At 60.2% G+C, this 904,020-nt stretch carries 858 protein-coding genes, 13 tRNA genes, 3 rRNA genes and 17 pseudogenes (2 of these 891 only partly in view); 412 read left to right on the top strand and 479 right to left on the bottom strand.

The genetic code is table 11. The annotated features are described in order from the left end of the window. From ABWL43_RS10890 to ABWL43_RS10845, 10 genes and pseudogenes are all read left to right on the top strand, one after another. A protein-coding gene (locus ABWL43_RS10890; protein ID WP_404487660.1) for a transporter crosses the window boundary here: on the top strand, positions 1–348 show its end. It extends 519 nt beyond the left edge of the window; 348 of the gene's 867 nt are visible here — the last part of the coding sequence; its start codon lies off the left edge, out of view; the stop codon is at positions 346–348. Between the two features lie 189 nt (positions 349–537). Next, on the top strand, positions 538–2,052 hold the full coding sequence (locus ABWL43_RS10885) for an amidase (protein ID WP_404487659.1): 1,515 nt from the start codon (positions 538–540) through the stop codon (positions 2,050–2,052). Positions 2,053–2,137: 85 nt separating this feature from the next. Beyond that, positions 2,138–2,731, top strand: a complete 594-nt coding sequence (nthA, locus tag ABWL43_RS10880) for a nitrile hydratase subunit alpha (protein WP_145163493.1) — start codon at positions 2,138–2,140, stop codon at positions 2,729–2,731. Positions 2,732–2,772: 41 nt separating this feature from the next. Continuing rightward, positions 2,773–3,435 carry a nitrile hydratase subunit beta gene (gene nthB, locus ABWL43_RS10875; protein WP_404487658.1) on the top strand — a complete coding sequence of 221 codons (663 nt, stop codon included), beginning with the start codon at positions 2,773–2,775 and terminating at the stop codon, positions 3,433–3,435. Beyond that, positions 3,432–4,682 (top strand): GTP-binding protein, encoded by a 1,251-nt coding sequence (locus ABWL43_RS10870; protein ID WP_145163489.1) that lies wholly within the window; start codon positions 3,432–3,434, stop codon positions 4,680–4,682. Before nthB ends, ABWL43_RS10870 begins: the two co-directional genes overlap by 4 nt. Before the next feature lie 28 nt (positions 4,683–4,710). After that, positions 4,711–5,709 (top strand): annotated as a pseudogene (locus tag ABWL43_RS10865) (PAS domain-containing protein); the annotation flags it as partial. Then, a pseudogene (locus tag ABWL43_RS10860) lies at positions 5,710–5,994 on the top strand (methyl-accepting chemotaxis protein); the annotation flags it as partial. Between the two features lie 78 nt (positions 5,995–6,072). After that, on the top strand, positions 6,073–7,713 hold the full coding sequence (locus ABWL43_RS10855; protein ID WP_404487657.1) for an AMP-binding protein: 1,641 nt from the start codon (positions 6,073–6,075) through the stop codon (positions 7,711–7,713). 91 nt (positions 7,714–7,804) lie between these two features. After that, positions 7,805–8,003 (top strand): annotated as a pseudogene (locus ABWL43_RS10850) (alcohol dehydrogenase catalytic domain-containing protein); the annotation flags it as partial. 184 nt (positions 8,004–8,187) lie between these two features. Continuing rightward, a complete protein-coding gene (locus ABWL43_RS10845; protein ID WP_404487656.1) occupies positions 8,188–9,723 on the top strand; it encodes a diguanylate cyclase in 1,536 nt (511 codons plus the stop codon). A gap of 45 nt (positions 9,724–9,768) precedes the next feature. Here ABWL43_RS10845 and ABWL43_RS10840 read toward each other — a convergent pair whose 3' ends face one another. The 4 genes from ABWL43_RS10840 to ABWL43_RS10825 form a co-directional block, all read right to left on the bottom strand. Continuing rightward, the gene (locus ABWL43_RS10840; RefSeq protein ID WP_404488393.1) at positions 9,769–10,470 is read right to left on the bottom strand and encodes a VacJ family lipoprotein; all 702 of its coding nucleotides are present in this window, start codon (positions 10,468–10,470) and stop codon (positions 9,769–9,771) included. A gap of 86 nt (positions 10,471–10,556) precedes the next feature. Further along, positions 10,557–11,951, bottom strand: a complete 1,395-nt coding sequence (locus ABWL43_RS10835) for an efflux transporter outer membrane subunit (protein ID WP_404487655.1) — start codon at positions 11,949–11,951, stop codon at positions 10,557–10,559. Further along, positions 11,948–15,082 carry an efflux RND transporter permease subunit gene (locus ABWL43_RS10830; protein ID WP_404487654.1) on the bottom strand — a complete coding sequence of 1,045 codons (3,135 nt, stop codon included), beginning with the start codon at positions 15,080–15,082 and terminating at the stop codon, positions 11,948–11,950. The genes ABWL43_RS10835 and ABWL43_RS10830 overlap by 4 nt, the downstream gene beginning before the upstream one ends. A 2-nt stretch (positions 15,083–15,084) precedes the next feature. Next, positions 15,085–16,269, bottom strand: a complete 1,185-nt coding sequence (locus tag ABWL43_RS10825) for an efflux RND transporter periplasmic adaptor subunit (protein WP_404487653.1) — start codon at positions 16,267–16,269, stop codon at positions 15,085–15,087. Positions 16,270–16,414: 145 nt separating this feature from the next. Between ABWL43_RS10825 and baeS the strand changes: the two genes are divergently transcribed. Both baeS and ABWL43_RS10815 read left to right on the top strand, forming a co-directional pair. Then, positions 16,415–17,800, top strand: coding sequence for a sensor histidine kinase efflux regulator BaeS (gene baeS / locus ABWL43_RS10820; protein WP_145163474.1), 1,386 nt, complete (start codon positions 16,415–16,417; stop codon positions 17,798–17,800). Between the two features lie 3 nt (positions 17,801–17,803). Beyond that, complete coding sequence (locus ABWL43_RS10815) at positions 17,804–18,487, top strand: response regulator (RefSeq protein ID WP_404487651.1); 684 nt, start codon at positions 17,804–17,806, stop codon at positions 18,485–18,487. A gap of 243 nt (positions 18,488–18,730) precedes the next feature. On the opposite strand, the gene ABWL43_RS10810 is transcribed toward ABWL43_RS10815, so the two are convergent. Next, a complete protein-coding gene (locus ABWL43_RS10810) occupies positions 18,731–19,213 on the bottom strand; it encodes an Lrp/AsnC family transcriptional regulator (protein WP_242200169.1) in 483 nt (160 codons plus the stop codon). 184 nt (positions 19,214–19,397) lie between these two features. Here ABWL43_RS10810 and ABWL43_RS10805 point away from each other — a divergent pair, with 184 nt between their 5' ends. Together ABWL43_RS10805 and ABWL43_RS10800 are read left to right on the top strand one after the other, a co-directional pair. Next, the gene (locus ABWL43_RS10805) at positions 19,398–20,438 is read left to right on the top strand and encodes a zinc-dependent alcohol dehydrogenase family protein (RefSeq protein ID WP_404487650.1); all 1,041 of its coding nucleotides are present in this window, start codon (positions 19,398–19,400) and stop codon (positions 20,436–20,438) included. Positions 20,439–20,585: 147 nt separating this feature from the next. After that, positions 20,586–21,707, top strand: coding sequence for a muconate cycloisomerase family protein (locus ABWL43_RS10800; RefSeq protein WP_145163469.1), 1,122 nt, complete (start codon positions 20,586–20,588; stop codon positions 21,705–21,707). A gap of 24 nt (positions 21,708–21,731) precedes the next feature. On the opposite strand, the gene ABWL43_RS10795 is transcribed toward ABWL43_RS10800, so the two are convergent. Then, positions 21,732–22,598: a LysR substrate-binding domain-containing protein gene (locus ABWL43_RS10795; RefSeq protein WP_178119715.1), complete on the bottom strand. Its 867-nt coding sequence runs from the start codon at positions 22,596–22,598 to the stop codon at positions 21,732–21,734. Positions 22,599–22,728: 130 nt separating this feature from the next. Here ABWL43_RS10795 and ABWL43_RS10790 point away from each other — a divergent pair, with 130 nt between their 5' ends. From ABWL43_RS10790 to ABWL43_RS10760, 7 genes are read left to right on the top strand one after another with little or no spacing between them, the layout of a single operon-like run. Beyond that, on the top strand, positions 22,729–23,523 hold the full coding sequence (locus ABWL43_RS10790; protein WP_145163467.1) for a class I SAM-dependent methyltransferase: 795 nt from the start codon (positions 22,729–22,731) through the stop codon (positions 23,521–23,523). Next, positions 23,520–25,058: a class I adenylate-forming enzyme family protein gene (locus ABWL43_RS10785; RefSeq protein WP_145163466.1), complete on the top strand. Its 1,539-nt coding sequence runs from the start codon at positions 23,520–23,522 to the stop codon at positions 25,056–25,058. Before ABWL43_RS10790 ends, ABWL43_RS10785 begins: the two co-directional genes overlap by 4 nt. Continuing rightward, a complete protein-coding gene (locus ABWL43_RS10780) occupies positions 25,048–25,833 on the top strand; it encodes an alpha/beta hydrolase family protein (protein ID WP_404487649.1) in 786 nt (261 codons plus the stop codon). Before ABWL43_RS10785 ends, ABWL43_RS10780 begins: the two co-directional genes overlap by 11 nt. Next, positions 25,827–27,272 carry an MFS transporter gene (locus ABWL43_RS10775; RefSeq protein ID WP_404487648.1) on the top strand — a complete coding sequence of 482 codons (1,446 nt, stop codon included), beginning with the start codon at positions 25,827–25,829 and terminating at the stop codon, positions 27,270–27,272. The genes ABWL43_RS10780 and ABWL43_RS10775 overlap by 7 nt, the downstream gene beginning before the upstream one ends. 8 nt (positions 27,273–27,280) lie before the next feature. Further along, positions 27,281–28,066 (top strand): 3-oxoadipate enol-lactonase, encoded by a 786-nt coding sequence (gene pcaD, locus ABWL43_RS10770; protein WP_404487646.1) that lies wholly within the window; start codon positions 27,281–27,283, stop codon positions 28,064–28,066. Positions 28,067–28,114: 48 nt separating this feature from the next. After that, complete coding sequence (locus ABWL43_RS10765; protein WP_404487645.1) at positions 28,115–29,461, top strand: short-chain fatty acid transporter; 1,347 nt, start codon at positions 28,115–28,117, stop codon at positions 29,459–29,461. A gap of 31 nt (positions 29,462–29,492) precedes the next feature. After that, positions 29,493–29,795, top strand: a complete 303-nt coding sequence (locus ABWL43_RS10760; RefSeq protein WP_404487643.1) for a YciI family protein — start codon at positions 29,493–29,495, stop codon at positions 29,793–29,795. Positions 29,796–29,923: 128 nt separating this feature from the next. Here the strand turns inward: ABWL43_RS10760 and ABWL43_RS10755 are convergent. The 5 genes from ABWL43_RS10755 to ABWL43_RS10735 all read right to left on the bottom strand — a co-directional run bounded on the left by ABWL43_RS10755 (position 29,924) and on the right by ABWL43_RS10735 (position 33,639). Next, positions 29,924–29,999: transfer RNA gene (locus ABWL43_RS10755), tRNA-Gly, on the bottom strand. A gap of 63 nt (positions 30,000–30,062) precedes the next feature. Further along, complete coding sequence (gene pgsA / locus ABWL43_RS10750; RefSeq protein ID WP_003232771.1) at positions 30,063–30,623, bottom strand: CDP-diacylglycerol--glycerol-3-phosphate 3-phosphatidyltransferase; 561 nt, start codon at positions 30,621–30,623, stop codon at positions 30,063–30,065. A 32-nt stretch (positions 30,624–30,655) separates the two neighbouring features. Continuing rightward, positions 30,656–32,479, bottom strand: coding sequence for an excinuclease ABC subunit UvrC (gene uvrC / locus ABWL43_RS10745; protein WP_404487642.1), 1,824 nt, complete (start codon positions 32,477–32,479; stop codon positions 30,656–30,658). Between the two features lies 1 nt (position 32,480). Further along, on the bottom strand, positions 32,481–33,122 hold the full coding sequence (uvrY, locus tag ABWL43_RS10740) for a UvrY/SirA/GacA family response regulator transcription factor (RefSeq protein ID WP_003190387.1): 642 nt from the start codon (positions 33,120–33,122) through the stop codon (positions 32,481–32,483). A gap of 151 nt (positions 33,123–33,273) precedes the next feature. Further along, positions 33,274–33,639, bottom strand: coding sequence for a helix-turn-helix domain-containing protein (locus tag ABWL43_RS10735; RefSeq protein WP_242200771.1), 366 nt, complete (start codon positions 33,637–33,639; stop codon positions 33,274–33,276). Positions 33,640–33,720: 81 nt separating this feature from the next. On the opposite strand from ABWL43_RS10735, the gene ABWL43_RS10730 reads away from it, so the two are divergent. After that, on the top strand, positions 33,721–33,960 hold the full coding sequence (locus ABWL43_RS10730; RefSeq protein ID WP_106579986.1) for a DNA-binding protein: 240 nt from the start codon (positions 33,721–33,723) through the stop codon (positions 33,958–33,960). 34 nt (positions 33,961–33,994) lie between these two features. Here ABWL43_RS10730 and ABWL43_RS10725 read toward each other — a convergent pair whose 3' ends face one another. Beyond that, a complete protein-coding gene (locus ABWL43_RS10725; protein ID WP_404487641.1) occupies positions 33,995–34,441 on the bottom strand; it encodes a GNAT family N-acetyltransferase in 447 nt (148 codons plus the stop codon). Further along, complete coding sequence (locus ABWL43_RS10720; protein ID WP_404487640.1) at positions 34,442–35,191, bottom strand: carbon-nitrogen hydrolase family protein; 750 nt, start codon at positions 35,189–35,191, stop codon at positions 34,442–34,444. It abuts the gene before it with no gap. A 619-nt stretch (positions 35,192–35,810) separates the two neighbouring features. Between ABWL43_RS10720 and ABWL43_RS10715 the strand changes: the two genes are divergently transcribed. Then, a complete protein-coding gene (locus tag ABWL43_RS10715; RefSeq protein WP_369302715.1) occupies positions 35,811–36,890 on the top strand; it encodes a 3-deoxy-7-phosphoheptulonate synthase in 1,080 nt (359 codons plus the stop codon). Positions 36,891–37,124: 234 nt separating this feature from the next. Here ABWL43_RS10715 and ABWL43_RS10710 read toward each other — a convergent pair. The 4 genes and pseudogenes from ABWL43_RS10710 to ABWL43_RS10695 form a co-directional block, all read right to left on the bottom strand. After that, positions 37,125–37,253 (bottom strand): annotated as a pseudogene (locus ABWL43_RS10710) (flavodoxin family protein); the annotation flags it as partial. 3 nt (positions 37,254–37,256) lie between these two features. After that, positions 37,257–37,444: pseudogene (locus ABWL43_RS10705) on the bottom strand (ABC transporter); the annotation flags it as partial. A 34-nt stretch (positions 37,445–37,478) separates the two neighbouring features. Then, positions 37,479–38,339: an ABC transporter substrate-binding protein gene (locus tag ABWL43_RS10700; protein ID WP_404488390.1), complete on the bottom strand. Its 861-nt coding sequence runs from the start codon at positions 38,337–38,339 to the stop codon at positions 37,479–37,481. A gap of 63 nt (positions 38,340–38,402) precedes the next feature. Next, positions 38,403–38,798 carry a carboxymuconolactone decarboxylase family protein gene (locus ABWL43_RS10695; protein ID WP_106579962.1) on the bottom strand — a complete coding sequence of 132 codons (396 nt, stop codon included), beginning with the start codon at positions 38,796–38,798 and terminating at the stop codon, positions 38,403–38,405. A 194-nt stretch (positions 38,799–38,992) separates the two neighbouring features. Here ABWL43_RS10695 and dkgB point away from each other — a divergent pair, with 194 nt between their 5' ends. Beyond that, positions 38,993–39,811, top strand: a complete 819-nt coding sequence (dkgB, locus tag ABWL43_RS10690) for a 2,5-didehydrogluconate reductase DkgB (protein WP_404487639.1) — start codon at positions 38,993–38,995, stop codon at positions 39,809–39,811. On the opposite strand, the gene ABWL43_RS10685 is transcribed toward dkgB, so the two are convergent. From ABWL43_RS10685 to ABWL43_RS10640, 10 genes are all read right to left on the bottom strand, one after another. Next, positions 39,808–40,230: a chemotaxis protein CheY gene (locus tag ABWL43_RS10685; RefSeq protein WP_404487638.1), complete on the bottom strand. Its 423-nt coding sequence runs from the start codon at positions 40,228–40,230 to the stop codon at positions 39,808–39,810. The two genes, dkgB and ABWL43_RS10685, sit on opposite strands and share 4 nt — an antisense overlap. Before the next feature lie 124 nt (positions 40,231–40,354). Continuing rightward, complete coding sequence (locus ABWL43_RS10680) at positions 40,355–43,984, bottom strand: transporter substrate-binding domain-containing protein (protein ID WP_404487636.1); 3,630 nt, start codon at positions 43,982–43,984, stop codon at positions 40,355–40,357. Between the two features lie 6 nt (positions 43,985–43,990). Beyond that, positions 43,991–44,617: a response regulator transcription factor gene (locus ABWL43_RS10675; RefSeq protein WP_106579958.1), complete on the bottom strand. Its 627-nt coding sequence runs from the start codon at positions 44,615–44,617 to the stop codon at positions 43,991–43,993. Positions 44,618–44,918: 301 nt separating this feature from the next. Further along, the gene (locus ABWL43_RS10670) at positions 44,919–45,635 is read right to left on the bottom strand and encodes an MgtC/SapB family protein (protein WP_119735498.1); all 717 of its coding nucleotides are present in this window, start codon (positions 45,633–45,635) and stop codon (positions 44,919–44,921) included. 472 nt (positions 45,636–46,107) lie between these two features. Further along, complete coding sequence (locus tag ABWL43_RS10665; protein WP_404487635.1) at positions 46,108–46,710, bottom strand: GNAT family N-acetyltransferase; 603 nt, start codon at positions 46,708–46,710, stop codon at positions 46,108–46,110. Positions 46,711–46,722: 12 nt separating this feature from the next. Continuing rightward, complete coding sequence (locus tag ABWL43_RS10660) at positions 46,723–47,067, bottom strand: FKBP-type peptidyl-prolyl cis-trans isomerase (protein ID WP_145163437.1); 345 nt, start codon at positions 47,065–47,067, stop codon at positions 46,723–46,725. Between the two features lie 119 nt (positions 47,068–47,186). After that, positions 47,187–52,886, bottom strand: coding sequence for a dermonecrotic toxin domain-containing protein (locus ABWL43_RS10655; RefSeq protein WP_404487634.1), 5,700 nt, complete (start codon positions 52,884–52,886; stop codon positions 47,187–47,189). Positions 52,887–53,032: 146 nt separating this feature from the next. Beyond that, complete coding sequence (locus ABWL43_RS10650; protein WP_262206229.1) at positions 53,033–53,653, bottom strand: hypothetical protein; 621 nt, start codon at positions 53,651–53,653, stop codon at positions 53,033–53,035. A gap of 324 nt (positions 53,654–53,977) precedes the next feature. Continuing rightward, positions 53,978–54,088 (bottom strand): AraC family transcriptional regulator, encoded by a 111-nt coding sequence (locus ABWL43_RS10645; protein WP_242200792.1) that lies wholly within the window; start codon positions 54,086–54,088, stop codon positions 53,978–53,980. Between the two features lie 208 nt (positions 54,089–54,296). Then, on the bottom strand, positions 54,297–55,265 hold the full coding sequence (locus ABWL43_RS10640; RefSeq protein WP_404487633.1) for a hypothetical protein: 969 nt from the start codon (positions 55,263–55,265) through the stop codon (positions 54,297–54,299). A gap of 172 nt (positions 55,266–55,437) precedes the next feature. Between ABWL43_RS10640 and ABWL43_RS10635 the strand changes: the two genes are divergently transcribed. The 3 genes from ABWL43_RS10635 to ABWL43_RS10625 all read left to right on the top strand — a co-directional run bounded on the left by ABWL43_RS10635 (position 55,438) and on the right by ABWL43_RS10625 (position 57,604). Further along, positions 55,438–56,934: a PAS domain S-box protein gene (locus tag ABWL43_RS10635; protein ID WP_242200794.1), complete on the top strand. Its 1,497-nt coding sequence runs from the start codon at positions 55,438–55,440 to the stop codon at positions 56,932–56,934. A gap of 131 nt (positions 56,935–57,065) precedes the next feature. Then, positions 57,066–57,317: a CsbD family protein gene (locus tag ABWL43_RS10630; protein WP_145163429.1), complete on the top strand. Its 252-nt coding sequence runs from the start codon at positions 57,066–57,068 to the stop codon at positions 57,315–57,317. A 14-nt stretch (positions 57,318–57,331) separates the two neighbouring features. Continuing rightward, positions 57,332–57,604 (top strand): DUF1652 domain-containing protein, encoded by a 273-nt coding sequence (locus tag ABWL43_RS10625; RefSeq protein WP_145163427.1) that lies wholly within the window; start codon positions 57,332–57,334, stop codon positions 57,602–57,604. On the opposite strand, the gene ABWL43_RS10620 is transcribed toward ABWL43_RS10625, so the two are convergent. The 3 genes from ABWL43_RS10620 to ABWL43_RS10610 form a co-directional block, all read right to left on the bottom strand. Continuing rightward, positions 57,567–58,760 (bottom strand): MFS transporter, encoded by a 1,194-nt coding sequence (locus ABWL43_RS10620; protein ID WP_404487632.1) that lies wholly within the window; start codon positions 58,758–58,760, stop codon positions 57,567–57,569. The genes ABWL43_RS10625 and ABWL43_RS10620 overlap by 38 nt on opposite strands. A 76-nt stretch (positions 58,761–58,836) precedes the next feature. Beyond that, positions 58,837–59,145 (bottom strand): RcnB family protein, encoded by a 309-nt coding sequence (locus ABWL43_RS10615; RefSeq protein ID WP_106579940.1) that lies wholly within the window; start codon positions 59,143–59,145, stop codon positions 58,837–58,839. Between the two features lie 90 nt (positions 59,146–59,235). After that, positions 59,236–59,643 carry a DUF4440 domain-containing protein gene (locus ABWL43_RS10610; RefSeq protein ID WP_404487631.1) on the bottom strand — a complete coding sequence of 136 codons (408 nt, stop codon included), beginning with the start codon at positions 59,641–59,643 and terminating at the stop codon, positions 59,236–59,238. Between ABWL43_RS10610 and ABWL43_RS10605 the strand changes: the two genes are divergently transcribed. From ABWL43_RS10605 to ABWL43_RS10590, 4 genes are all read left to right on the top strand, one after another. After that, positions 59,642–60,199, top strand: coding sequence for a helix-turn-helix domain-containing protein (locus ABWL43_RS10605; protein WP_369302724.1), 558 nt, complete (start codon positions 59,642–59,644; stop codon positions 60,197–60,199). The genes ABWL43_RS10610 and ABWL43_RS10605 overlap by 2 nt on opposite strands. An 11-nt stretch (positions 60,200–60,210) precedes the next feature. Further along, entirely contained in the window at positions 60,211–61,557 is a 1,347-nt protein-coding gene (locus ABWL43_RS10600; RefSeq protein ID WP_262206233.1) for a glutamine synthetase family protein, read from the top strand. A gap of 16 nt (positions 61,558–61,573) precedes the next feature. Then, positions 61,574–62,674, top strand: a complete 1,101-nt coding sequence (locus ABWL43_RS10595) for a DNA alkylation repair protein (protein WP_404487630.1) — start codon at positions 61,574–61,576, stop codon at positions 62,672–62,674. Between the two features lie 147 nt (positions 62,675–62,821). Continuing rightward, entirely contained in the window at positions 62,822–64,681 is a 1,860-nt protein-coding gene (locus tag ABWL43_RS10590) for a DUF3857 domain-containing transglutaminase family protein (RefSeq protein WP_404487629.1), read from the top strand. 163 nt (positions 64,682–64,844) lie between these two features. Here ABWL43_RS10590 and ABWL43_RS10585 read toward each other — a convergent pair whose 3' ends face one another. After that, the gene (locus ABWL43_RS10585; protein ID WP_404487627.1) at positions 64,845–65,738 is read right to left on the bottom strand and encodes a LysR family transcriptional regulator; all 894 of its coding nucleotides are present in this window, start codon (positions 65,736–65,738) and stop codon (positions 64,845–64,847) included. Positions 65,739–65,893: 155 nt separating this feature from the next. Here ABWL43_RS10585 and ABWL43_RS10580 point away from each other — a divergent pair, with 155 nt between their 5' ends. The 6 genes from ABWL43_RS10580 (at position 65,894) to ABWL43_RS10555 (ending at position 73,809) form a co-directional block, all read left to right on the top strand. Continuing rightward, complete coding sequence (locus ABWL43_RS10580) at positions 65,894–67,540, top strand: GMC family oxidoreductase (protein WP_404487626.1); 1,647 nt, start codon at positions 65,894–65,896, stop codon at positions 67,538–67,540. A gap of 102 nt (positions 67,541–67,642) precedes the next feature. Then, positions 67,643–69,265 carry an MFS transporter gene (locus ABWL43_RS10575; protein ID WP_369302727.1) on the top strand — a complete coding sequence of 541 codons (1,623 nt, stop codon included), beginning with the start codon at positions 67,643–67,645 and terminating at the stop codon, positions 69,263–69,265. A gap of 224 nt (positions 69,266–69,489) precedes the next feature. Continuing rightward, positions 69,490–71,439 carry a DNA topoisomerase III gene (locus ABWL43_RS10570; protein ID WP_404487624.1) on the top strand — a complete coding sequence of 650 codons (1,950 nt, stop codon included), beginning with the start codon at positions 69,490–69,492 and terminating at the stop codon, positions 71,437–71,439. Between the two features lie 132 nt (positions 71,440–71,571). Beyond that, positions 71,572–72,012 carry a CBS domain-containing protein gene (locus ABWL43_RS10565; protein WP_145163407.1) on the top strand — a complete coding sequence of 147 codons (441 nt, stop codon included), beginning with the start codon at positions 71,572–71,574 and terminating at the stop codon, positions 72,010–72,012. A gap of 8 nt (positions 72,013–72,020) precedes the next feature. Then, positions 72,021–72,869 carry an NAD-dependent protein deacetylase gene (locus tag ABWL43_RS10560; protein ID WP_404487623.1) on the top strand — a complete coding sequence of 283 codons (849 nt, stop codon included), beginning with the start codon at positions 72,021–72,023 and terminating at the stop codon, positions 72,867–72,869. A gap of 610 nt (positions 72,870–73,479) precedes the next feature. Next, positions 73,480–73,809 carry a hypothetical protein gene (locus ABWL43_RS10555; RefSeq protein WP_106579931.1) on the top strand — a complete coding sequence of 110 codons (330 nt, stop codon included), beginning with the start codon at positions 73,480–73,482 and terminating at the stop codon, positions 73,807–73,809. 122 nt (positions 73,810–73,931) lie between these two features. Here ABWL43_RS10555 and ABWL43_RS10550 read toward each other — a convergent pair whose 3' ends face one another. Continuing rightward, positions 73,932–74,834, bottom strand: a complete 903-nt coding sequence (locus ABWL43_RS10550; RefSeq protein ID WP_404487622.1) for a LysR substrate-binding domain-containing protein — start codon at positions 74,832–74,834, stop codon at positions 73,932–73,934. A 188-nt stretch (positions 74,835–75,022) separates the two neighbouring features. On the opposite strand from ABWL43_RS10550, the gene ABWL43_RS10545 reads away from it, so the two are divergent. From ABWL43_RS10545 to ABWL43_RS10535, 3 genes are read left to right on the top strand one after another with little or no spacing between them, the layout of a single operon-like run. Then, the gene (locus ABWL43_RS10545; RefSeq protein WP_058425579.1) at positions 75,023–75,721 is read left to right on the top strand and encodes a CoA transferase subunit A; all 699 of its coding nucleotides are present in this window, start codon (positions 75,023–75,025) and stop codon (positions 75,719–75,721) included. 31 nt (positions 75,722–75,752) lie between these two features. Beyond that, positions 75,753–76,412: a CoA transferase subunit B gene (locus ABWL43_RS10540; protein ID WP_017135011.1), complete on the top strand. Its 660-nt coding sequence runs from the start codon at positions 75,753–75,755 to the stop codon at positions 76,410–76,412. A gap of 11 nt (positions 76,413–76,423) precedes the next feature. Beyond that, on the top strand, positions 76,424–77,605 hold the full coding sequence (locus tag ABWL43_RS10535) for an acetyl-CoA C-acetyltransferase (protein ID WP_404487621.1): 1,182 nt from the start codon (positions 76,424–76,426) through the stop codon (positions 77,603–77,605). Between the two features lie 221 nt (positions 77,606–77,826). Here ABWL43_RS10535 and ABWL43_RS10530 read toward each other — a convergent pair whose 3' ends face one another. Then, entirely contained in the window at positions 77,827–78,912 is a 1,086-nt protein-coding gene (locus tag ABWL43_RS10530) for a DUF1615 domain-containing protein (protein WP_404487620.1), read from the bottom strand. 146 nt (positions 78,913–79,058) lie between these two features. Here ABWL43_RS10530 and ABWL43_RS10525 point away from each other — a divergent pair, with 146 nt between their 5' ends. From ABWL43_RS10525 to ABWL43_RS10515, 3 genes are all read left to right on the top strand, one after another. Then, positions 79,059–79,673 (top strand): LysE family translocator, encoded by a 615-nt coding sequence (locus tag ABWL43_RS10525; RefSeq protein WP_404487618.1) that lies wholly within the window; start codon positions 79,059–79,061, stop codon positions 79,671–79,673. Between the two features lie 184 nt (positions 79,674–79,857). After that, a complete protein-coding gene (locus tag ABWL43_RS10520; RefSeq protein WP_404487617.1) occupies positions 79,858–84,600 on the top strand; it encodes an RHS repeat-associated core domain-containing protein in 4,743 nt (1,580 codons plus the stop codon). 1 nt (position 84,601) lies between these two features. After that, entirely contained in the window at positions 84,602–85,015 is a 414-nt protein-coding gene (locus ABWL43_RS10515) for a hypothetical protein (protein WP_145163391.1), read from the top strand. A gap of 425 nt (positions 85,016–85,440) precedes the next feature. Here ABWL43_RS10515 and hemB read toward each other — a convergent pair whose 3' ends face one another. The 3 genes from hemB to ABWL43_RS10500 form a co-directional block, all read right to left on the bottom strand. Further along, a complete protein-coding gene (gene hemB / locus ABWL43_RS10510) occupies positions 85,441–86,415 on the bottom strand; it encodes a porphobilinogen synthase (RefSeq protein ID WP_242200833.1) in 975 nt (324 codons plus the stop codon). A gap of 116 nt (positions 86,416–86,531) precedes the next feature. After that, on the bottom strand, positions 86,532–87,374 hold the full coding sequence (locus ABWL43_RS10505; RefSeq protein ID WP_404487616.1) for a PhzF family phenazine biosynthesis protein: 843 nt from the start codon (positions 87,372–87,374) through the stop codon (positions 86,532–86,534). Positions 87,375–87,391: 17 nt separating this feature from the next. Further along, the gene (locus ABWL43_RS10500) at positions 87,392–88,090 is read right to left on the bottom strand and encodes a glutathione S-transferase N-terminal domain-containing protein (protein WP_145163385.1); all 699 of its coding nucleotides are present in this window, start codon (positions 88,088–88,090) and stop codon (positions 87,392–87,394) included. Between the two features lie 250 nt (positions 88,091–88,340). Here ABWL43_RS10500 and ABWL43_RS10495 point away from each other — a divergent pair, with 250 nt between their 5' ends. Both ABWL43_RS10495 and ABWL43_RS10490 read left to right on the top strand, forming a co-directional pair. Then, positions 88,341–89,042 (top strand): histidine phosphatase family protein, encoded by a 702-nt coding sequence (locus ABWL43_RS10495; protein WP_145163383.1) that lies wholly within the window; start codon positions 88,341–88,343, stop codon positions 89,040–89,042. Positions 89,043–89,100: 58 nt separating this feature from the next. Next, positions 89,101–90,156: a permease gene (locus ABWL43_RS10490; protein ID WP_404487615.1), complete on the top strand. Its 1,056-nt coding sequence runs from the start codon at positions 89,101–89,103 to the stop codon at positions 90,154–90,156. Positions 90,157–90,285: 129 nt separating this feature from the next. Here ABWL43_RS10490 and mnmH read toward each other — a convergent pair whose 3' ends face one another. The 4 genes from mnmH to ABWL43_RS10470 form a co-directional block, all read right to left on the bottom strand. Then, positions 90,286–91,389 (bottom strand): tRNA 2-selenouridine(34) synthase MnmH, encoded by a 1,104-nt coding sequence (gene mnmH, locus ABWL43_RS10485; protein ID WP_404487614.1) that lies wholly within the window; start codon positions 91,387–91,389, stop codon positions 90,286–90,288. After that, on the bottom strand, positions 91,389–92,423 hold the full coding sequence (gene selD, locus ABWL43_RS10480; protein WP_262206250.1) for a selenide, water dikinase SelD: 1,035 nt from the start codon (positions 92,421–92,423) through the stop codon (positions 91,389–91,391). The genes mnmH and selD overlap by 1 nt, the downstream gene beginning before the upstream one ends. A gap of 95 nt (positions 92,424–92,518) precedes the next feature. Then, the gene (locus tag ABWL43_RS10475) at positions 92,519–93,268 is read right to left on the bottom strand and encodes a TerC family protein (protein WP_106580101.1); all 750 of its coding nucleotides are present in this window, start codon (positions 93,266–93,268) and stop codon (positions 92,519–92,521) included. A 27-nt stretch (positions 93,269–93,295) separates the two neighbouring features. Continuing rightward, positions 93,296–93,547, bottom strand: coding sequence for a hypothetical protein (locus tag ABWL43_RS10470; RefSeq protein WP_145163375.1), 252 nt, complete (start codon positions 93,545–93,547; stop codon positions 93,296–93,298). 134 nt (positions 93,548–93,681) lie between these two features. Between ABWL43_RS10470 and nhaR the strand changes: the two genes are divergently transcribed. Further along, positions 93,682–94,584 carry a transcriptional activator NhaR gene (gene nhaR / locus ABWL43_RS10465; protein ID WP_145163373.1) on the top strand — a complete coding sequence of 301 codons (903 nt, stop codon included), beginning with the start codon at positions 93,682–93,684 and terminating at the stop codon, positions 94,582–94,584. 4 nt (positions 94,585–94,588) lie between these two features. Here the strand turns inward: nhaR and ABWL43_RS10460 are convergent, their stop codons facing one another. Further along, positions 94,589–95,746 carry an MFS transporter gene (locus ABWL43_RS10460; protein WP_404487613.1) on the bottom strand — a complete coding sequence of 386 codons (1,158 nt, stop codon included), beginning with the start codon at positions 95,744–95,746 and terminating at the stop codon, positions 94,589–94,591. A gap of 239 nt (positions 95,747–95,985) precedes the next feature. On the opposite strand from ABWL43_RS10460, the gene sstT reads away from it, so the two are divergent. Next, positions 95,986–97,206 carry a serine/threonine transporter SstT gene (gene sstT, locus ABWL43_RS10455; RefSeq protein ID WP_106580097.1) on the top strand — a complete coding sequence of 407 codons (1,221 nt, stop codon included), beginning with the start codon at positions 95,986–95,988 and terminating at the stop codon, positions 97,204–97,206. A gap of 63 nt (positions 97,207–97,269) precedes the next feature. On the opposite strand, the gene ABWL43_RS10450 is transcribed toward sstT, so the two are convergent. Continuing rightward, positions 97,270–97,779: a DUF1993 family protein gene (locus tag ABWL43_RS10450; protein ID WP_053255427.1), complete on the bottom strand. Its 510-nt coding sequence runs from the start codon at positions 97,777–97,779 to the stop codon at positions 97,270–97,272. A 125-nt stretch (positions 97,780–97,904) separates the two neighbouring features. On the opposite strand from ABWL43_RS10450, the gene ABWL43_RS10445 reads away from it, so the two are divergent. Then, positions 97,905–98,555, top strand: coding sequence for a YceH family protein (locus ABWL43_RS10445; protein WP_369303341.1), 651 nt, complete (start codon positions 97,905–97,907; stop codon positions 98,553–98,555). A 118-nt stretch (positions 98,556–98,673) separates the two neighbouring features. On the opposite strand, the gene ABWL43_RS10440 is transcribed toward ABWL43_RS10445, so the two are convergent. Continuing rightward, the gene (locus tag ABWL43_RS10440) at positions 98,674–99,492 is read right to left on the bottom strand and encodes a shikimate 5-dehydrogenase (protein ID WP_145163365.1); all 819 of its coding nucleotides are present in this window, start codon (positions 99,490–99,492) and stop codon (positions 98,674–98,676) included. A 156-nt stretch (positions 99,493–99,648) separates the two neighbouring features. Between ABWL43_RS10440 and ABWL43_RS10435 the strand changes: the two genes are divergently transcribed. The 3 genes from ABWL43_RS10435 (at position 99,649) to ABWL43_RS10425 (ending at position 100,705) form a co-directional block, all read left to right on the top strand. After that, on the top strand, positions 99,649–100,002 hold the full coding sequence (locus ABWL43_RS10435; RefSeq protein WP_053255424.1) for a hypothetical protein: 354 nt from the start codon (positions 99,649–99,651) through the stop codon (positions 100,000–100,002). 234 nt (positions 100,003–100,236) lie between these two features. Beyond that, on the top strand, positions 100,237–100,431 hold the full coding sequence (locus ABWL43_RS10430; protein ID WP_145163363.1) for a hypothetical protein: 195 nt from the start codon (positions 100,237–100,239) through the stop codon (positions 100,429–100,431). A 91-nt stretch (positions 100,432–100,522) separates the two neighbouring features. Then, entirely contained in the window at positions 100,523–100,705 is a 183-nt protein-coding gene (locus ABWL43_RS10425) for a hypothetical protein (RefSeq protein WP_106580093.1), read from the top strand. A 19-nt stretch (positions 100,706–100,724) separates the two neighbouring features. On the opposite strand, the gene ABWL43_RS10420 is transcribed toward ABWL43_RS10425, so the two are convergent. Next, entirely contained in the window at positions 100,725–101,792 is a 1,068-nt protein-coding gene (locus tag ABWL43_RS10420) for an AI-2E family transporter (protein WP_404487611.1), read from the bottom strand. 351 nt (positions 101,793–102,143) lie between these two features. On the opposite strand from ABWL43_RS10420, the gene yegQ reads away from it, so the two are divergent. Next, on the top strand, positions 102,144–103,457 hold the full coding sequence (yegQ, locus tag ABWL43_RS10415; RefSeq protein ID WP_404487610.1) for a tRNA 5-hydroxyuridine modification protein YegQ: 1,314 nt from the start codon (positions 102,144–102,146) through the stop codon (positions 103,455–103,457). Between the two features lie 174 nt (positions 103,458–103,631). Here yegQ and ABWL43_RS10410 read toward each other — a convergent pair whose 3' ends face one another. From ABWL43_RS10410 to ABWL43_RS10400, 3 genes and pseudogenes are all read right to left on the bottom strand, one after another. Then, positions 103,632–104,387: a methyl-accepting chemotaxis protein gene (locus tag ABWL43_RS10410; RefSeq protein WP_370004746.1), complete on the bottom strand. Its 756-nt coding sequence runs from the start codon at positions 104,385–104,387 to the stop codon at positions 103,632–103,634. Between the two features lie 102 nt (positions 104,388–104,489). Then, a pseudogene (locus tag ABWL43_RS10405) lies at positions 104,490–105,311 on the bottom strand (cache domain-containing protein); the annotation flags it as partial. Between the two features lie 102 nt (positions 105,312–105,413). Next, positions 105,414–106,733: a Na+/H+ antiporter family protein gene (locus ABWL43_RS10400; protein WP_404488388.1), complete on the bottom strand. Its 1,320-nt coding sequence runs from the start codon at positions 106,731–106,733 to the stop codon at positions 105,414–105,416. Between the two features lie 245 nt (positions 106,734–106,978). Between ABWL43_RS10400 and ABWL43_RS10395 the strand changes: the two are divergent. Then, positions 106,979–108,268 (top strand): annotated as a pseudogene (locus ABWL43_RS10395) (HAMP domain-containing protein); the annotation flags it as partial. A 102-nt stretch (positions 108,269–108,370) separates the two neighbouring features. Next, entirely contained in the window at positions 108,371–109,126 is a 756-nt protein-coding gene (locus tag ABWL43_RS10390; protein WP_370004744.1) for a methyl-accepting chemotaxis protein, read from the top strand. Positions 109,127–109,274: 148 nt separating this feature from the next. Here ABWL43_RS10390 and ABWL43_RS10385 read toward each other — a convergent pair whose 3' ends face one another. Genes ABWL43_RS10385 through ABWL43_RS10370 form a run of 4 tightly spaced genes read right to left on the bottom strand, consistent with a single transcriptional unit; the run spans position 109,275 to position 111,875 of the window. Continuing rightward, positions 109,275–110,594: a sensor histidine kinase gene (locus ABWL43_RS10385; protein WP_404487609.1), complete on the bottom strand. Its 1,320-nt coding sequence runs from the start codon at positions 110,592–110,594 to the stop codon at positions 109,275–109,277. Then, complete coding sequence (locus ABWL43_RS10380) at positions 110,591–111,259, bottom strand: response regulator transcription factor (RefSeq protein ID WP_106580083.1); 669 nt, start codon at positions 111,257–111,259, stop codon at positions 110,591–110,593. The genes ABWL43_RS10385 and ABWL43_RS10380 overlap by 4 nt, the downstream gene beginning before the upstream one ends. Further along, entirely contained in the window at positions 111,259–111,573 is a 315-nt protein-coding gene (locus ABWL43_RS10375; RefSeq protein WP_145163348.1) for a PepSY domain-containing protein, read from the bottom strand. The genes ABWL43_RS10380 and ABWL43_RS10375 overlap by 1 nt, the downstream gene beginning before the upstream one ends. Next, positions 111,573–111,875 (bottom strand): PepSY domain-containing protein, encoded by a 303-nt coding sequence (locus ABWL43_RS10370; protein ID WP_145163346.1) that lies wholly within the window; start codon positions 111,873–111,875, stop codon positions 111,573–111,575. The genes ABWL43_RS10375 and ABWL43_RS10370 overlap by 1 nt, the downstream gene beginning before the upstream one ends. A gap of 159 nt (positions 111,876–112,034) precedes the next feature. Between ABWL43_RS10370 and ABWL43_RS10365 the strand changes: the two genes are divergently transcribed. From ABWL43_RS10365 to ABWL43_RS10355, 3 genes are all read left to right on the top strand, one after another. Then, positions 112,035–113,114, top strand: coding sequence for a patatin-like phospholipase family protein (locus tag ABWL43_RS10365; protein WP_145163344.1), 1,080 nt, complete (start codon positions 112,035–112,037; stop codon positions 113,112–113,114). A 258-nt stretch (positions 113,115–113,372) separates the two neighbouring features. Beyond that, complete coding sequence (locus ABWL43_RS10360; protein ID WP_404487608.1) at positions 113,373–114,548, top strand: tyrosine-type recombinase/integrase; 1,176 nt, start codon at positions 113,373–113,375, stop codon at positions 114,546–114,548. A 94-nt stretch (positions 114,549–114,642) separates the two neighbouring features. Beyond that, a complete protein-coding gene (locus ABWL43_RS10355; protein WP_404487607.1) occupies positions 114,643–115,206 on the top strand; it encodes a topoisomerase DNA-binding C4 zinc finger domain-containing protein in 564 nt (187 codons plus the stop codon). 383 nt (positions 115,207–115,589) lie between these two features. Here the strand turns inward: ABWL43_RS10355 and ABWL43_RS10350 are convergent, their stop codons facing one another. After that, complete coding sequence (locus tag ABWL43_RS10350; protein ID WP_404487606.1) at positions 115,590–116,015, bottom strand: LexA family protein; 426 nt, start codon at positions 116,013–116,015, stop codon at positions 115,590–115,592. A 287-nt stretch (positions 116,016–116,302) separates the two neighbouring features. Between ABWL43_RS10350 and ABWL43_RS10345 the strand changes: the two genes are divergently transcribed. Next, positions 116,303–117,511, top strand: a complete 1,209-nt coding sequence (locus ABWL43_RS10345; protein WP_404487605.1) for a GAF domain-containing protein — start codon at positions 116,303–116,305, stop codon at positions 117,509–117,511. 125 nt (positions 117,512–117,636) lie between these two features. Here the strand turns inward: ABWL43_RS10345 and ABWL43_RS10340 are convergent, their stop codons facing one another. The 29 genes from ABWL43_RS10340 to ABWL43_RS10200 form a co-directional block, all read right to left on the bottom strand. Continuing rightward, positions 117,637–119,298 carry a histidine kinase famiy protein gene (locus ABWL43_RS10340; RefSeq protein WP_404488387.1) on the bottom strand — a complete coding sequence of 554 codons (1,662 nt, stop codon included), beginning with the start codon at positions 119,296–119,298 and terminating at the stop codon, positions 117,637–117,639. Between the two features lie 86 nt (positions 119,299–119,384). After that, complete coding sequence (locus ABWL43_RS10335; RefSeq protein WP_404487604.1) at positions 119,385–119,897, bottom strand: lysis system i-spanin subunit Rz; 513 nt, start codon at positions 119,895–119,897, stop codon at positions 119,385–119,387. Next, positions 119,894–120,427 (bottom strand): glycoside hydrolase family 19 protein, encoded by a 534-nt coding sequence (locus ABWL43_RS10330; protein ID WP_404487603.1) that lies wholly within the window; start codon positions 120,425–120,427, stop codon positions 119,894–119,896. The genes ABWL43_RS10335 and ABWL43_RS10330 overlap by 4 nt, the downstream gene beginning before the upstream one ends. A gap of 72 nt (positions 120,428–120,499) precedes the next feature. Next, a complete protein-coding gene (locus ABWL43_RS10325) occupies positions 120,500–121,060 on the bottom strand; it encodes a tail fiber domain-containing protein (protein WP_404487602.1) in 561 nt (186 codons plus the stop codon). A 375-nt stretch (positions 121,061–121,435) separates the two neighbouring features. Further along, positions 121,436–122,125, bottom strand: a complete 690-nt coding sequence (locus ABWL43_RS10320) for a hypothetical protein (RefSeq protein WP_404487601.1) — start codon at positions 122,123–122,125, stop codon at positions 121,436–121,438. A gap of 332 nt (positions 122,126–122,457) precedes the next feature. Next, entirely contained in the window at positions 122,458–126,153 is a 3,696-nt protein-coding gene (locus ABWL43_RS10315; RefSeq protein ID WP_404487600.1) for a phage tail protein, read from the bottom strand. 57 nt (positions 126,154–126,210) lie between these two features. Continuing rightward, positions 126,211–126,789 (bottom strand): tail assembly protein, encoded by a 579-nt coding sequence (locus ABWL43_RS10310; RefSeq protein WP_404487599.1) that lies wholly within the window; start codon positions 126,787–126,789, stop codon positions 126,211–126,213. Next, positions 126,786–127,541, bottom strand: coding sequence for a C40 family peptidase (locus ABWL43_RS10305; protein WP_404487598.1), 756 nt, complete (start codon positions 127,539–127,541; stop codon positions 126,786–126,788). Before ABWL43_RS10305 ends, ABWL43_RS10310 begins: the two co-directional genes overlap by 4 nt. A gap of 2 nt (positions 127,542–127,543) precedes the next feature. Further along, entirely contained in the window at positions 127,544–128,293 is a 750-nt protein-coding gene (locus ABWL43_RS10300; protein ID WP_404487597.1) for a phage minor tail protein L, read from the bottom strand. A 10-nt stretch (positions 128,294–128,303) separates the two neighbouring features. Continuing rightward, a complete protein-coding gene (locus ABWL43_RS10295; protein ID WP_404487596.1) occupies positions 128,304–128,642 on the bottom strand; it encodes a phage tail protein in 339 nt (112 codons plus the stop codon). A gap of 2 nt (positions 128,643–128,644) precedes the next feature. Continuing rightward, positions 128,645–131,947, bottom strand: a complete 3,303-nt coding sequence (locus ABWL43_RS10290) for a phage tail tape measure protein (RefSeq protein ID WP_404487595.1) — start codon at positions 131,945–131,947, stop codon at positions 128,645–128,647. Further along, positions 131,944–132,222, bottom strand: a complete 279-nt coding sequence (locus ABWL43_RS10285) for a DUF1799 domain-containing protein (RefSeq protein ID WP_404488386.1) — start codon at positions 132,220–132,222, stop codon at positions 131,944–131,946. Before ABWL43_RS10285 ends, ABWL43_RS10290 begins: the two co-directional genes overlap by 4 nt. A gap of 29 nt (positions 132,223–132,251) precedes the next feature. Beyond that, entirely contained in the window at positions 132,252–132,632 is a 381-nt protein-coding gene (locus ABWL43_RS10280) for a phage tail assembly chaperone (RefSeq protein WP_404487594.1), read from the bottom strand. Between the two features lie 11 nt (positions 132,633–132,643). Continuing rightward, a complete protein-coding gene (locus ABWL43_RS10275) occupies positions 132,644–133,291 on the bottom strand; it encodes a phage tail protein (protein WP_242201017.1) in 648 nt (215 codons plus the stop codon). Between the two features lie 392 nt (positions 133,292–133,683). After that, positions 133,684–134,100, bottom strand: coding sequence for a phage tail terminator-like protein (locus ABWL43_RS10270; RefSeq protein WP_404487593.1), 417 nt, complete (start codon positions 134,098–134,100; stop codon positions 133,684–133,686). Continuing rightward, positions 134,097–134,753, bottom strand: coding sequence for a hypothetical protein (locus ABWL43_RS10265; RefSeq protein WP_404487592.1), 657 nt, complete (start codon positions 134,751–134,753; stop codon positions 134,097–134,099). The genes ABWL43_RS10270 and ABWL43_RS10265 overlap by 4 nt, the downstream gene beginning before the upstream one ends. A gap of 1 nt (position 134,754) precedes the next feature. Then, a complete protein-coding gene (locus tag ABWL43_RS10260; RefSeq protein ID WP_404487591.1) occupies positions 134,755–135,147 on the bottom strand; it encodes a hypothetical protein in 393 nt (130 codons plus the stop codon). Positions 135,148–135,149: 2 nt separating this feature from the next. Next, a complete protein-coding gene (locus ABWL43_RS10255; RefSeq protein ID WP_404487590.1) occupies positions 135,150–135,527 on the bottom strand; it encodes a hypothetical protein in 378 nt (125 codons plus the stop codon). A gap of 10 nt (positions 135,528–135,537) precedes the next feature. Continuing rightward, positions 135,538–135,843 carry a HeH/LEM domain-containing protein gene (locus ABWL43_RS10250; RefSeq protein ID WP_404487589.1) on the bottom strand — a complete coding sequence of 102 codons (306 nt, stop codon included), beginning with the start codon at positions 135,841–135,843 and terminating at the stop codon, positions 135,538–135,540. 58 nt (positions 135,844–135,901) lie between these two features. Then, positions 135,902–136,879 carry a major capsid protein gene (locus ABWL43_RS10245; RefSeq protein WP_057024398.1) on the bottom strand — a complete coding sequence of 326 codons (978 nt, stop codon included), beginning with the start codon at positions 136,877–136,879 and terminating at the stop codon, positions 135,902–135,904. 3 nt (positions 136,880–136,882) lie between these two features. Then, positions 136,883–137,620 carry a hypothetical protein gene (locus ABWL43_RS10240; protein ID WP_047280233.1) on the bottom strand — a complete coding sequence of 246 codons (738 nt, stop codon included), beginning with the start codon at positions 137,618–137,620 and terminating at the stop codon, positions 136,883–136,885. Between the two features lie 84 nt (positions 137,621–137,704). Beyond that, positions 137,705–138,190: a DnaT-like ssDNA-binding protein gene (locus ABWL43_RS10235; protein ID WP_404487588.1), complete on the bottom strand. Its 486-nt coding sequence runs from the start codon at positions 138,188–138,190 to the stop codon at positions 137,705–137,707. Between the two features lie 8 nt (positions 138,191–138,198). Further along, entirely contained in the window at positions 138,199–139,311 is a 1,113-nt protein-coding gene (locus ABWL43_RS10230; RefSeq protein ID WP_404487587.1) for a minor capsid protein, read from the bottom strand. After that, positions 139,229–140,689, bottom strand: coding sequence for a DUF4055 domain-containing protein (locus tag ABWL43_RS10225; protein WP_404487586.1), 1,461 nt, complete (start codon positions 140,687–140,689; stop codon positions 139,229–139,231). The genes ABWL43_RS10230 and ABWL43_RS10225 overlap by 83 nt, the downstream gene beginning before the upstream one ends. Next, positions 140,689–142,179, bottom strand: coding sequence for a terminase (locus ABWL43_RS10220; protein WP_404487585.1), 1,491 nt, complete (start codon positions 142,177–142,179; stop codon positions 140,689–140,691). The genes ABWL43_RS10225 and ABWL43_RS10220 overlap by 1 nt, the downstream gene beginning before the upstream one ends. A gap of 1 nt (position 142,180) precedes the next feature. Then, a complete protein-coding gene (locus tag ABWL43_RS10215) occupies positions 142,181–142,780 on the bottom strand; it encodes a hypothetical protein (RefSeq protein ID WP_404487583.1) in 600 nt (199 codons plus the stop codon). Positions 142,781–142,789: 9 nt separating this feature from the next. Next, positions 142,790–142,978 carry a hypothetical protein gene (locus tag ABWL43_RS10210; RefSeq protein WP_404487582.1) on the bottom strand — a complete coding sequence of 63 codons (189 nt, stop codon included), beginning with the start codon at positions 142,976–142,978 and terminating at the stop codon, positions 142,790–142,792. Further along, complete coding sequence (locus ABWL43_RS10205) at positions 142,975–143,166, bottom strand: hypothetical protein (RefSeq protein ID WP_404487581.1); 192 nt, start codon at positions 143,164–143,166, stop codon at positions 142,975–142,977. The genes ABWL43_RS10210 and ABWL43_RS10205 overlap by 4 nt, the downstream gene beginning before the upstream one ends. A 43-nt stretch (positions 143,167–143,209) precedes the next feature. After that, positions 143,210–143,371 (bottom strand): hypothetical protein, encoded by a 162-nt coding sequence (locus ABWL43_RS10200; protein ID WP_404487580.1) that lies wholly within the window; start codon positions 143,369–143,371, stop codon positions 143,210–143,212. 53 nt (positions 143,372–143,424) lie between these two features. Between ABWL43_RS10200 and ABWL43_RS10195 the strand changes: the two genes are divergently transcribed. Then, the gene (locus tag ABWL43_RS10195; protein WP_404487579.1) at positions 143,425–143,736 is read left to right on the top strand and encodes a hypothetical protein; all 312 of its coding nucleotides are present in this window, start codon (positions 143,425–143,427) and stop codon (positions 143,734–143,736) included. 9 nt (positions 143,737–143,745) lie between these two features. On the opposite strand, the gene ABWL43_RS10190 is transcribed toward ABWL43_RS10195, so the two are convergent. The 5 genes from ABWL43_RS10190 to ABWL43_RS10170 form a co-directional block, all read right to left on the bottom strand. Further along, the gene (locus ABWL43_RS10190; protein WP_404487577.1) at positions 143,746–144,090 is read right to left on the bottom strand and encodes a hypothetical protein; all 345 of its coding nucleotides are present in this window, start codon (positions 144,088–144,090) and stop codon (positions 143,746–143,748) included. Next, the gene (locus ABWL43_RS10185) at positions 144,087–144,425 is read right to left on the bottom strand and encodes a hypothetical protein (RefSeq protein WP_003218335.1); all 339 of its coding nucleotides are present in this window, start codon (positions 144,423–144,425) and stop codon (positions 144,087–144,089) included. Before ABWL43_RS10185 ends, ABWL43_RS10190 begins: the two co-directional genes overlap by 4 nt. A 123-nt stretch (positions 144,426–144,548) precedes the next feature. Next, on the bottom strand, positions 144,549–145,061 hold the full coding sequence (locus tag ABWL43_RS10180) for a hypothetical protein (RefSeq protein WP_404487576.1): 513 nt from the start codon (positions 145,059–145,061) through the stop codon (positions 144,549–144,551). Continuing rightward, positions 145,054–145,260, bottom strand: coding sequence for a Com family DNA-binding transcriptional regulator (locus ABWL43_RS10175; RefSeq protein WP_404488385.1), 207 nt, complete (start codon positions 145,258–145,260; stop codon positions 145,054–145,056). The genes ABWL43_RS10180 and ABWL43_RS10175 overlap by 8 nt, the downstream gene beginning before the upstream one ends. A 70-nt stretch (positions 145,261–145,330) precedes the next feature. After that, on the bottom strand, positions 145,331–145,564 hold the full coding sequence (locus tag ABWL43_RS10170) for a hypothetical protein (RefSeq protein WP_044288146.1): 234 nt from the start codon (positions 145,562–145,564) through the stop codon (positions 145,331–145,333). A gap of 387 nt (positions 145,565–145,951) precedes the next feature. Here ABWL43_RS10170 and ABWL43_RS10165 point away from each other — a divergent pair, with 387 nt between their 5' ends. Further along, complete coding sequence (locus tag ABWL43_RS10165; RefSeq protein WP_404487574.1) at positions 145,952–147,760, top strand: EAL domain-containing protein; 1,809 nt, start codon at positions 145,952–145,954, stop codon at positions 147,758–147,760. A 98-nt stretch (positions 147,761–147,858) separates the two neighbouring features. On the opposite strand, the gene ABWL43_RS10160 is transcribed toward ABWL43_RS10165, so the two are convergent. The 8 genes from ABWL43_RS10160 to ABWL43_RS10125 form a co-directional block, all read right to left on the bottom strand. After that, positions 147,859–148,407, bottom strand: a complete 549-nt coding sequence (locus tag ABWL43_RS10160) for a hypothetical protein (protein WP_404487573.1) — start codon at positions 148,405–148,407, stop codon at positions 147,859–147,861. Then, positions 148,404–148,982 carry a recombination protein NinG gene (locus tag ABWL43_RS10155; protein ID WP_404487572.1) on the bottom strand — a complete coding sequence of 193 codons (579 nt, stop codon included), beginning with the start codon at positions 148,980–148,982 and terminating at the stop codon, positions 148,404–148,406. Before ABWL43_RS10155 ends, ABWL43_RS10160 begins: the two co-directional genes overlap by 4 nt. Then, positions 148,979–149,449: a hypothetical protein gene (locus ABWL43_RS10150; protein ID WP_404487571.1), complete on the bottom strand. Its 471-nt coding sequence runs from the start codon at positions 149,447–149,449 to the stop codon at positions 148,979–148,981. Before ABWL43_RS10150 ends, ABWL43_RS10155 begins: the two co-directional genes overlap by 4 nt. After that, positions 149,446–150,243, bottom strand: a complete 798-nt coding sequence (locus ABWL43_RS10145) for a hypothetical protein (RefSeq protein ID WP_404487570.1) — start codon at positions 150,241–150,243, stop codon at positions 149,446–149,448. The genes ABWL43_RS10150 and ABWL43_RS10145 overlap by 4 nt, the downstream gene beginning before the upstream one ends. Next, positions 150,230–151,159 carry a helix-turn-helix domain-containing protein gene (locus ABWL43_RS10140; RefSeq protein WP_404487569.1) on the bottom strand — a complete coding sequence of 310 codons (930 nt, stop codon included), beginning with the start codon at positions 151,157–151,159 and terminating at the stop codon, positions 150,230–150,232. Before ABWL43_RS10140 ends, ABWL43_RS10145 begins: the two co-directional genes overlap by 14 nt. After that, positions 151,156–151,500: an HNH endonuclease gene (locus ABWL43_RS10135; protein WP_404487568.1), complete on the bottom strand. Its 345-nt coding sequence runs from the start codon at positions 151,498–151,500 to the stop codon at positions 151,156–151,158. Before ABWL43_RS10135 ends, ABWL43_RS10140 begins: the two co-directional genes overlap by 4 nt. Before the next feature lies 1 nt (position 151,501). After that, positions 151,502–152,350, bottom strand: a complete 849-nt coding sequence (locus ABWL43_RS10130) for a Bro-N domain-containing protein (protein ID WP_404487567.1) — start codon at positions 152,348–152,350, stop codon at positions 151,502–151,504. A gap of 210 nt (positions 152,351–152,560) precedes the next feature. Then, positions 152,561–152,740: a Cro/CI family transcriptional regulator gene (locus ABWL43_RS10125; RefSeq protein ID WP_017255748.1), complete on the bottom strand. Its 180-nt coding sequence runs from the start codon at positions 152,738–152,740 to the stop codon at positions 152,561–152,563. 109 nt (positions 152,741–152,849) lie between these two features. Here ABWL43_RS10125 and ABWL43_RS10120 point away from each other — a divergent pair, with 109 nt between their 5' ends. From ABWL43_RS10120 to ABWL43_RS10090, 7 genes are all read left to right on the top strand, one after another. Next, positions 152,850–153,506 (top strand): LexA family protein, encoded by a 657-nt coding sequence (locus tag ABWL43_RS10120; protein WP_404487566.1) that lies wholly within the window; start codon positions 152,850–152,852, stop codon positions 153,504–153,506. A 16-nt stretch (positions 153,507–153,522) separates the two neighbouring features. Next, positions 153,523–153,741: a hypothetical protein gene (locus ABWL43_RS10115; RefSeq protein WP_404487565.1), complete on the top strand. Its 219-nt coding sequence runs from the start codon at positions 153,523–153,525 to the stop codon at positions 153,739–153,741. Positions 153,742–153,896: 155 nt separating this feature from the next. Then, entirely contained in the window at positions 153,897–155,090 is a 1,194-nt protein-coding gene (locus ABWL43_RS10110) for an ATP/GTP-binding protein (protein WP_404487564.1), read from the top strand. 2 nt (positions 155,091–155,092) lie between these two features. Then, on the top strand, positions 155,093–155,602 hold the full coding sequence (locus ABWL43_RS10105) for a hypothetical protein (protein ID WP_404487563.1): 510 nt from the start codon (positions 155,093–155,095) through the stop codon (positions 155,600–155,602). A gap of 96 nt (positions 155,603–155,698) precedes the next feature. Then, positions 155,699–156,025: a DUF2388 domain-containing protein gene (locus ABWL43_RS10100; RefSeq protein WP_404487562.1), complete on the top strand. Its 327-nt coding sequence runs from the start codon at positions 155,699–155,701 to the stop codon at positions 156,023–156,025. A gap of 291 nt (positions 156,026–156,316) precedes the next feature. Beyond that, on the top strand, positions 156,317–156,568 hold the full coding sequence (locus ABWL43_RS10095) for a DUF1654 domain-containing protein (protein WP_404487561.1): 252 nt from the start codon (positions 156,317–156,319) through the stop codon (positions 156,566–156,568). A 427-nt stretch (positions 156,569–156,995) separates the two neighbouring features. Then, positions 156,996–157,379: a response regulator transcription factor gene (locus tag ABWL43_RS10090; protein WP_404487560.1), complete on the top strand. Its 384-nt coding sequence runs from the start codon at positions 156,996–156,998 to the stop codon at positions 157,377–157,379. A gap of 7 nt (positions 157,380–157,386) precedes the next feature. Here ABWL43_RS10090 and ABWL43_RS10085 read toward each other — a convergent pair whose 3' ends face one another. Further along, positions 157,387–157,800: a hypothetical protein gene (locus ABWL43_RS10085; RefSeq protein WP_404487559.1), complete on the bottom strand. Its 414-nt coding sequence runs from the start codon at positions 157,798–157,800 to the stop codon at positions 157,387–157,389. 207 nt (positions 157,801–158,007) lie between these two features. Between ABWL43_RS10085 and ABWL43_RS10080 the strand changes: the two genes are divergently transcribed. From ABWL43_RS10080 to ABWL43_RS10045, 8 genes are all read left to right on the top strand, one after another. Then, positions 158,008–158,445: a hypothetical protein gene (locus ABWL43_RS10080; RefSeq protein WP_404487558.1), complete on the top strand. Its 438-nt coding sequence runs from the start codon at positions 158,008–158,010 to the stop codon at positions 158,443–158,445. Continuing rightward, positions 158,442–158,627 carry a hypothetical protein gene (locus tag ABWL43_RS10075; RefSeq protein WP_177026702.1) on the top strand — a complete coding sequence of 62 codons (186 nt, stop codon included), beginning with the start codon at positions 158,442–158,444 and terminating at the stop codon, positions 158,625–158,627. The genes ABWL43_RS10080 and ABWL43_RS10075 overlap by 4 nt, the downstream gene beginning before the upstream one ends. Then, on the top strand, positions 158,624–158,794 hold the full coding sequence (locus tag ABWL43_RS10070; RefSeq protein ID WP_017528181.1) for a hypothetical protein: 171 nt from the start codon (positions 158,624–158,626) through the stop codon (positions 158,792–158,794). Before ABWL43_RS10075 ends, ABWL43_RS10070 begins: the two co-directional genes overlap by 4 nt. Next, entirely contained in the window at positions 158,791–159,162 is a 372-nt protein-coding gene (locus tag ABWL43_RS10065) for a hypothetical protein (RefSeq protein ID WP_404487557.1), read from the top strand. Before ABWL43_RS10070 ends, ABWL43_RS10065 begins: the two co-directional genes overlap by 4 nt. Positions 159,163–159,330: 168 nt before the next feature. After that, positions 159,331–160,137, top strand: a complete 807-nt coding sequence (gene bet / locus ABWL43_RS10060; RefSeq protein ID WP_404488383.1) for a phage recombination protein Bet — start codon at positions 159,331–159,333, stop codon at positions 160,135–160,137. Further along, positions 160,134–161,759 (top strand): YqaJ viral recombinase family protein, encoded by a 1,626-nt coding sequence (locus ABWL43_RS10055; RefSeq protein WP_404487556.1) that lies wholly within the window; start codon positions 160,134–160,136, stop codon positions 161,757–161,759. Before bet ends, ABWL43_RS10055 begins: the two co-directional genes overlap by 4 nt. Beyond that, a complete protein-coding gene (locus ABWL43_RS10050; protein ID WP_404487555.1) occupies positions 161,756–161,998 on the top strand; it encodes a hypothetical protein in 243 nt (80 codons plus the stop codon). Before ABWL43_RS10055 ends, ABWL43_RS10050 begins: the two co-directional genes overlap by 4 nt. Beyond that, positions 161,995–162,465, top strand: a complete 471-nt coding sequence (locus ABWL43_RS10045; RefSeq protein WP_404487554.1) for a hypothetical protein — start codon at positions 161,995–161,997, stop codon at positions 162,463–162,465. The genes ABWL43_RS10050 and ABWL43_RS10045 overlap by 4 nt, the downstream gene beginning before the upstream one ends. A 130-nt stretch (positions 162,466–162,595) precedes the next feature. Here ABWL43_RS10045 and ABWL43_RS10040 read toward each other — a convergent pair whose 3' ends face one another. After that, complete coding sequence (locus ABWL43_RS10040) at positions 162,596–163,615, bottom strand: hypothetical protein (RefSeq protein ID WP_404487553.1); 1,020 nt, start codon at positions 163,613–163,615, stop codon at positions 162,596–162,598. Between ABWL43_RS10040 and ABWL43_RS10035 the strand changes: the two genes are divergently transcribed. Together ABWL43_RS10035 and ABWL43_RS10030 are read left to right on the top strand one after the other, a co-directional pair. Beyond that, on the top strand, positions 163,614–163,847 hold the full coding sequence (locus ABWL43_RS10035; protein ID WP_404487552.1) for a hypothetical protein: 234 nt from the start codon (positions 163,614–163,616) through the stop codon (positions 163,845–163,847). The genes ABWL43_RS10040 and ABWL43_RS10035 overlap by 2 nt on opposite strands. An 81-nt stretch (positions 163,848–163,928) precedes the next feature. Further along, on the top strand, positions 163,929–164,294 hold the full coding sequence (locus tag ABWL43_RS10030) for a hypothetical protein (protein ID WP_404487551.1): 366 nt from the start codon (positions 163,929–163,931) through the stop codon (positions 164,292–164,294). Between the two features lie 34 nt (positions 164,295–164,328). On the opposite strand, the gene ABWL43_RS10025 is transcribed toward ABWL43_RS10030, so the two are convergent. The 3 genes from ABWL43_RS10025 to ABWL43_RS10015 form a co-directional block, all read right to left on the bottom strand. Then, complete coding sequence (locus tag ABWL43_RS10025; protein WP_404487550.1) at positions 164,329–164,751, bottom strand: hypothetical protein; 423 nt, start codon at positions 164,749–164,751, stop codon at positions 164,329–164,331. Between the two features lie 134 nt (positions 164,752–164,885). After that, positions 164,886–165,494 carry a hypothetical protein gene (locus tag ABWL43_RS10020; protein WP_404487549.1) on the bottom strand — a complete coding sequence of 203 codons (609 nt, stop codon included), beginning with the start codon at positions 165,492–165,494 and terminating at the stop codon, positions 164,886–164,888. 73 nt (positions 165,495–165,567) lie between these two features. Next, entirely contained in the window at positions 165,568–165,753 is a 186-nt protein-coding gene (locus tag ABWL43_RS10015; protein WP_404487548.1) for a hypothetical protein, read from the bottom strand. 79 nt (positions 165,754–165,832) lie between these two features. Between ABWL43_RS10015 and ABWL43_RS10010 the strand changes: the two genes are divergently transcribed. From ABWL43_RS10010 to codA, 9 genes are all read left to right on the top strand, one after another. Further along, on the top strand, positions 165,833–167,863 hold the full coding sequence (locus ABWL43_RS10010; protein WP_404487547.1) for a DNA cytosine methyltransferase: 2,031 nt from the start codon (positions 165,833–165,835) through the stop codon (positions 167,861–167,863). A gap of 845 nt (positions 167,864–168,708) precedes the next feature. After that, a complete protein-coding gene (locus tag ABWL43_RS10005; RefSeq protein ID WP_242199511.1) occupies positions 168,709–168,957 on the top strand; it encodes a hypothetical protein in 249 nt (82 codons plus the stop codon). Positions 168,958–169,006: 49 nt separating this feature from the next. Next, on the top strand, positions 169,007–170,101 hold the full coding sequence (locus ABWL43_RS10000) for a DNA-methyltransferase (RefSeq protein WP_404487546.1): 1,095 nt from the start codon (positions 169,007–169,009) through the stop codon (positions 170,099–170,101). A 181-nt stretch (positions 170,102–170,282) separates the two neighbouring features. Continuing rightward, positions 170,283–170,510 carry a hypothetical protein gene (locus ABWL43_RS09995; protein WP_242201506.1) on the top strand — a complete coding sequence of 76 codons (228 nt, stop codon included), beginning with the start codon at positions 170,283–170,285 and terminating at the stop codon, positions 170,508–170,510. Beyond that, positions 170,507–170,719 (top strand): AlpA family transcriptional regulator, encoded by a 213-nt coding sequence (locus tag ABWL43_RS09990; protein WP_242201507.1) that lies wholly within the window; start codon positions 170,507–170,509, stop codon positions 170,717–170,719. The genes ABWL43_RS09995 and ABWL43_RS09990 overlap by 4 nt, the downstream gene beginning before the upstream one ends. A 63-nt stretch (positions 170,720–170,782) precedes the next feature. Further along, positions 170,783–171,139 carry a 6-carboxytetrahydropterin synthase QueD gene (gene queD / locus ABWL43_RS09985; RefSeq protein ID WP_003173033.1) on the top strand — a complete coding sequence of 119 codons (357 nt, stop codon included), beginning with the start codon at positions 170,783–170,785 and terminating at the stop codon, positions 171,137–171,139. A gap of 385 nt (positions 171,140–171,524) precedes the next feature. Further along, positions 171,525–172,793 carry a cytosine permease gene (codB, locus tag ABWL43_RS09980; RefSeq protein WP_145163342.1) on the top strand — a complete coding sequence of 423 codons (1,269 nt, stop codon included), beginning with the start codon at positions 171,525–171,527 and terminating at the stop codon, positions 172,791–172,793. Then, a complete protein-coding gene (locus tag ABWL43_RS09975; RefSeq protein WP_404487545.1) occupies positions 172,790–174,007 on the top strand; it encodes a PucR family transcriptional regulator in 1,218 nt (405 codons plus the stop codon). The genes codB and ABWL43_RS09975 overlap by 4 nt, the downstream gene beginning before the upstream one ends. A 27-nt stretch (positions 174,008–174,034) precedes the next feature. After that, positions 174,035–175,270, top strand: coding sequence for a cytosine deaminase (gene codA, locus ABWL43_RS09970; protein WP_145163338.1), 1,236 nt, complete (start codon positions 174,035–174,037; stop codon positions 175,268–175,270). 9 nt (positions 175,271–175,279) lie between these two features. Here codA and ABWL43_RS09965 read toward each other — a convergent pair whose 3' ends face one another. The 5 genes from ABWL43_RS09965 to ABWL43_RS09945 all read right to left on the bottom strand — a co-directional run bounded on the left by ABWL43_RS09965 (position 175,280) and on the right by ABWL43_RS09945 (position 182,368). Further along, complete coding sequence (locus tag ABWL43_RS09965) at positions 175,280–177,436, bottom strand: lipase family protein (protein WP_404487544.1); 2,157 nt, start codon at positions 177,434–177,436, stop codon at positions 175,280–175,282. 14 nt (positions 177,437–177,450) lie between these two features. Continuing rightward, positions 177,451–178,233 (bottom strand): hypothetical protein, encoded by a 783-nt coding sequence (locus ABWL43_RS09960; protein WP_145163334.1) that lies wholly within the window; start codon positions 178,231–178,233, stop codon positions 177,451–177,453. Further along, positions 178,226–179,062: a DUF4123 domain-containing protein gene (locus ABWL43_RS09955; RefSeq protein ID WP_404487543.1), complete on the bottom strand. Its 837-nt coding sequence runs from the start codon at positions 179,060–179,062 to the stop codon at positions 178,226–178,228. Before ABWL43_RS09955 ends, ABWL43_RS09960 begins: the two co-directional genes overlap by 8 nt. Next, entirely contained in the window at positions 179,062–181,080 is a 2,019-nt protein-coding gene (locus tag ABWL43_RS09950) for a type VI secretion system tip protein VgrG (protein WP_404487542.1), read from the bottom strand. Before ABWL43_RS09950 ends, ABWL43_RS09955 begins: the two co-directional genes overlap by 1 nt. 301 nt (positions 181,081–181,381) lie before the next feature. Next, entirely contained in the window at positions 181,382–182,368 is a 987-nt protein-coding gene (locus ABWL43_RS09945; protein ID WP_404487541.1) for a diaminopimelate epimerase, read from the bottom strand. Between the two features lie 182 nt (positions 182,369–182,550). On the opposite strand from ABWL43_RS09945, the gene ABWL43_RS09940 reads away from it, so the two are divergent. Next, on the top strand, positions 182,551–183,702 hold the full coding sequence (locus tag ABWL43_RS09940; RefSeq protein ID WP_145163328.1) for an MFS transporter: 1,152 nt from the start codon (positions 182,551–182,553) through the stop codon (positions 183,700–183,702). 26 nt (positions 183,703–183,728) lie between these two features. Here the strand turns inward: ABWL43_RS09940 and ABWL43_RS09935 are convergent, their stop codons facing one another. From ABWL43_RS09935 to ABWL43_RS09900, 8 genes are all read right to left on the bottom strand, one after another. After that, entirely contained in the window at positions 183,729–184,274 is a 546-nt protein-coding gene (locus ABWL43_RS09935; protein ID WP_242227726.1) for a type III secretion effector protein, read from the bottom strand. 1 nt (position 184,275) lies between these two features. Beyond that, the gene (locus tag ABWL43_RS09930) at positions 184,276–184,611 is read right to left on the bottom strand and encodes a hypothetical protein (protein WP_145163326.1); all 336 of its coding nucleotides are present in this window, start codon (positions 184,609–184,611) and stop codon (positions 184,276–184,278) included. Positions 184,612–184,815: 204 nt separating this feature from the next. After that, a complete protein-coding gene (locus ABWL43_RS09925; protein WP_404487540.1) occupies positions 184,816–185,163 on the bottom strand; it encodes a type III secretion protein in 348 nt (115 codons plus the stop codon). A gap of 99 nt (positions 185,164–185,262) precedes the next feature. Then, positions 185,263–186,171, bottom strand: a complete 909-nt coding sequence (locus ABWL43_RS09920; protein ID WP_404487538.1) for a hypothetical protein — start codon at positions 186,169–186,171, stop codon at positions 185,263–185,265. Between the two features lie 194 nt (positions 186,172–186,365). After that, positions 186,366–188,771 (bottom strand): TonB-dependent siderophore receptor, encoded by a 2,406-nt coding sequence (locus ABWL43_RS09915; protein ID WP_404487537.1) that lies wholly within the window; start codon positions 188,769–188,771, stop codon positions 186,366–186,368. 91 nt (positions 188,772–188,862) lie between these two features. Beyond that, complete coding sequence (locus ABWL43_RS09910) at positions 188,863–189,816, bottom strand: FecR family protein (protein ID WP_404487536.1); 954 nt, start codon at positions 189,814–189,816, stop codon at positions 188,863–188,865. Positions 189,817–189,839: 23 nt separating this feature from the next. Beyond that, positions 189,840–190,340 (bottom strand): sigma-70 family RNA polymerase sigma factor, encoded by a 501-nt coding sequence (locus ABWL43_RS09905; protein ID WP_404487535.1) that lies wholly within the window; start codon positions 190,338–190,340, stop codon positions 189,840–189,842. Positions 190,341–190,480: 140 nt separating this feature from the next. Next, a complete protein-coding gene (locus tag ABWL43_RS09900; RefSeq protein WP_404487534.1) occupies positions 190,481–192,145 on the bottom strand; it encodes an ATP-dependent nuclease in 1,665 nt (554 codons plus the stop codon). A gap of 194 nt (positions 192,146–192,339) precedes the next feature. On the opposite strand from ABWL43_RS09900, the gene ABWL43_RS09895 reads away from it, so the two are divergent. The 5 genes from ABWL43_RS09895 to ABWL43_RS09875 all read left to right on the top strand — a co-directional run bounded on the left by ABWL43_RS09895 (position 192,340) and on the right by ABWL43_RS09875 (position 197,235). Next, positions 192,340–193,140, top strand: coding sequence for a glucose 1-dehydrogenase (locus ABWL43_RS09895; protein ID WP_242201621.1), 801 nt, complete (start codon positions 192,340–192,342; stop codon positions 193,138–193,140). Beyond that, positions 193,133–194,959, top strand: a complete 1,827-nt coding sequence (locus tag ABWL43_RS09890) for a glycoside hydrolase family 15 protein (protein ID WP_262206278.1) — start codon at positions 193,133–193,135, stop codon at positions 194,957–194,959. The genes ABWL43_RS09895 and ABWL43_RS09890 overlap by 8 nt, the downstream gene beginning before the upstream one ends. A gap of 242 nt (positions 194,960–195,201) precedes the next feature. Continuing rightward, positions 195,202–195,681 carry a cysteine hydrolase family protein gene (locus tag ABWL43_RS09885; RefSeq protein WP_404487533.1) on the top strand — a complete coding sequence of 160 codons (480 nt, stop codon included), beginning with the start codon at positions 195,202–195,204 and terminating at the stop codon, positions 195,679–195,681. Continuing rightward, positions 195,678–196,259 (top strand): GNAT family N-acetyltransferase, encoded by a 582-nt coding sequence (locus tag ABWL43_RS09880; RefSeq protein ID WP_369303317.1) that lies wholly within the window; start codon positions 195,678–195,680, stop codon positions 196,257–196,259. Before ABWL43_RS09885 ends, ABWL43_RS09880 begins: the two co-directional genes overlap by 4 nt. 70 nt (positions 196,260–196,329) lie before the next feature. After that, a complete protein-coding gene (locus tag ABWL43_RS09875; protein ID WP_404487532.1) occupies positions 196,330–197,235 on the top strand; it encodes an alpha/beta fold hydrolase in 906 nt (301 codons plus the stop codon). Between the two features lie 140 nt (positions 197,236–197,375). Here the strand turns inward: ABWL43_RS09875 and ABWL43_RS09870 are convergent, their stop codons facing one another. Continuing rightward, positions 197,376–198,344 carry a GlxA family transcriptional regulator gene (locus ABWL43_RS09870; RefSeq protein WP_145163300.1) on the bottom strand — a complete coding sequence of 323 codons (969 nt, stop codon included), beginning with the start codon at positions 198,342–198,344 and terminating at the stop codon, positions 197,376–197,378. A gap of 89 nt (positions 198,345–198,433) precedes the next feature. On the opposite strand from ABWL43_RS09870, the gene inhA reads away from it, so the two are divergent. Continuing rightward, a complete protein-coding gene (gene inhA / locus ABWL43_RS09865; RefSeq protein WP_145163298.1) occupies positions 198,434–199,114 on the top strand; it encodes an isonitrile hydratase in 681 nt (226 codons plus the stop codon). A 9-nt stretch (positions 199,115–199,123) separates the two neighbouring features. Here inhA and ABWL43_RS09860 read toward each other — a convergent pair whose 3' ends face one another. Further along, a complete protein-coding gene (locus tag ABWL43_RS09860; RefSeq protein ID WP_404487531.1) occupies positions 199,124–199,753 on the bottom strand; it encodes a LysE family translocator in 630 nt (209 codons plus the stop codon). A gap of 171 nt (positions 199,754–199,924) precedes the next feature. Between ABWL43_RS09860 and ABWL43_RS09855 the strand changes: the two genes are divergently transcribed. The 15 genes from ABWL43_RS09855 to ABWL43_RS09785 all read left to right on the top strand — a co-directional run bounded on the left by ABWL43_RS09855 (position 199,925) and on the right by ABWL43_RS09785 (position 219,781). Next, entirely contained in the window at positions 199,925–200,440 is a 516-nt protein-coding gene (locus ABWL43_RS09855) for a sigma-70 family RNA polymerase sigma factor (protein WP_404487530.1), read from the top strand. Then, a complete protein-coding gene (locus ABWL43_RS09850; protein WP_404487529.1) occupies positions 200,427–201,377 on the top strand; it encodes a FecR domain-containing protein in 951 nt (316 codons plus the stop codon). Before ABWL43_RS09855 ends, ABWL43_RS09850 begins: the two co-directional genes overlap by 14 nt. Positions 201,378–201,482: 105 nt before the next feature. Beyond that, on the top strand, positions 201,483–203,969 hold the full coding sequence (locus tag ABWL43_RS09845) for a TonB-dependent siderophore receptor (RefSeq protein WP_404487528.1): 2,487 nt from the start codon (positions 201,483–201,485) through the stop codon (positions 203,967–203,969). Between the two features lie 430 nt (positions 203,970–204,399). Then, positions 204,400–205,839 carry an undecaprenyl-phosphate glucose phosphotransferase gene (locus tag ABWL43_RS09840; protein ID WP_145163288.1) on the top strand — a complete coding sequence of 480 codons (1,440 nt, stop codon included), beginning with the start codon at positions 204,400–204,402 and terminating at the stop codon, positions 205,837–205,839. Continuing rightward, positions 205,839–207,299 carry a mannose-1-phosphate guanylyltransferase/mannose-6-phosphate isomerase gene (locus ABWL43_RS09835; RefSeq protein ID WP_404487527.1) on the top strand — a complete coding sequence of 487 codons (1,461 nt, stop codon included), beginning with the start codon at positions 205,839–205,841 and terminating at the stop codon, positions 207,297–207,299. The genes ABWL43_RS09840 and ABWL43_RS09835 overlap by 1 nt, the downstream gene beginning before the upstream one ends. Position 207,300: 1 nt before the next feature. After that, positions 207,301–208,212, top strand: coding sequence for a glycosyltransferase family 2 protein (locus ABWL43_RS09830; protein WP_404487526.1), 912 nt, complete (start codon positions 207,301–207,303; stop codon positions 208,210–208,212). A 29-nt stretch (positions 208,213–208,241) separates the two neighbouring features. Next, entirely contained in the window at positions 208,242–209,018 is a 777-nt protein-coding gene (locus ABWL43_RS09825; RefSeq protein WP_404487525.1) for a polysaccharide biosynthesis/export family protein, read from the top strand. 14 nt (positions 209,019–209,032) lie between these two features. Beyond that, positions 209,033–211,024: an exopolysaccharide transport family protein gene (locus ABWL43_RS09820; protein ID WP_242201647.1), complete on the top strand. Its 1,992-nt coding sequence runs from the start codon at positions 209,033–209,035 to the stop codon at positions 211,022–211,024. Beyond that, positions 211,024–212,214: a glycosyltransferase gene (locus tag ABWL43_RS09815; RefSeq protein ID WP_242201649.1), complete on the top strand. Its 1,191-nt coding sequence runs from the start codon at positions 211,024–211,026 to the stop codon at positions 212,212–212,214. Before ABWL43_RS09820 ends, ABWL43_RS09815 begins: the two co-directional genes overlap by 1 nt. Continuing rightward, positions 212,204–213,541 (top strand): GH39 family glycosyl hydrolase, encoded by a 1,338-nt coding sequence (locus tag ABWL43_RS09810; protein WP_262206288.1) that lies wholly within the window; start codon positions 212,204–212,206, stop codon positions 213,539–213,541. Before ABWL43_RS09815 ends, ABWL43_RS09810 begins: the two co-directional genes overlap by 11 nt. Before the next feature lie 8 nt (positions 213,542–213,549). After that, entirely contained in the window at positions 213,550–214,767 is a 1,218-nt protein-coding gene (locus ABWL43_RS09805; RefSeq protein ID WP_404487523.1) for a glycosyltransferase family 4 protein, read from the top strand. Further along, complete coding sequence (locus ABWL43_RS09800) at positions 214,758–215,861, top strand: glycosyltransferase family 4 protein (RefSeq protein ID WP_404487522.1); 1,104 nt, start codon at positions 214,758–214,760, stop codon at positions 215,859–215,861. Before ABWL43_RS09805 ends, ABWL43_RS09800 begins: the two co-directional genes overlap by 10 nt. Then, positions 215,858–217,291, top strand: coding sequence for an O-antigen ligase (locus ABWL43_RS09795; RefSeq protein WP_145163270.1), 1,434 nt, complete (start codon positions 215,858–215,860; stop codon positions 217,289–217,291). The genes ABWL43_RS09800 and ABWL43_RS09795 overlap by 4 nt, the downstream gene beginning before the upstream one ends. A gap of 2 nt (positions 217,292–217,293) precedes the next feature. Next, complete coding sequence (murJ, locus tag ABWL43_RS09790; protein ID WP_404487521.1) at positions 217,294–218,703, top strand: murein biosynthesis integral membrane protein MurJ; 1,410 nt, start codon at positions 217,294–217,296, stop codon at positions 218,701–218,703. 22 nt (positions 218,704–218,725) lie between these two features. Next, positions 218,726–219,781 carry an acyltransferase family protein gene (locus ABWL43_RS09785; protein WP_404487520.1) on the top strand — a complete coding sequence of 352 codons (1,056 nt, stop codon included), beginning with the start codon at positions 218,726–218,728 and terminating at the stop codon, positions 219,779–219,781. A gap of 108 nt (positions 219,782–219,889) precedes the next feature. Here ABWL43_RS09785 and ABWL43_RS09780 read toward each other — a convergent pair whose 3' ends face one another. The 4 genes from ABWL43_RS09780 to ABWL43_RS09765 all read right to left on the bottom strand — a co-directional run bounded on the left by ABWL43_RS09780 (position 219,890) and on the right by ABWL43_RS09765 (position 224,288). Then, complete coding sequence (locus ABWL43_RS09780; RefSeq protein ID WP_404487519.1) at positions 219,890–220,468, bottom strand: DUF4174 domain-containing protein; 579 nt, start codon at positions 220,466–220,468, stop codon at positions 219,890–219,892. Between the two features lie 164 nt (positions 220,469–220,632). After that, a complete protein-coding gene (locus tag ABWL43_RS09775) occupies positions 220,633–221,265 on the bottom strand; it encodes a glutathione S-transferase N-terminal domain-containing protein (protein ID WP_404487518.1) in 633 nt (210 codons plus the stop codon). 13 nt (positions 221,266–221,278) lie between these two features. Beyond that, entirely contained in the window at positions 221,279–221,857 is a 579-nt protein-coding gene (locus ABWL43_RS09770) for a GNAT family N-acetyltransferase (RefSeq protein ID WP_262206293.1), read from the bottom strand. A 73-nt stretch (positions 221,858–221,930) separates the two neighbouring features. Continuing rightward, on the bottom strand, positions 221,931–224,288 hold the full coding sequence (locus tag ABWL43_RS09765; RefSeq protein ID WP_404487516.1) for a DNA polymerase II: 2,358 nt from the start codon (positions 224,286–224,288) through the stop codon (positions 221,931–221,933). 217 nt (positions 224,289–224,505) lie between these two features. On the opposite strand from ABWL43_RS09765, the gene ABWL43_RS09760 reads away from it, so the two are divergent. Both ABWL43_RS09760 and ABWL43_RS09755 read left to right on the top strand, forming a co-directional pair. Beyond that, entirely contained in the window at positions 224,506–226,743 is a 2,238-nt protein-coding gene (locus ABWL43_RS09760; protein WP_404487515.1) for a TonB-dependent receptor, read from the top strand. Positions 226,744–226,852: 109 nt separating this feature from the next. Next, positions 226,853–229,606 (top strand): autotransporter domain-containing protein, encoded by a 2,754-nt coding sequence (locus tag ABWL43_RS09755; RefSeq protein ID WP_404487514.1) that lies wholly within the window; start codon positions 226,853–226,855, stop codon positions 229,604–229,606. Between the two features lie 206 nt (positions 229,607–229,812). Here ABWL43_RS09755 and ABWL43_RS09750 read toward each other — a convergent pair whose 3' ends face one another. Next, positions 229,813–230,280, bottom strand: a complete 468-nt coding sequence (locus tag ABWL43_RS09750; protein ID WP_404487513.1) for an SRPBCC family protein — start codon at positions 230,278–230,280, stop codon at positions 229,813–229,815. Between the two features lie 99 nt (positions 230,281–230,379). Here ABWL43_RS09750 and ABWL43_RS09745 point away from each other — a divergent pair, with 99 nt between their 5' ends. Further along, on the top strand, positions 230,380–230,781 hold the full coding sequence (locus ABWL43_RS09745; RefSeq protein WP_404487512.1) for a GFA family protein: 402 nt from the start codon (positions 230,380–230,382) through the stop codon (positions 230,779–230,781). A gap of 1 nt (position 230,782) precedes the next feature. Here ABWL43_RS09745 and mrdA read toward each other — a convergent pair whose 3' ends face one another. The 8 genes from mrdA to ABWL43_RS09705 form a co-directional block, all read right to left on the bottom strand. Further along, positions 230,783–232,675, bottom strand: coding sequence for a penicillin-binding protein 2 (mrdA, locus tag ABWL43_RS09740; protein WP_106580023.1), 1,893 nt, complete (start codon positions 232,673–232,675; stop codon positions 230,783–230,785). Between the two features lie 134 nt (positions 232,676–232,809). Further along, complete coding sequence (locus ABWL43_RS09735) at positions 232,810–232,923, bottom strand: aldehyde dehydrogenase family protein (RefSeq protein ID WP_262206300.1); 114 nt, start codon at positions 232,921–232,923, stop codon at positions 232,810–232,812. After that, entirely contained in the window at positions 232,905–233,057 is a 153-nt protein-coding gene (locus ABWL43_RS09730) for an aldehyde dehydrogenase family protein (protein WP_404488382.1), read from the bottom strand. Before ABWL43_RS09730 ends, ABWL43_RS09735 begins: the two co-directional genes overlap by 19 nt. A 499-nt stretch (positions 233,058–233,556) precedes the next feature. Next, positions 233,557–233,672: ribosomal RNA gene (gene rrf / locus ABWL43_RS09725) — 5S ribosomal RNA — on the bottom strand. A gap of 170 nt (positions 233,673–233,842) precedes the next feature. After that, positions 233,843–236,734 (bottom strand): 23S ribosomal RNA (locus ABWL43_RS09720). Positions 236,735–236,985: 251 nt separating this feature from the next. Continuing rightward, positions 236,986–237,061 (bottom strand) — tRNA-Ala (locus ABWL43_RS09715). 30 nt (positions 237,062–237,091) lie between these two features. Further along, positions 237,092–237,168: transfer RNA gene (locus ABWL43_RS09710), tRNA-Ile, on the bottom strand. An 82-nt stretch (positions 237,169–237,250) separates the two neighbouring features. Beyond that, positions 237,251–238,787: ribosomal RNA gene (locus ABWL43_RS09705) — 16S ribosomal RNA — on the bottom strand. The 16S, 23S and 5S rRNA genes sit together here with 2 tRNA genes alongside, the layout of an rRNA operon. Before the next feature lie 698 nt (positions 238,788–239,485). On the opposite strand from ABWL43_RS09705, the gene rhtA reads away from it, so the two are divergent. The 4 genes from rhtA (at position 239,486) to ABWL43_RS09685 (ending at position 242,293) form a co-directional block, all read left to right on the top strand. Next, positions 239,486–240,373, top strand: coding sequence for a threonine/homoserine exporter RhtA (gene rhtA, locus ABWL43_RS09700; protein WP_145165922.1), 888 nt, complete (start codon positions 239,486–239,488; stop codon positions 240,371–240,373). Between the two features lie 165 nt (positions 240,374–240,538). Beyond that, positions 240,539–240,820 (top strand): hypothetical protein, encoded by a 282-nt coding sequence (locus ABWL43_RS09695; protein ID WP_404487511.1) that lies wholly within the window; start codon positions 240,539–240,541, stop codon positions 240,818–240,820. Between the two features lie 114 nt (positions 240,821–240,934). After that, positions 240,935–241,666 carry an SDR family oxidoreductase gene (locus ABWL43_RS09690; protein ID WP_404487510.1) on the top strand — a complete coding sequence of 244 codons (732 nt, stop codon included), beginning with the start codon at positions 240,935–240,937 and terminating at the stop codon, positions 241,664–241,666. Positions 241,667–241,702: 36 nt separating this feature from the next. Then, positions 241,703–242,293: a 2-hydroxychromene-2-carboxylate isomerase gene (locus ABWL43_RS09685; protein WP_404487509.1), complete on the top strand. Its 591-nt coding sequence runs from the start codon at positions 241,703–241,705 to the stop codon at positions 242,291–242,293. On the opposite strand, the pseudogene ABWL43_RS09680 reads toward ABWL43_RS09685, so the two are convergent. Next, positions 242,286–242,432 (bottom strand): annotated as a pseudogene (locus ABWL43_RS09680) (quinone oxidoreductase); the annotation flags it as partial. The gene ABWL43_RS09685 and the pseudogene ABWL43_RS09680 overlap by 8 nt on opposite strands. Here ABWL43_RS09680 and ABWL43_RS09675 point away from each other — a divergent pair. After that, positions 242,423–242,566: pseudogene (locus tag ABWL43_RS09675) on the top strand (LysR family transcriptional regulator); the annotation flags it as partial. The pseudogenes ABWL43_RS09680 and ABWL43_RS09675 overlap by 10 nt on opposite strands. Before the next feature lie 4 nt (positions 242,567–242,570). Here the strand turns inward: ABWL43_RS09675 and ABWL43_RS09670 are convergent. The 3 genes from ABWL43_RS09670 to ABWL43_RS09660 all read right to left on the bottom strand — a co-directional run bounded on the left by ABWL43_RS09670 (position 242,571) and on the right by ABWL43_RS09660 (position 246,092). Continuing rightward, positions 242,571–244,379, bottom strand: coding sequence for an aminopeptidase P family protein (locus tag ABWL43_RS09670; protein ID WP_404487508.1), 1,809 nt, complete (start codon positions 244,377–244,379; stop codon positions 242,571–242,573). A gap of 49 nt (positions 244,380–244,428) precedes the next feature. Then, on the bottom strand, positions 244,429–245,589 hold the full coding sequence (locus ABWL43_RS09665; RefSeq protein ID WP_145165927.1) for a cysteine desulfurase family protein: 1,161 nt from the start codon (positions 245,587–245,589) through the stop codon (positions 244,429–244,431). Between the two features lie 233 nt (positions 245,590–245,822). Beyond that, on the bottom strand, positions 245,823–246,092 hold the full coding sequence (locus ABWL43_RS09660) for a hypothetical protein (RefSeq protein WP_262206533.1): 270 nt from the start codon (positions 246,090–246,092) through the stop codon (positions 245,823–245,825). Between the two features lie 400 nt (positions 246,093–246,492). Here ABWL43_RS09660 and msuE point away from each other — a divergent pair, with 400 nt between their 5' ends. From msuE to ABWL43_RS09640, 4 genes are all read left to right on the top strand, one after another. Then, positions 246,493–247,056 carry an FMN reductase gene (gene msuE, locus ABWL43_RS09655; RefSeq protein ID WP_106580598.1) on the top strand — a complete coding sequence of 188 codons (564 nt, stop codon included), beginning with the start codon at positions 246,493–246,495 and terminating at the stop codon, positions 247,054–247,056. 9 nt (positions 247,057–247,065) lie between these two features. Next, positions 247,066–248,208 carry an FMNH2-dependent alkanesulfonate monooxygenase gene (gene ssuD, locus ABWL43_RS09650; protein WP_119735593.1) on the top strand — a complete coding sequence of 381 codons (1,143 nt, stop codon included), beginning with the start codon at positions 247,066–247,068 and terminating at the stop codon, positions 248,206–248,208. A 198-nt stretch (positions 248,209–248,406) separates the two neighbouring features. Continuing rightward, positions 248,407–249,594 (top strand): acyl-CoA dehydrogenase family protein, encoded by a 1,188-nt coding sequence (locus ABWL43_RS09645; protein ID WP_242193570.1) that lies wholly within the window; start codon positions 248,407–248,409, stop codon positions 249,592–249,594. An 11-nt stretch (positions 249,595–249,605) separates the two neighbouring features. Then, positions 249,606–250,709, top strand: coding sequence for a sigma-54-dependent Fis family transcriptional regulator (locus ABWL43_RS09640; RefSeq protein ID WP_106580595.1), 1,104 nt, complete (start codon positions 249,606–249,608; stop codon positions 250,707–250,709). Here the strand turns inward: ABWL43_RS09640 and ABWL43_RS09635 are convergent. Beyond that, positions 250,698–251,063 carry an antibiotic biosynthesis monooxygenase gene (locus tag ABWL43_RS09635; RefSeq protein WP_404487507.1) on the bottom strand — a complete coding sequence of 122 codons (366 nt, stop codon included), beginning with the start codon at positions 251,061–251,063 and terminating at the stop codon, positions 250,698–250,700. The two genes, ABWL43_RS09640 and ABWL43_RS09635, sit on opposite strands and share 12 nt — an antisense overlap. A gap of 99 nt (positions 251,064–251,162) precedes the next feature. On the opposite strand from ABWL43_RS09635, the gene soxR reads away from it, so the two are divergent. From soxR to ABWL43_RS09615, 4 genes are all read left to right on the top strand, one after another. Further along, positions 251,163–251,612, top strand: coding sequence for a redox-sensitive transcriptional activator SoxR (soxR, locus tag ABWL43_RS09630; protein WP_145165933.1), 450 nt, complete (start codon positions 251,163–251,165; stop codon positions 251,610–251,612). A gap of 230 nt (positions 251,613–251,842) precedes the next feature. After that, on the top strand, positions 251,843–252,718 hold the full coding sequence (locus ABWL43_RS09625; protein ID WP_404487506.1) for an alpha/beta fold hydrolase: 876 nt from the start codon (positions 251,843–251,845) through the stop codon (positions 252,716–252,718). Positions 252,719–252,824: 106 nt separating this feature from the next. Continuing rightward, positions 252,825–254,135, top strand: coding sequence for a dicarboxylate/amino acid:cation symporter (locus ABWL43_RS09620; RefSeq protein WP_404487505.1), 1,311 nt, complete (start codon positions 252,825–252,827; stop codon positions 254,133–254,135). Positions 254,136–254,213: 78 nt separating this feature from the next. Continuing rightward, positions 254,214–255,128: a LysR substrate-binding domain-containing protein gene (locus tag ABWL43_RS09615; protein ID WP_218570672.1), complete on the top strand. Its 915-nt coding sequence runs from the start codon at positions 254,214–254,216 to the stop codon at positions 255,126–255,128. Here ABWL43_RS09615 and ABWL43_RS09610 read toward each other — a convergent pair. The 6 genes from ABWL43_RS09610 to leuC all read right to left on the bottom strand — a co-directional run bounded on the left by ABWL43_RS09610 (position 255,109) and on the right by leuC (position 262,074). Next, entirely contained in the window at positions 255,109–256,341 is a 1,233-nt protein-coding gene (locus ABWL43_RS09610; RefSeq protein ID WP_369302619.1) for an MFS transporter, read from the bottom strand. The two genes, ABWL43_RS09615 and ABWL43_RS09610, sit on opposite strands and share 20 nt — an antisense overlap. Next, the gene (locus ABWL43_RS09605; protein ID WP_262206519.1) at positions 256,338–257,063 is read right to left on the bottom strand and encodes a 2OG-Fe dioxygenase family protein; all 726 of its coding nucleotides are present in this window, start codon (positions 257,061–257,063) and stop codon (positions 256,338–256,340) included. The genes ABWL43_RS09610 and ABWL43_RS09605 overlap by 4 nt, the downstream gene beginning before the upstream one ends. Before the next feature lie 4 nt (positions 257,064–257,067). Then, positions 257,068–258,435, bottom strand: a complete 1,368-nt coding sequence (locus tag ABWL43_RS09600; RefSeq protein WP_404487504.1) for an acetyl-CoA carboxylase biotin carboxylase subunit family protein — start codon at positions 258,433–258,435, stop codon at positions 257,068–257,070. A gap of 23 nt (positions 258,436–258,458) precedes the next feature. Then, on the bottom strand, positions 258,459–259,613 hold the full coding sequence (locus ABWL43_RS09595) for a KamA family radical SAM protein (protein WP_404487503.1): 1,155 nt from the start codon (positions 259,611–259,613) through the stop codon (positions 258,459–258,461). A 431-nt stretch (positions 259,614–260,044) separates the two neighbouring features. Further along, entirely contained in the window at positions 260,045–260,659 is a 615-nt protein-coding gene (gene leuD, locus ABWL43_RS09590; protein WP_404487502.1) for a 3-isopropylmalate dehydratase small subunit, read from the bottom strand. Beyond that, positions 260,656–262,074 (bottom strand): 3-isopropylmalate dehydratase large subunit, encoded by a 1,419-nt coding sequence (gene leuC, locus ABWL43_RS09585; protein ID WP_404487501.1) that lies wholly within the window; start codon positions 262,072–262,074, stop codon positions 260,656–260,658. The genes leuD and leuC overlap by 4 nt, the downstream gene beginning before the upstream one ends. Before the next feature lie 291 nt (positions 262,075–262,365). Between leuC and ABWL43_RS09580 the strand changes: the two genes are divergently transcribed. Genes ABWL43_RS09580 through ABWL43_RS09545 form a run of 8 tightly spaced genes read left to right on the top strand, consistent with a single transcriptional unit; the run spans position 262,366 to position 268,523 of the window. After that, complete coding sequence (locus tag ABWL43_RS09580) at positions 262,366–263,565, top strand: PepSY-associated TM helix domain-containing protein (protein ID WP_404487499.1); 1,200 nt, start codon at positions 262,366–262,368, stop codon at positions 263,563–263,565. Then, positions 263,565–264,104 carry a thiamine pyrophosphate-binding protein gene (locus tag ABWL43_RS09575; protein ID WP_145165945.1) on the top strand — a complete coding sequence of 180 codons (540 nt, stop codon included), beginning with the start codon at positions 263,565–263,567 and terminating at the stop codon, positions 264,102–264,104. Before ABWL43_RS09580 ends, ABWL43_RS09575 begins: the two co-directional genes overlap by 1 nt. Then, positions 264,101–264,430 carry a hypothetical protein gene (locus tag ABWL43_RS09570; protein WP_404487498.1) on the top strand — a complete coding sequence of 110 codons (330 nt, stop codon included), beginning with the start codon at positions 264,101–264,103 and terminating at the stop codon, positions 264,428–264,430. Before ABWL43_RS09575 ends, ABWL43_RS09570 begins: the two co-directional genes overlap by 4 nt. Beyond that, entirely contained in the window at positions 264,427–264,987 is a 561-nt protein-coding gene (locus ABWL43_RS09565) for a DUF6162 family protein (RefSeq protein WP_404487497.1), read from the top strand. The genes ABWL43_RS09570 and ABWL43_RS09565 overlap by 4 nt, the downstream gene beginning before the upstream one ends. Positions 264,988–265,007: 20 nt before the next feature. Further along, positions 265,008–265,928 carry a metal ABC transporter substrate-binding protein gene (locus ABWL43_RS09560; RefSeq protein ID WP_262206510.1) on the top strand — a complete coding sequence of 307 codons (921 nt, stop codon included), beginning with the start codon at positions 265,008–265,010 and terminating at the stop codon, positions 265,926–265,928. Next, positions 265,925–266,671, top strand: a complete 747-nt coding sequence (locus ABWL43_RS09555; RefSeq protein ID WP_404487496.1) for a metal ABC transporter ATP-binding protein — start codon at positions 265,925–265,927, stop codon at positions 266,669–266,671. The genes ABWL43_RS09560 and ABWL43_RS09555 overlap by 4 nt, the downstream gene beginning before the upstream one ends. Then, positions 266,668–267,567 (top strand): metal ABC transporter permease, encoded by a 900-nt coding sequence (locus tag ABWL43_RS09550; protein WP_242193598.1) that lies wholly within the window; start codon positions 266,668–266,670, stop codon positions 267,565–267,567. The genes ABWL43_RS09555 and ABWL43_RS09550 overlap by 4 nt, the downstream gene beginning before the upstream one ends. After that, a complete protein-coding gene (locus ABWL43_RS09545) occupies positions 267,567–268,523 on the top strand; it encodes a metal ABC transporter solute-binding protein, Zn/Mn family (RefSeq protein ID WP_404487495.1) in 957 nt (318 codons plus the stop codon). Before ABWL43_RS09550 ends, ABWL43_RS09545 begins: the two co-directional genes overlap by 1 nt. A 170-nt stretch (positions 268,524–268,693) precedes the next feature. On the opposite strand, the gene ABWL43_RS09540 is transcribed toward ABWL43_RS09545, so the two are convergent. After that, a complete protein-coding gene (locus tag ABWL43_RS09540; protein ID WP_145165952.1) occupies positions 268,694–269,407 on the bottom strand; it encodes a UTRA domain-containing protein in 714 nt (237 codons plus the stop codon). Between the two features lie 353 nt (positions 269,408–269,760). On the opposite strand from ABWL43_RS09540, the gene ABWL43_RS09535 reads away from it, so the two are divergent. The 6 genes from ABWL43_RS09535 (at position 269,761) to ABWL43_RS09510 (ending at position 275,149) form a co-directional block, all read left to right on the top strand. Next, a complete protein-coding gene (locus tag ABWL43_RS09535; RefSeq protein WP_106580571.1) occupies positions 269,761–270,828 on the top strand; it encodes an ABC transporter substrate-binding protein in 1,068 nt (355 codons plus the stop codon). A 215-nt stretch (positions 270,829–271,043) separates the two neighbouring features. After that, positions 271,044–271,850 (top strand): alkaline phosphatase family protein, encoded by an 807-nt coding sequence (locus ABWL43_RS09530; protein WP_145165953.1) that lies wholly within the window; start codon positions 271,044–271,046, stop codon positions 271,848–271,850. Further along, on the top strand, positions 271,829–272,692 hold the full coding sequence (locus ABWL43_RS09525) for an ABC transporter permease subunit (RefSeq protein WP_277933486.1): 864 nt from the start codon (positions 271,829–271,831) through the stop codon (positions 272,690–272,692). The genes ABWL43_RS09530 and ABWL43_RS09525 overlap by 22 nt, the downstream gene beginning before the upstream one ends. Continuing rightward, a complete protein-coding gene (locus tag ABWL43_RS09520; protein WP_106580568.1) occupies positions 272,679–273,479 on the top strand; it encodes an ABC transporter permease in 801 nt (266 codons plus the stop codon). Before ABWL43_RS09525 ends, ABWL43_RS09520 begins: the two co-directional genes overlap by 14 nt. Next, positions 273,476–274,465: an ABC transporter ATP-binding protein gene (locus ABWL43_RS09515; protein ID WP_010565203.1), complete on the top strand. Its 990-nt coding sequence runs from the start codon at positions 273,476–273,478 to the stop codon at positions 274,463–274,465. The genes ABWL43_RS09520 and ABWL43_RS09515 overlap by 4 nt, the downstream gene beginning before the upstream one ends. Positions 274,466–274,495: 30 nt before the next feature. After that, positions 274,496–275,149 carry an HAD family hydrolase gene (locus tag ABWL43_RS09510; protein ID WP_404487494.1) on the top strand — a complete coding sequence of 218 codons (654 nt, stop codon included), beginning with the start codon at positions 274,496–274,498 and terminating at the stop codon, positions 275,147–275,149. A 137-nt stretch (positions 275,150–275,286) separates the two neighbouring features. Here ABWL43_RS09510 and ABWL43_RS09505 read toward each other — a convergent pair whose 3' ends face one another. Further along, positions 275,287–276,249 (bottom strand): zinc-binding dehydrogenase, encoded by a 963-nt coding sequence (locus ABWL43_RS09505; protein WP_404487493.1) that lies wholly within the window; start codon positions 276,247–276,249, stop codon positions 275,287–275,289. A 138-nt stretch (positions 276,250–276,387) separates the two neighbouring features. Between ABWL43_RS09505 and ABWL43_RS09500 the strand changes: the two genes are divergently transcribed. Continuing rightward, complete coding sequence (locus ABWL43_RS09500) at positions 276,388–278,469, top strand: carboxy terminal-processing peptidase (RefSeq protein WP_242193608.1); 2,082 nt, start codon at positions 276,388–276,390, stop codon at positions 278,467–278,469. 118 nt (positions 278,470–278,587) lie between these two features. Then, positions 278,588–280,357, top strand: coding sequence for a bifunctional diguanylate cyclase/phosphodiesterase (locus ABWL43_RS09495; protein ID WP_242193609.1), 1,770 nt, complete (start codon positions 278,588–278,590; stop codon positions 280,355–280,357). On the opposite strand, the gene ABWL43_RS09490 is transcribed toward ABWL43_RS09495, so the two are convergent. The 4 genes from ABWL43_RS09490 to ABWL43_RS09475 all read right to left on the bottom strand — a co-directional run bounded on the left by ABWL43_RS09490 (position 280,354) and on the right by ABWL43_RS09475 (position 282,676). Beyond that, entirely contained in the window at positions 280,354–280,725 is a 372-nt protein-coding gene (locus tag ABWL43_RS09490; RefSeq protein ID WP_010565198.1) for a hypothetical protein, read from the bottom strand. The two genes, ABWL43_RS09495 and ABWL43_RS09490, sit on opposite strands and share 4 nt — an antisense overlap. Next, complete coding sequence (locus ABWL43_RS09485) at positions 280,722–281,060, bottom strand: helix-turn-helix transcriptional regulator (RefSeq protein ID WP_119735601.1); 339 nt, start codon at positions 281,058–281,060, stop codon at positions 280,722–280,724. Before ABWL43_RS09485 ends, ABWL43_RS09490 begins: the two co-directional genes overlap by 4 nt. A 96-nt stretch (positions 281,061–281,156) precedes the next feature. Then, positions 281,157–281,612 (bottom strand): YkvA family protein, encoded by a 456-nt coding sequence (locus tag ABWL43_RS09480; protein ID WP_058420139.1) that lies wholly within the window; start codon positions 281,610–281,612, stop codon positions 281,157–281,159. A 323-nt stretch (positions 281,613–281,935) separates the two neighbouring features. After that, positions 281,936–282,676, bottom strand: a complete 741-nt coding sequence (locus ABWL43_RS09475) for an FKBP-type peptidyl-prolyl cis-trans isomerase (protein WP_106580563.1) — start codon at positions 282,674–282,676, stop codon at positions 281,936–281,938. A 247-nt stretch (positions 282,677–282,923) separates the two neighbouring features. Here ABWL43_RS09475 and ABWL43_RS09470 point away from each other — a divergent pair, with 247 nt between their 5' ends. From ABWL43_RS09470 to kdpF (ABWL43_RS09460), 3 genes are all read left to right on the top strand, one after another. Continuing rightward, on the top strand, positions 282,924–284,732 hold the full coding sequence (locus ABWL43_RS09470) for a di-heme-cytochrome C peroxidase (RefSeq protein WP_404487492.1): 1,809 nt from the start codon (positions 282,924–282,926) through the stop codon (positions 284,730–284,732). After that, on the top strand, positions 284,729–285,892 hold the full coding sequence (locus tag ABWL43_RS09465) for a catalase family protein (protein WP_178119759.1): 1,164 nt from the start codon (positions 284,729–284,731) through the stop codon (positions 285,890–285,892). Before ABWL43_RS09470 ends, ABWL43_RS09465 begins: the two co-directional genes overlap by 4 nt. Before the next feature lie 1,134 nt (positions 285,893–287,026). Then, positions 287,027–287,125, top strand: a complete 99-nt coding sequence (gene kdpF, locus ABWL43_RS09460; protein WP_404487491.1) for a K(+)-transporting ATPase subunit F — start codon at positions 287,027–287,029, stop codon at positions 287,123–287,125. Positions 287,126–287,312: 187 nt separating this feature from the next. Here kdpF (ABWL43_RS09460) and ABWL43_RS09455 read toward each other — a convergent pair whose 3' ends face one another. The 8 genes and pseudogenes from ABWL43_RS09455 to ABWL43_RS09420 all read right to left on the bottom strand — a co-directional run. Then, positions 287,313–288,074, bottom strand: a complete 762-nt coding sequence (locus ABWL43_RS09455; RefSeq protein ID WP_404487490.1) for a 1,6-dihydroxycyclohexa-2,4-diene-1-carboxylate dehydrogenase — start codon at positions 288,072–288,074, stop codon at positions 287,313–287,315. 1 nt (position 288,075) lies between these two features. Further along, positions 288,076–289,107 (bottom strand): benzoate 1,2-dioxygenase electron transfer component BenC, encoded by a 1,032-nt coding sequence (gene benC, locus ABWL43_RS09450; protein ID WP_404487489.1) that lies wholly within the window; start codon positions 289,105–289,107, stop codon positions 288,076–288,078. Positions 289,108–289,117: 10 nt separating this feature from the next. After that, entirely contained in the window at positions 289,118–289,606 is a 489-nt protein-coding gene (gene benB / locus ABWL43_RS09445) for a benzoate 1,2-dioxygenase small subunit (protein WP_404487488.1), read from the bottom strand. Continuing rightward, on the bottom strand, positions 289,603–290,979 hold the full coding sequence (locus ABWL43_RS09440; protein WP_369302636.1) for a Rieske 2Fe-2S domain-containing protein: 1,377 nt from the start codon (positions 290,977–290,979) through the stop codon (positions 289,603–289,605). The genes benB and ABWL43_RS09440 overlap by 4 nt, the downstream gene beginning before the upstream one ends. An 85-nt stretch (positions 290,980–291,064) precedes the next feature. After that, complete coding sequence (locus ABWL43_RS09435) at positions 291,065–292,033, bottom strand: AraC family transcriptional regulator (RefSeq protein ID WP_145166169.1); 969 nt, start codon at positions 292,031–292,033, stop codon at positions 291,065–291,067. A 94-nt stretch (positions 292,034–292,127) separates the two neighbouring features. Beyond that, positions 292,128–293,033: a catechol 1,2-dioxygenase gene (gene catA, locus ABWL43_RS09430; RefSeq protein ID WP_404487487.1), complete on the bottom strand. Its 906-nt coding sequence runs from the start codon at positions 293,031–293,033 to the stop codon at positions 292,128–292,130. A gap of 60 nt (positions 293,034–293,093) precedes the next feature. Continuing rightward, complete coding sequence (catC, locus tag ABWL43_RS09425; protein WP_404487486.1) at positions 293,094–293,384, bottom strand: muconolactone Delta-isomerase; 291 nt, start codon at positions 293,382–293,384, stop codon at positions 293,094–293,096. Between the two features lie 48 nt (positions 293,385–293,432). Beyond that, positions 293,433–293,676 (bottom strand): annotated as a pseudogene (locus ABWL43_RS09420) (enolase C-terminal domain-like protein); the annotation flags it as partial. 178 nt (positions 293,677–293,854) lie between these two features. On the opposite strand from ABWL43_RS09420, the pseudogene ABWL43_RS09415 reads away from it, so the two are divergent. From ABWL43_RS09415 to ABWL43_RS09395, 5 genes and pseudogenes are all read left to right on the top strand, one after another. Further along, positions 293,855–294,589 (top strand): annotated as a pseudogene (locus ABWL43_RS09415) (LysR family transcriptional regulator). Between the two features lie 191 nt (positions 294,590–294,780). Further along, positions 294,781–296,253, top strand: coding sequence for a benzaldehyde dehydrogenase (locus ABWL43_RS09410; protein WP_404487485.1), 1,473 nt, complete (start codon positions 294,781–294,783; stop codon positions 296,251–296,253). Between the two features lie 19 nt (positions 296,254–296,272). Further along, complete coding sequence (locus ABWL43_RS09405) at positions 296,273–297,397, top strand: NAD(P)-dependent alcohol dehydrogenase (RefSeq protein ID WP_404487484.1); 1,125 nt, start codon at positions 296,273–296,275, stop codon at positions 297,395–297,397. Positions 297,398–297,498: 101 nt separating this feature from the next. Further along, positions 297,499–298,356, top strand: a complete 858-nt coding sequence (locus tag ABWL43_RS09400) for a transporter (RefSeq protein ID WP_256676538.1) — start codon at positions 297,499–297,501, stop codon at positions 298,354–298,356. A 116-nt stretch (positions 298,357–298,472) separates the two neighbouring features. After that, positions 298,473–300,272, top strand: coding sequence for a sigma-54-dependent Fis family transcriptional regulator (locus ABWL43_RS09395; protein ID WP_145166163.1), 1,800 nt, complete (start codon positions 298,473–298,475; stop codon positions 300,270–300,272). Positions 300,273–300,445: 173 nt separating this feature from the next. On the opposite strand, the pseudogene ABWL43_RS09390 reads toward ABWL43_RS09395, so the two are convergent. Next, a pseudogene (locus ABWL43_RS09390) lies at positions 300,446–300,637 on the bottom strand (FAD-dependent monooxygenase); the annotation flags it as partial. A gap of 4 nt (positions 300,638–300,641) precedes the next feature. After that, positions 300,642–300,800: a hypothetical protein gene (locus ABWL43_RS09385; RefSeq protein ID WP_404488517.1), complete on the bottom strand. Its 159-nt coding sequence runs from the start codon at positions 300,798–300,800 to the stop codon at positions 300,642–300,644. A 186-nt stretch (positions 300,801–300,986) separates the two neighbouring features. Between ABWL43_RS09385 and ABWL43_RS09380 the strand changes: the two genes are divergently transcribed. Next, positions 300,987–302,318, top strand: a complete 1,332-nt coding sequence (locus tag ABWL43_RS09380) for an MFS transporter (protein ID WP_404487483.1) — start codon at positions 300,987–300,989, stop codon at positions 302,316–302,318. A gap of 158 nt (positions 302,319–302,476) precedes the next feature. Further along, positions 302,477–303,298, top strand: a complete 822-nt coding sequence (locus ABWL43_RS09375; RefSeq protein WP_242193620.1) for an IclR family transcriptional regulator — start codon at positions 302,477–302,479, stop codon at positions 303,296–303,298. Between the two features lie 115 nt (positions 303,299–303,413). On the opposite strand, the gene ABWL43_RS09370 is transcribed toward ABWL43_RS09375, so the two are convergent. After that, positions 303,414–304,331: a LysR substrate-binding domain-containing protein gene (locus ABWL43_RS09370; RefSeq protein ID WP_145166159.1), complete on the bottom strand. Its 918-nt coding sequence runs from the start codon at positions 304,329–304,331 to the stop codon at positions 303,414–303,416. A 183-nt stretch (positions 304,332–304,514) separates the two neighbouring features. On the opposite strand from ABWL43_RS09370, the gene ABWL43_RS09365 reads away from it, so the two are divergent. The 7 genes from ABWL43_RS09365 to ABWL43_RS09335 all read left to right on the top strand — a co-directional run bounded on the left by ABWL43_RS09365 (position 304,515) and on the right by ABWL43_RS09335 (position 312,576). Next, complete coding sequence (locus ABWL43_RS09365; RefSeq protein ID WP_145166158.1) at positions 304,515–306,035, top strand: ABC transporter substrate-binding protein; 1,521 nt, start codon at positions 304,515–304,517, stop codon at positions 306,033–306,035. 105 nt (positions 306,036–306,140) lie between these two features. After that, a complete protein-coding gene (locus tag ABWL43_RS09360; protein WP_024077467.1) occupies positions 306,141–307,058 on the top strand; it encodes an ABC transporter permease in 918 nt (305 codons plus the stop codon). A gap of 9 nt (positions 307,059–307,067) precedes the next feature. Next, complete coding sequence (locus tag ABWL43_RS09355) at positions 307,068–307,970, top strand: ABC transporter permease (RefSeq protein ID WP_404487482.1); 903 nt, start codon at positions 307,068–307,070, stop codon at positions 307,968–307,970. A gap of 31 nt (positions 307,971–308,001) precedes the next feature. Further along, positions 308,002–309,018 carry an ABC transporter ATP-binding protein gene (locus ABWL43_RS09350; RefSeq protein WP_145166156.1) on the top strand — a complete coding sequence of 339 codons (1,017 nt, stop codon included), beginning with the start codon at positions 308,002–308,004 and terminating at the stop codon, positions 309,016–309,018. Next, positions 309,015–310,004 (top strand): ABC transporter ATP-binding protein, encoded by a 990-nt coding sequence (locus tag ABWL43_RS09345; protein WP_145166155.1) that lies wholly within the window; start codon positions 309,015–309,017, stop codon positions 310,002–310,004. Before ABWL43_RS09350 ends, ABWL43_RS09345 begins: the two co-directional genes overlap by 4 nt. Next, on the top strand, positions 310,001–311,425 hold the full coding sequence (locus ABWL43_RS09340; RefSeq protein WP_404487481.1) for a M20 family metallopeptidase: 1,425 nt from the start codon (positions 310,001–310,003) through the stop codon (positions 311,423–311,425). The genes ABWL43_RS09345 and ABWL43_RS09340 overlap by 4 nt, the downstream gene beginning before the upstream one ends. Further along, the gene (locus tag ABWL43_RS09335; RefSeq protein WP_404487480.1) at positions 311,422–312,576 is read left to right on the top strand and encodes a M20 family metallopeptidase; all 1,155 of its coding nucleotides are present in this window, start codon (positions 311,422–311,424) and stop codon (positions 312,574–312,576) included. The genes ABWL43_RS09340 and ABWL43_RS09335 overlap by 4 nt, the downstream gene beginning before the upstream one ends. Positions 312,577–312,604: 28 nt before the next feature. Here ABWL43_RS09335 and ABWL43_RS09330 read toward each other — a convergent pair whose 3' ends face one another. The 3 genes from ABWL43_RS09330 to ABWL43_RS09320 form a co-directional block, all read right to left on the bottom strand. After that, on the bottom strand, positions 312,605–313,045 hold the full coding sequence (locus ABWL43_RS09330) for a hypothetical protein (RefSeq protein WP_404487479.1): 441 nt from the start codon (positions 313,043–313,045) through the stop codon (positions 312,605–312,607). A gap of 47 nt (positions 313,046–313,092) precedes the next feature. Beyond that, on the bottom strand, positions 313,093–313,557 hold the full coding sequence (locus ABWL43_RS09325) for a transketolase (RefSeq protein ID WP_404487478.1): 465 nt from the start codon (positions 313,555–313,557) through the stop codon (positions 313,093–313,095). 137 nt (positions 313,558–313,694) lie between these two features. Then, a complete protein-coding gene (locus ABWL43_RS09320; protein ID WP_145166150.1) occupies positions 313,695–314,711 on the bottom strand; it encodes a 1-aminocyclopropane-1-carboxylate deaminase in 1,017 nt (338 codons plus the stop codon). A 201-nt stretch (positions 314,712–314,912) separates the two neighbouring features. Between ABWL43_RS09320 and ABWL43_RS09315 the strand changes: the two genes are divergently transcribed. Beyond that, a complete protein-coding gene (locus tag ABWL43_RS09315) occupies positions 314,913–315,422 on the top strand; it encodes an Lrp/AsnC family transcriptional regulator (protein WP_145166149.1) in 510 nt (169 codons plus the stop codon). A gap of 195 nt (positions 315,423–315,617) precedes the next feature. On the opposite strand, the gene ABWL43_RS09310 is transcribed toward ABWL43_RS09315, so the two are convergent. From ABWL43_RS09310 to ABWL43_RS09300, 3 genes are all read right to left on the bottom strand, one after another. Then, positions 315,618–315,908, bottom strand: a complete 291-nt coding sequence (locus ABWL43_RS09310; RefSeq protein ID WP_404487477.1) for an Arm DNA-binding domain-containing protein — start codon at positions 315,906–315,908, stop codon at positions 315,618–315,620. A gap of 252 nt (positions 315,909–316,160) precedes the next feature. After that, positions 316,161–316,237, bottom strand: a tRNA-Asp gene (locus tag ABWL43_RS09305). Between the two features lie 20 nt (positions 316,238–316,257). Next, a tRNA-Val gene (locus tag ABWL43_RS09300) sits at positions 316,258–316,333 on the bottom strand. A 137-nt stretch (positions 316,334–316,470) separates the two neighbouring features. Here ABWL43_RS09300 and ABWL43_RS09295 point away from each other — a divergent pair. Further along, positions 316,471–316,793, top strand: a pseudogene (locus ABWL43_RS09295) (TonB-dependent receptor domain-containing protein); the annotation flags it as partial. A 152-nt stretch (positions 316,794–316,945) separates the two neighbouring features. Here ABWL43_RS09295 and ABWL43_RS09290 read toward each other — a convergent pair. Together ABWL43_RS09290 and ABWL43_RS09285 are read right to left on the bottom strand one after the other, a co-directional pair. After that, a tRNA-Asp gene (locus ABWL43_RS09290) sits at positions 316,946–317,022 on the bottom strand. Positions 317,023–317,041: 19 nt separating this feature from the next. After that, positions 317,042–317,117, bottom strand: a tRNA-Val gene (locus ABWL43_RS09285). Positions 317,118–317,276: 159 nt separating this feature from the next. Here ABWL43_RS09285 and rdgC point away from each other — a divergent pair. The 3 genes from rdgC (at position 317,277) to sugE (ending at position 319,750) form a co-directional block, all read left to right on the top strand. Further along, complete coding sequence (gene rdgC / locus ABWL43_RS09280) at positions 317,277–318,197, top strand: recombination-associated protein RdgC (protein WP_404487476.1); 921 nt, start codon at positions 317,277–317,279, stop codon at positions 318,195–318,197. Between the two features lie 166 nt (positions 318,198–318,363). Next, on the top strand, positions 318,364–319,329 hold the full coding sequence (locus ABWL43_RS09275; RefSeq protein ID WP_404487475.1) for a bile acid:sodium symporter family protein: 966 nt from the start codon (positions 318,364–318,366) through the stop codon (positions 319,327–319,329). A gap of 106 nt (positions 319,330–319,435) precedes the next feature. Continuing rightward, entirely contained in the window at positions 319,436–319,750 is a 315-nt protein-coding gene (gene sugE, locus ABWL43_RS09270; RefSeq protein WP_010166396.1) for a quaternary ammonium compound efflux SMR transporter SugE, read from the top strand. A gap of 117 nt (positions 319,751–319,867) precedes the next feature. Here sugE and ABWL43_RS09265 read toward each other — a convergent pair whose 3' ends face one another. The 3 genes from ABWL43_RS09265 to ABWL43_RS09255 form a co-directional block, all read right to left on the bottom strand. Beyond that, positions 319,868–321,742: an MFS transporter gene (locus ABWL43_RS09265; RefSeq protein WP_404487474.1), complete on the bottom strand. Its 1,875-nt coding sequence runs from the start codon at positions 321,740–321,742 to the stop codon at positions 319,868–319,870. Between the two features lie 81 nt (positions 321,743–321,823). After that, positions 321,824–322,972 (bottom strand): TDT family transporter, encoded by a 1,149-nt coding sequence (locus ABWL43_RS09260; protein ID WP_404487473.1) that lies wholly within the window; start codon positions 322,970–322,972, stop codon positions 321,824–321,826. A gap of 114 nt (positions 322,973–323,086) precedes the next feature. After that, positions 323,087–324,274, bottom strand: a complete 1,188-nt coding sequence (locus ABWL43_RS09255) for an MFS transporter (RefSeq protein ID WP_369302653.1) — start codon at positions 324,272–324,274, stop codon at positions 323,087–323,089. A gap of 91 nt (positions 324,275–324,365) precedes the next feature. On the opposite strand from ABWL43_RS09255, the gene ABWL43_RS09250 reads away from it, so the two are divergent. Beyond that, complete coding sequence (locus tag ABWL43_RS09250) at positions 324,366–324,911, top strand: TetR/AcrR family transcriptional regulator (protein WP_145166059.1); 546 nt, start codon at positions 324,366–324,368, stop codon at positions 324,909–324,911. Positions 324,912–325,304: 393 nt separating this feature from the next. Here ABWL43_RS09250 and ABWL43_RS09245 read toward each other — a convergent pair whose 3' ends face one another. From ABWL43_RS09245 to ABWL43_RS09230, 4 genes are all read right to left on the bottom strand, one after another. Further along, positions 325,305–326,084 carry an ABC transporter permease gene (locus ABWL43_RS09245; RefSeq protein ID WP_058420148.1) on the bottom strand — a complete coding sequence of 260 codons (780 nt, stop codon included), beginning with the start codon at positions 326,082–326,084 and terminating at the stop codon, positions 325,305–325,307. After that, complete coding sequence (locus tag ABWL43_RS09240) at positions 326,081–327,013, bottom strand: ABC transporter ATP-binding protein (RefSeq protein ID WP_145166060.1); 933 nt, start codon at positions 327,011–327,013, stop codon at positions 326,081–326,083. The genes ABWL43_RS09245 and ABWL43_RS09240 overlap by 4 nt, the downstream gene beginning before the upstream one ends. A gap of 134 nt (positions 327,014–327,147) precedes the next feature. Next, entirely contained in the window at positions 327,148–327,765 is a 618-nt protein-coding gene (locus tag ABWL43_RS09235; RefSeq protein ID WP_404487472.1) for a glutathione S-transferase, read from the bottom strand. Positions 327,766–327,821: 56 nt separating this feature from the next. Beyond that, positions 327,822–328,481 carry a transglutaminase family protein gene (locus ABWL43_RS09230; RefSeq protein WP_404487471.1) on the bottom strand — a complete coding sequence of 220 codons (660 nt, stop codon included), beginning with the start codon at positions 328,479–328,481 and terminating at the stop codon, positions 327,822–327,824. A 191-nt stretch (positions 328,482–328,672) separates the two neighbouring features. Between ABWL43_RS09230 and ABWL43_RS09225 the strand changes: the two genes are divergently transcribed. Continuing rightward, positions 328,673–331,120 (top strand): acyl-CoA dehydrogenase, encoded by a 2,448-nt coding sequence (locus ABWL43_RS09225; protein ID WP_145166062.1) that lies wholly within the window; start codon positions 328,673–328,675, stop codon positions 331,118–331,120. A gap of 75 nt (positions 331,121–331,195) precedes the next feature. Then, the gene (locus ABWL43_RS09220) at positions 331,196–331,603 is read left to right on the top strand and encodes a PA2817 family protein (protein ID WP_145166063.1); all 408 of its coding nucleotides are present in this window, start codon (positions 331,196–331,198) and stop codon (positions 331,601–331,603) included. 129 nt (positions 331,604–331,732) lie between these two features. Here the strand turns inward: ABWL43_RS09220 and ABWL43_RS09215 are convergent, their stop codons facing one another. Continuing rightward, positions 331,733–332,665 (bottom strand): LysR family transcriptional regulator, encoded by a 933-nt coding sequence (locus ABWL43_RS09215; RefSeq protein WP_262206861.1) that lies wholly within the window; start codon positions 332,663–332,665, stop codon positions 331,733–331,735. Positions 332,666–332,754: 89 nt separating this feature from the next. Between ABWL43_RS09215 and ABWL43_RS09210 the strand changes: the two genes are divergently transcribed. Then, the gene (locus tag ABWL43_RS09210; protein WP_404487470.1) at positions 332,755–333,381 is read left to right on the top strand and encodes an alanyl-tRNA editing protein; all 627 of its coding nucleotides are present in this window, start codon (positions 332,755–332,757) and stop codon (positions 333,379–333,381) included. A gap of 201 nt (positions 333,382–333,582) precedes the next feature. Here ABWL43_RS09210 and ABWL43_RS09205 read toward each other — a convergent pair whose 3' ends face one another. Beyond that, positions 333,583–335,157, bottom strand: a complete 1,575-nt coding sequence (locus tag ABWL43_RS09205; protein WP_404487469.1) for an alkaline phosphatase D family protein — start codon at positions 335,155–335,157, stop codon at positions 333,583–333,585. Then, entirely contained in the window at positions 335,154–335,708 is a 555-nt protein-coding gene (locus ABWL43_RS09200; protein ID WP_404487468.1) for a GNAT family N-acetyltransferase, read from the bottom strand. Before ABWL43_RS09200 ends, ABWL43_RS09205 begins: the two co-directional genes overlap by 4 nt. A gap of 190 nt (positions 335,709–335,898) precedes the next feature. On the opposite strand from ABWL43_RS09200, the gene ABWL43_RS09195 reads away from it, so the two are divergent. The 6 genes from ABWL43_RS09195 to ABWL43_RS09170 all read left to right on the top strand — a co-directional run bounded on the left by ABWL43_RS09195 (position 335,899) and on the right by ABWL43_RS09170 (position 344,036). Next, positions 335,899–336,306, top strand: coding sequence for an ExbD/TolR family protein (locus ABWL43_RS09195; RefSeq protein ID WP_404487467.1), 408 nt, complete (start codon positions 335,899–335,901; stop codon positions 336,304–336,306). Positions 336,307–336,308: 2 nt separating this feature from the next. Then, complete coding sequence (locus ABWL43_RS09190) at positions 336,309–337,043, top strand: energy transducer TonB (protein ID WP_119735549.1); 735 nt, start codon at positions 336,309–336,311, stop codon at positions 337,041–337,043. Between the two features lie 24 nt (positions 337,044–337,067). Next, a complete protein-coding gene (locus ABWL43_RS09185; protein ID WP_404487466.1) occupies positions 337,068–339,353 on the top strand; it encodes a TonB-dependent receptor in 2,286 nt (761 codons plus the stop codon). Positions 339,354–339,370: 17 nt separating this feature from the next. Then, the gene (locus ABWL43_RS09180) at positions 339,371–340,018 is read left to right on the top strand and encodes a MotA/TolQ/ExbB proton channel family protein (RefSeq protein WP_404487465.1); all 648 of its coding nucleotides are present in this window, start codon (positions 339,371–339,373) and stop codon (positions 340,016–340,018) included. A 54-nt stretch (positions 340,019–340,072) separates the two neighbouring features. Next, positions 340,073–341,290 carry a phospholipase D-like domain-containing protein gene (locus ABWL43_RS09175; RefSeq protein WP_404487464.1) on the top strand — a complete coding sequence of 406 codons (1,218 nt, stop codon included), beginning with the start codon at positions 340,073–340,075 and terminating at the stop codon, positions 341,288–341,290. A gap of 1,006 nt (positions 341,291–342,296) precedes the next feature. Next, a complete protein-coding gene (locus ABWL43_RS09170; protein WP_404487463.1) occupies positions 342,297–344,036 on the top strand; it encodes a dipeptidase in 1,740 nt (579 codons plus the stop codon). A 72-nt stretch (positions 344,037–344,108) separates the two neighbouring features. Here ABWL43_RS09170 and ABWL43_RS09165 read toward each other — a convergent pair whose 3' ends face one another. The 3 genes from ABWL43_RS09165 to ABWL43_RS09155 form a co-directional block, all read right to left on the bottom strand. Beyond that, the gene (locus ABWL43_RS09165) at positions 344,109–344,657 is read right to left on the bottom strand and encodes a hypothetical protein (RefSeq protein ID WP_262206878.1); all 549 of its coding nucleotides are present in this window, start codon (positions 344,655–344,657) and stop codon (positions 344,109–344,111) included. A gap of 20 nt (positions 344,658–344,677) precedes the next feature. Further along, positions 344,678–344,932 (bottom strand): hypothetical protein, encoded by a 255-nt coding sequence (locus ABWL43_RS09160; RefSeq protein WP_404487462.1) that lies wholly within the window; start codon positions 344,930–344,932, stop codon positions 344,678–344,680. A gap of 259 nt (positions 344,933–345,191) precedes the next feature. Then, a complete protein-coding gene (locus ABWL43_RS09155) occupies positions 345,192–346,853 on the bottom strand; it encodes a M24 family metallopeptidase (RefSeq protein ID WP_404487461.1) in 1,662 nt (553 codons plus the stop codon). Between the two features lie 77 nt (positions 346,854–346,930). Between ABWL43_RS09155 and ABWL43_RS09150 the strand changes: the two genes are divergently transcribed. Next, entirely contained in the window at positions 346,931–348,412 is a 1,482-nt protein-coding gene (locus ABWL43_RS09150; RefSeq protein ID WP_404487460.1) for a PLP-dependent aminotransferase family protein, read from the top strand. A 23-nt stretch (positions 348,413–348,435) separates the two neighbouring features. Here the strand turns inward: ABWL43_RS09150 and ABWL43_RS09145 are convergent, their stop codons facing one another. The 3 genes from ABWL43_RS09145 to ABWL43_RS09135 form a co-directional block, all read right to left on the bottom strand. After that, on the bottom strand, positions 348,436–348,681 hold the full coding sequence (locus ABWL43_RS09145; RefSeq protein ID WP_404487459.1) for a hypothetical protein: 246 nt from the start codon (positions 348,679–348,681) through the stop codon (positions 348,436–348,438). Positions 348,682–348,746: 65 nt separating this feature from the next. Continuing rightward, positions 348,747–348,959, bottom strand: a complete 213-nt coding sequence (locus ABWL43_RS09140; RefSeq protein ID WP_404487458.1) for a hypothetical protein — start codon at positions 348,957–348,959, stop codon at positions 348,747–348,749. A 38-nt stretch (positions 348,960–348,997) separates the two neighbouring features. Next, positions 348,998–350,101, bottom strand: a complete 1,104-nt coding sequence (locus tag ABWL43_RS09135) for an extracellular solute-binding protein (protein WP_404487457.1) — start codon at positions 350,099–350,101, stop codon at positions 348,998–349,000. Between the two features lie 139 nt (positions 350,102–350,240). Here ABWL43_RS09135 and ABWL43_RS09130 point away from each other — a divergent pair, with 139 nt between their 5' ends. Further along, entirely contained in the window at positions 350,241–351,032 is a 792-nt protein-coding gene (locus tag ABWL43_RS09130) for a LuxR C-terminal-related transcriptional regulator (RefSeq protein WP_404487456.1), read from the top strand. An 11-nt stretch (positions 351,033–351,043) separates the two neighbouring features. Here ABWL43_RS09130 and gltS read toward each other — a convergent pair whose 3' ends face one another. The 5 genes from gltS to ABWL43_RS09105 all read right to left on the bottom strand — a co-directional run bounded on the left by gltS (position 351,044) and on the right by ABWL43_RS09105 (position 352,870). Next, positions 351,044–352,255, bottom strand: coding sequence for a sodium/glutamate symporter (gene gltS, locus ABWL43_RS09125; RefSeq protein WP_145166081.1), 1,212 nt, complete (start codon positions 352,253–352,255; stop codon positions 351,044–351,046). 201 nt (positions 352,256–352,456) lie between these two features. Then, a tRNA-Gly gene (locus tag ABWL43_RS09120) sits at positions 352,457–352,532 on the bottom strand. Positions 352,533–352,535: 3 nt separating this feature from the next. Further along, positions 352,536–352,611, bottom strand: a tRNA-Glu gene (locus ABWL43_RS09115). Between the two features lie 104 nt (positions 352,612–352,715). Then, positions 352,716–352,791 (bottom strand) — tRNA-Gly (locus ABWL43_RS09110). A 3-nt stretch (positions 352,792–352,794) separates the two neighbouring features. Then, positions 352,795–352,870: transfer RNA gene (locus ABWL43_RS09105), tRNA-Glu, on the bottom strand. 358 nt (positions 352,871–353,228) lie between these two features. Between ABWL43_RS09105 and ABWL43_RS09100 the strand changes: the two genes are divergently transcribed. Next, entirely contained in the window at positions 353,229–353,999 is a 771-nt protein-coding gene (locus tag ABWL43_RS09100) for a hypothetical protein (RefSeq protein WP_370004417.1), read from the top strand. Positions 354,000–354,114: 115 nt separating this feature from the next. Beyond that, entirely contained in the window at positions 354,115–354,927 is an 813-nt protein-coding gene (locus ABWL43_RS09095) for an alpha/beta fold hydrolase (protein WP_404487455.1), read from the top strand. A 39-nt stretch (positions 354,928–354,966) separates the two neighbouring features. Here the strand turns inward: ABWL43_RS09095 and ABWL43_RS09090 are convergent, their stop codons facing one another. From ABWL43_RS09090 to ABWL43_RS09075, 4 genes and pseudogenes are all read right to left on the bottom strand, one after another. Further along, positions 354,967–355,809, bottom strand: a complete 843-nt coding sequence (locus tag ABWL43_RS09090) for a methyl-accepting chemotaxis protein (RefSeq protein ID WP_370004739.1) — start codon at positions 355,807–355,809, stop codon at positions 354,967–354,969. Between the two features lie 18 nt (positions 355,810–355,827). Beyond that, positions 355,828–356,052 (bottom strand): annotated as a pseudogene (locus ABWL43_RS09085) (HAMP domain-containing protein); the annotation flags it as partial. A 996-nt stretch (positions 356,053–357,048) separates the two neighbouring features. Beyond that, positions 357,049–358,461: a PLP-dependent aminotransferase family protein gene (locus ABWL43_RS09080; protein WP_404487454.1), complete on the bottom strand. Its 1,413-nt coding sequence runs from the start codon at positions 358,459–358,461 to the stop codon at positions 357,049–357,051. 203 nt (positions 358,462–358,664) lie between these two features. Then, positions 358,665–359,426, bottom strand: coding sequence for an SDR family oxidoreductase (locus tag ABWL43_RS09075; protein ID WP_262206902.1), 762 nt, complete (start codon positions 359,424–359,426; stop codon positions 358,665–358,667). Positions 359,427–359,654: 228 nt separating this feature from the next. On the opposite strand from ABWL43_RS09075, the gene ABWL43_RS09070 reads away from it, so the two are divergent. Further along, entirely contained in the window at positions 359,655–360,662 is a 1,008-nt protein-coding gene (locus tag ABWL43_RS09070; RefSeq protein WP_262206904.1) for an NADP-dependent oxidoreductase, read from the top strand. Positions 360,663–360,784: 122 nt separating this feature from the next. Here the strand turns inward: ABWL43_RS09070 and pyrF are convergent, their stop codons facing one another. Continuing rightward, positions 360,785–361,483, bottom strand: coding sequence for an orotidine-5'-phosphate decarboxylase (gene pyrF, locus ABWL43_RS09065; RefSeq protein ID WP_017734306.1), 699 nt, complete (start codon positions 361,481–361,483; stop codon positions 360,785–360,787). A gap of 261 nt (positions 361,484–361,744) precedes the next feature. Here pyrF and ABWL43_RS09060 point away from each other — a divergent pair, with 261 nt between their 5' ends. Next, a complete protein-coding gene (locus tag ABWL43_RS09060) occupies positions 361,745–362,509 on the top strand; it encodes a response regulator (protein ID WP_242195020.1) in 765 nt (254 codons plus the stop codon). Then, the gene (locus ABWL43_RS09055) at positions 362,509–363,543 is read left to right on the top strand and encodes a HAMP domain-containing sensor histidine kinase (RefSeq protein WP_145164942.1); all 1,035 of its coding nucleotides are present in this window, start codon (positions 362,509–362,511) and stop codon (positions 363,541–363,543) included. The genes ABWL43_RS09060 and ABWL43_RS09055 overlap by 1 nt, the downstream gene beginning before the upstream one ends. Here ABWL43_RS09055 and ABWL43_RS09050 read toward each other — a convergent pair. The 9 genes from ABWL43_RS09050 to ABWL43_RS09010 form a co-directional block, all read right to left on the bottom strand. Then, positions 363,540–364,601, bottom strand: coding sequence for an AI-2E family transporter (locus ABWL43_RS09050; protein ID WP_145164944.1), 1,062 nt, complete (start codon positions 364,599–364,601; stop codon positions 363,540–363,542). The two genes, ABWL43_RS09055 and ABWL43_RS09050, sit on opposite strands and share 4 nt — an antisense overlap. 73 nt (positions 364,602–364,674) lie before the next feature. Further along, entirely contained in the window at positions 364,675–365,493 is an 819-nt protein-coding gene (locus ABWL43_RS09045) for a DUF4892 domain-containing protein (protein WP_262206908.1), read from the bottom strand. A gap of 102 nt (positions 365,494–365,595) precedes the next feature. Continuing rightward, a complete protein-coding gene (locus ABWL43_RS09040) occupies positions 365,596–366,450 on the bottom strand; it encodes an alpha/beta hydrolase (RefSeq protein WP_404487453.1) in 855 nt (284 codons plus the stop codon). Further along, positions 366,447–367,250, bottom strand: coding sequence for an alpha/beta fold hydrolase (locus tag ABWL43_RS09035; protein WP_145164950.1), 804 nt, complete (start codon positions 367,248–367,250; stop codon positions 366,447–366,449). Before ABWL43_RS09035 ends, ABWL43_RS09040 begins: the two co-directional genes overlap by 4 nt. 97 nt (positions 367,251–367,347) lie before the next feature. Further along, positions 367,348–367,791 (bottom strand): hotdog fold thioesterase, encoded by a 444-nt coding sequence (locus ABWL43_RS09030; RefSeq protein ID WP_262206911.1) that lies wholly within the window; start codon positions 367,789–367,791, stop codon positions 367,348–367,350. A 29-nt stretch (positions 367,792–367,820) separates the two neighbouring features. Next, a complete protein-coding gene (locus ABWL43_RS09025) occupies positions 367,821–369,470 on the bottom strand; it encodes an AMP-binding protein (protein WP_404487451.1) in 1,650 nt (549 codons plus the stop codon). An 855-nt stretch (positions 369,471–370,325) separates the two neighbouring features. Further along, a complete protein-coding gene (gene sixA, locus ABWL43_RS09020) occupies positions 370,326–370,775 on the bottom strand; it encodes a phosphohistidine phosphatase SixA (protein ID WP_242193686.1) in 450 nt (149 codons plus the stop codon). Then, on the bottom strand, positions 370,772–371,119 hold the full coding sequence (locus ABWL43_RS09015) for a DUF4389 domain-containing protein (RefSeq protein WP_119739584.1): 348 nt from the start codon (positions 371,117–371,119) through the stop codon (positions 370,772–370,774). The genes sixA and ABWL43_RS09015 overlap by 4 nt, the downstream gene beginning before the upstream one ends. A 10-nt stretch (positions 371,120–371,129) precedes the next feature. Next, positions 371,130–372,155 (bottom strand): NAD(P)H-dependent glycerol-3-phosphate dehydrogenase, encoded by a 1,026-nt coding sequence (locus ABWL43_RS09010; RefSeq protein ID WP_404487450.1) that lies wholly within the window; start codon positions 372,153–372,155, stop codon positions 371,130–371,132. Positions 372,156–372,350: 195 nt separating this feature from the next. On the opposite strand from ABWL43_RS09010, the gene ABWL43_RS09005 reads away from it, so the two are divergent. The 5 genes from ABWL43_RS09005 to fabB all read left to right on the top strand — a co-directional run bounded on the left by ABWL43_RS09005 (position 372,351) and on the right by fabB (position 379,297). Then, positions 372,351–374,471, top strand: coding sequence for a TonB-dependent receptor plug domain-containing protein (locus ABWL43_RS09005; RefSeq protein WP_404487449.1), 2,121 nt, complete (start codon positions 372,351–372,353; stop codon positions 374,469–374,471). A 1-nt stretch (position 374,472) separates the two neighbouring features. After that, entirely contained in the window at positions 374,473–375,402 is a 930-nt protein-coding gene (locus ABWL43_RS09000; RefSeq protein WP_404487448.1) for an ABC transporter substrate-binding protein, read from the top strand. After that, entirely contained in the window at positions 375,399–377,300 is a 1,902-nt protein-coding gene (locus ABWL43_RS08995) for an ATP-binding protein (protein WP_404487447.1), read from the top strand. Before ABWL43_RS09000 ends, ABWL43_RS08995 begins: the two co-directional genes overlap by 4 nt. Before the next feature lie 249 nt (positions 377,301–377,549). Beyond that, positions 377,550–378,065 carry a 3-hydroxyacyl-[acyl-carrier-protein] dehydratase FabA gene (fabA, locus tag ABWL43_RS08990; RefSeq protein ID WP_003210552.1) on the top strand — a complete coding sequence of 172 codons (516 nt, stop codon included), beginning with the start codon at positions 377,550–377,552 and terminating at the stop codon, positions 378,063–378,065. Positions 378,066–378,076: 11 nt separating this feature from the next. Then, positions 378,077–379,297, top strand: coding sequence for a beta-ketoacyl-ACP synthase I (fabB, locus tag ABWL43_RS08985; protein ID WP_106576728.1), 1,221 nt, complete (start codon positions 378,077–378,079; stop codon positions 379,295–379,297). A gap of 177 nt (positions 379,298–379,474) precedes the next feature. Here the strand turns inward: fabB and ABWL43_RS08980 are convergent, their stop codons facing one another. Both ABWL43_RS08980 and ABWL43_RS08975 read right to left on the bottom strand, forming a co-directional pair. After that, positions 379,475–381,100: a methyl-accepting chemotaxis protein gene (locus tag ABWL43_RS08980; protein WP_262210677.1), complete on the bottom strand. Its 1,626-nt coding sequence runs from the start codon at positions 381,098–381,100 to the stop codon at positions 379,475–379,477. A gap of 97 nt (positions 381,101–381,197) precedes the next feature. After that, entirely contained in the window at positions 381,198–382,220 is a 1,023-nt protein-coding gene (locus ABWL43_RS08975; RefSeq protein WP_262210679.1) for an amidohydrolase family protein, read from the bottom strand. 141 nt (positions 382,221–382,361) lie between these two features. On the opposite strand from ABWL43_RS08975, the gene ABWL43_RS08970 reads away from it, so the two are divergent. Beyond that, the gene (locus tag ABWL43_RS08970) at positions 382,362–382,778 is read left to right on the top strand and encodes an OsmC family protein (protein ID WP_145164970.1); all 417 of its coding nucleotides are present in this window, start codon (positions 382,362–382,364) and stop codon (positions 382,776–382,778) included. Positions 382,779–382,842: 64 nt separating this feature from the next. Continuing rightward, positions 382,843–383,709, top strand: coding sequence for a pirin family protein (locus tag ABWL43_RS08965; protein ID WP_262210680.1), 867 nt, complete (start codon positions 382,843–382,845; stop codon positions 383,707–383,709). A 98-nt stretch (positions 383,710–383,807) separates the two neighbouring features. Here ABWL43_RS08965 and ABWL43_RS08960 read toward each other — a convergent pair whose 3' ends face one another. From ABWL43_RS08960 to ABWL43_RS08945, 4 genes are all read right to left on the bottom strand, one after another. Further along, positions 383,808–384,536: a dienelactone hydrolase family protein gene (locus ABWL43_RS08960; RefSeq protein ID WP_145164974.1), complete on the bottom strand. Its 729-nt coding sequence runs from the start codon at positions 384,534–384,536 to the stop codon at positions 383,808–383,810. Positions 384,537–384,601: 65 nt separating this feature from the next. Continuing rightward, the gene (htpG, locus tag ABWL43_RS08955) at positions 384,602–386,506 is read right to left on the bottom strand and encodes a molecular chaperone HtpG (RefSeq protein ID WP_369300470.1); all 1,905 of its coding nucleotides are present in this window, start codon (positions 386,504–386,506) and stop codon (positions 384,602–384,604) included. A gap of 89 nt (positions 386,507–386,595) precedes the next feature. After that, the gene (locus ABWL43_RS08950; RefSeq protein WP_106576734.1) at positions 386,596–387,048 is read right to left on the bottom strand and encodes a PaaI family thioesterase; all 453 of its coding nucleotides are present in this window, start codon (positions 387,046–387,048) and stop codon (positions 386,596–386,598) included. Continuing rightward, positions 387,045–387,521: a PaaI family thioesterase gene (locus tag ABWL43_RS08945; RefSeq protein WP_262210681.1), complete on the bottom strand. Its 477-nt coding sequence runs from the start codon at positions 387,519–387,521 to the stop codon at positions 387,045–387,047. Before ABWL43_RS08945 ends, ABWL43_RS08950 begins: the two co-directional genes overlap by 4 nt. 158 nt (positions 387,522–387,679) lie before the next feature. Here ABWL43_RS08945 and ABWL43_RS08940 point away from each other — a divergent pair, with 158 nt between their 5' ends. Further along, positions 387,680–387,937 (top strand): hypothetical protein, encoded by a 258-nt coding sequence (locus ABWL43_RS08940; RefSeq protein WP_106576736.1) that lies wholly within the window; start codon positions 387,680–387,682, stop codon positions 387,935–387,937. Positions 387,938–388,039: 102 nt separating this feature from the next. Here ABWL43_RS08940 and ABWL43_RS08935 read toward each other — a convergent pair whose 3' ends face one another. The 11 genes from ABWL43_RS08935 to sdhC form a co-directional block, all read right to left on the bottom strand. Beyond that, positions 388,040–388,780: a DUF599 domain-containing protein gene (locus tag ABWL43_RS08935; RefSeq protein ID WP_262210683.1), complete on the bottom strand. Its 741-nt coding sequence runs from the start codon at positions 388,778–388,780 to the stop codon at positions 388,040–388,042. Between the two features lie 215 nt (positions 388,781–388,995). Further along, positions 388,996–390,309, bottom strand: a complete 1,314-nt coding sequence (brnQ, locus tag ABWL43_RS08930; protein ID WP_262210684.1) for a branched-chain amino acid transport system II carrier protein — start codon at positions 390,307–390,309, stop codon at positions 388,996–388,998. A 433-nt stretch (positions 390,310–390,742) separates the two neighbouring features. Then, positions 390,743–391,624: a succinate--CoA ligase subunit alpha gene (gene sucD / locus ABWL43_RS08925; protein ID WP_003172813.1), complete on the bottom strand. Its 882-nt coding sequence runs from the start codon at positions 391,622–391,624 to the stop codon at positions 390,743–390,745. Further along, positions 391,624–392,790: an ADP-forming succinate--CoA ligase subunit beta gene (gene sucC / locus ABWL43_RS08920; protein WP_003233235.1), complete on the bottom strand. Its 1,167-nt coding sequence runs from the start codon at positions 392,788–392,790 to the stop codon at positions 391,624–391,626. The genes sucD and sucC overlap by 1 nt, the downstream gene beginning before the upstream one ends. A 202-nt stretch (positions 392,791–392,992) precedes the next feature. Next, complete coding sequence (gene lpdA, locus ABWL43_RS08915) at positions 392,993–394,429, bottom strand: dihydrolipoyl dehydrogenase (RefSeq protein WP_106576739.1); 1,437 nt, start codon at positions 394,427–394,429, stop codon at positions 392,993–392,995. A gap of 99 nt (positions 394,430–394,528) precedes the next feature. Further along, the gene (odhB, locus tag ABWL43_RS08910) at positions 394,529–395,761 is read right to left on the bottom strand and encodes a 2-oxoglutarate dehydrogenase complex dihydrolipoyllysine-residue succinyltransferase (RefSeq protein WP_404487446.1); all 1,233 of its coding nucleotides are present in this window, start codon (positions 395,759–395,761) and stop codon (positions 394,529–394,531) included. A 44-nt stretch (positions 395,762–395,805) separates the two neighbouring features. Then, positions 395,806–398,637: a 2-oxoglutarate dehydrogenase E1 component gene (locus tag ABWL43_RS08905; RefSeq protein WP_404487445.1), complete on the bottom strand. Its 2,832-nt coding sequence runs from the start codon at positions 398,635–398,637 to the stop codon at positions 395,806–395,808. Positions 398,638–398,898: 261 nt separating this feature from the next. Further along, complete coding sequence (locus ABWL43_RS08900; protein WP_003172807.1) at positions 398,899–399,603, bottom strand: succinate dehydrogenase iron-sulfur subunit; 705 nt, start codon at positions 399,601–399,603, stop codon at positions 398,899–398,901. Positions 399,604–399,614: 11 nt separating this feature from the next. Further along, a complete protein-coding gene (gene sdhA / locus ABWL43_RS08895; protein ID WP_106576742.1) occupies positions 399,615–401,387 on the bottom strand; it encodes a succinate dehydrogenase flavoprotein subunit in 1,773 nt (590 codons plus the stop codon). A gap of 3 nt (positions 401,388–401,390) precedes the next feature. Continuing rightward, positions 401,391–401,759, bottom strand: a complete 369-nt coding sequence (gene sdhD / locus ABWL43_RS08890; protein WP_003172805.1) for a succinate dehydrogenase, hydrophobic membrane anchor protein — start codon at positions 401,757–401,759, stop codon at positions 401,391–401,393. Then, complete coding sequence (gene sdhC, locus ABWL43_RS08885; RefSeq protein ID WP_106576743.1) at positions 401,753–402,127, bottom strand: succinate dehydrogenase, cytochrome b556 subunit; 375 nt, start codon at positions 402,125–402,127, stop codon at positions 401,753–401,755. The genes sdhD and sdhC overlap by 7 nt, the downstream gene beginning before the upstream one ends. 365 nt (positions 402,128–402,492) lie before the next feature. Between sdhC and gltA the strand changes: the two genes are divergently transcribed. Continuing rightward, positions 402,493–403,782 (top strand): citrate synthase, encoded by a 1,290-nt coding sequence (gene gltA / locus ABWL43_RS08880; RefSeq protein WP_078047629.1) that lies wholly within the window; start codon positions 402,493–402,495, stop codon positions 403,780–403,782. A gap of 219 nt (positions 403,783–404,001) precedes the next feature. Here the strand turns inward: gltA and ABWL43_RS08875 are convergent, their stop codons facing one another. From ABWL43_RS08875 to ABWL43_RS08865, 3 genes are all read right to left on the bottom strand, one after another. Further along, the gene (locus ABWL43_RS08875) at positions 404,002–405,660 is read right to left on the bottom strand and encodes a cation acetate symporter (protein WP_145164993.1); all 1,659 of its coding nucleotides are present in this window, start codon (positions 405,658–405,660) and stop codon (positions 404,002–404,004) included. Next, a complete protein-coding gene (locus ABWL43_RS08870) occupies positions 405,657–405,968 on the bottom strand; it encodes a DUF485 domain-containing protein (RefSeq protein WP_106576745.1) in 312 nt (103 codons plus the stop codon). The genes ABWL43_RS08875 and ABWL43_RS08870 overlap by 4 nt, the downstream gene beginning before the upstream one ends. Positions 405,969–406,253: 285 nt before the next feature. Next, positions 406,254–407,105: a glycine betaine ABC transporter substrate-binding protein gene (locus ABWL43_RS08865; protein WP_145164995.1), complete on the bottom strand. Its 852-nt coding sequence runs from the start codon at positions 407,103–407,105 to the stop codon at positions 406,254–406,256. 331 nt (positions 407,106–407,436) lie between these two features. Here ABWL43_RS08865 and ABWL43_RS08860 point away from each other — a divergent pair, with 331 nt between their 5' ends. Continuing rightward, positions 407,437–408,990 carry a glycosyl hydrolase family 17 protein gene (locus ABWL43_RS08860; protein ID WP_404487444.1) on the top strand — a complete coding sequence of 518 codons (1,554 nt, stop codon included), beginning with the start codon at positions 407,437–407,439 and terminating at the stop codon, positions 408,988–408,990. A 90-nt stretch (positions 408,991–409,080) separates the two neighbouring features. Here the strand turns inward: ABWL43_RS08860 and ABWL43_RS08855 are convergent, their stop codons facing one another. Next, positions 409,081–409,449: a hypothetical protein gene (locus ABWL43_RS08855; RefSeq protein ID WP_106576748.1), complete on the bottom strand. Its 369-nt coding sequence runs from the start codon at positions 409,447–409,449 to the stop codon at positions 409,081–409,083. A 235-nt stretch (positions 409,450–409,684) separates the two neighbouring features. Here ABWL43_RS08855 and ABWL43_RS08850 point away from each other — a divergent pair, with 235 nt between their 5' ends. Then, the gene (locus tag ABWL43_RS08850) at positions 409,685–410,983 is read left to right on the top strand and encodes a serine/threonine protein kinase (protein ID WP_106576749.1); all 1,299 of its coding nucleotides are present in this window, start codon (positions 409,685–409,687) and stop codon (positions 410,981–410,983) included. Then, entirely contained in the window at positions 410,976–411,764 is a 789-nt protein-coding gene (locus tag ABWL43_RS08845; RefSeq protein ID WP_145164999.1) for a VacJ family lipoprotein, read from the top strand. The genes ABWL43_RS08850 and ABWL43_RS08845 overlap by 8 nt, the downstream gene beginning before the upstream one ends. A 64-nt stretch (positions 411,765–411,828) precedes the next feature. Here ABWL43_RS08845 and ABWL43_RS08840 read toward each other — a convergent pair whose 3' ends face one another. From ABWL43_RS08840 to ABWL43_RS08815, 6 genes are all read right to left on the bottom strand, one after another. Continuing rightward, positions 411,829–412,200 (bottom strand): DUF805 domain-containing protein, encoded by a 372-nt coding sequence (locus tag ABWL43_RS08840; protein WP_262210690.1) that lies wholly within the window; start codon positions 412,198–412,200, stop codon positions 411,829–411,831. A gap of 147 nt (positions 412,201–412,347) precedes the next feature. After that, positions 412,348–413,253 (bottom strand): DUF808 domain-containing protein, encoded by a 906-nt coding sequence (locus tag ABWL43_RS08835; protein ID WP_262210691.1) that lies wholly within the window; start codon positions 413,251–413,253, stop codon positions 412,348–412,350. A gap of 557 nt (positions 413,254–413,810) precedes the next feature. Next, positions 413,811–415,223, bottom strand: coding sequence for an efflux transporter outer membrane subunit (locus tag ABWL43_RS08830; RefSeq protein ID WP_262210692.1), 1,413 nt, complete (start codon positions 415,221–415,223; stop codon positions 413,811–413,813). Further along, a complete protein-coding gene (locus ABWL43_RS08825) occupies positions 415,220–418,345 on the bottom strand; it encodes an efflux RND transporter permease subunit (RefSeq protein WP_262210693.1) in 3,126 nt (1,041 codons plus the stop codon). Before ABWL43_RS08825 ends, ABWL43_RS08830 begins: the two co-directional genes overlap by 4 nt. A gap of 4 nt (positions 418,346–418,349) precedes the next feature. Then, positions 418,350–421,412, bottom strand: coding sequence for an efflux RND transporter permease subunit (locus ABWL43_RS08820; protein ID WP_404487442.1), 3,063 nt, complete (start codon positions 421,410–421,412; stop codon positions 418,350–418,352). Positions 421,413–421,425: 13 nt separating this feature from the next. Beyond that, on the bottom strand, positions 421,426–422,553 hold the full coding sequence (locus ABWL43_RS08815) for an efflux RND transporter periplasmic adaptor subunit (protein WP_145165013.1): 1,128 nt from the start codon (positions 422,551–422,553) through the stop codon (positions 421,426–421,428). Between the two features lie 241 nt (positions 422,554–422,794). Between ABWL43_RS08815 and ABWL43_RS08810 the strand changes: the two genes are divergently transcribed. Both ABWL43_RS08810 and ABWL43_RS08805 read left to right on the top strand, forming a co-directional pair. Beyond that, positions 422,795–423,400 (top strand): TetR/AcrR family transcriptional regulator, encoded by a 606-nt coding sequence (locus tag ABWL43_RS08810; RefSeq protein WP_145165015.1) that lies wholly within the window; start codon positions 422,795–422,797, stop codon positions 423,398–423,400. Between the two features lie 207 nt (positions 423,401–423,607). Beyond that, a complete protein-coding gene (locus ABWL43_RS08805) occupies positions 423,608–424,066 on the top strand; it encodes an REP-associated tyrosine transposase (protein ID WP_145165017.1) in 459 nt (152 codons plus the stop codon). Between the two features lie 108 nt (positions 424,067–424,174). Here ABWL43_RS08805 and ABWL43_RS08800 read toward each other — a convergent pair whose 3' ends face one another. After that, complete coding sequence (locus ABWL43_RS08800) at positions 424,175–424,615, bottom strand: heme-binding protein (RefSeq protein ID WP_106576758.1); 441 nt, start codon at positions 424,613–424,615, stop codon at positions 424,175–424,177. A 255-nt stretch (positions 424,616–424,870) separates the two neighbouring features. Between ABWL43_RS08800 and gcl the strand changes: the two genes are divergently transcribed. From gcl to ABWL43_RS08760, 8 genes are all read left to right on the top strand, one after another. After that, positions 424,871–426,646 (top strand): glyoxylate carboligase, encoded by a 1,776-nt coding sequence (gene gcl, locus ABWL43_RS08795; RefSeq protein ID WP_262206080.1) that lies wholly within the window; start codon positions 424,871–424,873, stop codon positions 426,644–426,646. Positions 426,647–426,656: 10 nt separating this feature from the next. Continuing rightward, complete coding sequence (gene hyi, locus ABWL43_RS08790) at positions 426,657–427,439, top strand: hydroxypyruvate isomerase (protein WP_242193717.1); 783 nt, start codon at positions 426,657–426,659, stop codon at positions 427,437–427,439. Positions 427,440–427,613: 174 nt separating this feature from the next. Then, positions 427,614–428,504, top strand: coding sequence for a 2-hydroxy-3-oxopropionate reductase (locus ABWL43_RS08785; protein ID WP_404487441.1), 891 nt, complete (start codon positions 427,614–427,616; stop codon positions 428,502–428,504). Positions 428,505–428,681: 177 nt separating this feature from the next. Next, positions 428,682–429,962: a glycerate kinase gene (locus tag ABWL43_RS08780; protein WP_404487440.1), complete on the top strand. Its 1,281-nt coding sequence runs from the start codon at positions 428,682–428,684 to the stop codon at positions 429,960–429,962. Beyond that, on the top strand, positions 429,952–431,367 hold the full coding sequence (gene pyk, locus ABWL43_RS08775) for a pyruvate kinase (RefSeq protein ID WP_262206085.1): 1,416 nt from the start codon (positions 429,952–429,954) through the stop codon (positions 431,365–431,367). Before ABWL43_RS08780 ends, pyk begins: the two co-directional genes overlap by 11 nt. A 123-nt stretch (positions 431,368–431,490) precedes the next feature. Further along, positions 431,491–432,363, top strand: coding sequence for an urea transporter (locus ABWL43_RS08770; protein ID WP_262206086.1), 873 nt, complete (start codon positions 431,491–431,493; stop codon positions 432,361–432,363). Between the two features lie 31 nt (positions 432,364–432,394). Then, positions 432,395–433,219: an ion transporter gene (locus tag ABWL43_RS08765; protein WP_262206087.1), complete on the top strand. Its 825-nt coding sequence runs from the start codon at positions 432,395–432,397 to the stop codon at positions 433,217–433,219. Positions 433,220–433,324: 105 nt separating this feature from the next. After that, the gene (locus ABWL43_RS08760) at positions 433,325–434,329 is read left to right on the top strand and encodes a sulfate ABC transporter substrate-binding protein (protein ID WP_262206088.1); all 1,005 of its coding nucleotides are present in this window, start codon (positions 433,325–433,327) and stop codon (positions 434,327–434,329) included. 136 nt (positions 434,330–434,465) lie between these two features. Here the strand turns inward: ABWL43_RS08760 and ABWL43_RS08755 are convergent, their stop codons facing one another. Next, a complete protein-coding gene (locus ABWL43_RS08755; RefSeq protein ID WP_262206089.1) occupies positions 434,466–435,080 on the bottom strand; it encodes a DUF5666 domain-containing protein in 615 nt (204 codons plus the stop codon). A 178-nt stretch (positions 435,081–435,258) separates the two neighbouring features. On the opposite strand from ABWL43_RS08755, the gene ABWL43_RS08750 reads away from it, so the two are divergent. Then, a complete protein-coding gene (locus ABWL43_RS08750; protein ID WP_145165034.1) occupies positions 435,259–436,455 on the top strand; it encodes an MFS transporter in 1,197 nt (398 codons plus the stop codon). Between the two features lie 6 nt (positions 436,456–436,461). Here ABWL43_RS08750 and ABWL43_RS08745 read toward each other — a convergent pair whose 3' ends face one another. Further along, positions 436,462–436,866, bottom strand: a complete 405-nt coding sequence (locus ABWL43_RS08745) for a type II toxin-antitoxin system HicB family antitoxin (RefSeq protein WP_262206090.1) — start codon at positions 436,864–436,866, stop codon at positions 436,462–436,464. An 11-nt stretch (positions 436,867–436,877) separates the two neighbouring features. Next, positions 436,878–437,066: a type II toxin-antitoxin system HicA family toxin gene (locus ABWL43_RS08740; protein WP_065901605.1), complete on the bottom strand. Its 189-nt coding sequence runs from the start codon at positions 437,064–437,066 to the stop codon at positions 436,878–436,880. Positions 437,067–437,290: 224 nt separating this feature from the next. Between ABWL43_RS08740 and ABWL43_RS08735 the strand changes: the two genes are divergently transcribed. Next, positions 437,291–437,947, top strand: coding sequence for a peroxiredoxin-like family protein (locus tag ABWL43_RS08735; RefSeq protein WP_262206091.1), 657 nt, complete (start codon positions 437,291–437,293; stop codon positions 437,945–437,947). A 14-nt stretch (positions 437,948–437,961) separates the two neighbouring features. Then, the gene (locus ABWL43_RS08730) at positions 437,962–438,876 is read left to right on the top strand and encodes a LysR family transcriptional regulator (RefSeq protein ID WP_262206092.1); all 915 of its coding nucleotides are present in this window, start codon (positions 437,962–437,964) and stop codon (positions 438,874–438,876) included. On the opposite strand, the gene ABWL43_RS08725 is transcribed toward ABWL43_RS08730, so the two are convergent. Further along, positions 438,833–440,872: a M10 family metallopeptidase C-terminal domain-containing protein gene (locus ABWL43_RS08725; protein ID WP_404487439.1), complete on the bottom strand. Its 2,040-nt coding sequence runs from the start codon at positions 440,870–440,872 to the stop codon at positions 438,833–438,835. The genes ABWL43_RS08730 and ABWL43_RS08725 overlap by 44 nt on opposite strands. Positions 440,873–441,196: 324 nt before the next feature. Next, positions 441,197–442,315: a cytochrome P450 gene (locus ABWL43_RS08720; RefSeq protein WP_404487438.1), complete on the bottom strand. Its 1,119-nt coding sequence runs from the start codon at positions 442,313–442,315 to the stop codon at positions 441,197–441,199. A 75-nt stretch (positions 442,316–442,390) separates the two neighbouring features. Between ABWL43_RS08720 and ABWL43_RS08715 the strand changes: the two genes are divergently transcribed. Then, positions 442,391–443,086 (top strand): ArsR/SmtB family transcription factor, encoded by a 696-nt coding sequence (locus tag ABWL43_RS08715; RefSeq protein WP_369300499.1) that lies wholly within the window; start codon positions 442,391–442,393, stop codon positions 443,084–443,086. Between the two features lie 113 nt (positions 443,087–443,199). Here the strand turns inward: ABWL43_RS08715 and phnP are convergent, their stop codons facing one another. The 3 genes and pseudogenes from phnP to ABWL43_RS08700 form a co-directional block, all read right to left on the bottom strand. After that, positions 443,200–443,949: a phosphonate metabolism protein PhnP gene (gene phnP / locus ABWL43_RS08710; protein WP_404487437.1), complete on the bottom strand. Its 750-nt coding sequence runs from the start codon at positions 443,947–443,949 to the stop codon at positions 443,200–443,202. Continuing rightward, positions 443,940–444,512 carry a phosphonate metabolism protein/1,5-bisphosphokinase (PRPP-forming) PhnN gene (gene phnN, locus ABWL43_RS08705; RefSeq protein ID WP_404487436.1) on the bottom strand — a complete coding sequence of 191 codons (573 nt, stop codon included), beginning with the start codon at positions 444,510–444,512 and terminating at the stop codon, positions 443,940–443,942. The genes phnP and phnN overlap by 10 nt, the downstream gene beginning before the upstream one ends. Next, positions 444,512–444,880, bottom strand: a pseudogene (locus tag ABWL43_RS08700) (alpha-D-ribose 1-methylphosphonate 5-triphosphate diphosphatase); the annotation flags it as partial. The gene phnN and the pseudogene ABWL43_RS08700, both read right to left, overlap by 1 nt. Positions 444,881–445,371: 491 nt before the next feature. Here ABWL43_RS08700 and ABWL43_RS08695 point away from each other — a divergent pair. Then, positions 445,372–445,539 carry a DUF6124 family protein gene (locus ABWL43_RS08695; RefSeq protein WP_404487435.1) on the top strand — a complete coding sequence of 56 codons (168 nt, stop codon included), beginning with the start codon at positions 445,372–445,374 and terminating at the stop codon, positions 445,537–445,539. Positions 445,540–445,880: 341 nt separating this feature from the next. Here ABWL43_RS08695 and ABWL43_RS08690 read toward each other — a convergent pair whose 3' ends face one another. The 10 genes from ABWL43_RS08690 to ccmA form a co-directional block, all read right to left on the bottom strand. Next, positions 445,881–446,276 carry a hypothetical protein gene (locus ABWL43_RS08690; protein WP_145165056.1) on the bottom strand — a complete coding sequence of 132 codons (396 nt, stop codon included), beginning with the start codon at positions 446,274–446,276 and terminating at the stop codon, positions 445,881–445,883. 16 nt (positions 446,277–446,292) lie between these two features. Next, positions 446,293–447,483 (bottom strand): c-type cytochrome biogenesis protein CcmI, encoded by a 1,191-nt coding sequence (gene ccmI / locus ABWL43_RS08685; RefSeq protein WP_404487434.1) that lies wholly within the window; start codon positions 447,481–447,483, stop codon positions 446,293–446,295. Then, the gene (locus ABWL43_RS08680) at positions 447,476–447,949 is read right to left on the bottom strand and encodes a cytochrome c-type biogenesis protein (RefSeq protein WP_065901641.1); all 474 of its coding nucleotides are present in this window, start codon (positions 447,947–447,949) and stop codon (positions 447,476–447,478) included. The genes ccmI and ABWL43_RS08680 overlap by 8 nt, the downstream gene beginning before the upstream one ends. Next, positions 447,946–448,482 (bottom strand): DsbE family thiol:disulfide interchange protein, encoded by a 537-nt coding sequence (locus ABWL43_RS08675; protein WP_404487433.1) that lies wholly within the window; start codon positions 448,480–448,482, stop codon positions 447,946–447,948. Before ABWL43_RS08675 ends, ABWL43_RS08680 begins: the two co-directional genes overlap by 4 nt. Further along, a complete protein-coding gene (locus ABWL43_RS08670; protein WP_169368564.1) occupies positions 448,479–450,467 on the bottom strand; it encodes a heme lyase CcmF/NrfE family subunit in 1,989 nt (662 codons plus the stop codon). The genes ABWL43_RS08675 and ABWL43_RS08670 overlap by 4 nt, the downstream gene beginning before the upstream one ends. A 4-nt stretch (positions 450,468–450,471) precedes the next feature. Continuing rightward, the gene (ccmE, locus tag ABWL43_RS08665; protein ID WP_106576791.1) at positions 450,472–450,927 is read right to left on the bottom strand and encodes a cytochrome c maturation protein CcmE; all 456 of its coding nucleotides are present in this window, start codon (positions 450,925–450,927) and stop codon (positions 450,472–450,474) included. After that, entirely contained in the window at positions 450,924–451,100 is a 177-nt protein-coding gene (gene ccmD, locus ABWL43_RS08660) for a heme exporter protein CcmD (RefSeq protein WP_106576792.1), read from the bottom strand. The genes ccmE and ccmD overlap by 4 nt, the downstream gene beginning before the upstream one ends. Beyond that, positions 451,097–451,852 (bottom strand): heme ABC transporter permease, encoded by a 756-nt coding sequence (locus ABWL43_RS08655; protein ID WP_145165067.1) that lies wholly within the window; start codon positions 451,850–451,852, stop codon positions 451,097–451,099. Before ABWL43_RS08655 ends, ccmD begins: the two co-directional genes overlap by 4 nt. Positions 451,853–451,933: 81 nt before the next feature. After that, on the bottom strand, positions 451,934–452,602 hold the full coding sequence (gene ccmB / locus ABWL43_RS08650) for a heme exporter protein CcmB (RefSeq protein WP_404487432.1): 669 nt from the start codon (positions 452,600–452,602) through the stop codon (positions 451,934–451,936). Then, positions 452,599–453,234, bottom strand: coding sequence for a cytochrome c biogenesis heme-transporting ATPase CcmA (ccmA, locus tag ABWL43_RS08645; RefSeq protein ID WP_404487431.1), 636 nt, complete (start codon positions 453,232–453,234; stop codon positions 452,599–452,601). Before ccmA ends, ccmB begins: the two co-directional genes overlap by 4 nt. A 200-nt stretch (positions 453,235–453,434) precedes the next feature. On the opposite strand from ccmA, the gene ABWL43_RS08640 reads away from it, so the two are divergent. Together ABWL43_RS08640 and ABWL43_RS08635 are read left to right on the top strand one after the other, a co-directional pair. Continuing rightward, on the top strand, positions 453,435–455,012 hold the full coding sequence (locus ABWL43_RS08640) for a flagellar hook-length control protein FliK (protein WP_106577282.1): 1,578 nt from the start codon (positions 453,435–453,437) through the stop codon (positions 455,010–455,012). Beyond that, on the top strand, positions 455,009–455,338 hold the full coding sequence (locus ABWL43_RS08635; RefSeq protein ID WP_242193754.1) for an EscU/YscU/HrcU family type III secretion system export apparatus switch protein: 330 nt from the start codon (positions 455,009–455,011) through the stop codon (positions 455,336–455,338). Before ABWL43_RS08640 ends, ABWL43_RS08635 begins: the two co-directional genes overlap by 4 nt. 220 nt (positions 455,339–455,558) lie before the next feature. On the opposite strand, the gene glp is transcribed toward ABWL43_RS08635, so the two are convergent. Both glp and moaB read right to left on the bottom strand, forming a co-directional pair. Further along, complete coding sequence (gene glp, locus ABWL43_RS08630) at positions 455,559–456,746, bottom strand: gephyrin-like molybdotransferase Glp (RefSeq protein ID WP_404488379.1); 1,188 nt, start codon at positions 456,744–456,746, stop codon at positions 455,559–455,561. A gap of 22 nt (positions 456,747–456,768) precedes the next feature. Then, entirely contained in the window at positions 456,769–457,308 is a 540-nt protein-coding gene (gene moaB / locus ABWL43_RS08625) for a molybdenum cofactor biosynthesis protein B (protein WP_404487430.1), read from the bottom strand. A gap of 76 nt (positions 457,309–457,384) precedes the next feature. Here moaB and mobA point away from each other — a divergent pair, with 76 nt between their 5' ends. Then, positions 457,385–457,987, top strand: a complete 603-nt coding sequence (gene mobA / locus ABWL43_RS08620; RefSeq protein WP_404487429.1) for a molybdenum cofactor guanylyltransferase MobA — start codon at positions 457,385–457,387, stop codon at positions 457,985–457,987. 79 nt (positions 457,988–458,066) lie between these two features. Further along, positions 458,067–458,288, top strand: coding sequence for a YgdI/YgdR family lipoprotein (locus ABWL43_RS08615; RefSeq protein ID WP_065901933.1), 222 nt, complete (start codon positions 458,067–458,069; stop codon positions 458,286–458,288). 56 nt (positions 458,289–458,344) lie between these two features. On the opposite strand, the gene ABWL43_RS08610 is transcribed toward ABWL43_RS08615, so the two are convergent. The 3 genes from ABWL43_RS08610 to ABWL43_RS08600 form a co-directional block, all read right to left on the bottom strand. Further along, positions 458,345–459,235 (bottom strand): pseudouridine synthase, encoded by an 891-nt coding sequence (locus ABWL43_RS08610; protein ID WP_369300513.1) that lies wholly within the window; start codon positions 459,233–459,235, stop codon positions 458,345–458,347. A gap of 72 nt (positions 459,236–459,307) precedes the next feature. After that, a complete protein-coding gene (locus tag ABWL43_RS08605) occupies positions 459,308–459,643 on the bottom strand; it encodes a hypothetical protein (RefSeq protein ID WP_017529348.1) in 336 nt (111 codons plus the stop codon). Positions 459,644–459,717: 74 nt separating this feature from the next. Further along, positions 459,718–459,954: a glutaredoxin family protein gene (locus ABWL43_RS08600; RefSeq protein ID WP_145165084.1), complete on the bottom strand. Its 237-nt coding sequence runs from the start codon at positions 459,952–459,954 to the stop codon at positions 459,718–459,720. 344 nt (positions 459,955–460,298) lie between these two features. On the opposite strand from ABWL43_RS08600, the gene ABWL43_RS08595 reads away from it, so the two are divergent. Further along, positions 460,299–462,017 carry a cation:proton antiporter gene (locus tag ABWL43_RS08595; protein WP_404487428.1) on the top strand — a complete coding sequence of 573 codons (1,719 nt, stop codon included), beginning with the start codon at positions 460,299–460,301 and terminating at the stop codon, positions 462,015–462,017. On the opposite strand, the gene ABWL43_RS08590 is transcribed toward ABWL43_RS08595, so the two are convergent. Further along, positions 462,004–463,212, bottom strand: coding sequence for an ammonium transporter (locus ABWL43_RS08590; protein ID WP_404487427.1), 1,209 nt, complete (start codon positions 463,210–463,212; stop codon positions 462,004–462,006). The two genes, ABWL43_RS08595 and ABWL43_RS08590, sit on opposite strands and share 14 nt — an antisense overlap. Positions 463,213–463,572: 360 nt before the next feature. On the opposite strand from ABWL43_RS08590, the gene ABWL43_RS08585 reads away from it, so the two are divergent. The 8 genes from ABWL43_RS08585 (at position 463,573) to ABWL43_RS08550 (ending at position 472,359) form a co-directional block, all read left to right on the top strand. Further along, a complete protein-coding gene (locus ABWL43_RS08585) occupies positions 463,573–463,887 on the top strand; it encodes a YqjD family protein (RefSeq protein WP_106576799.1) in 315 nt (104 codons plus the stop codon). 4 nt (positions 463,888–463,891) lie between these two features. After that, the gene (locus ABWL43_RS08580; RefSeq protein ID WP_064451560.1) at positions 463,892–464,278 is read left to right on the top strand and encodes a phage holin family protein; all 387 of its coding nucleotides are present in this window, start codon (positions 463,892–463,894) and stop codon (positions 464,276–464,278) included. Continuing rightward, positions 464,275–464,610, top strand: a complete 336-nt coding sequence (locus ABWL43_RS08575) for a hypothetical protein (RefSeq protein ID WP_145165090.1) — start codon at positions 464,275–464,277, stop codon at positions 464,608–464,610. Before ABWL43_RS08580 ends, ABWL43_RS08575 begins: the two co-directional genes overlap by 4 nt. A gap of 92 nt (positions 464,611–464,702) precedes the next feature. Continuing rightward, on the top strand, positions 464,703–465,866 hold the full coding sequence (locus tag ABWL43_RS08570) for an EAL domain-containing protein (RefSeq protein ID WP_145165092.1): 1,164 nt from the start codon (positions 464,703–464,705) through the stop codon (positions 465,864–465,866). A gap of 71 nt (positions 465,867–465,937) precedes the next feature. After that, entirely contained in the window at positions 465,938–467,269 is a 1,332-nt protein-coding gene (locus ABWL43_RS08565; RefSeq protein ID WP_106576802.1) for a deoxyguanosinetriphosphate triphosphohydrolase, read from the top strand. 171 nt (positions 467,270–467,440) lie between these two features. Then, positions 467,441–467,836 (top strand): response regulator, encoded by a 396-nt coding sequence (locus ABWL43_RS08560; RefSeq protein WP_404487426.1) that lies wholly within the window; start codon positions 467,441–467,443, stop codon positions 467,834–467,836. A 255-nt stretch (positions 467,837–468,091) separates the two neighbouring features. Then, positions 468,092–468,715 carry a response regulator transcription factor gene (locus tag ABWL43_RS08555; RefSeq protein WP_106576804.1) on the top strand — a complete coding sequence of 208 codons (624 nt, stop codon included), beginning with the start codon at positions 468,092–468,094 and terminating at the stop codon, positions 468,713–468,715. An 8-nt stretch (positions 468,716–468,723) separates the two neighbouring features. Beyond that, positions 468,724–472,359, top strand: coding sequence for a transporter substrate-binding domain-containing protein (locus ABWL43_RS08550; RefSeq protein WP_404487424.1), 3,636 nt, complete (start codon positions 468,724–468,726; stop codon positions 472,357–472,359). Positions 472,360–472,396: 37 nt separating this feature from the next. On the opposite strand, the gene ABWL43_RS08545 is transcribed toward ABWL43_RS08550, so the two are convergent. Together ABWL43_RS08545 and ABWL43_RS08540 are read right to left on the bottom strand one after the other, a co-directional pair. Then, entirely contained in the window at positions 472,397–472,879 is a 483-nt protein-coding gene (locus ABWL43_RS08545) for a GAF domain-containing protein (RefSeq protein WP_404487423.1), read from the bottom strand. Next, complete coding sequence (locus ABWL43_RS08540; protein WP_404487422.1) at positions 472,876–473,766, bottom strand: ATP-binding protein; 891 nt, start codon at positions 473,764–473,766, stop codon at positions 472,876–472,878. Before ABWL43_RS08540 ends, ABWL43_RS08545 begins: the two co-directional genes overlap by 4 nt. Before the next feature lie 172 nt (positions 473,767–473,938). Between ABWL43_RS08540 and ABWL43_RS08535 the strand changes: the two genes are divergently transcribed. Next, positions 473,939–476,248: a response regulator gene (locus ABWL43_RS08535; protein WP_145165102.1), complete on the top strand. Its 2,310-nt coding sequence runs from the start codon at positions 473,939–473,941 to the stop codon at positions 476,246–476,248. Here the strand turns inward: ABWL43_RS08535 and ABWL43_RS08530 are convergent. From ABWL43_RS08530 to msrB, 3 genes are all read right to left on the bottom strand, one after another. Further along, positions 476,202–476,693, bottom strand: coding sequence for a MarR family winged helix-turn-helix transcriptional regulator (locus tag ABWL43_RS08530; RefSeq protein WP_404487421.1), 492 nt, complete (start codon positions 476,691–476,693; stop codon positions 476,202–476,204). The two genes, ABWL43_RS08535 and ABWL43_RS08530, sit on opposite strands and share 47 nt — an antisense overlap. Beyond that, positions 476,690–477,175 carry a glutathione peroxidase gene (locus ABWL43_RS08525; RefSeq protein ID WP_176998239.1) on the bottom strand — a complete coding sequence of 162 codons (486 nt, stop codon included), beginning with the start codon at positions 477,173–477,175 and terminating at the stop codon, positions 476,690–476,692. The genes ABWL43_RS08530 and ABWL43_RS08525 overlap by 4 nt, the downstream gene beginning before the upstream one ends. A 175-nt stretch (positions 477,176–477,350) precedes the next feature. Continuing rightward, a complete protein-coding gene (gene msrB, locus ABWL43_RS08520) occupies positions 477,351–477,743 on the bottom strand; it encodes a peptide-methionine (R)-S-oxide reductase MsrB (RefSeq protein WP_214246443.1) in 393 nt (130 codons plus the stop codon). Positions 477,744–477,945: 202 nt separating this feature from the next. On the opposite strand from msrB, the gene ABWL43_RS08515 reads away from it, so the two are divergent. Together ABWL43_RS08515 and htpX are read left to right on the top strand one after the other, a co-directional pair. Beyond that, entirely contained in the window at positions 477,946–479,157 is a 1,212-nt protein-coding gene (locus ABWL43_RS08515; RefSeq protein ID WP_027607001.1) for a pyridoxal phosphate-dependent aminotransferase, read from the top strand. 304 nt (positions 479,158–479,461) lie between these two features. Beyond that, on the top strand, positions 479,462–480,349 hold the full coding sequence (gene htpX / locus ABWL43_RS08510) for a protease HtpX (protein WP_262207669.1): 888 nt from the start codon (positions 479,462–479,464) through the stop codon (positions 480,347–480,349). Between the two features lie 172 nt (positions 480,350–480,521). Here htpX and ABWL43_RS08505 read toward each other — a convergent pair whose 3' ends face one another. Beyond that, positions 480,522–481,178 (bottom strand): thiopurine S-methyltransferase, encoded by a 657-nt coding sequence (locus ABWL43_RS08505; protein WP_262207667.1) that lies wholly within the window; start codon positions 481,176–481,178, stop codon positions 480,522–480,524. 104 nt (positions 481,179–481,282) lie between these two features. Here ABWL43_RS08505 and ABWL43_RS08500 point away from each other — a divergent pair, with 104 nt between their 5' ends. Next, positions 481,283–482,050 (top strand): class III extradiol ring-cleavage dioxygenase, encoded by a 768-nt coding sequence (locus tag ABWL43_RS08500; RefSeq protein ID WP_262207665.1) that lies wholly within the window; start codon positions 481,283–481,285, stop codon positions 482,048–482,050. A 112-nt stretch (positions 482,051–482,162) separates the two neighbouring features. On the opposite strand, the gene ABWL43_RS08495 is transcribed toward ABWL43_RS08500, so the two are convergent. Then, positions 482,163–483,836 (bottom strand): DEAD/DEAH box helicase, encoded by a 1,674-nt coding sequence (locus ABWL43_RS08495; RefSeq protein WP_053255160.1) that lies wholly within the window; start codon positions 483,834–483,836, stop codon positions 482,163–482,165. Positions 483,837–484,258: 422 nt separating this feature from the next. On the opposite strand from ABWL43_RS08495, the gene ABWL43_RS08490 reads away from it, so the two are divergent. Further along, complete coding sequence (locus ABWL43_RS08490; protein WP_145165117.1) at positions 484,259–485,050, top strand: crotonase/enoyl-CoA hydratase family protein; 792 nt, start codon at positions 484,259–484,261, stop codon at positions 485,048–485,050. A gap of 101 nt (positions 485,051–485,151) precedes the next feature. On the opposite strand, the gene ABWL43_RS08485 is transcribed toward ABWL43_RS08490, so the two are convergent. Next, complete coding sequence (locus tag ABWL43_RS08485) at positions 485,152–485,907, bottom strand: spermidine synthase (protein WP_369300532.1); 756 nt, start codon at positions 485,905–485,907, stop codon at positions 485,152–485,154. Between the two features lie 124 nt (positions 485,908–486,031). On the opposite strand from ABWL43_RS08485, the gene ABWL43_RS08480 reads away from it, so the two are divergent. Beyond that, a complete protein-coding gene (locus tag ABWL43_RS08480; protein ID WP_078047560.1) occupies positions 486,032–487,378 on the top strand; it encodes a class II 3-deoxy-7-phosphoheptulonate synthase in 1,347 nt (448 codons plus the stop codon). Between the two features lie 188 nt (positions 487,379–487,566). Here ABWL43_RS08480 and ABWL43_RS08475 read toward each other — a convergent pair whose 3' ends face one another. Together ABWL43_RS08475 and ABWL43_RS08470 are read right to left on the bottom strand one after the other, a co-directional pair. After that, complete coding sequence (locus ABWL43_RS08475) at positions 487,567–488,784, bottom strand: winged helix-turn-helix domain-containing protein (protein ID WP_404487420.1); 1,218 nt, start codon at positions 488,782–488,784, stop codon at positions 487,567–487,569. A 45-nt stretch (positions 488,785–488,829) separates the two neighbouring features. Beyond that, positions 488,830–489,036, bottom strand: a complete 207-nt coding sequence (locus ABWL43_RS08470) for a DUF1127 domain-containing protein (protein WP_234452476.1) — start codon at positions 489,034–489,036, stop codon at positions 488,830–488,832. A 97-nt stretch (positions 489,037–489,133) separates the two neighbouring features. On the opposite strand from ABWL43_RS08470, the gene ABWL43_RS08465 reads away from it, so the two are divergent. Then, positions 489,134–489,988, top strand: a complete 855-nt coding sequence (locus ABWL43_RS08465; RefSeq protein WP_242193793.1) for a LysR family transcriptional regulator — start codon at positions 489,134–489,136, stop codon at positions 489,986–489,988. Here ABWL43_RS08465 and ABWL43_RS08460 read toward each other — a convergent pair. Beyond that, positions 489,978–490,727: a sulfite exporter TauE/SafE family protein gene (locus ABWL43_RS08460; RefSeq protein WP_145165129.1), complete on the bottom strand. Its 750-nt coding sequence runs from the start codon at positions 490,725–490,727 to the stop codon at positions 489,978–489,980. The genes ABWL43_RS08465 and ABWL43_RS08460 overlap by 11 nt on opposite strands. Before the next feature lie 108 nt (positions 490,728–490,835). Between ABWL43_RS08460 and ABWL43_RS08455 the strand changes: the two genes are divergently transcribed. The 3 genes from ABWL43_RS08455 to ABWL43_RS08445 all read left to right on the top strand — a co-directional run bounded on the left by ABWL43_RS08455 (position 490,836) and on the right by ABWL43_RS08445 (position 492,993). Beyond that, positions 490,836–491,786, top strand: a complete 951-nt coding sequence (locus ABWL43_RS08455) for a LysR family transcriptional regulator (protein WP_145165132.1) — start codon at positions 490,836–490,838, stop codon at positions 491,784–491,786. Between the two features lie 80 nt (positions 491,787–491,866). Beyond that, complete coding sequence (locus tag ABWL43_RS08450; RefSeq protein WP_179606946.1) at positions 491,867–492,319, top strand: MarR family winged helix-turn-helix transcriptional regulator; 453 nt, start codon at positions 491,867–491,869, stop codon at positions 492,317–492,319. A gap of 254 nt (positions 492,320–492,573) precedes the next feature. Beyond that, a complete protein-coding gene (locus tag ABWL43_RS08445; protein ID WP_034126737.1) occupies positions 492,574–492,993 on the top strand; it encodes an organic hydroperoxide resistance protein in 420 nt (139 codons plus the stop codon). Between the two features lie 266 nt (positions 492,994–493,259). Here ABWL43_RS08445 and ABWL43_RS08440 read toward each other — a convergent pair whose 3' ends face one another. After that, positions 493,260–493,832, bottom strand: coding sequence for an elongation factor P (locus ABWL43_RS08440; RefSeq protein ID WP_003218698.1), 573 nt, complete (start codon positions 493,830–493,832; stop codon positions 493,260–493,262). Positions 493,833–493,881: 49 nt separating this feature from the next. Next, positions 493,882–495,015, bottom strand: coding sequence for an elongation factor P maturation arginine rhamnosyltransferase EarP (gene earP, locus ABWL43_RS08435; RefSeq protein WP_404487419.1), 1,134 nt, complete (start codon positions 495,013–495,015; stop codon positions 493,882–493,884). A 132-nt stretch (positions 495,016–495,147) separates the two neighbouring features. Here earP and ABWL43_RS08430 point away from each other — a divergent pair, with 132 nt between their 5' ends. Continuing rightward, positions 495,148–495,519 (top strand): hypothetical protein, encoded by a 372-nt coding sequence (locus ABWL43_RS08430; protein WP_404487418.1) that lies wholly within the window; start codon positions 495,148–495,150, stop codon positions 495,517–495,519. 5 nt (positions 495,520–495,524) lie between these two features. Further along, positions 495,525–496,007, top strand: a complete 483-nt coding sequence (locus ABWL43_RS08425) for a GreA/GreB family elongation factor (RefSeq protein WP_200623094.1) — start codon at positions 495,525–495,527, stop codon at positions 496,005–496,007. A gap of 5 nt (positions 496,008–496,012) precedes the next feature. Here the strand turns inward: ABWL43_RS08425 and cysB are convergent, their stop codons facing one another. The 5 genes from cysB to ABWL43_RS08400 all read right to left on the bottom strand — a co-directional run bounded on the left by cysB (position 496,013) and on the right by ABWL43_RS08400 (position 499,935). Next, positions 496,013–496,987, bottom strand: coding sequence for an HTH-type transcriptional regulator CysB (cysB, locus tag ABWL43_RS08420; protein WP_003189876.1), 975 nt, complete (start codon positions 496,985–496,987; stop codon positions 496,013–496,015). A 103-nt stretch (positions 496,988–497,090) separates the two neighbouring features. After that, on the bottom strand, positions 497,091–497,591 hold the full coding sequence (locus tag ABWL43_RS08415; RefSeq protein ID WP_369300537.1) for a universal stress protein: 501 nt from the start codon (positions 497,589–497,591) through the stop codon (positions 497,091–497,093). 66 nt (positions 497,592–497,657) lie between these two features. Then, positions 497,658–498,575: a 5'-nucleotidase gene (locus ABWL43_RS08410; protein ID WP_145163225.1), complete on the bottom strand. Its 918-nt coding sequence runs from the start codon at positions 498,573–498,575 to the stop codon at positions 497,658–497,660. A gap of 14 nt (positions 498,576–498,589) precedes the next feature. Beyond that, entirely contained in the window at positions 498,590–499,552 is a 963-nt protein-coding gene (locus ABWL43_RS08405) for a putative 2-dehydropantoate 2-reductase (RefSeq protein WP_404487417.1), read from the bottom strand. Continuing rightward, positions 499,549–499,935 carry a thioredoxin gene (locus ABWL43_RS08400; protein WP_119739477.1) on the bottom strand — a complete coding sequence of 129 codons (387 nt, stop codon included), beginning with the start codon at positions 499,933–499,935 and terminating at the stop codon, positions 499,549–499,551. The genes ABWL43_RS08405 and ABWL43_RS08400 overlap by 4 nt, the downstream gene beginning before the upstream one ends. Between ABWL43_RS08400 and ABWL43_RS08395 the strand changes: the two genes are divergently transcribed. Both ABWL43_RS08395 and ABWL43_RS08390 read left to right on the top strand, forming a co-directional pair. Beyond that, positions 499,934–500,368 (top strand): PilZ domain-containing protein, encoded by a 435-nt coding sequence (locus tag ABWL43_RS08395; protein WP_106576830.1) that lies wholly within the window; start codon positions 499,934–499,936, stop codon positions 500,366–500,368. The genes ABWL43_RS08400 and ABWL43_RS08395 overlap by 2 nt on opposite strands. A 131-nt stretch (positions 500,369–500,499) precedes the next feature. Continuing rightward, the gene (locus ABWL43_RS08390; protein ID WP_145163221.1) at positions 500,500–501,576 is read left to right on the top strand and encodes a 3-deoxy-7-phosphoheptulonate synthase; all 1,077 of its coding nucleotides are present in this window, start codon (positions 500,500–500,502) and stop codon (positions 501,574–501,576) included. 66 nt (positions 501,577–501,642) lie between these two features. Here ABWL43_RS08390 and ABWL43_RS08385 read toward each other — a convergent pair whose 3' ends face one another. After that, positions 501,643–501,924 (bottom strand): GNAT family N-acetyltransferase, encoded by a 282-nt coding sequence (locus ABWL43_RS08385; protein ID WP_003189869.1) that lies wholly within the window; start codon positions 501,922–501,924, stop codon positions 501,643–501,645. Between the two features lie 612 nt (positions 501,925–502,536). On the opposite strand from ABWL43_RS08385, the gene oprI reads away from it, so the two are divergent. Next, positions 502,537–502,788 carry an outer membrane lipoprotei OprI gene (gene oprI / locus ABWL43_RS08380; protein ID WP_003172710.1) on the top strand — a complete coding sequence of 84 codons (252 nt, stop codon included), beginning with the start codon at positions 502,537–502,539 and terminating at the stop codon, positions 502,786–502,788. 134 nt (positions 502,789–502,922) lie between these two features. Here oprI and ABWL43_RS08375 read toward each other — a convergent pair whose 3' ends face one another. The 3 genes from ABWL43_RS08375 to ABWL43_RS08365 all read right to left on the bottom strand — a co-directional run bounded on the left by ABWL43_RS08375 (position 502,923) and on the right by ABWL43_RS08365 (position 504,947). Then, positions 502,923–503,894, bottom strand: a complete 972-nt coding sequence (locus ABWL43_RS08375) for a L,D-transpeptidase family protein (protein ID WP_145163219.1) — start codon at positions 503,892–503,894, stop codon at positions 502,923–502,925. A gap of 95 nt (positions 503,895–503,989) precedes the next feature. Continuing rightward, on the bottom strand, positions 503,990–504,283 hold the full coding sequence (locus ABWL43_RS08370) for a hypothetical protein (RefSeq protein ID WP_016972348.1): 294 nt from the start codon (positions 504,281–504,283) through the stop codon (positions 503,990–503,992). Positions 504,284–504,341: 58 nt separating this feature from the next. Continuing rightward, positions 504,342–504,947 carry an arylesterase gene (locus ABWL43_RS08365; RefSeq protein WP_178119709.1) on the bottom strand — a complete coding sequence of 202 codons (606 nt, stop codon included), beginning with the start codon at positions 504,945–504,947 and terminating at the stop codon, positions 504,342–504,344. A gap of 10 nt (positions 504,948–504,957) precedes the next feature. Between ABWL43_RS08365 and ABWL43_RS08360 the strand changes: the two genes are divergently transcribed. Together ABWL43_RS08360 and ABWL43_RS08355 are read left to right on the top strand one after the other, a co-directional pair. Next, a complete protein-coding gene (locus ABWL43_RS08360) occupies positions 504,958–505,641 on the top strand; it encodes an ABC transporter ATP-binding protein (RefSeq protein WP_016972350.1) in 684 nt (227 codons plus the stop codon). Continuing rightward, on the top strand, positions 505,641–508,151 hold the full coding sequence (locus tag ABWL43_RS08355; RefSeq protein ID WP_404487416.1) for an ABC transporter permease: 2,511 nt from the start codon (positions 505,641–505,643) through the stop codon (positions 508,149–508,151). The genes ABWL43_RS08360 and ABWL43_RS08355 overlap by 1 nt, the downstream gene beginning before the upstream one ends. A gap of 45 nt (positions 508,152–508,196) precedes the next feature. On the opposite strand, the gene greB is transcribed toward ABWL43_RS08355, so the two are convergent. After that, positions 508,197–508,670: a transcription elongation factor GreB gene (gene greB, locus ABWL43_RS08350; RefSeq protein WP_083360479.1), complete on the bottom strand. Its 474-nt coding sequence runs from the start codon at positions 508,668–508,670 to the stop codon at positions 508,197–508,199. A gap of 129 nt (positions 508,671–508,799) precedes the next feature. Then, a complete protein-coding gene (locus tag ABWL43_RS08345) occupies positions 508,800–509,798 on the bottom strand; it encodes a hypothetical protein (RefSeq protein ID WP_404487415.1) in 999 nt (332 codons plus the stop codon). Between the two features lie 240 nt (positions 509,799–510,038). Here ABWL43_RS08345 and ABWL43_RS08340 point away from each other — a divergent pair, with 240 nt between their 5' ends. From ABWL43_RS08340 to ABWL43_RS08330, 3 genes are read left to right on the top strand one after another with little or no spacing between them, the layout of a single operon-like run. Further along, a complete protein-coding gene (locus ABWL43_RS08340; RefSeq protein ID WP_404487414.1) occupies positions 510,039–510,965 on the top strand; it encodes an ABC transporter ATP-binding protein in 927 nt (308 codons plus the stop codon). Continuing rightward, positions 510,962–511,687 (top strand): ABC transporter permease, encoded by a 726-nt coding sequence (locus ABWL43_RS08335; protein ID WP_404487413.1) that lies wholly within the window; start codon positions 510,962–510,964, stop codon positions 511,685–511,687. The genes ABWL43_RS08340 and ABWL43_RS08335 overlap by 4 nt, the downstream gene beginning before the upstream one ends. A 15-nt stretch (positions 511,688–511,702) precedes the next feature. Beyond that, positions 511,703–513,448 (top strand): Gldg family protein, encoded by a 1,746-nt coding sequence (locus ABWL43_RS08330; protein ID WP_404487412.1) that lies wholly within the window; start codon positions 511,703–511,705, stop codon positions 513,446–513,448. Between the two features lie 4 nt (positions 513,449–513,452). Here ABWL43_RS08330 and ABWL43_RS08325 read toward each other — a convergent pair whose 3' ends face one another. From ABWL43_RS08325 to ABWL43_RS08315, 3 genes are all read right to left on the bottom strand, one after another. Further along, positions 513,453–513,761 (bottom strand): class I SAM-dependent methyltransferase, encoded by a 309-nt coding sequence (locus tag ABWL43_RS08325; RefSeq protein ID WP_262207631.1) that lies wholly within the window; start codon positions 513,759–513,761, stop codon positions 513,453–513,455. 258 nt (positions 513,762–514,019) lie between these two features. Then, complete coding sequence (locus tag ABWL43_RS08320) at positions 514,020–514,454, bottom strand: DoxX family protein (RefSeq protein ID WP_145163204.1); 435 nt, start codon at positions 514,452–514,454, stop codon at positions 514,020–514,022. A gap of 104 nt (positions 514,455–514,558) precedes the next feature. Continuing rightward, positions 514,559–515,980 carry a transglycosylase SLT domain-containing protein gene (locus ABWL43_RS08315; RefSeq protein WP_145163202.1) on the bottom strand — a complete coding sequence of 474 codons (1,422 nt, stop codon included), beginning with the start codon at positions 515,978–515,980 and terminating at the stop codon, positions 514,559–514,561. Between the two features lie 236 nt (positions 515,981–516,216). Here ABWL43_RS08315 and ABWL43_RS08310 point away from each other — a divergent pair, with 236 nt between their 5' ends. The 3 genes and pseudogenes from ABWL43_RS08310 to ABWL43_RS08300 all read left to right on the top strand — a co-directional run. Then, positions 516,217–517,023: a TatD family hydrolase gene (locus ABWL43_RS08310; protein WP_262207624.1), complete on the top strand. Its 807-nt coding sequence runs from the start codon at positions 516,217–516,219 to the stop codon at positions 517,021–517,023. Positions 517,024–517,119: 96 nt separating this feature from the next. After that, complete coding sequence (locus ABWL43_RS08305; RefSeq protein WP_242193818.1) at positions 517,120–518,601, top strand: methyl-accepting chemotaxis protein; 1,482 nt, start codon at positions 517,120–517,122, stop codon at positions 518,599–518,601. A 109-nt stretch (positions 518,602–518,710) separates the two neighbouring features. Next, positions 518,711–518,959, top strand: a pseudogene (locus ABWL43_RS08300) (terminase); the annotation flags it as partial. 6 nt (positions 518,960–518,965) lie between these two features. On the opposite strand, the gene ABWL43_RS08295 reads toward ABWL43_RS08300, so the two are convergent. The 3 genes from ABWL43_RS08295 to ABWL43_RS08285 all read right to left on the bottom strand — a co-directional run bounded on the left by ABWL43_RS08295 (position 518,966) and on the right by ABWL43_RS08285 (position 520,936). Next, the gene (locus ABWL43_RS08295; protein ID WP_404487411.1) at positions 518,966–519,763 is read right to left on the bottom strand and encodes an acyl-CoA thioesterase; all 798 of its coding nucleotides are present in this window, start codon (positions 519,761–519,763) and stop codon (positions 518,966–518,968) included. A gap of 89 nt (positions 519,764–519,852) precedes the next feature. Further along, positions 519,853–520,614 (bottom strand): CHAD domain-containing protein, encoded by a 762-nt coding sequence (locus ABWL43_RS08290; RefSeq protein ID WP_242193821.1) that lies wholly within the window; start codon positions 520,612–520,614, stop codon positions 519,853–519,855. 43 nt (positions 520,615–520,657) lie between these two features. After that, positions 520,658–520,936, bottom strand: coding sequence for a hypothetical protein (locus ABWL43_RS08285; protein WP_010176194.1), 279 nt, complete (start codon positions 520,934–520,936; stop codon positions 520,658–520,660). A gap of 215 nt (positions 520,937–521,151) precedes the next feature. Here ABWL43_RS08285 and ABWL43_RS08280 point away from each other — a divergent pair, with 215 nt between their 5' ends. Continuing rightward, a complete protein-coding gene (locus ABWL43_RS08280) occupies positions 521,152–522,189 on the top strand; it encodes a patatin-like phospholipase family protein (RefSeq protein ID WP_262207617.1) in 1,038 nt (345 codons plus the stop codon). A 122-nt stretch (positions 522,190–522,311) separates the two neighbouring features. On the opposite strand, the gene ABWL43_RS08275 is transcribed toward ABWL43_RS08280, so the two are convergent. The 6 genes from ABWL43_RS08275 to kdpF (ABWL43_RS08250) all read right to left on the bottom strand — a co-directional run bounded on the left by ABWL43_RS08275 (position 522,312) and on the right by kdpF (ABWL43_RS08250) (position 530,292). Continuing rightward, positions 522,312–523,001: a response regulator gene (locus ABWL43_RS08275; RefSeq protein ID WP_242193825.1), complete on the bottom strand. Its 690-nt coding sequence runs from the start codon at positions 522,999–523,001 to the stop codon at positions 522,312–522,314. Between the two features lie 37 nt (positions 523,002–523,038). Next, positions 523,039–525,690, bottom strand: a complete 2,652-nt coding sequence (locus ABWL43_RS08270) for a sensor histidine kinase KdpD (RefSeq protein WP_262207613.1) — start codon at positions 525,688–525,690, stop codon at positions 523,039–523,041. A gap of 126 nt (positions 525,691–525,816) precedes the next feature. Beyond that, positions 525,817–526,362 (bottom strand): potassium-transporting ATPase subunit KdpC, encoded by a 546-nt coding sequence (gene kdpC / locus ABWL43_RS08265; protein ID WP_106576850.1) that lies wholly within the window; start codon positions 526,360–526,362, stop codon positions 525,817–525,819. Between the two features lie 64 nt (positions 526,363–526,426). Next, entirely contained in the window at positions 526,427–528,484 is a 2,058-nt protein-coding gene (gene kdpB, locus ABWL43_RS08260; RefSeq protein ID WP_404487410.1) for a potassium-transporting ATPase subunit KdpB, read from the bottom strand. Between the two features lie 14 nt (positions 528,485–528,498). Next, a complete protein-coding gene (gene kdpA, locus ABWL43_RS08255) occupies positions 528,499–530,193 on the bottom strand; it encodes a potassium-transporting ATPase subunit KdpA (protein WP_145163185.1) in 1,695 nt (564 codons plus the stop codon). A gap of 9 nt (positions 530,194–530,202) precedes the next feature. Further along, positions 530,203–530,292 carry a K(+)-transporting ATPase subunit F gene (kdpF, locus tag ABWL43_RS08250; protein ID WP_003218754.1) on the bottom strand — a complete coding sequence of 30 codons (90 nt, stop codon included), beginning with the start codon at positions 530,290–530,292 and terminating at the stop codon, positions 530,203–530,205. Between the two features lie 393 nt (positions 530,293–530,685). On the opposite strand from kdpF (ABWL43_RS08250), the gene eat reads away from it, so the two are divergent. Together eat and ABWL43_RS08240 are read left to right on the top strand one after the other, a co-directional pair. Next, positions 530,686–532,050 carry an ethanolamine permease gene (gene eat, locus ABWL43_RS08245; RefSeq protein WP_145163183.1) on the top strand — a complete coding sequence of 455 codons (1,365 nt, stop codon included), beginning with the start codon at positions 530,686–530,688 and terminating at the stop codon, positions 532,048–532,050. A 110-nt stretch (positions 532,051–532,160) separates the two neighbouring features. Next, positions 532,161–532,328 (top strand): DUF2897 family protein, encoded by a 168-nt coding sequence (locus ABWL43_RS08240; RefSeq protein ID WP_083359476.1) that lies wholly within the window; start codon positions 532,161–532,163, stop codon positions 532,326–532,328. Positions 532,329–532,336: 8 nt separating this feature from the next. On the opposite strand, the gene ABWL43_RS08235 is transcribed toward ABWL43_RS08240, so the two are convergent. Next, positions 532,337–533,185, bottom strand: a complete 849-nt coding sequence (locus ABWL43_RS08235) for a DUF1989 domain-containing protein (protein ID WP_145163181.1) — start codon at positions 533,183–533,185, stop codon at positions 532,337–532,339. A 14-nt stretch (positions 533,186–533,199) separates the two neighbouring features. Further along, positions 533,200–533,844, bottom strand: a complete 645-nt coding sequence (locus tag ABWL43_RS08230) for a GntR family transcriptional regulator (protein WP_404488378.1) — start codon at positions 533,842–533,844, stop codon at positions 533,200–533,202. 132 nt (positions 533,845–533,976) lie between these two features. Between ABWL43_RS08230 and ABWL43_RS08225 the strand changes: the two genes are divergently transcribed. Beyond that, entirely contained in the window at positions 533,977–534,555 is a 579-nt protein-coding gene (locus ABWL43_RS08225; RefSeq protein ID WP_262207606.1) for a TetR/AcrR family transcriptional regulator, read from the top strand. A 27-nt stretch (positions 534,556–534,582) separates the two neighbouring features. Here ABWL43_RS08225 and ABWL43_RS08220 read toward each other — a convergent pair whose 3' ends face one another. The 24 genes from ABWL43_RS08220 to mtnA all read right to left on the bottom strand — a co-directional run bounded on the left by ABWL43_RS08220 (position 534,583) and on the right by mtnA (position 563,248). Continuing rightward, the gene (locus ABWL43_RS08220) at positions 534,583–534,915 is read right to left on the bottom strand and encodes a ComEA family DNA-binding protein (protein ID WP_404487409.1); all 333 of its coding nucleotides are present in this window, start codon (positions 534,913–534,915) and stop codon (positions 534,583–534,585) included. 158 nt (positions 534,916–535,073) lie between these two features. Then, positions 535,074–537,071: a nucleoside-diphosphate sugar epimerase/dehydratase gene (locus ABWL43_RS08215; protein WP_242193844.1), complete on the bottom strand. Its 1,998-nt coding sequence runs from the start codon at positions 537,069–537,071 to the stop codon at positions 535,074–535,076. Between the two features lie 119 nt (positions 537,072–537,190). Continuing rightward, positions 537,191–537,751 carry a sugar transferase gene (locus ABWL43_RS08210; protein ID WP_262207603.1) on the bottom strand — a complete coding sequence of 187 codons (561 nt, stop codon included), beginning with the start codon at positions 537,749–537,751 and terminating at the stop codon, positions 537,191–537,193. Positions 537,752–537,771: 20 nt separating this feature from the next. Further along, the gene (locus tag ABWL43_RS08205) at positions 537,772–538,884 is read right to left on the bottom strand and encodes an acyltransferase family protein (protein ID WP_404487408.1); all 1,113 of its coding nucleotides are present in this window, start codon (positions 538,882–538,884) and stop codon (positions 537,772–537,774) included. Then, the gene (locus ABWL43_RS08200) at positions 538,877–539,887 is read right to left on the bottom strand and encodes a UDP-glucose 4-epimerase family protein (RefSeq protein ID WP_404487407.1); all 1,011 of its coding nucleotides are present in this window, start codon (positions 539,885–539,887) and stop codon (positions 538,877–538,879) included. Before ABWL43_RS08200 ends, ABWL43_RS08205 begins: the two co-directional genes overlap by 8 nt. Before the next feature lie 2 nt (positions 539,888–539,889). Then, complete coding sequence (locus tag ABWL43_RS08195) at positions 539,890–540,996, bottom strand: DUF1972 domain-containing protein (RefSeq protein ID WP_404487406.1); 1,107 nt, start codon at positions 540,994–540,996, stop codon at positions 539,890–539,892. Next, complete coding sequence (locus ABWL43_RS08190) at positions 540,986–542,080, bottom strand: glycosyltransferase family 4 protein (RefSeq protein WP_404487405.1); 1,095 nt, start codon at positions 542,078–542,080, stop codon at positions 540,986–540,988. Before ABWL43_RS08190 ends, ABWL43_RS08195 begins: the two co-directional genes overlap by 11 nt. Before the next feature lie 10 nt (positions 542,081–542,090). Further along, positions 542,091–542,780: a DapH/DapD/GlmU-related protein gene (locus tag ABWL43_RS08185; RefSeq protein ID WP_242193853.1), complete on the bottom strand. Its 690-nt coding sequence runs from the start codon at positions 542,778–542,780 to the stop codon at positions 542,091–542,093. Continuing rightward, complete coding sequence (locus tag ABWL43_RS08180) at positions 542,761–543,654, bottom strand: hypothetical protein (protein WP_404487404.1); 894 nt, start codon at positions 543,652–543,654, stop codon at positions 542,761–542,763. The genes ABWL43_RS08185 and ABWL43_RS08180 overlap by 20 nt, the downstream gene beginning before the upstream one ends. Further along, on the bottom strand, positions 543,629–544,582 hold the full coding sequence (locus ABWL43_RS08175) for a hypothetical protein (RefSeq protein ID WP_404487403.1): 954 nt from the start codon (positions 544,580–544,582) through the stop codon (positions 543,629–543,631). The genes ABWL43_RS08180 and ABWL43_RS08175 overlap by 26 nt, the downstream gene beginning before the upstream one ends. 278 nt (positions 544,583–544,860) lie before the next feature. Continuing rightward, positions 544,861–546,309, bottom strand: coding sequence for a hypothetical protein (locus tag ABWL43_RS08170; RefSeq protein ID WP_262207595.1), 1,449 nt, complete (start codon positions 546,307–546,309; stop codon positions 544,861–544,863). 13 nt (positions 546,310–546,322) lie between these two features. Further along, a complete protein-coding gene (locus ABWL43_RS08165) occupies positions 546,323–547,582 on the bottom strand; it encodes an O-antigen translocase (protein ID WP_404487402.1) in 1,260 nt (419 codons plus the stop codon). Between the two features lie 2 nt (positions 547,583–547,584). After that, complete coding sequence (locus tag ABWL43_RS08160; protein ID WP_404487401.1) at positions 547,585–548,715, bottom strand: DegT/DnrJ/EryC1/StrS family aminotransferase; 1,131 nt, start codon at positions 548,713–548,715, stop codon at positions 547,585–547,587. A 963-nt stretch (positions 548,716–549,678) separates the two neighbouring features. Further along, positions 549,679–549,924, bottom strand: a complete 246-nt coding sequence (locus ABWL43_RS08155; RefSeq protein ID WP_262207590.1) for an alkaline shock response membrane anchor protein AmaP — start codon at positions 549,922–549,924, stop codon at positions 549,679–549,681. Between the two features lie 24 nt (positions 549,925–549,948). Further along, positions 549,949–550,245, bottom strand: a complete 297-nt coding sequence (gene ihfB, locus ABWL43_RS08150) for an integration host factor subunit beta (RefSeq protein ID WP_003218804.1) — start codon at positions 550,243–550,245, stop codon at positions 549,949–549,951. 132 nt (positions 550,246–550,377) lie between these two features. Further along, on the bottom strand, positions 550,378–550,662 hold the full coding sequence (locus ABWL43_RS08145) for a hypothetical protein (RefSeq protein WP_242193867.1): 285 nt from the start codon (positions 550,660–550,662) through the stop codon (positions 550,378–550,380). 163 nt (positions 550,663–550,825) lie between these two features. After that, entirely contained in the window at positions 550,826–552,520 is a 1,695-nt protein-coding gene (gene rpsA / locus ABWL43_RS08140; RefSeq protein WP_064451489.1) for a 30S ribosomal protein S1, read from the bottom strand. A 119-nt stretch (positions 552,521–552,639) separates the two neighbouring features. After that, a complete protein-coding gene (gene cmk, locus ABWL43_RS08135) occupies positions 552,640–553,329 on the bottom strand; it encodes a (d)CMP kinase (protein WP_145163144.1) in 690 nt (229 codons plus the stop codon). Next, on the bottom strand, positions 553,326–555,536 hold the full coding sequence (locus ABWL43_RS08130) for a bifunctional prephenate dehydrogenase/3-phosphoshikimate 1-carboxyvinyltransferase (protein ID WP_404488377.1): 2,211 nt from the start codon (positions 555,534–555,536) through the stop codon (positions 553,326–553,328). The genes cmk and ABWL43_RS08130 overlap by 4 nt, the downstream gene beginning before the upstream one ends. Positions 555,537–555,564: 28 nt before the next feature. Further along, a complete protein-coding gene (hisC, locus tag ABWL43_RS08125; RefSeq protein WP_404487400.1) occupies positions 555,565–556,677 on the bottom strand; it encodes a histidinol-phosphate transaminase in 1,113 nt (370 codons plus the stop codon). A 9-nt stretch (positions 556,678–556,686) separates the two neighbouring features. Further along, positions 556,687–557,781 (bottom strand): prephenate dehydratase, encoded by a 1,095-nt coding sequence (gene pheA / locus ABWL43_RS08120; RefSeq protein ID WP_053132458.1) that lies wholly within the window; start codon positions 557,779–557,781, stop codon positions 556,687–556,689. Then, positions 557,781–558,866 carry a 3-phosphoserine/phosphohydroxythreonine transaminase gene (gene serC / locus ABWL43_RS08115; RefSeq protein WP_145163139.1) on the bottom strand — a complete coding sequence of 362 codons (1,086 nt, stop codon included), beginning with the start codon at positions 558,864–558,866 and terminating at the stop codon, positions 557,781–557,783. Before serC ends, pheA begins: the two co-directional genes overlap by 1 nt. A 231-nt stretch (positions 558,867–559,097) precedes the next feature. Beyond that, positions 559,098–561,755, bottom strand: coding sequence for a DNA gyrase subunit A (gyrA, locus tag ABWL43_RS08110; protein ID WP_145163138.1), 2,658 nt, complete (start codon positions 561,753–561,755; stop codon positions 559,098–559,100). Positions 561,756–562,177: 422 nt separating this feature from the next. Continuing rightward, positions 562,178–563,248, bottom strand: a complete 1,071-nt coding sequence (gene mtnA, locus ABWL43_RS08105) for an S-methyl-5-thioribose-1-phosphate isomerase (RefSeq protein ID WP_404487399.1) — start codon at positions 563,246–563,248, stop codon at positions 562,178–562,180. A 109-nt stretch (positions 563,249–563,357) separates the two neighbouring features. Here mtnA and ABWL43_RS08100 point away from each other — a divergent pair, with 109 nt between their 5' ends. From ABWL43_RS08100 to ABWL43_RS08085, 4 genes are all read left to right on the top strand, one after another. Further along, complete coding sequence (locus ABWL43_RS08100; protein ID WP_242193869.1) at positions 563,358–564,689, top strand: TRZ/ATZ family hydrolase; 1,332 nt, start codon at positions 563,358–563,360, stop codon at positions 564,687–564,689. Between the two features lie 63 nt (positions 564,690–564,752). Further along, positions 564,753–565,451 (top strand): bifunctional 2-polyprenyl-6-hydroxyphenol methylase/3-demethylubiquinol 3-O-methyltransferase UbiG, encoded by a 699-nt coding sequence (gene ubiG / locus ABWL43_RS08095; RefSeq protein ID WP_003189760.1) that lies wholly within the window; start codon positions 564,753–564,755, stop codon positions 565,449–565,451. A 4-nt stretch (positions 565,452–565,455) separates the two neighbouring features. Continuing rightward, positions 565,456–566,127, top strand: a complete 672-nt coding sequence (gene mupP, locus ABWL43_RS08090) for an N-acetylmuramic acid 6-phosphate phosphatase MupP (RefSeq protein WP_106576876.1) — start codon at positions 565,456–565,458, stop codon at positions 566,125–566,127. Between the two features lie 177 nt (positions 566,128–566,304). Continuing rightward, positions 566,305–567,045 carry a YciK family oxidoreductase gene (locus ABWL43_RS08085; RefSeq protein WP_145163133.1) on the top strand — a complete coding sequence of 247 codons (741 nt, stop codon included), beginning with the start codon at positions 566,305–566,307 and terminating at the stop codon, positions 567,043–567,045. Positions 567,046–567,197: 152 nt separating this feature from the next. Here the strand turns inward: ABWL43_RS08085 and ABWL43_RS08080 are convergent, their stop codons facing one another. From ABWL43_RS08080 to ABWL43_RS08055, 6 genes are read right to left on the bottom strand one after another with little or no spacing between them, the layout of a single operon-like run. Then, positions 567,198–568,712: an ABC transporter substrate-binding protein gene (locus ABWL43_RS08080; protein ID WP_404487398.1), complete on the bottom strand. Its 1,515-nt coding sequence runs from the start codon at positions 568,710–568,712 to the stop codon at positions 567,198–567,200. A 1-nt stretch (position 568,713) separates the two neighbouring features. After that, complete coding sequence (locus ABWL43_RS08075; RefSeq protein WP_145163129.1) at positions 568,714–569,712, bottom strand: ABC transporter ATP-binding protein; 999 nt, start codon at positions 569,710–569,712, stop codon at positions 568,714–568,716. Then, positions 569,709–570,665: an ABC transporter ATP-binding protein gene (locus ABWL43_RS08070; RefSeq protein WP_404487397.1), complete on the bottom strand. Its 957-nt coding sequence runs from the start codon at positions 570,663–570,665 to the stop codon at positions 569,709–569,711. Before ABWL43_RS08070 ends, ABWL43_RS08075 begins: the two co-directional genes overlap by 4 nt. Next, a complete protein-coding gene (locus ABWL43_RS08065) occupies positions 570,662–571,519 on the bottom strand; it encodes an ABC transporter permease (protein ID WP_106576881.1) in 858 nt (285 codons plus the stop codon). Before ABWL43_RS08065 ends, ABWL43_RS08070 begins: the two co-directional genes overlap by 4 nt. Continuing rightward, a complete protein-coding gene (locus ABWL43_RS08060; protein WP_145163125.1) occupies positions 571,516–572,463 on the bottom strand; it encodes an ABC transporter permease in 948 nt (315 codons plus the stop codon). Before ABWL43_RS08060 ends, ABWL43_RS08065 begins: the two co-directional genes overlap by 4 nt. Before the next feature lie 3 nt (positions 572,464–572,466). Further along, positions 572,467–573,354, bottom strand: coding sequence for a proline iminopeptidase-family hydrolase (locus tag ABWL43_RS08055; protein WP_145163123.1), 888 nt, complete (start codon positions 573,352–573,354; stop codon positions 572,467–572,469). 183 nt (positions 573,355–573,537) lie between these two features. On the opposite strand from ABWL43_RS08055, the gene ABWL43_RS08050 reads away from it, so the two are divergent. Together ABWL43_RS08050 and ABWL43_RS08045 are read left to right on the top strand one after the other, a co-directional pair. Next, positions 573,538–574,302, top strand: a complete 765-nt coding sequence (locus ABWL43_RS08050) for a LuxR family transcriptional regulator (protein WP_119739256.1) — start codon at positions 573,538–573,540, stop codon at positions 574,300–574,302. Positions 574,303–574,396: 94 nt separating this feature from the next. Beyond that, a complete protein-coding gene (locus tag ABWL43_RS08045; protein WP_404487396.1) occupies positions 574,397–575,329 on the top strand; it encodes a proline iminopeptidase-family hydrolase in 933 nt (310 codons plus the stop codon). A gap of 100 nt (positions 575,330–575,429) precedes the next feature. Here ABWL43_RS08045 and ABWL43_RS08040 read toward each other — a convergent pair whose 3' ends face one another. Next, complete coding sequence (locus ABWL43_RS08040; RefSeq protein ID WP_262207566.1) at positions 575,430–576,932, bottom strand: nucleobase:cation symporter-2 family protein; 1,503 nt, start codon at positions 576,930–576,932, stop codon at positions 575,430–575,432. 157 nt (positions 576,933–577,089) lie between these two features. Between ABWL43_RS08040 and ABWL43_RS08035 the strand changes: the two genes are divergently transcribed. After that, complete coding sequence (locus ABWL43_RS08035; protein WP_262207565.1) at positions 577,090–577,923, top strand: nucleoside-binding protein; 834 nt, start codon at positions 577,090–577,092, stop codon at positions 577,921–577,923. A 145-nt stretch (positions 577,924–578,068) separates the two neighbouring features. Here ABWL43_RS08035 and punC read toward each other — a convergent pair whose 3' ends face one another. After that, positions 578,069–579,253 (bottom strand): purine nucleoside transporter PunC, encoded by a 1,185-nt coding sequence (gene punC / locus ABWL43_RS08030; RefSeq protein WP_404487395.1) that lies wholly within the window; start codon positions 579,251–579,253, stop codon positions 578,069–578,071. 122 nt (positions 579,254–579,375) lie between these two features. On the opposite strand from punC, the gene punR reads away from it, so the two are divergent. After that, the gene (gene punR, locus ABWL43_RS08025; protein ID WP_404487394.1) at positions 579,376–580,290 is read left to right on the top strand and encodes a DNA-binding transcriptional activator PunR; all 915 of its coding nucleotides are present in this window, start codon (positions 579,376–579,378) and stop codon (positions 580,288–580,290) included. A 127-nt stretch (positions 580,291–580,417) separates the two neighbouring features. Here punR and ABWL43_RS08020 read toward each other — a convergent pair whose 3' ends face one another. After that, on the bottom strand, positions 580,418–581,587 hold the full coding sequence (locus tag ABWL43_RS08020; RefSeq protein WP_404487392.1) for an aspartate aminotransferase family protein: 1,170 nt from the start codon (positions 581,585–581,587) through the stop codon (positions 580,418–580,420). Positions 581,588–581,690: 103 nt separating this feature from the next. Between ABWL43_RS08020 and ABWL43_RS08015 the strand changes: the two genes are divergently transcribed. Then, positions 581,691–582,596: a LysR family transcriptional regulator gene (locus ABWL43_RS08015; protein ID WP_404487391.1), complete on the top strand. Its 906-nt coding sequence runs from the start codon at positions 581,691–581,693 to the stop codon at positions 582,594–582,596. On the opposite strand, the gene ABWL43_RS08010 is transcribed toward ABWL43_RS08015, so the two are convergent. Together ABWL43_RS08010 and fabV are read right to left on the bottom strand one after the other, a co-directional pair. After that, complete coding sequence (locus ABWL43_RS08010) at positions 582,593–583,216, bottom strand: HAD family phosphatase (protein WP_145163104.1); 624 nt, start codon at positions 583,214–583,216, stop codon at positions 582,593–582,595. The genes ABWL43_RS08015 and ABWL43_RS08010 overlap by 4 nt on opposite strands. 211 nt (positions 583,217–583,427) lie before the next feature. After that, positions 583,428–584,621, bottom strand: coding sequence for an enoyl-ACP reductase FabV (gene fabV, locus ABWL43_RS08005; RefSeq protein ID WP_145163102.1), 1,194 nt, complete (start codon positions 584,619–584,621; stop codon positions 583,428–583,430). A 273-nt stretch (positions 584,622–584,894) separates the two neighbouring features. Here fabV and ABWL43_RS08000 point away from each other — a divergent pair, with 273 nt between their 5' ends. Together ABWL43_RS08000 and ppnN are read left to right on the top strand one after the other, a co-directional pair. Next, a complete protein-coding gene (locus ABWL43_RS08000) occupies positions 584,895–585,719 on the top strand; it encodes an aspartyl/asparaginyl beta-hydroxylase domain-containing protein (protein ID WP_369300596.1) in 825 nt (274 codons plus the stop codon). 149 nt (positions 585,720–585,868) lie between these two features. Beyond that, positions 585,869–587,242: a nucleotide 5'-monophosphate nucleosidase PpnN gene (gene ppnN, locus ABWL43_RS07995; RefSeq protein WP_145163099.1), complete on the top strand. Its 1,374-nt coding sequence runs from the start codon at positions 585,869–585,871 to the stop codon at positions 587,240–587,242. A 1-nt stretch (position 587,243) separates the two neighbouring features. Here the strand turns inward: ppnN and ABWL43_RS07990 are convergent, their stop codons facing one another. After that, positions 587,244–587,636, bottom strand: coding sequence for a RidA family protein (locus ABWL43_RS07990; RefSeq protein ID WP_262206405.1), 393 nt, complete (start codon positions 587,634–587,636; stop codon positions 587,244–587,246). A gap of 154 nt (positions 587,637–587,790) precedes the next feature. Between ABWL43_RS07990 and ABWL43_RS07985 the strand changes: the two genes are divergently transcribed. The 3 genes from ABWL43_RS07985 (at position 587,791) to ABWL43_RS07975 (ending at position 588,885) form a co-directional block, all read left to right on the top strand. Then, positions 587,791–588,048 carry an AbrB/MazE/SpoVT family DNA-binding domain-containing protein gene (locus ABWL43_RS07985; RefSeq protein WP_106576898.1) on the top strand — a complete coding sequence of 86 codons (258 nt, stop codon included), beginning with the start codon at positions 587,791–587,793 and terminating at the stop codon, positions 588,046–588,048. Further along, positions 588,045–588,440 carry a PIN domain-containing protein gene (locus ABWL43_RS07980; RefSeq protein ID WP_404487389.1) on the top strand — a complete coding sequence of 132 codons (396 nt, stop codon included), beginning with the start codon at positions 588,045–588,047 and terminating at the stop codon, positions 588,438–588,440. The genes ABWL43_RS07985 and ABWL43_RS07980 overlap by 4 nt, the downstream gene beginning before the upstream one ends. 70 nt (positions 588,441–588,510) lie before the next feature. Then, positions 588,511–588,885, top strand: coding sequence for a hypothetical protein (locus tag ABWL43_RS07975; protein ID WP_106576900.1), 375 nt, complete (start codon positions 588,511–588,513; stop codon positions 588,883–588,885). Positions 588,886–588,941: 56 nt separating this feature from the next. Here ABWL43_RS07975 and ABWL43_RS07970 read toward each other — a convergent pair whose 3' ends face one another. Both ABWL43_RS07970 and ABWL43_RS07965 read right to left on the bottom strand, forming a co-directional pair. After that, positions 588,942–589,271 carry a YXWGXW repeat-containing protein gene (locus ABWL43_RS07970; protein WP_106576901.1) on the bottom strand — a complete coding sequence of 110 codons (330 nt, stop codon included), beginning with the start codon at positions 589,269–589,271 and terminating at the stop codon, positions 588,942–588,944. 131 nt (positions 589,272–589,402) lie between these two features. Then, positions 589,403–590,302: a DMT family transporter gene (locus ABWL43_RS07965; protein WP_404487388.1), complete on the bottom strand. Its 900-nt coding sequence runs from the start codon at positions 590,300–590,302 to the stop codon at positions 589,403–589,405. A 98-nt stretch (positions 590,303–590,400) separates the two neighbouring features. Here ABWL43_RS07965 and ABWL43_RS07960 point away from each other — a divergent pair, with 98 nt between their 5' ends. Then, the gene (locus tag ABWL43_RS07960) at positions 590,401–591,249 is read left to right on the top strand and encodes a LysR family transcriptional regulator (RefSeq protein WP_404487387.1); all 849 of its coding nucleotides are present in this window, start codon (positions 590,401–590,403) and stop codon (positions 591,247–591,249) included. A 4-nt stretch (positions 591,250–591,253) separates the two neighbouring features. Here ABWL43_RS07960 and ABWL43_RS07955 read toward each other — a convergent pair whose 3' ends face one another. After that, positions 591,254–592,150, bottom strand: coding sequence for a LysR family transcriptional regulator (locus tag ABWL43_RS07955; protein WP_404487386.1), 897 nt, complete (start codon positions 592,148–592,150; stop codon positions 591,254–591,256). 99 nt (positions 592,151–592,249) lie between these two features. Between ABWL43_RS07955 and ABWL43_RS07950 the strand changes: the two genes are divergently transcribed. After that, entirely contained in the window at positions 592,250–592,915 is a 666-nt protein-coding gene (locus ABWL43_RS07950; protein ID WP_404487385.1) for an NADPH-dependent F420 reductase, read from the top strand. A gap of 72 nt (positions 592,916–592,987) precedes the next feature. On the opposite strand, the gene mqo is transcribed toward ABWL43_RS07950, so the two are convergent. Then, entirely contained in the window at positions 592,988–594,643 is a 1,656-nt protein-coding gene (mqo, locus tag ABWL43_RS07945; protein WP_242193916.1) for a malate dehydrogenase (quinone), read from the bottom strand. A 493-nt stretch (positions 594,644–595,136) separates the two neighbouring features. Between mqo and ABWL43_RS07940 the strand changes: the two genes are divergently transcribed. Continuing rightward, positions 595,137–596,324 carry an MFS transporter gene (locus ABWL43_RS07940; RefSeq protein ID WP_242193917.1) on the top strand — a complete coding sequence of 396 codons (1,188 nt, stop codon included), beginning with the start codon at positions 595,137–595,139 and terminating at the stop codon, positions 596,322–596,324. A gap of 109 nt (positions 596,325–596,433) precedes the next feature. On the opposite strand, the gene ABWL43_RS07935 is transcribed toward ABWL43_RS07940, so the two are convergent. Both ABWL43_RS07935 and ABWL43_RS07930 read right to left on the bottom strand, forming a co-directional pair. After that, a complete protein-coding gene (locus ABWL43_RS07935) occupies positions 596,434–596,655 on the bottom strand; it encodes a hypothetical protein (protein WP_404487384.1) in 222 nt (73 codons plus the stop codon). 147 nt (positions 596,656–596,802) lie between these two features. Then, positions 596,803–597,159: a DUF6124 family protein gene (locus tag ABWL43_RS07930; protein WP_404487382.1), complete on the bottom strand. Its 357-nt coding sequence runs from the start codon at positions 597,157–597,159 to the stop codon at positions 596,803–596,805. Between the two features lie 847 nt (positions 597,160–598,006). Between ABWL43_RS07930 and ABWL43_RS07925 the strand changes: the two genes are divergently transcribed. Then, entirely contained in the window at positions 598,007–599,341 is a 1,335-nt protein-coding gene (locus tag ABWL43_RS07925; RefSeq protein ID WP_404487381.1) for a P-loop NTPase fold protein, read from the top strand. A 295-nt stretch (positions 599,342–599,636) separates the two neighbouring features. On the opposite strand, the pseudogene ABWL43_RS07920 reads toward ABWL43_RS07925, so the two are convergent. After that, positions 599,637–600,266 (bottom strand): annotated as a pseudogene (locus ABWL43_RS07920) (phage portal protein); the annotation flags it as partial. Positions 600,267–600,419: 153 nt separating this feature from the next. On the opposite strand from ABWL43_RS07920, the gene dusA reads away from it, so the two are divergent. Next, positions 600,420–601,406, top strand: a complete 987-nt coding sequence (gene dusA, locus ABWL43_RS07915; RefSeq protein WP_404487380.1) for a tRNA dihydrouridine(20/20a) synthase DusA — start codon at positions 600,420–600,422, stop codon at positions 601,404–601,406. Between the two features lie 478 nt (positions 601,407–601,884). After that, positions 601,885–602,811: a transaldolase gene (tal, locus tag ABWL43_RS07910; RefSeq protein ID WP_145163069.1), complete on the top strand. Its 927-nt coding sequence runs from the start codon at positions 601,885–601,887 to the stop codon at positions 602,809–602,811. A gap of 198 nt (positions 602,812–603,009) precedes the next feature. On the opposite strand, the gene rssC is transcribed toward tal, so the two are convergent. Together rssC and rssB are read right to left on the bottom strand one after the other, a co-directional pair. Continuing rightward, positions 603,010–603,492, bottom strand: coding sequence for an anti-sigma factor antagonist RssC (gene rssC, locus ABWL43_RS07905; RefSeq protein WP_003172602.1), 483 nt, complete (start codon positions 603,490–603,492; stop codon positions 603,010–603,012). Then, entirely contained in the window at positions 603,492–604,673 is a 1,182-nt protein-coding gene (gene rssB / locus ABWL43_RS07900; protein WP_145163067.1) for a two-component system response regulator RssB, read from the bottom strand. Before rssB ends, rssC begins: the two co-directional genes overlap by 1 nt. A 276-nt stretch (positions 604,674–604,949) precedes the next feature. Between rssB and ABWL43_RS07895 the strand changes: the two genes are divergently transcribed. After that, complete coding sequence (locus tag ABWL43_RS07895; RefSeq protein ID WP_242193930.1) at positions 604,950–605,246, top strand: PilZ domain-containing protein; 297 nt, start codon at positions 604,950–604,952, stop codon at positions 605,244–605,246. Between the two features lie 60 nt (positions 605,247–605,306). On the opposite strand, the gene ABWL43_RS07890 is transcribed toward ABWL43_RS07895, so the two are convergent. After that, positions 605,307–605,996 (bottom strand): VacJ family lipoprotein, encoded by a 690-nt coding sequence (locus tag ABWL43_RS07890; protein ID WP_106576915.1) that lies wholly within the window; start codon positions 605,994–605,996, stop codon positions 605,307–605,309. Positions 605,997–606,192: 196 nt separating this feature from the next. Between ABWL43_RS07890 and ABWL43_RS07885 the strand changes: the two genes are divergently transcribed. Together ABWL43_RS07885 and ABWL43_RS07880 are read left to right on the top strand one after the other, a co-directional pair. After that, the gene (locus tag ABWL43_RS07885; protein WP_145163061.1) at positions 606,193–606,801 is read left to right on the top strand and encodes an HAD family phosphatase; all 609 of its coding nucleotides are present in this window, start codon (positions 606,193–606,195) and stop codon (positions 606,799–606,801) included. 110 nt (positions 606,802–606,911) lie between these two features. Next, entirely contained in the window at positions 606,912–607,178 is a 267-nt protein-coding gene (locus ABWL43_RS07880) for a DUF4404 family protein (RefSeq protein WP_106576917.1), read from the top strand. A gap of 136 nt (positions 607,179–607,314) precedes the next feature. Here ABWL43_RS07880 and queF read toward each other — a convergent pair whose 3' ends face one another. Both queF and ABWL43_RS07870 read right to left on the bottom strand, forming a co-directional pair. Further along, complete coding sequence (gene queF, locus ABWL43_RS07875; RefSeq protein WP_404487379.1) at positions 607,315–608,145, bottom strand: NADPH-dependent 7-cyano-7-deazaguanine reductase QueF; 831 nt, start codon at positions 608,143–608,145, stop codon at positions 607,315–607,317. 66 nt (positions 608,146–608,211) lie between these two features. Continuing rightward, the gene (locus ABWL43_RS07870) at positions 608,212–608,733 is read right to left on the bottom strand and encodes a plastocyanin/azurin family copper-binding protein (RefSeq protein ID WP_119739217.1); all 522 of its coding nucleotides are present in this window, start codon (positions 608,731–608,733) and stop codon (positions 608,212–608,214) included. 156 nt (positions 608,734–608,889) lie between these two features. Here ABWL43_RS07870 and ABWL43_RS07865 point away from each other — a divergent pair, with 156 nt between their 5' ends. Both ABWL43_RS07865 and ABWL43_RS07860 read left to right on the top strand, forming a co-directional pair. Next, positions 608,890–609,570, top strand: a complete 681-nt coding sequence (locus ABWL43_RS07865; RefSeq protein ID WP_404487378.1) for a heavy metal response regulator transcription factor — start codon at positions 608,890–608,892, stop codon at positions 609,568–609,570. Then, on the top strand, positions 609,567–610,922 hold the full coding sequence (locus tag ABWL43_RS07860) for a heavy metal sensor histidine kinase (RefSeq protein ID WP_404488376.1): 1,356 nt from the start codon (positions 609,567–609,569) through the stop codon (positions 610,920–610,922). Before ABWL43_RS07865 ends, ABWL43_RS07860 begins: the two co-directional genes overlap by 4 nt. A gap of 106 nt (positions 610,923–611,028) precedes the next feature. Here ABWL43_RS07860 and ABWL43_RS07855 read toward each other — a convergent pair whose 3' ends face one another. The 3 genes from ABWL43_RS07855 to ABWL43_RS07845 are packed head-to-tail and all read right to left on the bottom strand — an operon-like array spanning position 611,029 to position 614,275. Further along, positions 611,029–612,273, bottom strand: coding sequence for a lipoprotein-releasing ABC transporter permease subunit (locus ABWL43_RS07855; protein ID WP_106576921.1), 1,245 nt, complete (start codon positions 612,271–612,273; stop codon positions 611,029–611,031). A gap of 60 nt (positions 612,274–612,333) precedes the next feature. Continuing rightward, complete coding sequence (gene lolD, locus ABWL43_RS07850; RefSeq protein ID WP_017477213.1) at positions 612,334–613,017, bottom strand: lipoprotein-releasing ABC transporter ATP-binding protein LolD; 684 nt, start codon at positions 613,015–613,017, stop codon at positions 612,334–612,336. Positions 613,018–613,024: 7 nt separating this feature from the next. Continuing rightward, a complete protein-coding gene (locus ABWL43_RS07845) occupies positions 613,025–614,275 on the bottom strand; it encodes a lipoprotein-releasing ABC transporter permease subunit (RefSeq protein ID WP_145163052.1) in 1,251 nt (416 codons plus the stop codon). A 94-nt stretch (positions 614,276–614,369) separates the two neighbouring features. On the opposite strand from ABWL43_RS07845, the gene ABWL43_RS07840 reads away from it, so the two are divergent. Then, complete coding sequence (locus tag ABWL43_RS07840) at positions 614,370–614,954, top strand: PilZ domain-containing protein (protein WP_242193941.1); 585 nt, start codon at positions 614,370–614,372, stop codon at positions 614,952–614,954. A 44-nt stretch (positions 614,955–614,998) separates the two neighbouring features. After that, a complete protein-coding gene (locus tag ABWL43_RS07835) occupies positions 614,999–615,721 on the top strand; it encodes a glycerophosphodiester phosphodiesterase family protein (RefSeq protein WP_106576925.1) in 723 nt (240 codons plus the stop codon). 42 nt (positions 615,722–615,763) lie between these two features. On the opposite strand, the gene sthA is transcribed toward ABWL43_RS07835, so the two are convergent. Further along, on the bottom strand, positions 615,764–617,158 hold the full coding sequence (sthA, locus tag ABWL43_RS07830) for a Si-specific NAD(P)(+) transhydrogenase (RefSeq protein ID WP_005786183.1): 1,395 nt from the start codon (positions 617,156–617,158) through the stop codon (positions 615,764–615,766). Positions 617,159–617,393: 235 nt separating this feature from the next. Between sthA and ABWL43_RS07825 the strand changes: the two genes are divergently transcribed. Further along, entirely contained in the window at positions 617,394–617,936 is a 543-nt protein-coding gene (locus tag ABWL43_RS07825) for a chalcone isomerase family protein (protein WP_404487377.1), read from the top strand. 196 nt (positions 617,937–618,132) lie between these two features. Next, entirely contained in the window at positions 618,133–619,431 is a 1,299-nt protein-coding gene (locus ABWL43_RS07820; RefSeq protein ID WP_145163047.1) for an MFS transporter, read from the top strand. Between the two features lie 164 nt (positions 619,432–619,595). Here ABWL43_RS07820 and ABWL43_RS07815 read toward each other — a convergent pair whose 3' ends face one another. Beyond that, complete coding sequence (locus ABWL43_RS07815; RefSeq protein WP_242193946.1) at positions 619,596–621,059, bottom strand: glyceraldehyde-3-phosphate dehydrogenase; 1,464 nt, start codon at positions 621,057–621,059, stop codon at positions 619,596–619,598. A gap of 340 nt (positions 621,060–621,399) precedes the next feature. Between ABWL43_RS07815 and mfd the strand changes: the two genes are divergently transcribed. The 3 genes from mfd to ABWL43_RS07800 are packed head-to-tail and all read left to right on the top strand — an operon-like array spanning position 621,400 to position 628,130. Beyond that, complete coding sequence (gene mfd / locus ABWL43_RS07810) at positions 621,400–624,849, top strand: transcription-repair coupling factor (RefSeq protein ID WP_106576928.1); 3,450 nt, start codon at positions 621,400–621,402, stop codon at positions 624,847–624,849. An 11-nt stretch (positions 624,850–624,860) separates the two neighbouring features. Beyond that, positions 624,861–625,430, top strand: coding sequence for a CsiV family protein (locus ABWL43_RS07805; RefSeq protein WP_404487375.1), 570 nt, complete (start codon positions 624,861–624,863; stop codon positions 625,428–625,430). Positions 625,431–625,439: 9 nt separating this feature from the next. Then, a complete protein-coding gene (locus tag ABWL43_RS07800) occupies positions 625,440–628,130 on the top strand; it encodes a DEAD/DEAH box helicase (RefSeq protein WP_145163044.1) in 2,691 nt (896 codons plus the stop codon). Between the two features lie 101 nt (positions 628,131–628,231). Here ABWL43_RS07800 and nagZ read toward each other — a convergent pair whose 3' ends face one another. Continuing rightward, the gene (nagZ, locus tag ABWL43_RS07795) at positions 628,232–629,242 is read right to left on the bottom strand and encodes a beta-N-acetylhexosaminidase (protein ID WP_404487374.1); all 1,011 of its coding nucleotides are present in this window, start codon (positions 629,240–629,242) and stop codon (positions 628,232–628,234) included. Positions 629,243–629,386: 144 nt separating this feature from the next. Next, positions 629,387–630,094 (bottom strand): TetR/AcrR family transcriptional regulator, encoded by a 708-nt coding sequence (locus ABWL43_RS07790; protein ID WP_106576932.1) that lies wholly within the window; start codon positions 630,092–630,094, stop codon positions 629,387–629,389. Between the two features lie 263 nt (positions 630,095–630,357). On the opposite strand from ABWL43_RS07790, the gene lexA reads away from it, so the two are divergent. Then, entirely contained in the window at positions 630,358–630,966 is a 609-nt protein-coding gene (lexA, locus tag ABWL43_RS07785; RefSeq protein ID WP_017137423.1) for a transcriptional repressor LexA, read from the top strand. A 10-nt stretch (positions 630,967–630,976) separates the two neighbouring features. Then, a complete protein-coding gene (sulA, locus tag ABWL43_RS07780; protein WP_106576933.1) occupies positions 630,977–631,450 on the top strand; it encodes an SOS-induced cell division inhibitor SulA in 474 nt (157 codons plus the stop codon). Positions 631,451–631,768: 318 nt separating this feature from the next. Here sulA and ABWL43_RS07775 read toward each other — a convergent pair whose 3' ends face one another. From ABWL43_RS07775 to ABWL43_RS07745, 7 genes are all read right to left on the bottom strand, one after another. Beyond that, positions 631,769–632,002 carry a hypothetical protein gene (locus ABWL43_RS07775; protein ID WP_053255041.1) on the bottom strand — a complete coding sequence of 78 codons (234 nt, stop codon included), beginning with the start codon at positions 632,000–632,002 and terminating at the stop codon, positions 631,769–631,771. A 262-nt stretch (positions 632,003–632,264) separates the two neighbouring features. After that, the gene (locus ABWL43_RS07770; protein ID WP_145163040.1) at positions 632,265–632,786 is read right to left on the bottom strand and encodes a DUF6586 family protein; all 522 of its coding nucleotides are present in this window, start codon (positions 632,784–632,786) and stop codon (positions 632,265–632,267) included. A gap of 128 nt (positions 632,787–632,914) precedes the next feature. After that, positions 632,915–635,536, bottom strand: a complete 2,622-nt coding sequence (gene topA / locus ABWL43_RS07765) for a type I DNA topoisomerase (RefSeq protein ID WP_119739192.1) — start codon at positions 635,534–635,536, stop codon at positions 632,915–632,917. 114 nt (positions 635,537–635,650) lie between these two features. Continuing rightward, positions 635,651–635,887: a DUF1653 domain-containing protein gene (locus ABWL43_RS07760; RefSeq protein WP_021490990.1), complete on the bottom strand. Its 237-nt coding sequence runs from the start codon at positions 635,885–635,887 to the stop codon at positions 635,651–635,653. Positions 635,888–635,984: 97 nt separating this feature from the next. After that, the gene (gene fadA / locus ABWL43_RS07755; RefSeq protein ID WP_106576936.1) at positions 635,985–637,160 is read right to left on the bottom strand and encodes an acetyl-CoA C-acyltransferase FadA; all 1,176 of its coding nucleotides are present in this window, start codon (positions 637,158–637,160) and stop codon (positions 635,985–635,987) included. A gap of 29 nt (positions 637,161–637,189) precedes the next feature. Beyond that, on the bottom strand, positions 637,190–639,337 hold the full coding sequence (fadB, locus tag ABWL43_RS07750) for a fatty acid oxidation complex subunit alpha FadB (RefSeq protein ID WP_124416715.1): 2,148 nt from the start codon (positions 639,335–639,337) through the stop codon (positions 637,190–637,192). 495 nt (positions 639,338–639,832) lie between these two features. After that, complete coding sequence (locus ABWL43_RS07745) at positions 639,833–640,270, bottom strand: hypothetical protein (RefSeq protein ID WP_106576938.1); 438 nt, start codon at positions 640,268–640,270, stop codon at positions 639,833–639,835. 105 nt (positions 640,271–640,375) lie between these two features. On the opposite strand from ABWL43_RS07745, the gene ABWL43_RS07740 reads away from it, so the two are divergent. After that, positions 640,376–640,828: a universal stress protein gene (locus ABWL43_RS07740; RefSeq protein ID WP_145163038.1), complete on the top strand. Its 453-nt coding sequence runs from the start codon at positions 640,376–640,378 to the stop codon at positions 640,826–640,828. A 183-nt stretch (positions 640,829–641,011) separates the two neighbouring features. On the opposite strand, the gene ABWL43_RS07735 is transcribed toward ABWL43_RS07740, so the two are convergent. Beyond that, positions 641,012–642,934, bottom strand: a complete 1,923-nt coding sequence (locus ABWL43_RS07735; RefSeq protein ID WP_145163036.1) for an ATP-binding cassette domain-containing protein — start codon at positions 642,932–642,934, stop codon at positions 641,012–641,014. Positions 642,935–643,147: 213 nt separating this feature from the next. Here ABWL43_RS07735 and ABWL43_RS07730 point away from each other — a divergent pair, with 213 nt between their 5' ends. Then, positions 643,148–645,076 (top strand): transglycosylase SLT domain-containing protein, encoded by a 1,929-nt coding sequence (locus tag ABWL43_RS07730; RefSeq protein WP_404487373.1) that lies wholly within the window; start codon positions 643,148–643,150, stop codon positions 645,074–645,076. A 294-nt stretch (positions 645,077–645,370) separates the two neighbouring features. Here ABWL43_RS07730 and ABWL43_RS07725 read toward each other — a convergent pair whose 3' ends face one another. Continuing rightward, a complete protein-coding gene (locus tag ABWL43_RS07725; RefSeq protein WP_404487372.1) occupies positions 645,371–647,158 on the bottom strand; it encodes an ABC transporter transmembrane domain-containing protein in 1,788 nt (595 codons plus the stop codon). A 258-nt stretch (positions 647,159–647,416) separates the two neighbouring features. On the opposite strand from ABWL43_RS07725, the gene ABWL43_RS07720 reads away from it, so the two are divergent. Next, on the top strand, positions 647,417–647,590 hold the full coding sequence (locus ABWL43_RS07720) for a PA1571 family protein (protein WP_027604248.1): 174 nt from the start codon (positions 647,417–647,419) through the stop codon (positions 647,588–647,590). 85 nt (positions 647,591–647,675) lie between these two features. Here the strand turns inward: ABWL43_RS07720 and pdxB are convergent, their stop codons facing one another. Further along, complete coding sequence (pdxB, locus tag ABWL43_RS07715; protein ID WP_404487371.1) at positions 647,676–648,818, bottom strand: 4-phosphoerythronate dehydrogenase PdxB; 1,143 nt, start codon at positions 648,816–648,818, stop codon at positions 647,676–647,678. Positions 648,819–649,119: 301 nt separating this feature from the next. Here pdxB and ABWL43_RS07710 point away from each other — a divergent pair, with 301 nt between their 5' ends. Beyond that, complete coding sequence (locus ABWL43_RS07710) at positions 649,120–650,502, top strand: MATE family efflux transporter (RefSeq protein WP_145163029.1); 1,383 nt, start codon at positions 649,120–649,122, stop codon at positions 650,500–650,502. On the opposite strand, the gene tusA is transcribed toward ABWL43_RS07710, so the two are convergent. Both tusA and rlmM read right to left on the bottom strand, forming a co-directional pair. Next, the gene (tusA, locus tag ABWL43_RS07705) at positions 650,499–650,750 is read right to left on the bottom strand and encodes a sulfurtransferase TusA (protein WP_145163027.1); all 252 of its coding nucleotides are present in this window, start codon (positions 650,748–650,750) and stop codon (positions 650,499–650,501) included. The genes ABWL43_RS07710 and tusA overlap by 4 nt on opposite strands. A gap of 146 nt (positions 650,751–650,896) precedes the next feature. Next, the gene (rlmM, locus tag ABWL43_RS07700; protein ID WP_242193964.1) at positions 650,897–651,973 is read right to left on the bottom strand and encodes a 23S rRNA (cytidine(2498)-2'-O)-methyltransferase RlmM; all 1,077 of its coding nucleotides are present in this window, start codon (positions 651,971–651,973) and stop codon (positions 650,897–650,899) included. 196 nt (positions 651,974–652,169) lie between these two features. Between rlmM and acnA the strand changes: the two genes are divergently transcribed. Continuing rightward, positions 652,170–654,911, top strand: coding sequence for an aconitate hydratase AcnA (gene acnA, locus ABWL43_RS07695; RefSeq protein WP_404487370.1), 2,742 nt, complete (start codon positions 652,170–652,172; stop codon positions 654,909–654,911). Positions 654,912–654,983: 72 nt separating this feature from the next. Here the strand turns inward: acnA and ABWL43_RS07690 are convergent, their stop codons facing one another. Both ABWL43_RS07690 and cysK read right to left on the bottom strand, forming a co-directional pair. Then, entirely contained in the window at positions 654,984–655,922 is a 939-nt protein-coding gene (locus ABWL43_RS07690) for an aspartyl/asparaginyl beta-hydroxylase domain-containing protein (RefSeq protein WP_145163021.1), read from the bottom strand. A gap of 415 nt (positions 655,923–656,337) precedes the next feature. After that, positions 656,338–657,312, bottom strand: a complete 975-nt coding sequence (cysK, locus tag ABWL43_RS07685; RefSeq protein WP_145163016.1) for a cysteine synthase A — start codon at positions 657,310–657,312, stop codon at positions 656,338–656,340. Between the two features lie 124 nt (positions 657,313–657,436). Here cysK and ABWL43_RS07680 point away from each other — a divergent pair, with 124 nt between their 5' ends. From ABWL43_RS07680 to ABWL43_RS07655, 6 genes are all read left to right on the top strand, one after another. Continuing rightward, complete coding sequence (locus ABWL43_RS07680) at positions 657,437–658,510, top strand: DUF748 domain-containing protein (protein WP_145163014.1); 1,074 nt, start codon at positions 657,437–657,439, stop codon at positions 658,508–658,510. A gap of 79 nt (positions 658,511–658,589) precedes the next feature. Further along, the gene (locus ABWL43_RS07675; RefSeq protein WP_262206382.1) at positions 658,590–658,823 is read left to right on the top strand and encodes a hypothetical protein; all 234 of its coding nucleotides are present in this window, start codon (positions 658,590–658,592) and stop codon (positions 658,821–658,823) included. A 93-nt stretch (positions 658,824–658,916) separates the two neighbouring features. Beyond that, positions 658,917–659,762, top strand: coding sequence for a MoxR family ATPase (locus tag ABWL43_RS07670; RefSeq protein ID WP_058411046.1), 846 nt, complete (start codon positions 658,917–658,919; stop codon positions 659,760–659,762). Next, the gene (locus ABWL43_RS07665) at positions 659,762–660,940 is read left to right on the top strand and encodes a VWA domain-containing protein (protein ID WP_017137401.1); all 1,179 of its coding nucleotides are present in this window, start codon (positions 659,762–659,764) and stop codon (positions 660,938–660,940) included. Before ABWL43_RS07670 ends, ABWL43_RS07665 begins: the two co-directional genes overlap by 1 nt. 113 nt (positions 660,941–661,053) lie before the next feature. Beyond that, complete coding sequence (locus ABWL43_RS07660) at positions 661,054–661,356, top strand: transposase (RefSeq protein WP_014717988.1); 303 nt, start codon at positions 661,054–661,056, stop codon at positions 661,354–661,356. Then, positions 661,353–662,189, top strand: a complete 837-nt coding sequence (locus tag ABWL43_RS07655) for an IS3 family transposase (protein WP_404488370.1) — start codon at positions 661,353–661,355, stop codon at positions 662,187–662,189. The genes ABWL43_RS07660 and ABWL43_RS07655 overlap by 4 nt, the downstream gene beginning before the upstream one ends. A 117-nt stretch (positions 662,190–662,306) precedes the next feature. On the opposite strand, the gene ABWL43_RS07650 is transcribed toward ABWL43_RS07655, so the two are convergent. From ABWL43_RS07650 to ABWL43_RS07640, 3 genes are read right to left on the bottom strand one after another with little or no spacing between them, the layout of a single operon-like run. Then, positions 662,307–663,221 carry a biotin-dependent carboxyltransferase family protein gene (locus tag ABWL43_RS07650; protein ID WP_404487369.1) on the bottom strand — a complete coding sequence of 305 codons (915 nt, stop codon included), beginning with the start codon at positions 663,219–663,221 and terminating at the stop codon, positions 662,307–662,309. Beyond that, a complete protein-coding gene (pxpB, locus tag ABWL43_RS07645; protein WP_262206380.1) occupies positions 663,218–663,922 on the bottom strand; it encodes a 5-oxoprolinase subunit PxpB in 705 nt (234 codons plus the stop codon). Before pxpB ends, ABWL43_RS07650 begins: the two co-directional genes overlap by 4 nt. Then, complete coding sequence (locus ABWL43_RS07640) at positions 663,919–664,659, bottom strand: 5-oxoprolinase subunit PxpA (protein ID WP_404487367.1); 741 nt, start codon at positions 664,657–664,659, stop codon at positions 663,919–663,921. Before ABWL43_RS07640 ends, pxpB begins: the two co-directional genes overlap by 4 nt. Before the next feature lie 189 nt (positions 664,660–664,848). Here ABWL43_RS07640 and ABWL43_RS07635 point away from each other — a divergent pair, with 189 nt between their 5' ends. Next, positions 664,849–665,769: a LysR family transcriptional regulator gene (locus ABWL43_RS07635; protein WP_404487366.1), complete on the top strand. Its 921-nt coding sequence runs from the start codon at positions 664,849–664,851 to the stop codon at positions 665,767–665,769. 110 nt (positions 665,770–665,879) lie between these two features. Here ABWL43_RS07635 and ABWL43_RS07630 read toward each other — a convergent pair whose 3' ends face one another. The 3 genes from ABWL43_RS07630 to ABWL43_RS07620 are packed head-to-tail and all read right to left on the bottom strand — an operon-like array spanning position 665,880 to position 667,777. After that, positions 665,880–666,422: a DUF2937 family protein gene (locus ABWL43_RS07630; RefSeq protein WP_145163001.1), complete on the bottom strand. Its 543-nt coding sequence runs from the start codon at positions 666,420–666,422 to the stop codon at positions 665,880–665,882. A gap of 11 nt (positions 666,423–666,433) precedes the next feature. Next, a complete protein-coding gene (locus ABWL43_RS07625; protein WP_064451362.1) occupies positions 666,434–667,210 on the bottom strand; it encodes a class II glutamine amidotransferase in 777 nt (258 codons plus the stop codon). A 30-nt stretch (positions 667,211–667,240) separates the two neighbouring features. After that, positions 667,241–667,777 carry an MFS transporter gene (locus ABWL43_RS07620; protein WP_262206374.1) on the bottom strand — a complete coding sequence of 179 codons (537 nt, stop codon included), beginning with the start codon at positions 667,775–667,777 and terminating at the stop codon, positions 667,241–667,243. A 21-nt stretch (positions 667,778–667,798) separates the two neighbouring features. Here ABWL43_RS07620 and ABWL43_RS07615 point away from each other — a divergent pair, with 21 nt between their 5' ends. Continuing rightward, positions 667,799–669,853, top strand: a complete 2,055-nt coding sequence (locus ABWL43_RS07615) for a S9 family peptidase (protein WP_404487365.1) — start codon at positions 667,799–667,801, stop codon at positions 669,851–669,853. A 70-nt stretch (positions 669,854–669,923) separates the two neighbouring features. Continuing rightward, entirely contained in the window at positions 669,924–670,397 is a 474-nt protein-coding gene (locus tag ABWL43_RS07610; protein ID WP_404487364.1) for a cyclic nucleotide-binding domain-containing protein, read from the top strand. Here ABWL43_RS07610 and ABWL43_RS07605 read toward each other — a convergent pair. After that, positions 670,394–670,678 (bottom strand): hypothetical protein, encoded by a 285-nt coding sequence (locus ABWL43_RS07605; RefSeq protein ID WP_404487363.1) that lies wholly within the window; start codon positions 670,676–670,678, stop codon positions 670,394–670,396. The two genes, ABWL43_RS07610 and ABWL43_RS07605, sit on opposite strands and share 4 nt — an antisense overlap. A 78-nt stretch (positions 670,679–670,756) precedes the next feature. Here ABWL43_RS07605 and ABWL43_RS07600 point away from each other — a divergent pair, with 78 nt between their 5' ends. Then, positions 670,757–671,443, top strand: a complete 687-nt coding sequence (locus ABWL43_RS07600) for a spermidine synthase (RefSeq protein ID WP_404487362.1) — start codon at positions 670,757–670,759, stop codon at positions 671,441–671,443. A 126-nt stretch (positions 671,444–671,569) separates the two neighbouring features. Here the strand turns inward: ABWL43_RS07600 and ABWL43_RS07595 are convergent, their stop codons facing one another. Further along, positions 671,570–672,490 (bottom strand): ParB/Srx family N-terminal domain-containing protein, encoded by a 921-nt coding sequence (locus tag ABWL43_RS07595; RefSeq protein ID WP_404487361.1) that lies wholly within the window; start codon positions 672,488–672,490, stop codon positions 671,570–671,572. Positions 672,491–672,641: 151 nt separating this feature from the next. Between ABWL43_RS07595 and ABWL43_RS07590 the strand changes: the two genes are divergently transcribed. The 3 genes from ABWL43_RS07590 to ABWL43_RS07580 all read left to right on the top strand — a co-directional run bounded on the left by ABWL43_RS07590 (position 672,642) and on the right by ABWL43_RS07580 (position 674,101). Further along, entirely contained in the window at positions 672,642–673,016 is a 375-nt protein-coding gene (locus tag ABWL43_RS07590) for a YajD family HNH nuclease (protein WP_003210675.1), read from the top strand. Positions 673,017–673,215: 199 nt separating this feature from the next. Continuing rightward, entirely contained in the window at positions 673,216–673,683 is a 468-nt protein-coding gene (locus ABWL43_RS07585) for an RNA methyltransferase (protein ID WP_003189607.1), read from the top strand. A 67-nt stretch (positions 673,684–673,750) separates the two neighbouring features. After that, positions 673,751–674,101 carry a DUF2892 domain-containing protein gene (locus ABWL43_RS07580; protein WP_145162989.1) on the top strand — a complete coding sequence of 117 codons (351 nt, stop codon included), beginning with the start codon at positions 673,751–673,753 and terminating at the stop codon, positions 674,099–674,101. 144 nt (positions 674,102–674,245) lie between these two features. Here ABWL43_RS07580 and ABWL43_RS07575 read toward each other — a convergent pair whose 3' ends face one another. Both ABWL43_RS07575 and ABWL43_RS07570 read right to left on the bottom strand, forming a co-directional pair. Then, positions 674,246–675,466 carry a hypothetical protein gene (locus ABWL43_RS07575; RefSeq protein ID WP_404487360.1) on the bottom strand — a complete coding sequence of 407 codons (1,221 nt, stop codon included), beginning with the start codon at positions 675,464–675,466 and terminating at the stop codon, positions 674,246–674,248. A 13-nt stretch (positions 675,467–675,479) separates the two neighbouring features. Then, a complete protein-coding gene (locus tag ABWL43_RS07570) occupies positions 675,480–675,929 on the bottom strand; it encodes a YcgN family cysteine cluster protein (protein WP_106576966.1) in 450 nt (149 codons plus the stop codon). Positions 675,930–676,082: 153 nt separating this feature from the next. Between ABWL43_RS07570 and ABWL43_RS07565 the strand changes: the two genes are divergently transcribed. Continuing rightward, on the top strand, positions 676,083–676,667 hold the full coding sequence (locus tag ABWL43_RS07565) for a nitroreductase family protein (protein WP_404487359.1): 585 nt from the start codon (positions 676,083–676,085) through the stop codon (positions 676,665–676,667). 45 nt (positions 676,668–676,712) lie between these two features. Here ABWL43_RS07565 and ABWL43_RS07560 read toward each other — a convergent pair whose 3' ends face one another. The 5 genes from ABWL43_RS07560 to ABWL43_RS07540 form a co-directional block, all read right to left on the bottom strand. Beyond that, a complete protein-coding gene (locus ABWL43_RS07560) occupies positions 676,713–677,645 on the bottom strand; it encodes a D-2-hydroxyacid dehydrogenase (RefSeq protein WP_242194002.1) in 933 nt (310 codons plus the stop codon). 107 nt (positions 677,646–677,752) lie between these two features. Further along, positions 677,753–678,046, bottom strand: coding sequence for a YcgL domain-containing protein (locus tag ABWL43_RS07555; RefSeq protein ID WP_056857316.1), 294 nt, complete (start codon positions 678,044–678,046; stop codon positions 677,753–677,755). Further along, positions 678,043–679,176 carry a ribonuclease D gene (gene rnd, locus ABWL43_RS07550; RefSeq protein ID WP_404487358.1) on the bottom strand — a complete coding sequence of 378 codons (1,134 nt, stop codon included), beginning with the start codon at positions 679,174–679,176 and terminating at the stop codon, positions 678,043–678,045. Before rnd ends, ABWL43_RS07555 begins: the two co-directional genes overlap by 4 nt. Positions 679,177–679,298: 122 nt before the next feature. After that, a complete protein-coding gene (locus ABWL43_RS07545; RefSeq protein ID WP_404487357.1) occupies positions 679,299–679,898 on the bottom strand; it encodes a class I SAM-dependent methyltransferase in 600 nt (199 codons plus the stop codon). A gap of 216 nt (positions 679,899–680,114) precedes the next feature. After that, on the bottom strand, positions 680,115–681,485 hold the full coding sequence (locus tag ABWL43_RS07540; protein WP_404487356.1) for a glutamine synthetase family protein: 1,371 nt from the start codon (positions 681,483–681,485) through the stop codon (positions 680,115–680,117). A 402-nt stretch (positions 681,486–681,887) separates the two neighbouring features. On the opposite strand from ABWL43_RS07540, the gene ABWL43_RS07535 reads away from it, so the two are divergent. Together ABWL43_RS07535 and ABWL43_RS07530 are read left to right on the top strand one after the other, a co-directional pair. Beyond that, the gene (locus ABWL43_RS07535) at positions 681,888–682,661 is read left to right on the top strand and encodes a transporter substrate-binding domain-containing protein (RefSeq protein ID WP_404487355.1); all 774 of its coding nucleotides are present in this window, start codon (positions 681,888–681,890) and stop codon (positions 682,659–682,661) included. Positions 682,662–682,712: 51 nt separating this feature from the next. Continuing rightward, positions 682,713–683,549, top strand: coding sequence for a cache domain-containing protein (locus tag ABWL43_RS07530; RefSeq protein WP_262206358.1), 837 nt, complete (start codon positions 682,713–682,715; stop codon positions 683,547–683,549). A gap of 132 nt (positions 683,550–683,681) precedes the next feature. Here ABWL43_RS07530 and ABWL43_RS07525 read toward each other — a convergent pair whose 3' ends face one another. Next, positions 683,682–685,199, bottom strand: coding sequence for an MDR family MFS transporter (locus ABWL43_RS07525; protein ID WP_404487354.1), 1,518 nt, complete (start codon positions 685,197–685,199; stop codon positions 683,682–683,684). A gap of 66 nt (positions 685,200–685,265) precedes the next feature. Then, complete coding sequence (gene pobA / locus ABWL43_RS07520; protein WP_404487353.1) at positions 685,266–686,459, bottom strand: 4-hydroxybenzoate 3-monooxygenase; 1,194 nt, start codon at positions 686,457–686,459, stop codon at positions 685,266–685,268. Between the two features lie 180 nt (positions 686,460–686,639). Between pobA and ABWL43_RS07515 the strand changes: the two genes are divergently transcribed. Further along, positions 686,640–687,524 carry a helix-turn-helix domain-containing protein gene (locus ABWL43_RS07515; RefSeq protein ID WP_145162965.1) on the top strand — a complete coding sequence of 295 codons (885 nt, stop codon included), beginning with the start codon at positions 686,640–686,642 and terminating at the stop codon, positions 687,522–687,524. On the opposite strand, the gene ABWL43_RS07510 is transcribed toward ABWL43_RS07515, so the two are convergent. Beyond that, on the bottom strand, positions 687,517–687,693 hold the full coding sequence (locus tag ABWL43_RS07510; RefSeq protein WP_164487913.1) for a hypothetical protein: 177 nt from the start codon (positions 687,691–687,693) through the stop codon (positions 687,517–687,519). The two genes, ABWL43_RS07515 and ABWL43_RS07510, sit on opposite strands and share 8 nt — an antisense overlap. 99 nt (positions 687,694–687,792) lie before the next feature. Beyond that, positions 687,793–688,698 (bottom strand): LysR family transcriptional regulator, encoded by a 906-nt coding sequence (locus ABWL43_RS07505; protein WP_404487352.1) that lies wholly within the window; start codon positions 688,696–688,698, stop codon positions 687,793–687,795. Positions 688,699–688,802: 104 nt separating this feature from the next. Between ABWL43_RS07505 and ABWL43_RS07500 the strand changes: the two genes are divergently transcribed. After that, positions 688,803–689,669, top strand: coding sequence for an MBL fold metallo-hydrolase (locus ABWL43_RS07500; RefSeq protein ID WP_404487351.1), 867 nt, complete (start codon positions 688,803–688,805; stop codon positions 689,667–689,669). A gap of 33 nt (positions 689,670–689,702) precedes the next feature. Continuing rightward, on the top strand, positions 689,703–690,317 hold the full coding sequence (locus tag ABWL43_RS07495; RefSeq protein ID WP_404487350.1) for an NAD(P)-dependent oxidoreductase: 615 nt from the start codon (positions 689,703–689,705) through the stop codon (positions 690,315–690,317). Between the two features lie 125 nt (positions 690,318–690,442). Here the strand turns inward: ABWL43_RS07495 and ABWL43_RS07490 are convergent, their stop codons facing one another. Further along, complete coding sequence (locus ABWL43_RS07490; RefSeq protein ID WP_404487349.1) at positions 690,443–691,315, bottom strand: LysR substrate-binding domain-containing protein; 873 nt, start codon at positions 691,313–691,315, stop codon at positions 690,443–690,445. Between the two features lie 110 nt (positions 691,316–691,425). On the opposite strand from ABWL43_RS07490, the gene ABWL43_RS07485 reads away from it, so the two are divergent. The 4 genes from ABWL43_RS07485 to ABWL43_RS07470 all read left to right on the top strand — a co-directional run bounded on the left by ABWL43_RS07485 (position 691,426) and on the right by ABWL43_RS07470 (position 696,970). After that, entirely contained in the window at positions 691,426–693,051 is a 1,626-nt protein-coding gene (locus tag ABWL43_RS07485; protein ID WP_404487348.1) for a 5-guanidino-2-oxopentanoate decarboxylase, read from the top strand. Then, positions 693,048–694,490 (top strand): aldehyde dehydrogenase family protein, encoded by a 1,443-nt coding sequence (locus ABWL43_RS07480; RefSeq protein WP_404487347.1) that lies wholly within the window; start codon positions 693,048–693,050, stop codon positions 694,488–694,490. Before ABWL43_RS07485 ends, ABWL43_RS07480 begins: the two co-directional genes overlap by 4 nt. Before the next feature lie 219 nt (positions 694,491–694,709). After that, entirely contained in the window at positions 694,710–695,897 is a 1,188-nt protein-coding gene (locus ABWL43_RS07475; protein WP_404487346.1) for a cyanate transporter, read from the top strand. A 137-nt stretch (positions 695,898–696,034) separates the two neighbouring features. Beyond that, on the top strand, positions 696,035–696,970 hold the full coding sequence (locus tag ABWL43_RS07470; protein ID WP_404487345.1) for a LysR family transcriptional regulator: 936 nt from the start codon (positions 696,035–696,037) through the stop codon (positions 696,968–696,970). 3 nt (positions 696,971–696,973) lie between these two features. Here the strand turns inward: ABWL43_RS07470 and ABWL43_RS07465 are convergent, their stop codons facing one another. The 3 genes from ABWL43_RS07465 to ABWL43_RS07455 all read right to left on the bottom strand — a co-directional run bounded on the left by ABWL43_RS07465 (position 696,974) and on the right by ABWL43_RS07455 (position 699,558). Further along, complete coding sequence (locus ABWL43_RS07465) at positions 696,974–697,336, bottom strand: 5-carboxymethyl-2-hydroxymuconate Delta-isomerase (protein WP_145162947.1); 363 nt, start codon at positions 697,334–697,336, stop codon at positions 696,974–696,976. Between the two features lie 71 nt (positions 697,337–697,407). Further along, complete coding sequence (locus tag ABWL43_RS07460) at positions 697,408–698,595, bottom strand: low temperature requirement protein A (RefSeq protein WP_404487344.1); 1,188 nt, start codon at positions 698,593–698,595, stop codon at positions 697,408–697,410. Between the two features lie 27 nt (positions 698,596–698,622). Then, positions 698,623–699,558 (bottom strand): LysR substrate-binding domain-containing protein, encoded by a 936-nt coding sequence (locus tag ABWL43_RS07455; protein ID WP_106576984.1) that lies wholly within the window; start codon positions 699,556–699,558, stop codon positions 698,623–698,625. 129 nt (positions 699,559–699,687) lie between these two features. Between ABWL43_RS07455 and ABWL43_RS07450 the strand changes: the two genes are divergently transcribed. Together ABWL43_RS07450 and ABWL43_RS07445 are read left to right on the top strand one after the other, a co-directional pair. Then, the gene (locus ABWL43_RS07450; RefSeq protein ID WP_106576985.1) at positions 699,688–699,867 is read left to right on the top strand and encodes a hypothetical protein; all 180 of its coding nucleotides are present in this window, start codon (positions 699,688–699,690) and stop codon (positions 699,865–699,867) included. Between the two features lie 40 nt (positions 699,868–699,907). Beyond that, positions 699,908–700,300: a VOC family protein gene (locus tag ABWL43_RS07445; RefSeq protein ID WP_145162941.1), complete on the top strand. Its 393-nt coding sequence runs from the start codon at positions 699,908–699,910 to the stop codon at positions 700,298–700,300. 125 nt (positions 700,301–700,425) lie between these two features. Here ABWL43_RS07445 and ABWL43_RS07440 read toward each other — a convergent pair whose 3' ends face one another. Next, positions 700,426–700,572 carry a hypothetical protein gene (locus tag ABWL43_RS07440; protein ID WP_164487912.1) on the bottom strand — a complete coding sequence of 49 codons (147 nt, stop codon included), beginning with the start codon at positions 700,570–700,572 and terminating at the stop codon, positions 700,426–700,428. Positions 700,573–700,770: 198 nt separating this feature from the next. Between ABWL43_RS07440 and ABWL43_RS07435 the strand changes: the two genes are divergently transcribed. Beyond that, entirely contained in the window at positions 700,771–702,075 is a 1,305-nt protein-coding gene (locus tag ABWL43_RS07435) for an MFS transporter (protein ID WP_404487343.1), read from the top strand. Continuing rightward, positions 702,075–702,833: a substrate-binding domain-containing protein gene (locus tag ABWL43_RS07430; protein ID WP_145163244.1), complete on the top strand. Its 759-nt coding sequence runs from the start codon at positions 702,075–702,077 to the stop codon at positions 702,831–702,833. The genes ABWL43_RS07435 and ABWL43_RS07430 overlap by 1 nt, the downstream gene beginning before the upstream one ends. Here the strand turns inward: ABWL43_RS07430 and ABWL43_RS07425 are convergent. After that, on the bottom strand, positions 702,825–703,727 hold the full coding sequence (locus ABWL43_RS07425) for a LysR family transcriptional regulator (RefSeq protein ID WP_106577295.1): 903 nt from the start codon (positions 703,725–703,727) through the stop codon (positions 702,825–702,827). The two genes, ABWL43_RS07430 and ABWL43_RS07425, sit on opposite strands and share 9 nt — an antisense overlap. A 336-nt stretch (positions 703,728–704,063) precedes the next feature. Between ABWL43_RS07425 and ABWL43_RS07420 the strand changes: the two genes are divergently transcribed. From ABWL43_RS07420 to ABWL43_RS07390, 7 genes are all read left to right on the top strand, one after another. Beyond that, positions 704,064–704,915 (top strand): STAS domain-containing protein, encoded by an 852-nt coding sequence (locus tag ABWL43_RS07420; protein WP_369300670.1) that lies wholly within the window; start codon positions 704,064–704,066, stop codon positions 704,913–704,915. Between the two features lie 2 nt (positions 704,916–704,917). Beyond that, positions 704,918–705,280 carry an STAS domain-containing protein gene (locus tag ABWL43_RS07415; protein ID WP_106576990.1) on the top strand — a complete coding sequence of 121 codons (363 nt, stop codon included), beginning with the start codon at positions 704,918–704,920 and terminating at the stop codon, positions 705,278–705,280. Then, on the top strand, positions 705,277–705,681 hold the full coding sequence (locus ABWL43_RS07410) for an ATP-binding protein (RefSeq protein WP_145162933.1): 405 nt from the start codon (positions 705,277–705,279) through the stop codon (positions 705,679–705,681). The genes ABWL43_RS07415 and ABWL43_RS07410 overlap by 4 nt, the downstream gene beginning before the upstream one ends. Then, the gene (locus ABWL43_RS07405; RefSeq protein WP_404487342.1) at positions 705,672–706,679 is read left to right on the top strand and encodes an ATP-binding protein; all 1,008 of its coding nucleotides are present in this window, start codon (positions 705,672–705,674) and stop codon (positions 706,677–706,679) included. Before ABWL43_RS07410 ends, ABWL43_RS07405 begins: the two co-directional genes overlap by 10 nt. Continuing rightward, complete coding sequence (locus tag ABWL43_RS07400) at positions 706,672–707,535, top strand: sensor histidine kinase (RefSeq protein ID WP_404487341.1); 864 nt, start codon at positions 706,672–706,674, stop codon at positions 707,533–707,535. The genes ABWL43_RS07405 and ABWL43_RS07400 overlap by 8 nt, the downstream gene beginning before the upstream one ends. Next, on the top strand, positions 707,525–709,459 hold the full coding sequence (locus ABWL43_RS07395; protein ID WP_404487340.1) for a response regulator: 1,935 nt from the start codon (positions 707,525–707,527) through the stop codon (positions 709,457–709,459). Before ABWL43_RS07400 ends, ABWL43_RS07395 begins: the two co-directional genes overlap by 11 nt. Positions 709,460–709,557: 98 nt before the next feature. Then, complete coding sequence (locus tag ABWL43_RS07390; RefSeq protein WP_404487338.1) at positions 709,558–710,451, top strand: hypothetical protein; 894 nt, start codon at positions 709,558–709,560, stop codon at positions 710,449–710,451. Positions 710,452–710,479: 28 nt separating this feature from the next. Here the strand turns inward: ABWL43_RS07390 and ABWL43_RS07385 are convergent, their stop codons facing one another. The 4 genes from ABWL43_RS07385 to ABWL43_RS07370 all read right to left on the bottom strand — a co-directional run bounded on the left by ABWL43_RS07385 (position 710,480) and on the right by ABWL43_RS07370 (position 714,401). Beyond that, positions 710,480–710,611 carry a hypothetical protein gene (locus tag ABWL43_RS07385; RefSeq protein ID WP_256586935.1) on the bottom strand — a complete coding sequence of 44 codons (132 nt, stop codon included), beginning with the start codon at positions 710,609–710,611 and terminating at the stop codon, positions 710,480–710,482. A gap of 74 nt (positions 710,612–710,685) precedes the next feature. After that, on the bottom strand, positions 710,686–711,708 hold the full coding sequence (locus tag ABWL43_RS07380; RefSeq protein ID WP_404487337.1) for a histone deacetylase family protein: 1,023 nt from the start codon (positions 711,706–711,708) through the stop codon (positions 710,686–710,688). 130 nt (positions 711,709–711,838) lie between these two features. Next, positions 711,839–713,068, bottom strand: a complete 1,230-nt coding sequence (locus ABWL43_RS07375; RefSeq protein WP_404487336.1) for a Zn-dependent hydrolase — start codon at positions 713,066–713,068, stop codon at positions 711,839–711,841. 13 nt (positions 713,069–713,081) lie between these two features. Next, a complete protein-coding gene (locus ABWL43_RS07370) occupies positions 713,082–714,401 on the bottom strand; it encodes an MFS transporter (protein WP_106576997.1) in 1,320 nt (439 codons plus the stop codon). 157 nt (positions 714,402–714,558) lie between these two features. Here ABWL43_RS07370 and ABWL43_RS07365 point away from each other — a divergent pair, with 157 nt between their 5' ends. Then, the gene (locus ABWL43_RS07365; protein ID WP_404487335.1) at positions 714,559–715,518 is read left to right on the top strand and encodes a LysR family transcriptional regulator; all 960 of its coding nucleotides are present in this window, start codon (positions 714,559–714,561) and stop codon (positions 715,516–715,518) included. A 2-nt stretch (positions 715,519–715,520) separates the two neighbouring features. Here the strand turns inward: ABWL43_RS07365 and ABWL43_RS07360 are convergent, their stop codons facing one another. From ABWL43_RS07360 to ABWL43_RS07345, 4 genes are all read right to left on the bottom strand, one after another. After that, complete coding sequence (locus ABWL43_RS07360; RefSeq protein WP_404487334.1) at positions 715,521–716,288, bottom strand: anti-sigma factor family protein; 768 nt, start codon at positions 716,286–716,288, stop codon at positions 715,521–715,523. After that, positions 716,285–716,770, bottom strand: a complete 486-nt coding sequence (locus ABWL43_RS07355; protein WP_404488375.1) for an RNA polymerase sigma factor — start codon at positions 716,768–716,770, stop codon at positions 716,285–716,287. The genes ABWL43_RS07360 and ABWL43_RS07355 overlap by 4 nt, the downstream gene beginning before the upstream one ends. A 72-nt stretch (positions 716,771–716,842) precedes the next feature. Then, complete coding sequence (locus tag ABWL43_RS07350; RefSeq protein WP_177410078.1) at positions 716,843–717,394, bottom strand: tetratricopeptide repeat protein; 552 nt, start codon at positions 717,392–717,394, stop codon at positions 716,843–716,845. A 34-nt stretch (positions 717,395–717,428) separates the two neighbouring features. Then, entirely contained in the window at positions 717,429–717,986 is a 558-nt protein-coding gene (locus tag ABWL43_RS07345) for a cytochrome b (protein WP_404487333.1), read from the bottom strand. Between the two features lie 54 nt (positions 717,987–718,040). On the opposite strand from ABWL43_RS07345, the gene ABWL43_RS07340 reads away from it, so the two are divergent. Beyond that, complete coding sequence (locus tag ABWL43_RS07340; RefSeq protein ID WP_404487332.1) at positions 718,041–719,252, top strand: methyl-accepting chemotaxis protein; 1,212 nt, start codon at positions 718,041–718,043, stop codon at positions 719,250–719,252. 93 nt (positions 719,253–719,345) lie between these two features. On the opposite strand, the gene ABWL43_RS07335 is transcribed toward ABWL43_RS07340, so the two are convergent. Further along, positions 719,346–719,600 carry a hypothetical protein gene (locus tag ABWL43_RS07335; RefSeq protein WP_242194070.1) on the bottom strand — a complete coding sequence of 85 codons (255 nt, stop codon included), beginning with the start codon at positions 719,598–719,600 and terminating at the stop codon, positions 719,346–719,348. A gap of 274 nt (positions 719,601–719,874) precedes the next feature. Between ABWL43_RS07335 and ABWL43_RS07330 the strand changes: the two genes are divergently transcribed. Then, positions 719,875–721,101, top strand: a complete 1,227-nt coding sequence (locus ABWL43_RS07330; RefSeq protein ID WP_145162905.1) for an MFS transporter — start codon at positions 719,875–719,877, stop codon at positions 721,099–721,101. 425 nt (positions 721,102–721,526) lie between these two features. Here the strand turns inward: ABWL43_RS07330 and ABWL43_RS07325 are convergent, their stop codons facing one another. The 7 genes from ABWL43_RS07325 to dapA all read right to left on the bottom strand — a co-directional run bounded on the left by ABWL43_RS07325 (position 721,527) and on the right by dapA (position 727,006). Further along, positions 721,527–722,255: a DUF4225 domain-containing protein gene (locus ABWL43_RS07325; protein WP_404487331.1), complete on the bottom strand. Its 729-nt coding sequence runs from the start codon at positions 722,253–722,255 to the stop codon at positions 721,527–721,529. Next, positions 722,252–722,737, bottom strand: a complete 486-nt coding sequence (locus ABWL43_RS07320) for an Hcp family type VI secretion system effector (RefSeq protein WP_106577007.1) — start codon at positions 722,735–722,737, stop codon at positions 722,252–722,254. The genes ABWL43_RS07325 and ABWL43_RS07320 overlap by 4 nt, the downstream gene beginning before the upstream one ends. A gap of 580 nt (positions 722,738–723,317) precedes the next feature. Then, positions 723,318–723,407: transfer RNA gene (locus ABWL43_RS07315), tRNA-Ser, on the bottom strand. 83 nt (positions 723,408–723,490) lie between these two features. Next, positions 723,491–724,204, bottom strand: coding sequence for a phosphoribosylaminoimidazolesuccinocarboxamide synthase (purC, locus tag ABWL43_RS07310; protein ID WP_016971341.1), 714 nt, complete (start codon positions 724,202–724,204; stop codon positions 723,491–723,493). Positions 724,205–724,231: 27 nt separating this feature from the next. Further along, positions 724,232–724,990: an MBL fold metallo-hydrolase gene (locus tag ABWL43_RS07305; protein ID WP_119738968.1), complete on the bottom strand. Its 759-nt coding sequence runs from the start codon at positions 724,988–724,990 to the stop codon at positions 724,232–724,234. Between the two features lie 4 nt (positions 724,991–724,994). Further along, a complete protein-coding gene (gene bamC, locus ABWL43_RS07300) occupies positions 724,995–726,110 on the bottom strand; it encodes an outer membrane protein assembly factor BamC (RefSeq protein ID WP_106577011.1) in 1,116 nt (371 codons plus the stop codon). Positions 726,111–726,127: 17 nt separating this feature from the next. Next, the gene (dapA, locus tag ABWL43_RS07295) at positions 726,128–727,006 is read right to left on the bottom strand and encodes a 4-hydroxy-tetrahydrodipicolinate synthase (RefSeq protein WP_106577012.1); all 879 of its coding nucleotides are present in this window, start codon (positions 727,004–727,006) and stop codon (positions 726,128–726,130) included. 273 nt (positions 727,007–727,279) lie between these two features. Here dapA and ABWL43_RS07290 point away from each other — a divergent pair, with 273 nt between their 5' ends. Both ABWL43_RS07290 and ABWL43_RS07285 read left to right on the top strand, forming a co-directional pair. Next, on the top strand, positions 727,280–727,840 hold the full coding sequence (locus tag ABWL43_RS07290; protein WP_003172487.1) for a glycine cleavage system protein R: 561 nt from the start codon (positions 727,280–727,282) through the stop codon (positions 727,838–727,840). 14 nt (positions 727,841–727,854) lie between these two features. Further along, positions 727,855–728,328 (top strand): peroxiredoxin, encoded by a 474-nt coding sequence (locus ABWL43_RS07285; RefSeq protein WP_145162901.1) that lies wholly within the window; start codon positions 727,855–727,857, stop codon positions 728,326–728,328. Between the two features lie 36 nt (positions 728,329–728,364). On the opposite strand, the gene ABWL43_RS07280 is transcribed toward ABWL43_RS07285, so the two are convergent. Continuing rightward, the gene (locus ABWL43_RS07280; RefSeq protein WP_242194081.1) at positions 728,365–729,435 is read right to left on the bottom strand and encodes an AI-2E family transporter; all 1,071 of its coding nucleotides are present in this window, start codon (positions 729,433–729,435) and stop codon (positions 728,365–728,367) included. 31 nt (positions 729,436–729,466) lie between these two features. Then, positions 729,467–729,706 (bottom strand): sulfurtransferase TusA family protein, encoded by a 240-nt coding sequence (locus ABWL43_RS07275; RefSeq protein ID WP_010212198.1) that lies wholly within the window; start codon positions 729,704–729,706, stop codon positions 729,467–729,469. A gap of 95 nt (positions 729,707–729,801) precedes the next feature. On the opposite strand from ABWL43_RS07275, the gene ABWL43_RS07270 reads away from it, so the two are divergent. Beyond that, the gene (locus ABWL43_RS07270) at positions 729,802–731,235 is read left to right on the top strand and encodes a M48 family metalloprotease (RefSeq protein ID WP_200623290.1); all 1,434 of its coding nucleotides are present in this window, start codon (positions 729,802–729,804) and stop codon (positions 731,233–731,235) included. A 55-nt stretch (positions 731,236–731,290) separates the two neighbouring features. On the opposite strand, the gene ABWL43_RS07265 is transcribed toward ABWL43_RS07270, so the two are convergent. The 4 genes from ABWL43_RS07265 to rpoE all read right to left on the bottom strand — a co-directional run bounded on the left by ABWL43_RS07265 (position 731,291) and on the right by rpoE (position 735,145). Beyond that, on the bottom strand, positions 731,291–732,730 hold the full coding sequence (locus tag ABWL43_RS07265; RefSeq protein ID WP_145162895.1) for a DegQ family serine endoprotease: 1,440 nt from the start codon (positions 732,728–732,730) through the stop codon (positions 731,291–731,293). A 234-nt stretch (positions 732,731–732,964) separates the two neighbouring features. Continuing rightward, the gene (locus tag ABWL43_RS07260) at positions 732,965–733,927 is read right to left on the bottom strand and encodes a MucB/RseB C-terminal domain-containing protein (RefSeq protein ID WP_404487329.1); all 963 of its coding nucleotides are present in this window, start codon (positions 733,925–733,927) and stop codon (positions 732,965–732,967) included. 16 nt (positions 733,928–733,943) lie between these two features. After that, positions 733,944–734,531 (bottom strand): sigma-E factor negative regulatory protein, encoded by a 588-nt coding sequence (locus ABWL43_RS07255; RefSeq protein WP_404487328.1) that lies wholly within the window; start codon positions 734,529–734,531, stop codon positions 733,944–733,946. 32 nt (positions 734,532–734,563) lie between these two features. Continuing rightward, the gene (rpoE, locus tag ABWL43_RS07250; protein ID WP_003172477.1) at positions 734,564–735,145 is read right to left on the bottom strand and encodes an RNA polymerase sigma factor RpoE; all 582 of its coding nucleotides are present in this window, start codon (positions 735,143–735,145) and stop codon (positions 734,564–734,566) included. Positions 735,146–735,608: 463 nt separating this feature from the next. Here rpoE and nadB point away from each other — a divergent pair, with 463 nt between their 5' ends. Continuing rightward, complete coding sequence (nadB, locus tag ABWL43_RS07245) at positions 735,609–737,225, top strand: L-aspartate oxidase (RefSeq protein WP_404487326.1); 1,617 nt, start codon at positions 735,609–735,611, stop codon at positions 737,223–737,225. Here nadB and ABWL43_RS07240 read toward each other — a convergent pair. Further along, positions 737,194–737,640: a protein YgfX gene (locus ABWL43_RS07240; RefSeq protein WP_145162889.1), complete on the bottom strand. Its 447-nt coding sequence runs from the start codon at positions 737,638–737,640 to the stop codon at positions 737,194–737,196. The genes nadB and ABWL43_RS07240 overlap by 32 nt on opposite strands. Continuing rightward, positions 737,624–737,878, bottom strand: a complete 255-nt coding sequence (locus tag ABWL43_RS07235) for a succinate dehydrogenase assembly factor 2 (protein WP_014717362.1) — start codon at positions 737,876–737,878, stop codon at positions 737,624–737,626. Before ABWL43_RS07235 ends, ABWL43_RS07240 begins: the two co-directional genes overlap by 17 nt. Positions 737,879–738,018: 140 nt before the next feature. Between ABWL43_RS07235 and ABWL43_RS07230 the strand changes: the two genes are divergently transcribed. Next, on the top strand, positions 738,019–738,960 hold the full coding sequence (locus ABWL43_RS07230) for a folate-binding protein YgfZ (protein ID WP_242194089.1): 942 nt from the start codon (positions 738,019–738,021) through the stop codon (positions 738,958–738,960). A gap of 36 nt (positions 738,961–738,996) precedes the next feature. Beyond that, on the top strand, positions 738,997–739,818 hold the full coding sequence (locus tag ABWL43_RS07225; RefSeq protein ID WP_145162885.1) for an HDOD domain-containing protein: 822 nt from the start codon (positions 738,997–738,999) through the stop codon (positions 739,816–739,818). On the opposite strand, the gene ABWL43_RS07220 is transcribed toward ABWL43_RS07225, so the two are convergent. Together ABWL43_RS07220 and ABWL43_RS07215 are read right to left on the bottom strand one after the other, a co-directional pair. Further along, positions 739,819–741,204 carry a sensor histidine kinase gene (locus ABWL43_RS07220; protein WP_262208687.1) on the bottom strand — a complete coding sequence of 462 codons (1,386 nt, stop codon included), beginning with the start codon at positions 741,202–741,204 and terminating at the stop codon, positions 739,819–739,821. Beyond that, positions 741,197–741,868, bottom strand: a complete 672-nt coding sequence (locus tag ABWL43_RS07215; RefSeq protein ID WP_083359659.1) for a response regulator — start codon at positions 741,866–741,868, stop codon at positions 741,197–741,199. The genes ABWL43_RS07220 and ABWL43_RS07215 overlap by 8 nt, the downstream gene beginning before the upstream one ends. 235 nt (positions 741,869–742,103) lie before the next feature. Between ABWL43_RS07215 and ABWL43_RS07210 the strand changes: the two genes are divergently transcribed. Genes ABWL43_RS07210 through ABWL43_RS07190 form a run of 5 tightly spaced genes read left to right on the top strand, consistent with a single transcriptional unit; the run spans position 742,104 to position 747,478 of the window. Next, on the top strand, positions 742,104–743,396 hold the full coding sequence (locus tag ABWL43_RS07210; RefSeq protein WP_262208688.1) for an OprD family porin: 1,293 nt from the start codon (positions 742,104–742,106) through the stop codon (positions 743,394–743,396). 33 nt (positions 743,397–743,429) lie between these two features. Further along, positions 743,430–744,413 (top strand): tripartite tricarboxylate transporter substrate binding protein, encoded by a 984-nt coding sequence (locus tag ABWL43_RS07205; RefSeq protein ID WP_277933491.1) that lies wholly within the window; start codon positions 743,430–743,432, stop codon positions 744,411–744,413. Positions 744,414–744,473: 60 nt separating this feature from the next. After that, positions 744,474–744,932 (top strand): tripartite tricarboxylate transporter TctB family protein, encoded by a 459-nt coding sequence (locus ABWL43_RS07200; RefSeq protein WP_242194097.1) that lies wholly within the window; start codon positions 744,474–744,476, stop codon positions 744,930–744,932. A gap of 1 nt (position 744,933) precedes the next feature. Continuing rightward, positions 744,934–746,448 carry a tripartite tricarboxylate transporter permease gene (locus tag ABWL43_RS07195; protein WP_106577026.1) on the top strand — a complete coding sequence of 505 codons (1,515 nt, stop codon included), beginning with the start codon at positions 744,934–744,936 and terminating at the stop codon, positions 746,446–746,448. Continuing rightward, the gene (locus tag ABWL43_RS07190; protein WP_404487322.1) at positions 746,441–747,478 is read left to right on the top strand and encodes an AbrB family transcriptional regulator; all 1,038 of its coding nucleotides are present in this window, start codon (positions 746,441–746,443) and stop codon (positions 747,476–747,478) included. The genes ABWL43_RS07195 and ABWL43_RS07190 overlap by 8 nt, the downstream gene beginning before the upstream one ends. Before the next feature lie 126 nt (positions 747,479–747,604). Here the strand turns inward: ABWL43_RS07190 and ung are convergent, their stop codons facing one another. Beyond that, the gene (gene ung, locus ABWL43_RS07185; protein WP_262208691.1) at positions 747,605–748,297 is read right to left on the bottom strand and encodes a uracil-DNA glycosylase; all 693 of its coding nucleotides are present in this window, start codon (positions 748,295–748,297) and stop codon (positions 747,605–747,607) included. Between the two features lie 136 nt (positions 748,298–748,433). Here ung and ABWL43_RS07180 point away from each other — a divergent pair, with 136 nt between their 5' ends. Next, complete coding sequence (locus ABWL43_RS07180; RefSeq protein WP_404487320.1) at positions 748,434–749,546, top strand: enoyl-CoA hydratase/isomerase family protein; 1,113 nt, start codon at positions 748,434–748,436, stop codon at positions 749,544–749,546. Between the two features lie 7 nt (positions 749,547–749,553). On the opposite strand, the gene ABWL43_RS07175 is transcribed toward ABWL43_RS07180, so the two are convergent. Further along, on the bottom strand, positions 749,554–749,982 hold the full coding sequence (locus ABWL43_RS07175; RefSeq protein WP_242194109.1) for a DUF3757 domain-containing protein: 429 nt from the start codon (positions 749,980–749,982) through the stop codon (positions 749,554–749,556). A gap of 160 nt (positions 749,983–750,142) precedes the next feature. Further along, a complete protein-coding gene (locus ABWL43_RS07170) occupies positions 750,143–750,478 on the bottom strand; it encodes a hypothetical protein (protein ID WP_242194112.1) in 336 nt (111 codons plus the stop codon). Between the two features lie 262 nt (positions 750,479–750,740). Here ABWL43_RS07170 and ABWL43_RS07165 point away from each other — a divergent pair, with 262 nt between their 5' ends. The 7 genes from ABWL43_RS07165 to ABWL43_RS07135 all read left to right on the top strand — a co-directional run bounded on the left by ABWL43_RS07165 (position 750,741) and on the right by ABWL43_RS07135 (position 755,858). Continuing rightward, positions 750,741–752,363, top strand: a complete 1,623-nt coding sequence (locus ABWL43_RS07165) for a methyl-accepting chemotaxis protein (protein WP_404487317.1) — start codon at positions 750,741–750,743, stop codon at positions 752,361–752,363. 84 nt (positions 752,364–752,447) lie between these two features. Further along, the gene (locus ABWL43_RS07160; protein ID WP_145162866.1) at positions 752,448–752,660 is read left to right on the top strand and encodes a cysteine-rich CWC family protein; all 213 of its coding nucleotides are present in this window, start codon (positions 752,448–752,450) and stop codon (positions 752,658–752,660) included. Further along, complete coding sequence (locus tag ABWL43_RS07155; protein ID WP_404487315.1) at positions 752,660–753,352, top strand: 16S rRNA pseudouridine(516) synthase; 693 nt, start codon at positions 752,660–752,662, stop codon at positions 753,350–753,352. Before ABWL43_RS07160 ends, ABWL43_RS07155 begins: the two co-directional genes overlap by 1 nt. 304 nt (positions 753,353–753,656) lie before the next feature. Continuing rightward, entirely contained in the window at positions 753,657–754,541 is an 885-nt protein-coding gene (locus tag ABWL43_RS07150) for an alpha/beta fold hydrolase (RefSeq protein ID WP_262208700.1), read from the top strand. A gap of 199 nt (positions 754,542–754,740) precedes the next feature. Further along, positions 754,741–754,814 (top strand) — tRNA-Gly (locus ABWL43_RS07145). A gap of 189 nt (positions 754,815–755,003) precedes the next feature. Beyond that, the gene (locus ABWL43_RS07140; RefSeq protein ID WP_242194118.1) at positions 755,004–755,528 is read left to right on the top strand and encodes a DUF3833 domain-containing protein; all 525 of its coding nucleotides are present in this window, start codon (positions 755,004–755,006) and stop codon (positions 755,526–755,528) included. Positions 755,529–755,552: 24 nt separating this feature from the next. After that, positions 755,553–755,858 carry a DUF6482 family protein gene (locus ABWL43_RS07135; RefSeq protein ID WP_106577035.1) on the top strand — a complete coding sequence of 102 codons (306 nt, stop codon included), beginning with the start codon at positions 755,553–755,555 and terminating at the stop codon, positions 755,856–755,858. A gap of 15 nt (positions 755,859–755,873) precedes the next feature. Here ABWL43_RS07135 and ABWL43_RS07130 read toward each other — a convergent pair whose 3' ends face one another. After that, a complete protein-coding gene (locus ABWL43_RS07130; protein ID WP_404487311.1) occupies positions 755,874–757,067 on the bottom strand; it encodes an MFS transporter in 1,194 nt (397 codons plus the stop codon). Next, positions 757,064–758,227 carry an MFS transporter gene (locus ABWL43_RS07125; protein WP_404487309.1) on the bottom strand — a complete coding sequence of 388 codons (1,164 nt, stop codon included), beginning with the start codon at positions 758,225–758,227 and terminating at the stop codon, positions 757,064–757,066. The genes ABWL43_RS07130 and ABWL43_RS07125 overlap by 4 nt, the downstream gene beginning before the upstream one ends. A 95-nt stretch (positions 758,228–758,322) precedes the next feature. Between ABWL43_RS07125 and ABWL43_RS07120 the strand changes: the two genes are divergently transcribed. The 3 genes from ABWL43_RS07120 to ABWL43_RS07110 all read left to right on the top strand — a co-directional run bounded on the left by ABWL43_RS07120 (position 758,323) and on the right by ABWL43_RS07110 (position 760,509). Further along, complete coding sequence (locus ABWL43_RS07120) at positions 758,323–759,216, top strand: LysR family transcriptional regulator (RefSeq protein ID WP_404487307.1); 894 nt, start codon at positions 758,323–758,325, stop codon at positions 759,214–759,216. Positions 759,217–759,464: 248 nt separating this feature from the next. Further along, positions 759,465–759,965: a methylated-DNA--[protein]-cysteine S-methyltransferase gene (locus ABWL43_RS07115; protein WP_145162851.1), complete on the top strand. Its 501-nt coding sequence runs from the start codon at positions 759,465–759,467 to the stop codon at positions 759,963–759,965. 118 nt (positions 759,966–760,083) lie between these two features. Then, positions 760,084–760,509: a low affinity iron permease family protein gene (locus ABWL43_RS07110; protein WP_145162849.1), complete on the top strand. Its 426-nt coding sequence runs from the start codon at positions 760,084–760,086 to the stop codon at positions 760,507–760,509. 57 nt (positions 760,510–760,566) lie between these two features. On the opposite strand, the gene ABWL43_RS07105 is transcribed toward ABWL43_RS07110, so the two are convergent. The 4 genes from ABWL43_RS07105 to ABWL43_RS07090 form a co-directional block, all read right to left on the bottom strand. Next, the gene (locus ABWL43_RS07105) at positions 760,567–761,094 is read right to left on the bottom strand and encodes a DUF4142 domain-containing protein (RefSeq protein ID WP_106577041.1); all 528 of its coding nucleotides are present in this window, start codon (positions 761,092–761,094) and stop codon (positions 760,567–760,569) included. A 119-nt stretch (positions 761,095–761,213) separates the two neighbouring features. Continuing rightward, positions 761,214–761,855, bottom strand: coding sequence for a LysE family translocator (locus ABWL43_RS07100; protein WP_404487304.1), 642 nt, complete (start codon positions 761,853–761,855; stop codon positions 761,214–761,216). A 53-nt stretch (positions 761,856–761,908) separates the two neighbouring features. After that, complete coding sequence (gene fos, locus ABWL43_RS07095) at positions 761,909–762,319, bottom strand: fosfomycin resistance glutathione transferase (RefSeq protein ID WP_404487302.1); 411 nt, start codon at positions 762,317–762,319, stop codon at positions 761,909–761,911. Between the two features lie 27 nt (positions 762,320–762,346). Next, complete coding sequence (locus ABWL43_RS07090; protein ID WP_404487300.1) at positions 762,347–763,252, bottom strand: LysR family transcriptional regulator; 906 nt, start codon at positions 763,250–763,252, stop codon at positions 762,347–762,349. 77 nt (positions 763,253–763,329) lie between these two features. On the opposite strand from ABWL43_RS07090, the gene ABWL43_RS07085 reads away from it, so the two are divergent. Next, positions 763,330–763,818 (top strand): DMT family transporter, encoded by a 489-nt coding sequence (locus tag ABWL43_RS07085; protein ID WP_404487298.1) that lies wholly within the window; start codon positions 763,330–763,332, stop codon positions 763,816–763,818. Here the strand turns inward: ABWL43_RS07085 and ABWL43_RS07080 are convergent, their stop codons facing one another. The 6 genes from ABWL43_RS07080 to yiaY form a co-directional block, all read right to left on the bottom strand. Next, entirely contained in the window at positions 763,819–765,150 is a 1,332-nt protein-coding gene (locus tag ABWL43_RS07080) for an MFS transporter (protein WP_404487296.1), read from the bottom strand. Between the two features lie 59 nt (positions 765,151–765,209). Beyond that, positions 765,210–766,151 carry a hydroxymethylglutaryl-CoA lyase gene (locus ABWL43_RS07075; RefSeq protein WP_404487295.1) on the bottom strand — a complete coding sequence of 314 codons (942 nt, stop codon included), beginning with the start codon at positions 766,149–766,151 and terminating at the stop codon, positions 765,210–765,212. Continuing rightward, positions 766,148–767,341 carry a CaiB/BaiF CoA transferase family protein gene (locus ABWL43_RS07070; protein WP_369300728.1) on the bottom strand — a complete coding sequence of 398 codons (1,194 nt, stop codon included), beginning with the start codon at positions 767,339–767,341 and terminating at the stop codon, positions 766,148–766,150. Before ABWL43_RS07070 ends, ABWL43_RS07075 begins: the two co-directional genes overlap by 4 nt. A 218-nt stretch (positions 767,342–767,559) precedes the next feature. Next, positions 767,560–768,471 carry a LysR family transcriptional regulator gene (locus tag ABWL43_RS07065; RefSeq protein WP_145162833.1) on the bottom strand — a complete coding sequence of 304 codons (912 nt, stop codon included), beginning with the start codon at positions 768,469–768,471 and terminating at the stop codon, positions 767,560–767,562. After that, positions 768,471–769,145 (bottom strand): NAD(P)H-binding protein, encoded by a 675-nt coding sequence (locus ABWL43_RS07060; protein WP_145162831.1) that lies wholly within the window; start codon positions 769,143–769,145, stop codon positions 768,471–768,473. Before ABWL43_RS07060 ends, ABWL43_RS07065 begins: the two co-directional genes overlap by 1 nt. A gap of 92 nt (positions 769,146–769,237) precedes the next feature. Beyond that, positions 769,238–770,386: an L-threonine dehydrogenase gene (gene yiaY, locus ABWL43_RS07055; RefSeq protein WP_404487293.1), complete on the bottom strand. Its 1,149-nt coding sequence runs from the start codon at positions 770,384–770,386 to the stop codon at positions 769,238–769,240. 123 nt (positions 770,387–770,509) lie between these two features. Between yiaY and ABWL43_RS07050 the strand changes: the two genes are divergently transcribed. Beyond that, the gene (locus ABWL43_RS07050; RefSeq protein WP_404487291.1) at positions 770,510–771,526 is read left to right on the top strand and encodes a DUF4917 family protein; all 1,017 of its coding nucleotides are present in this window, start codon (positions 770,510–770,512) and stop codon (positions 771,524–771,526) included. An 80-nt stretch (positions 771,527–771,606) separates the two neighbouring features. Here the strand turns inward: ABWL43_RS07050 and ABWL43_RS07045 are convergent, their stop codons facing one another. Beyond that, complete coding sequence (locus tag ABWL43_RS07045) at positions 771,607–772,134, bottom strand: helix-turn-helix domain-containing protein (protein WP_145162825.1); 528 nt, start codon at positions 772,132–772,134, stop codon at positions 771,607–771,609. Positions 772,135–772,294: 160 nt separating this feature from the next. Between ABWL43_RS07045 and ABWL43_RS07040 the strand changes: the two genes are divergently transcribed. The 6 genes from ABWL43_RS07040 to ABWL43_RS07015 all read left to right on the top strand — a co-directional run bounded on the left by ABWL43_RS07040 (position 772,295) and on the right by ABWL43_RS07015 (position 779,470). Further along, positions 772,295–773,077, top strand: coding sequence for an aldolase (locus ABWL43_RS07040; RefSeq protein ID WP_145162823.1), 783 nt, complete (start codon positions 772,295–772,297; stop codon positions 773,075–773,077). Between the two features lie 27 nt (positions 773,078–773,104). Further along, positions 773,105–773,977: a dihydrodipicolinate synthase family protein gene (locus ABWL43_RS07035; protein WP_404487289.1), complete on the top strand. Its 873-nt coding sequence runs from the start codon at positions 773,105–773,107 to the stop codon at positions 773,975–773,977. Between the two features lie 137 nt (positions 773,978–774,114). Continuing rightward, positions 774,115–774,654 (top strand): RNA polymerase sigma factor, encoded by a 540-nt coding sequence (locus ABWL43_RS07030; protein ID WP_262208724.1) that lies wholly within the window; start codon positions 774,115–774,117, stop codon positions 774,652–774,654. After that, positions 774,651–775,619 carry a FecR domain-containing protein gene (locus tag ABWL43_RS07025; RefSeq protein WP_262208726.1) on the top strand — a complete coding sequence of 323 codons (969 nt, stop codon included), beginning with the start codon at positions 774,651–774,653 and terminating at the stop codon, positions 775,617–775,619. The genes ABWL43_RS07030 and ABWL43_RS07025 overlap by 4 nt, the downstream gene beginning before the upstream one ends. A 128-nt stretch (positions 775,620–775,747) precedes the next feature. Beyond that, positions 775,748–778,306: a TonB-dependent hemoglobin/transferrin/lactoferrin family receptor gene (locus ABWL43_RS07020; RefSeq protein WP_404487286.1), complete on the top strand. Its 2,559-nt coding sequence runs from the start codon at positions 775,748–775,750 to the stop codon at positions 778,304–778,306. A 264-nt stretch (positions 778,307–778,570) separates the two neighbouring features. Beyond that, positions 778,571–779,470 (top strand): DMT family transporter, encoded by a 900-nt coding sequence (locus tag ABWL43_RS07015; RefSeq protein ID WP_145162815.1) that lies wholly within the window; start codon positions 778,571–778,573, stop codon positions 779,468–779,470. Positions 779,471–779,585: 115 nt separating this feature from the next. Here ABWL43_RS07015 and ABWL43_RS07010 read toward each other — a convergent pair whose 3' ends face one another. The 4 genes from ABWL43_RS07010 to ABWL43_RS06995 form a co-directional block, all read right to left on the bottom strand. Beyond that, entirely contained in the window at positions 779,586–780,803 is a 1,218-nt protein-coding gene (locus ABWL43_RS07010) for a class I SAM-dependent methyltransferase (protein ID WP_404487284.1), read from the bottom strand. Between the two features lie 223 nt (positions 780,804–781,026). Continuing rightward, a complete protein-coding gene (locus tag ABWL43_RS07005) occupies positions 781,027–781,644 on the bottom strand; it encodes a TPM domain-containing protein (protein ID WP_242194151.1) in 618 nt (205 codons plus the stop codon). Between the two features lie 31 nt (positions 781,645–781,675). Next, positions 781,676–782,407: a TPM domain-containing protein gene (locus ABWL43_RS07000; protein ID WP_404487282.1), complete on the bottom strand. Its 732-nt coding sequence runs from the start codon at positions 782,405–782,407 to the stop codon at positions 781,676–781,678. 18 nt (positions 782,408–782,425) lie between these two features. Beyond that, positions 782,426–783,037: a LemA family protein gene (locus ABWL43_RS06995; RefSeq protein ID WP_106577060.1), complete on the bottom strand. Its 612-nt coding sequence runs from the start codon at positions 783,035–783,037 to the stop codon at positions 782,426–782,428. 243 nt (positions 783,038–783,280) lie between these two features. Between ABWL43_RS06995 and bglX the strand changes: the two genes are divergently transcribed. Beyond that, entirely contained in the window at positions 783,281–785,572 is a 2,292-nt protein-coding gene (bglX, locus tag ABWL43_RS06990; RefSeq protein ID WP_106577061.1) for a beta-glucosidase BglX, read from the top strand. 307 nt (positions 785,573–785,879) lie between these two features. Next, positions 785,880–788,777, top strand: a complete 2,898-nt coding sequence (locus tag ABWL43_RS06985) for a S8 family serine peptidase (RefSeq protein WP_404487281.1) — start codon at positions 785,880–785,882, stop codon at positions 788,775–788,777. Positions 788,778–788,798: 21 nt separating this feature from the next. Here the strand turns inward: ABWL43_RS06985 and ABWL43_RS06980 are convergent, their stop codons facing one another. The 6 genes from ABWL43_RS06980 to ABWL43_RS06955 form a co-directional block, all read right to left on the bottom strand. Further along, positions 788,799–789,956, bottom strand: a complete 1,158-nt coding sequence (locus ABWL43_RS06980) for a phosphatidylserine/phosphatidylglycerophosphate/cardiolipin synthase family protein (protein WP_404487279.1) — start codon at positions 789,954–789,956, stop codon at positions 788,799–788,801. Between the two features lies 1 nt (position 789,957). Continuing rightward, the gene (locus ABWL43_RS06975; RefSeq protein ID WP_404487277.1) at positions 789,958–790,539 is read right to left on the bottom strand and encodes a YceI family protein; all 582 of its coding nucleotides are present in this window, start codon (positions 790,537–790,539) and stop codon (positions 789,958–789,960) included. A 189-nt stretch (positions 790,540–790,728) separates the two neighbouring features. Next, complete coding sequence (locus ABWL43_RS06970) at positions 790,729–791,499, bottom strand: IclR family transcriptional regulator (RefSeq protein WP_404487276.1); 771 nt, start codon at positions 791,497–791,499, stop codon at positions 790,729–790,731. A gap of 64 nt (positions 791,500–791,563) precedes the next feature. Beyond that, positions 791,564–793,006: an amidase gene (locus ABWL43_RS06965; RefSeq protein WP_404487275.1), complete on the bottom strand. Its 1,443-nt coding sequence runs from the start codon at positions 793,004–793,006 to the stop codon at positions 791,564–791,566. Then, positions 793,003–794,313: a citrate-proton symporter gene (locus ABWL43_RS06960; RefSeq protein WP_404487274.1), complete on the bottom strand. Its 1,311-nt coding sequence runs from the start codon at positions 794,311–794,313 to the stop codon at positions 793,003–793,005. The genes ABWL43_RS06965 and ABWL43_RS06960 overlap by 4 nt, the downstream gene beginning before the upstream one ends. A 59-nt stretch (positions 794,314–794,372) precedes the next feature. After that, entirely contained in the window at positions 794,373–795,548 is a 1,176-nt protein-coding gene (locus tag ABWL43_RS06955) for a M20 aminoacylase family protein (RefSeq protein WP_404487273.1), read from the bottom strand. Positions 795,549–796,078: 530 nt separating this feature from the next. Between ABWL43_RS06955 and ABWL43_RS06950 the strand changes: the two genes are divergently transcribed. Continuing rightward, entirely contained in the window at positions 796,079–796,372 is a 294-nt protein-coding gene (locus tag ABWL43_RS06950) for a DUF3077 domain-containing protein (protein ID WP_369300747.1), read from the top strand. 310 nt (positions 796,373–796,682) lie between these two features. Here ABWL43_RS06950 and ABWL43_RS06945 read toward each other — a convergent pair whose 3' ends face one another. Both ABWL43_RS06945 and ABWL43_RS06940 read right to left on the bottom strand, forming a co-directional pair. Further along, positions 796,683–796,997 (bottom strand): amidase, encoded by a 315-nt coding sequence (locus tag ABWL43_RS06945; protein ID WP_404487272.1) that lies wholly within the window; start codon positions 796,995–796,997, stop codon positions 796,683–796,685. Then, the gene (locus ABWL43_RS06940) at positions 796,994–798,067 is read right to left on the bottom strand and encodes a serine hydrolase domain-containing protein (RefSeq protein WP_404487271.1); all 1,074 of its coding nucleotides are present in this window, start codon (positions 798,065–798,067) and stop codon (positions 796,994–796,996) included. Before ABWL43_RS06940 ends, ABWL43_RS06945 begins: the two co-directional genes overlap by 4 nt. Positions 798,068–798,252: 185 nt before the next feature. On the opposite strand from ABWL43_RS06940, the gene olsB reads away from it, so the two are divergent. Both olsB and ABWL43_RS06930 read left to right on the top strand, forming a co-directional pair. Further along, positions 798,253–799,008 (top strand): L-ornithine N(alpha)-acyltransferase, encoded by a 756-nt coding sequence (olsB, locus tag ABWL43_RS06935; RefSeq protein WP_119738887.1) that lies wholly within the window; start codon positions 798,253–798,255, stop codon positions 799,006–799,008. Beyond that, positions 799,008–799,799, top strand: coding sequence for a 1-acyl-sn-glycerol-3-phosphate acyltransferase (locus ABWL43_RS06930; RefSeq protein WP_262209285.1), 792 nt, complete (start codon positions 799,008–799,010; stop codon positions 799,797–799,799). The genes olsB and ABWL43_RS06930 overlap by 1 nt, the downstream gene beginning before the upstream one ends. A 113-nt stretch (positions 799,800–799,912) precedes the next feature. Here the strand turns inward: ABWL43_RS06930 and ABWL43_RS06925 are convergent, their stop codons facing one another. Then, the gene (locus ABWL43_RS06925; protein ID WP_404487270.1) at positions 799,913–800,497 is read right to left on the bottom strand and encodes an ACP phosphodiesterase; all 585 of its coding nucleotides are present in this window, start codon (positions 800,495–800,497) and stop codon (positions 799,913–799,915) included. 154 nt (positions 800,498–800,651) lie between these two features. On the opposite strand from ABWL43_RS06925, the gene ABWL43_RS06920 reads away from it, so the two are divergent. From ABWL43_RS06920 to ABWL43_RS06910, 3 genes are read left to right on the top strand one after another with little or no spacing between them, the layout of a single operon-like run. Continuing rightward, entirely contained in the window at positions 800,652–800,978 is a 327-nt protein-coding gene (locus ABWL43_RS06920) for a helix-turn-helix transcriptional regulator (RefSeq protein WP_145162776.1), read from the top strand. A 14-nt stretch (positions 800,979–800,992) separates the two neighbouring features. Next, complete coding sequence (locus ABWL43_RS06915; RefSeq protein WP_017137251.1) at positions 800,993–802,159, top strand: MFS transporter; 1,167 nt, start codon at positions 800,993–800,995, stop codon at positions 802,157–802,159. 31 nt (positions 802,160–802,190) lie between these two features. Beyond that, positions 802,191–803,246: an alkene reductase gene (locus ABWL43_RS06910; protein ID WP_145162774.1), complete on the top strand. Its 1,056-nt coding sequence runs from the start codon at positions 802,191–802,193 to the stop codon at positions 803,244–803,246. A gap of 305 nt (positions 803,247–803,551) precedes the next feature. Here the strand turns inward: ABWL43_RS06910 and ABWL43_RS06905 are convergent, their stop codons facing one another. After that, positions 803,552–804,184 carry a TetR family transcriptional regulator gene (locus tag ABWL43_RS06905; protein WP_027604391.1) on the bottom strand — a complete coding sequence of 211 codons (633 nt, stop codon included), beginning with the start codon at positions 804,182–804,184 and terminating at the stop codon, positions 803,552–803,554. A gap of 286 nt (positions 804,185–804,470) precedes the next feature. Here ABWL43_RS06905 and ABWL43_RS06900 point away from each other — a divergent pair, with 286 nt between their 5' ends. From ABWL43_RS06900 to ABWL43_RS06870, 7 genes are all read left to right on the top strand, one after another. Further along, a complete protein-coding gene (locus ABWL43_RS06900) occupies positions 804,471–805,619 on the top strand; it encodes an efflux RND transporter periplasmic adaptor subunit (protein ID WP_119738874.1) in 1,149 nt (382 codons plus the stop codon). A 3-nt stretch (positions 805,620–805,622) separates the two neighbouring features. Next, positions 805,623–808,787, top strand: coding sequence for an efflux RND transporter permease subunit (locus ABWL43_RS06895; RefSeq protein WP_404487269.1), 3,165 nt, complete (start codon positions 805,623–805,625; stop codon positions 808,785–808,787). Beyond that, positions 808,784–810,241, top strand: coding sequence for an AdeC/AdeK/OprM family multidrug efflux complex outer membrane factor (gene adeC, locus ABWL43_RS06890; RefSeq protein ID WP_119738870.1), 1,458 nt, complete (start codon positions 808,784–808,786; stop codon positions 810,239–810,241). The genes ABWL43_RS06895 and adeC overlap by 4 nt, the downstream gene beginning before the upstream one ends. 314 nt (positions 810,242–810,555) lie before the next feature. After that, positions 810,556–812,253 (top strand): molecular chaperone HscC, encoded by a 1,698-nt coding sequence (locus ABWL43_RS06885; protein ID WP_404487268.1) that lies wholly within the window; start codon positions 810,556–810,558, stop codon positions 812,251–812,253. Between the two features lie 11 nt (positions 812,254–812,264). Next, a complete protein-coding gene (locus tag ABWL43_RS06880) occupies positions 812,265–813,884 on the top strand; it encodes a J domain-containing protein (RefSeq protein WP_404487267.1) in 1,620 nt (539 codons plus the stop codon). Between the two features lie 152 nt (positions 813,885–814,036). Then, positions 814,037–815,287, top strand: coding sequence for an OprD family porin (locus tag ABWL43_RS06875; RefSeq protein ID WP_242194192.1), 1,251 nt, complete (start codon positions 814,037–814,039; stop codon positions 815,285–815,287). 311 nt (positions 815,288–815,598) lie between these two features. Continuing rightward, a complete protein-coding gene (locus ABWL43_RS06870; RefSeq protein ID WP_262209272.1) occupies positions 815,599–816,483 on the top strand; it encodes a polysaccharide deacetylase family protein in 885 nt (294 codons plus the stop codon). A gap of 53 nt (positions 816,484–816,536) precedes the next feature. Here the strand turns inward: ABWL43_RS06870 and pcaC are convergent, their stop codons facing one another. The 11 genes from pcaC to pcaR form a co-directional block, all read right to left on the bottom strand. Beyond that, positions 816,537–816,932, bottom strand: a complete 396-nt coding sequence (gene pcaC, locus ABWL43_RS06865; RefSeq protein WP_242194196.1) for a 4-carboxymuconolactone decarboxylase — start codon at positions 816,930–816,932, stop codon at positions 816,537–816,539. Between the two features lie 72 nt (positions 816,933–817,004). After that, a complete protein-coding gene (pcaD, locus tag ABWL43_RS06860) occupies positions 817,005–817,796 on the bottom strand; it encodes a 3-oxoadipate enol-lactonase (RefSeq protein WP_145162758.1) in 792 nt (263 codons plus the stop codon). 10 nt (positions 817,797–817,806) lie between these two features. After that, positions 817,807–819,171 (bottom strand): 3-carboxy-cis,cis-muconate cycloisomerase, encoded by a 1,365-nt coding sequence (locus ABWL43_RS06855; RefSeq protein ID WP_262209267.1) that lies wholly within the window; start codon positions 819,169–819,171, stop codon positions 817,807–817,809. Between the two features lie 9 nt (positions 819,172–819,180). Further along, on the bottom strand, positions 819,181–820,476 hold the full coding sequence (locus ABWL43_RS06850) for an MFS family transporter (protein ID WP_145162753.1): 1,296 nt from the start codon (positions 820,474–820,476) through the stop codon (positions 819,181–819,183). Positions 820,477–820,661: 185 nt separating this feature from the next. Next, positions 820,662–821,228, bottom strand: coding sequence for a protocatechuate 3,4-dioxygenase subunit alpha (gene pcaG, locus ABWL43_RS06845; RefSeq protein ID WP_145162751.1), 567 nt, complete (start codon positions 821,226–821,228; stop codon positions 820,662–820,664). Position 821,229: 1 nt separating this feature from the next. Further along, entirely contained in the window at positions 821,230–821,934 is a 705-nt protein-coding gene (pcaH, locus tag ABWL43_RS06840) for a protocatechuate 3,4-dioxygenase subunit beta (RefSeq protein WP_145162748.1), read from the bottom strand. A gap of 17 nt (positions 821,935–821,951) precedes the next feature. Next, positions 821,952–823,154 carry a 3-oxoadipyl-CoA thiolase gene (gene pcaF / locus ABWL43_RS06835; RefSeq protein WP_262209292.1) on the bottom strand — a complete coding sequence of 401 codons (1,203 nt, stop codon included), beginning with the start codon at positions 823,152–823,154 and terminating at the stop codon, positions 821,952–821,954. Next, complete coding sequence (locus ABWL43_RS06830) at positions 823,151–823,933, bottom strand: CoA-transferase subunit beta (RefSeq protein WP_242194199.1); 783 nt, start codon at positions 823,931–823,933, stop codon at positions 823,151–823,153. The genes pcaF and ABWL43_RS06830 overlap by 4 nt, the downstream gene beginning before the upstream one ends. Beyond that, positions 823,930–824,787 carry a CoA transferase subunit A gene (locus ABWL43_RS06825; protein ID WP_242194203.1) on the bottom strand — a complete coding sequence of 286 codons (858 nt, stop codon included), beginning with the start codon at positions 824,785–824,787 and terminating at the stop codon, positions 823,930–823,932. The genes ABWL43_RS06830 and ABWL43_RS06825 overlap by 4 nt, the downstream gene beginning before the upstream one ends. Positions 824,788–825,087: 300 nt before the next feature. Further along, a complete protein-coding gene (locus tag ABWL43_RS06820; protein WP_404487266.1) occupies positions 825,088–826,428 on the bottom strand; it encodes an MFS transporter in 1,341 nt (446 codons plus the stop codon). A 145-nt stretch (positions 826,429–826,573) separates the two neighbouring features. Continuing rightward, positions 826,574–827,416, bottom strand: coding sequence for a pca regulon transcriptional regulator PcaR (pcaR, locus tag ABWL43_RS06815; RefSeq protein ID WP_145162733.1), 843 nt, complete (start codon positions 827,414–827,416; stop codon positions 826,574–826,576). On the opposite strand from pcaR, the gene ABWL43_RS06810 reads away from it, so the two are divergent. From ABWL43_RS06810 to ABWL43_RS06800, 3 genes are all read left to right on the top strand, one after another. Further along, positions 827,405–827,692 carry a hypothetical protein gene (locus ABWL43_RS06810; RefSeq protein ID WP_404487265.1) on the top strand — a complete coding sequence of 96 codons (288 nt, stop codon included), beginning with the start codon at positions 827,405–827,407 and terminating at the stop codon, positions 827,690–827,692. The two genes, pcaR and ABWL43_RS06810, sit on opposite strands and share 12 nt — an antisense overlap. Before the next feature lie 292 nt (positions 827,693–827,984). Continuing rightward, positions 827,985–828,185: a hypothetical protein gene (locus ABWL43_RS06805; protein WP_057701255.1), complete on the top strand. Its 201-nt coding sequence runs from the start codon at positions 827,985–827,987 to the stop codon at positions 828,183–828,185. Between the two features lie 322 nt (positions 828,186–828,507). Then, complete coding sequence (locus tag ABWL43_RS06800) at positions 828,508–829,983, top strand: inorganic phosphate transporter (RefSeq protein ID WP_200623568.1); 1,476 nt, start codon at positions 828,508–828,510, stop codon at positions 829,981–829,983. A gap of 925 nt (positions 829,984–830,908) precedes the next feature. On the opposite strand, the gene ccoM is transcribed toward ABWL43_RS06800, so the two are convergent. Both ccoM and ABWL43_RS06790 read right to left on the bottom strand, forming a co-directional pair. After that, complete coding sequence (gene ccoM / locus ABWL43_RS06795; protein ID WP_017137226.1) at positions 830,909–831,025, bottom strand: cytochrome c oxidase subunit CcoM; 117 nt, start codon at positions 831,023–831,025, stop codon at positions 830,909–830,911. Positions 831,026–831,168: 143 nt separating this feature from the next. Further along, complete coding sequence (locus tag ABWL43_RS06790; protein ID WP_145162038.1) at positions 831,169–831,363, bottom strand: hypothetical protein; 195 nt, start codon at positions 831,361–831,363, stop codon at positions 831,169–831,171. 100 nt (positions 831,364–831,463) lie between these two features. Here ABWL43_RS06790 and ABWL43_RS06785 point away from each other — a divergent pair, with 100 nt between their 5' ends. The 3 genes from ABWL43_RS06785 (at position 831,464) to ABWL43_RS06775 (ending at position 834,076) form a co-directional block, all read left to right on the top strand. Beyond that, positions 831,464–832,336 carry a LysR substrate-binding domain-containing protein gene (locus ABWL43_RS06785; protein ID WP_404487264.1) on the top strand — a complete coding sequence of 291 codons (873 nt, stop codon included), beginning with the start codon at positions 831,464–831,466 and terminating at the stop codon, positions 832,334–832,336. 91 nt (positions 832,337–832,427) lie between these two features. Continuing rightward, positions 832,428–832,898, top strand: a complete 471-nt coding sequence (locus tag ABWL43_RS06780) for a RidA family protein (RefSeq protein WP_404487263.1) — start codon at positions 832,428–832,430, stop codon at positions 832,896–832,898. Further along, positions 832,895–834,076: an aminotransferase class V-fold PLP-dependent enzyme gene (locus tag ABWL43_RS06775; RefSeq protein ID WP_404487262.1), complete on the top strand. Its 1,182-nt coding sequence runs from the start codon at positions 832,895–832,897 to the stop codon at positions 834,074–834,076. Before ABWL43_RS06780 ends, ABWL43_RS06775 begins: the two co-directional genes overlap by 4 nt. Here the strand turns inward: ABWL43_RS06775 and ABWL43_RS06770 are convergent. Further along, a complete protein-coding gene (locus ABWL43_RS06770) occupies positions 834,073–834,414 on the bottom strand; it encodes an aspartate-semialdehyde dehydrogenase (RefSeq protein ID WP_145162025.1) in 342 nt (113 codons plus the stop codon). The genes ABWL43_RS06775 and ABWL43_RS06770 overlap by 4 nt on opposite strands. 219 nt (positions 834,415–834,633) lie before the next feature. Here ABWL43_RS06770 and rapA point away from each other — a divergent pair, with 219 nt between their 5' ends. Continuing rightward, positions 834,634–837,480, top strand: coding sequence for an RNA polymerase-associated protein RapA (gene rapA / locus ABWL43_RS06765; RefSeq protein WP_404487261.1), 2,847 nt, complete (start codon positions 834,634–834,636; stop codon positions 837,478–837,480). Between the two features lie 150 nt (positions 837,481–837,630). Here the strand turns inward: rapA and ABWL43_RS06760 are convergent, their stop codons facing one another. Continuing rightward, the gene (locus tag ABWL43_RS06760; RefSeq protein WP_404487260.1) at positions 837,631–838,977 is read right to left on the bottom strand and encodes a spinster family MFS transporter; all 1,347 of its coding nucleotides are present in this window, start codon (positions 838,975–838,977) and stop codon (positions 837,631–837,633) included. A gap of 251 nt (positions 838,978–839,228) precedes the next feature. Between ABWL43_RS06760 and ABWL43_RS06755 the strand changes: the two genes are divergently transcribed. Continuing rightward, positions 839,229–839,594, top strand: coding sequence for a YkgJ family cysteine cluster protein (locus ABWL43_RS06755; RefSeq protein WP_242194219.1), 366 nt, complete (start codon positions 839,229–839,231; stop codon positions 839,592–839,594). 139 nt (positions 839,595–839,733) lie between these two features. Beyond that, on the top strand, positions 839,734–841,998 hold the full coding sequence (locus tag ABWL43_RS06750) for a putative bifunctional diguanylate cyclase/phosphodiesterase (RefSeq protein ID WP_404487258.1): 2,265 nt from the start codon (positions 839,734–839,736) through the stop codon (positions 841,996–841,998). Between the two features lie 436 nt (positions 841,999–842,434). Here ABWL43_RS06750 and ABWL43_RS06745 read toward each other — a convergent pair whose 3' ends face one another. Then, the gene (locus tag ABWL43_RS06745) at positions 842,435–842,737 is read right to left on the bottom strand and encodes a DUF2288 domain-containing protein (protein ID WP_404487257.1); all 303 of its coding nucleotides are present in this window, start codon (positions 842,735–842,737) and stop codon (positions 842,435–842,437) included. 341 nt (positions 842,738–843,078) lie between these two features. On the opposite strand from ABWL43_RS06745, the gene ABWL43_RS06740 reads away from it, so the two are divergent. From ABWL43_RS06740 to ABWL43_RS06700, 9 genes are all read left to right on the top strand, one after another. Continuing rightward, the gene (locus ABWL43_RS06740; protein ID WP_145162009.1) at positions 843,079–844,206 is read left to right on the top strand and encodes a branched-chain amino acid ABC transporter substrate-binding protein; all 1,128 of its coding nucleotides are present in this window, start codon (positions 843,079–843,081) and stop codon (positions 844,204–844,206) included. Between the two features lie 227 nt (positions 844,207–844,433). After that, positions 844,434–845,357, top strand: coding sequence for a high-affinity branched-chain amino acid ABC transporter permease LivH (gene livH, locus ABWL43_RS06735; RefSeq protein WP_106577104.1), 924 nt, complete (start codon positions 844,434–844,436; stop codon positions 845,355–845,357). Then, positions 845,354–846,607 carry a high-affinity branched-chain amino acid ABC transporter permease LivM gene (locus tag ABWL43_RS06730; protein WP_064451210.1) on the top strand — a complete coding sequence of 418 codons (1,254 nt, stop codon included), beginning with the start codon at positions 845,354–845,356 and terminating at the stop codon, positions 846,605–846,607. Before livH ends, ABWL43_RS06730 begins: the two co-directional genes overlap by 4 nt. Further along, entirely contained in the window at positions 846,604–847,371 is a 768-nt protein-coding gene (livG, locus tag ABWL43_RS06725) for a high-affinity branched-chain amino acid ABC transporter ATP-binding protein LivG (RefSeq protein ID WP_242194225.1), read from the top strand. Before ABWL43_RS06730 ends, livG begins: the two co-directional genes overlap by 4 nt. Position 847,372: 1 nt before the next feature. Next, complete coding sequence (locus ABWL43_RS06720; RefSeq protein ID WP_010212366.1) at positions 847,373–848,074, top strand: ABC transporter ATP-binding protein; 702 nt, start codon at positions 847,373–847,375, stop codon at positions 848,072–848,074. 260 nt (positions 848,075–848,334) lie between these two features. After that, positions 848,335–848,634, top strand: coding sequence for a DUF2282 domain-containing protein (locus ABWL43_RS06715; protein WP_145162006.1), 300 nt, complete (start codon positions 848,335–848,337; stop codon positions 848,632–848,634). 23 nt (positions 848,635–848,657) lie between these two features. Beyond that, positions 848,658–849,536 (top strand): DUF692 domain-containing protein, encoded by an 879-nt coding sequence (locus ABWL43_RS06710; protein ID WP_404487256.1) that lies wholly within the window; start codon positions 848,658–848,660, stop codon positions 849,534–849,536. Further along, a complete protein-coding gene (locus tag ABWL43_RS06705; protein ID WP_404487254.1) occupies positions 849,533–850,309 on the top strand; it encodes a putative DNA-binding domain-containing protein in 777 nt (258 codons plus the stop codon). The genes ABWL43_RS06710 and ABWL43_RS06705 overlap by 4 nt, the downstream gene beginning before the upstream one ends. Further along, the gene (locus tag ABWL43_RS06700; RefSeq protein WP_145161998.1) at positions 850,306–850,791 is read left to right on the top strand and encodes a DoxX family protein; all 486 of its coding nucleotides are present in this window, start codon (positions 850,306–850,308) and stop codon (positions 850,789–850,791) included. Before ABWL43_RS06705 ends, ABWL43_RS06700 begins: the two co-directional genes overlap by 4 nt. Here the strand turns inward: ABWL43_RS06700 and ABWL43_RS06695 are convergent. Then, on the bottom strand, positions 850,782–851,696 hold the full coding sequence (locus ABWL43_RS06695) for a LysR family transcriptional regulator (RefSeq protein WP_404487253.1): 915 nt from the start codon (positions 851,694–851,696) through the stop codon (positions 850,782–850,784). The genes ABWL43_RS06700 and ABWL43_RS06695 overlap by 10 nt on opposite strands. A 103-nt stretch (positions 851,697–851,799) precedes the next feature. Here ABWL43_RS06695 and ABWL43_RS06690 point away from each other — a divergent pair, with 103 nt between their 5' ends. The 3 genes from ABWL43_RS06690 (at position 851,800) to ABWL43_RS06680 (ending at position 854,888) form a co-directional block, all read left to right on the top strand. Beyond that, positions 851,800–852,399, top strand: a complete 600-nt coding sequence (locus ABWL43_RS06690) for a short chain dehydrogenase (RefSeq protein WP_262209249.1) — start codon at positions 851,800–851,802, stop codon at positions 852,397–852,399. A 97-nt stretch (positions 852,400–852,496) separates the two neighbouring features. Beyond that, positions 852,497–853,168 carry a COG3650 family protein gene (locus ABWL43_RS06685; RefSeq protein WP_106577112.1) on the top strand — a complete coding sequence of 224 codons (672 nt, stop codon included), beginning with the start codon at positions 852,497–852,499 and terminating at the stop codon, positions 853,166–853,168. A gap of 106 nt (positions 853,169–853,274) precedes the next feature. Then, the gene (locus tag ABWL43_RS06680) at positions 853,275–854,888 is read left to right on the top strand and encodes an NAD(P)/FAD-dependent oxidoreductase (protein WP_179606714.1); all 1,614 of its coding nucleotides are present in this window, start codon (positions 853,275–853,277) and stop codon (positions 854,886–854,888) included. A 136-nt stretch (positions 854,889–855,024) separates the two neighbouring features. Here the strand turns inward: ABWL43_RS06680 and ABWL43_RS06675 are convergent, their stop codons facing one another. Further along, positions 855,025–856,119: a PLP-dependent cysteine synthase family protein gene (locus tag ABWL43_RS06675; protein WP_404487252.1), complete on the bottom strand. Its 1,095-nt coding sequence runs from the start codon at positions 856,117–856,119 to the stop codon at positions 855,025–855,027. Positions 856,120–856,335: 216 nt separating this feature from the next. On the opposite strand from ABWL43_RS06675, the gene nhaA reads away from it, so the two are divergent. Then, on the top strand, positions 856,336–857,511 hold the full coding sequence (nhaA, locus tag ABWL43_RS06670; RefSeq protein WP_145161981.1) for a Na+/H+ antiporter NhaA: 1,176 nt from the start codon (positions 856,336–856,338) through the stop codon (positions 857,509–857,511). Between the two features lie 196 nt (positions 857,512–857,707). After that, positions 857,708–859,330: a methyl-accepting chemotaxis protein gene (locus ABWL43_RS06665; RefSeq protein ID WP_242194245.1), complete on the top strand. Its 1,623-nt coding sequence runs from the start codon at positions 857,708–857,710 to the stop codon at positions 859,328–859,330. Positions 859,331–859,418: 88 nt separating this feature from the next. Here ABWL43_RS06665 and ABWL43_RS06660 read toward each other — a convergent pair whose 3' ends face one another. The 6 genes from ABWL43_RS06660 to dinG all read right to left on the bottom strand — a co-directional run bounded on the left by ABWL43_RS06660 (position 859,419) and on the right by dinG (position 867,897). Beyond that, positions 859,419–859,883: a glycine zipper 2TM domain-containing protein gene (locus ABWL43_RS06660; RefSeq protein ID WP_003189251.1), complete on the bottom strand. Its 465-nt coding sequence runs from the start codon at positions 859,881–859,883 to the stop codon at positions 859,419–859,421. Positions 859,884–860,149: 266 nt separating this feature from the next. Beyond that, a complete protein-coding gene (pdxH, locus tag ABWL43_RS06655; protein ID WP_106577117.1) occupies positions 860,150–860,797 on the bottom strand; it encodes a pyridoxamine 5'-phosphate oxidase in 648 nt (215 codons plus the stop codon). A gap of 27 nt (positions 860,798–860,824) precedes the next feature. Then, the gene (locus ABWL43_RS06650; RefSeq protein WP_404487250.1) at positions 860,825–861,985 is read right to left on the bottom strand and encodes an OmpA family protein; all 1,161 of its coding nucleotides are present in this window, start codon (positions 861,983–861,985) and stop codon (positions 860,825–860,827) included. Positions 861,986–862,128: 143 nt separating this feature from the next. Then, on the bottom strand, positions 862,129–863,274 hold the full coding sequence (locus tag ABWL43_RS06645) for a serine hydrolase domain-containing protein (RefSeq protein ID WP_404487248.1): 1,146 nt from the start codon (positions 863,272–863,274) through the stop codon (positions 862,129–862,131). An 82-nt stretch (positions 863,275–863,356) separates the two neighbouring features. After that, the gene (locus ABWL43_RS06640) at positions 863,357–865,654 is read right to left on the bottom strand and encodes a beta-galactosidase (RefSeq protein WP_404487247.1); all 2,298 of its coding nucleotides are present in this window, start codon (positions 865,652–865,654) and stop codon (positions 863,357–863,359) included. Between the two features lie 98 nt (positions 865,655–865,752). Continuing rightward, a complete protein-coding gene (gene dinG, locus ABWL43_RS06635) occupies positions 865,753–867,897 on the bottom strand; it encodes an ATP-dependent DNA helicase DinG (RefSeq protein WP_119738807.1) in 2,145 nt (714 codons plus the stop codon). Between the two features lie 99 nt (positions 867,898–867,996). Between dinG and ABWL43_RS06630 the strand changes: the two genes are divergently transcribed. Further along, on the top strand, positions 867,997–868,461 hold the full coding sequence (locus ABWL43_RS06630) for a CopD family protein (RefSeq protein ID WP_119738805.1): 465 nt from the start codon (positions 867,997–867,999) through the stop codon (positions 868,459–868,461). Between the two features lie 1,289 nt (positions 868,462–869,750). Here ABWL43_RS06630 and ABWL43_RS06625 read toward each other — a convergent pair. From ABWL43_RS06625 to ABWL43_RS06615, 3 genes are all read right to left on the bottom strand, one after another. Continuing rightward, positions 869,751–870,509, bottom strand: a complete 759-nt coding sequence (locus ABWL43_RS06625; protein ID WP_145161956.1) for a collagen-like protein — start codon at positions 870,507–870,509, stop codon at positions 869,751–869,753. After that, a complete protein-coding gene (locus tag ABWL43_RS06620; RefSeq protein ID WP_404487245.1) occupies positions 870,502–870,795 on the bottom strand; it encodes a DUF1145 domain-containing protein in 294 nt (97 codons plus the stop codon). The genes ABWL43_RS06625 and ABWL43_RS06620 overlap by 8 nt, the downstream gene beginning before the upstream one ends. Positions 870,796–870,955: 160 nt before the next feature. Further along, a complete protein-coding gene (locus ABWL43_RS06615) occupies positions 870,956–871,651 on the bottom strand; it encodes an OmpA family protein (RefSeq protein ID WP_369300778.1) in 696 nt (231 codons plus the stop codon). A gap of 190 nt (positions 871,652–871,841) precedes the next feature. Here ABWL43_RS06615 and ABWL43_RS06610 point away from each other — a divergent pair, with 190 nt between their 5' ends. From ABWL43_RS06610 to ABWL43_RS06595, 4 genes are read left to right on the top strand one after another with little or no spacing between them, the layout of a single operon-like run. After that, positions 871,842–872,339 carry a DUF6231 family protein gene (locus ABWL43_RS06610; RefSeq protein WP_145161948.1) on the top strand — a complete coding sequence of 166 codons (498 nt, stop codon included), beginning with the start codon at positions 871,842–871,844 and terminating at the stop codon, positions 872,337–872,339. A gap of 2 nt (positions 872,340–872,341) precedes the next feature. Further along, a complete protein-coding gene (locus tag ABWL43_RS06605; protein ID WP_145161945.1) occupies positions 872,342–872,812 on the top strand; it encodes a YchJ family protein in 471 nt (156 codons plus the stop codon). A gap of 21 nt (positions 872,813–872,833) precedes the next feature. Further along, a complete protein-coding gene (locus ABWL43_RS06600; RefSeq protein ID WP_145161943.1) occupies positions 872,834–873,316 on the top strand; it encodes an LEA type 2 family protein in 483 nt (160 codons plus the stop codon). Continuing rightward, on the top strand, positions 873,313–873,522 hold the full coding sequence (locus tag ABWL43_RS06595; protein ID WP_065890089.1) for an SEC-C metal-binding domain-containing protein: 210 nt from the start codon (positions 873,313–873,315) through the stop codon (positions 873,520–873,522). Before ABWL43_RS06600 ends, ABWL43_RS06595 begins: the two co-directional genes overlap by 4 nt. Before the next feature lie 127 nt (positions 873,523–873,649). On the opposite strand, the gene ABWL43_RS06590 is transcribed toward ABWL43_RS06595, so the two are convergent. Both ABWL43_RS06590 and ABWL43_RS06585 read right to left on the bottom strand, forming a co-directional pair. Continuing rightward, complete coding sequence (locus ABWL43_RS06590; protein ID WP_404487244.1) at positions 873,650–875,071, bottom strand: ATP-binding protein; 1,422 nt, start codon at positions 875,069–875,071, stop codon at positions 873,650–873,652. Further along, positions 875,068–875,778, bottom strand: a complete 711-nt coding sequence (locus tag ABWL43_RS06585) for a response regulator (RefSeq protein ID WP_145161938.1) — start codon at positions 875,776–875,778, stop codon at positions 875,068–875,070. Before ABWL43_RS06585 ends, ABWL43_RS06590 begins: the two co-directional genes overlap by 4 nt. 196 nt (positions 875,779–875,974) lie before the next feature. On the opposite strand from ABWL43_RS06585, the gene ABWL43_RS06580 reads away from it, so the two are divergent. From ABWL43_RS06580 to pdeM, 15 genes are all read left to right on the top strand, one after another. Then, the gene (locus ABWL43_RS06580; RefSeq protein ID WP_404487242.1) at positions 875,975–876,133 is read left to right on the top strand and encodes a hypothetical protein; all 159 of its coding nucleotides are present in this window, start codon (positions 875,975–875,977) and stop codon (positions 876,131–876,133) included. A 25-nt stretch (positions 876,134–876,158) separates the two neighbouring features. Then, entirely contained in the window at positions 876,159–877,274 is a 1,116-nt protein-coding gene (locus ABWL43_RS06575) for an ABC transporter substrate-binding protein (protein WP_404487241.1), read from the top strand. Positions 877,275–877,429: 155 nt separating this feature from the next. Then, on the top strand, positions 877,430–878,488 hold the full coding sequence (locus ABWL43_RS06570) for a FecCD family ABC transporter permease (protein ID WP_404487240.1): 1,059 nt from the start codon (positions 877,430–877,432) through the stop codon (positions 878,486–878,488). After that, the gene (locus tag ABWL43_RS06565; protein WP_242194261.1) at positions 878,485–879,270 is read left to right on the top strand and encodes an ABC transporter ATP-binding protein; all 786 of its coding nucleotides are present in this window, start codon (positions 878,485–878,487) and stop codon (positions 879,268–879,270) included. Before ABWL43_RS06570 ends, ABWL43_RS06565 begins: the two co-directional genes overlap by 4 nt. 93 nt (positions 879,271–879,363) lie before the next feature. Continuing rightward, on the top strand, positions 879,364–880,008 hold the full coding sequence (locus ABWL43_RS06560) for a glutathione S-transferase N-terminal domain-containing protein (protein WP_145161927.1): 645 nt from the start codon (positions 879,364–879,366) through the stop codon (positions 880,006–880,008). 207 nt (positions 880,009–880,215) lie between these two features. Further along, positions 880,216–882,657 carry a penicillin acylase family protein gene (locus tag ABWL43_RS06555; RefSeq protein WP_404487239.1) on the top strand — a complete coding sequence of 814 codons (2,442 nt, stop codon included), beginning with the start codon at positions 880,216–880,218 and terminating at the stop codon, positions 882,655–882,657. A gap of 201 nt (positions 882,658–882,858) precedes the next feature. Beyond that, positions 882,859–883,863, top strand: coding sequence for a ligase-associated DNA damage response exonuclease (locus tag ABWL43_RS06550; protein WP_145161921.1), 1,005 nt, complete (start codon positions 882,859–882,861; stop codon positions 883,861–883,863). Continuing rightward, entirely contained in the window at positions 883,860–885,494 is a 1,635-nt protein-coding gene (locus ABWL43_RS06545; protein WP_404487238.1) for an ATP-dependent DNA ligase, read from the top strand. Before ABWL43_RS06550 ends, ABWL43_RS06545 begins: the two co-directional genes overlap by 4 nt. Before the next feature lie 311 nt (positions 885,495–885,805). Further along, positions 885,806–886,585, top strand: a complete 780-nt coding sequence (locus ABWL43_RS06540; RefSeq protein WP_106577139.1) for a transporter substrate-binding domain-containing protein — start codon at positions 885,806–885,808, stop codon at positions 886,583–886,585. A gap of 59 nt (positions 886,586–886,644) precedes the next feature. Beyond that, positions 886,645–887,373: an ABC transporter permease gene (locus ABWL43_RS06535; protein ID WP_106577140.1), complete on the top strand. Its 729-nt coding sequence runs from the start codon at positions 886,645–886,647 to the stop codon at positions 887,371–887,373. After that, positions 887,370–888,080, top strand: coding sequence for an ABC transporter permease (locus tag ABWL43_RS06530; RefSeq protein ID WP_145161917.1), 711 nt, complete (start codon positions 887,370–887,372; stop codon positions 888,078–888,080). Before ABWL43_RS06535 ends, ABWL43_RS06530 begins: the two co-directional genes overlap by 4 nt. Before the next feature lie 9 nt (positions 888,081–888,089). Then, positions 888,090–889,208 (top strand): succinylglutamate desuccinylase/aspartoacylase family protein, encoded by a 1,119-nt coding sequence (locus ABWL43_RS06525; protein ID WP_404487237.1) that lies wholly within the window; start codon positions 888,090–888,092, stop codon positions 889,206–889,208. A gap of 13 nt (positions 889,209–889,221) precedes the next feature. After that, positions 889,222–889,986 (top strand): ABC transporter ATP-binding protein, encoded by a 765-nt coding sequence (locus ABWL43_RS06520; RefSeq protein ID WP_106577143.1) that lies wholly within the window; start codon positions 889,222–889,224, stop codon positions 889,984–889,986. Positions 889,987–890,043: 57 nt separating this feature from the next. After that, positions 890,044–892,524 carry a ligase-associated DNA damage response DEXH box helicase gene (locus tag ABWL43_RS06515; RefSeq protein ID WP_369300799.1) on the top strand — a complete coding sequence of 827 codons (2,481 nt, stop codon included), beginning with the start codon at positions 890,044–890,046 and terminating at the stop codon, positions 892,522–892,524. Continuing rightward, positions 892,524–893,174, top strand: a complete 651-nt coding sequence (gene pdeM, locus ABWL43_RS06510) for a ligase-associated DNA damage response endonuclease PdeM (protein ID WP_404487236.1) — start codon at positions 892,524–892,526, stop codon at positions 893,172–893,174. The genes ABWL43_RS06515 and pdeM overlap by 1 nt, the downstream gene beginning before the upstream one ends. Positions 893,175–893,204: 30 nt before the next feature. Here pdeM and ABWL43_RS06505 read toward each other — a convergent pair whose 3' ends face one another. Both ABWL43_RS06505 and dcd read right to left on the bottom strand, forming a co-directional pair. Then, positions 893,205–893,405 (bottom strand): hypothetical protein, encoded by a 201-nt coding sequence (locus ABWL43_RS06505; RefSeq protein ID WP_106577146.1) that lies wholly within the window; start codon positions 893,403–893,405, stop codon positions 893,205–893,207. Between the two features lie 107 nt (positions 893,406–893,512). Further along, a complete protein-coding gene (dcd, locus tag ABWL43_RS06500) occupies positions 893,513–894,079 on the bottom strand; it encodes a dCTP deaminase (RefSeq protein ID WP_106577147.1) in 567 nt (188 codons plus the stop codon). Positions 894,080–894,468: 389 nt separating this feature from the next. Here dcd and ABWL43_RS06495 point away from each other — a divergent pair, with 389 nt between their 5' ends. Further along, positions 894,469–894,678 carry a cold-shock protein gene (locus ABWL43_RS06495; RefSeq protein WP_002554837.1) on the top strand — a complete coding sequence of 70 codons (210 nt, stop codon included), beginning with the start codon at positions 894,469–894,471 and terminating at the stop codon, positions 894,676–894,678. A 205-nt stretch (positions 894,679–894,883) separates the two neighbouring features. Here the strand turns inward: ABWL43_RS06495 and rpoS are convergent, their stop codons facing one another. The 8 genes from rpoS to ABWL43_RS06455 form a co-directional block, all read right to left on the bottom strand. Beyond that, positions 894,884–895,894: an RNA polymerase sigma factor RpoS gene (gene rpoS / locus ABWL43_RS06490; RefSeq protein ID WP_016974430.1), complete on the bottom strand. Its 1,011-nt coding sequence runs from the start codon at positions 895,892–895,894 to the stop codon at positions 894,884–894,886. A 106-nt stretch (positions 895,895–896,000) separates the two neighbouring features. Continuing rightward, positions 896,001–896,837, bottom strand: a complete 837-nt coding sequence (locus ABWL43_RS06485; RefSeq protein WP_353188763.1) for a peptidoglycan DD-metalloendopeptidase family protein — start codon at positions 896,835–896,837, stop codon at positions 896,001–896,003. 209 nt (positions 896,838–897,046) lie between these two features. Continuing rightward, the gene (locus ABWL43_RS06480; RefSeq protein WP_169850588.1) at positions 897,047–897,682 is read right to left on the bottom strand and encodes a protein-L-isoaspartate(D-aspartate) O-methyltransferase; all 636 of its coding nucleotides are present in this window, start codon (positions 897,680–897,682) and stop codon (positions 897,047–897,049) included. A 41-nt stretch (positions 897,683–897,723) separates the two neighbouring features. Then, positions 897,724–898,473, bottom strand: coding sequence for a 5'/3'-nucleotidase SurE (gene surE / locus ABWL43_RS06475; RefSeq protein WP_145161904.1), 750 nt, complete (start codon positions 898,471–898,473; stop codon positions 897,724–897,726). Continuing rightward, positions 898,461–899,519: a tRNA pseudouridine(13) synthase TruD gene (gene truD, locus ABWL43_RS06470; RefSeq protein WP_404487233.1), complete on the bottom strand. Its 1,059-nt coding sequence runs from the start codon at positions 899,517–899,519 to the stop codon at positions 898,461–898,463. Before truD ends, surE begins: the two co-directional genes overlap by 13 nt. Continuing rightward, on the bottom strand, positions 899,516–899,989 hold the full coding sequence (gene ispF, locus ABWL43_RS06465; RefSeq protein ID WP_012722614.1) for a 2-C-methyl-D-erythritol 2,4-cyclodiphosphate synthase: 474 nt from the start codon (positions 899,987–899,989) through the stop codon (positions 899,516–899,518). The genes truD and ispF overlap by 4 nt, the downstream gene beginning before the upstream one ends. A 54-nt stretch (positions 899,990–900,043) precedes the next feature. Then, positions 900,044–900,889 carry an S-formylglutathione hydrolase gene (gene fghA, locus ABWL43_RS06460; protein ID WP_404487231.1) on the bottom strand — a complete coding sequence of 282 codons (846 nt, stop codon included), beginning with the start codon at positions 900,887–900,889 and terminating at the stop codon, positions 900,044–900,046. An 89-nt stretch (positions 900,890–900,978) separates the two neighbouring features. After that, positions 900,979–902,091 (bottom strand): S-(hydroxymethyl)glutathione dehydrogenase/class III alcohol dehydrogenase, encoded by a 1,113-nt coding sequence (locus tag ABWL43_RS06455; RefSeq protein ID WP_025855143.1) that lies wholly within the window; start codon positions 902,089–902,091, stop codon positions 900,979–900,981. Between the two features lie 109 nt (positions 902,092–902,200). Between ABWL43_RS06455 and ABWL43_RS06450 the strand changes: the two genes are divergently transcribed. Continuing rightward, on the top strand, positions 902,201–903,097 hold the full coding sequence (locus ABWL43_RS06450) for a LysR substrate-binding domain-containing protein (protein ID WP_262207028.1): 897 nt from the start codon (positions 902,201–902,203) through the stop codon (positions 903,095–903,097). A gap of 111 nt (positions 903,098–903,208) precedes the next feature. Here ABWL43_RS06450 and ispD read toward each other — a convergent pair whose 3' ends face one another. Next, positions 903,209–903,916, bottom strand: a complete 708-nt coding sequence (gene ispD, locus ABWL43_RS06445) for a 2-C-methyl-D-erythritol 4-phosphate cytidylyltransferase (protein ID WP_242194279.1) — start codon at positions 903,914–903,916, stop codon at positions 903,209–903,211. Continuing rightward, positions 903,913–904,020 carry the 3' end of a cell division protein FtsB gene (gene ftsB / locus ABWL43_RS06440; protein WP_016974420.1) on the bottom strand. It continues 171 nt past the right edge of the window, so the window shows 108 of its 279 coding nt (coding positions 172–279); its start codon lies beyond the right edge, outside the window — the gene reads right to left on this strand; its stop codon occupies positions 903,913–903,915. The genes ispD and ftsB overlap by 4 nt, the downstream gene beginning before the upstream one ends.

Here is a 904,020-nt window from a genome sequence, read left to right as displayed (position 1 = left end):
ATGGACCTGGTCGGCGGCGCTACCTGGTATGGCGACAACACTGATTATGGTGCGAATGCCGACCGTATGAAGCAAGACGTTTCCTACGCAGCACAGATCATGGGCCGTTACATGCCGGACGCCACCACCGCATTTGCTATCGGCTTCGGGCGCACCTGGGGAGGCGAGACGAACGTCGAGCACGTCAATCAGGATAACGAGTTGGGGACAACCAACTTCCGTCTGACGGCCACCAAATTCGTCACCCCCAAGGACCAGATCCAACTGCAGTTGGGCAAGGATCTCTCGGTGGACTATGGCGCCAAGGAGGACTTTCGCATGAACCTGCGTTACGCCCGCATCTTTTGACGCAAGCGTCCACCGGACAGCCATCGCAGACCTCTGCTGCCTTGGCGCAGGGCTGTCCGGCTCAGCCAAGTCGATGTCTTTTTCAACCAAGCCTGCGACCGCAGGCGCGGACTATCTTGAGCACCAAGCCCACCGATATTGACGAGTACACAGTGCTCTTCGGCCACTGACGATAAGGACCGCCCCACCATGGCAATCGTTCGCCCCACCCTTGAGCAGCTATTGGATATCGCGAGCAGCCTGCACATGCAGCTCAGCCCCGAGCAAGCTGATGAATACTTGCTTCTTATGCAGTCAAGCTTCGACGCTTACGACCTGATTGACGAGTTGCCCGACTTTATCCCGCCTGTACGTTACGAACGCAGCTCGGGCTATCGTCCATCGGCCGCACACAACCCACTGAACGCCTGGTACTTGCGCACGGAAGTCAGCGGCGCCCGTGAAGGCAAACTGGCCGGTAAAACGGTCGCGCTCAAGGACAATATTTCACTGGCTGGCGTGCCCATGATGAATGGTGCCAAGCCGCTGGAGGGCCACGTTCCAGCGTTCGACGCCACCGTCGTCACCCGATTGCTGGATGCGGGCGCAACCATCCTCGGCAAGGCCACGTGCGAGCATTACTGCCTGTCCGGTGGCAGTCACACCTCCGACCCCGCACCGGTGCACAACCCTTATCGCCATGGGTTTGCCTCGGGTGGATCGTCTTCCGGCAGCGCGGCGCTGGTTGCCGCGGGCGAGGTCGACCTGGCAGTCGGCGGCGACCAGGGCGGGTCCATCCGGATTCCTTCCGCATTCTGCGGCACCTACGGCATGAAGCCGACCCACGGCCTGGTGCCTTACACCGGAATCATGGCCATCGAAGCGACCATCGATCATGCCGGCCCCATCACCGCCAATGTGCGCGACAACGCCTTGATGCTGGAGGTGATGGCCGGCGCGGACGGGCTCGATCCGCGACAAGCCGCCCCGCAGGTCGACACGTACAGCGATTACCTGGAGCGCGGCGTGAGCGGTCTCAGGATCGGCATCCTGCGCGAAGGCTTCGAACTGGCCAACCAGGACCCGCGTGTGGCTTCGTCTGTACGCAATGCCATCGCACGGTTTTCGCAGCTGGGCGCGCAGGTCGAGGAGGTGTCGGTACCGGAACACAAGATTGCCGGTTCGCTGTGGCACCCCATCGGCTGTGAGGGCCTGACGATGCAGATGATGCACGGCAATGGGGCCGGCTTTAACTGGCAAGGGCTGTATGACGTCGGGTTGCTGGACAAGCAAGCCGGATGGCGCGATCAGGCCAATGACCTGTCGGCCTCTCTCAAGCTGTGCATGTTCGTCGGTCAATACGGTGTCGAGCGCTACAACGGCCGTTTCTACGCCAAGGCGCAAAACCTCAGGCGCCTGGCACGCTCCGCTTATGACGCGGCATTGGCGCGCTATGACCTGCTGGTGATGCCTACCGTGCCGATCATTGCCCAGCCCCACCCGGAGCCGGGTTGCTCGATCACCGAGTATGTGGCCCGAGCCCTGGAAATGATCGGCAACGCCTCCGCCCAGGACATCACCGGCCATCCAGCCATGTCGATTCCCTGCGGCCTGGTAGACGGCTTACCTGTCGGGCTCATGCTGGTGGGCAAATACTATGCCGAAGGCACGATTTACCAGGCTGCCGCGGCGTTCGAAGCGTCTGTTGACTGGAAAAACTCTTAGCCGGTCCTGCAGCGCCAAAAGAAGCAGCGCAAAAAGAATAAGCCGTCAGGCGCTGCCTGGAAGATCAACGATGAGGAATCAACCCATGACCACACCTGAAAAAAACACGTCAACCCCGGGCGAACGAGCACAGGCGTTACTGCAAGTGCTCAAGCAAAAGGACCTGATCCCCGACGGTTACATCGAGCACATGACACAGCTGATGGCGCACGAATGGAGCCCGGAAAATGGTGCTCGGATTGTGGCCAAGGCCTGGGTGGACCCGCAGTTTCGTGAACTGCTGCTCAAGGACGGCACCGCAGCGTGCGCCCAGTTTGGCTACACCGGCCCGCAGGGTGAATACATCGTTGCCCTGGAAGACACGCCCAGCGTGAAAAACGTGATTGTGTGCAGCCTGTGCTCCTGCACCAACTGGCCTGTGCTCGGCTTGCCGCCGGAGTGGTACAAGGGCTTCGAATTCCGTGCGCGGCTGGTTCGCGAAGGGCGCACCGTCCTGCGGGAATTGGGCACGCACCTGCCGGCCTCGGTCACCATCAAGGTGTGGGACACCAGCGCCGAAAGCCGCTACCTGGTGCTGCCCGTGCGGCCGCAAGGGAGCGAATCCATGGATGAAGAAGCGCTTCGAAAATTGATCACCAAGGATGTCCTTATCGGCGTGGCGCTACCGCACGTAGCGTAACCGGGGCGCTTTGTTTCTTTCACTTTTCAGAGGTATTCACGATGGATGGTTTTCACGATCTCGGTGGTTTTCAAGGCTTTGGCAAGGTCCCTCATACCATCAACAGCCTGAGCTACAAACAGGTGTTCAAGCAGGACTGGGAGCACCTGGCCTACAGCCTGATGTTTGTCGGTGCCGATCACTTGAAAAAGTTCAGCGTGGACGAAATACGCCACGCCGTCGAACGCCTGGATGTTCGTCAACATGTCGGCACCCAGTACTACGAACGCTATGTCATCGCGACCGCCACCCTGCTGGTCGAAACAGGCGTCATCACCCAGGCGGAACTCGATCAGACCCTGGGTGCTCACTTCAAGCTGGCGAATCCCGCTCACGCTGAAGGTCGCCCGGCGATCACCGGTCGAGCGCACTTTGAGGTGGGCGACCGAGTGCTCGTGCGAGACGAGTATGTGGCCGGGCATACCCGCATGCCCGCCTATGTGCGTGGCAAGGAAGGCGTGGTCCTGCACCGCACATCCGTGCAGTGGCCATTCCCGGACGCGATTGGCCATGGCGACCTGAGCGCGGCGCATCAGCCCACCTACCACGTCGAGTTTCGCACTCAGGACCTGTGGGGGGACGCCGCAGATGAGGGTTTGGTGGTGGTCGACCTGTTCGAAAGCTACCTGGATAAGGCCGCAAGCCAACCTGCGGTGAACACATGATTGACGGCGCCCAGGCGGGCCGACTGCCGGTAACGGTACTTTCCGGCTTCCTCGGCGCCGGCAAAACCACTCTGCTCAACCATATCCTGCGCAATCGCGAAGGCCTGCGGGTGGCGGTCATCGTCAATGACATGAGCGAAGTCAACATCGATGCCGAAGAGGTGCAGCGCGACGTATCACTGCACCGTGGCCGCGATGAGTTGATCGAGATGAGCAATGGTTGCATCTGCTGCACGCTGCGCGCCGATCTGCTCGAACAGATCAGTGCCCTGGCACGCCAGCAGCGTTTCGATTACCTGCTGATTGAATCCACCGGGATCTCCGAGCCCATGCCCGTGGCGGAGACGTTCGCTTTCCTGGACGCACAGGGCTTCAGCCTCAGCGAACTGGCACGGCTCGATACGCTGGTGACGGTGGTCGATGGCAGTCGTTTTCAGGCGTTGCTGGCGTCGCCGGACACCGTGGCACGCGACGACGCGCAGGAGGACACACCCAAGCGCCCTCTGGCGGACCTTCTGATCGAGCAGGTGGAGTATGCCAACGTCATTCTCGTCAACAAACTGGACCTGCTCGATGAGCCTGGCTACCAGGCCGTGCACGCGATCCTCGCCGGCCTTAACCCGACCGCGCGGATCGTGCCGATGGTTGAGGGTAACGTTGAGTTATCCAGCATCCTCGATACCCATCTGTTTGATCTGCCCAGCCTTGCGGCGTCGCCGGGCTGGATGAAGAAAATGGAGGCCGGCGACGCACCGGCCTCCGAGTCGGACACCTATGGCGTGACGTCCTGGGTGTACCGCGAGCGCGCGCCTTTTCACCCACAGCGATTGTTCGACTTTCTCCAGCGGCCCTGGTGCAACGGGCGTCTGCTGCGCAGCAAAGGTTACTTCTGGCTCGCCAGCCGACACCGGGAAACCGGCCTGCTGGTGCAGAGCGGCAAGCAGTTCCAGTGGGACTATGTCGGCCACTGGTGGAACTTCATCGAGCCGTCGCAATGGCCGCGGGATGAATATCGGTTGCAAAGCATCATGGCCAAGTGGGACAGCATTGTCGGGGATTGCCGGCAAGAGCTGGTCTTCATCGGCCAGGATCTGGATACCCACACGTTGCAGCGCGAACTCGACCACTGCCTGCTGAGTGCTCAGGAAATCGCCGCCGGCCCGTCGGCCTGGCAAGCCCTGCCGGGGGCGACAGCCTTTGACGCCCGGGCCTTGTCGACATGCCCGACGCCCTCGCTTGCAGGCTGAACCCATTTGATCGAGGTAGAGGTGTTCCATGCTTTTTTTCAGCCGAACCACCCGCTGGATACTGGCGCCACTTGCCGACAGGCTGGAGCAGCCTGACCAGGCGAGCACGCCGTTATCGTCGAACCACCCGTTATTGCGCCGCATCCTTGCAGGCGTCGAGCAACTGCTGCAGGAGCGACAAGCCCTGAAGGAGCAAACGCGCGCACTGACCTTGCACGTCAGCCAATTGGACGAGCGCCTGGCTGACCGCGGCAAACATTTGCGCCAGTTGCAAGCACGCTGGGCACTGATCACCCGAGGCGCAGATGAACTGTTCTGGTCGCTGGACCTGGAGGGCGCCGCCGCACCCGCGGCGGAGTCCAGGATGGAGTGGACGGGGTCTGCATCGATCCAGGCCCAAGGTATTGATCAGCTTGGCCGTTGGAGCGAACAGCTACACCCGGCTGATCGGCAACCGCACCTGGAGGCGCTTGCCAGGCATCTTGCCGACCGCAACGGGCGGACGCCCTTTGCGCTCGAGGTGCGGATGAAGTCTGCATCAGACGGTGACTATCGATGGTGCAGGATCAGCGGCGATTCATGTCGCGATACGCAAGGCGTACCGCTCGCCATCGGTGGGACCCTGCGTGACATTCACGACCAGCACCTGCACACCGAAGCGCTCGAACTGGCGGCCACACGTTTCGACATTTCCCGGGAGATTCTGCATGACGGGCTCTGGGACATCGAGGTCGTGGCTGGCGACCCTGCGAACCCGACAAATACCATTTGGTGGTCTTCGCAAATGCGCCGGCTGCTGGGGTGCAGCACGGTTGAAGAGTTCCCCAACACCCTGGAAAGCTGGACCTCGCGCCTGCATCCCGAGGACAGCGCGCGGGCAATCGCAGCGTTTGTCGCCCACGTTGATGACCGCAGCGGCAAGACCCCGTTTGATGTGGATTATCGACTCAAACATAAAAGTGGCGCTTACCGCTGGTTTCGCGGCCGGGGGCAAACGCGCCGCGCGCAGGACGGCTCACCGCAAAGAGTGGTGGGCGCCATCACCGATATCCATGCCCACCATGAAGAAAGCACGATGCGTGAGGCTCAGGCGGAACAACATCGGGTGATGCAGGAAACCCTCAGCAAGTTGACCCAGATTGTCGCCACCATCCAGGGCATTGCCAGCCAAACCAACCTGTTGGCGTTGAACGCCGCCATTGAGGCGGCGCGCGCAGGCGAGGCCGGGCGCGGGTTTGCCGTGGTCGCCGATGAAGTGCGCAAGCTGGCCACCCGAACCAGCCAGGCCACGCAGCAAGCAGCCGAAATGATGGACAGCTGACACCATGAAAGCGTGTGCACTGGGCCAGTGCACACAGGGCATATTCCAACAATAATAATCAGGTACGTTATGCGCGATTACGACTCAGCAGTGAGATCTTTCGATTATCTACAACTGGCCGCCCAGGATTTGCACGGCGAGCTGGCCGCCTTGAACGCATGCATCGAATGCTGCGACCGGCACGCCGACGGTGATGCCGTGGCGTTGTATTGCGAAACCCGGGATGGCCACGCCACGCACTACACCTTCAGCGAACTGCAGGCACAGGCTGCGCGCTTCGGCAACTTTCTGCGAGAGCAAGGGGTCAAGCCGGGCGACCGTGTAGCAGGCCTGATGCCACGCACGGTTGAACTGTTGATTGCCATTTTGGGTACCTGGCGCATCGGCGCGGTCTACCAACCGCTCTTCACTGCATTCGGCCCAAAGGCGATCGAGCAGCGGTTGGGCTGCTCCGAAGCACGCTGGATCGTGACCGATGCCCATAATCGCCCCAAGCTCGAAGAGGTCACTGACTGCCCCCCTATCATCGTGACCGGCGCTGATCCACGGCGCCCGGGTGATTACGACTTCTGGGCCGTCCTGGGTCGTCAACAGGCGGATTGCGCGCCTGAGTTGCTGGACGCCAGCGCACCGTTCCTGCTGATGTGCACGTCGGGTACCACAGGGCCGGCCAAGCCGCTGGAGGTACCGTTGAGCGCCATTCTGGCCTTCAAGGGCTATATGCGTGATTCGATTGACCTGCGAGAGGACGACCATTTCTGGAATCTCGCCGACCCCGGCTGGGCCTATGGTTTGTACTACGCAGTGACCGGCCCGCTGGCGTGTGGCCGTGCCACGCTGTTCTATGACGGCCCTTTTGCGGTGGACAGTACCTGCCGGATCATCGCCAAGTATGCGATCAGCAACCTGGCCGGCTCGCCGACGGCTTATCGTCTGCTGATCGCAGCAGGGGCTGAGTTCGCCGACGCCGTGCGTGGCCACCTGCGTGTCATCAGCAGCGCCGGCGAACCGCTCAACCCGCAAGTCATTCGGTGGTTTGCCGAAGAACTCGGTGTGGTCATCCACGACCACTACGGCCAGACTGAAATCGGCATGGTGCTGTGCAATCACCACGGCTTGCGCCACCCGGTACGTGAGGGCTCGGCCGGTTATGCGGTTGCGGGGTACCGGATTGTCGTGCTGGATGACGCACATCGCGAATTGCCGACTGGCCGGCCAGGCGTGCTGGCGGTGGATCGCGAGCGCTCGCCCCTGTGCTGGTTCAACGGCTACTTCGGTATGCACACCAAGGCCTTTGTCGACCGCTATTACTTGAGCGGCGATATCGTGGAGCTCAATGACGACGGCAGTATCAGCTTCGTCGGCCGTAACGACGACGTGATCACCACGTCCGGTTATCGCGTCGGGCCTTTCGATGTGGAAAGTGCGCTGATCGAACACCCGGCGGTGGTTGAAACCGCCGTCATCGGCAAACCCGACCCGCAACGCACCGAGCTGATCAAGGCGTTTGTCGTACTCAACCGTCAATACCTGCCAAGCGCCGAGTTGGCTGAAGTCCTGCGCCTGCATGTGCGACAGCGCCTGGCCGCACATGCGTACCCACGGGAAATCGAGTTCGTCGAACAATTGCCCAAGACACCGAGTGGCAAACTGCAGCGGTTCATTCTGCGCAACCAGGAAATGGCAAGGCAGCAGGCGCTCGACACATAAGGCCGGGGCCGTCGGGAGCGGCTACGTGTGTACAGCACGGCGCGAGTGTTGTGCTAAGCCGCTCGGAATTCCAGCGCACAGCCCTGGAGTTGTCAGGGACATCACCCGGTGGAAGGTCGGCGACCGTGTGACGGTCGCCCTTTGCAGGCGGATGTGGCGCGTGTCGCGAGTGCAACAGCGGTAACCCGCAAGTCTGCACTACCCAGTTTCAACCGGGCTTCACTCATTGGGGGTCGTTTGCCGAGTACGTCGGTATACACCAGGCCGACCTGAACCTCGTCGCACAGCCGGCGTGACCGCGTTCTAGACTCATTCACCTGCCACCGGCAATGTACAGGTGTGTGGGCTCCTCGCTTACTCTATAAACGCCGTATTGCCGTACCTGATCTATAAAGATATTGGCAGGTGTGCCGATAATCGAGAAAGCCCTTCAGGCGGTTGCAGTTCGTTTTGGCGATGAGTAAGGAACACGAAATGATGCCTTTTCGTAAGAGCGCCCTTAAAGCATCCGACGTGACCCTCTGCATTCTTGTGTGCCTGGCCGGGGTGGCCGTAACGAGCTTGGTACTGATTCTTTACCACGGGTCAGAGCAGCGCACCGTTGCCGTTGCGTTCCAACTGGAGGTTGACGAACGATTCAGTCGCTTGCAGCGACGTTTTACTGTTCAAGACTTGAAACTGGACACCGTCAGGCGCTTCTTCATCAACGCCGACGATGTCACGGAAAAGGAGTTTATGGGGTTCGTCACGCCTCTCGTCGAGGAGGGCGAAACGTACGGTTGGGTACCGAGGATTCTCGAGCAGGATCTACAAGTATTTCACACCAAGGCGCTGCTCAATGGTACGAGTGACTTTGCGTATCATGAGATCAATCCAATCACCGGTGCCGAAGCCCCCCTCACCCGCCGCCCGGAACACATGGTCTTGCTCTATTTATCCAAGCGCGATGACGTGAAGGTTACCCCTGGCATGGATGTCATCGCCCGCCCGGATCGCGAGGCCCTGTTGAAGAAGGCACGAGAAACACATCAAATGGTCGTGTCGGAACCGTTGAAAATGAGCAATGGCCAGGCCGGGGTTTTCTTTGTCGCTCCCGTATTCAAAGAGTCCTCCGAGGCGCCAGTGAACGATGAAGGTTTGCAGGGCTTCATCATCTCGACAATGCGCTTGGCCTCCTTGATGGAACAAAGCATTCCGTTACCCAGTCTGCAACGACTGAACGTGACGCTGTCATTGACCGACACACAGCATCAGGAAGACAACATTTATCAGAGCTTATCGCCGGCTGCCCCATCGCCGCTTTACGCTCAGCGCGTGTTGAAAGTAGCCGACCAACACTACTTGATGCGGTTTCGGCCAACCTCAGCATTTTTGAGCTCCAACAGTCACGCATCGTTTATCAGTCTGATTGCCGTGTTCGGAACAGGATTGACGCTGCTGATGACGTTGATGGTGTACTTGCTGATCACGCAGCGCGCGCGGGCCCTGTCTCTTGTTGAAGAGCGCACGCAAGCCCTGCGTTTATTGAACATTACCGACCACCTGACGGGCGTGTATAACCGCAGGCACTTCGAAGAGCTGATGGAGCGCCTGCTCAGTGAGGCTGACACCCACTACCAGCCTCTATCGCTGATCATGTTCGACGTTGATCACTTCAAACGCATCAACGACAGCAGGGGGCATCAGTGCGGTGACAACGTGCTGAAGGCATTGTGTACACGAATACGTTCGGCAACGCGCAAAGCCGATCTACTGTGCAGAACAGGTGGCGAAGAGTTTGCCTTGATCTGCCCGGGTAGCGAACTGCACGACACGAAGCGGCTGGCGGAAAAGCTTCGAGCCCTCGTCAGCGCCCTGCCCTTTGAGGAGGCGGGTCAGGTAACGTGTAGCTTCGGCGTCGCGGCGTGGGTGCCATCGGAGTCATTTGATGCTTTCATGCGGCGCGCGGACAGCGCTATGTACAGTGCTAAATCAAAGGGTCGTGATCAAGTCCAGCTTGCCAATGTGTAACAAGCCGGATGCAGGGTTATCACGACCTGGTGGGTCACGTCCCGATCAAAAGTCGTCCTTTACGGCTCCCCCGTTGATCTTGAACGCTCGGGTTTGCAGATAGACACTTCGAATGAAGTTGTACTTATCGCCCGTAATGAGCTTTTCGGACGTCAGATATTGAGCACGTCCGTCGATCAGGCTCACGCCGTAAAGGCTATTACGGGTAGGAACGTCGCCGATGTAGCGGACCGGATTGGTGTAGGCATCAGGAAGGATGGCAGGCGCATCGCGCAGTGTGCTTGGCCCCAGGAGCGGCAGTACCAGGTAAGGGCCGCTATTTACCCCCCAGTAACCGAGGGTTTGACCGAAATCTTCGTCACTGCGCTGCAGCCCCATGGGCGTCGCGACGTCAAACAACCCCGCCAGGCCAATCGTGCTGTTGAGTAAAAAGCGACTCGTATCCACGCCGGCACTATGAAACTTGGCTTGAAGTAAGTTGTTGGACAGATTTTTGACCTCCCCCAGATTATTGAAAAAATGATGAATGCCATCTTGAGCAACCCGGGGAGTGACGAATTGGTAGGCCTGGGCAAGTGGTTTGAGTGCATAGGTATCCAACGTGTCGTTGAATGAGAAAATAGGTCGGTTAATACCTTCCCATGGATCTGCGCCGGCGTCCGCACGCGAAGGCGGTGAGATCGTGATGAAGCAGGCGCAGACAAGCACCTGGACGCAACGGCTTACACTGGAACGAAAGGCACACATGGTTATTCCCCACTCAAAGAAGTCATCTGATTTGATGCGCGCAAGCCGTTCCTTCGCTGCGGTGATGTGTGCACGTGGCAGGGCCATTAATTCCAACCGCCCCCCAGCACTTTGTACAACGTGATGCGATTACTCTGCTCGGTCAGGCGCAGCGTGATCAGGTCCTGCTGTGCGCTGTAGAGCGAGCGTTGCGCATCCAGGGCTTCGAGGTAGCTTTGCGAGCCGCCCCGATACAAGGCATCCGAGAGTTCGAAGCTTTTGCGGCTGGCGTCGGTCAGCGCCTGTTGCGCGGCGATACGGCGATCCAGGGTGCTGCGCACCGCCAACGCATCGGCCACTTCGCGGAAGGCGGTTTGCAGGGTTTGCTGATAGGTCTGCACCTGGATCTCGCGTTCTACCTTGGCCGAATCCAGGGTCGCGCGGTTACTGCCGCCGTCAAAAATCGGCACGCTGATGCTCGGGGCAAAGGTCCAGGCACCGCTGCCGGACTTGAACAGGCCGGCCAATGCCGCACTGGACGAGCCGGCATTGGCGGTCAGGCTGATGCTCGGGTAAAACGCCGCACGGGCCGCGCCAATATCGATGTTGGCGGACTTGAGCGTATGTTCGGCCGAGAGCACGTCCGGGCGTTGTTGCAGCAGGCTGGAGGGCAGGCCCGCCGGAATCTCCACCAGCACCGCCGCCGATTCCAGGTGCGTCCCCGGCAAGAGCGCCTCGGGCAGATCACTGCCGACCAACAGGCGCAAGGCATTGCGGTCCTGCAGGATCTGGCTCTCGTAGGACGCCACATCGCCCCGTGCCGACTCGACCGTGGTCTGGGCTTGCGCCACGGACAACGCAGAAGCGCCGCCCAAGGTGTAGCTGCGCTGGGTCAGGTCGTAGGTGGCCAACTGGCTGGTCAAGGTTTCCTGGGCCAGCAACAGCCGTTCGTTGTCGGCGGCCAGGGTCAGCCAGGCCGTGGCCACTTCGGCCACCAGACTGATTTGCGTGCTGCGCCGGGTTTCCGTCAGCGCCAGGTAGTCTTCCAGCGCCTCATCCCGCAGGTTGCGAACCCGGCCAAACACGTCCAGCTCATAACTGCTCAGCCCCAATTGAGCGCTGTAATCGTGAGTGGTGGCCGCCGCGCCGGAGTTGGACAGCGACCCCGGAGTACGGCTATGGGTGCCGCTGACGCTCGCGTCGACAGTGGGAAACAGGTCTGCACGCTTGATGCGGTACTGCGCCTGGGCCTTCTCAACGTTCAGGCTGGCCAAACGCAAGTCGCGGTTATTGGCCAGCGCCAATACCTGCAATTGCGCCAGGCGGCTGTCGGTAAAGAACTGCTGCCATTTGATATCAACCCCAGCCTGCCCTTTTGGCAGGCTGGCTGCTGGCAGCCATTGCTCGGACACCGGTGCATCGGGACGCTCATACTGCGGTGCCAGGTTGACGCAGCCGCCCAGGGCCATGGCGGCCAGCAAAGGCCAGTGTGACTTGATCATGCATCACCTGTCGGGGCAGATTGGTTAGCGCTGTGCACGCGGCCAAAACGGCGGCGGATCAGCACGAAAAACAGCGGCACAAAGAAAATCCCCAGCACCGTCGCGCTGAACATGCCGCCCAGCACCCCGGTCCCGATGGCCTGGCGCCCGGCGGAGCCTGCGCCCGTACTCAAGGCCAGCGGCAACACGCCGAACATGAACGCCAGGGAGGTCATCAGGATCGGCCGCAGGCGTTGGCGCACGGCGATCAGCGTCGCGTCGATCACGCTGTTGCCCTGCTCTTGCAAGTGCTTGGCAAACTCAACGATCAGGATCGCGTTTTTCGCGGCCAGGCCCACGGTGGTCAACAACCCGACCTGGAAATACACGTCGTTGCTCAACCCGGCGACACGGGTCGCCAGCACCGCACCGATCACCCCCAGGGGCACCACCAGGATCACCGAAAACGGCACCGACCAACTCTCATAGAGCGCCGCCAGGCACAGGAATACAAACAACACGGAGATGCCGTAGAGCAGCGGCGCCTGGGAGCCCGACAGGCGCAGTTGATAGGACTGCCCGGTCCATTCGTAGCCGATGCCCTGGGGCAATTGCCGAACAATGGCTTCCACCGCGTTCATCGCGTCCCCGGAGCTCACCCCTGGCGCAGGGTCGCCAACGATTTCCAGGGAGGCGTTACCGTTGTAGCGTTCCAGCAACGGCGAGCCGTAACTCCAGGAGCTGCTGGCGAAGGACGAAAACGGCACCATTTCATTGTTGCTGTTGCGCACAAACCAGTGATCAAGGTCCGCCGCCTGCATGCGCGAGGATGCCTGGCCCTGTACATAGACTTTTTTCACCCGGCCCTGGTTGAGGAAGTCGTTTACGTAAGTACCGCCAAGCGCCGTCGACAATGTGGTGTTGATGTCACTGGTACTCAAGCTCAAGGCCCCGGCCTTGCGGTCGTCAATGCTGACCTTGAGCTGCGGCGCATCGTCCAGGCCGTTGCTGCGCACGCCCAGCAAGCGGGGGTCTTTCCTGGCCAACTCCAGGAACTGTTCGCGGGCCGCCACTAACGCATCATGGCCCAGGCCACCGAGGTCCTTGAGTTGCAGGTCGAACCCCGAGCTCTGGCCCAGGCCGCGCACGGTCGGCGGCTGCATGACGAACGCATCGGCATCGCCGATGCTCGACAGCGCCATGGTCGCCCGCTGGGCGATAGCGGCTGCACCCTCACCAGAGCCACCGCGTTCGGACCAGTCCTTGAGGCGGATAAACGCCCGCGCGGTATTCTGGCTGTTGCCGCCCATGCCCAGCCCGCTGATGCTGATCATCGCTTCGACTTCGGGCTGTTTCAGGATGTAGTCTTCGAACTGCTTGATCACGGCTTGTGTGCGGCTGTCCGTCGCGCCGACCGGTAACTGGATCTGTGCCAGGAGGATCCCCTGGTCTTCATCCGGCAGGAACGACGTGGCCAGGCTCATGTAGCCCACCGCCATGACCACCAGCACCACGCCGTAAAGCAGCAGGCTGCGTCCCCAACGGAGCAACACCGCCCCCACCCAGCGCTCATAACCGGCACTGGCCCGTTCAAAGGTGCGGTTGAACCAGCCGAAGAACCCGCGCTGAGCCGTATGCGCCTGGCCGCCACGCGCCTTGAGCAACGACGCGCAGAGCGCGGGTGTCAGGGTCATCGCCACCAACACCGACAGGACCATGGCCGAGACAATGGTCACCGAAAACTGCCGATAGATAATCCCGGTGGAACCACCGAAAAACGCCATGGGAATAAATACTGCACTCAGCACCAGGGTGATACCGACCAGTGCACTGCTGATTTCACTCATCGATTGCCGCGTGGCGGCCACCGGCGACAGCCCCTCGCCCATCAACCGCTCGACGTTTTCCACCACCACAATGGCGTCGTCCACCAGCAAACCGATCGCCAGGACCATGGCAAACATGGTCAAGGTGTTGATCGAATAGCCGAACAGCGCCAGCACACCGAACGTGCCCAGCAGCACCACCGGCACAGTAATCGCCGGTATCAGCGTTGCGCGCAGGCTCTGCAGGAACAGGAACATGATCAGCACCACCAGCACGATGGCCTCGCCCAGGGCCTTGACCACTTCCTCGATGGACAGGCTGACAAATGGCGTGGTGTCGTAGGCAATCACGTTTTTAAGCTGCATTTCTGTCGGGTAGAACGGCTCCATCTCCTTGAGCTTGGCCTTGACTGCCTCACCGACATTCAGCGCATTGGCGCCAGCCGCCAGTTGCACACCCATGGCCGCAGCGGGTTTGCCGTTGAGGGCCGAACTGATGTCGTAGCTTTCACTTCCCAACTCCAGGGTTGCGACGTCGCCCAGCAGAACGACAGCTCCATCACTGTTGGACTTGACGACGACATTACGAAACTCTTCAACGGTCTGCAGTTTGCTGCGGGCGCTGATCGTGGCGTTCAACTGCTGCCCCTTGATCGCCGGCAAGGCGCCGAGCTGCCCGGCGGAGACTTCAGTGTTCTGCGCCTCCAGGGCACTGCTGACGTCCGAGGGCATCAACGCGTACTTTTCCAAGAGCGCGGGATCCAGCCAGATACGCATGGCGTAGCCTGACCCCAACGTCTGCACATCGCCAACGCCGTCTATTCGGCTGATGGAGTCCAGCAAGGTGGTGGAAATGTAATCGCCGATCTGGGTACCGGTGACACTGGGGTCATCCGATGCCAGGGCGACAATCATCAAGAAATCCGAGCCGCCCTTGGTCACGGTCAGGCCTTCGCTTTGTACCGTTTGCGGCAGTCTCGACTCCGCTTGTTGCAGCTTGTTCTGCACCTGCATCTGGGCGACGTCCGGGTCCGTGCCGGCAGTAAAGGTCAAACTGATGCTGGCACTGCCTGCCGAACTGCTGGTGGCCGACATATAGGTCAGGTTATCCAGGCCTTTCATCTGCTGTTCGATGACCTGGGTCACCGAGTCCTCCACGGTCTTGGCCGAGGCCCCGGTGTAGGTGGCAGAAATCGTGACCGTGGGCGGCGCGATGTCCGGGTACTGCTCCAACGGCAACTGGCTGATGGACAAGCCACCACCGAGCATGATCACGATGGCGATCACCCACGCGAAGATCGGTCGATCAATAAAAAAGTGCGCCATGTTCAACCCGCCTTCACAGCAGTCGGCGCCGTAGCCGCCTGGGTAGTGGCGTCTTGCGCGTTTACGGCGGCGCCGACACGAACCTTTTGCCCGCCTTCGACGATCAACTGGTCCCCCGCGTTCAGGCCCGCGGTGACCCACCACTGGTTACCCACCGCGCGATCGATGGTCAGCTCGCGTTGTTCAACCTTGCCGTCAACCACCAGCAACGCGGTGGTCACACCGCTGGCGCTACGGTTGACCGCTTTTTGCGGAATCAGAATGGCCTGATCATTGCGCGCCTGCTCCAGCACCGCGCGCACATACATGCCCGGCAGCAGCAGGTGGTCCGGGTTGGCGAACTCTGCGCGAAGGGTCACGGTGCCCGTGCCCTCATTGACACTGACGCCGCTGACCTTGAGCCGCCCCTCATGGTTGTAGGCGGTGCCATCGTCCAGCTTCAGACTGATCCGTGCCTGCCCTTCGCCGTTGGACTGCAAGGCCCCGCTGGCCAGGTCACGCTTGAGCCGCAGCAGTTCCGTAGTCGATTGGGTGACATCCACATAGATCGGATCGAGTTGTTGCACCGTGGTCAACGCGCTGTCCTGATCAGCCACCACCAGCGCCCCGGGGGTCACAGTGGACGTTTCAATGCGCCCGCTGACCGGCGAGGTAATACGCGTGTAAGCCAGGTTAATCCGGGCGGTCTCGACTTCAGCTGCGGCGACTTGCACGTCGGCGGCCGCGGTGAGCAACGTCGCCTGCGCGTCCTCGTTGTCTTGCTGGCTGATGGCATTGATCTTCACCAGTTCGGCGTCGCGCCTGGCAGTGGCCTGCGCCGATTTAAGCGTGGCGCGGTACTTGGCCAGGCTCGCCTGGGCCTGCGCCAGTGCGGCGTTGTAGGAGGCCGCATCCAATTGGTACAACGCTTGCCCGGCCTTGACATCCGCACCCTCGACAAACAGCCGCCGCTGGACGATGCCACCGACTTGCGGACGAATCTGCGCCACCATGAAGGCCTGGGTGCGCCCCGCCAGCTCGGTGGTCAGCACTTGGCTCTGGGGTTTTATGCTGATCACCGAGACCTTGGGGGTGACCGCCTCAGGAAGTGGCTCGCCGCCGGAGCAGCCGCCCAGCATGACCAAAATGATCAAGGACAGGAGCACCGCGGCGGTGACCAGGAATTTGGCGATTATTTTCGTCGACATAGCAGCCTCTGCAAGACGGGATGACTTGAGTCAGCGCCATGCTGCGAGGCAAATGTGCAGGAAAATTGAAGATTGCCCCGCCGGGTTGAATCTTTCGCTCGCCAGGGCCTAAATGGTCACCATCCATTCCCGACGGCCCGCCTCCATGAAGTTGAGTATCTCCACCAAGCTGTTTATTGCGGTACTGGCCGGTGTGTTGCTGGTCATCCTGAGCATGGGCCTGGCGACCAGCTGGAGCTTTGGGCGGGGCTTTCTCGGGTACCTCAATGAGCAGGCGCTGGAGCGCATGGCGCCCGTGCTGCCGCGCTTGGCCAGCGCCTACGCGCGCGAGGGCAATTGGGAGTTCCTGCGCAACCAGCCGGACCGTTGGTTCGACATCATGCGGCCCGAACTTGGCGAGGATCCGGCGAAGAACGACCTGCGCACGCCTTTGGCCTCCGACCTGACAGGCGCGCTATTTCGCATCGCCTTGTTGGATAAACACAAAAAACGCGTGAACGGTTACCCGGATATTGGCGACGACGCGCTGTTGCGCCCGGTTGTCGTGGGCGACGAAACCGTGGGCTGGCTGGCCGTGACCCCGTTCCAGAGCGTGACCGAGGCCGGCGGCGAACGGTTCCAGCAATACCAGTTACGCACCAGTTTGGTCATGGGCGCGTTTTCGCTGCTGCTGGCGATGCTGATTGCCTGGTGGATCGCCCGAACGTTGCTGGAACCGGTCAAACGGGTGGCCGCAGCGACGCACCGCCTGGCCAGCGGTGACTACAGCAGTCGGGTGGCGGTGGCCTCCAATGACGAAGTGGGCCAATTGGCCCGTGATTTCAACCAGCTCGCCTACACCCTGGAGCGCAATGAACAGATGCGTCGCGAGTTCATGGCCGACGTTTCGCACGAGCTGCGCACCCCGCTGTCGGTAATGCGTGGCGAGCTGGAGGCCATCGAGGATGGCGTACGCACCCTGAACCCAGGCTCGATGAAGTCGTTGCAAGGCGAGGTCAGCATGCTCAGCAAACTGGTGGATGACCTGTATGAGTTGTCCCTGGCGGATATCGGCGCACTGACCTACCGCAAGAGCGTGTGTTCATTGGATCACTTGTTGCAAGCCAGCGTGTCGATGTTCCAGGAGCGTTTGAATACCCGGTACCTGCGCGTCGAATTGGACTTGCCATCCCAACCGCTGGAGCTGTTCGCCGACGCCAATCGCTTGCAGCAATTGTTTTCCAACCTGTTGGAGAACGCCGTGCGCTACACCGATCCGGGGGGGGTCATACACATCCGCGCCTCTCAGGATCGCGCCGAGGTGTGCCTCGAGCTGCTCGACTCCGGCCCTGGTGTTTCGGCCGAACAACTGCCGCGCCTGTTCGAGCGCTTCTATCGTGGCGAATCGTCGCGCAACCGTAGCAGCGGCGGGGCCGGCCTGGGGCTGGCGATTTGTCACAGCATCGCCCTTGCCCACGGCGGCAGCCTTGACGCCGCGCACTCCCCGCTTGGGGGGCTTTGGCTGACCCTGCGCCTGCCAAGGAACATCTGACTCATGAACGACGAAAGCCCGATCCTGATTGTCGAAGACGAACCGAAGCTGGCCGCATTGATGCAGGATTATGTGGTTGCGGCAGGCTACCCGACCCTGTGCCTGGACAACGGCTTGCAGGTGGTGCCGACCGTGCGCGCCCACACACCGCGCCTGATCTTGCTCGACCTGATGCTGCCCGGCCGTGACGGTATGCAAGTTTGCCAGGACCTGCGGGTGTTCAGTGCCGTGCCCATCATCATGATCACCGCCCGCGTCGAAGAGGTGGACCGCCTGCTGGGGCTGGACCTGGGCGCCGACGACTACATCTGCAAGCCTTTCAGCCCGCGCGAAGTGGTTGCCCGGATCAAGGCCATCCTGCGCCGCGGTCCCCAACTGCTGACCAGCGCCCCACCGCGCCTGCTGATCGACGAAACGCAGTACCGCGCCTCACTCGACGGTATCGCACTGGACCTCACCCCCCTTGAGCTGCGACTGCTCAGCACCTTTGCACGCTCCGCCGGGCGGGTGTTTTCCCGCGACCAACTGCTGGACAAGATCTACTCCGACCACCGCGTGGTCACCGACCGTACGGTGGACAGCCATATCCGCAACCTGCGACGCAAGCTGGAGCAGGCGTGCCCTGGGGAAACGCCCATCGAATCATTGTATGGCGTGGGCTATCGGTTTCAGCTTACCGACGCCTGAGGTCCCGTCGAGGAGACGGCCTTGGCGTGAATGCGATGTCTGGGCAAGCCCCTCGGTGCGTCCATTTCGGATCGCGCGCCCACGATTTAATCTTCGACATTTTCAACGCATAGGGCTTCGAGCAATACCGGCTCCAAGATGTCAAAGAAGCATCTGATTTCCCCGGCTATCGCCGTTTACCTGAGTATTTATCTTTCGCGTCTTCTGGCTGTGCGCGCAGGCGAGGCCGGGCGCCGCAGGCCCTCAGATACTCAGGAGTTCGGCCAGCGGAAAACGCTGCGTGGTCTTCATTTCTCGCAGCGACAGGTTCGAGCGGATACTCAAAACGCCCGGGAGCTTTCGCAGCACCTTTTCGACGAATCTGCTGTAGCTGTCCAAATCCCTGGCGACGACTTGAAGTAAAAAATCCGCCTCGCCCGTTGTGTTGTGACAACTGAGTACCTGAGGCGCCGAGGCGATGATTTTTTCAAACTTTTCCGTGGCCTCTTCACTGTGATCACTGCAGGAAATCTGAACAAAAGCCATCACCCCCAGGCCCAGCTTTCTGCGATTCAGGATGGCTTGATACCCCTCAATCACCCCGCATTCCTCAAGGCGCTTTTGTTTACGCCAACAGGATGCTTCGCTGAGGGAAAGTTGCTCCGCCAATTTGACATTCGACAGTCGCCCATCTCGCTGCAATCGCTCTGATATTGCAATGTCCACCTTATCCAAACGCTCGAGCATGGTTGATCCTTTCAATTGTGTGCCAGCTCACGGAGATTAATTTCATTTGGCGCAAACTATCAATCGCAATCTGAAAAGCAATTTCACCCCATTTGCACATAATGGATCACCGCTGATTCGAGCAGCCCCGCATAAGAAAGCCATCGAATACAGCGCCGCGTTTATCCAGGCAGAGGTTACTTTCATGAAAGCAGTTGTCTACGAAGCCTTTTCCAAACCGCCGCGCTTGATGGACGTCGAAGACCCGACGCCGGAGCGTCACGGTGTGGTGATACAGGTGAGGGGCACGGGGGTTTGCCGCAGCGACTGGCACGGCTGGAAGGGCCATGATCCGGACATCCAGTTGCCGCATGTTCCCGGGCATGAGCTTGCCGGCATCGTGGCCGAGGTTGGCCGCGACATTACCCGGTGGAAGGTCGGCGACCGTGTGACGGTGCCCTTCGTCGGCGGGTGTGGCGCGTGTCCCGAGTGCAACAGCGGTAACCAGCAGGTCTGCTATACGCAGTTTCAACCGGGCTTCACCCACTGGGGTTCGTTTGCTGAATACGTCGGTATCCATCAGGCCGACCTGAACGTCGTGGCACTCCCTGAGAGCATGGACTTTGCCACCGCTGCAAGCCTGGGTTGCCGCTTCGCCACTTCATTCCGCGCCGTCGTTGACCAAGGCAAAGTCAGCGCCGGACAGTGGGTTGCGGTGCACGGCTGCGGAGGCGTCGGCCTGTCCGCAGTGATGATCGCCAACGCCCTCGGCGCGAACGTCATCGCCATCGATATTTCCCAGGAAAAACTCGAACTGGCGCGCTCGCTCGGCGCCGTTGCAACCGTGAACGCACAAGGCGTTGCGGACGTCACCGAAGCCGTGCTGGAAATCACCCAGGGTGGCGCCCACGTCTCACTGGATGCGCTGGGCCATCCCACCACGTGCTTCAACTCCATCAACAACCTGCGCCGTCGAGGCAAACACATCCAGGTCGGCCTGATGCTCGCCGACCACGCCACACCGGCGATCCCCATGAGCAAAGTCATCGCGCACGAGCTTGAGATCTACGGAAGCCACGGCATGCAAGCCCATCGTTATGACGCCATGGTCCAGATGATCACCGGCGGAAAACTCGCCCCGGAAAAACTCGTGGGTAAAACCATCAGCCTGGAGCAGTCCATCGACGCGTTGATGAACATGGATCGCTTCGAGACGGCCGGCGTAACGGTCGTGACCGAGTTCTAACTCAGGCAGGACGCAACAGTACCCAGGCCACAATACCCATTAAGTATTGGTCACCACCTCCTGGGTATTTGACCTCTCCCAACCGAAGCAACACCATTGAGTTCATCAGGACCCCATCGGCACGCAGCTCAAGGAATGACCGCCTCCATGCACCCCATCTCTATTGAACGGGTCGAAGCTCACCTCGTCGAGCTGCCGACCCTCAGGCCACACCGGCTGGCGATGCATACCATCGAAACCCAAACTACCGTGATCCTGCGGATCCGCTGCAGCGACGGCATCGACGGCCTGGGCGAGGCCGCCACCATCGGCGGCTTGTCTTACGCAGGTGAAAGCCCGGAAAGCATCAAGACCAATATCGACTGCTACTTTGCGCCGCTGTTAATCGGCCAGAACCCCTACAACCTGAACGCCCTGATGCAGCGCCTGGACAGCCTGATAAAGGGCAATACCTTCGCCCGCTCGGCCGTGGAAAGTGCCTTGCTTGACGCCCAGGGCAAACGCCTGGGATTGAGCGTCGCCGAGGTACTGGGCGGCCCGGTGCAGAGCTGCCTGGAAGTCGCTTGGGTCTTGGCCAGCGGCGACACTGGGCGGGATATCCAGGAAGCCGAGCAGATGCTCGAGGCGCGCCGCCACCGCCAGTTCAAGGTCAAGCTGGGGGCTCGCGAGCCGACACTGGACATCCAGCATGCCGTGGCTATCAAGCAGGCCCTGGGCAATAGAGCCAGCGTGCGCGTGGATATCAATCAGTCATGGAGTGAGGCGGTCTGTATCAGGGCCTGTACCCAACTGGCAGACGCCGGAGTAGAACTCATCGAGCAGCCGCTGCCGCGCCATCTGCACCGCGCACTGGCGCGCTTGAACAGGCGCAGTCCGATCCCGTTGATGGCTGACGAAGCCATCGAGTCGGTCGCCGACAGTTTCATGCTCGCCAGTGAGGGCGCCGCGCCGGTGTTCTCGCTCAAGATCGCCAAGACCGGTGGGCCTTGCGCAGTACTACGCGCAGCGGCCATTGCGCGGGCGGCGGGAATCGACCTGTATGGCGGCACCATGCTGGAAAGCAGCATCGGCACGCTCGCCTCCGCCCACGCCTTTACAACCTTGCCCGAGCTGAAATGGGGCACCGAACTGTTCGGCCCCCTGTTGCTGGTCGAGGATGTGGTGCTGCAACGCCCGGAGTATCGGGACTTCAAACTCTGGTTACCGAGCGGGCCCGGTCTGGGAGTCGAGATCGACGAGCACCAACTGACGCGGTTACGCCGACATTGAGGGCTGAGGGTGCCACCGCCGGCTTCAGTGTGCGTTGGCCGCCGCCTGGATCAGCCGCGAGACCTCGCGCAACAACGCGGTTTCACTGCGTTGGCGATGCCAGATCAGCGCCGCCGTGCGCGTAACGCCGGGGTTGAGGATGGGCAGATGCACCAGTTGCGGATCCACCCTGGGTTTGTGTTCGAAGTGCACTGCGGCGACCGATGAATTCAACTTCACCACCTCCAGCATGCACTCAATGGAACTTAACTCCATCTGGATACTGCCAGCAATCTGCGCCCCCAATAGCTGATCGATCAAGTGCCGGGAATGATAGCGAGAAGTTTGCACCAACAGATCGATCCCCCTCAATTCGGCAGCGTCGACAGTGGCTTGGCCAGCCAGGGGATGATCGGCAGCCACGGTCAACACCAAGGCTTCCGAGAATAACGGCTCAACAATGAAGTCACCTTTGAAGGAGTCTAAAAAAGAAACCCCCAAATCTATTTCTCCCTCTTGCAAGGCCATGGAAACTTCACCGGCGGACAGAGCCTCGCCACTGATGCTGATATTCGGGTAACGCTCCCCCAACGCGGCAAGTACAGGAGGCAATAAGCTGTTTATGTAGGTGCTGATACCGCCAATACGCAGCTGGCCCTGGGCCAGGGAGTCGATATTACGCAAGGCCAGGGCGCCTTCTTCGACTTCTTTCAAGGCCCGGGTGGCGTAGTGAAAGAAGGATTTCCCAGCAGCACTGAGTTCGACACCGCGACCCACGCGGTCAAAAAGTTTAACTTCCAGGAAGGACTCCAACTGTTTCAACTGATGAGAAAGTGTCGACTGCGTGACAAACAAGGATTCCGCCGCCTTGGTCAAGTGCTGAAACTTGGCGATGGCCAGAAAGTACCGCAAGTGCCTTAACTCAATCATGATCAATCGCTGGCATCGATGGGTTTGATGGGAATATACCATTGGTTGGGCATGCCGGACCGTCGTTATATTTTGCCTCGCCACGAAACATTTTCCAGGAGGAAAAGTAACGATGAACATGGTCCTAAAAAATACAAAAAAGACCGATACGCTGTTTTCCAAACAATCTGATCATTACGCAGCTTTTCGATTCGACTACCCTGCCGAACTCTATGAATTCATCCGCGCGCACAGCCCAGGCACGCAACAGGTGTGGGATTGCGCAACCGGTAACGGCCAGGCGGCCATCAACTTGGCGACGACCTTTGAACATGTCACGGCCACGGACGTGAGCGCAGAGCAAATCAACCGAGCGCCTCGAGTCGCCAACATTAGTTTCCAGGTGCTGGCAGCCGAAGATGCCCGCTTTGCTCCCATGCAGTTCGACGCGGTCTGTGTGGCCCAGGCCATCCACTGGATAGACACCCCGAGCTTTTACGCCCAGGTCGACCAATGCCTGGTCAGCGAAGGGTTGCTGCTGATCATCGGCTATGCCTTCAACGAGCCGCTGACCCCGGCACTGGACCAAGTGATCAACGACTTCCAGTTCGGCCTGCTCAAGGACTTCTGGCCAGTCCAGACCGAGGTCCTGTTCGCCGGACTCAAAGGCCTGCCCTTTCCTTACCCGCAACTGCCGACCCCGGAACTGCATATCCAGCGCCGCTGGAACCTGGAGGACTACGTCAACTACACCCGGACGTGGTCCGCGACCCAGCTTTACATCGATCAGCACGGCATCGACCCTTGCCCAGCGCTGGCCGAGCGCCTGGCGACAGCCTGGCCCGAAGATCGGGAATACCTCGACTTCCAGTGGCCGCTGTTTGTCCTGGCAGGCAACAAGCCCGCGCACCAGGACCGCAGTCAATGAACGTCAAGGATGTCCTTCTTCAGTCGGCACAGGCTTTTGGCGAGCGCCCGGCGGTCAGCGATGGGCAGCGCAACCACAGCTATCAGCAGGTCTGGCAGCGCGCCTGCCGCTTGGCCAATGGCCTGCTGGCCTGGGGAATCGAGCCCGGAACCCGAGTGGCGGTGCTGGAAGACAACTGCGTCGAATCCCTGGACGTGCTGGTGGGGCTCGCCATCGCTGGAATTGTCCGAGTGCCGCTGTATGCCGGCAGTGCCCTGGCCATCCAGCAGAACATTGTCCAACACACCCGCTGCCAGTTACTGATCGCCTCGCCGGCCCACGCCGAAACAGCCAGGGAGATGCAGCGACAAGCCCCCACCCTGCGGTTACTGTCTTATGGCGCCGACTATGAGGCTTGGCTCGCTGGCGCGGCGGACGGCGCACCGAATATTGAGATCGGCGAAGATGACCTGTTCATCATCCGCCATAGCGGCGGCACCACCGGAGTGCCAAAAGGCGTGCCTATCAGCCACAGGACCTGGCTCTATTCGATTTACGAATGGTCATACGGCCTGCCGCCGCTGCAGCCAGGGGATGTGTTCCTGCAGGTTAGCCCGCTGTCCCACGGAGCCGGCTACCTATTGCTGCCCACCTGGATCGCAGGGGCCTGCACCTTGGTCAGGCCGGCTTTCGACGCCGCCGACTGCCTGCGCTGCCTCACCGAACATCGGGTCACCCACAGTTTTATCGGCCCCGCCGACCTCAACTTATTGACCCGCCTGGCCAGCGCCGCAAGCGAGCCGCCCCAGGTTCGGCTCAAGGCCCTGATCACCGGTGGAGCGCCCCTCGCCGAAGCCACTATCCGCCGCTTTCGCCAGTGTTTCGGCGAGGTCCTGTATCAGTATTACGGCCAGGTCGAAGCCGGAATCATCAGCGTGATGCCTGCCTCGAACCTACATGACCTGGCCCCAGGCGATGGCCGCCTGCTGTCCTGTGGCCGGCCTCGCCACGACGTGCAAGTCTGCGTGCTGGATGACGCAGGCCAGGCGCTGGCTCCCGGCCAGATTGGCGAGATTGCCATTCGCAGCCAGGGCGTGATGCCTGGCTACTGGAACAACCCGCAGAAAACCGCGGACAAGTTCCATCGAGGCTGGCTGCTGACAGGCGACCTCGGCCGCCTCGATCAGCAGCACTACCTTTACCTGCTTGATCGCAAGGAAGAAATGGTCGTCAGCGCGGGGATGAACATTTACCCGGTGGAGGTGGAGAACGTGCTTATGAGCCATCCCACGGTAGTGGAGGCGGTCGTGTTCGGAGTGCCCGACGCCAGCAGCGGTGAAGCCTTGCAGGCGGTCTGTGTCCTGCGCCCGGGGTCAGACACGCCAGACCAGGCCTTGCGCGAGCTGTGCCGCCAAGCCCTGGGCGAGTTCAAGACCCCGAAACACATCGTCCTGCAACACGAGCCCTTGCCCCGCAGCGCCGTGGGCAAGATTCAGCGCCGGGCCATACGCGCCACTTGGTGGGACAACACGGAGCGTTTTATCCATGCCGTCTAAACACACAGCCTGCGCAACAGATGCACTCGCGCTGGATTTTGTCCTGATACCTGGTGCCGGGTTCGGTGGCTGGGTATGGCGCGAGGTCGCCAGCCTGCTTCGCGGCGAGGGCCATCGGGTATTGACCCCAACCCTGGCCGGGGTCGCCGAACGCCAAGGCGCGATCGACGCCGAAGTGGGCCTGCACAGCCATGCCCGGGAGATCGTCGCCACGGTGACGGACAATCAGCTGGACAATCTCGTACTGGTGGGCTGGAGCTACGGCGGCGCCGTGGCGGCGGCGGCCTTGCCTGACCTGTCCAACCGGATACGCGCGGTGATTTTTCTCGACGCCTTCCTGCCCCTGGACAACAGACCGTTACTGGAGCACCTGCCCACGGCCCTCAGGTCCCTGCTTATGACGTGGCAACGAGAACACCAGGGAGCGACGCTCAAACTGAGCAGCGCCGACGGGTTCGGCCTGGATGACCCAACCCTGCATGCCGAAGTCGAGCAACGCCTGGGCGCCCATCCGGGGCGAGCGTTCTTCGAGCCATTGAGCCCCATTGACCTGAGCCTGGACCTGGCCTACAGCTACATTCGCTGCAGCCAGTTTCCCTTCAGTGCCTTCGATCTCGCGCTGGAGCAGGCCCGGGACAGTGGCGTGTTTGCCAGCCGCTGCCTGGCCACCGGGCACCTGGCCATGCTCACCCATCCACACCTGCTGGCCCAGACGCTGCTTGAGCTGGGCGCCAGCGCTCGGGAAAACCTCGAACAGCAGGCGCGCCAATGCTGACACCGGAGCCGGCCGTGACCCAGACCGGGGCCAGACGCTGGGTATGCCTGGTGATCCTGCTGGTGGGATCGTTCCTGCCGCCCCTGGATTACTTCATCGTCAATATCGCCCTGCCCTTTATCAAGGCCGACCTGAGGGCCAGCGATGGCCTGATGCAGGCGTCGGTGTCGATCTACGCCGCAGCCTTTGCGCTGTTCCTGATCCTCGGCGGGCGTTTAGGGGACAGGTACGGGCCACGGCGGATTTTCATGCTTGGCATGCTTGGCTTTGCCGCCGCCTCGGTGGCTTGCGGCACCGCCGGCAGCGATCTGGGACTGGTGCTGGCGCGCTTCGTCCAGGGCCTGTTCGCCGCCATCATGGCCCCTCAGTCCCTGGCCCTGATCCATGCCAATTTCAATGGCAAGGACAAAGCCCTGGCCCTCTCGCTGTATGCCTCGATTTTTGGCCTGGCCTGCCTGGTGGGCCAGGGTGCAGGAGGCCTGCTGATTGCCGCCGATATCGGCGGACTGGGCTGGCGCAACCTGTTCCTGATCAATGTACCGATCGTTTTGCCCTGCCTGCTGGCGGCGGCGCGCCTGCTCAACGAATCCCCACACCACCAACGGCGGCCCCTGGACATCATCGGCTGTGCGCTGTTCGCAGGGTTCCTGCTACCGCTGCTGACCTGCCTGATCGAAGCGGTGCCCCGAGGCTGGCCGTGGTGGTCCTGGCTGGGGCTGGCCCTCAGTGCCCTCAGCCTGGGCCTGTTCGTCATCTGGGAAACCCGGCTCAAACGCAAGGGCGGCCCCCCCTTTGTCGACCTTGAGATCTTTCACCTGCCAGCGCTGTTACCCGGCTTTCTGGCGCTGTTCTGCTTCTACGCCATCTCGCCGTTCTTTCTGATTTACGCCGACTATCTGCAGTCGGGTTTCCAGCTCGGCCCAGCGGCAGTGGGGGCACGGATCCTGCCGTTCGGCGTGGGCTTTTTCCTCGCTGCCCTTGGCAGCGCCTTTCTCGGCCAGCGCCAAGGCAAGCCCGGAGCCCTGCTGGGCTTGAGCCTGCAGGCTGCAAGTATGTTGACGGTGGTCCTGTGCGTCGGCGGCGGCCGCCCAGACTTGCTTTATTTGCCTCTGGTCTTGCTTGGCGCCGGCCAAGGCTTCGCCCTACCGGCTCTGGTCGGGGTCGTCAGCGACACCCTGAACCGCCACCAAGCGGGCATGAGCGCCGGACTGATCAACACCGTCCTGCAATGCAGTTCGGCGTTTTTTGTCGCCAGCATCGGCGGGGTGTTCTTTGCCGTGAAAAACCACCTTCCCACAGATGTCGGGCTCTCCCAGGCCCTGGTCGCCGCCGCGCTGCTGATTCTGTTATGCCAACTGCTGGCGCTGTGGCTGATCCGTCTCGCTATCGCACGGCAAACCGCCCCCGTCCTGCCGCTCCCTACACCTAACGTGACCTGAGGAATGCTATGCCTTTCGCGCAGATCGCCGGCAATCGCCTGCACTACCAACTGGAGGGAGCGGCCGAGGCGCCGGTCCTGGTGCTGTCCAACTCCATCGGCATCGGCCTGGAAATGTGGGCCCCCCAGGTCCAGGCCCTGGCCCCACGCCTGCGGGTGTTGCGCTACGACACCCGTGGACACGGCGCCAGCACCAGCGACCAGCGGGCCACCTCCATCAACGACCTGAGTGATGACGTCGCGGCGCTGCTCGACCACCTCGACATCGGCAGCGCGCACTTTTGCGGCCTGTCCCTTGGCGGGCTGACCGGCCAGTCCTTTGCCTTGCGCCATCCCCAGCGCCTGCAACGCCTGGTGCTGTGCAATACCTCGGCGCGCATCGGCAGCCGGGAGGGCTGGAGCAAGCGCATCGACCAGGTCCGCAATGTGGGCCTGGCACGACTGGCGACCACGGTGGTGCCACACATCTGGCTGCGTCCGGAGTGGGCCCTGGCTCACCCCGCCAGTTGCCAGGTGATGGTGGACCTGGTGGGCCGCAGTGATCTGCAGGGATACATCGACTGCTGCCAGATCCTTCGGGAAACCGACCTGAACCGCTGTATCCCGGCGATCCGCGCGCGCACTTGGGTGATCTCCGGGCGCCACGACCTGGCGGCCACCGTGGAACAGGGCCAGGCGCTGCAACAGGGCATTGCCGGGGCTCACTTCAGCGAATTCGACTGCGCCCACCTGGTGAATTGGGAATGCACCAGCGCCTTCAACGAACAACTACTGGCGTTCCTCAGCGCGCCCTGAAAACCGCCGTTACGAGCTCTGAGCCTGCATAACAATAAGGAAAAGACCATGAGCAAAATAACTTCATTCTTTACGGAACTGATGCGGCGTTATCTGCCCGATCCGTTTGTATTTGCCATTGCCCTGACATTTCTCGCGATCTTTCTCGCGGTGGTGGTCGAAGGCGTGTCCCCAGTGGATTCCCTGATGCACTGGGGCGAAGGCTTCTGGAACCTGCTGGCGTTCACCACCCAGATGGCGGTGATCCTGGCCATGGGTTATGTGCTGGCCACCTCGCCCCTGGTAGACCGCCTGCTCAATGCCATCGTGGTTAGGGTTGGCACACCGCGAATGGCGATTATCGTGGCGACCCTGGTGGGCGGGATTGGCAGTTACCTGAACTGGGGCTTCGGACTGGTGGTCGGCGGTATCGTCGCGCGCAAACTCGCGTTGCACGTGCGCGGGGTCCATTACCCCTTGATCATCGCCGCGGCCTACAGCGGCTTCACTCTTTACGGCCTGGGGTTGTCGGCGACCATCCCGGTCCTTATCTCCACTCCCGGGCATCCGATGCAGAAAAGCATGGGCCTGATAGGCCTGGGCGAAACGATTTTTTCCTGGCCGATCTTGCTCACAGCCCTGGTGGTGTTGGTAACGCTGCCTCTGCTCAATGCAGCCCTGCACCCCCGGCAGGGGGAACAGGTGACCGAGATCGACGCCAGCCAGTACATCGCCAAGGATGAAAGTGGCCAGGCCGTGGACGGGCTGTTCGCCGACAACACCGTGGCCACTCGGCTCAACAACAGTACGCTGCTGAGCTTGGCGGTGGGCCTGTTGGGTCTTGGCTACGTCGCCTTGAGTTTTTTCCGCGGAGCCAACCTCGATCTGAACAAGGTCAACTTTCTGATCCTGTTCCTCGGCATCCTGCTGCTGCGCACCCCGGCCCAGTACATAGCCAAGCTCAATGAGGGCATCAAGACCATTACCGGGATCATTCTCCAGTACCCCTTCTACGCCGGGATCATGGCGATCATGGCCGGTTCGGGCCTGGTGGACAGTGTCTCCAGGGTCTTTGTCGACGTGGCCAACCAGCAGACCTTGCCCTTCTGGGGCTTGATCAGCTCGTTCCTGATCAACTTCTTCGCCCCTTCCGGCGGCGGCCACTGGGCGATTCAGGGCCCTTTCATGATCGAAGCTGCCCGTGCCCTGAACAGCTCACTGGCCCAGACCTCCATGGCGGTGATGCTGGGCAACGCCTGGAACGACCTGGTGCAGCCCTTCTGGATCCTCCCGGCCCTCGCCCTGTCACGGCTGAAACTCAAGGATGTGATGGGCTACACCGTGATCTGTATGTTCTGGGTCGGTGCCATCTACATCGGCACCGTTCTGCTGTGGGGATACCTGGGCCACCCGTGAATCCCGATTCATCATTTTCAGGAGTCTGCGTATGCCATTTGTAATCGAAACATGGGACAAGCCTGGCAGCCAGGCGGTCCGCAACCGCCACCGGCCCAGCCACCTGGAGTACCTGGAGCGCCACGCGGCGCTGTTGATCGCGTGTGGCGCCAAGTTGCATGACGATGCCAGCGACCTGGGCGGTGGGTTCTACATCGTCGAACTGGATACCCGCGAACAGGCACAGGCGTTTATCGAGGGCGACCCGTTCTACCAGGCAGGGCTGTTTCTCAACGTACAGATCACCCGTTGGCGAAAAAGCTACGTACTCGGTAAAAACCTGCTGACCGAGTGACCACGGCACCACCAGGTGCTCCTGGACAGTGCTTGGCCAGGCACGACAAATAGCGGGCCAAGCGCCGACGTATGCGTAAATCCCAGGCAAAAAAAAGCCACTCGTTAGAGTGGCTTTTTCTTTGTGTTTGGAGCGGGAAACGAGACTCGAACTCGCGACCCCGACCTTGGCAAGGTCGTGCTCTACCAACTGAGCTATTCCCGCGTCTTGGTGGTGTGCATTCTATAGAATCCAGAACCCCCGTCAACCCCTTGATTCAAAAAAGTTTTATTTCTTTTCAACGGTGGTGCGCAGATGCGGCCAGGCAGCACGCAAATACTGAAGCATGGACCACAACGTCAGGCCCGCGGCGATCAGCAGCAAGGCGTAGCCGGTGAGCACCCAGAAGGAGAAGTCCGACGGATTGGCCAGCAGGATCACCAACGCGAGCATTTGCGCAGCGGTTTTCCATTTGCCCATGTTGGAGACCGCCACGTGGGCGCGCGCGCCGATTTCGGCCATCCATTCGCGCAGGGCCGAGACGACGATCTCGCGGCCGATGATCACGGCGGCCGGCAGCGTCAGCCACAGGTTGCCGTGCTCCTGCACCAACAGGACCAGGGCCACGGCCACCATCAGTTTGTCGGCCACCGGATCAAGGAATGCGCCAAAGGGCGTGCTCTGTTCCAGGCGACGCGCCAGGTAGCCGTCAAGCCAGTCGGTTGCGGCTGCAAACGCAAACACTGAACTGGAGGCGGCATAGCTCCATTCGTACGGCAAATAGAACAACAAAATGAAAATCGGAATGAGCAGGACGCGTAGAACGGTAATCAGATTAGGGATATTCATCGGCACAACTGGCTACGAGGTGAGAAGGCATTCTATTCGCTGTGCAGGTTTGCATAAATCAACTCAGCGAGCTTTTTACTGATACCGGGTGCTTTGGCTATTTCGTCAATGCTGGCACGGGACAGCTCCTGCAAGCCACCAAAATGTTTAAGCAGGTCGCGCCGGCGTGTCGGGCCAACGCCCGCCACCCCTTCCAGGGTTGAGGTTCGACGGGTTTTGCCGCGACGGGCACGGTGGCCAGTAATGGCAAAACGGTGGGCCTCGTCACGGATCTGTTGAATCAGGTGCAGCGCGGGTGAGTCGCCCTTCAAGGTGAACTCATGGGCGGCATCATTCAAGTACAACGTCTCGAAACCGGCCTTGCGCGTGGCGCCCTTGGCCACGCCGAGCAGGATCAGGTCGGGCACGGCCAGTTCGTTGAGCACGTCACGGGCCATGGACAACTGGCCCTTGCCGCCGTCCACCAGAAGGATATCCGGCAGTTTGCCCTCCCCGTCCTTCAACTTGCTGAAGCGTCGCGTCAGGGCCTGGTGCATCGCGGCGTAGTCATCGCCGGCGGTAACGCCTTCGATGTTGTAGCGCCGGTAATCGGATTTGATCGGCCCTTCCGGCCCGAACACCACACAGGACGCCACGGTGGCTTCGCCGCTGGAGTGACTGATGTCGTAGCACTCCAGCCGTTGCGGCGGCTCGTCCAGGTTAAGCACTTCAGCCAAGGCGTCGAAGCGTGCGGCCACATGCTGCCGATTGGCCAGACGCGCACTTAGGGCCTGCTCGGCGTTTGTGACCGCCAGTTGCTGCCAACGGGCACGGGTACCGCGCACGCGGTGGCTGATGTCCAGCTCACGGCCGCGCAGCTCGTGGATGGCCTCGATCAGTGTGGGGAAGTCTTCATGCACCACGTTAACGATCAACTCCGAGGGCAAATCGCGCTCGGGGCTGCTGACGTAGTACTGACCAAGGAAGGCGGCCATGACCTCAGCCACTTCCTCGTCGATCCCGGTTTGCGGGAAGAAGTTCTTGCTGCCCAGCACTCGCCCGCCACGCACGCTGATCAAATGCACACAGGCGCCGCCCGGGTTGACGAACGCGGCGATCACATCGACGTCGCCGTTGCCGCCCTCCATGCTTTGCTGGTCCTGAACACGGCGCAACAGAGAGATCTGGTCGCGCAATTCAGCGGCCCGCTCGAAATCGAGCGTGCTGGCAGCCTGCTCCATGGCGCCGGAGAGCTCATCGGTGAGCGCATTGCTGCGCCCTTCGAGGAACATCACCGAATGGCGCACATCCTCGGCGTACTCCGCCGAATCAACCAGGCCGACACAAGGCGCCTTGCAGCGCTTGATCTGGTACTGCAGGCAAGGCCGTGTGCGGTTCTTGTAAAAGCTGTCTTCGCACTGGCGCACAAAAAAGGTCTTTTGCAGCAGGCTCAGGCTTTCGCGGATTGCGCCGGCGCTGGGGTACGGCCCGAAATACTTGCCCTTCTGCTTCTTCGCGCCGCGGTGAATGCTCAGCCGCGGGAAATCGCCGTCGGATAAAAACACGTAGGGGTAGGATTTATCGTCGCGCAGCAGAATGTTGTAGGGCGGCCGCCACTCCTTGATCAGCGTCTGCTCAAGCAGCAGTGCTTCGGTTTCATTGGCGGTGATGGTGGTTTCAACCTGGGCGATGCGCGCCACCAAGGCAGCGGTTTTCGTCGCCAGGCCGGTCTTGCGAAAGTAGCTCGCCAGACGGTTTTTCAGGTTCTTGGCTTTGCCCACGTAAAGCAGGCGTGCCTCGCTGTCGAACATGCGGTACACGCCGGGGCGGCCACTGCAGGTTGAGAGAAAGGCACTTGGATCAAACGGTGTGGTCATGTCAGGCGCTGGCGTCCACCATGCCGTGGCGCACCGCGAGCAGGGTCAATTCAACATCACTGCTGATGGCGAGCTTCTCGAAAATGCGATAGCGGTAGGTGTTAACGGTTTTGGGCGACAGGCAGAGCTTGTCGGAAATCGTCTGCACTTTCTGGCAGCCGACGATCATCAAGGCAATCTGGATTTCCCGCTCCGACAGCGCATCAAACGGCGAGTCGCTGGTGGGCTGGAACGATTTGATAGCCAACTGTTGGGCAATCTGCGGGCTGATATAACGCTGGCCGGCAAATACCAGGCGAATGGCTTGCACCATCTCCGCCAGGCCTGCGCCTTTGGTCAGGTAACCGGCCGCGCCTGCCTGTAGCAGACGTGTAGGAAAAGGGTCTTCCTCGCATACGGTCACCACCACGACTTTAATGTCCGGATGGCTGCGCAACAATTTGGTAGTGGCACCAAGACCGCCGATCCCAGGCATCTTGACGTCCATCAAAACCACATCGGGTTTCAACTCCCGGGCCTTGATCAGGGACTCCTCCCCTGACTCGGCCTGACCGACTACTTGCAGGCCATCGATGTCAGCCAGCATTCGTGTAATGCCTGTACGAACGAGATCATGGTCATCGACTACTAGCACCCTAATCAAGCAGACACCTCGCGATATGGTCTTATAGGTTGCTGAACACCTTAGCAAAAAACCATGGCGCAGACCTAGCTGCAAGCGTCATATATATAGAGTTTACGCACGCTATCGGTGCCCGACTTGCGCCGGACAGCCGATTTTACTGAGCAAAAGGTCAGCTTTGCGTGAGAGCCGACTTGTGTTTTCCGTTCTGCGACACGGAGTGTTCCGCCAGTGTGGCGGTCAGTCGGCGGATAGCGTCCTGATCTTCCTTGAGCATGACCCGGTAGTTTTCCAGGATTTTTTCTTCCAGCTGACTGAGGTTTTCCAGCTGCATAGGCGTCGGGCTTCCCGTCAGCACATATAAAACATCTACACCACGCTGAGCCACGCGTGACAGGTAGTCCGCCTTGGGTGCGCGGCCGCCGCTTTCGTATTTGCCTTGGGCATTTGCCTCGACGCCGCCGATTTCACCAAAAACTTTCTGCGACAGGCCAAGACGTTCTCTTTCCTGTCTTAAACGCGAACCGATTCCACTCATTTGGATGTATGATCCTGTCTGGCACACCCCAAGAGGTGACACACTCATCTCGTTTTAAACAAACTTGAACGGTTTTGAACTATGCCCGGTATTCGCACTGCTGCACAAGCCAAGGCCTGGCTGGAACATCAAGGGAAGTCAGTTCAAGCGTTTGCCCGTGAGCACGGCGTTGATCCGGCCACAACCTATCAAGTGCTCGCCGGGCGTAAAAAAGGACGGCGTGGGGAAGCCCACAAGGTGGCGGTCCTGTTGGGCATGAAAGAAGGAATTATCGTGGATGAGCCGGTAGCCCTGAACCGCGACCCGGAAATCGTTTCCTGACCGCAGTCCGCGCCTAGTGGCAAGACGTGCCTGTTTAGTCCGATGGACCTGCCCGACACTCGCGCTCCATGCGCCAGAAGCAACCCTCTTCCCCAACGATGCTCAACCCCAGGCGCTGATATAACCTGCGCGCCGGATTGGTTTTGAACACCGTCAAGCGTAAAAGACCCAGCCCCTGTGCGCGCGCCTTGAGCGCCATCTGCTCGAGAACCCAGCTGCCTGCGCCCTGCTTGCGGTAGTTTTCGGATAAGTGCAATTCGCGAATGTACAGAGCACTGTTGTCACGGCTCAGGCTGATAAACCCCAACACCGCGTCGCCCTTGCAGATCATCCAGTTCTCGCGGCTGCCCCAGCCCACGTCAAAGCCATAGTCAGACCACACAAGACCGTATTGCAGGTAGTAACCCCCCATGGCTTGGTGGGTCAGCCTCCGCGCGAATGGCAAGTCATCGCCAGTCGCGGCGCGCAGGTGAAACGTCATTTACAGCGCAACCACGTGGCCAGACCAGTGGCCGCCATCGCGGCGGGCAAGCACCAACGCGTCGCCAGTGCCCGGTGCGGCGGCCAGCACGTTGCCGTCCGCGGCCCAGACGGCGCTGCGCCCTGCGCAGGCCCAGCCGCCTGAAGGCCCGCCATGGTTGGCCATCAACACCAGCATGCGATGCTCGGCGGCATAACCCTGGAGCAGCGCGCTGTCCGCGGTGTAGCCACCCTCGCTGATCAACACGCCGGCGGCGTACACATTGGCGCCGGCCTGCGCGGCCTCACGTGGATGGCTGGCGTGGGAAAAGTCTGCACAAACCGCCAGCGCAATACGGTCATCCGCCCATTCGAGGACGGCCCCGCCCTGCCCTGCGACAAACGCCACGTCTTCACCCGGATGCAAATGCTGCTTGGTGTACACCGCCAGCGACCCGTCCGCCGCCAACACCAGCGCGCCAATCAACACGCCCGCCTCGGGCGCCAAACGGATCGGCATCCCCACCACCGCCGTCAACTGCAGCGCCTGCGCCTTTTCACGCAGTGGCGCAAGCCGTGCATCCTCTGGCGCCATCGCCAGTTCAGCGGCCAGCGCCGGCTCATAGCCGGTCAGTGACAGCTCTGGAAACACCAGCAACTGCACACCGTGCTCCGCCGCCGCCTGCATAAACGCCAAGTGCCGCTGGATATTGGCCGGCACATCGCCTGCGATTGAAGTGGTCTGAGCAGCAGCAAGGGTCAAGGCAGTCATGGTCGCGTCCAAGCCATCAATATCTGAGTGTCAGCAGCATATCGATACTCACCCCATAGCCGTAAGTACCTCAGGCGATAGAAATTACTGATTGAATCCACCCGCGTGCCTCTAGTAAGCTCCCCGCATCATTTGGAGACACACCATGTTGCAACTCACCCACACTCAGGTTTGCCCTGCTGCCAGCGCCTCGCGCTCGGTGTCGGCTACCCGCGTGAACGGTTTGAGCGCACTGGTCAGCTTTTATTTTGGGTATTGGTTTAGCCACTGGCGCGCCTGATACCTGAAATCGGCGCCCACTACTCAAGGGGTCGCCTGCCAGAGAAATCTAACCCCCGGTCGGCTCCCCGACCGGGGGTTTTGTTTTTTCAGCCCTTACTCATTTTGCTTCACACCGAACACTAAAAGGACTCACGACATGAACTACGCCACCTATTACCGCTACGACACCTCCACTGCATGGCGATTTAGCAAGCTCCGTTCGGGACAGCCTGCCGCCTCCGATCGGTCACCTATTGGTGGCAAGCCAAAACACGTAGCCAATACGGCCAATTGTCGAACACCCCAGTAGGGCAGAGCGCGCGGGAATCGCCCGCCGCTTGCCCAGGAAGCCTTGAATATGAACTCTGCCACCGCCGCCTTGCCTGTTGCCAACCTGTCCAGCGCCAATGAAGCCCTGACCCAGCGCCTGCCCAGCTCGCTTGAACTCAAGCACCAGTTGCCCCTCAGCCCGTTCCTCAACGAACAGATCTACGCCCATCGCCAAGCGGTGCGCGCCATCCTCAACGGTGAAGACGCCCGTTTGCTGGTGATTGTCGGCCCGTGCTCGATCCACGATCCCGAATCGGCCATGGAATACGCACGCAACCTGAAGAAGCTCGCGCTTGAAGTCAGCGACCAGATGCTGCTGGTGATCCGCGCCTACGTTGAAAAACCGCGCACCACCATCGGCTGGAAAGGCCTGGCCTACGACCCGCACCTGGACGGCAGCGATGACATGGCCGCAGGCCTGACCCTGTCGCGCGAACTGATGCGTGAAATGCTGCGCCTGGGCCTGCCGGTCGCCACCGAGCTGCTGCAACCCATGGCCGCCGGCTACTTCGATGACCTGCTCAGCTGGGTCGCCATTGGCGCTCGCACTACCGAATCGCAGATCCACCGCGAAATGGCCAGCGGCCTGGGCATGCCGGTCGGCTTCAAGAACGGCACCGACGGCGGCGTCGCGATTGCCTGTGACGCGATGCGCTCGGCGTCACACCCGCACCGCCACTTCGGCGTCGATAGCCAGGGCCATCCGGCAATCATCCAGACCCCAGGCAACCCCGACACGCACCTGGTGCTGCGCGGCGGCCACCGTGGGCCAAACTACGATGCGCAAAGTGTGGCCCAGGTAAAACACGATTTGGCCAAGTCCAAAGTCGCGGCGCGGATCATGGTCGATTGCAGCCACGCCAACAGCGGCAAAGACCCGTTGCGTCAGCCGGCAGTGTTCAACGACGTGCTGGAACAACGCCTGCAAGGCGACACCTCGCTGATCGGCATGATGCTCGAAAGCCATCTGTTCGAAGGTTGCCAGCCGTTGAGCGCGTCGATGAAATACGGCGTGTCGGTGACCGATGGTTGCCTGGGCTGGAGTGGCACCGAGCAGCTGTTGCGTGGTGCGGCTGAGCGGTTGCGGGAACACCACAAAGCTGACTGACGGATGGAGATCAAAATGTGGGAGCTGGCTTGCCTGCGAAGGCGGTGGATCAGTCAGAAAACCTGGCACTGATAGACCGCATTCGGGGGCAAGCCCCCTCCCACACTTGTACGGTGTTTGGGTCGGGAAAGTGGATACAACGCCTCATCAAACTGCGCCAGTTTCGCAAACACCAAGGGCTGCTCACTCGCCAGCCCTTGCAGTTTCTGCGCATACCCCAGCAGAAAATCCCGCCGCTGCAATCGATTGCTTCTTCACCCCCAGCCGTTGCTCCAGGGCATACACCAGATAGTCAGGGTTCTCGCGCGTGGAAAAATCCGCCGCCGACGCTACCGGGTTCCACTGCATGGCGTACAAGTCACTGAAATGATCGAGCCAGTCCGGGTCCATTCCGGTTCCGATGAAAACAGCAGGCCGGTGTAGTCGTGGTGAGGCTGGGTAAAAATCGCGCTGCGGCGGCCCTGGTCAACCACCCTGCCCCGCTGCATCACCACCACCTCATCGGCAATCGCGCGCACCGTGGCGACGTCGTGGGTGATGAGCAGGCAAGCCAGCTCCCACACTGGATGTTCATTGGCTGGTCGATCCCTAGGCCTGCCACCACCGCTCGATCAGCCGCAGCCCATCCAATTCACCATACGGCGCGGTCAGCGGCCCGTGGCTGAGGCGGTTCGAACGCGCCGCCACAGAGCTGGCGAACAGCGGCACAATCGCGCCGCCATCGTCCCGGTACAGGGCCTGCATTGCGTTGTACATCTCTTGGCGCAGCGGCGCGTTCATCTCGCCACGGGCCGCCGTGAGCAGTTGGTTAAAGCGCGCGTTGTCCCAGAGGGTTTCGTTCCAGGCCGCGCCTTTGGCGTAGCCGATGCTGAACATGCGGTCGGCGGTCAGGCTGCTGTACCAGAACGAGGTGGTGAACGGCTGCTTTATCCACACATTGGAGAAGTAGCCGTCGGCCGGCTCGCGCACCACGTCAATGTCGATACCGGCCTGGCGCGCCTGTTCCTTGAACAGTACCGAGGCGTCCACCGCGCCGGTGTAAGCAGCGTCGCAAGCTTGCAGGCGCACCTTGAGCGACTCCACCCAGGCCTTGCGCAGGTGGAAGCGCGACTTGTCCGGGTCGTAGCGGCGCTGCTCCAGCGCGGCGTTGATAAAGCGGCTGCCCGGCTGGATCGGGTGGTCATTGCCCACCAGGCCATAACCGTGCAGCACCGACGCCAGCAGGGTTTCGCGGTTGATCGCGTGCTTCATGGCCATGCGAATGTCGTTGTTGTTGAACTCGTTGCTGTCGCACAGCATCGGGAAGGTGTAGCGCTGGGCGCCCTTGGCTTCTTCAATCACCAAGCCTGGATTGCGCTTGAGCAACGCCACGGTTTTCAGGTCGACTTTGTTGATCACATCGACTTGCCCGAACCCGGGCAAGGTAGAGACGCGAGTCATCTGGGTGATTACGCCGCCAACCTTTTGAGCCGCTTGCGCCGGTGGGTGGCGTGGTTCGACCGCTGAGCGATCTCACGGCCACTTGAATACCTCATCGACCGGCACGCGATAACCGGTGGCCAGGCGGTTGGTTTGATTGGCCATGCCGACCACCGCCTGCAACTCGCCGAACATCGCATCAGTCATACCGGCCTTGCGCGCGGCGGCCGTGTGGGAGGCGATGCAATACGGGCAATTGTTGGTCACGCTGACGGCCACGTAGAGCAACTCCTTGGTCAGCGGATCCAGTGCGCCGGGGGCCATGATTTCCTTGAGGCTTTCCCAGGTGCGGCGCAGGGTCGGCGGGTGGGCGGCCAGGCATTTCCAGAAGTTATTCACCTGGTCAACCTTGCGCGTCTGCATGATGTCGTCATACACCGCGCGCACCTCGGGGCTGGCGTCGGCGTATTCGGTCAAGTGTTGGGTCATGGCATGTTCCGGGCTGACAGTGGGTGTTCTGGAATACCGTGCGGCAGCTGTCTGTGGCAAGTGAAGCCGCATTTTTTATTGCGGGCGAGACTCGTGACTTCTGGTAAAGAGTCCTTTTCGGGTTCGACGGTTTTTCCGAAGGAACGTCGAGGGGATACTCGACTCCACTGTTCACACCCCTTCAGGAGTTACAGATGTCTATCCCTATGCAAAACGTTCCCGCCTTCGGCCTTGGCACCTTCCGCCTGCAAGGCCAAGTGGTAATCGACTCTGTGAGCACGGGCCTGGAACTGGGCTACCGCGTCATCGATACCGCGCAGATCTACGAGAACGAAGCGGATGTCGGCCAAGCCATTGCCGACAGCGGCGTGCCGCGTGACGAACTGTTCATCACCAGCAAGATCTGGATTGCCAATTTCGCCGAAGGCCAGTTGATTCCCAGCCTGCGTGAAAGCCTGCGCAAACTGAAGACCGACTACCTGGACCTGACCCTGATCCACTGGCCGTCGCCGGAAGACCAGGTGCCTGTCGCCCAATTCATGGGCCAGTTGCTGGAAGCCAAGCGCCTGGGCCTGACGCGCCAGATCGGTATTTCCAACTTCACCATCGACCTGATGAAGCAGGCGATTGCCGCGGTGGGCGCCGAAAACATCGCCACCAACCAAATCGAACTGCATCCCTACCTGCAAAACCAGAAGGTGGTGGATTTCGCCATCGCCCACGGTATTCAGATTACGTCGTACATGACCCTGGCCTACGGCGAAGTGCTCAAAGACCCGGTAATCCAGCAGATCGCCGAACGCCACCAAGCCACGGCGGCGCAAGTGACCCTCGCGTGGGCCATGCAATTGGGCTATGCGGTGATTCCGTCGTCCACCAAACGTGCCAATCTGGAAAGCAACCTCAAGGCCCTGCAACTCACTTTGAGCGCTGCCGACATGGTACAGATCGCCGGCCTGGAGCGCGGCCATCGCCTGACCAGCCCTAAAGGCATCGCCCCGAAGTGGGACTAAACCCCGGCCGCCGGCGTGCGGGATAACTCCCGCAGCCACGGCAATACCCGCAGGCCCCGGTGGGCCTCGGGTGGGTCGATGATGTCCATGAAGTGCTCGAGGTTGACGGTGTCCGGCATGCCCGGCAGCCGGACCAGCAGCGTCGGCGGTACACCGCCTGGAATATCCAGGTCCTGGTGGTCATAGACCAGTACATGATGCACCTGGGGCTGCGGCCCGTCGGCCTGGGCGGTCAACCCCGCATTAATGATCAGTACGTCGAATGGCTCGGCCGGGATGGCGGTAAGAATCTGGACTTCTTCAAGGGTTTGCACCGGAACAATCCGGTGGTACCCCAGCTGGTTGAGCATTTTTTCGATGAACAGCCGCTGCAGGTGCTGTTCATCGGCAATCAGGATGGTCAGTGCTTTGTTCGGCATGGCAAACCCCTGGGCAGGCTGTGCTCGTCAGTGAGCGTGGCCCATTTTCCAGACATATCCCGAAGACAAAATCAGGTATGTTCCTCCTTCATGTAGGAGTTCTCCCAAATCCACTGAACGGCGCTCAACCGCGCTCAGCGCCGAGCGTAAAGCTGCTCAAGCGCCGATGCAGATCGTCGAGGGCTTCGCTTACTGCTTCAATCGCCATGCCCAGTGCGTCGCGCTCCTGGCGCTGACACACCTCCTCAAGCCTTTCGCAACAGGTTATCAGCGTCTGCGCCTTGACCAGCCGTGCACCACCCTTGGCGCGATGGGCGAGGTCATGCAGTTCATGAAAATTCAACTGGCGGTGCAGCACCGGCAGCAGCGCGCGGTCTGCCTCAAGGCTTTCGAGCAACGGTATCAACAGTTCATTGAGCGCCGCGTCATCGTCACCCGTCAGCGTGATCAGGGCGCTCACATCAAATGTCTGCTCAACCTCAGATACCCCAGGGCTGGTCGCAAGTGCGGCCAGTGCCGAGCGCAAGTCCTCAAGGCCGGCAGGTTTGAACAAACAGGTATCCATGCCTGCCTGTCGGCAGCGCTCGGTTTCCTCCGGTTGCGCGTTAGCGGTAAAGCCCAGCAGCAAGCACGGTACCAAGCCTTGCGCACGCTCCTGCGCGCGGATATCGCGCGCCAGGGCGTAACCATTCTTGAGGGGCATGTTGCAATCGGTGATCACCACGTCCGGTTGCTCGGCTTGCCAGCATTCAAGCCCTTGCACACCGTCTTCGGCCAGGGTGATGCGATGCCCCAGAAAGCGCAGTTGGCGCGCCAGCAGCAAGCGATTGGCCGGGTAGTCGTCCACCACCAAGATGCTCAATACACGGCCCGGCCGGGCCACAGGCGTCGGCCCAGCACGCTCGACCGGTACTGCGGTGGCCCTGGCCAACGTCAACGTCATGTCCACTCGCGTGCCCTGCCCGGGCGCACTGCTCAACTGCAGCGTGCCGCCCAGCATTTCACACAGACTGCGGCTGATCACCAGCCCCAGCCCCGAGCCGCTGCGCGCTGATTGTTCGGTGTTGCTGCCCTGGAAAAACGGGTTGAACAGACGCTGCTGGTCTTCACTGCTGATGCCGATGCCGGTGTCTTCCACCCACAACACCAGTTCCAGATGGCCAGTGTCAGACCCCGGTGCACTGCGCCCGCCCAGACGTACCTGGCCCTGGGCCGTGAACTTGATTGCATTGCTCAGCAGGTTGGACACCACCTGCTTGAACCGCAAAGAGTCGATCAGCACCGGATAATCAATCAGCGGGTCGAGTTCCACCTGCAACGCCAAGCCTTTGGTCCGCGCCAGCCCCTCGAACACCCGCGCCACCGAGGTGAGCAATTCATGCAGATTGGCCGGCGCCAGGGTCAGCGACAAGTGACCGGATTCGATCCGGGAAATATCCAGAATATCGCCAATCAGCTCGAGCATGCCGCGCGACGCAACCGAGGCGACCTCCAGGGCATCGCGGTCGACGCGCCCCTGCTCGGCATTGGCAAGCGCCAATTCAATCATGCCGATCACCGCGTTCATCGGCGTGCGAATCTCATGGCTCATGGTGGCCAGAAACGTGGTCTTGGCGCGGTTGGCGGCATCGGCGTCTTCCTTGGCTTCCTGCAACTGGCCCAATAGCCGTTGGCGTTCGCTCACATCCACCCAGCCGGCAATCATGCCCACCACGTTTTCGTCCCCATCGCGGTACGGCAGCATCCAGTGGTAAATGGTCAGCACCTTGCCACACGGCAACGTGAGTAGCCGGTCATTGATCTGCGGCTCGCCGCGTTCCATCAACCGCAGGTAATCCTCATGGAAGGACCGCGACTGCACAGGGTTGCCGCTGTCGGCTTCTATCACCGTCTTGCCGATCACTGCGTCGGACTTGAAGCCGAACACGTCCAGATAAGCGCTGTTGCACGCCATCAGCCGGCCCTGGCGGTCGCGCACGTAAATCGGATAGGGCGTGCCGTCGATCAATACGCCCATAAAACGCATCTGGTCGCTCAAGGCCCGTTCCGCCTGCGCGCGTTTGCGGATCAGGCTGCGCAGGTAAATAGCCCAGCCGGAAGTGATCAGCAACAACAACGCCGCCAGGCCAAAGCCTTGAATGATCGCACTGCGGTGACGCAACCAATGGTCCTCGATGATCACATCCGTGCGCCATTGGCTGACCAGCTCATCCATCTCCTGCGGAGGGATGCTCAGCAACGCTTTGTCGAGTATCGAGTACAACTCCAACTGGCCACGATTGACCCCGAACGTCATGCGTGCCGGCTCGGCGCCGACGGTACTGGTCACGCGCAAGCGGTCGCGGTACTGCTGGGCGATCAGGTAACGCGCATTGATCAATGAGTTGACTGCCCCTTCGGCAGCCCCGTTGGCCACCAGCGCCATGGCTTCGGTGGGGTTGCGCGCCGCCACAAAGTTAATCCCTGGGTAATCGCGGTGGATGACGTCGCGCACGGCATTGCCACTGCTGATCGCGAGGCGCTTGCCGACCATGTCCTCCAGGGTCATCGTGCCGGGGTCGTCATTGCGGGTGACCAGCACCACCGGGTTGGTCAGGTAAGGCCGGGTAAAGCGCACCTGATCAGAGCCTTCGATACTGGGGGTCACCACCGCCATCATGTCGGCGCGGCCTGTACTGACCGCGTCAATCTGCTGAGGCATCGAGCCGCCGGAAACGACATCGAATTTCAAGCCGGTACGCAGGCTGATCCGCGACAGAACATCGGCACTCAAGCCCTCCAGTCGCCCTTGCGCCGTAAAGGATGCCAACGGCAGCATCTGCTCGGACGCCACCACCCTGACCCGCGGGTGTTTCTCCAGCCAACGCTGCTCACTGGTGCTCAAGTGCAACCGCTCGGCACCGAGCAGGCCCAGGTTGTCACCGTTCCAACGACGCAATATTTCCATCTGTTCGTTCGCCGGGATCGCCCTCAGCGCAGTATTGATAATGCGCAGCAAGCGAGTGTTGTCCCTGAGCACGGCAAAGGCGAAGGAATTGGATTCCAACGTGGAAAAATCCGCCATTTGCACATTGTTCAAGTGGTTGCGGTTGATCTGGTAATTGGCAGAGATGGCATCGCCCAGGTAGACATCGGCGCGACCGAACGCGACGGCGCCAATGGCTTCGAAAATAGATGGAAACAACTCCACGTGAGCCTTGGGGTAAAAAGCCTCTACCACGTCGGGCGGCATGTAGTGATAGAGCATGGCGATGCGCTTGCCTGCGAGGCCGACGCTCAGGGATTGGCTGTCGCCAGTGCGGGTAACCAGCACCGGCTGGTCATTGGCGTAGGAACGCGAAAGCACCAATTGCGGATCGCCCGCCTCAAAACCATTGGACGTCCCAAGCAGGTCAATGGCGCCTTGCTTGAGGGCTTCGAGCACTTCATCGCGGGTATCGTAGCGCCGCACCTCAACGCTGATGTTCAGCGCCTGGGCGAGCAACCCGGCATAGTCCGCCGTGATGCCTTCGATTTCGTCGTTGTTGTTGGTCAATTCGAAGGGCCCGTAGTCGGGCGCGGAAACCCCCATCAGCAACACACGCCGCCCCCGCAACCACTGCCAGTCAGCCTCGCCCAGCGTTACGGAGTGACCATTGAGGCTGGAGTGCCCCAGCAGGCGCAGATTTTGCGGCTGATCAAGGGCACTGGCCATCATCGGCAGCAAGCCCATCAACAGCGTGATGATGAACCGTCGCATCGGCGCAAGGATCATGTCTGATCAGATCAGATGATTACGCTGTGCAAACTTGGCCATGTGGACCACAGACGACATGCGCAGCTTCTCCTTGAGTCGCGTCTTGTAGGTGCTGATGGTCTTGTGGCTGAGTAACATCTGATTGGCAATTTCGTTATTGCCCAAGCCCAGGGCCAGCATCTGCAACACCGCCAACTCGCGATCTGACAGGGCTTGCACCAGTTCCTGCTCCGTGGACTGCAGATCGTCACGGCGCACCGAACTGCTCGGCAAACTGGGGAAGCAACTGTAGTTGGACATCACCGCTTTGATAGCCTTTTGCAGCTCATCCAGCTCACCGGTCTTGGCCACGAACCCCATGGCGCCGGCACGCATGCAACGCGCCGAAAAAAACTCCGGAAGGTACGAGGTCAGTACCAGAATCTTGCACGGCAGGCCCAACGCCTTGACCCGACTGATCACCTCAAGCCCCCCCAGCTTCGGGATCGCCAAATCAAGAATGATCAACGCCGGACGCCCCTCTCTGGCCTTCTGCACAGCGTCCGCACCGTTGCCCGCTTCATCGATTTCGGTGAAACCTTCCAGCGTCAGCAGATGCCGGACGGTTTTACGGATAAACGGATGATCATCAACTATTAGCGCTTTAGTCATAAAACTCCCCTGAGAGGATAAGTACCCTTACACATCACACGGGACACAGGTACCTGTGAGAAATGACAGTGCCGACCAGCGGTGCTGCACCTACTCAGGACAATAACCAGGCTGTTCCTGGTCCCTTCGATTGAAACCGGCCGAACACGTACAGCCAAACCGATGCCGCCGGCTAGCTGCAAGCGCGCAACCTTAGCAACGAAATGACGTTTCATCCGAAGGGATAGTCCCAAGCGTATGTAGGACTTTTCCTCACGAAACATGACCAAGCCAGCGCCTGGTCATGCGTGAGGCGCGCCGGTTAATCAGTGGTGCTCGGGCTCCAGAAGGCCTGCACCACCAGGGTCGATGTGGAAATACGCGCTACCAGCGCATCCAGTTCGTCGCCGTCTACCGAGGTCGCGACCAGGGTGGCCTCGATCTCCACCTCTTCACTGCCAAACGGCCGGACGTCAACGTCGCTCGCCGGGTAGTTGCAGCGCGCCAGCTCGGCTTCGAGCAACACCATCACCGCCTGTTGCTGGCTGCGCCGCGCGATGACATAGAGGATGTTGGTCACCTCTGCCGACACCACGTCCAGAGGCTGACGGTTGATGTTGTTGACGATCGGCCGCAGCAGCGTGTTGGCCGCCAGTACAAACAGCGTGCCCAGCAGCGCTTCTAGGATCAGGTCGGCGCCCGCACAAGCGCCCACGGCTGCCGAGGCCCACAGGGTGGCGGCAGTGTTGAGCCCGCGCACGTTGCCTTCTTCGCGCATGATCACGCCAGCCCCCAGAAAGCCGATGCCCGAGACCACGTACGCGACCACCCGAACCGCGCCTTCCGCGCCGCCCAGCCGGTTGGCCATGTCGACAAAAATCGCCGCGCCCACGGCCACCAGCACATTGGTGCGCAAACCCGCCGTGCGCTGGCGGTACTGACGCTCGAAGCCGATCAAGCCACCGAGGATAAACGCCGCGCTGAGGCTGACGACAGTATCGACCAAGGAATTGAGGTTGATGTTGTTGATTGCTTGCATAGGAAATCCTCCCTGTTTATTGCCAGCCAAACTGACGGATACAGATACCCTTGGCCCGCCCACCGTAAAAGGCAGGCGCGTCCGTAGCAGCCTGAATGCTTTCAGGTGCTGGTCAGCGTCGATGAGAGGGATGCAGGCAGGTGCCAGGACTGGCCGCTGCCGGAATGCCGCTTCTCGCTTTTTTCAGGCGAGACAACGGCACAGGAAGAATGCGCGTTATCTTGCCAAGGATGTGCCGGTTACTGAAACCGGCCGACAACTGTCACTCGAACAAGTACCCACTGAGGGTCTCCGCTATTGATGAAAACGCGCGGAGTTTACGCCGCGTTTTCGCGTGAGTAAACCGTAGGAAAGTTTACCGATGACCAACAGGCCGCTTCTTCAGCGCAAGTTCAGAAACCGTTTTCCAGGCATCATCCCGATCAAAGGTGGAAGGGAAATGGTCACTGCAGATCAGGCCTATGTACATCGGTTATGACGGCGTATCCGGCCGATCACGCTCGACCTTTTCCAGGTATTCATCCATCCGCCCACCCGCCAATGCCTTGAGCTGAATCGACACCGTATTCACCTGCCGCCCCATCGTAATTCCCTCGCGGGTGCGCACCGGCACATACCCAAGCTTGGGCCAGAAACGCTCGGCTTTGGTGTTGCCGACCACCACGGTCAGCCGCAGCCATTGAGCGCCTTTGCTCGCAGCCCAGGATTCGAGATCGGCATGCAACTGTCGCGCAAGCCCGGTGCCGTGCAAACGCGTATGCACCAGCAGCAATCCGATATGCCAGACCCCGGCAGCGAGCAAGTCCGCGGCAATGTTCACCACAGCGACCAACTGATCCTGCGCATCGCGGTAACCCAGCCAGTACATCCGGCTGCAGCGCCACCCTGCCGGCAAATGGCCCTGCAGTTCTTCGCGCGCTTCAGTCGGCCCGGCCGGCTCGCCATTGACCGCGATGAAATAGGCCGGCGCCTGTTCGAAAAAATGCTGCAGCTCAGCCGCGTCGCTGCCCAGCAATTCAACCACCCGGATGCCCGCGACGGAGCAGCCCGGCAACGCCTCAACATCAACGTCCATGTTCACTTTCCCTCAGTCATCGCGCGTCAGCACTTCCAGCAACTCGATTTCAAAGCGCAGGTTGCTGTTGGGTTTGATGTGCGCGCCCATCGAACGCTCGCCATACGCCAGGTGCGCCGGTACACACAATGTGCGTACACCGCCGACGCGCATGCCCATCAAGCCCTGGTCCCAGCCTTTGATCACGCGCCCGGTGCCGATCACACACTGAAACGGCTTGCCGCGTTCCCAGGACGAATCGAACACCGTACCGTCTTCCAGGGTGCCGGTGTATTGAGTGGTGATCAGTGCGCCCTTGACCACGGTTTTACCGTCGCCCAGGCGGATGTCAGTGATCTGAAGGTCTTGGTTGCTCATGGGATGCTCGTTGAATACCAGAAGGTGGGCGTTTTCCCAGAATCACCGGCGTTTGGCAAGCACCCGCGCACGGCCCATCGAAGTGCGGACAGCAATGCCCCCTGCCCGCTCGCAGCCATTCAAGGCGCCGGGCGCAAGCCCATGTGGAGTTGCAGCGCCTCGATCAAATGAAATTGATAAAGATAGCGCTCGTGCTGGAGCGGCTCCCACCGATCAATAAAGAAGTGCCCGCGCTCGTCCACTTGAATCGGCGTGGTGACAATGTCGCCGCTGCGCGAACGATGCACCAACAGCGTCTGGTCGGGCGCCGGGCGCTCGATCAAAAAATGCCCGGCGTGCGTGAGGCGTGAGCGGTCGGCGGGCTTGAACGCCTCCGGCGGCTTGCGGCCGGCCACCGCCACATCAAGGGCAAAGTCACTGCGCATCGCCACCCATTCATCGGGACGCAGGGGCCTGTTGGCCGCCTCCCATTTTCCCACCCGCAAGCCAACAGGCTGGCCGGGCGCCACATCGTTGACGTGCAGGCTGATGGCGCCCTGCAACCTTGCCAGGCCAGGCACGCCCAGGAACGTGTCGGTGTGGGTGTTGCCCATCAACGCCACCCAGCGATGCGGGCCATGTGCAGCTTGATCCTGGGTGATGACCTCATTGGCAAAATAGCTGAACATCGCCGTGCGCGACGTTCCTTTATCCGGCATGCCGTCGACGCAGTAACTGGCGAAGCAATCCAGCGCACGCACGCGAATCTTGTACTTGGCGGCAGTTTCGATCACCGCGGTGTAAGTGTGCGGCCCTTTATAGCCCAACATGTGCCCACGGTCCTGTATCCGCAGATAGTCCTTGAGCGCCTTGGACATCGGACTGCCTTGGTACAAGGCATCAAGGTCCGCCTGATGCAGGTCCGTCAGCAGGTGCTCAACATAGAGCGTCTTGACCTTCATGGTCTTCAGTTCCTTGATCAACAGCGCCTTGCTCGATTGCATGCTGTGCGCCTCGCCGATCAATACCCCGTTTGAATGGGCATAGGCGCGCTCGAAGAACTCACGCGCGGTGAGGCCGGGTGACAGCTGTGGCTGCGGCGCCGCAGCGGGTGGCACGTGGTCTTTGAAATGCGCGCCGGCCGCCGCGTCGAGACGTTCGCGAGTCCGCTGGAAGGCCGTGTAGGCCGGTCGAAGCGCCGGGTTGCCGGGGAAATACCGCGAATCCAGACCCTTTGGCGAATCTTTCAGCGTGCGCAATGCTTCACGCAGCGCAGAGGGCATCTCGAACACGCTGTAGCGGTGCTGCGACGGGGGCGGCAACGCCTGCACCTGGGGTTGGGTGTAAGCGGTCTGCAGGGTGATCTTGAAATCAGCCTTGGCCAACGCATCATCGGGAATCGAGCCGGGCGTGTCTTTCCACACCCCGACCGGCGTGCCGACGCTGACATCCTCGACACGCAGGCTCACGGCGCCGTGCAGGTCGGCCAGGCCGGGGACTTGCTCATGGGTATTCATGCGTCGGTGATCCACCAGTGCCACCCAAGCGTCGTCAGGGTTGGCCGCCACGTCGGCGGTGATCACCCTGTGGGAGTAGAAGTTGCGCAGACGGTTCTCGCGAGGCGTGAGCACCGAGGTGGTGCCCCCCGCCAATGCATCGTCCAGATAGTAGGAGGTGGACGCATCCAGCGCCTTCACCTCGATGCCGTGGTCAGACGCCGCCTGCACCAGCGCCTGATAGGAATAGGCGCTGTCCTTGGGCATGCCCAGCGCTTTATCGACGCTCTTGAGGTGCGTGTCGATGCTCTTCAACGCCTTCGCGGTGTGGCGTGTTTCCAGCTTGGCCCGAAACACATCGGCGGGCAGGTACTCGATGTACAGACGCCGCACGCCGTGGTCGTGCAAGGCTTGCAGGGTGTCGATCAGGAACTGCTTGCTGGCAATCGAATCCACGCTCGCGCCGATCACCAGCCCTTTGCTTTCACTGAGCAGCTTTTGCAGGATGACTTCATGCAGGGCGTCAGGCTCAACACTCAGTACATCGGCCCGGGGAACAATCGGGGCCAAGGCATCAAAGTAAGCGTTGGCGTCACGGGTCAGGTTGTCCACTGCCGTGCCATACGGCGCGCGCAGGTGGAACAGCTGCTTGCCCATGATGTCCCTGGCGATCTGCTCGCCATACGGGTCGGCGATGCGCGCGAAGGCCGCCTCCACGGCGCCAGGGGTCACCACGTGCTCCAGGTCTTTCAACAACGCCTGCGGGGTTTCGTAACGCTCCAGCGGGCTGACGGCGACGGGCAGTTTTTCATATTTGGGTGCGCCGCCCGCAACACCGGCACGCATCCACTGGCCTTGAGTATTACGATGGACCAGCCGGCCGGTGGACTGCAATTTCCCGGTTGCAGCATCCTGCCTGAGCAGCAGGAAACGCCCCAGAGCGTCGGGCGTTTTCCAGGTCCATAACGCCTGGCCTTGGAACATCACCGCTTGCAGATCATCGAAGGCCGGCGTTGGCGCCTCCAGTTGTTTGATCAACGACAACGCTTGTTCCTGCGGCGCGGTATGCAGCAGCGGACGTATCGGCTTGCCCAACGGGCTGATCAGCGCCGGGCGCAAATCAGTGAATACCGCGCCGGCGCTATTGAGCAGGTAGCCAAGGTAGTGCCCGAAGGCTTCACCCATCTGCCCCTGGTTGTACGCGTGCAGGGCGAGCATCCCATCCTTGAAAGCCAGCGACATGCCCAGGCTCAGGCTCAGCACCGGGTAAGGCGCGGTGGCGATGGCAACGAGGGGTTCGATAACGCTCCACACCAGGTCCATGATCATGTGCGCACGGTTGACGGAGGTTGCCTCGACGTCGTCTATCTTGCGCTGCAGCTTGGCGTCGTACAGCGCCTGGCGCAGGTTGAGCACTACCGTCTCGCGACTGATCGGGTCATACCGGCCAGGGCTGGGATGGCTGCGGTTTAGGGTCTGCGGCAGTTGCTTTCTGGCGTTCTCCAGAAACCCATGCACGCGGGCCTTTGCCTGCGCGCCCACCCGCTCGGCGAGGTAACCGACCATGCCATCCACGTGTTTCAACACATAGTTGAACAGCCGCGCGTGGCGAAAGGTGACGCCATCCGGCGCATTCGGCGTGTAGAGCAGCACCGGGTCATGCCCGCGCTTGAACAGGAAGGTGTCGATCACCCATTCGCCGTCCACAAACAGCCGGTGCACCTGGTAACTTTCGCGCACCTGGTCGGAGGTATTGCCCAGGCTTTGCAGGCAGGTGTTCAGCCAGTCCAGGTCAGCCTGGGAGATGTGGCCTTGCAAGCGTGATTCGAGGGCAGCGTTGCGCATCTGCAATTGGCTGATGGCCAGCGTTGCGTTACGTCGGAACACATAGCCGGGGCTGCTGGGGCTTTGCAGGGTGTTGCGCACGTGGTCGACATAGCGCTGGCCGATCCACACGCCCCGCACCGAGCGCGACACCGCTTCAGGCGTCAAGCGGCTGAGGTCGACGCCGGCTGGGCCGGTAAAGGTCGCCGAGGTTTCAAACTTGGGGTCCAGAAACCCCACGCTGTCGTGATAACCGTCGCGCAACAATCGGGTGTACGTGACGGAGTCCGGCGTTGTAAGCCCGGGAAACGCCTGGGGGTAATGGACGTGGACCGTATTGGGGTCGACGTCCTGCGCGGCACGCCCGAGCAGCGCGTTCAGGCGAATTTTGGCCTGTTCATGCACAAAGCTCGCAAAGGTCGGGAACAGCGCCTGGCCGTGCGGATCGCCATGGTAAGTGCGCAAGGCGCCCTCGGTGTCCTGCGCCAGGCCGGTGAGCGTCTGGCGCTGCGCCTGGCTGGCCGAACTGAACCACAGCGGCGTGGCGAACGTGAGATCGTCGCCCATCGTAGCCAGCATGTGTTGCGCCAGGGCTTTGATACCGGCGGCGTAATCGGCAACAAAGGTGAACCTGACCTCGTGGTACTCCTGCGCATGCGGTTTGAGGCTCAGGCCGGTGAGAATCCGCTGCATGGAGGGGCGAAAACGCAGCGACAGTGTACTGAGGACATACCCCTTCATGGCGGGCTGAGTGCACCAGCCAAGCAGGTGCGCCTTGCAGCTGGCCTCGGTGTCAAACGCCTGGAACTGCGTCGCGCTGGGGGCCTCGGGCGTGCACAGCAACAGGCGTTTGACTTCACCCTTGGCGTCCGTCTGACGCAGCAGCCACAACCCATTGAGCTGTGCCTCATGCAGCGACACGGTAGCGGCGCTGAGGTTTTCGCCGCGGCCCTCACGCAGAGCTTGAATCAATGCGTAGTCGGCCTCGCTCAAATGGTGTTGCAACACTGCCGTGTACGCCAGGGCGTTGAGCCGGTGGTCGAACATCGATTCAATTGCCTGCTTGACCACCGGGCTGCTGTGGCTTTCTTTTAGCACCGTGGCAAATGCCAGGCGCGGTTGCAGGCGGCCCAGCAAGCTCGCCAGGTAGGCCGGCGTCAGGTCCTGATACTCAGCATCCAGCGGCGTCTGGTCATAGGTCAGCGTGGTTCTGGTCAGGAAGTCCGACCCCGGCGCCTCATCGCTCTTGTGCAACCCGCGCAAGGCCAGCAGGGTCAGGCTTTGTTGCTGCTCGTAGTCGCCCACACCCGCTACGCTACGCACGGTGCTGACCTGCAGCAGATCGGGGTCCAGGTCGTGGATTTGCAGCTCGTCGGCCAAGTGCTCGACCACCTGATAACGCGCCAGCGCCGACGGCGTGGCGGCCGGGCCCAGCAGGTCGAGCATCGTCGCGCGCGCCTGGTTATAGCTGGCCAGCAATTGGGCCAGCAGGGTTCGTTGCGCAGTATTGGCGCTGCGATACCAATCCGGGGCGCTGTAGCGCAAGCAGCGGTCAAGCAAGCGCTGGGCGTGCAATGCCAGGCGCGGGCCGAGGTCGGGCAGCGTCGTCTGGATCGCCAGATCAAGGTCAGCGACCACCTCGCGTGCCGTGCGCCCCGGGTTCCCCACCAGGTCGAGCGCCCAGTCGATATCCTGCTCACGCTTGGCCGTCAACGCGTCAACCGTGTGCTCGAACAGCGGCTCAGCGTCGATCGGTTCCAGCGCCAGCGGCCAGATGCCGGCCGGGCCCAGGGCTTGGTAGCGTCTGGGTAGCAACGCCATGATTTCGCTGCGCCACGCCGCGTTGTCCATGGCGTTCAGCAGGTAACGGTCGAGTTCTTCCAGCGAGTTGAAAGATTCGATCCCGCGCAGCGGGTTGAACATAAGCACGCTGCCCACCGATTCGCCGCCGGTCAGCGTGTTCACCCGCGGATGCTTGAGCGTGGTCAGCACAAACGCCCCGGCGAACTCAATGCGCCGCGCCTGGTAGGTAAAAGTCAGCGCATACAGGCCGGGACGAAACGCCGGGCCCAGCGAGATTTGCGTGATCTGGCGCGCCATCTCCGGGTGCAGCAGCCGGTCGTTGAGGTCACGCTGTGCCTCCTGTTCCAACGCGGTAATGCCCGCTTCGTTGCTGAGGAAACTGCGCAGCCCCTTGCCGTTGATCACGCTGTGCCCTTGCATCGCTTGCACTTGAGCGTTCAACTCGCGCCGCAGACGTGCCAGCAATGCCTTGCCGTCGGCATGCTGCGGGTCGGCGGTTTCCAGGGGCTGGTACAGCGCACGCAGCGTGGCGGCGAGCGCCTCGCAGTGGCTTCGTAGCGTGCGGTGCAAACGCTGCAAATACGCCTGCTCGGCGCCGACAGGTTGCTCGGGCAACAGCGGCGCCGGCTGCTCGAACACGTGATGGCCGATCTGGTTGAGGTAACCCTTGATCTCGCTGAAAGAAGGAACGGGTGTGGCAGAAACGGCGGTGCTCATTGGTCGTGGCTCCATACGATGAAAGAGGCATCAGCATGGAGAACGGCCGGTACGCGCGGTGTTAGATAGATAGTGGCGAGGGCGCGTGTTCCCGCGCCACGGTTATATCGTTGAGCCTTGTCTGAGTGGCAGGGCCGCGGCGTGCTTTACAGCCAATGCCAGAACCGGCTCCAGAAGCCCCGCCCCAAATCATCCTTGCACCCTGCATATTGCGCCGCATACATCTGCGAGCGCGCCTGCACTTTGCTGGCCACCGGCGGCAGCCAGGCTTTGGCGGCGTAAGTGCGCTGGCGGTAACCGCCCCAGCCTTCGTGATAGTTCAGGTACTGGCCGTAGGCGTCGTATTTGTACACGCCGTTGATGGTGTAGGTCTTGTCCATGTACCAGCCGACAAAATCGATAGCGTCGTCGAAGTCCTGGCGACTGGCGCCGCTGCGGCCCGTGCTTTTGCGGTAGTCGTTCCACACTTCATCCTTGGCCTGGGCATAGCCGGCGGCAGTAGAGACGCGGCCCCAGGGGATGATCCACAACAGGTATTTGCGCGGCGCCAGGGCATCCTGATGGAAACCGGACTCCTGGTACATGATCGCGAATGGCACCTGGATCGGCACACCCCAGCGCTTTTGCGTGACTTTGGCGGCGTCGTACCAGTCGTCCTTTTCGCGGAAGATGCCGCACAGGTCATTCGGCGTGCGTGGCGGCGAGGTGCCGCACGCCGCCAGCATTGAGGTGAGGAGTAACAGTCCGACGGCTTTGCCTGCGCTCAAGGGGCACCTTTGCGTGATTCGCGTAAAAGGCCGCTATTTTACGCATTCATTCAGGCACATAGGTTATCGGCTTCGCTCTGTAACCTGTGGGAGCGGACTACACCTGGCCCACAGCAGTGATGTTGTCGCGAATGTTCATGAATGCGCCTCGGCAAATTCCACCGGCCCACCTAGCCAACACCCCTGAACCTGCCCCGCCGCGTCCCGGCGAAACCGCAGGGAAATCTGCGACGGCCGGATCATGCGCGGAATCGGGCCATGAAAGATTGGCAATCGAACTGAAGGAACCCAATCAACTGTGGGGGCAAGTGTGACCCGGGCATGTCAGCCGCGCCGCCACTCATCCGGCGACCTACCCAGCACACACCGAAACACATGGGCCAGGTGCGACGGTGATTCATAGCCGACGCTGTTGGCGGTCTCCAGAACCGACATGCGCGTATGCCGCAGCAGTAAGTGATGAGGAAGAATGGCTGCGTTGCGGCGGCACGCACACGAACTGGCGGTCGATCACCGACGTGCTGCGCCCGCTGTCTTCGTCCTTGAAACCCAACACGCCATGCTCAGGCACTGCACGGGAATGGAGCGCTGACACTCGCATGTTTGGTGTCAGTGAAAAGCGGCGTCCCTGCCGCTGACACGGTTAAGCCAAAGGTACGCGGCGTGTGGTCAACGCCGTGCGGCCGACGAAGAAGCTCAGTGCCGCCCCCAACAGCAGCATGGCCAGGGTGCTCCAGGCTGCACGCGAGAGCTGTTTGGCGGCGACTTCGCCTGCTTCACGGGCCTTCTGCTCGGCCTGTTGCTTGAGCTCATCGACCTTTTGCATGGCTTGCTGATAAGCCTGCGCATAGTTGTCGACGATTTGCGTGGCTTGCTCTTTGCTCTTGCCGGTACGGGCCGCAACGATGTTGACCAGCGCGTCTTTATCCGCCGCATTCAACGCAGGTTCACCGGAGGCTTTCACGCGCTCGAACCATTGCTTGAGCTGATCACCGGCCTGGGCCGGGTTGGTCGCGGCATCCGTGGCCGTCTGCTTGCCATCGGCGGCAGCCTGGTCGGTTTTCTGCTCGACGTTGGCCGGGTCCAGTTCAGGCTTGCCACTTTGCTTGAGCAAGGTGTCGAGTTGGCCTTGCAGGCTGTTCCAATCCAGGTGGATGCCCTGCTCGTCCAGCTGCTGCATGACGCTGTCGCTGATGCCTGGCGCTGCGGCGGCGATGCCGCTGCCGGCAGCCGACAGGCCTTTGCCGACAACATTGCCTGCCGTGCCCACCACGCTTGAGGCCAGCGCCGCCAGCAGCCAGGTGGTGAAGAGCGTGGTCAGCGTCCAGGTCAGCACGCCATGCAAGCCGCCGCGATCCGGCGCGGTACGCCCCGCCACAAAGGCACCGACGGCAATGGCGACCAGCGTCGACACGAACAGCCAGATCCCGGCGCCCGTGCCGAAGCCACGCAACGGGTTACCGGCTTGCATCGGGTCGACCGCGCTCGCGCCGATGGCCGTGCCCAGCACGCTGAGCACCAGGTAGGTCACCAGGGCAATTGCACTACCGGCCAGCACAGAGCTCCAGGACACGCGAAACGGTGAACGATTGGTTTCATAGACAGTGGTCATGATTAATCCTTTGAGTGGTTGACCGTTTTAGTCTGGCGAGCGCAGGGACGGCCGTCCTCGCGCAAATGCACCAGGCCTTCTGGTGCATTCGCACCCCGCGCCGGGCAATTTCTCTGCACTATCCTCGAGCCCAAGTGTCGTAATTGCCATGCGCCCATACCCCGGAGAGACCATGACCCAGGACGTTCTTGCCAAAGAAACCAACCGCCGCCAATTGCAGCAGATCATCTCCGGACTGTCCGACGGCGTGATCCTGGCCGAGGTTGACCAGACCATCCTCTGGGCCAACGAAGCGGCGTTGACCATGCACGGGGTCAGCGAGGTCGAGGCGTTGGGGGTCAATACTGCGCAATACGCCAAGCGGTTCGCGCTGCGCTATCGCAACAACCATCCGCTGCCGCTGGACAGCTACCCGCTCAGCCGCGTGGCCGCCGGTGAAGAGTTCAGCGATGTGGTGGTAGAAGTCACCCCCGCCGCCGACGAAAACCGCAGCTGGGTGCACCGCTTGCGCAGCCTGGTGCTGACCGACACTCAGGGCGAACCCGAGCTGCTGGTGCTGATCCTCAGCGACGCCACCGAGTGGGCCAGCGCCGAGCAGCGCTTCGAAAAAACCTTCAACGCCAACCCGGCGCCCGCCGTGATCTGCCGCTTGAGCGACCTGCGCTATATCAAGGTCAACCAGGGTTTTCTGGAAATGACCGGCTACAGCCGCGATCAGGTCATCGGTCGCTCGGTGTATGAACTGGACGTGCTGGAGCAGGCCGAGCGCAAGGACCTGGCCGTCCAGCGCCTGGGCGAAGGTGCAACCATCCCGCAGATGCAGGCCGAGCTGCGCCTGCCCGAAGGCGGCAGCAAGCTGGTGATCGTCGCGGGCCAGCCGCTGGACATGAACGAGGAAGACTGCATGCTGTTTTCCTTCACCGACCTGGAGCCAAGGCGCAAGGCGGAAATTGCCCTGCGCCAGAGCGAGGAGCGCTTTGCCAAATCGTTCCGTCTGACGCCGGTGCCGACCCTGGTGTGCAGCGCCGCCAACCGGCAGGTGGTGGATATCAACGAAGCGTTCATGAACATCACGGGCTACACCAGTGAAGAGCTGATCGGCAAGACCATCGACGAGATTCACTTCATCGACAGTCCCCAGGCAGGCGCGCAACTGTTTGCGACGCTGGAAAAAGCCGGCAACCTCGACGGCCTGGACCTCAAGGTGCGCAAAAAAGGCAGCGAGGTGATCGATTGCGTGGTCTCCGCCGACACCGTGCTGATCCAGGATGTGCCGTGCTATTTGCTGGTGATGATGAACATCACCGAACGCAAACGCTCAGAGCTGGAGTTGGTGGCTGCCATCGAGGAAGTGATGCAGGACGCCTCCTGGTTCAGCCAGACGCTGATCGAGAAACTGGCCAACGCCAAGAGCGTCAACAGCCCCAATTTGCCGAACGTGGCCTTCACCGACCTGACGGCCCGTGAACGCGATGTGCTGGGTTTGATCTGCGAAGGCCTGGCCGACAAGGAGATTGCCTCGCGCCTGAAACTGGCGCCCAACACCGTGCGTAACCATGTGGCCACGGTGTACTCCAAGCTGGGGGTGCATAGCCGCAGTGCGGCGATCGTCTGGGCCCGTGAACGCGGGCTGTTTGCCGGGGAATTACGGGTAAAAAGCAAAAAATAAAGTGCAAATGCACTAGTACGACCGGTGCAAATTCGCCTTATTTGCGCATAACGAGGTGCTTAACCTTGAAGGGTGGGCACAGGGCTTTGAGTCCCGTGCCGTATTGGTTTGATCTCTTGAAGGAATGCACTATGAAAAGCGAACAAGTCAAAGGCGCCGTCGAGAAAGTTGCAGGCAAGGCCCAGGGTTTTCTTGGCGACCTGACCGGTGATGAGCAGTTGCAAGCCGAAGGCGTTGCGCGCCAGGCCGCCGGGCAATTGCAGCAGACCTATGGTGACGCGCTGGATACGGTCAGTGATTTCGCCCGCAATAAACCGCTGGCTACCGTCGCCGTTGTCGCCGGTGCAGGCCTGCTGGTAGGCCTGTTGCTGCGCCGTCGTTGAGGAGCCTGAGCAAGATGTTCACCCTTTCTCAATTGCGTAATTGCATCGAAGAAGGCCTGTCGCCGCTGACCTGCGAGTTCACCTTGTGCCGGGACGCTTCATTGACCCTCAAGGTGTTCGACGCCCAAACCGGCCGGGTCGACCTGGTGGTGACCGGGATCAGCACCAACCGGCTGCAGACCCCGCAGGAAGTGGAAAAGATGGTGGAAGAGTTGCGCTACGAATTGCAAAGCAACAACGTCGGCAAGCTTACGTTGGATGATTTGCCTTTAGCGACGCACCCATGAAATAGAACACCCCGCCACCGACGGTAAACGCCCCCAGCATGTAAAACATGTAGTGGGCCGGCAGGCTGGCCAACACCAGCCCACACAACACCGGCCCCAGCGCGGCGCCCAGGCTGGACAGGTTCTGTGCCCCGTAATACATGCCGCGCAGGTGGTCAGGGGCAATTCGGTCGATAAACATGTACTCGGCCGGAAACACGATGATCTCCCCCACGGTAAATACCGCCATCGCCAGCACCCACCACAGCACGCTGGTGGCCAAGGCAAACCCAATCACACCCAGCATAAACATGCCCAGGCCAGCGATCAGCCACTGACTCAGGTGGCGGTGCGAGATGCGCCGGCCAATCACATACTGCAAGGCAATCACCAGGACGGCGTTGGTGGTGAGCACGGCGCTGATCACGGTGTAGGTATATTGCGCGGTGGTGGTTGTCACCAGGTACTGCGACAGATACGCCGTGAACTGACCGAACACCACTGCACTGAGCACGCCACCCAAGGTGAAACACACCAGGCGATGGTCGCTGAGCAGCACGCGGCCGACGGCGAGAAACGCCAGCGGTTTGTGCGTGGCATCGACGCTGGCCAGGCTGCGATCACCCCAGCGCCAGTACAGCAGGAAAAACCCCAGGCCCAGCAGCGCCGAGAGGACGAAAGGCAAGCTGATATCCACCTTGGCCACCATCGCGCCAAAAAACGGGCCGACGGCATAGCCGATATTGGTCAGGGTGTACTTGATGGAAAACACTTCGCTGCGCGCGTCTTCAGGCAGCAAGCTGGCGAAGCCGGCTTTGATGGCGATGTCGATGACGGCATAGGCCAGGTTGATCAGGATCAGGCAGCTGTAGAACAGCCAGATGCCCTGAGCCACGACGGTGCCGATAAACCCCAGCACAAACAGCGCGCTCAAGCCCAATAGCAGCCTGTAGCTGTTCACGCGGTCCACCAGAAAGCCGCCATACACGCTGAGCAATGAGCCGACAATCAGCGAACTGCCGATCACCAACCCGACCTGAGTGATGTCGAGGCCGAAGTGACGGGTGAGGTAAATCACCAGGTAGGGAAAGGTAATGGCCTTGGCCGACGTCAGCAGTAACGTGGCGGACAGCAACAGGTTAACGGTGCGCGGGTAGTTTCTGATGGTGGCAAGCATCCTGCTCTCATCCGTTTGAGGTAACGCGACCTGTAGGGTCGGTTACCTTAACGCAAGAGCAGGCAAAAAAGACCGGTCATTTCTTGACGGGCGTGATCTCGAGAATCGTGCCGTTGGTGGTTTTGAGCAGCACGAACTTGTCACCCACGCGGGCCCATTGGCTGTCTTCTTCGGGTTGCTTGAGGCCGCGTTTCTTCCAGTCGCTGACCGCCGACTCCTTGCGCATCAGCATGTCCGGGGCGCGGTCGCCTTCTTTCAAATCGCGTGCGTTGATGCTCGAGGGCTTCACCGTTTCCTGCGGGGTATCACCGGCCTGCACGACAAAGCTGGCGGTGGACAGGCCCGCTGTCAGCAACAAGCAAGCAGCTAGGGTTTTGGACTTCATGGGTGCTCCTTCAATGAATGGTGCGTACCCAGGTTCGGACCGCGGGCGCGCGGAATCATTCAGCCCGCCTTCAATCCTTGTGGCGAGGGGTTACACCGGCGTGCCTTGATGGAACACCATCCGCCACTGCCCTTCTTCCTGCCGCCACACTGAACTGCGCAACGATTTCCCGACGCCTTCGCGGTAACCGCGATAAGTCACCAGCGCCACCCCGTCACTGAGTGCTTTCACCGCAAACTCCGTCATGCGGCGCGCACTGAAAGCCTCATCCTGCAACCCGGCAATCACTTCGGCCTTACTGCCCCAGACATTGCCACTGGCGCCAAATTCGACAAAGTCATCCGCCAGCAAACGTTCAAGCTGCGCGGCATCGCTGCGTGTAGTGCTCTGCTGCAGCGCCTGCTCTAACGAAAACAGATGCGCTTCAAGATCCATCAGCCTTGCCCCCATGAAATTAATCCTGTAATTTTTCATGAAATTTCTCGACATAAATTTCATGACCCAACAACAAGAACTCGCCACCCTGGCCGCGCTGATCCACGACCTGCGCAAACACAAGAAACTCACCCTGGCGCAACTTGCGCAAAAAATCGAGCGCTCGGTGGGTTTCCTGTCACAGGTCGAACGTGGCCTGTCGCGCCCCACCGTGGCGGACTTGACCGCCATCAGCCACGCCCTCGATGTGCCCACCACTTACTTCTACAGCCTGCCCAAACCCAAGGCGGTGGACTGGGTCACACGCCCTAACGAGCGGCGCACGGTGTATTACGCCAACGGCATCACCGACATTCTGGTCTCGCCGAGCATGAACGGCGCCTTTTCGATGCTCGACAGCCTGCTCGCGCCCGGTGCCAACAGCGGTGAACACACCATGAGCGACCGCGCCGAGCAGGCCGGTTTTGTGCTGGAGGGCGAGTTGACGCTGTGGGTGGAAGGCGAGCCGGACGCGGTCACCCTTGGCGCTGGCGACAGCTTCCACCTGGCCAGTTTCGCCCATTGCCGTTACGCCAACCTGACTGACCTGCCCGCCCGCGTGCTGTGGGTTTACAACTAGGAGCAACACCCGTGAAAAACCAGTCTTCCACGTTGCTGGCCGAAGTACGGAGCTTTCGCCAGAACCACCCCGAGGTGCGTTACGTCGACCTGATCGCCCTGGACATTCCGGGGCATTTCTACGGCAAGCGCTACCCGGTGGACATGCTGGAAAAAGTCGCCGCCGGCAGCCCGCTGAAGCTGCCGCAAAACGCCGTGCTGCTCGGCGCGCAGGGCGGGCTGTTCAAGATTGGTGATTATTGCTTCCACGACGGCGATCCGGACGCCAACCGCCGTCTGGTGCCAGGCACGCTCAAGCCGGTGAGTTGGGAGTCGCAGCCGCTGGGGCAGATGCTGATCACCTCGGACGGCACCGAAGCACCGATCGAGTTCGAACCGCGCGAAGTGCTGGCCAAGGTGCTCGAACGCCTGCAGCACAAGGGCATTCATCCGGTGGTGGCCTTCGAATTGGAGTTCTACCTGTTCGACAAAAAACTCGACAACGGCCTGCCGCAATTCGCCCGCGACCCGCTGAGCGAGGACGCCGATGACCAGCCCAACTTGCATATCGAGCGGCTGTCGCGCTTCAGCGAGGTGCTCGACGACATGGCGCAAACCGCCAAGGACCAGGGCATCGACATCACGGTGATCACCGCCGAAATCGGCCCGGGCCAGTTCGAAATCAATTTCGGCCACCTCGATGACGGCCTGCGTGCCGCCGACTGGGCCGCCCTGTTCTGCCGCAGCACGCGTGGCGTGGCGCTCAAGCACGGTTACCGTGCCAGCTTCATGGCCAAGCCTTACCTGCAATTTCCCGGCAGCGGCATGCATGTGCATGTCAGCCTCTACGACGCGGCGGGCAATAATCTGCTTGCCGCGCACCAGCAGCAACCGCTGCGCCATGCCGTGGCCGGGTGCCTGGAATTGCTGCCGCACTGCATGCCGATCTTCTCGCCCAACCACAACGCCTTCCGCCGCCTGGGTGGCACGGTCAACGCAGCGACCCGTGCCAGCTGGGGCTTTGAAGACCGCGATGCGTGCGTGCGCATTCCCGAGTCAGACCCGCGCAACCTGCGCATCGAGCACCGCCTGGCCAGTGCGGATGCCAACCCGTATCTGGTTCTGGCGGCGATCCTGGCAGGGCTTGAGCATGGCCTTGAAGCCAGGCAAGAACCCATCGCGCCCTTGAACGAAGACCGCCTCAGCGGCACCGAATTTCCCCTTGAGATGCTCGACGCCGTGCGCGCCATGCAACATCAGCCGGTGGTGCGCGATAAGCTCGGCGCAGAATTTGTCGACGTGTATTGCGAGAACAAACGCCAGGACCATCTGGCTTTTCAACACGAGATCAACGCGCGGGAATACCGCTGGTTTCTCTAACCCCCAGGAACCACCGATGCCCGAGCAAAGCGCGCCAGCGCTCAAGGAAATCTTCAACGCCGAACGCCTGCAGCACATCGCCCGCGAGATGTCGGCGGTGTACCCGGCGTTCGACGCCAAGGGTTTTCTCAAGCACGCCAAGGCCGGGCTTGCCGAGTTGTCGGTGATGCAGCGCGTGGCGCGGGTCAGCGACAGCCTGCACGCCGTGATTGCGCTTGATTACGCGCAAACGCTCACGCTGCTTTACGCCCTTGCCCCGCGCCTGAACAGCGCGTTTGTCTGCCTGTGCCTGCCGCACTACGTGGCAACTTACGGCCAGGGTGACTTCAGGCGGTCCATGGCCGCGCTGAAATACTTCACCACTTTTGGCTCTGCCGAATTTGCCATCCGCCCTTTCTTGCTGAACGACTTCCAGCGCACCCTGGCGGTCATGCAGCAATGGTCGCTGGATGCCAACGAACACGTGCGCCGCCTGGCCAGCGAAGGCTCGCGCCCTCGCCTGCCGTGGTCTTTTCGCCTGGCCGAGGTGCAGGCCAACCCCGAACTGTGCGCGCCGATCCTCGACAACCTCAACGCCGACAGCAGCCTGTACGTGCGCAAGTCGGTGGCCAACCACCTCAACGACATCACCAAGGACCATCCGGAATGGGTACTCGGCCTGATCGAAGGCTGGAACCTGAACAACCCGCACACCGCCTGGATCGCTCGCCACGCCTTACGCAACCTGATCAAGCAAGGCAACACCCGCGCACTGACGATCATCGGCGCCGGGGCCAAGGCCGAGGTGAAAATGCATCACCTGGCCGTCACGCCAGCCGTGATCAACCTGGGGGAACGGATCACGCTGTCATTCAGCCTCGAATCCACTGCGGCCGCCCCACAAAAACTGGTGGTGGATTACGCCATCGACTATGTAAAAAGCGCCGGCCACAGTGCGGCCAAGGTCTTCAAGCTCAAGGCATTCGCCTTGGGCGCGGGCGAACACCACAACATTCGGCGCGAACACCCTATTCGTGAACTGACCACGCGCAAGCACTACCCGGGCACGCATCGGGTGCGTGTGCTGGTCAACGGCGAGCAGCTCGGCAGCGCGGAGTTTGAACTGCGAAAGCCTTGACGCAAATCAAACAAAAGGCTCTAGCACGGGCCTTTCAGCCAGATAAATTGTCGAACAATCCTGGTTTTTGTTGTTGCGATCGATTATCATCCGGCGCCTTCTCACTGCCCGTTGGGCAGTTGTTTCAATGTGTCACCCGAGGCGCCAATGCACCGTTTTCCGTTTCACCGCTCTTTGATTGTCATCAGCCTGGGGCTGGTTACCCATTCTGTTAACGCCACCCTGCAACCCATGGCCGAAGCCCCGCTGGCCAGTGACACCGAGCTGCATTGCCACTTCAACCGCGACGCCAGCACCGACTGCACCACCACCCAGCACTACACGATCCTCACACCCAACGGCCGCGAAATGCTCTCGCGCATTGACTTCGATTACGCCGAAGGCGACACCTTCGAGGTCATCAGCGCCCAGTCCACCCAGCCTGGCGCCAAGCCGGTCGCACTGGACGCCGCACAAATCGACACCCGCACCGCGCCCAACCCGGACCAGGGTTTCAGCCGCGACAAGCAGACCTCCCTGGCCTTCCCGAACCTGCGCGTGGGCACACAGATTCGCTACACAGTGCGCGAACATCGCGCCGCCAAACCGCTGGTGAGTCAGTTTCACTATGCCCTCACCTTCGGCCCCAGCGCGTTCCGTCGCGACCACGTCAAGGCGCGCTTTACCGCCGAACGGCCGATTCAGTGGCGCAGTGAGCTGTTCGACGGTTTCACCGTAACCCCGTCGGCCAATGGCAAGACGTTGGACGTGGTGCAAAAAGCCCCGACCTACCTCAACTACATCAACGAATCGTCCAGCGCTGCGCTACAGCGCATTCCGCGCCTGGAAGTGGGCAGCACCTTGGATCGCCAGGCGTACTTCGGTGATTTCGCCCAGCGCTACAACCAGATACTTGCCGCCAGGCTGCCTGCGCAAGCCGCCGCCGCTGTGGCCGCGGCCAGCGGCCTGGCGCCGGCGGAACAGGTCGCCGCGCTGATGCAGCACATCAACGATCACTACCGCTACCTGGGCGACTGGCGCGCGACAGAGCGTGGCTACGTGCCGTTCAACCTCGCGGAGATCGAGCAGCATGGCTACGGCGATTGCAAAGACCTCGCGATCCTGCTGACGGCGATGCTCAAGGCCAGCGGCATCAAGGCTGAAACCGCCTGGGTCAGCCGCGGCGACGTGGCGTACGCCTTGTTGATCCCCGGCACCAACGCACCGAACCACGCGATCGTGCGCGCCGAAGTGGACGGCCAGGTGTGGTGGCTCGACCCGACCAACCCGGTGTTTGCCCCAGGCCAGACCTTGCCCGACATCCAGGACCGCTGGGTGCTGGTCAACAACGCTCAGGGCCAGGTGCGCGAAGAACAGATCCCGCTGGAGCGCCCCGAAACCACTCTGCGTCTGGACAAACAGGTGCACTTTGACAAACAGGGCAATGGTGCCACCCAGGCGACCATCACCTTCGGCCGCCTGCCGCTGATGCAAATGAGCGTGGCTGACCGCCAACAAGGCACCACCGCCACCGACCAGAACCTCTGCGCGCATTTTGGCAACGAGATCAGCGACTGCCAGATCACCCGCCAACCCACGACCTTTGTGGTGCACGACGGCTACACCGTCCGCGCCACCCTGAACGACCAGCGTGCCCTGGAAAAACTCGCGAATGACTACGTCTATACCGATGAGTCACTCAAAGGGCGCTGGGATGGCTTCATCAACTACCGCCGTCACCATCAACAGGCCGACCTGTACCTGGGCAACCCGCAGACCTACGACTACAGCTTCACGCTGACCGGCGGCAAGATGGAAAAAGCCATCCCCGGCTGCCAGGTGCGCTCGCCGTGGTACGACCTGGACCTGGACGGCAAGCGCATGGACGACGGGCTGCGGTATCACTATCGCCTGAGCCAGAAAACGCATTGGCTGACCCACGCCGAGGTCGCCAGCGAAGCGTTTGGCAAAATGATTGACGAGGCGCGGGCGTGTGCCGAGCAGGTGCATCAGGTGGTAAAGCTCTGAAGGCAGCGTAAACGCAAATTCAATGAGGGAGCTGGCTTGCCTGCGATGGCAGCAACTGGTTATGCCTGATCTACCGAGGCGTCTGCATCGCAGGCAAGCCAGCGCCAACATTTGGATCTCATGCCATCTGAGGGATGCCGTGTTGCAGGCTGATCCGGTTTCTTCAGCTGGATTCGCCGAGCAGCAAACCCTGCTCCCTTGCGCACAACTCCACCACGTAATCCCACAACACCCGCAGCCGCACTGACTTGTGCAGCTCACGGCGCGAGCTGATCCAGTAGCTGCGCTGAATGCCCTCCGCCGGCAGCAGCGCCACCAGGTCCGGGTCACTCGCCGCCATAAAGCACGGCAACACAGCGATGCCCAACCCCGAGCGCGCCGCCTGGTGCTGGGCGATCACACTTGTGCTGTGGAACACCACTTTGGGGTTGCGGCAGAAGCTGCTGAGAAATTTGAGTTCCTGGCTGAACAACAGGTCATCGACGTAATCGATCCATGCATGCACGGCGAGGTCTTCGCGCTTTTCAATCGGCGGGTTGCGGTCCAGATACGCGCGGCTGGCGTACAGCGCGAGGCGGTAGTCGGTGAGTTTGCGCGTGACAAGCTGGTCGACGCTGGGGCGTTCGAGGTGAATGCTGATTTCCGCCTCCCGGTTAAGAATGCTGACGAAGCGCGGCACGGCCACCAGTTCGACTTCCAAACCTGGGTAGCGGTCAAACAGCCCACCCATGCGGCTGGCAAGAAACATCACGCCCAACCCTTCGGCCACGCCGAGGCGGATCTTGCCCAGGGGCGCAGCGGAATGGGTGAGTTCGTCTTCGGCCAGCAACGCGACGTTTTCCATGGCCTCGGCGTGTTTGAGCAAGGCTTCACCGGACGGCGTCAGCTCGTAGCCCTGCGCGTGCTGCACAAAAAGCGCAGTCCCCAGGCTCTTTTCGATGGCCTCGATATGCCGGGCGACGGTGGCGTGCGTGGTTTTCAGGCGCTGGGCCGCGGTGAGCAAGCGGCCGCTGCGTTGCAATTCGAGAAAAAACCGCAGGTCATTCCAGTCGAACATATCGCCTCCCTTGCGTGGACAGTCAGCAGCTGCGCTCATCGCAGTGGCTATAGGCACTGTTTAAAAACGCACAGCAGCTGGGTAAAAACTAACATTTTTAAGACGAAAACTAACAACTAGGATGGAGCCAATAAGAAAAACAAGCGAGACCTCAGATGCCCATTGCAGCTGCTGAATACGATTACGTGGTAGTAGGCGCCGGCCCCGCAGGCTGCCTGCTGGCCAATCGACTGTCCGCCAACCCCGCCCACCGCGTGCTGCTGCTCGAAGCTGGCGGCCGCGACAATTACCCCTGGATCCATATTCCCGTCGGCTACCTGTTCTGCATCGGTAACCCGCGCACCGACTGGTGCTTCAAGACCGAAGCCCAGGAAGGCCTGCAAGGCCGTGCGTTGAGTTACCCGCGCGGCAAGGTGCTGGGCGGCTGCTCGTCGATCAACGGCATGATCTACATGCGCGGTCAGGCCCAGGATTACGACGGCTGGGCCGCCGAGGGCAACCCGGGCTGGGCCTGGAAAGATGTGCTGCCACTGTTCAAGCAAAGCGAAAACCACTTCGCCGGCGGTTCGGAATTTCACAGCGACGGCGGTGAGTGGCGCGTTGAGCAACAGCGCCTGCACTGGCCGATCCTGGATGCCTTTCGCGATGCTGCGGCGCAAAGCGGTATCGCGCCGATCAGCGATTTCAACCGGGGCGATAACGAGGGCTGCGGCTACTTCCAGGTCAATCAGAAGGCCGGCGTGCGCTGGAATGCGGCCAAGGCGTTTCTCAAGCCGATCCGCCAGCGGCCCAATCTCACCGTGCTGACCGAGGTCGAAGTGGAGCGCGTGGTGCTGGAAAACGGCCGAGCCTCCCAGGTGCTCGGGCGTCAGAACGGCCAGCAGATGAGCTGGAAAGCGCGCAAGGAAATCGTACTGTGCGCAGGCTCCGTGGGCTCGCCGGGCATCCTGCAACGCTCGGGGATCGGCCCTTCCAATGTGCTCAAACCATTGGGCATCGACGTGGTGCATGAGCTGCCCGGCGTGGGCGGCAACCTGCAGGATCACCTGCAACTGCGCCTGATCTACAAACTGGAAAACGCGCGCACTCTGAACCAGATCGCGGGCACCCTGTTGGGCAAAATGGGCATGGGCCTGCGCTACCTGTATGACCGCAGCGGCCCGCTGTCGATGGCGCCCAGCCAGCTCGGCGCGTTTGCCCGCTCCGGCCCGGAACAGACCTCGGCCAACCTTGAATACCATGTGCAGCCGCTGTCACTGGAGCGTTTTGGCGAACCCTTGCATGCGTTCCCGGCGTTTACCGCTTCGGTCTGCGACCTGCGCCCGCAAAGCCGCGGCCGTATCGACATCCGTTCGGCCAACCCGGCAGATGCGCCGTTGATTCGGCCCAACTACCTCAGCCATCCGCAGGATTTGCGCGTGGCCGCCGACGCGATTCGCCTGACCCGCCGCATCGTCGCCGCGCCAGCCTTGAGCCAGTTCAAGCCGGTGGAATACCTGCCCGGCGATGCATTGCAAACCGAAGCGGAACTGCACGAAGCCGCCGCGCGTATCGGCACGACGATTTTCCATCCGGTGGGCACCTGCCGCATGGGCAGCGACAAAGACGCCGTGGTCGATGCCCAACTGCGCGTACATGGCGTGCCGGGTTTGCGCATCGCCGATGCCTCGGTGATGCCACGCATCACGTCGGGTAACACCTGCTCACCTACACTGATGATTGCGGAGAAGGCTGCGCAGTTGATCCTTTCGCCGAACACAAGGAATCTTGCCCCGGAAAGAGAAATGACCACACCCGCGTGACCTGCAGGCGTCCGGCTGGCCGGCGCCTGCACAGAGACAACCGGCGCCGAGGTTGGCGCCGACAGTGGAACAACAATAAATAATCACTGTGAGGGTTACCCGATGTCAGAACATGCTCAACCCCTGGGCTCGGCCGTTCGTGCGAGCACCGGCAGCGAATCAAGAAAAGTCATCTTCGCCTCGTCTCTGGGGACGGTGTTCGAGTGGTATGACTTTTTCCTCTACGGCGCTCTGGCGGCCGTGATCAGCAAACAGTTCTTTGCCGGGGTCAATGACACCACGGCGTTCATCTTTGCCTTGATGGCCTTTGCGGCAGGCTTCGTGGTGCGGCCGTTCGGCGCGCTGGTGTTTGGTCGCTTGGGTGACATGATCGGGCGCAAGTACACCTTTCTCGTCACCATCATCCTGATGGGCGTGGCCACGTTTTGTGTCGGGCTGCTGCCGACCTACGCCAGCATCGGCATTGCCGCGCCGGTCATCCTGATCGTGCTGCGCATGTTGCAAGGCCTGGCGTTGGGCGGTGAGTACGGCGGCGCAGCCACCTATGTGGCCGAGCACGCGCCGGCCGGCAAACGCGGCCTGCACACCAGCTGGATTCAATCCACCGCCACCCTCGGCCTGCTGCTGTCGCTGCTGGTGGTGCTGGCTTGCCGTTACTTCACCGGCGACCAGTTTGAAGTGTGGGGCTGGCGGATTCCGTTCCTGTTTTCCATCGTGCTGCTGGGCATTTCCACCTGGATCCGCATGAGCCTGCACGAGTCGCCGGCGTTTTTGAAAATGAAAGAGGAAGGCAAGGCCAGCAAGTCGCCGATCCGCGAGTCGTTCGGCAAATGGGAAAACCTCAAGGTGGTGCTGATCGCGCTGTTCAGCATCAACGGCGGGCAAGCAGTGACGTTCTACGCGGCGCAGTTCTATGTGCTGTTCTTCCTCACCCAATTCCTGAAAATGGACCCGGCGCTGGCCAACATGCTTTTGATTATCAGCGTGGTGATCGGCGCGCCGTTCTTTATTCTGTTTGGCTGGCTGTCGGACAAAATCGGGCGCAAACCGGTGCTGATGCTCGGTCTGCTGCTGGCTACCGCCCTGTACTTCCCGATCTTCAAGGGCCTGGCGCATTACACCAACCCGGCGATGGACCAGGCCAGCCATCAGGCGCCGATTACCGTGCTGGCCGACCCGGCCACGTGCACCTTTCAGTTCGACCCGGTGGGCAAGGCGCGCTTTGACAGCCCGTGCGACAAGGTCAAGACCTTCCTGGTCAAGCAAGGCCTGCCGTACAGCAGTTCTGCGGCCCCGGCCGGCAGCCCGGTGCAGGTAAGCGTGGGTGACGTGCGCATCGACGGTTTCGACGAAGCGGCCCTGCGCGGTGCGGTGACACTCGCCGGCTACCCGTCTTCGGCGGATGTGGCTCAGGTCAACAAGGTCATGGTGGTGGTGCTGATCGTGGTGCTGATCCTGATCGCCGCCATGTGCTACGGCCCATTGGCAGCGTTGATGGTGGAACTGTTCCCGACGCGTATCCGCTACACCTCGATGTCGCTGCCCTATCACATCGGTAACGGCTGGTTTGGCGGCTTCCTGCCGACTGTGTCATTTGCCCTGGTGGTGTACACCGGCGACATTTTCTACGGCCTGTGGTACCCGGTGGTGGTGACTGGCGTGAGTCTGATCGTGGGGTTGTTCTGCCTCAAAGAAACCCGAAATGTGGACATCAATAACAACTGATCTTCAAGACGCCTAAGACCCCTTGTGGGAGCGGGCTTGCCCGCGAAGGCGGTGTGCCAGTCGACACATTCGTTGACTGAGCCACCGCTTTCGCGAGCAAGCCCGCTCCCACTTTCGTGTTGTGGCACTCACACACTTTGCTGTACATCCATACAGATAATGGTTGCTCAAATCCCTCTGACTCAGCATCCTGCAAGGCATCAACCCGATCTGATGTGATGACCATGCGGCTGTACCTCTGTGAAAAACCCTCCCAGGCCAAAGATATCGCGGCCGTGCTCGGCGCCAGCCGGCGCGGCGACGGTTGCTGGCTGGGCAATGGGGTCACAGTCACCTGGTGCATCGGTCACCTGCTGGAAACCGCCCCGCCCGATGCCTACGACGCCAAATACAAGCGCTGGGTGCTGGCCGATCTGCCGATCGTCCCGGAAAAATGGAAGATGCAGGTCAAGCCCAAGACCGCCAGCCAATACAAGGCGGTCAAGCGTTTGCTGGGAGAAGCCCAGGACCTGGTGATCGCCACCGACGCCGACCGTGAGGGCGAGATGATCGCCCGGGAGCTGGTCGAGCATTGCCGTTATCGCGGGCCGATCCAGCGGCTATGGCTGTCGGCGCTGGATGACGCCTCCATTCGCAAAGCCCTGGCCGCGCTCAAGCCGGGCGCCGAAACCTTCAGCCTGTATCACTCGGCGCTGGGTCGCTCGCGCGCCGACTGGCTGATCGGTATGAACATGAGCCGTCTATTTACCTTGCTCGGGCGCCAATCCGGCTATCAAGGCGTGTTGCCGGTGGGCCGGGTGCAGACGCCAACCTTGCGCCTGGTAGTGGACCGCGACCGCAGCATCGCCGACTTTGTGCCGGTGGCTTATTGGGCCATCGATGTCGATCTGCGCCATGAGCGCATGACCTTCACCGCCCAATGGCGCGCCACGGATGATGCGTGTGACGACCAGGGCCGCTGCCTTAACCCGCAGTTGGCCCGCGACGCTGCCGATGCCATGCGCAACGCCGCCACCGCGCGGCTGGTGAAGTTGCGCACCGAGCGCATGCGCGAGGTGGCGCCCCTGCCCTTCGATCTGGGTACCCTGCAGGAAATCTGTTCCAAAAAACTGGGGCTCGGTGCCCAGGAAACCCTGGATATCGCCCAGTCACTCTACGAAACCCACAAGGTCATCACCTACCCACGCAGTGATTGCGGCTACCTGCCGTTGAGCCAGCACGGTGACGCGCCGAAGATTTTAGCTGCGCTGGGGCGTGCGGACCCGGCAGTGAACGAGCTGATGCCGCACATCGATCCCCAGCGCCGTTCGCGGGCCTGGAACGACGCCAAGGTCAGCGCGCACCACGGCATCATTCCCACCGGGGCCGGTAAGGATGTGGTGCAGCTCACTGGTAAATACCGTGCGGTCTACACCCTGATTCGCGCACGTTACCTGGCGCAGTTCCTGCCTAACCATGAATACGATCGCACCCAGGCGGATTTCGACTGCGCAGGCCAAGCGTTGCGCGCAGTCGGCAAGGTTGTCATCGAGCCAGGCTGGAAACGCGCGTTGCCCGAAGCACTGGTCCCGGCAAAGGGGCGCGAGGCACCCGCGCCGCAAGCCTTGCCGACGCTGGTGCAGGGCCAGGACCACGCGGTGGCCAAGGTCAATCTCAAAGACCTGTGGACTCAGCCGCCCAAACCCTTCACCGAAGGCGACCTGATCAAGGCCATGAAAAACGTCGCCAAGCTGGTGGAAGACCCGCTGCTCAAGCAAAAACTCAAGGACACCACCGGCATCGGCACCGAGGCCACCCGCGCCGGAATTATCCAGGGGCTGCTGGACCGTGGTTACCTGGTCAAAAACGGTAAGGCACTCTCGGCCACTCCGGCCGCATTCAGCCTGATCGACGCCGTACCTCGAGCCATTGCCGACCCAGGCACCACTGCGATCTGGGAACAGGCGCTGGACATGGTGCAAAGCGGTGAAATGAGCCTGGAAGAATTCGTCGCCAAGCAGGCGGCGTGGATGAGCAAGCAAGTGGCGCGCTGCAATGGTATGCGCATGACCATCACCGGCCCAGCCAGCCCGGCAGGCCGAGGCGCCACGCCATGGAAAAAGAAGCGCAAGACGGCGCCACGCAAGACAACGGCCGGTACCAAGCGGGGGAAAAAGCCGACAAATGCCGGGTGAAAGACGAAAAAATCCAGCGAATGACGTTTTTCGACGGGTTTAACGCCGCTTTGGACCTTGCAGCCCCGTAGCCCGTCTAGGATTCTGTAAGGGACCTGCTGACTTCCTAACAACAACACCGGAGTGGCCGCCATGAAAACCGTCGCACAAGTGCTCAAAGCCAAGGACCAGAAGAACCAGGAGGTCCACACCATCAAGTCGCACCAGACGGTGATGGAGGCATTGATCCAGATGGCTGCCAAAAACGTCGGCGCCTTGCCGGTTGTGGACGAAGGCAAAGTCGTGGGGGTGATCAGTGAACGGGATTACGCGCGTAAGCTGATCCTCAAGGGCCGCTCCTCCGCGACCACTGCCGTGAGTGAAATCATGAGCTCGCCAGTGATTACCGTCGATACTCACCAGAGCGTCGACAAGTGCATGAACATCATGACGGACGGTCACCTGCGCCACCTGCCCGTGGTCGAAGATGGCAAGCTGATCGGCCTGTTGTCCATCGGTGACCTGGTCAAGGAAGCCATTGCCGAGCAGGCTGATCTGATCAAACAACTGGAGCAGTACATCCGCGGCGAATAGGGGACCCCATGCTCGACACGCTGGAACATCAAGAAGACCACCTCGATACCCTGCACCGGGCGATGGCCGAACGGCGCTTTGTGGTGCTGACCGGTGCGGGCATCAGCACGTCGTCGGGCATTCCTGATTATCGCGACAGCGAAGGCGTACGCCGGGGCAAGGCACCGATGATGTACCAGGAATTCCTGGCCACGCCGCAAGCGCGGCGCCGCTACTGGGCGCGGGCGATGCTGGGTTGGCCACGGGTGCGGGTCGCGCAGCCGAACAAGGCTCACCTGGCGCTGGCCACGCTGCAACAACGCGAGCGCATCAGCGGGCTGATCACGCAGAACGTCGATACCTTGCATGACCAGGCCGGTAGCCATGATGTGATCGAGCTGCATGGAAGTCTGCATCGAGTGCTGTGCCTGGATTGCCAGCAGCGCAGCGAGCGCGATGTGATCCAGCGGGTGATGGAAGATCAGAACCCCTACCTGGCCGGCGTCGATGCCGTGCAAGCGCCCGACGGCGATACGCTGCTCGATCCTGCATTTGAAGAACGCTTCCAAGTCCCCCACTGCCCGTACTGCAACGGCCAACGGCTGAAGCCCGATGTGGTGTTTTTTGGTGAGAACGTCGCCCAGGCCACGGCGGCCAAAGCAATGGCCGCGGTACAGCAGGCTGAGGGGTTACTGGTGGTGGGTTCTTCGCTGATGGCCTATTCGGCGTTTCGCCTGTGCAAGGCGACGGTGGAGCAAGGCAAGCCGGTGATTGCCATCAACCTGGGCAAGACACGCGGGGATGAGCTGTTGCAGGTGAAGATCGAGGCGCCCTGCGAGCGTTTGCTGCCGTTGCTGGTCGAGCGATTGAGCCAGTAGCACCAACAATGTGAACAGGGCTGCGTGTGGGAGCGGGCTTGCTCGCGAAGACGGTGCGTCAGTCAAAAGCGTTCCGGCTGCCCCACCGCCTTCGCGAGCAAGCCCGCTCCCACAGGTTTCCATACTGAATTGATGACCTCGCCCCTTCGACCAACCGCACAAAAAATGACGCCCAAGTCACGTTTTTCCGCATTCCCCCGTCCCTACAACGATTTATGTAGTGCTAAAAAAAAATCACTACATAACCGTTGACGTAACCTTTTTACCCTTGCATTATCGAGACGTCTCCCGGATCGGGAGCGTTGGTAACACGTGTTTTGAACAAGCTCGTCTGACCGCCGAGCTGTTTTTTCCGGATGTGCACTGCCCACAAGGCAGATTGATGAAGCTGACCGGCCCGCAAGGATCGGTACAAGAAGCTAAAACGCTGCTTGTCTTCGCTATGAAACCATTGCGTAGCCGCTCATCAGCAAAACTACATGCATCAGGTTCAAGACCCTGCCCGTATTCGGCAGACAGTCACTGACGCCCGGCTTTCTGAGCCGGAGACAACTAAGCAGTTTTAACGGAATCAACTGATAGATCGCCAACTGGTCAAGGGGCTTACATTATGAATCTGAACAACCAACCAACTATCGATGAATTGGCTGAGATGTTCGCAGCGCAGAAAGACACACTCGACGACCATATCCTGTGGGTCGAAAAATCGGGTCAAGTCCATATCGACTGCGTGGCGCCCCACACCCTTGAGGAAGAGTTCGATAAAAATAACCGTAACCTGGCGGCGCGCCTGAAAATGTACCGCCGCGGCCAGGGTTATGTCGGCAAGAAGGCGGCTGCGGATCAAAACTTTATCGAACAGGTATTCGACACACTTAACAATGCCTGGGCATCTTTCAAAGACAGCTCGAACGTTAAAGTAATCGACCGCTACTACTAAGTAATACTCGACCACTGTGGGCGCTGGCCCGTCGGCAATAGCGGTTTAATATTCAACGTTAATGTTGAGTTTTAAATAGCCATCGCCGACGAGCCAGCGCCCACATTTGTTTTGCGTCGTAATCAAAACGATGGGAATCGGCCTTTAGCGGCTTCATCGCGAAAAATATCGAACAAGACCTGCGCAGCTGCCGACAATTCATGGCCCGGCTTGGTCAACACACCAATCGGTCGCTCGATCACCGGATCGCTCAACGTGATGCAATGGGCGCCCGCCTCTTTCATCTGTTTCGCGCACAACGCGGGTACGGCGCTGACGCCAAGGCCATTGGCAACCATCTTGCCCACCGTCGCCAATTGATGGCTCTCCAGCGCCACCGGCAATTTCATTTGCAGCGCGCCCAGGTGCTCCTCGAGCATCACCCGTACCGTGGAAGGCCGCTGCAGGGTAATGAACGGCTGCTCCAACAAGGTTTGCCAGTCGATTTCGCTTCGCTGGGCCAACGGTGAATCTCCGGGCACTACCGCAATAAACCGGTCCAGGTACAACGGGGTGAACGCCAGCGACGAACCCTCGGACGGCTCGAACGCCACGCCCAGTTCCACCTGACGGTCACGCACCATCTCCAGCACCTGCTCGTTGATCAGGTCATGCACCGTCACGTTCACCTGCGGGTAACGGGCGCGGAATATCTTCAGGATCGGTGGCAGCAAGTTGCCCGCAAACGACGGCATCGCCGCCACGGTGACCCGGCCACGCTGGAGGGTGAAACGCTGGCGCAGCTCGTCCTCGGCGTTGTCCCAATCGGCGATCAAGCGACGCGCCAGAGGTAACAACGACTCACCTTCAGGCGTCAGCGCGACATTGCGCGTATTGCGGCTGAACAAGCGCCCACCTAAACCCTCCTCCAGCCCTTTGATGGTCAGGCTCAGCGCCGATTGAGAGAGGTGCAGGCGCTCGCAAGCAGCGGCGAAACTCAAGCTCTGGGCCACGGCGAGAAAGGCACGCATCTGTTTAACGGTCATAGGAAGCTCCACGCTGCCAGTCAAATGCTGCAAGTGAGGTTGCCGCATGTCTATGCTTTAAGTGTGCGGCTTAACGCCGATTATGCTGTTTTTCAAACCAATCAACCTTAAAAAACAACTTAACAAATCAATCCGTCGGCGCAACACTCGTGTCATTGGCTGGCCCACACACAATAAAAGAGGTGCATATGGCAGGTTTCGATAAACGCGTGGCGTCCTATGAAGAAGCACTGGCAGGCCTGGAAGACGGCATGACCGTGCTCTCCGGTGGTTTTGGTCTGTGCGGCATTCCGGAAAACCTCATTGCCGAGATCAAGCGCAAAGGCACCCGCGACTTGACGGTGGTCTCCAATAACTGCGGCGTCGATGGTTTTGGCCTAGGCGTGCTGCTGGAGCAAAAGCAGATCAGCAAAGTGATCGCCTCCTACGTCGGTGAAAACGCCTTGTTCGAGAAGCAACTGCTCAGCGGCGAAATCGAAGTGGTATTGACGCCCCAAGGCACCCTGGCAGAAAAAATGCGCGCAGGCGGTGCCGGCATCCCGGCCTTCTTCACCGCCACCGGCGTCGGCACCCCCGTCGCCGAAGGCAAGGAAACCCGCGAATTCAATGGCCGCCCCTACCTGATGGAAGAGTCCATCACCGGTGACTTCGCCATCGTCAAAGGCTGGAAAGCCGACCATTTCGGCAACGTCATCTACCGCCACACCGCCCAGAACTTCAACCCGCTGGCCGCCACCGCCGGCAAGATCACCGTGGTCGAAGTTGAAGAAATCGTCGAACCGGGCGAGCTGGACCCGGCGCAGATCCACACCCCAGGCATCTACGTCGACCGGATCATCTGCGGCACCTTCGAGAAGCGCATCGAACAGCGCACTGTCCGCAAATAATCCGCCAGCCCAAATAATAAGGAGACAAACAATGGCTCTTACCCGCGAACAAATGGCTCAACGCGTCGCACGCGAAATGCAGGACGGTTTCTACGTCAACCTCGGCATCGGCATTCCGACCCTGGTGGCCAACTACATTCCCGAAGGCATGGAAGTGATGCTGCAATCGGAAAACGGCCTGCTCGGCATGGGCCCTTTTCCGACCGAAGAAACCATCGATGCCGACATGATCAACGCCGGCAAGCAGACCGTGACGGCACGCATTGGCGCCTCGATCTTCTCCTCTGCCGAGTCCTTCGCGATGATTCGCGGCGGCCACGTCGACCTCACCGTGCTCGGCGCGTTTGAAGTGGACGTCCAAGGCAACATCGCCTCGTGGATGATTCCCGGCAAATTGGTCAAAGGCATGGGCGGCGCCATGGACCTGGTGGCCGGTGCAGAAAACATCATCGTGATCATGACCCACGCGTCCAAGGACGGTGAGTCCAAGTTGCTCAGCCAGTGCAGCCTGCCGCTGACCGGCGCCAAGTGCATCAAGCGTGTATTGACGGACCTGGCTTACCTCGAGATCGAAAATGGCGCTTTTGTCCTCAAGGAACGCGCACCTGGCGTCAGCGTTGAAGAGATTGTGAGCAAGACCGCCGGTAAACTGATCGTCCCGGACCACGTTCCAGAAATGCACTTCCAGTGAGGACAGATTCCATGCAAGACGTCGTGATTGTTGCTGCCACCCGCACCGCCGTGGGCAGCTTTCAAGGTTCGCTGGCCAGTATCCCGGCACCGGAACTGGGCGCCGCCGTGATCCGTCGCCTGCTGGAGCAGACCGGCCTGGACCCGGCTCAAGTGGATGAAGTGATCCTCGGCCAGGTCCTCACCGCCGGCAGTGGCCAGAACCCTGCGCGTCAGGCGTCGATCCTCGCCGGGCTGCCCCACGCAGTACCAGCGCTGACCCTGAACAAGGTCTGCGGCTCGGGCCTCAAGGCCCTGCACCTGGGCGCCCAGGCGATTCGTTGCGGCGACGCCGAGGTCATCATTGCCGGCGGCATGGAGAACATGAGCCTGGCGCCGTACGTATTGCCTGCTGCGCGCACCGGCTTGCGCATGGGTCACGCCAAGATGATCGACAGCATGATCACCGACGGCCTGTGGGATGCGTTCAACGACTACCACATGGGCATCACCGCCGAGAACCTGGTGGACAAGTACGGCATCAGCCGTGAAGCCCAGGACGCGTTCGCCGCCGCTTCCCAGCAGAAAGCCGCTGCGGCGATTGAAGCGGGTCGGTTTGTCGATGAAATCACGCCGATCCTGATTCCCCAGCGCAAAGGCGACCCAGTGGCCTTCGCCGTGGATGAACAACCGCGCCCCGGTACCACCGCCGAATCCCTGGCCAAACTCAAACCTGCATTCAAGAAAGACGGCAGCGTCACTGCCGGCAACGCGTCCAGCCTCAACGACGGCGCCGCTGCAGTGTTGTTGATGAGTGCAGATAAGGCCAAAGCCCTCGGCCTGCCTGTGTTGGCGCGTATCGCCAGCTACGCCAACGCCGGCGTCGATCCAGCCATCATGGGCATCGGCCCGGTGTCAGCCACTCGCCGCTGCCTGGACAAAGCCGGCTGGAGCCTGGGCGACCTTGACCTGATCGAAGCCAACGAAGCCTTCGCCGCGCAATCTTTGGCGGTGGGCAAAGAGCTGGAGTGGGACGCCGAGAAGGTCAACGTCAATGGCGGTGCCATCGCCATCGGCCATCCGATCGGTGCCTCGGGTTGCCGCGTGCTGGTGACCTTGCTGCATGAAATGATCAAGCGCGACGCCAAGAAAGGCCTGGCGACGCTGTGCATCGGTGGCGGCCAGGGTGTAGCCCTCGCCCTCGAGCGCAGCTGATTCAAAGAGCAACATGAGCAAAGGCCCGTTGTGGCGAGCGGGCTTGCCCCGCGTTGGGCTGCGAAGCGGCCCCAGAACCAGGCACCGAGTGATGACTGACACACCGCGTTCTGCTGATTGAGGGCTGCTTCGCAGCCCAACGCGGGGCAAGCCCGCTCGCCACAGAAAGCCCGCTCGCCACAACAAGCCGCTCGCCACGACACGCCCGCCAGCGACAATAATCAGCGCTTCATGCAGCGCCGATACCGGTCATCCACGCGCTTGGCGAACCACGCGGTGGTCAGGTTGCGGGTGATCTTCGGGCTTTTCAGCACGATGCCCGGCAGTATCGCCCGTGGCATTGGCTTGCCGGCCGCTTTATCAGCCAGCGCGTATACGCGTTTGTAGAGAGTGGTCTCCTCAAAGTCCAATTGCTCACCCTTCTCCAACTGGCTACGGATGGTCGGATTGCGCATGTCCAACTTGGCCCCCAGGGAGCGCACCGCCAACTCAGTGGTGCCCGGCAACAATGAGCCATAGCGAATCAAGTCGCCATCCAACGCCAGCTCGGTGCCAGTAATGCGGCTGACGGCGGCCTGGAACGCGGCGTTGCGGCTGGCGTACCAACCGGCATTGAAGTCAGCAAAGCGGTACAGCGGCTGGTCATAACTGACCGGGTAGCCCAGCAAGTGGGCGATGCCGAAATACATACCGCCGCGCCGCGTGAAGACTTCACGGCGAATCGTGCCGTCCACTGTGTAGGGATAACCCCGGGCCTGTTTCTGTGCAAAGTCGATGCTGACTTGCATCGGGCCTGCGGTATGCACCGGGTTGAAACCGCCAAATAAGGTATTACCCAGAGGCACCACGCTGATGAAATCGTCAAAGATTCCACTCAGGTCCTTCTCCGTGCGTGCAGCACTCAAACGCTCGGCGTAGGACTTGCCGGTAGGCGAGCGCAATTGCAGTGCGCTGCGCACCACAAAGGCCGGCACATGGACCTTGCCGGCACGGCGCAGGATTTCATCCTGGGCGATCTTGCCCATGTTTGGCACCGGCGGGTCGACCTGATAAGTGGACTCTTGCTCGGTGACTGCCAGCACGGCACAGATATTTTCGGTGCTGGGGTAGATTTTCTGAGTGTCGAAGGCGGTGTAGATGTCTTGCGCCCAGCCACCACGGTCCGGCACCGTCGCCGGCAGCAGGCGCACGATCTGCGCTTTCACCTCGGCCTCGCTACGCTCCGGCTGTTGCGGACTGCGTGAAGTGGAGCAACCGGCCAGCACCAGCAACGTGGTGAGGCACAGGATCAGGCGGCTTGAATACATGGGGCTTCCTTGGGTAACGACGGGCCGGGCATTGCGGATATCGACAGGTAAGTCTAACCGGGGTTCGCCGACCTGCCGTACTCGCCAATCACAAACTAACGTGACAGGATCTGTCATCGACCATTCCTACAAGGAGTTTGAATGCCATGCTCAGTGTGAACTTCCTCGTCACGTGCCTGATCGTCGTGCTGATCCCCGGCACCGGTGTGATCTTTACCGTCTCCACCGGCCTCACCGCCGGCAAGCGCGCCAGCGTATTTGCTGCGCTGGGTTGTACCGCTGGCATCCTGCCCCACTTGCTGGCATCGGTGCTCGGCCTCTCCGCCCTGCTGCACACCAGCGCGTTGGCGTTTGAAGTGCTCAGGTATGCGGGCGTTGCCTACTTGCTCTACCTGGCCTACGCCACCTGGCGTGATCGCTCGGCCTTCGCGATGAATGACGCACCGACCGCAACCACAGCGCGCGGCCTGATGATCCGTGGCTTCCTGTTGAACATCCTCAACCCCAAACTGACAATTTTCTTCCTGGCCTTTCTGCCCCAGTTCGTTACCCCAGGCAACATCTCGCCCGCCGTGCAAATGCTGGTACTGAGCGCGGTATTCATGGCGATGACGTTTGCGGTTTTTGTCATCTATGGCTTGTTGGCCAATGGCTTTCGCCGCGCCGTGATCGAATCGCCGCGCGTGCAGAACTGGCTGCGCCGAAGTTTTGCGGCAGCCTTTGCAGGATTGGGCTTGAACCTGGCATTTGCGCAGCGCTGACAAGGACTACCGAAACATCCCACGCAACACCCGGATAAGCTCTACAGATACCACCTGAAAACCTCGGCAAAGTCCTTCGCCTGATCACACAGCGCGAGGGATTGCAGATGGTTTTTTGTGTTGGAACACGTATTGACGGGGCTGTCGCTTGAACCCGGCTATTGGCCGGCTGGCCCTGAGGCCCATGGACGTCAAAGCGCCGGATGTTGAAGGCGTCTTACGTGATTTCCGGGGCTGCCTGAACACCTTTGACGACTGGGCTTTAAGCTTCTGGAGCTTTTCGGCGCTGGATGTCGAGCAGGTGTTCAAGGTTGGCGATGAAGTGACGCTGGTCGCGCCCATAGCCCCCTCCATTTTTCCCAGCAGCACCGTCGCCACCTGCCAGGCCAACGGCACGTTGACCCTGGTGCACATGTTCCAAAGCACGCAGTTTGTGCCCATCGGCGATACGCCGGTGATACTGCAACGCGTCAACCCCAACGGTGGCCCGCTGGGCGAGCCGATCCACAAAACCATCGGCCCCAGCGGCATTCTTGAAATCACCGAGTGTGATCGCAACCAGCAGTACCGAATCAGTTTTTATCCCAACGTTTCCAAGGATCACGTCAAGGCGCTGTATGCGTCTTATCAGTCGGTGATCGCGGAACTGGAAGCGCGCCTGCGCGACGAATGGAACAGCACGCTTGAGGCACGTTGGAAAGACTTTGCGGACGCTATCGCGCAAGACCAGCGCAGGATGGTGGAAACGGCGTTTCTAAGTGGCATGGGCAAAGCGCTTTACAGCCTGTGGGACAACATAACTCAACTGGTTGATTTACTGGCGGACATCAAGCCCAGCAGCGAGAAGTTGCTGCAATACATCTCCCAAACTGAACTTGATGAACTGCTGAAGCTCGGCAACGACGCAATCGCCGACGGCCTGCTGGTGCTCAGCGATGAGCCATTGTTGTTCATTTACGTGTCGGCAATGGTCAGCTGGATGCGCATGCTGCCGCCGAAAGAAATGCATGAATTGATGGGGGAAATCACTGGCGAGGTGTTGATCAACCTGCTGCTGATTTGGGCGACAGCAGGCGTGGGTGTGGCGGTGCGCCTGGGTACGAAGGTGCTGGGGCATATCAAGTCTGAGCGGACGTCGGAGTTGTTGGAGTTGCTGGCTAAAAAGCTGGTGATGCCCCGGTTGGAGCCGCATGCCAAGGTGGTTAAGCCGTTGCTGGGACGGAGTGCCGCAACCCCAATCAAGACGGTGCCGGTTGCACCGTTGAAGGCTGGGGATCAGTTGGTTTCCAACCCAGTGCCGGCGGTTCGTACCAAGAAACAGCAGACCGCGTTGGTGCGCCAGGAACACGTCGATGATGTGCCTGTTGCTGCGAAGAATCCCCAGGGAGATGCGGCGGCGCCTGCCGACAAAACCGCCACCAATGGCTGCCCGGTGTCGATGGTCACCGGCGAAGAATTGCTGACCCTCACTGATGGCGCGCTGGACGGAATTTTGCCGTTTGAGTGGACGCGGTTGTACCGCACCAGTGCGGTGGAAGTGGATTGCGGGTTGGGGTTTGGCTGGAGTCATGCGCTGGCGCAGCGGTTGGTGGTTGCGGGTGATTCGGTGGTTTGGACGGATCATGAGAATCGCTCTACTGCCCTGCCCTTGCCTACTGCTGCCCGACCGGCAATCACCAATAGCTTGGCCGAGGCCGCGATCTATTTGGGCGCCCTGCCCGATGAATTGGTGCTGGCTCAGGCATCACGGTTTTATCACTTTCGCGATGGTCAGCTGACAGCAATCAGCGATGCGTATGACAACCGGCTGCGGATTTCTCGTGATCGTTTGGGCCGAATTGAGCGGCTGGATAACGGCGCGGGTCGGTCGCTGTTTTTGCGCTACGAACTCGGGCGCATTGTGGCCGTGGACTATCAGGTTCATCGCGCCAAAGGCCGTGAGCCGTATGTGTGGGTGACGGAGCAGAACGTCGTTTCCTACGCCTATGACGACGCTGGGCGACTGGTTTCCGCGACCAATGCCGTAGGTGAAAGCGAGGTTTATCGGTACGACGATCAGCACGTCATTCTTGAGCGGCAACTGGCCGGTGGGGAGAGTTTCTTTTGGGCGTGGGAACGGGCTGGCAAGGCCGCGCGCTGTGTTCGGCATTGGGCCAGCTTTTCGCAGATGGACACGCGGTATGCGTGGGAAGACGGCGGCAGGGTTACGGTTCACAACGCTGACGGCAGTCAGGAAGTGTATGTCCACGATCAGCGCGCGCGGCTGGTGCAGCGGATTGATCCGGACGGTGCAGAGCATTTCAAATCCTACGACGACAAGGGCCGGCTGACGGTTGAGCAGGACCCGCTGGGGGCGGTGACGGCGTATCAGTACGACGAAGCCGGACGCTTGGTGGCGATGTTTCCTGGGGAGGATGAGCCGACTTCCTACGAGCATGACAACGGGTTCGTACGGGTCGTACGGCGGGGTGAAGCGGTTTGGAGGTATGAGCGTAATGACCAAGGCGATGTTACGCGTCAGACAGATCCTGACGGCCACATTACGGACTACACCTACGACAAATACGGGCAGCTGATTGGGGTCTGGTATCCGGATAACGGGTGTCATCGGCTGGTTTGGAATGAGCGTGGGCAGCTCGTTGAGGAACAGCTGCCGAATGGTGGGGTTAAGCGTTATCGCTATGACGATGTTGGACGGCAAGTTGCGCGCGAGGATGAGCATGGCGCGCTGACGCAGTATCAATGGGACGGTGTGGGCCGATTGGTTCGTGTCGTACTTCCAGGCGGTGCAGCGCGAGAATACAGCTACAACCCCTACGGAAAAATCACCTCCGAACGTGACGAATTGGGGCATGTCACCCGCTACGAATATGCCGACGGTTTGCACCTGGTCAGCCGCCGCCTCAATGCCGATGGCACCCAGGTTAAATACCGCTACGACAACGCCCGGCTGCTGCTGACCGAGATCGAAAACGAAGTCGGCGAGACCTACCGACTTGATTACCACCCCAACGGCCTGATCCAGCAGGAAATTGGTTTTGACGGTCAACGCACGGCCTATGCCTACGATCTCAACGGCAACCTGCTGGAAAAGACCGAACACGGCGACGATGGCAGTCAGTTAGTCACCCGCTACGAGCGAGACTTTTCCGGCCGCCTTGTACGAAAAACCCTCCCAGACGGTGGAGTGATCGATTACACCTACGACCGCCAAGGCAACCTCCTCAGCGTCGACGACGGTCACTGGGCGCTAGCCTACGAGTACGACAGCCAAAACCGCCTCATCGCCGACCACCAAGGCTGGGGCACCTTACGCTACGGCTACGACGCCTGCGGCCAGCTGAAAAACCTGCGCCTGCCGGACAACAACCGCGTCACCTTCAACCACGACAAAAGCGGCCACCTCGCCACCGTCGAACTGAACGGCAAAACCTTAACGTCCCACCTGTTCAAAACCGGCCGCGAACGCCAGCGCCAACAAGGCCAACTGCTCAGCCACTACCACTACGACAAGCAACACCGCCTCCACGCCCACGCGGTAACTCAAGAAAACCATGACCTCTACCGTCGCCACTACGACTACGACAAATCCGGCAACCTCACCCGCCTGCTAGATACGCGCAAAGGCGATCACCACTACCACTACGACCCCCTCGCCCGCCTGACTCGAGCGGATCACTCGCAAGACGTGCAAGAGCGCTTTGGCCACGACCCGGCGGGCAACCTGCTGATGCAGGACCGCCCCGGTCCGGACATCGTGGCGGGGAATCGGTTGGTGATTCAGGGCGATCATCATTACGACTATGACGCGTTCGGCAATCTAATCCGCCAAAGGCGCGGTAAGGGCCACCAGCTCGTTACCGAGTACCGCTACGACTGCCAGCACCGGTTGATATCGATCACAAACCCGAATGGCCGGACGGCCAGCTATCGCTATGACCCATTTGGTCGGCGTATCAGCAAAACCGTCGACGACATAACGACGGAGTTTTTCTGGCAAGGCGACAAGCTGGTTGCGGAGCATCACGCGGATCGTCATCGCAGTTACCTCTACGAGCCGGACAGCTTTCGGCCGTTAGCATTGCTGGAAGGCTTCGGCCCAAAAGATATCCAGCCTTACCACTACCAACTTGACCACCTCGGCACCCCGCAGGAACTCACCGCCCCCGACGGCGAAATCGTCTGGTCCGCGCATTACCGCGCCTACGGCCAGATCAGTCGCCTAGACATCGAAAAAATCGACAACCCACTGCGCTTCCAAGGCCAATACTTCGACCCGGAAAGCGGCCTGCACTACAACCGCCATCGCTACTACAATCCAGATATTGGTCGTTACCTGACGCCCGACCCGGTGAAGCTGGCGGGTGGGATCAACGCGTACCGGTACGCGCCCAATCCTACAGGGTGGGTTGACCCGCTGGGATTGAACACATGCCCTGGTGAAGGTGGGTGCAAGCTTAAAGTAACATCTGCTGATGAGCCTTCGACAAAAGCGAACGTTTACAAAAACGAACCTGAACCACCACAATCAAGTGATGACGAGGACTACTTATTTCGGGGAGATAGGAAACATCCGGATGAAGTTTTTAAAACGGGGTTCAAGAGCAAGGGAGAAAGCAACGACCTTTACCTTCACGCTCTAAACAGCAACGATCCGCCTAGTAATTTTATAAGCACCTCTCCATCAAGACTCACCGCTATAGATTTTTCAACCGGGTTCGGCACGAGGGACGGTTATTTATACGTTATAAAAAGCATACCGGGCCATGATGTAAATTTAGAACTCGGCAAAATGACACCATTCTCTAATGAGAAAGAATTTGCAGTCCATCACAAAATAGACCCAGAAGACATTTTGGGCATGACACCTGTAAAAAGTGACGGAAGCTATGTAGGGTACTCAATCCCCAACCTGAACAAGAAATAGTATGAATACGCAAAAAATAAAAGTAGCTATCGGCAATCAAAGATTGGAAGTTACCGTTAAATATAGCGTTGAGAATCTTTCAATGACATTTTCCGAGGCTGAAAATTTCAAAAAAATCTACACGGGAAAGGATATTTTTGTTTGCTTAGCAAAGGTCAGAGCAGACTTCCCTCATATTACATTTCTTTGTAAGGGAGCAAAAATAAACGTCATGCCGTCGAGAATGGCCTCTCAAATGAGCAATGGGCTTGTTGCATATGAAATGACATTAGGCAAACAAGCATCACGGGCTGATATCGTTCATATATTTGATTATGAAGAAAATAACCTAACAAACAATCCACAAGAACAAGTGGATTTCTTCAAAAGCTGGATAAAATCATTAGATGCAAGCGATTATGAGAACTTCAACTAAGAAAATAGATCATTAAAAACGGAACACGTGAAACGCAATCATCGAATACGAGGGGTGCAAACCCATCCTTTACCTACTGATGAGCGATGAAACACGAAGCGCCTACACAGCACTGGACCTCTACGACTGCTTCGGTTTAATGAGGGCAGACTTTAAACATATTAAGTTTTTATGCAAGGGCGCAAAAATCAATGTCCCCCCATCAGGGATGTCTTCGCATATGTCTAACGGACTTGTCGCCTACGAGATGACTATGGGAGTTCCGGACGGTGAGCTTGTGCCTATTTTCTCTTATGAAGAGAGCGGTCTCACCAACGACATACGGGAGCAACACGACTTTTGCTAAAACTAGGCTGACTCGGTATAAGTGCAGTTAGAAGCGCCTGCAGCGAGCAAATCTCTCGCCACAGGGTCAATCGCCGGAATTAAATCCCCGCCAACGCCAAATCCATCGCAAAGTAAGTAAAAATCAAATCCGCCCCCGCACGCTTAATCGACCCCAACGTCTCGCGCACCACCCGCGCCTCATCAATCGCCCCTGCCTGGGCACCAAACTTGATCATCGCGTACTCACCACTCACCTGATACGCCGCCACCGGCAAACGCGAGGCTTCGCGGATGTCGCGGATGATGTCGAGGTAGGCACCGGCTGGCTTGACCATCAGCGCGTCTGCGCCTTCCTGCTCATCGAGCAGCGATTCGCGCACGGCTTCGCGGCGGTTCATGGGGTTCATCTGGTAGCTTTTGCGGTCGCCTTTGAGCGCGCTGCCGCCGGCTTCGCGGAACGGGCCGTAGAGGGCCGAGGCGAATTTGGTGGAGTAGGCCATGATCGGAATATGCGTGAAGCCAGCGTCGTCCAGGGCGCGGCGAATTGCCTGGACCTGGCCGTCCATCGCGGCAGACGGTGCGATCACGTCAGCACCGGCGCGGGCGGCGGCCACGGCTTGTTTGCCGAGGTTGACCAGGGTCGCGTCGTTGTCGACGTGGGCGCCGTGCATCACGCCGCAGTGGCCGTGGTCGGTGTATTCGCAGAAGCAGGTGTCGGACATCACGATCATTTCCGGCACGGCGTCCTTGATGATCGAGGACATGCGCGAGACCAGGCCGCGTTCTTTCCAGGTGTCGCTGCCGTTGGCGTCCAGGTGGTGGGACACGCCGAACGTCATCACTGACTTGATCCCGGCGCGGGCATAGCGCTCGATCTCAGCGGCCAGTTTCTTTTCAGGAATACGCTGCACACCCGGCATGCTGGTGATCGGCACAAAGTCGTCGATTTCTTCTTCGACGAAAATCGGCAGTACCAAATCGTTGAGGGTGAATTCGGTTTCCTGGAACAAGCCGCGCAGCTCCGCAGAGCGGCGCAGGCGGCGTGGACGGGCTTGGGGGAACTGGCTGGTCATGGCTGTCCTGAATAGCGGCAGAAATAGTTGGGGCGAAAGCTTATGCCCCTTGGCCCCGGCAGCACAAACGCCAAGGGGCCAACAGTGTATTGCGCAGCCCGTAACAATTCATTGATCTAGAGCTGTACTCGCCCGTCGATGCACACTGCGACCGCACCACCAACCCAGATTTCATCGCCGTGGCGCTCGACGCGTATACGCCCGGCGCGCCCCATGGCCGTGCCTTGGCTGACCACGTAACAGTCGGGCGCCAGCCCCTCGCTCAACAACCATTGGGCAATGCCGGCATTCAGGCTGCCAGTGGCGGGGTCTTCCTGAGCGCCGTCACCGGCGATAAAGCCGCGGACTTCGAAGTGCGTGTCCACGGCGTCGCGCGCCGGGTCGCAAGCTGCGATGACGCCAATCGCCAGACCGTGCAATTGCGAGTAGTCCGGCTGCAAAGCAAGCACTTGGTCACGATCAGCCAACATCACCGCCAGCCAGCCCGCGCCATTGTCGACCCATTGACTGCTCACGATGGCTTCGGGCGCCAGGCCCAACCCCAGGCGCACGCGCTCAAGCAGAGGTGCATCCACCGGGCCGGTGCGCAACAACGGTGGCGCAATGAACGCCAACTCGCCGCCTTCACGACGGACACGCACCAGGCCGATTTCGCACTCCTGGATGATCTCGTCGCCCTTCGGTACGCCGCCCGCCTGCAGCCAGGCATGGCAACTGCCCAGCGTCGGGTGCCCGGCGAACGGCAGCTCTGTGAGCGTGGTGAAAATTCTTACCCGATAGTCAGCCCGAGGATCACGCGGCGTCAGCAAAAACGTGGTCTCGCTCAGGTTGGTCCAGTTAGCAAAATCGGCCATCTGCTGGTCAGTGAGGCTGTCAGCGCCCAGCACCACCGCCAGTGGGTTGCCTTTGAGCGAAACGCTGCTGAATACATCCAGTTGCTTGAAATCAAAGGTCGGCATACTTCGACGCTCTAGGGTCACGCAGGTACGTTCAAACCACGAATTACCGCCGGACGTGCGACAAAGCCGTCCAGCGCGCGCAGCACATTAGGAAAGTCGGCGATGCCGACCAGATCGCCGGACTCATAGAAGCCGATCAGGTTGCGAATCCACGGAAAGGTGGCGATGTCGGCGATGCTGTACTCGTCACCCATGATCCAGGTGCGGCCCAGCAGGCGTTTTTCCAGCACTTCCAGTAATCGCCGGGACTCGGCGACGTAGCGATCACGCGGACGTTTATCGTCGTAGGCCTTGCCGGCAAATTTGTTGAAGAAACCGACCTGGCCGAACATCGGGCCGATACCGGCCATCTGGAACATCAGCCATTGAAGGGTTTCATAACGGGTGGCCGGGTCTTCGGAAAGCAGCTGGCTGGTTTTTTCCGCCAGATAAATCAGGATCGCACCGGATTCGAACAACGCCAGCGGCTGACCGCTCGGGCCATTGGGGTCGATGATCGCGGGAATCTTGTTATTGGGGTTCAGGGACAGAAATTCCGGGGACAACTGGTCCTGGGTCTCGAAATTGACCTTGTGCGCCTCGTAGGGCAGGCCCAGCTCTTCAAGCATGATCGACACTTTGACGCCGTTGGGCGTGGGCAGCGAATACAGCTGCAAACGCTCCGGATGCTGGGCGGGCCATTTGCTGTTTATCGGGAAAGCGGCGAGTGCATTCATCGGGAAATCCCCAGGCGGAAAGCCCCCATGATAGCCACCCCAACGCCGTCCTGCATGGGTCATCATTGCGCAACATAACCACGCTATCGTGCGCGCAGGCGAACCAAAATGCCGATACGCACTCTTAAGTGCGCCATTACGGTGAAAGGAGACACCCTGTTACAACGACACGGAAAACCGCAGGACGCCGGATGCGTCGCTGGGTCCCGGCTTGTCCGCCTTAATCCGATGCACTGAAGACTCGAACCTAATGACAATCAAGCCTCTGTGCCTTGCGCAACGCCTTAAACGTTATTCGTACATCATGCTGCCGCTGCTGTTGGCAGGCGGCGCCATCGGCCTGAGCCTGGAGTCGCGCATCAGCAGCGCCGGCCCGGTGGATGGCGTGCAAACCCTGGTATTCCTGCGCCACGGCGAAAAACCCGTCGGCGGCCTCGGCCAGCTCAATTGCCAGGGTCTGAACCGCGCGATGAACCTGGCCACCGTGCTGCCGGAGAAATTCGGCAAAGCCAACTTCGTGTTTGCGCCCAACCCGACGCGTAATGTCGAGGAAGGCGAGCACGATAATTCCTACAGTTACATTCGGCCGCTGATGACCATCAGCCCCAGCGCGATCAAGCTGGGCCTGCCAGTGAACATCAAGTTCTCGGCCAACGACACCAGCGCCCTCGCCGACGAACTGGTGGAAGACAAGTATCACAACGCGATCATCTACACCGCCTGGTCGCACGGCTACCTGCCGGAGCTGATCAACAAAGTGGCCAGTGAGGCTTCGGGCGAAAAACACACCATCACCGAAGACTGGTCGGGCAGTGACTTCGACACGCTGTATGTACTGACTTTGACCTGGCACAACGGCAAGGCGTCGCTGCTGAGCCGCAACTACAAGCAAGGCCTGGATAACGGCCAGCAGACATGCCCGGATGCAACTCAGGTCAGCGCAGATATCTGAAGCCGGCGCGGCACAAGCGTATGATGCGTCGCTATTGAATCATCTGCGGATCAGCACCATGCCCAACCTCGTCTCCATCCAGCCCAACCGGGGCTGGTCGTTCTGGTGGAAACCAGCGCTGTTCCTGCTGGTGGCCTGCATTGGCCTCTACTACGTGAAGTGGTCGCCCTACTACCTCAAGGCATTCGTCGCGGCGGATAACCACAGCATCGGCGCCTCGATTCTCAATGACCAGCAAACCGCGCCCCTGACGGCCGCGCTGGCCTACGCCCAGGTGTATTTCCTGGCGATCTGGAAAGCTGCCGTGCTGGCGGTAATTCTGGGTTCGCTGCTGCAAGTGTTGATTCCCCGTGACTGGCTGCTGCGCCTGTTTGGCCGCGCCGGGCTGGGTTCGACCCTGCGTGGTGGACTGTTCGCCCTGCCGGGGATGATGTGCAGTTGCTGCGCAGCACCTGTGGCAGCGGGCATGCGCCGCCAAAACGTGTCGGTGGGTGCGGCGTTGGCGTTCTGGATAGCTAACCCGGTGTTGAACCCGGCGACGCTGGTGTTCATGGGCTTTGTATTGGGCTGGGGCTTTACCGCATTGCGGCTGGTGGCGGGGATTGTGCTGGTGGTCGGGGTGTCGTTGGTGGCACAGCGGATTGCCCGGCCCGATCAAGTGCCCGTAGCCGCATTGAACGCGGTCGCCGACGCCAGCCTGAGCGAATCGCAACCGTTCCTGAGCCGTTGGTTGCGTACCCTGTGGCAGCTGTTCTGGAGCACGATCCCGATCTACATCATTGCCGTGCTGGTACTGGGCGCCGCGCGGGTCTGGCTGTTTCCCCATGTCGATGGGGCCATGGCCAACAGCCTGATGTGGCTGGTGCCACTGGCAATCGTCGGCACGCTGTTCGTGATTCCTACGGCCGCCGAAATCCCTATCGTACAAACCATGATGACCCTGGGCATGGGCACCGGCCCGGCCGTGGCCTTGCTGATGACACTGCCGAGCGTGAGCCTGCCGTCCCTGTTGATGCTGCGCAAGGATTTCGATGCGCGGGTGCTGGTGACGGTGGCCGTGCTGACCATGGTGGTGGGCGTGGTATGCGGGTTGATCGGGGCGGCCATCCTGTAGAGTTCGGGTGAGGTTCAGGGCGCTTTCGCGAGCAAGCCCGCTCCCACATCTCGACCACGTTCCTAAAGGATAAACGCGGTCAAATGTGGGAGCGAGCTTGCTCGCGAAGAGGCCCTTAGCCACCGCTGATTATTCTGACTTGCCACTGCGCTCGCGCAAGTACTCCACCACGGCGCTCTGCTCGCCCGCAAACTCGATCCGCGCGCCTTTGCGTTCTCGCTGGAAGGCATACATCGGGTCGTAATACTCGCGCAGTAAGCCTTCGATCCACACCCGGTGCAGGTCCACGGCACCACTGCGGGCCTGTTCCGCCAGAGCATCCTGCAAGATCGCCTGCAGCCGCTGGAAGCGCTCGCCACCCAGGCGTTTGTGGATATTGGCCAGGCTCTGGGTCAGGCGCTCGGCGAACAGTGCCTGACCGTTTTCGCCAAATACTTGAATGAATTCGGCGCAGAGGTCGACCACATAATCACGCAGGATTCTTTCCACGCGGCCTTCAACACTGTCTTCCAACCACACCATCGAAAACGTCTGCATGCTCTGGTGCAAGGGTAACGGCAGCGCACAACTGCCGATCATGCGGCTTTCGTCTTCGACCACGAATTGCTCGATACCCCCTGCACGCTTTTTCAGCAGGTCCACAGCCAAGCGGTTTTCGAAGTCGATGTTGGACGGCTGCGCGGTGGCGCGCTTGCCAAAGCTGGAGCCGCGATGGTTGGCGTGGCCTTCCAGGTCCAATGCGTTGCGCAATTGGCCGAGCACTTCGGTCTTGCCGGTGCCGGTCATGCCGCCAAGCAGTACAAAATCACACTGCGCAGTCGCCTGCTCCAGCGTTTCCAGCAGGAAAGTACGCATGGCCTTGTAGCCACCGCCGACTCGCGGGTACTCGATACCGGCTTCGGTCTTCAACCATTGCTGCACGATCTGCGAACGCAGCCCACCGCGAAAGCAGTACAAATAGCCCTCAGGGTTGGCCTTGGCAAACTGCGCCCACTGTTCAATACGCTCGGCCTTGATCGCCCCGGACACCAGTTCATGCCCCAGCACGATAGCGGCTTGCTGGCCTTGCTGTTTGTAACAGGTACCGACCCGCTGGCGCTCGTCGTCGGTCATCAGCGGCAGGTTGACCACACCGGGGAATGCGCCTTTGGTGAACTCGATCGGCGCGCGGGTATCCATCATTGGCCGGTCGTTGAGGAAGATGTCGCGGTAGTCGGTGATGTCAGTTGCCATCAAAACACCTCTACCGCGTGGGTCTGTCGCTCAACCAGTTCGCCGATGGGCTCAAGGCTCAGGCCCAGTTCGGCGGCCACGGTGTGGAATTCGGCGTCGCCTTCAGGGCTAACGGCAATCAGCAAGCCGCCGCTGGTTTGCGGATCGCACAGTACGCGCTTGTGCAGTTCCTGCAGGCGCCCGAGCTTGCTCGAATAACTGTCGAAGTTGCGCAAGGTGCCACCGGGCATGCAGCCCTGATCGAGGTAGTCCTCGATCCCGGCCAGGCGTGGGACCTTTTGGTATTCGATGCGCGCCGTGAGCCCACTGCCATCAGCCATTTCCACCAGGTGACCCAACAGACCGAAACCGGTGACATCGGTCATCGCGGTTACGCCGGCCAACTTGCCGAACCGGCTGCCAGGTTTGTTGAGCGTGCACATCCAGTCACGGGCCAGGCCGATATCCGCTTCGCGCAGCTTGCCCTTCTTTTCGGCGGTGGTCAGGATACCGATGCCCAGAGGCTTGGTCAGGTACAGCTTGCAGCCGGCAGTGGCAGTGTCGTTACGCTTCATGTGGCGTTTTTGCACGATGCCGGTGACGGCCAGGCCAAAGATCGGCTCCGGCGCATCGATGGAGTGCCCACCGGCCAACGGAATACCGGCGGCGTCGCACACCGAACGGCCGCCACGGATGACTTCGCGGGCAACTTCCGGCGCCAGTACATTCACCGGCCAACCCAGAATGGCGATGGCCATCAACGGGTCGCCGCCCATGGCGTAGATGTCGCTGATCGCGTTGGTGGCGGCGATACGGCCGAAGTCGAAGGGATCATCGACAATCGGCATGAAAAAATCAGTGGTGGAGACCACGCCGCGCTCGTCGTCGATGGCGTACACCGCCGCGTCGTCGCGCGAGGCGTTGCCGACCCACAGGTTGGGGTCGAGGTTCTGCGCGCCGCTGCCGGCAAGGATCACTTCCAGCACCTGCGGTGAAATCTTGCAGCCGCAACCCGCGCCGTGGCTGTACTGGGTAAGGCGAATCGGCTCGTTCATGGTGGACCTCAAGGTAACAAGTACGCGGATTCTATCAGACAGCAAAAAGCCGGCTGGGCGCTTGTGCGCTCAGCCGGCTTTGTGTGTTTCTGGCGTTACTGCCTCGCGGCGAGCAAACGCTGGTGGCGATTGCGTCGTGCGATGTTCAAGCACTCAATCGCTGCCGAGAACGCCATGGCCGCATACACGTAGCCTTTTGGTACATGGGCGCCGAAGCCTTCGGCGATCAGCGTCATGCCGATCATGATCAAAAAGCCCAGGGCCAGCATGACCACAGTCGGGTTGTCGTTGATGAACTTGGCCAGCGGTTCGGCCGCCACCAGCATCACGATCACCGAAACCACCACCGCAATGATCATGATCGGCAAGTGCTCGGTCATGCCCACGGCGGTGATGATGCTGTCGATGGAGAACACCAGGTCGAGCAGCAGGATCTGGCCGATGGCCGCGGCAAAGCCAATGGTCACGGCATTGCTGACGGTTTCTTTCGCCTCCGGCTCCGGGTCCATGCTGTGATGGATTTCGGTGGTCGCCTTCCACACCAGGAACAGGCCACCGGCGATCAGGATCATGTCCTTCCACGAAAACGCCTGGCCGAAGATTTCGAACACCGGCGCCGTCAACTGCACGATAAACGCGATGGTACTCAACAGGCCCAGGCGCAGTACCAGCGCCATGCTGATACCGATACGGCGTGCCTTGGCCCGATGCTTCTCGGGTAATTTGTTGGTGAGAATCGAGATAAAGATCAGGTTATCGATGCCCAGCACGATTTCCATCACGATCAAGGTAGCCAGTGCGATCCAGGCGGTGGGGCTGGCGGCCAGTTGTAAGAGGTAATCCATAGGTCAGTCCTGACGTTGTGCGGGAAATTAGGCTTCTTTGCTGCCCGATTCAGATTCTTTTTCGTTCTGTTCCTGGTTTTTTTCCGGGCTGATCAAGCCTTGCGTCGCTTCACTCAATGCCTGTTCGGCAGCCTTGTGGGTTTCATCGATGGCTTGCTTGGCAGATTCGGTGGCCTTGCCCAGCACTTGCTGGGCGCTCTTTTCAACCTGATCACAACCGCTGACCACTACCAATGAAAGCGCAAGCAACGATGCGGCGCCCAGGGAATTGAGTTTCATCATGTATTCCTCGTTAGAACCAGCGGGTCCAAATGGTGGCCCCTCGATAGCGAGGCATTCTATGCAGGCGGACAGTTCAGGAAAATTCGTATTTTTTTGACATATACTTCGCTTTTTACGAAGTGTAGACCGTGATGCTCAATTACCGACAACTGCATTACTTCTGGGTGGTGGCCAAGACCGGCAGCATCGTGCGCGCCTGTGAGCAATTGAACCTCACGCCGCAGACCATCAGCGGTCAGATCAGTTTGCTTGAGCAAACCTTCGGTATCGCGCTGTTTCAGCGCGTCGGGCGTCAGTTGGAACTGACTGAAGCCGGGCGCCGCGCCCTGCCCTACGCCGAGCAGATGTTCCAGACCGGTAATGAGCTGGAGGCGCTGTTGCGCGCAGAGCCCAACGAACAGCAGATCCTGTTCCGGGTCGGAGTCGCGGACGTGGTGCCTAAATCCATCGTGTACCGGCTGATCGCGCCGACCATGGAGCTGAGCGAGCCAATCCGCATCACCTGCCGCGAAGACAAACTCGACCGCCTGCTGGCCGACCTGGCGATCCAGCGCCTGGACCTGGTGATTTCCGACAGCCCCATGCCCACACACCTGGACATCAAGGGCTACAGCCAGAAGCTGGGCGAATGCGGTATCAGTTTTTTCGCCACCCAGGCATTGGCAGACAGGTATGGCGGCGATTTCCCACAAAGCTTGCAGGGTGCGCCGCTGTTGATTCCGGGAGCCGAGACGGTGGTGCGCAGCCGTTTGCAGCGCTGGTTTGCCGAGCAGCAGATCCAACCGAAGATCATCGGCGAGTTCGACGACAGCGCCTTGATGCAGGCATTCGGGCAATCCGGCAGCGGCATTTTTATTGCCCCCAGCGTGATTGCCGATGAGGTAGTGCGCCAGTATGGCGTGGCGCTGATCGGCCAGACCGATGCGGTCACCGAGTCGTTTTACGCGATCTCGGTGGAACGTAAAATCAAGCACCCCGGCATTGTGGCGATTACCGAAGGGGCGCGACGCGAGCTGTTTACCGCCCTGCCCTGAGGGTTCAGGCGTTGGATGCGAGCGGCTGCTTGACGGTCATCAGCCACAGCGCCAGCAAGATCGACACCAGGATAAAACCGGACGCGGCAAAACCCAGGCTGCCAAGGCCGAGGGTGTCGATCACATGCCCGCCGACCATCGCGCCCAAGCCGATCCCAAGGTTGGCGCCAGCGATATTCAACGACGCGGCAAACGCCGGGGCATGGGGCGCGGCCTTCATCAACCGCACATGGCTGACCAGGAACATCGCCGCCTGGGTCACGCCCCACACGGCCATCGCCGCTACCAGGCCAATCGTTGAATGAATCGCCGGAACCAAGGCCACCATGCCGGCGATCATGAACCCGCAGAACACCATGGAGGCGATCAATGGGTGGCGATCCACCGCGCGCCCGCCCAGGGAGTTGCCGAGCAGGCCGACCGCGCCAAAGCCCATCAGGCACCAGCCCACCAGGGTGCCGTCGAACCCGGCCAGGCGCTCGAGGATATCGGCCAAGTAGGTGTAAGCAGTGAACATGCCGCTGAACACCAGGATCGACAGCAGAATATGACCCTGCATCACCGGGTTGCGCAGGATCTTGAACTGCGAGCGCAGGGTGACTTGATCGTTTTTCGGCTTAGTCATCGGCAAGTAGATAAACAGCAGCAAAGCCTTGGCCAACGCCACCACGGCGAGGATCGCGAACGCGGTGCGCCAGCCGAACATGTCCGAAATCAACGTGCCCACTGGAATGCCGAACACGGTGGCGCAGACGATGCCAAAGCCAATCTTTTCGATGGCGCGCCCGGCGTATTCCGGGCCGACGATATCCACTGCGGTTTCACTGGCCAGGGCCCAGAACACCGGCAGCCCCAACGCGGGGATCAACCGTGCCACTGCCATTACCCAAATATTCGGCGCCAGCGCGGCCACCGTATTGGCCACGCCAAACATGATCAGAATGCAGATGAACAGACGCTTGCGCCCAAAGCGCGCGAAGTACGCCGTAAGAAACGGACCAAACGCCGCCACGGTAAAGGCAAACAAGGTCACCAGCAGCCCGGCCTGGGAGACACTGACATCCAAGTCCCGGGCAATGGACGGCAATAGGCCGACGATAATGAATTCTGTGGTCAGCACGGTAAAGCCGGCGGCCGACAGCAGCAGGATGGGAAACAGCATGAAAACTCCAGAAACGACGACATCAACGACAGCCCGAAGGGCTCGCTGACGGATAGGAAAGGTGAGAGGCGGGAATGTTAACAGAGTATGTCGGGATTTAGCCAAGGCCCGCCGCCGCGGGTGACCGAATGCCGCATCGCAAAGAACACTTTGTACAGCGTGCTAGACTCCGCGCCCCGCGTCCTACAGCCCGTTCTGCGTGCGCCGCTGTGCCTTCAAAAAAATAGAGACATGTGTTTATGACTGCTGCCCCTTCCCTGCTGCAACGACTGGCTCGCGTCAGCCTGGTCACGCAAATCATCCTCGGCCTGGTTGCCGGTATCCTTCTGGCGTTGTTCGCGCCAGAGGCGGCCAAGGCCACCGGTTTTATCGGCAAGGTGTTTGTCGCCGCGCTCAAGGCCGTGGCGCCGATTCTGGTCTTCGTGTTGGTGATGGCATCGATTGCCAGTCATAAACACGGCCAGGAAACCCATATCAAGCCGATCCTGTTCCTGTACCTGCTGGGCACGTTCGCTGCCGCCGTGGTCGCAGTGATTGCCAGCACGTTGTTCCCCTCGATGCTGGTGCTCGCCACTCACGATGCCAGCGTCAGTGCGCCCGGCGGCATCGGCGAGGTGCTGCAAAGCCTGCTGCTCAGTGTGGTGGATAACCCGGTCAGCGCACTGATGAACGCCAACTTTATCGGCATTTTGGCCTGGGCCATCGGCATGGGCATCGCGATTCGTCACGCGGGTGAGACCACCCGCACCGTGCTGGAGGATTTGTCCAACGGCGTGACGCTGATCGTGCGCATGGTGATTCGCTTCGCACCGCTTGGCATCTTCGGCCTGGTGGCCTCAACCCTGGCCACCTCCGGCTTCGGCGCCCTGCTCGGCTACGTCCACCTGCTGATGGTGCTGATCGGCTGCATGCTGTTCGTGGCGCTGGTGGTCAACCCGGCCATCGTGTTCTGGAAACTGCGCCGCAACCCCTACCCACTGGTGCTGATGTGCCTGCGTGAGAGCGGCATCACCGCTTTCTTCACGCGCAGTTCGGCGGCGAATATTCCGGTGAACCTGGCGCTGAGTAAACGCCTGGGCCTGCATGAGGACACCTACTCAGTGTCGATTCCGCTGGGCGCCACCATCAATATGGCCGGTGCGGCAATCACCATCACCGTGCTGACACTCGCAGCGGTTCACACCCTCGGCATTGCCGTCGACCTGCCGACCGCCGTGCTGCTCAGCGTGGTCGCGGCGATCTGTGCCTGTGGTGCGTCGGGTGTGGCCGGCGGCTCGCTGCTATTGATTCCACTGGCGTGCAGCCTGTTTGGTATTCCCAGCGAAGTTGCCATGCAGGTGGTGGCCGTCGGTTTCATCATCGGCGTGCTGCAGGACTCGGCGGAAACCGCGCTCAACTCGTCCACCGATGTGCTGTTTACTGCTGCGGCGTGCCTGGGCAAGGATGAGCAATTGGCTTAACTGTCAGGCATGAAAAAGCCCGGGGCGTTCGATCAAGAACAACCCCGGGCTTTTTTTATGGGCTTAGAAAGCGCCCATGTAATCACGCTTGCCCACTTCCACACCGTTGTGACGCAGCAGAGCGTAAGCGGTAGTGACGTGGAAGAAGAACTGCGGCAGGCCGTAGGTCAGCAGGTAGGACTGGCCGCTGAAGCGCTTCTCTTTCGGCGTGCCTGGGCGGGTGATGATCTCGATGCCTTCCTTGCCGTCGATTTGCTCAGGCTTGATGGTGTCGACAAATGCCAGCACCTTGGCGATCAGTGCTTGCAGGTCGGCAAAAGTCACTTCGCTGTCTTCGTACTTCGGCACTTCGATCTCGGCCAGACGCGCGGAAACGCCTTTGGCGAAGTCGACAGCGATCTGGACCTGGCGCACCAGCTGGAACATGTCCGGAAACAGGCGCGCTTGCAGCAAGGCGTTTGGCTCGATGTTCTTGGCGGTGGCGTGGGCTTCGGCCTTGTTCAGCACATCGCTCAGGGCGTTGAGCATTTGCTTGAAGACCGGGATGGAGGCGGCGTACAGGGAAATAGTCATGACAGTCTCACGGTAATGGCAGGGTTTGGAACCAGCGGCGATTATAGACATGCCAGCCGCGCGTGCCGCTTGTCTTTTATTTTTTCAGGATTAGGCTAGTGGGTTCACTGCATAGGGAAAGCGCGATGACCGCCGAGCACGACACCGAGACCCCTGAGCCGCGCCTGAACAGCACGGAAATCCGCATCCTGGGCTGCCTGATCGAAAAACAGGCGACCAACCCGGAAACCTACCCGCTGACCCTTAACGCCCTGGTGCTGGCGTGCAACCAGAAGACCAGCCGCGAACCGGTGACGAACCTCAGCCAGGGCCAGGTCGGCCAAAGCCTGCGCGCGCTGGAAGGCCAGGGTTTTACCCGCCTTGTGATGGGCAGCCGTGCCGACCGCTGGGAGCATCGCGTGGACAAGGCACTGGAGCTGGTGCCGGCCCAGGTGATCCTGATCGGGCTGCTGTTTCTGCGCGGGCCGCAGACGGTCAATGAACTGCTGACTCGCAGCGGGCGCATGCATGACTTTGAAGACGCCGAGCAAGTCGTGCACCAGCTGGAGCGTTTGATTGCGCGCGGGCTGGCGGTGCTGGTGCCGCGTCAGGCCGGGCAGCGGGAAGACCGTTATACCCATGCGCTGGGGGATCCGGCGGATATCGAGGTGATTCTGGCGGCACGGGGTAATCCGGTGGAGCGGTCGACGGGGGCGGTTTCTCTGGATCGTATCGAAGAGCTTGAATCCAGAATCGCAGCGCTTGAAGAACGCCTGGCACAACTGGAACAGGCATAACTCGATCAACAATGTGGGAGCGGGCTTGCTCGCGAAGGCGGTGGTTCAGTTGGCACATTCGTCGACTGACACATCGTATTCGCGAGCAAGCCCGCTCCCACATTAGCTCCAGTGGTTTTCAGGCTCGGGCGAAGGCCACTGCGGCTTGAAACTGTTCATCCGTGGGCCGCACGCCGGTGTACAGCACAAATTGCTCCAACGCCTGGATCGCGATCACTTCGAGCCCGGTAATCACTCGCTTGCCTTTGGCCCGACCGCGCACGATCAGCGGCGTTTCGGCGGGAATCGCCACGACATCGAAGACGGTATCGGCGGCATCCACAGCTTCTGCTTCAAACGCCAGTTGATCCGCCTCTGCCCCACCGGTCATGCCGATCGGTGTCACGTTGACCAACATCTGCGGGCGCAAGTCACCCAGCTCTGCCTGCCATTCATACCCCAGGCTTTGGGCCAGGGCCCGACCGGCCGCTTCGTTACGCGCCACAATCACGCCATGGGCGTAACCACCGTCGCGCAAGGCACTGGCCACGGCCTTGGCCATTCCGCCGCTGCCGCGCAGGGCAAAGGTGGATTCCTTCGGTACCGCGTGCTTTTTCAGCAGTTGTTCGACGGCGATGTAGTCGGTGTTGTAGGCCTTGAGATGGCCGTCGGTGTTGACGATGGTGTTGAGGGAGGCAATGGCTTTGACCGAGTCGTCGAGCTCATCGACCAACGCAAGGCTGGCCTCCTTGAATGGCATGGAAACGCCGCAACCGCGAACGCCCAGTGCGCGTATACCGCCGATCGCGCCGGGTAAATCCTGGCTGCTGAAGGCCTTATAGTAGAAGTTCAGACCCAACTGTTCATACAGATGGTTATGGAAACGCAAGCCAAAATTCCCGGGACGCGCCGACAATGACATGCACAGTTGGGTGTCCTTGTTGGGGTGCATCTGCATGGAAAACTCCTTTGAGTAAGCAATTGGGTACAGACCTTACACAACCTTTACCTATCGACTGTGCTGTTTTTCAGAAATACGTTGTCTTAAAAGTATCCCCGCGACAATCCTTGAGTCTATTGATTGCAGACCACAAGCGCAGGGGCTAACCGAGGAATGACCATGATCCGTAAAATCCCCAAAATCGCCTTGCTTATCGGCGCACTCGCTATGGCAGGCCAAGCCTCCGCCCACGGTGGTGGTTGGGGTGGCCCGGCCGTATTGGGTGCTTTAGTCGGCGCAGCCGTTGTCGGCTCGGTGGTTGCCAGCCAATCCCAGCCGGTCTATGTGCAGCAACCGGTTTACGTTCAGCCGCAACCGGTGTATGCCGCGCCTCCTCCGGTCTACTACGCTCCGCCGCCACCGGTGTATGTGCAACAGCAGGTTTATTATCGCCCGGCGCCGGTTTATTACGGCCCACCGCGTGGTTACTACGGCCCTCCCCATGGGTATTATGGCCGCGGCTGGTAACGCGCAATTAACATCCCAGGATCAGGCCCCGCTTACACGCGGGGCCTTTTTTTTGCCTTAAAGGTCCGGATTTACCCTGCAAAGGTCGCTGTGAGGACAATGCTCGAGGCGTAATCGCACATCATTATGGCTAATGTCTACTTGCTCGAACCAGGCTTGCGCTGTCATGTTTGTGTCACCAAGCCCTCTCACTATTGATTCTGTCCAGCCAATAACAATTAAGGACGACTGACCATGCCCACGCAAAACCCGCACCGCACCGCCGGCCTGTGCACGTCCAGCAAGGTCTACAGCGCACTCACAGAGCTCAAGCACCTTGAAGGCCATCGCAGCGCGAAGTTCCTGGCGTTGTTGGCGGAAAACCTGGTGCATAAGGGGCTGCTCAGTGAGCAGGAAGTGGTGATCATGCTCGATCAAGTGGTGGATTGACGTCTTGTGTTGATGACGACTATCGAGCCGGTTGATTTTTCCTTCGGCCCGCAGCGCCGTAAGGTGGCCTCCATAGCAATTGGAGGTCTCTATGCCCACTGTTCAGATCATGTCCGTTATCGGCAGCGCCGTTCCCGCCCCCCTTCGCAAGCTGGGGCTGCTGGCTTGCTGGTACCTGGTGCGCGATGGCGAGCCCATCAGCGGCCCGCTCACGTCGTTATCGGCCGCCGAAAAGCAGCTTCAACAGGCGTCGAGCTTCAGGCTGCACGCCTGAAGCTCGCCGTCTGTAACCGCTAAGGCAGCGGCAGCTTGACCCGCGGTTTGCTTTCGACAAACAGCGCCCAGCTCGACATAAACAACGCCGCCACCAGCGGCCCGATCACAAACCCGTTCAGGCCAAACACCGACAGCCCGCCCAGGGTCGAGATCAGGATCAGGTAATCCGGCATCTTGGTGTCCTTGCCCACCAGGATCGGGCGCAGCACATTGTCCACCAAGCCGATCACGAAGACGCCGAACACCGCCAGCACCACGCCCTGCCAGATCGAACCGCTCAACAGGAAGTAGATGGCCACCGGGCCCCACACAATCCCCGCGCCCACGGCTGGCAGCAGCGACAGAAACGCCATCAACACCGCCCAGAGCAACGCACTGGGAATATCCAGAAACCAGAAAATCAAACCGCCCAGCGCGCCTTGGGTCACGGCCACCAGCACGTTGCCTTTGACCGTAGCCCGCACCACGCGATTGAACTTGAGCTGCAAACGGCGCTTTTGCGGCTCGGCCAGCGGCACCGCCGTGCGCACTTTGCGCACCAGCTCCGGACCGTCGCGCAGCAGAAAAAACAGCAGATACAGCATGATGAAAAAGCTCACCAGGAAATCAAACGTGCCCTGGCCAAAGCTGAACGCCTGGGTCGCAAAGAACTGGCTGCCCTGCATCGCACTCTTGACGATCTTTTCGCGCAGGCCTTCCAGGTTGCCCATGCCAAAACGGTCCAGCAGGTGCTGGAAGTATGGCGGCAGGACGTTCTTGAATTGCTCGATGTACCCGGCCACGTCCAACTTGCCGCTTTCGATATTTTTGTACAGGGTCGCGCCCTCTTGCACCAGCAGCACGCTGGTAATGATCACCGGCAAAATCGCAATGATCAGGCACACCGCCAGCGTCGCCAGGGACGTCAGGTTGCGGTTCCAGCTGAACCGCTGTTGCAGGCGCCGCTGCATCGGGGCAAAGATAATGCCGAGGATCACCGCCCAGAACACCGCACCGTAGAACGGCAGCAATATCCAGATAAAAGCGATGGTCACCAGGGCCAGCAGCAACAGCAGAGTTTTGAATTGCAGGTTGGTTTGATTCATGTCCGGTCCATGTCAGAAAAGCCAAGGCCCCGTGCAGGCCCTGTTGCTTAGTCCGCTGCGAATGCTGGGAGTGCCATCGTTTATCGCACAAGCATAGACCGCATCACTCATTGCCCGAGAGACTGCGCCTTTGCCTCGCTCAACAGCGTCTGAATCATCTGCTCCTGAGCTTCCTCGCGGCCTTCGCCGAAGTGGCTGTGGGGATGCACCATTGGAATCCCCCGACGTATCGCGCCTATGTCGAAACCCACCTGCCGATACACCACGATACAAAATCAACAAAGGGCGATCTGGATCAATAAATCCCAGATCAAGCTCCACTACCCTCGCGACCTTTTGCGACGCGAACCCATGCCATCTGTCATCGCCCCCGAACTGCTCGCCCCCGCCGGCACCCTGAAAAACATGCGCTACGCCTTCGCTTACGGCGCCGATGCGGTCTACGCCGGCCAGCCGCGTTACAGCCTGCGTGTGCGCAACAATGAATTCGACCACGCCAACCTGGCGCTCGGCATCCAGGAAGCCCACACGCAGGGCAAACGCTTCTACGTAGTGGTGAACATCGCGCCGCACAACGCCAAGCTGAAAACCTTCCTCAAGGACCTGGCCCCCGTGATCGGCATGGGCCCGGATGCGCTGATCATGTCCGACCCCGGGCTGATCATGCTGGTGCGCCGCCATTTTCCGCAGATGCCCATTCATCTGTCGGTGCAGGCCAACACGGTGAACTGGGCCAGCGTCGAGTTCTGGCAGCAACAAGGCGTCAGCCGGGTGATTCTGTCGCGCGAGCTGTCACTGGAAGAGGTCGACGAAATCCGCCAACACGTGCCGACCATGGAGCTGGAAGTGTTCGTGCACGGCGCCCTGTGCATGGCCTATTCCGGACGCTGCCTGCTGTCGGGCTACATGAATAAGCGCGACGCCAACCAAGGCACCTGCACCAACGCGTGTCGCTGGAAGTATCAGGCCACGCCGGCGGTGGAAAACGCTACGGGCGACATCGTCCAAACGTGTCAGCCAACCCTGGGCATCGGCGCGCCCACCGATCAAGTGTTCCTGCTGCAGGAAGCTAATCGCCCGGATGAGCAAATGCCCGCGTTCGAGGATGAACACGGCACGTACATCATGAACGCCAAGGACCTGCGCGCGGTGCAGCACGTGGAGCGCCTGACCCACATGGGCGTGCATTCGCTGAAGATTGAAGGCCGCACCAAATCGCACTTCTACTGCGCACGCACCACCCAGGTGTATCGCCAGGCCATCGACGATGCGGTGGCCGGTCGCGCCTTTGACCGGCGGCTGATGACCAATTTGGAATCACTCGCCCAGCGCGGCTACACCGAAGGTTTCCTGCGCCGCCACGTGCATGACGAATACCAGAATTACCAGCACGGCAGCTCGGTGTCGGAACGGCAGCAGTTTGTCGGGGAGTTGACCGGCGAGCGCCGTGGCGAGCTGGCCGAGGTCAAGGTGAAGAACCGCTTTGCCGTGGGCAATCATCTGGAATTGATGACGCCCGCCGGGAATTTTCACTTCGACCTGGCCGTGCTGCACAACGCCAAGGGTGAAGCCATTGAGGTCGCGCCGGGCGACGGGCACACCGTGTACGTGCCGCTCCCGGCCGCAATGGACCTGCGTTTCGGCCTGCTGATGCGCGACCTCTAACGCGTCGCCGCGCAGAATACGCATCTAGCGGCCTTTGGTGAACATCGGATAACCATCGCCTAAACGCTTGGCTGACGTCCCGGCACACGCCATCGATCACCGTGGCGGCGGCCCCGCGTGTGAGAGGTATATTCGTATGTACGTCAGTTAAACATCGGTTAAACCCATGAAAGATCAGATCCTGAACTGACCGACCAACTGCCCCAGGCGCTGGCCCAAATCCGCCAGGCTGCGAGAGGTCTGGGCGCCCAGTTGGGTTTCATCGGCCACACTGTCGACCGCCACGGCGATCTGATGCACGCTGCGGTTGATCTCTTCGGCCACGGCAGTTTGCTCTTCGGCGGCGCTGGCAATCTGCGCGTTCATCGAGTTGATGGTGCCGATCAGCTGCGCCATGGTGTCCAGTGAGGCGCCGGCCTGGTTGGCCTGGGCCGAGGTACCGTCGCCGGCATCGCTGGAACGGCGCATCGCGTCCACGGCGGCTTCGGTACCTTTTTGCAGGCGGTCGATCATGCCCTGGATTTCCTGGGTGCTGGTTTGAGTGCGGCTGGCCAACGCTCGCACTTCATCGGCGACCACCGCAAAACCACGCCCGGCCTCGCCTGCCCGTGCGGCTTCGATGGCGGCGTTGAGCGCCAGCAGGTTGGTCTGTTCGGCGATCGAACGGATCACGCCCAGCACGCTGACAATCGACGACACGTCCTGTTGCAAGCTGTCGAGCGACACGCCACTGCTGCGGATGTCATTCACCAGCGCATGAATCTGCGCGATGCTGCCGTCTACCACGCGCTTGGCGGCCTGGCCCTCGGCGTCGGTCTGTTGCGCGGCGACGGCAGCGCCCTGAGCGCTGCGCGCGACTTCATGGGCGGCGGAGGACATCTGATTAATGGCGGTGGCCACTTGGTCCGTTTCGTGACGCTGGCGCTCCATCGCGGTTTCCGAGCGCTGGGCTTGCTCGGACACCTGCCCGACCAACCCGGTGAGTTGCGAGGTCATCTCGGTGATCTGGCGCACCAGGCCGTGAATCTTGTCGACAAAGCGGTTGAACGCACCCGCCAGATCGCCCAGTTCATCCTGGCTGGTGATGGCCAGGCGGCGGGTCAAGTCGCCCTCGCCCGCCGCGATATCGTCGAGGTTGGCTTTCATCAAGTTCAACGGCCGCAGGATGGTATTGGCGGTCACCATGCCCACGGCGGCAATCACCAGCAACACCACCACGGCCACACCGAGGATGCTCAGCAGCACGCCTTCCATGCGTTTCTCGACCTTGGCCTCAACCACGGCCACCTGGGCTTCGATGCCGTCGAGGTTGACCGAGGTGCCAATCACCATGTCCCACTTGGGCAGGTATTCGGTGTAGCCAAGCTTGGGCACCAACTCGGTCTGCCCCGGCTGGGTCGAGCTGTATTGCAGGTAGTGGGTGCCGTCCTTGCCGACCTTGACCAGGTCGCGGTTGACGTAGACGCCGTTGGGGTCGCGGTTGTCCTTGAAGCTCTTGCCCACGCCGTCAGGGCTGTTGCCCTTGAACAGGCGGATGGTCTCGGAGTCGTAGCCGAAGAAGTAGCCGTCCTTGCCGTAGCGGGTGTTGGACAGCAACTTGACCACCTCGGCCCGCGCGGCGGTGTCGCCAGGGGCGGCGGCGTCGTAGAGCGGTTTGATGGTGGTCATGGCCACCTCGACATAACTTTGCAGGGTGGCCTTTGCGTCGTTGAGCAGGCGCTGGCGGGTTTCATCCACCTCGTTGTGTGCCTGGCCCTGAAGGATCCACACGGTGGTCAGGCTGATGACCACGGCAAACAGCAACACCGGCACTACGGCGAGGGACAGGACTTTGGCCTTCAGGCTCAGACGCATGGCTTTTCTCTCTTATTAGTGGCGACTTGGAGAGGCTATCGGCCAATTGCAACGGATCTGTAGGCCACTGAATACCCGTGGCGCGGGAGGTGTTTCAAATCATCAAAGGGTCATCGCAGCGAGCCAGCCGAATGCCAGCAACGGGATGTTGTAGTGCAGGAACGTCGGCACCACGGTGTCCCAGATATGGTGGTGCTGGCCGTCGATGTTCAGGCCGGAAGTCGGGCCGAGGGTCGAGTCCGAAGCCGGCGAGCCCGCATCGCCCAGTGCGCCTGCGGTGCCGACGATGCACACAATCGCCAACGGGCTGAAACCCAGTTGCACACACAAAGGTACAAAAATCGCGGCGAGGATCGGCACCGTGGAAAACGACGAGCCGATGCCCATGGTCACCAGCAGCCCCACCAGCAACATCAGCAACGCGCCCACGCCACGGCTATGGCCGATGAATGCCGCCGAGGTTTCTACCAGCGAACGCACGTCACCCGTGGCCTTGAGCACTTCGGCAAACCCCGAGGAGGCGATCATGATGAAGCCGATCATGGCCATCATCTTCATGCCTTCGGTGAACAGGTCGTCGGTTTCGCGCCAGCGCACGATGCCAGACACCGAAAAGATCAGGAACCCGGCCAGGGCGCCAATGATCATCGTGTCCAGCCACAGCTGAATGATGAACGCCGAGGCAATCGCCAGCCCGGCCACCAGCAGGGTCAGCGGGTTGTACTGCACAGCCACTTGCTCGACGCGCTCGATTTTTTCCAGGTCGTACACGCGCTTTTTGCGATAGCTGACAAACACTGCCACCAGCAGGCCAACCACCATGCCCAGCGCCGGCAAGCCCATGGCGTGGGTGACGTTGACCTGGCTGATGTCGACGCCGCTCTTGGCCACGTTGGCCAGCAGGATCTGGTTGAGGAAGATGTTGCCGAAACCCACCGGCAGGAACATATACGGCGTGATCAGGCCGAAGGTCATCACACAGGCGATCAGGCGGCGGTCCAATTGCAGCTTGGTCAGCACGTACAACAACGGCGGCACCAGCAGCGGAATAAACGCGATGTGGATCGGCAGGATGTTCTGCGAGGCAATTGCCACGACCCACAACAGACCAATCAGCAACCATTTGACGTGGCTGCCGCCAGTGGCTTCCTGACGATCGACCAGCATCAGCGCCTTGTCTGCCAGGGCATGGGCCAGGCCGGACTTGGCAATCGCCACCGCGAAAGCGCCAAGCAAGGCGTAGGACAACGCCACGGTCGCCCCGCCGCCCAAGCCGCCGTTGAAGGCCTTGAGCGTGGCTTCGATGCCCAGGCCACCGGTCAAGCCACCCACCAGGGCGCCGACGATGATGGCGATGACCACATGCACGCGGGACAAGCTGAGCACCAGCATGGTGCCGACCGCGGCGATGACTGCGTTAATCATGATTACCTCAAGACAGAAACATAAAAAACAGGCATGCCCGCGCCCGGGCGGCCATGGGGTTGGCTGCCAGCGTGCAGGCTTGAAGAGGTCTTATTAGAGGGCGCGCACTTTGCAGCAGGCGGGCGCGCATGTCAAAAAACGGCGTCGTTTTCAGCGCTCAATTGAACGTTTAAATAATAAAGAAGCATCAAAAGCGGCCGATACAGAGGCTCTCTGTGTTTTCAGGTTAAGGATGCTCCTCGATGTTCCTCAGACAGCTGTCCATTCAATGGAAAATCACCCTGCTCGCCGGCCTTTGCCTGCTGGGGATCGTGACCCTGCTGGTGGGTCTGTCGCTGTATCGCATGGAGCACAGCTCGCAGCAGGTCAAAGCCTCGAGCATGCAGATGCTCGACGAGTCCGCCCAGGCGCGCATCGAGGCCCAGGGTGAAGTGCAGGCGCTGGGCATTCGCCAGCAATTCATGGACGCCTACCAGTACGGCCATGGTTTTGCCCGTCAGGTACTGTTTTTGCGCGAACAGGCGGAAAAACGCTTCCTCGACGCCTTCGACACCCGCGAAGACCTGACCCGCCAGGTCAAGGCCGCGCTGCAGGCCAACCCGGACCTGCTCGGGTTGTCGCTGGTGTTTGAAGCCAATGCGCTGGACGGCAAGGATGAGCTGTTCGCCAATCAGGCGGAACTGGGCAGCAATGACAAAGGCCGTTTTGCCCTGTACTGGTCGCAACCGACGCCAGGCAAATTGACCTCCATGTCACTGCCCGAAAGCGACATGTCCGACACCAGCGTCGGCCCCAGCGGCGAGAAAGCCAACGCCTGGTTCACCTGCCCGCGCACCACCCTGAAACCTTGCGTGATCGAGCCGTACTTTTATGTGATCGACGGGCAAAACGTGCTGATGACCAGCATCGTGTTTCCGCTGATGGTCAACGGCAAAGTCATCGCCTCGCTGTCGGTGGACATCAACCTCAACAGCCTGCAGGCCGTGAGCCAGCAGGCCAGCCAGAAGCTGTATGACGGCCAGACGCAAGTCAGCATCCTCAGCCCCACCGGTTTGCTCGCCGGCTACAGCCCGGATGCGAGCAAACTCAGCCAGCGCCTGGATAAAGTCGACACGGCCAGCGGCGCGCAATTGATCAACGCGCTGGCGGCCAGCACGCAAATCCGCAGCGTGCGCAACAACCATCAACTCAAGGTATTGGCGCCGTTCGCACCGATTCCCGGCGGCAAGCCATGGGGTGTGTTGCTGGATGTGCCGGAAAAAGTCCTGGTGGGCCCCGCCGAAGCGCTCAAGGCGCAACTGGATGCCGACAACACCCGCGGCACCCTGCTGGAACTGAGCCTGGGCCTGCTCGCCGCCGTGGTCGGCCTGGTACTGGTGTGGCTGATGGCGCGCAGCGTGACCCGGCCGATCCTTGGCGTGGCGCGCATGCTGGAAGACATCGCCAGCGGCGAAGGCGACCTGACCCGTCGCCTGGCCTACGACAAGCAGGATGAACTGGGCCAACTGGCCGGCTGGTTCAACCGCTTCCTCGACAAACTGCAACCGATCATTGCCCAGGTCAAACGCTCAGTGCAGGACGCCCGCGGCACGGCCGACCAGTCCGCCGCAATTGCCACTGAGACCAGCGCCGGAATGGAACAGCAATACCGCCAGGTGGATCAGGTGGCCACCGCCTCCCACGAAATGAGCGCCACCGCCCAGGACGTGGCCCGCAGCGCCGCCCAAGCCGCCCAAGCCGCGCGCGACGCCGACCAGGCCACCCGCGAGGGCTTGACCGTGATCGACCGCACCACCACCAACATCGGGCACCTGGCGGCGGACATGAGCACCGCCATGGCTCAGGTCGAAGGCTTGGCGGCCAATAGCGAGAAAATCGGTTCGGTGCTGGAAGTGATTCGAGGCATTGCCGAGCAAACCAACCTGCTGGCACTTAACGCCGCCATCGAAGCCGCCCGCGCGGGTGAGGCCGGCCGTGGATTTGCCGTGGTCGCCGACGAAGTACGCAACCTGGCACGGCGCACCCAGGAATCGGTGGAAGAAACCCGTGTGGTGATCGAACTGCTGCAAAACGGCACCACCGATGTGGTCGGCTCCATGGGCAACAGCTATCGCCAGGCCCAGGGCAGTGTCGAGCAGGTCGGCCAGGCGGTCACCGCGCTGCGCCAGATTGGCGAGGCCGTCACGGTGATCAGCGACATGAACCTGCAAATCGCCAGCGCCGCCGAAGAGCAAAGCGCGGTGGCCGAGGAGATCAACAGCAACGTGGCGACGATCCGGGATGTGACCGAGTCGCTGTCGGAGCAGGCAAATGAATCGGCGCGAGTGAGCCAAGCGCTGAACAGCCTGGCGAATCAGCAGCAGGGGTTGATGGATCAGTTTCGGGTGTAACTGACCTGCACAAATCTTGACCCTTGTGGAGATCCAAATGTGGGAGCGGGCTTGCTCGCGAATGCAGTGTGTCAGTTGCCGAATTTGTCGGCTGACACTCCGCTTTCGCGAGCAAACCCGCTCCCACATTTTTATATTTTGTGGTGTATCAGGCCTGGCGCTTGGGCAATTCGATCAGCACTTTCAAGCCACCCAACTCACTCTCCTGCAACTGCAACACCCCGCCCCACACCTCGACGATATCGCGCACAATCCCCAGCCCCAGGCCATGGCCGTCGATCTGCTCATCCAGGCGCGTGCCCCGGCTGAACACTTGGTCGCGCTGACTCTGCGGAATGCCCGGCCCGTCATCTTCAACGGCCAGCAAATAGCTGTGCGGCGTTTCGCTGATGCTCAAGCGTATTTCCGCATCCGCCCATTTGCAGGCGTTGTCCAGCAGGTTGCCGAGCAGTTCCAGCAGGTCTTCGCGGTCCCAAGGCAATTGCAGGCCGGGCGTGACGTGGTAACTCAAGTCCAGGTGTTCACCGTGGATCATGTTCAATGTGGCGAGCAGGCCCGGCAGTTCCTTTTCGCAGTCGAACAAGGCACCCGGCAAGGTTTCACCGGCAAGGCGTGCGCGGTTGAGTTCGCGATTCAGGCGTTGCTGCACTTGCTCCAGCTGTTCGCGCAAGAGCTTGCCCAGTTCGGGATGGGCCTTGAGCTGTTCACTGGAAGCCACGCTTAAAAGCACGGCCAACGGTGTTTTCAGCGCATGCCCCAAGTTGCCCAACGCGTTGCGCGAGCGCTTGAGGCTGTCTTCGGTGTGAGCCAGCAGGTGGTTGATCTGCGCCACCAGTGGTTCCAGTTCCAGCGGCACTTGAGTGTCGAGCTGTGAGCGCTGGCCTTGTTGCAGTTGAGCGATCTGTTCGCGGGCGGTTTCCAGCGGGCGCAAGGCGCGGCGCACCGTGACCCGTTGCAGGACCAGCACCAGCAGCAATGCCGCAAGGCCCATCACCAGGCCGATCTGACGCATCAGACGGAAACTTTCCCGCACTGGCGTGTAGTCCTGGGCCACGCTGATGGAAATCGACTGGCCAAAACGCTTGTAGTCCGCGCGCAACACCAGCAGTTGCTGGCCTTCCGGGCCCAGCTGCAGGTTGCCCTTGAGCCCGGCTTCCGGCAGCCGGGGCAACTCCTGATCCCACAACGAACGGGAACGCCAGTGAATGTCGGCAAAATCGATACGGAAATAATGCCCGGAAAACGGCCGCTGATAGGCCGGCGACAAACGTTGTTCATCCAGTTGCACACCGTTCGGCCCGCGCACCAGCGCCACCAGCAGGTTTTCGCTGTCGTTGCGCAAACCCGCTTCCAGGTAGCGCTGCAAGCCGGCCTCGAACAACCACAGGCTGGTTTGCGCCAATACCACGCCGACGACCACCATCACGCTGATCAGCCCCAGGCTCAGGCGCCGCTGAATCGACCTCATGCAGGGCTGGCGCCAAAGCGGTAACCCTGGCCGCGCCGGGTCTCAATCACGCTACGGCCCAGCTTGCGACGCAGGTGGTTGACGTGAACTTCCAGCACGTTGGAGTCGCGCTCGGTCTCGCCGTCATAAAGATGCTCGGCCAAGTGGCTTTTCGACAGGATTTGTTCCGGGTGCAGCATGAAGTAGCGCAGCAGGCGGAATTCAGCGGCGGTCAGCTGGATTTCTTCGCCGTCGCGCAGTACACACTGGCGGCCTTCATCCAGGTGCAACCCCGCGGCTTGCAAGGTGGGCTGGTTGGCGTGGCCATGGGAGCGGCGCAACAACGCCTGGACACGCAAGTGCAGTTCTTCGGGGTGAAAGGGTTTGCTCAGGTAATCGTCGGCACCGGCCTTGAGCCCCTCGATGCGTTCGGCCCAGGAGTCGCGCGCGGTGAGAACCAGCACTGGCGTGGCCAGGGCGGCTGCGCGCCATTGCGCCAACACGTCCAACCCCGGCAGGCCGGGCAAGCCCAGGTCGAGAATGATCAGGTCATAGGGCTCGCTGCGGCCCTGATAGGCGGCATCGCGACCATCGGCCAGCCAGTCGACGGCATAGCCCTGGCGCTGCAGGCCGGCCAGCAGCTCATCGGCCAGGGGAACGTTGTCTTCCACCAGAAGCAGGCGCATCAGTCGTCTTCCTTATCTTTGAGCAGCACGCCGGTGGTGGCATCCAGCTTGATCTCGCGCACCACGCCTTCGGTGGTCACCAGCTCCACCTCATAAGCATATTGGCCGTGTTTTTTTTCAAGCTCGGCTTCCAGCAACCGAGAGCCGGGGTAGCGCGACATGGCCTGTTGCAACAGTTGCTCCAGCGGCAGGATCACGCCCTGCTGGCGCAGAGCCAAGGCTTCATCCTGGTTGAGGTCGCGGGCCGCCAGGCTGGAACAAAAAGCCAGGAGCACCAGCACCATCAAACCGCTGGCGCGTCGATATACCTTCATTACGTTTCCTGATGATTCTTGAGCACGTGCCCGCTGAGCGCGTCCAATTCGACTTCCCACTCGATGCCGTCGGCATCTTCCAGTTCGACTTGGTACAAGTACTTGCCGTAGGCCTCGTCCAGGTCGGTGTCCAGCAGGGTCGAACCCGGGTGCAGTGCCAGGGCCGTGGCTTCCAGCTGATCAAAGGCGACAATTGTAACAGTGCCGGGCACTGTCAGTGGCTTGTCAGGGTCCACTGCCCGGGCCTGCGCCGAGGTGCAGGCGATGATACCGGCGGCGACCAGCGCTGTGAGGCGCTTCATGGCAAATCTCCGTTTCAGGATGTTTTTCCTACGCAGGCCAACGTACCCGCTGCAACTTAACTGAAACTGAATTGCCACCATGGCATTTTTCAATCGTCCTCTTTACCCATCACCCGCGAGTTTTCCTATACTGCCCCGCTCGCTTGAAAAGAGACTGGTATGACAGCCATCCACATCAAATTCCCCGCGTTGACGCTCAAGGCCGGTAAACGCGCCTTTGCGCGCATTCGCGAACAAGGCCTCAAACCTGCGGACGTCGGTATCCTGCCCGGCGCGGCCGGCGGCCCCAAGGCACTGGGCATCCAGGGCCTGGACCTGGCCTTGTTCGGCGACTGGCTGCCGCGCGCGCCACGCGAGCGTGCGCTGATCGGCGCCTCCATCGGCTCCTGGCGGTTTGCCAGCGCCTGCCTGCCCGACCCGGTGCAAGGCCTGCTCGACCTCGGCCGCCTGTACAACGAACAACGCTTTGCCAAGGGCGTGACCATGGCCGAGGTCAGCCGCAGCTGCCAGCGCATGCTCGATGACCTGCTCGCAGGCCGCGACGCACGGGTGCTGGACAACCCCGACTATCGCCTGAACATCATGGTGGTCAAAAGCCACGGCCTGCTCGCCGATGACCATCGCGGTCGGCTCGGTCTGGGCCTGTCGTCGGTTATTGCCGACAACCTGCGCGGCCGTGCGCGGCTGGCGCGGCACTTCGAACGGCTGATCATCCACGACCCGCGCCAGGCGCCGCCGGTGCATCCGCTGAAGGACTTCCCGTCGCGTTTCCTCGACCTGGACCTGCGCAACTTGCGCCAGGCGCTGCTGGCGTCCGGCTCGATCCCCATGGTGATGCAAGGCGTACGCGACCTGCCCGGCGCGGGCGCCGGCACTTACCGCGATGGCGGCCTGCTCGACTATCACCTCGACCTGCCCTACCACGGCGATGACATCGTGCTGTACCCGCACTTCACCGACCGGGTCATCCCCGGTTGGTTCGACAAGGGCCTGCCGTGGCGGCGCAGTAATCAACAGGGTTTGCAGGATGTGTTGCTGCTGGCTCCGTCCAGGGACTACCTCGCCCGCCTGCCCCACGGCAAACTGCCAGACCGCAGCGACTTCAAGCGCTTCATGGGCGATGACCCGAGCCGCAACAAGTACTGGCAAACCGCAATGAGCGAGAGCCGACGGTTAGGCGATGAGTTCCTCGACCTGGCGGATAACGGCACATTGGGCGAGCACTTGCTGGCGCTATGACCAAGCGGTATGCGCGGCGAAGGATCAAGCTGTTAAACTCGCCGCCTGCCAGATACCTGACCGAGCTGAAAATACTGTGGAAATCTTCAAAGATTCCACGGTAGCCTCCCGCCTGAAACCGTCCCTTCCCAACTCCCTCCGAACTACCCAACAAACAAAAGCATTTCAGTATCACCGCGTACCACGCGATACCTTCCCATTGCCATTTAGTTAGTACATCATCCAGTACATCAGAAATAATTTTGAGAGGATGTACTAGTGGCACTCACGGACACAGCAGCCAGACAGGCCAAGCCTAAGGAAAAGGCGTACACCCTCCCCGATTCTTTGGGTCTTTCGCTTTACGTCGCAAATAGCGGGATAAAAAGCTGGCACTTCCGCTTCACATGGCTTGGAAAACAGGCAAGGATTTCTTTTGGAACATACCCGGAAACGGGCCTGAAGGACGCGCGCTCTCGAAGAGACGAGGCGCGGGAAGATATTGCGAGGGGTGTGGATCCGCGCGAATCGAGGAAGGAGAAGAAGGCAGGACTGATTGAGGCTGGCGGGCGAACTTTCCGCCGAGTGTATGACGAGTGGCTGGCATTCAGGAAAGTCAGCATATCGCCGGGCACCTATCGCATCATCAGCAACTTGATGGAGCTGGACGTACTTCCAACATTTGGTGGGCGTCAGATCGACACCATCAAGCGCGCAGACGTGATCGGTCTGATACGGCGTATAGAAAAGCGCGGGTCAATAGTCACGGCGGTAAAAGTCCGGCAGAGGATGGGCCAAGTGTTCAGCTATGCGATCGCCACCGGACTCATCGAATCGAACCCTACGGCTGAGATGCACGCCGTTACCGAGAGAGGCGCCCAGAATCGACCGCATCCATTCTTGCCTTTCAGCGAACTACCCAAGACTATCGCCACCATTCAACAGTGCGTGTCCGGCCACCAGTTACGATCGGCAATTATGCTGATGATCTACACGGCCTCACGCCCTGGCGAGGTCAGGCACGCAGAATGGTCTGAAATCGATCTTGATGCCGCGATCTGGACAACGCCGGCGGCGAAGATGAAGGCGCGGCGCGAGCACGCGGTACCGCTGCCAACCCAGGCCGTCGAGTTGCTGAAAGACATGCTACCCATAACCGGCGGGCTTAGGTATGTCTTCACTAATCGCAGCGACCCTACAGCACCGATCGGAACCAACTACGCCAACAACGTCATGGATCTGTGCGGGTTGACGGGCAAACAATCACCCCACGGATTCCGCCACCTGTTCTCCACTGAGATGAACGGGCGCGGATATAACCGGGATTGGATTGAGCGCCAGCTTGCGCACGCCGACAGTAGCTTCATTCGTGACGTGTACAACCACGCAGCATACCTGGAGCAGCGCAAATCCATGATGCAGGAGTGGGCAGACCTTGTGACGCCAAACCCCTAGCACTCCATGATGGGCACTGTAGCTACCTAACCTGTTGTTTTAAAAGCATAAAAACCCAGTTACTGTTCAGCCAAACATCCGATTTTCTGTGATCATGCAAAAGGAAACACTGGGCTTTCAGAGGGAGTTTTGCGCACGAACAGTGATCGTTGAAGCCGGGCCTGTTACCTTTAGCTCTAGCCAACAATTAGCAGGATGCTTACCCATGAACCATAAGGATATTTCTCGTCGGATGCTGCTGCTCCTCGCCACCGGTATGGTGAGTGAAGCAACCCTCGCAAGAGGTGGAGGCCGGGGCGGTCGAGGTGGAAGAGGTGGTCGTGGAGGCGACGCAGGCGGATTTGGATTTCTAATACTTATTGGCGGAGTCTTTAGCTGCTTTTGGCTCTACGGCAAAATATTTGGACGGAACAAAACGCCCTCTACGCCCTCTCCCATATCAGCGCCTAGTACGGTCAACCCGCCACTGCGGGTGGATAGAGTAAATCCGGAAAAGCCACCCAGCACTGAATGGGAAAAGTTAGGCCTCTGCCCATCATGTGGCAGCGCTATGAAAACCCGCACGGCCAAAAGAGGGCCGTATGCGGGACGCGCATTTTATGGCTGCACAGCGTATCCATATTGCAACGGCACTAGAAAAAAGCCGCTCCCTGGCTGATCGCGCCCCACCATGTCAATGGTGACCCCGAAACAGATGTAAGTCTTTGACACACAAGGAAAACATACCATTTTTCCGTGCATCCATAACAGCCAATACGCTCTATAAAAATCAACAACTTAGCGTTGGATATTCCTACAGTAGTGCCCCCTTCCCCGGCGTCCTGCCGACCGAACACGACCCTCCCAAATAAGACCGGTTGCTAAGCTGTTTACTCCACCAGAGAAACGCAAATGCCAAACTCAAACCTACTCCCTTCACTGTTGGAAGATGTGGTTCCAGCCACTGTTACGATGGGCACCTTCGCCAAGTCGGGGCGGAATACACGCTCCCAGCTTGCGTAAAAGCTGTTGCAGCCGATCAACACAAAGATAGGTGCCGACTCAGACATGGCTGTGCACGGTGCTGGTGATCACGCCCCAGATCGACAGCTCGTCCCCATCCAGGACATAGCGCGCCGGGTACTTAGGGTTTTCAGATAGCAGGATCACTTCCTTGCCGCGCTTGCAGAGGCGCTTGCACATGGGATCGTTGTTCAGCAGCGCTACTACTATGTGCCCGTGGACGGGCTCTATTGAGCGATCTACCATTGCCAGATCACCTTCAAAAATCCCGAACCCTTGCATGCTCTCCCCGGTGATCATCACTAGGTAAACGTGAGGTGCCCTGATGTTCAGCACCTCACCCAGCGAAATATGCTGTCCGAAGTGATCAGCCGCGGGCGATGGGAAGCCGGCCGGCACACGAAATGAACAGAGCGGCAATTTGAGGCCGCCTTCTGCGATTTTGCCCAAAATTTTTAAATTCATCGCTTCGTTGCGCCGATACTGTTTGAATATACAGTAGACCTCTCTGATTGAGAGCAGTGAAACTTCTCAACCAGCTTTCGATCGGCGGCCAAAGCTAATGGTTAACTGTGACCGTTAGGTTGACGCCTTGATAGGGGCCCAGTTAGCACCTACCTTTAGGTTGGATTGTTCACAGGCCTAGGAATGACGTGTAACCTGCTGCGGTTTTTGGCGTTTGCCCTGCAACTTGAATAATTTTGCGGGTTCGTCAAAGTGATCTTTTAACGTGAAAATTCAGATTGCGGCACTTGGAGAAAGCTATTAGCTCTGTTATCGACTGCTCATCGACACCTTCTTTACCAGACTGGCGTAGCCTTCTGCTGGCCCAACGGCAGGTCCTCGAAATGGCAATGTCTAGGGCTCCACTGAGCGATCTGCTGAAGATAATCGCCGCTTTAGGAGGTGTACATCTCAGAGGGCGATCAGCCGTATTTCTAGTAGATTCTGACAGCAAAACACTCCGTTACGGAGCATCGTCAGGCCTCGATGCAGGGTATATTGAGGCGATTGAAGGATTTGAAATAGGTCCACACTCACCATCTTGCGGAACCGCGGCCTATTCAGGTGACATGGTTATCGTTGGAGACGTGGCGAGCGACCAATTGTGGGCACCTTTCTTGAAGCTCGCAATCGAACATGGTATTGCAGCTTGCTGGTCAAAGCCAATAACAGACTCCCGCGGAATCATCGTGGGCACGTATGCTGTTTATCATCGGGATAACCGTCTACCCACACCATCTGACATGGAGATTATAGAGTTACTAGCAAGTACGACCGGCATACTGATTGAGCGCTCAGTTGCGGATAGTACTCTACAATCGACTATCGATGAATTACGAAGAAGCGAACTCGCCACTAGAGAAGTCAGTCACAGGGTGATGAACACATTTCAAATTTTAGAAGGCATTTTGTCAGTAAAGATTCGCGCCATCAATGAGCCTACAGCAAGAAAAATCACTACAGACGCACTCGAGCGCCTCCGAAGTATGTCTCTTGTGCATCAAAAACTGTTCGCCATTTCTCAAAGTCTTCAAGCAGAACTTGATGTTACTGCGTTCTTGAGTGAAATAATTGAAATTTTCGGCCAGGTATTTATCGAAGACAACAATATCAAATTAGCGATGGACCACTCAGAAAGCATAACAACCTCATCAGAAATGTGCGCTTCCCTTGCACTTCTAATGATAGAACTGATTCTAAATGCGATAAAACACGCATTTCACGACGAACAAAAAAACGGAAGGATATATGTCAGCCTAACAAGAGAAAAAAACATCGCCACAATTAAAGTGTCCGACAACGGGAAAGGCTTACCAGAAGGTAAGCTATCAAACAAACCAAATAGGCTAGGTGCAAAGCTCATTGAATCTTTTGTTCAAGACATCAAAGGACATCTAAGTTATAAAAATTTGCCAGCCGGCTCTGAATTTTCCGTTTCATTCCCACTCAACGGTTAACGCCTAAACGACAATAATATTAACTGCTTTTTAGCCCAACAAGCCCGTATTAGCACCTATTCAGAACTGAACAATCCTCGACGGCATTAGATCAGACCATTAAAATATTCAAAGCGCTATCGTTTTCAACTAACTCCATTGGGCCCATCAAGAACGTACCTAATACGCTTAGCCAAGACATTAGGAAGACAAGGCTTGGACAACACTTCAAATTCAGCCCCACCTATATCAGTACGTTCAATAGCGCTTTCCGCATATCCAGTGGTAAGCAGAATTTTCATATCCGGATAAAGCTTTTTTACCTCACGAGCAAGCATCACCCCATTCATGCCACCAGGCATAATCACGTCAGAATATAACAAGTCAAACTTAGAATCATCGCTCAATACTTCTAGAGCTTCGGCAGCCCCTGAAGTGACTACGGTAATATATCCGTAATCCTCGAGCGTCATACGTGCAAGCTCCGCGACGTCGGGCCTGTCCTCGACTATCAAAATTCGCTCGCTCCCAGATTTAGCCTCGGAAATCTTGACATCTTCAAAAGTGCTTTCTTCGGCATCATCTGCTGGAAAGTAGAGTCGTAAGGTTGTTCCAAGGTTTTCTTCAGAATAAATTCTCACAACGCCACCGGACTGTTTTGCAAATCCATATACCATGGACAACCCTAAGCCTGTACCCTTCCCTTCATCCTTTGTAGTGAAAAATGGATCCATTACTCTAGCGAGTACACTCGGAGGCATGCCGCAGCCATTGTCGGTCACAGCGAATGAAACATAACGTCCTGGCATCAACCCATCGTGTGACATTACCGAGAGGTCGCGAACCTCAACATTTCTTGTCTCGATAGAGATAGCGGGAAGATTTCTGCCTAAAAGTGCATCTCTTGCATTAACAATAATATTCAGAATTGAGAGCTCAGCCTGAACAGGATCTATGCGGCAATTCCACAAGACACTTTCCAAGTCTGTGTTGAACTCATAGCCAATCCCCATCAAACGATCCGCAGTCGACTTGGAAAACCGTACAAAATTGTTCAGATTAACAACTCTACCTTGCAGCTTTTGCTTTCGTGAGAAAGCAAGTAACTGTTGGGTTAGTGTAGAAGCTCTCTCAACGGCATTTTTTGTCATTTCTAAGCTTTTTGAAACTCTGTGTACATCGAGCGTAGGACGCTTAATTCCTCTCTCGATCATTTCTACGTATCCACCAATTACCTGTAGCAAATTATTGAAGTCGTGAGCTATCCCTCCAGTTAATTGACCTAGAGCTTCCATCTTATGAGCTTGACGAAGAGCGTCCTCTGCATCCCGACGTCGACTGACGTCGAGCTGGGATGCAAAAAAGTACATCAAAGTCCCAGCATCGTTGTATACGGGCGATATGAATAATGCATTCCAGAAGGTTGAGCCGTCCTTGCGATAATTCAGGATCTCAACAGAAACATCGTCTTCGTCAGAAATCGCACGTTTAATTTCAAGGACAGTTTCGGCGTCAGTGTCCAATCCTTGGAGGAATCGGCAATTTTTCCCGAAGATTTCATCAGCTTGATATCCAGTCATCTCTAAAAAAGCTTCATTCGCAAAAATGATCGGGTTGTCGGGAAGGTTAGGATCGGTAACGATCATGGGCATCCGTGTCGTTCCGACTGCAGCGAAGAAAATATTTTTTCCTGGGGACGTAATGTCTCCAGTCTCAGCGTTATCCACGCGCGTATGAAGGTCTTTCGATTGATTAGGCACTGGTAGCCGGTCCCGATGGAGATCTGATGGTCGATGTCCTAATGACATCAATCGTTTTTGATAGTTTAAGTTTTTCCCATCGTGCATAGGTCGGTTTCAGAGTCCCCCTTCGATTCCGGTATCGAGTCCATTAACTAGCGTGTCACAGCGTTGACATATGACTGACAAGCTAGTAGCGCGATCACTGCCTTGTCTCCGTCATCAGTGATGGTGACAATTCTTTGAGCATGCGCTGGGTCAAGTTGGGCTCGACGGGCTGCATGAACCACGCTGAAGGCGCCGGCGGCGGCAGGCACGTTGCAGCCACTGGCTGGATCCTTGAGGAGGACTGACATCCGCACATCAGCAGTAGCAAGACGGTCACGCAGGAGAGCCTGGTTGCGCTGGGCATCGGATAATTCCTTGGTGTGTTGTTGATCGGAGGCAGCGAGTTGCTGCTCGGTGGCCAGGCGCTTGTCCTGCTCGGCGCGGGCCTGGGCGGCGGCGGCATTGCTGATCGTTGCCAAATCATCCTTGTGCAGGCCGGCCTGCTCGGCGAGCTTCTCTCCCATGCGCCAGTCCTGCACCTGCCAGGTCACGCCCGCGGCGCCGGCCATCAGCGCCAAGATCAGCAGCACCAGGCTCGCCAGCTTCTGCACCGGCGTCACGCCAGCACCTTCTTCGCCCGCTCCCACAATTGCAGGCGATCTTCCAGGCCGTTGAGCCCACCGTTAATGCGGCGGGTGATCTTCGTGAACTCACCCTGATCCGCCAACGTGTTGAGCCCCTTGGTGGACCAGAACCAGGCCGCAGACATCGCCGCGTGCTGGGGCAGCTCGAGCAGTTCGGGCTCGTTGATCAGATCCAGACCCATCGCTTCACCGCACGCAGCATAGTTGGCCCGGCCTGTGATCTGGATCAGGCCGCGGCCACGGTACTTCGAACCGTCCCCCTTTACGGTGTTGCCCAGATCGGCGCGAACTTCATAGCCGGCCTGCTGGATTGTGGGCCCCCAGATCTCGCGCACGTAGCGCAGTTGCCCCGACTCATGCCCGACCTGGGCGATGAATGCGGCCACGCGCAGCTTGCCGACAATGCCATAGCGGCCCATAGCCGTGTTCAGCACAGGAACGAAAACGCCGGCTTGGCGGCCGGCGTTCGGGAGGATCTGCAGCAACTGCTGCTCAGTGATGGGCATAGCTTTTCTCCAGACGAAAAAAAACCGCTCAAGGCGGTATCGGTGTGCTTGTTTGGGGTGGGCGGGCTCTGCTTAAGCCTGTGCAGCCTTCAACGCAGCGAGCTCTGCGCGCAATTCTTTTACGGCTCCCATCAAGTCCGTGATCAGCGCCATCGGTTCGAGTTGCTGAACGCGGGGTTGTCCATCGTCGCCAAGGCCATCTTTTTCGCCGGTAACGGCAAGCGGATTGACTTCCTGCGCCTCGTGCGCGATCAGCCCTTGGTAAACGACGTTATCTCCTTTGAAAACATCGCCGAAATTTTTGCGCTGGTAGGTGACGATTCGGTAAGCGTCGATGCGGTCCAGGTAAGATGCCTCGGGCGCGTCCTTGATGTATTTCTTGAAGCGGTAGTCAGAGCCGAACAGTGTCATGGTGCCCACGTACGTTGCGCCGATGTACACGTCAACGTTGGAGCCAGTCCAGTTGAAATTATAGGACTGGGCTGTATAGGCCCCGCTCACGCCAGTGCGGCAACGAATTCCACGAACCGGAAGCTCTACTGAAACCTCGTTCCATACAGCCAGCGTACCTACTGCCACGCCCGATGCGGATACAGTGGTAACGCCCAATATCCCATCATAAGAGTAGGTCATGGCTGGGCCACCGGCGGTATTGCCAGCATTTACTGAGCGCCAAGAGAAGCCACCGTTACCATTGCCTCTGTTTACAATGAAGTGGCCCTCGCCCTGCCCGGCAGCATTCCAGCCCATATACAAACCTTGGATGTTGTACCGGCCTGATGCTTCCCGAACGCCTACCTCCGCGAATATAGCGCGGCCGTCAGTCACGCCAGTGCCACCCTTAGCAACTGGTAAGGCGGAAGGGAGAGTTCCACCCGTTCCGCCGAGGGCCGCATAAAGCTCCGTCGACATAGCGTTGATCTTCGTGCTCGCAGTCCGAGGTGGATCACCACCTAGACCTTGTGGCGGAGTACCGAGGATAATTTCTTGCCTAGCCATAAGTTCTCCCTATACCACCATCTTGGCGGTCATCGTCGATATACCTAAAGAGGTCGTGTTGTATCCTGGAATGTAAATAACGGCCGCAATCATGCGCTTATTCGGGTAATCCCAAATAAACTGAAGGTCGCTTTGTTGTTGAAGCGACCTAGTTACAGGCATGCTCATTGTATTTATAAGCACGTATTCATTATCTGAAAGGACAAAAGGAGATGAGAAGAAGTTAATACTCTGACCCTGAGCCGTTGAGCCGCTCCCCGTGAAAGTCCAAGTAGAATTTGAGTTTGAGAAAAGCGCTGTGGGCGTGCCTGTGTCGAAAATAATCTTTCTGGAACCATCTCGAAGCCTTATTCCGTAATCGCTCAGGATTTCAGCACCAAACCCAGCCGCGAAATATTGACCATTGGGCCGTACACTTGAGTTGTCGTAAGCCCTAATCTGAAACCCCGTCCATGCGCCAGCGCTTCCGAGAACTTCGGCGCGAGACATGCCTATTTGGCCCGATACAGGATCTGGCCGAATGAAAACAAAGGGCGGCAAGATCGACGTGATGGTGAATGGAAACGAGGTTATTGCAAATAGTCCAGAGTTATTGTTGTATCTCCCCTTGCATATAACAGAAAGCCTTGTTCGCTCAGAATCGATAATCACCCTGTTATCGACTGCCCCCTTAAACATTAGTCCGTAGGAATCTGCCATTTATTTGAACCTCACTACCACTAAGGTCATTGCCGTCAATGAAATCCAACTTGCTGTTGTCGTATATCCTTTCATGCGCCTCCATACCCGAGCAGCGCCATTTATCACTTCAGGCTCAAGCTGACGATCACTGTTGTAGTTTATTGGTCCAAGGGGGACACAGAAGGCAACAGAGTTCTGGGGCGTAATGTCAGCAATGGGCACGTCGATATATGAAGTGCCCGGAGCCCAGGTATTGGGGCTTACAGTTTCGGCGTAAACAATTCGACAAGTGAGCGCGCTATCGTCGAGCTGGACCTGTCCATCGCTCCCCTTTACACGCATGCCATAAGTCATAGCAAAAGCCTCCCCACCATGACACGATCAGCGCCACTCGCATCGAAGACCGTGAGACCGTCGTTATTGAGGAGCGTGGAGCCACCGGTGCCGGCGCTGCGCAGCGTGAATGTCCCAGACTTGACGTTGATTTCAAGCAGTGGTCGCCCTATGGAGTCGACGGACTCCGAGCGCAGCGTCATTCCCAAGATGATTTCCTGAATGAACGCCTTGCTGATAATTGCTTGGTTGAGGACGACCTGATTGTTTTGTACCACGAACATCGGCACCAACTGACCGCTTACCTCATCGACCACCGCGAATCGCTGCGCGAATATGAGGAACTCCGACTGCTCTCCATCCGATCCAAACGCAAACCCGGAAGTTACCGTCTTACCGCCCACTATTGTCTGAGCCTTGAGAGTGACCATTGCCGACACCTTTCCATTGGTGGTGGCGACAACCTGGTTCGTCTCCTGAATGGCCGCTGTATTTCGCCCCGAGCTAGCCTGCACGGTGTCGATCCTCTCGCTAAGCGCCTGATCCGTGGCGGCAAGCGTGGTTGTTGTGGATTTGAACGCAGCTTCGTTGCTGTCGACCTTTGCTCCTAGCGTCGTTACTCGCTCTGCGACTGCGGTCGTAGCCGTAGCCGCTGCCCTAGACACATCCAGAATGCTCGCCGCGTTATTCGCGACATTGGCCTCAACAATGTCTGTGCGTACAGATTGCGCAAAATCACGCTCTGCGATCACAGACATCAAAGACCATGCTCCCGCGGAGGAAGTGCTGTCGCCAGCGCTCCCCTCCTCTGAGCCTGCTGAGTCGGACTTCACAAGCGCGTACACCCCGTCCAGGCGCTCGGCGGTGGCCGTGACCTTCCCGTCCACGTCCTCGATAGCTGCCTTGTTCTTGCTGATCTCCAAGGCCATAGCTGCATTGGTTTCGGCGATGGTGCCCAAGTTGAACCAGTATTTGGTGTTAGGCGGCGTCGTATTGACAGGGACTGCGGTTGTCGCCTGGAATAGCTGCTGAACCACGCGAACCATATCGCCCTTGACGTAGGTTTTGCTCGGCACGTATTCCAGAGCGTCGACCACTTCAGATATAAGTTCTTCCAACTCCTGCTTGGCCTTATCCAATCGGTCATTGACCGAGCCGGGGCCGTCGCCAGTGATCAGATCGATCTCCGCACGCAGGCTCTGGTACAGCGCCCCCTTGCCGATCTTCTCGGCGAAGTACTTGTCGTACTCGGTCTGATCAGAGCTAGCACGGCCATTCACTGCGCCAGGGATCGGCCAGAACGGCCCGACGTTGCCGGTGCGGTCCACGAGACGAGCCCAGAAATAAAGGCTCCCACCCGCGAGGATGTTTTGCATCTCGTGCTTGGCCTGCGGGTAGCTGAAGTCGCTCAGCTTTATCGCAGTTGTGAGGTCAGGTGACTGGCTGTACCACAGTTCGGTTCTCTGAGTGTCTTCGGCGCCCGGCGGGAACCCCCACTGAATACCTATGCCGTATACCAGGCTGGTGGTGCGCAGGAACGACACCGCCGGCGGCAGGCCAGTTTTGCCTTGCAGGTTGGTGAGGTTCGAACTCTTCCAGACTGAGGAAATTTCAAAGGCACTCACCGCGCGCACCCGAGCCAGGTAGGCGCCCGAATAGATGCCGGTGACATCGACGCTGGTCGAACCAGTGCGCTGCACCTTGATCCAGTTGCCGCTGTCCTTACGCCACTCCACGTCGTACGCGACGGCGCCGGTGACGGCTGGCCACGAGATGTTCATGGTGCTGATCGCGATGCCCTGATTCACGGCGTAGCTTGATGTCAGGGTGACGCTGGCCGGTGCCGGAACCACGGTGATCGGTATCACGCTGATCGGGCGCTCTTCCAGGCGCGCACCTGTGTCGATGCTGGCGAACTTGCCAGGCTCATATTGCAAGGCGCTGATGTCGTAGTCGCCTTCAGGCGTCCGTGCGGTCCGCATTACTCGATACAGAGGGATCGCCAGGTCGTCAGCGTCGATTGCCCACTGAAGCTGTGCAGCCGGCGCCTCGCTGTAGGCAACGGTCACGGTTACGTTGCGGCCGCTCACGCTTTCCACGGTGCGCCCTTCCGCTCGCCCGCCGGGAAGGTTGATAACTAGCCGGTCACCGGCCTTGACCAGAGTGTCGCGGTCCAAGCTGATGACCTTCCCCGCCGCCGCCGCGATGCGCCCACCGATTTCCCGGCCAGCCAGAAGCGAGTCAGCCACGGGAATGATGAAGCCTGGCAGCGGGATTCGGCCTTCCATGCCGGTCCTGAAACTGATGGTGCGGTCTTGGTTGTTGCTCAGCACCAGCCATTTAGCTCGGCGCTGGGCCTCGGATGCCCGAGTGCAGCCGATGGCGCTGATTTCCGTCGGTTTGTCGCCCAGGCGGCGCTGGAGCGGCAGGTCTGAATAAACTGTGACGTCTGTGTCGTAATTGTTCAGTGGGTTGTCGTAGCTGACCAGGCAGCGGGTAAAGCGAGTCTTCGCCGATGCGCTGCCGTACGAGATTTTGCCGTCGATGACGTTGGACCGGGTGAAGACGTAGTCAATGTCCTGCGCCCGAGGTATATCAGCCTGCATGACCAGCTGGCCCTGCGCCCAATACGTCATGCCGCGGTAAATACCGGCGATGTCGCGCAACAGTGACCAAGCATCGGCCTTGCCCTGCAGGTTCATGTCGCACAGGAAGCGCGGCTCAACGCCATCAGCACCATTTGGCACCAACTGATCGCAGTACTGCGCAATGCGGTACAACTCCCACTTGTCCACCATCCATGGCTTAATACGGCGGCCCAGGCCGAAACGGTCCTGGGTGCAAATTCCGTAGGTGACCCAGGCCGGATTATTGGTCCAGGCCTCCTTCATGGTGCCGTCCCAGGCGCCCGAGTACGTGCGGGCAACGGGGTCATAGTTGCTCGGCACCTGCCAGCGCCGAGCCTTGCACTTGACCGTGACAGCCGGGATATTGGTGAACTGCTCGGCGTCGAACTCGACGAAAAGTAGCGCCGTATTGGGGTAGCGCAGCTTCTCGTCGATGACCTGCGTGTAACCTGCAATGAAAAGGGAGTCGGCTATCTTGTCAGTGTTCTGGTTTGGCGTGATCCGCCGAACGCGAATGAGCCAGCCACTCGCTGCAGGAGGCAGCTTGATAGGCAGTGATCGCTCGTAGCGGGTGGTTGTCTTGCCCGACATCGCGCCGATAAGCACTTCTTGATAGGCGCCACCGTCGGTAGCTACGTCAACCGCATATTGGATGGTGTACCCGTTGATGTTGCCTTCACCGTCCTGGCTCGCCAGTCGAGGCGTAGCCAGGCGGATACGTGCTGCCGACAGCTGAAGATTGGTCAGCGACTGGACCCACGGGGTGCCGCTGCGCAACTCAATATTCAGGGAGGTTTCGTTGTCGACAGATGGGATGCCTGGAATGTAGGTCTGCTCAACGGAGCCCGGTCGCCAGTCCCACTTGACGTTGGTGAAATTGAAATTGCCGCTGGCATCCTGAATAGGCGTGTTGTCGAGAAAAATGTCGCGCGCGGTTGGCGTCCCGTCGAACTCACCTTCGCCCACGGCGATCAGGATTTTGGCTACGTTGGTCGAGCGCAGACTGTCGGGTGACTCTACAGGCGAGTTTGGCTTGCTCTCGCCACCCTTGGCGCCATGAATATCCAGCTTTTGTGCTGCGCCCATGCTTTCCTCCAGGTAATAAAAAACCGGCTCATGGCCGGCTTGTTTGGTGCGTTGCGCCTACGTTTTGTCTTCGGCGTAGATCGATGCCGAGATGATTGCGCCACCCCACCGGCGCTCACCAATGCAGATCGGGACAGGATTGCCGCTGGCCGTGGTGTTCTTCGCGCTGCCGAATGCGTAGCTGGGCATGTTTTCCGGCGAAGCACTCTGCTTGAGGCCGGCGGCCTGTGGGCTGAGCATCTGGATTACGCCCCCTGCTAGCAGCGCGATACCCGCGGGTGCTGTAGGCGCGCCGAAGTAGCTGGCTGCGATCAGCACGACGCCCAGCACAATCTGCAAAATGCCGCCGCGCTTGCTGCCCTCGATCACCGGAACAATCCTGATCTCCCTGGCCCCGCCCATGCCGAACTCATCCGGCCCGACGTTTTTCCTGTTGCGGAAGATGGCAAAGCGAAGTCCCAGGCGATCAAGGCGGCGGATCTCAGCCTCGAACCCGTCGATGGTGGCCTTCAACGCCCTGAACACCTCCCAGGTATCGCCCGAAGCAACCTGGCGCCTATGCAGCCTGCCGAACTTCTGAGCCAGCGAACCCGAAAGCTTGATGGTGGTCATCGGCGAATAAACGATGGCGCTCATCTGGCCTCCTTGTGTCTAAGAATTAAACGTGTGCGCTGCAGCCATGGGCCGCCGTAGACGATCACCTCTGACGGCCGGCCGTACAGGTGGTGCAGGACGAATGGCCCATGGCCGAACACGCCGGAGTCCTCGCCGGGTAGCGCCGGGTCAGTGCCAAGGTAGATCCCGGCGTGGTTAGGGTGAGCCGTGCGGCCTACCTCCATCACGATCATGTCGCCGCGCTGCGGCGTATCGACCTGCTCAAAGCCGGCAGCGGCATAGTTCGCCTCATACAGGCTTGTGCTTTCCGCGCTCTCCCACCAGCCATCGGCGCGTTTGAAGGTTTCAAATTCAAGGCCCCACTCGCGCTGATACCAATCAGCGCAGACCTGCCAGCAGTCCCAGGCGCCGTGTACAAATGGGCGCTTGAGCAGCGGCGTGTTGCCCGCTGGAGTGATCGTTCGCAGGTCGCCCTCTGGCCACGACAGAATGTGCCATGGCAATGCCGTAGCCTCGCACATCGCCAGATCACGCGAAGACGGCCTGCTGGTGGCGTCCGGATGCGAATGCACGATACCGATGACCTGACCCTGGTCTTCCGCCGCAGCGTAGTCCTCTGGTTCCAACCTGAACTCTTCGTTCGGCTCGGTGGCGATGTTCCGGCACGGGATGTACTTCTGCGCTCGCCCGACGGCCAGCACCAGGCCGCAGCACTCCTTCGGGTAATCGGCAGCCGCATGCGCCTGGATAGCCGCAATGATGTGTTTGCGCATGGTCAGCTCCGAGCGATCAAGGAAACGGCGGGGAAACCGCCAAATGGCAAAGGGTTGCCCTCACCGAAGCGCGGGATACATCCCTTGCCAAGAGTGGCGTCGCACACGTCCAGTTCAGGGTTGTCAGTAACGACCCCGTCCTTCGTGACGTAGGGGCCGGTGTAGCCACAGTTTGGGCCTCTGTAACCCCCTGTCAGGCACCAGTGGCACAGAGTGGTCATCTGCCGACCGATGGTTTCGCCGCCGACGTCGCCCGGGCTGGCCAAGTCCCAGCTGACCGACTCGCCGTCCTCGTTGGTCTTCTGGTCGACATACCAGACCTCGATCGATTCCTGGGTGGGGTCGGCCGTGGGGTTGCCGCCTTCGAAGTTCACGGCATCCAAGTACTCGGCCAGCGTATTGCGGATGGTCAGCTTGAACTCGAGCAGATCCTCAAAGGCCAAGCACAGGGCTGTGATGCGCCCGTTGACGTTTCCGACCGACAGCTTCGGCCTTACCGCAGTGCCGTCGCCGTTCGCCTCGCTGCCCTCGTACTGCATCGGCCAGGCGCCGTACTCTTCGCCCTTCCACCAAATCGACTTGGCCGGCAGTTGGTCGGCGCTTGCGCCGGCGGCCATCAGTTCGGCGGGTGTATGCGGGATCGCATGCCCATGGAAGCGCAGAACATCGGCGCCGTAATCACTGCCGTCCAGTTCGAACAGCATGACTTCGTTGCCAGGCTCAAGAGTCTGGATAGCATTGATCAGCGACATGGATTGACCTTTACGGGTGGAAAGCGCGCTCGAACGTCGCTGTCACTTTGAATACGCCCCCGCCCATGGGCGTAGGGGTTGGGTTCTTGCATGTGAACAGGCCGACCTGGCCCAGGGGAGTGGCCCACAAGAAAGCCTTGGCGCCCTTGTGACGGTCGAAGAAGGCCATCATGGCCAGCGCTGTCGCTGTGTTGCCCGTGTGAGTGATCGGATAGGCATCGACTTTATTGTTGATCCCATCCCCGACCTCTTGTTTGTAGCCGTCCCCAAACTGCGAGGTGCGCACCCGATAGGTAATATCGGGCGCCTCCCCGCTCTGGGTGGCCCAGGTGAACGTTTCAATCGCCATGGTTACCTTCCGTTGATAGCTCGCCAGATTGCGCCGCCAGGCTGTACACCGCGCGCAATGGCTGCCTCGGCTTCGGCTTTGGTGGCCTGCTGGATATTCCTTCCGGCCTGGGAGGTGTCTTCCTGCGTGGCATTGCCGCCATCGCCCGCCGTCTGCACGGAAACCGAGACAGGGAAGTTGTAGGTGTTGCCAGCGCCTCCCCCGCCGCCACCGCCCAGTGCGCGGACACCAAGCTCACCGCCGGCTGTCCTGGTCAGCGGCATGATCGCCTCCGGCCCGGCCTCGGCGAAGATGCCCGCACCCTTAGCGAATGCGAACATCTGCGGCTTGTCGTGCACCTGGTTGCTGAAGCTGGACAAGCTTGGCGAGTCGTACACACCGCCCTTGGCATTGGCAGTGATTGCACCACCAATGTCTGACCCGAAGCTGGTAGCGCCAGCAGCCGCACCGCCACCGAAGTACGCCCCAAGAGCACTGCCTGCCAAGCTCGAAAGCAGTCCTGATGCAGCCTGCCGCGTAGCGATCCGCGCCATATCGGCGATGATCGACTTGGTGAAATCAGAGAACGAAAGTTTGCCGGTGACAGCGAAATTCGCGACCGCATCCTCCATGCTGGAAAAGGCATTGGTGAACAGGCTCTTGGTCTGGCCAGCCACATCGTTGGCAGACTGCAGATAGTTCTGGAAAGCCGATGAGGCCCCGCTACGCCAATCACCCTGGGCCTCCGAAATCTTGTCGTAGTTATCGACAACAGTGTCTCGGTACTTCCTTTCCGCATCTTCCAGGTTGGCCAGGTCCCGCAAGTAGTCTTTCTGGCTGTACTTGTCAGGCGCTGTCTTGCGGCGATCCAGCAGCTTGGCGCGCTCGTCGTTGAACTTGTCCGTGGTCGCGTCGAGGCTCGCTTGCAGTGCCGCTTGACGGTCTCCCAGGCCAAGCCCGTTTGCTGCGCGGGAGCCAGCAGCTTCCAGCGCGGAACGCTGACGCTCAAGCTGGTTGACGTAAGCCTCCGAAGCGACCGTCAGTTGCTCCAGTCTCCCCTTCTCGTTCGTTGCAATGACGGTCAGCTGGCTGTCAGCGTCCTTCTGGGCCTTAACCATCCCCTGCCGGGCATCAGCAATCTTCTGATCAAGCTGGATGCTCTGCGCCGCCGTCGTGGTCTTCTTGCCTTTCGCCGCTTCCAAGGCATCGATCTCAGCCTGGTACGCCGCGGTGACATCGTCCTTTTCCTGGTTGATCAGGGCCGACCGTTGCTTGGCATAGTCCGACAGCGAAACCACACCAGCCTTCTGCTGGGCCTCCAGTTCCTTCTGGGCATTCCGGTATTCATTGACGATGTCGGAAAGGTTGTTTTTGGCATTGTTGAAGCTGGTGAGGTCGACTTGTGAGCCGGCGGTTTTGGGATCTTTATTTTTGTCGTTGAGCCCTTTCAGCAAGGTGTCGTAAGCACCCCCTGAGAACTTTTTACCGTCAAAATCGACTCCCTCCAGAAGCTTTGACTTTTGGCCGGTTCTCTCAGCGTTTTCGTAGAGCGTTTTGAATTTATCGTTGAGTTCGTCCAGCCCTGCAGCGCGCTTGTTTAGAGGGTTAATGGCATCCAACTGCGCATCCAGTTCTTTTTGGACCTTAATAGCTTTCTGGTTTGCGTCGGTGTTCTCGCCAGTGGTGATTGCCAGATTGGCGCTGGCTGCTTGCCTGGCTTTCAGGTTCGCGAGCTTCTTCTCCAGCGCCTCAGTGGAGTCGGTGTCCTTTAACCCCAGAAGCGAGTCAAATGCCGTGCTCACTTTGCCCAGCCCCGTCGATACAGCACCGGAGAGCCCACCTGCCTTGCGGGTATCAAGCACGCGCTGGGTTAGCTCTATCTGTTTCGCGAGGTCTGGGAACGCTTCCGACCGGATGTAGGAATATGCACGTTTTGTCGCGTTCCCGATGTCATCCCAGTCTCGCTCAATATCGGAAAGAGAGCCGCGATAGGCTTTGAGGCGCTCTAGCGCAGTATCGTTCAAGTTCCCGCTCAGAACATTAAGTGCGCGCTGGTGATCGCCCTGATCGTCAATGCCCTTGATCACCTGATACTGCTCGAGAGTGATCAGCCCGTACTGGCTGCTGATCTTTCCTGCGGCCTCCGTCGCTGTATCACCAGCAGTGGCGAACGACTTTGCAAGCTCACCAGCCCCCTGCCCCGTGATCTCACTGATCGCCGCCGCAGCCTCAGCCAGGTTTCGCATCTGCGTGCCGCTTGTGGCGGCCCCCGATGCAAGCGACACAATGGCCTCTCGCGCACCAGAGAGGTTCCCTGTGACACGCCCAGCGCCGTCGGCCATATCCTTCAGGCTGGAAATTGTCTGGCCGGCACCGTTGGTGCCGCCATTGATAGCGGCATTGAACTCGCGAGCCTGCTTCATGGCGTCGAGATATGCGTATGCGAGCGATCCAAGGACCGCAACAAGCAAGCCAGATGGTATGAGCAGTCCCGCCATGCTCTTCGCCGAAGCACCCGCTCCAGCCCCAAGCTGGGCGATGGCTCTCGCACCACTCCCCAGGTCGCCCGATTGCAGAGCGTTGGCGAGCTGCATTACGTTTTCTTGAGCTTGGCGAGTGCCAAGCTTCAACTTATCGAATGCTGTCTCCGCTGCAGTCAGCCCGGCACGATCTTTGCCGATTTTCGCTAAAGCTTCGTTGTAGCGATTTGCGTCGGTCTCGCCGAGTTTATGTAGTTCGTTGAGGGCTCGCTCACGCTCTTCAAGCTTTGCCAGCTTGGAGGTTAGGGGGTCGATTCCATTCACGGTGCGCTTAAGCGCGTCGATCCGTCGGCCTTCAGCCTCTATTGAACGCTGCTTTTGCGCTAGCTCTTTAGCCTCGGCCTTTTCAAGCCTGTCGTGGGCCTTCCCCAGTTGGTCCTGATACTTAACCTGGTCCTCTATCGTTACCAGTCCACCCTTCTTGGCACGCTCGAGCAAGCCCTCGGCCTGGATCAGTGACTCCATGCTGGTAATGTTGCCGGTCATCGCCTTGTCGAGTTGGCTGATGACATTGATCTCAGCTACTGCGCTGTCGGCTGCCTTGCGGCTTGCCCGGGCTTGACGGTCCCTCGCAGCCGTCGATTTATCGATGCTTTGCGCAACGTCCGCTTCTGCCCGGGAAACCTTTTTACCGGTATTGGCCAGGCCTTCGCCTGTTTTGCCCAGGTCATCAATGGCCTTCTGAGCACCTTCAGCGGAATCGACCAGCTTATCCAGATCATCTGCAGCCTTTGCGGCCTGCGACGACTCGACCGCAATACCCAGGGAAGCGAAATTGGTGCTCATTTGTTTTCTCTCTGTTCCGCCATCACCTGCAGGGCTTCAGCCTCCATCCGCCGGAAGTCGCTGAAAATGGTTTGTCGCTGACTGATCGGTACGCCACACATCCGAATCACACCGGGGAGAACGCTGTAGTCCATGCCGGTGGCGCCGCACGCGCCTGTACGCCACTGGGTGCTCATGGCCTCGAAGACTTTGAAGGCCTCCCAGTTGTCGGGCCAGATGCCTACCTCTGTGGCGTAGTCGTCCGCAGTAAAGCCGAAGGCATCCGTGCCATCCAGTGTCGGCTCATAGAGCGCGCGTGCAGCGCTTAGGAGTTTCCCAGGCGGGCCTCATTGAAAGCTTCGGCGTAGGCATTCAGCACGGCCTTGGGTGCCGAGTTGATCGAGTTGACGAGGATGCGTACGTTTTCAGGCGTGAACTTCTCCTCGATATCCCAGCCGACGACGACATCAAGCAACTGGTCGGCCTGCAGATCGATCTGAGCAGCCGTGAATGCCTTGAGGTCCATATCACCTACCTGCTTGCCCAGCTCGTCGTGCCGCTCGTTCCAGCCGGTGTACAGCTCAGCCAGTGCGGTACGGTCCAGGTACTTGAACTCAAACTCCACCTTCTCAGCGCTATAACCGGCGCGCTGGATCATCACCGGCGCCTTGAAGGTAGGCTTCTGGATCAATTTGAACTTGGCCATGAGCCCTTCCTTTACGACGCGTAGCGAATGAATTTGGCGACGACCGCAAACACTGCGGTCACGGTCATGATGTTGTTCTTGTTGAGGGACGGCACGTTGTCGAACGAGGCATAAGCGTTGTAGACAATGCAGCCGCCAGCGGCGAGATTTACCTTGACGGCCCGAGGCTTCTTGTCGTCATCCGCCTCAATCAGCACGTCGTTGTGCGGCAGATCGGGGTCGTCTGCCAGAGTCAGCGTGAACGAGATCGCCGACTTAGTCGTCGGGATCTGATGCTCGTCATCCTCTTCCAGAAAGGAGTAGGTTGCGTTCTGCTGATCACCACCGGACTTCGCGGATTCAGTCACCTGGCTGACGGGCACCCAGTCCGTAATCTTGCGCACAGACCCAGCGCCGCCGCCCACGACATAGCGCGCAACGTTGAGCGTGTTTGCCTTTTCAAGGACAAACGCGTCAGCGGTAGCGGTTTTCACACGCAGTACGCGATTGTTCAACCGCGCCCAACCAGAAGTTACCTCAACGAAATCGCCCGCCTTTAGGCCGTGAGCCGCCGCCGACACGGACGCTTCGAGAGCATTGGTGATCGCGGTGACGACGATTGGATTGCCGTAGCCGGATGCGACCACGACGGTAGAGCCATTCGGCAGAAAGACGGCCATGGGTGTTTCCTCTTTTCAGAAATGACAAAACCCGCACAGAGGCGGGTTTCGGGGTTTGCCCAACGGGCTAAATGTTGTTTGTTGCTAATCGACTTTCATATTGCTTCGGACCTCGTCCAAAGGGATACCGGATTTCGAACCTACGACCACACCGGTAAGGCCACAGCCTGGACAGCAGGCATGCTTATCCTCGTACCACTTTATAATTTCAGTGGGTACAAGCCAAAGACCGCATCCGACGCATAAGCACCGCTCGCTCAAGCCGATTTCTTCGCGATTCCTATAGCAGTGGTCCTCTACCCACTCACTTAGATATTGAAGCCGCTGCTTCCTGATTTCGTCCATCGCAGGTATTCCCAAACCAATTCATGAAGGGAGTCTACCGTTTAGGATCATGCGGTGTCGGCTCGGTACTCGAACGACACCGGCACCGTGTATGTAGGCGGGTCTGTGATGCCTGGGCCAGGATCAACTGGCGACATCGTCACGACGGTAAGGCCTGCCTTTGTGTCTCGCGAATAAAGCGGGAATAGCGTGGTCAACTCGGCCACAAGTGGGTTCGTCTTGGTCTTGCCGGTGCCGGCCGGTGCCACAATGCTGACCTGGTAGACGCCGATGAACGCCCGATGGTCGCCAGCGAGCGTGCTGCTCTCGGTGTCGCCTGGGAGCATGAACGCTCGCAGATAGGTCTCGCCGTCCGCCGGATCATATTGGACATTCTCGAACACCACCTTGATCGGCTCCGTCCGGGCCTTGCTCCAGGCAATCAACTTGGCCTCGTAAATGGAAGCAATGATGGCGTGGCTCATACCTGGTTGTTCCTTGTGGCTTCGTCGACGATCTGCTGGAAGCGGGCCAGAGTGATTCGGACCATGCCGCCGGGTGCTTGGGTCGAGTGACCGTACTCAAGCGGGATTGCGTAGGGCAAGTTGTTCACGATATAGGCAGTTTGGCCTGCTGTGAGCGACTCCACCTGCAGCTTAAGCTTGGCCAGAGTCACTCCGCCAGCCGGGTCGACCTGATCAATCGTGCCTTCTGCGGGTGTGCCGATGGAAAACTGCCAATTCCCACGGAACCTCCCGCCGACGTAATCCTTGCCCGTCACCAGGCCATTCACATTGAAGTTCTGGTCGCGCTCGGTCTTTGTCAGGGGTTTGGCGTACTTGATCCCGCGCCGCAGCTTGCCGGCCTTAGTGAAGTTCGATTCGTTGAGGTTGATGATCGTGTTGCGAACCGCGACCTTGAAGTCGTAGTCGTCGGCTGCGCGGGTGTTGGTCTGGCGGTGAGCAACGTTCGCAGCCCAGATTTCGGGATTGCCCACGGGCGACATGCGGATGACGCTGCTGCCGAGCTCGATAACGATCTCGCGGATAGTTGCGTCGATACCGGCCTGGGCACGCTCGGCGAAGTCGCGGATATTCTCGGCGAAACTGCCGTTCATGCTCGCGTATTTATTCGCCATGTCATTTCCTCAGTTGCGCCGTCCACGTTGCATCAGCAGGGTCCGCAGACACATTCATCACCCGCAGCCCGTTGACGATATCGCCGATGGCCGGCGCTGCCGGTACCGCCGTAGGCATACCGCCCTCTAACAGGAATAGCTCGTTTTGCAGCACCAGCAGCTTCTTGTCGGTGGTCTGGATGAGGGAGCCGTCGATTTCTTTGGACAGGTAGCTGCCAAGGACACCGCGCCCTGCGTACGTCACCGTAGTCTGCGGCGTTTCGCCACCCAAGTCGGGGTCATACTCGCCCGCGACCTTGCGCACGCCTGTGACGGGCTTGACAGCGTCGGCCAGCCCATCAGGGTCGTCGAACGACTCGGCTAATTCAGCCTGGATCTCTTCGCGCATGCCCACGGTCAGATCCTCTTCAACATCATCACGCCGGAGCGCTTGATCCACGGCTCCAGCAAGGCCAGGGCGAAGTTGACGCCCGCCGACTGATCGGTAGAGCCCGCCACGTAGGTCTTACTCACGGACGTACCGGACTGAGCCGAGACCGTCTTGCTCTGCACTTCCTTCTGCGTGGCCGTGTACAACTTGCCCGCAGCCGCCTCTTTGGCAACCTGGGCGCCGGCTGTTTTGATCTCGGCCGGAACCGGATCAGGAACAGCCCGCTTAATCTTGGCTGTGAGCCAGGCGTTTGCCATGGTCACAGCAAGGACCGGATCACCGGTGCCGGCCCAGTCAGGACCGAGCTGGGCGTCAACATCGGCAACGGTGATGAAGTCGGTCATATGCTTGTCCTTATTCCGCTGGCACCAGGGCCTGCAGGTCTTCTTTCTTGGCGGACGGGTCGAAAGCAATGCCCTTTTCGGTCAGCCACTCTTTCAGCTCTGGGACCTTCATTTTGAGAGGGTCGGTTTCAGGGGCTTCCTGTTCCTTGTCATCGGAAACCTTGATGCCGGCCACCTGGTAAGCATCGAAGATATCCGGTGCATCGCCATCAACGACCACCTCTGTCGCGGAGCCGATGACGCCGAAGAATTCGCTCAGCAGGCGGTAGCACACGCCGCGCTCTTTGCCCGGCTTGTCCGTGTAGATCACTTTCATGAGTCACCTCAAAAGCACCCCGGCGCCCATATAAAGACGCCAGGTTGTGGGGGCCGGATTACGGCGTGGTGGTACCGCTGATGACGGCGGCGAACGGAACCTGCTTGCGGCTGAACACGCGCTGCCAGTTCGCAGCAGCGGCGTATTGAGTGGCGGTCGGGCTGAGGTTCTGAGCCTCGGAACCCTTCCAGCTGAAACCCGCGGGCTGAAGGATGTAGGTCTTCCGCTCCCACAGCACCTCGGCACCACCGCCGTTACCGCCGCCTGGCTTACGCTCCAGCTCTACCGGCACCTTGGGAGTTCCTTCGCCGTAGCCGAAAGCACCTTGGCCGAAGAACACGGACAGGTACTTGCCAGCGCCATACACCAGGGCGTCGTCCATGAAGACTGGCTTGCCGAGGTAGGTGGCCAGGATGATCTTGCCGTCGGAGTCGCGCAGGTACTCGATGAGGTCCTGCTTAACCATCTGGTTCATCACCACCGAGTGCACGCCGATCGCGCCGAACTGGTCAGCGGCATCGCCGGCGGTGAACGCAGCATCCTGGAAGGCATTCGCACTGATGGTCGCGCCCGCGTCGATGACCATGTCACCGCCGTTGTTCGCGATGTTCGAGGCGATGATGCCGCGAGCCGCGCCCAGGGTGTAACGCTGCCACTGGCGGGTCCAGTAGGTGCCGAAACGGTTGCGGATCTGCTGCTGAGGCTCGCTGTTGGCCAGTTCAGCCGTCAGGTCAGCCACGCCGTAACCTTTGTTGAGGTACAGGACCCGAGCACGCATGCTGTCCTGGGTTACTTTGCCGACTTCGCCCTGGTCGTTCGGATCGTCGTTGCTGATGTTGGGTGCTTCATCAGCGTTGAGATCCTGCCAGTAGCTGATTTCGGCGGTGCCCTGGCTGCCGGAGGCGATCGCATCCAGCACAGGCGAGCGGGTCACAATGCCCGACTCGTACACAGCTGTCTTTTCCGGGCTGTTAACCGGCGCCAGCGAGGCGTAGTAGTCGCCGACGAAGATGTCGGTCAGTTGGGTAGTTGCCATGGATTAGGTTCCTTTGGTGGCCTGGATTTTCTTGAAGAGCTCGGGGTTGTCACGGGCGATCGCAGCGCGCTCAGTTTCCGTGTACTCACCCCACTTTTTCGTGGCCTTGCCACCGTTGTCGCCGGTCTGCCCGGCACCCTGAGCCCTTGGCCACAGGTGTGTTGCTGTTTCACGCAGCGACTCCGCCCATTCGAGCGGCGACAGCGGGGTTTTCCCGTCCTTCCCGTAAACGACCTCGCCGTCACGGTCGGTGGCAATCGCCTCGCCGTCTTCACTGAGTTTGAAAGTGCCCCGGGCGCGCAGGATGATGTCCTCGGCAGCCTCGGGGAGCGCGCCGGCCTTGATGGCCGCAGCGCGGATTGAATCAGCCAGCACCTTGTCGCTGTACTTGGCAGCGAACTGCTCGGCCTTGTCGGCACGGGCTTTCTCGGCGGCCAACTTAGTGTCGTAGTCGGTGCGCAGGCGCTCGGTACGGCGGGTGATGACCTCGTCCAGCTTGCCCTCGGCAATCAGCTTGGTCTCTTCATCCTGGCCAACCTTCGTCAGCAGCCCTTTCACGGCTGCGATGTCCAGGCCTTCAAACTGGGACTTGAAGCCGTCGAGTTCGGTTTTGGTGGTCCGGAGCGAGCCAAGCAGCTCAGTATTTTTGTTCTTAAGGCCCAGGGTCGCAGCCTCGACAGCTGCAGCAATGGCGGTCTGAACTGCCGGGTCTTCAAGATCAATCTGGTTTTCGTCTGCCACTTGGTGCACCCCTTGGGTTTGGTCGGCCCGCTTTGCAGGCAATAAAAAACCGCCCATTGGGCGGTTTGGTTTGAATTCTGTGTTTTATCGGACTATCGAGAGCCCGCGCATGACCAGGTAATCGGCGAATTGCGTCCTGCTCGGTGCGTATGGCGGCGGCCGCGTGCGCAGCCCTTGCGTATCTCGGTTGAGCCGCGTGCGCCGGCCATTGGGCTCAGTGCAATGCGTTGGCTCCTCGATCTGGAAGCCATGTTCGGCAGCGTATAGCTCGACGGCCAGCCGTACCTGGCCCCATTCCAGCTCAAAGGGCACGAATGTCTCGGAAAGCGTTTGGTATTCGATCTTGCAGTCACGCCGAGGCCAGGCCATTGCCTGTTCAGGCCTGGCCTTGCGCCCTTTCCACTGGCGACCATTGATGTCGGCCGCAGCGCGCAACAGCAGCTCGACCTGGTCAGCCTCTGCTTCAGGGATCTGGAACCCGTAATAGTCGCGGTAGAAGGTCAGCTTCTCCAGCGGCACGAAGCTATTCGCGCCTGGCCTGCCCTTCCCGTCCTCAATGATGATCTGCATGTGCTATCTCAACCTGGTTGAGCGCCGAGTGTAACGCCTGCTCGTGTGAACATGTCAGGCTCTGCTTCCTTCAGCTGCGCCAGCGTCAGCGGCTTGAACGACTTGTCGAGCTGCAGCTTCGCGAACTTCTCCGGCGTCAGCCCGCCATCGCGGAACAACTTGCCCCGGACCGGCCCGAGGGCGTGATCCTGGAAGCTCGCCGATTGCGTTGCCAGCCATTCGTAATAGTTCAGGCCGGCGTCGACCTGAGCCCCACCGTTATCGCCCACCGAGGCGCGCGTGGAGTCCTTGGCGAACATCTCCGAAAGCATGGTGGTCGGAACCGTGGTTGAGCGGCAGTTGATGTGCGCCGGTGGCAGCGGACCTTTGCCCAGGTCGAAACGCATCCCATCCAGGCCCTTGCATTGCTGCGAGGTCTTTCGGTCGAGCGTCGACACCCAGCGATAGCCCAGCACCACGTCGCTGTTGGCCTTCAGCGTCTCCATTCGCGCCGTGGTGGCCACATGCTGGATTGCCGTCTGCACCACGGCAGCAGCATTGCGGTTGCTCACCGCCAAGACGCCATCCGTGAAGTTCTGCGCCGCGGTACCGCGAATCGCCTGGATGATCTGGGCATTGGTCTGGCCCTGGCCGAAGCCGAGCCGGATAGTGTTCGTGACGCGCATCGTCTCGGTCCGCGTCCAGCCGCTGACGAAGCTCTTCAGCAGCTTGCCGCCATCGATGCCCTTTACCTGAATCGGATAAGAGAACACCGCCGCACGGATCAGCGTGTTGGTCGGCACCACCGCGTCGATGGAGAGTGCATTGCTCAGGCTTTTAGCCTCGAAGGTTGACTCGTACAGCGCGATATCGACCAGATCGGCCTGCACCAGGTCGCCGTAGGCCTTGTAGATCTCCAACAGTTTGCCGTCCACCCGGGCCAGGAACTGCTCAAGGCGATCCCGGCTGTAGGTGGTCAGCTCCTTGCGGGTGAGTTGCTCCCGCACCAACGTGTCAATCTGGCGCAGGTATTTCTCGAACTTCTTGACCTCGCCGGCCTTAAGCCGCTCCAGCATTACCGAGTGGCGGGTCGTCTGCTCCAGCAGTTGGCTGTCCGCTTGTGCCTGGTTTGTCGATGGCATCGTTTTTGTCCAAGTTGATGCCGGCCGACTCGCGCTCATCGCTGATCAGGTCGGCTTCGTCTTCGTATGGGTGGTCCGGCAGTTTGCCGGTGGTGAGGTATTGCCAGTAGGTGTCGGCGCTGATCGTCCCGGCCATCACGCCCTTGAGCAGCTCGGCGAGTACCTGGGCGTCGACCACAGGGGTAACGAACTCAGGATTCACCTTGAACTTAACCTGCTTGGGGTCGTAACCCTTCCACTCGGCAGCGTATCGGAGACCTTGCTCCACTGCCTCGGCCACCGTGATGACGATGCTGTGAAGCGTTGCGTGCTGATCGTTCTGACGCGTCTTCCTCGCCTCACCCGACTCAGTGCCGGCCACGTCCATGACCTTGGCGCCTGCCTCAAGCGCGGCGTTCTTCTGGTCATCCATGGCTTTGCGGTTGGCTTCAATACCGGTGCCCTTGAACTCCAGGTATTCAGCCTTTCCGTTCGGCCCAAGATCCCAGGCAGCGGATGGACCAGTTACGCTTAGCTCCACCGCCTCATCCAGACCCGACACCCACGGCTGCGGATGACTGGTCTGATGCAGAGAGCTGAAATAGTCAGCGCTGATTTGATAGGACTTCAACGCGGCCCGCGCCATGGTCAGTAGCGGCACCTCGTCAACGTCCGGCGAGTTGTCGGTCGAGCCGCAGTAGATCACCGGCAAGTACGGCAGGCCTTTAACCAGACGGTTGTCGTTGCCGGTAGTGCCAAGCGGCCGTTCATCCTCGACCAACTCACCGCCCTCATTGCGCACGGCCGTGTAGCAGACCTCGTTGAGCATGAAGAACTCACGGAAAACGGTATCGCAGTCATGGCTGTAGCGATCGACGCCCTTCTTGCGGAACTCGCGGAACACCGATAGGACCAGGTCCTGCCGGCCACCTTGATCAGCAGTGTCCCAGTTGATTGCGTTGCGTGTGGCGTACGTTGAGAAGTACGGCTCGCTGCTCTCGTCGATGTTCACCACCAGCGGCACTCGGCCGTGAGAGATCGCCTGGCGCACCATGCGAAAGAACAACTGCTTCAGGCCGAAGCCGTCGGCCGTGGCGTTGTCCTCCAGCCCTTTCAGGCCAGTTGGCAACTCGATCTCCGGAATCAACCGGGAGACCAGGCCCATCATCGACCGCAGCGAATCGCGCACCCAGTGCTCGTACTGAGCCCGGTTCGTGTAGTTCTGGTAGAGGTACTTGTTACCCGCGCCATCCAGCTTTTCAGCCTCAACCATACCGCTCGGCTTTGGCAGATTGCGCTCGTTGCGCTTTACGGAGCACTCACCCTCGAGCGCGTCGTCCATCATCTCCCACTCAGCGATGTGCGCGTCGTAGTCGGGGTTTGTCGATTGCACTGGCATCAGGCCAAGCCTCCAATTCGGCGTGTTCCGCCTGTGCGTTTGCGCCGGCCCATCGAGACGGCGAAGTAGCGGAAGGCGTCCGCGCCGTGCGATGACCAGTCGTGAAGTGGTTTGTCTTTCCAGCAGCCCCGCTTGTCGTCCCACTCCTTTCGGTAGTTCTCCAGGCAGGAAATACCCAGTTCGCACTTGGACTCATCGAAGGCACAGGCAGGAAGGATCTCCCGAACCTGCTCAATGCCTTCATCGATGCCCAGCTTTGGAACAACGCTGAACTTGAGGCTGTATTTTTGCCCGTCGATCTCGTAGCCCTCCCGGGCCAGTTCGCGCCGAGTCTTGCCGTCGCTACCGAATTCGCGGTTGTCGATGTCGTGCGGGCCCCAATGATCGCCATACGTGTATTTGCGATCCTTGAGCACCTTCATGTAGTGCCGCAGGCCTTCGCCGCTGTTCTCGTAGAAGTCGATGATGTGATACTCCTCGCCAACGATCCGAACGAACCAGATGGCCGTGGAGTCGCCGACGCCGATATCCCATATCGTGTGCACCGGCAGATGACTGTTGTCCGGTAGCGGGCCGATCCTCTGTGCGCCATACAACTTGGTGAACTGCTTGGCGTAGTAGGCGCCCTCGATCGACTGCTGGAAGGCTTCCGCCGGCAGTGACGGGTATTCCCGCTTCATGTCATCGCCGAGAGTCTTCTCCTTGGCGGCGTACCAGGCTCGCTGGCCTGGGTTCGTGTCAATGCCGTGCTTCGCGAACAGGTCGTTGAAGTAGTCGGTCAGGCGCTGCGGGATGACAACGTCAGTCGGGTCAAGCCAGTAGGCCTTGTTATTCCACCAACTGAAGAAAAAGAACTTCCAGTCGAGCAGGCCCAGCGGGACACCAGAGAGTTGCTGGCGCTCTGCTGCCTGACTGTAATCGAAGAAATACCCCGCCCGGCCCTCTGCCGTCGACTCGATGGTGACGAAACAATCAGCGGCCACTGCCTCGAAAGCACCAGTGACAATCTCCCGCGCCTTGTGCGGGAACTTGGCGCAGATCTTCCCGAACTCGGAAACGTGCAGGTAGCGCAGCGTCCCGCCCCGGAACGAGGTAGAGACGTAAAGCGAGCCGCCCTTACTGAAAACCAATTCACCGGCAGCGTCGTTTCTCGCCGGGTTGGCAGCGCGCAGCTCCTTCGGCAAGTTGTCGTAGGCGTACTTGACCTTTTCACGAAACAGGCGCTTCGCGTCATTCAAGGTGTGAGCGATCAAGGCGCACTTGGCAGCCTCGAACAACGCTGCATCCAACTGGACGATGCACACCAGCGTCGTAAAGCCCAGCTGGCGAGCTTTCAGGATGATGTTCCGGGTATGCATCCCCTGGAAGTAATCGATCTGCTCCTGCGTCATGCGGAAGCGAACCTTCTTGCCCTGCTTGTCGGTAATGAAGTAGAGGTTATTCAGTCGCCAGAACCGATCCCGAAGCAGCTTCATGTGCTCGGGCTTCATGTCAGGCGTCCTGTGTTAATTCATCCATCATCTTCGAGATCTCGTCGGCGTCGTCCGTCTTCTCCTTCTCGTCCAGGCTGAATGCCTGACGCTCCAAAACTTGCAGGTTCTTCATTGCAGAGGAAAGCTGGAACAGGGTTTTGGAATTGCTGGGTAGCGCGACAGCAGCGAGCATCGAAGCCCGGCGCATCCCGTTGTTGTCCTCGTCAGTCTCGTCGATGATCGCGTCTTCGATCTCTTCGCGGCGCTGGATGGTATTGAGCAGGTCATCCATCAGCAGGTTCGCAAGGTTCGTGGCCTTGCGAATGTCTCGGCGATGGCTGCGAACCACCCGGGCCCCTTCTTCCGCGGCCTCTTCGATGATCTCGGCATCAAGTTCGCAGTTCGCGCCTTGGTCGTTGCGAACCTCTCCGCGAACCAGCTTGCTGCGAACCTCTTTGCGCACCTGGTCAGAAAGGTCTCTCGCCCATCCTTGGACCTTGGCCTTCTTTCGAATTGCCGTGTCGCTGATACCTTGGCGCTCAGCGATAGTTCTGATGGAAAGCGACCCGGCCCGGTAGGCGCGTTCGATTGCCTCCCAGTCGGGCTGCTTGGTAGTCATGGGGAATCCTTATTCGGTGAGCTTCTGTAGCCACTCTTCAATGATCCGCTTCACCACCGGCTCGGTCAGGACCGAGGAAGGCTTGTCGCCAGCGATCACCGATTGAACCAGGGCGTGCGGGATTACGTGGGCACCATCACTGGCTACCACCATCAGGTGCGGGCGCTGGTCGGCGATGTCGTGGATGGTCGCGGTCATTGCGTTACCATCTGGTGGGTCTGTGCATGTGCGTGGCCGTGGAGCAAGCTAACGATTAGGCCCTGAGGCAGCCCGGCAGCCTTGGCGGTGTCCACAGCATCGGCAATGGCCTTGTCGAGAGTGATTACCGCTGCATTGATGTCCGAGCTCATTGGCAGAACGTGCCTCAGACGGGTTACGTTGCTCACGGTGCGACCTCGTACTGGAATGCCCGATCAGCAGGCATGGCCGTCACAAACCGGCACCGGTGAGCATCGAACTCTCCCGGGGCGCAATGGTGCGCTCATACCGGGAGTTGGTCTTGCCGGTGAACCGCTCGCGATGAACGACCACACCCTCACGCAGGAACTCGACTTCAGCCGAACCCAGGAGCTTGGTTACGATTACTTTCATGTGACCTATCTCGCGCCACGATTTGACGCATTCGAAAACGTGGCGCGGATTCCTTGCTGTTGATTCGTCAGAATCTACTACCCTTGATCGACGACTTGCGGCAATCTGCGCGCCTCATCTCTAGTCGAGCCAACGTCATGCCAACTGATGCAGCATCCGCAATGTTGCTCGCACGAAAGAATTTCAGCTACTTGGCGGAAGCCAGGGACGAAGCGCATCTTGAAAAACTTAGATTGGGTGCCGACGGATACAACCTTTCGCTGATGACCGCCGGTTGGATAAACCAGGAACAGCTGGATCAATTGACCGCGGAACTCAACATCGCCTGCGACTCCCGCAGTCGCGCGCTGCGCCCAGACCAGTAGACCGGAATGCTACTTGCCCCGGCGCTCGATACCACCTGGCGCCTTGTCGCAGTGCAGACAGTGCTCACAGTTAAGTGTCCGGCACAGCCAGACCTTTACCCGCTGCCAGTATGTGATCATGAAGATGTGGCGGGCGCCGGCCAGGGCCAGGGACACATGCAGCGTAAGGCCGGCACTGGTCGGGCCGAAGAAGATGCTCTGGCTGCGCGCCATAACGACAAAGCCGCTAATGGCAATGGCCGAGTAGATCAGCTTGCCGAAGATACCGTCCCTCACCTTCCCGCTCAGTACGCACCATGCTGCCCACAGCGCGATAAGGCCGCAGGCGATAGAGTTGATCAATTCGAGATTCATGGTGGATTGCCTCCCCCGAACCGCTGGCGAATGAGTGCCCAGAGGTCAGCGGATTTGATGGCTCGATTGATGGCCGCCAGGAGCGAACCGCCGAAGGCACCCAGCAGGAAGCCGATACCGGCGACGATCTTCGGCTCGGTCACACCCAGATAGGTGCTGACCATGCTCGTCAGGTAGATCGAGCAGGCCATGCCCGTGATGAGGAAGATCATCCAGGCCCGCCAGTCGTTCAAGTCGTCCTTGTGCCACCAACTGGCGATCACAGCCCCAACAAGACCCGCAATCAGTAATTCGAACCTGTCGATCTTGTCGAGCAGGCGCTGTAGATACTCCATGCGCTCGACTCCGTGGGGCATGTTTGAAATAGGTCAGCCCCGCGGCACTCCCTGCTTAGAGCGAAGGGTGTGGCGGGGCCGAAAATGAAAAAGCCCCGGCGAATGCCGAGGCTCTTGGTCGAGTTAAAAAGCGTTGTTCCAGTGATAAGTGTAGAAAGTCGAGAGATCACCCGTACTGTGATCTGGATAGAACACACCACGTGTCGGAACAGCGGTCGGGGTGAAGCCAAATCGAGCCCACCGAGGAACCCCATCTACAACGACGACGTTGCCGTCATCTTGCACCTGCAGGTAAGCGCGATCCGCAGCCCCGTTGATCCAATCACCCTGGGTTGCCCAGGTACGACTACCTACGCGATCGACCAAAAAGGCAGAGCCTTGCATGTAGAAGCAGGTGACCAAATCTGTATTTGGACGGTTGTCTACATACGTGTAGGGAACACTGCTATCAGCCACCCAGATTGGAGCGCCGTTATCGTAGAGTCGTAGATTTCCATCCGCCTCTAGGATCAGCTTGTATTGTTTGCTTGGAGACTCGAGATACTGCCCCGCCACCAGACAGTTACGCGGAGGCAGGATAGCGCTGCCATTGTTGGCACTGTTAAAGAGGATAATACGAAAGCCACTACTAGACATGTAATTCACCTTTGAGTTGAACATTTTGTGCGGAGGATTCCGCTTTGATGTCGCTCAAAGGCGATTGCTCGAGGCTCGCGGCCTTCACATGATTCAACGTCCCGCATCGGGAACATTTGATCTGGAGCTCTGTAAACCCACCCGTACGGGCGAGAAGTCTTTTGCAGTTACCGCATCTGAATTCTTTCAACATCTGCAAATTCCTTTTGCTGAATCGCCGTTCCGTCGGCAATAAAAAACCCCGCTCTAGGAGGGGCTTCATAAAAATTTTAGTCGCTTGAAGTTTGAGGGACTGGGGCCTCGTCGATGCTGATGCAGTGCTCAATGTCCGTTATTTTCTTCAGCGCAAGCTCGGCCGTTGAATAGGCCCCGAACATTCGGCCCTGATAAAAAACAACCCACGCAAACTGAATATCCGCGTTGCCAGCCTGCCCTACAACCAACTTCTTGAACCGTTCCGCCAAGTCGTCGACATGCATCTGTGCCATGCCACGCAAAACCATGACGCTCTCCCAGTTTATAGTCGGAAGCTCTATTTTCGACCTTGCACAAACTGAGCGCAATAAAAAGCCCGACATATAAGCCGGGCTTTGAAGTGTAAACCCCTAACGCGCAAGATCGATAGGATGGATAAATACTCTCTCATTTTCTCACTCAATGCAACATTTTTTGGGTGACAGAATTTTGCTTATAGCTCCGCCGATTAAAATCTATCCAGGGCTCTCCAAATTTCTGCCAACACCCGTTCGAACGGCAAAACAGTCGTACCCGGGGCGTGCGCCACACGTGTGACCAGGTCTAACCTATTGGAGCGATAGGTAAATGGAATCGTAGGCCTGCAGGGGATCTGATACCGTTTAGCCACATGGTCGTGATACACGAGGTTAGTCATGGACGCAAATACCCACTTCCCTGAGTACGAAGCAGAACGCTTAAAACGCGTTGAGGCCCTCTGCCCGCTAGATGAACAAGACGACGAAGTCTTCGAAAAAATGATTTCAATGACTTCAGAATACTTCAATGCACCCATCGCCTTGATTTCTATCGTCGAAAAGCATCGCCAATGGTTCAGAGCGCGGATCGGGATCGACCAGCGAACTACACCTCGGGACGTTTCGTTCTGCGCGCACTCTCTACGCGACAGGAAGGCGTTAGAGGTTTTGGATGCGCAAAATGATGAGCGCTTCAAAGATAACCCCATGGTCACCGGCGCGCCCTTTATTCGCTATTACGCTAGCGCACCACTTCTCACAAGCGATGGTTTCTCTCTGGGTAGCCTATGCATAATAGATACTTCACCTCGAGACCCAATGAGCAAACGAGATGCAGCAATGCTCGTTTATTTCGCTCAACTCGTTGTCTTGCGGATTATGGGTTTACGTTCCCGTAATTTTATTGATCAGCCTACCGGACTTTTCAATCGACTTAGACTGGAAGAAGATATTCGACTAGCAAGCTCTAGTGGCATTCAGCACGATCTATTTGCAGTGGACGTAATATCTCCAAAATTTTTGAATGACGTAGTAAAAGCGCTCGGTTACAGCTTTTCTCAAAATTTAATGCTCAACGTCAAGGGTAGACTTCAATCTTTATTACCCAAGAATTCTCTCTTGTACAAAATCAGCCCAACGCGTTTTGGGTTTCTTTTAGAAGGTGGCCAGCCGGTGGAAGGTCTCTGCCATGAGATTCTTTCAAATTTTAACGAACCGGTTGATTGTCAAGGAATCCCAATACTCATGCAGACAGGTATTGGAGTATTGAAAATCGCCGATGCAAAAGAGAGGGACTGGCTACGGTTAGTGGTAGGGGCAGCTGATGACGCTAGGGTTCGAAACTTGGGCTGGGCGATGTATCAACCTGAGTTGGACGCAGCTCAGCAGCGAGCGTTTGCCTTACTGAGCTCCCTGTCTGATGCAGTTCGATCTGAAGATCAGCTGAGCTTAGTTTTCCATCCAAAAGTCACACTACCTACTCTAGCATGTGAAAATGTTGAAGCATTGATCAGGTGGAATCATCCAACACTCGGGCCTATCAGCCCCGCAGAGTTTATACCACTTGCAGAGAAAACTGCGTTGATGCATTTAATTACCTTCTGGGTACTTGAGGCCGTAGTTAACCAAGCTAAGGATTGGCTCAACAAAGGTATTGAATTACGAATCTCCATGAATGTCACTGTCAGTGATCTTGAGAATTCTAAGTTCGTAAATAAAATTACAGAGTATATAAACAACGGCGCCCTTCAGTCGAAAAATCTAGAACTTGAATTTACGGAAAGCATGCTCATGTCAGATCCGAAGACAGTTATTGAGCAGCTTGAGCGCGCCCGTGCATTAGGCATTGACGTTTCCGTGGACGACTTCGGTACTGGCTACAGCAACTGGACATATCTAAGGCAACTGCCTGTGAGTACGGTTAAATTAGACCAGTCACTAATCAGCAACCTCAACACGAACGAAAAAGATAAACGGCTAGTTAAGACACTCATCGAGCTTGCTAGGGGATTAGGCTATAGAGTCGTAGCAGAGGGCGTCGAAACCCAAAGCATTCTGGACCTAATCACGCTCTGGGGGTGTTCAGAGGCTCAGGGATACCTGATAACAAAACCGCTGAAAGCGGAACCATTAGAAACTTGGCTGGCGCAAGGTGGTTTCAGGGCGGCATGTGATAGAACTAGAACGCCAGGCACCGAATCCTTGTAGTCCATCAAAACCTGTCGGCGGGAAGCCTGTCACCACCTCCCGCCCACCTTAAAGCAGATGTCGCTCAGGACATCTGTCCAGTTCATTGCCGCAGCAAATTATGATGCCATGACGTTCTCCATTAGCCCCTCGGCGTCAAGAATCTCTTGAGCGGCCATCAGCGCCTCATTCACCTGGCCATCCAAAGAATTTCGTATGGATGAACGCCAACGATACCGAGTTGACTCTGGCTTGCCGTCATTGTCCCAATTGGCAATGTCATACCAAGCCGCAGAAAGCACCGCGGCGGAACGCTTGCCTTCGGCACCGGCCACTTGTGGAATCGCCCAGGTCAGGACTGCGCATTCACGGAAGCGCTTCGGCGCCGGCGTCTTTACCGAGTTGAGCAACTCCAAAATAGCGCCGTGCTTGCGCTCTTGATGCGTCGAGTACTTCGCCACGAGTGCGCGCCAATGCGCCGGGGTGAGCGCCTTGTGCAGCCGGCCGAACACCCAGCAGTCCTGGAGAAACGCCGCCTCCTTGCCGACGATCTCCCCTTTCTGCTTGGCGCACTGCACCTTCGGCTCGAAGTCGCAACCGCCGGCGGAGCTGATAGTCTCGGCCGCGAGGGCTCGAACTACTGCTGAAACAACGTTGCGATAGGTCATGCGGCTTCCCCTTTTTTCAGCTCTCTGGTCTTTGCCCGGTAGTCGGCCTTGATGGCCTGCAACTGCTCGATGGTGTAGCGCTGGGGCTCATGAGGCCCTTCCAGCCAATCCACTTTGTCGGCGCCGATACGGCGCACCAACTCCAGCCGGTAGTTCACGATGTCGCCCGATTTGTGGTTGTTGCACGGTGCGCACTGGCGCCACACATTCAGCGGCTCGAAGCGGAGCTCAGGATTGCCGCCAACCGTGCGGTAATGCCCTGCGTGCCACTGGCCGTTGTGGTGCCGGCCACAACTCACGCATGGAAGACCGATGTCCCGCTCGCGGATCCACGCGTTGAATGCGGCCTGAGCCTCTTTCATGTGCTGGGCACGCGACTTAATCTTCACTTTCGCCGCGCGCAGTTCCTTACGGCCGATATCGGCCAGCAACTTACGCGCTTTGGCCTGGTTCACGTCCTTGATGGCCAGGCCACACTTCGGGCTACATACGGCCTGGCCCAAGCGCTGCGGCGGGAAGCTGACGCCGCATGCCGGGTTCTTGCATTTCTTCGGTTTGGGTTGCTTGGCGATCATGCAGCCTCCTTGCTGAGTAGATCAGTGAAAACCACACCTTGGCCTGTGAAATAGGCGGCGATGCGGTCGGTGTAATTGATGCCCTGGGCGCGGTTGAAAAGGCTGGTTACCGGGAAGCCGTCAGGGCCGAACAAATGGCACTCGCCCATCATGGCCAGCTTCGTTTCGTAGGGCAGATGGCGCATGACCCGGTACCACTCGGCCTGAAAGCCGGCGTCCTCGTTCAGCAGGATCTGCACGCCGAAGTGCAGCTTGCAGTAACGCCGGGCGTCAGCCGCGTCACCGATCTGGGTCATTTCGGCGATGCGCTTGTACATCCCGAACCACAACCGATTTTGGTCAAGCGTGCGGTCCTTGCCCGGGCGCAGGGAGACCACCACGAACTTCTTGTCGCGGTACATGGCGTTCAACTTGGTGATAGCCTCAGAGAGCTTGGCCTGGCAGTTCACGCTGATCTTGTCGGTCATGGCGCCGCTCTCTTCGCTTCCAGTTCCTGAGCCTGCTTGATGAGCATCGCCCTGCGATCCGCCAACTCATTTGCCGCGTCAATCCGCATTTCGGTTTTCCGTTCGGCACTGGCCTTGCGCATTTCCAGCATCGAGGTTTTCACCAGTTCCAGCTTCTGCCGAAGCTCGGGCTCTGGCCTTGTGACGGTGCCAGTGAGCAAGCCGGCGATGGCGCGACCGTCCTCAGTGATCGGCTCGACGCTCAGGTCCGCCAGGTACTTCTGGGCGTGTTCGCGCGGGATTCTCTTCAGCTCCATTGCCTTGGTCACAGCCTGGATGCGGCGGTGGGAGTCGAAGCCCACGGACACGTGCCAGTTGACCGGTTTCGCATCCTCGCGCGCCTGCCCTACGAAACGCTGGTAGGCATCAATGAACGCCATGCGCGCACCGATCTTGTCGCCGCCATCCAAGATGGGTTTCGCGGCTGCCAGGGCCAGCTGGATCTCATCGGTCAGCACCACGGTTTCAAATTCGTCGTTGGTGGTCATGGCGATGGCCCAGGCCTCGTCCTTGCCCGGGCGCCCGTCGGAGGACTGAACGCGCTGCAGGATGTCAGCCATGGCCAGCTTGCCCTTCACCTCGAAGCGGCAGGCCTTCAGCGCGGCTTTGACGACGGGCACCGGATACGCGCAGAGGTCTTCAGCCATCATCGCGGCAGTGCCCGGGTTCATTTCCTGGCCCATGGCCTCGGCTGTGGCGCAGATGGCGGCGGCCAGCCCGGCAACCTGCTGGTCGTTCATTTCAGAGGTATTCATTGCGGTCACCTGCTTGGCGTTTGGCCAGAACCATCTGGGCGGCCTGCTCCGCTGCGGAGTGGTTAGCCTCGGTCCGTTCCATCTGGCGGGCGGTTGTGCCGTTGATGCGCTGCCCAGTCACCCACTGGGTGTGATAGCTCTCGGCGTTGGCCAGCAGCTCGTTGAGGCTGTGGCACTTGCGCAGGACGGCCGCATCGCTAGTTTTCAGGAAGTGGGCGGCAACGTGGTGGGCGACATCGGCGCCGAGGCGGTCGACCAGTTGGCCGAGCTGGCCGCCGACCTTGGCGTTCCACACTGGCCAGGCGCTGTAGCGCTTGCGGTACGCCATGGCGTAATTCGCCCAGACCTTGAAGGTTTTGCAGGTCTGGTCTTTGGGGCCAGGCATGTCGGCGGGGATCTCGACCCGTGGGGTATCGGTGCGATCAACGACCAGCACCAAGCCGCGGGAATGAGCCGGAACAACCTCGGCGGGAGCCGGGGGTGCAATTGGTTCATTGACCGGTTCCATGACTGGTTCAAGAGAGTTACTGATTCTGGGTGCAGCTGCTGCACTACCCCCTGGTGCAGGAGATTCACTAGGAGGTGAACCTGCTGCACTACCCGGGTGAATCTGCTGCACTACCCCTGGTGCAGGAGGTGCACCACCACCTTCGAGGGTCAGGAAGTAAACGTTCGACGAATTCCCTTTTGGGCCTCCCTTCCGGATCTCCTTGCGCAACAGTCCCGCCTCACACAGAGCGGTGATGTGGTTCATGACAGAGCGCTTGCTGATCTCGCACTGATCGGCGATGTGCTGGTAGGACGGCCAGCACTCACCAACGTCGCTGGCGTTGTCGGCCAACTTGATCAGCACCAGCTTGCGCAGTGGATTACCGACGCGAAGTTTCATCGCGGCGACCATAAGGCCCATGCTCATGCTGCACCTCCGGCGAACGCGCGGAAATCAATCGTCCGCACGCCCTTCCAGCTATTGCAGGACATGCAAAGGGTCTGGAGGTTGCCCAAAGAAGCCTCTCCACCTTGGCTTTCAGGTACGAAGTGATCAGCCCTCAAGCGCATCAGCACCGAACAGCCGCAGCGCAGGCAGGCGTGACCATCGCGAGCGAATATTTGCGCGCGCAGTCCAGAAGGGATGGGGTTCTTTTTCGTCCGGCGCCGAGGCGGGAGTACGGGAGGCTGGAGGGCGGTGACGTGGCGCATGCGATTCGGATTCCACTCCAGCGCCTTTACTTGGTTAATCGTGACGGTGTATTGCATGTCAGGCCTTCCTGACCTTAGCGGCCAATTCAAGGAAGCGATCCACATACCAGTGAGGCTGCGTCTCGCGGGGGCATTGAGGGCTGGTGAGGTTCTTGCCGTAGGCCATGCCCCTCTCAGTCACAGACCAGAAGTCCACCATTTCCTGTTTGGAGTTTTTGCGTTGCAGGACCTTGAGGAAGCCGTGGGCCTCCAGTGCAAGGTTGAAGGCGCGGGCAGTGCTGGCGATGGCGTGATCTTTGATCAGGGCGGTGATTGCCTTGGTTGGCATCGAAGACCCGCCAGCGGCATCTGGCGCGGCGTCCACGGCATAGCCTGGGAGGAACTTGGCATCCAGGCCGTTGTTGGTAGCGATCTTCGCCAGCATCAGCATTTTGCTGGAGTTTGCAGGCTTCAGGAGGCGGTCGAAGCATTCCAGAATTGCCAGCTCGCCGACGATCTTGGAATTGTTCGGGCCCTGAGCGGAAAAGGTGCCGGTTTTGCGAATGCTCGGCAGTACCTGGCCAACCACCCAATCTTCGAACTTCTCGGCGGCCGGCAGCTTCGACTTCATCACCAGCCGGTACAGGTCCCGCTCTGGAATGATCGTCATGAAACCACCACCCTGTTTCGGGGTAGTGGTCGCAGCCTTGCAGTGACGGGACACGGCGTTCTCTGGCTTCGAGTAGCCCAGTGCGTCAGCGACGTCGCGCGCGACAAACCACGGATCGCCGAGCTTGTCGGTGATGACCCGGATCGCGGCGCCGTCGAAGTCGAACGGGATCACTACAGAATTGCGCGCCACGTTTTCAGATTGCGAAAAACGTGGCGCGAGATTGGTAGAGCTATTGATATGTGGCGGGGTTTGCATATAATCGGCCTCACAAAGTGTTATCGAATTAGCCGACCTCGTACGTCGGCTTTTTTGTGCCTGTAATTCAGCGCCGAAGCGCCAACTTCCCGCCCTACTCCACGCTTAGCCCTTCCAAAACCCACTGGATAAAACTCCAGCGACCTCAGGTTTCTTACTTCTCAGACCGGCTGGGCCGATACTGGCTACATGGGCAGCAGGGCCTGCCTGTCAGGCGGCTTGGTCTTTCTTTGTCGCCTTGAACTTGCCCTTGGAAAGGACTTGGATCTGGTACTGCCGGGATTCGGGAATCGTTTCCCCCCACATGGTCACTGCGCTTGGACGGATGCCCAAAGCGAGTGCCAGCTTCGTCTTGCTGCCGAAGAATTCGGCGACTTCATGCGTATTCATTGCGCATCCTCGTTCGAGCCTGCCGCAATTTAAGCATGCTTAAGTTATGACATCAGCGGCGTTTTTGGCCTACTGCATGCTTAAATTCAGTTAACTTAATATTGAGTCCATGGAAAGACACGAACGCATCGCCCGCGCCATACAGGTCAGCGGTAAAAAGAAAGGGGAAATTGCATCGCTTTGCGGCGTTGCAAATTCGGCCGTCACTCAATGGATAACCGGTGAGAGCAAAAGCCTCAGGCCGGAGAACCTTTACGCCCTGGCTAAAGCAACCGGCTTCAGGGCTGAGTGGCTTGCTATTGGTGAAGGTGAAGAGCGTGAGGTTACGGAGTCGAACGTCTCTCCAGCTACCCAGCCCACCAAATCATTCCGCTACCCGGTAGTGAGCTGGGTTGCCGCCGGCGCCTGGGCGGAAGCCGTGGAGCCGTACCCGGCTGGAATTTCGGATACCTACGAGTTTTCGGAGTACGACGCCAAAGGCCCGGCGTTTTGGCTGACAGTCAAAGGTGACTCGATGACGGCGCCCGCAGGCCAGAGCATCACTGAAGGCACGCTGATCCTGGTGGACACAGAAGCAGAGGTCTCACCAGGTAAGCTGGTCGTGGCCAAACTGCCTGACAGCAACGAAGCCACATTCAAGAAACTGGTGAGCGATGGCGGCCGTATGTTCCTAAAGCCGCTGAATCCTGGGTACCCCATTGAGGCGGTCGACGAAAACTGCCGGATCGTGGGCGTCGTGGTGCAGGCGCTGCAGAAGTTTTACTGACGTCCAGGATGAGCCAATGACTGCATGGCGGGAACAGCGCTTTTGGAGCAAGTTTTGGGTCTGGGCCTGGCTGGCGTTCCTCATGGTGCTTCCTTTCATTTCCGACGCGGGTCCTAGTTGTTGGGGCTCATCAGGTCGCAAGCGAGTCTTTAGCCCTGGCTTCGTTGTGCTCTGCACCCTCGTGGCTGTGGTTGAGCTGATAGCTCTGAACCACTTCTATGGCGCGGACGGTTGAAGCGAAGGGTGTAAGGGCTGGAAGGGCCGGGCTGGGTTGAGCATTGAAGTCTGTTAACGAGCTGCTTCTGATGCCGATAGCCTTTCAGTTGACTTCTCGTCAGCCTCAGACCATATTCAACAAAATTTTGTTGAATATTGCCGAGCGATACCATAATGCTGCATTCCTTAACCTTCTCGAATTTCTATTCCTTTTTGGGTGACGTCGAAATTTCGTTCGCCATGGACGGCCGCGCAGCTGAAAATGAAAAAAGCTGCACATCAAAGGCAGTAGGTGGCAGAACCAGCAAAATTTTGGCGGTAATTGGCGCAAATGGCGCAGGCAAGACCAACGCGATCAAGCCATTTGCTTTTATCTCATGGTTCATAGGCAAGTCCGTAAACCTACGGCCGGATGCTGGAACGTATACGCGCCAGCACTTCCTAAAATCTGACGAACCATCATCTCTTCAAATGACCTTTGAGATAAACGAAAGATTATTCAAGTACAGCTTGAAGATCGACTCAAAAAAGGTGCATGAGGAGGAACTTCATGAGAAGACCAGCCGCCAGTGGAGTTGCATATTTTCGAGGATCCTTAACGACGGCGAGAAAGAATATACGTTCAATCTGAAAGGCTTTGGCTTCGACAAGCGTACCGCAAACAAAGTAAAGAAAAACTCTTCATTGATATCTTTTGCTGCGCAGCAAGACAATGAGTTTGCATTACTGCTCGTCGACTACTTCTCTAAATTCCACACCAATATAAACGCTAGTGGCAGAGCACTTTCAAATGACTACCAGGCGCTTATTGAAGGTACAGAGTTTTATGAAGAGCACGAAGACTATCGCGAATTGATGGTGTCACGTTTAAAAAAGTGGGATCTAGGCCTTTCTGACGTAAAAATTAACAAACTAAAACACGTTGATGATAAAGGCGAGGAATTTGAAATAACAATGCCCTTTGGCATTCATACTATTAATGGTCACACATTTGAGATGCCACTTCTTGCGGAGTCTAGTGGCACTCAATCCGCCTATGTACTTCTTAGCAGGCTGCTTCCAGTACTGAAGGAGGGTGGAGTCATGGTATATGATGAGCTGGAATCAGACCTACACCCCCATATGCTAGACAGCATTCTGGATTTGTTTTTTAATCCGAAGACAAATCCCCACAACGCACAAATCATATTTACTACCCATTCAGTAGAAATACTGAATGAACTGCAAAAATGCCAGATTCTTTTGGTAGAGAAAATAGATGGCGTTAGCGATGCATGGAGGCTGTGCGACATGAGCGGTGTAAGAAGTGATGATAATTTCTACGCCAAATACATGTCAGGCACTTATGGAGCGGTGCCGAATATTTAATTATGAAAAAGCCAATTCGACGTACTAACAACACAATTTTAATGGCTGTCGAAGGATATACCGAAGAAGCTTTCATTCGGCATCTAAAATCGATTTATTGCGGGCGAGATTCGTTTATCTCACTAACAATAAAAAACGCTAAAGGAAAGGGTCCAGAAGGCATTGTTGACGCAATAAAGGCTGCCAAGCGCACCGGCGACTACAACCTTGTCGGCGCTGTTTTTGACGGAGATATACAAACATCTGCGGAAGTAGATAAATGGCTCAACGCAAACAAAGTCGCACGATTCATTTCAACACCCTCAATAGAAGCTACACTTTTATCCGTTCACGCGCTCAAGCTTGGTAAAACGACGAAGGATTGTAAGGATTTACTCATTAATGCTTTAAGGGGTGATCCTACAGAAGAATCCTTCTACGTCAAACACTTTCCGGATCACATAGTTGAACGCGGAAGAATGAGCGCCTCATGCTTAAATGACTTGATAATTTTTATAAGCCGTAAAGCCTAATTAAATAACGCCCGGCCCAGCGCCGGGCTTCTTGTTTCTGGCGAGCCACTACCCTGCTATGGTGGCGCCCTTAGATCGCAATGGAAGCAATGAAGCATGGAGTTATGGAAGACACTGGCGATCGCCCTACTGGCATCGGTCAGCACGCAGGTCGTATCAGGTGATGGCGCCAACCCTATCGCTGCCGCGATATTTCTCACAATTTCCGCGCCAACCATTTTGATTGGCGCAACAACATCCCTCACGACCGAGCCACCGAAGGTATTCAAATCGGCGAAGACCGACGCCCTGACCTTCATCGGGTCGGACGGAGAGATTCGCGGCGCACAATTTGAGCAAGCATCCCGACACTATCGATTAAGCTATAGGTCGCCCCTCATGTCCGATATGCAACTCGCCAAAGCGATCGCGACGTTCTACTGAGCGCGACCTTTCACATCCCTTTCACAGTCGGGCGCTTATGATTACCACAGCTCCTAGTGAACATCCCTTTAAGCCCACCCTCCCCATCGCGGGCTTTTCTTTGTCTGATGTTCAGGCATCCTTGGCGCCCCTAACGCTCCCCTCTAGCTTGCGATCGCTTATGCGCCAACACCCGTCAGTATGCCTATGCGTCAAAATATGCATTTATGCATGAAATCTCTGTCCGCGCTCTTGCCAAGATATGCCAGCATGAATACTGTGTAGATATACAGTATTTGCAAGGAGCGAAGCATGAACCAGGCACCCTATTCCGCATCACAACCACGAAGTTCCTATGAGCTAGTTGGCCGCCGCCTGCAAGGCTTGATCGCCTCTCCTCGGGTCCAGAGGATTCAGCTGGTCGAGGTATCAAGGCGCGAGGACGAAAGCCCCGAAGCCTGGCACCAAGTCATCCAAGATATCGGCGACACCGCCGGTATCCGGATTGAGCATCTGGAAGACGGAGCCGTCAGGATCGGCTGGCGCGAGTACTGCGACGCTTAAAGGAGCCCGCCACTGAGCGGGTTTTTTATCGCCTTGGATTTCAGTACTCTGAATTATTTATTTCAGCATGCTTGACACTTTAATTTCAGCTTGCTTAAATTCACTTCAAGCCAGCAACGAACATCGCCGGCCGGCAGCGAGAGCTGCGCCGCTCTTTGACAATCCAGGACCTTCGCAGATCGATCCCCGGTAACGGGTACAGCGCGAACAATAAATTCGATCTCCATGCCAGCTCTGGAACTGGCCGTGCTTTCCACATGAATGCGCGCGAAACCACGCAAGCCGGTCGGCGAAGAACACCGTTCACGAAATGTGTGACGCCGGCCAGAGATATGAATCGGGCGATGCGCGTGGCGGAGAAACGGAAATTTTCACTTCTGAGCCTGGTTCGCCGGGCTCAGCGGGAAACCAACCAAGGGTCACCGAGATGGAAGCAACAATCATCAACGGTTCATGGAAAGGCCACCTCGGACGTGGTCTTGCGCCGCGAGAACTTCAGTTCCTGCTTTGGATTGCCCAGGGCTTCACCTCGAAAGAGATTGCTCGGGAAGCAGGCGTTGAGGCCGGCACCGTCAAGAAGCGCCTGACCAATGCGATGTTCAAGCTGGGCGTGACGAAGCGTACTGCTTTGGTGGCTGAGGCCATGAAGCGCCAGATCATCACGCCGTTGTGCTTTGTTCTGGCGGCGCTGATCGCGATGCACTCGATGATCAGTGACGACTCGCTGCGTCGTGATCGCCGGGCGCCGGAACGGCGAATGGCTCAGATGCGGATGGTACGTCGGACTGAGTGCGCTGAATTGACTGTATGAGCAGGTGCTACCGATTTTGCCGAGAACTGATTAGCTGCTGGCATCTATCAGCCATCTGAGGGAGGGACTCAGCCACATCAGACAGCACGCGGTACATCTCATGCTCGTCGGGAAACGGGTATACCTCGAGGTTGAGAGCGATCTGAATCTTGCGTAGATCTGTGCCTTCAACGAGCCAGCGCTCAGCTGTGCGAGTCATCGCTGATCCGTTGTCATCCGTCTGCCAAGCAAGAAAGTCAAATAGCCTAGCGACCTGCAGAAACGATATCGAGTCAGGGATATCGGCAAAAAGCCGATCAGCCAAATTCTCCTCCCCAAACTCAACCACTACTGCACGGACAGCGCTGAACGCTTCAGTGTATTCGGGCTCGCTGCTCTCTGCTGCGATCACGTTTAACGCCCTTTGAACAACCTGATGCATAGCAATTCCTTGCTCCGATAACGAGTGTCGATGCTACCAGCCTTCAGTACGACTCGCTAAACGGCCAGCGCCGCGGCAGCCGTGAAAGACCGGCACCCCTCCCCACCTCTATTACGTCAGCACTCCTCCCCCGCGCCCATCGGCAACCAGCGGGAGGCATGAGTGTTGACGAATACAGGTGAACAACCCGCCACCTTGGAGGCGACCATGAACGCAGCATTGAATATTTGCCAGGAGCGTTACGACGCTCAGTTGCCTCCAGAGGTCAGCGAGAGCGACGAGGTGACGGACTGGCTTGAGCATTCGGCGGAGCGCCTAGTGTGCGGCGTCGACATCAAGTGGAAGCGCCGCTACGGCCAGCCCCAAGTGGTGACGTTCGATCGGTTCTGCACGGTCCTGCAGGGCCACCTGAACCAGCGCCAAATCGACGGTCTGGACCAGCGTGATTCGTTTGCCCGGCTGCTGCTGTCGGCGATGCTCGGCAGCCAGAGCGATGCCCGGTCTCACGCCGCAGACCTGCTGGGCCAGCAACGGCCGATTGAAGCGGTCGAGAAGATCGCTGTAGCGCTGCTGAGGCCCTACGCCGAAGACGCGGTAGCAGCGGAACGGGAAGAGCGCGAAGACGATGTGGGTGCCGACCTATGAGCGCCCACATCCTGATCGACGAAGCGCTCGAAAGCTTGGCGCATGCTTCCAGTACCCAAGAAGAGGCATTAATCGTTCAGGGGCTGATCACCCAGTTCCTGATCGACCAAACCATCACCCTCAAGGAATTTGACCACTACTGCGCCCGCCTCAACAAGGTCGCGCGCAAGGAGGCAGCATGACCACTGCGCCGGTTAAATCACTGATCGACGAACAGATCGCCGAGATCGAACGCAGCCTGACAATCCTCGGCGCCGGTCTGCCGCGCGACCTGCCTGTGTCGGCACTACCGCCAAAGCTTGCTGCTGCGATCAAGGGCGGGCGTATCGCGGTGAGGGTTCGGCCGTGAGTTTCTTTGAAGGCAACATCGAAGACGGCAGCCACTGCATGAGCTGCTGCGAGTTCATCGGCGAGGATGTGGGTTACACGCGCTGCTGCCGTAATTGTGGCGGCGAAGGCAGCGAGCACAACCCCGAGGGTCACAAGAAACGCATGAAGGCAGAAGCCATGCAGCGCTTCGACGGCTGGCTGTCTCGGACCGGCATCGCCCACAAGAAGCACAACAACGGCTACCACGTCGTGCTTACGCTTCCCGATGGGCGAATGATCGATTGCTGGCCCAGCACGAAAAAATGGCAGTTGCGCGGGCAACACATGAGCCGAAACGGTAAGGCGCTGCACGAGTTGGTGTTGCAGCAGTTGAGGCCCTGGCCATGACCACCCGCCAGCGCACCCGGCGCCTACTCATCTGGCGCGGCTCTTTCCCAGTCCTCGCCCTCTTCACCTTCCTGATGTTGCTCAGCGCCCTCGCTGATCGAATCACCCAGTAATCAACACCTTCAATCGCTGCGAGCATCGCGGCAAGGATTCCCCATGTCCGCAGTAATGAAACAGGACGAGAGCACGCCTGCAATGTCGGAGGCCGCGCTCGTTGAAGTGCTGAGCAGCAGCCTCTACCCCGGCGCAGAAAAGAACTCTGTTGTGATGGTGCTGGCTTACTGCCAGGCGGCGCACCTGGACCCAATGTTGAAGCCGGTGCACATCGTCCCGATCTGGAACTCGAAGACGAAAAAGATGCAGGACACGGTGATGCCTGGCATCGGCCTGTACCGCATTCAGGCGGCGCGCACCGGCCAGTACGCTGGAATCAGTGAGCCGGAATACGGCCCTCCAGTAACGGCAAAGTTGAGCGGCGTAGAGGTCACGTACCCCGAGTGGTGCCGCGTGACGGTCAAGCGGCAAATGAGCAACGGGCTGGTTGCTGAGTACACCGCCAACGAGCGCTGGCTTGAGAACTACGCGACATCGAGCAAGGACACCGCGGCGCCCAACGCAATGTGGAAGCGTCGAGCATTTGCCCAGCTCGCCAAATGCGCCGAGGCGCAAGCACTGCGCAAAGCATTCCCTGAAGTCGGATCAGCGCCAACGGCCGACGAGATGGAAGGAAAGACCTTCGAGGAAGCGCCGCGCGATGTAACGCCAAAGCCGTCGGCGGCCAAAGAGACTGAAGCAAATCCAAGCTATTCGGATGAAAAGTTCGAAACGATGCTTCCGACCTGGCAGGCCGGCATTGACCAAGGAAAGACCAACTCGGAGACGCTGATCGCGTTTCTTCAATCCCGATACACGCTCAGCGAAGCGCAAATCGACCGAATCAATCGAATGACACCTATCGACGGAGAGTCCGCATGAAAATCCATAACGTAGCTCAAGGCTCCGCCGAGTGGCATGCGCTGCGCGGCAAGCACTTCACCGCATCCGAAGCGCCGGCAATGATGGGCGCCTCGAAGTACCAGACCCGAACCGACCTGCTGACGTTGAAGAAGACAGGCATTGCGCCAGAAGTCACGCAGTCGCAGCAGTACATCTTCGACAAAGGCCACGCTACCGAAGCGATGGCTCGCCCCCTGGTTGAGGTGATGATCGGCGAAGAGCTGTATCCGGTCGTTGGGACTTCAGGCAACCTGCTCGCCTCGATGGACGGCGCCACGATGCTCGGCGAGACACTGTTCGAGCACAAACTGTGGAATGAGTCGGTCGTCGCCCAGGTGAAGGCTGGTGACCTGGCCCCGCACTATTACTGGCAGCTTGAGCAGCAACTGCTGGTGAGCGGCGCTGAGCGGGTCATCTTTGTTTGCTCGGACGGCACGCCGGAAAACTTCGTGCACATGGAGTACCGGCCTGTCGCCGGGCGCGCGGCCCAGTTGATCGAGGGCTGGAAACAGTTCGAGGCAGACCTGGCCAAATTCGAAATGGCCGACGCGCCTTCAATCGTAGTCGGCAAGGCGCCTGATGAGCTGCCAGCCCTGCGTATCGAGCTGACCGGCATGGTCACCGCCAGCAACCTGAAGGTGTTTGAAGACTCGGCCTTGGCGGTCATCGACACGGTGAAAACCACTCTTTCCACGGACCAGGACTTCGCCGACGCGAAGAAGGCGGTCAAGTGGTGCGGCGATGTTGAAGAGGCTGTCGCCGTCGCCAAGAAACAGGCCCTATCGCAAACCCAAAGCATCGATGAGTTGTTTTCATCGCTGGATCGCATCAGTGCCCATGCTCGCGAGACTCGCCTGAAAGTCGACAAGCTGGTTAAGGCTCAAGAGCTGCTGGTGAAGACCAACATCAAGCAAAAGGCCGAACTGGCACTGACAGATCACATCGCTGCAATCAACAAGACGCTGGGCCAAGTCACACTTCCTCATGTCGTTTCGGACTTCGCCGGCGCCATGAAGAACAAGCGCACTATCGCCAGCCTTCAGGACGCAGTTGATACCGAGCTGGTCCGGGCGAAGATTGACGCAAGTCAGGCAGCGGACAGCATTCGTTTGAACCTGACCAGTCTGGCAGAGCTCGCCGTTGATCATGCCTTCCTGTTCAGCGACGTGCAGCATCTGGTGACAAAAGCCAACGATGACCTGGTGACGCTGATCAAATTCCGAATCTCCGAACACCAGAAAGCGGAGCAGGCAAAGGCCGACGCGAAGCGCATCGCCGAAGAGCAGGAGGCCCGGCGACTGGCAGCCATCAAGCCAGAGCCAGTCATGGAGAAGGTGGCGACACCAGAGCCTGTCCGCACCGCTCCGGTCAAGGCGGCGCCCGTCGGCCAGGCCACAAAGCCTGTGCCGAGCCACACGGTGGAGCAGGTAGCGCTGCAGGCCGACGTGACGGACTTCGAGGCACTGATAAAAGCGGTGGCATATGGTCAGGCGCCGATCACGCTGCTTCTGGTGAACTGGGAAGCGCTCGACGCGATGGTCGCAGCGCAGGGCGCAAACTTCAGCATGGCTGGGGTGACACTCGGCAAGGCGGCAGCATGATCAGCAACCTCAGATCAGATATCGAGTTCCGGCGCGAGAAGGCGCTGGAGCTTTCCAGTCAGATTCGCCGGCACTTGGCCGCCGGCGGGAAGATCACAATCGGCGAGAGCCCGGCGATCAATCCAAATCCGGCGAAGCGTTCGGAATTCATCGACCCGGCAACCATCCTCGAGCGCCGAAAGCCGACCATCACCCGGGCCGAGCGTGAAGCGCTGCGCAAATTCGCGGAGGCATTATGAGCAAGCGCAAACCGCATAACCTGCAGGCGCGCATTGCCCGTTCGTGCCGCTCGCTGCTGGCCGCCAACCACGTCGCAGTGGTGAACATAGACCCCAGCGGCCGCCAGGGCATGATCAATTACAAGTCGCTGAAGAACATCGCGCCGGGGAAGATTGGTCAGGCCGTTTGCGGTATCCCCCACCGGTGGACGATCTACCTGAGCACGCTCTGCATCGACGCCCGCGGCGACCGCTACAGCAAGTCGGTGGAGGTGGCGCCCGATGGCGTCTACCTCTCCGACCACCTGGAAGACGTGATCGAGCATTGCTACAAGAAGCTGCGCGACGAGGCCAATCAAAGCCAGATGGTGGCTTCGGGCTGGATCGCTATCCCCGACACCTTGTCGCTGGACGAGGAACACGCCGCGCGGATCTTCGAAGCCGTCGGCGCATGGAATCAGCAGAAGGTCGCTGCATGCGCCGCATAGCCCGCACCCAGCAACGCAAACGTCAAACTTGGCTCGCACTGCCGGCCAGCGGAATAGAAAATATATGCAATGGCCTAACATGAAATTTACAGCAGTTTGAAGTATGCAAAACCAATCAATTCCCCATATGCTAAGACCTATTTACGGTAATGTAATTAGACGTCCCAGGCCTTCTTTTGAGCAGCCTTGTTGATACATTGAAAGTTCCTTCCAAAAGGGTTAGTTCAGAAGACCCAATTGTGAGATTGGAATTGACAATAAAAGACAATTTTGCAGATTGGCTTACTACATTCTTAACGCTTATGACACCTGGAATAACCCCTAGGAAATCATAGATTAGGTTTTTATCCGCATCACCGTCAATAATATGAACAAGGTAACTATTTTCGGCTTCTAGATCGCGTGATGATGGCAGCGGTGGTGGCGGCGGCAATACCCCCCTCAGCTTTACCTCACCGATAAATGACTCGATATAGTCAAGCTTTTTGATTAAAAAAGCTTGTGCATCATCAGGTTCTACTGACTCCCTCAAAACCCGACTTTGTGTAACCCTATACACAGGATTATCAGGCTCCCCAATCATTAGAGCTGCATCTATAGCAGCCTCTAAACGAGGAACAAGGTCAACTGCGCCATACATATCATTTTGAAAAAAAACAGTGCGCTCATCTGAGATATCAAATGGAAGTCGCGTGCCATTTTCTGCAAGTACAACGATAGGCAGCCCCACACAATGTCTCACGGCAAGCTCATACATAACATTGGGATTAAGCTCGCTAAGATTTGCAATAACTAAGTCATCATAAATTATATGTTCGATAACTTGACGAGTTATTGAGCCGGGACTTGCAATTTCGTGGGCTACGAACGTTTCGAATCCCATTTTCTCTAAAACAGGCTTCATAACTGCATTGATTAGGCCATCGGCAGCCCGTCGCGTTGGAGATGCATCAGAGCCAATCGGAGTGACGATAAAGCACTTTCTGGTCAGCTTCTCTTCAAGCTCTATATCTGCCTCTTTTACCGGCCGACTTGCATTTTGTTTTGCCATTCCCTGCTCCTTTTTCGCAGCCTGCGCACATGAGCGTGAAATATAACCAAATTGCCACCTTCCGTCACGGAGGGCGGCGCCTGTCTGGAGATAATCCATGAACAACTACATGCACAAGACCGCAGCCCCGGGCGTGGTTGCCGCAGTAATCGACTGGGACGCCAAACGCAAAGAGTGGGGCGCCCAGCGCGACAAGCTGGCACCTGCCGTGCGCGCCGAAGCGGAAAATGGCATCACAGCGAACGATGTCGCGAAGAAGCTGAAAATGCACATCAAGCGCGTGACGCTGATCGCCCAGGAAAACGGCTTCAAGTTCGCTGACACCCCATGAAGCGCATCAGCAAAATCACCGCCGCGCGGCGCAGGCCTTCCTGCCTAGCCCTGCCAGCAAGTGGAATCGAAGAGGTAGGCCATGGCCGAGGAAGAGCAGCAGCCAACGGCGGAAGCGCTGAAACAGCGCCGCAAACGCGAGAAGGCAGCAACGAAGGACGCTGCATTGGGCGTCGAGAAGTTTACGGTTGAGGTGGCTGGCGTCTTCAAGAAAGACATCAAGCGCCTGATGAGGCAGCACGGATTCAATAATCAGCAGGAGGTGCACCAGAACCTGCTGCGCAACGTAATCGCCGCCGACTTCGAAACGGCGGCGCAGATGCTCAAGTGTGTCACGACACCTTTTGTAGTCAGTGAAAAGGTGTCGCGACTAATAGAGGCTGCCGGCTTGAATTCGCTCGCAGACGACCCGCCTGAGCATGAAGACGAAGTCGAACGACCAAATTAAATCGGGCAAGTTGGTGCGTATTGAAAAAGCCGCACTATTTCAGCAAGAGGCCAACAACGGTGGTGACGACAGTGCTGACCAGTGGAGGAATCCAGCTCTCCTTGAGCGAGCCGACTATTTTGTCTACTACCCCATTATCGGGCTTTTCAGATTCCAACTGCCCAGCAAGCTCGGCGAGCGCCTGGGCCAAGTCTTTCATCCGCTGGTCCTTAGCTGCATTACTGGCATCTGAGATCAAGTCGAAATCGCCGCCACTAACTCTTGCGCTGCTATTGAGTCCTGTCGTGTTAGAGCCGGGCCCACCTCCGGTGGTGTTGAATACAGCACCGCTTCCACCGTAGCTGCTGAAAACCGCACCCTTTACATTAGCTTCGATATTGATAAGAAACTGATTTGGCTGTGCCCTAAGGCTTTCGGCCAGGTTGCGGATGATGAGAACAGCTTCGTTTCTTTCCACTGAGCTTCTCCTTGATCCGGCTCCATGCCGGTCACCCGTAATACCCCAACCCAAACCAAATTGCCACCATCGGTAACGGAGAGAGGCGGTATATGGGGCTGAGTAAATTAAAAGCCTATAGCAATTTTAAAGTTCTATTCGTCTGGCTGGAACATTACGATAAGCGATGGATCCTCTTGCAGTATTGAACGCCTTAAAATTCCAATATCTCTTTCAAACTCAGCTTCACTTTCAATCCCCGCCCTCTGAAGTATGTGAGGGCCGTCCTTATAAATTTTGGTAACAGCAGATTTTCGATCTAAATCATGCCGCGTCAAAGCAATCGCAATCGCGTAAACCGCACATTCGCCCAAAATTATTTGTTCCCATAACTCAGTTGGTGCCTTTCCCGGGCCAAATAGAGCTGCAATATCGACTAGGGACTGATCTTCCTTACTGAACGGTTCATGAGCCAGCGCCCCAGATCGAAGCCGTCCAATTCCTCGCCATGATCGGATACGTCTGACCAGTGGAGCGGCTGTTTTCAGTGTTTTTCTGACGTCCGGATTGTCCTTAGCAAAGCTTTCGAACCGTTTCCACTCTTGGTTGAAGGAATGAACATTAATTAAAATCAAAGCCGCGAGCGAGTCAACCGCATCAACTCTTCTAATGGATTTGATCGGTCTCAATGCGTCCTCAAGATATCTTTTAATAGCAGCCAAACTTAAAAGACTGCTTTGAAAAACAGTGATATCAAATGCCATAACCTTCCCTAATTTCTGGCTAAATGCCGGTCATCCGTAATACCCCATATCAACGAATCACGCCAGTTACGCGCTATCGCGCCAATGTCTCCGGCTGCTCGCTGATCTCCTTTTGATAAGTCGCCAGATCAACGATCTGCCGCAAGCAAATGACGATATCCAGTTTCTGCTGGTCGTCCGGAAGGCCAATCCACTTGAGCATCATTAAAGCGTCTTCCTCGATTGCTGCGAGTGCATCGATATCGCTTTGCAGTCTCATGTCGGCCTCCTGCCAGGTTGAGCTACGCAGATACCAATAGCCCACAAATCCACTTCACGCCAGCTGGCGAGGATCCCCTATGTCCGCACAACAGAAGAAACACCCCTTCGATTTCAAAACCCAATACGGACTCGGCTTCAACCCTCAGGACGACGAGATCGTTGTCGACTTCTTCTGTGGTGGTGGCGGCGCCGGTACCGGTTTGGAAATGGGCCTGGGCCGCACGGTGAACGTGGCGAAGAACCACAGCCCGCAAGCAATCAGCATGCACACCATGAACCACCCAGGCGCACAGCACTTCACCACCGACGTGTTCGAGGGTGACCCTGACACCGAGTGCGGCGGCAAGCCTGTCGGCTGGTTCCACATGTCACCGGACTGCACGCACTTTACCCAGGCCTCAGCCGGCCAGCCGCGGAAACGTGAGATCCGCAGCCTGTCGTGGATCGGCTTGAAATGGGGTGGCAAGAAACGCCCACGCGTCATCAGCCTGGAAAACGTGAAGCAGATTCTGCAATGGGGTCCGTTAATCTCCAAGCGCTGCAAAATCACTGGCCGCGTAGTGAAGCTCGACGGGACAGTTGCCTTGCCTGGCGAGCGCGTACCAGTTCAGCATCAGTACTTGGTACCCGATCCAAAGAAACGGGGACGCACCTGGCGCCGATTCGTCGCCCTGCTGGAAGGCATGGGCTATGTCATTGAATGGAAGGTGATCAAGGCGTGCGACTTCGGCGCGCCGACCAGCCGAGAACGCCTGTTTATGATCGCCCGGTGCGACGGCCAGCCAATCGTGTGGCCGGAGCCGACCCACGCCAAGAACCCTGCCAAAGGCCAGCAGAAGTGGAAAACAGCCGCCGACTGCATCGACTTCACCGACCTGGGCAAAAGCATCTTCGGCCGCAAGAAAGACCTGGCTCCGGCCACGCTGCGCCGAGTTGCCAAGGGCATGAAGAAGTTTGTCATCGACAGCGCGTCGCCGTTCATTGTGCCGATTGCCAACTGGTCCGGCGAGGCAGTGCAGTCAGCCGATGAGCCGCTGCGCACAATCACCTCCTACCCAAAGGGAGGCGCTTTCAGCGTGGTGAGCCCAATCATCGCACCGGCAACGCACCAGAGCGGCGACCGAATCAACGACCCACTCGAACCGCTGCCGACAGTGACCTGCGCGAACCGCGGCGAGCTGACGCTGATCAGCCCACTGATGGTTGGGGCCGGTGGCCCGGAGTATTCGGGCAAGCCGGTGGGCACGCTGATGACGCAGAATCACCGCGCGCTGGCTTCCGCCTGCATCGTCCAGGCCGGGCACGGGGAAGGCTCTGGCACAAACAAACGCCGCTCCCATGGGGTGAACGACATCTGCGGCCCGGTCGGCACTATCACTGCAAGCGGCGGCGGCCAAGCCGTCAGCGCGGCGGTGATGATCCAAGCCAACGGTGGATTAAATACCGCGCACGCCAAGGGCATGCACGAACCCATGACCACGGTGACCAACACCGGCAGCCAGCAGCAGCTGGCCGTGGCAAACCTTGTGCACATGCGCGGCAACTGCGATGCGCGGGACGTGAACGACCCGTTGCACACCATCAGCGCCGGCGGCCAGCACCACGGGTTGGTCAGCGCATTCATGGAGCGGGCATTCGGCGGCAGCATTGGCCAGGGCCTGGAAGAGCTGGCGCCGACCATCACAGCCGGCGGCGGTGGCAAGAGCTCGCTGGTGTCGTTCACGTTATCGCCTGAGCACGAAGCCGGTGCCCTTCGCGTCGCCGCCTTCCTGATCAGCTACTACGGCACCGAGAACATCAGCGCATGCGACTCGCCGGCGCCGACGATAACCACCAAGGACCGCTTGGCCATAGTCACCGTGATGGTCAAGGGAACGCCCTATGTGATCGTCGACATCTGCCTGCGGATGCTGAAGCCGTCCGAGCTGTACAAGGCACAGGGCTTTCCCGCCGACTACATCATCAGCCACGGTGCCGATGGTAAGCCGTTCACCAAAACTCAGCAGGTGCACATGTGTGGCAACAGCGTCAGCCCGCCGCCGATGGCCGCGCTGGCACTGGCCAACGATCCATGGCGCGCCGCCGAGAGACAATCTGAAGCAGCATAGGAGTACATCCGTACTCCTCTCGCGAAACCTGCATATTTCAGGAGAGCACCTGCTGACTAATGGCGACTGTCCGAAGCTGCTGGAACAGCCCTGAGGAAATGTCTCCACGCTTCATAGGCGTAATGATGCTTCTGAGCAGACTCCAGCCACTCAGGCCCGGTCATCTGCCCAGCCGACACCAACATCATCATTTTGCTAGTGGCAGCATCGAGTTCTACGAGCAACTCGTGGTATTTGAATCGAACGTCTTCCATCCCGCTTTCCTCAGAGGCTCATCCAAGTGGGACTCATAACGAATCTGATTCATTTTGGATCCAAAAGAGTGACAAGTCAGTCGCTCGAAAGATTCACATCAGTTGATAAGCGGTTGAATTCGAAGCTAGAACGACCTTTGACGTCGCTCTTTTGGGGGAGAAGCAAGGTTGGGTACGGACTGCGAAACTCTCTCGCGAGCAAAATCCAAGCCCCAGACCAGAGCCTGGGACATCGTCTGCCCAGGGCGATCAAGAAAACTATCTTCAAAAATCATCATTCCAGTCTGTCCGTAAATACCAACGAATAACTGGGTCTGATTGGTCTTTGACAGTCGGACTTGGATGTTCAGCAAGATGCCAGATGGAAGTCGCTCATCGTGATTGCGGCAATGCAATTCAGGACCGGCCCAATTCCAGTAGATCTGACCGCGGGTACGCATGGTCCGGCCTCATTAGATGTGTGTCGCTCAAGATTACACCAATGCCGGTGGATAGATACGTGTGGCGCCGAAGGTTCCGCACATCCGACCAATGGTCATTAATTAACCCCTTCCCTTCACAGTCAGCCGCTATAGCGGCAAGGACAAAGTCATGCCTGAAGAAAGTGAATCAAGCCTGCGTCAGCGCATCACCACGTACATGAGCGGCGCCGGCGGATCCCGCGATAGCTGGTTCTGCACCTGGTGGTTTCGGTTCCACATCGAGCCATTCACCACCAAGCAGGTCCGCCGCGAACTGGAGCTGATGAAGCGCGAAGGCTTGGTCGAGTCGGACCACGGCCAGAGCAACAACACCAAATGGCGGCTCACCAAATACAAACCTGACGAGGTGACGCCATGATCGCCACCCTCTGGTTCGCCTACGTCTTCATCTACAAGGGGCCAAGGCCATGAAACAGCATCGCGTTTTGATCGGCGACTGCATTGAGTCGATGCGCACGCTGCAGGACCAGTCAATACACACCTGTGTTACATCGCCGCCCTACTTCGGTCTTCGGGACTACGGCATGGCCGGGCAGATCGGCCTGGAAGAAACTCCTGCTGAATTTATCGCGCGTCTGGTGGAGGTCTTTCGCGAAGTGCGCAGGGTTTTGCGTAATGACGGAACGCTATGGGTAAACATGGGCGATACGTATGCATCAATCGCCGGGGGTTACGCACCTGGTGGTTCCGCTGGCAAACACGACATGGTCTCTCAGGCTACGCGCGGTGCGGTATTACGCGGCAAGCGCCGAGCTCCACCGACGGGTCTGAAGCAAAAAGACCTGATGGGCGTGCCCTGGCGACTCGCCTTCGCCCTTCAAGATGATGGCTGGTACCTGCGTCAGGACATCATCTGGCATAAACCGAACCCCATGCCTGAATCCACCAAGGACCGGTGCACAAAGTCGCATGAGTACCTGTTTCTCCTGAGCAAGTCACCACGTTATTACTACGACCAGGATGCGATCAAGGAACCTGCAGCGCTCAGCTCTATAGTGCGAATGGCGCAGGATCTCGAGCAACAGCGCGGGAGTGATCGCGTGCCCGGAAAAGCGAATGGGCCAATGAAAGCTGTGCGTAGCAAGCGGGATAGTTTCAAGCGCGATGAATCAAAGCGAGAGCAGCCCATCCCTGGGCAGTCGCTGGGAACGCACCGGCCAGATCGAGAGGAAAGTGCCTGGCCCTTGGACACTCGAAACAAGCGCAGTGTGTGGACGGTGCCGACGCAAGGTTTTAAGGGTGCGCACTTCGCGACCTTCCCCCCGGACCTGATCAGGCCTTGCGTCCTAGCTGGCGCGCCACTCGGTGGCGTCGTGCTTGACCCTTTTGGCGGTGCCGGCACTACGGCGGTGGTCGCCATGCAGGAAGGTCGCAAATCGATCCTGTGCGAACTGAACCCGGAATATGCCGCAATGGCTGAACGCCGGATCGCAGCAGCCTGGCTCGACGGCGCGGCACAGATGGATGTCTTTCGCGACACCGCGCAACACCCAGCAGCCTAACCCCAATCCCCCTACATGCCTGCCGGTGAGCGGCGGGCGAGGTGCTCACTCAGGAGGTTCAGCCTCGCCATCCGTGGGCTGGTAAAGAGCGTTCCCTTCTGAGTGAGCGGGGCAAAGATACTCCCAAATAAAAATCACTACCAAAAAATCCGACAGCCGTTCAGCGCGGCAAGGACAAACCATGTTCGCAATAAAACTCACCCTGCTGATGCTGGGCGTTCTGCTCTACGTGTCGGCCACGGCCTGTTGGTTCTTTTGGATTGGCCCCTGCCTGCTCATGGATGGCGAGACGGCAGATATCCTCGGTGCCTTTGTAGGCACCTGCATCTGGCTGCTGATCACTTTCGGCATTGTCATCCACATCATCAAGACAGCGCGGCCCGGTACGGGCGCACGGAGAGAGTCATGAGCAGAGCTGAAAACATCGATCGTTTCCTGCGCCTCGACGAGGTGCTTTACACCACGGGCCTGGGCCGGAATACAGTTTATCGGCGGATCAGGGAGGGCACATTCCCAAAACAGGTTAGAATAGGCCCAAATTCGGTCGCTTGGCGCCAGTCGGCAATTGCTGAATGGATGACCTCAACAACGCCCAGCAACGACCAATCAGTACATTGATCAGTACACCAGTTACTGGCAATACTCCAAAAGCCACGCAACACAAGCCCTACAGGTCACACCGTGGAAATCTTCAAAGAGTTTACCTTCGAGTCCGCCCACCGCCTGCCCCACGTACCGGACGGCCATAAATGCGGGCGCCTGCATGGGCATTCGTTCAAGGTGGCGATCCACCTGAGCGGCGACCTCGATCCGCATACCGGCTGGATTCGCGACTTCTCGGAGATCAAGGCGATTTTCAAGCCGCTCTATGAACGCCTCGACCACAACTACCTCAATGACATCCCAGGCCTGGAAAACCCAACCAGCGAGGTGCTGGCCAAATGGATCTGGAATGAGCTCAAACCTTTGCTGCCGGAACTCAGCGCGATTCGCATCCACGAGACCTGCACCAGTGGCTGCATCTACCGCGGCGAGTAAGCCGACACGGTGAAAAAAACCACCCTTGCGGTGGTTTTTTTATGCGCCAGCCGCCGTCCCCGGCCGATGCCGAAGGGCTGTGCTACGCGGTTCGAGATTGGCCGCACACACGGGCTTGCGAGCTTGGAAACCGTCGCGCCATAGCGCATGGCTCGCGCCGCGTGTCCACGACCAAGCCACGGCGCAAGATGCTGATCCAATTTGTATCACCGCTGCACCGCTTTCGTGCCTGACTGGGCACAAAGACCACTGTTCCCTGCGATTCTCCGCAATATGGCTATAAATACTGTGCACGGTGCACAGCATCTTCCGTGCGCCTGTCACTTCTGCCGATTTGGCACGCGCGGTGCAACAGGCCTGCGTCACTCATTCAGGGAGCAGGGCCATGACTCAGCAAGAACCAGGCAACGATTACCCCCTCAGCGAAGTGCCGATGCATGCGCGCAAGGGCCTGGCGTCCACCGCCATGGTGCTGCTGGGGTTCACGTTTTTCACCGCGACCATGTTTGCCGGCGGCAAGCTGGGCGTAGCCTTCAGTTTTACCGACATGCTTGGCGTTGTGGCCCTGGGTAACCTGTTGCTGGGCATTTACGCCGCGGGCCTGGGTTACATCGCGTTCAAGAGTGGCTTGAATTCAGTGTTGATGGGCCGCTTCTGCTTTGGCGAGGTCGGCAGCAAGCTCAGCGACTTGATCCTCGGCTTCACCCAGATCGGCTGGTACGCCTGGGGCACGGCCACCGCCGCCGTGGTGTTGGGCAAGTATTTCGAGCTGAGCCAGGGCAGCGTATTGGGCCTGATGGTGCTGTTCGGCATGGTGTTCTGCGCCACGGCGTACGTGGGATATCGCGGGCTGGAGGTGCTGTCCTATATCGCGGTGCCGGCCATGGGCATCTTGCTGTTTCTGTCGATGTGGGTCGCCACGGTAAAAGTCGGCGGGCTGGACGGCCTGCTGGCAGTCGTGCCGACGGGCGAGCTGGATTTGTCCACCGCGATCACGCTGGTGTTCGGCACCTTTGTCAGCGGCGCGACCCAGGCCACCAACTGGACGCGGTTTTCCCGTTCGGCCAAGGTCGCGGTGCTGGCCAGCCTGATCGGGTTTTTTATCGGCAATGGTTTGATGGTCCTGATCGGGGCCTATGGCGCCATCGTCTACCAACAGCCAGACGTGGTGGAAGTGTTGTTGCTGCAAGGCTTCGCCATGGCGGCCATGGCCATGTTGCTGCTCAATATCTGGAGCACTCAGGACAACACCATTTACAACTTTGCCGTCGCCGGCTGCAACTTGCTGCGGACCCGCCGCCGCAAGACCGTAACCCTGGCCGGGGCGGTCATCGGCACCCTGCTGGCGCTGCTCGGCATGTACGACATGCTGGTGCCCTACCTGATTTTGCTGGGCACGGTGATCCCACCGATTGGCGGCGTGATAATGGCAGACTTCTTTTACCGCTATCGTGGCCAGTACCCGCGTCTGGCCGAGACGCGCCTGCCGGCATTCAATTGGCCTGGGCTGGTGGCGTACGCGGTGGGCACGGTGCTGGCGTTCCATTCGCCCTGGGTGGCGCCACTGGTGGGGATTGTCGCCGCGTCGCTGACCTACATCGTGCTGACCGCCGTGCTGCGTGTGCGTGCCCCGCTGGCTGATGCCCCGGCATGAGCCTTACCGTTGCCGATGTACTGGCCCTGCCCGGCCTTGAATCGATGCGCCTGCGCGCAGGTGACAGCGGCCTGGATAACGCGGTGCGCTGGCCGTATGTCGCGGAAAACAGCGGGATTGCCGAGTGGGTGCTGGGCGGCGAACTGGTGTTCGTCACCGGCATCAATCACCCACGCGATGAACCCAACCTCCTGCGTTTGCTGGAGGAAGCGTGCCAGCGTCAGGTTGCCGGCCTGGTGATCCTCACAGGGCCGGCCTATATCCAGGCGATCCCCCAGCGCCTGTTGGACGCCGCCGAAACGGCCGGCATGCCGCTGATCGAGCAGCCTTACTCGCTGAAAATGGTGCTGGTGACCCAAGCGATTGGTTCGGCGCTGATCCAGTCCGAGCAACTGGGCCGCTCTCGACACGACGTGCTGGAACGCTTGCTCGCCGGTGATTATCAGTCCCTTGAGGTGTTACTGCATCGGGCCGCGCAACTGGGCATGTCGCTGGCCGGGCATTGGCAGATTGTCCAGTTGCAACTGGAGGGTGGCGAGGCATTATTTGCCCAGGGTGATACTGCGCAGGCAGAAGCGCAGTTGGCCCGGCAGCACGACGGTATCGCCCGTCGATTGCGCCAGTTCTCGGCGCAGCATCATGCAGCGTTGCCGATAGTGGGCAGGGCTGGGCACTGGACATTGCTGCTGCCGGCCACCGATGCCGTGCAAGCGTTGGCCAATCGCCAACAATTGGCTGCCTGGCTTAACCCCTTGAACCTGCGGCTGGCCCCTTTGAAAGTGTTTATCGGCCTCAGCGCCGCGGCACACCCACCCGCGCGCCTGGCTCAGGCGCAGGATGAAGCACGCCAGGCATTGGCGGCGGCGCGGCGTTTCAGCGACCGCGCCGGGCTTTGTGTGTATGACGAACTGGGCGTGTTGAAACTGCTCAGTGGCGTGCGTGATCGCGCCCTGCTCGACCAGTTTCTCAATGAACGCCTGGGCCCGTTGTTGCGCCACGACCGCCACCATGGCCCCTGCCTGATGCCGACCCTGGAAGCTTGGTTTCACGAGAATGGTAACCTTGTGGCCGCCGCGCAGCGCCTGGCACTGCACCGCAACACAGTGACGCACCGCGTCCAGCGTATCGAAGCCCTGAGCGGGCTGACGCTGGGCAACTCATATGACCGCCTGGACATCGGAATTGCCCTGATGATCTGGCGGCTGACTGCCTGATTGTCTTTAGCCAAGAGGAACTTGCCCATGCATATCATCAACGCCCGCCTGCGCAACCGTGAAGGCCTGCATGATCTGCACCTGGAACACGGCCGGATCGCCAGCATCACTTCGCAAACCGAGGCACCTGCTTTAGGGGCCGGCGATTTGGACGCCGCCGGCAACCTGGTCATACCGCCTTTTGTTGAACCGCACATTCACCTCGACGCCACCCTTACGGCTGGTGAACCGCGCTGGAACATGAGCGGCACGCTGTTCGAAGGCATCGAGTGCTGGGGCGAGCGTAAAGCCACGATCACCCAGGAAGACACCAAGACTCGCGCCAAGAAAACCATCCAGACCCTGGCCGCCCACGGCATTCAGCATGTCCGCACCCACGTCGACGTCACTGACCCCGAGCTCACGGCACTCAAAGCCATGCTTGAGGTGCGCGAAGACAGCTCGCACCTGATCGACCTGCAAATCGTCGCCTTCCCCCAGGAAGGCATCGAGTCCTACCGCAATGGCCGCGAGTTGATGGAGGAAGCCATTCGCCTGGGCGCCGACGTGGTCGGCGGCATTCCCCACTTTGAATACACCCGCGACCAAGGCGTGAGCTCGGTGAAATTCCTCATGGACCTGGCCGAACGCACGGGTTGCCTGGTGGACGTGCACTGCGACGAAACCGATGACCCACACTCGCGCTTTCTCGAAGTGCTGGCCGAAGAAGCCCGCAGCCGCGACATGGGTGCACGCGTTACCGCCAGCCACACCACGGCCATGGGCTCCTATGACAATGCGTATTGCGCCAAACTGTTTCGCCTGCTGGGGCACTCAGGCATCAGCTTCGTGTCCTGCCCCACCGAAAGCATTCACCTGCAAGGCCGCTTCGACAGCTTCCCGAAACGCCGCGGCGTGACCCGCGTCAACGAACTGCTCGAAGCCGGCATGAACGTGTGCTTTGGCCAGGATTCGATCGTCGACCCCTGGTACCCCCTGGGCAACGGCAACATCCTGCGGGTCCTGGAAGCCGGTTTGCACATTTGCCATATGCTCGGCTACCGCAATCTGCAAAGTGCCCTGGACCTGGTCACCGACAACAGCGCCAAGGCCATGGCCCTGGGCGAGCGTTATGGCCTGGAGCCCGGGCGCCCGGCCAACTTGCTGATCTTGTCGGCAAACAGCGACTACGAAGTTATTCGCAGCCAGGGCCTGCCGCTGTACTCAATCCGCAATGGCAAAGTGCTGATGAAACGGCAACCGGCGCAGGTGGAGTTTTTGTAAACGGTGTGGCTACACAATGGAGTCGAGGTCGAGCGGATGCACCTTGCCTGAACCGTCATGAATCGGCGCAGGAATACTGGCAACTTGCGCCAGCTCACGGTTTTCACGGTGGCTGAACCAACGCTTCAGGCTGGGTTGCAGGTGCGCGCGATTGGCGTGACTGCCATACACGTCGCGCGCGTCCAGGCGCCGCCAGCGCAGAGACTCCAACCGTTGGCGACTGGTGCGCAACCGGTCAATTTCTGCGTTCAACGCCTGGCTATGTTCGTGCCCATAGCCACGCTGGTTTGTGGGGCGGCGACGGTCAAGCTCAGGGTTCTTGTCGCGTAACTGCGCGGTCATGCTCTCAAGCGCATGGTCGAGCAACTCAAACTCTCTGTGCGTGACCAGAGGCCCTTGGCTATCCACGGTTTGTTGCCAGCGACGCAACGTGGCCCACGCCGCAGGGATGTAGCTGGCCGTCATGAAGTGCTGGCTGGCCTGAAACAGTTGTTTCAGCACGTTGGCGCGGCTGGGCATATCGCCTTGAAGCTGCAAGGCACGGTTACAACCGGCCTGCAGGATGGACTCGCAACCGGGCTTCCATAACACCGAAGAATGCGTGCCATCGGCCAGCTTGATCGGCATGAAGTGCTGCTGTTCACCGTGATGCTGATAGGGATTGCCACCCACACGCACCAGGCCGGCGGCAAACAGAAGCCCGCCCGGACCGGGTGCGCTGAACAATGCCACTGCGCCTGGAACCCAGAGTTTTGCGGTGGTGTTCATCCATGTGGCCGGCACGCTGGGCACCGGGTCGTTGTGGTTGACGATGCGATGGTGGACCAGGGCTGACGCGCCTTCAGTGAACTCGGCGTCGGCGGCGCGGGGTGCGCCATAGGTGTAGAGGAGAATGTTGTAGCGAGTGTCGGGGATTCGTCGCAATCCTTCTGCCAGGAGCAAGGCGATGGCGCCGCCGAGGCTGTGGCCGCAGATTACGATGCGTTGGCCGCTGTGAAACTGCTCGAGGTATCGCAAAATAAAATCGCGCATCGCCCGATACGCCTGGTAGAAGCCCTTATGGGCTCTGCCCACGCCGTCAGAAAACGGCACTTGGTGGGCGTCCGCGTCTCGCAGTGCATCGGCGCCGCTGGCGGTGCCTCGCACAGCGATCAGGATGACCTCAGCGTGATGAGTGATGAACGCTTGAGTGTCCGTTCCGAACTGCTCATCGTTAAAAAAATGCACCCGAGCAGGATGCTGCTGTTTTGCTCCAAGCTCAGAGCGGTTCTGTGGGTACAAGTCAGGGTCGAAGGGCACAATCTCAAAACGCTGGGAGTATGGGACTTCCTCATAGAGCGGATAAAAGCGCTGCACCTGCTCGCGATCTAAATTCCAGGCTTCCTGATAGGCCGAAAGCTTTTCGACGAACAGATTCCCTACGCCGGGATCCAGAGGAAAGCTGACTTTATCCACCGGATTCGTTGGAGGCTGCTGGCCAAAATCGCAGTAACTCAAGGTAGCCATCAACGCCAACTGGTAGAGGTTCAAGGCACAGAAACGATCCTCTGTGGATAGCATCGGGCGCAGGGCTCGCAAAGGTCGTACTTCCAGCACCGTATGCAGGTTGGGGAACAACACCACGCCTGACAAAGTCGGCTGAGGCGGACCGAAGCCCAACTCAGCCATCATTCTTAACGCATGGCGTTGTGGTGGGTAAGTACGGGGCGCCAACGGCGGCAAGTGAGCAACATGCCGGACCAGGTCGCGCACCTCTACCTGATAAAACCGGTCCGCTTTGCGCTGTGCAGGATTTGCCTCTATACGCTGGCCGTCAGCAGTGCAAAAGCGGGTTTGTTCGGCCCGAACCTGGAGTTCGGTGATGGGTAATCTGTAAGTCTTGCGCGTACTCAATTCAAAATACGGCTGCTCATTTCCAGCGTACAGCCCTTCCAGAATAAGCACGACGGGACCGCAGTAAAACCCTTGTAGCTTGGCAAACCCCTCCCCGGTCAGCCTGCCATTGTACGAGTGACCTGTACTGTCATAGACAGTGTAAGCAAGCCCGCCGTAAGCCTTCCCGCTGCCCGTTTCATCAACCAGACAAAAGCTTGCCCAATGCCCTTTCAATGCACACGCAGGCATGTTGCTGCTGAAAAAAGCTTGCTTCCGCGCTTCTTGATTCATGACTCGACTCCTTGTCAATCACACGTGGGATAGACATCACAGGTGCGTCCATCCGGCATCTTTATAGGTTTGAAGTCCGTGTTATTGGGCTCGCAAGCGCCCTGCTGATCATCAAAGCTTTTCCCCCTGCAGCGTTTCCAACCTCCCGGTACAGCTACCCACCGCCGGTCAAAAGCCGGTTCTTCCTGATCCGTAAGCGCCAGTACCAGCCTGAGTTTTTTTCCAGGTAACAGCTCGCGTTGCACGACACCGCCCGCTCGCACTTTCTGCCGCTGCCCTCCTGCGTCCAACGCTTTGCACTCCAGAATTTTCCTGATTGCATGCAAGGGCCCTACCGTGCGAAAAAACCACCTGCATTGACCGGCCAGCTCCTGCACACCTGAGTCAGGCATCCCTGCTACGAGCTCAGATTCGACAGGATCTGCGAAATAGATAGCGGCTGAATCTCCACCGACATCTGCGTCGCGCTCGCCCCATTTCGCATAAATGTCGAACTCCACGCTCTTCAACACCGATGGGCATCCCTCAATGGTTTCAGTCAGCGGCAGGTCATAGCTCACTCGTTCGACCACTGGTTTGTAATCAGCAATAAAGATCTTCCGCTCTGGCCTCTTGCCTCGACGTTGCGGCAAGGTGCACAACTGGTCCCGCGCAGGACCGTAGTTAGCCGCCCCCGTAAACCGAAACTCCGCAGGCAAATCCACCTCCAACGTAAAGTGATTGACCGGCCCCACCGCACACCCCGAAAGCCACACCGCACCAAGCCCGACCAATGCACCACGCAGGCGCTTATTCATGCTTGCCTCCCAACCTGCGCCACTGCGCGGACACTCGTTCGAAGTGGTCTCCAGGCGTTTCTGCGTGCAGTGGCGGCCACTGAATCACGCAGGTACGCGTTGCCTCTTCCAACCTGCGCACTACCAGGAATTCAAGCTGTTGCGGCTCACGCCATTGCCACGCACGGGCCTGTTCCAATACCTGGGATAACCAGATTCGAGGGTCCTGGAATTCAACCAGCGCGGCGAGGTCTTCGCTGTGCTCGGTCAGCAGGTAGCGCAGGACATTGGCGTGCAGGATGGCCGCCGTATGGGGGTTGGGGGTGTTGAGCCAGGGTGCCGCAACTGGCACCGGATACTCACCGGGGGCCGGATTATCGATGTGGTGCCACTGGCCCTCGTGCCAGTAGCACACGCTGATCAGCGGGCCGAGGAACACTGGCCAGTGCTCACTCGGCAGATGAGCCAACACGCGAGCCAGGGTTCGGTTGTCGTGAAAGCGATACAACGCCTGGCCACCCTCAAGCCCTACCAGCATGCGCTCGCGCCAATGTCGGACCACACCGGCCAGGTCGTCGTCGGGCAGGCTTGCCAACCAACCCCAGTCGGCCTGCGGATGCTGCAGCAGGTCGAACAGCGCGGGCTCACTTGCCTGCTCCAATAGCAGAATCACCGGACCAACCGCTGCCAGTTCGGCCACGGCGCTCTCACCGTAAAGACTGCAATACTGCGACAGATGACGGGCCGCCAGCAGCGGCTGGCGTGCATCATGGTTGCCGTCAAGAATCAGACACAGTCGGCGGCCCGCCTGTTGCTGTTGGGCCATCCAGCGGCCAGGCATGCTCTGCATCAAGCAGCCCTCCGCTTGATGTCGCACTGGCCTTCGCGGCATTGCTCGCACACAGGACAAAAATCAGCCCCCAACTGCCGGGCCAACCCCATGACGACGCCTTGTGCGACCGCCATTTTCGGCCTGGCTGTTGCTGAAAAGGCGCTCGCGGATGAATTCGGGGGTGGCGAGCCGCCAACGGTAATGGGTTTGCTGGTGAAAATACCGCCGGCCTGAACCAGCACATACTCGCCCCCGGCCCTGAGGCTCAGTTGCGCGCCCGCATCGATGACCAGGCTGGCGCCTGCCTTGAGATGGATCTGTTGCCCGGCTTCAATGACCAGCAAACGCCCTACCCGTGTCTGACTGTCGCCTTGCACGTCCAGGTGATCATGCGCTTTGAGCTCGACATTGCGATCACCCCCGATATGACGACGCTCGCCGCTTTGCAGGTGAGCCGTGCTCAGTCCCCGGATGATTTCGTGGCGCTCTCCGACGACCTCCAAGCGGCTGTCGTGACCCACTCGCTGCTCCAGATCACGCTGGGCGCGCAGGTAGATGAGCTCCTCGCCACGGCGATCTTCAAGGTGCAGTTCGTTGGCTCCACCGCCGCCTGGCGAACTGCGGCTGCGCAAGACACTGCGGGTACCGTGCTGCGGCAAAGGATAGGTCGGCATGTGCAGCGCATTGGGCAGGCAGCCGTTGATCAATGGCCGGTCGGGGTCGCCCTCCAGGAAGGTCACCAGCACCTCCATGCCCACGCGCGGAATCATCATTGCGCCAAAGCCATCCCCCGCCCAACCGGACGCTACCCGTACCCAGCAGCTGCTTTTGTCATCAGTGTTTTCCAGGCGATCCCAATGAAACCGTACCTTCACCCGGCCATAGGCATCGCAGTACACCTCCTCGCCCGCCGGCCCTGTCACCGTGGCGGTCTGGCTGCCATTGATGGTCGGCTTCGGGTGCTTCAGACGCGGCCGATAAGGCGCGCGCCAAGGTGTTGCGGTGAACCGGTTGCGGTAGCCCTGAAATACGTCCGTCTCAACCACCGCTTCCTCAAGTACCTGCGGTTGATAACCCTCATGACGCACTGACGTGATCAACCAAAGGTCGTTGCAGGCCGGATCGGGGTGATCGCGCAGTTCGAGGAAATGGCCGCAGCTCAAGGCAGCTTGATCACTGCGGCCCAGCGCGTGATGACGGTCGCTTTGATGGCGTTCCAGGCTACGACGCGCCAATTGTTTGCCCCGTGCACGGTCACGGAAGCCGCCAGGGTAGCGATAATCCTCCAAAGGTTGCGCCGAGGCAGTGCCTGCCGTGTCGTGCAGGCGCAACAACGGGTGCTCGAAATCATGATCGCGACGAGCCGTATGCCGAGTGCGGGTTTCCAGGCGCACCTCGAAACCCTGGATCATCCCCGATTCGTCGACGTGGTCACGCACCGGACAATAGCGCTGCACAGGCAAGCGCCGAAACACCGTCTGGTCGTCACCAAACACCAGCACGTGATTGTTGGTGCTGTGGCGAAAATGGTAGTGAATGCCCTCCTCTTCACACAGGCGCTGAATGAAGTGCAGGTCGGTTTCGGCGTACTGCACGCAGAACGTGCGTGGCGGATAGACCACCGGGCCGAGTTCGAAGCAATAGGCGTCGGCAAGGATGCCGTGATGCTCAAGCACCGCAGCGATGATCTGCGGCACGCTGCGCTGCTGGAAAATACGCTGGTCACGCCGGTGGGCCAGGCATGCCAGCCGGGGAGCCAGGGTGAGGTGATAACGGGTCAGCCGCGCGCCCGGATCATCGCGGCCGATGGCGTGGATTTGCCCGTGCAGTCCTGCGTCCGCCGCGCCGAAGTCAAGATAGGCAGGCTGATGGAGCAGTGCCTCAAGGTCCAGCGAGGCGTTTTCACTGACGAGCTGCAGTTGAATGAAATAAGGCTGATCAATGACTTCATTGCCTTTAAACGCGAGCACTTGAAACTCGTTGGCAATCTCTGGAAGTATCAATTTGAAACGTGACGACATTAACGCACTCACCATCCGTAGTTACCCATCATCAAAGCGTTGACTGAAAGGCTTTCTCCCGTCGGATGTTGATCGAACGGCTGGGAAAAAGCGCCTTAACGCAGTGAAGCTTAGCGATTTCAGGCGAAATGCGGCCGTTCAAAAACAAAAAAGAAGTTTCGTACATAGGGGTCGGAAGTGTCTTTTACGAAACATGACAGCGCATTAATAACGCAACTACAGACAACAAGAAAATTCCCACACTAACTTTACAAGCATAACTAACTAATAAAGAAACAGCTGACACTCACCCACGCCATCAGCTGCTCTATCACGATCAGGTTTGAGCCCTTGCAGTCCCGAATAGACTGACGCTCAGCACTGTTTCACCCTGGCTCTGCAACCGTACGGGCGCTGTGCCACCTGGCATGACCACGGCCACTACGCCGTCCGTGACCCAACCTGCTCGCCATGCCGCGCACGCCACGGCACTGGCGCTGGTCCCCGAGGACGCGGTGGGCCCTTCTCCCCGCTCAAACACCCGCGCGATCACGTGATTGTCCGAAGATCGGGCAGCCCATTGCAGATTGATTCCGGCACGACACGGTTGACCACGCCCAAGCGGCGGTGCGAAGGCAATCGCCTGCAACAACCCGAACAGTTCCGGCTGTTGCATCGACTGATTGTCGGGTAACGCGCTGGCATGCTCGACGAGCGTCACGCAATGAGGGTTGCCCACACGTACAAACTGACTGCAGGCCCATTGCGGGTTGACTGCAGCCAGCGCGGCCACGTGACTGAACTCACGCTCCCTGACCGCAACCGCATCAACACCCGTAGCAGCCACTGCGTCGGGGCCGAACATTGGTAGCCCCAATGCCAGCCAGAAACCTGCCACCTCTTCGTACAACGCCGGCTCAACGCGGGTTGCAACAGGCGACGCCGTGGCCGGCTGGTCATGGTGCACGCGCAATTCACACGCCTGAACCATCAAGCCCTGATCGGCCAACGCCTGCGCAAAAATAGTCAGACCGTTGCCGCTGCGTTCGGCGAGGGAGCCATCCGTATTGACGATCAGCAGGTCGAACGGCGGCGCGGATTGAAACGGCCCGACCAGCAAACCATCGCAACGGTGCGCCTTTGCATTGGCGGGTCGGGGCAACGCGCCCCAGCCGCACTCGGAAGTGATTGCCGACGTTGCCCAGTCTTTGCGAGTGTGCGCCGCCAAGTCAGCACGCTCGGGCACATCAACACCGCGGCTGCGCAGATAGGCCGGGCTGACCACCGCATAGATATTGCCCCGCGCGTCGTAGAACTGGGTCATTTTGCCACCCGCGTGAAAATCTTCATCGGCTTGTCCGTCCAATTGCCTGCACAGTGGGCGGCAGCGTATTACAGAACTGTCGACCGGGTCATCCGCAGGGAACCCGGCTCGCTCGAGAGCGCCTGATATGCAAGGATGTCGCGCCGGACATCGTTCGCTGAACGCAAAACCAAGGATTTTTCATGACTGCCATTCCCACTCCAGCGCCCGTGGTTCCCGGGCGACTGGAACAAATGTCGACCCGTATCGCTTTTTTCATCGCCGGCTTCGGCATCGCCGCCTGGGCGCCGCTGGTGCCGTATGCCAAGGCACGCGCGCAACTCAACGAGGGCACGCTGGGTCTGCTGCTGTTGTGCCTGGGAGTGGGTTCGATCATCGCCATGCCGGTGGCCGGTGCGCTGGCCTCACGTTACGGCTGCCGACGCGTGCTGACGGGCGGCACGATCATGATCTGCCTGGCCCTGCCGATGCTCGCGACGGTCAGCTCGATCCCGCTGCTGATGGCCGGGCTGTTTCTGTTTGGCGCCGGCCTGGGCACCGTGGATTCGACGGTCAACCTGCAAGCCGTCATCGTTGAGCGCGCCAGCGGCAAAACCATGATGTCGGGCTTTCACGGTTTGTTCAGCCTTGGCGGCATCGTCGGCGCGGCGGGGGTCTCCGGGTTGCTCGGCCTGGGCCTGTCGCCGTTGCAGGCAACCCTGGTGGTGATCGTGATCATGGCGGTGGCGCTGCTCAAGGCCGGGCCACATCTGTTGCCCTACGGCAGCGAAAGCTCGGGCCCGGCGTTTGCAGTGCCTCACGGGGTGGTGCTGTTTATTGGCTGCCTGTGTTTCATCGTATTTTTGGCTGAAGGCGCGGTGCTGGATTGGAGTGCCGTGTTCCTCAGCGCCGAGCGCGGCCTGGATGAGGCTTATGCCGGCCTCGGCTATGCGGCATTTGCCTTGACCATGACCGCGGGACGCTTGACCGGCGATGCCATTGTGCGCCGGCTGGGCGCCACCCGTGTGATTATCATCGGCGGCTCGCTGGCCACCGCCGGCATGCTGCTCGCCACGCTTTTCCCGGCCTGGGAAACCGCGCTGCTGGGGTATGCATTGGTGGGCGCTGGTTGCTCGAACATCGTGCCGGTGCTGTACACCGCCGTCGGCAAGCAAAAAGTCATGCCGGAACACATCGCGGTACCGGCCATTACGACCCTGGGCTATGCCGGCATTCTTGCCGGCCCGGCCATGATCGGCTTTATCGCCCACGGCAGCAGCTTGAGCATCGCCTTTGTGCTGGTCGCGATGTTGCTGGCCGGCGTGGCCATCAGCGGCAAAATTCTCAAGGTGTGAATTGCCTGCCGCACACGGCCTGGACGCTACCGGGCCTTGTGCATCTGGTGCTGTTCCAGCCAGCGCTCCAGGCTTTTGTTGCACAGCCAGCCCTCGTGCCTGGAGCGGCCAAACAAGCGCTGGTTACTGGCGCGCTGCAACGCGCGCAATAAACCTGGGCGCTCGATGATGTTTTTTGCCGTGTACACACAGTGTTCACTGTATTTCTTTCTGGGCAATCCGGTGGTGGGTTCAAGAATCGGCCTGCCCAGTGAGTCGCTGTCATCGGGGTCATTCATCACCACTTTGAGCAGCGAAATATCCACGTACTCAAAGGTTTCAAAGAACACGGTGCGGTCCTTGAGCGTGTCCCTCAACTGTTTGAAGTGACCTTGCAGCGCCTGCACGACGCTGGCATTGCCCTGGCCATGGAAAGGGTCCTGGCTGAAGGCGTTGGGTGAACTGTTGCCGCGCAATGCGCACGCGGCTTCCAGGCTGTCGCGGGTGATATAGCCGTCGCAATCGATGATCGCGTCGCTCAGCAGCGGGCGCTTGAGAATTTCCCTGACCACCAGGATCATGCGGTCGCGCACGTCATTCACCCTCACGCTTTTCGGCTGCAAATTGGCGCAGCGAAGACGGCGTCACACAGCCCCCCTCGCTGTAGTTTTCAAACACGTCAAAGTTCTTTCGCAACTCGAGCGCCAGTTGCCTGTCGGTGAAGCTCGGGCCCGGAAGTGTGGTGTCTGCGCGAGCCGCTGGCGCGTTCTGCAGCGCCTGGTGCCGCAACGACGGCAAGGTTGCGCGCAAGCCGTGCCGCCGCGGCGGCGGCAGGTCTTGCGCAACAGACTGATCCTCGCAAAACGGCTGTGCCACAGGCGGCGGCGAAGGCCAGCGAACCTGCGGGCCGCCCATGGCCGTTGGCAGCATGCGCGGTAATGCACCCTCAATTGTCATACGTCATCTCCCGACCTTTTGCTGATCTGCGCTTGCCTGAAATTCAACACCGAGGTGTTCCGGATCAGTGGGTTAATTGCGTAGGAGCAAGCAACCGATGTGTGGCGAGTTGGGCACGATAGTTCCGGGCAGCGGCTGAATACCAATAACAGCATGTAAAAACTCTGAGGCGTTGGGTCAACCCGACGTTCTCCCGCGCCAGACAGTTTTCAGGCCATTGATCAACACAGCCCAGGCGCCCGACCATTTGCTTTCGTTGCGGCTCGCCTCCCCAGGCGCAAGCATGCCGCGGGCGAAATCATCGGCGACCGGTGCCCGGAACTTGCACTGCCCCGCGAACACTTTCATGCGCTGCACTTCTGCCGCGTACCCGTTCGGCGGGGCCGCAGGCAGAACGTCATTCGGCAGCTCTTGCCCTGCCACTGATGTTGAGCGCTCAACGTCGGCGCCCTTGGCGAAGGTGTCGAGACCACCCCTTGGGCAGGGTTGAAACGAAGTTGAAGTCATATCCAGGCCCTGATTCATGTTCTGAAAAGACCACCGAGTGCGCCAAGCCGTTGGGCCCATTCAACGCAGCAAGCGCCACGAAGCGTTCGCCGCGCCGATTGCATCGCGCGTACCCAATCAGCGGGACAGTGCGACCAGGATTTCAAACACGTTGATCCGGCCATCCGCGTCTGCGTCCATTTTCTTCAGCGAACCGCCGCGGCCGGTAAACGCTTTACTCAGCTGGATTAAATGGTCGATCGAAGGGATGCCCGTCATGGGGGTTTTGCCCAGTGTCTGAAGGTCTTTGATGTTGATTTCGTGCCCAACGTAATCTTTCAATTGATTGAAATGGTTGAGCATTTCCTGGGCTATTTGTTTGTCATCCTTGTATTTAAAGGGGTTGTCGTCACGAATGAGTTTAGCCAGGGCATGCAGGTCGGTTCGACTGCCAAGGGCGTCGATCATGCCGGTACGTCGCAATACCTCTCTGGCTGTGCGAATGTTTTCATTCAGTTTGGGATCACTGCCCAGCTGTTTTGCCGCCATGTCTTTAAGGGTGCGAGCACTCAGGGTTTTGGAGTGACTTGATCCGGTGAACGCAGCGAAGTTGTTCAGCAGCAACTGCGCCAGTTGGTCATTACTTTTATGGGCGTAGACGAGGTCTGGTTTACCCGACCCAACCGGCACAGGCGTTGGCGGTACGCCGTTGTGATGAGCATGCGCGTCGGGGCGCTGACGACCAAACCAATGGCCCATTGCATGTTGAAACTGCTGCATGAAACCCTGTTGCGAGGCCGAGTGAGTCATCGCCGGCGCCCAATGATGATGATCAGTGTGACCCTGGGCTGTTTGCTGATGAACGCCAAACACCGGCCCGGAAACGTTGACCGACAGGTTATAACTGACGTTCCCGGCACTGTGGCTGTGGTAGGACGGCGCAACAGAAAACGAGCGGTTGGCCCTGGCTTCGGGCTTGGAATCAGCCAGCGCCGTGTCAGTGGTTGATGAAACAGAAACAGACGTATCGAGAGCCGATACCGACATAAGTGCCTCCAGTGCAAGGGGATCGATTACCAACCTGCTACGCCAGCGTGACGTCGAAGTCGTTCAGGTTTCCCCCTGTGTGGCGCCTCTGTCGGAATAGGTTCCTGACCCGGCAGCAGGTCGCTTAACTGCCTGTAGGAAAGCCGAAAAAAAATCGCAGCCCCAGGGCTGCGATTTTTCGTGTCAACGGCAGGTCAGAACCCGACGCTTGCCTGTACGAAGAAGGTACGTGGTTCGCCAAGGTACAACCCGGCGTTGTTGTCGCTCGAGCGCGTGTAATGTTGTTGGTCGAAAACGTTTTTCACGCCCACGCCCAGTTTCAGGTTCGACAGTTGCGCACCAAAGTCATAGCCGCTGCGCACGTTGACCGAGACATAACCAGGAATATCGCCGTACTGGCCATCGGCAGTGCCCTGGGTGATGTAGGTAGTGCCAGCGCCCGGCGCTCGTTGCCCGGACTGGGCATAGACGTCCAGGTTATGGGTCCAGTGATTGATGTCGTAACGCAGGCCCGCCGTTGCCACTTCACGCGAATACAGCGGCAAATCGCGGCCCTTGAACGGTACATCGCCTTCAGAGGTGGCCTTGGTGTAGGTGAAACCGGCGCTGGCGGTGAGGCCGTCCAGGCGCGGGTCGAGGTTCGACAGGTCGTAGTGGGCCGAGGTTTCGATGCCCTGGTGCTTGGTAGCGCCCAGGTTGGTCCAGCCCACGTCGTTGCTGACGTATTGCAACTCGTCCGAGAAGTCGATGTAGAACAACGTCACTTCGCCGCCCCACACGCTGTCGTTGTAGCGCGTGCCGACCTCGTAGGTCTTGGCTTTTTCCGGGTTCAGGCCATCGGCCGTCTGGTTGACCCGGCCGCCCTGCCCGATCTGCGCATACTGCAGGCTGCCGAACGAGGTTTCGTAGTTGGCGAACAGCTTCCAGGCATCAGAGATGTGGTACATCACGCTCAACGCCGGCAAGGGCTCGTTGCTTTCGATCTTGCGATTTTTCTCCACGGTGCGCACGCCGTTCAGGGCGACCACCGGGCGATCATGCCAACGGGTTTCGATGTTTTCGAAGCGGATACCCGGGGTGACGGTCCATTTGCCGATATCGATTTTGTTATCGAGATAGAACGCATTGGCGACGGTGCCGCCGGTGCGGTCCTGATAAACATGTCCATCGTTTTGGCCACCCGGCGTCGGCACATTGTCGACCAGATTCAAGCTGCTGGCTTGCTCATGCATGCCTTCTTTGAGGTAGCGGTAGCCGAGACTGACTTCCTGAGTGCTGGGGCCCACGTCGAACACATGCGACACACGTGGCTCAATGCCGAAGGTGTAGTAGGTGCGCGGGTAGGAGCCGATGGTCTTCAGGTCACGGTTGGCAATGTTGCTGCCACGGAAACTGTCGGTGTAGTAGGTCAGCACTTCGGCCTGAGTACGGTCATCGATCTGCCGGATGTACTTGAACGACACGTCCTTGCGGCGGCCGCTGAAGTTGTCGTAGTCGCGCACCGACTGGTACGGATTGGCGTCGAATTGCTTCTGGGTCAAGCCGCCGGGCATGTCGGCGCTGGCGTCGTAGTAGTGGAAATTAAGCGAGAAATCGTCTTGATCAGTCGGCGCCCAATGAGTCTTGAGGATCACGTCGTCGATGTCATTGGCGTTGTTGCTGTCGCGGTAACCGTTGCCGTTGACGCTGGTATAGAGCAACGCGACGCCAATCCCGTTGTCGGCGGTGCCACCCACAAAGGCGTTGTCGACGTGTTTCCAGCCACCGTGTTCAGCCGTCTGCAAAGTGGTGCCGACTTCCCCGGAGAACGTCTCGGGAATGGCGCGGGTGACGAAGTTGATCACACCGCCGACGTTCTGCGGTCCATAACGCACGGAACCGGCGCCGCGCACCACGTCGATGCTGTCCAGGTTGCCGGCGGAAATTGGCGCCATCGACAGTTGAGGCTGGCCATACGGGGCGAACGCCGCCGGTACGCCGTCGATCAGCACGGTGGAGCGTGGCGACAGGCGCGACGTCAGGCCACGAACACCGACGTTCAGGGAAATATCACTGCCACCGGTGCCGTTGGATTCCTGCACCTGCACGCCAGGGATACGGCGCAGCACGTCACCGACGTTCATTGCGCCCTGCTCAACCATGGCTTCACGGCGCACCACCGTGCGCGCGCCAGGGTGGTTCTGCACGACGGCGGCGTTCGCATCGCCCAACCAGTCGCCGACCACCTTGATGTCAGTGACGCCCAGCTCCAGCGGCGAGCCCGCTTCACCGGTGCCGGTGCTTTGCGGGCGCAGGGTCACAGAGCCGGCGTCGATCTGGTAATCCAGGCCGCTGCCTTGCAGCAGCTGGCGCAGGGCTTGTTCGGGCGAGAGGTTACCGTCCACCGCAGGCGCTTGCTTGCCGGCGACCATGTCCGGGTTGAAAAACACTTGCAGGGAAGTCTGCTGGCCCAACTGGCTCAACGCTGCGCCCAAAGGCTGGGCGCGGATGTGGATGCCGTCGCCAGCATAGGCCGCAGGCAGCGCGGCACTGACGGCGAGCGCCAGCGCCAGGGACGCCCAGCGGGAAATTTTATTGTTGTAGACGGTCAGTTTTTTCACGTCGAACCTAGTCCTGTGATCGCAAGAGTGTGCGGCTGTTAATGCAAACCAGTTGCAGGAGAAGACGAAGAACTCGGAAAAAACCTGAATCTCAGCGGGAAATAATTTCCTGGCTGCCATCGGGCAAGCTGCGCAGGGCAACCGGCAGTATGTGCGGCAAGGCTTTGAGCAAGGCGTCGGTGTCGCGGGCGTTGAACACACTGGTCAAGCGCAGGTTGCTCACCGCCGCCGTGCTGACCCGCAAGGGCTGCTCACGGTAGCGCGATACTTCACGGGCCACTTCGCCGAGGGTGGCGTTGTTGAACACCAGTTTTCCGCTGCGCCAGGCGGTCAGTTCATCGGCATTCACCGCGTAAGCCGCTGCGACCTGCCCCTGGGAATCGATATGCGTGCCGCGGCCTGCCGTGAGCGTGACCCTCTGATCCGTCGAGCGCCCCTGTACCTTGACGGTGCCGGCCTCGACCACCACGCGGGTCTGGTCGTCGTCACGGCGCACATCGAACCGTGTGCCGGTGACCGTCACCTGCCCTGCCCCGGCGACCACGATGAACGGGCGACGGGTGTCATGCTCGACGCTGAACATCGCTTCGCCTTGCTTGATCTCCACACCGCGCCGGCCATTTTCGTAGTGCACCGCGACCACGCTGCGGCTGTTCAGGTCCATGACCGAGCCGTCCGGCAAGGCCACTTGGCGATGCTCACCCACGCGCGTACTGAATTGCGCACTGTAGGGTGTGGGCCGATCCAGCCCGCTGAACAGCCCGAGGCCCAGGGCAATCGCCACCACACTGGCGGCGACGGCATAACGCACAACGGCGCGGCGTCGGGGCCGCTCGACCGGCGCCTCACACAACGCCTGCAAACGTGCCTTGGGCAGCAGGTCTGCGGCGCTCCACATCCCTTGCAGCACATCGAATTCGTACTGGTGCTCGGGACGCTCGTTGCGCCAGGCGTCGAAGCGCTGGCGTTCTGCGCTGCTCAAGTCGGCCTCTTGCAGGCGTACAAACCATTGCGCGGCTTCGTCGCGAGCGCGGCTATCCATCATGGAAGGTCCTGTGTCAAAGCGGGTCATGGGGCCATCGCATCCAGGCGGTCACGCAGATGCCGCAAGGTGCGGATCATATACTTTTCCACCATGTTTTTAGACAGGCCCAGGCGCACGGCGATTTCCTGCTGGGTCAGGCCCTCGATTTTCTGCCAGATAAATACCTTGCGACAGTTGAGCGGCAACTCGGCCAGGGCCCGCTCGATGGAGTCCGCCAACTGGATCGCGTGCATGAAATGCTCCGGATCGCCGCTGTGCGGCGAACGCTGATCAAAGGCTTCCAGCGCCAGCGACTCACGCCGATCTTCACGGCGATAGGCATCAACGGCGATGTTGCGCGCGGTTTGATGCAAATAGGCGCGCGGTTGCTCAACCTCGCTGGAACGCGACTCAAGCACCCGCACGAAGGTGTCGTGGGCCAGGTCCTCGGCCTGCTGACGGTTTCTCAGGCGGCGTGTCCAGGTTCCGATCAACTCTTCGTAGTGCTCGAAAAAGCCTGTTCTGCGGGGCGGCTGAGGAGTCATCGAGTGAGCACTGAGGAGGCGGGGCGTGAATAGTAATGTTTCCTATTAAGTGGAGCAATTGCTTCGCGTCGCCGAGATTGTGATTCCCCGGATGCGGCGTCGCTCCACCGCACACCCCATACTTGCAACGCCTAATCAGGCTACACCATGCCTGAGTTCCAACGTTTGATGAACTGACACAGCAGCTCAACTTGCACTCGCAAATCGAGAGGGCTGTAGTCAGGTATATGATCAGCAACGTAGGCGGATGCTACCTTGACCTTGTTGGCTGTTTTGCTCTTTTGCGCATGCTGCTTTTTGTAGAGCAAACGGTTTGCCCAAATACTGGTTCCCCCTGTTCGTGCCGCCGACGGATGGACTGCTTTGATTATTTTTTCCAGTCGCAGGGGATCTAGATAGTTTTCCACCTCACGTCCCTTCGTCACCCATACATGCCGGTTTGGGTGGTGACTGAAAGCATTAACAATGCGTTGCTTTGTGACGTTGATCGCTTTATCGACGCCGCTCTTATCACTGTCGAGCAAGATCGCTGAATGTCGATTCAATCTAATCAGGCTAATAAGATCCTCAAGGTTGTCATCCCCTTCCTCGCCATCATCATCTGCGGTCAGATGGCTCAGCAAACGCCCACCGTAAAACATGATTGAATAATGAATACCTTCACGCAGAGAGGGCGCCAGCCCGCTGATCCAATGGTTTAAATAGGTACGATCAGAAGGCCCTTCAACCCAGATTACGCAATTGGCCTGCAAGATATCGGAAGCCATATACCCCATCCGGTCAAGAATTTCGCTTAGGTCTGGCTTGCAATCGATGTAGGTACCGTGGCTCTGGAAAATCTTCAATTTTTCCGTAGCGGCAACATTGATCAATGCTGCGGAATGCGTGCTGATAAATAGTTGTTGTGTTCGCTCACTGGCAATCTGGATCAGCGTCTCCATCAAGTAACGCATCAGGGTTGGATGCAGATGGGTTTCCGGTTCTTCGATCAGACACACTGCGCCTTCCGGACACGTCCTCAGCCAGCTTGCAATCCAGGCGAACGTCTTCCAGCCGGATGGTAGCCAGTGGCCCTGCAACTCGTTAGACATTCGATGATCATCATCCAGCCAAACGCCGATGATCCCGGGCTCGCTCAGATGAAACGAAACATCGTTGAGCAGCGTCTGCCCCCTCTCCTCCGCCCTAGGAAACACCGCCAAACCGAGAAGATGGTGGCGGATGCTATTCAACGCCTCAACGAATGCCTTATCGAACGCCTCTTCAGGTTGGGCACTAGCGCGATAGCAGATGCACGAGCAACTGAAAAAGCGTGGGAACGGGCTGAACGGTGCATTTTTATAAAGCTGACCCGACACATTCACCTTTCGACGCGCCAACCTTCTTTGATCCGAGGAGTATTGCCATCCACCGTCATGAGCCTGAGGCGGTGGCAAGAGCAATTGTATGCAACTTGCGTAACGCAATGCTTCTTCGGGATGTTCCGCCGCACCAGAGGAAAAGAGATAACCCCAGCGCTCGCCATTACTGAACTTGACACCGTAGGAGGGATTACTCTGCCTGGGAGGATTTTCCCGGGGGAGCGAAGCCAAGATCTCTGGGTACCGCAGGCCTCTCAGCATGTCGAGGATTGTCGATTTACCGGCCCCATTCTCGCCAAGCAACACGTTTACCTGCCCCGTTTCTAATGGGCTCGTTTCGAACAACATGTCGAAATGCGCCTGCGCTGAAAGGTATTGAGGGACGCTCTGCTGGGGAGAATTGAGGGTACGAATGCCAGAAAACCAAATATGCGAAATATGCATGAGCCCAAAACACGCTGATTGATGTTCCTGCGTATCGGCGGCATTCCCCACTTCCTGAACCTGTACCTGACGACATCTCCAACGATAACGCCTGAGCAGGATAAGCAGCCATCGTCGCATTTGAGACAACCGGTGAACTTCCGCCCCGCGCCGCCAGTCAGCTGCAAAGACTCTCTTAAAACGGTGGGTGGGCTATGCAGATCTCGTTGCAGCAACAAGTGGCCCTGGTCACCGGCGCCAGTTCCGGCATTGGTGCAGGCGCCGCCAAGGCATTGGCCGAGGCCGGTGCGGCCGTGGTGCTCAATTACAACTCGCAGGCGGCGCCGGCCGAAGCTCTTGCCGCGCAGATCAACGCCAACGGCGGCCAGGCGATTGCCATCGGTGGCGATGTGTCCAAGGAAGCCGACGTAGAACGTTTATTCGCCCAGACCCTCGATGCCTTCGGCCACCTGGACATTCTGGTGGCCAACTCCGGCCTGCAAAAAGACGCCAACCTGGTCGACATGACCCTCGACGACTGGAACACCGTGATCGGCGTCAACCTCACCGGCCAGTTCCTGTGTGCCCGCGCCGCCGTGCGGATTTTCAACCGCCAGGGCGTGCGCGAAGGCGTGTCGCGTGCCGCCGGCAAAATCATCCACATGAGTTCGGTGCACCAGATCATTCCCTGGGCCGGGCATGTGAATTACGCCGCCTCCAAGGGCGGCGTGGAAATGCTGATGCGCACCCTGGCCCAGGAAGTCAGCGAACAACGCATCCGCATCAATGGCATTGCGCCGGGCGCCATTCGTACGGCGATCAACCGCGCAGCCACCGAGGGTGCGGCAGAAAAAGAGCTGTTGAAGTTGATTCCCTATGGCCGCGTCGGCGACGTCGAAGACGTGGCCAACGCGGTGGTGTGGCTGGCCAGCGACGCGTCCGACTACGTGGTCGGCAGCACCCTGTTCATTGACGGTGGCATGAGCCTTTATCCGGAGTTTCGTGGCAATGGTTGATTTCAAGAACGAACCCCAAAGCGCCATCGATGCCCACGGCATTATTGGCGACATGCGCAGCGCGGCCTTGGTGAATGACCGCGGCAGCATCGATTTTTTCTGCTGGCCGGAATTCGACAGCCCGTCGATCTTCTGTTCGCTGCTCGACACGCCTGAGGCGGGTGTTTTTCAACTTTCACCCGAACTGAAAAACGCACGGCGTGAACAAATCTACCTGCCCGATACCAACGTGCTGCAAACCCGCTGGCTGAGCGATGAAGCCGTGGTGGAAATCACCGACCTGCTGGTCATCAGTGAAGAAATCGACGACCTGCCGCTGCTGATTCGCCGCGTGCGCGTGGTCAGCGGCAGCGCAAACATCCAGCTGCGCTGCGCCGTGCGCCACGACTATGCGCGCACGCCAACCCAGGCCAGCCTCGCCGACGGTATCGTGTCTTTTACCGCCGACGGCCTGCCTGGCCTGCGGCTGGCGGGCAGCCACGCGATGCAGATCGAAGATGATGCCGCCGTGGCCAGCTTCACCCTGGGCCAGGAAGAAGGCGCTGAGTTCGTGCTCGGCGGCCAGGATGACCCCCGCGTCAACAATGGCTGCACCGACCTGGCGCTGGCGCACACCTTGAAATTCTGGCGCGGCTGGATCGCGCAGTCGAATTACCGTGGGCGCTGGCGCGAAATGGTCAACCGCTCGGCACTCGCCTTGAAGCTGCTGACCTCGCGCAAACACGGCGCAATCATCGCCGCCGCGACATTTGGCCTGCCGGAAACCCCCGGCGGCGAACGCAACTGGGACTACCGCTACACGTGGATCCGCGACGCCTCGTTTACCGTCTACGCCTTCATGCGTCTGGGGTTCATCGAGGAGGCCAACGCTTACATGCGCTGGCTGAAAGGCCGCGTCAGTGACTGCTGCGGTCAGGCGACCAAAATCAATATTCTTTACGGTATCGATGGGCGCCAGGAACTGCCGGAAGCCACGCTTGATCACTTCAGCGGCCACGGCGGCGCCAAACCCGTGCGCATCGGCAATGAAGCGTTTGACCAGGTCCAGCTGGATATCTACGGCGAGCTGATGGATGCGGTGTATCTGGTCAACAAATACGGTGAAGCGATTTCCCATGAAGGCTGGAAACACACCGTGGAAGTGGCCGATCAGGTGTGCGAAATCTGGAACCAGCAAGACGTGGGCATCTGGGAAATGCGCGGTGAGCAGCATCACTTCCTGCATTCGCGCCTGATGTGCTGGGTGGCGCTGGACCGTGCAATCCGGTTGGCCTCCAAGCGCTCGCTGCCCGCCCCGTTTGCGCGCTGGGACCAGACACGCCAGGCGATCTACGCGGATATCTGGAGCAACTTCTGGGATGAAGAGCGCGGGCATTTCGTGCAGCACATCGGCAGTACTGCGCTGGATGGTTCGATGCTGCTGATGCCACTGGTGCGCTTCGTCGCGGCGACCGACCCACGCTGGCTGTCGACGCTTGAAGCAATCCAGAAAAGCCTGGTGCGTGACGGCATGGTCTACCGCTACCGCAACGACGACAGCCAGATCGACGGGTTGCAAGGCACCGAAGGCGCATTCGCCGCGTGTTCGTTCTGGTACGTCGAATGCCTGGCGCGCGCCGGGCAAGTGGAGAAGGCCCACCTGGAATTCGAACAACTGCTGCGCTACGCCAACCCGTTGGGCTTGTACGCCGAAGAGTTTGACAGCCAGGCGCATCACCTGGGCAATACGCCGCAGGCGTTGAGCCATTTGGCGCTGATCAGCGCGGCGACCTTCCTGGACCGCAAGCTCAGCGGGGAAAAGACCACCTGGCAACCTTGAGCAGGCTTGACGCGCAGCAGAGGCCTATCTACCTGACACTGAGGGCCACCTGTGCGAGCGGGTTTGTCGAGAAGCGGGAGTGTCAGTGACTGCATGCAGAGGCTGACACATCGCATTCGCGAGCAAGCCCGCTCCCACAGGTCATCGGGTTCAGCTTCCTGCTGTTGATTTTGATCTGAGGCGCCTCGCTAAACACCATAGCGTGCACAATGGGCATCCCCCGAGCTGCGTTCAGGAACCTCATGCGCCAGGTATTGTTGATCATCGACGTGCAACCTTCCTTCAATCCACCCGCGTGGCTGGTCGATGGCATCAACGCCCTGCTCGGGCGTCTACCCTCGGTGGCCACTGTGGAGCGCCACGACGAAAGCATCACCCCCTTTGCCCGCCAACTGGGCTGGCAACCCGCGCCGGATGACGACAGCCTGATCGCAGCCGAGCGCATCTTCATCAAACACGGCTACGCGCCGACACCCGAAACCCTGGACTACCTGAAAAGCCTGGCGCCGGAGCGCGTGCTGGTGTGTGGCCTTCAAACCGATACGTGCGTGCTGGCGGCCGGGTTCGCGTTATTTGACGCCGGCTTGCAGCCGACACTGATCAGCGATTTGACCGTGGGCTCGTCGCTGGACCGGTCGGGAACACTGGGCGTGGATTTGTGGCGGCACCATTTTGGATGCGTGATTGATCGGGCTCAGGTGATGGCGACGACCGCCTCATGAACCCATTCCCGACGCTTGCCACCCAGCGCCTGCGCCTGCGCGAACTGCGCGCAACCGACGCACCGGCCCTGTTCGCCATCCACCGCGACACCATCAACATGCGCTGGTTTGGCGCCGACCCGATGATCGACCTCGCCCAGGCCTACGCGCTGATCGACACCTTCGCCCAGTGGCGCACCCAGCCCAACCCCGGCACACGCTGGGGGATTGAACGGGACGGCGAACTGATCGGCAGCTGCGGCCTGTTCAAATGGAATCGCGCCTGGCACAGCTGCGCCCTGTCCTGTGAACTGGCGCCCGCCGCCCGTGGCCAGGGCTTGATGAGCGAAGCGTTGAGGGCGATGCTCGATTGGGGCATCGCGCACATGCACTTGCATCGGGTTGAAGCCTTGGTGCATCCGCAAAACACCGCGTCACTGGCGTTGTTGGAACGCCTGGGCTTCATCGCCGAAGGGACGTTGCGAGAAGCCGGGTTCTGGAATGGCCAGCGGCATGATCTGATGGTGTTGGGGTTATTGACGCAGGCATTGCATCGCGTTGCGCCAGGTCGGGCTGGACAAGTCAGACGACTGCCTTGATTTACACCCCGTACCGTCACGGGTTTGAGCTAGAGTGGCCGCTACTTTGGCCAGTCGATAAGTGCCCCTCATGACTACGCTCGCCCCGCTGCTATATGTCCGTACGCCGATGCTAGAAATCGCCTACGAAGCCCACGGCCCCGAAGACGGCGAACCGGTGATCCTGCTGCATGGTTTCCCTTACGACCCGCGTGGCTACGATGAGATCGCGCCGGCCCTGGCCGAACGCGGTTGTCGGGTGTTGGTGCCTTATCTGCGCGGTTATGGCCCGACGCGGTTTATCAACGCGCAGGTGATGCGCTCCGGCCAACAGGCGGCGTTGGCCAAGGACCTGCTGGATTTCATGGATGCCCTGGGCCTCGCGCAGGCCACGCTCGCCGGTTACGACTGGGGCGGGCGCGCCGCGTGTATCGTCGCCGCTCTATGGCCGCACCGAGTGCGCGGGTTGGTGACCGGGGATGGCTACAACATCCAGGACATTGCCAAGTCGCTTGAACCGCGCGCGCCGGAAACGGAGCATCGGTTGTGGTACCAGTTTTACTTTCACACCCAGCGTGGCGTGGACGGTCTGAGTGCCAATCGCCGTGAGTTCTGCGAGTTGTTGTGGCGGCTGTGGTCGCCGACCTGGGCTGAGGGGCCCGGGCTGTATGGCCGCACCGCACCGTCGTTTGACAACCCGGACTTTGTCGACGTGGTGATTCATTCCTATCGCCACCGTTTCACCTACGCGCCGGGCGACCCGGCGCTGGAGGCGATCGAGCAGGCACTGGCCGCGCAGCCGCCGATTTCGGTGCCGACAATTTCGTTGTGCGGCGCTGATGACGGCGTAGGCCCGGCCCCGGCGGTGGATGACGACGGGGAACATTTCAGCGGTTTTTATCGACGCGAAGTCTTGTCCGGTGTGGGCCACAACATTCCTCAGGAAGCGCCACAGGCCACACTCAGCGCAATCTGCGAACTGCTGGATCGGGCCTGAACGTTACCGGGCAGCTTTGATCCTGAAACTGAACACGCTGCCCTGCCCCTCCACGCTTTCTGCCCAAACCGTGCCGCCGCTTCGATGATGCCGTGGGAAATGTACAGGCCCAGCCCGCTGCAAAATGTGTACGTTTTTGTTCAAGTCGGTGCGCAGAAGCGCTCACGGTAAGCCTGGGGCGTGACTTCCAGTGCCCGCAGGAAACTGCGCCGCAGGGTTTCCTCGCAGCCAAAACCGCACTGCACCGCGATACGTTTGATCGACGCCGTGCTGTCGGCCAACTGCCGACGCGCGGTTTCTACGCGGATCAGCTCGACTGCGCGCGCCGGGGTCTGGCCGGTTTCGGCGCGGTAGTGCCGCACGAAGCTGCGTTCGCTCATGCCGGCCTGGGCGGCCAAGGTGGGAATATTCAGATCGAGGGTGAGGTTTTCGGCCATCCACGCGTGCAAATCGGCAAAACGGCTGTCGCCCTTTTGCAGGGACAACGCCACGCTGTATTGCGCTTGCCCACCGGGGCGTTTAAGGAACACCACCAAGTGCCGCGCCGCTTCCAGGGCCACGGCGCGGCCCAGGTCTTCTTCCACCAGGGCCAGGCACAGGTCGATGCCGGCCGTCACGCCGGCGGACGTCCACACCGAGCCTTGCTGGATGAAAATCGGATTGGCCTCCACCGTCAGCGACGGAAACTTGCGCGCCAGTTCCTCGCAGCGTGTCCAGTGGGTGGCCACGCGGCAACCATCGAGCAAACCGCTGGCGGCGAGCAGGAAAGCCCCGGTGCACACCGAGGTCATGCGTCGGGTGTGCCGGGCTTTTTGCGTGACCCAATCGACCAGCGCGGCATCTTCGGCGGCGCCATACACGCCCCAGCCGCCGGCGATCACCAGCGTGTCGCACGGCGCGTCGGCCGCAGGCAGCGGCTCGGCCACCAAGGCCAGGCCCGCAGAGGTCATCACCGGTTCCGCCTGGGCGGCAATCACCGACACCGCATAAGGCAACGGCTGGCCGCGCTGGCGCGCCAGGTCATTGGTGGTGGCGAACACCTGTAATGGCCCGGTCACGTCGAGCACCTGGGCGTTATTGAAGGCGAGTACGTGAATGGTCCGGGTCATGTTGGCGTAATCTGTGGGCTCAATGGCGTATGCGCCAAAGCCTAGGCCTCTAGAGTGAGGCCGTCTACCCCTTTATCGGAGCTTCATCGATGACCTTGCAGATTGGCTTTGTGTTGTTCCCTGGTATCCAGCAACTGGACCTCACCGGCCCCTACGACGTGCTGGGTTCGCTGCCGGATGTGCAACTGCATCTGGTGTGGAAAGACTTGGCACCGGTCACCTCCAGCACCGGCATGGTGTTTACGCCGACCATGACGTACGCCGACTGCCCGCGCCTGGACGTGATTTGCGTGCCCGGCGGTGCCGGCGTCGGCGCCTTGATGGAAGACCCGCAAACCCTGGATTTCCTCAAGGCCCAGGCACAGACCGCACGCTACGTGACCTCGGTGTGCACCGGTTCGCTGGTACTCGGCGCGGCGGGTTTGCTGCGCGGTCGCAGGGCCACCACGCACTGGGCCTATCACGACCTGCTCGCCCCACTCGGCGCCATTGCGGTGCAAGCGCGCGTGGTGCGTGACGGCAACCTGCTGACCGGCGGCGGGATTACGGCAGGAATCGACTTTGCCCTGACCCTGGCCGCCGAACTCTACAGCGAGGCCGCGGCGCAACTGGTGCAGTTGCAGATCGAATACGCGCCCGCCCCGCCGTTCGATTCGGGCAGCCCGCAGACCGCGCCCGCGCACGTACTGGAAGAAGCCAGGAAGCGTACGGCCGAATCGCGTCGCGTGCGCGGCGAGGTCGTGGCACGGGCGGCAGCTCGGTTGGGTTGAGGTGCCCTGTCAAGCTGGCCGAGACATCAGCGCCAGCCGCGCGGCCAGCAGCATGAGCACCGTCGCCAGGCCCCATTTCTGGAGCCTGGCGCTCTGTGCGCGGCCGGCAAAAAAACGGCTTAGCGCGCCGCCAAAAACTCCCAGCAACGCGTGAAATACACCGGCAATCAGCGTCAGAACGCCGCCCAGCATCAGCAGTTGCAGCGTGATGGAACCGGCCTGCGGCCTGACGAACTGGGGCAAAAACACCATGAAAAACAACAGTGCCTTGGGGTTGAGCAGGCTGTTGAGCATGGCCTGCGCAAACACACGCCCCAGGCGCACGCGCTTCACCTGGGCAGCGTCCAGGCTCGGGCTTTTCTGTAGGGTCTTGACCACCAGCCACAGCAGGTAAATGACGCCGGCATAACGAATCACATCAAACGACGGCGGCCAACTGGCGACCAGTGCCGTGACACCGGTGGCGGTCAACGCGGTCAGCAGCAGGTCTGCGACGCAAATCCCCAGGCTCGAGGCCACGCCACCGCGCCAGCCATAACTCACGCCATGGCTGATAACAAACGCCATGTTCGGCCCCGGCGATAGCAGCAGCAACACCACCGCCCCTGAAAACACCAACAAGGTTGAAAGATCGATCATGCTCAAGCCCTGCGCCGTAAAAGCCTGCAGGCTAATCGGCCAGCCTTGCGCGCACAAAAAATTGTGCTGGATACATTCTTTGCTCACGACGGCACCGGGCGATTGCTCGTGACCACAACCAGCGTCTAGAATGCGAAACATTATCAATTGAGACTGTTACGCAGGATGCCCATGTCGAGCGCCCCCCCTCTGGACCCTGCCACCCTCGGCCAGCTCTACCAGGCTCATCATTCGTGGCTGCGCGGCTGGTTAAGCCGGCGCACCGGCTGCCGTGAACACGCTGCCGATCTGGCGCAGGAAACCTTCATGCGCCTGCTCATCGCGCGCAAACAGCAAACCTTGCAGCAGCCGCGCGCTTACCTGAGCAGCATCGCGCGCAGTCTGATGATCGACCAATACCGGCGCCGCGAACTGGAACGCGCCTACCTTGAGAGCCTCGCGCACTTCCCGGAACTGCAAGTGCCGTCAGAGGAGACCCGGCTTTTGATCCTCGACAGCCTGGAGCGCATCGACCGCTTGCTCGACCAGCTCAAGCCACGCGTACGCGAAGCCTTTTTGCTGGCGCAACTGGATGGCCTGACGTGTGCGCAAATCGCCTTGCGCCTGGGCGTGTCCAAAGCCACCGTCGAGCGCGACCTGTCCAAAGCGCTGCACGCCTGCTACCGGTTGCGGTATGCCGAACGTTGACCCGCGCCTGCTCGACCAGGCTATCCAGTGGATGATAAAGCTGCGTTTCAACGTCGCCGATGACGCCAGCACCGCCGCGTTCGAGCAGTGGTTGCAGACCAGCGCCGAGCATCAGCGGGTGTGGCAACGCGTAGCGAGCATGCATGATGAGTTTGCCCAGGTTCCCGCTCGCGTCGGCCACCATGCGCTGGATGGCGCGCGCCGACGCATCAGCCGCCGGGAAGGTTTGAAAGTGTTGGGGCTGTTGGCCGGCGCCGCCGGGCTGACCTGGCTCGGTCGCGACTACACGCCCCTGCCCGCCTTGCTGGCCGACTACCGCACGGCCACCGGCGAACGGCGCTGGGTCACATTGAGCGATGGCAGCCAGGTGCAGCTCAACAGCGCCAGCGCGATCGACACCGCCTTCACTGCCGAGCGGCGCCAGGTGCAGCTGCTTCAGGGCGAGATACGGGTCAATAGCAGTGCCGACAACCGGCCGTTGTGGGTACAGACTCGCGATGGTTTGCTGCGCGCCCTCGACACGCGGTTTCTGCTGCGCGAGGCCTCTCAAGGTACCTTGCTCGATGTGCAGCAAGGCGCCGTGGCGGTGTATGTCGACAAGCATTCATCCAACCCCCGACATATCGTCAAGCCAGGTGAACACATACTGTTCGACCGCCACGGCATTCGCCCATCGATTGCCACCGGCCTGGATCCCTGGGCCTGGAGCGAAGGTGTGATCAGCGCCCACAACATGCGCCTGGACGACTTCCTCACCGAACTGAGCCGCTACCGCAACGGCCTGGTGCGTTGCAGCGAAGCGGTAGCCAGCCTGCGCGTGTCGGGCACGTACCAACTGGACGACACCGATCAGGTGTTGAGCCTGGTGGCGCAATCGTTGCCGGTGAGCATTCACTACCGCAGCCGCTACTGGGTCACTGTCACGCCTCGCGTGTAAGTACTGAAAAATAAATGAGGTGAATGCTCATTGCCGCTCGACCTGTAAGGAAAGGCCGATCAACAGGCCGGTTCTGTCCACTTCCTTCAGGAGCATTCCGCGGTCATGCAAGCGTTTCCTTCCCAACGTTCTTCCCTCAAGCGCACGGTGCAGGCCGCCGTGCTCGGCGCCTGCCTCAGCGGAGGTGGCCTGCCCTCGGCCGTGCTGGCCGACACACTTGCCGTCGATAATCAGGCGCGCGATTGGCACATCGCTCCAGGCGCCCTGGCCAACGCGTTGGATCAGTTCGCCCGCCAGGCCGGCATCAGCCTGTCGTACGACGCCACCAGTGTCGCTGGCAAGTCCAGCACGGGCCTCACCGGCAACCTTGACCGCGAGCAAGCGTTGAACCAGCTGCTGCGCGGGCAACACCTGCAAGCCCAGCGCCAGGGTGCAAGCACCTGGCTGTTGCTGCCGCAAATGGCCGAATCCGGCGCGCTCAACCTGAGCGCCACCACCGTCACCGGCGCCCGCGCAGGGGCCACAACCGACGGCACCGGCGCCTACACCACCGGTGCGGTGACGATCGGCAAAGGCGAACACAGCCTGCGGGAAACCCCGCAATCGGTCAGCGTGATGACCCGTCAATTGATGGACGATCAGAACGTCACCACCATCGATGACGTCATGGAGCGCACACCGGGCATCACCACCTATGAGTCGCCCATGGGCGGCAAGTATTTCTACTCCCGGGGTTTCAAGATGCTCGGCCAGTACCAGTACGACGGGGTGCCTCTGGACATGGGCAAGGACTACGTACAGGCCGACAGCTTTACCGCCAACATGGCGATTTATGATCGAGTGGAAGTGCTCAAGGGTGCAGCCGGCATGCTCAAGGGCGCTGGCACCGCCAGCGGCGCGGTGAATTTTGTGCGCAAGCGGCCTCAAGCCAAACCCACCACCAGCCTGTCGCTGTCCGCCGGCACCTGGGACAACTACCGCGCCGACCTCGACACCGGCGGCGCACTGAATGACAGCGGCACCGTGCGCGGCCGCGCGGCCGTCAGCCAGCAAACGCGCGGGTCGTATATGGATATCGCCAAGCGCCAGGACCAGGCGGTCTACGCGGCACTGGATTTCGACCTCGACGCCGACACCACCCTGGGCGTCGGCGCCAGCTATGAAGACGTTGATGCCTCGCCCTGCTGGGGCGGCTTGCCGCGCTACAGCGACGGCAAAAGCGCCAAGCTCAGCCGCTCCACCTGCCTGGGCCAATCCTGGAACGACTGGCAAAGCCAGCGCGCCACGTTCTTCGCCGACCTCACCCACCACTTCAGCGATGACTGGAAACTCAACGTGGCGGCCGTGCACAGCCGCAACCTGCAAGACATCAAATACGCCGCCAGCGAAGGCACCATCGACTATGGCAACCCGGCACCGACGGCCAACTCCTACGCAGCCTTGATGGATTACGACCACCGCGACTTCGGCCTTGACGCCTACCTGGACGGCAAGTTCGAAGCCTTCGGCCTCGAACACGAACTGATCATTGGCGCCAACGGCAGCCGGGGCACCCAGGATGATGTGTATGCAATCCAGAACCTGCCGACGCGCGTGAACATCTACCAACCCGACCACCACCTTGCGGAACCCGCCAACGATACCTTCTGGCCCAACATGTACCGCGGCGGCACGGTCAAGGAAACCGCCACCCAATACGGCACCTACGCCACGTTGCGCCTGCGCCTGGCCGAACCGTTGTTGTTTATCGTCGGCAGCCGCGTGAGCTGGTATGAAAACCGTCGCCAGTCCAACAACCTGGCCTGGGGCGAATGGGCCGTGCAGAATGCGCGCACCCGGGAAACCGGCGAAGTCACACCGTTTGCCGCACTGATTTATGACCTCGACGAACACCTCTCGGTGTACGCCAGCTACGCCGATATCTTCCAGCCACAAAGTTCCTACGCCACGGTCGACGGCGCGGCACTCAAGCCGCAGATCGGTGACAACTACGAGCTGGGGATCAAGGGCGAATGGTTCGAGGGGCGCCTCAACAGCTCCCTTGCGCTGTTTCGCGCCGTGCAGAAAAACACGGCTGAAACCGACTACCTCAGCGTCTGCCCGACGTCCTCCGACGGTTATTGCTACAGCGACACCGGCAAGACCCGCGCCCAGGGTGTAGAAGCCGAAGTCAGTGGTGAATTGCTCGAGCGCCTGCAGGTGTTTGGCGGCTACACCTATACCCAGACCAAAACCCTGAAGAACATCGACAGCGCCGTGGAAGGTGGCGTGTCCAACAGCTACGTGCCCCGGCATATGCTGCGCATGTGGGGTGACTACCAACTGGATGGCGCGCTGTCGAAATGGAGCGTGGGCACCGGCGTCAACGCCCAGAGCAGCAACTACCGCGTGCAGGGCATCAAGCTCGAACAGGCCGGTTATGCGGTGTGGAGTGCGCGCCTGGCCTATCGCGTAGACGACACCTGGACCGTGGCGCTCAACGGTAACAATGTTTTCGACAAACACTATTATCAAACCGTGGGCACCGCCGCCTGGGGCAACTTTTACGGTGAACCGCGCAATTTTACCCTGAGTGTGAAAGGCAACTTCTAACCCCCCGATGTCCCCGGTGGCAGGCATTAGGCGCCCTGCCACCGCGTCCTTGTCCCCTTTTCCTACCTCTATTCGAAAAAGGTTTGTGCATCTGGCAGGAAAATTCTCACATTTGTTCCTACACTCAAAATCACACCTCTTCACCGCGTGTTCGAACAAGGAAAGTCAATAAAATGCGACGAAAAATTCAGCTTAACGTGTCTGGCATGCAACCTTTGCGCCACAGTCAAAAAATTGACTGAGTAACAGAAAAGGAACACTCCTTAAGTCACTAGCCCCGCAAGTTTCCTTCATTTGGATGGCTTCACTTGGATGAAATAGTTGCGTTTTACCCAGAGTAGCCATCGTTCGACTTGCCCTCCTTCACGCAGCCTGCTGCCGATGGACCAAACAGCCGAACAGTAGGTCTGGAGTGCAATGAGGGATGTTTATGCGAGAAAAGTCTTCAGTCGATAGCCTGTTTCTGACCCGCGCTGGTTTTGTTGAATTTTTTGTTGTTTTCGTCAAGTTGATCCATGGCCTGACTGCCATCTTGCCGCCATTGGTGTTGGTGTTGTTCCTCGACCCACTGGCTCCCGAGCTGCGTTCCCACTTCCTTGGTCTGCTGCTGTTTTTTGCGATCATGACCATCATTCTGTTCCAGGCTCTGGGCATCTATTCCGAAGAGCTGTTCAGCAATCGCCTGCGCCTGCGGGCCAAGATAGTCGCCTGGTCGGCGGCGTTCTGCATCTTGCTGTTCATGTACCAGATCCTGCAGTTTTTTCCGCAATTGACGCCGCGCAACCTGGTGGCGTGGTACTTCGCCAGCCTGGCGCTGTTCGGCATTGAACGCCTGGTGATGCTGCGCCTGTACCGCAACCTGATGCGCAAGGGCAAATACCTGCAGCGCACTGTGATCCTGGGCTTCACCGACACCGCCGTGCACGTTGCCGATCACCTGCAACGCAATGGCGATATCCGCTCCGGCCTGATCGGTTTTATCGACGACCGCACCGAGCGCATCCCCAAGGAATTGAGCAGCCTGCCCTTGCTGGGCAACACCCGCGACCTGGAAAAACTGATCCGCGCCGAGCAGGTCAACCAAGTGATGATCTGCCTGCCCTGGGCTGCCGAGCAGCGTATCCACGGCCTGGTCAATCGCCTGCGCCAGTTGTCGGTGAACGTCATGCTGGTGCCCGACATGGCCGCGCTGCGCTACGGCCACAGCCGCATCACGGACGTGGGCGGCATCCTGATGTTCAACACCTCGCAGCTGCCCTTGCGCGGTTGGTCGCCGGTGATCAAGCGCTGTGAAGATTTGCTGCTGGCGAGCATGGCCCTGGTGGCGCTGTCGCCGGTGATGCTGGCAACAGCGATTGCGATCAAGCTCGACTCCAAGGGGCCGGTGCTGTTTCGCCAGAACCGTTATGGCTACAACGACAACGAGATTCGCGTGTTCAAGTTCCGCTCGATGTTCACCGACCAGAGCGACTTCACCGCCGAGCAACAGACCACCCGCAAGGACCCGCGCATCACGCGGGTGGGCCGCATCATTCGCAAGACCAGCATCGACGAGCTGCCGCAGTTGTTCAACGTGCTGCTGGGCAACATGTCGATGGTGGGCCCGCGCCCGCATGCCACCGCGACCAAGGCTGCCGGCGTTCCGTTCGAAGTGGCGGTGAGCGAGTACAGTTCGCGGCATCGGGTCAAACCGGGCATCACCGGGTGGGCGCAGATCAACGGCTACCGGGGTGAAACCGACACCCTGTACAAGATCCAGAAACGTGTCGAGTACGACCTGGAGTACATCTCCAAGTGGTCGGTGTGGTTTGACTTGTACATCGTCTTCATGACGGTCCCAGCCGTCCTCTCCACCAAGGAAGTCTATTGATGAATACCCTCAACGGATTAATTCCCTGCATTATTTCCGGTGGTTCGGGCACTCGGCTGTGGCCAGTGTCGCGCCAGAACATGCCCAAGCCTTTCATGCGCATGCGTGACGGCCAGAGCCTGCTGCAAAAAACCTTTCAGCGCGCCGCCAAACTGCCCGGCGTCGAAAGCGTGCTCACGGTGACCAACCGCGACCTGCTGTTTCGCACCCTGGATGACTACCGCGTGGTCAACAAGGCCCACTTGCCTCTGGACCTGTTGCTGGAGCCGTTCGGGCGCAATACCGCGGCGGCCATTGCGGTGGCGGCGCTGCATGTGCAGGAACATTTCGGTGATCAGGCGCAACTGTTGGTGATGCCCGCCGACCATCTGATCCTCAATGAAGTCGCGTTTGCCGAGGCCGCCACCCAGGCCCGCGACCTGGCCGAAGCCGGTTATCTGGTGACCTTCGGCATCCAGCCCGACCACCCGGAAACCGGCTTTGGCTACATCGAAAAAGGCGACGCGCTGGGCACCGGCAACCGGGTCAAACGCTTTGTCGAAAAACCCGACCAGGCCACCGCGCAAGCCTACCTCGACGGCGGCAAACACCTGTGGAACGCCGGCATGTTCTGCTTCAAGGCCAGCACCCTGGTGGAGGAACTCACCGCCCATGCCCCCGACGTGTTGACGGCCGCCAAAGCCGCACTGGATCACAGCCAGAGCCTGCAAAACAAAACCTCGCGCCAGCGCGAACTGGACTCGGACGCCTTCGGCAGCGCACCGGACATTTCCATCGACGTGGCGCTGATGGAAAAGTCCCAGAAAGTCGCCGTGGTGCCCTGCGACATCGGCTGGAGCGACATCGGTTCCTGGGAGGCGCTGCGCCAGCTCACGCCCAGCGACGCCCACGGCAACCAGGTCAATGGCGAAGCAATTTTGCATGACGTGCACAACTGCTACATCGACTCGCCCAAACGCGTGCTCGGCGCCGTTGGCGTACACGACCTGATCATCGTCGACACTCCGGATGCGCTGCTGATCGCTGACGCCAACCGCAGCCAGGATGTGCGTTACATCGTTGCCGAACTCAAGCGCCAGAATCACCCGGCGTACAGCCTGCACCGCACCGTCACCCGGCCGTGGGGCACCTACACGGTGCTGGAGGAAAGCAGCCGCTTCAAGATCAAGCGCATCGTGGTCAAGCCCCAGGCGTCACTGTCGTTGCAGATGCACCACCACCGCAGCGAACACTGGGTGGTGGTCAGCGGCGCGGCGCAGATCACCAATGGTGAGCGCGAATTCCTGATCAACGCCAACGAGTCCACGTACATTCCGGCCGGGCACAAACACCGCCTGACCAACCCCGGCATCATCGACCTGGTGATGATCGAGGTGCAGAGCGGCGAGTACCTGGGCGAAGACGACATCGTGCGCTTTGACGACATCTACGGGCGTGCGCCCGCAGAAGTGAAAAAGTGACATGCGCACCTCGTTGATCATCCCGACCCGCAACGCGTCCAGTCACCTGGCGCGGCTGCTGCCTGCGCTGAACATGCAGACGCTGCAACCGGACGAAATGCTGGTGGTCGACAGCGCTTCCAGCGATGACACCGTGGCGCGCTTTCGCGAGTTCGGCGCCCGGGTCGAGGTGATCGACGCCCGCGATTTCAACCACGGCGGCACACGGCGCTGGGCCAGTGAACAGGTGAGCGGCGAGGCGCTGATCGTGATGACCCAGGACGCGATCCCCGCAGACCCCGAGACCTTCGCCAACCTGCTCGAAGAATTGCAGCAAGACCCGCTCAACGGCGTGGCCTACGGCCGCCAATTGCCGCACCCCGGCGCCGGGGTGCTGGGCGCGCAGTCGCGGCACTTCAACTACCCGCCACACAGCCGTAGCAAGCGCCTGGCCGATGCGCCGCAGTTGGGGATCAAGACCTGCTTCAGCTCCGACTCGTTTTGCGTGTACCGGCGCAGCGCCCTGCAGGCGGTCGGCGGTTTTCCCGCCGATGTGATCGGCAGCGAAGACGCCTACGTCGCTGCGCGCATGCTGCTTGAAGGCTACACGGTGCGCTACGCCGCCACGGCGCGGGTGTACCACTCCCACGATTACCGACTCATGGATGAGTTTCACCGCTACTTCGACATTGGCGTGTTCTACGGTCGCGAGCCGTGGATTCGCCAGGCGTTTGGCGATGCCGGCGGTGAAGGTAAACGCTATGTACTGGCTGAGCTCGCGGCATTGCGCGCAGCCGGTGCATTGCACCGCGTACCCGAAGTACTGGTGCGCAGCGCGTTCAAGTTGCTCGGCTATCGGCTGGGCCAACAGGAACGCCGGCTCCCCCTCGCCCTCAAGCGGCGCATCAGCATGTTCCCCGGTTATTGGAGGTGAGCAGCATGACTAACAGGAAGTCCGCCCTTATGAAAAAAACCGTGCTCCTCCTGGCCGTGATGGCCTTGGCCGCCTGCAATACGCCGGCACGCATTGTCCCGCCGGATGACAAGACCGTCGAGGACGGCAAACGCTCCCTCGACCAGTTGGCGCAGCTGCCGCCGGCCGTGGAACGCATCCGCATCGGCGATCAGCTGCGGATCGTGCGCGATGCCGGCGAGATGCCGACGCTGTCGGCGTTCAACGTCAGCACCATTTATGAGCTGACGCTGTACACGGTGCAGACCGACGGCAAGATCAACTACCCGTTCCTGGGGCCGATCCAGGTCGCCGGGCGTCAGCCATCGGAACTGGCCGTAGAGCTGAGCAACAAGCTCGCGCCGGTCTACCGCGAGCCGCGGGTGACGGTGAACATCAACCAGGCGCCGGGCAATTCGGTGATCGTCGGCGGCGCGGTGAATAACCCGACGGCGGTGCAACTCGGCACGGCCAACACCCTGGAGCAAGCGATTGTCGGCGCCGGCGGGGTGAACCCTTCGGGCAATGCCAGCATGGTCGCGCTGCTGCGCGAGGATGCCCAGGGCGCCTACCACGCCTACTTCCTGGACTTCAGCCAATACCTCAAACCCGGCCCGAACGGGCGTAAACCGGTGCACCTGCAACGCGGGGATGTGGTGTTCGTGCCTAAATCCAACGTCGGCGAGCGCATCCAAGGGGTGGATACCTACTTGAACCAACTGATCCCGTTCACCAAATCCATTGGGGTTGGTTACAACTACACCAAAACCAGCGGCGGCAATAACTGAAGGAGCGACATCCCATGATCGAGATCCGTTCTTTTCGTGATCTTCTGCGCCTGTTCTTCATCTTCCGGCATGAGTTCAAACTGGCAGCCATCGCGGCGCTGGTGATCATTTTGCTGGGGGCCTTTCTGCTGCCCGCCAAGTACGAATCCACCGCGCGCCTGCTGGTCAAGCCGGGACGCGATTCGACCTTGCCCATCGAGATCAGCAACCGTCAGGCACTGGTCATGCCCAGCACCCAGCGTGACCCGATTGTCGACGAGGAGCGCTTGCTGACCGGTCGCCCGATCGTGCGCACGGTGGCCGAGCATTACCTGGAAGTCATCGCCAATGCGCCGCCGCCGGAAGGCTTCTGGAAGCGCAGCAAGTATTACGTCAAGGAAGGCGTGGGCGCGGTGTTCGACGGTATTCGCGTGGTGCTGGAAACCGTCGGCATCCTCGAAAAAACCACGCCGGTGGAACGCCTGGCGGCGAGCCTGGAGAAAAACTTCGAGGTCAGCCATGCCGTGGGCTCCACGGTGATGGACATCAGTTTTACCTGGGGCGACCCGCAAATCGCCCAGCAAGTGGTCAAGGATTGGGTCGACACGTACATCACCGAACGCACCCAGGCCCTGGGGCGCAAGAGCCTCTACGCCTTCTATGAAGGCCAGGTGAACACCAGCGCCACCGAGATCAAGAGCTACAAGGAGCAAATCCTCAAGCACTTGAACGAGATCGGCGCGGCAAGCATCACCGATCGCCTGGAGGACTTGTCTGAGCGCATCAACGTGTTGCGCGGCGAGACCTTCAACACCACGCGCCTGATTGCGTCTTCCGACAGCGCCATCCAGAGCACCCGCGACCAGCTCAAGGGTCAGCCCAAGGAAGTCACCACGGTGCGCCAGATCGCACTGAACCCGCAGCAGCAGGATTTGCGGCGCCTGCTTAACCAGAAGCTGCTGGAAAAGGCCGACATGATGCGCACCTACACCGACAACGCGCCGCCCGTCAAAGCCCTGGACGCGTCGATTCTGGCGATGCAGGCCCAGGTCGCGAATGAAAGCAACACGGTACAGGCCTCGGAAAACCGCGCGCCGAACACCTTGGAAATTCACTTGCAGCGCGTGCTGCTGGACGAGTCGAGCAACAACCTGGCCCTGCGCACTCAGCTTGTGCAACAGCAGAAACAGCTGGTGAACCTCGAAGCCCAGCGCAAGCAGGCCCTGGAGATTGAACCGGAACTGGCGCGTCTTTCTCGCGAGCTGAGCGCCACCGAGCGCAATTACGCGCTGTACGTGGACAACCTGGAAAAATCGCGCATCGACCGTGAGCTCGATAGCAGCCAGATCAGCAACATTGCGGTGATCGAAGAAGCCACCCTCAACCCTGGCCGCATCTTCCCGAAAACCCTGCTGATGCTGCTGTTGGCGATCCCGTTTGCCATCGTCGTCGGTTTGCTGGTGATCTACCTGTGCTACCTGCTGGACCAGCGCATTCACGATGGCGGGCTGGTGGAGCGCAAGTTCGGCCTGCCCCTGTGGACGACCTTGCCGGAGCTGGACACCAGCACCGCGCAGAGCACCAACGCGTTCAATGCGAGCATTTACCGCCTGTACGGCTTGCTGCAACTGGACCGCGTGGCCGAGCAAGGCCTGACCCTGGGGTTGACCTCGGCGCGCCACGGCGAAGGGGTGACCTTTGTGGTGGAGCAACTGCGCCACTTGCTGCAGGAAAACGGCATCAGGGTGCGGGTTGGCGGCGTCGAACCGGCCGCCCCGGGCGAAGTGGTACTGCTGGACGCCTCTGCACTGCTGGACAACCGCGACGCCTTTATCAACCTGCGCCGCGCTGACCTGATTGCTCTGGTGGTGGAAGCGCAGAAAAGCACAGTGCCGGTGGTGGAGCACGCGCTGTCGATCCTCAACACCGCGTTTGGCAAGGTGGACGGCATCATCATCAACCGGCGCAAATTCGAAGTGCCGGCCAGGGTGCTTAAAACCATCGCCAAATACCGGGGGGCGTTCTGATGCACATCGCCCTGCTCGCCCCTTTGCCGCCGGAGAAAAACGGGATCGCCGACTACGCGAACCACTTCAAGACGGCCCTGGAGCAGCTGGGCGTGACGGTGGCAACACCGTTGAGCGGCGTGGAAGGCAACAGCGAAGCCATCCGCCAGGCCATCGCCGCCTTCGACTGGCGCAGTGTGGAGCTGGTCCACGCCGAGCTGGGCGGCGGCCGGCTGGGGGAGTTTCTGGCCCTGCGCGAGCTGCGCAAGGCCTACCCCGAATTGCCGCTGACGGCGACCGTGCACGACCCTGAACGTATCGTCTGGCGACGCGAGCAGCTGCCCTTCCCGCTGAACCTGCTGGAACGTTTGCCCAGCCCATTGCCGCAAGCGGCAGTGGTGCTGGCCGACCCGCTGACCTTGCGCGAAGAACGCCATGTCGCCCAAGGCCTGACGCGGCTGATCACCCTCACGCGCCTGGGCGCCGATTGCCTGAGCCAACGCATGCAACTGCCGGCCGGCAAAGTGGCGGTGATCAACCACGCCAACCTGGCCATTGCTCCCGCGCCGTTACCGGCGCTGGACACCCTGCACCTGCTGTACTTCGGTTTTATCTACCGTGGCAAAGGCATTGAAGACCTGCTGCAAGCGCTGGCCGACGTCTTCAAGCAAGCCCCCGAATTGCGTGACCGTGTGCGCCTGACCCTGGCCGGTGGCACTGCCGCCGAAATGGCGTTTGGCGCGGGCGGCAACTACCTTGAGCAGCTCAACCGCCAGATCGCCGAACTCGGCCTGGTGGGCGCCATCGACTGGCGGCTGAACTTGCCAGCCAGCGAGATTGCACAGACGATCCAGGCGCACCACGTGATGGTGCTGCCGTATCGCGAATCAAAAAAACTCGGCCTGCTGGGGCGCCAGCGCGGCACCAGCGGCGCGCTGTCCTGGGCCGCTGCGTGCGGCCGCGGGGCGATCACCTCGGATGCGCGTGCGTTTGCCGAAGAAGTCGCCAGCGGCAACGGCGCGATCTATCCCCAGGGCGATGTGGCGGCGTTGAGCCAACAACTGCTGCGCCTGGCGCGCACGCCGTCGCTGGCCCGCGACTGGGCCGAACGGGCCGGGGAAATTGGCCGCGAACGCCTGTGGCCGTTGACCGCGCAGAAGTTCAAGCACCTCTTTGAGCAGGCGATTGCGGGAGCCCCTTATGCCGCGTAAACGGACCTACCTTGCGACCCTTGCGGTGATTGCCGCACTGGGCCTGACGGTCTTCCTGTGGGGCCGCCAGGCTGACGCCGAAAACCATGTGCTCAAGGGCAACAAGGTGGTGGTGTGGAAGGATTTTCTGGGCGTGAACGCGCAATTCCTGTGGTTCAGCCCGACGCTGTATCAACGGCAGATCGACCGCCTCAAGGCACTGGGCCTGGAATGGGTACGCCTGGATTTGCACTGGGACCAGCTGGAGCCGGTCCAGGGCCAGTATCAGGTCGCAACCCTTGATCAACTGGTTGGCAACCTGCAAGCCAATCAGCTCAAGTCGGTGTTTTACCTCGTCGGTTCGGCGCCCTTCGCAACCACCGCGCCGGCCGGTGCGCCCTATCAGGACCAGTACCCGCCCAAAGATCTGAACGTGTTCGCCAACCGCATGGCGCTGTTGTCGCAACGCTACCCCAGTGTCAACGCGTGGCAGGTGTGGAACGAGCCTAATTTGCTCGGCTTCTGGCGCCCGGTGGCCGACCCCGCTGGCTACGTCGCCTTGTTGACAGCCACCGCATCCGCTTTGCGCGCGGTGGATGCGAACAAACCAGTGGTGGCTGCCGGCATGGCGTTTTTCAGCGAAATGCCCAATGGCCAGACCATGCTCGACGCCCTCGGCGCCCTTGGCGCCATGGGTGTGGCCAGCCTGAACACGGTGATTTCCTACCATCCCTATACGCAGCTGCCCGAGGGTAACGACCCGTCCAACCTGGACTTCATCGCCAAAACCACCGCGCTCAACCAGACGCTGCGCAATAGTGGCGTGCAAACGCTGTGGAGCACCGAGTGGGGCTGGTCAAATTACCCCGGGCCAAAAGATGCCCAGGACCTGATCACCCTGCAGGGCCAGGCTGACTATGTGGTACGCCGGGTGGCACTGATGAGCGCGATGGATTACGACCGGATCTTTCTGTTCACCTTGAGCGACCTCGACCAGCGCGCCAGTGTGCGTGACCAGTTCTATGGCCTGCTCGACATCGACGCCAACCCCAAGCCGGTCTATACCGCCTTGAAGAACTTCCTCGATGTGAGCGGGCCGCAGCTCACGCCCGGCGATCCGCCCGCCGCCGACCAATTGCCCGATGGTTTGTTCAGCATCGGCTGGACCCGCGCCGACGGCCGCAAACTGTGGTTCTTCTGGTCGGCCGAAGGCGGCAACGCGCACTTGCCTGGCCTTACCAGCGCCACCCTGTACGACCCGCTGCGCGGCACGCAAACCCCGGTAAGCGGCACCCATGGGCTGACCGTCCCGGTCAAGTCGAACCTGCAAATTCTGTTATGGGATTGAAGCCCGCCATGCGCATTTTATGGATCCTGCCCTACTCGCCCTGGCCCGCCACCAGCGGCGGCAAGACGCGCCAGTTTCATCTGCTGCGCAGCCTGGCCGCGCGTGGACATCGAATCACCTTGCTGCTGCATGATAAAAACCCGGTGTCACTGACCGATCGCCAAGTGCTGGAGGCCTTCCTCGAGCAGGTGATCGTACTGCCGCGCCGCCCACTGCGCAGCGTGAAAACCCTGCTGGCCGGCCTGTTTGCACCGTACCCACTGCTGGCCAGCGTCAACGGTCTGTCGGGCGCGCTGCAGGACACGTTCAATCAATTGCTCAAAGAGCATTGGGATGTGGTGCAGATCGAGCACACCTACACGTTCCAGCCTTATGAAGATGCCCTGGCGCGCCAATCGCAGCCGTTCGTGCTGACCGAACATAACGTGGAGTCGGCGCTGGGCGCGGCCACTTACGACCGCCTGCCGCGCTGGGCGCTGCCCTTCATTCGTTACGACCAATGGCGCTACAGCCGCTGGGAACACCGCGTGATGCGCCAGGCCGCGCAGGTGGTGGCGGTGACCGAAAGCGATGCCCAGGTGCTGGCCGAAATCGCCGGCAAACCAGTGCCGGTGGTGGTCAACGGTGTGGACTGCGATCACTTCGCCGCCGCCCGACCCGACCCGTCGACGCGCCGCGTGCTGTTTCTGGGCAATTATGAATACGCGCCTAACGTGGACGCCATCGAGTGGGCCCTGGATGAAATCCTGCCCAAGGTCTGGGCGCGCTGCCCGGATGCGCGCATGAGCGTGTGCGGGTTTGGCATGCCCGGCAGTTGGCGCGAGCGTTGGAAGGACCCGCGCATCGAGTGGCAAGGGTTTGTCCCGAACCTGTTGAACCTGCAATCAAGTTGTTCGGTGTTTCTGGCGCCGTTGCGCCACGGCGGCGGTTCCAAGCTCAAAGTGCTCGAAGCCCTGGCTGCCGGGTTGCCCTTGGCGAGTACCGAACAAGGCGTGTCGGGCCTGGACCTGATTGAAGGCCTGGATTACCTCGGTGGGCAAACCGCCGACAGCCTGGCAGACGCCGTGGTACGCCTGCTGCAATTTCCCGACGCCGCCGCGCCCATGGGCGAAGCGGGCCGCGCCTATGTACGCCGGGCGCATGACTGGAGCGTGGCCGCCAGCCAGCTGGAACAGGTGTACGCGACGCTCGCGCCGCTCAATCAAAAGGAGCCCGCATGCGTATAGGCCTGGATTACCGCACCGTCGGCACCTCGCCGCAATCGGGGATCAGCCGCCAGGTGTACGCCCTGGAAAATGCCCTGCGCACGCTGCCGGGTGTGGAACTGGCGCGGTTTACCGTGGCACCGCTGGGCGATGAAACCCGCTTGCAGGCGCACTGCCCGGCCTGGGGCTGCGCGAAAACGGCGATGCACCAGCCGCACAATCGGCTGCGCTTCGAGGCCGGTTTTCTGCCAACAGCCTTGCATGAACAACAGATCGACCTGTACATCAGCACGTTCAATATGGGCCTGCCGTTGCCACCCAAACCCAAAGGTTTGCGCACCGTCGTGCTGTTGCATGACCTGTTCCAGATCACGTTGAACAACTACCACGCCAACCGCCTCAAAGCGCTGATCTACAAGACCAGCGATCGGCTTTCGATTGCGTACGCGGTGCACAGCGCCGACCGCGTGTGGACGCCGTCACAGTACAGCGCCGATGAAACCGCGCGGCTGTTTCCCAAGGCGGCGGGCAAGATTCGCGTACTGCCCAATCAAGTCGACAGTTTTGTCGAGCTGGCGGCAGACCTGACGGCGCGTGAGCTGCCCGAGCATTACTGGCTGCTGGTGGGCACGCGTGAGTTGCGCAAGAACGTGCCGTTTCTGGTCGACGCCTGGCAGCAGGCCCGCAGCCTGTCACCCGCCGTGCCTGCTTTGGTGCTGGTAGGCAGCCTTGAGCATTTACCCGAAACCCAGCGCAACCTGCCGGGCATTCGCGCCTTGAGCGGCGTCTCGGATTCCGAGTTGCACGCGCTGTACCGCCAGGCCTCGCGCCTGTGGCAGCCGTCCTATGCGGAAGGTTTTGGTCTACCCGTCATCGAAGCCCTGAGCGTCGGCACGCCAGTGGCCGTGGCCAGCGGCACCTCGCTGGATGAAATCACCCCGCCGTCTGCTCCTCGCTTCTCGCCCACCGACGGCCCGGCGCTGGTGCAATTGATGCTGGCGCTGGCGGACCGCCCGGCTGAAGAATCACCCGAACAACGCACGCAATGGGCGCAACGCTTCAACCATCAGGCCTATCGCCAGCGCCTGGCTGAACTGATCGAGGAATTGAAATGAGACTCTCCCTGGCAAGCCTCGTCGCGATCCTGTTCGGCCTGTTGTTCGGCGCGCTGGCCCTGATGCTGTCACCGGCCAAGGCGTTCCTCGCCGTGATCGGCCTGGCCGCGGCGGTGACCATCCTGCGCTTCCCGTTCTGGGGCTTGCTGCTGTTCGCCGGCGTCGCGACCTTCATGCCGTACTCGACCATCAACCTGGGCATTCGCAGTACGGTGAGCGAGGCGATCCTGGCGCTGACCTGGGGCGCGGTGCTGTGGCACAGTTTTCTGTCGCGCGTGCCCGACACGCCGAGCCTGTCGCGCCGCCCCACCGACCAGATGCTGCTGTGGCTGATGCTGTTCAGTGTGTTCCCGTTCATCGTCGGCCAGGTCACCATCCACGCCGACACCAGCGGCGTGGCCAACTGGCTGCGCTGGTTGCTGAGCCTGTCGGCGGTGTACCTCTGCGCCAAGTTGCTGACCGACTACAAACACCGCGAATCACTGGTGATCGCCTTGCTGCTGGGCACGCTGGCGATGCTGGTGCTGTCGATTGCGGTGTTTGTGCGCACGCGTTCGGGGGCGGGCATTGCGCCGATCCTGGCGCTGTTCAACTACGGCAACTTCGACATGTTGAAATTCGGCCTGGAGGCGATGTCATCGCGCATGGGCTCGCCGTGGATGCACCCGAATGCCATCGGCGGGATCATGGCGCTGCTGCTGCCGTTGGCGTTCTGCTACGGCATGACCGAACAAGGCTGGAAGCGTGGACTGGGCCTGGGCGTGGCGTGCCTGGGCGCCGCCGCCTTGCTGTTGGCCAGTAGCCGTGGCGCGATGGTCAGCCTGGCGCTGGTGCTGATCTGGATGGCGACGCGGCGTGTGCCCTACACCGGCAGGCTGTTGATGATCGGTGCGGCGCTGACGGTCGCGCTGGTGATGGCCTACCCGCCGCTGCAGGACCGCCTGGCGACGATTTTTTCGTCGGACAACGCCAGTACCGAAATACGTTTCGACGAATACCGCATGTTCCCGCAGGCCGTGGCTTCGTACCCGTTCGGCATCGGCTTCAAGGTCGACCCGCCAGTGCCAGGCACGCATTTGCTGGGCATCTCCAACCTGTGGCTGAACTTCATCTACAAGACCGGCATTGTCGGCATGCTGCTGTTTATCGCCGTGACCGTGCGCTGGTGGCGTGAAGCACGCCCGCAAAAAGGCCCGATCCGCCTGACCAAAGACAACGCGCTGTGGCTGGGCAGCACTGCCGGGATTCTGTCGGCGCTGGTCAGCGGGTTGTTTGACCACTACTTCAGCTTTGCCGTGGTGATGGTGGCGCTGTTCTGGCTGATGGTCGGCCTCAATGTCCTGGAGGCCCGCCGGCTGTTCCCGGCGCGCCTGCCGCAGGTCAAGACAGTGGCTTACCGCAAGCCGGCCCTTGACGGCGCACGGCTTTAATCATGCTCGGCTCCGCCGTCTGGCTGACGCTTGCGACCCTGCTGGGCCTGTGCCTGGGGTTCGCCCGCGAGTGGCTGCTGGTGGCCGCCTGGGGCGCGGGCGAGCGCAGTGATGCGTTCTTGATCGCGCTGTTTTTGCCAGAGGCGTTGCGCATGTCGTTGGCCGGTGGCGTATTGAGCGCCGCCGCGCTGCCGCTGTACCTGCAACGCAAGGACGACGAGCGTCTGAATTGGCTGGCGGTGCTGTTTCCGGCCCTGATGCTGATTGCGTTGGTCACCAGCCTGCTGCTGACGCTGTTGGCGCCGTGGCTGGTGCAGTTGCTCGGCCCGGGGCTGGCCGCCAGCGCCACCGCACTGGCGGCCAGCAATCTGCAGATCGTTGCCTGGTGCGTGCCGGGTTTGATGCTGCATGCGCTGTTCAGTATTCCGTTGCAGGCCAGCGAACGTTTTGTGCTGGCGGGGCTGGGCTCGCTGCTGTTCAACCTGCCGCCGGTGACGTACCTCGCCGTGGCGGGCACGGCTACCCAACCTCATTCTCTGGCGCTCGCCTGCCTGGCCGGCAGCCTGTTGATGCCGTTGGCGTTGCTGCCCTCGATCTGGCGCCAGGGCTGGCGGCCGTGGCGCTGGCAGCTGAGCGTTACGCCGCTGCGCGAACTGGGCCAGCGCATCGGCCCCCTGCTGTTGAGCAATGGCGCCAGCCAGGGCTTGGCGCTGATTGAGCGACTGGTGGCGTCGCTGCTCGGCGAAGGGGCGGTGACCTGGGTCAACCTCGCCCGCAAGCTGATGAACCTGCCGTTGATCGCGCTGATGAGCCTCAACCAGGTGCTGCTGGGCATGATGAGCCGGCGCCAGGGCGATGAGCGCCTGGCCCTGCTCAAGCGCGGCCTGGAAACCGCCAGCGTGCTGACACTGCCGGCAGGCGTCGGCCTGGTGGCCGCGGCGCCAAGCCTGGTGGCGTTGCTGCTGCCCAAGCAATCGGCGGATTCGCCGCTGCCGTTGTTGCTGGCATGGTTTGCCGTGCCGCTGGTGTTCGGCGCCTGGAACGCCCTGCTCGCACGCTATGCCTACGCGGCTGGCGACACGCGCCAGCCGCTGCGTTGTGAATTGCTCGGCAGCCTGGTCAATGTGCTGCTGCTGGGCGCCCTGCCCTTTGTGTTTGGCCTGGCGGGTATACCGCTGGCCGCGCTGGCCGGGGTGATCTGCACGGCCTTGCTGCTGATGCAGCGCCAGGGGTTGCTCGACGCCCTGGCGTGGGCGCGGCATTGGCTGCTCAGTGCGGTGGTGATGGGCGTGGCAGCGTGGGTGTTGTTTCCAATTCAAGGCGTATGGCTGCAGTTGGGGCTCAGTACCCTGGCGGGCATGGTGATGTTGCTGGGCATGGGGCTGTGGCTGAAGCCGTGGCGCAAGGCGTGAACGACCGATCGGGAATAGTCAGATGAAGCATCGTTGGATTCAGATGGATATCGCCAGGGGCATCGGCATCCTGGTGATCGTGTTTGCCCACAGTTGGTTCGTGGCGACCTCGCCGGACCTGCTGTATCCGATCCTCGCTTCGTTCATCTTGCCGTTGTTCTTTTTCCTCTCTGGCGTGCTCTTCAAACCCGAGCAACCGTTCGTGGAGATGGCGGTGCGCAAGGCTGACGGGCTGCTCAAGCCGTTTTTCTTCACCATGCTGGTGTATGTCATCGTGCGCGCCCTGCTGCGCGGCCAGCCGCTGCTGCCGGATATCGGCGGCGTGCTGTATGCCTCGGTGGACACCATTCCGTGGCAGGCCATGTGGTTCCTGCCGCACTTCTGGGTGGCGATTCTGTTCAGTTGGGTGATGCTGCGGTTGATCCAGCGCCTGAAGCTGTCGTTGTGGGTGACCGGCGTGCTGATCGCGGCGCAACTGCTTCTCGGGGTTTGGCTGCTGCCGTTGTTCTGGCAATTGCCGGTGACGCTCGGCGGTCACCACTGGGTGCTGCCGGGGCTGCCGTTCAGCCTGGATATCACCTTGATCAGCAGCACCTACTTCATCGTCGGCTACCTGGCACGCGATTGGTTGCGTACACATTCGGGATCGTGGCTGACGTGCCTGGTCTCGGTCCTGTTGTTTGCTGCGGTGTTCATTCCCACGTGGGACACCATGGACCTGGCGCAACGTCGCTACGACAGCTGGCTGTGGACCAGCGTGCTGGCGGCGATCGGCGTGTACGCATGCTGGGCACTGGCGCGGGTACTGATGGTGTCGGCCCTGCTCACTCGGGCGATGACCTACATCGGTCAGTCGACCCTGATCCTGTTGATTTTCCATGGCGAAATCCAGCACAAGACTGTCGACCTGCTCGAACGCCTGGGCATACATTCGTTTCTGGCGGCGTGTTTGGGCCTGGTGGTGGCGGTGGTGGTGCCGTTGATGATCGGGGAAGTGATCAAACGGGTGGCGTTCCTGCGGTTTTTCTACTTTCCGTTTCCGGTGCGCAAAGCCGTCAAACCTTCAGAAAACCACTAACTCCCTGCGGGAGGGGGTTTGCTCGCGATAGCGGTGGGTCATTCAAAGGTGTTTTGACTGACACTCCGTCATCGCGGGCAAGCCCGCTCCCACAGGGGTTATGTAGGTTCAATCATCAAGTTGTGGCGCGGCGGCCTTGCTGCCGGCTTTTGCGGGCTTGGCCGCTTTTGCGCCTTTGGCGGGCGCGGCGGGTTCTGGATCTGCAGGCGCGGCAAGCTCTTTTTCAGCCATGGGCATCTGGTCGATGGCGCTGAAGAATTCCTTCAGGTCGAGGGTATCCGGCGGCACGGTTTTTTCGAGTTTCTTCTCGCCGTCCTTGCCGACCAAAATCACTTTGGTGCCACTGCCGGCGCCGAGCTTGAGGGCACGGATCAGCGCGTTGGTTTCAGGCGGCGTGAGCTTTTTATTGTCCTTGGCGTCCTTGGCAAATTTCTCGCCTTCGGCACCGATGCTGCCGAACTTCACGGTGTAGAACACCATGCTGCGCTCTTCAAAGGACTGCTTGTTGGCAGGCTCATCCAGCTGTTTTTTCAGGTTCGCCAATGCTTCGTTTCCGGAGTCAAGTTCCACCACCACCAGCGGACGCGACTTGCCCAAGTCCTGCTTGAGCGGGTTGATATCATCCGCGGCCAACAGCGGCCCCGTAAAAGCCATCAAGGTAGCCAGGGTCAGCGACCGGATGAGCATGCGCACCTCCTTTGAATTCCATGCAGGGTTCTTGAGTTTCATGTCTGCGACAGTCAATTTCAAGGATGATTCCTACACCTCGTTAAGAAGCGTAGGTCAGGAAGCCTGCTACGCAAGGGGTTGGGCGCGTGCCACGGTGATTGTTTCTTCTGATTGCGGAAACATTAAGAGACGCCCCATTCCGGCCAATGCCGCGCAAACACGGGCGCCACGACAGGGTCGGCATCCACTTGCGCCAACGTCTGGGCAAAGCCGGGCGCCAGGTTGCTCAACACCTCGCGCGCCGCGTCCCAACGCGACACGGCTGCGGCCATGATGCCCAGTGCATTCGGCACCTGATTGGGGGCGAACAACTGGTCGGCGAACTGCTGGGCGAACACCACCCACGCATGGTGCAGATAGCGCCGCGTGCCGGTGGTCAATTGCGTCTGCGCCGCTTCATCGGCGTTGCCCAGCCAGCGTTGCGGGTAGTCAATGATGCCGATAGCCGAGTAGCAATTGGCAGCGATGTACACCAGGCCGCGCAGGATCTGGGCGCGGTTGCCGGCAAGGAGATCCGAGGCGGGAAACTCCAGGCCCAGGTGGATCAGGATGGCGGCGCTTTCGGTCAGCACCTGGCCATCGAGCGTGACCAGCGTGGGGATTTGTTTGAGCGGGTTGATGCGCGCGAGGGCTTCACTGCCCTCGCCATCTGCCCAGGAACTGGCGTCGATGCGACGCCACGGCACCGCGCAACGTTGCAGGGCGATTTCGATCATGCAGGAGCCGGATTCATCAATGCCGTAAAGCGTGTACATGGGCGTTTGCTCCTTAGCGCAGCAATTTGGCCTGCAAGTTGGCCTTCACCTGCGGCCACTCCGAATCGATGATGCTAAAGCGCACCGAGTTGCGCTTGCGTCCGTCGGGCATGATGCGCTCGTGGCGCACGATGCCTTCTTGTACGGCGCCGAGGCGCAGGATCGCGGCGCGGGATTTTTCGTTGAGTTCGTCGGTGGTGAATTGCACACGTACGCAGTCGAGCACTTCAAAAGCGTAGGTCAGCAGCAGGAGCTTGGCTTCGGTGTTGACGCCGCTTTTTTGTGTGGATTGCGCCAGGAAGGTGTGGCCGATTTCAAGCTTGCGATTCACCCGGTCGACTTTCCAGAACCGCGTGCTGCCGACTACCTGACCTGTGTCGCGACGCACGATCGCGAACGGGATCATGCTGCCGGCCTCACGCCCGGCGAGGGCGACGTTGATGTACGTGTCGACGGTCTCGGGACCCGGCACGTTGGTGACTTTAAGGTTCCACAATTCACCGTCGGCGGCAGCCTGGACCAGCGCGGCGGCATGTTTACGTTGCAAGGGTTGGAGTTCGACCGAGCTGCCGGTCAGGGTGATCTGAGTCATGAAGAACTGCGCCGTTGGAGGGTGGTCGTCAGAGGCCAAGAGTGCAGGCTCTGATCGCATCCAGGCAAGCGTTTTAGAACAGGCCCATCTGCCCGCCGACCAGGGTGCCGAAATCATCGTTCACGAACGGCAGAATCGCGTCGGCCACCGGCTGCAATTGCCGAGTGACGTAGTGGTCGTAGTCGATCGGCGCCTGCCGCACTTCCAGCGGTTCCGGGCCGTTGACGCTGATCACATAGCTGATCCAACCGCCACGCTGGTACTGGCGCGGGCGTCCCAGGCGGTCGTTGTATTCATCTGCCAGGCGGGCGGCGCGCACATGCGGCGGGACGTTGCGCTCGTAGTCGTCCAACTGGCGGCGCAGCCGTTTGCGGTAGATCAGCAGGTGGTCGAGTTCGCCGCTCAGGGTGCGGCGCACGTAGTCACGCACGTAGTCCTGATGGGGCTGGCGGTGGAAGATGCGCTGGTAGAGCTCCTGCTGAAATTGCCGGGCCAGCGGTGACCAGTCGCTGCGCACGGTTTCGAGGCCTTTGTAGACCATGTCTTCGCGGCCATCGGCGTGCACGACCAGGCCGGCGTAACGCTTTTTACTGCCCTCTTCTGCGCCGCGGATCGTCGGCATGAGGAAGCGGCTGAAGTGGGTTTCGTATTGCAGTTCCAAGGCGCTTTGCAGGCCGTATTCGCTGTGCAAATGCGCACGCCACCAGTCGTTGACGTGCTGCACCAGTTGCCGGCCGATGCGGCTGGCATCATCCGCAGAATGCGCGCTGCCGAGCCAGACGAAGGTGGAGTCGGTGTCGCCGTAGATCACCTCATAGCCCTTGGCCTCAACCAGTTCGCGGGTCTGGCGCATGATCTGGTGCCCGCGCATCGTGATCGAGGACGCCAGGCGCGTGTCGAAGAAGCGGCAACCGCTGGAGCCGAGCACACCGTAGAAGGCGTTCATGATGATTTTCAGCGCCTGGGACAGCGGCGCGTTGTGCTCGCGTTTGGCCGCTTCACGGCCTTCGGAAACACGCGTGACGATGGAGGGCAGGCAGTGCCGGGTTCGCGAGAACCGCGCGCCGCGAAAGCCTTCCACCGACTCACTCGCTTCGGGGTGCTTGAGGCCTTCGATCAGGCCCACCGGGTCGATCAGGAAGCTGCGGATGATCGACGGGTAAAGGCTTTTGTAGTCGAGCACCAACACCGACTCATACAGGCCGGGACGCGAGTCCATGACAAAACCGCCAGGGCTGGCCTGGGGCGGCTTGTCGCCCAGGTTTGGCGCGACAAAGCCCTGGCGGTGCATCAACGGCATGTACAGGTGGGTAAACGCGGCGACCGAGCCGCCGTTGCGGTCGGCCGGCAGGCCGGTGACGCTGGCCCGCTCCAGCAGGAACTTGAGCAACTCGGTCTTCTCGAAAATGCGCGTGACCAGCTCGCAGTCCTTGAGGTTGTAGCGCGCCAGCGCAGGCTTGTCCTCGGCGAACATGCGGTTGATTTCGTCCATGCGCTGGTACGGCGTGGAGATGTCCTTGCCCTCGCCGAGCAAGGTTTGCGCGACGTTCTCCAGGCTGAAGGATTCAAAGCTCCAGGTGGCCGAACGCAGGGCTTCAATGCCGTCGATAATCAACCGCCCCGCTGCCGCCGCGAAGTAGTGATTGCGGCTGCCGTGTTCGCGCCAGGCCATGGCTTCGCCGCCACGGCCAAGCAGCAGCGGCACGTTGAGGCGCTGGGCATGTTCGTGGAGCACGCGCAGGTCGAACTGCACCACGTTCCAGCCGATGATCGCATCGGGGTCGTGGGTGGCGAGCCATTGGTTGAGGCGCTCGAGCAGTTGCGCGCGGCTGTCGCAATAGTCGAGCTTGAAGTCCACCGCGTCGGTTTTATTCGGCGGGCCGAGCATGTACACCTGGCGCTCGCCGCAGCCTTCGAGGGCGATGGAATAAAGATCGCCCTGGGCGGTGGTTTCGATGTCCAGCGACACCAGTTTCAGCGGCGGGCGGTAGTCGGGTGCGGGTTTCATCTGCGCATCGATCAGCACGTCGTTGGCGTCTGGTGTGCCGCCGAACCACACGGGAGCGGTGATGAAGCGCTCCATCATGTAGCGCTCGGGCGGGCGGACGTCGCCTTCGTAGACATCGACACCGGCGGCGCGCAGGCGTTTTTCCAGGTCCATCAGCTGGCGGTGCTGGCGCGTGTAGAGGCCCAACACCGGACGGTGATGGAAATCACACAGCTGCAGCGGGCGCAGTTCGATATCGCGCTCGCCCTGGAGCAACCAGTCGAGCTGTTTGCGATAGGCCTCGGGGATAAACATCACCGAGGTTTGCACGGGTAGGCGCACGCACCGAGGGCCCTGGTCGGTCGCCAGCCAGAAGCTGACCTCCGTACCCGCCGCCGTGTCGCGCCAATGCCGGGTCAGGACAAAACCCTGCTGTAAATCCACCGTGCCGCACCTCAGGAATCGCTTTCAGGGCGTGATTCTACTCGGCATCCGCGTAAACGCGGCACGTTAACGCGCACGCAGACCGCAATCTCACAAATTTGTTGCAGAACATTAATAACAATCACTATCATTCGCACCGGAGTCGTATCCGCGCAGCGAGGAAGCGCAACGTTGTTGCCCTTTTCCTCACATTGACGGTTCGCCGTCAGGATCGACCATGCCCTTCCGTACCCGACTTTGTGTGCCGTTTCGCCCTACCCTGCTCGCCCTTTGCTGCTCCGTGAGCCTTGCTGCCCATGCTGCAACCCCAGTCACCCCGCAGGATGCGAATAACCATCAGGACGGCAACACACTGGAACTGGGTGCCACCAACATCAACGCCGACGCGCCCGCGCCAAACGCGCTACCGCCGGTTTACGCGGGTGGCCAGGTTGCACGCGGCGGGCAACTGGGTGTGCTGGGCAACCAGGACATCATGGACGTGCCATTCAGCATGTCCTCCTACACCGAGAAATTGATTCGCGACCAGCAGGCGCAAACCGTCGGCGATGTGCTGCTCAACGACTCGTCGGTGCGCCAGGCATCGGGCTACGCGAACCAGGCCCAGGCCTTTGTGATTCGCGGCCTGCCGCTCAATGGCGACGACATTTCCTTCAACGGTTTGTACGGCATCCTGCCGCGCCAGATCATGTCCACCGACGCCCTGGAACGGGTTGAAGTGTTCAAGGGGCCCAACGCGTTCATCAACGGTGTAACGCCCGGCGGCTCCGGCATTGGCGGCGGCGTGAACCTGCAGCCCAAGCGCGCCGATGATGTGCCGTTGCGCCGTTTCAGCACCGACATCAGCAGTGATGGCCGAGTGGGTGAACACCTTGACATCGGCCAGCGTTTTGGCGAGGACAATCGCTTTGGTGCGCGGGTAAACCTGTCCCAGCGTGAAGGCGATACGGCCGTTGACGACGAAAACCAGCGCTCGAAGCTGTTCTCGGTCGGCCTCGATTACCGCGGCGATGCGCTGCGCCTGTCGGGGGACTTTGTGTATCAGAAGCAGCAAGTGAACGGCGGGCGCAATACGGTGCTGCTCGGCAGTGGGCTGACCCACATCCCCAACGCCCCGTCTGCCGACACCAACTACGCGCCGAACTGGGGCACCACCAGCCTCGAAGACACGTTCGGCGTGTTGCGAGGCGAATACGACCTCAACGACAACTGGACCGCCTACATTGCCGGCGGTGCCAAGCACACCAACGAACTGGGGCGCTACTCGTCGGTCACCCTGAACGACGCATTGGGCAATGCCACGGTCAGCGGCTCGAACATCGCGCACCAGGAAGACAACACCAGCCTGATGGCCGGCCTGAACGGCAAGTTCCAGACCGGCGCTGTCAGCCACAAGTTGAACCTGGGCCTGACCGGCATCTGGACCCAGACCCGTAACGCCTTCGACTTTGCCGCCGGCAGCCAGCCAACCAATATCTACAATCCGGCCGACGTGTCAGCACCGGCCAAAGGCGGTTTCACCTCCGGCAGCGACCTGAACGACCCAGGCATCACCGCCAAGACCTTCGCCCGCAGCGCTGCGGTATCGGACACTTTTGGCTTCATGGATGACAGCCTGCTGTTCACGGCCGGTCTGCGCCGCCAGGAACTGGTGGTTCAAGGCTACGCGTATGGCACCGGCACGCGCACTGCCAATTACGCCAAAGGCATCACCACGCCGGTGTATGGCTTGGTGTTCAAGCCTTGGGACCATGTATCGCTGTATGCCAACCACATTGAAGGCCTGGCTTCGGGGCCGACCGCTCCGAGCACGTTTGGCAGCGCTACCAGCGTGACCAACGCCAACCAGACCTTCGCACCGGCCCGCTCGAAACAGACCGAAGCGGGCGTCAAGGTTGATATGGGCACCTACGGAGCGACACTGGGCGTGTACCGCATTGAACAGCCGACTCAAGGTTACTCCCAGCTGAATGCGGACGGCACCGCCACCTATGTCTTCCAGGGCGAGCAAGTCAACAAGGGCGTTGAGCTGAACGTCTTCGGTGAACCGGTCAGCGGCCTGCGTCTACTGGGCGGCGCGACGATTATTCACACTGAAGTCAACGGCACGGCAAACGGCGCCAATGACGGCAACCGTGCGATTGGCGTGCCGTCGTTCCAGCTCAACGCCGGGGTGGATTGGGATGTGCCGGGCCTGCAAGGCGTAAGCGTCAACGGCCGGATGTTGCGCACCGGCGGCCAGTACGCCGATGCAGCGAACAACCTGAGCCTGCCGGCCTGGAATCGCTTCGATGTGGGTGCGCGCTACAACTTCAAGGTGGCGCAGCGTGATGTGACGTTGGGCGCAACCGTGGAGAACGTGGCCAATACCAAGTATTGGGAATCTGCGCTGGGTGGCTATCTGACCCAGGGTGATCCGCGGGTGGCGAAGTTGTCGGCGACGGTGGATTTCTAACTTCAACAACCTTGCGCCTGATTGCCAGCGCATTTGATGATTAGAATGTGCTGGTAATATCAAATGGCTATATAGGAAAATAGCGCGATTCAAGAAAAGGATTTCGCGCATGTCGTTCGTACCCCGTCGTCTCGCCCTACATATTTCGCTGATTGTTTCCAGTGCCTGGCTCTCCGACGCCAGCCAGGCAAAAGTCCTGATTGATAAGCCAACCACAGCAGCCCAAACCATCGGCAGCGGCTACTTTTTTGATCCCAGCCTGGCAGTGACCAAAACGGGCAGTATCAACAGCGCCGCAACCGCCGTCGACATACGCGAAAACCTTCCCGTTGGGCAGCGAAACGTATTCATCAGCAATGATGGCGCGATCACCGGCGGTGATAAATTCGATGCGATCAACCTTGGCTCCGGGAACACTGTACGCATCGAAAATAGAGGCGTGATCTCGGGAGGTCGCCATGGTATTTCGGGCGATCAGTTCGATGCGTTGAGCAACTCGGGCACGCTCATCGGACGTAACGGCGCGGGCGTCTCCATCGCCGGCGATGGCAACGTTTACAATTACGGCACGATCACCGGTGGCCAAGATGGCCAGCAGAAGAACGTCGACGGTGATGGCGTGCGGATTGGTGGCATCGCCAGCATCTACAACCCCGGCGATATTCGAGCCAACGGTGCCAGCGGCGTAGACAAAAACGGTCGGGCCAATACCAGCGACGGCGTGTCGATTGGCGGTGGGTATATGTTCAACGGGGGAACATACGACTTCGTTACCCCGCGCACCGGTTCGATAACCGGCGCCGACAACAGTCTGCTGGTCAGCGACGGCCATGACGGGCCGGCATCAGGCCCAACGGAACTGAGAAACTTCGTCGACCTGCGCGGGCTGAATGGTTATGGCGCGCGATTCATCGGTGACTTCGACGATCACGTGTACAACGGCGCTCTGATCAGCGGCGGCAATGGTGTGGCCCTCGACCTGGGCGGTGGTAACGATACCTTGACGGTTTACCGTGACGCCCGCTTTGAGGGTTTGGTTGACGGCGGGTCAGGCCATAACACAATGATTCTGGAAGGCTATAGATACTGGGGCTCGGAGCAAGAGCCCGACGGTACGATTGATGGGACGCGCAATTTCGATTCGCTACAAGTCAATAGCGGCTACTGGGTGATCAAGGGCAACGGCGACTTCAAAGTAGGCGCGCTTGTAGCTTCTGGCGCACTTCTGAACAACCAGGGAAGTATTGCCGGCGATGTCATCGTCGACTTCGGCGCGAACTACCAAGGCCGAGGTTCGTTGAACAACCTTACCGTGAGTGGCAAGTTAATAACTGACACCGTCGTGGGTGCTCCACAGGTGAACGGCAACCTGGTCATGAACCCAGGTTCTACATTCGAGTTTGCTACCAACTCCGACGGCAGCGCTGCGACGACCCATGTCACCGGTAATGCAAGCCTCAATGGGGCCAGTTTGTCGCTTCGACCTGGTACCTCGATGATGAATTACCCCTGGCACAGTACTTACACGATCATTCAAGCGGGCAGTATCACGGGCACCTTCGATGAGTCTTACCAGATGGGGTACGCTTTCCTGACGCCGGTAATCAGTTACGAAAGTGACAAGGTGAACCTTAGCTATACCCGCAACGACATCGAGTTCATCGATTATGCCCGTACTGCCAACGGTGCCCGCGCGGCGTACACCATCGAGGGAATTACCTGGAGTCATTGGAAAAATTGGGACGGCTCATTCCCTTTACCCTCTTGGCAGCCCAACCCAAACCCACTGTACGACGCATTGCTGGGCACCTCCGAGGCCACCGCCAGCGCCGCCATCGAAGCATTGGCCGGCAGCAGCAACTCCAACCTTGCCAGTGCCACACTGGCGGCTAGCGCCCAGGTTGGCACATCGATGCTGTCGGCCATGCGCCAGATGAGCAGCAGCTCAAGTTTGCTGGTCGGCCTTGAACCGTCACAAACCCCAGGGTTGGCAGCCACTGGCGTGCCCAACAACGCGCGCAACCTGAATGACCCGAACGCGCGCGGCCGCGTCTGGCTGCAAGGTATCGGCAGCTACGGCAGGCTTGACGGTCAGCACGGCACCGAGTCCTCCCAGCAGCGTACACAAGGCAGCCTGCTGGGGATGGATTGGTCGTTGTCGCCGCTCTGGCGCCTGGGTGTATTGGGCGGTTACTCCAAGACCGATGTGGACAGCCACAACGTCGATAACACCTTGCGCAGTTGGCACGTCGGTGCGTATGTCGTACGCCAGGATGGCCCGCTCGCCCTGCGATTGGGCGCCGCGTATAGCCATCACTCAGGCAATAACAAACGCACAATTGAGTTTGAAGGTTTCAGCGACCGCCCCAAGGGTGACTACGATGCCGACAGCCAACAAGCTTTTGCCGAAATAGGCTATGCCTTGGGCAGCGGCCGTTTCAGTGTCGAGCCATTCGTCAACCTGGGTTATCAACGCTATCACCGCGACAGCTTTGCCGAAAAAGGCGGAATAGCGTCGCTACAAGTCGACGCACAAACGCTGGATAACTTCAGCAGCACAACGGGTATGCGCCTGGCTTATCTCAACCAGTTGGAGAATGGCGTCAGCCTGACTCCGCGAGCCAGCCTCGGCTGGCGGCACTTGTACGGCAATGTTGACAGCGAAGTCCGCCAAGCCTTTCAGGTCGGAGGCGACGCGTTCAACGTTGAAGGCAGCGCTCTGGACCGCGATAGCCTGATGGTTGAAGTGGGGCTGGATGTGGGCTTGTCTGCACGGCAGAGTTTGAGCCTCGGCTACAACGGCGAACTGGGCAGCAGTAGCCGTAACCATGCGCTGGTCGGGCAATGGCAGATGAGTTTCTAAGACCCGTGAACACCCAAGGCCGTCAACGAATTGCGCATCGCTGACTCGCCACCAGACTGAGGGCTTTACTCACATGGAAGTCCTCTTAATGAATGTGTCCTGCTCGCTGCGCCAAGAAGTGACCTTTACCGATACGCTGGCAATCACCACGGCTCACGAAGGCTGACAGTCGTGAAGACGGGCATCAGCAAGGATGCCCGTTTGGGTCAGGCTCGGCGGGCTTGGGCGAGGTAGGTTTCGATGTTGTTCATTTGCTCATCCCAGCCCCGTGAATTCATCTTGAAGGCTGTCTGGCGTCGGGCTTCGGGCACCGCGTCAAACCCCGACTCGACAACCCGCAGCAGGATGCCCGGCGCACGGTCCTCGATGGTGAATTCCACCAATGTTGGTGTTTCATTGTCATAATCGACCCCCTTCTCCACCGCGTAAGGGTGCCACCAAAACGAAAACTGGGTTTGCGGTAACACTCGTTCGATCCTGGCCTTCCACACCACATGTTCGTAGCCGGGAAAGGTGATGGGCGCCTCGATGGTTTGCCCAGCGGTAAAAGTTTTACCCTTGAGGGCAATGCCAAACCAGCTGCCGAATTGCTCGGCGTCGGTAAGCGCATCCCACACCTGTTTACGTGAAGCATTGAGCAGGACTTTTCGTTCGATGCGATCTAATACGTGCATAAGTCACCTCCTCCATTGACAGTAGGCGACATCGACCAATGCGCAACCTTGGCGTGTGCGCGATGATGATGACCCCATCCTTGATCGGGCAATACGTTTATGACTGACCCGTTGAATGGAAGTTGCTTTTGCAAAGCTGTGTGCTACCAAGTGGACAGCCTGGATATGCCTATCAGCCACTGCCACTGCGACAGCTGCCGCAAGGTGCATGCAGCAGCGTTCGTGGCCACAGCCGGGGTGATGCGCGAACATTTCCGCTGGACACGGGGCGAAGCGCTGCTGTCGTCGCTTGAATCTTCGCCGGGCAAATTCAGGCATTTCTGCTCGCGATGCGGCTCACATCTGATGGCTGAGCGTAGGCACCAGCCCCATGTGATTGTGCGAGTGGCGACGCTGGATGATGATCCGGGCGTACGGCCCACCTCGCACATCTGGACGGCCCATGATGTGCCCTGGCTCGCTTATCAAGCCGCAGAGCACTGGGACGAGTGGAAGGTCTGAGTCAGACGTGCGGGTCACCCGGGGCTTTGGCCGGCGTCGCGTATTGCGGCTTCAGGTGGCCTTCCTGGTCGAGCAGCCAGGCATCCATGATTTGCCGCACAACAGGGCCCGCCACACGGCCGCCGGCTTCACCGTTTTCGATCATTACCGAGATCACGATTTTCGGATGTTCGGCCGGCGCGAAGCCGACGAACAAAGCGTTATCGCGATGGCGTTCCAGGGTTTTGTTCCGGTTGTAACGCTCACCTTGCTTGATCGCAACCACTTGCGCGGTACCACTCTTGCCGGCAATGCGATACTGGGCGCCGACCGCCGCAGCCCGGGCGATACCGCGCGGGTCGTGCATTACCAGTTGCATGCCATGGTTGACCTGTTCCCAATCACGCGGGTCCTTGAGGACCACGTTGGGCATCGGGTTTTCATCCACCGGCGGCACGCCATTGATGGTCTTGGCCAGGTGCGGGCGGTTCCACACGCCTTTGTTGGCAATCAACGCGGTGGCCTGGGCCAGCTGCAACGGCGTGACTTGCATATAACCCTGGCCGATGCCGAGAATCACCGTTTCACCTGGGAACCACGGCTGGCGTCGCGTCGCGCGCTTCCACGCCTGGGACGGCATCAGTCCTGCAGACTCCTCGAACATGTCGAGGGAGACTTTCTGCCCCAGCCCGAATTCGGCCAGATAATCGTGCAGACGGTCGATGCCCAGCTTGTGGGCAAGGTCGTAAAAGTAGGTGTCGTTGGAGCGCATGATCGCCGCGTCCATGTCCACCCAGCCGTCGCCGCTGTGGTTCCAGTTGCGGTATTTGTGGTCAAAATCGGGCAGCTGGTAGTAACCGGGGTCGAACACACGGGTTTGTGCGGTGACCACGCCACTGTCGAGACCGGCGATAGCCACTTCCGGCTTGATGGTCGAACCGGGCGCATAAAGCCCGCGCAGCACACGGTTGAACAGCGGCCGGTCGATGGAGTCGTGCAGCGCCGCGTATTCCTTGAAGCTGATACCGGTCACGAACAGGTTAGGGTCAAAGCTCGGCTTGCTGACCATCGCCAGTACTTCGCCGGTTTGCGGGTCGAGGGCGACAACCGAACCACGTCGATCGCCCAAGGCTTCTTCCGCCGCTTCCTGGAGTTTGACGTCGAGGCTCAGAACGATGTTTTTGCCGGGGATCGGGTCGGTGTGCTTGAGCACGCGCAGTACGCGGCCTTGCGCATTGGTCTCGACCTCTTCATAACCGACATGGCCGTGCAGTTCGGATTCGTAGAAGCGCTCGATACCGGTCTTGCCGATGGACTGCGTACCTCGGTACTCGACCGAATCAAGGGCCTTGGATTCTTTTTCATTGATTCGGCCGACGTAGCCGATCGAGTGGGCAAAATGTGCGCCCAGCGGGTAGTGACGGACGAATTGCGGCTCGACGTCCACGCCAGGCAAACGGAATTCGTTAACGGCCAGTACCGCGATCTGTTCCTCAGTCAATTCGTAAAACAGCGTCACGGGCACAAAAGGATGACGAGCCTGCTTCAGCGCCTTGTCGAACACCGCACGGTCTTCGGCGGGCAGGTGCAGCAGGTTGACGATGGCATCCAGCTCACCCTTGAGGTCGGTTGTGCGTTCGCGGGTAATCGTCAGGTTGTAGCTGGGACGGTTGTCGGCCAAAACCACACCGTTGCGGTCATAGATCAACCCGCGCGTGGGCGTAATCGGCAGGACGTGGACCCGGTTGTTTTCGGAAATCGTGGAGTGGTAGTCGTACTGCACCACTTGCAGGAAATACATGCGGCCCACCAGGGCGCAGGTGATGCCGATGACCAACAACGCACAGGCAAGCAGGCGCTTGTTGACCAGACGGTTTTCTTTTTCGTGATCCTTGATCGGTATCGGTTCAGGCATTTCTACAGCATCTCGTTGAAGAAGGTCGACGCCGCGTCCTGCGGATGAAAAATCAATCCTTGTGAAAATGTGCTGCACCATACCAAAAATGCAGAAACACTTTGCATCGATTTCCCCAACGGCATGCTGTTTTGTCAGGAGAGCACGGATTTAGGCTCCAGAAAGGCCTCCAATCCGAGTGTGCAGTACTCACGGCCTATACCTGATTGTTTGAAGCCGCCGAAGGGCGCTAGCGGCTCGTGGGCCACGGGTATCGATCAACACGCGAACGGCGTCGATGCGCGAAGCCTCTTTGCAGGGCTGAGGACAGAATGTAAGCCTGGAGACCGTAGGGCGTATCGTTGGCGATGGTTAGCGCTTCATCTTGGTCATCGTAGGGGATGATCGACAGAACAGGCCCGAAGATCTTGGTCAGCGGGTTGGTAACGCAACTAAAGGCGGTGGGCCTGATGGATCAGCCCGCGTCGATTCCGTCAGGCAAGCCGGGGCCACCCACCAATAGGTGAGCGCCCTCCTCGATGCCGATCTGAATGTATCGCTGCACCCGCCCGGATATCGGCGACTTGCTCGGTTACCAGCGCTTCTATCTCATCCAAGCGTTGGGCGGGGATGGGATTGACGGAGTGGAATGCTGCTGCAGAGCCGGCTGCGGGGGCGCTGATACGTGTACTTGGAGAGTGGACTCCAACGGTGGCATGTACCGGCTGGGTCGAGGGCGCTGATTGAGATGATCAAGGAGCGAGAGTTCTGATACACAAGTTCTGTATCAGAGAGCACGCATTATGGTCGACGCCCATCGGCAGCACGCTTGCACCTGCGCTTTTCGACCGCCCAAAACAGAGCCCCTGTTTGCGTTAGCAAACAGGGGCTCTGGAATTTAATCTTGACGATGACCTACTCTCACATGGGGAAACCCCACACTACCATCGGCGATGCATCGTTTCACTGCTGAGTTCGGGATGGGATCAGGTGGTTCCAATGCTCTATGGTCGTCAAGAAATTCGGGTACTGAGTCGTGACCATGTGGCCTCGCTTCAGCAAATTGGGTATGTGACAGCTTTCGGTGTTTTGTGAGATTCGAACTTTCGGTTCATTTCGTCTTCACACACCGCAATCTGGTGCTCTTACGCTTTTTAGCTCGAAGCAAGCAAATTGCTTGGGTGTTATATGGTCAAGCCTCACGGGCAATTAGTATTGGTTAGCTCAACGCCTCACAGCGCTTACACACCCAACCTATCAACGTCGTAGTCTTCGACGGCCCTTCAGGGAACTCAAGGTTCCAGTGAGATCTCATCTTGAGGCTAGTTTCCCGCTTAGATGCTTTCAGCGGTTATCTATTCCGAACATAGCTACCCGGCAATGCCACTGGCGTGACAACCGGAACACCAGAGGTTCGTCCACTCCGGTCCTCTCGTACTAGGAGCAGCCCCTCTCAAATCTCAAACGTCCACGGCAGATAGGGACCGAACTGTCTCACGACGTTCTAAACCCAGCTCGCGTACCACTTTAAATGGCGAACAGCCATACCCTTGGGACCGGCTTCAGCCCCAGGATGTGATGAGCCGACATCGAGGTGCCAAACACCGCCGTCGATATGAACTCTTGGGCGGTATCAGCCTGTTATCCCCGGAGTACCTTTTATCCGTTGAGCGATGGCCCTTCCATACAGAACCACCGGATCACTAAGACCTACTTTCGTACCTGCTCGACGTGTCTGTCTCGCAGTCAAGCGCGCTTTTGCCTTTATACTCTACGACCGATTTCCGACCGGTCTGAGCGCACCTTCGTACTCCTCCGTTACTCTTTAGGAGGAGACCGCCCCAGTCAAACTACCCACCATACACTGTCCTCGATCCGGATAACGGACCTGAGTTAGAACCTCAAAGTTGCCAGGGTGGTATTTCAAGGTTGGCTCCACGCAGACTGGCGTCCACGCTTCAAAGCCTCCCACCTATCCTACACAAGCAAATTCAAAGTCCAGTGCAAAGCTATAGTAAAGGTTCACGGGGTCTTTCCGTCTAGCCGCGGATACACTGCATCTTCACAGCGATTTCAATTTCACTGAGTCTCGGGTGGAGACAGCGCCGCCATCGTTACGCCATTCGTGCAGGTCGGAACTTACCCGACAAGGAATTTCGCTACCTTAGGACCGTTATAGTTACGGCCGCCGTTTACCGGGGCTTCGATCAAGAGCTTCGCGTTAGCTAACCCCATCAATTAACCTTCCGGCACCGGGCAGGCGTCACACCCTATACGTCCACTTTCGTGTTTGCAGAGTGCTGTGTTTTTAATAAACAGTCGCAGCGGCCTGGTATCTTCGACCGGCATGAGCTTACGGAGCAAGTCCTTCACCCTCACCGGCGCACCTTCTCCCGAAGTTACGGTGCCATTTTGCCTAGTTCCTTCACCCGAGTTCTCTCAAGCGCCTTGGTATTCTCTACCCAACCACCTGTGTCGGTTTGGGGTACGGTTCCTGGTTACCTGAAGCTTAGAAGCTTTTCTTGGAAGCATGGCATCAACCACTTCGTTAACTAAAAGTTAACTCGTCATCAGCTCTCGGCCTTAAGATCCCGGATTTACCTAAGATTCCAGCCTACCACCTTAAACTTGGACAACCAACGCCAAGCTGGCCTAGCCTTCTCCGTCCCTCCATCGCAATAACCAGAAGTACAGGAATATTAACCTGTTTTCCATCGACTACGCTTTTCAGCCTCGCCTTAGGGACCGACTAACCCTGCGTCGATTAACGTTGCGCAGGAAACCTTGGTCTTTCGGCGTGGGTGTTTTTCACACCCATTGTCGTTACTCATGTCAGCATTCGCACTTCTGATACCTCCAGCAAGCTTCTCAACTCACCTTCACAGGCTTACAGAACGCTCCTCTACCGCATCACTTACGTGATACCCGTAGCTTCGGTGTATGGTTTGAGCCCCGTTACATCTTCCGCGCAGGCCGACTCGACTAGTGAGCTATTACGCTTTCTTTAAAGGGTGGCTGCTTCTAAGCCAACCTCCTAGCTGTCTAAGCCTTCCCACATCGTTTCCCACTTAACCATAACTTTGGGACCTTAGCTGACGGTCTGGGTTGTTTCCCTTTTCACGACGGACGTTAGCACCCGCCGTGTGTCTCCCATGCTCGGCACTTGTAGGTATTCGGAGTTTGCATCGGTTTGGTAAGTCGGGATGACCCCCTAGCCGAAACAGTGCTCTACCCCCTACAGTGATACATGAGGCGCTACCTAAATAGCTTTCGAGGAGAACCAGCTATCTCCGAGCTTGATTAGCCTTTCACTCCGATCCACAGGTCATCCGCTAACTTTTCAACGGTAGTCGGTTCGGTCCTCCAGTTAGTGTTACCCAACCTTCAACCTGCCCATGGATAGATCGCCCGGTTTCGGGTCTATTCCCAGCGACTAGACGCCCTATTAAGACTCGCTTTCGCTACGCCTCCCCTATTCGGTTAAGCTCGCCACTGAAAATAAGTCGCTGACCCATTATACAAAAGGTACGCAGTCACAGAACAAAGTCTGCTCCCACTGCTTGTACGCATACGGTTTCAGGATCTATTTCACTCCCCTCTCCGGGGTTCTTTTCGCCTTTCCCTCACGGTACTAGTTCACTATCGGTCAGTCAGTAGTATTTAGCCTTGGAGGATGGTCCCCCCATATTCAGACAAAGTTTCTCGTGCTCCGTCCTACTCGATTTCATGACTAAGAGACTTTCGCGTACAGGGCTATCACCCACTATGGCCGCACTTTCCAGAGCGTTCCGCTAATCTCAAAGCCACTTAAGGGCTAGTCCCCGTTCGCTCGCCACTACTAAGGGAATCTCGGTTGATTTCTTTTCCTCAGGGTACTTAGATGTTTCAGTTCCCCTGGTTCGCCCCTTACACCTATGTATTCAGTGTAAGGTAACCATCTTATGATGGCTGGGTTCCCCCATTCAGACATCTCCGGATCAAAGTCTGTTTGCCGACTCCCCGAAGCTTTTCGCAGGCTACCACGTCTTTCATCGCCTCTGACTGCCAAGGCATCCACCGTATGCGCTTCTTCACTTGACCATATAACCCCAAGCAATCTGGTTATACTGTGAAGACAACATTCGCCGAAAATTCGATAATACTCAATTACGAGTAACTCACAAATTTTACCTTAGCCTGATCCGTTACCAGTGAAAGTAACGTTCAGTCTATCTTTCTATCACATACCCAAATTTTTAAAGAACGATCTAATCAAAGACTAGAAATCAACATTCACCATCGCCTGGATGGAATGCTCATTTCTAAGCTTTCAAAACTTTCAGAAGCAGTAGTGGTGGAGCCAAACGGGATCGAACCGTTGACCTCCTGCGTGCAAGGCAGGCGCTCTCCCAGCTGAGCTATGGCCCCGTATTTCTACAGGCGTTTCCCACACAAAATTGGTGGGTCTGGGCAGATTCGAACTGCCGACCTCACCCTTATCAGGGGTGCGCTCTAACCAACTGAGCTACAGACCCAATTTCGGGCTGCTTCTTATCGTCTTCTTCAATGAATCAAGCAATTCGTGTGGGAGCTTATGGAGCAGCTGATGTCGTCGATTAAGGAGGTGATCCAGCCGCAGGTTCCCCTACGGCTACCTTGTTACGACTTCACCCCAGTCATGAATCACACCGTGGTAACCGTCCTCCCGAAGGTTAGACTAGCTACTTCTGGTGCAACCCACTCCCATGGTGTGACGGGCGGTGTGTACAAGGCCCGGGAACGTATTCACCGCGACATTCTGATTCGCGATTACTAGCGATTCCGACTTCACGCAGTCGAGTTGCAGACTGCGATCCGGACTACGATCGGTTTTATGGGATTAGCTCCACCTCGCGGCTTGGCAACCCTCTGTACCGACCATTGTAGCACGTGTGTAGCCCAGGCCGTAAGGGCCATGATGACTTGACGTCATCCCCACCTTCCTCCGGTTTGTCACCGGCAGTCTCCTTAGAGTGCCCACCATTACGTGCTGGTAACTAAGGACAAGGGTTGCGCTCGTTACGGGACTTAACCCAACATCTCACGACACGAGCTGACGACAGCCATGCAGCACCTGTCTCAATGTTCCCGAAGGCACCAATCTATCTCTAGAAAGTTCATTGGATGTCAAGGCCTGGTAAGGTTCTTCGCGTTGCTTCGAATTAAACCACATGCTCCACCGCTTGTGCGGGCCCCCGTCAATTCATTTGAGTTTTAACCTTGCGGCCGTACTCCCCAGGCGGTCAACTTAATGCGTTAGCTGCGCCACTAAAAGCTCAAGGCTTCCAACGGCTAGTTGACATCGTTTACGGCGTGGACTACCAGGGTATCTAATCCTGTTTGCTCCCCACGCTTTCGCACCTCAGTGTCAGTATTAGTCCAGGTGGTCGCCTTCGCCACTGGTGTTCCTTCCTATATCTACGCATTTCACCGCTACACAGGAAATTCCACCACCCTCTACCATACTCTAGTCAGTCAGTTTTGAATGCAGTTCCCAGGTTGAGCCCGGGGATTTCACATCCAACTTAACAAACCACCTACGCGCGCTTTACGCCCAGTAATTCCGATTAACGCTTGCACCCTCTGTATTACCGCGGCTGCTGGCACAGAGTTAGCCGGTGCTTATTCTGTCGGTAACGTCAAAACACTAACGTATTAGGTTAATGCCCTTCCTCCCAACTTAAAGTGCTTTACAATCCGAAGACCTTCTTCACACACGCGGCATGGCTGGATCAGGCTTTCGCCCATTGTCCAATATTCCCCACTGCTGCCTCCCGTAGGAGTCTGGACCGTGTCTCAGTTCCAGTGTGACTGATCATCCTCTCAGACCAGTTACGGATCGTAGCCTTGGTGAGCCATTACCTCACCAACTAGCTAATCCGACCTAGGCTCATCTGATAGCGCAAGGCCCGAAGGTCCCCTGCTTTCTCCCGTAGGACGTATGCGGTATTAGCGTCCGTTTCCGAACGTTATCCCCCACTACCAGGCAGATTCCTAGGCATTACTCACCCGTCCGCCGCTCTCAAGAGAAGCAAGCTTCTCTCTACCGCTCGACTTGCATGTGTTAGGCCTGCCGCCAGCGTTCAATCTGAGCCATGATCAAACTCTTCAGTTCAAACATCTTTGGGTTTTTAAGAAACCCTAAACTTGGCTCAGCAATCGTTGGTTACATCTTTGATTTTTCGCGGAGTAACTTGTGATGCTGATAATCTTGTTGACTATCAGTCTGACTCCACAAGCACCCACACGAATTGCTTGATTCAGTTGTTAAAGAGCGGCTGGTTAAGATCTTTCGTCTCAACCGAGGCGCGCATTCTACAGCAGCCTCATTTGCTGTCAAGTGATTATTTTCAGAAGTTTTCGAAGACTTCTTCAACAACTTCAACCACTTGCGCTTCCGATCTCTCGTTAGCGGGAGGCGAATTCTACAGCGTTACACGCTGCTGTCAACACCTCTTTTTCTCCGCTTTCGACCGAGAAGATCGAAACGTTAATAGAGCCAAACAACACTGCCCTACCAACTCCTTCTGGGCTTCGATGAACTGAAGCAACTCGCTGTCGAATCTCGCGTAACTCTTTGTTTACCAAGGAGTTTTCCGTTTCGACTGCGCCGGAAGTGGGGCGAATTGTAGACTTCCAGAATCTGCCGTCAACCCTTAATTTGGATTTTCTATCAAACTCCCCGTAAACCTAACGACACCTTCTATATAGACGGTCAAAATCCAGCAACTGAGCAATATATTGCTCAAAGCTCACCAGTTGAGCATCATATGCCCCCTGCCTCTCCACCACGACTTTGGACAAACACCCCCAATGACCACCCCACCCCGCAGCCTGGCATCGGCGTTGTTCCCGGTCGGCCTGCTATTAATAGCCATGGCGTCCATCCAGTCCGGCGCCTCGCTGGCCAAAAGCATGTTTCCCATTGTCGGCGCCCAGGGCACGACCACCCTGCGGCTGATATTTGCCAGTGTGATCATGCTGCTTCTATTACGCCCATGGCGCGCCAAGCTCACGGCCAAGTCCCTGCGTACCGTTGTCATTTATGGCATGGCGCTGGGTGGCATGAATTTCCTCTTCTATATGTCCTTGCGCACAGTGCCCCTGGGCATCGCAGTAGCGCTGGAATTCACAGGCCCGCTCGCCGTTGCGATCTACGCTTCGCGCCGGGCGGTGGACTTTCTATGGATCGGCCTTGCGATCGCCGGCCTTCTACTACTCATACCCATAGGCGAAGCCAGCAGCGGTATCGATCTGACGGGCGCAGCCTATGCCCTCGGCGCGGGTGTCTGCTGGGCGCTCTATATTCTGTTTGGCCAAAAGGCCGGCAACGACAATGGCGTCCAGACCGCAGCACTCGGCGTAATGATTGCTGCCTTGTTTGTCGCGCCGATTGGCATCGTCCACGCAGGCGCCGCACTGCTGACCCCAGCACTGATCCCCGTCGCCCTGGCTGTCGCCATCTTGTCCACGGCCCTGCCCTATACCCTGGAAATGGTCGCACTCACCCGCCTTCCTGCCCGCACCTTCGGCACCCTGATGAGCATCGAGCCTGCATTCGGCGCGCTTTCCGGACTGTTCTTCCTGCAAGAGCACTTGTCGCTGGCACAGTGGCTGGCCATCACCTGCATTATCCTGGCCTCTGTAGGCGCTACGCTGACGATGCGCAATGAATCCAAACCGCTGGTGCCGGCCGATTGACCGCTATCTAAGGTAGCTCTGGTATTTGCCGCTTATTTAGGCCATGTTTAGGCCGTAAATGAATGTCTTTCATGGAGAATTTCGACAAGGACAGCTGAACGCTACAATCGAGAGCGAGTGAAGCCTGCATCGAGCCTTTTTGCGAAGCGGCTATTAAGGATAGTGATGAAAAGAATATTGATACTGTTCATGGTCGTGGGCATTGCGGGCTGTGCTGCGACCACCAAGACAGAAGTGAAACGGGGCAAAAAAGGGCTGCATATCAACTGTTCGGGGCTGTCCTCCTCCTGGGACCAGTGCTACACCAGCGCAGTCAATTCATGCGGAGCCAAGGGCTACCGGGTTATCGCCAAGTCCGGTGACAACTCCGAGGAGCCTGGAGACTACCCCTTCGGCCTCAACCCTGCCGGCTACACCAGTCGCAGCATGATCGTCATCTGTAAGTGAGCACCCGAGCAGTCTTCATCCGACTGCTCCTCTTTTCTGAAAATCTGATCTCGACCCGGCCCTTTGCGACGCGGCGGCTACACTCCTGCTCGACTATCGAGCAACGGAGTTCCCATGACAGAAAACAACAAAATCGTATTGGTAGTGGGTGCCGGTGATGCCACCGGCGGCGCCATTGCCAAGCGCTTCGCGCGCGAAGGCTACGTGGCCTGCGTCACCCGCCGCAGCGCAGACAAACTGCAGCCCTTGGTCGACAGCATCCAGGCGGCCGGTGGCCAAGCCCACGGCTTTGCCTGTGATGCACGCAAGGAAGACGAGGTCATCGCGCTGGTCGAACAGATCGAAAGCGAGTTGGGCCCGATCGAAGCGTTCGTCTTCAATATCGGCGCCAACGTGCCTTGCAGCATCCTTGAAGAAACCGCGCGCAAGTACTTCAAGATCTGGGAGATGGCCTGCTTCTCCGGCTTCCTGAATGCGCGCGAAGTGGCCAAGCGCATGGTCACCCGCAACGGCGGCACCATCCTGTTCACCGGCGCTACCGCAGGCTTGCGCGGCGCTGCGGGTTTCGCTGCGTTTGCCGGTGCCAAGCACGGCATCCGCGCACTCGCACAAAGCATGGCGCGAGAGCTGGGCCCTAGGAACATCCATGTGGCTCACGTAGTGGTCGACGGCGCCATCGACACCGACTTCATTCGCGACAACTTCCCGCAAAAATACGCCCTGAAGGATCAGGACGGCATCCTCAACCCCGAACACATCGCCGACAACTATTGGTACCTGCACAGCCAGCCACGCGACGCCTGGACCTTCGAACTGGACCTGCGCCCCTGGAATGAACCCTGGTAAGCACGCCTCCACAACAATAAGCAGCGAGCATCGACCATGAGTAAAACCCTGGAATTCTTCTTTGACCTCGGCAGTCCCGCCACGTACCTGGCCTACTCCCAACTGCCTGCCTTGTGCGCCGCAACCGGCGCGACCCTGGTGTATCAGCCGATGCTGCTCGGAGGCGTGTTCAAAGCCACCGGCAATGCATCCCCCATCAGCGTCCCAGCCAAGGGCCGATACATGTTTAATGACCTGGCGCGGTATGCCCAACGCTACAACGTGACGCTCAAGTTCAACCCGCACTTCCCCATCAATACCCTGATGCTGATGCGCGCAGTGACCGGCATGCAGCGTCACCAGCCCGAGCGCTTCCAAGGCTTCATCGACTGCCTGTTCCGCGCCCTCTGGGTCGAAGGTCGGAATATGGGCGACCCCGCTGTCGTGGCCGCGGTGTTGACCGAAGCCGGTTTCAATCCGGAAGAAGTGCTGGCCCTGGCCAATGATGAAAGCGTGAAAGCCGCCCTCAAGGACAACACGGAACACGCCGTTCAGCGCGGCGTGTTCGGTGCGCCCAGCATGTTTGTAGGCAACCAGCTGTTCTTCGGTCAGGACCGTCTGGAATTTGTGCGCGAAGCCCTCAGCTAATCGCTATCGCCAATCGCCCCTGAGCGCCGCTTGCGAGCAAATCGTAAGCGGCGTTTGCCGTCTGCAGGTCGAATTGATGCGGGTCCATGATCGGCTTGAGCTTGCCCGCATCGATCAACCTGGCCGCGTCGGCCAGTATCGGTGTTGCAGGACTACACCCCGCCGTCACTGCCCATCTACGCGGTCTCGGCGCCCAATCGCCGCCAGTCGGCGCGGGTCAAGGCGTTCGTCGACTATATGGCCGACGCCCTGGCCCAGGCGCCCGAACTGTAACCGATCAAATCGCCGCTGTGCGCACCTGCAACCATTCCAGCGCAGCGCCGCTGAGCAGCGGGCTAAGCCGCTCGCGCACCTCGGCGTGGTAGGCGTTGAACCACTCGCGCTCGTCCGCCGTCAGCAGCGACGGCACCAGGCAACGGGTGTCGATCGGGCACAGGGTCAGGGTTTCGAACTTGAGAAACTCACCGAACTCGGTCTTGCCCGCTTCACGGTTCAACACCAGGTTCTCGATGCGCACGCCCCAACGGCCTGGGCGATAAGTGCCCGGCTCAATCGAGGTAATCATCCCCGGCTGCATCGCCGTTTGCGGTGCAGTGGCGGCCTGGTAGGCAATCACTTGCGGGCCCTCATGCACATTCAGGAAATAGCCTACACCGTGACCCGTGCCGTGGCCGTAGTCCACGCCTTCGGCCCAGATCGGCGCACGCGCAATGGCGTCCAGCAGCGGCGACAGAATGCCCTTGGGAAACTGCGCACGCGACAAGGCAATCACGCCCTTGAGCACCCGCGTGCAGTCACGCTTCTGCTCTTCGCTCGGCGTGCCGATCGGCACCATCCGCGTGATGTCCGTGGTGCCGCCCAGGTACTGTCCGCCCGAATCGATCAGCAGCAAGCCATCGCCTTCGATCAGCGCGTGTTCTTCTTCAGTGGCGTGGTAGTGCGGCATCGCGCCATTGGCGTTGAAGGCCGCGATGGTGTTGAAACTCAACGACACATAACCGGGGCGACGGGTACGCGCGGCCGTCAGGTGTTCATCAATAGTCAGTTCGGTAATGCGCTCACGGCCCAGCGCACTGTCCAGCCAGGCGAAGAATTCGCACAACGCCGCGCCGTCCTGCTCCATGGCTTGGCGGATATGCTCGGCGTCGGCCAGGCTCTTGCGCGACTTGGCCAGCGTGGTCGGGTTCAGCCCTTCGACCAGCTTGACGCCGACATCGAGGTTTTCCAGCAAACCGGCCGTGACCCGCGCCGGGTCAACATGCAAGCTCGCGCCCGACGGCACAGCGCGCAGTGCATCCGCCACTTCGTTGTAGTCGCGCAGGGTCACACCCTCTTGCTCCAGCACCGCGCGTAACTCGGCATCGACCTTGCTCAGCGCCACAAACAAGGTGGCCTGCTGCTGATTGATCAAGGCAAACGATACAAACACCGGGTTGAACGACACATCGCCGCCACGCAGGTTGAACAGCCAGGCGATGTCATCCAGGGTGGCGATAAAGTGCCAGTCGGCCCCCTTCTCTTTCAAGCTGGCACGCAGCGCGGCGAGCTTCTCGCCACGGCTGACTGTCGCCTGCGGCGGCAGGTGTTGATAGATCGGCTGGTTCGGCAAGGCCGGGCGGTCTTGCCAGACTTCGTTGAGCACATCGATATCGGTACGCAGGCGCGCGCCGCGCTCTGTCAGCTTACCGCCCAGGGTACGCGCCGAGGCCACGGCCATGACCGCGCCATCCACCGCCACCACGCCGCCTTCGGGGGTTTGCTCGGCCAGCCATTCCAGCGGGCCGGGTTGGCCGGGCTGCAACTTCACCAGCTCGATACCGCTGCCCTTGAGTTCCTTGGTTGCCTGTTCCCAGTAACGGCTATCGGCCCAGACACCGGCGAAATCTGCGGTGACAATCAGCGTGCCCACCGAACCATGAAACCCCGACAGCCATTGCCGCCCCTGCCAGTAACCCGGCAAGTACTCGGACAAGTGCGGGTCGGCCGACGGTACCAACAGGGCGTGGATGCCCTCGCGGCGCATCAGTTCACGGGTGTGCGCCAGGCGCTGGGGAACCGTTCCATGGGTCAAAGGCTGCGTACTCATTGTGTCTCCTGCTAACCACTAATAATTGTTATGTGTTGCGAATGAAAAATCAGACCGCCCAGAACGCCGGGGCACTGGCGAGTGCGGCTTTGATCAACTGCACGGCCTGATCGATGTCCTGTTCGGTGGTAAACCGGCCCAGGCTCAGGCGAATGGTACGACCAGCGCTGCGCGCGTCATGGCCCAGGGCCAGAAGCACGTGGGACGGCGCGTTGCTCGCGGAATTACACGCCGAGGTCGCCGAGAACGCCATGCCGGCACTGAGTGCGGCGGAATTGAACTCACCTTCACTGAACGTCAGGCTGAGCGTATGGGGAATGCGCTGTGTGGCGCTGCCGTTCAGGCGCACGCCCGCCACTGTTTCCAACTGGTCGAGCAGGCGCTGGCGCAAGGCGACGATGCTGGCCTTTTCCTCGGCAAAGGACTGCGCCGCCAAGGCAAACGCGGTGCCCATGCCCGCAATCTGATGTGTCGCCAGGGTGCCGGAGCGCAGGCCGCCTTCGTGACCACCGCCGTGAATCTGCGCCAACACCTTTTGCTGCGCTCGCGGGCCGACATACAACGCGCCGATGCCCTTGGGGCCGTACAGCTTGTGCGCAGAAAACGACATCAAATCCACCGGCCATTCAGCCAGGTCGATCGCGACTTTGCCGGCACCTTGCGCGGCATCCACATGCAACAGCGCGCCGTGCTCACGCACCCGTGCGCCGATGGCAGGGATGTCGTTCAAGGTGCCCAATTCGTTATTGACCAGCATCAGCGACACCAGAAAGGTGTCGTCACGTAACGCTTCACTCACCGCGGTGGCGCTGATCAGCCCGTCGGCGTCCGGCACCAGATAAGTGACGGCCACCCCGGCTTCCTGCAACTGCCGCGCGGTGTCCAGTGTGGCCTTGTGTTCGATCTGGCTGGTAATGATGTGCCCGCCCGCGACGCCGCGCGCCTGGGCCACGCCTTTGATCGCGAGGTTGTTGGATTCAGTCGCACCGGAGGTCCAGACGATCTGCTCAGGGCTGGCACCGACCAGCTCGGCGACCTGGCGCCGCGCCTGTTCAACCGTTTGCCGGGCCGCCTGGCCGTACGCATGGGAACTGGACGCAGGGTTACCGAAATTGGCATTGAAGCCCAGACACTCGACCATCACCTGGATGACCCGCTCATCCACCGGCGTGGTGGCGGCGTAGTCGAAATACAACGGACGTTTATTCATGACGTTTAAGACTCGCAGAGCGTATTCCCGAGAGCAACGTCTCAGGGGCATCAACCGGAACAGAGGTCGTCAGGTTTAACCGATCGAATGCCATTAAAGAAGAACAACTTTATGCAAATGTGCGTAGGAACGCTCCTGAAATTCAGCTTAACAGGCTGAAGTAGCCCAATGGCAAACAAAAAGCCCGAGGTTCCTTAGGGGAAGCCTCGGGCTTTTTGCTGCTGAGCGCCGGCTCAACTGGGACGACCATGCAGGACCACGCTGCGTTCGGCGTTCATTTCGCCTTGGTGATCAAAGCCGAACGGCTTCTGTGGCTGGGCGGTCAGTGCGGCGCGCTGCTGTTGGTATTCATCAAACGACAAGCCGCGACGGCTCAGCGCTTCCAGGGCCAATTGCTTGGTTTCTTCAGCCGTGTAAGGGCGTGATTCAGGTGATGGATGAGTCGCACAGCCAGCAAGGACGGCGCTGACAACGAGTAAGGAAACAGCCAGAAAACGGTTCATGGTGGAGGCCCTGCGAAGGAGGTTTCGAGTCAATGAACACAGGCTACTCCCGCCCCTGCACGGTGAAAAATCACCCGCCGTGATAGTCGCTATCAACCGTTCAGACACCTGCAATAGCCAGCCATGCATATTCATTTAAGATCTATAAATATGGAAATACGTTCATTTACGGAATAAACGTAACTCTCTATAAATAGCCCCATATCGAATCAACACTGTTCGCCACGCAACTGTTGCACCAGCAACAGTCATTCAACAAAACACCAGTCAGCCAACAGCTTCACTGTTCAGCAGTAAGCCTGAAGCCCGCGCCAATCAAGGCTTCCAGCCGTTGGTACAGCTCTTGCTCAACACGCTCCACTTCACCCGCTATGTACCCCTGTTGATAAAGGAACTGTTCATGACCCGTCCCCTGAATGTCGTTGCCCTCTCCGGCGGAACCTGGCGCCCCTCGCGCACCCTGGTGCTGACCCAGGCCGTGTTGGCCGAGCTGGCGACGTTGCTGCCGATCCAGACCACGCTGATCGAACTGGGCGACATCGCCCGGCCATTGGGCGGCGCCCTGTCGCGTGACGAACTGCCGGCCGAGGTTGAATCGCAACTGTTGGCCATCGAACAGGCCGACCTGCTGATCGTCGCCGCGCCGGTGTACCGCGGCTCCTACCCCGGCCTGCTCAAGCACTTGTTCGATCTGGTTGGCCTCAATTCACTGATCAACACGCCGGTATTGCTCGCTGCCACTGGCGGCAGCGAACGTCACGCGCTGGTACTCGATCATCAACTGCGCCCGCTGTTCAGCTTCTTCCAGGCACTGACCTTGCCGATCGGTGTGTATGCCACCGAAGCCGACTTCACCGACTACCAAATAACCAGCGAGCCCTTGAAGGGCCGCATACGCCTTGCCGCAGAACGCGCAGCACCTTTGTTTGCCGCGCACTCCCCCTCTCTGCTGAAAATCGCTTAAGGATTTGTCATGGATGTTTTCTGGTTTCTGCCGACGCATGGCGACGGTCACTACCTGGGCACCACCCAAGGTGCACGCCCGGTCACCCTCAATTATCTGAAACAAGTGGCGCAAGCGGCTGACAACCTGGGCTATTACGGCGTGCTGATTCCTACCGGTCGTTCGTGCGAAGACTCCTGGGTCATCGCCTCGGCGCTGGTGCCGTTGACCGAACGCCTGCGTTATCTGGTGGCGATTCGTCCGGGCATCATCTCGCCCACCGTCTCGGCGCGCATGGCCGCCACACTGGATCGGCTGTCCAACGGCCGCTTGCTGATCAATGTGGTGACTGGCGGCGATCCCGACGAAAACCGCGGTGACGGCAGTTTCCTGGACCACAGCGAACGCTACGAAGTCTCCGACGAATTCCTGCAGATCTGGCGCCGTGTGTTGCAGGGCGAATCGGTGGATTTCGAAGGCAAACACCTGCGCGTACAGAATGCCAAGGCCCTTTACCCACCGGTGCAGAAGCCCTATCCGCCGCTGTACTTCGGCGGTTCTTCAGACGCGGCCCACGACCTGGCCGCCGAACAGGTGGACGTGTACCTGACCTGGGGCGAGCCGCCCGCCGCCGTCGCGGAAAAACTCGCGGATGTGCGTGAACGCGCCGCACGCCACGGCCGCACCGTGAAGTTCGGCATTCGCCTGCACGTGATCGTGCGCGAAACCGAAGAAGACGCCTGGAAAGCCGCCGACAAACTGATCGAGCACATCAGCGACGAAACCATCGCGGCCGCGCAAAAATCCTTCTCGCGCTTTGACTCCGAAGGGCAGCGCCGCATGGCCGCCTTGCACGATGGGCGCCGCGACAACCTGGAAATCGCCCCCAACCTGTGGGCCGGCGTCGGCCTGGTCCGAGGCGGTGCCGGTACGGCACTGGTCGGTAACCCGCAGCAGGTGGCCGAGCGCATCAAGGAATACGCCGACCTGGGCATCGAGAGCTTTATTTTCTCCGGCTACCCGCACCTGGAAGAGGCCTATCGTTTTGCTGAGCTGGTGTTCCCGCTGTTGCCGGAACCCTACGCCAGCCTCGCCGGGCGCGGCATCACCAACCTCACCGGCCCGTTTGGCGAAATGATTGCCAATGATGTGCTGCCCAAAACAAAGGCCTGAGCACGCTGAAATCGGCCTGATAGGGCAGCTGCTTTTCTGTGGGAGCCGGGCTTGCCCGCGATACAGGCGACTCGGTGTTTCAGTGAACCCCGGTTGATGCCATCGCAGCGGTGCGACGACTCGACAAGCCAGCGCCCACACTTGAGCTGCATTGCCAGACCTACAGCGCACGGCTTCTGAGCCAATTGAGGAAACCCCGTGACAGCCAACCCCCACAGCGTCCTGCCATCGCCGCTGCAAACCGCCAAACTGCTGGCCGCCGAATTCGCCCTCACGGCCGTCGAGCGCGACGAGCGTGGCGGTACACCGAAAGCCGAACGTGACGCCCTGCGCCAAAGCGGCCTGCTGGCCCTGAGCATACCCACGCAGTACGGCGGCCTCGGCGCACGCTGGAGCGAAACCCTGGGCATCGTGCGCGAATTCGCCAAGGTCGACAGCTCCATCGCCCATGTCTTTGGCTTCCACCACCTGATGCTCGCCACCGTGCGCCTGTTTGCACGCCCGGACCAATGGCAACCCTGGTTCGAACAGACCGCGCGCAAGAACTGGTTCTGGGGCAATGCCCTCAACCCGCTGGACACCCGCACGGTGGTCAAGGATTTCGGCGGCTGGCGCGAATTCTCGGGCAAAAAAAGTTTCTGTTCCGGCGCCAGCGACTCGGAAATGCTCATCGCCTCGGCGGTGGATGAAAGTGCCGGCGGCAAACTGTTGATCGCGGCCATCCCCAGCGGGCGCAGCGGCATCACCTTGCACAATGACTGGAACAATATCGGCCAGCGCCAGACCGACAGCGGCAGCGCCAGCTTTGAACGGGTGCGTGTCGAAGAATCGGAACTGCTCCTCGATCCAGGCCCACTGAGCACGCCCTTCGCCTGCCTGCGCCCGCTGATCGCGCAGCTGACATTCACGCACATGTTTCTCGGGATTGCCGAGGGCGCGTTTGAAGAAGCGCGCAACTACACCCTGACCGAAACCCGTTCGTGGCACAAATCCTCGGCCGACGACGTGCGCCAGGACCCTTACGTGCTGCACCACTACGGCGAGTTCTGGGTGGCGCTGGAAGGCGTGCGCCTGCTGGTCGAGCGCGCCACCGATCTGCTCGACCAGGCCTGGGCCAAAGGCGCCAAGCTCAGCGAGCACGAACGCGGCCAACTGGCCATCGCAATTGCCACCGCCAAGGTTGCCGCCACCCGCCAGGGCCTGGAGCTGTGCAGCCGCCTGTTTGAAGTCACCGGCGCGCGCTCCACCCACGCCTCACTGCGCCTGGACCGCCACTGGCGCAACCTGCGCACACAAACCTTGCACGACCCGGTGGACTACAAACTTCACGAGCTGGGGGACTGGGCGTTGAACCAGTCCCTGCCGATTCCCACGTTCTATTCCTAAGAGAGGTGCCCATGCAGCTTTTAACCTTACCGCCCTCGCCCGCCCTTGCGACCTCGATCCGCGCCACGGCCCAGGTCTTCGAAGACCCCAAATCCCAGGCGCTGCTCGACCACATCCAGCAAGTGGCGCCCAGCGAAGCGAGCGTGCTGATCATCGGCGAGACCGGCACCGGTAAAGAGCTGGTGGCACGCCACATCCATAACCTGAGCGCGCGCCGCAACCGGCCGTTCGTGGCGGTCAACTGCGGCGCATTCTCCGAGTCGCTGGTGGAAGCCGAATTGTTCGGCCATGAAAAAGGCGCGTTTACCGGCGCCCTCAGCGCCAAGGCCGGCTGGTTCGAGGAGGCCGACGGCGGCACTTTGTTCCTCGATGAGATCGGCGACTTGCCGATGGCGATCCAGGTCAAGTTGCTGCGCGTGTTGCAGGAGCGCGAAGTGGTGCGCCTGGGCTCACGCAAGAGCATTCCTATTGATGTGCGTGTACTGGCCGCCACCAACGTGCAACTGGAAAAGGCCATCAACGCCGGGCATTTCCGCGAAGACCTCTACTACCGCCTCGACGTGGTCAGCCTGGAACTCAGCCCATTGCGCGAGCGCCCCGGCGACATCCTGCCGCTGACCCGGCACTTCATCGAAGCCTACAGCCAGCGCCTGGGTTACGGCCCGATCACCATCAGCCGCGAGGCCGAGCACAAACTCAAAAGCTACAGCTGGCCGGGCAATATTCGCGAGCTGGAGAACGTGATTCACCACACCCTGCTGATCTGCCGCAACGGCGTGATCGAGCGCGATGATTTGCGCTTGTCGAACATGCGCATCGAGCGCCAGGACGACAGCCAGCACGGCACCGACAACAGCGCCGAAGCCCTGCTGGCGCGCGCGTTTCAAAAGCTCTTCGAGGAACAGGCCGGCGCCCTGCATGAGAAGGTCGAGGACGCGTTATTGCGCGCCGCCTACCGCTTCAGCCATTACAACCAGGTGCACACCGCCAACCTGCTGGGCCTGAGCCGCAACGTCACGCGCACACGCCTGATCAAGATCGGTGAGCTGGCGGTGAACAAGCGCAGGCCCGGTGAAAACGTGCAAGGCGAGCGCATGTTGCACCTATCCATTTAGGCGACAGTGCAACGCGTTGTTATGGCTGCGCTCAAAGCTGCGCAGTACCTGGAACGAGTCGAACGTCACCGCCGTGGCCTGGTGGGCGCGGATCAGCGTCCAGAAATCTTCCTCGCCATGCTCAAAGCATTTGAAGGCTGCCTCGCCCTCCTCGCGCGAGCGCCATTGCAGGTAGTTGAGCACCCGCCGGCCGTCGTCGCTGACCTGCACACTCGCATTGATAAAGCCGCCATGGCCCTGGGCCAGGCGCTCGCTTTGGGTGGACAAGGCCGCCACCAGCGCGCGTTGCTGCCGGGGCTCGATCTGGAATTCGATCAATTGAGTGAAACCGCGATTCTTCTCTGATACCTGCATGAACACTCCCCTTTCGGTGTAGGCAAAATCTTGCGATTCGATGCCACGCAGGGTAAAACCTCTAGTTAAGTCAAGGTCAAGCATTGTTTCGGAGTTTTCATGCTCAACAAAGCACTCACCGTCGGCCAGTTGGCCGCCCGCAGTGGCGTGGCGGTCACGGCCCTGCATTTTTATGAGTCCAAGGGACTGATCAAGAGCCAGCGCAATGCCGGCAACCAACGGCGCTACCCACGGGATGTGTTGCGCCGGGTGGTGGTCATCAAGATCGCCCAGCGCTTGGGCATTCCGCTGGCGACGATTGGCGAGGCGCTGCAAACCTTGCCGGATGGGCGCACGCCCACCACTGAAGACTGGGAACGCTTGTCGGCGCTGTGGCGAGAGGACCTGGACGCTCGCATCAACAAATTGTTGCTGCTGCGCGACAAGCTCAGCGGATGTATTGGCTGTGGGTGTTTGTCGCTGGAGGCGTGTCCGTTGCGCAATCAGGATGACCAACTCGGCGAGCGCGGGCCGGGCGCCCAGTTGCTGGAACCGACGCCACCCTCCTGACCTGCAGACTTGCTCAATGTGGGAGCTGGCTTGCCTGCGATGGCATCGCCGCGGTGTGACAGGCATACCGAGGTGTCTGCATCGCAGGCAAGCCAGCTCCCACAGGAGTCCTCAGTGTTTGAACGGTTGAGGCTCCTACACACTTCATGAACAACCCCTCCACGCTTTCCCCCTTGCCCCGCACGCCGCGTGATTCCAGGATGCAGGCAATCATCACAAGGAGTCATTCCATGTTCGCCGGATTCCAAAAAGACCAGTGCCACGTCAATGGCATGGACATCAGCTACCGCAAAGGCGGTACAGGTCCCGGTCTGCTCCTGCTGCACGGGCACCCGCAAACCCACGTCATCTGGCACAAAGTTGCCGAGCAACTGGCCGAGCATTTCACCGTGGTGGCTGCCGACCTGCGCGGTTATGGCGACAGCAGCAAGCCGCCGGCCAATGACCAGCACACACACTACTCAAAACGCGAAATGGCCCGCGATGGCGTCGAACTGATGCAGGCGCTGGGCTTCGCGCAGTTCTCGGTACTCGCCCACGACCGAGGCGCCCGCGTCGCGCATCGCCTGGCACTCGACCATCCCGACGCCGTGCAGCGCATGGTGCTGCTGGACATCGCGCCGACGCTGGCCATGTATGCCCAGACCAACGAAGCGTTTGCCCGCGCCTACTGGCACTGGTTCTTCCTGATACGCCCGGCGCCGCTCCCGGAAACCTTCATCGAGTCCAACCCCGAGCTCTACCTGCGCAGCGTCATCGGCAGCCGCAGCGCGGGCCTCAAACCGTTTACCGAAGAAGCCCTCGCCGAATACCTGCGTTGCCTGCAACTGCCGGGCACTGCGCGTGGCATCTGCGAAGACTACCGTGCCGCCGCCGGTATAGACCTTGAACACGATCAGGCGGATATCGACGCCGGCCATCACCTGAACCTGCCCTTGCTGGTGATGTGGGGCGCCGAAGGCACCGTCGGCCGCTGTTTCAAGCCGCTCAAGGAATGGCAGAAGGTCGCCACCGACGTGCGTGGCAAGGCCCTGCCGGCCGGCCATTACATTGCCGAAGAAGTGCCTGAATTATTGCTCGGCGAAGTCCTGACCTTCCTTCGCTGAACCAGCTCTGAACGCTGTAGCTCCGTGACCTGAAAGACCCGCCTCGCAGGCTGCTGATGGCCTGCGACGGGTTCTGCTTGCCCAAAAAACGATTGAGATAATAACAATGACAATCAAAAAACTGCTGGGAACCCTGTATGTGCAGGTGCTCATCGCTATTGCACTGGGTGTGTTGATCGGCCATCAATGGCCGCAAGTCGGCATCGACCTCAAGCCCTTGGGCGACGGGTTTATCAAGCTGATCAAGATGATCATCGGCCCGATCATCTTCTGCACGGTGGTCTCCGGCATCACCAGCATGCACGATGTGAAACAGGTCGGTCGGGTCGGCGGCAAGGCGCTGTTGTACTTTGAAATCGTCTCCAGCATTGCCCTGCTGATCGGCATTCTCTCTGCACACCTGCTGCACCCCGGCGTGGGCTTCAACATCGATGTGAAGACCCTGGACGGCTCGGCCATCGCCGGTTTCGTCGGCCAGGCGCAGCACGGTGAAGGCGTCACCGGTTTTCTGCTGAACGTTATCCCGGGCACGTTTTTCGATGCTTTCGCCAAGGGCGAGATCCTGCCGGTACTGTTTATTTCCGTCTTGTTCGGCCTGGGCCTGGTGATGGTCGGCGAAAAGGCACGACCGCTGGTAGGTGTGATCAACCAGGCCAGCGAGGTGTTTTTCCGCATCGTCGGCATGATCAGCCGCGTCGCCCCGATCGGCGCCTTCGGCGCCATTGCCTTCACCATCGGCAAGTACGGCGTGGGTTCGCTGCTGCCGCTGCTGAAGCTGGTCGGCACCTTCTACATCACCGCGTTCTTCTTTGTCGCAGTGGTGCTGGGCGGCATCGCGCGTTACGCAGGCTTCAGCATTTTCAAACTGATGGGCTATATCAAGTCGGAGCTGTTGATCGTACTCGGCACCAGCTCGTCGGAATCTGCGCTGCCGCAACTGATCCAGAAACTTGAAAGCCTGGGTGCCTCCAAAGGCGTGGTGGGCATCGTGGTGCCTACCGGCTACACCTTCAACCTCGACGGCACCAACATCTATATGACCCTGGCCGTGCTGTTCCTGGCCCAGGCGACCAATACCCCCCTGCCGCTGGAACAACAACTGACCTTGCTGGCGGTGGCCATGCTCACCTCCAAGGGCGCCGGTGCCGTGGTTGGCGCCGGCTTTGTGGCATTGGCCGCCAGCCTGGCGGTGGTGCCGACGGTGCCGGTGGCGGCGATGGTGCTGATCCTGGGCGTTGACCGCTTCATGGCTGAATGCCGCTCGCTGACCAATATCATCGGCAACGCCGTCGCAGCCCTGGTGGTGGCAGCGTGGGAAGGTGAGCTGGATCGCGAAAAAATGGCCCCCATCGCCCTCAAGCGCGGCCGCCATGCGCGGGCGGCCCAGGCGGCACAGGCGAAGATCGCTGCCGAGTAAGCAATAACGCCTGGGCGTGCCGGAAGGCGCGCCGATCCGGTGCTATTCTGGCGGCTCATGCCGCCACGTCTGTTTCTGATGACCCATAAGAAAGATACCGTGCCCCTACCCGAAGACCTGCGGGTGTTCCTGACCGTGATCCGCAAGGCAGGCTTTGCCGCCGCCGCCGATGAACTGGGGCTGTCGCCTGCGTACGTCAGCAAGCGCATCCAGATCCTCGAAACCACCCTGGCCACGCGCCTGCTGCACCGTACCAGCCGCCGCATCGCCTTGACCGAAGACGGTGAGCGGGTGCAGCGCTGGGCCGTGCGCATCCTCGAAGATTTCCAGCAACTGGCCGATGAGCTGTCTGACGCCCACGACAGCCCGCGCGGCCACCTGCACCTGTGCAGCAGCTTCGGTTTTGGTCGTAACCATGTGGCGCCGGCCCTGTCCTTGCTGGCCGAGCAATACCCGGACCTGGAAATCCGCCTGGACCTGTTCGACCGCGTGGTGGATATCGTCAGCGAGGGCTTTGACCTGGAAATTCGCGTAGGCGATGACATCCCCGGCCAGCATATCGGCCGACGTCTGGTGAGCAATCGCCGCGTGCTGTGCGCCGCGCCGTCCTACCTCAAGCGGCGCGGCACACCGCAGCAGTTGAGTGACCTGGAGCAGCACGACTGCCTGGTGCTCAAGGAGCGCGACAACGCCTTCGGCATCTGGAACCTGGAGCGCGATGGCGCCGCCGAAAGCGTGCGCGTGCGTGGGCCGCTGTCCTCCAACAACGGCGAGATCGTGTTGCAATGGGCGCTGGATGGGCGCGGCGTATTGCTGCGCTCGATGTGGGACGTGAAGCCACTGCTGGAACAAGGCAAGCTGGTGCAGGTGCTGCACGACTGCACCCAGAGTGCCAACGTGTGGGCGGTGTACCCGACACGGCTGGCCTACTCCGGAAAATTAAGAGCCTGCGTGGAGTTTTTGCAGGAGCACTTCAAGGGCTTGTCGATCTGACGCTCCGGTGGGCGCTGTAACCCAGCCACACCGTCATGACCAGCAACGCGGTCAGCGGCAGGCCATGGAACAACACGATCACCTGGGCCGGCGTCCACGTCAGGTAGAACGGCCCCACCACCAGCATGCCCACCCCGAAGCCGGCCATCTGAATCAGCGTCAACAGGCTGAACAGCGGCAAGCGCAGGCTATCCGGTTCGCTTTGCGCGCGTGAGACCAACGCGACCTCGGACACACCATCGCCCAGCCCGGCCCACACCACCAACAGCAGCGCCAGCCACAGCTCGGTTTGCTGAAAGGTCAGGATAAAGCCACTGGACATCAGCGCCACGCCCAGCATGAACAGGCGCTCCATGGCCTGAGTGCCACGGCCCTTCAACAGCGCACTGGCAACGCGCGCACCGACAAACTTGCCGCACGCCCACACCGCCAGCAGATAACCCATGACGGTCTTGGCCGTGTCCGGCGAAATGTACTGCGACAACACCGGCCAGCCGACGTTATGCGCAGCGCTGCCGAGGGTGTCGAGCATGCTGATCAGCAACATCGCCGCCAGCACGGGCGCACCGCGCAGGCCTTGGGTCAGCTCGCGCCATTCAGCCGCGAGCCCGCGGTGCACGGCAACGGCGACCGAGAACAACGCGCGCAACGGCAGGATCAGGCAGGCCGCCAAAACGTAGGTGCCAATGTTGACGGCAAACACCGCCTCGAAGCCTCCCGTAGCAATCAACAGCCCGGAGAGCAGGCTGCCGAACACCGCGCCGGTCGCCGCCGCCGACGTGATCCACGCATTGGTGCTCACCCGCTGCTCAAGCGCGACCCAGGTGGGCAGCTGGCTGTTCAGGCCAATGGCAAACAGCGAGTTGCACAAGCCGATGCCAAACGCGATAAAGGGCAGCACGTGCAGCTGATACGCCGGTATCAGCACCAGCAGCGGCAACAGCAGCAATGCCCTGGCCAGGTCCAGCCCGGCCAGTGTGCTGCGTCCGGGAAAACGCCGAAAAAACGGAATGCCGAACAGGCTGGCGACTATCCCGCCGGTGACGCGGCACGCCAGAAACACACTGACAAACACCACGCTCTGGCTGAGCCAGTAAACGTAAGTGGACAGCGCCACCAGGTTGAGGAACGCACCAAAATCCGACACGCCGCGGGCAAAGATGATCAAGCGGGCATTGCGGGTCGACAGGGTCAGCTGCGGATCATGGCTCATGCAGGTTGCGCCTCTTCGTCAGTCGGCACGCCGCGCAGGCTCACCAGCAGCACGTCGCGCCAGGCCGGCGCCGCATCGGCATGGGGCCGCACATCGCTGGCGCGATGGTAGAGCCCACGGTCGTTGATCACGATGGTTTCCAGAAACGCCTCCATCGCCAGGTTGAACACCCGGCTTTGCTCGGCCGGCGAGGTAAATACTTCCGAAACCACCGGCACCGTATTGCTCTGCCCAATGAAGTGCATGAACACCCAGTCCAGGCCATCCTGGTGAATCCCCGAGGTCGTCGGACTGCTCGATTGCCCATCCGCGCGAACGCGGAACTGGTGAATATCGATCGTATACGCCTGCTCGCCCAAGTGCGGGGCAATCACTGCAAGGTCGGTGGCCAACAGCTTCTGCATCAGCGGGTGCTCGATAAAACCGTCCTCGCAATAGCTCAAATGGTTCACGCCCTGCCGATAATTGACGGCGTAGGTGACCGGCGACGTGAACGCGGTGTTGCGGTCGAGCTGCAACTGCCGCGAAGGCAATAAACGATAGCGCAGGATGCGGCGCTCGCGGTGGGTGTATGCCTTGAATGCCTCGTCCCGCACCAGGTTGGCCCAGTAGGCACGAAAGCTCTGCTCCTGCCCGGGCTCAACGCCGATCAACGCGCCATAGTCGCGGCGATGGCAGTAGTGATGGTCGCGCAAATGCGCAGAGAGCTGTGGGATGTCCATAGCGCTAAACCTTATCCTCGATGATCACGTGCAGGTTGTGCCTGATCGCGTCATGCACGGCGTGAGCGTCGGCGGCACCGTCGACCTTGGCCCAGCACTTGAGCAAATAGTGCTCCTCGATATCGGCGTCGAGGCAGTGGCCGGCGTCCAGTTGCGCGTACTCCAGCACCGCGGCGTGATGATCGAGAAACTGCACGCCCTCGATCCCCTTGAAGCGGCCACTGTGCTCCGGGTAAATCGCCAGCATCGCGTAGTGCTGGTTGCCGTTGGCGACCTTGTGCGCGCCAGCCTCCAGTTGCGCGTTAACGCCCGGCTCGCCCAGCAGCAGCGACAGATACAGTTGGTACGGATTGATCGCGGCCAAGTCTCGGAACGCCGCGTTGACATACAGCCCGCCCACGCGCGGGTTGATCTCAATAACCACGGGGCCTTGATCGGTCATGCGAAATTCAAAATGCACCACCGCGTTGGTCAGCCCGACCGCGCGCAGGCATGCCGTGGCGTACGTGCGGATCTGCTCGCACTGCTCGGTCGTGAAAGAGGTCGGCGGAGAAATCAGCAGGTTCTCCAACACGGTGCCGCTGCGCTCGGTCAGCATGAGTTTCTCGTTGATCAGCAGCGCGTGGATGCGCTCGCCGACAACCACGCACTCCACGCTGCCTTCAATGCCCGGGATGTAGCCTTCGAGCAGGATGCTACGCCCCGGAATGTACTCGCACGCCTGCCCGTCGACTGCCGGCAAACGGTGCGCGCAACCGTAGAAATCCGCGTAAGCCGCCGCGCCGTGGCCGCTCACGAACTGCGCGTAATGGCTGCGCAACTGGGCCCAGTTGGAGCACTTCTTGATAAAGGCCGACGCACCGCCAAAAGGCGGTTTGGCAATGAGCGGATAGCCCACCCGCTCGGCGCCGGCTTGAAGCGCCTGCTCGTTATTGCACAGCGCAAACGGCACCGAGCGCAGCCCATGTTTTTGCAGCACGCTGCGCATCAGGTACTTGTTATTGCACGCGGCAATCGCCTCGGCACAGCTGTGCACCAGCCCCAGGCGCTTGCAGGTGTTTGCAACGATGCAACCCACTTCGCCCAATGCAGACGGGTGCCCGGCCTGGCAGAAAATCGCGCGAATCTGGTAACGCCCGTCCAGCCGGCCCACCAGGTCCAGAATCGATTGTTCGCTTAAGGCGTCGAGCAGGAACACTTCATCACTGTCGTCGCGCAGTCGCTGCAGGTGATGACGCCCCGCAACCCCGGCGGTTAAACAGGCCAGGCCTTGTGCGCGGGCGACCGCAAAGTGCGGCTCGCGGTAGTTGTAACGCACCGTGGCACTGTCATCGACATCAATAAAAAGAACCGCCTCTTGCTTCATGACCATCGTTGCCTCTTCCGTGAGTTGATTCAGGCATCCTGCCAACTGCACCAGTGCCCTTCCCAATTACGGAAACGATAATGGCGCTGCCCGTCGTGCACTTCAAAATGTGGCAAGTCTTCAGGCTTTTCAAAGTCCAGCAACGGCACCGTAAACTTGCCTTGTGCGTGCGGCAGTACATACTCGGGCAGGGCAATGTTCGACACGCGCCGTTTGAGACGATCCATAATAGCGATCGCCTGGCTGATCGAGGCTTTATATTCGGACGCCCCCGGCGAAAACGGCATGAAGTGATACAAGTAATACGGTTTTACGCCCAGACGATAAAGATCAATAAAGAGTTTATGCAAGGTGGCTTCATCATCATTGACGCCGCGCAACAATGGCATGTTGGAGAACACTATCGGCACGGCACTCTGAATACGTTTAACCGCCGCCGCAAAATCAGCCGTCAGTTCAAGCGGGTGGCAAACGTGCACCCCAAATGCATTGACGTTGTACTTCTTGAGCATGGCCACCAAATCATCGGTTACCCGGAACGGGTTGAAACTCAACGCCCGTGAATGGATTCGAATCAGCAGGTCGTCGCGGATCGAACGCAACGCCGCGAGGTTTTCTTCCAGCCTGCGGTCGGCCAGCATCAACGGGTCACCGCCGCTGAGGATCACTTCTTCAATGGCCGGGTTGCTGCGGATGTACGCCACCGAATCCTTGAACGAGTCGGTGCTGGCGTTGGGCTTGTCCGTGCCGACCTGCAAGGTGCGCAGTGCTTCAAAGCAGAACTGGCAATAGGCATTGCAGGTGTTGGTCATGCGCAGGATCACGCGGTTGTCGTACTTGTGCTGGCAAATGGGCGTTTTCATCTCATGCCCGAGTTCCCAGTTCTCCGACGTTCCGTCGTAATCGCCCGCCACCTGCTCGCTCCAGTACGGCACTACCTGGCGCCACAGCGGATGGTCGGTTATCGGGCCGCTGGTGAGTGAGCGCTTGATCAGGTCAATGTAATAAGGCGTGATCTGCATCTTGCGGTCTTGCAAGTTGTGCTCGATATGCGCCGTTATTTCCTCACTCCACCCCCCGCAGGCAATGCGCAAGGCCGGTTCATCACGCAGGGCGTTCTTTTGCTGCCAGCGCCAATCTTGCCATTGCACCGAGCGATGGGTGGCCTGATCAAAAATCGACATGAGTATGTACTCTCTGTGTTTTAACTTATGTTAAGGGCAGATAAATGCCTGCCATTCCTGGACCGGAACAACATAAATATCTGCAACAAAGACAATCGTTTACAGGCGAGCGCGCGCAATCAGGTTATTAACGTGATCACCGACACCCAAGAGACATAACCACTCACTAACTCAACGGTCATAGTATTAACTTCCCTTTCTTATAATGTGCTGACTTTCCAAGCCAGCCCCCACTTAAGCCGATGGTCTGCGGGGTGTCAACCCAATACCCTTGTGGTTTTTCCGGGATTATTCTTTCAACTGGCCACACCCCCCGTAATAATGGGCGAAGCCGGCATTTAATGACTGTTATTTGAAAAGTAAATAGCACACAAAAACGCCCTCTTATTAAAGAGGGCGCTGTGTTGGCTACTTATATAACTACGTGTTTATCAACTGAGCCAAGGGTTAGCAGCCAAATGCTCGCGTTCAAATGCTTTGATTTGCTCACTGCGCTGCAACGTGCTGCCAATGGCATCCAGGCCCAGCAGCAGCGCGGTCTTGCGCAAGGTGTCGATCTGGAACGCAATGACCTGGCCATCCGCCAGACGAATCTGCTGAGCCTCCAGGTCGACACTGATCTGCGCCTGGTCTGCCTGGCTGACAGCCTGTGCGAGTGTGTGCAGCAGCGCTTCGTCCAGGGTGATCAGCAACACTCCATTGCGCTGGCAGTTGTCATAAAAGATCCCGGCAAAACTGCTGCCGATCAGCGCGCGAATGCCCATTTGTTTCAAGCCCCACACCGCGTGCTCGCGGCTGGACCCGCAGCCGAAGTTGGGCCCGACGACCATGAAGCATGCGCCCTGCCAGCCCGGCTGGTTCAACACGAACGCGGGGTTGGGCTCGCCGGACGCCAGAAAGCGCAGATCGAAGAACAGCCCCCGGTCCAGGCCGCTGCGGTCGATGCCTTTGAGAAACTGCTTGGGCATGATCACGTCGGTGTCGATATTGGCCGCCAGCATCGGCGCGGCCTTGCCGGTGACCACAGTAAAAGGTTGCAGGCTCATGCACGGTCTCCAAAGTGGCGAATATCAGTGAGGCGGCCGGTGATCGCGGCAGCGGCGACCATTGCCGGGCTCATCAGGTGCGTGCGCGCGCCGGCGCCCTGGCGGCCTTCAAAGTTGCGGTTGGTGCTGGAGGCACAGCGGTCGCCAGGGGCCAGCACATCGTCGTTCATCGCCAGGCACATCGAGCAGCCGGACTGGCGCCACTCGAAGCCGGCGTCGATAAAGATCGCCGCCAACCCTTCGGCCTCGGCCTGGTCGCGCACCTCGGTGGAGCCGGGCACGATCATCGCCCGTACGTGCTCGGCCACGTGTTTGCCGCGCACCACGCTGGCGGCGTCGCGCAGGTCTTCGATGCGGGCATTGGTGCAGGAGCCGATAAACGCATGGCTAATGACGATGTCGCTCAGCGGCATGCCAGCTTCCAGGCCCATGTAGTTGAGGGCACGGCGCATGTCCTGGCGCAGGATCAGGTCGCTGACGTCCTGCGGGTCGGGCACGCGGGCGCCAATCGGCGCAGCCTGGTCTGGGCTGGTGCCCCAAGTGACCATGGGTTCCAGGGTGTGGGCATCCAGGTGCACTTCCTGGTCGAACACGGCGTCGGCGTCCGAATGCAGTTGGCGCCAGCCCACCAGCGCCTGCTCCCATAACTCGCCCTTGGGCGCACGGGGTTTACCCTTGAGGTAGGCGAAGACTTTTTCGTCCGGCGCCATGAAGGCGCCGCGCGCACCGGCTTCGACCGCCATGTTGCAGATGGTCATGCGTGCCTCGACGCTCAACGCGTCGATGGTGGAACCGCAAAATTCGATGGCGTAGCCGGTGGCACCGGATGCGCCGATCTTGCCGATCAAGGCCATGATGACGTCCTTGGACGTGAGGCCTGGCGCCAGAGCGCCTTCAACCGTCACGCGCATGCTTTTCAGGCGTTTGTAGACCAGCGTCTGCGAGGCCAGCAGGTGCTCGATTTCCGAAGTGCCGATGCCAAACCCGAACGCGCCGAGCGCACCGTAGGTGGTGGTGTGGCTGTCGCCGGCGGCGATCACCATGCCCGGCAGGATGAAGCCCTGCTCTGGGGCAATCACGTGTTCGATGCCTTGGCGTTTGTCGAGGATATCCAGCAGCTCGATGCCGAAATCGCGGCAGTTTTCGGCCAGGTACGAAACTTGCCGCGCCCCGCCGGCGTCGGGCATCGCCGCGATGCGCTTGGGCGTGGTGGGGTTTACATGGTCGACCACCGCCAGCGCCGTGCCGGGGCGCCACACCTCACGCCCGGCATCGCGCAGGCCGCTGAAGGCCTGGGGGCTGGTGTATTCGTTGATCACCTGGCGGTCTATGTAAAGCAGGACATGGCCCTGGTCATCCAGGGGGCACACCGTGTGGGAATCGATGTGTTTGTCGTAGAGGGTTCTGGCAGTCATTTTTCTCAGGGCTCACGTTTCTGGAGGCGGGCTCAACGGTATAAATCCATCCTACGCAGCCCTTGGGCCCTATCAATGGCGACCGGGTGATGGCTTGGAACATGTTTCGTGTTCGATGAAGGCCCTGTCAGCGCTTTGAATGGAAACCTGAAACATTTTCTTTCATATCCGGGTTAGGGATTTCCAGACCTCATCCGTCTTAACTTAGATACAGCCCGTCGCGTCAGCAAAAGCTACGACCGGCCTTTTCCGGGCCTCCTTCGCCCCTCTCCGATCAAGACCCGCATTCACATGTCGAAGAAGTCACGCTCAAAACTCTGGTTTCTCGTACACAGCTGGCTGGCATTGCCCATCTGGTTTTTTGTACTGATCGTCTGCGTCACCGGCACCCTGGCGGTGGTCAGCCAGGAAATCGTCTGGCTGGCCAACCCGGATATCCGCGCGAGCAAGCCGTCGGATGATGCCCAAATGCTGAGCTTTGACCAGGTGATCGCCGCCATCAAGCGCGAAGAACCCCAGGTAATCGTGCAATCGATCATCCGTCCGGACGAAACGCACTTTGCGCTGAGTGTCGACCTCAGCTACCCGGACGGGCGTTCCGTGGAGGTCTACGTCAACCCGTACACCGGGGCGATCCAAGGCATCAGCCCGTCGTTCGATTTCAAGCAATTTACCCGCGCTCTGCATGGCTGGTGGCTCGTACCGTTCACCAACGGCTTCAGCTGGGGCTGGTACCTGGTCTCGGCGCTCGGCCTGCCGTTGCTGGCGTCGCTGGTAACCGGGCTGGTCGTCTACAAACGCTTCTGGAAAGGGTTTCTGCGCCCTACCCTGCGCATCCGCCACGGCGCGCGAATCTTCTGGGGCGACTTCCATCGCCTCAGCGGTATCTGGTCGATCTGGTTTATCGCGGTGATTTCCATCACCGGCACCTGGTTCTTGATCCAGGCGATTTTGGGCGACAACCAGATTTCCATCTCCAGCGAACCGATCGTCCCAGTGATTGCCCGCGAGAAAGTGCCGATGTCGGCGCCCGGCGTGCCGGCACCGATGATCGCGCTGGACGAAGCCATCGAAATCGCCACCCAACGCATTCCCGGGCTGGACGCCACATTCGTGTTCCTGCCGCTCAACGCCTACAGCCACCTGCAAATCGGCGGGCGCGGCTGGTACCCGTTGATGTTCCAGACCGCTCAACTCAACCCCTACAGCGGTGAAATCGCGGTGTCGCACCTGCTCTCCGATCGCTCGACGCTGGAGTTCGTCACCGAATCCATGCGCCCGCTGCACACCGGCGACTTTGGCGGGCTGTGGATCAAGCTGATCTGGGCGTTTTTCGGCCTGGTGCTGAGCATGATGGTGTTGAGCGGCCTGCTGATCTGGACCAAACGCACCGCGCTGGCGACCCTCAATGCGCTCAAGCGCGAAGCCAAGACCCAACGGGCGCCTGCTGCCGCTGCAGCCCTGCAGGCTGAAACCTCGGAGGCCAAATAATGAGCAAGGTCAGTGCTGCAACACCGCCTTCGCCGCTGCGCGCCTTTTGGCTGAAATGGCGGTTCCATATCAACATCCTGCTGTTGCTGGTGCCGCTGGGGTTCATGCCCAAGTACTTTGCCGATGCCGCGTTGTTTCGCGGCGACACCGGCATTGGTGAACGAGTGGTCGGTGACGTGCAGGTCGGGCCTTGGAGCCTGAAACTCGCCGAATTCCGCAATGAAGGCCCGCGCCCGGACCCGGCCGGCCCGATGAAATTTTTCAATGCTGCCCTGTGCGACACCTGCGCCGAGCAGGTCAAGGCCACTTACCTGCGTATCGGCAAGCCGCGCAGCCTGCGCGCCGCCGGAGTGATCTTCTTCGGCACGCCGTACCGCATGGGCGCCGCCCTGCCGGTGCCGGAACGCACGCCGGCCGACGCCGAACTGTGGATCACCATGGAAGGCTGGGACGGCACGATGCACCAGGGTTCCATCCCGCTGAGCCAGGCCTCGCCTGCCACCATTGCCTGGCTGAACAAGCAAGGAGTCAAACCATGACGTTGATGCGCCTGACCCGCGCCGGTGCAGCGCTGTTGCTCTGCGCCGGCTTCAGTACCACCGCACTCGCCCACAACCCGATGTGCGAATGCAAGGAAATCCCCGGCGAGCAGATCCAGTGCACCGGCGGTTTCTCCGACGGCAGCGGCGCCCCGGGCGTGACCCTGGACGTGATCGGCTACGACGAAACCATCCTGCTGCCCGGCAAGCTCGGCCAGGACTCGACGCTGACCTTCAAGAAGCCCTCGGCCGAGTTCTATGTGCTGTTTGATGCCGGCCCCGGTCACGTGGTGGAAATCGACCAAGCGGATATCCAACCTCAATGAGCAACACAAAGGTTGTACGCCCCGCCGGTGCCGGCCACGAAACCCTCTACGTGCTATTGCTGTGCCTGATCATCCTGGCGGTGGCAGGCTCAGTGATCGCCCTGCACGGTGAAACCCAGGAAGTTGCAGCGCTGCCCAGCCACCAGCTGGATGCACGCCGCGACCTCAGCGCCTCCGAGCAAGGCATCTACGCCGACCTGCGGGTGACCCTGGACGAAATCCAGTTGCTGCAACAGGAGCAAGGCGCCCTGCCGACGCCTGAACAATTGGCCGAAGAAGGGTTTGCGCCGTTTGCCCAGGACGCCAGTTCGGTCAGCCGTGGCGACCATCGCTGGCAATTGCTGGAGCCCTCGGCCTACTTGGGCGTGAGCCAGACGCCCAGCATCAGCGGCTCGCTGCTGATGCGCGTGCACGGCGCCGAGCCGGATATCTGGCTCAACCGCCAGGCCAACCTCGCCGCCCCTTCCGACCTCACTGACCAGGCGCTGATCGCGGCCGGCTGGCAGCAGGTGGTCGCGCAATTCGATGCCGGCGTCACGCGCCAGCACCGTCACTGACCCGAGAAGACCGAGTGCCCATGTCTATTTCATCTCCCCTGTTGCGCCTGTTGCTGGTCAGCCTGTTCAGCTTGCTGCTGGCGCCTTTGGCGAACGCCGAGGCGGCCAAACGCCTGCGAATCGGCATCACCCTGCACCCTTATTACAGCTACGTGACCAACATCGTCGGCGACAAGGCCGAGGTGGTGCCATTGATACCGGCCGGTTTCAACCCACACGCCTACGAGCCGCGCGCCGAAGACATCAAGCGTATCGGCACCCTCGACGTGATCGTGCTCAACGGCGTCGGCCATGACGATTTCGCCGACCGCATGATCGCCACCAGCGAGCGCCCGGACATCCCGGTGATCGAGGCCAACGCCAACGTGCCACTGCTGGCTGCCACCGGCAATGCCGCGCGCGGTGCAGGCAAGGTGGTCAACCCGCACACCTTCCTGTCGATCAGCGCATCCATTGCCCAGGTCAACAACATCGCCCGCGAGCTGGGCAAACTCGACCCGGACAACGCCAGGGCTTACACCCAGAACGCCCGTGCGTACGGCAAGCGCCTGCGCCAGATGCGCGCCGACGCCCTGGCCAAGCTGACCAGCGCGCCCAACCCCGACCTGCGCGTGGCCACCGTGCATGCAGCCTACGACTACCTGCTGCGCGAATTCGGCCTGGAAGTCACGGCTGTGGTCGAGCCCGCCCACGGCATCGAACCAAGCCCCAGCCAGTTGAAAAAGACCATCGACGAACTGCGCGCGCTGGATGTGAAGGTGATCTTCTCGGAGATGGATTTCCCATCCACCTATGTCGAGACCATCCAGCGCGAATCCGGCGTGAAGCTGTACCCGCTGTCGCATATTTCCTATGGCCAATACACGCCTGAGAAGTACGAAGTGGAAATGACCGGCAACCTCAACACCGTGGTGCGGGCGATTCAGGAGTCCGGAGCATGACGGCGGCGGAGCAGCTGAAGGTGGCCAGCATTGGCCCGACGATCGAGTTCGACACGGTATCGCTGACCCTGGGCCGCACGACCATTCTTGACGGTGTGAGCTTCCAGGTAGAACCGGGCAGCATCCATGCACTGGTGGGCCCGAACGGCGGCGGTAAAAGCTCGCTGATCAAGACCCTGTTGGGGCAAATGCCGCACCAGGGCCACTTGCGCCTGCACTGGCAGGCCACGCCCGGCACCATCGGGTATGTCCCCCAGGCGCTGGAGTTCGACCGTGGCTTGCCGATGACCGTCGACGATTTCATGGCCGCCATGTGTCAACGGCGCCCGGCGTTTCTCGGCCTGTCCAGGCACTACGCCGGGGCAATCGGCGAGGCACTGGAGCGGGTGGGCATGCAGGACAAACGTAAACGCCGCATGGGCGCGTTGTCGGGCGGCGAGCGTCAGCGTGTATTGCTGGCCCAGAGCCTGATTCCGGCTCCGCACCTGCTGGTGCTGGATGAACCGATGTCGGCGCTCGATGAAGCCGGCATTCAGGTTTTCGAACGCCTGCTGAATGACTGGCGCCTGGCCGGAATCACCGTGCTGTGGATCGAGCACGACCTCGAAGCCGTGGGCCGCCTGGCCGACCGTGTGACTGGCCTGAACCGTCGCGTGCTGTTCGACGCCACGCCGAAAGCGGCACTGACACCCGATCGCCTGCTGACCCTGTTCTCCACTCACCCACGGAGCCCGGCACCATGAGTTATGAAGCGTTTCGTCTGATGGTCCAGGGCTGGGCCTCTTCCGGCTATCTGCCGCAAGCGCTGGCCTATGGGTTTGTGGTCAATGCCTTGCTCGCCGGCTTGCTGATCGGCCCGGTACTGGGTGGCCTGGGCACGCTGGTGGTGGTCAAGCGTTTTGCTTTTTTCTCCGAAGCGGTCGGGCATGCCGCGCTGACCGGCGTAGCCGTGGGCATTTTGCTCGGTGAGCCCTACACCGGGCCGTATGGCGCACTGTTCGGCTACTGCCTGCTGTTCGGCATCCTGCTCAATTACCTGCGCAACCGCACCGGCCTGGCGCCGGACACCTTGATCGGCGTGTTCCTCTCCGTGTCGCTGGCGTTGGGCGCGAGCCTGTTGCTGATTCTGGCGGGCAAGATCAACGTGCACATTCTGGAAAACGTGCTGTTTGGTTCGGTGCTGACGGTCAACGGCAATGATTTGCTGGTACTGGCCGTGGTGGGTTCGCTGGTGATGGCGCTGGCGTTGCCGTTGTACAACCGCATCATGCTCGCCAGCTTCAACCCGCAACTGGCTGCCGTGCGCGGTGTGGCGGTGAAGACCCTGGACTACCTGTTCGTGATTCTGGTGACGCTGATCACCGTGGCGGCGGTCAAGGTCATCGGCGCGATCCTGGTGGGCGCCCTGCTGGTGATTCCAGCCGCGGCGGCGCGCCTGCTGAGCCAGTCGCTCAAAGGTTTTTTCTGGGTGTCGGTCGTGATCGCCACCGTGAGCACGCTGTGCGGCATCCTGCTGCCGATCATCTTCGACCTGCCTATCCCGTCCGGCGCCGCGATCATTCTGGTCGCCGGTATCGCCTTCGCCTTCGCCGCCATCGCGCGCGGCACCGTGCCCAGCCTCAAAGGGAATCTTGGATAATGCGCCCAGTACTTCGCCCACTGGCCCTGGCCATCGCCTGTTTGATCAGCACCTCGGCGCTGGCGGCCGTTGACGGCTTTGAGCCCAGGGACTTCAAAGTCAACCTAGGCCTCGGCCATGCCGCCCTGACCAAGACCACCAAGCCGCTCAAGGTGCTGGCCTCGCTGCCTATCACTTACGGCTTGGCCGAGGTGCTGCTCAAAGGCACCGGGGTGAAACTGGAACGCGCCGCCCCCGCCAATTTGCCCGGCTCGCGGCAAGTGTCTTATTTCACCGGCCGTGGCGCACCCGCGTTGAATAGCCTGGCACTGGACGCCGACGCCGCCATCGGCCTGCGCTCGTTGTGGCCGGATGACCCGCTGTATCCGGTGGCGCGGCGCAGCAATATCCGCATCGTTGAAATCGACGCTGCGCGCCCGGTGGACGGCGGCCTGCCGGGCATTGCCGTGCAACCAGGCAGCACCGACGGGCTGAACAGCCAGCCCTGGCAGTCAAGCAACAATATGGGGCGCATGGCCGATGTGATGGCCGCCGACCTGAGCCGGCTGGCGCCGAATGCCAAACCGACGATTGATGCCAACCTCGCCGCCCTCAAGCAACGCCTGCTCAAACTCAACGCCGACAGCGAAGCGCGACTGGCGCAGGCCGATAACCTGAGCGTGGTCAGCCTGAGCGATCACTTTGCGTACCTGGTCAGCAGTTTGAACCTGGAAGTGGTCAGCACCGATGCACGGCCGGACGCAGACTGGACACCCGAAGCGCTACAGGGGTTAACCGCCAGTTTGAAAGACAGCGACGTGGCCGTGGTGCTGCACCATCGTCAACCGAGCGAAGCGGTGAAAGCAGCAGTGACGGCATCCGGTGCGCAGCTATTGGTGTTGAACGTCGACGGTACCGACCCGGTGGCGGAGCTGGAAACCAATGTGGATCAGGTGATCAAGACGCTGACGCCATAGGCGAGCGATTCTTCAAGTCGATCTCGGTTCAAGTGTGGGAGCTGGCTTGCCTGCGATAGCATCAATGTTATTTGCCTGATGTACCGAGGCGCCCGCATCGCAGGCAAGCCAGCTCCCACATTAAGCTCGCGGTGCATCCGCTGACTATCGGCCAGCCCAGCACCCGAATGTCACACCACATCCACACCTACATGAATCGCATCATGGCGCCAGAACTCCAGGTCGCAGTCGATCAACCGCTGGTGCTGGTCATAGTTGACCCGAGCAATGCGCAACCCCGGGCTGCCCACCGACACGCGCAACGCGGCGGCGGCTTCCACCGGCAGTGACGTCGGTACGATTTCAAAGCGCACGCGGCCATAGTGCAGGTCGTACTTGCGCGCATACAGTTCGGTCATCGACTGATTCAGATCACACGCCAGAATCCCCGGAAAATACTGCGGGTTCAGGTAGTGCTCCACATACAACACCAGGCGCCCATCAATCCGCCGGCCTCGGCAGATCTGGATCACACTCGACAGCGCCGGCAACTGCAACCACGCACACACCGCCGCCGACGCCGGTTGCAGCCGCGCAGAAATCACTTCGGTGGACGCCACCCGGCCCTGATCCCCAACCATCGCGTGGAAGTGGCTGCGTTGCATCAGGTTGTAGGCCAGCCGTGGCGGCGAGACAAACCAGCCACGGCGCTCTTCACGGTAAATCTGCCCTTGGGCTTCCAGCTGTAACAAGGCTTCCCGCACGGTAATGCGAGTGGTACCAAACAACTCGCTGAGCTTGCGCTCGGCGGGCAATTTACTCGCGGGCGGCAACAGGCCGTGGTCGATCTGCTCTTGCAGCGCCAGGCCGATGGATGTCACCGCCTTGATTGCCTCATCACGCATCAACGTTACCTATCTGGACTAGACCAGCACCGTTCAGGTGCACATACCGCTCCGTAAATGGGCTTTTGCTTCTGCTTGCCAGCCTAGGCATTACAGATGACCGACAGATGACAGTCCCTGTCCGCGCCCTGCACCACACCCTGCAATACATCGGCCAAGTCCAGGTCCTGCGGGCACTTGAGCATGGTCTACGCTAAGCCTGCACTGCGCGACAAAAGCGATTTAAAAACGACATCGACATGAAACTGTCATGCACCGAGCCTAGATTGGCTCAGGTATTGCTCTGACCTAGACCAACACCACCGCAAACGTTCATAAAAACGCCGCGTTGAAAACGCCCAAAGGAGCTTCGGATGAAAAAGCTTTTCCTGGCATCACTGTTAGGCTCGACCATTGCCATGTGCACCGCCGCCATGGCTGCTGATACCGATCTAAAGACTCTGGAAGCCGCCGCGAAAGCCGAAGGCGCCGTCAACAGCGTCGGCATGCCCGATGACTGGGCCAACTGGAAAGGCACCTGGGAAGACCTGGCCAAGACCTACGGCCTCAAGCACATCGACACCGACATGAGCTCAGCCCAGGAAATCGCCAAGTTCGCCGCCGAGAAAGACAACGCCAGCGCCGATATCGGTGACGTCGGCGCCGCCTTCGGCCCGATTGCGGTGAAACAGGGCGTGGCCCAACCGTACAAGCCGAGCACCTGGGCGCAAGTGCCGGACTGGGCAAAAGATAAAGACGGCAACTGGGCCCTGGCCTACACCGGCACCATCGCCTTTATCGTTAATAAAAAGCTGCTGCACGGCTCCGAAGCTCCAACAAGCTGGGCTGACTTGAAAACCGGCAAATACAAGGTTTCCATCGGTGACGTGAGCACCGCCGCCCAGGCCGCCAACGGCGTGCTCGCGGCAGCCCTGGCCAACGGTGGCGACGAGAAGAACATCCAGCCTGCGCTGCTGATGTTTGCCGACATCGCCAAGCAAGGCCGCCTGTCGCTGGCCAACCCGACCATCGCCACCATGGAAAAAGGCGAAGTCGAAGTGGGCGTGGTCTGGGACTTCAACGGCCTGAGCTACAAAGCCAAGATGGCCAACCCGGATGACTACGTGGTGCTGATTCCATCGGACGGCTCGGTGATTTCCGGCTACACCACCATCATCAACAAATACGCCAAGCACCCGAACGCCGCCAAGCTGACCCGTGAGTACATCTTCAGCGACGCCGGCCAGACCAACCTGGCGCGCGGCAACGCCCGTCCGATCCGTGCCGAGCACTTGACCTTGCCGGCTGACGTGCAGGCCAAGCTGCTGCCAAACGAGCAATACAAGAAAGTCACGCCGATCAAGGATGCCGACGCGTGGGAGAAGACCTCCAAGGCACTGCCGCAGAAGTGGCAGGAAGAAGTCATCATCAATATGCAGTAAGGCTTAACACGCCTGTTTAAGTGGAACACGGTCAGTGTGGGAGCTGGCTTGTGTGGGAGCCGGGCTTGCCCGCGATGCAGACGACTCGGTGCCTCATATGAACCGAGGTGATGCTATCGCAGGCAAGCCAGCTCCCACATAAGCCAGTTCCCACTGTTGATCCCGTTCAGCCAGGGAAATTGAGTCGAACCTACCGTCGCGGAGCCCCAGCCCCTATGAAGCACAACGTCATCCTTGTGGTGCTCGACGGCCTGAACTACGAGGTTGCCCGACATGCCATGGGGCATCTGCAGGCCTATATCGGCGCAGGACGCGCAGCGCTTTACAAACTGGACTGTGAACTGCCGGCCCTGTCCCGGCCGTTGTATGAATGCATCCTCACCGGCGTGCCCCCGATCGACAGCGGCATCGTCCACAACCATGTCTCGCGCCTGTCCAACCAGCGCAGCATTTTCCATTACGCCACCGACGCCGGCCTCACCACAGCGGCGGCGGCTTACCACTGGGTCAGCGAGTTGTATAACCGCACGCCCTTTATTGCCGCGCGTGATCGCCATACCGACGACACGGCGCTGGCGATCCAGCACGGGCACTTCTACTGGAATGACCATTACCCGGATTCGCACCTGTTCGCCGACGCCGAAAGCCTGCGCCGCAAACACGCGCCGAACTTCCTCGTGGTGCACCCGATGAACATCGATGACGCCGGCCACAAGCATGGCCTCGATACCTCGCAATACCGCAACAGCGCACGCTCGGCCGACATCATCCTCGCCGATTACCTGCAAGGCTGGCTCGACGCCGGCTACCAGGTGCTGGTGACCGCCGACCACGGCATGAACAACGATCGCTCGCATAACGGCCTGCTGCCCGAGGAGCGTGAAGTGCCGCTGTTCGTGCTGGGCTCGGCCTTCAACTTCGACCCTGCCGCTACCCCCAAGCAAACCGAACTGTGCGGCACTGTCTGCGAACTGCTCGGTGTGCCCCACGACAAACCTGTATGCCGGGAGCTGTTGAAGTGAATTCCCTAACCCGTGGCAAATGGCTGGCGATCCTGTGCCTGGTGCCCTTTGCGCTGTTCTTTATCGTGTTTGAAATCGCCCCGCTGGTGTGGGTGTTGATCAACAGCCTGCAATCGGAGGAGTCCGGCTGGGGCGTGGCCAACTTCATCAAGATCTTCAGTTCGAAGTTCTACCTGCAAGCCATCCAGTACAGCCTGGAGATCAGCTTCTACTCCAGCGTGTTCGGCATCATCATCTCGGTGCTCGGCAGCTATTCGTTGCGCCGCGTCGATGGGCCTTTGCGCAATTTCGTCACCGCCTTCGCCAACATGACCAGCAACTTTGCCGGCGTGCCCCTGGCCTTCGCCTTCATCATCCTGCTGGGCTTCAACGGCAGCATCACGATCATGCTCAAGCAGGCCGGGATCATTCAGGACTTCAACCTGTATTCCAAAACCGGCCTGATCATTCTGTACACCTATTTTCAGATTCCATTGGGCGTGCTGCTGCTCTACCCGGCCTTCGATGCGTTGCGTGAAGACTGGCGCGAGTCGGCCTCGCTGCTGGGCGCCAGCGGCTGGCAGTTCTGGCGGCACATCGGCTTGCCGGTGCTGACCCCTGCGCTGCTCGGCACTTTCGTGATCCTGCTGGCCAATGCGCTCGGCGCCTATGCCACGGTGTACGCGCTGACCACCGGCAACTTCAACGTGCTGCCGATTCGCATTGCGGCGATGGTCTCCGGTGATATTTCCCTGGACCCGAACATGGCCAGTGCCCTGGCCGTGGTGCTGGTGGCGCTGATGACCGTGGTCACCGTGGTTCATCAACTGCTGCTCAAGAGGAGCTACCATGTCTCGCGCTGAAGCCGGCTCGGCCTCCCTCTACCATCGCGTAGTGGTGTACCTGTTGTTTGCGATTTTGGTGTTGCCGCTGGTGGGCACCTTTGTCTACTCCATTGCCAGCAGCTGGTCAGCGACAATCCTGCCCGCCGGCTTCACGGTGAAATGGTATGTGCAACTGTGGAGCGACCCACGCTTTCTGGCCGCCTTTGGCCAATCGCTGCTGGTGTGCGTGGGTGCGCTGATCCTGTCGGTGGTGCTGATTCTGCCGCTGCTGTTCGTGGTGCATTACCACTTCCCCCGGCTCGACGCGCTGATGAACATCCTCATCCTGCTGCCTTTCGCGGTGCCGCCGGTGGTGTCGTCGGTGGGCCTGCTGCAACTCTACGGTTCCGGGCCGCTGGCGATGGTGGGCACGCCGTGGATTCTGATCGGCTGCTACTTCACCGTGGCCCTGCCGTTCATGTACCGCGCGATCACCAACAACCTGCAAGCGATCAACCTGCGCGACTTGATGGACGCCTCGCAATTGCTCGGCGCGAGCACTTGGCAGGCGGCGATCCTGGTGGTGCTGCCGAACCTGCGCAAGGGCTTGATGGTGGCGCTGCTGCTGTCGTTCTCGTTCCTGTTCGGTGAGTTCGTGTTCGCCAACATCCTGGTGGGCACCCGCTACGAAACCCTGCAGGTGTACCTCAACAACATGCGCAACAGCAGCGGCCACTTCACCAGTGCCGTCGTCATTTCCTATTTCTTCTTTGTGCTGGTGCTGACCTGGGCCGCCAATATCTTGAACAAGGACAAAAGCCAATGAGCTTCGTCAGCGTCCAACACCTGCAAAAAGGCTACGCCGGCACCCCGGTGTTCAGTGACATCAACTGCGAAATCGCCAAGGGCGAATTCGTCACCCTGCTCGGCCCGTCCGGTTGCGGCAAGTCGACCTTGCTGCGTTGCATCGCCGGCCTCACGTCGGTGGACAGTGGCAAAATTCTGCTGGATGGCCAGGACATCGTTCCCCTTAGCCCGCAGAAACGCCACATCGGCATGGTGTTCCAAAGCTATGCGCTGTTCCCCAACATGACCGTGGAGCAGAACGTTGCCTTCGGCCTGCGCATGCAAAAGGTCAACGCCGACGACAGCCACAAGCGCGTGCAGGAAGTGCTGCAACTGGTGGAGCTCAAGGAGCTCGCCGGCCGCTACCCGCATCAGATGTCCGGTGGCCAGTGCCAGCGCGTGGCCCTCGCCCGCTCGCTGGTGACCCGTCCACGCCTGTTGCTGCTCGATGAGCCACTGTCGGCGCTGGACGCGCGGATCCGCAAGCACCTGCGCGAGCAGATCCGCCAGATCCAGCGCGAATTGGGGCTGACCACGATTTTCGTCACCCATGATCAGGAAGAAGCCCTGACCATGTCCGACCGCATCTTCCTGATGAACCAGGGCAAGATCGTGCAAAGCGGTGATGCCGAAACGCTCTACACCGCGCCGGTGGATGTGTTCGCCGCCGGTTTCATCGGCAACTACAACCTGCTCGACGCCGACAAGGCCAGCCAATTGCTGCAGCGCCCGATCAGCGGGCGCATTGCGATTCGCCCAGAGGCCATCGAACTGAGCCGCAGCGGCGAACTGGACGCTCTGGTGCGCAGCCACAGCCTGCTGGGCAACGTGATTCGCTACCGCATCGAGGCGCGCGGCGTGGAATTGGTGGTGGATGTGCTCAACCGTTCCGCCGACGATCTGCACCCGGATGGCCAGCGCCTGGCACTTTCCATCGACCCCAGTGCGTTGTGTGAAGTAGCCTGACGCCACGATTTATTTCAGAGAGCATGACGGATGGCATTGGTAATTTTTGATTTGGACGACACCTTGATCCACGGCGACTGCGCCACGCTGTGGAGCGAGCAGATGGGCCGCCTGGGCTGGGTCGACCCTGAGTCATTCATGCGCAAGAACAACGAACTGATGGACGCCTACGGCCAGGGCAAGCTGCACATGGAAGACTTCATGGACTTCAGCCTGGAGCCAATGATCGGCCGCACGCCGGAAGAGATCGAGCACCTGGTAGAGCCATGGGTCGAGGACGTCATCGAGCCGCTGATCTACAGCGACGCCACCAAGACCATCGCCCGCCACCGCGCGAATGGTGACCGGATTCTGGTGATTTCCGCGTCGGGCACTCACTTGGTCAAACCCATTGCGGCACGTATCGGTATTGATGAAGTGCTGGGCATCGACCTGGATGTCAGCCATGGCGTGTACAGCGGCCATACCGTGGGCGTGCTGACGTACCGTGAAGGCAAGATCACGCGGTTGCTGGAATGGCTGGAGCAGGAAGGCGAGACGCTCGACGGCGCGTATTTCTACTCGGATTCACGCAATGATTTACCGTTGCTGCTGAAAGTGGATCACCCGCAGGTGGTGAATCCGGATCCGGTGTTGCGTGAACATGCGCAAAAGGCCGGTTGGCCGATTCATCACTGGGTGTGACTCTATTTAATTGAAATGCAATCAACGGTGGGAGCTGGCTTGCCTGCGATAGCGGTGTACCAGATGAAACATTCTTCACTGAGGCACCGCTATCGCAGGCAAGCCAGCTCCCACACTCACTGCATTTCAACTTGAGATCAGGCCAACGTCTCGTCAATCACCAACACCAATTTCCCCGAAATCTGATTGCTCGCCAACTCAGCGAACGCCGCCTCGGCATCCTTGATCGGGAAGGTCTTGGCCAGTTGCGGGCTCAGGCGTCCCTCGGCAAAAAGCGGCCATACATGCTGGCTCAAGTCACTGAACAAGTCTGCCTTGAACTGATCGCTGCGGCTGCGCAGGGTCGAGCCGAGCAACTGAATGCGCTTGCCCAGCACCTGCGCCAGGTCGAGCTGCGCGTCGCGCCCGCCCATCAGGCCGATCAATACCCAACGGCCGTCCAGGGCCAGCAGCTTGAGGTCCAGCGCGGCGTAGTTGCCACCCACCGGGTCAAGGATCACATCGAACGGCCCGAAATCGCTTAGCCCTTCAATGCCGTCAGTACGTACCACGCCGCCCTGGGCACCGAGTGCCTCGCAGTACGCCAGGCGCTGCGCCGAGCCGACGCTGACCCAGCACGGGCTGCCAAACGCCTTGCACAGCTGGATCGCCGCCGAGCCCACGCCACTGGCGCCAGCATGCAGCAAGACTTTTTCGCCGGGCTTGAGGCCCGCCAGCTGGAACAGATTCAGCCACGCGGTGCTGTACACCTCAGGCAATGCCGCCGCTTCGGTCAGCGACAAGCCTTCCGGCACCGGCAGGACGTGGCGCGCGTCCACCACCACTTCTTCGGCCATGCCGCCACCGGCGAGCAATGCGCAGACGCGGTCACCGACCTGCCAGGACGACCCCGGCCCGACCTCACTGATGACCCCGGAGCACTCAAGACCCAGCACGTGGCTGGCACCAGGCGGCGGCGGATAGAGCCCGGCGCGCTGTAATAAATCGGCGCGATTAAGGCCCGCAGCCGCCACACGAATGCGAACTTGGCCTACATCGCAGGTAGGGCTGGGTTCTGTCAGCCACTCCACATGACCTTCAACGCCTTGCAATGCTTTCACAGTGCCTCCATAGTGAGTCTGGACTGAGCCCGTAGCTATAGCGCCGGGCTTTTTGCATTATGCGACCGGATCATATGGAACCGGCTCCCTCAAAGACGGCCTAATATGCGTTATCAATTGCCCCCGCGTCGAATCAGCATGAAGCATCTGTTCCCCAGCACCGCCCTCGCTTTTTTCATTGGTCTCGGCTTCGCGTCGATGTCGACCAATACGTTCGCAGCCAACAGCTGGGACAACCTTCAGCCTGATCGCGATGAGGTGATTGCAAGCCTTAACGTCGTCGAGTTGCTCAAGCGTCATCACTACAGCAAGCCGCCGCTGGACGACGCGCGCTCGGTGATCATCTACGACAGCTACCTCAAGCTGCTGGATCCGTCGCGCAGCTACTTCCTGGCCAGCGATATCGCTGAGTTCGACAAGTGGAAGACCCAGTTCGACGACTTCCTCAAAAGCGGCGACCTGCAGCCCGGCTTCACCATCTACAAGCGTTACCTGGACCGCGTCAAAGCGCGTCTGGACTTCGCCCTGGCTGAGCTGGACAAAGGTGTCGACAAGCTCGACTTTACCCAGAAGGAAACCCTTCTGGTGGATCGCAAGGACGCGCCTTGGCTGACCAGCAGTGCCGCCCTTGACGACCTGTGGCGCAAACGCGTCAAGGACGAAGTGCTGCGCTTGAAGATCGCCGGCAAAGAGCCCAAGGCCATTCAAGAGCTGTTGACCAAGCGCTACAAGAATCAGCTGGCACGTCTGGACCAGACCCGTGCCGAAGATATCTTCCAGGCCTACATCAACACCTTCGCAATGTCCTACGACCCGCACACCAATTATCTGTCGCCAGATAATGCGGAAAACTTTGATATCAACATGAGTCTGTCGCTGGAGGGCATCGGTGCCGTCCTGCAAAGCGACAATGACCAGGTCAAGATCGTGCGTCTGGTGCCGGCAGGTCCGGCAGACAAGACCAAGCAGGTCGCCCCGGCCGACAAGATCATCGGCGTGGCCCAGGCTGACAAAGAGATGGTCGACGTGGTCGGCTGGCGTCTGGACGAAGTGGTCAAGCTGATCCGCGGGCCGAAAGGCAGCGTGGTGCGCCTGGAAGTGATTCCGCACACCAATGCGCCGAACGACCAGACCAGCAAGATCGTGTCCATCACCCGTGAAGCGGTGAAGCTTGAAGACCAGGCCGTGCAGAAGCAGATCCTGAACCTCAAGCAGGATGGCAAGGATTACAAGCTCGGCGTGATTGTGATCCCGGCCTTCTACCTGGACTTCAAAGCGTTCCGTGCCGGTGATCCGGACTACAAGTCCACCACCCGCGACGTGAAGAAAATCCTGACCGAGCTGCAGAAGGACAAAGTCGACGGCGTAGTGATCGATCTGCGCAACAACGGCGGCGGTTCCCTGCAGGAAGCCACCGAGCTGACCAGCCTGTTTATCGACAAAGGCCCGACCGTGTTGGTACGCAACGCTGACGGCCGTGTCGACGTGCTTGAAGACGAGAACCCGGGTGCCTTCTACAAAGGGCCGATGGCGCTGCTGGTCAACCGTCTCTCGGCTTCGGCCTCGGAGATTTTCGCCGGCGCGATGCAGGACTACCACCGTGCGCTGATCATCGGCGGCCAGACCTTCGGTAAAGGCACCGTGCAGACCATTCAGCCGCTCAACCATGGCGAGCTGAAACTGACCCTGGCCAAGTTCTACCGGGTTTCCGGGCAGAGCACCCAGCATCAGGGCGTGCTGCCGGATGTCGACTTCCCGTCGATCATCGACACCAAGGAAATCGGCGAGAGCGCCCTGCCTGAAGCCATGCCGTGGGACACCATCCGCCCTGCGATCAAGCCGGCGTCGGACCCGTTCAAACCGTTCCTGACGCAGTTGAAGGCTGACCATGACGCGCGCTCCGCCAAGGATGCCGAGTTTGTGTTCATCCGCGACAAACTGGCCCTGGCCAAGAAGCTGATGGAAGAGAAAACCGTCAGCCTCAACGAAGCCGATCGCCGTGCGCAGCACACCAGCATCGAAAATCAGCAACTGGTACTGGAAAACGCCCGCCGCAAGGCCAAAGGCGAAGACCCGCTCAAGGAACTGAAGAAAGAAGATGAAGATGCGCTGCCGACCGAGCCGGAAAAAACCAAGCCGGAAGACGACGCCTACCTGTCTGAAACAGGCCGGATCCTGCTCGACTACCTGAAGATCAGCAAGCAGGTGGCCAAGCAGTAAATGATGGCAGTTTAATGTGAACGCTCCTCGGAGTGTCATCATATAGACATCATTCTGTCGTGAAATGAAGGACCGCAGGCGCCAAGCCCGCGGTCCTTTTTTTTCGATCGAGATCGCCATGACCATGACCGAACAGCTGAATGCATTGGGCTCTATCCTGGCTCAAGGCAGTTTGCACAGCCTGTTCCAACCGATCATTTGCCTGTCCGAACGGCGCATCCTCGGCTACGAAGCCCTCAGCCGTGGCCCCTCCAATAGCCCATTGCACTCCCCGGTCGCGCTGTTTTCCGTGGCCAGGCATATCGGGCGCCTCAGTGAACTGGAAATGGCCTGCCGCGAAAGCGCGTGTCGACGGTTCAGCGAACAGAAACTGCCAGGCAAGCTGTTCCTGAATATCTCGCCGGAATCCTTGATGGAGACCGCGCATCAACCGGGGCGCACCTTGCAACTGCTGCGCGACGTCGGCATTCCCCCCAGCCAAGTGGTGATCGAACTCACCGAGCAGACCCCTACCGACGACTTCGATCTGCTGCAAACCGCACTGCACCATTACCGCGACATGGGCTTCGCCATCGCCCTGGATGATCTGGGCGCCGGCTATTCCAGCCTGCGGTTGTGGTCAGAGCTGCGCCCGGACTACGTGAAGATTGACCGGCATTTTATCGACGGCATCCATCAGGACGCGCTCAAGCGTGAGTTCGTCGGTTCCATCCTGCAAATCGCCAGGGCGTCGCGGGCACAGGTCATTGCCGAAGGTATTGAGTTACCCGAAGAATTGGCGGTGTTGACCGAGATGGGCGTGGACCTGGTCCAGGGCTACCTGCTCTGCCGCCCGCAGGAACAGCCGCCCCAGGAAGCACGCCTGATGCTGCCCAAGCAGGACAACGCCAACCTCGCCCTGAGCGAAGAAGGCAGCGACCTCAGTGCCCTGCTGAACGAGCAACCGGCGGTGGACCAGGACACGGCCACTGCCCAAGTGCTGGAGTCGTTCCGTCGTCAGGCCAATCTCAATTCGCTGGCGGTACTGGACGGGCGTGGCCACCCGGTCGGCATCGTGCACCGGCATTCGTTATCGGACGCCCTGCTCAAGCCCTTCGCCACCGACCTGTTCGCGCGCAAGCCCATCAGCCGTTTGATGAGCGATGACTTTTTGGCGGTTGAGTTGAGCCAATCACTGCAGCAAGTCAGCCGCCTGCTGACCAGCCGCGCACGGCAACGGATTGAAGAGGATTTCATCATCACGCTCAATGGCGATTACCTGGGCCTGGGGCGGGTGATCGATGTGCTCAAGCTGATCACCGAGCTGAAGATCCAGCAGGCGCGTTACGCCAACCCGCTGACGCTGCTGCCGGGCAACGTGCCGATCCAGCAATGCCTGACGCGGCTGTTGCAGCAACAAAGAGAGTCAGTGATCTGCTACGTGGATATCGACAGCTTCAAGCCGTTCAACGATATCTACGGCTACGGGCGCGGGGATGAGGTCTTGCTCTGCCTGGCGCAATGCCTCAACGACCGGGTTGACCCCAGCCGCGACTTTGTCGGGCATATCGGCGGCGACGATTTTTTGCTGGTGCTGGGCCCACAGGATTGGCGCAAGCGCCTCAACCAGTTGCTGGATGACTTTCACACCCAGTGCCGACGCTTCTACCGCGCTGAACACCTCGACGCCGGCTGCTTTGTGGCATTGAACCGCCAGGGCGCGCGTCAGGAGTTCGCCTTGCTGTCGCTGTCGATCGGCGTGGTTCACTTATATCCACAGGCCTGTGGGCAACTCGATGCCAGCCAGTTGGCGGAGCTGGCCTCGCAGGCCAAGCACCACGCCAAGGATGTGGCGGGCTACAGCATTCATGTGATCGACAGCATGGACATGCTGGCCCAGGCGCTTTAGGCCTCGGCAGACTCCGGGTAGTCGTATTCGAACACGCGCACTACTTCCGAGGCGTGCCAGGAGGCGGCGGCCACGCCATCGGACGGCCCGCTGAAACGCCCCAGGCGCTCCACGCATTCGAAGAAACCGGTACGCGGCAGGCGGCTGGCACCCTGGCTGATCACCAGTGAGCTGCGCAACGGCTGCTCGGCCTTGGCGTCCAGCGCGGCCAGGTGCTCAAGGGCGGCGGCCAGGGTCTGCATGGCCGGCGTGGGAAATTGCAGACGCTCCAGCAGCGCGCGGTAGGTCAGCAGGTGACGCTGGCGGCGCGCCTGATCCAGTTCGTTGAGTAGTCCATCCCAGTGTTGACGGCTGATACGTAGGCTCAAGATTCATCCCTCCAACCTGCAACGCCCAATTCCCAGGCCAGGCTGCGGCGAATGGCGGCATCCGGCTGGCGTTCACCACTTTCAATCAATCCGAGATACGAGGGGCTGATACCCACGGTGCGGGCCAGGGTTTCGATGGCCAGTCCCCGGGTTTCACGCAGGCCGCGCAGGTCCGCGAGCGGGCGCAAAGCCTGATCGGGAGCGACCTGAGCGTCAGAAGAAGGAGGGAGTGCTGGTTGTTGCTGACCGGCGGCTTTTAGTAGCGCCTGGTACTGGTCCCATGGCAACACCGCGTACTCGGGTTCGCCATTGCGTGAAATTATCTGAATATCCATGACTGCCCCGTAGGATAACAACACTCACTAAGTAAGCTCTTTCCTTAGGAGTGTAATCCTAACAGCCACAAAGGTCGCAGGGGGATAGCCGGGTGATCAGTTTTTTTGCGGGTTTTCCTCAGCCAGCAGCGCAGGCGTCGCAGGCAAGCGCTCAACCACTGCGAGCTTTTCCGGGCGCTGGGCGTCACGCCAGGCGCGAAAGGCGCTCAGTTCTCCGTCCAGGGTCTTCATGACCCATGCCAGCACCGCGATGTCATCGAGCATGCCAAATACCGGGATAAAGTCCGGGATCGCGTCAATCGGGCTGAGGAAGTACATCAAGCCCGCCACCACCGAAATCAGCGCCTTGGGGCTGATTGCCCGGTATTCGCCGCGCCAGTAGGCCAGGCACAGGGCCTGAAGCAATTTGAGATCATCCTTGAGCTTACCCAGGCGATTGCCCTGGCTTGAGCCTTTTGCGGCGACGGCAAACAGCAGGGTTGGCAAACGCCCACGGCCAAGCAGACGCGCGGCCATGGGCAGGAAACGGGTGAAATTGAACGGTGGTTTCATCTGTCACTCCAGTTCCAGGCGACATAAAAGGTTATCCACACAAATTGTGGATAACCTTGTGAACAGAGCCTGTTTTATCGGCTGAAAGCCACGGACTACAAGGCTTGCAGTCAGATCGGGCGTTTTTTGCGCACATAAAAAAAACCCAAGATTTCATTGACTTGGCGTTGATGTGCGGCTACCCGTGCTCGAGTCTTATATCAGACTGTTTCAGTTTGCAGGGGTTCGTTTGAATTTACGTCGGGTGTGAATCACGCGGATTTTCCGGGCCCCAGATACGACAACGCCCCGTCGAAACGGGGCGTTGTCTGTTCAGGCGCCGATTACTTCTTGGCGGCTGGAGCAGCAGGTGCGTCAGGGGCTTCAGCCTTGGCTGGGTCCTTGATGGCCAGCAGTTCCAGGTCGAATACCAGCACGGAGTTGGCTGGAATCGCCGGGCTCGGGCTCTGAGCGCCGTAGGCCAGGTCAGACGGGATGTACAACTCGACCTTCTCGCCAACGTGCATCAGTTGCAGGCCTTCAACCCAACCCGGGATCACGCCGCTGACCGGCAGGTCAATCGGGCTACCGCGATCAACGGAGCTGTCAAAGGTCGTGCCGTTGGTGAGCTTGCCGGTGTAGTGAACAGTCACCACGTCGGTCGGCTTAGGCTGAGCGCCGTCGGCCTTCTTCACGATCTTGTACTGCAGACCGGAAGCAGTGGTCACTACGCCGTCTTTCTTGGCGTTTTCTTCGAGGAATTTCTTGCCGGCGGCTGCCGACTCTTCGCTCATTTTGGTCATACGTTCTTCTGCACGCTTCTGCAGTGCGGCAAACGCTTCAACCAGTTCGTCGTCTTTCAGCTTCTGTTCTTTCTTGCCGACGGCATCTTCGATGCCTTGGGCTACCGCTTTGGAGTCCAGGTCATCCATGCCTTCCTGGGCAAGACTTTTGCCCATGTTCAGGCCGATACCGTAGGAAGCTTTCTGCGCCGGGGTTTTCAGCTCTACGCTGGTCTGCGAATCACAACCCGCAAGTACCAGGCTAACCAGGGCCACCGCCGCCGCCAACCGATGCTGTTTCATGCTATTTCCTTGTTCGTGCGCCAAAAGGGCATTCGAGTAAAGTCGCGAGCTTATCAGGCGGCCACGACCAATGGCTACCGGCATGTGAGCAGGAAACTTCCGATAAGTTCACGTGTTTAAAAGCATTTTCATTCATGATGGAGGCCCGCGACGGATCGCGGGACTGCCTGCAACCAGGCTCATGGCCACTTGCCGCACCTATGGCGTAGTGGCATAACAACGCGACAACTCGACAAGGATAGTTATCTTGCGCATTTTTTCCCGTGTTTTGCTTCTGATATTGCTCGCCCTCGGCCTGCTGCTGGCCGTCGTGCTCTATTACACCATCAACCCCAAGCTGCCCGACTACGTGCCCGTGCAGCAAGTGCGCTACCAGGATCAATGGAGTGCCGCCGATCGCCAGACCTACTACTTCACGCCTCAGGGCACTCAAGTGAAAGGCCTGCACTACGAATGGTTCACCGCCCTGGAGCTGCCGTTCTCCGAACAGCGTTTTGCCACGCCCGAGTACCTGGCGCGCTTTGGTTTTCTGGTCGACCCCAAGCAGGTCCCCACCGCGCAGAACCCCGGCAACCTGCCAGTCGGTTTTGCCCGCCATCAGAATGCCGGCAGCACAGTTGAATACCTGGATATCACCTGCGCCGCCTGCCACACCGGCGAGCTGCACTTCAAAGGCCAGGCTCTGCGCATTGATGGCGGCTCGGCCCAGCACGTGCTGCCCTCCAGCGTGCCCACCTTGCGCGGCGGCAGCTTCGGCCAGGCACTGGTGGCCAGCCTGGCCGCCACCTATTACAACCCGTGGAAATTCGAGCGCTTTGCCCGCCAAGTGCTGGGGGATCGATACGACGCCGAACATGGCCAGCTGCGTCAGGACTTCAAACGGTCGCTCAACCAGTTCCTCAAAGTCGCCTGGAATGACACCCACCGCGGCCTCTACCCCACCGAAGAAGGCCCGGGCCGTACCGACGCGTTTGGCCGCATCGCCAATGCCAGCTTTGGCGACGCAATCTCGCCGGACAATTACCGCGTTGCCAATGCTCCGGTGGACTACCCGCACCTGTGGGATATCTGGACCTTCGACTGGGTGCAATGGAACGGTTCGGCCCAGCAACCCATGGCGCGCAACATCGGCGAAGCCCTCGGCGTCGGCGCGACACTGGACTTCTTCGACAGTGCCGGCCAGCCCCTTCAAGGCGAAGCGCGCTACCCTTCCAGCGTGCGCGTGCGTGACCTCAACCTGATCGAAGAAACCCTGCAACGCCTCAAGCCGCCCACTTGGCCGGAAGACTTGTTCGGCGCCATCGACAAACCCCTCGCCGCCCAGGGCCGCGCGTTGTTCGCCGAGAACTGCGCCGGTTGCCATGTGCCCGCCGTCAGCCAGGTCAATGGCCGCCCGGTGCAGCAGTTGAAAATGCTCCCCGTTGAATACATCGGCACCGACCCCGGCACCGCCAGCAACATCGCTGACCAGCGCTACGACCTCAGCGCGCTGCAATGGGACCCGGCGGAACTGGCCAGGCTCAACGTCGAACTGCACCCCACGCCGACCGCGCCGCTGGACCTGCACAATATGTCGGTGGCGCAAGGCCTGGCCTACGTCACCGCCTTTGTCGAAGACCACGCCTACCGCGCCGCCGGCGTGACCCCGGCCGAGCGGCCAGGCCTGGACGGTTTCGGCCTGCCTATCGGCGTGCGCGAGGTGCGTGCCTACAAAGCGCGGCCACTGGCCGGCGTGTGGGCCACGCCGCCCTTCCTGCATAACGGCTCGGTGCCGACGATCTACCAATTGCTCTCGCCTCAGGACGAGCGCAGCACCACTTTCTATAAAGGCACGTTCGCCTACGACCCGCGCCACCTGGGCTTTGAAACGCAGGCGTTCAAGAATGGCTTCCTGTTCGATACCAAAGTCACCGGCAATCACAACAGCGGCCACGAGTTTCGCGCCGGCCAACGTGGCAATGGCGTGATCGGCCGCGGCCTGCAACCGCAGGAACGCTGGGCGCTGCTGGAATACCTCAAAGTACTGGGCGGCCCGCTGGAGCAACAGTTGCCATGAATATCCGATCTGACTACAAGGAATCTTCGATGCTCGCGCGTCTGTGGCTGCGCCTCGGCGCGTTTCTGGGTAAAACCCTGTTATGGCTGGTGGGCCTGGGGCTGCTGGGCTGGCTGATCGCTGCCGCCTGGTTTGCCTGGCAGCACAGCGGCCCGGTGTCGCCGGACGAGCAGATCCCGCCCGGTGAAGCGGCCATGACCCAGGGCATCATTCAGACGGCCGTGCGCATCGTCGATCAGCACCGCGAAGGCACGCGCTACCTGCGCGATGCGCATGCCAAGGCTCACGGCTGCGTGAAGGCGCAAGTCAGCGTAGTGGCGGATCTTGACCCGGCATTGCGCCAAGGCGTGTTCGCCGAGCCGGGCAAAACCTGGCAGGCACTGATGCGCCTGTCCAATGGCAATGCTTATCCGCAATTCGACAGCATCCGCGATGCGCGGGGCATGGCGATCAAGTTGCTGGATGTTCCGGGCAAACAGTTGATGGCAGATCAGCAGGCGCGCACCGAACAGGATTTCGTGATGTTCAGCCATCCGAATTTCTTTGTCAGCGATGTGGCGGAGTATGCGCAAAACATCGGCGCCCAGGCCGACGGCAAGAAGGTCCTGGCGTTCTTTCCCAAGGCAGACCCGCGCAGCTGGCAGGTGCGCCATTTGTTTATCGCGCTGGCCACACTGTCGCCTGCCCCGGCCAGCCCGACGCAGACGACTTACTTTTCGGTGTCGCCCTACAAGTTCGGCGCAGCCAATGCCAAGTTTCGCGTAGCGCCTGACCCGCTCAGTTGCCCTGAGTATGTGTTGCCCAAGCAGAACCAGGACCTGCCGAACTTTCTGCGCAGTGCCTTGAGCCAGCAGCTGTCGACCGACCGTGTACCGGCGTGTTTTGTGTTGCAGGTTCAGCGGCAGAATCCGCAGAAATTCATGCCGATTGAAGACACCAGCATTGAATGGAAGGAGAGCGATGCGCCGTATGAGACCGTGGCGACCGTGCGGGTTGAGGCGCAGGATTTTGATACGCCGGCGTTGAATCTTGCTTGTGACAACCAGTCGTTTAATCCGTGGTTTGGGCTGGAGGCGCACCGGCCGATTGGGGGTATTAATCGGTTGCGTAAGGCGGTGTATGAGGCTGTGAGCGACTATCGGCATAGTCGTAATTTGTGAGGTGTCGGGTATGGGTTGCGCCCTTACGGCGGGTCACGTTGGAAAAGCCCCAAAGTGACCAAAGGGCTCTTGCCCCACCACTCGGCACCTCGCTTAGGCTTCGGTGTGCCTGAGATCAAAAGCAGAGCACGGCGGCCTAGTAGCCGACCTGAGTGGTAGAAGCTGAGCCGAGGCGGCCTGACAGCCGACCTGATCTTGGAAGCTGAACTCAATCAAATGTGGGAGCTGGCTTGCCTGCGATGGCATCAACTGGTTGTGCCTGATACACCGAGTTGTCTGCATCGCAGGCAAGCCAGCTCCCACAGAAAAGCAAAAGCAGTGCGGTGCTGGCGGCTGAACTCGGTCAACTTGTGGGAGCGGGCTTGCTCGCGAAGGCGGTGGGTCAGTTACACATGAGCTGACTGACACACAGCATTCGCGGGCAAGCCCGCTCCCACATTTGGAGCTCTGTGCATCAGATAGAAGTGTGTTGCTGTGCTTTTGCTTCTACCACTCAGGTCGGCTTTCAGGCCGCCGTGCTTTTGCTTTTGATCTGACAGGCCCCGTCAACCACGCTGGCCGAAGCGAGGCACCGAGCGGTGGGGCAAAGACCTTTTGGTTACTTTTGGCTGGGCCGGCATTCCGGGCGTTTGCCAAAAGTGACCCGCTGTAAGAGCGGAACCGCCAGCCGCCGTTACCGCAGCAACGGATATGTACCCTCCCCCCCCGATCCGTAAAGAACCCGTATAAATCCCAACTTCCCCATAACGATTTCGTCGTCCCTATTGAGCAACTACCCCCCCACCCTCTACCGTCAATTCCTACCCCCAAAACCCGTAGGAAGTCATCGTGGAAAGTTCAACTTTAGGCATGGTCGTCCTGTCAATGATTGCGCTCTTCGGCACCGCCGCGTTTTGCTTCGAGCACCTCGCCACCCGCGGCGAAAAGAAAAAGAAAGCCAAATAAGCTGATCCCTGAAATCAGCAGAACCCCAGTTTTTCAAGGGATACCCCACCCCCGGGCTATCCCTTGTTTTCGTTCGTCCAGCCAAAACCCATCTATATACCGTCTTAATACCGCCCCTCATAATCAGTGCCCGGGCTTGATACCCAAGCGCATAACCTCCCCCGCTTCTTCAACAAGGGGAGTTGCACCGTGCTCACACTGACCTTCATTTATGTCGTCAGCGGCTTATGTGCCGTGGGCCTGTTCGCTTACCTGGGCTACGCCCTCATCCGCGCTGAAAACTTCTAGGGAGTGAACCGTAGCCGGGCAACATCACGCCATTATTAGCAAATACATCCTGTGACGCGCATAGAACAACACCAAAAAACCATAGCAAAGTTTAATTACGGCAAAACCAGGTACGTAGATAAGTTTTCATGGCGTTAGTCTCATTATTTTTGTTGTATATGTGAGATCCGCAGATGTTACCGCTGAGTCAGCCTAGGTCGCCGCCTCCCACCGGCAACGTCACGCCCGTAATGTAGGAAGCCTCGTCCGAGGCCAGGAAAAGAATTGCGCCCGCCTGCTCATCAACGGTCCCGTAGCGCTTCATCAAACTGCTGTCGATGGTTTGATTGACGATTTGCTGGTACCAGATCCGCTCCTGTTCGCTTTGCGGTTGGTTGTTACGCGGGATACGGCGCGGTGGAGCCTCAGTTCCGCCTGGTGCGGTAGCATTGACGCGGATGCCACTGCCGGCAGTTTCCAGCGCCAGGCAGGCAGTCAGTGCGTTAACGCCGCCCTTGGCTGCGCCATACGGCACCCGATTCACGCCCCGTGTGGCAATTGATGAAACATTGACGATGGCGCCGGTGCCCTGTTCGAGCATGTAGGGCAGCGCGCTGTGGCAGCACCACAACGTGGGGAACAGAGAGCGGCGCACTTCGGATTCGATTTCATTCTCGGCGTAGTGCTCGAAGGGTTTGGCCCAGATCGTTCCGCCGACGTTGTTGATCAGGATATCAATGCGCCCAAAACGCGCTTTGGTCGTGGCCATCACCTGCGCGCATTCTGCGTGCCGCTCCAGGTCAGCGGTCAAGGTCAGCGCACGGTCATGCTGCAATTCATGAACGAGTTCAGAACGGTCGACGGCGACCAGGAACGCGCCCTCCTCCAACAAACGCTCGGCGACACGCCGACCAATGCCCTGGGCTGCGCCGGTCACTAGCGCAACTTTTGCTTTGAAACGTGGGTTCATTTCACTGCCCTCGGTCGGCGTCGCCGCTAACAATTGCATTGGGCGTAAACTTCTCATAATGGAAGTTGGCTGGGACGACGCCCTGATCTTTGAAGTACTGTCGCACCGCGTCGACCATCGGTGGTGGTCCGCAGAGATACGCGTCAACGTTGCCACCGTTGAGCATGTCAGCGGTCATGTGCTGGGTGACATAGCCTTGCTGAGGATGGAAGGTCTGAGGGTCGGCAACGCAGGTGACGAAGCTGAAATTGGGCAAGCGCTCAGTGAGAGCTTTCAGGGCCTCGACCATCACCAGATCCTGATCCCGGGTCACGCCATAGATCAGCGATACCTTCTGAGTTTCATCACGTTCGACGAGCACTTCGAGCATTGACAGAAACGGCGCAAGCCCGGTTCCGCCGGCCAGGAACAGCAGCGGTCGAGTGACCTCACGAAGATAGAAACTACCCAATGGTCCAGTCATTGAGACTTCCTCGGATTCCCGAGCGCGCTCCAGCCAGCTACTCATCAGCCCGTTGGGCACTTGCTTGATCAGAAAGCTCGCGTGTTTTTCTCCCGGGCGACTGCTGAATGAATACGAGCGCGTCTGTCCACTGCCCGGCACGTCAATGTTGACGTATTGGCCGGGTAGGAAAACCGGCGCCTGATCCAGTTCAAAACTGACTTCCAGCGCTGCATCGGCATGGCGAGTAATGCGGGTGATGCTGGCAGAGAAGCGGCCGGTGCCGGTCTTGCACGTGCTGGAAGGGACCGGCACGGCGAGAACGCAGTCTGATTGAGGCACCATCTGGCAGGTCAACACTTGCCGCTCTTGCGCTTCATCCTCACTCAGCGCGTCCTCGATGTAGTCGTCGCCTAGGTCATAGGCGCCGGTTTCGCATCGGCATTTGCAGGTACCGCAAACCCCGTCCGAGCAGTCCATGGGCAGATTGATGCGCTGCCGAAAGGCCGCGTCCAGCACCTTTTCACCTACTTTGCAGTCGATGAAACGGGTCACCCCGTCCTCAAAATTGAGCGCTATGGAATACTTCATGGGTCTGTCCTCAGACGTGATAGATGTCGATGACCTGATGGATGTAATCGTTTTTCAGTACCACCTTCTTGCGCGTGATCAGCGGCTGTTGCGCGCTGATATCCAGGTGATAGAACGAGGTGCCGAAATACGTATCCGTGGTCTTGTAGCGATGGCTGAGGGTTTGCCAGTTAAAGCGCAGTTCCACATGCCCGGCGTCTTCGGCGAGCATTTCGAGGTTGGTGATGAAATGTGCAGTGCGCGGCTCTGGGGTGCTGGCACTGGAACGTTCGGTCTTGATGCGAAACACCCGGTCTTCCAGGCCGTCGCGGCTGGGGTAATAAATCAACGAGATTTCGCTCTGCGGGTCCTCTGTTAGCGTATCGTGATCGTCCCACGCAGGCATCCAGAACTCGGCCTTTGGCGAGTAGCATTCCAGCCATTCGTCCCACTGGCGGTCATCCAGCAAACGCGCTTCGCGGTAGAGAAAAGCCAGCAGGCTCTCACGGGAAATGCTCATGACAGTGCCTCCTTGTCAGTCGCAATCAGGCCCTGTTTTTCCAGCTCGATCGCTCGTTGCAGGCTGGTCACCCAGTACGCGTGCTGACGCACAAATAAGCCTTCGTCCTCAGTTTTCACGCCGCTGAGCTGAGGGTTCATGCCCATGGCCAGGGCATTGTCGTCAGCGCCTTCGATCCATTGCTTGGCACCGCGACTGAGGTCGTTCCACAGGGTCGTCGCGCCTTGATAGCCGGTCTGACACGCACGAAATTCCTCGAGGTCGTCGGGCGTGCCCATGCCACTGACATTGAAAAAATCTTCGTACTGGCGAATTCTGGTTGTGCGCTCCTGAGCGCTCTCGCCCTTGGGCGCCATGCAGTAGATCGTCACTTCAGTCTTATCTACAGCGATTGGCCGCACCACACGGATCTGCGTGGAGAACTGATCCATCAGGTAGACATTGGGGTACAGGCAAAGATTGCGGGTCTGATCGACAATGAAATCCGCACGTTCTTGCCCGAGGCGCTCGGCGAGCGCTGCACGATGGGCATGCACCGGTCGGACTTCGGGGTTAAGCAGGCGGGTCCACAGCAGGATGTGGCCATGCTCGAACGCATACACGCCACCAAGACTTTTCGACCAGCCATTGGCATCGACGGCACGCGTGCCTTGGGCCTCATAATTACGCCGCCCCATGGTTGCCGAGTAATTCCAGTGCACTGAGCTGACGTGATAACCGTCTGCACCGTTTTCGATCTGCAGCTTCCAGTTACCGTCGTATACATAAGACGAGCTACCACGCAGGACCTCCAGCCCCTGCGGTGCCTGGTCGACCATTTGGTCGATGATGACCCGGGTTTCGCCCAAGTAATCACTCAGTTCCGGAACCGCTTCGTTGAGGCTGCCAAACAAAAAGCCTCGATAGTTTTCGAAACGGCCCAGACGTTTGAGGTCGTGAGAGCCGTCGCAATCGAAGCTGTCGGGGTAGGCACCGGTCTTGGCGTCTTTTACTTTGAGCAGCTTGCCGGCGTTGCTGAAGGTCCATCCGTGGAACGGGCAGGTGAACGAACCCTTGTTGCCCTGCTTGCGGCGGCACAGCATAGCGCCGCGGTGGGCGCAGGCGTTGACCAGCCCGTGCAGTGCCCCTTGCTTGTCGCGAGTGACAACGACGGGCTGACGACCGATGTAGGTGGTGAAGTAGTCGTTGATTTCTGGCACCTGGCTTTCATGCGCCAGGTATACCCAACCACTTTCAAAAATATGCTTCATCTCCAACGCAAACAGTTCGGTGTCGGTGAAGATGTCACGGCGGCAACGGAAAACCCCGGTAGCGGGATCTTCCTGAACGGATTCGCTGAGTTGACGGGCGAGTCTGTCGAGAGTGCTGATCATGGGGTAGGCCCTCGGTTATTCTTGTATCAGGCCCCCTCACCCTACGTGCTCGCCTACCCCAACAATATCCGATGACTGCAAATCACTATCCGCCTGGCGCAACCTGCTGACGCTGGCGCCGCCAGGTCTGCGAAGGCAGTTCGCCAAAACGCTTGCGATAGGCTTCAGAGAAGCGCCCCAAATGCAGAAAACCATAATCAAGCGCAACTTCGGTGACGCTTCGCGCGGCTGCCATTTGCAGCTCTGTATGCACCCGTTCCAGCTTGCACTGGCGCATGTAGTCCCTGGGGGACAGGCCGACCTGACGCTCGAACAATTTATACAGCGAACGCTCGCTGACCCGCGCCACGACCATGAGCTGTTCGATGCTGATGTCCTCGGTCAGATGCTCTTCGATGAACTGTCGCACCCGATCAAATCCGCCGCCGCCTTCAGTTCGGGGGACAACCCGCAAAACGTTGCTGCCCAATAGCGCCAGCAGTTTGTTCGCGACAATCCGTTCGTACAGCGCCTGAACCTCACCTTGCGTTGTGTTCTCGGCCTCGTGGCAAATCAAACCCAGCAGTTGTAAAAGGCCACTCATGGCACTGAGTTGATGGCGCTCGGCAACAAAACGAATGCCCTGCTGGGGAAGCACCCAGTGCTGCTCCAGGCAGGCGTTTTCGAGCAGCCTGACAGGCAATTTGACGATGAATTTCTCGCAGTCGGCGGAATAGGTCAGATCGACCGGGTCATCCGGATTGATCAGCAAGACCTCGCCCGCACGGAAAATCTGCTCCCTTCCCCAGGCCACCGATCGACAATGACCGTGAAGTAGGATCTGCAAATGATAGATCGTCTCCAGCGCCTCTGAGATGACCTGCACCGGGGCTCCATAACTGATGCGACACAAGTCCAGACTCGAAAAGTTGCGATGGCTGATACTCGCCCGGGGGTGGCCTTTGGGCGGCAGGCGAATATGGTGACTGCCCACATGCTGGTTAACGTAGTCGGACACTGCATAGGCATCTGCGCGGTCGAAAATCTGACTGCGCTCAGTCAATAACACGGTCATGTCTGCGCCTCTCTTATTCTTTTATGCAAGGCCGGATAGAAGCCACAAAGCCCCCGCCAGCAAACGCTACGCAGGCTCGGGCGGCAATGACTGATCAGACTTCCAATGCCCTTACCCGTTCATGCCGACGTTCATCTTCCGCCGCGGCGGTCGGCTGCAAAACAAAATCAAATTCGATATCTGCACGCGGGCCGTTGGCATCCTCGGTGAAACGAATCTCGGCGATCAGCTCGTCTCGGGTCGCGTAGGCGAAGTCGTCGTGCAGATATTTGTCCCCAGCCAGATTGATCTGCGTCGTCAGGTGACGATGGCCAGGCGCCGAGATAAAGAAATGAATATGCGCCGGACGCTGACCATGGCGCCCCAGTTGGTCAAGCAATTGCTGGGTCGGACCATCTGGCGGGCAACCGTAGCCGGACGGCACGATGCTCTGGAAGCGGTAGCGGCCTTCGGTGTCAGTCTGGATGCGACGGCGCAGGTTGAACTCCGATTGCGAGGGGTCGAAGTATGAGTACGTGCCCCCGGTGTTGGCGTGCCAAACGTCGACGGTGGAGTTGCTCAGTGGCGCGCCATCGGTGCCGCGAACCTGACCGGTCATGAACAATACCGTGCCGGGGTCCTGGCCATCGTCCAGCCGCGCGTAGTGCTTCGACAGGGGAGCGCCAGCCACGTAAAGCGGGCCTTCGATGGTGCGTGGGGTGCCGCCGACATGCCCGGCCTGCGCGTCTTCGGCGTCCATCAGCAGGTCAAGGTAATGCTCAAGCCCCAGGCCTGCGACCAGTAACCCGGCTTCCTGACGGTTGCCAAGATCGTTGAGGTAATTGACGGCCTTCCAGAACTCTTCGGGGGTGATCTGTAGGTCTTCGATGATCCTGATGGTGTCATTCAGCACGCGATGAACCACGTTCTTCATTCGCTGACTGCCAGCCGGTTGATCAAAGCCCGCTGCGCCTTCGAAAAATTGCTGCACTTCAGCGGTTTGGGAAATACGTACGGTCATGGTGCTTACCCTCATCAATTCATTGTTTTTGTCGATTTACGTGTCGCTGACTGGATGAACTCAGCGGTCGTCGGTGTGGATCGAAGATGGATGTCGGCACAGGGCTGTGACGTCGATCTCCATGAACGGGTAAAGCGGCAACTGCATCAGGGTATCGTGCAGCGCTTGATTATCCGAAACGTCGAAGATGCTGACGTTGGCGTAAAGCCCAGCAATGCGCCAGAGATGGCGCCAGATGCCCTTTCGTTGCAGGTGGTGGGCCAATTGCTTTTCATCCGCCTTGAGCTTATTCACCTTCTCGACTGGCATGTCGGTAGGTAGCTTGACGGTCATGCGTACCTGAAAAAGCATGGCGTGGATTCCTGTTTATTTGAAGATGATCAGCGGCGGGCAAAGCGCGCCATACGTGGCAATCTTCAGGGCAAAGATCGAGGCGGCGCCCATCTGGGCCAAGGCAAAGCTGTCGGGCACTGACTCAATCGCCTCATCCGCCATCAACGGAATAGGACTATGGGCACTCAGACGCACCCTGCCAGCCCGGTCATGGCGCGACAATGTCGCCCCCGGCATCGGCCAGCAAATGGCAAGCGCGTACTGCCACCGCTTCACTCCAGGCCTGATTGATATCGACGCGCACGCTGGCGCTGGCATCCTGGCCGGTCAGCAGCGGTGCGAACCACAATATGGGTATCGAAGCGTTCGATGGTGATAGCAGTCATGAGCGTTCCGTGTGCATTCTATTTGTTCTTCATCAAAGATTGACCTCCGCTAAATGGCCCGTCCAATATTGAATAAGTCTCTCGCCATACCTTGGAGGTATCATAGAACTGCGCCATTTGCGTTACTTCAGGGTGCTGGCCTGCACCCTGAATTTCACCCGCGCGGCTGAAGGACTGCACATCGCCCAGCCGCCATTGAGTCGGCAGATCCAGCAACTGGAATGCGAGATTGGCGTGCCGTTACTCGACCGCAGCAGGCCCCTGCGATTGACCGAGGCCGGGCGTTTTTTCAGGAGCACTCCAACTTGTTGCTTGCTCAACTCGATCGCGTGTGCGAGGACACCCGCCGTGTCGCATCGGGCAGCAAGCGGTGGCTAGGGATCGGCTTCGGTCGCTTACTGTTCCATGCTCCGTCCATTACTCAGCAAATGGTTCACCAAGACCCGCTGGTTGCAGCATTGCCCGCCGGACATGCGCTATTGGGCGCGCCGGTGAGCCTTCAGCAATTGGCTGCTGAACCTTTCATTCTCTATCCCGGCAGCCCCCGTCCGAGTTATGCCGACCATGTGCTTGGGGGTATTTGCCCTGCGCGGCTTAAGCATCCATTTGGCTCAAATGGCCAACGAGCTACAGACTGCAATTGGGTTGATGGCCGCGGGCGTGGGGATCACGCTGGTGCCTGCCTCGGTGCAGCGCCTGCACCGAGACGACATCGGTTACACACCGCTGCTGGATGCCGGCGTGAGCTCCCCAATCGTCGTCAGTTATCGGGCAGGCGATAAATCGACCGTATTGAAGGCGTGCCTGGAATTGCTTGGAATTTCTGAGTTGGCTTGAGTGTTCAGAAAATGGACGCCTGCCCATAGCGAAGCGTCCAGATTCTGAACAGTGGATCGGTAAGACGTAAAACTTATTTTAACAATCTCCTTTTAAAACAATAAGTTGAGATTTAAGTAACGTTTTGGCACGTCCCCTGCTGTCAGATGACCACACACCCACGAATCAGGTCTGACAAGGGCACCCTCGATATGAGCAGCGAATTACAAAGTGATTTCCTCCCTGCGGCGCTGTGGAATAACAGGCTGTTCACGGGCACTTGGACGACGACGGCCAGCTCTGCAGATGTGCTGGAACCGGCGACGGGCCACACGCTCGGTAGCCTGGCCTGCGCTGATGCCCGCCAAGTGGCGCAATCAGCCCAGGCGGCCAGCCTCGCGCAAAACGCATGGTTCCAATTGCACTACGACGAGCGCTCGGCCGTCCTACGCCGGGCTGCAAAAACCGCAGAGGACAATTTTGAGGCCATCGTGCAATGGCTGATTCAGGAAAGTGGTTCCACGCGGCCCAAGGCGGAGTTTGAAACCAGCCTTAGCATCAAGGTGCTCCATGAGAGCGCGGCCATGCCGTCTCGAAGCCAAGGCGAGGTGTTGCCCTCAAGCGCTGGGCGTTTAAGCATTGCTCGCCGTCGACCGCTAGGCGTGGTCGGGGTTATTTCGCCGTTCAACTTCCCTTTGTACTTGGCCATCCGCGCGGTCGCCCCAGCCCTGGCGACAGGCAACGGTGTGGTGCTAAAGCCCGACTTACGTACGGCGGTATGCGGCGGTTTTGTCATCGCCCGGATCTTCGAATTGGCAGGTCTTCCGATGGGCCTGTTGCACGTTTTACCAGGAGGAGCGGAAGCCGGCGCCGCGCTCACCAGCGATCCGCACGTGGCGATGATTCAGTTCACCGGCTCCACCGGTGCCGGTCGCAAGGTCGGTGAGGCCGCGGGCCGTAACCTGAAAAAAGTCTCCTTGGAACTGGGCGGAAAAAACGCCCTTATTGTGCTGGACGACGCCGACCTGGAGCTGGCCCTGGCCAATGCCACCTGGGGCGTCTATCTGCATCAGGGGCAAATCTGCATGTCGACGGGCCGCCTGCTGGTGCAACGGGGCATTTACGAGCGCCTGCTGGAAAAGTTGGTGGCCAAGGCCAACAGCCTTGTGGTTGGCGACCCCGCCAGTGGACAGGTACATCTGGGGCCTTTGATCAATCATCAGCAACGTGACCATGCGCTGCATGTCGTCAATGCCTCCGTGCAGGCAGGTGCGACGCTGGCGGCAGGAGGCACATCGGAGGGACTGTTCTTCAAACCCACCGTACTCAGCGGTGTGACCCGCGACAACCCGGCGTTTCACGAAGAGATTTTCGGCCCTGTGGCCGTGGTCGTGCCGTTTGACACTGATGCCGAGGCCATCGAATTGGCCAATGACACCGAGTATGGACTGTCGGCCGCCATTCTTTCTCAGAACGTTGGCCGTGCGCTGAAGCTAGGCGAGCAGCTTAGAGTCGGCCTCCTGCACATCAACGACCAGACCGTAAACGACGAAGTGGTTAATCCGTTCGGTGGCGTGGGCGCCTCCGGCAACGGGACCAGTATTGGCGGGCCAGCCAATTGGGAAGAGTTCACACAATGGCAGTGGCTCACCGTTAAAGGTGAAGCACCGGCTTATCCGCTTTAAAACCAGGAGAACAAAAATAATGAGCACCCAAGTCTACCGCCCCATCACAGCTGCCATTACCCGAGGTAAAGGTGCGCCTTTCGTGCTGGAAAATGCACGGATTCGGGAACCGCAAGGCGATGAAGTACTCGTACGAATCGTTGCCACCGGCATGTGTCACACCGATATGATCGTCCGCGACCAGTACTACCCCGTGCCGTTACCGGCGGTACTGGGCCACGAAGGCTCAGGCATCGTCGAGGCCGTGGGCCCGCTTGTCCAGGGCCTGCAAGTGGGCGACCATGTCGTGCTCACCTACGGCTATTGCGGCCAATGCCTGTCTTGCGGTGCCGGGCACATGTCCTACTGCCAGGAGTTTTTTGGCCGTAACTTCAGTGGTGGCGATCCGGAGGGCGGCAGCGCGTTGCAGGATGAGGCGGGATCCCGTCTGAACGATCACTTTTTCGCCCAATCGTCGTTTGCCAGCTTTGCACTGAGTCGTGAAAACAACACGATCAAAGTCAGTCGCCAAGCACCGCTTGAATTGCTCGGCCCGCTCGGTTGCGGGATCCAGACCGGGGCCGGAGCGGTAATCAACTCGCTGAAGGTCACCCCCGGCAGCAGCTTCGCCGCGTTTGGCGGGGGGGCGGTGGGCCTGAGCGCAGTACTCGCTGCACGGGTCGCGGGCGCCACCACCATCATTGCCGTGGATGTAGTGCCGTCACGGTTGACCTTGGCCACGGAGTTGGGTGCGACCCATGTCATCAATAGCAAGGACACTGACCCGGTAGCGGCCATCCGCGAGATCACGGGCGGCGGTGTCAATTTTGCCCTGGAGTCTACGGGGCGTCCGGCGGTGCTGCGTCTAGCCGTCGATGCACTCGGCAGTCGCGGCAGCCTCGGCGTCGTTGGCGCACCAGCGCTAGGCACCACCGCCGAGTTCGACGTCAATGATCTGTTGCTGGGTGGCAAGACCATTCGCGGCATCGTCGAAGGCGATAGCGTGCCGAAAAAGTTCATCCCGGAACTGGTCAACCTCTATCTGCAGGGGCGCTTTCCCTTCGACAAGTTGGTGAAATTCTACCGCTTCGACGAGATCAACCAGGCCGCTGAGGACAGCGAGAAAGGCATAACGCTCAAGCCGATCATTCGCATCGCGCCATAACCTTTTGACCCGGAGCAGTGATGCTCCGGGCCATATCACGCAAATAAAAACAAGAAAGGTAGTCGAACATGCGACTTATATCTCGCGTTTACGTGGGCGCCATGGCGCTCGCCCTGGGTTCCACCCCCGCCTGGGCAGTCGACGTCAATGTTGGCGATTATACAGCCCTTCCCGCTGGCACCAGTGTCGCGGCCTGGTATCAGCAATACAGTCATTCCGACCGCTACGATACGGACGGGGCCGGAGACAGCCGTCGTCAGACCAGCCTGAAATCCAATATCAGTATCCTGCGCCTGATCCACTTCACCGAGATTGGCGGAATCACGGTCGACCCACAGATTCTCCTGCCGTTTGGACATGTCTACGACGCGCGTATCGGTGGGCATGCGTTGGGCAGTGCCAGTGGCTTGGCCGACCCTATTTTGGGCGCGACCTTCTGGTTGGTTAACCAGCCAGAGGCCGGCGTCAGCGGTCGCTACTTCGGCATTACACCTTTGCTCTACCTGCCTTGGGGCAACTACGATCGTCACGACGCGCTGAACCTGGGCGAAAACCGTTACAAAGGCGACCTGCAGCTGGGCTGGGTCGAACCGCTGTGGGGCAAACTGGGCATGGAGCTGTATGGCGATGTCGTAGCCTATGGTCACAACGCTAATGCAGGCACTGGAAATCAAACGCTCAAACAGGACCCCACCTACCAGGTGCAGAGCAATCTGCGCTATGACTTTAATCCGACGCAGCGCATGGCCCTCGGCTACAGCGCCAGCATCGGCGGTAAGCAATATCTGGACGGTGATTACACAGGGCAGAAGACCGAGGTTCAGCAGGTACGAATGGAGTTTCAACAGATGGTCGGACGCACCGTCCAACTTAGCGCGCAATTGACCCACGACGTGCGAGCTGTCGGTGGCTTTCAGGAGGACGTTGGTATTAATTTGCGTGCGCTGTTGGTGTTCTGATTGTTATGCAGATATTGACCTTGCTGGTCGTTGGGTATAAATCAGTGGCTATCGCGGGCCCTGCCTATGCTGTGTGGTCCGAGCAGTAATCCCTATAATTATTAGAGGTGTCTTTAATGGATGCCCACGCCTTGGTCGACCAGCAACGCCTTTTCCATGCCCGTAGGCGTTTCAGTGAAGGCGCAGACTTGCCTGTCGGTCTGGTTCCCCCCGTCGTAGCCGAATCGTGGTTCCGCTCACGTGCAAGCGGCCTGCTGCCGTCAGACCATTGGCGAGCGGGCCCTGAGAGCCTGATCCCGCTGAACGACAACGATCGTTCACTGGCTGAGTATGTCGGGCCTCAGATCGATCGGTTATGGCAGCAAATAGGCGGGGCCTCGTGGACATTGTTCTGCGTCAACCCGCAAGGGGTTATCGTCCACGCCAGGCAGGCGCCTGAGTTATATGGACCTCTACGCGAGCTGCAGGTCGGTCGGCGAATCCAGGAGGCGGATCTCGGAACTACGGCACCCAGTTGCACCATTGCCACCTGTGCCCCGACGGTGCTGATTGGCAACCAGCATTATCTCAACGACTTCGGCAACATATTCTGCGCAAGTGTCCCCATTCGCGGCTTGAACGGGGACTTCATCGGCGGGCTTGATATCACGGGCACTGGCGAACGGCAGATTGCAGCGGTCCTGGAGCAACTGAGCCATGCCGCTATGGCAGCTGAGAATCTGCTATTTGGCACGCTAAAGAACTGCCAGATCCTGTCTCTCCAGCATGATCGACGTCTGCTGGGCACCCCGTTGCAAGGACTGATCGCGATCGACTCCAGAGGGCGTATTTGTAACGCCAATCGCGCCGCACAACGCCTGTTGGGGCTAGAGCAATTCGCCCCAATCGAGTGCCACATCGAGCAGTTGTTTGAAACCCGAACCGTCGCCAGCGCGGAGCACGCCCAACAGCTAACCCTCACGGATGGCTCGCGTTTATACGCCAAGATGCTGTTACCGGAATCCAAGATCATCGTCTCAAGTCCGCAATTGTCGACCCCTATGGGCACAGACCCCACTGTTAACCGGCAACTGGCACAAGCACACAAGGCGTTCGCCGCTGGCGTGCCGATTATGCTGCAGGGTGAAACCGGCACCGGCAAGGAAGTCTTCGCTCGTGCGCTGCACGAGCATTTGCATCCTGAAGCGCCCTTCGTTGCGATCAATTGCTCCGCAATTCCGGAAAGCCTGATTGAGTCCGAACTCTTCGGCTATGCCGAAGGCACCTTCACCGGTGCGCGCAAAGGCGGCTACGCTGGGCAACTTGCCGCCGCCAACGGCGGCACTTTGCTGCTGGACGAGATCGGCGACATGCCGTTCGCCCTTCAAACCCGCTTGCTACGGGTGCTTCAAGAGCGAGAAATATCACGTCTGGGTAGCGCCGTGCGCACCCCCTTGGACGTCAGACTGATCAGCGCCACCCACTGTAATCTGGCTGAACGCATCGCTCACAAGGCGTTTCGCGAAGATTTGTATTACCGCCTAAATGGCCTGGCTATTACCCTACCGGCGCTGCGTGAGCGCACTGATTTCGCCGTATTAGTGGAACGGCTGCGCCAGCGTTTCGACGCCCCACCACTGCATCCAGATGCGTTGCTGGCACTGCAAGAACAGGCCTGGCCGGGAAATATTCGTCAGTTAGAGCAAACCCTTCGATTGGCGAGTGCCCTTGCAGGCAATGACATGATGATCATGCTTGAGGGCTTATCACTGTCGGTTGCGCCACCGCCTACAAAAGCGCCGATGGATCTGAGGCAGACGCAGCAACGCGCAATTGAAAGTGCTTTGCAGGTTAATGGCGGCAACATAAGTGCCACAGCTCGACAGTTGGGCATATCGAGGACGACTTTGTACAAGAAAAAGTACGGGCGCGGATGAGAACGCTTTTGCGGCCTGGGAAATGCAAACTCCAGCAGGTCCGAACCACGAGATGGTACTTAAATAGATTGGGTGTAAACGAAGAAAACTGCGGTATCACGATCTACGTTCATTCCACTCATTTTAGGCGTGTTGGTGTCGTTGGGTTACCGCACCAACGCCCCTCGTGACCTGCTTTGAACCTGCGGATCAGCCAGTAAGCGTGCGAGAAACCACGCATCTTCAAGTCCCTGCCCTGCGTCGGCACCTTGATGGGGGAGCATGGCGTGAGCAGCATCGCCAATCAGAGCTACGCGTCCATGGACATTCCCAGAAAGTTCGTCCACATCATGGAGTGCCCAAAGGGTGGGCGAAGGAATGCACTGTTCCTCAAGGCGCCTCAAAACCGAGTGAAGATTTTGGCTCGCATTTATAGAGCACGATAACCAGGGCCAACTCCCACACCGTTCCCTCTTCGGGCAACAGCCCGATGCGGCAGATCACGCCAAGAACGGCGCCCGCGGTCGAGCCATCAAATAAAAAATACATATTTCCTGCAATTTGGGATTTTGCAGTATTTTGTCTTTACAGGATTTTTGCTTAGTAATAGATTTGGCCGTAGTCGAGGACACCTGCCTGCCCCAGACAATAAAAACAATAAGAGGTACGTTCATGCACACACCTACCCCCAGCAATATCCTCTGCGACGTAGTGGACGCCCGGCCTGTCAGTCGCTTGCAGTGGGAGCTGCTCGCCCTCTGCGTACTGGTTGCAGTGCTTGACGGGTTCGATACCCAGATCGTCGGATTCCTGGTAACGGCCATGGCTTCGACCTTGAACGTGACGCCCCAAGCCCTGGCCCCGGTGTTCGCGGCAGGTTTATTGGGTTTGATGCTCGGCGCCCTGCTACTTGCCCCTATGGCGGACCGCCTGGGGCGCAAGAAGATTCTGGTGTTGTCGATCCTGTTGTTCGGCACATTCGCGTTACTGACCGCTTTTGTTAATAGCGTTCCGCAATTGCTGGTCGTGCGCTTCCTGACCGGTATAGGTCTTGGCGGCGCGATCCCCAACCTGGTGGCGCTGATCTCTGAATACAGCCCACGGCGTTATGCGCGCAGTGCCGTCACACTGCTGTTCTGTGGCATGCCACTGGGCGCGATGCTGGCAGGTTTGACGGTCGACCAACTCCTCGCCACCTGGGGATGGGAAAACCTTTTCCTGATTGGTGGCGCGCTGCCCTTGCTGGTCGCCGGCGTCGTGGCACGGCGGCTTCCGGAGTCGGTTGAGTTCCTCAGTCGCAAGCCCGGCAGCCGCCCTGCCCTGAGCGCTATCATCAAGCGGCTCGCACCCGATCTCGCTGAACTGCCCGCCAGCCTTGGCCGTCCGCGTCAACAGGCAACTTCCTCTACTTCCCTGAGCCGTCTTTTCACCGCCGGCATGTGGCGTCGCACGCTGTTGCTCTGGCTGCCGTACGCCATGAACCTGCTGATTTTGTACTTCATCATGAGCTGGATCCCGACACTGCTGGTGGCAGCCCATGCACCGCTAAGCATGGGGATCCGCGCGATTATTCTGTTCAGCCTGGGAGGTGTGATCGGCTCAGTGATACAAGGCTGGCTGATGAACCGTTGGGGCTCGGTCAATGTGCTGACCCTCGAGTTCATGGGCTACCTGGCGGTCGTGCTGGCGCTCAGCCAATTGCCGGTTTCGCTTTATTCGCTTTTCCCCGCGATGCTGGCGCTGGGCATTCTGGTACAGGGCGCGCAGGCCGGTCTTAACGCTTTAGCCGCCGAGTTGTACCCACAGGAAATACGCTCCACAGGTATCGGCTGGGCCTTAGGCGTCGGGCGCGTGGGTTCCATTACAGGGCCTGTTTGCGGAGGCTTGATGCTGGCGGCCGGCTGGGTTTTGACAGAGATCCTCATCGCAGCGTTGATCCCGGGCGCCATCGCGCTGACGGCGATTACCTTGCTGCGACTGGACCCCGCAAGCAAGCAACAACCAACACGCTCACAAAGCGAACGGGCGCTGGTGCGCTCAAAGACCTGCCCGCCTGGGGTTGAGTGAAATCGGCTTTCTGCCGGTTATTGCCAGCCCTGGCAAAGTGCTCCCCTCCAGTTCATTCCGGCCGGCCGCCCCGGCCTGGATGAAGCCGAGTGATATCGTCAAAATCGAAATCGAGCGAATTGGTATCCTGCGCACCAGTAATGTAGACGAGCGCTGACATGCAAAAACCGTTTGATTGCGAAGACAACACCGAACACCTGGCTGACAGCAAAGGCTCCAGCCTGGAGCGGATGTTGCGAATCCTGGACCTGTTTACCGAGCGCCATCCAATCTGGACGGTCGATGGGATGGGAAATGCGCTGGGGTTCACACGCTCCACCGCCTACCGTTACGTACGTGAACTGGCCGAGGCCAATTTGCTGTTTCAGGTCGAGGCCGGGCGCTACGCTCTGGGCGCGAGAATCATCACTTGGGATCGCCAACTGCGCGTCAGTGATCCGCTGGTTCGTGCCGCACATGCACTCGAGCCCAGCTTTCCAAAGTGGGGCGCCGAGCAAGCATGGCTGGTGTGCCGATCGTTCAAGGATCAAGTGGTCTGCGTCCATCAAACCGGCAATCTGTCCAATCAGGTGAGCTATTCACGAGGCTCGCCAAGACCGTTGTTCATGGGCGCCACTTCCAAAGTCATTCTGGCCAATATGGGCTCGCGACACCAAAGCCGGATATTTCTGGAAAACCCGAGTGATGTCGAATCCAGCAACCTGGGTAAGACGTGGGAGCAATTCCGACGCTCGCTGCAGCGCCTGCGCCGCCAGGGATATGTGCTGAGCATCAGCGAAGTGGATGCTGACGTCTTCGGCCTGGCGGCGCCCATATTCGATGGCGACGGCAAAGTCGTGGGTAGCATCAGTTGCGTGCGCCCGACCTCGCAACGCGACAGCGAACAGGATGAAGTGCAAGGCCAGCAGATCCTCACCCTTGCCGACAATCTTTCACAACTCATGACCGCACTGGCGCACAGAGCAGAACTTCTGGACTGACCTGTGCGCAGGTCATCTACAGATGAGGGACGTAACACCGGACGCATCGCCACGGTCGGCCAACCCATCAATCGCGTTGCCCTTGAACTCGGCGGCAACGCCCTACTGATGGTGTTCAGCGACGTTTGGCTTTCACCAGCTCAGCAATCAAAAAATCCCTGAACGCTGAAACCGCTGCCGGCAAATTGCGCCCAGCCATGCTCTGCAGTTCGATGCGGCGTGCCTGCATGCCTTCATCAAGGATCGGCACGCATTGCAGCGCCTTGTCCGCCACCTGCTTGTGCAAGGTCATTTCGCTGGCCAGGCTGATAACGCCTTCTTCGCGGACGAAGCTGTAGAGCGCGGCAACGTAATTGGTGGTCAACACCGGGTCGAACAACAACCCCTGTACGCCGCAACAGATGTCAAACAGCTGCCGTATGGTGGTGTCAGCCTTGGGTAACGCAATGGGCCAGGGTTGCAACTCGGCGAGGGTGACCGCTTCACGCCCGGCCAAGGGATGAGAATTGGAGACCACGGCGAAAATCGCCCCGCTCAGGACATGTTCAACCTTGATTTCCTTTTGCGGCGTCAGGCTGAAGGTCATCGCCAGATCGGCTTCGCCGGAACGAACTTTCTCAGTTGCTTGCGCAGGCGCACAGACCTCCAATGTGAAATGAATGCCCTGATACTCACGCCTGAACGCGCTGATGCTCCTGGGCATGTATTCCAGTGCAAATCCTTCCGAGCAAGCAACATGCACATGGCCCCTGCGCAAGCCATGCAGCTCGGTAATTTCCAGCACCACCTGCTCAGCCTCAAGCTGCGACTTGCGCGCATATGCCGCCAATCGCGCCCCCGCCTCACTGAGCACCATGCCCCGGGCACGACGCTCAAACAGGCTGGCATCCAGAGCCACCTCAAGCTTGGAAATTTGTCGGCTCACCGCTGATGCCGCTACATTCAATCGCAATGAGGCTTCACTGATCGACCCGCATCGCGCGACTTCGAGAAAATAGCGCAGTGCTGTGGACTGCACGCCATACAGTTGCATCGGCGCCTCCAAGGGTTGCCTTTTCGGCAAAGGAAGTATCGAAATATTATTCTTGTGGCATTGATAGCCTTTCCCTACATTCGTGTCCAGACCAAAAAAACCTTGCCTGAGCTTTCATCCTCCTTACGCATTTGCGACTCGCTGCCCTTTGATTCAACCACACTCGCCAACGGAGACGACGGCATGGGCATCAAAGGTTTCGCCTGCAGTATTGCGCTGATGGGCATCATCATCAGTTTTCCGGCTCATGCCGGTAAAGCCAACGACACCTTGGTTTACGCTTCCGACAGCGAGCCTGAAAACATCAGTCCCTATCACAACGATTTACGCGAAGGTGTGATTCTCGGCCGGCTGATCTGGGACAACCTGATCTACCGCGATCCCAAAAGCGGCGAATACAAACCCATGCTGGCCACCAGCTGGAAACAGGTCGACGACACCACCATCGACTTCGAGCTGCGCAAAGGCGTCAAATTTCACAACGGTGACGCGTTCACCGCCGACGACGTGGTGTTCACCCTCAACTACGTGGTGTCGCCCGAAGCGAAAGTCGTTACCGTGCAAAACGTAGACTGGATCAAGAGCGCCGAAAAAACCGGTGACTACAGCGTTCGCCTGCATTTGAAGAAGCCTTTCCCTCCCGCACTGGAATACCTGTCCAACGCCGTTCCGATGTTTCCCAAGCAGTATTTCGAGAAGGTCGGCCTGGCCGAATTCAGTCGCAAGCCAATTGGCACCGGGCCGTATAAAGCCGTGTCGGTGGTGGCCGGCGAAGGCGTGACCATGGAGATCAACAAGGACTACTTCCCGGACAGCCCACAAGGCCAGCCACATATCAGCCACCTCAAGTTCCGGGTGATCCCGGATGCGGAAACCCGCCTGGCCGAGCTGATGACCGATGGTGTCGACTGGACCTGGCGTGTCACCCCGGATCAGGCAGTCGACCTCAAAGGCATGCCGAACCTGACCGTGACCAGCGGCGAAACCATGCGCATCGGCTTCCTGATTCTCGATGCTCGGGGCACCTCCACTGAAAACTCGCCGATGAAGAACCTCAAGGTGCGTCAGGCCATCAACCATGCGATCAACCGCAATGCGCTGGCCACGCAATTGGTGGGTGGCGAAGCCAAACCCCTGCAGGTTGCCTGTTATCCAGGCCAGTTCGGCTGCGATACTACCGCAGCCACGGTCTACAACTATGACCCGGCCAAGGCCAAGGCGCTGCTCGCCGAAGCCGGTTACCCAAATGGCTTCGAGACAGAAATCTTCGCTTATCGCGACCGTGATTACGTCGAAGCCATCATCGGCAACCTGCGCGCCGTGGGCATCAACGCCAAGCTGCGCTACTTGAAGTACGCCGCCCTGCGCGATCAGCAACGTGGTGGCAAGGTACCCATGTCGTTTCAGGCCTGGGGCTCGTTCTCGATCCTCGATACCTCGGCGTCGGCCGGTACCTGGTTCAAGGGCAACCCGGACGACAACATCAAGGACCCACAAGTCCAGGGCTGGTTGCAGACCGCCGACAATGCCCTCGACCCGCAAGTGCGCAAGGACAACTACCGCAAGGCGTTGCAGCGCATCAGCGAACAGGCCTATTGGGCGCCGCTGTTCAACTACTCGATGAACTACGCCTACACCTCCGAACTCGCGTTCACCCCGTACCCGGATGAGCTGCCGCGTTTCGTCGAGTCCACGTGGAAGTAATGCGCAAGCTGGCGGACTGATCCAAAGGTGCCGTAGCGCCTGGACTCGTCCCTGCCACAGACACGTCCTCACACATGTCACCCAATAGATATGAGGAAACTCGCCATGCTTGGATTCCTTCTGCGCCGTCTGGGCATCGCTATTTGCGTTGCCATTACCGTGTCGGTGATCAGCTTTTCTCTTTTGCATCTGTCCGGCGACCTGGCCACTGCCATTGGCGGACCGGAAGCCACTAGCGAACAGATCGAACAGATCCGCGTGCAGTACGGTTTGAACAAACCGCTACCGACCCAGTACTTCAACTGGCTGGGCGATTTGCTACGGCTGGACCTGGGCAATTCATTTTTCTTTCAGGAGTCGGTCTACAACCTCGTCGCCAGCCGCTTGCCGATTACCCTCGGGTTGGGCGCCATGGCGTTGGGCATCGCCTTGCTGGTGGCAATTCCCCTGGGCGTGCTGGCCGCGGTCAAACGCGACACCTGGGTTGACCGACTGGCCTTGAGCATTGCGGTGCTGGGTCAGGCAATGCCAAGTTTCTGGTTTGCGCTGATGTTGATCGTGGTGTTCGCGGTGACGCTCAAGTGGCTGCCGGTGTCCGGCAACTCGACCCTGCTGCACTTCGTCATGCCGGCCATTGCCCTGGGCTACTACGCGACTCCGGCAATCATGCGGCTGACCCGCGCCGGCATGCTTGATGTGCTCAGTTCCGACTACATCCGCACCGCCCGCGCCAAGGGCCTGCGCCCTGCCCGCGTGTTGTTCAAGCACGCACTGCGCAACGCCTTGATTCCGGTAGTCGCGCTGGCGGCGGTGGAGTTCGGCTTCATGCTCGGCGGTTCGGTGGTGATCGAAACCGTGTTTTCCCTGCAAGGCATCGGGCAACTCGCCTGGGACGCCATCGCCCGTGACGACTTCCCGGTGGTACAGGCCGTGGTCCTGCTGATTGCGGTGATCTACATCATCCTCACCTTGCTGGCCGATGTGCTCAACGCACTGCTCGACCCGCGCATTCGCGTGCGCTAGGAGGCTTACATGAGCACCCCCACTACCCTCACGATCAATGACTACCTGCCACCACCGAGCAGCCTGAGCCGAGTACTTGGCAAGAGCTTTCGTCATCGTGGTTTCGCCATCGGCGCGGTGTTGTTGCTGGTCATCTTCGCTGGCGCACTGTTCGCGCCGTGGCTGGCACCTTACGACCCTTATGCGCAAGACGTGATGCTGCGCATGAAACCGCCGGTATGGATGGCCCACGGCACCTGGGAATACGTCCTTGGCACCGACAAGCTGGGCCGTGATTACCTGTCGCGACTGCTCTACGGCGCACGTATTTCACTGTTCATTGGCATTGCGGCGGCGCTGATTTCCGGCTTTATCGGCACAGTCATGGGGCTGTTGGCGGGTTACTACGGCGGCAAGGTCGATGCGTTTATCAGCTACCTGATCACTACCCGGCTGGCGATGCCGGTCGTGATGGTCGCACTGGCCTCGGCCTCGCTGATGGGCGGCTCACTGAAAGTGGTCATCGTGCTGCTCGGCTGCCTGTTATGGGATCGCTTCGCGGTGGTGGTCAGGGCTTCGGTGCAACAGATTCGCGATGCTGAATATGTGGCGTCGGCCCAGGCGCTTGGCTGCTCGACCCTGCGCATTCTGGTCAGTGAAATTCTACCCAATCTGGTCGGTGCACTGATCGTCGTCGCGACGCTGGAAATGGCCCACGCGATCCTGCTGGAGTCGGCACTGTCGTTCCTCGGGGTCGGCGTGCAGCCGCCGACGCCGTCCTGGGGTTTGATGATCGCTGAAGGCAAACCCTACATGTTCTTTTCCCCGTGGGTCATCGCCATTCCCGGCGTCGCCCTGATGATTCTGGTGCTGGGCATCAACCTGGTCGGCGACGGCCTGCGCGATCTGATCCTGCCCGACGGCCGTAACTGATAGACGGCCGTAACTAAAGAGGGTACCGAACATGGCACTACTCCATGTGGAAAACCTGCGCGTGGACATTCCAATGGGCAACAGCCCGACACCGGATGACATGCTGCATGCCGTGCGCGGTCTGAATTTTGAAGTCGAGCGCGGTGAAATGCTGTGCATCGTCGGCGAATCCGGCTGCGGCAAATCCCTGACCTCACTGGCGCTGATGGACCTGTTGCCACGCAAGGCCAAACGCACCGCGTCACGGCTGACGCTGGACGGTATCGACATGCTAAACCAGAGCGAGCGGCGCATGTGCGACCTGCGCGGCAACCGTCTGGCGATGATCTTCCAGGAACCGATGACCTCGCTGAACCCCGCCTACAGCATTGGCGATCAGCTCAGCGAAGTACTGACTCAGCATCGCAAGGTGTCGCGCAAGGATGCCCTGGCTCGCGCCGCACAGATGCTGGAGAAAGTCGGTATCAGCAATGCGACCGAGCGCTTGCGTCAGTATCCGCATCAATTGTCTGGCGGTTTGCGCCAGCGGGTAATCATCGCCATGGCGTTGATGTGCGAACCGGACCTGATCATCGCAGATGAGCCAACCACGGCACTGGACGTGACTATTCAAGCGCAGATCCTGCGCTTGATTCGCGACATTCAGAAAGAACTCGGCCTGGCGGTGATCTTTATCACCCACGACCTTGGGTTGGTGGCACGGATCGCCGATCGGGTCGCAGTGATGTATGCCGGGGAAATCGTCGAAACCGCCCCTGCCCTGCAACTGTTCGAGAACCCGCAGCATCCTTACACCCGCGGTCTGCTGGCGAGTATTCCAATCCCTGGCCGGACTAAACCGGGTGAGGCGCTGGGTTCGATTCCGGGCCTTGTGCCGAGTCTGGTAGGCGAACAGCAAGGTTGTGCGTTCCGCAATCGTTGCAGCCAGGCGACACCGGACTGCGCGCAAAACATCCCCGAAGTCGAACAGGACGGACACATGGCGCGCTGCCTGCTCGCCGCACCGAACCCGGCACCGATTCGCCTTCAGGAGCGTGCAAGGTCATGAAAAAAGACATCGCTTTAGAGCTGTGTGACATCCGCCGCGAGTTTCGGATCAACAAGGGCTTTTTCAAACCCGCCGCCACCCTGAAGGCCGTGGACGGCGTTTCCCTGCGCCTGATGCGTGGCGAGACCCTGGGTCTGGTAGGCGAGTCCGGTTGCGGCAAAAGTACCCTGGCCAAGATGTTGCTCGGTCTGTTGCCGCCTACCAGCGGCGATGTGCTGGTCAATGGCAAACATCTGGCGGCGACTGATCGCAAGGAAATGTCCCGGCATATCCAGCCGATTTTCCAGGACCCGTACTCCTCGCTGAACCCACGCAAGACCCTGCGCGAAATCGTCACCCTGCCGCTGATCGTGCATGACATCGGCAGCACCGCCGAGCGACGCAAGAAGACCGAAGAGATGCTTGATGTGGTCGGCCTGCCCAAGCGGGTGATCGACAGCTACCCGAGCCAGCTGTCTGGCGGGCAACGCCAGCGGGTGGCGATTGCACGGGCGCTGATCATGCGCCCTGATGTATTGATCTGCGACGAGCCCACATCAGCGCTGGATGTGTCGGTGCAGGCGCAGATCCTCAATCTGCTGCAAGACCTCAAGCGCGAATTCGGCCTGACCTATCTGCTGATCAGCCATAACCTGGCGGTCATCGAACACCTCGCAGACCGGGTCGCAGTGATGTATCTGGGGCGCATCGTCGAAGAACGCACTCGCGAATCGTTGTTCGCCAACCCCGGCCACCCTTATACCCGCGCCTTGCTGGATTCGGTGCTCACGCCCGATCCGCGCCTGGGCATTCCTGAAATCGGCCTGCACGGCACCTTCCCCAACCCCATGTCACCGCCGTCCGGTTGCGCCTTTCATCCGCGCTGCCCGAGCTGCTTCGCCCCCTGCACAACGGCCTATCCGGCCAATGGTCCGCTTATCGGCGGCAACGTGCGTTGCCACCTTCACGACAATTCTGCCCAAACACTGGAGCTTATCCACTCATGAGTCGTTCACTGGCCATCAGCAACACCACAGAGCAATTCGACAACGGCGATTTTTTTAATCTGCTCGAACGTAGCGTCGCCTTGCACACCGAAAGCCAGGCAGCGGATAGCCAGCCCGAGCTGTTTCGCTACCTCAATGACTTCATCACCCCGCATGTCGAGGCGATGGGCTTCAGCGTCATGGTCTATAACAACCCGGTGGCAGAACGCGGCCCCTTCCTGATCGCCACACGCATTGAACATCCAGAACTGCCGACCGTGCTCAGCTACGGCCACGGTGATGTGGTGCGCGGCTATGAAGCGCAATGGCGTGAAGGCTTGTCGCCGTGGCAAGTCACGGTCGAAGGCGATCGCTGGTACGGCCGCGGCACAGCGGATAACAAAGGCCAGCACCTGATCAACCTGACCGCGCTGGAGCAAACGCTCAAGGCTCGCGACGGCAAGCTGGGTTTCAATGTCAAGCTGCTGTTGGAAATGGGCGAAGAAGAAGGCTCGCCGGGCTTGAATGCGTTCTGTGCCGCACACAGTAAAGAGCTCGCGGCGGATGTTTTCATCGCCTCGGACGGCCCGCGCCTGGCGGCATCACGCCCGACGATTTTTCTCGGCTCACGCGGTGTATTCAACTTCGAGCTGGTGGTCAATTTGCGCGAAGGCGCTCATCACTCCGGCAACTGGGGCGGGTTGCTGGCCAACCCCGGCATTATTCTGGCCAATGCCATCGCGAGCATGGTCGATGAACACGGTCGGGTGAAAGTTGCGGGCCTGATGCCCGAGACACTGCCGGAGCCGGTGCGGCAGGCACTGGCCGATATTGACGTCGGTGGCGGACCGGGCGATCCGGAAATCGACGCCAACTGGGGTAACCCGCAGCTCTCGCTGAGCGAAAAGGTGTTCGGCTGGAACACCCTCGACGTCATCGCCTTCAAGACCGGCAACCCGGACGCCCCTGTGCATGCTATCCCTGGCAAGGCCAACGCCCACTGCCATATCCGCTTCGTGGTGAACAGCGACTACACGACCTTTATCCCGGCTGTACGTGCCCACCTGGATGCTCATGGTTTCAGCAATGTCGAGGTCAAGCAAAGCCGCATCGATGTGATGCATGCCACTCGGCTGGATCCGCAAAGCCCGTGGGTCAGTTGGGCGCTCAGCTCCCTGGCACAGACCACCGGCAAAAAGCCTGCGCTGCTGCCAAACCTCGGCGGCTCGCTGCCCAACGACGTGTTCGCGGACGTGCTCGGCCTGCCAACATTGTGGGTGCCGCACTCGTACCCTGCATGCTCGCAACATGCGCCGAACGAGCACTTGCTGGCACCGGTGGTCAAGGAAAGCCTGCAAATCATGGCCGGGCTGTTCTGGGACCTGGGCAACGACGCGGCACGCCTGACCCAGGAACATCAGTTACGGGAGCAAGCGCAATGAGCGCCACCCCACAACAGGCGCTGGGCTGGCTGGCTGACCAGCGCCAAGCCATGGAAACGCTGCTGCAGCGCATCGTCGACACCGACTCCAACAGCTATGACAAGGCGGGCGTCGACGCTGTGGGCGCGCTGCTCGCGGCTGAACTGGAAGCCGACGGCATCCTGCTCAAGCGCATACCGGTCGATGGTTTTGGCGACGTAATGCTCGCCGAAGTGCCAGGCGAATCTGGAAAGCCGGTGTTGCTGCTGGGCCATCGCGACACGGTTTTCCCCAAAGGTACCACCACGACTCGCGGCTACAGCCGCGACACCCATTTCGCCTATGGCCCCGGTGTCGCCGACATGAAAGGCGGCCTGGTGCTCAATTGCTTCGCCCTCAAGGCACTCAAGCGCGCCGGTCGGTTGCCCTATCCGGTGCAGGTTCTGTACACCGGTGACGAAGAAATCGGCTCCGGCAGCGCCAGAACCCATATCGAAAAGGCCGCCCGGGCCGCCCGCGCCGTGCTTAATACCGAGCCCGGCCGGGCCAGCGGTAACGTGGTCAGCGCACGCAAGGGCGGTGCCACGCTGATCATCGAAGTCAGCGGCCGCGCGGCACATTCGGGGGTCAACCATGCCGACGGAGCCAGCGCGATCGAGGCCCTGGCGCGCAAGATCGTCAAGCTCCATGCCTTGACCGATTACCCGGCAGGCATCACCACGAACGTAGGCCTGATATCCGGTGGCACCTCCAGCAACACCGTCGCGCCTAGCGCCTGCGCCCGGCTGGACGTGCGCTTCATCGAACTCAAGCACTGGGACCAGATCTTCACCGCAATCCAGGCCATCGTCGCAGAAGAAGAACTGATCGGTACCAGCGCCGTCCTCAAGGAAGCGACAACCTTTCTACCGATGGAAGCACATCACAGCGAACGCCTGCTGCACATCTACCAGCAAAAAGCGCTGGCGCTGGGTTTCAGCGTCGAAGGCGAGTTCACCGGCGGTTGCGCCGACTCCGGATTCACCGCCAGCCTGGGCATTCCAACCCTGTGTGGCCTGGGCCCAGTGGGTGGCAAGGTCCACACTGATCGTGAATACCTGGAACTGGACACGCTGGTGCCTCGCGCCCTGGCGTTGGTGGCGACCATTCTGGCTGTCGGCGACAGCGTTTGAGGTAATGGGTCTCTACGAATCGCCGGGGTCAGGGTATCAGACAGGCCCGTAGGCAACTTCTGCTGGTGTCGGGTACCACTTCAAGGTGGTGCGAATGGCTCACTCGGGCGAGGCTTTTAACCTGTTCTACTGCCGCAATGACGGAACGTTCAGCCGCCTCGTTGGGTGCTATCGGGTAGATGCATGACTGACCAATGGAAAGGTCGTGCAATAAACGCTCATCAAGCTCACCGAGTACCACAAAGCAGTAGTCACTCTTGGCCACTCGCACTTCGACGCGTTTGCCAGGCGCGGTGTTCACCGTATCGACATGGATCAGCGCAACATTGTCAAAACAGCTGAAACCCTGATGGATCAAATCAATATGGTCGCTATCAAGTCCGCACACGATGACCACGATACGCGTGCAACTTGAAGGCTCGCGGACCCACTTCATTGCGTGGCTACGACAATCGGCAGCTTGGCTCATATGCGTTGCCTTTCTTGTTGCAACAGGCGGGTTGACGAGGGCATTGGTTAAATCACGCCCCGCGCCTGCAGCAGGCTTTTCGCCAGGCTGCGGGCCGCCGATAACACCTCTTCAACCTGTTGATCCATCGCCGCCGTGGATGAGGCTATTTTTCCAAGTTCGACGACGCGCAGCGGGTGGCCGCAGACGGATCCCAGCCAGGTCAGGCCAGACACCATGCCAACTTCGACATCCAGTAAAAAGCTTCCGTGGGAGACGGAGCACAACAGTTGGCTGACGAAACACGCATCGCCCCCGGCAGAGTTCTCCGGGTTAGACCCCGCCCGTAACCAGTCGACCCTCAACGCCTCGGATTGCTTGATGACTAGGTAAGCCACCTGGTCCCAGTCATCTATCGCTACGTGCAGCTTGTCGATCATGTATTGGGGCAACGCGGCGCTGGTAACGATGACCACTCCGGCATCCGCCGAAGGTTGCTTGATCCAGACTGCAGATTGCGATATCGCATGCATGGCGGTACTCCCGGCGGTTTGGTAGGAGCCGCTTGCTCCGGATGGCGATCTGACGATGAGGTCGTGACATTCAATATTGATGCCGACTGCCCCACCGCTTCGTGAACAAGCTCGCTCCTACAGGTGATTGGCGTTAATCAGCCGTTGCGGAACAGGAAGCTATAGGCATTCAGCGCAGGCGCCCCACCCAGGTGCGCGTAAAGCACTTTCGAACCTTCGGGGAACTCGCCACGGCGGACCATTTCAATCATCCCGTGCATGGATTTGCCCTCGTACACCGGATCGGTCAGCACACCTTCCAGGCTCCCGCACAGGCGAATGGCTTCCAGCGTACCGTCGTTAGGCAAACCGTATTCCGGATAGGCGAAGCGTGTGTCGAGCACCACATCCTCTTCGGTGATCTCGCGGCCCAATTCCACCAGTTCTGCGGTGTGCCGGGCGATACGCAGGATCTGTGCCTTGGTTTTCTCTGGCTTGGCCGAGGCATCAATGCCGATAACGTTCTTCGAACGGCCGTCCGCGGCGAAACCGACGACCATACCGGCCTGGGTACTGCCGGTCACGGAGCAGACCACGATGTAGTCGAACTTGAACCCCAGTTGTTTTTCCTGCTCCCGTACCTCCTCGGCAAAGCCGACAAACCCAAGGCCGCCGTAGGGATGTTCGGAACACCCCGCAGGGATCGGAAAGGGTTTGCCGCCCCGCTCCACCACATCGTTCATGGCCTTCTCCCAACTGGGCCGGATGCCAATGTCGAACCCGGCGGCGTCCAGTCGTACATCCGCACCCATGATGCGCGACATCTCGATATTGCCGACGCGGTCATACACCGCATCGGAGTAGTTCACCCAGTTTTCCTGGACCAGCACACACTTCATGCCCAGATGGGCAGCGACGGCGGCGACCTGACGGGTCTGGTTCGACTGTATCCCGCCGATGGACACCAAGGTGTCGCAGCCCTGTTCGAGTGCTTCGGGAATCAGGTATTCGAGCTTGCGCGTCTTGTTGCCGCCAAAGGCCAGGCCACTGTTGCAGTCTTCGCGTTTGGCATACAACTCGACCTTGCCGCCCAGGTGTTCGCTGAGGCGTTTCAAGGGCGTGATGGGAGAAGGACCGAAGGTCAGCGGATAACGTTTAAAACGATTCAGGTTCATGACTCTGCTCCTTGTTTATTGAGTATCCAAGCGCCAGACCGAAAGGCAAAAGAGGCTGCGTTCCAGGCTCTTTCAGAGGGGCTTCGATGAGTTCAATATTAAGAAGAGTTCGAAAAATATGTGTTGCAAATTTCTATTAGATAAAGAAACATAATTTTCCACAGGAAACACTAAACATACTTTAATTGCGTATAAATCCATATGAACGCAACAAATACTCAAGTGAAGCAGGGCAAAACAGTCCCGTTGCCGCAGCCGCTGGATCGAACCGACCGCGCCATTCTCAAGACCCTGCAGCGAGATGCCTCCATCTCCAACGTGGCGCTTGCAGAGAAGGTGAAATTGAGTGCACCGGCCTGCCTCAGGCGCGTCGAACGGCTCAAACAGGCCGGCCTGATCAAGGGCATCGTCGCCCTGCTGGACAATGAAGCGCTGGATGCGGGGATGGTGGTCTTGATCGGCGTGGTACTGGACCGCTCCACACCGGAATCCTTCGCTGCATTCGAGGCGGCGGCACAAAAAGTGTCCGGCTGCATGGAGTGCCATGTGGTGACAGGGGAGTTCGACTACTTCATGTTGCTGCGCACCAAGGACAGCAACAGTTTCAACCGGCTCCATGCGGAGCAATTGCTTTACCTGCCCGGGGTTCGCCAGATTCGCTCGTTCATGGGGTTGCGCCAGGTCTTGTCGACAACCCACATTCCCCTTTGAGGTTCAAATTAGCCCGAGCACCCGTCGGTCAGCAATCCGGTGTCCCAGAAATATCAGCGCCCATCAAAGAGCGACGTGATGTCCGCATCCAATAGCAGGTCAGCTGTCGACCCTCGGCCAAAGAAGACACATAAAGAAGCCTTACTTTTCGTCAACTTTTTACTTCGGAACTCATGCCAGCGATAGGCAACCGCTTCAAACGTGTTGTTGGCGGCGTGAGAGGCTTTCTGCCGCTCGGCGCCGGGGATCGATATTGTTGGCCACCAGCGCACTTGCCGCCTCCCTCCGCTGGCGAGCCTCCTTGAGACTGACGCCTGGATAGATGCCGAGGGAAATACGCCATTGCTTGTCATCCCAATAGAAACGGAAATGCCAGCGCTTCGAACCCGTCGGTGGCACTTGCATAGATAAGCCATTCCCATCGGTTAACGTATAAGGCTTGCTGGCGGGCTTGGCTTGCTTGATCGCTGTATCTGTCAGCGCCATCAGACACCTCCTTTTGCATCAAGGAGGGGATACAACTCAGCGGTAGACGGACCAATACGAAAATTGATGCGTAAGGCATCGTAAAAGGCTGTGCCAGCGGTGTACTTAAATGTGTACTTAAAAACCGTGGCTGGAGATGGATTCCAGTGGAATTCAGTGGAGTTCAGTGGAATTCAGAAAACGAAAAAAGCGGCTCAAGGCCGCTATTTCCGTGGCTTCCAGGCGCTCAATGGGCCTTAGTGGAAGCAAATATGGCGCAGCGGACGGGACTCGAACCCGCGACCCCCGGCGTGACAGGCCGGTATTCTAACCGACTGAACTACCGCTGCGCGTAACACTTTGAAGCGAATGGTGGGTGATGACGGGATCGAACCGCCGACCCTCTGCTTGTAAGGCAGATGCTCTCCCAGCTGAGCTAATCACCCTTCACTTTCGGTGTGGGCGGCATCATACACCAAAAATTCGCAATGTCTTGATTTAAATGCACTTTATTTGAAATATTTTCTCAAGCGCAGCGCACGCCCCACAAAACCGGGCTTCTGGCCCGCAAACTCAAGTGTATTGCGAGTTAGGCCTCAAGGCAGATTTCTTCGACGGACGCCTGAACGCCAGCGCGGCCTATTTCGAAATCCACGAAAACAATCGCTCGGTGTCCGACGACGATTACAACACCCAGACGCCGACCCCGACCCACTATGCCTTCAAAGGCACCAAGGCGGTGACCAACGGTTATGAACTGGAAACAACTGGCGACCTTGCGCCGGCTGGCAGTTGCAGGCCGGCTATACGCACAAGATCGTGCGTAATGACCAGGACGCAAAAATCTCCACCTACAAACTCAAGGCCAACTTGGACAAGTTGACCGTCGGCGGTGGCATGCGCTGGAATTTCTAACCGGCCAATAAAAAACGCCGCCGATCATCGGAAATGATCGGCGGCGTTTTTTGAGGTTTCGCACACCCCAGACAGCAAAAAGCCCGCTCAATGAGCGGGCTTTCCGTGGTGACCTGGCGTTCAGCGTTCCAGGTTACCGAATATGGCGCAGCGGACGGGACTCGAACCCGCGACCCCCGGCGTGACAGGCCGGTATTCTAACCGACTGAACTACCGCTGCGCGTAACACATGAAGCGAATGGTGGGTGATGACGGGATCGAACCGCCGACCCTCTGCTTGTAAGGCAGATGCTCTCCCAGCTGAGCTAATCACCCTTCGTTTCGGTGTGGCGCGCATTCTACGGAGCGACCCTAGGTCTGGCAAGCACTTTCTTAAATCTTTTTTTTCAGCCCTTCCAATGGCTTAGGCAGGGTTGGCCTCGAGCGCTATCAAGAGAATAATGCCCCCCTTTGTATAAAGGAGAGACTCACCCCATGTGGTTCAAGAACCTGCTTATCTATCGCCTGACCCAAGATCTGCCTGTTGATGCCGAGGCGTTGGAAGCGGCCATGGCCACCAAACTGGCGCGCCCTTGTGCAAGCCAGGAGTTGACCACTTACGGTTTCGTCGTCCCTTTTGGTAAAGGTGAAGACGCTCCCCTGGTTCACGTCAGCGGTGACTTCCTGCTGATCGCCGCGCGCAAGGAAGAACGCATCCTGCCGGGTAGCGTGGTGCGCGACGCAGTCAAAGAGAAAGTCGAAGAGATCGAAGCCGAGCAAATGCGCAAGGTCTACAAAAAGGAGCGCGACCAGATCAAGGATGAAATCATCCAGGCCTTCCTGCCGCGCGCCTTTATCCGTCGCTCGTCGACCTTCGCCGCCATCGCGCCGAAGCAAGGCCTGATCCTGGTCAACTCAGCGAGCCCCAAGCGCGCCGAAGACCTACTGTCGACCCTGCGTGAAGTGATCGGCACCCTGCCCGTTCGCCCGCTCACGGTAAAAACCGCGCCAACCGCGATCATGACCGACTGGGTCACCACGCAGAAACCGGCCGATGACTTCTTCGTCCTCGACGAATGCGAACTGCGCGACACCCATGAAGACGGCGGCATTGTGCGCTGCAAGCGCCAGGACCTGACCGGTGAAGAAATCCAGCTGCACTTGACCACCGGCAAAGTCGTGACCCAACTGTCACTGGCCTGGCAGGACAAGTTGTCCTTCATGCTCGACGACAAGATGACCGTCAAGCGCCTGAAGTTCGAAGACCTGCTGCAAGACCAGGCCGAACAGGACGGCGGCGACGAAGCCCTGGGCCAACTGGACGCCAGCTTCACCCTGATGATGCTGACGTTCGGCGAGTTCCTGCCTGCATTGATCGAAGCGCTGGGCGGCGAAGAAACCCCACAAGGCATCTAAACGCAACACAGGCCTTATGCGGGCACGGTCAATGTGGGAGCTGGCTTGCCTGCGATAGCATCACCTGGGTGTTACTGACAAACCGAGGTGCCTGCATCCCAGGCAAGCCAGCTCCCACATTTGATCGCGCTGCTCTCCCGAACACTCTAATAACAAGGACATCCCCATGCGCGCACTCGCCGCCTTGAGCCGCTTCGTCGGCAATACCTTCGCCTACTGGGTGTTGATTTTCGCGGTGCTCGCCTTCCTCGAGCCCGGCTGGTTCATTGGCCTGAAAGGCGCCATTGTGCCGCTGCTGGGCCTGGTGATGTTTGGCATGGGGCTGACCTTGAAACTTGAAGATTTCGCCGAGGTTGCCCGCCACCCGTGGCGTGTGGCCCTGGGCGTGGTCGCGCACTTTGTGATCATGCCGGGCGTGGCGTGGTTGCTGTGCCAGGCCTTCCACCTGCCGGCGGAAATTGCCGTCGGCGTGATCCTCGTCGGGTGCTGCCCAAGCGGCACCTCGTCCAACGTGATGACCTGGCTGGCCCGTGGTGACCTGGCGTTGTCGGTGGCGATTGCCGCCGTTACCACCCTTCTCGCCCCACTGCTGACGCCGGCGCTGATCTGGCTGCTGGCATCAGCCTGGCTGCCGGTGTCGTTCATGGAGTTGTTCTGGTCGATCCTGCAAGTGGTGCTGCTGCCGATCGTGCTCGGCGTGGTCGCGCAACGGGTGCTCGGCGAACGCGTGCGCCATGCGCTGGACGTGCTGCCATTGGTGTCGGTGGTGAGCATCGTGATCATCGTTGCGGCCGTGGTGGCGGCGAGTCAGGCCAAGATCGCCGAATCGGGCCTGTTGATCATGGCCGTGGTGATGCTGCACAACAGCTTCGGCTACTTGCTGGGTTACTTCACCGGCCGGTTATTCAAACTGCCACTGGCCCAGCGCAAGTCGCTGGCACTGGAAGTCGGCATGCAGAACTCCGGGCTGGGCGCCGCGTTGGCCAGTGCGCATTTTTCGCCATTGGCGGCGGTACCCAGTGCGCTGTTCAGCGTCTGGCACAATATTTCCGGGGCGTTGCTGTCGACTTACTTCCGCCGCATGAGCGAAAAGGAAGACCGCCGCGTACTGGAAAACACGCCGCAAACTTGATCACCAGATCGATATTGGGCACTCTACCGAGCTTCGCGGGGACGACCCCGCGACGCTGTCGAGCGCTATTCCAGGGGACGACCCCACTTTTAGAAGAGAGGTCATCATGTCCTGGATCATCCTGTTTTTTGCCGGGCTGTTTGAAGTGGGCTGGGCAGTCGGCTTGAAGTACACCGATGGTTTCAGCAAGCCATTGCCCACCGCCCTGACGATTGCCGCCATGGCCATCAGCCTCGGCCTGCTGGGCCTTGCAATGAAAGAACTGCCGCTGGGCACCGCCTATGCCATCTGGACCGGTGTCGGCGCGGTGGGCACGGTGATCGCCGGGATCATCCTGTTTGGCGAGTCCATGGCGCTGTTCCGGTTGGCCAGTGTGGCGTTGATTATCTGCGGGCTGATTGGCCTTAAGATTAGCGCCTAATTCACTGTCGCTATCGCAGGCAAGCCAGCCCCCACATTAAACCGCGTTCGCTTGAACAACTCGGTCAACTGTAGGAGCGGGCTTGCTCGCGAAGAGGCCCGAACAGCCAGTAAATGCCTACCTGACACTCCCGCGCAACACCCCCACCCGTTCCTGCAACTGCGCAGGCGTCGCCGCCTCGACCGTCACCGGCTCACCCGCCACCAGCACCACCCGCGACCAGATCCGGTGAAAGAACCCCTTGTTCGGATCGCGACTGAAAAAACTCCCCCACAAGCCCTGCAACGCCATGGGAATCACCGGCACCGGCGTCTCTTCCAGAATGCGCGTCACGCCCCCGCGGAACTCATTCATCTCACCGTCCCCGGTGAGCTTGCCTTCCGGAAAAATGCACACCAACTCGCCCTCCTTCAAGTACTGAGCAATCCGCGCGAAGGCCTTTTCGTAGATCTGGATATCCTCGTGACGCCCGGCAATCGGAATCGCCCCCGCAGTGCGGAAGATAAAATTGAGCACCGGCAAACGGTAGATTTTGTAGTACATGACAAAGCGAATCGGCCGACGCACGGCACCGCCGATCAACAGCGCATCGACAAACGACACGTGGTTGCACACCAGCAACGCCGCGCCCTCATCCGGAATCAGCTCGAGGTTGCGGTGCTCCACGCGGTACATGGAATGGCTGAGCAGCCAGATCATGAAACGCATGGTGAACTCGGGGACGATTCTGAAGATGTAGGTGTTGACCGCGATATTGAGCAGCGACACCACCAGGAACAATTCGGGAATCGACAGCTTGGCCACGCTCAACAGCAGGATCGACACGATGGCCGACACCACCATGAACAGCGCATTGAGAATGTTGTTGGCCGCGATCACCCGCGCACGCTCGTTTTCGGCGGTACGCGACTGGATCAGCGCATACAGCGGCACGATATAGAAGCCGCCGAACACGCCCAGGCCGAGGATATCGAACAACACCCACCAGGCCTGGCCGTAGCCGAGTACGCCGAGCCAGTCATGTTCCTGAGCACTCTGCGGGAAGCCGCCGGAGTGCCACCACAGCAGCAGCCCGAACACTGTCAGGCCAAATGAGCCAAAGGGCACCAGGCCGATTTCCACCTTACGCCCGGAGAGCTTTTCACAGAGCATCGAGCCCAGGGCGATACCGACCGAGAACACCGTGAGGATCAAGGTCACCACAGTTTCGTCGCCGTACAACCACTCCTTGGCGTAGGCCGGGATCTGCGTCAGGTAGATCGCGCCGACAAACCAGAACCACGAGTTGCCGACTATCGAACGTGACACCGCCGGGGTCTGCCCCAGGCCAAGGCGCAGGGTGGCCCACGATTCGCTGAATATGTTCCAGTTCAGGCGCAGTCCTGGGGTAGACGCCGCCGCGCGCGGAATGCTGCGGCTGGCCAAGTAACCCAGCACTGCCACACCGACAATTGCCACGGCCACGATCGGTGCGTAATGGGTCGAAGACATCATGATCCCGGCGCCAATGGTGCCGGCCAGGATCGCCAGAAACGTGCCCATTTCCACCAGACCGTTACCGCCCACCAATTCATCGTCGTGCAGGGCCTGGGGCATGATCGAATACTTCACCGGCCCGAACAGCGCCGAGTGCGTGCCCATGGCAAACAGCGCCAGTAGCATCAGCTCCAGGTGATTGAACAGGAACCCGGTGGCGCCGACGCTCATGATCACGATCTCACCGATCTTGATGGCGCGGATCAACGCGTCCTTGTTGAATTTCTCGCCGAATTGCCCGGCCAGCGCCGAGAACAGGAAGAACGGCAGGATAAACAACAACGCGCACAGATTGACCCAGATCGAGCGGTCACCGTCGATGGTGAGCTTGTAGAGAATGGCCAGGATCAGTGATTGCTTGAAGATGTTGTCGTTGAAGGCGCCCAGCAACTGGGTGATGAAAAACGGCAGGAAACGCCGTGTGCGCAGCAAGGTAAATTGTGAGGGGTGGCTCATCGTCCGTGTTCCTGCGTGGCCTGGTAGGCTTGATTGCCGGTTTTTTATAAAAAGACAGGCCACGACTTTACCTAATCCCGCTTACTTATTCCCTAGTCCTGCAATGCATGGCGATACAAAAAGCTCACCTTTGTAGGCGCCATGCACGGTGCGCGTGGCAACGATCAGCCACATCAGCGCCAACGCCACCACCAGCACGCACCCGAACACACTGAAGAACCCCAGGTGCAGCAGGCTCGCAAGCTTCAGTGTGGCCAAGGCATAAACCCCCAGCGGGAAGGTAAAACCCCACCAGCCCAGGTTGAACGGAATGCCGGCGCGCAGGTAACGCAGGGTGATCAACACGGCGATCAGCATCCACCACAGGCCAAAGCCCCACAGGGTAATGCCGGCCACCAGGCCGAGGTCGTTGGCCATCTCCCCGGCGCCTGGCAAACCGTTGGCCGCGAAGATCGCCGGTGCGTCGCCACCCAGCAGTAACATGCCCAATGCACCGGTGCCGATAGGGCCGAGGGCCAGCCAGCTGGACGCGGCCATGTTGGCGTGAGGCAGTTTGTGCAAGGCCATGCGCAGCATCAGGATGGTCAGGATGCTGAAGGCTACCGGCAGGGAAAACGCCCACAGCACATAGCTGGTCACCAGCATCACCAGTTGCGAGTGAGCGTCGGCCAGGTGCGGCGCCAGCAGGCCACCGCTGGCGGCAGCGACTTCAGCGGCGACCACCGGCAACAGCCACACGGCGGTCATCTGATCGATGCTGTGCTGCTGACGCGTGAACATCATGAATGGGATCAGCACGCCGCAGGCCAGGGCCATCGCCACGTCCAGCCACCATAAGGCTTCGGCCAACGGCACCACATCGGCGCCCCAGCGCGGCAGCCCAAACAGCAGCAAGCCATTGATAATCGTCGCCAGGCCCATGGGGATGGTGCCAAAGAACATCGAGACGGTGGAGTGCCCGAAAATCCGCCGCGCCTCGTGGAAAAACATCAGCCAGCGGGCCGCGTACAACACGCTGAACAGCACGAACAGGCCGACGGTGAACATCCACAGCCCTTCGGCAATGGTGTGCAAGCCGGGCAAGCGGGTCGGCACTTGGGCCAGCGCAAGGGCCAGCACGCCGGTGCCCATGGTGGCGGCAAACCAGTTGGGCGTGAACTGGCGAATCACTTCCCGTGGACGGGCCAGGTGACTGAAGGGTTTGTAGGTAATGGCAGTTGAGCAGGTCATGATGGCAATCCTCTTCCTCGCATGAGGTTGAGACCATCATAGAACCGGATTGAATATCTATATAACGGGTAATATCTCTATCTGTTATCTACTTTGCCAATATAGACACTCGAGCTAAACCGTTGCCTTGGCTCGCGCCGCCCCCTGGATCAGCAAGCCTGCCAGCGCGCCGAGCGCCAATACGATGAGCACTGCGCCATAACCATCGGTGGTAGCGATCAGGCCAAACACGCGGCTCAGGTTGCCCGCCAGCAGGGCCGGCACGCAGAACGCCAGGTAGCTCAGCACATAAAAAGCCGACATCAGCCCGGCCCGCTCATGGGGTAACGCCAGGCTGACGATACTGCGCACACTGCCCATGAACCCGCCGCCGAAACCGAAGCCTGCAATCACGCTGGCAACAAAGAACAGCCACAGGCTGGCGCTCTGCACCGCAACCAGCAACAACGCCACGCCCACCGCCAGCAGGACCGCGGAGAGACGCATGACCTTGTCTGCCGGGTGCTCGCGCAGGCTGTAAATCATCACCGCACCGCTCAAGGTCACGACTGCAACCAGGCCGCCGCCGATCAAATGCGAGGTCGAGCCAGTTGCCGCCCGCACCAGAGAAGGCGCCAGGGATGAAAAGAACCCGCCCAGCGCCCACACCGCCACATTCAGCGGCATCGCCAGCCACAAGGCCCGACGCGCCTGCGCGGGGACATGCAGGGTGGGCGCCAGCGACCTCAAGGCACCCGGCAGGCGGCTGACGGTTTCCGGCAAGCGCCACACATAAAGCGCCTGCAGCACCATCAGGCCCAGCAGCGTGAAGTAGATCAATTGGGTCGGGCGTGGCGCGTATTCCACCAGCAAGCCACTGCCCAAGGCACCGCAGGCCATGCCCAACAGCGGCGCGAGGCTATTGAGCATCGGCCCGCGCAGGCGGTCGGTGTCCAGCAGCGTCGCCGCCAGCACCGCGGTTGCCGTGCCCGTGGCGAAACCTTGCAGCGCCCGGGCGGCAATCAGGTAGGCGGTGCTGTCAGCATTGATAAACAGGAGCATCGCCACAATATTCAGCAGCAGCGCGGCGAAAATCACCGGCTTGCGCCCCACGTGGTCCGACAGCGAACCGACGGTCAACAGCGCCGCCAGCAAGCTCACGGCGTATACCCCGAAGATCACCGTCAGCATTGCTGCGGAGAAATGCAGGTTGTCCTGATACACCTGATACAACGGCGTTGGCGCGCTGGACGCAGCCAGGAAGGTCAACATCGTGATGACCAGGAACGCCAGGCTGGAACGTTGAGAAATGACGCTAGACATGTGCACACTCCGCTAAAGCTAATATTTTGCTTTTGCAGAGTGTGCTACTCGCAAGCGCTTAAAGCAAATTCTTTGTGTTAAGGTTTTACGCATGGCGATTAAAGAAGGCCTTCGCCCGGGGGGCCGCAGTGCCCGGGTTCAAGAATCAGTGCATAACGCCGCGCGCGAATTGCTGGAAGCCCATGAGCGTTCCAGCGTTACCGTGCCGATGATCGCTGCTCGCGCGGGCGTCACGCCGTCGACCATCTACCGCCGCTGGGGCGACTTGTCTGCGCTGCTCGCCGACGTGGCGCTGGAACGCCTGCGCCCAGACAGTGAACCCGCCAACACCGGCAGCCTGCGCGGCGATTTGCGTGCGTGGGGCGAGCAATACCTGGACGAAATGAGTTCCGAGCTTGGGCGCAACATGATGCGCGACGTGCAGTGCAGCCATCCCCGGGACTACTGCAGCAACATCCTGATGGGCCAGATGCAGGTCATTCTCGACCGCTACCAGAGCACCCACGACGTACTGCCGAGCCTGGACCGGTTGCTCAACCTGATCGCCGCGCCCACGGTGTACCGCAGCCTGTTTGCCAGTGCGCCGCTGCCGGTTGAAGAACTGCATGAACTGATCGAGCTGGCACTGAAAGGCTAAGGGCCCAGCGCCTGCAGAAAAGCAGCGCTTGGCAGTCTGACAGACCACCCGATCTTGAGAGCTAAACTCGATCAACTTGTGGGAGCGGGCTTGCTCGCGAAGGCGGTGGATCAGTTACACATGAGCTGACTGAAACACCGCCTTCGCGGGCAAGCCCGCTCCCACATTTGGATCTCTGTACTTCAGATAGAAATGTGTTGCTGTGCTTTTGATCTGCTTTTGCTTCTGCCACTCAGGTCGGCTTTCAGGCCGCCGTGCTCTGCTTTTGATCTTGATCTGACAGGCCCCGTCAACCACGCTGGCCGAACGCAGGCAAGCCAGCCCCCACACGGTTTTCGTGCACTCCATAAAAAAGGCCTCATAAAGAGGCCTTTTTTTATTCCAACTGACTGCTTACGTTCGCATCCCGCGCCCGCTCACCAGCAACCGCGCGCAGCCGACATACAGCACCACGGTGGCCACCAGCATGAAGGTGATCGCCACGCTGATCTTGATATCCGACACGCCCAGGATGCCGTAGCGGAAGGCATTGACCATGTGCAACACCGGGTTGGCCAGCGACACAGTCTGCCAAAACGGCGGCAGCAAGGTAATGGAGTAGAACACCCCGCCCAGGTAGGTCAGTGGCGTCAGCACGAAGGTCGGGATGATCGAAATATCATCGAAATTGCGCGCGAACACCGCGTTGATAAAGCCCAGCAGCGAAAAGATCGTCGCCGTCAGCACCACCACCAAAATGGTGACGCCCAGGTGATGCACTTGCAGGTGAGTGAAGAACAGCGACAGCAAGGTCACGATCACGCCCACCATCAAGCCACGCAGCACACCGCCCAGGGTGTAGCCGATCAGGATGGTGTGCGGCGACACCGGCGACACCATCAGTTCTTCGATGGAACGCTGGAATTTGCTGCCGAAAAAGCTGGAGACCACGTTGCCGTAGGAGTTGGTGATCACCGACATCATGATCAGGCCCGGCACGATGTACTCCATGTAAGTGAAGCCACCCATGTCGCCGATCTGGCGGCCGATCAGGTTACCGAAGATCACGAAGTACAGGACCATGGTGATCGCCGGCGGCAGCAGCGTCTGCGGCCAGATCCGGGTAAAGCGCTTCACTTCGCGGTAGACGATGGTCTGCAGCGCGACAAGGTTGGGTTGCAGTTCGGAACTCATACCGCCACCTTCGCCAGATTTTTCTCCACCAGGGACACGAACAACTCCTCAAGGCGATTGGTTTTATTACGCAGGCTCAGCACTTCGATGTTCTGCGCGGCCAATTGGGTGAACAACGCCGTGATACCCATGGCTTTGTCCACCTGGACTTCCAGGGTATGACCATCGACCAGTCGGCTTGGGTAGCCAAGCAGCTGCGGCGCCACCGACAGGTTGTTTTTCAGGTCGAGCAGGAAGGTTTCCACATGCAGTTGGCCCAGCAGGTTACGCATGCTGGTGTTCTCGACGATGGTGCCGTGGTCGATGATGCCGATGTTGCGGCACAGCTGCTCAGCCTCTTCCAGGTAATGGGTGGTGAGGATGATGGTGATGCCCTTCTCGTTCAGCTCGGTGAGGAAGGTCCACATCGAGCGACGCAACTCAATGTCCACACCTGCGGTGGGCTCGTCGAGGATCAGCAGGCGCGGTTCGTGCACCAGCGCACGGGCGATCATCAGGCGGCGCTTCATGCCGCCGGACAGCGAACGCGAAGGCACGTCGCGCTTGTCCCACAAGCCCAGCTGGGTCAGGTACTGCTCGGCGCGCTCCTTGGCGACTTTCGCCGGGATGCCGTAGTAGCCAGCCTGGGTCACGACGATGTCGAACGTCTTTTCAAACTGGTTGAAGTTGAATTCCTGGGGCACTACGCCGATGGAACGCTTGAGCGCCGCCGGGGATTTGTCCAGGTCATGACCAAAGATATTCACCGTGCCGCTGGTCTTGTTGACCAAGGTGGAGAGGATACCGATGGTGGTGGATTTGCCGGCGCCGTTAGGGCCGAGCAAAGCGAAGAAGTCACCTTCAGCAACATCCAGATCGATACCACTCAGGGCCTGGAAACCGTTGCCGTAGGTTTTGGTTAGCTGCCGGATGGACAGAGCGGAACTCATATCGGAATACGCACCAAAGAAGGGAATAGAAACAGTAGATGAGGGCGCAGCCCAGATAGTTCAAAGGCGGCGCATGACAGGCATGGTGCTTGCCCGCGCCGCACAAGTACAGTCACCCGTATTAATAGTGGGTATTAAGTCAACGCGGTCATCACCGCTTTACGGTACGCCGGCCGTTGCTGCAGACGGTGATACCAGGCCTCTAGATGGGGCATCGAAGGCCGTTCGATGGGCATTTCGAACCAGGCATAAATAAAGCTGCCGAGCGGGATATCGCCCATGCCAATTTCGTTGCCCGACAGGTAAGGCTGCTCTGCCAGGGCTTTATCCACGGTGCTCAATGCGTCGATACAGGCCTGGCGCCCGGCATTGATGCTGTCCCAGTTCTGTTTTTCAGGCGGGGTGCGCAGGATGCCCCAGAACACCGCCTTGAACGGTTCGGCGAGGGTCGCGGTGGTCCAGTCCATCCACTTCTCGGCATTGGCCCGGGCTTGCAGGTCGCTTGGGTACCAGCTCGACGCCTGCCTGGCGCAGAGATAACGCACGATGGTGTTGGACTCCCACAGCACAAAGTCGCCATCTTCGATCATCGGCACCCGGCAATTGGGGTTCAGCGCGCGGTATTGCGGTGTATCGACCACACCAAATGCCCCGCCCGCATCAATTGCTTCATAGTCCAGGCCGAGTTCCTCGGCGCACCACAGTGCTTTCCTGACGTTTGATGAATTTTTACGACCCCAGATTTTCAGCATGACCGCGCCTTATCGTTGATGAACATGGCTTGATGAACGCAGCAGCATACGCCGGTTCAGGCGCGGCTTAAATCGCTCTGCATGTCCCCCAGCAGGGTCGGCATGTCCTCGGCAAACAGGTGCGGGTAACACTGCTGAATATGCGCGAAGAAAAACCCCTCCGGCACGTCGGAAAACTGCCCGTGGTCCCGCACGTACTCCATCGAGCGCTGGCCCTGGCGGTTGAAGGCGTGAAACACGCTGTCGTTGATCCCATCGAATTCCAGCGGCGGTACATCAAACACCTCGCACAGCTGCTGGTTGAACGCCGGCGTGGCCTTGACCCAACGGCCACGCAGGTACAACTCGGTGTAGCCGTGCATGGCGAACACATCGCTTTTGAGCAGCGCGATCAGGCGCGGTGTCGAGAGGTGATTGCGCACATCCGCCAGGCCGATGCGTGCCGGGATGCCGCAGTGGCGGGCACAGGCGGCCAGCAGGGTGGCCTTGGGCACGCAATAGCTCTCACCGGCGGCGAGGGCAAAGCTGGCGCTCAAGGTGCCTGGGTCGCGGCTGAAGGTGTAAGGGTTGTAGCGAATCGCCTCACGCACGGCGTAATAAAGACTGACTGCCTGGTCACGTAAATCCGCGCTCGGGCCGCGATGTTTTTCGGCGAACTCCACCACCGCAGGGTGGTCACTATCGATGAAGCGGCTGGGACTCAGGTACGTATCCATGCGCGTTATCTCCGAAGGAAGCCTTGAGTCTAACGACTGGTCTGGCACAGAGATAACGACGATTCGGCCAAATGTCGGCGCCTGGTGGTCGGTGCTTCGCGTACAACTCGTTACACCCTGATCACCGCGCTTATTCGGATGCCGACTAAGCTCCATGGTGGTTTCGCCCCTGGTTTCACGGAGGATTGAATATGCTGTTGTTGTGGATACTGGTTCTGGTGGTCGGCATTGCCTACTTGGCACACCGCCGCACCGCGCCCCTGCCCGCCCTGGGCGTGGTCGCCGTTTACCTGCTGGCGATGGGTGCCTGGAGCCACGCACCGGGTTGGCTGCTGCTGATCTTCTGGGTATTGATCGCCGCCGTGGCCCTGCCCTTGCTGCTGCCCGACCTGCGTCGTCAATACTTCACCAAGCCGCTGTTCAGCTGGTTCCAGAAAGTCCTGCCGCCGATGTCTGAGACTGAGCGCGACGCGATTGATGCCGGCACCGTGTGGTGGGATGGCGAACTGTTCAGCGGCCGCCCCGATTGGGATAAGTTGCTGGCCTACCCCAAGGCGCAACTGACCGAAGAAGAACAGGCCTTCATCGACGGCCCCACCGAAGAACTCTGCGCGATGGTCAGCGACTGGGAAATCGGCCAGGCCATGGACCTGCCGCCCGCCGCCTGGGAGCACATCAAGACCCACGGCTTCTTCGCCCTGATCATTCCCAAGGAATACGGCGGCAAGGGCTTCTCGGCCTATGCCCACTCGCAGGTCGCGATGAAACTCGCCACCCGCAGCGGCGACCTGGCGTCCACCGTGATGGTGCCCAACTCCCTCGGCCCGGCCGAGCTGCTGCTGCATTACGGCACCGACGAGCAACGCAACCACTACCTGCCGCGCCTGGCGCGTGGCGATGACATCCCATGCTTTGCGCTGACGGGCCCACTGGCCGGCTCCGACGCCGGCGCCATGCCCGACACCGGCGTGATCTGCAAAGGTGAATGGGAAGGCAAGGAAACCCTTGGCCTGCGCCTGAACTGGGAAAAACGCTACATCACTCTCGGCCCGGTCGCGACCCTGCTGGGGCTGGCGTTCAAGGCGCATGACCCGGACCACCTGCTGGGCGACAAGGAAGACTTGGGCATCAGCCTGGCGCTGATCCCGACCGACACCCCCGGCGTCGAAATCGGCCGTCGTCACTTGCCGCTGGGCGCTGCGTTCATGAACGGTCCCAACTCCGGAAAAGACGTGTTCATCCCCCTGGAATTCCTCATCGGCGGCCAGGAAATGCTCGGCAAGGGCTGGATGATGCTGATGAACTGCCTGTCGGTGGGCCGTTCGATCTCCCTGCCTGCGGTCGGTACCGGTGCGGCCAAGTTCACCAGCCTGGTAACGGGCCAATATGCCCAGGTGCGTGAGCAGTTCAACGTGCCGCTGTCGGCGTTCGAAGGTATCCAGGAAGCCCTGGCGCGCATCGGCGGCAACGCCTGGCTGATGGACAGCGCACGCATGCTTACCGCCAATGCAGTCGACCTGGGGGAGAAACCCTCGGTGCTGTCGGCCATTCTCAAGTACCACCTCACCGAGCGCGGCCGCGAATGCATCAGCCACGCCATGGACGTGCACGGCGGCAAGGGCATCATCATGGGCCCGAACAACTACCTGGGCCGTAACTGGCAAGGCGCACCGATCTTCATCACCGTAGAAGGCGCGAATATTCTTTCGCGCAACCTGATGATCTTTGGCCAGGGCGCGATTCGCTGCCATCCGTTCGTGCTCAAGGAAATGGCCCTGGCCGGCCGCGAAGACCGTGATCAGGCGTTGAAGGAATTCGACGGCCTGCTGATGCAACACATCGGTTTCGCCGTGAGCAACGCCGCGAGCACGCTGGTGCTGAATCTGGGCGTAGGTCACTTCGAGAAAGCGCCGGGCAACCGCCTGAGCCAGGGTTACTTCCGCGCACTGAACCGTCAGGCTGCTGCGTTCGCCCTGCTCGCTGACTTGAGCATGATGCTGCTGGGCGGCGAGTTGAAACGTCGCGAACGCCTGTCGGCGCGCCTGGGCGATGTACTGAGCCACATGTACCTGGCGTCGGCAGCGCTCAAGCGTTACCACGACCTGGATTCGCCGGACCACCTGGAACCGCTGTTCGCCTGGGCCATGGAAGAAAGCCTTGGCGAGTCGGAGCGTGCGCTGGATGAGCTGCTGAGCAACTTCCCTAACAGGGTGCTCGGTTGCCTGCTGCGGGTCATCGTGTTCCCGTTCGGGCGCCGCCACACCGGACCGTCCGATGCACTGGACGCCGAGGTGGCCGCGGTGATTGGGCGTGCCAAAGGCGACCCGACCCTCGAAGAGCTGCTGGCGGGCTGCTACCGCCCGCAATCGGCAGAAGACCCGGTCGGCGCCCTGCAACACGCCTACGACCTACTCGGTGCCAGCCACCCGCTGCAGAAAAAACTCCACGCGGCGCTCAAAAGCGGTCAGGTCAAACCCACCGCTGGCGAACACGTCATCGACGCCGCCCTGCACGCCGGCGTGCTGCAACCGGGCGAAGCGCAAACCCTGCGCGACGCCGAAGCTGCACGGCGCAAGGTGATCGACGTGGATGATTTCAGCAAGGAAGAGCTGACCCAGGCTGAGGGTAAAGTCCGCTGATACCAGCGGTCATATAAAAACGGGCGCTTGAGCTATATACTCTCGCGCCCGTTTTTGCTTTAGAGGACTTATCTCGTGTCCAACGTCGTTGCCGATCATCTCGTCTTGCTCGACCACTTGCGCAGCATCCTGGTTGCCGTCGGCGAAGCCGAACAGGTGCCCGAGGAAAGCCACACCCTGTTTCTGGAGCGCTTCGACGAATTGCGCGCCCTGCTGCCGATCGACCCGATCGAGAGCCAGTACCTGGGCCAGGACCTGATGAGCCAAGTCATCCTGCGCTACCCGCAGATCGCCCACCTGGTGCCACGCGACCTGCTGTGGTTTTTTGGCGGTGATTGCCTGCATTTCATGCCGGATGAAGAACTGGACCTGTACCAGGCCCTGGAAGAGCGTCGCTTCGAGGCCGAACAGAACGACGAACCGTTCGACTGGAACCAGGAAAAGCAGCTGCTGGCCATGCCGCACGACCAGAGCAAGCACTGATCTGCAGGCCACAACCGAACTAAATGTGGGAGCGGGCTTGCTCGCGAATACGGCGGATCAGTCAACATGTTTGGCGACTGACCCACCGCATTCGCGAGCAAGCCCGCTCCCACCTTTTAACCGCGTTCCCTACCTTCGACGCAGTGTCGGTTCGCGTGCCATGCACTCGACCAGATAATCGATAAACACCCGCAACTTCGGCGGCAGATACCGCGTCGGCGAATGCAGCAACCACGCCTCGCCATGATAAGAGGCAATAAAATCCCACGCCGGCAGCACCTGCACCAAACGCCCCTCCTCCAACGCATGCCGCGCAGTGAAGTACGGCAAGCTGCCAATGCCCACATGCTGCAACACCGCATCCAGCCGGACCCCGGTGTGATTCGCCGCATACCGTCCGCGCACGCCAACCGTCACCGCTTTGCCGCCCTGGCGGAATTTCCAGCGCGAATCGCCCGGGGTCTCGCCCAGGTAAATGCAACTGTGTTCGAGCAAATCATGCGGATGGCCCGGCGTGCCGTGCTCGGCCAGGTACTGCGGCGTCGCGCACAGCAAATGTTCGATGGGCAACAATTGTCGGCCGACCAACCCGGGCGGTGGGCTGTCGGTGATGCGGATACTCAGGTCGACATTGTCATCGATCAGGTCCACATGCCGGTCCTCAAGAATCAACTGCACATCCACTTTGGGATAGCGGCGCAAGAACTCCGGCATGTGCGGATGCACGACGAATCGCCCGACCGCCTTGGGCACGCTGACCCGCACCAGCCCTTCGGCTTCATGGGTAAACTGGCCGCTGATTTCCATCACCGAACGCGCCGCGTTGACCATTTCCTGGCAACGCTTGAACACCTCTTCGCCCCCCTCGCTCAGGCGCAATTTGCGCGTAGTGCGTTGCAGCAACCGCGTGGCCAGGGCCTGTTCGAGACGCGAAATACTGCGGCTCACCGCCGAGGGTGAAACGCTCAGTTGCCGCGCGGCTTCAGAGAAGCTGCCGGTTTCCACGACTTTGACGAAAATCGCCATTTCACCCAGCAGGGGCAGAGGAAGATTGATGCTCATGACGCACAGGTCCATTGATAATTGAACAGATTATCACCTATCTACGCACTATTTATACTGCCCGTAGAACCCTGATGCGGATGTAGATGATGACCGAGCGCCTGTTTTTTACCCATGACCACCTGACCGCCGAGCTTGAAGTGCTGGCCTGTACGCCGCACGAGGACCAGTTTGCCGTCACGCTGCAGTCAACCCTCTTCCATCCGCAGGGCGGCGGGCAACCGTTCGACACCGGTTGGCTCGGCGACAGCCAGGTGGTGCGCGTCACCCAGGAGGCTGATCGCGTCGTGCACTATGTTGACCGCCCTGTTGCGCCCGGCCCGATCACCGCACGGGTCGATAAACAGCGCCGCGCCCTGTACACGCGCCTGCATTCGGCCGGGCATCTGATCGGCAATGCCGGGGAAAGCTTGGGCTGGATGCCGATCAAAGCCCATCACTGGCCGGGCGAATGCAAAATCACCTTTATCCGTGGGCAAGCGGCGCAAGCCATCGATGCCGAGGCGATTCAAACGCAGATCAACCAATGGATCGCCGAGGACCACGCGCGCCAGATGACGCTGGAAGATGGCACCCGCAAAGTCGGCTTCGGCAAATTACCCGCTTATGCGTGTGGCGGCACCCATGTGCAAGCCTTGAGCGAACTGGGCCAGGTCACGATCCTGGCCCTGTCGGAGAAAAAGGGCGCGCTGTCGGTGCGTTACAGCCTCGACTAAAATTCCAGCGACAGGGCCGCTTGTGGCGAGCGGGCTTGCCCCGCGTTGGGGCGCGAGGCGGCCCCAATACAGTCATCGCATTTTTTCAGAAAGAGGTAATTGTCAGGTTTTGGGGGCTGCTTCGCAGCCCAACGCGGGGCAAGCCCGCTCGCCACAGCAAGCCCGCTCGCCACACCCAACCTGCACGCACCCCACTGTGCATCAAACCGCAATCGCCCCCGCCCTCCCCGGCTCCACCACAAATGACTTGAGCGTCGACACCGTCGCCGCCGGGTCACGTGGGTCAGTGATCACCCGGAAGTTCGTCAGCATCTTCGACGCCTCAAGCTTCACCGACACGTACCCACGCTGGCGACTGTCGAAGAACTTCACATGAGGATTGAGCGGCAAGATCTGGCTGAAGGCTTCAAAGGGCGGGCCATCGGAGGTGACCGAGCTGCCAACGAACTCGGTGGCAACGATTGGCGAGTCCGGATTGTTGCCATCGGCATGCAGGTCGGTGGTCCAGAACGAATGGATATCACCGCCCCAGAACACCGGGTTCTTGACCTGATTGCGCGTGATGGACGCCAGCATGCGTGAGCGGTTGGCCATGTAGCCGTCCCAGCCATCGGTCCAATGCCCGACCTGATGGCTGGTCAGGTCACGCTGGATCAACGGCGCCACCAGCAGATCCTGAGCGATCACATTCCACTGCGCTTTCGACTGGGCAAAACCCTGGTCGAGCCAGGCTTCCTGTTGCCAGCCAAGCATCGTGCGGCCGGGGTCGCGCAGGTCCTTGCAGGTGTTGGCGGCGATATGCCCCTGGTGACTGCCGTTAGCCTGAATACACGGCTGCTCGGAGCGGTATTGGCGGCCATCAAGCACATGAAAACGCGCCAGCCGACCATAATCGAGGCGCCGGTAAATGCGCATGTCCGGCCCTTTCGGCCCACTGCTGACACGCAGTGGCATATGTTCGTAAAACGCCTGGTACGCAACCGCCCGTTGCCTTAAAAACTGCTCAACCGGAATCTTCGGGTCCTGGGACCAGCGGTTGGCGTAGTCATTCTGCACCTCATGGTCATCCCACGTGGCCACGCTGGGTGCTGCCGCGTGCAAAGCCTGCAGGTCCGGGTCGGTTTTATACAGCGCGTAGCGGTTGCGGTAGTCACTCAGGCTCACGGCATTGCCGCTGCCGTGCGGGCGGATGATCTTGCCTGAGTCCGCTGCGTACGAGCTGTCGTAGATGTAATCGCCGAGAAAAAACACCAGATCGGGTTGCTCCGCCGCCAGGTGACGGTAGGCACTGAAGTAGCCACGCTCCCAGTGCGAGCAGGAGACAAACCCCACGGTGGCCGCCGCCATGGCGTGCAGCGGCGGCGCGGTACGTGCCTGGCCCACCGGGCTCTGTGCGCCGAGGCCGTCGAACTGATACCAGTACGGCCTGCCCGCTTCCAACCCGGCAACCTCGACATGCACCGAATGGGCAAACCGCTCAGTTGCCATGACATCGCCTTGCTTGACGATACGCGTCATCGCCGCATCACTGGCCACGCGCCAACGCACCGGCACGGCGCGGCTCAACCCGCCGCGCCCGTCCGCAGCATTGAACAGCGGCGCCAAGCGCGTCCAGATCACAAAGCCATCCGGCAACGGGTCGCCGGAGGCCACGCCGAGGGTGAACGGGTAATCCACACCGGCGCTGCGCGCAAACGGGCTTAAGATCGAAAACGCGGTGGCAACCGCCAGCCCGGCAAGCAGCCGGCGCCGATCATGATCCACTGCGCCACTCACAACGCTCGCTCCCAGTCGTCACGCACGGTGGCGAATCCCAGCAAGTCCTCATACACGCCATTCTTAAGAAACGCTTCGCGCATGCAGCCCTCGTAGCGCAAGCCGATTTTCTGCATGACCCGCGCCGATTCCTGGTTGCGACCAAAACACTGGCTGCCGACGCGCTGCAACCGCAGTTCGGTGAAGCCGAAGTCCATCACTGCACGCGCCGCTTCTGCGGCGTAGCCCGCGTTGCGACGATGGGCCGCCACCCAGTAGCCAAGGTGACCATAGTGATGACGGGCGTTGATCCGCAGGCTGACCATGCCGATCAATTCACCGGTTTCGCGCAGGTGCATGCCCAGGCCCAGCAGTCCGCCCGCACGGTATTTTTCCTGCATCTGCGCGATAAACGTCTGCGCGACTTCCAAGGTGTAGGGCGACGGAATATTCGCGGTGTTGTCGGCAATGGTGGGCTCGTTGACGAGGCTGAAAAGTATCTCGGCCTGGCTCATTTCCAGCGCCTGCAATAGAAGTCGTGGTGTGGATATTTGAGGCAGTGCAGTCGGCATACGGGGCAGCCCTCGAGGTAAATTCTTTCAGAATGTACGCCCTTCGTGTCAGTTTCATTACGTCATGAAACTGCAAGGCAAAACGCCTGAAAGACTCGTCCTAGAGCCTTCAAAACGTCAATTAAAGTTAACCATTCGGTCATTTTTGGTTGTTAGCGTGTCGCCCCTAATTCAATGACGGGGCAACAGAATGAGAACCTGGGATGAACCCAAGAAACGCAAGGCGCACATCGAGCTGATCCCGATGATCGACGTGATGATGTTCCTCCTGGTGTTTTTCGTACTGGTGAGTTTGAACGTGATTCCGGCACTTGGCATGAAGACTCAACTGCCCAGCGCCAGCAGCTCGCAGCAACTCAAGCCGCAGAACAAATTCATCCTCACCCTCGGCCTGCAAGGCCAGCTGCAACTCGACGGCAAGGACCTCACAGTCGATGCCCTGGTCCCTGCGCTGAAAGCCGCTGAAAAGCCGGATACCAAGTCGACCATCATCGTCAACAGCGACAAAGGCGTGGAAGTTGCGCGCCTGGTGGAAGTCATGGACACCCTGCGCCTGGGTGGCTTTACCTCCGTGTCCGTCGCCACGCGTAAGTCCTGATCATGTATGCCCTGTTTCGTGCGCGTCGGCTGCTGGGCAGTGTCCCGGCCCTGATCGCCCTGGTGCTGATTGCACTGGGTATCCAGTCCCAACCCCTGAAAATCCAGCCGCAGTACGACGAGTCGGCGGTTGAACTTGCCCTGGTCGAGCCCGAGCCCGAAGTGGTGCCCGAGCCCGTGGTGGAGCAGGAGCCACCGCCGCCGGTGATTGAGGATGAAGAGGCCGAACCGGCCCCGCCGCCACCACCGCCCAAACCCTTGCCAAAACCTGAACCCAAACCCAAGCCGGTGCCCAAACCCAAGCCGGTGGTCGCCGCCAAACCGACGCCAACGCCAGCGCCAGTGGCGCCGGTCGCCGCCAAGCCGGTACAGGCCGCCGTTGCGCCGACACCTGCGCCACCTGCCCCGCCGGCGCCACCCAAAGTAGATGGCCAGGCACTGGAAGGCGGCTACCTCAAAGGCCTGCGCAACGAGCTGGACACGTACAAGCAATACCCCACCGGGCGCCAGGCATCTCTCGAACGCCCCAGTGGCGAGGTGGTGGTCTGGTTGATGGTGGACCGACAAGGCCGCGTGCTCGATGCCGGGATCCAGACCCCGGCGCCGAGCATGCTGCTCAACCGAGCCGCTACCAATAGCCTGCGTCGCATCAAGCAGGTCAAGCCGTTCCCCGAACAAGCCTTCGGTGGACGTAACGAGCAACGCTTCACCGCCACCTTCAACTACAGCGTGCAATAAGCACCCGACACCAGGACGACAGTGATGAGGTTCACCCGTATTCATCTGGCACTCGTTGCCGCGACTAGCATGAGCCACGCAGTGGTCATGGCCGATACCAATGACAGTGACGTCGGCACGATTGGAATACAGGGGGGCAAGGCAACCGCGGGGGGCGGTTACATGGTCCAGGAAGAGAGCGCCAAGGGCCGCTCGACCATCACCAAGGAAGCGCTGGACAAGCAAACCGCCACCGGCAACGCCATCGACAAGCTCAAGTACACGCCGGGCCTGAACATTTCCAGCGAGGACAACACCGGTCTGTCGGGCTTTCGCTTCACCATGCGCGGCATGAACTCCGACCAGGTCGGCATGTCGGTCGACGGCATGCCGATCAACGACTCCGGCAACTACGCGCTGTATTCCAACCTGCTGGGCGATCCGGAAAACATCGACCAGATCTTCGTCACCCAGGGCTCGTCGGAAGCGGATGGCCCGCATATCGGTTCCAGCGGCGGCAACATCGGCATTGTGACCATCCGCCCGACCAAGGAAACCGGTGCGTTCGTCAAACAAGTGGTGGGCAGCAATGCCACGCGCAAGACCTTTGCGCGCCTCAACACCGGCGAAGTCAACGGCCTGAGCAACTGGCTATCGGCCTCGCACACCGAAGGCCAGATGTGGCGTGGCTCGGGCGCGGTGCGTGCGGACAAGGTGGAGTGGAACAGCTTTTTCGACGCCGGCAACGGCAACACCGCCAACCTGATCCTCAAGTACCACGAGCAGGACAACAACAGTTACAGCCAGCTGACCAAGGCGCAGTTCCAGCAGTTCGGCCGCAAATATGACCCGTACCCGGCCAAGCCGGCGCTGGGCGCCAACGGCAAGATCAGCAGCTACTACGACCTGGCGCAGAACCCGTTCCAGACCTTTACCGCCGTGCTCAACACCCAGTACAAGCTGAGCGACAACCTGGCGCTGTCGGTGATCCCGTATTACTACTACGGCAACGGCAGCGGCGTGGGCTCCTCCGCTTATGCGCTCAACAGCGGCTCGAACAAGGGCGGCGTTTTCGACCTCGGCAACCTGCCAACGCAGGCCCAGTACAACGCCGACGGTTCGTCCACCACGGGCGTCTACTACCGCCCTTCGCGCACACAGACCTGGCGCCCTGGCATCACCACCAAACTCAACTGGGACCTGGGTGATCACAGCCTGCAATTCGGCTACTGGTACGAACGCGCGCGCCAAAGCCAGACCCAGCCGTTCATTGCCCTCAAAAACAGCGGCAAGCCGAGCGACACCTGGCCGGATGGCGACTCGGTGGTCGATGCCAACGGCAATACCGTACAGGGCCGCGACCGCTACACCGTGACGCCGGCGCAAAAAGTCTGGGCCCAGGACACCTGGTACATCAATTCGGACTGGACCCTGATCGCCGGCCTTGCCTACATGAACGTCGAGCGTGAAGGCACCAACCACGGCAGCCTCACCGAGCAACCGGGCAAAGCTGACCAGACCTACAACAAGTTGCTGCCCAATGCCGGCCTGAAATACCAGCTCGACGAGCGTGATCAGTTGTTCTACAGCCTGTCGCGCAACATGCGCGTTCCGCAGAACTACGTGCTGTACGACAAAGGCGTCGGCTCGCTGGACTCCAAGCCGGAACTGAGCTGGAACCAGGAACTGGGCTGGCGCTACACCGGCGAAGACATGACCCTCGCCGCCACCTTGTTCTACATGCAGTTCAAGAACCGCCAGCTCACGTCCCTGGACAGCAACGGTGACTCGGCCGACATCAACGCCGGCACCGTGATCAACAAAGGCCTGGAATTGGAGTGGAGCGGCAAGCTGGCGCACAACTTCAATTACTACACCTCCTACACCTACACCAGCTCCAAGCAGCAGGACGACCTGACCGTCTTCAGCGCCGGCAGACCGATTGTGCTGCCCACCAGCGGCAAGCAGTTCGCCAACGTGCCGACCAACATGCTGGCGGCCAACGTCGGCTATGACGACGGGCGCTTCTACGGCACCTTCGGCGGCAAGTTCACCAGCAAACTTTATGGCGACCTGACCAACGACGAAGCCATCTCTGCGCGCACCATTTTCAACCTCGGCGCCGGTATCTACCTGCCCGTGGACAAGAAAGTCGTCAAGGACGCGACCCTGCGCCTGAACGTCGACAACCTGTTCGACAAGAAGTACCTGGACGGCGTGTACACCACCAAAACCAACGCGGCGAGCTACAGCGGTTTCCGCGATGGCGACCCGGCCTACATCGTTGGCCTGGACCGTACCGTCACTGTTTCCCTGGAAGCGAATTTCTAACTGCGAGGCTATAGATCATGGACATGAACCTGCTTCACGACATCACCTTTTATGTGATGTACGCCGCCATGGCGATTGCGATTTTCATCACCATCGAACGCGGCATTTACTTCGCCTACGTGCGCCGCCAGGCGCGGGCCTTGACCGAGGTGCTGGGCGCCAATGTGCACAGCGAGCGCGACTTGCCGCAAAGCCTGACCCGTCGCGACAGCCTGCCACTGAACATGGTGCTGTCGGTGCTGGCGCAAAAGGCTTCTCAGGGTTCGCGCAAGGACCTGGACGACGAAATCGAAACCCAGTACCTGAAGACCCGCGCGCCGCTGTCGCGCAGCCTGTGGATCATCGAGACCATCACCACCGCCGCGCCGCTGCTCGGCCTGTTGGGCACCATCCTGGGCATCATCGACACCTTCAAGGCGCTGGCCAGTGCCGGCGTATCCGACCCAGGCCAGATCTCCGGTGGCATCGGGACGGCGTTGTTCGCCACCGGCTTGGGTATCGCCATCGCGCTGTTCTGCGTGGTGTTCCACAACTTCTTCCAGGACAGCCTGGAGCGCATCAACGACCAGCTGAAAATCCTGCTGATCCGCGCCGCCACCGGTGCCCGCGTACACAATGAAGTGCCGCACCTGGTGCCCACGCCACTGCACAGCCGCACGGCGTGACCATTGGGCGGGCGCGCAATGCGCCCGCCATTCTTTTTGTCCGGTGAGACGTGTATGTCCCTATCGATGAAGTTGCGTATCGCAGGCCTCACTGGCTTGCTCCTCAGTCCGCTGGCCCAGGCGGACTTTTCAATTCCAGGCTTTGAACTGGTGCACACCGTGCCGGTGGATACCACGCTGGGCACGGCCGATTTGCGCCAGCCGGGGCCGGTGTGGATCGCGTTGTTTGATGGCGCAAAAAACAGCATTGATATCGGCCAGTTCTACGCCGCCGACCATCCCGGCTCGGTGATGGACAAGGTGATTGAGCACCTGGAAGCCGCTGGTAAACGTGGTGTGAAGATTCGCTTTTTGCTTGAGGAAAAAGGCCTTCGGCTGTCGGAGGCTTCTACCCTGGAGCGCTTGCGCGCAATTCCCAACCTAACCTTTCGCGTGCTCTCGTACGGGCAACTGAGCGGCGGGATTATCCACGCCAAGTACATGGTGGTGGACGGCAAGCAGGCGTTCATCGGCAGCCAGAATTTCGACTGGCGTTCGCTGGAACATATCCACGAGACCGGTTTGCGCATCAGTGATGCCACCGTGGTCAGCCAGGTGCAGGCGATCTTCAATCAGGACTGGCAGGCCCAGGCCGCGCTTGCAGATAAGCAAGCCGTGCCGCTGCCGGCTGCGGGCAAGGAGCCGGCACGCACCGGCAACTATCTGGTGGCCAGCCCGCAACGCTACAACCCGCCCGGCGTAGGCGATTCACAGCTGGAACTGCCGCGCCTGTTGAGCGAGGCCAAAAAAGAGGTGCGCGTGCAACTGCTCGACTACGCGCCGCTGTCCTACGGGCCGGACCGAACCCGCCCCTACTACGCGGTGATCGACAACGCCGTGCGCACCGCCGCCGCGCGTGGGGTGTCGATCAAGCTGATGGTGTCCAACTGGAACACCGACTCGCTGGAACTGCCCTACCTCAAAAGCCTGGCCGTGCTGCCCAACGTTGAGGTCAAAATCGTCACCCTGCCGCAGGCCAAGCAAGGGTTTATCCCTTACGCGCGAGTGATCCACAGCAAGACCATGGAAATTGACGGGCAAGTAGCATGGGTCGGCACCAGCAACTGGCTGGGCGGGTATCTGGATAACTCGCGCAACCTGGAAGTGGTGATGCATGACGCGTCGATGGCCAAGCGGGTGGGCGAGCTGCATGCGCAATTGTGGGATGGCCCGTATGCCAAGGCACTGGATATAGCGGCGCAGTACCCGGACCCGCATCCTGGCAAGCCTTGAGCTGAACTCGGTTTTTCCTGCGCAAAAAAACAATGTGGGAGCCGGCTTGCCCGCGATAGCTGAGTGTCAGTTAACGTAGGCGCTGGCTGACACACCGCCTTCGCGGGCAAGCCCGCTCCCACATTTGAATTTTGGTGGTTCAAATTGGAAGTGTTGATGCATGGGCAATTGTGGGATGGCCCGTATGCCAAGGCACTGGACGTAGCGGCGCAGTACCCGGACCCGCATCCTGGCAAGCCGTAAGCTGAACTCGGTTTTTCCTACGCAAAAAAACAATGTGGGAGCGGGCTTGCCCGCGATAGCGGCGTGTCAGTTAACGCAGGCGCTGGCAGACACACCGCCTTCGCGGGCAAGCCCGCTCCCACATTTGAATTTTGGTGGTTCAAATTGGAAGTGGTGATGCATGCGCAATTGTGGGATGGGCCGTATGCCAAGGCACTGGAGGTAGCAGCGCAGTACCCGGACCCGCATCCTGGCAAGCCTTGAGCTGAACTCGGTTCTTCCTGCGCAAAAAAACAATGTGGGAGCGGGCTTGCCCGCGATAGCTGAGTGTCAGTTAAAGCAGGCGCTGGCAGACACACCGCCTTCGCGGGCAAGCCCGCTCCCACATTTGATTTTTGGTGGCTCAAACTTGGAAGTGGTGATGCATTGGCAATTGTGGGATGGGCCGTATGCCAAGCCACTGGACGTAGCGGCGCAGTACCCGGACCCGCATCCTGGCAAGCCGTAAGCTGAACTCGGTTCTCCCTACGCAAAAAGAACAATGTGGGAGCGGGCTTGCCCGCGATAGCGGCGTGTCAGTCAACGTAGGCGCTGGCAGACACACCGCCTTCGCGGGCAAGCCCGCTCCCACATTTGATGCTTGGTGGCTCAACTACCGAGGTAGGACATTTCCCTCATCCGGGTCTCCCCTACCACTCCTTGGTGATGGTAGTGTGTGAAATTGTTTCTGACATTTCGATCAGAAATTTTCCCACTCCTCTTTTGCAAAGGAATGCCTCTAGTCATGCACTTCCCACTGAAAAAACTGGTGGCTGCCACCCTGTTCGCGGCCAGCTTCTCGGCCATTGCCACACCCGCATTCGCCAACATCAGCGCCGAACAAAGCGCGACCATTATCAAACATTTCAGCGAAACCCCAGCCACCGATTTCCGTGGTTTCCTCGGCACCCTGGCCAAGAGCGACCTGGCGAAAACCGATGACGTCGGCCCGGCCATCGACGCCTTCCTGGCCAACAAAACCCTGACCGCCGACCAGCAGAACGAAATCAACCGCCTGCTGGGTATTTACACCCGCGTTAAATACGGCAAAGCCGCGCTCGAAACCCTGCGCGAGCTGGTGGAAATTCCGACCTTCAATGTCGACGGCCTGCCGCAGTACAAAAACCCGGAATTCCTCAAGATCGCCGACAAGATCCAGAGCCTGGCCAAAGCCTTCAACCTGAACTTCCGCAACATCGACAACCGCGTGTACGAAATTTCGCTGGAAGGCAGCGGCGATGAAGTCGTCGGCATTCACGCCCACGCCGACGTGGTGCCAGTAACCCCGGAAAACTGGGTGCTCAAGGACGGTACCAAGCTCGACCCGTTCAAGGTCACGCTGATTGGCGATCGCATGTATGGCCGCGGCACCGAGGATGACAAAAACGGCATCGTGGTCGCCCTGTACGCCATGAAGGTGATCAAGGAAGAGAAGCTGCCGCTGGCGCGCAACTTCAAGCTGTTGGTGGACACCACTGAAGAAACCATGGGCGACGCGATCCCCTATTACTTCGAACACAACCCGGTGCCGCAATACAACCTGGCGCTGGATGGCGGCTACCCGGTCGTGATTGCCGAGAAAGGCAACGGCACCGTCATGGCGAGCTTCCCGGTGCGCAAAGGCACTGGCAAAGGCGCGGAAATTATCTCGATGACCGGCGGCATGGCCACCAACCAGATTCCGTCGGCCTCGGTCGCCACCCTGCTCAGCGACAAGCCTGCTGAACTGGCCGCCAGCCTGCAAAAAGCCGGTGCTGACTACGTCAAGCAAAATGGCGGCAATTTCGACGTAACGGCCAAGGTGGTCGGCAAAGAGGTCAAGTTGACGCTCACCGGTGTGTCGGCGCACTCCTCCGAGCCGGAAGCGGGCGTCAACCCGGTCGCACGCATGCTGGAGCTGATCCACAGCATTGACGGCAAGATCGCGCTGAAGCACAACCACATCACCGACGCTGCACACTATGCGGCTGACAACTGGGGCCTGGATTACCTGGGCGGCAAGTTGGGTGTGGGCTTCTCCGATGCGTTCATGGGGCCACTGACCACCTCGCTGACGTTTGTCGGCCAGGATGACAAAGCCTTCAAGCTGGCGGTGAACCTGCGCATCCCCAAAGGCAAATCGCCGGAGGTGCTCAAGACAGAAATCGAAGAGAAAATCAGCGCCTGGGACAAGCACACCAACGTGGCGATGAACGTCACCTACTCGGTGGCCGAGCCGATGTACCGCAACCCTGAAGGTGAGTGGGTCAAAGCCCTGCTGGCCGTGGCCAGCGAAAACCTCGGCATGGAGCACACGTTCGGCACGTCGGCCGGCGCTACCTCTGTACACGAACTGCCCAATGGCGTGCAATTCGGCCTGGCGAAGCCGGACGTGAAGTACACCGGGCACACCGATGGTGAGTTCAAGACCGTCGAGCAGTTCTTGCTGGACCTGCAGATCGTCACGGAAATGATGGGCCGTGTAGGGCAACTGCCGAAGCTCTGATAAGCCAAGGTAAACACCACAACGCCGATCAAGATTGATCGGCGTTGTGGTTAAACAGGCCTGGCTTGCGGCCTAAAACATATCCATCGCATTGCACAGCTTGGCCTTCTCCACCGGCACGTTCTCCGGTTTGCCCGTCGGGTTCAGGCGCTGCAACGCAATCAGGCACTGGCCACCGTCCAGCAGGATCAGTTCGTAATCTTGCCCGGCCTTGGGGGTGAAGTGAAAGCTCTGCCTGCAGCTATAGGCATTGCCGCCAGACACATAGCCCTCACTCTGGAAGTTCATGGCAAAAGGCTTGTTCGCCGGCACCTTCAGTTCGCTACGCGCCGAGCCTTGCGCCTCCACCCGGCGGTTGCTCTCGGGCATGCCCAGGCTGCGGCCATTATTCTGGCCCGCAAAGCCGGATTCGGACACGGCCATCACCCCGGCGCCAGGCACACGCCAGTCGATGCAATCACGGCCCGGCACACCGCGCGCCATGCCATTGGTGATCACGCGCAAGCGTGCGGTATCCCCTGCTGTGGGTTCAACATAGGGCGTGTTGTAAGCACGGATATTGGAAATATTGCCGCAGCCACTCACGGCCACGGCCAGGCCGGCTATCAGAAACGCTCTCATGGAAATCCTTTTTTTGAGGCCTAACGGCAGTGATAAGGGCTTTCGCTGCGCAGTTCTTCGCCGGTCCGGGCATCGCGAATGATCACCGTCGCCCCCGGCGCATTGAGGCAGAACGCATTGCGTATGGGGTAAATGTTATGGCCCTCGGCGGTGAACGTGCCGAGCTTGGTTAACGGGGCGCCGGAGGCGTCCTGAGCCGTCACGGTGTATTCACCCGACATGGTCAGACAGCCGCTTAGTAACAGCGCCAAGGTGGCGCAGATGGCATTTTTCACAGGTGATGTCCCTATCGTATTGAGTACAACGTGCCAAAACGAGCCAGAGACTCCCTTGGCCGGAAAAACACTTCCATTTCGCGTCTTTGTGAAATTTTCCTGCCGCGCATCAAGCACCAGAACGGCACTTGAGCAGCAAGAATCGCCTTGATGGCCAATGGCTGTATGAGCGGACAACGCTCACAAAGTTCATGCAAAACAGGGAAATGGCCTACCAGGCTTCGCAACCCGCGGCCATGGCGGGCTGCGCTGTAGCCCTTCAAGCCTCAAGCATCAGGATATCTTCAAAGAACCCGCCGACCGGCTCGGTGGGGTGGCAGAGCTGGATCTCCAGCACCCACACCATTTCACTCGGCGTGATCTCAAGCGCGGCCAATTCCTGGTTGCCGAACAAGGCGTGGGGGAAATCCGCAATACGGTGGCCGGCCAGGTTGCGCGACAACCGCCAGCCCTTGGAAACGGCCCGTTCCTCGGCAAAGTCATAGAGTTCACAGCCGGTCATGCCGCGCATCCAGGCCTCGCGGGTTTCATCGAACACTTCATGCAAGACCTTGAAGCAATCGCGGTGCAGCGCTGACTCGCCGAAGACGAAGGTGTCGCCATAGTCGCCCTCATAGCCGTCCCACACCGGGCCGAGGTCGACCACCACGATATCGGTGGCACGCAGCGTGCGCAGTGGGTCAATGCCTTCCCTGGGCGGGCGAACCGTGTCGTCGCCAAAACGAATGTACGTCGGGTGCCAGGTGTGGGAGGCACCCATGGCCTGCAATTGCGCGGCAGCCATGTCGAGGGCTTGCCCGGTGGTCATGCCGACTTTGAGCTGGCTGGCAATCGCTGCCAGGGCGCGGATGGTTTTTTCACGCGCGGCGAGCATGCCGTCCAGCGAGTACCGAGGGCCGACTTTTTCCCAGGTTTCATCCAGTCCATTGAGCAGCGTGTCGGCGCTCGACTGGCCACTGGGCACAAACGCTTCGGCGACAAAACGATGGCTCGGCAAACCCGCGTCCAGGCAATCGGCACGCGCCTGGCTGATCATGCCGCCGTTGCCGCAGGCATACACCTGAACCGCCTCCCAACGGTGCCCATGGCTGAGCGCCACTTCCTGCACCCTGCCCTGCGCCGCCAATACCGGGTGCCAGTGAAAACGCGGGTGGTCGATGACCGCCTGATCCAGAAATACGCGGTCGTAAAAGTCTGCCGCCTGCGCGCCGCCCCAGTAAAACGTCACCTCCACATCCTGCTTCAAAGCGCTCAGCAGGATCGGCTTGATACCCGCGTAGCCGGTGCCTGTGGCGAACAGCACCACAGGCGCATCGTCATCGTCCTGCCAGGTGCAGGCACCAAAAGGCCCCTCCAGCGTCAACAGATCGCCAGCCTCAAGGCTGTCCAGAAGGGTCTCGGAAAAAAGCCCGCCGCGCACCCGGCGAATCTGAAACACCAGGCGCCCATCGCCGTCGGCCGGCAGGTTGGCGATCGAGAAACAGCGCGAGTCGCCATCGCCCAGGCGGAACTTGAGGTACTGGCCCGGCCGCACGGCCAACGGCCTGTCCGGCATCACCACCAACTCAATGATGTCGGGGCTCAGGGCACGCTTGCTCAGCACCGTCGCCTCGACCACCAACGCAGGTGTGTCCAGCGACCAACCGGGAATCTCCAGGCGCATGTCGGCGCAGGCGTGGCTTTGGCACAAGAGCATTTCATTCGCTGCCAGCGGGTAGCACGGCGCGGGTGCGCCCGGCGCCAGCTGCTTGGCGCGGTAGTGGCCTTGCGTGACCACCACCTTGCACGAACCACAGGCGCCGCGCCGGCACGAGAACGGCACAGACAAGCCGCTGGCGAGCATCGCGTCCAGCAACAGCTCATCGCCGGCTTCAAAGGTTTTCCCCGAGGGGGCGAGTTCGATGACATGGCGTGTGTTCATAAGCACCTCGGGGTCAGTGAGGCTTGATTGTTGCGCTAGACTAGGCCCATTAAAACCTCCAGTTTTGGATACTTCACATGGTCCAGATGCGTAAATGGCGCCCACTGCTCAAGCTCGACGAGCGCACTCCCCAGGCGTCTTATCGCAAGATTGCCGAAGGCCTGGTGCAGGCCATCCTCGAAGGACGGCTGCCGCCCGGCACGCTGCTGCCGGGCACACGGGAAATGGCGCAGATACTCGATGTCAACCGCAAGACGGTGATCCTGGCTTACGAGGAAGCGTCGACCAAAGGCTGGCTGATCAGCGAGCCGCGCCGGGGCACGTTCGTCAATACGCAATTGGCACCCAAGCCCGCGTCCAGCCGCGCGCAGCACTCCTTTGCGCCACCACTGCTGGCGCAGCCAGTGGTGCCGTATTTCGAGCAGAATGCCCAAGTCATCGCCCTGCAGCATCGGCATGACGCGCTGTTTTTCGATAACGGTGCCTGCGACCACCGCTTACTGCCCCAGGCCGTTTTACACCGCTATTACCGCAATGCCCTGCGCAGCAGTTTTGCGTCCAACTCGGTGCGCTACGGCAGCGAGGGCACCGGCTATGAATTGCGTTGCGCGCTGGCAGAGATGCTGCGCAACAATCGCGGGCTGACAGTCAGCGCCGAGAATATTTGCCTCACGCCCGGCACTCAGGTGTCGCTGTACCTGACGGCCAGCCTGCTGATCAAACCCGGTGATGTGGTGTTGGTGGAACGCCTGAGTTACCCGCCGGCATGGGAAATTTTCCGCAAGCTCGGCGCGCATTTGATCACCGTCGATATGGACGATGAAGGCTGTCGCACGGACCACATCGAGCAGTTATGTCACGCACATGATGTAAGGATGATTTACCTCACGCCGCACCACCAGTTTCCCACCACGGTGAGCCTGCATGCGGCCCGTCGGCAACACCTGCTGGCGTTGGCGGCGCAGCACAATTTCTGCGTGATCGAAGAAGACTACGACCACGAATATCACTTCAACGGGCGGCCCTATTTGCCGCTGGCCAGTGATGGCGCGCAACGCCATGTGATCTACATCGGCTCGCTATCCAAGGCGTTGGGGTCGACGTTTCGCTGCAGTTATGTGGTGGCTCCGGCCAGCGTGATTGAGGTGCTGCAGAACAGCGCAGCACTGGTGGTAGGCGACACCGACGCGGTTGCACAAAAAATGCTCGCGGACCTGATCAATCAGGGGGAATTGAAGAAGCACCTGCGCCGTGTTTCGAAAGAATACGTGGCGCGTCGAGAGGTGCTGCACAGCTGTTTGCACAGCGCATTTGGCGATCGAATCCAGGTGCGAGAGCCAGAAGGCGGCCTGGCCCTCTGGGTTCGCTTCCAGGATGAAACCGACGTCGATCAGTTGCTCGCCACAGCCCGGGGCCAGGGCGTGGTGGTGCGCAGTGCGCGTCAGTTTTCACCGCTGAATGTGCCGGAAAATGCCCTGCGCCTGGGGTTCGCCTCGCTTGATCGGGATGAGATCCGGGAAGCCACACTGCGGTTGGCAAAGGTGATGAGCAGGCGTTGATCACACGCACGCATCGACACCCGCTAGAGCGCGCCATGGCCGCTGTTTTGAAGCCGGGCAAGATCGGGAAACTCGAGCAACAGCGCCCGATTGCCCCGACCGATATGCTCCATCACCGCCAGCGTGATGAACTCGCGCACCATCCCGCTCGAGACGTAATACATCGCCCAGGCTTGCTCGGGCGTGCAATGGCCGATCTGTTCTTCGATGTCTTTGTAGGCCTGGTATTCGTCCGGCTTCAAAACGTATGGGTCAGCCGCTAGGCGCATGATTTTTCTCCTCCCTGAAAACGCTGCGACAGCCCCTTGGTCTGCCGACGGATAACGCTGGGACGTTATGGCCCCATGCATACGCCGGCGCTGATCGACTTTCGTCGAGCGACTCCCCCATCATGTTTATGGAGCAATGCCTCGATGCGGCTCAGCAGTTGTTCTTGATTACCCAGTGACGTAAGGCTGTGGGTGCTTTGCGCCTCATAGGCCTCAACCATCTTTATCAGCGTCACTAATTGATAAGTGTCGGCTTTGGTTTTTTTGCAAATAGCCATGTAAGCCCTCTGCCAATAAAGATGAATACCCAGCGGGGTTACGTACCGCTCTTGACCTTGGTCCACACGCGCGTGCGGATTCGTTCCAACTTCAACGGTAGTGGCTCAAGCGGAACAAGGGTGGCAACCGTATTTTTGTCAGGATAAATCCACGGGTTGTCGCGCAGCTTCTGCTCGACGAACTCAGTGGCGTCCTTGTTAGCGTTCGGGTAAAGCGTGTGGTTCGAGCTCTTGGCAATCACTTGCGGTTCAAGCATGTAATTGATGAACGCCAGACCTTCCTTGGCATGGGGCGCATCTTTGAGCAGCACAAAGTTTTCCGACCACACCAACCCACCCTCACGCGGCAGGCTGTAGGCAATTTTGCGCCCGGTGTTGTTTTTCTCATTGATGGCCTGTGCCGTCAGCGCCCCGCTCGCCCAGCTCACGACCACACAAATATTGCCATCGGCAAAGTCGGCGTCGGTTCTGGATGAGTCGAAGTAGAGGATATAGGGACGGATTTTCAACAGCAGCGCCTGGGCTTTCTGGTAATCCTCAGGGTTCTGGCTGTTGCTCGGCAGGCCGAGGTAATTCAACGCGATCGAAATGACCTCGCTGGGCGAGTCGAGCATCGCCACGCCGCAGGACTTGAGCTTGCTGATGTTTTCTTCTTTAAAGATCAGGTCCCAGCTGTCCACCGGGGCGTTGTCACCCAGCGCGGCTTTGACTTTATCAACGTCATAGCCAATCCCGGTGGTGCCCCACAGGTAAGGCACGGCGTAGCGGTTGCCCGGATCATTCACCGAAAGCAGCGCCAACATCTCTGGGTCGATATGGGAGAAGTTGCTCAGTTGGTCGCGGTCCAGCGGTGCAAGCACGCCCGCCTTGATCAGGCCGGGCAAGACATTGGAGGTGGCGACAACCACGTCATAGCCCGTGCGCCCGGCCATGACTTTGCTCTGCATGATCTCGGCGCTGTCGAAGGCATCCACGTGCATGCGCGCGCCGGTTTTTTGCTCGAATTCCTTGGGCGTCTCTGGCGCGATCAACCCGAACCAGTTGTACAGATTCACCTGAGGTTGCGCCGCCGCTGCGGGCGCGCTGATACCCACACAGACAAGCGAGGCCAAAAAAATGGCTCGCAAATGTGATTGACTCATATAACTATCCTTGTCAAAAACGACAGGCCTTCATGGCCTGCATCCGCTGGGAGGTGAATATACCCGGCGTCGTCGAATAGTAAATACCTACAAGTACTTAGCTCGCGCCTATGAACGCCTAACCCTAAAGGGGTAGAACATGTCACTCGACCTTCATAACCTGGCCTGGCACCGATCGGCCGGCAAGCTGATCATGGAGCTCAATCGCCCGGCTTTCTGGAGCTCGCTGGTTCGCGTGTTGAATGAATATGTGCAGATCGACAACTGGGTTGTCCTGGTTTTCAGCGATCAACGAGTCAACGTCATCAGCTTTACTGAAGTGGCCGATGCCGAGGAGGTGGATGCCCTGACTCAGCGCTACCTCAAAGGGCTGTACCTGCTGGACCCGTTCTACATTGCCAACCGGGAAAACCCGCAGAGTGGCTTTTTCCACCTGTCAGACATAGCGCCGGAGCACTTTCTGACCACCGAGTATTACCATCAGTATTTCGCCCAGTACGTCTCGGTGGATGAGGTGCAGTACAACGTTCAGCTCGATGAGGACAGGACGCTGTGTATTTCATTTGGCAGTAACGTGCGCTACAGCCCGGAACAGATCACCACACTGGATATCATCAAGCCTTGGGTTTTGGCATTGATGCACCAGCGTATGTGCTTTGAGATCGACGTTGAAAAAAACCTCAATGAGACACCGCCCTGGTCGCAGGCAATTGTTCAACTGGGCAGCCAGATCACAACGCGTGAAAAGGACGTGCTCAAGTTGCTGTTGAGCGGGTTCTCCAACAAAGAAATCGCCGGCAAACTGTTCCTGTCGACAGAAACGGTGAAAGTGCACCGGCGCAACATTTACACCAAGCTGAACATCAAGTCCCAGTCCGAACTCTTTGCGCGTTTCTTCATGCCAAAACAGGACGTCTACGCGGTGAACTGAAGGCGCGGCCCTCAGCCCGCCGTGCCGAGAAATGGCAGCGCGAGGAACAGCTTGATCACCACCGCATTGGTGATGTCAATGAAAAACGCCCCCACCATCGGCACCACCAGAAAGGCAATCTGCGAGGGGCCGAAGCGTTGTGTCACCGCCTGCATATTGGCAATGGCGGTGGGTGTCGCGCCCAATCCGAAACCGCAATGCCCGGCCGCCAGCACCGCCGCATCGTAGTTGCTGCCCATCACCCGAAACGTTACGAAAATCGCGAACAGGGCCATCAACAGCGCCTGTGCAGCCAGCAGGATGACGATCGGCAACGCCAGCGCCGCCAGGTCCCAGAGCTTGAGCGACATCAAGGCAATCGCGAGGAACAACGACAGGCTGACGTTACCCAGCAGCGACACTTCGCGCTCAAACACCTGATGCCAACCCAGCGCCGACAAGCCATTGCGCAGCACCACGCCGACAAACAGCACGCAGACAAAGGTGGGCAACTCGAAGGCGGTGCCCTGGATGACACCACTCAGGCACGTGCCAACCTGCAAGCTGATCGCCAACAGGGCCAGGGTTTCGATAAAGGAAAACGAGGTGATCATGCGTTCCTGATCGGGGCGCTCAAAGCCTTTGGGCCGCCGCGGCTGCGAGTGTTCAACGCCAGGCACCTGGACGCGCTTGATCAACAGACGCGCGACCGGGCCGCCAATCAAGCCCCCCAGCACCAAACCAAAGGTCGCCGAAGCAATCGCCAGTTCAGACGCGGAGGCCACGCCGTACTTCTCACTGAACACCGCGCCCCATGCGGCGCCCGTGCCGTGCCCACCCGACAGGGTGATGGAGCCCGCCAGCAAGCCCATCAATGGATCAAGCCCCAGCGCCTTGGCCAACGCGATGCCCATGGCGTTTTGCACCACCAACAGGGCCGTCACGACCAGCAGGAAAATACCCAGCACGCGCCCGCCTCGCTTCAGGCTGGCGAAATCTGCGTTCAGGCCAATCGTGGCGAAAAACGCCAGCATCAATGGGGTTTGTAAGGATGTGTCGAAGCGAACTTCGACATCCGCCAGCGCACGCAACGCCAGCAGCAGAGCGGCAACCAACAGGCCGCCGGCTACTGGCTCCGGAATGCTGTAGGCACGTAGAAAGCCAATCCGGGCCACCAGCCAACGGCCCAATAAAAGCACCAGGGAGGCAGCGACCAGGGTTGAATAGAAATCGAGCTGAAGCATCTGGACAGTCCTTTGAAGTAAACAAGGAAAATGGGCTGGCCAGAGTAGAGACAGCGGAACAGGTACACAGCTACCCGACATTGATTACAGACTATTCCTACGCACATCAGCACATGGCCTACACGCGTGGTGTGTTTTGCAGGCAAAAAAGCGACACGAACAAAAACGCCGATCATCACTGATCGGCGTTTTCGTTAAATATGGAGCGGGAAACGAGACTCGAACTCGCGACCCCGACCTTGGCAAGGTCGTGCTCTACCAACTGAGCTATTCCCGCAAATGGCGTCCCCTAGGGGACTCGAACCCCTGTTACCGCCGTGAAAGGGCGGTGTCCTAGGCCACTAGACGAAGGGGACACGCTACTGAAACACATGGTGTGTATTTCAGTGCCCAGAGATTAAATCCGAAGATTATGCCCTGGTTTCACTCAGTGTCGCCCGAAGGCCACACTGCTTAAATTTGGAGCGGGAAACGAGACTCGAACTCGCGACCCCGACCTTGGCAAGGTCGTGCTCTACCAACTGAGCTATTCCCGCATATGGCGTCCCCTAGGGGACTCGAACCCCTGTTACCGCCGTGAAAGGGCGGTGTCCTAGGCCACTAGACGAAGGGGACACACGTACAACATTCACTCCCTACCGCGTTTCGCTGTGTGCTTTACGCTGTAAGTGGCGCGCATTCTATGGATGGATTGAAAGGTCGTCAACCCCCAAGGATAAATTTATTTAAATCAATGACTTCGCCCTGCTTTCCAGGCCTTTGCGGGCGTTGTGCCCGTCCGGGCTTTGACGCCTATATTCTGGCGCCCGACAAGGCGCTATAGTTCGCCCAGACAAATGATGGCAATGTGCATCCACGCAGGGAGCGCTTACCTATATAGAAGAAACTACCTGGGCAACTGGTCGAACAATCCTATCCGTCGGATGGCCCAGTCACTACACTCCACAGCAAACCCTATAAAGAGGTCACACCGGTGACACCACTCATGATCACCCTGCTGGTAATAGCCGGGATCGTAATACTGATCGCCATTGGCTACATGAACCACGTGGTGGAAAACAACAAGCTGGAAAAGCAGCGCACCGAAATCGAGCTTAACGATCGGCTGCGTCGTTGCGGTGAGATCACCGAGACGTTCCCCGGCCAGTTGATGACCCCGAAACTCAAACTGTTGCTGACTCGCCTGGAACTCAACGTCACCCAGCGCCTGTTGAACCTCAGAAAATCCAGCGCGCCGCTCAAGGCGCGGATCGCTGAGCTGAACGCGCTGATCGGCCAGGGCGAATCGATCCCGGTGGCCAACCCGCCCGCGCCGATCCAGACCGAAGCCAAGGCCAAGGACGTGCGTTTCCTGCTCGAGGCGCTGCACGGTCAAGTGACCCGTGCCGCCCAGGACGGTTTTTTGCCGACCAACGAAGCCAAGCACTGGATTAAGGAAATTCGCCATATCCTGGTGTTGCTGCACATTGAGTTCTTCAACAACCTGGGCCAGCACGCCCTGCAACAAGGCCAGCCTGGCCAGGCACGCCTGGCGTTCGAGCGTGGCGTGCAGTATTTGCGCAAACAGCCGGAGCCGGTGCTCTACAGTGCACAACTGCAATTGCTGGAATCGCAACTGGCCCGCGCCAACTCCACGGTGCTGACCAACAGCAAGCCGGCCGAAGACGAAGTCAACGAGCTGACCGAAGGCCTGAAAGTCGTCGACGCCGACGCCGAATGGAAGAAGAAAGTCATCTACGACTGATCCCCTGCCCCATGTGGCGACCTCGGGTCGCCACATGCCATCACTTTGCATCTATCCGCCCGCCCCCGACTAGCGTAAAAAAGTGCCCCTCACTCCGTGAAGTTAGAGGCCTGCTATGCCTGTTGCCGTGATTGATGGACAACCGCTGCACTATGTCGACCAGGGCACCGGCCCGGTCGTCCTGCTGGGTTCCAGTTACCTGTGGGACCGCGACATGTGGGCCCCGCAAATTGAAGCCCTGTCGCAACAGTACCGCGTGATCGTGCCGGAACTGTGGGGCCACGGTGAGTCCGGCCCGCTGCCGACGCAAACCCACTCCCTCGACGACCTCGCGCGCCAGGCCCTGGCGCTGCTGGATCAGCTGGATATCGCGCAAATCAATCTGGTCGGCCTGTCGGTCGGCGGCATGTGGGGCGCGCGCCTGGCGTTGCTGGCACCGGCGCGCATCAACAGCGTGGTGCTGATGGACACCTACCTGGGCGCCGAGCCCGACGCCACGCGCCAGTATTACTTCTCGTTGTTCAAGATGATCGAAGACGCCGGCGCCATCCCCGAGCCGTTGCTGGATGTGGTTGCACCGATTTTCTTCCGCCCTGGCATCGACCGCGAGTCAGCCCTGTATCAGGATTTTCGCAAGGCGCTGCAGGCCTTTTCCAAAGAGCGCCTGCTGAACAGCATCGTGCCACTGGGTCGCCTGATCTTCAGCCGCGAGAACATTCTGGACCAGTTGCCCCGCCTGGACTCGGACACCACGCTGGTGATGTGCGGCGAACAGGACAAACCGCGGCCGCCCGCCGAATCACAGGAAATGGCTGAACTGATTGGCTGCAGCCTCACGTTGATTCCCGACGCGGGGCATATCTCGGCCCGGGAAAACCCGGACTTCGTCAATGAAGCGCTGCTGACCTTCCTCGCCAACCACGCCTGATCGGCGCCCTGCCCTTTGATCGCGGCTCACCCGCTGCGATCAAAGGCGGAAATGCCCCACCATGCCCTTGAGCTCCGCCCCCAACTGCGCCAGCTGGATACTCGACGCGGCATTGCCCTGCATGCTCAACGCAGACTGATCGGCGCTCGCACGAATGCTGGTCACGCTGCGATTGATCTCTTCGGCTACCGAGCTTTGCTCCTCGGCTGCCGCGGCAATCTGCTGATTCATTTGCTGGATCAATGACACCGCCGCAGCAATGCTGCCCAACGCGCTCTCCGTTTCCAGCGCATCGCTGACCGCCAACTTCACCAGCTCGCCGCTCTGCTGGATCTGCTGCACCGACGACTGCGCCGCGCTGCGCAACGTACTGACCAGACGCTCGATTTCCTCGGTCGATTGCTGCGTGCGCTTGGCCAACGCCCGCACTTCATCGGCCACCACTGCAAACCCTCGGCCCTGCTCGCCGGCGCGGGCGGCTTCGATGGCGGCGTTAAGGGCCAGCAGATTGGTTTGCTCGGCCACGCTTTTGATCACGCCCAGTACCGTGCCGATATTCTGGATTTCCGCGCTCAGGCTTTCGATACTCGCGCTGGCACTGGTGCTGGAGGACGCGAGCAATTCAATCCGTTGCAGGCTCTGGCGCAACACTTGCTGACCGCTGTCGACCTTGTCATCGGCGGTCTGCGCGGCTTGCGCGGCCTCTTCGGCGTTACGCGCCACGTCGTGCACCGTGGCGGTCATCTGGTTCATCGCCGTGGCAACCTGTTCGGTCTCTTCCTTCTGGCTGCTGACCTCAACATTGGTCTGCTCAGTGACGCTGGACAGTGAATGCGCCGAACTGGCCAATTGTTCGATGCCCGCTTGCAGCCCGCTGACCATCTGGCTCAGGCCGCTGCCCATCTGCTGCATCGCCTGCATCAACTGGCCGATTTCATCGCGGCGGCTGACTTCCATCCGCCCGCTCAGGTCGCCGGACGCAATCTGCTGGGCCACGGCGATCACCGTGCGCAGCGGCGCCACGATCAACCGGGTAATCACCCACGCCGCGATCAAGCCCACCAGCAGCGCCAGGGCTGAGGAGCCGATGATCAACAACGCGCTTTTCTTCAATTGCGCCTGCATGGACTGGTCTTCGGCGTCGTACGCCTGGTTGACCCGGCTGACCACTTGGTCGGCGCGGTCATGCAACTGCTTGTAGACGACTTTTTCCTGGGCCAGCAGCCCGGTGTACTCGCCGAGTTTTTCGCTGAATGCCGCGATATGCCCGGAGACTTCATTGAGCACGGTCTGGTAACCCGCATCCTTGACCGAGGTTTTCAACTGCTCGACTTGCGCCAGGGCCTGGTCGGCCTGTTCGATCTTGCCTTGCTCGGCGTTGTCGGCATCGGCCTTGCGGCTCTGATCCAGGCGCACGCGCGCTTCATTCATGGCTTGCAACATCAGCCGCGAGACCTGGCTGACCTGCCCGGCCTGTTCGATAAACTCGGCGCCGTCCTTGCCCTGGCTTTCCTTGAGGCCATAGGCGCCATCGTCGGCCAGGCCGGCCTGCAGCACATCGAGGTTATTGGCCACACTGGACACCGACCAACTGGCCATTTCCAGCGCCAGGTCCTTGGTCTGGGTCAGTTCGACAAACTCGTCGAATGCCTTGCGATACGCCGCCAACGCCTGCTCGACATCGCCCATCACTGGCACATTCGTGGCTGACCGAGCCTTGAGGCTGGCGGCCATCGCCGCCAGTGCATCGACACTTTCATGCAGGGCATCGACGGACTTGGGGTCGGCGTGCAGCGCATAGTCCTGCTCGATCAGGCGCACCTTGAGCAACCCGCTGTTGAGCGATGACATGGCCTTCAGGCCTTCAAAACGCTGGCCAACGGTTTGCAGGGACCACACGCCAATGGCCGCCACCAGCGCCGTCAACAGCAGCACCAGAGCGAAACCCAAGCTCAGTTTCTTCGCCATACCGAGGTTGGCGAAACGTCGTTGCACGCCTGAAATCATTGCACTTGAATCCTCTTGCAATGGCAGATGCCATCGAGCCCGGTTTCCATGCAGCGAGATTCGCAACGACGAGCCAGCGGCACAAGACGTTGGCGCCACAATAATGGCAAAAAGCTACATGCCCGTCGTTTTCAGAATGGTCGAGGTCGATCTGGCAGGCCCCATGGCACGGAACAACGCCAGCGCCCGCTGATCAGCAGCATAGGCCACGTTGATGCGCAGCCAGTCGCTGTGTTCGCCCTTGGGATTGAACAGCGCCCCTGGCGACAACAACACACCGTTCCGTCGGGCGCAGGCCAGCAAGCGTGAATGATCGCCCCTGCCGGGCCGGGCCCACACAAACAGGCCCCCGGCGGGCACGGCGAACACCTCCCACTCCTCGTCCTCCAGCACCTGCAGGGTCGCGGCCATTTGTGTGTTCAAGCGCTTGCGCAGGCGCTGCACCCACTTACGGTAGGTGCCATTGGCCAGCAGCGTGGCCAGCACCGCCTCGGCAAACCGCGACGTGCCGATGCCTGTCAGCGTTTTGAGCGTCACCATTGGCGCAATAATCGCCGCGCTGGCGCTCAGATACCCCACGCGCAGGGCACTGCTGAGGGTCTTGGAGAAACTTGAGATATAAATCACCCGACCGTCATGGGCCAGCGCCGACAGCCGTGTGCAACTGGCGTGCTGCAAGTCGCCGTAGACGTCCTCCTCGACAATCAGGAAGTCTTCGCTGCTCGCCAATTGCAGCAGGCGCTCGGCCACGGCGCGGCACAGGCTGGTGCCGGTCGGATTGTGATACAGGCAGTTGATGAACAGGCACTTGGGGCGATGGCTTTTCAGCAACGTCTCCAACACCGGGATATCCGGGCCGCCCAGCGTGCGCGGGACGTGCAGCAGCGTGACGCCGTGGCGCTCCAACTGACGGTAGAGGTTGGCATACCCGGGCGTCTCGACCACCACCGTATCGCCAGCCTTGAGCAACGTCCGTATGAGCAGGTCCTGTGCATGGCTGGCGCCATGGGTGGTGAGGATGCAGTCGAGGCTGCTGGGCACTTTCATCTGTGTCAGGCGCTTGAGCAGTTGCTCACGCAGTGCCGGCAACCCCAGCGGCGTGCTGTAGTTGAACAACCCGGCGGTGTCGGTGCGGCTGACTTCGCGTATGGCGTAACAAATGTCATCGCTTTCACGCCAGGCGTCCGGCAGCCAGCCGCAGCCCAGTTTCAACTCGCCCAACGGGCCATCGACGTAGGCGCCCCAGCCCAGCTCGGCGCCTTCATACCAGTGGCTTTCAAGGGAAACCGGCGGCTGGGCCACTACAAACCCCGAGCCCTGTTTTGCCACCAACACCCCCTGCGCCACCATTCGCTCAAAGGCTTCGATGACGCTGGATTGACTGAGCAGGTTGTCGAGGGCCAATTGCCGGATGGACGGCAAGCGCGTGCCCGGGCTTGCCCCGCTCGTGCGAATCCATTGCGCCACCGCGCTGACGATTTGCTGCACCACCGGTACAAGGGCCTGTCGATCGATGCCTAAATCCATGAGCCACTCACTTCAACTGTCTGTTATTCAACCCCAAACAGTTAAGCACAGAAGCCGGGTTCGACCTGTCGCCGAAATTTATTAAAGTATTGATTTTATTGGATTATTTACCTACTGATACACATTCTGACGAGGCCTTGTGCCAGCCCTGGAAACGCCCCACAGCGCCCCTGGCCTTTTCGAATATGCAGTGGCGCCGAGTCCTAGATGGCCGTCGCGCCACCGTCCACCGCCAACGCCTGGCCCGTGGTGAACGCGGCACCGTCGCTGCACAGGTACAGCACCGCACTGGCGATTTCCTCGACTTTGCCGATGCGCCCGACCGGGTGCATGGCGGCGGCAAACTCAGCCTTGCGCGGGTCGGCTTCATAGGCACGCCGGAACATGTCGGTGTCGATCACCGCAGGGCACACCGCATTCACGCGGACTTTCTTTTTCGCGTACTCGATGGCCGCCGATTTGGTCAGGCCGATCACGGCATGTTTGGACGCCGCATAAATGCTCATCTTCGGCGCTGCCCCCAACCCCGCCACCGAAGCGGTGTTGACGATCGCTCCGCCGCCTTGGGCCAGCAGCAGCGGCAATTGGTGTTTCATGCACAGCCACACGCCCTTGACGTTAACGCCCATGATCGCGTCGAACTCATCCAGGCTGCCGTCGGCCAGCTTGCCCTTCTCGATCTCGATCCCGGCATTGTTGAAGGCGTAGTCCAGCCGACCATAGGCGGCGACAGTCTGCGCCATCAACTGCTGCACATCGGCTTCCAGCGTGACGTTGCAGCGCACAAACAACGCCTCGCCGCCCGCCTGTTGAATCAGCGCAACGGTGCTCTCGCCGCCCGCCACGTCCAGGTCGGCAACCACCACTTTCAAGCCTTCGGCGGCAAATGCCAGCGCGGTGGCACGGCCAATACCGGCGGCGGCGCCGGTGACCAGGGCGACCTGGCCGGAAAACGTCATGCTCATGGGGATGTCCTGTGGGGAAAATAGCCGTGGGCCGAGTCTAGCCAACCGCAGGACGGGCGCGTCAGCACTATCAGAAGGCCGGTTGGCTGTGTATGAATCGCAGTGATAAGGCCACCAGCCTCACTATCAACCAGGCCTATCGGCGGGCATTCGCGCCTCTCGCGCAACCTTGCTCTCAGGCCGTTAGAGGTCTATCACTTGGGGTTCATTTCTAAAGAGTCCTTTGCCATGACTGCCCAGACCAACCGCCAGTTCCTGCTCGCCAAACGCCCGGTCGGCGCGGCGACACGGGAGACCTTCACCTACCAGGAAGTGCCGGTGGGCACGCCAGGGGATGGGCAAGTGCTGGTGCACAACGAATACCTGTCCCTGGACCCGGCCATGCGTGGCTGGATGAACGAGGGCAAGTCCTACATTCCGCCCGTCGGCATTGGTGAAGTGATGCGCGCGCTGGGCGTGGGCAAGGTGATTGCGTCGAACAACCCGAAATTTGCAGTGGGTGACTACGTCAACGGCGCGCTGGGCGTGCAGGATTACTTCCTCGGCGAGCCGCGCGGCTTCTACAAGGTGGACCCCAAACTCGCGCCGCTGCCGCGCTACCTGTCCGCCCTCGGCATGACGGGCATGACCGCCTACTTCGCCCTGCTCGACACGGGCGCGCCCAAGGCCGGCGAAACCGTGGTGATCTCCGGCGCCGCCGGGGCGGTGGGCAGCATTGCCGGGCAAATTGCCAAGATCAAAGGCTGCCGCGTGGTCGGCATCGCCGGCGGCGCCGACAAGTGCAAATTCCTCGTGGATGAATTGGGCTTCGACGCAGCCATCGACTACAAAAGCGAAGACGTGCCAGCCGCCCTCAAGCGCGAATGCCCTAAAGGCGTGGACGTGTATTTCGATAACGTCGGCGGCGACATCCTCGACGCCGTACTCAGCCGCCTCGCGTTAAAGGCGCGGGTGGTGATTTGCGGTGCCATCAGCCAGTACAACAATAAAGAAGCCGTGAAAGGCCCGGCCAACTACTTGTCGTTGCTGGTCAACCGCGCGCGGATGGAAGGCTTTGTGGTGATGGACCATGCCGCGAACTTTGCCGCGGCCGGGCAGGAGATGGCCGGCTGGATGGCGCAGGGCAAGCTCAAGAGCAAGGAGGATATTGTCGAGGGGCTGGAGACGTTCCCGGAAACGCTGATGAAGCTGTTCAACGGCGAGAACTTCGGGAAGTTGGTGCTGAAAGTCAGCTGACCACTGTGGATCGAAATGTGGGAGCGGGCTTGCTCGCGAATACGGTGTATCAGACACACATCCGGTGACTGACACTCCGCTTTCGCGAGCAAGCCCGCTCCCACATTTTAGCTCAGCGATATTCAGGCGATTTCGGCGACCACTGCCGCCAAGGCTTTCGCCGGGTCCGCCGCCTGGCTGATCGGGCGACCGATCACCAGGTAGTCCGAACCCGCATCCAGTGCCTGACGCGGCGTCAGAATGCGCCGCTGGTCATCCTGGGCACTGCCCGCCGGGCGAATGCCTGGAGTGACCAGTTGCAGCGACGGGTGAGCGGTCTTCAAGGCCTGGGCTTCCAGCGCCGAGCACACCAGACCATCAAGACCTGCCTTCTGCGCCAGCGCCGCCAAGCGCAATACCTGCTCCTGAGGCTCGATATCCAGGCCGATGCCGGCCAGGTCCTCGCGCTCCATGCTGGTCAGCACGGTCACACCAATGAGCAGCGGTTTCGGGCCGCTGCGCTGTTCCAGCACTTCACGGCAGGCCGTCATCATGCGCAGGCCGCCGGAGCAGTGCACATTGACCATCCACACGCCCATTTCAGCCGCGGCCTTGACTGCCATGGCGGTGGTGTTGGGGATGTCATGGAATTTCAGGTCGAGGAACACTTCGAAGCCTTTGTCACGCAGGGTGCCGACAATTTCGGCGGCGCAACTGGTGAACAGTTCCTTGCCGACCTTGACCCGGCAAAGCTTGGGGTCCAACTGGTCAGCCAGCTTCAGTGCGGCGTCACGAGTGGGGTAATCCAGGGCGACGATGATAGGAGTCTGGCAGACGGACATTGGAATGGGCTCTCAGGCAAGTCGAAATCGGCGCGGATTGTAGCGCAAGCGGCGCCGTTGCGGGATCCGATGATCGGTAAAATACTGATCGAGCGCCCGTAACCCGGCATTTAGGGCAATTGTGTCAAGGCTGATACATTCACGACATGCCCTCAACACGCACCACGTCTAGCCTCGCGCACATGACCGCCCGTCCAGCACTTCCAGCCATGGAGCTGGGCGCCTATGCTGACAGCAACAACCCAGGCAGATGATCGCACTATGCATATCCCTACCGTCTCTGTAAACGAAGAGCAAAAAGGCGCGGTGATCGCCGAAGACAAGCGCTGGAACACCCGTGCGCTGATCGTCGATGACGATCTACCGATTCGTGAACTGCTGATCGACTACCTGGCGCGCTTCAATATTCTCGCCGTCGGCGTCACCGACGGCACCGCCATGCGCACGGCCATGCAAGCTGAAACCTTTGATGTGGTGGTGCTCGACCTGATGCTGCCGGGCGAAGACGGCCTGTCACTGTGCCGTTGGCTGCGCACCGAATCGGACATCCCGATCCTGATGCTCACCGCGCGCTGCGAACCCACCGACCGCATTATCGGCCTGGAACTGGGCGCCGATGACTACATGTCCAAACCCTTCGAACCGCGCGAGCTGGTGGCACGCATCCAGACCATCCTGCGCCGGGTACGCGATGACCGTACCGAGCAGCGCGCCAATATCCGTTTCGACAACTGGCGCCTCAACAGCGTACTGCGCCAATTGGTGGCCGACGACGGCCTCGTGGTGCCGCTGTCCAACGCCGAGTTTCGTCTGCTGTGGGTGTTTATCGAACGCCCGCGCCGCGTGCTGAGCCGTGAACAATTGCTCGATGCCGCGCGCGGCCGTTCCATCGAGGCGTTTGATCGCAGCATCGACTTGCTGGTCTCGCGCCTGCGCCAGAAGCTGGGCGATGACCCCAAGGCACCGCAGTTGATCAAGACTGTCCGCGGCGAAGGCTACCTGTTTGACGCGCGGGATATCGGCTGATGCGCGCCACCTTCAATACGCTGTTCGGCAGGCTGTTCGGCGTATTGCTGGTGGCCATTGTGCTGGCCCACGTGCTGGCGTTCTTTTGGTTTCACCACTATGGCTCGCCACCGCCGCCGCCTCAGGAAACCTTTGTCGAGCAGCCGGATGGAACGATGAAGCCGCTGCCCAAGCACCATCGCCCCTGGTTCGGTGGCCCGATGGTGCCACTGACGTTTCAGTTTATCTCGCTGATCATTGCCGCCTGGTATGGCGCCAAACTGCTGAGCCGGCCGATCCAGCGCCTGAGCGCAGCCGCCGAACGCTTGAGCCTCGACCTCGACAGCCCACCCCTCAATGAGTCCGGGCCTCGCGAGGCGCGCCAGGCTGCATCGACCTTCAACCTGATGCAAAAACGCATTCGCGAGCAAGTCAGCCAGCGTGCACGCATGCTCGGCGCCGTTTCTCACGACCTGCGCACCCCGCTGTCACGCCTCAAGCTGCGTCTGGAGCAGATCGAAGACACCAAGCTGCAAGGTCAGATGCGCCAGGACCTGGACGACATGATCGACATGCTCGACTCCACCCTGAGCTACTTGCACGAACAGCGCACCAGCGAAACCCGGCACTGGCTCGACGTGCAGGCGCTGGTCGAATCCCTCAGCGAAAACGCCCAGGACCAGGGCTCTGATGTGCAGTTCGCGGGCAATTGCGCGCCTTTGCAAGTGCAGCCGATGGCACTGCGCTCGTGCCTCAACAACCTGATCGACAATGCACTGCGTTATGCCGGTACGGCGCGGGTGGAACTGAGCGACAGCCGCGAAGCCTTGGTCATCCGTGTGATCGACCACGGGCCGGGGATTGCGGCGGATAAACGTGAGGCCGTATTCGAACCGTTCTTTCGCCTGGAAGGCTCACGCAACCGCAACTCCGGCGGCGTCGGCCTGGGCATGACGATTTCCAAGGAAGCGGTGGAACGCCTCGGCGGCAGCCTGAGCCTGGAGGAAACCCCAGGCGGCGGCCTGACCGCCGTGATGCGGTTGCCGAGGGCTTAAAGGGGTTTGTCTTCGCGACGCACTTGCGCCTGGGTCGCGCTCCAATCCGTCAGCAGGCTGTAGGCCACCGCCAGCAAGGTCGGGCCGATAAACAGACCGATAAAGCCAAAGGCGATCAACCCGCCAAACACGCCCAGCAGCACAATCACCAGCGGCAGGTTGCCGCCGCGGCTGATCAGGTACGGCTTGAGCACGTTGTCGACGCCGCTGATGATGAACGTGCCCCACACACCGAGAAACACCGCATAGGTGTAATCGCCCTTCCAGGCCAGCCAGGCCGTGGCCGGGATCCATACCAGCGGCGGCCCCATGGGGATCAGGCTGAGCAGGAAGGTGACGATGCCCAGCACCAACGCGCCCGGCACGCCGGCGATCAGGAAGCCGATCAGCGCCAGCAACGCCTGAGCGGCGGCGGTACCAATCACGCCGTTGACCACGCGTTGCACAGTACCGGCCACCAACTCGATGTAGTAACCGGCACGGTCGCCGATCAAGCGTTCCAGCAGGCGATGCACGAACGTCGCCAGGCGCGGCCCGTCGCGGTAGAAGAAAAACACGAACACCAGGCTCAGGGTCAATTCGAGAATACCGCCACCGATCTGCGCGCTGCGCGCCAGCAACCAGTTGCCGACCTGGCCCAGGTACGGCTTGATGCTGACCATCAATGCCGCGCCCTGCTGGTCGATGCTGTCCCAAGTGGCCACCAGGCGCTCACCGACCAATGGAATCGAACCCAGCCACGTCGGCGCGGCCGGCAGACCGTCAACCTGGATATCCTTGATCAGGCCCACGGCGTCGCGTACATGGTCGGCCAGGTTGAACCCCAGCCACACCAATGGCACCGCCACCAGCAGCATCCAGCCCAGGGTCAGAATGCCCGCCGCCAGGGATTCCCGGCCGCCCAGCCAGCGGGTCAGCAAACGCATCAGCGGCCAGCTGGCAAACGCCAGCACCGCGCCCCAGAACAGCGCCGACCAGAACGGCGCCATCACCCAGAAGCTGGCACCAAACAACACCAGCAGCAGGATTTGCACCAGTAGGCGATCGTTATTGAGCATCGGGTATCTCGAGAATAAGGCTGTAGGAAGAGAGCTTAGGCGAACGGCGCGGGTCCGTTCGCCCTGTTGCGGGTCAGCGTATCAGATGCAGGTGCAAACCCTTAGCGTCACCGCTGCCGGTTTCCATGCGCGCGGCGCGTACGCCGCTGTCAATCAGGCCCTGGCGCCAGGCTTCGGCGGTCGGCCCGGTCAAGCTGACGCGCAAGGTGGCGTCGAGGTTCAAGCCACGGGAAATCAGGGTCAGCCAGGTGGCGTCAGGTTCGGCGCCCAACACCGGGAAGTCCAGTTCGCCGGTGCTTTTCAACTCACGCAGCAAGGTGGCCGAGGTGGGCAGCAAGTCCCCCAGCGGCGCGCTGGCGTCGAGCTGTTCAACATGCAGATAGGCGCGACGGTTGCCGCGCGTGATGCCGTACAGCGCTACCAGGGAATTGTCCTGCGGCGCCGCCAGACGCAGCAGCAGGTATTCCTGCTGCCCATCGGCGCCGACCAGTTTGGCGTTGCCGAACACTTCGTTGGCCCACAGGCTGCTTTCGCCGCAATCGCGAGCCTGGCACCAGAACAACAGCTGCGCGCCCTTGGCCTGCAACGCTTCGCGCGTCGCGGTAAACGCGGCACTGGAAGTGTGCTCGGCGGGCAGCTCATAGGTGATGGCGGTGGTCTGGCCACGCGCTGTGGCTTGGCCTTCGTAACGCAGTTGGCCGCTGATCTTGCGGATCGCGCCCATCGGGTAGATGCGTTCCTTTTCTTCAGCGGGGCGGTAATCGACGATTTGCGCATCGGTCTGACGGGCAACGGCAGGTAAATCCTGGCTTCCCGGCAGGTCGGCGGCGAACACCAAAGGGCTGAAACAGCACAGCCCGAGGGCACGGATACATCCTTTGCGCAGGCTCATCGGATCGGTGAGCCCTGGCCATTAGAGGTCGCAGCAGTGTTCATAGCGTTCATGGTTGACTCCCTTTCAATCCGCCCAGCCTCGGCAGTTGCCCGCGTCAAGTCAAGGCGCGTGGAAGAACCGATTGAAACAGTCTGCAACAAGCAGCGCGCCGGGCTCATCATTAAGGTGTAAATGATGGCCGCCGGGCAGCGTGTTCACCGTAAAAGGTAGCTGAGAAAGCAATTCTGGATGTTTCGCCAGCATGCCGTCAGCCGCGACCACCAGCTGTGTAGGGCAACCCACGCGCCGCACGAAAGCCATCGCCTGTTCATCGGTCAGGCGCATCGGCGAGGCGAGCGTCAGGCGGCTGTCCGTACGCCAGGTGTAACCGCCCGGCACCGGCATCAAACCGCGCTGGGCCAACAGCTCGGCGGCTTCGCGACTGACCGCCACCACGCCTTTCATGCGTGCTTCCACGGCGCGATCCAGCGAGCTGTAGACCGGTTTGCGCTTGTCCTGCAGGTTCAGTTGCGCCTGCAGCGCCATGCCCAGCCGCTCGGCGGCGCTCTCGCCCGCGGCGGTGGGCGGGACCACGCCGTCGATCAAGCCCAGGTGCGTGACTCGCTCCGGCAAGGCGCCGGCCAACACCAGCGAGACGATGGCGCCGAGGGAGTGGCCAAGTAATGCAAAACGTTTCCAGCCCAGCTGTTCGGCAACTTGCAACACATCAAAGACGTAATCCCACAGGGCATAACCGGCGCCGGCAGGACGGTGCGCCGAATGCCCATGACCGGCCATGTCCAACGCGACGATACGCAAACCGTGCAGCTTCGGCGCCAGCCGCGCAAAGCTGTTGGCATTGTCGAGCCAGCCATGCAGGGCGATCACCGGCAAACCGTCTTCGGGACCAAACAAATGCGCCGCCAACTCGATGTGCGGCAGGCTCAGGCGGACTTCTTCGACGGGCGTGCTCATGCGCAACTGCGCTCGCGGGCTGCCCAGCGGGAAAACAGGTTCTTGATCAAGGTCGCGGTGTCCTGCGGGCGTTCGAGGGGAAACATATGACCGCCGGGCATGGTGAGCATTTCGCCCATCGGCAGGCGGTCGACGCCGCTGGCATGGTGACGCATCACCACGCGGCTTTGACGGCCGCGCACCACCGCCAACGGCACCTTCAACTGACGAACCTGGCCAGGGCTGGTGTGAGGCACGCCGCGGTAGATGCTGATTTCAGTGGCCGGATCAAAGCGCAGGCGCAGGCGATCGCCCACCTGTTGCAAGCCGTGTTGCAGGTACGCGTCAAAGCATTCCGGATCGAACCCGCGAAACAGCGTCTTGCCGGCAAAGTAGCTGCGCGCGGCCTCCAGATCGGCAAATTCTTCACGGCGGCCCAGCGTACGCCCGGCCGGGGTCAGGCGGTCGATAAAGCCGAAACGCTTGGCGGCACGGATCACCCAGCGGTCAGCGCGGGTCAGCACCGGCGAATCGAGCATCACCACGCCGCGGTACAGCTGCGGACAGCGCATGGCCGCGTGCAAATGCAACACACCGCCCAGGGAATGGCCCACCCCCCACACCGGTTCCGGCTGCAACTGCAGATGGTGGATCAACTCGTCCACCAGGTTCTGCCAGTTGTCGTCCACCGGAAACCTGGGGTCGTGACCGTGTTGCGGCAGGTGAGCCACGGCATATTCCGGGGCCAGGGCGGCAAACAACTTGCCGTAAGTGGCCGAAGGGAAGCCATTGGCGTGGGCAAAAAACACGTGCTGCGACATACCGGATCCATCTGCAAAAACAGAAGTTGATTGTCACCATGCCCGGCCGTTACAGCAATGACTGTAACCGCCAGGAATGATGACACTCACGCCACGCCTATCGCGCCGGCGGGTTCTCGCCCAGCGGTACCACGGCCATGGTCAGGCGCGACACGCAGCTGGCTTTGCCCTCATCGCTGGTCAAGCGAATGTCCCACACTTGAGTGGTACGGCCGATATGGATCGCCCGGGCGACCGCCGTAACCCGCCCGCTGCGCACACCGCGCAGGTGGTTGGCATTGACCTCCAGGCCCACGCAATAAAACTTGCTGGCATCGATGCACAGGTAAGCCGCCATGGAACCGACGCTTTCAGCCAGCACCACCGACGCACCGCCGTGCAGCAGGCCGTAGGGTTGATGGGTGCGATGGTCGACCACCATGCTGGCGGTCAGGGACTCGTCGTCGAAGCTTTCGAAGCGGATGTCCAGCAGTTCACCAATGGTGTTTTTCTGGCTCGCGTTGAGTTGCTCGATATTTGGTTGGGTGCGCCACAAACTCATGAAGTGTCCTTATTGGTTTTATTACGACCCTAATCCTGCCACACAATGGCTTCGTTGCGCGCGCTCCAAACTGCAAGCTCGGCACCGTAGGTCGACTCGATCACCGTGCGTTTGATCTTCAGGGTCGGCGTGAGAAAGCCGTTTTCCACCGCCCAACTGTCTTTCACCACCACCAGCTGGCGCAAGCGTTCGTGTTTATCCAGTGCCTGGTTGACCTGTTCCAGCCAGCGTTCGAGGCTGCTGCCCAGGGCGTTTCGGTCCTGAGGCCCGGCGGACAACACGCACAGGCCGATCGGCGCAGTCAGGCCATCGCCCACCACGCACACTTGCTCAATGCGTGCATGTTCGGCCAGGCGGTTTTCAATCGGTGCCGGGGCCACGTATTTGCCCTTGCTGGTCTTGAAGATTTCCTTGAGCCGCCCGGTCAGACGCAGGCGGCCGTCGGCGTCCTGTTCGCCTTTGTCGCCGGTACGCAGGAAGCCATCATCGGTCAGGGTCTCGGCGGTTTTCTGCGGGTCCTTGAAGTAGCCGAGCATGGTCGCGCCGCTGCGCACCTGCACTTCGCCCGACGTGTCGATGCGCACTTCAACGCCAGGGCACGGCAGGCCGATCCAGCCGAGCGTCTGCTGGCCGGGGCGACACACATGGGAATAGCCGCAGCTTTCGGTCATGCCATACACCTCCAGCACATCCAGCCCCAGGCGCTGATACCAACGCAGCAACGCTTCGGGCACGGGCGCCGCCCCGGACAACGCAATGCGCAGGGCATCCAGGCCCAGCCCCGCAAGAACCTTATGGCCGACGCGCTTGCCGATAAATGGCAGGCGCAGCAGGCGGTCGAGGCGCTTTTGCGGGATCTTGCTGTAGACGCCCATCTGGAACTTGGTCCAGATCCTCGGCACGCCGAACAGCGCCGTTGGCCGGGCCCGACGCAGATCCGCCAGAAAGGTATCGAGGCTCTCGGCGAAATACACGGTTTGCCCGGTGTAGATCGAGGCCAATTCCACGAACATGCGCTCGGCCACATGGCACAGCGGCAGGTAGGACAGCAACCGGTCGCCCTCCCCCAGGCCGAACAACTCGGTGCCACGGGTGGCGGCAAAACCCAAGGCGCCAAAGGTCTGCATCACGCCCTTGGGCAAGCCAGTAGTGCCGGAGGTGTAGACGATGGTGGCCAGGCTTGAGGCGCCAGGTTCGGGGTTGTCCTGGATCGGCGAGCAGGCTTGCAGGTCGGCCCAGCGGTAATCGAAGTCGCCGGCCGGGCACAGGGGCAGGCTGATGGTCGGCAGCCCGGCGGGGATGCCCGGCGCCATCGCAGGCCAGTCATCCAGCTTGCCGATCAATACCAGCGCCGCCTCGGAATGGGTCAGCACATGGGCAACGGAGTCGGCGGTGAGGTTGGGATACAACGGCACCGAGACGTGCCCGGCCATCCAGATCGCGAGGTCGGCGATGATCCAGTGCGCGCAGTTTTTTGAGATCAGCGCGATGTGCGAACCTTGCGGCAGCTCGCGGGCACGCAGCCAATGCGCGGCGCAACGGGCCTGGTGGCCGACCTCGCCCCAGGTGAGGGTCTGCACCTCGCCAGCGCCGATGGGTTGCACCAGAAAGGTTTTGCGCGGGTGTCGCGCTTCACGTTCGAAGAAGACCTGCAACGGCAAACGAAAAGCGACGGGCATGGGACGCGCTCCTTTGTGATCCGGCCATAGCCAACCAAGCACTTGCTTGGTTGACTGTATAGCACACACTGGGGGGCGATTTATCCTAGGAGCCTCTGGGGGTTACGCATGTTTTTTTGGGGGTTGTTACGGGGTTGCTGGGGGTATATCCGTTATTTAGGTGATGGCGGATATGGGTTCCGCCCTTACGGCGGGTCACTTTTGAAAAGAGCCCAAAAGTAACCAAAAGGCTCTTGCCCCACCACTCGGCACCTCGCTTAGGCTCGGTGTGCCCTCACGCAGGCTTTGGAGCGTGGTTTAACGGGGCGCCTAAGATCAAAATCAAAAGCAAAAGCACGGCGGCCTGGTAGCCGACCTGAGTGGTTAGATCAAAAGCGGAAGCGAGGCGGCCTGACAGCCGACCTGATCTTGGAAGCTGAACTCAATCGAATGTGGGAGCTGGCTTGCCTGCGATGGCATCTACTGGGTGTCACTGATACACCGAGGTGCCTGCATCGCAGGCAAGCCAGCTCCTACAGAAAGGCAAAGCCGTGCGGTGCCGGCAGATGCACTCGGTCAACTTGTGGGAGCGGGGGGGGGGGGGGGGGGGGGGGGGGGGGGGGGGGGGGGGGGGGGGGGGGGGATCAGTCAGCTCATGTGTCATTGACACCCCGCCTTCGCGAGCAAGCCCGCTCCCACATTTGGATCTCAGCAACAGATACACGCTGGCCGAGCCCAGGCGAGGTGCCGAGTGGGGCACAGACCTTTTGGTTACTTTTGGCTGGGCCGGCATTCCGGGCGTTTGCCAAAAGTGACCCGCAGTAAGAGCGGAACCCTACGAAGCCGTTACCGCAGCAACGGACATGCACCCCGACCCTAAGGGTTCTTAACACCAACCAAACTCATCAACCCCGCCAACGGAAAATCCCCCTCAAGCTCCGCAAGGCTGGCAGTGTGCATCGGTTGCGGCTGACGCAGATGACCATGCTGCAAAAAGCTGATCAAGCTGCCCACCAACGGCTGATGGCTGACCAGCAGCACGTTGTCATCGGTGTCGAGCTTTTCCAAGACCTGCAACGGACTGCTGTCAGGCGTCAACCACGGCACGGTACGAATCTGCGGCTCAAACCCCAAGGCGTCACGCACCAAGTGGGCAGTTTGCTGCGCACGCACATACGGACTCGCGAGGATGGCGCTGATCGGCTGGCCGATCAGGTGCGCGGCACTGCGCAACACTTCGCCGCGGCCATGCTCGGTGAGGTTGCGTTCGGCGTCGGTGCGCGCATGCCCTTGGGCTTCACCGTGACGCAAAATCCACAGCTTCACAGTTTTGGCTCTTCATCACGCACCGGGTGCGGCGCGGGCGGCACGCTGTGGGCGGCTTCACCCTCGGGTGCACGCGGGGTTGGCCAATCGGCGAAGGGCCAGGGTTTCTGCTCGGTGTGGAAGCTGCCGAAACGACCGATCTGCGCGAGGAACTGGCTGAGGCTGTCGCCAAAATTCATCAGGCCCAGGTTCGGCGCGCCGTAGACCAGGCGATACACCAACTGCACCACCACCAGCGCGCCCAGCAGGAACTGCGCGACTTGCCACACCAGGGCAAACACCAGCATCCACAGGATACGCAGGAGAATGGACTCGTATTTCGGGGCCGCTTTGGGATCGTTCATGGCGCGTTCCTCAGTTGAAACCACTGGTGGAAATAAAGTCGACATCGGTCTTGGGCTCGGCGCGCATCAGCAACTCGATGACTTGGTTCAAGGTGCGCCCTTCAAACAGGATCGCGTGCAGCCCGGCGACCAGCGGCATGTACACGCCGACCTCCTGGGCCTTGGCCTTCAGCACTTTAAGCGTGTTGACGCCTTCGGCAACTTCGCCCAGGCGCGTGACCGCGTCGTCCAGGCTCAAGCCCTGGCCCAGCGCGAAACCGACCTGGTAGTTGCGGCTTTTCGGCGACGAGCAGGTCACGATCAAATCACCCACGCCCGCCAGCCCCAGGAAAGTCATCGGGTTGGCGCCCTGGTTCACCGCAAAACGGGTCATCTCCGCCAGCGCGCGAGTGATCAGCATGCTCTTGGTGTTCTCGCCCATGCCCAGGGCCACGGCCATGCCGGCGATGATCGCGTAGACGTTTTTCAGCGCCCCGCCCAGTTCGACACCAAAGCGGTCGCCGCTGGCATAGACGCGGAAGGTGCGGCCATGCAACACCGCCTGGACGCGTTCACATAACTCCTCATCTTCACTGGCGACCACGGTGGCCGTCAGCGCGTGCTCGGCGACTTCCCGCGCCAGGTTCGGCCCGGACAGCACGCCAATGCGCGCCTGAGGGGCGATCTCTTCGAGGATTTCGCTCATCAGCTTGAAAGTGTGCGCCTCGATGCCCTTGGTCAGGCTGACCAGCAGCTTGCCCGCCAATCGTTCAGCGTGAGGCGCCAGCACTGAGCGCAAGGCGCTCGAAGGCAGTGCGACAAAGCACAGGTCACATTCAGCCAGCGTGGCCAGCAGATCGGTCACCGGTTCGACCGCCGCATGAATCTTGATGCCTTTAAGGTAACGGGGGTTTTCCCGATGAACGCGGATGGCCTCGGCCTGCTCGGGATCGCGCATCCATTGGCACACCGCGTGGCCGTTCTCGGCCAGCAGGTTTGCCACGGCGGTACCAAAACTTCCGCCTCCCAGGACCGCAATAGGGCGCTGTTCAGTCATATGCAATCCGTTAATCCATACCAGTGGCGATGGCGGCATTATACGGGGCGACCCGCTTGCGGCCAGCCCCCGTATCAATTCCCGCGCTTGTCGGAAAATGCCACCGTTGTGTGAAGTAATTGCGCGGGCCACGACTGGCAAATGGCCCCACCTCAGTTAACATGGGCGGCTATCCGTAATTATCAAGGCCGTGCCGTGTATCTGGGCCCTCCTCCTCGCTCATCTCTATGGTTGATGCTGTTGTGCAGTGTGCCTGCCGTGGCGGATGACCTGTTTCTGGACAGTCAGCCGCTGCCACAGGTGCTGACGGCCACGCGTCTCAAGCAATCGGCCGCCGCCGTGCCCGGCAGCATGACCGTAATCGACAGCGAGCTGATCAAGGCCAGCGGCGCGCGGGACATCGCCGAGTTGCTGCGGCTGGTGCCGGGGATGATGGTCGGCTACACCACCGGCAACCAGGCGGCGGTGAACTACCACGGCACCAGCGCCAGCGATGCGCGGCGCATGCAGGTGTTGATAGACGGGCGTTCGGTGTACCGCGCGGGCCTGGCCACGGTGGACTGGAGCGATATTCCGGTGGCGATGGAAGACATCGAGCGTATCGAGGTGTTTCGCGGCCCCAACACAGTCAGCTATGGCGCCAATGCGCTGATGGCGGTGGTCAATATCCTCACGCGCTCGCCTTCCAACAGCCACGGTTCGCGGGTCAAAGTGATCCGTGGCGAACGTGGGATCAACGACTTCTATGCCAGCCAGGGCATGGGCTGGGAAACCGGTGACTTGCGCCTGTCGATGTCCGGGCAACAGGACGATGGTTTTGACAGCGACGCCGTCGGCGCCGACCGCCGTGACAGCCGCCGCCTCAGCCGTTTCAGCCTGGCGGTGAGCCAGACCCTGAACGCGCAGCAGAGCCTCGATTTGCAACTCGACGCCAAGGAAGGCAGCAACCAGCGCCCTTACACCTACACCCCGGTATTCGCCGGGATTACCGAAGGTGGCACCAATTCCGACGTAACGGCCAAGGACTATGCCGGCTCCGTGCGCTGGAACGTCGAGTTCAACCCCGAACACAGCCTGTATATCCAGGGCTCAGCCCAGCAATGGGACCGCCAGCAGGTCTGGAAAGCCTGTGACGCCAAGGTGTCGTTCAGCCCGGAGCTGACCCAACTGTGGCAGCTCAACCCCAACTACGCCGAGCAGTTGGCCCGCCACATGGACATCTACAGCAAGGGCACGGCCCCGTCCGGCACCGCCGCCGAACAAGCACTCGGCAACCAGGTGCTGGACCAGTGGCGCCAGGGTGCCAGCCAGAGCGTGTGCGGCAATATCGACCAAAGCACCCGCGAAAGCCGCTATGACATTGAGCTTCAGGACACCCTGAGCCTGTCCGACAGCCTGCGCCTGGTCAGCGGCATGAACTACCGCTACGACCGCGCCGATTCCGACACTTACTTCAACGGCACCCTCGACGACACCACCTGGCGCCTGTTCGGCCACCTGGAATGGCGCGCCAGCGAACACTGGCTGCTGCAAGGTGGCGCGATGTACGAAGACACCCACTTGAGCGGCAACTCGCTGACGCCGCGGGTGGCGGTCAATTACCTGATCAACCCGCGCCACGGCCTGCGCGCGGTGTATTCCGAGGCGATTCGCTCGCCGGACATGTTCGAGAACAACGTCAACTGGAGCTATCGCGTCACCAATCTCAGCTCCCCGGCCTATGGGCAAAACTCCGGGCAATATTTTGTGGTAACTCGCGGCCCCGGCAACCTCGATAAAGAGTTGATGCGCTCGCGCGAGCTGGGCTACAACGGCTTCTTTGCCGACCTTGGGCTGAATGTCGACGTGAAACTGTTCTACGACGAAATCACCGACATGATCAGCTCGCCACTGCGCAACAACCAATACATTGCCAGCAACGCCAACAGCGCACGGTTTAACGGCGCCGAGTCGCAGTTCGACTGGCGCATGAGCAACGCCGACCGCCTGCGGCTGACCTATGCTTACGTCGACGCCGCTTCAAGCAACCCGCTGGACAAGGCACAAACCGCACGCAACAGCGGCTCGGCCGGCTGGCTGCGTGAATGGGGCCAGGGCTGGTCCAGCGCGTTGTTCTACTATGGCGACGACGCGCTCAACAGGTATCGCTTCGAACGGGTCGACCTGCGGATGGCCAAGCGCATTGCCTTGGGCAACGCCAATGTGGAGCTGGCCGGCATGTTGCAACAACGCCTCGATAACCAGCCCACCACCTGGGCCGACAACAATTACGACAGTCGCCACGTGCTCTACTTCAGCGCGGAGTTAGAGTTCTGACATGGGCGATCAGTCACGGATGACCCTGCGGTTTTTTCCCCGGCTCTGGCGGCGAGGCGTGCTGTTGGCGTGCCTGCTGCTGAGTGCGCCGGTGTGGAGCGCCGACATCCTGCTGACCGCCGCCGAAGACGGTGCCGGCGTCCAGGCCTTCGCCCTGGCCCTTGCCCAGCGCCGCCCCGACGACCATGTGACCTTCACCCCGCTCAAAGACTTGCCGGCACCGAGCCAGTTGCCGGCCAGCACCCGCCTGATCCTGTTGGACCTGCCCGGTCTTGACTGGCGCCTGCAGGATGCCCAGGGCCCGCCGACCCTGGTACTGCGCATCAGCCGCCTGCAAGCGCGCCAGCGGCTAGGCAGCACACATCCGGCCAGAATCAGCCTGTTGTGGAGCGACCCGCCGCTGGAACGCCAGTTGAGGCTGATCGCCAGCATCCTGCCCCAATACCGACGCATCGGCGTGCTTTACGGCATCGACAGTGAATTCCTGCTGCAGGAGCTGCGTCAGTATGCGGCGCCCATGGGGCTGGAAATTGTGCCGCAGCGCTGGGACAACATTAATGACAGTCGCCCCTTGCTGAACCTGTTCAAGAACAGCGATGTGTTGCTCGGCCTTGACGACCCGCAGCTGTACAACCCCAAGACCGTGAAGAACCTGTTGCTCAGCAGCTATGCCCAGCAACTGCCGTTGGTGGGCCCCAATGCCGGGTTCGTCAAGGCCGGCAGCCTGGCCAGCACCTACAGCGACCAGGCTGACTGGCTCGACGTGCTCGACCGACTGCTGAACCACCCGCCGGCCAGTTGGCCACGCACGCTGTACCCGGAACACTTCAAAGTCGTGGGCAACCCGCAAGTCGCGCGCTCACTGGGCATCGAACAGGTTGACGAAGTCGCCGTCGCCGCCGGACTGGCCGAAGGAGAAAAACGCCCATGACCTTGCGTCGTCGTTGGGACATCAATACCCGCACCCAGCTCATCACCTTGGGCCCGGCGCTGTTGCTGACCCTGCTGCTGATCAGCTTCTTTACCTTCGTGCGTATTCAGGATTTGCGCCAGGAGCTGGACCACACCGGTCAGTTAATCGCCAACCAACTGGCCCCCGCCACCGAATACGGCGTGATTTCCGGCAACATCGATGTGCTCGACAGCTTGCTGCGCGCGACACTGGCCACGCCGCACGTGCGCTTCCTGGAGATTCAGGACAGCACCGAGAAAATCCTCTTGTACGTCGAACAGCCGTCGGAGAAGCACGACCATTCACTGTCGGTGAAAGTGTTCCAGGCACCTATCCGTCTGCAACATATTCAGCTGGGCAATGACTTTTTCCAGGACAATCTCAACGAACCCAAGGCGCCGCGGGCGGATTACCTGGGCCGGGTGATTGTCGGCATGTCCAACGACGCGTTCAGCCAGCGCCAACAGGAGATTCTGTTCAAGGCCGGGATTCTCGCCCTGTTCGCCCTGCTGTTTACTTTCCTGCTCGCACGGCGTCTGGCCGCCAGCCTGTCGCAGCCGATCAGCGCCATGGGCCACGCGGTCAAAGCGATCCAGCAAGGCGACTACAAGACGCCGCTGCCGATCGTCGACGACTCGGAGCTCGGTGACCTGTCGCGCCATATCAACAACCTCGCCGAGGGCCTCAACCAGGCCAGCCGCGAGCAGCACCAGGCCATGGCCCAGTTGATCCAGACCCGCGAAGAAGCCGAGCGCGCGAACAATGCCAAGTCGGACTTCCTGGCGATGATGAGCCACGAGCTGCGCACGCCCATGAACGGCGTGCTGGGCATGTTGCAACTGCTGGAAACCACCGAGATGACCGAGGAGCAGACCGAGTACGCGGCGCTGGCCTCCGAGTCCACCGAACACTTGCTCAAAGTGATCAACGACATCCTCGACTTCTCGCGCATCGAGCGCGCCGCGCTGGAGCTGGAGCATATCCCGTTCAATCTGGCGGACCTGATCAGCAGCTGTGCCCAGGCCTTCCAGCACAGCGCCCAGCAACGCGGCCTGGCGCTGGCGTTGCCGATTCCGGCGGGCATGGAGTCCTTGCGGGTGCAGGGCGATCCGACGCGGATCCGGCAGATCCTGGTGAACCTGATCGGTAACGCGCTGAAGTTCACCGAGCATGGCACGGTCACCGTCGAGCCTCACTGGCAGACCCTCGACCATGAATTGGTGTGGTTCACCTGCACCGTGCGCGACAGCGGCATCGGCATTTCCGCCGAGCGTCTAGAACTGATGTTCGATGCGTTCCAGCAGGCCGACAGTTCCATTTCAAGACGTTACGGCGGCACCGGGCTGGGCCTGCCGATCGCCCGCACCCTCGCCGAACGCATGGGCGGCACGCTGCGCGCCCAGAGCGAAGAAGGCCGTGGCTCGGTGTTTACCCTGGAAATTCCGCTGGCCATCGACCAGCAAAGCCTGCCGACCATTGCCCTGCACGCCGAAGGCAAAACCAGCGCCGGTAACGGCCGCCATGTGTTGCTGGTAGAAGACAACCCGGTCAACCGCACCGTGGTTGAAGCCATGTTGCGCAGCCTGGGCTTTGAAGTGAGCCTGGCCACCGACGGCGCCGAGGCGATTCGCAGTGCCGAAAGCCTGATATTCACCGCCATTCTGATGGATTGCCGCTTGCCGCTGATCGACGGCTATGAAGCCACCCGCCAGATCCGCCAACTGCCCGGCTGCGCCAATCTGCCGATTATCGCGCTCACCGCCAACGCGTTGCAGGGCGATCGCGAGGCCTGTTTGGCAGCCGGAATGAACGATTACCTGGCCAAGCCGTTCAAACGCACGGATTTGCAGCAAATACTGCAACGTTGGGTGCAATAGCGCTGCGCCATCAACCAACTGCGACTGGCGTGAAACACGAAAGTGCGGCAGTCTTAGGCACCCGAACGGGCCTATAAACAGGCTCGGTTTAAAATTTCAGTGAACAAGTGTACATTCAGTGCCTTGACGCTGTGACTTTCACTACAACGCAATAGTCTATGTGTAGGCTGCCGACATGAGGCATGAACGCTTCATTCGGTTCGGGAAGATTTGCCCTACCCTGCCGCATGGGATTATTGAGGAGCTCGCATGACCAAACAAAACGCCTTTACTCGGGAAGACCTGCTGCGCTGCAGTCGCGGTGAGCTGTTCGGCCCAGGTAACGCGCAACTGCCCGCCCCGAACATGCTGATGGTGGATCGCATCACCCATATCAGCGAAGAGGGTGGCAAGTACGGCAAAGGTGAATTGGTCGCCGAGCTGGATATCACCCCTGACCTGTGGTTCTTTGCCTGCCATTTCGAAGGCGACCCTGTCATGCCAGGTTGCCTGGGCCTCGACGCCATGTGGCAACTGGTCGGCTTCTACCTGGGCTGGCAAGGCCTGCCGGGCCGCGGCCGAGCACTGGGTTCGGGCGAAGTGAAGTTCTTCGGCCAGGTCCTGCCGACCGCCAAGAAAGTCACCTACAACATTCAAATCAAGCGCGTCCTCAAGGGCAAGCTGAACCTCGCAATCGCCGATGGTTCGGTCACTGTCGACGGTCGCGAGATCTATACTGCCGAAGGCCTTCGGGTCGGCGTATTCACTTCCACTGACAACTTTTAAGGGTTATCCGCATGCGCCGCGTCGTTATCACTGGTCTGGGCATTGTTTCTTGCCTGGGCAATGACAAAGAGACCGTCACCGCTAACCTGCGTGCAAGTCGCCCTGGCATCCGCTTCAACCCGGAATATGCCGAAATGGGTCTGCGTAGCCAGGTTTCCGGCTCCATCGACCTGCCCCTCGAAGAACTGATCGATCGCAAGATCTATCGCTTCGTCGGCCACGCTGCCGCCTACGCCTACCTGGCCATGAAAGACGCCATCGCCGATTCCGGCCTGAGCGAAGACCAGGTATCGAACGTACGCACCGGCCTGATCGCCGGCTCTGGCGGCGCATCGACCCTCAACCAGATGGAAGCGTTGGACATCCTGCGCGAAAAAGGCGTGAAACGCGTTGGCCCGTACCGTGTAACGCGGACCATGGGCAGCACCGTTTCGGCCTGCCTGGCCACGCCGTTCCAGATCAAGGGCGTGAACTACTCGATCTCCTCCGCGTGCGCCACCAGCGCTCACTGCATCGGCACTGCGGTCGAGCAAATCCAGCTGGGCAAGCAAGACATCGTTTTCGCTGGCGGCGGTGAAGAAGAGCATTGGAGCCAGTCGTTCCTGTTCGACGCCATGGGCGCACTGTCCACCCAGTACAACGAAACCCCGGAAAAGGCCTCCCGCGCCTACGACGCCAAGCGTGACGGTTTCGTCATCGCCGGCGGTGGCGGCATGGTCGTGGTCGAGGAGCTGGAACACGCTCTGGCCCGCGGTGCGAAGATCTACGCGGAAATCGTCGGTTACGGCGCCACGTCCGACGGCTACGACATGGTTGCGCCAAGCGGCGAAGGCGCTATCCGTTGCATGCAGATGGCCATGTCCACCGTGGATACGCCAATCGACTACCTGAACACCCACGGCACTTCGACCCCGGTCGGCGACGCCAAGGAAATGGAAGGCGTGCGTGCGGTATTCGGCGACAAGGCTCCGGCCATCAGCTCCACCAAGAGCCTGTCTGGTCACTCCCTGGGCGCCGCTGGCGTTCACGAAGCGATCTACTGCCTGCTGATGATGGAAGGCAACTTCATGGCCGGTTCGGCCAACATCGAAGAGATCGACCCGGTCGTCGCCGATATGCCGATCCTGACCAAGACCGTCGAGAACGCAAAAATCGACACCGTGATGAGCAACAGCTTCGGCTTCGGTGGCACTAACGCCACCCTGGTGCTGAAACGCTGGCAGGGTAAGTAAGACCTGTAAGCTGAGCATGTGAAAAAGCCCCGACTGGTTCGGGGCTTTTTTATGGGTGGCTGGATTTGAGACCGAGTCGCCGCATCGCAGGCAAGCCAGCTCCCACATTTGACTGTGGTCACACATCAAAGTGTGGGAGCTGGCTTGCCTGCGATAGCGTCAACTCGGTTTACGGCCCTACACCGAAAACCGCGCCACCATCGTGTTCAGATCCACCGCCAACCGCGACAGCTCCTGGCTCGCCGCACTGGTCTGATTCGCCCCGGTCGACGTCTGATGCGCCAAATCGCGAATATTCATCAAGTTGCGATCCACCTCGCGCGCCACCGCGGCCTGCTGCTCCGACGCGCTGGCAATCACCAGGTTACGCTCGTTGATCAGCGTAAACGCCGACGCAATCTCTTCCAGCGCCGTGCCCGCCGACTTGGCGATGCCCAACGTGGACCGTGCCCGCGTATTGCTCTGCTGCATCGAACTCACGGCCTGATCGGTGCCCTGTTGAATTGCGCTGATCATCTGCTCGATTTCCTGGGTCGACTGTTGCGTGCGGTGGGCCAAGGCCCGCACTTCATCGGCGACCACCGCAAACCCACGCCCGGCGTCCCCGGCGCGGGCCGCTTCAATCGCCGCATTCAAGGCCAGCAAATTTGTCTGCTCGGCAATTGAGCGAATCACATCCAGCACTTTGCTGATGCCATACACCTTTTGCGCCAGCTCCTCGACCTGGGTCGCATTGGCGGTCACATCCGTGGCCAGGGCCTCGATCGACTCGACCGTCTGGTGCACCTGTTCACGCCCCTGCTGGGCAATGCGGTCAGACTCACGCGAGGCTTGTGACGTCGCCACGGCGTTGCTCGCCACCTCTTCCACCGCCGCCGTCATCTGATTAACCGCTGTCGCCGCCTGCTCGATTTCCTGATTCTGCTGGTGCAAGCCGCGGGTAGCGTCTTCGGTGACGCAACTGAGCTCTTCGGACGCCGAGGCCAATTGGTTGGACGATTCGGCAATGCGCCGAATGGTGTCGCGCAGGTTCTCCTGCATACCTTTGAGCGCCTGCTGCAAACGTGCCGGCTCGTCGCTGCCCGTCACGCTGATCTCACCCGTCAAGTCGCCACTGGCCACGCCCTGGGCGATTTTCAACGACTGTGCCAGCGGCAGCACGATACTGCGAGTCAGCCACACCGCCAGCCCGATGGTGATCAGCGCGGTGACCACGATCATGCCGACCACCCAAGTGCGAGATTGAGCGAACACCCGTTGCGCCAGGCTCGCAGCCTGATTGGCACTGGCCTTGTTCAAGGCCACCAGGTCGTGCAGCGTCCCGGCCATCTCATCGGCAAGTTGATTCATCTCGCCGTTGACCACCTTGATTGCGTCTTCCAACCGATTGGCCTTGGAGAACGTCATGACCTGCTCCTGGCGCTGCAGGTATTGCTGCTCCCCGGCCTTGAAGCGATCAAACAGCGTGCGCTCTTCGGGCAACACAATCAGCGCTTCATAAAGGGTTTGCGCACGGTTCAGGCCACTTTTGAGCTCGGTGAGTTTCTGCTCGTTCTGCGCCAGCGCCTGTGGGTCACGATTGACCAGCAAGCGCAGGGTCAGCGCACGAACACGCAACAGGTCCTGGCTCATCTCCCCCACCGCCATCACGCTGGGCAACCAGTTGTTTTCGACCTGATCCGACTGCTGGCGCATATTGGCCATCTGCAACAGGGCAAAGCCGCCCAAGGCGAACACCATCAATGCCAGCACGCCAAAGCCCAAACCGGCGCGGGGGGCGATATTCAGACTACGCATACTCATTGCCTGGATTCCTTCCAAATGCGCTGCATCCACCTGCAGCGGGTCTCCTGAAAGGTATCGGCCCGTGTTCAAGATTGCGTAAGACGAAAAGGCGATATCAATGTGCTTGCTCATCGCGAGCTGATTTCGGCAGAACCGCCAGGAAGTTGTCTCGCGCTACCTTGCGGGCTACCTCCTCGGGCAGAGCGTCGAGAAAGGGTGCAAAGCGATGCATTTCCTTACCGAGCTTGCTGAAGCGCCCTACAACATCCGAACCCAGCATAAAACGCTCCGGGAAGCGCTCTACCAGCTCTACCCACTCGGGCCGAGGCTTGCCCGCTTCATCGAGCAAGTACGGCGTGAGCATGCTCCAGGACAGGTCAATGTAGAGATTGGGGTACGCCTCAAGCAGGCGGTTCAAGGTCGGCAGAAGAAAGTCCATCTGCACCTGATGACGGTGAATCTCTTTGCTGGTGCCGGCATGGGCCCAGATAAAGCGGGTGTGCGGGTGGTTGCGCAGCGATTCTTCCACCTCCGGCAGGTACAGCGGGTTGCGCTCGCGCTTGGAGGTAATGTTGGCGTGCAGCATCACCGGCAGATCGTTTTCGGCGGCGAGGTGATAGATGCGCCTCATGGCTTCGTTGTTGGCGCGCGGGGTGTCGCCGGCGGTCAAGGCCGTGAGGTCATCGTGGCGCGTGAACACCTCACCGATGCCCTGCCAAAGCCCGGGGTTGAGATCCAGCATGCGCTGGATATGGGCCGCGGAATTTTTGTCGTTAGGGTTGAAGCCGGATAAAAACGGGTGAAAGTGCCGACGCTGCTCAGGTGTGAGTTTGTTCACCGCAGCCGCAACGATCACGTCAGTGGCGCTGTACCAATAGGCATCGGCATCGTCCCCGGCGTAGTAACGCGGGCGCTTGGGTTCGTCTTCGTGCCATTTTTTAGCGACGGGAATACCGGAAATCATCACGTGTTCGATGTGGGCGTCGGCCATCGCCTTGAGCAATGTATCCATGCCCGCCGTTTCCTGGAAAAAATCCACGTAGTGCAGGTGCGCGTCGCTGTAGGCATAGTCGCGCGCCTGCACCGCAACGCTGGCGGCGGCGAGCAGCAGGGCGAGACTCAGGCGGGTCAGGGGCACGGTAGAACCTCAATATCGGCTAATACGGGTAGACCGTGTGCCCTGCGCCACGGTTCATCGGCCAAAAAACGCGGAACACCTAAGTGCCAGCATGTTCTATAACTGCATGACCTTCATCCTGCCAACCTTGTGAGGTTCACCATGCCTGTTACCGTCAACACCCTGAACCACGACAATTTTCGCCACAGTGTGAACATCAATAACCACGAACTGTTCACCGACCTGCCCAAGAGCCTGGGCGGCGACGACTCGGCGCCCTCCCCCCACGACTATTTCGATGCTGCCCTGGCCTCGTGCAAGGCCTTGACCGTCAAGCTCTACGCCCAGAAGAAAGACATCCCGCTGACCGGCGTGACCGTGGAAGTCACCCACGACAGCACCGAGGAGCAAAAAGGCAAATACAAACTCAACGTCAAGCTGACCCTCAAAGGCGTGCTCACCGACGCACAGCGCGATGAGCTGCACCACGTCGCCGATCGCTGCCCGGTACACAAACTGATGACCACCGCCGACGTCACCATCGAGACCACACTGTCCGAAGGCGCTTTCAGCCAATAGCGCCAACCTCCCGTCGAGCGGGTTATGCTCTTGGTCATCCAACCCGCTCAGACAGGGACGCACCATGCCCATCCTCACCGTGATCCGCCCGCGCGCCGAAGAGGTCGAGGGCCAGCCGATCCTGCGCCCGCTGCCGTCGCGCGAATGCCGCAGCGTCGGGCCTTTCGTGTTTTTCGATCACATGCTGCTCACGCGCTATGCGCCGGGTACCGGCATGAACATCCGCCAGCACCCGCATATCGGGTTGTCCACGCTGACGTATTTGTTTGAGGGCGCGCTGCAGCACAAGGACAGCCTCGGCTCGGACCAGGTGGTGCAGGCCGGCGACGTCAGCTGGATGACCGCCGGCAGCGCGATTGCCCACGTCGAACGCACGCCCGAGGCACTCAAGGCCGACGGATTAAGCCTGCACGGGCTGCAAGTGTGGCTGGCCTCCCCCAAGGACCACGAAACCGGACCCGGGCATTACAGCCATCACGCGGCGGCGAGCTTACCGATCAGTGACAACCTGGGCGTGCAGATTCGCCTGATCGCAGGCGCCGGCTTCTGCCTCAAATCGCCGGTGCCGGTGCTCTCGCCCACCGTGTATGCCGAAGTGCAGATGCAGACGGCCACGACGCTGCTGATCCCGGATGAATACGAGGAACGGGCGGTGTATGTGCTGGAGGGTGAAGCGCAGTTGGACGGTGAGGCCTTGGCAGTGCATAGCCTGGTTGTCCTGCCTGCCGGGCAGGAAATGACGCTGTTCGCTGAAAGTGATTGCCACCTGGTGGTGTTTGGCGGCGCGCCGCTGGACGGGCCACGGCGGATCAACTGGAATTTTGTCGCGAGCGACCCGGCGATGATCGAACAGGCGCGGCAACGATGGGCGGCCGGGGATTGGCCGACGGTGCCGGGGGAAACTGAAAGAATTGAGTTGCCTGGGAGATAGCCATCGGGGGCAAGCCCCCTCCCGCACTTGAACTGTGAATACATTCAAAATGTGGGAGGGGGCTTGCCCCCGATGAGGCCCTAACAGGCGCCGAAGATTCAGCCCTTGAACACTTCATCCAGCAAGTTATGCATCGACTGGAACGCCCGCGCAGCGGTCTTCGCGTCATACATCATCTTGCCCGGCACATTGGCGTGCGGGTCGGTGAAGGAATGCACGGCGCCGCCGTAGCTCAGCAGTTGCCAATCCACACCGGCCGCGTTCATTTCATCTTCAAACGCTGGCAGTTGCTCTTTCGGCACCAAGGGGTCGGACGCACCGTGCAGCACCAACACCGCGCCTTTGATGTTCTTCGCATCCGCCGGGTTCGGCGTGTCGAGGGTGCCGTGGAACGACACGGCGGCCTTCAACGGGGCGCCGGTACGCGCCAGCTCCAGGGAGCAGCAACCGCCGAAGCAGAAACCAAAGGTCGCGAGCCTGGAGGTATCCACCGCCGCCTCGCTCTGGCCTTGCAGTTGCTCGAAGGCCGCCTGCATGCGCTTGTTCAGCAGCGGGCGATCATTCTTCAACGGCATCATGGCCGCGCCGGCTTCATCGCCATTGGAGGGGCGCACGGTTTGGCCGTACAGGTCGGCGATCAGCACCACGTAGCCCTTGGCAGCCACGCTCTTGGCGATTTCTTCAGCACCGGCACTCACACCCATCCAGTTCGGCGCCATCAGCAGGCCCGGCAGCGGGCCCTTATGGCTGGCATCGAACGCCAGGCGGCTTTCATAGGACTGGCCATCAATCTGATAGACCACGGAACGCACAGTGACTTGGCTCATCATTTACTCCAGTTGAGATGCGTAGAACGAAAAAACCCGCCGAAGCGGGTTTTTCTACAACGGTGTTAAACCGACAGTTCAACCAACAGCTTGTTCAGTCGGCGCACGTAGGCGGCCGGGTCTTTCAGGCTGTCGCCAGCGGCGAGCGCCGCCTGGTCGAAGAGGATGTGCGACAGGTCGCCAAAACGCTCTTCGCTTTGCTCACCATCGAGTTTCTCGATCAGCGGGTGAGCCGGGTTGAATTCGAAGATCGGCTTGGAATCCGGAACCTTCTGACCGCTGGCTTCAAGGATCTGACGCATCTGCATGCCCAGGTCCTGCTCGCCGATGGCCAGAATCGCCGGAGAATCAGTCAGACGGTGGGAAACCCGCACTTCGCTGACGGCATCGCCCAAGGCAGACTTGATTCGTTCAACCAGGCCTTCTTTGGCCTTGGCGACTTCTTCGGCTTCTTTTTTCTCTTCTTCGGAGTCCAGGTTACCCAGGTCCAGGTCACCACGGGCCACGTCGACGAAGGTTTTGCCGTCGAACTCGCTGAGGTAGCTCATCAGCCACTCATCGATACGGTCGGTCAGCAGCAGCACTTCGATGCCTTTCTTGCGGAAGACTTCCAGGTGCGGGCTGTTTTTGACCTGCGCGTAGGTTTCACCGGTCAGGTAGTAGATCTTGTCCTGACCTTCCTTGGCGCGCGCCAGGTACTCGGCCAGCGACACAACCTGCTCACCGTCATCACCCAGGGTGGACGCAAAGCGCAGCAGGCCGGCGATTTTTTCCTTGTTGGCAAAATCTTCCGCCGGGCCTTCTTTCATGACCTGGCCGAAGTTTTTCCAGAAGCTCTTGTATTGCTCTGGCTCGTTCTTCGCCAGTTTCTCCAGCATGTCGAGCACGCGCTTGGTCAGCGCCGACTTCATGGAGTCGATGATCGGGTCTTTCTGCAGGATTTCGCGCGACACGTTCAACGACAGGTCGTTGGAGTCGACCACACCTTTGATGAAGCGCAGGTACAACGGCAGGAAGGATTCCGCCTGGTCCATCACGAACACGCGCTGCACGTACAGCTTCAGGCCTTTTGGCGCTTCACGCTGGTACAGGTCGAACGGCGCACGGGCCGGTACGTAAAGCAGCGAACTGTATTCCAGCTTGCCTTCGACCTTGTTGTGGCTCCAGCTCAGCGGGTTTTCGTAGTCGTGAGCGATGTGCTTGTAGAACTCCTGGTATTCCTCGTCCTTCACCTCAGTGCGAGGACGGGTCCACAGGGCGCTGGCACGGTTGACCACTTCCCATTCCTGGGCAGGTTTCTCTTCGCCCTCGACAGCCGCCTGTTCTTTAGGCAGCTCGATTGGCAAAGCAATATGGTCGGAGTACTTCTTGATGATGTTGCGCAGACGGTAACCGTCGGCGAATTCATCTTCACCGGATTTGAGGTGCAGCACGATGCGGGTGCCACGGTCAGCTTTGTCGATGGTGGCGATTTCGAACTCGCCCTCACCTTTGGAGGACCAGTGCACGCCTTCGCTGGCGTCGAGGCCGGCGCGACGGCTGAACACTTCAACCTTGTCGGCGACGATGAAGGCCGAGTAGAAGCCCACACCGAACTGACCGATCAGGTGCGAATCTTTTTTCTGGTCGCCCGACAGGTTTTTCATGAAATCGGCGGTGCCGGATTTGGCGATGGTGCCCAAATGGGTGATCGCGTCTTCGCGGCTCATGCCGATGCCGTTGTCTTCGAGGGTGACGGTCTTGGCGTCTTTGTCGAAGCTCACACGGATTTTCAGTTCGGCGCCACCTTCCAGCAACTCAGGCTTGGACAGGGCTTCGAAACGTAATTTGTCGACAGCGTCTGAGGCGTTCGAGATCAATTCGCGAAGGAAGATTTCCTTGTTGGAATACAGCGAATGGATCATGAGGTGCAGCAGCTGCTTCACCTCGGTCTGGAAGCCCAGGGTTTCCTTTTGAGTTTCCACACTCATGGTCATCAAACTCCAATTGGATGGCAGTGGCCGCGCCCTTGAGGGTTGGCGGCGGGTTGTCATCAAAGTTGGGGGCTAAGACCAGGATTTCAAGGGCGCGCCGATTCCTCAATCTTGAAATGTGCGCGGGCGGTGGCAATCGGTTCGGCCGGGGTACTTTGCCAGGCGGTGATCGCCACATTGGCAACTCGGCGGCCCTGGCGCCATACCTGGCATTTGGCGTAAGTGTCGCGAAACTGGCCGGCACGCAGGTAATCGAGGGAAAAGTCGATGATTTTCGGAATGCCGGGCGAGCCGGTAAACACCAGCAGGTGCAACGCCGCCGACAACTCCATGAACCCGGCAATCACGCCACCGTGCAGCGCCGGCAATATCGGGTTACCAATGTTGTCCTTGTTGGCCGGCATACGAAACAGCAATTCATCTCCCAGCCGCGTGCACTCAATGCCGATCAGCTTGGCGTAGGGAATCAGGTCGAGCAGCGCCTCATAGTTACCGCGCTCATGGGCCTGTTCGAGGCGGGTTTTGAATCGGTGTGTCATGCCCGCTCTCCCTTGATGGTGCTGCCCAGCCCTTGGGTGCCCTTGAGGCGCTTGCCCATGCGCATGAACGTGCCCACCACATGGGCAATCGGCTGTTGCGGGTCCTCCTGATAAGCAAAACCACGGGTGAAGATCACGTCGGTGGTCACCCGGTAACAGTGCGCAAAGCCATAAACAGGTTTGTGCGGTTCGGCGGGGTGCATGTAGTCAACGCGCAGGTCCAGGGTTGGGCACACCTCGAACTCGGGCAATACACACAGGGTTGCCATGCCGCAGGCCGTGTCCATCAAGGAGGTCAATGCGCCGCCGTGAATCACGCCGGTCTGGGGATCACCGACGATATGCGGGCCGTAAGGCAGGCACAGCGTCATGCCTTCGTCGCTGGCAGCATGGACGGTGATGCCCAGCACCCGGCAATGGCGCAGCGCCGAAACAAAGCGCGTGGCACGGGCTAACAGGGGATTTTCGGTCATGTGGTCTAGACTCTTATTAGTGTTGATCCGCGGAGTATGTCGTGCGGTTGAAAGTTCCTTGATCACCGGTGTTTATATATCTGGGGAATAAAAGGAACTAATGCTGACCCCCCAGGCTCGAAAGGCCAGTAGATATCTTCAATAAGGAGAAACACCCCATGCGCAAGACTTTAGCTATTTCCATGATGCTCGCCGCTGCCCTCGGCCTCGCTGCCTGCGATAAAAAATCCGAAGACAAAGCCCAAGATGCACAGTCGCATTCTGAGCAAGCTCAGAAGGACATGGCGAAAGCACAGGATAAAGTGAACGACGCTGCAAAAGAAAACGCCGATGCTGCCAAAGCTCAGGCTGATGCAAACGCTGAAAAAGCGAAAGAAGACGGTACCGCTACTCCAGTAGCACCTGCCAAGCCTTAATAGCCTGGCAATTGCTGCGAAAGAAAGCCCGCTTACATAGCGGGCTTTTCTTTGTCTGCTGTTTAGCCGTGGGTTAAAAGTTGGACTAACCGGACGCCCTAGTTAAGACACTGCGTCTTTAGCCACTTCGGACGCCGGCGTATCAGTCGGGGTATAGACTATCACCTGCAGTACGTCGGAATGAAACTCCCGACGGTACAACACCACCACGACCCCGCCGCTCATCAACATGAACAACCAGGGGCTGACAAACCAGGCGAGCATGGTCATGCCGAAATAATAAGCGCGCAGGCCAAAGTTGAATTGGTTGGCGGCCATCGAGATCACCCTGGCTGCTCGCAGCGCAAACGCTTTGCGCTCCTGCTCCGACACATGCCGCTCACCGATCATCGGCGCCGACCCCACCAGCACCGCGGCAAAGTTGTACTGGCGCATGCACCAACTGAAGGTGAAAAACGCGTAGACGAACACCAGCGCCAGGCACAGCAGCTTGATTTCCGACATGCCCTGGGACGCCTGCTGCACCATGGGGATGTCCGCCAGCAACGACACCGCCCGCTCGGACGCACCGAGCACGGTAAGAATGCCGGCGAGGATGATCAACGTGCTGGAGGCGAAGAACGAAGCGTTGCGCTCCAGGTTGCCGATCACGCTGGCGTCGGCGATGCGGTTGTCGCGCAGCAACATGCGGCGCATCCAGTCCTCGCGATACAAATGCAGCACGCTGGCCAGGCAGGCGGTGTCGCGGGCTTTCCAAGTGGCGTATCGGGTGTAACCCCCCCAGCACAGGACGAACCAGAGGGCGGCAAGCAGGTGGACCTGATTGGTTTCGATGAACGACATGCGGGGCCTTATGCACAATGGATGGAGACGAACGCGGGTCAAAATGTGGGAGCTGGCTTGCCTGCGATAGCGCTGGATCGGGCGATACAGCAATCGCAGGCAACCAGCTCCCACACCGACCGCGTTTCAACTTTAGAGGGTAGTCGTCTCACAGGCATAAAAAATGCCCCGTATCGATTGATACGGGGCATTTCGATGCCGCGTGAAACCGCTCGTTACGCGATGGCTTCGCTACGCTTGCCGAGCATGCGATCAACCACAAATGCAACGACCAGCGTCATCACCGACGGCACCAGCCATGCCAGGCCTTGCTCGCTCAGCGGCAGGTGCGCCAGCTGGGCAGGCAACCAATCGGCCAGGCCCGCGCCCTTGAGCGCATCGATGCAACCAAAGATGAACGACACCAGCATCACCGGGCCAACGATACGGCCCTGCTCCAGCCAGAAGTCTTTGCAGAAGCTCAGGGCCACCAGCACGATGCACGGCGGGTAGATCGCGGTAAGCACCGGAATCGAGAAGGCGATCAGCTTGGTCAGGCCCAGGTTGGACACAAACAGCGAGAACAGCGCCAGGATCACTACCAGCGTCTTGTAGGACAGCGGCAGGATTTTGCTGAAGTACTCGGCGCACGCGCAGGTCAGGCCCACAGCGGTGACCAGGCATGCCAGGGAGATCAACACGGCGAGGAAGCCGCTGCCCAGGGAGCCGAACGTGTGTTGCACGTAAGCGTGCAGCACCGCCGCACCGTTGCTCGCGCCGGCGGCCACGGCATGGCTGCCCGAACCCAGGCGGAACAGGCTGACGTACACCAGCGCCAGGCCCACGCCGGCAATTAACCCGGCAATGATTGCGTAGCGGGTGATCAGCTGTGGCGATTCGACGCCACGGGAACGGATGGCATTGACGATGACGATCCCGAACACCAGCGCGCCCAGGGTATCCATGGTCAGGTAACCATTGATGAAGCCTTGAGAGAACGGTGCGGCCACGTATTCTGGTGTCGCAACGCCGACATTACCGGCCGGCAGGGCAAATGCAGCGATGCCCAGAATGGCCAGGGCGATGATTTTCAGTGGCGCCAGGAAGCGACCGACAGTGTCCAGCAGGCGGCCCGGGTACAGGGACACGAAGAACACCACCAGGAAATACACCGAGCTGTAGAGGAACAGCGCCAGCGGGCTTTCGCCGGTCAGCGGCGCCAGGCCCACTTCAAACGAAACGGTCGCGGTACGCGGGGTGGCGAACAGCGGCCCTACCGCCAGGTACGCCGCCGCCGCGAGCAGGCCGCCGGCGATCTTGCCGATCGGGCTGCTCAACGCGTCCATACCGCCGCCGACCTTGGCCAAAGCGATGACGGTGACCACCGGCAGACCGACCGCGGTGATCAGGAAGCCCAGCGCTGCCATCCAGACGTGAGGCCCGGACTGCAAACCAACGATAGGCGGGAAGATGATGTTGCCGGCGCCCACGAACAGGGCAAAAGTCATAAAGCCTAACGCCAGGACATCCTGGCTTTTCAACACTTTCATTTCAGGAAATACCACACTACTGAATCGGAATTTAGAGAGGGATTCCCTGTGGATGAGGGAACTGCTGCCGGTCCTTATGGGGACCGACCGATCTGGCGCGCGGCTTCCTTTTGGGATGCGGACGCATAAAGAGGCGGCTAGAGTACAGAATTGGGCTGACAAACGCACTGTTGCGGGGCGAACTGTCCGATAAGCGACATCCAAATGTCGCGTTTTCATACCTTTTGAGCCTGACACAATCAATGTGGGAGCCGGGCTTGCCCGCGATGCAGGCACCTCGGTGCGTCAGTACAACCGGGGGTGATGCCATCGCGGGCAAGCCCGGCTCCCACAATTTGGCGCGGCCACCTGCCACGTTCAGGCAACCCCAGAACACACAAAGGCCACCCGAAGGTGGCCTTTGTGTGGGTGAAGCGTCAGCTAAGCGCGAGGCTTACTTGACAGCCCAACCCGTCAGCTCAGCCAGGGCTTTGCCGATGTCTGCCAGCGAACGCACGGTTTTAACGCCTGCGTCTTGCAGTGCAGCGAATTTCTCGTCTGCAGTGCCTTTGCCGCCAGAGATGATTGCGCCAGCATGGCCCATACGCTTGCCCGCAGGGGCAGTCACACCAGCGATGTAGGAAACAACCGGCTTGGTCACGTGTGCCTTGATGTAGGCAGCCGCTTCTTCTTCAGCCGAACCGCCGATCTCACCGATCATCACGATCGCTTCGGTCTTCGGGTCTTCCTGGAACAGTTTCAGGATGTCGATGAAGTTCGAGCCTGGGATCGGGTCACCGCCGATGCCGACGCAAGTCGACTGACCGAAACCGGCGTCAGTGGTTTGCTTCACAGCTTCGTAGGTCAGGGTGCCGGAACGCGAAACGATACCGACTTTGCCTGGCAAGTGAATGTGACCTGGCATGATGCCGATCTTGCATTCGCCTGGAGTGATCACGCCTGGGCAGTTAGGGCCGATCAGGACTACGCCCAGCTCGTCGCACTTAACTTTAGCGTCCAGCATGTCCAGGGTAGGAATGCCTTCGGTGATGCACACGATCAGCTTGATGCCGCCGAATGCTGCTTCCAGGATGGAATCCTTGCAGAAAGGTGCTGGAACGTAGATCACGCTGGCGGTGGCGCCAGTGGCAGCTACAGCGTCTTTCACGGTGTTGAACACTGGCAGACCCAGGTGCTCGGTGCCGCCTTTGCCCGGAGTTACGCCGCCAACCATCTTGGTGCCGTACTCGATGGCTTGCTGGGTGTGGAAACTACCTTGCGAACCGGTAATACCCTGGCAGATAACTTTGGTGTCTTTATTGATCAGGACGCTCATTATTTGCCCTCCGCAGCTTTGACAACTTGTTGAGCAGCGTCGGTCAGGCTGGTAGCCGCGATGATGTTCAAACCGCTTTCTGCCAGTACTTTAGCGCCCAGTTCAGCGTTGTTACCTTCAAGGCGTACAACAACCGGGATTTTAACGCCGACTTCTTTCACTGCACCGATGATGCCTTCGGCAATCATGTCGCAACGAACGATGCCGCCGAAAATGTTGACCAATACTGCAGCGACGTTGGAGTCGGACAGGATGATCTTGAACGCTTCGGTCACGCGTTCTTTGGTAGCACCGCCGCCCACATCGAGGAAGTTGGCTGGCTTGCCGCCATGCAGGTTGACGATGTCCATGGTACCCATGGCCAGGCCAGCACCGTTGACCATGCAACCGATGTTACCTTCCAGCGCTACGTAGTTCAGTTCGAACTTGGCAGCGTGCGCTTCGCGCGGATCGTCTTGCGACGGATCGTGGAAAGTCTTCAGCTTAGGCTGACGGTACATGGCGTTGGCGTCGATGTTGATCTTGGCGTCGAGGCAGTGCAGATCGCCGTCAGCCTTGATCACCAGCGGGTTCACTTCCAGCAGGGCCAGATCGTGATCCTGGAACAGTTTGGCCAGACCTACGAAGATCTTGGCGAACTGGGCAACTTGCTTGCCTTCCAGGCCCAGCTGGAAAGCCAGCTCACGACCCTGGAATGGCTGAGCGCCAACCAGTGGATCGATAGTGGCTTTCAGAATTTTTTCTGGGGTTTCGTGAGCAATCTTCTCGATGTCCACGCCACCTTCGGTGGAAGCCATGAACACAATGCGACGGCTCGAACGGTCAACGACAGCGCCCAGGTACAGCTCTTTAGCGATATCAGTGCACGATTCAACCAGGATCTTGGTGACTGGTTGGCCATTGGCATCAGTCTGGTAAGTCACCAGACGCTTGCCCAGCCACTGCTGTGCGAAGGCCTTGGCGTCTTCTTTGCTGCGAACCAGCTTAACGCCGCCCGCTTTACCGCGACCACCAGCGTGGACCTGGGCTTTGACAACCCACTCGGTACCACCGATTTTGTCGCAAGCTTCTGCTGCTGCTTCCGGGGTGTCTACTGCGTAACCCTTGGATACTGGCAGGCCGTATTCAGCGAACAGCTGCTTACCCTGATACTCGTGAAGATTCATGCTTTTTACCGTCTTCGTTAGGTACTGCGCATTCGGCGCTGCGCTCATTATGAGTGCCGCGCCACCTGTGACTGCTGCTTGCACAACTTGCAGGGCTTAACGCCCGTAAAGCTGCGCAAGACTGCGTCCAGCGGATATTCCGCGGTGAGTCTTGCGCGCAAGGCTCACGACGGGCAACCGCCGTGGTTTCTTATTATCTCGCTTAGCGTTTCTTCTTGTTGGCGATGTGGATGGCGCCGCCATTCACAGCCAACGCGGCTTCATGCAACGCTTCAGACAGGGTCGGATGGGAGAAGACCATCATGCCCAGATCCTCGGCGCTGGTGCCGAATTCCATACCGATCGCGCCTTGCTGAACCAGTTCTGCAGCGCTTGGGCCAATCACGTGGACGCCCAATACGCGGTCAGTCTTGGCATCAGCGATGACTTTGACAAAACCACCGGTGTCGTTGGCTGCCATGGCACGGCCAGAAGCGGCAAACGGGAAGGTGCCGACGTTAACTTCAACGCCTTCAGCTTTCAACTGCTGTTCGTTCTTGCCGACCCATGCAATTTCCGGGTGGGTGTAGATAACGGACGGGATCAGGTCGTAGTTCATCTGGGTTTTGTGACCCTTGATGCGCTCGACAACCATGATGCCTTCTTCGGACGCCTTGTGCGCCAGCATCATGCCGCGCACCACGTCGCCGATGGCGTACACGCCAGGCACGGTGGTAGCGCAGTGATCGTCAACGTGGATGAAACCACGCTCGTCGATGTTCACGCCGCTGTCGGAAGCCAGCAAGTCGGTGGTCACTGGCCGGCGACCCACGGCTACGATCAGCTTGTCGAAGGTGATGGTCTGCTCGCCTTCTTTATCGGTGTAGGTCACCACGACTTCTTCGCCGTTGACCTTGGAACCGGTAACACGGGCGCCCAGCTTGATGTCCAGACCTTGTTTGGTCAGGGTTTTCAGCGCTTCTTTGGACACCGCGGTGTCGGCAGCCAGCAGGAACGTGTCCAGGGCTTCCAGAACGGTCACTTCAGAACCCAGGCGGGACCATACCGAACCCAGCTCCAGACCGATGACGCCAGCGCCGATCACGCCCAGACGCTTAGGCACGGTTTGGAATTCCAGGGCGCCGGTCGAATCAACGATCACGTTCTGGTCAACGGGAGCCGGTGGAATGTCGATTGGACGCGAGCCTGGAGCCAGGATCACGTTCTCGGCTTCGATGACCTCGACCGAACCGTCCGGCTTGGTGATTTCAACTTTCTTGCCGGCCAGCAGTTTGCCGTGACCTTGCAGGGAAGTAACGCCGTTGGCCTTGAACAGGGTGGCAACGCCGGAAGTCAGGCCTTTAACGATGTTGGCTTTACGGCCGACCATTGCTGGCACGTCCATGGTCACGCCAGCATGGTTGATGCCGTGGATCGCGAAACCGCTTTGGGCTTCGTGGAATTTCCAGGAGCTGTCCAGCAGCGCCTTGGAAGGAATGCAACCTACGTTCAGGCAAGTACCGCCCAGCGCCAGTTTGCCTTCCTTGTCGGTGTATTTTTCGATGCAAGCAGTCGAGAGGCCCAGTTGTGCGGCCTTGATAGCGGCAACGTAGCCGCCAGGACCTGCACCAATCACTACAACGTCAAATTTCTGCGACATGAAAATAGTTCCTCTATTCAGCGACAAGCTTCAAGCGACAAGCCGCAAGCCAAGCTGCTTTTTCCTACAGCTTGTAGCTCGCAACTTGCCGCTGCGTCTTTAGATGTCCAGCAGCAGACGAGCCGGGTCTTCCAGCAGGTTCTTGATGGTCACCAGGAAAGTCACGGCTTCTTTACCATCGATCAGGCGGTGATCGTAAGACAGTGCCAGGTACATCATTGGGCGGATCACGACTTGGCCGTTGATGGCCATCGGACGCTGGATGATGTTGTGCATGCCCAGGATCGCAGCTTGTGGCGGGTTGACGATCGGGGTCGACATCATCGAACCGAAGGTACCACCGTTGGTGATGGTGAAGGTACCACCGGTCATCTCGTCGATGGTCAGCTTGCCGTCACGGGCTTTCTTGCCGAAGCCGGCGATGCCGCCTTCGATTTCAGCCAGGCTCATCAGTTCGGCGTTACGCAGAACCGGTACCACCAGGCCACGGTCGCTGGACACGGCAACGCCGATGTCTGCATAGCCGTGGTAAACGATGTCGCTGCCGTCGATGGAAGCGTTGACTGCCGGGAAGCGTTTCAGCGCTTCGGTGGCCGCTTTCACGAAGAACGACATGAAGCCCAGGCGCACGCCATTGTGGGACTTCTCGAACAGGTCCTTGTACTTCGAACGCAGGGCCATGACTTCGGTCATGTCGACTTCGTTGAAGGTAGTCAGCATCGCCATGTTCGACTGTGCTTCGACCAGGCGCTTGGCCACGGTGGCACGTACGCGAGTCATCGGTACGCGCTTCTCGGTGCGGTCGCCAGCGGCGAACACAGGCGCAGCGGCAGCCGGAGCAGCAGCCTTGGCAGGTGCGGCAGCTGGAGCGTTTTTCTTGGCTTCAACTGCAGCCACCACGTCTTCCTTGGTGACACGGCCGTCTTTGCCGGTGCCTTTGATGGACGCCAGGTTGATGCCGTTTTCTTCGGCCAGCTGACGCGCAGCCGGGGCAGCGATTGGATCTTCGCCAGCAGCAGCGGGTGCAGCTGCCGCCGAAGCAGCCGGGGCAGCAGCGGCGGCCGGGGCAGCGGCTGGAGCAGGAGCAGCAGCGCTGCCCTCTTCGATCGAGCCCAGGATCTGGTTCGACAGAACGGTAGCGCCTTCTTCGGCAACGATTGCGCCCAGTACGCCGTCAGCCTCAGCCAACACTTCCAGAACGACTTTGTCGGTCTCGATGTCGACGATCAGGTCGTCACGCTTGACGGCGTCGCCTGGTTTCTTGTGCCAGGTGGCAACGGTGCCATCGGCAACCGATTCCGGGAATGACGGGGCTTTGATTTCGATAGCCATTATCTGTGGGTCCTTAAAATTCGGTTTCAGTCAGCGCGAAGGCGTTAAACAGTGAAAGCATCTTGCAGCAGTTTTTCCTGCTGCTCGGCGTGCATCGACGCATAACCACACGCAGGTGCAGCAGAAGCATCACGACCGGCATACTCAAGGCCAAGGCCTGTTTTGTGGTTACCGATGCTGCGACGCAAGTGATGCTGACTGCTGTACCACGCGCCCTGGTTCATCGGTTCTTCCTGACACCACACCACGTTGGTGAGGTTGGTGTAAGGCGCGATGGCCTCCATCAGGTCGTCTTCCGGGAACGGGTAAAGCTGCTCGATCCGCACGATGGCGATGTCTTCGCGGCCTTCGGCACGGCGTTTTTCCAGCAAGTCGTAGTAAACCTTGCCGCTGCACAGGATCAGGCGAGTGACCTTGGCCGCGTCCAGGGTGTCGATTTCTGGAATCACGGTCTGGAACGAACCGTCGGCCAGATCTTCCAGGGTCGAGATGGCCAATTTGTGACGCAACAGCGATTTCGGGGTCAGCACTACCAGCGGCTTGCGCAGCGGGCGGATCACCTGGCGACGCAGCAAATGGTAGATCTGGGCCGGAGTAGTCGGCACGCACACCTGGATGTTGTGCTCGGCGCACAGCTGCAGGTAACGCTCCAGACGGGCCGAAGAGTGCTCCGGACCCTGACCTTCATAACCGTGTGGCAGCAGCATGGTCAGACCGCACAGACGGCCCCACTTGTGCTCGCCGCTGGTGATGAACTGGTCGATAACCACCTGGGCACCGTTGGCGAAGTCGCCGAACTGGGCTTCCCAGATCACCAGCGCGTTTGGCGTGGTGGTCGAGTAACCGTATTCGAACGCCAGTACGGCTTCTTCGGACAGGAACGAATCGTACAGGTCGAAACGTGGCTGGCCTTCGTACAGGTTCTGCAACGGGACGTAGGTGCCCGCGTCTTTCTGGTTGTGCAATACCGCGTGGCGGTGCGAGAACGTACCGCGGCCGATGTCCTGGCCGGTCATGCGGATCGGGTGACCTTCGAACGCCAGGGTCGCGTACGCCATGGTTTCAGCGTAACCCCAGTTGATCGGCAGGCCGCCGGCTTGCATCTTCTGACGGTCTTCGTAGATCTTCGCAACCTGGCGCTGCACCACGAAGCCATCTGGAATTTCCAGCAGCTTGGCGGACAGTTCCTGCAGGGTTTTCAGATCGAACGAGGTGTCGTGACGCGCAGTCCAGGCGTGGCCCAGGTACGGACGCCAGTCCACGAACAGCTCTTTGTTCGGCTCTTTAACCAGGCTTTTTACTACGTGCAGACCATTGTCCAGCGCGTTGCGGTATTCATCGATCTTCGCCTGAACACGCGCATCGTCAACCACGCCGGCCTTGATCAGGCTGTCGGCGTACAGCTCACGGGTGGTGCGCTGCTTGGTGATTTGCTGGTACATCAACGGTTGGGTGCCGCTAGGCTCATCCGCTTCGTTGTGACCGCGACGACGGTAGCAGACCAGGTCGATCACCACGTCACGCTTGAACTGCATGCGGTAGTCGATGGCCAGTTGGGTCACGAACAGCACGGCTTCCGGATCATCACCATTCACATGGAGGATCGGCGCCTGGATCATCTTGGCAACGTCGGTGGCGTACTCGGTAGAGCGCGCGTCCAGCGGGTTGCTGATGGTGAAACCCACCTGGTTGTTGATGACGATGTGAACCGTACCGCCGGTCTTGAAGCCGCGCGTCTGCGACATCTGGAACGTTTCCAGAACCACGCCTTGACCGGCGAATGCCGCGTCACCGTGGATGGAAATCGGCAGAACCTTTTCACCGGTGGAATCGTTGCGACGATCCTGGCGAGCACGTACCGAACCCTCGACCACTGGAGAAACGATTTCCAGGTGGGATGGGTTGAAGGCCATGGCCAGGTGAACTTCACCGCCGGTGGTCATCACGTTGGACGAGAAGCCCTGGTGGTATTTAACGTCACCGGAACCCAGCTCGACCTTCTTCTTGCCTTCGAACTCGTCGAACAGCTCGCGCGGGTTCTTGCCGAAGGTGTTGACCAACACGTTCAGGCGACCACGGTGAGCCATGCCGATCACGATTTCCTTGGTGCCATAGGAACCGGAGCGCTGGATCAGCTCGTCGAGCATTGGAATCAGGCTCTCGCCGCCTTCCAGGCCGAAACGTTTGGTGCCCGGGTATTTAGTACCCAGGTATTTCTCGAGACCTTCGGCTGCGGTCACGCGCTCCAGCAAGTGGCTGCGTACGTCGGCAGACAAAACCGGACGGCCACGCACACCTTCCAGACGATGCTGGAACCAGTGGCGCTGCTCGGAATCGGTGATGTGCGTAAATTCAGCGCCGATGGTGCGGCAATATGTCTGCTGCAACGCTTCGTGAATTTCGCGTAGGCTCGCTTCCTCTTTGCCGATGAACAGGTCGCCGGCACGGAAGGTCGTATCAAGATCGGCATTGGTCAAGCCGTAATGATTGATCGACAGGTCAGCAGGTGCAGGACGCTTCCAGAGCCCCAGCGGGTCAAGCTGGGCCGCCTGGTGGCCACGCATCCGGTAAGCCTGGATCAGTCGCAGTACTTCAACTTGCTTCTTCTCGTGCTCGCTGCTCACGCTCCCGGCGGAAACCGGCTGAGCGCGGCGCTGGTTCTTTGCCAGCAGCACAAACTGATCGCGAATTGTTGCGTGCGATACATCGGTGGCAGCGTTGCCGTCTGAAGACAACGTCTGAAATTTGGTGCGCCATTCTTCTGGCACAGCGTTAGGGTCGTGCAGGTAGAGCTCATAAAGCTCTTCCACATAGGCAGCGTTACCACCTGAAAGATAGCCGCTGTTCCACATGCGCTGCATCACGCTTTCTTGCATGCTTGGTCACCCTCGATTTGGGGACACCACCGGCGAAAACACCGAGTTTGCTTGCAAAAGGCCAAGTGCAGCGACCAAAACAAGCCACTTAGGATCACGCTGATAGTTCGGGTACCAACCCGAATGCCCCTGCTTGTCTCATTTCTTCAAAATAAGAGCCGCGGCTTTGTAAGTCGCTGCTCAAGTTAAAACTACGGCGCCGGTTGAAGCCTGCGCCGTAGCATTTACGGGCACAACGGTCCTGCTTTATTACAACGTCGGTTACACGCCGCTTTGCAGCAGCATGTTACGGATGTGACCAATGGCCTTAGTCGGGTTCAGGCCTTTGGGACATACGTTGACGCAGTTCATGATCCCGCGGCAGCGGAATACGCTGAACGGGTCATCCAGTGAAGCCAGACGCTCGGACGTCTTGGTGTCACGGCTGTCTGCCAGGAAGCGATACGCTTGCAGCAGTGCAGCTGGACCCAGGAACTTGTCCGGGTTCCACCAGAAGGACGGGCACGAAGTCGAGCAGCAAGCGCACAGGATGCACTCGTACAGACCGTCGAGCTTTTCACGCTCTTCCGGGGACTGCAGACGCTCGATGGCCGGAGCCGGCGTGTCGTTCTGCAGGAACGGCTTAACTTTCTCGTATTGCTTGTAGAAGATGCTCATATCGACGACCAGGTCACGGATAACCGGCAGACCTGGCAGAGGACGAACGATCAGCTTGTTGCCTTTAACCACGGCAGACAGCGGCGTGATGCACGCCAGGCCGTTTTTGCCGTTGATGTTCATGCCGTCGGAACCGCACACACCTTCACGACAAGAGCGACGATAGGAGAAACCCTCGTCCTGCTCTTTGATCAGGGCCAGCACGTCCAGCACCATCAGGTCTTTACCACCGGTATCAACCTGGAATTCCTGCATGAACGGCGCAGCGTCCTGATCAGGGTTGTAGCGATAAACACTGACTTTCAACATGGCAGCCACCCTTAGTAAGTCCGAATCTTCGGTTCAAACGTCGGAACCGTCTTCGGCGAGAAGTTCACGGCACGCTTGGTCACGCGCTTGTCACCCGGGAAGTACAGGGTGTGGCACAACCAGTTCTCGTCGTCGCGGTCTTCAAAGTCCTCACGAGCGTGAGCACCACGGGATTCTTTACGAACCTCGGCGGCGATCGCAGTCGCTTCAGCCACTTCCAACAGGTTTTGCAGCTCAAGGGCTTCGATACGAGCGGTGTTGAACGCCTGGCTCTTATCGTTGATCTTGACGTTGGCAATGCGCTTGCGCAGATCGGCCAGCTGGGCAATACCCTTCTGCATGTATTCGCCGGTACGGAATACACCGAAGTAGTTCTGCATGCAGTTTTGCAGCTCGCGACGCAGAGTTGCCACGTCTTCGCCATCGGTACGCTCGTTCAGAGCGTTCAGGCGCGCCAGGGCAGTTTCGATGTTGGCGTCGGTCGCGTCATCGTATTCGATGCCGTCGGTCAGTGCCTTCTCGAGGTGCAGGCCGGCAGCGCGACCGAATACCACCAGGTCGAGCAGCGAGTTGCCGCCCAGGCGGTTGGCGCCGTGAACCGATACGCACGCCACTTCGCCTACCGCGAACAGGCCGTGAATGATCTCGTCCACGCCGTCGGCGTTCTGAGTGATCGCCTGACCATGAATGTTGGTCGGCACGCCGCCCATCATGTAGTGGCAAGTCGGAACAACCGGAACCGGAGCAACCACCGGGTCAACGTGAGCAAAGGTCTTGGACAGCTCACAGATACCCGGCAGGCGGCTGTGCAGTACTTCTTCGCCCAGGTGATCGAGCTTGAGCAGTACGTGGTCGCCATTAGGGCCACAGCCGTTACCGGCAATGATTTCCTTGACCATCGAACGGGCTACAACGTCACGACCGGCAAGGTCTTTCGCGTTCGGAGCGTAACGCTCCATGAAGCGCTCGCCGTTCTTGTTGATCAGGTAGCCACCTTCACCACGGCAACCTTCGGTTACCAGTACGCCGGCGCCGGCAATGCCGGTTGGGTGGAACTGCCACATTTCGATGTCTTGCACCGGTACGCCTGCACGCAGTGCCATACCGACGCCGTCACCGGTGTTGATCAGGGCATTGGTGGTCGATGCGTAGATACGGCCTGCACCGCCAGTCGCCAGAACGGTAGCCTTGGCGCGGATGTAGGAGGTTTCACCGGTTTCGATGCAGATGGCGATCACGCCGACGAATGCGCCGTCAGCGTTTTTCACCAGGTCAACCGCGTAGTATTCGTTCAGGAACGTGGTGCCGGCTTTCAGGTTGCCCTGATACAGGGTGTGCAGCAGCGCGTGACCGGTACGGTCGGAAGCGGCGCACGTACGGGCAGCCTGGCCGCCTTTACCGTAATCCTTCGACTGGCCGCCGAATGGACGCTGGTAGATACGACCCTGCTCGGTACGCGAGAACGGCAGACCCATGTGGTCCAGCTCGAACACGGCGGCCGGGCCTTCCTGACACATATATTCGATAGCGTCCTGGTCACCGATGTAATCGGAACCCTTGACGGTGTCGTACATGTGCCAGCGCCAGTCATCGTTCGGGTCGGCGGACGCGATGGCGCAGGTGATGCCACCCTGGGCCGATACGGTGTGGGAACGCGTTGGGAACACTTTGGTGATCACGGCAGTCTTGTGACCGCCCTGGGCCAGCTGCAGCGCTGCGCGCATGCCAGCACCGCCGCCACCAATAATGATGGCGTCGAAGGAAATAGTTGGAATGTTAGCCATGAATCAGATACCCCAAAGAATCTGCACACCCCAGACGAAGTAAGCGAACATCGCGACGCCGCATACTGCCTGGAAGAGGAAACGGACTGCAGTCGCGGACTTGCCCAGCGCCATTGGCGTCAGGTAGTCAGTCGCGATGGTCCACATGCCGACCCAGGCGTGAGCGCCCAGAGCTACAAGTGCCAGCAGACTGAAGATTCGCATCGCATTGTGGGAAAACAGGCCGTGCCATTGCTCATAGCCGATGCCCGGGTTTGCGACGAGGTATCCGATCAGGAAAATGAAATAAGCCGCGAGAACGACCGCAGACACACGCTGTGCCATCCAGTCATAGAGGCCCGAACGCGAAAGGTTCGTAACGCTGGTTACCATATCCAAACTCCTGCCAGAACGATCAGCACCACGGAAATGGCGATGATGATTTTCGAGCCCAGGCGGCCGCCTTCCAGCGTCTCACCGATGCCCATATCCATGATCAAGTGGCGCACGCCGGCTACCAGATGATAAAGCAGAGCGGACAGGAGGCCCCATGCTACGAACTTGGCCAGCGGGCTGGTCAAGCATGCCTTCACCTCGGCAAAACCTTCCTCGGAACCCAGGGATTTGCTCAATGCATAAAGCATGATGCCCAAGCCCAGGAACAGGATGATGCCGGAAACACGGTGCAGGAACGACGTAACGCCGGTGATGGGGAGTTTGATGGTCCTTAGGTCTAGGTTTACAGGTCGTTGGCTATTCACGGCTTTTTTTCACACTGAAGAGCCCCTAACAATCAGGGCAAAGTTGTTGGGGAGTGCGACTGGTCAGGTAAGCACCACCCAGGGAGTGCGACCCCCAATGAAAGCAAGCCCAAAAGCCCTTGGCGGTCGGTGGCCGAGTATAGACAGTTAGGTTACTAATGACAACGCGCGCTCCTCACCCTAATAGCTGATTGCGCTGGCGGGATAAAAGGCGTAAATGGCAGTCAATTTCGACGAAAAAGTACGGTTAAAGCCTTCTGGAGCAAGACTTTAGGCAAATTGACATCTGAATTTATCTCACTATAGTGGTGCGGGCCCTGCGTGGGGGGTCTGTCTGATGATTTGAAGCATAAATAGGAGGCCACATGGCTGACAAAAAAGCGCAGTTGATCATCGAGGGCGCAGCCCCCGTCGAGCTGCCCATTTTAACCGGCACCGTTGGTCCCGATGTTATCGACGTACGGGGCCTGACGGCCACGGGCCGTTTCACTTTCGACCCAGGCTTCATGTCGACCGCCTCTTGCGAGTCGAAGATCACCTATATCGACGGCGACAATGGCATTCTGCTGCACCGGGGCTACCCGATCGAGCAGTTGGCCGAGCAATCGGACTACCTCGAAACCTGCTACCTGCTACTAAATGGCGAATTGCCAACAGCCGAGCAAAAAGCCCAGTTTGTCAGCACCGTGAAGAACCACACCATGGTTCACGAGCAGTTGAAGACCTTCTTTAACGGCTTCCGTCGCGACGCCCACCCGATGGCCGTGATGTGCGGCGTGGTTGGCGCCCTGTCGGCCTTCTATCACGACTCCCTGGACATCAATAACCCGCAGCATCGCGAAATCTCCGCGATCCGCCTGGTTGCCAAGATGCCAACCCTGGCCGCAATGGTTTACAAGTACTCCATGGGTCAACCCATGATGTACCCGCGCAACGACCTGACGTACGCGGAAAACTTCCTGCACATGATGTTCAACACCCCGTGCGAGATCAAACCGATCAGCCCGACGCTCGCCAAGGCCATGGACCGGATCTTCATCCTCCACGCCGACCACGAGCAGAACGCCTCCACCTCGACCGTACGCCTTGCAGGCTCCTCGGGTGCCAATCCGTTCGCCTGTATCGCCGCCGGTATCGCCGCACTCTGGGGCCCTGCCCACGGCGGTGCGAACGAAGCCGTATTGACCATGCTCGATGAAATCGGCGATGTCTCGAACATCGACAAGTTCATCGCCAAGGCCAAGGACAAGAACGATCCGTTCAAGCTGATGGGCTTCGGTCACCGCGTCTACAAGAACCGTGACCCGCGCGCCACCGTGATGAAGCAGACCTGCGACGAAGTGTTGAAGGAACTGGGCATCAAGAACGATCCGCAACTCGAACTGGCCATGCGCCTGGAAGAGATCGCGCTGACCGATCCGTACTTCATCGAGCGCTCGCTGTACCCGAACGTCGACTTCTACTCGGGGATCATCCTCAAGGCGATCGGCATTCCCACCAGCATGTTCACCGTGATCTTCGCCCTGGCGCGGACCGTGGGCTGGATCTCCCACTGGAAAGAAATGCTCTCCAGCCCGTACAAGATTGGCCGCCCGCGCCAGCTGTACACCGGCTACGAGTCGCGTGACATCACCAAGCTGGAAGACCGCAAGTAAGCCAACCGCTTAGTTGCACCGAATAAGGCCTCCTCTGGAGGCCTTATTTGTTTCTGTCGAACGCGCGTCGACACCGATCACTCCCACCCCCCTCACCCGCTGAAAACCACTTTTATTGATGCAGGATTTAAGAAACAGTTTTGTCGTATCAGTGACCAATAAATGCAAAAAAAAGCCCCGATCTCGCGACCGGGGCTTTTTTTGTAACCGTTACGACACTTAGTGGTTAACCGCCCCACTCGCCCCCAGACCCGTTTGTGAACGCACAAACTGCGGGAAGTACAGCGCACGCTCTTTCTCTGCCGCCGCCGACTTGTCGGTGATGGAGAAGAACCAGATGCCGATGAACGCAATGATCATCGAGAACAGCGCCGGGTATTCGTACGGGAAGATGGCTTTCTCGTGGTGCAGGATCGACACCCAGATGGTCGGGCCGAGGATCATCAGGCCAACGGCACTGATCAAGCCCAGCCAGCCGCCAATCATCGCGCCACGGGTGGTGAGGTTTTTCCAGTACATGGAAAGCAGCAGCACCGGGAAGTTACAGCTGGCGGCAATGGAGAACGCCAGGCCGACCATGAACGCAATGTTCTGGCTTTCGAACAGGATACCCAAGCCGATTGCCAGCACCGCCAGGGCGATGGTGGTGATCTTCGACACGCGAATCTCATCCTTCTCGTTGGCCTTGCCTTTCTTGATCACGCTGGCATACAGGTCATGGGACACCGCCGAAGCACCCGCCAGGGTCAAGCCGGCAACCACTGCCAGAATGGTGGCAAACGCCACGGCCGAGATGAAGCCCAGGAAAATACTGCCGCCCACCGCGTTGGCCAGGTGCACCGCCGCCATGTTGTTGCCGCCGAGCAAGGCGCCTGCCGCGTCCTTGAACGCCGGGTTGGTGCTGACCAGCAGGATCGCGCCAAAGCCGATGATAAAGGTCAGGATGTAGAAGTAACCGATAAAGCCGGTGGCATACAGCACGCTCTTACGCGCTTCCTTGGCGTCGCTTACGGTGAAGAAGCGCATCAGGATGTGCGGCAGGCCAGCAGTACCGAACATCAGCGCCAGCCCCAGGGAGAACGCCGAGATCGGGTCTTTCACCAGGCCGCCCGGGCTCATGATCGCTTCACCTTTAGGGTGAACCTTGATCGCCTCGGCAAACAGCGTGTTGAAGTCAAAGTTGACGTGTTTCATCACCATCAGCGCCATGAACGAGGCACCGGACAGCAACAGCACAGCCTTGATGATCTGTACCCAGGTGGTCGCCAGCATGCCGCCGAACAACACATACAGGCACATCAGGATGCCCACCAGAATCACCGCAACGTGGTAATCCAGGCCGAACAGCAGTTGGATCAGCTTGCCCGCGCCGACCATCTGCGCGATCAGGTAGAACGCCACCACCACCAGCGAGCCACAGGCCGACAGGCTGCGGATCTGGGTTTGCCCGAGGCGATAGGACGCCACGTCGGCAAAGGTGTACTTGCCCAGGTTACGCAGGCGCTCGGCGATCAGGAACAGGATGATCGGCCAACCCACCAGGAAGCCGATCGAATAGATCAGGCCGTCGTAACCGGAGGTGAACACCAGCGCGGAAATACCCAGGAAAGACGCCGCCGACATATAGTCGCCAGCAATCGCCAGGCCGTTCTGGAAGCCGGTAATCTTGCCGCCGGCCGCATAGTAGTCAGCCGCCGATTTGTTGCGCTTGGACGCCCAGTAGGTGATGCACAGGGTTGCACCGACAAACGCCACGAACATCAGGATCGCGGCGATATTCAGCGGTTGCTTGTGCACTTCACCGGTCAAGGCATCCGCCGCCCAAACGGCGGGCGCGAAGATCGAAGCGCCACATACAGCCAATAGACGCCGGATCATTGCGCAGCCTCCTTGAGAATCGCATTGTTCAGGTCGTCGAATTCGCCGTTGGCGCGTCGTACGTAGATGCCGGTAAGAATGAAGGCCGACACAATCAGCCCGACCCCGATCGGGATTCCCCAGGTAATCGAGGAACCGGGGCTGAGCTTGGCGCCCAGCACTTGTGGCCCGTAGGCAATCAACAGGATGAAAGCGGAGTAAAGCCCTAGCATGATCGCCGAGAGAATCCAGGCGAACCTTTCCCTTTTTCTCACCAGCTCCTTGAAACGCGGGCTGTTTTGAATCGAGAGGTAAATGCTGTCGTTCATTGTTTTTATCCTCGCAGCACAGCTTTTTATTATTTTGGAACATATCCACTGTATGCGGCTGCGGAACAGGTTCCAGACGACCTTAGTAGTAGAACGAGATAGCAACTTCGCAAGTTTTTAAGCCAACAAATAAACAACAGCCTGAATGCAGGCAAAAAAATGTGGGAGCGGGCTTGCTCGCGAAGGCGGTGCATCAGTCAATACATGGGCTGACTGACACACCGCCTTCGCGGGCAAGCCCGCTCCCACATTAGGTTGTGGTGGGGCTTCTAAAGAGTTAGTGCTTTATTTGGCAGTCCACTCGGCCACACGCTCAGGGTGTTTGGCGACCCAATCCTTGGCTGCCGCATCAGGCTTGGCGCCTTCCTGGATTGCGAGCATGACTTCCCCGATTTCGTCCTTGGAGGCCCACTGGAATTTCTTCAGGAAGGCGGCGACTTCCGGCGCTTTCTTCTCCAGACCCTTGCTGCCGATGCTGTTGACGGTTTCAGCAGCCCCATAAATTCCTTTTGGATCGTCCAGGAAGCGCAGTTTCCACTTGGCGAACATCCAGTGTGGCACCCAACCGGTGACCGCAATGGACTCCTGTTTGTCCTCGGCACGGGTCAGTTCGGCAATCATCGCGGCGCCCGAGCTGGCTTGCAGCTTGTAGTCCAGGCCATAGGCCTTGATCGCTTCGTCGGTCTTGAGCATCACGCCTGAACCGGCGTCGATGCCGACAATCTTGTTCTTGAAGGTGGTGTCGGTCTTGAGGTCTTCAATCGATTTGGCCTTGACGTACTCCGGCACGATCAGGCCAATTTTTGCATCCTTGAAGTTGGGGCCGTAGTCGACCACCTTGTCCTTGTTCTTGGCCCAGTACTCACCATGGGTCACGGGCAGCCAGGCGGAGAGCATGGCGTCGAGCTTGCCGGTGGCCACGCCCTGCCACATGATCCCGGTAGCGACGGCCTGCAGTTTCACGTCATAACCGAGCTTTTCCTTGATCACCTCTGCCGCCACGTGGGTGGTGGCAACGCTGTCAGACCAGCCATCTACGTAACCGATGCTCAGGGTTTTGCTGTCGGCGCTGGCCAGTGTGGAGCTCATCGCAACTACCAGAGTGGCAGCTGCGCCCAAGAGTCGTCGCATCTTCATAGTACTTCCCCGAAAGTGCTGCGCCCGGCGGATGCCGAGCGACGTCAACCTGTTGTTATGTGGTGCACCGCGCCCCCGTCACGCGCATCGATCCGGCGGCCCAGACATCAGTGGAGTGCTGACACTTCGATCATCAACCTGCCGGGACCTTGGACCTGCTCTGACTGCGACCTCAGGTAAGCAAGAAACGACATCACATCGCCAGCAGGACGATTTGTAGGACATCGCAGCAAAATCCCGCCCGAACTTTGCATGTCTAAATTATGCGGCCCCACTGGGAAGGGCTAAATCCGGGTAAGATGCGCGCCTTTGCTCCCCAGATAAGCCGACCATGCCCGCGACTGCCCGCTTCCCTGCCCTGCCCTATATTTTCGCCCTGATCCTCGGCGTACTTGCCCTTGTCGGCTATTGGTACGGCCTCGGCCGGCCCGTGGTGTTGCCGGACGTGGCCAGCGCCAGCCACAAAATGCAATGCGCCTCGTACACGCCGTTCGACAAGGACCAGTCGCCGTTCGACCAGCCCTTCAAGCTGCGCCCCGAGCGCATGGACGCCGACCTGGCCCTGCTGGCCACCCGCTTTGAATGCATTCGCACCTACTCCATGACGGGCCTGGAAGCCTTGCCGGACCTGGCGCGCAAGCATGGGCTGAAGTTGATGGCCGGCGCCTGGGTCAGCAGTGACCCGGTTGCCACCGAAAAAGAAGTCGCCGAGTTGATCGCTGCGGCCAACGCCAACCCTGACGTGGTCACCTCGGTGATCGTCGGCAACGAAGCGCTGCTGCGCAAGGAAGTCACCGCCAAGCAGTTGGTGACGCTGATCCACAAGGTCAAAAGCCAGATCAAGCAGCCGGTGACTTATGCCGACGTGTGGGAGTTCTGGCTCAAGCACCCGGAAATCGCTCCGGCGGTGGACTTCCTGACCATTCACCTGCTGCCGTACTGGGAAGATGACCCGTCGGGCATCGACCAGGCGCTCAAGCACGTGGGTGATGTACGTCAGACTTTCGGCAACACGTTCGCTCCCAAGGATGTGCTGATCGGCGAGACCGGCTGGCCCAGCGAAGGCCGCCAACGCGAAACCGCTGTGCCGAGCCGGGTCAATGAGGCCAAGTTCATGCGCGGCTTTGTGGCCATGGCCGAGGCCAATGGCTGGCATTACAACCTGATCGAAGCCTTTGACCAGCCATGGAAACGCGCCAGCGAAGGCGCGGTCGGGGGTTACTGGGGGCTGTTTGATGCTGATCGCCAGGACAAGGGCATCCTCGCCGGGCCGGTCAGCAATGTGCCGTACTGGCCGCTGTGGCTGAGCGTGGGCGGAATTATCCTGCTGGGCACCTTGGTACTTGGCGGGCGCGTTCGCAGCACGCGCGCAGCACTCATGCTGCCATTGCTCGGTGCCGTAGCGGCCTGTTCCATCGGCACCTGGGCCGAGCTGAACCGCGTTACCGCGCGCTTCAACGATGAATGGGTGTGGGCAGGCTTGCTGGTGGTGTTGAACCTGCTGGTGCTGGCCCACGCCGCCCTGGCCCTGAGCGCGCGCGACGGTTGGCGTGAGCGGGCCTTTAACTGGCTGGAGCAACGCGCGGGCTGGCTGGTGGCAATCGCCGGGTTTGCCAGTGCGGTAATGATGCTGGCGCTGGTGTTTGACCCGCGTTATCGCAGCTTCCCGAGTGCGGCGCTGGTGTTGCCGGCGCTGGTTTACCTGGTTCGCCCGGTAACCGGCCCGCGTCGGGAGATTGCGCTGCTGGCCTTCATCATTGGCGCAGGCATTGCGCCACAGCTGTATCGCGAAGGGTTGCAGAACCAGCAGGCGTGGGGTTGGGCAATCGTGAGTGTGCTGATGGTTGTAGCCTTGTGGCGTTGCTTGCGCGTGCGCAAGGCCTAAGACCGCCATCGCAGGCAAGCCAGCTCCCACCTTAAGGCCCAATTCACGCGGTCAAAATGTGGGAGTGGGCTTGCTCGCGAAGAGGCCCTGTCAGGCAGCCCGCGGCTTCCTGACCAACCGCAGCCCTGCAATCACCACCGCAAACACCGCAAACGTGGTGTTGTACAACGCCAGCGCCGGCAAGCCGAACACCATCCCCAACACGGCCAGGCCCCATCCGGCACGCCCCGGCACAAAAAATCCCAGCACCGATGTAACCAACGCCGCCCAGCCCAAGACCTTGAAGTGAATCATCAACCCCAGGTTCGAACGCAACTGGCATTCCCAACGGCTGGCCTCATCGGCGCAGATGCCGACCCACTGGCCATCCTCCATAAAACCGTAACGTGCGCCATAACTGGCGGCCAGCCATAAAGGCAAGGCAATAAGCAGCAGGATCAGCGGCAAACGACGGGACATGGGGCACTCCGATAGACAAAAACGGCGCTCAGCTTAATCCCACGGCGGCCGTTAGCAAGCGGTGTGCACAGATAAGTATTCATCCATGCCTCGCAAAGTGTATCTTCTGGCTACTATTACCCCGATTCCGTGGCTTTTTTCCGACTTTTAGTGCCGAGAGCTGGCACTTCGGTGGCAACGCGGTGGTCATAGCCTGCGAACTTCATTCAGCACGTTTCCTCTTAGGGATTAAGTCATGCTCCGTTCCTTGCGCTGTGCTGCCTTGCTGGGCAGCCTATTTTTGAGTGCGTCAGCACTGGCCGTCGACATCGACCAAGCCAGCTATGGCTACCCTTTGACCAACCCGTTCGAAGCGACCATTGCGACCACCCCGCCTGACCTTCGGCCTAAATTGCCGACCGACGACGAGATCAACCAGTCCGACTACACGCTGAACATGCGCCCCGAGCGCGAGTTCAGCCTGCCGGACAACTTCTGGGCGGTGAAGAAACTTACCTATCGCATCGCCAAACAAGACCACGCCGCGCCGCTGATCTTCCTGATCGCGGGCACCGGCGCGCGATTTGACAGCAGCATCAACGAATACCTGAAAAAACTCTATTACCAGGCCGGCTACCACGTGGTGCAGCTGTCGTCGCCAACCAGCTTCGATTTCATCAGCGCCGCCTCGCGCTTCGCGACCCCGGGGATCACCCAGGAAGACGCCGAGGACATGTACCGCGTGATGCAAGCCGTGCGCGCGCAGAACGCCTCGCTGCCGGTGACCGACTTCTACCTCACCGGCTACAGCCTCGGCGCCCTGGATGCGGCGTTTGTCAGCAAGCTCGACGAGACCCGTCGCAGCTTCAACTTCAAAAAGGTGCTGCTGCTCAACCCGCCGGTCAACCTCTACACCTCGATCACCAACCTCGACAAGCTGGTACAGACCGAGGTCAAAGGCATCAACAACACCACCACCTTCTATGAGCTGGTGCTGAGCAAGCTGACCCGCTACTTCCAGCAAAAGGGCTACATCGACCTCAATGACGCCCTGCTCTACGACTTCCAGAACTCCAAGCAGCACCTGACCAACGAACAAATGGCGATGCTGATCGGCACCTCGTTCCGCTTCTCGGCGGCCGACATTGCCTTTACCTCGGACCTGATCAACCGCCGCGGTCTGATCATTCCGCCTAAGTACCCGATCACCGAAGGCACCAGCCTCACGCCGTTCCTCAAGCGTGCGCTGCAATGCGACTTCGACTGCTACCTCACCGAACAAGTGATCCCCATGTGGCGCGCGCGTTCCGACGGCGGCAGCCTGCTGCAACTGGTTGACCAGGTGAGCCTGTACGCGCTCAAGGACTACCTGCACAGCAGCCCGAAAATCGCGGTGATGCACAACGCCGACGACGTGATCCTCGGCCCTGGCGACCTCGGTTTCCTGCGTAAAACCTTCGGCGATCGCTTGACCGTCTACCCGCTGGGCGGCCACTGCGGCAACCTTAATTACCGCGTCAACGCCGACGCCATGCTGGAGTTCTTCCGTGGCTAAATATCTTCTGCTGCTCGCCGCCCTGATGTGCGCGGGCGTCGCCAATGCCGACAACAGCAAGGCGCATGAACCGGTCAAGGTCGACGCCGACGGCTTCAAGGAGCCGCTGACCAAGCTCAAGTTCAACCCGGGCCTGGACCAGCGCGAGTTCGAGCGTTCATCGCTGACCGCGCTCAACGTGTATGACCCGCTGGAGTCGTGGAACCGCCGCGTGTACCACTTCAACTATCGCTTCGACCAGTGGGTGTTCCTGCCCGTGGTTGACGGCTACCGCTATGTCACCCCGAGCTTCCTGCGCACCGGCGTGAGCAACTTCTTCAACAACCTGGGCGATGTGCCCAACCTGTTGAACAGCCTGCTGCAGCTCAAGGGCCATCGCTCCCTGGAAACCACCGGGCGCCTGCTGCTCAACACCACCATTGGCGTCGCCGGCCTGTGGGACCCAGCCACCGCCATGGGCCTGCCGCGTCAGAGCGAAGACTTCGGTCAAACCTTGGGCTTCTACGGCGTGCCTGGCGGCGCCTACCTGGTGCTGCCGATCTTCGGCCCGTCGAACCTGCGCGATACCACCGGCCTGATCGTCGACTATGGCGCGGAAACCGAGATCAACTTCCTCAACGTGTCCAAGGTCAGCGAAAACCACCCGGAAATCTGGGCCCTGCGCGCTGTCGACAAGCGCTACCAGACCAGCTTCCGCTACGGTCAGATGAACTCGCCGTTCGAGTATGAAAAGGTGCGCTACATCTACACCGAATCGCGCAAGTTGCAGATTGCCGAGTAAACGCCCTGCAGATACAAAAAAGCCACTCACCTAAATGAGTGGCTTTTTTGTTTGTGCTCCAACATCACTCAGCAGTACGTGACGTATCCACAGAGCGACTGGCAGATTGTTCTTTAGCGCCCGGCCATAACCCAAAACCAACCCAGAAGAGCGACCCGACAAAAGGCAACAACGTCCAGAACGAGTTGACCTGGCTGATGCCGTTATCGGTGAGCCTTCGGCATAACAGAGTGACCCTGGCAGGCAGCGTCAGCAGCAAATAACCCAAGCCAATACCCAAGGTAGTTTTTATCCATTCTTCAAAAAACCACCAGCAAATAGCTATGTATGCCCCTTCAATTACCTTATCAACCAACTGAAAATACCAGAAAGCTCTCCTGCTCGACCGCCCCTCGAATACAAATGATTTCTTCAGTGCGTCCAGATACCAATTCATTTAAAACTCCCTGATTAACAGACTCTGTAAAACGCCTGGATAGGCCAAACAGAGCCGCAGATCTTAGGAAGGATTGAATTGGTCCTCTGTAGGGAAAAGCCTAAAGCGCTGCGACTAGACTGACTCACACGCCCTGGCAAACACCTGTCAATGTCTTACTGCGTGCCAAATTTTCTCGAAGATTTGAACCACCACCAACGCTACCGCCCCCGCAATAATCCCGGCCACCGCATTGAGCAGCGTCGGCATCAGCCACGCCATGGCGCCGACGCTCTGGCTCACCGTCTCAATCCAGTGATGCACTACCGGCACGCCGTGGGTGAGAATCCCGCCACCGACCATGAACATCGCCGCCGTGCCGATCACCGACAGGCTTTTCATCATGTAAGGCGCGGCGCGCAGAATCGCCCCGCCGATGCTGCGCGCGGCCTGGCCGGGCTTTTGGGTCAGCCACAGGCCGAGGTCATCGAGCTTGACGATACCGGCGACCAGGCCGTAAACGCCGATGGTCATCACAATGGCGATGCCCGACAGCACGATTACCTGCTGCATCAACGGTGCATCGGCGACCGTGCCGAGGGTGATGGCGATGATTTCCGCCGACAGAATGAAGTCGGTACGGATCGCGCCCTTGATCTTGTCCTTCTCAAACGCAACCAAGTCAGTCGCCGGGTCCGCCACCGCTTCGACCAAGTGCGCCTGTTCCTCAGTGCGCTTGTGTATGAAGCTATGCGCGAGCTTCTCAAAGCCCTCGAAACACAGATAAGCCCCGCCCAGCATCAACAACGGCGTGACCGCCCACGGCGCAAACGCGCTGATCAACAGCGCCGCAGGCACCAGAATCAACTTGTTGAGAAACGAGCCCTTGGCCACCGCCCACACCACCGGGATCTCCCGCTCGGCCCGTACCCCGGAGACCTGCTGGGCATTCAACGCCAAGTCATCGCCGAGCACCCCGGCAGTCTTCTTGGCGGCCACTTTGGTCATCAACGCCACATCGTCGAGGACGGCGGCGATGTCGTCGATCAGTACCAGTAAGCTGCTTCCTGCCATGACGCGGTCATCCTGTAAGTAAAGTGCCGCGAATATAACGCGGCGACCATGAGGGAATATAGGTTTCCGCTGCGTGAAGGATTGCTGTTGATCTGGCTTTTGCTCTGCTTTTGCTTTTGCTCTGCTTTTGCTTTTGATCTGAGTCGCCCCGTCAACCACGCTGGCCGAACGCAGGCTTGAATCCGTGGGCAACCCGGCAGGACGCCGGGTTAGCCGCGCTGGGCCATGGATGGCCCATCGCGGCGGCCCACGGATTCAAGCCTTCGTTCGGGCACACCGAAGCGTGAGCGAGGTGCCGAGTGGTGGGGCGAGGACTTTTTGCTTACTTTTTGGTCCTTCAAAAAGTGAGCCGCTGTAAGAGCGGAACCCTAAGTGGCCGTTACCGAAGGAATGGATATGTACTCCGACTAGACATCCCTGCCAACCGGCAGACCGCCTTCGCGAGCAAGCCCGCTCCCACAATTGGAATGTGCCAGGTCAGCAAGATACTGGGCAGCTCGGAGGTCGCTGTCGCAGGCAAGCCAGCTCCCACAGTTTGATTGCGGTGAATCAACTCATCAGGGCGCCTGCCAACCACCGCCCAGGCTCTGGATCAGCGCCACACTGCCCTGGCTCAACTGCCCCTGCGTATCACGCAAATTCTGCTCCGCCTGCAGCAACACCAATTGCTGAGTCAACACCGTCTCCCGACTGACAGTGCCCGCACGCAACTGCGCTTGCTGACTGCCGAACAACTGCTGATTGCGCTGGTACACCTGCTGGAAGGCATCTGCCTGAGTTTGCAGATGATTGATCGCCGACAAATTGTCCTCGACATTCTGCAAGGCACTCAACACCGTGCCCCGGTAGCTGGCGGCGATCTGGTCATAACTGGCCTCAGCCTGCTTGACCGCCGCCTCGCGCGCGCCGCCATCAAAAATCGTCTCCGCCAACGCCGGGCCCAACGTCCAGATGCGGTTGGGCAACGAAAACAACCCACCCAGCGCACTGCCGCGATAACCCAGTTGAGCCGTGAGGTCGAGAGTGGGGAAAAACGCCGCCTGCGCCACGCCGATCTTGGCATTCGCCGCCGCCGCCGAGCGCTCGGCCGCAACCACATCAGGCCGGCGTTGCAACAAAGTCGAGGCCAAGGTCAACGGTGGCCGTGGCACCACGAATGCAAAATCAGTCCGTGGCGCAAGGCTGAACTCACTCGGCGCCACGCCCACCAGCACCGCCAAGGCATGCTCGTACTGCTCGCGATCACGCAGCGAGGTCTGCAAGCCGGCTATCGAGGTGGTCAATTGATCCTGAGCCACCAGCAACTGGTCATTGGTCGCCACGCCCTGGGTGAACTGCGCCTGGATCATGTCGAGCAATTGCTGATTGATGGTCTGCTGCTGTTGCAACAGGCGCACATCGATATCCATCTGCCGCAACGCCAGGTAATTACTCGCCACGCTGGAACTGATCGACAACCGCACACCGGCCAGCAACGCATCCGATTGCTGGGCTGTGGCCTGGCTCGATTCGATGCCCCGGCGCACTTCACCCCACAAATCCGGCTCCCAGCTTGCGGTCAAGGTGGCGCTGACACTGTTCTTCACCCCGGTCGATGCGGTGGTGGTGCTGGACGTGCTGCCGTCGCCGCCCTCGCCACGCGAACCGGACAAGCCCACGCCCACCGTCGGCCACAACCCGGCGCGGCTCGATGCCACCTGCGCCTGGGCCAACCGATACGCCGCCTCAGCCGCAATGATCGACTGGTTGGCCTTGGCCGAACGCGCCACCAAGTCATTGAGCACCGGGTCCTGATAGGCCAGCCACCACTGGCTGTCCAACGCCCCTTGGGGGTTGGAGACCGCGCGCTGCCACTGCGCGCCCTCCTTGAACGACTGTGGCAGTTCCATCGCCGGTTTCTGATAATCCGGCCCCACCATGCAGCCCCCCAGCACCAGGCTGGCCAACAGCACGCTATATCTGAGTTTCATGACCTTGCTTCCTTGTGCCGCCCCAGGCGCTGAGACGCCCGGTCGAGCCAGAGGTAAATCACCGGAGTGGTGTAGAGCGTCAGCACCTGGCTGAACAACAGCCCACCAATAATCGAAATCCCCAACGGCCGGCGCAGTTCCGAGCCATAACCTGAGCCGAGCACCAGCGGCAGCGCGCCGAGAATCGCCGCCAGCGTTGTCATCATGATCGGCCGGAAGCGGATCAGGCAGGCGCGCCGGATCGCTTCCTTGGCCGTGAGGCCGAACTCCCGCCGTTCGGTGATCGCGAAGTCGATCATCATGATTGCGTTCTTCTTCACGATGCCGATCAACAGGATCACGCCCACCAGCGCGATGATCGACAGTTCGGTGCCGGTCAGCAGCAAGGCGATCAACGCGCCGACGCCCGCCGAGGGCAAGGTGGAAAGGATAGTCAGCGGGTGCATCAGGTTTTCATACAGAATGCCCAACACGATGTACACCGAGAGCAATGCGGCGACGATCAGCAGCGGCTCGCTGGCCACCGACGACTGGAACACCTGGGCCGTGCCGGCAAACTGGCCGGTGACGCTGGCCGGCATGCGCAGCTGTTTCACCGCGTCCTCCACCAGCGCGGTGGCCTGGCCGATCGAGGTGCCGGGGGCGAGGTTGAACGAGACGGTCACGGCCGGAAAAGTGCCTTGGTGGCTGATCGAAATCGCCGTGCGCGAGATGCTGTTATCGGCCAGCGCAGACAGCGGCACCAACGTCGTGGGTGCGGTCAGGTTCGGCGCGGCGGTGGTGCCTTTGGCCGCCACTGCGGTGTTGCCGGCCGGCACATAAATCCCCTTGAGCGCTTGAGGGTCGGTCCAGTACTGCGGGGCGATTTCCATCACCACGTGGTACTGGTTGGCGGCGCGGTAAAGGGTCGAGACCTGACGCTGGCCGAACGCGTCGTACAGCGTCTGATCCACCGCCGACATGCCCACGCCGAGCCGCGCGGCGGTGTCGCGGTTGATGCTCACATTGGCCAATAGACTGTTGTCTTGCTGGTCGGTGTTCAAGTCGGTGAGTTGCGGCAACTTATGCAGCACCTCCACCACCTTGGGCACCCATTCATCCAGGGATTGCTGGTCGTCGGCAGTCAGCGTGTATTGGTACTGCGCGCCGCTTTGTCGGCCGCCCACGGTGATGTCCTGGGCGGCCTGCAAAAACAGCTTGGTGCCAGGCAGATCGCCGAGGCTGCGGCGGATCTGGCCGATCACATCGACAGCACTGTCCTTGCGCTGATCAATCGGCTTGAGCAGCACAAACAGCTGCGCACTGTTGACCGCCCCGCCGCCACCGCCACCGCCGCCGACAAACCCGGCAGCAGTTTCCACATTGGGGTTTTGCATGACCTTGTGGTTGATCTGGGTGAAGTCCTTTTGCATCGCCCCGTAGGAAATACTCTGCGCCGCGATGATGCTGCCCTGCAGGCGGCCGGTGTCTTCCTGGGGAAAGAAGCCCTTGGGCACCAGCACGTACAGCACGCCCGCGAGCACGATCACCAGCACCGTCACCACGCCCATCAGGATCGAGTGCTCGATCACCCAGCCCAGCGTGCGGTCGTAGAAGCGGTGAAAGCGTGAGTCCGGGTGCTCATTGCCTTCGCGGATTTCCTTGGGCGCGCGCAGCAGCACGCTGGCGAGCATCGGCGTCACCGTCAGCGAAATCACCATCGAGATGACGATGGCCACCGACAGCGACACCGAGAACTCGCGAAACAGCCGCCCGACAATCCCGCCCATCAGCAGCAACGGAATAAACACCGCCACCAGCGACACGCTGATGGTCAGCACCGTAAAACCGACTTCCTGCGCCCCGGCCAGCGCGGCTTCCACCCGCGTCTTGCCGCGCTCCAGGTGACGCATGATGTTTTCCACCACCACGATCGCATCGTCGACCACAAAGCCGGTGGAAATGGTCAGCGCCATCAACGACAGGTTATTCAGGCTGTAGCCGAGGAAGTACATCGCGCCAAAGGTGCCAAGCAACGACAACGGCACCACCACAGCCGGCACCAGAGTGCTGCGCCAGTCGCGGAAGAAGCCGAAGGTCACCAGCGTCACCAGCAGGATCGAGGCCAGCAAGGTCACTTCCACGTCATGCAACGACGCACGAATGGTGGTGGTGCGATCCATCAACAGGTTGAGCTTGATCGACGCCGGGATCGAGCTTTGCAAAAACGGCAGCGACGCTTTCACCGCGTCCACCGTGTCGATCACGTTGGCGCCCGGCTGCTTGAACACCACCAGCAGCACCGCCGGCTTGCCGTTGGACAGGCCGAAGTTGCGCAGGTCCTGCACGTCTTCGCGCACGTAACCGAGGTCGGCAATGTGGATCAGGTCGCCGTTACTGGCCTTGACCACCAGCGGCCCGTAATCGTTGCTGTCGAGCAACTGGTCATTCGCGCCAATGCCATACGAGCGATCGCCCACCGCCACATTGCCCTTGGGCAGGTTGGCGTTGGAGGCGCCGATGACCTGGCGCACCTGCTCCAGGCTCACGCCGTACTGGTTCAGCCGGTCCGGGTTCAGCTCAATGCGCACCGCCGGCAATGCGCCGCCGCCCACCGTGACGTCGCCGACGCCAGTGGTCTGCAACAGGCGTTGTTCGAGTACCGTCGAGGCGGCGTCATACATCTGCCCCGGCGTGGCGCTGTCGGAGGTCAGGCTGATGATCAGGATCGGCGAATCGGCCGGGTTGACCTTGCGGTAGGTCGGGTTGCCGGACAAGTCGCTGGGCAAGTTACTGCGCGCGGCGTTGATCGCCGCCTGCACGTCCCGCGCGGCGCCGTCGATGTCGCGGCTCAGATCAAACTGCATAGTGATGCGCGTCGAGCCGAGGCTGCTGGCGGAGGTCATTTGCGTGACCCCGGCGATCTGCCCGAACTGGCGCTCCAGCGGCGTGGCCACGGAGCTGGCGACGGTGGTCGGGTCGGCGCCAGGTAATGAGGCGCTGACGCTGATGGTGGGGAAATCCACTTCCGGCAACGGCGCCACCGGCAACAGGTTGAAGGCCAGCACACCAAACAACGCCAGCCCGGCCGCCAGCAGCGTGGTGGCAATCGGGCGATGGATAAACGGCGCGCTGAGGTTCATCGCATCATTCCAGCGCCACCGGGCGACGGCTGAAACGCTGCCCCAGGCCGTGCATGGCGAGGAAGATCACCGGCGTGGAAAACAGCGTGAGCAACTGACTGAGCAACAGCCCGCCGATAATCGCGATGCCCAGCGGGTGGCGCAGCTCCGAGCCGATGCCGGTGCCCAGCGCCAACGGCACCGCGCCGAACAGCGAGGCCATGCTGGTCATCAGGATCGGCCGAAAGCGCAGCTCCGCCGCCTGGCGAATCGCTTCCACCGGGCTCAAGCTGCCCTCGCGTAGAAGCTCCAGCGCGAAGTCGACCATCATGATGCCGTTTTTCATGACGATGCCGATCAGCAACACAATGCCGATCAGGCCGATGATGTCGAACTGCGTGCCCGTCACCAGCAACGCCAGCAACGCGCCGAGGGCCGCCGACAACAGGGTCGACAGGATGGTCACCGGGTGCACGAAGCTCTCGTACAGAATGCCCAGCATCAGGTACACCACCACAATCGCCGCCAACACCAGAAACACCTGGTTGGACAGCGATGCCTGGAACGTCGCCGCCGCACCTTCAAGATTGGCTTGCACCGACAACGGCAGGCCGACTTTGGCTTCAATGTCCTGCAGCCGCGTCACCGCTGCGCCCAGCGTCTGGCCGGGCGCGAGGTTGAACGACACGTCCGCATAGGGAAACTGCCCCAGGCGGTTGATGGTGACCGGCGAACGCACCACCTCCAGGGTCGCCATGCTCGACAGCGGCGCCACGCCACCGCCGGGAATGTCCACGTACAAACCGGTGAGCAAGTCCGGCAAATTGCGCGGCGGGTGGTCGGTGGCGATCACCACGTGGTACTGGTTGAGCTGGGTGTAAATGGTCGAGACCTGGCGCTGGCCAAACGCGTCGTAGAGCACATCGTCGATGGCCTGCGGGGTAATCCCCAGGCGCGAGGCGGTGGCGCGGTCGAAGGTCAGCTTGATCTGGTTGCCAAACTGCATGGCCTGGCTTTGCACGTCGGTGAACATCGGGTCTTGCTTGATCGCGGCGAGCAACTTGGTGGTCCACTGCTCCAGCTCATCCGGGTCGGTGGCTTGCAGGCCCAGGCGGTAACTGGTGGTGGACACCGTGGCGTCCAGGGTCAGGTCCTGCACCGAGTGCAGGTACAGGCGGATGCCGGCGTCGTCGGCATTCGCATCGGCCAGACGGCGGATCACTTCGGTGGCGCTGTCTCGCTCGCCACGGGCCTTAAGGTTGATCAGCAAGTTGCCCTGGTTGATGGTCGGGTTGGTCTGGTCGATACCGACGAACGACGACAGGCTTTGCACCGCCGGGTCCTTGAGGATACGTGCGGCCAGGCGTTGCTGTTCAACCTGCATCTGCTGGAACGAGATAGTCGGCGAGGCCTGGGAAATGCCCTGGATCAGGCCGGTGTCCTGATCGGGAAAAAAGCCCTTGGGCATGATCACCAAGGTGAACAAGGTCAGCGCGGCGGTGAGCACCACCGAGATCAGCGTCAAGGTGCGGTGCGCCAACACCCAATCCAGGCCGCGCACATAGTGGTTGTTGATGCGGTCGAAGAAGTCCGGGCGGCGCTCTTCATGCTTGGACTTGAGCATGCGCGCGCACATCATTGGCGTCAGCGTCAGTGAAATCACCGCCGAAATCACGATGGTCACCGCCACGGTCATGGCGAATTCGCGGAACAACCGCCCGACCACATCGCCCATGAACAGCAGCGGGATCATCACCGCAATCAGCGCGATGGACAGCGAGATAATGGTGAAGCCAATCTGCTCCGCGCCCTTGAGCGCCGCTTGCAACGGCGTGTCGCCGGCCTCCAGGTAGCGCGTGATGTTTTCGATCATGACGATGGCGTCATCGACCACAAAACCGATGGCGATGGTCAATGCCATCAACGTCAGGTTGTTCAGGGAAAAGCCCAGCGCGTAGGCCACCGCCAGGGTGCCGATCAGCGTCAGCGGGATGGTCACGGCCGGAATGATCGTGGCCGGGATATTGCGCAGGAAGATGAAGATCACGATCACCACCAGCAAAATCGCCAGCCCCAGCTCGTACTGCACATCGGTGACCGAGGCGCGGATGGTCTGGGTGCGGTCGGTGAGCACCGCGACCTTCAAGGTGCCCGGCAGGCTGGCGCGTAATTTGGGCAGCAGCTGCTGCACACGGTCGACCACTTCGATCACGTTGGCGCCGGGCTGGCGCTGGATATTCAGCACGATGGATGGCGCGTCATTGGTCCACGCAGCCTGGCGGGGGTTTTCCGCGCCCTGGGTGGAACTGGCGATCTGCGACAGGCGAATCGGCGCGCCATTTTTGTAGGCAATCACCAGGTCGCGGTATTCCTCGGCCGACTGCAGTTGGTCGTTGGCGCCAATGGAATAGGCCTGGAACTTGCCATCGATATTGCCCTTGGCCTGGTTGACGTTGGCCGTACCGAGCGAGGTGCGCAGGTCATCCAGTGACAGGCCGAGGCTATTCAGCGCCGAGGTGTTGGCCTCGACCCGCACCGCCGGGCGCTGGCCGCCACTGATGGTGACCAGGCCGACGCCGGTGATCTGCGAGATTTTCTGTGCCAGGCGCGTGTCGGCCAGGTCTTCGACCTTGGTCAGCGGCAACACGTCGGAGGTCAACGACAGGGTCAGCACCGGCGCATCCGCCGGGTTGACCTTGCTGTACACCGGCGGGTACGGCAGGTTGGCCGGCAGGAAGGTGCCCGCCGCGTTGATCGCCGCCTGCACTTCCTGTTCGGCCACGTCCAGCGACAGCGACAAATCGAATTGCAGGGTCACCACCGAAGCGCCGTCCGAGCTGGTCGAGTTCATCGACTTGAGCCCCGGCATTTCGCCGAGCTGGCGCTCCAGCGGCGCGGTAATCGACGAGCTGACCACGTCCGGGCTGGCACCGGGGTATTGGGTGAACACCTGGATGGTCGGGTAATCCACCTCCGGCAGCGCCGACACCGACAGCAAGTGGTAACCCAACAGGCCGAGCAGCAACACCGCGACCATCATCAGCGTGGTGGCCACCGGGCGTTCGATAAAGGGCCGCGAAATATTCATGCTCGGCGGCTCCTCACTGGGCGACGACCTTCACCGCCGAGCCGTCGTCGAGCTTGTCGGCGCCTTCGGTGATCACCTGCTCACCGGCCTTGACGCCATTGTCGAGCACCGCCGAGACATCGCCGGTGGACGGGCCGGTCTTGATCGTGCGCAGGCTGGCCTTGTTGCCGTTGACCACAAACACGAAGTCGCCCTTGCTGCCGTGCTGGATCGCACGGGTCGGGACCACGGCGATCTGGCTCAAGGTGTCGGCCTTGAGCCGGGCGTTGACGAACTGATTGGGAAACAGCGCATTGCCCGAATCATCGAACTGCGCCTTGACCTTGATCGTGCCGGTGCTGGTGTCCACCTGGTTATCCAGCGCCAGCAGGCTGCCGGTGGCGAGCAACGATTGTTTGTTGCGGTCGTAGGCCAGCACCGTGACGCTGCCGCGCGCCAGGGCCTGGTTGATCGCCCCCAGGTCATCTTCGGGCACGGCGAACACCACGGTGGCCGGGTTCATCTGGGTGATGACCACGATGCCGGTGGTGCTGGCGGTGGTCACGTAGTTGCCGGGATCGACCAGGCGCAGACCGACCACGCCATCCACCGGGGAGGTGATGGTGCAGTAGCTCAATTGCACGTCGAGGTTTTGTACGTTGCCTTGGTCGGCGGCCACAGTGCCTTGTTGTTGCTGCACCAGCGAGGCCTGGGTATCAAGGGTTTGCTGGCTGGTGGAGCCGGCTTTGACCAGGTCGCGGTAACGGGCCAGGTCGCGCTGGGCATTGCTCAACACCGCCTGGTCATGCGCCAGGGTGCCCTTGGCCACGGCCAGTTGCGCCTTGAGCGCGCGGTCGTCGATACGGGCGATGACCTGGCCTTTGCTGACGTGCTGGCCTTCCTTGAATTCCACGCTGCTGAGGATGCCATCGACCTGGGTCACCACCGTGACACTGCGGGTGGGTGTGACGGTGCCGAGGGCGTCGATGTACACCGGCACATCCTGCAAGGCTACCGGCACTGCTGCTACCGGTTCGCCGGGGGACACGGGCTTGCCTTTATGGGCGCCGCCAAACAAATGCATGCCCAGGCCAATCAACAGCGCCACCACCAATAACGCGCCAACCACCCAGGCGAACGTACGTCGTCTGCTTTTCTCCACGGTTTCTCACTCGAACGCCGACTACAGGACTGAACGCCGGCCCAGATGGCCGCGTCCTTGCTCTGAACTCTAGCAGCGCGGCCAGCCTGTGCCTGTACTACCGTGAATACGTTCAGCATCAAGACAGATAAAGTCAGCTGCAACGCCCGGCGTACAAGGGCTGCGCCGGCATTCTTGAGCGCTGCGTCAAGCCGGTGCTACCATGCTCGACCGCCTGTCCTGGCAAGGAAAATCCTGGTTTATGAGCACCATTCGCGAGCGCAATAAAGAAATGATCCTGCGGGCGGCCAGCGAGGAGTTTGCCGACAAGGGCTTCGCCGCGACCAAAACCAGCGACATCGCCGCCAAGGCCGGGCTGCCCAAGCCCAACGTCTATTACTACTTCAAGTCCAAGGACAACCTCTACCGCGAGGTGCTCGAAAGCATTATCGAGCCGATCCTGGCGGCGTCCACGCCGTTCAATCCAGACGGCGAGCCCGCGGTGGTACTGAGCAATTACATCCGCTCCAAGATCCGCATCTCCCGCGACCTGCCGTTCGCCTCCAAGGTATTCGCCAGCGAAATCATGCACGGCGCACCGCACCTGAGCAGCCAGCAGGTCGAGCAACTGAACGCCCAGGCCAAGCACAACATCGACTGCATCCAGAGCTGGGTGGATCGCGGCCTGATCGCCGCCATTGACCCCCATCACCTGATGTTCAGCATCTGGGCGGCGACGCAGACCTATGCCGACTTTGATTGGCAGATATCGGCCGTGACCGGCAAGGCCAAGCTGGATGAGGCCGATTATGAAGCGGCGGCGCAGACAATTATTCGGTTGGTGCTTAAGGGGTGTGAGCCGGACTGAGAGACCGCAGTATGGCCATCGCAGGCAAGCCAGCTCCCACCTTTGGAACTGTGCCAGACACACGCTGTATGAACACCGCAAAGCCAATGTGGGAGCGGGCTTGCCCGCGATAGCGCCCTCCCCTACACATCCTGCCAAAAGCCTGTCAATCAACCCCTGCTTTCCACACCTAGCCTCTCAGAACACCATCTGAAAAGAGGCCATGGAATGCCTGATCTCCCCGCATCAAAACGACTGCGCATCGGTCGTTACAGCGAATCCAACCGAATTTACCTACTCACCACCAACACCCTTGATCGCGCGCCCATTTTCAAGGACTTCAAACTTGGCCGACTGGTTGTCCAACAATTCAGAATCGCCCAGAACCAAGGCTTGGCAACGTCGTTGGCATGGGTAGTCATGCCTGACCATTTCCACTGGCTTATCTCACTAGAGAAAGGTTCCCTTTGCGACTTGATGCGCCAGGTGAAATCCAAAAGCACTCGAGTCGTAAATGCAGTTGCCGGGCGTCAGGGACGTCTTTGGCAACCTGGATTTCACGATCATGCCGTGCGGCGCGAAGAAAGCCTGGAAGGTATAGCCCGCTACATTGTGGCCAACCCCCTGCGAGCAGGCCTGGTGAAGAAGTTTGGCGATTATCCGCTTTGGGATGCGATTTGGATTTGACTGAAGACCGAGTCGCCGCCATCGCGGGCAAGCCCGCTCCCACATTTGGAATGCATACTCATGTGGGAGCGGGCTTGCCCGCGATGGCAATCTATCTGCCACCTCAAATCAAGCAGACACCCCCGCATCCGCCAACAACCCCACGCCCTCAATCGCCGTAATCGCGCACTGCTCATCAATATCCGACGTATCCCCACTGATCCCGATCGCCCCCAGCACCGCCCCTGCCTGATCCCGAATCAACACGCCGCCCGGCGCCGGCACCACGCTGCCCTGCCCGAGGCTGTTCAACGCCGCGATAAATGCCGGACGTTGTTGCGCATCCAACGCCAGCAAACGCGAGCCCTTGCCCAGTGCAATCGCGCCCCAGGCCTTGCCGATGGCGATTTGCGGGCGCAGCAGGCTGGCGCCGTCTTCGCGTTGCAGGGTGACCAGGTGGCCGCCGCTGTCGAGCACCGCAATGGTCAGCGGCGCGGCGCAAATGGTGCGGCCTGCGGTGAGGGCCTGGCTGGCCAGTTGGGTGGCGAGTTTCAAGGTTAAAGCGCTCATAGGTGCCGTCCTTCTTTTGTTATTGGGAAAGGGTTGAAATCTGTTCATGAGAAGCTCGATCAAACAAATAGAACACAATGAAATTATTTTTTGTATACAATATTTGCGCACAAAGGCTCCATACGTCGAAAAAAGCGATCCAGACCCGCGTAAAGGCCAGTTTATAAAATGCATTGACCTGCCCCGCTCGCCGTGAATACACTTCGATCAGAAACCACTTGTATACAATTACAAAACGCAAGAGGCACCAAAAACATGAGCAAAATGAGAGCAATCGAAGCCGCCGTCCTGGTGATGCGCCGTGAAGGCGTAGACACCGCCTTCGGCATTCCAGGCGCCGCCATCAACCCGCTGTATTCGGCCTTGCAGAAGGTCGGTGGCATCGATCACGTCCTTGCTCGCCACGTTGAAGGCGCCTCGCACATGGCCGAGGGCTACACCCGCACCAAGGCCGGCAATATCGGCGTGTGCATCGGTACCTCGGGCCCGGCGGGCACTGACATGGTCACCGGCCTGTACAGCGCCTCGGCCGACTCGATCCCGATTCTGTGCATCACCGGCCAAGCCCCGCGTGCACGCATGCACAAAGAGGACTTCCAGGCCGTCGACATCACCAGCATCGTCAAGCCGGTGACCAAGTGGGCGACCACCGTCCTGGAATCCGGCCAAGTGCCTTACGCGTTCCAGAAAGCCTTCTATGAAATGCGCTCCGGCCGCCCAGGCCCGGTGCTGATCGACCTGCCATTCGACGTGCAGATGGCCGAGATCGAATTCGACATCGACGCCTACCAGCCGCTGCCCCTGGCCAAACCATTGGCCACGCGCATCCAGGTCGAAAAAGCCTTGGCGCTGCTGGACCAGGCCGAGCGCCCCTTGCTGGTCAGCGGTGGCGGCGTGATCAACGCCGACGCCAGCGAATTGCTGGTGGAGTTCGCCGAATTGACCGGTATTCCGGTGATCCCAACCTTGATGGGCTGGGGCACGATCCCGGACGATCACCCACAGATGGTGGGCATGGTCGGCCTGCAAACCTCGCACCGTTATGGCAACGCGACAATGCTCAAATCGGACGTGGTGCTGGGCATCGGCAACCGCTGGGCCAACCGCCACACCGGTTCGGTGGAGGTGTACACCGAGGGGCGCAAATTCATCCACGTCGACATCGAGCCGACGCAGATTGGCCGCGTGTTCACCCCGGACCTGGGCATCGTTTCCGATGCCGGCTCCGCCCTGACGATGTTCATTGAAGTGGCCCGCGAGTGGAAAGCCGCCGGCAAACTCAAGGACCGCAGCGCCTGGCTGCACGACTGCCAGGAGCGCAAGGCCACCCTGCACCGCAAGACCCACTTCGACAACGTGCCGGTCAAGCCGCAACGCGTGTACGAAGAGATGAACCAGGTGTTCGGCAAAGACACCTGCTACGTCAGCACCATTGGCCTGTCGCAGATTGCCGGCGCGCAGTTCCTGCACGTCTACAAGCCTCGTCACTGGATCAACTGCGGCCAGGCCGGTCCCTTGGGCTGGACCATTCCGGCCGCGCTGGGTGTGGTCAAGGCTGACCCGAGCCGCAAAGTGGTAGCACTGTCGGGCGACTATGACTTCCAGTTCATGATCGAAGAACTGGCCGTGGGCGCGCAGTTCAAGCTGCCGTACATCCACGTGGTGGTGAACAACTCCTACCTCGGGTTGATTCGCCAGGCCCAGCGCGGGTTTGAAATGGACTACTGCGTGCAGCTGTCCTTCGACAACCTCAACGCCCCGGAACTCAATGGTTATGGCGTCGATCACGTGGCCGTCGCCGAAGGCCTGGGGTGCAAGGCGCTGCGTGTGTTCGAACCGGGCCAGATCGCCCCGGCGCTGCGCAAGGCCAAGGAAATGATCGAAGAATTCAAGGTTCCGGTGATTGTTGAGATTATTCTGGAGCGCGTGACCAATATTTCCATGGGCACCGAGATCAACGCCGTCAACGAATTCGAAGATCTGGCCCTGGTCGGCAACGATGCACCGACTGCCATTTCCCTGCTCGATTAAGGAGAACCCTATGCCGCGTTTTGCCGCCAACCTGTCCATGCTGTTTACCGAGCAGGACTTTCTCGCCCGTTTCAAAGCGGCTGCCGATGCCGGCTTCCAGGGGGTCGAGTACCTGTTCCCGTACGAGTTCAGCTCCGCCGAGATCAAGGCGCAACTGGACGCCAACGGCCTGACCCAAGTGCTGTTCAACTTGCCGGCCGGGGACTGGGCCAAGGGCGAGCGTGGCGTGGCGTGCCACCCGGACCGGGTCGAGGAATTCCGCGCCGGGGTCAAGCTGGCCATCGCCTACGCCCAGGTGCTGGGCAATACCCAGATCAACTGCCTGGCCGGCATCCGGCCGCAAGGCGTTGACGACCAAACCGTGGAAAAAACCTTTGTCGCCAACCTCAAGTACGCCGCCGACAAGCTGCAAGCCGCGGGCATCAAGCTGGTCATGGAGATGATCAACACCCGTGACATCCCGGGCTTCTACCTCAACAACACCGCGCAGGCCCTGTCGATTCGCGAGCAGGTGGGCAGCGCCAACCTGTTCCTGCAATACGACATCTATCACATGCAAATCATGGAAGGTGACCTGGCCCGGACCATGGCCGCGCACCTGGGTGAGATCAACCACATCCAGCTGGCGGACAACCCGGGGCGCAACGAGCCGGGAACCGGGGAGATCAACTATCGCTTCCTGTTCGAGCATCTGGATCGCATTGGTTATGCGGGTTGGGTTGGCTGTGAGTACAAGCCGTTGACCACCACTGAAGCAGGATTGGGTTGGCTCAAAACCCACAACGCCATCTAACAGACACACCACAGAACAAGGTGGGAGCTGGCTTGCCTGCGATGGCGGTGTATCAGCCAACTATTTATCAACTGACAGGCCGCTATCGCCGGCAAGCCAGCTCCCACAGTAGATCTTCGGTGTTTGGCAGGCCCGAGACAGGCCTGCCCATCTAATAAAAAGAGGATTTTGATCATGGCTAAAATCGGATTTATCGGCACCGGCATCATGGGCGAACCCATGGCTGCGAACCTGCAGAAAGCAGGTCACCAACTGTTCCTCTCCGAACACCACGGCAAGGCTCCGCAAGCCCTGATCGACGCCGGCGCCGTGGCCCTGGCCAACCCCCAGCAAGTGGCGCAGGAAGCCGAATTCATCATCGTCATGGTGCCCGACACCCCGCAGGTCGATGACGTGCTGTTCCGCAAGGATGGCGTCGCGACCGGCCTGTCGCCGAACAAGGTAGTGATCGACATGAGTTCGATCTCCCCCACCGCCACCAAGGCGTTCGCGGCGAAGATCAACGAAACCGGCGCGCAGTACCTCGACGCGCCGGTGTCCGGTGGCGAAGTCGGCGCCAAGGCCGGCACCTTGAGCATCATGGTCGGTGGCGAGCCGCAGACCTTCGAACGCGCTTTGCCACTGTTCCAGAGCATGGGCAAAAACATCACCCTGGTCGGCGGCAACGGCGATGGCCAGACCGCCAAGGTCGCCAACCAGATCATCGTCGCGCTGAATATTCAGGCGGTGGCCGAAGCGCTGCTGTTCGCCTCGAAAAACGGCGCCGACCCGGCCAAAGTGCGGGAAGCGCTGATGGGCGGCTTTGCTTCCTCGAAGATTCTCGAAGTGCATGGCGAGCGCATGATCAAGGGCACCTTCGATCCGGGTTTCCGCATCAACCTGCACCAGAAGGACTTGAACCTGGCACTGGCCGGTGCCAAGGAGCTGGGCATCAACCTGCCGAACACCGCCGGTACGCAGCAGGTGTTCAGTACGTGCACGGCGATTGGCGGCGGCAATTGGGACCACTCGGCGCTGATCAAGGGCCTGGAGCATATGGCGAATTTTTCGATTCGCGATAAGTAAGTCAATTTGAAATGCAGACCAGTGTGGGAGCTGGCTTGCCTGCGATAGCGGTGTGTCAGGCAACAGATCTGTCACTGAAGGAACGCTATCGCAGGCAAGCCAGCTCCCACAGTTGAGCGCTTTGCAATCCAACATCGCTGCATCCCTAACAACAAGAATCCCCCCGGGAGCCCGCTTATGTCGGTCGATCCGCAACACCTGCTTCGCGAGCTGTTTGCCACAGCCATCGACGCCGCCCACCCCCGGCAAGTGCTTGAACCTCATCTGCCCGCCGACCGCAGCGGCCGTGTGATCGTGATCGGCGCTGGTAAAGCCGCGGCGGCCATGGCACTCGTGGTCGAGGAATGCTGGCAAGGCGACGTCTCGGGCCTGGTGGTCACCCGCTACGGCCACGGCGCGCCGTGCAAAAAAATCGAAGTGGTCGAAGCCGCACACCCGGTACCCGATGCCGCCGGCCTGGCGGTGGCCAAGCGCGTGCTGACACTGATCGGCAACCTCACCGAAGACGACCGCGTGATCTTCCTGCTCTCCGGTGGCGGTTCTGCCTTGCTGGCCCTGCCCGCCGACGGCATCACCCTGGCCGACAAGCAGGCCATCAACAAGGCCCTGCTCAAATCCGGCGCGACCATTGGCGAGATGAATTGCGTGCGCAAGCACCTCTCGGCGATCAAGGGCGGGCGCCTGGCCAAGGCCGCTTGGCCAGCGACGGTCTACACCTACGCGATCTCCGACGTGCCGGGCGATCAGGCCACCGTCATCGCGTCCGGTCCCACCGTCGGCGACCCAAGCACCTCGCAGCAAGCCCTGGCGATCCTCAAGCGTTACAGCATCGACGCGCCCGCTTCGGTGCGCAGCTGGTTGCAAGACCCAGCGTCGGAAACCGTCAAGCCCGGCGACCCGGTGCTCGCGCGCAGCCACTTCCAACTGATCGCCCGCCCGCAGCAATCACTGGAAGCCGTGGCGGTGAAAGTGCGCCAGGCCGGTTTCAGCCCGTTGATCCTCGGCGACCTCGAAGGCGAAGCGCGGGACGTGGCCAAGGTTCACGCCGGTATCGCCCGACAAATCGTGCAGCACGGCCAGCCGCTGGCGGCACCGTGCGTGATCCTCTCCGGCGGTGAAACCACCGTCACCGTGCGCGGCGATGGCCGTGGTGGGCGCAATGCCGAGTTCCTGCTCAGCCTCACCGACAGCCTCAAGGGCCTGCCCGGCGTCTACGCCCTGGCCGGCGACACCGACGGCATCGACGGTTCGGAAGACAACGCCGGCGCGATCATGACCCCTACCAGCTACGCCCGCGCCGAAGCCCTGGGCCTGTCGGCCAGCGACGAGCTGGACAACAACAATGGCTACGGCTATTTCGCCGCGCTCGACGGTTTGATCATCACTGAGCCGACCCGCACCAATGTCAATGACTTGCGCGCCATCCTGATTCTTGAGACTGCCAAACATGACGCCTGACAAGAAGGTCAAAATCCTCGCCACCCTCGGCCCGGCCACCGACGGCATCGATGACATCCGCGAGCTGGTGGAGGCCGGGGTGAATATCTTTCGCCTCAACTTCAGCCATGGCGACCACGCCGATCATGCCCAACGCTACCAGTGGATCCGCCAGGTGGAGCGCCAGCTCAATTACCCGCTGGGCATCCTGATGGACCTGCAAGGGCCGAAGCTGCGCGTCGGCACGTTTGCCGAGGGCAAGGTGCAACTGGTGCGCGGCCAGGCGTTGCGCCTGGACCTGGACCCAACGCCGGGCGATCAGTGCCGGGTCAACCTGCCCCACCCGGAAATCATCGCGGCGCTGGAGCCGGGCATGGACCTGCTGCTCGATGACGGCAAGTTGCGCCTGCGCGTGATCACCAAGCATGCCGATGCCATCGACACCACCGTACTCAATGGCGGCGAACTGTCGGACCGCAAAGGCGTGAATGTGCCACAAGCCTTGCTGGAACTCAGCCCACTGACCGCCAAGGACCGCCGCGACCTGAGCTTTGGTCTGGAGCTGGGCGTGGACTGGGTGGCGCTGTCATTCGTGCAGCGCCCGGAAGACATCCGCGAGGCCCGCGAGTTGATCGGCGACAAGGCGTTTTTGATGGCCAAGATCGAAAAGCCGTCCGCCGTCCAACGCTTGCAGGAAATCGCTGAGCTGAGTGACGCAATCATGGTGGCCAGAGGCGACCTGGGCGTGGAAGTGCCCGCCGAGAGCGTGCCGCAAATCCAGAAAGACATCATCAGCACCTGCCGCCAGCTGGGCAAACCGGTGGTGGTGGCCACGCAGATGCTCGAATCCATGCGCTTTTCGCCGGCGCCGACCCGCGCCGAAGTGACGGATGTGGCCAACGCGGTGGCCGAAGGCGCAGACGCGGTGATGCTGTCGGCGGAAACCGCTTCGGGTGAATACCCGCTGGAAGCCGTGCAGATGATGAGCAAGATCATCCGCCAGGTGGAAAACGGCCCGGACTACCAGACGCAGCTGGACGTCAGCCGGCCCAAGGCGGACGCCACGGTGTCGGATGCGATCAGCTGCGCGATCCGGCGTATCAGCAGCATTCTGCCGGTGGCGGTGCTGGTCAACTACAGCGAGTCCGGCAGCTCCAGCCTGCGCGCGGCGCGTGAGCGGCCGGTGGCGCCGATCCTCAACCTTACGCCGAACCTCTCTACGGCGCGGCGCTTGAGCGTGGCGTGGGGCGTGCATTCGGTGGTCAACGATCGACTGCGCCAGGTGGATGAGGTGTGTTCCACCGCGCTGGAGATTGCTCAGGCGCAAGGCATGGCGCAGCGCGGGGATACCTTGGTGATTACGGCGGGGGTGCCGTTCGGGCAGCCGGGGTCGACCAACTCGTTGCGCATCGAGACGTTGATTTAGCGTTTGTAAGTGCCTCATCGCGGGCAAGCCCGGCTCCCACATTTGATTGTTGTGAACCCGATCAAGTGTGGGAGCTGGCTTGCCTGCGATTGGGGACGACTCGGTCTCACTGACTAAACCACCATGCACAACCCAACCTGCCCCGACTGGGCCGAAGCCCTGCTCAATGGCTTCAGCCAGATCTTCCTGCAACGCCAGCCACTGTGTGGCTTGCTGTGCCTGCTGGCCATCCTGATCGGCGCCCCGGCCTTATTCGGCGGCGCATTATTGGGTGGCGTCGCCGGTTTGCTCACGGCCCAGCGCCGGGGTTATCCCAAGGCCGAACGCCAAGCGGGCCTTTACAGCTACAACGGCGTGCTGCTGGGCTTGCTGATCAGCCAGCACTTTGCCTGGTCGGCGTTGTTGCCGCCGCTGATCCTGGCGTGCGGCGGCCTGAGTGCGATGCTCACGCGGCAATGGTTGAAACACGCCCCTGCGCCAGGTGACTTGCCCGCCTACACCGTGCCCTTTGTCGGCCTCGGCTGGTTGCTGATCGGCGCAGTGCCTGACAGCACATTCACGCTGACCGAACCCGGCACCCTGGACGTGCTCACCGCGCCCTTCACCGGGCTCGCACAAATCATGTTGCTGGACCAGCCGTTGGCGGGCGCTCTGATTGCGCTTGGCCTGTTGCTGACCAACCGCCGCGCCGCGCTGTGGGCACTCACGGGCGCCGCTACCGGCGTGTTGATCGCCCTGTGGCTGGACGAACCCGCCAGCGCCCTCCTCGGCCTGCACAGCTATAACCCGGCGCTGGCCGCGCTGGCGTTAAGCCAGTCACGCCGCCGACCCTGGCAGCCGCTGCTCGGCATCCTTCTGGCGGTCATCCTCACGCCCGGTTTCGCCGCCCTGCACCTGCCCGCATTGACGGCGCCGTTTATCCTCGCCTGCTGGCTGGTACACGCCAGCCAGCGGATGTTCAAAGCCCGCGTGGACAGCCCGTTCGAATCCCCCTAGGCTTGCCCGATATTCGATTCGGGCGGGATTTATGCGTAGCAACAACGACTGGCGTCAGCGCCTCTATGTAATGGTGTTCCAAAGCGACACCGTGGCCGGCCGGCGCTTCGACAGCACCCTGTTGCTGATCATCCTCGCCAGCCTTGTGATCGTGATCCTCGACAGTATCCAGACCGTCCACGACAACTACGCCGACGTGCTGGCCTACATCGAGTGGGGCTTTACCGTCATCTTCGCCATCGAATACAGCCTGCGGCTGTATTGCTCGCCCAAGCCGTTGCGTTATGCGTTCAGTTTTTATGGGCTGGTGGATTTACTCGCCATCGTGCCCGGCATCCTCGCGCTGTATTACAGCGACGCGCAGTACCTGCTGATCATCCGCATCATCCGGATGCTGCGGATTTTCCGCGTGCTCAAGCTCAGCCCGTACCTCAAGCAAGCCAACTACTTGATGGCGGCGCTGCGTGGCAGCAAGCAGAAGATCGTGGTGTTTCTGGTCAGCGTGTGCACCCTGGTGACCGTATTCGGCACGCTGATGTACGTGATCGAAGGCCCGGAACACGGGTTTACCAGTATTCCCAAAGGCATCTACTGGGCGATCGTGACGCTGACCACCGTGGGCTTTGGCGACATCGTGCCGAAGACCCCGCTGGGCCAGGTCATTTCGTCGCTGGTGATGATCACCGGTTATTCGATCATCGCCGTGCCCACCGGGATTTTTACCGCCGAGTTGGCCAGTGCCATGCGCGGTGAACAACTGCAGCACGATTGCCCGGTGTGCAAGAAAGACAACCACGAGCCCAACGCAGCGTTTTGCTCGCGCTGTGGCAGCAACCTGTTTCGTAAAGTGGAATAAGCAAAGTTCGTTTTAATCTTTAAACGTCTATACGGGCGCGGCTATAGTCGGTGGCAAAATGCCCCCACTCAATCGACAACCTTCTCGAACAACAAGGAATGAGCAGTGAAAAAACTCGTTAGCGCCTCCTTACTGGCCGCCGGCCTAGCCCTGGCGGGCGCCGTCCAGGCTGCCCCCGTCACACTGCTCAACGTCTCCTATGACGTGATGCGCGACTTCTACAAGGACTATAACGCCGCCTTCCAAAAGCACTGGGAAGCCGAGCACCCGAACGACAAGCTGACCTTGCAGATGTCCTTCGGCGGCTCCAGCAAACAGGCGCGCTCGGTGATCGACGGCCTGCCGGCTGACGTGATCACCATGAACATGGCCACCGACATCAATGCCCTGGCGGACAACGGCAAGCTGGTGCCGGACAACTGGGTCACCCGTCTGCCGAACAACAGCGCGCCGTTCACCTCCGCCACCGTGTTTATCGTGCGCAAGGGCAACCCCAAGGCCCTCAAAGACTGGCCAGACCTGCTCAAAGATGGCGTGCAAGTGATCGTGCCCAACCCGAAAACCTCGGGCAACGGCCGCTACACCTACCTGTCGGCCTGGGGTTATGTGCTCAAGAACGGCGGCGATGAAGACAAGGCGAAGAAGTTCGTTGGCGAACTGTTCAAACACGCGCCAGTGCTGGACACCGGCGGCCGTGCAGCCACCACCACGTTCATGACCAACCAGATCGGCGATGTGCTGGTGACCTTTGAAAACGAAGCGGAAATGATCGCGCGTGAATTTGGCCGTGATCAGTTCGAAGTGATCTACCCAAGCGTCTCTGCCGAGGCGGAACCACCGGTGTCGGTGGTCGACAAAGTCGTCGAGAAGAAAGGCACCCGCGTGGCGGCCGAAGATTACTTGAAGTACCTGTGGTCGCCTGAAGGTCAGGAAATCGCAGCCAACAACTACCTGCGTCCCCGCGACCCGACGGTGTTGGCCAAGTACACCGACCGCTTCCCGAAAGTCGACTTCCTGTCGGTGGAGAAGACCTTTGGAGACTGGCGCACCGTACAGAAAACCCACTTCAATGATGGCGGGATTTTTGATCAGATCTACAGCGGTCAGTAAACCGCTTTAACTGAAAAAATGCAGTCAAGTGTGGGAGCTGGCTTGCCTGCGACAGCATCACCTCGCAATGCCTGAGACACCGAGGTGCTTGCATCGCAGGCAAGCCAGCTCCCACATCTGGTTGAGTGTTTGGCCGTTACATCGGCGGTGTCACGCCGTCCTTACCGGCCGAAATCGCCTGAGCGGTAACCGTCCCATCCGCCGCCTGCGATGCAAACATCACCACCTTCACGCCGGGCTTCAACGAACTGCGATCCCCTGGCTCCAGGTTGACGATCGGCACATCATCCGGCACTACAATCTTCTGCTCGCCGCCTTTGTACTTCACGGTCAAGGTGCGCCCGTTGCTGACCACCAGGTCGCCGACGGTGCCGTTGGTCATGCTGCTGCCTTCTTTCAAGTCGAACGCACGGTGCCCATCGCCCGTGCCGGCCATGGCCGGTGGAAACACGTGAACTTCCAGGGCAGTCAGGGTGCCATCGGCATTCGGCATGGCGGCCGACCCGATGTAGCTGCCGGGCTTGATTTCATCAATTTTGGCCAGGGTAACGGCGCGGACCTGGGTGTCTTTGGTCAGGTGCACGGTGACGTCTTCACCGCTGTTGACCTTGACGTGCATTGCGTCGCCATCGATTGCCGTAATTGCGCCGCGCACACCGACCCGCGGAGCGTCGGCGGCATTGGCCAACCCGATGGCCATGGCGGCGGCCAGGGTTGAAGCCAGGATCATCTTGTTCAGCGAAATTTTCATGAAAGTGGATTTCCTGTTTCGGCAGTTGTGACTGAATGTATCATTGCCGTTCGGCTCAACAGTTAACGATTCAGTCATTAATTTGCGGCATGAGTGTTATCACCCATAGCGCCCTACTCCGGCCGTGCGGTTGTCTTTACTCTCGCACGCCATCTTCCTTCGCTTTAACGAGAACACCATGAACGCTACCCCACACGCTTCAAGCACCATGACCCGAGGCATGGTGATGCTGTTTGCGTTCTGTTGCGGCGCCATTGTTGCCAACATCTACTACGCCCAACCGATCATCGAACTGATTGCACCCGACATTGGCCTGACTCCGGCGATGGCCAGCCTGATCGTGTCGCTGACACAAATCGGCTACGCCTTGGGCCTGTTCTTCCTGGTGCCGCTGGGTGACTTGCTGGAAAACCGCAAGCTGATGATCGCCACCACCGTGTTGGCCATCGCCAGCCTACTGGGTGCCGCCTTCACCGAGCAGCCGAATTTGTTCCTGCTTGTGTCGTTGTTGATCGGATTCAGTTCCGTCTCGGTGCAGATCCTGATCCCGCTGGCGGCGCACCTGGCGCCCGCCGAATCCCGTGGCCGCGTGGTTGGCAGCATCATGGGCGGCCTGTTGCTCGGCATTCTGCTGGCACGGCCAGTGTCCAGCGTGGTGGCCGACCACTTCGGCTGGCGCGCGATGTTCATGGCCGCCGCAGCATTGATGGCCTTCATCAGCGTGGTCTTGCTGATGACCATCCCCAAGCGCCAGCCCGACCACAGCGCCAGCTACGGCGAGCTGCTGCGCTCACTCGGTACGCTGCTGCGCAAGCAACCGGTATTGCGCCAGCGGGCGTTCTACCAAGGCTGCATGTTTGCCACCTTCAGCCTGTTCTGGACCGCCGCGCCGCTTGAGCTGGCACGCAATCATGGCCTGAGCCAAAGCGAGATCGCGTTGTTCGCCCTGGTCGGTGCACTGGGCGCGATCGCCGCCCCAATCGCCGGCCGCCTGGCCGACGCCGGCCACACGCACCGCGCTTCACTGCTGGCGATGCTGTTTGCCGCCTTGAGCTTTTTGCCCGCCTTCGTGCACCCGCTGTACAGCGTGATCGGCCTGGCCGTCACCGGTGTGGTGCTGGACTTCTGCGTGCAGATGAACATGGTCCTCGGCCAACGCGCCATCTACGCCCTAGACGCCAACAGCCGCAGCCGCTTGAACGCGCTGTACATGACCAGCATCTTCATCGGCGGCGCCTTCGGCTCGGCGATTGCCAGCAGCGTGTATGAACACGGCGGCTGGCTGGGCGTGATGCTGGTGGGCAGTGCGTTCCCACTGGTGGCGTTATTGCGGTTCCTGAGTGCTTCGCGCACGGTGGCCGTTGCCACAGCCTGATCGCGACTAGGAGCGCACCAACTTCTCCAAGGCCGCATCCGCCAGAAATGACGAGCGGCTTTTGACCTTGTGCTCGCGCACATAGCGGTCGATTCGCTGGATGACATAACCGGGCAAGGTCACATTGACCTTCTCGGTCTTGCCCAGATAGGGCGAGATGTCCAACTCCAACATCCCCCAGCCCATCCCGGCGTAGTCTTCGTTCGCGTGGTAGTTGGCCACCGAGGTGGGCATCGGAATCGGCCCGCCTTCGGCGGCGATCTCTTGCAGCATGATGTGCGCGACTTCCACGGCGGCGTTGTACGCCTCTTCGAAGCTGTCCCCGGCGGTGACCGCGCCTGGAATATCGGGGATCTGAATACCGGTGGCGGTAAAGTCATCGCCCCATTCGATACACATTGGGTATTGCATGAGTGCTCTCCTTAAAACTGAAACAGCCCGGCGCGTTTCCTGATGCTTCTGACGGTGCCCAGGGGCAAGTCTTTCTTGGGGTGCGGCACCGGGATCGTGTACGGGTTATAGCGGTGAGTGAAAATATGATGACTGCCCGTAACCCGATCCAGCACCCAACCCGCCTCTTGCAGCTCCTTGATCAATAACCTGCTTTGCACCTCAGCCTCCTTGGCTTGGCTCGATAAAGTAACCCTAGAGTTATATTTACTCAAGCACAGATTGCTTCAACAGGAGTGACGGCTGTATGTCTAAATATTGGAAATAAACGGTGTTTATTCCAGCAGGGCATAATTCATATGCGCCTTACCCTGCTTCTTCGCCCGCTCTGCTGCGCCCATTATCCCTCCAGCCAACTCGGCTCATCTCCTGAGGGAATATCACCATGACACTTCAAGCCACACTTGATGCCTTCCGTGCTGACTTCAAAGCCGGCAAGCCTCCCTACAACGCGCCAGCGCATATCCATCCGATCATGGAACGCGCCACAGCCGAGCTGATCGCGTCCGGAGCCGCACAGCGTGCGTTGAAGGTGGGTGACAAGGCGCCGTTGTTCAGTCTCAAGGATGCCAACGGTACGTTGGTGTCCTCAGCCGATCTGTTGGCCAACGGCCCCTTGGTGCTGACGTTCTACCGCGGCGTGTGGTGCCCGTATTGCAATATGGAGCTGCAAGCGCTGCAAACCTTTTTGCCGACGTTGAAAGGCCACGGCGCGAGCCTGCTGGCCCTGTCGCCACAGACTGCCGCCAACAGCCGTAAATCCGAACGCATCACCGAGTTGGGTTTCCCGATCCTCAGCGATACCCACAACGACGTTGCCGATGCATTCGGTCTGCGCTTTCAGCTGCCGGACTACCTGATCGAGCTCTACAAGGCCCTGGGCAACAACTTGCCGCTGATCAATGACGACCCAGCCTGGACCCTGCCGATGCCAGCGCGCTACGTGATCGGCCAGGACAGCGTGATTCGTTACGCCGAGGTCAACCCGGATTACACTCAACGCCCAGAACCGTCGGCGATGCTCGACGCCCTCACCCAATAACCCAAGGACACCCGATGGACCGCCTCACCGCCATGGAAACCTTCGTGAACGTGGTCGAAACCGGCTCGTTCTCAGCTGCCGCCAAACGCTTGGGGATAGGCCAGCCCGCTGTCTCCAAAAGCATCGCGCAATTGGAGGCGCGCCTGGCGGTGCGGTTGGTGTTGCGCTCCACGCGCGGCCTGACACCGACCGAGGCGGGCCTGGCGTTTTTCGAAAAGGCCAAGCGCGCCATCGACGAAGCCAACGAGGCCGATGACGCCGCACGCGGTGCAGGCGCCGGGCTGTCGGGCAACTTGCGCATCAGCGCTGCAACCACCTTCGCGCGGTTGCACATCATTCCTCACCTGGGCCCGTTCCTGGCGCAATACCCCGCCTTGAACGTCGAAGTGGTGCTCAACGACCACAGCCTCAACCTGGTGGAAGAAGGCATCGACGTCGCCCTGCGTATGGGCAACTTGAGCGACTCGGGCCTTACCGCACGCAAGATCGGCCAATCCCCGCGGCAAATCCTCGCCACCCCGGCCTACTTCGAACGCTGTGGCGAGCCGGCCACGCCAGCGGATTTGCTGCAACACCAGGCAATCATCTACAGCCTGGGCGGCGGCTCAAACTGGACGTTCAGCCAGGGCGACAGTCACTACCCGGTCGTCGCCCGCGGCCGCATCCGTGTCACCGCCGCAGAGGGCGTGCGCGCCGCGGTGCTGAACCATTTGGGCCTGACCATGGCATCGACCTGGATGTTTGCCCCGGAACTGGCCAGTGGTGAGGTCAAGCCCGTGCTGACCGACTGGCAACTGCCGCCGATTGATTTATGGGCGGTGTTCCCCACCGGCAGGATGGCGAGTGCCAAGACACGCGCGTTTGTGGAGTACGTGCAAACCCTGATCAGCGCCGATGCGCAGTCAGGCCAAGCACATCCTGGGGCTTGATCAAACGCGGGCTCTTAATCAGGAAGTCAGACTGGCGGTCGCCCGATAGGTCGATGCCGACAAAGTAGCGGCCGCTCTGTGGGTGGTATTTGACCACGGTGTCGCCAACGCGCCCCGTGTAGTCTTGCACCAGACGCAAGGGGGTCGCGTACTGTTTGGCCAGTGCCCTCAGATCGATAGTGTCCTCGCCACTGGCGAAATCCATGAGCACATCGGCATCGTGACAGGTCGAGTCATTGGCCTGGTCATATTTGAACGTGTTTCTACCGCCCACGCCCCAGAGCACATCGCCGCCAGCACCGCCAGTGAGGACGTTGTCCACCGCGTTGCCGATGAGCGTGTCCTGCCCGGAGCCGCCAATCGCATTCTCCACGACAACGTCTCTGGCGATGGCGACGTTGTTGCGCAGACCGCCCACACTGGAGGCGGAGTTATGGCGCAAATCGATGGTTTGGTGATGCTCGAAACCGGAAAAATCCAGGGTATCGTTGCCGCCCGCGTCCTGTACCAGAAAGCGCGGCGCGCCGCTGCCGGCATGCAGGCTGCTTGAGCGATCACCGCTGTTGGCGTTGAAGCCATAAACCGTATCGTGCGCCTTGAGGCCAGACAGACGCCCCGACGTGGAGTTGCGTTGGCGTTTGAGGTGCGTCAGCCCATGCACGGACCCGGCGCCCGTGACAATGTCACTGGCGCGAATCCTCCCTGCACTTTTGAGAAACAAATCGGCTTTGCCCTGGCCCGTCAGGTCAAGGCTCAAGCTGCCAGCGCCACTGCTCTGGTCATGGCTAAGGACGATCTCGCCGGGCCGTCCAGTGAACTGCTCAACCACGTAAAAATGCCTGATGGAGGTATTCTTCAACAGGCCGGAAAGATCGATTTTGTCGGTACCGCTGGTGAAATCCAGAATCTCGTCTGGCTGGCCAAGGGTAGAGTCGCTCGCCCTGTCGTACACAAAGACATCCGCGCCGCCACCGCCGCGCAACCTGTCCGCACCCGCCCCACCGTGAAGCCTGTTGCCCACCTCGTTTCCGTTGATTTGGTCGTCGCCCGAACCGCCAACAGCGTTTTCCAGCGTAACGCCCTTGGCGATGGATACATTGCCCTTCAGGCCGCCCACGCTGGAAAACGACTCAGCGTGCAGGTTGATGGTCTGATCCTGGGAAAACCCGGAAACGTCCAGCGTGTCATTGCCGCCCCCGTCCCAAATGCAAAAGATCGGCGCATCCTTCGCGGACTCAAGGCTCAAGTGATCACGGCCTGTGTTGGAGTTGAACCCGTAGGTCGTATCGGTCGGTCGCGTATTGAAATTGGCGCCGTAGAGTTTTTGTATCGCGGCAATGTCATCTTTCATCGGCACGCACGGATGGCGCCGGTGGAAGTCATGGCCCGGCTGATTGGTTTCATCCCAATAACTCATTACGCTGCACGCCTTGGTGTCTTGCTCGTAGGGGGTCTGGGCATAGTTGTGCACTTGCTTGCCATATTCGCCAGGGTGACCAAGGCCCAGGGCGTGACCCAACTCATGAACTGCGGTAAATAAAAAGTAATCGCCGTGCGCAGGGACTTCGCGCGCACCCTGCGTTCCAATGGTGGCGTTCATGTCACCGTAATACTGATTGGGTAACTGTGACACGCCACCACTGGTATGAGGATCGGCTGCAATGGTTATTGAGCCGTCTGCGCAGGTTGAATTCTCTTTGAATATGATAGTAGTCACGTCTTGCCACATTTGAAGTGCCTGGCGAATGGACACTTTTTGTTGTGCAGAGAACTTTTCGTCAAGGGTAAAAGACAACTCGATTTTACCGTCGCCATCGCGATCGTAATGGCGATAGCCTCGTCGCAGGATCTGTTTGGCAGCCTCGTCCGTGCCGAAAGCGGGTTTCTGGACCGGCGCCGTGGCAACGTGCGCAGGGTGTGTGAAAGCAGGTGCACTGGACGCAGGTAATGGAGGGTGATGTGGATGATGACCAACAAATGAAGTGGCAACGCGCATATAACATCCTTTGAAAACGTTAAGCCGACCCGAAACAGGGCCCAAGACGCGGCAACTTACTTAACCGCCAAACTAACTTCCCACATCAAAAAACCGAGCACCAGCCCTGACAATGTTTCACGCCCAAACATATAACAACTGGATACGTAAACTTAACATCCACACACAAGAATATTCATTTACGCGCACTGCACAATCAAACCCTCGCCCGAAAACAGGCACTTTAAAACACTATAAAACATATAAAGTTTAGAATTACCTCACGTTTTAAACTCAGCATGGAAACAAAACCCTACACACTTAATAGTCTGGAAGTGGCTCGCATCACTGATATATCCCTGCAGATTCAAACCTCGGGATGCGCCCATTCAGCGACGGCCAGTAACCGCACTGGCGAGCATCGGCCCAGGCGCTCGGCTGGCGCAATAATTCGCGCAGCGCTTGCGACGCGATGTTCAACGCGAGCGCTTGGCCCGGGCATTGGTGCCTGCCAACGCCAAAGCTGAACAAGCGTCGATGGGGTCGCTCAAGCAGAATGCTGTCCGGGTCAGGGTTCGCTTCGGGGTCCCGGTTCGCGGCGGCCAGCAGCACGAGAACGGTATCGCCCGTCTCTAGAAAGCTATTGCCAATCGAGCAGGGCCCGGCCGCAAATCGCCGCGTGTTCTGCACCGGCGAGTCATAGCGGGCCACCTCCTCCACCAGCGCTGGCACCAGGGCCGGCACGCGCTGGATGTGCGCCAGCAGGTCAGGCCGCCGGGCGAGTGTGACCAGCGTATTGCCAATCAGACCGGCACTCGCTTCACACGTCTGGGAGAGCAAGCCGATCAGGTTAGACGTCAGTGCATCCGGGCCACCCCACTCGCCGTGGAGAAGCTGCTTGAGCAACTCGGTCTGCTCGAGCACCGCACTGAACACCTGCCCCAGATGCACAGCGCCAGCATCGGCGGCGCGCAAGTGAGCCTGGCTGCTCAGCGGCGAAAGACACGCGACAAAATCCCGGGTCAGCGCGGCGACCCTGTGCAACCGCTCGCCAGGCACACCCAGCAGCGAGCCGACCACGGCGACCGGCAACGTGAACATCCACTCATCGAGGCTCTGCAGGCGCCTGCTGACTTGCCTCACCACGTTGGCGATATGCCCTGCGTCCAACCTGGCCAGTGCAGGTTCGACCACCGCCCTGGGGCACTGGTGGGCCGCGCCTTCGTTCATGCGCATCAACTTGGCGAACACCTGCCCCGCCGCGCCGTCCGCGATCGCCGCAGGCACCGGCTCGTGTGACGGGCGTACCCGGCAGTCAGGGTGCGTCAGCACGGCCTCGACAGTCCTGGCGCTGCTGGCGATCCACAGTCCCAGTTCAGCATCGAACGACAGCCCATCGTTACGCCGAAGGGCCGCGTAATAGGCGTAAGGGTCGGCATGGGTAGCGGCTTGCAGCGGTGTCATCGGGCACGTCCTGTTTGCAAAAGAAGCGTTACTATCTGCCCTCTCACACGGCAACGATTCGCTCAGGAACGAAATATGCACGCTCAGGACGAGGACACGGCGCTTTCACACGTGGCGGGGGCGATTGCGGAGCCCGCGCGCACGAAAATGCTCTGTTCGCTGATGGATGGCCACGCACGTACCAGCACCGAGATGGCGGCGATTGCCCAGGTCAGCGCCTCGACCGCCAGTGCCCATTTGGCCAGGCTTAAGAACGATGGCCTGCTTACGCTGCACACCCAGGGGCGTCATCGCTATTACAGCCTGGCTGGGCCGCACGTGGCCCAGGCCATCGAGGGCCTGATGGTGATCAGCCGCAACACCAGCAAGGGTTTCGTCCCGACCACGCCCACGCGTTTGCAGTTTGCGCGCACCTGCTACGACCACATGGCCGGAACCCTGGCGGTGCACCTGCACGACCATTTCATCGCATCCGGCTGGTTGGTCGGCGACGGCGCTTACCAACTCAGCGCGGCGGGTGAACAAGCCATGACCGAATTGGGCATCGATGTGCCCGCACTGCGCACGCAGCGCCGACGCTTCGCCTGTTCGTGCCTGGACTGGAGTATGCGCCGCCCGCACCTGGCCGGTGCTTTGGGCGCGGCATTGCTGCAAAGCGTTATCCGCCGTGAATGGGTGACCCAGGACCTGGACAGTCGCGCATTGGCGTTAACGGCCAAGGGACGCAAGGCGCTGGCAAGCCGATTTGGAATGGAGACGTGCAAACAATAAAGATCACACTGTGGGAGCGGGCTTGCTCGCGAATGCGCTGGGTCAGTGAAGAATCCCTCAACTGACACACCGCATTCGCGAGCAAGCCCGCTCCCACAAGGGTCATGCCGTGCTCAAAGAACTCGGCCATCCCACGCCACTGTCACATGCCTGGGCAACTCGCGCCGATGTTCCAGCAACCACGCATCCAGCGTATGCCCCACGTGCGTCAGCACGCCCAATTGCGCACCCGATTCCTCAATGCTGCGCAATGCCAGCGTCACGTCATTGTGATTGCGCGGTGCCTGCGGCTGCGGTGGCATGGAGCAATCGAGCACCAACACCTCCAGCGGCGCGCGTTGCAGCCAGGCCAGGGTGGCAGGCGGCAGGCCGACCGTGTCGGTAAGGTAGGCGATGCGCCGACCTTCGCCTTCCAGCAGATAACCGAAGGTGGGTTTGGAGTGCTGCAACGGCAGCGCCGTCACGCACAACTCGCCAAATTCGCGGGTTTCGAATGCGCCAAACGGCTGGCTGAAATCCAGGATCCCCGGGTGTTGGTAAAGGTCGGACAACCCCTGCGGATCCGCCGGGCCATGCACCGGAATCACCAGCCCCTGGCCCCAGCGCAAATGCAGCAAACCTTGCGCATGGTCAGCGTGGTAGTGCGTCTGGAAAATCCCGTTGAAACTGCGCGGCGGGAAGCGGTCGGTCAGGTCCGGCAAACCGCTGTCGATCAACCAGCGCTGGTCGCCGCATTCGATCAACGCGCTGCACGGTCGGCGGTGTAACCCTTCATCGCTGCGCGCCAGGGCGCAGGCGGCGCATTCGCAGCCGTACACCGGAACTTGCCGCGCGTCACCGGTGCCAAGCAAGGTCAGGCGCATGCCGAGTGCCCGTGGTCCAGGCAGCACAGCAAGCGCTCAACGGTATGCACCAGCGGGCCGGAGTTATCCAGCACCAGCAGCCCCGCACCATTGCCGGCGATCAAGTCTGCGGTGAACCGCGCATTGCGCGCCAGGCGCTCCTCGATATCGGCCAGCGACTCACGCCCCCGCGCGATCAGGCGCTGGCGCAACACGGTTTGATCGACCGTCAGCAACAGCACCAGCAACGAGGGATACCGTTCGCGGGTTTGCGCCAGGTGCGCGCGGGACCCATTGACCAGCACGTCTTCCCCCGCCGCCAGCCAATCGTCGATCACACGCGGGATGCCGTACGACAACCCATTGGCGTGCCAGCTGAGGGCAAACGCGCCCTCGGCCTGCATCGCGGCGAACTGCTGCGGGATCACACCTTGAGCCGCCTCGCCCACGGCTTCGGCCGAACGGGTGATCACCCGTCGCACAATGCGGCAGCCGCGCTCGGCCAAGCGCGGGCGGGCGGCATCCAGCAGGCTGTCCTTGCCCGAACCCGATGGCCCGATGAGATAGATCAACCTGCCTGCCATCAAAACACCCTCTTCGCTTGTCGCCACACTTGTTGCACCACGGGCAGCCCTTCACGGCGTTTGGCCTGGACCAGGTCGGCGCGCAGGCCCACCGCAATTTCACCGCGATCAGTCAAGCCCGCCGCGCGCGCGGGCGCCAGGCTGATCATCTTGACCGCGCGGGCCAGGCCGGCGGCGGCCACATTACCCGAGTGTGACCCGCCGCGCACCACGTTCGGCGCGCCCATCAACACTTTCATGTTCAGCGCCTGGCAGCCCTGGGCTGCTTCAAGCGTAGTGGGGAATTCGGCGATGGTCATGCCGTAGCGCGCCGACTCCTCAACATGCGCCAACGTTGCCTCGTCGTGGCTGGCCACCGACAACCCACGAATTCAGGCAGAACGCGCCGTTAGGTTTTGGGGCCGCTTCGCAGCCCAGCGCAGGGCAAGCCTGCTCGCCACAAGGGTTCGCCTCTATATAATCATTCGACCTTTAGGACCTGCCCTACACAGTTTTCGGGTTGCGTCCGAGTAACCTCGCCGCTAACCTTCGCGGGTCGCTGCAAAATCAGCGAACGGGTGTGGTAGCCCGGTTCTTTCATAGATCCCCAAAAACGCTCCAGGGCGTTTTTTTGTGCGGGCTGCTTTGTGGCGGCTGTGCACGGGAGGCTTCGGCCTGCCGGGTTTCTATGACCGGTCTACCACCCCGTGTACAGTCGCCTCCTTACATCGTGTGGTAGCGAGATGGAGGTGCTCATTCATAGGAGCTTCCCCATGAAAAAAGTCACGCCTAACCCCCCGCCATCCCATTCGGATGACACCCCACAACTCCCGCCCAACCCATATTCACCGTGCGCCCCGGCCTCAGCACCGAAGTTGCCTTGAGCAATGCCAGTGAGATGCTCGAATCGGCGACCGTGTGTGCGTACGACTGTGCCGAGCACTTGGAGGGCACAGGCCGCAAGCAAGTGCTGGCGGTGGTGCAGATGATTGAGATTGCGCAGTTGCTGGTGGATCAAGCGCTGAATCGGGAGTGTCCCGTAGCTTGATAGCGCGGTGATTCCTGTGGGAGCGGGCTTGCCTGCGATGGCGGTGGGTCAGTTGGGGGATTTATGGCTGACACACTGCTATCGCAGGCAAGCCAGCTCCCACACTGAGTGTGGTGTACATCAGGGGACTTCTCGCACGATGGCGAAACAGGCCTAGAACTCAGATCAGGTAGAGTTCAAAACTGTGGGAGCGGGCTTGCTCGCGAAGGCGGTGGGTCAGTGATTGATAGGCTGGCTGACACTCCGCTTTCGCGAGCAAGCCCGCTCCCACAGTTGGTCTTCAGTGGATGCAAGAATGCATTTAGCGGGTATGAAAAAGGCGACCCGAAGGTCGCCTTTTTTCATTGCGCGTATTGCTTGCTCAACCCCGGCGGCACGCCGTGCACGTCGGTTTCTTCCCACGGCCCGTTCGGGCTGATGGAGCGGCTCCAGCCGTTGCTCCAGCGGTAATAGGTGCGCTGGCGGTAAAAGGTGTCGGGCTGTTCTTCCAGCACATACACCTGCATCTTGCCGTCCCAGTGGCTGGCGGCGCCCGGGGGCGGGGCGAAGGTTGGCGATTTGCTTGGCAGCGGTTTCGGCGGCGGGGTCACCGGGCCGGACGGTTGGGTGCTCGGCTGGGTCGAAGGGCCCGACGGTGGGATGGTCGGGCCGGTGGGTGCCGGAGGTGGCCGGTGGACCGCACAAGCGCTCAGGCCGAGTACCAGGCTGAGCAGGGTAATGCGTGCAAATGCGGGCATAGGCGTTTTCCTCGATTTACTTGTCCGGACTGTCGATGGTCAGCTGCTGCAGCGCAGTGGCAGTGCTGGCCAAGGGTTGGCTGCGGCCGATCCACTCGCCAGCGGTCGGAAGACCTGCCCGGGATATGCGCGCAACCAGTTGGACTTCGGGGAAGTTCGACAGTTTCAACTGCGGCATCATCGCGTCCGCATCACCCAGTTCGACGGTGACTGGCAGTTCGGCGACGGTTACGCGCTTGGCCGCCAGCGGCGCAGGCGGGCCGGAGACGGCGCGGGCAAAAATGAACACGCTGTCGGTGGGCAGGGCTTTGGCCTTCACCTCGGCGGACAAATCCACACGGACTTTCAGAACAGCCTTGGGCGCTTGAGCGACAGTACCACCGCTCTCCCTGAGCTTTTCCGCCGCCCGGTCGATACCACCTTGCAGCGCGACCCGGGAATTGTCTTCCGGTGGCAGCTGCGCCAACAGGCGGTTCCAATAGTCGATGGCGTCCTGATAACGCTGGCCTTCAAAGGCGGCAATACCCAACAGGCCAAGGCTGGTGACTTCCTTGGGGTCCAGCTTCAAGGCTTCATCGGTCAGCGCCTGCACCTTGGGCGACCACTGCTTGTTGTCGGCAAAGTACTGCGCCTGCGCCCACTGGCCGAGCAGTTCCGGCTGGCGGCCGGCCAAAGCCACGGTGCGCTCGAAGACTTTCGCCGCATCGGCGGAACGGTCCTGGGCCATGTAGGCGCGACCGAGGAAGTACAAGCCTTCCGGCGAATCCGGCTGGGCAGCGGCGGCGCGTTCCAGGCGCTGGGTCATGTCTTGCATCGACACCGGCGGCTGGGAGAATTCGCGGGTCAGCTCGACCTTATCGCTGGCGCCGTAATGCAGGTACAGCGCAACGCCCAGGACCGGCACCAGAAACGCCGCCAAAAACGGCAACGGTTTGCCCAGGCGCGATTCGCGAGGCTTTTCCACGCCTTCGGTATCGGCCAGCAGCTCACGGGCCGCTTCGGCGCGGCCGGTGTCGAGTTGCGCGGCATTCAGCACGCCTTCGTCCTGCTGCACTTGCAGCTCGGCGACGCGTTCCTGGTAAAGCGCCACGTTGAGCGCGGTGCGGTCCTCTTCACGCTGGGCGCGGCGGCCGCGCAATACAGGGATCAACAGGAAACTCAGGGCAATCAGGAGCAGCAACCCTGCTGCGAGCCAAAAATCAATCATCAGTCTTGGTGTCCAGCAATTGGTCGAGGCGTTTGCGCTCTTCAGGGGATAACGCGTCGGAGCCATCGGTAGGCGCGGCGCGGCGGCGGCGGACGATCACGGCCATGACCACCACACCGGCCAGCAACAGCCCGGCGGGGCCGAACCAGAGCAGCGCGGTCTTGCCGGTGAGGGCCGGTTTGTAGCGCACAAAATCACCGTAGCGGTCGACCATGAAGTCGATGATCTGCTGGTTGTCCTTGCCCTCCCCCAGCATGCGGAAAATCTCTTTGCGCAGGTCGGCGGCAATCGGCGCGTTGGAATCGGCGATGTCCTGGTTCTGGCACTTGGGGCAACGCAGTTCCTTGGTCAGTTCGCGAAAACGCTCACGGTCACCGTCCTTGGCGAATTCGTAGGTGTCGATGGCAGCATGGGCTACGCCGGCCAATCCGAGAGCGAGAACAGCAGCGGCTAACAGACGCTTCATGGCTTGGCCTCATCGACCAGCGCCTGGTACTTGGCGGCCAGTTGCTCGCGCCACACCACTTCGTCGATCACGCCGACGTATTTGTCGCGGATCACACCTTTGGCATCAATAAAGAAGGTTTCCGGGGCGCCGTACACGCCGAGGTTCAAACCGAGGTTGCCGTCTTCATCGCGGATATCCATCAGGTACGGGTTGTGGAACTCCGCCAGCCACTTCAAGGCCGCCGCATTGTCGTCCTTGTAGTTGATGCCGTAGATCACCACGCCCTTCTCGGCGAGTTTGTTCAGCACCGGGTGCTCGACGCGGCACGAGATGCACCAGGTGCCCCAAACGTTGACCAACGCCGGTTTGCCCAGCAGGTCGGCCTGGGTCAGGGTCTTGTCGCCCTGCACGGTTTTCAGGCTGAACGCCGGGAATGGCTTGCCGATCATCGCCGAAGGCAGCTCGGCCGGGTCCAGGTACAAGCCGCGATACAAAAACACCGCCACCACCAGAAAGGCCGCCAGCGGTAACACCATCAACCAACGCTTCATGCCGGCGCTCCTTGCAGGCCGAGGGCTTCACGCACGCGGCTTTTGACTTTGACCCGATAACGCCGGTCCAGCGCGGCCAGCAAACCACCAACGCCGGTGAGCAACCCGCCGAACCAGATCCAGCGCACGAACGGTTTGACGTGCACGCGCACCGCCCAGGCGCCGTCGCCCAGGGGTTCACCGAGCGCCACATACAGGTCGCGGGTGAAACCGGCGTCGATACCCGCTTCGGTCATCATCGAGCTTTGCACGGTGTACAGGCGTTTTTCCGGGTGCAGCACGGCCACTTCCTTGCCGTTGCGCACCACGCGGATGGTGCCTTTGTCCGACGTGAAGTTCGGGCCTTCAAAGTGCTTGGCGCCTTCGAAGATGAAGTGGTAACCGGCCAGGTCCATGGACTCACCGGGTGCCAGGCGCAGGTCGCGCTCGGCGCTGTTCTGGCTGGAGAGCACCACGCCGAGGGCGCACACCGCGATGCCGAGGTGCGCGACCTGCATGCCCCAATAGCTGCGGGTCAATGTCGGCAAGCCTTTGATCAGGCCTTTGTGGCGGGTTTTGTCGACAATGTCGCGCACGCCGGCCAGCAACACCCAGGCGGCAAGCAGGAAGGTTGCGAGCACCGCCCAGTTGAAGTCGCCGTAGGCAAAGCCTGCGATCACCGCCAAGGCCACACTGCCCAGCAGCACCGGCATCAGCATGCCCGCCAGCCATTTCACCGGGGTGTCTTTCCAGCGCACCAATACGCCGACTGCCATCACCACCATCAGCAGGCCCATCAGCGGGATAAACAACGCGTTGAAGTACGGCGGGCCGACCGACAGCTTGGCGCCGCTCAGCGCGTCCAGCACCAGCGGGTACAAGGTACCGAGCAGGATCATCGACGCGGCCACCACCAGCACCAGGTTATTGCCCAGCAACAGGGTTTCACGCGACCACAGGTTGAAGCCGACCTGGCTCTTGACCACCGGCGCGCGCAACGCAAACAGGGTGAGCGAGCCGCCGACGACAAACAGCAGGAAGATCAGGATGAACACCCCGCGCGCCGGGTCGGACGCAAACGCATGCACCGACGTCAGCACACCCGAACGCACCAGGAACGTGCCAAGCAAACTGAGGGAAAACGCGGCGATGGCCAGCAACACGGTCCAACTCTTGAACACGCCGCGTTTTTCGGTGACGGCCAACGAGTGAATCAACGCGGTGCCCACCAGCCACGGCATGAACGAGGCGTTTTCGACCGGGTCCCAGAACCACCAGCCGCCCCAGCCGAGTTCGTAATAGGCCCACCACGAGCCCAAGGTGATGCCGATCCCGAGAAAGGCCCAGGCGACGATGGTCCACGGCCGCGACCAGCGCGCCCAGGCGGCATCGAGACGCCCGCCGAGCAAGGCGGCGATGGCGAAGGCAAAGGCCACCGAGAAACCCACGTAACCCATGTAGAGCATCGGCGGGTGCACGATCAGGCCGATGTCTTGCAACAAGGGGTTGAGGTCATGCCCGTCCACCGGGATCTGCGGCAGGATGCGGCTGAATGGGTTGGAGGTCATGATCAGGAACAGCAGGAAGCCGATGCTGATCATGCCCATCACCGCCAGCACCCGCGCCAGCATGACTTGCGGCAGTTGGCGCGAGAACACCGACACAGCGAAGGTCCAGCCGCCGAGGATCAAGGCCCACAACAGCAGCGAGCCTTCGTGGGCGCCCCACACGGCGCTGAATTTGTAGTACCAGGGCAGCGCGCTGTTGGAGTTGTTGGCGACGTAGGCGACAGAAAAGTCATCAGTCATGAAGGCGTAGGTCAGGCAACCAAACGCGAACAGCAAAAAGGCAAACTGGCCCCAGGCGGCCGGCTGGGCCAGGCTCATCCACAGGCGGTCGCCGCGCCAGGCGCCAAGCAACGGCACCACGGCCTGGACGACGGCAAAGCACAAGGCGAGGATCATCGCCAACTGGCCCAGCTCGGGAATAAACAGTGCGGACGTCATCAACTTAGCCCTCCTTTGCCGGGGTTGGAGCGGGTTGGCCGCTGTCTTTCAGGGCCTTGGTGACTTCCGGCGGCATGTATTTCTCATCGTGCTTGGCCAGCACTTCATCGGCGACCACCACGCCGTCGGCATTGAGCTTGCCGAGGGCGACGATGCCCTGGCCTTCGCGGAACAGGTCCGGGAGGATGCCGCGATAGGTGATGGTCACGGCCTTGTTGAAGTCGGTGACCACGAAGGTGACGTCGAGGGAATCGCCGGAACGCTTGAGCGAGCCCTTCTCCACCATGCCGCCCGCGCGAATGCGCGTGTCTACCGGCGCTTCGCCGTTGGCGATCTGGGTCGGGGTGTAGAACAGGTTGATGTTCTCCCGCAGGGCGCTCATCGCCAGGCCCACGGCAACACTCACACCGACCAGGATGGCCAGGATGATCAACAGACGCTTTCTACGCAGCGGATTCACTTATCGGTCTCCCGGCGCAAACGACGCGCCTCTTGTTGCAGGTAACGCTTGCGGGCCAGGATCGGCGCGGCGACGTTGAGGGCCAGCACCGCCAGGCAGATGCCATAGGCCGTCCAGACGTACAGGCCGTGGTGGCCCATGGCGAGAAAATCACTGAAAGAGTTGAAACTCATCCCCGCGCTCCCAGGCTGTTTTGCACTTCGGCCTTGACCCAGCTGGTGCGGGCTTCACGCTTGAGCACTTCCAGACGCATGCGCATCAGCAGCACGGCGCCGAAGAAGCAGTAAAACCCCAGCACCATCAGCAGCAGCGGCGCCCACATTTCCACGGGCATCGCCGGTTTTTCGGTAAGGGTGAACGTGGCGCCCTGGTGCAGGGTGTTCCACCACTGCACCGAGTATTTGATGATCGGGATGTTGATCACGCCGACAATCGCCAGCACCGCGCAGGCCTTCGCGGCGCTGTCTCGGTTGCTGATGGCATTGCCCAGGGCGATCAGGCCGAAGTACAGAAACAGCAGGATCAGCATCGAGGTCAGGCGCGCGTCCCACACCCACCATGAACCCCAGGTCGGCTTGCCCCAGATGGCGCCGGTGACCAGCGCCACGGCGGTCATCCACGCGCCGATGGGCGCCGCGCATTGCAGGGCGACGTCGGCCAGTTTCATCTTCCACACCAGCCCGACCACGCCGCACACGGCCAGCATCACGTAGCAGGACTGCGCCAGCATCGCGGCGGGCACGTGGATATAGATGATGCGAAAGCTGTTGCCTTGCTGGTAGTCCGGCGGGGCGAAGGCCAGGCCCCAGACCAGGCCGATGCCGATCAGCAACACGGCGGCAATGCTCAACCACGGCAGCAGCTTGGCGCTGATGCCGTAAAACCATTTGGGCGAGCCGAGCTTGTGAAACCAGGTCCAGTTCATTGCTGTTTCCATCACGGTGGTTTCTCGTCTTGGCGAGAAACTCAGGGTCTTTACTGGTTAATAACGCTTAACCAGACCTCATTATTCGCCGACGCTGATCTTCAGGCCAGCCGCTATAGCAAAGGGTGTCAGGGTTACCGCCAGGGCGGTCAGGCTGCCAAGCCACAGGAGGTAACCGGTCGCCGGAATGCCCATGAGCGCGGCCTGCAAGGCGCCGCTGCCCAGGATCAACACCGGGATATACAAAGGCAGAATCAGCAGGGCCAGCAACAGGCCGCCCCGCTTCAAACCGACGGTCAACGCTGCGCCCACCGCCCCCAACAGGCTGAGCACCGGCGTACCGAGCAACAAGGACAGCAACAATACCGGCAGGCATTCGACGGGCAGGCCCAACATCATCGCCAGCAACGGTGAGAGCAAGACTAGCGCCAAGCCGGAAAAAGCCCAGTGTGCCAGTACCTTGGCCAGAACCAGAAGTGGCAGCGGGTGCGACGAAAGGACCCACTGTTCTAGGGAACCGTCTTCGAAATCGCTGCGAAACAGCCCGTCCAGCGAGAGCAGCACTGATAAAAGCGCCGCCACCCACACTAATCCTGGGGACAAGGTTTGCAACAGTTTAGTCTCGGGACCGACCGCCAACGGGAACAAGGCGATGACGATGGCAAAGAACACCAGCGGATTGGCCAATTCAGCCGGGCGACGGCACAACAGCCGTGCTTCACGGGCGACCAGCAGCGCGAACACACTCATACCGACCACCGGCCCAAATCCAGCTCACGGTAACCGGCGGGCATGCGCGTCAGCGTGTGGTGAGTGGTAAGCACCACTGAACCGCCCTGCTCGCAGTGCCGGGCCAGGTGTCCTTCGAGCTGGGCGACGCCTTGTTTGTCGAGGGCAGTGAACGGTTCGTCGAGAATCCACAGCGGCGGGCCCGGCAGGTACAAACGCGCCAGCGCTACGCGGCGCTGCTGGCCGGCGGACAGGGTATGGCAGGGAACATCTTCAAAGCCTTTGAGGCCGACGGCCGCCAGGGCTTGCCAAATGGCATCACGGGAGGCCGGGTAATGCAGGGCGCTGAGCCAGCTGAGGTTCTCTTCCGGCGTGAGCACGTCCTTGATGCCGGCGGCGTGGCCGATCCAGATCAGGTTACGGGCCAGTTCGCTGCGTTGTTCGTTGAGCGGCTGGCCGTTGAGCCGCACACCCCCTGCCGTCGGCTGCATCAAACCGGCCAGCAGGCGCAGCAAACTGGTCTTGCCGCTGCCGTTGGGGCCGCTTATTTGCACCATGTCGCCGCCCGTCAGACGCAGTTCGAGGTGTTCGAACAGCATCCGCAGGTCGCGTTCACAGGCGAGCGCTACGGCTTCAAGAAGAGGGCTGGTCAAGAGATCGCGGGCCTTTACGGTTCAAGTCGGCGGTGCAGCGGCCGTTATAGAGAGATGCACAATAACGGCTTTGGCGACCGATTTTAGAGAGCTGGATCAAATAGTTGTGAGGTTTTTACCGCTCTCTTTGCAGACGGGCGGCATTATACATGTGATGCCCTACTCTAAAGAGGGCAATTTCCCCAGAGACGATGCGCACGATGACCGGTGAGATCAACCTTCCTACGCTGCCTCCTGCCCCGGCGCCCGGGCCTGCCCCGCTGCCGCCGACCGGCGAGTTGCTCAAACTGCTGGAGCCGCAGGCCGGACTGATCGACCCTGGGAAAACCGCCAACGCCGAGGTGATCGCGCTTAAACAAGGCGGCGATGCGTTTCAGCTGCTGCTCAAATTGACCCTTGAAGGCGGCCGCCAGACCCTGGTGCAAGCCAGCAGCGCCCAGCCTTTGCCGTTGGGCAGCAATGTAGCGGTGAGCCAGACGCCAGCCGGCAACCTGACGCTCTCGTTGCAGCAGGCCTTGAGCGCCAACGTGGCCGCCCTCACGCGTATCGACACCACGCAAATGCCGGTGGGCACGCTGTTGCAAGCCAAGGTGCTGACCACCCAGATGTTGCCGCAAGGCACCACGCAACCGGCGATCTACCGCTCGCTGGTGACGGTGCTCAACAACGCCCTCGCCGGCACCACGCTGACGCTGGAAAGCCCGCAGCCACTGCGGGTGGGCAGCTTGCTCAGCGCCGTGGTGCAAAATGCGCAGACCTTGAACTTCGTGCCGTTGAGCGGGCTCAAGGATCAATTGGCCGTGGCCCAACAGCTTTCTACTCAGCAAAGTCGCCAAGGCTCGCTGGACGTGGTTTTCACCGCCCTGCAAAACCTGCCCACCGACGACAGCACGTCCACCGACCTGCGCGCCGCGGCGGCGCGGTTGCTGGCGGCGTTGCCCGACCTGGCACAAGTGAGCAATCCCAAGGTGTTGGCGCAGCTGGTACAGAACAGCGGCGCGTTTCTTGAAGCCAAGTTGCTCGCCGGGCAAAACCCGCAAATCCCGCCGCTGGACATGAAAGGCGCGTTGCTGCGCCTGGTCGCCGACTTGCTGCCTGCGCTGCCCAGTGCCACCAATCTCAATGCCATCCTCGCCGCCAATACCCTGGCCCAGGTATTGCCCAACTTTGTGCGTAACCCGCTGAATACGCTCGGCCAGATCGGCGCGCGTCAGGCACCCGCCGGCTTTCCGCTGCCGGATCGGCTGATGCAGCGCCTGGAAGGCGAAAGCGACCTGGAAAACCTGCTGCGCCTGGCCGCCGGTGCGATTTCGCGCCTGCAGAGCCATCAGTTGTCGAGCCTGGAGCAAACCGGCACCACCGCCGATGGCCGCTTGCAAACCACCTGGCAACTGGAAATTCCCATGCGCACCTTGCAGGACATCGTGCCGTTGCAGGTCAAGTTCCAGCGCGAGGAACCCACGCCGGACAAGGATCAACCCGAACGCAAAGACAAGAAAGACCCCAAGCAGATGCTCTGGCGCGTCGAGTTGGCGTTCGACATGGAGCCGCTGGGGCCATTGCAGGTTCAGGCGCAACTGACCCAGGGCAAACTGTCCAGCCAGCTGTGGGCAACCCGGCCCTTTACCGCCAGTTTGATCGAAAGCCATTTGGGCCATTTGCGCGAACGCCTGGTGACCTCGGGCCTCAACGTCGGCGACCTGGATTGCCACCTCGGCACCCCACCGCGCGGCCCAAGAACCGGCCTGGAACAACGCTGGGTGGATGAAACCGCATGAAAAATCCAGCCCCACCACGCCAGGCGATTGCCCTCAAGTACGACGGCCAGCAAGCGCCGACCCTGACGGCCAAGGGCGACGATGCCTTGGCCGAAGCCATTTTGAAGCTGGCGCGGGAAAATGAAGTGCCGATCTATGAGAACGCCGAGCTGGTCAAGCTGCTGGCGCGCATGGAGCTGGGCGACAGCATTCCGGAAGAGTTGTACCGCACGGTGGCGGAGATCATTGCCTTTGCGTGGACGCTGAAGGGCAAGTTTCCGGCGGGGTACGACCCGAACGCCGAGCCGGTGGAAAGGGACGTGACTGAGCGCGGGGATGATTACTAGACGCAGACCTCATGCCCCTTGCGGTAAGCGGACATGTTGTGGCGAGCGGGCTTGTCGTGGCGAGCGGGCTTGCCCCGCGTTGGGCTGCGCAGCAGCCCCAAAACCTCACCGATTACATCTTTCTGAAAAACCGTGGCGCCTGTATCAGGGCCGCTTCGCGCCACAACGCGGGGCAAGCCCGCTCACCACAGGGAACCCTTCCACATTTAGATCGCTATCGTCAGTTCAGCACTTCGCTCAGCGGAATGAAATTGACGTTGTCGCCGATAGCCAGCGTGGTGCCTTCCAGCACTTCCACAAACCCTTCTGCCCACGCGGCGCTGCGCAGCACGCCGGAGCTTTGGTTACGGTAGATGATCGCCTTGCCCTGCTCGATCCGCCCGCGCAGGTATTCGCGGCGGTTGCCCGGCTTGGGCCAGGTGAAACCCACCGGCACTTCGAAACGCAACGGCTCCACCTCTTGCACGCCTTGGCGGCGCAGCAGATAAGGCCGCGCCAGCAACGCAAAGGTCACCAGGGTCGACGCCGGGTTGCCGGGCAGGCCGATCACCGGCACACCGCGAAAATGCCCGAAGGTCAGCGGTTTGCCTGGTTTGATCGCCAGCTTCCACAGGGCCAACTCGCCCTCTTCACGCAGGGCGATGCCGAGAAAGTCAGCCTCGCCCACCGACACTCCACCGGTCGACAGAATCAGGTCGACACTGCCCAGGTCCGCCAGGCGTTTGCGGGTTTTTTCCAGGTCATCCGGCAGAATCCCGGCGTCGATCACCTCGCAGCCCATGCGCGCCAGCCAACTGCACAGCACGCGTCGGTTGCTGTTGTAGATCTGCCCCGGGCCGAGCGGCAAACCGGGCTCGATCAACTCGTCGCCGGTGGACAACACGGCCACGCGCACGCGGCGCACCACGCTCAAGCGGTCGTGCCCCAGCGAGGCGGCCAGGCCCAGCTCAATCGGGCCCAGGCGGGTGCCGGCGCTCAACACCAACTCGCCGACGGTGGTTTCCTGGCCTTGCGGGCGGATGTTCTGGCCCACCTGCAAGGGTTCGCTGAAACTCACGCGCTCATCGGCGTGGACCACGGCGTTTTCCTGCATCTCTACACAATCGGCGCCTTCCGGCACTGGCGCACCGGTAAAGATGCGCGCGCAGGTGCCGGCGGCCAACGGCTGCGGCGCCTGGCCGGCGAAGATGCGTTGGCTGACGGGCAAGGGCTCGCCGGTCCAGTCCGCCTGGCGCAGGGCGTAACCGTCCATGGCGCTGTTGGGCCAGGGCGGCAGGTCGAGGGTAGAGATCAGGTCGTGCGCGAGCACGCGGCCGTCGCAGTCGGCCAGCGGCACCACGTGCGGCTCACGGATCGGCGCGGCTTCGGCCATGTCCAGCAGTTGGCGCAGCGCGTCTTCCACTGGCATCAGGGCGCCGGTTTTGCCGGGCTTATCCACGGGATTCGCAGGGTTCGGCCTGCTTCAAGTGAGGAACGAAGTTGCACGGGCGATGACGGTTGTCCAGTTGCTCGGCGAGGATGCCGTCCCAGCCGGTACGCACCGCGTTGGTCGAACCCGGCAGGCAGCACACCAGCGTGCCATTGGCCAGGCCGGCCAGGGCGCGCGATTGCACGGTGGAGGTGCCGATATCGGCCACGGAGATCTGGCGGAACAGTTCGCCAAAGCCATCGACCTGTTTATCCAACAGGCAGCTCACCGCTTCGGGCGTGCTGTCGCGGCCGGTGAAGCCGGTGCCGCCGGTGATCAGCACCACTTGCACCACGTCTTCGGCGATCCAGTGGGCGACTTTCGCGCGGATTTTGTAGAGGTCGTCCTTGAGCAGCGCGCGCTCGGCCAGGCTGTGGCCGGCGGCGGTCAGGCGGTCGACGAAGACCTGGCCCGAAGTGTCGGTGTCCAGGGTGCGGGTGTCGCTGACAGTCAGTACAGCAATATTCAGGGGTACGAAGGGCGCATCAGCCTTGGCGTTCATGGCTCGGTCCGGTTGTCGAAGGAACAGCCCGATGTTATATCACAGGGCCCTATTTACCTGCCGCAGCGGAACCGCCATGTCTCTCGATTCTTCGCCCCTGCCCTGTTCGATTCTGCTGCTGGCCGGTGGCCGCGGCCAGCGCATGGGTGGTCAGGACAAGGGCCTGCTGCCCTGGCATGGCCAGCCGTTGATTGCCCACCTGCAGCGCCTGACCCGGCCGCTGACGGATGACCTGATCATCTCGTGCAATCGCAACCATGACCTGTACGCGCCCTACGCCGACCAGTTGGTGAGCGACGACAGCCCGGACTTTCCCGGACCGCTGGCAGGCATCCGCGCCGGGCTGGCCGCCGCGCGCCATGCACAGCTGCTGATCCTGCCCTGCGACGTGCCAAACATCGACGCGGCGCTGCTCGCCGATCTGCGTGAAACTGCACGCCGTACACCGTTGGTGCCGGTGATGGTGCGTCAGGGCGAATTCTGGGAACCCTTGATCTGCATCATCCCGACCCACCTGCAAACCGAAGTAGAACGGGCCTGGAACGCCGGTGAACGCAGCCCGCGCAAGATTCTGCTGCAACTGGGCGGCGTGGGCCTGGAGTGCCCGGCGAATGACCCGCGCCTGGCCAACCTGAATACACCTGAACTGTTGCACGCAGCCTTCGGCGTGTCAGAATGAACCTCGCACAAGGAACTTTGTCGACGCGACGCGCGTCACAAGGTCAGCAATTTAAAAGCATTCTCTCGGAGACACACTCATGACTCAACGGACCATCGCCGCTCTCATGCTTGCACTGGGCCTCGCTACTCTCGCCGGTTGCGCCTCGCCTACAGTGATCACCCTGAATGACGGTCGCGAAATCCAGGCCGTCGACACCCCTAAATTCGATAAGGCTTCGGGCTTCTACGAGTTCGAACAACTTGACGGCAAGCAGACCCGCATCAACAAGGATCAGGTTCGCACCGTTAAAGACCTGTAAGTCTTAACGCTGGACCCACAAGGCCCGCCTCGCGCGGGCCTTGTCGTTTCCGGGGTTTACCAGTCGAGGGTGATCCGGCTGCGGAAATCGCGTTGCTCACCGGTAACCGGGTCGATAAACCGCACGCCCTGGGCCAGCAGTTTGAGCGGGTTGGCGTAGTCGTCCTCGGCGTCCTTGATCACGTCGGGGTAGAACGGGTCATTGCAGATACTCGCCCCCAGCGCGGTCATGTGGACGCGCAGCTGGTGCTTCTTGCCGGTCACGGGGAACAGGCCGTAGCGCCACAGGTCGGCGTTTTTCTCACGGACTTCCACCGCCGTCTCGGTGTTGCTGACGCCGGGGCCTTCCTGCATGCGAAAGAACGGTTCGCCTTCCACCAGACGGCTTTTGTGAACCATGGGGAAGGTCAAATCAGGCAACGCTGGAGCGATGGCTTCGTAGAATTTGTCGATGCGCCGTGTTGGAAACAGCTGTTGATAAGCTGAACGGCTGTGCGGGTTGGCCGAGAACAGCACCAGCCCTGCGGTGTGCCGGTCGATGCGGTGCAAGGGCACCAGAGCAGGGTTATCCAGGCGCCGGATCAAGCGGCGCAACAGCGTCTGTTCAACGTACTCACCCGCCGGGGTCACCGGGAGAAAATGCGGTTTGTCGGCGACCACCAGGTGCTCGTCGGCATACAGGATGGTTTCCTCAACCGGAATGACCTTCTCATTCGGCACTTCACGGAAGTAGTAAATACACAGGCCTTGCTTGTAGGCCAAATCCATTCTGATCGGCGTGCCGTTGATGTCGAGTACGCGGCCACGGGCGATGCGGTCCAGCCAGTGCTCGCGGCCAATCGCAGGGAAATGCTCGCACAGACACTCCAGCACCGTCGCCCAATTGCCAGGTGGCAAATACAACGTGCTGGCTTGGTGTTGCGACGCGGAAAAACCGGAAGATGACATGACAATGCTCGAAGCCTGGAAAATCAGGCGGGCATTATCCCGCATGGAGCGCGATGGAGCCTAGGGCGGATCTCAGGCCTTGGCCAATTGCGCACGCAGGATCGGCGAAGCGCTGGCCGCCTCGGTGAACTCCTTGAGCCAACGCAGTACGTCCACCGCTTCCCAGCGACCGGGATCGTAAAGCGCGTACAACAACCCTTGGTAACCCACCACATCCAACTGCTTGTGATAACCGGCGCGCTGGAACAACGCTTCGATCTCGGCAAAGCAGGTATTGAAGTGCACTTTGTTAAAAGGCGTCTTGCCTTCCGTGACCAGGCCATCGAGGCGCAGCTCGTTCACCGCGTCGCGCACGACGTCGGCGGACATGCGATTGACGCTGCTTTTCAGTTGTTCAACATTCACCACGGGCGTTCCCTCTATTCAATCGCTGTACAAACATACAGTAACGTAATATTTGGAAACTCGCCATCGGAGAAAGCCTAGGACAGGAAGGCAACAACCTGTCCGGTGTCGAATGGCCAGTCCAGCTCTGCCCCGGTATCCACCCGGCGAAGCACCGGAATCCGCAGGCTGTAGGCGTCGGTCAGGTCATCGGGGTCGGTGATGTCCACCAGTTCCACCAGCAACCCGTGTTCGACGAGCGGCATGATTTCGACTTCGGCAATCTCACAAAGATGGCAACCCAGGGTGCCGAATAACTGGCATTCAGGAAGCATGGCGAATGGGCCTGATCAGGAAACAGGCAATCATTCTAAACCTGCCAAATACCGGTGGCGAGCGGGGTGATCCGGGTTGATTGGCGAAAGGGCTCAGGCGGCGGGTGTGTTTGTTCGAGATGGACGTGGGTGGGAGGTTTTCGGGCCGCTTCGCGCCCCAACGCGGGGCAAGCCCGCTCGCCACAGCAAGCCCGCTCGCCACGACAGGCACGCTTGCCACAGCAGGCCCGCTTGCTACAACTTGCCTGCTGGGCATTGAAAGCCTGACCCAGATCACCATGGCCTATAACTGATTCAGCGATTCTCGCGCCTTTTTGTCCGCTCAACCTGCAAGGAAGCTGCCCGTGTTTGCCAATTTGCTGATTATTCTGGCCTCATCCCTGGTGGTGATAGCGCTGTTTCGCCGCCTGCAATTGCCGCCCGTGCTGGGTTACCTGTGCGTCGGCCTGGCGGTGGGGCCCACCGCTCTGGACTGGGTGAATGACAGCGAAGAGCTGCCCGACCTTGCCGAACTGGGGGTGGTGTTCCTGCTGTTTTCTTTGGGATTGGAGTTTTCCCTGACCAAGATGCTCGCCCTGCGCAGGGTGGTGTTTGGCTTGGGCAGTTTGCAGGTGCTGGGGTGCGCAGCCTTGCTGGGAGGCCTGTTGATGGGCTTCGGTCTGTCGCCAAGCGTCGCGCTGTTGCTCGGCGCGGGGCTGGCATTGTCCTCCACCGCGATTGTCAGCAAGGAGCTGAGCAGCCTTGGGGAAATCTTCAGCAGCCACGGCCAGAATGCGATTGGCGTGTTGCTGTTCCAGGATGTGGTGGCGGTAATGCTGCTCACGTTGGTGCCGGTGTTTGCCGGCAGCAGCGAACACGCCTGGTATTGGGCGCTGCCGCTGACGCTGGGCAAAACCGTGCTGTTGTTCGTCGGCCTGCTGTTTGCCAGTCGCTGGTTGCTGCCCCGCCTGTTCCACGAAGTTGCCGCGTCCCATTCGGCTGAGCTGTTTGTGCTGTTGGCGCTGGTGATCGTCTTGCTCACCGCCTGGCTCACGCATTTGCTCGGCCTGTCCCCTGCCCTCGGGGCTTTTCTGGCGGGCATGCTGTTGGGCGAAAGCCATTACCGGCATCAGATTGAGGCGGACATACGGCCATTTCGCGACATCCTGCTCGGGCTGTTTTTCGTCAGCATCGGCATGCTTATCGACCTGCAGCTGTTTGTCAGCCACAGCGTGCTGATCCTCGGCCTGACCCTCGCGCTGATGCTGATCAAGGGCTGTGTGGTGGCAGCCCTGGTCAAGCTGCGCGGCAGCGACAGTGAAACCGCGTGGCGCAGCGGCCTTGCCCTGGCGCAAGGCGGCGAATTCTGCTTCGCGTTAATGGCGCAGATGCAACAGAGCCGGCTGATCCCGGACGAGTTCAACGGTTTGCTGCTGGCCGCCACCTTCTGCTCGATGCTGCTGACTCCGTTGTTGCTGCGCGCCGCACCGGGCATCGCCCTGCGCCTGCACCGCAAGCCCAACCAGCAGGTGCAACTGGAGGAAATCACCGCGCTCAATGCCGATTTACGTGGCCACGCGGTGATTTGCGGGTATGGCCGCGTCGGGCAATCCATCGGGCGCTTTCTGCGTCGGGAACATCAGGCATTCATCGCCCTGGATGACGACCCCGAGCGCGTGACGCAGGCCGCCACCGAAGACAGCAGCGTGCATTACGGCGACTGCCGCCGTGGGGCGTTGCTCAGTGCGGTCGGCCTGGAGCGCGCGCGGCTGGTGGTGATTGCCGTGGACAACAGCGATGTGGCCCTCACGGTCCTGAAAGAGGCCAGAAGGATCAACCCGCACGTCCCCGTGCTGGTGCGTACGCGCGATGACAGCCAACTGGCCGAGTTGAAAGCGGCGGGCGCCAGCGAAGTGGTGCCCGAGCTACTGGAATCGAGCCTGATGCTCGCCTCCCACGCCTTGATCCTGTTGGGCCTGCCGGACCACCAGGTGCAGGCGCGGGTGGATGAGGTGCGCCAGAACCGTTATCGCCTATTGCACGGCTTTGATGCGCAGACCGAAAAACCGCTCAGTCCTGACTGACCGCCCCAATCTTGTGGATCGACAGGTCCGCGCCGTAGTACTCCTGCTCCTGGCTCAGGCGTAGCCCGTGTACACGCTTGATCACGCCGTACACCACCAGCCCGCCGACCAGCGCCACCGCCACGCCCAATGCCGTGCCGATCAACTGGCTGATCAGGCTCACGCCGCCCAGGCCGCCAAGGGCCGTCTGGCCAAAGATGCCGCACGCAATGCCGCCCCATACGCCGCACAAGCCGTGCAGCGGCCATACACCCAGTACGTCGTCGATCTTCCAGCGATCCTGCGCCGCGATGAAAAACCACACAAACAAACCACCGGCCACCGCACCCGTGACCAGCGCGCCCACCGGGTGCATCAGGTCGGAACCGGCGCAAATCGCCACCAGCCCGGCCAACGGGCCGTTATGCAGGAAGCCTGGGTCATTGCGGCCGATCACCAACGCGGCAACGGTGCCGCCGACCATGGCCATCAACGAGTTCACGGCGACCAGGCCGCTGACGCCATTGAGGGTCTGCGCGCTCATCACGTTGAAGCCGAACCAGCCGACAATCAGGATCCACGAGCCCAGCGCCAGGAACGGAATGCTCGACGGCGCAAAGGCCACCAAGCGCCCTTCCCGGTATCGACCATTGCGCGATCCCAGCAGCAGCACCGCCGCCAGCGCCAGCCAGCCGCCCATGGCATGCACCACCACGGAACCGGCGAAATCATGGAAGCTGGCACCAAAGGTTGCGAGCAGCCAGGCTTGCAGGCCGAAGTTGCCGTTCCACACCATGCCTTCGAAAAACGGGTAGATAAACGCCACGATCAGCGCGGTGGCACACAGCTGCGGAGCGAACTTGGCGCGCTCGGCGATGCCCCCGGAAATAATCGCCGGAATCGCCGCTGCAAACGTCAGCAGGAAGAAAAACTTCACCAGGCCGTAGCCATGATCGGCGCTGATCACCGCCGCCGGTTGCATGAAGCTCACGCCGTAGGAGATCCAATAGCCTATAAAGAAATAGGCCAGGGTCGAGATGGCGAAGTCGCTGAGGATCTTCGACAGGGCATTCACCTGGTTTTTCTGGCGCACGGTGCCGACTTCCAGGAACGCGAAGCCGGCGTGCATGGCCAAAACCATGACTGCACCGATCAGGATGAACAGGGTGTTGGAGCTGTGAACAAGTGTGTCCACTGCACTTTGCAAATTTTCCATGGAGGTTGGCAGGCCTGCATTAAGGCAAAAAGCACCAAAGCGGTTCAAGCCAGGGTGTCGCGCACTAAATTGGCGCCACCAGCCCCACCTCTGTGCAGAAGGTGTGAACCGCTTTAGCGCAGCGATCAACACAAAAGGCCGTTGCCGACAGGGTTTTTCCGCGGGTTTTATTTATTTAGGGTAAGGTTTTTCAAGGCATTAGCCTCGGGTCGCCCGGATTCAGCGCATACCCTGGGGCAGGCGCACCAAGGCAAAGCAAAAGCTGTACCAGACAATTGCAGTGAACCTTCACCGTTAGCGGTGACTCGAAAACAAACGTAACGCACCAGACGCACAGATCAGCCAATCACGGAGATAACCATGGCCCGAAGAACTGCAAAGACTGCTCAAGAAATACTGATGGCGGATTTTCAAACCCTGGTCAGTGACACTGAAAGGTTGCTGGACGACACCGCGGTATTGGCCGGCGACCAAGCCGACGAGCTGCGCACCAAGATCCACGACAGCCTGCTCAAGGCCCGTGAAACCCTGCAACTGACCGAAGATTCCCTGCGTGAACGCGGCCAGGCGGCTGTCACCGCCACCGAAGATTACGTGCAAGCCAACCCTTGGCAGTCAGTCGGCATTGCCGCCGGCGTTGGCTTTCTGATCGGTCTGCTGGCTACAAGGCGCTAATACCATGTCTATCGGCGAATCCGGCTCGTCCACGAGCTCAAGCTCCACTTCCCGACGCCTGGGCGCGGCCGTTCTGGGCTTGCTGCACAGCCACGTCGAATTGTTTGGCATCGAGTTGCAGGAGCAGAAATCCCGCACGGTCAGCTTGCTGCTGTTTGCAGGCCTGGCGCTGGTATTTGCCCTGCTGTTACTGGTGGGGTTATCGGCGCTGGTGATGATTCTGGTCTGGGACACCTACCGTCTTACCGGGATTATCAGCCTCTGCGTGTTCTACAGCCTGGCCGCAGCGTTTTGCGGAGTGCGCTTGAAAGCGGCGATATTCGATGAATCCACGCCCTTCCACGCCACCCTCGAAGAGCTGGCCAATGATCGGGAGCGCCTGCTGCCATGAGCATGACTGAAATCCCGCAAAACACCTCCCGTCGGGAAATGCGCAAGGCGTTGATCCGCCTGCGCATGGAAATGCACCGTCAGGAAATCCGCCATGAATCCCATCAATTGATGGTCCCGCTGAACAAAGTGCGTGACCTGCGCCATAACTGGCAGGACAGCCTGGGCATCAAGCACGCGCCGCTGTGGGGCGTGGCCGCGGTGACGCTGATGGGCTTTTTTACCGGCAAGGGCGCCAAGGGCGGCAGTATCAGCAGCGTGACGCGCCTAGTGCGGCTAGGGGCCGGTTTGATCCCGTTGATCAAATTGGCCATGGCAGGGCGCAAGGGTTAAGCGCGACTGGCTGCATTCTTGCAAACAGAATTGGCCCGGCCCTCGTTACTGAGGGCCGGGCCTTTTTTCGCCAGCTCTCTTAAGGAGGCCCCGTGATCGACGGGCAACCGCTCGCCTGCTTCCAGCCATTTATCGACACTGCCACCGGGCGCATCGCCGGCGTCGAGGCACTCGGCCGTCTGCGCCAGGCTGATGGGCGCTTGCTGTCAGTCGGCCCGCTGTTTGCCGACCCGCGCACACCGGGCGTGGCCTTACGCTGCCTCGACCGGCAGATCCGCGACAATGCCTTGAGCCGCCTGCATGAAGCGCCTGCAGACTGGTTTTTGAGCCTGAACATCTCGCCCCGCTGGATCAACCGTCTGCGCCCCGGCCAAGCCTTGCCCAGCCTGAAGCAGGTGCATGCGCATGGCGTCGATCCGCAGCGCATTGTGTTCGAGATCACTGAACTGGGCGGAGACATCCAGCGTCTGGCCGAGGTGGTGGCGCGCTATCGTGAGGCCGGTGCACGCATTGCCATCGATGACTTCGGTGCCGGCTACTCCCAGCTTGACCGCGTACTCGCGCTGCAGCCGGATATCCTCAAGCTGGACATGCGCCTGTTCCAGGAAGCCGCCAAGGGCGGACCGAGCAGTGAGATCGTGCGTGCGCTGGCGCAAATGGCTGAGAAGACTGGCTGCTGGATCATCGCCGAGGGTGTGGAAACCGAGGCGCAGCTGAGCTTCGCCCTGGAATGCGGCGCGCGGTATGTGCAGGGTTACCTGTTTGCCCAGGCGCAACTCGACTGGTTTGCCACCGATGCCTTCGTGCCGCAGTTTGCCCGCCTGCGTACGGTTTACGTGCAGCAGAAACTGGCTGAACGCGGCCGCATCATGCAGTTGCGCCTGCAACTGGCCGAACTGATGAAGATCCTGCAGAACTGGGCGCAGGGCCAGGCGCCGCTGGACCAGTTACCTCAATTGCCGGATTTCCCCTGGCTGCTGCGCTTCTATCAGTGCGACCGGCATGGCACCCAGCTGACGCCCAACTTCGAATGGCGCCAGGACGCCTGGCAGGCCGACAGCCGCTACCTGGGGCACAACTGGTCGTGGCGCCCCTACTTCTATCACCTGCTGGCCGAAGGCTGGGAGGAGCGGCGTCTGACCCTCTCTTCGACTTACCGCGACGCCACCACCAATCAGTATTGCCTGACCGCCGGACAATTCTTCGATAACGGTCAGCGTTTGCTGTTAATCGATATAGACGCGGTCGGCTTGTAGATTTTCGCTTGCCCCGGTGCAGCTGAACCGGGAAGCTGGGAGGGTCATTCACCGCACGGAGAGTACCCGCCTTGGATTGGCCCACCCTGCTTACCCGCGAACGTCTTGGAAAGCCTCTGCACAGCCCGGAAGAACTCGGCCGCAGCCCGTTTCACAAAGACCATGACCGTATTATTTTCTCCGGCGCCTTCCGCCGCCTGGGCCGCAAGACCCAAGTGCACCCGGTGTCCAGCAACGATCATATTCATACGCGCCTGACCCACTCGCTGGAAGTCAGTTGCGTCGGCCGTTCGCTCGGCATGCGCGTGGGCGAAACCCTGCGCAGCGCACTGCCCGACTGGTGCGACCCCAGCGATCTGGGCATGGTCGTGCAATCGGCTTGCCTGGCCCATGACATCGGCAACCCGCCGTTCGGGCATTCCGGCGAAGATGCCATCCGCCACTGGTTCCAACAGGCGGCCGGGCGCGGCTGGCTGGACGACATGAGCAGCGCCGAGCGCAATGATTTCCTCAATTTCGAAGGCAACGCCCAGGGTTTTCGGGTGCTGACCCAGCTTGAGTACCACCAGTTCGACGGCGGCACTCGCCTGACCTATGCCACCCTGGGCACCTACCTGAAATACCCCTGGACCGCCCGCCACGCCGATTCGCTGGGCTACAAGAAGCATAAGTTCGGCTGTTACCAGAGCGAGCTGCCGATCCTTGAGCAGATCGCCCACAGGCTCGGCCTGCCGCAACTGGAAGAACAACGCTGGGCCCGTCACCCGCTGGTGTACCTGATGGAGGCGGCAGACGATATCTGCTACGCCTTGATCGACCTCGAAGACGGCCTGGAAATGGAGTTGCTCGAATACGCCGAGGTCGAGTCGCTGTTGCTCGACTTGGTCGGTGACGACCTGCCCCAGACTTACCGGCAACTGGGCGCGCAAGACTCGCGCCGGCGCAAGCTGGCGATTTTGCGCGGCAAGGCCATCGAGCACCTGACCAATGCCGCCGCCCGGGCTTTCGTGGAACAGCAGGATGCGTTGCTTGCCGGCACACTGCCGGGCGATCTGGTGGAGCACATGCATGGCCCCGCCAAGCGTTGCGTGCTGGATGCCAAGGACATGGCCCGCAAGAAAATCTTCCAGGACAAGCGCAAGACCCTGCATGAAATCGGCGCCTACACCACCCTGGAAATCCTCTTGAATGCGTTTTGCGGTGCCGCGCTGGAGCAGCATGGCGGGCGCACGCCGTCGTTCAAGAACCGGCGCATCCTCGACCTGCTCGGCAACAGCGCACCGGACCCGGCGTGGCCGTTGCACGCCTCGTTCATGCGCATGATCGACTTTATTGCCGGCATGACCGACAGCTACGCCACCGAGATGGCGCGGGAGATGACCGGGCGTTCAAGCCCACAATGACGCTTGCGATCACGCCGCCTGTTCCCCGAACAGAATCTGCCTACGACGGGAACAGAGCTGCCTGATCGAATTCGTACACTCATTCAAGGAATAATCACGCCCGCTTCTGGCGGACCTGGCGAGCAATTCCTACGCGCCACCCATCGACGCTTGACTGACCCGTGTGCCCCTATGCCCAGACACCCTCTTCGAATCCTATTGGTGGAGGATCACCCCTTTCAGCTTCTGGCCACTCAGTGCCTGCTTAACACCTTCGGCTTCGACCACCTGACGCTGGCAGAAAATGCCGAACAGGCGATCCGCGCGATGTCTGAATCCAAAAGGCCGTTTGACCTGATGCTGTGCGACCAATGCCTGCCTGATTTACTCGGCCTGGAGCTGGTAGAAATCGCCAGTCGCCAACACTTTATAACCGGCGCCATTCTGCTGAGCGGGCTGCCTTCCTCGGAACTCTTCAACCTGACCACCCAAGCCCTGCAGCGTGGTTTGCCGCTGCTTGGTTATTTATCCAAACCGCTGAATAAAGACGAACTTGCAAAGTTGATTGCGCCCCTGGTCCGATTGTAAATGTAGGACTTTAAACTCTGCCTACCTACGAAAATATACCTGGGCCAATCGCTGAATCGCTGGCACTGCCAATGACCGCACCGATTTAAAACTTGCTTACATCCAGCGTCACAAAGCCTTAACAACTGGTAGGTAACTACCTTTTTTCATGTAGGAATTCTCCTGTTTTATACCTGTTCCCACCATGGTTCATGCTCCTCCCTCTTCTTCTGAGCTAATGTGCCCGCTTTATTTGCACTTGCATGGAATGTGATTATGAACACGGTTTTTATCATTGATGACCACCCCGTTATCAGGCTGGCGATCCGCATGTTGCTGGAACATGAGGGTTATAAAGTCGTCGGTGAAACGGACAACGGTTGTGATGCGATACAAATGGTTCGCGAATGCCTGCCGGACTTGATCATTCTGGATATCAGCATTCCCAAACTTGACGGCCTCGAAGTGCTGTGCCGGTTCAACGCCATGAACACATCGATGAAAACCCTGATTCTGACCGCTCAGAGCCCGACGCTGTTTGCTACCCGCTGCATGCGCTCGGGCGCGGATGGCTATGTGTGCAAGGAAGGCGACCTCAGCGAACTGCTGAGTGCCATCCGCGCCGTGCTGTCGGGTTATAACTATTTTCCCAGCCAGGCCCTCAATGGTAATGCAGACGGCACAGACACGCTGGAACTTGAACTGTTTAAAACAGTGAACGACCGGGAACTGATGGTATTACAACTTTTCGCACAAGGTCGCACCAATAAGGAAATCGCCAAAGGGATGTTTCTAAGTAATAAAACAGTAAGCACTTACAAAAAAAGGCTGATGCAAAAACTTAAAGCCAAGTCCTTGGTAGAACTTATCGAGATGGCAAAACGAAACGCGCTAGTGTGAGAAAGCGGATGCCCAGCCGTATAAAGGACTATTTGATTATATTAATCGCCGGTGTGTGTTTCAGCACGACGGTGCCTGCGGACCCCGCTCCCGGCCCGGAACACTTCACGCTGTTGAGCCGTGCAAGTGCGGTACAACTGGATGTTCAACTGGACAAGGCCCAGCGCCAGTGGTTACAGAACAAACGCGAGCTGGTGCTCGGCACTTCGGCACCGGACTACCCGCCCTTCGACCTGACCTCCAGCGGCCGCGACTACGAGGGCCTGACCGCCGACTACGCAGGGCTGTTGGCCCAAGCCCTGGCATTGCCCGTGAAGGTGGTGCGCTACCCCACCCGAGAAGCATCGATCCACGCGCTTGAAACAGGCGAAATCGACCTGTTGGGCTCCTCCAACGGCTTTGAAGCCGCCAACCCGAATCTCATCCTGTCGCAGCCATACGCGGTGGACCAACCCGTACTCGTGACCCGTGAGGGGGAAAACTACAATCTGGGCAATGGGCTGGCCGGACTGCGCTTGAGCCTGGTCTACCACTACCTGCCGTTGAATGAAGTGCAGAAGCTGTACCCAAAGGCCAACATCCGCGCCTATCCCTCGTACCAAAACGCCTTGAATGCAGTGGCGTTCGACCAGGCCGACGTGTTTTTGGGCGATACCATTTCCACCCATTACATGATCAACAAGGGCTACCTGAAAAACATCCGCATGGCCAACTTCGGCAAGCATGAAGCCTATGGCTTCAGCTTTGCGCTGCGCCAGGAACAGCGCACTTTGCTGAGCATCGTCGATTCGGTGCTGGCCGCCATCCCCATCAATGAGCGCGACAGCATCGCCAAGCGCTGGAGCGCCGGCAGCGATATCTTGCTGACCGACAAGAAGCTGCAACTGACTCAGCGCGAAGAGCGTTGGCTCAAAGACCATCCGGTGGTAACAGTCGTCGTCAATGAGACCTTCGCACCGCTGACGTTTTTCGACGCCGAAGGCAATTTTCGCGGCATCACCGCAGACTTGCTGGAACTGATACGCCTGCGCACCGGGTTACGTTTCAAGATCCTGCGCAGTCGCGAAGTCAACGCGATGATCGAACAGGTCACCACCGGGAAAGCCGATATCATCGGGGCCATTGTCCCCAGCGTTGAACGGGAGGCTTCGCTGAGTTTCAGTCGCCCTTACCTGGAAAACTCCTACGTCCTGCTGACCCGCAAAGAGCCCGGCGCACCCTCGAACCTGGAGCAGATGGCAGGCAAGCGCCTGGCCATCACCGTGGGCAACCCACTGGAAAAAATCCTCACGCAGGACTTCCCGCAGATTCGCCTGGTGGAGGTCGGCGACACTTTCAAGGCATCCGAAATGCTGGCCCAAGGCAATGTGGAAGGTGCCGTCAACTCGCTGGTGATCGCCAACTACTTCCTGTCCTCGCAGGTTTTCCAGGACAAACTGCAGATCAGCACCAGTATCGGCACCCTTCCCGCCACGTTCGCCCTGGCGACGCCACGCCGCGCCGTCGAACTGAGTTCAATCCTGGACAAGGCCCTGCTGAGCATTGCTCCGGACGAAATGGGCGTGATCAACAGTCGCTGGCGCGGCTACACCGCCGCCTCCGACAGTTACTGGCGCAACTACCACCAGTTGATCGCGCAAATCATCGTTGGCACCGGGCTGTTGCTGCTGATTTCACTGACCTGGAACGCCCACATGCGCCGCCAGATCAAGCATCGGAAAATGGCCGAGCGCGCCCTCAACGATCAGTTCGAGTTCATGCGCGCATTGGTCAACGAAACCCCGCACCCGATCTATGTGCGTGATCGAAACGGCCTGTTGCAAACCTGTAATGACAGTTACTTGCAGGTCTTCGGCGTCAAGCGTGAAGACGTGATCGGCAAGAGTGTGATCCAGATGGACATGGCCCGGGAATCGGAAGCGGCGCAATACCACGCGGACTACCAGCAAGTCGTGGCGCAGGGCAACACGCTGATTCTCGACCGCACCCTGCACCTGCATGGAAAAAAACTGACGATCTATCACTGGATTCTTCCCTACCGTGACTCCGTTGGTGAAGTCCAGGGCATCATTGGGGGCTGGATCGACATCAGTGAGCGGCGCCAGCTGTTCGACGAGTTGCGCGCCGCCAAGGAACGCGCCGATGAAGCGAACCGGGCCAAAAGTACTTTCCTCGCCACCATGAGTCATGAAATCCGCACGCCGATGAACGCCGTGATCGGCATGCTGGAGTTGACCCTCAAGCGGGCTGACCAGGGCCATCTCGACCGCCCGGCCATTGAAGTGGCCTACAACTCGGCCAAAGACCTGCTGGAATTGATCGGCGATATCCTGGACATCGCGCGCATCGAGTCCGGCCGTTTGAGCCTGGCGCCGGAGCGTGTGAACCTGCGCGAAGTCATCGAGTCGGTGGTACGCGTGTTCGATGGCCTGGCACGGCAGAAAACCCTCAGCCTGCTGCTGGAGTTCAAGCCCGAGCTGGATGACACCGAGGTGCTGATCGACCCGTTACGCTTCAAACAGGTGCTGTCCAACCTGGTGAGTAATGCGATCAAGTTCACCGAGCGCGGGCGGGTGCACATCAAAGTGGACGTGCAACCCACCGATCAACCGCAGCAGGTCGAGATGAAACTGGTGGTCGAGGACACCGGCATTGGTATCAGTCGCGACGACCAGTTGCGCCTGTTCGAGCCGTTTGCCCAGGCCGACAACTCCGGGCACCTGGCCAGGAGCGGCGCCGGCCTGGGGCTGGTGATCTGCCGAAGCCTGTGCGCAATGATGGGCGGGCAACTGAGCCTGAGCAGTGTGCCGATGGTGGGCACCCAAGTGCATGTCAACTTGAAAATGCCCCGCCTGCAGCCGGTCCAGCCCGTGGGCGAACTCAAACCCGCGCCCCCGGCGCTTGCGCCGGTGCTCAACGTACTGGTGGTGGATGACCATCCCGCGAACCGCCTGCTGATGTGTCAGCAACTGGGTTACCTGGGCCATCAGTTCACCGCCGCCCAGCACGGTGCCGCCGGCTTCAAGGCATGGCGTCAGGAACGCTTCGACCTGGTCATCGCCGACTGCAACATGCCGATCATGAACGGCTACGAATTGACCCGCTCGATCCGTGAGTATGAACAGCGCGAACAGCTGCCGGCCTGCGTCGTGCTGGGCTTCACCGCCAATGCCCAGCCGGAAGAGAAACTGCGTTGCGCGCAAGCGGGCATGAACGACTGCCTGTTCAAGCCAATCAGCCTGACGGTGCTGGAGCGGCAACTGGCGCAGATCGGCCAGCCACCCGGCGGTGTGAGGCTCGACCTCAGCAGCCTGGAGGCGCTGACGGGCGGCGACCCACAGCTGAGTCGCCGCCTGCTTGAAGAATTGCTCAACAGCAGCCGTCATGACCGTCAGGAACTGACCGCCATGTTGGCGCAACAGGCATCGCCCCAGGCCATCATTGACCAGGCCCACAAGATCAAGGGAGCTGCGCGCATCGTGCAGGCCGCTGCGCTGGCCGGCGAATGTGAAGCGCTGGAGCACGCCTGCGCCCAGGGTGAGGATCGGCCGAAGATCGAAACCGGCATCAAGAGCCTGGAAAAATGCATGCTTGAATTGGAGAGGATGCTGCAGATGCGCCTTAATGAACTGGACGTGCAATAGGCAGGGCGAGTGTTTGCACTCCCCCTGCCGCCACCGGTCAGCAGTCGGTCAGACGCAGGAAAATCGCTGCCAGCTGTTCGATGCCTGCCTGGTCCTGCGCGGTAAAGCGCGCCAGCGACGGGCTGTCCAGATCAAGGACGCCAATCAGTTGGCCGTCCTTGATCAGCGGCACCACCAGTTCGCTGTTCGAAGCGCTGTCACAGGCGATATGCCCAGGGAACGCGTGAACGTCCTCCACCCGCTGGGTTTGCCGCGATGCCGCCGCCGCGCCGCACACGCCACGACCGAACGGAATGCGCACGCAGGCAATCTGGCCCTGGAATGGGCCAAGCACCAGCTCTTCGTCACGGTTGAGGTAGAAGCCGGCCCAGTTAAGGTCATTCAGCTGGTTGAACAGAAACGCGGAGAACTGCGCGCTGTTGGCGATGAAGTCGCGTTCATCGGCCAGCAGCGATTCCAGTTGCGCACACAGCATTGCATAGCCATCCAGGCCCGTGCCGGCCTGTTGCAAATCGATCATGGTTGACGCTCCAACAACTTGAGACCCACCCAGTAACGGGCGAATTGATACGCGCACCGGCCATTGCGGTTGCCGCGCCCGGTGGCCCAACGTACGGCCAAAATATCCAGCGCTTCATCGCGCTGCCATTGCATACCGGCCTTGCTGGCCAGTTCGCCAATCCAGTGCTCGACCACGTTCAGGAAATGTTCCTGAGAGAACGGGTAGAACGACAACCACAGGCCAAACCGGTCGGACAAGGCGATTTTATCTTCGACGGCCTCGCTGGGGTGCAGCTCGCCGTCCACGCGTTTCCAGTTGTCATTGTCGCTCTGGTTTTCCGGCACCAGGTGACGGCGGTTGGACGTGGCATACAACAGCACGTTTTCTGGCGCCTGCTCCAGCGAGCCGTCCAGCACACTCTTGAGCACGCGGTAGTCGCCCTCGCCGGCCTCGAACGACAAGTCGTCGCAGAACAGGATGAACCGCTGCGGCAGCTTGAGCAGTTGCTCGACCACGCGCGGCAAGTCGGCCAGGTGATCGCGCTCGATTTCAATCAGGCGCAAGCCGGCCTTGGCGTGCTGGGCGAGCAAGGCGCGCACCATGGACGATTTGCCCGTGCCGCGCGAACCCCATAGCAGCGCGTGGTTGGCGGGCAGGCCATCGAGAAATTGTTGGGTGTTGCGGGCCAGTTGTTCGCGTTGCTTGTCCACACCGATCAGGTCGCTGAGGCGCATGTCCAGGCTGACTTCCAAGGGCAGCAAAAAGCCAGTGCGGCCTTCGCGCTGCCAGCGGGCGGCGAGGCACTGGTCCCAGTCGATGGCTTGGCGGGGCGCCGGCAACAACGGTTCCAGGCGTGCAAGTACCGCGTCGGCACGCTCAAGAAAGGCATTCAATCGATTATCCACGACTATTCCTCTGGCAAGTTCTTGCAAAAGATGGCGTATTGGCAACCCTGCGGCAGACCGCGACAGGGCTGCACCTGTAAAAAAATCAATGATTATGCCGAGCAAGCCAAAGCCGGTGGATGTTCAGCTATGCTTGCCGGGCGAAGGGAAACGTGAAGTGGTTCAACACCCGATGGATATCAAGTTCGCCCACCGCTTGTCTTATAAACAAGCTCGATTGACTGTGCTGGTCGGTTTCGTCTTGGGAACCTTGCTCAGTCTGATCCAAATCGGCATTGATTATGCCAGCGAAGACGCATCCATCAACCGTGAAATCCGCTCGCTGATCGAAATCAGCCATAACCCCGCCTCCCGTATCGCCTACAACATCGACGCCGAACTCGCCCAGGAACTGACGCTGGGCCTGCTGCACTCCCCGGCGATCACCCGTGCGCAATTGGTCGACAACAATGGCGTGGTCCTGGCCGACGTTGATCGCCCGCGCAAGGAAAGCACGTACCGGCCCATCAGCGATTTTCTGTTTGGCGCCAACCGCCAGTTTGAGGATCGGTTGTTCCTCAGCCACATGCCTAATGATTCTTTGGGCGTGTTGCGCCTGGACGTCGACACTTACGCCTTCGGCAGCCGTTTCCTGCACCGCGCCGAGATCACACTGCTTAACGGCTTTGCCCGCAGCCTGCTGCTGACCGGCATCCTGTTGGGCCTGTTTTACGTGATGCTGACCCAGCCGCTGGTGCGCATCATCCGCGCGCTGAGCACCAGCAAGCAGGCGCATCTGGATTGCCCGCCAGGGCACGAAAACGACGAAATCGGCGTGCTGGTCAGTGTCGCCAACCAGCAGTTCGAAAACATGGAGACCGAAATCCAGCAGCGCCGCCACGCCGAGGACCGCCTCACCGAGTACCTGGGCCAACTGGAAGATATCGTCTCCGCACGCACGCTGGAGCTCAAGGCCAGCAACCAACGCCTGAGCCAGTCCAATGATGAGTTGGAGGCTGCGAAGATGACGGCGCTGGGCATGGCCCAGGCACGGGCGGCGTTCCTGGCCAACATGAGCCACGAGATTCGCACGCCGCTCAATGGCCTGCTGGGCATGATCGCCCTTTCGCTGGACAGCCCGTTGAATGCCGAGCAGCGCCAGCAACTGTCGATTGCCCATGACTCCGGCAAAGTGCTGGTGGAGTTGCTCAACGATATCCTTGACCTGTCCAAGTTTGATGCCGGCCAGCTGGAGCTGGAGCGTATCCCGTTCGATCTCAGCTCGCTGGTGGAAGACACCGCCAACCTGCTGTCGCAGAACGCCGCACCGAGCGTTGAACTGACGTGCTTGATCGACCCGCTGTTTCCCGCCCAAGTGATTGGCGACCCCACACGCGTGCGGCAAATCGTCAGCAACTTGCTCTCCAACGCCTTGAAGTTCACGCGCTTTGGCCGAGTCGATGTGCGCCTGAGCGCCAGTGAGGGTCGGGTGAAGATTGAAGTGTGTGATACCGGTATCGGCATCGCTCAGGATGCGCAGGTGAAAATATTCCAGCCGTTCACCCAGGCCGGCGCAGGCATCACCCGCCAGTTTGGTGGCACGGGGCTGGGGCTGGCGCTGACGCACAATCTGTGTGAAGCAATGAAGGGCCGGCTGAGCATCAGCTCGGAAGTCGGGTTTGGCAGCCAGTTCTGCGCCGACCTGCCACTGCCCACGCATTTGCCCGCGACGCGTTACGCGCCACTGGCAGGCGAAGTCATTGCCATCACCAACGCCGGCAGCGGCCTGACGGAATTGCTCACAACCCTGTTGCCTCACTGGGGGCTGGCGCCACGCGTTTATTCTCAAGACGACGACCTGAGCGGGCAAAACCCCGACCTGTTGATCACCGATTGCCCGGAGTGCCTGTTCCGCCTGCGCCCAGCCATCAAGGCGCCCATTCTGCTGGTCACCGCCTACGGCAACTTTATGCCCAGTGAGGAAGTGGCAGCCCTGGCGCCGCTGCAGCAACAGGCGCGCCCTTTGAGCCGCAACGCGCTGTATCAGATCCTGCAACGCAATTTACGCAGCGACGCACCACTGATCCTCGACCCGATCCAGATGGAAGCCGCGCCGTTTACGCACCGGGCGCGCATCCTGCTGGTGGAGGACAACCCGGTCAATCAACTGGTGGCCAAAGGCATGCTCAGCAAGCTCGGCTGCGAAGTGGTGGTGGCCGCGCACGGTGGCGAAGCGCTCAAGTTCCTTGAAGAGCAGCGCTTTGACATGGTGCTGATGGACTGCAACATGCCGGTAATGGATGGCTACGAAGCCAGCCGGCAGATTCGCCGCAGCGGGCGCTGGCCCGACTTGCCCATTGTCGCCTTGACGGCCAACGCGCTCTCGGAAGAGCGCGAGCGTTGCCGGGCCGCGGGCATGGATGACTACCTGGCCAAACCGTTCCGCCGCGAAGAACTCAAGGCTCTGCTTGACCTGTGGGTGCCGCAGACGACAACCCTTTGATCTGCGCCAGCAACTGGTCCAGGCCTTCGCGCAAGGCATCGGCCTGGTTCAGGTCGATGCCGCTGTCACACAGCAAGCGGGTTTTCAGGCGGTGAGTCTGGTGGCGTAACTGCACACCGGCCTGAGTCAGCCCCAGGTGCACTTCCCGCTCATCCCGTGCGCTGCGTTGGCGGCTCACCAGATCGAGTTGCTCAAGACGCTTGAGCAGCGGCGTCAATGTGCCCGAATCGAGCATCAGCCGCTCGCCCAAGGCCTTGACGGTCGGCTGCGGCGCCGATGCCTCGTGCCACTCCCACAGCACCAGCATGACCACGTACTGCGGGTAGGTCAGGCCCAGCTGGTCAAGCATTGGCTTATAGGCACGCGTCACCGCCCGTGAGGCAGCGTAGAGCTTGAAACACAGCTGGTCGTCCAGTGCCAGGGACACGCCGGATACATCGATCATTTGAGCAGGGCTTCAATCTCTTGGGTCAGGTCCTGAGGCTTGGTGGTCGGGGCAAAACGCTTGACCACCTGACCGTCACGACCGATCAGGAACTTGGTGAAGTTCCACTTGATGCCCTTGGAACCCAGCAAGCCCGGCGCTTGTTTTTTAAGCTGCACGAACAGCGGATGGGCCTCGCTGCCGTTGACGTCGATCTTCTTGAACAGCGGGAAACTGACACCGAAATTCAACTCGCAGAACTCGGAAATCGCGCCTTCGTTGCCGGGCTCCTGCTTGCCGAATTGATTGCAGGGGAACCCCAGCACCACCAGGCCCTGGTCCTTGTACTGCTGCCAAAGTTGTTCAAGCCCCTTGTACTGCGGGGTGAAGCCACATTTGCTGGCGGTGTTGACCACCAAAATGGCCTTGCCGGCGAAGTCGGCCAAGGTCTTTTGCTCACCTTTGATGGTGGTGCACGGGATGCTCAGCAGGTTGTTGCTCATGGCAGTGCCTCAAACAGGGGAAAGACCTGGAACGATAGTAGGCAATTCAATTGCGTGCAATTTAATTGACCGCATTGAAGAGGTCCTATTTGCTCACATCAATTCCTTCATTCACGTCCGATACAAAAGTGGGAGCGGGCTTGCTCGCTCCCACACTTGGAAAGTGCTGCCGGCCCTAGCGCGGGACGAGGTCCAGGCACACCGAGTTGATGCAGTAGCGCAAACCAGTCGGCGGCGGACCATCCGGGAACACATGCCCCAGGTGCGCATCGCACTTGGCGCAGGTGACTTCGGTGCGGATCATGCCGTGGCTGACGTCGCGGATCTCGATCATCGCGCTGTCGGCGATCGGCGCGTAGAAGCTCGGCCAGCCGCAGCCGGAGTCGAACTTGGTGCTGGAATCGAACAGCGGCTCATTGCAACAGATGCAGTGATACACACCGTCGGTTTTGGTTTCGTTGTATTTGCCGCTGAACGGGCGCTCGGTGCCCTTGAGACGACACACCTGATACTGCGCGGGGTCGAGCATGTCCCGCCACTCATCCAGGGTTTTCTGCAACTTATCCATCAATCCACCTCGGCAACTGAAAAAGCCTGATCTGTATCTTTTCCACGGAACAGGCGGCACGTATGATTGCGCCTCTTAAAAACGCCAGTCTGGCACCCGCGCTACCGGCATTCAAACGTATTTATGGGTGCAGGCCTCGCAGGATTCGCAGTACGGTAGTGTCCACGCCGTCTGGATCGTTCATTTTCAGGATCACATCGCCATGCAGGTCAGCAAATCGAACAAGCTCGCCAACGTCTGCTACGACATTCGCGGCCCAGTGCTCAAGCACGCCAAACGCCTGGAAGAGGAAGGCCATCGCATCCTCAAGCTGAACATTGGCAACCCGGCGCCATTTGGTTTCGAAGCGCCGGACGAAATCCTCCAGGACGTGATCCGCAACCTGCCGACCGCCCAGGGCTACAGCGACTCCAAGGGCCTGTTCAGCGCGCGTAAAGCGGTGATGCAGTACTACCAGCAGAAGCAGGTGGAAGGTGTCGGCATCGAAGACATCTACCTGGGCAACGGCGTGTCCGAGCTGATCGTGATGTCCATGCAGGCCTTGCTCAACAACGGCGACGAAGTGCTGGTGCCGGCGCCCGACTACCCGCTGTGGACCGCTGCCGTGACCCTGGCTGGCGGCCACCCGGTGCACTACCTGTGCGATGAAGGCGCCGACTGGTTCCCGGACCTGGCCGACATCAAGGCTAAGATCACGCCGAACACCAAGGCCCTGGTGATCATCAACCCGAACAACCCGACCGGCGCCGTGTACTCCAGGGAAGTGTTGCTGGGCATGCTCGAGCTGGCACGCCAGCACAACCTGGTGGTGTTCTCCGACGAGATCTACGACAAGATCCTTTACGACGACGCCGTGCACATCTGCACCGGCTCCCTGGCGCCGGACCTGCTGTGCCTGACCTTCAACGGCCTGTCCAAATCCTACCGCGTGGCGGGTTTCCGCTCCGGCTGGATCGCCATCTCCGGGCCCAAGCACAACGCCCAGAGCTACATCGAAGGCATCGACATGCTGGCCAATATGCGCTTGTGTGCCAACGTGCCGAGCCAGCATGCAATCCAGACCGCCCTCGGCGGCTACCAGAGCATCAACGACCTGGTACTGCCTCAGGGCCGCCTGCTGGAGCAGCGCAACCGTACCTGGGAGTTGCTCAACGCGATCCCCGGCGTGAGCTGCGTGAAACCCATGGGCGCGCTGTATGCGTTCCCACGGATCGACCCGAAAGTCTGCCCGATCCTCAACGACGAGAAATTCGTGCTCGACCTGCTGCTGTCGGAAAAGCTGTTGGTGGTGCAGGGAACGGCGTTCAACTGGCCGTGGCCGGATCACTTCCGCGTGGTGACATTGCCGCGCGTGGATGACCTGGACATGGCCATTGGTCGCATCGGCAACTTCCTCAAGTCCTATCGCCAATAACGCACATGCCGCCGTACGATCGACATTCGGTCGTACGGCGAGTATCTGGCAACACTTCTCTACCCGCCGCCCCCTCCTCCCTGCCGCTGCACGCCACGGAGCGGTCAGCCTCCTATAATTGCAGGGCGCGAAGGCTTGAATGGGGTGATTGCGGCTGGCTTTTCAGCTCGGAAAATCCTTTCAAGGCTCTACATTCAGGCTGTAGGACACAGTTTGAAATAGTCGCTCGGTTGAATCGCCCCAGGCCGCACCTTATATACCCCGCAGTACGCGACATATTAAGCATGAGGAGAATTCTACAACCATGATGCGCATCCTGCTGTTCTTGGCCACTAACCTGGCGGTCGTGCTGATTGCCAGCATCACCCTGAGCCTGTTCGGCTTCAACGGGTTCATGGCGGCCAACGGGGTTGATCTGAACCTCAATCAGCTGCTGGTCTTCTGTGCAATCTTTGGTTTTGCCGGCTCGATCTTCTCGCTGTTCATCTCCAAGTGGATGGCGAAGATGAGCACCAGCACCCAGGTCATCACCCAGCCACGCACCCGCCATGAGCAATGGTTGCTGCAGACCGTTGAGCAGTTGTCCCGCGAGGCTGGCATCAAGATGCCTGAGGTCGGGATTTTCCCGGCGTATGAGGCCAACGCCTTTGCCACCGGCTGGAACAAGAACGACGCCCTTGTTGCGGTGAGCCAGGGCATGCTCGAACGCTTCTCCTACGACGAAGTGAAAGCGGTACTGGCCCACGAGATCGGCCACGTGGCCAACGGCGACATGGTCACCCTGGCGCTGGTACAAGGCGTGGTGAACACCTTCGTGATGTTCTTTGCACGGATCATCGGCAACTTCGTCGACAAGGTGATCTTCAAGAACGAAGAAGGCCGCGGCATTGCCTACTTCGTGGCGACCCTCTTTGCCGAGGTGGTGCTGGGCTTCCTAGCCAGCGCGATCACCATGTGGTTCTCGCGTAAACGCGAGTTCCGCGCGGACGAAGCCGGTGCCCGCCTGGCCGGTACCGGGGCGATGATTGCGGCACTGCAACACTTGCGCTCCGAACAAGGCCTGCCCGTGCACATGCCGGACAGCCTGACCGCGTTTGGTATCAACGGTGGCATCAAGCAAGGTTTTGCACGCATGTTCATGAGCCACCCGCCGCTGGAAGAGCGGATCGACGCATTGCGTCGCCGGGGCTGATAGCTGCGCGGTAACACAAAAAAGGGGCGATCTGATCGCCCCTTTTTTTTGAGTGCTTGAATCGCCATCGCGGGCAAGCCCGACTCCCACAAGGATCTGCTCAGGTTCACATACACGGTGAGCGACGCGGTCAATGTGGGAGCCGGGCTTGCCCGCGATGGCGATAGCAGGGTCAGTACTTTGTCAGTTGGTACACGCGCTCTTCCAGCCGCGTGACACCGTCTTGCACAAACTTCCAACTCTCACCCAGGATGTCTTGCTCCTCCACCACCTGCACAGTCCAGTGCGAGCCCAGCAACACCTTCACCTCATCATCGGTTACCGCAAACGGCGGCCCAGCCTTTTGTGTCTGATCGTAGTCGAGGGTGATCAGCAAACCCTGACAGCCCGGGCGCAACAAGGCATTCAGATGCTCGGCGTACTGCGCCCGCATCAACGGCGGCAACGCGATCAATGCCGCGCGATCGTAAAGCGCGGAGCAATCGGCCAGCGCTTCGGCGTCCAAGGCAAAGAAATCGCCGCACCACACCTCGATCAGATCCGCCTGGTACACCTTGAACACGCCACGCTGGCTGATCCTGGGCACCAGCCCTTGCTCACTGAAGAACGCCTGCACCGCCTGCTCGGACAGCTCCACACCCAGCACGCGATAACCCAAGCTTGCCAGCCATATCAGATCCAGGCTTTTGCCGCACAGCGGCACCAACACCTTTGCCCCTTCAGCCAAGGCCAGTTTTGGCCAGTGGCGTTGCAGGTAGGGGTTGACCTCGGGCAGATGAAAACCGATCTGGTTGCGTGCCCAACGCTCTTGCCAAAACTTAGGCTCCATGGAATCACCCTGAAAATTCGATCAAAAGGCGCTAAAACTTATATTAGATTTAGATCAATGATCTGATTGAAGATGGGCCCATGTTAACGCTCAGGACCCCTCTTATGTTCCCCAGCCTGTTTATCTCCCACGGTTCGCCCATGCTCGCCCTGCAACCCGGTGCCAGCGGCCCGGCACTCAAGCGCCTGGCGGCCGAGTTGCCACGGCCCAAGGCCATTGTGGTGGTCTCAGCGCACTGGGAAAGCCAGGGCCTGCTGGTTACCGGCAGCGCCGCACCCGAGACCTGGCACGATTTCGGCGGCTTCCCACGGGATTTGTTCGCCGTGCAGTACCCCGCACCCGGTGACCCGCAGTTGGCAACCCAGATAGTCGAACTGCTCAAGGCTGATGGCCTTGAGGCTCGCGTCGATGACCAGCGCCCGTTCGACCATGGCACCTGGGTGCCCCTTTCACTGATGTACCCGGCCGCCGATATTCCGGTGGTGCAGGTGTCGCTGCCAAGCCGTATGGGCCCTGCCCTGCAAACCCGCGTCGGGCATGCCCTGGCCAGTTTGCGTGAGCACGGCGTGCTGTTGATCGGTTCGGGCAGCATCACCCACAACCTGGGCGAACTGGACTGGCATGCCGGACCTGAGAGCATTGAGCCTTGGGCACGGGAATTTCGTGATTGGATGGTCAGCAAACTGGCGGCCAACGACGAAGCCGCCCTGCACGACTATCGCCGCCAGGCACCACATGCCGTGCGCAGCCATCCCAGCGACGAGCATTTGCTGCCGCTGTATTTCGCCCGGGGCGCCGGCGGCGAGTTCAGCACGGCGCATCAAGGTTTCACCATGGGTGCGCTCGGGATGGACATCTACCGCTTCGGCTAACACAGATCTAAATGTGGGATCGAGTGCTAATCCAAACCTGAAATCCAGGCAAAAAAAAATCCCCGAACCAGTCGGGGATTTTTTATGTGCGATCAATCAGCCCAAGGGCGGATCAATCTTCGCGGTAGCGACGCAGCTTCAGCTGCTTACCGGCAACGCGAGTGTCTTTGAGCTTGGCCAGCAGTTTTTCCAGACCGTCTTCCGGCAGCTCCACCAGGGAGAAGCTGTCACGAACCTGGATACGACCGATCGCTTCACGTGCCAGGCCACCCTCGTTGAGGATAGCGCCCAGCAGGTTCTTGGCCGCGATACCATCACGCGCGCCCAGCGCGGTACGGCAACGAGCACGGCCTTCAGCCAATGGAACCGGAGCACGACGCTCACGATCACCACGGTCTGGACGGTCGCCAGTACGCTCTGGACGATCACCGCGCGGAGCGTTGTTCGGCACCAGTGGACGTTCTTTCTCGATCGCAGCCAAGGTCAGCGCTTGACCGTTGGTAGCCTTGCGCAGCAGGGCTGCAGCCAGGGCACGCGGGGTGCAACCGATATCGGCAGTCAGGCGGTCCAGCAGTTCGCCGTGGGTCGATTCAGCGTCAGCCACCAGCGGCGACAGGCTGTTGGTCAGTTTCTTGATGCGAGCATCGAGAACGGCCTGGGCATCCGGCAGGCGGACTTCGGCAACTTTCTGACCGGTCACACGCTCGATCACTTGCAGCATGCGGCGCTCACGTGGAGTCACCAGCAGCAGTGCACGACCTTCGCGACCGGCACGGCCGGTACGGCCGATACGGTGAACGTAGGACTCTGGGTCGTACGGCATGTCAACGTTGAACACGTGGGTGATACGTGGAACGTCGAGACCACGGGCAGCAACGTCGGTCGCCACAACGATGTCCAGACGGCCATCCTTGAGGGAGTCGATCACGCGCTCACGTTGGTTCTGGGCGATGTCACCGTTCAGCGCAGCAGCTTTGTAGCCTTTGGCTTCCAGGGCACTGGCCAGGTCCAGGGTCGCTTGCTTGGTGCGCACGAACATGATCAAGGCGTCGAAGTCTTCGACTTCCAGCAGGCTCAATACAGCCGAGGTCTTCTGGTCAGCGTGAACCAACAGGTGAGCCTGTTCGATCGCGGTAACGGTCTGAGTCTTGGTCTGGATCTTCACGTGTTGCGGATCGCGCAGGTGGCGTTCGGCAATGGCTCGGATCGACTGTGGCAGGGTGGCCGAGAACAATACGGTCTGACGGGTCGGTGGCAGCGCCTTGAAGATAACTTCCAGGTCATCCATGAAGCCCAGCTTCAACATTTCGTCAGCTTCGTCCAGAACCAGGTGGTTCACGGTCGACAGGACTTTTTCGTCACGACGCAGGTGGTCGCACAGACGGCCCGGAGTGGCGACAACAATCTGTGCGCCGTTACGGATTGCTTTAAGTTGTGGGCCCATAGGCGCGCCGCCGTAAACGGCCACAACGGTTACGCCTGGCATTTGCTTGGCGTAGGTTTCAAAAGCGGTTGCTACTTGCAGCGCCAACTCACGGGTTGGCGCCAGGATCAGGGCTTGCGGCTCGCGCTTGGCAGGATCGATGCAGTGCAGGATTGGCAGGGCGAACGCGGCGGTTTTACCGGTACCGGTTTGCGCTTGGCCAATCATGTCTTGGCCGGCCATGATGATCGGGATCGATTGCTGCTGAATAGCCGAAGGTTCTTCGTAGCCGGTCGCGATGACGGCTGCAAGAATGTTCGGGTTAAGATTAAAAGCGGCGAAGCCGCCGGTTTCCTGGGTCATGGGTCTGCCTCTAAGTGCATCCGCAAAGACCCATGCTCCAAAGCTGCGCATGCCGTGTTGAGACTCAAGAGTCGCCCTGGCTGCTTTGTCGGCGGGGATTTGCGAAAACGAATGAATGAAAAAGATTCGTCAAGGAAGAGTCCGCTGTGCGGACGTGCAGCCGAAGCTGACTTCGGGGAATTGCGCTACCTAAACGCGGCCCGGTTAAAGGCCGGCGCGCACTATACCGGAAATAGCTGAAAAAGGGAGCTTTTTTTATCGCAAAGCGCCGATAAACCGCGCTGCATCAAAGCCTTTGCGGATAGCCGCGCCAGGGTCTATTTTTTCAAAGGCCCGGCCCTGTTGGTCATAACGCTTAAACGTTTCATCTGCCCATCAAGACCTTTGGTCTGAAACCCACCCAAGCCCTGAGGGCACACCCGATGAATCAAGCCAGCAGCAGTCGCGTCAGCCGTGAGTTACAGGGCCATGTCCTGCTGTTGGGTCTGGACCGAGTGGCCAAGCGCAATGCCTTTGACCTGGATCTGCTCAATGAGCTGAGCCTGGCCTATGGCGAATTTGATCGAAACGACGAGGCCCGGGTGGCCGTGGTGTTTGCCCACGGCGACCACTTCACCGCCGGGCTGGACCTGGCCAATGTCAGCGGCGTGATGTCCGGAGGCTGGCAACCGCCACTGGGCGGCTGCGATCCATGGGGTGTGTTCGCCGGGCCGAGGGTCAATAAACCGGTGATCGTCGCGGCCCAGGGCTACTGCCTGACCATTGGCATCGAGTTGATGCTGGCAGCCGATATCAATATTTGCGCGAGCAACACGCGCTTTGCGCAAATGGAAGTAAAGCGTGGGATCTTTCCGTTTGGCGGCGCGACCTTACGTTTTCATCAGGTGGCCGGCTGGGGCAACGCCATGCGCTGGTTGCTCACCGGCGATGAATTTGATGCACACGAGGCGCTCAGGCTGGGCTTGGTGCAGGAAGTGATGGCCAGCGAAGATTTGCTGCCGCGCGCCATTGAGCTAGCCAGCCGTATTGCCCGCCAGGCGCCGCTGGGTGTGCAAGCGACGCTGATGTCGGCGCGCCAAGCACGGATGGAAGGCGAAACCGTTGCCGCCGCCGGGTTGCAGGTGGTGGTGGAGAAGCTGCTCAACAGTGAAGATGCCAAAGAGGGTGTGCGGGCGATGGTTGAGAAGCGGCCGGGGGTGTTCAAGGGGATTTGAGTGAACAGTGTCGGCCTCATCGCGAGCAAGCCCGCTTCCACATTTGATCGCCTATCCCCTGTGGGAGCCGGGCTTGCCCGCGATGGCGCCAGTACCGGCAACTAAGTCGCCGGCCGAATCGCCTTGATCAACGCCTGCAACGAGTACCCCAACCGCGGCGCCAAAGCTTCGGCACGCGCCGTCAGCGCACCCAGGTCCAGTGCCTGATCCAGCTCCGAAGGCACCAGCAAAATCACATTGCCCTCCTTCACCGGCAGCTCCCAGTAATGCCGGTGATACAACCCGCGCAGCAACGCCGCACCCAGCGGCTTGCCATCATCGGTGGCCCACTGGTTGATCACCAGCCAGCCGCCGGGATTGAGTTTCTTCTGGCAGTTTTCCAGGAAGGTCCAGGCCAGGTGCCCCACGCCCGGGCCGACGTCGGTATACAGGTCGACGAAAATCAGGTCAGCCGATTCGGCGGTGTCGAGCAACTGCAGCGCGTCGCCAATACGGATGTACAGGCGCGGATCGTCATCCAGCCCCAGGTACTCAATGGCCAGGCGCGGCACGTCCGGGCGCAGCTCAATGGCTTCGACGTCTTCCAGCGGCAGAAACTTGAGGCACGCCTGGGTCAGCGTGCCGGCGCCCAGCCCGAGGAACAGCGCACTCTCCGGTTGCTCGTGGCACAACGCGCCAATCAGCATCGCGCGGGTGTAGTCGTACTCCAGCCAACTCGGGTCGGCGGTGAATACGCAGCTTTGCTCGATGGCGTCGCCAAACTCGAGAAAGCGGTAATCGGCCACTTCAAGCACGCGGATCATGCCGAAATCATCATGAACTTCGGCCAGCAGGCGCTCGACACGCTCCTCGGTCATCACTACTCCTAAAGGGTTTACCGCACGGCAAAGGCGCGATTGTCGGCCAACCGGCGGCAACAGGTCACGCACTAATTGCTGATAACATTGGCGCCCCACCGTCAATCAACCAATCGAGTTCACGATGAGCCAACCCTGGAGCCCCGACAGCTGGCGCGCCCTGCCGATCCAGCAACAACCCCAGTACCCGGACGCTGCACACTTGCTGCAAGTGGAGCAGAACCTGGCCAGCTACCCGCCACTGGTGTTTGCCGGGGAAGCCCGCGAGTTGCGCCGTCAGTTCGCCGAAGTGACCCAGGGCCGCGCGTTCCTGCTGCAGGGCGGTGACTGCGCCGAAAGCTTTGCCGAGTTCTCCGCGGCAAAAATCCGCGACACCTTCAAGGTGCTGCTGCAGATGGCAATCGTGATGACCTTCGCCGCCGGCTGCCCGGTGGTCAAAGTCGGGCGCATGGCCGGCCAGTTCGCCAAGCCGCGCTCGGCCAACGACGAAACCATCGACGGCGTCACCCTGCCCGCCTACCGTGGCGACATCGTCAACGGCATCGGTTTCGACGAGAAAAGCCGCGTTCCGGACCCGGATCGCCTGCTGCAGTCTTACCACCAGTCCACCGCCACGCTTAACCTACTGCGCGCGTTTGCTCAGGGCGGTTTTGCCGACCTGCATCAAGTGCACAAGTGGAACCTGGACTTCATTGCCAACTCCGCACTGGCCGAAAAATACAGCCAGCTGGCCGACCGTATCGACGAAACCCTGGCCTTCATGCGCGCCTGCGGCATGGACAGCTCGCCGCAACTGCGCGAAACCAGCTTCTTCACCGCCCACGAAGCGCTGCTGCTCAACTACGAGCAAGCCTTTGTGCGCCGCGACAGCCTGACCAACGACTACTACGATTGCTCGGCGCACATGCTCTGGATCGGCGACCGCACCCGTCAGCTGGACGGCGCCCACGTCGAATTCCTGCGCGGGGTGAACAACCCGATCGGCGTCAAGGTCGGCCCGAGCATGAACCCCGACGATTTGATCCGCTTGATCGACATTCTCAACCCGGACAACGACCCCGGCCGCCTCAACCTGATCGCACGCATGGGCGCCGGCAAGGTGGGCGACCACCTGCCCAACCTGATCCGCGCCGTGCAGCGCGAGGGCAAGCAGGTGCTGTGGAGCTCCGACCCGATGCATGGCAACACCATCAAGGCCAGCAGCGGCTACAAGACCCGCGACTTTGCGCAGATTCTTGGCGAGGTGAAAGAGTTCTTCCAGGTGCATCAAGCCGAAGGCTCGTATGCCGGCGGGATTCACATCGAAATGACCGGACAGAACGTGACCGAATGCATCGGCGGCGCGCGACCGATCACCGAAGATGGCCTGTCGGACCGCTACCACACCCACTGCGACCCACGGATGAATGCCGATCAGTCGCTGGAATTGGCGTTTTTGATTGCCGAGACCTTGAAGCAAGTCAAACGCTGAAATTTGGGCGAGCGGGCTTCCTGTGGCGAGCGGGCTTGCCCCGCGTTGGGTGGCGCAGCCGCCCCACTACAACCACTGCGGTGTGTCTGGAAGAATGAGGTGGATGGTTTTGGGGCGGCTTCGCCACCCAACGCGGGGCAAGCCCGCTCGCCACAACAAGCCCGCTCGCCACAAAAACCAGCTGCAGCTCAGGTTTGCAGCATCGCCACCCTTAAGCGGGCAGCACTCGGCCGCTGGCAATTGAGCTGGACCTGTTCCAGCCCCAGCCAATCAGCCATCTGCCGCAGGTTCAAGGCCAACGCCTGCATCCCCTCCTCGTCCAGCCCCGGCTCTTCTTCGTGCACCGCATGCACCGCCAGCCGCCCATGGGCGCGTTCGGCGCGCAGGTCGACACGCGCGGCGATCCGCTCATTGTGCAAAAACGGCAGCACGTAATAGCCGTACACCCGCTTGTCTTGCGGGGTGTAGATCTCCAGACGGTAGCGAAAATCAAACAATCGCTCGGTTCGGCTACGCTCCCAGATCAGTGAGTCGAACGGCGACAACAAGGCACTGGCCGGTACTTTGCGCGGTACCTTCGGTTCTGGCAGGCAGTACGCCGGCTGCTTCCAGCCCTGCACCTGACACACCCGCAGTTGCCCATCCTCGACCAGCTCGGCCAAGCGGCCACGGCTGTCGGCAGGGTCCAGGCGGAAATAATCGCGCAGATCCTTTTCGGTACCGACGCCCAAGGCAGTCGCACTGTGCAGCAACAAACCGCGCTGGGCCTCGGCCTCGTTCACGGTGGCCAGAAGGAGGTCGGCGGGGATGACGCGCTCGGGCAAATCATAGAGCCGCTCAAACCCGCGCCGCCCCGCCACCGTGACCAACCCTGCGGCAAACAACCATTCCAGTGCGTGCTTTTCATCACTCCAATCCCACCACGGGCCGGCGCGCTCCTCACGGGTGGACAAGCTGCCAGCACCCACCGCGCCCTGTTGCTCGACGGTCTGCAGCACGCGCTGGATAGTGGCCTGCTGTTCACGCCCGAAACGCGCCATCTGCGCGTAAATCCCCTGCCCCTGCTTGGCCCGCTCCATGCGCCAGCGCATCAACGGGTACAGCGCCATGGGCAGCAACGAGGCCTCATGGCCCCAATACTCAAAGAGCGAGCGCCGCCGCCCCTGGCTCCAGGCAGCTTGTTCGAGGATCAGCGGGGAGTACTGGCCAAGGCGGGAAAACAGCGGCAGGTAATGCGAGCGCACCACGGCGTTGACCGAATCGATCTGCAGCACACCCAAGCGCTCGATCAAACGATTGAGGTGCGTAGCCTTGATCAGTGCCGGCGCCTGGCGCCCGGAAAAACCCTGGGCCGCCAGCGCCATGCGTCGAGCGTGCTTGAGTGAAAAAGACAGGTCGGCGGGCATGAGTCTCTCCGTATGGGCTCGCCGACAACCCTACTGCATTCCAGGTTACTTTCGCAGCGGGTCTTGCCAGAAATGCAGGTGACTGTCCTGCTCCACATCGCCCCGATTAAGCCCGATGTCCTTGAGCGCATCGTCGCTCAAACTCGCCAGCGCCTGGCGCTCATGGTGCAGCGCCTGCCACCGGGCAACCCGCTGAAAAAATCCGGAAAACGGACGTTTCGTCATCAACACAAAACCTTTCTGACCTTTCATCTTCTCGCCCTCCAATGGGGATGACGAGAGTGTGTGCCTGGCACTATGATCAATCCAACGAATGTTTCTTATGTAATACATCTCGGAGATTGATCAATTGTCCGGCTACCCAAGCATCGACACTGAAGTGCTGCGCACCTTTGTCGCCATCGCCGATCAGGGCGGCTTTACCCGCGCCGGTGAACTGGTCAACCGCACACAGTCGGCGGTGAGCATGCAAATGAAGCGCCTCGAAGAAGACGTGCTGCAGCGCAAGCTGTTCGAGCGCGACGGTCGTCAGGTACGGCTGACGGCCGAAGGCCAGGTATTGCTGGGTTATGCGCGGCGCATCCTGAAACTGCACAGTGAGGTGTTCAACACCCTGCGCGAACCTCATATGGTCGGGCTGGTGCGCATCGGCACGCCGGATGATTACGTGATGCGTTTCCTGCCGGGGATTCTCAAACGGTTTTCCAAGGCCTACCCGCTGATCCAGATCGAAATGCACTGCGAGTCGTCGGCGGTGTTGATGCAGCGGCGCGACCTGGCGCTGACCGTGATCAGCCGCGAGCCCGGCAATGAAATCGGCGAACTGCTGCGCAGTGAGCGCATGGTCTGGGTGGCCGCGCCGTGCTTCTGCGTGGATGAGCACGAGACCTTGCCCCTGGCTATTTCCGGCGTCGACAGCTTTTGCACCCAATGGACCCGCAGCGCGCTGGATGCTGCCGGCATCGATTATCGCCTGGCGTACCACAGTTCCAACGTCGCGGCGATTCAAGCCGTGGTCGGCTCGGGGCTGGCGGTGATGGTCAGCATGGAAGGCCTGGTGACCGACGACTTACGAATCCTGGGCAGCGATGAAGGCTTTCCGCCTCTGCCGTCGATGAGCCTGCGCCTGCTGCGCAACCCGGCGATGGCCTCGCCCATCACCGAATGCCTGGCCGAATACATCCTCGAAGGCTTCAGACTTTAAACGTCAGCATCACCGCGCACACCGCCAGAAAGCCGCAGAACAGGCCGCGCAATACCCGTTCCGGCAGCGCGTGGGCGACTTTTACCCCCCAACTGATACTGAGCAGGCCACCGACCGCCAATGGCACGCCGATCATCCAATCCACCTCCTGGTGCCAGGCGTAGGTGACCAGGGTCACGCTGGTACTGGGCAGCGCCAACGCCAGCGACAGGCCTTGAGCGACCACTTGGGTGGTACCGAAAAGACTGGTCAGCACCGGCGTCGCCACCACTGCGCCACCCACGCCAAACAAGCCGCCCATGGAACCCGAGGCGGCGCCGAGCACGCCGAGCCAAGGCCAGGAATAACGCATCTGCGCGGTCGGCGGCGCATTGCGAGTGAACATGCGCAGCAAGTTGTAAGCAGAGAGCGTCAGCAGGAATGCAATAAAACCGATGCGCATCGCGCCGGCGTCCAGGCCCACCGCCCAGATGGAGCCCAGCCAGGCAAAGCAGAAACCCATGACACCCAACGGCAACGCGTGGCGCAATTCGATACGGTTACGCTGGTGATAACGCCAAAGCGCCAGCATCACATTGGGCACCACCATCACCAGCGCGGTGCCTTGGGCGAGTTGTTGATCCAGCCCAAACAACACGCCCAGCACCGGGATGGCAATCAGCCCGCCGCCAATACCGAACAGGCCGCCGACCGTGCCCAGGGCTGCGCCCAATACCAGGTAAATCGCTAAATCCAACACCGCGCATCACTCCAAAAGCCCAGGCGAAGCATGCTACGCAGTCGCCTGTGGCGTGGAAACGCACAGCAACGCACAATGGCTGTGCCGAACTCGCATAAGCGCCTCCTCATGAACCCCAATACCTTGACCGACCAACTGAGCCTGTTTCTTGATGTGCTGGAAACCGGCAGTTTTTCCGCCGCTGCCCGCCGCCATCCGCTGACCCCTTCAGCTGTGGCTCGGCGCATTGACAGCCTGGAAAGCTCGGTCGGCAGCCGCTTGTTTCAGCGCAGCACCCATGCCGTGGTGCCAACACCGGCAGGCCTGGCGTTTGCCGAACGGGCGCGACGGATTGTCAGCGAGTTGCAACTGGCCCGGGCCGAGGCGGTATCGTTGAGCCACGCGCCGGAGGGCCTGATCCGCGTGGACGCGCCGGCAGCCTTCGGCCGACGGCACTTGGCGCCGGTGATTGCCGACTTTCTGAACGTGTATCCGGGGCTGGATGTGCACCTGCATTTGATCGACAGCTTTGTCGACATGCAGGGCGCCCACTTGGGCAAGGTCGACCTGGTGCTGCGCGCCGGGCACATCGTCGACACCCGCTTGATTGCCACGCCATTGGCCAGCATCGTGCGCATCGCCTGCGCCAGCCCCGCTTACCTCAAAAGCCGTGGCACGCCGACCCATCCTCGGGACCTGAGCGAGCATGATGGCCTCGACTGGGACGGCCTGGCGCCGATGTTCGCCTGGCGCTTCGAGCTGGACGGGCGCCGCGCCACCTATCGCCCGCAACGCATTCGCCTGAGTGCCAATAATGCCGAAGCACTGCTGTGCGGCGCGCTCGCCGGGCTGGGCATCGCGCATTTGCCGACGTGGCTGGCCAGTGAATACCTGGTGCGTGGGGAGTTATTACCGCTGTTTTGCGAAAACGGCCTGCCCAGCCCGGAAACCACCGGCATTTACGCGCTGCGTCTGGAACAGCAGGCCAATGCACGCAGCCGCCTGCTGCTGGAATACCTCAAGTCCCGCTTCAGCCCAGTACCGCCCTGGGATCTGGCATTACAAAGCGGCTTGGTCTGACCCAATAGCCAGAATTATCTGGCGCATTAAAGGTTTGATCGCTAGATTCCAGCCCATATACGCTTTTTCGAGGCACTGTCATGCGCAAAAATCCCGACCCTTGCGAATCCCTCATGCTGGATAACCAGCTGTGTTTCGCCCTGCACTCCACTTCGTTGCTGATGACCAAGGTCTACAAGCCGCTACTGCAAGCGCTCGGCCTGACCTATCCGCAGTACCTGGCGATGATGGTGCTGTGGGAAGAGGATGGTTTGACCGTCGGCGAAATCAGCACTCGCCTGCTGACCGATCCGGGTTCGCTGACGCCGCTGCTCAAACGGTTGGAGGCCGAAGGCCTGCTCAGCCGGACCCGCAGCCGCGAAGATGAACGTGTGGTGGTGGTGGAATTGACCCAGGCAGGCCGTGCGTTGCAGGAAAAAGCCATGGGCATCCCGCAGTGCATCCTCGGCGCCAGCGGGTTACAGCTGGAGCAGTTGCGCAAGTTGCAAAGTGATTTGATTGCCTTGCGGGGAAATCTGCAAGACGCCATTTAAAGGCATTCACGCAGTAAAAAGGTGGGAGCTGGCTTGCCTGCGATCGCGGTACATCAGTCATGAATGCATTGGCTGACACTGCCTAATCGCAGGCAAGCCAGCTCCCACATTTGTTTGGGGTTGTGCCAGAAACTAACGTCCGGAAAATATTTTTGTAAATTTATCTTGCGCGCTAAACATTAGCGCTATACATTCGCCCTTACCAACTACTTAGCGCGCAAACATTTAGCGCTAAAAACCAAGAGGACGACACCATGCAAACGCTCTATACCGCAGTAGCCACCGCCACCGGCGGCCGTGATGGTCGTGCTGTTTCCAGCGACAACATCCTCGACGTCAAACTCTCCACCCCCAAAGAGCTGGGCGGCGCCGGCGGCCAAGCCACCAACCCTGAGCAACTGTTCGCGGCCGGCTACTCGGCCTGCTTCATCGGCGCACTGAAGTTCGTCGCCAGCCAGACCAAACGCAAAATCCCGGATGACGCTTCGATCACTGCCCACGTCGGCATCGGTCAAATCCCCGGCGGTTTCGGCCTGGACATCGACCTGCACGTGAGCCTGCCGGGCCTGGCGCAGGATGATGCGCAAAGCCTGGTCGACGCGGCTCACCAAGTCTGCCCGTACTCCAACGCCACCCGTGGCAACGTCGATGTGCGCCTGCACGTGACTGTCTGATGCCCTTTGCCGCCACTGGAGAAGGCCATGAACATAATGGGTAAAGCCCTCGGCACCCTGCTCGCGCTGTCGATCAACACCGCGTTCGCCGCAAGCGCATTACCCGGTGGCGATCAACCAGGCCTAAGGCGCGACCCTAGGTGCCGGAAGTCCGTTCAGCCTTGCAGCAGGCCTCGCAAGCGCTCAAGCAACACCTGAACTAAACAGGCGCCCATGAAAAAGCCCGACTCAAGGTCGGGCTTTTTTTCGTATCGGCGGGGCCAGAATTACTTCTTGGCGCGACCTTTGTACGAACCACCTTCACGGGTGTCGATCTCGATCAGGTCGTCGATTTCGATGAAATCAGCCACTTGCAGCTCGGTACCGTTAGCCAGTTTGGCAGGCTTCATGACCTTGCCCGACGTGTCGCCGCGAGCGGAACCTTCGGTGTAGGCAACTTTACGCACGATAGTGGTCGGCAGCTCTACGGAAACCAGGCGGTCTTCGAAGAAGATCGCTTCGCAGACGTCTTCCATGCCTTCTTCAACGAACGGCAGAACAGCTTCGATATCTTCAGCGTTCAGCTCGTACATGGTGTAGTCGGTGGTGTCCATGAACGTGTAGGTGTCGCCGCTGATGAAGGACAGGGTCGCTTCTTTGCGGTCGAGGATCACGTCGTCCAGTTTGTCGTCGGCGCTGTAAACGATCTCGGTCTTGTAACCGGTCAGCAGGTTCTTCAGCTTGGTCTTCATGATTGCGCTGTTACGACCAGACTTGGTGAACTCAGCTTTCTGAACCAGCCAAGGGTCGTTTTCGAGACGGATCACTGTACCGGGTTTCAGTTCTTTACCAGTTTTCATTGCGTATATCCGAAATTTGGATGGGATTTACAAAAATCAAGGTCGCGTATCATATCCAACTTTCATAAAACTGTACCAGCGCCGTCGCAAGATCAGCCTGCAAGCCTTGTTCCAGACACCACGCCTGGGCGTTCTGACACACCTCTGGCCAATGCTCCAGCAGCATTTTCCACGGTTGTGCCATATCGCCATCAGCGTTCCAGGCTTGCCAAAGGGCAACCACCGCTGCCTTGGCGGCGGGCGATAAGGCGCCGGTGTACAGCTGCAGGAAGGCATCGAGCTTGTCCAGATGGATGTCTTCGTCCTGGCGATAGATGTGCCACAGCATCGGCCGACCGGCCCATTGGGCGCGTACGAACGAGTCTTCGCCGCGCACGGCGTTGAAGTCGCAGCACCACAGCAGGCGGTCATATTGCTCCTGGCGTACGAACGGCAATACCTGCACCGTCAGGGCATCGCGCTGATGCACCGCCCCCACCGACAGCCCTTCCACGCCGAGCCAGCGCTGCACATCGCCAAGGATGCGGCCTTCCGGCACCAACAGATGAGTGGCACGCCCGTCCGTCGCCAGCACGTCCAGCCAACGGGCGAGCCCGGCGTTTTCGTAGGCAAACAGCGACATCAAACGCGCGCCATCTGCCGGAAATACGCCCAGCGCTTGCAGGAATTGTCGCTGTGCGGCGCGATCCTCTTGAAAAGCCTGACGCTGCTCCAGCAAGCCGCCTTCGCGTAAAAGCCCGCCAGTGCCCGGCCGAAAGCCAGGAAAGAAGAAATACTTCTGTACGCCCTTGAACTTCACCGACGGCAGGCGATGGCAACCCACCACCCAGTCTTCAGCGCTGAGGTAGTCCAGGTTCATCCACAACGGCGTGCGGTCGCGCGCGGCCATGGCTTCCATGTACTCAGGTGGCAACTGGCAGGCAAAGGCTGCGATCACGACATCGGCGCAAGGCGAGTCGCGCCATTGTGCCGGCCAATGGCACACCTCTACGCCCTCCAGCCATTGCTGGTTCAGTTGCACATCAATCTCTGGGCACATGCGTTCAAAAGCACGCAAGTCATCGACCCACAAGCGCACGTCGCAGGCGTGCTCCACCACCAATTGCCGGGCCAGGCGCCAGGTCACGCCGATGTCGCCGTAGTTGTCGACGACGCTGCAAAAAATATCCCAGCGGGCTTTCATTCCGGGCTCCAACACTCAAAGGCTCGATTGTCCGCATAAATGCGCCGATGCAGAAGGCTTGATCGCGATTATTCTGCACAGTGGCTGTGCGACAATCGCCGCCACGCCGCAAATGCCCGCCAGGAGGCCACTATGTCTGATCGTTCGTTGTCGCTGTTCAAGCTCAGTATCGCAGTGGCGTTCGGCCTGTGGCTGGGGTTTATCGCCATTGTGCTGACCACCTGGCTGGCGTCGCGCTACGTGTTCCCGCAAAGCCTGGCGCCGGTGGCGCAGGCCGTCCAGCAACTGGGCAAGTCCGCCAGCGTTGTTGCGCCAGAGCCGCCGAACCGTATGTTCGAGCAGTACCAGGAAAACCTTCGCAAGCAGGAACAACAGCAAACCCTGGACCAGGCGCGCAACAACGCGCGCAACCTGTCCAACCCCAAATGCCAGTTCTGGCTGCAACAGGACCAGAACGCGCCCAATGAAAAGAGCAAGGCGAATGTCCTGCAATTCTGCGATTGATGCCCATGAATAAGCACGCCGTCCTCCAGTTGATCCTGGAAAAACTCACCGTCGACCTCGACATTGCCCAGCGCGCCGCGCAGACCGCCTACGAGACCGCGACCCACGAAGAGAACATCGCCGAGAACAAATACGACACGCTGGGGCTGGAGGCGTCTTACCTCGCGGCCGGGCAAGCCAAGCGCGTCGAAGAAATCAAGCAATCGCTGGCGCTGTGCCAGAACCTGCAGTTGCGTGCTTACGACGATCAGCGCGGCATAGAAGTCGGCGCGCTACTGGGTTTGGAAGACGAGAACGGTCGCCAGCAGTGGCTGTTCCTGGCGCCGGATGCGGCGGGCTTGAAAGTCGACGTAGTGGGGCAACCGGTGACTGTCATCACCCCGCGCTCGCCGCTGGGCAAAAGCCTGCTGGGCAAGTTCGAGGGTGATGAGGTGGAGATTCTGGTGGCGGGCGCCCGGCAACACTTCACGGTTACCGAGGCCCGATAAGCCACTCAGTGGACGGGCAATTCTACGCCGTCAAACAGCTCTTCCAGTTCTTGCTTGTTGTGGCACTGGATCGCCTTGGCCATGACTTCACGGGTCAGGTGCGGCGCGAATTTCTCGATGAAGTCGCACATGAAGCCACGCAGGAACGTGCCACGACGGAAACCGATCTTGGTCACGCTGGACTCGAACAGCTCGCTGGCGTCGAGCACCACCAGGTCTTTGTCGAGGTTGGTATCGACCGCCATCTTGGCCACGATACCCACGCCCAGGCCCAGTCGGACGTAAGTCTTGATCACGTCGGCGTCGGCTGCGGTAAACACCACTTTCGGCGTAAGGCCGCGATGGCTGAAGGCTTCGTCGAGCTTGGAGCGGCCAGTGAAACCGAACACGTAAGTCACGATCGGGTATTCGGCCAGGGCTTCGAGGGTCAACTTCGGCAGCTTGGCCAACGGGTGACCCTGGGGCACGACCACGCAACGGTTCCAGCGGTAGCACGGCATCATCACCAGGTCGCCGAACAGCTCGAGGGCTTCGGTGGCGATGGCGAAATCGACGGTGCCGTCAGCGGCCATCTCGGCGATCTGCATCGGCGAACCCTGGTGCATGTGCAGGGCGACGTCCGGGTATTGCTTGATGAAATCGCGGATCACCGGCGGCAAGGCATAACGCGCCTGGGTGTGCGTGGTGGCGATCGACAGGGTGCCTTTTTTCTCGTTGGAGAATTCCTGGGCAATCTGCTTGATGCTTTCGACTTTGCGCAGGATCTCGCCGGCGGTGGTGATGATGCGCTCGCCGGCCGGGGTGACGCGGGTCAAGTGCTTGCCGCTGCGCGCGAACACTTCGACGCCCAGCTCGTCTTCGAGCAGGCGGATCTGCTTGCTGATACCGGGTTGCGAGGTGTAAAGGCTTTGAGCGGTAGCGGAAACGTTGAGGTCGTGGTGCGCCACTTCCCAGATGTAGCGCAGTTGTTGAAGCTTCATATGTGTCCCTCAAAGCAGATAGACGCCACGGGTATCAGCGACGGTATATAACTATATTAAAGGTTAGACGGATAAATCTAGAACTTTTTATCGTTTTTACCGATCAGGCATCGTCACTGCGCCGGCGCTGCAGCGAGGGCACCATATAAACCGGCACCGTCGCCAATTGCAGCACCCTGGCGGCCGTGCGCCCCAGCGGCGTGGCAGCGGCCGTTGCGTGGCTGTGACTTCCTACGATCAACAAGTCGACGGAAAGTTTTCGCAGCTGGTCGAGAATCACCTCGCACGGGTCGCCCTGGATCACGCGCACCGAGCGAATCAATTTCAGGTCCTGCTCCCCTTCCCCCAGCTCCTCGCGAAAACTGTCCAGCACCCGCTGCTCGATGGTTGCCATCACCGTGGTCAGCCCCTGGCTCTGCCATTCGTTCAGGGCTTTCTCATCAAGGTAGCTTTGCAACACCGATTCGGCGAACAGCCCGATCGGCTCGACCACATGAATCACATACAAATCCGCCTTGAACGTTCGGGCCAGTGCCAGCGCATGCTGCATGACATAGGGCGCATACAGACCGAGGTCCGTGGCGTACAGCATCGAACGAATCATAGAACCTCCTGGACGGCCAGGATGGCGGGGATTGAATGAGCTTAGCAGCGCCTGCGGGACTGGGGCTCAGCTCTCGGTGTGGATTTTCAACTCATTGCTGATGCCGTGGGGCACATGCCCGGTGGCCACCACCTCCCTGGCCTTCTCGCAATGACCGGCCTGGTCATCGAAAAACACATCGGCGGCGAACGCCTCCAGAAACGCGGATTTCTCCAGCCCCCCGAGGAACAACGACTCGTCCAGACGGATATCCCATTCGCGCAGGGTGCGAATCACCCGCTCGTGGGACGGCGCCGAACGCGCGGTGACCAACGCTGTGCGAATCGGGCATGCCTCGTCTGCGAACTCGCTCTGCAACACGTTAAGCGCCGCCAGGAACCCCTTGAACGGACCACCGTGCAACGGTTGGCGCGCCGACTCGCGCTCGTTGGCCAGAAACGCCTCCAGCCCGCCTGATTGATAGACACGCTCGGACTCATCGGAAAACAGCACCGCATCACCGTCGAACGCAATCCGCAATTCTTCACTCGAGGCCCGATGCGGGCCGCCCGACAGAATCGTCGCCGCGGCAAACCCGGCATCCAGTGCACTGCGCACATCTTCGGCATGGGTCGACAGAAACAGGTGGCAGCCAAATGCGGCCAGGTAAGGATAGGGACTGCGCCCGCCGACGAACGCGGCACGGGAAATATCCAGGCCGTAATGCTGGATCGAATTGAACACGCGCAAGCCGGTGTCGGCACTGTTGCGCGACACCAGCACCACTTCGACGCGGGCCCGGCCCAGGCTGGCGTTAAGGCTCAAGAGCTTCTTGACCAAAGGGAAGGCATCGCCGGGCTCGAGGGTTTCTTCCTCGTGCTCGATCTGGTACTTGCGGTAAGCCTCTACCCCTTCGGCCAGGTAGACCTTGTGACTGTCACTCAGGTCGAACAGTGCACGCGATGAAATCGCCAGCACCAGTTTGTCGCCCAATCCCTTCGCCATGGTGTTCCCCCGAATCAGCGGTTGTGCCGATCAATAAAACTCAAGGCCTGGTAAAGCGCCTGCATGCGTGGCAATTCGCAACCCGCCGCTTTTGCTGCGGCCAATGGCCGGGCGTAGATCGCCGCCAGTTCCAGCGGACGTTTGTGCACATGGTCGTGATACATGCTGGGCAGGTAGTCGTCCATGGTTTCGGTCATGGCGAACATCTGCTCAGCGTAACTGGCAGGGATTTCATGACCGCAGGCATGCGCGCCTTTGACCACTTCAGCCATCAATGCCTGGATCAACTCGCGGCTCGATTCATCAGCCATCAGCGCGGTGGTGCCAGTGCCCAGCAACACGGAGAGGCCGTTATACGGCACATTCCACACCAGCTTGTGCCAGCGAGCCTGGTGCACATTGGCCATGGCCTGGGAGTCGATACCGGCCTGGTGAAACAGCGCGGCGCCCTCTTCGACAATCGCCTGCTGGCGCGATTCATCGTTGGCCGCTGTGCCGCTGTGGTAACCAAGATTGACCCGGCCCAACGCCTGATGCTCGACGACGCCCGGCGCAGAGCGGTGTACGCCGATGTAGCACAGGCCGCCCAGCAAGTGCAGCGACGGCGGCAGGTGTTCGCGCAGGCTGTCCTCGACGTCGAGGCCGTTTTGCAACAGCACCACCTTGGCGTCCGGGGCGGCGACCTGGGCGATGGTCGGCGCGAGGTCCACATTGCCGGTGGATTTGGTGCCCACCAGCAGCCAGTCGCACGCCGGCATGTCCGCAGCGCGGGCGTAGGCCTGCACCGGGTGCAGGTGCAACTTGCCATGCAGCGTACTGTTGAGGTGCAGGCCGTGCTCGCTGACCGCCGCGTATTCGCTGCGCAACAGGAAGTGCACGTCGAACCCGGCACGCGCCAGCATCACGCCGTAGAACCCACCGATAGCACCGGTGCCGATAATGCCAATGCGTGGCGACGGGGATGCAACTGCGGTCATGGCAAATCCTCTGGCGTGCGGGTAAGTGCTTGATTCACTGCCTCGGTGAGGTCGGCAAGTGCAAGACGGGTGTGCAACTGCCCAAGAAATTGACCCTCGCACACGAGGAACAACGCGGGCAAATGAAAGATCTGGTAGCGCTCGACCGCACCGCCGTTGTGCCCGGCATCCACCCAGCACACGCGGTCGACCGGCAAACGCCAGCCGGGCAGCTGCTGGCGTGCCCAGCGGCAACTGGAACAACCGACACTGGTAAATACCACCAGCGAAATACCTGGCAATCCCAGCAGCTGCTGGTCAATATCCAGGTCGGTCAATTCCAGTTCCTTCACTATACTGCTGCCACCGCCGTCAACTGGACGGTGCTCGGAGTCCGTGTACATGGGTCGTTTTTTACCTCACCCTGATGATGTCGCTGTCGAGTTAATCCAACGCCCCGCTCCTGCCATTCCCCGCCAACGCCTGCACACTATCGGCCTGGGCGGCGTCGCCTGCAATTGCCCGCGTGCCTGGCGCCAGGGTACGGCGGTTGATCTGCGCATCCCCTCCCTGGGCGCCAGCGCCCGTTATCCGGGCTATGTAGCCTGGTGTCGCAAGCTTGAAAAAGGCTATCGCATCGGCATCTCTTTTACCGATGAGCACGCCTTGTTCGGTGCGCGAATGGGCGAGCAAGTGTGCCAGATCGAACGCTACTGCCGCTTGCATGAAGACGCCGAGCCGACGCCTGCGCAACTCGAAGCCATGGCTCGCGAGTGGGTCTCGCGCCATGCCGGTGAGTTCTCCCGCGAGACTTTTGTGGCGCCGGCGCTGGATTAAAGCCGGTTTTGCCCATTGTCGCGGGCCCGTGTTACGCGCTAAGGTTCCTCCCCCCTGCATTCAAATCATGCTGTGCTCCGCCGCACGGGGATGGCTGGCGGCCGGCACCCGTGACCCTGACGAGTAACACGATGGCTGATTTACCGATCAATGACCTTAACGTCGAATCCAACGAGACCCTGATCACGCCCGATCAGCTCAAGCGCGAAATCCCTTTGAGCGACGCTGCCCTGCAGACCGTCACCAAGGGCCGCGAAGTCATCCGTGACATTCTCGACGGCACCGACCACCGCCTCTTTGTGGTGATCGGCCCTTGCTCGATCCACGACCTCAAGGCTGCCCACGAATACGCCGAGCGCCTCAAAGTGCTCGCGGCTGAAGTGTCCGACACCTTGTACCTGGTGATGCGCGTCTACTTCGAGAAACCGCGCACTACCGTCGGCTGGAAAGGTTTGATCAACGACCCGTACCTGGACGACTCGTTCAAGATTCAGGACGGCTTGCACATCGGTCGTCAATTGCTGCTGGACCTGGCCGAAATGGGCCTGCCCACCGCCACCGAAGCCCTCGACCCGATCTCCCCGCAGTACCTGCAGGACCTGATCAGCTGGTCGGCCATCGGCGCGCGCACCACCGAATCCCAGACTCACCGCGAAATGGCGTCCGGCCTGTCTTCGGCCGTGGGTTTCAAAAACGGCACCGATGGCGGCCTGACCGTCGCGATCAACGCGCTGCAATCGGTGTCCAGCCCGCACCGCTTCCTGGGGATCAACCAGGAAGGTGGCGTGTCCATCGTCACCACCAAGGGCAACGCCTATGGTCACGTGGTCTTGCGCGGCGGCAACGGCAAACCCAACTATGATTCGGTCAGCGTTGCGCTGTGCGAGCAGGCGCTGAACAAGGCCAACATCAAGCCGAACATCATGGTCGACTGCAGCCACGCCAACTCCAACAAGGACCCGGCCCTGCAGCCACTGGTAATGGAAAACGTCGCCAACCAGATCCTCGAAGGCAACCAGTCGATTATCGGCCTGATGGTCGAGAGCCATCTGAACTGGGGTTGCCAGGCCATTCCAAAAGACCTGGCCGACTTGCAGTACGGCGTGTCGATCACCGATGCCTGCATCGACTGGTCCGCCACCGAAACCACCCTGCGCAGCATGCACGCCAAGCTCAAGGACGTATTGCCGAAACGCAAACGCACTTGAACCGCTGAATCGCGCACACAAAAACGCCGGGCTTAGCCCGGCGTTTTTCGTGGTGCGGTCGCTCAGTTACAGCTTCGCGGCATGGCGCTGGTGGCGCTCCATGTAGCGCTCTACATAAGAGCACGAGGGGATCACCGTGTAGCCGGCCTCTTCGGCGAACTTCAACGCTTCTTCGGTCAACGCCGCAGCAATGCCACGGCCCCGCAACGCGTTGGGCACGAAGGTGCGATAGATATCCAGGGTCTGTTTACCGAGGTCCATATAGGTCAGATAGGCACGATGACCGTCCACATTGGTCTCGAACTGATGACCTGCCTGGTCATGGTGGATGGACAACGCCTCGCTCATCACTACTCCTCGCGGGTCTTGGATTTTGACCCCTACCTTACCGATGTTTTTCCGGCGAAGGAACATCTACGCCACCCCGTGCCGGTTTCGACAACGAGAAAACCTATAGCGCTCACAACCAGCACGTAGGGAATAGTAGTCACCAATGCTGCAATAGCTCAAGGCGCACTCGTCATCCCTTGCCGCTGGCGGTTACAGAAAGGGCCTCGATCAATCAGTGATCGATAGCCTGAACATTGCCGGCAGTTGAATCTTGAGACGAACTGCCGCTCTTAAAGTCACCTCTACATACGCAAAAGATGCGCGAGGCGGTAACGGCCCACTGAAAAAAAGTGTCAACCTCGATATATAAATCTTTACCTGTTTACCGGACCCGGCACATGCGGGCCGGACCTCTCAGCCTGGATCGAGTTCCCAGGGAAATGAAAAAATCTGGAGGGTTTTTATACAAACCTCCTAAAGATTAGCCAAAACAGATTCGGCGCAAGAATTTTTTTTGCTTCTTGCGCTACGTCAGTTTACTTACTACAAGTAATGAGTAGTATGTACGCCGGCTATCCGCTCACTCTGAGAAAGTAGCCATTTAATAGAAAGTCCTTGAAGGGGAACACGATGAACAACGTTCTGAAATTCTCTGCTCTGGCTCTGGCCGCAGTTCTGGCTACCGGTTGCAGCAGCGTCTCCAAAGAAACCGAAGCTCGTCTGACTGCAACTGAAGACGCAGCAGCTCGCTCCCAGGCTCGTGCAGACGAAGCCTACCGTAAAGCTGATGAAGCTCTGGCTGCTGCTCAAAAAGCACAACAGACTGCTGACGAAGCTAACGAGCGCGCTCTGCGCATGCTTGAAAAAGCAAGCCGCAAGTAATAATCCTTCGGGGTTGTTATCAAGCCGATCCATTCTTGGGTCGGCTTTTTATTGCCCGGGATTCGGCCCTGAAGCCCGCGCAATAAAAAGCCCGCCGCAGCGCAAGGCTGAGGCGGGCCAGGGATCGAGCAGGCTTACTGCTGCAGATCGACCGGCGTGCTGGACGCCACCGGCGCAGTGGCGCCCGGTACACCAATCTCCGTTGGCAGACCGTCTTCGGCCGCCACCACATCGCGCACCTGATCCCAGTTCACCCGCAGGTTATTGGCCAGGTCTTCGCGCTTGAGCAGGGCATTGATGACCGCCGTGTGCTTGTCGACCACGGACGGCGTGCCGTCATCGTTCAGCGGTGTATGCGCCTCAAGGTAGACCTTGCCGCCACTGCTGCCGAACTTGTAGGCATCATTGATGATGCGCACCGATGTGCCGACCGGCACCATGTCGGCCATCTCCAGCACATTGTTGTTGAACATGCGGAAGCAGCCGTGGCTTGTACGCGTGCCGATACCAAACTTCATGTTGGAGCCGTGAATCAAATAACCCGGCGTGCCCAGGGTGAACTTGAACGGGCCCAGTGGGTTGTCCGGACCGGCAGGCACCACGTTAGGCAGCGGGTCACCATTGGCAGCATGCTCGGCCTTGATCGACGCGGGCGGCGTCCAGGTCGGGTTGGGGATCTTGCCGGTGATGGTGGTGTGCGCGACCGGCGAACCCCAGCCTTCACGGCCGATGCCCAAGGGGAACGTGTAAACCACATTCTGGCCCTTGGGGTAATAGTAAAGCCGGTATTCCGCCAGGTTGATCACAATGCCTTCGCGAGGACCCGGCGGCAGGATGAAACGCGTCGGCAGCACGATCTCGGTACCGGCCCCCGGCAACCAGGCGTCGACGCCAGGGTTGGCCGCGACCATTTCCGAATAACCCAGGTCGTAGGTGGTGCCAAGGTCGGCGAAGGTGTCTTCGTACTTGGCCTTGATCACCTGAACCTGACCGACAATGTCTTCACCGGGCGGCGGCAAGGGCAACTGCAGCGCTGATGCCGAACCGGCTGCACAGAGCGCAGCGAGGGACAGGCAGCAGGAAACGACGGAAAGGCGCGACAACATCCGGAAAATCCTTCGCAGAACGACGGGTAGGAAAAAACTGATTGTACACGGGTGTCTGAGGGGAAGGCAGAGGGCCTGCGACCGTGCGCAAGCCTTTACAGCTCGAAACGCAGCTCCGGCCAGATCGGCGGTGTGCCACGCTTCTGCGATTCGAGGATGGCTCGGCACAGGGGGCACAGTCGCTGGTCTTGAAAGATCGAGCGGTCGACAGATGACCAACGCGGTTGTGCGGGCAATAAAGTCCCGCAAAGCGTGCGATCGATCGAGCCGCCCAGCTCCAATTGCCGCGCGACCAGATGCACCCGAACTTCCTGGCAGGCGAACAGGTCCAGCTGCTCGTCAGGCTCGATCAGTTGGTAATTGAACAGGGACCAGGCAGGGCGCGACATCGGGGGCTCCAGATCGGGGGGGCGCCACCTTAGCCGAAAGCCTGCCGGTATAAAAGCGTCATAGCAGCGGTTTTAGCGTTGGCCAGACATTTTCCAGCAACTTGCCCTGGGCACCGACCGCCGGGTGCAGCTGATCGGCCTGCATCAACTCCGGATGGCCGCCCACACCTTCAAGGAAAAACGGCACCAGCGGGATACTTTTTTCCTTGGCCAAGGCGCCATACACTTCGGCAAACGCCGTGGTGTATTTGGGACCGTAGTTGGGCGGCAGTTGCATGCCCAGCAGCAGCACCTTGGCGCCGCCGGCCTTGGACTGGTCAATCATCGACGCAAGATTTTGTTTCAATTGCGCTGGCGGCTGACCGCGCAGGCCGTCGTTACCGCCCAGCTCGAGAATCACCAGGTCCGGCTTATGCTCTGCAAGCGCCGCCGGCAGCCGCGCGAGGCCACCTGCGCTGGTGTCGCCGCTGATGGACGCATTGACCACTTTGTCGTCAAAACCTTCCTGCTTGAGCCGCTGCTGCAGCAAGGCCACCCACCCTTTGCTGGTATCCAGGCCGAAACCGGCACTGATACTATCGCCAACGATCAGGACTGTACCCGCCGCTGCGTTCTGGGCCATGCACATCAAGGCCAGGCCAGCACTCAAAAACCACATTCGCATCGGATTCTCCATGGGCGCAAGCATTCTCACCGCGCGAAACCTTAGCAAAGTGGTTCCCAGCGCGGAAGGTGAACTGACTATCCTGCACGAACTTAGCCTGGAACTGAACAAGGGCGATAGCCTGGCTATCGTCGGCAGCTCCGGCTCCGGCAAATCCACCCTCCTGGGCCTGTTGGCCGGCCTCGATCTGCCCAGCAGTGGCGAAGTCACACTGGCAGGCCAAGCCTTGAGCACCCTGGATGAAGACCAACGCGCACGCATCCGCGCCGAGCACGTCGGCTTCGTCTTCCAGTCATTCCAGCTGCTCGACAGTCTCAATGCCCTGGAAAACGTCATGCTGCCGCTGGAGCTGGACGGCCGCAAGGACGCCCGCGAGCGCGCCAAACACCTGCTCGAGCGCGTCGGCCTGGGCCAGCGGCTGACCCACTCGCCGCGCCAGCTTTCCGGTGGCGAGCAACAACGGGTTGCCATCGCCCGAGCCTTCGCCGCCGAACCGGATGTGCTGTTTGCCGACGAACCCACCGGCAACCTCGACAGCCACACCGGCGAACGCATCAGCGACCTGCTGTTCGAACTTAATAAAGAAAGCGGCACGACCCTGGTACTCGTCACCCACGACGAGCGCCTGGCCCACCGTTGCCGACGCCTGATCCGCCTTGAAGCCGGCCTGATGGTCGCGCCCCTGGAGCCTTGATGGCCCGTTTGCCGCTGTTGCGCCTGTTCAGCCTTGCCATGCGTCAATTGCTGCGCGATGCCCGCGCCGGCGAGTTGCGCGTATTGTTCTTCGCGCTGGTGGTGGCCGTGGCGGCCAGCACTGCCATCGGCTACTTCGGTGCGCGTCTCAATGGCGCCATGCTGTTGCGTGCCACCGAGTTCCTCGGCGCCGACCTGGTGCTTGAAGGCAGCTCGCCAGCCCGTCCCGAACAAATCAAGTCCGGGACTGAACTGGGCCTGGATCATGCCCGCATCGTTGAGTTTTCCAGCGTCATCGCCACGGATAATGGCATTCAGCTTTCCAGCATCAAGGCGGTCAACGAGCAGTACCCGCTGCGTGGCGAGCTCAAAAGTGCGGCAGAACCGTTCGGCACTGAAACTCCTGGCGGTGGACCCAAGCCCGGTGAGGCCTGGGTGGAAGCAAGGCTGCTGACGGCGCTGGACCTGAAAGTCGGCGACAGCATCGATGTCGGCATGAAGACCCTGCGACTGACGCGCATACTGACCTACGAGCCAGACCGCGCCGGTAACTTCTACAGCCTTACACCCCGCGTCATGATCAACCTTGCCGACCTCGATGCCACCGGCGTGGTGCAGCCCGGTAGCCGCGTGAGTTACCGTGAACTGTGGCGCGCGCCTCAAGGCAGCACGGCGCTGCAAACCTATCGCGACCTGGTCAAGCCGGGCCTCGCCGCCAACCAGCGCCTGCAGGATTCGCGAGACGGCAACCAGCAGATCGGCGGCGCGCTGGGCAAGGCCGAGCGCTACCTGAACATGGCCAGCCTGGTGGCGGTCTTGCTGGCCGGCGTGGCGGTGGCATTGTCGGCCAATCGCTTCGCCAGCCGGCGTTTCGATGCCAGCGCACTGTTGCGCTGCCTTGGGCTGTCGCGCCGCGAAGCAATGTTGCTGTTCACCCTGCAACTGAGCGTGCTGGGCGTGGCGGCAAGCCTGGCCGGCGCCCTGCTTGGCTGGCTGGCGCAGTTTGGTCTGTTCTATTTCCTGCACGACCTGCTGCCGGCGGACGTGCCGCCCGGCGGGCTGCTGCCGGCGGTCGCAGGCATCGGCACCGGGCTGGTCGCCCTCGCCGGTTTCGCCTTGCCGCCGCTGGCGGCGCTGGGGCGTGTACCACCGCTGCGGGTATTGCGCCGTGACCTGCTGCCGATCCCGTCCAGTACCTGGATGGTGTATGGCGCGGCGCTGTTGGCGCTCGGCCTGATTATGTGGCGCCTTAGCCTCGACCTGGTGCTGACCTTCGCCTTGCTGGGCGGCGGCGTGGTAGCTGCGCTGATCCTCGGCGGCTTGCTGCTGCTGTTGCTGCAAAGCCTGCGGCGCTTGTTGGCTCGCGCCACGCTGCCCTGGCGTCTGGGCCTGGGGCAGTTGCTGCGTCATCCGTTGGCGGCGGCCGGGCAGTCGCTGGCGTTTGGCCTTATCCTGCTGTCCATGGGCTTGATCGCCCTGCTGCGTGGCGAGTTACTGGACACCTGGCAAAACCAGCTGCCCAAGGATGCGCCCAACTATTTCGCCCTGAACATCCTGCCGGCCGACAAGGACGCCTTCAGCGCCCGACTCCTGGAGGTACAGGCGCAATCGGCGCCGTTGTACCCCGTGGTGCCGGGCCGGCTGATCAGCATCAATGGCGAAGCGGTGCAGGAAATTGTCAGCAAAGACTCGAGCGGCGACCGAGCGGTGCAGCGTGACTTGAGCCTGACCTGGGCCGCCGACCTGCCACCGGGCAATGTGCTGACAGCCGGCTCCTGGTGGTCTCAGCAACCGGGCGATGAAGTCCCCGGGGTTTCGGTGGAAGCCAAGGTCGCTGCAAGCCTGAAGCTCAAACTCAACGATCATCTGATCTTTACCGTCGGCGGAGAAAATCGTGAAGCGCGCGTCACCAGCCTGCGGACCATCAACTGGGATAACTTCCAGCCCAACTTCTTCATGATCTTCCAACCGGGCACCTTGAAAGACCTGCCCGCGACCTACTTGACCAGCTTCTACCTGGCGCCAGGCCATGATCAGCAGATCGTTGACCTGTCCCGGGCATTCCCGGCCGTCACCATCCTGCAGGTCGAGGCCTTGCTGGAGCAGTTGCGCAGCATCCTCGCCCAAGTGACCCTGGCGGTGGAATACGTACTGTTGTTTGTACTGGCGGCCGGCATGGCGGTGCTGTTTTCCGGCTTGCAGGCCACCCTGGATGAGCGCATTCGCCAGGGGGCGCTGCTGCGTGCACTGGGTGCAGAGCGCAAGTTGCTGGTCAAGGCACGCCGCATCGAGTTCGGCTTGCTCGGCGCAGTCAGCGGTCTGCTGGCAGCGCTGGGTACGGAATTGGTGACATGGGTGTTGTACCGCTACGCGTTCGACCTGGCCTGGCACCCTCACCCGTGGCTGTTGCTGCTGCCGGTGATCGGTGCCGTGCTGATCGGCGGTGCCGGCGTATTCGGCACGCGCCGTGCGTTGAATGCCAGCCCACTGACGGTATTGCGCGAAGGTTGAAACATTGATGGCCCGTACGCTATTCGGAGTACGGGCCAGCAGCGTTTATTTCACATACTCGATACCGGTAATCCACCAGCACACCTCGCCGGTCGGGGTTTGCACAATGGCCTCATCGTCGACCTCCTTACGGAGCAACGCCCGGGCCATCGGTGAGTCGATGGAGATGTAGTCCATGCGCTCATAAATCTCGTCATAGCCAACGATACGAAAACGCTTGGTCTCGCCCTGCTCGTTTTCGATATCAACCCAGGCGCCGAAGAACACCTTGCCTTCCTGCTCAGGCATGTATTCCACCACGCGCATATCTTCCAGCCGCTTGCGCAAGTAACGCACCCGCCGGTCAATTTCGCGCAGCAGCTTCTTGTTGTACTGGTAGTCCGCATTTTCGCTGCGATCCCCCAGAGACGCTGCCCAGGTCACTTTACGCGTGGTGTCCGGACGTTTTTCACGCCACAGATAATCCAGCTCTTTTTTTAGCGCCTCATGACCTTCTTTGGTAATCAGCTTGGTACTCAAACGCTTGCATCCCCAGACAATGTCCAATGGTGCCGAAACGCCACAGCATCATGCCTTGGCGTCGACTGGCGGGGGTGATGATAAATGAACTATGAAAAGTAGCCAGATCGGCAAGCACATTGCTTCACTCTAGCCTTCCAGGGTTTGATCCAACTCAAGCAGCACACCCTGCAAACGTTGTCGCATACCCGACACCTGCGACATCGCCAGCGCCAGCTTCTGGGCTTTTTGGCTGACGTATGCTTGCTGCTCCTGCAGTTGCGTCGCGTGCTGCTCCAACTGACGATCCTTTTCATCCAGTTCGCCCTGTTTTTGTTGCAGTCGGGCCTGCCACTGCTCAAGCACTTTTTCTCGCTCAATGACCGCGTTTTTTTGTTGCGTCAGGTCCTGGGCGACCTTGGCAAGATTGGTCAGCGTACTGTCCAGTTCAGGCATCAATGCATGTTCCATTTCAACGGGGCGCTGCAATGGCGCAGGTTCACTCGGTGCCAATTGAGCCGGCTGCGCAACGGGCTCTGCCAGCGCTACCTTCTGCGCAGTTGCGACGGGAATATCCAACGCCTCAGCAACCACAGGCTCAAGCACCGGCGGCTCGACGGGCGTGGGTAGATTTGAAGTTCTGGCGGGCGGGATCATTTGTGATGAGAAGCGAATGGACGGCACGATCAAGGAAGCACTTTCGATCGCAGGCAAGACAGGCGCAGACATGCCCAAGGTAATCACCTTCATTACCAATGCCTTCTTGATGATCATCGAATGGTGATCCTCGGGCCTGGCGGGCGGTAATTTGCAGCCTTTCAAATCAATAAAATGGAATGCAATCGAACTGTCGTTCACTGCGCTGGCTTTAGTGCCGGAGGCTGCCGCGGCCATCAGGATTTGCTTGAAGACTTGCATGGCCACTTGCAGGTCTTCTTTGGACTCGATACTGCCCAGAAAATGCCGATCAAGTTTTTTACGCAACGCAGCGATGTAAACCCTGGAGTTGCCCGGCTCAGTCTCTTCATCAAGGCTATAGACGAGAAAGTTGCAGTCGATCTGGGCAACAGCAAACCCGCAGAGCAGCGCACCGTTAACCGGGGCGTCCTGGCCACTGCGTTCAAGAACAAGGGTACGTAGAAGCATCATGATAATCAGGTCTCGTTACAAAAGAGCAAACCTTACATAAACGCCAGATAAAAAATCCGACCGTTAACCATTCTCGAAACAGCGCAATTGTTTCAGTAAGTTATCCGGCTTGACGTAGGAGTTTCCTTATAACTTCGCCCGCGCGTTCCCAAGCGTATTGATTAAACGTAACCTTTTTAAAGTTCATCCATACACAACACGCACGTTCCATACGCTCAGCCAAACTTAATCGGTAAAAACATGCTCGAGATAAGCAGCCTGACTAAGCACTTGGGCAAAAGTAATGTAATCAACAATTTCTCATTGTTTGCTCAGCGCCAGGAGTGTATCGGTCTGTTCGGGGAAGACGGCGCCGGCAAAACAACCTTGCTGAACTTGATCTCCGGCATCGCTAACCCCTCCTCCGGGTCCATCACCGTCCATGGGTTCAACACCCAGACCCATCCACTTCAAGCACGCAAAGTTCTCGGCTATCAACTCCAGGCCGGGCTCAGCCATCAGACGATGTCCGTTAAAGGCTTTCTCAATTTCATTGCCGACGTGCGAGGGTTCAGCGGGGCTGAAAAACGCAGCAGGGTGGATCGAGCGGCCATGCGCCTGGAGTTGTCGCGTGTGCTCAATGTTCCTATCAGTGCGCTTTGCGTAGGTTTGAAGCGCAAGGTAGCCATCGCCCAAGCCATCCTGCATACACCCAGCCTGCTTCTGCTGGATGAACCGAGCGACGGACTGGCGCCGAATCAACGGCTCAAATTCAGAACACTGGTCCAGTCCCTGACCGAAGAAATGGCGGTGATTATCGCCTCGCGTCATTGCGACGAACTGGCCAGCCTTTGCACGCGGGCGCTGGTCATCGCGCGCGGCCAGTTGGTGGCTGACACGCCGCTGTCCGAGTTTCAGCGCAAATCCCGCCACTACCGGGCAGTCACCCTGGCCGCAGAAACCCCTCTGGATTTACTCGCACTGGCCGTCTTACCCGGCGTCGCAGGCATAGAAGAAGACCGGCATACACCCGGCACCGTAACCGTTCTGGCCCTGCCTGGGCACAGCATCTATCCCCCTATCAACGCACTGATCGCCAACCGCGGCTGGAACATAACGTCATTGAAACTGGAAACAGGGCGCCTGAACGAAGTCGTTCGCCATTTGAGTCATGAGGTATCTCTGTGAAACTGCTGCCGGTGATTTTCAAGCGTCAACTCGTCAGCTATGCCCGTACGCCAGGCACGTACTTGAGTGTTGCTGCGTTTGTGCTGCTGTGCGCGGCACTGGGGCTGAATACGAGCCCGTGGCTCGAAGAAGGCGGCGCTGACTTACAAGTGTTTTTTCAGCTACACCCTTGGCTCTACCTGCTGCTGATTCCAACCTTGTCAACGCAGCTGTGGTCGGACGAACATCACCCTGGCATGCGCGACATGATGAAAACGCTGCCCATCACGACCGTCGAACGCGTGCTGGGAAAATTTCTGGCCGCATGGGTCGTGTGTGGCATTGCCTTGGCCCTGACCTTTCCTCTGGTGGTTGTCGCCAACTACCTGGGCGCTGCGGACAACGCCGTTATCACGTCACAATTTCTGGCAAGCGGGTTGCTCGCGGGAAGTTATCTATCGGTGGGATGCTTTATCTGCGCGCTGACCCACCGGCGCATCGTTATTTTCCTACTAACGCTCGGTTTGCTGCTTACCGTCAGCATGCTTTCTTCAGCACTGGATGCCCTTGAGCACCAGGCGCCTATTTGGGTGGTAGACAGTTTGATCGCGCTTGACCCGATCTTACGCTTTGGCGCTCTCGACAACGGCAAACTGACACTCCATGACTGCCTGTACTTCGTCAGCGTGATCCTTGCCTTTCTTGCGGCAACAGCAGTCACACTCAATTACAAAGCCCGTTGAGAAGGAAAGCACCGCATGCGATCCGCTATTCGCACGGGTATGACACTTACGGTCATATCATTACTCTTTCTGGCCTTTAATCTGGTCTGGGTAAACAACCTTCCCGATATCCGTTGGGACTTTTCACAACACAAAATCCATACGTTGTCGCCGCAGGCACGGCATCTGCTCGCCTCACTTGAGGCCCCCGTGGATTTGTATTACTTCAACTCACGCCATGACCCGCAAAAAAGCCAGGCGTTGAAACGCTATGGCGAGCGTGTGGAAGACTTGCTTGAAGAGTTCGAAAAAGCCGCCAAAGGCAGGATTAACTTGCACGTTATTGATCCGGCGCCTTATTCAGACGAGGCCTATAAAGCGGGCCTGTTCGGGCTGGACGACACCCATGGGTTCCTCGGTCTGATAGGCGTGCGTGCAGGCCAGGCCGCACAACGTATCGACGCATTCAGCCTGGATGACGAGCCGGTGCTCGAATATGCAATAAGCCACTTGATCTACACACTGGGGCACCCAGCGCCACCCACTGTTGGCGTGCTGACAGGGCTGGCGTTGAACGAGTCCGCCGGGCAGTTACTGACGAAAATGCGTCAGCACTTCACCCTCGAAAGCCTGGCATCGAACATTCCACAGGTGCCTGAATCGATCGGGACACTGATGGTCGTCCACCCGCGTGCACTGCCCGAGCGAACCCTGTACGCGATCGAACAGTTTGTACTCAGGGGCGGAAAGTTGATGATCTTTCTCGACCCTTTGAGCGAGAGCGCGGCAGACGCCGCGCCGGCAAACTCCACGCTGGACGGCCTGCTTGCCGCGTGGGGCGTACAGATGCCGGCGGACAAGCTGCTGGTGGATAATCTCTATGCCTCGTCCGCGTCTTCCGGCGCTGGCGAGCCGACCGTCTTCCATCCGGCCAGATTGAGCCTGCCACGCCAGGCGATGACGGCGGACGACGTCAGCGCGTGGAAACTGAATACGGTGATTGTCTCGAGCAGTGGCGCACTTTCTCGCCTCAGGAAAAGCCGCACGCTGCTCACCCCGCTGCTGCAAAGCTCCACGCAGTCTGCGCTATTGGACGCCGCGCGCTTTGCATCAGCCAGCGCACTCGACTCACAAATCGATCAACCGTCTGCTGTCGGCCAACGCCAGGTGATAGCGGCTCGCCTCAGCGGCCCCGCCTATTCGGCATTTCCAGACGGTGTCGACGGGCAGCCCGCTGGTTTGCAAAAGGCTGCAGACATTCAGGTGGTGGTGGTCGCCGACACTGATTTACTCATGGACTCTGTCATCAGCTCAGCCGCCAACGGCAACGTTACGTTTGTCTTGAATACCCTGGATAACCTGGCGGCTCCTGATGTTCTCGCGAGCATTCGGCCCCGTGCAATGGCCAACCAATCACCCAACCCGCTTTCAGACAGGCGCGAAGCCGCTGCACAGGCCTACGCCCAAAAGGCAGGGGAACTTGAACGACGGCTTGAGCGAACCGAGCACGAATGGCAACGCTTGAAACCGCCGGACACCGGCTTCGGCACCCAAGCGGTGAATACCAATACCCAGTTGCAAGCACTGAACAAGGAACGCCTGCGACTGCCCATGGAGTTACAGGCGCTCAAGGTCGAGGCTTACGCATCGGTGCATCAACTGGAGCTAACCCTGAAACTGCTGCTGATCGGCGCCGTACCGCTGCTGGTGTGCTTTATCGCGTGGACAGTGTCGCTTTACAACCGGCGACGTCGATCAGCCGTGACCGCCAACCTGCTTTAAGCACTCAACGACGAGCGATCAGTCCCTGGCGGGCAATGCGCGTCAGCTGACGGATGACTTCATCGGCATCAGCGGCGCTGGGCGCCTGAATCACTGCAAGGTCGAAACTGTTGGCGGCAAAGCGGGCCAGGGAGTCGCCATCTTCCACAAACTGGATCAGGAACGCCGAAGGTCGCCCGGTGCGACGCGGCCAGCCATCGAGGTAACGCAGCAGCGTAGGCTGGTGCTTACCACCCAGGAGGATTTTCGGATTGCGTTGCGTCAGGTCCGCGGTGATCGGGGCCAGGCGTATGAGGGGGCGAAGTGCATTCATCGTGTCGTGTCTCTGCCTCAAAAGTCTGCGGGCAGGTGAGAGGCAACACCGAACCAGCGCTTTAGCGGTATTTCGAAGCCTGACCCTTGATGAGTGCATGCCTCTGTCGGGCTGTATCGAGCCCAGTGGCGCCCCGCAATTAGCTGTTTAAATCGGCGCATGAGCAGCATCCTAGAGAAGCCGGTGGGGCAGTGTCAAGAATCCCGAGCAACGAAAAAGCCCGCACAGGGCGGGCTTTTTCCGGGTTTTAACTGGGTATCAGCGGGCGATGGCGCGGTCGGCAGACAATTTGCCCGCCCCTTCCAGCAGCACCGCCAAAGAGCCGCCGAGCAAGGCGAGGGCAAATTCATAACCGTTGTTGGCCATGAACAGCCCGTTATGAATATGCACCGAGAAGATTGCCACCAGCGACAGGAAGGTCAGGCCCAAGGCCGCCGGGCGCGCCAGCAAACCGATGATCAACGCCAGGCCGGCGAAGAATTCCGTGCCGCCCGACAATACCGCCATCAAGGTGCCCGGAGTCAGCCCAAGGCTTTCCATATACTGCGCAGTGCCCGCCAGGCCGTAGCCACCAAACCAGCCAAAGAGTTTTTGCGAACCATGGGCAGCGAAGATGATGCCGACAAAAATTCGCAGGATGGTCAGGCCATAACCAGCGCGGGTAGACAGGATACGGTTGATCAGTGGGCTCATAGTGCTAATCCTTTTCCAGGTAGGGGGTGGGTTGGCCGCTATATTAATCGGATAAGGCAATGATAAAAGCGCAAAAATCGCTTAATGATCATCTATAAATCCGATTATTTACGCGAGGCAAGTTTTGGCGTTGACGGTTCCAGAGACTCCCGCTCCCGATCAAACGCCAAGTAGTACTTGTTCACGCTATTAACATAGCTGACGCCAGCCATGCCCACTTGCTCCATGGCAATACGCTCGACCTGGAAGAACCATTGGTTGGGGTTCAGACCGCGGCGCCGAGCCTCGGCCCGCATGCCTTGCACCCGCTCCGGCCCCATATTGTAAGCCGCCAGCACGAAGGCCATACGCTCGCGCTCGTTAAGCTTGGGGCTGGCGAAGAACTTGCGACGGATCATCGCCAGATACCGGGCGCCCGCTTGCACATTACTGTCCAGACTCTCGATATTGTTGACGCCCACTCGCTGCGCCGCCGAAGGCGTGATCTGCATCAGCCCGGTCGGGCCGCCACTGTTGCGCGCGCCGGGGTCCAGCGCCGACTCCTTGAACGCCAGCGCCGCCAGGTTCAGCCAGTCCATGCCCTGCTCTCGCGCATGCTTTTGCAGCACCGGGCGCAGTTTCTCCAGGCGCTGACGGTCGGCGCGAGCCAGTGGATTGCGCACTTGATAAAGGCGTCGGTAGATACGCTGGAATGCCACGTCCTGGTCGGCCGGGGTTCGGTAGGTCTTGAGGAAACGGTCAATACTGGCCCGCAGCATTGAGGCATCCTGGCGCACAAACCAGTACTCATCGCCCGGCTCGCTGATTGCCACTTGCCGATCAAAGCGCAGCTTGGGCAGGATTTTCGACCAGCGTTCGGCAATGGGTTTCTCGACAATGGTGAGGTGGAAGATCCCGGCCTGGACCATCTCCAATACATCTTCCACCGCCAAGGTCGGATCGACCCATTCCACCTTCACCGGCGGTCGCTTGTGCAGGGCCAGTTGCTGGTTGACCTGATTGATCGCATCCGCCGCTGCACTGCCGGTAGTCAGGGCCAGCGTGCGCCCGGACAACTGCTCCAGCTTGGTAAAGCGTCGCTCACCCTTCACGCCAACCAGCCACAACGGTACATCACTGGCAATCGGGTCGCTGGTGCTGATCTTGTGCGCAGCCTTCACATCAAGCAATTCACCGGGAGCCACCAGGTCGCCTTCACCACGGGCCAACGCGCCGAGCAGTTGGTCCTTGGCTTTCGGGATAATTTTGAGAGTGATTTCTTCCCCGTCACGGGCGTGGCCGTTCAGGTATTGCTCGAAGGCGCGCAGGCGATGGTACTCAACACCGATGGCCTGGCCCTGAACCTCACCGGAACTGTTACGGCTCTGGTTGACCAGCACACGCAGCGTGCGACTGGAGCGAATCTGCGCCAGGTCGCGTACCTTGCCGGGCTTGGTCACTTCCAGCGGCCCATCCAGGCGTGCGACCGCCGCCATGGGCAGCAGTAACGTCAGGCACAACACAAGCAACGCCGAGGGTCGGATCATCCGCTCTCCGGAAAGAATACTGGCCAGCACCCTCGCGAAAGGCGAAGGGCTGGAGGTCAGAAACAGAGCGCTTTATGCGCTGGCAAGGCGCGCAACGGTGGCATGGAGGAAGGCGTACGACCAACCACAATGTCACTTGCGACGTTCAAAGACAGCTATAACTTGTTGTAGTTCTTCGTTTTTCTTATAAATCTACAGCTCTGATATGCTTTCCGGCCGCAGGCGGAGATAGCACCATGCAACTCATTGATATCGGCGTCAACCTGACCAACCCCAGTTTCGACGAGAGGCACCAGGCCGTTCTCGACCGTGCCTATGCCGCCGGCGTGCAGCAATTGGTGCTCACTGGCACCAGTGTCGAAGGCAGCGAGCAGGCTTTGGAGCTTTGCATAAAACTCGATGACAGCGGCCAGCGCCTGTTCAGCACCGCCGGCATTCATCCCCACTCCGCCAGCGATTGGAACGGCGACAGCGCGCGGCAATTGCGGGGTTTGCTCAGCGAAAGCCGCGTGCGTGCAGTGGGCGAATGCGGGTTGGATTTCAACCGCGATTTTTCCCCGCGCCCACAACAGGAAAAAGTCCTCGAAGAACACCTGGCACTGGCCGTCGAGCTGAAACTGCCAGTGTTTCTTCACGAGCGCGACGCCAACCAGCGCTTGCTGGAGATCCTCAAGGATTACCGCGACCACCTGAGCGCCGCCGTGGTGCATTGCTTCACCGGCGAACAATCGGCGCTGTTCAGCTACCTCGACCTCGACTTGCATATCGGCATCACCGGCTGGATCTGCGACGAGCGCCGTGGGACGCACCTGCACCCGCTGGTCAGGGAAATCCCACGTGGCCGTCTGATGCTGGAAAGCGACGCGCCCTACCTGCTGCCGCGCACGCTGCGGCCCAAGCCGAAAAACGGCCGCAATGAACCGGCCTACTTGCCGGAAGTGCTGCGCGAAGTCGCCCTGCACCGCAACGAAACCCTGGAAGACTTGGCTGCACACAGCACCGCCTGTTCGCGCGCGTTTTTTGGTTTGCCTCAAGTGGATTAATGCGGCGCATTGACCCATGTCAAAACCGGCTTCCTGAGTAGCGGCACAATAATGGCACCTTGCCAATGCTGTTTCCGCTATCAGAGAAAACCTTCCATGGGTGCCTGGCTTAGCAATATCTCGCTGAAATACAAATTCTGGGCCGTCAACGCGGTCGCCTTCATCACCACCTTGTTGCTCGTGCTCTACGCCGTGCAACTCGAGCAACAGGCGCGCAGCGATGCCGCCCAGGCTTCGGCACAGGCGCAGGCGCGGTTGCTAAGTGCCTGGCCCGCCGACAAGCCATTGCCCAAGGGCGAGCATTGGCTGACGTTTACCCGTGGACAAGTCCCACAGCTGGCCGATCAGGATCTGTCAGCCCTGGGCAACGCCAGCGGTTGGGTCGAGCTCAATCACATGCCGTTGTTCGGTGAAAACCCGCTGATCGGTGCCGACGTGATCGCGCGCGCCGACGGCCAGCAGATCGCCGTGCTGGCCTACGGACGCAGCCTGAGCCAAGTGTTCGGCGAACGCTTCGCCAACTACGCGGTGGCGGTGTTGATCCTGATGCTGGCGATGCTCGGTGCCTCGCAACTGCTGATCCGCTTTTTGCTCAGCCAACTCAACACCCTCAAGGATGTGATGCTGCACGTCGAGAAAACCGGCGACCTTTCGGCCCGCGTACCACTGGCCTGCAAGGACGAAGTCGGCCAGATGGCCAGCGCCTTCAACGCCATGCAAGCCGGCTACCAGCGGGTGGTCAGCACCGTGGCACACACCGCGCAGCAATTGGACGACGGCGCCGCGCGCCTGGCCAGCAGCATGAACGAGGTGCAACACGGCATGCTCGGCCAGCAAAGCGAAACCGATCAGGCCGCTACCGCGATCAATGAGATGACCGCCACCGTCTACCACATCGCCCAGCACGCCGGCGCCACTCGCGACCTGTCCCAAACCGCCGACACCCTCGCCGGCAGCGGCCAGGAAGTGGTCAGCCGGGTACAGCGTTCGATTGCCGGGCTTTCCACCGGCGTGCAACAGACTGCCGAGATGATTCAGAAGCTCGCCGAGGACAGCCAGAAAATCAACGGCGTGGTCGGCGTGATCCACAGCATCGCCGAACAGACCAACCTGCTCGCCCTCAACGCCGCCATCGAGGCCGCCCGCGCCGGCGAAATGGGCCGTGGTTTCGCCGTGGTCGCCGACGAAGTACGCAACCTGGCCAAACGCGTGCAAAGCTCCACCGACGAAATCACCCACATGGTCTCGGCGCTGCAGGCCGGCACCCGCGACGCGGTGGACTTCATGCAGGAAAGCTCGTTCAAGGCCGACGACTGCGTACAGCAAGCCCAGGAAGCCGGCGCGGCTCTCGCCGAAATCACCGGCGCCGTGGCGCAGATGCGCGAAAGCAACACCCAGATCGCCGTGGCCGCCGAACAGCAAAGCCATGTCGCCGAAGAGATGAACCGCGCCGTGGTGAGCATTCGTGATGTGACCGAAAACACGGTGCAGCAGACCGTGGATTCAGCGACCACCAGCAATGAGCTGGCGACGTTGGCCGGGGAATTGAGCAAGGCGATTGGGCAGTTGAAGTTGTAAACCAAACAAGGTTGGCTATAGCCCCCATAGCCAGCCTTGATTCGCCGCCCCGCCCGCCCGCGATCTAAACTTTGTTCAAGTTGTTTCAACGGACAGAGGATTCATCATCATGGGCAAACGTCACCCCAACTTCCCCGCCTGGCAATGGCGCACGCACCCAGAAACCCATCAGCACCCGACCAACTTGGGGCTGCAGTTAATTGCCGTACCGCTGCTGATCATCGGTTTTCTGTTGATGGCGTCCGGCGTGTTCAGCCTGAGCCTGGCCAGTTTTGCCGTCGGCGTTATCGGCGTGTTGGCAGGCGTGGCGCTTCAGCGCCACGGTCGCAAACTGGAAGCGCAAGGCAGCCAGCGGTTCTGAGGTTCAGGCGAAGACCACCACGGTCTGGCGGCTGATGGCGATCAACTCGCCGGCCGGGCTCCAGAGTGCGGCCGCGGCATGGCCGTAGCCGTCGCGGGCGTGTTCGATGTTGACGTAGTACTGGCACCAGTCGAGGGTGGTCAGGTCTTGCAGCGGCTGGACAAATTCAATGGTCCAGGTCAGCGTGCTGCCCGGCGCCGGTTGGGTCAGGTGCGGAAGCAAGGCCGGGGGCCAGGCATCGACCAATGCGAGGATATGCGCCTCGGTCAGCGGCTCTTCCTTGACGTCCCCGCGCAGGCGCACCCAACCGCCCATGTCGCGCGATTTATTGCCGGTGAACGGCAATCCACCGACGCTCCAGCGCATCGCCAAGTGGCGCATGAACTCGGGTGTCACACCCTTGATGTAGGGCAGTTCCTGGCATTCATCCCAGTGTTTGAACCTAGGCGGCGCCTCGCTTGCGACATCTATCACTGACTCACGCGGCGCGCCAAAGCTGGCCTGCACCAGCGTCGCCACTTCACCGTTCTGCACCACGCGGCCAAGCAACTGGCTGACGGCCTTGCCTTCGCGCAACACTTCGACTTGATAACTGGCCGGCACATCCGGCGCAACGGGGCCGACAAAGGTGATGGCCAAAGATCGCAGGGGTCGATCTGCGAGCACTTGGGCGCGCAGGGCTTCGTACTGCAACGCGGCAACCAGGCCACCAAAGGTCGCGCGGCCCTGAGCCCATTCGGCGGGGATGGTCACGTCCAACGGGTTGTTACGGGCTGCGTCGAGCAAATCACTAAAGCGCATGGCGACCTCACATCAAGAAAACCGATGAGGGATCTTAACCATCGAGCCGGTGAGGTACAGCGCCCATTCCGGCCAAAAACCGGACCGGCCTAGAAACAATCCGCGCTGAGTTTGTCCAGCACCCGATCCGCCTGGCCTTCTGCCTTGCTCATGGTGCGATGCCACACCGACACGCACGGTTGCAAATCCGCTTGGTGCCCGGCCTGCGCCAGCCACTGCCAGCAGTCGTGCCAATCGCCCAGAGCGCCTTGGGCTTGTTTGAGGCGCGACATGGCTTTGGCAGGCAGTTTGTCCAGTTCGGGGTAGGCCTCGGCGGCGTAGCGCACACGCTTGATCAGCAACCGCAGGCGATGGCGATCATGGGTTGGGTCTTTGAGGGCATCACCGAGTTTGTGCCATTGCTTGCCCAAGCGCTTCTCGATGCGCGGGCGTAGGCCCTTGAGCAGTTTCTGATGCTGCGAAGCCCGGATAAAGCGTGGGAACGCATCGAGAATTTGCAACAGGTGCGCCACTTCCGGGCTCTGCGCCACCTGGCGATAGGCGTCGGGTTGCAGGCGCAGGCGCCGTTCAGCGGCCTGGTGATAGCCGTGCTGATGCAGATACGCCGCCAGGACCTCACGGTCGCGTAGCGGCGTAGTCATTTGGCCGACTGTGCTGGCGGCCAATTCGAGTTGTTCGACTCCCGGCAATCCGCGCAACGGGCGCAACAAACTGCGCAGGCGCCGCACGGTGGTGCGCAGGTCATGCAGGGCTTCATCGTCGGTGACGGCGGCGAGGCGAGCCTGGCAGCTCAGTAACCCTACTTCCAGGCCAATGACCTGAGCGACTAACTGATCGACCAAAGCTGACATGCCTTCCTCCCTTGACGATGAAAATCCTGTTTGGCGCTAGAAATTAACGTCCGGCGCGCGACTCACGAATATAGAACCGCGCCTTTTCGGCCTTGTTGGAGCAGCCTTCAAACGCTTCGAATTGCTGCTGGGTCTTGGCGCCAGTCAACAAGGACAATGCCTTGGAGTAGCTCACGGTGCCGGCAAAACCTTCAGCCTTGGCCAGGTCCAGCTCGTGCCACGCGGCATCCAGTTGCGTGCCACAGCTGTCGCGGTATGCGGTTTTCCCGGCACAGCCGGCCAGGGCCAACACAATCACAGGCACACACATCCAGGCTTTCATCGATGACACCTCAAATAAAGAAAAACAGTCGTAGGGTGTAGACGTTGCCTACAAGGAAAAGTGCCTTGTTCGCAGCCTGAAATCAGAGCGCCTATCGTCAGAGCATACCCGAGCACTGCGCTGATCCTGGAAAAATATTACAGCCCCCGGCGAAGATTGAAGCTTGCCCCTCAATGGGTGCATTGTGGGCACCTGCTTTGTGAAGGACATGGACCATGAAGAAACGTGTTGCCTTGGTGCTGGGCTCCGGTGGAGCCCGAGGTTATGCCCATATCGGCGTGATCGAGGAGATCGAACGGCGCGGCTACGACATTGCCTGTATCGCCGGTTGCTCCATGGGCGCCGTGGTGGGTGGGATCTATGCGGCGGGCAAGCTTGACGAGTACCGCAACTGGATCGAAAGCCTCGACTACCTCGATGTACTGCGCCTGGTCGACGTAAGCTTTCGCCTGGGTGCGATTCGTGGCGAAAAAGTCTTCGGCCAGATCCGCAAGATCGTCGGCGAGATCAACATCGAAGAACTGCGCATTCCCTACACCGCCGTCGCGACCGACCTGACCAACCAGCAGGAAATCTGGTTTCAGGAAGGTTGCCTGCACCAGGCCATGCGCGCCTCCGCGGCGATTCCAAGCCTGTTCACGCCCGTGATGCAGGGCAACCGTATGCTGGTGGACGGCGGCCTGCTCAACCCGTTGCCGATCGTGCCGGTGGTGTCGAGCCACTGCGACTTGATCATCGCGGTCAACCTCAACGCCACCAACCAAAAACATTACCAACTGCCCGTGATCCAGCGTCCGCCGGCGTTCAAGAGTCGCTTCAACAGCTTGGCCAAGTCGTTGGGTTCACACCTGCCGTTTCGCCGCAAACAAGCTGAACAGTTAATGAAGCTTGAGCAGGAGGCTTTGCACGCTCAGACAGCTGAGATCAACCCATGGCTGGAATCGGCCGAACCAGAATCCCAGCAACCCGCGGCGGCGCCGGAGAAAGCCGGGGCGCCAAAGTCGGCGACCGGTTCGTTCATCATCGACAACGTCGGCCCGGCGTCCCTGCTGGACCTGATCAACCAGAGTTTCGAGGTGATGCAGACATCGCTGGCGCAGTACAAGATCGCCGGTTACCCGCCGGATGTGCTGATCAACGTGCCAAAGCGCGTGTGCCGGTTTTTCGAGTTTTACAAAGCTCCGGAGTTGATCGCTTTGGGGCGGGAAATTGCCAGGGATACGTTGGACAAGTATGAGAGTGAGCAGGGTTGAAATGTGTGCTGTGGCTGATGGCCCTATCGCGGGCAAGCCCGCTCCCACATTCTGATCTGTGAACACATTCAATGGTGGGAGCTGGCTTGCCTGCGATGAGGCCTGCACGGGCGCCGCCAAACTCAGGCATTCAACAACCGATACCCCACCCCCGCCTCGGTCACGATAAACCTCGGCTGAGTCGGGTCATCCGCCAACTTCTGCCGCAAATGCCCCACCACAATGCGCAGGTAGTGACTGTCTTCAGTGTGGGTCGGCCCCCAGATATCCTTGAGCAGTTGTTGCTGGGTGATTACCCGCCCCGGATGCCGCGCCAGTTGCGCCAGTACCGCGTACTCCTTGCGGGTCAGCGCCACTTCGGCACCGTCCAGCAGCACGCGGCGATAGGCCAGGTCCACCGTCAGCGGACCAAAACTCAAGGCCGCTTCCTGAGCCTCCCCCGCCGGGGCCTGGCGCAGTAACGCGCGCACGCGGGCGAGAAATTCCTGGATGCCAAAAGGCTTGGTCACGTAATCATTCGCGCCGCCATCCAGGGCTTCGACCTTCTGCACTTCACTGGCGCGCACCGACAGCACCAGCACCGGCACCGTCGACCACTCGCGAAACTCGCGCAGCACGTGTTGGCCGTCCATGTCGGGCAGGCCGAGGTCGAGCACCAGCAAATCCGGTTTGCTCAATGCCGCTTGGGCCAGGCCCTCGTTACCGGTGCCGGCCTCGATCACCTTGTAGCCCTGGGAGGCCAGGCTGATGCGCAGGAATTTGCGAATCTGCGGTTCGTCATCAATGACTAAAATCGTCGCGGTCTGGCTCATGGTGTCCAATCAAAATCCGTGGAAAAAAGAGGGTAGCTCAAGCCTCGCGTTCCAGGCCAGGCTGAGTCGGCAACGGCAGGAACAAGGTGATGCACGTGCCCCGCCCTTCAATGCCCTCGGCGACGCTGATACGCCCACCGTGTGCGCCAACCATGCCCTGGCAAATCGCCAGGCCCAGGCCCGTGCCCTGCCCGCCGCGATCACCGCGGGCGGCGGTGTAGAACATATCGAAAATCTTCGCGCGCTCGTCTTCGGGAATCCCCGGCCCTTCATCGGCCACCGCAAAAAACAATTGGTCATCCGCCACGCCCGCGCTCACCTCCAAACGGCCTTGGGCGGGTGAGAAACGCGCGGCGTTTTCCAGCACGTTGACCAGCGCCTGTTCGATCAAGGCGGCGTGCACATACAGCAACGGCAACTCGGCCGGCACGTCGGTCTTGACCTGCAGCGGCGCCAGCACCGCGCGCAAACGGCCAAGGGCGCTGCCGACGATATCGCCGGGCGAAACCCAATCACGCGCCAGTTTCAGCGCACCGTGGCCCAGGCGCGTCATGTCCAGCAAGTTCTGGATATAGCGGTCCAGGCGCTCGGCTTCATCGCGGGTGCCCTCAAGCAATTCGCGGCGATCCTCCAGAGGAATCGCCTCGCCGAGCGCCAACAGGCTGTCGATGCTGCCGCGCATGGACGTCAACGGCGTACGCAGGTCGTGGGACACAGAGGCCAGCAAGGCGCTGCGCAGTTGCTCGGTTTCGCCATGCAAGCGCGCGGATTCAAGTTCCTGCGCCAATTGCGCCCGCGCCAACGCTTGGGCCAGCGGCTGGCTCAATGCGGTGAGCAGGCGACGACGCTGCCCGCTCAGTTCCAGGCCCGGTTTGGGGCTCACGCCGAGCAAACCCAGCGGCCCCTCCTCGCCCGACAGCGGCCACCACCACCAGCGCCCGAACGGCAACGTGCCGGTACCCATGCCGGCCGGTTGATCGTGCTGCCAGGCCCAATCGGCGGCGGCGCGTTCGGCTTCTGTGAGGTTCAGCGGCGAACCGGTCTCGACCTGCCAATCGCCATGCGCGTCCCGATTGACCAGGCAAAGCTCCAGATCGCTCCAGCCTTCCAGATGATGGGCCGCCGCACTGATCACCGCCTGGCGATCGGTGGCGGCGGTGAGTTTGCGCGACAGGTCGAGCAGTTCGCTGGTCTCTTCCTGAGTATCGCGCAAGGCCTGCAGCTGCCGACGCTGGCGCGCGGCCAGGTTGCCGGTCAACGCCGCCATCAGCAGAAAGAACAGCAGCGTCAACACGTCCTCTTCACGCTGGATGGCGAAGGAGAAATTCGGCGGAATAAACAGAAAATCGTAGGTCAGAAACGACAGCGCCGCACACACCAGCGACGGCCCCAGGCTGCTGCGCACGCCCACCAGCAATACCGCCGCGAGAAACACCAGCGAGATATTCGGCAGCGGCAACACGCTGGCAACCGCCCAGGCCAGCGCCGCCGCCACGATCGTCGCGACGACTGCCAGGCCATAATCGAACCACACCAACCCGCGCACATCCGGCAGTCGCGGCGGTGCGGGCATGTCGTCGCTGTCGAGGACGTTGATTTCCAGACCGCGCGCATTGCGCAGCAAGCGCGCCGCCAGCCCACCGCCGAACAACCGACGCCGCCAACGCATGCGCGACTGCCCGACCAGCAGCAGGCTCGCGCGGCGTTCGGCGGCATGCTGGATCAGCGTCTTCGCCACCTCGCCCGCGCGCAGCAACACCACTTCGCCGCCAAGGCGCTCGGCCAGTTGCTGGGCGTTTTGCAGGCGCAGGCGCGCTTGCTCATCGCGCGCACGGCCGTTGTCGATATGCACCAGGCTCCAGGGCAAATGTCGGCGTTGAGCGACGCGGCTGGCATGACGCACCAGGCGTTCGGCCTGCGCATCGCCATCCACGCCCACCAGCAAGCGGCCGCGCACCGCCGGCGCAGCCTGGCCCAGTTGCCGATAGCCCTGGGCCAGGTCGTCATCGACGTGAGCGGCGGCGGTCTGCATCGCCAGTTCGCGCAGGGCCATCAGGTTGGTCTGGGTGAAAAACGCGTCGATGGCCGCACGGGCCTGCTCCGGCACGTACACCTTGCCGTCGCGCAGACGCTCCAGCAGCTCGCGCGATGGCAGGTCGATCAGCAGCAACTCGTCTGCCTCTTGCAGCACCCAGTCCGGCAGGGTTTCGCGCACTTGCACGCCGGTGATCCCGCGCACTTGATCGTTGAGGCTTTCCAGGTGCTGGACGTTGACCGTAGTGAACACATTGATGCCGGCGGCGAGCAGTTCCTGAATGTCCTGCCAGCGTTTTTCATGCCGGCTGCCGGGGGCGTTGCTGTGGGCCAGTTCGTCGACCAGCACCAGCTTGGGCTTGGCGGCGAGCAGGCCGTCCAGGTCCATTTCTTCGAGCATCACGCCGCGGTATTCGGTGCGCACCAACGGTTGCTGCGGCAAGCCGCTGAGCAAGGCCTCGGTCTCGGCGCGGCCGTGGGTTTCGACCACCCCGGCGATCAGCCGCACGCCCTGGCGCAGCTGGGTGTGGGCGGCCTGGAGCATGGCGTAGGTCTTGCCCACGCCCGGCGCGGCGCCGAGAAAGACTTTGAGCCGGCCACGGCCGTCCCGGGGCAGATCGGCTAACAGGGCGTCGGCGCGGCCGGAGTCGCTCATGCGTTGCGGTTCCTTCAGGTGTTTATTTGGAGTCCTTCAGGCCACCATCGCGGGCAAGCTCGCTCCCACAGTTGGAGTGCATTCCCCTGTGGGAGCCGGGCTTGCCCGCGATGGCGGCACCACGACTTACAACTTTTCCAGCGCCATGTTCAGCGCCAGCACATTCACCACCGGCGGGCCCACCAGCGGGCTTTCGATGTGCTCATCCAGCAAGCGCTGCAGGGTTGCCACCGGCACATTTCGTGCGGCTGCCACCCGCGCCAGTTGATAGGCAATCGCCGGTGGAGGCAAGTGTGGATCAAGACCGCTGCCAGAGGTAGTCAGCGAGGCCAACGGCACTGGCCCCTGGCCTGGCACCAGTTGTTTATTGGCATCATCGAAGACGCGCGTGGCCAACGCCGGGTTGCTTGGGCCCAGGTTACTCGCGCTGCTGGAAACCGTCGCAAATGCGCCGGCCGACGGGCGCGGATGGAACCACTGATCGCCGGTAAAATCCTGGGCGATCAGGCTGGAACCGCGCACTTTGCCGTCGGCATCGCGCACCAGACTGCCGTTGGCCTGGTCAGGAAAAGCGACTTGCGCGACACCGGTCACCACCAATGGGTAGGCGACGCCGGTGATCAGGGTCATGAGTACCAGCAGGCTCAAGGCCGGGCGGATCATGGTGGACATTTCAGATTCCTCACGTGAGTCATTGCAACCTGTGGGCGCCGACGTGGCGCCCCCAGGAATCGGGTCAAACCAGGTGCAGCGCGGTCAGCAGCATGTCGATCGCCTTGATGCCCACGAACGGCACCACGATCCCGCCCAGCCCGTAGATCAGCAGGTTGCGACGCAGCAACGCCGCCGCGCTCGCCGCCTGCACGCGCACACCGCGCAGCGCCAGCGGGATCAGCACCACAATGATCAACGCGTTAAACACAATGGCCGAGAGAATCGCGCTCTGCGGGCTCTGCAAGTGCATCACGTTGAGCACGCCCAATTGCGGGTAGATCGAGGCGAACAGTGCCGGCAGGATTGCGAAGTATTTGGCCACGTCGTTGGCGATGGAAAACGTGGTCAGCGCGCCGCGGGTCACCAGCAATTCCTTGCCGATCTGCACCACGTCCAGCAGCTTGGTCGGGTCGCTGTCGAGGTCGACCATGTTGGCCGCTTCGCGAGCCGCCTGGGTGCCGTCATTCATCGCCATGCCGACGTCGGCCTGGGCCAGTGCCGGCGCGTCGTTGGCACCGTCGCCACACATGGCAACCAGACGACCGTCGTTCTGTTCGTGGCGAATGCGCGCGAGTTTTTTCTCCGGCGTGGCTTCGGCCAGCACATCGTCCACGCCGGCTTCGGCAGCAATCGCCGCAGCAGTCAGCGGGTTATCGCCCGTCACCATCACGGTGCGAATCCCCAGTTTACGCAGCTCGGCAAAACGTTCGCGGATGCCAGGCTTGACCACGTCCTTGAGGTGGATCGCACCGAGCAATTTGCCGTCGGCGCACACCAGCAAGGGGGTGCCGCCACTTTGGGCGATCTTGTCGATTTCCCGCGACAGTGCCGGTTGCAGGTCGCGGCGTTGCTGGCCGATAAACGCCAGCAGCGAATCCACCGCGCCTTTGCGGAACACACGACCTTCGTAATCGACACCGGACAAACGCGTTTCCGCACTGAAGGGCACCGAGGTCAGTTGGTCCAGGGTCGGCTCAGCCTGCGGGTGCAAGGCGCGCAGGTATTCGACGATGGATTTGCCTTCCGCGGTGTCGTCCGCCAGCGAGGCCAGCAGCGCACCCTCGGCCAAATCCCGACCACTGACGCCAGGCGCGGCGATCACCGCCGCGCAGCGACGGTTGCCAAAGGTGATGGTGCCGGTTTTATCCAGCAGCAACACATGCACGTCACCCGCCGCTTCCACCGCGCGCCCGGATTTGGCGATCACGTTGAGGCGCACCAGACGGTCCATGCCGGCGATACCGATGGCCGACAACAAGCCGCCGATGGTCGTAGGAATCAGCGTCACCAACAGTGCGACCAGGAACACCAGGGGCAAGCTGCCATTGGCGAAGTGCGCGAACGGCTGCAGGGTGACCACCACCAGCAGGAAGATCAGGGTCAGGCCGATCAGCAGGATATCCAGCGCGACTTCGTTGGGGGTTTTCTGGCGTTTGGCACCTTCCACCAGGGCGATCATGCGGTCCAGCGTGGACTCGCCCGGGTTGACGGTGATGCGGATCAGCAACCAGTCCGACACCAGCCGCGTGTTGCCGGTGACGGCCGAACGGTCGCCGCCGGACTCGCGGATCACCGGCGCGGATTCGCCGGTGATCGCCGCTTCGTTGACCGCCGCGATGCCTTCGATGACCTCGCCGTCACCGGGGATCATTTCTCCGGCGGCGACGCGTACGACGTCGCCTTTGCGCAGGCTGGTGGCCGGCACGACCTTGAAGCTGCCGTCGGCCTCCTTGCGACGTGCGCTGAGGCCTTCACTGCCAGCCTTGAGGCTGTCGGCGCGGGCCTTGCCGCGACCTTCGGCCAAGGCTTCGGCGAAGTTGGCGAACAGCACGGTGAACCACAGCCACACGGCGATCTGCACGGCGACGAACGTCGGCACGTTGGTATCGGGCACGAAGCACAACACGGTGGTGAGGATGGCGGTCAGTTCGACCACCAGCATCACCGGCGAACGTTGCAGCTGGCGCGGGTCCAGCTTGACGAACGCCTGGCCCAGCGCCGGGCGCCATAGCGCAGAGATGGCGGTTTTTGGCGACTCCTGAGTTGTCACAGGGGCGGCGTTTTTTGCAGGCATATTCATTTTCATATCCCCTCTTAGAAGCCCATGCTCAGGTGTTCAGCGATTGGGCCCAGTGCCAGTGTCGGCAGGAAAGTCAGGCCGCCCACCAGCAAAATGGTCACGGTCAACAGGGTCACGAACAGCGGGCCATGCGTGGGGAAGCTGTTCTGGCCAATCGGAGCGGTCTTTTTCATTGCCAGGCTGCCAGCCAGAGCCAGTACCGGGAGGATGTAGCCGAAGCGGCCGATCAACATGCCCAGGCCCAACATCAGGTTGTGGAACGCGGTGTTGCCACTGAAGCCGCCAAACGCCGAACCGTTGTTGGCACTGGCCGAGGTGTAGGCGTACAACAACTGGCTGAAACCGTGCGGCCCAGGGTTGCTGATGGCACCTGCCGGGCCTGGCAGGCTGGCGGCAATGGCGCCCAGTACCAGCGTGCCCACCGGCATCACCAGCAAGGTCACCACCAGCAATTGCACTTCCTTGGCCTGAAGCTTCTTGCCCAGGTATTCCGGGGTGCGGCCGATCATCAAGCCGGCGAGGAACACCGCGATCAACACGTTGAGCAACATGCCGTACATACCGGCACCGACGCCGCCGAAGATCACTTCACCGACCATCATGTTGACCAGCGCCACCATGCCGCTCAGCGGGTTGAGGCTGTCGTGCATGCCGTTGACCGAACCGTTGGACGCCGCCGTGGTGGTGACCGACCACAACACCGTGCCGGTGGTGCCGAAGCGCGCTTCTTTGCCTTCCAGCGGTGCGGTTTGCTCAACGGCCGGGTTGTTCAGGGTCGGGTTGGGTTGGTACTCGGCCCATAGCGACGTCGCGCCGCCGATCAGGAACAGCGCCAGCATGCAGCCGAGAATCGCGCGGCTCTGACGCAGGTCCTTCACGTAGTGACCGAAGGTGAACACCAACGCCACCGGGATCAGGATGATTGCCGACAGCTCGAACAGGTTGGCCCAGGCCGTCGGGTCCTCAAACGGGTGCGCCGAGTTGACGCCAAAGAAGCCGCCACCATTGGTGCCCAGTTGCTTGATCGCAATCTGGCTGGCTGCCGGGCCGAGTGGGATCACCTGGTCCACGCCCTGCATCGTCACGGCATTCACGTAGTGCGCGAAGGTTTGCGGCACGCCCTGCCACACCAGGAACAGCGCGAACACCAGGCACAATGGCAGCAAGCCGTAGAGGGTAGCGCGGGTCATGTCGACCCAGAAGTTGCCCAGGGTCTTGGTGGATTTGCGACCGATACCACGGCACAGCGCGACCAGCACAGCCAGGCCGGTGGCGGCGCTGACGAAGTTCTGCACGGTGAGGCCAATCATCTGGCTGAGGTAGCTCAGGGAGGCTTCACCGCTGTAGTTCTGCCAATTGGTGTTGGTCATGAAACTGACCGCGGTGTTGAAGGCCAGCGTCCATTCCTGACCTGGCAATTTCTGCGGGTTGAGTGGCAGATATTCCTGGAACAACAGCACAGCGAACAGCAACACGAAACCGGCCAGATTGAACGCCAGTAGCGCCAGCGTGTACTTCTGCCAGCTCTGTTCCTGGTGTTCGTCCACGCCAGACAGGCGATAACACGCGCGCTCAACCGGGCCGAGCACCGGCGTGAGCCAGGTGCGCTGGCCTTCCATCACCTTGTAATAGAACCTTCCCAGGAACGGTGCCGGCACCAGCACCACGGCAAAGAAGGCGATGATCAGCCAATAGTCATAACTGTGCATAGCCTGCTCCTAGTTCCGATCCGCGCGTAACAGCGCAACCAGCAGATAAATGAACAGCGCCACGGCCAATAGCAGTGACACCCCGTCCAAAACGCTCATGGAAGTCTCTCCGTTTTGCGGCGATTGCCGCGTGTGAGGCAATTGTCCGCAGGAGTGGCGTAAAGGAACGAGAGCGACGCTGGGGGCCGGGCGTAAAGACGGCGTAAAGAGTGGGTTTATGCGGGGTTTACAGAGGTCGGTGGTGGCTGTTGGCGCCTCATCGCGGGCAAGCCCGGCTCCCACAGGTAACCGCAGCCCCCTGTGGGAGCCGGGCTTGCCCGCGATGACGGCAGCTCAAACGCCCCTGCACTCAACTGGTGCAATGACAGAAGATTTCAAACGCCAAACCGTCTCCTCGACGACAGTTCGGCGTCTTTACGACAATGAATGGCGCACTGGCATGGCCGCTGCAACACCTTGAATCATTCCAAACGGTTCAGGGAGCGCAACACGATGAACACACAACTCAAACCCACCTTGGGCACCCTGCATCTGTGGGGCATTGCCGTCGGCTTGGTAATTTCCGGCGAGTACTTCGGCTGGAGCTACGGCTGGGGCGTCGCAGGCACGCTGGGCTTTCTGGTGACCTCGCTGATGGTCGCCGCCATGTACACCTGCTTTATATTCAGCTTCACCGAACTGACTACGGCGATTCCTCACGCGGGTGGCCCATTTGCCTACAGCCGTCGCGCCTTTGGTGAGAAAGGCGGCTTGATCGCCGGCCTGGCAACGTTGATCGAATTTGTCTTTGCCCCGCCTGCGATAGCCTTGGCCATCGGCGCTTATCTGAATGTGCAGTTTCCGGCACTCGACCCCAAACACGCGGCCGTCGGTGCCTATATCGTCTTCATGGGCCTGAATATTCTCGGGGTGAAACTCGCGGCCACCTTCGAGCTGGTGGTGTGCGTGCTCGCCGTCGCCGAACTGTTGGTGTTCATGGGCGTGGTAGCGCCGGCGTTCAGCTTCAGCAACTTCGCCCTCAATGGCTGGGCCGGGTCCGACACCTTCGGCGCGCCGGCGATAGCCGGGATGTTTGCGGCCATTCCTTTCGCCATCTGGTTCTTCCTTGCCATCGAAGGTGCAGCGATGGCTGCCGAGGAAGCGAAGGACCCCAAGCGCACCATCCCAAAAGCCTACATCAGCGGGATCCTGACGCTGGTGGTGCTGGCCATGGGCGTGATGTTCTTCGCCGGCGGCGTGGGCGACTGGCGCACGCTGTCGAATATCAATGACCCGTTGCCGCAAGCGATGAAAACCGTGGTGGGCGACAGCTCCGGCTGGCTGCACATGTTGGTGTGGATCGGTCTGTTCGGCCTGGTGGCGAGTTTTCACGGCATCATCCTCGGCTACTCGCGCCAGTTCTTCGCCCTCGCGCGCGCCGGCTACCTGCCCTCTTTCCTCGCCAAACTGTCGCGTTTTCAGACTCCGCACCGGGCAATCATTGCCGGCGGTGTGGTCGGCATCGCCGCCATCTACAGCGACGGCCTGATCAACCTGGGCGGCATGACGCTGACCGCCGCGATGATCACCATGGCGGTGTTCGGTGCCATCGTGATGTACATCATGAGCATGCTCAGCCTGTTCAAACTGCGCAAGACCGAGCCGCTGCTGGAGCGCACCTTCCGTGCGCCGGGCTATCCGATCGTGCCCGGCATAGCGCTGGTGCTGGCGGTGGTCTGCCTGGTGGCCATGGCCTGGTTCAACGCGCTGATCGGGCTGATTTTCCTGGGCTTCATGGTGGTGGGGTTTGTGTACTTCCAACTGACCGCGCAGGACCGCGCCGACGCACCGGCCGATGCGATGTTGACGGGGCTGTGAGGCTACTGGGGCAGAACGGGCCTACAATGAACTACTAAGAAAGCCCGTGACTCAAAGCAGCTATTACCGTGGGAAATTTCCCCACGGTTTGCTGCCTCAAGGAGAGCCCTATGCCGTGGTATGCCTGGTTGATTTTAGTGGTCGCGATCGGTTCGATCGTCGGTGGTTTATTGATGCTGCGTGACAGCGCCAACAAGGTGGAACTCACCGACGAACAACGCAAACGCGTGGCCGAGCGCAACGCCCAGGCAGACTCAAAGGACGCCCAGGACCGCTGAACCTGGCGCTACTCCCACGCCGCCTTGGCGATATGCAACCCGTGCTGGCCTTTATAGGCCGCACGTTCGGGCTGGCTCCAGCCATTGAGCAACTCCTCCTCCAGACGATAAATCTCCACACCCAAAGGGCGACACACCGTCAACGGATCCTGCGCGTCAGGCCCCCACATCGGCAGCGACAAATCCCCGCCCGGGCACGTCGACAGCGCGCAGAGCAAATCAATCTCGGCAAAAAACTCCAAGTAGTCGCCCTTCTGCGCCGGGCAGGCTTTCATGAAGTACATGTCATCGTGATTGAGGCCGGTGCACTGGAAAATGTTCAACACGTCATGCACGTCGAATTCCGTCAGACCGTGGGGCAGCACCGCGCGTGTCAGGTTTGAGTGGCAATGGTGATGAAAGTCTTCGCCGGTGAGCATGCGATTCACATACGGATCGCAGCGCGTGCCAAGCAAGTCGTGCAGGCGCCCGCCATGCTCATCGATGCCATAACTCGCCAGGCTGTCATCGGTGATGGTCACCAGCGGCCGCAGAAACGGCAGGTTCGACCACAGTCGATCATGAGTGCTGACATGTGCGCCTTGTAACTGGCGGGTGCGTGCGGCCCAAAGACGTTCGCGAGGATCGTTGGCATTCCACACGTTGAAGTCACCCACTTGTGGCCCAACCGGCGTGGTAACCCGGAACACATGCCCGGCCGGCACCTTCCACGCCCTGCCCGTGCGAATCGGCACGTCGAACTGCTCGATCAATGTGCGTTGGTCCGCACGATCACGAATGCGCTCATAGAACGCGGTATCAACCTGCAGCGCAGAACCTTTACTGACCTGGTACGCGGCCGGATAGTCTTTATACATGGGGCAATCCTCCATCAGGGGTGATCAAACAAGGCCAGGGAAAGGCGTTCGGAATCGTCCAGGTACTGGCTCATCGCCTCCTGCGCAGCCGCTTTGTTGCCGCACGTCAGCAACGCATAGATCTCCTGGTCGCGCTCCAGCCAGGGCGACTGGAAACGCTGCTCATCGGGTGCCGCGCAAAACACCAGCCGCAGTTGAGCTATGACCTGGGCGAAAAACTCATCAAACAGTGGGCTGCGCATCAACCCGACAATCCGTTGGTGGAACGTCAGGCTGTGAGTCGCCACTGCGCGCCAGTCCTCGCGCTCCCTGGCCAGGGAGGTGGCTTCGATTGCGTTTTGCATGTGCTCGGACTGAGCATCCGTCAGCCCACCGCTCTGGGCGATAGCCTGCAATTCGAGGGTTCGGCGTACAACGAACAGGTCACGCACCTCATCTCGATCCAGCCGCCGCACCACCACGCCTTTGTTGCGCACATAACGGGTAAGCCCTTCCTGCCCCAAACGGTGCAAGGCCTCGCGAATGGTATTGCGCGATGCGTTATAAATTTTGACCAGGTCCACCTCGACCAACGCCATGCCGGGCAACAGCCGCCCGCCAATGATGTCGGCACGCAGTTCAAGTGCAATCTGATCCGCCAGAGACAAGCTGAGCGTCATCATCACCTCACGATTGTTGAACAATCCCTGAACCAGATGTAATCACTTTTCATGCCAGTACCGCTGAACGATGTGTGGATGGGTAAAAAAGCTTAACTCCGTTAACATGCCCGCTCGTCCACGAGGCCGCCCATGCGTTATTCAGCAGACCATAAAGCCCAGACCCATCAACGCATCATCAAGGAAGCCTCAGTGCGCTTTCGCCGCGACGGCATCAGCGCGACCGGCCTGCAACCCCTGATGAAAGCACTCAATCTGACGCACGGTGGCTTTTACGCGCATTTCAAATCCAAGGATGATCTGGTGGAAAAGGCCCTGCAGGCTGCCGCTGCAGAACTGGATGCACATTGCGAAACTCTGTTCAGCCAGGAGCGGCCGCTGGATGCATTCATAGACAACTATCTGTCTGACTGGCACCAGACCTCTCCCGCTGAAGGCTGCCCGCTGCCGACCATGTCTTCGGAATTGGGCCAGAGGGGAAAGCAGAGTCCGACCACGGATGCTGTGCTTGAAGCGCGATTGAGGCAGGTTGAATCAACGTTGGATCACGCGAATGCCGACGAACGAAGCCTGGTACTGATGTCGACGTTGGTAGGGGCATTGGTGCTGGCCAGGAGCGTAGAGAGCCAGTCATTGGCAACGCGGATCATGAAAGTCGTGCGCGAGAACTTGAAAGATCAGATCTCAGACAAAGAAAAGGCCGGTCAATGACCGGCCTCTTGGGCAACGTTTACAGACTCAATTAATAGCCAGCCTGTCGCGGTTTTTCTCCAGCAATGCCTTACCGATGCCTTTGACTTCCAGCAACTCGTCTACTGCAGTGAAAGGCCCATTGCTGTCGCGATAGGCGACAATCGCCTTGGCCTTGGCGGCACCAATGCCGAACAGATCGCGGCGCAGGACTTCGGCGTCGGCGGTGTTGAGATTGACCTTGGTCGTTTCTTCAACTTTCGCCATCTGGGCGACGATGGGCGTAGGGGCTTCGGGTTTGGCGGATGGGGCTGCGATGGTGGCGACGGAGACACTCGCGAGGAAGGCAAAGATCAGGGAAGAGATATAGGTGTTTTGCATAGGTGACGCTCCATGACATCGGTAGAAGAAAAGCAGCTTTTCCGAAGCTGCCTTTCTAACTTAGGTGATGTTTGGAGGGAGTCAAAAGTGAGTCAGTTACAGCGTGTGTTTTTCTATTCCGGCAGAACGACTCACTCGTAGATTTGTAACGTTTAAACTCATGGTTCAAGCCGACGCTGCTGATATATCCAGTCAACAATTTCCCCATCCGGCGTATAACCACTGACGGTGTCGCGCAACAACTGGCGAACCCGGCTGAAATCGTCCTGATCAATTGCGGCAAGTAGCTCAGAAAGCTTGACCTTCAACACTTCCCACGGCAGGTAGTCCTCGTTAGCGCTCATGATCATCGGATGTTGTGTTGCAACAACATTGTCCCCGATAAGCAACTCTTCATATAACTTCTCGCCCGGGCGCAAACCGGAAAACTCAATGGCAATATCGCCGTGAGGATTTTTGTCGGACCGCACACTCAGCCCTGAGAGATGGATCATTTTTTCAGCCAGTTCGACAATCTTGACGGGCTCACCCATGTCCAGCACGAACACATCTCCGCCAAGCCCCATGGAACCCGCTTGAATGACCAACTGAGCCGCTTCAGGAATGGTCATGAAGTAACGGGTGATCTTCGGGTGCGTGACCGTCAGCGGTCCGCCAGACTTTATCTGCTTGTGAAACAGCGGGATCACCGAACCGGAGGAGCCTAATACATTGCCAAATCGAACCATCGTAAAACGGGTTTTATTCACCCGCGACACGTTGGTTTTGTCCCCAAACAGCACGGGCGCAGGTTCGCGGCTCAATGCCTGCAGGGTCAACTCGGCAAGACGCTTGGTGCTGCCCATCACGTTTGTTGGACGCACGGCCTTGTCGGTGGAAATCAACACAAAATTCGATGCGCCCGCTTGAACCGCCGCCTGCGCCGCGTTCAGCGTGCCGATGACATTGTTCAGCACACCCTCTGCGATGTTGTGCTCGACAATGGGTACATGCTTATAGGCGGCAGCGTGGTAAACGGTATCGACCCGCCAGGCCTTCATGACATCCAGCAGCTTTGACGGGTCCCGCACTGAACCCAGGATAGGCAGCAGTTTTACCGGTAACGATTTACGAGTAATACGCTGTTCCAATTCTGAAAGAATACTGTAGAGATTGAACTCGCTGTGCTCAAACAAGAGCAAGGTTTTAGGTTTAAGCTCCAGAATTTGCCGACAGAGCTCTGAACCGATCGAGCCACCCGCCCCCGTGACCAGGACACTCTGCCCCTTGATGCAATGCTCAAGCAGATCGCCTTGCGCAGGCACCGAATCACGTCCCAGCAAGTCCGCAATATCGACCTCTTGAATATCGTCAACCTTGACCCGTCCACTGGCCAGGTCCATAAAACCCGGGACGCTACGAACGTGTAGCGGAAAACCTTCGAGAAAACCGAGAATCTCCCGGCGCCGCCCGCGATTGGAGGACGGGATTGCCAAGAGAATTTCCTGTGCTCCCGTAGCGTCGATCATCCTCTGGATATGCTTGGGCTTATAGACCTGGAGGCCCGAGATGACACGGTCCGAAATAGACGCGTCATCGTCAATGAACGCAACCGGGCGCATCACTCGGCCCATGCGAAGCGCTGCCACCAGCTGATTCCCCGCCGCACCGGCGCCATAGATGGCAACACGTGAAAGACCATCGTCACGGCTGGTAAACGGGACGTGTTGGGCAGCGGCAAACCAATCGCCTAAAAAGTACTGACGCATGGTCAAACGCAAGCCACCGACCATGATCAAACTCAACCACCAATAGTTGAAAATGATCGACCGGGGCACCACGTTCTGATGGTTGCTATACCAATAAACGACCACACCCAGGATTAAAGAAGAAAGGCTGACCGCCTTGATAATTGCGACCAACGCATCGTTGCCAAAATAACGCATGACAGCGCGGTACATACCGAAGCGAATGAACAGAGGTATCGCAACCACCGGAGCCGCCAGGAACAACCACAAGTGCATTTTGACCGGGTTGATCATCTCGTCGATTCCGAGACGGACTAAAAACGCCATCCACAGTGCCAAAAATACGAGTATGACGTCCGCCAATACTTGAATCAGTCGTTTTTGATGACGAGGCAATTTCAATAGCCACGTACGCAACCGGTTTATCATGATTCACCTATCGCCTATGCGTCAGATCAAAAAAATTTCTTGATCGCATTACAACGCAGAACAAAAAACATACTTTGTATAATCAACCTGAATCGGCCAATCAAACACTTGCTACGGTATTAATGTGAAACACCATCACGTTTGATGACCTTCAAGGCTGTTAAAAACAAGATTTTTAGGTCGAAAAGAACACTCATGTTTTTCGCGTAAAAAGCATCATAGCCAACCTTAACCGGTATGGGCAACTCGTCACGGCCGTTGACCTGCGCCCATCCCGTAAGACCTGGACGGATAAGGTGTACGCCTTGCTCGGTGCGCAGCTCAACCAGATCGGCCTGATTAAAAAGCGCGGGTCTGGGTCCTACAAAACTCATATCACCTGCGATGATACTCCACAGCTGAGGCAATTCATCCAGGCTGGACTTTCTTAGAAAGTTGCCAATAGGCGTCAAGTATTTAGACGGGTCGAGCAGCAAATGCGTGGCCACAGCAGGCGTACCAATACGCATCGAGCGAAACTTTGGCATCCTGAACAATACGTTGTTCACCCCTACGCGGTCAGACCAATACAGTGCGGGTCCTTTTGACGTCAATTTAACCGCCACCGTAACAAGCAAGATCGGGATCAAGAGTATGAGCAAGGCAAAGAGGCTCAGTACTAGATCAAAAAAACGCTTCATGTTTCCACCAACCTTTCAATTCACAACCGTTTAGACGAATATTTAGCGAACTTTCCTGAATATTTGGCGATTGAAACGGACAACCAGGACGCCAGCGCTTTTTTGCGCAGAATACAAGGGTGTTCTATCAAATGCCACGACAGGACAGCCGGAACCAGTGCAACGGGAAGCGCCACGAAAATCATTTCAAAAGGCGATATTCCTTTCCACGTGTGCGCAAGGATCTCCTGGGTAGGAAAAGCATATATGTACAGACCGTAAGAGTAATCCCCGAGCTTATTGTATTGGCGTGCGAGCCACTGGGTGTTGAAGGCAACGAAAAAGACGGAATAACTCCATGCGATCACGAACACTTCTACGAACAAAGGGGACTTGTAGGAACACAGCGCGGCCAACCAGCTGAGGGTTAACATCCAGACGCTCAGCTGAACCTTGGTTCGGTAGGCATAAAATACCATGCCAATAACAAACGCAAAGCTCCACTGCACCCACGTGCGAAACTGAAAACCTGCAATCAAGTATTCATTTTTTTGCAACAGGTTAAATACTGCATAAAACACAAAATACAGCACGAAAAATATCGAAACCCGGCGAGTATGTGTCAAACAACCGATAACACCGAGCGCGAACACCATCGCGTACAGCAGCACCTCATAATACAACGTCCATAACGAACCATTGATTCCGGGGTAGGGATTGTCCTGAAACAAGCCTGGCAACTGAAAGTGAATATCCTTCAGCTTCAGATTTCCTGTGATGTATTTATGTACTTCTTTAGAAGAAAAATAATCGTGCACGCTAAAATCGGTGAACAACGGACCGATTACCCAAGCACTTAATACCAAGACCACCAACAGCGCAGGGTACAACCTTAAAAACCTGGCCACGACAAAATCAATCTTTGTCTTGGACCGCTCATAACTCAGCGATATGAAAAATCCGGATATGCAAAAAAAAGTGAATACGCCCAAGCCGCCGAGTGTTATTCCGAGCTGAGCCATCAACGGCTCAACTTCGGTAGCGCCTCGGGATAGCGGAAACGAATGTGACACCAACACGAAAAATGCCGCAACCATCCGGATAAAATTGAAATTATTATCTCTGGACTTAAGCAGCTCAGCCAAATTACCCATGCGACGGTCCGCTCTGTTTTTCTTGATAATGCCGAGCCGTGATTGCAAAAGCCTCGTCAATACTGACTGGAGGTGTCCAGTCTAAACATTCCCGCGTGTCCGTGATATCGACCTGAAGCGAACCACACAACCGTTGCAAAAACTCTTTCTTGCCGACTAACGCTGCTGCAACATTCAACAACGCATAAGGAAAAGCAAAAACATAGGATGGCTTGTTCATTGCCACGGCAAGCTTTTTCAGAATCTGTCCAATAGACAGATCGTGGCCATCGCTTACCAGGAACACACGGTTCGCCGCGGCAGGATGTTTGATGCACACGCAAATCAGATCGACCAAATTATCAATGAAGACGAGGCTTCTTCGGTTATCAATCGTGCGAAAAGGAAGTGGCAGCTTCCTGTTAACGACAGAAAGCATTCGTTCAAAATTGGCTTTCACGCCTGGCCCATAGACCAGGACAGGCCGAATGATGACGACATCCATTGAGGTGTGACGCGCCAGCTCTAAAAGCGCTTGCTCTGCCTCCAGCTTGGACACTCCATAATCGTCGAGCGGCGCAGGGGCATCCTTTGACGTAAACGCACGGCCAGCGCTGGTTTCTTCACCATTGACTTTAACCGAGCTTATATAAATGAATCTCTGCACGCCGGCGTCAGCTGCTTGCCGAGCCAGATTGAGCGTAGCGTTCACATTAACTTCCCGAAACGCCTGCAACGGATTGCTATGGGTTTCGTTCATGATGTGCGCTCGACCGGCAGAGTGAATGACTACGTCAACATCCGACAGTGGCGCTGTCCAGTCAATGTCCCCGGTCAACGACTCAATAACAAAATCCTGCACGCCAGGGCGCGGCGAAGTGTCCGTCTTGCGGGTTACATTCACCACTTGATACTGAGCCTTAACCAGCGCATCCAGCACTGAGCGCCCTACAAAACCCGTTCCGCCTGTAAGAAGCACTGTGGGCGCGCCTGCAGCGGAACCAACGCTAATTTCATCCAACACTGTTAAGTCCTCTCAGATGAAAGAAGCGTTTTAAATAACTTGTCGTATTGAGAGGAGACGCCTTCCCAACGATAACGACGCACCGCAATCTCATGCATTTTTACGCCCAGCGCAGCGCGCTCGGTTTCATTTGCAAAAAGACGTGACGCGCAATCGACCAGTGCCTCGCTGGACGAAAAAAACTTTGCACCGTCCTCGGTAGACGCACGATTGAAAGACACGTCGAATGCAATCACAGGCAAGCTCAGCCACATGGCCTCAACCAAAGACGGGTTGGTGCCACCCGCACTATGACCGTGAATGTAGACGGTCGCGTTACTGCGCAGCGGGCTCAGTTCCTCACTTTTGTAGATAGGATCCAATAAGTGAAGATTCCCAACGCTCGCGTATTTATCCTGCAGCGCTACACCGTATTCGCTTTGTTTCCAGTTCCCCACAATCACCAACGGCAAGCAACCCATACTGAAGGCCTCGAGAATAATATGAATATTATTCTCCGGCTCGATCCTACAGACTGAGAATGCGTAAGGCTTACGAAGGAATGGATAATGCTCAAAGTCCGCCTCTCCCAGTGCACTGGTAGCCGCCTGATCGCCGCCGTAGGCAATGAGAGTACTTTCACGTGAATACTCATCGCGGACATAGTCCTGAAGCACTTTATTATCGGTAACAATCGCATCGGCGTATTTAACTGCCATGGCTTCTGAAAATTTCAGGAATTTCTTCGCCAGGGTCGACCACTTGGCGCGCTTCCACTCGTATCCGTCAATATTGACTACAATCTTTTTCTTGGTAAGCAGCTTTAAAAAAGGAAGCGCAATACAACCCGAAACGCCCAGCAACACCAAAATATCATTCTTTCGGTAGGCATGTAACATACTGACAATATCGTAAGGAATACTTTGCACGCCGTTAGCTTTTAACGGAAGGTAAATCAAATCGGCATTGCGATACTTTGCAGGCCGCGTTGGATATGACGTTGCGCTGCAATAGACCGAGATCCCGTATTCACGATCCAGGTAAGTGACCAATTGCTCCGATAACGTTTCCCACCCACCATACTGGGCTGGGAGACCGACCGTGCCGATCACTGCTATCTTAAACTCCATTAAACACCTCAATCACGTCACTTTCAAAGTTATCAACTGAGAAACTAAGTGACTTCACTCTCGCAGCCTCAGACAAGCGAAAGCACACCTCAGGATTTTTATGAAGAAACGCCAGTTTGGCGGCTATGTCCTCCACACGATTTGAATCAATGAGATAACCTTCCTTATCCTCCGATACCAGTTCGACAGGTCCACCTACCGGAGGAACAATACAGGGTACGCCAAAGGAAAGCGCCTCGAGAATCGTCAAGCCAAACGTTTCCACCCACTCCTGCGGCTTCGAAAGGCTCAGTAAAACACTCGCTCTCTGATAATAAGGAATCACATCCTTGCACCGGGAAATAATAGTCAAGTTATAAGGCAACGTGACCGTCGAAAAAAAATCGTCCACTTCAGAATCGCTGGCACCGAGCACCAGACTGAATTCAATATCCTTTTGATCGTTTAACAGATCAGCTATACGTACGAACTCATTCACACCTTTATAAGACTTTAAGGAACAGATCATCAGCACGCGGAATTTATTACCCGACGCGTAGGGATATACGTGACTCGCACCACTACTCGCCATATCCTGTGGAACCGAATTATAAATCACACGGCTTTCTATGCTTGAAAAACATTCAGCCTTGGCTAGAAAGCGCGAGACGAAAATATTTCTGCTGGAGCACCTTTCAACCATCCACCGCAAAAACAGCTTTAGTGGTTTAGGGCGGATTGAGGTTTCATGAATATGATAAATAACCTGTATGCCGAGCAATCTCCCTGCTAACGCCGCGCCGAAGGGAAGTAGCGTATTGACATAGAAAATCGCAGAGGCGTGACGATAGCGTAATAATTTTATAAACAGAATCAACTGCGAAAGACTATAACTCAACAGCGTCAAATACTTATTTTCAAATCTTTTATAAAAATAACGCTTTTGTACGCATGGCGCTAAGGAGAGAAAACCACCTTCCGCGCCTCCTCCCACATACAATTCGGCCTCGAAGCCTTTCTTTGCCACTGCCTCAATAACCTGCAAAAGAACCTTCGGGCTCCCGCTATAGTCATTCAATAAGTGGAAAAATATAATTTTTTTCACTGCAAGTCCTTTAGCTGCGTTCTTTTATACGCTTTGCCGGAACGCCCGCGTATATGGAATTGGCAGCGTATCGTCCAGCCTTCAAAACTGCTCCTGCGGCTACAACGCACCCGTCCTCAAGTACAACACCATCCAGAACAGTCACTTTAGCCCCTATCCAACAATTATTGCCGATGTGGATCCCTTCATTGTTAACGCCCTGAAGGCGAATAGGTAGTGTGGGATCAGAAAAATTATGATTCTCCGAATGGAATGAAACATAATTCCCGATGATTGTGTCACTTCCTATAGTAACGCCCCCGGCGCAACCCAAAAAACTACCGCTGCCGATGCCTACATCATTGCCTACCGAGAGCCCTTCGCCTAATTGAGTCAAACTACCCGTGCACTCGATGGTAACATTTTTCTTTAAGGAAACCCCCCGCCCAAAGACAATGCCCTTGACCGCCAATGCGTCGATAAAGCATCCATCGTCAATGACCAAGCCTTTACCTGCAGTGATCATTGATCGGGCCTTTAAAGTGACGCCTTTTCCTACAAGAATAACTGACAACCTCCTGAATTTTAAAAACCCGTTAAATGCCATTAGCGCTTTTGAAACAACGAAATTCAAAAGATAGGCATCAGAAATACGCTTGTCAATTTTGATGCCACGCTTTCTCACTCTAAAAGAAAGAAATTCAACTAATTCTATCAGCATTATTTTTTCCTTTAAACGACGAATAGTAGGAATGGAAAAATCCTGCGTTCTTATACGAGAAGCTCTTTCTTAACGATGAGACAAGCAAATAGGCCTCCATGACACAACGAAAGAGGTAACCCTTATGCTCAAAGATGACGCGCAGCCCCCGGATCATTTCTTGAAAGCGAAAAATGGCTCGTTCAGCGCTGTCCGATGTATGTTCGGAAAGGTCGTGCTGCAGGCAAGTGTCCAACACATAAAAATGAGGATAAAAGGATTCGTACCTTACAAAGAATGCGGTATCCGTCGCGTAAAACTTAAGACGCTCATCAAACAGCGGCGACATTTTTTCGTAACAAGACTTATTGAAAATCACACCACTATTGATAGCCAACTTATTACGTGATGAATTAATGCCACTGTCAACGTGGTGGGACAATCGGCCGAAGAACCAGAAGCGTAGTCCCGGACTTACCAATTTCTCTCTTGAATAAATTTTTGGCAACATGACGCCAAACAAATCAACTGCCGACGCGGCTTCATATTCAAGCGCTCGGGAAATCGCCTCAACATAATTCTGGCTTGAATAATCCGTATCATCATCCGAGATCATGAAATGCGTTGCGCCCCCTGCAAAAGCTATGTCCGCAACGCGATTATAAATATAAGCCAAACCGTTATTATCACCCTCAAACCACGTCAAATTTTCGCTCGACAACGCCGGCGAGCATTGAGGCGTATTATTCCACACGAAAAATTCAACGCTGATACCTTGCGCATCGAAGATGTCGACATTACTCAATAATGTTGTGATGGCAGCAGATTCTTTATAATGCCTTTTATAAAGAACGATCAATATCGAAATCTTAGTTTGCACGATATTTCGACTCATACATCACCACCACTGTAATTGACGCGAACAGGTACAGCACTACACTATTTGTATATGACTGAAAGAAAAAGCTGCTAAGGAAAAAAGGGTAGCTGATTACCATATAATCAGCCACTCCCCTGATAAATACATTCCCCCCGATACGCAGCTGTTGAGTAGCGATGACAATCTTGCTATAGAAACAGATCAACCCGAGCATTAAAGCAACGCCCAGATAACCAGAGGACGCCAGCAGATTCAACCACAGCGAGTCAAACCAATATGTCTGACCTGGCCCAATAGCCCCGAAACCAAGACCCAATGGCATTGTATTGAGCGATTCAAGTACCACCGACCACTGCCGAACCCTGTCAAGAGCGGAGAGATCCTCTGTATATCCGAGTGCCAGGTATAGAAAAATAGATCCCGTCACGCAAATAAAATAACTGTATCCTAGAAGCCCGATAAAAATGCTTCGATGTAATAACTGTAACACTGCCAGGAAAAAAACAGCTGAAACCATACCGATAGCTGCCGTCCTCACCGAACCATAAATAATCAGCACAGTGGAAAACAGGGCCACCAGCAGATACAGGAAAAAGCTTCGATCATAGGTCCTCTTCCTGAAGACTTGCACAAGCAGGCAACACGCAAAGAGCGTGGTGTTCAAAATAAAGGCCGAAAACTCAAGGGTGCCCGTAAAGAAACCTGACATCCTCGGATTTCCATCTCTCATCGAATTATAGATCTCCAGTTCGAAACCTTTCTCGGACAGTAGAGGCCAATACCAGAATTGTCCCGCATCGCTGATTGTCAGGTATTGATAAATAGCATATGCGCCTGAGACAAAAGTCATTACGACGAGCGTGGAAAATATAATACGCAACTTTGTTTCAAGCGCCAGACCCAGGCACACTGCATTGATCATCAGCGCAAAGAGAATCGGCATGGCGAATGATCGAAATATTCGGAACGATGCTTCGGAAAACTCGCCGCAGATGCAATAAAATATTACAAAAAACAGGATGGCCAGAAGCTGTTCTTTATACCGCCGAGGAATCGTATACCGGGTTCCCACTTGGAAAAAAGTGATTAGCACAGTGAGAAGAACATACGCTAGCACAATACCTTCGCGCCAGGCTCCAACGACACTAGGGGCGTGAAGCGTTAAAATGACGTAGTCCGAGAGTATGAGCATTATCAGAAGTAAGCGTAGACCTAACGCCCTCATGCTTTACCCGTCCGGTTTTCTTTAAAGCGAAGTTCGTTGATTTTCAAACGCGCCAGCTTAAGGGCTACTTTGATTTTTTGCGTGGCGCTGAGTTCGAGAAATAGAGCACGCATAAATTTTTTATCAAATTCAATTAATCTGGAAACGACCTCCGGCGGAATTGCCGACGTTATTTTTCCCGGCTGCTCGTAGACGCTAATATCTCCCGTCCACGCCACGTGCTTCTCCATCTCGTTGGCACACATGATATCTTCGTAGAGACAAGCCAGATAGCGGGACTTAACTGCCTCATACCCGTTAACAGCCAGCACTGACGCAATAACAGCTCTATCATTGCTCCCCTGAAAAATGCTGTTAATAAACGCCTCTACACTGTCACGCTTCAAATTATCGGCCGGTGAATAACCTTGTATAGGCGCGCGTAACCCGACACAACGGCGGCCATTGAAGAGTTGCTCCGCAAAGGCAGTTCCGCCCGGCGTGGGGTAACTGTCGACGTAAAAATCTGCGCGCTCCAAGAGTGCCAGGTAGCTTTCGTAAGGCAACGAGGAAACTACTTTAAACCTATTCCAATACCGCAATTTTATTGGCCACCACCACGTATTGGTAAGCGGGTTGGCGCCGACGACCCAGAAGGTTGAGTGTTTAAACTCAGCTAGCACTTTGCGTATGGCTGGCCTGAGATCATAGCCTTTGACCGGTTTAAACTTGAAGGGCGACGCCGCACTGAAAAAGTTTAATGTGCTATTTTTATTGGGCAGGCTGTGATGCTTTGATAACAACTTACTAGTCAACGGAATCCCTAGAAAAGACTTGCTTCCAGAGATCGTTTTCTTCAGGTCTCGACGACGGCCAAACGTGCTCAGTTCAAAGTATATATCTGCTACCGAACTGCCGTAAGTAAACACATGATCAGCATGGTTTACGAAATAGATCTTCGTCGTGCTGACAGTCTTTAGAATCTTGCATGCGATGACAGAAACCATATCATCTGGGTGAATATGCAACACCACTCTTTTATAAGGTTTTAGGCATTGAATAATTTCAGCAATTTTCTCGATGGGTGTGTAAGCACTGATCAGGGTGCTTTCGGAAAAAAAACCTCGGGTTCGCTCAATCGCACGCTCGGCACTTTTACGCGTTATCAGCAGAGCAGGCTTTTCCGTATGCATTGTCGAAAGCTGTTCCATAAGCCGCGTGTGCCCACCAATGAGATACGGCTCAGAGATCAGATGGATACAATCCTTCAACGGCGAGTGAATTTCGCCAACTGACAATACACTCATGCATCGAGCAGTTAATATTTCCTCCAGTTCGGGATCGTCGTAAATACCTTTATCAACCGCCCACAATATTGCCCCATACACCTCCGCTAAATCGACGCTCTTGTTAACGTCTTTTTGCATTAGAATTAAATCGCGGATTGAAGATAGCAAGCGACTCATGGGCAAAACATCCTCATCCTGCGTTATTTTTATTTAATTTTCTATAAATAAGAAAGTACATGACTATCAAATACATACCGTAATTAGCTGCGTGAGCCCACGTAACACCCACCGGACCGCCCACTTTCGTCAGCAACACCGTAAACACGTAAAAACTGAGTGCAAAAAATATCTCTGTGAGAATATACATTTTAACCATTGCCTTACCCAGCATCAGGTAAGCAAGTATCCAGCTGGCAATTTTAAGCGTGTCTCCCAGCATCTGCCATGCGAAAAAATCCCGCATCGGACTGAACGCTTGGGTGAAAAGCAAGCCGATAATAAAATCCCTCAAGCTATAGATCACCACCCCACAGACCATCGCGACAGGAAGAATCAGTTTATAACCTTGAAGAATCTCTCTCTTGATATCCAGCGGATTGACCAGCTCTGACAACTTGGGTAAAAAATACAAGCCCAGCGTTGTAGTCACTAACAGAAGATAAGCGGTACTCAGACGCCACATGGCCTCCCAATACCCGGCGGTTTCCCAGCCGAACTCCGCACCTAGATAATTACGCACCAGGATATGGCTAACGGGCACGCATGCAGCAGTCGTGAGCGCCATCGCCGTGAACTTTGTCAGGTTGATCGCAATTTGCCTGTCTAACTTGCCGAGCAGACTGGAAAATCGGAACCATTCGGTTTTGTAACACAGCAGGCATGTCACGAAGAAAGCGATAGACTGATACAGCACCAATGAAATCAGCGCACCATATAGACCAAACTGCCTCACCATAATGATAATGACTAGTAGAGAAAGGAGACTTCCACCAATATTAGCCAGTATGTATCGATTAATTTCTTTTTTGCCATTGAGGATCGCAAGCAGCAATGTATTAAATGAAAAGAATATGACGGTGGCTGCGCACCAGACAAATACGCTATATAAGGCCTCATCATTAAAACACCACACAGCCAACGGCTTGCTGAATATAACGATAAGCACCGATGTCAATACAGATCCTATACAGGCAATCGTACCCGCCGTGCGCCATACCCGGCGCTGCGCATCTTCATCATTTTGATATTCAGCAGTGTACTTCGTAACACCAGTACTGATGGCCCCTGTCGAGAACGTCGTTACCATCTGCACGGCGTTCTGAAACTGCCCTAAGGCAGCGTAGCCCGATGGACCTACATAGATGGCCAACATTTTATTGATGCCCAGCAAGGTGAGCATCTTGATAACGACCGCGATACCGTTGAGGAAGCTTGTTCTGAGCAGCGTCATATTCAGGCGTCTATAGAGAAAGCGTTGCAGGCCTCAATGACACTGTGAACTTCTGAATCGGTCATGATCGGGCTCATCGGCAGGCTCAATACCTCGCTGTGGATGCGCTCCGTAACAGGAAGCGACTGGTTATAAAAATCGGCGCTCGCATAGGCCTGTTGCTGATGAGGCGGAATCGGATAGTGAATTAATGTTTGAATACCCGACGCGTTGAGATGACGTACCAGTTTTTCCCGAACCTCGGAGCGCACCACGAACAGATGCCAGACGTGGGAAAAATGTTTCATTACATCGACGTCGCTGCCCAAGGGCAGTTTAATCAAGGGATTTTTAATTCCATTCATATAAAGGCTTGCCACACGACGACGAGCCTCTGTCTGTGCCTGCAGGTACTTGAGCTTGACGCTCAACATTGCGGCTTGAATCTCATCCAGACGGCTATTTACGCCTTGCACCAAATTCTTATACTTTTCGTGTGAGCCGTAGTTTCGCAGAGCCTGAATCATGTTCACCAACTCAGCATCGTTGGACGTGATCGAGCCTGCGTCACCCAACGCTCCGAGGTTTTTACCTGGGTAGAAACTGAAACCGGACGCATCCCCCCAGTTGCCGGCACTTCTGCCGTCGATCTGCGCACCATGAGCCTGGGCACAGTCCTCGAGTACCAGTAGATTCTCACGCTTGGCAATCGTATTGATTGCGCGCATATCGGCCAGTTGCCCATAGAGATGGACCGGCAGGATCAACCGAGTTTTGGTCGTCAGCGCACGCTCGAGATTCTCAGGACAAAGATTGTAGGTACTTTCGTCAGGCTCGACCAAAACCGGCTTCAGGTTGTTTTCCGTTACAGCCAGTAGCGTTGCGATGTAGGTGTTGGCCGGAACAATGACTTCATCGCCATCCTTGAGCTTTCCCAGCTCTTTCCAGGCACGAATAGTCAGTGTCAGAGCATCAAGGCCGTTGGCAACGCCGACGGTGTGGCTGGCGCCGGTATAAATGGAAAACTCTTCCTCGAAGCGCTTGAGGAACTCACCCTGAATGTACCAGCCCGAGTCGATGACACGTGTGGCCGCCTCGACGAGCTCTTCACGGAGAGCCTTGTTCAATGACTTTAGATCGAGAAATTGAATCATCAAAAATACCTGACGTAGGTGCTTCGTTATTAGGTGCGTGAAGGCACAGAAGGTCTCTGCACCACCACAAATTCATGCCCTCTTTGATCCGACTAGGATCGGAAATCCGGGCTGCGATACCTGATCTCTCCAAAGCGTCACGCTTGATCGATCGGATCCGCAAAACTTTCCGTCTTTAACTGGGCGCGTATGTGTTAACAAAACGCTGGGGCGTTGATGATACAGCGCCTATTCTCTAATTCAACAAAACTGAATGATGAAAAAGCGACTAATGCTGAAAGAGTTGCCCACAATGGTACTGATCTGCCACACCCCATTAGTGCGCAACCAATTAAATAGCTCGCTAACTTATTAGGTGTATAAGACTTTCAACAGCTTTCAATAATGAGCCTACAGAAAATACGCACACCAAACGGCGCGCTCGCCGAGTCTTCGCTCCAGACGCCTGCTCCTTTGCCCGTTGCTCGATCGAAGGCGGTGGATTCGTTAATCGTTCCAGAGCAATAGTCGCTACTTGCTTCGTATTCAAGGGCGATCACAAGGAATACTGGCGACCGCAGATGCTGCCATCCGAGACACTAGCGACCGAGATTTTCTTTGAGGTAAACGAGTTGAAGCTGCGCAGAGGGCAGTTTTGCAAGAAGAGTGTAGAGGTTTTTCACTTCCAGGCGTTGTTACACTATCTATGACCTGGTGCTTCTACCAAATGAGGGTGCGCTATGCGCCATCTTTCAGCAGCATGTCCCGCTCACCCTGAATCTAACGCCTAACAGGTCAGACATATGTGTAGTACATATCCGAGTAATCAGAGTGCGGTGCACTGAATACTCAAAGAAGAAGCATTAGAATGGCTAATACCTCAAGATATTTAACTACAGCACTACAGACCCGTAAGCCCACGTGATAGAGCTCTAGCGGTTAGACAACGACCTCACCGCACACCTTTGGCATCAGGATAGGAGGTTAACCGCGCACTGCCGAGGTCGACCTATGGCGCCGGCTACGCGCCAGCCCAACGCCTAACAGTGGACCGATTAACATCCCGATGATCAACGCGACCACTACAAACACCGACACTGGCATCTGTACAGTCGTCCAGCCTAGGAATGAAAGGGCCACGCCCTGCTGGTTTTCCAGCACAAAGCCTAAAATTACTAACGCAACAATCAATGCCGCCAGCACCAGAACAACGCGCTTTACCCCACGCATAAACTTCTCCTACCCCAAAAAGACTCAGACGCCTTCTTCCTCGTCTTCGTTCACCCGGTCCCGCAATTCCTTTCCAGGCTTGAAGTGAGGTACAAACTTGCCATCAAGGCTGACCGACTGCCCGGTTTTTGGGTTACGGCCGACGCGCGGTGCGCGGTAATGCAAGGAGAAACTGCCAAAGCCACGGATCTCAATCCGATCCCCAGTAGCCAAACATTGGGACATTTGCTCAAGCATAGTCTTGATAGCCAGCTCTACATCCTTGGATGAAAGCAGCCCTTGATGGGTGACAATTCGTTCGATCAACTCCGACTTCGTCATATTTTTCCCTTCTTTTTCAAGCAGCTAGGAAAAGCGCTTCAAAGGTTTTAGCATGACTTGATGAATTTGAACAGCCCACTCGACAACTTATCTGCTGCACAGGCGGACTCCCGCAACATGCGCCTTTTAGCCTCAATTACAGATCACCAGCATAGTGCGAGTTACAGCGCCGGCGGGATTCCAGCCGAACGGATAGTCGCCCTCTTCGTCCTTGGCATCGCTGGATCGGGTGATGACCTTATAGCCTTGCATCTTGCATTCGCGGGCAGCGCGCTTCTCGCACTTGCTCCAATTGCCACCAAGGCCCGAGCAGTCGACCTCGATACCACTGACACCGCGCTTGACGTGAGTTTTGGCGCTGGTGGTAGAGCAGCCGGCAAGCATGACTGCGGCGAAAATTAAAATAAACTTGTTCATCGAAATCCTTATTGAAACAACATCGCTGACAACCGTGCTTTTAATAAAACTATAGCCAGTTCTGACACTGTGCTGCGCACCTTGGTTCTCGGTATTGATTCAACGAATTTCAGGCACAAAAAAGGGCGACCGAAGTCGCCCTTTTTCTATGGTCTGACAGAACTTAGTTCTGTTTTTCCATCTGTGCACGCAGCAGGTCGCCCAGAGTGGTAGGACCAGCAGAAGGCTCAGAAGAGGCCGGCTTGTCGCGCAGGCTCTGAATGGCTTCTTTCTCTTCGATCTCGTCTTTCGACTTGATGGAGAGCTGGATTACACGGCTCTTGCGGTCAACGCTGATGATCTTGGCTTCTACTTCCTGGCCTTCTTTCAGAACGTTACGTGCGTCTTCAACGCGGTCACGGCTGATTTCGGAGGCTTTCAGAGTCGCTTCGATATCGTCGGCCAGAGTGATGATGGCGCCTTTAGCGTCAACTTCTTTCACAGTGCCTTTAACGATTGCGCCTTTGTCGTTCTCTTGAACGTACTCGGAGAACGGATCGCTTTCCAGTTGCTTGATACCCAGGGAGATGCGCTCGCGCTCTGGGTCAACCGACAGGATAACGGTGTCCAGCTCGTCGCCCTTCTTGAAACGACGAACAGCTTCTTCGCCAACTTCGTTCCAGGAGATGTCGGACAGGTGAACCAGGCCGTCGATGCCGCCGTCCAGACCAATGAAGATACCGAAATCGGTGATCGACTTGATGGTGCCGGAGATTTTATCGCCCTTGTTGAACTGGCCAGAGAAATCTTCCCATGGGTTAGATTTGCACTGCTTGATGCCCAGGGAGATACGACGACGCTCTTCGTCGATGTCCAGAACCATAACTTCCACTTCGTCGCCGACTTGTACGACTTTCGAAGGGTGGATGTTTTTGTTGGTCCAGTCCATTTCGGAAACGTGTACCAGGCCTTCCACGCCTTCTTCCAGCTCTGCGAAGCAGCCGTAGTCGGTCAGGTTGGTAACACGCGCGGTTACGCGAGTGCTTTCTGGGTAACGAGCTTTGATAGCAACCCATGGATCTTCGCCCAGCTGCTTCAAGCCCAGGGAAACGCGGTTACGCTCACGATCGTACTTCAGAACCTTGACATCGATCTCGTCGCCAACGTTGACGATTTCAGAAGGATGCTTGATACGCTTCCAAGCCATGTCGGTAATGTGCAGCAGGCCATCGACGCCACCCAGATCGACGAATGCGCCGTAATCGGTGAGGTTCTTGACGATACCTTTGACTTGTTGGCCTTCCTGCAGGGATTCCAGCAGAGCTTCACGCTCGGCGGAGTTCTCTGCTTCCAGGACGCTGCGACGGGAAACGACAACGTTGTTGCGCTTCTGGTCGAGTTTGATGACCTTGAATTCGAGTTCTTTGCCTTCCAGGTGCGTGGTGTCGCGCACTGGACGAACGTCGACCAAAGAACCTGGCAGGAACGCACGGATGCCGTTAACGTCGACAGTGAAGCCGCCTTTAACCTTACCGTTGATAACGCCCTTGACCACTTCTTCAGCTGCGAAGGCTGCTTCGAGAACAATCCAGCATTCAGCGCGCTTGGCTTTTTCACGGGACAGCTTGGTTTCACCGAAACCGTCTTCAACCGAGTCCAGAGCAACGTGAACTTCGTCACCGACATTGATAGTCAGGTCACCAGCATCGTTGTAGAACTGTTCCAGCGGGATCAGAGCTTCAGACTTCAGACCAGCGTGAACGGTTACCCAGCGAGCTTGGTAATCGATATCAACGATAACACCGGTGATGATGGAGCCTGCCTGAAGGTTCAGGGTTTTTAGGCTTTCTTCAAAGAGTTCCGCAAAGCTTTCGCTCATTTTAATTCCTGTTGATAAGGGCGAAGAATACGCCCATCTCCACACCCCAGACGGTGTGGGTCAGTTTCAATTAAAAGAAGCACCGCAGGACTATGACTGGTCCCCTGCAGCCTTCTTGGTCACCCGGTGATATCGCGAATGGCGATTTCACTCAAGATGCGTTCCAGCACCTGCTCGATGGATAACTCCGTGGAATCCAGCTGTATGGCGTCAGCCGCCGGCTTGAGCGGGGCTACCGCACGCTGGGTATCACGCTCATCGCGTGCACGGATCTCATCTAGCAGACTCGACAGACTAACACCATCGACTTTGCCCTTCAACTGCAAGTAACGGCGGCGCGCCCGCTCTTCGGCGCTGGCGGTCAGGAAAATCTTCAACGGCGCGTCTGGAAACACCACGGTGCCCATGTCGCGACCATCCGCGACCAGGCCCGGCGGTTCCTGAAACGCCCGCTGGCGCTGCAGCAGCGCGTCGCGCACGGCCGGCAGCGCGGCAACCTGGGAGGCCCAGGAGCCAACTTGTTCGTTACGCAGATCATCGGTCACATCGTCGCCTTCGAGGATGATGCGTTGCGGATGACCTTCCGTCGCGCCGACAAACTGCACATCAAGATGCGCCGCCAGCAGCTTCAAGGATTCTTCGTTGGTCAGGTCGACGCCGTGGTTACGCGCGGCAAAGGCCAGCAAACGGTACAGCGCGCCGGAATCCAGCAGGCACCAGCCCAGGCGCTTGGCCAAAATGCCGGCAATCGTGCCTTTGCCCGAGCCGCTTGGCCCGTCGATGGTAATCACCGGTGCTTTGATATTCACAATTGAGCCTCTTGGGCAACACGAATGCCGACATGGGCACACAGTGTAAGAAAGTTCGGAAAAGATGTAGCCACATTGGCACAGTCACGGATACGAATCGGCGCTGTCGCCCGCAGGGACGCCACACTGAAGGCCATGGCAATCCGGTGATCGCCATGGGAATGCACCTCGCCGCCGCCTATCAGGCCACCGTCAATGATAATCCCATCGGGTGTCGGTTCACACTTCACGCCCAACGCCAGCAGACCGTCGGCCATTACCTGGATACGGTCGGATTCCTTCACGCGCAGCTCTGCAGCGCCGCGCAACACGGTACGGCCCTGAGCACAGGCCGCCGCGATGAACAACACCGGAAACTCATCAATCGCCAGCGGCACCAACGCCTCAGGAATCTCGATGCCGTTCAGCGCAGCAGCACGCACGCGCAAATCGGCGACTGGTTCACCGCCGACTTCACGCAGGTTTTCCAGCGTGATGTCCGCGCCCATCAGCCGCAGGATATCGATCACACCGGTCCGTGTCGGATTGATCCCCACATGCTCCAGCAACAGCTCGGAACCCTCGGCAATCGACGCCGCGACCAGGAAGAATGCAGAAGAAGAAATGTCCCCCGGCACTTCAATATGCGTGGAGGTCAACGCATGGCCCGACTCAACCGACGCCGTAGCGCCCTGCACCTGCACCGGATAACCGAAGCCGCGCAGCATTCGTTCGGTGTGGTCACGGGTCGGTGCAGGCTCGGTCACCGAGGTTTTACCCTCGGCATACAAACCCGCCAGCAACAGGCAGGATTTGACCTGCGCGCTGGCCATTGGCAGCGTATAGGTCAAGCCTTTTAATGCCTGACCTCCGCGAATGGTCAACGGCGGACGCCCTTCCGGCCCGGTTTCAATCACCGCGCCCATTTCGCGCAGTGGCTTGGCCACGCGGCTCATCGGGCGCTTGGACAGCGAAGCATCGCCGGTCAACACACTGTCGAAGCGCTGCGCCGCCAGCAAGCCGGACAACAGGCGCATCGACGTTCCGGAGTTGCCCAGGTAGATCGGCCCCGGCGCCGGCTTCAAGCCATGCAGGCCAACGCCATGGATGATCACGCGCCCATGGTGCGGCCCTTCAATCACCACGCCCATGTCGCGAAACGCCTGCAAGGTCGCCAGGGCATCTTCGCCCTCAAGGAAACCTTCAACCTCTGTCACGCCATCAGCCAGTGAGCCGAGCATGATCGAGCGATGGGAGATCGACTTGTCGCCCGGCATCCGAATCTGTCCGCTCAGGCGGCCACCCGGGTTGGCGAGGAAGGTCTGCTCATCGGCGTTCACAGCAGTTTCCATATAGGCCCGGCGCGCCAGAATTTTGCTGAAGTGCTCACGCGCCACCCGCGCACGGGTGAACACGCCCAGTAATTGATGGCCGTCCCCGGCATCCACCGCGTCGCGCAAGGCGTCGAGGTCGCTGCGGAAGGTGTCCAGGGTGCGCAACACCGCCTCGCGATTGGCAAGGAAGATGTCATGCCACATCACTGGATCACTGCCGGCAATACGCGTGAAATCGCGGAAACCACCAGCGGCGTAGCGGAAAATATCGAGATTCTCGTTACGTTTAGCCAGCGAATCCACCAAGCCAAAAGCCAGCAAATGCGGCAAATGGCTGGTCGCCGCCAGCACTTCGTCGTGACGCTCGACCTGCATGTGCTCGACATCCGCACCCAGTTCACGCCACAGGCGATCGACCACAGCCAAGGCGGCCGGGTCGGTTTGCTCAAGCGGCGTCAGGATCACTTTATGACGACGGAACAACTGCGCATTGGACGCCTCGACACCACTTTGCTCGGAACCGGCAATCGGGTGGCCCGGCACAAAACGCGCCGGCATGCCGCCAAACGCCCGTTGCGCCGCGCGCACCACGTTGCCCTTGGCACTGCCGACATCCGTGAGAATCGCCTGCCCCAAGCCCATGCCGGCCAGCAAGGCCAGCAGCTTCTCCATCGCCAGAATCGGCACCGCGAGCTGGATCACGTCCGCACCCTGGCAAGCCAGCGCCAAGTCTGCTTCACAGCGATCCACCACGCCCAACTCAACCGCCAACTTGCGCGATTGCGGGTCCAGGTCCACACCGACCACTTCGCGGCACAGCCCGCTTTCACGCAGGCCTTTGGCAAACGAGCCGCCGATCAATCCCAGACCCACCACCACCAGGCGACCGATCATAGGCACAGCAGGTTGCAATGCAGTGACATCAACCACGAGCCAGAACCTTGGCCAACGCCTCCAGGAAGCGGCTGTTTTCCGCCGGCAATCCGATGGTGATACGCAGGTGGTTCGGCATGCCGTAGTTGGCCACCGGGCGCACGATCACGCCTTCGCGCAGCAGCCCCTGGAACACCGGGGCGGCGACTTGAGCAAGATCGACACAAATAAAGTTGCCCTTGGATGGAATCCAGCCCAGACCCAGCTCACGAAAACCTTCCTGCAGTTGCAGCATGCCGCTTTCGTTGATGCGACGACCTTCTTCCAGGTACTCGGCATCTTTCACCGCCGCACACGCCGCCGCCAAGGCAAGGCTGTTGACGTTGAACGGTTGGCGCACGCGGTTCAGCACGTCAGCCACCACCGCCGTCGACAAGCCGTAGCCAACCCGCAACGACGCCAGGCCGTAGGCCTTGGAGAAGGTGCGCGACACCAGCAGGTTCGGGTAAGCCGCGAGAAAATCCAGACCATCCGGCAGGTCGCTGCCTTCTGCGTACTCGATGTAGGCCTCGTCCAGCACCACCAGCACATGCTCCGGCACGTCTTGCAGGAAGTCGTTCAACGCTTGCGCATCGAACCAGGTGCCGGTCGGGTTATTCGGGTTGGCGATAAACACCACACGGGTCTGGGCGTCGATGGCCGCCAGCATGGCCGGCAGGTCGTGCCCCCAGTCCTTGGCCGGAATAACACGCGCGTCGGCGCCGACTGCCTGAGTGACGATCGGGTACACGGCAAACGCGTGCTCGCTGAATACCGCATTCAAGCCAGGCGCCAGGTAAGCACGGCCGACCAATTCAAGAATGTCGTTGGAGCCGTTGCCCAGGGTCACCTGGTTCAGCTCGACCCGGCAGTTTTGCGCCAGCAGAGACTTGAGGGCAAAACCATTACCGTCCGGGTAGCGGGTCAGCTCAGCCAACTCGTCACGAATCGCCACCAATACCTTGGGACTCGGGCCCAGCGGGTTTTCGTTACTGGCCAGCTTGACGATCTTCGACGGATCCAGGTTCAACTCACGCGCCAGCTCGTCCACAGGCTTGCCTGGAACGTAAGGCGACAGTTGTTGCACGCCCGGCTGAGCCAGGGCGAGGAAGTTGCCACTCATGTTAAAGCCTCACAAAACCGCTTTCGGGTAAGAGCCCAGCACCTTGAGTGCCACGGCTTCCTGACTGATTTTCTCCAGCACGCCCTTGACCAGTGGGTCGCGGTGATGGCCGATGAAGTCGATAAAGAACACATAAGTCCATTTACCGCTGCGCGAAGGGCGTGTCTCGATTCGCGTCAGGTCAATCCCGTTGTCGTGGAACGGCACCAGCAGCTCATGCAGCGCGCCGGGCTTGTTGCTCATGGAGACAATGATCGAAGTCTTGTCGTCGCCGGTCGGCGGCACTTCCTGGCTGCCAATCATCAAGAAGCGCGTGGAGTTGTCCGGGCGGTCCTCGATTTTCTCGGCCAGGCGCGTCAGGCCATACAGGCCCGCTGCCATATCGCCAGCGATTGCTGCCGAATTCCACTCACCCTTGACCCGCTTGGCCGCTTCGGCGTTGCTGGACACCGCCACGCGCTCGACATTCGGGTAATGTGCGTCCAGCCACTTGCGGCACTGGGCCAGGGATTGGGCGTGGGAGTAGATGCGGCTGATGCTGTCGGTCTTGGTGCTCTCGCCCACCAGCAAGTGGTGGTGGATACGCAGCTCGACTTCGCCGCAAATCACCATGTCGTGCTCAAGGAAGCTGTCCAGCGTGTGGTTGACCGCGCCTTCGGTGGAGTTTTCCACCGGCACCACGCCAAAGTTCACCGCACCGGCCGCCACTTCACGGAACACTTCGTCAATCGCCGCCATTGGCTTGCTGATCACCGCGTGGCCGAAATGTTTCATGGCCGCCGCTTGGGTGAAGGTGCCTTCAGGGCCGAGGTAAGCCACTTTCAGCGGCTGCTCCAGCGCCAGGCACGAGGACATGATTTCACGGAACAACCGCGCCATTTCTTCGTTGCCCAATGGCCCCTTGTTGCGCTCCATCACGCGCTTGAGCACCTGCGCTTCACGCTCAGGCCGGTAGAAAACCGGTACTTCGCCTTCAGCCAGGGATGCCATTTTTACCCGTGCCACTTCCTGGGCGCACCGCGCGCGCTCACTGATCAGCTCCAAGACTTTCTCGTCCAGGCTGTCAATGCGTACACGCAGGGCCTTGAGTTCTTGCTCAGACATTAGCCGTGTTCCTTTTCGAACTCTGCCATGTAGGCAACCAGCGCGTGGATCGCGTTGATGTCGACAGCGTTGTAGATGGAGGCGCGCATGCCACCGACCGAACGGTGGCCCTTGAGGTTCAGCAGGCCGCGCTCGTCGGCGCCGGCCAGGAATGGCTTGTCCAGGCGATCATCAGCCAGACGGAACGGCACGTTCATCCACGAGCGGTCGGTCAGGTTGATCGGGTTGCTGTACAGGCCGCTGGCGTCGATGAAGTCGTACAGGGTGCGCTTCTTCTCTTCGTTGAGCTTGCCCATGGCGGCGACACCGCCCTGCTCTTTGAGCCACTCGAACACCAGGCCAGACAGGTACCAGGCGAACGCCGGCGGCGTGTTGTACATCGAGCCGTTATCGGCCGCGACCTTGTAGTTGAGCATGGTCGGGCACACCGAACGGGCGCGACCCAGCAGGTCTTCACGGATGATGTTGACCAGGATGCCGCTCGGGCCGATGTTCTTCTGCGCCCCGGCGTAGATCATGCCGTACTTGGACACATCGATCGGACGCGAGAGGATGTCCGAGGACATGTCGCACACCAACGGCACATCGCCCACTTCCGGCACCCAGTCGAACTCCAGGCCGCCGATGGTTTCGTTCGCTACGTAGTGAACATAGGCCGCGTCTTTCGAGAGCTTCCACTCGTTCTGACCAGGGATGGCGAAGTAGTCATAAGGCTTGGCAGTGCCCGCCACGTTGACGTGACCGTAACGGGAAGCCTCTTCAATGGCCTTCTGGCCCCAGATACCGGTATCGATATAGTCGGCCGTGCCGTCTTCGGGCAGCAGGTTCAGCGGCAGTTGAGCAAACTGCTGGCTCGCGCCGCCTTGCAGGAACAGCACTTTGTAGTGGGAGGGGATGTCCAGCAAGTCGCGCAGATCCTGCTCGGCCTTGGTGGCAATGGACACGAACTCATCGCTGCGATGGCTCATTTCCATCACGGAGAGGCCTTTTCCATGCCAGTCGAGGAGTTCACCCTGCGCGCGCTGCAGGACTGCTTCAGGAAGCGCCGCGGGACCGGCACAGAAGTTATAGGCTCTCTTGCTCACATCCAATCTCACTCTGATCTGGTGGTAGTCACACAAACATATCAGCCGACACCCAATCCAATGTGGGAGCGGGCTTGCTCGCGAAAGCGATCCAACAGGCGACATCTCTGGTGAATGTCAGTCCGCTTTCGCGAGCAAGCCCGCTCCCACACTCGATCTCCACAGCTGTCGATATTTCCGTTCGGACAAACAACAAGGGGGCGAATCTTCATCCGCCCCCTGTGTGTCCGCTTATTCCTGCGGTTCTTCTTCGTCTGCGGCAGCATCGAGGGTTGGCTCGTCGACGTTGTCATCGCCAGCTGCGATCACCTCGCCGTCGAACTCTTCACCTTCTTCCAGCTCTTCGCCTTCGACTTCCGACGGTTCCTGCACACGCTCCAGGCCGACCAGTTTTTCATCCTTGGCCAGCTTGATCAGGGTCACACCCTGGGTGTTACGGCCCAGGCTCGACACTTCGGCCACACGGGTACGCACCAGGGTGCCCTGGTCGGAAATCAGCATGATTTCCTCGCCATCGAGCACCTGGACCGCGCCGACCAGACGGCCGTTGCGATCGTTGCTGACCATGGCGATAACGCCCTGGCCGCCACGCTTGTACTCCGGGAACTCGGTGATCGCAGTGCGCTTGCCATAACCACGCGCCGAAGCGGTGAGGATCTGGCTGCCTTCTTCCGGAATCAGCATCGAAATCAGCTTCTGCCCTTCTGGCAGACGCATGCCGCGCACACCGCGGGCGGTACGGCCCATGGCACGCACGTCGGATTCCTTGAAGCGCGTCACTTTGCCGCCGTCGGAGAACAGCATGACTTCACGCTCGCCGTCGGTGATGGCAGCGGAGATCAGCACGTCGCCTTCGTCCAGCTCCAGGGCGATCAGGCCCACGCTGCGCTGACGGCTGAAGGATTCCAGCGGGGTCTTCTTCACGGTGCCTTTGGCGGTGGCCATGAAGATGAAGTGACCTTCGGTGTATTCCTCGACCGGCAGCATGGTGGTGATGTATTCATCACTGTCCAGCGGCAGCAGGTTGACCAACGGGCGACCACGGGCGGCACGCGAGGCTTCCGGGATTTCGTAGGTTTTCAGCCAGTACACTTTGCCTTTGCTGGAGAACAGCAGCAGCGTGGTGTGGCTGTTGGCGACCAGCAGGTGAGCAATGTAGTCCTCATCCTTCACGCCGGTAGCCGATTTGCCTTTACCACCACGACGCTGGGCCTGGTACGCAGCCAACGGCTGGGTCTTGGCATAGCCACCGTGGGAGATGGTCACCACGCGCTCTTCTTCCGGGATCATGTCACCCAGGGTCAGGTCGAGGCGCGCATCAAGGATTTCGGTGCGACGCACATCGCCGTATTCGGCGCGGATCACTTCCAGTTCTTCGCGGATCACTTCCATCAGGCGCACGGCGCTGCTGAGGATGCGGATCAACTCGCCGATCTGGTTGAGGATTTCCTGGTACTCGGCCAGCAGCTTCTCGTGCTCCAGACCGGTCAGGCGGTGCAGGCGCAGTTCCAGAATGGCCTGGGCCTGTTCCGGCGACAGGAAGTACTTGCCGTCACGCAGACCGTATTGCGGGTCGAGGGTCTCGGGGCGGCACGAATCGGCGCCGGCGCGCTCAACCATCGCCACAACAGCGCTGGATTCCCACGGCATCTTGATCAGCGCTTCTTTAGCTTCCGACGGCGTCGGCGAAGCCTTGATCAGGGCGATGACCGGGTCGATGTTCGACAGGGCAACGGCCTGGCCTTCCAGGATGTGACCACGTTCGCGCGCTTTACGCAGTTCGAACACGGTACGGCGGGTAACCACTTCGCGGCGGTGACGCACGAAGGCTTCCAGCAGATCCTTGAGGTTCAGGATGCGCGGACGGCCGTCGATCAGTGCAACCACGTTGATGCCAAACACGCTTTGCAGCTGGGTCTGGGCGTAGAGGTTGTTGAGGATCACCTCAGGCACTTCGCCACGACGCAGTTCGATCACTACGCGCATACCGTCTTTGTCGGACTCGTCGCGCAGCTCGGTGATGCCTTCCAGCTTCTTCTCTTTAACCAGCTCGGCGATCTTCTCGATCAGACGCGCCTTGTTCAACTGGTAAGGCAGTTCGGTGATGACGATCTGCTGACGGCCACCGACCTTGTCGATGTCTTCGATGATCGAGCGGGCGCGCATGTAAATGCGGCCGCGACCGGTGCGGTAGGCTTCGATGATGCCGGCGCGACCGTTGATGATCGCGGCGGTCGGGAAGTCCGGACCGGGGATGTATTGCATCAGCTCATCGACGGTCAGCTCAGGGTTGTCGATGAGGGCCAGGCAACCGTCGATGACTTCACCGAGGTTGTGTGGCGGGATGTTGGTCGCCATGCCGACGGCGATACCGCTGGAGCCGTTGACCAGCAGGTTGGGGATCTTGGTCGGCATGACGGCCGGGATCATTTCGGTGCCGTCGTAGTTCGGCACCCAGTCCACGGTTTCTTTGTGCAGGTCGGCCAGCAGCTCGTGCGCCAGCTTGGTCATGCGCACTTCGGTGTATCGCATGGCCGCAGCGTTGTCGCCGTCGACCGAACCGAAGTTGCCCTGGCCGTCTACCAGCAGGTAGCGCAGGGAAAACGGCTGCGCCATCCGAACGATGGTGTCGTACACCGCAGTGTCGCCGTGAGGGTGATACTTACCGATCACGTCACCGACAACACGGGCAGATTTCTTGTACGGCTTGTTCCAGTCGTTACCCAGCTCGCTCATCGCGAACAGCACACGCCGGTGCACGGGCTTCAAGCCATCGCGCGCATCAGGCAGTGCTCGACCGACAATTACGCTCATCGCGTAGTCGAGGTAGGACTGTTTCAGCTCGTCTTCGATATTGACCGGGAGGATTTCTTTGGCCAGTTCGCCCATGAGAAGCCTGATTCCTTTTTCGGGTGAAACCTCGTCACATCCTATGGGACGAACGAAGCTCGCCGCTGCCGACAGAGTGCCTGACAACGACTTACGACAAATCAACGAGTTATGACACGGATCTGCACGTTATGGGCAGCCCCTTGAGGCAGCCCTGGAAACCGCCGGATGTTATCACAATCGCCGCCACGCACCTATCCCCCAGATGCGCATGGAGCATAGTTAGTTGACGGATGACGGGCCTGAGGGCGACGAGAGGGGCTCAGAGGTAGGGTGGTGCTGTTTTTTGAGGGCAGATCCAAGGGTTTTATTGACTTATAAGGCCAATCGGGGGCAAGCCCCCTCCCACACTCGAAGTGTGAACACAGTCAAAATGTGGGAGGGGGCTTGCCCCCGATAGCCGTCTGACAGTCGCCAACCCCTCAATGCAGGCGCTTACGGCACATCAACTTGGCCAGCTTGGCGGTGTCCGGGCGTTCGACGATGCCTTTTTCGGTCACGATCACATCAATCAGATCAGCCGGGGTTACGTCGAACACGGGATTCAAAGCGGCCACGTCCAACCGTTGCCCCATGACCTCCAGCAACTCACCGGGATCACGCTCCTCCAAAGCGACGTCTTCACCCGTGGCCATCATCAAATCGAGTGTCGAGCTTGGCGCCACCACCATAAAGCGCACGCCATGGTGCATCGCGCACACGGCCAACTGGTACGTGCCGATCGTGCCGATCACATCACCGTTGGCGGCAATGCAGTCGGCGCCGACGATCACCCAGGTCACGCCCTTGGTCTTGAGGATATGCGCGCCAGCCGAGTCAGCATTCACCGTCGCCGCAATACCCTCGCCTGCCAGCTCCCACGCCGTCAGCCGCGAACCTTGCAGCCAAGGGCGCGTCTCGTTGACATAGACATGCTCGACCAACCCCTCCAGAAACGCGGCGCGAACCACCCCGAGGGCCGTGCCGACGCCGCCTGTGGCCAGTGCGCCGGCATTGCCGTGGGTCAGAATCGCCTGGGCGTTGCCCTGGTGCTTGCGAATCCGCTCGAGGCCCAACTGGGCCATGACCACATTGGCCTCCCGGTCGCTTTCATGGATCGCAATCGCTTCCGCCTCCAGCGCCGCCACCGGGTCGGCGTGCTTCTTGATGCGGTCCAGGCGATCGCGCATGCGCTTCAAGGCCCAGAACAGGTTCGCGGCTGTCGGCCGGCTATCAGCCAACAGTGCGTAGTCTTCTTCCCACGCGGCCTGCCAGTCGCCGCCTTCAGCGATGCGTTCACGCGCGGCGAGCACCAGGCCATAGGCGGCGCTGATACCAATGGCCGGCGCGCCGCGCACCACCATCGTGCGTATGGCATCGGCCACTTCAGCCACAGAGGTGCAGGCAACCCAGGTTTCCCGAGACGGCAAGGCACGCTGATCGAGCAGGTGCAGCGCGCCATCACGCCATTCGATGGCTTTCACTTTCTCCGCTGCTAACAGTCGGTCGCGCATCCCTTACCCCGCACTCATGAACAAAAGCCGCCGATTATAGCGATCCGCCAGCCAGGACGCTCGGGTATACTTCGCCCTTCTTTTATAGCTGCCCGGGAAGAAGCCTGCGATGACCTCCACTGCCGCCCCGCTCGACTTATTGCTGCTGCCGACCTGGCTGGTACCTGTCGAACCTGCCGGCGTGGTGCTCAAGGAACATGGCCTGGGCATCCGCGATGGTCGCATCGCCTTTATCGGGCCACGGGCCGCGGCATTGAAGCTGGCCGCCACCGAGGTGCGCGAGCTGCCGGGCATGCTGCTCAGCCCGGGCTTGATCAACGCCCACGGCCACGCAGCGATGAGCCTGTTTCGCGGGCTGGCCGACGACTTGCCGCTGATGACCTGGCTGGAAAAACACATCTGGCCCGCCGAAGCCAAGTGGGTCGATGAAGCCTTCGTGCGCGACGGCACCGACCTGGCCATCGCCGAGCAGCTCAAGGGCGGCATCACCTGCTTCTGCGACATGTACTTCTACCCCAAGGTCGCCAGCGACTGCGTGCACAACAGCGGCATGCGCGCGCAGATCGCGATTCCGATCCTCGACTTCCCGATTCCCGGCGCCAGCACGGCCGACGAGGCGATTCGCCAGGGCATCGAGCTGTTCGGCGACCTCAAGCACCATCCGCGCATCCGGATCACCTTCGGGCCCCACGCGCCGTACACCGTGTGCGATGAAAACCTGGAAAAGATCCGGATAATTGCCGAAGAGCTGGACGCCTCGATCCATATGCACGTGCACGAAACCGCCTTCGAAGTGCAGCAGGCCGTCGAGCAGACCGGCGAACGCCCACTCGCGCGCCTGGGCCGTCTCGGCCTGCTTGGCCCGCGCTTCCAGGCCGTTCATATGACCCAAATCAGCGAGGACGACCTGGCTTTGCTGGTAGAAAGCAACACCAGCGTCATCCATTGCCCGGAATCGAACCTGAAACTGGCCAGCGGCTTTTGCCCGGTGGAGCGTCTGTGGCAGGCTGGTGTCAACGTGGCGATCGGCACCGACGGCGCCGCCAGCAACAATGACCTCGACCTGCTCGGCGAAACCCGTACCGCCGCCATGCTGGCCAAGGCCGTCGCCGGTTCGGCCACCGCCCTGGACGCCCATCGCGCCCTGCGCATGGCCACGCTCAACGGCGCGCGCGCCATGGGCCTGGAAAGCGAGATTGGCTCACTGGAGGTCGGCAAGGCTGCCGACATCGTGGCCTTTGATCTTTCGGGGCTGGCGCAACAACCGATCTACGATCCGGTCTCACAGCTTATCTATGCCACCGGACGCGATTGCGTGAAACACCTTTGGGTCGCCGGCAAGCAGTTGCTCGACGACCGGCAATTGACCCGCATGGATGAACAACAGTTGACCGCCACGGCCATTGCCTGGGGCCAACGCATCAGCGGGCACAGCGAATAACGCAGGGTTTGCACCTACGCTTGAACACCTGCAAACCGATTTATCAGATTTAGAGGATTCACCATGAGCAACGTCGACCACGCCGAAATCGCCAAATTCGAAGCCCTGGCTCACCGCTGGTGGGACCGCGAAAGCGAGTTCAAACCCCTGCACGACATCAACCCGCTGCGGGTCAACTGGATTGACGAACGCGTCAACCTGGCCGGCAAAAAGGTACTCGACGTCGGCTGCGGCGGCGGCATCCTCAGCGAAGCGATGGCCCAGCGTGGCGCCACCGTGATGGGCATCGATATGGGCGAAGCCCCGCTGGCCGTCGCGCAACTGCACCAGCTGGAATCCGGCGTAAGCGTGGAATACCGCCAGATCACCGCCGAAGCCCTGGCCGAAGAAATGCCCGAGCAGTTCGACGTGGTCACCTGCCTTGAGATGCTCGAGCACGTGCCAGACCCCTCCTCGGTGATTCGCGCCTGTTTCCGCATGGTCAAGCCAGGCGGCCAGGTGTTCTTCTCCACCATCAACCGCAACCCCAAGGCCTACCTGTTCGCGATCATCGGCGCCGAATACATCATGAAGTTGCTGCCGCGCGGCACCCACGACTTCAAGAAATTCATCCGCCCTTCCGAGCTGGGCGCCTGGAGCCGCCAGGCCGGGCTGACCGTCAAAGACATCATCGGCCTGACCTACAACCCGCTGACCAAGCACTACAAGCTGGCCAACGACGTTGACGTCAACTACATGATCCAGACCCTGCGCGAGGAGTAAGCCTGTGAAGTTGCGAGCGGTTCTCTTCGATATGGACGGTACATTGCTGGACACCGCGCCGGACTTCATCGCGATCTGCCAGGCGATGCGCGCCGACCGCGGCCTGGCGCCGATCAACGACCAGCACATTCGCGATGAAATCTCCGGCGGCGCGCGGGCGATGGTTGCCGTGACCTTCTCGATGGACCCGGAATCCCCAGGCTTTGAAGCGTTGCGCCTGGAGTTTCTGGAGCGCTACCTCAAGGGCTGCGCGATCCACAGCAAGCTCTTCGACGGCATGGAAGAACTGCTGCAGGACATCGAAAAATCCAACCTGGTCTGGGGCGTGGTCACCAACAAGCCGCTGCGCTTTGCCGAACCGATCATGCAGCAGCTGGGCCTGGCCGAGCGTTCGGCGCTGCTGATCTGCCCGGACCACGTGAAAAACAGCAAGCCAGACCCGGAGCCGCTGATCCTGGCGTGCAAGATGCTCGACCTGGACCCGGCCAGCGTGCTGTTCGTGGGCGATGACCTGCGCGATATCGAGTCCGGCCGCGACGCCGGCACCCGTACCGCAGCGGTCACGTTCGGCTACATCCACCCGGACGACAACCCCCGCAACTGGGGCGCCGATGTCGTGGTGGACCACCCGCTGGAACTGCGCAAGGTGCTGGATAACGCACTGTGCAGTTGCTGATTGTTGGACGATCTCGCCAACACTGAGATCAATGTGGGAGCTGGCTTGCTTTCGATAGCGGTCTGCCAGCCAGCACATCTGGAGGCAGGCACTCTGCTATCGCAGGCAAGCCAGCTCCCACCTGAAATGGATTCCACTTCAAGAGCTGCAATATCTTGAATTCTGTCGAGGCTATTTATGTTTGATTACTGCGCACGTCCAGAACTGCTCAAAGGCCGGGTGATCCTGGTGACCGGCGCCGGTCGCGGGATTGGCGCGGCGGCGGCAAAAACCTACGCCGCCCATGGCGCTACCGTGCTGTTGCTGGGCAAAACCGAAGCCAACCTGGCTCAGGTGTATGACGAAATCGAAGCGGCAGGCCAACCGCAACCGGTGGTGATCCCGTTCAACCTCGAGACCGCCCTGCCACATCAATACGATGAGCTGGCCGCGATGATCGAAAAGGCGTTCGGCCGCCTCGACGGCCTGCTGCACAACGCCTCGATCATCGGCCCGCGCACGCCGATCGAGCAGCTGTCCGGTGAGAATTTCATGCGGGTGATGCACGTCAACGTCAACGCGATGTTCATGCTGACCAGCACGTTGCTGCCGCTGCTCAAGCTGTCCCAGGATGCGTCGGTGGTGTTCACCTCCAGCAGCGTCGGGCGCAAGGGCCGTGCCTACTGGGGCGCGTACGGCGTGTCGAAGTTCGCGACTGAAGGCTTGATGCAAACCCTGGCCGATGAGCTGGAGGATGTCGCATCGGTGCGTTCCAACAGCATCAACCCAGGCGGCACGCGCACCAGCATGCGCGCTCAGGCATACCCAGGGGAAAACCCGATGGAAAGGCCGGCGCCGGAAGAAATCATGCCGGTGTACCTGTACCTGATGGGGCCGGACAGTACCGGTATTAATGGGCAGGCGTTTGATGCGCAGTAAAACCTGACACAGCACAAATCAAACTGTGGAACCGGGTTTAAGTGGGAGCTGGCTTGCCTGCGATGGCATCACCGCGGTGTACCTGACACACCGAGTTGATGCCATCGCAGGCAAGTCAGCTCCCACATTGGTTTGCGGTGTATCTGGGGGGGTTAGTTTTTCACCACTTCTTCCAAGGTGAAACGCCCCAGCGGGTTCTGCAGGAAGTTGCTCACATTCTTGCGTGAGATGTTGATGTACGGGCTGTAGTACAGGTCGATCCAGTTCACATCCTGTTTCGCCAGCTTCTGCAACTCGACGTACATCTGCTCACGCTTGACCGGATCAGCCTCGATCCGCGCGGCCGCCACCAGTGCCTTGACCTTGTCGTTCTTGTAGCGGGTCATGTAGTTCTGGTTGGTGTCGTGGCCGAGCACGAAGGTGGTTTTCTGGTCCGGATCGAGGATGTCGTTGGTCCAGTACATCACCGAAATATCGTACTCACCGTCCACCAGCATCTGCCAGCTTTGGGTCGGGTCGACTTTCTGCAGGTTGGCGGTCACGTCGACCTTGGCCAACTGGTCCTTGATGATCACCGCAATCTGCTCGTCGGCTTCGTTGCCGGCGTTGACCACGTAGTTGAGCTTCAAGTCCTTGGCCCCGGCCTCCTCCAGCAGCTTCTTGGCGGCGGTCGGGTCATACGGACGTTGCAGGTTGTTGGCGTAGTGGTACAGCGAGCCTTTCGGAATGTAGGAATAGGCCACGGTGCCCTGACCGTAAGTGGCGGTCTTGACCAGCGATTGTTTGTCGATGGCCATGTCCAGCGCCTCGCGCACTTGCGGTTTGGCCAGCAAGCCGTGGGCGTGGTTGATCAGCAAGTGGTCTTCGCGGGTCGACGGGTCGGAGTGGATCACCACGTTCTTGTCTTTTTTCAGCTCTTCCACGCGGGAGAACGGTACGAAGATCGCCGTGTCGAGCTCGTTGTTCTGCACCATGCGCATGCGCGTGTTGTCGTCGGTAACCGACACCCACTCAACACCATCCAGGCTTACGTTGTTAGCCTGCCAGAAGTTCGGGTTCTTCTTCAAAATCACCCGGTCGCCCTTGCGCCACTCGTCCACGGTAAACGCGCCGGACGTCACCGGGTTTTCCGAGTAAGCGTCTTCGCCCATCTTGGTCATGGCTTTTTCCGACAGGATCGACACCGTCGGCGACGCCAATTGCGAGAGAAAGGCCACAGCCGGAGTTTTCAGGGTGACCACCAGGGTGTGCGGGTCCGACGCCTTGGCGGTGTTGATCAGGCTGAACGGGTCGCTCCACAGCGAGGCCTTGTTGTCGCGGATACGCAACAGGCTGAACGCTGCGTCGTCGGCGGTGATCGGCGAGCCGTCGGAAAACTTCGCCTCGCGCAGCTTGAAGGTGTAGGTCAGGCCGTCCTTGGAAATGTCCCAGCTTTCTGCCAGGCCCGGCTCCATCTTGGTGCCCAGGTTATCCACGCGCACCAGCGTGTCGTAGACGTTGGCGAACACCCAGGTGTCGCGGTTTTGCGCGCTTTTGATCGGGTCGAACGTGGTGCTGTCTTCACGGCAGCCGATGGTCAGCACACCGGCGGCCTGGGCCAGGCCGGCAGTAAGGGACCACGCGGTCAACGTAGCGGCGGCGAGCAACTTCAAATGGCGGGATTGCATGTCATAACTCCTTGTTTAGGACGGCAGAAAGGGTTAATGGCGCTTCAAGCACGCAACTGTATCGATGCTCGTGCAGGAAATGCGTCGGCGGCAACACCACGGAACACATCGTTCGGGCGTACCGGCAACGCGGGTGAAAGGCACAGCCTGTGGGCAAATTCAGCGGGCTCGGTGGCTCACCGGGCAAAGGTTCTGCAGGCAACGGCCGATGCGGATCGATCTCGGGGATCGCCTCGATCAACGCCGCCGTGTACGGATGGCGCGGTGCGGTAAACACCGCTTCCACCGGGCCTTCCTCGACGATTTTGCCCAGGTACATCACGGCGACGCGGTCGCACAGGCGCCGCACGATGGCCAGGTCATGGGCGATAAACAGGATCGCCAGGTTCATGCGCTGCTGCAGTTCCAGCAACAGGTTGATGATCTGGCCCTGGATCGACACATCCAGCGCCGCCACGCATTCATCGGCGATGATCAAGCGCGGTTCCACCGCCAGCGCCCGCGCGATACCCACACGCTGGCACTGACCGCCGCTTAGAGAGCCGGGTTTGCGACTGGCCAATTCGGGGCGCAGGCCGACCAGATCGAGCAGTTCATTCACGCGGGCCGGTATCTGCTGCGGCGCGACCTTGCGCTGCACGCGTAACACTTCGGCAAGGGTTTCGCCGATGGTGTGGCGCGGGTTCAGCGCGGCGTACGGGTCCTGGAAGATCATCGCGGTTTCATGGCGCAGGCGGGCGATATCAATAGCGCTGCCGTGGGCCATGTCGACGCCATCGAACAGCACCTGGCCAGCGCTGATCGGGTTGAGGTGCAGAATCGCCCGGCCGAGCGTGCTCTTGCCGCTGCCGGACTCGCCCACCAGCCCCAGGGTTTCACCGGCGGCCAGGTTCAGCGAGACACCATTGACCGCCCTCACCCACTGTTTACTCAGGCCGAACACACCGGTACCGGACGCTGCGAAACGCACCTCAAGATCCTTGATCTGCAACAGGCTCATGATCGGTCTCCCAAGGGATAGTGACACGCCACCCGCGCGCCTTCCGGCAGCAACTGCATGCACAAGGCGCCCGCCTGCGCACAGCGCGGGTTGAAGCGACACCCTTGCGGCAGTGCGTCCAGCAACGGCGGCTGGCCGGGAATCGTGCGCAGCAACGCGTGCCCACTGCTGTGGGCGGGCTGGCAATCAATCAGGCCTGCGGTGTATGGGTGTTGCGGGTTGCCCAGCAACTCGTACTTGCTGCCGTGCTCGCACAGACGCCCGGCGTACATCACCGCGATGGAATCACAGGTTTGCGCCACCACACCGAGGTCGTGGGTGATCATGATGATCGACAGGCCGCGCTGGTCGCGCAGCTCCAGTAACAGGCGCAGGATTTGCGCCTGCACGGTGACATCAAGGGCGGTGGTCGGCTCGTCGGCAATCAGCACTTTCGGGTTGCAGCCCAGCGCCACAGCGATCATCGCGCGCTGGCGCATGCCACCGGAAAACTCGTGGGGGTAGTTGTCGACCCGCGCCTTGGGATCGGGAATGCCGACCTGGCGCAGCACGTCGATGGCTTGCAGGCGCGCGTCTTTTTTCGACGCGCCCTGGTGCAGGCGAATGCCCTCGGCGATCTGCTCGCCGATGCGCATCAACGGGTCCAGGTGGCTGCTGGGGTTCTGGAAGATCATGCCCAGTTGCCCGCCGCGCACGGCGCGCATGCCGGCATCGTCCAGCGTCAAAAGATCCTGCCCGGCCAGGCGCACAGCAGCGCCTTGCACGCGCAAGTTGGGCGATGGCAGCAGGCGCATCAACCCGCGACAGGTCAGGGTCTTGCCCGAGCCACTCTCGCCCACCAGGCCGAGGATTTCACCCTCGGCCAAGTCAAAGGACACGCGGTCGACCAAGGTGACATCGCGCCCGGCATTGTTGGCGATCACGCTGAGGTCACGCACTTGCAGCAGGCTCATGCGCGATCCCCCAACACTTGCGCCACGCCATCGGCGAGCAGGCTGAAGCCCATGGCCAGCGTGACGATGGCCAGGCCCGGAAAGGTGCAAATCCACCAGGCCGTGGTTATAAACGCCTGCCCTTCGGCCACCATCGTGCCCCACTCGGCGGTCGGCGGTTGCACGCCCAGGCCCAGGTAACTCACGGCGGCGCCATTGAGCAGCACCAGCACGGCGTCAGACATGGAAAACACAATCGAACCGAACATGGCATTGGGCAGCAAATGCCGGAACAGAATGCGCCCATGGCCAAAGCCCAGGCTTTTGGCGGCCAGCGCAAACTCGCTTTCCTTGAGCACCAGGATCTGCGAGCGGATCAGCCGCGCATACGACACCCAGCCCACCAGCGCCATGGCGATATAAAAGCTTTTCAAGCCTGGGCCGAGAATCGCCATGATCGCCAGCATCAGCACAAGAAACGGGAATGCCAGGATCACGTCGATCACGCGCATGCAGAAGCTGTCGAAGCGCCCGCCGATGTAGCCGGAAACCGCGCCGACGAAGGTGCCGATCATGAACGGGAAAATTACCCCGACAATGGCCAGTTGCAGGTCGATGCGCGCGCCCCAGATCACCCGCGAAAGGATGTCCCGCCCGTAGTTATCCGTGCCGAACGGGTGCGCCAGGCTAGGTCCGAGCAAACTGATGTCAGTGTTCTGCGCGATCGGGTCAAACGGTGCGACCCACGGTGCAAACAGCGCCAGGGCCAACCACACCAGCAGGATCAGCAGGCCCCACGCCGCCGTCAGCCGGCCATTGCGAAAACCGAAACGCAGGCGCAAACGCCACGGGGCGATCAGTGGGCGGCTGCTCATTGCATGTTCACCCGTGGGTCGAGGGCCACCGTCACCACATCGGCGACGAAGTTGACCACCACCGTCGCACAGGCCAGCACCATGGCCACGCCCTGCACCACCATGTAGTCACGGGTGAAAATGCCGCGTACCAGCAATTGGCCGATACCGGGAATGGCGAACAGGCTCTCGATCACCACCGTGCCGCTGATCAGCCAGCCGATGTTCACCGCCAGCAGATTGACCGCCGGCACCAGCGAATTGGGCAACACATGCCGACGGAACACGGCGGCCTCCGACAGCCCACGCGCCCGCGCGGCGGTGACGTGATCGGCCTGCAATTCCATCAGCATGCTTGCGCGCAGGTTGCGCACCAGCACCGCCGACAGCGCCAGGGCGATGGTCAGACACGGCAGCAGCATATGATGGGCCTTGTCCAGCCAGGTGCGGCCGTAGCCAGACACCGGGAACAGGCCCCACTTCACACTCAGCAACAGAATCAACATCAAACCCAGCCAGAACGCCGGCATGCCCAGGCCGACGGTGGTGAACACGCGGATCAGGTTGTCCGCCCAGCCGCCTTTATTGCGCGCCGCCCATGTCGCCAGCGGCAGCGCAATCAACAGCGCCAGCAGCACGCTACCAAGCACCAGCACCAGGGTCGGCTCGATGCGGGTGACGATCAGCTTCAAGGCATCGACTTTGTACAGCAGCGATTGGCCGAGGTCGCCCTTGAGCAGGTTCTTGAGGAAGTAGAAGTATTGCAGCCACAACGGCTGATCCAGGCCGTATTGGGCGCGGATTTTCAGCAAGGCATCCGGCGTACTGCGCGAGCCGAGCAAGGCCCGGGCCGGGTCGCCCGGGATCGAGCGCACCAGCACGAAGGTGATCAGGCTGATGCCAAACAGCACCGGCAGCAATTGCAGCGGCCGGGACAGCACAAAACGGTAGCGCGCCAGGTTCATCCGTCAGCCCCGGTGACGCGCGAGGAAGTCCAGCAGCACCGGGAAGTACGCGTGAGGCTCCTCATAAAAAGGCATGTGGCTGCTGTTGGGGAACACGTGCAACTCGGCATGCCTGGCGGCCAGCTTCATGCGATGGGCACAGGCGGGCGTGAGCTCATCGTGCTGGCCGGTGGTGATCAGGATCGGCATCTTGAACTCGGCCATCTCGGGGATGCGGTTCCAGTCCTTGAGGTTGCCGATATAGAGGAATTCGTTGGGGCCTTGCATGGTTTCGTACGGGCCCATGTTCCAGTCGCCGAGCGAGCGTTTGACCGGCTCCGGCCATTCGTCCAGGCGGCAGACGTGGCGGTAATTAAGCAAGGTGATGGCGGCCTGGTACTGCGGGTGGTCCAGAGTGCCCATGGCTTCATGACGCTGCATCATGGCCACGGTTTCGCTGCCGAGGGCGCCGCGCAGGCGTTCGAGTTCCTGGGACAGGTGCGGAATGTCGCCGACGGTGTTTTCGAGGATCAGGCTTTTCAGCGCATCGGGGTAATGGATGGCGTACTCGATGCCCAGCCAGCCGCCCCAGGAATGCCCGAGCAGGTGCACACGGCCCAGGTCGAGGGCCTGGCGCACGGTTTCGACTTCTTCGACATAACGGCTGATTTCCCACAAGGAAACATCAGTCGGTCTGGCTGATGCGCCGGTGCCAAGCTGGTCGAATGCAACCACTCGCAGGTTATGCTCTTTGAGCCAGCCATGGGCGTCGCGCAAGTAGTCACACGGCAGGCCCGGGCCGCCATTGAGACACAAGAGCACCTCATCGCCAGCGCCAAAGCTGTAGACCACGAGGTTATGGCCGTCGACTTGCACGTTGTACTGCTGGTCGGGGGCAATTTCACGCCACATGCATACATTCCTTGTGTTGTATCGGCCTGGCAGGTAGCGGCCGTTAATCAGGCCAACACTACCGAGGATGCCGTGCGTCCATAACCTAGTATTTCTTATAGGTTTGGCCTGGCAGTCCTTCGCCGGGGCGTGGCATTCTACTTGCCGCAAGTCGAGATTCAAATGAATTCGGGAGCAGAACGGATGCTGACCAGGCTGACTGCCTTCAATAATCGTCTGATGCCGGGCAGGAGCCTGGATGAGCAGATGGACAATACCTTTATCCTCGCCCAGCAACTGGGCTTCGACGCGCTGGTGTACGACTACACGCCGGTGCCCATCGACCAGGACGGCTCACTGATCACGCCCTCGGTGCTGGAGCTGCGCAACACGCCGCCCGACTGGCATGCGTTATGGTGCAGCGAAGGGTTTTACCAGATCGACCCGGTGCAACACCTGGCCCTGAGCACGGTGTCCCCGTTCGTATGGTCCTACGAGGCAAAAGCCCAGACCGCGCTGCAAAAAATCATCGACCCCTGCCACGCTCCCGTGTCCTCTTACCTGCATGAACGCCAACTGACCTGCGGAGTCAGCGTGCCGATCCACCTGCCCCGCGGCGGCTTCGCGTCACTCACCGGCTTGCGCACCGGCAAGGCCAGTACGGTGTTGAAGGATGCGCAGCAGACCCTGGCGGATTTCAGCCTGATCACCCATGCCCTGCAGGAAGCGGCCTACCCGCTGTTCAGTAAAGAGCTGCGCACTTACCCGCATATTCACCTGACCAAACGCGAGCGTGAATGCCTGAAATGGGCTGCCGACGGCCTGACGGCTGCCGAAATCGCCACCCAGTTGAGCCGCTCGCTGGCGGTGGTCACCCTGCACCTGGCCTCGGCGATGCACAAGTTAGGGGCCAAGAACCGCGTGCAGGCGGTGGTTCGCGCCACGCATTACCGCTTGCTGGAAGACTGACCAGTGGGCAAAACCTAGCTGTTTTGCTAGTTACTTAAACTTCACGTGCGGACTATCGTATCCATGATCCTTTTTTTTCAGAGCAGGGTACGAAATGGAATTCATCGAGAAAGTGCGCGAAGGTTATGCGGCATTCGGCGCCTACCAGACCTGGTACCGCGTCACTGGCGACCTGACCACCGGCCGTACACCGTTGGTGATCATCCACGGCGGCCCCGGCTGCACCCATGACTATGTCGACGCCTTCAAAGACGTGGCTGCCAGCGGCCATGCGGTGATTCACTACGACCAACTGGGCAATGGCCGCTCCACCCATTTGCCGGACAAAGACCCGTCGTTCTGGACCATTGGCCTGTTCCTTGAAGAGTTGAACAACCTGCTGGACCACCTGCAGATCAGCGACAACTACGCGATCCTCGGGCAATCCTGGGGCGGCATGCTCGGCAGCGAGCACGCGATTCTGCAGCCCAAGGGCTTGCGCGCGTTTATCCCGGCCAACTCGCCCACCTGCATGCGCACGTGGGTCAGCGAAGCCAACCGCCTGCGCAAACTGCTGCCTGAAGGCGTGCATGAAACCCTGCTCAAACACGAACAGGCCGGCACCTACCAGGACCCGGAATACCTCGCCGCCTCACGGATTTTTTACGACCACCACGTGTGCCGCGTCATCCCGTGGCCGGAAGAAGTGGCCCGCACCTTCGCAGCAGTGGACGCCGACCCGACGGTGTACCACGCCATGAGCGGCCCGACCGAGTTTCATGTGATTGGCAGCCTCAAGGACTGGAATGTGATTGGCCGCCTGTCGGCGATCAATGTGCCGACCCTGGTGATTTCCGGCCGACACGACGAGGCGACGCCGCTGGTGGTCAAGCCGTTCCTGGATGAGATCGCGGACGTGCGCTGGGCGCTGTTTGAAGATTCCAGCCACATGCCCCACGTGGAAGAGCGCCAGGCGTGCATGGGGACCGTGGTCAAGTTTCTGGATGAGGTGTGCTCAGTGCCGCACAACGTCCTCAAGGCGGGCTAACTTCCGCTGTGGGAGCGGGCTTGCTCGCGAATGCGGGGTGTCAGTCAATGAAGATATCGACTGACCCAGCGCATTCGCGGGCAAGCCCGCTCGCACATTTTCAGACTGCGGTGGTTTCAGGTTTTACTGCCTTCCTGGGCGCATCCGGCACCAGCGGAATCTCTCTCCCGTCGGCATCAAACAACTTGCCGCCGCTGAAGTAATCCCCGTCGCGCAATGCCGCCACATCGTGGAAGCACAAACTGCGCTCAGTCCCCGCCACGAACACCGACTGCTGGTCCGAGTTACCCGCAGTGAAGTGGTTGAACGCCAGGTTCAACAGGATCGCCATGATCGCCGACGAACTGATGCCCGAGTGGAAAATGGTCGCGAACCAGGTTGGGAAGTGGTCGTAAAAGTTCGGCGCGGCGATGGGGATCATGCCGAAGCCGATAGACGTGGCCACGATGATCAGGTTCATGTTGTTGCGGTAATCCACCTTGGACAGCGTGCGAATACCACTCGCCGCCACGGTGCCGAACAGCACGATCCCGGCGCCACCGAGCACCGATGTCGGCACGGCCGCGATCACCCGGCCCATGAACGGCAACAGCCCCAGCACCACCAGAAACACCCCGCCCGTGGCCACCACAAAGCGGCTCTTTACCCCGGTCACCGCCACCAGGCCGACGTTCTGGGCGAACGCGCTTTGGGTGAATGAACCGAAGATCGGCGCGAACATGCTCGACAGCATGTCGGCGCGCAAGCCATTACCCAGGCGCTTGGAATCGACCTTGGTGTCGATGATCTCGCCCACCGCGAGGATGTCTGCCGAGGTTTCCACCAGGGTGACCATCACCACGATGCACATGGAAATGATTGCCGCCACCTGAAAGGTCGGCATGCCGAAATGGAACGGCGTGGGGAAGCCGAACATTGGCCCCTGGGCCACACCGGAGAAATCCGCCATGCCCAGAAACACCGCGATCACCGTGCCGATCACCATCGCCAACAGAATCGACAGCCGCGAAATTGTCGCGCTGCCGATCTTGCTCAGCAGCAACACCAGCACCAGGGTCAACGCCGCAAGGCCGATATTGGCCATGCTGCCAAAATCCGCCGCGCGGCTGTTGCCGCCCATGGCCCAGCGTGCCGCCACTGGCATCAGCGTGAGGCCAATGGTGGTGATCACAATGCCGGTGACCAACGGCGGAAAAAACTTGGTGATCCGTGAGAACACCGGCGTGATCAGCAACCCGATAAACGACGCGGCCATCACCGCGCCGAGAATCGCCGGTATCCCGCCGGCGCCATCACTGCCGACTATCGCCACCATGGTTGCCACACCGGCAAAGGACACGCCCTGCACCAGCGGCAGCTGGCAGCCAAAAAATGGCAGGCCGAGGGTCTGCAACAGCGTGGCCAGGCCACCGGCAAACAGCGACGCGGCGATCAACAGGCCGATATCCGCCGGCGACAAACCGGCCGCCTGGCCGACGATCAACGGCACGGCAACGATGCCGCCGTACATGGTGAGCACATGCTGCAGGCCGTAAGCCATGTTGGCGGCGGCGCCAAGATTCTCATCTTCTGGCCGCTGCGGTGACGCCTTCGGGATAGTCATGGTGAGGGGTTCTCTGTTTTTGTTGTGCGAACACTGTATGCAATGTTTGGACTGCATGTCCATAGAGTTGTATACAATCAATCGAACAAGATACCCTCCATCGGCGTTACAAAAACAATCCGGCCGTCATGAGCCAGAACGCCAAAGGACTAAAACAATGAAAAAGGCATTACAGGGCGCAACCGTTGCATTGACCCTTCTCGGCGGTGGGGAGGCCGTCGCGGTGGAATGGATGAACAACAGCGTAGGATTTCGCTACGGCCAACACTTCACCAATCCGAATAACCCCGATGACTTCAGCAAACGCATCTACAGCTTTACCCACGCCAGTGGCTACCAATACGGCAGCAACTACCTGAACCTGGATGTGTTCCTGTCCGACAGCCACGACCCGCGCAAGGGCACCGACCATGGCGGCAGTGAGGTCTATGCCGTTTACCGGCATCAACTGTATGCCTCGCGGGTGTTTGATGTGCCGCTCGGCACCGGGCTGATCAAGGATTACGCGCTGACGCTGGGCTTTGATGCCAACCGCAACAACAACGTCGCCTCAGCCAAAAAGCGCGCACTGGTGATTGGCCCGACGTTGAAGTTCAACACGGTCGGTGTGTTGGACCTGAGCCTGATGTACTACAAGGAAAAGAACCACACCGGCATCCCCGGCGCGCAGGAGTCAAACCATACGTTTGACGACACCTACATGCTCAACCTGACGTGGATGCGCCCGTTCGACATCGCCAACCATGCGGCGAAATTCCAGGGTTTTATCAATTACGTCGGGGAGAAAGGCGAGGACTACCATGGCCGCGACACCGCGCCAGAAACGCTGATGCGCACCGCGCTGATGGTGGCGGTGCGGCCGGGTAAAAGCGTGAAGCCGAACCTGTATCTCGGCGTGGGTTACGAGTACTGGCACAACAAGTTCGGCGTGGACGGCGGCCGGGGGACTCGGACCTCTACGCCAACGCTGAATATGGAAATCACCTTCTAGCCACTGAAGAAACCCAATCAACTGTGGGAGCTGGCTTGCCTGCGATGGCATCAACTGGATGTACCTGATGTACCGAGTTGTCTGCATCGCAGGCAAGCCAGCTCCCACACAAGCCAGCTCCCACAGGTTTGATTGCATTTCAGCTTTAGGCGTTTGCCAGCTCCGAATTGTCCGTCTTCGGCCGCGCCAGCCAATAACCCAACACCGCCAACGGCGCAGTCGCCAGCATCACAATCACCGTAATCAACAGCGGCTGGTCAATCATTGACGACACCAGCAGGCTGCTGAGAAAGCACAGCCCCAGTTGCAAGGTGTTTTGCAGTGCCGCTGCCTTGCCGGAATTTTCCGCAAACGGCATCAGCGCATTCGCCACCACGATCGGGTAACTGGCGCCGTTGACCAGCGCCATCAGGCAGAACGGAATCAGCAAAGTGGTCAGCGTGGGCACGGTCAACGTGGCAACCAGGTACAACGCCACCATGCTGATGCAATAAGCCACCAGCAACCAGGGCAGCAGGGTTTTGCCCTGATAGCGCTGCAAGGCGCTGCGGCAGCTGTAACCACCAATCAGAAACGCCAACGTCGGCAGCACGTAGCTCAGGCCGATGTCATTCGGGCTGTAACCCATGTCGCCCAGGATGAAGGGCGAGGCCGTCAGCCAGGCAAAGAAACTGGCCGAGCAGGCAGCAAAGATCATCACGTTGCCGGTGAACACGCGAGAGGTCAGCAACTTCCCATAACCGAGGCGCGAAGGCTCGCCCTCCTCTGTCCGACGTTTGGGCATTTTGCGCAGGAACAACGTCGGCAGCAGCAACAGCAGCGACACGCCCAGCAGTACACCGAAGATCGCCTGCCAGCCGAAGTGATTCAACACCATGGCGCCCAGCAACGGCGCCAGGGCCGGTGACAGCGACATCAGCGGCATGATGCTGGCGAACACGCGATGCGCCTTGTCGGCCGGGTATCGGTCGATCACCAGAGCCTGCCAGCTCACCGCCGCAGAACACACGCCAATCGCCTGCATAAAACGCAACGCCAGCAGTTGCGGCGCGGTCTGGACCCAGAACATGCCCAGGCAACCCACTACAAACAGGCTCAGGCCCGCCAGCAGTACCGGCTTGCGCCCGAGGCGGTCGGACAACGGCCCCCACAACAACTGCCCCACCGCAAAACCGGCGAGGAAAATACTCAAGCTGGCGCCCACGGCGCCCGCACTGATCTGCAACTGCTCGCCCATGGCGCCGAACGCCGGTAAGTACATATCCATGGCGAGATAACCGAGCATGCTCAGCCCCGCCAGGTACCACGTGAAACCAAAAGAATTTTTCATTGAAGCCTTGCTGATCTTGCCATCAAACTATTTGCTGACTGGCGCCCATTATGAAGCTGACAGTGTGGGTGTGAAGCGATAATAATTGGACACCTCTATCAAATATTTTGAAGGCAACCATCATGTGGTCCGAATACTCGCTGGATGTGGTGGATGCCGTGGCGCGCCACGGCAGCTTCAGTGCAGCCGCCCAGGAACTGCACCGCGTGCCTTCGGCTATCAGCTATACGGTGCGTCAGCTCGAGGAATGGCTGGCGGTGCCGCTGTTTGTGCGTCGCCATCGTGACGTGGAGCTGACCCCGGCCGGCCGTCTATTTATAGACGAAGCCCGCGGCGTGATGAAAAAAATGCTCGGTACACGGCGTTTGTGCCAGCAGGTGGCGAATGGCTGGAGCGGCCAATTGAAGGTTGCGGTGGACTCCATCGTCAAACCCCAGCGCTGTCGGCAGCTGGTGCTGGACTTCTATCGGCAGTTTCCCGAGGTGGAATTGCTGTTGGAGTACGAGGTGTACAACGGCGTATGGGATGCCTTGGCCGATGAACGCACCGACATTGTGATCGGCGCCACCAGTGCGGTGCCGGTGGCCAGCCACTTCACCTTTCGCGACATGGGCCTGCTGAACTGGCTGTGTGTGGTCAGCGCCAGGCATCCGCTGGCGGCGCTGGACGGCTTGCTCAGTGACGATCAACTGCGGCCGTTCGCGTCGCTGTGCATGACCGACACCTCGCGCAACCTGCCCAAGCGCGACACCTGGACCCTGGATAACCAACGCCGGCTGGTGGTGCCCAACTGGTCCTCGGCGCTTGATTGCCTGCGCGATGGCCTGTGCGTCGGCATGGCGCCGGCGCATCAGGTGTTGCCATGGATCGAACGCGGCGATCTGGTCGCGCTGCAATTGCGCCGGCCGTTCCCGGCCAGCCCGTCGTGCGTGGCCTGGGCCCAGAGCAAGTTGTCGCCGGCGATGAGTTGGTTGCTGGAGTACCTGGGCGACACCGAAACCATGAATCAGGAGTGGCTCAATGGCCCAGATCTGTGAAAGTCACACCGATTCAATGTGGACTTGTGTGGGAGCTGGCTTGCCTGCGATGCAAGCGCCTCGGTCTTAATGTCAGACCGAGGTGATGCTATCGCAGGCAAGCCAGCTCCCACATTTTGATCGGGGTTCAATCCAGCAGGCGGGCGATGGCCCTTACGATCATCTCCACCTCCTTGGCCTCCAGCGTCAGCGGCGGCAACAGGCGGATGATCTTGCCGCGCGTCACGTTAATCAGCAGGCCATGCTCGTGCGCTGCGCGATAGGCCAGATCGCGATAAGGCTGTGCCAGTTCGATCCCGACCATCAGGCCTTGCCCGCGAATCGCCAGCACCTGCGGGTGCTCGCTTAACTCCACACGCAGCCGCGCCAACAGCCGCTCGCCCTGTTGCGCGGCGTTCTGCAGCAAGCCTTGCTCCTCAATAATGTCCAGCACGGTGCAGCCCACGCGGCAGGCCAGCGGGTTGCCGCCGAATGTGCTGCCGTGGCTGCCGGGTGTGAACAGCTGGGCCACCGCGGACCGGGCCAGGCAGGCGCCGATGGGCACGCCATTGCCAAGGCCTTTGGCCAGCGTCATCACGTCCGGCACGATGCCTTCATGCTGGAACGCAAACCAGGCGCCGGTGCGGCCGATGCCGGTCTGGATCTCATCGAGCATCATCAGCCAACCGTGGCGCGTGCAATGCTCGCGCAGGGCTTTCAAGTAGCCGGGCGGCGCTGGCAGCACGCCACTTTCGCCCTGGATCGGTTCCAGCAGCACCGCGGCAATGCGCGGGCCGAAGTGTTGCGTGATGGCTTCCAGCGCTGCCAGGTCGCCAAACCCGACCTTGAGAAAATCCCCCGGCAAGCGCTGAAACCCCAGGCGCACCGATGGCCCGTCGCTGGCCGCCATGGTGCCGAGGGTGCGCCCGTGAAACGCATTCTCCATCACGACCACCAGCGGTTCTTCGATGCCTTTTTTCCAGCCGTGCAGCCGTGCGAGTTTCAGCGCTGTTTCGTTGGCTTCGGCGCCGGAGTTGTTGAAGAACGCACGGTCAAGGCCAGACAACTGTGTCAGGCGCTGGGCCAGCCGTTGCTGCCAATCAATGCTGTAGAGGTTGGAGGTGTGCAGCAACAGGCCCGCCTGTTCACTGATCGCCGTCACCAGCCGAGGGTGGGAATGCCCGACATTGGTCACCGCCACACCGGCAACCGCGTCGAGGTATTCACGGCCCTGCTGGTCCCACAGGCGCGTGCCCAGACCACGGGTGAAGCTCAGGGCCAAGGGTTGATAGGTGGTCATCAGGCAGGCGGCGGTCATGGTGGCAAGCTCCAGTGCATCATGGTGATGGCACCAGTATCGTTAGCCACCCGAGCTGGATAAACTGCGCATTCCTGTAATGACTTTAAACCAAGGCTTGATAATGGATCTGTTCCAGGCAATGTCGGTGTACGTCAAAGTGGTCGAGACTGGCAGCATGACGGCTGCCGCGCAGGAGTGCGGGATGTCGACCACCATGGTCGGCAATCACTTGCGCGCCCTGGAGCAGCGCCTGGGTGTCAGCTTGCTCAAGCGCACCACGCGCAAGCAAAGCCTCACCGAATTTGGCGGGCAGTATTACCAGCGCTGCCTGGAGGTGCTGGGGCTGGTATCCGACTCTGAAGTGTTGGCAGAGCAGGCCCACAGCGAAACGCCCAAAGGCAACCTGCGCATCACCGCGCCACCGGTATTCGGCACCGAACGCCTGACGCCCGCCCTGAGCGAATTTTCCCAACGCTACCCGCTGATCAACCTCTACGTGGTGCTCAGCAACGAGCGGATGGACCTGGTCGACAGCGGCTTCGACGTAGCAATCCGTCTTGGCGAGCTGGAAACCTCCAGCCTGATCGCCCGGCCCATGCAGGCCTACACCCTCACCCTCTGCGCTTCGCCGGATTACCTGGCACGCCGCGGCACGCCGCAGACACCCAATGACCTGCAGCACCATGACTGCCTGGCGTTCGCCTACCCGGCGACCGACAACTGGCGCGACTCCGACAAACTGTGGCGCCTGACCGGCGAGGAAGGCGAGGTGGAGGTGCCGGTGTCCGGGTCATTGACCATCAACAGCTCGCAGGGCCTGCGCCAGGCGGCCGTAAACGGCATGGGCATCATCATGCTGGCCGACGCCCTGGTGCAACCGGACCTGGAGAGCGGCAAGTTGGTAGCCTTGTTAACCGCCTACAGGCTGCCCTGCCGCCCCATGCACCTGCTTTACAGACAGGACCGCTACCGCCTGCCCAAGCTGCGCGCCTTTGTGGATTTCGCCATGGAAAAGTGGGCGCGCTAAAAGCCCACGCCCAACGCCCGCAGGCGCGCCGCGGTACGCTCGGCCGACACGTGATGGATGCCTTGCCAACCGAGGGCCACGGCCGCCTCGACATTGCCCGCCACGTCGTCGATAAACACCACTTCGCCCGGTTGAATATCCGGCAGATGGGCGCGCACCTGGCCGAGGCTCGCGTGATAAATCGCCGCGTCCGGCTTGATTTGCTTCAACTCGCCGGAGACCACAATGTCGCGGAAATACTGCAGGAACGGGTAATTGGCCCGCGCATAGGGAAAGGTTTCAGCCGACCAGTTGGTGAGCCCGAACAGCGGCATATCGGCTTGATGCAACGCCTCGAGAATCGCCACACCTTCGGGCAACGCGCCGCGCAGCATCTCGTGCCAACGATCGTAATAGGCCTGGATCAAGGGTGCGTGTTCCGGGTACTGCTCGATCAGGTGGCGAGTGCCTTCGGCCAGGCTGCGACCGGCGTCCTGCTCGGTGTTCCAGGCTTGGGTGCAAATGGTGTCGAGAAAGTGTTGCCGCTCGTGATCGTCGGCAATCAACTGGCGGTACAGGTGGTGCGGGTTCCAGTCGAACAGGACACCGCCGAAATCAAAAACTACTGCACGAATCGTCATCAGATCCTCCGTTAGCGTGGCTTGATAGCCGTAGGAGTCTGGCAGATTAAGGGCAGTGGCGGGAGCGCGATGGCTTGCAGGAGGGTTTTGAATTCACACAAAGCAAATGTGGGAGCGGGCTTGCTCGCGAAAGCGGTGCGTCAGCCACTGTATTTGATACTGACATACCGCATTCGCGAGCAAGCCCACTCCCACATTTTTTGACCGTGTTTTAGGCTTGAATCAGGCCGTTGATCTTCACGGTCGGGTTCACGTCAGCGTCGTAGTCCACGCCGTCGATTTCAAAACCGAACAAACGCAGGAACTCAGCCTTGTAACCGGCAAAGTCGCTGATTTCGTTAACGTTGTCGTCAGTCACCTGGTTCCACAGCGCTGCCACGGCGTCCTGGACTTTGGGCTCCAGCTCAGCCAGGTCGGCACGCAGGCGGCCGTCGGCATCCAGCTTCGGCTCTTTGCCGTACAGGCTGTCCTTGAACAGGCCGTAGACCTGCTCGATGCAGCCTTCGTGGGTGCCCTGCTCTTTCATCACTTTGAACAGCAGCGACAGGTACAGCGGCATGATCGGGATCGCCGAACTGGCCTGGGTAACCACAGCCTTGAGCACCGACACACGGGCGTCGCCCTTGAGTGCGGCGAGGTTGTCGCGCAGGGTCAGGACTTTCTTGTCGAGGTCTTTCTTGGCTTCGCCGATGGAGCCGTTCCAGTAGATATCCTGGGTCAGCTTTTCACCGAGGTAGGTGAAGGCAGTGGTCTTGGCGCCTTCAGCCAGCACGTCGGCGTCACGCAGCGCGTCGATCCACAGCTGCCAGTCTTCGCCGCCCATGACTTTCACGGTGCCGTCGATTTCTTCCTGGGTCGCAGGCTCAAGCGTGGTATCGACCACAACGCCTTTGTCGGTGTTGATACCGCGCAGGGTCACGGCCTTGCCGATCGGCTTGAGGGTGGAGGTGTGCACCACGCCTTGCGGGTCGGTACGGCGTGGCGCGGCCAGGCTGTACACCACCAGGTCGATTTTGCCGAGGTCTTTCTTGATGGTTTCGATGGTCAGGCGCTTGATCTCGTCGGAGAACGCGTCGCCGTTGATGCTCTTGGCGTACAGGCCTTTTTCAACGGCAAACTTCTCGAACGCTGCGCTGTTGTACCAGCCGGCGGAGCTCAGCTTGCCTTCTTCGCCTTCTTTCTCAAAAAACACACCCAAGGTATCGGCGCCGCAGCCAAACGCAGCACTGATGCGCGCGGCCAGGCCGTAACCGGTGGAGGCGCCGAGGACCAGCACCTTCTTCGGGCCGCCTTCGATGACGCCATGCTGGGTGACGTAGTCGATCTGCTCTTTGACGTTCGCTTCACAGCCAACAGGGTGAGCGGTCACACAGATAAAGCCACGAACCCGCGGTTTGATGATCATAAAATTTCTGCCTCTTCCAAGGTGCCGAAGGCCAATGGTGGCCATTCAACTTAATCGTACCGGTCTATGACGTCCAAAAAACCGAAGCGTCACGATAGTCGCAAATCTTCTGTTTACAAAATCCAATCAACAAAAGGCCGGATACGCCACTGCGCGGGTTAAAAACTGTGCCAGGCCTTCACAATTTCGCAATATTTAAAACGCCCAGCGCCGCCGGAACCCACTATCATGGCAACATTGTTTCGCTTTGTTTCAGGTTCGGAGCCACGCTTCATGAGTAAAAGTGCTGTTCAAAAAAAGCTGGTCTCAGCCGCCTGGGTGCTGGGCGTTCTGTTGTTCATGTACTGCTTCCCGCGCACCAGCCTGGTATTTCTGTTGCTGGTGCTGTTCTGCGGCATTTATGACTTCCTGCGCAACGGCCTGTACGACCGCGACACGATCAAGAAATACTTCGTTGGCAACGGCCGCAACACTTGGATATTGGCGCCGTTCAATACCCTGTTCGACCTGTTCAGCCTGCGCAACCGCCACGTCTACACCATGAGCGACCTGCCGCCCGCCTGGCGTGAAGACCTGCAACAGGTGATCGACGACGCCATGGCCCACAAGGACGAAATCATCGGTTACCTGGACGAACGCATGGCCGAAAAAAAGCGCGGCATGTTGTTTTTCCAATGGTATGGCCGCCCGATCGAAACCACACTGGACATCCCGCAGCTGCGCAAAAAACTGCCGTTCGTGAAGACCATCGGGGTGTCGGTGTTCAACGAAAACCGCTCGACGTCGTTCCACTTCGGCCCGCTGCGCATGATGTTCCGGGTGCTCTACAACATGGCGCCGGCGCCGCACCACGAGGGTGTTTACATCCAGGTGGGCAAACACAAGCATTATTGGCACGACGACCCGCTGTTTATCTTCGATGACACGCTGATGCACGCGTCCTTCAACAAGAACGACGCAAAGCGTTACTGCCTGTTCATCGATATCGTGCGGCCGACCTTGCTGCCCTCCGTGCTCAACGCCGTGATCTCGGGCTTTGCCGGGCTGGTGTTTACCCTGCGTCGGGTTTTCTACAAAAACTGGAAGCTGATTCAGTAAGTTCTGCGGCATGATGGTGCTGGACGGAGTTTGCGCACGGCCTCATGCCTGCCAAACTGTGCGTCTCGTGCGACCGAGTTCGGCGCTCACCATTCTCCAGCCATCGCCACCCCTGCCGGGTGCGGTGGCTGTGCTTTCAAGGAATCAGAATGCCCCAACGTCAAGTCATCAATGCCTCCGTCAGCCCCAAGGGCAGTCTCGAAACCCTGTCCCAGCGTGAAGTCCAGCAACTGAGCGAAGCCGGTACCGGCAGCATCTACACGTTGTTCCGCCAGTGCGCTTTGGCCATCCTTAACACTGGCGCGCACATCGACAACGCCAAGACCATCCTCGACGCCTATAAAGACTTTGAAGTGCGTATCCATCAACAGGATCGCGGCGTACGCCTGGAACTGTTGAATGCGCCGGCCGACGCCTTCGTCGATGGCGAAATGATCGCCAGCACCCGCGAAATGCTGTTCAGCGCCCTGCGCGACATCGTCTACACCGAGAACGAGCTGGACAGCCAGCGCATCGACCTGAGCAATTCCCAGGGCATCACCGACTACGTGTTCCACCTGCTGCGCAACGCCCGTACGTTGCGTCCGGGTGTCGAGCCGAAAATCGTGGTGTGCTGGGGCGGCCACTCGATCAATACCGAAGAATACAAATACACCAAGAAAGTCGGCCACGAACTGGGCCTGCGCAGCCTCGACGTGTGCACCGGTTGCGGCCCCGGCGTGATGAAAGGTCCGATGAAAGGCGCGACCATTTCCCACGCCAAACAGCGCATCACCGGCGGCCGCTACCTGGGCCTGACCGAGCCGGGGATCATCGCTGCCGAAGCGCCAAACCCGATCGTTAACGAGCTGGTGATCCTGCCGGACATCGAAAAACGCCTGGAAGCCTTCGTGCGCGTAGGCCACGGCATCATCATCTTCCCGGGCGGCGCCGGCACGGCTGAAGAGTTCCTGTACCTGCTGGGCATCCTGATGCACCCGGACAACCGCGACGTGCCGTTCCCGGTCATCCTCACCGGGCCGAAACACGCGGCGCCGTACCTGCAACAACTGCATGCCTTCGTCGGTGCCACCCTCGGCGAAGCGGCGCAGGCGCACTACCAGATCATCATCGACGACCCGGCCGAAGTGGCGCGCCAGATGACGGCCGGGCTCAAGGCCGTGAAGCAGTTCCGCCGCGAGCGCAATGACGCGTTCCACTTCAACTGGCTGCTGAAGATCGACGAAGGCTTCCAGCGCCCGTTCGACCCGACCCACGAAAACATGGCAGGCCTGCAACTGAGCCACGCCCTGCCGCCCCACGAACTGGCCGCCAACCTGCGCCGCGCGTTCTCGGGGATCGTGGCCGGTAACGTCAAGGACAAGGGCATTCGCCTGATCGAGCAACACGGCCCGTACGAAATCCACGGCGACCCGGCCATCATGAAACCGCTGGACGAGCTGCTACAGGCGTTTGTCGCCCAGCACCGCATGAAGCTGCCGGGCGGTGCCGCGTATGTGCCGTGTTATCGCGTGGTGCAATGAATTAGCGCTGTACCGCCACACATTTGATTTCCACCAGTAACCCGGGATGCGCCAGTTCTGACACGCCAATGGTCGTCCAGGCGCAATGCCCGCGTGGGAACAGGCGGTTTTTCACCTCGCGAAAAACCGCCATGTGCTGGCTCATATCAACGTGATACGTGGTCATGTCGACCACGTCTTCAAAACGGCAGCCGCCCTCCTCCAATACGTGCCGCAGGTTCTCCCAGGCGGCGATGAATTGCGCCTCGGGGTCTTCTATTACGGCCAACTTCGGCGTACGGCCGACCTGGCCTGCACAATACAAAGTGTTGCCAACTTTTACGGCAGGCACGTAGCCCGCGCGCTCTACGATGGGTTGCATGGCGGGCGGGATGATGCGGTGGCGGTCGGTCATAGCTTGTATCTCTTAGGGTCTCTGAAAAGCGTGTGAACGTGAAAACGTCGAGCTAGGGTTTTACCTGTTCCCACCCACGTCTACCAGCGAGCGACCTATGGACCAACGGATCTTGTCCTTCATCAATCCTTACCTTAGGGTAAGGAACATTACGATGGAGATCTTCACTATGGCGACCGCCACACTGACTTCAAAAGGGCAAATCACCATCCCGGTCCAAGTCAGGACCGCACTGGGTCTGGAAACCGGCGACCGGGTTGAGTTTGTCGAAACGGAAGACGGCAAGTTTTCCATCATTGCCGCGAGCAAAACCGTTCAGGACCTCAAAGGGTTGATCCGCAAGCCCGCCCAGGCCGTGTCGATTGACGACATGAACCGCGCCATCGCTGCGCAGGGAGCAAAAGCGCAATGATCGGCCTGGATACCAATGTGCTGGTGCGTTATGTCACCCAGGATGATCCCGTTCAGTCCCCCAAGGCGTCCGAGCTGATCGAATCGCTCACCACGCTTTCGCCGGGTTTCGTCAGCCTGGTGTGCGTGGTGGAACTGGTATGGGTGTTACAAAGCTGCTACCAATCGGCCAAGAGTGATGTGGTGACGGTTCTGGAAACGCTGCTGCGTACACGTGAATTGACCGTCGAACATGCCGAGATCATCTGGCAGGCACTGCGACGATTCACGGCAGGCAAAGCCGAGTTTGCCGACTACCTGATAGAGCGCTGTGCCCATGCGGCAGGCTGTGAATACACCGCCACCTTTGACCTCAACGCGGCCAAGGCTACCGGGATGAAGCGCTTGGCCTGACCGGCAGCGTTGCAGCGAATTGCGGGCTTTGGTAAAAACCGCCTCTACCCTTGATCGAGAGACACCCAACGTGCGCACGCTTTTGCTCGCAGCCTTGGCCCTGACGCCGACCTTTACCCTGGCCGACACCATCGCCTGGCCCGACCTGCCGCAAACCTGCTTCGTCAGCGGCCGGCCCGCCACCAGTGTGGATGTCGACACTGGCTGCGCGGCGTTCCTGATCAATGTACAAGGCAAGGCGGCGGGCACGCCGATCAAGCTGGATATTCCCCAGTACGCCCTGCATGTGGACGAAGCCACCGGCAAGGAAACGCCGGTGATCATCATCCAGGCCGAAGAAAACGGCGAGATCAAGGCCGTGGGCTACAAGGAATTGGGCACCGATCAGCTCGGTGCCGCGTTGCTGCGGGAGGTTCGGCTGCTGGGCACCCAAAAGCCGACCTAGCGGTTTTTTGCAGGCGCGAACCCGCTCACGCCTGCGGCCAGGCGTTCGGCCAGGGTTCAGCGAACCCAGCCACCGCCCTGCCAGTGGTAACCGTCATTGCGCTGTACCCAGTGCGGATGCACATAACGATAGCCTTCGCGCACTTGCTCCCAATGGCCGTGCACCGCGACGTATCGCCCGCCAGCCCAGCGCCAGTAGCCGCGTGACCAGACATAACCGTAGCGCGGCGCAGGTTCCACCTCGATCACTTGAACCGGCGGCGGTTGCGGCGCGACCACTTCGACATACTCACGCTGTACCGGCCCGCGCTCATGCACCACACGCTCTTGCACACACCCGGACGCTGCGACGACAACCGCCGCCAATGCCGCATAACGTAGCAACATACAAAACCCTCGGGCGCGTACGCCCAGCACCTGCACCAATAAAAAATGCCCCCATGTTTCAGCCGCGCTCCTGCTTGGCTATGGGATCTTTTTAACAGGTGATGTCTGTCGGCTTGCTGAACCTGCAGACCTCAGGAAGCACAGGCGACGGTCGGTTGTTTCAGACGCACCAGCACCAACCCCGTCACCACCACCGCAATACCGGCGTAGGTTGAGCCCTGGATCGCATCGCCAAACATCAACGCCGCCCACACCAGGGTGACCGGTGGCTCCAGATAGACCAGCGCTGCCACGTGGGTCGCTGTCATTACCCGCAACAACATCCACAAGCTCAAATAAGCGACGAATGTGGAAAACACCGTCAGCCAGACGATTGAGATCAACACGTCCGAGTCATGAGGAACACTGAAGGTGCCGGTATAGAGCACGGCGCCGGAAAAGCCGATCAGCGTCAGCAACGACTGGATGAACAGCGGCAACACCAGCCCCGCGTGCTGGCGCTGCGCGGTACGGCGCTCATACAAGGTCGCCAGCGTCAGCCCCAGCGCAGCGGCCAGTGGCAACAAGTACATGACAAAGCCGACGCTCTGCCCGCCACTGCTGTACTGCCCGGCAATCACGATGGAGACGCCGATAAAGCTGATCATCAACCCGATCCACTGCCAGCCACCGCTGCGCTCGGCAGCGCTGCCGGTCGACAATGCCGCCGTCATCAATGGCTGCAGCGCCGCGATGATGGCGGCAATGCCGGGCGGCAAACCATTTTGGATCGCCACATACAGGCAACTCAGGTAGAGGAACTGCGACAGAAAGCCGATCACGGCGTAGTGGCGAATCTGAGCCCAGGTCACCTTCAACAGCTTCACGTTCAAAAACAGCCCCAGGCACACCGACACCAGCAGGAAGCGCCAGAACAGCAGGTTGAATGCCCCGCTGCCTTGCGTACCCAACTTGGCGCCGATGTAGCCGGAGCTCCAGGACAGCACGAATGCCACCTGCAACAGCAGCCGTTTCAAGGTTGATCGCGTCATGAGGCCTCCCGTCAGTGCACGTTGACTGAAAGGCTAAGGGCCGCGCATGCTTCTGTATATTTGAATTACTTGCACCACAAATTCGTAATAGTGGAATCATGGCCAAACAACTGAACATCGACTTGTTACGCACTTTTCACGCCGTGGCGCGCTTTCGGCGCTTCAACGAGGCGGCCGAGCATGTGCACCGCAGCGCATCGACCGTGACTACACAAATTCAAAAGCTCGAAGAGCAAATCGGCCAGCGCCTGTTCAGCCGCAGCAACCAGGGCGTGGAGCTGACCCTGTATGGCCAGAAGCTGCTCGGCGAAACCACCGAGTTTCTCAAGAACCATGACCGCCTGCTGATCGCGCTGATGCCACAGCGCATGCAGGGCAAGATTCGCCTGGGCATTCCCGATACCTATGCGCCGGCGTTCATGCAGGCGTTTTTACCGCGCTTGATCGTCGACAACCCCTTGCTGGAACTGGAAGTCGAAGCGCGCACCAGCGGTGAGCTGCTGAATATGTTTGTGGCCAACCAGCTCGACCTGGCCATCACCGTCAGCGCACAACCGCTGGCCCAGGGCGAACGCCTGGGGCCGGTGCAGCCGCTGTGGGTGGCGGCCGAGGGCTTCAGTTGCGCGCCGAATGCGGCGCTGCCGATCACCGTGCCGGTTGCCGGCTGCCCGTACCGTGCGGCGGCGTTGCAGGCGCTGAAGGATCACGGGATTTACCACCGGGTATTGCTGGAGAGCCCCAATTCCACGGCGGTCGAGGCCTGTATCCGCAGCGGCGTGGCGGTGGGGTTGATCGAAGAAAGCCGCATGGGCAGTGGGCTGACGCAAAAGGTTGCAGGGTTCGAGTTACCCCCACTGCCGGTGCATCATCTGTACCTGCTGTGCGATAGCAGCAATGCGCTGGCCCTGCATCTGTATGCGCAGGTAAAACAGGGCTTCCGCATTTGAGCCCTCACGCCTGGCCGAAGCGCGCCAGCACCGTCTCGACAAACCGCCGCAACTTGGCGGTGCGCTGCCGGTTGGCGGTGTAAACCAAGTGCATGGGGCGGCTGGGCGCCTCAAATGCCGGCAGTACCCGCACCAACTCGCCCCGGGCCAAGGCCGGACGCAGGAAGTCTTCAGCGCCCAGCACGATGCCGAAGCCATCCAGTGCCGCCGACATCAACGCCCGGCTTTCGTTGATTTGAAGGCGGCTGGCGACCTGCACCGTGTAGGGCGTCGCGCCTTGGTGGAAGACCCATTCACGGTCCGCCGGGCGTGACCAAAAGGCGTAGCCCAGGCATTCATGTTGCGCCAGGTCTGCCGGGCACTGTGGCGTCCCTCGCACCGCCAGATACGCCGGCGCCGCGCACACCACCAAGCGATAAGGTGCCAAGGGCCGGGCCGTTAAACCGGTGGTGCCCAAAGGGCCGATACGGAACGCCGCCTCATAGCCTTCCTCCACCAAGTCGACGAAGCGATCCGTGAGGTGCAGGTCAATTTCTACGTCCGGGTTGTCACGCAAAAACGCGGTAATCAGCGGCATCAGGCTGTAGGAACCGAAGGTGACCGGGGCGGTGACTCTCAGCTTGCCGCGCGGCGTGTCATTCATGATTTGGGCGAGCGAATCGGCAGCCTCAGCCTCCGTCAGGATATGTTTGCAGCGTTCGTAGTACGCGTGCCCCAGTTCCGTCAGGCTTTGCCGACGCGTGGTGCGGTTAAGCAAGCGCGCGCCGAGGCGTTGCTCCAGCGCGGCAACATGCTTGGCAACCATTTGCGCGGACATGTTCAAGCGCTCGGCGGCGCGGGCGTAAGAGCCCAACTCGGCGGCCATCACAAAGGCATGCATGCTTGAAAGACGGTCCATCATTCCCTACTCCCAGTAACAACACCCACGCCAAAACGCTCATTTATCGCCAGCTAGTTGCCAATCATCATAACTGCTCGATGACTTACGAGGAGCAAGACCATGAAGATCGGCGTGATTGGAGCAGGTTTCATCGGGCGAGCCGTGGCACAGCTGGCGCTGGCCGCCGGGCATGAGGTGATGTTAAGCAACTCCCGTGGCCCGCAGACCATGAGCAGCGTGCTCAGCGGCCTGCTCGGCGTTGAGGTGGGCAGTGCCGAGGACGCCGCCCGGTTTGGCGACGTCGTGCTGGTGGCCATTCCGTTTGAACATTACCGCAGCGTGCCCGCGCAATGGCTGGAAGGCAAAACGGTGCTGGACGCCAACAACTACTACCCCAACCGCGACGGGCATATCGCCGTGCTGGACCGCTTTGAAACCACCACCAGCCGGCTGCTCGCCGAGCATCTACCGCATTCCCACGTGGTCAAGGTGTTCAATGCGATTTTTGCCCCCGACCTGACGCAAGACGCCCGCCCCCACGGCGCGCCCGCCCGCCGTGCACTGCCGGTGGCCGCCGATGACGCCGCAGCGAAGGCGCAAGTAATCAAGCTGCTCGACGAGCTCGGTTTCGACGCCGTAGACGCAGGCGGGCTGGATGAAAGCTGGCGTTTTGAGCGGGCAAAACCTGCGTACTGCGTGCCGCTGGATCAAGCGGGTTTAACTGCGGCACTAGCAGCCGCCGAACGCACGGTGGAACTGCCGCCGGTCGAACGCGTGCGCGCCTGAACACGCGCGCACAAAAAAGCCCGCTGACCGTGACCGGTTCAGCGGGCTTCTTACAGCGGTTTGACCTTTGGCTTACAGCGCCAGGTCAGACGCCGGCTTGCTCGGCTCAGCCGCAGGCTTGGCAGCCTCGGTGGCTTCGGTCGCCTTTGGCGCGTTCAACTGCGGAATCGCAGGCGGTGGGGTCAGTTGCAGGATGCCGGCAGTGTAAGCCCACTCCTTCGCAACAGCCTCAGGGCTGTCATTCAGCTTGGTGCCGTAGCTCGGCACGATCTGGTGCAGTTTGGTCTGCCACTCAGGGGTCGCGACCTTGTCCTTGAACACTTTTTGCAGCACGGTCAGCATGATCGGAGCCGCGGTCGACGCGCCTGGCGATGCACCCAACAGGCCTGCGATGGTGTTGTCGGCGGAGCTGACCACTTCGGTACCGAGTTTCAGGACGCCGCCCTGCTCTTCGTCACGCTTGATGATCTGCACGCGCTGACCGGCTTGCCACAGGCGCCAGTCTTCTTTCTTGGCGTTCGGGAAGTACTCTTTCAGGGCGTTGTAGCGGTCGTCATCCGACAGCATCAGTTGGCCGGCAAGGTACTCGACCAGTGGGTATTCACGAATACCGACTTTGGTCATTGGCCAGATGTTGTGGGTGGTGGTGCTGGTCAGCAGGTCCAGGTACGAGCCTTCTTTCAGGAACTTGGTCGAGAAGGTTGCGAATGGGCCAAACAGAATCACACGCTTGCCATCCAGCACGCGGGTGTCCAGGTGCGGAACCGACATCGGTGGCGCGCCAACCGAAGCCTTACCGTAGGCCTTGGCCAGGTGCTGCTCGGCAATCGTTGGGTTATCGGTCACCAGGAACGAACCACCCACCGGGAAGCCTGCGTATTCCTTGGCTTCAGGAATGCCCGACTTCTGCAGCAGGTGCAGTGCACCGCCGCCGGCGCCGATGAACACAAACTTGGCGTCGGTTTCAGTCTTGGTGCCGTCTTTCAGGTTTTTGTAGCTCACACGCCACGAACCGTCGGCGTTTTTGGTGATGTCCTGCACTTCGCTCGACAGTTTCAGATCAAACTTCGGCGTGGTTTGCAGGTGGGCAACGAACTGGCGGGTGATCTCGCCGAAGTTCACGTCGGTGCCGATCGGCGTCCAGGTGGCCGCGATTTTCTGGTTCGGGTCACGCCCTTCCATCATCAGCGGAACCCACTTGGCGATTTGCGCCGGGTCTTCGGAGTACTGCATGCCAGCGAACAGCGGGCTCGCTTGCAGGGCTTCGTAGCGTTTTTTCAGGAACTTGATGTTGTCATCGCCCCACACGAAGCTCATGTGCGGCGTGGAGTTGATGAACGAACGTGGGTTCTTCAACACGCCCTGCTGGACCTGCCAGGACCAGAACTGACGGGAGATCTGGAACGCTTCGTTGATCTCGACCGCTTTCGGGATCTCAACGGTGCCGTCCTTGTTTTCCGGGGTGTAGTTCAGCTCAGCCAAAGCCGAGTGACCGGTACCGGCGTTGTTCCAGCCGTTGGAGCTTTCTTCGGCCACGCCATCCAGGCGCTCGACCATCTCCATCGACCAGTCCGGCTGCAGCTCGTTGAGCCAAACACCCAGGGTCGCACTCATGATGCCGCCGCCGATCAGCAGCACATCGACTTTCTTTGCCTCTTCCGCGTGAACGGAGGTGATCCCCATCGACAAAGCCAGCCCCAGCAGGGCAGTGTTTACTTTTTTAAACATCAGTAGCACCTATGATAAAACGCCATCCGCCCTACCGCCCCTGAGCATGGGCAACCCTCTATCACGCCGCGCCAGGCAGCGCGCCGCGGGGTTTGCACATTCACGAGAGAGCCGCAGGGTGGGCACACAAGGCCGACGTATCGACCTCACTGTTTATGTCCCTTCTGCGCTGACTTTTTATCATTATTGGCTTCAGCTACCTGGGCGACAGCCAATCGCCGGGACGTATACGGGTGTACGTGCCGGGAAAGACCAGACCAAGACGGCGCGCAGAATATCACGCCAAAGAGGGTTTATGCGCCGTTTGGCCAATTGACAGCTCTAAATCGCGGCTTTTAACGCGCCGCTGTCAAGCCAGGCAGGCGCGACGTGGCGTCACAGGTGGCTAGATGAAACTGAACTCTGCTGCAAACGGCTGTTCTAGACACCTTCGCCGCTGCTTGCGTAGCATCGGCGGCTGTCCTTCGTGCAATCCTTCCAAACAGAGTTACCCATGACTATCCAGCAAACACCCGGGCACGTACTGCCCGCGCGCAGCGCCGCCAAAATGGAAGCTGCCATGGCCGTGGGCGCCTTCGCGATCGGCACCGGCGAATTCGCCATCATGGGGTTGATGCCCGACATCGCCCACAATTTGAATTTGAGCGAACCGCAAGTCGGCCACGCCATCAGCGCCTACGCCCTCGGCGTCATGGTCGGCGCGCCACTGCTGGCCATCCTCGGCGCCAAATTGCTGCGCAAACACATGCTCTTATTGCTGATGGGCCTGTACGCGCTGGGCAACCTCGCCACCGCCTTCACCCCGACCTTCGGCTCGCTGGTGGCCTTCCGCTTTATCAGCGGCCTGCCCCACGGCGCCTACTTCGGCATCGCCGCTGTCGTCGCCTCGAGCATGGTACCCAACGACAAACGCGCCGGCGCCGTGGCCCGGGTGATGATGGGCCTCACCCTCGCGATGCTGCTCGGCAACCCCATCGCCACCTTCCTGGGCCAACACCTGGGCTGGCGCTCGGCGTTCGCGCTGGTCAGCGCCATCGCCCTGTGCACCATCGCCCTCGTCTGGCAATTCGTACCCGACCGCCACGACGAACCGCGCAGCGACCCGCGCAAAGAACTGCGCGCCTTCACCAAACCCCAGGTGTGGATGGCCCTGTCCATCGGCGCGATTGGCTTTGCCGGCATGTTCTGCGTGTTCAGCTACCTCGCCCCGACCATGCTCGAAGTGACCAAAGTCTCGCCCCAGTGGATCCCCTTCGGCCTCGCCGCGTTTGGCGTGGGCGGCATCATCGGCAACATCGCCGGCGGCAAGCTGTTCGACCGCCTGCAATTTCGCGCCGTGGGCTGGATTATGGTGTGGTCGATGGCCGTGCTGATCTTCTTCACCTTCGCCGCCAGTGCGCTGTGGAGCGTACTGCTGGGCATCGGCTTGGTCGGCACCATGATTGCCATGGCCGCGCCGCTGCAAATCCGCCTGATGGACATCGCCCACGAAGCCCCGAGCTTGGCGGCAGCGTCCAACCACGCCGCATTCAACCTGGCGAACGCGCTGGGCCCGTGGTTTGGCGGGATGGCGATTACGGCGGGTTATGGCTGGACCAGCACCGGCTACATCGGCGCCGCCACCGCACTCGTGGGCCTGGGCATCTACCTCATCGCACGCCGCATGAAAGGCGGCCACTGACACGTCCCAGACCACCACAACCCTAATGTGGGCATTCTAAAGGTGGGAGGGGGCTTGCCCCCGATAGCGGTGGGCCAGTCAACACACCTCTGACTGCCCCACCACTCCATCAATCATCATGCAACAACCCCGACCCATACTCCCCATAACTACTCCCCAGCCCACCGCCAGCAAAATTCATCTTGGCCGCCTTGCTCGGGCTATGGTCCCCAAACGCCTGGCATCCGCCAGAGAAACAAGGGTCACCACTCCCGCCCGACGACCCCGTCGAACAAGCGCCCAACAGCAACGTGCCAGCAATCAGCGCGACTTTAACCAGGTTCGAGATCATGTTTTCAGTTCCCTATGGGCTGGAGGTGCGGGGGTCCTCTCTTAAGTGGGAGCGTAGTCCTCAACGGTGCGGGGAATTATGAAACTTTGCGGGGTGACAGCATGGGTTCAGGTTGCCGCCTTGGGGGTGAGGCGGCGGGGTTAGGGGTCAGGCTGTGGCGGCAGGCGCAACTTGGTCTTGGGCTCGGTTGACGAGTAGAGCGCTTAGGTCGATGAGTTGCTGGATGCCCAGGATGATGGCGCGGTGGGGGTCTTCGAGGTCGAAGGCCAGGGTTGCGGCCATTTGGTTGGCGGAGTCGAGGTTTTCGGCGGCGTTGGCTAGGAGGGTTTCGGTGTCGATGTTGGGGCTGACGGAGAATAGGTTGCTGGGTGGTTGCTCTGTGGTAGCAGTGTCGTCAGATGGCGGTAGATAATGATGAATGGCGCGTTGGGCAGCCGTTTGTAGCTTGGCATCGACGGGCGCAGTGTTTTGATCGACATAAGGATTGCGTGATTTGTTAAGCATGGGCGAAGCTCCAAATATTTTCGGGAGTTAAAACGCCTTAGCAATACGGACTTCCACCTCCGGCCGCTGGGTTTGCAGCGGCTTGAGGAGGTTAGCGATGGGTGGTCTGACGGGCAAGCTGAGGAAGGTGTGGGAAAGTTCCTAGAGTATGTCGTGGCCTGACCCCTATATACTCTAAAAGCCTCCCGCCTTGCTGCAAAACGTTGCCTTGCTAATGAGATCGACAGCATGCGACCCGTTAACAGGCTCTATGAGCTTTTAGAGTATTTTTACAAGATACCACCCAAAAGTGAGAATAAAATTGGTGGCCGGCTAAAAGATAGAAAACAGGATAGAAAATAGGGTCAGACCACATTTAGATAATGGTGGTCTGACCCTATTTTTCTTTCTATTTTTCCCTGCTATCTAATCCGTCGCAGGGATGCTACATCGGAACTCTGCGCGGCCATCGGCTACCCGACACCGATGATAGCCCAGGTGAGCATGACGGCTTCGTGGTAATCACCGCCAAAAGCGTCGGCGGTTCATAACCGGCCCCCGGCAATTCTGGCGCCGGACTTGGCTCGGAAAAGGCTGGACCCCGCCTCACCCAAAGAACGCGCCGAACGACTATTTCTGTTTTAAGGAGACGCATAAGATAGCTTTGAATGATTCAAAGTTGACACCAAGGTTGGAAACCAGCGTAATGAGGGACTTACCTTAATAGCGTCTTTGCTGTAGGCAATATATGCACGAACTCAGCGATAGCTATTCGCCGACAACTCTACAAATAATCTGAGCAATTCAGGCTAGACATGGCTAGACTCAAAAACACCGATAACTTGAAGCACTCAAACAAGGACGAAACATGAAATTAGTAGCCACGCCTCTGATCATAGCTGAAAACGCAGACTTTGAAGGCGACCTGTTTGAACGAAGATCTTTCGGAGAATCCATCTCCAATATAATTAAAAATTCGAAAGACCCCCTAGTAATCGGACTGGACGGAAACTGGGGAGAAGGCAAAACCACATTTGTGAAAATGTGGCAAGGACTCTTAGATGAACAAGGCTTACCAAATATATATATAGATGCCTTCGCCAGTGACCATACAGATGATGCGTTCATGGTGGTTGCAAGCGCTATAACCGACTACGCGGGCTCAAAATTACCAAAACCAAAAGTAAAAGAACTCATAGACAAGACAAAAAAGGTAGGTGCACAGTTATTTTCTTGGGGAACAAAAATAGCCATAAAAGCGCTGACTTTAGGCGTAATAAAAGACAGCGACATTGACGATTTGAAAGGTATCAGCAAGGAAGTCTCGGACGGATTTAGCAATACAGCTGAAAGCCTTATCAAAGAGAAACTGATTAGCCATAAAGATGACTTGGAAAGTATTCAGTCATTCAAAGACTTCCTCTCAGACCTTCCAAGTCTTTTAACCGATAGTGAAGGCGCGCCTCCACTCACAATAATAATCGATGAGCTTGATCGATGCCGCCCATCTTTTGCAGTTGAAATACTCGAAAAAATCAAGCATTTATTTTCTGTTGAAAATATTACTTTTGTTCTTGTAATGAATAAGAGGCAACTTGAAGACTCAATAAAATTCACGTACAGCCCTAATATTGACGCACATACTTATTTACAAAAGTTTCTGACATTCGAAGCAACTCTTCCAAAACGCCTAGAGGATAGAAACAATGATATCGAAATTTACTGCAGAAGTTTATACAATCGTCACGAATTGCCAAGCAACCTCGACAGAGCATTTATCGCGTACGCATCTGCCCTAGCCAACCATTTCAATCTAACACTTCGACAAATAGAAAAAGTATTTTCGAACATCACACTTGCACTCAGCTCCTTTAATAATCCAGGGCAAGCTAATGCGGCAATACTTATATTTATATGCTCTATTAAGACCGTCATGCCCGGCGTGTTTGCTAAACTCTCCAAAAACCAGTTAACCTATGACGAGCTAGCAAAAGAGATTGGCGTCAATCAAAATCCGAAGGCCGACTATCACTTAGCACATATTATGCTATGGATAGAGTACTCCCTAATGTCAAATGAACAGCTTGAAAAACTTCCAACTGAACATTCGATTAAAAGGATAGAAAATTCCATGTGGGGTCACAACCGCCTCGACGTTTTCAAAGGACACATCGAATCTCTTGTAAATTTCTCCATAAAATAAATGCAATTTGGCGAGCCCTACCAGCTCGCCAAATCAATTCACCAAGTGTTGTTGATACATATATTCTCCTTTATTGGAAAAGCCCCTCTCAATGCCGACGGTTCCCCGTTCGTGATGACCAGCACTCCGCTGACTTCAGCGTTCCCATGCCACTGATTCGTCCTGCTGTGCGAATTTCCACCGTCTCTAACCGGACCCCCTCAAACACTGGGCGAATATCGGGTGGTCGTTTATGCTGACAATCACCTTGCTCTTACCGCAACGTGAAGTCCTCGGTTATTGGGCAGGAGGGATTCTAAGCCTCCCCGCCAATTTCGTAGGGTTTGAAGCGGATGACGTTCTCCCCGATCCAGTCATTAAGTTGCCGCATGCGTGTCTGAATCGGCTCTATCTCATTCGCCGCATAGATCTGAGCCGCTTCCCTGATCGATCCAAAGCCCCCCGCGTTCTGCGGCACAATGCCCATCAGCTGCGGTGGAATACGCAAGCTGGCTAGCACATCGTCACGGGTTTGGTTTTTGATCGAGTTGAATTCATCCTTGGCCGCCACTTCACTGACCGGGATCAGCTGTATCCCGTCCTTCTTGCCGGTGGGCGAATACACAAACAAGTTGCGAAAATTGCCTGGCCCCTTGGAGTCCTTGAGCGCCTTGCGCAAAGCGTCAATATCGGTTTCTGTCTGTGCGGCATCGGTCATGTAGAGAATGAAGCCGGCGTGACTGCCATTCTTGTAGTACTTGCGGCGGAACAACGTGGCCGATTCGTTGAGCAACGCCGACTGCAAGGCACTAATCCACTCCGGCAAGCCATAAATCTTCTGGTGCAAATCCGCTTCTCGCAGATGAAAAATACTGCCCGGCTCAAACTGGTGTTCATCCTTCCAGCCTTGCACCTGGTAATAACGCCCTTCCGGGCCGACCCGCAGGATATCGGGGTCAGACCACAATACCCGACGCAATGAGCATCTTGATGATCCTCGTCTTTTTCCAAACGGCGTGACGCAAAACACACCTCCCGACACCCAAGACTCATCCCTGATAAACTGCGCCCCATTCGCCTCGCTAACTCAGATTCCCCCATGCCCCTACAAACCGCCCCACTCTCCCGCCGCTTCTCCGTCGCCCCGATGATGGACTGGACCGACCGCCACTGCCGGTTCTTTCTGCGCCTGCTCTCCAAGCACGCCCTGCTCTACACCGAGATGGTCACCACCGGCGCGATCCTGCATGGCGACCACGAGCGCTTCCTGCGTCACAACGAAGCCGAGCACCCACTCGCGCTGCAGTTGGGTGGCAGTGTCCCCGCCGACCTCGCCGCCTGCGCGCGTATGGCTGAGGCTGCCGGTTACGACGAAGTGAACTTGAACGTCGGCTGCCCGAGTGATCGGGTGCAGAACAATATGATCGGCGCGATCTTGATGGCGCACCCTGCGCTGGTGGCGGATTGCGTGAAGGCGATGCGTGATGCGGTGTCGATTCCGGTGACGGTGAAGCATCGGATCGGGATCAATGGGCGCGACAGTTATGCCCAGTTGTGTGATTTCGTTGGGACGGTGAGGGATGCCGGGTGCACCAGTTTTACGGTGCATGCGCGGATTGCGATTCTGGAGGGGTTGTCGCCGAAGGAGAATCGCGACATTCCGCCGTTGCGCTATGACGTGGCGGCGCAGTTGAAGCAGGATTTTCCGGAGTTGGAGATTGTGCTGAACGGTGGGATTAAGACGCTGGAGCAGTGCCAGGCGCATTTGCAGGTGTTTGATGGGGTGATGTTGGGGCGGGAGGCTTATCACAATCCGTATTTGCTGGCGGAAGTGGATCAGCGGTTGTTTGGCAGTGAGGCGCCGGTGATTAGTCGGGCGCAGGCGTTGGCGCAGTTGCGGCCTTATATTGCGGAACATTTGGCCAGTGGTGGGGTGATGCATCACATCACTCGGCATGTGTTGGGGTTGGGGACGGGTTTCCCTGGGGCGCGTAAGTTTCGGCAGTTGTTGTCGGTGGATATTCATAAGGCGAGTGATCCGCTGGCGTTGTTGGATCAGGCTGGGGAGTTGTTGGAGGGGCGGTGATGGTTTCTGATTGTCAGTTGGGTTATTTGGGGCTGACAGGCCGCTTTCGCGAGCAAGCCCGCTCCCACAGTTTTGGGTGATGGGTGTCAGGGTGACTGGGCTGTTGTGGCGAGCAGGCTTGCCCTGCGTTGGGGTGCGAAGCGGCCCTAAACCTATGAATGCGTTTTAACTGAAAAGTCGCATCAGCCTTACTGGGGCCGCTGCGCGCCCCAACGCAGGGCAAGCCTGCTCGCCACAGGGAGCCTGCTCTCCACACCAAGCTTGCTCTCCACAGGGAGGCTTCCACGGGACCGCGTTGTCCGTAGGGCAGTTGGGTTGAACCTGTCGGCGGTTTTGGTCTCCTAGTTAGCAGTACAGCCGGTGATTCAAACGGCTGTTTTCAGGTTGTTGCCCTCGCAAACGATCGAACGCATTTGCGCCCTTGAGCGCCTGCCGGCGCTCGGGTAATGTCATCAGACCCACAGGACAGAGCACGCCCATGACTTCCAAGCTGGAACAACTCAAGCAATTCACCACCGTTGTAGCCGATACCGGCGACTTTTCCACCCTCGCCAAGCTCAAGCCGCAAGACGCCACTACTAACCCTTCCCTGCTGCTCAAGGCCGCGTCGATCGCAGGCTATGCCAAGCTGCTGGATGAGTGCGTGAAGGACTGCAACGGCGACGTGGGCCTGGCCAGCGACCGTTTTGCGGTGGCGGTAGGTCAAGAGATTCTGAAAGTCGTGCCGGGCCGTATTTCCACTGAGGTGGATGCGCGCCTGTCGTTCGATGAAGCCGCTATTCTCAAGCGTGCGCACCGTCTGATCGACCTGTACGACAAAGCCGGCGTCAGCCGTGACCGTGTGCTGATCAAGATCGCCTCCACCTGGGAAGGCATCCGCGCGGCAGAGAAGCTGGAAAAAGAAGGCATTCAAACCAACCTGACGCTGCTGTTCTCGTTTGCCCAGGCCGTCGCCTGTGCCGAGGCTGGGGTGTTCCTGATTTCGCCGTTCGTGGGCCGTATCTACGACTGGTACAAGAAGGCCAACGGTAACGACTACACCGGTTCCGATGATCCGGGCGTGCAGTCGGTGACGCGCATCTACAACTACTACAAGGCCAACGGCTACAAAACCGTGGTGATGGGTGCGAGCTTCCGTAACCTGAGCCAGATTGAAGAGCTGGCCGGCTGTGATCGCCTGACCATCAGCCCGGACCTGCTGGAGAAGCTGGCGGCCGATGAAGGCAAGCTGGAGCGCAAGTTGGCGCCAGGCCATGCCGGCGAAGCGCGCGTGCATTTGACTGAAGCGCAGTTCCGCTGGGAGTCCAACGAGGATGCGATGGCGACTGAGAAGCTGGCGGAGGGGATTCGTCAGTTTGCTCGGGATCAGGAGAAGCTTGAGGCGCTGTTGACTGCCAAGCTGTAAAAGCGGCGGTAGCAAAAAGGGCGGCACCCTCGCGGGTGCCGCCCTTTTTTGTGCCTTTCGCTGGTCTCATGCCGGTCACAGTTCAAATGTGGGAGCTGGCTTGCCTGCGATAGCGGTGGGTCAGTAATGAATAGGTGGCTGATACACCGCTATCGCGGGCAAGCCCGCTCCCACATTTGAACGGTGTCGACTGGAGGCTTAGTGGCGTTCCAGGGCGTTCACGAGGTCGTGGAAGGCTTCGCGGTTGGACTCGTTCAGGCCCATCAGGATCTTGTGCGCTTCGAGCACCTTGACCCGTACCACTTCTTCGGACTGGTCTTGCGACGGCAGGTCGGTCAGGCATTCCGGGCACGGGATCGGGCGGTCAACGATGTTGAACACCTGGTCAAAGCCCATGGACTGCAGCAGCCGGGTGATGTCTTCGTGGGTGGTGACCACAGTCGGCAACAGGCCGACCTTCTGCCGAGACAGAATGGACAACTTGGCCAGCAGGCCCAGGGTGGTGCTGTCGATGCTGCGGGTTTCGGTCAGATCGATCACGATCGCCGAGAAATTCAGGGCAGTGAAAATCCGCTCAATCGTTGCATCCAGCGCCGAACACAAGGTCAGGCGCACTTCACCGACAAACTTCAGGACGAAGGTCCCGTCTTGCTCGGCGAATTGGATTCTTCCGGTACTCATCAAAGATTCCTGCTCAACACCAATAGGGCGATATCATCCGGCATCTCCCCTAGCGTGGCCAATCCAAAAACCTGCCGCAGGCCATCCAGGCTGCCGCCCGCCGACCTGACCTTTTCAGGCAAGGCGGCTTCTTTCTCTTTGAGTGTAGGCTCTGGAAGCAGGTCCAGGATGCCGTCGGACATCAGCGTCAGGCTGAAGGTCGGCGGCAGTTCCAGGATGTGGTCTTCGTAGGTGGCTTCATTGAACAAGCCCACCGGCAGACCACGGCCTTCCAGGTAACGCACACTGTCTGGAGTGTATAAAACCGGCATCGGCAGGTGACCGCCGATGCTGTAGGTCAAAAGACCGGTTTCTTCATCTATAACGCCGCCGACCATCGTCACGTGCTTGCCCAGCTTGCAGCTGATCAGGCCTCGGTTGATGTGGCCCAGCACCTCGGAGGGGGTGAACTCCGGCAAGGTGCCATTGCGCTTGGATTCGAACAACAGCCGTGTGGTCATGAACTTCAACAACACGGTGACAAAAGCTGAGGATGCACCGTGGCCGGAAACGTCGGCCAGGTAGAACGCCACACGCCGCTCATCCACACGGAAATAATCGACAAAATCACCCGACAGGTACAACGACGGGATGATCTGGTGCGCGAACTTGAACTCATCAATGGTCCAGGGGCTCACCGGCAGCATGTTCATCTGCACCTGGCGACCGGCGTTCTGGTCTTCCTGAAGCAGGTTGAGGCTGGCTTCGAGTTCGCGGTTGGCGGTTTCGAGCTTTTCGCGGTAGCGCTGGTTTTCCAGCAGCAGGCGGGCACGGTCGAGTGCGCGGCGCACCGAGTGCTCCAGCACGGCCAGGTCTTCCAGGGGCTTGATCAGGTAATCGGCGGCGCCCAGGCGCAGGGCCTCGACGGCATCGTTCATCACGCCGGCACCGGACACGACAATCACCGGCGTCTGCGGGGCGAGCTCAGTCACCTGGCGAATCAGCTCGAGGCCGCCCATCTGGGGCATGCGCAGGTCGCAGATCACAAGGTCGGGCTTGTCGCGCTCGAATACCTGGAGACCCTGTTGGCCATTGCTGGCCTGCAGGACGCTGAAGCCACTGTCTTCCAAATAGGCCGCGAGGCTCGCGCGCACTACTTCGTCGTCATCGATTATCAGCAGCGTGGCACTGGTTTTTTGCATGTGGGCAAACGGCGCCAGAATTAGGTTGGCGTAGGTGGCTCGGCAATGGCCGGGCTCACGTACTGGATTCGCTTTCTAGCCACTCTGTCCTACAAAGCACTGGGATTTTGCCCATGCACAACGGTAAAGCAGAGGTGCCCTTCTAAGGCGCAGACGGTACTCCCATCCGTCAGGGGTTTCAAGCTCATGCCGATGGTCGCCGGGCGTCTTTACACCGCAAATCACCGGGAGTTATAAGAACACCCACGACCACAACACAAAGTAAGGATGGAACCCGTGAGCGAACACGAGCGCGACTACGCCGAAAAACGCGATTTCATCCGCATGCGAGTGGATGCCGATGTATCGCTGATCCACGCTGGGCAGGAGATTGCCGGGGTCTGCGTGGACCTTTCCAGCTCCGGCATGCAGGTTGAGGCACCCCGCCAGTTTCAGGTGGGCGACCGGCTGACCGTGCGCATTGACTCAGAGCACGCCGCCCTCGCGGGCCTGGAGGCAGATACCGAAGTGGTGTGGACCAAAAACGAGGGCGAGCGCCAGCACCTGGGCCTCAAGATCCTGAAAATGCACTAAAAACCGCGCACAAAAAAGGCGACCGCTCGGGTCGCCTTTTTCATTTCAAAACGTCACGGCTTAAAAATCGTCGACGACCTTGCCGTCTTTGACCTTGAACTCGCGGTTCTGCAGGTAAGCGTTACGGATGAAGGTGTACTTGTCACCGGTGATCAGCTTCTCGCTGTCGAGCAGGCTGGCACGGGTATCGACGATGTTCAGGCCGAAGGTGCTGTTACGCCAGCCGATGTCGTTCATGTAGCGATACGGTTGGGTGTAGCTGTCGACGTATTTGGATGGCGCATCACGCAAGGTGCTTGGGCCGAGCAGCGGCAGCATCACGTAAGGACCGCTGCCGACGCCCCAGTAACCGAGGGTCTGGCCGAAGTCTTCATCGTTGCGCTGCAGCCCCATTTTGGTGCCGACATCAATAAAGCCCAACACGCCAAAGGTGGTGTTCATCAGCAAACGGGCAGTGTCGACACCGGCCGCGTGTGGCTTGAGCTGGAAAACGTCGTTGGCAAAGTTGCCGACATCACCGATGTTGCGGAAAAAGTTATGGATGCCGGTCTGGACGAATTGCGGGGTGACAAACTGATAGCCCTGGGCCAATGGCTTGAGCGCGTAAGTGTCAACGGTGTCGTTGAAGGTGAAGATCGGACGGTTAACGGCTTCCCATGGATCGTCTTCGGACGCTGCGTTAGCGGCGAACGGGGCCAAAAGAACAGTGGCACACACAGATAGCTGAGCGAAATAGTGGCTCCAGCGCATAGCTTTTGCTCCTTGAATGGTCTGTCATGGGCGCTATGCCCTGAATAAGGCCGTCAGTATATGACGGAAGTGTCGAATAAGGCATCCAGTAGGATCGCTCTCATAGGAAATGCACAAATTTCCTACAATTACGGCCGATGTCACGCGCTTGTCATCCAGCCCCGATAGCGTCACAGCTATTTCAGGGATGTCGAAAATGCCTCACGCCGAGATTGCCGTCGCCAGCGCACCCGCCTTGACTGCCGTACTGTTTGGCCTTAGTGGCTGCCTGGTGGATTTTGGTTCCCAAGCGCGCACCGATAGCCCTTGCCCCGACTCTCACGCCACACCTGGCGCGCTGAAGATTCTGCGCAGCCTCAAAGACCAGGGCGTGCCCTGCGCCTGGCTGGATGAATTGCCTGCCGCGGTAACCACCCCTCTGGCCGCCGTGCTGCCTGATTGGCTCAAAGCAGCATCGCCCTCCTCGATTCGCTGGCCGGCGCCGCATGCGTGCTGGCAGGCCTTGATGGAATTGAACATCGAACGCCTTGAAGGCTGCGTGCTGGTCAGCGGCGAACCGCGCCTGCTGCAATCGGGCCTGAATGCCGGGTTGTGGACCATTGGCCTGGCGTCCTGCGGCTCACTGTGCGGCCTGGCGCCCGAACAATGGCAGGCACTGACCGAGCAGCAACGCGAACACAAGCGCGGCAAAGCCACGGTGGCACTGTATGGCTTGGGCGTGCACTCGGTGATCGATCACCTCGGCGAGCTCGGCACCTGCCTGGCGGACATCAGCCTGCGCCAGCTCAAAGGCGAGAAGCCCTGATCGAGATCATGCACGGTCGGCGCCGGTGGATTAATCTACTGGTCAGCCCGTAGACCTTTCCCGGCGTGCCGCGGTCTATGCCAGTGCCTATCGATAAAAGGAAGAACGCCATGCCTGCCCGCGAACAGCTGAAAGACCAAGTCAGAGAATTGCGCGAGCAATTGAATAGCGACCCGCTGATGTCGGCGGAGAAACGCGACGAACTCGAAGCATTGATTGCCGAACTTGAAGTTCAAGAGCCTTTGGAAGGCGCGATTCAGGACCCCAGCATTGCCGATGGCGTGAACCTGGCGGTGGAACGCTTCGAGCTGGACCACCCGGGCATTGCCGGGACCTTGCGCAATATTGTGGTGACCTTGGGCAATATCGGGATCTAACCCGAGCCCAAGCCGAACACAGAAGCAAAATGTGGGAGCTGGCTTGCCTGCGATGACGGTGTATCAGTCGCCAGATGTATGACTGAAAGACCGCTATCGCAGGCAAGCCAGCTCCCACAGTTGTTTTGCGTGAAGGCTACTGGCGGGCCAGGCGCAGGTTCTGGAACTGCACAGCCTCAGTGCTGCGATACGGGTTGATATCCAACCCGCCGCGGCGCACATAGCGCGCATACACGGTCAGCTTCTGCGGCTTGAGCAAGCGCTGCAGGTCGAGAAAGATCCGCTCCACACATTGCTCATGGAAGTCCGAGTGCTGGCGAAAGCTGACGATATATTCCAGCAGGCTGGCGTGATCCAGCGCGTGGCCACGGTACTCGACCACCACACTGCCCCAATCCGGCTGGCTGGTAACCGGGCAATTGGATTTGAGCAGGTGGCTGTGCACGCTCTCCTCGACGATGCGCGAGTCATCGCAACGCAGCAGCTCCGGACGTGGGTGTTCGTAGTTGCTGACGCTGATGTCGAGGTCGTCAATGCACACGCCCGGCAGGGCTTGCACGCCCTCGGCTTCAACCTCGGCCAGGCTGCGGATGCGCACGCTGACCGGCTTGCCAGCGGCTGCGCTGAGGTCGGTGCGCAGTGTCGCTTCCAGGCTGGCCGTATCGGCAAACGCGGTCTGGTTCAGCGAATTGAGGTACAGCTTGAAAGACTTGGACTCGATGATGTTCGGCGAGTCGGCCGGGATGCTGAACTCTGCGATAGCCACTACCGGCTTGCCCGATGGCAGCAGCCAGGACAGCTCGAAGCAGTTCCAGAAATCCACACCCTTGTAAGGCAGGGTGTCGGCGCTCAGGCCCAGCTCGGCCCATTTGGCGGCGCGAGGGATCGGGAACAGCAACGATGGGGTGTAAGTGGAGATGTATTCACTGGACTTGCCCAGCGGCGAATGTTCGGCTGCGGGATGCATGGCGGAAACCTGGCTAAATAAACCGCGCCAGTCTACCAGCCTTTGCTCCCGCCCTTAAGAATCGCCTCACTCAACGGTCAGCGTGCCGACCATGCCCGCCTGATAATGCCCCGGAATATTGCAGGCAAACTCCAGGCCCGTGGCCTTGGTGAAGGTCCAGGTCAACTCAGCGGTCTTGCCCGGCTCGACCAGTACGCTGTTGGGATCGTCATGCCGCATGCCCGCCATATCGCCGTGCCCCATCGCGCTGTGGTCCATCTTGCCCATGCCAGTGGCGGTGAGCATGCCGCTGGCTTGCATCTTGAGCATTTCTTTCTGGTGTTCGGCGTGCATCGCCGCGTCGCCCAGGTTGAATTCGTGAAGCAATTGGCCTTTGTTCACCAGCACAAAGCGCACGGTCTCACCGGCTTTTACGTCCAACGCCTTGGGCGAAAAGGAAATGTCCTGCAGCACCACTTCCACCGTGCGCGTGGCTTTATCGGCGGCTGCCGGCTGGCCGAACGCAAAGGTGTGGGCCGTGTCCGCCAGCGCATCAAAACTCAATGCCAACAGGCAACCCGCCAATATCAGAGGTGTACGCAGTGCCATCTCGATTCTCCAAAAGTGTGTGAACAGCTCTGTCAGCACTCTAAGATGGCGCCGCTGCCAGCCAGCTGACTGCTAGATTACAACTTTGTCAGGTTGCGCCCCTGCCCTGGCACCCACGGTATAAAACCCGTTGCTCACCGCTGCCAAGAGTCGCCCATGAAACTGCTGATCGTCGAAGACCAACCGAAAACCGGCCATTACCTGCGCCAGGGCCTGAGCGAGGCGGGCTTTACCACCGAGCTGGTGGCCGACGGCACCACCGGGCAACACTTGGCACTGACCGGTGATTACGACTTGCTGATCCTTGACGTGATGCTGCCGGGCCGCGACGGCTGGCAAATTCTGCAAGCGGTACGCAGCGCCGGCCTGGACATTCCGGTGCTGTTCCTCACCGCCCGCGATGCCGTGGAAGACCGCGTGCACGGCCTGGAACTGGGCGCCGACGATTACCTGGTCAAGCCTTTCGCCTTTTCCGAACTGCTGGCCCGCGTGCGCAGCCTGTTACGCCGTGGCAGCAGCGCGCCACAGGAAACCGCGCTGCAACTGGCCGACCTGCGCCTGGACCTGATCCGCCGCCGCGTCGAACGCGACGGCCAGCGCATCGACCTCACCGCCAAGGAGTTTTCCCTGCTGGAACTGCTGCTGCGCCGCCAGGGCGAAGTACTGCCCAAGTCGTTGATCGCCTCGCAGGTGTGGGACATGAACTTCGACAGCGACACCAACATCATCGAAGTGGCGATCCGCCGTTTGCGCCTGAAAGTCGACGACAGCTTCCCCAACAAACTGATCCACACCGTGCGCGGCATGGGGTATGTGCTGGAGGAGCGGTGCAATTGATCAAGCGCCTGTCTCTGGCCAGCCGTCTGGCGCTGCTGTTTGCGGCGTGCACCGCCGTGGTTTCGTTGCTCGCCGGCGTGCTGTTCAACCACGCCAGCGAGGCGCACTTTATCGAGCTGGACCAGCAACAACTCGACAGCCAGCTGGTGGCGCTGCGCAGCACTTTGCAGGGGGTCGACTCGCCACAATTATTTGCGCAACGCGAGGCGCAACTGCGCGCCGAGCTCAATCGCCAACCCGAACTGGCGCTGCGCGTTACTGCCCAAGGCCAGCGCTGGTTTGACGGCGCGCCCGGCATCAGCCTGCCTGAAGCACCGGGCTTGCACAGCCTGCAAAACGCTGGGACTGAGTATCGCGTGTATAACGCGCCATTGGTCGCCGGCCAACCCGGCTCGCCGCAATTGACGCTGATGCTCGACATCACCCATCACCAGCACTTCCTGCAACGCATGCAGCACCTAATCTGGCTGACCGTCGGCCTCTCGGCCCTGGCCACCGCGCTGCTCGGCGCCTGGGCCGCGCGCAGCGGGTTGCGGCCGCTAAGGCGCATGGGTGAAGTGGCTGCCAGCGTGTCGGCGCACTCGCTGACTCAGCGCCTGCCCCAGCAGCACATGCCGGTTGAACTGGCCGAACTGGCCCAGGCCTTCAACGCTATGCTCGGGCGTCTGGACGACTCGTTCCAGCGCCTCTCGGCCTTCTCCGCCGACATCGCCCATGAACTGCGCACGCCGCTGTCGAACCTGCTGACCCACACCCAAGTCATCCTCACCCAGCCACGCCCGCTGGAGGACTACCGCGAGGCGCTTCACAGCAACCTGGAAGAGTTGCAGTGGATGGCCCAGCTGGTGAATGACATGTTGTACCTGGCCAAAGCCGACCATGGCTTGCTCATGCCCAAGCGCGAGGCCTTGGTGCTGGACGATGAAGTGGAAGCGTTGATCGAGTTCTTCGCGTTGCTGGCCGAGGACGCGCACGTCAGCCTGGTGCGCGAGGGCACGGCGCATACGGCGGGTGATCGCGGCATGTTGCGCCGGGCGTTGTCGAATTTGCTCGATAACGCGCTCAGGTTTACCCCGGCCGGTGGCGAGGTGCGGGTGCGGATGGCTGAAACCGCGCGGGGTGTGACGCTGAGCGTGGAGAATACGGGCGAAGGTATTCCGGCGGCGTTGTTACCGCGGTTGTTTGATCGGTTTTATCGGGCTGACCCGGCGCGCCGTGAAGGCAGCAGTGAGCATGCGGGGCTGGGGCTGGCGATTACTCAGTCGATTGTGCGGGCGCATGGGGGGAGGATTTATGGTGAGTCTGAAGCTGGGTGGACGCGGTTTGTGATTGAGTTGCCCAAGGGGGATTGATGCAAGCTGCTCCGGCCCTATCGCGGGCAAGCCCGCTCCCACATTTTTGATGTGTGAATACATTCGAATGTGGGAGCTGGCTTGCCTGCGATAGCGGTCTCAGACCTTACGAATACCTGAGCGCATGCGCCGGCTCAATCTTCGCCGCCCGATACGCCGGGTAAATCGTCGCCAAAAAGCTCAACACAAACCCGGCCGTGCAAATCAGCAGCACGTCGCCGCCCTGCAGTTCCGAAGGCAGGTTGCTGACGAAATACACGTCCGAACTGAAGATATGTTGCCCGGTCACACGCTCCAGCCAACCCACCAGTTCGCTCACGTTGAGCGCCGCAATCACGCCCAGCACACCGCCGATCAAAGTGCCGACGATGCCGATCACGGTGCCCTGCACCATGAAGATCGCCATGATCTGCCGTGGCGTGGCGCCAATGGTGCGCAGGATCGCGATGTCGGCGCCCTTGTCGTTCACCACCATGATCAAGGTGGCGATGATGTTGAACGCGGCGACGGCGACGATCATCAGCAGCAACAGGCCGATCATGGTCTTTTCCATCTTCATTGCGCTGAACAGGCTGCCCTGGGTGTGGGTCCAGTCATCCGGCTTGTAGGCCGCGCCGAGGCTGGCGGCGATGTCTGCCGAGACCTTCGGTGCCGCGTACAGGTCTTTCACCGCCAGGCGCACGCTTTGCACCTGGTTCGGCTGCCAATGCTGGATTTCGGCGGCGTCGGCCATGTTGATCAGGGCCATGGAGCCATCCAGCTCGGCGCCGACCTTGAAGATACCAACCACGTTCAAGCGCTGCATGCGCGGGGTGATGCCACCCGGCGCCGTGCTGATTTCGGGCACGATCAGGGTCAGCTTGTCACCCACGTTCAGGCGGAAGCGCCGTGCAGTGATGTCGCCGATGACCACACCGAACTCGCCGGCCTTCAGGTCATCCAGTTTGCCGCGCACGATGTGCTGGGCCACGATCGAGACTTTGCCTTCCTGGGCCGGGTCGACGCCGCTGATCTCGATCGGCTGCATCGCGCCCTTGTAGGAGAACATCCCGTCCATCTGCGTGAATGGTACAGCGGCAGTCACTTGCGGGTTCTTCATGGCGGCGGCGGCCACCGGCTGCCAGTCATCAATCGGGTTCACGCCGACGATGGTCGCGTGGGGCACCATGCCGAGGATGCGTGAGCTCATTTCGCGCTGGAAGCCGTTCATCACCGACAACACCACGATCATCGCCAGCACGCCCAGGGCGAGGCCGATCATCGAGGTCATCGAGATAAACGAAACAAAACGGTTGCGGCGCTTGGCGCGGGTATAGCGCGTGCCGATGAAAATCGATAACGGTCTGAACATTCGCGGGCACCGTTTAAAAAAATGAAAAAGCCCAGCGCCAGGCGCCGGGCTTGAAACGGGTCAGATGGCGACCAAGTGACCTTCCTGCAGGTGCAGCACGCGGTCCATCTGGCGGGCCATGCTCATGTCATGGGTCACCACCAGGAACGCGGTGCGCATCTGGGTGCTCAGTTCGAGCATCAAATCCTTGATGCCCTGGGCGGTGTGGGAGTCGAGGTTGCCGGTTGGCTCATCGAGCATCACCAGGCCTGGGTTGTTGACCAGGGCACGGGCAATCGCTACACGCTGGCGCTCGCCACCGGACAACTCGGCCGGCTTGTGCTCCAGGCGATGACCGAGGCCGACGCGCTCCAGCAATGCCTTGGCGCGCTGGCGGGCTTCCGGGATCGCGGTCTTGCCGATCAGCAGCGGCATGCACACGTTTTCCAGCGCGGTGAATTCCGGCAGCAGGTGGTGGAACTGGTACACAAAACCCAACGAGCGGTTACGCAGTTGGCCACGCGCCTTCTCCCCCAGGGCCGACAGCTCTTCGCCAGCCAGCCACACGCTGCCCTGGGACGGCGTATCCAGGCCGCCCAACAGGTTGAGCAAGGTACTTTTGCCAGAGCCGGAACTGCCGACGATCGCCACGCGTTCGCCCGGGTGCAGCTCAAGTTGCAGGTTGGACAACACCACCACCGATTCCGGACCTTCCTCGTAGGATTTGCCCAGGTTGCGGCAGCTCAGGATTGCTTTTTCACTCATGCCCGATTCACTCATAACGTAAGGCCTGTGCTGGCTGGGTACGTGCCGCGCGCCAGGCTGGATACAGGGTGGCAAGGAAGCTCAATACCAACGCGGCGCCGCCTACCATCAACACGTCCTGGGCCTGAACCTGGGACGGCAAGTAGTCGATGAAGTAGACGTCGGCGTTGAGAAACTTGTGACCGATGACTTTTTCCAGCGCGGCGATGGCGGCGCTGACGTTCAGCGCGGCCAGGATGCCGACCGCGGTGCCGATCAAGGTGCCGACCACGCCGATCACGGTGCCCTGCACCATGAAGATCGCCATGATCTGCCCCGGCGTGGCGCCCAGGGTACGCAGGATGGCGATGTCGCCTTTCTTGTCGTTCACCACCATCACCAGCGTGGAAATGATGTTGAACGCGGCCACGGCGACGATCAGCAGCAACAGCAGGCCGATCATGGCTTTTTCCATGCGGATGGCCTGGTAGAGGTTGCCGTGGGTGCGGGTCCAGTCGCGGGCGTAATACTGGGATTCACCCAGGTGCTGGGCGATTTCCCAGGCGCCGCGCGGGGCGTCGAACAGGTCGTTGAATTTGAGGCGCAGGCCCTGCACCTGATCCGGCTTCCAGCGATGCAGGCGCGCCAGGTCGGTGAGGTTGGTCAGGCCGAGGTAGCCATCGATCTCGCCGGCGCCGACGTGGAAGGTGCCGACCACGGTGAAGCGCTTCATGCGCGGGAACATGCCGGCCGGGGTCACGGTGACTTCCGGGGCGACGAAGGTCAGCTTGTCGCCGATGTTCACGCCGAGCTTGGCCGCCGCCTTGTCGCCGATCACGATGCCAAAGCTGCCGGGCGCCAGGTCGTCGAGTTTGCCCTGCAACATAAACTTGTCGATGATCGACACGTTACGTTCCTGAGCCGGGTCGATGCCATTGAGCAGGATTTTCTGCACCTTGCCGTCGTTGGTCAGCAACCCCTGCATCTGGGTAAACGGCGCAACGGCCACCACCTTGGGGTTCTGCTTGACCTTGTCGGCAAGGCTTGGCCAGTCGCTGATGGGCGAATCGCCCTCGATGGTCGCGTGGGGCACCATGCCCAGCACGCGGGTGCGCATCTCATGATCGAAGCCGTTCATCACCGACAGCACCACGATCATCACGACCACGCCCAAGGCGAGCCCGATCATCGAGGTCAGGGAAATGAACGACACAAAATGATTGCGACGCTTTGCACGGGTATAACGCGTGCCGATAAATACGAAGAGAGGTCTGAACATGTCGGGGCTTGTTCGGAGGAAAAGAAGACGTCCCGGTGGCGGGGTCAGGTAAGCAGCTTTACACTCAGACCATTACCGCTACTTTGGGTTCGCCATGTCGACATTAGATGAAGAAGAGCGCCGCGAATACTACCGTATCGACGACATGATCGCACTTCAAATCAGCACCCTCTCTGCCCCCGAAGCGGCGAGCAAGGAAGTGTTGCTGGATGATTCGCCGCTGTTCAACCTGCTCAGCGAATTGCACCTCAGCGAATTCGAAGCCCAGCACCTGCTGCGCCAGATCAGCGAGAAAGATCGCAGCCTGGCCGCCTTCCTCAAAGTCCAGAACAAACGCGTGGACCTGCTCAGTCAGATCATGGCGCGCGGCCTGCTCGATGAGGTGGGCGCGCCGCAGCCGGTGATCCTTTCCGAAGGCGGTATCGACTTCCAGCACCCAACGCCGCTGGCGCCCGACACGCACCTGGCGGTCAAGCTGGTATTGATGCCCCAGGCGCTCGGCTTGCTGCTGCGTGCCCGCGTGACGCATTGCGACGCCAAGGGCGACGGCTTTGACGTGGGCACGGAATTCGAATCGATGACCGATGCCCAACGCCAATTGCTGGCGCGCTACATCCTGCAAAAACAAGCCCAGGAACGACGCCTGGCGCGGGAACAAAGCGACGCCCAAGACACCTGAATCTCGTATGACCCCGCCGGGCTATCTGGCGCAAAGGAGCAACTGTGACCCTGATTTATGGCCACCGCGGTGCCAAAGGCGAAGCACCGGAAAACACCCTGACCAGCTTTCAGGAGTGCCTCAAGCACGGCGTACGCCGCTGCGAACTGGATTTGCACCTGTCCATGGACGGCGAGCTGATGGTCATCCACGACCCGACCCTTAAACGCACCACCGACCGGCGCGGCAAAGTCGTCGAGTATTCGGCAGCCGACCTTGTGAAGATGGACGCGCGCAAAGGCGGCCCGGGTTGGGTCAGCCCCTGCCCGATCCCACGCCTTGAAGAGTTGTTCGAAAAATGCGACTTCGATCACTGGCAGCTCGAAGTCAAAAGCGCTTCGCGTACCCGCGCCGCGACGACCGTACTGGCAATTCGTGAGATGGCTGTGCGTCATGGCCTGATGGACAAGGTCACCGTGACCTCAAGTTCGCGGGAAGTCTTAAAAGCGGCGGTTGAACTCACCCCGGACCTGTCACGCGGCCTGGTCGCCGAATACGCCTGGCTCGACCCGCTGAAGGTCGCGCAAAACTACGGCTGTGAATACCTGGCATTGAACTGGACGTTGTGCACCCCCGAGCGTCTGGAAAAAGCCCAGCGCCAGGGTCTGCACGTGTCCGTGTGGACGGTCAACGAACCGGCGCTGATGCGCAGGCTCGCTGACTTCGGCGTAGATAGCCTGATTACAGACTTTCCCGGTTTGGCCACTGCCACCCTCGAGAATTACTGAAATCGGTCTCCCCGGCCGGCTCAGGCCACCGGCCGGAGCCGCTCAAAAAAGCCGGTTGAGGCCGTCGTAGGCCGCTACCCGATAGGCTTCGGCCATGGTCGGGTAGTTGAACGTGGTGTTCACAAAGTACTTGAGGGTATTTTGCTCACCCGGCTGGTTCATGATGGCCTGGCCGATGTGCACGATCTCCGAGGCCTGGTAGCCGAAGCAATGCACGCCGAGGACTTCCAGGGTCTCGCGGTGGAACAGGATCTTGAGCATGCCTTGCGGCTCACCGGCGATCTGCGCACGCGCCATGCTCTTGAAGAACGCCTTGCCGACTTCGTAAGGCACCTTGGCCTTGGTCAGTTCGTGTTCGTTCTTGCCGATCGAGCTGATCTCCGGAATCGTGTAGATACCGGTCGGCACGTCGTTCACATAGCGCCAGCTGCCGTTGTCGACAATGCTGCCGGCCGCTGAACGGCCCTGGTCATGCGCGGCACTGGCCAGGCTTGGCCAGCCGATCACGTCACCGGCGCCATAGATGTTGGTCACGCAGGTGCGGTAGTTCTCGTCGACTTCGATCTGGCCACGGCTGTTGACCTTCACGCCGATGTTTTCCATGCCCAGCTTGTCGGTGTTGCCGGTACGGCCGTTGCACCACAGCAAGGCGTCGGCCTTGATCTTCTTGCCGGACTTGAGGTGCAGGATCACACCGTTGTCCAGGCCTTCGACCCGCTCGTACTCTTCGTTGTGGCGCACGGTGATGTTGTTGTTGCTGAAGTGGTAACTCAACGCCTGGGAAATTTCCGAGTCGAGGAAGCTCAGCAACTGGTCGCGGTTATCCACCAGCTCCACCAATACACCCAGGCCGCTGAAGATCGAGGCGTATTCACAGCCAATCACGCCGGCGCCGTAGATGATCAATTTGCGCGGGGTGTGGCCCAGGCTCAGGATGGTGTCGCTATCGTAGATACGCGGGTGGTGGAAATCGATATCGGCCGGGCGATACGGGCGCGAACCGGTGGCGATGATGATGTGCTTGGCCACCAGCTTCTCGACCACGCCGTTGGCGCAGACCACTTCGACGGTCTGCTCGTCGGCAAAACTGCCGGTGCCGAAGAACAGGTCGACGCGGTTACGGGCGTAGTAGCCGGTGCGCGACGCGACTTGCTTGGAGATGACTTTTTCGGCGCTTTTCAATACGTCCGGGAACGAGAACCAGCGCGGCTCACCAATGGCCCGGAACATCGGGTTGGTGTTGAACTGCATGATCTGGCGCACCGAGTGACGCAAGGCCTTGGACGGGATGGTACCCAGGTGGGTGCAGTTACCGCCGACCTGGCGACGGCTATCGACCATCGCCACCTTGCGCCCAGCTTTGGCGGCGTTCATCGCCGCACCTTCTCCAGCCGGGCCGGAACCCAGTACCACCACGTCGTAGTTGTAGACAGCCATGCGTACTCCTCAGAACAGGCCAGGCGTACGGTTGGACGCCTGGCTAAATCATGCCGCGGCCAGCGGGCATGAAGGACAATTTGGCTCAAGTGTGTGAGCCGGGGCACAGTCTATAGAAGGCTCAACGCCGCGAACATTAACCCTTGGTCGCGTCGTAGGCCAGTCTTGCCTTTACTACAGAACCCGCAAATTGCAATTAGACTGCTGACACGCACCGTTTGCAGGAAGAGCCATTATGCGGCATGTCGTTTTCTGTTTATTGCTGATTTTCTGCGTGGCAGTGCAGGCCAGTGAGGCGGAGCGCCTGAAGCAGGCCGGTTTTGCTGCGCAATCTCATGACCTGGTCCTGAAAAACCAGGCGGTGCTGGTGTATCTCTGGGCGGATGTGTATGCGGCAGCGGTGTATGCCCCCGCCGATACCAGTGCGAGAGCCGCCTGGGATCAGCAAAAGAATCTGCGCCTGGCGCTGTATTACTTTCGCGACATCGACCGTAACGACGTGATCAAAGCGGCCACCACGACCCTGGAGCGCCAGCACAGCAGCGCCACCCTAGCCCGCTTGAAGCCCGAACTGGATCGGCTGCACGCGAGTTTCCGCGATATCCGCAGTGGCGACCGGTATGCCCTCGACGTTCGAACTGGGCGTGGGTTGAATCTGGAGATCAACGACAAGGTGGTGTTCAGCAGCCGCGATGAGGAATTGGCAAAAGCCTATCTCGGCATTTGGCTGGCGCCGAAGGGCTTGTCCGACAGCTTGCGCAACTCCCTCCTCAACTGATCAACACAAAATCCTGTGGGAGCTGGCTTGCCAGCTCCCACAGTGATTTTTACCCGCCAAGACACCTGCGCATTCAGTCAGCTGGCTATCGGTTTCTATTGCCGGTAGTGGCTAATACACATATGGTTACAAAAGCGCAGCAAGGACGAGTGATGACCAGGGATCACTAATAAGATAGCCAAAATGAGTGCATGACATGTCCACTACCACGGGCAAAGGCAGGGCGATTTTTCGCGTTGTCAGCGGCAACTTCCTAGAGATGTTCGACTTCATGGTCTACGGCTTCTACGCCACGGCCATTGCCAAAACCTTCTTTCCCACCGACAGCGCCTTCGCCTCGCTGATGCTGTCCCTGGCGACCTTCGGCGCCGGTTTCCTGATGCGTCCCCTGGGCGCGATCTTCCTCGGCGCCTACATCGACCGCCACGGCCGTAAAAAAGGCCTGGTCATCACCCTGGCCATGATGGCCGCCGGCACCGTCCTCATCGCTTGCGTCCCTGGCTATGCCACCCTGGGCGTGGCGGCGCCGTTGCTGGTGCTGTTTGGTCGCTTGCTGCAAGGTTTCTCCGCCGGCGTCGAGCTGGGTGGTGTGTCGGTGTACCTGGCAGAGATCGCCACACCCGGGCGCAAAGGCTTCTTCGTCAGTTGGCAGTCCGCCAGCCAGCAAGCCGCGGTGGTGTTCGCCGGGTTGCTAGGCGTGGGCCTGAACCACTGGCTCAGCCCGCAAGAGATGGGTGACTGGGGCTGGCGCGTGCCGTTCCTGATCGGCTGCCTGATCGTGCCGGTGATCTTCGTGATTCGCCGCTCGCTGGAAGAAACCCCTGAGTTCCAGGCACGTAAACACCGCCCTACCCTGCAGGAAATCGTGCGCTCGATCGGTCAGAACTTCGGCATCGTCATCGCCGGCATGGCGCTGGTGGTGATGACCACCGTGTCGTTCTACCTGATCACCGCCTACACCCCGACTTTCGGCAAGGCCGAGCTGCACTTGTCGGACTTCGACGCGTTGCTGGTAACCGTGTGCGTGGGCATCTCCAATTTCATCTGGCTGCCGGTGATGGGCGCGGTGTCCGACAAGATCGGACGCAAACCCCTGCTGCTGGGCGCGACGATTCTGGCGATTCTTACCGCGTATCCGGCGTTGTCGTGGCTGGTGGCCAATCCGAGCTTCAGCCATCTGCTGATCGTGCTGCTGTGGCTGTCGTTCCTGTATGGCTCGTACAACGGTGCGATGGTGGTGGCGCTTACCGAGATCATGCCGGTGGAAGTGCGCACTACCGGGTTTTCCCTGGCCTACAGCCTGGCGACGGCGACCTTTGGTGGGTTTACGCCAGCGGCGTGCACCTACCTGATCCATGTGCTGGACAACAAGGCCGCGCCTGGGATCTGGCTCAGTGGTGCGGCGATACTCGGCTTGATCGCTACATTGATACTGTTCAAGGGCAATCGGCATGAACTGCGCACTGCGCAGGCCTCGGTGGTTGGCGGCGCCTGATAGACCGCTATCGCAGGCAAGCCAGCTCCCACCTTTGACTGTATTCACACGTCAACACTGTGGGAGCCGGGTTTGCCCGCGATGAGGCCCGAACATTCACCACAAAAACAGAAGCCATAAAAAAGCCCCGAACCAGTCGGGGCTTTTTCATTGACCGCTAATGCTTAGCGCGGGAATGCAGGCGGGTTAACACCAGCCATGTCTTCCATCACGCGAACCACTTGGCAGCTGTAACCGAACTCGTTGTCGTACCAGACGTACAGCACAACACGGTTGTCCTGGGTGATGGTCGCCTCGGCATCCACCACACCGGCGTGGCGCGAGCCCACGAAGTCGGTCGACACCACTTCCTGCGAATTAACGAAGTCGATCTGCTTATGCAGGTCGGAGTGCAGCGCCATGTAGCGCAGGTACTCGTTCATTTCTTCACGGGTAGCGGCTTTCTCAAGGTTCAGGTTGAGAATGGCCATCGACACGTTCGGCGTCGGCACGCGGATCGCGTTACCGGTCAGCTTGCCGGCCAGCTCAGGCAGGGCCTTGGCAGCAGCGGTGGCAGCACCGGTCTCGGTGATGACCATGTTCAACGCGGCGCTACGGCCACGGCGATCGCCTTTGTGGAAGTTGTCGATCAGGTTCTGGTCGTTGGTGTACGAGTGAACCGTTTCAACGTGACCGTTAACGATGCCGAACTTGTCATTCACAGCCTTCAGCACCGGCACGATGGCATTGGTGGTGCAGGAAGCAGCCGACACGATCTTGTCCTCAGCGGTGATTTCGCCGTGGTTGATACCGTGAACGATGTTCTTCAGCTTGCCTTTGCCAGGCGCCGTCAGCACAACGCGGTCGATACCCGGGCAGGCCAGGTGTTGGCCCAGGCCCTCGGCATCACGCCATACGCCGGTGTTGTCTACCAGCAGGGCGTCCTTGATGCCGTACTGGGTGTAATCCACCTCAGACGGGTTCTTCGCGTAGATCACCTGGATCAGGTTACCGTTGGCGGTGATGGTGTTGTTTTCTTCGTCGATGACGATGGTGCCGTTGAACGGACCGTGTACCGAGTCGCGGCGCAGCAGGCTGGCGCGTTTGGTCAGGTCGTTCTCGGCGCCTTTGCGCACAACGATAGCGCGCAGGCGCAGGCCGTCGCCGCCACCGGTTTTTTCGATCAGGATGCGCGCCAGCAGGCGGCCGATACGGCCAAAGCCGTACAGCACAACGTCGGTGCCTTTGCGGGCAGCGGCGTTTTGCTGGCCAACCACATCGGCCATTTCTTCACGCACGAACTGCTCGGCGGTACGGCCAGCGCCTTCTTTGCGGAATTTGTAAGCCAATTTGCCCAGGTCTACCGAGGCCGCGCCGAGCTTGAGCTCGCTCATGGCTTTAAGCAGAGGGAATGTTTCGTGGACGGAGAGTTCGCTGTCGTCGGCGGAACGATGGCGAGCAAAGCGATGCGCCTTGAGAATCGCGATGACTGATTGGTTGATCAGGCTGCGGCCATAGATCGAGCTCACCACATTGTTATTGCGGTACAGCTGACCGATAAGCGGAATCATCGCTTCAGCGAGTGCTTCACGGTCGATCCATTCACCAAGACACTGGTCGGGCTTCTGAGTCACGGGAACCTTCCACATGTAGGGGCAGAAAAAAGGGGCTACATTATGTCGTCCGACCGGCCGTTGAGCAATGCGCCAACCACAACAAAAAGCGCTTGCAAAAAAACACCACCCCGCTACAGCCCAGTAAATACGCGGGTTCCAGAAGGCCACCAATGGCGCCACGCCGCCAACTTGTCCGTAACCCTCCGAAACATCCGCACTTTTTGGCACTACATATTGAGTCAAAACCCACCATTGTTTGTCTTAGCCACTACATTTCCTGCAAACCGTAATAGGCTCAGTCAGCAACTGACAGGCGGCACCTCGGGCCGTTACAATTACCGACTTTGTCGCAACGCTTGGAGCTCAACCTTCCGTGCCCGTTCTGCGTCTACCGATTCTCCCTGCTGCGGCAGGTAAACAGCACTGGGGCAACCTGCCCGGTGCCGCCCTGAGCCTGGCCATCGCCGAGGCTGCCAGCGCAGCCAAGCGCTTTACCCTGCTGCTCACCGCCGACAGCCAAAGCGCCGAGCGACTGGAGCAGGAGCTGAGCTTCTTCGCCCCCGATTTGCCGGTGCTGCACTTTCCCGACTGGGAAACCCTGCCTTACGACCTGTTTTCGCCGCACCAGGACATCATTTCCCAGCGCATCGCCAGCCTGTACCGCTTGCCGGAACTGGCCCACGGCGTACTGGTGGTGCCGATCACCACGGCCCTGCATCGCCTGGCGCCGACCAAGTTTCTGCTGGGCAGCAGCCTGGTGCTGGATATCGGCCAGAAACTCGACGTGGAACAGATGCGCACGCGCCTGGAAGCCAGCGGCTACCGCTGCGTCGACACGGTGTACGAACACGGCGAGTTCGCCGTGCGCGGCGCGCTGATCGACCTGTTCCCGATGGGCAGCAAACTGCCGTACCGCATCGACCTGTTCGACGACGAAATCGAGACACTGCGCACCTTCGACCCGGAGAACCAGCGCTCGATTGATAAAGTCGAGTCGATCAAGCTGCTGCCGGCGCGGGAATTCCCGCTGCAAAAAGATGCCGTCACACGCTTCAAGGCCCGCTTTCGCGAACGCTTCGACGTGGACTTCCGGCGCTGCCCGATCTTTCAGGACCTGAGCAGCGGGATTACACCGGCCGGTATCGAGTACTACCTGCCGCTGTTCTTTGACGAAACCTCCACCCTGTTCGACTACCTGCCTCAGGACACTCAGGTGTTCTCGCTGCCGGGGATCGAGCAGGCGGCGGAAAACTTCTGGAACGATGTGCGCAATCGCTATGAAGAGCGCCGCGTCGATCCATCGCGGCCTTTATTGCCGCCGGCCGAGCTGTTTCTGCCGGTGGAAGACTGCTTCGCCCGCTTGAAAAACTGGCCGCGCGTGGTCGCCAGCCAACAGGACGTGGACGCCGGCAGCGGCCGCGAGCGCTTCCCGGCGAGCACACTGCCGGACCTGGCGATCCAGGCCAAAGCCACGCAGCCGCTGGAAGCGTTATCCAACTTCCTCGGCGACTTCCCCGGCCGCGTGCTGTTTACCGCCGAATCCGCCGGCCGTCGCGAAGTGCTGCTGGAACTGCTGGAACGCCTGAAGCTGCGCCCGAAAACCGTCGACAGCTGGCCGGACTTTGTTAAGAGCAAAGACCGCCTGGCGATCACCATCGCGCCGCTGGATGAAGGTTTGTTGCTGGATGACCCAGCCTTGGCGCTGATCGCCGAGAGTCCGCTGTTCGGCCAGCGCGTGATGCAGCGCCGCCGCCGTGAAAAACGCGCCGACATCAACAACGACGCAGTGATCAAGAACCTGACCGAGCTGCGCGAAGGCGCGCCGGTGGTGCATATCGACCACGGCGTGGGTCGCTACCTCGGGCTGCAAACCCTGGAGATCGACAACCAGGCCGCCGAATTCCTCACCATGGAATACGCCGAGGGCGCCAAGCTTTACGTGCCGGTGGCCAGCCTGCACCTGATCGCGCGCTACACCGGCAGCGACGACGCCCTGGCGCCGTTGCACCGCCTGGGCTCCGAGACCTGGCAGAAAGCCAAGCGCAAAGCCGCCGAACAGGTGCGCGACGTCGCCGCCGAGCTGCTCGACATCTATGCACGCCGCGCAGCTCGCGAAGGTTATGCCTTCGCCGACCCGAAAGCCGACTACGCCACCTTCAGCGCCGGCTTTGCGTTTGAAGAAACCCCTGACCAGCAAACCACCATCGAAGCCGTGCGCGCCGACATGCTCGCGCCCAAGCCGATGGACCGCCTGGTGTGCGGCGACGTGGGCTTCGGCAAAACCGAAGTGGCCATGCGCGCCGCCTTTATTGCCGTGCATGGCGGCAAGCAGGTGGCGATTCTGGTGCCGACCACCCTGCTCGCCCAACAACACTACAACAGCTTTCGCGACCGCTTTGCCGACTGGCCGGTGAGCGTGGAGGTGATGAGCCGCTTCAAGTCCGCCAAGGAAGTGAATGCCGCCGTCGCCGACTTGGCCGAAGGCAAGATCGATATCGTGATCGGCACCCACAAGCTGCTGTCGGACGATGTAAAGATCAAAAACCTTGGTTTGGTGATCATCGACGAAGAGCACCGCTTCGGTGTGCGTCAGAAAGAACAACTGAAGAACCTGCGCAGCGAAGTCGACATCCTCACCCTCACCGCCACGCCGATTCCGCGCACGCTGAACATGGCCGTGTCGGGCATGCGTGACCTGTCGATCATCGCCACGCCGCCGGCACGTCGCCTGTCGGTGCGCACCTTCGTGATGGAACAGAACAAAAGCACGGTCAAGGAAGCGCTGTTGCGTGAACTGCTGCGCGGCGGCCAGGTGTACTACCTGCACAATGACGTCAAAACCATCGAGAAATGCGCCGCCGACCTCGCCGAACTGGTGCCGGAAGCCCGCATCGCCATCGGCCACGGGCAGATGCGCGAGCGCGAACTCGAACAGGTGATGAGCGACTTCTACCACAAGCGCTTCAACGTGCTGATCGCCTCGACCATCATCGAGACCGGCATCGACGTGCCGAGCGCCAACACCATCATCATCGAGCGCGCAGACAAGTTCGGCCTGGCGCAGCTGCACCAGTTGCGCGGCCGCGTCGGGCGCAGTCACCACCAGGCCTATGCCTACTTGCTGACGCCGCCGCGCCAGCAGATTACCTCCGACGCCGAAAAGCGCCTGGAGGCGATCGCCAACACCCAGGACCTCGGTGCCGGCTTTGTGCTGGCCACCAACGACCTGGAAATCCGTGGCGCCGGCGAACTGCTCGGCGACGGCCAGAGCGGGCAGATCCAGGCCGTGGGTTTCACCCTCTATATGGAAATGCTTGAGCGCGCGGTGAAAGCCATCCGCAAGGGCGAACAACCGAACCTCGATCAACCCTTGGGTGGCGGCCCGGAAATCAACCTGCGCTTGCCGGCATTGATTCCCGAAGACTACCTGCCGGATGTGCACGCGCGGCTGATTCTGTACAAGCGCATCGCCTCGGCTACCGACGAAGAAGGTCTCAAGGACCTGCAGGTGGAGATGATCGACCGCTTCGGCCTGTTGCCGGAACCGACCAAGAACCTGGTGCGCCTGACCCTGCTCAAATTGCAGGCCGAGCAACTGGGCATCAAGAAGGTCGACGCCGGGCCGCAAGGCGGGCGTATCGAGTTCGAAGCGCAAACGCCGGTGGACCCACTGGTGCTGATCAAGCTGATTCAGGGCCAGCCCAACCGCTACAAGTTCGAAGGGGCTACGCTGTTCAAGTTCATGGTGCCGATGGAACGTGCCGAAGAACGCTTTAATACATTAGAGGCGCTGTTTGAGCGCCTCATCCCGAAATCTGCTTGAAGGACGCCCCAATGCGCCTGTTCCGCATTTTGAGCTTGTTGTTGGTGGTCGTTGCTCCTTCGGCGTTTGCCGACAGCCCCTATCTGGTGGAGATGATTCTGGTGCGCCAGAACGGCGAGCCGGTGATCAATAGCCGCGCGGCGCCGGAAAACTGGGACGCCGGGGCACCACGGCTGCCGGCGGACAAAATCAGCCCGCCGCGGCTGGGCAACATCGTCGACAAGCTCAGTGCCGACACCGGTTACACGGTGCTGCTGCACCGAGCCTGGGACCAGAACCTGGGCGAACAGCCGGTGAAGCTGGCCATCAGCGATGGCCCGGAGCAGTTTGGCCAGTTTCCCATCGAAGGCACGCTGAACCTGCAACTGGGGCGCTTTACCGATATCGACGCAGACTTCTGGATCAACCAGTTCGACGCCAACGGCAGCGTCATCGCCAGCGAACACCTGAGCCAGCAAGGTGTGCGCACCAAGAACAACCAGCTCAACTACCTGGACGGCGGCCACTTGGCCCTGCTGATCAAGATCACCTCGCTGACCGCCAAACCACCCAGCGCACCACCGCCCGACGCTCAGGACTGATCCAGCGCCATGCCCCTGACATCGTCACTGACCAAACCCCTGGCCCCGTCGTGGGCCAATCGCTTTAAAGAGCAAAGCCTTGAGCGCGGGCGCCGCTACGCCCTGGAAAACCGCGTGCGCATCGTCGAGTCCGGCGACAGCACCATTGTTGCCAGCTGCGAAGGCTCGGGCGGCAACGTTTACCGGCAGACCATCTCGCTGCGCGAATCGGCCAAGGGCATGCTGATTCTGGTGGACAGCCGCTGCACGTGCCCGGTGCACACCAACTGCAAACACATCGCGGCGGTGCTGCTCAAGGTCCAGGAAACCCTGGCTTACCCAGCGGCTGCGCAAGATGCCGAGCTGCTGGAAAAACTTCAGGCCGTGCTGGATAACCGCGTGGTGCTGCCGCAGGTGGTGATGGAGGATGTGCGGCCGGTGCCGCGCCTGTGGCTGGCGAGTGTCGAGTTCAGCGCCTTTGAGCCGCGCAATGGCAAAATGCAGCGTTACATCCAGCACCGTGCGGCGTTGTCGTTCAACTACCTTGGCAACTATGTCAGCGGGCAAAAAAATGCCGACATCGTGGTGCGCCAGGAAACTCAGAGCCTGCGCATCAAGCGCCATCCGGAGCTGGAGCAACCGTACCGCGAGCAACTGCGCCTGCTCGGCTTCAAGATCGCCACGCGCCAGAGCAAGGCGTTGCCGGAAAGCGCCGGCGAATTGTTCGAGATGGTCAACGACAGCGCCTGGCTGAACTTCACCCTCAACGCCTCACCGACCTTGCGCGCCGAGGGCTGGGAGTTGCAGATCGATGAGGATTTCGGTTTCGACTTGAGCGCCGTCGATGACTGGTACGCCACCGTAGATGAAGGCCCGGAACGCGATTGGTTTGACCTGGAGCTGGGCATCATCGTCAACGGAGAGCGCCTGAGCCTGCTGCCGATTCTGTTGAACCTGATGCGCTCGCACACCGAGATCCTCAACCCGGAAAAGCTCGCCCGGCGCCGCGATGACGAGCTGATCCTGGTGAACATCCCCGGCCTGCCCAACGGCCACGGGCCGCTGCAAGTGGCGCTGCCCTACGGCCGCTTGAAACCAGTGCTGGCCACCCTTGGCGAGTTTTACCTGCAGGAATCGGGCACCACCACCTTGCGCCTGGCCAAGGCCGATGCGATTCGCCTCAACCCGCTGGAAGACCTGCCGCTGCAATGGGAAGGCGGCGAGAAGATCCGCAACTTCGCCCAGCGCCTGCGCGACATCAAGGACTTCACCTGCGTGGCGCCCGAAGGCTTGAACGCGACACTGCGCCCGTATCAACTGGAAGGCTTGAGTTGGATGCAGTCGCTGCGCCAACTCGACGTGGGCGGGATTCTTGCGGATGACATGGGCCTGGGCAAAACCCTACAGACCCTGGCACATATTCTCAGTGAAAAAATCGCCGGGCGCCTGGATCGGCCGTGCATGGTGGTGATGCCTACCAGCCTGATCCCGAACTGGCTCGACGAAGCCGCGCACTTTACGCCGCAACTCAAGGTAGTGGCGCTGTATGGCGCGACACGCAAAAAGCACTTCGCCAACCTGCAGGACTACGACCTGCTGCTGACGACTTATGCGCTGCTGCCCAAAGACATCGAGCAACTCGCCGCCCTGCCCTTGCACGTGCTGATCCTCGACGAAGCCCAGTACATCAAGAACCCCAACAGCAAGGCCGCTCAGGCCGCGCGCGAGCTCAATGCGCGCCAGCGCCTGTGCCTGAGTGGTACACCGCTGGAAAATCACTTGGGTGAGCTGTGGTCGCTGTTCCACTTCCTGCTTCCGGGCTGGCTGGGCGACGTGAAAAGCTTCAACCGCGATTACCGCGTGCCCATCGAAAAGCGCGCTAGTGATGTGCGATTGCAGCACCTCAACGGTCGGATCAAACCCTTCCTGCTGCGCCGTACCAAGGAACAGGTGGCCACGGAGTTGCCGCCCAAGACCGAGATCATCCACTGGGTCGATCTCAACGAAGCCCAGCGTGATGTGTACGAAACCATGCGCCTGGCCATGGACAAGAAGGTGCGCGACGAGATCACCCGCAAGGGCGTGGCGCGTAGCCAGATCATTATTCTTGAAGCGCTGCTCAAGTTGCGCCAGGTGTGCTGCGACCTGCGCCTGGTCAACGACGCCGCCCTGCCCGCGCGCGGCAGTAGCTCGGGCAAGCTCGACAGCCTGATGGAAATGCTCGAAGAGCTGTTTGCCGAAGGACGCCGGATTCTGCTGTTCTCGCAGTTCACTTCGATGCTGAGCCTGATCGAAGTCGAACTGAAAAAGCGCGGCGTGGCCTACGCACTGCTGACCGGCCAGACCCGCGACCGCCGCACACCGGTGAAGGATTTCCAGAGCGGCAAGTTGCAGATTTTTCTGATCAGCTTGAAGGCTGGCGGTGTGGGCTTGAACCTGACAGAAGCCGATACGGTGATCCACTATGACCCGTGGTGGAACCCGGCCACAGAGAACCAGGCGACTGACCGCGCGTATCGCATCGGTCAAGAGAAGCCGGTGTTCGTCTATAAAATGATTGCGCGGGGCACGGTGGAGGAGAAAATCCAGCACCTGCAAAAGGAAAAGTCCGACCTGGCGGCGGGTGTGCTGGATGGGCGTACGACGGGAGATTGGCAGTTGGGCAACGAGGACATCGAGGCGTTGTTTGCGCCGCTGCCCAATAAGCAAGAGAAGCGCTGACCTTCAGATTGCTATCGCGGGCAAGCCCGCTCCCACATTTTGATGTGTGAATACATTCAAGTGTAGGAGCTGGCTTGCCTGCGATAGGCGCACCACAGTTTTCAGCCGATCAACTGAGCATCCCGCAACGCGGTAAGCGCCGCCAGCCAACGCGGGTCCTGCTTATAGTCCGTCGAAGCAATCGCCTGCCCACGCATCCGCGCAATCCGCGCCGAAGGCGTAACCTTCATGCGCTGCGCCGCCATCAGCGCCAGCTCGGCGGCCGCACGATCGTTGCACACCAAGCCCATGTCGCAACCGGCGGTCAGCGCCGCTTCGATCCGGCTGGCCGCATCACCGACCACATGCGCCCCGGCCATGGACAGGTCATCACTGAAAATCACCCCATCAAACTGCAACTCGCCACGCAGGATGTCCTGCAGCCAGCGCCGCGAGAAACCAGCCGGCTGGGCATCCACCTGCGGATAGATGACGTGTGCGGGCATGACGGCGGCCAATTGCTTGCTCAGCCGTGCGAAAGGCACCAGGTCATTTGCGCGAATCTGCTCCAGGCTACGCTCGTCATTGGGAATGGCGACGTGGGAATCGGCCTCAGCCCAGCCGTGGCCCGGGAAGTGTTTACCGGTGGCGGCCATGCCCGCGCTGTTCATGCCGCGAATGAAGGCACCGGCAAGCACGGCGGCGCGCTCGGGGTCGCCTTCAAACGAGCGGGTGCCGACCACGGCGCTGCGCTGGTAATCCAAATCCAGTACCGGGGCGAAGCTCAGGTCAAGGCCGACCGCCAGCACTTCTGTGGCCATGATCCAGCCGCACTGCTCGGCCAGGTATTCGGCATTCGGCTTATCCGCCAACAAGCGCATGGCCGGCAGACGCACAAAGCCCTGGCGCAGGCGCTGCACGCGCCCGCCTTCCTGGTCGACGGCCAGCAGCAGGTCGGGACGCACGGCACGGATCGACGCGCTCAACTCGCGCACCTGACGTGGGTGCTCGATGTTGCGCGCGAAAATGATCAGGCCGCCCACTTCCGGCTGACGCAACAGGTGACGATCCTCGGCCGTCAGCCAGGTACCGGCCACATCAACCATCAAAGAACCTTGCAGGGCAGCAGTCATAAACCTTCCTTAAATAACGCACACAACCCGTTGCCCTCACCTGGCGCGATAAGCGCAGTGAGCACAACGGGTTGCGAGTAAATAGCTGAAATCGGCATGGCGGCTAGCTTAGCGGATGCAAGCGGCCGCGCACACCCGGGGCAATCACGCCTTGGCGACGGCCGGCGTGGATTTGCTGCGTGGGCGCAACTGCGCGGCCGCCATGGCCTGGTCGGTCACACCGGTTTCGGCGCGCATGCCGGCGGCAAGGAACGGCACCATCAGGCGCATCACTTGTTCGATGGAGGTGTTCACACCGAAATCGGTCTCGGCAATTGCGCGCAAGGCTTTGATCCCGGACATGCTGAACGCGGCGGCACCGAGCATGAAGTGCACGCGCCAGAACAGTTCGATCGGCGGAATACGCGGCGCGGCTTCGTTGACCAGCAACATGTAGCGACGGAACACCTTGCCGTACATGTCTTCCAGATAACGCCGCAAGTGGCCCTGGCTCTGGCTGAACGCCAGGCCGAGCAAACGCATGAAGATCGACAGGTCATTGCCGCTGCGTGGTTGAACCACCAGCGCTTGCTCAACCAGAATTTCCAGCAGGTCTTCCAGGCTCGGCTTGTTATCAGGCTTGGTCTGGCGGCGCTCCAGCTCACGGTCGAGGCTGGCGCAGAACGGCCCCAGAAAGCGCGAAAACACCGCCTGGATCAGGGCTTTCTTTGAGCCGAAATGGTAATTCACTGCGGCAAGGTTAACCCCAGCCTTGCTGGTGATCAGCCGCAATGAAGTTTCAGCAAATCCTTTTTCCGCGAACAATTGCTCGGCAGCATCGAGAATGCGTTCAACGGTTTCCGACTGGGCCATGGCTACTCCGCCTGACAAACACTTGTTTGAAACATACGTTTCAGGGTGTGTCTTGTCAAGCCTGCGAGTCCGTTTTCCGGCCGGGCAGTCATCTATTTAACCGCTATTTAATCACATCCTTCCTGGTCTGTAGGCAGCGCTGTTTCTGCCTTGTAGGACGGGTGACGAATGACCGTCCAGCGGTGTGCTCAAAAAGGATGATTGCCAAGCGCAGTTCACTGTATATAATCCCAGTCACTGTATAAAAAGACAGAGCGATCAACATGCTAAAACTGACGCCACGCCAAGCTGAGATTCTGGCTTTTATCAAGCGCTGCCTCGATGACAACGGCTACCCGCCGACACGAGCAGAAATTGCGCTGGAGCTGGGGTTCAAGTCCCCAAACGCTGCTGAAGAACACCTCAAGGCCCTCGCTCGCAAAGGCGCGATCGAGATGACCCCAGGAGCTTCTCGCGGTATTCGCATCCCTGGCTTTGAAGCCAAGGCCGACGAATCGACCCTGCCGATCATTGGCCGCGTCGCCGCCGGTGCGCCGATTCTGGCGCAACAGCACGTCGAGGAATCCTGCAACATCAACCCGACCTTCTTCCATCCGCGCGCCGACTACCTGTTGCGTGTACACGGCATGAGTATGAAGGACGTGGGCATTTTCGACGGCGATCTGCTGGCCGTCCACACCACCCGTGAAGCCCGTAATGGCCAGATCGTCGTTGCGCGTATCGGCGATGAAGTCACCGTCAAACGCTTCAAGCGCGAAGGCAGCAAGGTCTGGCTGATGGCCGAAAACCCTGAGTTCGCCCCGATTGAAGTGAACCTGAAAGATCAGGACCTGGTGATCGAAGGCTTGAGCGTCGGCGTCATTCGCCGCTAAAGGAGGCACCATGCAGCTCGTGCACACCCCACAACACACACAACTGTCGCTGTTCGAGGCCTTCATGGCTCAACCCCTTGCGCCTATCCTCAAGGAAACGGTCGAGGCCCCGTGGGGCTCCGAACCTGAGGCGTTCAGTGAATTGTCGTTGCGCGGTGCAGCTGGAAGCTGCCTGAGCCTGCTGGCGCCGATCCTTCGTGAACTGAGCGAGGAGCAGGACGCACGCTGGCTGACGCTGATCGCTCCACCTGCCAGCCTGACCCAGGCCTGGCTGCGAGACGCCGGCCTCAACCGCGAGCGTATCCTGCTGCTGCAACCGCGTGGCGCGCAAAGTGCTCAACAGTTGACCTGCGAAGCCTTGCGTCTGGGCCGTAGCCATACGGTGGTGAGCTGGTTGAACCCGCTGAACACTGCGGCCAAGCAACAACTGATCAGCGCTGCACGGACGGGCGATGCGCAGAGCTTGAATATTCGATTGGGGTAACAGGGAACTGGCTGATTGCGTAGGTGACAGACAGGTATCTGTGCAGAGCGGGCTTGTTGTGGCGAGCGGGCTTGCCCCGCGTTGGGCTGCGAAGCAGCCCCAAACCAAGCACTGTGGAATACCTGATATACCGCGTTAATCCATCAGGGCCGCTTCGCGCCCCAACGCGGGGCAAGCCCGCTCGCCACGACAAGCCCGCTTACCACAGCAAGCCCGCCCACAACAGCGAGCCCACTCACCTCAGAGGCCTGCTTGCTGCATAGGCCTGCTCACTACAACAAGCCCGCCTACAACGAAAAGTGCACTTAACTGCAAAACTCAGTGCAGAACCCGCGGCCCGTCGTCCTTCTCCGGTTCGCCTTCTGCCAGGCGACCCGCCATCTGCACACCGACGCTCAACATGGCTTTCGCCACTTCCACGTGCTGGCCTTGCAGGAATGCTTTTGCGTCTTCGGAAAAATCCAAGATAACCAGAGAACCCTCGTCCTCAGCCCGACGCAGCTCGATTCGGCCGTCAGGCAATTCAACAATTTCCAGAAAGGACGTTGGCATAAAAGTCTGTTCTCCACGAAAGGCCGGGATTATATCAGTCATCTATCCAGCCTCGCAGAGGATCTGAACAGGTTTCTCTACGGCTTGATGAATGGTGCTCATTGAGCCTCGTGCTGGACTTTCTGTGCAACTCGGTTCAACTGTGAGAGCGGGCTTGCTCGCGAAAGCAATCTGTCAGTTGATGCATAGGCCGGCTGATAGACCGCTTTCGCGAGCAAGCCCGCTCCCACATTTGTGATCGCATTCAGTCAGTGACGACTTCTTAGCACTCGTTCAAGCCTTCGCGAAACCGCAACGCCATCTTCTTCAGCTCTTGGCGCCAGCTCTCCAGTTCTTCGCGGCTCAACGGCTTAGGCTCATCCTCCTCCACCGCAACAGCGACGATCAGCGGCTGCGTCACGTCCCCCTTGGGCACATGCGGCACGCGTGGCGGCTGGAACATGTCGGCATGCGCCTTGAGCAAGCGGGCGACCCAGCTGTCGGGGCTTTGGGCCATTTCCACCAGCTCGGCCAGCTCAGGAATGGCCATGCTTTCCAGCACTTCGCGGTTCATGATCAGTTCTGCACGCGGCGAACCGGCCTGGGGCAAACGGTAGAACCCGGCGATTTCATGGCACAACCCCAACAGGGCGCCGTAGAGATGGAACAATGCAGCCTCACGCCCCGCCTGCACCAGCGCGATGGCATTCATCTCCTTCCCTTCCTCGGCACGACCAAGGGCTTCCAGGGACAAACCCGCGAAGTAAATTTTCTGATTGGTACGGGTATAGAGTTCGTTGGCCATAACGGCAGTCTCCACAACGAAATAAGCCGGATGCTGGCTCAACAGTGTCACGGATCAGCCGAGACTCCTGCAAGCGCAAAACAAAGGCCGCCTATGCAGGCGGCCTTTGTATTTCGCAACGTAGTCGATCAAGCGCCCTGGCGCTTGTCCTCGACCTTCCACTTGCCGCCGTCGTAGAACGCTTTCCAGCCCGTAGGCTTGCCGTCCACTTCGGTCTGCACGTACTGCTCCTTGGTTTTGCGGCTGTAGCGGATCACGGCCGGGCGACCGTCGGGATCCTTCTTCGGCGCTTCACACAGGAAGTGGTACTTGGGATCGATCTCGTCCTTGTGCGGCACGATTTCCAGCACCAGCGGCGCACGGGTCTCGCGGTTTTTCGGGAACTGGCTGGCGGCCAGGAACAAGCCCGAGGCGCCGTCACGCAGGATGTAGGTGTCGTTGACCTTCTCGCATTTGAGTTCAGGCATCTTCACCGGGTCCATCTTCGGCGGCGCCGCGTCACCGCTTTTCAGCAGTTTGCGAGTGTTCTTGCACGTCGGGTTGGTGCAACCGAAGAACTTGCCGAAACGGCCGGTCTTGAGCTGCATCTCACTGCCGCACTTGTCGCATTCCAGGCTCGGGCCTTCGTAGCCCTTGATGCGGTAGCTGCCCTCTTCGATCTCGTAGCCGTCGCAATCAGGGTTGTTACCGCAGATGTGCAACTTGTGCTTCTCATCGAGCAGGTAGGCATCCATTGCCGTGCTGCAGATCGGGCAGCGGTGCTTACCACGCAATACCAGCGACTCGGATTCACCCTCGTCGTCAGCAGCGATTTCATCGCCCGGCACCAGGTTGACGGTGGCCTTGCAGCGCTCTTTCGGCGGCAGGCTGTAGCCCGAGCAACCGAGGAACACGCCGGTAGACGCGGTACGAATCTGCATCGGACGGCCGCAGGTCAGGCACGGGATGTCGGTCATCACCGGCTGGTTGGCACGCATGCCGCTTTCAGGGCTTTCGGCTACTTCGAGTTTCTTCTTGAAGTCGCCGTAGAACTCATCCAGTACGTTTTTCCAGTCGCGTTCGCCCTGGGCCACGTCATCGAGGTTCTCTTCCATGCCGGCGGTGAAGCCGTAGTCCATCAGGTTGGAGAAGCTTTCGGACAAGCGCTCGGTAACGATGTCGCCCATCTTTTCCGAGTAGAAGCGACGGTTGTGCAGCGCGACATAGCCACGGTCCTGGATGGTCGAAATGATTGCCGCGTAAGTCGAAGGACGACCGATACCGCGTTTCTCCATCTCTTTTACCAGGCTGGCTTCCGAATAACGCGCCGGCGGCTTGGTGAAGTGCTGGGACGGGTCGAGCTTGATCAGCTTCAACGTGTCGCCCTGGGCCATGTCCGGCAGCACATCGTCATCGCCTGGCTTGGCGATTTGCGGCATCACGCGGGTGTAGCCGTCGAACTTGAGGATACGGCCCTTGGCACGCAGCTCGAAGTCGCCAGCACCGACACTGACGGTGGTGGAAAGGTATTGCGCCGGCAGCATCTGGCAGGCCAGGAACTGGCGCCAGATCAGCTCGTAAAGGCGCTCAGCGTCGCGCTCCATGCCGGTCAGCTTGCTTGGCTCGGTATTGGCGTCGGAAGGACGAATCGCTTCGTGAGCCTCCTGTGCGCCTTCCTTGCTGCTGTAGACGTTCGGCTTCTCCGGCAGGTACTTCTTGCCGAATTCGGTTTCAATATAAGTGCGCGCCATCGCCACCGCGTCTTGCGACAGGTTGGTGGAGTCGGTACGCATATACGTGATGTAGCCAGCTTCATACAGACGCTGAGCCATCATCATGGTTTTCTTCACACCAAAGCCCAGGCGGTTACTCGCGGCCTGTTGCAGGGTGGAGGTGATGAACGGCGCCGACGGCTTGCTGCTGGTCGGTTTGTCTTCACGCTTGACGATGCTGTAGCTGGAAGCCTTGAGCTTCTCCAGCGCGGCCATGGCCTGGGCTTCGTTCAGCGGCTTGAAGGCCTCGCCTTTCTCGCGGGCCACTTCAAAGCGCACGTTGGCGCCCTTGGCGGTGCCAAGGTCAGCGTGGACTTCCCAGTATTCTTCGGGGTTGAACGCACGAATCTCGCGCTCACGCTCCACCACCAGCTTTACCGCCACCGATTGCACACGGCCGGCCGACAGGCCACGGGCGATCTTGGCCCACAGCAGTGGCGAGACCATGTAGCCCACGACGCGGTCGAGGAAACGACGGGCCTGCTGGGCGTTTACACGGTCGATGTCCAGTTCGCCCGGCTTGGAGAAGGCTTCCTGGATGGCTTTTTTGGTGATTTCGTTGAACACCACACGCTTGTAGCGGCTGTCATCACCGCCGATGGCTTCGCGCAGGTGCCAGGCAATGGCTTCCCCTTCGCGGTCCAAGTCGGTTGCGAGATAGATGGTGTCAGCATCCTTGGCGAGCCGGCGCAGCTCTTCGATAACCTTTTCCTTGCCGGGAAGGATCTCGTACTTGGCCTTCCAGCCATGTTCCGGGTCTACACCCATGCGCGAGACCAGCTGCTTGCGCGCTTTCTCTTTAGGCGTGAGCACCGGACCTTCGCCCGCAGCCGCCTTGCCGCGCTTGGCGGCAGGCTCCTTGCTGGCGCTAGCCGAACCGCTGGTGGGCAGGTCTCGGATATGGCCGATACTCGACTTCACCACGTACTCGTTGCCCAAGTACTTGTTGATGGTCTTGGCCTTAGCCGGGGATTCCACAATGACCAGCGATTTGCCCATGGATCGGAAAATTCCTGAATTCGAGAAGTGAAAGGCAGTTGGCGCCTGTCGCGGCAACGCTATATATAGTGGCAACAAGGTGAGGTCAAGCGCAGCATTCTGCGCGACCTGCCGTTATTGCCCTGAAAAAAGACTGGGTTCGGCCTGGACCAAAGCAAAGCGCGGGACCTGCTCGCCGTCAACTTCGACGGTCTCCAGGAACATGCTCAATGGGCGCACCCAAAAGCCGTAATCGCCATACAGTGCTTGGTAAAACACCACTTCCTCTTCGGTCTCGGAGTGCCGCGCCACGTTAAAAACGCGGTACTGCGGCCCCTTATAATGTTGGTAGAGCCCTGGTTCGACTTTCATGCTCTGGCCCTCTTGTAAAATTTGTTGAAAAAAAATATTAAAAATTCCAAAAAACAAAAACCGGGGCACTGGGCCCCGGCTTCCGTCAACCCAACGCTTAGACGCGTTCGAAGACGGTGGAAATGCCTTGGCCGAGACCAATGCACATGGTTGCAACCCCAAGGTTGCCGCCATTTTGCTTCATCACGTTAAGCAAAGTGCCGGAAATACGTGCACCGGAGCAACCGAATGGGTGGCCCAGGGCAATCGCACCGCCGTGCAGGTTAACCTTCTCGTTCATCTTGTCGAGTACTTTCAAATCTTTCAGCACTGGCAGGGCCTGTGCGGCGAAAGCTTCGTTGAGCTCGAAGAAGTCGATATCGGAGATGGTCAGGCCCGCGCGCTTCAAGGCTTTTTGTGTGGCCGGTACTGGACCATAGCCCATGATTGCCGGGTCCACACCCGCCACGGCCATCGAACGGATCACGGCCATCGGCTGGATACCCAGGTCCTGGGCACGCTGCGCCGACATCACGATCATGCACGAAGCACCGTCGGTGATTTGCGACGAAGTCCCGGCTGTCACGGTGCCGCCCTTTGGATTGAAGGCGGGTTTTAAGGCGGCCAGGCTTTCCAGGGTGGTGTCCGGACGAATGGTTTCGTCGTAGTCGAACAGTTTCAGGAAACCGTTTTCGTCATAGCCGTTCATCGGGATGATTTCATCCTTGAACTTGCCTTCCACCGTCGCCTTGTGGGCGAGTTGGTGGGAGCGCAGGCCGAACGCGTCCTGGGCTTCGCGGGTAATGCCGTGCATTTTGCCGAGCATTTCTGCGGTGAGGCCCATCATGCCCGAGGCTTTTGCCGCGTACAGCGACATGTGCGGGTTAGGGTCGACGCCGTGCATCATGCTGACATGGCCCATGTGCTCCACGCCGCCGACCACGAACACATCGCCGTTGCCGGTCATGATCGCTTGGGCAGCGGTGTGCAGCGCGCTCATCGAGGAGCCACACAGGCGACTGACGGTCTGGCCAGCGGCGGTGTGCGGGATCTGGGTCATCAACGACGCCATGCGCGCGATGTTCCAGCCCTGCTCCAGGGTCTGGTTGACGCAGCCCCAGATCACGTCTTCGACTTCGTTCGGGTCAACCTTGACGTTACGTTCCAGCAACTTGCTTATCAGGTGCGCCGACATGTCTTCGGCGCGGGTGTTGCGGTGCATGCCGCCCTTGGAGCGGCCCATCGGTGTGCGACCGAAGTCGACAATCACCACGTCTCTTGGATTCAAGCTCATAAATATTCTCGCTCTAGTCGTCTGGGCGCTTAACCGAAGAAGCTCTGGCCATTTTTGGCCATTTCACGCAGCTTCGCGGTCGGGTGGTACAGCGGGCCCAGATCAGCGTATTTGTCAGCCAGGGCAACGAACTCGGCCACACCGATCGAATCGATGTAACGCAGCGCACCACCACGGAATGGAGGGAAACCAATACCGTACACCAGGCCCATATCGGCTTCGGCGGCGGTTTCAACGATACCGTCTTCCAGGCAACGCACGGTTTCCAGGCACAGGGCGATCATCATCCAGTTGATGATGTCCTCATCGGACACCTCACGCTGCTCGTAGATGACCGGCGCGAGCACTTCGTGCACCGAAGGGTCGGCCACTTTCTTCTGCTTGCCCTTCTTGTCGGCCTCGTAAGCGTAGAAGCCCTTGCCGTTCTTCTGGCCCAGGCGCTTGGCTTCGTAGAGCGCGTCGATCGCCGAACGGCGGTCGTCTTTCATGCGGTCCGGGAAGCCTTCAGCCATGACGTCACGACCGTGGTGGCCGGTGTCGATGCCGACCACGTCCATCAGGTACGCCGGGCCCATTGGCCAGCCGAATTTTTCCATAACCTTGTCGATACGCACAAAGTCCACACCGGCGCTGACCAGCTTGGCGAAACCGCCGAAGTACGGGAACAGCACGCGGTTGACCAAAAAGCCCGGGCAGTCGTTAACGACGATCGGGTTCTTGCCCATTTTCTTCGCGTAGGCAACGGTAGTAGCAATCGCCAGCTCGCTGGACTTCTCGCCACGGATCACTTCCACCAGCGGCATCATGTGCACCGGGTTGAAGAAGTGCATGCCGACGAAGTTTTCCGGACGCTTGAGGGCCTTGGCCAACAAGCTGATGGAAATGGTCGAAGTGTTCGAGGCCAGAATGGTGTCTTCTTTAACCTGGGCTTCTACTTCGGCCAGTACGGCTTGCTTGACCTTCGGGTTCTCGACAACCGCTTCGACCACCAGGTCGACGTGGCCGAAATCGCCGTAGGACAGCGTAGGACGAATGCCGTTAAGCACTTCAGCCATCTTCGCTGCGGTCATGCGACCTTTATCAACGCGGCCCACCAACAGCTTGGCGGCTTCCGCCAGGCCTTGCTCAATGCCGTGTTCGTTGATGTCTTTCATCAGGATCGGCGTGCCTTTGGAGGCCGACTGATAGGCGATACCGCCGCCCATGATACCGGCGCCGAGTACGGCAGCCTGTTTCACGTCTTTGGCGATTTCGTCGTAGGCCTTGGCCTTTTTCTTCAGCTCCTGATCATTCAGGAACAGGCCGATCAGGCTCTGGGCAGCCGAGGTTTTCGCCAGTTTGACGAAGCCTGCAGCTTCCACTTCCAGGGCTTTGTCGCGACCGAAGTTCGCGGCTTTCTGGATGGTCTTGATCGCTTCAACCGGCGCCGGGTAGTTCGGGCCGGCCTGGCCTGCCACGAAACCTTTGGCGGTTTCGAACGACATCATTTGTTCGATGGCGTTGAGCTTGAGTTTTTCGAGCTTTGGCTGACGCTTGGCCTTGTAGTCAAATTCGCCGCTGATGGCGCCTTTGATCAGGTTCAGTGCAGCTTCGGCCAGTTTGTCCGGGGCAACCACAGCATCGACGGCACCGACTTTCAGCGCGTCTTCGGCTTTGTTTTCCTTGCCGGCGGCAATCCACTCGATGGCGTTGTCGGCACCGATGATGCGCGGCAGGCGCACGGTGCCGCCAAAACCTGGGTAGATGCCCAGTTTGACTTCAGGCAGACCGATTTTGGCGGTCGCCGACATGACACGGAAGTCTGCGGCCAGGCACATTTCCAGGCCGCCGCCCAACGCGATGCCATTGATCGCGGCAACGGTTGGCACGTTGAGGTCTTCGAAATCGCTGAAAATCTTGTTGGCTTCGAGGTTGCCAGCCACCAGCTCGGCATCGGGCAGCTTGAAGTTGTCGACGAATTCGGTGATGTCAGCGCCGACGATAAACACGTCCTTGCCGCTGGAGACGATCACGCCCTTGACCGAAGCATCTGCTTTGATGGTGTCTACGGCCTGACGCAGTTCGTTCAGGGTTAGACGGTTGAACTTGTTGACGGACTCACCCTTGAGGTCGAATTTCAATTCGACGATGCCACTTTCAAGAGCCTTAACCGTGATGGCTTTACCTTCGTAAATCATCAACTGATCTCCACGATATGGAAGCTGAACAGTACACATTGGACGCTGGCCTCTGGTTGGACATTGATTATTGGGTCAATGCTCATGCCAATCCGCCAGGCACACCCGCCAACGCGCTAGTCGGGGTTCTGTATGAGCGGTCTGACAGACAAACGCTCAATTCATACGCCCGTTTGATTTGGGTACGTCACCTTCATCCAATTCCGGGCAATTGTCAATCGCTCGAAAGGCTAGGAAAAACGCGACTTTCCAGTCAGTTCAGAACCCAGGCCCACGGCTTACGCCTGGCCAATATTCAACTATTCACGAAATCAATAATGGAAATTTTGTAGGAAAAGGCTGTACAGAACAGGATATGCCGCTAGGCTAGCGACAACCTTAATGCGCCTGGATGAACATCCGACGCATGCATCACAGATTTACCGGCCTGCCTGGCCAACTCCAGCCCGATGATGATGTCGGGCTTTTTATTGCCTGGGTTTTATCCGACAGGCATCAAGCCAGGGCCTTGAGCAGCGCATCAATGTCCTTCAACACACTCGCCTCGCCCTTCTCGCCCCAGTACAGGGCGATCATCTGCTTGTCCGCCTCGACCTTGTAGACGTTATCCGGCAGGGTCGCAAAGTGCGCCAACAACGTCTCATCGACGCACACTTCGCGCCACTGATTGACCCAAACCCCGGGCTCCAGCTGCCAGTAGCACCAAAGGGCCGGCGCACTTGCGCGGCGCGGTCGGCAGTATTGCGCGCAAGGGCTTGGCGGCTCGTGCTTGAGCCAGTACGGCCAGTCCTGCGGCGCCAATTGCATGGCCAGGCCGATGCGGCGCGCCTCCATCCGCAGGGCCATGCGCCCGCTCTGATGGCGCGAGGGGCGCAACCATGCCAGAGGGCTCAGTACCACGAGAAGGATTGACACCACTATCCAGACCGTCATATGTGTACTCCCGAATTTCTAGATGAGCGGATTTGACCTGACGCAACCCCATCCGCTTGAAAGCAGCCATACTGAACTTATTGCAGTCCCCTGGAGGAACGCGCCATGTCCAACGAACACTCCTACAAACATATCCTGGTCGCTGTCGACCTGACCGAAGAGTGCGACCCAGTGATCAAGCGCGCGCAGGCTTCAGCAATCGCCAACGGCGCCAAGCTGTCACTCGTGCATATCGTCGAGCCTATGGCCATGGCGTTTGGTGGCGACGTGCCCATGGACCTTTCCCAGTTGCAGCAACAACAGTTTGATCAGGCCAAAGAGCGCCTCGACCGGTTGATCCTCAAGTACCCGGAAGTGACCAAGGAAAACTCCCACCTCACCTACGGCCAGCCTCGTCAGGAAATCCACCACCTGGCCAAGGAACAGGGCTGCGACCTGATCGTGGTCGGCAGCCACGGCCGTCATGGCCTGGCGTTGCTGCTGGGCTCGACCGCCAATGACGTACTGCACGGCGCGCCGTGTGATGTGCTGGCGGTAAAACTGGTAAAAAATACTTAAGAACGGCGCCAAACAACTGTGGGAGCGGGCTTGCTCGCGAAAGCATTCTGTCAGTTGACGCATCTGGCGACTGATGTACCGATTTCGCGAGCAAGCCCGCTCCCACATTTTTAATCGCACTCCATATAAAAAGCCCGGCGTTCATACAAATGGACGCCGGGCTTTTTAGTGCGCTTGAATCACTCAGGCATCCAGCTCGGCCCAACGCTCAACCAATACTTCCAGCTCCTGGTTCAACGTTTCCAGGGACGCAATGACCTTGGCGGTTTCCGCCGCCGGACGCAGGTAGAAACCTGCGTCAGCCATTTCTGCTTCTACTGCGGCAATCTGCTGTTCCTTGGCGTCGATATCGCCCGGCAAGGCTTCCAGCTCACGTTGCAGCTTGTAGCTGAGCTTCTTCTTGGTCGACGGTGCAGCGTCCTGGGCCGGAGCAGCAGCGGCAGCCACTGGCGCAACGACAGCGGAGGTCAGGTCGGCCTTGCCGGACTTGCTCTCGGTCACGCCCAGCAGGCGCGGCGAGCCGCCCTGACGCAGCCAGTCCTGGTAACCACCGACGTATTCACGCACCTTGCCTTCACCTTCGAAGACCAGCGTGCTGGTGACCACGTTATCTAGGAATGCCCGGTCGTGGCTGACCATCAGCACGGTGCCGTTGAAGGTCAGCAAGACCTCTTCCAGCAGTTCGAGGGTTTCCACGTCGAGGTCGTTGGTCGGTTCGTCGAGCACCAGCAGGTTGGCCGGCTTGCTGAACAGCTTGGCCAGCAGCAGGCGCGCACGCTCACCACCGGACAAGGCTTTCACCGGCGTACGTGCGCGTTGCGGGCTGAACAGGAAGTCGCCCAGGTAGCTCAGCACGTGGCGGCTCTGGCCGTCGATGTCGATAAAGTCGCGGCCTTCGGCGACGTTGTCGATCACGGTTTTTTCCAGGTCCAACTGATGGCGCAGCTGGTCGAAGTAGGCCACGTCGATGCGCGTGCCCTCTTCCACCGTGCCGCTGGTCGGTTGCAGACCATTGAGCATCAGCTTGAGCAAGGTGGTCTTGCCGGTGCCGTTGGCGCCCAGCAGGCCGATACGGTCGCCGCGCTGCAGGACCATCGAGAAGTCTTTGATCAGGAACGGGCCGTCCGGGTGATGGAAGCTGACGTTTTCCAGGACCATCACCTGCTTGCCCGACTTATCGGCGGTATCCAGCTGGATATTGGCCTTACCGGTGCGTTCACGGCGCTCGCTGCGCTCAACGCGCAGGGCTTTCAAGGCGCGTACACGGCCTTCGTTACGGGTGCGACGGGCCTTGATACCCTGGCGAATCCAGACTTCTTCCTGGGCCAGCTTTTTGTCGAACAGCGCGTTGGCGGTTTCTTCAGCGGCCAGCGTGGCCTCTTTGTGCACCAGGAAGCTGGCGTAGTCGCCGTTCCAGTCGATCAGGCCGCCACGGTCCAGTTCGAGGATGCGCGTGGCCAGGTTCTGCAGGAAGGAACGGTCGTGCGTGATGAACAACACAGCGCCCTGGAAATCCTTGAGGGCTTCTTCCAGCCAGGCGATTGCGCCGATGTCCAAGTGGTTGGTTGGTTCGTCGAGCAGCAACAAATCCGGCTCGGACACCAGCGCCTGGGCCAGCAGCACGCGACGACGCCAGCCGCCGGACAACTCGGCGAGGGTCTTGTCGGCCGGCAGTTGCAGGCGGCTCAGGGTGCTGTCGACCAGTTGCTGCAAGCGCCAGCCGTCACGGGCTTCGAGGTCTTGCTGGACGTGCATCAGCTTGTCCAGGTCCTCTTCGGTGACGCAGTTCTGCGCCAGGTGATGGTATTGCGCGAGCAACTCGCCGACGCCGTCCAGGCCTTCGGCAACCACGTCGAACACTGTCCGTCCGTCGGCCACCGGCAATTCTTGCGGCAATTCGCCGATCTTCAGGCCCGGGGCACGCCAAACAGAGCCGTCATCGGGCTTCTGATCGCCTTTAACCAGCTTCATCATGCTGGACTTGCCGGTGCCGTTGCGGCCGATGATGCACACCCGCTCACCACGGGCGATCTGCCAGGACACCTTGTCCAACAACGGCATAGCGCCGAAAGCAAGGGACACATCGCTGAATTTGAGCAGGGTCATACGCTTCTCCAAAAACTGGGCGCGCATTCTACCTGACTTGAGGGTGGGATGCGGTCGGCATTTTCGCTGGCGACACGTTCTGCAGGACATTTACGATGAACTTCAGCCAGCCGGCCGGCAAAGCTTTCGCCGGTCGCTGGCAAAAGGCTAAGCTAGGGGCAATCAGTGTCGGCGGTGCCGGTGCTAGTCGTGATTTCTCTGCACGGACGTCTCATGCGCAGTCGCCTTTTCAACTTTTTATCTTGTCTGCTTCTTTCCGCCACCGCCGTTCAATCCGCCCAGGCCGTGGACCTCACCACCCAACGTCAATATTACGATGAAGCCAAACGCGCCCTCGCCAAAGGCGACAGCGGGCCGTACATGCAATACAGCCAGGCCCTGGCCGACTACCCGCTCACGCCGTACCTGGCCTATGACGAGCTGACCGCGCGCCTGAAAACCGCGAGCAACGAGGAAATCGAACAGTTCCTCGCTAAAAACGGCGACCTGCCCCAGGCCAACTGGATGAAGCTGCGCTGGTTGCGCTGGCTGGCCGACCGTGGCGACTGGCAGACGTTTGAAAAGTACTACGACGCCAAACTCAATTTCGTCGAACTGGACTGCCTGCATGGTCAGTACCAGCTCACCCATAACTTGAAAGCCGAAGGCTACAAGACCACCGAAAAACTCTGGCTGACCGGCAAATCCCAACCCGCCGCGTGTGATGCCACGTTCGGCCAGTGGGCCGCCGATGGTCAACTCACTGAACAGAAAATCTGGGACCGCGCCAAGCTCGCCGCCGAAGCACGCAACTACGCCCTGGCCAACAGCCTGGTGAAAACCCTGCCGACCCTTGGCGCCCAAGGCCGCCTGATGGTCGACGTGGCGCAAAAGCCGGACATGCTCAGCGACCCGTCGCGCTTCCTGCCGGCCAACGAGGCCATGTCTGACGCCGTCGGCCTGGGCCTGCGCCGCCTGGCACGCCAGGACCCGGACAAGGCCATGGCGCTGCTCGACGGCTACGCCAGCAGCATGCACTTCTCCCGTGACGAAAAAGTGTCGATCGCCCGCGAAATCGGCTTGACCCTGGCACGCCGCTACGACCCGCGCGCGCTGGACGTGATGACCAAATACGACCCGGAGCTGCGTGATAACACCGTCTCCGAATGGCGCCTGCGCCTGCTGCTGCGCCTGGCACGCTGGGAAGATGCCTACCAGTTGACCCGCAAACTCCCACAAGACCTGGCGACCACCAACCGCTGGCGTTATTGGCAAGCGCGCAGCCTGGAGCTGGCTGAACCGAAAAACCCGCAGCCGATGGTGCTGTATAAAAACCTTGCACAGGAACGGGATTTCTACGGATTCCTCGCCGCCGACCGCTCCAAAGCGCCGTATCAGCTGAAAAACAAGCCGCTGGTGATGAGCCAGGCGCTGGTCAACAAGGTCCGGAACACGCCAGGTGTACGCCGCGCGCTGGAGTTCTATGCACGTGGCCAGATTGTCGATGGCCGCCGCGAGTGGTACCACGTGAGCCGCCACTTCAACCGCGATGAAATGGTCGCCCAGGCCAAGCTGGCCTATGACATGAAGTGGTACTTCCCGGCGATCCGCACCATCAGCCAGGCCCAGTACTGGGATGACCTGGATATCCGCTTCCCGATGGCCCACCGTGACACCCTGGTGCGCGAAGCCAAGGTGCGTGGCCTGCATTCCAGCTGGGTGTTTGCCATCACCCGCCAGGAAAGTGCCTTCATGGACGACGCACGCTCCGGCGTCGGCGCCAGCGGCCTGATGCAACTGATGCCCGGCACCGCCAAGGAAACCGCGCGCAAGTTCAGCATCCCGCTGGCCTCCCCGGCCCAGGTGCTGGACCCGGACAAAAACATCCAGCTTGGCGCCGCTTACCTGAGCCAGGTGCACAGCCAGTTCAACGGCAACCGCGTGCTTGCCTCCGCCGCCTACAACGCCGGCCCAGGGCGCGTACGCCAATGGCTGCGCGGTGCGGATCACCTGAGTTTTGATGTGTGGGTGGAAAGCATCCCGTTCGACGAAACCCGCCAGTACGTGCAGAACGTCCTGTCTTATTCGGTGATCTACGGGCAAAAGCTCAACTCACCGCAGCCGCTGGTGGATTGGCATGAGCGGTATTTTGATGATCAGTAAGGCTGACTGACGAAGAGCCTGTGGCGGGTTTACTGGTGCGGGGCTTGGTGTGGCCAGCGGGGTTAATGTGGCCAGCAGGCCTGTTGTGGCTAGCAGGGTAAATGTAGCCAGCAGGCCTGTTGTGGTGAGCAAGCTTGATGTGGCGAGCAGGCTTGCCCTGCGCTGGAGTGCGAAGCGCTCCCATTCAGGCGCCTCGGTATAACCGTTCAAACCGAGTACACAGGTTTTGGGGCTGCTACGCAGCCCAACGCGGGGCAAGCCCGCTCGCCACAAAAACAGCGCAATGCAGCCCGGCTAGCCCTCGCTTTTCGCGACCTCATCACCCTCATTGAACTGCAACGCCGCCAACCGCGCATACAGCGGGTTGCTCGCGATCAGTTGCTGATGCGTGCCCACTGCCACCAGCTTGCCCTGGTCCATCACCGCAATGCGGTCGGCGTTTTTCACCGTTGCCAACCGATGCGCAATCACCAAGGTGGTGCGGCCCTGCATCAGTTGCGGCAACGCCTGCTGAATCAAATGCTCGCTCTGGGCATCCAGTGCGCTGGTGGCTTCGTCCAGCAGCAGGATCGGCGCGTCCACCAACAACGCACGGGCGATGGCCAGGCGTTGGCGCTGGCCGCCGGAGAGGCCCATGCCGCCATCGCCAAGATGGGTCTGATAGCCCTGGGGCATTTGCAGGATGAAGTCGTGGGCATGGGCGATGCGCGCCGCGGCCTCGACCTGCGCGGTGGTGGCGGACGGGTTGCCGTAGCGGATGTTTTCTTCGACGCTGCCGAAAAACAGCGCCGGGCTTTGCGACACCAATGCGAAGTGGCGGCGCAGGTCCATCGGGTCGAGCGCGGTCAGCGGGTGGCCTTCGAGCAGGATGCGGCCGTGCTGGGGGTCATAGAAACGCAGCAGCAAGTCGAAGATCGTGGACTTACCGGCGCCGGATGGGCCGACCAGTGCCAGGGTTTCGCCGGGATGGATGGCCAGGCTCAAACCGTCGATGGCGTAGCTGTCCGGGCGCGACGGGTAGGAAAAGCGCAGATCTTGCAGTTCCATGCGGCCGCTGACGCGCTCCGGTAACTGTACGGTGCCATCGGCGGGGGCCTGGATTTCGTTGCTCGACTGCAACAACTCGCCAATCCGCTCGGCAGCACCGGCGGCGCGTTGCAGTTCGCCAAGCACTTCGCTCAACGTGCCGACCGCGCTGCCGACGATCAGGCTGTAAAACACGAACGCGGCCAGCTCACCGCCGGAAATACGGCCGCCAATCACGTCCATCCCGCCAACCCACAGCATCACGCCAACGGCGCCGAGCACCAGCATGATCACCAGCGTAATCAGCCAGGCGCGTTGCACGATACGCTTGCGCGCCGTGGCAAAGGCCTCCTCCACGGTGACGGCAAAACGCTGCTCGTCCTGGACCTGATGGTTGTAGGCCTGCACGGTCTTGATCTGGCCGAGGGTCTCGGACACATAACTGCCGACGTCAGCGATGCGGTCCTGGCTCAGGCGCGAGAGGCTACGCACACGCCGGCCGAAAATCAGGATCGGCGCCAGCACCAGTGGCAGCGCGATCACCACGATACTGGTGAGCTTGGGGTTGGTGACAAACAACAGCACGATGCCGCCGATGACCATCAGGGCATTGCGCAGGAACAGCGACAGCGAGGAGCCGATCACCGATTGCAGCAAGGTGGTGTCGGTGGTCAACCGCGACTGGATTTCCGAGCTGCGATTGTTTTCGTAAAAGCCGGGGTGCAGGTAGATCAAATGGTTGAACACCTGCCGGCGAATATCCGCCACCACCCGTTCACCGATCCACGACACCAGGTAAAACCGCGCAAACGTACCCACGGCCAGGCCCAGCACCAGAATCATGAACAGGCCAATGGATTGGTTGAGCAGGTGCGGCGACTGCGTCATGAAGCCCTGGTCGACCAGCAGGCGAATGCCCTGCCCCATGGACAAGGTGATGCCTGCCGTGACGATCAGCGCCAGTAAGGCACCCAGCGCCTGCCAACGGTAGGGCGCGATAAAGCGGCTGGCCAAGCGGATCGCACGGCGTTGACGGACTGAGAACATGGAGGGCATCACCTGCGCAGGGGAGATAAGTATCTACACCACAACATTGGGGGAACTTGAGTAAATAACAATGAGTCAGGTTAATTATGCCCGCCGATGCTGATCCCTAGAGGTTATCGGTCTAACCCCCCGCTGGAAATTTGTATCGCTTTCTGGTGGACTGGTTGTTCGAACCGGTGACTTTGTAAGGAGTTGTAATAGCTTGGTCACGCGGGGGGCTTAATGTAAGAAACACAGTAGGTACACAACCTGATGAGGAGACAGGCCATGACCTTGCAAAACAGCAGCGATGCCAAGATTGAAGTGATCCGCCAACCGCAGCATCTGCCTTGCTCCGTGATCGACGCTCAAGGCCGCGAAGTGCAGATTACCGAAGAGATGATCCAGCAAGCGTGCCGCGAACTGGAACAGCGCCTGGTCAAGCCTGCGCAGCAAGGCTGATACGCCCGAGCTCTTTCAAACCCGGCCCCTGTGGCCGGGTTTTTTATGCCGCGCGTATGCGCACGCCCCTTGCCGGCGCCGCGCGTCAGAGCAGTTCGGCGCCCAGGGCGGTGACGATCGCCGATAGCGCGGCAGAGTCGCCATTGATTCGCACCTTCAAGCCGTCAATCTCTCGGCGCTGCGGGTAATGCTTGCGCAGCAGGTCGAACGCCTTGCGCTGTTCGTCCACAGAGCCTACGAGGCTACGGCGCAAATCCGCGTCATCACGGCGCGGGTCGTACACGCTGCGGCACAAGGTCGCCAACGCCCAGGCCGGGTCGGTCGAAGCGTTCAAGTGCACCTCGGCCAGCCACGGCTGCGGCAGCAGATCACTTAGCTGGATGCTCGGCGCCTGGCCCAGATGGGCGCAGAACGCCTGATAAATCTGTGCAGTGCCGCGCTGCTTGCCGTCGAGGCTGTAACCGGCGATATGTGGGGTTGCCAGCACACACAGGTCAGCCAAATCGACATCCACCTCGGGCTCGCCTTCCCACACGTCCAACACCGCTTGCAGGTCCTCACGCTCCAGCAACACTTCACGCAGGGCAGCATTGTCCACCACCGGGCCACGGCTGGCGTTGATCAGCCAGGCGCCAGGCTTGAGGCGGTTGAGGCGCTCGCGGTCAAACAAATGCCAAGTGGAGCCGTTGCCGGATTTGGTCAGCGGTGTGTGCAGACTGATGACGTCGCACTGCTGGATGATCTGTTCGAGGCTGACGTAATCGCCGTCTTCAGCGATCTGACGCGGCGGGTCGCACACCAGCACGTTCCAGCCCAGGCCCTTGAGCACCTTGACCAGCCGCCCGCCGACTTCACCGGCACCGACAACGCCGTAGGTGCGCTGATTGAGGTCGACGCCTTCGATTTCGGCCAGGGTCTGCAGGCTGCCCAGCACGTAGTCCACCACGCCACGCGCATTGCAGCCCGGCGCGCTGGACCAAGTGATGCCGGCCTGCTTGAAGTAATCGAGGTCCAGATGGTCGGTGCCGATGGTGCAGGTGCCGACAAACCGGACCTGTGTGCCTTCCAGCAACGCGCGATTGACGTTGGTCACCGAGCGCACCAGCAGCACGTCGGCCTGCTCGACCGTGGCGCGGTCGATGGACCGGCCTGGCACCCGGCGAATCTCGCCAAACCCTTCGAAGAATGCATCGAGCAGCGGGATATTTTCGTCGGCAACAATCAGCATGGCAGGCTCCTTTCGCGGACCAGCAGTGTACAGGGATGCGATCTGTGTAACACCGCAGATGCCAGGTGGGCAGTGCTTATGTGGGAGCCGGGCTTGCCCGCGATAGCATCACCTCGGTACAGCTGATAGACCGAGGCGTCTGCATCGCAGGCAAGCCAGCTCCCACATAAGCCAGTCCACACAGGATTAATGCGGCTGCCGCAGGAGCGCTTACAAATCGCTAACACAGGTTTTTTCCTGACCGGTGCGTCAGCGCGTAGACTGCGCCGTCCTTTGCAACACTTTTACTGGACACTCGCACGTGAACACCGCCACCACCGCCCTCTCCCGCCCCGCCCGCGTCAGCCGCGAGGTGCGCAGCCTGCTGACCCTGGCCCTGCCGATCATGATCGGCCAACTCGCGACCACCGCCATGGGCTTCGTCGACGCGGTGATGGCCGGGCGCGTGAGCCCGCGAGACCTGGCAGCCGTGGCCCTGGGCAACTCGATCTGGATTCCGGTGTACCTGCTGATGACCGGCACCTTGCTGGCCACCACGCCCAAGGTCGCCCAGCGCTTCGGTGCCGGCCACTACTCCGAGATCGGCCCGCTGGTGCGTCAATCGTTGTGGCTGGCCGTGGTGGTCGGGCTCACCGCGCTGCTGATGCTGGTCAGCGCCGAGCCGATCCTGCATGCGATGAATGTCGACCCCGAGCTGATCAAACCGTGCATGGCCTACTTGCACGGCATCGCCTCCGGCATGCCGGCCATCGCCCTGTATTACGTGCTGCGCTGCTTCAGCGACGGCCTGGGTCGCACGCGGCCGAGCATGGTCATGGGCCTGTGCGGGCTGGCGCTGAATATTCCGCTGAACTACGTGTTCATTTATGGCCACTTCGGCGTGCCGGCCATGGGCGGCGTGGGTTGCGGCTGGGCCACGGCAATCGTGATGTGGGTGATGATGCTCGGGCTGGCCGCCTGGACCCGCTGGGCACCGGCCTATCAGAGCAGCGAGTTGTTCAAGCGTTTCGATTGGCCAAAATGGTCGGTGATCAAGCGTGTGCTGAGCATCGGCCTGCCGATTGGCATTGCGGTGTTTGCCGAATCGAGCATCTTTGCGGTGATCGCCCTGCTGATCGGCAGCCTGGGCGCCAGCGTAGTGGCCGGGCACCAGATCGCGCTGAACTTCAGTTCGCTGGTGTTCATGATCCCTTACTCGCTGAGCATGGCCGTTACCGTGCGTGTCGGCCAGGCCCTTGGCCGCGGTGAGCCGCGTGAAGCGCGTTTTGCCGCAGGGGTCGGCATGGGCACGGCACTGACCTACGCGTGCCTGTCCTGCAGCCTGATGCTGCTGTTTCGCGAGCAAATTGCCACGATCTATACGCCTGACCCGTCGGTGATCCACGTGGCGTCGATGCTGATCGTGTTTGCGGCGCTGTTCCAGTTTTCGGACGCGATCCAGGTCACGGCCGCCGGCGCGCTGCGGGGTTATCAGGACACACGGGTGACCATGGTGCTGACCTTGTTCGCGTATTGGGGCGTGGGGTTGCCGGTGGGTTACGCGCTGGGGCTGACCGATTGGCTGGGCGCCGCCAGTGGACCCAGCGGCCTGTGGCAGGGACTGATCGTGGGCTTGAGCTGCGCCGCCGCGATGCTGGTGATCCGCCTGACACGCAGCGCGCGCCGGCGGATTCGCCTGGTTTAATCGGCCTTCTTGCGAATCCAGTACAGGTACGTACCGGCCTGTTCCTGCTGATCCACCAGTTCGTGGTCAAGGAACACGCAAAATTTGGGAATATCGCGGCGGGTCGACGGGTCGGTCGCAATCACCTTGAGCAAGCCGCCGGGCGGCAAGTCGCGGATGTGCTGGTGCAGCATCATCACCGGCTCAGGGCAGTTGAGGCCGGTGGCGTCGAGCACGGCGTCTGCCGGCAAATCGAGGGGCTGATTCATACATCACTCCTGAAACGGGCGCCGCTCAACATACGGGAGCGGGCTTGCTCGCGAAGACGCGGGCACATTCAACATAAATTTCGACTGTTATACCGCTTTCGCGAGCAAGCCCGCTCCCACATTGGTCTTGTGGTTACCTCAAGGTGTCAGCGGGACTTCTGCTTCTTCACATCCACCAGCCGACGCAAGTGGCAGGTCACTTCCTCACGGTCGTGGTACAGCTGCTTGCAGCCGATCTCAACACGAATACCACGCGCCTTGAAGCCGTCTTCAATGCGTTCCAGCAAACGCTTCACCTCGGCGTAACGCTGCTTCATCGGCAATTTCAGGTTCACCACCGCCTCACGGCAATAGCCTTCGCCAATCCAGGTTTCCAGCAGGGCCGCGTTACGCGCCGGCTTCTCTACGATATCGCAGACCATCCAGTCCACCGGCTGCTTGGGCACAAAGGTAAAGCCGTCGGCCATCAGGTGCTGAACCAAACCGGTGTCCATCAGGCTTTCGGCCATTGGGCCGTTGTCGATGGCCGTAACCAACATGCCACGGTTGACCAGTTGCCAGGTCCAGCCGCCAGGCGCTGCGCCGAGGTCGACGCCGGTCATGTCGCTGTGCAGGCGCTCATCCCACTGGTCGCGGGGGATGAAGTGGTGCCAGGCCTCTTCCAGCTTCAGGGTGGAGCGGCTGGGCGCCTCACGCGGGAACTTGAGGCGCGGGATGCCCATCGGCCACATCGCCGAGTTGTTCGACTCGGCCAGGCCCATGAATACTTCGCGGCCGCTCTTGAAGGTCAGCAGCAGGCGCGGTTTGCTCGGGTCGTCGACCAGCTTGCCGGCATTCAACAAGGCTTTGCGCAGGTGCACTTCGAATTTCTTGCAGAAGTTCGACAGTTCCTTGCCGTCGTTGGTGTCGACCATCTCAAGCCACAGGCTGCCGCACACCGGGAAGCCTTGCAGGTGCGCGAGTATCACGCTGATACGGTCGGTTTCCGGCAGGTCGATGAACACCCCGCGCGCCCACTGCCTTGGGAAGATCAGCTCGGCAAAGCGCTGGCCGTGCATCAGGCGCTGGGCGCCGTCCTCGATGGTGCAGACAAATTCGGCGCAGGCGCTGCCGGTCTTGGTCTTGGCATAGCCGGAAACGTTCAGGCGCGCGGCGTGTTCCGCGATCTCGGAACAGACTTCGCCTTCAAAACCCGGCCGGCAGTGCATAAAAAGGGTGTTCATCAACTCTCCTGGTGAATCAACCGGCATTGCGCTATCGCACTACCTGTCATGAAAACGCGCGCATGATAGCCGAGTTCGGAACCTTGGACTTAACGATAGAGTCCAGTTATTAGCCTGCTAATGAAAACAGGGCTAAGTTGAAAGCTCTGTTCGTCCCGTCAGGTCCGTAGCCGTGCGGACCATAAGGAGTCATGTAATGTCATCCCTTGATAGCCTGAGAACCCTTAAAACCCTGCAAATCGACGACAAGACTTACCACTACTTCAGCTTGCCCGAAGCCGCCAAGAGCCTGGGTGACCTGGATAAGCTGCCGATGTCCCTCAAGGTGCTGCTGGAAAACCTGCTGCGCTGGGAAGACGGCAAAACCGTCACCGGCACCGACCTCAAGGCCATCGCCGCCTGGCTCAAAGAGCGCCAGTCCGACCGCGAAATCCAATACCGCCCGGCCCGCGTGCTGATGCAAGACTTTACCGGCGTGCCCGCCGTGGTCGACCTGGCCGCCATGCGCGCCGCCGTGGCCAAGGCCGGTGGCGACCCGCAGCGCATCAACCCGCTCTCCCCCGTGGACTTGGTCATCGACCACTCGGTGATGGTCGACAAATTCGGCAGCACCAGCGCGTTTGAGCAAAACGTCGACATCGAAATGCAGCGCAACGGCGAACGCTACGCCTTCCTGCGTTGGGGCCAAAGCGCCTTTGACAACTTCAGCGTGGTGCCACCGGGCACCGGCATCTGCCACCAGGTCAACCTTGAATACCTGGGCCGCACCGTGTGGACCAAGGACGAAGACGGCCGTACCTACGCGTTCCCGGACACGCTGGTAGGCACCGACTCGCACACCACCATGATCAACGGCCTGGGCGTACTCGGCTGGGGCGTGGGCGGCATCGAAGCAGAAGCGGCGATGCTCGGCCAGCCGGTGTCGATGCTGATTCCGGAAGTGATCGGCTTCAAACTCACCGGCAAACTCAAGGAAGGCATCACCGCCACCGACCTGGTGCTGACCGTGACCCAGATGCTGCGTAAAAAAGGCGTGGTGGGTAAGTTCGTCGAGTTCTACGGCGACGGCTTGGCCGACCTGCCGCTGGCCGACCGCGCCACCATCGCCAACATGGCTCCGGAATACGGCGCCACGTGCGGCTTTTTCCCGGTGGATGAGGTGACGCTGGACTACCTGCGCCTGTCCGGCCGCCCTGCCGAAACCGTCAAGCTGGTGGAGGCCTACACCAAGGCCCAGGGCCTGTGGCGCAACGCCGGCCAGGAGCCGGTGTTCACCGACACCCTGGCGCTGGACATGGGCAGCGTCGAAGCCAGCCTCGCCGGGCCGAAACGCCCGCAGGACCGTGTGTCTCTGCCGAATGTAGGCCAGGCCTTCAGCGATTTCCTCGACCTGCAATTCAAACCGACCAGCAAAGAAGAAGGCCGCCTGGAAAGCGAAGGCGGCGGCGGTGTCGCCGTGGGCAACGCCGACTTGGTGGGCGAAACCGACTATGAGTACGACGGCCACACCTATCGCCTGAAAAACGGCGCCGTGGTGATTGCCGCGATTACCTCGTGCACCAACACGTCCAACCCCAGCGTGATGATGGCCGCAGGCCTGGTGGCAAAAAAAGCCGTGGAAAAAGGCCTGACCAGCAAACCCTGGGTAAAAACCTCGCTGGCGCCTGGCTCCAAAGTGGTCACCGACTATTACAAGGCAGCGGGCCTCACCCAATACCTTGACCAACTGGGCTTCGACCTTGTGGGGTACGGCTGCACCACGTGCATCGGTAACTCGGGGCCATTGCCTGAACCGATCGAGAAAGCCATCCAGAAAGCCGACCTCGCCGTCGCCTCGGTGTTGTCGGGCAACCGCAATTTCGAGGGCCGCGTACACCCCCTGGTGAAAACCAACTGGCTTGCCTCGCCGCCCCTGGTGGTCGCCTATGCGTTGGCCGGCACGGTGCGCATCGACATCAGCAGCGAACCGCTGGGCGAAGGCAAAGACGGCCAACCGGTGTACCTGAAAGACATCTGGCCAAGCAGCCAGGAAATCGCCGACGCCGTGGCTCAAGTCAGCACCGGCATGTTCCACAAGGAATATGCCGAGGTGTTTGCCGGCGATGAGCAGTGGCAAGCGATTGAAGTGCCGCAAGCGGCGACTTACGTATGGCAGAAAGACTCTACGTACATCCAGCACCCACCGTTCTTCGACGACATCGCCGGGCCATTGCCGGTCATCGAGGACGTCAAAGGCGCCAATGTACTGGCCTTGCTGGGCGATTCGGTAACCACCGACCACATCTCCCCTGCTGGCAACATCAAGGCCGACAGCCCCGCCGGGCGCTACCTGCGCGAGCAGGGCGTGGAACCGCGTGACTTCAACTCCTACGGCTCACGCCGGGGCAACCATGAAGTGATGATGCGCGGCACGTTTGCCAATATCCGTATCCGCAACGAAATGCTCGGCGGAGAAGAAGGCGGCAACACGCTGTACATCCCCACCGGCGAGAAGATGCCGATCTACGATGCGGCCATGAAATACCAGGCGTCGGGCACACCGCTGGTGGTGATCGCCGGCCAGGAATACGGCACCGGTTCCAGCCGCGACTGGGCAGCCAAGGGCACCAACCTGCTGGGGGTCAAGGCGGTGATCGCCGAGAGCTTCGAGCGGATTCACCGTTCCAACCTGGTGGGTATGGGCGTGCTGCCGTTGCAGTTCAAGCTGGATCAGAACCGCAAGGCGCTCAAACTCACCGGTAAGGAGAAGATCGACATCCTTGGGCTGACCCATGCCGAGATCGAGCCGCGCATGAACCTGACGTTGGTGATTACGCGTGAGGATGGCAGCAGAGAGAAAGTCGAGGTGCTGTGCCGGATCGACACCCTCAATGAAGTGGAATACTTCAAGGCGGGCGGCATCTTGCACTATGTGCTGCGCCAGTTGATCGCCTCTTAAGCAACACTGCAAAACCAATGTGGGAGGGGGCTTGCCCCCTCCCACATTTCAACCTGTGTTTAACCTTTCAAATCAGCTGAACAACCACTTCCACAGCAGCACCAGCACCACCACCGCCAGCACCGGCCGCGCAATGCGGTAGGCCTTGGGGTGCTTGCGTTTCCATTGCTTGACCACGCCGCTGAACTTATCGCTGAAGGTCTTGCTCCAGGCATACGCCTGGTTGATCCCGCCAACACGTTCATCATCCAGATTCTGCGGCGCGGTTGCGCGGCCCAACTGCATGCTGACCCAGCGGTTGACGCGGGTCATGAGGCGATTGCTCAGCGGGCGCTCGATGTCGCAGAACAGGATCACGCGGGTCTGGTCGGTTTCGTTCTTCACCCAATGCACGTAGGTTTCGTCGAACATCACGTCCTCACCGTCGCGCCAGGCATAGACCTGACCATCGACGAAGATGCGGCAATCGTCGGAGTTTGGCGTAGACAGCCCGAGGTGATAGCGCAGGGAACCGGCAAACGGGTCGCGGTGCGGGTTGAGGTGACTGCCGCCCGGCAACAGCGCGAACATCGCGCCTTTGACGTTGGGGATGCTGCTGACCAGGGCCACGGTTTTCGGGCACAGCGCCTCGGCCGATGGCAGCGGTTTGTCGTACCACTTGAGGTAGAAACGTTTCCAGCCCTTCTTGAAGAACGAACCGAAACCGGCGTCGTTGTTCTTTTCAGCGGCGCGGATATAACCCTCGTCGAACAGGTGCATGGCCTCTTCGCGGATCACTTCCCAATTGTCCTTGAGCACATCCAGCTCCGGGAACTTGCTGCGGTCCAGGTACGGTTTGGACGGCACGGCCGAGAACAGGTACATCAGGGCGTTATAGGGTGCGAACAGCGCCGAATGGTTGACGAACTGACGCAACATCGGCAAACGCGCCTTGCCACGCAGGTGCACATACAGCGTGCTGCCGATAAACAACAGCAACACCGACAGTTTGGCGGCCAAAGAAAAGGTCATGCAGCAACTCCTGGAAATAAGCGCCTGGCCAACAGCCTCCCGTCGACGGGAAACCAGACGTAGCAGCCGGCCATGATAAACACTTGGGCCATTATGCAGAAGGCCCAGGCCGACCGGCTGACATAAATCAACACCCTGGGGCCCTTGTGGCTGGCGGGTTTGTAGTGGCCTGCGGGCTGGTTGTGGCAAGAAGACTTGTTGTGGCGAGCGGGCTTGCCCCGCGTTGGAGCGCGCAGCGCTCCCACTTCAGACGCCGCGGTGCAACTGATAAACCGCGGCGTCAGGTTTTGGGGGCTGCTTCGCAGCCCAACGCGGGGCAAGCCCGCTCGCCACAACAAGCCCGCTCGCCACGACAAGCCCTCTTGCCACAACCAGGCCGCTCGCCACAACAAGCCTTCTTGCCACCGAGAACCGATCAGGCCTGGGTTTCCTGGTCGGTGAACAAATCGCTGAACAGCATGCTCGACAGGTAGCGCTCACCGGAGTCGGGCAGGATCACCACGATGGTCTTGCCCTGCATTTCCGGTTTCTCGGCCAGACGCACGGCCACGGCCATTGCGGCGCCACAGGAAATACCGCACAGAATCCCCTCTTCCTGCATCAGGCGCAGGGCCATGGCCTTGGATTCCTCGTCGGTCACCCGCTCTACGCGGTCCACCATCGACAGATCGAGGTTTTTCGGCACAAACCCGGCGCCGATGCCCTGGATCTTGTGCGGGCTCGGCTTGATCTCTTCACCGGCCAACGCCTGGGTGATCACCGGCGAAACGATCGGCTCGACCGCCACCGACAGAATCGGCTTGCCCGCCGTGTTCTTGATATAACGCGACACGCCGGTGATGGTACCGCCCGTGCCGACGCCTGCCACCAGCACGTCCACGGCACCATCGGTGTCGTTCCAGATTTCCGGGCCGGTGGTTTTTTCGTGGATCGCCGGGTTGGCCGGGTTTTCAAACTGCGCCGGCATGAAGTAGGTGGCCGGGTCGCTGGCGACGATCTCGCCAGCCTTGTCGATCGCGCCTTTCATGCCTTTGGCCGGCTCGGTCAACACCAGCTCGGCGCCAAGCGCCTTGAGCACTTTACGTCGCTCGATGCTCATCGACGCCGGCATGGTCAGCAGCAGCTTATAGCCACGGGCCGCGGCGACAAACGCCAGGCCGATGCCGGTGTTGCCGGAAGTCGGTTCTACAATGGTCATGCCCGGCTTGAGTTTGCCGGTGCTTTCGGCGTCCCAGATCATGTTCGCGCCAATGCGGCACTTCACCGAATAACCCGGGTTACGCCCCTCGATCTTGGCCAGGATGGTCACGCCACGTGGAGCGATGCGGTTGATCTGCACCAGGGGCGTGTTACCGATGGAGTGCGCGTTGTCTGCAAAGATACGGCTCATGACGGGTCCTTAAGGCAATTTCAACAAGGCCACAAGGGTATGCCTCGTGCTGGTGGGCGTCCAGTCAGAGGAACGTTGCGCCGGTGCGCGCGGTCCATCGCCTATAACGTTGGAGAACCTGCACATGAAACGTCGCTACAGTGGGCTGCTATGGATCGTCGCCATACTGGTGGTAGTACTGATTGCCCTGGACCTCGCCCTGCCCTACCTGGTGCGCAACTACCTGAACGACAAGCTCGCCGACATGGGTGATTACCGCGGCCAGGTCACGGATGTGGACGTGGCGCTGTGGCGCGGGGCCTATAAAATCAACGGCCTGCAGATCGTCAAAGTCGACGGCAAAGTGCCGGTTCCGTTCGTCAAAGCGCCGGTGATCGACGTGTCGGTGAGCTGGCATTCGTTGTGGTACGACCATGCGGTGGTGGCCGAGGTGCAGTTCTTCCAACCCGAGCTGAACTTCGTCGACGGTGGCAACCAACAGGCATCGCAGACTGGTAAAGGCACCGACTGGCGTGAACAGTTGGGCAAATTGTTGCCGATCACCCTCAACGAAGTCCGCATTCAGGACGGCAAGATCGCCTTCCACAACTTCAATTCCAAGCCCGCGGTGAATATCTACGCCACCCAGGTCAACGCCAGCTTCTACAACCTGACCAATGTGGTGGACATCAAAGGCAAGCGGGACGCCACCTTTGAAGGCAAGGCGCAATTGCTCGGCCAGGCGCCCCTGGAAGCTACCGCTGCTTTCGACCCACTGAGCAACTTCGAAGACTTCGAATTCCGCTTTCGCGCCAAGGATATTCAACTCAAACGCCTGAATGACTTCGCGTCGGCGTACGGCAAGTTCGACTTCAAGGCCGGCACGGGCGATGTGGTGGTCGAAGCCCAGGCCGAAAAAGGCCAACTGAGCGGTTATATCAAGCCGCTGCTGCGCGACGTAGAGGTGTTCGACTGGAAACAGGATGTCGAAAACAAGGACAAGAATATCTTCCGCTCGATCTGGGAAGCCGTGGTCGGCGCCAGCGAGACCGTATTAAAGAACCAGAACAAAAACCAGTTTGCCACCCGCGTGGAACTCAGCGGCAGCGTGCACCAGCAAAATATCAGCGCGTTCTCGGCATTTTTGGCGATCTTGCGTAATGGTTTTATCCAGGCATTCAATGCCCGGTATGAACAACCCAAGCCCAGTGCAAACTGAGCCGCACGCCCTACCGGGAAACGGGCTATCGGTTAGCGTGCCGACAGGTCAATGACAACAACGAGTAAGGACACTGAGCATGCGCATCACAGGCTGGATACTGACAATTCTTGGCTACCTCTTGGCCTATTCAGGCTTCGTGAAAATAGTGGGGTTCGCCATGCACGGCGGCCCCCTCGCCGGCATGATGATCCTCGCCGGCATCGGCACACTGGTTTTGGCTGCGCTGGCCCTGTGGGGCGGCAGCAAGCTCAGGGACAAAGCGGACGCGCGGGCGTACGCGTTGGAGAAAGCCGCCAAGGGTCGCGTGTGACCGGCCATTCAGAGACTGAATAACCCGTCTGCGTTCACAGTCGCCGGGGCCGCGCGGTATAGTCCGGGCATTGATGAATTCGAGGAATGACCGATGAAGTTCGAAGGCACCCAGGCCTATGTGGCTACCGATGACCTGAAACTGGCCGTCAACGCCGCCATCACCCTGGAACGGCCGTTGCTGGTCAAGGGCGAGCCCGGCACCGGCAAGACCATGCTTGCCGAGCAACTGGCCGAATCCTTTGGCGCCAAGCTGATCACCTGGCACATCAAATCCACCACCAAGGCGCATCAGGGCCTCTACGAGTACGACGCGGTCAGCCGCCTGCGCGACTCGCAACTGGGCGTGGACAAGGTCCACGATGTGCGCAACTACCTGAAGAAGGGCAAGCTCTGGGAAGCCTTCGAGTCCGAAGAGCGGGTGATTCTGCTGATCGATGAAATCGACAAGGCCGACATCGAGTTCCCCAACGACCTGCTGCAAGAACTCGACAAGATGGAGTTCTACGTCTACGAAATCGACGAGACCATCAAGGCCAAGAAACGCCCGATCATCATCATTACCTCCAACAACGAGAAAGAGCTGCCGGACGCGTTCCTGCGCCGCTGCTTCTTCCATTACATTGCCTTTCCCGACCGCTCCACCCTGCAAAAGATCGTCGATGTGCACTACCCCGACATCAAGAAAGACCTGGTCAGCGAAGCACTGGACGTGTTCTTCGACGTGCGCAAGGTGCCAGGCCTGAAGAAAAAGCCGTCCACCTCCGAACTGGTCGACTGGCTCAAGCTGCTGATGGCCGACAACATCGGCGAAGCCGTGCTGCGCGAACGCGACCCCACCAAAGCCATCCCGCCGTTGGCCGGTGCCCTGGTGAAAAACGAGCAAGACGTGCAGTTGCTGGAACGTCTGGCCTTCATGAGCCGTCGCGGTAATCGATAATGTTGCTCAACCTGTTCAATGAGATGCGCGCCGCCAAGGTGCCGGTGTCGGTGCGCGAGCTGCTCGACCTGATCAATGCGCTGAAACAGCGTGTGGTCTTCGCCGACATGGACGAGTTTTACTACTTGGCCAGGGCGATTCTGGTCAAGGACGAACGGCATTTCGACAAGTTCGACCGCGCGTTCGGTGCCTATTTCAACGGCCTGGAAAAGCTCGACGACCACCTGCAGGCGCTGATTCCCGAAGAGTGGCTGCGCAAGGAATTCGAGCGCTCGTTGAGCGATGAGGAGCGTGCGCAGATCCAGTCCCTCGGTGGCCTGGACAAGCTCATCGAAGAGTTCAAGAAACGCCTGGAAGAACAGAAAGAGCGCCATGCCGGCGGCAACAAGTGGATCGGCACCGGCGGCACCAGCCCGTTCGGCTCCGGCGGCTACAACCCGGAAGGCATCCGTGTGGGTGACGCCGGCAAGCGCCAGGGCAAGGCGGTAAAAGTCTGGGACCAGCGCGAGTACAAGAACCTCGACGATCAGGTGGAGCTGGGCACGCGCAACATCAAGATTGCCCTGCGCCGCCTGCGCAAGTTCGCGCGCCAGGGTGCGGCCGAAGAGCTGGACATCGACGGCACCATCGACCACACCGCCCGCGATGCCGGGCTGCTGAATATCCAGATGCGTCCGGAGCGGCGCAACACCATCAAACTGCTGTTGCTGTTCGACATCGGCGGCTCAATGGACGCCCACGTGAAGATCTGCGAAGAGCTGTTCTCCGCGTGCAAGACCGAGTTCAAGCACCTGGAGTACTTCTACTTCCATAACTTCGTGTACGAGTCGGTGTGGAAGAACAACCAGCGGCGCACCTCCGAACGCACCTCCACCCAGGACTTGCTGCATAAATACGGCGCCGATTACAAAGTGATTTTTATCGGCGATGCGTCGATGGCGCCGTATGAAATCACCCAGGCCGGCGGCAGCGTCGAGCACTGGAATGAGGAGCCTGGGTACGTGTGGATGCAGCGCTTCATGGCCAAGTACAAGAAGCTGATCTGGATTAACCCGTACCCGAAAGACACGTGGGGGTATACGGCGTCGACGGGGATTGTGCGGGAGTTGGTGGAAGATCAGATGTACCCGCTGACGCTGCGGGGCCTGGAAGAAGGGATGCGCTTTCTCTCCAAGTAACTCAAACCTCCATGCACCATAAATCCAATGTGGGAGGGGGCTTGAACTGGCCTAATGATTTTGGACACTTCAATCGGGCGCTATGATGGCGCTCAAATCTGAGGTGTTTGGCTATGCGTAAATCTTATTCGAGTGAGTTCAAGCTCAAGGCCGCCAGCATGGTGCTGGATGAAGGTCAGCCTGTTACCGAGGTCTGTGCCAGCCTGGATATTGGCCCTACGGCCCTGCGTCGCTGGGTCGATCAAGTGCAAAAAGAACGCTTGGGTTCTACTCCGGTGGGGGCCAAGGCGATTACCGCTGATCAACGAGAAATCCAGAGGCTCAAAGCTCTGCTCAGGGAGAAAGACCTGGACATTGAAATCCTAAAAAAGGCCAGTGCTCTCCTGCTTTTGGACGCCAAAGATCATTCACGCTGATCGAGGAGCTGGACGAGCAGTACGGCGTTAGAAGGTGTTGCCGCGCGTTCGGGGTCAACCGCAGTAGCTTTTACGCCTGGCGCCAGCGCCAAGGAAAAGAAAATCCTGAGCGAGAGAAACTCAAAGCCGCGCTGGTCAGGCATCACAAGGCGTCGAGAGAATCGGCGGGCGCACGTACTTTGGCCAAAGAGCTGCAAGCTAGAGGGCATCGTGTCGGTCGGTACATGGTTCGCAGTCTGATGCGCGAAGCAGGCATCGCCAGTCGTCAGCGCAGGCGTCATAAATACAAGTCGCCGGGTGTAGAGGCCTTGGTGGCACCGCATGTGCTCAAGCGGAAATTTGATGTGACGGCGGTTAATCAGGTGTGGTGTGGCGACGTGACTTACATCAAGGTCGGCAAGCGATGGTTGTACTTCGCCGTCGTTCTGGATTTGTACGCTCGTAGGATCGTTGGCTGGTCGTTCTCGATGATTTCTGATGCCAACCTGACCTGCGAAGCGCTACGTATGGCGGTGGAGCTACGCGGCCATCCTCAGGATGTGTTGTTTCATTCTGACCAAGGTTGTCAGTACACCAGTCATAAATTCCGAAATGAGCTGCTGAAACAGGGGTTTAGGCAGAGTATGAGCCGTAAAGGCGAGTGTTGGGACAACGCCCCGATGGAGCGTTTCTTTGGTAGCTTGAAATCAGAGTGGGTGCCTGAAAAGGGCTACAAACTGGAGCATGAGGCCCGGGCAGACGTGCAGCGCTATGTCTCGCGCTACAACATCAGCAGACCTCACAGCTACAACGACTACCGGTCGCCGGTCGCGCAAGAGCGATTGACGGCGTAAACCTTAATCGGTGTCCAAGATTACTTGACCAGTTCAGCTTGCCCCCGATAGCAGCGCCTCAGTCAATGCATTTGGCACTCAGAGACCGCCATCGGGGGCAAGCCCCCACCTACATTGTTAGCCTTCGCTGAAGCGCTGCAAAAAGTCCACATGCTGGCGATGCGCCGTCTCCTGCACCACCGGCGCCAAGCGCACCTTCTCCCCCGGCAAACACTGCGCCAGCCGCGCCAGCGCCAAGGGCGTCAACGCGCCTAAACGCGGGTAGCCGCCAATGGTCTGCCGATCATTGAGCAACACAATCGGCTGCCCATCCGGCGGCACCTGGATGGCCCCCAACGGAATCCCTTCGGAGATCAACGACGGCCCCTGATACTGCAACGGCGTGCCCAGCAGACGCATGCCCATGCGGTCGGCGCGGCTGTCCAGCGCCCATTCGGTGTTGAAGGCATCGAACAAACTCTGGCCGCTGAATTGACCGATTTGTGCGCCGACTATCACGTCCAGTGGTGCAGCGGGTTGCAAATCCGCGCTACCCAACACCTTCATCGCACCGCCCGTTCCGGAATACATCAACCGCCCGCCTTCGACCAATGCCTTGCCGAAACCGTCAAGCCCGCCCAATTCCTCTCGCACCACCGTGGCGCAACTGCCCAGCACCTGCGGCGCATCAAAGCCGCTTGGCGCCGCCAGGTAGGCCCGCGCGCCATTGAACGGCTGGGTAAAGCGCAAACGCTGACCCTTTTGCAGGATAAAGCTGCGTCCCGGGCTGATCGCACGCTCATCGATGTACGCGCCCAGATCCGCGCCGGCCAATGCCAGTAAGCAATACTCCTCGGCCTGCACGGTGAACCCGCCCAAGGTGATTTCCACCACCGGCGCATCCAGCGCGTTGCCCAGCAGCCAGTTGGCCCAGGACATCGACACCCAGTCCAGCGCGCCACCCTGGGTCACGCCCAGGTGGCGCACGCCAAAGCGGCCGGCATCCTGCAACAGGCACAGTGGCGTGCTGGCCTCGATCAACAAACGGCTCATGCCTGCGCCTCCAACGGCGTGTCATCGCCACCCAGGTTGATAAATTCGGCGTGGCCGACCGCCTCGAAACGCACCGTATCGCCGGGCTGCATCAGGCTGTAACCGTCGCGTTCGCGGTCGAACAGCTTGGCCGGGGTGCGACCGATCAGGTTCCAGCCACCGGGCGAGACCACCGGGTACGCGGCGGTTTGCCGCTCGGCAATGCCGACGCTGCCAGCCGCCACGCGCTTTCGCGGGGTATTCAGGCGCGGCGTCGCGAGGATTTCGTCCACCAACCCCATAAACGCAAAACCGGGGGCAAAGCCGAGGGCGAACACCTGGTATTCATGGGCACTGTGGCGGCGGATCACGTCTTCAACCGACAGACCGCTGCGCTGGCTGAGCAAGCTCAGTTCCGGGCCGACACTCAGGTCGTACCACACCGGCAACACGTGACGCTGGCCGCTGCCCTGGGCCTGAGGCTGCAGGTCGGCCAGCGCCTGGCCGATCAACTCCCTGGCCTGCGCCGGGCTCAACGCGGTGAGATCGTAATGCACCATCAGCGTGGTGTAGGACGGCACCAGGTCCACCAACGCTGGGCCAAAACCTTCGCGCAGACGTTGAGTGGCAGCGAGCATCCACGGCATGTTGGCTTCGGCAATCACATCAAACAGACGCACCATCAGGCAATCGATCGCCACCACTTCAATGCGTGGCTTCATGCTGGCTTCAGCGCCTCGCGGATACGCTTCACGGCGGCCACCGAACTGGCGTTGTCGCCGTGCACACACAAGGTGTTGGCCTGCAACACCATGGCGCTGCCATCGCTGGCGGTCAGGGCGTCGCCGCGGGAAATCGTCAGGGCCTGCTGCACGATGGTTTCGGAGTCATGGTGCACGGCACCCGGCAACTGGCGCGACACCAGATGCCCCTTGGGGTCGTAAGCGCGGTCGGCAAAGGCCTCGAACCACAAGGTCACCCCGTACTCATCGCCCAAGGCCTGGGCCGCGCTGTTGTCGCGGGTGGCCAGCAGCATCAGCGGCAGGTCGCCATAAGCGGCCACGGCCTGGATCACTGCGCGCAATTGCGCAGGGTTGGCCATCATGTCGTTGTACATCGCGCCATGGGGTTTGACGTAGCTGACCCGCCCGCCTTGCGCACGGCAGATGCCGTCGAGGGCGCCGATCTGGTAGTGCAGCAGGTCCTGGATTTCCTGCGGTGTGTAGGCCATGGAGCGGCGGCCGAAGCCTTGCAGGTCCTGGTACGCCGGGTGCGCCCCCACTTGCACGCCGTGCTTGAAGGCCAGGCTGACGGTCTTGCGCATGATGCTCGGGTCGCCGGCATGAAAGCCACACGCCACGTTGGCACAATCAATGAACGGCATAACCTCGCCGTCCAGACCCATGGTCCAGTTGCCAAAGCTTTCGCCGATGTCGCAATTCAATAGCAGACGGCTCACGGTGGGTGCTCCTCCAGGCGTTGTTTTTCAGGCGTTGTATTTTTTGTAGTGTGGGATTTTTCGTACAGAACTGGCAACTTGTCCTCACACCCCAACGACGCTTATCGTGGAATAGCTCGATTTTTGGCGTTTGCCCGGTGCGGCGTCCAACTAATAAAAACCGATCCATGCATAAGAAAAGTTGATCCCATGAATTTGAAGTTCCTCGAAACCTTCGTCTGGGTGGCCAAGCTCAAGAGCTTTCGCCTGACCGCCGAGAAGTTGTTCACCACCCAGGCCTCGATTTCCAGCCGCATTGCCGTGCTCGAGAGCGAGTTGGGTGTGAAGCTGTTTCTACGCGACTCACGCGGCGTGAGCCTGACCCCGGAAGGCTTGAAGGTGCTCGATTACGCCGAGCAGATGATGGTGACCATGCAGGGCTTGAAGCAGTCACTGGAAACCACCAGCAGCAAGGTCGGGCGGATTCGCATCGGCGCGATGGACACGGTGATTCACACCTGGCTCAGCCCCTTGGTGGCCGAATTGATGGACCACTTTCCGTTGGTGGAAATCGAATTGGTCGCCGATACCGCATTGAACCTCAGCGATCAGCTGCAAAAAGGCTTTCTCGACCTGATTCTGCAAACCGACCTGCTGCGCCTGGAAACCGTGCGCAGCCTGGAACTGGCCAGCCACCCGATGGCCTGGATCGTCGCCAGCCATTCCCTCTACAACCGCGACTACGCCTCCCTCGCCGAACTGGCCCAGGAGCGCATCATCACCTACTCGAAAAACTCCCACCCGCACCAGGACGTGCTGAGCCTGATGCAGGCCAACGGCGTCGCCGCGCCGCGCATGAACTGCGTGAATTCGGTGTCGGCGATTACCCGCCTGCTGCGCGATGGCTTCGGCATCGGCGCACTGCCGCCGGTGCTGGTCAGCGAGGAACTGGCGCGCGGGGAGTTGGTGATGCTGCCGATGGTGCAGAAGCTGCCGAATTTGCAGGTGGTGGTGTCGTGGCGGGTGGGCGTGGAGTTGGTGGAGGAGATTGTCGGGTTGTGCCAGAAGGTGGTGGCCCGCTATGCCGAAGAGGTCGGCGAAGCGAATATGGTTCTGACGAAACCGGATTAAACCCTTGGGAGCTGGCTTGCCTGCGATAGCGGTGGGTCAGCTTGCACATCTGCCCCTGATACACCGCTATCGCAGGCAAGCCAGCTCCCACATTTGACCGAGTTGGGATTTTAGAGCCCCTTCAGGTCTCGCTCTTCAATCGGCCGGCTCTGGCGCAGGCGCTTGCCGCCCAACACCACCCAGTCGATCAAGCGGAACAGGCATTCAATGCCGAACGACAACAGCATCGCCCCGCCCAGGCCCCAGCCCATCGCCTCCGGCGTCAGCAGGATCTGATAGCTGTAGCCATTCCAGGTTTCCAGGCGAATCGCCGGGTCCGCCGCCACCGCCACCTGCAGGGCGCGGATGTACCACGGGCCTTGCATGGCCTGGAATTGCTTGTCCAACGCCACCTGGCGATCAAGCAGGGTGCCCAGGCTGTTGGCGTCGCTCTGGAACACCGGATCATCACTGGCGCGGTAATGCGCCACCAATGCCTGCAAATCACCGTTGAAGAACTGCCGTGCGGTGCTTTCAAACCCGCTGAGGCCGGTCTGGGCCTCGATCAGGTGGGCCTCGACGCGCTTGGCGTAGTCGTTGATGAAACCCGGCACCTGCACACCGACCAACAAGCCAATGGCAAACAGCACCAACCGCAGATAACTGAGCAGCATGGTCGATATCCTTACTCGGTAATGCCCTGGCTGACGCATTCACCGCGTCGCCACAGGCTCCATTGGCCCGGTTCGTAGCGGGTCCAGTTTTCGTTATCGGTCAACGGCTCGGTGGCGATCACAGTGACCACGTCATTTGGCGTGGTTTCGGCCTGAAAATCGACGATCACGTCGACATCTTTCAAGCGCGCCGGGCCAAACGGTGCGCGCCGGGTAATCTGCGCCAGCTTGGTCGAGCAGTAGCAAAACAGCCAGTCACCGTCGCTGAGCAGGCAGTTGAACACGCCTTTGCTGCGGTACTCGGCGCAGGCGGCAATCAGGTCCGGCAGCACTTGTTCGATGTCCACCGGCTCGGGGAAGGCTTCGCGCACACGGTTGAGCAGGTCGCAGAACGCGGCTTCGCTGTCGGTATCGCCCACCGGCCGGTAGAAGGTGGCGCGCGGGTTGAAGTCCGCCAGCTGGCCGTTATGGGCAAAACACCAGTTGCGACCCCACAGCTCGCGCACGAACGGGTGGGTATTGGCCAGGCTCACCTTGCCCACGTTGGCCTGGCGGATATGGCCAATCACCACTTCACTTTTGATCGGATAGCGCTGCACCAGCAGCGCGACTTCCGACTCACTGCTGGCGGCCGGGTCCTGGAACAGACGCAGGCCACGGCCCTCGTAGAAGGCAATGCCCCAACCGTCGCGGTGAGGGCCGGTACGCCCGCCCCGCTGCATCAGCCCGGTAAAGCTGAACACGATGTCGGTGGGGACGTTGGCACTCATGCCCAATAATTCACACATGCCAGGGCTCTCGCTGCAGGGCGGACGACGTCAAAGGCGCGGTTCGACGCGCATTCCGCTGGCAGGCGCCGGGCGATGGAACGGCTCGTCGTCCTCGTCAACCGTCTCGGCAGCCAGGGCGGCGTCGACAGCGGCCTTGCGCTCACGCCGGGCGTTGGCGGCGCGCTCGATGGGCCAGCGGATCAGCACAAACACGATATACACGCCAAACGCGATCATCGTGTACATGAACAGATCGGAAATAGCCCGCCAGGCGTTATTGCCGACATGCAGCACCAGGTCCAGGGCCGTGATCGCCACGGCCGGCGCGAACTGGGTCTTGACCGGATCGACGATGGTCGGGCTGAACAGCAGCACCGCCATCAGCAACTGCAGCGGCTCGCGCAGCCAGCGCCAGATCCAGCGGGTCATGCGCCACCACACCAACAGGCAGCCCAAAGCGGCGAAGGCGTAAAGGCCCCAAGCGGTCAGATAGTCGTTCTCGGTCATGGTGTCCATGGCAAGGTAGGCAAACAGGCGGCTATGATAACGGCTTTTGCGTGTCTCGGCTGCAATGCCTGCCACCATCCGCCAGACAGAGAGTGATCCATGCCTTCATCGACCCACATCACTGCCGCCCCGATTGCCCGCAAGGCCGAAGGCCAGGACCCGTACGCCTGGCTGCAAGCGCGTGACACGGCTGAAGTCCTCGATTACCTCAAAGCCGAAAACGCCTGGCAGGAGGCGCAACTCGCCGATCAGCAGGCGCTGCGCGAAACCCTGTTCGACGAGATCAAGGGCCGTATTCTCGAAACCGACCTGTCCCTGCCTTCGCCGTGGGGCCCGTACCTGTATTACACGCGCACCACCGCCGGTGACGAATACGCCCGCCACTACCGCTGCCGCCGCCCGGCAGATGACAGCAACACAGTGGACGACAGCAGCGAAGAATTGTTGCTCGACCCCAACGTACTCGCCAACGGCGGCTTTTTCTCGCTGGGCGCGTTCAGCATCAGCCCCGACCACCAGCGCCTGGCCTACAGCCTGGACACCAGCGGTGAAGAGATTTACACCCTGTACGTGAAGGAATTGGCTAACGGCAAAGTCAGCGAACTGGAGTTTCAGGACTGCGACGGCAGCATGACCTGGGCCAATGACAGCCTGACCCTGTTCTTCGGCGAACTGGACGACACCCATCGCCCACACAAACTGTATCGCTACCGCCTGGATGGCACGGCAGCGCAGGAAGTGTTCCACGAGCCCGACGGACGTTTCTTCCTGCATTGCTACCGCTCCAGTTCCGAACGCCAGTTGCTGCTGGCCCTGGGCAGCAAGACCACCAGTGAAATCTGGGCGCTGGACGCCAACCAGCCGCACCTCGACTTCACTTGCCTGGCGCCACGGGTCGAAGACCACGAATACGATGTCGACCATGGCCAGCGCGACGGCGAGTGGACCTGGTTTATCCGCAGCAACCGCGACGGTATCAACTACGCGCTGTTCGTCGCCGCCGACACCGGCAGCGTGCCCACCGAAGATCAATGGCAAAACCTGATCCCGCACAGCGACGAGGTGATGCTCGACGGCGTGAGCCTCAATGCCGGCGCGATGACCTTGAGCCTGCGCATCGGCGGCCTGCCAGTGATCGAAGTGCACCCTCAGGACGTACCAGCCTATCGCGTCGAATTGCCCGACGCCGCCTACAGCCTTTATGTGCAAAACAGCCTGGAATTCCCGAGCGACAAGATCCGTCTGCGCTATGAAGCGCTGAACCGTCCGGCCCAGGTGCGCCAGCTGGAATTGGCGACCGGCGCGCAAGCCGTGCTCAAGGAAACGCCGGTACTCGGCGTGTTCAACGCCGACGACTACGTCAGCCAACGCCTGTGGGCCACGTCTGCCGATGGCACCCAGGTGCCGATCAGCCTGGTGGTCAAACGCGACCAGTTGGGCAAACCGGTGCCGCTGTACCTCTATGGCTACGGCGCCTACGGCCACAGCCTCGACCCCTGGTTCTCGCACGCGCGCCTGAGCCTGCTGGACCGCGGCGTGGCGTTCGCCATCGCGCACGTACGCGGCGGCGGCGAACTGGGTGAAGCCTGGTACCGCAACGGCAAGCAGGCACACAAGCAGAACACCTTCAGCGACTTTATCGCCTGCACCGAGCACCTGATCGCCGAGGGCCTGACCACCTCCAAACAACTGGCCATCAGCGGCGGCAGTGCCGGCGGCCTGTTGATCGGCGCGGTGCTCAATCAACGCCCGGAGCTGTTCCAGGCGGCGATTGCCGAAGTGCCGTTCGTCGATGTGCTCAACACCATGCTCGACCCGGAGCTGCCGCTGACCATCACCGAATATGACGAGTGGGGCAACCCTGAAGAACCAGAGGTGTACGAGCGCATCAAGGCCTACGCGCCGTACGAGAACGTCAGCGCCCAGGCCTACCCGGCGCTGCTGGTGATCGCCGGCTACAACGACAGCCGCGTGCAGTATTGGGAGGCGGCCAAGTGGGTGGCCAAGCTGCGCGACACCAAGACTGACGACAACCTGCTGCTGCTCAAGACCGAACTGGGCGCCGGCCATGGTGGCATGAGCGGGCGTTATCAGGGATTACGTGATGTAGCGCTCGAATACGCATTTGTGTTCAAGGCGCTGGGCTTGATTTAAGGAACTTAGGACGGCGGTCCTGTCTGAACACACAGACCGCCTACTTGATTGATGGACCAAGATTGCAGCTATGCCTCAACCAACTTTATTGAACAATGAAATCCGCGACATGCTCATGGACTGCGGGCTGTTCGACCCTTTGCTGCCGGAAGATTTTCACGTCGCCGCCGGCTACTTCAACATCAGCAGCATTGCCCAGGGCGAAGTGATCTTCGTTGAGGGCGATGCCGGCTCGTTCATGTGCATCATCCACAGCGGCCAGGTGGCCGTGCAGAAAACCAACCATGAAGGCCAGCGCCTGACCATCGCCACCCTGCGCAGTGGGCGGGCGTTTGGCGAAATGGCGGTGCTCGATGGCGAGCGGCGCTCTGCCAGTTGCCTGGCGGCCAGTGATTGCGTGCTGCTGAACCTGGGCAAGGATTCCCTGGAAAAAATGCTCAACGAAGCGCCCAGGATCGCGGCCAAGATCATCCGCGCGATTGCGATCGCCTTGTCCAAACGCCTGCGCATGGCCGACGGGCAATTGCTCTCGCAACCGTTTTAACCGCCGGGCGTCTTCGGCTTGCTGTCATTTTGCAGCAGGCCAGGCACGCTCTGGTCCTTGGGCGGCGTTGGCAACACAATCGGCACCAGCGCGGGTGAGCCGTTGGCGGTGGCTTTGGGCGCCACCGGCGGTGTGACTTGCGGGTACAACGTCGGTGTCGGTGTACCCGGTGCACCGGGCGTTGGCGCAGGTGCGACCGGAACGGTTTGCACCTCCTGAGCCTGGGCCGTACCCAATGTGAGCGCGCCAAGCACAATGACCGTTAGAATGCTGCACTTCATCGATGGCTCCATGGCCTGACCGGAATGTCGTAAGGCTACTCCCAACCGCGCAAGAATGCCCTTCCCAATGAGATTTCAATGAAACGTTTCGTTCTGCTCGACACCACCCCGATCCCCGATAACGGCGGTGCCTTGTGCCTGTTCGAATACGGCGAGGATTTTGTCATCAAGATCCAGGGCGGTGATGGCGGCCAGCTGATGAACACGCGCATGCACGGCTCCGAAGACGCGCTGGCGGAAATTCCCTGCCGCAAAGTCGCCGGGCGCCCGGGTTCGCGGGTGTTGATCGGCGGGCTGGGCATGGGCTTTACCCTGGCGTCGGCGCTCAAACATCTGGGCAAGACGGCCGAAGTGGTGGTCGCCGAATTGGTGCCCGGCGTCGTGGAGTGGAACCGTGGGCCCCTGGGTGAAAAATCCGGTCGCCCGCTGCTCGACCCACGCACCGTGATCCGCATGGAAGACGTGGCCAAGGTGCTGCAGGCCGAGCCTCAAGGCTTTGACGCGATCATGCTGGATGTCGACAACGGCCCCGAAGGCCTTACGCAAAAGGCCAACAGCTGGCTCTACTCGGTCGGTGGCCTGGCTGCCTGCGCCAAAGCCCTGCGCCCCAAGGGCGTACTGGCCGTGTGGTCGGCCAGTGCCGACAAGCTGTTCAGCGACAAGCTGCGCAAGGCGGGTTTCAAGGCTGAGGAAGTGCAGGTGTTTGCCCATGGCAACAAAGGCACCCGGCACACCATCTGGATCGCCGAAAAACTCAAGGGCTGAATTCCGCAGGCACCCTAAATCCCCTGTGGGAGCTAGCTTGCCTGCGATTGCGCCGCATCAGTCGATACACCTGTTGACTGAGATACCGCTATCGCAGGCAAGCCAGCTCCCACATTTTGATCGGGGTTAACTTCGGGATTTGCGGTAATCGATCACATACGGCACTTTTTTCTCGACAGTCTTCTTCAACTCGGCTTGATCCAACGAGGTCATGCCGCCCAACTGATGGGCCGTGAAGCCGCTATCGCCTACCTGTGAACTCGGCGCCAAGCCGACCATGCGCTGGGCGACGGCTTCAATCGCGTCCTTGTAACCGCCCTTCTTGTTCAGGTTGAAAGCACCCAGGTCGATCCGCGTGCGCAGCCAATTGCCCCAGTAAAACTCCAGGAACTCCGGCGCGACGGCGCCATCGTCCGGCTTGCCGTAGGCGGCCTTGCGGGTGAAATACACCAGGCTGCGGAAGGTGTCGTCCTGCAGGTTCTTGAAGCCCAGGTGCGCCGGCAGTTGCTGCGGTGACAGCGATTGGCCGTGATCGCCCTTGAGCCAGACCTTGCGCGCTGCTTCCATACGCTGCCAGAAGGTGGCCATGTCGGGGCTGTTGCTGAAATCATCGGTCACCTTGACCCACATGTTCAGCTGCGGGCCGCCGCCTTGGACTTCCCACAAGGTGGTGAAGCTGTGGTGACCGTCGGTCAGGTACAACTGGCCACCAGGGCCGACCACGACGGTTTTCATGTCATCGGGATGCGTGCCCACCGGGTCCTTGCAACTGAAGCTGGCGGGTTGGTGCAGGTCGGCCTTTTTGGGCACTTTGTCGGCCGCGCCCTGGCCGTTGGTTTCGCAGTATTCGTCGAAGACCTTGGCCGGCTTGTCGGCAAACAGGCCCAGGCTGTAGTAAATCTGGTCAAAGCCCACGACCGCCTGGGTCGGGTGCAATTGTTCAAGGGCCACCTCGATGATCTGGCCAGGCTTGGGCGTGGAGAATGCCTGGGCGTGGGCCGCCAGGACGCTGAGTAGCAGTGCTGCGGTCCATGTGTATAAACGCATTGGTGTCAGATCCTTGAGAATGAAGTGAGCCGATACTACAAACGATTGCCACTGCAAGGCTGTACCGCAGCTGAAAAAGCCAGCAGTCATTTACCCCGCAAGCGGCTAGAATCAACCCTATCCGTGAACCCCCAAATAGCCAGGAGCCATGATGAGCTCGACCAACCCGCCCTCCCACACCGCCAAGCTGGACCGCATCCTCGCCGATGCCCAGCGTGACCGGGAAATGGGCTATCGCGACAAAGCCTTGAAGATGTACCCGCACGTGTGTGGCCGCTGCGCGCGTGAATTTGCCGGCAAGCGCTTGAGCGAACTGACCGTGCACCACCGCAACCACAACCATGATGACAACCCCCAGGACGGTTCCAACTGGGAGTTGCTGTGCCTGTATTGCCACGATAACGAACACTCGCGCTACACCGACCAGCAGTACTTCGGCGAAGGCTCCACCAGCAGCCCGACGATTGCCAAGGCCACGCACAACCCGTTTGCGGCGTTGGCCGGGTTGATGAAAAAAGACGACTGAGGTTCGTCGTTGCCTGTTACGGCCTCTTCGCGGGCAAGCCCGCTCCCACATTTGTCCGCGTTCATGCTTTGAAATGCGGTCGAATGTGGGAGCGGGCTTGCTCGCGAAGGCGGCAGCTGTAGCGACACACAATTGGCGACCGACCGCAGCCCGAGCATTCCCCGTATAATCGCCGTTTTTCTCCAAGGCACCCTTCCCCGTGGGCAATAAACGCTACAGCTGCATCGGTCTGTATAACCCCAAATCCCCCGAAAACGTCGGTTCGGTGATGCGTGCCGCCGGCTGCTACGGCGTGGCCTCGGTGTTCTACACCGGCGTGCGTTACGAGCGCGCCCGGGATTTCATCACCGACACCAAGAAGGTCCATCACGACATTCCGCTGATCGGCATCGACGACCTGAAAAAGATCCTGCCGCTGGGTTGCATCCCGGTCGCCGTGGAGCTGGTCGAAGGCGCCCGCCCGCTGCCCGAATACACCCATCCTGATCGCGCGTTGTACATCTTCGGCCCCGAAGACGGCTCGCTGGACAAGGAGATTCGCGACTGGTGTGAAGACGTGGTGTACATCCCGACCACCGGCTGCATGAACCTCGCCGCCACTGTCAACGTGGTGCTCTACGATCGCCTGGCCAAGGGCAACAACACCCGCTCGGGCCCCAAGTACTGATTTTTTGGGAACATCCGGCGCCTGCAAGCAGTCAGCTACATATCACTTGCCTTGTTGGAGACAGATCATGAGCGACAGCAAAATCCTGCGACCTATCATCGAACACACGCCACTTGAAACCCAACCGCCTCAAAACGTGCACGGCTGGGAACGCATTGGCTCGGTGGCCGGTGGCGTGATGATGGTTGGCAAAGGCCTGCGCCGTGGCGGGATCTTCGGGCTCATCCAGGTGGCGATTGGTGGCGTGGCGCTGGTGCGCGGCGTGACCGGGCGCAGCTCGCTCAAAGACAAGCTGGAACAGGGCCGCCAGGAAATGAACAGCGTGCGTACCAAAATCGAGCGCGCGGGCGAAGAGCTGAAAAACCTGAAGACTAAAGCCGAAGTGGCGGCCGAAAAAGCCACCAAAACCACCGGCTGACGCCCCTCTCCAACCTATTGGAGAGCTAATTGTGGGAGCGGGCTTGCCCGCGAAAGCGGTGAATCAGTCGCCAAGTATTTGGCTGACACACCGTATTCGCGAGCAAGCCCGCTCCCACATTTTGGCTTTGTGTATGGCCTAAGCTCAGCGCAATAATTTGCTATCCAACACCACCGACGACTCGCCGATCACACTGTCGGCCAACTGCACAAACTCCGCCGTCGTAATGCTGTTCGCGCGCATCACCGCCTGCGCAAGGTCATCCAGCGAGCGCTTGTTGTGGGTCTTCACGCGAATCTCGCGGTCCAGCTCCTGCAACACCACCACCGCCCGCGCGACGGTCGCGCCGTTGACGTGCTCACCACGCAACGTGGTCACGTCCTTGCCCTCTTTGCTCAAGCGCGCCTGAATCGCGGCATACCGCTCATCGGTGATCCCGCCCGCGCGGCGCAGCAGCTCGATGGCGTAATACTCGCCAAGCCCTTCGCTGATCCAGTCACTGGTGTCGTGATCATTGAAGCGCCCGATCGCCTGCACCACCTCACGGATCAACGCGCTGCTGCCGTTCTCGCTGACCAGCGGGGTGCGGCTGTTGAGGTAGACCGAGTCGCGCGACGCAAACACGCCACGGCGCATCGGGTCGCTGGCGCCCACCACCAGCAGCTTGGCCGGGTGACGCGGAAACGCGGCCTCCACTTGAGGCCAGACGAAGGTCAGCAGCGTCAGCACGTCCATGCGGCGCATGGCCTGGCCTTTGGGCGAGGCCACGGTAACCTCGGTTTCGCCCAGGCGCACACGACGGCTGCCGAGGGTGCCGGCGAGCATCCAGCCAGTAGGCCGATCGAACAGGCGGGAAACGTTGTCGATGCGGAATTTGTACTTGCCGATGCGCGGCCAGGCGGTTTCGACGCTTTTCCAGCCTGCCGGCAACTCGAACGCCAGGCGCGAGACCAGCTCGACGCCGTCCTGCTGGTCGAGCCGTGCAGCCGGCACCAGGTCTTCGCCTCGGAACAACGCCCAACTCGGCGTCATCCGCGCTTCATACACGCCAGGTTTGCGCGCGTGGGTCAGGCGTACCCGGTAGCTCAGGCTGGCCTTGTCGGCGCTGGGTTGCCACAGGCCCCGGTTGCCGGTGACCGTCCACTGGCCATCGGCCTTGAAGTCGCTGTAATCACCGTCGCGGCCCAGGTCGAAGTTCAGGCTGCGCACCGCCGAGCCATGGGACAGGCTCACACGCACCTCGGCTTGATCACTCTGGGGCAGCAGTTTGACGTGATAGTCGAGGTCGACTTTCTTCGCGCACCACGCGGGCAGGCTCAGCGCCAGCAACACAAAAGAGGCCGCCAGCTTGGTTGCCACCGTCATACACACTCCTTTTTCAGCCTGCGCGGAAGATCAGGTAATCCTCCCAGTCGTCTTCGGGCACGCTGCCTTCGGCGAGCATGCGACCGGACTGGGATATGCGTTCGTGGTGCACTGCATCGCGGTCGCCGCAGACCAGGTGGTGCCACAGCGGCAGGTCCTTGCGCTCGCTGACCAGGCGATAGCCGCAGGTTGGCGGCAGCCACTTGAACTGGTCGGCCTGGCCCGGCGTGAGCTGGATGCAGTCGGGCACCGAAGCGCGGCGGTTGGGGTAATCGGTGCACTGGCAGGTGTTCAGGTCGAGCAGTTTGCAGGCAATGCGCGTGTAATAAACGCTGTTGTCCTCCTCGTCCTCAAGCTTTTGCAGACAGCACAGGCCACAGCCGTCGCACAACGACTCCCACTCCTCCTGGTCGAGGTGTTCAAGGGTTTTGCGTATCCAGAAAGGTTCGACTTTAGCGGCCATGGCTCTACATCAGTATCGGTCGGTGAAAAGGCCGCCAGTCTAGTGCCCAAGGCCTCTGGGGCCAAGCGCTTGCGACTGGCGGTGTAACAACACTTGTCAGTGCAGTGGGCGCGCAGTAGCTTTGAACGCCGAATCGACCCTCAGGAACTGCCCATGACACGCGTTGCCGACTATCCGATCCACACCCAATTTACCGAACGCTGGTCGCCTCGCGCCTTTACCGGCGAGAGCATCCCGAAAGACACCCTGCTGAGCTTTTTCGAGGCCGCGCGCTGGGCGCCATCGGCCTACAACTCGCAACCTTGGCGTTTTCTCTACGCGCGCCGCGACACGCCGGATTGGGAACGCTTCCTGGGCCTGCTGAATGAATTCAACCGTGCCTGGGCGCAGCATGCGTCGGCCTTGGTGATCATCGCGTCAAAAACCGACTTCACCGCCCCCGGCGCCAGCGAAGAAACCCCGGCGCTGTGGCACACCTTCGACACCGGTTCGGCCTGGGGCCACCTGGCGTTGCAAGCCAGCCTGAGCGGCTGGCACACCCACGGCATGGCCGGTTTCGATCAGGAATTGACCCGCAAAGAACTGAAGATTCCTGAAGGCTACGCGCTGCACGCGGCGGTGGCCGTGGGCAAGCTGGGCGACAAGTCGAGCCTGCCGGAGTACCTGCAGGGCCGTGAAGCGCCCAGCCCACGCAAGCCGTTGAGCGAGCTGGTGTCCGAAGGCGACTTCAGCCTGTAAGCCTTGCTGATATCCCCTGTGGGAGCGAGCTTGCCCGCTCCCACATCAGTAACCGCGTTCGAAGCTCACTTCTGCGCGTAACGCTTGCTTGGCTTGATACGCCCGCAGGTTCTGCACAAACAACTCCACCATCATCCCCGGCGAGGTTGGCGCCGAGCTGTGCCCGGTCAGCAGCAGCCCCCACGCGGTCCAGAACGGATGGCGTTGCGGCAGTGGTTCCTGGCGGCACACGTCGATCACCGCGCCGGCCAGGTGCCCTTCTTTCAGCGCCTCGACAAGGTCAGCATCAACCACGGCCACGCCGCGACCAACGTTGATAAACAAGCCGGTCGGCTTGAATTGCTTGAACAACGCCGCATCGTACAAATCATGCGTGTTTGGCGTGTTGGGCAGCAGGTTGATCACGTAATCCACCTCGCCCACCAGACGGCCCAGTTGATCCAGCCCGGCCACTTCGATAAACGGCGCCTGCTCACGCGCGGTGCTGGCGATGCCGTAGAGCTTGACGCCAAACGGCAGCAGAAAATCGGCAACGCTCTGGCCGATATCGCCGGTGCCGACGATCAACACCTTGCGCCCGGCCAGGCTCTGGCCCATGCGGTTGTCCCACTTGCGCTCAACCTGGCTGACCAGGCGCGCGAGCACTTCGCGCTCGTGGCCGAGCATGTAGGTGAGCACAAACTCGGCCATGACCTGGCCAAAAATGCCTACCGCACGGGTCAGGCGATAGTCGCGTGGCAAGCCATCGGCCAGCAGCGGCGTGATGCCCGCCCAGGTCGATTGCAGCCATTGCGGCTGGTGGCCCTGGCGCAACAGGGTGGCGAGCAGATCCGGCTGGCCAAGCCATACCGGGCAATCGGCGGCCAGGCGCGACAGTTCGGCCGAGTCGCCGCTGGTCAGCACCTCAAGGTCCGGTGCCGCTTCGCTCAGCAGCTTGGCGTAGAGCGGGTAATCCTGTTCAGCAATCAGAACACGCATGGTTCAAACCTTTCAAAAACACTGCAGACGGCCGCCCGCATCCTTACGGCCACCGCCAACGAATACGTTTGCATTGAAGAAGGTGCCCGGGTTCGGGCACTGACCGATCACATCGGGTCGTTGCGGCGCAACAGCTCTTCGGGCAAGTGTTCGATGTACTCATCCTCGGCCGGTGGCATTTGCAGGTGATAACCCTGCTTGTCGAGGTTTTCCAGGACCACGGTGATGTCCTCGCGGGACAGCTTGCGCTCCGGCGTCAGGATCATCTCGAACGCAAGATGGGCCTTGCCGAAGGCCGCCATCAACGGTTCCGGCACACGCTCCAACGCGTCGCTTTTGAGCACGTAGAGGTACATCCCGTCTTTTTTCAAGCTGCGGTAGATGGAGCAAATACGTTTCAAGGCTGTTCTCCGGCAGTGGCCAGGCTGTCGAGCAGCGCCTGGCCCATCAACTCGCGGCGCCAGCCACGCAGCGAGTCTGGCAATTTATAAGGCCCATCGGGGTAGCCACTTTTGACCAGGGCTTCGAGGGTTTTCTTGCGCAGCATCAGTTCCGGCGCCATGTTCAGGCGTTCGGCTTCGGCCTGGCCCAAGGCCCGCAGATGCTTGATCAGCGTGGCGGCGTCCACCGGCAGCGGCTCGGCAACCGCCGGCGGCCATTGGTCCATGGGCACGCTGCCAGCGCGCTTGATCAGGTCCAGCAGAAACTGGCCGTCCTGACGTACGGTGCGCGGGTGCATGTCTTCGATTTTGCCCAGCGCGGCAAGGTTGTCCGGCTGGGATTTGGCCAAGGGCCACAACGAGTGTTCGCGGATGATGCGGTTGCGCGGCAGGTCGCGGGCACGGGCCTGCTGCTCGCGCCAGGCGCACAGTTCACGCAGCACGGCGAGCTGGGCGCGGGACAGCTTCCACGCCAGCTTGGCGTCGCGGTACACCTCGTACGGGTCGACTTCGCGGCGCAGGTTGGCCACCAACTCGGCGCCGTCTTCCAGCACCCAGGCGTATTTGTCGTCTGAGAGCTGCGGACGCAGGCGGATGTAGACCTCGGCCAAGTGCACCGCGTCTTCGGCGGCGTAGCTCACTTGGGTCTCGGACAACGGCCGCTGCAGCCAGTCCGAGCGCGTTTCGCCCTTGGGCAAATCGATATCCAGCACGGCCTGCACCAGGCGCGAATAGCCCATGGAGAAACCGAGGTTCAGGTAAGCCGCCGCCAATTGGGTGTCGAACAACGGCACCGGCAGGCTGCCGGTCAGGCGCAGCAACACTTCCAGGTCTTCGCTGCAGGCGTGCACCACCTTGATCACCGCCGGGTTTTCCAGCAAGGCGGCCAAGGGTTGCCAATTGTCGATGGTCAGAGGGTCGATCAGGTAAGCGCGTACGCCATCGCCGATCTGGATCAGCCCGGCAATGGGATAAAAGGTATCGACCCGCATGAATTCGGTGTCGAGGGCGACGAATGGCAACTGCTGCCATTCGGCGCAATGCTGGCCGAGGCTATCGTTGTCGCAGATCCAGTGAATATCGATGGCCACACGGCTCTCCCTTGAAGAATGGCGCGCAGTATATATCGCGAAAGACGCTTGCGAGCATCCGCAGTGCACACGCCTTCATGAAAACTCCGACAAGACAGGAAGAATAGTCCGACGGACGGGAGTTAGCTTCTCTTACGCAGTACGTAAACCCGCCACAGCTTGGAGCCCGGCAGGAATTCCTGATGGTTGAGTATTTTGAAACCGGCCTGGCGAAACTCGCCCTCTACAGGTGTGTGTGCGTTCACGGAAACGATCACGGTGTCGCGGCTGACCCGATGGAACTCGCGCAGCAGCGCCAAACGCCCTTCACTGCTGGGCACATGGCGAAACAGTTCCATGCAGAAAATGCAGTCCACCGCATTGGCCGACAAGCCGATGGAAAACGCCGACCCCTGGAATGTTTTGATGCGCTTGAGCAGTGCTGCCGGGTGATGAGTGCGCGCATGGTCGAGCATGGCCTGGGAATTGTCAGAGGCCAGAATCACGCGGTTGATGTGTTCTGCCAACACCGGCCAGAACCGGCCGGAACCACAGGCCAGGTCGAGGATCAGCCCCGGCTCGCCGGCCACTTTCAATGCCTGGCGCACCAACCGCTCATCGCGCCACGCCGCCACGCGCTGGCGCAGGCGCGGCGGGCGTGTGTCGCCGCAGACCCTGGCATGCTCACGGTCACAGCGCTCGGTGAATTCAATTTCGATGGCGGAAGGTGGTTGTGACGGCATCACGGGCTCATGTGTGTGGAACGGTAGTGAACGACCTTGAACCGCAGCTTACCCACTGCAACGTGAAAAAAAGGTCGAAGCCGTCACGGCCACCAAACACCCAAGATCCATTGTGGGAGTTGTCGAGCTTCAGCGAGGCTACGATGGCGGTGGGTCAGGCAACCCATCACTGGCTGACACACCGCTGTCGCGGGCAAGCCCGGCTCCCACAGTGGATTACGCCTGGTGCAGATACCAGCGCCAGTCTTGCTCGCCTACCTCGCCCATAAACTGGCGATATTCGGCACGCTTCACCGCCAGGTACACACCCAGGAACTCACTGCCGAACGCATCCCGCGCCCAGCTTGACCCTTCAAGCGCACGCAAGGTGGTGAGCCAGTCGGTGGGCAGCAATTGTTTGGCTTGCGCATAGCCATTGCCTTCCACCGTGGCGCCGGGATCGCGTTGCTCGCGGACACCGCGATGGATACCCGCCAGGATTGCGGCGGCCGCCAGGTAAGGGTTGGCGTCGGCTCCGCAGATGCGGTGCTCGATGTGTCGGGAATTGGCCGGCCCGCCGGGCACACGCAGGCTCACGGTGCGGTTGTCCACGCCCCAGGTGGCGGCCAGCGGTGCGTAGCTGTTGGTCTGGAAGCGGCGATAGGAGTTGGCGTTGGGGCAGAACATCAGCAACGAATCGAGCAAGGTGCTGAGCATGCCACCCACGGCCTGACGCAGCAGCGGCGTGCCGTCGGCAGCCTCACTGGCGAACAGGTTATTGCCGTGGGCATCCGCCAGGCTGACGTGCATGTGCATGCCGGTGCCCGCGAGGTCGTCGAACGGCTTGGCCATGAAGCAGGCGGTCATCCCGTGTTTATGCGCCACGCCCTTGACCAAGCGCTTGTAGCGCACGGCTTCGTCCATGGCCTGCAAAGCATCGGCGCGATGTTCCAGGGTGATTTCGACCTGGCCCGGGGCGTATTCGGAGATTGCCGTGCGCGCCGGGATGCCTTGCAGTTTGCACGCACTATAAAGGTCGGCGAGGAACGGTTCGATCTGCTCCAGCTCGCGCAGGCCGTACACCTGGGTCGAGCGCGGGCGATTGCCGTCCACATCCCGCGCCGGTTGTGGGCGGCCGTTGCTGTCGGGTTTCTGGTCGAGCAGGTAAAACTCCAGCTCCGCCGCCATCACCGGGTAGTAACCGTCGGCTTTCAGCCCGTCGATGACCTTGGCGAGCAAATGCCGCGGATCGGCCACGGTGGCGGGCATGCCCTCGGTGGGGTGCATGCTCACTTGCACGGCGGCCGTGGGAATCAGGCGCCACGGCATGCGCTGCAAGCTCGCGCTGATCGGGTAGGCTCGGCAGTCGATATCCCCGACCTCCCACACCAGCCCGGAGTTTTCCACGTCGTCGCCATTAATCGTCAGGCCGAGGATGGTGCTGGGCAACGGCCGGCCACTTTCGTACACCGCCAGCAGCTCATCGCGGTGCAGCCATTTGCCGCGCGGCACGCCGTTGTTGTCGAGGATAAACAGCTCGAACATCTCGATGTCCGGGTGCTGTTCAAGGAAAGATCGGGCTTCGTGCAGGCAGGCGAAATCACTCATGGCAAGTCTCATACGTTTGCGTCAGGCAGGAACATAGGCACCGCGCGCAGGGGCGCTGGGTCTATGAGAGAGGTCAACGTAGGAGAGCGGTATCCGGTGGGCGTGCGTGTCGGCAGTGGAACAAGGCCCAGAAGGCCAGCTCGGAAGGAAGGGCCTCGACAACCGCGGTACAGCTGGGCACTAAAGCGCCAGGCAATGTCGCGGGATGAGTGTCGGGGGAACCGTCCATGCGGGATTCACAGTGAGGTAGATGCCCGGCAGCGTCACACGGCTGCACAGGGGGTTTAAATTCAGGGTTGACGGAGTTTGGTTGTAGCTTGGCTAAACAATCACGCCGCTTGCTACCTCGGCGCGCTCCTGGAAATAATGGCCGCCCCGATCTTGCCCCAAGGACTCGACCGCATGAAAGCTCCCCTGGCCCTGTGTGTATTGGCGGGTTTGGCAACCACCGCCCTGGCCGATGCCGCGCCCTCGCGCCTCGATGAGGTGGTGCAGCGCGGCACGCTCACCGTCTGCACCACCGGCGACTACAAGCCTTACACGTCGCTGCGCGCCGATGGCCGTTATGAAGGCATCGACATTGCCATGGCCGAGTCGCTGGCCAAAAGCCTGAATGCGACGATCACGTGGGTGCCGACCACCTGGAAAACCCTGATGCCGGACTTCCTGGCTCAACGCTGTGACATCGCCGTGGGCGGTATTTCGGTGTCGCTGGAGCGCCAGAAAAAGGCCTTCTTCAGCCAGGCGCTGGGTGTGGACGGCAAAATCCCGCTGGTGCGATGCGCCGACGTGCAGCGCTACCAGAGCATCGAGCAGATCAACCAGCCGCAGGTGCGGGTGATTGAGCCGGCCGGCGGCACCAACGAAGTGTTTGCCCGCGCTCACCTGGGCCAGGCGCAGATCCGCCTGCACGACAACGTGACCATCTTCGACGAGTTGCTGGCGGGCAAGGCGGACGTGATGATCACCGACGCCAGCGAGGCGCGCTTCCAGCAAAAGCTCAAGCCCGGGCTGTGCGCGGTCAACCCGCAGCAGCAGATGCAGTACAGCGAAAAAGCCTTCCTGCTGCCCCGCGATGACGTGGCGTGGAAAAGCTATGTCGACCAGTGGTTGCACTTGAGCGTCGCCACCGGGGCGTACGACGCCATCGTCAATCAATGGCTGGCGGCGCCCTGAGCCGCAGCCGTCTACGCTGTGCTCACATCAAACAATAACGAGGGATGAATAATGAAGGGACTGCTCCGAATCACCTGGCTGCTGCTGTTGTGTTGCAGCCAGGTGCACGCGGCCACTCAGGAGGAGGACGCCCAGGCCGCCAAGGCGCTGCTGACCAAGGCCTTGGCCTATTACCAGAGCAACGGCGACAAGGCGTTTGCCGCGTTCAGTCGCCAAGGGGAGTTTGTCGACCATGACCGTTATGTGTTTGTGGTCGACACCCAGGGCGTGTTGCTGGCCAGTGGCGGGCCTTCCTCGGCCTTGATCGGCCGCGATGTGTCCGAGTTGCTCGGGCCTGACTTGCAAGCCTCGTTCAAACAAGCGCTGGCGGTGCCCGAAGGCCAAGGCATCCAGCAGGCCGATTATCGCTGGCAGAACTGGAACGACGGCAAGGTTGAGCACAAGCATGTGTTTTATCAGCGCATCGGCGAGCGGATTCTGGCCGTCGGCTATTACCTGCCACGCGCCACGCCAGAGCAGGCTCGCGGTTTGCGCGACAAGGCGGTGAAAGCACTGGTCAAGGATGAAGCCGGCACGCTCAAGGCGATCAATTCGTTGCAGGGCGACTTCCTGCAGGATGACCTGTATGTGTTCGTGGTCGACCTGAATACCGGGCGCTATGTGGCCCACGGCACCAACCTGCGGCTGGTGGACACCGACTTCGCCAAGATCAGGGACCCGGACGGCAAGCCGGTGGGCGAGCCGATTTTGAAGCTGATGGCCGAGCAGGATCAGGGTGAGTACAAGTACCGCTGGAAAAACCCGGTGACCAACAAGGTTGAGAACAAGCACGCCTACTTGCGCAAGACCGGACATTTCATGGTGGCGGTCGGGTATTACAGCCCCTGATCAGGCTTGAAATGCAGTCACCTGTGGGAGCTGGCTTGCCTGCGAAAGCGGTGGGTCAGTTTGCATAGCCGGCACTGATACACCGCTTTCGCAGGCAAGCCAACTCCTACAATTTGATCTTCATGGGGTCAGTTACTTGGCCTTGTCTTCACGCCCACGCAGCACTCGGTTAGGCATCGCAATCGCCGCCGCCAACCCCAGCAACGACACCGCCGCACTCACCATCAGCAAATGCCGGAACGTCACCGCCAACTCCCCGCGCAGCGCATCCTGCGCCGGGCCGGGCGCGGCGTTCAAGCCGTCCAGCAAGACGTTGCCGGAACTGCCTTCGGCCACCAGCGCGCCGCTGGCCAAATGCGCAAAGCTCGAATCCTGCAACAGCGCCAGCAACAAGGCCGACATGCAGGCCACGCCTACGGCCCCGCCAAGGGAGCGGAACAGGTTGGTGGTGCTGGTCGCCACGCCAATGTCGCGCTGCTCGACCGAATTCTGCGTCCCCACCAGCGACGTCGGGAACTGCATCCCCGCCGCAATCCCACACAGCAACATGAACATCGCCGTCATCCCGACCGCCTGCGGCGCACTGTAGGCCATGCCCAGAATCGCGAACGGGCTCAGCAACGCGCCGCTCAGAATCATTGGCTTATAGCGCCCGGTCACCGAGGTCATGCGCCCGGCAAAATAAGCCCCCACCGGCAGGCCGAAGGCCAGCGGCAGCAGATGCAGCGCGGCGCTGTCCGCCCCCGAACCGGTCACCGTCTGATACCGCAGCGGCATCAACACCGTCAGGGAAATCGCCTGAAAACTGGTGAAAAAAATCGTGCACCAGCACAACACGGCGCTGCGATTGGCAAACAGGTGCATCGGCAGCAAAGGCTCGCGCGCGCGGCGTTCATGCCAGACAAACACCGTGAGCGCCACGCCCGCACACATCAGCAGCCCGAGCACTTGCTGGTCGCGCCAATGATGGCCCTGGCCGATTTCGGTGATGCCCAGCAGCAAGGCCGTGAGGCCGATGATCATCAGCAAGGTGCCGACATAATCGATGATCGGCTTGCGCTGCGGCACCGGCAACCCGACCAGGGTGCGATGCGCCACGTACCAGGCGCCAGCGCCCAGCGGCAGGTTGATCAGAAACACCCAACGCCAGGACAGATACTCGGTCATGTACCCGCCCAGCACCGGCCCGGCCACACTGGCCACCGCGTACATGCTGCTGAAATAACCCTGATAACGCCCGCGCTCGCGCGGTGGAATGATGTCACCAATGATCGCCTGGCTCACCGAGATCATCCCGCCGGCGCCGATGCCCTGCAGAATGCGCGCCAGCACCAGTTGCTCCATGTTTTGCGCCATGGCGCAAAACAGCGACGCCAGGGTGAACACGCCCATGCCGATCAACATCATCGGGCGACGCCCGTACAAGTCACCGAGCTTGCCGTAAATCGGCACCGCCACCGTCATCGCCACCATGTAGCCGGAGATCACCCAGGCCAGCAGGTTGACGTCATGGAACTGCGCGGAGATGGCCGGCATGGATACGGCGACGATGGTCTGGTCCAGTGCGCCAAGGAAGATCGCCATCATCAAGGCGGCGAGCACACTGCGCACGGCGGGAACGGGTTGGGTGGGCTGGTTGAGGTTGGTCACGGCAGAACCTTCGAGCAAGGCCCACGGGCAGAAAGGGCCCGCGGGAATGCTCGATACGATAGCAGGCTACTCGATAGCTTCGTAAGCAAGCCCGACGTAATTTTCTGCAATGGTTGTGCGCCCGGCCTGCGAATCGACGAAATACCCCAGCTCACTCTCGGCGATGCGCTGGCTGAAGCCATCCGCGTCCGCAAACTGGTGCAGCATGGAGGTCATCCACCAGGAAAACCGCTCGGCCTTCCACACCCGGCGCAGGCAGATCGCCGAGTACTGCGGCAATAAGTCCACGCGCCCCTCGCGATACACCTTGAGCAGGATGCGAAACAGCGTATTCACGTCACTGGCCGCCAGGTTCAGCCCCTTGGCCCCGGTCGGCGGCACGATATGCGCCGCATCCCCGAGCAGGAACAGGCGCCCGTATTGCATCGGCTCCACCACGAAGCTGCGCAGCGGCGCGATACTTTTTTCGATCGACGGCCCGGTCACCAACTGTGCGGCCAGGGCGCTGGGCAGGCGGGTTTTCAGCTCATCCCAGAAACGCTCATCCGACCATTCATCCAGCGCCGTTTCAGCCGGCACTTGCAGGTAATAACGGCTGCGGGTCGGCGAACGCATGCTGCACAGCGCAAAGCCGCGCGGGTGCTTGGCGTAGACCAGTTCGGCATGCACCGGTGGCGTGTCGGCAAGGACGCCCAGCCAACCAAAGGGGTAGACGCGCTCGAAAACCTTTAACGAATCAGCCGGAATGGATTGGCGCGCCACGCCATGGAAACCATCACAGCCGGCAATGTAGTCGCACTCCACACGAAAGGCTTCGCCCTGATGCTCGAAGGTCAGCCACGGTCGATCACTTTTAAGGTCATGGGGCTGCACGTTGTGCGCTTCGTACAGCGTGAGGGCGCCGGCGGCTTCACGCGCTTGCATCAGGTCGCGGGTCACTTCGGTCTGGCCGTAGATCATCACCGACCGGCCGCCGGTCAAGCCCTTGAGGTCGATATGGCTGAGCTGGCCATTGAGCGCCAGCTCGAAACCGTCATGCACCAGGCCTTCGGCGTCCATGCGCTGGCTGACACCGGCTTCGCGCAGCAGGTCGACCATGCCTTGCTCCAGCACCCCGGCACGGATGCGGCCTTGCACGTAATCGGCCCGCTGACGCTCTAGCACCAGGGTCTGGATACCCGCGTTGTGCAGCAGTTGACCGAGCAACAGTCCGGAGGGACCGGCGCCGATAATGGCGACTTGGGTTTTCAGCGTTTTCATTATTTTTAGGGTCCGCAAGGCTCACCCGAACGGATGAGGTGAAAGAGTTGTCATTGATCTTGTTGCTGACATTTTTCACTTGAGTGACCGCCATAAGAAGGTGAAAACTGAGACAAAGCCTGCGCTTTTTGCCAATCGGGGCGATTACCGAACCACTATCCTGAGTATCGGATTGAAACCATGACCAAAACTGCCAGTACCGCGATTCCGGTCTTCAAGCTTTACGGGGAAAGCCAGCAATGGCCGACGCCCGATTTGTTGCACTGTGAAACCATTTCCCGGCGCAGTCGGGAATACCAGTGGGAAATCCAGCCCCACCGGCACGCGGACCTGTGCCAGTTGCTGTACGTGCACAAAGGCCAGGCGCAACTGGAAATCGAAGGCCAGCGCACCACGCTCGACGAGGCGACCCTGCAGGTGCTGCCGCCCTTGTGTGTGCATGGGTTTCGGTTTGCCGAAGATGTCGAAGGGTTCATCGTCACGCTGTCAGCGCCGCTGGTCAGCCATTTGCAGACGCAGCTGGGCTCGACGGTGGACGGCTTGCAAGCCTTGGGCAACTACCCGGCCGGCAAGGACAGCGACTACCTCAACAGCCTGTTTGCGCGCCTGCAGGACGAATACGCCGATGAGCAACCGGCGCGCGACATGATGATGCACGCCTTGGTCAGCGTGCTGCTGGTGTGGATCAGCCGCCAGGCCATCCAGCGCCGCCACGCGCGCGCACCGCGAGGGCGTGAATATTTCCGGCGGTTTACCCAACTGGTCGAACAGCATTACCGCGAGCACCCCAAGATCGAAGACCTGGCGCACAAGCTGGGCATCTCGGTTTCACACCTGAACGGCACGTGTCGGGAATTGGGTGGGCAACCTGCGCTGCAGATCATGCATGACCGCCAGTTGCTGGAAGCCAAGCGCCTGCTGACCTACACCAGCATGACCATCAATGAGATGTCGGAGGTGCTGGGGTTTTCCGACCCGACCAACTTCTCGCGACTGTTTCGGCGCCGGGTCGGGTTCTCGCCCAAAGCATTCCGCGAGCAGTTGAAGGCCGAACAGCCTACCTGAGCGCGCTGAAACTGCCGGTACGCGGCAGGCACATGTCCTGATGGCAACTGACCGCAAAGGTCGGCTGCATGCGGGTCTGTTCAACCCGATAGGCAGCCGTGCCGTACAGCGCGGTAGCCAGGGCGCACAGGATGAAAATCATCAGGTACTTTCTGATTTTTAGAGTCATGGCACACCTCTGAACTGATCGACTCGGTGCTGTTTAAAGCATAGGTCAGCCAGCAAGAGTTGCCATTATTGGACGCCATTCAAGATCTTTATGTCGGGTTCAAAGGCCGACATCCCACACCGGCTCCTCAGGAAAACGCAGCACCAGAAAATCCAGCAGGCTGCGCAGCGCCAACGGCATGTGCTTGCGCGAGGCGTACACCGCGTAGACATTCATTTGCTGGGGCTCCGCCTCGGGCAGCAAACGGATCAGTTCGCCGCTGCGGATGTAATCCCCCGCCTGATAACTGGGGAGCCGCGCCACCCCTGCCCCCGCCAATGTCACCCGTAACAGGGCGGTCGCCTCGTTAGCGCTGATATTGCCCTGCACCGCCACCGACACCGGCTCTGCGTTTTCGGTGAAGTGCCACAGGCTTTTGCCGAAGTAAGTGTGCGTCAGGCAGTTGTGCTTCGCCAGGTCGTGCACGTGCTGCGGACGCGGGTGCTCCAGCAGGTAGGCCGGGGACGCGCAAATGACCGAACGGCAGAGCGTCAGCTTGCGAGCGATCAGGTTGGGGTCCAGCTCAAAACTGGTGCGAATCGCCAAGTCGATCCGCTCATCCACCAGGTTCACCGTACGGTCGAGCATCTGCAGATCGATACTGACCAACGGGTTGCGCTTGACGAACTCGGCCACGGCGTCCGCCAATTGCGCCTGGCCGAATGAGCTGCTGACACTCAGCCGTAGCTGGCCGCGCGGCGCTTCGTCCGGCTCGCTGACGGCGGCCTGCATGTCGTAGCACAGCTCCAGCAACTGCCGCGCTCGAGGCAGCATTTCGCTACCCGCCGCGGTGAGGCTGAGCTTGCGCGTGGTGCGATGCATCAGCCGCGCGCCCATCCAATCCTCAAGTTCTGCCAGATAACGTGAAACGACCGGCCGCGACAGGTCCAGCTGATCTGCCGCCGCCGACTGGCTACCCAGGTCAACGACCGTGACAAACACCCGCATTGCTTGAAGACGATCCATGATTTGCACGCTTTCAGAAACAAACTATGTTCAAGCATGGCATTTTTTGTGACGTTTAGTGCAACTAAGCTCTGTGCATCACTAACCTGCTGCTGGAGCTGCACATGATCTCGACGCTTAAACGATTGGCCACGGCCATGGCCGCCCTGGCATTCGCCGCCCATGCCGCGGCCGCCGATCTGACGCTGGATGCTTATAACCCTGGTACCTCGGCGATGATGCCCGTCAGTTCGGTACTGGTCAGCGGCGAGCACGACGTCATCCTCGTGAACGCGCAATTCGGCAATGCCCAAGCCGAGCAACTGGTGACGAAGATTCGCGCCAGCGGCAAGCGCCTGACCACCATCTACGTCAGTGACGGCGACCCGGATTACTACTTCGGCCTTGAAGTGCTGGCGAAGGCATTCCCCGCCGCCAAGGTGGTAGCCACCCAGCCGGTGGTCGACCATATCAAGGCCACCGCCGTGCAGAAACTCGCGTTCTGGGGCCCTAAGCTGGGTGCCGACAAACCGGCCAAAGCCATCATCCCGCAGGTGCTCCAAGGCCATAGCCTGAGCCTGGAAGGCAAGACGCTGGAAGTGGTCGGCCTGGACGGCCCGCAGCCGGACCGCACGTTCGTGTGGATTCCATCGATCAAGGCCGTGGTGGGCGGCGTTGTGGTGTTCGAGAACACCCACGTGTGGATGGCCGATACGCAAACCGCCCAGTCCCACGCTGACTGGCTGGCAACCTTGCAACGCATCGAAGACCTGAAACCGCGCACCGTGATTCCAGGTCACTACCTGGGTACACCCACTGTGCAATCCGTGGCATTCACCGCGGGCTATATCAAAGCGTTCGATGAGGAAACCGCCAAGGCCAAGGATTCGACTGCGCTGATCGCGGCCATGAAAAAGCGTTACCCGAAACTTGAAGATGAGAGCAGCCTGGACCTCGGTGCCAAAGTCGCCAAGGGCGAAATGAAGTGGTGAATGGTTTTAAACCTTAACGTACTGGAGAGCGTCATGAGCAAGATCGCAATCATTGGTGCCACCGGCCGCGCCGGTAGCCAACTGTTGGAAGAAGCGCTGCGTCGTGGGCATACCGTCACCGCCCTTGCGCGTAATACCGGCACGCTGACCGCACGCCCGGGCGTCACCGTCAAACAGGTCGACGCCCTGGATGCCAACGCCTTGCAACAGGCGGTCAGCGGCAACGACGTGGTGATCAGTGCGGCGCACTTCGCCACACTGCCGGCCAGTGCGGTGATCGGCCCGGTGAAGAACGCCGGGGTGAAACGCCTGCTGGTGGTCGGCGGTGCAGGTTCGTTGTTGTTGCCGGATGGCAGCCGGGTCATCGACAGCCCTGGCTTCCCGGCGGAGTACAAGGCCGAGGCCAGCGCCGGCGCTGAATTTCTTGATGCGCTGCGCCAGGAAAAAGAGCTGGACTGGACCTTCCTGTCGCCGTCGGCGGAGTTCGTTGAGACTGAGCGCACCGGAACATTCCGCGTGGGCCAGGATGATTTGCTGGTGAGCGCGCAAGGGCGCAGCTGGATCAGCTTTGCTGACTACGCCATCGCGTTGATCGACGAAGTAGAAACGCCGAAGCACTCGCGCCAGCGTTTCACCGTCGGCTACTGACGCCCCCTGTGGGAGCTGGCTTGTCTGCGATAGCATCACCGCGGTATGACTGACACACCGAGGTGCCGGTATCGCAGGCAAGCCAGCTCCCACACAAGCCCGCTCCCACTTTTGGGTCTGCGGTATTACGACGGTTGGGCTTGGCTCACCAGCCACTCCATCAGTGCTTCAAGCCCGGCCGAAGGCTCAGTGCCCGGCGGGTACACCAGGTAATACCCCATCCCGGTCGGCACGCGCAGTTCAAACGGTGTCGCCAGCCGCCCCGCCTTCACATCCTCGCCAATCAACGCACTGTCGCCAATCGCCACTCCCGAGCCCTGGGACGCCACCGTCATTGCCAGGTCCAGCGTTTCAAAATGATGCCCCTGGGCCAGGTTGCTCAAGCGCGTGTTCGCAGCCTTCAGCCACAACGCCCAATCGCGCTCGTCCCGCGTGGGGTGCAGCAGCACCTGGCGCTGCAAATCAGCCAGTGTGTGCAGGCTGGCGAGCAACGCCGGTGCGCAGACCGGGGTGAGTTGTTCATCGAACAAATGCCGCGCCTGCGCCGACTGCTCGGCGATGGGCGCATAGATCACCGCCGCGTCGAATTGCTCGCGGCGAAAGTCCACGGTGTAGGCCACGGTGGTGGTGAGTTCCACCGGCACGTCCGGGCGCTCCTTTTGCCACTGCAGCAAACGCGGCAGCAGCCAGCGCATCACACACGTGGAGGCCTTGAGTTGCAGGGTCTGGCGGCGGCTGCCGATCTGCTCCACCGCGTCGCCGATCAAGCCAAACACCTGCTGCGCCCGCAGCGACCACTCGCGGCCCTCTTCGGTCAGGCTCAAGCCCCGCGCCTGGCGCTGGAACAAGGCATAGCCCAAATGGCTTTCGAGCCCGGCAATCTGCCGGCTCACCGCACCTTGAGTGATGTGCAGTTGTTCGGCGGCGCGGGTGAAGTTGCAGCACTGGGCCGTGACCCAGAAGGTGTGCAGCGCGGGCAGCGGTGGCAAGCGTTTCATTGGGCGCAGCCATGACGTGGGGACATGGCTAGTATGACTTTTTATCGATTGTTGGCGCTACCGGCCTGCCGCTCCAATAGCGCCTCGAATCAACAACAAGAGCGACATGTATGGCGACCTGCGGCGAAGTATTGGTCAACCTCCTGGAACGCTACGGCGTAGACCAGGTGTTCGGCATTCCCGGCGTGCACACCGTGGAGTTGTACCGTGGCCTGGCGCGCTCGAGCATCCGCCACGTCACCCCGCGTCACGAACAGGGCGCAGGCTTCATGGCCGACGGCTATGCGCGCACCCGCGGTAAACCTGGCGTGTGTTTCATCATCACCGGCCCCGGCATGACCAACATCACCACCGCCATGGGCCAGGCCTATGCCGACTCGATCCCGATGCTGGTGATTTCCAGTGTGCAATCGCGCAGCCAATTGGGTGGCGGGCGCGGCAAGCTGCATGAGCTGCCGAACCAGAGCGCGATGATCGCGGGCGTGGCGGCGTTCTCGCACACCTTGATGTCGGCGGCGGAGTTGCCTGGCGTGCTGGCCCGCGCGTTTGCGCTGTTCCAGGCCGGGCGACCGCGCCCGGTGCACATCGAGATTCCGCTGGATGTGCTGGTTGAAAACGCCGATGCCCTGCTCGGCAGCGAGCCGGTCAGCGTGGCGCGCGCCGGTGCCGCGCCGGCGGCGGTGAAGCAGATGAGCCAGTGGCTGGCGGCAGCAAAACGCCCGCTGATCCTCGCCGGCGGCGGCGCCATCGAGGCGGCCGCCGAATTGACGCGCCTGGCCGAACGGCTTGGCGCACCGGTAGCCCTGACCATCAACGCCAAAGGCATGCTGCCGGCCGCGCACCCATTGCTGATCGGCTCGACCCAGACGCTGGTCGCCACCCGCGCCCTGGTCGCCGAAGCCGATGTGGTGCTGGCCATCGGCACCGAACTGGCGGAAACCGATTACGACGTGACCTTCGCCGGGGGGTTCGAGATTCCCGGCGCGCTGCTGCGCATCGACATCGACCCCGACCAGACCGTGCGCAATTACCCGCCTCAGGTCGCACTGGTGGCCGATGCGCAGATCGCAGCCGAAGCGTTGTTGGCCGCGCTGGACAGCCAGGTATTGGGCGAGCGCGATCCCGACTGGGGCAGCCCACGCGTCGCCCGCCTGTGGGCTGAATTGACGCCCACCTGGGACGCCGCCACCCGCGCGCAAACCCTGTTTCTCGACACCGTGCTGGAGGAACTGCCCGGCGCCGTGCTGGTGGGCGACTCCACCCAACCGGTGTACAGCGGCAACCTGACGCTGAACCTCGACCACCCACGCCGCTGGTTCAATTCCTCCACCGGCTACGGCACCTTGGGCTACGCCTTGCCCGCAGCGATTGGCGCCTGGCTGGGACGCGGCGACGGGCAACCGGTGGTGTGCCTGATCGGCGACGGCGGCCTGCAATTCAGCCTGCCGGAACTGGCCAGCGCGGTCGAGGCGCGCGTGCCGGTCATCGTGCTGCTGTGGAATAACCAGGGTTACGAGGAGATCAAGAAGTACATGCTCAACCGCGCCATCGAGCCGGTTGGTGTGGACATCTACACCCCGGACTTTATCGGTGTGGCCAAAGCCTTGGGCTGCGCCGCCGAGAGCATTCAGGGTATCGCGCAGCTGCGCACGGCATTGCGCGCCGCCGCTGATCGCCAGGGGCCGACGCTGATAGAAATCGACCAGGGGATGTGGATGCAGGAGGTCGCGGTATGAGCGCAGTATTGAACGGTGTGTTTATTGCGGGCGAATGGCGTGCAGGCCATGACGTCATCGAGGTGATTAACCCTGCCACCGAAGCCAGCCTGGCCCACGTCAGCGTGGGCGATGCGAGCACCGTGGCCCAAGCGGTGGAGGCGGCCAGCGCGGCGTTCATCGACTGGTCGAAAAGCACCGGCCGTGACCGCGCCGCCGTGCTGCGCAAGATCGCCCAGGGCGTGAGCGCCCAGCGCGAGCAGCTGATGCAGTTGCAGTCGAGCAACAATGGCAAGCCGCTGTTTGAGGCCGGCATTGATGTGGACGATGTGATCGCCACCTTCGACTACTACGCCGGCATGTGCGACGACATGGACGCCGCGCAAGACCGCCCGGTGGCACTGCCCGGCGAGGACTTCAGCGCACGCCTGCGCCGTGAGCCCTGTGGTGTGGTCGGGCTGATTGTGCCGTGGAATTTCCCGATGGTGACCACCGCCTGGAAACTCGCCCCGGCCCTGGCGGCCGGATGTTGCGTGGTGCTCAAGCCATCGGAAGTCACGCCGTTGGCGGAGTTGCAACTGGCGAAGATTATTGCCCAGGCAGGGTTGCCGGCGGGTGTGTTCAACCTGGTCTGCGGCACCGGCCTGGCGGTCGGCGCACCGCTGGCGGCAGACCGCCGCGTGGCGAAGATGTCCTTCACCGGCAGTAACGCCGTCGGCGTGCAGGTGATGCAGCGTGCGGCAGAAACCATCAAGGGTGTAAGCCTGGAGCTGGGCGGTAAATCCTCGTTGCTGGTGCTCGCGGATGCCGACCTCGACCTGGCGGTGGAGCTGGCCTGTGGTGGTGGTTTTTTCAACGCCGGGCAGATGTGTTCGGCCACCAGCCGCGTGCTGGTGGCTGACAGCTTGGCGGACGCGTTCCTGCAGCGTTTGCAGACGCGGGCCGACGGGATTCGCGTGGCAGACCCGTTTGCCGATGAGGTGGAAATGGGCGCGTTGATCAACCGTGCCCAGTATCAGCGGGTGCTGGGGCATATTCAGCGTGGCATCGCAGACGGCGCGCGTTTGCTGTGCGGCGGTGAACGACCGGCCGACCTGGCAAAGGGCTATTTCATTCGCCCGACCGTGTTTACCGATGTGCCGTTGAGCAGTGCGTTGTGGAACGAAGAGATCTTCGGGCCGGTGCTGTGTGTACGACGTTTTACCACTGCCGAGGAAGCCATCGCCCTGGCCAATGACAGCGATTTCGGCCTGGTCGCCAGTGTGGTGAGCGCCGATGTCGACGCCGCCGAACGCGTGGCCAATGCCTTGCAGGCCGGGCTTGTGTGGATCAACGCCCCGCAGGTGATCTTCCCGCAAACCGCATGGGGAGGTTACAAGCAGAGCAGCATCGGCCGCGAGTTGGGGCCATGGGGCTTGGCGGCGTTTCAGGAGATCAAGCATGTGATCCGCGCCCTCTAGCGACGCAGATCCCTTGTGGGAGCGGGCTTGCTCGCGAAAGCGGCGCATCAGGCAATGAATCTGCGAATGACACACCGCATTCGCGAGCAAGCCCGCTCCCACATTTTGAATCGCTGTGTGCCAGTCACCTGCAATTTTTAGATAGCCCCAACGACTTTCTGATTTGCTCCCCTCCCCCCTGCGTGGCCTGATTCGCCCTTGTCTCTTCAAGGCCCGCCCATGGAAAACGTTCGCGCAACGCCCACCACCGCCGTCTGGCTGATGATCAGCGTCGTACTGGTCGCCCTGAACCTGCGCCCGTCGATGGCTGCCGTCGGTCCGCTGTTGTCATCGATTCGCGACGATGTGCCGTTGAGTTTCAGCAGCGCCGCCCTGCTGACCATGCTGCCGGTCATGGCCATGGGCCTGGCGATGTTCTTTGGCATGGGCCTGGGTAAACGCGTTGGCGAGCACCGCAGCATTGTGCTGTCGCTGCTGGTGATTGGCTTGGCCACGCTGTCGCGACTGTTTCTGGATTCGGCGCCAGGCTTGATCGTCAGCGCCATCGCTGCCGGCGTCGGTATCGCGATGATCCAGGCGTTGATGCCGGCGCTGATCAAGACACGCTTCAGCGCCAACGTCTCGCTGTTCATGGGCCTGTACGTCACCGCCATCATGGGGGGCGCGGCACTGGCCGCTTCGTTCGCGCCGCTCGTGCAGATGCAGACCGGCAGCTGGCGCATCGGCCTGGCCATCTGGGCGGCGCTCGCGTTATTGGCGCTGGTGTTCTGGTACGCCCAGCGTTCGGCAATGCCGCCACTGCCCCAGGCCGCCGGCGGCGCGCAGGAATCGTTTTTCGGCAATCGTCGTGCTTGGTTGCTGGCGATCTTCTTTGGCCTGGGCACCGCCTCCTACACCTGTGTGCTGGCGTGGCTGGCGCCCTACTACGTGGAGCAAGGCTGGAGCGAACAACATGCCGGCTTGCTGCTGGGGTTCTTGACCGCCATGGAAGTCGTGTCCGGCCTGATCACCCCGGCCATCGCCAACCGCCGCCAGGATAAACGCGGGGTAGTCGCGGTGTTGCTGGTGCTGATCATCTGCGGTTTCTGCGGCCTTATTCTCAGCCCTCAATCCCTGAGCCTGCTGTGGCCTTGCCTGCTGGGCCTGGGCATTGGCGGTCTGTTTCCGATGAGCCTGATCCTGTCCCTCGACCACTTGGACAACCCGCGCCGCGCCGGTGGCCTGACCGCGTTCGTGCAAGGCATCGGCTACCTGATTGCTGGCCTGTCGCCACTTATTGCCGGGATGATCCGCGACCAACTCGGCAGCTTCGAATGGGCCTGGTGGTCACTGACCGCCGTGATAGGGGTGATGCTGCTGATCGTCACGCGGTTCAATCCAAAGCATTACGCACGACATATCCGCTGACGTCGTATTGCCAACATTTTTTGTCCCACACCAAACATAGAAACGCCCTACAGAGCTTTCTATTGGCACGACCGTTCCGTTAAGCTTTTGCCCTTGTCGCGCGCTGCCTCAGTGCCAAGGCTTACCGGATGGAACGGATGCTAAACAGTAATTTGCTCAGAAAGCTCGATATGCAGGACTTGATGGTGTTCATCGCCGTCTACGACCAGAGCAGCGTTACCGAGGTGTCTGAAACGCTGTTCGTCAGCCAGTCCACTGTGAGTTACAGCCTGAAGAAACTGCGCACCAGTTTTGAGGATGAGCTGTTTATCAACACACGGGCAGGCATGCGGCCTACGTACAAAGCCATGACCATGTACGGGCATGTGCAGAAGATCCTCGAGAGCATCAACCTGTGCCACGCCGGTGGCCAGGCCTTCGACCCGACGCAGAAGGCCGTGACCTTCAATGTGTGTGCGCCGGAGTACTTTGAGCAACTGATCCTGCCGCGCCTGTTGAAGAACTTCGACCGCGCCGACCTGCCAGTGATCGTCAATGTGCAAAAGCTGGAAACCGAGATTCCCGCCGAGGACTTGCGCGAAGGTCGCCTCGACCTGGTGATTTGTTTCGGCCCGAACTTTCACCGCGCCCACAAAGACTTCAAGGCCCAGATGCTGCTGGAAGATGATTTGGTGTGTGTGTTCGATAAACGCGCGACCCCGCGCGAGCCGGCGTTCAGCCTGCAATCCTTCGTCGAGCGGCGCCACGTGTTCCCCACGCCCTGGACCTCCCACACCAACATGATCGACGGCTGGCTCGCCCGCCAGGCCCACAAGCGCCAAGTGGTCGCCAGGGCCAACAGTTACAGCGCCGCGTTGAAGATGATCACCGGCACCGACTTCATCGTCACCCTGCCGCGCCGCGTGCAAAAGCTCTTGGCGCCCGCCAGCGTGTTTGGCCATTGCGAGGCGCCCAACGGGCTGCCGGGGTTCACCCTGGACATGCAGTGGAACGAAACCAGCGGCCAGGACAGCGCCAATACCTGGTTTCGTGAGCAAGTGGTGAAGGTGTGCGCCGATCAGGGGTTGTTGTAGCCCTCAGCCAATCGCGACCTTGCTGTAGGAATCGCGATCCATATCCACCAGCAAGACGCTGAGTTGAACTTGAATATCCGCTGGCCATTCGCCCTGGTCCTGCAACGCCGCCAACAGGCTTTCCGACAACTGCTTCTTGACCTGCGGCGAGCGCCCGCTGAGCAGTGACAGCTTCAGCGCAATAAACCCGCGCGGGTTGAGTGAGGTGCCGACCTGGAACGTCTCAACCTTGACGGCGCGGCTTTTGATATCGAACTCGGAACCGAACTGCCCGGACGCCATCAGCACATTGTTGAGCCGCAACAGGGTTTTCTCGACGGCCAGGCCGGTCAGATTGGCTGTGTATTCCAGGTGCAGATGCGGCATGAAAAGCTCCGAATAGTTGTAGGAAAAAGAGCGATACATATAGCACGCAGCCGAACCGAATCAGAACGCTTTCAGTGTGAAACTTCGATCAGGCTGCGCAGCGCACGGTTTTCCCAAACGGCCACGATCACCAGCACCGCCGTGGTCAGCGCGCCCAGCATCAAAGCCGAAAACACCTGCTGCAACCCAAGCGGCAACACCACCAGCAACATCAACAACCCGCCGAGGTGCGACAGCGGTGGCAATGACCGGTCACTCATGACCCACTTGAACAACGCGCTGCCCAATAGAAACAACCATGGGCCGGCGATGATCGCCACCACGCCAGCCTGGCTGGCATGGCCCGGATGCACCAGCACCAGTTCGTCGGCCACCGCGCTGACAATGATGCCGGCGACAATCAACACGTGCAGGTAGGTATAGGCAATCCGCGCCTGGCGGCCCGGGTCGGCAGAACTGGCAATGCGGTGATGGGCGCGCTCGGCGCCGCTGTCGAAATAGATCCACCACAGCGCAATGCTGCCCACCACCGCCACCAGGAATGCGCCCAGGCCTTCCACGCTCCAGGGCAATTGGGCAAAGGTGGCGCCGGTCACCAGCAATGATTCGCCAAGGGCAATGATCACAAACAGGCCGCAGCGTTCGGCCATGTGGTTGCCTTCGACGTTCCAGTCCGCCAGGGTCGAACGCCCCAGGCCCGGTACCCAGAAATACACCGACGGCGATATCAGTTCGATCAACAGCGCCAGCGCCCAAAAGGCCTGCCGTTGTTGACCGTCGAGCAGGCTGCCGGTGATCCAGAACACGCCGGAACACAGCATCCACGCCAGGATTCGCTGAAAATTGCGAATCATGTTCAGCGACTCGCCGCGCACTGCCCACAACGCAAACAGCGTGCGTCCTACCTGCATGAATACGTAGGCGCCGGCAAACAGTACACCTCGGTCGCTAAAAGCCTTGGGGATCGAGGAAGACAGCAGCAGACCGGCCACCATCAAGCCGAACAGGCCGAGGCGGATCGGGATTTTTTCCGGATCGAGCCAGTTGGTGATCCACGACGTGAAGATCCACACCCACCACACCGCGACCATCATCAGCGCCACCTGCACCGCCCCGCCCAGGGTCAGGTGAGCCAACAGCGAATGGGACAATTGGGTCACGGCGAACACGAACACCAAGTCGAAAAACAGCTCGACCATGCCGACTTTGCCACTGTCATGACTGCCGCGCCCACGCAGCAAGGAACGGGATGGAATCATCGGTGGCACTCCCTGAAGTGGGTTATCTCAAGATTTTGTCGCCAGCACCGGCAGCATGTCGCGCTCGCTCATGAACGCCTCCAGCCGCGAGCGCATCCAGCGTTCCGCCGGGTCGGTGTCGACGTGGCTGAGCCAGACCATGGACAAGTCCAGCGTCGGCGTTTCGAACGGAAAGGGCTCGCAAAACAGGTTGCCGCCAGCGGCCATGGCCTGGGCGGTGTAGTCCGGCAAGCTGGCGATCATGTCAGTGCCGGCGAGCAGCGCCGGCAGCGCACTGTATTGCGGCACCGACAGCACCACATGGCGCTTGCGGCCAATTTCGGCCAGCCATTCATCGGCAAACCCGGACACGTTGGCGGTGTGGGACACCAGCACATGAGGGCGTGCGCAATATTCGTCGAGGGTCAGCGGTTTATCCGAGGCGTCGGCGCGCAACAGGCAGGGGCGGATATGCCGCAGCAGTTTACGTTTGGCGTTCGCCGGCAGGCCGCGGGTCTGGGTGATGCCGACGGTGATATCGCCGGACGCCAGCAGATCAGGAATGCGCCAGTAATCTACGTGCTGCACCACGAACACCACCAACGGCGCTTCCTGGCGCAACGCCCGCAGCAAGGGCGGCAGCAGGCCGAACTCAACGTCATCGGACAAGCCGATGCGAAAGGTCATGGTGCTCTGGGTGGGGTCGAAATCGTGGGTCAGGCTCAGGGCCGACGACAGTGAATCCAGGGCCGGCGACAGGTGCTGAATGATCTCTTCGGCGCGCGCGGTGGGTTCCATACGGTGGCCGACGCGAATAAACAGTGGGTCATTGAACAAGGTGCGCAAACGGTTGAGGGCCGAACTGATGGTCGGTTGACCGAGAAACAGCTTTTCCGCCACCCGCGTGACATTGCGCTCGAGCATCAGTGCTTCGAAGACCACCATCAGGTTGATGTCGGCCTTGCGTAATTCATTGCGATTCATCGGCACCTGCCCCTTTCCCCAAGACAAGCCGCAGTTTAGAAAGCCCGCGGGGCTGCGTCTATGTGAACACTGTTCATCCGGCGGCTTTGGGATTATAAATCAGCGCTTGAAGGCCGCAGGAACACCATCGTGCTGTTCATTATTGCCCTGGCCATTGTGGTGGCCGGGTTTTGTCTCTGGGTAGTCAAGGGGATCGCCAACCCCACGGTGAGGACGCTGACGCGGGTGTTTGTCGGCCTGTGCCTGGCAACCGTGATCGCGTTTGTGGTGTTGGCGTGGGGGGTTCCCGTCTCCGTGCTGCTTTCATGAGCCGTTGCATTCATCCACTCTCAGCAAGGACCGCCTGATCGTGAAATTTGCCTACACCATCATCTATGTACCCGACGTTGCCGCCTCTCTGATGTTTTTCGAGAAAGCCTTCGGCTTCAGTCGCCGTTTCCTGCATGAATCGGGCACCTACGGCGAGCTTGAAACCGGCGACACCACGCTCTCGTTTGCAGCGCATGAGTTGGGCGAATTGAATTTCGACGGTGGCCATGTCCAGGCACATGCCTCTAAAAGGCCGCTGGGGATGGAGGTCGGGTTTGTGACCGAAGACGTGTTCGTCGCCCATGCCAAAGCACTGGCCCACGGCGCGATAGAGCTGGCGCCACCCGCCACCAAGCCTTGGGGCCAGGTGGTGTCGTATGTGCGTTGCCCGGATGGCACGCTGGTGGAATTGTGTACGCCGATCGTAGGCTGATCGTGGCGCCAATGTAGGAGCGGGCTTGTTGGCGAAGGCGGTGAATCAGTGAGCCCATTGGTTACTGACACATTGCCTTCGCGAGCAAGCCCGCTCCCACCTTTAGACTGCGTTCGCTCATTCAATCAGGGCTTGAGCGGCCGCTCCTGATCTCGCTCGGAAAGCTCCGTACCATCGTCCGGATGCTTCCAGGTCTGCGGCTTTTCCTCTTCGGGCTGCCGCCGAGGTTGCTCATGCGCGTGCTCATCCCGGTGCTCGTGTTTGTCAGCCATTGCCACCTCCCATCCGTAAGAATTGGTCACCGCTTCAAGCATAGAACAGTGGCGAGATTTTGGACGCGCACAGCGATTGATAGCCATGACGCATCAATGTATCCAAATTACTCACTTATCATTTCTAAATGTGTCAGCCACTATCCGCGGTCTTAAGCGAAACAAGCACTTTAAAAAGAACGCTGGAGACACAAAACCATGACTAGCCCTTCCCGGCCCGACTCTGCCCGCTCGAAAGTGGGTGCGGTATTCCGCGTCACTTCGGGCAACTTCCTCGAACAGTTCGACTTCTTTCTGTTCGGCTTCTACGCCACCTATATCGCCGCCGCGTTCTTCCCCGCCGCTAATGAGTTTGCGTCATTAATGATGACCTTCGCCGTGTTCGGTGCAGGCTTCCTGATGCGACCGTTGGGCGCGATCATCCTGGGTGCCTATATCGATGACGTCGGTCGCCGCAAAGGGTTGATCGTGACCCTGTCGATCATGGCCAGCGGTACGCTGTTGATCGTGTTGGTGCCGGGTTATCAAACCATCGGCCTGTGGGCGCCATTGCTGGTGCTGCTGGGCCGCTTGCTGCAAGGCTTCTCTGCCGGTGCGGAGCTGGGCGGTGTGTCGGTTTACCTTTCCGAAATGGCCACCCCGGGCCGCAAAGGTTTCTACACCAGCTGGCAGTCGGGCAGCCAACAGATCTCCATCGTGGTGGCCGCCGCGTTGGGTTACGGCCTGAACGTGTGGATGCAACCGGCCGTGGTTGCCGATTGGGGCTGGCGCATTCCGTTCGCCATCGGTTGCATCATCATCCCGTTCATCTTCGTACTGCGGCGCAACCTGCAGGAAACCGAAGAGTTCGCCAACCGCAAACATCGCCCAACCATGCGCGAAGTGCTGGCGACCCTGGTGAAGAACTGGACCGTGGTGATCGGCGGCATGCTGATGGTGGCGATGACCACCACCGCGTTCTACCTGATCACCGTGTACGCCCCGACCTTCGGCAAGACCGTGCTGCAACTGAGCACCTCCGACGCCCTGCTGGTGACCTTGCTGGTGGCCGTGTCGAACTTTGTCTGGCTGCCAATCGGCGGCACCCTGAGTGACCGTTTCGGCCGCAAGCCGGTGCTGGTAGCGATGACCGTGCTGACCGTGATCACCGCCTACCCGGCGCTGTCGTTTGTGGTCAACGCACCGAGCTTCGGCCACATGCTGGAAACCCTGCTGTGGTTCTCGTTCCTGTACGGCATGTACAACGGCGCGATGATCCCGGCGCTAACCGAAATCATGCCGGTGGAAGTGCGCGTGGCGGGCTTCTCGCTGGCCTATAGCCTGGCGACAGCGATCTTTGGCGGTTTCACGCCGGCGATCTCCACCTGGTTCATTCACATCACCGAAGACAAGGCCTCGCCGGCCTACTGGATGATGTTTGCCGCCTTGTGCGCGCTGTGCTCGACCCTCGCGTTGTACCGCCGCGCCAATACCCGCGGGCAGGTGATGCAGGGGGCCGCATGATGAAGGCGCTGTGCAAAACCCTGACCGCCCTGGCCCTCGGCGCTTTGGCGCTGACGGCCCAGGCCGAAGAGCTCAAGGTGATGACCTCCGGGGGCTTCACCGCCGCCTATAAACTGCTGGGCCCGCAATACGCCCAGCAAAGCGGCGACACCCTCGACACCATCCTCGGCCCGTCCATGGGCAAGGCGCCGGAAGCGATTCCCAACCGCCTGGCCCGTGGCGAGCACGCCGACGTGGTGATCATGGTGGGCTATGCCCTGGATGATTTGATCAAGCAGGGCAAGGTCGACAAGGCCTCGCGGGTGGAGCTGGCCGATTCACGCATCGGCCTGGTGGTCAAGCAAGGCGCCGCCAAGCCGGCGATCGGCACCGATGCCGAGTTGAAAGCGGTGCTCAGCCAGGCCAAGTCCGTGGCGTACTCGGACAGCGCCAGCGGTGTGTATGTCGAGAAGGAGCTGTTCAAAAAGCTCGGCATGCCCGCCAAGGGCAAGATGATCGAGCGCATCCCGGTGGCTTCGGTGGTCGCCAAGGGTGAATACGAGGTGGGCCTGCAGCAGGTAGCGGAATTGCTGCCGGTGCCGGGCGTGACTTACGTCGGCAAGATCCCGGAAGACGTGCAATCGGTGACGCGCTTTGCGGCGGGCATTCCGGTCAACGCTCAACATCCGGCGCAGGCCAAGGCACTGTTGCAGTACCTGGCCTCGCCCGAGGCGCAACCGCTGGTGCAGTCCACCGGGTTGGACTCGGTGTCACACTGACCGAAACGGCATCTCCCGCACCAACCGTTCCAATTCCAGCGCCGCAGGTGGCAACGTCCGCCCGCGGCGCTTGATCAAGCCCACATTGCGCATCACCTGCGGTTCCACCAGCGGCACGCTTACCAGAATTGGGTGCGTGCCCGCCGGCATCGCAATCGACGGCACCATCGCCACGCCCAACCCCGCCTCCACCAACCCGATCATCGTGGTCACGTGGTGGGTCTCGCAAATACTCGGTTTTTTCACCCGCACGCCACGCAGCGCCTGGTCCAGCAGGAAGCGGTTGCCGGAGGTTTTGTCCACGGTGATGTAATCGTGCTCGTAGGCCTCGGCCCAGGTCACGCTCTCGCGCTCGGCCAACGGATGATCACGCCGACAGGCCAGTACGTAGCGCTCCTGCAATAACAGTTCAAATTCCACTTCGTCGGCCAGGCTGCCACTGAAACTCACGCCAAAATCCGCCTCGCCACTTTCCACCGCGTTGCACACCTCGCCGGCGCTGGCGTCCAGCACGCGCAGGCGAATCTTGGGGTACAGCTTATGGAATTCGGATATCACGTGAGGCATGAAGTAGTAAGCGGTGGACGGCACACAGGCAATGGTCACGTTGCCCATGCGTGTGGACGCGACGTTACTGATGCCCATCAAGGCGACATCAAGGTCGTCGAGCATGCGCTCCACTTGCGGCAAGAATGCCCGCCCGACCATGGTCAGGCTGACCCGCCGCGTGGTGCGTTCGAACAACTTCACCTCGAGGGCGGACTCAAGCTTTTCGATGCGCCGGCTCAGCGCCGGCTGCGAGATGCGGATGGCCTCGGCGGCGCCGCGAAAACTGCCCTTGTCTACCACGGCGCGGAAAGCCTGGAGGTCGTTGAGGTCGAAGTTGATGATCACGGGATGGGCCAGTGTGGTCGATTTGGGGGGCATTATCGTATGGGCTGTGGTGACGCGCCATGTATGCCTGCACGGGTTTGAATTGATAACCCGGCTACAACGATCAAGCCAGTGATATAAGCGCGCCATGTGCGCCCGCACCGCGGCGACCTGCTACCGTAACCGCGTATGACGCCGCGCGTTTACGCCAGGACGGCAACTGATTGGCTTGGATACCAACGCCGAACGTTAGCAATACAGTGGGGTTTCAACACGAAAAATCCACGAAACAATTTAAAACAACCCAACTTAGTATAAATTGCACGCGAACAACCAAAGCCGTTCAAGGAGACTCTCGTGGCAACTCTTCAAGCTCATACAATCCAGGCGCTGCAAACCCAACGCCCTGCCCTGCTGACCGAATGGATTACGAGCCTCGAGGCTTCGGGAGCCACGCGAAACGTCAAGGGTGATGACGTCAAACAGCAAGCTGGCGACTTTCTTAATCTGCTGATCGACGCGCTCCTGCAAGGCGGCTCACAGCAGATAAGCCATGAAAACTGGGCTGAGACCCGGGTTTTCCTGGAAAAGCTGTCGCACAGCCGCGCCTTGATCGGCCAGGACTCGCAACAAACCGCCAGCTTCATTTTCGCCCTTAAAGGCCCAGTGTTCACCTTGCTGCAACGTGAGTACGCCGAACAACCGGCGCAACTGGCCGAGCAACTCTGGGAAGTGTCCGAACTGCTCGATTCGCTGGGCATGCACACCATCCGCACCTTCCAGAAGTCCCGTGAGTCGGTCATCAAACGCCAGCAGGAAGAATTGCTGGAGTTGTCCACCCCCGTGGTGAAGCTGTGGGACGGCGTGCTGGCCCTGCCGATGATTGGCACCCTGGACTCGCAACGCACTCAGGTGGTCATGGAGTCGCTGCTGCAACGCATCGTCGACACCGGCTCGGAAATCGCCATTATCGACATCACCGGCGTGCCGACCGTCGACACCCTGGTGGCCCAGCACTTGCTGAAAACCGTCACCGCCATCCGCCTGATGGGTGCCGACTGCATCATCAGCGGCGTACGCCCACAAATTGCCCAGACCATCGTGCACCTGGGTCTGGACCTGCAAGGCGTGGTGACCAAAGCCAACCTGGCGGATGCCCTGGCGCTGGCGCTCAAACGCCTGGGCGTCACCATCAGCAAGGCTGTCTAAGCATGGAACGCATCCCTATTTTGCAGATGGGCGAGTTTTTGCTCGTGACCATTCAGGTCGACATGCACGACCAGCTGGCCATGACGCTGCAGGACGACCTGTCCGAACGCATCAGCCGCACCTCGGCGCGCGGCGTGCTGATCGACATTTCGGCGCTGGACATGGTGGACTCGTTTATCGGGCGCATGATCGGCACCATTTCCGGCCTATCGCGCATCATGGACGCGCAGACCGTGCTGGTGGGCATGCAACCGGCGGTGGCCATTACCCTGGTGGAACTGGGCATGACCCTGCCCGGCGTGGCGACCGCATTGAACGTCGAGCGCGGCATGAAACTGCTGCGTGACCGGGTAGAACACTTATGAGCCAAGCCAGCAGCGGCACGCATCCCGTGCTGATCGAACAGGACGTTGTGCTGGCCAGACAATTAGTACGCAGGCTGGCCCAGGACTGCGGCATGCGCCTGATCGACCTGACCAAGCTGGTCACGGCCGTCAGTGAGCTGGCGCGCAACACCGTGGTCTACGGCGGTGGCGGGTACATGGATTGGAGCGTCGTCGAAAGAGACCATCGCCCCGGCCTGCGCCTGACCTTTCGCGATGAAGGCCCCGGCATCCCCGACCTCAAGCTGGCCCTGACCGACGGCTGGACCTCCGGCAGCGGCCTGGGCCTGGGCCTGACCGGCGCCAGGCGCCTGGTGGACGAGTTTGAACTGGACACCGCACCCGGCAAGGGCACACGCGTGACGATCACCCGATGGACCTGAATATTCCCAGCGCCTTGACCCAAGTGCTTTTGATCGAAGATGTCAGCCAAATCGGCTATGCCCGGCGCAGCGCCCAGCAGCTTGCCGAGCTGCTGGGTTTTGATGAAACCGACGCCGGGCGCGTGGCCCTGGTAGCGACCGAACTTGCCAGCAACATCCTCAAGCATGCCACCCATGGCGAGCTGCACCTGCGCGCCACGGGCAACCAGGGCGTCGAAATGATCGCCGTCGACCGTGGCCAGGGCTTCGACCTGGAAAGCTGCCTGGTGGATGGGTTCTCCACGGGCGGCACGCAAGGCATCGGCATGGGCGCCATCTCGCGCGTGGCCCAGGTCTTTGATGTGCATGCCGATCATCGGGGCACGGCGATGTTGGCGCGGCTCTACCCTCGCACCTCGAACGCGCGGGATATCCGCTATGGCGTCAGCCAGCATTCCTTGCACAACGATCCGGCGTGTGGCGACGCCTGGCACCTGGCAATCGAAGCGGGCCGGTTCAGCGTGATGGTTGCCGACGGTCTGGGCCATGGCAGCGAAGCCGAACGGGCGGCGCGCGCGGGTGAAGAGATGTTCGCCCAAGACCCCTTCCAGGACTCGACCACACTGCTCAACGACATGCATATCGGCATGAACGGCACCCGGGGCGGCGCAGTGGCCGTGGCGCAATACGACGCCGTGGCTGACCGACTGCGTTTCACCGGCGTGGGCAATATCGGCGCCAGCCTGATTGGCTTCGGCAAGTCGCGCGGGCTGGCTTCCCACCCGGGCATCGTCGGCGTGCAGTTTCGCAAGGCGCAACCCTTCGACTACGCTCAGGTCAGCGGCCAACTGCTGATCCTTTACAGCGACGGGCTGCAGTCACGCTGGAACCTTGCGGATTATCCCGGGCTTTGCCACCGCCACCCCGCCCTGATCGCCGCCATCCTTCACCGTGATTTCTGTCGCGGCCGGGATGACGTTACCGTCTTCGTGATTGCCCTGGAGGCCATTGATGGCTGACACCATTGCTTCGCTCACTGAGCAAGTGCAACGCCTGCACCAGGAAGCCGACGCCTTGCGTGCCGAGTTGGATGAGACCAACCAGGGTGTGCTGGCACTGTATGCCGAACTGGATATGCAGGCCGACCAGTTGCGTCAGGCATCAGACCTGAAAAGCCGCTTCCTGTCGTACATGAGTCATGAATTTCGCACGCCCCTGGGCTCGATCCTGAGCATCACCAGCTTGCTTGCCGATGAACTCGACGGCCCTTTGAGCCCCGAGCAGCAGACCCAGGTAGGCTTTATCCGCAGCTCGGCGCGCGAGCTGCGGGAGATGGTGGACGACCTGCTGGACCTGGCCAAGATCGAGGCCGGGCGCATTACCATCTCGCCTGCCTGGTTTGACATGTTCGACCTGTTCTCGGCATTGCGCGGGATGTTCCGCCCGATCGTCGACGCCTCGTCGGTGGACCTCATCTTTGAAGAGCCCTCGGGCTTGCCCAAGCTCTACACCGATGACAAGAAGCTGGCGCAGATCCTGCGCAACTTTATCTCCAATGCCCTGAAGTTCACCCTGCAAGGTGAGGTGCGCGTGTCGGCACGCATGGAAAGCGCGCACGAGATCCGCTTTGCGGTGCAGGACACTGGCCTGGGCATTCCTGCCGAGCTGCACAACAACCTGTTCGAAGACTTTTCCCAGATCGACTCACCGCTGCAAAAGCGCCTGCGCGGCACCGGCCTGGGGCTCTCGCTGTGCAAGCGCTTTGCCGAGTTGCTCGGTGGCCGGGTCGGGGTGCAAAGCGCCCCAGGCGTTGGGTCGATGTTTTTTGTGATCATTCCTCTGTCTATCGCGGGCGGGCCTGCCGATGAATCGTGACATCCAGCTGCTGATCGTCGACGACAACGCCGCCACCCGCTATGCCCTGCGCCGGCGCCTGGAAAGCCATCACTACCGCGTGCTCGAAGCCGGCACCGGCCAAGAGGGCCTGGACCTGATCGCGAGCAAGAAGATCGACGGGCTCATCCTCGACGTCAATCTGCCGGACATGAGTGGCTTCGACATCGTGCGCGCGCTGCGCGCCGACCCGGCGACCGCCCTGCTACCGGTGGTGCATGTCTCGGCTGCGTCCATCGAGACGGGCGACATCATCACCGGCCTGGACGCCGGCGCCGATGCCTACCTGATCCACCCGGTGGACCCGGACGTGCTGCTGGCGACCCTGCGCACCTTGCTGCGCGTGCGTGACACCGAATACGCCTTGCGCGAGAGCGAGGCGCGCTTTCGCGAAATCTTCTTCAACATCAGCGCGCCGATAGCCGTCATGGACCCGCAGTTGAAGGTGCATGAATGCAACCACGCGTTCGCCCAACTGATCCAGGACAACCTGAACCCTGACGCCTTGCTCGAATGCTTCGCCAGCGATCAGCACGCCGTCATCCAGGAGTTGTGCCTGCGTCTCGCCGCGGGAGAGCGCTGGAAAGGCACCTTGCAAATGCAAGTCGACGGCCAAGTGCGCGAAACCGAGTGGCAAATCTCGCCCTATCGCCGGGCCGAACTGAGCCTGGTGTTTGTCGAAGACGTCACCGAGCATCGCCATCGCGAACGCCATCAGCTGGCCGAGCTGACCAACGCCACCACGCAGTTGGCGCGCACCGAGGCGCAGTTGCTGCAGGCACAGAAGATGGACGCGCTGGGCAAACTCACCGGCGGCATCGCCCACGACTTCAACAACCTGCTGACCGGGATTATCACCAGCCTTGAGCTGATCAAAAAACGCCTCGACACTCAGCATACCGAGAAGGTCAAGGCTTATGCCGACGCCGCATTGAGCTCGGCCCTGAGCGCCGCCGGCCTGACCAATCGCCTGCTCGCGTTTGCCCGCCAGCAGCCTCTGGACACGCGCCCGGTGGATATCAACGCGCACATCCGCTCACTGGAAGAGCTGCTGGTGCGCACGATCGGTGAACATATCGCGCTCAAACTCGAGCTGACGACCCACCCGGCCGTGGCGCTGGTCGATCCGATCCAACTGGAAAGCGCAGTGCTGAACCTGGTCATCAATGCCCGCGATGCGCTGCCCAAGGGCGGCAATATCTGGGTGACCACCTACCCTGCTTACTCCAACGGCAACCTGAAACTGGAAAACGGCGCCTACATCGCGCTCTCCGTGCGCGATAACGGCGTGGGCATCGAACACAGTGTGATCGACAAAGTGTTCGACCCTTTCTTCACCACCAAACCGCTGGGCCAGGGCACGGGGCTTGGGCTGTCGACCATCTACGGCTTTGCGCGCCAGTCCGGCGGCGACGCACAGATCCGCAGCGTCACCCGCCAGGGCACCGAAGTCACCATCATGCTGCCCGCTGCCTCGGGCCCGGCGAGCGTAACCACCAAGCCCGTCGCGGCGCCCGGGCTCAGCAGCGGCGAACACGTGCTGATCGTCGAGGACATGCCTTCGGTGCGCAGCTTCGTCGCCGAGGTGCTGGTCGACGCCGGTTACCGCTGCAGCCTGGCGGCCGACGGTGATGAGGCGATCGCCACCCTTCACCAGGACACCAGCATCGACCTGTTGCTTACCGACGTGGGCCTGCCTTACATGACCGGGCGGGAATTGGCCGATGTCGCCCGAGGCTTGCGTCCTACGCTGCCGATTCTGTTCATGACCGGGTATGCGGAAAACGCGGCGAATCGCCAAAGCTTCCTGGGGGAAGGCATGGACCTGATCTCCAAACCGTTCCATATCGATGAGTTGCTGGAGAAGATCCGCCGCGGGCTGGACGGCCTGCCAGGCACCCAGTAAGGGGGACACGCAGGCCGCCGAGGCTAAATTGCAGGATGCTGTGCGGTGACAGGCTTGGTACCGTGACCGGCCTTGCAATCGGCTACCGGCACCGAACAATGACTCAACCCAATAACAACTATCGGCCCCTGCGCCTCGCATCGTGGGCGCTCGGCCTGCTGTGCACCGCCACCCTGGGCTTTTTTGCCTGGCAAAGTTTTTACCCGGTGCGCGCCGCCGATTCGTGGAGTTATCAGGTTTTGCACACCGATGTGGCCAAGGCGGCGTCGTTGATCCCCATGGCTGACGGCTCGTTGATGGTCACCCAGGAGCTCAAGGACGGGCTGGGCAGCATCGTGCACATCCGGCTGGATGGAACCCGCGACGTCGTGCTCGGCAACCTGTCCAAACCCGACGGGATGTTGGCCACGCGGGGCGGCTGGGTGTTCAGCCAGGAAACCGGCAACGCCCCCGTCAGCTTTCTCAAGGACGGCACGGTCACCGAATTGTTTAAAGGCGAAAACGTGCAAGGCCTGTGGGATGACGGCGACTACCTCTATGCCATCGAAGACCGCAGCCATGCAGGACGCCTGCTGCGCTATCGCTGGAGCGACCAGAGCATAAGCGTAATACGCGAGGGCCTGGACCAGGCGGAGTCGATCATCCGCTGCACGGATGGCCGCATGCTCTACACCAAAAAGAAAGAAGGCAGGGTGCGCGAACTGAGCGCCGATGGCAGTGACCCGGTGGTGCTGGCCAAACTTAACCAGCCGACCTTTTTGATGTGCGATGAGCGAGGCCTGTGGGTCAATGAAGATTCCACGCACCGCGCACGCTTGTTGCTGATCGACAAACAGGGACGCCAGCAGACAATCCTGTCGTTTTTGAAGGCGCCGCAATCGATTGTGCGAACCGCAGACGGCACTTACCTGGTGGCCGAAGGTGGGCGCAACCGGGTACTCAAACTGGTGAACGACGCGCTGGCGGCGACCAGCGACGGCAAGACGCCCTGACGCCGCCCCGCGACAGACCGAACAACGCCTACTGGCAAGTGCCGCCTTTGTGGTGCGAGCCCGTGCCGCCTACCGGATGCGTGCCCTTGGGGCACGCCGCCGCGAACATCGGGGTGACCATCAAAACCACCAGCAACCCAACCAACGAAAGCTTTTTCATGCGACCCTCCGTAACGATCACGACGCGTGATGGCACAAAGATATCACGCATCCACGGAAGTTATCGCCTGCTCATTACACCCACGCCTTGGGGCCGCTGAAAAACGCCTGCGCATTGCTGTCCAGTGTTTCCAGGTGATAGCCACCCTCCTGCACAATCACGCAGGGTAAGCCCAACTGCCGGATGCATTCGCCCAGGCGCGCAAACCCTTCACGCGTCACCGCCACTTTGCTTTGTGGGTCGAGTTCGTAGATATCGAACCCTAAGGACAACACCAGCACATCCGCTGAGAACTGCCTCACCGCCGCCAAGGCCAACTCGAGTTTTTCGAAGAACACCGCTTCGCTGGCGCCATGGGCCATGGGCAGGTTGAGGTTAAAGCCTGCACCGCCAGCCACGCCGCGCTCGTCGGCAAAGCCTGTGACGCCCGGGTAGAAGTTGGTCGGGTCGCCGTGGATCGACACATACAACACGTCGTCGCGGTCGTAGAAAATCTCCTGGATGCCTTGGCCATGGTGCATGTCGGTGTCCAGCACGGCCACGCGCGCAAAGCCTTCGCGCAGAACCTGGGCAGCCACCGCCGCATTGTTGATGTAGCAGAAACCACCCGCCGCATCGTAACGAGCATGGTGGCCCGGCGGGCGACACAGCGCGTAGGCCGCCGGCGCGCCGTCAAGGATGTGCTTGGCGGCGGCGACAGCACTTTGCGCCGACCAATACGCTGAACGCCAGGTCAACTCACCGACCGGGCAACTGCCATCCGCCAGGTAACGCGCAGCTTGGGCAAGGATGCCGCGCAGGGCGTTGGGTTCGCGCACGAAGATATTCGACATGACTTCGTCGCCCCAGTCTTCGGGGAGCTCCTTCCAGCGTGAATGCGCTTCCTGCAAAAACGTCAGATAAGGCGCGCCATGCACGCCAAGCAATGGTTCAAGGCCGTAGTCAGCGGGCGGCTGGATATCGAAGCCCAAGGTCTGTGCGGCCACCAGCAAGTTGCGCGCACGCTCGGGGACTTCCTGCGGCGTGCGCATCTGGCCGCGGGAGTAGTAGCTGCGCGGGTGGTGCAACAATTGTTCTGGGTGGAAAAACGTACGCATGTGAGGCTCCTGGGTAAACACCGAACCTGTGGGAGCTGGCTTGCCTGCGATGGCGGTCTGTCTGAAGTACCGCTATCGCAGGCAAGCCAGCTCCCACAGTTGAATCCGGGCAGGCTTTAGAGTTGAGTTGTTATTGGGTCTGGCCGGCGCGCATGAGCACAGCGTTAAGCAATACATCGGTGCCTTGGCGCACATCCTCGGGCAGTACGTCTTCAGCTTCGTTATGGCTGAGCCCACCGACACACGGGATGAAGATCATCGCCGTCGGGCAGTACCGTGCCAGGTGAATCGCATCGTGGCCGGCGCCGCTGACGATGCGCTGCTGGCTGTAACCCAAGGCATCCACCGACGCCTGCACGCACGCCACACAATCGGCATCGAACGGCGTTGCCGGGCTGATCCAGTGCGCACTGATGCTGACCGTCAGGCCGCGCTTCTCGGCGATGGCGTGCAGGCGCGCGCGCACCTGTTGCTCCATGGCTTCAATGTCGACGTCGCGGTGATGACGCAGGTCGACAGTGAAGGTCAGCAAGCCGGGAATGGTGTTGCGCGACGACTTGCTGATGCTCAACTCGCCGACCGTGGTCAGGCCTTCGGGGGCGAAATCGGCGGCGAGGTTTTCCAGCGCCTGGATCATGTTGGCCGCGCCATACAGCGCGTCCTTGCGCAGGGGCATTGGCGTGGTGCCGGCATGCGCGGCCACGCCTTCGACCCGCACGTCGAGCCAGCGGATCGCCTGGCCACCGGTCACCACGCCAATGCTCTTGGCGTTGTCCTCCAGGATCGGGCCCTGCTCGATATGGGCTTCAAAATACGCGTCCACCGCGCCACCCAAGGGCCGTTCGCCGTTGTAGCCGGTGCTGCGCAACGCCTCGGCGACGCTGATGCCGGCCCCATCGGTGGTGGCCAGCGCCTGGTCGAGTGCCAGGCTGCCGGTGAACACCGCCGAGCCGAGCATGGCCGGGGTGAAACGGGCGCCCTCCTCATTCGTCCACACCGCGATTTCCAGCGGCTTACGGGTTCGAATGCCGTGATCGTCAAGGCTGCGGAGCACTTCCAGGCCGGCCAGCACGCCGTAAACCCCGTCGAACCGCCCGCCTTCCGGCTGCGTGTCGAGGTGGCTGCCCATCATCACCGGGGCGGCGTCTTTGTCGGTACCGGCGCGACGGGCGAACAGGTTGCCGATCGCATCCACGCTCAACGTCAGCCCGGCGGCGTTGCACCAATGGCTGAACAGTTCACGACCCGCCTGGTCCTCGGCACTCAGGGCCAGACGGCAACTGCCGCCACGCGCCGTGGCGCCGATCTCGGCCATGGCCATCAGGCTCGCCCACAGGCGTTGGCCATTAATCTTTAACATTACGCACGCTCCATTAAACGCTGTGGGCCATTTCAAGACGGTGAGCCGTGGCGTGGCGGCGCGACAATGCCAGTACGCACACCAGCGAGACCGCCGCGATCAGGCTGTAAAACACTGCCATGGGCCACCATTGGCCCTGGTATTCGTGGGCCAGCCAGGTACCGATCAATGGCGTGAGGCCACCGGCCAGCGCGCCGCACACCTGGTAGGCCAGGGAGATCGCGGTGTAGCGCACGCGGGTTTCAAACAGGCCGCTGACAAACCCGGCGATCACCGCGTAGAACGAGGCCATGCACACCACGGCCAGGGCGATGCCGAGGATGATCAACGGCGCCTGCCCGCTGCTGACCAGCACGAACATCGGATAAGGTGAGGCCATCGCCAGCACGGTCATGGCGCACAGAAAACGCGTGGCCCCGACCTTCTCGGCCACCCAGGCAGCCAGTGGCTGGATGCAGAACTGGATGATGGCGACGACAAACAGGCATTCCAGAATCAGCGAACGCGGCAGGCCCAGTTGCTGAGTGCTGTAGGCAATCATGAAGGTGTTGGTGAAATACACGCCGGCAATGCCCAGGGTGTTGGCGCCGATGCACAACAGCAACGGGCGCCAGGCGGTTTTCAGCACTTCGATCACGGGCGCCTGGTCTTTCTGGATCGCCCGCGCTTTCTCGGCAATGGCCTTGTCTTCAAGGAATTCCGGTGACTCGTTGACCCCCAGGCGAATCGCCAGGCCGACGATCAACAGCAAGGCGCTGGCCAGAAACGGCAGGCGCCAACCCCAACTGAGCAGGTCCTCTTCCGGCAACCGGGTGACCGCGCTGAACGCCAGCAGCGACAGGATCAAACCCGCCGGGCTGCCCAGTTGAGCGAAAGACGCAAAGAAGTTTCGACGACCTTTCGGCGCATGTTCGCCGGCCATCAACACCGCACCGCCCCACTCACCGCCCACGGCGATGCCTTGCACCACGCGCAGCAGCACCAGCAATACCGGCGCCGCAACGCCAATTTGAGCGTAGGTCGGCAACAGGCCGATGCACACGGTGACCACGCCCATCATCACCAAAGTGATCACCAGGGATTTCTTGCGGCCGATGCGGTCACCGATATGCCCGAACACAATGCCGCCCAACGGCCGCGCGAAGAAGCCCACGGCGAACGTGCCGAACGCCGCCATGGTGCTGAACAGTTTGTCGTCGGAAGGAAAAAACAGTTGGCCGAACACCAGCGCGGCGGCGGTGGCGTAGATGTAAAAGTCGTACCACTCGATCATGGTGCCGATAAAAGCGGCGGCCGCAGCACGGCGCGGCTGCGGCGAAGCGGAAGGCTTCATGGGGCTGGCTCCTTTGGTTATTTTTTTGGCAGGAGAATGTCGAACGCACGCGCTCTGATGGCGCTTGGTAAGGGTGATTTATCGTCACAGGGCTATGATTAGTCAATTTTCTATTTATTATTCCGATTATAAATCCTGCTTATTATCGAGCTGCGCCATGCCCGAATTTCGCCGCGACAGTCACCCTCTGCTCAACGATCGACTGGACTGGAACCTGCTGCGCACCTTCCGTGTCATCGGCCAGGAACTGAGCATCAGTCGCGCCGCTGCGCGCCTGCACCTGACCCAACCGGCCATCAGTCAGGCGCTCAAGCGCCTGGAAGAACAGCTTGGCTGCCAACTCATCGCCCGCCGAGGCCCGCGCTTCGCGCTCACCGAAGCGGGTGAACAGATCTTCACCATCGCCGGCGAGATGTATGGCCAGGTGTCGCAGATGAGCAATGCGCTGCAAAAACCCGGCGATGAAGTGCTCGGCAAAGTGCGTTTGCTGATGATCAGCCGGATCAACTCCGAGACCTTCGACGACTTCCTCGCCGCCTTTCACCGTGAGCATCCGCGCGTGGACCTGGAGGTTGAAGTGATGCGCAGCTCGGACATCGTCGCCGCCCTGCTGGAAAAAACCGCAACCCTGGGCCTGAGCCTTAATCGCCGGCCACAGCCACGCCTGGAACAGCACCTGTTCCTGAGCCAGCGCTATGCGTTTTTTTGCGGGCGTCACCATCCGCTGTTTGGGCGCAGCGGCTTGGCGGAAGGCGATTTGCAGTCGGAGAATTTTGTCAGTTTTACCAGCGACCAGATTGGCGGCATGTTGTCGCCGCTGACGATCTTTCGTGACCAGCAAGGGTTCAGCGGGCGCATCGTGGCGTCGTCGTCAAGCCTGGAAGAGGTGCGGCGCCTGGTGATTGCCGGTTTTGGCTTGGGCTGTTTGCCGATTCATGTGGTGGCCGACGATGTAAAGCACGGGCTGCTGTGGCGGCTACCGCCGGATGACGGGATCGCCGATGTGGACATTCACCTGCTGTGGAATCGCGAGCAGAAGATGAGCCGGGCGGAGACGGTGTTTATCGAGCGTCTTTCGGCTCGGCTGGCGGGTGCTGCTGAGGATGCCAGTCACTGACTTCAACCCGCCAACGCCCGCTCGACGCTGCCAGCCATGGCCTGCAAATCGTCGACAGGGTTTCTACCGATCAGCATGAACCCATGGGACAGGTTGGCCCAATACACCACATTCAGGCCTCGGCGCTGCTCGGTCGCGACGGGCTGCGCGCCTTTTTTGCTAATCGTTATGCACAAGGCCAATGGCCCGTGGCGCGGGTCCAGGTAGGTCAGTTGACCGATCAGGACACCGTCATAATCGAGGATCTGCGCACGCCGAAACTCGGCGCCGGGCAGGTCTACCGCGCGAGCGGTTAACGGCAGGCCCAGTTGTGCGCCCACGGAACGCAGTTGGGCGGCCTGCAACGCGGGGTCGGCGCTGAGGTTTTCCAGGGTCTGCGGCGTGTACAAGGCCATGTACTCGGCAACCGAGGCGCGCCAGCCTTGGCCGGACTCCGCCCGTGGCCAGCTCATGAACACGCGGTCGGCGACCACACCGGCCACGGCAAACCCCGCCGCCACAGCCAGAAAACGCCGGCGACTCAAGGTGGGCGCCTGTACCGGGGGCAGCGCGTTGAGCATGGCCTGCAGGCGTTCGCCGGGGGCTTGGTCCAGCACCGCGTCGAACGCGGCCTTGAAGGGTAAATCGGCGCACTGCAAGGCCTGAAGGCGTGCGGCAAGTGCCGGGTCAGTGCTGACCTGATCGGCGATAAGCCGATGCTGCCCAGCCTCCAGTTCGCCATCCAGGTAAGCCACCAACAGTTCATCGGACACTGGGGTTGTGTGCGTCATCGTTGTGCTCCGCTGGCTTGATCCTGCCGGTTTTTTGCAGGGGCGGTCTCGGCCAGCTTCAAACGCGCGGCCGCCAGCCGGCTCATTACGGTGCCCACGGGAATACGCAGTACCTCGGCAATTTCCTTGTAGGAAAGCCCTTCGACATACGCCAGAAACACCGTTTCGCGCTGCGCCTCGGGCAAGCCGTTGACGCGTTTGATCACCTGCGCGGCCAATACCTGCTCCTGCGCCTGGCGTTCGCCATCGAAGGACAACGCCTGCTCCGCATCAACAAAACCCTGGCCCTGACGCACCCGTTGCGAGCGCACTTCGTTGAGCCAGATGGAATGCATGATCGCCAGCAGCCAACGGTCCAACCGCGTGCCGGCCGCGAACTGGCCGGCACGCTCCAGCGCGCGGACACAAGTGGCCTGCACGAGATCTTCGGCCAGGTGCTTTTGGCGCGACAACACCCACCCGTATCGCCACAAACGCGGCAACAGCAGGCCTAACTCGCGACGAAATTCAGCCTCGTGGGTAATGGCTGCCCCCTGCTCGCGCACTCAGTGGATTCAAGCCTGTGGCGCAGCGGCAATCGCTTCGGCCAGGTCTTCGTATTCTTCGCAGGTGGTGCTGCACAGGGCTTTGATTTTCACCAACTGCTCCTGCGCCAGGTCGACGCGGCCCTTGATCACGTAAGCCTCACCCAGGTATTCGCGAACCTGGGCGTAGTTGGGATCGAGCGCGACCGACTTCAGGTAATAACCGATGCCTTCATCGGTACGCCCAAGCTTGCGCGTGGCGTAACCGCGGTAGTTGAGGGCCTTGGCGGTGTTCGGGTTTTGCAGGGTGTCGAGCAAGGCCAGGGCCTCGTCGTAGCGCCCATCTTTGGCCAGGCGGTAGGCGTAATCGGTGCGGTCGGCATCCGAGGTGGCTTTGCTGGTTTGCAGCACGCATTTTGCGGTCTTGGTGTCCCAGACCTGGCCTTTGGGGCAATTGGGCTTGGGCGGTGCCGACTCGTCACCGGAGGCATGGGCCTGGCCCGCGAGTAAAGCGGCAGCCAGGCACGCGCCGTAGAACAGCGCGGTGCGGTAAGTGACGGGGTGTGGGTGACGGTTTTTCATGGCGGTCATGCTCCGTAGCGATAGGGAGGAAACATCACTTTTGAAACACATTGCGTGAACCCGGCAGCATGCGGCGCAGCGTGCCGTCGCCCAGTACATAGTGATGCCAGAGCGCAGCCACGGCATGCAGGCCCGCCAGCAGGATGATCGCCCAGGCCACATTGTTATGCAGGCCGCCAAGGGTGCCGCGCCATTCGTGATCGATCACGAAAGGCGCAGGAACCGCGAACAGTCCGAAAAAGTTGAAGGGTTCGCCTTGAGCCCAGCGAAACACAAAGCCCAGGGCAATCTGCGCGAGCAACAACAGGTACAGGCAACCATGCGCCATTTTTGCGAACAGGTTAAGCGTTGGGTGACTGTCGGCCTTCGGGCGATTGCCGCCGAACACACGCCATACAATCCGCACGACGATCAATAGGGCCATGGCGATGCCGAGCGAGATATGTACCGATTGCAGACCCTTGCGCAGCGGCGTGCCCTTTTCGAGGTTTTCCCAGATGTGCGCACTGGCAAACATGAAGATCACCACGGCGGCGGTGAGCCAGTGCAAAGTGCGGGTCAGGCGGTCGTAGCGGTCGGCATGGCGGTTCATGGGCGTTCCCTGGGTGGTCTGTGAGGTGAACACCGCAGCGGCGCAGGTTATTCGGTGAGGCGCGAAAAATTTATCGCGCTGCTCAATGGCGAACTGATCGCCCTGGGCGACAAGCTTGGGACCGAGCTGGCGAACCTGCTGTCGATCAATATTCAGGAAGCCGACGACGCGGCCACGAGCTCCGACGCCACGTACCACGGCGCAGTGAAATGGGTATTCATCGCCATGGCACTGGCGACATTCCTCACCGCACTGCTGGCCACGCTGTTTACCCGCAGCATCGTGCTGCCCTTGCACCAGGCGGTGCGTATCGCCGAGCAAGTGGCCAAGGGTGACCTGACTGTGTCGATTGTGGTGGACGGCAACGACGAGCCTGGGCAGTTGCTGCGTGCGCTGGAAACCATGCAGTCGGACCTTCGCGAAACCATCCACCAGATTACCGACTCGTCCAATCAACTGGCGTCCGCGGCGGAAGAACTCTCGGCGGTCACTGAGGAATCCACACGGGCCTTGCACGAACAGAACGGTGAAATCGAACAGGCCGCCACAGCGGTCAACCAGATGACCGCTGCGGTGGATGAGGTCGCACGCAACGCCATCAGCACTGCCGACGCCTCCCGAGACGGTGATGCCATGGCAGGCAACGGTCGCAGCCACGTGATGGACACCGTGGAATCGATTTCTTTGCTGGCCGAGGAAGTGACGTCGGCGACCGAAGAAATCCAGAGCCTGGCCGACAGTGTCCAAGACATCACCAAAGTATTGGACGTGATTCGCGCCATTGCCGAACAAACCAACCTGCTGGCGCTGAACGCGGCCATTGAAGCCGCCCGCGCCGGCGAGGCCGGACGCGGTTTTGCCGTGGTGGCCGACGAAGTCCGGGCCCTGGCACATCGAACCCAGCAGTCGACCCAGGAAATCGAGCAGATGGTCAGCGGGGTGCAGAAGGGTTCGACCCAGGCGGTATCGGTGATGCACAGCAGCAATGAACGCGCGCGCTCGACACTGACCGTGGCCCACTGTGCGGGCGAGTCGCTGGAGCGCATCACCCATGCGATCACGCGCATCACCGAAGGCAACCTGATCATCGCCAGCGCTTCCGAAGAGCAGGCGCAAGTGGCCCGGGAGGTGGATCGCAACCTGACGAATATCCGCGATCTGTCGGCCCAGACGGCCGCCGGGGCCAACCAGACCACCGCCGCCAGTCAGGAGCTCTCGCGCCTGGCGGTTGACCTGAACACGATGATTGCGAAGTTCGTGGTTTAAGCCCGCTTCAAGCTGCTGGGACAAAACGCCGGAAACGAAAAAGCCCCGTAGCGTGTTTAGCTACAGGGCTTGTGCCTTGGCGGCGTTGTTAACTCAGCTTCCGCGTTCTCTATTGGCCTGGGAGAGGACCGAGGCAGCGAGGGATTTGGTCTGGTCGCTGTATTTATCGCTCTGAAGCGCCTTCGCTGCTTTCTCCTCCATCTCGGCGCTCGTCTGCTTGTCTGTACCGCTCTGGGCCAACGCCGACGCGGCAAGGCTTTTGGCAAGGGCCGAGGCGATTGGATTATTGAGGGTTTGCGCCGCCAAAGTGGCCATCTTGCCGGAGGTTTTCTTGGTGTTTTTGCTCATGATGCAGGTCCTTTGCTGGGTGGGATTTCCTACCTGAAAATCGCTGGACCACGATAGTGAGTTGCAGAACGGGTCGCAACGCGCTGCCTGTAGGCAACGTTTGGGAAACCGGTACGAAAGGCGCAAGCGTGATGTAAGGCGTCTAATCAATTGCACTGATGGTTATTATCGAAACGCTCGCCTGTGTGATTGCCCGACCCGCTTCCTATAATCGCCTCCACTCTCCCTTCCCCTCGCCTGCTTCAGGCGACATGTCCCTATGGAACCCAATACCATGCCAAGCGCCAGCCCGGCTCCCAGCGGCCTTCCCGAACATAATCAACAGAGTGTCAAACAGCAGTGGCTGGCGATTCTCTCAGTCGCCGTGGGCGCCTTCGCCCTGGTGACCAGTGAGTTTCTGCCGGTGGGCGTACTCAACGACGTTGCCAGCGACCTCGGCATCAGCGCCGGCCACGCCGGCCTGATGGTGACCCTGCCCGGCATCATGGCCGCCCTCGCCGCGCCGTTGCTGTCTGTCAGCATTGGCGCCATGGACCGCCGTTACCTGCTGATCGGCCTGACGCTGATCATGATCATCGCCAACTCGGTGGTGGCCTACGCCAGCGATTTCAGCGTGCTGTTGTTCGGCCGCGTACTGCTGGGCATCAGCATCGGCGGCTTCTGGGCGACGGCAATCGCCCTCAGCGGGCGCCTGGCACCCAAGGGTGTGGGCGTAGCGAAGGCCACGTCAATCATCATGATGGGGGTGACGCTGGCCACCGTACTTGGCGTGCCCGTTGGCACCTGGCTCAGTGGCCTGATGGGCTGGCGCATGACCTTTCTGGTGACCGCGCTGGTGGGCGTGCCGGTGTTGCTGGCGCAGGTCCTCCTGCTGCCACGCCTTACCCCGGAAAAAGCCATTGAGGTCCGCGACCTGCCGGCCTTGTTCATCAACCCACAAGCACGGGTCGGGTTGATCGCCGTGTTGCTGATCGGGCTGGCGCACTTTGCGGCTTACACCTATGTGGCGCCCTTCTTCAAAAACAGCTCCGGCTTTGACGGCCCGACGATTGGCTCACTGCTGCTGCTTTATGGTGTGGCCGGGGTGATGGGCAATGTCTTTGCCGGTTTCGCTGCCAACCGCAGCGTCCGTTACACCTTGCTGCTGGTCGCGCTGATGATCGGCACCAGCACCGCGCTGTTCCCCTACTTCGCCACCGGCATGACCGGCGCCGCGATGTTGATCGGGCTGTGGGGCTTCGCCTTCGGCGCCTTCCCGGCCTGCGCCAGTATCTGGATGTTTGTGGTGGCACCCAAGGATGTCGAACGCGGCATGCCCCTGTTTGTTGCCTTGTTCCAAGTGATCATTGCCTTGGGTTCGTTCTTTGGCGGACGGATCGTCGATCAGATGGGTAGCGCGGTGTTGTTGAGTTTGGCGACGGCGTTGGTCGGCTGTGGGTTTGTGACGGTGTTGGTACTGGGGCGCAATGTGAGCAACAGCTTGGTGGCGCAGCCCGGCTGACCAGGGAGGAATAACTGAAAAGCCTGCTGGGCGTTGAGCTCAGCAGGCTTTTTTAGTTTTAGATGTTAGACAGAATCTGCCGTGTTTATCCGCCGGGAAATTATGTTCAAGTAGATCCACCAGCGCTTGGCTTGTGCATTGTTTTGCTAGGAATACATGTCGCTTGAAGGATAGCACTGATGAATGCAATCCACCGAATCCAATAGTTACTAACAAGAAACTCCAGAGGGGACGAAAAAAATAAAATGGATCCGTGGCTAGCTACGTTATATTGCACCGCCCCCCAAAGTAGAACGCCAGCAAAGCACAGCCAAAACCATTTCTCTTTAAAGTTATCACCAGAAAGATGCCTGCTAATTAAATAAAAACACAAGAACCCCAAAACAGAAATCATAAAATAAACAAATGTCAAAAAAATATTATCACTACTCATTATTCTTTATATCTCTATTCATATTATTTATTGTAATTCCATCAGCAAACGCATCAAAAGCCAAGGTGAATTTACTAGCCTCGACATATCCACGTTGATAATCACTACGAACATAACGAAACAGACGCCAAGAATCAGGCTTTAAAACCAACCTGGCCACACCGTACACTGACATCAATAAATCGCCGCCTCCATACGCCATATTCCCTTCAAACTCACCACCGCCCATTGCTTTAGCAACTTGGTGGTACACCTTGCGCACCGGCCCCTGAGTGTCCGAGCGGCGTTCCCACAAATTACGTCCACCCTCATAGACATTATTGGCTCCGTGCGCCATCAACGGCACTCCAGGGACCACACATAGCGTACCGATAGACCCGTAACAGATCCCTGCTCCGGCCGCGAATTGCAGTGCACCTGCAATCACCCCAATACCCTGTCGAGAGATCTCCATTGACTGGTCAAACAGGCTTTTTTGTTCGTTTTCCAAGTCCCTAAGACCCTGCTCTGGGGACTTTTTACCCTGCTCCACATCGTGGACAATACTTCTCGCGTAGTACGCCACTTCACGATTGAATTGCAACCGCAACACACCATTTTTGATATGCCGCGCGCTCACGGTACACGCCTGGTTAGCCAGAATGCTCCCAGCACGACTGACCTGCCAAAAATCACAAGTGCCGGACCTATCGCCATCCGTTCTGTCAGTTAACGGTTTCACTCATCGCCTCCCCAAGCGCTATAGCCTGTTGTGCCAGCAAGGTGGTGAGCCCACGTGATGCTCCGATAACGAATCGCTAGATGTTCCTGTGGTTCGGCATCGTTTTGTAAAATGACATGCGGCATATCCAGCGTCAGGTCTGTGATAACACCGCCTTCAATGGAGATTGAGTAAAACTTTTGCTGCTGTCCAAAGGAAGATATTCGATAAAAGTTAATCGTACATTCAATCTCCTCTCTACTTGAAAGCGCTTGAGCGAGTAAGGGTGACGATTTATCAACATTTTTTGTGAGCACAATTGGGCGATGCGTCGGCTTGTTCACGTTGCCAATATTCGCCATGTTATGGCTGTATGAGAGCACCATGATTTCATCTAAATGGCCCGGCTGACACTTATTACCTATCGATTCCTGACTTGAACAACCCGCTGAAATCAATCCTTGAACCTTACCGGTGATCGACATATAACCAGTGTTCGCCATGGGTAACCTTCTCGTACTCAATCAATCGGCTGAGTAGACTATTACAGCGATCAAGGATGCACGTGTAGGACGCGTCCGGTTCTCAGAAAAATCTGAGACTTCTGATTTCAGCGCACTGTCGTCGTCATAAATGGCGTTGAGCGCATCGGTAGGTCGGGGATTAGCCTTTTCACGATGTAACTACACGCTACGAAGAAGTTACTAATCTCTACCCTCAAACAGGATTGGGTGGCAGTTGTCCTCGGGTGTTCTGATGACCGAGGAAGATCAAGCCATTGAAGGAATGGCAAAACTTGGCGATACCGTTCGTCAGTTGCTCACGCGTAAATACTGAAGATCTCCGGATTGACGCTAATCGCCTACATGGGATGCCTGATGGCTACAGCTCAAGCGACGCAGCAGCCAGGCTAATTTTTCAGGTGGCTGATCAGAAAATCACCGTCGCTGGAGCGGCCGTTGATAAACCAGATCGTGATCAGGTTTACCGGAAAGCAACTGAGCGATTGAGCCTGCGGCCGATTTATAAGCCAACGCAAAAAAGCCCCGTAGCTTATTCAGCTACGGGGCTTTTTCTATGTAATGGCGGAGAGATAGGGATTCGAACCCTAGGTACCGGTGAAGGTACAACGGATTTCGAATCCGTCCCATTCGGCCACTCTGGCATCTCTCCAACGGCGCGCATCATAACAGTGTGTTTCGCGGAAGCAAACCCCAAAAGCGATTTTTTTCCGTGCTATCAGATGCTTGCGTCGATTAAAGCGGTACGCCGAGACGATTGGCGACTTCTTCGTAAGCTTCGATAACGTCACCGAGGCCCTGGCGGAAGCGGTCTTTGTCCATCTTCTTCTTGGTGTCTTTGTCCCAGAGGCGGCAGCCGTCCGGGCTGAATTCGTCGCCCAGGACGATGGAGCCGTCGTGGAATACGCCGAATTCCAGCTTGAAGTCCACCAGCAGCAGGCCAGCGTCGTCGAACAGTTTGCTCAACACCTCGTTGACCTTCAGCGACAGTTCTTTCATGCGTGCCAGTTGCTCAGCGGTGCCCCAACCGAATGCCACGACGTGGGATTCGTTGATGAACGGGTCGCCCTTGGCGTCGTCCTTCAGGAACAGCTCAAACGTGTAAGGGTTGAGCTTGAGGCCCTCTTCCACGCCCAGACGCTTGACCAGGCTGCCGGCGGCGTAGTTACGCACGACGCATTCAACCGGAATCATGTCGAGCTTCTTGACCAGGCATTCGTTGTCGCCCAGCAGCTTGTCGAATTGGGTCGGAATGCCGGCCGCTTCAAGTTTCTGCATGATGAAGGCGTTGAACTTGTTGTTCACCATGCCTTTGCGGTCAAGCTGTTCGATGCGCTTGCCGTCGAACGCCGAGGTGTCGTTGCGAAACAGCAGGATCAGGCGGTTGGCGTCGTCGGTCTTGTACACCGACTTGGCTTTGCCGCGGTAGAGTTCTTCACGTTTTTCCATGATGGGCTCCGCTTGCTAAATGGTGGGCTAGGCGATGTGTCGCCAGTCGAGCCCTGAATCTTGATCGGCCAGTTGCAGCCAGTCCGGGTCGCACCCGAGGGTGTCGACAAAACATTGCCGGGCCAGCTGCGGCAGGTTGTTCTTGCTGCTCAGGTGGGCCAGGACCAAGTGCTGCAGGTCTTGCCAGCCCAACTCATACACCAGGTACGCCGCCTGGTGGTTATTCAAATGTCCCAGCTCGCCGCCCACCCGCTGCTTGAGGAAGTACGGATAATGACCGCGCGCCAGCAAGTCTCGGCAGTGGTTGGACTCGATCATCAATGCATCGAGGTTGCGGTATCCGTCCAGCACCTTGGAACAGTAGGAACCCAGGTCGGTGAGCACGCCAAAACGTCGCTCCCCGTCGCTGAATACGTACTGCGTGGGCTCTTGGGCGTCATGCGCAACGGCAATCACATCGATGCTCAACGCACCAATCTGCAGCTGTTCGCCACCGGCCAGGAAACCTGCAGGTTCTATGGGTTTGCGCATCCCGCGCTGTGTGCCGCGACTCAGGTACACCGGAAGATTGTAGCGCCGAGACAGTAAACCCACGCCATGCACGTGGTCGGCATGTTCGTGGGTCACTAGAATCGCGCTCAGCTGCGCGGGGTGAACCCCCAGACGCAGCAGGCGCCGCTCGGTTTCTTTTAACGAGAAACCACAATCCACCAGCACGTACGTGTCGTCGTGGGCGACCAGCGTGCCGTTCCCTTGGCTACCGCTGCCGAGAACGGCAAAACGCATTGGATCAGCCCAGGTTGTCCTGAATCACGCCCAACACTTTGCGCGCTGTTTCAGCCGGCGCAACGGTGTTGATGTTTTTCTCGACGGTGACTTGCACGCTTTCGCCCACTTTGCTCAAACGAATCTGGTAGCGCTCGGCGCGGGTTTCGACTTCTTCCTTGGTCGGCTTGCTGCCGAACAGTTTGCCGAAGAAACCTGGCTCGTCGTCTTTCTTCTCGGCTTTTTCAGCCACGTTGATGTAGTACAGACCCAAGCTACGGTTGATGTCTTCAACGCGCCATGGGCCTTTCTCCAACGCGCGGCCGACACTGGCCCAGGCGCGGTCGAGGTCTTCACCCAGGTTCAGCACCACGTTGCCGCTGCCGTCCTCGGTGAGGCTGACGCGGTTAGGCGTGTCGTAATCACGCGCAGCGAGAAGCGACACCGAACCGCCCTTCTCGGAGATACGGCTCATGCTGGCCAGCATCTCGTCGACCAGCGCGGCGTCCACGCCCATGTTGACCGAACGTGGGGTGAAATCGACAGCGGCGGTGCTGCCGGCAGGACGCTCGGCGCTGACCACGTAGACTTCACTGGTGTTGCGCTGCACGCCCGGCTCGATGCGCACACGCACACGGGCTTCGCTGTCGGCGGCTACACCGCCGGCCTGCAGGCGCTGGGCCATGTTGGCGGACAGTTCGCTGCTGCGCTGCCAGGCAGTGGTGAATTCACCGGTCTGCGGGCGTTGCTGGTCAATGCGAAAACCGTTGTCCTGGAAGAACTGCACCGCCACCGGCCAGACTTCGGCAGGTGGGCGCTGGGCGATAATCCAGCGGTTGTCGCCGCTCTTCTGCAGGCTGTAGTCGCTGGCGTCAGCCACGGCCGAGATCGGCTGTGGACGTGGCACCACGTATTCACCCTTGGTGGTGTCGTCGGCAACGTTGCGCGGGATAGGCAGCAACGGGTCAAGGCGCTTGGCGACATTGACGTCCGGCGGCAGTTGCATCGGTTTGGTTGCTTGTGCTTCCAGGTAATCGCTGCCGCGGTCACGGAAGTAACCATCCGGGCCCCAAATCCAACCGCAGCCACTGGTGCTGGAGATAATCAAGGCAAGTGCGGAAAGTCCGGCCAATCGCTTCATGCGTAGTGCTTCCTCAATTAAACCAGGACGCCGGACTGGCGCAGGGCCTGTCGCAGCGGTTCGTGACAGGCTTCGCTGAGCCGGGTGAGCGGCAGACGGATACCGTCCGGCATCAAGCCCATCTCAAACAGCGCCCATTTCACGGGAATAGGGTTGGATTCAATAAACAGTGTCTTGTTGAGCGGCATCAGCTTCTCGTGGATCGCGCGGGCGGTCACGGCATCACCGGCGATGGCGGCGGCGCACAGCTCGCTCATGGCGCGCGGGGCGACATTGGCGGTCACCGAGATGTTGCCTTTGCCCCCCAGCAGGATCAGCTCGACAGCCGTGGCGTCGTCACCGGAATACACCAGGAAGTCGCTGCTCACGCCGGCCAGGATGTCCTTGGCGCGCTGCAGGTCACCAGTGGCTTCTTTGATGCCAATGATGTTCGGCACGGTGGACAGGCGGATCACGGTCTCGGCCTTCATGTCGCAGGCTGTGCGGCCGGGTACGTTGTAGAGGATCTGCGGGATATCAACGGCTTCGGCAATGGTGCGAAAGTGCTGGTACAGGCCTTCCTGGGTCGGCTTGTTGTAGTACGGGGTCACCAGCAAGCAGGCATCGGCGCCGGCTTTTTTGGCGTTTTTGGTCAGCTCGATCGCTTCACGCGTCGAGTTGGCGCCCGTACCGGCGATCACGGCGATACGGCCCGCGACGCGCTTGACCACGAATTCGATCACCTGGATGTGTTCTTCCACATCCAGTGTGGCCGACTCACCTGTGGTGCCGACCGCCACAATGGCGTTGGTGCCCTCTTGCAGGTGGAAGTCCACCAGTTTGCCCAGGCTATCCCAGTCGAGATGACCTTGTGCATCCATGGGTGTGACCAGTGCCACCATACTGCCCGCAATCATGCAACCGCTCCTGCCGGAAAAAGAGAGCCGTAATGGTACTGGCGCCAAGATGCTTGTACAAGCGAAGTACCGCCTGAGGATGCGTTCTGGGGCAACTAAACGATGGGCAATGCCATCATTGGGTCAAAGCGTGCCTTGAAGCACGCTGAAATCAGACCGATCACGCAATGAAAACGCCACCTCCTATCCCTTGGCGGCGGTTTTCGCTACCCTTCATCCTTTGATCGATACAGCCCTGACCGTATCGACCGCTCATCGTTTTAGGAAGGCTGCATGTCCACCCCCACAGTTCGCGAACAATTCCTTGTTATCAGTGCCCTCGGCGCCAACCCCATGGAGCTGACCAACGTCCTGTGCCGCGCCAGCCATGAAAACCGCTGCGCCGTCGTAACCTCCCGCCTCACGCGCCATGGCGAGTGCAGCGCGCTGGTGCTGCAGATTTCCGGCACCTGGGACGCCTTGGCGCGTCTGGAAACCGGCCTGCCGGGCCTGGCCAAGAAGCATGACTTCACCGTCAACGTAGTGCGCAGCGCCGCACTGGAAAACCGCCCGCAGGCTCTGCCTTATGTGGCATACGTCAGCTCGGCTTACCGTTCGGACATCGTCAACGAACTGTGCCAGTTCTTTATCGACCACAACGTCGAGCTCGAGAACCTGACCTGCGACACCTATCAGGCGCCACAGACCGGCGGCACCATGCTCAACGCCACGTTTACCGTGACCTTGCCGGCGGGCGTGCAGATCAGTTGGTTGCGTGACCAGTTCCTGGATTTCGCCGATGCCCTGAACCTCGACGCCTTGATCGAGCCATGGCGCCCACAGAACCCAATGTAAGGAAGTATCTATCCATGCCGGTAGTCATCGATAAACCCGTGGCCGATTTCGAAGCCCAGGCCACCAGCGGCCAGACTTTCAGCCTCGCAGCCCTCAAGGGCAAGCAAGTGGTGATCTACTTCTATCCGAAAGACAGCACGCCGGGCTGCACCACCGAAGGCCAGGGCTTTCGGGACCAGTACGCAGCGTTCAAGGCCGCCAACACCGAGGTGTTTGGCGTGTCGCGCGACAGCGTGAAGTCCCACGAAAACTTCAAGGCCAAGCAGGAATTTCCCTTCGAGCTGATCAGCGACAAGGACGAGGCGGTTTGCCAGTTGTTTGATGTGATCAAACTGAAGAAGCTTTACGGCAAGGAATACCTGGGCGTTGATCGCAGCACCTTCTTGATCGACAAGGACGGCGTGCTGCGTCAGGAATGGCGTGGCGTGAAAGTGCCAGGGCATGTGGACGCCGTTTTGGCGGCGGCGCAGGCGCTGAGCAAGGCTTGAATCGTTGGGGCGAACACCGGGTGTTCGCCCCCATCGTTACAACAAAGGCGCCACCGCCGGTTCTTGCCGCGGCCACGCATCCAGTACGGCCTTGAACAGTGTCGCCAGGGGAATCGCAAAGAACACACCCCAAAACCCCCACAGCCCGCCAAACAACAACACCGCACAGATGATCGCCACCGGATGCAGGTTGACAGCCTCCGAGAACAGCAGCGGCACCAGTACGTTTCCGTCCAGGGTCTGGATAATGCCGTACACCGCCATCAAGTAGATGAACTGATCACTCCAGCCCCACTGGAACAGCGCAATCAACATCACCGGCACCGTTACCACCACCGCGCCGACGTAGGGCACCACCACCGACACACCCACCAGCAACGCCAGCAATGCCGCGTAGTTCAGGCCGAGCGCGACGAAAGCGATGTAGGTGACGCCCCCGCAGATGACGATCTCAATGACCTTGCCGCGGATGTAATTGGCAATCTGCCGGTTCATTTCCTCCGCCACCCGGGTAATCAGCGCTCGCTCACGCGGCAGGTAACCGCTCACCCAGCGGCCGATCATCGCGCGGTCCTTGAGAAAGAAGAACACCAGGATCGGCACCAGCACCAGATAGATCATGATGTTGACCAGCAACGGCAGACTGGACAGGGAAAAGGTCAGCGCCCATTGCCCGAACTTTCCGATCTCGCCGCGCGCCACTTCGATGGCCTGCAGCACCTGCTCGTCCGACACCAGGTGCGGATAGCGCTCTGGCAACAGCAGCAACAGCGATTGCCACTTGGCGAGCATGCCCGGCAACTCGTTGAATAACGTGATCAGCTGATGCCACAGCAACGGCAGAACCACCACGATGAACACCACCAACAACCCCATGAACAACGCAAACACCAACCCTACCGCGACCCCGCCCGGCAAACGCATACGCTCCAGCGTGGTGACCAGGCCTTGCATCAGGTACGCCAACACCATCCCAGCCAGCACCGGTGCCAACATGCCGCCCAAGGTGAGTACGGCGGTAAAGGCCAGGAACAGCAGGACCGCCAGCACCACGGCTTCTTCATCGGAGAAGTAGCGCTGAATCCAGTCTCGTAACACTTTGAACATCAATCAACCTCGGGCGGTAGGGGCAAACGGTTCAGGCCTTGCGCAACCAATAGCGGTATACACCGGCGGCATCTTCTTCATGCAACAGGGTGTGGCCAGCCAACTTGGCAAACGTGCGGAAATCACGCTGGGAGCCTGCGTCCGTGGCGATCACCTTGAGCACTGCGCCGCTGGCCAATCGATTGAGTTCCAGCTTGGCCTTAAGCAACGGCAACGGGCAATTGAGGCCGCTGGCATCGAGTTCGGCATCAAAGGCTACAGCGTCGGTCATGGTTTTACTCCGGGCACGCGTTTGGGGTGCTTAGAATATCTGGTCCGAAGCTCAGTGTCCGGCTACAGTAAGCTCTTTGTCGAAAGGCTCTGTGCATGACTTTTTTGCGCCCTACCCTGCTGACGCTGGCCTGCCTGCTGGCCTCTCCGGGCTTCGCTGACGACCTGCCGTCACTTGGCGACGCCAGTTCTGCCATTGTCTCGCCACAACAGGAATACCAGTTGGGCCGTGCTTGGCTTGCCTACCTGCGCGGCCAGGTCTCGCAACTCAATGACCCACAACTCAAGGATTACGTGGAAACCAGCGTGTACAAGCTGGTGGAGACCAGTCAGGTCAATGACCGGCGCCTGGAGTTCATCCTGATCAACAGCCCACAACTCAACGCCTTTGCCGCCCCCGGTGGGATTGTCGGGGTCAACGGCGGTTTGTTCCTCAACGCGCAAACCGAAGGCGAATATGCTTCGGTACTCGCCCACGAATTGGCTCACTTGTCCCAGCGCCACTTCGCCCGCGGTGTGGAAGCGCAGTCGCGCATGCAGATCCCGATGATGGCCGCTTTGCTCGGCGGCATCATCGCTGCGGCAGCGGGTGCGGGTGATGCCGGCATTGCCGCGATTGCCGGCAGCCAGGCGGCAGCCATCCAGGAGCAACGCCGGTTCTCCCGTCAGAACGAACAGGAGGCTGATCGTATCGGCATTCTTAACCTGGAAAAAGCCGGTTACGACCCGCGCTCCATGCCGACCATGTTCGAACGACTGATGCGTCAATATCGCTTCGACGCCAAGCCACCGGAGTTCCTGCTGACTCACCCGGTTACCGAATCACGGATCGCCGACACCCGTAACCGCGCCGAGCAAGCCAAACCCGGCGGCAAGGAAGACAGCCTGCGCTATCAACTGATTCGCGCGCGCGTGCAGTTGCAATACGAGGATACGCCCGGTCTTGCGGCCAAACGCTTCCAGGCGCAGTTGGACGAGAACCCTAAAAACGATGTGGCTCGCTATGGCCTGGCCATCGCCCAGATCAAGGGCACTCAACTCAAGGAAGCGCGGGAAACCCTGGCACCGCTGCTGGCCAAGGCGCCCAATGACATCACGTACAACCTGGCGCAAATCGAGCTGGACATCACCAACAACCGCTTGCCGGATGCCCAGCAACGCACTGACCGGATGCTCACCCAGTACCCCGGCAACTACCCGCTCAACCAGGTGCGCGTGGACTTGTTGCTTAAGCAGAACCGAACCGCCGATGCGGAGAAAGCGTTGGATGCGTTGCTCAAATCCCGTCCCGATGACCCCGACGTCTGGTACCAGGTCGCCGAGACACGCGGCCTGTCCGGCAACATCATTGGCTTGCATCAAGCCCGCGCCGAGTACTTTGCATTGGTAGGCGACTTCCAGCAGGCCATTCAGCAACTGGATTTTGCCAAGCGCCGGGCCGGCAACAACTTCCCGCTGTCCTCTCGTATCGACGCGCGCCAGCGTGAGCTGATCGAGCAGGAACGCTTGGTAAAAGGAATGATGAGCTAAATACATCGCCCACAAAAAAGCCCCGCTTTCGCGGGGCTTTTTATTGGCCTGGAAGTTACTCGGCCAGCTTGAAGGTAATGAAGCTCGCACGCCCTTGACGCAAGACACGCATCGACACCGAACGGTTCTTCGGCAGCGCCTTGGCGATGTCGGTGAACTGCTTGGTGGAGTCGATGGCCTGATTGTTCAGGTGAGTGATCACGTCACCTGGCTGCAGGCCAATCAGAGAGGCAGGGCCGTCCTGCACTTCCTTGATCACTACGCCACTTTTAAGGTCGAAGCTTTTCTTCTGCTCATCAGTCAGCTCAGCCACGGCAATGCCCAGGCGATTGCTGCTGCGCTCGGCGCCCGGTTTGGCGTTGCCCAGAGCGTCCAGGGTGGCGCCCTCTTCCGGGATCGCACCAACGGTCAGCTCAACGGTCTGGCGCTTGCCGTCACGAATCACTTCCAGCTTGGCTTTGCTGCCGGCCTTGAGTGCACCGACCAAGTGCGGCAGGTCAGCCGACATGATGATCGGTTGGCCATTCATGCTCAGGATCACGTCACCGACTTGCAGGCCACCTTTGGCAGCCGGGCCGTCGTCCTGGATCTGGGCGACCAGGGCACCGGCCGGCTTATCGAGACCGAACGACTCAGCCAGGTCCTTGTTCACTTCCTGGATCACTACGCCCAACCAGCCACGGCTGACCTTGCCACCGCTCTTGAGCTGGTTGGAAACGTCCATGGCCACGTCAATCGGAATAGCAAAGGACACCCCCATGAAGCCACCGGAGCGGGTATAAATCTGCGAGTTGATCCCGACCACTTCTCCCGCCAGGTTGAACAGCGGACCGCCGGAGTTACCCGGGTTGATCGGCACGTCGGTCTGGATGAATGGCACGTAGTTTTCATTTGGCAGGCTGCGGCCAATGGCACTGACGATGCCCTGGGTGACGGTATGGTCAAAGCCGAACGGTGAACCGATCGCTACTACCCACTGGCCGGCTTTCAGGTCCTGGGATTTACCCAGTTTCAGTACCGGCAAATCTTTGCCGTCGATTTTCAGCAAGGCCACGTCGGAACGTGGGTCGGTGCCGATCAGCTTGGCTTTCAACTCACTGCGATCCGCCAGGCGCACAAGAATCTCGTCGGCGTCGGCAATCACGTGGTTGTTGGTGAGGATGTAGCCGTCAGGCGAGATGATGAAGCCCGAGCCCAAGGACTGTGCCTCACGCTGGCCACCGCCGCCGCCACGCGGGGAACGCTGTTGCGGCATGCCACGCTCGAAGAACTCGCGCAGCATTGGCGGCAGGCCTTCCAGATCGGGCATCTGCTGGTTCGAGACTTTGCGATCCGGCAGTTTTTGCGTGGTACTGATGTTCACCACGGCAGGCGAGGCCTGCTCCACCAGTTGGGTGAAGTCAGGCAATTCGGCCGCTTGCGCGGACACGGCCTGACCCAGCACCAGCACCGTGGCGACTATGGATAGGTAAGACTTCAAACGTGGTATCGACATACAGCTCCCGTTACGACGAGCAGGGTTGAGCGACAGGGTTCAAGAAACGCCGAAAATTGCGACCGACATCTTTGTTCCGCGAACAAAACAAGGCCAGGGCCGACAAGCCCTGACCTATAAAAAACATGGGGATTTTTTGCAAGTGAAAATACTGATCCTGAAGTTTCATGCTTCCAGCCTCCAACCAAGCACAGGCTCACATTGAAAGGTCAGGATGAACATAGGATTAACGACTCACGGCTTTGCAGCAGCGGTTTTTTCACCGCGCACCGACAGCGCGATGCGTTCGGCAGTGCCGATGGGGATTTCGCCCACAACGGTCACCATCACTTCACCCTCTACCGTGTTCAAGCGGCGCGATACGGCAACGGTCGGGCCCAGCTGAGTACGGGTTTCGCTCACGCTGGCGCCATCGGTCGACTCAAGAAACACCGAAAAACGTGCCAGCCCATCGTCGTACATCAGGCTATCGACAGTGGACTTGGTCTGGGTATCTTTGCGTGCAGTACTGCTGGTGAGCTGAAAACCCGGAGGCAGCCAATCCAAGTGCCACGCATGGGTGGCGGGGATTTCAGGCGACTTGCTATTGGCAAGCGCGATAGGTGCGCAATCACCGCTGGGCTGCAAGTCTCGGTCAGAGAGCGCGACCGACGTGTTTAGTCGAGTGAACTGGAAACGCTCCAACAATTGTCCCTGTTCATTAAGTAACAAGGATTTGAGCGGCAACGCAGTTTGACGATCAAGGTGCAACTCGAAACCATACCGATACTGATCGCGCGGCGTGATCGAGATAATCACCGCATTTCGACCGGCCACGCGAGATTTGCCAATGACGGCCAATTCGTAGAGTTGAGTGAGTTTTTGCGGATCAAGGGCGCGCGATGGCGCTTCGGGCGAATTACCCAGGCCGGCAACCAGAGCGCCACTGACGCATTGGGTTCGACCGTCTACCCGCACCAATTCCTGAGCTGATCCGTCGAGTTGCAAGAGCCGCTCACGGACATGCCCGTCTTGAATACGGTGCCAGATATCGTGGGTAGAGAAACTGCCGTTACGCTCGTAGACGAACGTACCTTCGAAGCTTTGCTGCTGCTCTGCACGCCCAAGTCGAGTCAGCCAGTCTTGGGCTTCGTCGGCATGGGCGGATAGTGCAAAACAACCACTGAGCAAAAGCGTAAGGAGCGGTATGGCGCGCATAGGGCTCCTTAACGGTTTAGCGGTTTTCCAGACTTGCTGCACGAGCGTATGGCAGAGCGCTTTCAGTGCCTTTCCAAGCCGATTCCTGTGCATGTTGGCGCAGGTAGCCTGGAAGACGCTGATCCTGCCAGCCGGATTGCCCTTGAAGTACACCGTTAGCCATAGGACCGGTGGTATCGGAGCTTTCCTTATAGCCGGCCAGCACTGCTGGACCTTTGACTTGCGGACCGGCCATGACCGGTTGCTGAGTCTGTTGGGCCAGTTCGGCACCGGCTATTTCGTCCTGGTTGTACAGGCGAACACCGGCCAGCACGGCAACAGTTACCGAAGCAGCTACTGCCAAACGACCCAGGCTACGCCATGGACCACGAGCAGCTTTTGCCGGAACGGCTTCATCAGCCAGCGCAGCAGAAACGGCCGCAGCAATATCCAGACGAGGGATTAGAAGATCCTTGTGCATCACCGCCCGAGCGACTTGGTAACGAGACCAGGTATCACGGGTTTCGGCATCATCAAATGCATTGAGCACTCGACGAAGTTCCAGTTCATCCGCTTCGTTATCCATCACTGCGGACAGCGATTCCTGCAGGGCATCACGACTCATGGCGGTTCCTCTCTTGGCTGTCGCCGCTGTCTTTAGTTTTCCTGCAACAACGGTTGCAAGGCTTTATCGATGGCTTCCCGGGCCCGGAAAATCCGTGACCTCACAGTCCCCACCGGACACTGCATGACGCTCGCAATGTCTTCGTAACTCAGACCATCGAATTCACGTAAAGTTAACGCCGTACGTAAATCTTCTGGAAGTTGCTGAATTGTGCGATGAACGGTGCCTTCGATCTCGTCGCGCAGCAATGCACGCTCCGGCGACTCGAGATCTTTGAGGCCGTGATCACCATCATAAAATTCTGCATCTTCTGAACTTACATCACTGTCTGGTGGGCGGCGGCCGCGAGACACCAGATAGTTCTTCGCCGTGTTAATGGCGATGCGGTATAGCCACGTATAAAACGCACTATCACCGCGGAAGTTGCCAAGTGCACGGTATGCCTTGATAAAGGCTTCCTGTGCAACGTCCTGCGCTTCATGGGTGTCGTGCACAAAACGCACGATCAACCCGAGAATTTTGTGCTGGTATTTCAGCACTAGCAGATCAAATGCTCGCTTGTCGCCGCGTTGAACGCGTTCGACCAGCTGCTGATCCTCTTCCTGGGTTAGCATGAACACTCCTCGTTGTACTTGGAGGAGGCTTGCATAACTAAACGATCAGGCTTGCAAACATAGACTCGGACTTTTCGCAAAAGTTCTCCCCCTCCAAGCAAGTTTCCGGCGCGCACTGATTTGGCACACACGAAAAACGCAGCACGGGCATTGCCGGCTGCGCGAATAATCTTGTCGCCGGTTTTCTGACGCGTCCAATGCTCCCGACGGGCCAATAAACTCAACGTTTTCCCAGCTTTCGGGCAACCTGCTATTGAGTCAGGGCTTATGCAAAAAGTTCCCGTCTCAATAACCAGCCGATTTTACCCAAGCTGCGCACCGTAATCTCACATTGCCACGAATGCCCGGCTATTGTGCCGCTCCCCCCCTCTATATACTAGTGGCCCGTGTGACCCTTTGATTCGCCGATCCAGGCGTCCTGTTCGCGCCACCCCTTTGGATCGCTTTTTGCGGAATCCTGCTAATGAGCCAACAGTTTCAACACGATGTCCTGGTGATCGGTAGTGGCGCGGCCGGCTTGAGCCTGGCGCTGACGCTCCCCAGCCACTTGCGCATTGCGGTGCTGAGCAAAGGCGATCTGGCCAACGGCTCGACATTCTGGGCCCAGGGCGGCGTCGCAGCAGTTCTGGACGACACTGACACCGTGCAATCCCACGTCGAAGACACCCTTAACGCCGGCGGCGGCCTGTGCAACGAAGACGCCGTACGCTTCACCGTCGAGCACAGCCGCGAAGCTATCCAATGGCTGATCGACCAGGGCGTGCCCTTCACCCGCGACGAGCATGCCGGCAGCGACGACGGTGGATTTGAATTCCACCTGACCCGCGAAGGCGGTCACAGCCATCGCCGCATCATCCATGCGGCTGACGCCACCGGTGCCGCCATTTTCAAAACCCTTCTCGAGCAGGCCCGCCAACGCCCCAACATCGAGCTGTTGGAACAACGGGTAGCCGTCGACCTGATCACCGAAAAGCGCCTGGGCCTGGCAGGCGAACGCTGCCTCGGCGCCTACGTGCTCAACCGCGCCAGCGGCGAAGTCGACACCTACGGCGCGCGCTTCACCATTCTCGCCTCGGGCGGCGCGGCCAAGGTTTATCTCTATACCAGCAACCCCGACGGTGCCTGCGGCGATGGCATTGCCATGGCGTGGCGTTCGGGCTGCCGCGTCGCGAATCTGGAGTTCAACCAGTTCCACCCCACCTGCCTGTATCACCCGCAGGCCAAGAGCTTCCTGATCACCGAAGCCCTGCGCGGTGAAGGTGCGCACCTGAAACTGCCAAATGGCGAGCGCTTCATGCAACGCTTCGACCCTCGCGCTGAGCTCGCGCCGCGGGATATTGTCGCTCGCGCCATCGACCACGAGATGAAGCGCCTGGGCATCGACTGCGTCTACCTGGACATCAGCCACAAGCCCGAAGCCTTCATCAAGACCCATTTCCCCACCGTCTACGAGCGCTGCCTGGCGTTCAACATCGACATCACCAAAGGCCCGATCCCGGTAGTGCCGGCCGCGCATTACACCTGCGGCGGTGTCATGGTCGACCAACACGGCCGCACCGACGTGCCTGGCCTGTATGCGATCGGCGAAACCAGCTTCACCGGCCTGCACGGCGCCAACCGCATGGCCAGCAACTCGCTGCTCGAATGCTTCGTCTACGCCCGCTCCGCCGCCGCCGACATCCTCGAACAACTGCCCCGCATCCCGGTACCCGCCGCCCTGCCCCGCTGGGACGCCAGCCAGGTCACCGACTCGGACGAAGACGTGATCATCGCCCACAACTGGGATGAGCTGCGCCGCTTCATGTGGGACTACGTGGGGATCGTGCGCACCAACAAGCGCCTGCAACGCGCTCAACACCGCGTGCGGTTGCTGCTGGACGAGATCGACGAGTTCTACAGCAACTATAAAGTCAGCCGTGACCTGATCGAATTGCGCAACCTGGCGCAGGTGGCGGAACTGATGATCCGCTCTGCCATGGAGCGCAAGGAGAGCCGCGGCCTGCACTACACCCTCGACTACCCGCAGATGCTGCCCGAGGCCCGTGACACTATTCTGGTGCCAGCCATCTACGGCGGCTGAACTTCAAGCGAACCCGCAGGCGCCGATGCACGTCGGCAGCCTGCGCGTCCCTGGGCACGCAGATCGAACGCACCCGCCATTCTCCCTGCACCCGATAGCGCAGCACCACGATCAACGGTAATGCCAGGCTGTCGGGACGCAGTTGCACAGGGTGCCAGCCGCGCTCATCACAAAATAGCTGCCAGCCGTCTTCATCGCGGCGCAGGCCACGAATCGACGAACGGTGGTTTAACAGGATATGACGCGGCAAAACCCACACGGCGTGGGCCAGACACAACAGAATGCCGAGGCCGTAGAACGGTAGATCCCCAAGCAGCAAGGCGCCCAACGCGAACAGCTGGGCAAGCAGATAGGCCGCCAGCAATAGCCGTGAGGCCTGCCAGCGGCATTCGAAGTGATTACTTGGGCTGGACACGATCCAGAATCATCCGAACCATGCGCTGCAGCTCCGGATCTTCAGATTCGGCGCGCTCCATGAACCAGCCGAACATGTCCTGATCTTCGCAAGTCAGCAGCCTGACGTAGAGGTCGCGGTCCACCTGATTGAGCGTCGCGTACACCTCTTTGGTGAAAGGCACCAGCAACACATCCAACTCCAGCATGCCGCGACGGCTGTGCCAGTAGAGGCGATTGATTTCTACATCTTCGACCATGGAGCGCTCCTCAAATAGAGCGCAAGTATACAGGCCCGACAGCACCGGACCAGTCGGCTTTGGTCGCACCATACGGAAACTATCCATTTGCCGGACGCCCCTCTATGATGCACCCATGACTTTTTGACCTGCGATGACCCATGGCTGACTCCGCTTTTTTTTGCCCCTTGTCACACGAAGGCGTTCTTGCCGTCCGCGGCGCCGACGCTGCCAAGTTCCTGCAAGGGCAACTGACCTGCAACCTCAATTACCTGAGTGACACCCAGGCGAGCCTCGGCGCTCGCTGCACGCAAAAAGGCCGCATGCAGTCGAGCTTTCGCATCCTGCTGCAAGGCGACGGCGTGCTCCTGGCCATGGCCAGCGAACTGCTCGAACCGCAACTGGCAGATTTGAAAAAATACGCGGTGTTCTCCAAATCCAAACTCACCGACGAAAGCGCCGCCTGGGTGCGTTTCGGCCTATCGAATGCGGATCAGGCCCTCGCCTCCCTTGGCCTTGAGCTGCCTGCCGAAACCGACAGCGTAACGCGCAGCGACACATTGATTGCCATTCGTGTCTCACCTGGCCGCAGCGAACTCTGGGTGCCCGTCGAACACGCCGAAGCCGTGCGCGCTCAGCTGGCCACACAGCTGCAACCTGCTGACTTGAATCAATGGCTGTTGGGCCAGATCCGCGCCGGCATCGGCCAGGTCATGCCCCAGACCCGTGAACTGTTTATCCCGCAAATGCTCAACCTGCAGGCCGTCGGCGGCGTCAGCTTCAAGAAAGGCTGCTACACCGGCCAGGAAATCGTCGCGCGCATGCAATACCTGGGCAAACTCAAGCGTCGCCTGTATCGCCTGAGCCTTGATGCAACCGAATTACCCGAGCCAGGCACCCCGTTGTTCGCGCCCAGCCACAACAGTGCTATCGGTGAGGTGGTGATTGCAGCAAAAGCTGACCAATGCGTGGAACTTCTGGCCGTGCTGCAGGCCGAAGCTGCCGACAGTGGCGATGTGCACTTAGGCACCCTGGAAGGCCCGGGCTTGCAGTTGCTCGATCTGCCTTACCAACTGGATCGCGATAAAGAGATCCAGCGTTAATCGCCGCACTTTTTTGCAGCACCCTAGAGAACATGAATGAACAAGCTGGCGGAAAAAGTCCAACAGGCTTTAGTGACGGCCATCGACAACGATGACCTGGTTCTGCCGACATTACCGGAAGTGGCCCTGAACATACGTCAGGCCGCCGAAGACCCGGAAATCAGCATCAGCCACTTGAGCAAAGTGATCGCTCGCGACACCGCCCTGTCGGCACGCCTGATCAAAGTGGTCAACAGCCCGCTGATGCGCGCAACCCAGGAAGTCACCGACCTGCATACCGCCATCACCCGGCTGGGCACCAACTACAGCAGCAACCTGGCCATTGGCCTGGTGATGGAGCAGATCTTCCACGCCCGCTCCGAAGTCGTCGATTTGAAAATGCGCGAAGTGTGGCGCCGCAGCCTGGAAGTAGCAGGCGTGAGCTATGCCTTGTGCCGCAGCCACAGCCAGCTGAAACCTGACCAGGCAGCGCTCGGCGGTCTGGTGCATCAGATTGGCGTGCTGCCGATCCTCGCCTATGCCGAAGACCGTTACGAACTGCTCTCCGACCCGGTCAGCCTCAACCATGTGATAGAGAGCATTCACCCGCTGTTGGGCGACAAACTGCTGGGTGACTGGGATTTTCCGGAGATGCTCGCGAAGCTGCCAGGGCAATACCTGGACCTGGAACGCGACTCCGCGAGCCTGGACTACATCGACCTGGTGCAAGTCGCCGTGCTGTATTGCCACCGGGGCACCGATCATCCGCTGGCGAATGTATCGGTTGCCAGCCTGCCGGCGATCCAGAAGCTGCGTGTCGACCCCTACAGCAATGCCCTGCGTGCCGAGCTGGAAGAAGCGCGCTCGATGTTTTACTGATCAACCCGCGATAAAACTCACGCGCACCTTCAACCCCGCCAACTCGCCGTCATGCAGACTGATCTGCGCCAAGTGTGCGCGGCAGATCTCACCGACAATCGCCAGCCCCAAACCTGAGCCCATGCCCTGTTGGCTGCGGCGGTAGAAACGCTCGAATACCCGGTCCCGCTCATCCAGCGGGATGCCCGGGCCATCATCTTCCACCTCCAGAATCGCGGGCGCCGTGACCCGCAAAATCACGTTGCCTCCGGACGGTGTGTGGGCCAGGGCGTTATCGACCAGGTTGCTCAGCAACTCGTTCAACAAGGTCGGCTCACCCCGCAGCCACACCGGCTCATCCGCCTCCAACGCCAGCGCAACGCCGCGCGCATGCGCCAGCGGCGCCATGGCCATGCCCAATTCCCGCGCCAGTTGGCTGAGGTCGAGCAATTGCGCCCCGCCTTCGGCAATCGCTCGCGCGCCGTTTTCAATGCGTGCCAGCGACAGCAGTTGGTTGGCCAAATGGGTGAGGCGGTCGGTGCCTTGGGCGGCAGTTTCCAGGGTGCTGCGCCACGTCGCCGGGGCCTCGCTGCGTAGGCCGAGTTCCAAGCGTGCCTTCAGTGCCGCCAGCGGGGTGCGCAATTCGTGAGCGGCGTCGGCGATAAACTGCGCCTGGCGCTCGAACTGGCCGCGCAGGCGCTCGGTGAAGTGATTGAGGGAGCGCACCAGGGGACCGAACTCATGCTGCACTTCGACCAACGGCAATGGCCGCAAGTCGTCGGGCTGACGCTCCTCAACGGCAGTGCGCAAGCGCTCCAGCGGACGCAGCGCCGCGCTGACGGCAAACCACACCAGCAGCAATGCGCCGACGGCCAACATCCCAAGGCGCAGCAAGGTGTCGGCCAGCAGGCTACGGGCCATGCTTTCGCGCGCTTCATCGGTTTCTGCAACGCGAATTTCGGCCATGCCATTCATGTTCGGTTCGGAGACAGCCTTGAGCAAACTCACCACGCGTACGTGCTGGCCCTGGTAGGTGGCGTTGTAAAACCGCGCCAGCGCCGGGTAGTCGTCCGTGCGCGGCGTGCCCGGCGGCGGGCCGGGGAGGTTTTCGTAACCGGAGATCAGCTTGCGATCAATGTCATTGACCTGATAGTAAATACGCCCGGCGCTGTCGTAGGCAAAGGTGTCCAGCGCCACATAAGGCACATTCGCGCTCAGGGTGCCATCCACCTGGGTCAAGCCGGCGGCGATGGTGCGCGCTGACGCCAGCAAGGTGCGGTCGTAAGCGGTGTCGGCGGCTTCGCGCCCATTCCAGTAGGCGCTCATGCCGCTGGCGAGCATCAATACCACCAGCAACAGCGCCAGGTTCCACAGCAGGCGCCAGCGCAGGCTGCTGGGCTTATGCATCGCGGGCTTCCAGCAGGTAGCCAAGGCCACGGAAAGTCACGATGGCGATAGGCTGGCCGTCGAGCTTCTTGCGCAGGCGGTGCACGTAGATTTCGATGGCGTCGGGGCTGGCCTCTTCATCCAGGCCGAACACCTGCGACGCCAATTGCTCCTTGCTCATTACCCGACCGGGGCGTGCGATCAGCGCTTCCAGCACCGCTTGCTCGCGGGAAGTCAACGTCAGCAGTTCGCCACCCACGGTGAAACGCCGGGTATCGAGGTCGTAGACCAGCACGCCGCACGCTTGCTGGCGCTCACCCCCCAAGACGCTGCGGCGCAACAGCGCTTTGACCCGCGCTTCCAGCTCGGTCAACTCAAATGGCTTGGCGAGGTAGTCATCGGCGCCCAGGTTCAGGCCGTGTACGCGGTCTTTTACATCACTGCGCGCCGTCAGCATCAACACAGGCAGATTTTTCCCACGCGCGCGCAGACGCGCCAACACTTCAAAACCGTCCATGCGCGGCAGCCCCACGTCGAGGATCACCACCGCATATTCCTCACTGTTCAAGGCCAGGTCCGCGGCCACGCCATCGTGCAACACGTCGACAGTCAAACCCGTGCTCTTGAGCGCCTGGGCGACACTTTCGGCGAGTTGCAAATGGTCTTCAACCAGGAGGACACGCATGGATTTTCACCTCATTCGGGCATGGTCGACGCCACGCTTTGCGGGGCAGTTTACAGGCGCCGCCTGCCCTGTGAAGCCCGAAAACATTGAAAGGCAACTGAAAGGTTAGTGAAAGCTTCGCCCTTTAGCATCCAGCCACGGTGGGTCATGCCCGCCGAGCTACCTGATCCGTAGTGCCAGAAAAACGCCTCGAAGCGTTTTCGCAAAAATAAGAACAATAACGGAGTACACAACGATGCTGTCGACACAGCCACAGGCTTGCCCGCCTGTTCGTTTTTCTCGCCTTGCCCAGACCGCCCTTGCCAGTGCCACCGCCCTTGCCGGCTTTTCGCCACTGAGCCAGGCTGCCTTCTTCGAAGACAGCAGCGCCACCCTCGAAACCCGCAATATGTACTTCAACCGCGACTTTCGCGACGGTACCAGTGCCCAGCAATCCAAGCGTGACGAATGGGCCCAGGGGTTCATGCTCAACCTGCAATCGGGCTACACCGATGGCACTGTCGGGTTTGGCGTGGATGCGCTGGGCATGCTTGGGGTCAAGCTCGACTCCAGCCCCGACCGCACCGGCACCGGCCTGTTGCCGACCCACGACGACGGCCGCGCCGCCAACGAATACTCCAAGCTGGGCCTGACCGGCAAAGTGAAGATCTCCGCCACCGAACTGAAAATCGGCGCGCTGATCCCCGAACTGCCGATCCTCAAGCCCAACGACGGGCGCATCCTGCCGCAGACCTTCAACGGCGGCCTGCTGACCTCCAAGGAATTGAAGAACCTGGTGTTCACCGGCGGTCGTCTGGACAAGGCCAAGGACCGTGACGACACCAGCTACGAAGACATCGCCCTCAACAACAAAAACAGCCGCTTCGTCAGCGGCGCCACTGGCAAGCACTTCAACTTCGGCGGCGTGGACTACACGTTTGCCGACAAGATCACCGGCAGCTACCACTTCGCCCAGCTCGACGACGTGTACCGCCAGCACTTCCTGGGCCTTGTGGCCTCACGCCCACTGGGCCCCGGCACTTTCGGCGCCGACCTGCGCCTGGCCATCAGTGATGACACCGGCAGCGCCCGCGGCGGCAACATCGACAACACATCGCTCAACGGCCTGTTCAGCTATGCCCTCAATGGCCATAAGCTCAGCGCCGGCTACCAGCACATGTCCGGCGACAGCGCCTTTCCCTACGTGGATGGCAGCGACCCGTACCTGGTCAACTTCGTGCAGATCAACGACTTTGCCGGCGCACAAGAGCGCTCCTGGCAGGCGCGCTACGACTATGACTTCGCCAAGCTGGGCATTCCCGGCCTGAGTTTCATGAGCCGTTACCTGTCGGGTGACAACATCAGGCTTCGCAACGGCGAGACCGGCAAGGAGTGGGAGCGCAACAGCGAGATCCGCTACGTGGTGCAAAGCGGCACGCTCAAGGATGTCGCCCTGCGCCTGCGTAACGCCACCTACCGCTCCAACTATTCGGCACGTGATGCCGACGAAGTGCGCGTGCTGGTGAGCTACAGCATTGCGCTTTGGTAGTCGCAACTCATAACAACAACGACGGAGATAAACATGACCTATTCACTGCGTAAATTGGCCCTCGCCGCCGGCTGCATGCTGTTCGCCGGCCAACTGTTGGCCGCCGACGAACCCAAGCGCCCGGAGTGCATCGCCCCGGCCTCGCCCGGCGGTGGCTTTGACCTGACCTGCAAACTGGCGCAAAGCGCGCTGGTCAACGAAAAGTTGCTGAGCAAGCCGATGCGCGTCACCTACATGCCAGGTGGCGTGGGCGCGGTGGCCTATAACGCGGTGGTCGCTCAGCGCCCGGCGGACGCTGGCACGCTGGTAGCGTGGTCCAGCGGTTCGCTGCTGAACCTGGCCCAAGGCAAGTTCGGTCGCTTTGATGAAAACGCCGTGCGCTGGCTCGCCGCCGTCGGCACCAGCTACGGCGCCATCGCGGTGAAAGCCGATTCGCCCTACAAAAACCTCGACGATCTGGTCAAAGCCCTGAAGAAAGATCCGGGCAGCGTCGTCATCGGTTCTGGCGGCACCGTCGGCAGCCAGGACTGGATGCAAACCGCACTGATCGCCAAGGCTGCCGGTATCAACCCGCGCGACCTGCGTTATGTGGCACTCGAAGGCGGCGGTGAAATCGCCACCGCACTGCTCGGCGGTCATATCCAGGTGGGCAGTACCGACATCTCCGACTCCATGCCGCACATCCTCAGCGGCGACATGCGCCTGCTCGCCGTGTTTGCCGAAGAGCGCCTGGACGAGCCGGAAATGAAGAACATTCCGACCGCCAAAGAGCAAGGCTACGACATCGTCTGGCCGGTGGTACGCGGCTTCTACCTCGGGCCAAAAGTCAGCGATGCCGACTACGCGTGGTGGAAAGACGCGTTCGACAAACTGCTGGCCTCCGACGAGTTCGCCAAGCTGCGTGACCAGCGCGAGCTGTTCCCGTTCGCCATGACCGGCCCGGAGCTGGACACCTACGTGAAGAAACAGGTGGCTGACTACAAAGTGCTGGCCAAAGAGTTCGGCCTGATCCAGTAATCGCCCCTCTTTTGCACGGCCGCGCCCTCCTCGACGGGCGGCGCGGCCCAGGAGTTTCACATGCTCTTACAACGCATTTTCGCCTCAGTCATGCTGCTGGTCTGCGCCGGCCTCGCGCTGATGGCGTGGCCGTATCAGGCGGCGTTTTCCTACGAGCCGGTCGGGCCTCGCGCCTACCCGCTGCTGATGCTCGGGCTGATGAGCCTGGGCCTGATCTACATGCTGTTTCGCCCACAGCCCACCAAGCACACCGAAGAAGAACCGGCCCTGGACCGCGACACGCTGATCAAGATCGGCATCTGCGTGGCGCTGTTGATCGTGTTTGCCGGCACGTTCGAGCCTCTGGGCTTCATCCTCAGCAGCATGCTGATCGGCATCCCGATGGCGCGCCTGTATGGCGGCCGCTGGTTACCCAGCGTGGTGATCGTCACCTTGATGGCAATCGGTCTTTACCTGCTGTTCGACAAAGCCATGGATGTACCGCTGCCCCTCGGCCTGCTTGAAGTTCTGGAGAACTGATATGGATACGTTCAGCTACTTGGGCCAGGGCTTCGGCGTTGCACTGACCCCCTACAACCTGGTGACCGCCCTGTGCGGCACCTTGATCGGCACCGTGGTCGGCCTGCTGCCGGGCCTGGGCCCGATCAACGGCGTGGCGCTGTTGATCCCCATCGCGTTCGCCCTGGGGCTGCCGCCGGAGTCGGCGTTGATCCTGCTCGCTGCCGTCTACCTGGGTTGCGAATACGGCGGCCGTATCAGCTCGATCCTGCTGAACATTCCCGGCGAAGCGTCCACCGTAATGACCACCCTCGACGGCTACCCCATGGCCCGCAAAGGCCTGGCCGGTGTGGCACTGTCGTTGTCGGCGTGGAGTTCGTTCATCGGTGCGTTCATTGCCACCTGCGGCATGGTGCTGTTTGCGCCGCTGCTGGCCAAATGGGCGATTGCCTTCGGCCCGGCGGAATATTTCGTACTGATGGTGTTCGCAATTGTCTGCCTCGGCGGCATGGCCGGAGACAAACCGCTGAAGACGTTCGTGGCGGCGCTGATCGGCCTGTTCCTCTCAGCCGTCGGCATCGACGCCAACAGCGGCGTGTACCGTTTTACCGGCGACAACATCCACCTCACCGACGGCATTCAGTTTGTCGTATTGGTCCTGGGTTTGTTCTCCATCAGCGAGATCCTGTTGCTGCTGGAAAAAACCCACCGCGGCCAGGAAGCGGTAAAAGCCACCGGACGCATGATGTTCAACCTGAAGGAAGCGTCTGCAGTCTTCGTGGTTAACATCCGTTGCGGCTTGTTGGGGTTCATCATGGGCGTCTTGCCAGGTGCCGGCGCGACGCTCGCCTCGGCCGTTGCCTACATGACCGAAAAACGCCTGGCCGGTGCCAGCGGTAAATTCGGCCAGGGCGACATGCGCGGCCTCGCCGCTCCGGAAACCGCAATCGGCGCCTCCGCCTGCGGCGCGCTGGTGCCGATGCTGACCTTGGGCGTACCCGGTTCGGGCACCACCGCTGTGATGATCGGCGCGTTGTCGCTGTACAACATCACCCCAGGTCCGCTGCTGTTCCAACAGCAACCGGACATCGTCTGGGGCCTGATCGCGTCGTTGTTTATCGCCAACATCATGCTGGTGATCCTCAACATCCCGATGATCCGCATCTTCACGCGCATCCTCGCCGTGCCGAACTGGGCGCTGGTGCCGGTGATTGCCATCATCACCGCAATCGGTGTGTATGCGGTTCACGCCACCACCTTCGACCTGTTTCTGATGGTCGGCATCGGCATCTTCGGCTACATCCTGCGCAAGCTGGACTTCCCGTTGTCGCCCGTGCTGCTGGGCTTCATCCTCGGCGGCCTGATGGAGCAGAACCTGCGCCGCGCGCTGTCGATTTCCAACGGCGCGCTGGACATCCTCTGGTCCAGCCCGATCACCTTTGGTGTGTGGGTGCTGACCGCGCTGATGCTGGCCTTCCCGCTGGTGCGCATCTATCGCAAACGTGCCCTGCAGCGTCGCGCCCTGGCCGATGTCTGAGGTCACCTTTAAGCAATGGTGGGCAACACCGCTGGTCGGCCTGGCCGGCGGTTACCTGGCCAGCCTCGTCGGCTGGCCTTTGCCTTATATGGTCGGCTCGTTGCTGGCGATTATCCTGGTGCGCTGCCTCACGCCGTGGCAGTTGGCGGAGATTCCCGGCGGGCGCAAATGCGGCCAATGGGTAGTGGGCATCGGCATCGGGCTGCACTTCACCCCGGTGGTGATCGAGCAAGTCATGAGCCACTTCGGCCTGATCTTCTTCGGCGCACTGATCACCAGCCTGTCGAGCATTATCGGCGTGTGGTTGATGCGCCGCAGCGGTGAAGACCGCGCCACCGCGTTCTTCTCCAGCATGCCGGGCGGTTCCGGTGAGATGGTCAACCTCGGCGCACGCAATGGCGCGGTGCTCAGCCGTGTCGCGGCGGGCCAGAGTCTGCGGGTGCTGGTGGTGGTGCTGTGCGTGCCGGCGATCTTCAAGTATTGGCTGGAAGGCGGCGCGCCGCAGTTTCATCCGGCGCCGGTGAGTTGGAGCTGGCTGGCGCTGCTGTTTGCGATAGGAGCCCTGGTCGCCTGGGGCTGGCAGCGTTTACGTCAGCCGAACCCGTGGCTGTTTGGGCCCTTGTTGGTCAGCGCAACTGCCAGCGTTGTGTGGGACTTGCACTACGGCCTGCCCGACGGCGGCAGCCAGATCGGCCAATGGTTGATCGGCAGCGGCTTGGGTTGCCATTTCAACCGTCAGTTCTTTCGCCGGGCGCCGTCGTTCATGGGCCGCACCTTGATCGGCACGGCCTTGACCATGGCGCTTGCAACACTGGCGGCCGTGGGCTTGAGCGCGCTGACGCAGCTGGATTTGCGCTCACTGACCCTGGGCATGATGCCCGGCGGCATCGCCGAAATGAGCCTCACCGCCGAAACCCTGCAGCTGTCGGTGCCATTGGTAACGGCGATGCAGGTGATGCGTTTGTTGTTCGTGCTGTTTCTGGCAGAGCCGTTGTTCCGGTACTGGAACCGCCAGCCAGAAAACTCCTAAACCCTGACGCAAATCAAAATGTGGGAGCGGGCTTGCTCGCGAATGCGGTGGATCAGTCAATAAATCTGGCGACTGACACTCCGCCTTCGCGGGCAAGCCCGCTCCCACATTGGATTGCGGCAGGCCTCAAACAGGCGGCAACCGCCACTCAATCGGCGTCTCGCCATTCTGCTCAAGAAATTTATTGGCACGGCTGAAATGCCCGCAGCCCAGAAACCCGCGATACGCCGACAACGGTGACGGGTGCACCGACGTCAGTACCAGGTGCTTGGTCGCGTCCACCAGCTTCTGCTTGCTTTGCGCATGGGCGCCCCACAGCAGGAACACCAGGTGCGGCTGATGTTCGCTGACCACTTCGATGATCCGATCCGTGAAGAACTGCCAGCCCTTGCCCGCATGGGCGTTGGCATTGGCGCGCTCAACGGTCATGGTGGTGTTGAGCATCAGCACGCCCTGATCCGCCCAGCTTTGCAGGCAACCGTGGTTGGGAATATCGATGTTCAAGTCGCGCTTGAGTTCTTTGTAAATATTGACCAGCGAGGGCGGCGTCGGCACGCCCGGCTGCACCGAGAAGCACAACCCGTGGGCCTGACCGGGCCCGTGGTACGGGTCCTGGCCCAGAATTACCACTTTGACCTTGTCCAAAGGCGTTGAATTGAGCGCATTGAAAATCAGCGGGCCTGGCGGGTAAATCTCTTTGCCAGCAGCGTGTTCCTGGCGCAGGAACTCGCGCAGTTGGGCCATGTAGGGCTGCTCGAACTCATCCCGCAGGGCGTGTTTCCAGCTGGGTTCGAGTTTGATACGGTCGCCTTCGGTCATGGTGTGTTCGTCGCGTAGAGAAAGAATGGGCGAACCCTAGGAAAGCAGGCCCCGCTTGTCAATTGATCTGACACACCACCGGCACTTTCCGTTGGACCGATCATACTGATCCTTCACTTTCTCGATTGAGGTCACGATGAACCTGCACTTCGAAGAGCTGACCGGCAGCGACGGCGCCCGCCTTGGCATCGCCAGCCTGGACGCTGAAAAGTCGCTCAACGCGCTTTCCTTGCCGATGATCCTGGCCCTGGCCGAACGTCTGGATGCCTGGGCCAAAGACCCGAATATCGTTTGCGTACTGCTGCGCGGCAACGGGCCAAAGGCCTTCTGCGCCGGCGGTGAAGTACGCAGCCTGGCCCAGGCCTGCCGTGAACGACCCGGCGTTGTGCCGGCACTGGCCGCCGATTTTTTTGCGGCGGAATATCGCCTCGACTATCGCCTGCACACGTACCCGAAACCGCTGATCTGCTGGGGCCACGGCTATGTGCTGGGCGGCGGCATGGGCCTGCTGCAGAGCGCAGCAATACGCATCGTCACCCCCAGCAGCCGTTTGGCGATGCCCGAAATCAGCATCGGCCTGTACCCGGATGTGGGCGCAAGCTGGTTCCTGTCACGCTTGCCCGGCAAGCTGGGATTATTCCTGGGCCTCACCGGCGCGCATATGAACGGCCGCGATGCCCTGGACCTAGGCCTGGCCGACCGTTTCCTGCGCGATGACCAGCAAGACGAACTGATCGAAGGCTTGCTGCAACTGAACTGGCAGGAACAGACCGCGATGCAGCTCAACAGCCTGCTCAAGGCACTGGCCCAGGAAGCCGTCAGCCAGCAACCGGAGGCGCAGTGGCTGCCCCGCCGCGCACAGATCGATGAATGGTTGGATGTGGGCGATGTGCGCTGTGCCTGGCGCGCCTTGAACCTGTTGCGCGACCACGCCGACCCGCTGTTCAGCCGTGCCGGCAAAACGCTGGCCGAAGGCTGCCCGCTGACGGCGCATCTGGTGTGGGAACAGGTCGAGCGCGCCCGACACTTGTCATTGGCCGAGGTCTTCCAGATGGAATACACCATGAGCCTCAATTGCTGCCGTCACCCGGAATTTGCCGAAGGCGTACGCGCACGGTTGATCGACAAGGATCAACAACCCCATTGGCATTGGCCCGAGATCAACACGGTGCCGGAGGCTGTGGTGCAGGCGCACTTCACCAAGGTGTGGGAAGGCAGGCACCCTCTGGCGGACTTGTCCGACTACTGACAGGCAATCAATTCTGGCGCCCGACCGTAAATGCACAATTGTCCGGCTGGCTGTCCTGACAAATGTAGACATCTTGTTCGAGTGGATCGGTGGCGAGTTCCCAATGCAGGGACTTCGTCAGCGACATCGTGCTGAGGGCCCCCGGCATGTCATACCGCAACGCCAGGCTTCGCCCGCTGCCCATCCGATAAACGCAGCGGTCCAGGTAGCCGTTCTCGCGATCCTTGCCCTGGCCGGGGGTGAAGAGCGCACCGATAAACCGATCCGCGAAGTCATCGGCGTCGACCTTTGGGCTTCGCCAATGAGAGTGTTTATCCGACGCTTGAAAATAGCCGCTCACGTACTTGACCGATGAAGGGTAGGGACAGCCCTGCTCCGCATTCGCTTGCGCGATGCCGCCCACCAACAATAAGAACCAGCACACACGTTTGATCAAAGAGCATTCCATAACCCACCGCCTCCTCAGAGACGCACAACGGCGTCCCCAGCAGTGGAATGCAGATCAAACGCTTGCGATAGCTGTTAGAAATGACAGTGCCGACGAACGGCAGGCATAAAAAAGCGGCGCCTGGGGCGCCGCTTGGGGGCATTACCTGTCAACGATGGCCGCCACCGCCGCCGCGTCCACCACCATGGCCCGGCCCGCCATTGCCCCACCGATTGTTCCAGCCCTGGCCTGGATAAGGCCGGTAAGCGGGCCGTGGGTAATAACGCGGGGCCGGTTGGTAATAGCGCGGCGCCGAATAGTAACGTGGCGGCGGCGCATAGTAGCTGCGCCCATATTGATAGTAGGCAGGGCCACCGTAGTAATAGGCCGGTGCCGGCGCGGTGTAGACCTCGGAGCGATAGTAAGTAGCACCTCCATCGTAATAAGGCACACAGGCGCAAAGGGTCAGACCGAGTAAAGCGCTGAGCAGCAGTCGTCGATACATGGCGGCCTCCTGGACCGCGGAAGAGCACCTCCAGCGACGCGGGAGGGCGGCATTCAGCTTTCACTGAATGACGAAACATCTGACATCAAAAACGGAATCTGGTGCGTTTTCGTAACGGTTTGATACATCTACTCAAGCTGTATCGATTCAGTAAATTCATCTGGATCGCAACTTTGTTGTTTACCATAATGTCACTATGACATCGCATGGCGCCAGGGAGGCCCTAGCATGCACTCATCGCCACCCCGTCCGGACTCGACTCATGAAAATCTCAACCAAACTGCTGCTCTCCTTTCTCTTGTGTGCGCTGGTCACCCTAGGGGTCGGCCTGCTGGGAATCAAAGGGGTGGTTCGCCTCTCTTCGGCACTGGAGCTGACGTTCTCCAATAACCTGGTGTCGGTGAGCAACACGGCCGCCACCCTCAACGGCCTGGTCGCCCATAACCGCGGCCTGTACCGCTTGATGGATGCCAGCAAAGGCGACGTTTCCCCCCAGGATCGTGACCGTGTGCGCCAGGACATCGCCCAGGAACTCAAGCGCAGCCAGGCGTCCTACGCCACCTATCGCGCAACCCCACTGGAAGATGACGAACGGGCGGCCGGAGATAAACTCGACCAGATGTGGCCCTCCTACATCAGCAGTTCCGAACGCATCATGGCGCTGATCGACAGTGGCCAGGGCGATCAGGCCCGCACCCTGCTCAACACCACCAACAATGAACTCTTCCGCCAGGCGCGCGAGCTGATCCGCGTGATGATCGAGTCCAATAACCGCCAGATCGAAGAAGGCGCGATCGCTGCCGAGGAGCTGCGCAACAGCGCGTTGACGTGGATGATCAGCGGCATAGTGCTGGCCTTCCTCATTGCCATCATCGTTGGCATGTTGATCACCCGCCTGATCACCCGGCCCATCGCTCAGGCGGTCGAAAGCGCACAGCGCATTGCCAAGGGTGACCTGACCCAGGCCATCGTCACCGAACGCACCGACGAAGCCGGGCAATTGCTGATGGCGCTGTCGGATATGCAGGGCGGCCTGAAAAGCACCCTATTGGAAATCGCCAACGCCTCCGATCAGCTCGCGTCGGCAGCCGAAGAACTGAGCGCGGTCACCGATGAAAGCAGCCGTGGCCTGACCCGCCAGAATGATGAGATCCAACAAGCGGCCACCGCCGTCAACCAGATGACCGCAGCCGTGGACGAGGTGGCCAGCAACGCGGTCTCGACCTCTGAAGCCTCGCGCCAGGCCACCTCCGAGGCCGAAGATGGCCGCCAACAAGTGGAACAGGCAGTGTCCGGCATGAGTTCGATGGTGGTCGAGATCAACGACTCCACCCAATCGGTTGCAGACCTCGCCAGCCAAGTGCGAGAGATCGGCAAGGTCATCGATGTGATCCGTGGCATCGCCGACCAGACCAACCTGCTGGCCCTCAACGCGGCCATTGAAGCCGCCCGTGCGGGCGAGCAAGGGCGTGGTTTTGCAGTGGTCGCCGATGAAGTGCGGGCGCTGGCCCACCGTACGCAGACGTCCACGGTGGATATCGAGAAGATGATTGGTGAAGTGCAGACCGGTGCCGACGATGCGGTCGCAGCCATGAACAAGAGCCTGAGCTGGGCCACCGACACCCAGGCCCTGGCGCAGAATGCCGGCGAGGCGCTGCAACGGATCACCGCCAGTGTGGCGAAGATCAATGAACGCAACCTGGTGATTGCCTCCGCCTCCGAGGAGCAGGCCCAGGTGGCGCGCGAAGTCGACCGCAATCTGCTGAACATCCAGGACCTGTCCACCCAGACGGCCGCCGGCGCCCATCAGACCAACGCGTCCAGCCAGGACCTGTCGCGCCTGGCCACTTCGTTTAAAGTATTGGTCAGCAAGTTCCAGCTCTGAGTAGCCTGGGCAGGGTCGGCCCTGTATCGTACAACGCACACCGAGACTCTCCGCAAACTTGTCCGATCCAGCCCGAACCTGCCCATGACCACGCCATCACTCTGCCCCGCCTGCGGCGCCCGCAACGGCTGCGCCCTGGCTGACCCACGTACGGTCGACCAAGCCTGCTGGTGTTACAGCGTCACCATCGACCCGGCAGTACTGCAAGCCCTGCCCGACGCGTTGCGCAACAAGGCCTGCCTGTGCCCCCGATGTGCCCACGTCGATGCGCAGTTGCGCGGAGTCGAGCCGACGTAATGCGGGTTGATCGTTTCCTCAGTAACCTGCCGCGCTTCAATCGCCAGCAAGTGCGCTTGCTGCTGGTTGAGCGACGGGTGACTGTCGATGGCGTGGAGGTCAACGATCCGCACCATGAGGTGCGTGAGTTCAGCCGCGTGTGCGTTGACAGTGAGGTGCTGCAAGCCGGCAAGCCGGCGCGCTACTTCATGCTGCACAAACCTCAAGGCTGTGTGAGCGCTACCGCAGACCCGCAGCACCGGACGGTCCTCGACTTGCTCAATGAGCCGGACAAAGGCGAACTGCACATTGCCGGTCGTCTGGATTTCAACACCACCGGGCTGATGCTGATCACCAACGACGGCCAATGGTCACGGCGCCTGACCCAACCGCAGACCAAGCTGCCCAAGGTTTATCGCGTGGAAACCGAACAGGCCATCACCCCCGCATACGCGGCAACTTTCGCAGCCGGTGTGTATTTCGCATTTGAAGACCTCACCACGCAACCCGCCGAGCTGGCACTGCTGGGGCCAACGACTGCGCGGCTGAGCATCATCGAAGGCCGCTATCACCAGGTCAAGCGCATGTTCGGGCACTTTGATAACAAGGTCATCGGCCTGCACCGTGAGCGGATGGGGCCATTGGTGCTGGATGACTCGCTGGCGCCGGGCGAATATCGGGCACTGACTGAAAACGAAATCCTCGCGGTCTGATGACCGTTCGGCCGGTGCTGGCAATAAACCAGCTTGTTGGCTTGCGACCTGGCGTCTGTGGTGCTTGAATCAAGACGTCAGCCAAATTATGACTGGCGAGTCGCCTATAACCTCCAAGAAACACCTTGCCCCGCCCGCGCATGATCTACGGGCCCCTCAGGCAAACAGCCCGCCCTAACAACAGCCGTCGGCCAGCCGTCATCGGACCGACATGGGTGCTCCTCTTCCAGGCGTATGCCTACCTGTCATAAAGCTCGTGCAGAGTGATCTGCGCGCCCTACCCGCTTGCCAGGAGTCTTACGACATGAGGCCAGAAATCGCTGTGTTGGATATACAGGGTCAGTATCGGGTTTACACGGAGTTCTATCGCGCGGATGCTGCTGAAAAGACCATCATCCTGGTCAACGGCTCCATGGCCACCACGGCGTCCTTCGCCCAAACCGTGAAAAGCCTGTACCCGCAGTTCAACGTGGTTTTGTACGACCAGCCCTACGCTGGCCGCTCCAAAATCCACAACCGCCACGAGCAGATGCTGACCAAAGAAGTCGAAGGCCAGATTCTGCTGGAACTCATCGACCACTTCGCCGCCGAGCACGTGCTGTCATTTTCCTGGGGCGGCGCTGCCACCCTGGTCGCCCTCGCTGCGCGCCCGCGCCGTGTGGAAAAGGCCGTGATCAGTTCGTTTTCCCCGGTGATCAACGCGCCGATGCGCGATTACCTTGAACGCGGTGTGGACTACCTTGGCAACCTCGACCGCGACCGCGTCGGCCACCTGGTCAACAGCACTATCGGCAAACACCTGCCGTCGCTGTTCAAGCGCTTCAACTACAAACACGTGAGCAGCCTGGCCGAGCACGAATACGGACAGATGCATTTTCACATCAGCCACGTGCTCAACAGCGACCGCCTGTGCTACCTGAAGGCAGCGCGGCAAATCGACATTCCAGTGCTGTTTTTGAATGGCGAATGGGACGAGTACACCAGTGCCGAGGATGCCAAGCTGTTTGGCCAGCATGTGGCCAAGAGCAGCTTCAGCACTATTCAGGCGACCGGGCATTTTCTGGATATGGAGCACAAGGCGGCGTGTCGGGACAGCCGGGACGCGGTGGTGGGCTTTTTGAAACCGCAGCGACAGGTCAGTCGTTTGCGCTACCACCAGGGCCAGACGCAGCATGCCTTTGCGATTTGAAATGAAAGCACTGCATAAACGCCCGCTTAGGCGGGAGCCGGGCTTGCCCGCGATGCAGGCACCTGAGTGTCAGTCACACCCAGGTGATGTATCGCAGGCAAGCCAGCTTCCGCATGAGCTTGAGCGACGCAACCCACACATTTTTCGAAGAAAAACTTCAAATCCCGATGAACATCTGGTACAAAGTCAGCCGCTCTGAGCGGGTATAGTTTAATGGTAGAACAGTAGCTTCCCAAGCTTCCGACGAGGGTTCGATTCCCTCTACCCGCTCCACTCACATTTCGCGCCTACGTCAGTTACGACGCAGGTGCATAAAAAACCGGTCCTTGTGGCCGGTTTTTTTATGGGCGCGATCTGTGCATTCGTCACCTGCCGCGCGCAAACCTGTACAAATCAATATTTCTGTACAAGTATAAATACCAAGCGCTGGCGCTTCGCCGCGCACGATCACGGAGCCCGGCAATGACACGTCTGCTGATTTCATTGTTGCTGGCGTTAAGTTTGAGCAGTTGCGGCAACGTCGAGGTCGCCCACTACGCCGACCAGAAACCGCCATTGGACCTGGAGCGTTTCTTCAGCAAGCCCGTCAAGGCCTGGGGGATTTTCCAGAAACGTTCGGGCGAAGTGGCCAAGCGCTTTGAGGTCAATATCGCCAGCCGCCGCGAGGGCAACGCGCTGATTCTCGACGAGCGCTTTCTGTACAGCGATGGCACGCGTCAGCAGCGCGTATGGACGCTGACCCCGGATGGGCCGGGGCGCTGGCGCGGTCGAGCGGGTGACGTGGTCGGCGAAGCGATTGGCGAAGTGGCGGGGAATGCACTGCGTTGGCGCTACCGGCTCAACCTGCCGGTGGACGGTTCGGTCTACGAGGTCAGTTTTGATGACTGGATGTACTTGATGGACGAAGACACGCTGATCAACCGCTCCAGCATGACCAAGCTCGGCGTCGAATGGGGCCAGGTCACGCTGTTCTTTCGTCGCCAATGAAACAACCCACCGTGAGGGTTAACCATGAACCTGAAAATGCTCACTGAATTGGCCGAGAAAGGCGAGATACGCGAGTTGGAGCTGCTGTCGCTGGAGGGTGGCTTCTACATCGCGCGGGTCAGGTTGGATCATGTCGAAATGACGCTGGTGGACGATGACGCCAAGCCCATGCGCATCGGCTCCACCACGCACTTGCGCGATCTGTTGCAGCGGGTTCCGCCGTTTCCGTGTGTGCTGGTGCAGCATAGCGTGCACGATGAAATGTGCGGTGCGCGCGAAGGGCCGATCGGCGCGTTGCGTATACCGTTTACGCTGGCCTCGCCCCTTTAGTCAGGGAATGTGCGGTTAAACCCCATCACGTATCCCACGCTGCACCACCCACGCCAACGGCAAGGTCACCAGCAACATCACCGCCAGCACCATCACCGCCACCGGCACACCGAGCGCATCGCCGACCCCGCCAAACACCACCGGCGCCAGCGCTCCGCCGCCAATGGTGCCGGTGTAGAACACCGCAAAGGCCTGCTCACGTTTGCCTGCGCTCGCCAGGTCCGGGACGGCGCCGTAGAGCACAGAAGATGTGCCGTTCAGCGCCAAGCCTAGCAGCGGCAACATCACCATCAAGCCACTCAGCGGCAGGTACACGGCTGTGACGATCAACAGCGCGGTGCTGGTTTCGGTCAACCAGACGGTTTTCATCATGCCAATGCGCGCCCCCAGGTAGCCGCAAAGCAATTTGCCGAACGCACCGCCAATGAACAGCATCGTCAGCGCCAGCCCAATGCCCGCCGTGCCAGCGCCTTTGGCTTGCAGCAGAAACGGCAGAAACGTGAGAAAGCCCATGCGCACGGCGCTGTCGAGCGTACCGGTGAGGATCAGCGCACGCAGGCCTGCGACCGAGCCCGTGCCACCGGGCGGCTGGGCTTTTTCGGTGACACCGGGCTCGCGAACTTGAGTCGGCACCAGCCACCACAGCAATCCCGCTGCCGCCAGACCGAGCAGCCCCAGCAGGGTGGCGCTGGCGCGCCAACTGACGACGGTAAGCAGCAGGCCCACCACCCCAGGAATCAGGGTTTTGCCGATATCGCCGCTGAAGTTGTACTGGGACAGCGCCTGCTTGACGCCACCACCGTCCTCATAAGCGTCGGTGATCATCGAGGAGGCCAAGGGGTGTTGGGTGCTGGCGCCCAAACCGCCCAGCAGCAACGCCAACAGCAACAAGCTCAGCGATGTGGCTTGCCCCACCAATAAATAAGCGACACCCGCAAGCGCAGTGCCACCCACCAGCAACGGCAAACGGCCCCAGCGTCGGGCGGCGCGGCTGGCTATCAGTTGGAACACGGCCATCATTGCGGAGTAGGCGCCACGTAACAGGCCGATCTGGGCGTAGGACAAGGCAAACTGCGCCTGCCAGATCGGCAGCAACACGTAGATAACGTCGGTGAGACCATCGTGTACGGCGTGAGCGCTGCAACCGGCGATCAACGCGCGGCGCCGGCTGGAGGTTTCGCGCACAGGCACGGCAACAGTGTCATTCATGGTGTCGGAACCGGCTCAGGTTTGAGGAGCTTCCAGCCCGTCAGGGCGATCAGCAGGGTCAGCAGTTGAAAACCGATAATCAGCGCCACACAGCCGGCCCAGCCCCAGCGTTCCCAGATCAATGCCGGGACGATGGCACCGCAACTGCCGCCCAGGTAATAGCACGTCAGGTAAACCCCCACGGCGCCAGACTTGCTCTCACCGGCGGTGGCACTGATGAAAGCATTGGCGGCGGCCTGGGCCAGGAACACGCCGGTGGAACTGAGCGCCAGGCCCACCACAATGCACCACAGCGAAGGCGCCAGGGTCAGCGCCGAACCACCGACACCGAGCGCGGCGGCGACCGCCAGCAGTTCGGCGTGAGGCCTGGCTTTGCTGAGGCGCCCGGCGATGGGAATCACGATCAACGCCAGCAAAAACACCATGTAAAGCGTGCCCAGCGCCGCAGGCCCGAGGTTGAACGGTGGCAGGCCAAGGTGCAAACCTGCGTAAGTAAATGCCGCAACCTGGGAGAACAACACGCAAAAACCTACGCCGTATGCCGACAGCAAAGGTCGGCGAAAAACACCTGAAGAAACCGCTCCAGGCCGTTCGCCGCGCGGTCGACTGGCGGGCAACAGAAACTGAATAAACCCACCGACCATCAGGCTCAACACCGCCAGCAGTTCGAACGCTTCGCGCCAGCCCACGTATTGCGTCATCACACCGGTGACGAAACGCCCGGCGAACCCGCCCAGTACGGTGCCCGCCACATACAGGCTGGTGACCTCGGTCACCGTCGCGCCACGCCAACGGTCGCCGATGTAAGCCACGCTGGTGGCAAACACCACCGGAATCAACATGCCCTGCACAAACCGCCACACCAGCACGTCGGCAAAACTGCTGGCGTAGGCGGTCATCAGCGCAGGAACGGCCAGCAGCAGCGCGGCCACGGCGATGACCGTGCGCTGTTCGAAGCGCCCGGTCAGCCGGCTGACAAAGGGCGCGGTGATCGCCACCGCCAGGGTGGTGACCGTGATGCTCCAGCCCGCGTCCTTGGCGCTGATATGAAACTGCGCCGCAAAGGTCGCGAGGATGCTCTGGGTGGCGTAGAGGTTCAGAAACGCCGCGCAGCCACACAGGAACAGGGCAAGACGGGCACAATGCAGGCGCGGTTTCATGAAACCTCTCGTTTTATTTTGTAACGCCTTTATAGAATGGCCGTCGGGTCTTAAACCAATACCGATTTCGAACCGATCAATACCCAAGGATCAGGATGCTCGACCTACGCAAGCTGCGTTACTTTCTGACGGTCGCCGAAGAATTGCACTTCGGCCGCGCAGCACTGCGCCTGCACCTGGCCCAACCGCCGCTGACCCGGCAGATATCAGCGCTGGAGACAGAGCTGGGGTTCAAGCTGTTTGATCGCACCAGCCGCACGGTTTCTCTCACCGCCCAGGGTCGTTCGTTCTTGCCCTACGCGCGCGGCGTGTTGGAGCAGGTTGAATTGGCACAGGTCATCGCCGGCAAACTGGCAGCGGGCACTGCAGGCCAATTGGCACTCGGGTATGTCAGCTCGATCGCGTTGTCGGACCTGTTCAGCCAAGCGATCCAGGCCTTCGCCCAGCGCTTACCCGATGTGCAGTTGACCTTGGTGGAGTGCGCCTCTGGCAGCCTCGGCGCGCAGGTGGCAGACGGCCGGCTGGATATCGGATTGAGTCGGCTGTTACCGCAGACAGCAGACGTTCACGCGTTGTCGTTGGGCGAAGAGCGGCTGGTGGCCGCGGTGTCCAGCGACAGTCCGCTGGCCAAGCTGGCGCAGGTCAGCTTGACGCAACTCAGTGCGTATCCGCTGATTCTGTTCCCGGCCGACTACGGGTCGGGTCTGAACCAATCCATCGAGCACCTTTACCGCCGCCACGCCCAGCCTTTGCGCGCGGGGCCAACCGGGCGGCAGATCACCTCGATCATTGCCTTGGTGGCCGCCGCGCAAGGCGTGGTGTTGGTGCCCGCCTGTACCCAAAGCCTGATGAACAAGGGCGTGACGTATCGGCCGCTGGTGGAGGCGGATGCGTGCGCGCAATTGTTGGTATTGACGCCCGCGCAAAGGAAAAATGTATTGGCTGATGCATTTCTCGCCATCCTTGCGCAGGTGTTACACGGCCGGTAATGCCTTGGAAAAAACCGTAAGACCTCGTTTCAACAACACGCCGAGACGCTCATTCAACACCGACCATCGACCGTCGTCAGACGGCGTGTTCGTCTCTCGGTTACGGGGATTTCAATTGGCCCGACTGGCGCCAATGGAACGGCCAGCCCCTAGAGGAATTTGATCGCAAGAAACGCAGTTTCCAACCAGGCGGATGGCATTACAGTAGCGTCCTGGCTTTTAACACCCGCCCTTCGAGGAGCCCGCTCATGCCCTACGAATACACGCTCATGCCCTCCCCCGTCGGCCAGCTCACCCTGGTGGCCCGCGACGGCAAGCTCAACGCGATCCTCTGGGAACAAGAACGCGCCAACCGCGTACGCCTGGGCGAGTTGCGCGAGGCCAACGACAGCCCGGTGCTTATGGAAACCGCGCGCCAGTTGCGCGAGTATTTCGCCGGCGCACGCAGCCAGTTCGAGCTGGAACTGGACTTCAACGGCACGCCTTTTCAACAGCAGGTCTGGCAGGCGCTGCTGACCATCCCGTTTGGCGAAACCCGCAGCTACAGCCAGATCGCCGAGCAAATCGGCAACCCCAAGGCCGTGCGCGCGGTGGGCGCCGCCAACGGGCGTAACCCCATCTCGATCGTTGCGCCCTGCCATCGGGTAATAGGCGCCTCCGGTGGGCTGACCGGGTTCGCCGGAGGGCTTGGCGCCAAACAATATTTGCTCGCGCTGGAAGGTGGACGCCAGGCAGAACTGGGCTTGTGAGGCGAACCGCGACAAAAACGTACAACTTTGTTCACCGGCGCTTTTGTAAAAAGAAATTTCAAAGAACCGCTGCGGTCCATAATTTCATCACCCACCCCTTAAGGAAGGAAAAACGGTCATGAAATTCTCCGCAGTCTCTCAATCCCTGTCCCGCTGGGCAGGCAGCGCCCGGACGTTCTATGCGGCCGTCGCGTTGATTTTCCTGTGGAGCCTGAGCGGACCCTATTTCCACTACAACGACACCTGGCAGCTGATCATCAACACCTCGACCACCATCATCACCTTCCTGATGGTCTTCCTGATCCAGAACACACAAAACCGCGACAACGACATCCTGCATATCAAGATCGACGAACTGCTGCGCGTCTCCAAGGACGCCCAGAACGCCGTGTTGAGCCTGGATGGCCTGGACCGCAAAGAACTGGAACAACTGCGCAAGCAATACCGCAGCATCGGTGACACCGGCACGGTCAGCTTGAGCTCCAGTTGTGGTGAAAGGGTCGACGATGCGCACCCCAACAAAACCGACTTGAATCAAGCCTGAAAAAAAAACGGCGGTTGGAAATCATCCAACCGCCGTTTTTCATTTCAGGTGACGCAATCAACCGTCGCCTTGATGACCTTTACCGTAAGTCGAGGCCAGGGCACGGGCTTTTTGCAGACGCTCTTCGAGCTTGGGCAGCGTCTCGTCCACCAGCGCTTTTATCTCTGGCACATCCGACGCCGCGCCTTCTTTCTTGAACAGGGCGATGGCGTCTTCGTTTTCCTTGACCTGCTGCGCGGTGTAGGCGGCGTCGAAGGAGTCGCCGTCCTTGAGTTCAGGCATCAGGGTTTCGGCCTTGTCGACGATCTTCTCGCGCGGGGCCACAGGCAAGTCGAGCTTCTTGGCGATGGCCGCCAAATGCTGGTTGGCCAGGGTGCGTTCGTTGATGACCTCGATGGTGTAGTCCTTGATTTCCTGGGACGACGTCCTGGCGTGGGCCATGCGACTGGTTTCGATATCGGCCATCCCTTTGGCCGAAGCCTGCTCGATGAATTCAGCAGGCGACTGGGCGAAAGCATTGCTGGCGCCGAGGCCCAGCAGCATCGCGAAACTGGCGGTGCGTAACCGGATAGCCATGCGGCTCATGATAGGTTCCTCCAGGGCAAAAATAGGCGCGGGGAAATACGCCCCGCCCTGAATTCGAATTTTCAGGGCGGCAAAGGTTTAGAAAAAACTCGCCAGCGCGACGAACGGTCGTCGTCGCCTCAGGCCGGTTTGCTGCCGAACAGGCCCGGCAACGCGTGCGCCAGGGCGTTAATGGCGAAGCCGATAAACATCACGCCACACAGCCTGGTGATCAGGATTTCATGCCGCTGGTACACCGTGCGCACGCGCTGGGCGCCCACCACGCCGATCAGAATCGCGTAAGCCAGCAGGCCGCCGATGAAACTCAGCAAGATCAACGACGGCAGCATTGCCCATGTCAGCAACTCGGCACGGCTGGACAGCAGCGCCGTAAAGGTTGCAACCGCCACCGGGTAGGCCTTGGGGTTGGTCAAGCCGAACAGAATGCGGTGCCAGAACGGATGGCGCGCCGCGCCCTGAGGCGCATCGCTGCTGCGGCGCTGGGTGCGAATCGCTCGCCAGCCAAGCCAGAACAAGTACACACCGCTGAGCACGCCCAGCACATCAAAAGCACTGCTGCCGACTTCCCGCGCGCCCACAATGGCGACCAGCGCCGTACTGCACCACACCACATCACCCAGCAAGTGCCCGCACAGAAAACCCGCCCCGGCGCGACGGCCACGAGACGCGCCGATACCAAATACCGCGAGGACGCCCGGCCCAGGCGTAATCCCATAGATAAAACCCGAAGCAAGAACGGCGAGCAGCAAGGATGGGGTCATGGACGCGACTCTGACAGGCGATTGAAGGTGCAGCGATTCTGCACGTTCTGGCGCTACGGGTAAAACTGCATGCCTGCATAAGGCTTGGCGCGGCAGGCGTGAAGGCGCGAAGCCAAGTCGCCGACATGCGCCTCGAGCTTGTGCCCATCGGGGTCGAGAAAGTAGAACGAGGCACCTTCACTGCGGTTGTCGCGCCACTCTTGCACCTTGGCGTCTCGCAAGCGCGCCACCAGCGCGGCGAACTCATGGGCGACGGCGGTGAACGCGTAATGGGTGTAATCCGCCGCAGGTGTGGTTGAACGTGAAGAATCGAGCGACAGGCACAGCCACAAACCGGGCAGTGAGAGGTACGCGCCCTGGTCCCAGGTGGCGTCGAGCTTAAACTGCAGCAGCTCATGGTAGAAGCTGACGCTGCGGTTCAGGTCGGTAACAGCAAGGGTCAGGTGGTTGAAGCCTGAGAGCATGAGTGTTTTTTCCTGTGATCGATAGCCTTAGGACAGCACACCTTGCACCTGCCCAATCAGCCACTGCAACCCCGAATCGCCGCCCCGCCGTGCATGCCACGCCAGTTCAACGGCAAACGAGGGGATATGAAACGGTGGCGGCACGGCCAGCAGATGCTGTTGATCGATAGTGAGCAAGCCCCTGGATGACACCGTCAGAATCAGGTCGGTGCCCTGGATCAGCTGCGGCGCCACGCCCCAATGCGGCAGGCTGATTGCCACGTGGCGTCGTTCACGAATGGCCGTCAACGCCCGCTCGATTTCCGGCGTGCCGCTGCCGCGCATTTCCAACAGCACGTGCGGGCGCGACAAATAGGTGGGCAGGTCAAGCACGCCACTGGGCGGCAGGCTGTTGCGGTCGACCAGGCAGCTGTAATGCTCCTCAAACAAAGGCGTGGTGCGCAGTTCGGCGGGCATATCGGGGAATACCCCGGCGGCCAGGTCGATGTCGCCGTTGAGCACGGCGTCTACCATGCCTTCACGGCTGGCCTGGACGATTTGCAGGTCGATGCCAGGGGCTTCACGGCGCAGAACGCGGACCAGCGCCGGCAGGAAAATCGCCGCGCTGTAGTCCGACATCGCCACGCGAAACCTGCGCTTGGCCGACGCCGGGTCAAACCGGTTCGGCGCCAACAGTGCTTGCACCTGGGCCAGGGCTTCAGCCAAAGGCGTCGCCAACTCCAGGGCTCGCGCCGTCGGCACCAATGTTCCGCCCTGGCGCACCAGCAAGGGGTCGCCCAACAGATCCCGCAAACGCGCCAATGCATGGCTGACTGCCGGCTGGCTCAGGTGCAGACGCTCGGCGGCGCGGGTGACGTGTTGCTCGCTGAGCAAGGCTTCCAGAATCACCAGCAAGTTGAGGTCGACGCGACGCAGATCATTCATCGGCTGCATGCTCAGCATAAGAATTTGGAATTTAAATTTGCGCGACGAATAGCCTAGAGTCCAGCAAAACCTCTGGGAGATTCGAAATGACGACGTTGCATTGGCTGGGTTTGCTGGCGCTGGCGGTGATCGCCGGGGTGGTGGTGCCGTTTCAAAGCGCAATCAACGCCAACCTCGGGCGCGGGCTCGGTCACCCGTTGTGGGCCACGCTGGCGTCACTGTTGGTGAGTATTATCGTGCTGCTGCCGGTCATTCTGGCGCTGCGTTTACCGCTGCCGAGCCTGGCGTTCATCACTCAAGCGCCGTTGTGGATGTGGGCCGGTGGGGCATTTGGCGTGTGCTTTATTTCCCTGGCGCTGATGCTGTTGCCCAAGCTCGGCGCGTCGGGGTTCATTGCCTTGGCCATGGCCGGACAGATTCTCGCCTCACTGTTGCTCGATCACTTCGGGCTGTTCGGCCTGGTGGAGCGCCAACTGACAACGCCCCGCGTGTTGGGGGCGCTGTTGTTGATTGGCGGCGTGGTGTTGATTCAGTTCAGCAGCACGCCTGCCCGAGCGTTGGCAGCGACAGGCTGATCAGGCCTTGTCGAGCGTACGCAGCTTGTGTGGCAAGCCCCACAACAACAATGCCGCGGCCAACAGGGCGCACATGCCGATCACATACAGCGCCGGGGTGGTGCTGCCGGTGAGGTCCTTGATCCGCCCCACCATCACCGGGCTGACGATGCCGCCGAACTGACCGAGGGTGTTGATCACCGCGATGCCGCCGGCCGCACCGGCTCCCGCGCCCGCCAGCAGTTTGGGCGGCAAGGTCCAGAAGGTCGGGATCGAGGCGATGATGCCCGCGCCCAGCATGCCCAGGGCGATGATCAGGAACGTGGTGTGGTCGGCAAAAATCCCGGCGCTGAAAAAACCAATCGCCCCCAACACCACCAGACCACAGACAAACTTGCGCCGCTCGCCGGTGGCGTCCGACAGCCGCCCGATCACCACCATGCTGATCGCGCCGCACACATAGGGAATCGCGGTGAGCAGGCCGATCATCACCGGGCTCTGGGTGCCGGCGCTGCGGATCAACTGCGGTGCCCAGAAGTTGAGCCCGTAGGACGCGACCTGGATCAGGAAGTAGATAAAGCCGAGCATCAAAAAGCCTGGAATGCGGATCGCCGACAGCAGCGAACCCCCGTGCTGATTCGGCTCATGCCTGGCGATTTTGCTCGACAGCAAGGTCTTCTCTGCAGGCGTCAGCCACTGCGCGTCTTCAATACGGTCTTTGAGCAACGTCAGCACCAGAAACCCCAGGCCGATGCAGGGCAAGCCGCCGAGCAGAAACAACCAGTGCCAGCCGCGGATCTGCAACACGCCGTCCAGATGTTCCAACACCAGCCCCGAGAACGGCGCGCCGACCAACCCCGCAAAGGCCGAAGCCAGGAACAGCAGCGAGGTGATGCGCCCACGAAAGTGCTGCGGGAACCACAAGGTCAGGTAATACAGCACGCCCGGCGCGAAGCCAGCCTCCATGGCGCCGATGATGAAACGCAGGCCGTAGAACTGCCACTCGGCGGTGACAAACACCATGGCCGCCGTGGCCAGGCCCCACGACATCATGATCCGCGCGATCCAGCGCCGCGCGCCGACCTTGTACAGCATCATGTTGCTCGGCACTTCGAAGATCACATAGCCGACCACAAACAGCCCGGCACCCAGGCCGTAAGCGGTGTCGCTCAGGCTCAGGTCGGTTTGCAGTTGGAACTTGGCGAAGCTGATGTTGATGCGGTCAAAAAACGCGAACAGGTAGCACACCATGATCAGCGGCATCAGGCGCCAGGCGACCTTGCTGACCAGGGCTTTTTCGGCATCGATCTCAGCGGCCGGGCGCGCGCCGGCCTCTAACGTATTAGTGCTCATGCTTTCTCTCCAGCGGGCTGCTCAACGGCGCCCGATTGTTTTTGTTGTCTGGTGCGGTGTTACAGCGTGGCGATGTAGGCCGGCGGCGGATGCAGGTCGCCGTTGCGCCCGGCCTTGGCCACCTGGCCGGGCAGCTCATGGCCAAGCAGCGCCGGCAGTCGGCGGGACATGTGCAACAGGTGCGGCAGGTCGATCCCGGTAGTAATCCCAACCTCCTCGCACAGGTTGACCAGGTCTTCGGTGCAGATATTGCCCGACGCCCCCGGCGCAAACGGGCAACCGCCGAGGCCGCCTAGGGCCGCATCAAAACGCCGGGCGCCGGCCTCGTAAGCCGCCAGCACATTGCACAAGCCCAGGCCGCGGGTGTTGTGAAAATGCAGGGTCAGATCGCTGGCTGGCACATGCTGCAATACACGTTTGACCAAGCGCTCAACTTGGCGCGGGTTGGCCATGCCGGTGGTGTCGGCCAGGGTGATGCCCTGGATGCCCAACGCGCGATAGGCATCGACGATTCGCAGCACGCGGTCTTCATCAATCGTGCCTTCGAACGGGCAACCGAAGGTGGTGGCGATGCTGCCGTTGAGGCGCACCGGGTAGTCGGCGGCAAAGCTGACGATGTCTTCAAAGGCCGCCAACGAGGCCTCGCAACGCATGCGCATATTGGCCAGGTTGTGGGTCTGGCTGGCGGACATCACCAGGTTCAACTCATCGGCCCGGGACTCGATGGCGCGCTGGGCGCCCTTGAGGTTGGGGATCAACGCCACATAAATTACCCCAGGCTTGCGCGCGATGCCCTGGAACACCTGCTCGCCATCACGCAACGCGGGAATGGCCTTGGGCGAGACAAATGAACCGGCTTCGATCCGCGAAAACCCGGCCAGCGACAGCTGGTCGATCAACGCGATTTTGTCGGCGGTCTCGACCCAGGTCGGCTCGATCTGCAGGCCATCGCGCGGGGACACTTCCTGCACGATCAGCGGGTCAGAATAATCGGTGATCATTGCACCACTCCCGAGGTTTTCAGGCGTTGGATATCGGTATCGGTCAGGCCGAGGCTGCCGAGGATGTCGTCGGTGTGCTGGCCCAGGGTCGGGCCTTGCCAGTTCACCGCGCCGGGAGTTTCGGACAGCTTGGGCACGATGCCGGGCATTTTTACCGACACGCCGCCAGGCAGTTCGGCATTGAGCAGCATGTCGCGCGCCTGGTAATGCGGGTCGCTGACGATATCGGCCACCGAATAGATGCGCCCGGCCGGCACCTCGGCAGCCTCCAGGGCGCTGAGCACCTGGTCGATGGGCAAGCTGCTGGTCCAGTGGGTGATCGCCGCGTCTAGCAAAGCACTTTTCGCCGCGCGGCCATCGTTGTGGGCAAACTCCGGCGCGTCGGCCAGGTCGGCGCGGCCGATGGTGGTCATCAAACGCTTGTAGATCGGGTCACTGTTACCGGCGATCACCACATAGGCACCGTCGGCGGTCAGGTAGGTATTGGACGGCGCGATGCCGGGCAAGGCGCCGCCGCTGCGCTCGCGCACGTGGCCGAGCATGTCGTATTCAGGCACCAGGCTTTCCATCAGGTTGAACACGCTTTCGGCCAGCGACACATCGACAATCTGCCCGTCGCCCTGCCCGGTCTTGACCCGCAGCAGCGACATTAGCGCGCCGATCACACCGTGCAGTGACGCGAGGGAATCGCCCAGGCTCACGCCCACCCGCGCCGGTGGCGAGTCCGGATTGCCGGTGGTGTAGCGGATGCCGCCCATGGCCTCGCCGATGGCACCGAAGCCCGGGCGGTCGCGGTAGGGGCCGGTCTGGCCATAGCCAGAGATGCGCACCAGGGTCAGCTTGGGGTTGAGGGCGTGCAACACGTCCCAGCCCAGGCCGAGTTTTTCCAGGCCGCCGGGGCGCAGGTTTTCGATCAGCACGTCGGCGTCGCCGAGCAATTGCTTGATCAAACCCAGGCCTTCCGGGGACTTGAGGTCCAATGCCAAGGACTTTTTGTTGCGCGATTGCAGGTACCACCACAGCGAAGTGCCTTCGTGCAGCTTTCGCCATTTACGAAGCGGATCGCCCTGGCCCAGGGCTTCGATCTTGATCACCTCGGCGCCAAACTCGGCCATCAGCCGCGCGGCGAACGGCGCGGCAATCAGGGTGCCGATCTCAATCACCTTGATACCGCTCAATGGAGCCGTCATGGGGTGTGCCTCTTATTCTTGGAATGTGTGGCCAAGGCTAGAGGACAGCCGTGGGAAAAATCCAACCGTCAGTTGGCAAGCAGCGTTCGTGGATTGCGAACGGTTACGCCCTGTTGGCGCCCATCAGATCGCTCTCGCGGGCAAGCCCGGCTCCCACAGATGAGCGGGTTTCCCTGTGGGAGCCGGGCTCGCTCGCGGTGAGGCCGTGCGTGTCTGAATCACGCTTGCGTCCCGCGCAGGTATTCAAACAGCAGGCGACTCACCGGCGACAGCTGCGCCTGGTCCCGTATCACCACAATCAAACTGCGATCCGACCAGGCATCCGTGAGCGGCACCGCGTGCAACCCCAACGCGCGGCCGAACAGCTCGTAAGCTTTTTGCGGCAGGATGCCGATGCCCATGTTCGCCTGAACCATCCGGCACATCGCATCAAACCCTGGCACGTGGATGCGCAGGCGCAGCATCTTGCCAGCCTCGCGCGCGGCCGCGTGGGTGCGCATATTGATCGAGCTGGCGGCATGCAGGCCAACGTAATCACTGTCGAGTGTTTCGGCGAACGCCAGGGTTTCGCGTGCGGCCAACGGATGCGCCGCCGGCATCAGCACCACCAGTTTGTCGTGGCGATAGGTCACGCTGGGCAGGCCTTTGGTGTCAGCGTCACTGGAACAGATCCCAAGGTCGGCCACGCCGTCCAGCACGCCCTGTACCACGCCATTGCTGGGGCGTTCTTCCAGGTCGGTTTTCACCTCGGGGTGCAGCGCGCAAAAGTCCCGCAAGTCTTCCGGCAGAAACTGAATGATCGCCGACAGATTGGCCAGCATGCGCACATATCCGCGCACGCCATGGCTGTGCTCGCCCAGTTCCAGGCCCATTTTTTCGACGTTGAACAGCATCTGCCGCGCATGGTGCAACAGGGTTTCGCCCGCCGCCGTCAGGTCCATGCCCTTGGCCCGGCGCACAAACAGGCTGACGCCCAGCACCTGTTCCAGCTCCATCAGCCGCTTGCTCGCGGCCGACACCGCGATGGCTTCACGGGCTGCCGCGCGAGTCAATGTGCCCTCTTCAAACACCGCAACGAACAGCTGCAAGGTGATCAGATCCAGGCGACGCACCAGGCTCTTGTGCAACATCAGCTGCGCTCGGCGGCCAGGCGATTGATCTCGGCCTGCTCCACCACCGCGTTTGGCGCGCCATGGCGCACGGCCGCCAACATGGCCTGGCCGACGGTCTCGGTGCTCACTACCCAGGCGGGTTTGAGCCGACGCACAAACGTGAGCAGCGGCCCGAGCACGGAATAAAAGGATTGGTACAACGGCGTTTTCGAGCGCACGCCATGCAGCGGCTGGATCACCCCCGGCCGAAACAGGTAAACCGCCTTGAACGGCAAGCGCAGCAAGGCGTTTTCGGTCTTGCCCTTGACCCGCGCCCACATCGACTTGCCCGCTTCGGAGCTGTCGGTGCCGGCGCCGGACACATAGATAAAGGTCATCTGCGGATTGAGCCGCGCCAGGGTGCTGGCCGCGACCAGGGTCAGGTCATAGGTGAGGTGGGTGTACCTGGTTTCATTCATGCCCGCCGACGAAACGCCGAGGCAGAAGAAGCACGCATCAAACCCCTGCAGCAAGTTTTCCAGTGGCTGGAAATCCAGCATGTCGCTGTGCAGCACCTGATGCAGCTTGCCGTGTTCCTGGGTCAAGGGCGTGCGGCCAACGGCGACGACTTCCTGCACATCTGCGGCCAGCAGGCACTCGCGCAGCACGCCTTGGCCGACCATGCCGGTGGCGCCGAATAACAGAACTCTCATGGGGGGACCTCAGCGGCAAGCCGCAAGCTTCGTGCTCAAGTTGAATGCAGTTGAGCCTGTAGCTTATCGCTTGCCGCGTGCGACCGCCCTCTTTAGAACGCGCTGCGGAAAATCTCCTCGATCTGGCGCTGATCGGCGCGCCGCGGGTTGGTCAGCCCACAGGCGTCCTTCAACGCATTGGTGGCCAGCAGCGGAATGTCTTGCAGCTTGGCCCCCAGCTCGCGCAAGCCGGCCGGGATTTCAACCTCCTGGGCCAACGCACGGATGGCGGCGATGGCGGCCTGGGCGCCCTCTTCGGGCGTGATGCCCTTGATGTCGGCGCCCAAGGCGCGCGCCACGTCGCTCAAGCGCTTGGCGCAGACGCTGGCGTTGAAGCTTTGTACGTGGGGCAGCAACACCGCGTTGCACACGCCATGGGGCAGGTCGTAAAGGCCGCCAAGCTGGTGGGCCATGGCGTGCACAAACCCCAGGGACGCATTGTTGAACGCCATCCCGGCGAGGAATTGCGCGTAGGCCATGTTTTCCCGCGCGACCTTGTCGCTGCCGTCGCGTACCGCCAGGCGCAGGTTGGCGCTGATCAGTTCGATTGCCTTGATCGCGCAGGCGTCGGTGATCGGTGTGGCGGCGGTCGACACGTAGGCCTCGATGGCGTGGGTCAACGCGTCCATGCCGGTGGCGGCGGTCAGGCCCTTGGGCATACCGACCATCAGCGTCGGGTCGTTGACCGACAGCAGCGGCGTGACGTTGCGGTCGACGATGGCCATTTTCACGTGGCGGGTTTCGTCGGTGATGATGCAAAAACGCGTCATCTCACTGGCAGTACCGGCGGTGGTGTTGATGGCCACCAGCGGCAGTTGCGGCTTGCTGGATTGATCAACGCCTTCGTAGTCGCCGATGTGCCCGCCATTGGTGGCGCACAAGGCGATGCCCTTGGCGCAGTCATGGGGCGAACCGCCGCCCAGGGAGACCACGAAATCGCAGTGGCCGTGCTGCAACAGCGCCAGGCCTTTCTCGACGTTTTCCACATTGGGGTTGGGCTTGGCGCCATCGTAGATCACCGATTCGATGTCCTGCATCGCCAGCTTCTCGGCGATCATGCTGGCCACGCCCGCTTTGGCCAGGCCCGTGTCGGTGACGATCAGCGCTTTGCGAAAGCCGTAATTGCGGATGGCAACCATGGCTTCGTCGAGGCAGTCGGTGCCCATGATGTTGACGGCGGGAATGAAGAAGGTGCTGCTCATGGCAAATCCTCAGAGGCGTTATGCCTACAGAATCAACCTGATTTGGCCGCGGCATCTTGATCAGGATCAACGCCAGCTCGTGATAAAGTCACCACCCAGCCGATTTCGAGTAGACCCGCCGCAATGAAGGATTTCCAGGATATTGACGCCCACCTTGAAGACTGGAGCGCGCTGCGCAGCGCTGTCGACTTCAGTGGGATTCTGATCGGCAACGGCGCGAGCCGGGTGATTTGGGAAGACTTTGCCTACGACTCGCTGTTTGAAAACGCCCGCACCGTCGAAGAAAAACCCCTCAGCCAATCCGAGCTGAGTGTGTTTGACGCCCTGCAAACCCGCAGCTTCGAGCAAGCGCTGGGCGCACTGAAAACCACCAGCCGGGTCAACAAGGCGCTGGCGGTCAGCTCGGCGGCGCCGCGTAATCGCTACTACGCGATCAAGGAAGCGCTGATCAATACCATCCACGCCGTGCATATTCCGTGGCGCCTGGTGCAGCCGTCCACGCTGGCGACGATCAATGCGGAACTGGCCCACTACGCCACCGTCTTCACCACCAACTACGACCTGCTCAACTACTGGGCCATCCTGCACACGCCGGGCATCGATGACCTGTTTCGCAGCGCCGACTCAAGCTTCGACCTGCGTAACACCCGCACCGATGCCACGCGCATCCTCTACTTGCACGGCGGCCTGCACTTGGTGCGCAACCTCGACGGCACCGCGCGTAAATTGCCGTCCACCGACAGCACCTTGCTCAGCAGTTTCGCGATCAATAACACGATCAAGACCCTGGACGACGTGCCGCTGTTTGTCAGCGAAGGCAAGGTGGAAGAGAAGCTCAAGACCATCCGCAGTTCGGACTACTTGTCGTTCTGTTATGAGCAGTTGCTGACCCATACGGGCGCGCTGTGCATTTTCGGCCACGACCTGGGGCCGCAGGATAAGCACTTGGTGGATGCGCTTTGCCAGGCCAGGATCACGACCCTGGCAATTTCGGTGTCGGGGCGCAGCGACGGGTTTATCCGCCAGCAGAAGCGCCGGTATTCAGAGTTGTTTGAGGGCAGCGGTGTGGAGTTGAAGTTTTTTGCGGCGCGCACCCATCCGTTGGGTAATTCGGCGCTCTCGGTGCCGGTCGAGCGCTGATCCCCCGAACAAAGAAGATCAAAATGTGGGAGCGAGCAAGCCCGCTCCCACACTGACTGTATTCCAACCTGGAAACACGGTCATTCTTCTGAGCTGTGCACCACCACCAACAACTGCGCCTGCACCTCGCCCACCGAGCGAATTCGGTGGGGTTTTTGCGCATTAAAGTGCAGCGCATCACCCCGATTCAGGATTACTCGTTCGCTCATGAAATCCACTTCGACCTGGCCTTCATGCACGAACAAAAACTCCTCCCCAACATGCTCCTTGAAGGTCTTGTCAGTGAACTGCGCCGGCGGGTAGATGATGAACGGCAGCAAGCTGCGCTCACTCACCTGATGGGCCAGCACCGCATAACCTGGCGCGGTGTCGGGCCGCTCGTGGCTGCGCACCAGGCTGTAGCTGTCGAGGCTGACGCTGTCTTCGCTGAACAGCTCTTCGACCTTCACGTTCAGCGCCTTGGCCAGCTTCAACGCGGCCGCGATCGACGGCGTGTTGAGCCCGCGCTCAACCTTGGACAGGTAACTCTTGGTCATCCCGGATTTTTCGGCCAGGGCTTCAAGGGTCACGCCAAGTTTTTTTCTCAATAATTTCAAACGGATAGACATGTGCTGCGTTTAATCCATGCAGAAAAGCCAAGGCTGCGCTTGCCAATGACACAAAGTGTCATATAGCATCTTTAGTGTCATTTGCGTTCACCCAACGACCTTGCGAGCAGCGGGAGAGCAGCAAACCCGACGTCCATTGAACCACCCAAGGGACACCGATATGGCCAAGACATTAGCACTCCCTAAAGACCAACTGGTCAAGCAAGCACTGATGCAGATGCAAAACACCCTGGCGGATAATACGTGGACCGACCGGCAAAAGCTGGCGCTCACGTGCCGCATCCTGTTCGAGCACGGTCACGACTCTGGTCTGGCCGGGCAGATCACCGCCCGCGGGCCAACGCCTGGCACCTATTACACGCAGCAATTGGGCCTGGGTTTTGATGAGATAACCGCCAGCAATTTGCTGCTGGTCAATGAGGACCTGGAGGTTTTGGAAGGCCACGGCATTCCCAACCCGGCCAACCGTTTTCACACCTGGGTGTACCGTGGGCGGCCGGATGTGAACTGCATCATCCATACGCACCCCACGCATATCGCCGCACTGTCGATGCTCGAAGTGCCCCTGCAGGTGTCGCACATGGACCTCTGCCCGCTGTACGAAGACTGCGCATTTTTGGAGGCCTGGCCGGGTGTGCCGGTGGGTAATGAGGAAGGCGAGATCATCACCGCTGCGTTGGGCGACAAGCGTGCGATTTTGCTCTCGCACCACGGCCAGCTGTCCACCGGGGCGAGTATCGAGGAAGCCTGCGTGATCGCGCAGTTGATCGAGCGTGCGGCCAAGTTGCAGCTGCTGGCGATGGCGGCAGGCACGATTAAACCGATCCTGCCGGAACTTGGCCGCGAAGCGCATGACTGGATCTCCAAGCCCAAGCGCCACGGCGCCGCGTTCAACTACTACGCCCGGCAGAACCTGCGACAACACGCCGATTGCCTGAACTGATTGCCCTTTTTCAAGCGGAGACTCTTTATGTCCAACCCCACTCTTCACGGCATCATCGGTTACACCATCACCCCGTTCAGCGCCGACGGCCAGCGCATTGACCTCGACGCCCTCGGCCGCTCCATCGACCGGTTGATCGACAGCGGCGTGCACGCCATCGCCCCGTTGGGCAGCACCGGCGAAGGCGCGTATTTGAGCGATGCGGAGTGGGATGAGGTCAGCGCCTACAGCCTGGCAAAGATCGCCAGACGCGTACCGACGGTCGTCAGCGTGTCAGACCTGACCACCGCCAAAGCCGTGCGTCGCGCGCGTTACGCCGAAGCCAATGGCGCCGATGTGGTGATGGTGCTGCCGGCCTCGTACTGGAAGCTCAGCGAAGCGGAAATCGTTGCCCACTACGCCGCGATTGGCGACAGCATCGGCGTGCCGATCATGCTCTACAACAACCCGGCCACCAGCGGCACGGACATGTCGGTGGACTTGATCCTGCGCATCGTCGAGCAGGTGGCGAACGTGACCATGGTCAAGGAAAGCACCGGGGATATTCAGCGCATGCACCAGTTGCGTCGTCACAGTGACGTGCCGTTTTACAACGGCTGCAACCCGCTGGCCCTGGAAGCGTTTGCGGCAGGCGCAAAGGGTTGGTGCACGGCGGCGCCAAACCTGATCCCGAAGCTCAACCTGGAGTTGTATAACGCGGTGTCGGCCAATGACCTGACACTGGCGCGGGAATTGTTCTATCGCCAGTTGCCGCTGCTGGAATTCATCCTCAAAGGCGGTTTGCCGGCGACGATCAAGGCCGGGTTGCGGTTGACCGGGTTGGAGGCGGGTGATCCTAGGTTGCCGGTGTTCCCGCTGAGTGAAGCCGGGATCGAGCAGTTGAAGACACTGTTGCGCTAGAACAGTGGTCCCCGTGGGAGCTGGCTTGCCAGCGCCCACATTTTGACTGAGTGCATCGGTTACCTAGAGACAAATGACAATAGTTCTCGATATCATTCGCGGCTTTTCTACGTCGTGCTTCGTCAAGAAGGATATCCATGTCTCGTCCCAAGCCCGACCCGTTGTCGGCCGATGCCTTTCGCGGGTTTTATGCAGACATTCTGTATTTCCTGCGCAAACGCACGGACAACGCCAGCGACGCGGCGGACATGACCCAGGATGTCTTCACCCAATGGCTGGACTACCGCGACCGCGCCAAGGTCGAGCAGCCACGGGCGTTTCTGTTCCAGATGGCGCGCAATTTGCTGCGCGATCACTGGCGTAAACAGAAGGTACGGCAGAGCGTCCACTCAGACCCGGCCTCAAGGGACGCCGAGCCGGTCACCGACGAGCAAAACGACCCCATGGCCGCCGCGCAACGCTTGCAACGCCTGGAACAGTTGAAAGAAGTCCTCGCCGAGCTCTCGCCCCGCAGGCGAGAAGCCCTTATGCTGCACCGCTTCGAAGGCCTGAGCCAGGCGCAGATCGCCGAGCGCATGGGCATTTCGACCAGCATGGTGGAAAAGCACATCGCCTTGGCGCTGCTGCATTGCAAGCGACGCCTTCAACACGAACCCGGCACGGAGCAGCCAGAATGAACCGCCTGAGCGACCTTGACGCGCTGGACATCGAAGCGAGCGACTCCATCGATGCCCAAGCCGCCAGCTGGTTTGCCCGCAACCGCAGTCACATGGGGCGCGCCGACCGCAGGGCCTTTGCTGCCTGGCAGGCCGAACCCGCCCATGCGCGTGCCTATGCTGAGTTCGAGCAACTGTGGGCCGACCTCGCCCAGTTGCAGCAATTGAACAAACCGGTGCCGTTGCCCAAGCGCAAGCCGTCGCTCTGGCGCCCTGCCCTGGCGGTGGCGGCCGCGCTGGTGTGCGCCGTGCTGGCCACACCTATCGGCGCACCGCGCGAGCTTTATCACAGCCAGGTTGCCGCGCATGCCAAAGGCATGCGCACCCTGAACCTGCCCGATGGCAGCACCCTGTACGTGAATGCCAACACACGCCTGCGCGTGGATTTCAGCGCCCACCAACGCATCCTTCACCTAGACAAGGGCCAGCTCTACATCGACGTCGCCGCCGACAAGGAACGGCCGCTGTACGTGCAAGCCGGCGAGGCGAATGTGCGGGTGGTCGGCACCGGTTTCGATGTGCGGCGCAGCCAGCAGCAGCTGGTGGTGAGCGTCGCCCATGGCCAGGTGGCGTTCGAGCCCGACAGCAAAAGCCCGGTGAGCGTGCTCGGCGCTCAACAACGCGCTATCTACAGCTACGCCAAGGGCACAGTGCAACAACAAACCCTGAGTGCTGAAGAAGTGGCGGACTGGCGCAGCGGGCACCTGTCGTTTCGCAATCGCGACCTCGCCAGCCTGATCGACGAGCTGAGCCTCTATCGGCCGCAGGCACCGCTGCAGGTCAGCAAATCAGTGGCACACCTGAAGGTCTCGGGCAATCTGGATGTGAATGACCCGGACGCCCTGCTCAACGCACTGCCTGCCCTGCTGCCGGTGAAAACCGTGGCCTCGGCCGATGGTGTGGTGAGAATCGAACCCATCAAGTAAGACCGGCACAGCCACACTTGAGAATATTTTGCATTCGCATGTGTGGTTTTTTTGGCCTGCCCCGTCTTCCTCCCGACTGTGTTTGATACGCACACCTTTTTGGCTATTTAGCCACCCCGGGGGATTTCATGTTTCGCGCGCCTTGCCACGCTTCGCACCTGTTTGTTCGACCGACGCTGATTGCCACCTGCCTGGCGTTCAGCCTCAATGCCCAGGCCGAGTCTTTCGAGCTGCAACTGCCCGCCCAGTCGCTGGCCACGTCCCTGAGCCAAGTGGCGCAGCAGGCGAAAATCCAGCTGCTGTTCGATGAAACACTGCTCAAGAACGTGCAGGCGCCGGCGCTCAATGGCGACTTCACCCCTGAAGTGGCGATTCGCAGCCTGCTCAAAAACGGCGAGTTCACCCTGATCAAGGTTGGCACCACCTACGTGGTGCGCCCCGACGAGGGCAAAACCACCCAGAGCAGCGCCATTCAGCTGGACGCACTCAGCGTGATCGGCACCGGTAACGAAGTCGACTCAAGCACCGTCAACCGCTCCACCCTCAGCCAGGCCGACATCGACCGCTACCAGTCCAATAACATCCCCAGCCTGTTGCAGACCTTGCCCGGCGTGAGCCAGGGCGGTTCGCTCAAACCCGGTGGCCAGACCATCAACATCCGTGGTTTTGGCGATGCCGAAGATGTGCCGATGACCGTCGACGGCGCCACCAAAAGCGGCTTTGAGCGCTACCAGCAAGGCACGGTGTTTATCGAGCCCGAGCTGATCAAGAGCATCGAGGTGGAGAAAGGCCCCAACTCACCGTTCACCGGCAACGGCGGCTTTGGCGGCACGGTCAACATGACCACCAAAGATGCCCCGGACCTGCTCCAGGACGGTCGCAACAGCGGCGCGATGCTCAAGTACGGCTACTCCAGCAACGACCACGAACAGGTTTACAGCGGTGCCGTGTATGGCCGCACCGACGACGGCCGTTTCGATGCGCTGGCCTACCTGACCCAGCGCGACGGCGGCGACATGAAAGTCGCCGCCAAGCTGCCCAACGACAACAACGAATACCCGGTCAACCCGCAGCGCCTGCCCAACAGCGCCCAGGATGTGGACGGCAAGTTGTTCAAGGTCAACGCCCACTTGACCGAAGAACACAGTGTCGGGCTTTCCTATTCGCGTTCCCACAGCAACCGCTGGACACCGTTTTCTGCTGCCAGCTACCCGACGCCGCCGACCCAGGCCAACATCGATCGCTACGGCTACGAAGGGGCGTTGAAGCGTTTTTTAGCCCAACGTGACACCGTCGACACCACCTGGTCGGGCAAGTATGAATACCAGCCGGTGGACAACCCGCTGGTGGACCTGACCGTCAAATATTCCCAGTCCAACACCGACCAGACCGACGAGCGCGACGCCACGGCGTTTTTCCAGCTGGCCACCGGCGGGCGCAAGATGGACACGTCCTACACCGACAAAAACCTCGACATCCGCAACGTCAGCCTGTTTGACACCGGGCCCTTGCAGCATGCCGTCACCGTGGGTGGGCAGATCCGCAAGCACATCCGCGAAACCGAGATGTGGATGCCGGGCACCACCTACAACACGGCGCGCTACAACTACGGGCATTTCCAGCCGGGTTTCATGCCCCACGGCAAGGTCGATACGCAGAGCTTGTTTGTCCAGGATGCGGTGACCGTGGGCGATGTGACCATCACCCCGTCCCTGCGCTACGACCACGTGCGCAACCGCGGCGAAGGCAACGATGCGCCGTACTACAACAACCCGGACCCGTCGTTCGGCCACGATTACAGCGACCGCACCTACACCGGCTGGTCGCCACGCCTGGCGTTGTTCTGGAACGTCACGCCGAACCTGGGGTTGTTCGCCAACTGGAGCAAAACCTGGCGCGCGCCGGTCATCGACGAGCAGTATGAAGTGCAAGGCCTGGGCAGCCGCACTGCCACCAGCGTCGACCTCGACCCGGAGCGCATCACGTCGATCACCGTGGGCAGCGTCGTCAGCTTCGATAACCTGATCGCCCACGACGACAACCTGCAAGTGCGCACCACGCTGTTCCACAACAAAGTCGAAGACGAAATCTTCAAGGCCACCGGCGTCGGCTGCCAGAACCAGGCCGTCAACGGCGGCACGATTTCCAGCGCCTGCCCGGCCGGGGCGATGCCCAATTACCGCAACATCGGCGGCCTGACCATCAAAGGCTTTGAACTCGAATCGTTCTATAACTCCACCTACCTGTTCGGCTCGGTGTCGTTCGCCTACGCCAAAGGTGATCACCAAGGCGCCTACACCAACCCATGGGGGCCGGATGTGGCGGCACGTGACATTCCACCGACCAAATGGGTGCTGGTGCTGGGCACCAATATTCCCGCCTGGGATGCCCAGGTGGGCTGGATAGGCCAGTTCGTCGGCGCCACCGACCGCTTGCCCAGCGACACATACTCCGGCGGGCCGGGCAGCAGCGTGGGCGACTTGTTCTATGACCAGTACGGTAACAAGGCCTACAACACCCAGGGACTGTTCGCCAAATGGAAACCGCAGCAGGCTTACCTGAAAGGCACCGAGGTGAATTTCACCGTGGACAACCTGCTCAACAACGACTTCCGCCCGGCCCTGAGTGGCGACCGTGCCTACACCAAAGGGCGCGATGCGAAGATCAGCATTACGCGGTTCTTCTAAGGTTAGGCGCTGCGGGTGTCTGGGTTAGTCTGCACGACCGAGGCGAGCCCTTCGCAGCCTCGCTAAAGCTCGACAGCTCCCACATGGGTCTCCATTTGCTCGCGATCTTCGGTGGGCGCTGTCGAGGCTGCGAAGGCGGCGGCACTGCCAACCCGAGCGTTTGCAACTGTACGGATAAATCCGCACGCAGCTGTAGGCCAGCAATCGGCGAGGGTTGTGGCTAGATGGGCTTCCCTTGAAGCCCTCTCGATTCGGGTCCCCATCATGAGCTCGCGCGAAAACACCGGCATGGCCCTCGGCCTGCTGGGCGTCATCATCTTCAGCCTCACCTTGCCGTTCACCCGCATCGTCGTGCAGGAAGTCCATCCGTTGCTCAACGGCCTGGGCCGCGCCTTGTTCGCGGCGATTCCGGCGGCGGCGCTGTTGCTGTGGCGCCGCGAACGCTGGCCCACTTGGCGCCAGGTGCGCGGGCTGTGCCTGGTGATAGCTGGCGTGATCCTCGGTTTCCCGGTGCTCTCGGCCTGGGCCATGCAAACCTTGCCAGCCTCCCATGGCGCGCTGGTCAACGGCCTGCAGCCGCTGTGCGTGGCGCTGTATGCGGCGTGGCTGTCCCATGAGCGGCCGTCAAAAGCCTTCTGGGCCTGTGCGGCGCTGGGCAGTGCATTGGTGTTGAGTTACGCGTTGATCACCGGTGCCGGCAGTGTCCAGGCCGGTGATTTGCTGATGCTCGGCGCGATTGCCGTGGGCGGCCTGGGGTATGCCGAAGGTGGCCGCCTGGCCAAGGAAATGGGCGGCTGGCAGGTGATCTGCTGGGCGCTGGTGCTGTCGACGCCGGTGTTGATCGGCCCGGTGTGGTACCTGGCGGCGCAGCATCAAGGGGCGATTTCCACGCGTGCCTGGTGGGCGTTTGGTTACGTGTCGCTGTTCTCGCAGTTCCTGGGGTTCTTCGCCTGGTACGCCGGGTTGGCCATGGGCGGTATTGCGCGGGTCAGCCAGATCCAGTTGCTGCAGATCTTCTTCACCATCGCGTTTTCAGCGTTGTTTTTTGGCGAGCATATCGAGCCGATCACCTGGCTGTTTGCCTGCGGGGTGATCGTGACGGTGATGCTGGGGCGCAAGACGGCGGTGCAGCCCGCGCCTGCCGCCAAGGTGAACGCAATCTGATGTGAAGGCACGCGTGTGTGGGAGCTGGCTTGCCTGCGATGCAGACAACTCGGTCTATCAGAAAACCGAGGTGACGCCATCGCGGGCAAGCCCGGCTCCCACAGGGGCTCTGTGTTTAATTCAAAAAGCCATCCGCGCGCAGCAGGGTTTCCAGGCAGTGTTCGCTGATCTGGTAGAACGCCTTCAGCGCCTGGATTTTCTCCAGCAACTGCGCGTTGTCCACCGGCTCGCTGCGCTTGATCGCCAGGATCATCTTGTTCTTGTTGGTGTGTTCCAACGAGATGAACTCGAACACCTTGGTCTCATAACCGCAGGCCTCAAGGTACAGCGCACGCAGGCTGTCGGTGACCATTTCCGCCTGTTGGCCCAGGTGCAGGCCGTATTGCAGCATCGGCTTGAGCAGCACCGGGCTCTGGATCTGCAGGCGAATCTGTTTGTGGCAGCACGGCGAGCACATGATGATCGACGCGCCCGAACGAATACCGGTGTGGATCGCGTAATCGGTGGCAATGTCACAGGCATGCAGCGCAATCATCACGTCCAGGTCGCTCGGCGCCACGCTGCGCACGTCACCGCACTTGAACACCAGCCCCGGGTGTTCCAGGTGTGCGGCCGCGCTGTTGCACAACGTCACCATGTCTTCGCGCAGTTCCACGCCAGTCACGTCGCCCTCGGCCTTGAGGGTGTTGCGCAGGTAATCGTGGATGGCGAAGGTCAGGTAACCCTTGCCCGAACCGAAATCGGCGACGCGCACCGGCTGGTCCAGTTTCAGCGGCGACGAGGTCAGCGCATGGCTGAACACTTCGATGAACTTGTTGATCTGCTTCCACTTGCGCGACATCGACGGGATCAGCGCCTGCTTGGCGTCGGTCACGCCCAGGTCGGCGAGGAATGGCCGGCTCAGGTCAAGGAAGCGATTTTTCTCGCGGTTGTGCTCGGCGGACGGCGCCTCACGCAGTTGCTGGGGCTTGCTTTTGAACAGCGAGCTTTTGTTCTTCTTGCTGTATTCCAGCTGGGCTTCGTCGGTCAGCGCCAGCAAATGCGCATTCTTGAACGAGGTAGGCAGCAGCGCGGCAATCGCTGCCACGCCCTCGGCCAGCGGCAAGTTCTTGGTGATATCGCGGGTCTTGTAGCGGTAGACGAAGGACAGGCAGGCCTGCTCCTTGACCTCGACCGGCTTGATGATCAGCCGTTGCAACTCGGCTTCTTCACCCACGTACTTGGCCAGCACCAGCTTGATAAACGCTTTCTGCGCCAGGCTTGCGCTCAGCAGTTCGATGAACTGGGCGTGATGATCCGGCGCAGGGCGGGCAGGTTGAGCGGTGACGGACATGAACAAAAACGCCTCGGGCTGGGAATGCCGGGCATTTTAGGGGGGATGAAGGTTTAGGGCACGGGGTTATTTGATCAACGGTCGACTCGTCCAGCCCGCACAGTTCCAAATGTGGGAGGGGGCTTGCCCCCGATGGCAGTGTGTCAAGCAACTCATTTGGAGCTGATACACCGCAATCGGGGGCAAGCCCCCTCCCACATTTTTTGCTTCAGTGATGTTTGGGTTATTCGAGTACGACCAGGCGGTTGGGCAGTTCATTACGGGTTTGCGTCACCGGCACATGCACCTTGAGCAACTCGCCGCAGGCCTCGATGCACGCAATAAACCCGGTCAACGTCTGCCCCTGTTTCACTTGCTGGGTGAACGCCTTGACGATGGTGTCCCAACTGCTGTCATCCATCCGCTTGGAAATGCCCTCGTCCACCAGGATTTCCACATAGCGCTCCGCCTCGCTGACAAAAATCAGCACCCCAGTGCCGCCCAGCGTGTGGTGCAGGTTCTGCTCCAGAAACTGGCGGCGCGCCAGGTTCGACGCGCGCCAATGCCGCACTGAACGCGGGATCAGACGCGTGGTGACTTTCGGCAGGCGAAACACCAGGCACAACACGATAAACGTCGCCCACTGTGCCAGCAGCAAGGTGTACATGGTCAGGTAGCCCGACAGGTAATGCACGATGCCAGGCACCACCAGGGCGATCAGACTGGCCCAGAGCAGCGGGATGTACGCGTAATCATCGGCACGCGCCGCCAGCACGGTGACCAGTTCGGCATCGGTGGTTTTTTCGACCCGAGCGATCGCCTCAGCGACCTGGCGTTGCTCGTGTTCACTCAGTAGTGCCATGGTTGTAGATGCCTCTTTCTAGTTATTGTCATTACCAGCCACCCGAGGCCCCGCCACCGCCAAAACCACCGCCGCCGCCTCTGAAGCCACCACCGCCGCCGCCCCCGCCACCGCCGCCGCGCCCACTGCTGCTGAGAATCGCCAGCAGGATAGCGCCAACGGGCAGGCCCAGCCGATTACACAGCCACAACACACCGATCAACAGGATGAACAAGCCGATGGAAAACCCCGGATTATCCTTGGCGAAATTTGCATCCGCCACATGCGCCGGCACGGCCAGCGGCTCGCCGCCCACCACCTGCACCATCGCCGCAACACCGTCGCTGATGCCCTGGCTGTAATTGCCGGCCTTGAACTTGGGCGCGATCACCTGGTTGATGATCACCCACGACTGCGCATCGGTCAGCACACCTTCGAGGCCATAGCCGACTTCGATGCGCAACTTGTGCTCATCACGGGCGACGATCAACAGCGCGCCATTGTCCTTGCCCTTCTGCCCGATGCCCCACTGGCGACCCAATTGGTAACCGTAGTCTTCAATGGGCACGCCTTGCAGGTCGGGCACGGTGACCACCACGATCTGGTCGCCCGAGGTTTGCTCCAGCGTCTGCAACTGCTGGGTGATCTGCGCGCGGGTTGCCGGGTCGATCATCTGGGCGCTGTCCACCACCCGTCCGGTCAAGGCCGGGAACGTCAATGCCGCCTGGGCGGCACCCACGCAGGCCAGCAACCACAGCGCCAAGCCTATCCGTAATAAACGCATCGACACCTCAGAGAAGCCTTATTTGAACTTCACTTGCGGCGCTTTATCGGCATCGGCGCTGGTGGCTTCAAACGTGGCGCGGATCGGCAAGTCGCTGTACATCACGCTGTGCCACAGGCGGCCAGGGAAGGTACGGATTTCGGTGTTGTAGGCCTGCACGGCCTGGATAAAGTCACGGCGAGCCACGGCAATGCGGTTCTCCGTACCTTCAAGTTGCGATTGCAGGGCCAGGAAGTTCTGGTTGGCTTTCAGGTCCGGGTAGCGCTCGGACACCACCATCAAACGGCTGAGGGCGCCGCTCAAACCATCCTGGGCTTGCTGGAACTGCTTGAGTTTTTCCGGATTGTCGAGGGTGCTGGCATCCACCTGAATCGAGGTGGCCTTGGCCCGCGCTTCGATCACGGCGGTGAGGGTATCTTGCTCATGGGCTGCGTAGCCCTTGACCACTTCCACCAGGTTGGGGATCAGGTCGGCGCGGCGCTGGTACTGGTTCTGCACCTGGCCCCAGGCCGCCTTGGCCTGTTCATCCAGAGTCGGAATGGTGTTGATGCCGCAACCGCTCAGCACAGTGCTGATCAATAGCAAAGCGGCGGCTTTCAAGCCCCAGCGGTAACCTTGTGCTGCTTGCATGGTGTTTCTCCTGCCCAAACTTGATGGAAGATGACGACTAACCCTTTAAACCACGCGCTTGGGGCATAATCCGCCGCCACCACTGGATTGCATTGAGCCAATCAGCTAAAAAGATGCCCAGCGCGAATAAGAGTTCATAAGTGTCGTGCATTTAGTGCAATAACACTCGAACAACAACATATGTTCCCCACATTTTGGCAGAGCGGCGCATTTTCGCTGTGCAGTAGCCGAAAAAGGATATTCATGAAGAAGCTGTGTTTGCTCGGCCTTGTTGCCACGCTGGCCACTCACCCCGTCTGGGCAGAAACAAAGCCTGCTGCGCTTAAAGACAAGGACGCCTTTGTCAGCGACCTGCTCAAGCAGATGACCCTGGATGAAAAGATCGGCCAATTGCGCCTGATCAGCATCGGCCCCGAAATGCCCCGCGAGCTGATCCGCAAGGAAATCGCCGCCGGCCGCATCGGCGGCACCTTCAACTCGATCACCCGCCCGGAAAACCGTCCGATGCAGGACGCGGCCATGCGCAGCCGGTTGAAGATTCCGATGTTCTTCGCCTATGACGTGATCCACGGCCACCGCACGATCTTCCCGATCAGCCTGGCCCTGGCCTCCAGCTGGGACATGGACGCCATCGGCCGCTCCGGGCGCATCGCCGCCCAGGAAGCCGCTGCCGACAGCCTCGACATCACCTTTGCACCGATGGTCGACATCTCCCGCGACCCACGCTGGGGCCGTACATCCGAAGGCTTTGGCGAAGACACCTACCTGGTCTCGCGCATTGCCGAGGTCATGGTCAAGGCCTTCCAGGGCGCCAGCCCCGCCAATGCCGACAGCATCATGGCCAGCGTCAAGCATTTCGCCCTGTACGGCGCGGTAGAAGGCGGTCGCGACTACAACGTGGTCGACATGAGCCCGGTCAAGATGTACCAGGACTACCTGCCGCCGTACCACGCGGCAATCAAGGCCGGTTCCGGCAGCGTGATGGTGGCGTTGAACTCGATCAACGGCGTGCCCGCCACCGCCAACACCTGGCTGATGAACGACTTGCTGCGCAAGGACTGGGGCTTCAAAGGCCTGGCCGTCAGTGACCACGGCGCGATCTTCGAGCTGATCAAGCACGGCGTGGCCAAGGACGGGCGTGAAGCGGCCAAGCTGGCGATCAAGGCCGGCATCGACATGAGCATGAACGACTCGCTGTATGGCAAGGAATTGCCCGGGCTGCTCAAGTCCGGCGAAATCGAACAGAGCGACATCGACAACGCCGTGCGCGAAGTGCTCGGTGCCAAGTACGACATGGGCCTGTTCAACGACCCGTACCTGCGCATCGGCAAAGCCGAAGATGACCCGGCCGACACTTATGCCGAGAGCCGCCTGCACCGCGCCGACGCCCGTGATATCGCACGGCGCAGCCTGGTGCTGCTGAAAAACCAGAACGACACCCTGCCGCTGAAAAAGTCCGCGACCATCGCGCTGGTCGGCCCGCTGGCCAAGGCCCCTATCGACATGATGGGCAGCTGGGCTGCCGCCGGTAAGCCTGAACAATCGGTGACCCTGCTCGACGGCATCAATGCCGTGATCGGCGAAAAAGGCAAAGTGATCTACGCGCGTGGCGCCAACATCACCAACGACAAGGCCGTGGTCGACTACCTCAACTTCCTCAACTTCGATGCGCCGGAAGTGGTGGATGACACCCGCCCAGCCCAAGTGCTGATCGACGAAGCGGTGAAAGCGGCGAAGGATGCTGACGTGGTGGTGGCGGCCGTAGGTGAGTCGCGTGGCATGTCCCACGAATCCTCGAGCCGCACCGATTTGAACATCCCGCAAAGCCAGCGCGACCTGATCAAGGCCCTCAAAGCCACCGGCAAACCGTTGGTGCTGGTGCTGATGAACGGCCGCCCACTGTCGATTCTCGACGAGAACCAACAAGCCGACGCGATCCTCGAAACCTGGTTCGCCGGCACCGAAGGCGGCAACGCGATTGCCGACGTGCTGTTCGGTGACTACAACCCGTCGGGCAAGCTGCCGATCACCTTCCCACGCTCGGTGGGGCAGATTCCGACCTACTACAACCACCTGAGCATTGGCCGGCCCTTCACGCCGGGCAAGCCGGGCAACTACACCTCGCAATACTTCGATGACGTCACCGGGCCGCTGTTCCCGTTTGGTTATGGCCTGAGCTACACCACGTTCAGCCTGTCCGACATGGCGCTGTCGTCCACGACCCTGAACAAGACCGGCAAGCTCGACGCCAGCGTCACGCTGAAAAACACTGGCAAGGTCGACGGCGAAACCGTGGTGCAGCTGTATATCCAGGACGTGGCCGGCTCGATGATCCGCCCGGTGAAGGAGCTGAAGAACTTCCAGAAGGTCATGCTCAAGGCCGGTGAAGAGCGCACGCTGCACTTCACCATCACCGAAGAGGACCTGAAGTTCTACAACACCCAGCTCAAATTCGCCGCGGAACCGGGCCAGTTCAATGTGCAGATCGGGCTGGACTCCCAGGATGTGCAGCAGCAGACGTTCGAGTTGCTGTAATACGTGCAGCCCCCTCTTCGTGTGAGAGGGGGCTTGCGCCCTTCCCCGTCTCAGTCAGTAAAAAGTCAGCGTTCCCTCCCCGCTTCAAGCCAAGTCCTACATCACGCTCCCGGCCTACTCACGCACGCTATTGACCCGAAATAACTGTGCAGGTGTGTGGACCATGTCGCCCCCGAAAACCGTTCGAGCGCCCGCAACACAGGCGCCCGCTCAATCACCATTCAAGCCAACGGCTGTCGCCCTCTGTGTGCTCGGATGCCTGTCGAGCCTGTCGGTTCAAGCAACCAGCTACGTCGAACAAGGCCGCTTGCACGATGCAGCCAGCTGGCACAGTCCAGAGTTCAACAAAGACTGGGGGCTGGGTGCGATCGGTGCCGACGACGCCTACGCCAGGGGGTTGAGCGGCACAGGCGTGCGGGTAGGGGTTTACGATTCTGGAACCGATGTGCGCCACCCTGAGTTTGCCGGCAAGCCCCATTCCGGCGTGCGCCTGGCCGACCCTGGCTGCATGAGTGAGACGGTGCTGGCCGATGGCTGCTTTTTCAGCGAGGGTGAGCGTTCCGCGGTGAACGTCATCGACTCACTGCCTCCCGAAGCCTTGCTTGGCCTGGAGGAGGCCATTGCCAATGGCGACATCACCCGCGAAGAGCTTGATAACTATCTGAAAAATGTGAGCACTCAGTACAACGCTCACGGCACTCACGTTGCCGGCAGGATAGTCGCCAACCGTGATGGCTCTGGCATCCAGGGCGTGGCCTACGGCGCCCACATGAGTGCCGTGCGCAAATTCAGTAACAGTTACCTTGGTGGGCCTGGTTTAAGCCCTTTCAGCGTCACCAACGTGACGCCTGCGGCCGTGAGCATGGCCTACGCGCAACTGCACGAACAGCAGGTACGCGTGGTCAATCACAGTTGGGGCACACCTACGCCCCTGGTGGGCGAGGCAGAACTCGACGCCTTCCTGGCCGAGATAAATCAATATCAAGAGCTCAAGGCCACAGCCGAGGGTGCGATCAAATACGGCATGCTGCAGGTATGGGCAGCGGGCAATACCGACACGGCCAACGCCTCGCCCCAAACAGCACCGTTTACCGGCGTCCATTCGAGCCTGCCCCGCGCAATCAAGGCGCTGGAGCCCTATTGGCTGACCGTGGTCAACCTCGATCAAAGCCTGACATTGAGCGATCGCTCCTACCGTTGCGGCTTCAGCAAAGACTGGTGCCTGGCCGCACCCGGAACGAATATCACCTCAGCCTGGGTGTCGGGTTCGATCACCACCGAAAACCACCATGACGCCGACGGCGAGGTCGATGGTTTCAAGGTGACCGGCGACAATCCCGCGTTCAACTACCTCACCGCCTCCGGCACCTCCATCGCCGCCCCGCACGTGACCGGCGGGCTGGCCCTGCTGATGGAACGCTTCCCCTACCTCGACAACCCGCAAATCCGCGACGTGTTGCTGACCACCGCCACCGACCTGGGCGAGCCTGGCGTAGACGACGTCTATGGCTGGGGCCTGATGAACCTGAAAAAAGCCATCGATGGCCCCGGCCAACTGCGGGTCGACACTGTGGTCAACATGGACCGCCCCGCCGGCGGCGCCAGGGTCTGGCAAGGCGGCGCCTGGGACGACTGGCGTAACGACATCAGCGGCCCGGGGCACCTGGAAAAAACCGGCATCGGCTGGCTGCGCCTGAGCGGCAACAACAGCTTTGCCGGCGTCACGCTCAAAGAGGGTGTTCTGGAGCTGGACGCCACCAATAACCTCAAGGGTGACGTTAACCTCGAAGGCGGTCTGCTGCGCCTGAATGGTTTGCTGGCCGTCGAGGGCAACTACCAACAGGCAGCCGGTTCAACCCTGATGACCGGGCTGACCAGCCAAACGGCCCAGGCCACATTGCAGGTCCAAAATCAGGCGTCCATCAACGGCGGCTCGTTGTACCTGAGTGCGCAACCCAACCACTATTACCTGGGCCAGCGTTACAGCATCCTTCAAGCCCAAGGTGAGTTGAATGGCGAATTTACCTCGGTAGACCGCCGCGAGTTCTCGCCTTTCCTCAGCGTTTCCCAGGTCAAGCAAGGCAATCACTTGCTGGTGGAGTTTGGCCGCGGTCAGTCACTGGCATCCGCGGCGCAGACTGCCAACCAACGCGCCGTCGCCCATGCTGCGGATGCTGAAACCCAACCCTCGCCGCTGCTGCAACGCCTGACCGCGCTGTTTCCCGAGCAGGCACCTGCAGCCCTGGACTCGTTGAGCGGCGAACTGCATGCCAGCACCCAAGCGGTGCTGATTGAAAACAGCCGTGTCGTGCGCCAGGCCGCACTCGACCGTCAGCGCCTGGCGCAAGACAGCCGCGACGCCGCACTCGACGCCAAGAACCAAGGCATCTGGGTGCAACTGCCGCGTCAATCCGGCCAACTCGCAGGCGACAGCAACACCACGCGCACTCACCACAACGGCACGGACCTGCTGTTGGGGTTCGACCACACGCTGGAGCAAGGCACTCGCGTGGGCGTAGTAGCCGGCAGCGGCCGCAAGGAGGTGAGGGCCGGTTCGCGTGGCAAAGCCAGCGTCGACACCTACCAATTGGCCCTGCACGCCGGCCACACGTGGGACGCGTTCGGCGTGTATGGCGGCATCGCCTATGCGCACCATGAGATCGAGACAACACGCCGCGTCAGCTTCCCCGGCGTCGACAACCGCCTGACCGCCACATACGCCAGCCGCACCGTGCAGGCGTTTGCCGAGGCCAACTACAGGTTCAGCCATGCCTTCTGGGACTGGCAGCCGTACCTGCAACTGGCCAATGTGCAACAGCGCAGCGAAGGCTTCAAAGAGCGCGGCGGCATGGCTGCACTGAAGGGCAAACGCTCGAAGAAAAACGTCAACCTGACCACCGGCGGTGTGCGGGTCAACCTCGACCTGGGCAAGGCGCAGATCGGCCCGTCATGGTTGAGCCTGCGTGGCGGCCTGGCTTATACCCATGCAAGCGGCGACCTGCAACCGACCACTCAGGCCGCCTGGGACGGCGGCCGCGTGATGAGCGTCAGCGGCGCGCCGTTGGATCGCCTCAGCACCCGCCTGGAACTGGGCGCCACCGCGCGCCTGAGCCGCGACAGCACGTTGGACTTGGGCTTCAGCCAACAGCGCGGTGAGCGCACGCGCGACCAAAGCCTTACGGCGCAGTACAGGTTGCAGTTTTAGTCAGCTAAGGGCGGGGGCGCCCTACCCCCGCCGATCCAACAGATTCACCACCAACCGATCAATCCAGCCCCACACCCGTTGCTTGACCCGCCGCCACAACGGCCGCGACTTCCACGCCTCCAGGCTCACGGCCTGGCTCTTGGCAAAATCGCGTTCGAAACTGCCGGCCACGGCCAGCGTTAATTGCGGGTCCAGCGCTTCCAGGTTGGCTTCCAGGTTGAAGCGCAAATTCCAGTGGTCGAAATTGCACGAGCCGATGCTCACCCAATCGTCCACCAGCACCATTTTCAGGTGCAGAAAGCAAGGCTGGTATTCGAAAATCTGCACACCGGCGCGCAACAAACGCGGGTAATAACGGTGCCCGGCGTAGCGCACGGACGGATGATCGGTGCGCGGGCCGGTGAGCAGCAAACGCACATCCACCCCACGCCCCGCCGCGCGGCGCAAGGCACGGCGCACGCTCCAGGTCGGCAGAAAATACGGCGTGGCCAGCCAGATTCGTTGCTGGCCGCTGTTCAAGGCGCGGATCAGCGACTGCAGGATATCGCGGTGCTGACGCGCGTCGGCATAGGCAACGCGCCCCAGGCCTGGCCCGGTGGCCGGCACCTTGGGCAGGCGCGGCAAACCAAAATGGGTAGCGGGCTTCCATTCACGGCGAGCGGCATTGGCATGCCATTGCCGCTCAAACAGCGCTTGCCAGTCCAGCACCAGCGGGCCGCTGATTTGCACCATCACTTCATGCCATTCGGCCGTGTCTTGCCCTGGCGTCCAGAATTCATCGGTCACGCCGGTGCCGCCGATCACGGCAATGCTCTGGTCAATCAGCAACAGCTTGCGGTGGTCGCGGTACAGATTGCGCATCCAGCGCCGCCAGCTCAGGCGATTGTAGAACCGCAGCTCCACGCCCGCGTCGGTCAGGCGCTTACGCAAACCCAGGGTAAACGCCAGGCTGCCGTAATCATCAAACAGACAGCGCACCCGCACGCCGCGCTCGGCGGCGAGTACCAGCGCCTGCACCAAGGCGTCGGCGCAGGCGCCGGCTTCCACCAGGTACAACTCCAACTCGACTTGCCGCTCAGCGCGGGCAATGCCCGTCAGCATCTGCGGGAAGAAACGCGGGCCGTCGATCAGCAACTCGAAACGGTTGGCGCTGCGCCACGGGAAGACTGCGCCGCTCACGTCAGCGCGCCGTAAAAATCAGCACCGCACCCACCGGCACCGACAAACTGATCGACTTGAGCCCCGCCGCTTTGCGCAAGGTCGCCACGCCCGGCGCCAGGTCAAAGTCTTCGGCATGCAACACCACCGGCTCCAGGGTCACCACTTGAAAGCGTCGGTCATCCAGGCGCGTGGCCAGCAGTTCGGCGCTGTAGGTTTGGGTCTTGCCGTGCAACGTCACACTCAACGGCAGGCGCAATTCCAGCTGCGCGCCGGGGGCCAGATCGTTGATGGGTTGCAGGTTGATCTGCGCACTGATCAGCGCTTCGGGGAAGGTCTTGATGTCGAACAGGTCATTGCGCATGCGCTCATCGCGCAGCGGGATGCCACTGTTGATCGACTCCACCTCCACTTCCAACTGGGCCGCGCCCTGGCTGTCGACCTTGCCGTGCAGCACCAGAAAGCGATGCACTTCTGCAATTTCGGTGTTCTTGGTGGTGACGAACGACAGGCGTGAGGATTCGTTATCCAGGTACCAGTCGGCGTGGGCGGGCATGGCGGCACAGGTCAACAGCGCGAAGGCCAGGGGTTTGAAGTTGAACATAAAGACTCATGAGGCAAAAAACCTGGGCGAACCTTAACTGTGCCGGGTGCCGGGCGCAATGTAACTGACAAAGCCGATCAAGGTGGGAGCTGGCTTGCCTGCGATTGCGGTGTATCAGTCAGCAGATTCATTCACTGACTCACCGCAATCGCAGGCAAGCCAGCTCCCACATTTGTTCGGCGGTGATTATCAGACCAGCGCCCGCTGCACATCGCGCACCGTCGCTTCAAGGCTGGCCATATGCAAGTTCAACACGCGCTCCACCGGCGCCTGATGCATCGGCCAGTGCAACGCCATGCTGCCGACCAGGCGCCCATTGGCCTGCACCGGCAACGCCACTGCGCGAATCAGGAACGGCAGGCGTACCGGGTATTCCCAATAACCTTCGGTGCGCTGGCCAAACCCCTGGTGCTGGGTTTGCTCGCAGGTGTGCAACTGCTCATCGGCCGCCACGTGATCGCGGCCCGCCAGGCGTTGCACCTCTTCGGCGGGCAGCTGCGTCAGGCAGGCCTTGCCCATCGCCGAGTGAAACAGGCTGGCGTGCTGGCCGACGATCTGGCAATTGTTCGGATACAACTTGCGCAGCACGCTGGGGATCGCGCTTTCCATGACCTCCAGGCGCTCGCCATCAAAACAGGATAAATCCACCACCAGCCCGGTGCGTTCGCTCAATTCAAGCAGCCACGGCGCAGCGCTTTCCACCACCTGGCGCTTGAAGCGTTGCTGGGTGTCGCCGAACAAGCGCTGGGCGCGCAGGCGATAACGGCGATCGCTCAGGCCGCGATAGACCCAACCCTGCTCTTGCAGGGTCAGCAACATGCGCGACACAGTGGCCTTGGGCAAACGCGTCAGATAATGCAGCTCCTCCAACCCCAACGCCTGGTGTTCACCGAGCAATTCGACAATTGCCAGTGCGCGCTCAACCGACCGTACGGTGCCTGTCTCGGCGTGGCTGCCCATGTTCGATCTCCTTGTTGCCGGTGGATGATCATTTTTCACAGCAAGATACAGGCCCGGTTGCGCGTCAATCACCTGATTCGAGGCACGCCGGTGGCCGGCGCTGCACCCATTGCGTCAACTGCTCATGGGCGTATGCCAGTTGCAGCACCGCGCGGTCGGCCTGGGCCGGGCCGATGATCTGCAGGCCCATGGGCAAGCCGCCAGGGTTGAAACCCACCGGGATGCTCATGCTCGGCAGACCGGCGAGTGTCGGCCCGATCACCACCTCCATCCAGCGGTGGTACGTGTCCATTTCGCGCCCGCCAACGAGGCGCGGCCACGCCTGTTGTGCATCGAAAGGGAACACCTGGGCGGTGGGCAGCAACAGGAAATCGTAACGTTCGAACAACTTGGCCAAGGCGCGATACCACTCGCTGCGATCCACCGACGCCTGGTACACCTGCTGGGCACTCAAGCCCAGGCCGCCCTCCACTTCCCATTGCGCCTCAGGTTTGAGCAACGCACGTTTTTGCGGGTTGGCGTAGGCCGCGCCGAGATTGCCGTGCACCAGCCAATGGCGGTGCACCAACCAACTGCGCCATAGCCGCGCCAGGGAAAACTCCGGCTGGCAGCGTTCTACTTCACACCCCAGCGTGACGAAATCACCAAGGGCCGATTCGCACAGGCTCAACACGCCGTCGTCCATTGGCAGATAGCCGTTGTAGTCCCCCAGCCAACCGAGACGCGCGCCTTTGAAGTCGCGCTGCAAGGGTTCGCCGAACACTGTCGGGTCGTCTTGGGATGACAACGGCACCCGCGGGTCGTAACCGGCCTGGATGCTCAGCAACCGCGCCACATCGGTGACACTGCGGCCCATCGGGCCTTCGGTACCCAGTTGCTGCACGAACACTTCCGGCATCGGCCCGTGCGGCACGCGCCCTTGCGACGGGCGCAGGCCGAACACATTGTTGAACGCGGCCGGGTTGCGCAGCGAGCCCATCATGTCGCTGCCATCGGCCACCGGCAGCATGCGCAGCGCCAGGGCCACCGCCGCCCCGCCACTGCTGCCGCCCGCCACCAGGCGTGGGTCATACGCATTGCCGGTGGTGCCGAACAGGGTGTTGTAGGTCTGCGAGCCGAGGCCGAATTCCGGCACGTTGGTCTTGCCGATAATGATCGCGCCGCTGGCCCGCACCCGCGCCACGCTAATGGCATCTTCGCTGGGTACATGCTCGGCAAACAACGGCGAGCCCAAGGTGGTGCGCAGGCCCTTGGTGGCGGCCAGGTCCTTGATCGCCTGGGGCATGCCGTGCATCCAGCCGCGCGATTGGCCCTGATCCAGTTCGCGATCACAGGCCCGGGCCTCGGCCAGTACGGCGTCGGCGTCGCGCAACGACACCAGCGCATTCACGCGCGGATTAAAGCGCTGGATCTGCGCCAGGTACGCGTGCATCACGTCTTCACACGACACTTGCCGCGCATGAATCGCCCGCGACAGCTCAGTCGCGTCCCACTCAACAATGCTCAAGGCTTCACCTCACTTGAAAACGGCAGCGCTTTGTTTGCCCGCGGTGCCTCCTGCATGCAGTAAGTGCCCAGCAGCGTCAGCACGCAAGCGAACAACACGTAAAACGATGGCGCCACTGGCGTGCCCAACACTTTGGTCAGCCAGGTGACGATCAACGGCGCAAAGCCGCCGAACACCATCACCGCCACGTTATAGGCCACTGACACGCCGGTCGAGCGCACCTCGATAGGAAACTGCTCGGCCAAAGCCGTCGGCGCCGGGCCAAAGAAACCGCCGATGGCCGTGCAGAGCAGCACTTGCATCACCAGCAAACGCTCAATCGATGGCGCGGCGGCCACCCACACATACAACGGGTAGACCATCACGAAGAAGGCCAGGGTAAAAGCCATCAACACCGGCCGCCGCCCGAGGCGATCCGAGAGCAGGCCGGACAGCGGAATCACCACGGTCATCAGCGCCACCGCAAACATCTGCACCATCAGTACTTGGTCCAGCGGCAGGCCGAGGCTTTTGTGGGCGAAGGTCGGCATATTCACCAGCACCACGTAAAACGACACCGTCGCGCCGCAAGCCAAGCCCATCGACACCAGGATGCTGCGTCGATGCTCGCGAATCACGTCCATCAGGCTCGGCGCCGGGCCGGTGGCCAGCTTGCGTGCCTGGATAAACTCTTCCGGGTCTTCCATGTGCCGGCGAATCCACAGCCCTACCGGACCGATCAGCAAACCCAATACGAACGGCACACGCCAGCCCCACAGGTCGAGGGTTTCGGGGGAAAAGAAATGCGTGACCATCGCCACCATCGCCGCGCCACCAAACACCGCCAGGCACTGCCCCACCAACTGCCAGGAGCCATACAAACCCTTGCGATGGGCCGGAGCGCTTTCCACCAGAAACGCCGTGGCACTCGCGTATTCACCGCCGGTGGCAAAGCCTTGAAGCATGCGCGCCACCACAATCAGCAACGGCGCGCCCATGCCGATGGCGGCGTAATTGGGCGCAAAGGCGATCAGTGCGATGGACACGGTCATCAGCCGGATAATCAGCTGCATCGCCGCCTTGCGACCTTTGCGGTCGGAGTAGATGCCCAGCAGGATGCCGCCCACCGGGCGCATGAAAAAGCCCACGCCGAAGGTGGCCAAGGCCATCAACAGCGAGGCGTATTCGTCCTCCGAGGGGAAAAACTGCCGGGCGATGATGCTGGCCAGAAAGCCGTAAACGATGAAGTCATACCATTCCAGCGCATTGCCGATCACCGCCGCCACAACCTGGCGGGTGCGCGAAACACCGGGTTTTGAAATCTGCATGAGGAACACTCCATTCAACCGATAAGGGAAAGGGGCCAGCGGCAGAAAAAAGGAGGTCGTCAGGCAGGCTTGAGCCAGCTCTCGGCCAGCGCGCCCCAGTAGGCGGCGCCGGTCAGCAGGATGTCGTCGTTGAAGTCATAGGCGGGGTTATGCACCATCGGCCGCGACACGCCGTTGCCGATAAACAGGTAACTGCCGGGGCAGCGCTGCAGCATCCAGGCGAAGTCCTCGCTGCCCATCAGCGTGCGCGTATTGCTGTCCACCGCATCGGCGCCGAGCAAGGCGACGCCGACCTGGCGGGCGAACTCGGTTTCTTCGGCATGGTTGACCAGCACCGGGTAGGCCGGGCGGTGTTCGATCTGCACCGTGCAGCCGAAGCTGGCGGCTTGGGTTTGGATGATTGCGTTGACGCGTTCCAGCATCTGCTCGCGCACCTTGGGGTTCAACGCGCGCAGGCTCAGGCGCAACAGAGCTTGTTGAGGAATCACGTTGGCGGCCTGCCCTGCTTGCAGCGCGCCGACCGTGACCACGGCGGCTTCCTGGGTGTCGATGTTGCGCGACACCACAGTCTGCAAGGCCATGACCATACTCGCCGCCGCAACCAACGGGTCCACCGTCAAATGCGGCATGGACCCGTGGCCGCCGACGCCTTCGAGGGTCACGGTGAGCAAGTCCTGCGAAGCCATCATCGGGCCGACCCGCAAGCCCAAATGCCCAGCCGGCAAGCCCGGCATATTGTGCATCCCGAACAAGCCGTCACAGGGGAAACGCTCGAGCAAACCATCGGCCAGCATCGCCTCGGCGCCACCCTGGCCTTCTTCAGCGGGTTGGAAAATCAGGTTCAACGTACCGTCGAATTGCCGCGTCGCCGCCAGATAACGTGCGGCGCCGAGCAGCATGGTGGTGTGGCCGTCATGCCCGCAGGCGTGCATGCAACCGGCGTGCTGGCTGGTGTAGGCCGCGCCGGTATTTTCGATGATGGGCAAGGCGTCCATGTCGGCGCGAATGCCCAACGTACGTGAGCTGCTGCCATTGCGCAGCACGCCGACCACACCGGTTTTGCCGATGCCGGTGTGCACGTCATACCCCCAATTTTTCAAGGATTGCGCGACGAGTGCTGAGGTACGGTTTTCTTCAAAACCGAGTTCGGGATGGGCGTGGATGTCTTGACGCACAGCGTGCAAGTCGCTGGCGACGTCGCTGAGCCAATCCAGAATGTGCTGGTGTGGGCGCATGGTGATTCTCCTCACAGGCGGGTGTTCCCGTTCTTGTTGGCGACACACCGCCAGCTAACCGCGATGTGGGCGGGAGGACAATCAAAGGTGGTTCCACTGGGTGGAACCTGAGGCGGACACCTAATAACCCTGTGGCGAGCAAGCTTGCTTGCGCTGGGGTGCGAAGCGCCCCTAAAAGCTGGTGACTGCTGCGCAGTCAAACGGGGCCAATCTCCCTCGCCACACAACGCAGATTGCGGACAGCTATTGGCCACCGGTTGCGACGGCGCGTGCATAGAGTTAACCTCGCCTCCGTCGCTGCTCATCAGCGACCGGGCGTGGAATCCCGAGAAAGAAGACGCTACAGCGTCGTCATACAACCAGTCGGCGCTTTTTTGTGCCCGCTGTTTGTGCTTTATGGCGGCTGTGCGTGGGAGGCCTTGTGCCTGCCGAGTCGCTTCTTCTCGGATTCCAACCTGCGTACAGCTGCCACCCTCATGCTTGGAATCGTGACTGGCAGCTCTTTTTGGTTGTACCAAAGGAGCAAGCTTATGCCGTACGAAATACCCTCAGCCGAAACCATCGGCGCCGCCACCTTCGCAGACTGCGGAGAGAACAAAAGCCATCTGAAAGTGTTCCGCGTCAACGCCGGGGTTCCGCTCGTAGAAGCTCTCGAACACGCATCCCACGTGCTCTATTACGCAAAAATGCTCTCCCTTGAAGCTGCCATGGACCCCAAGGCGGAGAAGTTTGCATTCGCCTCGCATTACCTGGGAGAAATGGGCAAGGCCATCATTGATGACCTGCTGCTGGCTATGCAGCCTGGCAGCCCAACCCCGCAGTAAGTCGTTCGCGCCCGGTGCAGTGCATCGGGCGCCTGCCTGGACCTCTCTCATTTCCAATGATTAATGCAAATCCAATGTGGGAGGGGGCTAGCTCCCGATGGCGGTGTGTCAGTCGGCTTATATATAACTGGCCCACCGTATTCGCGAGCAAGCCCGCTCCCACATTTTGAGCTCAGTACATCAGGTAGACGCGTGTACTCGGTCAAATGTGGGAGCTGGCTTGCGTGCGAAGGCATCAACTGGTTATGCCTGATGTGCCGAGGTGCCTGCATCGCAGGCAAGCCAGCTCCCACAGGGAATCCTGGGTGTGTCAGGGGTTGAGGCGGCAGCCTTGACGGTCGCCTAGCCAGCGCGCCGTGTGCGTGCGCCCCAACCCGCTCGCCGTCACTTCACTGCGCTCCGGGTTGTCGCTGAACGCGCTGGTCGGCACGTATTGCTTCACATAGCCCAGGCAATACTCGGCCGGATTGTTCTGCACATACCGGCACGAGCAATACTCCTTGGCGGTGTACGCCGCGATGATGTCGGGGAAGGCTTGCAGGTTGACGCGCTCATGCCAGACCCAGCCCAGCAACGCGAGCAACAGCACTAGAAACAGGCTGATGAACGGATGACGACGGATCATGGTTGCACCGCCGCGAGCACGCGCTTGAGCAGTTCGTTGTGGCGGTAGCTGCCGTCGCGGTCATCGCCGTAACGCACGATTACCAGGTGTTCATCGGGCATCACAAACAGCGCCTGACCCCAATGGCCGAGGGCGGCGAAGGTGTCGGCGGGCGCATCGGGCCATGGTCTTGGCGCGCCCTGGTTCAGCCACCACTGGCCGCCAGGCACGGCTTCGTCCTGGCCGGCTTTGTAGTTGTCGAAGGGTTGGCGGTTGAAGGCGACCCACTCTTTGGGCAGCAATTGCTGCTCGCCCCAGCGCCCATCGCGTGCCATCAGCAGGCCGACGCGCGCCAGGTCGCGGGCGGTGAGGTAGGCGTAAGAGGAGGCGACGAAGGTTTCGTCGGCGTCGGTTTCCCAAGTGGCGTTGCGAATGCCCAGCGGCTTGAACAGCGCGTCCCACGGGTAACTCATATAGGCCTTGTGGCCGAGCATGCCTTTGAGGGTGGCGGAGAGGATGTTGCTGTCGCCGCTGGAGTAACGGAAGGCTTGGCCCGGTGCCGCTGCGGCCTCGGTGTCGGCGGCGAACTCGGCCATGTCGGCGCGGCCACGGGTGTAGAGCATCGCCACCACTGAGGATTTCAGCGGGGCGTATTCGTAATCTTCCTGCCAATCCAGGCCCGAGGCCCAGTGCAGCAGGTCGGCCATCGTCACTTTGGGGTGCTGCTTCATCGGCGGGTAGAAGCGTGCGGCGGGGTCGGTGAGTTTGAAGCGATTTTCGCCATAGGCCACGCCGAGCACGGTGGCCATCAGGCTTTTGCTGATCGACCAGGTCAGGTGCGGCGTGCTCGCGGTAGTGGGTGCGGCGTAGCGCTCATAGATGATCTCGCCGTCGCGGATCACCAGCAGCGCGTCGGTGCGAATGCCTTGGCGGGTGGCGTCGTCACGGGTTGGGAACGCATAGGCAGTCAGAGCATCGACAGCGGGGCCGGTGAGTGCTGTGCCATGGGCCCAGTCCTTGTCAGGCCAGGTGTCGGCGCGGGCGGCAACGGTGACAAACAGCAGGGCAACGCACAACAAGCCTCGGACCATGGACGCGAACTCAAGGGGGCATTCAAGCCCGCGAGCCTAGCCCAGGCGCATGACAGATTGGCGACATCAACGGCTGTCATCTAAGCGTCACCGTAACTTCATGGCGCTGACACCGAGCCTACATAGCCTGAGTTTGGACAAACAAGTCGACCGGCCGAAATGTGGCTGGCACTCGGAGATTCGCCATGACTCAGATCGCCCGCATCAGCGACACCGGCAATGAACGCCGCCTGCAAGCCGAACGCCTGATTGGCGCCAAGGCTTTGCAGGAAGCCCAGGCCCTGCGGTTCAACGTGTTCAGCGGCGAGTTCAACGCCAAGCTGAAAGGCGCGGAACTGGGTCTGGACATGGATGACTATGATGTTCACTGCAGCCACATCGGCGTGCGGGATTTGAACAGCGGTCGATTGGTCGCCACCACCCGTTTGCTCGACCACCAGGCCGCCAGCACCCTGGGCCGGTTCTACAGCGAAGAAGAATTCAGCCTGCACGGCTTGCTGCACCTGCAAGGCCCGATCCTGGAAATCGGTCGCACCTGCGTCGACCCGGCCTACCGCAACGGCGGCACCATTGCCGTGTTGTGGGGCGAGTTGGCGGAAGTCTTGAACCAGGGCGGCTACAGCTACTTGATGGGCTGCGCGAGCATCCCGATGCACGACGGCGGCATCCAGGCCCACGCGATCATGCAGCGCCTGCGCGAACGCTACCTGTGCAACGAGCACCTGCGCGCCGAGCCGAAAAAGCCACTGCCGGCCCTGGACCTGCCGTCCAACGTGATCGCCGAAATGCCGCCATTGCTCAAGGCCTACATGCGCCTGGGTGCGAAGATCTGCGGCGAGCCGTGCTGGGATGAAGACTTCCAGGTGGCCGACGTGTTCATTCTGCTCAAGCGTGACGAGCTGTGCCCACGTTATGCCCGCCACTTCAAGGCGGCCATGTGATGGCCCGCCTGCGCGTGTACGGGCGCATCGCCCGGGTGCTGCTGGTGGTCGCGCTGGGGCTGAGCATGGCCAGCGTGTTTGGCGTGTTCGAGCGTTTGGGCGTGGCCAACTCGATGGTGCGGCGCCAACGCTGGTCGCGATTCTTTATGGCGCGGCTGACCCATGCCCTGCCCTTTCGCGTGACGGTGCACGGTGAGTTGCCGAAAACGCCGATGCTGTGGGTGAGCAATCACGTGTCCTGGACCGATATCCCACTGCTGGGCGCTGTGGCGCCGATGTCCTTTCTGTCCAAGGCCGAAGTGCGCACCTGGCCGGTGGCCGGCTGGTTGGCGGCCAAAGCCGGCAGCTTGTTTATCCGCCGGGGTTCGGGCGACAGCCAGTTGATCCGCAAGCAGATGACCCGTCACTTGGAGCAACAGCACCCGCTGCTGATGTTCCCCGAAGGCACCACCACGGACGGGCGCAGCCTGCGCACCTTCCACGGGCGTTTGCTGGCCAGTGCGATTGATGCCGATGTGTCGCTGCAACCGGTGGCGATTCGTTATTTGCGTGATGGGCAAGTGGACCCGCTGGCACCGTTTATTGGTGACGACGATTTGCTCTCGCACCTGATGCGCCTGTTTGCCAACGACCAGGGCGATGTGGAGATTCATGTGCTGCAGCCGATTGCGTGTGCCGGGCAGGAACGCGCGGCGCTGGCGTTCCAGGCGCAGCAGGCGGTGCAGAAGGCGTTGTTTGGGCCGTTGCCGGAGGCGGAGCAAGTGGCGGCTCGGCCGGCGTTTGCAGCTTGAGATGAACGGAACACAGTTCAAAATGTGGGAGCTGGCTTGCCTGCGATAGCGGCGGGTCAGCCACATCTCTGTCAACTGACAGACTGCTATCGCAGGCAAGCCAGCTCCCACAGTTAGATCTCAGTTGTCAGTTGGAGCTGTGCAAATTTCTGCAACTCTGGATAGAACAGCCGAAAGTCTTCACTCAACGGCTCATACAACACCCGCAACTCCTGCATGGCATGCCTCAATTCCTCGGGCTGGGTCAAACGCCGTGAGATCCCGCGCAACACCTGTTCCATCACCGCGAACTCGCGGTACGAACCCAGCCAATCATCCGCCGCCATATAGGGTGCGATCTGCGCCAGCCGTCCGGGCAACTGCGGCTCGGCCGCCAGTACGCGGTACACCTGCGCCGTGAAGCGCTCCAGCGGCTGGTCGGCATACAGCGCCCAGTCCCGCGCCAGGCAGTGATCGAAAAACACATCCAGGACAATCCCGGCGTAGCGCTTGCGGGTCAGGCTGAAGCGTGACAACGCCTCGCCCACCAATGGGTGGCTGTCGGTGAAGCGATCAATGGAGCGATGCAACTGGATCGCCGCTTCGATTTGCGGGCTGAACTGGCCCTGCAGGCGGCCTTTGACGAAGTCACCATAGAGGCTGCCCAGCAATTGCGCAGGAAGTTGGCCGCCCAGGTGCAGATGTGCGAGATAATTCATGGCGCGCAGTCTACCACTGCCATCCATGTATCGTTATAACCCGATATACCGAAATAGCCGGTCTTAAGACCAAAAGCATATTGGTGTATCGGGATGTAACGATTTAAAGTTCGCCTCATCGCGATATAACGTTTTACGAAAACGAGCATCTGCCATGTCCATCGACCTCGACGAAATAATAAAAGCCCTGGCGCACCCAGTACGACGAGACATCCTCACCTGGCTGAAAGACCCGAAAGTGCAGTTCCCCGAGCAAGTGCACAACCACGAATACGGCATCTGCGCCGGGCAGATCGACCAGCGCTGCGGCTTGTCCCAGTCGACCGTGTCGGCCCACTTGGCGACCTTGCAACGGGCGGGTTTGATCAGCAGCCAGAAGGCCGGGCAGTGGCACTTTTTCAGGCGCAATGAGGAAGTGATCCAAGCCTTTCTCACGGCGCTTACGACTGAACTTAGCGCTGAAATCATCGAACCGCTGTAACCAAGGAAACGCCAATGCCCCTCTCGCTACTCATACTGGCCCTGAGCGCCTTCGCCATCGGCACCACCGAGTTCGTCATCATGGGCTTGCTGCCCGATGTGGCGGCGGACCTGGGCGTGTCGATTCCCGGCGCCGGCTGGCTGGTCACCGGCTACGCCTTGGGCGTGGCCATCGGCGCCCCCTTCATGGCACTGGCCACCGCCAAGCTGCCACGCAAGGCCGCCCTCGTAGCGTTGATGGGCATCTTTATTGTCGGCAACCTGCTCTGCGCCCTGGCCAGTGACTACAACGTGCTGATGTTTGCCCGTGTGGTCACCGCGCTGTGCCACGGTGCGTTCTTTGGTATCGGCTCGGTGGTCGCCGCTAACCTGGTGCCGGCCAACAAACGAGCATCCGCGGTCGCCTTGATGTTTACCGGCTTGACCCTGGCCAATGTGCTCGGCGTGCCGCTGGGTACCGCGCTGGGCCAGGAAGCTGGCTGGCGCTCGACCTTCTGGGCCGTGACGGTAATCGGCGTTGTGGCGCTGATCGGCCTGATCCGCTTTCTGCCGGCCAAGCGTGACGAAGAAAAACTCGACATGCGTGCCGAACTGGCCGCCCTCAAAGGTGCCGGCATCTGGTTGTCGCTGACCATGACCGCGCTGTTCGCCGCCTCCATGTTCACCCTTTTCACCTACGTCGCGCCGCTGCTGGGCGACGTCACCGGCGTGTCGCCCAAAGGCGTGACCTGGACCCTGCTGCTGATCGGCCTGGGCCTCACCGTGGGCAACATCATCGGCGGCAAGCTGGCGGACAAGCGCCTGGCGGCCACCTTGATCGGTGTGTTCATCAGCATGGCGGTGGTGTCCACTGTGCTGACCTGGACCAGCGTCGCGGTGATCCCGACTGAAATCACCCTGTTCCTGTGGGCCACCGCCTCGTTCGCCGCCGTACCGGCGCTGCAGATCAACGTGGTGACCTTCGGCAAGGCCGCACCGAATTTGGTGTCCACCCTGAATATCGGCGCCTTCAACATCGGCAATGCCCTCGGCGCCTGGGTCGGCGGCAGTGTGATTGCCCATGGATTCGGCCTGACCAGCGTGCCATTGGCGGCTGCGGCCCTGGCGATTCTGGCCCTGCTGGTGACCCTGATTACTTTCCGTCAGAGCGGCGATGCCGACCTGGCCCCTGCGACCAACTGATCAATCCACTTAAACAGAAGGGTGTTATCCCATGACGACTATTTTCGATCCGATCAAACTGGGCGACCTGCAATTGTCCAACCGCATCATTATGGCGCCGCTGACCCGCTGCCGTGCCGATGAAGGCCGCGTACCCAACGCGCTGATGGCCGAGTACTACGTGCAACGCGCGTCTGCCGGGCTGATCCTCAGCGAAGCCACTTCCGTGACGCCGCTGGGCGTGGGCTACCCGGACACCCCGGGCATCTGGTCCAACGACCAGGTACGCGGCTGGGCCAATGTGACCAAGGCCGTGCACGGCGCGGGCGGCAAGATCTTCCTGCAACTGTGGCACGTCGGACGTATCTCCCACGAGTCGTACCTGAACGGCGAAACCCCGGTGGCCCCCAGCGCGATCCAGCCTAAGGGCCACGTGAGCCTGGTGCGTCCGCTGGCCGACTACCCGACGCCTCGTGCGCTGGAAACCGCTGAAATCGCCGATATCGTTGACGCTTACCGCGTCGGCGCCGAAAACGCCAAGGCCGCAGGCTTTGACGGCGTGGAAATCCACGGCGCCAACGGTTACCTGCTCGACCAGTTCCTGCAAAGCAGCACCAACAAGCGCACCGACAACTACGGCGGCTCCCTGGAAAACCGTGCGCGCCTGCTGCTGGAAGTGACCGACGCCGCCATCGACGTCTGGGGCGCCGGCCGCGTGGGTGTGCATCTGGCGCCGCGTGCCGACTCCCATGACATGGGCGACGACAACCTGGCCGAAACCTTCACCTACGTCGCCAGCGAACTGGGCAAGCGTGGCATCGCGTTCATCTGCTCGCGTGAAAAAGAAGCCGGCGACAGCCTCGGTCCACAACTGAAAAAAGCCTTCGGTGGCCCCTACATCGCCAACGAACGTTTCACCAAGGACAGCGCCAATGCCTGGCTGGCCTCGGGCAAGGCAGACGCGGTGGCCTTCGGCGTACCGTTTATTGCCAACCCCGACTTGCCAGCCCGCCTGAAGGCCGACGCGCCGCTGAACGAAGCGCACCCGGAAACCTTCTACGCCAAGGGCCCGGTCGGCTACATCGACTACCCAACCCTGGCGCTTTGATCGTCTGAAACGCAAAAGCCCCGGTTCGCAGGAACCGGGGCTTTTTACTGCGCGCTGGAATACCGGAGATTGAGTGTGGCAGCAGGCCAGCTCCAACCCAAGCCACCCCAACATGTTGATTTGCGCCAGCTTTAGAAACATTCCTTCACAGGCTTGCAACAATATTGCTACAAAATACTTAGGCGGCTACCTATCAACCGGCCGCCAGCCCGTATATAAAGTCACCCCACCTTTCAGGCGCAAGGACGATCGACTGTCGCTCGTCTTTGCTGTTGACACAACTGGACGCAATTACGCATTTTGTCTTAATTGCGCAGGCTGGGGCTCAGGCGCAGCATGTCCAGCCCTGCATCAACCCAGCGCTCGGCCTCTTGATGCAACTGAAAGCTGTCGGGCACCAGAAGCCATTGGCCAATCAGCCCATTGATGTAGGCATGAATGCACACCGCACCACGGGTGGTGTCGAGATTTTCCGGAAGCTGCCCACGATGGACCGCGTTACGCAATGTCAGGCCGATACGCAGATTGCATTCCAGGCTATGGGTCTGGCGCTGGCGGCGCATGTCACACATTTCATCGGTGAACTCGCACTTATGAAACAAAATCTCATTAATGCGCCGGGTTTTCGGGTCCAGGGCCACCTGATGAAACAAATGAATCAACAGCTTGCGCATACAGCCAAGCGGATCGACTTCATCCTCGCTTTCACTCGCCCGGGCCAGTTCGTCCAGGGGTTCGTGCAGCGTGTCCAGCAGTGCCTGGAGCAAATCGGACTTGTTGCTGAAATGCCAGTAGATGGCACCGCGCGTCACACCGGCCAGCGCCGCGATATCCGCCAGCGTAGTGCGCGCAACGCCGCGCTCATAAAAGGCCTGTTCGGCGGCTTCGAGAATCTGGCTGCGCGTTTCCTGAGCTTCCTCTTTGGTGCGACGAACCATGGCAGTAAAACCTCAATCAGAACACTTGGGACTATCGGTAACGCAGCTTTAATAGGCGGTAACGATCATCTAAATAATTGTGGGACGACACCGTCATGGGCGCCGAACGTACTAAAATCGAGGCTTTTGGACCTGCTTTGTCAGCATTCCGCGAAGCCTGTCAAGAGTTTACAAACAACCATGAACGTAAGTATATTGCGTAGCAAGCTACTTATCTACTCACAGCTTGTTTTTTACCCTTCCACACTTCTTGTGCGCATTCTGCGCGCCTGACCCGAGGATCTTCATGCAACTTAAGCCAGCTGTTACCGCTCTGGTCACTGCCGTCGCCCTGGCATCGCTGCTCAGCGGATGTAAAAAGGAAGAAGCGGCTCCGCCCGCTCAAACCCCTCAGGTCGGCGTGGTCACCATTCAACCGCAAGCCTTTACCCTGACCTCCGAATTGCCGGGGCGCACCACCGCCTTCCGCATTGCGGAAGTTCGGCCTCAGGTCAACGGCATCATTCTCAAGCGTCTGTTCAAGGAAGGCGCCGACGTGAAGGAAGGGCAACAGCTCTACCAGATCGACCCATCGGTGTATGACGCGACCCTGAAAAGCGCACAAGCCAGCCTGACCCAGACCAAGTCCATCACCGACCGCTACAAGCAGTTGGTCGATGAGCAAGCCGTCAGCCGTCAGGAATACGACACTGCCGTCGCTAACCGCATGACTGCCGAAGCAAACGTTCAAACCGCCCAGATCAATGTGCGCTACACCAAAGTGTTCGCGCCGATCTCCGGGCGTATTGGCCGTTCTTCGGTCACCGAAGGCGCACTGGTCAGCAATGGCCAGGCCGATGCCATGGCCGTCATCCAGCAATTGGACCCGATCTATGTCGACGTCACGCAGTCTTCGGCTGAAATGCTGAAACTGCGCCGTGACCTGGAAAGCGGCCAGCTGGAAAAGGCCGGCGAAAATGCCGCCAAGGTCAAGCTGACCCTGGAAGATGGCAGCGCCTATGGCCAGGACGGCAAGCTGGAATTCTCTGAAGTGTCGGTCGACCAGACCACCGGTTCCGTGACCCTGCGCGCCGTGTTCCCGAACCCTGATCACACCCTGCTGCCGGGCATGTTCGTCCACGCCCAGCTGCAAGCCGGTGTGAACAGCAAGGCCATTCTGGCCCCGCAGCAAGGCGTGACCCGTGACCTCAAGGGCATCCCGACTGCGCTGATCGTGAACAAGGACAACAAGGTCGAGCAACGTCAGCTGGTCGCCAACCGTACTGCCGGCGCCTACTGGCTGGTGGAAAAAGGCCTGGACGCCGGTGACCGCGTGATCACCGAAGGCCTGCAATTCATCAAGCCGGGCATCGAAGTCAAGGTCAAGGACGCAGACAACGCCAAACCCGCCGGCACTGCCGCAGCGCCTGCTGCCGATGCTGGTAAAGGGGAGTAATCCATGTCGAAATTTTTTATCGACCGTCCCATTTTCGCCTGGGTAATTGCCCTGGTGATCATGCTGGTCGGGGCACTGTCGATCCTGAAGTTGCCCATCAACCAATACCCGGCCATTGCGCCGACCGCCATCGACATCCAGGTGACCTACCCAGGCGCGTCTGCACAAACCGTGCAGGACACCGTGGTGCAGGTGATCGAGCAACAGCTCAACGGTATCGACAACCTGCGTTATGTTTCCTCGGACAGTAACTCCGACGGCAGCATGACCATCACCGTGACGTTCAACCAGGGTACCAACCCGGATATCGCCCAGGTTCAGGTGCAGAACAAGTTGAACCTGGCGACCCCACTGCTGCCGCAAGAAGTGCAGCAGCAGGGTATCCGCGTGACCAAGTCGGTGAAGAACTTCCTGATGGTAATCGGTCTGGTGTCGGAAGACGGCAGCATGACCAAGGACGACCTGTCCAACTACATCGTGTCCAACATCCAGGACCCGATTTCGCGGACCGCCGGTGTAGGTGACTTCCAGGTGTTCGGCTCGCAGTACGCCATGCGCATCTGGCTCGACCCGGCCAAGCTGAACAACTATCAGCTCACGCCAGTGGATGTCAGCACCGCGATCTCCGCACAGAACGTGCAGGTGGCTACCGGCCAACTCGGCGGCTTGCCTGCCGTGCCCGGCACCCAGTTGAACGCAACCATCATCGGCAAGACCCGCCTGCAGTCTGCAGAGCAGTTCGGCAATATCCTGATGAAGGTCAATACCGACGGCTCACAGGTACGCCTGAAGGATGTCGCCCGTATCGAGCTGGGCGGTCAGAACTACAGCATTGCGGCACAGTTCAACGGCAAACCGGCATCCGGCATGGCGATCAAGCTGGCGGCCGGTGCTAACGCTCTGGACACCGGCAAGGCCATCCGCGCCACCGTGGCGTCCCTGGAACCGTTCTTCCCGCCAGGCATGAAGGCGGTGGTGCCGTATGACACTACCCCGGTGGTGACCGAATCGATCTCCGGTGTGGTTGACACCCTGGTCGAAGCGATCGTGCTGGTGTTCCTGGTGATGTTCCTGTTCCTGCAGAACTTCCGCGCCACCATCATCACCACCATGACCGTACCGGTGGTATTGCTGGGTACCTTCGGGATCCTCGCTGCGTTCGGTTTCACCATCAACACCCTGACCATGTTCGGCATGATCCTGGCCATCGGCTTGCTGGTGGACGATGCCATCGTGGTGGTGGAAAACGTCGAACGAGTGATGGCCGAGGAGCACTTGTCGCCTAAAGAGGCGACGGTCAAGTCCATGGGCCAGATCCAGGGCGCCCTGGTGGGTATTGCCCTGGTGTTGTCCGCAGTACTGCTGCCGATGGCGTTCTTCGGCGGTTCCACCGGTGTGATCTACAAACAGTTCTCCATCACCATTGTTTCGGCGATGGCGTTGTCGGTACTGGTTGCCCTGATCTTCACCCCGGCCTTGTGCGCAACCATGCTCAAGCCGATCGACCCGGAAAAGCACGGCCAACCCAAGCGCGGTTTCTTCGGCTGGTTCAACCGCACGTTCGACCGTGGCGTACTGAGCTACGAACGCGGCGTCGGCAACATGATCAAGCACAAGATTCCGGCGTTCCTGGTCTATGCGCTGATCCTGGCCGGCATGATCTGGCTGTTCATGCGCATCCCCGCCGCGTTCCTGCCCGATGAAGACCAGGGCGTGATCTTCGCTCAGGTACAGACGCCGGTCGGTTCTTCGGCGGAGCGCACGCAAACCGTCATTGACGACATGCGTGCCTACCTGCTGAACGACAAGGAAGGCGAGCCAGGCGAAGGCAAAGGCGTAAAATCGGTGTTTACCGTAAACGGCTTCAACTTTGCGGGCCGTGGCCAAAGCTCTGGCCTGGCCTTCGTGATGCTCAAGTCATGGGAGGAGCGCGACGCATCCAACTCGGTATTCGAAATTGCCAAGCGCGCCCAGACTTACTTCTCTCAGACGTTCAAGGACGCCATGGTGTATGCCATCGTGCCGCCTTCGGTTCTGGAGTTGGGTAACGCCACCGGTTTCGACGTATTCCTGCAAGACCAGGGCGGCGTCGGTCACGACAAGCTGATGGCTGCGCGCAACCAGTTCCTGGGTGCAGCGGCACAAAGCAAGATCCTGGCAGGTGTGCGTCCCAACGGCGTGAACGATGAACCGCAGTACGAGCTCAGCGTCGACGACGAGAAGGCCAGCGCCCTGGGCATCAGCCTGTCAGACATTCAGCAGACCTTGGCCATCGCCCTGGGTGGCAGCTACGTCAACGACTTCATCGACCGTGGTCGCGTGAAGAAAGTGTATGTGCAGGGCGATGCTTTCAGCCGGATGTCCCCGGAAGACCTGGATAGATGGTTCGTGCGCAGCACCTCCGGGAAGATGGTGCCAATGTCGGCCATCTCGTCGGGCAAGTGGATCTACGGTTCGCCGAAGCTCTCGCGCTACAACGGTGTAGCCGCGATGGAAATCCTCGGTACTCCGGCACCTGGCTACAGTACCGGCGATGCGATGACAGAAGTCGAGCGCATTGCCAAGGACCTGCCGGCGGGTGTCGGTTATGCGTGGACCGGCCTGTCGTATGAAGAACGCCTGTCCGGCTCCCAGGCACCTGCGCTGTACGCCCTGTCGCTGCTGGTGGTGTTCCTGTGCCTGGCGGCACTGTACGAAAGCTGGTCGATCCCGATTGCGGTGATTCTGGTGGTGCCGCTGGGTGTGATCGGTGCGTTGATCGCCACCAGCATGCGCGGGCTGTCCAACGACGTGTTCTTCCAGGTAGGCCTGTTGGTGACGGTGGGCCTGGCGGCGAAAAACGCCATCTTGATCGTGGAGTTCGCCAAAGAGCTTCACGAACAAGGCAAAGGCATCGTCGAGTCGGCCATCGAAGCCTCTCGTATGCGTCTGCGGCCGATCATCATGACGTCCATGGCGTTCATGCTCGGCGTATTGCCGCTGGCCATCTCCTCGGGCGCAGGCTCAGGCAGCCAGCACGCGATCGGTACCGGCGTAATTGGCGGTATGATCACCGCCACCGTTCTGGCGATCTTCTGGGTGCCACTGTTCTTTGCAACCGTGTCGTCTGCTGGCGAGCGCAACAAAAAGACGGACACTACTGAAACTCCTAAAGAGGCTGGCCAATGAGCAAGTCGCTACTTTCCCTAGCCGTCACGGCATTCGTGCTCAGTGGCTGCTCGCTGATACCTGACTACCAGCGCCCCGAAGCGCCGGTGGCAGCGCAGTACCCGCAGGGGCCGGCGTATTCGTCGGCCCAGGCGCCGGGCCAGGCCGCTGCCGAGCAAGGCTGGAAGCAGTTTTTCCATGACCCTGCCCTGCAGCAGCTGATCCAGACCGCGCTGGTCAACAACCGTGACCTGCGTGTCGCGGCCCTGAACATCGACGCCTATGCGGCGCAGTACCAGATCCAGCGTGCCGACCTGTTCCCGGCCATCTCGGCCACTGGCAGCGGCAGCCGCACGCGTACGCCGGCCAAGCTGTCGCAGACCGGCGAAGCGGGCATCACCAGCCAGTACTCGGCGGGCCTGGGGATCAGTTCCTATGAGCTGGACCTGTTCGGCCGCGTGCGCAGCCTCAGCGAAGAAGCACTGCAAAAGTACTTCGCCACTGAAGAAGCGCGGCGCAGCACCCAGATCAGCCTGGTGGCCAGTGTGGCCAACGCCTACCTGACCTGGCAGGCCGACAAGGAACTGCTCAAGCTGACCCAGGACACCCTCGGTGCCTTCGAGCAGAGCTACAAGCTGACCTCGCGCAGCAACGAAGTCGGCGTGGCCTCGGCCCTCGACCTCAGCCAGGCGCGCACCTCGGTGGAAAACGCGCGTGTGCAATTGGCGCGCTATACACGCCAGGTGGCCCAGGACGAAAACAGCCTGACCCTGCTGCTCGGCACCGGTTTGCCGGCCAATATCGCCAGCAAGCCGCTGTCGGATGACCTGCTCAGCGAAGTGCCAGCCGGGTTGCCATCGGACCTGCTGCAACGTCGTCCCGACATTGTGCAAGCCGAGTACAACCTCAAGGCCGCCAACGCCAACATCGGCGCGGCGCGTGCAGCGTTCTTCCCAAGCATCAGCCTCACCGCCAGTGCCGGTACTGCCAGCCCAACTCTGGGCGGCCTGTTCAAGGGCGGTTCGGGCACCTGGTCGTTTGCGCCACAGATCAACATCCCGATCTTCAACGCCGGTAGCCTGCGCGCAAGCCTGGACTACTCGAAGATCCAGAAAGAGATCAACGTGGCCAACTACGAGAAGGCCATCCAGACCGGTTTCCAGGAAGTCTCCGACGGTCTCGCCGCGCGTGCGACCTACAAGCAGCAACTGGACGCCCAGCGTGGCTTCGTCGCGGCCAACCAGGATTACTACCGCCTGGCCGAGCGTCGCTACCGCATTGGTGTCGACAGCAACCTGACGTTCCTCGACGCCCAGCGCCAGCTGTTCAGTGCCCAGCAATCGCTGATCACCGACCGTCTGGCGCAGCTCAACAGCGAGGTCAACCTGTACAAGGCCCTCGGTGGTGGCTGGAACGAGCAGACCGCGAAGAACGAGCCTGTGAAAGAAGAAGCACCGGCACTGAAGTTGTTCTAATCGTGCTGTTGTAGATAAAACCGCTTCCCTCACCGGAAGCGGTTTTTTTATGCCTGGTGACCAGCCTCCTATCCTCGTGGCGAGCGGGCTTGCCCCGCGTTGGGGCGCGAAGCGGCCCCGAACCAGTCGCCCAATTTCCATCTGGCACTGCGCGGCGCCTGAATTGGGGCGGCTTTGCCACCCAACGCGGGGCAAGCCCGCTCGCCACAACCTGCCCGCTCACTACAGGAAACGGGCTTGCCTTGCTTTCTGCGGAACCTTTCAGGGTAAAATTGGTTACAGATTCTTACAGACCACAAAGGGAGCTTGTCGTAATGATCGTAGGAATCGACCTGGGCACAACCAACAGCCTGGCCGCCGTCTGGCGCGGTGACGCTACCGAAATGGTGCCCAATGCCCTTGGCCAGTTGCTGACCCCGAGTGTGGTCGGCCTGGATGACCAAGGCCGCATCCTGGTGGGCCAAGCCGCCAAGGAACGCCTGCACACCCACCCGCACCTGACCACCTCGCTGTTCAAGCGCTACATGGGCAGTGCCACCGAAGTGCGCCTGGGCGACCGCTCGTTCCGCCCCGAAGAACTCTCGGCGCTGGTGCTCAAAAGCCTGAAAGAAGACATCGAGCGCACCTACGGCCAAACCGTCACCGAAGCCGTGATCAGCGTGCCCGCCTACTTCAGCGACGGCCAACGCAAGGCCACGCGCATCGCCGGTGAACTGGCCGGGCTCAACGTTGAAAAACTCATCAACGAACCCACCGCCGCCGCGCTGGCTTACGGCCTGCACCAGCGTGACAAGGAAACCTCGTTCCTGGTGTTCGACCTCGGCGGCGGCACCTTCGACGTGTCGATCATCGAGCTGTTCGACGGCGTGATGGAAGTACGCGCCAGCGCCGGCGACAACTTCCTGGGCGGCGAAGATTTCGACACCTTATTGCTCGAACACTTCGTCGACAGCCAGCGCAATGCTCAGGGCTTCCCGCCCACCAGCACGGTGCTGCAAGCCCTGCGCCGCGAAGCCGAGCGCGTGCGCAAAGCCTTGGGCCAGGACGACAGCGCCGAGTTCGCCCTGCGCGTTGACGGCCAGCAATGGGTCACAACCCTCACCCAGGCTGAACTCGCCAAGCTCTACACACCCTTGCTGGAGCGCCTGCGCGCGCCGATTGAGCGCGCCCTGCGCGATGCGCGGATTCGGGTCGGCGATCTGGATGAAATCCTGCTGGTCGGCGGCACCACGCGCATGCCGCTGGTGCGCAAACTGGCCGCTGGCTTGTTCGGGCGCTTCCCGTCCATCAGCCTCGATCCAGACCAGGTGGTCGCCCACGGCGCGGCGATTCAGGCAGCGCTGAAGGCCCGTTCGGCAGCGCTGGAAGAGATTGTGCTGACCGACGTCTGCCCGTACACCCTGGGCATCGAAACCTCGAACCAATATGGCGGCCATATCGAAAGCGGGCATTATCTGCCGCTGATCGAGCGCAACAGCAGCGTGCCGGTCAGCCGGGTCAAGAGTGTGGTCACCCTCCACGACGACCAGACCCGCGTGCTGTTGAAAATCTACCAAGGCGAAAGCCGTCTGGTGAAAGACAACATCGAACTGGGCCAGCTGGAAATTCCCGTGCCCAAGCGCAAGGCCGGCGAGGTCTCGCTGGACGTGCGCTTCACCTACGACAACAACGGCTTGCTCGAGGCCCAGGTGAACATTCCGCTGACCGGCGAGCAGCATTCACTGGTGATCGAGAACAACCCCGGCGTGCTCAGCCCGCAGGAGATCCAGCAACGCCTGCAAGCCCTGGCGCTGTTGAAAATCCACCCGCGCGACCAGCAGGTCAACACTGTGCTGACCGCGCGCCTCGAACGGCTCTACCAGGAAAACCTCGGCGAGTTGCGCGAGCAACTCGGGCACTGGGCCGCGCAATTCCAGCAAGTGCTCGACACCCAGGACGAACGCCGCATCCGTGAGGCCCGCAGCGAACTTACCCGCCAACTTGAGCAACTCGACAACGGGTTCTGGCGCTGAGAGAGAACGACATGGACTGTTGGACAGTGTTGCAACTGGCGGACGATGCCGACGAGCGCACCATCAAGCGTACTTACGCGCGGCTGCTGAAAAGCTGCCGCCCGGACGACGACGCCGAGGGTTTCCAGCGCCTGCGTGAGGCTTACGAACAAGCGCTGCATATCGCGCGCTGGCGGGCCGAGCATGAGGACGAAGAGGTCGAAGTCATCGACGCGCCAGTGGCCGAACTGGCCGACGGCAACCCGCATGAATACGCGCAGTTTGACGATACTCGCCTCGTCAGCCCTGCCCTGTTCGACCTGCCGCCCGAGCAAACGCGCGCGCAAGCGCTGATCAACGGGCTGGGCGCTCATACCCTCGACGAGCGCTGGGAACAGGCCCAGCATCAACTCTGCGCCGATGCGTTCCAGGCAGCTCTGCTGCGCCACTGTTTCGATGCCCCCGGTGAGCGTGCGGCAATTGCCGCCTGGGCGGTGCAGCACTTGGAATGGCTGACGCCTTGGCAACGTGTGGCGATGAGCCCCTGGCAACATGAGGCGCTAAGCGGCGAGCTGCTGCAGGCGTATCGCCAGGCGCTGCAGGAACAGCTGGAGCAAAAGGCCGAGCGCGAGTTCGTCAACCTGCTTAAAGCCTACAACCAGCAACCCTGGCTGCGCGTGTTCGACCTGCAACAACAATGGCAGCGCATCGTCCTGCAATTGCTCCACGACACCACGTGGAGCGTGCCGTTGTTTGAGCGCGTCTGCCAGGTCTTTGGCTGGGATGACCAGAAAGGCTTGCACCCCGAGCCCGAGTGGATGTGGCGGGGCCTGGTTGAACGCTGCGAACAGGAGAGTTTCTACGACACCCTGTTGGAAAAAGCCCACAACGGCCCGCGCAACGCACCCGACACCTTGCCCGCACGCTTGCTGCTGACGCGGATGCCGACTGCCGAACAGCTCCGTTTGGTGTCCCAGTTTGGTGATGATCAGTGGAACGCGTGCCAGCAACTGTCGCAAAAGTTTGCCTGGCGCTATCCGTCGTTACTGGAGCGCCTGCCGCAACCCGATGTATTTTTTTGGCGAAAATTTTTGCCGCGCCCGGTCTCCGGACAAACCTGGGGCAGGGTGTGGGGCGGGCTGGCCATTGCCACGTGCGTGGCCTCCATTCACCTGAAAAAAGGCCCGGTGCCGCTCGAACTCTTCATCTTCATGTTGATGACCTTCCTGCCGACCGTCGTCGCCATACGCCTCACTCAGGGCTGGGCCGCCATCACCTCGCGATTCCTCGTTGCCGACCTATGGCTGAGCGAGAGGCTGTTGCCCCAACGCTTCAACCCACGCCAATACTGGTTGGTTCTGCGCCACGGTATTCCGCAAGTGGGGATGCTGGTGATGTTCGGCTTTTTGCTCGGCGTGATGGGCATAGTGACGTACCTGGGCATGATCCTGATCCACTTGTTCAGCCACCGGCGCATGGGCACGGTCGACGAATCCTTCAATGCCAGATGGCCGTGGATCAGCGGCCTGCATTGGAGTTACTGGAGCCCCTGGCAACTGGTGTTTCTGGTGGTCATGGTGGTACTGACGCTCGCGTTCCAGCTGTACCTGCCTGCCTTTCCGTTGACCCGCCTGGTTGAATCTCGACTGTAACTTTCCCAAGGGCGGGCAGCCGATGCAGGCATGCCCGCCAACTTGCGTTCGATCATCGCCCACAAACCGCCCTGCCCCACTTTCATCACGTCCACACCGCCAAGCACCATGGCCGGCACCTGCATAACCCCAATAACAACAGGTCCAACACCATGAGCATTTTCCAACCGCGCCAGCTGTGGCTGGCGACCGCTGTCGCCAGTCTTGCACTCCCTGTCGTCGCCGAAGAACACGGCTTTCTCGAAGACGCCAGCGCCAACCTCAACCTGCGCAATTTCTTCTTCAACCGCAATTACACCAACCCGACCAAAGCCCAGGGCGGCGCGCAGGAATGGACGCAAAGTTTCATTCTCGACGCCCGGTCCGGCTTCACCCAGGGCACGCTGGGTTTGGGTATGGATGTGCTGGGGTTGTACTCACAAAAGCTTGATGGCGGGCGCGGCACCGGTGGCACCCAGCTGTTGCCGCTGGACCACGACGGCCGCCCGGCCGATAACTTCGGCCGCCTGGGAGTGGCGTTCAAGGCGCGGCTTTCCAAGACCGAACTGAAGGTCGGCGAGTGGATGCCGGTGCTGCCGATCCTGCGCGCCGACGACGGCCGTTCCCTGCCGCAAACCCTGCGCGGCGGGCAGATCACCTCCAAGGAAATCGACGGCCTCACGCTCTACGGCGGTCAGTTCCGCGCCAACAGCCCGCGCGATGACAGCAGCATGACGGACATGTCGATGTCCGGTAAAACCGCCTTCACCTCCGACCGTTTCAACTTCCAGGGCGGCGAATATGCGTTCAACGACAAACGCACCCAGATCGGCATATGGAATGCCCAGCTCAAGGACATCTACCGCCAGCAGTACGTCAACCTGATCCACAGCCAGCCCGTGGGTGACTGGACCCTGGGCGCCAACCTCGGGTTCTTCTACGGCAAGGATGACGGCAGCGCCCGCGCGGGTGAGCTGGACAACAAGACCTGGTCCGGCCTGTTTTCTGCGCGTTACGGTGGCAACACCTTCTACGTCGGCCTGCAAAAACTCACCGGCAACAGCGCGTGGATGCGCGTCAACGGTACCAGCGGCGGCACCCTGGCCAACGACAGCTACAACGCCAGCTACGACAACGCCCAGGAAAAATCCTGGCAGGTGCGCCACGATTTCAACTTTGTCGTCCTCGGCCTCCCGGGCCTGACCTTGATGAACCGCTATATCAGCGGCAGCAACGTGCACACCGGGGCCATCACCGACGGCAAGGAGTGGGGCCGTGAGAGCGAACTGGGCTACACCGTGCAAAGCGGCGCCCTCAAGGATTTGAACGTGCGTTGGCGCAACTCCAGCATGCGCCGCGACTACAGCAACAATGAGTTCGACGAGAACCGCTTGATCGTCAGTTACCCGATCAGCCTGCTGTAGGCGTCCGTCAGTGCGAATGGCAGCCGCGCCTTGATTGGTCGCGGCTGTTTTTTTGGCAAGTTGCCTCAATGGGAGCGGGAACGTTCCCCGCCAATACCTCAAAATTCACGCGCGCGCGGCAATGACCATAGCCGTATTGGCAATGGCGACGACGACTCGAACCCCTTACGCGTGAAGCCAGCCCGCCCCTTCAAGACAGGCGGCACGATTTACCGCTGATGAGCGCCGCGCTCATGCTGTATCGTGCACGCGCCCATCACCCGGCACAGGGACTCAACGACACGGATGACCAGCTCTGAACCCAGGCCGCCATGAAATACCTGATTGTCATTCTGTCGATTCTGCTCACCGGCTGCATCGGCGCGCCTATCGCGCTGACGCCGCAGACCGAACAACGCCTGCAAGCCCAGGCGCCGATCCGTTTCCTGCTGACCTTTGATGACGGCCCCAGCGCCTCGGGCTACAACAACCCGAGCCGCTCGGTGGTGGCTGACCTGGCGAATAACCCGGTATTGCCGGGCATCAAGGCGGTGTTCTTCCTGCAGACCGAAGCCTCCCGCTCAGGCGGCAGCCCGCGGGGCCGCAAGACCATGGTGCGTGAATACGCGGCGGGTCACGTGCTGGCCTTCCACACCGCCACCGGGTTTCACACTAACCACCGCTGGTTGAGCGACGCCGAGCTTGAAAGCACCCTCAGCCAGGGCGCGGCCGATATCGCCGCCATCACCGGCGCCTCACCCGCGCTGGTACGTCCGCCCTTCTGGAACTACGACAAGCGCACTTTCGCCGCCTACCAGCGCCACGGCATGCACGTATTGCTGACCGACCTGAGTGCCAATGACGGCAAGATCTGGGGCTTCAACGGCAGCCCACGGCGCCGGGCGAATTTGTATCGGCAGCTGTCGGTGGTGCGCGAGCGCATCGCGCTGGGCGAGTTACCGACAGTGGACGGCGTGATACCGGTGGTGGTGACCTTCCATGACATCAACCGCTACACCGCGCGGCACCTGCAGGAGTACTTGCAGATCCTGATGGACAGCGCTCGGATCAACGGCATGAAGACTGCGGCCGAGCCGTTCTACACCGACCGCGCCGTGCTGGAACGCGCGGCGCTGGCGCGCACGGTCAAGGATGTGAACGAGGTGGTGCACCTGCCGGGGGTGTGGAACTGGGTATGGGATGCGGATTCCCACTGAAACCAATGTGGGAGCGGGCAAGCCCGCTCCCACCTTTTTGACCGTGTTTCAGTTCAGTCCTGGCGCGACTCCACGCCGAGCTCATCCCATACCGACTCGGCGAGGTGGAAGGTCGCATTCGCCGCCGGAATCCCACAATAGATCGCGCTTTGCATCAGCACTTCCTTGATCTCGGCGCGGGTCACGCCGTTGCTGGCAGCGGCGCGCAGGTGCAGTTTCAGTTCTTCACTGCGGTTCATGCCGATCAGCATGGCGATGGTGATCAGGCTGCGGGTGTGCCGCGGCAGGCCGGGGCGGGTCCAGATATCACCCCAGGCGTGGCGGGTGATCATTTCCTGGAACTCGCTGTTGAATTCGGTCAGGGCATTCAGGCTGCGGTCGACATGTGCGTCGCCCAGTACTTCGCGGCGCACTTGCAGGCCGGCGGCGTAACGGTGTTTCTCGTCCACAAAAAAGCTCCTGGTTCAATTGGGTCTCGGCTCGATCACCGGTGGTGGTGGCAAGCGCGCTCGTCACACGGTTTATTCAGCCAGCAAGAACCTCAGCACCCGGTGACTGAAATCAGCCCCGGCCTGGACGTTGGACAGGTGGGCCGCATAGAACTCGGCGTACTCGGCGCCCTTCACGTGGTTCTGGATAAAGTGGCTGCCGGCCGGCGGTGTCACTGCGTCCTCGGTCCCGGCAATCACCAGGGTCGGCACCTTGATCGATGCCAGCTGCTCGCGAAAATCCGCATCGCGCACGGCGGCGCAATTGGCGGCGTAACCCTCGGGCGACGTAGCGGCGAGCATGTCGGTAATCTGCCTGGCCTGGTGCGGGTTGGCGGCGGCGAAATCGGCGGTGAACCAGCGGGCGATAGACGCATCACGCAGCGCCACCATGGCGGCCGGGCCATCGCGCAAGACCATCTCGATACGCGGGTTCCATATATCCGGCGTGCCGATCCTGGCCGCGGTGTTACACACCACCAGCCGCTGCAGGCGGTCACCGGCATGGATGCCCAGCCACTGACCGATCAGGCCGCCCATGGACAGTCCGCAAAAATGCGCACGCTGGATCTGCAGCGCATCCAACAGCGCGATCACGTCGTGGCCCAGTTGCTCAATGCTGTACGGCCCCTCGGTGACCAAGGACTTGCCGTGGCCACGGGTGTCGAAACGCACCACGCGAAAATGCTCGGTGAAGGCCGGAATCTGGATGTCCCACATATGCAGGTCGGTGCCCAGGGAGTTGGACAGCACCAGCACCGGCGCGTCGAGCGGGCCGTCCAGTTGGTAATGCAGTTCGCCCTCGGCGAGTTGTACAAATGGCACAGCGGTCTCCTTACGCGGTCAAGGCAAAATGATCGGCCACCGCGCGGGTGACCCACGTGTGCGCCTGCCCAAGGTAGTGGGCCGGGTCGAGCAGGCGGTCCAGTTCAGCGGCTGACAACTCGGCGGTGACCTGCGGTTCGTCGGCCAGCACTGCACGCAGATGGCGCCCGTCGGCAACGGCGCGTTTGCAGCATTGCTCCAACAGATGGTGCGCGGTTTCCCGGCCCAGACGCTGGGCAAGCACGCTGCTGACGGCTTCGGCCAGCACCAGGCCCTGGGTCAGCTCAAGGTTGCGCGCCATGCGCTCAGGGTCGACCTCCAGCCCGTCGGCCACCAGCAGCGCCTGCTGCAATGCGCCGGACACCAACCGGCAAATGTCCGGCAGGGTTTCCCATTCGGCATGCCACAGGCCAAGGCTGCGCTCATGTTCCTGAGGCATGGCGCTCAACATCGTCGCCACCAGGCCCGGCACGCGGGTCGCCGTGCTGATCAATACGGCGGCGCCCACCGGGTTGCGCTTGTGCGGCATGGTCGATGAACCACCTTTGCCGGGCGCCGAGGGCTCGAACACTTCCGCCGCTTCGGTCTGCATCAACAGGCTGATATCACGCCCCATTTTGCCCAGGCTGCCGGCGATCAGGCCGAGCACACTGGCGAACTCCACCAGCCGGTCACGGTGGGTGTGCCAGGGTTGCTCGGGTAAATTCAATTGCAACTGCGCAGCCAGGGCTTCGGCCACCGGCATTGCCTGCTCACCCAGCGCCGCCAGCGTTCCGGACGCGCCGCCAAACTGCAGCACCAGCAGGCGCGGTTTGAGCTCGGCAAGACGCTGACGACTGCGCGTCACCGCCCCCAGCCAACCGGCGATTTTCATGCCCAGGGTCACCGGTGTCGCATGCTGCAACCAGGTGCGCCCGGCCAATGGCACGCGCGCATAACGCTGGGCCTGCACGGCAAGCGTCTCACCCAGTTGCGCCAGGTCAGCGTCGATCAACGCCAGCGCGCGCCGCAGTTGCAGGACCAGGCCGGTGTCCATCACATCCTGACTGGTCGCGCCCAGATGCACATAACGTTCGGCGCCAGCGTCTTCACTGGCGATCAACTTGCCCAGCGCTTTCACCAACGGAATCGCCGAATTGCCCGCCGTGGCAATCGCCACGCCGAGCGCATCCACGTCGTACAAAGACGCCAGACACGCCTGGGCAATCGGCGCGACGGCGGCCTGGGGAATCAAGCCGACCTGGGCCTCGGCGCGGGCCAGCGCGGCTTCAAAGTCCAGCATGCCCTGCAAACGCCCCTGGTCGCAGAACACATCGGCCATGCTGTCAGCGCTGAAGTAGGCGTCGAACAGTTGATTGCTCGTGCGCAGTGTCATAACTCTTCCTTACAGATCGTGGTGCAGATACGCCGCCTGCTTGGGCAGGCGCAGGCTGAACAGGAAAGCAATCGCCATCATCACGGTGACGTACCAATAGAAGCCGTTCTCCATGCCCATGGATTTCAGGCCCAGCGCGACCACTTCAGCCGAGCCGCCGAAAATCGCGTTGGCCACCGCGTACGCCAGGCCCACGCCCAATGCACGGACCTGGGGCGGGAACATTTCGGCTTTGACCAGGCCGCTGATGGAGGTATAGAAGCTGACAATCGCCAGGGCCAGGGTGATCAGCACAAAGGCCAGGAACGGACTGCTGACGGTTTTCAAGGTCAGCAGGATCGGCACGGTGCACAGCGTGCCCAAGGCGCCGAACCACAGCATGGAATTGCGGCGGCCGATCTTGTCCGCCAGCATCCCGAACAACGGCTGCATGCACATGTAGAGGAACAGCGCGCCGGTCATGATGTAACTGGCGGTCTTGGCATGCATCCCGGCCGTGTTCACCAGGTACTTCTGCATGTACGTGGTGAACGTGTAGAAAATCAGCGAGCCGCCGGCGGTGTAACCCAGCACCGTGATAAAGGCCGCGGTGTGATTGCGCAGCAGCGCGGTGATGCTGCCGGCGTCCTTGTGTTCGCGCATTTCCTTGGTGGTCGTCTCTTTCAAGGTACGGCGCAGCAGTAAGGAGATGACCGCCGCGACGGCACCGACCACAAATGGAATCCGCCAGCCCCAGGCGCGCAGTTCATCTTCGCTGAGAAATTGCTGCAGGATCACCACCACCAGTACCGCGAGCAATTGCCCGCCGATCAAGGTCACGTACTGGAACGAGGCAAAGAACCCGCGCTGGCCCTTGAGGGCGACCTCACTCATGTAGGTGGCGGTGGTGCCGTACTCGCCGCCCACCGATAAGCCTTGAAACAGGCGCGCCACCAACAACAGGATCGGCGCCCAGATGCCGATGTCCTTGTAGGTCGGCAAAAACGCAATAACCAGCGAGCCGGCGCACATCATCAGCACCGCGATCATCATCGAATTCTTGCGGCCGTGCTTGTCGGCCAGACTGCCGAACACCCAGCTGCCAATAGGGCGCATCAAGAAGCCGGCAGCGAACACGCCGGCGGTGCTGAGCAGTTGTACGGTGGGGCTCTCCGACGGAAAAAATGCCGGGGCAAAATAGATGGCGCAGAAGGCATAAACGTAGAAGTCGAACCATTCGACAAGGTTGCCGGACGAGGCCCCGACAATTGCAAAAATCCGCTTGCTGCGTTCTTCTCCGGTGTAGTGAATCGTTTTTGTTGTCATGTGTTTTTCACTCAGTGGGAACGGTTATAGCCTAGACATACTTTGCAACAACCATGTTCCGCAAGCAGACTTTTGGATACTTGTCGCCTCGAAGGGTCTCATCGCGGGCAAGCCCGCTCGCACATTTTGATTGGGACACCTTTAAATGTGGGAGCAGGCTTGCCTGCGACAGGTTTTAAGCCACCTCAGTAATCGAAGAACACCGTTTCCTTATCTGTGCCCTGCAAAATCACATTCCACTGATGCACGCCGCCCGCATCCGCTTTGGCAATCAAGGTGCCGCGACGCTCAGCCGGCACACACGCCAGCAACGGGTCATCGCCATTCAACGCTTCACCGTCAAAATAAATCCTTGTCAGCAAGTGCTTCACCAGCCCACGCGCAAACACCAGCACCACCAGGTGCGGCGCCTGGGTCGTACCCGCCAGCCCCGGCACGCTGCCCGGCTTGATCGTGGTAAAGCGAAAGCGCCCTTCGGCATCCACCGGCACTCGGCCAAAGCCTTCGAAGTTGGGATCGACGGCTTTGGCCTGGTCATCTTCCGGATGATCGTATTTGCCCGCAGCATTGGCCTGCCAGACCTCAAGCATGGCGTCGTTGACGACATCACCGTTGCCGTCCACCACTTGCCCGCTGATCGCCACGCGTTCGCCAAGGGTGGCCGGCACGGTCAGGTCTTCGCGGTTCAGCCAGGTCAGGCCAATGTGGTAATACGGCCCGACGGTGTGGGACGTGGTTGCGTAAAGGCTCATCTCATTTCTCCATCGGCGTGGCGTCGCGGCCGCGCAGGACGATGTCCCAGCGGTAGCCGAGGGCATAGGAAGGAATGGTTTTTTCCAGGTCGAAGCTGGCGATCAAGCGCTGCTTGGCCGAGGTGTCCGGCACGCAGTTGTAGATCGGGTCGTACTCCAGCAATGGGTCGCCGGGGAAGTACATCTGCGTGACCAGGCGCGTCAGCACGCTGGGGCCAAACAGCGAAAAGTGGATATGCGCCGGGCGCCACGCGTTGTGGTGGTTGCCCCACGGGTAGGCGCCGGGCTTGATGGTCTGGAACTGGTACCAGCCATCCGCGTCGGTGACGGTGCGGCCGGTGCCGGTGAAGTTCGGGTCCAGTGGCGCGTCATGCAGGTCGCGCTTGTGGTTGTAGCGACCGGCGGCGTTGGCTTGCCAGATCTCCACCAGAATGCCCGGCACCGGCAGGCCATTTTCATCCAGCACGCGGCCATGAATGATGATGCGCTCGCCCTGAGGTTCGCCCTCGTGCTGGGCAGTCAGGTCGTTGTCCTTCTCATTGACGCGTTCGGCGCCGATGCTGGGGCCGGTGATCTCTGACAAGGAATGCGGCAGAAACACCAACGGCTGAGACGGCGAACGCAAGTTCGTCGACTGGTAGGCCGGGTGCAGGTAATCGGGTTGAGTGCCCGCTTGCGGGCGCCGGTATCCGGGCTTGTCACTCATGGAGCCATCCTCTCTTATTAAACGCGTTCAATCGCCAGGGCCAAACCTTGGCCGACGCCCACACACATAGTGGCCAGGCCTTTGCGGCCGCCGGTTTTTTCCAACTGGTGCAACGCCGTCAACACCAACCGCGCGCCGCTCATGCCCAGCGGGTGGCCGAGGGCGATGGCGCCGCCGTTCGGGTTCACCTGCGGGGCGTCGTCGGCAATGCCCAACTCACGCAGCACCGCCAGGCCTTGGCTGGCGAAGGCTTCGTTGAGTTCGATGACATCAAAGTCGGTGACCGCCAGGCCCAGGCGCTCCACCAGTTTGCGCACCGCCGGCACCGGGCCGATGCCCATTACACGCGGTGCGACACCGGCACTGGCCATGCCCAACACACGGGCGCGGGCGGTGAGGCCATGTTTTTTCACGGCCTCGGCCGAGGCCAGAATCAGCGCCGCTGCGCCGTCATTCACGCCCGAGGCGTTGCCGGCGGTGACGGTCTTGTCCGGGCCATTGACTGGCTTGAGTTTGGCCAGGGCTTCCAGGGTTGTGTCCCGTGGATGCTCATCCTGCTCGACCACGGTCTCGCCCTTTTTATGCGCGACGCGCACCGGCACGATTTCTTCAGCAAAAAAACCGGCAGCTTGCGCGGCGGCGGTACGTTGCTGGCTGCGCAGGGCAAAAGCGTCCTGATCGGCGCGGGACACGTTGTAGTCATCGGCGACGTTATCGGCGGTCTGCGGCATCGCGTCCACACCGTACTGGGCCTTCATCAACGGGTTGATAAAACGCCAGCCGATGGTGGTGTCTTCAAGCTTCATGTTGCGTGAAAACGCCGCATCAGCCTTGCCCATCACGAAGGGTGCACGGGACATCGACTCAACGCCGCCGGCAATCGCCAGCTCCATTTCGCCGCTGGCGATGGCACGGAATGCCGTGCCAATCGCGTCCATGCCCGAGGCGCACAAACGGTTGAGGGTCACGCCGGGAATGCTCTGCGGCAGGCCCGCCAACAGCAGGGCCATGCGCGCGACGTTGCGGTTGTCCTCGCCGGCCTGGTTGGCACAACCGAGGAACACTTCATCCACCGCCGCCCACTCAACCTGAGGGTTGCGCTCGATCAGGGCCTTGATCGGCAAGGCCGCCAAGTCATCGGCACGCACCGTGGACAAACCACCGCCAAAGCGGCCGATGGGCGTGCGAATGGCATCACAGATAAACACGTCACGCATCAGGCTTCTCCTGGCGCTTGGCCATGGGCGGCGGCAGTGCGGGCTTCGAGATCACGCAGGGCCTTCAGTTCGATGTCCGTCGGTGCGTCGGTGGTGCTCACCTGATCGGCAAACCGAATCGCCCAACCGGTGGCCGCGACCACTTGTTCGCGGGTGACGCCGGGGTGCAGCGCGGTGACCACAAATTCGTGGCTGCCCTCTTCCGGCTCCATGATGCACAGGTCGGTAATAATCCCTACAGGGCCGGCGCCTGGCAGACCCAGGCGTTTACGTGAGTCGCCGCCTTCGCCGTGGCCGACGGAGGTGATGAAGTCCAGCTTGTCGACAAACGACCGCGCCGACTGCTTGAGGATGATCAGCACGCTCTTGGCCGAGCCGGCAATCTCCGGCGCGCCACCGGCACCCGGCAGGCGCACTTTGGGCTGGTGGTAATCGCCGACCACGGTGGTGTTGATATTGCCGAATCGGTCGACCTGGGCCGCGCCGAGAAAACCGACGTCGATGCGCCCGCCTTGCAGCCAGTAGCGGAAAATCTCGCCGGTCGGCACCACGGTGTCAGCGGTTTCTGCCAATTCGCCGTCGCCGATGGACAGCGGCAAGACGCTGGGCTTGGCGCCAATCGGGCCCGATTCGTAGATCAGCACCACGTCGGGCGACGAGGTCAGGCGCGCCAGGTTGGCAGCCTTGGAAGGCAAGCCGATGCCGACGAAGCACACCGAGCCGTTCTTGAGGCGACGCGCGGCGGCGACAGTCATCATTTCGTTGGTCGAGTAAGCCATCACTTGGCCTCCTGCGCGGTGGCCAGCTTGGCCTGGAATTCACGGAAGTCGGCAGTGCCGTGGATGTATTCGTCGATCCAGGCGGTAAAGGTCCCACGGTCGCGAGCGATCGGGTCCCACGCCTGATAGAAGCGGTTATCACGCTCGTTGTAGCCGTGGGCGTAGGACGGATGCGCGCCACCCGGTACGTGACACACCGCTGTCAGCGCCCAGGTCGGCAGCACGCAGCTGTTCATCGGCGCGTTCAGGTCGTCAACGATCTCTTCGACGGTGACGATGCAGCGCTTGGCCGCCAGGGCCGCTTCTTTCTGCACACCGAGAATGCCCCAGAGCAACACGTTGCCCTTGCGGTCAGCCTTCTGTGCATGGATCACGGTGACGTCCGGGCGAACCGACGGCACCGCCGCCAGCACTTCGCCGGTGAACGGGCAGGTCACGGTTTTGATCAGCGGGTTGACCTTGGGCAAGTCAGAACCGGCGTAAGCGCGCAGCACCGCAAACGGCAGGCCGGATGCACCGGCGACGTAGGCATTGGCCAGGTCGGCGTGGCTGTGTTCTTCGATCTCCAGCGGTTGCGGCCATTGCTTCTCGACCGCGTCGCGCAGGCGATGCAGGGAGCCTACGCCGGGGTTGCCGCCCCAGGAGAAAATCAACTTGCGGACGCAGCCAGCACCGATCAACTGGTCGTAGATCAAGTCAGGCGTCATACGCACCAGCGTCAGGTCTTTCTTGCCCTGACGAATGATTTCATGACCTGCTGCCGTAGGGATCAGGTGGGTGAAGCCTTCCAGTGCGACGGTATCGCCGTCATTCACGAATTGCTTCACCGCGTCGCGCAGCGCAAGGATTTCAGCCATGGGGTTCGGGCTCCCGGTGTTGATCAAAAAAGGCGCTGAGGTGGCGCCCAAGTGCCTGAAGATTAAGCCGGGCAAAGGGGTCGAACAATCCGATAATCGACTCAGCGTTCGATTATCGAACGGATTGTTGTCTAGCTAATCTTCGTGTAAAGCAGCCAGTTCAGCTGCCCAACTGTCAATGTGGGAGCTGGCTTGCCTGCGATTGCATCAACTCGATTTGCCTGCTGGACCGAGTCGTCTGCATCGCAGGCAAGCCAGCTCCCACATCGCCTCGTGGCTGCTACAAAATCGTGTCAGACCTCAGGTCGCGTCCGCATGGCTGACCATGCCCTTGATGACCACAGCGGCCGTGGCCAATGCCGCCGGAATCACCAGCGCCGTCAGCACCTGCTCGAAGTTCCAGCCCAACCCCAGCAAGGTTGCGCCCATCCACGCACCGAGGATCGCGCCGAAGCGGCCGATGCCGAGCATCCACGACACGCCGGTAGCGCGGCCTTGGGTCGGGTAGAAGCGTGCGGCCAGTGACGGCATCGCCGATTGCGCACCGTTGACGCACATCCCGGCAACCAGCACCAAGGTGGCCAGCAACGTGATATTGCCCAGGCTCTGCCCCACCGCGTAGGCGAACACCCCGGCGAGCAGGTAGAAAGTGCCGATGACCTTGTGCGGATTGAACCGGTCCATCGCCCAGCCCACGCCGACCGCACTCAACACGCCACCAAACTGGAAGAGCGCGCCGATAAACGCCGCCTGTTCCATGCTGGCGCCGCTGTCGCGCATCAGGGTCGGCAGCCAACTGGTCAGCAGGTACACGATCACCAGGCCCATGAAGTAGGTGAGCCACAGCAACAAGGTGCCGGCGCTGTAAGTGCCGGAGAAGATCACCGCGAACACGTTGCGCGCCTTGACGGTTTTTTGTTCGGGCACGCTGAAGCTGGTGGCGTGGGTGACGAGGTTGGGCTCGATGGGTGACAAGGTCTTGCGCACCTTGTCGGTGCCGCGATTGCGCACCACGAGGTAGCGCGCCGATTCCGGCAGCCACACCAACAGCACCACCGCCAGGATCAACGGCAGAATGCCGCCAATCATCAGCAAGCTGTGCCAGCCGAACGCTGGAATCAGCTTGGCCGAGATAAATCCGCCACCGGCCATGCCCAGGTTGAACCCACAGAACATGCTGGTGACCAGCAGCGACTTGTGACGCTCGGGCGTGTATTCGGAGAGCAGCGTGGTGGCATTCGGCATCCCCGCACCCAGGCCCAGCCCGGTGAGGAAACGCAACACCAGCAACTGGTCAACGTTAGTGCTGTAGGCCGAGGCCAGGCTGAATGCGCCAAACACCAGCACCGCACTCACCAACACCACTTTGCGCCCAAAGCGGTCGGCCAACGGGCCGGAGCCCAGCGCGCCGAAGACCATGCCGATCAGCGCGGCGCTCATCACCGGGCCGAGGCTGGCGCGGTCGATGCCCCAGTCCTGCGAGAGTGCGGGCGCGATAAAGCCCATGGCGGCGGTGTCGAGCCCGTCGAGGAAGACAATCAGGAAGCACAGGATCACCACGCGCCATTGATAGCGTGACAACGGCTGGGCATTGATAAAGGACTGCACGTCCAGGTTAGTACCGACAGAGGGCTGATTCATTATTGTTATTTCCACACCGATGGGCGGGCGAACGACCTGAGGTCGTCATTATTATTGGGCGGCGCTGACAGCGCTGCCGCACATTAATAAGCCAGGGGAAACACCGTCAATTGATCAAGCCGGGATCTGTGCGGTCATCGAACACTTAGGCAAACAGTTGCGCACTCAGCTCACGGCTGGCGCTGAGCATGCTGGGCAGGAAACGCTGCTCCAGCTCGCTGCGGCTGACCCGACCGGCGTGAGTACTCACGTTGAGCGCGGCCAGCACCTGGCCGGACGCGTCGTACACCGGCACGGCGATGGAACGCAGGCCCTGCTCCAACTCCTGGTCGACAATGCACCAGCCCTGCTGGCGTACTTGCTGCAGGCATTCGAACAAGGCGTCGGGCGTGGTCAGGGTGCGGCTGGTCTTGGTTTGCAGGTCGGCGTGGTCGAGGTAGTCCTGCAGCGAGGCATCGTCGAGTGCCGCGAGCAGGATGCGGCCCATGGACGTGCAGTACGCCGGCAAGCGCCCGCCCACCGACAAGTCCACGGAAATCAAGCGCTGGGTGGTGGCGGAACGGGCGATATAAAGGATGTCGTCGCCCTCCAGCGTCGCCATGTTGCAGGCTTCATGCAGTTGCTCGCTCATGCGATCGAGGTAAGGCTGAGCCGACACCGCCAGCGGCGTAGAGGATAAATAGGCGTGCCCCAGGGTCAGGACTTTGGGCAACAGTGAATAGGTACGCCCGTCGGTGGTGGCGTAACCTAGCTTGATCAACGTGTGCAGGCAACGGCGCACGGCGGCGCGGGGGATTTCGGTGCGGTGGCTGATCTGGGCGATGGTCAGGTGGCGCTTGCGCTCCTGGAAGGCTTGCACCACGGCCAGGCCACGGGCCAGGGAAGTCATGAAGTCCGGATCACCGGTAAACGCCTGGATGCGCTTGGCCGGGGACGCCACGATCGGTGGCGCCACTGACGCGAAGGAGTTGCGCAATTGATCGTTCATTTCAGGGTCCTTTCTCTTATTTTCAACCGCTGGGAGGGTTGGCCGCTATTACAAGCCGCGCTGGCCAGAATGCACAAGGCGGGGTCAGTAACTTTGGGCGATTATCGGACGATCATGCGATTATCGCAATTTTCCGGCCGCGCAATGGCGCTCAACGAACCAGCACACTTCACGGATGTGCCGAAGGGATCGCTTAAGTTTGAGCAACCATCCGCCATTTATAAAAGTGCAGAAGGTCGACACGTTTTTTTCGAAAAGACTGACACCTGTATGTAACAAAACCCTCACGCAACGTTGACGCTTTTTAACTTCACGACGATAGTGTTATTCAAATACGTCGCTATAATGCAACCTGTGCAGAGGTCGGCCCGGTAACAATAATCGGGATTGGAGCTCGCCAGGCTTTGCAGCGTTCGAGCATCGCCGGTCACACGTATCCGCTTAAATGTTTGCCCCTTGTGCTTCTTTCAAACTTGAACAGTTCGCCTGTTCAACTTGAAACAGCCCGAGGACGACTTTCAAGCGTGGCGCTGCACATTCAATACACTCAACTCATTTAGGTAACACTGTGACGAAAGACGAACTGCGCGCGGAACTTGAGCGCCAGGAGCAACGTTACAAGGACGTTTACGGCGGGGAAATCACCACTTACGCCGCCCAGCCTGAGCCCGAGCGCAAGCCCTGGCGCAAACGAGCCAGTTTGCTCGATCAGGCATTTGCCCAGGAAATCCAAAAGATTGAACAGGAACTCAAAACCGAAGAGCCATAAGCATTTGGATTTGAGCTTCAAGGTTTTGCCACCGCCGCTGGCGCATTGCCAGCGGCGGGCAACCTGATTTAATCAGGCTCCTACAGCCTTGAACGAAATTTCGTACAAATGTTTCAAATGTGACAGTTCGGTCAAAAAAAACCGCGTTATCGCCCCCCAGCTTTATAAATCAAAGACTTGCCAAAGCCCCGAAAACCCTGGGATGCGCACCTCTGCCCGGTTTTTTTTCAATGAAGATTGTTACCGATGAGCAGCTAGTGCATCGATTACTGAGGTTTTCTGGCATAATCGCGCCCCCTTACGACCGGGTCAGAAAACCTTCATGATCGATTTATTCAGCGGACTGGATGCGTGGGTTCTAGTGAGCCTGTTGCTCGCCCTGGCCTTTGTCCTCGCCTTCGAGTTCATCAATGGCTTTCATGACACTGCTAACGCGGTGGCCACAGTCATCTATACCAAAGCCATGCCGCCGCACCTGGCCGTGTTCTTCTCCGGGGTGTTCAACTTCCTCGGCGTGTTGCTCGGTGGTGTCGGTGTCGCGTACGCCATCGTGCATTTGCTGCCGGTGGAGTTGCTGATCAATGTGAACACCGGCCATGGTCTGGCTATGGTCTTCTCCTTGCTGGCAGCGGCGATTACCTGGAACCTGGGCACCTGGTACTTCGGTATCCCGGCCTCCAGTTCCCACACCCTGATCGGCTCGATCCTGGGTGTCGGCCTGGCCAATGCCCTGATCAACGATATCCCGTTGGCTGATGGTGTGAACTGGCAGAAAGCGATCGATATCGGCGCGTCTCTGGTGTTCTCGCCGATGGCCGGTTTCCTGGTCGCAGCCCTGGTGCTGCTCGGCCTGAAATGGTGGCGCCCGCTGTCGAAGATGCACAAGACCCCGGACCAGCGCCGCAAGCTTGACGACAAGAAACACCCGCCGTTCTGGAACCGCCTGGTGCTGGTGATTTCCGCGATGGCCGTGAGCTTTGTGCACGGCTCCAACGATGGTCAGAAAGGTATCGGCCTGATCATGCTGGTGCTGATCGGTATCGTGCCGGCGCAGTTCGTACTCGACTTGGGCAGCACCACTTACCAGATCGAGCGCACCCGTGACGCCACCGTGCACTTGAGCCAGTTCTACCAGCGTAACAACGCCACCCTCGGCGAGTTTCTGGCGCTGGGCAAAAGCGTGAAGGATGACCTGCCGGGCAAGTTCCAGTGCAACCCGCAGCAGACCGAGCCCACCATCAGCGCGCTGATGGACACCTTGAAGGGTGTCTCGGACTACCACTCGCTGACCTCCGAGCACCGTATCGAAGTGCGCCGCTACCTGCTGTGCCTGGACGACACCGCGAAGAAAGTCGGCAAGCTGCCGGGCCTGGATGCGCGTGAGAAGTCCGACCTGGACAAGCTGCGTAAAGACTTGACGGCCACGACCGAGTACGCGCCGTTCTGGGTGATCCTGGCGGTGGCACTGGCCTTGGGCCTTGGCACTATGGTGGGTTGGAAGCGTGTGGTGCTGACCATCGGTGAGAAGATCGGCAAGCAGGGCATGACGTATGCCCAGGGCATGTCGGCGCAGATCACCACGGCGAGCATGATTGGCCTGGCCAACATCTTTAGCCTGCCGGTTTCGACTACCCACGTGTTGTCGTCCGGTGTCGCCGGGACCATGGTCGCCAATAAAAGCGGCCTGCAGGGTGGTACGGTGAAGACCATTCTGATGGCTTGGGTGTTGACCTTGCCGGCGACGGTGGGCTTGTCGGCCGGGTTGTTCTGGTTGGCGTCCAAGGCGTTGGGTAGTTGATAGGCTACTAGGCTGCGGCTGATATAAAGAAGGCGCGATCTCTGATGGGGGTCGCGCCTTTTTTTTGGGCTGGGGTTTAGTGTGTATATCCGTTGCTGCGGTGAGGGCTGCAATGGGTTCCGCCCTTACGGCGGGTCACTTTTGAAAAGAGCCCAAAAGTAACCAAAAGGCTCTTGCCCCACCACTCGGCACCTCGCTCACGCTTCGGTGTGCCCTCACGCAGGCTTTGGAGCGTGGGCCGCCGCGATGGGCCATCCATGGCCCAACACGGCTAAACCGGCGTCCTGCCGGTTTACCCACGCTCCAAAACCTGCGTTCGGCCAGCGTGGTTTAACGGGGCGCCTAAGATCAAGATCAAAATCTACAGCACGGCGGCCTAGTAGCCGACCTGAGTGGTAGAAGCAAAACCGAGGCGGCCTGACAGCCGACCTGATTCTGGAACCTGAACTCAATCAAATGTGGGAGCTGGCTTGCCTGCGATGGCATCAACTGGGTGTCACTGATAGACCGAGGTGCCTGCATCGCAGGCAAGCCAGCTCCCACAGAAAAGCAAAAGCAGTGCGATGCTGGCAGCTGAACTCGGTCAACTTGTGGGAGCGGGCTTGCTCGCGAAGGCGGTGTGCCAGTGACATATGAGCTGACTGACACACCGCATTCGCGAGCAAGCCCGCTCCCACATTTGGAGCTCAGTGCATCAGATAGAGGTGTGTTGCTATGCTTTTGATCCGCTTTTGCTTATACCACTCAGGTCGGCTACTAGGCCGCCGCGCTCTGCTTTTGATCTTGATCTGACAGGCCCCGTTAACCACGCTGGCAGAACGCAGGGTTGACCGCAGCAACGGATATACACACTAAACCGCAGCCAAAAAAAAGGGCGACCGAAGTCGCCCAAAATGCCTTGCGTGCTCATATAACCCAGAAGAACTTACGGTTCTTTACGCTTATTAGCGTCCTTCCAGATAAAAATTCCAAACCCTACAAAAAACAACACCATGAGGCTGACAGTCAACACTCCGGCAAACACCACATTATCGAAAAACATGACCGGCCTCCTGCACGTGCCCTGTTGCGATAGGGCTAAGTTAATGGAGAAGGCGGATGGGAAAATTGACGGGGATCAATGTCGCCCGCAAAGGGGCGTAAAGAAGGGCAATAACTGACCTGCATCAACAGATGCAGGTTGTTTCAACGTTTTTTCGGCTTGTTCTTCGACTTTTTCTTAACTTTGCCAAGTGGCATCGCTTGCTCAAACGCCTGGCGCACTTCATTCAGGCGCTTGTCATTAAGGTCATGCACGCGTTTGGCGCGTTCGGCATTCAGGTCAATCAGCTTGTCGTCATCACTCATGGCTTGGCTTACGTCGTGGCGGGAATGGCTCAATAATGCGGCCTCCCCCGCCCAACGGCAAATCAGCGGGCGACAAAATGCAGGGCATCGCCCAAAATCGGCCCTTTCCACTCGACCCCGGAGGCGCACTCAGGTGGCACTGCACAAGGACCTTCCGCCGCTGCTGGCCCTGCGCGCCTTCGAAGCCGTCGCGCGGCACTTGAGTTTCATCAAGGCGGCGAACGAGCTGTCGGTCACCCAAAGTGCCTTGAGCCACCAGGTGCACAAACTCGAACAGCATTTGGGCAAACCGCTGTTTATCCGACGCACCCGCGCGATTGACCTGACCGCCGACGGCCAACGTTACTACGCCGAAATCCGCCCCGCCCTCGACGCCATCGCCGCCGCCACGCGCGCGCAAAAAACAGCGCCCACTACCACCGTGCTACGCGTCGGCCTGCTGGCATCCTTCGCCACCCTGTGGCTGGCCCCACGCCTGGCCGGCTTTCTCAACCGTTACCCGCATATCCAGGTCGAGTTGCTGCCGGCGATTCAATTGGCCAACGTCGCCGCGGCCGAGGTGGATCTGGCCATCCGCTATGGCAAAGGCGATTGGCCGGACGTACAAGCCACCCGCCTGATGCCCGAAGTGATCTCACCAGTGTGCAGCCCGGCCTTCAAGGCCGGCCCACTGCACAACGGCGCGTTATTGATGGCCACCTCGCACCGGCCCTTCGAATGGACGGATTGGTCCGCGCATTATCACGTCGACCTCGAGCACCACCCCCGCGTGATGCTGCACGACTACAACATCGTGGTCGAAGCGGCTGTGGCCGGCCAGGGCATCGCCATGGGCCGGCACCGCTTGATCGAGCGCAAGCTGCAGGACGGCAGCCTGGTGGAAGCCTTCGACTGGCCGCCCTATCACAGCGAAATCGGCTACTGGCTGATCGCGCCCCAAGGCCCCGCCAGCGACGCGGCCGAATGCTTCAGCCAGTGGTTGAAGAACGCCTGCCGCGACGCGTGAGTTTTTTCGATACGTCAGGTGAGATCTATCCGTTTGTCGCCCGACGGCCCAGCCAACATGCTGAAACCTTATTGCCCCTAGAGGATTCAACATGCGCGACTCCCTTCACCAACGCGTGCAAGCCCTTGGCCTGACGCTGCCAACGCCCAGCCAGCCGGCGGCCAACTACATCAGCCATGTGATCAGCCAGAACCAGCTGTTTATCTCTGGGCAAATTCCCATGATCGATGGCAAACCCGCCTACATCGGCCGGTTAGGCGAAACCCTCAGCGATGAAGAAGGCGCCCAGGCGGCAGAGTTGGCGGCGCTGGGCCTGTTGGGGCAATTGAGCGATGCCGTCGGTGATGACCTGTCGCGCGTGGTGCGCATTCTGCGCCTGGGTGTGTTCATTGCCAGCAGCGGCGACTTCCAGCGCCAAAGCGTGGTCGCCAACGGCGCATCGAACCTGGTGGTCAACGCCCTGGGTGACAAAGGCCGGCATGTGCGGACTGCCGTCGGGGTGTCCAGCCTGCCGGCCGGCGTGGCGGTGGAGGTTGATGCGATTTTCGAGTTGCAGGCGTGAGCCCGCTCGAAGTTCAGCAGCTGCGCGACGCAACACCCGGCTGCCAGTCGGGCATCGTGCACTTTAACCACGCGGGTGCCTCGCTGCCCAGCCAGGCCACGCTGGACGCAATCATCGACCAGTTGCAACGCGAAGCCCGCGACGGCCCGATGGAGGCCGGCGAGCAGGGTGAAGTGCTGGTAGAAAAAGCCCGGCGCGCAGCCGCGCAATTGCTCAATGCGCCGACCTCGTCTATCGCGTTTGCCAGCAGCGGCTCAAGCGCCTGGAGCATGGCCTTCCAGGCCTTGGGCCCATGGCAACCTGGCGAGCGCATTCTGGTCGGCCGCCACGAATGGGGCGGCAACCTGGCGAGCATGCAACAGGCGGTGCAAGCCGGCGCACGGATAGAAGTCATTCCCTGCGATGAAACCGGCGCAGTCTGCCCGGTGGCGCTGGAGTCGATGATTGATGCCAGGGTCAAACTGATCGACTTGACCTGGTTGCCGGCCAACGGCGGCCTGATCAACCCAGCCCAGGCGATCGGCGCAGTGGCCAGGCGTCACGCCATTCCCTATTTCATCGACGCCGGCCAAGCGGTCGGCCAACTGCCGGTGGATGTGCAGGCGCTGCACTGCGATGTACTCAAGTCGGCCGGCCGCAAACACCTGCGTGGGCCCCGCGGCACGGCGTTACTGTATGTGCGACCGGATTTTCTCTCGCAGCTCAATCCCGCCCAGCGCGATGTGTTTTCCGCACCCTGGACCGCCGAAGGCTTCGACCTGCGCGATGACGCCCGGCGTTTTGAAACCAGCGAGGTGTCTTTTGCCTTGTTGGCTGGCTTGGGCAATGCGTTGCAGGAGGTGAATCGACTGGGCGTGGAGCACACGTGGGAAAGGGTCTTACAACTCAGTGAGCGAATCCGTGAAGCATTGCGTCAGTTGCCGGGGGTTTCCCTGCACGACCTGGGCACGGCGCACTCAGGACTGATCGCCTTCAACCTCGCAGGCTGGGACGCCTTCGAGCTCAAACGACGCCTGGGGTTGAAACGAATCAACATCGGCGCAAATGGTGTGGCCTACACGCCGCTGGACATGCAGGCGCGAGGGCTGACGAGCGTTGCGCGGGTGTCGGTCAGCCCGCTCAACACCGAACATGACATTGAACGGCTGATCACCGCGCTACGCGAATTGCGTGACTAAACCTCGACGTCCACCCACAGGCCCTGGCGCGGCGCATCTTCGATCAGCGGCACCACTGGCACGGTGTTGTCGGCGTTGAGCACATCGCCGGGGATCGCCAGGTGTGCTTCGGGGTCTTCGTCGGCTTCACGCCGGCGCTTCTGCTGTTCCTGCTGGCGGCGTTGTTCCTCGCGCAGCAGCAAGGTTGACTGCTCGGCATCGCCCTTTTTCAGGTCGATCGTGCTTTCGTTGGAGCCCGCTTGCACTGGCACCACGGGCGGGATATCCGGCTTCTGACGCACCGGGTCAAGTTGCGACGTGACCGGCACAACGCTGACGGGCAGCATGGGTGGCAGCATAATAATTATTCTCCTGATCAACAGGCTGTCGGCGGGTTGCAGGGCGACTTGAGCTCAAGCTCGCCAAGCTGTGACCCAGTCGACACTCGCAAGTGCCCGCCACCCGTCGATCCAGCTTTCGAACCCGCGCGTTAACGGAGTAGTTTTTGTCAGAGTCCTTTGGCTGAGGGCCTTGTTCCGTTAAGATAGTCGGCTTTTTCACGGCGGGAGTCAGGCAGCATGGCGCAGCAGTATCAACCGGGGCAACGCTGGATTAGTGACAGCGAAGCAGAGCTGGGGTTAGGCACCGTTCTGGCACAGGACGGCCGCTTGTTGACCGTGCTCTATCCGGCCACTGGCGACACTCGTCAGTATGCGCTACGGAATGCGCCCCTCACTCGCGTGAGGTTTTCGCCGGGTGATTCCATCACCCATTTCGAAGGCTGGAAAATGACCGTACAGGAAGTCGACGACGTCGATGGCCTGCTGGTTTACCACGGCCTCAATGGGCAGAACGAGCAGGTCACCCTGCCGGAAACCCAACTGTCCAACTTCATCCAGTTCCGCCTGGCCAGCGACCGTCTGTTCGCCGGCCAGATCGATCCGCTGGCCTGGTTCTCGCTGCGTTACCACACCCTGGAACACACCAGCCGCCAACTGCAGTCCTCGCTGTGGGGCTTGGGTGGCGTGCGTGCGCAACCTATTGCTCACCAACTGCACATCGCCCGTGAAGTCGCTGACCGTATCGCGCCGCGGGTATTGCTGGCTGACGAAGTGGGCCTGGGCAAGACCATCGAAGCCGGCCTGGTGATCCATCGCCAGCTGCTTTCCGGCCGCGCCAGCCGCGTACTGATCCTGGTACCGGAAAACCTGCAGCACCAGTGGCTGGTGGAAATGCGCCGCCGCTTCAACCTGCAGGTTGCGCTGTTCGACGAAGAACGCTTCATCGAAAGCGATGCCACCAACCCATTCGAAGACACCCAGTTGGCCCTCGTGGCCCTGGAATGGCTGGTGGACGACGAGAAGGCCCAGGACGCACTGTTCGCGGCCGACTGGGACTTGCTGGTGGTCGACGAAGCCCACCACCTGGTCTGGCATGAAGACAAGGCCAGCCCGGAGTATTCGCTGGTCGAGCAACTTGCCGAGGTGATTCCTGGCGTGCTGCTGCTGACCGCCACCCCGGAACAGCTGGGCCAGGACAGCCACTTTGCGCGCCTGCGCCTGCTGGACCCGAACCGCTTCCACGACCTGCACGCCTTCCGCGCCGAAAGCGAAAACTATCGCCCGGTGGCCGAAGCCGTGCAGGAGCTGCTGGACAAAGGCCGCCTGTCGCCGACCGCACACAAGACCATCCAGGGTTTCCTCGGCGACGAAGGTGAAGCACTGCTCACCGCCGTCAACGATGGCGACACCGAAGCCAGTGCGCGCCTGGTGCGTGAGCTGCTTGACCGCCACGGCACCGGCCGCGTGCTGTTCCGTAACACCCGGGCTGCCGTGCAAGGTTTCCCGGAGCGCAAACTGCACGCCTACCCGCTGCCGAACCCGGACGAATACCTCGAGTTGCCGCTGGGCGAACACGCCGAGCTGTACCCGGAAGTCAGCTTCCAGTCGCAGCCGGACGTGGACGAAGAAAACCGCTGGTGGCGCTTCGACCCACGCGTGGAGTGGCTGATCGACCAGCTGAAAATGCTCAAGCGCACCAAAGTGCTGGTGATCTGCGCCCACGCCGAAACCGCCATGGACCTGGAAGACGCGCTGCGCGTGCGTTCCGGCATTCCAGCCACGGTGTTCCACGAGGGCATGAACATCCTCGAGCGCGACCGCGCCGCCGCTTACTTCGCCGACGAAGAGTTCGGCGCCCAGGTGCTGATCTGCTCGGAAATCGGCAGTGAAGGCCGCAACTTCCAGTTCTCCCACCACTTGGTGCTGTTCGACCTGCCGTCCCACCCTGACCTGCTGGAACAGCGGATCGGGCGTCTGGACCGGATCGGTCAGAAGCACGTGATCGAATTGCACGTGCCGTACCTGGAAACCAGCCCGCAAGAGCGCCTGTTCCAGTGGTACCACGAGGCGCTGAACGCGTTCCTCAACACCTGCCCGACCGGCAACGCCCTGCAACATCAGTTCGGCCCGCGCCTGCTGCCGTTGCTGGAAAACGCCGACGATGGCGAGTGGCAAGCCCTGATCGACGAGGCCCGTGCCGAGCGCGAGCGTCTGGAGCAAGAGCTGCACACCGGTCGCGACCGCTTGCTGGAGCTCAACTCCGGCGGCGCGGGTGAAGGCGATGCCCTGGTAGAGGACATCCTGGAGCAAGACGACCAGTTCGCCCTGCCGATCTACATGGAAACCCTGTTCGACGCCTTTGGCATCGACAGCGAGGACCATTCGGAAAACGCGCTGATCTTGAAGCCCAGCGAAAAAATGCTCGACGCCAGCTTCCCGCTGGGCGACGACGAAGGTGTGACCATCACCTACGACCGTAACCAGGCGCTGTCGCGCGAAGACATGCAGTTCATCACCTGGGAACACCCGATGGTGCAGGGCGGCATGGACCTGGTGCTGTCCGGCTCGATGGGCAACACCGCCGTGGCGCTGATCAAGAACAAGGCGCTCAAGCCGGGCACCGTGTTGCTCGAATTGCTGTACGTGAGTGAAGTGGTTGCGCCGCGCTCCTTGCAACTGGGCCGCTACTTGCCACCGGCGGCCTTGCGCTGCCTGCTGGACGCCAATGGCAATGACCTGTCCGGCCGCGTGTCGTTTGAAACCCTGAACGACCAGCTCGAAAGCGTGCCACGCGCCAGCGCCAACAAGTTCGTGCAGGCTCAGCGTGACCAACTCACGCCGCGCATCAATGCCGGTGAAGAGAAGATCACCCCGCGCCACGCCGAGCGAGTGGCCGAGGCCAAGCGCCGCCTGGCGGCGGACACCGACGAAGAGCTGGCGCGCCTGACCGCGTTGCAAGCGGTCAACCCGACCGTGCGTGACAGCGAGCTGGTGGCCCTGCGTCAGCAACGCGAGCAAGGTTTGGCCATGCTCGACAAAGCGGCGCTGCGACTGGAAGCGATTCGGGTGTTGGTGGCGGGTTGATTACCGCCCTGCCCTGTTAAGAAGAAGGCCCGCGTAATGCGGGCCTTTTTTTGTTTAGCTTGAGGGCCTCATCGCGGGCAAGCCCACTCCCACAGTTGGAATGCATTCCCCTGTGGGAGCGGGCTTGCCCGCGATGGCGTCACCTCGGTCTCAAGCGGTAGCCGCCGCAGCCGGCACCTCAGCCGCCCCCAACCCATCCTTCATGCGCTTGGCATCGCGCACAAAACTGCGCGACGCCTGAAACAGAAACAGCAGGGTCAAAAACAGCGCCACTGGAATCAGGTACATGGCGTCGTGCAGCCCCACCGCCTTATAAGCCTCGGTCATCTGCGCCGCCCCATCGGCATACATCGCCGAATGGGCAAAGTGATCAGACAGCCCGCCCACCACAATCGGCCCCATGCCGCCGCCCAACAGGTACAACCCGGCGAAGAACAGCGCCATCGCCGTGGCCCGCAGGCGCGGCTCAACCACGTCCTGAATGGCGGTGTACACGCAGGTATAGAAGTTGTAGGCAAACAGCCAGCCCACACTGAACAGCGCCACGAACACACCAATCTCGATGCGTCCGGCGTGCAACGCCCACGCGGTGGTGACGGTGGAGATGATCAAGCTGCAGGCAGCGAACAACAGTCGGCCATTGGCGATTCGTTGATGGATCTTGTCGGCAATCCAGCCGCCCAACGTCAGGCCCACCAGGCCGGTGATGCCAACGATTACGCCAGTGGCAACCGCCGCCTCCTGCAACGGCATCAGGAAATAGCGCTGCAACATCGGCACCAGAAACGAGTTGCACGCATAGGTGGCAAAGTTGAAGCACAGCCCGGCCAGCACCAGCCACAGGAAGGTCGGCACCGCCAGCACGCGGCGGATCGGGCGATCGACGCGTTCCTGCGAGACCTGCACGGTTTCGGCCGCGCCGCGCTTGGGTTCCTTGATATAGAACATGAACACCGCGAGGATCAGCCCCGGCACGGCGGCGATAAAGAACGGCGCGCGCCAGCTGTCGAACGCCTTGACCATCGCGCCGATGGTGAAGAACGCCAGCAGCAGGCCTAACGGCAGGCCGAGCATGAAAATACCCATGGCGCGGGCGCGGCGGTGAGCGGGAAACAGGTCGCCGATCAGTGAGTTGGCCGCCGGCGCATAGCTGGCTTCGCCAATGCCGATGCCCATGCGCACCAGCAGGAAGGTCCAGAAACTGCCGACCATGCCGTTGAGTGCGGTCAGCCCGCTCCAGGCAAACAAGCCCCAGCCCATCAGTTTGCTGCGCGAACCGGTGTCGGCCATGCGCCCCAGCGGCAAACCGGCAATGGCATAGACGATGGTGAAGGCGGTGCCGATGATGCCGAGCTGAAAGTCGCTCAGGTGCCATTCCATACGGATGGGTTCGATGATGATCGCGGGGATGGTGCGGTCGAAGAAATTGAACAGGTTGGCCAGGAACAGCAGGAACAGAATGCGCCAGGCATTCGCCGCTTGGGTCGAGTTCTGCATGGGTCCGTCTCTTTTATTGTTATGAGAGCTGCGATGCCCGATGCATCCTGCCCGGTACCTGCAACATAGTCAGGCAGGTGCCGGTTGTCTGTAATGATTCGTAAAGCTGATAGGGCATGATTTCGCCCGGTATCACGGGACTTCGCCTACAAAAATATAAGTTCACGCCCCCCTTCCCAACGGCAACGCCAAGGATAGAATGGCGAGCCTTCCGTAACACCCACATCCTACTTTTCTTATCGATGACGCCCATGTCCGAAGCCAGTCCGTGTCTGAGTTGCGGTGCCTGCTGTTCACACTTTCGTGTGTCTTTCTTCTGGGGTGAGTGCGCCTCATCGGGGGGCACCGTGCCCGATGACCTGGTGGTGCAGATCAATCCCACGCGCGTGGCGATGATCGGCACCGACCAGAAACCCGCGCGTTGCTGCAGCCTTGAGGGGGAAGTCGGCAAAGGCACCCGTTGCACGATCTATGAGCAGCGTTCGAGCCCGTGTCGCGAGTTCGACGCGTCGTGGAGCCAGGGCGAACAGAACGTCGATTGCGACACGGCACGCGCCGCCTTTGGCTTGCCGCCGCTTGAGGCGCCTTTCGAGTTCGACCTGCCGATCAGCGCTTAGCAGCAAACGCTATGGCGAGCATGCCAAAATCATTCAGAGCAAAGTGCCATTATTCCTGGCAAATCCCGCAAGGCTTCTATACTCGAGGTCATAAGCCATTGCTGTAGGCAATGACGTACTGACTTTGACGGGACATGCTATGGAATGGCGAGGTATGTATTTTTTTACCGAGCTTCCAGATAACGGGCATTTATTACTCAATTGCAGTCATAACCCCTTTCTGGTGCTGCTGGCGTACTTGGTCGCTTGTGCAGCAGGGTTCGGAACCTTGGACATGGCCGAGCGCGTCGGCCACGTGGAAGACCCTACTGCGCGCCGCCACTGGCGCTGGCTGGGGGCGGGATGCCTGGCAGGCGGCATCTGGTCGACTCACTTCATCAGCATGCTGGCCTTTCAGGCACCTATTGCCATTTATTACGAACTGCTCATGACGTTCGCCTCGCTGGTGATCGCCCTGATTGCCTCGTTGTTTGCCATGCAAACCCTCAGTCACGCTCATTTGCGCTTTCATCAATACCTGCTGGCATCGGTATGGATGGGGCTGGGCATTGCCTTGATGCACTACGTCGGCATGTCGGCCATGCGCTCCCAGGCCCAGGTGTACTTCGACTCGGGGCTGTTTTTGGCGTCGGTGGGCATCGCCATTGGCGCCAGCCTGGCCGCGTTGCTGCTGTCGTGCTACCTGCGTAACGGCACCGGGGTGTTCCATCAATTGCTCAAATACGCCGCCAGCCTGGTGCTGGGCGCCGGCATCCTGAGCATGCACTTCACCGGCATGGCTGCCATGCAAATGCTGGTGCCCAGCGGCGCGGACCTCGCATTGCCGCTGGACAACAACCCCATTCAGCTTGGCTTGTCCGTGGCCGTGATCACCCTGTTGGTGATTGGCAGCAGCGTCAGTGCAGCACTGGCCGACAAAAAACTGCAGCACAAGGAACGCGACCTGCGCCGGGTCAACGCGCTGCTCAGCGAACTGGACCAGGCCCGCGCCTCGCTGCAACAGGTCGCGCATTTTGATGCGCTGACCACCCTGCTCAACCGTCGCGGCTTCAATCAGATTTTCGCGGAGAAAGTCGCCGAAAAAACTGCAAGCCACGGCATGATGGCGGTGATCTTCCTCGATATCGACCACTTCAAGCGCATCAACGACAGCCTTGGGCATGATGCCGGCGACCAGTTACTCACCGTGTTGGCCGGGCATATCAAAGGGTCGGTGCGCAGCCATGACGATGTGGTTGCGCGCTTTGGCGGCGATGAATTCTGCATCCTCATCAGCATTCACCATCGCGACGAAGCGCGGCATATGGCGCAGCGCATCATGCAGAAGATGAAAGAGCCGATCGAACTGGCCGGCCGGCGCATGGTGATGACCACCAGCATCGGCATCAGCCTGTTTCCCGATGACGGCCTGACCTGTGAGGAGCTGCTGAAAACCGCCGACCTGGCGCTTTACCAGTCCAAAGACACCGGGCGCAACAGCCTGAACTTTTTCAGTTCCAACCTCAAAACCCGCGCGTTTCTGGAACTGCAACTGGAAGAAGAGCTGCGCGCCGCCCTGCGCACGCGCAACCAGTTGGTCCTGTTTTATCAGCCGATCTTCGACATGAAACTCGGCAAGGTTACCCGCCTGGAAGCCCTGGTGCGCTGGCAACACCCGCAACACGGGCTACTGGCGCCGGACCGGTTTATCGCCATTGCCGAAAGCAACGGGCTGATTGCCGAACTGGACCACTGGGTATTACGCCAGGCGTGCCACGATTTGAGCCTGCTGTCTGACCGCGGCTATACCGAACTGACCATGGCCGTGAACTGCTCGGCCCTCAACCTGGCGCGTGACGAACTGGCGGATGAAATCGAAGACGCCCTGCGCTTCGCCGGCATCGCCGCCGGACGCCTGGAGCTGGAAGTCACCGAAAACGCCCTGATGGGCAACATCAGCAGCACGCTCGCGCTGTTGCGGCAAATCCGGGCACTGGGCGTGTCGCTGGCGATTGATGACTTCGGCACTGGCTACTCGTCACTGGCTTATCTCAAGCGCCTGCCGCTCAACACGCTGAAGATCGACCGTTCCTTTATCCAGGACATTCCCAAATCGACTGCCGATATCGAGATCGTCCAGGCGATTATCGGCATGGCTCACACGCTGCACCTGCACGTTGTCACCGAAGGCGTGGAAACCCAGGCGCAATTCGAACTGCTGCTCAACCATGGCTGTGACTTCATTCAGGGCTACCTGCTGAGCCCGGCGGTGCCTTTGAGCGATGTGGTCGGCGTGATCCAGGGCATCCAGATGCGTAACCCGCTCTACCCTTTCAGCGTGGAAGGCAGCAAAGACACCACGCCGCCCAAAGACCTTGTCACAGGCCGTATCGGCCCACCTTCCATCGTCAGGCCAATTCGTTGACGCCGAATATTTCGGCATTTAGCCATCATTTGCCTGAAGAAGGCCGAAGAACGGCCGACTCCTCAGCGTCCACATGGCGTTGCTCATCGGATTGGGAATACCAAGGTTATTTCGTTGAATAACCATACTGGCAAGACGGCTTAGACCGAGTTGCGGCTATCGCAGGCAAGCCAGCTCCCACACTTGGAATGCATGTCAAATGTGGGAGATGGCTTTCCTGCGATAGCGGTCTGCCAGTCACGTCAGACCGTCATCTTTGCCACACCCAGAAACAATTCCCCGAGCCTTCGGCCCCGCGCACAACTGTTCCCGTGACGCGCACGTCACCCTCACCTGTGACCTTTCTCTACGGCAAGGTGCCATCACGGCGCCGGCGGTTACTCCGCTACACACTTGCAAGGGCCCGAGCAGTGCACCTTTTTAGCGCATCCGTTTCTTACGCCGCCCTTTCCTGGATCAGAATCCACGGCGAAACCACCACCGCCCACAGGCTTGGATCCCTCTCGGCCAGGTCCAATGCCCGCGTCGCAGACACCTCGCCAAGGCTCCCTGCAGCCAGCCATGCAGCGACTTTGTCACGGTTATCCTCGGCCATTCCTTCGGCGGCTTCGATCAAATCCAGGCCGGCGTCGACCCACAATAGGGCACCCTTGGCAAAGAACGGCTCGAGCTCCTTCCAGGAAATTTCGGCGGTTTCACCGAGCAGCTTGGCATAGAGGGTGCTAGGTTCTTGCGTCATGGGAATTCACCTGAATAAAAAATCGGCGCAATCATAGCGTCAGGCGTCAGGCAGAAAAACCCAGTTGCAAATGAGGCACCGAACGAAAGTGTCAGGAAAGCCAAGGATTGCCTGAAACTCTGGCATCACCCCGCCGCAATTCTGTCTTTTTCTTTCATTAAAGCGACACCCCCGGCGTTTGCCCCCAGCAGCCAGCTTTTCAAGCGATCAACCGGCGCTCTACACTGTACCGGTACAGTTGCCAGGGCAATGCCGGGGGGATATCCGAGATATCTGATCCGGTTCTGCAGCTCACAAGGCCGCTAGAACTATAAAAAATACAACAGTAAGAGTGGAGCACTATGAATAAGGCTACTAAGCAGATTTCCAAACTGTTTGCCGCTATGGTCCTGGCTGGGGTTGCCGGCCATTCGTTCGCAGCCGACACCATCAAGATCGGTATCGCAGGTCCAAAAACCGGCCCTGTGACGCAATACGGCGACATGCAATTCATGGGTGCCAAGCAGGCAATCGCCGACATCAACGCCAAGGGCGGCGTCGACGGCAAAATGCTTGAAGCCAAAGAATACGACGACGCTTGCGATCCGAAACAAGCCGTTGCCGTAGCCAACAAAGTGGTCAACGACGGCGTCAAGTTCGTAGTCGGTCACCTTTGCTCCAGCTCCACTCAGCCAGCAACCGACATCTACGAAGACGAAGGCGTGATCATGATCACTCCGGCGGCTACCAGCCCGGAAATCACCGCCCGTGGTTATAAACTGGTATTCCGTACCATCGGCCTGGACAGCGCCCAGGGCCCGGCAGCCGGCAACTACATCGCCGACTTCGTGAAGCCAAAGGTGGTTGCCGTACTGCACGACAAACAGCAATACGGTGAAGGCATCGCGACTGCCGTTAAACAGACCCTTGAGAAGAAAGGCGTGAAAGTCGCTGTCTTCGAAGGCCTGAACGCCGGCGATAAAGACTTCTCCTCGATCATCCAGAAGCTCAAGCAAGCCAACGTCGACTTCGTCTACTACGGCGGCTACCACCCAGAGCTGGGCCTGATCCTGCGCCAAGCCAAGGAAAAAGGCCTGAACGCCAAGTTCATGGGCCCGGAAGGCGTCGGCAACGACTCCATCTCGCAAATTGCCCAGGACGCTTCCGAAGGCCTGCTGGTAACCCTGCCTAAATCCTTCGACACCGACCCTGCCAACAAAGCCATTGTTGAAGAGTTCGCCAAGAACAAACAGGACCCAACCGGTCCGTTCGTGTTCCCGGCTTACTCTGCGGTTGAAGTCATCGCCGGCGGTATCGCTGCCGCGAAGAGCGAAGACACCGCCAAGGTGGCAGCTGCCATCCACGCAGGCACTTTCAAGACCCCTACTGGCGATCTGAGCTTTGACGCCAAGGGCGACCTGAAGGACTTCAAGTTCGTGGTCTACCAATGGCACTTCGGTAAACCAAAAACCGAAGTTTCCCCTCAGTAAGCCAGGCGTTACTGGTCAACAAGCCCACTGTGAGAGCAGTGGGCTTTGTTTTACGAGGTTTATGGGCCTGTCACCCGCGATCCGGGCGCTGGCTCACCTGAAAATCTTAAAACCGTCACCAGCGGTTCGCTGGCAAACGCTTTGTGCAAATGTGCTCATAGAACACAGCGCAGGGCCGGAACATGACTCCCCAGTGAAATGCGTATCGGGTTTTTAGGAGCGCTGTAATGCCTGAGATCTATCATTTTTTCCAACAGCTGGTTAATGGCCTGACCATTGGCAGCACCTATGCCTTGATAGCCATTGGCTACACAATGGTTTACGGCATCATTGGAATGATCAACTTCGCCCATGGCGAGGTGTACATGATTGGTTCCTACGTGGCCTTCATCGCCCTTGCCGGGCTGGCCATGATGGGTATCCACTCCCTGCCGCTGTTGATGACCGCCGCGTTTATCGCGTCGATTGTTGTAACCAGTGCCTACGGCTACAGCATCGAGCGGGTTGCCTATCGTCCCTTGCGTGGCAGCAACCGTTTGATCCCGCTGATTTCCGCCATCGGCATGTCGATATTCCTGCAGAACACTGTATTGCTGTCCCAGGATTCCAAGGACAAGTCCATTCCCAACCTGATCCCGGGGAGCATCTCCTTCGGCCCAGGTGGCGCACAAGAAGTGCTGATTTCCTACATGCAGATCCTGGTGTTCGTCGTCACGCTGGTGGCGATGCTGGGCCTGACGCTGTTCATTTCCCGCTCCCGTCTGGGGCGCGCCTGCCGGGCCTGCGCCGAAGACATCAAGATGGCCAACCTGCTGGGCATCAACACCAACAACATCATTGCCTTGACCTTCGTCATCGGTGCTGCGCTGGCGGCCGTCGCGGCGGTGCTGCTGAGCATGCAGTACGGCGTGATCAACCCCAACGCCGGTTTCCTGGTAGGCCTCAAGGCCTTTACCGCGGCGGTATTGGGCGGCATCGGCAGTATTCCGGGCGCCATGCTCGGCGGTCTGGTGCTGGGCGTGGCTGAAGCCTTTGGTGCCGATATTTTCGGCGACCAATACAAGGATGTGGTGGCGTTCGGCCTGTTGGTTCTGGTGCTGTTGTTCCGTCCGACCGGCATTCTGGGCCGTCCGGAGGTTGAGAAAGTATGAGCAGATATCTTAAATCGGCGTTTTTCAGCGCCTTGCTGGTATGGGCCGTGGCCTTTCCGGTACTCGGCCTCAAGCTGAGCATTGTCGGCATCAACCTGGAAGTGCATGGCACCGGTCCCGTCACCCTGACCATCATCGCCCTGTGCTCGGTGCTGATGTTCCTGCGCGTGCTGTTCACCCAGCAGGTCGGTGCGTTGTTCAAGGGCAACCGTGGGCCATTGGTATCGCCCAAGGTCAGCCAGTTCCTGACCCTGCCGCGCACCCAGCGCTACATCATCATCGGCCTGATCGTGGCCGCGCTGATCTGGCCGTTCTTCGGCTCACGCGGCGCGGTGGATATCGCGACGCTGATCCTGATCTACGTGCTGCTGGGCCTGGGCCTGAACATCGTGGTGGGCCTGGCCGGCCTGCTCGACCTGGGGTATGTGGGCTTCTACGCCGTGGGTGCCTACACCTACGCGTTGCTCTCGCATTACCTGGGCTGGGGCTTCTGGATCTGCCTGCCGCTGGCGGGTATGGCGGCGGCCACGTTCGGCTTCCTGCTGGGCTTCCCGGTGCTGCGCCTGCGTGGTGACTACCTGGCAATCGTGACCCTGGGCTTCGGTGAAATCATCCGACTGTTCCTGCGTAACCTCACCGATATCACCGGCGGCCCCAACGGCATCAGCAGCATCCCCAAGCCGACGTTCTTCGGGCTGTCGTTCGACCGCACCGCCGCCGAGGGCATGCAGACTTTCCACGAGTACTTCGGGATCGACTACAACCCGGTGAGCAAAGTGGTGTTCCTGTACCTGGTGGCGTTGTTGCTGGCACTGGCGGCACTGTTCGTGATCAACCGTCTGCTGCGCATGCCGATCGGGCGGGCGTGGGAAGCGTTGCGCGAAGATGAGATCGCCTGCCGAGCGTTGGGCATGAACCCAACCGTCATCAAACTTTCGGCCTTCACCCTCGGGGCAACATTCGCCGGTTTCGCCGGCAGCTTCTTCGCGGCGCGCCAAGGCCTGGTGACCCCGGAGTCGTTCACCTTTATCGAGTCGGCGATCATCCTCGCCATCGTCGTACTGGGTGGCATGGGCTCGCAGCTGGGCGTGATCCTGGCGGCCATCGTAATGATCCTGCTGCCGGAGATGATGCGAGAGTTCAGCGAATACCGCATGTTGATGTTCGGCGCCATGATGGTGCTGATGATGATTTGGCGTCCCCAAGGTCTGCTGCCGATGCAACGCCCACACATGGAGCTGCGCAAATGAGCCGCGAGATCCTGAAAGTCGACAACTTGAGCATGCGCTTCGGCGGTTTGCTGGCGGTCAACGGCGTGGCCCTGACCGTGAAAGAGAAACAGGTGGTGGCGCTGATCGGCCCCAACGGCGCCGGCAAAACCACGGTGTTCAACTGCCTCACCGGCTTCTACAAACCGAGCGGTGGCAGCATCCTGCTGGACGGCCAGCCGATCCAGGGCCTGGCCGGCCACGAGATCGCCCGCAAGGGCGTGGTGCGCACCTTCCAGAACGTGCGGTTGTTCAAGGACATGACGGCGGTCGAGAACCTGTTGATTGCCCAGCACCGTCACTTGAACACCAACTTCTTTGCTGGCCTGTTCAAGACCCCGGCGTTTCGCAAGAGCGAGCGCGAGGCCATGGAATACGCCGAGTACTGGCTGGACAAGGTCAACCTCACCGAGTTCGCCAACCGCCCTGCCGGCACCCTGGCCTACGGTCAGCAACGTCGCCTGGAAATCGCCCGCTGCATGATGACCCGCCCGCGGATCCTCATGCTCGACGAACCGGCTGCCGGCCTGAACCCCAAGGAAACCGAGGACCTCAAGGCGCTGATCAGCGTGTTGCGTGAGGAAAACAACGCCACTGTGCTGTTGATCGAACACGACATGAAACTGGTCATGAGCATTTCCGACCACATCGTGGTGATCAACCAGGGCACGCCGCTGGCCGACGGGACACCGGAACAGATCCGCGACAATCCTGAAGTGATCAAAGCCTATTTGGGGGAAGCGTAAAATGCTGCAATTCGAAAACGTTTCCACTTTTTACGGCAAGATCCAGGCCCTGCACAGCGTCAACGTGGAAGTGCGCCAAGGTGAAATCGTCACGCTGATCGGTGCCAACGGCGCCGGCAAATCCACCTTGCTGATGACTTTGTGCGGTTCGCCGCAGGCCCACAGCGGCAGCATCCGCTACATGGGTGAAGAGCTGGTGGGGCAACAGTCCTCGCAGATCATGCGCAAGAGCATTGCAGTGGTGCCCGAAGGCCGCCGCGTGTTCTCACGCCTGACTGTCGAGGAGAACCTCGCCATGGGCGGGTTCTTCACCGACAAGGGCGACTACCAGGAGCAGATGGACAAGGTGTTGCACCTGTTCCCCAGGCTCAAGGAACGCTTCAGCCAGCGCGGCGGCACCATGTCCGGCGGCGAGCAGCAAATGCTCGCCATCGGCCGTGCGCTGATGAGCAAGCCCAAGCTGTTGCTGTTGGACGAACCGTCCCTGGGCCTGGCACCGATCATCATCCAGCAGATCTTCGACATCATCGAACAGCTGCGCAAGGACGGTGTAACGGTGTTCCTGGTCGAACAAAACGCCAACCAGGCGCTGAAAATCGCCGACCGCGCCTACGTGCTGGAAAACGGCCGGGTGGTGATGCAAGGCACGGGTGAGCAGTTGCTGACGGATCCGAAGGTACGGGAGGCTTACCTCGGGGGCTAATACCATCCGGTTGCTGTATGAACTGGATCTAAATGTGGGAGCGGGCTTGCTCGCGAATGCGGTGTCTCAGTTAAGTTTCTATCGACTGACACCCTGCATTCGCGAGCAAGCCCGCTCCCACATTTGCTTTGTGTGACGCTTAAATTTTGCGTTTCTTGAAATTATTGTCGTCGGACTTGTAACGAAATTCGCCCTGCCGCCTCTAGTGGAGTAAGCAGGCAATCAAGCTCGCTACCTCAACCCACCGCAGGAGTTACACCATGACCACTAAACTGTCCGCCGCTACCCTGATCCTGGCCCTCGGCTCTGCTCTGAGCCTGTCCGCAATGTCCAACATGGCCCACGCCGACGACGCCAAGATGGACAAATGCTTCGGCGTCGCTGAAGCCGGCAAGAACGATTGCGCTGCGGGCGCCGGCACTTCCTGCGCCGGCACCTCGAAAGTCAAAGACCAGGCCAATGCCTGGAAACTGGTCCCGGCCGGCACTTGCGCTAAAACCCCAAGCTCCACCTCGCCGACCGGTTTCGGCCAGGCAGCCGCCTTCACCGCCAAGTCCTGAAACAGCCCGCAGCCTGAGTACTGATGATGACGCTTTTACCCCAACACACGGTCTCACCGGCTCAGGTGCCCGGCCTCCCCTATCGGGCCGGGCTGGGGCTGAAGACCGAGCACTTTATTGAAGTGCTCGAGACCTCGCCCGATATCGGTTTTTTTGAAGTGCACGCCGAAAACTACATGGTGGCCGGCGGGCCGTTCCATCACTACCTGGGGTTGATCCGCGAGCAGTACCCGCTGTCACTGCACGGCGTTGGCCTGTCCATCGGCGGCGAAGGCCCGCTCAACCTTGAGCACCTGGCACGGTTGGTCTTGCTGATCGAACGCTATCAACCCCACTCGTTTTCCGAACACCTGGCCTGGTCGAGCCACGGCCCGGTGTTTCTCAATGACTTGCTGCCCCTGGCCTACGACGCCGCCACACTGAACCGGGTGTGCGAGCACATCGACCAGGTGCAAAGCACGCTCAAGCGGCCGATGCTGCTGGAAAATCCGTCGACCTATCTGCAATTCGAGCGCTCCACCCTGGACGAAACGGACTTCATCAGCGAGGTCATCCGCCGCACGGGCTGCGGCCTGCTGCTGGACGTCAACAACGTTTATGTGTCGTGCATCAATCACCAGCGCGAGCCGCTTTCCTACATCGACGCACTGCCATTACACGCCGTCGGGGAGATACATCTGGCGGGTTTTGCCGAAGACACTGACAGTTTGGGCGATCGCCTGCTGATCGACGACCATGGCGCGCCCATCGATAACGCGGTGTGGCAGTTATACGAACAGGTACTCACGCGCACGGGCCCAATGGCCACGCTGATCGAGCGGGATAACCAGGTGCCTGCGTTCAGTGTGCTGCATGCCGAAGCTCAACACGCCGACTGGCATCTGTCGCAGGTGAACGTATGAGCCATCACGCTGCGTTTGCCGACGCCTTGATCGATCCCGACCTGGCGTGCCCCGACGGCCTGTTCAGCCGCAATGGCGCCGACCCGGCCAGCCGTTTTGCGGTGTATCGCAACAATGTCCACAGCGCATTGATCAACGCATTGGCGACCGCTTACCCGGTGACCTTGCAGTTGGTCGGCGATGAGTTTTTTCGCGCCATGGCCGGCGTGTTTGTACAGGCATGCCCGCCCACCAGCCCGCTGATGAGCGAATACGGCAGCGCGTTCGCAGGGTTTATTCAGGCCTTTGAGCCGGCGGCCAGCGTGCCCTACCTGGCTGACGTCGCAAGGCTCGAGCGCTTGCGGGTTTGCGCCTATCACGCGGCAGACACCCAGCCGCTTGACCAGCAAGCCATTCTCCAAACGCTGCAAGGCCAGACAGTCCTGGGCAACCTGCGCCTGCACCTGCATCCATCCCTGGCCACCCTGAATAGCGCTTATGCGGTGGTGGCCGTTTGGGCTGCGCACCAGACCGAAGGTGGCCTGGCCACCCTGAATCCCTGGCACGCCCAAAGCGCGCTGGTGTTACGCCAAGGCTTGGCGGTCAAGGTATTCGCCATCGACAGCGGCTCGGTCGCGTTCATCGACAGCCTGAATAACGGCGCGGCACTGGAGACGGCGGTGCAGCACGCGCTGGAAGCGTCGGCGCAGTTCGACCTGAACCAATGCCTGGCCCTGTTGATCAGCCACGACGCCATCACTCATTTGCACCTGGAACAAAAGGTATTGCCATGAACACATTCCCTTCGAGTCTGGTCAATCGGGTCATCGCACTGTTCGAGAAAATCCCCTACAGCCTGATCGCCTTTCTCGCACGATTTTCCATCGCGGCGGTGTTCTGGAAATCCGGGCAGACCAAGGTCGAGGGCTTTGCCATCGACTTGATCAGCGGCACGTTCCAATTCGGCGAGCCGCGTCTTGCGGCGTCCACACTGCCGCTGTTTCGCAGTGAATACCACGTGCCCTTGCTGTCACCGGAAGTCGCCGCGCACATGGCGGCGTTTGCCGAGCATTTCTTCCCGGTGCTGATCCTGGTGGGCTTTGCCACGCGGTTTTCAGCGCTGGCCCTGATCGGCATGACCTTGACCATTCAACTCTTCGTTTATCCGGACGCCTACCCGACCCACGGCACTTGGATCACCGTGCTGCTGCTGTTGGTCGCCAAGGGCCCGGGCTGCCTGTCCATCGACCATTTGATTGCACGCCGCTACCGCTGAAGACGGTCCAGGGCCTCGCCGCCGCGCTTGAACCAATCCACCAGGTAATCGGCCAGCACCTGGGTGCGACGCGGCAAACCACCCTGATACGGGTGAACCAGGTACATCGGCATGCTCCGCGTCTGATAATCGCGCAGGAGCCAGCGCAATCTCCCGTCAGCCAGTTCCGCGGGTAACACGTAGGACGGCAGGCGGGCGATCCCGGCGCCAACCAGTGCGGCCTTCTTCAACAGGTTGTAATGGTTGGAGGCAAAGGTGCCACTGACCCGTACTCGCAGCAGTTCGTGCTGCTGGTGATACAGCCATTCTTCACGCCCGCTGTAGTGGCTGTTGAGCAGGCAGGTGTGCGTTGCCAGGTCTGCCGGGGTCAGCGGCTCGCCGTGTTGCTCCAGGTAGGCCGGGCTTGCGCAGGTCATTTCATGCCAGGCCAGCAGCGGTTTGGCCACCAGGCGCTCATTTTCGGTGGCGCCGGAACGCACGCCCAAGTCAAACCCATCCCGCGCCAGGTCTCGATACCGGTTGTTCAATTCCAGTTCGATCTGCACCTGGGGGTACTGTTTGGAGAACTCCAGCAGCAAGCCATCGAAGAAGGTTTCTCCCAACGACACCGGAACCGTCATACGCACTGGCCCGGCCAAATCGTCCTTGAGCCGCGCCAATGCCTGACGGGCGCGTTCCACTTGGACCACCAACGCCTGAGCCTGGGGCAACAGCGCTGCACCGGCTGCGGTCAGGCTGAGCTTGCGGGTGGTGCGGTGCAGCAACACCACGCAAAACTGCGCCTCCAACTGGCTGATACGCTTGGACAATTGGCCCTTGCTGCACCCCAGCTGCTCGGCCGCGAGGGTAAAACTACCGGCTTCGATCAGAACGGCAAAGGCCGCCAGGTCATCCATCTCGCTCATGGATTGTTTCCATTTGAAAACCAAAGGTTGCCTATTAGCACGTTTATCCACCTGAAAAGCCACACTAGACTGAACCTTCACTTACCCGTGGAGGAACAGCACGATGAAAATTCTATTGATTGGCGCCAGCGGCACGGTCGGCTCGGCAGTCAAGGCAGAACTGGCTCAGCGTCACGACGTGATCAGCATCGGTCGCACACGCGGCGACTTTCAGGTGGATATCAGTGACAGCGCGTCGATCCGCAAGCTGTTTGAACAGACCGGCAAGTTCGATGCCCTGATCTGCGCGGCCGGTAGCGTGAATTTCGTGGCGCTGGGTGAAATGAGCGAAAGCGATTTTGAACTGGGCCTGCGCGACAAGCTGATGGGCCAGGTCAACCTGCTGCTGATCGGCCGCGAATATGCCAACGACGGCGCCTCGTTCACTTTCACCAGCGGCATCCTCAACCGTGACCCGATCCGTACCGGCGCCTCGGCCGCACTGGTCAACGGCGCGATTGACGCCTTCGTCAAAGCCGCGGCGATCGAATTGCCACGCGGCCTGCGGGTCAACGCCGTGAGCCCGACGGTCCTGCTGGAAGCCATGGGCAGCTATGCCCCGTATTTCCGCGGTTACAAACCGGCTCCGGGTGCCGACGTGGCACTGGCCTACGCCAAAAGCGTAGAAGGCTTGCAGACCGGTCAGACGTTTATCGTCGGCTGAATCCGGCGTCTGTCAGATTTGCCTGAAGCAGGGCGCTGGGGTTGTGGTGCGGCGTCAGCCTGCGTAACGTGGCGGCACTTGTTTGGAGACCCGATAAATGCGCGCCGCCCGTACCCTAGTTCTGTTTGCCCTGCTGCCTCTGTTCACCGCTTGCCAGATGTTCGAGAGCGAGCCGGCAAAGCCGTCTACCGCCGGGTTGACCCGCATGCAGGGTGAATTGACGGCCGTTGACGGCAAGCTGTTGTTCCAGCCTTGCGGTGACAAACGCAACTACGTGGTCAACGACGCCGGCGGCACCAGCATCCTGCAGGAAGCCGCCTCACTGGCTGGCCAACAGGGCGCATTGTTTGCCGACTTGCGCGGCAAGTTCTCCGGGGTTGCCACTGGCACCCAGGGGTCGGTAGAACTGCAACAGCTTTATCGCATGGAGCGTTCGACTTCGGCGTGCAACGACCCGGACTTCAAGCGCATGGTGCTGCGCGCCAATGGCCATAAACCCGCCTGGGCGATGAATGTGACCGCCAAGGGCATGGTGCTGGAGCGCGAAGGTCAGCCACCCTTGGCGGTGCCTTTTGTGGAAGAGCAACTGGGCGACGGCCGTTTCAACCTGATGACCGAAGCCAATAACCAGCACATCGAACTCTGGGTCGCGCCGCAGCGTTGCATCGACAGCGTCAGCGGTAGCCTGCAACACATGACCGCCGAATTGCGCGTCAACGGCCAAGTGCAGCGTGGTTGCGCGGCATTCGGCGGTTCTCGCGACGACTGATTCGGCCCAACGCTGTTTTAACGTGTCGGAAAACCGCCTTTGGGGCTTATAATCGCCGGTTTGCAAAACAGCCGGCCTTTTTGTCTGCCGCCTACCGGATCCCGTCATGTTACGAATCACCGAACTCAAGCTGCCCATCGACCATCCCGAAGAAGACCTGCGGCCTGCCATCGTGCAGCGCCTGGGCATCGCCAGTGATGACCTGCTCGATTTCACCCTGTTCAAACGCAGCTATGACGCCCGCAAAAAGTCGTCGGAGCTGTGCTTCATCTACACCATCGACCTGAATGTGAAAGGCGAAGCCGCCCTGCTGCTCAAGTTCGCCGATGACCGTAACGTCAACCCGGCGCCGGATGTCAGCTACAAGGTGGTGGGTCAAGCGCCGGAAGGCCTGGTCGAACGGCCAATCGTGGTGGGGTTTGGTCCGTGCGGGATCTTCGCCGGGCTGCTGCTCGCGCAGATGGGCTTCAAGCCGATCATCCTCGAGCGCGGCAAGGAAGTGCGCCAGCGCACCAAAGACACCTGGGGCCTGTGGCGCAAAAACGTGCTCAACCCCGAGTCCAACGTGCAGTTTGGTGAAGGCGGCGCCGGGACCTTCTCCGACGGCAAACTCTACAGCCAGATCAAGGACCCGAAATTCCACGGTCGCAAGGTCCTGCACGAGTTCGTCAAGGCCGGTGCGCCGGAAGAGATCCTCTACGTCAGCAAGCCGCACATCGGCACGTTCCGCCTGACCGGCGTGGTGGAAAACATGCGCCAGCAGATCATCGCCCTGGGCGGTGAAGTGCGTTTCGAACAGCGCGTTACCGATGTGCTGATCGAAGACGGCCAGCTGAACGGCGTGGTTATCGACGGTGGCGAGCAACTGCTCTCCAAGCACGTGATCCTGGCCCTGGGCCACAGCGCCCGCGACACCTTCCGCATGCTGCACGGGCGTGGCGTGTACATGGAGGCCAAGCCGTTCTCGGTGGGCTTCAGGATCGAACACCCGCAGTCGCTGATCGACGCGGCGCGCCTGGGCAAATACGCCGGGCATCCGAAACTCGGCGCGGCCGACTACAAGCTGGTGCACCACGCCAAGAACGGCCGCTCGGTCTACAGCTTCTGCATGTGCCCGGGCGGCACGGTGGTGGCGGCCACGTCCGAGCCGAACCGCGTGGTAACCAACGGCATGAGCCAGTACTCGCGTAACGAACGCAATGCCAACTCCGGCATCGTCGTCGGCATCACGCCGGAGGTGGATTACCCGGGTGGCCCGCTGGCGGGTATCGAGTTGCAGGAGCGCCTGGAGTCCCACGCCTACATCCTCGGCGGCAGCAACTACGAGGCCCCGGCGCAACTGGTGGGGGATTTCATCGCGGGCAAGCCGTCCACGGCCATCGGCAGCGTGGAACCGTCCTACAAGCCCGGTGTGTCGCTGGGTGACTTGGCCCTGGCCTTGCCGGACTTTGCCATCGAAGCAATTCGTGAAGCCTTGCCGGCATTCGAGAAGCAGATCAAAGGCTACTCGTTGCACGATGCGGTGCTGACCGGGATCGAGACGCGCACGTCCTCGCCGCTGCGGATTACCCGTAACGAGTCGATGCAGAGCTTGAACGTGAAAGGTTTGTTCCCGGCCGGTGAAGGTGCGGGTTATGCCGGTGGGATTCTGTCGGCGGGCGTTGACGGGATTCGGATTGCCGAAGCGCTGGCGCGGGATATGCTCGGCATCGAGGCCTAAGCACTCTGTTACAGCCGACCCCGATCAAAGGTGGGAGCTGGCTTGCCTGCGATGGCGGTGGTTCAGTCGATAAGTTCGGCGACTGAGACTCTGCCATCGCAGGCAAGCCAGCTCCCACATTGGTTTTTGCCGGTGTTCAGATGTTTGCGCGCAGGATTGTCTGCGGCAACGGCTCACCGCGTTCAACACTGGCCGCAACGGCCGCAATCAACCCGCTCAACGCATACCCTTGCCCGGCGAGCCACGCCTGATCGTAGTAAGTAGTGGCGTACCGCTCTCCCCCGTCACACAAAATCGCCACGATCGAGCCTGATTCCCCCGCCGCTTGCATCTGCTGGGCCGCCACCAAGGCACCGATCAGGTTAGTCCCGCTGGAACCACCGACCCGCCGCCCCAGACGCTCGGCCAGGTAATGCATGGCTGCCAGTGACAGCGCATCCGGCACCTTGACCATCGCATCAATCACCTTGGGCAAAAACGACGCCTCGACGCGTGGACGACCGATCCCTTCGATCCGCGAACCGCAATCCAGGCGCAAGCTGGCGTCGCCCGTCTGGTAATAGTCAAAGAACACCGAGCGTTCGGCGTCGGCGCACAGCACGCGGGTGCAATGCTGGCGATAGCGCACGTAACGCCCCAGGGTCGCGGTGGTGCCGCCGGTGCCAGGGCTGGAAATCAACCAGCTCGGCTCGGGGTAATGCTCAAAGCGCATCTGTTGAAAGATCGACTCGGCTATATTGTTGTTCGCCCGCCAGTCCGTCGCGCGCTCGGCATAGGTGAATTGGTCCATGAAGTGACCGCCACTTTCCTGCGCCAACCGCTCGGACTCGGCGTAGATCTGCGTCGGATCCTTCACCAGATGGCTCTTGCCGCCATAGAAGGCGATCTGGGCAATCTTCTCCTGAGACGTGGTGGCCGGCATCACCGCAATGAACGGCAGGCCAAGCAGGCGCGCGAAATACGCTTCCGAAATGGCCGTCGACCCACTGGAGGCCTCAATCACCGGCGCGCCAGGCTTGAGCCAGCCATTACACAGCGCGTACAGAAACAGTGAACGGGCCAGCCGATGCTTCAAGCTGCCGGTGGGGTGGCTGGACTCGTCCTTGAAGTACAACTCGATACCCGGCAACCCCGGCAACGGCAAAGGGATCAGGTGCGTGTCGGCGCTGCGCTGGAAGTCCGCTTCAATGATGCGAATGGCTTCGCGGGCCCAGGTACGGTGGTCGCTCATAAGGTGCGTCTCTAAAGATTTCAGCGCCAATTTTAGGGAGTTTCCTACACTGCACACAGATACAGTGGCGACTCAAATAGACACACAATTGCTAGGCTCTGGCGCAACGCCGACTCTGCCCGCCCCTTATAACAAATAAGAATATAACTTTTGTTTTAACAACTAACGGTACGGGTTAGGGTACCCACCTATTGAACCTGGATTGGAGAGCATCCCTTGCCTCTGCGTAGCACTTTCACCCGTTTCTTCCAGCTGGAAGCCGCCAGCGGTCTGTTGTTGATCGCCGCTGCGGCCTTGGCGCTGATCATCAACAATTCACCGTTGTCGCACCTCTACAACGCCTTTCTCGACGTACCAGTGGTGGCACAGATTGGCGCGCTGAAAATCGCCAAGCCTGCCCTGCTGTGGATCAACGACGGCCTGATGGCCTTGTTCTTCCTGCTGATCGGCCTGGAGGTAAAGCGCGAGCTGCTCGATGGTCACCTGTCCAAACCCTCGCAAGTGGTACTGCCGGGCGCCGCAGCCATTGGCGGCATGGTGGTGCCGGCGCTGATCTACTGGGCGATCAACAAGGACTACCCTGCCGCACTCTCCGGCTGGGCGATCCCCATGGCCACCGACATCGCTTTTGCACTGGGCGTGCTGGCCCTGCTGGGCAAGCGTGTGCCGGTGTCGCTGAAACTGTTCCTGATGACCCTGGCTATCATTGATGACCTCGGCGCAATCATCGTCATCGCCGTGTTCTACTCTGCGGACCTGTCCGGTGCTGCTTTGGCGGGTGCAGGCGCGTGCCTGATTGCCTTGATCGCGATGAACCGCCTGGGCGTGATCAAACTCGGGCCCTACCTGATCATCGGTCTGATCCTGTGGGTGTGTGTGCTCAAAAGTGGCGTGCACGCCACGCTGGCCGGCGTGACCCTGGCCTTCTGCATCCCGCTGCGCACCAAAAATGCCGAGCCCTCGCCCCTGAAGACACTGGAACACGCCCTGCACCCGTGGGTGGCCTACGCCATCCTGCCGCTGTTTGCCTTCGCCAACGCGGGCGTTTCCCTGGCCGGCGTGAGCCTGGAAAGCTTCACTCACCATGTGCCCATGGGCATCGCCGCCGGCCTGTTGATCGGCAAGACCATCGGCGTGTTCGGCCTCACCTGGCTCGCCATCAAGACCGGCCTTGCCGCGCTGCCCAGCGGCGCGAACTGGGGCCAGGTGTTCGGGGTGGCGATCCTGTGCGGTATCGGCTTTACCATGAGCCTGTTTGTCGGCTCACTGGCGTTCGTGCCGGGTGCCAGCGAATTCGCCGGGGAGGATCGAATGGGCATTCTGACCGGGTCGATCCTGGCCGCGTGTATGGGTTATGCCGTGACCGCGATGGCGAGTCGCAAGAAAGCCTAAGGGTTCTGAAGGCACCCAAAAGCCCCAATCGGTGAGCCCGATTGGGGTTTTTCTCTTTCTGAAGAGGACACTTGCCTCAAACGCCTAAAGACTTTGCGCGCGCCGCCGACTAGTGATTGTGTCGCTAGCACTGTTCCTGCCAGGGACACCCGCCGACACAGCTCTCCAACGCGTATCCAGCCCGAGCGAAAATCCCATGTTCCTGAGAAATATAAGAATCGCTGCCAGAGCCTTCATTGGCTTCGCAGCTATTGCGTCGCTGAGTGTGTTTCTCGGTCTGTTCGCCCTCAAGCAGATTGGCGAAGTCCAGTCCCAGGCTGCCGACATCCAGAACAACTGGATGCAGCGTGTCAGGATTCTGGCCCTGGCCAACGCGTCGCTCGACCGTTTTCGCTTGGGCGAAATGGCGCACATCCTGTCGGCAAGCGATGCGGAGATGCAGACCTATGAAGACAAATCCGCTGGCCGCCTGAAAAGCGTCAAGGAACAGCTGACCCAATATGCCGCGCTGCTACGCACATCCGAGGAAAAATCGCGTCTGGATGTGTTCAACCAAAGCCTGGATGCCTACGCGAAGAACCATACCGAAATGCTCAAGCGCTCGCGCTCGGGCGACAAAGCCGGCGCCCGCGACTTTCTCAACAGCATTAGAGAAAGCTACGAGCAGATGACCAAGAACTTCGACCAGTTGATCGACCTCGCCAACAAAGGCGCCGAACAGGCCGGCCAAACCTCCGTAGGCGCTTACCAACATGCGGTGAGCGGCATCACCATCGTCATTTTGCTGGTCAGTGCCGGCACAGTGCTGGTGGCCTGGTTACTGACCCGCAGCATTACCGGCCCCATCATTGAAGCGGTGCAGGTGGCCGAAACCATCGCCAAGGGCGACCTCACCCATCCCATAAACCCTACGGGCAATGACGAAGCCACCCGCTTGCTGCGGGCGCAAGAAACCATGCGAAACAACCTGGTGCAGACCTTGCGGCAAATCACCGGCTCATCCAGCCAGCTGGCCGCTGCGGCCGAAGAGTTGAATGCCGTCACCGCCGAGGGTAGCCGCGACCTGCAACAGCAACATGGCGAAATCGAGCAGGCAGCCACGGCCGTCACTCAGATGACCACTGCGATTGAGGAGGTTGCGCGAAACGCAGCATCGACCTCCGACCTGTCCCAGGAATCGCGCAGCATTGCGTTGAAGGGCCAACAGCGCATGGGCGAGGCATTGAATTCGATCCAGGCGCTGACCCGTGGGGTCGAGGTCAGCTCAGGGCAAGTTGGCGGCCTCGCCGAACAGGCTAAAGGCATCGGCAAAGTACTCGATGTGATCCGCACCATTGCCGAGCAAACCAACCTGCTGGCGCTTAACGCCGCCATCGAAGCTGCGCGTGCCGGTGAGGCCGGACGTGGTTTCGCCGTGGTCGCCGACGAGGTTCGTGCACTGGCCCATCGCACCGCCCAATCGACCCAGGAAATCGAGCAGATGATCGGCAGCATTCAGGCCAACACGGCCAGCACCGTCAACACCATGCTCGACAGCAGCGCCATGACTCAGCAAACCTTGGGGCTGGCGGAGCTGGCGCAACAAGCGCTGGCTGACATCCTGGCTGCCAACGATGAGATCAATGACCGCAACCTGGTGATTACCACGGCGGCGGCGGAACAAGCCGACGTTGCTCGAGCAGTCGATCGCAACTTGCTGAACATTCAGCAGCTGTCGATTCAGTCGGCGGAGGGCTCGACTCAAACGACTGCAGCCTCGCAATCCCTCGCCAGCCTGGCGCATGAGTTGAACACGATGGTCAAGCACTTCCAGGTTTGACGTCACGCAGCGTGCGCGGCACACCGCGCTTGCAATAAAAAACCCCAACCGATCACTCGGTTGGGGTTTTGTATTTCAGGGCCGGCGTTTAGCGAGTAACGCGGCTGGTACCGTCAACGGTCATGATGCGTACACGGTCGCCGATGCGGAAGATTTCATTTTCCTGCACGGCTTGTACATAGGCACGCATGCTGCCGTCGTCTTCGCGAACGGTGATTTCCACGCCTTGGGTGCGGGTCAGGCCTTCTTCGGTGGCCGAGCCCAGCAGGCCGCCGGCTACGGCGCCGATCACAGCGGTAACAATGCTGCCACGGCCGCCGCCGATGGCGCTGCCGCCAACGCCGCCGATCACGGCGCCAGCAGCGCCGCCGATTGGGGTCTTGGTGCCTTCGATTTTCACTGGACGCAGGGATTCAATGGTGCCCATGCGAACGGTCTGTACACGACGCGCCTCGTCACGGGAGTACGAGTCGCCGGTCAGACTCGAGGCGCAGCCACCCAACAGCAACGACAGGGTGGTAAAGCAGGCAACTAGTAAAACGGACTTACGCATAGCATCAACTCCAAAGGACAGGTATTCATTAGACGCTGCGGCTTGGCGCCTGTCACGGCGAGTACCGCAGAAAATTGCTTTCATTCAGCCTTAGTACAGACTGCCAGCACCAGAAAAATAGACGAACGGTTGCACTCAACTGTTCCGAAGAATGTCATGGACGCGTTCATCATTATTGTAGTCGCGCAGCAGCACACGCCGAAGACTTATGGATAAAGACTTCGCCGTGGCGGGCAACATTCGAACGAGGTGACGAAAGGTGAAACTCAGGGCGCGAGGCGCTCACGAGTCCACTCGCCGGCTTGCAGGCGGTAGTTGAGGCGATCATGCAGGCGACTGGCGCGACCCTGCCAGAACTCGATGCGCTCGGGCAGCAGGCGATACCCGCCCCAATGCTCAGGGCAATCGGGTTGGATGTCGCTGAAACGCTGCTCGGTGGCCTTTAGCAAGTCTTGCAGCTCTTCGCGATCACGGATGACCCGGCTCTGCGGTGACGCCCAAGCCCCAAGACGGCTGCCCAAAGGGCGGACCTGAAAATAAGCATCCGACTCTTCGGGCGTGACCTTGACCACCCGCCCTTCGATGCGCACCTGGCGCTCCAGAGTGGGCCAGAAGAAGGTCATGGCTGCAAACGGCTGTGCCGCAAGCTGTTCGCCTTTGGCACTCTGATAATTGGTGAAGAAGGTAAAACCCTGTGTATCCAGGCCCTTGAGCAGCAGGATACGACAGTGCGGACGACCGTCCTGGTCGACCGTGGCCAGAGTCATGGCATTGGCTTCCACCGGTGGCTGCTCGGTTTTCACCGCATCGGCAAACCACTGGTGGAACAATGCAAACGGCTCGCCCGGGGCCTGGGCCTCGCTCAAACCGTCCCGTGTGTAGTCACGGCGCATATCGGCCAGTGCCTGGGTCATGCGGCTTTATCCTTCTGGTTCAGCAGATCAGTTTTTCGCCTGGTCGTTTGTCGCTGGAGCGTCGGCCTTGGGTGCGGCTTTTTTCGCGGCCGGCTTGGCGGCCGCTTTTTTCGCAACGGGCTTGGCAGCGGCTTTCTTGACCGGAGCCTTTTTCGCCGGAGCGGCTTTTTTCGTAGCAGGCGCCGGTACGGGAGCGGGTGCAGTCTGCACGGCAACCATTTCCGCAACCGGTGGCTTGCCCGAGTTGTACTTGCTCAACAACGCCAACATCGTTGTACGCTGAGTGAACATGATTTCCATGCGACGGTTCAGCGCACGCCCCTGATTGCTATCGTTGGCAGCCCGCGGCATAAGGTCGCCCATGCCACGCATCATCAGGCGATCCTGCTTCAAGCCGCTGAGGCTGAAAATCGAAGCGATGGACTGCGCGCGCTCGCGGGTCAACGCCTGGCTCGCGGGCTCGGCACCATTGGTGTCGACGTGGCCTAAGACCAACACAGCGGTCTTCGGATCGCCTTCAACCGCCTTGGCCACGCGAGTGAACGGGCCCAACGTAACCGGCAGCAGCATCGCCGGGCGTTTCGGGTTGTAAGAGCCATCAACCGGGGCGATCACGACCAATACGTTCTCGCGACGCTCCAATTGCAGGTTGCTGTCCTTGATGGCCGCACGCAGGCGCGGCTCATAGTCGTCCAGCCAGGCTTGAGTGATTTTCGGGTCAGGCATCGGCACGTTGGTCACGTCGACCTTGGCCAATGGTTTTGGCTTGCTTTCGAAAGGCCACCACCACTTGGTGTCGGTGTCGGTCTTGGCGACTGCCGGGGTCGTCGGGTCTGCAGCCTTGAGGTCGGCTTTCAGATCGGCTTTGGCATCAGCCGCTTTTTCATCGGCGCTTTTAGAAGCGAACGGCCACCAGCTGGAGCCGGTCTCGGCCTTGGCCACGGGCGCAGGGGCGGCAGCAGTGGCAGGCGCTGGAGCAGCGGCGGCTGCAACCGGGGCTGCAGGCTTGGCGCCAGCGGCTGGTTTTGCATCCGGCATGGCGTCGGTTTTGGTTACTGCGTCCTTGGTAGCAGCCTTGTCTGATCCAAATGACCACCAATGCCCACCTTCGGCATCATTTTGTGGAGTTTGTGCGCAACCCGTAATTGTGAGGCACAGCGCCAGTGCCAAGGACTTGTTCGATAACATGAGATATCCACAAAATGAGAAAAAACCGGAGGGTCGGGTTGACCCGTTAAACAGACGCTTACAGAACATTAAAGTTACAAAATTTCGTTCAGCGCCTTCTTATAGTTGCCTTTGTAACAAAAAAACGTGAAACAGCAAGCTCTTTACAGACAACCGGCCAATATTCCGACCAACTTCTGTGCACGCGGGTCCATAAGTACATAAGGCCCCAGTGTATTAGTCACGAAACCAAATGCTACATCATGTTCCGGATCGGCAAAACCGACCGAACCACCTGCCCCCGGATGCCCAAACGCACGTGGGCCAAGGCTGAACGTCGCATTGGGCAAGTGCGGTTGATCCAACATGCAGCCCAAGCCGAAACGGGTTTGTGTCAATAAAGTTTTATCCGGCCCGATACTGTGTTCGCGGGTCAATTGTTCGAGCATGTCCGCTTCGAGCAAACTACCGTCCAACAATCCGCTATAAAACCCCGCCAGGCTACGCGCATTACCGTGACCATTTGCCGCCGGCTGCTGCATGCGCCGCCATTCAGGCTTATTAGTGCTTGTCAGAATAGACGGTGGGTTGGCAAAGGCACGCGTAGTCATGGCCGCAGGTTCGCGCATCATAACTTGCAATAATCGTTGAGCGGCCTCATCGCCCATATTGCCTTTGCTGCGCGCTATATGCGCAACGCGATAAAACTCTTCGTCCGCCAGGCCAACATGAAAGTCCAGCCCCAATGGCCGCGCAACCCGCGCAACAATTGATTCACCGGGCCCACGCCCGTCGGCGCGACGCAACAATTCACCGACCAGCCACCCATACGTGATGGCCTCGTAGCCGTGGCCTTGGCCGGGCGTCCACCACGGGGCTTCGGCCGCCAGGGTGTCGACCATCAGTTGCCAGTCGTAGAGGGCTTCGGCGGGGAGCATTTCGCGAATCGCCGGCAACCCGGCCTGGTGGCAGAGCAGCTGGCGCAGGGTGATGGCTTCCTTACCGGCTGCGGCAAACTCGGGCCAGTAATTGGCGACAGGGGCGTCGAGTTGCAACTTGCCCTCGGCCACCAATTGCAGGGCCGTCACGGCGGTGAAGGTCTTGGTGCAGGAAAACAGATTGACGATGGTGTCGCTGTGCCAGGCCTCGGCACCGTCCTTGTCGGCGGTGCCGGCCCACAGGTCGACAACGGTTTCGCCGCCGATCTGGATACACAGCCCGGCACCACGCTCCTGCGGGTCATCGAACAACGCGGCGAATGCCTCACGTACCGCTTCGAACTGGAGCTCGTAATGACCCTGAATCTGCACCTAAGCCGCCTCGGAAAACACCGTAATAAGTGGCCGACATTGTTCCAGTCATTGGCGGTTTTGTGAACCCGTCAAATATGAATCAATGGCCATTTCCAGAGTGACCGCCAGCATGCCCGGCGCCCTGCCCCGCGCCTCTGCCGTCGTGCCCCGACTTGCCGGCTTCGCTCTCACGCACCCCGCTGGCGGCCTTGGCTTTTTCGGCTTCCTTGCCCAGTTGGTCGACGGCCGCCAGGTTGCTCTTGCGCACGCTGTCGACAAAGCCCTGGAACGGCACATCCGTGATGCCTACAAGGCCAAAGTGGCCGTTTTCACCGTCCAGCAGACGCCCCGTCACAGGTTGGTCCAGGTATTGGAACCAGTGCACGCCGACGATCGACGGCTCAGCCATGGCTTGCTTGAGGAAGTTGCTGTATGCCACGCCACGGTCTTCTTCCTTGGCCAACTGAGTCACGCCGCCCCAGAACGGACCGCGATCCGCCGAGCCGAAGTTGAACTCGGTGATCAGTACCGGCTTATCCAACGCGCGCAGGGCGGCGAAGTCGTAACCGTCCTGAGGCTTGAGGGTGTACATGTTGAAGCTCAGCACATCGCAATACTGGGCGCAGGACGCTACGGCTTCCGGGGTGCTGACGGCGTAGCGGCCACCCAGCAGCAACTGGTTGGGCGCGTGCCACTTCAACGAATCGGAGATGGTCTTGAAATAGGCATCGGCGAAGGTCTTCTGGAAGTATTTGAAGTCCGCTTCGATTTCCGGGTGCTCAGGACTTGGCATCGGCGGCTCGAAGCCGGGGTCTTCCATCAGCTCCCAGCCCGACAGGTGAATGCCCCAGGCTTTGGAGAGGCCTTCTTCATTACGGTATTTGTCACGCAGTTGTTTGAGAAACGCACGTTTGGCCGGCACGTCGGTGGTCATGCGCAAGGTCCCGTAGGCCAGGGCATAACGCGATTTTGGATCGTCGCCAGGGCCGGCCCAGGCCAGCTCGTTGTCGGCAAAAAAGCCGATCAGCCACGGGTCATCGCGGTGATCGCGGGCCGCGATCGCCACCGCGCGCTCGGTGGCCATGGCGAAACGCGGGTCGAACGGGTCGGGCATGCCGCCCCACCAGTCAGTGCCGGTGCTGATGCTGGCGTAGTCACCGACAATCGACAGCGGCAAGGTGTACGGCACGCGGTCGGCGCTGGCCAAATCCTCGTCGCTCCAGTTGCCCACGGTGTTGAAACCCCAGGCTTGCAGGCGGTCCAGCGTGTGCGTGACCCAGCGCTTGTGGTCAAAACCCTGCGTGTCATAGGTGCGCTGCAGGTTGGCGCCATAGAAGTCGTACCAACGCCCCACATTAAAGCCCCGGCCCTGGTCGGCGCCGTTGCCGCCACGGTTATCCGCACTGCCGTAATACTTGTCGAACGGCTCACCGGACTTGGGCAGCGCGGCAAACATCCATTCGCGGCCGGCCACGTAGGTTTGGTTATCGTCCGGGGCAACCGTATTGACGCCCAGGGAGTAGAACGGATGGCCTTCCGGCGTCACCAGGTACCAGCGCCCGTCGCGCTTCTCGGTGCGGAAAAAGCCGCTTGCTTCGAACGCCGGGCCTTTGTTCCAGCCGCCATATTGGTCCAGGGCAGACTTGTCGCGCTCAGCCAGCCAGCCCTTGAGCTGCTGCTGCTCCTTGGTCGCTGCGGCTTTGAGTTGTTCGTCGCTGCTGACTTTTTCCGGCCAACGCGCGCGTGTGGACTGACCATACGCATCCACCAGCGCGCTGTAGGCAGCCCTTAGCACCGGCTCGCTGTCCTGCACGCCAAAGCGTTCCAGCAGGATGCTTTGGGCTGCATTGGGCTTGATCATCGACAGGGTGACCGACGCCACCTGGCTACGATCGATTGCCCCGGCGCTGCTGGCCAACAGCACACGCTGGCCCTCCACGGTAATCGGCATCGGCGGCCCGGCCTTCATGCCCTGGCTCAGCGGCGAGTTGGCCTGTAGCGGAATCAGCAGGGTTTGGGCGGGGCCGGCCGGCAGGTCGATGCGGCTGACCAGCGTCTGGCCGTCGGTGCTCTGCACCTTGACGTAGAGGGTCAGCGCCCAGTCCATGGCGCTTTGGATACGCAGGCTCATGGCGCCGGACTGCGACCAGTCCCACACGCCGGTCTGCGGGCTGAGCACCAGGCTCGGTTCGGCCGCCGGGTTGAAGGTGATGCGGCGCAGCACCTCGCCTTCAGCGGTTTGTTCGGCGTTGTATTGCGGCAGGCTCGCGTCCTGGGTCGCGACCTTGACCACATCGGCAGGCCGGACGAAATTGAACAGCGTTTGTTGCCCGGCAGGCGCGGCCATCAAGGGCGCGGCGAACAACAAGGCAAACAGAGCGGGCAGCGTGCGAATCATACGAACAAGGTTCTCCCAAACGGCCGGTGAATGGCCTGATGACGTAAAGCGTTGGCAGTGAGATAGACCACGAAGTGGGCGAATTCGCCCACAGTGGTTTAAGAAATTTCGCGCCTGAAAGGCGGCAAAGCATTGAGGATAGCCTTGCCATAGCGTTGCGTGACCAAACGGCGGTCGAGCAAGGTGATGGTGCCCCGGTCTTCCTCGGTACGCAGCAAGCGCCCGCAGGCCTGGACCAGCTTCAAGGAAGCATCCGGCACCGAGATTTCCATGAACGGGTTACCGCCACGGGCTTCGATCCATTCGGCCAAGGCCGCCTCGACCGGGTCATCCGGTACCGAGAACGGGATCTTGGCGATCACCACGTGTTCACAGTAGGCACCGGGCAAGTCCACGCCTTCGGCGAAACTGGCCAGGCCGAACAACACGCTGGAATCACCGCCATCAACACGCGCTTTGTGCTTGTTCAGGGTTTCCTGCTTGGACAGGTTGCCCTGGATGAACACCTGCTTGCGCCAGTCACGGTCAAGGCCGTCGAACACGTCCTGCATCTGTTTACGCGAGGAGAACAGCACCAGGGTGCCGCGTGAACCTTCCACCAGGTCCGGCAAGTCGCGGATGATCGCGGCGGTGTGCGCGGCCGCGTCGCGAGGGTCGGCCTTGAGGTCCGGCACTCGCAGCACACCGGCATCGGCATGGTGAAACGGGCTCGGCACCACGGCGGTGACGGCCTTTTTCGGCAGGCCGGCACGCATGCGGAAGCGGTCGAAAGTGCCCAGCGCGGTCAGCGTGGCCGAGGTCACCAGGCAGCCGTAGGCCACGTTCCACAGGTTGCGGCGCAGCATTTCGGCGGCGAGGATCGGGCTGGCGTTGACCTCGATATCAAACAGCGCACCGCTTTCGGACAAGGTCAGCCAGCGCGCCATGGGCGGGTTGTCTTCGGGGTCTTCGACGGTAAAGGCGGTCCACAGCTCCCAATTACCCTGGGCGCGCGACAGCAGGCTGCCGAACAGGGGGTACCATTCCTCGGCCTGGTTGCTGGCGATACCGATGTTGACCTCGCCGTCCATGCCTTCCTTGAGCAGGTCGGTCAGGCGGGTGAACAGGTCGGTCAGCCGTGAGAAGCCTTTCTTCAGCTCGATACCCATTTCACGCATGTGCTCGGGGATCAAGCCGCCGACGAAGCGATGACGCGGCCGTTCGCGGCCTTCGACGTCTTCGCCGGGCTTGAAGTCGGCGACCTGCTCGCAGGCGCTGAACATGAATTGCTGCTGGGTCTTGATCTCGCGCGCCAGCTCCGGCACCTGCTCGATCAGCTTGCCCAGATCGCCGGGCAACGGGTGCTGGGCGAGCAATTTAGTCAGGTTCTTGGCGGTGGTTTCGAGCCAGTCGGCGGTGGAACGCAAACGGGTGTAGTGGGCGAAATGGCCGATGGCCTTATCGGGCAAGTGGTGCCCTTCGTCGAATACGTAAAGGGTGTCGCGCGGGTCCGGCAACACAGCGCCGCCGCCCAGGGCCAGGTCAGCCAGGACCATGTCGTGGTTGGTGACAATCACGTCGACCTTGCCCATGCCCTCGCGGGCCTTGTAGAAGGCGCACTGGCCGAAGTTGGGGCAATGCCGGTTGGTGCACTGGCTGTGGTCGGTGGTCAGGCGCGCCCAGTCGGCGTCTTCCAGAGCGGTGGGCCAGCTGTCGCGGTCGCCATCCCATTTGTTGCCGGCAAGTTTCTCGATCATGCTGGTAAACAGCTTCTGGCTGACTTCATCAACCTCGATCTTGAAGCCTTCCTCTTCGAACAGCGATGCTGTGGCGGTCTGGGCGTGACCTTCCTGCAGCAATACGTCGAGCTTGGACAGGCACATGTAGCGCCCACGGCCCTTGGCCAGGGCGAAGGTGAAATTCAGGCCGCTGTTGCGCATCAGGTCGGGCAGGTCTTTGTAGACGATCTGCTCCTGCAGGGCGACGGTGGCGGTGGCAATCACCAGGCGCTTGCCGGCGGCCTTGGCGGTAGGAATCGCGGCCAGGCTGTAGGCCACGGTTTTGCCGGTACCGGTGCCGGCCTCGACGGCCACGACCGCGGGGTCGCCACTGCGCCGACCTTCGTCGTCGGTGTCGATATCCCCGAGGACTTTGGCCACTTCGGCGATCATCAGGCGTTGGCCGTAGCGCGGTTTCAAGCTCTTGGCTTCGAGAAAACGCGAATAGGCGCCCTGGATCGTGGTTTTGAGTTCAGTGCTGATCATGGATAGTCGGGCGCAAAAAACGCTGGATAAATTTTCAGTGGTTCGGATCGGCCGCTATCATACCCCGCTAATTAATCCCGCGCAGAACGGAGTACCACAATGACCGCGTTTAGCCTCGCTTACACCCTGCATGTATTGGCCGCCCTGGTGTGGGTCGGCGGTATGTTTTTCGCCTGGATGATCCTGCGCCCCGCCGCCATGGCGGCACTTGAGGGCCCTGCCCGGCTCAAGCTGTGGGCGAATGTGTTTCAACGTTTTTTCGTGTGGGTCTGGGTGGCGGTGCTGGTTTTGCCGATCAGCGGCATCGGCCTGCTGCAACTGCGCTTCAGTGGTTTTGAGACCGCACCGCGCTATGTGCAGGTGATGATGGGCTTGTATCTGGTGATGACTGCGCTGTTTATCCGTATCCAGGCGTTGAAATTCCCGGAACTGCGCACAGCGGTGGCGGCCGAGGACTGGCCGGCGGGTGCGGCTGCGCTGGGGCAGATTCGCAAGCTGGTGGGGATTAACTTGATTATCGGGTTGGTGGTGGTAGCGATTGCTTCGGCTCGGCCGATGTTCTGAAGCTGCCGACTGCAGTGGCGAGCGGGCTTGCCCCGCGTTGGGCTGCGAAGCAGCCCTGAAACCAGACGGCGCATTACATCTGTAAAAACGCGGTGGCTTTATTGGGGCTGCTTTGCAGCCCAACGCGGGGCAAGCCCGCTCGCCACAATGAGGCGTTAGAGCCTTTGGATAGTCGCAGGCCTCGGTTGCCCTTCTGGTCACCATCGCAAGCTGGTGGGGATTAATCTGATTATCGGGTTGGTGGTGGCGATTGCTTCGGCTCGACCGATGTTCTGAAGCTGCCGACGACAGTGGCGAGCGGGCTTGCCCCGCGTTGGGCTGCGAAGCAGCCCTGAAACCAGACGGCGCGTAACATCTGTAAAGACGCGGTGGCCTTATTGGGGCTGCTTCGCAGCCCAACGCGGGGCAAGCCCGCTCGCCACAATGAGGCGTTAGAGCCTTTGGATAGTCGCAGGCCTCGGTTGCCCTTCTGGTCACCATCGCAAGCTGGTGGGGATTAATCTGATTATCGGCTTGGTGGTGGCGATTGCTTCGGCTCGACCGATGTTCTGAAGCTGCCGACGACAGTGGCGAGCGGGCTTGCCCCGCGTTGGGCTGCGAAGCAGCCCTGACACCAGACGGCGCGTAACATCTGTAAAGACGCGGTGGCCTTATTGGGGCTGCTTTGCAGCCCAACGCGGGGCAAGCCCGCTCGCCACGATGAGGCGTTAGAGCCTTTGGATAGTCACAGGCCCTTCTGGTCACCATCGCAAGCTGGTGGGGATTAACTTGATTATCGGGCTGGTGGTGGTAGCGATTGCTTCGGCTCGGCCGGTGTTCTGAAGCTGCCGACGACAGTGGCGAGCGGGCTTGCCCCGCGTTGGGCTGCGAAGCAGCCCTGAAACCAGACGGCGCGTAACATCTGTAAAGACGCGGTGGCCTTATTGGGGCTGCTTCGCAGCCCAACGCGGGGCAAGCCCGCTCGCCACAATGAGGCGTTAGAGCCTTTGGATAGTCCCATGCCCTTCTGGTCACCATCGCAAGCTGGTGGGGATTAATCTGATTATCGGCTTGGTGGTGGCGATTGCTTCAGCTCGGCCGATGTTCTAAAGCTGCCGACTACAGTGGCGAGCGGGCTTGCCCCGCGTTGGGCTGCGAAGCAGCCCTGAAACCAGACGGCGCATTACATCTGTAAAAACGCGGTGGCCTTATTGGGGCTGCTTCGCAGCCCAACGCGGGGCAAGCCCCCCCCCCCCCCCCCCCCCCCCCCCCCCCCCCCCCCCCCCCCCCCCCCCCGCCACAATGAGGCGTTAGAGCCTTTGGATAGTCACAGCACCCGCAGGCCCAGCCGGCCCCGGTTGCCCTTCCAACCCTGGCCGGCCCTTCTGGCCACCATCGGCGCGGTACACCAGGCAGCCCTTGGATTGCCCACCTTTGCCCGGTTTACCGGCCGTGCCGGCCAAACCGCCCGCACCGCCATCCACCCAGACCTTGATCTGCTCGGCCGGGAAGCTCTGCGGCAGCTCGACGCGTACGGTCGCGCCCGCTGCGCCTGGCAGGCCATCACCGCCATTGTCGCCATTGGCGCCGCGCCCGGCTGAACCCCAGGTGCAGCCTGGGTCCACGCCATTGGCGCCATCCAGGCCGGCATAGCCTTGGGCGCCGGCGCCGCCACGGGCGTCCACCGACAGTTCATCGGCGGTCAGCGCGTTGATGCGCAGGACCAAGTCACGCCCCGCCTTGGCGGGTCTTTCGTGGGTGCCGGGAGCACCGCGCGAAGTGATCTGGCTGCCATGTTCCAGTTGCGCATTACGCACTTGCAATTGCAGCGCGGTATTGCCGGGGGCGATGGCGATCCGCGCTTCACGGCCCAAATGCAGCTCATCCACCGTCACTTGGCTGATGGTCGCCGGAACCAGCAACGTGCCGTAATCCGCCACATCCAGGCGTTCGAGCTGCAAAACGTTGGTGCTGCTGGGCAGGCGCATCAGCGAGTTGGTTTCAACACTGACGCTCTGCGCCAGGGCAATGGGGCTGACCAACAGGGCCAACAGAAAAACCTTACGCATGATTGGCCTCCTTGTTTGCTTCATCAATAACGGCAGGCGCCGACAGGCCCCGCACATGGAACATCCCCACCAGCAGAATCTGCAGGCGGTCACGCCAGGGGTGGGCACGGTGTTTCAGGCTGCTGTTGAACAACAGCAATTCCAACAGATGAGTAAGCAACAACAGACTGCCGGCCAGACTGACCAACAGGTGAAACGGATTGGCGAGCGGCCGCAATAAATTGACCACCACCACAACCCAGAACAGCAACGTCAGAAACTTTCCCAGCCCCCAAAACACCTTCATCCTGCATGCCCCTGCCTATTATTCTTTGGGCGCACAGTACCGACTTCTGCAGGCGATTTGCCAGTGAAGGATGAAAAAACTTGATAAAGGCACGGTTTGCTTGCGGTTTCGGCGAGGATCGCCAGCAATGCCCCTGTGGCTCCCACAGGGGCAAAGGCCGTCAGCGGTTGATTTTGATTTCCACACGACGGTTCAAGGCTCGACCGTCAGCGGTTTTGTTATCGGCCACCGGCTGACTTTCGCCCGCGCCCACCACCGATACAAAGTTGCTGCGCGGCACGCCCGCGCTCACCAGGTAATCGGTGACCGAGTGTGCGCGTTTTTCCGAGAGTTTCTGGTTGTAGGCGTCTTTGCCGACGCTGTCGGTATGCCCGCTGACCCGCAGCTGCGCGCTCGGGGCTTCACGTTTGAGGCGCGTGGCGATGGTGTCGAGCTTGGTTTTGTCCGCCGCCGTCAGCCTGGCCGAGTCGAACTCAAAGTGCACATCGCGGATCACGATGGTTTCTTCCTTGACCACGACCACCTCTTCCACCACGGCCGCCACTGGCACAGGTGGGCAGCCGTTGACATCAACCTGCACGCCCTTGGGCGTGCCCGGGCACTTGTCGCGGCTGTCCGGCACGCCATCGCCATCTTCGTCGCCATCACCGTGCACCCAGCAATAGGCGCCCGCCATGCCGCCGACCAGCAGCGCGCCATAACCCGCGTATGCCGAACTTTGAGTGGCGCCAATCGCTGCGCCGGTCACACCACCGACGGCTGCACAGGTGGGCCAATCGGTTTTTTGCAAACCTGCGCAACCTGTCAATACTCCGGTTAGCAGAACCAAGGGTAGAGCTGTCCGCATGATGCTCATCTGATTTCTCCTGAGGGGATCGGCGGGGGCCGACGGGTGGAGTAAAGACCGCTCTTTTCATCTGCGCCACTGCGCCGAACCCCCGTATTTATTGGAGATCGCCCTGTGTGCAGGACTTTTGCACGCCGCCCGCTCTAGGCCCGCACGCTCAGCCGCGCTAGTCTCTAGGGTCCTGATGTGAGGATCTCTGATGACCGCTGGTATTTCTTCCCGTACGCCACAGCAAGCGCTGGCCGCCTTGCTGGATTTGCACCAGCCCAAACGCCTGTTGTTGTTGGGTGCCAGCCAGTTCCCGGCGCTGGAGGCCTTTGAGGCCGAGCACCCGGACACCCAGGTAGCGATTGCCGCGCCAGGGCCGTTACCGGCAGAACTTGCGGCGCAGCGTTTTGACCTGGCGCTGGTGGTCGATTGCCTGGAACACCTGTCAAAACCGCAAGGCCTGACGCTGCTCGGCGGCATTCGCAACCTCAATGCCAGTCGCATTGCGGTGCTGGCAGACCTGAACGCCTGCGGCTGGAAGGAAACCGATTTTTTCTCTCTGGCGCTGCAAGCCGGTGAGCGCTTCCAGCGTGATGATCAGGTTCTGACGCTGTTTACCTATGATCTGCTTGACTATAAACAAGTGCCGGACTGGCTCAACGCCCGCTTCTGGGCCAACCCGGAAAACTTCGGAAAGTATTGGTGGTAACCATGAGTACACCCATTTGCCCGTGTGGCAGCGGCAATCTGCTGGATGCGTGCTGCGGCCACTATCACGCCGGCCACCCGGCGCCCTGCGCCACCGCGTTGATGCGTTCGCGCTATAGCGCCTACGTGCTGGGGTTGGTGGACTACCTGGTAGCCACTACTTTGCCCGCGCAACAAGCCGGACTGGACCGCGCCGCCATCGGCGCCTGGAGTGCGCAGAGCACCTGGCTTGGCCTTGAAGTGGAAAGCTCCGAAGTGTTTGGCGGCCAGCCGGAGCATGCGTTCGTGACGTTCACCGCTCGCTGGCATGACAGCACCGGGGAACACAGCCACCGCGAGCAGTCCTCTTTCGTACAGAATGAGGGGCGCTGGTACTTCATCGACCCGACAGTGGAGGTGAAGGCCGGGCGCAATGATGTATGTTTGTGCGGCAGTGGGCAGAAATTCAAGAAGTGCTGCTCCAGCTACCTCTAATCAACTGACAGGGAAAACGCCATGCTCCGGATGTACAGCTTGATGCTGGCGTTGACCCTGGGCCTCACCGGGTGCGCGTCCTGGTTCGAGGACAGCGCACCCCCGCCTCATGTCTCCCTGGTGAAGGTTGAAGTGGTGCGCGCCAAATTGCTCGAGCAGCGCTTCAAGCTGTACTTTCGCGTGGATAACCGCGACGACGCCGACCTTACGGTGCGCGGCCTGATCTACAAAGTCAGCCTGGGCGATTTCGTGCTGACCGAAGGCGAGTCCAACGAATGGCTGACCGTACCACCGCGCGGCCATGCTTTTTTCCGGGTGAAGGTGCGAACCAACCTCTGGCCGCAGATACGCGATGTGGTACAGATGCTTAAAAACCCGAGCAAACCCGTGCCCTATCGCCTGGAAGGCGAGCTGAAAACCGGATTATTCATCGGTAATGACGTGCAGGTGAACCACAATGGCGAGATAATCCCCGGCGATTTTATTCCGGAGCGACATCGATGACTCAGCAACCCCATGTCCATGGTCCTGACTGCAACCACGATCACGACCACCATGATCATCATGATCATGACCACGGCCATGTCCACGGCCCGAACTGCGGCCACGCTCACCAGGAGCCGGTGCGCAACGCCCTGAAAGACGTCGGCCGCAACGATCCTTGCCCATGCGGCAGCGAGAAAAAATTCAAGAAGTGCCACGGGGCCTGATGCCCTGCCCCCGCAGAAGCCGGCTTGCTATGGCGAGCCGGCTTATTGTGGCGAGCGGGCTTGCCCCGCGTTGGGCTGCGCAGCAGCCCCAATAAGATCAACGCGTTCGCTCAGACAAAACGCAATCTCAGGTTTTGGGGCTGCTTCGCACCCCAACGCGGGGCGAGCCCGCTCGCCACAACAGCAGCACCACCTCCAAGCCGCCGCCTTCCCGATTGCTCAAACTCAACCGCCCCTCATGCGCCCGCGCAATCGTATGCGCAATGCTCAACCCCAACCCATAGCCGCCGGTTTCTGCATTGCGTGAACCTTCCACCCGGTAAAACGGTTCCATCACCTGCTCCAGCTGCTCCTGGGGAATCCCCGGGCCACGGTCACTGATAACGATCCTCAAACTGTCCGCCTGATCCTCAACCTGCACCACCACCTCGCAGCCATAACGCACCGCGTTTTCCAGCAAGTTCTGCACGCAGCGCTTGAGACTGCGCGCATACCCCGGCAGCGGCTGCTTCGCCCGGCCAATGATGGTCACGCTTTCGCCCACGTCCTCCAGGTCCGCCTGCAGGCTTTGCAGCAAGGCATTGATGTCGATGTTCTGTCGCGTCTCGTTGATCTCACCGCTGCTGACAAAGTCCAGGGTGCTGGCCACCATGTGTTCCATTTCTTCCAGGTCGCTGCGAAAACGCTCCTGGGTGCGCGTGTCTTCGAGCATTTCCGTGCGCAAACGCAGGCGTGTGATCGGCGAGCGCAGGTCGTGGGAAATGGCCGCAAGAAACCGCGTGCGCTCGGCGATATTGGCGATCAGCCGTTGCTGCATCGCATTAAACGCCTGGGCGGCGCGGCGCACTTCAGTCGGGCCATCCACCGGTAACGGTGGGCGCTGGATGTCCCGACCCAGCGCCTCGGCGGCCTTGGCCAGGGCATTCAGCGGGCGGATGGCCAGGCGCACCGCCACCAGGGCGATGACCACCAGCACCAGCACCCGCAGCAAATAGATGCGCATCACGTAATCGAACCACAGGTCCAGCGGTGAGGTACTGGTCCAGCCCTGCTCTTCACTGGCGTCCACGTGCAACCAGCGCCCATCGGGCAGGCGCAGGTCGATCAGAAACTGCCCGACCACCGGCTTGGAGCTGAGCAAGGTTGAGAGCCCGGCGGTCTGCCCTTGGCCATCGACCAGCGACAGGCGTAAAAGGCTCAAGGTTTGCGCGTAGCCGGTTTTCTGCGCCAACACCTGCTTGATCAGGCGTTCGGTGGGCCGGTCGCTGTCGTTGAGCGTGCTGGGCGTGTTGCTGGCCTGGTCGCTCAAGGTCAGCCGAAAGTGCGGCGCATCAAGCAGCTGGATCAAATGGTCGGCCTGCTGCGGGTCGCTGTGCATCACGCGCACCACGTCCGCCAAACGCGTGGCGATCAGCCGTGCGGGGATTTCCAGCACCTGGCCATGACGCCGGTCGTACCAGATGCTGCTGGTCAGCGCCTGGGCCGCGAGCATGCCGCTGACCAAAATCAGCACCAGGCGCCCGAACAGCGAACGCGGCAGCAGCCTCACGCGCCCAGCACCACGTCATCGGCGGTGAGCATGTAACCCTCGTTGCGCACGGTCTTGATCAGCCCCGCCGGCAGCTGCGAGCGCAGGCGGCTGACGCACACGTCGATGGAGCGGTCGAACGGCGTGCTGTCCTTGTCGAACACATGGTTGAGCAGAAAGTCGCGGCTCAACGGGCGGTTCGGGTGCTGCAACAACAGGCGCAACACGCGGTAATCCGAATTGCCCAGGCTGACCACCACGCCTTCGGGGCTGAGCAGTTGCCGCGCCCGGGTGTCGAGTTGCCAGCCCGCGAACCGAATGCTCGGCGCCTCATCCAGGCGCGCACGGTCCGGAAAACTCTGTACCCGGCGCAACACCACCTTGATGCGCACCAGCAATTCACGCGGGTCGAAGGGTTTGGGCAGGTAGTCGTCGGCGCCGATTTCCAGGCCGACGATGCGGTCGATCAACGAGCCCTTGGCCGTGAGCATTACCACCGGCGTGTTGGAGCTGACCCGCAGCTCGCGGCACAGGCTCAGGCCGTCTTCGCCGGGCAGCATCAGGTCGAGCACGATCAGGTCGATCACGTTCAGCGCCAGGCGGCGGCGCATTTCCTTGCCGTCAGCGGCGGTGGACACCTGAAAGCCCGCGTCACTCAAATAGTCGCAGAGCAGTTGGCGGATTTGCGGGTCGTCATCAACGATCAACAGGTGGTCAAGCTTTGCCATGGGCAGTCAATCCGAAAACTCAAAACGCAGGAGATAGCCGAAAGCTCAGCCAGTGGTAAGCGCAAATGTAATGGAATGTTGTGGGAAACCATAATCACGCATCAGCGATACAAACCCGGGGTATGGCGGGCCGAATCGCTCTTTAGACTACCGAACCTAAATGAGAGTAATTGTAATTTAGGCTCGGGTCACCGCCATGTCACTGTCCACCCCGCACCGTCACACGCTGCACACCACCCTGGCACCGATGTTCGGCTTTCTCGCTGCCGGCAGTGTCGCACCGACTGCCTGGGCCGATGCGCGCGTCCCGGGCGCCGGCCGCACCCTCACCGCCAGTGTCGATTATGAGTTCTAACTTTCCCGCATCAGGAGCCTCCGCCATGTTCAAACCCCGTAACGTGCTCAAGCTCGGCGTGCTGTTCGCCGCGCTGGTGCTCGGCCATGCCGAAACCGCCGCCGCCCATGAAGTCACCGACGTGCTGAGCCGCAAGGTCGAGGTAAAGGACGACGTCAAACGCGTGGTGCTCGGCGAAGGTCGCTTGATTTCGGCATTTGCCTTGCTAGACAAGGACGCGCCGTTCCAGCGCATCGTTGGCTGGCAAAATGACTTGAAGCTGCTGGACCCGCACACCTACAACGCCTATGTGGCGAAGTTTGCGACAGTCAAAGACATCCCGTTGATCGGGCAAGCCTCCGAGCAAAGCGTCAGCGCCGAGGAAATTCTCTCGCTCAAACCTGACTTGGCGGTGTTCAGCATCTCCGGCCACGGGCCGACCGAACACAGCGCGGTGGCTGACGTGCTGGCCAAGGCGGGCATCCCGGTGTTGTTCGTCGATTTCCGTATCAACCCGGTGCAAGGCACCCACACCAGCATGATCGCGCTGGGCCAGGCGCTGGGGCGTGAAGCCCAGGCCAACGCCTTCCTGGCCTTCTATGACCAGCACATCAAAGTCATCACCGACGCCGTCGCCACGCTGCCGGCGGGTCCGCGCCCGAGCGTGTTTCTGGAACTGCTGGCCGGTGCCTGGCAGGCACCTGGGCACACCACCGGCAAAAGCGGCATGGGTGAAGTGATCAAGCTGGTCGGCGGGCGCAATATCGCCGCCGACGTGGTGCCGGGTGCGCTGGGCGATATCAGCGTCGAGTACGCGCTGAAAGCCGATCCGGACGTGTACGTGGCCACCGGCAACCACAAGCCTGGGCTGATCCTGGGCGCTGGCGTGAGCACTGATGAAGCACGTGAGGCGTTTGATCGGGTGTTGGCGCGGCCGGAATTCGCCAATCTTCGGGCCATCCGCGAGGGCAATGCCCACGGCCTGTGGCATGACTTCTACAACTCGCCGTACAACCTGCTGGCGATCGAAGCGCTGGCCAAGTGGGTGCACCCGCAGCTGTTCGCCACGCTTGATCCGCAGGCGACCATGGCGCAAATCAACCAACAGTTCCTGGGCATGCCGTTGCAGGGTGCTTACTGGATTGACGCAAAAACCCAGTAACACTTATCGCCCTGTTGGAACGCAGTCAGTGGGAGCTGGCTTGCCGGCGATAGCAGAGTGTCAGCCACTGAATCAGTCGACTGATACACCGCTATCGCCGGCAAGCCAGCTCCCATATCTGGATGTTCATCGTTTGTTAAATGTGTGTGAGCCAAATGACCACTCAAACCCTCGACCTCGCCAGTGCCACTCATGGCTACCGCCGCTTGCTGGCACGCCGCGCCTGGCTGCTGGCGCTGCTGGGCACGGCGCTGGTCTGCGCGATGCTGGTGGACCTGGCCAGTGGCCCGTCGGGCATGGGCCTGCCGGCTTTGCTCGACGGCATCCTGCACCCCTCGCACCTCAGCGCCACCGACCACGTCATCATCTGGAATGTGCGCTTGCCCTACGCGCTGATGGCCGTGCTGGTGGGCTGCGCGTTGTCGCTGGCCGGGGCTGAGATGCAGGCGATCCTGAATAACCCACTGGCCAGCCCGTTTACCCTCGGCGTGTCGTCGGCCGCCGCATTGGGCGCGTCGCTGGTCATCGTGTTTCCGGTGACCACGTTGTGGGTGTCGGCCAACACGGCGATTTCCATCTCGGCCTTTATCTTCGCGGCGGCCTCGGTATTTTTGCTGCAAGCCATGTCGCGCCTGCGCGGCGCGGGCGTGGAAAGCCTGGTGTTGTTCGGCATCGCGCTGGTGTTCAGTTGCAATGCGGTCGTGGCCCTGCTGCAACTGGTTGCCACTGAAGATGTCTTGCAGCAACTGGTGTTCTGGACCTTGGGCAGCGTAACCCGGGCCAACTGGGACAAGCTCGGCATCCTCGCGTTGGTCGTGGCGGTGGTGATGCCGTTTTCTTTCGCCGCCGCACCGCGCCTGACCCTGCTGCGCATGGGCGAAGACCGCGCGCAAAGCTTTGGCGTGGACGTGAAGCGCCTGCGGTTTTTCTCGTTGCTGCGCATCAGCTTGTTGTCGGCCACAGCCGTGGCGTTTGTAGGCACCATCGGTTTTATCGGTCTGGTCGGTCCGCATATCGCGCGGATTCTGGTGGGTGAGGACCAACGCTTCCTGCTGCCCGCCAGCGCCTTGACCGGCGCATTGCTGCTGGCGCTGTCGTCGATTGCCAGCAAGCTGATCATGCCGGGCGTGATCGTGCCGGTCGGCATCGTCACCGCATTGGTGGGCGTGCCGATTTTCGTGGTGCTGGTGTTCAAGCGCGGGAGGCAGCTATGAACCAGGGCTTATCGGTGCACAACGCCAACGTCAGTTATGGCCGGCGGCAAATCGTGCATGACCTGAGCTTGCCTACCCTGCCCCACGGCAGCCTGACCGCGCTGATCGGCCCCAATGGCGCCGGTAAGTCGACCTTGCTGCGTGCCGTGGCCGGGCTGGAAAAGATGCAAGGCGTGGTAAGGCTGGGTGCACTGGACCTGTCGTCCATGTCCGTGGCCGAGCGGGCGCGCCGCGTCACGTACATGCCGCAAAACCTGCCGCCGGGCCTGAGCCTCAGTGTGATGGAAAGCGTGATCGCCGCATTGCGCGTGGCCCATGTCGAAGGCATTCCCTTGTCCAGCGAGGCCTGTCTGCGTGAAGCGTTTGAGGCGTTACAACGCATCGGCATCGCACACCTGGCCGATCAACTGTTAAGCACTTTGTCCGGTGGCCAACGCCAACTGGTCAGCCTCGCCCAACTCATCGCGCGCCGCCCACAGGTGATGTTGCTCGACGAGCCCACCAGCGCCCTCGACCTCAATTACCAGTTGAAGGTCATGGACTGCGTGCGTGGGCTGGTGCGCGAACACAACCTGATCGCCGTGGTGGTGCTGCACGACATCAACCTCGCCGCGCGGTTTGCCGACCACATTGCCGTGCTGCGCCAGGGCCGCTTGTACGCCAGTGGCGTAGCGGATGAGGTGCTTGACCCGGCGCTGTTTGCCGACGTTTACGGCGTGCGGGTGCGCATTGAACGGTGCTCGCAGCAGTCGTTGCAGGTGCTGGTCGATGGGGCTGTGTGAAACGCTTCTAAGGTTAGACGCAAATGTTTGATTGAATTATTGCCCTTGGATCATCACCTATACCTGCAGGCATTCGCTCATTTGGAGAGCTTCATGATCGACCTGTATTACTGGACTACCCCCAACGGTCACAAAGTTTCACTGTTTCTGGAAGAAGCCGGTTTGCCCTACAAGGTGCACCCGATCAACATCGGCCAGGGCGACCAGTTCAAACCAGACTTCCTGAAAATTGCTCCCAACAACCGTATCCCGGCCATCGTCGACCAAAGCCCGAGCGACGGCGGCGCGCCGATTTCACTGTTTGAATCCGGCGCCATCTTGCTGTACCTCGCGGAAAAAACCGGCCAGTTCCTCCCCAAAGACCTGCGCGGTCGCCAGGAGGCATTGCAGTGGCTGTTCTGGCAAATGGGCGGGCTGGGGCCAATGGCCGGGCAGAATCATCACTTCAGCCAGTTCGCACCGGAAAAAATCCCCTACGCGATCAAGCGTTACGTCGATGAAACCGCGCGCCTGTATGGCGTGCTGGACCGGCGCCTGGCGGACCGCGCCTTCGTGGCGGGCGAGGACTACAGCATTGCCGACATGGCGATCTACCCGTGGATCGTTTCCCACAAGTGGCAAAGCCAGCGCCTGGAGGACTTCCCCCACGTGCAGCGTTGGTTCAACAGCATCAAGGAACGCCCGGCGACAGTTCGGGCGTATGAGCTGGTGCAGAAAGTGAATCCGCCTAAAGCCTGATCTCTGTGGGAGCTGGCTTGCCTGCGATAGCATCACCTCGGTACACATGAAAAACCGCGGTGCCTGCATCGCGGGCAAGCCCGACTCCCACATTGATCTCTATTCGTCTCAAGTTCTCGTGCTTAACCCAAACTCCTGCTTGCGTCGTTTCGCCGCGCTCACTAACGTAGCGCCTTTAATGACGCTACCCCCCGCAGGAGCTTTGCCATGGCCTCGCCAGCCCTCTCACATTTTCTTCCCCGGTTCGGCGTTGCCGCGGCAGTGGCCAGTGCATTAAGCCTGGCCGGTTGCCAGCTCCAGAGCACCCAGGACACCCTGCCGCCCGTTGCCGGCGTGCAGCCGATCAAAGGCCTGGCACAGAACGTGTCGGTACGCCGCAATGCCCAGGGCATGACGCTGATCGAAAGCAACACCTTCCATGACGCGCTGTTCAGCCTCGGTTACGTGCACGCCAGCGACCGCATCACGCAGATGGTCACCTTGCGCCTGCTGGCCCAGGGCCGTCTGGCGGAAATGTCCGGGCCGGAGGTGCTGGATGTCGACCGCTTCATGCGCGCGGTCAACCTGAAAAAAAGCGCCGGCGAGCTGTACAACGCGTCGTCGCCGCGCCTCAAGCGCTTCTTTGAAGTGTATGCCCGCGGCGTCAACGCCTACCTGTTCCGCTACCGCGACAAGCTGCCGCCGGACCTGGCCCAGACCGGCTACAAGCCCGAGTACTGGAAACCGGAAGATTCGGCGCTGTTGTTCTGCCTGTTGAATTTCAGCGAATCGAGCAACCTGCAAGAAGAACTCTCCTCGTTGGTGCTGGCGCAGAAAGTCGGCGTCGACAAGCTCGCCTGGCTCACGCCAAGCGCGCCGGATGAGCCAATCCCGGCGGACGAGGCCGACAAGCTCAAGGGCGTGAACCTGGGCCAGATCACAGGCCTTGCGGGCCTGGAAAGCGTTGGCCAGCAGTTGAACAGCCTCAACGCCCTGGCGGTCACCACCTCCAACAACTGGGCCATCGGCCCGCAACGCAGCCGCAGCGGCAAAAGCCTGCTGGCCAGCGACCTTGCCGCCCAGCCGCAAGCGCCATCGCCGTGGAACTACGTGCAGATCCGTGCGCCCAAATACCAGGCAGTCGGCGCCTCGATTGCCGGTCTGCCGACCCTGTTGTCCGGCTTCAACGGCAAAGTCGCGTGGAGCATGAGCGCGGTCAAGGGCGACACCCAAGACCTGTTCCTGGAAAAGGTCAAACGCCAAGGCAACGCGTTGTACTACGAGAACAACGGCAAATGGCTGCCGGCCACCGTGCGTAACGAAACCTACTTCGCCAAAGGCCAGCGGCCACTGCGTGAAGTGGTCTACGAAACTCGCCACGGCGCCCTGCTCAACAGCAGCCAGGCGCTGACAAGCGGTTTCGGCCTGGCCCTGCAAACCGCCGACTTCAAGGACGACAAGAGCCTGGACGCGTTTTTCGACCTGTCCCGTGCGCAAAACGCCGGCAAGGCGTCGGACGCGACCCGGGAAATCCGCGCCATCGCCCTGAACATGATCTTCGCCGACGCCAGCAATATCGGCTGGCAAGTCACCGGCCGCTTCCCCAACCGCCGCGAAGGCGAAGGCCTGCTGCCGTCGCCGGGCTGGGACGCGCGCTTTGACTGGGACGGCTACGCCGACGCGATGCTGCACCCGTACGATCAGGACCCGGCCCAAGGCTGGATCGGCACCGCCAACCAGCGCACCGCGCCACGCGGTTATGGCATGCAACTGTCCAATTCCTGGGATGCACCGGAGCGCAGCGAACGCCTGGCGCAGCTGGCCAACGCCGGCAAGCATGACAGCCGCAGCATGATCGCCATGCAATACGACCAGACCACCCCCTTCGCCGCCAAGCTCAAGACCATGTTCCAGGCACCGGGCATGGCCCAGCCATTGAAACAGGCGATTGATGCGCTGCCGGCGGCTGACGCGACCAAGGCCCGCGAGGCGCTGAATCGCCTGATGGCGTTTGATGGCCGACTGGCGCCAACGTCTGCCGACGCGGCGATCTACGAGCTGTTCCTGCAGGAAAGCACCAAGCAGATCTTCCTCGACGAACTCGGCCCGGAAAACAGCGCCAGCTGGAAAGCCTTTATCAGCAACGCCAACCTGTCCTACTCCGCCAACGCCGACCATTTGCTGGGCCGCGAAGACAGCCCGTTCTGGGACGACGTGCGCACTGCGCAAAAAGAAGACAAGCCGGCGATCCTGGCCCGCAGCCTGGCCGCCGCGATCACGACCGGCGACAGCCAATTGGGCGCCGACCACAAGGCCTGGCAGTGGGGCAAGCTGCACACCATCACGTGGAAAAACACCAACGGCCAGGTGATTCGCGGCCCGTTCGCCAGCGGCGGCGACCACAACACCCTGAACCCGGCGCCCTACCGCTGGGGCCAGGACTTCACCACCACCCAGGTGCCGGCGCTGCGCATGATTGTCGACTTCGGCCAGATTGAACCGATGATGGGCCAGGGCGGCATTGGTCAGTCCGGCAACCCGGCCAGCCCGAATTATGCGAACGGCATCGACCCGTCGCTCAAGGCGCAATACCTGAGCTTCCCGATGCAGCCGCAGAACTTTGACAAGGTGTATGGGAAAACCCGCTTGACCCTCACACCCGGCAAGTAACCCGGTTTCTCACTGAAGAAACCGGATCAAAAATGTGGGAGCGGGCTTGCTCGCGAAGGCGGTCGATCAGTCACTGAATAGTTGGCTGAACCACCGCCTTCGCGAGCAAGCCCGCTCCCACATTGACCTTATGCATTCCGATAGAACTTCTCGCCCCACCGTCCCCTCATACCTGATAAGCCCATCGCCCCCGGCACGCCCATGGACCTTGTCATCGCCCGGCCCGAAGGCCTCTACTGCCCCGCCGGAGATTTTTACATCGACCCATGGCGGCCGGTGGAACGCTCGGTCATCACCCACGCCCACGGCGACCACGCCCGCACCGGCAACGAGCACTACCTGGCCGCCGCGCCCGGTGAAGGCATCTTGCGCTCGCGCCTGGGCCAGGACATCAATCTGCAAACCCTGGCCTATGGCGAAAAACTCGTGCACCACGGCGTGACCCTGAGTTTTCACCCTGCCGGGCACGTGCTGGGTTCAGCCCAGGTGCGGCTGGAATACCAGGGCGAAGTCTGGGTCGCCTCCGGCGACTACAAAGTCGAGCCCGACGGCACCTGCGCACCCTTCGAACCGGTGCGCTGCCACACCTTTATTACCGAATCCACGTTCGGCCTGCCGATCTACCGCTGGCAGCCCCAGGCGCAGATTTTCGCCGGGATCAATGACTGGTGGCAGGCCAATATCGCCGCCGGCAAGGCCAGCGTGTTGTTCTGTTATTCGTTCGGCAAGGCCCAGCGCATCCTGCATGGCATCGACGCCAGCATTGGCCCGATCCTCAGCCATGGCGCGGTCGAACCCTTGAACCGCGTGTACCGCGAAGCCGGCATCTACATCCCCGAAACCCTCTACGCCGGCGACTTCAAAAAGACCGACCCGTTGCTGCGCCAAGCGCTGATCATCGCCCCGCCGTCCGCAGGCGGAAGCAGTTGGATCAAGCGTTTCGGCGACTACAGCGACGCGTTCGCCAGCGGCTGGATGCGCCTGCGCGGTACGCGGCGGCGGCGCGGTGTGGACCGTGGCTTTGTGCTCTCGGACCACGCCGATTGGCCGGGGCTGTTGTGGGCCATCGAGCAGACCGGCGCCGAGCGGGTGATGGTCACCCACGGTTCTGTCGGCGTTCTGGTGCGTCACCTGCGGGAAAAAGGCCTGGATGCCCAGGGTTTCACCACCGAATACGGCGATGACGAAGAGGAGGCCAGCGCATGAAAGCCTTCGCCGAGTTGTACGCCAACCTCGACGCCACCACGTCCAGCAATGCCAAGCTCGCCGCGTTGCAGGCGTACTTTCGCCAAGCCCCGCCCGACGATGCAGCGTGGGCCGTGTATTTCCTGTCCGGCGGGCGGCCTCGGCAACTGGTGCCCACGCGCCTGCTGCGCGACATGGCCACCGAAGCCTCAGGTATCGAACCGTGGTTATTTGAAGAGAGCTACCAGTCGGTCGGCGATTTGGCCGAAACCATTTCCCTGCTGTTACCCGAATCCACCTACACCTCGGAAGATGGCCTGGCGGTGTGGCTCGAAGAAAAGCTGCTGCCCCTGCGGGGTGTGCCGCCTCTGGAACTCGCCGAACGCCTGCCCGCACTGTGGGCCCAGTTGGATCAGCCGAGCCTGATGGTCTGTATCAAATTGATCACCGGCAGCTTTCGCGTCGGCGTGTCCAAACTGCTGGTCACCCGCGCCCTCGCCGCGATGGCCGACCTCGACAGCAAGCGCGTGGCGCAACGCCTGGTGGGCTACACCGACCTGTCCAATCGCCCTACGCCTGAAGGCTACCTCAAGCTGATCGCTGCCGAATCGTCCGACGAACACGCGCAACGCGGCGGGCAGCCTTATCCGTTTTTTCTGGCCCATGGGTTGTCGCAGCCGGTGGAGCAATTCGACGCCCTGCTCGGCTCTCCCGCCGACTGGCAGGTGGAATGGAAGTGGGACGGCATTCGCGCGCAGCTGGTCAAGCGTGAAGGCCGGCTGTGGGTCTGGTCGCGGGGCGAAGAGCTGGTCACCGAGCGTTTTCCCGAACTGCACAGCCTGGTCAGCGGCCTGCCGGATGGCACGGTGATCGACGGCGAAATCGTGGTGTGGAAGGACGCAGTGCAACCCTTTGCGCTGCTGCAACAGCGTATCGGCCGCAAGACCTTGAGCAAAAAGGTGCTTGAAGATGCACCGGTCGCCGTCCTCGCCTACGACCTGCTGGAGTTCGAGGGCGACGATTGGCGCAATCACACCCAGGCCGAACGCCGCACCCAACTCGAGCAGGTGATTGCTCAGTGCAACCAGCCTGTGCTGCTGCCATCTCCTTCGCTGACGGGTACCTCTTGGGCAGACCTTGCGCAGCAACGCGAGGCCTCTCGCCAGTTGGGCGTGGAAGGCATGATGCTCAAGGCCAAGGACGGCCTGTACGGCGTGGGCCGCACCAAGGACATGGGCGTGTGGTGGAAATGGAAAGTCGACCCGTTCAGCGTCGACGCGGTGTTGATTTACGCCCAACGTGGCCATGGGCGCCGCGCCAGCCTGTATAGCGACTACACCTTTGCGGTGTGGGACGGCCCGCCCGGCACCGAACGCACGCTGGTGCCGTTTGCGAAGGCCTATTCAGGCCTGACTGACGAGGAAATGCGCAAGGTCGACGCGATTGTGCGCAAAACCACGGTGGAGAAATTCGGGCCGGTCAGCAGTGTGACGCCGAGCATGGTGTTTGAGCTGGGGTTTGAAGGGATAGCCCTGTCCAAGCGCCACAAGAGCGGGATTGCGGTGCGGTTTCCCAGAATGCTGCGGTGGCGCCAGGATAAGGCGGTGGATGAGGCGGACAACCTGGCCACGCTGCAGGACCTCCTGACCTGAAATACATCCTCATGTGGGAGCGGGCTTGCTCGCGAATACGGTGGGCCAGTGACAGATGAATTGACTGACCCGCCGCATTCGCGAGCAAGCCCGCTCCCACGTCTGATTCGCGTCAAGATCCAAAATGGTGCACTGAAAAATCAATGCCCATTTTCGGGCATCTCCTACACTCTCATCTCCCTTATCCCACCTTTTAAAACAGTCATTCGGAACTATGGTGCAGAAATTGCTACTCGTGATCCGTCTGACACCGTTCAGTAACAGTCCTAAACGCGCCACAAGCGCTTATCTTGGTTTCCAGGGATTACATAATGAAAAAAGCATTGCTGACCCTTTCTGCACTGGCTCTGTGCATGGCTGCTGGTGTTGCCACAGCCAAGGAATACAAGGAATTGCGTTTTGGTGTCGATCCTTCCTACGCGCCGTTCGAATCCAAGGCCGCTGACGGCAGCCTGGTAGGCTTCGATATCGACCTGGGCAATGCGATCTGCGCCGAGCTGAAGGTCAAGTGCAAGTGGGTTGAAAGTGACTTCGACGGCATGATTCCAGGCCTGAACGCCAACAAGTTCGACGGCGTGATTTCCTCGATGACCGTGACCGAAGCCCGTGAAAAGGCGATCGACTTCTCCAACGAGCTGTTCTCCGGCCCGACGTCCCTGGTGTTCAAAAAAGGCGCGAACTTCTCCACGCCTGAGTCCCTCAAGGGCAAAACCGTGGGCTACGAGCAAGGCACCATCCAGGAAGCCTACGCCAAGGCGGTGCTGGACAAAGCCGGCGTGACCACCAAGGCCTACGCCAACCAGGACCAGGTGTATGCCGACCTGACGTCCGGTCGTCTCGACGCTTCGGTGCAAGACATGCTGCAAGCCGAACTGGGCTTTTTGAAGTCGCCGGCAGGCGCTGACTACGAAGTCAGCAAGGCCATCGACGACCCATTGCTGCCATCCAAAACGGCGGTCGGTATCAAAAAAGGTAACAAAGACCTCAAGGCCTTGCTCGATAAAGGTATCAAAGCGTTACACGATGATGGCACCTACGCCACCATCCAGAAGAAACACTTCGGCGATCTGAACCTGTACAGCGGTAAATAACACCCTGGCGCCCACCTGTTTGAGGTGGGCGCTTTTTTATCGCCATAGGTCCTGAATTCATGTTTGAAGATCTTTTGCAAACCCTGGGGCTGAGTGCCTTCAGTTTGAAGGGGTTCGGCCCGCTGTTGCTGCAAGGTACGTGGATGACCGTGAAACTGTCGGTCGCCTCCCTGGCCGTCAGCGTCCTGCTCGGCTTGCTCGGCGCCAGCGCGAAACTGTCCAGCGTCAGCCTGATCCGCGTCCCCGCCCAGCTCTACACCACCTTGATTCGCGGCGTGCCTGACCTGGTGCTGATGTTGCTGATTTTCTACAGCCTGCAAATCTGGCTGACCGGTTTTACCGACTTCATGGAATGGGACTACATCGAGATAGACCCATTCAGCGCTGGGGTTATCACCCTGGGCTTCATCTACGGTGCCTACTTCACCGAGACCTTTCGCGGTGCGATCCTCGCCGTGCCGCGGGGCCAGCTGGAAGCGGCGACCGCCTACGGGCTCACGCGCGGGCAGCGGTTTCGCTTCGTGACCTTCCCGCAGATGATGCGCTTTGCCCTGCCGGGCATCGGCAACAACTGGATGGTGATGCTCAAGGCCACGGCGCTGGTGTCGATCATCGGCCTGGCGGACCTGGTCAAGGCCGCTCAAGACGCCGGCAAGAGCACCTACCAACTGTTTTACTTCCTGGTCATCGCCGCGTTGATCTACCTGCTGATCACCAGCGCGTCCAATGTCGTCCTGCGCTGGCTTGAGCGCCGTTACTCCGCTGGGTCCCGGGAGGCCGTGCGATGATCGAACTTCTGCAGCAATACTGGCGCCCCTTCCTTTATAGCGACGGCCAGCACATCACCGGGCTGGCAATGACCCTGTGGCTGCTCAGCGCAGCGCTGGTGATTGGCTTTGTGGTGTCGATCCCGCTGTCCATCGCCCGCGTGTCGCGCAAACGCTACATCCGCTGGCCGGTGCAGTTTTACACCTACCTGTTTCGCGGCACGCCGCTCTATATCCAGCTGCTGATCTGCTACACCGGGATCTACAGCATTGCGGCCGTAAGGGCGCAACCGGTGCTGGACGCGTTCTTTCGGGATGCGATGAACTGCACCATCCTCGCCTTCGCCCTGAACACCTGCGCCTACACCACCGAGATTTTTGCCGGGGCGATCCGCAGCATGGCGCATGGCGAAGTCGAGGCAGCCAAGGCTTACGGCCTGAGCGGCTGGAAGCTCTATGCCTATGTGATCATGCCGTCGGCGCTGCGCCGCTCGTTGCCGTACTACAGCAATGAAGTGATCCTGATGCTGCACTCGACCACCGTGGCATTCACCGCGACGGTGCCGGACATTCTCAAGGTGGCCCGGGACGCCAACTCGGCCACGTACATGACCTTTCAATCATTTGGCATCGCTGCGCTGATCTACCTGACCGTGACCTTTGCGCTGGTCGGGCTGTTTCGTCTGGCGGAGCGCCGCTGGCTGGCCTTTCTCGGGCCGAGCCATTAAGGAGTCGTCATGCGTCATCAGGTACATGATCTGATCGCGCCGGTGCCAGGCACGGCGCGGCAGATTCACAGTTTCCACTTCGGCCCGGAACAGGCTGAAGGCAAGGTCTACATCCAGTCATCGCTGCATGCCGACGAACTGCCGGGCATGCTGGTGGCCTGGCACCTCAAGGCCCGCCTCGCCGAGTTGGCGGCGGCCGGCAGGCTGCGCAGCGAAATCGTGTTGGTGCCAATTGCCAACCCGGTGGGCCTGGAGCAAGTGTTGATGGATATTCCGCTGGGCCGCTACGAGCTGGAAAGCGGACAGAATTTCAACCGCCGGTTTGTCGACCTCAGTGAAGAGGTGGGTAACCAGGTCGAGTATTTGCTGGGGGATGACGCGCAGCACAACGCCCGTTTGATCCGTGCCGCGCTGTCCAATGCCCTCGCCCGGCAATCGGCCGACACCCAGTTGCAATCCCAACGCCTGGTGCTGCAACGCCTGGCCTGCGATGCCGACATGGTGCTTGACCTGCATTGCGACTTCGAAGCCGTGGCGCACTTGTACACCACGCCCGAAGCCTGGCCGCAGGTGGAGCCGCTGGCACGCTACATCGGCTCGGAAGCCAACTTGCTTGCCACCGATTCCGGCGGGCAGTCCTTCGATGAATGTTTCACCCTGGTGTGGTGGCAGTTGCAGCAACGCTTTGGCGAGCGCTTCCCGATTCCCATGGGCAGCTTTTCGGTGACCGTCGAGCTGCGCGGCCAGGGCGACGTCAACCACGGCCTGGCCCGCCTCGACTGCCAGGCGATCATCGACTACCTGATCCACTTCGGCGCGATTGAAGGCACCGCGGCGCCACTGCCCCCATTGCCCTACCCGGCCACCCCACTGGCGGGCGTCGAGCCTGTGACCACGCCCGTTGGCGGTTTGCTGGTCTTCAGCGCCTTGCCCGGTGAATACCTGGAAGCCGGGCAATTGATCGCCGAAATCATCGACCCCCTTACTGACCGCGTAACGCCCGTGCACTGTAAAAGCGCCGGCCTGCTTTACGCCCGTTCGCTGCGGCGCATGGCCACGGCCGGCATGGTGATCAGCCATGTCGCAGGCCATGAAGCCTACCGCAGCGGCTACCTACTTTCGCCTTGAGGATGCACGCCCCATGTACAAATTGACCGTTGAAGGCCTGCATAAAAGCTATGGCGACAATGAAGTGCTCAAAGGTGTCTCGCTCAAGGCCAAGACCGGTGATGTGATCAGTTTGATCGGCGCCAGCGGTTCGGGCAAAAGCACCTTTTTGCGCTGCATCAACTTTCTGGAAACCCCCAACGACGGCGCGATGACCCTCGACGGCCAGCAAATCCGCATGGTCAGCGACCGCCACGGCATGCGCGTGGCCGACGACGCCGAGCTGCAACGCCTGCGCACACGGCTGGCGATGGTGTTCCAGCATTTCAACCTGTGGAGCCACATGAGCGTGCTGGAAAACATCACCATGGCGCCGCGTCGGGTGCTGGGTTGCAGCAAGAAGGACGCCGAAGACCGCGCCCGTCGCTACCTCGACAAAGTCGGCTTGCCGGCGCGCGTGGCCGATCAATACCCGGCGTTTTTGTCTGGTGGCCAACAGCAACGGGTGGCCATCGCCCGCGCCCTGGCCATGGAGCCGGAGGTGATGCTGTTCGACGAGCCGACCTCGGCCCTCGACCCGGAGCTGGTCGGTGAAGTATTGAAGGTGATCCAGGGGCTGGCCGAGGAAGGCCGCACCATGATCATGGTCACCCACGAAATGAGCTTTGCGCGCAAGGTGTCGAGCCAGGTGCTGTTCCTGCACAAGGGCCTGGTGGAAGAGCAAGGTGCGCCTGCGGATGTGCTGGGCAATCCGAAGAGCGAGCGCCTGCAGCAGTTTTTGAGCGGCAATTTGAAGTAAACCTTTGCGGCGCCTGGAGGGTCTCTGAATGAGAGCCTCCAGAGCGTCAGCCCATCCATGGCAAAACCCCTCGACTTCGCAAAAAACTGGTTTGCCGCCAAGGGCTGGAAACCGTTCGCCTTTCAGAAAGCGGTATGGGCGGCGGTCAAGCAGGGTCAGTCAGGCTTGCTGCATGCCAGCACCGGCGCGGGTAAAACCTATGCACTGTGGTTTGCCGCCCTCAACCGTTTCGCCATCACTCGCCCGCCCGCCACCGGCAAACGCAAACCGCCGGCTGAGCCGCTGACGGTGCTGTGGATTACACCCATGCGCGCGCTGGCCGCCGACACTGCACGCGCCCTTGAAGCGCCGCTGGCGGCCCTGCAGATTCCCTGGAGCGTCGGCCTGCGCACCGGCGATACCAGCAGCAGCGAACGCGCACGCCAAACCCGCCGCCAGCCCACCGCGCTGGTTACCACGCCGGAAAGTCTTACGTTGATGCTGGCGCGTGCCGACAGTGAATCGAGCCTGGCGCACTTGCGCATGGTCATCGTGGATGAATGGCATGAACTGATCGGCAACAAGCGTGGCGTGCAGCTGCAACTGGCGCTGGCGCGCTTGCGGCGTTGGCATCCGGAACTGATGGTGTGGGGAATTTCGGCGACGTTGGGTAATCAGGCTCACGCACTGGAGGTTTTGGTCCCACAAGGTGGCGGGATCAACGTGCAGGGGCAAACGGCCAAAACGCTGCAGGTTGATACCTTGTTACCGCCTACCACCGAGCGTTTTCCCTGGGCCGGGCATATTGGTTTGAAGATGTTGCCGCAAGTCGTCGCCGAAGTTGACTCCAGCAGCAGTTGCCTGGTGTTCACCAATACGCGGGCGCAGTCGGAGATCTGGTACCAGGCGTTGCTCGAGGCGCGCCCGGATTGGGCGGGCGTGATCGCGCTGCACCACGGCTCACTCTCGCGCGAAACGCGCGACTGGGTGGAGCGAGCCTTGAAAGACGGCCAGCTCAAAGCGGTGGTGTGCACCTCCAGCCTGGACTTGGGCGTGGATTTTCTGCCGGTGGAGCGCGTGCTGCAAATCGGCTCGGCCAAAGGCGTGGCGCGCTTGATGCAGCGCGCCGGACGCTCCGGCCACGCACCAGGGCGGCCGTCCCGGGTGACGCTGGTGCCGACCCACAGCCTGGAGCTGGTGGAAGCGGCCGCCGCCCAGGACGCGATCGCCCAACGGCGCATCGAAGCCCGTGAATCGCCTTACAAGCCGCTGGACGTGCTCGTACAGCATTTGGTGAGCATGGCGCTGGGCGGAGGCTTTACGCCGGACGCGCTGCTGGCGGAAGTGCGCGGGGCCTGGGCTTACCGTGACCTCACGCAAGCCGACTGGGCCTGGGCGTTGGGTTTTGTGCGCCATGGCGGATTGTCGCTGACGGCTTACCCGGATTACCGCCGCGTGGAGCCCGATGAGCACGGCGTGTGGCGCGTGCCGGATGCACGCCTGGCGCGGCGCCATCGCATGAGCGTAGGCACCATCGTCAGTGACGCGAGTATCCAGCTGAAATTCTGGAGCAAGGGCGGCGGTGGCAAGAACCTGGGCAGTGTCGAGGAAGGCTTTATCGCACGGCTCAAACCCGGTGATGGTTTCCTGTTTGCCGGGCGTTTGCTGGAACTGGTGCGCGTGGAAAACATGACTGCTTACGTGCGTCGCAGCACCGCGAAAAGGGCCGCCGTGCCGCGTTGGAATGGCGGGCGCATGCCGCTTTCCAACGAGCTGGCGCAGGCGGTGGTCGAGCGTTTTGATGCGGCGGCGCACGGGCATTTTGACGGCCCGGAAATGCAGGCGGTGCAACCCTTGCTGCAAACCCAGTTGCGCTGGTCGGGCCTGCCGACGCGCACGCATTTGCTGGCCGAAGCCCTGAAGTCGCGGGAGGGATGGCACGTGTTTCTTTACCCCTTCGCCGGACGCCAAGTGCATCTGGGCCTGGCCAGCCTGCTGGCGTGGCGGGTCAGCCAACAGCAGCCGGTGACCTTTTCGATTGCGGTGAATGATTACGGGCTGGAGCTGTTGAGTGCCACGCCGGTGGATTGGCCATTGCTGCTGAACGAAGCGTTGTTGAGTCCGCAAAATTTGCTGACCGACGTTATAGCCAGCCTGAATGCCGGGGAACTGGCCCTTAGGCGCTTTCGCGAGATCGCGCGCATCGCCGGGCTGGTGTTCGCAGGTTACCCCGGTGCGCCAAAAAGCACGCGGCAGGTTCAGGCCTCCAGCGGGTTGTTTTTTGAAGTGTTCAAGCAATATGACCCGCAGAACCTGCTGCTGACCCAGGCGGGGGAAGAAGTCCTGCGTGATGAGTTGGATATTCGTCGGCTGGAACAGACATTGCGCCATCTGGCCGCGCTGAAACTGGACCTGCACCTGATCGAACGGCCTACACCGCTGGCCTTCCCACTGCTGGTTGAGCGGATGCGCGAGAGCATGAGTTCGGAGAAACTTTCGGAGCGCATTGCACGGATGGTCAAGGACCTGGAAAAAGTCGCAGATAACGGGAAACGCTGATGCACTGTTCGGTAATGCTTGAGGGAGAAGAGCTGTGGCTGCTGCCGGAAAAGGCCGTGTACTGGCCCTCACGTCGGTGCCTGCTGATTGCCGACGTGCATTTTGGCAAAGCCTCCGCCTACCGCAGCCTTGGGCAACCGGTGCCCCAAGGCACCACGACTGAAAACCTGCAACGCCTGGACCGGCTGTTATCGGCCTTGCCGTGCGAGCAGGTGATCTTTCTCGGTGACTTCCTGCACGGCCCCGGCTCTCACGCCAGCGGCACGCTGAGCGCCTTGAGAGCCTGGCGTGAGCGCAATCGCGACCTGAGCCTGACGCTGATTCGCGGCAATCACGATAAACGCGCAGGTGACCCACCGGCCGACTTGGGCATTGAGGTGGTGCCAGAGCCTTTGCTGATGGGGCCGTTCGCCCTGCAACACGAACCGGACGCGCATGCCAGCCACCATGTACTGGCGGGGCACGTGCACCCGGTCTATCGATTGCGCGGCCGGGGCCGGCAGAGCTTGCGCCTGCCGTGCTTTCAGCTCGGGTCGCAGATCAGCCTACTGCCGGCGTTTGGCGCCTTTACCGGGGGTTATTCAGTGGAACAGCGCGACGATCGGCAGATCTTTGTGATCGGCGATGAGGACGTATGGCCGGTGTGCTGAAGAACCGGCCATGTCTCCTGCCCTGAACGATCAGGCGACAGGCGCGGGTGGCGGCTCATCGGGGAGCGTCGGTTCACCAGGCTCGGTGGGCGGTTGCGGCCAATCTTGATCAGGTTGACCAGGGATGCCGCCTGCATACGCAGGGTCGGCCATCAGGGACCAGGCCAGAACACCAATCTGGTTGGGTTCAAGCCGGGCGAGTTCGGCGCTGATTCGCGGGTCGATCTTCATAAAGTACTCCTCAAGCGTGGCTCGGCGCGTTTTGCACGCACCGAGGCAGTACACCCAATAGAGTCACTTCCCGCAGACTAATTCCCTTAACGTGTAAGACCTTTCGATCAAGCGCGTGGGAGTGTGACGCCACGCTGGCCCTGATACTTGCCGGCGCGGTCCTTGTAGGAGACTTCACAAGCCTCGTCGGACTGCAGGAACAGCATCTGTGCCACGCCTTCATTGGCGTAGATCTTGGCCGGCAACGTGGTGGTGTTGGAGAACTCCAGGGTCACGTGACCTTCCCACTCGGGCTCAAGCGGCGTCACGTTGACGATAATGCCGCAGCGCGCGTAGGTGCTTTTACCCAGGCAGATGGTCAGCACGTCACGCGGGATGCGGAAAAACTCCACAGTGCGCGCCAGGGCGAAGGAGTTTGGCGGGATGATGCACACGTCGCTCTTGACGTCGACGAAGCTCTTCTCGTCGAAGTTCTTCGGGTCGACAATCGCCGAGTTGATATTGGTGAACACCTTGAATTCATCGGCGCAACGCACGTCGTAGCCATAGCTGGAAACACCGTACGAAATCACCGGAGCGTCGCCGGCGCCACGGATCTGGCGTTCAACGAACGGTTCGATCATGCCGTGCTCTTGCGCCATGCGGCGAATCCACTTGTCCGATTTGATGCTCATGGCGGGTGTCCTGAATAGCGAGGTTGAAAAATTCTGTTGGGCATCTTACCGGGGCCGGCTGCGGGGTTCAAAGGGCGCGGGGCTTTTCTTGATGAATGCACCGGCTGCTGCAAGCCGCAGCCAACAGGGCCGGGGCTTATAGTGCGGTCCCCTGTGACTGTAAATACCACCGCCAGTCACGAAAATAGAGAAACCTTCGGAAATACCATTGGCACGTTCCGGAAAAAGGGTTAAGGTGGCGCCACTGTGCTGCTTGTGTCACTGAGAATCTCTACACGATATGTTGAATTTCGATCCAACCATCTCCAAGAATTTTTCCTGCTCTTTGCACTCAGTCTCGGCCAGGGCTTTTCCTGAGTCGCAGTTAACTTTGTCCAAGGAGATACACCATGTCTAATCGCCAAACTGGTACCGTTAAGTGGTTCAACGATGAAAAAGGCTTCGGCTTCATCACTCCACAATCCGGTGACGACCTGTTCGTTCACTTCAAAGCTATCCAATCCGACGGCTTCAAAAGCCTGAAAGAAGGCCAACAGGTTTCTTTCATCGCTACCCGCGGTCAGAAAGGCATGCAAGCTGAAGAAGTTCAAGTTATCTAACTTGTACTGACTTAGTCGAAAAAACCCCGCCCTCAAAAGCGGGGTTTTTTTATGCCCGTAATTTGATCCTCACGCAGACGTAATGCCGGGCACAAAAAATGTGGGAGCGGGCTTGCTCGCGAATGCGATGGATAAGTCGGCACATCTGTCGACTGACACTCCGCATTCGCGAGCAAGCCCGCTCCCACACTTAGTCCCGCGTCACTTATTGGAACAACGACTCACTCGATAAGCCATTCTTCTCCAGGATCTCACGCAAGCGCTTGAGGCCCTCTACCTGGATCTGCCGCACCCGCTCACGAGTCAGACCGATCTCCAGGCCTACGTCCTCCAGGGTACTGCTCTCATGGCCGCGCAGGCCGAAGCGGCGAATCACCACTTCACGCTGCTTGTCCGTGAGCTCAGACAGCCACTGGTCAATGCTTTGGGAAAGATCATCGTCCTGCAACAGTTCGCAAGGATCCGTCGGACGATCATCCGTCAGGGTGTCCAGCAGGGTTTTATCCGAATCCGGACCCAGCGAGACATCGACCGAAGACACGCGCTCGTTCAGGCCGAGCATGCGCTTAACCTCGCCTACCGGCTTTTCCAGCAGGTTGGCGATCTCTTCAGGCGAAGGTTCATGATCGAGTTTTTGTGTCAGCTCACGCGCCGCCCGCAGGTAGACGTTGAGCTCCTTGACCACATGGATCGGCAACCGGATCGTGCGGGTCTGATTCATGATCGCCCGTTCGATGGTCTGACGAATCCACCAAGTGGCATAGGTCGAAAAGCGGAAGCCCCGCTCAGGGTCGAACTTCTCCACCGCCCGGATCAAGCCCAGGTTACCCTCCTCGATCAGGTCCAACAGCGACAGCCCACGATTGACGTAGCGTCGGGCGATTTTCACCACCAGGCGCAAGTTACTTTCAATCATGCGTTTGCGCCCAGCCGGATCGCCTTTTTGCGACAAGCGCGCAAAATGGACTTCTTCTTCGGGAGTGAGCAGAGGGGAAAAGCCGATTTCATTGAGGTACAGCTGCGTTGCGTCGAGCGCCCGCGTGTAGTCAATGTACTTGTGTTGCTTTAACGCGGTGGAGTTCTTGGATTTGGTGCGAACTGAAGGTGTAGCAGACCCTTCATCATTCGACATCGATTCCTTTTCGGTGAGTATCTCCATTTCAAGGAGAACCTCATCGTCGATGTCAAACTCCGGCGCTTCTTTACTGAGAGCCATTGTTATAGTCCTTTGGTGAGTTCGACCTCAAGCTCAAGCGACGCCTCTATCCTTGGCAACGCTGGAGCCTGTTCCTTCTACGTGAGGGAACAGGCTGTGCAACACATCAACGACGGGGAAGGAATTGCAGCGGATCTACAGGTTTCCCTTGGCGGCGAATCTCAAAGTGCAGTTTCACCCGGTCTGTACCAGTTGACCCCATTTCGGCAATTGTCTGTCCGACTTTGACTTGCTGCCCCTCCCGAACCAACAGCCTGCGGTTGTGACCGTAAGCACTGACGTAGGTATCGCTGTGTTTGATGATGACCAGTTCGCCGTAGCCCCGCAAACCACTCCCGGCGTACACCACTGTCCCATCAGACGCAGCTAAAACAGGCTGTCCCAAATCCCCGGCGATATCAATGCCTTTATTCAAACTACCGTTTGAAGAGAATTTTCCAATTAACACCCCGTTTGAAGGCCATCCCCAACCGGTCGGGGCAGGCCCTGCAGGCGGCAACGGCGCAGGCGCCGGTTTGCTCGCAACGGTAGGCGCGGCGGTGCCTGCAGGCCGGGTAATGATCGTGGTTTTGCTCGAGGACGACGGCGAAGATCCGGAATTTGTCACAACTGTCGTAGGCGTTGAACCGGTGCGCCCATCGAAACGAATGGTCTGACCTGGATGTATCGTATAGGGCACAGGAATATTGTTACGAGCTGCGAGCGCCTTGTAATCCCAGCCGTAACGGAAGGCGATCGAGAACATCGTGTCCCCCTTTCGCACTACATACTGCCCGGTGGTGACCGTCGGTTTTTGCGGCGCTGCTTTATTGCGGTCAACCACCCGTGCACCGCTCGATGGCGTGCTCGAACAGGCCGCCAATAAGGAACTCAAGACAAGGCCAAGCACCAGTCGCTGAAAGCTTGTTTTACTCATACGCTGCGCAGGACCTGTGAGACTCACCCGCCGCTCCCTTTGTGGTGGCTGAACATGAACGCCTGTATCAGGCTTGAAATATGACGCAAGTATAACTGGGCATTGGATTTTTACCGGCACACGACTGAAACGAAAAATTCATCATGTTTAAACCCGGTTTCCCATCATGTTGACTCTATAAGCCCCGCTGTAAGACACATCCCCACCCACAGAATTCACTGTTTGCGAATAAATGATCAGGCCAGCGGGCCATTGAGCAACGGTACAAAGCGCACGGCGCCCAGTACGTGCCGGGAAAAGCCTTCGTCTTCCCGGATAATGAGCATCAATTGTTGCACTTCGCCGGAGCCCACCGGGATAACCAACCGCCCGCCAGGTGCCAGTTGATCCAGCAACGCCTGCGGTACATCGGTAGCAACGGCGGTAACGATGATGCCGTTATACGGCGCCAGCGCCGGCCAGCCTTCCCAGCCATCGCCCCAGCGAAACACCACGTTACGCAGGTTGAGCTCCACCAGACGCTCCTTGGCGCGGTCCTGCAGGACCTTGATGCGCTCCACCGAGAACACCCGCTCCACCAGTTGCGACAGCACGGCAGTCTGGTAGCCCGAACCGGTGCCGATCTCCAGCACCTTGTCCAACGGCCCCGCCGCCAGCAACAGCTCACTCATGCGCGCGACCATATAAGGCTGCGAAATGGTCTGGTTGTGGCCGATGGGCAATGCGGTGTCTTCATAGGCCCGATGCGCCAGGGCTTCGTCGACAAACAGGTGGCGTGGTGTACGCCGGATGACTTCCAGCACCTGGGCGTTCGACAGCCCTTCTTCGTACAGGCGCTGGATCAAACGCTCGCGGGTACGCTGCGAGGTCATCCCGATGCCACGGCGCAGCAGGTCGTCTTGTTCACGCGCCATCAACGCAGCCCCTCGAGCCAGCCATCGAGACTACTGAAGGCATCACTGAAAGTGCGATCAAGCTGCAACGGGGTAATCGATACATAACCTTGCATCACCGCATGAAAGTCTGTGCCAGGGCCACCGTCCTCGGCGTCGCCGGCTGCCGCAATCCAATAACCTTCCTTGCCGCGCGGATCGACCACTTTCAGGGGCGCGGCCGCTCGGGCGCGATGGCCCAGGCGCGTCAGTTGGATGCCGCGAATATGGTCGAGGGGCAAGTTAGGGATGTTGACGTTGAGCACTGTGCGCGGCGGCAGGTCCAGGGACCCGTGGGCCTCCACCAGTTTGCGGGCGAAATACGCCGCCGTCGCCAGGTTATCCAACTGCCGCGAGGCAAAGGAAAAGGCGAACGAGGTGCGGCCCAGGAAACGCCCTTCAAGCGCCGCCGCCACCGTACCGGAATACAGCACGTCATCGCCCAGGTTGGCGCCGAGGTTGATGCCCGACACCACCAGGTCCGGCTCCTGCGCCAACAAGCTGTTGATCGCCAGGTGCACGCAATCGGTGGGCGTACCGTTCACGCTGATAAAGCCATTGGCCAGAACCTGCGGGTGCAACGGACGGTCGAGCGTCAGCGAACTGCTGGCGCCGCTCTTGTCCTGGTCCGGGGCAACCACCACACACTCGGCGTAATCTTCCAGCGCAGCATAAAGCGCGGCAAGGCCGGGTGCGGTGGCACCATCATCGTTTGATATCAGAATACGCATGGGCTGTCCGTCTGCCCCACCGGCACCAGATCAACAAGCTCGCGCACCAAGACAGTGGCGAAGCATCCGGCCGGCAGGACGAATTCCAGTTGCAGAATGTCCAGCGAGGGATAATGCCACGTCAACCCGCCAATGGGCAGTCGCAGAATGCGACGTTCCTGGCTCATGCCGGCATTCACCAGCCAATCGCGCAGGTCGGCTTCACCGTCGGCGATTGCCTGTTCCAGCGCGAAGGTTGCCCCCGACGCCGGCGAATCGCCTTCGCCCCACTGCGGCCCCGTCGGGTGCAGGTCCAGAATCGCCAGGCGCGGGTCGCTGCATTCAGCCTCCCCCGCCGGGAAAAAACTGCGGCTGTCAGTAAACGCCAGCAAGTCGCCGACCTGGGCGCGCTGCCAGGAACCGTCTGCAACACGTGCCGCCAGGACTTTATTGAAGAGAAAACTACGCGCGGTAGACAGCAGCCGCGAGCGCACATTGCGCTGCTCCGGCAAGGCCTTGCGGGCCGCCCATTCACGCGCGTCCGCCACGTTGCCGCCGTTGTGGCCGAAGCGCTGGGCGCCGAAGTAGTTGGGGATGCCGCGCTGGGCAATCTGCTGCAAACGCGTGTCGATGGCGGCGGTGTCGCCAGCCAATTGGGTCAGGCGCAGGGTAAAGCCGTTGGCCGAATGCGCGCCACGCTGCAGCTTGCGTTTGTGACGGGCCATCTTGAGGATTTTGAGGGTGTCGTTCTGCGCAGCGCTCATGTCCGGATCGGCCTTGCCCGGCAGTTGCACGCTGAACCACTGGCGCGTCAACGCCTGGCGATCCTTGAGCCCGGCATAGCTGACGGTGCGCAGCGGCACGCCGGCGGCCTTGGCGATGCGCCGCGCGGCTTCTTCGGTATTCAAGCCGCGCTTTTCAACCCACAGCCACAAGTGCTCGCCGTCGCCGGTCAGCGGAATATCCAGCACTTCGTCTACCTGGAAATCTTCAGCCGTCGCTTTTAATACCGCGCTGCCCAAAGCCTCGCCGTAGGCCCGCGGGCCCAACAGTTGCAAGTCATTCATGCGCGCAGCAACAAGGCAACGGAGTGCACCGCGATGCCCTCTTCCCGTCCGGTAAACCCGAGTTTTTCGGTGGTGGTGGCTTTCACGTTGACTTGATCCAATTCAATTTGCAGATCCGCGGCAATCAGTGCGCGCATCGATTCGATATGCGGGGCCATTTTCGGTGCCTGGGCCACGATGGTGTTGTCGACATTCCCGACCTTCCAGCCCTTGGCGTGGATCAGGCCGACCACATGGCGCAGCAGGACGCGGCTGTCCGCCCCCTTGAAGGTAGGGTCGGTGTCTGGGAAGTGCTTGCCGATATCGCCCAGCGCCGCTGCGCCGAGCAAGGCATCGCTCAAGGCGTGCAATACAACGTCGCCGTCGGAATGAGCGAGCAGCCCGTGGTGGTGTGCAATGCGCACGCCGCCCAAGGTGATGAAATCGCCTTCAGCGAAACGGTGCACATCGTAGCCGTGGCCAATACGCATAAAAAAACGCCCCGATTTAATTCAGGGCGTGATTCTACCTACTTTTGCCTCACATTAACCGAGCAAAGCACGCCCATGATGTCGCAAATGATCTTCGATGAAGCTGGCGATAAAGAAGTAGCTGTGGTCGTAGCCGGGTTGCAGGCGCAGTTCGAGCGGATGGTTGGCCGCCTTGGCCGCTTGCTGCAGGGCCTCGGGCTTGAGTTGCACGGCGAGGAAATCGTCGCGGTCGCCCTGATCCACCAGCAATGGCAGCTTTTGCGAGGCCTCGCTGATCAGCGCGCAGGCGTCCCATTCACGCCATTTCGAGCGTTCTTCGCCCAAATAACGCGAGAAGGCCTTCTGGCCCCACGGGCAATCCATCGGGTTGTTGATCGGCGAAAACGCCGACACCGATTGATAGCGCCCAGGGTTGCGCAAGGCACACACCAACGCCCCGTGGCCGCCCATGGAGTGGCCGCTGATGCCGCGCTTTGCCGATGCAGGGAAATGCGCTTCAACCAACGCAGGCAATTCCTGCACCACGTAGTCATGCATCCAATAGTGCTTGGCCCAAGGTTCCTGTGTGGCATTCAGGTAGAAGCCGGCCCCCAGGCCAAAATCCCAGGCATTGTCAGGGTCGCCCGGCACACCGGGCCCACGCGGGCTGGTGTCCGGAGCAACGATGATCAACCCCAGCTCGGCGGCCACACGCTGGGCACCGGCTTTTTGCATGAAGTTTTCGTCGGTGCAGGTCAAGCCGGACAGCCAGTACACCACCGGCAGCTTGCCGCCCTGCTCCGCTTGCGGCGGCAGGTAGACAGCAAAGGTCATGTCGCAACCGAGCACGTTGGAGCTGTGTTTGTAGCGTTTATGCCAGCCGCCAAAACTCTTTTGGCAGGAGATATTTTCCAGGGTCATGGGAATGCTCCCAGCGGCAAGCGGCAAACTTCAGGCTGCAGGCGGGCGTTCACCTTTTTGCAGCCTATAGCGTGCAACTTGCAGCTGCTTCAAAAGTGAATGACGGTACGAATGCTCTTGCCTTCATGCATCAGGTCAAACGCTTTGTTGATGTCTTCCAGGCCCATGGTGTGGGTGATAAACGTGTCGAGCGGGATCTCGCCGGTCTGGGCCATTTCAACGTAGCTTGGCAATTCGGTACGGCCACGCACGCCGCCGAACGCCGAACCGCGCCAGACGCGCCCAGTCACCAGCTGGAATGGGCGGGTGGCGATTTCCTGGCCTGCGCCGGCCACACCAATGATCACCGACTCGCCCCAACCCTTGTGGCAGCACTCGAGCGCCGCGCGCATCAGTTGCACATTGCCGATGCACTCGAAGGAAAAGTCCACGCCGCCGTCGGTCAAGTCGACGATCACGTCCTGGATGGGGCGGTCGTAGTCTTTCGGGTTGATGCAGTCGGTGGCGCCCAGTTGCTTGGCGATTTCGAACTTGGCCGGGTTGATGTCGATGGCGATGATGCGACCCGCCTTGGCCTTCACCGCGCCGATCACGGCCGACAGGCCGATACCGCCGAGGCCGAAGATCGCCACGGTATCGCCTGGCTTGACCTTGGCCGTGTTGATCACCGCACCGATGCCGGTGGTGACGCCGCAACCGAGCAGGCAGACCTTTTCCAACGGCGCTTCTTTAGGGATTTTTGCCACGGAGATTTCCGGCAGCACGGTGTACTCGGAGAAGGTCGAGGTACCCATGTAGTGGAAAATCGGCTGACCCTTGTAGGAGAAACGTGTGGTGCCATCCGGCATCAGGCCTTTGCCCTGAGTGGACCGAATGGCCTGGCACAGGTTGGTCTTGCCCGACAGGCAGAATTTGCACTTGCCGCATTCCGGCGTGTACAGCGGGATCACGTGGTCGCCGACGGCTACCGAAGTCACGCCCTCGCCGATTGCTTCAACCACCGCGCCACCTTCATGGCCGAGGATCGACGGAAAGATGCCTTCCGGGTCGGCGCCCGACAACGTGTACGCGTCGGTATGGCACACGCCGGACGCGACCACCCGCAGCAGCACCTCGCCGGCCTTGGGCATGGCGACATCGACTTCGACGATCTCAAGGGGCTTTTTCGCTTCGAAGGCTACAGCGGCGCGGGACTTGATCATCCGGGTTTCTCCAGGAAATTAAAAACTGAAGCGCTGAGTGTAAAACATGGCCCATTGATTAATAATCCGAGCGAAAGCAAAACTTTATTGCTGTACAGGGATAATCACCATGCTGGAGAACCGCTGGGAAGGCATCGACGAGTTTGTTGCGGTGGCCGAGTGCAGCCAATTCACCGCGGCGGCCGAGCGACTTGGCGTGTCTTCGTCGCACATCAGCCGGCAGGTGGCGCGCCTGGAAGAACGGCTGCAAACCCGGCTGCTCTATCGCAGCACGCGCAAGGTGACGCTGACCGAAGCCGGCCAGACCTTCCTGCAACACTGCCAACGCTTGCAGGACGGTCGCGAAGAAGCATTGCGCGCCGTCGGCGACCTCGCCAGTGAACCCAAGGGCATGTTGCGCATGACCTGCGCGGTGGCTTACGGCGAGCGCTTTATCGTGCCGCTGGTCACACGATTCATGGGCCTCTACCCGCAATTGCGCGTGGATATCGAGTTGAGCAATCGCCAGCTGGACCTGGTGCATGAAGGCCTCGACCTGGCGATCCGCCTGGGCCGCCTGCAAGACTCGCGCATGGTCGCCAGTCGCCTGGCCCCGCGGCGCATGTACCTGTGCGCGTCACCTTCCTACCTGGCGCGGTATGGTCGGCCACACAGTCTGTCGGAATTAACTCGGCATAACTGCCTGATCGGCAGCTCGGATATCTGGCAACTGGCCCAGGACGGGCGCGAATTTTCCCAGCGGGTGCAGGGAAACTGGCGCTGCAACAGTGGGCAGGCAGTTCTGGATGCGGCGTTGCAAGGGGTTGGGCTGTGCCAGTTGCCGGACTATTACGTGCTTGAGCACTTGCACACTGGCGCGCTGGTGTCGTTGCTGGAAGCGCATCAGCCGCCGAACACGGCGGTGTGGGCGCTGTATCCACAGCAGCGGCATTTATCGCCGAAGGTCAGAAAGCTGGTGGATTTCTTGAAGGAGGGGTTGGCCGAGCGGCCGGAGTACAGCGCATAATTTGGAGCGCCTGCCTGGGCCTCATCGCAGGCAAGCCCGGCTCCCACAGCTAATCGCGTTTCAACTGTGGAAGTTGGCGTGCCTGCGATGAAGTCGACGCGGTTTAACTGACTACCTGCGGTTCGCCCACCGCAACCGTAACCACTCCAGGTCTTCGGGCCGGGTCACCTTGATATTGTCCGAACGCCCTTCAATCAGGCGCGGCGCCTGGCCGGACCATTCCATTGCCGAGGCTTCGTCGGTGATGACGGCGTCCGCCACCAAGCTATCAGCCAACGCTCGATGCAAAGCGCCGAGGCGAAACATCTGCGGCGTATAAGCTTGCCAGATCAGGCTGCGGTCAACGGTTTCGACCACACGTGCGTGCTTGTCGACGCGCTTGAGCGTGTCACGAGCGGGCACGGCCAGCAGCCCGCCGACGGGATCATCCGACAGTTCTGATAACAGGTTATCGAGGTCATCACGGCTGAGGTTAGGCCGCGCGGCGTCATGCACCAGCACCCAATCATCATCGCTGGCACCCAGCGCATTGAGTTGCAACAGCGCATTGAGTACCGAGCCCGAGCGCTCGTCACCGCCGTCCGCACGCACGATGCGTGGGTCGTTGGCGCAAGGCAGGTTCGGCCAATAAGGGTCATCGACAGCCAAACTGACTACCAGCCCTTTGAGGCCTGGATGGTCGAGAAAACAGCCGAGGCTGTGTTCGAGAATTGTGCGCCCGCCCAATTGCAAGTATTGCTTGGGACGGTCCGCAGCCATACGGGCACCAACGCCCGCGGCAGGAATCACGGCCCAGAAGGCCGGTAACACACTACTCATTGGGCCAACTGGTAGAGGGTTTCGCCATCTTTCACCATGCCCAGCTCATGACGCGCCCGTTCTTCAACGGTCTCTGTGCCTTTTTTCAACTCAAGCACTTCGGC

The organism is Pseudomonas sp. HT11, from assembly GCF_044875395.1.
GTDB lineage: Bacteria > Pseudomonadota > Gammaproteobacteria > Pseudomonadales > Pseudomonadaceae > Aquipseudomonas.
The sequence above is the reverse complement of the archived record's forward strand: the minus strand, read 5'-3'. Positions and strand labels throughout refer to the sequence as shown.

What these genes read in the sequence shown, in the direction of transcription:
- ABWL43_RS10885 (WP_404487659.1), top strand. Translation starts at nt 538, where the DNA reads ATGGCAATCGTTCGCCCCACCCTTGAGCAGCTATTGGATATCGCGAGC.
- nthA (WP_145163493.1), top strand. Translation starts at nt 2,138, where the DNA reads ATGACCACACCTGAAAAAAACACGTCAACCCCGGGCGAACGAGCACAG.
- nthB (WP_404487658.1), top strand. Translation starts at nt 2,773, where the DNA reads ATGGATGGTTTTCACGATCTCGGTGGTTTTCAAGGCTTTGGCAAGGTC.
- ABWL43_RS10870 (WP_145163489.1), top strand. Translation starts at nt 3,432, where the DNA reads ATGATTGACGGCGCCCAGGCGGGCCGACTGCCGGTAACGGTACTTTCC.
- ABWL43_RS10855 (WP_404487657.1), top strand. Translation starts at nt 6,073, where the DNA reads ATGCGCGATTACGACTCAGCAGTGAGATCTTTCGATTATCTACAACTG.
- ABWL43_RS10845 (WP_404487656.1), top strand. Translation starts at nt 8,188, where the DNA reads ATGATGCCTTTTCGTAAGAGCGCCCTTAAAGCATCCGACGTGACCCTC.
- ABWL43_RS10840 (WP_404488393.1), bottom strand. Translation starts at nt 10,470, where the DNA reads ATGTGTGCCTTTCGTTCCAGTGTAAGCCGTTGCGTCCAGGTGCTTGTC.
- ABWL43_RS10835 (WP_404487655.1), bottom strand. Translation starts at nt 11,951, where the DNA reads ATGATCAAGTCACACTGGCCTTTGCTGGCCGCCATGGCCCTGGGCGGC.
- ABWL43_RS10830 (WP_404487654.1), bottom strand. Translation starts at nt 15,082, where the DNA reads ATGGCGCACTTTTTTATTGATCGACCGATCTTCGCGTGGGTGATCGCC.
- ABWL43_RS10825 (WP_404487653.1), bottom strand. Translation starts at nt 16,269, where the DNA reads ATGTCGACGAAAATAATCGCCAAATTCCTGGTCACCGCCGCGGTGCTC.
- baeS (WP_145163474.1), top strand. Translation starts at nt 16,415, where the DNA reads ATGAAGTTGAGTATCTCCACCAAGCTGTTTATTGCGGTACTGGCCGGT.
- ABWL43_RS10815 (WP_404487651.1), top strand. Translation starts at nt 17,804, where the DNA reads ATGAACGACGAAAGCCCGATCCTGATTGTCGAAGACGAACCGAAGCTG.
- ABWL43_RS10810 (WP_242200169.1), bottom strand. Translation starts at nt 19,213, where the DNA reads ATGCTCGAGCGTTTGGATAAGGTGGACATTGCAATATCAGAGCGATTG.
- ABWL43_RS10805 (WP_404487650.1), top strand. Translation starts at nt 19,398, where the DNA reads ATGAAAGCAGTTGTCTACGAAGCCTTTTCCAAACCGCCGCGCTTGATG.
- ABWL43_RS10800 (WP_145163469.1), top strand. Translation starts at nt 20,586, where the DNA reads ATGCACCCCATCTCTATTGAACGGGTCGAAGCTCACCTCGTCGAGCTG.
- ABWL43_RS10790 (WP_145163467.1), top strand. Translation starts at nt 22,729, where the DNA reads ATGAACATGGTCCTAAAAAATACAAAAAAGACCGATACGCTGTTTTCC.
- ABWL43_RS10785 (WP_145163466.1), top strand. Translation starts at nt 23,520, where the DNA reads ATGAACGTCAAGGATGTCCTTCTTCAGTCGGCACAGGCTTTTGGCGAG.
- ABWL43_RS10780 (WP_404487649.1), top strand. Translation starts at nt 25,048, where the DNA reads ATGCCGTCTAAACACACAGCCTGCGCAACAGATGCACTCGCGCTGGAT.
- ABWL43_RS10775 (WP_404487648.1), top strand. Translation starts at nt 25,827, where the DNA reads ATGCTGACACCGGAGCCGGCCGTGACCCAGACCGGGGCCAGACGCTGG.
- pcaD (WP_404487646.1), top strand. Translation starts at nt 27,281, where the DNA reads ATGCCTTTCGCGCAGATCGCCGGCAATCGCCTGCACTACCAACTGGAG.
- ABWL43_RS10765 (WP_404487645.1), top strand. Translation starts at nt 28,115, where the DNA reads ATGAGCAAAATAACTTCATTCTTTACGGAACTGATGCGGCGTTATCTG.
- ABWL43_RS10760 (WP_404487643.1), top strand. Translation starts at nt 29,493, where the DNA reads ATGCCATTTGTAATCGAAACATGGGACAAGCCTGGCAGCCAGGCGGTC.
- pgsA (WP_003232771.1), bottom strand. Translation starts at nt 30,623, where the DNA reads ATGAATATCCCTAATCTGATTACCGTTCTACGCGTCCTGCTCATTCCG.
- uvrC (WP_404487642.1), bottom strand. Translation starts at nt 32,479, where the DNA reads ATGACCACACCGTTTGATCCAAGTGCCTTTCTCTCAACCTGCAGTGGC.
- ABWL43_RS10735 (WP_242200771.1), bottom strand. Translation starts at nt 33,639, where the DNA reads ATGAGTGGAATCGGTTCGCGTTTAAGACAGGAAAGAGAACGTCTTGGC.
- ABWL43_RS10730 (WP_106579986.1), top strand. Translation starts at nt 33,721, where the DNA reads ATGCCCGGTATTCGCACTGCTGCACAAGCCAAGGCCTGGCTGGAACAT.
- ABWL43_RS10725 (WP_404487641.1), bottom strand. Translation starts at nt 34,441, where the DNA reads ATGACGTTTCACCTGCGCGCCGCGACTGGCGATGACTTGCCATTCGCG.
- ABWL43_RS10720 (WP_404487640.1), bottom strand. Translation starts at nt 35,191, where the DNA reads ATGACTGCCTTGACCCTTGCTGCTGCTCAGACCACTTCAATCGCAGGC.
- ABWL43_RS10715 (WP_369302715.1), top strand. Translation starts at nt 35,811, where the DNA reads ATGAACTCTGCCACCGCCGCCTTGCCTGTTGCCAACCTGTCCAGCGCC.
- ABWL43_RS10695 (WP_106579962.1), bottom strand. Translation starts at nt 38,798, where the DNA reads ATGACCCAACACTTGACCGAATACGCCGACGCCAGCCCCGAGGTGCGC.
- dkgB (WP_404487639.1), top strand. Translation starts at nt 38,993, where the DNA reads ATGTCTATCCCTATGCAAAACGTTCCCGCCTTCGGCCTTGGCACCTTC.
- ABWL43_RS10685 (WP_404487638.1), bottom strand. Translation starts at nt 40,230, where the DNA reads ATGCCGAACAAAGCACTGACCATCCTGATTGCCGATGAACAGCACCTG.
- ABWL43_RS10680 (WP_404487636.1), bottom strand. Translation starts at nt 43,984, where the DNA reads ATGATCCTTGCGCCGATGCGACGGTTCATCATCACGCTGTTGATGGGC.
- ABWL43_RS10675 (WP_106579958.1), bottom strand. Translation starts at nt 44,617, where the DNA reads ATGACTAAAGCGCTAATAGTTGATGATCATCCGTTTATCCGTAAAACC.
- ABWL43_RS10670 (WP_119735498.1), bottom strand. Translation starts at nt 45,635, where the DNA reads ATGCAAGCAATCAACAACATCAACCTCAATTCCTTGGTCGATACTGTC.
- ABWL43_RS10665 (WP_404487635.1), bottom strand. Translation starts at nt 46,710, where the DNA reads ATGGACGTTGATGTTGAGGCGTTGCCGGGCTGCTCCGTCGCGGGCATC.
- ABWL43_RS10660 (WP_145163437.1), bottom strand. Translation starts at nt 47,067, where the DNA reads ATGAGCAACCAAGACCTTCAGATCACTGACATCCGCCTGGGCGACGGT.
- ABWL43_RS10655 (WP_404487634.1), bottom strand. Translation starts at nt 52,886, where the DNA reads ATGAGCACCGCCGTTTCTGCCACACCCGTTCCTTCTTTCAGCGAGATC.
- ABWL43_RS10645 (WP_242200792.1), bottom strand. Translation starts at nt 54,088, where the DNA reads ATGTCGGTTCTGGAGACCGCCAACAGCGTCGGCTATGAATCACCGTCG.
- ABWL43_RS10640 (WP_404487633.1), bottom strand. Translation starts at nt 55,265, where the DNA reads ATGACCACTGTCTATGAAACCAATCGTTCACCGTTTCGCGTGTCCTGG.
- ABWL43_RS10635 (WP_242200794.1), top strand. Translation starts at nt 55,438, where the DNA reads ATGACCCAGGACGTTCTTGCCAAAGAAACCAACCGCCGCCAATTGCAG.
- ABWL43_RS10630 (WP_145163429.1), top strand. Translation starts at nt 57,066, where the DNA reads ATGAAAAGCGAACAAGTCAAAGGCGCCGTCGAGAAAGTTGCAGGCAAG.
- ABWL43_RS10625 (WP_145163427.1), top strand. Translation starts at nt 57,332, where the DNA reads ATGTTCACCCTTTCTCAATTGCGTAATTGCATCGAAGAAGGCCTGTCG.
- ABWL43_RS10620 (WP_404487632.1), bottom strand. Translation starts at nt 58,760, where the DNA reads ATGCTTGCCACCATCAGAAACTACCCGCGCACCGTTAACCTGTTGCTG.
- ABWL43_RS10615 (WP_106579940.1), bottom strand. Translation starts at nt 59,145, where the DNA reads ATGAAGTCCAAAACCCTAGCTGCTTGCTTGTTGCTGACAGCGGGCCTG.
- ABWL43_RS10605 (WP_369302724.1), top strand. Translation starts at nt 59,642, where the DNA reads ATGACCCAACAACAAGAACTCGCCACCCTGGCCGCGCTGATCCACGAC.
- ABWL43_RS10610 (WP_404487631.1), bottom strand. Translation starts at nt 59,643, where the DNA reads ATGAAATTTATGTCGAGAAATTTCATGAAAAATTACAGGATTAATTTC.
- ABWL43_RS10595 (WP_404487630.1), top strand. Translation starts at nt 61,574, where the DNA reads ATGCCCGAGCAAAGCGCGCCAGCGCTCAAGGAAATCTTCAACGCCGAA.
- ABWL43_RS10590 (WP_404487629.1), top strand. Translation starts at nt 62,822, where the DNA reads ATGCACCGTTTTCCGTTTCACCGCTCTTTGATTGTCATCAGCCTGGGG.
- ABWL43_RS10585 (WP_404487627.1), bottom strand. Translation starts at nt 65,738, where the DNA reads ATGTTCGACTGGAATGACCTGCGGTTTTTTCTCGAATTGCAACGCAGC.
- ABWL43_RS10580 (WP_404487626.1), top strand. Translation starts at nt 65,894, where the DNA reads ATGCCCATTGCAGCTGCTGAATACGATTACGTGGTAGTAGGCGCCGGC.
- ABWL43_RS10575 (WP_369302727.1), top strand. Translation starts at nt 67,643, where the DNA reads ATGTCAGAACATGCTCAACCCCTGGGCTCGGCCGTTCGTGCGAGCACC.
- ABWL43_RS10570 (WP_404487624.1), top strand. Translation starts at nt 69,490, where the DNA reads ATGCGGCTGTACCTCTGTGAAAAACCCTCCCAGGCCAAAGATATCGCG.
- ABWL43_RS10565 (WP_145163407.1), top strand. Translation starts at nt 71,572, where the DNA reads ATGAAAACCGTCGCACAAGTGCTCAAAGCCAAGGACCAGAAGAACCAG.
- ABWL43_RS10560 (WP_404487623.1), top strand. Translation starts at nt 72,021, where the DNA reads ATGCTCGACACGCTGGAACATCAAGAAGACCACCTCGATACCCTGCAC.
- ABWL43_RS10555 (WP_106579931.1), top strand. Translation starts at nt 73,480, where the DNA reads ATGAATCTGAACAACCAACCAACTATCGATGAATTGGCTGAGATGTTC.
- ABWL43_RS10550 (WP_404487622.1), bottom strand. Translation starts at nt 74,834, where the DNA reads ATGACCGTTAAACAGATGCGTGCCTTTCTCGCCGTGGCCCAGAGCTTG.
- ABWL43_RS10545 (WP_058425579.1), top strand. Translation starts at nt 75,023, where the DNA reads ATGGCAGGTTTCGATAAACGCGTGGCGTCCTATGAAGAAGCACTGGCA.
- ABWL43_RS10540 (WP_017135011.1), top strand. Translation starts at nt 75,753, where the DNA reads ATGGCTCTTACCCGCGAACAAATGGCTCAACGCGTCGCACGCGAAATG.
- ABWL43_RS10535 (WP_404487621.1), top strand. Translation starts at nt 76,424, where the DNA reads ATGCAAGACGTCGTGATTGTTGCTGCCACCCGCACCGCCGTGGGCAGC.
- ABWL43_RS10530 (WP_404487620.1), bottom strand. Translation starts at nt 78,912, where the DNA reads ATGTATTCAAGCCGCCTGATCCTGTGCCTCACCACGTTGCTGGTGCTG.
- ABWL43_RS10525 (WP_404487618.1), top strand. Translation starts at nt 79,059, where the DNA reads ATGCTCAGTGTGAACTTCCTCGTCACGTGCCTGATCGTCGTGCTGATC.
- ABWL43_RS10520 (WP_404487617.1), top strand. Translation starts at nt 79,858, where the DNA reads ATGGACGTCAAAGCGCCGGATGTTGAAGGCGTCTTACGTGATTTCCGG.
- ABWL43_RS10515 (WP_145163391.1), top strand. Translation starts at nt 84,602, where the DNA reads ATGAATACGCAAAAAATAAAAGTAGCTATCGGCAATCAAAGATTGGAA.
- hemB (WP_242200833.1), bottom strand. Translation starts at nt 86,415, where the DNA reads ATGACCAGCCAGTTCCCCCAAGCCCGTCCACGCCGCCTGCGCCGCTCT.
- ABWL43_RS10505 (WP_404487616.1), bottom strand. Translation starts at nt 87,374, where the DNA reads ATGCCGACCTTTGATTTCAAGCAACTGGATGTATTCAGCAGCGTTTCG.
- ABWL43_RS10500 (WP_145163385.1), bottom strand. Translation starts at nt 88,090, where the DNA reads ATGAATGCACTCGCCGCTTTCCCGATAAACAGCAAATGGCCCGCCCAG.
- ABWL43_RS10495 (WP_145163383.1), top strand. Translation starts at nt 88,341, where the DNA reads ATGACAATCAAGCCTCTGTGCCTTGCGCAACGCCTTAAACGTTATTCG.
- ABWL43_RS10490 (WP_404487615.1), top strand. Translation starts at nt 89,101, where the DNA reads ATGCCCAACCTCGTCTCCATCCAGCCCAACCGGGGCTGGTCGTTCTGG.
- mnmH (WP_404487614.1), bottom strand. Translation starts at nt 91,389, where the DNA reads ATGGCAACTGACATCACCGACTACCGCGACATCTTCCTCAACGACCGG.
- selD (WP_262206250.1), bottom strand. Translation starts at nt 92,423, where the DNA reads ATGAACGAGCCGATTCGCCTTACCCAGTACAGCCACGGCGCGGGTTGC.
- ABWL43_RS10475 (WP_106580101.1), bottom strand. Translation starts at nt 93,268, where the DNA reads ATGGATTACCTCTTACAACTGGCCGCCAGCCCCACCGCCTGGATCGCA.
- ABWL43_RS10470 (WP_145163375.1), bottom strand. Translation starts at nt 93,547, where the DNA reads ATGAAACTCAATTCCCTGGGCGCCGCATCGTTGCTTGCGCTTTCATTG.
- nhaR (WP_145163373.1), top strand. Translation starts at nt 93,682, where the DNA reads ATGCTCAATTACCGACAACTGCATTACTTCTGGGTGGTGGCCAAGACC.
- ABWL43_RS10460 (WP_404487613.1), bottom strand. Translation starts at nt 95,746, where the DNA reads ATGCTGTTTCCCATCCTGCTGCTGTCGGCCGCCGGCTTTACCGTGCTG.
- sstT (WP_106580097.1), top strand. Translation starts at nt 95,986, where the DNA reads ATGACTGCTGCCCCTTCCCTGCTGCAACGACTGGCTCGCGTCAGCCTG.
- ABWL43_RS10450 (WP_053255427.1), bottom strand. Translation starts at nt 97,779, where the DNA reads ATGACTATTTCCCTGTACGCCGCCTCCATCCCGGTCTTCAAGCAAATG.
- ABWL43_RS10445 (WP_369303341.1), top strand. Translation starts at nt 97,905, where the DNA reads ATGACCGCCGAGCACGACACCGAGACCCCTGAGCCGCGCCTGAACAGC.
- ABWL43_RS10440 (WP_145163365.1), bottom strand. Translation starts at nt 99,492, where the DNA reads ATGCAGATGCACCCCAACAAGGACACCCAACTGTGCATGTCATTGTCG.
- ABWL43_RS10435 (WP_053255424.1), top strand. Translation starts at nt 99,649, where the DNA reads ATGACCATGATCCGTAAAATCCCCAAAATCGCCTTGCTTATCGGCGCA.
- ABWL43_RS10430 (WP_145163363.1), top strand. Translation starts at nt 100,237, where the DNA reads ATGCCCACGCAAAACCCGCACCGCACCGCCGGCCTGTGCACGTCCAGC.
- ABWL43_RS10425 (WP_106580093.1), top strand. Translation starts at nt 100,523, where the DNA reads ATGCCCACTGTTCAGATCATGTCCGTTATCGGCAGCGCCGTTCCCGCC.
- ABWL43_RS10420 (WP_404487611.1), bottom strand. Translation starts at nt 101,792, where the DNA reads ATGAATCAAACCAACCTGCAATTCAAAACTCTGCTGTTGCTGCTGGCC.
- yegQ (WP_404487610.1), top strand. Translation starts at nt 102,144, where the DNA reads ATGCCATCTGTCATCGCCCCCGAACTGCTCGCCCCCGCCGGCACCCTG.
- ABWL43_RS10410 (WP_370004746.1), bottom strand. Translation starts at nt 104,387, where the DNA reads ATGGAGCGCCAGCGTCACGAAACGGACCAAGTGGCCACCGCCATTAAT.
- ABWL43_RS10390 (WP_370004744.1), top strand. Translation starts at nt 108,371, where the DNA reads ATGGAACAGCAATACCGCCAGGTGGATCAGGTGGCCACCGCCTCCCAC.
- ABWL43_RS10385 (WP_404487609.1), bottom strand. Translation starts at nt 110,594, where the DNA reads ATGAGGTCGATTCAGCGGCGCCTGAGCCTGGGGCTGATCAGCGTGATG.
- ABWL43_RS10380 (WP_106580083.1), bottom strand. Translation starts at nt 111,259, where the DNA reads ATGCGCCTGCTTCTGGTGGAAGACAACGTTCCCCTGGCCGATGAGCTG.
- ABWL43_RS10375 (WP_145163348.1), bottom strand. Translation starts at nt 111,573, where the DNA reads ATGAAGGTATATCGACGCGCCAGCGGTTTGATGGTGCTGGTGCTCCTG.
- ABWL43_RS10370 (WP_145163346.1), bottom strand. Translation starts at nt 111,875, where the DNA reads ATGAAGCGCCTCACAGCGCTGGTCGCCGCCGGTATCATCGCCTGCACC.
- ABWL43_RS10365 (WP_145163344.1), top strand. Translation starts at nt 112,035, where the DNA reads ATGACAGCCATCCACATCAAATTCCCCGCGTTGACGCTCAAGGCCGGT.
- ABWL43_RS10355 (WP_404487607.1), top strand. Translation starts at nt 114,643, where the DNA reads ATGCAAAAGGAAACACTGGGCTTTCAGAGGGAGTTTTGCGCACGAACA.
- ABWL43_RS10350 (WP_404487606.1), bottom strand. Translation starts at nt 116,015, where the DNA reads ATGAATTTAAAAATTTTGGGCAAAATCGCAGAAGGCGGCCTCAAATTG.
- ABWL43_RS10340 (WP_404488387.1), bottom strand. Translation starts at nt 119,298, where the DNA reads ATGTCATTAGGACATCGACCATCAGATCTCCATCGGGACCGGCTACCA.
- ABWL43_RS10330 (WP_404487603.1), bottom strand. Translation starts at nt 120,427, where the DNA reads ATGCCCATCACTGAGCAGCAGTTGCTGCAGATCCTCCCGAACGCCGGC.
- ABWL43_RS10325 (WP_404487602.1), bottom strand. Translation starts at nt 121,060, where the DNA reads ATGACCTACTCTTATGATGGGATATTGGGCGTTACCACTGTATCCGCA.
- ABWL43_RS10320 (WP_404487601.1), bottom strand. Translation starts at nt 122,125, where the DNA reads ATGGCAGATTCCTACGGACTAATGTTTAAGGGGGCAGTCGATAACAGG.
- ABWL43_RS10315 (WP_404487600.1), bottom strand. Translation starts at nt 126,153, where the DNA reads ATGGGCGCAGCACAAAAGCTGGATATTCATGGCGCCAAGGGTGGCGAG.
- ABWL43_RS10310 (WP_404487599.1), bottom strand. Translation starts at nt 126,789, where the DNA reads ATGAGCGCCATCGTTTATTCGCCGATGACCACCATCAAGCTTTCGGGT.
- ABWL43_RS10305 (WP_404487598.1), bottom strand. Translation starts at nt 127,541, where the DNA reads ATGCGCAAACACATCATTGCGGCTATCCAGGCGCATGCGGCTGCCGAT.
- ABWL43_RS10300 (WP_404487597.1), bottom strand. Translation starts at nt 128,293, where the DNA reads ATGTCGCTGATCAATGCTATCCAGACTCTTGAGCCTGGCAACGAAGTC.
- ABWL43_RS10295 (WP_404487596.1), bottom strand. Translation starts at nt 128,642, where the DNA reads ATGGCGATTGAAACGTTCACCTGGGCCACCCAGAGCGGGGAGGCGCCC.
- ABWL43_RS10290 (WP_404487595.1), bottom strand. Translation starts at nt 131,947, where the DNA reads ATGAGCACCAATTTCGCTTCCCTGGGTATTGCGGTCGAGTCGTCGCAG.
- ABWL43_RS10280 (WP_404487594.1), bottom strand. Translation starts at nt 132,632, where the DNA reads ATGGCCAAGTTCAAATTGATCCAGAAGCCTACCTTCAAGGCGCCGGTG.
- ABWL43_RS10275 (WP_242201017.1), bottom strand. Translation starts at nt 133,291, where the DNA reads ATGGCCGTCTTTCTGCCGAATGGCTCTACCGTCGTGGTCGCATCCGGC.
- ABWL43_RS10270 (WP_404487593.1), bottom strand. Translation starts at nt 134,100, where the DNA reads ATGAGCCACGCCATCATTGCTTCCATTTACGAGGCCAAGTTGATTGCC.
- ABWL43_RS10265 (WP_404487592.1), bottom strand. Translation starts at nt 134,753, where the DNA reads ATGGCGAATAAATACGCGAGCATGAACGGCAGTTTCGCCGAGAATATC.
- ABWL43_RS10255 (WP_404487590.1), bottom strand. Translation starts at nt 135,527, where the DNA reads ATGACCGACTTCATCACCGTTGCCGATGTTGACGCCCAGCTCGGTCCT.
- ABWL43_RS10250 (WP_404487589.1), bottom strand. Translation starts at nt 135,843, where the DNA reads ATGAAAGTGATCTACACGGACAAGCCGGGCAAAGAGCGCGGCGTGTGC.
- ABWL43_RS10245 (WP_057024398.1), bottom strand. Translation starts at nt 136,879, where the DNA reads ATGGCAACTACCCAACTGACCGACATCTTCGTCGGCGACTACTACGCC.
- ABWL43_RS10235 (WP_404487588.1), bottom strand. Translation starts at nt 138,190, where the DNA reads ATGCAGATCATCATTGAGGACGGGAAGGGCAGGCCAGGCGCGAATAGC.
- ABWL43_RS10230 (WP_404487587.1), bottom strand. Translation starts at nt 139,311, where the DNA reads ATGCCATCGACAAACCAGGCACAAGCGGACAGCCAACTGCTGGAGCAG.
- ABWL43_RS10225 (WP_404487586.1), bottom strand. Translation starts at nt 140,689, where the DNA reads ATGCCAGTGCAATCGACAAACCCCGACTACGACGCGCACATCGCTGAG.
- ABWL43_RS10220 (WP_404487585.1), bottom strand. Translation starts at nt 142,179, where the DNA reads ATGAAGCCCGAGCACATGAAGCTGCTTCGGGATCGGTTCTGGCGACTG.
- ABWL43_RS10215 (WP_404487583.1), bottom strand. Translation starts at nt 142,780, where the DNA reads ATGACTACCAAGCAGCCCGACTGGGAGGCAATCGAACGCGCCTACCGG.
- ABWL43_RS10210 (WP_404487582.1), bottom strand. Translation starts at nt 142,978, where the DNA reads ATGACCGCGACCATCCACGACATCGCCGACCAGCGCCCGCACCTGATG.
- ABWL43_RS10200 (WP_404487580.1), bottom strand. Translation starts at nt 143,371, where the DNA reads ATGAAAGTAATCGTAACCAAGCTCCTGGGTTCGGCTGAAGTCGAGTTC.
- ABWL43_RS10190 (WP_404487577.1), bottom strand. Translation starts at nt 144,090, where the DNA reads ATGAATCTCGAATTGATCAACTCTATCGCCTGCGGCCTTATCGCGCTG.
- ABWL43_RS10185 (WP_003218335.1), bottom strand. Translation starts at nt 144,425, where the DNA reads ATGGAGTATCTACAGCGCCTGCTCGACAAGATCGACAGGTTCGAATTA.
- ABWL43_RS10180 (WP_404487576.1), bottom strand. Translation starts at nt 145,061, where the DNA reads ATGTCTAGTAGTGGCTTTCGTATTATCCTCTTTAACAGTGCCAACAAT.
- ABWL43_RS10170 (WP_044288146.1), bottom strand. Translation starts at nt 145,564, where the DNA reads ATGGTTTTGCGTGGCATGGCACAGATGCATGTCGACGACTTGGCGGAA.
- ABWL43_RS10165 (WP_404487574.1), top strand. Translation starts at nt 145,952, where the DNA reads ATGGACGCAAATACCCACTTCCCTGAGTACGAAGCAGAACGCTTAAAA.
- ABWL43_RS10160 (WP_404487573.1), bottom strand. Translation starts at nt 148,407, where the DNA reads ATGACCTATCGCAACGTTGTTTCAGCAGTAGTTCGAGCCCTCGCGGCC.
- ABWL43_RS10155 (WP_404487572.1), bottom strand. Translation starts at nt 148,982, where the DNA reads ATGATCGCCAAGCAACCCAAACCGAAGAAATGCAAGAACCCGGCATGC.
- ABWL43_RS10150 (WP_404487571.1), bottom strand. Translation starts at nt 149,449, where the DNA reads ATGACCGACAAGATCAGCGTGAACTGCCAGGCCAAGCTCTCTGAGGCT.
- ABWL43_RS10145 (WP_404487570.1), bottom strand. Translation starts at nt 150,243, where the DNA reads ATGAATACCTCTGAAATGAACGACCAGCAGGTTGCCGGGCTGGCCGCC.
- ABWL43_RS10140 (WP_404487569.1), bottom strand. Translation starts at nt 151,159, where the DNA reads ATGAGCATGGGCCTTATGGTCGCCGCGATGAAACTTCGCGTCGGTAAT.
- ABWL43_RS10135 (WP_404487568.1), bottom strand. Translation starts at nt 151,500, where the DNA reads ATGCAATACACCGTCACGATTAACCAAGTAAAGGCGCTGGAGTGGAAT.
- ABWL43_RS10130 (WP_404487567.1), bottom strand. Translation starts at nt 152,350, where the DNA reads ATGCAAACCCCGCCACATATCAATAGCTCTACCAATCTCGCGCCACGT.
- ABWL43_RS10125 (WP_017255748.1), bottom strand. Translation starts at nt 152,740, where the DNA reads ATGAATACGCATGAAGTCGCCGAATTCTTCGGCAGCAAGACGAAGCTG.
- ABWL43_RS10120 (WP_404487566.1), top strand. Translation starts at nt 152,850, where the DNA reads ATGGAAAGACACGAACGCATCGCCCGCGCCATACAGGTCAGCGGTAAA.
- ABWL43_RS10115 (WP_404487565.1), top strand. Translation starts at nt 153,523, where the DNA reads ATGACTGCATGGCGGGAACAGCGCTTTTGGAGCAAGTTTTGGGTCTGG.
- ABWL43_RS10110 (WP_404487564.1), top strand. Translation starts at nt 153,897, where the DNA reads ATGCTGCATTCCTTAACCTTCTCGAATTTCTATTCCTTTTTGGGTGAC.
- ABWL43_RS10105 (WP_404487563.1), top strand. Translation starts at nt 155,093, where the DNA reads ATGAAAAAGCCAATTCGACGTACTAACAACACAATTTTAATGGCTGTC.
- ABWL43_RS10100 (WP_404487562.1), top strand. Translation starts at nt 155,699, where the DNA reads ATGGAGTTATGGAAGACACTGGCGATCGCCCTACTGGCATCGGTCAGC.
- ABWL43_RS10095 (WP_404487561.1), top strand. Translation starts at nt 156,317, where the DNA reads ATGAACCAGGCACCCTATTCCGCATCACAACCACGAAGTTCCTATGAG.
- ABWL43_RS10090 (WP_404487560.1), top strand. Translation starts at nt 156,996, where the DNA reads ATGGAAGCAACAATCATCAACGGTTCATGGAAAGGCCACCTCGGACGT.
- ABWL43_RS10085 (WP_404487559.1), bottom strand. Translation starts at nt 157,800, where the DNA reads ATGCATCAGGTTGTTCAAAGGGCGTTAAACGTGATCGCAGCAGAGAGC.
- ABWL43_RS10080 (WP_404487558.1), top strand. Translation starts at nt 158,008, where the DNA reads ATGAACGCAGCATTGAATATTTGCCAGGAGCGTTACGACGCTCAGTTG.
- ABWL43_RS10075 (WP_177026702.1), top strand. Translation starts at nt 158,442, where the DNA reads ATGAGCGCCCACATCCTGATCGACGAAGCGCTCGAAAGCTTGGCGCAT.
- ABWL43_RS10070 (WP_017528181.1), top strand. Translation starts at nt 158,624, where the DNA reads ATGACCACTGCGCCGGTTAAATCACTGATCGACGAACAGATCGCCGAG.
- bet (WP_404488383.1), top strand. Translation starts at nt 159,331, where the DNA reads ATGAAACAGGACGAGAGCACGCCTGCAATGTCGGAGGCCGCGCTCGTT.
- ABWL43_RS10055 (WP_404487556.1), top strand. Translation starts at nt 160,134, where the DNA reads ATGAAAATCCATAACGTAGCTCAAGGCTCCGCCGAGTGGCATGCGCTG.
- ABWL43_RS10050 (WP_404487555.1), top strand. Translation starts at nt 161,756, where the DNA reads ATGATCAGCAACCTCAGATCAGATATCGAGTTCCGGCGCGAGAAGGCG.
- ABWL43_RS10045 (WP_404487554.1), top strand. Translation starts at nt 161,995, where the DNA reads ATGAGCAAGCGCAAACCGCATAACCTGCAGGCGCGCATTGCCCGTTCG.
- ABWL43_RS10035 (WP_404487552.1), top strand. Translation starts at nt 163,614, where the DNA reads ATGAACAACTACATGCACAAGACCGCAGCCCCGGGCGTGGTTGCCGCA.
- ABWL43_RS10040 (WP_404487553.1), bottom strand. Translation starts at nt 163,615, where the DNA reads ATGGATTATCTCCAGACAGGCGCCGCCCTCCGTGACGGAAGGTGGCAA.
- ABWL43_RS10030 (WP_404487551.1), top strand. Translation starts at nt 163,929, where the DNA reads ATGGCCGAGGAAGAGCAGCAGCCAACGGCGGAAGCGCTGAAACAGCGC.
- ABWL43_RS10020 (WP_404487549.1), bottom strand. Translation starts at nt 165,494, where the DNA reads ATGGCATTTGATATCACTGTTTTTCAAAGCAGTCTTTTAAGTTTGGCT.
- ABWL43_RS10015 (WP_404487548.1), bottom strand. Translation starts at nt 165,753, where the DNA reads ATGAGACTGCAAAGCGATATCGATGCACTCGCAGCAATCGAGGAAGAC.
- ABWL43_RS10010 (WP_404487547.1), top strand. Translation starts at nt 165,833, where the DNA reads ATGTCCGCACAACAGAAGAAACACCCCTTCGATTTCAAAACCCAATAC.
- ABWL43_RS10005 (WP_242199511.1), top strand. Translation starts at nt 168,709, where the DNA reads ATGCCTGAAGAAAGTGAATCAAGCCTGCGTCAGCGCATCACCACGTAC.
- ABWL43_RS10000 (WP_404487546.1), top strand. Translation starts at nt 169,007, where the DNA reads ATGAAACAGCATCGCGTTTTGATCGGCGACTGCATTGAGTCGATGCGC.
- ABWL43_RS09995 (WP_242201506.1), top strand. Translation starts at nt 170,283, where the DNA reads ATGTTCGCAATAAAACTCACCCTGCTGATGCTGGGCGTTCTGCTCTAC.
- ABWL43_RS09990 (WP_242201507.1), top strand. Translation starts at nt 170,507, where the DNA reads ATGAGCAGAGCTGAAAACATCGATCGTTTCCTGCGCCTCGACGAGGTG.
- codB (WP_145163342.1), top strand. Translation starts at nt 171,525, where the DNA reads ATGACTCAGCAAGAACCAGGCAACGATTACCCCCTCAGCGAAGTGCCG.
- ABWL43_RS09975 (WP_404487545.1), top strand. Translation starts at nt 172,790, where the DNA reads ATGAGCCTTACCGTTGCCGATGTACTGGCCCTGCCCGGCCTTGAATCG.
- codA (WP_145163338.1), top strand. Translation starts at nt 174,035, where the DNA reads ATGCATATCATCAACGCCCGCCTGCGCAACCGTGAAGGCCTGCATGAT.
- ABWL43_RS09965 (WP_404487544.1), bottom strand. Translation starts at nt 177,436, where the DNA reads ATGAATCAAGAAGCGCGGAAGCAAGCTTTTTTCAGCAGCAACATGCCT.
- ABWL43_RS09960 (WP_145163334.1), bottom strand. Translation starts at nt 178,233, where the DNA reads ATGAATAAGCGCCTGCGTGGTGCATTGGTCGGGCTTGGTGCGGTGTGG.
- ABWL43_RS09955 (WP_404487543.1), bottom strand. Translation starts at nt 179,062, where the DNA reads ATGCAGAGCATGCCTGGCCGCTGGATGGCCCAACAGCAACAGGCGGGC.
- ABWL43_RS09950 (WP_404487542.1), bottom strand. Translation starts at nt 181,080, where the DNA reads ATGGTGAGTGCGTTAATGTCGTCACGTTTCAAATTGATACTTCCAGAG.
- ABWL43_RS09945 (WP_404487541.1), bottom strand. Translation starts at nt 182,368, where the DNA reads ATGACCCAGTTCTACGACGCGCGGGGCAATATCTATGCGGTGGTCAGC.
- ABWL43_RS09940 (WP_145163328.1), top strand. Translation starts at nt 182,551, where the DNA reads ATGACTGCCATTCCCACTCCAGCGCCCGTGGTTCCCGGGCGACTGGAA.
- ABWL43_RS09930 (WP_145163326.1), bottom strand. Translation starts at nt 184,611, where the DNA reads ATGCTGCCAACGGCCATGGGCGGCCCGCAGGTTCGCTGGCCTTCGCCG.
- ABWL43_RS09925 (WP_404487540.1), bottom strand. Translation starts at nt 185,163, where the DNA reads ATGAATCAGGGCCTGGATATGACTTCAACTTCGTTTCAACCCTGCCCA.
- ABWL43_RS09920 (WP_404487538.1), bottom strand. Translation starts at nt 186,171, where the DNA reads ATGTCGGTATCGGCTCTCGATACGTCTGTTTCTGTTTCATCAACCACT.
- ABWL43_RS09910 (WP_404487536.1), bottom strand. Translation starts at nt 189,816, where the DNA reads ATGATGGATAGCCGCGCTCGCGACGAAGCCGCGCAATGGTTTGTACGC.
- ABWL43_RS09905 (WP_404487535.1), bottom strand. Translation starts at nt 190,340, where the DNA reads ATGACTCCTCAGCCGCCCCGCAGAACAGGCTTTTTCGAGCACTACGAA.
- ABWL43_RS09900 (WP_404487534.1), bottom strand. Translation starts at nt 192,145, where the DNA reads ATGCATATTTCGCATATTTGGTTTTCTGGCATTCGTACCCTCAATTCT.
- ABWL43_RS09895 (WP_242201621.1), top strand. Translation starts at nt 192,340, where the DNA reads ATGCAGATCTCGTTGCAGCAACAAGTGGCCCTGGTCACCGGCGCCAGT.
- ABWL43_RS09890 (WP_262206278.1), top strand. Translation starts at nt 193,133, where the DNA reads ATGGTTGATTTCAAGAACGAACCCCAAAGCGCCATCGATGCCCACGGC.
- ABWL43_RS09885 (WP_404487533.1), top strand. Translation starts at nt 195,202, where the DNA reads ATGCGCCAGGTATTGTTGATCATCGACGTGCAACCTTCCTTCAATCCA.
- ABWL43_RS09880 (WP_369303317.1), top strand. Translation starts at nt 195,678, where the DNA reads ATGAACCCATTCCCGACGCTTGCCACCCAGCGCCTGCGCCTGCGCGAA.
- ABWL43_RS09875 (WP_404487532.1), top strand. Translation starts at nt 196,330, where the DNA reads ATGACTACGCTCGCCCCGCTGCTATATGTCCGTACGCCGATGCTAGAA.
- ABWL43_RS09870 (WP_145163300.1), bottom strand. Translation starts at nt 198,344, where the DNA reads ATGACCCGGACCATTCACGTACTCGCCTTCAATAACGCCCAGGTGCTC.
- inhA (WP_145163298.1), top strand. Translation starts at nt 198,434, where the DNA reads ATGACCTTGCAGATTGGCTTTGTGTTGTTCCCTGGTATCCAGCAACTG.
- ABWL43_RS09860 (WP_404487531.1), bottom strand. Translation starts at nt 199,753, where the DNA reads ATGATCGATCTTTCAACCTTGTTGGTGTTTTCAGGGGCGGTGGTGTTG.
- ABWL43_RS09855 (WP_404487530.1), top strand. Translation starts at nt 199,925, where the DNA reads ATGTCGAGCGCCCCCCCTCTGGACCCTGCCACCCTCGGCCAGCTCTAC.
- ABWL43_RS09850 (WP_404487529.1), top strand. Translation starts at nt 200,427, where the DNA reads ATGCCGAACGTTGACCCGCGCCTGCTCGACCAGGCTATCCAGTGGATG.
- ABWL43_RS09845 (WP_404487528.1), top strand. Translation starts at nt 201,483, where the DNA reads ATGCAAGCGTTTCCTTCCCAACGTTCTTCCCTCAAGCGCACGGTGCAG.
- ABWL43_RS09840 (WP_145163288.1), top strand. Translation starts at nt 204,400, where the DNA reads ATGCGAGAAAAGTCTTCAGTCGATAGCCTGTTTCTGACCCGCGCTGGT.
- ABWL43_RS09835 (WP_404487527.1), top strand. Translation starts at nt 205,839, where the DNA reads ATGAATACCCTCAACGGATTAATTCCCTGCATTATTTCCGGTGGTTCG.
- ABWL43_RS09830 (WP_404487526.1), top strand. Translation starts at nt 207,301, where the DNA reads ATGCGCACCTCGTTGATCATCCCGACCCGCAACGCGTCCAGTCACCTG.
- ABWL43_RS09825 (WP_404487525.1), top strand. Translation starts at nt 208,242, where the DNA reads ATGAAAAAAACCGTGCTCCTCCTGGCCGTGATGGCCTTGGCCGCCTGC.
- ABWL43_RS09820 (WP_242201647.1), top strand. Translation starts at nt 209,033, where the DNA reads ATGATCGAGATCCGTTCTTTTCGTGATCTTCTGCGCCTGTTCTTCATC.
- ABWL43_RS09815 (WP_242201649.1), top strand. Translation starts at nt 211,024, where the DNA reads ATGCACATCGCCCTGCTCGCCCCTTTGCCGCCGGAGAAAAACGGGATC.
- ABWL43_RS09810 (WP_262206288.1), top strand. Translation starts at nt 212,204, where the DNA reads ATGCCGCGTAAACGGACCTACCTTGCGACCCTTGCGGTGATTGCCGCA.
- ABWL43_RS09805 (WP_404487523.1), top strand. Translation starts at nt 213,550, where the DNA reads ATGCGCATTTTATGGATCCTGCCCTACTCGCCCTGGCCCGCCACCAGC.
- ABWL43_RS09800 (WP_404487522.1), top strand. Translation starts at nt 214,758, where the DNA reads ATGCGTATAGGCCTGGATTACCGCACCGTCGGCACCTCGCCGCAATCG.
- ABWL43_RS09795 (WP_145163270.1), top strand. Translation starts at nt 215,858, where the DNA reads ATGAGACTCTCCCTGGCAAGCCTCGTCGCGATCCTGTTCGGCCTGTTG.
- murJ (WP_404487521.1), top strand. Translation starts at nt 217,294, where the DNA reads ATGCTCGGCTCCGCCGTCTGGCTGACGCTTGCGACCCTGCTGGGCCTG.
- ABWL43_RS09785 (WP_404487520.1), top strand. Translation starts at nt 218,726, where the DNA reads ATGAAGCATCGTTGGATTCAGATGGATATCGCCAGGGGCATCGGCATC.
- ABWL43_RS09780 (WP_404487519.1), bottom strand. Translation starts at nt 220,468, where the DNA reads ATGCTCATCCGGTCGCTGACCCTGGCTACCTTGATGGCTTTTACGGGG.
- ABWL43_RS09775 (WP_404487518.1), bottom strand. Translation starts at nt 221,265, where the DNA reads ATGTACACGCTTTACGGCATTGATGAATCCGGCTCCTGCATGATCGAA.
- ABWL43_RS09770 (WP_262206293.1), bottom strand. Translation starts at nt 221,857, where the DNA reads ATGACTCAGATCACCCTGACCGGCAGCTCGGTCGAACTCCAACCCTTG.
- ABWL43_RS09760 (WP_404487515.1), top strand. Translation starts at nt 224,506, where the DNA reads ATGCCCTTCCGTACCCGACTTTGTGTGCCGTTTCGCCCTACCCTGCTC.
- ABWL43_RS09755 (WP_404487514.1), top strand. Translation starts at nt 226,853, where the DNA reads ATGTCGTTCGTACCCCGTCGTCTCGCCCTACATATTTCGCTGATTGTT.
- ABWL43_RS09750 (WP_404487513.1), bottom strand. Translation starts at nt 230,280, where the DNA reads ATGCACGTATTAGATCGCATCGAACGAAAAGTCCTGCTCAATGCTTCA.
- ABWL43_RS09745 (WP_404487512.1), top strand. Translation starts at nt 230,380, where the DNA reads ATGACTGACCCGTTGAATGGAAGTTGCTTTTGCAAAGCTGTGTGCTAC.
- mrdA (WP_106580023.1), bottom strand. Translation starts at nt 232,675, where the DNA reads ATGCCTGAACCGATACCGATCAAGGATCACGAAAAAGAAAACCGTCTG.
- rhtA (WP_145165922.1), top strand. Translation starts at nt 239,486, where the DNA reads ATGACCACCCCACCCCGCAGCCTGGCATCGGCGTTGTTCCCGGTCGGC.
- ABWL43_RS09695 (WP_404487511.1), top strand. Translation starts at nt 240,539, where the DNA reads ATGAAAAGAATATTGATACTGTTCATGGTCGTGGGCATTGCGGGCTGT.
- ABWL43_RS09690 (WP_404487510.1), top strand. Translation starts at nt 240,935, where the DNA reads ATGACAGAAAACAACAAAATCGTATTGGTAGTGGGTGCCGGTGATGCC.
- ABWL43_RS09685 (WP_404487509.1), top strand. Translation starts at nt 241,703, where the DNA reads ATGAGTAAAACCCTGGAATTCTTCTTTGACCTCGGCAGTCCCGCCACG.
- ABWL43_RS09670 (WP_404487508.1), bottom strand. Translation starts at nt 244,379, where the DNA reads ATGAGTACGCAGCCTTTGACCCATGGAACGGTTCCCCAGCGCCTGGCG.
- ABWL43_RS09665 (WP_145165927.1), bottom strand. Translation starts at nt 245,589, where the DNA reads ATGAATAAACGTCCGTTGTATTTCGACTACGCCGCCACCACGCCGGTG.
- ABWL43_RS09660 (WP_262206533.1), bottom strand. Translation starts at nt 246,092, where the DNA reads ATGAACCGTTTTCTGGCTGTTTCCTTACTCGTTGTCAGCGCCGTCCTT.
- msuE (WP_106580598.1), top strand. Translation starts at nt 246,493, where the DNA reads ATGACCCGTCCCCTGAATGTCGTTGCCCTCTCCGGCGGAACCTGGCGC.
- ssuD (WP_119735593.1), top strand. Translation starts at nt 247,066, where the DNA reads ATGGATGTTTTCTGGTTTCTGCCGACGCATGGCGACGGTCACTACCTG.
- ABWL43_RS09640 (WP_106580595.1), top strand. Translation starts at nt 249,606, where the DNA reads ATGCAGCTTTTAACCTTACCGCCCTCGCCCGCCCTTGCGACCTCGATC.
- ABWL43_RS09635 (WP_404487507.1), bottom strand. Translation starts at nt 251,063, where the DNA reads ATGCAGGTATCAGAGAAGAATCGCGGTTTCACTCAATTGATCGAATTC.
- soxR (WP_145165933.1), top strand. Translation starts at nt 251,163, where the DNA reads ATGCTCAACAAAGCACTCACCGTCGGCCAGTTGGCCGCCCGCAGTGGC.
- ABWL43_RS09625 (WP_404487506.1), top strand. Translation starts at nt 251,843, where the DNA reads ATGTTCGCCGGATTCCAAAAAGACCAGTGCCACGTCAATGGCATGGAC.
- ABWL43_RS09620 (WP_404487505.1), top strand. Translation starts at nt 252,825, where the DNA reads ATGACAATCAAAAAACTGCTGGGAACCCTGTATGTGCAGGTGCTCATC.
- ABWL43_RS09615 (WP_218570672.1), top strand. Translation starts at nt 254,214, where the DNA reads ATGACCCATAAGAAAGATACCGTGCCCCTACCCGAAGACCTGCGGGTG.
- ABWL43_RS09610 (WP_369302619.1), bottom strand. Translation starts at nt 256,341, where the DNA reads ATGAGCCATGATCCGCAGCTGACCCTGTCGACCCGCAATGCCCGCTTG.
- ABWL43_RS09605 (WP_262206519.1), bottom strand. Translation starts at nt 257,063, where the DNA reads ATGGACATCCCACAGCTCTCTGCGCATTTGCGCGACCATCACTACTGC.
- ABWL43_RS09600 (WP_404487504.1), bottom strand. Translation starts at nt 258,435, where the DNA reads ATGGTCATGAAGCAAGAGGCGGTTCTTTTTATTGATGTCGATGACAGT.
- ABWL43_RS09595 (WP_404487503.1), bottom strand. Translation starts at nt 259,613, where the DNA reads ATGTCGATTTTTGATCAGGCCACCCATCGCTCGGTGCAATGGCAAGAT.
- leuD (WP_404487502.1), bottom strand. Translation starts at nt 260,659, where the DNA reads ATGAGCCTGCAACCTTTTACTGTGGTCACCGGCAAGGCCGCGCCGATG.
- leuC (WP_404487501.1), bottom strand. Translation starts at nt 262,074, where the DNA reads ATGACTGCCAGAACCCTCTACGACAAACACATCGATTCCCACACGGTG.
- ABWL43_RS09580 (WP_404487499.1), top strand. Translation starts at nt 262,366, where the DNA reads ATGTCGAAGAAGTCACGCTCAAAACTCTGGTTTCTCGTACACAGCTGG.
- ABWL43_RS09575 (WP_145165945.1), top strand. Translation starts at nt 263,565, where the DNA reads ATGAGCAAGGTCAGTGCTGCAACACCGCCTTCGCCGCTGCGCGCCTTT.
- ABWL43_RS09570 (WP_404487498.1), top strand. Translation starts at nt 264,101, where the DNA reads ATGACGTTGATGCGCCTGACCCGCGCCGGTGCAGCGCTGTTGCTCTGC.
- ABWL43_RS09565 (WP_404487497.1), top strand. Translation starts at nt 264,427, where the DNA reads ATGAGCAACACAAAGGTTGTACGCCCCGCCGGTGCCGGCCACGAAACC.
- ABWL43_RS09560 (WP_262206510.1), top strand. Translation starts at nt 265,008, where the DNA reads ATGTCTATTTCATCTCCCCTGTTGCGCCTGTTGCTGGTCAGCCTGTTC.
- ABWL43_RS09555 (WP_404487496.1), top strand. Translation starts at nt 265,925, where the DNA reads ATGACGGCGGCGGAGCAGCTGAAGGTGGCCAGCATTGGCCCGACGATC.
- ABWL43_RS09550 (WP_242193598.1), top strand. Translation starts at nt 266,668, where the DNA reads ATGAGTTATGAAGCGTTTCGTCTGATGGTCCAGGGCTGGGCCTCTTCC.
- ABWL43_RS09545 (WP_404487495.1), top strand. Translation starts at nt 267,567, where the DNA reads ATGCGCCCAGTACTTCGCCCACTGGCCCTGGCCATCGCCTGTTTGATC.
- ABWL43_RS09540 (WP_145165952.1), bottom strand. Translation starts at nt 269,407, where the DNA reads ATGCGTGATGAGGCAATCAAGGCGGTGACATCCATCGGCCTGGCGCTG.
- ABWL43_RS09535 (WP_106580571.1), top strand. Translation starts at nt 269,761, where the DNA reads ATGAAAAAGCTTTTCCTGGCATCACTGTTAGGCTCGACCATTGCCATG.
- ABWL43_RS09530 (WP_145165953.1), top strand. Translation starts at nt 271,044, where the DNA reads ATGAAGCACAACGTCATCCTTGTGGTGCTCGACGGCCTGAACTACGAG.
- ABWL43_RS09525 (WP_277933486.1), top strand. Translation starts at nt 271,829, where the DNA reads ATGCCGGGAGCTGTTGAAGTGAATTCCCTAACCCGTGGCAAATGGCTG.
- ABWL43_RS09520 (WP_106580568.1), top strand. Translation starts at nt 272,679, where the DNA reads ATGTCTCGCGCTGAAGCCGGCTCGGCCTCCCTCTACCATCGCGTAGTG.
- ABWL43_RS09515 (WP_010565203.1), top strand. Translation starts at nt 273,476, where the DNA reads ATGAGCTTCGTCAGCGTCCAACACCTGCAAAAAGGCTACGCCGGCACC.
- ABWL43_RS09510 (WP_404487494.1), top strand. Translation starts at nt 274,496, where the DNA reads ATGGCATTGGTAATTTTTGATTTGGACGACACCTTGATCCACGGCGAC.
- ABWL43_RS09500 (WP_242193608.1), top strand. Translation starts at nt 276,388, where the DNA reads ATGAAGCATCTGTTCCCCAGCACCGCCCTCGCTTTTTTCATTGGTCTC.
- ABWL43_RS09495 (WP_242193609.1), top strand. Translation starts at nt 278,588, where the DNA reads ATGACCATGACCGAACAGCTGAATGCATTGGGCTCTATCCTGGCTCAA.
- ABWL43_RS09485 (WP_119735601.1), bottom strand. Translation starts at nt 281,060, where the DNA reads ATGGATATTCAGATAATTTCACGCAATGGCGAACCCGAGTACGCGGTG.
- ABWL43_RS09480 (WP_058420139.1), bottom strand. Translation starts at nt 281,612, where the DNA reads ATGAAACCACCGTTCAATTTCACCCGTTTCCTGCCCATGGCCGCGCGT.
- ABWL43_RS09475 (WP_106580563.1), bottom strand. Translation starts at nt 282,676, where the DNA reads ATGAAACAGCATCGGTTGGCGGCGGCGGTGGCCCTGGTTAGCCTGGTA.
- ABWL43_RS09465 (WP_178119759.1), top strand. Translation starts at nt 284,729, where the DNA reads ATGAATATCCGATCTGACTACAAGGAATCTTCGATGCTCGCGCGTCTG.
- ABWL43_RS09455 (WP_404487490.1), bottom strand. Translation starts at nt 288,074, where the DNA reads ATGAACCCACGTTTCAAAGCAAAAGTTGCGCTAGTGACCGGCGCAGCC.
- benC (WP_404487489.1), bottom strand. Translation starts at nt 289,107, where the DNA reads ATGAAGTATTCCATAGCGCTCAATTTTGAGGACGGGGTGACCCGTTTC.
- benB (WP_404487488.1), bottom strand. Translation starts at nt 289,606, where the DNA reads ATGAGCATTTCCCGTGAGAGCCTGCTGGCTTTTCTCTACCGCGAAGCG.
- ABWL43_RS09440 (WP_369302636.1), bottom strand. Translation starts at nt 290,979, where the DNA reads ATGATCAGCACTCTCGACAGACTCGCCCGTCAACTCAGCGAATCCGTT.
- ABWL43_RS09435 (WP_145166169.1), bottom strand. Translation starts at nt 292,033, where the DNA reads ATGACCGTGTTATTGACTGAGCGCAGTCAGATTTTCGACCGCGCAGAT.
- catA (WP_404487487.1), bottom strand. Translation starts at nt 293,033, where the DNA reads ATGACCGTACGTATTTCCCAAACCGCTGAAGTGCAGCAATTTTTCGAA.
- catC (WP_404487486.1), bottom strand. Translation starts at nt 293,384, where the DNA reads ATGCTTTTTCAGGTACGCATGACCGTCAAGCTACCTACCGACATGCCA.
- ABWL43_RS09410 (WP_404487485.1), top strand. Translation starts at nt 294,781, where the DNA reads ATGAGCAGCGAATTACAAAGTGATTTCCTCCCTGCGGCGCTGTGGAAT.
- ABWL43_RS09405 (WP_404487484.1), top strand. Translation starts at nt 296,273, where the DNA reads ATGAGCACCCAAGTCTACCGCCCCATCACAGCTGCCATTACCCGAGGT.
- ABWL43_RS09400 (WP_256676538.1), top strand. Translation starts at nt 297,499, where the DNA reads ATGGCGCTCGCCCTGGGTTCCACCCCCGCCTGGGCAGTCGACGTCAAT.
- ABWL43_RS09395 (WP_145166163.1), top strand. Translation starts at nt 298,473, where the DNA reads ATGGATGCCCACGCCTTGGTCGACCAGCAACGCCTTTTCCATGCCCGT.
- ABWL43_RS09385 (WP_404488517.1), bottom strand. Translation starts at nt 300,800, where the DNA reads ATGTATTTTTTATTTGATGGCTCGACCGCGGGCGCCGTTCTTGGCGTG.
- ABWL43_RS09375 (WP_242193620.1), top strand. Translation starts at nt 302,477, where the DNA reads ATGCAAAAACCGTTTGATTGCGAAGACAACACCGAACACCTGGCTGAC.
- ABWL43_RS09370 (WP_145166159.1), bottom strand. Translation starts at nt 304,331, where the DNA reads ATGCAACTGTATGGCGTGCAGTCCACAGCACTGCGCTATTTTCTCGAA.
- ABWL43_RS09365 (WP_145166158.1), top strand. Translation starts at nt 304,515, where the DNA reads ATGGGCATCAAAGGTTTCGCCTGCAGTATTGCGCTGATGGGCATCATC.
- ABWL43_RS09360 (WP_024077467.1), top strand. Translation starts at nt 306,141, where the DNA reads ATGCTTGGATTCCTTCTGCGCCGTCTGGGCATCGCTATTTGCGTTGCC.
- ABWL43_RS09355 (WP_404487482.1), top strand. Translation starts at nt 307,068, where the DNA reads ATGAGCACCCCCACTACCCTCACGATCAATGACTACCTGCCACCACCG.
- ABWL43_RS09350 (WP_145166156.1), top strand. Translation starts at nt 308,002, where the DNA reads ATGGCACTACTCCATGTGGAAAACCTGCGCGTGGACATTCCAATGGGC.
- ABWL43_RS09345 (WP_145166155.1), top strand. Translation starts at nt 309,015, where the DNA reads ATGAAAAAAGACATCGCTTTAGAGCTGTGTGACATCCGCCGCGAGTTT.
- ABWL43_RS09340 (WP_404487481.1), top strand. Translation starts at nt 310,001, where the DNA reads ATGAGTCGTTCACTGGCCATCAGCAACACCACAGAGCAATTCGACAAC.
- ABWL43_RS09335 (WP_404487480.1), top strand. Translation starts at nt 311,422, where the DNA reads ATGAGCGCCACCCCACAACAGGCGCTGGGCTGGCTGGCTGACCAGCGC.
- ABWL43_RS09330 (WP_404487479.1), bottom strand. Translation starts at nt 313,045, where the DNA reads ATGAGCCAAGCTGCCGATTGTCGTAGCCACGCAATGAAGTGGGTCCGC.
- ABWL43_RS09325 (WP_404487478.1), bottom strand. Translation starts at nt 313,557, where the DNA reads ATGCATGCGATATCGCAATCTGCAGTCTGGATCAAGCAACCTTCGGCG.
- ABWL43_RS09320 (WP_145166150.1), bottom strand. Translation starts at nt 314,711, where the DNA reads ATGAACCTGAATCGTTTTAAACGTTATCCGCTGACCTTCGGTCCTTCT.
- ABWL43_RS09315 (WP_145166149.1), top strand. Translation starts at nt 314,913, where the DNA reads ATGAACGCAACAAATACTCAAGTGAAGCAGGGCAAAACAGTCCCGTTG.
- ABWL43_RS09310 (WP_404487477.1), bottom strand. Translation starts at nt 315,908, where the DNA reads ATGGCGCTGACAGATACAGCGATCAAGCAAGCCAAGCCCGCCAGCAAG.
- rdgC (WP_404487476.1), top strand. Translation starts at nt 317,277, where the DNA reads ATGTGGTTCAAGAACCTGCTTATCTATCGCCTGACCCAAGATCTGCCT.
- ABWL43_RS09275 (WP_404487475.1), top strand. Translation starts at nt 318,364, where the DNA reads ATGCGCGCACTCGCCGCCTTGAGCCGCTTCGTCGGCAATACCTTCGCC.
- sugE (WP_010166396.1), top strand. Translation starts at nt 319,436, where the DNA reads ATGTCCTGGATCATCCTGTTTTTTGCCGGGCTGTTTGAAGTGGGCTGG.
- ABWL43_RS09265 (WP_404487474.1), bottom strand. Translation starts at nt 321,742, where the DNA reads ATGAGCCACCCCTCACAATTTACCTTGCTGCGCACACGGCGTTTCCTG.
- ABWL43_RS09260 (WP_404487473.1), bottom strand. Translation starts at nt 322,972, where the DNA reads ATGACCTGCTCAACTGCCATTACCTACAAACCCTTCAGTCACCTGGCC.
- ABWL43_RS09255 (WP_369302653.1), bottom strand. Translation starts at nt 324,274, where the DNA reads ATGTCTAGCGTCATTTCTCAACGTTCCAGCCTGGCGTTCCTGGTCATC.
- ABWL43_RS09250 (WP_145166059.1), top strand. Translation starts at nt 324,366, where the DNA reads ATGGCGATTAAAGAAGGCCTTCGCCCGGGGGGCCGCAGTGCCCGGGTT.
- ABWL43_RS09245 (WP_058420148.1), bottom strand. Translation starts at nt 326,084, where the DNA reads ATGAGTTCCGAACTGCAACCCAACCTTGTCGCGCTGCAGACCATCGTC.
- ABWL43_RS09240 (WP_145166060.1), bottom strand. Translation starts at nt 327,013, where the DNA reads ATGAGTTCCGCTCTGTCCATCCGGCAGCTAACCAAAACCTACGGCAAC.
- ABWL43_RS09235 (WP_404487472.1), bottom strand. Translation starts at nt 327,765, where the DNA reads ATGCTGAAAATCTGGGGTCGTAAAAATTCATCAAACGTCAGGAAAGCA.
- ABWL43_RS09230 (WP_404487471.1), bottom strand. Translation starts at nt 328,481, where the DNA reads ATGGATACGTACCTGAGTCCCAGCCGCTTCATCGATAGTGACCACCCT.
- ABWL43_RS09225 (WP_145166062.1), top strand. Translation starts at nt 328,673, where the DNA reads ATGCTGTTGTTGTGGATACTGGTTCTGGTGGTCGGCATTGCCTACTTG.
- ABWL43_RS09215 (WP_262206861.1), bottom strand. Translation starts at nt 332,665, where the DNA reads ATGAGCATCAATCTTCCTCTGCCCCTGCTGGGTGAAATGGCGATTTTC.
- ABWL43_RS09210 (WP_404487470.1), top strand. Translation starts at nt 332,755, where the DNA reads ATGACCGAGCGCCTGTTTTTTACCCATGACCACCTGACCGCCGAGCTT.
- ABWL43_RS09200 (WP_404487468.1), bottom strand. Translation starts at nt 335,708, where the DNA reads ATGCCGACTGCACTGCCTCAAATATCCACACCACGACTTCTATTGCAG.
- ABWL43_RS09195 (WP_404487467.1), top strand. Translation starts at nt 335,899, where the DNA reads ATGAGAACCTGGGATGAACCCAAGAAACGCAAGGCGCACATCGAGCTG.
- ABWL43_RS09190 (WP_119735549.1), top strand. Translation starts at nt 336,309, where the DNA reads ATGTATGCCCTGTTTCGTGCGCGTCGGCTGCTGGGCAGTGTCCCGGCC.
- ABWL43_RS09185 (WP_404487466.1), top strand. Translation starts at nt 337,068, where the DNA reads ATGAGGTTCACCCGTATTCATCTGGCACTCGTTGCCGCGACTAGCATG.
- ABWL43_RS09180 (WP_404487465.1), top strand. Translation starts at nt 339,371, where the DNA reads ATGGACATGAACCTGCTTCACGACATCACCTTTTATGTGATGTACGCC.
- ABWL43_RS09175 (WP_404487464.1), top strand. Translation starts at nt 340,073, where the DNA reads ATGTCCCTATCGATGAAGTTGCGTATCGCAGGCCTCACTGGCTTGCTC.
- ABWL43_RS09170 (WP_404487463.1), top strand. Translation starts at nt 342,297, where the DNA reads ATGCACTTCCCACTGAAAAAACTGGTGGCTGCCACCCTGTTCGCGGCC.
- ABWL43_RS09165 (WP_262206878.1), bottom strand. Translation starts at nt 344,657, where the DNA reads ATGAGAGCGTTTCTGATAGCCGGCCTGGCCGTGGCCGTGAGTGGCTGC.
- ABWL43_RS09155 (WP_404487461.1), bottom strand. Translation starts at nt 346,853, where the DNA reads ATGAACACACGCCATGTCATCGAACTCGCCCCCTCGGGGAAAACCTTT.
- ABWL43_RS09150 (WP_404487460.1), top strand. Translation starts at nt 346,931, where the DNA reads ATGGTCCAGATGCGTAAATGGCGCCCACTGCTCAAGCTCGACGAGCGC.
- ABWL43_RS09145 (WP_404487459.1), bottom strand. Translation starts at nt 348,681, where the DNA reads ATGCGCCTAGCGGCTGACCCATACGTTTTGAAGCCGGACGAATACCAG.
- ABWL43_RS09140 (WP_404487458.1), bottom strand. Translation starts at nt 348,959, where the DNA reads ATGGCTATTTGCAAAAAAACCAAAGCCGACACTTATCAATTAGTGACG.
- ABWL43_RS09135 (WP_404487457.1), bottom strand. Translation starts at nt 350,101, where the DNA reads ATGAGTCAATCACATTTGCGAGCCATTTTTTTGGCCTCGCTTGTCTGT.
- ABWL43_RS09130 (WP_404487456.1), top strand. Translation starts at nt 350,241, where the DNA reads ATGTCACTCGACCTTCATAACCTGGCCTGGCACCGATCGGCCGGCAAG.
- gltS (WP_145166081.1), bottom strand. Translation starts at nt 352,255, where the DNA reads ATGCTTCAGCTCGATTTCTATTCAACCCTGGTCGCTGCCTCCCTGGTG.
- ABWL43_RS09095 (WP_404487455.1), top strand. Translation starts at nt 354,115, where the DNA reads ATGCCTGTTGCCGTGATTGATGGACAACCGCTGCACTATGTCGACCAG.
- ABWL43_RS09090 (WP_370004739.1), bottom strand. Translation starts at nt 355,809, where the DNA reads ATGGTCAGCGGGCTGCAAGCGGGCATCGAACAATTGGCCAGTTCGGCG.
- ABWL43_RS09080 (WP_404487454.1), bottom strand. Translation starts at nt 358,461, where the DNA reads ATGGATTTAGGCATCGATCGACAGGCCCTTGTACCGGTGGTGCAGCAA.
- ABWL43_RS09075 (WP_262206902.1), bottom strand. Translation starts at nt 359,426, where the DNA reads ATGAGCATGACGTTTTCCGGCCAGGTCGCCCTGGTCACCGGCGCCGCC.
- ABWL43_RS09070 (WP_262206904.1), top strand. Translation starts at nt 359,655, where the DNA reads ATGACTGCCCAGACCAACCGCCAGTTCCTGCTCGCCAAACGCCCGGTC.
- pyrF (WP_017734306.1), bottom strand. Translation starts at nt 361,483, where the DNA reads ATGTCCGTCTGCCAGACTCCTATCATCGTCGCCCTGGATTACCCCACT.
- ABWL43_RS09060 (WP_242195020.1), top strand. Translation starts at nt 361,745, where the DNA reads ATGCATATCCCTACCGTCTCTGTAAACGAAGAGCAAAAAGGCGCGGTG.
- ABWL43_RS09055 (WP_145164942.1), top strand. Translation starts at nt 362,509, where the DNA reads ATGCGCGCCACCTTCAATACGCTGTTCGGCAGGCTGTTCGGCGTATTG.
- ABWL43_RS09050 (WP_145164944.1), bottom strand. Translation starts at nt 364,601, where the DNA reads ATGCTCAATAACGATCGCCTACTGGTGCAAATCCTGCTGCTGGTGTTG.
- ABWL43_RS09045 (WP_262206908.1), bottom strand. Translation starts at nt 365,493, where the DNA reads ATGAGCCTGCGCAAAGGATGTATCCGTGCCCTCGGGCTGTGCTGTTTC.
- ABWL43_RS09040 (WP_404487453.1), bottom strand. Translation starts at nt 366,450, where the DNA reads ATGAGCACGCCCGTCGAAGAAGTCCGCCTGAGCCTGCCGCACATCGAG.
- ABWL43_RS09035 (WP_145164950.1), bottom strand. Translation starts at nt 367,250, where the DNA reads ATGTCGCAGCACGTGTTTTTTGCCCACGCCAATGGCTTCCCTTCGGCC.
- ABWL43_RS09030 (WP_262206911.1), bottom strand. Translation starts at nt 367,791, where the DNA reads ATGAGTTTGTGGCGCACCCAACCAAATATCGAGCAACTCAACGCGAGC.
- ABWL43_RS09025 (WP_404487451.1), bottom strand. Translation starts at nt 369,470, where the DNA reads ATGCCCGTCGCTTTTCGTTTGCCGTTGCAGGTCTTCTTCGAACGTGAA.
- ABWL43_RS09015 (WP_119739584.1), bottom strand. Translation starts at nt 371,119, where the DNA reads ATGAACGATCCCAAAGCGGCCCCGAAATACGAGTCCATTCTCCTGCGT.
- ABWL43_RS09010 (WP_404487450.1), bottom strand. Translation starts at nt 372,155, where the DNA reads ATGACTGAACAGCGCCCTATTGCGGTCCTGGGAGGCGGAAGTTTTGGT.
- ABWL43_RS09000 (WP_404487448.1), top strand. Translation starts at nt 374,473, where the DNA reads ATGGGCGATCAGTCACGGATGACCCTGCGGTTTTTTCCCCGGCTCTGG.
- ABWL43_RS08995 (WP_404487447.1), top strand. Translation starts at nt 375,399, where the DNA reads ATGACCTTGCGTCGTCGTTGGGACATCAATACCCGCACCCAGCTCATC.
- fabA (WP_003210552.1), top strand. Translation starts at nt 377,550, where the DNA reads ATGACCAAACAAAACGCCTTTACTCGGGAAGACCTGCTGCGCTGCAGT.
- fabB (WP_106576728.1), top strand. Translation starts at nt 378,077, where the DNA reads ATGCGCCGCGTCGTTATCACTGGTCTGGGCATTGTTTCTTGCCTGGGC.
- ABWL43_RS08980 (WP_262210677.1), bottom strand. Translation starts at nt 381,100, where the DNA reads ATGAGTATGCGTAGTCTGAATATCGCCCCCCGCGCCGGTTTGGGCTTT.
- ABWL43_RS08970 (WP_145164970.1), top strand. Translation starts at nt 382,362, where the DNA reads ATGCCTGTTACCGTCAACACCCTGAACCACGACAATTTTCGCCACAGT.
- ABWL43_RS08965 (WP_262210680.1), top strand. Translation starts at nt 382,843, where the DNA reads ATGCCCATCCTCACCGTGATCCGCCCGCGCGCCGAAGAGGTCGAGGGC.
- ABWL43_RS08960 (WP_145164974.1), bottom strand. Translation starts at nt 384,536, where the DNA reads ATGAGCCAAGTCACTGTGCGTTCCGTGGTCTATCAGATTGATGGCCAG.
- htpG (WP_369300470.1), bottom strand. Translation starts at nt 386,506, where the DNA reads ATGAGTGTGGAAACTCAAAAGGAAACCCTGGGCTTCCAGACCGAGGTG.
- ABWL43_RS08950 (WP_106576734.1), bottom strand. Translation starts at nt 387,048, where the DNA reads ATGACACACCGATTCAAAACCCGCCTCGAACAGGCCCATGAGCGCGGT.
- ABWL43_RS08945 (WP_262210681.1), bottom strand. Translation starts at nt 387,521, where the DNA reads ATGACCGAAAATCCCCTGTTAGCCCGTGCCACGCGCTTTGTTTCGGCG.
- ABWL43_RS08940 (WP_106576736.1), top strand. Translation starts at nt 387,680, where the DNA reads ATGCGCAAGACTTTAGCTATTTCCATGATGCTCGCCGCTGCCCTCGGC.
- ABWL43_RS08935 (WP_262210683.1), bottom strand. Translation starts at nt 388,780, where the DNA reads ATGTCGTTCATCGAAACCAATCAGGTCCACCTGCTTGCCGCCCTCTGG.
- brnQ (WP_262210684.1), bottom strand. Translation starts at nt 390,309, where the DNA reads ATGAAAGTGTTGAAAAGCCAGGATGTCCTGGCGTTAGGCTTTATGACT.
- sucD (WP_003172813.1), bottom strand. Translation starts at nt 391,624, where the DNA reads ATGAGCGTCCTGATCAATAAAGACACCAAAGTTATCTGCCAGGGTATT.
- sucC (WP_003233235.1), bottom strand. Translation starts at nt 392,790, where the DNA reads ATGAATCTTCACGAGTATCAGGGTAAGCAGCTGTTCGCTGAATACGGC.
- lpdA (WP_106576739.1), bottom strand. Translation starts at nt 394,429, where the DNA reads ATGTCGCAGAAATTTGACGTTGTAGTGATTGGTGCAGGTCCTGGCGGC.
- odhB (WP_404487446.1), bottom strand. Translation starts at nt 395,761, where the DNA reads ATGGCTATCGAAATCAAAGCCCCGTCATTCCCGGAATCGGTTGCCGAT.
- ABWL43_RS08905 (WP_404487445.1), bottom strand. Translation starts at nt 398,637, where the DNA reads ATGCAAGAAAGCGTGATGCAGCGCATGTGGAACAGCGGCTATCTTTCA.
- ABWL43_RS08900 (WP_003172807.1), bottom strand. Translation starts at nt 399,603, where the DNA reads ATGTTGAAAGTCAGTGTTTATCGCTACAACCCTGATCAGGACGCTGCG.
- sdhA (WP_106576742.1), bottom strand. Translation starts at nt 401,387, where the DNA reads ATGGCTAACATTCCAACTATTTCCTTCGACGCCATCATTATTGGTGGC.
- sdhD (WP_003172805.1), bottom strand. Translation starts at nt 401,759, where the DNA reads ATGGTAACCAGCGTTACGAACCTTTCGCGTTCGGGCCTCTATGACTGG.
- gltA (WP_078047629.1), top strand. Translation starts at nt 402,493, where the DNA reads ATGGCTGACAAAAAAGCGCAGTTGATCATCGAGGGCGCAGCCCCCGTC.
- ABWL43_RS08875 (WP_145164993.1), bottom strand. Translation starts at nt 405,660, where the DNA reads ATGATCCGGCGTCTATTGGCTGTATGTGGCGCTTCGATCTTCGCGCCC.
- ABWL43_RS08870 (WP_106576745.1), bottom strand. Translation starts at nt 405,968, where the DNA reads ATGAACGACAGCATTTACCTCTCGATTCAAAACAGCCCGCGTTTCAAG.
- ABWL43_RS08865 (WP_145164995.1), bottom strand. Translation starts at nt 407,105, where the DNA reads ATGAAGATGCGACGACTCTTGGGCGCAGCTGCCACTCTGGTAGTTGCG.
- ABWL43_RS08860 (WP_404487444.1), top strand. Translation starts at nt 407,437, where the DNA reads ATGCCCGCGACTGCCCGCTTCCCTGCCCTGCCCTATATTTTCGCCCTG.
- ABWL43_RS08855 (WP_106576748.1), bottom strand. Translation starts at nt 409,449, where the DNA reads ATGTCCCGTCGTTTGCCGCTGATCCTGCTGCTTATTGCCTTGCCTTTA.
- ABWL43_RS08850 (WP_106576749.1), top strand. Translation starts at nt 409,685, where the DNA reads ATGCTCCGTTCCTTGCGCTGTGCTGCCTTGCTGGGCAGCCTATTTTTG.
- ABWL43_RS08840 (WP_262210690.1), bottom strand. Translation starts at nt 412,200, where the DNA reads ATGAATTGGTATCTGGACGCACTGAAGAAATCATTTGTATTCGAGGGG.
- ABWL43_RS08835 (WP_262210691.1), bottom strand. Translation starts at nt 413,253, where the DNA reads ATGGCAGGAAGCAGCTTACTGGTACTGATCGACGACATCGCCGCCGTC.
- ABWL43_RS08830 (WP_262210692.1), bottom strand. Translation starts at nt 415,223, where the DNA reads ATGAAACTCAGATATAGCGTGCTGTTGGCCAGCCTGGTGCTGGGGGGC.
- ABWL43_RS08825 (WP_262210693.1), bottom strand. Translation starts at nt 418,345, where the DNA reads ATGAACCTCAGCGCGCCGTTTATCCATCGCCCGATTGCCACCACGCTG.
- ABWL43_RS08820 (WP_404487442.1), bottom strand. Translation starts at nt 421,412, where the DNA reads ATGAATATTTCGCGGCCCTTTATCGAACGCCCGGTGGCCACCACGCTG.
- ABWL43_RS08810 (WP_145165015.1), top strand. Translation starts at nt 422,795, where the DNA reads ATGAGCACCATTCGCGAGCGCAATAAAGAAATGATCCTGCGGGCGGCC.
- ABWL43_RS08805 (WP_145165017.1), top strand. Translation starts at nt 423,608, where the DNA reads ATGCCTGATCTCCCCGCATCAAAACGACTGCGCATCGGTCGTTACAGC.
- ABWL43_RS08800 (WP_106576758.1), bottom strand. Translation starts at nt 424,615, where the DNA reads ATGAGCGCTTTAACCTTGAAACTCGCCACCCAACTGGCCAGCCAGGCC.
- gcl (WP_262206080.1), top strand. Translation starts at nt 424,871, where the DNA reads ATGAGCAAAATGAGAGCAATCGAAGCCGCCGTCCTGGTGATGCGCCGT.
- hyi (WP_242193717.1), top strand. Translation starts at nt 426,657, where the DNA reads ATGCCGCGTTTTGCCGCCAACCTGTCCATGCTGTTTACCGAGCAGGAC.
- ABWL43_RS08785 (WP_404487441.1), top strand. Translation starts at nt 427,614, where the DNA reads ATGGCTAAAATCGGATTTATCGGCACCGGCATCATGGGCGAACCCATG.
- ABWL43_RS08780 (WP_404487440.1), top strand. Translation starts at nt 428,682, where the DNA reads ATGTCGGTCGATCCGCAACACCTGCTTCGCGAGCTGTTTGCCACAGCC.
- pyk (WP_262206085.1), top strand. Translation starts at nt 429,952, where the DNA reads ATGACGCCTGACAAGAAGGTCAAAATCCTCGCCACCCTCGGCCCGGCC.
- ABWL43_RS08770 (WP_262206086.1), top strand. Translation starts at nt 431,491, where the DNA reads ATGCACAACCCAACCTGCCCCGACTGGGCCGAAGCCCTGCTCAATGGC.
- ABWL43_RS08765 (WP_262206087.1), top strand. Translation starts at nt 432,395, where the DNA reads ATGCGTAGCAACAACGACTGGCGTCAGCGCCTCTATGTAATGGTGTTC.
- ABWL43_RS08755 (WP_262206089.1), bottom strand. Translation starts at nt 435,080, where the DNA reads ATGAAAATTTCGCTGAACAAGATGATCCTGGCTTCAACCCTGGCCGCC.
- ABWL43_RS08750 (WP_145165034.1), top strand. Translation starts at nt 435,259, where the DNA reads ATGAACGCTACCCCACACGCTTCAAGCACCATGACCCGAGGCATGGTG.
- ABWL43_RS08745 (WP_262206090.1), bottom strand. Translation starts at nt 436,866, where the DNA reads ATGCAATACCCAATGTGTATCGAATGGGGCGATGACTTTACCGCCACC.
- ABWL43_RS08735 (WP_262206091.1), top strand. Translation starts at nt 437,291, where the DNA reads ATGACACTTCAAGCCACACTTGATGCCTTCCGTGCTGACTTCAAAGCC.
- ABWL43_RS08730 (WP_262206092.1), top strand. Translation starts at nt 437,962, where the DNA reads ATGGACCGCCTCACCGCCATGGAAACCTTCGTGAACGTGGTCGAAACC.
- ABWL43_RS08725 (WP_404487439.1), bottom strand. Translation starts at nt 440,872, where the DNA reads ATGCGCGTTGCCACTTCATTTGTTGGTCATCATCCACATCACCCTCCA.
- ABWL43_RS08720 (WP_404487438.1), bottom strand. Translation starts at nt 442,315, where the DNA reads ATGACACCGCTGCAAGCCGCTACCCATGCCGACCCTTACGCCTATTAC.
- ABWL43_RS08715 (WP_369300499.1), top strand. Translation starts at nt 442,391, where the DNA reads ATGCACGCTCAGGACGAGGACACGGCGCTTTCACACGTGGCGGGGGCG.
- phnP (WP_404487437.1), bottom strand. Translation starts at nt 443,949, where the DNA reads ATGCGCCTGACCTTGCTTGGCACCGGTGACGCGCGGCAAGTTCCGGTG.
- phnN (WP_404487436.1), bottom strand. Translation starts at nt 444,512, where the DNA reads ATGGCAGGCAGGTTGATCTATCTCATCGGGCCATCGGGTTCGGGCAAG.
- ABWL43_RS08690 (WP_145165056.1), bottom strand. Translation starts at nt 446,276, where the DNA reads ATGCCCGCATTTGCACGCATTACCCTGCTCAGCCTGGTACTCGGCCTG.
- ccmI (WP_404487434.1), bottom strand. Translation starts at nt 447,483, where the DNA reads ATGATTGATTTTTGGCTCGCAGCAGGGTTGCTGCTCCTGATTGCCCTG.
- ABWL43_RS08680 (WP_065901641.1), bottom strand. Translation starts at nt 447,949, where the DNA reads ATGAAGCGTCTGTTAGCCGCTGCTGTTCTCGCTCTCGGATTGGCCGGC.
- ABWL43_RS08675 (WP_404487433.1), bottom strand. Translation starts at nt 448,482, where the DNA reads ATGAAGCGTTGGTTGATGGTGTTACCGCTGGCGGCCTTTCTGGTGGTG.
- ABWL43_RS08670 (WP_169368564.1), bottom strand. Translation starts at nt 450,467, where the DNA reads ATGACGTCCGCACTGTTTATTCCCGAGCTGGGCCAGTTGGCGATGATC.
- ccmD (WP_106576792.1), bottom strand. Translation starts at nt 451,100, where the DNA reads ATGAGTTTCAACTCTTTCAGTGATTTTCTCGCCATGGGCCACCACGGC.
- ABWL43_RS08655 (WP_145165067.1), bottom strand. Translation starts at nt 451,852, where the DNA reads ATGAACTGGACCTGGTTTCACAAGCTCGGCTCGCCCAAATGGTTTTAC.
- ccmB (WP_404487432.1), bottom strand. Translation starts at nt 452,602, where the DNA reads ATGAGTGTGTTCGCGCTGCTGGTCGCCCGTGAAGCACGGCTGTTGTGC.
- ABWL43_RS08640 (WP_106577282.1), top strand. Translation starts at nt 453,435, where the DNA reads ATGACCGGTGAGATCAACCTTCCTACGCTGCCTCCTGCCCCGGCGCCC.
- ABWL43_RS08635 (WP_242193754.1), top strand. Translation starts at nt 455,009, where the DNA reads ATGAAAAATCCAGCCCCACCACGCCAGGCGATTGCCCTCAAGTACGAC.
- glp (WP_404488379.1), bottom strand. Translation starts at nt 456,746, where the DNA reads ATGCCAGTGGAAGACGCGCTGCGCCAACTGCTGGACATGGCCGAAGCC.
- moaB (WP_404487430.1), bottom strand. Translation starts at nt 457,308, where the DNA reads ATGAACGCCAAGGCTGATGCGCCCTTCGTACCCCTGAATATTGCTGTA.
- mobA (WP_404487429.1), top strand. Translation starts at nt 457,385, where the DNA reads ATGTCTCTCGATTCTTCGCCCCTGCCCTGTTCGATTCTGCTGCTGGCC.
- ABWL43_RS08615 (WP_065901933.1), top strand. Translation starts at nt 458,067, where the DNA reads ATGACTCAACGGACCATCGCCGCTCTCATGCTTGCACTGGGCCTCGCT.
- ABWL43_RS08610 (WP_369300513.1), bottom strand. Translation starts at nt 459,235, where the DNA reads ATGTCATCTTCCGGTTTTTCCGCGTCGCAACACCAAGCCAGCACGTTG.
- ABWL43_RS08600 (WP_145165084.1), bottom strand. Translation starts at nt 459,954, where the DNA reads ATGCTTCCTGAATGCCAGTTATTCGGCACCCTGGGTTGCCATCTTTGT.
- ABWL43_RS08590 (WP_404487427.1), bottom strand. Translation starts at nt 463,212, where the DNA reads ATGGAAAATTTGCAAAGTGCAGTGGACACACTTGTTCACAGCTCCAAC.
- ABWL43_RS08585 (WP_106576799.1), top strand. Translation starts at nt 463,573, where the DNA reads ATGGCCCGAAGAACTGCAAAGACTGCTCAAGAAATACTGATGGCGGAT.
- ABWL43_RS08580 (WP_064451560.1), top strand. Translation starts at nt 463,892, where the DNA reads ATGTCTATCGGCGAATCCGGCTCGTCCACGAGCTCAAGCTCCACTTCC.
- ABWL43_RS08575 (WP_145165090.1), top strand. Translation starts at nt 464,275, where the DNA reads ATGAGCATGACTGAAATCCCGCAAAACACCTCCCGTCGGGAAATGCGC.
- ABWL43_RS08560 (WP_404487426.1), top strand. Translation starts at nt 467,441, where the DNA reads ATGCCCAGACACCCTCTTCGAATCCTATTGGTGGAGGATCACCCCTTT.
- ABWL43_RS08555 (WP_106576804.1), top strand. Translation starts at nt 468,092, where the DNA reads ATGAACACGGTTTTTATCATTGATGACCACCCCGTTATCAGGCTGGCG.
- ABWL43_RS08550 (WP_404487424.1), top strand. Translation starts at nt 468,724, where the DNA reads ATGCCCAGCCGTATAAAGGACTATTTGATTATATTAATCGCCGGTGTG.
- ABWL43_RS08545 (WP_404487423.1), bottom strand. Translation starts at nt 472,879, where the DNA reads ATGATCGATTTGCAACAGGCCGGCACGGGCCTGGATGGCTATGCAATG.
- ABWL43_RS08535 (WP_145165102.1), top strand. Translation starts at nt 473,939, where the DNA reads ATGGATATCAAGTTCGCCCACCGCTTGTCTTATAAACAAGCTCGATTG.
- ABWL43_RS08530 (WP_404487421.1), bottom strand. Translation starts at nt 476,693, where the DNA reads ATGATCGATGTATCCGGCGTGTCCCTGGCACTGGACGACCAGCTGTGT.
- ABWL43_RS08525 (WP_176998239.1), bottom strand. Translation starts at nt 477,175, where the DNA reads ATGAGCAACAACCTGCTGAGCATCCCGTGCACCACCATCAAAGGTGAG.
- msrB (WP_214246443.1), bottom strand. Translation starts at nt 477,743, where the DNA reads ATGGATAAGTTGCAGAAAACCCTGGATGAGTGGCGGGACATGCTCGAC.
- ABWL43_RS08515 (WP_027607001.1), top strand. Translation starts at nt 477,946, where the DNA reads ATGCAGGTCAGCAAATCGAACAAGCTCGCCAACGTCTGCTACGACATT.
- htpX (WP_262207669.1), top strand. Translation starts at nt 479,462, where the DNA reads ATGATGCGCATCCTGCTGTTCTTGGCCACTAACCTGGCGGTCGTGCTG.
- ABWL43_RS08505 (WP_262207667.1), bottom strand. Translation starts at nt 481,178, where the DNA reads ATGGAGCCTAAGTTTTGGCAAGAGCGTTGGGCACGCAACCAGATCGGT.
- ABWL43_RS08500 (WP_262207665.1), top strand. Translation starts at nt 481,283, where the DNA reads ATGTTCCCCAGCCTGTTTATCTCCCACGGTTCGCCCATGCTCGCCCTG.
- ABWL43_RS08495 (WP_053255160.1), bottom strand. Translation starts at nt 483,836, where the DNA reads ATGACCCAGGAAACCGGCGGCTTCGCCGCTTTTAATCTTAACCCGAAC.
- ABWL43_RS08490 (WP_145165117.1), top strand. Translation starts at nt 484,259, where the DNA reads ATGAATCAAGCCAGCAGCAGTCGCGTCAGCCGTGAGTTACAGGGCCAT.
- ABWL43_RS08485 (WP_369300532.1), bottom strand. Translation starts at nt 485,907, where the DNA reads ATGACCGAGGAGCGTGTCGAGCGCCTGCTGGCCGAAGTTCATGATGAT.
- ABWL43_RS08480 (WP_078047560.1), top strand. Translation starts at nt 486,032, where the DNA reads ATGAGCCAACCCTGGAGCCCCGACAGCTGGCGCGCCCTGCCGATCCAG.
- ABWL43_RS08475 (WP_404487420.1), bottom strand. Translation starts at nt 488,784, where the DNA reads ATGCCCGCCGACCTGTCTTTTTCACTCAAGCACGCTCGACGCATGGCG.
- ABWL43_RS08470 (WP_234452476.1), bottom strand. Translation starts at nt 489,036, where the DNA reads ATGAAAGGTCAGAAAGGTTTTGTGTTGATGACGAAACGTCCGTTTTCC.
- ABWL43_RS08455 (WP_145165132.1), top strand. Translation starts at nt 490,836, where the DNA reads ATGAACCCCAATACCTTGACCGACCAACTGAGCCTGTTTCTTGATGTG.
- ABWL43_RS08450 (WP_179606946.1), top strand. Translation starts at nt 491,867, where the DNA reads ATGCGCAAAAATCCCGACCCTTGCGAATCCCTCATGCTGGATAACCAG.
- ABWL43_RS08445 (WP_034126737.1), top strand. Translation starts at nt 492,574, where the DNA reads ATGCAAACGCTCTATACCGCAGTAGCCACCGCCACCGGCGGCCGTGAT.
- ABWL43_RS08440 (WP_003218698.1), bottom strand. Translation starts at nt 493,832, where the DNA reads ATGAAAACTGGTAAAGAACTGAAACCCGGTACAGTGATCCGTCTCGAA.
- earP (WP_404487419.1), bottom strand. Translation starts at nt 495,015, where the DNA reads ATGAAAGCCCGCTGGGATATTTTTTGCAGCGTCGTCGACAACTACGGC.
- ABWL43_RS08430 (WP_404487418.1), top strand. Translation starts at nt 495,148, where the DNA reads ATGTCTGATCGTTCGTTGTCGCTGTTCAAGCTCAGTATCGCAGTGGCG.
- ABWL43_RS08425 (WP_200623094.1), top strand. Translation starts at nt 495,525, where the DNA reads ATGAATAAGCACGCCGTCCTCCAGTTGATCCTGGAAAAACTCACCGTC.
- cysB (WP_003189876.1), bottom strand. Translation starts at nt 496,987, where the DNA reads ATGAAGCTTCAACAACTGCGCTACATCTGGGAAGTGGCGCACCACGAC.
- ABWL43_RS08415 (WP_369300537.1), bottom strand. Translation starts at nt 497,591, where the DNA reads ATGATTCGTTCGATGCTGTACGCCACGGACCTCGGTCTGTATGCGCCC.
- ABWL43_RS08410 (WP_145163225.1), bottom strand. Translation starts at nt 498,575, where the DNA reads ATGGCGAAGGGATTGGGCGACAAACTGGTGCTGGCGATTTCATCGCGT.
- ABWL43_RS08405 (WP_404487417.1), bottom strand. Translation starts at nt 499,552, where the DNA reads ATGACCGCAGTTGCATCCCCGTCGCCACGCATTGGCATTATCGGCACC.
- ABWL43_RS08395 (WP_106576830.1), top strand. Translation starts at nt 499,934, where the DNA reads ATGGGTCGTTTTTTACCTCACCCTGATGATGTCGCTGTCGAGTTAATC.
- ABWL43_RS08400 (WP_119739477.1), bottom strand. Translation starts at nt 499,935, where the DNA reads ATGTACACGGACTCCGAGCACCGTCCAGTTGACGGCGGTGGCAGCAGT.
- ABWL43_RS08390 (WP_145163221.1), top strand. Translation starts at nt 500,500, where the DNA reads ATGGCTGATTTACCGATCAATGACCTTAACGTCGAATCCAACGAGACC.
- ABWL43_RS08385 (WP_003189869.1), bottom strand. Translation starts at nt 501,924, where the DNA reads ATGAGCGAGGCGTTGTCCATCCACCATGACCAGGCAGGTCATCAGTTC.
- oprI (WP_003172710.1), top strand. Translation starts at nt 502,537, where the DNA reads ATGAACAACGTTCTGAAATTCTCTGCTCTGGCTCTGGCCGCAGTTCTG.
- ABWL43_RS08375 (WP_145163219.1), bottom strand. Translation starts at nt 503,894, where the DNA reads ATGTTGTCGCGCCTTTCCGTCGTTTCCTGCTGCCTGTCCCTCGCTGCG.
- ABWL43_RS08370 (WP_016972348.1), bottom strand. Translation starts at nt 504,283, where the DNA reads ATGTCGCGCCCTGCCTGGTCCCTGTTCAATTACCAACTGATCGAGCCT.
- ABWL43_RS08365 (WP_178119709.1), bottom strand. Translation starts at nt 504,947, where the DNA reads ATGCGAATGTGGTTTTTGAGTGCTGGCCTGGCCTTGATGTGCATGGCC.
- ABWL43_RS08360 (WP_016972350.1), top strand. Translation starts at nt 504,958, where the DNA reads ATGGGCGCAAGCATTCTCACCGCGCGAAACCTTAGCAAAGTGGTTCCC.
- ABWL43_RS08355 (WP_404487416.1), top strand. Translation starts at nt 505,641, where the DNA reads ATGGCCCGTTTGCCGCTGTTGCGCCTGTTCAGCCTTGCCATGCGTCAA.
- ABWL43_RS08345 (WP_404487415.1), bottom strand. Translation starts at nt 509,798, where the DNA reads ATGATGCTTCTACGTACCCTTGTTCTTGAACGCAGTGGCCAGGACGCC.
- ABWL43_RS08340 (WP_404487414.1), top strand. Translation starts at nt 510,039, where the DNA reads ATGCTCGAGATAAGCAGCCTGACTAAGCACTTGGGCAAAAGTAATGTA.
- ABWL43_RS08330 (WP_404487412.1), top strand. Translation starts at nt 511,703, where the DNA reads ATGCGATCCGCTATTCGCACGGGTATGACACTTACGGTCATATCATTA.
- ABWL43_RS08325 (WP_262207631.1), bottom strand. Translation starts at nt 513,761, where the DNA reads ATGAATGCACTTCGCCCCCTCATACGCCTGGCCCCGATCACCGCGGAC.
- ABWL43_RS08320 (WP_145163204.1), bottom strand. Translation starts at nt 514,454, where the DNA reads ATGAGCCCACTGATCAACCGTATCCTGTCTACCCGCGCTGGTTATGGC.
- ABWL43_RS08315 (WP_145163202.1), bottom strand. Translation starts at nt 515,980, where the DNA reads ATGATCCGACCCTCGGCGTTGCTTGTGTTGTGCCTGACGTTACTGCTG.
- ABWL43_RS08310 (WP_262207624.1), top strand. Translation starts at nt 516,217, where the DNA reads ATGCAACTCATTGATATCGGCGTCAACCTGACCAACCCCAGTTTCGAC.
- ABWL43_RS08305 (WP_242193818.1), top strand. Translation starts at nt 517,120, where the DNA reads ATGGGTGCCTGGCTTAGCAATATCTCGCTGAAATACAAATTCTGGGCC.
- ABWL43_RS08295 (WP_404487411.1), bottom strand. Translation starts at nt 519,763, where the DNA reads ATGCGCTTTAGTGATTTGCTCGACGCAGCCCGTAACAACCCGTTGGAC.
- ABWL43_RS08290 (WP_242193821.1), bottom strand. Translation starts at nt 520,614, where the DNA reads ATGTCAGCTTTGGTCGATCAGTTAGTCGCTCAGGTCATTGGCCTGGAA.
- ABWL43_RS08285 (WP_010176194.1), bottom strand. Translation starts at nt 520,936, where the DNA reads ATGAAAGCCTGGATGTGTGTGCCTGTGATTGTGTTGGCCCTGGCCGGC.
- ABWL43_RS08280 (WP_262207617.1), top strand. Translation starts at nt 521,152, where the DNA reads ATGAAGAAACGTGTTGCCTTGGTGCTGGGCTCCGGTGGAGCCCGAGGT.
- ABWL43_RS08275 (WP_242193825.1), bottom strand. Translation starts at nt 523,001, where the DNA reads ATGAGCCAGACCGCGACGATTTTAGTCATTGATGACGAACCGCAGATT.
- ABWL43_RS08270 (WP_262207613.1), bottom strand. Translation starts at nt 525,690, where the DNA reads ATGAGCGACTCCGGCCGCGCCGACGCCCTGTTAGCCGATCTGCCCCGG.
- kdpC (WP_106576850.1), bottom strand. Translation starts at nt 526,362, where the DNA reads ATGTCCACCATGATCCGCCCGGCCTTGAGCCTGCTGGTACTCATGACC.
- kdpB (WP_404487410.1), bottom strand. Translation starts at nt 528,484, where the DNA reads ATGAATATGCCTGCAAAAAACGCCGCCCCTGTGACAACTCAGGAGTCG.
- kdpA (WP_145163185.1), bottom strand. Translation starts at nt 530,193, where the DNA reads ATGCACAGTTATGACTATTGGCTGATCATCGCCTTCTTTGCCGTGGTG.
- kdpF (WP_003218754.1), bottom strand. Translation starts at nt 530,292, where the DNA reads ATGAGCGTTTTGGACGGGGTGTCACTGCTATTGGCCGTGGCGCTGTTC.
- eat (WP_145163183.1), top strand. Translation starts at nt 530,686, where the DNA reads ATGAACACACAACTCAAACCCACCTTGGGCACCCTGCATCTGTGGGGC.
- ABWL43_RS08240 (WP_083359476.1), top strand. Translation starts at nt 532,161, where the DNA reads ATGCCGTGGTATGCCTGGTTGATTTTAGTGGTCGCGATCGGTTCGATC.
- ABWL43_RS08235 (WP_145163181.1), bottom strand. Translation starts at nt 533,185, where the DNA reads ATGTATAAAGACTATCCGGCCGCGTACCAGGTCAGTAAAGGTTCTGCG.
- ABWL43_RS08230 (WP_404488378.1), bottom strand. Translation starts at nt 533,844, where the DNA reads ATGACGCTCAGCTTGTCTCTGGCGGATCAGATTGCACTTGAACTGCGT.
- ABWL43_RS08225 (WP_262207606.1), top strand. Translation starts at nt 533,977, where the DNA reads ATGCGTTATTCAGCAGACCATAAAGCCCAGACCCATCAACGCATCATC.
- ABWL43_RS08220 (WP_404487409.1), bottom strand. Translation starts at nt 534,915, where the DNA reads ATGCAAAACACCTATATCTCTTCCCTGATCTTTGCCTTCCTCGCGAGT.
- ABWL43_RS08215 (WP_242193844.1), bottom strand. Translation starts at nt 537,071, where the DNA reads ATGATAAACCGGTTGCGTACGTGGCTATTGAAATTGCCTCGTCATCAA.
- ABWL43_RS08210 (WP_262207603.1), bottom strand. Translation starts at nt 537,751, where the DNA reads ATGAAGCGTTTTTTTGATCTAGTACTGAGCCTCTTTGCCTTGCTCATA.
- ABWL43_RS08205 (WP_404487408.1), bottom strand. Translation starts at nt 538,884, where the DNA reads ATGGGTAATTTGGCTGAGCTGCTTAAGTCCAGAGATAATAATTTCAAT.
- ABWL43_RS08195 (WP_404487406.1), bottom strand. Translation starts at nt 540,996, where the DNA reads ATGGAGTTTAAGATAGCAGTGATCGGCACGGTCGGTCTCCCAGCCCAG.
- ABWL43_RS08185 (WP_242193853.1), bottom strand. Translation starts at nt 542,780, where the DNA reads ATGCTGATAGAATTAGTTGAATTTCTTTCTTTTAGAGTGAGAAAGCGT.
- ABWL43_RS08180 (WP_404487404.1), bottom strand. Translation starts at nt 543,654, where the DNA reads ATGAGTCGAAATATCGTGCAAACTAAGATTTCGATATTGATCGTTCTT.
- ABWL43_RS08175 (WP_404487403.1), bottom strand. Translation starts at nt 544,582, where the DNA reads ATGCCGATTCTCTTTGCGCTGATGATCAATGCAGTGTGCCTGGGTCTG.
- ABWL43_RS08170 (WP_262207595.1), bottom strand. Translation starts at nt 546,309, where the DNA reads ATGAGTCGCTTGCTATCTTCAATCCGCGATTTAATTCTAATGCAAAAA.
- ABWL43_RS08165 (WP_404487402.1), bottom strand. Translation starts at nt 547,582, where the DNA reads ATGACGCTGCTCAGAACAAGCTTCCTCAACGGTATCGCGGTCGTTATC.
- ABWL43_RS08160 (WP_404487401.1), bottom strand. Translation starts at nt 548,715, where the DNA reads ATGATTCAATTTCTCGATCTAAAGTCATTGAACAAGGCTCTCCGTGAA.
- ABWL43_RS08155 (WP_262207590.1), bottom strand. Translation starts at nt 549,924, where the DNA reads ATGCGTGGGGTAAAGCGCGTTGTTCTGGTGCTGGCGGCATTGATTGTT.
- ihfB (WP_003218804.1), bottom strand. Translation starts at nt 550,245, where the DNA reads ATGACGAAGTCGGAGTTGATCGAACGAATTGTCACCCATCAAGGGCTG.
- ABWL43_RS08145 (WP_242193867.1), bottom strand. Translation starts at nt 550,662, where the DNA reads ATGAACAAGTTTATTTTAATTTTCGCCGCAGTCATGCTTGCCGGCTGC.
- rpsA (WP_064451489.1), bottom strand. Translation starts at nt 552,520, where the DNA reads ATGAGCGAAAGCTTTGCGGAACTCTTTGAAGAAAGCCTAAAAACCCTG.
- ABWL43_RS08130 (WP_404488377.1), bottom strand. Translation starts at nt 555,536, where the DNA reads ATGATCGGTCGCCTGGTGGTGGTGGGTCTGGGATTGATCGGCGGCTCG.
- hisC (WP_404487400.1), bottom strand. Translation starts at nt 556,677, where the DNA reads ATGAGTGGCAACTTCCTCGCCCTGGCTCAGCCGGGCGTGCAACAACTG.
- pheA (WP_053132458.1), bottom strand. Translation starts at nt 557,781, where the DNA reads ATGTCTGAGCAAGAACTCAAGGCCCTGCGTGTACGCATTGACAGCCTG.
- gyrA (WP_145163138.1), bottom strand. Translation starts at nt 561,755, where the DNA reads ATGGGCGAACTGGCCAAAGAAATCCTCCCGGTCAATATCGAAGACGAG.
- mtnA (WP_404487399.1), bottom strand. Translation starts at nt 563,248, where the DNA reads ATGCGCGACCGACTGTTAGCAGCGGAGAAAGTGAAAGCCATCGAATGG.
- ABWL43_RS08100 (WP_242193869.1), top strand. Translation starts at nt 563,358, where the DNA reads ATGACCTCCACTGCCGCCCCGCTCGACTTATTGCTGCTGCCGACCTGG.
- ubiG (WP_003189760.1), top strand. Translation starts at nt 564,753, where the DNA reads ATGAGCAACGTCGACCACGCCGAAATCGCCAAATTCGAAGCCCTGGCT.
- ABWL43_RS08085 (WP_145163133.1), top strand. Translation starts at nt 566,305, where the DNA reads ATGTTTGATTACTGCGCACGTCCAGAACTGCTCAAAGGCCGGGTGATC.
- ABWL43_RS08080 (WP_404487398.1), bottom strand. Translation starts at nt 568,712, where the DNA reads ATGCAATCCCGCCATTTGAAGTTGCTCGCCGCCGCTACGTTGACCGCG.
- ABWL43_RS08075 (WP_145163129.1), bottom strand. Translation starts at nt 569,712, where the DNA reads ATGAGCCTGTTGCAGATCAAGGATCTTGAGGTGCGTTTCGCAGCGTCC.
- ABWL43_RS08070 (WP_404487397.1), bottom strand. Translation starts at nt 570,665, where the DNA reads ATGAGCCTGCTGCAAGTGCGTGACCTCAGCGTGATCGCCAACAATGCC.
- ABWL43_RS08065 (WP_106576881.1), bottom strand. Translation starts at nt 571,519, where the DNA reads ATGAGCAGCCGCCCACTGATCGCCCCGTGGCGTTTGCGCCTGCGTTTC.
- ABWL43_RS08060 (WP_145163125.1), bottom strand. Translation starts at nt 572,463, where the DNA reads ATGAACCTGGCGCGCTACCGTTTTGTGCTGTCCCGGCCGCTGCAATTG.
- ABWL43_RS08055 (WP_145163123.1), bottom strand. Translation starts at nt 573,354, where the DNA reads ATGTGGCGTGAAATTGCCCCCGACCAGCAGTACAACGTGCAAGTCGAC.
- ABWL43_RS08050 (WP_119739256.1), top strand. Translation starts at nt 573,538, where the DNA reads ATGCTGACCAGGCTGACTGCCTTCAATAATCGTCTGATGCCGGGCAGG.
- ABWL43_RS08045 (WP_404487396.1), top strand. Translation starts at nt 574,397, where the DNA reads ATGGAATTCATCGAGAAAGTGCGCGAAGGTTATGCGGCATTCGGCGCC.
- ABWL43_RS08040 (WP_262207566.1), bottom strand. Translation starts at nt 576,932, where the DNA reads ATGACTATCCCGAAGGCGTCACCGCAGCGGCCAGAAGATGAGAATCTT.
- ABWL43_RS08035 (WP_262207565.1), top strand. Translation starts at nt 577,090, where the DNA reads ATGAAAAAGGCATTACAGGGCGCAACCGTTGCATTGACCCTTCTCGGC.
- punC (WP_404487395.1), bottom strand. Translation starts at nt 579,253, where the DNA reads ATGAAAAATTCTTTTGGTTTCACGTGGTACCTGGCGGGGCTGAGCATG.
- punR (WP_404487394.1), top strand. Translation starts at nt 579,376, where the DNA reads ATGTGGTCCGAATACTCGCTGGATGTGGTGGATGCCGTGGCGCGCCAC.
- ABWL43_RS08020 (WP_404487392.1), bottom strand. Translation starts at nt 581,587, where the DNA reads ATGACCGCCGCCTGCCTGATGACCACCTATCAACCCTTGGCCCTGAGC.
- ABWL43_RS08015 (WP_404487391.1), top strand. Translation starts at nt 581,691, where the DNA reads ATGGATCTGTTCCAGGCAATGTCGGTGTACGTCAAAGTGGTCGAGACT.
- ABWL43_RS08010 (WP_145163104.1), bottom strand. Translation starts at nt 583,216, where the DNA reads ATGACGATTCGTGCAGTAGTTTTTGATTTCGGCGGTGTCCTGTTCGAC.
- fabV (WP_145163102.1), bottom strand. Translation starts at nt 584,621, where the DNA reads ATGATCATCAAACCGCGGGTTCGTGGCTTTATCTGTGTGACCGCTCAC.
- ABWL43_RS08000 (WP_369300596.1), top strand. Translation starts at nt 584,895, where the DNA reads ATGAGTAAAAGTGCTGTTCAAAAAAAGCTGGTCTCAGCCGCCTGGGTG.
- ppnN (WP_145163099.1), top strand. Translation starts at nt 585,869, where the DNA reads ATGCCCCAACGTCAAGTCATCAATGCCTCCGTCAGCCCCAAGGGCAGT.
- ABWL43_RS07990 (WP_262206405.1), bottom strand. Translation starts at nt 587,636, where the DNA reads ATGACCGACCGCCACCGCATCATCCCGCCCGCCATGCAACCCATCGTA.
- ABWL43_RS07985 (WP_106576898.1), top strand. Translation starts at nt 587,791, where the DNA reads ATGGAGATCTTCACTATGGCGACCGCCACACTGACTTCAAAAGGGCAA.
- ABWL43_RS07980 (WP_404487389.1), top strand. Translation starts at nt 588,045, where the DNA reads ATGATCGGCCTGGATACCAATGTGCTGGTGCGTTATGTCACCCAGGAT.
- ABWL43_RS07970 (WP_106576901.1), bottom strand. Translation starts at nt 589,271, where the DNA reads ATGTTGCTACGTTATGCGGCATTGGCGGCGGTTGTCGTCGCAGCGTCC.
- ABWL43_RS07965 (WP_404487388.1), bottom strand. Translation starts at nt 590,302, where the DNA reads ATGACGCGATCAACCTTGAAACGGCTGCTGTTGCAGGTGGCATTCGTG.
- ABWL43_RS07960 (WP_404487387.1), top strand. Translation starts at nt 590,401, where the DNA reads ATGGCCAAACAACTGAACATCGACTTGTTACGCACTTTTCACGCCGTG.
- ABWL43_RS07955 (WP_404487386.1), bottom strand. Translation starts at nt 592,150, where the DNA reads ATGATGGACCGTCTTTCAAGCATGCATGCCTTTGTGATGGCCGCCGAG.
- ABWL43_RS07950 (WP_404487385.1), top strand. Translation starts at nt 592,250, where the DNA reads ATGAAGATCGGCGTGATTGGAGCAGGTTTCATCGGGCGAGCCGTGGCA.
- mqo (WP_242193916.1), bottom strand. Translation starts at nt 594,643, where the DNA reads ATGTTTAAAAAAGTAAACACTGCCCTGCTGGGGCTGGCTTTGTCGATG.
- ABWL43_RS07940 (WP_242193917.1), top strand. Translation starts at nt 595,137, where the DNA reads ATGACTATCCAGCAAACACCCGGGCACGTACTGCCCGCGCGCAGCGCC.
- ABWL43_RS07935 (WP_404487384.1), bottom strand. Translation starts at nt 596,655, where the DNA reads ATGATCTCGAACCTGGTTAAAGTCGCGCTGATTGCTGGCACGTTGCTG.
- ABWL43_RS07930 (WP_404487382.1), bottom strand. Translation starts at nt 597,159, where the DNA reads ATGCTTAACAAATCACGCAATCCTTATGTCGATCAAAACACTGCGCCC.
- ABWL43_RS07925 (WP_404487381.1), top strand. Translation starts at nt 598,007, where the DNA reads ATGAAATTAGTAGCCACGCCTCTGATCATAGCTGAAAACGCAGACTTT.
- dusA (WP_404487380.1), top strand. Translation starts at nt 600,420, where the DNA reads ATGCCCCTACAAACCGCCCCACTCTCCCGCCGCTTCTCCGTCGCCCCG.
- tal (WP_145163069.1), top strand. Translation starts at nt 601,885, where the DNA reads ATGACTTCCAAGCTGGAACAACTCAAGCAATTCACCACCGTTGTAGCC.
- rssC (WP_003172602.1), bottom strand. Translation starts at nt 603,492, where the DNA reads ATGAGTACCGGAAGAATCCAATTCGCCGAGCAAGACGGGACCTTCGTC.
- rssB (WP_145163067.1), bottom strand. Translation starts at nt 604,673, where the DNA reads ATGCAAAAAACCAGTGCCACGCTGCTGATAATCGATGACGACGAAGTA.
- ABWL43_RS07890 (WP_106576915.1), bottom strand. Translation starts at nt 605,996, where the DNA reads ATGCGCTGGAGCCACTATTTCGCTCAGCTATCTGTGTGTGCCACTGTT.
- ABWL43_RS07885 (WP_145163061.1), top strand. Translation starts at nt 606,193, where the DNA reads ATGCCTCACGCCGAGATTGCCGTCGCCAGCGCACCCGCCTTGACTGCC.
- ABWL43_RS07880 (WP_106576917.1), top strand. Translation starts at nt 606,912, where the DNA reads ATGCCTGCCCGCGAACAGCTGAAAGACCAAGTCAGAGAATTGCGCGAG.
- queF (WP_404487379.1), bottom strand. Translation starts at nt 608,145, where the DNA reads ATGCATCCCGCAGCCGAACATTCGCCGCTGGGCAAGTCCAGTGAATAC.
- ABWL43_RS07870 (WP_119739217.1), bottom strand. Translation starts at nt 608,733, where the DNA reads ATGGCACTGCGTACACCTCTGATATTGGCGGGTTGCCTGTTGGCATTG.
- ABWL43_RS07865 (WP_404487378.1), top strand. Translation starts at nt 608,890, where the DNA reads ATGAAACTGCTGATCGTCGAAGACCAACCGAAAACCGGCCATTACCTG.
- ABWL43_RS07855 (WP_106576921.1), bottom strand. Translation starts at nt 612,273, where the DNA reads ATGTTCAGACCGTTATCGATTTTCATCGGCACGCGCTATACCCGCGCC.
- lolD (WP_017477213.1), bottom strand. Translation starts at nt 613,017, where the DNA reads ATGAGTGAAAAAGCAATCCTGAGCTGCCGCAACCTGGGCAAATCCTAC.
- ABWL43_RS07845 (WP_145163052.1), bottom strand. Translation starts at nt 614,275, where the DNA reads ATGTTCAGACCTCTCTTCGTATTTATCGGCACGCGTTATACCCGTGCA.
- ABWL43_RS07840 (WP_242193941.1), top strand. Translation starts at nt 614,370, where the DNA reads ATGTCGACATTAGATGAAGAAGAGCGCCGCGAATACTACCGTATCGAC.
- sthA (WP_005786183.1), bottom strand. Translation starts at nt 617,158, where the DNA reads ATGGCTGTCTACAACTACGACGTGGTGGTACTGGGTTCCGGCCCGGCT.
- ABWL43_RS07825 (WP_404487377.1), top strand. Translation starts at nt 617,394, where the DNA reads ATGCGGCATGTCGTTTTCTGTTTATTGCTGATTTTCTGCGTGGCAGTG.
- ABWL43_RS07820 (WP_145163047.1), top strand. Translation starts at nt 618,133, where the DNA reads ATGTCCACTACCACGGGCAAAGGCAGGGCGATTTTTCGCGTTGTCAGC.
- ABWL43_RS07815 (WP_242193946.1), bottom strand. Translation starts at nt 621,059, where the DNA reads ATGTGGAAGGTTCCCGTGACTCAGAAGCCCGACCAGTGTCTTGGTGAA.
- ABWL43_RS07805 (WP_404487375.1), top strand. Translation starts at nt 624,861, where the DNA reads ATGCGCCTGTTCCGCATTTTGAGCTTGTTGTTGGTGGTCGTTGCTCCT.
- ABWL43_RS07800 (WP_145163044.1), top strand. Translation starts at nt 625,440, where the DNA reads ATGCCCCTGACATCGTCACTGACCAAACCCCTGGCCCCGTCGTGGGCC.
- nagZ (WP_404487374.1), bottom strand. Translation starts at nt 629,242, where the DNA reads ATGACTGCTGCCCTGCAAGGTTCTTTGATGGTTGATGTGGCCGGTACC.
- ABWL43_RS07790 (WP_106576932.1), bottom strand. Translation starts at nt 630,094, where the DNA reads ATGGCCCAGTCGGAAACCGTTGAACGCATTCTCGATGCTGCCGAGCAA.
- lexA (WP_017137423.1), top strand. Translation starts at nt 630,358, where the DNA reads ATGCTAAAACTGACGCCACGCCAAGCTGAGATTCTGGCTTTTATCAAG.
- sulA (WP_106576933.1), top strand. Translation starts at nt 630,977, where the DNA reads ATGCAGCTCGTGCACACCCCACAACACACACAACTGTCGCTGTTCGAG.
- ABWL43_RS07775 (WP_053255041.1), bottom strand. Translation starts at nt 632,002, where the DNA reads ATGCCAACGTCCTTTCTGGAAATTGTTGAATTGCCTGACGGCCGAATC.
- ABWL43_RS07770 (WP_145163040.1), bottom strand. Translation starts at nt 632,786, where the DNA reads ATGGCCAACGAACTCTATACCCGTACCAATCAGAAAATTTACTTCGCG.
- topA (WP_119739192.1), bottom strand. Translation starts at nt 635,536, where the DNA reads ATGGGCAAATCGCTGGTCATTGTGGAATCCCCGGCTAAGGCCAAGACC.
- ABWL43_RS07760 (WP_021490990.1), bottom strand. Translation starts at nt 635,887, where the DNA reads ATGAAAGTCGAACCAGGGCTCTACCAACATTATAAGGGGCCGCAGTAC.
- fadA (WP_106576936.1), bottom strand. Translation starts at nt 637,160, where the DNA reads ATGAGCTTGAATCCAAGAGACGTGGTGATTGTCGACTTCGGTCGCACA.
- fadB (WP_124416715.1), bottom strand. Translation starts at nt 639,337, where the DNA reads ATGATTTACGAAGGTAAAGCCATCACGGTTAAGGCTCTTGAAAGTGGC.
- ABWL43_RS07745 (WP_106576938.1), bottom strand. Translation starts at nt 640,270, where the DNA reads ATGACGGTCTGGATAGTGGTGTCAATCCTTCTCGTGGTACTGAGCCCT.
- ABWL43_RS07740 (WP_145163038.1), top strand. Translation starts at nt 640,376, where the DNA reads ATGTCCAACGAACACTCCTACAAACATATCCTGGTCGCTGTCGACCTG.
- ABWL43_RS07735 (WP_145163036.1), bottom strand. Translation starts at nt 642,934, where the DNA reads ATGACCCTGCTCAAATTCAGCGATGTGTCCCTTGCTTTCGGCGCTATG.
- ABWL43_RS07730 (WP_404487373.1), top strand. Translation starts at nt 643,148, where the DNA reads ATGCGCAGTCGCCTTTTCAACTTTTTATCTTGTCTGCTTCTTTCCGCC.
- ABWL43_RS07725 (WP_404487372.1), bottom strand. Translation starts at nt 647,158, where the DNA reads ATGCCCTCCATGTTCTCAGTCCGTCAACGCCGTGCGATCCGCTTGGCC.
- ABWL43_RS07720 (WP_027604248.1), top strand. Translation starts at nt 647,417, where the DNA reads ATGACCTTGCAAAACAGCAGCGATGCCAAGATTGAAGTGATCCGCCAA.
- pdxB (WP_404487371.1), bottom strand. Translation starts at nt 648,818, where the DNA reads ATGCTGATTGTTGCCGACGAAAATATCCCGCTGCTCGATGCATTCTTC.
- tusA (WP_145163027.1), bottom strand. Translation starts at nt 650,750, where the DNA reads ATGAATCAGCCCCTCGATTTGCCGGCAGACGCCGTGCTCGACGCCACC.
- rlmM (WP_242193964.1), bottom strand. Translation starts at nt 651,973, where the DNA reads ATGAACACCCTTTTTATGCACTGCCGGCCGGGTTTTGAAGGCGAAGTC.
- acnA (WP_404487370.1), top strand. Translation starts at nt 652,170, where the DNA reads ATGTCATCCCTTGATAGCCTGAGAACCCTTAAAACCCTGCAAATCGAC.
- ABWL43_RS07690 (WP_145163021.1), bottom strand. Translation starts at nt 655,922, where the DNA reads ATGACCTTTTCTTTGGCCGCCAAACTGTCGGTGTTGCTGTTGTTTATC.
- cysK (WP_145163016.1), bottom strand. Translation starts at nt 657,312, where the DNA reads ATGAGCCGTATCTTTGCAGACAACGCGCACTCCATCGGTAACACGCCC.
- ABWL43_RS07680 (WP_145163014.1), top strand. Translation starts at nt 657,437, where the DNA reads ATGAAACGTCGCTACAGTGGGCTGCTATGGATCGTCGCCATACTGGTG.
- ABWL43_RS07675 (WP_262206382.1), top strand. Translation starts at nt 658,590, where the DNA reads ATGCGCATCACAGGCTGGATACTGACAATTCTTGGCTACCTCTTGGCC.
- ABWL43_RS07670 (WP_058411046.1), top strand. Translation starts at nt 658,917, where the DNA reads ATGAAGTTCGAAGGCACCCAGGCCTATGTGGCTACCGATGACCTGAAA.
- ABWL43_RS07665 (WP_017137401.1), top strand. Translation starts at nt 659,762, where the DNA reads ATGTTGCTCAACCTGTTCAATGAGATGCGCGCCGCCAAGGTGCCGGTG.
- ABWL43_RS07660 (WP_014717988.1), top strand. Translation starts at nt 661,054, where the DNA reads ATGCGTAAATCTTATTCGAGTGAGTTCAAGCTCAAGGCCGCCAGCATG.
- ABWL43_RS07650 (WP_404487369.1), bottom strand. Translation starts at nt 663,221, where the DNA reads ATGAGCCGTTTGTTGATCGAGGCCAGCACGCCACTGTGCCTGTTGCAG.
- pxpB (WP_262206380.1), bottom strand. Translation starts at nt 663,922, where the DNA reads ATGAAGCCACGCATTGAAGTGGTGGCGATCGATTGCCTGATGGTGCGT.
- ABWL43_RS07635 (WP_404487366.1), top strand. Translation starts at nt 664,849, where the DNA reads ATGAATTTGAAGTTCCTCGAAACCTTCGTCTGGGTGGCCAAGCTCAAG.
- ABWL43_RS07630 (WP_145163001.1), bottom strand. Translation starts at nt 666,422, where the DNA reads ATGCTGCTCAGTTATCTGCGGTTGGTGCTGTTTGCCATTGGCTTGTTG.
- ABWL43_RS07625 (WP_064451362.1), bottom strand. Translation starts at nt 667,210, where the DNA reads ATGTGTGAATTATTGGGCATGAGTGCCAACGTCCCCACCGACATCGTG.
- ABWL43_RS07620 (WP_262206374.1), bottom strand. Translation starts at nt 667,777, where the DNA reads ATGGTGGCAGGCATTGCAGCCGAGACACGCAAAAGCCGTTATCATAGC.
- ABWL43_RS07615 (WP_404487365.1), top strand. Translation starts at nt 667,799, where the DNA reads ATGCCTTCATCGACCCACATCACTGCCGCCCCGATTGCCCGCAAGGCC.
- ABWL43_RS07610 (WP_404487364.1), top strand. Translation starts at nt 669,924, where the DNA reads ATGCCTCAACCAACTTTATTGAACAATGAAATCCGCGACATGCTCATG.
- ABWL43_RS07605 (WP_404487363.1), bottom strand. Translation starts at nt 670,678, where the DNA reads ATGAAGTGCAGCATTCTAACGGTCATTGTGCTTGGCGCGCTCACATTG.
- ABWL43_RS07600 (WP_404487362.1), top strand. Translation starts at nt 670,757, where the DNA reads ATGAAACGTTTCGTTCTGCTCGACACCACCCCGATCCCCGATAACGGC.
- ABWL43_RS07595 (WP_404487361.1), bottom strand. Translation starts at nt 672,490, where the DNA reads ATGCGTTTATACACATGGACCGCAGCACTGCTACTCAGCGTCCTGGCG.
- ABWL43_RS07590 (WP_003210675.1), top strand. Translation starts at nt 672,642, where the DNA reads ATGAGCTCGACCAACCCGCCCTCCCACACCGCCAAGCTGGACCGCATC.
- ABWL43_RS07580 (WP_145162989.1), top strand. Translation starts at nt 673,751, where the DNA reads ATGAGCGACAGCAAAATCCTGCGACCTATCATCGAACACACGCCACTT.
- ABWL43_RS07575 (WP_404487360.1), bottom strand. Translation starts at nt 675,466, where the DNA reads ATGACGGTGGCAACCAAGCTGGCGGCCTCTTTTGTGTTGCTGGCGCTG.
- ABWL43_RS07570 (WP_106576966.1), bottom strand. Translation starts at nt 675,929, where the DNA reads ATGGCCGCTAAAGTCGAACCTTTCTGGATACGCAAAACCCTTGAACAC.
- ABWL43_RS07565 (WP_404487359.1), top strand. Translation starts at nt 676,083, where the DNA reads ATGACACGCGTTGCCGACTATCCGATCCACACCCAATTTACCGAACGC.
- ABWL43_RS07560 (WP_242194002.1), bottom strand. Translation starts at nt 677,645, where the DNA reads ATGCGTGTTCTGATTGCTGAACAGGATTACCCGCTCTACGCCAAGCTG.
- ABWL43_RS07545 (WP_404487357.1), bottom strand. Translation starts at nt 679,898, where the DNA reads ATGCCGTCACAACCACCTTCCGCCATCGAAATTGAATTCACCGAGCGC.
- ABWL43_RS07540 (WP_404487356.1), bottom strand. Translation starts at nt 681,485, where the DNA reads ATGAGTGATTTCGCCTGCCTGCACGAAGCCCGATCTTTCCTTGAACAG.
- ABWL43_RS07535 (WP_404487355.1), top strand. Translation starts at nt 681,888, where the DNA reads ATGAAAGCTCCCCTGGCCCTGTGTGTATTGGCGGGTTTGGCAACCACC.
- ABWL43_RS07530 (WP_262206358.1), top strand. Translation starts at nt 682,713, where the DNA reads ATGAAGGGACTGCTCCGAATCACCTGGCTGCTGCTGTTGTGTTGCAGC.
- pobA (WP_404487353.1), bottom strand. Translation starts at nt 686,459, where the DNA reads ATGAAAACGCTGAAAACCCAAGTCGCCATTATCGGCGCCGGTCCCTCC.
- ABWL43_RS07515 (WP_145162965.1), top strand. Translation starts at nt 686,640, where the DNA reads ATGACCAAAACTGCCAGTACCGCGATTCCGGTCTTCAAGCTTTACGGG.
- ABWL43_RS07510 (WP_164487913.1), bottom strand. Translation starts at nt 687,693, where the DNA reads ATGACTCTAAAAATCAGAAAGTACCTGATGATTTTCATCCTGTGCGCC.
- ABWL43_RS07505 (WP_404487352.1), bottom strand. Translation starts at nt 688,698, where the DNA reads ATGGATCGTCTTCAAGCAATGCGGGTGTTTGTCACGGTCGTTGACCTG.
- ABWL43_RS07500 (WP_404487351.1), top strand. Translation starts at nt 688,803, where the DNA reads ATGATCTCGACGCTTAAACGATTGGCCACGGCCATGGCCGCCCTGGCA.
- ABWL43_RS07495 (WP_404487350.1), top strand. Translation starts at nt 689,703, where the DNA reads ATGAGCAAGATCGCAATCATTGGTGCCACCGGCCGCGCCGGTAGCCAA.
- ABWL43_RS07490 (WP_404487349.1), bottom strand. Translation starts at nt 691,315, where the DNA reads ATGAAACGCTTGCCACCGCTGCCCGCGCTGCACACCTTCTGGGTCACG.
- ABWL43_RS07485 (WP_404487348.1), top strand. Translation starts at nt 691,426, where the DNA reads ATGGCGACCTGCGGCGAAGTATTGGTCAACCTCCTGGAACGCTACGGC.
- ABWL43_RS07480 (WP_404487347.1), top strand. Translation starts at nt 693,048, where the DNA reads ATGAGCGCAGTATTGAACGGTGTGTTTATTGCGGGCGAATGGCGTGCA.
- ABWL43_RS07475 (WP_404487346.1), top strand. Translation starts at nt 694,710, where the DNA reads ATGGAAAACGTTCGCGCAACGCCCACCACCGCCGTCTGGCTGATGATC.
- ABWL43_RS07470 (WP_404487345.1), top strand. Translation starts at nt 696,035, where the DNA reads ATGCTAAACAGTAATTTGCTCAGAAAGCTCGATATGCAGGACTTGATG.
- ABWL43_RS07465 (WP_145162947.1), bottom strand. Translation starts at nt 697,336, where the DNA reads ATGCCGCATCTGCACCTGGAATACACAGCCAATCTGACCGGCCTGGCC.
- ABWL43_RS07460 (WP_404487344.1), bottom strand. Translation starts at nt 698,595, where the DNA reads ATGATTCCATCCCGTTCCTTGCTGCGTGGGCGCGGCAGTCATGACAGT.
- ABWL43_RS07455 (WP_106576984.1), bottom strand. Translation starts at nt 699,558, where the DNA reads ATGAATCGCAATGAATTACGCAAGGCCGACATCAACCTGATGGTGGTC.
- ABWL43_RS07440 (WP_164487912.1), bottom strand. Translation starts at nt 700,572, where the DNA reads ATGGCTGACAAACACGAGCACCGGGATGAGCACGCGCATGAGCAACCT.
- ABWL43_RS07435 (WP_404487343.1), top strand. Translation starts at nt 700,771, where the DNA reads ATGACTAGCCCTTCCCGGCCCGACTCTGCCCGCTCGAAAGTGGGTGCG.
- ABWL43_RS07430 (WP_145163244.1), top strand. Translation starts at nt 702,075, where the DNA reads ATGAAGGCGCTGTGCAAAACCCTGACCGCCCTGGCCCTCGGCGCTTTG.
- ABWL43_RS07415 (WP_106576990.1), top strand. Translation starts at nt 704,918, where the DNA reads ATGGAACGCATCCCTATTTTGCAGATGGGCGAGTTTTTGCTCGTGACC.
- ABWL43_RS07410 (WP_145162933.1), top strand. Translation starts at nt 705,277, where the DNA reads ATGAGCCAAGCCAGCAGCGGCACGCATCCCGTGCTGATCGAACAGGAC.
- ABWL43_RS07405 (WP_404487342.1), top strand. Translation starts at nt 705,672, where the DNA reads ATGGACCTGAATATTCCCAGCGCCTTGACCCAAGTGCTTTTGATCGAA.
- ABWL43_RS07400 (WP_404487341.1), top strand. Translation starts at nt 706,672, where the DNA reads ATGGCTGACACCATTGCTTCGCTCACTGAGCAAGTGCAACGCCTGCAC.
- ABWL43_RS07395 (WP_404487340.1), top strand. Translation starts at nt 707,525, where the DNA reads ATGAATCGTGACATCCAGCTGCTGATCGTCGACGACAACGCCGCCACC.
- ABWL43_RS07390 (WP_404487338.1), top strand. Translation starts at nt 709,558, where the DNA reads ATGACTCAACCCAATAACAACTATCGGCCCCTGCGCCTCGCATCGTGG.
- ABWL43_RS07385 (WP_256586935.1), bottom strand. Translation starts at nt 710,611, where the DNA reads ATGAAAAAGCTTTCGTTGGTTGGGTTGCTGGTGGTTTTGATGGTCACC.
- ABWL43_RS07380 (WP_404487337.1), bottom strand. Translation starts at nt 711,708, where the DNA reads ATGCGTACGTTTTTCCACCCAGAACAATTGTTGCACCACCCGCGCAGC.
- ABWL43_RS07375 (WP_404487336.1), bottom strand. Translation starts at nt 713,068, where the DNA reads ATGTTAAAGATTAATGGCCAACGCCTGTGGGCGAGCCTGATGGCCATG.
- ABWL43_RS07370 (WP_106576997.1), bottom strand. Translation starts at nt 714,401, where the DNA reads ATGAAGCCTTCCGCTTCGCCGCAGCCGCGCCGTGCTGCGGCCGCCGCT.
- ABWL43_RS07365 (WP_404487335.1), top strand. Translation starts at nt 714,559, where the DNA reads ATGCCCGAATTTCGCCGCGACAGTCACCCTCTGCTCAACGATCGACTG.
- ABWL43_RS07360 (WP_404487334.1), bottom strand. Translation starts at nt 716,288, where the DNA reads ATGACGCACACAACCCCAGTGTCCGATGAACTGTTGGTGGCTTACCTG.
- ABWL43_RS07350 (WP_177410078.1), bottom strand. Translation starts at nt 717,394, where the DNA reads ATGAAAAACCGTCACCCACACCCCGTCACTTACCGCACCGCGCTGTTC.
- ABWL43_RS07345 (WP_404487333.1), bottom strand. Translation starts at nt 717,986, where the DNA reads ATGAACCGCCATGCCGACCGCTACGACCGCCTGACCCGCACTTTGCAC.
- ABWL43_RS07335 (WP_242194070.1), bottom strand. Translation starts at nt 719,600, where the DNA reads ATGAGCAAAAACACCAAGAAAACCTCCGGCAAGATGGCCACTTTGGCG.
- ABWL43_RS07330 (WP_145162905.1), top strand. Translation starts at nt 719,875, where the DNA reads ATGCCAAGCGCCAGCCCGGCTCCCAGCGGCCTTCCCGAACATAATCAA.
- ABWL43_RS07320 (WP_106577007.1), bottom strand. Translation starts at nt 722,737, where the DNA reads ATGGCGAACACTGGTTATATGTCGATCACCGGTAAGGTTCAAGGATTG.
- purC (WP_016971341.1), bottom strand. Translation starts at nt 724,204, where the DNA reads ATGGAAAAACGTGAAGAACTCTACCGCGGCAAAGCCAAGTCGGTGTAC.
- ABWL43_RS07305 (WP_119738968.1), bottom strand. Translation starts at nt 724,990, where the DNA reads ATGCGTTTTGCCGTTCTCGGCAGCGGTAGCCAAGGGAACGGCACGCTG.
- bamC (WP_106577011.1), bottom strand. Translation starts at nt 726,110, where the DNA reads ATGAAGCGATTGGCCGGACTTTCCGCACTTGCCTTGATTATCTCCAGC.
- dapA (WP_106577012.1), bottom strand. Translation starts at nt 727,006, where the DNA reads ATGATTGCGGGCAGTATGGTGGCACTGGTCACACCCATGGATGCACAA.
- ABWL43_RS07290 (WP_003172487.1), top strand. Translation starts at nt 727,280, where the DNA reads ATGTCCACCCCCACAGTTCGCGAACAATTCCTTGTTATCAGTGCCCTC.
- ABWL43_RS07285 (WP_145162901.1), top strand. Translation starts at nt 727,855, where the DNA reads ATGCCGGTAGTCATCGATAAACCCGTGGCCGATTTCGAAGCCCAGGCC.
- ABWL43_RS07280 (WP_242194081.1), bottom strand. Translation starts at nt 729,435, where the DNA reads ATGTTCAAAGTGTTACGAGACTGGATTCAGCGCTACTTCTCCGATGAA.
- ABWL43_RS07275 (WP_010212198.1), bottom strand. Translation starts at nt 729,706, where the DNA reads ATGACCGACGCTGTAGCCTTTGATGCCGAACTCGATGCCAGCGGCCTC.
- ABWL43_RS07270 (WP_200623290.1), top strand. Translation starts at nt 729,802, where the DNA reads ATGACTTTTTTGCGCCCTACCCTGCTGACGCTGGCCTGCCTGCTGGCC.
- ABWL43_RS07265 (WP_145162895.1), bottom strand. Translation starts at nt 732,730, where the DNA reads ATGTCGATACCACGTTTGAAGTCTTACCTATCCATAGTCGCCACGGTG.
- ABWL43_RS07260 (WP_404487329.1), bottom strand. Translation starts at nt 733,927, where the DNA reads ATGCGCGCCATACCGCTCCTTACGCTTTTGCTCAGTGGTTGTTTTGCA.
- ABWL43_RS07255 (WP_404487328.1), bottom strand. Translation starts at nt 734,531, where the DNA reads ATGAGTCGTGATGCCCTGCAGGAATCGCTGTCCGCAGTGATGGATAAC.
- rpoE (WP_003172477.1), bottom strand. Translation starts at nt 735,145, where the DNA reads ATGCTAACCCAGGAAGAGGATCAGCAGCTGGTCGAACGCGTTCAACGC.
- nadB (WP_404487326.1), top strand. Translation starts at nt 735,609, where the DNA reads ATGAGCCAACAGTTTCAACACGATGTCCTGGTGATCGGTAGTGGCGCG.
- ABWL43_RS07235 (WP_014717362.1), bottom strand. Translation starts at nt 737,878, where the DNA reads ATGGTCGAAGATGTAGAAATCAATCGCCTCTACTGGCACAGCCGTCGC.
- ABWL43_RS07230 (WP_242194089.1), top strand. Translation starts at nt 738,019, where the DNA reads ATGGCTGACTCCGCTTTTTTTTGCCCCTTGTCACACGAAGGCGTTCTT.
- ABWL43_RS07225 (WP_145162885.1), top strand. Translation starts at nt 738,997, where the DNA reads ATGAACAAGCTGGCGGAAAAAGTCCAACAGGCTTTAGTGACGGCCATC.
- ABWL43_RS07220 (WP_262208687.1), bottom strand. Translation starts at nt 741,204, where the DNA reads ATGCATAAGCCCAGCAGCCTGCGCTGGCGCCTGCTGTGGAACCTGGCG.
- ABWL43_RS07215 (WP_083359659.1), bottom strand. Translation starts at nt 741,868, where the DNA reads ATGCGTGTCCTCCTGGTTGAAGACCATTTGCAACTCGCCGAAAGTGTC.
- ABWL43_RS07210 (WP_262208688.1), top strand. Translation starts at nt 742,104, where the DNA reads ATGCTGTCGACACAGCCACAGGCTTGCCCGCCTGTTCGTTTTTCTCGC.
- ABWL43_RS07205 (WP_277933491.1), top strand. Translation starts at nt 743,430, where the DNA reads ATGACCTATTCACTGCGTAAATTGGCCCTCGCCGCCGGCTGCATGCTG.
- ABWL43_RS07200 (WP_242194097.1), top strand. Translation starts at nt 744,474, where the DNA reads ATGCTCTTACAACGCATTTTCGCCTCAGTCATGCTGCTGGTCTGCGCC.
- ABWL43_RS07195 (WP_106577026.1), top strand. Translation starts at nt 744,934, where the DNA reads ATGGATACGTTCAGCTACTTGGGCCAGGGCTTCGGCGTTGCACTGACC.
- ABWL43_RS07190 (WP_404487322.1), top strand. Translation starts at nt 746,441, where the DNA reads ATGTCTGAGGTCACCTTTAAGCAATGGTGGGCAACACCGCTGGTCGGC.
- ung (WP_262208691.1), bottom strand. Translation starts at nt 748,297, where the DNA reads ATGACCGAAGGCGACCGTATCAAACTCGAACCCAGCTGGAAACACGCC.
- ABWL43_RS07180 (WP_404487320.1), top strand. Translation starts at nt 748,434, where the DNA reads ATGAACCTGCACTTCGAAGAGCTGACCGGCAGCGACGGCGCCCGCCTT.
- ABWL43_RS07170 (WP_242194112.1), bottom strand. Translation starts at nt 750,478, where the DNA reads ATGTATCGACGACTGCTGCTCAGCGCTTTACTCGGTCTGACCCTTTGC.
- ABWL43_RS07165 (WP_404487317.1), top strand. Translation starts at nt 750,741, where the DNA reads ATGAAAATCTCAACCAAACTGCTGCTCTCCTTTCTCTTGTGTGCGCTG.
- ABWL43_RS07160 (WP_145162866.1), top strand. Translation starts at nt 752,448, where the DNA reads ATGACCACGCCATCACTCTGCCCCGCCTGCGGCGCCCGCAACGGCTGC.
- ABWL43_RS07155 (WP_404487315.1), top strand. Translation starts at nt 752,660, where the DNA reads ATGCGGGTTGATCGTTTCCTCAGTAACCTGCCGCGCTTCAATCGCCAG.
- ABWL43_RS07150 (WP_262208700.1), top strand. Translation starts at nt 753,657, where the DNA reads ATGAGGCCAGAAATCGCTGTGTTGGATATACAGGGTCAGTATCGGGTT.
- ABWL43_RS07140 (WP_242194118.1), top strand. Translation starts at nt 755,004, where the DNA reads ATGACACGTCTGCTGATTTCATTGTTGCTGGCGTTAAGTTTGAGCAGT.
- ABWL43_RS07135 (WP_106577035.1), top strand. Translation starts at nt 755,553, where the DNA reads ATGAACCTGAAAATGCTCACTGAATTGGCCGAGAAAGGCGAGATACGC.
- ABWL43_RS07130 (WP_404487311.1), bottom strand. Translation starts at nt 757,067, where the DNA reads ATGAATGACACTGTTGCCGTGCCTGTGCGCGAAACCTCCAGCCGGCGC.
- ABWL43_RS07125 (WP_404487309.1), bottom strand. Translation starts at nt 758,227, where the DNA reads ATGAAACCGCGCCTGCATTGTGCCCGTCTTGCCCTGTTCCTGTGTGGC.
- ABWL43_RS07120 (WP_404487307.1), top strand. Translation starts at nt 758,323, where the DNA reads ATGCTCGACCTACGCAAGCTGCGTTACTTTCTGACGGTCGCCGAAGAA.
- ABWL43_RS07115 (WP_145162851.1), top strand. Translation starts at nt 759,465, where the DNA reads ATGCCCTACGAATACACGCTCATGCCCTCCCCCGTCGGCCAGCTCACC.
- ABWL43_RS07110 (WP_145162849.1), top strand. Translation starts at nt 760,084, where the DNA reads ATGAAATTCTCCGCAGTCTCTCAATCCCTGTCCCGCTGGGCAGGCAGC.
- ABWL43_RS07105 (WP_106577041.1), bottom strand. Translation starts at nt 761,094, where the DNA reads ATGAGCCGCATGGCTATCCGGTTACGCACCGCCAGTTTCGCGATGCTG.
- ABWL43_RS07100 (WP_404487304.1), bottom strand. Translation starts at nt 761,855, where the DNA reads ATGACCCCATCCTTGCTGCTCGCCGTTCTTGCTTCGGGTTTTATCTAT.
- fos (WP_404487302.1), bottom strand. Translation starts at nt 762,319, where the DNA reads ATGCTCTCAGGCTTCAACCACCTGACCCTTGCTGTTACCGACCTGAAC.
- ABWL43_RS07090 (WP_404487300.1), bottom strand. Translation starts at nt 763,252, where the DNA reads ATGCAGCCGATGAATGATCTGCGTCGCGTCGACCTCAACTTGCTGGTG.
- ABWL43_RS07085 (WP_404487298.1), top strand. Translation starts at nt 763,330, where the DNA reads ATGACGACGTTGCATTGGCTGGGTTTGCTGGCGCTGGCGGTGATCGCC.
- ABWL43_RS07080 (WP_404487296.1), bottom strand. Translation starts at nt 765,150, where the DNA reads ATGAGCACTAATACGTTAGAGGCCGGCGCGCGCCCGGCCGCTGAGATC.
- ABWL43_RS07075 (WP_404487295.1), bottom strand. Translation starts at nt 766,151, where the DNA reads ATGATCACCGATTATTCTGACCCGCTGATCGTGCAGGAAGTGTCCCCG.
- ABWL43_RS07070 (WP_369300728.1), bottom strand. Translation starts at nt 767,341, where the DNA reads ATGACGGCTCCATTGAGCGGTATCAAGGTGATTGAGATCGGCACCCTG.
- ABWL43_RS07065 (WP_145162833.1), bottom strand. Translation starts at nt 768,471, where the DNA reads ATGTTGCACAAGAGCCTGGTGCGTCGCCTGGATCTGATCACCTTGCAG.
- ABWL43_RS07060 (WP_145162831.1), bottom strand. Translation starts at nt 769,145, where the DNA reads ATGAGAGTTCTGTTATTCGGCGCCACCGGCATGGTCGGCCAAGGCGTG.
- yiaY (WP_404487293.1), bottom strand. Translation starts at nt 770,386, where the DNA reads ATGAGCAGCACCTTCTTCATTCCCGCCGTCAACATCATGGGCACCGAC.
- ABWL43_RS07050 (WP_404487291.1), top strand. Translation starts at nt 770,510, where the DNA reads ATGAAGGATTTCCAGGATATTGACGCCCACCTTGAAGACTGGAGCGCG.
- ABWL43_RS07045 (WP_145162825.1), bottom strand. Translation starts at nt 772,134, where the DNA reads ATGTCTATCCGTTTGAAATTATTGAGAAAAAAACTTGGCGTGACCCTT.
- ABWL43_RS07040 (WP_145162823.1), top strand. Translation starts at nt 772,295, where the DNA reads ATGGCCAAGACATTAGCACTCCCTAAAGACCAACTGGTCAAGCAAGCA.
- ABWL43_RS07035 (WP_404487289.1), top strand. Translation starts at nt 773,105, where the DNA reads ATGTCCAACCCCACTCTTCACGGCATCATCGGTTACACCATCACCCCG.
- ABWL43_RS07030 (WP_262208724.1), top strand. Translation starts at nt 774,115, where the DNA reads ATGTCTCGTCCCAAGCCCGACCCGTTGTCGGCCGATGCCTTTCGCGGG.
- ABWL43_RS07025 (WP_262208726.1), top strand. Translation starts at nt 774,651, where the DNA reads ATGAACCGCCTGAGCGACCTTGACGCGCTGGACATCGAAGCGAGCGAC.
- ABWL43_RS07020 (WP_404487286.1), top strand. Translation starts at nt 775,748, where the DNA reads ATGTTTCGCGCGCCTTGCCACGCTTCGCACCTGTTTGTTCGACCGACG.
- ABWL43_RS07015 (WP_145162815.1), top strand. Translation starts at nt 778,571, where the DNA reads ATGAGCTCGCGCGAAAACACCGGCATGGCCCTCGGCCTGCTGGGCGTC.
- ABWL43_RS07010 (WP_404487284.1), bottom strand. Translation starts at nt 780,803, where the DNA reads ATGTCCGTCACCGCTCAACCTGCCCGCCCTGCGCCGGATCATCACGCC.
- ABWL43_RS07005 (WP_242194151.1), bottom strand. Translation starts at nt 781,644, where the DNA reads ATGGCACTACTGAGTGAACACGAGCAACGCCAGGTCGCTGAGGCGATC.
- ABWL43_RS07000 (WP_404487282.1), bottom strand. Translation starts at nt 782,407, where the DNA reads ATGCGTTTATTACGGATAGGCTTGGCGCTGTGGTTGCTGGCCTGCGTG.
- ABWL43_RS06995 (WP_106577060.1), bottom strand. Translation starts at nt 783,037, where the DNA reads ATGCAAGCAGCACAAGGTTACCGCTGGGGCTTGAAAGCCGCCGCTTTG.
- bglX (WP_106577061.1), top strand. Translation starts at nt 783,281, where the DNA reads ATGAAGAAGCTGTGTTTGCTCGGCCTTGTTGCCACGCTGGCCACTCAC.
- ABWL43_RS06975 (WP_404487277.1), bottom strand. Translation starts at nt 790,539, where the DNA reads ATGTTCAACTTCAAACCCCTGGCCTTCGCGCTGTTGACCTGTGCCGCC.
- ABWL43_RS06970 (WP_404487276.1), bottom strand. Translation starts at nt 791,499, where the DNA reads ATGGGCAGCCACGCCGAGACAGGCACCGTACGGTCGGTTGAGCGCGCA.
- ABWL43_RS06960 (WP_404487274.1), bottom strand. Translation starts at nt 794,313, where the DNA reads ATGCAGATTTCAAAACCCGGTGTTTCGCGCACCCGCCAGGTTGTGGCG.
- ABWL43_RS06955 (WP_404487273.1), bottom strand. Translation starts at nt 795,548, where the DNA reads ATGCGCCCACACCAGCACATTCTGGATTGGCTCAGCGACGTCGCCAGC.
- ABWL43_RS06950 (WP_369300747.1), top strand. Translation starts at nt 796,079, where the DNA reads ATGCCGTACGAAATACCCTCAGCCGAAACCATCGGCGCCGCCACCTTC.
- ABWL43_RS06945 (WP_404487272.1), bottom strand. Translation starts at nt 796,997, where the DNA reads ATGATCCGTCGTCATCCGTTCATCAGCCTGTTTCTAGTGCTGTTGCTC.
- ABWL43_RS06940 (WP_404487271.1), bottom strand. Translation starts at nt 798,067, where the DNA reads ATGGTCCGAGGCTTGTTGTGCGTTGCCCTGCTGTTTGTCACCGTTGCC.
- olsB (WP_119738887.1), top strand. Translation starts at nt 798,253, where the DNA reads ATGACTCAGATCGCCCGCATCAGCGACACCGGCAATGAACGCCGCCTG.
- ABWL43_RS06930 (WP_262209285.1), top strand. Translation starts at nt 799,008, where the DNA reads ATGGCCCGCCTGCGCGTGTACGGGCGCATCGCCCGGGTGCTGCTGGTG.
- ABWL43_RS06925 (WP_404487270.1), bottom strand. Translation starts at nt 800,497, where the DNA reads ATGAATTATCTCGCACATCTGCACCTGGGCGGCCAACTTCCTGCGCAA.
- ABWL43_RS06920 (WP_145162776.1), top strand. Translation starts at nt 800,652, where the DNA reads ATGTCCATCGACCTCGACGAAATAATAAAAGCCCTGGCGCACCCAGTA.
- ABWL43_RS06915 (WP_017137251.1), top strand. Translation starts at nt 800,993, where the DNA reads ATGCCCCTCTCGCTACTCATACTGGCCCTGAGCGCCTTCGCCATCGGC.
- ABWL43_RS06910 (WP_145162774.1), top strand. Translation starts at nt 802,191, where the DNA reads ATGACGACTATTTTCGATCCGATCAAACTGGGCGACCTGCAATTGTCC.
- ABWL43_RS06905 (WP_027604391.1), bottom strand. Translation starts at nt 804,184, where the DNA reads ATGGTTCGTCGCACCAAAGAGGAAGCTCAGGAAACGCGCAGCCAGATT.
- ABWL43_RS06900 (WP_119738874.1), top strand. Translation starts at nt 804,471, where the DNA reads ATGCAACTTAAGCCAGCTGTTACCGCTCTGGTCACTGCCGTCGCCCTG.
- ABWL43_RS06895 (WP_404487269.1), top strand. Translation starts at nt 805,623, where the DNA reads ATGTCGAAATTTTTTATCGACCGTCCCATTTTCGCCTGGGTAATTGCC.
- adeC (WP_119738870.1), top strand. Translation starts at nt 808,784, where the DNA reads ATGAGCAAGTCGCTACTTTCCCTAGCCGTCACGGCATTCGTGCTCAGT.
- ABWL43_RS06885 (WP_404487268.1), top strand. Translation starts at nt 810,556, where the DNA reads ATGATCGTAGGAATCGACCTGGGCACAACCAACAGCCTGGCCGCCGTC.
- ABWL43_RS06880 (WP_404487267.1), top strand. Translation starts at nt 812,265, where the DNA reads ATGGACTGTTGGACAGTGTTGCAACTGGCGGACGATGCCGACGAGCGC.
- ABWL43_RS06875 (WP_242194192.1), top strand. Translation starts at nt 814,037, where the DNA reads ATGAGCATTTTCCAACCGCGCCAGCTGTGGCTGGCGACCGCTGTCGCC.
- ABWL43_RS06870 (WP_262209272.1), top strand. Translation starts at nt 815,599, where the DNA reads ATGAAATACCTGATTGTCATTCTGTCGATTCTGCTCACCGGCTGCATC.
- ABWL43_RS06855 (WP_262209267.1), bottom strand. Translation starts at nt 819,171, where the DNA reads ATGACACTGCGCACGAGCAATCAACTGTTCGACGCCTACTTCAGCGCT.
- ABWL43_RS06850 (WP_145162753.1), bottom strand. Translation starts at nt 820,476, where the DNA reads ATGACAACAAAAACGATTCACTACACCGGAGAAGAACGCAGCAAGCGG.
- pcaG (WP_145162751.1), bottom strand. Translation starts at nt 821,228, where the DNA reads ATGAGCCTTTACGCAACCACGTCCCACACCGTCGGGCCGTATTACCAC.
- pcaH (WP_145162748.1), bottom strand. Translation starts at nt 821,934, where the DNA reads ATGAGTGACAAGCCCGGATACCGGCGCCCGCAAGCGGGCACTCAACCC.
- ABWL43_RS06825 (WP_242194203.1), bottom strand. Translation starts at nt 824,787, where the DNA reads ATGGCTGAAATCCTTGCGCTGCGCGACGCGGTGAAGCAATTCGTGAAT.
- ABWL43_RS06820 (WP_404487266.1), bottom strand. Translation starts at nt 826,428, where the DNA reads ATGAATCAGCCCTCTGTCGGTACTAACCTGGACGTGCAGTCCTTTATC.
- pcaR (WP_145162733.1), bottom strand. Translation starts at nt 827,416, where the DNA reads ATGAACGATCAATTGCGCAACTCCTTCGCGTCAGTGGCGCCACCGATC.
- ABWL43_RS06800 (WP_200623568.1), top strand. Translation starts at nt 828,508, where the DNA reads ATGATCGATTTATTCAGCGGACTGGATGCGTGGGTTCTAGTGAGCCTG.
- ccoM (WP_017137226.1), bottom strand. Translation starts at nt 831,025, where the DNA reads ATGTTTTTCGATAATGTGGTGTTTGCCGGAGTGTTGACTGTCAGCCTC.
- ABWL43_RS06780 (WP_404487263.1), top strand. Translation starts at nt 832,428, where the DNA reads ATGCGCGACTCCCTTCACCAACGCGTGCAAGCCCTTGGCCTGACGCTG.
- ABWL43_RS06770 (WP_145162025.1), bottom strand. Translation starts at nt 834,414, where the DNA reads ATGCTGCCACCCATGCTGCCCGTCAGCGTTGTGCCGGTCACGTCGCAA.
- rapA (WP_404487261.1), top strand. Translation starts at nt 834,634, where the DNA reads ATGGCGCAGCAGTATCAACCGGGGCAACGCTGGATTAGTGACAGCGAA.
- ABWL43_RS06760 (WP_404487260.1), bottom strand. Translation starts at nt 838,977, where the DNA reads ATGCAGAACTCGACCCAAGCGGCGAATGCCTGGCGCATTCTGTTCCTG.
- ABWL43_RS06755 (WP_242194219.1), top strand. Translation starts at nt 839,229, where the DNA reads ATGTCCGAAGCCAGTCCGTGTCTGAGTTGCGGTGCCTGCTGTTCACAC.
- ABWL43_RS06750 (WP_404487258.1), top strand. Translation starts at nt 839,734, where the DNA reads ATGGAATGGCGAGGTATGTATTTTTTTACCGAGCTTCCAGATAACGGG.
- ABWL43_RS06745 (WP_404487257.1), bottom strand. Translation starts at nt 842,737, where the DNA reads ATGACGCAAGAACCTAGCACCCTCTATGCCAAGCTGCTCGGTGAAACC.
- ABWL43_RS06740 (WP_145162009.1), top strand. Translation starts at nt 843,079, where the DNA reads ATGAATAAGGCTACTAAGCAGATTTCCAAACTGTTTGCCGCTATGGTC.
- livH (WP_106577104.1), top strand. Translation starts at nt 844,434, where the DNA reads ATGCCTGAGATCTATCATTTTTTCCAACAGCTGGTTAATGGCCTGACC.
- ABWL43_RS06730 (WP_064451210.1), top strand. Translation starts at nt 845,354, where the DNA reads ATGAGCAGATATCTTAAATCGGCGTTTTTCAGCGCCTTGCTGGTATGG.
- livG (WP_242194225.1), top strand. Translation starts at nt 846,604, where the DNA reads ATGAGCCGCGAGATCCTGAAAGTCGACAACTTGAGCATGCGCTTCGGC.
- ABWL43_RS06720 (WP_010212366.1), top strand. Translation starts at nt 847,373, where the DNA reads ATGCTGCAATTCGAAAACGTTTCCACTTTTTACGGCAAGATCCAGGCC.
- ABWL43_RS06715 (WP_145162006.1), top strand. Translation starts at nt 848,335, where the DNA reads ATGACCACTAAACTGTCCGCCGCTACCCTGATCCTGGCCCTCGGCTCT.
- ABWL43_RS06710 (WP_404487256.1), top strand. Translation starts at nt 848,658, where the DNA reads ATGATGACGCTTTTACCCCAACACACGGTCTCACCGGCTCAGGTGCCC.
- ABWL43_RS06705 (WP_404487254.1), top strand. Translation starts at nt 849,533, where the DNA reads ATGAGCCATCACGCTGCGTTTGCCGACGCCTTGATCGATCCCGACCTG.
- ABWL43_RS06700 (WP_145161998.1), top strand. Translation starts at nt 850,306, where the DNA reads ATGAACACATTCCCTTCGAGTCTGGTCAATCGGGTCATCGCACTGTTC.
- ABWL43_RS06695 (WP_404487253.1), bottom strand. Translation starts at nt 851,696, where the DNA reads ATGAGCGAGATGGATGACCTGGCGGCCTTTGCCGTTCTGATCGAAGCC.
- ABWL43_RS06690 (WP_262209249.1), top strand. Translation starts at nt 851,800, where the DNA reads ATGAAAATTCTATTGATTGGCGCCAGCGGCACGGTCGGCTCGGCAGTC.
- ABWL43_RS06685 (WP_106577112.1), top strand. Translation starts at nt 852,497, where the DNA reads ATGCGCGCCGCCCGTACCCTAGTTCTGTTTGCCCTGCTGCCTCTGTTC.
- ABWL43_RS06680 (WP_179606714.1), top strand. Translation starts at nt 853,275, where the DNA reads ATGTTACGAATCACCGAACTCAAGCTGCCCATCGACCATCCCGAAGAA.
- ABWL43_RS06675 (WP_404487252.1), bottom strand. Translation starts at nt 856,119, where the DNA reads ATGAGCGACCACCGTACCTGGGCCCGCGAAGCCATTCGCATCATTGAA.
- ABWL43_RS06665 (WP_242194245.1), top strand. Translation starts at nt 857,708, where the DNA reads ATGTTCCTGAGAAATATAAGAATCGCTGCCAGAGCCTTCATTGGCTTC.
- ABWL43_RS06660 (WP_003189251.1), bottom strand. Translation starts at nt 859,883, where the DNA reads ATGCGTAAGTCCGTTTTACTAGTTGCCTGCTTTACCACCCTGTCGTTG.
- pdxH (WP_106577117.1), bottom strand. Translation starts at nt 860,797, where the DNA reads ATGACCCAGGCACTGGCCGATATGCGCCGTGACTACACACGGGACGGT.
- ABWL43_RS06650 (WP_404487250.1), bottom strand. Translation starts at nt 861,985, where the DNA reads ATGTTATCGAACAAGTCCTTGGCACTGGCGCTGTGCCTCACAATTACG.
- ABWL43_RS06640 (WP_404487247.1), bottom strand. Translation starts at nt 865,654, where the DNA reads ATGATTCGCACGCTGCCCGCTCTGTTTGCCTTGTTGTTCGCCGCGCCC.
- dinG (WP_119738807.1), bottom strand. Translation starts at nt 867,897, where the DNA reads ATGATCAGCACTGAACTCAAAACCACGATCCAGGGCGCCTATTCGCGT.
- ABWL43_RS06630 (WP_119738805.1), top strand. Translation starts at nt 867,997, where the DNA reads ATGACCGCGTTTAGCCTCGCTTACACCCTGCATGTATTGGCCGCCCTG.
- ABWL43_RS06625 (WP_145161956.1), bottom strand. Translation starts at nt 870,509, where the DNA reads ATGCGTAAGGTTTTTCTGTTGGCCCTGTTGGTCAGCCCCATTGCCCTG.
- ABWL43_RS06620 (WP_404487245.1), bottom strand. Translation starts at nt 870,795, where the DNA reads ATGAAGGTGTTTTGGGGGCTGGGAAAGTTTCTGACGTTGCTGTTCTGG.
- ABWL43_RS06615 (WP_369300778.1), bottom strand. Translation starts at nt 871,651, where the DNA reads ATGAGCATCATGCGGACAGCTCTACCCTTGGTTCTGCTAACCGGAGTA.
- ABWL43_RS06610 (WP_145161948.1), top strand. Translation starts at nt 871,842, where the DNA reads ATGACCGCTGGTATTTCTTCCCGTACGCCACAGCAAGCGCTGGCCGCC.
- ABWL43_RS06605 (WP_145161945.1), top strand. Translation starts at nt 872,342, where the DNA reads ATGAGTACACCCATTTGCCCGTGTGGCAGCGGCAATCTGCTGGATGCG.
- ABWL43_RS06600 (WP_145161943.1), top strand. Translation starts at nt 872,834, where the DNA reads ATGCTCCGGATGTACAGCTTGATGCTGGCGTTGACCCTGGGCCTCACC.
- ABWL43_RS06595 (WP_065890089.1), top strand. Translation starts at nt 873,313, where the DNA reads ATGACTCAGCAACCCCATGTCCATGGTCCTGACTGCAACCACGATCAC.
- ABWL43_RS06585 (WP_145161938.1), bottom strand. Translation starts at nt 875,778, where the DNA reads ATGGCAAAGCTTGACCACCTGTTGATCGTTGATGACGACCCGCAAATC.
- ABWL43_RS06580 (WP_404487242.1), top strand. Translation starts at nt 875,975, where the DNA reads ATGTCACTGTCCACCCCGCACCGTCACACGCTGCACACCACCCTGGCA.
- ABWL43_RS06575 (WP_404487241.1), top strand. Translation starts at nt 876,159, where the DNA reads ATGTTCAAACCCCGTAACGTGCTCAAGCTCGGCGTGCTGTTCGCCGCG.
- ABWL43_RS06570 (WP_404487240.1), top strand. Translation starts at nt 877,430, where the DNA reads ATGACCACTCAAACCCTCGACCTCGCCAGTGCCACTCATGGCTACCGC.
- ABWL43_RS06565 (WP_242194261.1), top strand. Translation starts at nt 878,485, where the DNA reads ATGAACCAGGGCTTATCGGTGCACAACGCCAACGTCAGTTATGGCCGG.
- ABWL43_RS06560 (WP_145161927.1), top strand. Translation starts at nt 879,364, where the DNA reads ATGATCGACCTGTATTACTGGACTACCCCCAACGGTCACAAAGTTTCA.
- ABWL43_RS06555 (WP_404487239.1), top strand. Translation starts at nt 880,216, where the DNA reads ATGGCCTCGCCAGCCCTCTCACATTTTCTTCCCCGGTTCGGCGTTGCC.
- ABWL43_RS06550 (WP_145161921.1), top strand. Translation starts at nt 882,859, where the DNA reads ATGGACCTTGTCATCGCCCGGCCCGAAGGCCTCTACTGCCCCGCCGGA.
- ABWL43_RS06545 (WP_404487238.1), top strand. Translation starts at nt 883,860, where the DNA reads ATGAAAGCCTTCGCCGAGTTGTACGCCAACCTCGACGCCACCACGTCC.
- ABWL43_RS06540 (WP_106577139.1), top strand. Translation starts at nt 885,806, where the DNA reads ATGAAAAAAGCATTGCTGACCCTTTCTGCACTGGCTCTGTGCATGGCT.
- ABWL43_RS06535 (WP_106577140.1), top strand. Translation starts at nt 886,645, where the DNA reads ATGTTTGAAGATCTTTTGCAAACCCTGGGGCTGAGTGCCTTCAGTTTG.
- ABWL43_RS06530 (WP_145161917.1), top strand. Translation starts at nt 887,370, where the DNA reads ATGATCGAACTTCTGCAGCAATACTGGCGCCCCTTCCTTTATAGCGAC.
- ABWL43_RS06525 (WP_404487237.1), top strand. Translation starts at nt 888,090, where the DNA reads ATGCGTCATCAGGTACATGATCTGATCGCGCCGGTGCCAGGCACGGCG.
- ABWL43_RS06520 (WP_106577143.1), top strand. Translation starts at nt 889,222, where the DNA reads ATGTACAAATTGACCGTTGAAGGCCTGCATAAAAGCTATGGCGACAAT.
- ABWL43_RS06515 (WP_369300799.1), top strand. Translation starts at nt 890,044, where the DNA reads ATGGCAAAACCCCTCGACTTCGCAAAAAACTGGTTTGCCGCCAAGGGC.
- pdeM (WP_404487236.1), top strand. Translation starts at nt 892,524, where the DNA reads ATGCACTGTTCGGTAATGCTTGAGGGAGAAGAGCTGTGGCTGCTGCCG.
- ABWL43_RS06505 (WP_106577146.1), bottom strand. Translation starts at nt 893,405, where the DNA reads ATGAAGATCGACCCGCGAATCAGCGCCGAACTCGCCCGGCTTGAACCC.
- dcd (WP_106577147.1), bottom strand. Translation starts at nt 894,079, where the DNA reads ATGAGCATCAAATCGGACAAGTGGATTCGCCGCATGGCGCAAGAGCAC.
- ABWL43_RS06495 (WP_002554837.1), top strand. Translation starts at nt 894,469, where the DNA reads ATGTCTAATCGCCAAACTGGTACCGTTAAGTGGTTCAACGATGAAAAA.
- rpoS (WP_016974430.1), bottom strand. Translation starts at nt 895,894, where the DNA reads ATGGCTCTCAGTAAAGAAGCGCCGGAGTTTGACATCGACGATGAGGTT.
- ABWL43_RS06480 (WP_169850588.1), bottom strand. Translation starts at nt 897,682, where the DNA reads ATGACCTCGCAGCGTACCCGCGAGCGTTTGATCCAGCGCCTGTACGAA.
- surE (WP_145161904.1), bottom strand. Translation starts at nt 898,473, where the DNA reads ATGCGTATTCTGATATCAAACGATGATGGTGCCACCGCACCCGGCCTT.
- truD (WP_404487233.1), bottom strand. Translation starts at nt 899,519, where the DNA reads ATGAATGACTTGCAACTGTTGGGCCCGCGGGCCTACGGCGAGGCTTTG.
- ispF (WP_012722614.1), bottom strand. Translation starts at nt 899,989, where the DNA reads ATGCGTATTGGCCACGGCTACGATGTGCACCGTTTCGCTGAAGGCGAT.
- fghA (WP_404487231.1), bottom strand. Translation starts at nt 900,889, where the DNA reads ATGACCCTGGAAAATATCTCCTGCCAAAAGAGTTTTGGCGGCTGGCAT.
- ABWL43_RS06455 (WP_025855143.1), bottom strand. Translation starts at nt 902,091, where the DNA reads ATGATCAAGTCCCGCGCCGCTGTAGCCTTCGAAGCGAAAAAGCCCCTT.
- ABWL43_RS06450 (WP_262207028.1), top strand. Translation starts at nt 902,201, where the DNA reads ATGCTGGAGAACCGCTGGGAAGGCATCGACGAGTTTGTTGCGGTGGCC.
- ispD (WP_242194279.1), bottom strand. Translation starts at nt 903,916, where the DNA reads ATGAGTAGTGTGTTACCGGCCTTCTGGGCCGTGATTCCTGCCGCGGGC.